Origin of the sequence: Stappia indica (assembly GCF_001696535.1) — a bacterium.
In the GTDB taxonomy this organism is placed as follows: domain Bacteria; phylum Pseudomonadota; class Alphaproteobacteria; order Rhizobiales; family Stappiaceae; genus Stappia; species Stappia indica.
Window position 1 is genome coordinate 56,392 of the sequence record NZ_MBQE01000004.1, and the last position, 658,913, is coordinate 715,304.

The 658,913-nt window shown below is 67.5% G+C and carries 528 protein-coding genes, 5 tRNA genes and 4 riboswitches (1 of these 537 running past the window's edge); of the genes, 304 read left to right on the forward strand and 229 right to left on the reverse strand.

Annotated elements, in window-relative coordinates; translation table 11 throughout:
* Positions 1–279: the 5' portion of a branched-chain amino acid ABC transporter permease gene (locus BBX35_RS14830; RefSeq protein ID WP_208979853.1), read on the reverse strand. The gene continues 615 nt to the left of window position 1, outside the view; the window shows 279 of its 894 coding nt (coding positions 1–279); its start codon is at positions 277–279; its stop codon lies beyond the left edge, outside the window.
* Positions 280–530: 251 nt separating this feature from the next.
* Here BBX35_RS14830 and BBX35_RS14835 point away from each other — a divergent pair, with 251 nt between their 5' ends.
* Complete coding sequence (locus tag BBX35_RS14835; RefSeq protein ID WP_067221733.1) at positions 531–1,145, forward strand: phosphoenolpyruvate hydrolase family protein; 615 nt, start codon at positions 531–533, stop codon at positions 1,143–1,145.
* A 21-nt stretch (positions 1,146–1,166) separates the two neighbouring features.
* Here the strand turns inward: BBX35_RS14835 and BBX35_RS14840 are convergent, their stop codons facing one another.
* The 5 genes from BBX35_RS14840 to BBX35_RS14860 all read right to left on the reverse strand — a co-directional run bounded on the left by BBX35_RS14840 (position 1,167) and on the right by BBX35_RS14860 (position 7,883).
* Positions 1,167–2,912, reverse strand: coding sequence for a phosphoenolpyruvate hydrolase family protein (locus tag BBX35_RS14840; RefSeq protein ID WP_083206333.1), 1,746 nt, complete (start codon positions 2,910–2,912; stop codon positions 1,167–1,169).
* Positions 2,913–3,018: 106 nt separating this feature from the next.
* Positions 3,019–3,585 carry a TetR/AcrR family transcriptional regulator gene (locus BBX35_RS14845; protein ID WP_171901462.1) on the reverse strand — a complete coding sequence of 189 codons (567 nt, stop codon included), beginning with the start codon at positions 3,583–3,585 and terminating at the stop codon, positions 3,019–3,021.
* Positions 3,586–3,689: 104 nt separating this feature from the next.
* Entirely contained in the window at positions 3,690–4,400 is a 711-nt protein-coding gene (locus BBX35_RS14850) for an SAM-dependent methyltransferase (protein ID WP_067221737.1), read from the reverse strand.
* Positions 4,397–5,665: an MFS transporter gene (locus BBX35_RS14855; protein WP_083206335.1), complete on the reverse strand. Its 1,269-nt coding sequence runs from the start codon at positions 5,663–5,665 to the stop codon at positions 4,397–4,399. The genes BBX35_RS14850 and BBX35_RS14855 overlap by 4 nt, the downstream gene beginning before the upstream one ends.
* Positions 5,666–5,669: 4 nt before the next feature.
* Positions 5,670–7,883: a TonB-dependent receptor gene (locus tag BBX35_RS14860; RefSeq protein ID WP_067221741.1), complete on the reverse strand. Its 2,214-nt coding sequence runs from the start codon at positions 7,881–7,883 to the stop codon at positions 5,670–5,672.
* A gap of 530 nt (positions 7,884–8,413) precedes the next feature.
* Between BBX35_RS14860 and BBX35_RS14865 the strand changes: the two genes are divergently transcribed.
* Positions 8,414–9,244 (forward strand): hypothetical protein, encoded by an 831-nt coding sequence (locus tag BBX35_RS14865; protein ID WP_141687868.1) that lies wholly within the window; start codon positions 8,414–8,416, stop codon positions 9,242–9,244.
* Here BBX35_RS14865 and BBX35_RS14870 read toward each other — a convergent pair.
* From BBX35_RS14870 to dctP (BBX35_RS14890), 5 genes are all read right to left on the reverse strand, one after another.
* Positions 9,214–10,113, reverse strand: coding sequence for a hydroxymethylglutaryl-CoA lyase (locus tag BBX35_RS14870; protein WP_067221744.1), 900 nt, complete (start codon positions 10,111–10,113; stop codon positions 9,214–9,216). The genes BBX35_RS14865 and BBX35_RS14870 overlap by 31 nt on opposite strands.
* 24 nt (positions 10,114–10,137) lie before the next feature.
* Positions 10,138–11,415 (reverse strand): hydroxymethylglutaryl-CoA reductase, degradative, encoded by a 1,278-nt coding sequence (locus BBX35_RS14875; RefSeq protein ID WP_067221745.1) that lies wholly within the window; start codon positions 11,413–11,415, stop codon positions 10,138–10,140.
* Positions 11,416–11,440: 25 nt separating this feature from the next.
* The gene (locus BBX35_RS14880) at positions 11,441–12,754 is read right to left on the reverse strand and encodes a TRAP transporter large permease (RefSeq protein ID WP_067221747.1); all 1,314 of its coding nucleotides are present in this window, start codon (positions 12,752–12,754) and stop codon (positions 11,441–11,443) included.
* Complete coding sequence (locus BBX35_RS14885) at positions 12,751–13,263, reverse strand: TRAP transporter small permease subunit (protein ID WP_067221749.1); 513 nt, start codon at positions 13,261–13,263, stop codon at positions 12,751–12,753. The genes BBX35_RS14880 and BBX35_RS14885 overlap by 4 nt, the downstream gene beginning before the upstream one ends.
* Positions 13,264–13,359: 96 nt before the next feature.
* Entirely contained in the window at positions 13,360–14,391 is a 1,032-nt protein-coding gene (gene dctP, locus BBX35_RS14890; protein WP_067221750.1) for a TRAP transporter substrate-binding protein DctP, read from the reverse strand.
* Between the two features lie 138 nt (positions 14,392–14,529).
* Between dctP (BBX35_RS14890) and BBX35_RS14895 the strand changes: the two genes are divergently transcribed.
* The gene (locus BBX35_RS14895; RefSeq protein ID WP_067221751.1) at positions 14,530–15,930 is read left to right on the forward strand and encodes an aminotransferase-like domain-containing protein; all 1,401 of its coding nucleotides are present in this window, start codon (positions 14,530–14,532) and stop codon (positions 15,928–15,930) included.
* Here the strand turns inward: BBX35_RS14895 and BBX35_RS14900 are convergent.
* Positions 15,914–16,777, reverse strand: coding sequence for a shikimate dehydrogenase family protein (locus BBX35_RS14900; protein WP_067221753.1), 864 nt, complete (start codon positions 16,775–16,777; stop codon positions 15,914–15,916). The genes BBX35_RS14895 and BBX35_RS14900 overlap by 17 nt on opposite strands.
* A 114-nt stretch (positions 16,778–16,891) precedes the next feature.
* Entirely contained in the window at positions 16,892–17,578 is a 687-nt protein-coding gene (locus BBX35_RS14905) for a GntR family transcriptional regulator (protein ID WP_067221755.1), read from the reverse strand.
* Between the two features lie 285 nt (positions 17,579–17,863).
* Here BBX35_RS14905 and BBX35_RS14910 point away from each other — a divergent pair, with 285 nt between their 5' ends.
* From BBX35_RS14910 to BBX35_RS14925, 4 genes are all read left to right on the forward strand, one after another.
* Entirely contained in the window at positions 17,864–18,850 is a 987-nt protein-coding gene (locus BBX35_RS14910; protein WP_067221756.1) for a sialic acid TRAP transporter substrate-binding protein SiaP, read from the forward strand.
* Positions 18,851–18,937: 87 nt separating this feature from the next.
* The gene (locus BBX35_RS14915; RefSeq protein ID WP_067221757.1) at positions 18,938–19,462 is read left to right on the forward strand and encodes a TRAP transporter small permease; all 525 of its coding nucleotides are present in this window, start codon (positions 18,938–18,940) and stop codon (positions 19,460–19,462) included.
* Positions 19,462–20,754, forward strand: coding sequence for a TRAP transporter large permease (locus BBX35_RS14920; RefSeq protein ID WP_067222621.1), 1,293 nt, complete (start codon positions 19,462–19,464; stop codon positions 20,752–20,754). The genes BBX35_RS14915 and BBX35_RS14920 overlap by 1 nt, the downstream gene beginning before the upstream one ends.
* A gap of 4 nt (positions 20,755–20,758) precedes the next feature.
* The gene (locus tag BBX35_RS14925; RefSeq protein WP_067221759.1) at positions 20,759–21,208 is read left to right on the forward strand and encodes a type II 3-dehydroquinate dehydratase; all 450 of its coding nucleotides are present in this window, start codon (positions 20,759–20,761) and stop codon (positions 21,206–21,208) included.
* A 12-nt stretch (positions 21,209–21,220) separates the two neighbouring features.
* On the opposite strand, the gene BBX35_RS14930 is transcribed toward BBX35_RS14925, so the two are convergent.
* On the reverse strand, positions 21,221–22,186 hold the full coding sequence (locus tag BBX35_RS14930; protein ID WP_067221761.1) for an acyltransferase domain-containing protein: 966 nt from the start codon (positions 22,184–22,186) through the stop codon (positions 21,221–21,223).
* Here BBX35_RS14930 and BBX35_RS14935 point away from each other — a divergent pair.
* Positions 22,185–23,009 (forward strand): 4'-phosphopantetheinyl transferase family protein, encoded by an 825-nt coding sequence (locus tag BBX35_RS14935; protein WP_067221763.1) that lies wholly within the window; start codon positions 22,185–22,187, stop codon positions 23,007–23,009. The genes BBX35_RS14930 and BBX35_RS14935 overlap by 2 nt on opposite strands.
* Here the strand turns inward: BBX35_RS14935 and BBX35_RS14940 are convergent.
* Positions 22,967–23,833 (reverse strand): metallophosphoesterase family protein, encoded by an 867-nt coding sequence (locus BBX35_RS14940; RefSeq protein WP_067221764.1) that lies wholly within the window; start codon positions 23,831–23,833, stop codon positions 22,967–22,969. The two genes, BBX35_RS14935 and BBX35_RS14940, sit on opposite strands and share 43 nt — an antisense overlap.
* A 127-nt stretch (positions 23,834–23,960) precedes the next feature.
* On the opposite strand from BBX35_RS14940, the gene BBX35_RS14945 reads away from it, so the two are divergent.
* The 6 genes from BBX35_RS14945 to BBX35_RS14970 are packed head-to-tail and all read left to right on the forward strand — an operon-like array spanning position 23,961 to position 29,551.
* Positions 23,961–24,767 (forward strand): FkbM family methyltransferase, encoded by an 807-nt coding sequence (locus BBX35_RS14945; RefSeq protein ID WP_067221766.1) that lies wholly within the window; start codon positions 23,961–23,963, stop codon positions 24,765–24,767.
* 14 nt (positions 24,768–24,781) lie between these two features.
* Entirely contained in the window at positions 24,782–26,038 is a 1,257-nt protein-coding gene (locus tag BBX35_RS14950; protein ID WP_083206337.1) for a cytochrome P450, read from the forward strand.
* The gene (locus tag BBX35_RS14955; RefSeq protein WP_067221769.1) at positions 26,035–27,291 is read left to right on the forward strand and encodes a hydroxymethylglutaryl-CoA synthase family protein; all 1,257 of its coding nucleotides are present in this window, start codon (positions 26,035–26,037) and stop codon (positions 27,289–27,291) included. The genes BBX35_RS14950 and BBX35_RS14955 overlap by 4 nt, the downstream gene beginning before the upstream one ends.
* Positions 27,292–27,334: 43 nt before the next feature.
* Entirely contained in the window at positions 27,335–27,580 is a 246-nt protein-coding gene (locus tag BBX35_RS14960) for an acyl carrier protein (protein WP_067221771.1), read from the forward strand.
* Positions 27,561–28,781 carry a beta-ketoacyl synthase N-terminal-like domain-containing protein gene (locus tag BBX35_RS14965; protein WP_067221773.1) on the forward strand — a complete coding sequence of 407 codons (1,221 nt, stop codon included), beginning with the start codon at positions 27,561–27,563 and terminating at the stop codon, positions 28,779–28,781. The genes BBX35_RS14960 and BBX35_RS14965 overlap by 20 nt, the downstream gene beginning before the upstream one ends.
* Positions 28,778–29,551, forward strand: a complete 774-nt coding sequence (locus tag BBX35_RS14970; RefSeq protein ID WP_067221774.1) for an enoyl-CoA hydratase/isomerase — start codon at positions 28,778–28,780, stop codon at positions 29,549–29,551. Before BBX35_RS14965 ends, BBX35_RS14970 begins: the two co-directional genes overlap by 4 nt.
* Here BBX35_RS14970 and asnB read toward each other — a convergent pair.
* Together asnB and BBX35_RS14980 are read right to left on the reverse strand one after the other, a co-directional pair.
* Positions 29,515–31,524 (reverse strand): asparagine synthase (glutamine-hydrolyzing), encoded by a 2,010-nt coding sequence (asnB, locus tag BBX35_RS14975; protein WP_067221776.1) that lies wholly within the window; start codon positions 31,522–31,524, stop codon positions 29,515–29,517. The genes BBX35_RS14970 and asnB overlap by 37 nt on opposite strands.
* Positions 31,525–31,579: 55 nt before the next feature.
* Positions 31,580–31,828 carry a phosphopantetheine-binding protein gene (locus tag BBX35_RS14980; RefSeq protein ID WP_067221777.1) on the reverse strand — a complete coding sequence of 83 codons (249 nt, stop codon included), beginning with the start codon at positions 31,826–31,828 and terminating at the stop codon, positions 31,580–31,582.
* 421 nt (positions 31,829–32,249) lie between these two features.
* Here BBX35_RS14980 and BBX35_RS14985 point away from each other — a divergent pair, with 421 nt between their 5' ends.
* The 9 genes from BBX35_RS14985 to BBX35_RS15025 all read left to right on the forward strand — a co-directional run bounded on the left by BBX35_RS14985 (position 32,250) and on the right by BBX35_RS15025 (position 82,806).
* On the forward strand, positions 32,250–33,887 hold the full coding sequence (locus tag BBX35_RS14985; RefSeq protein WP_083206338.1) for a cyclic peptide export ABC transporter: 1,638 nt from the start codon (positions 32,250–32,252) through the stop codon (positions 33,885–33,887).
* Positions 33,888–33,889: 2 nt separating this feature from the next.
* Positions 33,890–35,539, forward strand: coding sequence for a cyclic peptide export ABC transporter (locus BBX35_RS14990; RefSeq protein ID WP_067221781.1), 1,650 nt, complete (start codon positions 33,890–33,892; stop codon positions 35,537–35,539).
* Positions 35,536–37,902: an ACP S-malonyltransferase gene (gene fabD / locus BBX35_RS14995; RefSeq protein ID WP_067221782.1), complete on the forward strand. Its 2,367-nt coding sequence runs from the start codon at positions 35,536–35,538 to the stop codon at positions 37,900–37,902. The genes BBX35_RS14990 and fabD overlap by 4 nt, the downstream gene beginning before the upstream one ends.
* Positions 37,899–58,580, forward strand: a complete 20,682-nt coding sequence (locus tag BBX35_RS23235) for an SDR family NAD(P)-dependent oxidoreductase (protein WP_067221784.1) — start codon at positions 37,899–37,901, stop codon at positions 58,578–58,580. Before fabD ends, BBX35_RS23235 begins: the two co-directional genes overlap by 4 nt.
* On the forward strand, positions 58,577–59,914 hold the full coding sequence (locus BBX35_RS15005; protein ID WP_067221786.1) for a flavin-containing monooxygenase: 1,338 nt from the start codon (positions 58,577–58,579) through the stop codon (positions 59,912–59,914). The genes BBX35_RS23235 and BBX35_RS15005 overlap by 4 nt, the downstream gene beginning before the upstream one ends.
* A complete protein-coding gene (locus tag BBX35_RS23240; protein ID WP_067221787.1) occupies positions 59,911–80,196 on the forward strand; it encodes a non-ribosomal peptide synthetase in 20,286 nt (6,761 codons plus the stop codon). The genes BBX35_RS15005 and BBX35_RS23240 overlap by 4 nt, the downstream gene beginning before the upstream one ends.
* Before the next feature lie 273 nt (positions 80,197–80,469).
* Positions 80,470–81,207: a prohibitin family protein gene (locus BBX35_RS15015; RefSeq protein ID WP_171901463.1), complete on the forward strand. Its 738-nt coding sequence runs from the start codon at positions 80,470–80,472 to the stop codon at positions 81,205–81,207.
* A 4-nt stretch (positions 81,208–81,211) separates the two neighbouring features.
* Positions 81,212–82,588 (forward strand): ABC transporter substrate-binding protein, encoded by a 1,377-nt coding sequence (locus BBX35_RS15020; RefSeq protein ID WP_067221790.1) that lies wholly within the window; start codon positions 81,212–81,214, stop codon positions 82,586–82,588.
* Positions 82,585–82,806, forward strand: a complete 222-nt coding sequence (locus BBX35_RS15025) for a hypothetical protein (protein ID WP_067221792.1) — start codon at positions 82,585–82,587, stop codon at positions 82,804–82,806. Before BBX35_RS15020 ends, BBX35_RS15025 begins: the two co-directional genes overlap by 4 nt.
* Before the next feature lie 168 nt (positions 82,807–82,974).
* Here the strand turns inward: BBX35_RS15025 and BBX35_RS15030 are convergent, their stop codons facing one another.
* The 3 genes from BBX35_RS15030 to BBX35_RS23680 form a co-directional block, all read right to left on the reverse strand.
* Positions 82,975–83,625 (reverse strand): YcjF family protein, encoded by a 651-nt coding sequence (locus BBX35_RS15030; protein ID WP_067221794.1) that lies wholly within the window; start codon positions 83,623–83,625, stop codon positions 82,975–82,977.
* Positions 83,626–83,811: 186 nt separating this feature from the next.
* A complete protein-coding gene (locus tag BBX35_RS15035; RefSeq protein ID WP_171901464.1) occupies positions 83,812–84,516 on the reverse strand; it encodes a DUF697 domain-containing protein in 705 nt (234 codons plus the stop codon).
* Positions 84,513–85,169: an AAA family ATPase gene (locus BBX35_RS23680; protein ID WP_067221797.1), complete on the reverse strand. Its 657-nt coding sequence runs from the start codon at positions 85,167–85,169 to the stop codon at positions 84,513–84,515. The genes BBX35_RS15035 and BBX35_RS23680 overlap by 4 nt, the downstream gene beginning before the upstream one ends.
* Before the next feature lie 204 nt (positions 85,170–85,373).
* On the opposite strand from BBX35_RS23680, the gene BBX35_RS23685 reads away from it, so the two are divergent.
* Positions 85,374–87,203, forward strand: a complete 1,830-nt coding sequence (locus tag BBX35_RS23685; protein WP_067221799.1) for a glucosamine inositolphosphorylceramide transferase family protein — start codon at positions 85,374–85,376, stop codon at positions 87,201–87,203.
* Here BBX35_RS23685 and BBX35_RS15050 read toward each other — a convergent pair.
* Positions 87,130–88,119 (reverse strand): hypothetical protein, encoded by a 990-nt coding sequence (locus tag BBX35_RS15050; RefSeq protein ID WP_067221800.1) that lies wholly within the window; start codon positions 88,117–88,119, stop codon positions 87,130–87,132. The genes BBX35_RS23685 and BBX35_RS15050 overlap by 74 nt on opposite strands.
* A gap of 40 nt (positions 88,120–88,159) precedes the next feature.
* On the reverse strand, positions 88,160–88,729 hold the full coding sequence (locus BBX35_RS15055; protein ID WP_067221802.1) for a DUF2585 domain-containing protein: 570 nt from the start codon (positions 88,727–88,729) through the stop codon (positions 88,160–88,162).
* 179 nt (positions 88,730–88,908) lie between these two features.
* Here BBX35_RS15055 and BBX35_RS15060 point away from each other — a divergent pair, with 179 nt between their 5' ends.
* From BBX35_RS15060 to BBX35_RS15095, 8 genes are all read left to right on the forward strand, one after another.
* Entirely contained in the window at positions 88,909–90,549 is a 1,641-nt protein-coding gene (locus tag BBX35_RS15060) for a peptide chain release factor 3 (RefSeq protein ID WP_067221804.1), read from the forward strand.
* A gap of 194 nt (positions 90,550–90,743) precedes the next feature.
* Positions 90,744–91,253, forward strand: a complete 510-nt coding sequence (locus tag BBX35_RS15065) for an NUDIX hydrolase (RefSeq protein ID WP_244271639.1) — start codon at positions 90,744–90,746, stop codon at positions 91,251–91,253.
* 102 nt (positions 91,254–91,355) lie between these two features.
* Entirely contained in the window at positions 91,356–92,852 is a 1,497-nt protein-coding gene (locus BBX35_RS15070; protein WP_067221806.1) for an inorganic phosphate transporter, read from the forward strand.
* 148 nt (positions 92,853–93,000) lie between these two features.
* Positions 93,001–94,353, forward strand: a complete 1,353-nt coding sequence (locus BBX35_RS15075) for a DUF2157 domain-containing protein (protein ID WP_083206341.1) — start codon at positions 93,001–93,003, stop codon at positions 94,351–94,353.
* Positions 94,350–94,904, forward strand: coding sequence for a GDYXXLXY domain-containing protein (locus BBX35_RS15080; protein ID WP_067221808.1), 555 nt, complete (start codon positions 94,350–94,352; stop codon positions 94,902–94,904). Before BBX35_RS15075 ends, BBX35_RS15080 begins: the two co-directional genes overlap by 4 nt.
* A 132-nt stretch (positions 94,905–95,036) precedes the next feature.
* On the forward strand, positions 95,037–95,477 hold the full coding sequence (locus tag BBX35_RS15085; protein ID WP_067221809.1) for an Rrf2 family transcriptional regulator: 441 nt from the start codon (positions 95,037–95,039) through the stop codon (positions 95,475–95,477).
* Positions 95,474–95,929 carry a group III truncated hemoglobin gene (locus tag BBX35_RS15090; protein WP_067221811.1) on the forward strand — a complete coding sequence of 152 codons (456 nt, stop codon included), beginning with the start codon at positions 95,474–95,476 and terminating at the stop codon, positions 95,927–95,929. Before BBX35_RS15085 ends, BBX35_RS15090 begins: the two co-directional genes overlap by 4 nt.
* Positions 95,926–96,159 (forward strand): hypothetical protein, encoded by a 234-nt coding sequence (locus BBX35_RS15095; RefSeq protein ID WP_067221812.1) that lies wholly within the window; start codon positions 95,926–95,928, stop codon positions 96,157–96,159. The genes BBX35_RS15090 and BBX35_RS15095 overlap by 4 nt, the downstream gene beginning before the upstream one ends.
* Positions 96,160–96,306: 147 nt before the next feature.
* Here BBX35_RS15095 and BBX35_RS15100 read toward each other — a convergent pair whose 3' ends face one another.
* The gene (locus tag BBX35_RS15100; protein ID WP_067221814.1) at positions 96,307–98,118 is read right to left on the reverse strand and encodes an ABC-F family ATP-binding cassette domain-containing protein; all 1,812 of its coding nucleotides are present in this window, start codon (positions 98,116–98,118) and stop codon (positions 96,307–96,309) included.
* Between the two features lie 116 nt (positions 98,119–98,234).
* Positions 98,235–98,975 (reverse strand): FadR/GntR family transcriptional regulator, encoded by a 741-nt coding sequence (locus BBX35_RS15105; RefSeq protein ID WP_083206342.1) that lies wholly within the window; start codon positions 98,973–98,975, stop codon positions 98,235–98,237.
* A 250-nt stretch (positions 98,976–99,225) separates the two neighbouring features.
* Here BBX35_RS15105 and BBX35_RS15110 point away from each other — a divergent pair, with 250 nt between their 5' ends.
* The gene (locus BBX35_RS15110) at positions 99,226–100,014 is read left to right on the forward strand and encodes a L,D-transpeptidase (RefSeq protein ID WP_083206343.1); all 789 of its coding nucleotides are present in this window, start codon (positions 99,226–99,228) and stop codon (positions 100,012–100,014) included.
* A 6-nt stretch (positions 100,015–100,020) separates the two neighbouring features.
* Here the strand turns inward: BBX35_RS15110 and BBX35_RS15115 are convergent, their stop codons facing one another.
* Positions 100,021–100,728: a GntR family transcriptional regulator gene (locus BBX35_RS15115; protein WP_067221816.1), complete on the reverse strand. Its 708-nt coding sequence runs from the start codon at positions 100,726–100,728 to the stop codon at positions 100,021–100,023.
* A gap of 175 nt (positions 100,729–100,903) precedes the next feature.
* On the opposite strand from BBX35_RS15115, the gene BBX35_RS15120 reads away from it, so the two are divergent.
* The 5 genes from BBX35_RS15120 (at position 100,904) to BBX35_RS15140 (ending at position 106,749) form a co-directional block, all read left to right on the forward strand.
* A complete protein-coding gene (locus BBX35_RS15120) occupies positions 100,904–101,908 on the forward strand; it encodes a TRAP transporter substrate-binding protein (protein WP_067221817.1) in 1,005 nt (334 codons plus the stop codon).
* A 167-nt stretch (positions 101,909–102,075) separates the two neighbouring features.
* A complete protein-coding gene (locus BBX35_RS15125; protein WP_067221819.1) occupies positions 102,076–102,561 on the forward strand; it encodes a TRAP transporter small permease subunit in 486 nt (161 codons plus the stop codon).
* The gene (locus BBX35_RS15130; protein WP_067221821.1) at positions 102,558–103,874 is read left to right on the forward strand and encodes a TRAP transporter large permease; all 1,317 of its coding nucleotides are present in this window, start codon (positions 102,558–102,560) and stop codon (positions 103,872–103,874) included. Before BBX35_RS15125 ends, BBX35_RS15130 begins: the two co-directional genes overlap by 4 nt.
* A complete protein-coding gene (locus tag BBX35_RS15135) occupies positions 103,871–105,235 on the forward strand; it encodes a malonyl-CoA decarboxylase (RefSeq protein ID WP_067221823.1) in 1,365 nt (454 codons plus the stop codon). The genes BBX35_RS15130 and BBX35_RS15135 overlap by 4 nt, the downstream gene beginning before the upstream one ends.
* A complete protein-coding gene (locus tag BBX35_RS15140; RefSeq protein ID WP_067221825.1) occupies positions 105,232–106,749 on the forward strand; it encodes a malonate--CoA ligase in 1,518 nt (505 codons plus the stop codon). The genes BBX35_RS15135 and BBX35_RS15140 overlap by 4 nt, the downstream gene beginning before the upstream one ends.
* A 70-nt stretch (positions 106,750–106,819) precedes the next feature.
* Here the strand turns inward: BBX35_RS15140 and BBX35_RS15145 are convergent, their stop codons facing one another.
* Complete coding sequence (locus BBX35_RS15145; RefSeq protein ID WP_067221826.1) at positions 106,820–107,383, reverse strand: rhodanese-like domain-containing protein; 564 nt, start codon at positions 107,381–107,383, stop codon at positions 106,820–106,822.
* Positions 107,384–107,559: 176 nt separating this feature from the next.
* Complete coding sequence (locus BBX35_RS15150) at positions 107,560–109,359, reverse strand: methyl-accepting chemotaxis protein (protein ID WP_067221828.1); 1,800 nt, start codon at positions 109,357–109,359, stop codon at positions 107,560–107,562.
* Between the two features lie 256 nt (positions 109,360–109,615).
* On the opposite strand from BBX35_RS15150, the gene BBX35_RS15155 reads away from it, so the two are divergent.
* The 3 genes from BBX35_RS15155 (at position 109,616) to BBX35_RS15165 (ending at position 115,503) form a co-directional block, all read left to right on the forward strand.
* The gene (locus BBX35_RS15155) at positions 109,616–111,097 is read left to right on the forward strand and encodes a helicase HerA domain-containing protein (protein WP_067221830.1); all 1,482 of its coding nucleotides are present in this window, start codon (positions 109,616–109,618) and stop codon (positions 111,095–111,097) included.
* Positions 111,098–111,309: 212 nt separating this feature from the next.
* Complete coding sequence (locus BBX35_RS15160; RefSeq protein WP_067221831.1) at positions 111,310–112,437, forward strand: efflux RND transporter periplasmic adaptor subunit; 1,128 nt, start codon at positions 111,310–111,312, stop codon at positions 112,435–112,437.
* A 3-nt stretch (positions 112,438–112,440) separates the two neighbouring features.
* Positions 112,441–115,503, forward strand: a complete 3,063-nt coding sequence (locus BBX35_RS15165) for an efflux RND transporter permease subunit (RefSeq protein ID WP_067221833.1) — start codon at positions 112,441–112,443, stop codon at positions 115,501–115,503.
* A 608-nt stretch (positions 115,504–116,111) separates the two neighbouring features.
* Here BBX35_RS15165 and BBX35_RS15170 read toward each other — a convergent pair.
* Entirely contained in the window at positions 116,112–116,921 is an 810-nt protein-coding gene (locus BBX35_RS15170; protein ID WP_083206344.1) for an IclR family transcriptional regulator, read from the reverse strand.
* A gap of 231 nt (positions 116,922–117,152) precedes the next feature.
* On the opposite strand from BBX35_RS15170, the gene BBX35_RS15175 reads away from it, so the two are divergent.
* From BBX35_RS15175 to BBX35_RS15205, 7 genes are all read left to right on the forward strand, one after another.
* Positions 117,153–118,694, forward strand: coding sequence for a M81 family metallopeptidase (locus tag BBX35_RS15175; protein ID WP_067221835.1), 1,542 nt, complete (start codon positions 117,153–117,155; stop codon positions 118,692–118,694).
* A 159-nt stretch (positions 118,695–118,853) separates the two neighbouring features.
* Positions 118,854–120,440: an ABC transporter substrate-binding protein gene (locus BBX35_RS15180; protein WP_067222636.1), complete on the forward strand. Its 1,587-nt coding sequence runs from the start codon at positions 118,854–118,856 to the stop codon at positions 120,438–120,440.
* A gap of 238 nt (positions 120,441–120,678) precedes the next feature.
* Positions 120,679–121,620: an ABC transporter permease gene (locus tag BBX35_RS15185; protein WP_067221836.1), complete on the forward strand. Its 942-nt coding sequence runs from the start codon at positions 120,679–120,681 to the stop codon at positions 121,618–121,620.
* 87 nt (positions 121,621–121,707) lie between these two features.
* The gene (locus BBX35_RS15190) at positions 121,708–122,562 is read left to right on the forward strand and encodes an ABC transporter permease (RefSeq protein ID WP_244271651.1); all 855 of its coding nucleotides are present in this window, start codon (positions 121,708–121,710) and stop codon (positions 122,560–122,562) included.
* Between the two features lie 2 nt (positions 122,563–122,564).
* Entirely contained in the window at positions 122,565–124,226 is a 1,662-nt protein-coding gene (locus BBX35_RS15195) for an ABC transporter ATP-binding protein (protein ID WP_067221839.1), read from the forward strand.
* Between the two features lie 37 nt (positions 124,227–124,263).
* Positions 124,264–125,427 (forward strand): M20 aminoacylase family protein, encoded by a 1,164-nt coding sequence (locus tag BBX35_RS15200; RefSeq protein ID WP_067221841.1) that lies wholly within the window; start codon positions 124,264–124,266, stop codon positions 125,425–125,427.
* 29 nt (positions 125,428–125,456) lie between these two features.
* Positions 125,457–126,587: a M20/M25/M40 family metallo-hydrolase gene (locus BBX35_RS15205; RefSeq protein ID WP_067221842.1), complete on the forward strand. Its 1,131-nt coding sequence runs from the start codon at positions 125,457–125,459 to the stop codon at positions 126,585–126,587.
* Positions 126,588–128,157: 1,570 nt separating this feature from the next.
* Here BBX35_RS15205 and BBX35_RS15210 read toward each other — a convergent pair.
* Positions 128,158–128,655: a hypothetical protein gene (locus BBX35_RS15210; protein WP_067221844.1), complete on the reverse strand. Its 498-nt coding sequence runs from the start codon at positions 128,653–128,655 to the stop codon at positions 128,158–128,160.
* 180 nt (positions 128,656–128,835) lie between these two features.
* On the opposite strand from BBX35_RS15210, the gene BBX35_RS15215 reads away from it, so the two are divergent.
* Both BBX35_RS15215 and BBX35_RS23690 read left to right on the forward strand, forming a co-directional pair.
* Positions 128,836–129,165: a YnfA family protein gene (locus BBX35_RS15215; RefSeq protein ID WP_067221845.1), complete on the forward strand. Its 330-nt coding sequence runs from the start codon at positions 128,836–128,838 to the stop codon at positions 129,163–129,165.
* A gap of 301 nt (positions 129,166–129,466) precedes the next feature.
* A complete protein-coding gene (locus BBX35_RS23690; protein ID WP_171901465.1) occupies positions 129,467–129,637 on the forward strand; it encodes a hypothetical protein in 171 nt (56 codons plus the stop codon).
* 388 nt (positions 129,638–130,025) lie between these two features.
* Here BBX35_RS23690 and BBX35_RS15220 read toward each other — a convergent pair.
* A tRNA-Pro gene (locus BBX35_RS15220) sits at positions 130,026–130,102 on the reverse strand.
* Positions 130,103–130,353: 251 nt separating this feature from the next.
* On the opposite strand from BBX35_RS15220, the gene BBX35_RS15225 reads away from it, so the two are divergent.
* The 4 genes from BBX35_RS15225 to BBX35_RS15240 all read left to right on the forward strand — a co-directional run bounded on the left by BBX35_RS15225 (position 130,354) and on the right by BBX35_RS15240 (position 136,749).
* A tRNA-Gln gene (locus BBX35_RS15225) sits at positions 130,354–130,428 on the forward strand.
* A 497-nt stretch (positions 130,429–130,925) separates the two neighbouring features.
* Positions 130,926–132,329: a globin-coupled sensor protein gene (locus BBX35_RS15230; protein WP_083206345.1), complete on the forward strand. Its 1,404-nt coding sequence runs from the start codon at positions 130,926–130,928 to the stop codon at positions 132,327–132,329.
* An 832-nt stretch (positions 132,330–133,161) separates the two neighbouring features.
* On the forward strand, positions 133,162–134,550 hold the full coding sequence (locus tag BBX35_RS15235) for a YcaO-like family protein (protein WP_141687869.1): 1,389 nt from the start codon (positions 133,162–133,164) through the stop codon (positions 134,548–134,550).
* A 75-nt stretch (positions 134,551–134,625) separates the two neighbouring features.
* Positions 134,626–136,749 carry an AfsR/SARP family transcriptional regulator gene (locus BBX35_RS15240; RefSeq protein ID WP_083206346.1) on the forward strand — a complete coding sequence of 708 codons (2,124 nt, stop codon included), beginning with the start codon at positions 134,626–134,628 and terminating at the stop codon, positions 136,747–136,749.
* Between the two features lie 137 nt (positions 136,750–136,886).
* Here BBX35_RS15240 and BBX35_RS15245 read toward each other — a convergent pair whose 3' ends face one another.
* From BBX35_RS15245 to BBX35_RS15255, 3 genes are all read right to left on the reverse strand, one after another.
* Entirely contained in the window at positions 136,887–137,249 is a 363-nt protein-coding gene (locus BBX35_RS15245) for a hypothetical protein (RefSeq protein ID WP_067221852.1), read from the reverse strand.
* A gap of 288 nt (positions 137,250–137,537) precedes the next feature.
* Entirely contained in the window at positions 137,538–140,087 is a 2,550-nt protein-coding gene (locus BBX35_RS15250) for a cation:proton antiporter (RefSeq protein WP_083206347.1), read from the reverse strand.
* 85 nt (positions 140,088–140,172) lie between these two features.
* Entirely contained in the window at positions 140,173–141,102 is a 930-nt protein-coding gene (locus BBX35_RS15255; RefSeq protein WP_171901466.1) for a DMT family transporter, read from the reverse strand.
* Positions 141,103–141,579: 477 nt separating this feature from the next.
* Here BBX35_RS15255 and BBX35_RS15260 point away from each other — a divergent pair, with 477 nt between their 5' ends.
* Entirely contained in the window at positions 141,580–143,754 is a 2,175-nt protein-coding gene (locus BBX35_RS15260) for a malate synthase G (protein WP_067221855.1), read from the forward strand.
* An 89-nt stretch (positions 143,755–143,843) separates the two neighbouring features.
* Here the strand turns inward: BBX35_RS15260 and BBX35_RS23080 are convergent, their stop codons facing one another.
* The 3 genes from BBX35_RS23080 to BBX35_RS15275 form a co-directional block, all read right to left on the reverse strand.
* The gene (locus BBX35_RS23080; protein WP_341871222.1) at positions 143,844–144,134 is read right to left on the reverse strand and encodes a PilZ domain-containing protein; all 291 of its coding nucleotides are present in this window, start codon (positions 144,132–144,134) and stop codon (positions 143,844–143,846) included.
* A 409-nt stretch (positions 144,135–144,543) separates the two neighbouring features.
* Positions 144,544–146,025 (reverse strand): ATP-binding protein, encoded by a 1,482-nt coding sequence (locus BBX35_RS15270; RefSeq protein WP_067221858.1) that lies wholly within the window; start codon positions 146,023–146,025, stop codon positions 144,544–144,546.
* Positions 146,022–146,750, reverse strand: a complete 729-nt coding sequence (locus BBX35_RS15275; RefSeq protein ID WP_067221860.1) for a response regulator — start codon at positions 146,748–146,750, stop codon at positions 146,022–146,024. The genes BBX35_RS15270 and BBX35_RS15275 overlap by 4 nt, the downstream gene beginning before the upstream one ends.
* Positions 146,751–146,949: 199 nt before the next feature.
* Between BBX35_RS15275 and BBX35_RS15280 the strand changes: the two genes are divergently transcribed.
* The 5 genes from BBX35_RS15280 (at position 146,950) to BBX35_RS15300 (ending at position 153,733) form a co-directional block, all read left to right on the forward strand.
* Complete coding sequence (locus tag BBX35_RS15280) at positions 146,950–147,873, forward strand: EF-hand domain-containing protein (protein WP_067221861.1); 924 nt, start codon at positions 146,950–146,952, stop codon at positions 147,871–147,873.
* Between the two features lie 652 nt (positions 147,874–148,525).
* Positions 148,526–149,659 carry a type III PLP-dependent enzyme gene (locus BBX35_RS15285; protein ID WP_067222640.1) on the forward strand — a complete coding sequence of 378 codons (1,134 nt, stop codon included), beginning with the start codon at positions 148,526–148,528 and terminating at the stop codon, positions 149,657–149,659.
* A 281-nt stretch (positions 149,660–149,940) separates the two neighbouring features.
* Entirely contained in the window at positions 149,941–151,326 is a 1,386-nt protein-coding gene (locus BBX35_RS15290) for a homospermidine synthase (RefSeq protein WP_067222642.1), read from the forward strand.
* 152 nt (positions 151,327–151,478) lie between these two features.
* Positions 151,479–152,702, forward strand: coding sequence for an aminotransferase (locus BBX35_RS15295; protein WP_067222644.1), 1,224 nt, complete (start codon positions 151,479–151,481; stop codon positions 152,700–152,702).
* Positions 152,703–152,707: 5 nt separating this feature from the next.
* Positions 152,708–153,733 (forward strand): asparaginase, encoded by a 1,026-nt coding sequence (locus tag BBX35_RS15300; RefSeq protein WP_067221863.1) that lies wholly within the window; start codon positions 152,708–152,710, stop codon positions 153,731–153,733.
* A gap of 30 nt (positions 153,734–153,763) precedes the next feature.
* Here BBX35_RS15300 and BBX35_RS15305 read toward each other — a convergent pair whose 3' ends face one another.
* The gene (locus BBX35_RS15305; RefSeq protein WP_067221865.1) at positions 153,764–155,188 is read right to left on the reverse strand and encodes a TIGR03808 family TAT-translocated repetitive protein; all 1,425 of its coding nucleotides are present in this window, start codon (positions 155,186–155,188) and stop codon (positions 153,764–153,766) included.
* A 120-nt stretch (positions 155,189–155,308) separates the two neighbouring features.
* The gene (locus tag BBX35_RS15310) at positions 155,309–155,887 is read right to left on the reverse strand and encodes a DUF1131 family protein (protein ID WP_067221867.1); all 579 of its coding nucleotides are present in this window, start codon (positions 155,885–155,887) and stop codon (positions 155,309–155,311) included.
* 629 nt (positions 155,888–156,516) lie between these two features.
* On the opposite strand from BBX35_RS15310, the gene BBX35_RS15315 reads away from it, so the two are divergent.
* Complete coding sequence (locus BBX35_RS15315; protein ID WP_067221868.1) at positions 156,517–157,218, forward strand: helix-turn-helix transcriptional regulator; 702 nt, start codon at positions 156,517–156,519, stop codon at positions 157,216–157,218.
* A gap of 120 nt (positions 157,219–157,338) precedes the next feature.
* On the opposite strand, the gene BBX35_RS15320 is transcribed toward BBX35_RS15315, so the two are convergent.
* From BBX35_RS15320 to BBX35_RS15335, 4 genes are all read right to left on the reverse strand, one after another.
* A complete protein-coding gene (locus BBX35_RS15320; RefSeq protein WP_067221870.1) occupies positions 157,339–157,920 on the reverse strand; it encodes an LOG family protein in 582 nt (193 codons plus the stop codon).
* Positions 157,921–157,928: 8 nt separating this feature from the next.
* Complete coding sequence (locus tag BBX35_RS15325) at positions 157,929–159,320, reverse strand: dipeptidase (protein ID WP_067221871.1); 1,392 nt, start codon at positions 159,318–159,320, stop codon at positions 157,929–157,931.
* Positions 159,321–159,537: 217 nt separating this feature from the next.
* Positions 159,538–161,718 carry an inverse autotransporter beta domain-containing protein gene (locus BBX35_RS15330; RefSeq protein ID WP_067221873.1) on the reverse strand — a complete coding sequence of 727 codons (2,181 nt, stop codon included), beginning with the start codon at positions 161,716–161,718 and terminating at the stop codon, positions 159,538–159,540.
* Between the two features lie 347 nt (positions 161,719–162,065).
* Complete coding sequence (locus tag BBX35_RS15335) at positions 162,066–163,622, reverse strand: helicase HerA-like domain-containing protein (RefSeq protein WP_067222647.1); 1,557 nt, start codon at positions 163,620–163,622, stop codon at positions 162,066–162,068.
* Between the two features lie 146 nt (positions 163,623–163,768).
* Between BBX35_RS15335 and BBX35_RS15340 the strand changes: the two genes are divergently transcribed.
* Together BBX35_RS15340 and BBX35_RS15345 are read left to right on the forward strand one after the other, a co-directional pair.
* On the forward strand, positions 163,769–164,170 hold the full coding sequence (locus BBX35_RS15340) for a DUF2267 domain-containing protein (RefSeq protein ID WP_067221875.1): 402 nt from the start codon (positions 163,769–163,771) through the stop codon (positions 164,168–164,170).
* A gap of 71 nt (positions 164,171–164,241) precedes the next feature.
* Complete coding sequence (locus BBX35_RS15345) at positions 164,242–164,649, forward strand: DUF4332 domain-containing protein (RefSeq protein ID WP_067221877.1); 408 nt, start codon at positions 164,242–164,244, stop codon at positions 164,647–164,649.
* A 103-nt stretch (positions 164,650–164,752) separates the two neighbouring features.
* Here BBX35_RS15345 and BBX35_RS15350 read toward each other — a convergent pair whose 3' ends face one another.
* Positions 164,753–165,433, reverse strand: coding sequence for a haloacid dehalogenase type II (locus BBX35_RS15350; RefSeq protein ID WP_067221878.1), 681 nt, complete (start codon positions 165,431–165,433; stop codon positions 164,753–164,755).
* A 371-nt stretch (positions 165,434–165,804) separates the two neighbouring features.
* Between BBX35_RS15350 and BBX35_RS15355 the strand changes: the two genes are divergently transcribed.
* Positions 165,805–166,662, forward strand: a complete 858-nt coding sequence (locus BBX35_RS15355; RefSeq protein WP_067221880.1) for a branched-chain amino acid aminotransferase — start codon at positions 165,805–165,807, stop codon at positions 166,660–166,662.
* Between the two features lie 64 nt (positions 166,663–166,726).
* Here the strand turns inward: BBX35_RS15355 and BBX35_RS15360 are convergent, their stop codons facing one another.
* Positions 166,727–167,926, reverse strand: coding sequence for a YbfB/YjiJ family MFS transporter (locus BBX35_RS15360; protein ID WP_208979854.1), 1,200 nt, complete (start codon positions 167,924–167,926; stop codon positions 166,727–166,729).
* Between the two features lie 412 nt (positions 167,927–168,338).
* Between BBX35_RS15360 and BBX35_RS15365 the strand changes: the two genes are divergently transcribed.
* Positions 168,339–168,938, forward strand: coding sequence for a superoxide dismutase (locus BBX35_RS15365; RefSeq protein ID WP_067221881.1), 600 nt, complete (start codon positions 168,339–168,341; stop codon positions 168,936–168,938).
* A gap of 85 nt (positions 168,939–169,023) precedes the next feature.
* Here BBX35_RS15365 and BBX35_RS15370 read toward each other — a convergent pair whose 3' ends face one another.
* Both BBX35_RS15370 and BBX35_RS15375 read right to left on the reverse strand, forming a co-directional pair.
* The gene (locus tag BBX35_RS15370; RefSeq protein WP_067221883.1) at positions 169,024–169,356 is read right to left on the reverse strand and encodes a hypothetical protein; all 333 of its coding nucleotides are present in this window, start codon (positions 169,354–169,356) and stop codon (positions 169,024–169,026) included.
* 243 nt (positions 169,357–169,599) lie between these two features.
* Positions 169,600–170,394 carry an alpha/beta fold hydrolase gene (locus BBX35_RS15375; RefSeq protein ID WP_208979855.1) on the reverse strand — a complete coding sequence of 265 codons (795 nt, stop codon included), beginning with the start codon at positions 170,392–170,394 and terminating at the stop codon, positions 169,600–169,602.
* A gap of 238 nt (positions 170,395–170,632) precedes the next feature.
* Between BBX35_RS15375 and BBX35_RS15380 the strand changes: the two genes are divergently transcribed.
* Positions 170,633–170,839 (forward strand): YgaP family membrane protein, encoded by a 207-nt coding sequence (locus BBX35_RS15380; protein WP_425274596.1) that lies wholly within the window; start codon positions 170,633–170,635, stop codon positions 170,837–170,839.
* Here the strand turns inward: BBX35_RS15380 and BBX35_RS15385 are convergent.
* The 3 genes from BBX35_RS15385 to BBX35_RS15395 form a co-directional block, all read right to left on the reverse strand.
* The gene (locus tag BBX35_RS15385; protein WP_067221886.1) at positions 170,836–171,603 is read right to left on the reverse strand and encodes a Stf0 family sulfotransferase; all 768 of its coding nucleotides are present in this window, start codon (positions 171,601–171,603) and stop codon (positions 170,836–170,838) included. The genes BBX35_RS15380 and BBX35_RS15385 overlap by 4 nt on opposite strands.
* A gap of 84 nt (positions 171,604–171,687) precedes the next feature.
* Positions 171,688–172,248, reverse strand: a complete 561-nt coding sequence (locus BBX35_RS15390) for a DUF3833 family protein (protein WP_083202398.1) — start codon at positions 172,246–172,248, stop codon at positions 171,688–171,690.
* 82 nt (positions 172,249–172,330) lie between these two features.
* Complete coding sequence (locus BBX35_RS15395; protein ID WP_067221888.1) at positions 172,331–174,478, reverse strand: S9 family peptidase; 2,148 nt, start codon at positions 174,476–174,478, stop codon at positions 172,331–172,333.
* 132 nt (positions 174,479–174,610) lie between these two features.
* Here BBX35_RS15395 and clpS point away from each other — a divergent pair, with 132 nt between their 5' ends.
* Complete coding sequence (gene clpS / locus BBX35_RS15400; RefSeq protein ID WP_067221889.1) at positions 174,611–174,916, forward strand: ATP-dependent Clp protease adapter ClpS; 306 nt, start codon at positions 174,611–174,613, stop codon at positions 174,914–174,916.
* Positions 174,917–174,920: 4 nt separating this feature from the next.
* On the opposite strand, the gene BBX35_RS15405 is transcribed toward clpS, so the two are convergent.
* The 3 genes from BBX35_RS15405 to BBX35_RS15415 all read right to left on the reverse strand — a co-directional run bounded on the left by BBX35_RS15405 (position 174,921) and on the right by BBX35_RS15415 (position 176,633).
* Positions 174,921–175,649 carry an FkbM family methyltransferase gene (locus BBX35_RS15405; RefSeq protein ID WP_067221891.1) on the reverse strand — a complete coding sequence of 243 codons (729 nt, stop codon included), beginning with the start codon at positions 175,647–175,649 and terminating at the stop codon, positions 174,921–174,923.
* A gap of 133 nt (positions 175,650–175,782) precedes the next feature.
* Entirely contained in the window at positions 175,783–176,097 is a 315-nt protein-coding gene (locus BBX35_RS15410; protein ID WP_067221893.1) for a PAAR domain-containing protein, read from the reverse strand.
* Between the two features lie 230 nt (positions 176,098–176,327).
* Complete coding sequence (locus BBX35_RS15415; protein ID WP_141402557.1) at positions 176,328–176,633, reverse strand: hypothetical protein; 306 nt, start codon at positions 176,631–176,633, stop codon at positions 176,328–176,330.
* Between BBX35_RS15415 and BBX35_RS23695 the strand changes: the two genes are divergently transcribed.
* Positions 176,632–176,808: a hypothetical protein gene (locus BBX35_RS23695; protein ID WP_171901468.1), complete on the forward strand. Its 177-nt coding sequence runs from the start codon at positions 176,632–176,634 to the stop codon at positions 176,806–176,808. The two genes, BBX35_RS15415 and BBX35_RS23695, sit on opposite strands and share 2 nt — an antisense overlap.
* Before the next feature lie 101 nt (positions 176,809–176,909).
* Here the strand turns inward: BBX35_RS23695 and uvrB are convergent, their stop codons facing one another.
* The 4 genes from uvrB to msrB all read right to left on the reverse strand — a co-directional run bounded on the left by uvrB (position 176,910) and on the right by msrB (position 181,715).
* Positions 176,910–179,768 carry an excinuclease ABC subunit UvrB gene (gene uvrB / locus BBX35_RS15420; RefSeq protein WP_083206353.1) on the reverse strand — a complete coding sequence of 953 codons (2,859 nt, stop codon included), beginning with the start codon at positions 179,766–179,768 and terminating at the stop codon, positions 176,910–176,912.
* A gap of 102 nt (positions 179,769–179,870) precedes the next feature.
* A complete protein-coding gene (locus tag BBX35_RS15425; RefSeq protein WP_067221896.1) occupies positions 179,871–180,776 on the reverse strand; it encodes an HNH endonuclease in 906 nt (301 codons plus the stop codon).
* 58 nt (positions 180,777–180,834) lie between these two features.
* The gene (locus tag BBX35_RS15430; protein WP_067221897.1) at positions 180,835–181,134 is read right to left on the reverse strand and encodes an Rdx family protein; all 300 of its coding nucleotides are present in this window, start codon (positions 181,132–181,134) and stop codon (positions 180,835–180,837) included.
* Between the two features lie 167 nt (positions 181,135–181,301).
* Positions 181,302–181,715, reverse strand: a complete 414-nt coding sequence (gene msrB / locus BBX35_RS15435) for a peptide-methionine (R)-S-oxide reductase MsrB (RefSeq protein ID WP_067221899.1) — start codon at positions 181,713–181,715, stop codon at positions 181,302–181,304.
* Between the two features lie 236 nt (positions 181,716–181,951).
* Here msrB and BBX35_RS15440 point away from each other — a divergent pair, with 236 nt between their 5' ends.
* From BBX35_RS15440 to BBX35_RS15475, 8 genes are all read left to right on the forward strand, one after another.
* Positions 181,952–184,342 carry a putative monovalent cation/H+ antiporter subunit A gene (locus BBX35_RS15440; RefSeq protein ID WP_067221901.1) on the forward strand — a complete coding sequence of 797 codons (2,391 nt, stop codon included), beginning with the start codon at positions 181,952–181,954 and terminating at the stop codon, positions 184,340–184,342.
* On the forward strand, positions 184,339–184,758 hold the full coding sequence (locus tag BBX35_RS15445) for a Na+/H+ antiporter subunit B (protein WP_067221903.1): 420 nt from the start codon (positions 184,339–184,341) through the stop codon (positions 184,756–184,758). Before BBX35_RS15440 ends, BBX35_RS15445 begins: the two co-directional genes overlap by 4 nt.
* Entirely contained in the window at positions 184,758–185,135 is a 378-nt protein-coding gene (locus BBX35_RS15450; protein WP_067221904.1) for a Na+/H+ antiporter subunit C, read from the forward strand. Before BBX35_RS15445 ends, BBX35_RS15450 begins: the two co-directional genes overlap by 1 nt.
* Positions 185,136–185,137: 2 nt before the next feature.
* The gene (locus BBX35_RS15455; RefSeq protein WP_067221906.1) at positions 185,138–186,721 is read left to right on the forward strand and encodes a Na+/H+ antiporter subunit D; all 1,584 of its coding nucleotides are present in this window, start codon (positions 185,138–185,140) and stop codon (positions 186,719–186,721) included.
* A complete protein-coding gene (locus tag BBX35_RS15460) occupies positions 186,718–187,194 on the forward strand; it encodes a Na+/H+ antiporter subunit E (RefSeq protein WP_067221908.1) in 477 nt (158 codons plus the stop codon). The genes BBX35_RS15455 and BBX35_RS15460 overlap by 4 nt, the downstream gene beginning before the upstream one ends.
* A complete protein-coding gene (locus BBX35_RS15465) occupies positions 187,191–187,553 on the forward strand; it encodes a cation:proton antiporter (RefSeq protein ID WP_067221909.1) in 363 nt (120 codons plus the stop codon). Before BBX35_RS15460 ends, BBX35_RS15465 begins: the two co-directional genes overlap by 4 nt.
* Positions 187,550–187,885 carry a monovalent cation/H(+) antiporter subunit G gene (gene mnhG / locus BBX35_RS15470; protein WP_067221911.1) on the forward strand — a complete coding sequence of 112 codons (336 nt, stop codon included), beginning with the start codon at positions 187,550–187,552 and terminating at the stop codon, positions 187,883–187,885. Before BBX35_RS15465 ends, mnhG begins: the two co-directional genes overlap by 4 nt.
* Before the next feature lie 339 nt (positions 187,886–188,224).
* Positions 188,225–188,641, forward strand: coding sequence for a Ros/MucR family transcriptional regulator (locus BBX35_RS15475; protein WP_067221912.1), 417 nt, complete (start codon positions 188,225–188,227; stop codon positions 188,639–188,641).
* A 124-nt stretch (positions 188,642–188,765) separates the two neighbouring features.
* Here BBX35_RS15475 and BBX35_RS15480 read toward each other — a convergent pair whose 3' ends face one another.
* The 3 genes from BBX35_RS15480 to BBX35_RS15490 form a co-directional block, all read right to left on the reverse strand.
* Positions 188,766–189,818 carry an ABC transporter ATP-binding protein gene (locus tag BBX35_RS15480; protein ID WP_067221914.1) on the reverse strand — a complete coding sequence of 351 codons (1,053 nt, stop codon included), beginning with the start codon at positions 189,816–189,818 and terminating at the stop codon, positions 188,766–188,768.
* A 142-nt stretch (positions 189,819–189,960) separates the two neighbouring features.
* Positions 189,961–190,647: a hypothetical protein gene (locus tag BBX35_RS15485; protein WP_208979856.1), complete on the reverse strand. Its 687-nt coding sequence runs from the start codon at positions 190,645–190,647 to the stop codon at positions 189,961–189,963.
* A 256-nt stretch (positions 190,648–190,903) separates the two neighbouring features.
* Entirely contained in the window at positions 190,904–191,128 is a 225-nt protein-coding gene (locus BBX35_RS15490; protein ID WP_141687870.1) for a hypothetical protein, read from the reverse strand.
* A 224-nt stretch (positions 191,129–191,352) separates the two neighbouring features.
* On the opposite strand from BBX35_RS15490, the gene BBX35_RS15495 reads away from it, so the two are divergent.
* The 3 genes from BBX35_RS15495 to BBX35_RS15505 all read left to right on the forward strand — a co-directional run bounded on the left by BBX35_RS15495 (position 191,353) and on the right by BBX35_RS15505 (position 195,464).
* Complete coding sequence (locus tag BBX35_RS15495) at positions 191,353–192,627, forward strand: DUF2336 domain-containing protein (protein WP_171901469.1); 1,275 nt, start codon at positions 191,353–191,355, stop codon at positions 192,625–192,627.
* A 136-nt stretch (positions 192,628–192,763) separates the two neighbouring features.
* Positions 192,764–193,741, forward strand: coding sequence for an ABC transporter substrate-binding protein (locus tag BBX35_RS15500; protein WP_425274605.1), 978 nt, complete (start codon positions 192,764–192,766; stop codon positions 193,739–193,741).
* A 7-nt stretch (positions 193,742–193,748) separates the two neighbouring features.
* On the forward strand, positions 193,749–195,464 hold the full coding sequence (locus tag BBX35_RS15505; RefSeq protein ID WP_083206354.1) for an ABC transporter permease: 1,716 nt from the start codon (positions 193,749–193,751) through the stop codon (positions 195,462–195,464).
* A 7-nt stretch (positions 195,465–195,471) separates the two neighbouring features.
* Here BBX35_RS15505 and BBX35_RS15510 read toward each other — a convergent pair whose 3' ends face one another.
* The 4 genes from BBX35_RS15510 to BBX35_RS15525 form a co-directional block, all read right to left on the reverse strand.
* A complete protein-coding gene (locus BBX35_RS15510; RefSeq protein ID WP_067221919.1) occupies positions 195,472–195,744 on the reverse strand; it encodes a hypothetical protein in 273 nt (90 codons plus the stop codon).
* A 137-nt stretch (positions 195,745–195,881) separates the two neighbouring features.
* Complete coding sequence (locus tag BBX35_RS15515; protein ID WP_067221920.1) at positions 195,882–196,223, reverse strand: DUF1491 family protein; 342 nt, start codon at positions 196,221–196,223, stop codon at positions 195,882–195,884.
* 52 nt (positions 196,224–196,275) lie between these two features.
* A complete protein-coding gene (locus BBX35_RS15520) occupies positions 196,276–197,187 on the reverse strand; it encodes a peptidoglycan-binding domain-containing protein (protein WP_067221922.1) in 912 nt (303 codons plus the stop codon).
* 23 nt (positions 197,188–197,210) lie between these two features.
* Positions 197,211–199,058 carry a sensor histidine kinase gene (locus BBX35_RS15525; RefSeq protein WP_083206356.1) on the reverse strand — a complete coding sequence of 616 codons (1,848 nt, stop codon included), beginning with the start codon at positions 199,056–199,058 and terminating at the stop codon, positions 197,211–197,213.
* A gap of 325 nt (positions 199,059–199,383) precedes the next feature.
* Between BBX35_RS15525 and BBX35_RS15530 the strand changes: the two genes are divergently transcribed.
* The 3 genes from BBX35_RS15530 to BBX35_RS15540 all read left to right on the forward strand — a co-directional run bounded on the left by BBX35_RS15530 (position 199,384) and on the right by BBX35_RS15540 (position 201,359).
* On the forward strand, positions 199,384–199,878 hold the full coding sequence (locus BBX35_RS15530) for a DUF5330 domain-containing protein (RefSeq protein WP_067221925.1): 495 nt from the start codon (positions 199,384–199,386) through the stop codon (positions 199,876–199,878).
* A 370-nt stretch (positions 199,879–200,248) separates the two neighbouring features.
* Entirely contained in the window at positions 200,249–200,680 is a 432-nt protein-coding gene (locus BBX35_RS15535) for a SufE family protein (protein ID WP_067221927.1), read from the forward strand.
* Positions 200,681–200,810: 130 nt separating this feature from the next.
* A complete protein-coding gene (locus BBX35_RS15540) occupies positions 200,811–201,359 on the forward strand; it encodes a DUF3291 domain-containing protein (RefSeq protein WP_067221929.1) in 549 nt (182 codons plus the stop codon).
* Between the two features lie 252 nt (positions 201,360–201,611).
* Here BBX35_RS15540 and BBX35_RS15545 read toward each other — a convergent pair whose 3' ends face one another.
* The 6 genes from BBX35_RS15545 to BBX35_RS15570 form a co-directional block, all read right to left on the reverse strand.
* A complete protein-coding gene (locus BBX35_RS15545) occupies positions 201,612–202,460 on the reverse strand; it encodes a DUF6456 domain-containing protein (protein ID WP_067221930.1) in 849 nt (282 codons plus the stop codon).
* Positions 202,461–202,463: 3 nt separating this feature from the next.
* On the reverse strand, positions 202,464–202,937 hold the full coding sequence (locus BBX35_RS15550; RefSeq protein ID WP_083206357.1) for a helix-turn-helix domain-containing protein: 474 nt from the start codon (positions 202,935–202,937) through the stop codon (positions 202,464–202,466).
* A 520-nt stretch (positions 202,938–203,457) separates the two neighbouring features.
* Entirely contained in the window at positions 203,458–204,528 is a 1,071-nt protein-coding gene (locus BBX35_RS15555; protein ID WP_208979857.1) for a serine hydrolase domain-containing protein, read from the reverse strand.
* Positions 204,529–204,581: 53 nt separating this feature from the next.
* Positions 204,582–205,199: a DUF1254 domain-containing protein gene (locus BBX35_RS15560; RefSeq protein ID WP_208979858.1), complete on the reverse strand. Its 618-nt coding sequence runs from the start codon at positions 205,197–205,199 to the stop codon at positions 204,582–204,584.
* Positions 205,196–205,855, reverse strand: a complete 660-nt coding sequence (locus tag BBX35_RS15565) for a DUF1214 domain-containing protein (RefSeq protein WP_067221933.1) — start codon at positions 205,853–205,855, stop codon at positions 205,196–205,198. Before BBX35_RS15565 ends, BBX35_RS15560 begins: the two co-directional genes overlap by 4 nt.
* The gene (locus BBX35_RS15570; RefSeq protein ID WP_083206358.1) at positions 205,852–208,068 is read right to left on the reverse strand and encodes a transglycosylase domain-containing protein; all 2,217 of its coding nucleotides are present in this window, start codon (positions 208,066–208,068) and stop codon (positions 205,852–205,854) included. The genes BBX35_RS15565 and BBX35_RS15570 overlap by 4 nt, the downstream gene beginning before the upstream one ends.
* Positions 208,069–208,173: 105 nt before the next feature.
* On the opposite strand from BBX35_RS15570, the gene BBX35_RS15575 reads away from it, so the two are divergent.
* Positions 208,174–208,710, forward strand: a complete 537-nt coding sequence (locus BBX35_RS15575; protein WP_067221935.1) for a YcgN family cysteine cluster protein — start codon at positions 208,174–208,176, stop codon at positions 208,708–208,710.
* Here BBX35_RS15575 and BBX35_RS23435 read toward each other — a convergent pair.
* Complete coding sequence (locus tag BBX35_RS23435) at positions 208,700–209,341, reverse strand: hypothetical protein (RefSeq protein ID WP_141687872.1); 642 nt, start codon at positions 209,339–209,341, stop codon at positions 208,700–208,702. The two genes, BBX35_RS15575 and BBX35_RS23435, sit on opposite strands and share 11 nt — an antisense overlap.
* A 592-nt stretch (positions 209,342–209,933) precedes the next feature.
* On the opposite strand from BBX35_RS23435, the gene BBX35_RS15580 reads away from it, so the two are divergent.
* The 14 genes from BBX35_RS15580 to BBX35_RS15640 all read left to right on the forward strand — a co-directional run bounded on the left by BBX35_RS15580 (position 209,934) and on the right by BBX35_RS15640 (position 218,763).
* Positions 209,934–210,707, forward strand: a complete 774-nt coding sequence (locus tag BBX35_RS15580; protein ID WP_067221937.1) for a hypothetical protein — start codon at positions 209,934–209,936, stop codon at positions 210,705–210,707.
* Positions 210,625–211,929: a DNA-packaging protein gene (locus tag BBX35_RS15585; RefSeq protein ID WP_083206359.1), complete on the forward strand. Its 1,305-nt coding sequence runs from the start codon at positions 210,625–210,627 to the stop codon at positions 211,927–211,929. Before BBX35_RS15580 ends, BBX35_RS15585 begins: the two co-directional genes overlap by 83 nt.
* A gap of 115 nt (positions 211,930–212,044) precedes the next feature.
* Positions 212,045–213,250 carry a phage portal protein gene (locus BBX35_RS15590; RefSeq protein ID WP_067221940.1) on the forward strand — a complete coding sequence of 402 codons (1,206 nt, stop codon included), beginning with the start codon at positions 212,045–212,047 and terminating at the stop codon, positions 213,248–213,250.
* Positions 213,247–213,435, forward strand: a complete 189-nt coding sequence (locus BBX35_RS15595; protein ID WP_199270398.1) for a hypothetical protein — start codon at positions 213,247–213,249, stop codon at positions 213,433–213,435. The genes BBX35_RS15590 and BBX35_RS15595 overlap by 4 nt, the downstream gene beginning before the upstream one ends.
* 111 nt (positions 213,436–213,546) lie before the next feature.
* The gene (locus tag BBX35_RS23440) at positions 213,547–213,744 is read left to right on the forward strand and encodes a hypothetical protein (protein ID WP_141687873.1); all 198 of its coding nucleotides are present in this window, start codon (positions 213,547–213,549) and stop codon (positions 213,742–213,744) included.
* Positions 213,741–214,319, forward strand: coding sequence for an HK97 family phage prohead protease (locus BBX35_RS15600; protein ID WP_244271640.1), 579 nt, complete (start codon positions 213,741–213,743; stop codon positions 214,317–214,319). Before BBX35_RS23440 ends, BBX35_RS15600 begins: the two co-directional genes overlap by 4 nt.
* 74 nt (positions 214,320–214,393) lie before the next feature.
* Entirely contained in the window at positions 214,394–215,713 is a 1,320-nt protein-coding gene (locus tag BBX35_RS15605) for a phage major capsid protein (RefSeq protein ID WP_067221941.1), read from the forward strand.
* Between the two features lie 74 nt (positions 215,714–215,787).
* The gene (locus BBX35_RS15610; protein WP_067221943.1) at positions 215,788–216,357 is read left to right on the forward strand and encodes a head-tail connector protein; all 570 of its coding nucleotides are present in this window, start codon (positions 215,788–215,790) and stop codon (positions 216,355–216,357) included.
* Positions 216,354–216,686, forward strand: a complete 333-nt coding sequence (locus BBX35_RS15615; RefSeq protein ID WP_141687874.1) for a head-tail adaptor protein — start codon at positions 216,354–216,356, stop codon at positions 216,684–216,686. Before BBX35_RS15610 ends, BBX35_RS15615 begins: the two co-directional genes overlap by 4 nt.
* Positions 216,683–217,093 (forward strand): DUF3168 domain-containing protein, encoded by a 411-nt coding sequence (locus BBX35_RS15620; protein WP_067221946.1) that lies wholly within the window; start codon positions 216,683–216,685, stop codon positions 217,091–217,093. Before BBX35_RS15615 ends, BBX35_RS15620 begins: the two co-directional genes overlap by 4 nt.
* Positions 217,094–217,129: 36 nt before the next feature.
* Positions 217,130–217,543, forward strand: a complete 414-nt coding sequence (locus BBX35_RS15625) for a phage major tail protein, TP901-1 family (protein WP_067221948.1) — start codon at positions 217,130–217,132, stop codon at positions 217,541–217,543.
* Between the two features lie 2 nt (positions 217,544–217,545).
* On the forward strand, positions 217,546–217,914 hold the full coding sequence (locus BBX35_RS15630; RefSeq protein ID WP_067221949.1) for a gene transfer agent family protein: 369 nt from the start codon (positions 217,546–217,548) through the stop codon (positions 217,912–217,914).
* Positions 217,911–218,195, forward strand: a complete 285-nt coding sequence (locus tag BBX35_RS15635) for a rcc01693 family protein (RefSeq protein ID WP_279626368.1) — start codon at positions 217,911–217,913, stop codon at positions 218,193–218,195. Before BBX35_RS15630 ends, BBX35_RS15635 begins: the two co-directional genes overlap by 4 nt.
* Positions 218,185–218,763 (forward strand): phage tail tape measure protein, encoded by a 579-nt coding sequence (locus tag BBX35_RS15640; protein ID WP_067221951.1) that lies wholly within the window; start codon positions 218,185–218,187, stop codon positions 218,761–218,763. Before BBX35_RS15635 ends, BBX35_RS15640 begins: the two co-directional genes overlap by 11 nt.
* A gap of 38 nt (positions 218,764–218,801) precedes the next feature.
* On the opposite strand, the gene BBX35_RS15645 is transcribed toward BBX35_RS15640, so the two are convergent.
* Entirely contained in the window at positions 218,802–219,041 is a 240-nt protein-coding gene (locus BBX35_RS15645; protein WP_067221952.1) for an HP1242/YdcH family protein, read from the reverse strand.
* Between the two features lie 114 nt (positions 219,042–219,155).
* Here BBX35_RS15645 and BBX35_RS15650 point away from each other — a divergent pair, with 114 nt between their 5' ends.
* The 21 genes from BBX35_RS15650 (at position 219,156) to BBX35_RS15750 (ending at position 244,007) form a co-directional block, all read left to right on the forward strand.
* The gene (locus BBX35_RS15650) at positions 219,156–219,812 is read left to right on the forward strand and encodes a phage distal tail protein, Rcc01695 family (protein ID WP_067222678.1); all 657 of its coding nucleotides are present in this window, start codon (positions 219,156–219,158) and stop codon (positions 219,810–219,812) included.
* Positions 219,809–220,687 (forward strand): DUF2163 domain-containing protein, encoded by an 879-nt coding sequence (locus tag BBX35_RS15655; RefSeq protein WP_067221954.1) that lies wholly within the window; start codon positions 219,809–219,811, stop codon positions 220,685–220,687. Before BBX35_RS15650 ends, BBX35_RS15655 begins: the two co-directional genes overlap by 4 nt.
* Positions 220,688–220,725: 38 nt before the next feature.
* Positions 220,726–221,172, forward strand: a complete 447-nt coding sequence (locus BBX35_RS15660) for an NlpC/P60 family protein (protein ID WP_067221956.1) — start codon at positions 220,726–220,728, stop codon at positions 221,170–221,172.
* Positions 221,172–225,080, forward strand: a complete 3,909-nt coding sequence (locus tag BBX35_RS15665; protein ID WP_067221957.1) for a baseplate multidomain protein megatron — start codon at positions 221,172–221,174, stop codon at positions 225,078–225,080. Before BBX35_RS15660 ends, BBX35_RS15665 begins: the two co-directional genes overlap by 1 nt.
* Before the next feature lie 25 nt (positions 225,081–225,105).
* Entirely contained in the window at positions 225,106–225,711 is a 606-nt protein-coding gene (locus BBX35_RS15670; RefSeq protein ID WP_067221959.1) for a lysozyme, read from the forward strand.
* A 37-nt stretch (positions 225,712–225,748) separates the two neighbouring features.
* Positions 225,749–225,991: a hypothetical protein gene (locus BBX35_RS15675; protein WP_067221961.1), complete on the forward strand. Its 243-nt coding sequence runs from the start codon at positions 225,749–225,751 to the stop codon at positions 225,989–225,991.
* Entirely contained in the window at positions 225,988–226,392 is a 405-nt protein-coding gene (locus tag BBX35_RS15680) for a hypothetical protein (RefSeq protein WP_067221962.1), read from the forward strand. The genes BBX35_RS15675 and BBX35_RS15680 overlap by 4 nt, the downstream gene beginning before the upstream one ends.
* A 72-nt stretch (positions 226,393–226,464) precedes the next feature.
* Positions 226,465–226,770 (forward strand): PepSY domain-containing protein, encoded by a 306-nt coding sequence (locus tag BBX35_RS15685; RefSeq protein WP_067221964.1) that lies wholly within the window; start codon positions 226,465–226,467, stop codon positions 226,768–226,770.
* A 43-nt stretch (positions 226,771–226,813) separates the two neighbouring features.
* Positions 226,814–227,479, forward strand: a complete 666-nt coding sequence (locus BBX35_RS15690; protein WP_067221966.1) for a response regulator transcription factor — start codon at positions 226,814–226,816, stop codon at positions 227,477–227,479.
* Positions 227,472–228,905 (forward strand): ATP-binding protein, encoded by a 1,434-nt coding sequence (locus BBX35_RS15695; protein WP_083206360.1) that lies wholly within the window; start codon positions 227,472–227,474, stop codon positions 228,903–228,905. Before BBX35_RS15690 ends, BBX35_RS15695 begins: the two co-directional genes overlap by 8 nt.
* 194 nt (positions 228,906–229,099) lie before the next feature.
* Positions 229,100–229,573 (forward strand): RT0821/Lpp0805 family surface protein, encoded by a 474-nt coding sequence (locus BBX35_RS15700; RefSeq protein WP_171901470.1) that lies wholly within the window; start codon positions 229,100–229,102, stop codon positions 229,571–229,573.
* Between the two features lie 178 nt (positions 229,574–229,751).
* Complete coding sequence (locus BBX35_RS15705; RefSeq protein WP_067221969.1) at positions 229,752–231,149, forward strand: hypothetical protein; 1,398 nt, start codon at positions 229,752–229,754, stop codon at positions 231,147–231,149.
* 127 nt (positions 231,150–231,276) lie between these two features.
* The gene (gene ccmI, locus BBX35_RS15710) at positions 231,277–232,440 is read left to right on the forward strand and encodes a c-type cytochrome biogenesis protein CcmI (protein WP_067221971.1); all 1,164 of its coding nucleotides are present in this window, start codon (positions 231,277–231,279) and stop codon (positions 232,438–232,440) included.
* A 40-nt stretch (positions 232,441–232,480) separates the two neighbouring features.
* Complete coding sequence (ccmE, locus tag BBX35_RS15715; protein ID WP_067221972.1) at positions 232,481–232,918, forward strand: cytochrome c maturation protein CcmE; 438 nt, start codon at positions 232,481–232,483, stop codon at positions 232,916–232,918.
* 59 nt (positions 232,919–232,977) lie between these two features.
* Positions 232,978–234,966 (forward strand): heme lyase CcmF/NrfE family subunit, encoded by a 1,989-nt coding sequence (locus BBX35_RS15720; protein WP_067221974.1) that lies wholly within the window; start codon positions 232,978–232,980, stop codon positions 234,964–234,966.
* Positions 234,966–235,457 carry a cytochrome c-type biogenesis protein gene (locus tag BBX35_RS15725; RefSeq protein WP_067221975.1) on the forward strand — a complete coding sequence of 164 codons (492 nt, stop codon included), beginning with the start codon at positions 234,966–234,968 and terminating at the stop codon, positions 235,455–235,457. The genes BBX35_RS15720 and BBX35_RS15725 overlap by 1 nt, the downstream gene beginning before the upstream one ends.
* Before the next feature lie 100 nt (positions 235,458–235,557).
* Entirely contained in the window at positions 235,558–236,796 is a 1,239-nt protein-coding gene (locus BBX35_RS15730) for a bifunctional alpha/beta hydrolase/OsmC family protein (RefSeq protein ID WP_067221977.1), read from the forward strand.
* Positions 236,797–236,981: 185 nt separating this feature from the next.
* Complete coding sequence (locus BBX35_RS15735; RefSeq protein WP_067221979.1) at positions 236,982–238,520, forward strand: Do family serine endopeptidase; 1,539 nt, start codon at positions 236,982–236,984, stop codon at positions 238,518–238,520.
* Positions 238,521–238,788: 268 nt separating this feature from the next.
* Positions 238,789–239,532, forward strand: coding sequence for a response regulator transcription factor (locus BBX35_RS15740; protein ID WP_279626369.1), 744 nt, complete (start codon positions 238,789–238,791; stop codon positions 239,530–239,532).
* Complete coding sequence (locus tag BBX35_RS15745; RefSeq protein ID WP_341871223.1) at positions 239,529–240,959, forward strand: HAMP domain-containing sensor histidine kinase; 1,431 nt, start codon at positions 239,529–239,531, stop codon at positions 240,957–240,959. Before BBX35_RS15740 ends, BBX35_RS15745 begins: the two co-directional genes overlap by 4 nt.
* 129 nt (positions 240,960–241,088) lie before the next feature.
* Positions 241,089–244,007, forward strand: coding sequence for a bifunctional [glutamine synthetase] adenylyltransferase/[glutamine synthetase]-adenylyl-L-tyrosine phosphorylase (locus BBX35_RS15750; protein WP_425274606.1), 2,919 nt, complete (start codon positions 241,089–241,091; stop codon positions 244,005–244,007).
* Between the two features lie 69 nt (positions 244,008–244,076).
* Here the strand turns inward: BBX35_RS15750 and BBX35_RS15755 are convergent, their stop codons facing one another.
* The 5 genes from BBX35_RS15755 to BBX35_RS15775 all read right to left on the reverse strand — a co-directional run bounded on the left by BBX35_RS15755 (position 244,077) and on the right by BBX35_RS15775 (position 251,275).
* A complete protein-coding gene (locus BBX35_RS15755; RefSeq protein WP_067221982.1) occupies positions 244,077–244,553 on the reverse strand; it encodes an SRPBCC family protein in 477 nt (158 codons plus the stop codon).
* Entirely contained in the window at positions 244,543–244,890 is a 348-nt protein-coding gene (locus BBX35_RS15760; RefSeq protein ID WP_067221984.1) for an ArsR/SmtB family transcription factor, read from the reverse strand. The genes BBX35_RS15755 and BBX35_RS15760 overlap by 11 nt, the downstream gene beginning before the upstream one ends.
* Before the next feature lie 174 nt (positions 244,891–245,064).
* Positions 245,065–247,374: a PAS domain-containing sensor histidine kinase gene (locus BBX35_RS15765; protein WP_244271641.1), complete on the reverse strand. Its 2,310-nt coding sequence runs from the start codon at positions 247,372–247,374 to the stop codon at positions 245,065–245,067.
* 302 nt (positions 247,375–247,676) lie between these two features.
* The gene (gene pepN / locus BBX35_RS15770) at positions 247,677–250,322 is read right to left on the reverse strand and encodes an aminopeptidase N (protein ID WP_067221987.1); all 2,646 of its coding nucleotides are present in this window, start codon (positions 250,320–250,322) and stop codon (positions 247,677–247,679) included.
* Positions 250,323–250,447: 125 nt separating this feature from the next.
* Complete coding sequence (locus tag BBX35_RS15775) at positions 250,448–251,275, reverse strand: alpha/beta hydrolase (protein WP_244271642.1); 828 nt, start codon at positions 251,273–251,275, stop codon at positions 250,448–250,450.
* 259 nt (positions 251,276–251,534) lie between these two features.
* Here BBX35_RS15775 and BBX35_RS15780 point away from each other — a divergent pair, with 259 nt between their 5' ends.
* From BBX35_RS15780 to BBX35_RS15805, 6 genes are all read left to right on the forward strand, one after another.
* Positions 251,535–253,442 carry an adenylate/guanylate cyclase domain-containing protein gene (locus BBX35_RS15780; RefSeq protein ID WP_067221989.1) on the forward strand — a complete coding sequence of 636 codons (1,908 nt, stop codon included), beginning with the start codon at positions 251,535–251,537 and terminating at the stop codon, positions 253,440–253,442.
* A 199-nt stretch (positions 253,443–253,641) separates the two neighbouring features.
* Positions 253,642–255,534 carry an ABC transporter ATP-binding protein gene (locus tag BBX35_RS15785; protein ID WP_067221990.1) on the forward strand — a complete coding sequence of 631 codons (1,893 nt, stop codon included), beginning with the start codon at positions 253,642–253,644 and terminating at the stop codon, positions 255,532–255,534.
* Positions 255,531–257,429 (forward strand): ABC transporter substrate-binding protein, encoded by a 1,899-nt coding sequence (locus BBX35_RS15790; protein ID WP_067221992.1) that lies wholly within the window; start codon positions 255,531–255,533, stop codon positions 257,427–257,429. Before BBX35_RS15785 ends, BBX35_RS15790 begins: the two co-directional genes overlap by 4 nt.
* A gap of 39 nt (positions 257,430–257,468) precedes the next feature.
* On the forward strand, positions 257,469–258,488 hold the full coding sequence (locus BBX35_RS15795) for an ABC transporter permease (RefSeq protein WP_067221993.1): 1,020 nt from the start codon (positions 257,469–257,471) through the stop codon (positions 258,486–258,488).
* On the forward strand, positions 258,488–259,648 hold the full coding sequence (locus BBX35_RS15800) for an ABC transporter permease (protein ID WP_067221995.1): 1,161 nt from the start codon (positions 258,488–258,490) through the stop codon (positions 259,646–259,648). The genes BBX35_RS15795 and BBX35_RS15800 overlap by 1 nt, the downstream gene beginning before the upstream one ends.
* 90 nt (positions 259,649–259,738) lie before the next feature.
* Positions 259,739–260,332, forward strand: a complete 594-nt coding sequence (locus BBX35_RS15805; protein WP_067221997.1) for a class I SAM-dependent methyltransferase — start codon at positions 259,739–259,741, stop codon at positions 260,330–260,332.
* On the opposite strand, the gene BBX35_RS15810 is transcribed toward BBX35_RS15805, so the two are convergent.
* From BBX35_RS15810 to BBX35_RS15830, 5 genes are all read right to left on the reverse strand, one after another.
* Positions 260,313–261,122, reverse strand: coding sequence for a polysaccharide deacetylase family protein (locus BBX35_RS15810; protein WP_067221998.1), 810 nt, complete (start codon positions 261,120–261,122; stop codon positions 260,313–260,315). The genes BBX35_RS15805 and BBX35_RS15810 overlap by 20 nt on opposite strands.
* Positions 261,119–262,273, reverse strand: coding sequence for a glycosyltransferase family protein (locus BBX35_RS15815; protein WP_067222000.1), 1,155 nt, complete (start codon positions 262,271–262,273; stop codon positions 261,119–261,121). The genes BBX35_RS15810 and BBX35_RS15815 overlap by 4 nt, the downstream gene beginning before the upstream one ends.
* The gene (locus BBX35_RS15820) at positions 262,270–263,397 is read right to left on the reverse strand and encodes a glycosyltransferase family 4 protein (RefSeq protein WP_067222002.1); all 1,128 of its coding nucleotides are present in this window, start codon (positions 263,395–263,397) and stop codon (positions 262,270–262,272) included. Before BBX35_RS15820 ends, BBX35_RS15815 begins: the two co-directional genes overlap by 4 nt.
* Before the next feature lie 17 nt (positions 263,398–263,414).
* Entirely contained in the window at positions 263,415–264,656 is a 1,242-nt protein-coding gene (locus tag BBX35_RS15825) for a glycosyltransferase family 4 protein (RefSeq protein WP_067222003.1), read from the reverse strand.
* 63 nt (positions 264,657–264,719) lie between these two features.
* On the reverse strand, positions 264,720–265,940 hold the full coding sequence (locus BBX35_RS15830) for a glycosyltransferase family protein (protein WP_067222005.1): 1,221 nt from the start codon (positions 265,938–265,940) through the stop codon (positions 264,720–264,722).
* Between BBX35_RS15830 and BBX35_RS15835 the strand changes: the two genes are divergently transcribed.
* The 5 genes from BBX35_RS15835 (at position 265,939) to BBX35_RS15855 (ending at position 272,420) form a co-directional block, all read left to right on the forward strand.
* The gene (locus BBX35_RS15835) at positions 265,939–268,734 is read left to right on the forward strand and encodes an ATP-binding cassette domain-containing protein (RefSeq protein WP_208979860.1); all 2,796 of its coding nucleotides are present in this window, start codon (positions 265,939–265,941) and stop codon (positions 268,732–268,734) included. The two genes, BBX35_RS15830 and BBX35_RS15835, sit on opposite strands and share 2 nt — an antisense overlap.
* A gap of 85 nt (positions 268,735–268,819) precedes the next feature.
* Complete coding sequence (locus BBX35_RS15840) at positions 268,820–269,278, forward strand: cyclic nucleotide-binding domain-containing protein (protein WP_067222008.1); 459 nt, start codon at positions 268,820–268,822, stop codon at positions 269,276–269,278.
* 19 nt (positions 269,279–269,297) lie between these two features.
* The gene (locus BBX35_RS15845; RefSeq protein ID WP_067222010.1) at positions 269,298–270,116 is read left to right on the forward strand and encodes an MBL fold metallo-hydrolase; all 819 of its coding nucleotides are present in this window, start codon (positions 269,298–269,300) and stop codon (positions 270,114–270,116) included.
* Between the two features lie 101 nt (positions 270,117–270,217).
* Entirely contained in the window at positions 270,218–271,540 is a 1,323-nt protein-coding gene (locus BBX35_RS15850) for an adenylate/guanylate cyclase domain-containing protein (protein WP_067222012.1), read from the forward strand.
* A gap of 112 nt (positions 271,541–271,652) precedes the next feature.
* Positions 271,653–272,420, forward strand: coding sequence for an SDR family NAD(P)-dependent oxidoreductase (locus BBX35_RS15855; protein ID WP_067222013.1), 768 nt, complete (start codon positions 271,653–271,655; stop codon positions 272,418–272,420).
* Positions 272,421–272,539: 119 nt separating this feature from the next.
* On the opposite strand, the gene ilvD (BBX35_RS15860) is transcribed toward BBX35_RS15855, so the two are convergent.
* From ilvD (BBX35_RS15860) to BBX35_RS15885, 6 genes are all read right to left on the reverse strand, one after another.
* Complete coding sequence (gene ilvD / locus BBX35_RS15860) at positions 272,540–274,384, reverse strand: dihydroxy-acid dehydratase (protein ID WP_067222014.1); 1,845 nt, start codon at positions 274,382–274,384, stop codon at positions 272,540–272,542.
* A gap of 169 nt (positions 274,385–274,553) precedes the next feature.
* Positions 274,554–275,264 (reverse strand): ABC transporter ATP-binding protein, encoded by a 711-nt coding sequence (locus BBX35_RS15865; protein ID WP_067222015.1) that lies wholly within the window; start codon positions 275,262–275,264, stop codon positions 274,554–274,556.
* Positions 275,264–276,016 carry an ABC transporter ATP-binding protein gene (locus BBX35_RS15870; RefSeq protein WP_067222016.1) on the reverse strand — a complete coding sequence of 251 codons (753 nt, stop codon included), beginning with the start codon at positions 276,014–276,016 and terminating at the stop codon, positions 275,264–275,266. The genes BBX35_RS15865 and BBX35_RS15870 overlap by 1 nt, the downstream gene beginning before the upstream one ends.
* A complete protein-coding gene (locus BBX35_RS15875; RefSeq protein WP_067222018.1) occupies positions 276,009–277,010 on the reverse strand; it encodes a branched-chain amino acid ABC transporter permease in 1,002 nt (333 codons plus the stop codon). Before BBX35_RS15875 ends, BBX35_RS15870 begins: the two co-directional genes overlap by 8 nt.
* Before the next feature lie 4 nt (positions 277,011–277,014).
* Positions 277,015–277,938, reverse strand: a complete 924-nt coding sequence (locus tag BBX35_RS15880) for a branched-chain amino acid ABC transporter permease (protein WP_067222019.1) — start codon at positions 277,936–277,938, stop codon at positions 277,015–277,017.
* Positions 277,939–278,032: 94 nt separating this feature from the next.
* Entirely contained in the window at positions 278,033–279,199 is a 1,167-nt protein-coding gene (locus tag BBX35_RS15885; RefSeq protein ID WP_067222021.1) for an ABC transporter substrate-binding protein, read from the reverse strand.
* Between the two features lie 424 nt (positions 279,200–279,623).
* On the opposite strand from BBX35_RS15885, the gene BBX35_RS15890 reads away from it, so the two are divergent.
* Positions 279,624–279,986, forward strand: a complete 363-nt coding sequence (locus BBX35_RS15890; RefSeq protein ID WP_141687876.1) for a hypothetical protein — start codon at positions 279,624–279,626, stop codon at positions 279,984–279,986.
* A gap of 13 nt (positions 279,987–279,999) precedes the next feature.
* Here BBX35_RS15890 and BBX35_RS15895 read toward each other — a convergent pair whose 3' ends face one another.
* Both BBX35_RS15895 and BBX35_RS15900 read right to left on the reverse strand, forming a co-directional pair.
* The gene (locus BBX35_RS15895) at positions 280,000–281,406 is read right to left on the reverse strand and encodes a DUF418 domain-containing protein (RefSeq protein WP_067222024.1); all 1,407 of its coding nucleotides are present in this window, start codon (positions 281,404–281,406) and stop codon (positions 280,000–280,002) included.
* Positions 281,407–281,539: 133 nt separating this feature from the next.
* Entirely contained in the window at positions 281,540–283,879 is a 2,340-nt protein-coding gene (locus tag BBX35_RS15900) for a bifunctional salicylyl-CoA 5-hydroxylase/oxidoreductase (protein ID WP_067222026.1), read from the reverse strand.
* 211 nt (positions 283,880–284,090) lie between these two features.
* Between BBX35_RS15900 and BBX35_RS15905 the strand changes: the two genes are divergently transcribed.
* The 8 genes from BBX35_RS15905 (at position 284,091) to BBX35_RS15940 (ending at position 292,575) form a co-directional block, all read left to right on the forward strand.
* Positions 284,091–284,864 (forward strand): SDR family NAD(P)-dependent oxidoreductase, encoded by a 774-nt coding sequence (locus tag BBX35_RS15905; RefSeq protein ID WP_067222027.1) that lies wholly within the window; start codon positions 284,091–284,093, stop codon positions 284,862–284,864.
* Positions 284,865–284,874: 10 nt separating this feature from the next.
* Entirely contained in the window at positions 284,875–285,450 is a 576-nt protein-coding gene (locus tag BBX35_RS15910) for a MarR family winged helix-turn-helix transcriptional regulator (RefSeq protein WP_244271644.1), read from the forward strand.
* The gene (locus BBX35_RS15915) at positions 285,443–286,312 is read left to right on the forward strand and encodes an enoyl-CoA hydratase family protein (protein WP_067222028.1); all 870 of its coding nucleotides are present in this window, start codon (positions 285,443–285,445) and stop codon (positions 286,310–286,312) included. Before BBX35_RS15910 ends, BBX35_RS15915 begins: the two co-directional genes overlap by 8 nt.
* 27 nt (positions 286,313–286,339) lie before the next feature.
* The gene (locus BBX35_RS15920) at positions 286,340–287,539 is read left to right on the forward strand and encodes an acyl-CoA dehydrogenase family protein (RefSeq protein ID WP_067222030.1); all 1,200 of its coding nucleotides are present in this window, start codon (positions 286,340–286,342) and stop codon (positions 287,537–287,539) included.
* Positions 287,540–287,593: 54 nt separating this feature from the next.
* The gene (locus BBX35_RS15925) at positions 287,594–289,246 is read left to right on the forward strand and encodes a benzoate-CoA ligase family protein (protein WP_067222031.1); all 1,653 of its coding nucleotides are present in this window, start codon (positions 287,594–287,596) and stop codon (positions 289,244–289,246) included.
* A 36-nt stretch (positions 289,247–289,282) separates the two neighbouring features.
* Complete coding sequence (locus tag BBX35_RS15930) at positions 289,283–289,732, forward strand: RidA family protein (protein ID WP_083206363.1); 450 nt, start codon at positions 289,283–289,285, stop codon at positions 289,730–289,732.
* Between the two features lie 94 nt (positions 289,733–289,826).
* Positions 289,827–290,498, forward strand: a complete 672-nt coding sequence (locus BBX35_RS15935; protein ID WP_067222033.1) for a nitroreductase — start codon at positions 289,827–289,829, stop codon at positions 290,496–290,498.
* Positions 290,499–290,568: 70 nt separating this feature from the next.
* Positions 290,569–292,575 (forward strand): acyltransferase family protein, encoded by a 2,007-nt coding sequence (locus BBX35_RS15940; RefSeq protein ID WP_171901471.1) that lies wholly within the window; start codon positions 290,569–290,571, stop codon positions 292,573–292,575.
* Here the strand turns inward: BBX35_RS15940 and BBX35_RS15945 are convergent.
* The gene (locus BBX35_RS15945; RefSeq protein ID WP_067222036.1) at positions 292,572–292,985 is read right to left on the reverse strand and encodes a nuclear transport factor 2 family protein; all 414 of its coding nucleotides are present in this window, start codon (positions 292,983–292,985) and stop codon (positions 292,572–292,574) included. The genes BBX35_RS15940 and BBX35_RS15945 overlap by 4 nt on opposite strands.
* Positions 292,986–293,071: 86 nt before the next feature.
* Positions 293,072–293,686, reverse strand: coding sequence for a glutathione transferase GstA (gene gstA / locus BBX35_RS15950; protein ID WP_067222038.1), 615 nt, complete (start codon positions 293,684–293,686; stop codon positions 293,072–293,074).
* 227 nt (positions 293,687–293,913) lie between these two features.
* On the opposite strand from gstA, the gene BBX35_RS15955 reads away from it, so the two are divergent.
* Positions 293,914–294,303 (forward strand): winged helix-turn-helix transcriptional regulator, encoded by a 390-nt coding sequence (locus tag BBX35_RS15955; protein WP_067222039.1) that lies wholly within the window; start codon positions 293,914–293,916, stop codon positions 294,301–294,303.
* Positions 294,304–294,354: 51 nt separating this feature from the next.
* Here BBX35_RS15955 and BBX35_RS15960 read toward each other — a convergent pair whose 3' ends face one another.
* From BBX35_RS15960 to BBX35_RS15975, 4 genes are all read right to left on the reverse strand, one after another.
* The gene (locus BBX35_RS15960) at positions 294,355–296,541 is read right to left on the reverse strand and encodes an anthranilate synthase (protein WP_067222041.1); all 2,187 of its coding nucleotides are present in this window, start codon (positions 296,539–296,541) and stop codon (positions 294,355–294,357) included.
* 237 nt (positions 296,542–296,778) lie between these two features.
* Positions 296,779–297,738: a M14 family metallopeptidase gene (locus BBX35_RS15965; RefSeq protein WP_067222042.1), complete on the reverse strand. Its 960-nt coding sequence runs from the start codon at positions 297,736–297,738 to the stop codon at positions 296,779–296,781.
* A gap of 38 nt (positions 297,739–297,776) precedes the next feature.
* Positions 297,777–298,943 carry an acetylornithine deacetylase gene (gene argE, locus BBX35_RS15970; protein ID WP_067222044.1) on the reverse strand — a complete coding sequence of 389 codons (1,167 nt, stop codon included), beginning with the start codon at positions 298,941–298,943 and terminating at the stop codon, positions 297,777–297,779.
* 25 nt (positions 298,944–298,968) lie between these two features.
* Complete coding sequence (locus tag BBX35_RS15975; RefSeq protein WP_083206365.1) at positions 298,969–299,931, reverse strand: LysR family transcriptional regulator; 963 nt, start codon at positions 299,929–299,931, stop codon at positions 298,969–298,971.
* A gap of 176 nt (positions 299,932–300,107) precedes the next feature.
* Between BBX35_RS15975 and BBX35_RS15980 the strand changes: the two genes are divergently transcribed.
* From BBX35_RS15980 to BBX35_RS16020, 9 genes are all read left to right on the forward strand, one after another.
* Positions 300,108–301,700, forward strand: coding sequence for an ABC transporter substrate-binding protein (locus tag BBX35_RS15980; protein WP_067222046.1), 1,593 nt, complete (start codon positions 300,108–300,110; stop codon positions 301,698–301,700).
* Positions 301,701–301,855: 155 nt separating this feature from the next.
* Positions 301,856–302,833 (forward strand): ABC transporter permease, encoded by a 978-nt coding sequence (locus tag BBX35_RS15985; RefSeq protein WP_067222047.1) that lies wholly within the window; start codon positions 301,856–301,858, stop codon positions 302,831–302,833.
* Positions 302,834–302,844: 11 nt separating this feature from the next.
* A complete protein-coding gene (locus tag BBX35_RS15990; RefSeq protein WP_067222049.1) occupies positions 302,845–303,768 on the forward strand; it encodes an ABC transporter permease in 924 nt (307 codons plus the stop codon).
* A 7-nt stretch (positions 303,769–303,775) separates the two neighbouring features.
* Entirely contained in the window at positions 303,776–304,774 is a 999-nt protein-coding gene (locus BBX35_RS15995) for an ABC transporter ATP-binding protein (RefSeq protein WP_067222051.1), read from the forward strand.
* Positions 304,771–305,769, forward strand: coding sequence for an ABC transporter ATP-binding protein (locus BBX35_RS16000; protein WP_067222052.1), 999 nt, complete (start codon positions 304,771–304,773; stop codon positions 305,767–305,769). The genes BBX35_RS15995 and BBX35_RS16000 overlap by 4 nt, the downstream gene beginning before the upstream one ends.
* 42 nt (positions 305,770–305,811) lie before the next feature.
* Entirely contained in the window at positions 305,812–306,654 is an 843-nt protein-coding gene (locus BBX35_RS16005) for an N-formylglutamate amidohydrolase (RefSeq protein ID WP_171901472.1), read from the forward strand.
* An 81-nt stretch (positions 306,655–306,735) separates the two neighbouring features.
* Positions 306,736–307,980 carry a phosphoglycerate dehydrogenase gene (serA, locus tag BBX35_RS16010; RefSeq protein WP_067222054.1) on the forward strand — a complete coding sequence of 415 codons (1,245 nt, stop codon included), beginning with the start codon at positions 306,736–306,738 and terminating at the stop codon, positions 307,978–307,980.
* A 226-nt stretch (positions 307,981–308,206) separates the two neighbouring features.
* Entirely contained in the window at positions 308,207–309,469 is a 1,263-nt protein-coding gene (locus BBX35_RS16015; RefSeq protein ID WP_067222056.1) for an MFS transporter, read from the forward strand.
* A 62-nt stretch (positions 309,470–309,531) separates the two neighbouring features.
* A riboswitch (SAM-I-IV-variant riboswitch) is annotated at positions 309,532–309,671 on the forward strand.
* Between the two features lie 43 nt (positions 309,672–309,714).
* A complete protein-coding gene (locus BBX35_RS16020) occupies positions 309,715–310,089 on the forward strand; it encodes a hypothetical protein (RefSeq protein ID WP_067222058.1) in 375 nt (124 codons plus the stop codon).
* On the opposite strand, the gene BBX35_RS16025 is transcribed toward BBX35_RS16020, so the two are convergent.
* The 7 genes from BBX35_RS16025 to BBX35_RS16055 all read right to left on the reverse strand — a co-directional run bounded on the left by BBX35_RS16025 (position 310,047) and on the right by BBX35_RS16055 (position 317,948).
* On the reverse strand, positions 310,047–310,397 hold the full coding sequence (locus BBX35_RS16025) for an acyl-CoA thioesterase (RefSeq protein ID WP_067222700.1): 351 nt from the start codon (positions 310,395–310,397) through the stop codon (positions 310,047–310,049). The genes BBX35_RS16020 and BBX35_RS16025 overlap by 43 nt on opposite strands.
* Before the next feature lie 220 nt (positions 310,398–310,617).
* Positions 310,618–312,672 carry a methyl-accepting chemotaxis protein gene (locus tag BBX35_RS23700; protein WP_067222059.1) on the reverse strand — a complete coding sequence of 685 codons (2,055 nt, stop codon included), beginning with the start codon at positions 312,670–312,672 and terminating at the stop codon, positions 310,618–310,620.
* A gap of 203 nt (positions 312,673–312,875) precedes the next feature.
* Positions 312,876–313,478 (reverse strand): YceI family protein, encoded by a 603-nt coding sequence (locus BBX35_RS16035; protein WP_067222061.1) that lies wholly within the window; start codon positions 313,476–313,478, stop codon positions 312,876–312,878.
* 108 nt (positions 313,479–313,586) lie between these two features.
* Positions 313,587–314,483 carry an ROK family protein gene (locus BBX35_RS16040; RefSeq protein ID WP_067222703.1) on the reverse strand — a complete coding sequence of 299 codons (897 nt, stop codon included), beginning with the start codon at positions 314,481–314,483 and terminating at the stop codon, positions 313,587–313,589.
* Positions 314,484–314,508: 25 nt separating this feature from the next.
* Positions 314,509–316,158: an ABC transporter ATP-binding protein gene (locus BBX35_RS16045; RefSeq protein WP_067222063.1), complete on the reverse strand. Its 1,650-nt coding sequence runs from the start codon at positions 316,156–316,158 to the stop codon at positions 314,509–314,511.
* Complete coding sequence (locus BBX35_RS16050) at positions 316,155–316,976, reverse strand: ABC transporter permease (protein ID WP_067222064.1); 822 nt, start codon at positions 316,974–316,976, stop codon at positions 316,155–316,157. The genes BBX35_RS16045 and BBX35_RS16050 overlap by 4 nt, the downstream gene beginning before the upstream one ends.
* A gap of 27 nt (positions 316,977–317,003) precedes the next feature.
* Complete coding sequence (locus tag BBX35_RS16055) at positions 317,004–317,948, reverse strand: ABC transporter permease (protein WP_067222066.1); 945 nt, start codon at positions 317,946–317,948, stop codon at positions 317,004–317,006.
* Between the two features lie 255 nt (positions 317,949–318,203).
* Between BBX35_RS16055 and BBX35_RS16060 the strand changes: the two genes are divergently transcribed.
* Positions 318,204–319,157, forward strand: coding sequence for a TAXI family TRAP transporter solute-binding subunit (locus tag BBX35_RS16060; protein WP_067222068.1), 954 nt, complete (start codon positions 318,204–318,206; stop codon positions 319,155–319,157).
* A gap of 147 nt (positions 319,158–319,304) precedes the next feature.
* Positions 319,305–321,062, forward strand: coding sequence for a TRAP transporter permease (locus BBX35_RS16065; protein WP_067222069.1), 1,758 nt, complete (start codon positions 319,305–319,307; stop codon positions 321,060–321,062).
* Between the two features lie 85 nt (positions 321,063–321,147).
* Here BBX35_RS16065 and BBX35_RS16070 read toward each other — a convergent pair whose 3' ends face one another.
* Both BBX35_RS16070 and BBX35_RS16075 read right to left on the reverse strand, forming a co-directional pair.
* The gene (locus tag BBX35_RS16070; protein WP_067222071.1) at positions 321,148–322,653 is read right to left on the reverse strand and encodes an ABC transporter substrate-binding protein; all 1,506 of its coding nucleotides are present in this window, start codon (positions 322,651–322,653) and stop codon (positions 321,148–321,150) included.
* Between the two features lie 85 nt (positions 322,654–322,738).
* Complete coding sequence (locus BBX35_RS16075) at positions 322,739–324,010, reverse strand: acetylornithine deacetylase/succinyl-diaminopimelate desuccinylase family protein (protein ID WP_067222072.1); 1,272 nt, start codon at positions 324,008–324,010, stop codon at positions 322,739–322,741.
* Between the two features lie 140 nt (positions 324,011–324,150).
* Between BBX35_RS16075 and BBX35_RS16080 the strand changes: the two genes are divergently transcribed.
* The gene (locus tag BBX35_RS16080) at positions 324,151–325,128 is read left to right on the forward strand and encodes a DUF6030 family protein (RefSeq protein ID WP_067222074.1); all 978 of its coding nucleotides are present in this window, start codon (positions 324,151–324,153) and stop codon (positions 325,126–325,128) included.
* Here BBX35_RS16080 and BBX35_RS16085 read toward each other — a convergent pair.
* Positions 325,106–326,032 carry a pirin family protein gene (locus BBX35_RS16085; protein ID WP_067222075.1) on the reverse strand — a complete coding sequence of 309 codons (927 nt, stop codon included), beginning with the start codon at positions 326,030–326,032 and terminating at the stop codon, positions 325,106–325,108. The genes BBX35_RS16080 and BBX35_RS16085 overlap by 23 nt on opposite strands.
* 220 nt (positions 326,033–326,252) lie before the next feature.
* A complete protein-coding gene (locus tag BBX35_RS16090) occupies positions 326,253–327,323 on the reverse strand; it encodes a type I restriction endonuclease (RefSeq protein ID WP_067222077.1) in 1,071 nt (356 codons plus the stop codon).
* Between the two features lie 155 nt (positions 327,324–327,478).
* Here BBX35_RS16090 and BBX35_RS16095 point away from each other — a divergent pair, with 155 nt between their 5' ends.
* A complete protein-coding gene (locus BBX35_RS16095; protein WP_067222078.1) occupies positions 327,479–329,035 on the forward strand; it encodes an alkaline phosphatase family protein in 1,557 nt (518 codons plus the stop codon).
* Between the two features lie 11 nt (positions 329,036–329,046).
* On the opposite strand, the gene BBX35_RS16100 is transcribed toward BBX35_RS16095, so the two are convergent.
* Positions 329,047–330,096: a LysR family transcriptional regulator gene (locus tag BBX35_RS16100; protein WP_067222080.1), complete on the reverse strand. Its 1,050-nt coding sequence runs from the start codon at positions 330,094–330,096 to the stop codon at positions 329,047–329,049.
* 178 nt (positions 330,097–330,274) lie between these two features.
* Here BBX35_RS16100 and BBX35_RS16105 point away from each other — a divergent pair, with 178 nt between their 5' ends.
* Positions 330,275–330,733, forward strand: coding sequence for a (2Fe-2S)-binding protein (locus tag BBX35_RS16105; protein WP_067222081.1), 459 nt, complete (start codon positions 330,275–330,277; stop codon positions 330,731–330,733).
* A 4-nt stretch (positions 330,734–330,737) separates the two neighbouring features.
* On the forward strand, positions 330,738–332,960 hold the full coding sequence (locus BBX35_RS16110; RefSeq protein ID WP_067222083.1) for a xanthine dehydrogenase family protein molybdopterin-binding subunit: 2,223 nt from the start codon (positions 330,738–330,740) through the stop codon (positions 332,958–332,960).
* A gap of 83 nt (positions 332,961–333,043) precedes the next feature.
* On the opposite strand, the gene BBX35_RS16115 is transcribed toward BBX35_RS16110, so the two are convergent.
* Both BBX35_RS16115 and BBX35_RS16120 read right to left on the reverse strand, forming a co-directional pair.
* On the reverse strand, positions 333,044–333,625 hold the full coding sequence (locus tag BBX35_RS16115; RefSeq protein ID WP_067222084.1) for a hypothetical protein: 582 nt from the start codon (positions 333,623–333,625) through the stop codon (positions 333,044–333,046).
* Positions 333,622–334,503, reverse strand: a complete 882-nt coding sequence (locus tag BBX35_RS16120; RefSeq protein WP_067222086.1) for a hypothetical protein — start codon at positions 334,501–334,503, stop codon at positions 333,622–333,624. Before BBX35_RS16120 ends, BBX35_RS16115 begins: the two co-directional genes overlap by 4 nt.
* A gap of 310 nt (positions 334,504–334,813) precedes the next feature.
* Here BBX35_RS16120 and BBX35_RS16125 point away from each other — a divergent pair, with 310 nt between their 5' ends.
* From BBX35_RS16125 to BBX35_RS16150, 6 genes are all read left to right on the forward strand, one after another.
* Positions 334,814–335,962 (forward strand): iron-containing alcohol dehydrogenase, encoded by a 1,149-nt coding sequence (locus tag BBX35_RS16125; protein ID WP_067222087.1) that lies wholly within the window; start codon positions 334,814–334,816, stop codon positions 335,960–335,962.
* Positions 335,963–336,063: 101 nt separating this feature from the next.
* Positions 336,064–337,017: a LysR family transcriptional regulator gene (locus BBX35_RS16130; RefSeq protein WP_171901473.1), complete on the forward strand. Its 954-nt coding sequence runs from the start codon at positions 336,064–336,066 to the stop codon at positions 337,015–337,017.
* 138 nt (positions 337,018–337,155) lie between these two features.
* Positions 337,156–338,415: a sarcosine oxidase subunit beta family protein gene (locus BBX35_RS16135; protein WP_067222091.1), complete on the forward strand. Its 1,260-nt coding sequence runs from the start codon at positions 337,156–337,158 to the stop codon at positions 338,413–338,415.
* Positions 338,416–338,429: 14 nt separating this feature from the next.
* The gene (locus tag BBX35_RS16140; protein ID WP_067222092.1) at positions 338,430–338,723 is read left to right on the forward strand and encodes a sarcosine oxidase subunit delta; all 294 of its coding nucleotides are present in this window, start codon (positions 338,430–338,432) and stop codon (positions 338,721–338,723) included.
* Positions 338,720–341,710: a sarcosine oxidase subunit alpha family protein gene (locus BBX35_RS16145; protein WP_067222094.1), complete on the forward strand. Its 2,991-nt coding sequence runs from the start codon at positions 338,720–338,722 to the stop codon at positions 341,708–341,710. Before BBX35_RS16140 ends, BBX35_RS16145 begins: the two co-directional genes overlap by 4 nt.
* Positions 341,703–342,365, forward strand: a complete 663-nt coding sequence (locus BBX35_RS16150) for a sarcosine oxidase subunit gamma (RefSeq protein ID WP_067222096.1) — start codon at positions 341,703–341,705, stop codon at positions 342,363–342,365. Before BBX35_RS16145 ends, BBX35_RS16150 begins: the two co-directional genes overlap by 8 nt.
* A gap of 138 nt (positions 342,366–342,503) precedes the next feature.
* Here the strand turns inward: BBX35_RS16150 and BBX35_RS16155 are convergent, their stop codons facing one another.
* The 5 genes from BBX35_RS16155 to BBX35_RS16175 all read right to left on the reverse strand — a co-directional run bounded on the left by BBX35_RS16155 (position 342,504) and on the right by BBX35_RS16175 (position 349,288).
* Positions 342,504–343,358, reverse strand: coding sequence for an ABC transporter permease (locus tag BBX35_RS16155; RefSeq protein ID WP_067222098.1), 855 nt, complete (start codon positions 343,356–343,358; stop codon positions 342,504–342,506).
* 14 nt (positions 343,359–343,372) lie between these two features.
* A complete protein-coding gene (locus BBX35_RS16160; protein WP_067222100.1) occupies positions 343,373–344,677 on the reverse strand; it encodes an ABC transporter permease in 1,305 nt (434 codons plus the stop codon).
* Positions 344,678–344,969: 292 nt separating this feature from the next.
* Positions 344,970–346,070 (reverse strand): extracellular solute-binding protein, encoded by a 1,101-nt coding sequence (locus tag BBX35_RS16165; RefSeq protein ID WP_067222101.1) that lies wholly within the window; start codon positions 346,068–346,070, stop codon positions 344,970–344,972.
* A gap of 97 nt (positions 346,071–346,167) precedes the next feature.
* Positions 346,168–347,262 (reverse strand): ABC transporter ATP-binding protein, encoded by a 1,095-nt coding sequence (locus tag BBX35_RS16170; RefSeq protein WP_067222103.1) that lies wholly within the window; start codon positions 347,260–347,262, stop codon positions 346,168–346,170.
* 484 nt (positions 347,263–347,746) lie between these two features.
* Positions 347,747–349,288: a trimethylamine methyltransferase family protein gene (locus tag BBX35_RS16175; RefSeq protein ID WP_067222104.1), complete on the reverse strand. Its 1,542-nt coding sequence runs from the start codon at positions 349,286–349,288 to the stop codon at positions 347,747–347,749.
* Positions 349,289–349,570: 282 nt separating this feature from the next.
* Here BBX35_RS16175 and BBX35_RS16180 point away from each other — a divergent pair, with 282 nt between their 5' ends.
* From BBX35_RS16180 to BBX35_RS16190, 3 genes are all read left to right on the forward strand, one after another.
* Positions 349,571–352,132, forward strand: a complete 2,562-nt coding sequence (locus BBX35_RS16180; RefSeq protein ID WP_067222106.1) for a GcvT family protein — start codon at positions 349,571–349,573, stop codon at positions 352,130–352,132.
* Between the two features lie 185 nt (positions 352,133–352,317).
* Positions 352,318–353,331: a betaine--homocysteine S-methyltransferase gene (gene bmt / locus BBX35_RS16185; RefSeq protein WP_067222108.1), complete on the forward strand. Its 1,014-nt coding sequence runs from the start codon at positions 352,318–352,320 to the stop codon at positions 353,329–353,331.
* 97 nt (positions 353,332–353,428) lie between these two features.
* The gene (locus BBX35_RS16190) at positions 353,429–354,190 is read left to right on the forward strand and encodes a hypothetical protein (RefSeq protein WP_141687877.1); all 762 of its coding nucleotides are present in this window, start codon (positions 353,429–353,431) and stop codon (positions 354,188–354,190) included.
* Positions 354,191–354,200: 10 nt separating this feature from the next.
* Here the strand turns inward: BBX35_RS16190 and BBX35_RS16195 are convergent, their stop codons facing one another.
* Positions 354,201–354,764, reverse strand: coding sequence for an ATP-binding protein (locus tag BBX35_RS16195; RefSeq protein ID WP_067222111.1), 564 nt, complete (start codon positions 354,762–354,764; stop codon positions 354,201–354,203).
* Positions 354,765–354,961: 197 nt separating this feature from the next.
* Here BBX35_RS16195 and BBX35_RS16200 point away from each other — a divergent pair, with 197 nt between their 5' ends.
* Positions 354,962–355,885: a DUF1194 domain-containing protein gene (locus tag BBX35_RS16200; protein WP_067222113.1), complete on the forward strand. Its 924-nt coding sequence runs from the start codon at positions 354,962–354,964 to the stop codon at positions 355,883–355,885.
* Between the two features lie 9 nt (positions 355,886–355,894).
* Here BBX35_RS16200 and BBX35_RS16205 read toward each other — a convergent pair whose 3' ends face one another.
* The 7 genes from BBX35_RS16205 to BBX35_RS16235 form a co-directional block, all read right to left on the reverse strand.
* Positions 355,895–357,934, reverse strand: coding sequence for an ASKHA domain-containing protein (locus BBX35_RS16205; protein WP_067222114.1), 2,040 nt, complete (start codon positions 357,932–357,934; stop codon positions 355,895–355,897).
* Between the two features lie 32 nt (positions 357,935–357,966).
* Positions 357,967–358,923 (reverse strand): methyltetrahydrofolate cobalamin methyltransferase, encoded by a 957-nt coding sequence (locus BBX35_RS16210; RefSeq protein ID WP_067222116.1) that lies wholly within the window; start codon positions 358,921–358,923, stop codon positions 357,967–357,969.
* Positions 358,920–359,816, reverse strand: coding sequence for a methylenetetrahydrofolate reductase (locus BBX35_RS16215; protein WP_067222118.1), 897 nt, complete (start codon positions 359,814–359,816; stop codon positions 358,920–358,922). Before BBX35_RS16215 ends, BBX35_RS16210 begins: the two co-directional genes overlap by 4 nt.
* Positions 359,813–360,157, reverse strand: coding sequence for a virulence factor (locus tag BBX35_RS16220; RefSeq protein ID WP_067222705.1), 345 nt, complete (start codon positions 360,155–360,157; stop codon positions 359,813–359,815). The genes BBX35_RS16215 and BBX35_RS16220 overlap by 4 nt, the downstream gene beginning before the upstream one ends.
* A gap of 263 nt (positions 360,158–360,420) precedes the next feature.
* Entirely contained in the window at positions 360,421–361,068 is a 648-nt protein-coding gene (gene catB / locus BBX35_RS16225; protein ID WP_067222120.1) for a type B chloramphenicol O-acetyltransferase, read from the reverse strand.
* A 188-nt stretch (positions 361,069–361,256) separates the two neighbouring features.
* Positions 361,257–361,925 carry a DUF1638 domain-containing protein gene (locus BBX35_RS16230; RefSeq protein ID WP_083206369.1) on the reverse strand — a complete coding sequence of 223 codons (669 nt, stop codon included), beginning with the start codon at positions 361,923–361,925 and terminating at the stop codon, positions 361,257–361,259.
* Positions 361,926–361,928: 3 nt separating this feature from the next.
* Positions 361,929–362,636: a corrinoid protein gene (locus BBX35_RS16235; protein ID WP_067222121.1), complete on the reverse strand. Its 708-nt coding sequence runs from the start codon at positions 362,634–362,636 to the stop codon at positions 361,929–361,931.
* A gap of 177 nt (positions 362,637–362,813) precedes the next feature.
* On the opposite strand from BBX35_RS16235, the gene BBX35_RS24045 reads away from it, so the two are divergent.
* From BBX35_RS24045 to BBX35_RS16255, 5 genes are all read left to right on the forward strand, one after another.
* On the forward strand, positions 362,814–363,881 hold the full coding sequence (locus BBX35_RS24045; RefSeq protein ID WP_067222123.1) for a methylglyoxal synthase: 1,068 nt from the start codon (positions 362,814–362,816) through the stop codon (positions 363,879–363,881).
* Between the two features lie 374 nt (positions 363,882–364,255).
* On the forward strand, positions 364,256–364,576 hold the full coding sequence (locus BBX35_RS16245) for a DMT family transporter (protein ID WP_067222124.1): 321 nt from the start codon (positions 364,256–364,258) through the stop codon (positions 364,574–364,576).
* 52 nt (positions 364,577–364,628) lie between these two features.
* Complete coding sequence (locus BBX35_RS16250; protein ID WP_067222126.1) at positions 364,629–365,003, forward strand: DMT family transporter; 375 nt, start codon at positions 364,629–364,631, stop codon at positions 365,001–365,003.
* Complete coding sequence (locus BBX35_RS23090; protein WP_244271645.1) at positions 365,000–365,164, forward strand: hypothetical protein; 165 nt, start codon at positions 365,000–365,002, stop codon at positions 365,162–365,164. The genes BBX35_RS16250 and BBX35_RS23090 overlap by 4 nt, the downstream gene beginning before the upstream one ends.
* A gap of 90 nt (positions 365,165–365,254) precedes the next feature.
* Positions 365,255–365,674, forward strand: a complete 420-nt coding sequence (locus tag BBX35_RS16255) for a MarR family winged helix-turn-helix transcriptional regulator (protein WP_067222128.1) — start codon at positions 365,255–365,257, stop codon at positions 365,672–365,674.
* Between the two features lie 6 nt (positions 365,675–365,680).
* Here BBX35_RS16255 and BBX35_RS16260 read toward each other — a convergent pair whose 3' ends face one another.
* Positions 365,681–366,589 (reverse strand): LysR family transcriptional regulator, encoded by a 909-nt coding sequence (locus BBX35_RS16260; protein WP_067222130.1) that lies wholly within the window; start codon positions 366,587–366,589, stop codon positions 365,681–365,683.
* Between the two features lie 103 nt (positions 366,590–366,692).
* Here BBX35_RS16260 and wrbA point away from each other — a divergent pair, with 103 nt between their 5' ends.
* The 6 genes from wrbA to BBX35_RS16290 all read left to right on the forward strand — a co-directional run bounded on the left by wrbA (position 366,693) and on the right by BBX35_RS16290 (position 371,982).
* Positions 366,693–367,319 (forward strand): NAD(P)H:quinone oxidoreductase, encoded by a 627-nt coding sequence (gene wrbA / locus BBX35_RS16265; protein WP_067222131.1) that lies wholly within the window; start codon positions 366,693–366,695, stop codon positions 367,317–367,319.
* Positions 367,316–368,539, forward strand: a complete 1,224-nt coding sequence (locus BBX35_RS16270) for an MFS transporter (protein WP_067222133.1) — start codon at positions 367,316–367,318, stop codon at positions 368,537–368,539. The genes wrbA and BBX35_RS16270 overlap by 4 nt, the downstream gene beginning before the upstream one ends.
* A 115-nt stretch (positions 368,540–368,654) precedes the next feature.
* A complete protein-coding gene (locus BBX35_RS16275) occupies positions 368,655–369,083 on the forward strand; it encodes a carboxymuconolactone decarboxylase family protein (protein WP_088946113.1) in 429 nt (142 codons plus the stop codon).
* A gap of 22 nt (positions 369,084–369,105) precedes the next feature.
* The gene (sigJ, locus tag BBX35_RS16280) at positions 369,106–369,975 is read left to right on the forward strand and encodes an RNA polymerase sigma factor SigJ (RefSeq protein WP_083206395.1); all 870 of its coding nucleotides are present in this window, start codon (positions 369,106–369,108) and stop codon (positions 369,973–369,975) included.
* Positions 369,972–371,432: an MFS transporter gene (locus BBX35_RS16285; RefSeq protein ID WP_067222138.1), complete on the forward strand. Its 1,461-nt coding sequence runs from the start codon at positions 369,972–369,974 to the stop codon at positions 371,430–371,432. The genes sigJ and BBX35_RS16285 overlap by 4 nt, the downstream gene beginning before the upstream one ends.
* 19 nt (positions 371,433–371,451) lie before the next feature.
* Complete coding sequence (locus tag BBX35_RS16290; protein WP_067222140.1) at positions 371,452–371,982, forward strand: GNAT family N-acetyltransferase; 531 nt, start codon at positions 371,452–371,454, stop codon at positions 371,980–371,982.
* A gap of 288 nt (positions 371,983–372,270) precedes the next feature.
* On the opposite strand, the gene BBX35_RS16295 is transcribed toward BBX35_RS16290, so the two are convergent.
* From BBX35_RS16295 to BBX35_RS16315, 5 genes are all read right to left on the reverse strand, one after another.
* Complete coding sequence (locus tag BBX35_RS16295) at positions 372,271–373,941, reverse strand: formate--tetrahydrofolate ligase (protein ID WP_067222141.1); 1,671 nt, start codon at positions 373,939–373,941, stop codon at positions 372,271–372,273.
* A 154-nt stretch (positions 373,942–374,095) separates the two neighbouring features.
* A complete protein-coding gene (sseA, locus tag BBX35_RS16300) occupies positions 374,096–374,938 on the reverse strand; it encodes a 3-mercaptopyruvate sulfurtransferase (RefSeq protein WP_067222143.1) in 843 nt (280 codons plus the stop codon).
* Between the two features lie 38 nt (positions 374,939–374,976).
* The gene (locus BBX35_RS16305) at positions 374,977–375,690 is read right to left on the reverse strand and encodes an alanyl-tRNA editing protein (RefSeq protein WP_067222145.1); all 714 of its coding nucleotides are present in this window, start codon (positions 375,688–375,690) and stop codon (positions 374,977–374,979) included.
* Positions 375,691–375,789: 99 nt separating this feature from the next.
* On the reverse strand, positions 375,790–377,241 hold the full coding sequence (cls, locus tag BBX35_RS16310) for a cardiolipin synthase (protein WP_083206370.1): 1,452 nt from the start codon (positions 377,239–377,241) through the stop codon (positions 375,790–375,792).
* A 136-nt stretch (positions 377,242–377,377) separates the two neighbouring features.
* The gene (locus BBX35_RS16315; protein ID WP_067222146.1) at positions 377,378–378,418 is read right to left on the reverse strand and encodes a cysteine synthase A; all 1,041 of its coding nucleotides are present in this window, start codon (positions 378,416–378,418) and stop codon (positions 377,378–377,380) included.
* 362 nt (positions 378,419–378,780) lie between these two features.
* On the opposite strand from BBX35_RS16315, the gene BBX35_RS16320 reads away from it, so the two are divergent.
* Both BBX35_RS16320 and BBX35_RS16325 read left to right on the forward strand, forming a co-directional pair.
* Positions 378,781–379,425, forward strand: coding sequence for a ChrR family anti-sigma-E factor (locus BBX35_RS16320; protein WP_067222148.1), 645 nt, complete (start codon positions 378,781–378,783; stop codon positions 379,423–379,425).
* Between the two features lie 188 nt (positions 379,426–379,613).
* Positions 379,614–380,435: an SDR family NAD(P)-dependent oxidoreductase gene (locus BBX35_RS16325; RefSeq protein ID WP_067222150.1), complete on the forward strand. Its 822-nt coding sequence runs from the start codon at positions 379,614–379,616 to the stop codon at positions 380,433–380,435.
* A gap of 9 nt (positions 380,436–380,444) precedes the next feature.
* On the opposite strand, the gene BBX35_RS16330 is transcribed toward BBX35_RS16325, so the two are convergent.
* The 13 genes from BBX35_RS16330 to BBX35_RS16390 all read right to left on the reverse strand — a co-directional run bounded on the left by BBX35_RS16330 (position 380,445) and on the right by BBX35_RS16390 (position 394,116).
* Positions 380,445–381,791 (reverse strand): MFS transporter, encoded by a 1,347-nt coding sequence (locus BBX35_RS16330; protein ID WP_067222152.1) that lies wholly within the window; start codon positions 381,789–381,791, stop codon positions 380,445–380,447.
* Positions 381,792–381,794: 3 nt separating this feature from the next.
* A complete protein-coding gene (locus BBX35_RS16335) occupies positions 381,795–383,024 on the reverse strand; it encodes a class I SAM-dependent methyltransferase (protein ID WP_067222713.1) in 1,230 nt (409 codons plus the stop codon).
* Between the two features lie 34 nt (positions 383,025–383,058).
* Complete coding sequence (locus BBX35_RS16340; RefSeq protein ID WP_067222153.1) at positions 383,059–383,895, reverse strand: DUF1365 domain-containing protein; 837 nt, start codon at positions 383,893–383,895, stop codon at positions 383,059–383,061.
* Entirely contained in the window at positions 383,892–385,196 is a 1,305-nt protein-coding gene (locus BBX35_RS16345; protein WP_067222155.1) for an NAD(P)/FAD-dependent oxidoreductase, read from the reverse strand. The genes BBX35_RS16340 and BBX35_RS16345 overlap by 4 nt, the downstream gene beginning before the upstream one ends.
* A 16-nt stretch (positions 385,197–385,212) precedes the next feature.
* Positions 385,213–386,682 carry a cryptochrome/photolyase family protein gene (locus BBX35_RS16350; protein WP_067222157.1) on the reverse strand — a complete coding sequence of 490 codons (1,470 nt, stop codon included), beginning with the start codon at positions 386,680–386,682 and terminating at the stop codon, positions 385,213–385,215.
* 236 nt (positions 386,683–386,918) lie between these two features.
* On the reverse strand, positions 386,919–387,602 hold the full coding sequence (locus tag BBX35_RS16355) for a hypothetical protein (RefSeq protein ID WP_208979862.1): 684 nt from the start codon (positions 387,600–387,602) through the stop codon (positions 386,919–386,921).
* 332 nt (positions 387,603–387,934) lie between these two features.
* Positions 387,935–388,738, reverse strand: a complete 804-nt coding sequence (locus tag BBX35_RS16360; RefSeq protein WP_067222158.1) for an ABC transporter ATP-binding protein — start codon at positions 388,736–388,738, stop codon at positions 387,935–387,937.
* A complete protein-coding gene (locus tag BBX35_RS16365; RefSeq protein ID WP_067222160.1) occupies positions 388,735–389,766 on the reverse strand; it encodes a FecCD family ABC transporter permease in 1,032 nt (343 codons plus the stop codon). The genes BBX35_RS16360 and BBX35_RS16365 overlap by 4 nt, the downstream gene beginning before the upstream one ends.
* Complete coding sequence (locus tag BBX35_RS16370; RefSeq protein ID WP_067222161.1) at positions 389,742–390,785, reverse strand: iron ABC transporter substrate-binding protein; 1,044 nt, start codon at positions 390,783–390,785, stop codon at positions 389,742–389,744. The genes BBX35_RS16365 and BBX35_RS16370 overlap by 25 nt, the downstream gene beginning before the upstream one ends.
* 68 nt (positions 390,786–390,853) lie before the next feature.
* Positions 390,854–391,672 carry a molybdate ABC transporter substrate-binding protein gene (locus tag BBX35_RS16375; protein ID WP_067222163.1) on the reverse strand — a complete coding sequence of 273 codons (819 nt, stop codon included), beginning with the start codon at positions 391,670–391,672 and terminating at the stop codon, positions 390,854–390,856.
* 84 nt (positions 391,673–391,756) lie between these two features.
* The gene (locus BBX35_RS16380) at positions 391,757–392,590 is read right to left on the reverse strand and encodes an ABC transporter substrate-binding protein (protein ID WP_067222165.1); all 834 of its coding nucleotides are present in this window, start codon (positions 392,588–392,590) and stop codon (positions 391,757–391,759) included.
* A gap of 22 nt (positions 392,591–392,612) precedes the next feature.
* Positions 392,613–393,416: an ATP-binding cassette domain-containing protein gene (locus tag BBX35_RS16385; RefSeq protein WP_083206371.1), complete on the reverse strand. Its 804-nt coding sequence runs from the start codon at positions 393,414–393,416 to the stop codon at positions 392,613–392,615.
* On the reverse strand, positions 393,409–394,116 hold the full coding sequence (locus BBX35_RS16390; RefSeq protein ID WP_067222166.1) for an ABC transporter permease: 708 nt from the start codon (positions 394,114–394,116) through the stop codon (positions 393,409–393,411). The genes BBX35_RS16385 and BBX35_RS16390 overlap by 8 nt, the downstream gene beginning before the upstream one ends.
* Positions 394,117–394,317: 201 nt before the next feature.
* Here BBX35_RS16390 and BBX35_RS16395 point away from each other — a divergent pair, with 201 nt between their 5' ends.
* Both BBX35_RS16395 and BBX35_RS16400 read left to right on the forward strand, forming a co-directional pair.
* Entirely contained in the window at positions 394,318–395,505 is a 1,188-nt protein-coding gene (locus tag BBX35_RS16395; RefSeq protein ID WP_171901474.1) for a molybdate transporter family protein, read from the forward strand.
* 20 nt (positions 395,506–395,525) lie between these two features.
* On the forward strand, positions 395,526–395,735 hold the full coding sequence (locus tag BBX35_RS16400) for a TOBE domain-containing protein (RefSeq protein WP_067222170.1): 210 nt from the start codon (positions 395,526–395,528) through the stop codon (positions 395,733–395,735).
* A gap of 18 nt (positions 395,736–395,753) precedes the next feature.
* On the opposite strand, the gene BBX35_RS16405 is transcribed toward BBX35_RS16400, so the two are convergent.
* Positions 395,754–396,848, reverse strand: coding sequence for an META domain-containing protein (locus tag BBX35_RS16405; RefSeq protein WP_067222172.1), 1,095 nt, complete (start codon positions 396,846–396,848; stop codon positions 395,754–395,756).
* Between the two features lie 316 nt (positions 396,849–397,164).
* Between BBX35_RS16405 and BBX35_RS16410 the strand changes: the two genes are divergently transcribed.
* Both BBX35_RS16410 and BBX35_RS16415 read left to right on the forward strand, forming a co-directional pair.
* Complete coding sequence (locus BBX35_RS16410) at positions 397,165–398,877, forward strand: methyl-accepting chemotaxis protein (RefSeq protein ID WP_067222173.1); 1,713 nt, start codon at positions 397,165–397,167, stop codon at positions 398,875–398,877.
* A gap of 148 nt (positions 398,878–399,025) precedes the next feature.
* On the forward strand, positions 399,026–399,922 hold the full coding sequence (locus tag BBX35_RS16415; protein WP_067222175.1) for a VOC family protein: 897 nt from the start codon (positions 399,026–399,028) through the stop codon (positions 399,920–399,922).
* Between the two features lie 23 nt (positions 399,923–399,945).
* Here BBX35_RS16415 and BBX35_RS16420 read toward each other — a convergent pair whose 3' ends face one another.
* A complete protein-coding gene (locus BBX35_RS16420; protein ID WP_067222176.1) occupies positions 399,946–400,449 on the reverse strand; it encodes a MarR family winged helix-turn-helix transcriptional regulator in 504 nt (167 codons plus the stop codon).
* Between the two features lie 144 nt (positions 400,450–400,593).
* Here BBX35_RS16420 and BBX35_RS16425 point away from each other — a divergent pair, with 144 nt between their 5' ends.
* From BBX35_RS16425 to BBX35_RS16435, 3 genes are all read left to right on the forward strand, one after another.
* Positions 400,594–400,974 (forward strand): cupin domain-containing protein, encoded by a 381-nt coding sequence (locus tag BBX35_RS16425; protein WP_083206373.1) that lies wholly within the window; start codon positions 400,594–400,596, stop codon positions 400,972–400,974.
* A gap of 15 nt (positions 400,975–400,989) precedes the next feature.
* Entirely contained in the window at positions 400,990–401,211 is a 222-nt protein-coding gene (locus BBX35_RS16430; RefSeq protein ID WP_067222178.1) for a DUF4287 domain-containing protein, read from the forward strand.
* Positions 401,212–401,301: 90 nt separating this feature from the next.
* Positions 401,302–401,775, forward strand: a complete 474-nt coding sequence (locus BBX35_RS16435; RefSeq protein ID WP_067222179.1) for a TspO/MBR family protein — start codon at positions 401,302–401,304, stop codon at positions 401,773–401,775.
* Positions 401,776–401,855: 80 nt separating this feature from the next.
* Here the strand turns inward: BBX35_RS16435 and BBX35_RS16440 are convergent.
* Positions 401,856–401,930, reverse strand: a tRNA-Asn gene (locus BBX35_RS16440).
* A gap of 212 nt (positions 401,931–402,142) precedes the next feature.
* A riboswitch (cobalamin riboswitch) is annotated at positions 402,143–402,368 on the forward strand.
* A gap of 122 nt (positions 402,369–402,490) precedes the next feature.
* Between BBX35_RS16440 and cobU the strand changes: the two genes are divergently transcribed.
* From cobU to BBX35_RS16465, 5 genes are read left to right on the forward strand one after another with little or no spacing between them, the layout of a single operon-like run.
* The gene (gene cobU / locus BBX35_RS16445) at positions 402,491–403,078 is read left to right on the forward strand and encodes a bifunctional adenosylcobinamide kinase/adenosylcobinamide-phosphate guanylyltransferase (RefSeq protein WP_425274602.1); all 588 of its coding nucleotides are present in this window, start codon (positions 402,491–402,493) and stop codon (positions 403,076–403,078) included.
* Entirely contained in the window at positions 403,075–404,196 is a 1,122-nt protein-coding gene (gene cobW, locus BBX35_RS16450; protein ID WP_067222181.1) for a cobalamin biosynthesis protein CobW, read from the forward strand. The genes cobU and cobW overlap by 4 nt, the downstream gene beginning before the upstream one ends.
* A gap of 36 nt (positions 404,197–404,232) precedes the next feature.
* The gene (cobN, locus tag BBX35_RS16455; protein ID WP_067222183.1) at positions 404,233–408,006 is read left to right on the forward strand and encodes a cobaltochelatase subunit CobN; all 3,774 of its coding nucleotides are present in this window, start codon (positions 404,233–404,235) and stop codon (positions 408,004–408,006) included.
* Between the two features lie 17 nt (positions 408,007–408,023).
* On the forward strand, positions 408,024–408,635 hold the full coding sequence (gene cobO / locus BBX35_RS16460) for a cob(I)yrinic acid a,c-diamide adenosyltransferase (protein ID WP_067222724.1): 612 nt from the start codon (positions 408,024–408,026) through the stop codon (positions 408,633–408,635).
* The gene (locus tag BBX35_RS16465; RefSeq protein WP_067222184.1) at positions 408,635–410,107 is read left to right on the forward strand and encodes a cobyric acid synthase; all 1,473 of its coding nucleotides are present in this window, start codon (positions 408,635–408,637) and stop codon (positions 410,105–410,107) included. Before cobO ends, BBX35_RS16465 begins: the two co-directional genes overlap by 1 nt.
* Positions 410,108–410,113: 6 nt before the next feature.
* Here the strand turns inward: BBX35_RS16465 and cbiB are convergent, their stop codons facing one another.
* The 4 genes from cbiB to BBX35_RS16485 all read right to left on the reverse strand — a co-directional run bounded on the left by cbiB (position 410,114) and on the right by BBX35_RS16485 (position 415,301).
* On the reverse strand, positions 410,114–411,097 hold the full coding sequence (gene cbiB, locus BBX35_RS16470) for an adenosylcobinamide-phosphate synthase CbiB (protein WP_067222186.1): 984 nt from the start codon (positions 411,095–411,097) through the stop codon (positions 410,114–410,116).
* 4 nt (positions 411,098–411,101) lie between these two features.
* The gene (gene cobD / locus BBX35_RS16475) at positions 411,102–412,121 is read right to left on the reverse strand and encodes a threonine-phosphate decarboxylase CobD (RefSeq protein ID WP_067222187.1); all 1,020 of its coding nucleotides are present in this window, start codon (positions 412,119–412,121) and stop codon (positions 411,102–411,104) included.
* 115 nt (positions 412,122–412,236) lie between these two features.
* Positions 412,237–415,080, reverse strand: a complete 2,844-nt coding sequence (locus tag BBX35_RS16480) for an EAL domain-containing protein (RefSeq protein ID WP_141687879.1) — start codon at positions 415,078–415,080, stop codon at positions 412,237–412,239.
* A 147-nt stretch (positions 415,081–415,227) separates the two neighbouring features.
* Positions 415,228–415,301, reverse strand: a tRNA-Cys gene (locus BBX35_RS16485).
* A 307-nt stretch (positions 415,302–415,608) separates the two neighbouring features.
* Here BBX35_RS16485 and BBX35_RS16490 point away from each other — a divergent pair.
* A complete protein-coding gene (locus tag BBX35_RS16490; protein WP_171901475.1) occupies positions 415,609–416,208 on the forward strand; it encodes a DMP19 family protein in 600 nt (199 codons plus the stop codon).
* Positions 416,209–416,270: 62 nt separating this feature from the next.
* On the opposite strand, the gene BBX35_RS16495 is transcribed toward BBX35_RS16490, so the two are convergent.
* Entirely contained in the window at positions 416,271–416,978 is a 708-nt protein-coding gene (locus BBX35_RS16495; RefSeq protein ID WP_067222192.1) for a hypothetical protein, read from the reverse strand.
* Between the two features lie 399 nt (positions 416,979–417,377).
* On the opposite strand from BBX35_RS16495, the gene BBX35_RS16500 reads away from it, so the two are divergent.
* Entirely contained in the window at positions 417,378–417,758 is a 381-nt protein-coding gene (locus BBX35_RS16500; RefSeq protein WP_067222194.1) for a glyoxalase superfamily protein, read from the forward strand.
* Between the two features lie 64 nt (positions 417,759–417,822).
* Here the strand turns inward: BBX35_RS16500 and BBX35_RS16505 are convergent, their stop codons facing one another.
* The 6 genes from BBX35_RS16505 to uraD form a co-directional block, all read right to left on the reverse strand.
* Positions 417,823–419,622: an NAD(P)/FAD-dependent oxidoreductase gene (locus BBX35_RS16505; protein ID WP_067222195.1), complete on the reverse strand. Its 1,800-nt coding sequence runs from the start codon at positions 419,620–419,622 to the stop codon at positions 417,823–417,825.
* 203 nt (positions 419,623–419,825) lie between these two features.
* On the reverse strand, positions 419,826–421,754 hold the full coding sequence (locus BBX35_RS16510; protein ID WP_067222197.1) for a sigma-54-dependent Fis family transcriptional regulator: 1,929 nt from the start codon (positions 421,752–421,754) through the stop codon (positions 419,826–419,828).
* A 109-nt stretch (positions 421,755–421,863) separates the two neighbouring features.
* Positions 421,864–422,619 carry an aspartate/glutamate racemase family protein gene (locus BBX35_RS16515; protein WP_067222199.1) on the reverse strand — a complete coding sequence of 252 codons (756 nt, stop codon included), beginning with the start codon at positions 422,617–422,619 and terminating at the stop codon, positions 421,864–421,866.
* Positions 422,619–423,899 carry a TRAP transporter large permease gene (locus BBX35_RS16520; protein ID WP_067222200.1) on the reverse strand — a complete coding sequence of 427 codons (1,281 nt, stop codon included), beginning with the start codon at positions 423,897–423,899 and terminating at the stop codon, positions 422,619–422,621. The genes BBX35_RS16515 and BBX35_RS16520 overlap by 1 nt, the downstream gene beginning before the upstream one ends.
* On the reverse strand, positions 423,896–424,381 hold the full coding sequence (locus tag BBX35_RS16525) for a TRAP transporter small permease (RefSeq protein ID WP_067222202.1): 486 nt from the start codon (positions 424,379–424,381) through the stop codon (positions 423,896–423,898). Before BBX35_RS16525 ends, BBX35_RS16520 begins: the two co-directional genes overlap by 4 nt.
* Positions 424,382–424,385: 4 nt before the next feature.
* On the reverse strand, positions 424,386–425,942 hold the full coding sequence (uraD, locus tag BBX35_RS23095; protein WP_083206375.1) for a 2-oxo-4-hydroxy-4-carboxy-5-ureidoimidazoline decarboxylase: 1,557 nt from the start codon (positions 425,940–425,942) through the stop codon (positions 424,386–424,388).
* Between the two features lie 112 nt (positions 425,943–426,054).
* Here uraD and BBX35_RS16535 point away from each other — a divergent pair, with 112 nt between their 5' ends.
* Both BBX35_RS16535 and BBX35_RS23445 read left to right on the forward strand, forming a co-directional pair.
* Positions 426,055–426,984 (forward strand): LysR family transcriptional regulator, encoded by a 930-nt coding sequence (locus tag BBX35_RS16535; protein WP_067222204.1) that lies wholly within the window; start codon positions 426,055–426,057, stop codon positions 426,982–426,984.
* Positions 426,985–427,058: 74 nt separating this feature from the next.
* Complete coding sequence (locus BBX35_RS23445) at positions 427,059–427,706, forward strand: hypothetical protein (protein WP_141687880.1); 648 nt, start codon at positions 427,059–427,061, stop codon at positions 427,704–427,706.
* Positions 427,707–427,780: 74 nt separating this feature from the next.
* Here the strand turns inward: BBX35_RS23445 and BBX35_RS16540 are convergent, their stop codons facing one another.
* Both BBX35_RS16540 and BBX35_RS16545 read right to left on the reverse strand, forming a co-directional pair.
* A complete protein-coding gene (locus tag BBX35_RS16540) occupies positions 427,781–429,235 on the reverse strand; it encodes an NAD-dependent succinate-semialdehyde dehydrogenase (RefSeq protein WP_067222205.1) in 1,455 nt (484 codons plus the stop codon).
* 79 nt (positions 429,236–429,314) lie between these two features.
* Positions 429,315–430,031 (reverse strand): GntR family transcriptional regulator, encoded by a 717-nt coding sequence (locus BBX35_RS16545; protein ID WP_067222207.1) that lies wholly within the window; start codon positions 430,029–430,031, stop codon positions 429,315–429,317.
* Positions 430,032–430,325: 294 nt separating this feature from the next.
* On the opposite strand from BBX35_RS16545, the gene BBX35_RS16550 reads away from it, so the two are divergent.
* On the forward strand, positions 430,326–431,354 hold the full coding sequence (locus BBX35_RS16550) for an Ldh family oxidoreductase (protein ID WP_067222208.1): 1,029 nt from the start codon (positions 430,326–430,328) through the stop codon (positions 431,352–431,354).
* Between the two features lie 493 nt (positions 431,355–431,847).
* Here the strand turns inward: BBX35_RS16550 and BBX35_RS16555 are convergent, their stop codons facing one another.
* Both BBX35_RS16555 and BBX35_RS16560 read right to left on the reverse strand, forming a co-directional pair.
* Entirely contained in the window at positions 431,848–435,903 is a 4,056-nt protein-coding gene (locus tag BBX35_RS16555; protein WP_141687881.1) for a translocation/assembly module TamB domain-containing protein, read from the reverse strand.
* A 248-nt stretch (positions 435,904–436,151) separates the two neighbouring features.
* Entirely contained in the window at positions 436,152–438,059 is a 1,908-nt protein-coding gene (locus BBX35_RS16560) for an autotransporter assembly complex protein TamA (RefSeq protein ID WP_425274607.1), read from the reverse strand.
* A 522-nt stretch (positions 438,060–438,581) separates the two neighbouring features.
* On the opposite strand from BBX35_RS16560, the gene BBX35_RS16565 reads away from it, so the two are divergent.
* From BBX35_RS16565 to BBX35_RS16580, 4 genes are all read left to right on the forward strand, one after another.
* Positions 438,582–439,715 (forward strand): polysaccharide biosynthesis/export family protein, encoded by a 1,134-nt coding sequence (locus BBX35_RS16565; protein WP_067222212.1) that lies wholly within the window; start codon positions 438,582–438,584, stop codon positions 439,713–439,715.
* A gap of 93 nt (positions 439,716–439,808) precedes the next feature.
* Positions 439,809–441,161 (forward strand): capsule biosynthesis protein, encoded by a 1,353-nt coding sequence (locus tag BBX35_RS16570; protein ID WP_067222214.1) that lies wholly within the window; start codon positions 439,809–439,811, stop codon positions 441,159–441,161.
* Positions 441,145–442,443: a capsule biosynthesis protein gene (locus tag BBX35_RS16575; RefSeq protein WP_067222215.1), complete on the forward strand. Its 1,299-nt coding sequence runs from the start codon at positions 441,145–441,147 to the stop codon at positions 442,441–442,443. Before BBX35_RS16570 ends, BBX35_RS16575 begins: the two co-directional genes overlap by 17 nt.
* On the forward strand, positions 442,440–444,056 hold the full coding sequence (locus BBX35_RS16580) for a capsular polysaccharide export protein, LipB/KpsS family (protein WP_067222217.1): 1,617 nt from the start codon (positions 442,440–442,442) through the stop codon (positions 444,054–444,056). The genes BBX35_RS16575 and BBX35_RS16580 overlap by 4 nt, the downstream gene beginning before the upstream one ends.
* A 9-nt stretch (positions 444,057–444,065) precedes the next feature.
* On the opposite strand, the gene BBX35_RS16585 is transcribed toward BBX35_RS16580, so the two are convergent.
* From BBX35_RS16585 to galE (BBX35_RS16595), 3 genes are all read right to left on the reverse strand, one after another.
* The gene (locus BBX35_RS16585; RefSeq protein WP_067222731.1) at positions 444,066–445,406 is read right to left on the reverse strand and encodes an aminotransferase class I/II-fold pyridoxal phosphate-dependent enzyme; all 1,341 of its coding nucleotides are present in this window, start codon (positions 445,404–445,406) and stop codon (positions 444,066–444,068) included.
* 86 nt (positions 445,407–445,492) lie between these two features.
* Entirely contained in the window at positions 445,493–453,088 is a 7,596-nt protein-coding gene (locus BBX35_RS16590; RefSeq protein WP_067222218.1) for a type I polyketide synthase, read from the reverse strand.
* Positions 453,089–453,494: 406 nt separating this feature from the next.
* Positions 453,495–454,490, reverse strand: a complete 996-nt coding sequence (gene galE, locus BBX35_RS16595; protein ID WP_067222220.1) for a UDP-glucose 4-epimerase GalE — start codon at positions 454,488–454,490, stop codon at positions 453,495–453,497.
* Between the two features lie 299 nt (positions 454,491–454,789).
* On the opposite strand from galE (BBX35_RS16595), the gene BBX35_RS16600 reads away from it, so the two are divergent.
* The 8 genes from BBX35_RS16600 (at position 454,790) to BBX35_RS16635 (ending at position 464,398) form a co-directional block, all read left to right on the forward strand.
* Positions 454,790–456,109, forward strand: a complete 1,320-nt coding sequence (locus BBX35_RS16600) for a UDP-glucose dehydrogenase family protein (RefSeq protein ID WP_067222221.1) — start codon at positions 454,790–454,792, stop codon at positions 456,107–456,109.
* Between the two features lie 56 nt (positions 456,110–456,165).
* Complete coding sequence (cysQ, locus tag BBX35_RS16605) at positions 456,166–457,014, forward strand: 3'(2'),5'-bisphosphate nucleotidase CysQ (protein ID WP_067222734.1); 849 nt, start codon at positions 456,166–456,168, stop codon at positions 457,012–457,014.
* Positions 457,015–457,734: 720 nt separating this feature from the next.
* Positions 457,735–458,640 carry a sulfate adenylyltransferase subunit CysD gene (gene cysD / locus BBX35_RS16610; protein WP_067222223.1) on the forward strand — a complete coding sequence of 302 codons (906 nt, stop codon included), beginning with the start codon at positions 457,735–457,737 and terminating at the stop codon, positions 458,638–458,640.
* A gap of 10 nt (positions 458,641–458,650) precedes the next feature.
* Positions 458,651–460,537 (forward strand): sulfate adenylyltransferase subunit CysN, encoded by a 1,887-nt coding sequence (gene cysN, locus BBX35_RS16615; RefSeq protein ID WP_067222225.1) that lies wholly within the window; start codon positions 458,651–458,653, stop codon positions 460,535–460,537.
* Positions 460,538–460,711: 174 nt separating this feature from the next.
* Positions 460,712–461,722, forward strand: coding sequence for an ABC transporter substrate-binding protein (locus tag BBX35_RS16620; RefSeq protein WP_067222227.1), 1,011 nt, complete (start codon positions 460,712–460,714; stop codon positions 461,720–461,722).
* 165 nt (positions 461,723–461,887) lie between these two features.
* Complete coding sequence (locus tag BBX35_RS16625) at positions 461,888–462,676, forward strand: ABC transporter ATP-binding protein (protein ID WP_067222736.1); 789 nt, start codon at positions 461,888–461,890, stop codon at positions 462,674–462,676.
* Positions 462,673–463,437, forward strand: coding sequence for an ABC transporter permease (locus BBX35_RS16630; RefSeq protein ID WP_067222228.1), 765 nt, complete (start codon positions 462,673–462,675; stop codon positions 463,435–463,437). The genes BBX35_RS16625 and BBX35_RS16630 overlap by 4 nt, the downstream gene beginning before the upstream one ends.
* 115 nt (positions 463,438–463,552) lie before the next feature.
* Positions 463,553–464,398, forward strand: a complete 846-nt coding sequence (locus tag BBX35_RS16635) for a class I SAM-dependent methyltransferase (protein WP_067222230.1) — start codon at positions 463,553–463,555, stop codon at positions 464,396–464,398.
* Between the two features lie 25 nt (positions 464,399–464,423).
* On the opposite strand, the gene BBX35_RS16640 is transcribed toward BBX35_RS16635, so the two are convergent.
* The 7 genes from BBX35_RS16640 to BBX35_RS16670 all read right to left on the reverse strand — a co-directional run bounded on the left by BBX35_RS16640 (position 464,424) and on the right by BBX35_RS16670 (position 471,537).
* Positions 464,424–464,930, reverse strand: coding sequence for a hypothetical protein (locus BBX35_RS16640; protein ID WP_067222231.1), 507 nt, complete (start codon positions 464,928–464,930; stop codon positions 464,424–464,426).
* Between the two features lie 149 nt (positions 464,931–465,079).
* The gene (locus BBX35_RS16645; RefSeq protein WP_067222233.1) at positions 465,080–466,171 is read right to left on the reverse strand and encodes a hypothetical protein; all 1,092 of its coding nucleotides are present in this window, start codon (positions 466,169–466,171) and stop codon (positions 465,080–465,082) included.
* Between the two features lie 27 nt (positions 466,172–466,198).
* Positions 466,199–467,560 (reverse strand): KpsE/RkpR family capsule polysaccharide export protein, encoded by a 1,362-nt coding sequence (locus BBX35_RS16650; protein WP_067222235.1) that lies wholly within the window; start codon positions 467,558–467,560, stop codon positions 466,199–466,201.
* Between the two features lie 28 nt (positions 467,561–467,588).
* Positions 467,589–468,860: a KpsE/RkpR family capsule polysaccharide export protein gene (locus BBX35_RS16655; RefSeq protein WP_141687882.1), complete on the reverse strand. Its 1,272-nt coding sequence runs from the start codon at positions 468,858–468,860 to the stop codon at positions 467,589–467,591.
* Between the two features lie 40 nt (positions 468,861–468,900).
* Complete coding sequence (locus BBX35_RS16660; RefSeq protein ID WP_067222238.1) at positions 468,901–469,554, reverse strand: ABC transporter ATP-binding protein; 654 nt, start codon at positions 469,552–469,554, stop codon at positions 468,901–468,903.
* Complete coding sequence (locus BBX35_RS16665; RefSeq protein ID WP_067222239.1) at positions 469,551–470,336, reverse strand: ABC transporter permease; 786 nt, start codon at positions 470,334–470,336, stop codon at positions 469,551–469,553. Before BBX35_RS16665 ends, BBX35_RS16660 begins: the two co-directional genes overlap by 4 nt.
* Before the next feature lie 106 nt (positions 470,337–470,442).
* Positions 470,443–471,537 (reverse strand): NAD(P)/FAD-dependent oxidoreductase, encoded by a 1,095-nt coding sequence (locus tag BBX35_RS16670; protein WP_067222241.1) that lies wholly within the window; start codon positions 471,535–471,537, stop codon positions 470,443–470,445.
* A 203-nt stretch (positions 471,538–471,740) separates the two neighbouring features.
* Between BBX35_RS16670 and rfbC the strand changes: the two genes are divergently transcribed.
* The 12 genes from rfbC to BBX35_RS16730 all read left to right on the forward strand — a co-directional run bounded on the left by rfbC (position 471,741) and on the right by BBX35_RS16730 (position 489,614).
* A complete protein-coding gene (gene rfbC, locus BBX35_RS16675; RefSeq protein ID WP_067222242.1) occupies positions 471,741–472,298 on the forward strand; it encodes a dTDP-4-dehydrorhamnose 3,5-epimerase in 558 nt (185 codons plus the stop codon).
* 233 nt (positions 472,299–472,531) lie between these two features.
* Positions 472,532–473,554: an NAD-dependent epimerase/dehydratase family protein gene (locus tag BBX35_RS16680; protein ID WP_067222739.1), complete on the forward strand. Its 1,023-nt coding sequence runs from the start codon at positions 472,532–472,534 to the stop codon at positions 473,552–473,554.
* A gap of 8 nt (positions 473,555–473,562) precedes the next feature.
* Positions 473,563–474,438, forward strand: coding sequence for a dTDP-4-dehydrorhamnose reductase (rfbD, locus tag BBX35_RS16685; RefSeq protein ID WP_067222244.1), 876 nt, complete (start codon positions 473,563–473,565; stop codon positions 474,436–474,438).
* Positions 474,435–475,304 carry a glucose-1-phosphate thymidylyltransferase RfbA gene (rfbA, locus tag BBX35_RS16690; RefSeq protein ID WP_067222245.1) on the forward strand — a complete coding sequence of 290 codons (870 nt, stop codon included), beginning with the start codon at positions 474,435–474,437 and terminating at the stop codon, positions 475,302–475,304. The genes rfbD and rfbA overlap by 4 nt, the downstream gene beginning before the upstream one ends.
* A gap of 11 nt (positions 475,305–475,315) precedes the next feature.
* A complete protein-coding gene (locus tag BBX35_RS16695) occupies positions 475,316–476,638 on the forward strand; it encodes a rhamnan synthesis F family protein (RefSeq protein WP_067222247.1) in 1,323 nt (440 codons plus the stop codon).
* A 17-nt stretch (positions 476,639–476,655) separates the two neighbouring features.
* Positions 476,656–477,513, forward strand: a complete 858-nt coding sequence (locus BBX35_RS16700) for a class I SAM-dependent methyltransferase (RefSeq protein ID WP_171901476.1) — start codon at positions 476,656–476,658, stop codon at positions 477,511–477,513.
* A complete protein-coding gene (locus BBX35_RS16705; protein WP_083202515.1) occupies positions 477,513–478,259 on the forward strand; it encodes a class I SAM-dependent methyltransferase in 747 nt (248 codons plus the stop codon). Before BBX35_RS16700 ends, BBX35_RS16705 begins: the two co-directional genes overlap by 1 nt.
* A 328-nt stretch (positions 478,260–478,587) precedes the next feature.
* Positions 478,588–479,496, forward strand: a complete 909-nt coding sequence (cysD, locus tag BBX35_RS16710) for a sulfate adenylyltransferase subunit CysD (protein WP_067222249.1) — start codon at positions 478,588–478,590, stop codon at positions 479,494–479,496.
* A 2-nt stretch (positions 479,497–479,498) separates the two neighbouring features.
* Positions 479,499–481,400: a sulfate adenylyltransferase subunit CysN gene (gene cysN, locus BBX35_RS16715; protein ID WP_067222250.1), complete on the forward strand. Its 1,902-nt coding sequence runs from the start codon at positions 479,499–479,501 to the stop codon at positions 481,398–481,400.
* Between the two features lie 140 nt (positions 481,401–481,540).
* Positions 481,541–482,530: a UDP-glucose 4-epimerase GalE gene (galE, locus tag BBX35_RS16720; protein ID WP_067222252.1), complete on the forward strand. Its 990-nt coding sequence runs from the start codon at positions 481,541–481,543 to the stop codon at positions 482,528–482,530.
* Positions 482,531–482,599: 69 nt separating this feature from the next.
* On the forward strand, positions 482,600–487,621 hold the full coding sequence (locus tag BBX35_RS23100) for a glycosyltransferase (RefSeq protein WP_141687883.1): 5,022 nt from the start codon (positions 482,600–482,602) through the stop codon (positions 487,619–487,621).
* A 25-nt stretch (positions 487,622–487,646) separates the two neighbouring features.
* Positions 487,647–489,614, forward strand: a complete 1,968-nt coding sequence (locus BBX35_RS16730; protein WP_067222268.1) for an HAD-IA family hydrolase — start codon at positions 487,647–487,649, stop codon at positions 489,612–489,614.
* 3 nt (positions 489,615–489,617) lie between these two features.
* On the opposite strand, the gene BBX35_RS16735 is transcribed toward BBX35_RS16730, so the two are convergent.
* Positions 489,618–491,090 carry a class I SAM-dependent methyltransferase gene (locus BBX35_RS16735; protein ID WP_067222270.1) on the reverse strand — a complete coding sequence of 491 codons (1,473 nt, stop codon included), beginning with the start codon at positions 491,088–491,090 and terminating at the stop codon, positions 489,618–489,620.
* Between the two features lie 241 nt (positions 491,091–491,331).
* Between BBX35_RS16735 and BBX35_RS23105 the strand changes: the two genes are divergently transcribed.
* The 3 genes from BBX35_RS23105 (at position 491,332) to BBX35_RS16750 (ending at position 494,766) form a co-directional block, all read left to right on the forward strand.
* A complete protein-coding gene (locus BBX35_RS23105) occupies positions 491,332–492,420 on the forward strand; it encodes a DUF2793 domain-containing protein (RefSeq protein WP_083206378.1) in 1,089 nt (362 codons plus the stop codon).
* A gap of 97 nt (positions 492,421–492,517) precedes the next feature.
* Positions 492,518–493,705 (forward strand): tetratricopeptide repeat protein, encoded by a 1,188-nt coding sequence (locus BBX35_RS16745; RefSeq protein WP_171901477.1) that lies wholly within the window; start codon positions 492,518–492,520, stop codon positions 493,703–493,705.
* On the forward strand, positions 493,702–494,766 hold the full coding sequence (locus BBX35_RS16750; protein ID WP_067222277.1) for a glycosyltransferase family protein: 1,065 nt from the start codon (positions 493,702–493,704) through the stop codon (positions 494,764–494,766). The genes BBX35_RS16745 and BBX35_RS16750 overlap by 4 nt, the downstream gene beginning before the upstream one ends.
* Before the next feature lie 3 nt (positions 494,767–494,769).
* Here BBX35_RS16750 and BBX35_RS16755 read toward each other — a convergent pair whose 3' ends face one another.
* The 4 genes from BBX35_RS16755 to BBX35_RS16770 all read right to left on the reverse strand — a co-directional run bounded on the left by BBX35_RS16755 (position 494,770) and on the right by BBX35_RS16770 (position 499,454).
* Positions 494,770–496,683 carry a nitric oxide reductase activation protein NorD gene (locus BBX35_RS16755; protein WP_067222279.1) on the reverse strand — a complete coding sequence of 638 codons (1,914 nt, stop codon included), beginning with the start codon at positions 496,681–496,683 and terminating at the stop codon, positions 494,770–494,772.
* Between the two features lie 4 nt (positions 496,684–496,687).
* Complete coding sequence (locus BBX35_RS16760; protein WP_067222282.1) at positions 496,688–497,506, reverse strand: CbbQ/NirQ/NorQ/GpvN family protein; 819 nt, start codon at positions 497,504–497,506, stop codon at positions 496,688–496,690.
* A gap of 93 nt (positions 497,507–497,599) precedes the next feature.
* On the reverse strand, positions 497,600–498,958 hold the full coding sequence (locus tag BBX35_RS16765; RefSeq protein WP_067222285.1) for a cbb3-type cytochrome c oxidase subunit I: 1,359 nt from the start codon (positions 498,956–498,958) through the stop codon (positions 497,600–497,602).
* A 13-nt stretch (positions 498,959–498,971) separates the two neighbouring features.
* Entirely contained in the window at positions 498,972–499,454 is a 483-nt protein-coding gene (locus BBX35_RS16770; RefSeq protein ID WP_067222287.1) for a c-type cytochrome, read from the reverse strand.
* Positions 499,455–499,629: 175 nt separating this feature from the next.
* Between BBX35_RS16770 and BBX35_RS16775 the strand changes: the two genes are divergently transcribed.
* Positions 499,630–500,202, forward strand: a complete 573-nt coding sequence (locus BBX35_RS16775; protein ID WP_067222289.1) for a cytochrome c oxidase subunit 3 family protein — start codon at positions 499,630–499,632, stop codon at positions 500,200–500,202.
* Positions 500,203–500,207: 5 nt separating this feature from the next.
* Entirely contained in the window at positions 500,208–500,462 is a 255-nt protein-coding gene (locus BBX35_RS16780; protein WP_083206379.1) for a cytochrome C oxidase subunit IV family protein, read from the forward strand.
* Here the strand turns inward: BBX35_RS16780 and ubiV are convergent.
* From ubiV to ubiT, 3 genes are read right to left on the reverse strand one after another with little or no spacing between them, the layout of a single operon-like run.
* Positions 500,437–501,360: a ubiquinone anaerobic biosynthesis protein UbiV gene (ubiV, locus tag BBX35_RS16785; protein WP_067222297.1), complete on the reverse strand. Its 924-nt coding sequence runs from the start codon at positions 501,358–501,360 to the stop codon at positions 500,437–500,439. The genes BBX35_RS16780 and ubiV overlap by 26 nt on opposite strands.
* 4 nt (positions 501,361–501,364) lie before the next feature.
* Entirely contained in the window at positions 501,365–502,342 is a 978-nt protein-coding gene (ubiU, locus tag BBX35_RS16790; protein WP_067222750.1) for a ubiquinone anaerobic biosynthesis protein UbiU, read from the reverse strand.
* Positions 502,342–502,896, reverse strand: a complete 555-nt coding sequence (ubiT, locus tag BBX35_RS16795) for a ubiquinone anaerobic biosynthesis accessory factor UbiT (protein ID WP_067222300.1) — start codon at positions 502,894–502,896, stop codon at positions 502,342–502,344. The genes ubiU and ubiT overlap by 1 nt, the downstream gene beginning before the upstream one ends.
* A 129-nt stretch (positions 502,897–503,025) precedes the next feature.
* On the opposite strand from ubiT, the gene BBX35_RS16800 reads away from it, so the two are divergent.
* The 9 genes from BBX35_RS16800 (at position 503,026) to ileS (ending at position 517,986) form a co-directional block, all read left to right on the forward strand.
* Positions 503,026–504,519 carry a UbiD family decarboxylase gene (locus BBX35_RS16800; RefSeq protein WP_067222302.1) on the forward strand — a complete coding sequence of 498 codons (1,494 nt, stop codon included), beginning with the start codon at positions 503,026–503,028 and terminating at the stop codon, positions 504,517–504,519.
* The gene (locus BBX35_RS16805; protein WP_067222305.1) at positions 504,516–505,097 is read left to right on the forward strand and encodes a UbiX family flavin prenyltransferase; all 582 of its coding nucleotides are present in this window, start codon (positions 504,516–504,518) and stop codon (positions 505,095–505,097) included. Before BBX35_RS16800 ends, BBX35_RS16805 begins: the two co-directional genes overlap by 4 nt.
* A gap of 128 nt (positions 505,098–505,225) precedes the next feature.
* Positions 505,226–506,644: a mannose-1-phosphate guanylyltransferase/mannose-6-phosphate isomerase gene (locus tag BBX35_RS16810; protein WP_067222307.1), complete on the forward strand. Its 1,419-nt coding sequence runs from the start codon at positions 505,226–505,228 to the stop codon at positions 506,642–506,644.
* A gap of 59 nt (positions 506,645–506,703) precedes the next feature.
* Positions 506,704–508,200: a phosphomannomutase/phosphoglucomutase gene (locus tag BBX35_RS16815; protein WP_067222310.1), complete on the forward strand. Its 1,497-nt coding sequence runs from the start codon at positions 506,704–506,706 to the stop codon at positions 508,198–508,200.
* Positions 508,201–508,234: 34 nt separating this feature from the next.
* Entirely contained in the window at positions 508,235–509,413 is a 1,179-nt protein-coding gene (locus tag BBX35_RS16820) for an AGE family epimerase/isomerase (RefSeq protein WP_171901478.1), read from the forward strand.
* A 104-nt stretch (positions 509,414–509,517) separates the two neighbouring features.
* Positions 509,518–510,009 carry a hypothetical protein gene (locus tag BBX35_RS16825; protein WP_067222315.1) on the forward strand — a complete coding sequence of 164 codons (492 nt, stop codon included), beginning with the start codon at positions 509,518–509,520 and terminating at the stop codon, positions 510,007–510,009.
* Between the two features lie 39 nt (positions 510,010–510,048).
* Positions 510,049–513,234, forward strand: coding sequence for a M10 family metallopeptidase C-terminal domain-containing protein (locus tag BBX35_RS24005; protein WP_141687885.1), 3,186 nt, complete (start codon positions 510,049–510,051; stop codon positions 513,232–513,234).
* 147 nt (positions 513,235–513,381) lie between these two features.
* Entirely contained in the window at positions 513,382–514,707 is a 1,326-nt protein-coding gene (locus tag BBX35_RS16835) for a nucleotide sugar dehydrogenase (protein WP_067222321.1), read from the forward strand.
* A gap of 141 nt (positions 514,708–514,848) precedes the next feature.
* Complete coding sequence (gene ileS / locus BBX35_RS16840; protein ID WP_067222323.1) at positions 514,849–517,986, forward strand: isoleucine--tRNA ligase; 3,138 nt, start codon at positions 514,849–514,851, stop codon at positions 517,984–517,986.
* Between the two features lie 623 nt (positions 517,987–518,609).
* On the opposite strand, the gene BBX35_RS16845 is transcribed toward ileS, so the two are convergent.
* Both BBX35_RS16845 and iolG read right to left on the reverse strand, forming a co-directional pair.
* Complete coding sequence (locus BBX35_RS16845; protein ID WP_067222326.1) at positions 518,610–518,897, reverse strand: GIY-YIG nuclease family protein; 288 nt, start codon at positions 518,895–518,897, stop codon at positions 518,610–518,612.
* A 366-nt stretch (positions 518,898–519,263) separates the two neighbouring features.
* The gene (gene iolG, locus BBX35_RS16850; RefSeq protein ID WP_067222328.1) at positions 519,264–520,262 is read right to left on the reverse strand and encodes an inositol 2-dehydrogenase; all 999 of its coding nucleotides are present in this window, start codon (positions 520,260–520,262) and stop codon (positions 519,264–519,266) included.
* A gap of 166 nt (positions 520,263–520,428) precedes the next feature.
* On the opposite strand from iolG, the gene BBX35_RS16855 reads away from it, so the two are divergent.
* Entirely contained in the window at positions 520,429–521,556 is a 1,128-nt protein-coding gene (locus BBX35_RS16855) for a Gfo/Idh/MocA family protein (RefSeq protein WP_067222331.1), read from the forward strand.
* Here BBX35_RS16855 and BBX35_RS16860 read toward each other — a convergent pair whose 3' ends face one another.
* Positions 521,557–522,975 carry an aminotransferase-like domain-containing protein gene (locus tag BBX35_RS16860; protein WP_067222333.1) on the reverse strand — a complete coding sequence of 473 codons (1,419 nt, stop codon included), beginning with the start codon at positions 522,973–522,975 and terminating at the stop codon, positions 521,557–521,559.
* Positions 522,976–523,096: 121 nt separating this feature from the next.
* On the opposite strand from BBX35_RS16860, the gene BBX35_RS16865 reads away from it, so the two are divergent.
* Complete coding sequence (locus tag BBX35_RS16865) at positions 523,097–523,957, forward strand: DMT family transporter (protein WP_067222335.1); 861 nt, start codon at positions 523,097–523,099, stop codon at positions 523,955–523,957.
* 7 nt (positions 523,958–523,964) lie between these two features.
* On the opposite strand, the gene BBX35_RS16870 is transcribed toward BBX35_RS16865, so the two are convergent.
* Complete coding sequence (locus tag BBX35_RS16870) at positions 523,965–524,846, reverse strand: LysR family transcriptional regulator (protein ID WP_067222336.1); 882 nt, start codon at positions 524,844–524,846, stop codon at positions 523,965–523,967.
* A 202-nt stretch (positions 524,847–525,048) separates the two neighbouring features.
* Between BBX35_RS16870 and BBX35_RS16875 the strand changes: the two genes are divergently transcribed.
* Positions 525,049–526,548, forward strand: coding sequence for a CoA-acylating methylmalonate-semialdehyde dehydrogenase (locus tag BBX35_RS16875; RefSeq protein WP_067222338.1), 1,500 nt, complete (start codon positions 525,049–525,051; stop codon positions 526,546–526,548).
* Positions 526,549–526,737: 189 nt separating this feature from the next.
* On the opposite strand, the gene BBX35_RS16880 is transcribed toward BBX35_RS16875, so the two are convergent.
* Positions 526,738–528,462, reverse strand: a complete 1,725-nt coding sequence (locus BBX35_RS16880) for a hypothetical protein (protein ID WP_067222341.1) — start codon at positions 528,460–528,462, stop codon at positions 526,738–526,740.
* A gap of 189 nt (positions 528,463–528,651) precedes the next feature.
* On the opposite strand from BBX35_RS16880, the gene BBX35_RS16885 reads away from it, so the two are divergent.
* Both BBX35_RS16885 and BBX35_RS16890 read left to right on the forward strand, forming a co-directional pair.
* Positions 528,652–529,845: an acetyl-CoA C-acyltransferase family protein gene (locus BBX35_RS16885; RefSeq protein WP_067222344.1), complete on the forward strand. Its 1,194-nt coding sequence runs from the start codon at positions 528,652–528,654 to the stop codon at positions 529,843–529,845.
* 122 nt (positions 529,846–529,967) lie between these two features.
* Positions 529,968–530,966 carry a ChaN family lipoprotein gene (locus tag BBX35_RS16890; protein ID WP_067222347.1) on the forward strand — a complete coding sequence of 333 codons (999 nt, stop codon included), beginning with the start codon at positions 529,968–529,970 and terminating at the stop codon, positions 530,964–530,966.
* An 18-nt stretch (positions 530,967–530,984) separates the two neighbouring features.
* Here the strand turns inward: BBX35_RS16890 and BBX35_RS16895 are convergent, their stop codons facing one another.
* The 3 genes from BBX35_RS16895 to BBX35_RS16905 form a co-directional block, all read right to left on the reverse strand.
* A complete protein-coding gene (locus BBX35_RS16895) occupies positions 530,985–531,296 on the reverse strand; it encodes a hypothetical protein (protein WP_141687886.1) in 312 nt (103 codons plus the stop codon).
* A 135-nt stretch (positions 531,297–531,431) separates the two neighbouring features.
* Entirely contained in the window at positions 531,432–533,546 is a 2,115-nt protein-coding gene (locus BBX35_RS16900) for a potassium/proton antiporter (RefSeq protein ID WP_067222354.1), read from the reverse strand.
* Between the two features lie 177 nt (positions 533,547–533,723).
* Positions 533,724–534,854 carry a saccharopine dehydrogenase family protein gene (locus tag BBX35_RS16905; protein WP_067222357.1) on the reverse strand — a complete coding sequence of 377 codons (1,131 nt, stop codon included), beginning with the start codon at positions 534,852–534,854 and terminating at the stop codon, positions 533,724–533,726.
* Between the two features lie 269 nt (positions 534,855–535,123).
* On the opposite strand from BBX35_RS16905, the gene cueR reads away from it, so the two are divergent.
* Together cueR and BBX35_RS16915 are read left to right on the forward strand one after the other, a co-directional pair.
* Positions 535,124–535,537 (forward strand): Cu(I)-responsive transcriptional regulator, encoded by a 414-nt coding sequence (cueR, locus tag BBX35_RS16910; RefSeq protein ID WP_067222360.1) that lies wholly within the window; start codon positions 535,124–535,126, stop codon positions 535,535–535,537.
* Positions 535,534–535,953 carry a c-type cytochrome gene (locus tag BBX35_RS16915; protein WP_244271647.1) on the forward strand — a complete coding sequence of 140 codons (420 nt, stop codon included), beginning with the start codon at positions 535,534–535,536 and terminating at the stop codon, positions 535,951–535,953. Before cueR ends, BBX35_RS16915 begins: the two co-directional genes overlap by 4 nt.
* Before the next feature lie 13 nt (positions 535,954–535,966).
* On the opposite strand, the gene BBX35_RS16920 is transcribed toward BBX35_RS16915, so the two are convergent.
* The 6 genes from BBX35_RS16920 to paaN form a co-directional block, all read right to left on the reverse strand.
* Complete coding sequence (locus BBX35_RS16920; protein ID WP_067222362.1) at positions 535,967–536,689, reverse strand: ABC transporter ATP-binding protein; 723 nt, start codon at positions 536,687–536,689, stop codon at positions 535,967–535,969.
* Positions 536,676–537,476 carry an ABC transporter ATP-binding protein gene (locus tag BBX35_RS16925; RefSeq protein WP_067222365.1) on the reverse strand — a complete coding sequence of 267 codons (801 nt, stop codon included), beginning with the start codon at positions 537,474–537,476 and terminating at the stop codon, positions 536,676–536,678. The genes BBX35_RS16920 and BBX35_RS16925 overlap by 14 nt, the downstream gene beginning before the upstream one ends.
* Positions 537,473–538,420: a branched-chain amino acid ABC transporter permease gene (locus BBX35_RS16930; RefSeq protein ID WP_067222368.1), complete on the reverse strand. Its 948-nt coding sequence runs from the start codon at positions 538,418–538,420 to the stop codon at positions 537,473–537,475. Before BBX35_RS16930 ends, BBX35_RS16925 begins: the two co-directional genes overlap by 4 nt.
* A 2-nt stretch (positions 538,421–538,422) precedes the next feature.
* Positions 538,423–539,295 (reverse strand): branched-chain amino acid ABC transporter permease, encoded by an 873-nt coding sequence (locus BBX35_RS16935; RefSeq protein ID WP_067222370.1) that lies wholly within the window; start codon positions 539,293–539,295, stop codon positions 538,423–538,425.
* 125 nt (positions 539,296–539,420) lie between these two features.
* Positions 539,421–540,521, reverse strand: coding sequence for an ABC transporter substrate-binding protein (locus BBX35_RS16940; protein WP_228188266.1), 1,101 nt, complete (start codon positions 540,519–540,521; stop codon positions 539,421–539,423).
* Between the two features lie 153 nt (positions 540,522–540,674).
* Entirely contained in the window at positions 540,675–542,336 is a 1,662-nt protein-coding gene (gene paaN, locus BBX35_RS16945; RefSeq protein ID WP_067222373.1) for a phenylacetic acid degradation protein PaaN, read from the reverse strand.
* 337 nt (positions 542,337–542,673) lie between these two features.
* Here paaN and paaG point away from each other — a divergent pair, with 337 nt between their 5' ends.
* The 4 genes from paaG to BBX35_RS16965 all read left to right on the forward strand — a co-directional run bounded on the left by paaG (position 542,674) and on the right by BBX35_RS16965 (position 546,090).
* The gene (gene paaG, locus BBX35_RS16950; protein WP_067222376.1) at positions 542,674–543,543 is read left to right on the forward strand and encodes a 2-(1,2-epoxy-1,2-dihydrophenyl)acetyl-CoA isomerase PaaG; all 870 of its coding nucleotides are present in this window, start codon (positions 542,674–542,676) and stop codon (positions 543,541–543,543) included.
* Positions 543,544–543,545: 2 nt separating this feature from the next.
* Positions 543,546–544,010 carry a hydroxyphenylacetyl-CoA thioesterase PaaI gene (gene paaI, locus BBX35_RS16955; protein WP_067222386.1) on the forward strand — a complete coding sequence of 155 codons (465 nt, stop codon included), beginning with the start codon at positions 543,546–543,548 and terminating at the stop codon, positions 544,008–544,010.
* A gap of 90 nt (positions 544,011–544,100) precedes the next feature.
* Positions 544,101–545,411, forward strand: a complete 1,311-nt coding sequence (gene paaK / locus BBX35_RS16960; protein ID WP_067222388.1) for a phenylacetate--CoA ligase PaaK — start codon at positions 544,101–544,103, stop codon at positions 545,409–545,411.
* A 76-nt stretch (positions 545,412–545,487) separates the two neighbouring features.
* On the forward strand, positions 545,488–546,090 hold the full coding sequence (locus BBX35_RS16965; RefSeq protein WP_067222391.1) for a TetR/AcrR family transcriptional regulator: 603 nt from the start codon (positions 545,488–545,490) through the stop codon (positions 546,088–546,090).
* A 44-nt stretch (positions 546,091–546,134) separates the two neighbouring features.
* Here BBX35_RS16965 and BBX35_RS16970 read toward each other — a convergent pair whose 3' ends face one another.
* Complete coding sequence (locus BBX35_RS16970) at positions 546,135–547,661, reverse strand: LysM peptidoglycan-binding domain-containing protein (RefSeq protein ID WP_067222393.1); 1,527 nt, start codon at positions 547,659–547,661, stop codon at positions 546,135–546,137.
* Positions 547,662–547,856: 195 nt separating this feature from the next.
* Here BBX35_RS16970 and BBX35_RS16975 point away from each other — a divergent pair, with 195 nt between their 5' ends.
* Positions 547,857–548,498: an LOG family protein gene (locus BBX35_RS16975; protein WP_067222396.1), complete on the forward strand. Its 642-nt coding sequence runs from the start codon at positions 547,857–547,859 to the stop codon at positions 548,496–548,498.
* Between the two features lie 87 nt (positions 548,499–548,585).
* On the opposite strand, the gene BBX35_RS23940 is transcribed toward BBX35_RS16975, so the two are convergent.
* Genes BBX35_RS23940 through BBX35_RS16990 form a run of 3 tightly spaced genes read right to left on the reverse strand, consistent with a single transcriptional unit; the run spans position 548,586 to position 553,850 of the window.
* Positions 548,586–552,170, reverse strand: coding sequence for an efflux RND transporter permease subunit (locus tag BBX35_RS23940; protein ID WP_067222399.1), 3,585 nt, complete (start codon positions 552,168–552,170; stop codon positions 548,586–548,588).
* On the reverse strand, positions 552,167–553,270 hold the full coding sequence (locus BBX35_RS16985) for an efflux RND transporter periplasmic adaptor subunit (protein WP_067222401.1): 1,104 nt from the start codon (positions 553,268–553,270) through the stop codon (positions 552,167–552,169). Before BBX35_RS16985 ends, BBX35_RS23940 begins: the two co-directional genes overlap by 4 nt.
* Positions 553,271–553,295: 25 nt before the next feature.
* On the reverse strand, positions 553,296–553,850 hold the full coding sequence (locus BBX35_RS16990; RefSeq protein WP_067222403.1) for a PadR family transcriptional regulator: 555 nt from the start codon (positions 553,848–553,850) through the stop codon (positions 553,296–553,298).
* A gap of 435 nt (positions 553,851–554,285) precedes the next feature.
* On the opposite strand from BBX35_RS16990, the gene BBX35_RS16995 reads away from it, so the two are divergent.
* The 9 genes from BBX35_RS16995 to BBX35_RS17035 all read left to right on the forward strand — a co-directional run bounded on the left by BBX35_RS16995 (position 554,286) and on the right by BBX35_RS17035 (position 561,251).
* Positions 554,286–554,687 (forward strand): hypothetical protein, encoded by a 402-nt coding sequence (locus BBX35_RS16995; protein WP_244271648.1) that lies wholly within the window; start codon positions 554,286–554,288, stop codon positions 554,685–554,687.
* Positions 554,688–554,781: 94 nt separating this feature from the next.
* Complete coding sequence (puuE, locus tag BBX35_RS17000) at positions 554,782–555,693, forward strand: allantoinase PuuE (RefSeq protein WP_067222405.1); 912 nt, start codon at positions 554,782–554,784, stop codon at positions 555,691–555,693.
* Positions 555,671–556,636 (forward strand): PaaX family transcriptional regulator, encoded by a 966-nt coding sequence (locus BBX35_RS17005; RefSeq protein ID WP_171901479.1) that lies wholly within the window; start codon positions 555,671–555,673, stop codon positions 556,634–556,636. Before puuE ends, BBX35_RS17005 begins: the two co-directional genes overlap by 23 nt.
* A gap of 164 nt (positions 556,637–556,800) precedes the next feature.
* Positions 556,801–557,802 (forward strand): 1,2-phenylacetyl-CoA epoxidase subunit PaaA, encoded by a 1,002-nt coding sequence (gene paaA / locus BBX35_RS17010; RefSeq protein ID WP_067222408.1) that lies wholly within the window; start codon positions 556,801–556,803, stop codon positions 557,800–557,802.
* Between the two features lie 108 nt (positions 557,803–557,910).
* Positions 557,911–558,198, forward strand: coding sequence for a 1,2-phenylacetyl-CoA epoxidase subunit PaaB (gene paaB / locus BBX35_RS17015; RefSeq protein WP_067222411.1), 288 nt, complete (start codon positions 557,911–557,913; stop codon positions 558,196–558,198).
* A gap of 14 nt (positions 558,199–558,212) precedes the next feature.
* On the forward strand, positions 558,213–558,980 hold the full coding sequence (gene paaC / locus BBX35_RS17020; protein WP_067222414.1) for a 1,2-phenylacetyl-CoA epoxidase subunit PaaC: 768 nt from the start codon (positions 558,213–558,215) through the stop codon (positions 558,978–558,980).
* 5 nt (positions 558,981–558,985) lie between these two features.
* Positions 558,986–559,498: a 1,2-phenylacetyl-CoA epoxidase subunit PaaD gene (gene paaD, locus BBX35_RS17025; protein WP_067222761.1), complete on the forward strand. Its 513-nt coding sequence runs from the start codon at positions 558,986–558,988 to the stop codon at positions 559,496–559,498.
* A 59-nt stretch (positions 559,499–559,557) separates the two neighbouring features.
* A complete protein-coding gene (paaE, locus tag BBX35_RS17030; protein WP_067222416.1) occupies positions 559,558–560,637 on the forward strand; it encodes a 1,2-phenylacetyl-CoA epoxidase subunit PaaE in 1,080 nt (359 codons plus the stop codon).
* A gap of 68 nt (positions 560,638–560,705) precedes the next feature.
* On the forward strand, positions 560,706–561,251 hold the full coding sequence (locus BBX35_RS17035; protein ID WP_067222418.1) for an AAA family ATPase: 546 nt from the start codon (positions 560,706–560,708) through the stop codon (positions 561,249–561,251).
* Between the two features lie 10 nt (positions 561,252–561,261).
* On the opposite strand, the gene BBX35_RS17040 is transcribed toward BBX35_RS17035, so the two are convergent.
* Positions 561,262–562,281 carry a zinc-dependent alcohol dehydrogenase gene (locus BBX35_RS17040; RefSeq protein ID WP_067222420.1) on the reverse strand — a complete coding sequence of 340 codons (1,020 nt, stop codon included), beginning with the start codon at positions 562,279–562,281 and terminating at the stop codon, positions 561,262–561,264.
* Between the two features lie 182 nt (positions 562,282–562,463).
* On the opposite strand from BBX35_RS17040, the gene BBX35_RS17045 reads away from it, so the two are divergent.
* Positions 562,464–563,975 carry a diguanylate cyclase domain-containing protein gene (locus BBX35_RS17045; protein WP_067222422.1) on the forward strand — a complete coding sequence of 504 codons (1,512 nt, stop codon included), beginning with the start codon at positions 562,464–562,466 and terminating at the stop codon, positions 563,973–563,975.
* Between the two features lie 19 nt (positions 563,976–563,994).
* Here BBX35_RS17045 and BBX35_RS17050 read toward each other — a convergent pair whose 3' ends face one another.
* Entirely contained in the window at positions 563,995–564,387 is a 393-nt protein-coding gene (locus BBX35_RS17050; protein WP_067222424.1) for a VOC family protein, read from the reverse strand.
* A 196-nt stretch (positions 564,388–564,583) separates the two neighbouring features.
* Between BBX35_RS17050 and BBX35_RS17055 the strand changes: the two genes are divergently transcribed.
* Both BBX35_RS17055 and BBX35_RS17060 read left to right on the forward strand, forming a co-directional pair.
* Positions 564,584–565,711, forward strand: a complete 1,128-nt coding sequence (locus BBX35_RS17055) for a Fic family protein (RefSeq protein WP_067222427.1) — start codon at positions 564,584–564,586, stop codon at positions 565,709–565,711.
* A gap of 87 nt (positions 565,712–565,798) precedes the next feature.
* Positions 565,799–566,647: a fumarylacetoacetate hydrolase family protein gene (locus BBX35_RS17060; protein ID WP_067222429.1), complete on the forward strand. Its 849-nt coding sequence runs from the start codon at positions 565,799–565,801 to the stop codon at positions 566,645–566,647.
* A 99-nt stretch (positions 566,648–566,746) separates the two neighbouring features.
* Here BBX35_RS17060 and BBX35_RS17065 read toward each other — a convergent pair whose 3' ends face one another.
* Complete coding sequence (locus tag BBX35_RS17065) at positions 566,747–568,183, reverse strand: DEAD/DEAH box helicase (protein WP_088946115.1); 1,437 nt, start codon at positions 568,181–568,183, stop codon at positions 566,747–566,749.
* 696 nt (positions 568,184–568,879) lie between these two features.
* Here BBX35_RS17065 and BBX35_RS17070 point away from each other — a divergent pair.
* From BBX35_RS17070 to BBX35_RS17090, 5 genes are all read left to right on the forward strand, one after another.
* The gene (locus tag BBX35_RS17070) at positions 568,880–570,817 is read left to right on the forward strand and encodes a bifunctional 5-dehydro-2-deoxygluconokinase/5-dehydro-2-deoxyphosphogluconate aldolase (RefSeq protein WP_067222432.1); all 1,938 of its coding nucleotides are present in this window, start codon (positions 568,880–568,882) and stop codon (positions 570,815–570,817) included.
* Positions 570,814–572,649: a 3D-(3,5/4)-trihydroxycyclohexane-1,2-dione acylhydrolase (decyclizing) gene (gene iolD / locus BBX35_RS17075; RefSeq protein WP_067222434.1), complete on the forward strand. Its 1,836-nt coding sequence runs from the start codon at positions 570,814–570,816 to the stop codon at positions 572,647–572,649. The genes BBX35_RS17070 and iolD overlap by 4 nt, the downstream gene beginning before the upstream one ends.
* A 36-nt stretch (positions 572,650–572,685) precedes the next feature.
* Entirely contained in the window at positions 572,686–573,585 is a 900-nt protein-coding gene (gene iolE, locus BBX35_RS17080; RefSeq protein ID WP_067222437.1) for a myo-inosose-2 dehydratase, read from the forward strand.
* 46 nt (positions 573,586–573,631) lie between these two features.
* A complete protein-coding gene (gene iolB, locus BBX35_RS17085) occupies positions 573,632–574,438 on the forward strand; it encodes a 5-deoxy-glucuronate isomerase (protein WP_067222440.1) in 807 nt (268 codons plus the stop codon).
* Positions 574,439–574,576: 138 nt separating this feature from the next.
* Entirely contained in the window at positions 574,577–575,179 is a 603-nt protein-coding gene (locus tag BBX35_RS17090; RefSeq protein ID WP_083206383.1) for a DUF805 domain-containing protein, read from the forward strand.
* Between the two features lie 254 nt (positions 575,180–575,433).
* Here the strand turns inward: BBX35_RS17090 and BBX35_RS17095 are convergent, their stop codons facing one another.
* The 4 genes from BBX35_RS17095 to BBX35_RS17110 form a co-directional block, all read right to left on the reverse strand.
* Positions 575,434–576,051 carry a HupE/UreJ family protein gene (locus tag BBX35_RS17095; RefSeq protein WP_067222450.1) on the reverse strand — a complete coding sequence of 206 codons (618 nt, stop codon included), beginning with the start codon at positions 576,049–576,051 and terminating at the stop codon, positions 575,434–575,436.
* A gap of 192 nt (positions 576,052–576,243) precedes the next feature.
* Positions 576,244–576,927 carry an energy-coupling factor ABC transporter permease gene (locus BBX35_RS17100; protein WP_067222452.1) on the reverse strand — a complete coding sequence of 228 codons (684 nt, stop codon included), beginning with the start codon at positions 576,925–576,927 and terminating at the stop codon, positions 576,244–576,246.
* Between the two features lie 57 nt (positions 576,928–576,984).
* Positions 576,985–577,199: riboswitch (cobalamin riboswitch) on the reverse strand.
* A gap of 207 nt (positions 577,200–577,406) precedes the next feature.
* Positions 577,407–577,814, reverse strand: coding sequence for an ester cyclase (locus tag BBX35_RS17105; RefSeq protein WP_067222454.1), 408 nt, complete (start codon positions 577,812–577,814; stop codon positions 577,407–577,409).
* Positions 577,815–577,927: 113 nt separating this feature from the next.
* Positions 577,928–579,568, reverse strand: coding sequence for a BCCT family transporter (locus tag BBX35_RS17110; protein WP_067222456.1), 1,641 nt, complete (start codon positions 579,566–579,568; stop codon positions 577,928–577,930).
* Positions 579,569–580,125: 557 nt separating this feature from the next.
* Here BBX35_RS17110 and BBX35_RS17115 point away from each other — a divergent pair.
* From BBX35_RS17115 to gph, 9 genes are all read left to right on the forward strand, one after another.
* Positions 580,126–580,893: an HAD family hydrolase gene (locus BBX35_RS17115; protein ID WP_208979863.1), complete on the forward strand. Its 768-nt coding sequence runs from the start codon at positions 580,126–580,128 to the stop codon at positions 580,891–580,893.
* Between the two features lie 4 nt (positions 580,894–580,897).
* Positions 580,898–581,854, forward strand: coding sequence for a sugar-binding transcriptional regulator (locus tag BBX35_RS17120; RefSeq protein ID WP_067222459.1), 957 nt, complete (start codon positions 580,898–580,900; stop codon positions 581,852–581,854).
* Between the two features lie 254 nt (positions 581,855–582,108).
* The gene (locus BBX35_RS17125) at positions 582,109–583,422 is read left to right on the forward strand and encodes an ABC transporter substrate-binding protein (RefSeq protein WP_067222768.1); all 1,314 of its coding nucleotides are present in this window, start codon (positions 582,109–582,111) and stop codon (positions 583,420–583,422) included.
* 84 nt (positions 583,423–583,506) lie between these two features.
* The gene (locus tag BBX35_RS17130) at positions 583,507–584,379 is read left to right on the forward strand and encodes a carbohydrate ABC transporter permease (protein ID WP_067222461.1); all 873 of its coding nucleotides are present in this window, start codon (positions 583,507–583,509) and stop codon (positions 584,377–584,379) included.
* 2 nt (positions 584,380–584,381) lie between these two features.
* Complete coding sequence (locus tag BBX35_RS17135) at positions 584,382–585,212, forward strand: carbohydrate ABC transporter permease (protein ID WP_067222463.1); 831 nt, start codon at positions 584,382–584,384, stop codon at positions 585,210–585,212.
* An 11-nt stretch (positions 585,213–585,223) separates the two neighbouring features.
* A complete protein-coding gene (locus BBX35_RS17140) occupies positions 585,224–586,225 on the forward strand; it encodes an ABC transporter ATP-binding protein (RefSeq protein WP_067222466.1) in 1,002 nt (333 codons plus the stop codon).
* Positions 586,222–586,995, forward strand: coding sequence for an L-iditol 2-dehydrogenase (locus BBX35_RS17145; protein ID WP_067222467.1), 774 nt, complete (start codon positions 586,222–586,224; stop codon positions 586,993–586,995). The genes BBX35_RS17140 and BBX35_RS17145 overlap by 4 nt, the downstream gene beginning before the upstream one ends.
* 102 nt (positions 586,996–587,097) lie before the next feature.
* Complete coding sequence (locus BBX35_RS17150; protein ID WP_244271649.1) at positions 587,098–588,606, forward strand: mannitol dehydrogenase family protein; 1,509 nt, start codon at positions 587,098–587,100, stop codon at positions 588,604–588,606.
* 160 nt (positions 588,607–588,766) lie between these two features.
* Positions 588,767–589,471 carry a phosphoglycolate phosphatase gene (gph, locus tag BBX35_RS17155; protein ID WP_067222470.1) on the forward strand — a complete coding sequence of 235 codons (705 nt, stop codon included), beginning with the start codon at positions 588,767–588,769 and terminating at the stop codon, positions 589,469–589,471.
* Positions 589,472–589,533: 62 nt separating this feature from the next.
* On the opposite strand, the gene BBX35_RS17160 is transcribed toward gph, so the two are convergent.
* Entirely contained in the window at positions 589,534–591,063 is a 1,530-nt protein-coding gene (locus BBX35_RS17160) for an SH3 domain-containing protein (protein WP_067222473.1), read from the reverse strand.
* 176 nt (positions 591,064–591,239) lie between these two features.
* Here BBX35_RS17160 and BBX35_RS17165 point away from each other — a divergent pair, with 176 nt between their 5' ends.
* The 6 genes from BBX35_RS17165 (at position 591,240) to BBX35_RS17185 (ending at position 598,471) form a co-directional block, all read left to right on the forward strand.
* The gene (locus tag BBX35_RS17165) at positions 591,240–592,559 is read left to right on the forward strand and encodes a ferredoxin reductase family protein (RefSeq protein WP_067222476.1); all 1,320 of its coding nucleotides are present in this window, start codon (positions 591,240–591,242) and stop codon (positions 592,557–592,559) included.
* A complete protein-coding gene (locus BBX35_RS24010; RefSeq protein ID WP_279626376.1) occupies positions 592,552–592,674 on the forward strand; it encodes a hypothetical protein in 123 nt (40 codons plus the stop codon). Before BBX35_RS17165 ends, BBX35_RS24010 begins: the two co-directional genes overlap by 8 nt.
* A 666-nt stretch (positions 592,675–593,340) precedes the next feature.
* The gene (locus BBX35_RS23110) at positions 593,341–594,084 is read left to right on the forward strand and encodes an ectoine synthase (RefSeq protein ID WP_171900820.1); all 744 of its coding nucleotides are present in this window, start codon (positions 593,341–593,343) and stop codon (positions 594,082–594,084) included.
* A gap of 184 nt (positions 594,085–594,268) precedes the next feature.
* A complete protein-coding gene (locus BBX35_RS17175) occupies positions 594,269–595,630 on the forward strand; it encodes a lysine N(6)-hydroxylase/L-ornithine N(5)-oxygenase family protein (RefSeq protein WP_067222478.1) in 1,362 nt (453 codons plus the stop codon).
* Positions 595,631–595,645: 15 nt separating this feature from the next.
* On the forward strand, positions 595,646–597,544 hold the full coding sequence (locus BBX35_RS17180; protein ID WP_067222481.1) for an IucA/IucC family protein: 1,899 nt from the start codon (positions 595,646–595,648) through the stop codon (positions 597,542–597,544).
* A 153-nt stretch (positions 597,545–597,697) separates the two neighbouring features.
* Positions 597,698–598,471 (forward strand): 2OG-Fe(II) oxygenase, encoded by a 774-nt coding sequence (locus BBX35_RS17185; RefSeq protein ID WP_067222484.1) that lies wholly within the window; start codon positions 597,698–597,700, stop codon positions 598,469–598,471.
* A 154-nt stretch (positions 598,472–598,625) separates the two neighbouring features.
* Here BBX35_RS17185 and BBX35_RS17190 read toward each other — a convergent pair whose 3' ends face one another.
* From BBX35_RS17190 to BBX35_RS17220, 7 genes are all read right to left on the reverse strand, one after another.
* Complete coding sequence (locus tag BBX35_RS17190; protein WP_083206386.1) at positions 598,626–600,200, reverse strand: MFS transporter; 1,575 nt, start codon at positions 600,198–600,200, stop codon at positions 598,626–598,628.
* Positions 600,201–600,460: 260 nt separating this feature from the next.
* Complete coding sequence (locus BBX35_RS17195) at positions 600,461–601,516, reverse strand: enoyl-CoA hydratase/isomerase family protein (RefSeq protein WP_171901480.1); 1,056 nt, start codon at positions 601,514–601,516, stop codon at positions 600,461–600,463.
* The gene (locus BBX35_RS17200) at positions 601,513–602,523 is read right to left on the reverse strand and encodes a 3-oxoacyl-ACP synthase III family protein (RefSeq protein ID WP_067222489.1); all 1,011 of its coding nucleotides are present in this window, start codon (positions 602,521–602,523) and stop codon (positions 601,513–601,515) included. Before BBX35_RS17200 ends, BBX35_RS17195 begins: the two co-directional genes overlap by 4 nt.
* Before the next feature lie 14 nt (positions 602,524–602,537).
* On the reverse strand, positions 602,538–603,554 hold the full coding sequence (locus tag BBX35_RS17205; RefSeq protein ID WP_067222492.1) for a 3-oxoacyl-ACP synthase III family protein: 1,017 nt from the start codon (positions 603,552–603,554) through the stop codon (positions 602,538–602,540).
* Between the two features lie 149 nt (positions 603,555–603,703).
* Positions 603,704–605,425, reverse strand: a complete 1,722-nt coding sequence (locus BBX35_RS17210; RefSeq protein ID WP_083202608.1) for a cobalamin-dependent protein — start codon at positions 605,423–605,425, stop codon at positions 603,704–603,706.
* A gap of 46 nt (positions 605,426–605,471) precedes the next feature.
* Complete coding sequence (locus tag BBX35_RS17215; RefSeq protein ID WP_171901481.1) at positions 605,472–605,744, reverse strand: acyl carrier protein; 273 nt, start codon at positions 605,742–605,744, stop codon at positions 605,472–605,474.
* Positions 605,745–606,074: 330 nt separating this feature from the next.
* The gene (locus BBX35_RS17220; protein ID WP_067222497.1) at positions 606,075–607,223 is read right to left on the reverse strand and encodes an acyl-CoA dehydrogenase family protein; all 1,149 of its coding nucleotides are present in this window, start codon (positions 607,221–607,223) and stop codon (positions 606,075–606,077) included.
* A gap of 519 nt (positions 607,224–607,742) precedes the next feature.
* Here BBX35_RS17220 and BBX35_RS17225 point away from each other — a divergent pair.
* The 8 genes from BBX35_RS17225 to BBX35_RS17260 all read left to right on the forward strand — a co-directional run bounded on the left by BBX35_RS17225 (position 607,743) and on the right by BBX35_RS17260 (position 618,462).
* Positions 607,743–608,795 carry a LysR family transcriptional regulator gene (locus BBX35_RS17225; protein ID WP_083202607.1) on the forward strand — a complete coding sequence of 351 codons (1,053 nt, stop codon included), beginning with the start codon at positions 607,743–607,745 and terminating at the stop codon, positions 608,793–608,795.
* 380 nt (positions 608,796–609,175) lie between these two features.
* Positions 609,176–610,849: a dihydroxy-acid dehydratase gene (gene ilvD, locus BBX35_RS17230; RefSeq protein WP_067222503.1), complete on the forward strand. Its 1,674-nt coding sequence runs from the start codon at positions 609,176–609,178 to the stop codon at positions 610,847–610,849.
* A gap of 636 nt (positions 610,850–611,485) precedes the next feature.
* Positions 611,486–612,526, forward strand: coding sequence for a TRAP transporter substrate-binding protein DctP (gene dctP, locus BBX35_RS17235; protein WP_067222506.1), 1,041 nt, complete (start codon positions 611,486–611,488; stop codon positions 612,524–612,526).
* 129 nt (positions 612,527–612,655) lie between these two features.
* On the forward strand, positions 612,656–613,387 hold the full coding sequence (locus BBX35_RS17240; RefSeq protein ID WP_067222509.1) for a TRAP transporter small permease: 732 nt from the start codon (positions 612,656–612,658) through the stop codon (positions 613,385–613,387).
* Positions 613,384–614,667: a TRAP transporter large permease gene (locus BBX35_RS17245; RefSeq protein WP_067222512.1), complete on the forward strand. Its 1,284-nt coding sequence runs from the start codon at positions 613,384–613,386 to the stop codon at positions 614,665–614,667. Before BBX35_RS17240 ends, BBX35_RS17245 begins: the two co-directional genes overlap by 4 nt.
* Positions 614,668–614,709: 42 nt before the next feature.
* Positions 614,710–615,387, forward strand: coding sequence for a YggS family pyridoxal phosphate-dependent enzyme (locus tag BBX35_RS17250; protein WP_067222515.1), 678 nt, complete (start codon positions 614,710–614,712; stop codon positions 615,385–615,387).
* Positions 615,388–615,421: 34 nt separating this feature from the next.
* Positions 615,422–616,774: a hypothetical protein gene (locus BBX35_RS17255; RefSeq protein ID WP_067222517.1), complete on the forward strand. Its 1,353-nt coding sequence runs from the start codon at positions 615,422–615,424 to the stop codon at positions 616,772–616,774.
* A 71-nt stretch (positions 616,775–616,845) separates the two neighbouring features.
* Positions 616,846–618,462, forward strand: a complete 1,617-nt coding sequence (locus BBX35_RS17260; protein WP_067222520.1) for an amino acid adenylation domain-containing protein — start codon at positions 616,846–616,848, stop codon at positions 618,460–618,462.
* Positions 618,463–618,617: 155 nt separating this feature from the next.
* On the opposite strand, the gene BBX35_RS17265 is transcribed toward BBX35_RS17260, so the two are convergent.
* Together BBX35_RS17265 and BBX35_RS17270 are read right to left on the reverse strand one after the other, a co-directional pair.
* Positions 618,618–618,691: transfer RNA gene (locus tag BBX35_RS17265), tRNA-Cys, on the reverse strand.
* A 145-nt stretch (positions 618,692–618,836) separates the two neighbouring features.
* Positions 618,837–619,298, reverse strand: coding sequence for an Lrp/AsnC family transcriptional regulator (locus tag BBX35_RS17270; RefSeq protein WP_067222522.1), 462 nt, complete (start codon positions 619,296–619,298; stop codon positions 618,837–618,839).
* A 137-nt stretch (positions 619,299–619,435) separates the two neighbouring features.
* Between BBX35_RS17270 and BBX35_RS17275 the strand changes: the two genes are divergently transcribed.
* Genes BBX35_RS17275 through BBX35_RS17295 form a run of 5 tightly spaced genes read left to right on the forward strand, consistent with a single transcriptional unit; the run spans position 619,436 to position 624,015 of the window.
* Positions 619,436–620,605, forward strand: coding sequence for an acetyl-CoA acetyltransferase (locus tag BBX35_RS17275; protein ID WP_067222525.1), 1,170 nt, complete (start codon positions 619,436–619,438; stop codon positions 620,603–620,605).
* Positions 620,602–622,212, forward strand: a complete 1,611-nt coding sequence (locus BBX35_RS17280) for an acyl-CoA synthetase (RefSeq protein WP_067222527.1) — start codon at positions 620,602–620,604, stop codon at positions 622,210–622,212. The genes BBX35_RS17275 and BBX35_RS17280 overlap by 4 nt, the downstream gene beginning before the upstream one ends.
* Entirely contained in the window at positions 622,209–622,781 is a 573-nt protein-coding gene (locus BBX35_RS17285) for a PPC domain-containing DNA-binding protein (protein ID WP_141687888.1), read from the forward strand. Before BBX35_RS17280 ends, BBX35_RS17285 begins: the two co-directional genes overlap by 4 nt.
* Entirely contained in the window at positions 622,778–623,239 is a 462-nt protein-coding gene (locus tag BBX35_RS17290; protein WP_067222533.1) for a PCC domain-containing protein, read from the forward strand. Before BBX35_RS17285 ends, BBX35_RS17290 begins: the two co-directional genes overlap by 4 nt.
* Entirely contained in the window at positions 623,236–624,015 is a 780-nt protein-coding gene (locus BBX35_RS17295) for an SDR family NAD(P)-dependent oxidoreductase (protein WP_067222535.1), read from the forward strand. The genes BBX35_RS17290 and BBX35_RS17295 overlap by 4 nt, the downstream gene beginning before the upstream one ends.
* Before the next feature lie 221 nt (positions 624,016–624,236).
* On the opposite strand, the gene lpdA is transcribed toward BBX35_RS17295, so the two are convergent.
* The 5 genes from lpdA to BBX35_RS17320 all read right to left on the reverse strand — a co-directional run bounded on the left by lpdA (position 624,237) and on the right by BBX35_RS17320 (position 630,431).
* Positions 624,237–625,625, reverse strand: a complete 1,389-nt coding sequence (gene lpdA / locus BBX35_RS17300; RefSeq protein WP_067222537.1) for a dihydrolipoyl dehydrogenase — start codon at positions 625,623–625,625, stop codon at positions 624,237–624,239.
* Positions 625,626–625,629: 4 nt separating this feature from the next.
* Positions 625,630–626,961 (reverse strand): dihydrolipoamide acetyltransferase family protein, encoded by a 1,332-nt coding sequence (locus tag BBX35_RS17305; RefSeq protein WP_067222540.1) that lies wholly within the window; start codon positions 626,959–626,961, stop codon positions 625,630–625,632.
* Between the two features lie 4 nt (positions 626,962–626,965).
* Positions 626,966–627,979 carry an alpha-ketoacid dehydrogenase subunit beta gene (locus BBX35_RS17310; RefSeq protein WP_067222541.1) on the reverse strand — a complete coding sequence of 338 codons (1,014 nt, stop codon included), beginning with the start codon at positions 627,977–627,979 and terminating at the stop codon, positions 626,966–626,968.
* Between the two features lies 1 nt (position 627,980).
* Positions 627,981–629,213 carry a 3-methyl-2-oxobutanoate dehydrogenase (2-methylpropanoyl-transferring) subunit alpha gene (locus BBX35_RS17315; RefSeq protein WP_067222544.1) on the reverse strand — a complete coding sequence of 411 codons (1,233 nt, stop codon included), beginning with the start codon at positions 629,211–629,213 and terminating at the stop codon, positions 627,981–627,983.
* Positions 629,214–629,279: 66 nt separating this feature from the next.
* Positions 629,280–630,431 carry an acyl-CoA dehydrogenase family protein gene (locus BBX35_RS17320; protein WP_067222545.1) on the reverse strand — a complete coding sequence of 384 codons (1,152 nt, stop codon included), beginning with the start codon at positions 630,429–630,431 and terminating at the stop codon, positions 629,280–629,282.
* A gap of 208 nt (positions 630,432–630,639) precedes the next feature.
* On the opposite strand from BBX35_RS17320, the gene BBX35_RS17325 reads away from it, so the two are divergent.
* Positions 630,640–631,107 (forward strand): Lrp/AsnC family transcriptional regulator, encoded by a 468-nt coding sequence (locus BBX35_RS17325; RefSeq protein WP_067222781.1) that lies wholly within the window; start codon positions 630,640–630,642, stop codon positions 631,105–631,107.
* On the opposite strand, the gene BBX35_RS17330 is transcribed toward BBX35_RS17325, so the two are convergent.
* The 6 genes from BBX35_RS17330 to BBX35_RS17355 all read right to left on the reverse strand — a co-directional run bounded on the left by BBX35_RS17330 (position 631,108) and on the right by BBX35_RS17355 (position 637,726).
* Positions 631,108–632,091: a FecCD family ABC transporter permease gene (locus BBX35_RS17330; RefSeq protein ID WP_067222548.1), complete on the reverse strand. Its 984-nt coding sequence runs from the start codon at positions 632,089–632,091 to the stop codon at positions 631,108–631,110.
* A 3-nt stretch (positions 632,092–632,094) separates the two neighbouring features.
* Positions 632,095–633,057 carry an ABC transporter substrate-binding protein gene (locus BBX35_RS17335; RefSeq protein ID WP_067222551.1) on the reverse strand — a complete coding sequence of 321 codons (963 nt, stop codon included), beginning with the start codon at positions 633,055–633,057 and terminating at the stop codon, positions 632,095–632,097.
* Between the two features lie 64 nt (positions 633,058–633,121).
* Positions 633,122–634,021 carry an ABC transporter ATP-binding protein gene (locus BBX35_RS17340; protein ID WP_067222553.1) on the reverse strand — a complete coding sequence of 300 codons (900 nt, stop codon included), beginning with the start codon at positions 634,019–634,021 and terminating at the stop codon, positions 633,122–633,124.
* Complete coding sequence (locus tag BBX35_RS17345) at positions 634,018–634,464, reverse strand: DUF1636 family protein (protein ID WP_067222555.1); 447 nt, start codon at positions 634,462–634,464, stop codon at positions 634,018–634,020. The genes BBX35_RS17340 and BBX35_RS17345 overlap by 4 nt, the downstream gene beginning before the upstream one ends.
* Positions 634,465–634,581: 117 nt before the next feature.
* A riboswitch (cobalamin riboswitch) is annotated at positions 634,582–634,830 on the reverse strand.
* Positions 634,831–634,880: 50 nt separating this feature from the next.
* Positions 634,881–636,086 (reverse strand): GTP-binding protein, encoded by a 1,206-nt coding sequence (locus BBX35_RS17350; protein WP_067222558.1) that lies wholly within the window; start codon positions 636,084–636,086, stop codon positions 634,881–634,883.
* A 578-nt stretch (positions 636,087–636,664) separates the two neighbouring features.
* Positions 636,665–637,726, reverse strand: coding sequence for a zinc ABC transporter substrate-binding protein (locus BBX35_RS17355; protein WP_067222561.1), 1,062 nt, complete (start codon positions 637,724–637,726; stop codon positions 636,665–636,667).
* A 188-nt stretch (positions 637,727–637,914) separates the two neighbouring features.
* Here BBX35_RS17355 and BBX35_RS17360 point away from each other — a divergent pair, with 188 nt between their 5' ends.
* From BBX35_RS17360 to BBX35_RS17370, 3 genes are read left to right on the forward strand one after another with little or no spacing between them, the layout of a single operon-like run.
* Positions 637,915–638,826: an ATP-binding cassette domain-containing protein gene (locus BBX35_RS17360; RefSeq protein WP_067222563.1), complete on the forward strand. Its 912-nt coding sequence runs from the start codon at positions 637,915–637,917 to the stop codon at positions 638,824–638,826.
* On the forward strand, positions 638,819–639,661 hold the full coding sequence (locus BBX35_RS17365; RefSeq protein ID WP_067222783.1) for a metal ABC transporter permease: 843 nt from the start codon (positions 638,819–638,821) through the stop codon (positions 639,659–639,661). The genes BBX35_RS17360 and BBX35_RS17365 overlap by 8 nt, the downstream gene beginning before the upstream one ends.
* A 13-nt stretch (positions 639,662–639,674) precedes the next feature.
* Positions 639,675–640,082, forward strand: a complete 408-nt coding sequence (locus BBX35_RS17370; protein WP_067222566.1) for a Fur family transcriptional regulator — start codon at positions 639,675–639,677, stop codon at positions 640,080–640,082.
* Between the two features lie 73 nt (positions 640,083–640,155).
* Here the strand turns inward: BBX35_RS17370 and BBX35_RS17375 are convergent, their stop codons facing one another.
* Genes BBX35_RS17375 through BBX35_RS17390 form a run of 4 tightly spaced genes read right to left on the reverse strand, consistent with a single transcriptional unit; the run spans position 640,156 to position 644,084 of the window.
* Positions 640,156–640,977 carry a heme ABC transporter ATP-binding protein gene (locus BBX35_RS17375; RefSeq protein WP_067222568.1) on the reverse strand — a complete coding sequence of 274 codons (822 nt, stop codon included), beginning with the start codon at positions 640,975–640,977 and terminating at the stop codon, positions 640,156–640,158.
* Positions 640,974–642,083 (reverse strand): FecCD family ABC transporter permease, encoded by a 1,110-nt coding sequence (locus tag BBX35_RS17380; protein WP_244271656.1) that lies wholly within the window; start codon positions 642,081–642,083, stop codon positions 640,974–640,976. The genes BBX35_RS17375 and BBX35_RS17380 overlap by 4 nt, the downstream gene beginning before the upstream one ends.
* A 19-nt stretch (positions 642,084–642,102) precedes the next feature.
* On the reverse strand, positions 642,103–642,999 hold the full coding sequence (locus tag BBX35_RS17385; RefSeq protein WP_067222570.1) for a heme/hemin ABC transporter substrate-binding protein: 897 nt from the start codon (positions 642,997–642,999) through the stop codon (positions 642,103–642,105).
* 23 nt (positions 643,000–643,022) lie between these two features.
* Positions 643,023–644,084, reverse strand: coding sequence for a hemin-degrading factor (locus BBX35_RS17390; protein WP_067222573.1), 1,062 nt, complete (start codon positions 644,082–644,084; stop codon positions 643,023–643,025).
* A 396-nt stretch (positions 644,085–644,480) separates the two neighbouring features.
* Between BBX35_RS17390 and BBX35_RS17395 the strand changes: the two genes are divergently transcribed.
* The 6 genes from BBX35_RS17395 to BBX35_RS17420 all read left to right on the forward strand — a co-directional run bounded on the left by BBX35_RS17395 (position 644,481) and on the right by BBX35_RS17420 (position 649,734).
* A complete protein-coding gene (locus BBX35_RS17395) occupies positions 644,481–646,541 on the forward strand; it encodes a TonB-dependent receptor domain-containing protein (protein WP_208979864.1) in 2,061 nt (686 codons plus the stop codon).
* Positions 646,542–646,559: 18 nt separating this feature from the next.
* Entirely contained in the window at positions 646,560–647,012 is a 453-nt protein-coding gene (locus tag BBX35_RS17400) for a hypothetical protein (protein ID WP_067222577.1), read from the forward strand.
* A 71-nt stretch (positions 647,013–647,083) separates the two neighbouring features.
* On the forward strand, positions 647,084–647,791 hold the full coding sequence (locus BBX35_RS17405; protein ID WP_067222579.1) for a MotA/TolQ/ExbB proton channel family protein: 708 nt from the start codon (positions 647,084–647,086) through the stop codon (positions 647,789–647,791).
* Entirely contained in the window at positions 647,781–648,170 is a 390-nt protein-coding gene (locus tag BBX35_RS17410; protein WP_067222582.1) for a biopolymer transporter ExbD, read from the forward strand. The genes BBX35_RS17405 and BBX35_RS17410 overlap by 11 nt, the downstream gene beginning before the upstream one ends.
* Positions 648,167–648,619 (forward strand): ExbD/TolR family protein, encoded by a 453-nt coding sequence (locus BBX35_RS17415; RefSeq protein WP_067222583.1) that lies wholly within the window; start codon positions 648,167–648,169, stop codon positions 648,617–648,619. Before BBX35_RS17410 ends, BBX35_RS17415 begins: the two co-directional genes overlap by 4 nt.
* Positions 648,619–649,734 (forward strand): energy transducer TonB family protein, encoded by a 1,116-nt coding sequence (locus BBX35_RS17420; RefSeq protein WP_067222586.1) that lies wholly within the window; start codon positions 648,619–648,621, stop codon positions 649,732–649,734. Before BBX35_RS17415 ends, BBX35_RS17420 begins: the two co-directional genes overlap by 1 nt.
* 150 nt (positions 649,735–649,884) lie before the next feature.
* Here BBX35_RS17420 and BBX35_RS17425 read toward each other — a convergent pair whose 3' ends face one another.
* Complete coding sequence (locus BBX35_RS17425; protein WP_208979865.1) at positions 649,885–651,189, reverse strand: DUF2254 domain-containing protein; 1,305 nt, start codon at positions 651,187–651,189, stop codon at positions 649,885–649,887.
* A gap of 112 nt (positions 651,190–651,301) precedes the next feature.
* Between BBX35_RS17425 and BBX35_RS17430 the strand changes: the two genes are divergently transcribed.
* From BBX35_RS17430 to BBX35_RS17450, 5 genes are all read left to right on the forward strand, one after another.
* Complete coding sequence (locus BBX35_RS17430) at positions 651,302–652,120, forward strand: extensin family protein (protein WP_067222588.1); 819 nt, start codon at positions 651,302–651,304, stop codon at positions 652,118–652,120.
* A 150-nt stretch (positions 652,121–652,270) separates the two neighbouring features.
* Positions 652,271–654,112 carry a PHA/PHB synthase family protein gene (locus tag BBX35_RS17435; RefSeq protein WP_067222591.1) on the forward strand — a complete coding sequence of 614 codons (1,842 nt, stop codon included), beginning with the start codon at positions 652,271–652,273 and terminating at the stop codon, positions 654,110–654,112.
* 104 nt (positions 654,113–654,216) lie between these two features.
* Positions 654,217–655,233, forward strand: coding sequence for an ABC transporter substrate-binding protein (locus BBX35_RS23945; RefSeq protein WP_244271650.1), 1,017 nt, complete (start codon positions 654,217–654,219; stop codon positions 655,231–655,233).
* The gene (locus tag BBX35_RS17445; protein ID WP_067222593.1) at positions 655,230–656,264 is read left to right on the forward strand and encodes a FecCD family ABC transporter permease; all 1,035 of its coding nucleotides are present in this window, start codon (positions 655,230–655,232) and stop codon (positions 656,262–656,264) included. The genes BBX35_RS23945 and BBX35_RS17445 overlap by 4 nt, the downstream gene beginning before the upstream one ends.
* Entirely contained in the window at positions 656,261–657,019 is a 759-nt protein-coding gene (locus BBX35_RS17450) for an ABC transporter ATP-binding protein (protein WP_067222595.1), read from the forward strand. Before BBX35_RS17445 ends, BBX35_RS17450 begins: the two co-directional genes overlap by 4 nt.
* An 11-nt stretch (positions 657,020–657,030) precedes the next feature.
* On the opposite strand, the gene BBX35_RS17455 is transcribed toward BBX35_RS17450, so the two are convergent.
* Positions 657,031–658,913: putative Ig domain-containing protein (locus BBX35_RS17455; protein WP_141687890.1), on the reverse strand; the 1,883-nt coding region annotated here is incomplete at its 5' end.

Below are 658,913 nucleotides of genomic sequence, written 5' to 3' on the forward strand. Positions count from 1 at the left end.
GAGAAACACGACCTGCATCACGACACCGGCCACCGCCGCGGCGGCGACGCCCGCCAGCAACCCGACATACCAGGCGTAGTCGGCCGTGGCGTTGGAGGCGTAGAGGCTGTCGAAGACGGCGAACCCGACATAGGCGCCGATCATGTAGAGCGAGCCGTGCGCCATGTTTACCGTGCGCATCAGGCCGAATATCAGAGAGAAACCGCTGGCGACGATGAAGTAGAGAGCGGCCAGGGTCAGGCCGTTCAACGTCACCGTGATCATGAACTGAAGCGACAAAAATCCCTCCCGGGCGAAAGATCGTCGATCTTCCGCTCAAAGTTTTTGTTTCTTGTGAGGGAAAGTTCCGGCTCCTCCCAAAACCTCCCGATCTGCTGGGGATATTTACAAGGGCGGAAGATCCGTGCCAGAAGCATATTTCGATGATTTTGGGTAAGAATGGGTAAGATGGGTCAGCAGTCATGCCGTTGAAATTGCCGATCCTGGCCCGACCTCCGATCAGATCTCCGGCCGAACCGTCGGAAAGCGGGTTGGCAGAGGGCGACGTTCTTCTCGCGCCCTTCATGGCGGAGATTCCCCCGGCCCATCGCGAGCTTGTCGGCGTTCTGCCGGTGAGCGACGTCAACGCCGCGATGATGGAGGTGCTGCGGGCAGGGCCCCCGGCTCGTCCGGGTCGGCGCACGATTGCCGGGCTGATGCTGGTCGACCCGTTCCTGCGCCTGCGCGACGTCACGCTGGCGCTGTCCGCCGCCGGTGTCGCGGCGGTTGCCAATTATCCGACGGTGCAGCTGATCGATGGCGAGACGGCGCGCGTCTTCGACAGCGCCGGGGCCGGCGTCGCGCGCGAGATCGCGGTGCTTGCGGCATTCCGCGAGGCGGGATTCGAGACGGTGGCCTTCGCCGCCTCGCTCGACAGCGCCCGGGCGATGCTGCGCCACCGTCCCTCGCGGCTGGTGCTGCATCCGGGGCTCGCGCTTGCCGACTGGCGCGAGCGCGCCGCCTCCAGCCTTGCCATCGCCCACATGATCCCGATCCTGCGCGACCAGGGCGACACGCCGCTGCTGGTCTATCGCCCGCACGGCTTCGGCCACGAGCTCGACCAGGCCGAGGCGCTGGCCGACGGGCTTGCCTGGATCGCCGACTGAGCGATTCTCAGTCGAGCAAGCTTAGTCCAGTAGTCCGGCGCGGCGCATCTTGTTGTAGAGCGTCTTGCGCGAGATGCCGAGGAAGGTCGCCGTCTCGCCGCGGCGGAAGCGGTGGCGGCGCAGCGCGTCGAGGATCCAGTCCTTCTCGGCGAGCGGCGTCGTCGCGCCATGGGTGCCGTCCGAGGCCTCGATCACCGCCCGCAAGACCTGCGAGCCGATCACCCGTCCCTCGTTCAGCACCGCCGCCTGCTCGACGACGCGGCGCAGTTCCCGCGTGTTCTCCTGCCAGTCATGGGCGAACAGCACCCGGTAACCGTCCGCCGAGATCTCCAGCGGCCCCAGCTGCCGCGCCTCGCCGATGGTCTCCAGATAGGCACGCGCATGGGCGGGAATGTCCTCGGGCCGGTCGCGCAGCGGCTGCAGGTCGAGCCGCCCGGGCTGCAGCCGTGCCGCCAGTTCCCCGGCCAGCCGCCCCTGCGCGAGGTCCTGCGGCGTGGCGATCAGCACCAGCCGGCCTTGCGGTGTGTGGCTGCGGCTGGCGCCGACGCGCTCGGTCTCGCCCCGCTCCAGCCAGGACAGGATGTGTTGCTGCGCCGCCTCGTCCAGCGCGCCGGCATTCTCCACCACCACCGTCGCCTCGCGCGCGTCGAGCGCGCCGTTGCGCCGCACCCGGCCGAAATCCGCCTCCGCGCCGAAAAGCATTTCCGCCGGCGGCACCTCGCGGTCGGCGCCGTTCAGCATGGTCAGCCCGCCCTTGCGGTTGGCCAGCGCATGCAGGCTGCGGGCGAGGGTGGTGCGCCCCAGGCCCTTTTCGCCGACGATCAGGATCGGCAGGTTGGTGCCGGCGAGCTTGACCACCTGGTCGAGCAGCCGGGCGACGGCCTTCGACTGGCCGGCGATGCCGGTCAGCCGCGCCGCGCGCATCGTCTCGCGCGACTGCGCCGCATCCGCCTGCTGCAGCACGCTGAAGGCCTTGAACGCCGAGGTCTTCTGCATCACCGAGATTTCCAGCGGCATGCGATCCAGCGTCGAGCCGCCGACATAGCCGTCGGCGCGCGCGTCCCGGCACACCCGGTACATGTCGTCCGGGCTGACGATCGGCCCGCCCTCGACCACGCAGATCGTCTGCGGGCTCTCCTGCCGCACCTCGGAGAAGATCCGCCGCGCCCGGTCGGCTGCCTCCTCCAGCGTGAAGGCCTGCGCCAGCGCCCGTGTGCCACCCGCGTTCCAGCCGAAATTCAGGCACAGGATGTCGACGCCGGTCTGCAGCAGCTGCTGGATCTCCTTGCGGCTCTTGGCATAGCCGAAGGTCGCCAGCCCCTGGCGCTGCGCGGCCCTGAGCAGCTCGACCTCGCGCGCATAGCCGAGGCCTGCTTCCTCCAGCGCCCGGCGGAACCGCCCGTCGTAATGGATGCTGGTCGGGAAATTGGCGATGCCGTGATAGCCGGCGGCGGCCAGCTCTGCGACGAAGGCGTCGAGCTCCAGCCTCGGGTCGAAGGCGGAGGCGCCGAAGAACACCGGCACGCCGACCCGGTCGAGGATCTCGCGCCGGGCGAAATGGTCGGTGAAGCGGTTGGCGTTGTCGAGCGGCAGCATGGCGGCGATGGAGGCCGCACCCATCACCCGGTAGCGGCCGGCATTCAGCGCCAGCAGGAAGTCCGCGCCGCCGCGCTCGGCCGCCTCGGCGGTCATGCCGACGCCGATGGCCGCCCCCACCAGGGGCTCGACGCTGCCTTTCGAGCGCAGCTGCTCGTACCAGGAAAACATGCCGAGGGACCGGGTCGATGGGTGAACGCAGGATCGCCGCGCGAACGGTAGGGGCGAACGCCCCGGCACACAAGCCGCGCCCTCCCGCAGCGGCTGCACTGCACTGTCAGCTGGCGGCCGCGGGTGCTGCTGCCGGCACCAGGGTGAACCGCGCTTCCAGCAGGGCAACGTCCACGCCGTCGTCCGCGTTGCCGTCCGCCGCCTGCTCCCCGACCAGCCGCCGCATGCCGAGACCGCGCAGGGCGGAGAGGAACATCGTCACGTCCGGATCGCCCGCCGGCCGGCCGTAATAGGCGGCGACCCTGGCGTCGAACCGGGCCATGTGCTCGTCGACCAGCACTTTCAGCTCCGGTTCCAGCTGCGCTTCCAGGATCAGGCTGAGAAAGAACCGCATCCGGCCGGGATTGGAGGTCAGGACCGCCAGCCCCTTGCGGATCGCCTCGGGGGCAGGGGGCGCGGGCGGCGTCCCGCCGGCGTCCGCGTGGTGCGGCAGGTGGCCCTGCAGCAGGCCCTTGATGAGGTCGATCTTCTTGGGAAAGTAGTACGTCAGGTGCGACTGGCGCACGCCGGCCGCCTTTGCCACCTGCGGCTGGGTGAACTTCTTCACCCCATAGGTCTGCATCAGGTCCAGTGCGGCCCTCAGGATCTTTTCACGTACTGGATCGTCCGCCATGGACCCCTCCATGAAAGCATCTGCGCACCCGCGTCGGCGCGAAAGCGGGACGACCGACACGTAAGCCATCGGCCCGGCGAACGGAACCCGCTGCGCCGCCCGCCTTACTCCGCCTCGGGGCTTCGGTAGCTCGCCAGCGCGTGATAGTCGAGCGCCCGGAAGAATGGCTGCGGCTCGTCGAAGCCGGCCGTCCGAAGCAGTTCGGCAAGGCGCTCGGCCTCCGCCGCATCCCAGCTGCCGCGGATCCGCTTTTCCATCGTTGCGGCTTCGCTGTCCGTCTGCCCGGCGAGCAGGGCCCAGGCGCGATAGGCCGGGTCGAACGTGCCGTCCTCGGGCAGGTAGTCGAGATGGAACAGGCCGGCACCGGGCGCCAGCCGCGCCGCGATGGCGCGGAAGAAGGCGAGCTTGTCGGCATCGCCCTTGATGAAGTGGCTGACCAGATGGGCGATGCAGGCGTCCGCACGAAGGCCCGCATCCGCAGCCTCCACCGTTCCCTCGACGATCTCCACCCGGTCGCCGAGGCCCGCCTCCGCAACGCGCGCCTTGAGGATCGCCAGCATGTCGGGCGAGGGCTCGACGGCGATGAAGCGCCAGCCGGGCCGGTGGCCCGCCTGGATCAGGATCTCTGTCCCGGTGCCGGCCCCCGCGACGAGGATCGTCGCCTCGTCCGGCAGCCCGGCGGCTAGGCGCGCCAGCGTCAACTCGTGGGCGAGGCGGTATCCGGGCACCAGCCGGTCGATGCGCGTTTCGTAGGTTTCGGCGAAGGCGGCGGAAAACAGCGTCGAGGTCTTGGCCGCGGTCTTGGAAGAGGTCATGGGCGGGGCTCCACGGGCGTTGCGAATGTGTCGGCGGTGTCGGGATGCGGCGCGCCGAGACGCGCCAGTGCGGCCGCGACGAGCAGCAGGGCGATGCAAAGGGCCGGAACGGCGGCAAAGGAGTGCGCGTTGAGGACGGCGCCGAGCAGCGGCCCGCACGCCATGCCGAGGCCCTGAAACGTCGCGTTGATCCCGGCTGCCTTGCCTTGCGCACGCGCCGGGGCGCTGAGGCTGATCGCGCCGAGATTGCCGGGAAACAGCAGCCCCAGCCCGGCGCCGAACACCATCATCGCGGCCAGCAGGGAGATCGGCCCGGTGGCGGCCCAAAAGCCCGCCATCGCCAGTGCCGCCAGCACCTCGCCGCGCAGTAGAAAGGCCCTCGGGCTCCAGGCAAGGTGCCGGATGACGATCCCCTGCACCGTGATCATGCAGATCGCGGCCGCGGCCAGGATGAAGCCGGCGCGGGAGACGGAGGCCTCCCCGCCGAGCCCGTAATAGTCCTGCAGCCGCAGGGCCATGACCTGCTGCAACGTGCCGTAGATCGCGACCGCCAGCAGCGTGATCACAAAATGCGGCCACAGCCGCGCCAGGCTCGCCGAACGGGTGTCCGCGCCCGCGCCTGTGGGCTCTCGTCCGCCCGCTGTCGGGCGCTCACGCGTTTCGGGCAGGCACAGCCAGACGGCGAGCCCGGCGGCGAAGGCGAGCGCGGCGAGCACGGCGAAGGAGACGGTTGGCGCGCTGCCGCCGATGCGCCAGGCGACCATGCCGCCCAGGATCGCGCCCAGCCCGAAGGACGAGCCGAGAAAGCCCATGCCCTGGACCCGCTGCTGACGGCCGGTCGTGTCGGCCATGTGGGCCTGCGCCGCCGGCAGAACGCTGCCGGAAAAGGCGGCCTGCAGCACTCTGACGGCGAAGACGGCGGCAAGGGCGAGGCCGGCGGAGATCGCCAGCGACAGGCGCATCTCGACCAGCGCCGCCGTCAGTCCCAGGCAGGCGGCCGGCACCAGCATGCCGGCGAGCAGCACCGGCTTGCGGCCGGCCCGCTCCGTCAGGAAGCCCCAGACCGGCGCCGCGACGATGCCGGCAAGGGCGGAAAGGCTCATGATCATGCCGGTCTCGATGTCGGTGAAGCCCATCTGCCTGCCGAGCGGCGGCATCAGGACCACGAACAGGCTGAGGCCTGCAGCCTTCAGAACGAGGGCGGTGAAGAGCGCGATCCGCGCCGAACGGGCCGGCGCGGGCAAGGAGGGGAGGGCGCGTGTCATGACGTCAGAACCTCACCCTTGCGCCCAGGCCAAGCGTCCGGCCGGTTCCCGGAATGCCGGCGAAGACGCCGCCCCCGCCGACCGCGTTGCCGGTGCGATAGGCGGACGTCGTGTAGCTCTCGTCGAAGATATTCTCGGCAAAGCCGTACACGTCGAAACTGTCGCTTTCCCAGCCCGCGCGCAGGTTGACGAGGTTGTACGCATCCAGCCTCCGGCTGTTGGCCGGATCGATCTGGCGCGATCCCACATGCTGGTATTCGGCGCGCCCATAGGCAGAGCCCGCCAACTGGGCGATCTGCAGCGGATGGCGGTACTCGGCAAACAGCGAGGCGGTGAACTCCGGCGCGTAAGGAACGTCATTGCCTTCGAGCAATGCGCCGCCGGAGGTGATCTCGGCATGCAGCAGGCCGGCCGCGGCGCCGAAGTGCCAGTTGTCCGTCGGGCGGGCCGTCACGGTCAGCTCCCAGCCATAGCTGCGCGTGTCGGCGTTCTGCACGTCGAAGCGCCCTGCGACCGGGTTGAAGGTGAAGAGCTGCTCGTCGCTCGTGTCGTTCAGGAACACCGCCGTCGACATCTCCAGCCAGTCGGCGAAGGGGCGGCCCTTCAGCCCGGCCTCGTAGGACCATGTGCCGGAGCTCTTGAACTCCGTCAGCGGAATGCCGGCGGAGGCGAACTGGTTGAAGAACAGGTAGCCGCCGGGCTTCTCGCCGCGGGCGATGGTGCCGTAGACGGTGAGCTCCGGCGCCAGGTCGAAGCTGACGCCGGCGCGCCCGGTGACGAAGCCGAAGGTGCTCTCCTGGCTTTCGGCGAAGGCGGCGACACCCGGCACGCCGCCGGGCCGGCCGGCATAGGTGCCGTCGAACTGCTGGCGCTCGTAGGTGTAGCGGGCGCCGCCGATGATCCGCAGCCGCTCCGTGACGGGAACGGTCACCTCGCCGAAGGCGGCAAGGTTGGTCTTCTTCAGCCGGCCGGTATAGGCGCCATTGGCCATGGCAAGGCTGGTGATGTCGGTGGTGCTTTCCAGATCGGAGTACAGCCCGCTGACGCCGGCAACCCACTGTCCGCCCTGGCCGAACTCGCCGTTGAGCCGCAGCTCCTGGCTGATCTGCGAGCTGGTCTCGTCGATCCGCCGCACATTCACCCCCGCCGCGCTGAAGGCGGAGGGCGGCAGGCCGGTCTGCGCGCCGCCGATGAAACCGTCCAGCAGGTCGGCGTCCAGATCGAGCTCGTAGTGGCTGATGCCGGTCAGCGAGGTGAGCGTCGCGAAACCGAGATCGTGGGTGATCTCCAGCGATCCGCCGGTGGTCTCGGTCGTAGTCTCGGGAACCGGGGCGAAGGCGTTGCGCGGGAAATGCGGGTCGTCCAGCCACACGCCGGTCGTCGGCCGCTCGCGGGTCCGCGAATGGCGCAGCGACAGCACCGCGTCGGTGCTGTCCGACAGCTCGGCGGCGACCTTGGCCGAGATCGCGCCCGAATACTGCTCGCGCACCGACATGTCGTCCTGCACGACATTGCCCAGCCCGTCGAAGACGATGTTGCGGATGTCGCCGTCGAACCCGTAGAGCGTGCCCGAAAGGCGCGCCGAGACCCGGTCCGTGATCGCCCCGCCGACGCTCGCGTCGAGCTTGCGCTCGCCGTGCGAGCCGACCTCGACCCCGATCTCGCCGCCGAAGTCCGGCGTGGCGTCCTGCGTCGAGACGACCACCGCGCCCGCTTGCGAGTTCAGTCCGAACAGCGTGCCCTGCGGCCCCTTCAGCACCTCGATGGAGCGCACGTCCATGAAGCGCTGGTCGAACACCCGCGCCGGAAGCGGGATGCCGTCGACATAGTAGTTTACGGACGGCGAGATCAGCGCCGACGACGAACCGATGCCCCGGATGTTGAGCGTGTTGGCGTAGGTCAGGCCGGTGTCGGCGAAGTTGAAGTTCGGCAGCCGCCCGACGAGATCGGCCGTGTTCTTGATGCGCGCGCTTGCGATGTCCTCGGCCGGCAGCGCCTCGACGGTGAACGGCACCTCGCGGATCGGCTCCTCGAACTTGCGCGCCTTGACGACGACGGTGTCCAGCCGGGTCGCGCTGCTGAAGTCGACGGCGGAGAGGTCGATGGGCGCGATGCCGTCATCGTCGCTGTCCTGCGCCTTCGACGCCGCGGGAGCCGAGACGGCCAGGGCCGCGAAGAGGAGCGTGCAGGTGAGGTCCTTGGCGTGTCGGTTCCGCATGGCGATCCTGTTGTGTGGCGGTCGATTTTGGTTTGTCTACCAACCAACAAATATGAGAGTCAAACTCATATTTATGCAGATCGCGAAGCACCGGGAACCACGCTGCAGGGCGTGCCTTTGGGGAGGCGGGGATATCTGGAAACGGGCGCGGGGATATCGGGAAAAGCCGCTCGGGGATAAGTCGGCACGGCGCGCGGGAATATCTCCAAATCGGGGCCGGACGCGAGTCGGAGCCGAGATGACGCCGCCGACATGTGTCGCCAGACGGGGATTGAGCGGGGACAAATGCTCCCGCGCCTCACCGCTCCGCCGACCTTTTCGCCAGCGCCGGCCCGCCGTCTCCACCATCTCGGCGCTTGCCGATTTCGAGACGAGATTCCCAATTTCGCGCGATTTCGAGACGGACTTTTGCAAAATCCGTCTCAATTTTCGAGAGGCAAGCTATTTCAATGGGTTAAACGGGGCGGGACAGGTTTTGCGCTCGCTCGTCTGGCGCGCGCCCTTTGTCGTGTGGGCGAATGTGCTGCATCATGCCCGGTATGTTTCAGGCAGGGTGTGTTCGAAGCAGTTTGCTCTTCAGTCCTTTTGTCACCGAGGGTGCCGATCTCGAAATGGTTGCCTCTCCATCCTGCTCTCGTCTGTGCAGTGCGCTCGCCGCCAGCCTCCACAGCAAGGTCTGGCAGGATGCGCGCGATGACCTTGAGAGTTCTTCGCGTGTCTTCGACTACGGTTCCTCGCATCTGGAGGCGGCACTCCATGCCCTGGAGCGGGTCGGTGCTGTCGAGCGCGTCGAAACGGCGGGATCCTATCGGGCTCTGGTCAGTAACGCCGATTTCGATGACTTTGTTTCCGAGATGGAATTCTCTCAGGAAGATCTGGATGAGCTTCTGTCTGCGTTCCTGTCTTGGGAAATCGGCTTTCTGGTCAGGCTTGGCCCATGGGGCGAACCGTTCGAGGTTCCCGGCGATCTCGCCCCGATCCCAGAGCTGCTTCGCGACGCCGGCTATTTGACGCTCGACGGGCCTAGCGCATCGTGGCTGCCGCCCGCGTTGCCCTGGCTTCTCCATGTCGATGCGCTGCGTCACGAAGACTTGCCGCAGGTCGACCCTGCCCGTGTGCAGTCGGCCGTTCTGACGCTTCCGGATGAGATCCGTACTGTCCTCGTTCGACACTCAAGTGCCCGTAACATCTACGAGAATGCAAGGTTTCTATGCTTGTACTGGAGCGCGAGCGGATGGGATCCTGATCGACAGGCGCCATCATGGGCGACATCGAGCTGGGATGTTCCGCTGATCTTTTCTGTACTTGAGATTCTGGCGAGCGCTGAGTCTCAGCAGGTGCCGCCGCGCAGCGCCTTGTAGACGCGGCTGGTCGGGCGGATGCCCATCTCGCGCTCGATGAAGGCGACCGCGTCGAGCAGCGGTTCCATCGCAATGTCGCACTCGTAGCCGTCGCCCTGCAGCAGGTAGAGCACGTCCTCGGTCGCAACGTTTCCGGCCGCTCCCGGCGCGAAGGGGCAGCCGCCGAGCCCGCCGGCGGCCGCATCGACGGTCCGGATGCCAAGGCGCAGGGCCTCGGCGACATTGGCGATGCCCATTCCGTAGGTGTCGTGAAAATGCGCGGCCAACTCGGCGAGCGGCACGTGCCTGGCGACCGCCTCCATCACCGCGGCGATGCGGGCCGGCGTCGCCTTGCCCAGCGTTTCGCCGAGCGAAATCTCGCCGCAGCCCATGTCTTTCAGCGCCCGCGACACGTCAGCCACCGGGGCGGGCGCGATCCGTCCCGCATAAGGGCAGTCGGTGATCGTCGAGACGTAGCCGCGCACGAAAAGACCGGAATCCCGCGCTTTTTCGATGAGCGGGCGAAACCGGTCGAGCGACTCGGCGACGGTGCAGCCGATGTTCTTTTCCGCAAACGCGTCGCTTGCGGCGGTGAACACGGCGACCGACCGGGCGCCGTGCTCGATGGCCTGGTCGAGGCCGCGTTCGTTGGCGACGAGCACCATGTCGCCGTCCCGCTGGCGCGAGCCGGTCGCGGCCATCACCTCGGCGGTGTCGGCCATGCGCGGCACGGCCTTGGGAGAGACGAACGAGCCGACCTCGATGCGCCCTGCGCCGGCCCGGCGCAGATGCTCGACGAGGCCGATGCGCGCTGCCGTCGCGATGGGCTCCTTGCGGGCCTGCAGCCCGTCGCGCGGGCCGACTTCGACGATCTGAACGCGCTCGCTCATTCCGCTCTCCCTGCTCCGGCCGGCTTACTTGCCGGCGCGAAGCCGCGCGAGGATCTCCTCGGCGACGTCCTGGCGAACCTTGCCGAGCGCCTTGAGTTCGCTCGCCACCTGGTCGATCTCGTCCCCGACCGCGCCCACCAGCAGGGCGACGTTCTGGGCGTGCAGCGCCATGTGGCCCTTCTGGATGCCGGTGGTCGCCAGCGCCCGCATCGCCGCGAAATTCTGCGCCAGGCCGATGGAGACGATGATCCGCGCCAGCTGGTCGGCGGTCTCGACGCCCAGCAGCTTGAGGCAGGCCTGAGCGGTCGGATGGATCTTGGTGGCGCCGCCGATCAGGCCGACGGCCATCGGCATTTCCAGGATGCCGACGAGGTTGCCGTCCGCGTCCTCCTCCCAGCGCGACATCGAGCCGTAATGGCCGTTGCGCGCGACGAAGGAATGGGCGCCGGCCTCGATGGCGCGGGTGTCGTTGCCGGTGGCCAGCACCACGGCGCTGACGCCGTTCATGATGCCCTTGTTGTGGGTCGCGGCGCGGTAGGGATCGGCATCGGCGAAATGGTAGGCCGAGATCATGTCGTCGCGGACCTCTTCGCCGCCGATCTCCTCCAGCGGCCACACGGCGCGGGCGCGCACCACGCGGCGGTCGGCCAGATTGGTCAGGATCCGCAGCAGGCTGCGGGCGCCGGTCCACTCCACCAGCCGCGGCGCCAGCGCCTCGGCCATGCTGTTGACCGCGTTGGCGCCCATCGCGTCGCGCGTGTCGACGATGATGTGGACGATGGTCATCGGCCCTTCGGCCGTCTCGATCACCCGCACCTCGATGTCGCGAAAACCGCCGCCGAACTTGACCAGGAGCGGGTCGGTCTCGTTGCAGATGGTCCGGATCTCGTCGAGCCGCTCATAGACCTTGAGGCGCACCTGTTCGGGGTCGCTGGCGCCCAGCAGCTGGATCTGCGCGGCCATCACCGGGCCGGACGAGGAGGTGAAGAAACCGCCCGTCGGCCGGCAGCGCTTGGCCGCGTTGCAGACGGCGGCGATCACGGAGGACTCCTCCGTTGCCATCGGCACCAGCACTTCGCGGCCGTCGACGATCATGTTGGTGGCGACGCCGATGGGAATGGCGATGCTGGAGATCGCGTTTTCCACCAGCCGGTCGGCGAGCTCGATCCGCCCTTCCGCCGCCTGGGCGAGGCTGGCGATCGCCTCGTTGCCGAGACCCGCCTTGGCGGCGACCGCCTGCAGGCGCTCAGTCGGCGTCATCTTGTGAAGACCTTCGATACGGGAGGATCGAGCGTCGCTCATGGTCAGTCCTGTCCTGGGTGAGTTCTTACTGGATCATGGATCGCGGCAGCCACAGCACCAGCTCTGGGAACATGGCGCAGATCAGGATGCCGAGGGCCTGGAGAAGCATGAAAGGGATGATGGCGCGGTAGACCGTGCCCATGCCGATGCCGGCGGGCAGCACCCCCTTCATGTAGAAAAGCGTGTAGCCGAAGGGCGGCGAGATGTAGGCCATCTGCGCCGACACGAGAAACAGGATGCCGAACCACAGCCGGTCGAAACCAAGGAAGTCGATGACCGGCAGGAACACCGGCACGCACAGCAGGATGATGCCGATCTCGTCCAGGAACATGCCCAGGAAGAACAGGATCGCCAGCATCACCACCAGCACGACCCAGCGGTTGGTATCGAGGTCCTGGATGAAGCCGAGCAGGAAGTCGGCGCCGCCCGTGCCGGTGAAGATCGCCACGAAGGCGCGCGCGCCGATGGTGATCCACAGGATCATCGTGGTCACCTTGACCACGTCGAGGGCAACGCCCGTCAGCAGCTCGCCGTTGAAGCGCCGCTCGATCACCGCCGAGACGAAGGCGAGCGCGACGCCGACGGCGGCGGCCTCGGTCGGGGTGGCGATGCCCATGTAGATCGTGCCGAGCACGCCGACGATGATCAGCATCGGCAGGACCAGCGACTTCAGCGCGCCGATCCGCATGGCCCAGGTGATGTCGTCGCCGTCGGTCGGCCGCGGGGCGATCGACGGGTTCAGCGCCGAGCGCAGCACGATGTAGCCGATATAGAGCGAGGCCAGCAGCAGGCCCGGCACCACGCCGGCAATGAACATCTGGCCGATGGAGGCCTGCGCCGTCACGGCGTAGACGATGGTGATCACCGACGGCGGGATCAGGATGCCCAGCGTGCCGCCGGCGCAGATCGTGCCGATGGCCAGCTCCGGCTGGTAGCCGCGCTTCAGCATCGACGGCAGCGCCAGCATGCCCATGGCGGCGACGGCCGCGCCGACGATGCCGGTCATCGCGGCGATGATGGTGCAGATCGCCACCGTGCCGACGGCAAGGCCGCCGGGCAGGCGCCGCGACCAGATTTCCATCGCCTTGTAGAGGCTTTCGATCACGCCGGAGCGCTGCAGCACGCTGGCCATCATCACGTAGAGCGGGATCGCCATCAGCGATTCCGACCGCATCGTGTCGTAGAGGTTCAGCACCGTCACGGTGAGGGCCGAGGGGCCCCAAAGCACGACGGTGAAGAACAGCGCCAGCGAGCCGAGAACGAAGGCGAGCGGCAGACCGGTCAGCAGCAGGCTGACGAGGCCGCTGAACATCACCAGGAGAACGAGTTCGGAGCTCACGGGCGTGCCTCCTTGGCGGCGGCCGCGGGCGGCGTGCGCAGCGCCATGGCGGCTTCGACGAGCGCCTGGGCGAACAGCATCAGGAAGGCGAAGGGCACGATGAACTTGATCCACCAGATCGGCGGGTTCCAGGCCGAGAAGCTGGTCTCGCCGAGCTGGAAGGCGTTGACGGCCAGCGGCCAGCTCACCCAGCCGAGAACGGCGGCGAAGACGGCGATCACCAGGAAGCCGAAGATTTCAAGGACCTGGCGGGTGCGCGGGGAGGCGCGCTCGGAGACGATGTCGACGGCGACATGCCCGCGCAGGTGCAGCAGGTACGGCCCGGCCAGCATGAAATGCGGCCCGAACAGCAGCGTGCTTGCCTCCATCGCCCAGACGGTCGGCGCATTGAAGGCGTAGCGGGCCACGACCTCGTAGAGCAGCATCGGCACCACGGCGAAGATCGCGATGGCGGCAATGCCGAAGAGGATCCGGTTGAGGCCGGTGACGAAGTTGAAGAGTGGGGTCATGAAGAAAGCCTGCTGTCGGTGACCGTCTGCTGTGGGTCAGGCAGGACGCAGCAAAACGGCGGGCGACGCAAGCGCCGCCCGCCGGGGAGGAAGGGCTCAGAGAAGCCCCAGAGACTGCATGAAGGCGGTCTGGCTCTCGACGATCCGGGTGGCGAGCGCGTCGCCCTTGGTCGCCTTGTTCCACGACGCCACGGCCTTGCTGCGCGCCTCGGCGATGTCGGCCGGGTCGAGCTGGATGATCTCCACGCCCTGCTCGCGATACTTGTCGAGGACGATCGTGTCCTGGACGATGATGCGCTGGCGCAGCGAGCCGGAGATTTCGCGGGCCGCGACCGCCAGGGCCGCCTTGAACGAGGCCGGCAGCGCGTCGTACGCGGCCGTGTTGGCCACATAGCTGGTGGCGGTCGTCGGCTGGTGCACGCCCGGCAGGATGATGAACTTGGCCACTTCGCCGAGACCCGCCTCGAAGTTGGCGGTCAGGTCGCCGCGGTCGGCAAAGTCGATCAGGCCCTTTTCCAGGCCGGAATAGACGTCGGCGGTCGCCATCGGCGTCACGGCGACGCCGAGGTCGCCCATCACCGCGGAGGCGAGACCGACGAAGCGGCCCTTCTTGCCGGCCATTTCTGCAATGCTTTCGATCTTGACGGTCGAGTGCATCGGCTCTTCGCCGTAGACGGTCGGGGCGATGTAGAAGAGGCCCGCCTTGGCATAGGCTTCGCGGGCCATGTCGAGGCCGCCGAGCTCGTAGAACCACGCCTCGTACTGGTCCGGGTTCGGGAAGCCGAACGGAATGGTCGAGGTGAAGGCGAAGGACGGGATCTTGCCGGCCTCGTAGCCGTCGAAGGTCTTCATCATCTGGAAGGCGCCGCTGCGCACGGCGTCGAACGCCTGTGCCGCAGGAACCAGCTGGCCGGCCGAGAAGAGCTTGATGTCGAACTTGCCGTCGGTCAGCTCCGCAACGCGGGCGACGAACGCCTTTTCGAACTCGAACGGCGTGGTGCCGCCGTCCCACAGAGCCTGCATGCGCCACTCGACGGCTTCCTGCGCGCGGGCGACCGCGGGCATGGCAAGCACGCCGCCGCCAATGGCGGAAGCGGCGAGGAAACGGCGTCTGGAAACATCCTTCATGTGCATCCTCCCGGATAGTCGGTTTGTTATGTCCGCAAACTGTCCTAAGAATGACTGGGACAATCAAGGGACAGTTCCTGTCAAATTTGCGATGACTGTCCCAACATTATCGCTGGGACAATAATCGGGAAACGCGCCATGGCGAGGCTTTCGAGAGCAGACACGATCGTCCAGCATGTCAGCGGGTTGCTGTCCGCCGGCGCCTACAAGGCGGGCGAACGGCTGCCGTCCGTGCGCCAGGCCGCGCGCGAGCACGGCGTTTCGAAGAACACCATGGCCGAGGCCTATGACCGGCTTGTGGCGCGCGGCCTCCTCGAATCCCGCGCCGGGTCGGGATATTACGTCGCCCAGTTCCAGCCGCCGCGCCAGGTGCCGCCGGCCGCCCATGTCGCCGCCGCCGTCGACGTGGTGTCGCTGCTGCGCGAACAGCTCGACCAGCATTACGAGGTGCGCCCAGGCGACGGCCGCCCGCCGCCCTTCTGGATGGAGGGCTCGGAGCTCAAGCGCTACTTCTCGGTGTTCAAGGTCGCAGGGCCGTCCTCCATCGACTTCGGCTACGGCAGTTCCTGGGGCTATGCGCCCTTGCGCGAGCGCTTGCGTGTCCTGCTGATGGAACGGGCCATCGCGGTGCAGCCGGACGGCTTGCTGCTTACCCACGGGGTCAATCACGGTGTCGACCTGATCATCCGGCACCTGATCGAGCCCGGCGACACGGTCTTCGTCGACGATCCTGGCTACTATCCGCTGTTCGGCAAGCTGACGCTGGCCAAGGCGAAGATGGTCGGCATCCGCCGCCTGCACGACGGGCCGGACCTCGAGGACCTTGCCGCAAAGCTCGCGATCCACCGTCCGAAGATCTTCTTCACCCAGTCGCTGGCCCACAATCCGACCGGCGGTTCGCTGTCGCCGGCGGTGGCCTTCGGGCTGATGCGGCTTGCCGAGCGCTGGGGCTTCCTGCTGGTGGAAAACGATGTGCTCGGCGACATCCTGCCGGCGACGCTGCCGCGCCTTGCCGCGCTCGACCAGCTCAACCGCGTGCTCTATGTCGGCACCTTCTCCAAGACCCTGTCGGCGAGCCTGCGTTGCGGCTTCGTCGCCGGACACCCGTCGATCATCTCCTCGCTCGGCAATCTCAAGATGCTGACGACGGTCGCGACCGCCGACTATGTCGAGCGCTTCGTCTTCAAGCTGATCCAGGACGGCCACTATCTCCGGCACTTGCGCCGGCTGAGGTCGCGCGTCGAGGAAGCCCACAAGGCCTCGCTCGACCAGATGGAGGCGCTGGGGCTGACGGTGCGCGCCAGCGTGACACCGGGCTTCTATCTGTGGACGGAGTTTCCCGACGGCATCGACGAGATGGAGCTCTGCCGCAAGGCGGCCGAGCGCAGCATCTTCCTGGCGCCGGGCAGCGTGTTCACGCCGGACCGCACGGCGCCGGACCGGGCAGGGCGCGGACGGGCGGCGATCCGGATCAATGTCGCCTACGGCACCAATCCGCGCTTCATCGAGTTCCTGCGGGACATCATGGCCGGGCGCTGACGGCCTCCGGTGCAGCGTCCTGCGCGGCCAGCGCATCACGCAGGGCCCTCGGGTCGACTTCGGCGCCGGTGAAATGGCGGAACGCGTCGATTCCCTGGTGGAAGAACAGCTCGTAGCCGCTGATGATCGTCGCGCCGGCCGCTTGCGCACCCGCCAGGAAGGCGGTGTCGATGGGCGTGTAGACCGCGTCGAACGCCCAGGATGCGCCGCGCATCAGGCCGGTGTCGATGGGGCTTCCCGGATTGCCGACCATGCCGACGGGGGTGCAGTTGAGGAAGCCGTCGGCTCCCTCCGCCGCCTCTTCCGCCGTCTCCACATGGCGCGCGCCGGGCAGGATGCCGCCCTCGCGCAAGGCGCGGGCAAGAGCCGCCGCGCGTGTGCTGTCCCGGTCGAAGATCCGAAGGTCCCCGGCACCCAGCGTTGAAAGCGCGAAGGCGATGGCCTTGCCGACCCCGCCGGCGCCGATCATCGCGACGCGGCCGGGCGAGGCGGCTCCGAAGCCGGCGCGAAAGGCCGAGATGAAGCCGGAATGGTCCGTGTTGTGTCCCTCCGGCCGGCCGGGACCGAACAGCACCGTGTTGCAGGCGCCGATGGCGCGGATGCGCGCATCGGGCACGACAAGCTGCGCGACCACCTGCTCCTTGTAGGGGTAGGTGATGTTGATGCCCCGATAGCCCTCCTCGACGCAGCGCCGGAACACGGCGTCGAAGGACAGCCCGAGATCGCGGGGAACCAGCCGTTCGTAGGTCACATCGAGCCCGCAAAGCCGGCCGGCCTCCACATGCAGGCGGGGTGAGTGAGAGCGGGCGATGTTGTCGCCGATGAGGCCGAGCCTGATGACGGCCATGGTGGTTCCCTCTGGCGCTGTCTGTGACGAATGGCCGGAGGTTAGTCGCTGGTGAGCGAGCTATCAACGAGTGTTTTTATTTTTATCCGATATTTTCAGTTTCGTTGGTTGCGTTCATCGGATCGTCCCGGTTGCCAGGGCGTGTTCGACGCCGCCTTCCACATGGCGGATGAGCACTGCCCGCGCCTGCTCGGCATCGCGGGAAATGGCGCATTCGCGCAGGATCCGGTGCTCCTCGGCGGCGATCTCGCCGCGGAAGGACAGGGCGATCATCTGGTAGCGCAGGTATTTGTCGAAGACGCCGGCATGGGTCTCCATCAGCACGGCCGAGCCGCAGGCGGAGATCAGCGCCTGATGGAACTCCCAGTCGTAGCGCTTCCAGACCTCGGTCTGGCTGCGGTCTCCGCCCTGCATCCGCTGCTCCAGCGTCGCCAGCTTGTGATGGGCCGCGACCACCCGGCCTTCCCATTCCATGTCGCCGCCGGCGAAGGACAGCACCAGCGCATGGCTCTCCAGAAGCAGGCGCAATTCCGCGATTTGCTTGAGGTTCTCGACCGAGACCGGGGCGACTTCGAACCCCCGCTGGCCCTCTGCGATGACGAGGCTTTCCGACGACAGGCGGTTCAGGATCTCGCGCAGGGTGCTGATGCTGGCGCCATAGGCATCGCGCAGCCGGTCGAGCTTGAGCTTCTGGCCCGGAGCCAGCCGGCCGAAGATGATGTCGGTGCGGATCCGGCGATAGGCGTTCTCGCCGATCGTCTGGGTCTGGTCGCCGTCTGTGGCGGAAGCGTCGTGTTTCATAGGATCGTGATAATGTCGGATCGTCTGCAAGGCAACGCGGTTGCCGCCCGGGGTGGTGGAAGGTCGGGGCCGCAAGGCGCGAGGCGGCGGCGGACTGCGGTTCCCGGGAAAGCCATCTGCGCGCCAGTGTGGAGGTTTAGGGTCGGTTCGATAAATGATGTAATCGAAAATATCATAGATTTTTGCAATCGACTATTGATGCGGCGTCCCTCTAGTGGCATGAATCCCTTACGACGGGCCGGCGACGCGGGCCTCCGTCAACGAAAATGGCTTGGGAGGAGTGCCATGTTCACTTTCACACGACGGTCGCTGATCGCGGCCGGCACTGCGCTGGCGATTGCCGGGTTTGCCACCACGGCGATGGCCCAGGACAAGGTCCAGCTTCGCTTTTCCGCCGTCTTCTCGGACCAGGACATCCGGGCTGGGATGATGCAGCGCTTCGCCGACGGTATCGGCGACGGCTTCGACTACCAGGGCTACTACGGCGGCACGCTGTTCAAGCAGGGCACCGAGCTTGTCGCCCTGCAGCGCGGCAACCTGGAGATGGGCAACATCGCCCCCCAGGACATCTCCAACCAGATCCCCGAGTGGTCGGCGCTGACCTCGGCCTATCTTTTCCGTGACGCGGATCACCTGCGCACCTTCTTCGCCAGCGATGTCGGCAAGGAGATGTCGCAGATGGTCGAGGACCGGCTGAAGGTGAAGATCCTCGGCCCGACCTATTTCGGCTCGCGGCAGGTGGGCCTGCGCGTCGACAAGAAGATCGAGACGCCCGCCGACATGGCCGGCATCAAGCTGCGCATGCCCGGCGGCGATGCCTGGCAGTTCCTGGGGCAGGCGCTGGGCGCCAACCCGACGCCGATGGCCTATGCCGAGGTCTATACGGGCCTCCAGACCGGCGCCATCGACGGCCAGGACAACCCGCTGCCGAACGTCCAGAACATGAAGTTCTACGAGGTGATGTCGCAGATCGTCCTGACCTCGCATCTGGTCGGCTATGACCTGCTGACGATCTCGCTCGACACCTGGAATGCCCTCTCGCCCGAACAGCAGGCGAAGGTGCAGGAAGCCGCCGATGCGGCCATCGCCTGGAGCACTGCCGAGCACATCAAGCGCGAGGAGGAGCTGGCAGCCTTCTTCAAGGAGCAGGGCCTGCAGATCTACAAGCCGAATGTCGATGCCTTCCGCACCCATGCGCAGAAGATGTATCTGGAATCGGACCTGGCGAAGGACTGGCCCGAGGGCCTGATCGATCGTATCAACGCACTTTGACCGGTGCTGCGGGGGAGGGCACGTGTCCTCCCCCGCCTGTCTGCCGCGCCGTTGACGACCCTTGCCCCGAACGCTCCGGAGGCCCGCATGCGGATCGCCCAGATCGGCCGCTTTCTGTATCGCCGCGCGGAAAACCTGCTCGCCCTGATGCTGGCGGTGATGTTCATCGCCTTCCTGCTGCAGATCGCCTTCCGCTACCTCCTCAACCTGCCGACCGGCTGGACCTCGGAACTGACCGTGGTGATGTGGCTGTGGCTGGTGCTGTGGGGCGCGGCCTTCGTCCTGCGCGAGGATGAGGAGATCCGCTTCGACCTCCTGCATTCTGGCGTCGGACCGCGGGCGCGGCGGATCATGACGGCCCTTGGCGCTCTCGCCCTGATCGGGCTCTATCTTCTGTCGCTGCCGGCCGTCGTCGACTACGTGACCTTCATGAAGGTGCAGTCGACCGCCTATCTGAAGATCCGCTTCGACCACCTGTTCTCGATATATGTGGTCTTCGCGGTGGCCGTGCTCGTCCGCTACCTGTGGATCCTCTGGCGCGCCGTTTCGGGCAGCGACGGCAGGGACCGCGACGGCAACAGTGCCGCGCCGACATCGGAGGGGCAGGCGTGATCGATCCCTTTGCCGCCTGCATCGTTGCGATCCTCGGGCTTGCCCTGCTCGGGCTGCCCATCGGCCACTCGATGATCGCCGGCTCGATCCTCTATCTCTATCTCGCCGGCCTCGACATGGGCACGGCGGCCGAGCAGCTGTTGAACGGCATGTACACCAGCTACGTGCTGCTCGCCGTGCCGCTGTTCATCCTCTCGGCCGAGATCATGAATTCCGGCTCGATGACGCTGCGCCTGCTCGATTTCTGCAATGCGCTGGTCGGCCGGTTCCGCGGCGGCCTGGCGCAGGTCAACGTCATCCAGTCGATCATCTTCGCCGGCATGTCCGGCTCGGCCATCGCCGATGCGGCCGGCGTCGGCAAGATGATGCAGAAGATGATGACCGAGGGCGGGCGCTATCCGGCGAGCTTTGCGGCCGCCCTGACGGCCGCGACCTCGGTGATCGGGCCGATCATTCCGCCCTCGATCCCGGTGGTGCTCTACGCGCTCGTTTCCGATGCCTCCATCGGCTACCTGTTCCTCGGCGGCATGGTGCCCGGCTTGCTGATGGGCGGCACGTTGATGCTGCTGGTGATGCTGACCGCGCGCCGGCGCGCCTTTCCGGTCGAGACCCCGGTCCCCTTGCGCGAGATCCCCGGCATCACCTTCAGGGCGCTGCCGGCGCTGATGATGCCGGTGGTGCTGCTCGGCGGCATCTATTCCGGCATGACCACGCCGACGGAAGCCGCCGCCATCGCCGCTGCCTATGCGTTCCTGATCTCGGCGCTGGTCTACCGGACGGTGACGCCCGCCAGCGCCTATCGCTCGGTCCTGTCGAGCGCCCGCACCACCGCCTCCATCGGCATGCTGATCGCCGGTGCGCTGGTCTTCAACTACGTGGTGACGGTGGAGAACATCCCGCGCACCCTGACTGTGTTCATCCAGGGTCTGGACCTGTCGCCGCTCGCCTTCCTGATCCTTGTCAACATCCTGCTGCTGCTGCTCGGTTGCCTGCTGGAGGGCACGACGATCATCCTGATCGTGCTGCCGGTGCTGATCCCGACCGCCAAGGCGCTTGGCATCGATCTGGTGCATTTCGGCATCGTCAGCGTCGTCAACATCATGATCGGCCTGATCACCCCGCCCTACGGCCTGCTGCTCTTCATCATGACCAATATCGGCAAGGTGAGCCTCAGCGCGCTGGTGCGCGAGGTGATGCCGTTCCTCTACGCGCTGCTCTTCGCATTGGGGCTGATCACGCTCTTCCCCGATCTCGTTCTCTTCCTGCCACGCCTCTTCGGATACCAGGGCTGATACCATGTCTGCACCGATCTACGTCCTCAACGGTCCCAACCTGAACCGTCTCGGCACGCGCGAGCCGGAAATCTACGGTCGCACCACGCTCGCCGAGGTCGAGGCGATGTGCCGCGAGGCGGCCGGCGGCCGTCCGCTGGAATTCCGCCAGTCCAATCGCGAATACGAGATCATCGACTGGGTCCACGAGGCGATCGACCGGGAGGCGGCGGGCATCGTCATTAATCCGGCCGCCTTCACCTTCACCTCCATCGCCATTCTCGATGCGCTGAAGATGTTTCCCGGGCCGCTCATCGAGCTGCACATCTCCAACGTCCACCGGCGCGAGGAGATCTATCACCGCTCGCTGGTCTCGCGCACGGCGACAGCCGTCATCGCAGGGCTGGGCGCGCAGGGCTATCCGGTCGCGGTCGGGGCCGTGCTGGAGCTCGCAGCGCGGCGCAAGGCCGCCTGAGCCGTCGACAGCTCAGGCCGTTTCCAGCAGCTTCGCAAGACGCCGCAGGTTGCCGCCGAAGGGCGACAGCACCGCGCTGATGCGCGAGGGCGACGCCTCGTAGAGATCCTGCCGGATGATGGCCGCAAGGCTTCCCGTGGCGCTGAGGTCGATGTAGTGGGCGCCGCCCTGCGCTTCGATGGCCGCAACGCTGGCGCCGAGCCGCATCGGCTCGCGCACGATCCGCCAGGCAAGATCCGGAACGCCGGGCTTCACCGGCGCACTGAGGCAGGCGGACCAGACCGGCCAGAACGGGCTTTCCAGCCGCTCAGCCGCTGCATCGGCGATGACGGCGGCGCGCGCGGGCTCGATCCAGCTCGAGTGAAAGGCGAAGGGCACCGGCAGCCGCTGGAACGGCGCGTCGAGCCGGGTGAGGATCGCCTCCACCTCGGCGACATTCTCGCCCGGCATCGCCAGTACATGGTGGCGTTCGGCGTTGATGCCGGCAAGCTCGGCAAGGTGCCCGAGACGGGGCTCGCTCTCGCGCAGCGACGGCGGGCCGAGGACGGCGATCAGCGCGCCGGGCGCGCAGCTTTCCAGGAACAGGCGGGGCTGGCGGGCGACCGCGGCAAGCGCCGTATCGAACGGCACCATCCCGGCAACGCTCATGGCGGCGAATTCGCCGAGGCTGACGCCGAGCAGCATGTCGGGGCGGATCCCCTTGTGCTGCAGCAGCTTGGCCATGGCGAACTGGGTCATGAAGATCGCCGGATGGGTGTGCTCCAGCCGGTCGAAGGGCTCGCTGGCGCGCCGTCCGCTCGCATGGATCTCGGCAAGCGGCGAGACGCCGTGCCGGTCGCGCACGATGGCGTCGCCGATTTCCATCCATTGCCTGAACACCGGTTCTTCGGCAAGAAGGTCGGCGGCCATGTGGTAGTACTGGGAGCCCTGGCCGGCGAAGCAGAAGACGAGCGGCAGGGACGATGGAGCAGGCGGCATGCAGGAATCCTGGCAGGGCGGTGCGAAGCAGGAGAGTTCTATCTCGCACGGCCCGCCCTTTCGCGACAAGCTCGAGGCGGGCGTCGATCACGTCACCGTCTGGTGGCTGGACCTGAAGAGCATTGGCGAGGACGATTGGCAGCTGCTGGAAAGCCTGCTGGAAGACAGCGAACTGGAGCGCTCCACCCGTTTCCATTTCGACCGCGACCGGGACGTCTACATCGCCGCCCATGCGCTGACGCGCGGCCTCCTGACCTGGTGGACGGGCCTGCCGGCGCGCGACTGGCGCTTCACCGCCGGCGATCATGGCAAGCCCGAGGTGACGCCGCCGCCCGGCCTGCCGCGTCTTCGGGTGAACCTTTCGCATACGCGCGAACTGGCAGCCGTCGCCCTGACGGTCGACAACGATGTCGGCGTCGATGTGGAGTGGCTGGAGCGGGTCAACGATGTCGATCAGCTGGCGAAACGCGTCTTCGCTGCGGATGAGCGCGCGCTGCTGGCCGCAACGCCGAGCGAGCGCAAAACCGAGATCTTCCTGACCTTCTGGACGCTGAAGGAGGCCTATGTGAAGGCCATCGGCAAGGGGCTGTCGCAGCCGCTCGATGCCTTCGCCTTCACCCTGGAGCCGCCGGTGATCCGCTTCGACGATATCGAGGCGGACGACGCCGCGCTCTGGCGCTTCCTGCATCTGCGGCCGACGGATCGCCACAAGCTCGCGGTCGGCGTGCGCCATCCGCATCCCGAGCGCCTGTCGATGGAGATCGGCGAGGCGCCCCTCGACTACTTGCGGAACCTCGGCGCGGCGAGCTCGTCCTCGGCCTGATCGGGGCCGGGCAGCACCTCGCGGATATAGGCGGCCATGCCGCGCGACTGGTCCCACTGGCGCGGGTAGCCGAGCGAAACCTCCTCGAAGCGGGTTCCGTCGCGCCAGTCGGTGCGCCGCACGTGCAGATGGCCGGAGACCACGGCGCGCGCGTTGAACCGCCGGTGCCAGTCGGCTGTCGCCCGCGTCCCGCACCAGGGCGTGAAGCGCGGCGCACGCGGGATGTGGATGAGATCCTCGCGCAGCGGAAAATGGTTGATCAGCACCGTCGGCATGTCGGGGGGCAGGGCGGCCAGCCGCGCCTCCGTCTGCCGCAGGCGCTCGTTGCACCATGCCTCGCGCGAGGCGAAGGGGGCGGGATTGAGAAACATCTCGTCGGCGCAGACCGAGCCCATCTCGCGCGCCCAGCCGACGACGCCGTCGCGACTGACATGCGCCGGGCGGAAACTGTAGTCGTAGAGCAGGAACAATGGTGCGATGGCGCAGGGGCCGCCGTCGCCGGTCCAGATCTCGTACGGGTCTTCCGGGGTGACGACGCCATGCGCGCGCGCCGTCTCGACGAGGCGGCGATAGCGCTCCTCGCCCACCAGCGCGGGCAGCCCCGTCTCCTCCGGAATTGCCCACAGGTCGTGATTGCCCGGCACCCAGAAAACCCGCGCGAAGCGGCGCGTCAGCTCGGTGAAGGCAAGGCGCATTTGCTCGAACCGCTCGCCGACATCGCCGGCCAGAATCAGCCAGTCGTCGGGATAGTCCGGCAGCGCGAACAGGGCGTCGCGGTTTGCCGGGCTGGCGAGATGCAGGTCGCTGATGGCGCGAAGTTTCATGCGGGGGCCTTGGCGGGAACCATGTCCGGGATCGTTCCTTGACCCCTGTTTTCACATGGGGAACACTCGCTACCGACGTCAACCCCTTGAGGCGCGTCATGATTCCCCTTCGGCGACGGACGATCCCGTGACCTTGAAGACTGCGCTTCTGCCCGACGGCCGGGAAATCGCCTGCATCAACCCCTACGAGGTTGATTTTGCAGTGCACGAGATCTTTTCGCAGGACCTTGCAGCGCATGGCCTGAGCCTGCCGCAGGACGGAACGATCTTCGATGTCGGCGCGAATATCGGCCTGTTCTCGCTCTATGCGCTGCAGCAGGCGCCGTCCGCGCGCGTCATCGCCTTCGAGCCGGTGCCGCCGGTCTTTGCCGCGCTGGAACGCAACCTGGAGGCCGCCGGGCCGCAGGCCGTTGCTGTGCCGCTGGGTCTTGGCGCCAAGGCCGGCGAGGTGGAGTTCGACTATTTTCCCGGCGTTGCCGCATTGTCGACGGCGCATAGCGAGGTCGGCGAGCGGATGGCCGGCGGCATTCGCGACCTTCTGACGGGAAGCGCCGGCGAGGCAGTGCGCGCCGTGATCGAGCGCACCGGTGCCGGCGAACTGGCGCAGACGGAGGGCTTTCTCGATACCCTGCTCCGGGTGGAGCGGGTGCGGGCCCGCATCGACACGGTGTCGTCGCAGATGGCAGCCTACGGTGTCGAGGCGATCGACCTTCTGAAGATCGATACGGAAGGCGCCGAGGAGGAGGTGCTTGCCGGCATCGAGGAGGCCGACTGGCCGCGCATCCGCCAGCTGATGGTCGAGGTGCATCTGGGCCGGCCGAAGCTGGAAGAGATCGCGTCCGGGCTGGCGGCGCGTGGCTATCGGGTGACGACCGACACGCATCCGCTTGCCGAAGGCGGGGCCGCGGTGTTTCACATCTACGCGGCGCGATAGGAGCGGGCGGGCGCATGAGCGAGCAAGGGGCTGCTGCGATGGGCGAGGGGATCGACTGGTGGTCGATCCTGACCGACCGGGCGTTCCTGGAGAACCCTTATGACGAGCTGAAGCGGCTGCAGGCGCTCGGCCCCGTTCATCTCGACGCGGCGTCCGGCGTCTATTTTGTGCTCGGACACCGTGCCTTCCTGAAGGTGGCGAAGTCCTCGGAACTCGGCCGAGACACCCGCCACTGGAAGAACGGCTGGACCGCGCCCGAGTACCGGGTGCACGATCCCGTCGGCTACCGGCTCTTCAGCGAGTTCCAGCCGCAGATGATCAATTGCGACGGTGCCGAGCACGCGCGCATGCGCAAGGTCTACGAGCCGGCCTTCCGCTCGCAGGCGGTGCGCGATGTCGGCGCCCTTGTCGAGGCCGAGGCCGCGCAACTGCTCGATGCGATGCCCCGCGAGGGCACGGTCGATTTCATCGAGGCCTTTGCCGGTCCCCTGCCGCTCCGGGTCCTGTGCAAGCTCTTCGACATTCCGCAAAGCCTCGACGAGACGGTCGCGCGCTGGAGCGCCTCGCTGATCCGCATCGGCGACATCCTGATGACGCCGGACCAGAAGAGCGAGGCGCTTGAGGCGCTGACCGAGTTCAAGGCCTTCCTGCGCGAGCACGTCGCCGCCCGCCGGGCCCGGCCGGGCGACAGCCTGATGGACCTTGCGATCCGCGCCCATGACGACGGCACGCTCGACGAGGAGGAGACGCTGACCAATCTCGTCTCCATGCTGGTCGCGGGCCATGAGACCACGGTGACGCTGATCGGCAACGGCCTGCTGCTGCTGCTCCGGCATCCGGACGAGATGGCGCGGCTGCGCGCCGACCGGAGCCTGCTGCGCACCGCCATCGAGGAGTTCCTGCGCATGGAGCCTGGCGGCAACATGATCCTGCGCGTGGCGCGCGAGGATGTCGATGTCGAGGGCACGCTGATCCCGGCGGGTGCTCCGGTTCTCGGTCTTGTCGGGGCGATCAACCGCGATCCGGCCCGGTTCGAGCGCGCCGACGAGGTCGATATCGGCCGGCCGGCCAATGCCCAGCTCACTTTCGGGTCCGGTCCGCATGTGTGCATCGGTGCGCCGCTGGCCCGGCTTGAGGCGCATGTCGCCTTTTCCGCGCTATTGGACCGCTACGGCTCCATCGAACTGGCCGGCGAGCCGGAATGGCGGCTCGACCGGCTGAATGCCCGTGGGCTCGGCCGGCTGCCGGTGCGCGTTGGAGGTGCTGCATGACCCGTGCGGTCGGTATCGAGGCGATGAACGTCTATGGCGGCATGGCCTGTCTCGACGTGAAGGAACTCTGCCTGCATCGCGGGCTCGACATGCCCCGGTTCGAGAACCTCTTGGTTCAGGAAAAGACGGTGGCGCTGCCTTACGAGGACCCGGTCACCTTCGCGGTGAATGCGGCCCGGCCGTTGATCGATGCGCTGGCGCCGGAGGAGCGGGCCCGCATCGAGATGGTGGTGACCTGCACCGAGTCCGGTATCGACTTCGGAAAGTCGCTCAGCACCTATGTGCATGCGCATCTGGACCTGCCGTCCAACTGCCGGCTCTTCGAGATCAAGCAGGCCTGCTACTCCGGCACGGCCGGCTTGCAGATGGCGGTGAATTTCCTGCTCGCCCAGACCTCGCCCGGCGCCAAGGCCCTGGTGGTGGCGACCGACATTTCCCGCTTTGCGCTCGCCGATGCCGGCGCTGTGGAGGAATGGGCCTATTCGGAACCGAGCTCCGGCGCCGGCGCGGTGGCGATGCTGGTCTCCGATACGCCGCATGTCCTGCGCATCGATGCGGGAGCCTATGGCAATCACGCCTTCGAGGTGATGGACACCTGCCGCCCCGGCCCGGATACCGAGGCGGGCGACGCGGACCTCTCGCTGATGGCCTATCTCGACTGCTGCGAGGGTGCGTTCCGCGACTATAGCCGCCGGGTGGAGAACGCGGACTTTCGTGAAAGCTTCGGACAGCTGTGCTTCCACACGCCGTTCGGGGGCATGGTCAAGGGCGCCCACCGGCACCTGATGCGCCGACTCGACAAGGCACCGCCCAAGGAGATCGAGGCCGACTTCCAGGCGCGTCTGGCGCCGAGCCTTGCCTTCGGCAAGCGGGTCGGCAACACCGCCGGCGGCTCGGTCTTCGTGGCGCTGGCCGGCATGCTGGAGACGGTGGCAATCGATGCGCCGATGCGGGTCGGACTGTTCTCCTACGGCTCGGGCTGCTGCTCGGAGTTCTACAGCGGCGTCGTGACGCCGGAGAGCAGCGAGCGTCTGCGCGCGATGCGCATCCCGCAGGCGCTGGACCGCCGCCACCGCCTCACGATCGAGGAATACGAGACGCTGCTGCGCGGCGAGAGCGTCGTGCGCTTCGGCACGAAGGATGCCGAGCTGAACCACCAGATTGTGCCGGACGCCTGGCCGGTCGATGCAGCCGGCGATCGGCTTGTGCTGGATGCGGTCGTCGGCTACCACCGCAAGTACATCTGGATCTGAGCCGGGCTGCCGCAACAGCGGCGGACCTGGAAAAGGGGGCGAGTTGGACAGCGACCGGATTGCCGAGATCATCATTGCCGAGATCCGCAGCACCGTGCCGGAGCTGGAGGCGCAGCCCATCACCCGCGGCGATTCCATGGCCGATCTCGGGGTCGATTCCATCGAGCGCAGCGAGATCATCCTGGCGACGCTGGAGGCCATCGGCCTGAAGGTGCCGATGGTCCAGCTGCACGGCCCGCGCAACATCGGCGAGCTGGCCGATCTGCTGCATGCCAAGTCCAAGGCCTGACCCGCATCCGCCCGTCGTCACCGGCATCGGGGTCGCCAGCGGTCTCGGCCACGGCAAGGATGCGTTCCGCGCCGGACTGTTCGAGGGGCGGAGCGTTTTCGCACCGCTTGCCCGCCCCGGCCGGCAGCGCGGCGACGGCAGCCCGCCGTTCTTCGGCGTCGAGATGCCCGATCCGCCTTCCATCCTGCCGCCCCGTGTGGAGCGCACCGCGGGCCTGAGCGGACGTGCGGCGGTTGCCGTCCTCGACGAGGCCTGGCGCGAGGCGGGGCTGGATCGCGTGTCGCCTGAGCGGATCGGCCTGATCGTCGGCGGGTCGAACCTGATGGCGCGCGAGCAGCTCTTGAGCCTGCGCGACTACGCCGACCGGCTCGACTTCCTGCCGCCGCGACACGGCCACGTCTTCCTGGACACCGATATCTGCGGCCTGTGCGCTTCGCAGTTTCCCATCCGCGGCTTTGCCCACACGATCGGAGCGGCCTCGGCGAGCGGCGCGGCCGCCATCGTCGAGGCGGTCGAGGCCGTGCGGAGCGGCAGGGTCGATGCCTGCATCGCCCTCGGCGCGTTGCAGGACGTCTCCCTGATGGACCTGCAAGGCTTCCGGGCGCTCGGTGCGCTGGGCGCCGGGCCGGTCTGCCGGCCGATGGACACGGGTCATGACGGCTTCCTCTATGGCGAGGCCTGCGCCGCGCTGGTCGTCACCCGGCCGGGCCATTCCGCAGGCACGGTCTATGGCCGCGTGCTTGGAACGGGCTTTTGCACCGATGGCAGCCGCGGCCCGGAGCCGAATTCCGAGGCGCAGGTCCGTGCCGCGCAAGACGCGCTGGCCGCGGCCGGACTGGTGGCTGCCGACATCGACTACGTCAACGGCCATGCCACGGGAACGCCATCCGGCGACGAGGCGGAACTCGCCACCATGCGCCGGCTTGGCCTCGGTCACGCACGGGGCAACGCCACCAAGTCGATCATCGGGCACGGCCTGAGCGCGGCCGGCGCGGTCGAAGCCGCTGCCGTGCTGATCCAGATGCGCGAGCGGCTGCTGCATCCGACGCTTCATCTCGATGCGCCGCTGGACGAGGCTTTTCGCTGGGTGCGAGGCGCGGCGCAGGAACACCGCATCCGCCACGCATTGAAGTTTTCCTTCGGTTTCGGCGGCACCAATGTCGCGCTGGTCTTCGGGGCGCCGGAAGGAGAGGCGACATGAGCGGGTTCTCGACGATTTCCTGCAGCATCGCGCAGGGCATCTGCCGCATCCGCTTCGTCCGGCCGGAGGCGGGCAACAGCATCACGCCCCAGATGGTGAGCGAGCTGCACGCCGCCTTCGACCTTTGCGAAGCGAAGGAGGGGCCGGATGGCCGCGCAGTCACGGTCGTTGTGCTGGAAGGCAGCGACGATGTCTTCTGCATGGGCGGCGATTTCGACGCCGTCGCGGAGGATGCGGCGCCGATGGACCCGGCGCCCCTCTACGATCTGTGGCTGCGCATGGCGCGCGGCCCCTTCGTCACGGTGAGCGTGGTGCGGGGCAGGGCGAATGCCGGCGGCGTCGGGCTGGCCGCCGCCGCCGATATCGTGCTGGCGGACGAGAGCGCGAGCTTTGCCCTGTCCGAGCTGCTGTTCGGCCTGTTCCCGGCCTGCGTGCTGCCGTTCCTGGCGCGCCGTGTGGGGGCGCAGCGTGCCCGCTACATGACCTTGATGACGCGGCCGGTGGGCGCGCGCGATGCCCTGTCCTTCGGGCTTGTCGATGCGCTGGGCGAGCGGGCCGACGAGCTGTTGCGCCAGCACTTGATGCGGCTGCGGCTGCCGGGGCGGGGGGGCATCGCCCGCTTCAAGACGCATGCGGCCGCAGGGCCAGATGACCTTGAGGGCCAGCGCGAAGCAGCGCTTGCCGCCAATCGCGAGATGTTCGCCGATCCGAAGATCCGCGCCGATATCCGCCGCTACGTGAGAGACGCCAAGTTCCCCTGGGAGGCGTGAGGCGCGGCCTCGGCCCGCAGGTCCACCGCGCGTTGCAGCGGCGGCAGGGCGCTTGACCCGCCTGCCTGCCCGAGCCCCTGCCGCTGCACGAAAAAGCGGTCGAGCAGGGCGATGGAGAGCAGGAACAGGAAGGTCTGGTTTTCCTTCGTGCTGACCTCTTCGGCCGGCTTGGTCAGCACTTTCGTGGCAAGGCGCTGGGCGAATTTCGCATTGAGGAAGGGCAGGTTCGCCAGCTCGCTCTCCGACAGGACGAGATCGAGATAGTCCGGCCGGCGCGCCGCAAAGGCCGCCGCGTCCGGTGCCCGGTATGGGAACTTGCGCTTGTCGGCGACAGCGCCCGGCAGCCGGTCGCGGAAAGCCTCGCGCAACAGCCGCTTCTCGGTGAACCCGTCGTCGAAGCGCAGATTGACCGAGGAGGCGAGCCCGATCACCGACGGGTCGAGGAACGGGCAGCGGTTCTCCACCCCGTGGGCTAGGCTCATGCGGTCGCCCTGGGTCGACAGCAGGTAGCCGGGCAGCAGGGTCTTGTATTCCAGCCACTGGGCCTTCTCGACCGCGCTCATCGAGCCGAACGCCGGATTGCCGCCGACAAGCGCCGAAATCTCGGCGAAGGGGTGGCCCGGCGCGCTCAGCAGGCGGGCCGAGAACTGGCCGTTCTGGAAGCGCAGCTCGTGCGAGAAGAGGCCCGGCATCTTCTCGGCCGAGAACTGGTGGTAGAGCCCGGTGACGGCGGCGATGTCCTTCGGCCCGTAATGGGCAAGGTGCGGGTAGAGCCGCTCCAGCCGGCTCCGGCGCATGTCCTCGGGAAGCTCGTTCCACGCAGCGCGCAGCATCGTTTCCTTGAACAGGTCGTAGCCGAGGAACGCCTCGTCGGCGCCTTCGCCGCTGAGGATCACCTTGATGCCTGCCTCGCGGGTGCGCTGCGACAGCAGGAACATGGGGATGAAGGCGCTGCGAAACGCCGGCACTTCCGCGTGATAGACCGCGTCGGGGCAGGCCTCGGCGATGTCGGCATGGCTGATGCGGCGGGCGTGATGGCGGGTGCCCAGATGCTCCGCGACGAGGCGCTGTTCTGCCGACTCGTCGAACTCCGCGTCCTCGAATTCGACCGAGAACGTGGAGAGCGGATGCGGGGTCAGCTCGCGGGCGAGCGCGGCGACGATGGCCGAATCCACCCCGCCGCTGAGATAGACGCCGACCTCCACGTCGCTGCGCAGCCGCAGGGAAACGGCGTCGGTGAGCTGCGCGCGGATGCGCTCGACCGCCTCCTGCTCGCTGGCGATGGTCTCGCTGGGTGCGAAGGACAATTCGTCGTAGACGAAGCGCTCTATCCGGCCCCCGCGCACCCTTGCCCATTCTCCCATGGGCAGGCTCTCGATGCCGCGAAAGCCCGACTGGTGCGGCAGCGGCGTCCACTGGCCGAGAATGGAGGCGAGCTGCTCGGGGTCCTGCTCGAACCGGAAGCCGGGAACGGCCAGGAAGGCCTTCATCTCGGAGGCGAAGAGGATCGTCTCGCCGTGGCGGGCGAGGAACAGCGGGCGCTTGCCGTAGCGGTCGCGGGCGAGAAACAGGTCCTTCTGCCGGCGGTCGTAAAGCGCAAAGGAGAAACCGCCGTTGAAGCGCTTCAGGCAATCCGGGCCCCAGGCCATCCAGGCGCGCAGCACGACTTCGGTGTCGCAGTCCGTGCGGAACACATGACCGAGGCCGACAAGCGTCTCGCGCAGTTCCCGGTAGTTGTAGACCTCGCCGTTGTAGCAGAGCCAGTAGCGCCCGCTTTCGTCGCTGATCGGCTGCACGCCGGCGGCCGGATCGAGGATCGCCAGCCGCACCGTGCCCATGGCCAGTCCGTCGTCGAGCACATAGCCGGCGCCGTCCGGCCCGCGATGGGCGATTGCCGCCAGCATGCCGCAGATCCGGCCCTGCGGATCGTCGCAGCTGCGATCGGCGCTGATGAAGCCGGCAATGCCGCACATGACGTCGCGTGCCCCCTGGTCGGTCTCTGCTTGCTGGCGTTCGGTGTCGCGGCGGTCAGCCCGCTGCGCGCTCGGCGACCTTGCGGGCGACCGTTTCGCGGATCTGGACGAGGCTCACCAGCACGTCGCCGGTCATTTCCTGCTCGGTGAAGCGGATGTCGAATTCCTGCTCGAGAAAGCGGATCAGCTGCACGTAGCCGAAGGAGTCCATCACGCCTTCCTTGAACAGGTCGGAGTCCTCGGGAAAGGAGTCGTCGAACTCGATCAGGAACTGTTCCTCGATGAAGTCCCGGATTTTTTCCATGCGTTCTGATCGCCTGCAGCCAGGGCTGGAAAGCCGTTCGGTATCCCTGTGGAGATCGGATAGGCAGGCCGCCCTGGAATGGCGCCTTCCTCGTTCCCCCGGAGTGCCCCGCGCGAAGCGGAACGCCCCTACGGTAGCGAATAAGTGTGCGCCGCAACAGTCTTTCCGCTACTCAGGGAGAACGGAGTGTGGGAAAGGCCTTAATGCATGCAGGGTGAGAAATCCCGGACGCGGCGACAAGGCTCGCACTTGCCAGCGGAAGGCGCGCTGAATAGCATTCCGCAAGGGCGGCCGTGCTGCCGAAAATGGCGAAACACCAGTAACATGGGACCCGTGACGATGGCGCTGCCGCAAGGTCGGATGCGCTCTCTGGCGGGGTGTGCGGCGTCGTGACAGGGGCAGTCACCGTGGTTTCATCTGCATGAACATCTTGCGGTTGCTCAGAAGCGGACCTCCGGTGAACCGCCGTTCGATCCTGCTGATCACCAGCCTTGCCGGGCTCGGCAATGCCGGGCTCGTCGGCCTGATCAACGAGGCGGCGGAAAAGGCGGTTCTGGCCGAGCCCGTCGGGACGCAGCTGCTTCTGGTCTATGTGACGATGCTCGCCTTCGTGCTGCTGTCGAGCCGCGCTTCGCTGCACGAGGCCAACCGTTTCGTCCAGTCGCGGCTGGAGGCGACGCGTCGGCGAATCGTCAGCAAGATCCGCCGTGTGGACCTGAGGACGCTGGAGCGGCTCGGCCATGGCGATGTCTTCGTCACCGTCTCGCAGGAAACCGACCACCTGTCGCAGACCCTGCCGTTGCTGATCGGCGCGGCGCAGAACGCCTTCCTGCTCGTCTTCCTGCTGCTCTACGTGGCGACCCTGTCGCCGATCTCCTTCCTCGTCGTCACGGTGTTTCTGGCGGGCGGGCTCTACCTCTTCTGGCGGCGCCAGAGCGCGCTGACCGGCTCCCTGGCCGACGTGCATCACCGCGAGGCGGAGATGCTCGACAGCCTGTCCCATTTCACGCTGGGCTTTCAGGAAATCCGGCTCAACGCCGACAAGAACGACGCGCTGCAGGCGCATTTTGCCGACGTCACCTCGCGGCTGCGGCAGGTGGTCGTGGGCTTGGGCGACCGCTGGGTCTCCCTGCTGCAATTCGCAAACGCCTTCATCTTCCTGCTCATCGGCGTCGTCGTGCTGGTCCTGCCAGTGTTCTTTCAAGGCTATACGGACACGATCTACAAGATCACCGCCGCGACCGTCTTCGCGCTCGGTCCCATAGCGGCGATCACCTCGGTCGTGCGGCTGATCGCCCGGGCCGAAGCCGGCCTTGCGCATGTCTATGCGCTGGAACGCCGTCTCGACGCCGGCCTGACGCCGGAGCCGAAGGGGGCTGCGCGCGCGCCCTCGCGCTACCGCTCGTTCCGCACCATCGAGATGCGCGCCGTCACGTTCAGCTATCTCGACGCGGAAGGAACCGCGCTCTTCACCTCCGGCCCCTGGGATCTGTCTTTGAAGCGCGGTGAGATCCTGTTCCTGACGGGCGGCAACGGCAGCGGCAAGTCGACGGCGCTGAAGCTGCTGTGCGGCCTCTACACGCCGGACGGGGGCGAGATCTTCTGCGACGGAGCGCTGGTGAGCGCCGAGACCCGGCGCGACTACCGGGAGATCTTCTCCAGCATCTTCACCGACTTCCATCTGTTCGACCGGCTCTACGGGCTGGAGCACGTCACGCAGCGCGAGGTCGAGAGGCTGATCGCCCGCATGGAGCTCGACGGCAAGGTGCGCTTCGAGGACGGGCGCTTTTCCACCACGAATCTGTCGACCGGGCAGCGCAAGCGGCTGGCGATGATCGTGGCGCTGCTGGAGGACCGCGAGGTCTATCTCTTCGACGAATGGGCGGCCGACCAGGACGCGCATTTTCGCGAGGTCTTCTACACCGAGCTGCTGCCGGACCTGAAGGCGCGCGGCAAGACGGTGGTGGCGGTGACCCATGACGACCGCTTCTGGTACTGCTGCGACCGGCGGCTGGAGCTGGATCTCGGCCGCCTTTCCGACGTGACCGGGGAGGCGTGAGCATGGAGCTGATCGCCTTCATCCGCGCATCCGGCCGCCGCAAGCTGCAGGTGATGTTCGCGCTCAGCCTGCTGGCGGGCGTCGCCAATGCGGCTCTGGTGGTGGTAATCACAACGGTGGCCGAGCAGGTGGCGCGGGCCGAGCATCCCGGGCTGATCGCCTGGGCGGCCTTCGGTGCGGCGTTCCTCGTCTACTATCTCGCCAACCAGTTTGCGCTGGTGCGCGCGACCACGCTGATCGAGGACCGGCTCAACGAGTTGCGGCTTGAACTGGCGGAAAAGCTGCGCCAGTCGGAACTGCTGACCGTCGACCGGATCGGCCGGGGCCGTCTCTACGGACTGATCGCCAAGGAAACCAACCATCTGTCCGTGACCTTCCCTCTGATCATGGATGCGATCCAGCAGATGGTGTTGCTCGCCGTGGCGCTGCTCTATCTGCTCTATCTGTCGCCGCTCGCGTTCCTGTGCTTCCTGCTGGCTGTGGTTGGCGGCGTCTACGGCTACAAGGCGATCAACAATCGTTTCGGCCGCATCCTCGGCCTCGTCGAGAAGCTGCAGGCGCAGATGCTCGACGCGATCGCCGACATCATCCACGGCAGCAAGGAGCTGCGCCTGAACGCCCGGCGCAGCGAGGCGGTCGCCAAGGCCTATCGCAAGCGCTCCAACGTTCTGGAATTGATGCTGGTGCGCACCATCGACCACTGGGTGTCACTGATCCTGCTCGGCAGCCTGGTGACCTTCGCGCTGCTCGGCGTCGTTGCCTTCGGCTTTCCCGCGCTCGTCTCCGGGCACACGATCATCGTGTTCCAGCTCGTGCCGGTGCTGCTGGTCTGCCTCGGCACGCTGACGAAAACGGTCGCCCAGTCGCCGATGTTCATGCGCGCCGAGTTCGGCCTGCAATCGATCATGGCGGTGGAGCGCGAGCTCGACGCCTCGAAAGGCATCTCGACGCACGAGGCGCGGCAGCATGCGCACGCCTTCCGCAGCTTCCGGGAGCTCGATTTCCGCGAGATCGGCTTCAGCTATCCGGCGGAGCAGGGCGTCGGCTATCACGTCGGGCCGCTGTCGATGACCCTGTCTCGGGGCGAGGTGGTGTTCCTGGTCGGCGGCAACGGCAGCGGCAAGTCGACGGCGCTGCGGATGATGTGCGGCCTCTACCCGCTGTCGAGCGGGCGCATCGACGTCGACGGCCGCGCGGTCGAGGGGTCGGCACTCGGCGGCTACCGCGAGCTGTTCTCGGCGATCTTCGTCGACTTCCACCTGTTCGACCGCCTCTACGGGCTGGAGCGTGTCGATCCGGACCGGGTCAACGCGCTGATCGACGAGATGGGTCTTGCCGGCAAGGTCCGCTTCACCGACGGCCGCTTTTCCCAGCTTCACCTGTCGACCGGCCAGCGCAAGCGTCTGGCCCTGATCGCAGCCGTTCTGGAAGACCGGCCGGTCTACGTCTTCGACGAATGGTCGGCGGAGCAGGATGTTCATTTTCGTGAATATTTTTACGAGACGTTTATCCCGAAACTCAAAGCGGCTGGAAAACTTGTCATCGCGGCAACACACGATGAGCGATATTGGGGCGTGGCCGATAGGGTCATCAAGATGGACCTCGGTCAGATCGAATGGGTGAAGGATCAGGCCGGGTTGGAGGGGCAATGAAGGCCTTCATGTTTCCAGGGCAGGGCGCGCAGCGCGTCGGCATGGGCGAAGGCCTGTTCGAGGCCTTCCCGCAGCTCGTTGCCGAGGCGGACGCCGTTCTGGGATACTCCATCGCGCAGCTCTGCTTGGAAGGGCCGATGGACCGGCTCACCCGCACGCAATTCACGCAGCCGGCGCTCTATGTGGTCAACGCGCTGACCTATCTTCACCATGTTCGTGAGACCGGCGAACGGCCGGATTTCGTTCTCGGGCACAGCGTTTCGGAATATGTAGCCCTGTTCGCCGCGGGCGCAGTCGACTTCGCCAGCGGCCTGTCGATGGTGGCGCGGCGGGGTGCGCTGATGGGCGAGGCAAATGGCGGCGGCATGGCCGCTGTCATCGGTCTCGATGCCGACGGCATTGCGGCGGTGATCGACCGCAATGGCCTGAGGGACGTCTTCGCCGCCAACTACAACACGCCCCGGCAGATCGTCGTGTCCGGCAAACGGGAGGCAGTGGTCGCCGCCGAGCCGCTGTTCCGCGAGGCGGGTGCCAGCCATTATGTCGTCCTGCCGGTGAGCGGGGCCTTTCACACGCCCTACATGGAGGCCGCGCGCGCAGCGTTTGCCGACCATCTGGCAGGGCTGACCTTCAAGGCGCCGGAGATCTCCGTCATTTCCAACGTGACCGCACGGCCGCACGAGGCGGCAAAGCTGCGCGAGCGGATGATCGAGCAGATCACCGCACCGGTGCGCTGGGCCGAGAGCATCCGCTACCTGCTGGCCAAGGGCGTCACCTTCGCCGATGTCACCGAACTGGGGCCGGCAGGCAGCGCCGTCGTCAAGCCGATGGTGAAGCGCACGGAACTGGAGGCCGGGCCGCTCGACGCGAGCCTGCTGGCGCGCGAGGAGGCGGATGCCGCCGCGGCTGCGGCCGCGAGGATCGCCGAGCCGGAGCCCGCGACCGCCCGAAAGGCGCCGGACGCTACGCCGTCTCCCCGGCTCAACGGTCATGCGTCTTTCCGGTTCAGCCCGGGAAATCTCGGCTCGCGTGCCTTTTGCGAGGCGTTCGGGCTCGCATACCCCTATGTCGCCGGCGCGATGTATCAGGGCATCGCCTCGGTCGCTCTGGTGGAGCGTATGGCCCGCGCCGGCCTGCTCGGCTTCTTCGGGGCGGGCGGCCTGCCGATGGCCGAGGTCGAACGCGCAATTCTGCGCCTGCGCGACACGCTTTCCGAGGGCGCGCCCTACGGCATCAATTTCATCGCCCATGTGAACAGGCCGCATCTGGAGGATGAGCTCACCGATCTCCTGATCCGGCACGGCGTCGGCATCATCGAGGCCTCCGCCTTCATGGAGGTGACGCCGGCACTGGTGCGCTACCGCGCCGCCGGGCTTGAGGACGAGGGCGGTGGCCGGATCGCCGCGCGCAACCGCATCATCGCCAAGGTGTCCCGGCCCGATGTTGCCTCGCAGTTTCTCGCCGCCGCGCCCGAGCGGCTGCTGAGCAAGCTGCTCGCAAGCGGCGCGATCACCGCTGACGAGGCCAACCTGCTGCGCCAGGTACCGATGGCCGATGCCATCTGCGTCGAGGCGGACTCGGGCGGGCATACCGACCAGGGCATGCCTTTCGCCCTGATCCCGGCCGTGCTGAAGGTGCGGGACGAGGCGCAGGCGCGCTTTGCGAAGTTCGGCCCGATCTTCGTCGGGTCGGGCGGCGGCATCGGCACGCCGGAGGCGGCCGCGGCGGTCTTCATGCTGGGGGCCGACTTCATCGTCACCGGATCGGTCAACCAGTGCACGGTCGAGGCCGGGACCAGCGATGCGGTCAAGGACCTGCTGGAAGGCATCAACGTCCATGATACGGCCTATGCGCCGTCGGGCGAGATGTTCGAGCTGGGCGCCAAGGTGCAGGTGCTGAAGAAGGGGCTGTTCTTCCCCGCCCGTGCCGAAAAGCTGGTCTCGCTCTACCGCCAGCACGAGAGCCTCGAGGAGATCGAAGCGAAGCTGCGCCAGCAGATCGAGGAACGCTATTTCCGTCGCAGCTTCGACGAGGTGTTCCGCGATGTGGCGAAGAGCTACCCGGCATCCGAGATCGAGCGCGCGGAGCGCTCGCCCCGCCACCGCATGGGCCTCGTCTTCCGCCGCTATTTCAAGGACACGACCACCTGGGCACTTGCCGGCGACCTTGAACACAAGGTCGACTTCCAGGTGCATTGTGGCCCGGCGCAGGGCGCGTTCAACCAATGGGTCGAGGGCAGCGAGTTTGCGTCCTGGCGCACCCGCCATGCCGACGTCATCGCGGCGCGGCTGCTGGAGGGAGCGGCCGACGTGCTCGGCCGGCGGCTCTCGGTGATGATCGGCGGGGGAGGCCGGACCCGATGAGCCGGGAGGGGGGAAAGGAACCGGTCGCGATCATCGGCGTCGGGCTCCGGCTTCCGGGCGCGGACCGGCTGGCGACGTTCGGCGCGCATCTGGCTGCCGGCCGCTCGCTGATCTCGCAGGTTCCGGCCAATCGCTGGAATGCTGAGGAACTGCTGGGCGACCCGGCCCGGGGCAACAGGACCAGCAGCATCTGGGGCGGGTTCGTCGAGGATGCCGACTGCTTCGACGCGTCGTTCTTCGGCATCTCGCCGCGCGAAGCTGCCTGGATGGACCCGCAACAGCGCTTTGCGCTGGAGATGGCCTGGCATGCGATCGAGGATGCCGGCTACCGCGCTTCCGACCTCGCCGGCACCCGGACGGGCGTCTACATGGGCGTCTGCCATTGGGACTATGCGGAGCTGCTGGAAAAGCACCTGCCGCATGTCGACGCCTATCTGCCGACCGGCATCGCCTTTTCCATCATCGCCAACCGGGTCTCGCATTTCCTCGACCTGCAGGGGCCCAGCATCACCAACGACACGGCCTGCGCCGCGTCGATGACCTCCGTCTACGAGGCGGTACGGGCGCTGCAAGGCGGCGAATGCGATATGGCGCTGGCCGGCGGCGTCAACCTGATCTGGTCGCCCAACCATTTCGTCGCCTTCTCCAAGGCCGGCATGCTGTCGAAGACGGGCCGCAGCAACGCCTTCGACGATGCGGCCGACGGCTATGTCCGGGGCGAGGGCGGTGCCGTGCTGCTGCTGAAGCCGCTTGAGCAGGCGCTGGCAGACGGCGATCCGATCCATGCGGTCATTCGCGGCATCGGCATCAATCACGGCGGGCGGACGAATTCGCTCACCGTCACCAATCCGCGCGCGCAGGCTGCGCTGATCAAGGCCGTACACCGCGAGGCGGGCATTGCGCCGGACAGCGTTTCCTATGTCGAGGCGCATGGCCCGGGCACACCGCTGGGCGACCCCATCGAGATTTCCGGCCTGAAGGAGGCCTTCGCCGACCTGCATGCCGAGGCGGGCACCGCCCCCCGCGAGGCGAGCTGCGGCATCGGCTCCGTCAAGACCAATATCGGCCATCTGGAAGGTGCGGCGGGCGTCGCCGGCATCGTCAAGGTGCTGATCGCGCTGGCCCGCGAGGAACTGCCGGGCAATGTCGGCTTCACGGCGCAGAACCGACTGGTCGACCTGGCCGGCACGCCGTTCCGCATCCAGAAGGAGGCAAGCCCCTGGCCTCGCACCGAGGGCGCACCCCGGCGCGCCTGCGTCAGCTCCTTCGGCTTCGGCGGCAGCAACGCGCATGTCCTGATCGAAGAAGCGCCCAAGGTGCCGGCCGCTCCGCTTGCCGGAGAGGCAGAAGTGCACCTCGTACCGCTGTCGGCGGCGGATGAGGAGCGCTTGCAGGCGCTGCTTGGCGAGCTGCTGGCGACCGTCGAGGCGGCGGATGCGCCCGCGCTTGCTGACCTTGCCCATACCCTGCGGATTGGGCGCGCACCGCTCGAGGTTCGGACCGCGTTCCTCGTCCGCGACCGGCAGGAGCTGGCGCAGGCCCTTCACGCCCGTCTCGGCGGGACCGATCATCCTGCCGTGGTCGACGTTTCGGCAGGGGCAACCGGCGAGCCGCTGCGTGATCTCGCCTTGCGCTTTGTGTCGGGAGAGGAGGTCGACTGGCTGGCCGCCGGATTGCCGAAGGGCAGGCGGGTACGTGCGCCGCTCTATCCTTTCGCACGCGAGCGGCACTGGATGGACGAGTCGCTCGGCGTGAAGGACGACCGGCCGGCGCCGCATCCGATGATCCACCGGAACATCTCCGGCTTCGCCGGTCCGGTCTTCGAAAGCTCCTTGCGCGGGCCGGAACTCTTCTGGGCCGATCACAAGGTGCGCGGTCGCCAGATCCTGCCCGGCGTTGCGGCGCTGGAGATGGCCCGTGCCGCCGCCGATCTCGCCGGAGCGGAACTCGGCAGCACCTTCGCGCTGGAGGATGTGGTCTGGTCGCGGCCGATTGCAGCGCGCGAGACGCCGGTAACGGTCGAGACGCATCTGACGCGGCAGGCGGATCGCTGCATCGGCTTTACGATCCGCACTGCCGGAGGCGAGGGGCACAACGTTCGCGGCACGATTTCAACGTCGCTGGAGGCTGCGCCGTCGGCGCCGGTGCTGTCGCAACTTCAGGGCGAGCTGCGCGAGGATGTGCCGGTCGCTCTTTGCTATGAGCGCCTGCGGGCAAGCGGCGTCGACCATGGCCCGGCCTTCCGGGCGATGGCGCGGGTCACCCGAGGGAGCGGCCGTGTTCTGGCACAGCTGAAACTGCCGCGGCGGCTTCATCCGACGCTGGCCGCCCTGCCGCTGCATCCGGTGATGCTGGATGCCGCGATCCAGGCCTGGATCGCGCTGGACGAAGCGGGCCCGAATGGCGCGGCCGTGCCCTTCGCCTGCCGCTGGGTGGTGGTGCACGGGACCTGCGAACCGCTGATGTGGGCACTGGTCGCCGAGCGGGGAACGCCAAGTGCGACCGCCGCCGTGCGCCATCTCGACATTCACATGCTGGACCGCGACGGCAATCCGCGCGTGTCCTTCGAAGATCTGGCCCTGCGGATCGTCGCCTCGGACGAAACGACGGTTGAGGCGGCTGGGGGCGAGACCGCCGACGACCTGCCTCTTGTGCTGGCCGAAAGCCGCTGGCGGCCCGCGCCGGCCGGCACCGGCCGGGCTGGCGAGCGGGATGTCTCGGTGCTGCTTGCGGGCTTCGACGAGGCGAACCTTTCCAACAACTTCGTCAGAAACCTGTCGGAGGCCTGCGGGCAGAGCGTGAGCGTGCTGGCCGATGTTCCGTCAGGCGCTCCGGCGGCAGCGGCGGCCGGTCTCTTCGATGCCCTGCATGCGCGGATTGTCGGGGCGATGCGCGACAAGCCGCGTCATCCGCGGCATTTCCTCGTGCTGGCACCGGAGAGCCTGTCCCAATCGGTCACGGCCCCGCTGGCCGCGCTCCTGCGCACGGCCGCAACCGAAAACCCGAAGATCTCCGGCGCGCTGGTTCGTGTCGAGGGCTCGGTGGAGGTCGGGCGGCTCTCCGGCATCCTGCGGCAGGAGGTGCTGGCCGCCGACACGTTCACCGAGCTGCGGTACCGCGCCGACGGCGCGCGCGAGGCTTTGCGCATCGATCCGGTCGATCTTCCTGCCGGGCGGGGAGAGATGAAGCTTGATCCGGACGGCGCCTACTGGATCACCGGCGGGGCCGGCGGCCTCGGGTTGATCCTGGCCGGCTGGCTGGCAGCGCGCGGCGCGCGCAAGATCGTTCTGAGCGGCCGCAGCGTGCAGGACGACAGCCGGTTCGAGGCGCTGCGGGAAAGCGGCGCGAGCGTCACCTATGCCGCGTGCGACATGGGAGATGCGGCGGCTGTCGATGCACTGGCGCAGCGGATCGCCCGCGAGATCGGCCCGCTCAAGGGCGTCATCCATGCGGCGGGCCTGCTCGACGACGGCTATATCCTGACGCAGGCGGGGCGGGATTTCGCGCCCGTCTTTGCGCCGAAGCTCGCCGGCACGCTCAATCTCGACCGGGCGACACGCGCCGCGCCGCTCGATTTCCTGGTGCTGTTTTCCTCGGTCGCGGCGCGGTTCGGCAATGCCGGGCAGGCGGCCTATGCCGGCGCCAACGGCTTCCTTGACGGGTTTGCCGCCGAGCGCGCGGCAATGGTCGCGCGGGGTGAGCGGCAGGGGCGGACGCTTGCCGTTGCCTGGCCGCTCTGGGCCGAGGGCGGCATGAGCGTCGACATGCCGACGCTGGAGGCGATGGAGCGACGCTTCGGCACCGTGCCGCTGCCGAGCGAAGCGGGCCTTGCCGCTCTGGAGCGGCTGCTTGTCGCCGGGCAGGAGCCTTGCGCCACTGTGCTCTACGGCGACACAGCGCGCATCGGCGCATTTCTTTCCGCGCGCGAGGGCGTGGTGGAAAAACAGGACGCACCGGCCCCCTCGGACGCCCCGCAGGCCGCGGGCGACGATGCAGCGCTTGCCCGACAGGGCGCGCTCTTCGTGCGCGATATCCTGGCCGACGTGCTGGAACTTGACCCTTCACGCATCCGCCTCAACCGCAAGCTCGAGGAATACGGCCTCGACTCGATCTCGATCGTCGAGACGACCAACCGCCTGGAGGAGCGGCTGGGCTCGCTGTCGAAGACGCTGTTCTTCGAATATGTCGACCTGGAAGGCGTCGCCGGCCATCTGGTCGAGAACCACCGGGATGCGCTGGCTGCCGCTCTTGCCGAAGAAGGGCTGGGCGAGGCGGCTTCCCCGCCGGTCACTCCTGTCGAGGCTCCCGCCGAAGCGATCCCTGCGCGCTCGGACCCCGGCCCGAGCGTGTCGCAGCCGGATGTCGGGACCGATGCCCATGCCATCGCCATCGTCGGCCTCTCGCTGCATGTCTCCGGCGCGGCGACGCAGGACGAGTTCTGGGAGATGCTGGCCGGCGGCATCCACGGTTTCCGGCCCTATCCGCAGGAGCGCTGGGACCATGCGGCCCTGCTGCATCCCGAGCGCGATGTTCTCGGCAAGACCGTGGTCCGCACGGGCTGCTTCCTCGACGATATCGACCGGTTCGATCCGCGCTATTTCCGCATTTCCCAGACCGAAGCGGAGCTGATGTCGCCGGAGGTGCGCCTGTTCCTGCAGGCGAGCGTCGAGGCGTTCGAAAATGCCGGCTATTCGCGAGAGACCCTGCAGCGGCGCCATGGCGGCGACGTTGCGGTCATCGTCGGGTCGATGACCAACGAGTACGACCTCTACGGCTTCCAGAACATGCTGATGCGCGGCTCGCCCGCCAGCGGCAGCTATACCGGCACCGTGCCCAACATGGTGTCCTACTATTACGGCTTTACCGGCCCGTCCTATTTCCTCGACACCATGTGCTCGGCCGCCTCCACCTGCGTGCACGAGGCGGTGCACATGCTCCGCTCGGGCCGCTGCGAGATGGCGCTGGCCGGCGGCGTCAGCCTGCTGCTGCATCCGCAAAAGCTCATCGCCACCTCGCAAGAGCATTTCACCACCAAGTCGGCGGACGTGATCCGCGGCTACGGCGTCGGCGCGGAAGGCACGATCCTCGGCGAGGGCGTCGGCGCTCTCGTCCTGAAACGGCTCTGCGATGCCGAGCGCGACGGCGACCATATCCACGGCGTCATCATCGGCACCGGCATCAGCAATGCCGGCGTGCGCAACGGCTTCACGGTGCCGAACCCCCACCAGCAGGCGGTGGCGATCGAACGGGCGCTGGACGATGCCGGCATCACCGCCGATACGGTGAGCTATATCGAGGGACATGGGTCGGGCACGGCGCTCGGCGATCCCATCGAGGTGAAGGCGCTGACGCAGGCCTTCCGCAAGCACACCGACGCGGTCGGCGCCTGCCCCATCGGCACGGTGAAGAGCAATGTCGGCCATCTGCTCGGCGCCTCAGGGCTTGCCGGCATCGCCAAGGTGGTGGCCCAGCTGGGCAAGGGCATGCTGGCGCCCTCGCTGCATGCCGAGACGCTGAACCCGGACATTCCGTTCGCGTCCTCGCCCTTCCGTGTCCAGCGGGAGCTTGCTCCCTGGCAACGTTCGGTTGGGCGCGATGGGCGGGAGCTGCCACGCCGTGCCGGCGTGACCTCCATTGGCGCGGGCGGCATGAACTCGCATATCCTGATCGAGGAATACAGGCCGCAGCCGAGGCAGGCGAGGGCGGCGGGCCCCGAGCTTCTGGTGTTCTCGGCGATGAACCGGGACCGCCTGGTGGCGCTGGTCCGCCGGCATCTCGATTGGCTGGAGCGGCACCCGGATGCGGATCTCTCCGACATTGCCTTCACTCTGCAGGTCGGACGCACGGAGCTGCCGTGCCGCCTGGCCCTGGCGGCGAGCGATCCGGCTGACGCCCGCCAGCGCCTTGCCGATTTCACCGAGGCGCCCGACGCGGACGGGCGCTGGCATCATGTCCGCTCGATCCTGGATGTCGATCCGCCGGAGGAGACGGAACGGCTGGCGGCTGCCGTCGCCGCGCGCGACCTGGAGCAACTTGCCGATGCCTGGACGCATGGTGCGGCCATCGACTGGTTCGCGCTCTGGCGGGACCGCGCGCCGCGCCGCGTGCCGCTGCCGACCTATCCGTTCGAAAAGGTCCGCTGCTGGTACCCCGAGCAGCCGGATGCGCCGTCTGTGGTCAATCCGCTGGGCTCGCGGCTGAAGCTGCATCCGTTCATCGGTCGCAACGTCTCGACGCTGTCGGGCCTGCGCTACGAGACCGATATCCATCTCGGCGAGCTGCTGGACTATGTGCAAACGCGTGGCCGGCAGCAGACGGTCCTGCCGATGGTCGCGGTCGAGACAGTCGCGGCCCTCGCCCGGATAGCCGGGCTTGCCGGACCGATGTCGGTCGAGGATCTGCAGGTGCTCGGCTTGCCCGACTGGCCCGCGGTCAAGACCCTAACCCTGACGCTGGAGCCGGCGGGCGACGGGTTCCTCGCCCGCGTCGTCGCCCGCGATGGAGAGGCGTCCGAAACGCCATGGCTCCAGGCGCGGGTTGCAATGGGTACGGCACCCGATGGGCAGGTTGACCTCGACGCCCTGAAGGCTGCCAGCCCCGAGGTTCTGGACCACGCGCGGATCTATGGCGACCTTGCGCGAGCCGGACTAGGTTTCGGTCCCTATCTGGAAGGGATTGCGAGTGCTTTCCGGCTTGCCGATGGCGGCCTTCTCTGCGAGCTGCGCGAGGAGGGGCCGCAGCAGGACTGGTTCCGCAAGAACCTTGTGCTTTCCTCGATCGCGCTAGGCGCGGCCTGGCAGGCGCTGGAGCTGCTGGTGTCGGGCGGCGAACCGCTGGCGCTGGCGGGTGTCACGCGCACGGATGTTTCAGGCGGCGACGTTGCCGCCGTGCTCTGCCAGCCGGGAAGTGATGGCGCGTTCGACCTGTCGTTCCTCGACAGGCGTGGGCGCATCCTCGCGCGCTGTGCAGGTGTCGCTGTGGTTCCTGTCGCACGCTTCGTCGCCGCGGCTTCCAGTCCTGCCCCCGAGCCGGTAACGACGGTCGCTGGCGAGGCCGGCAAGACGGCGGACTGGGCAGCACAGGAGCTTCGCCGGATCGCCGCCGGGATCCTGAAATTCAATCCGGACGATCTCGGCCTGCGCGATCCCTTCCATGATCTCGGCTTCGATTCCATTTCGCTGACGCGTTATGCGGGCGAAATCGGGTCCGCCTTCGGGATCGAGCTCTCGCCGGCGATCTTCTTCGAATGCGAGCATGTCGAGGCGCTGGCCGAGCATCTGGTGCGACGCCATCAGATCGCACCGCCGGTCGAGAGCGTGCCCGCAGCCGCCGCGCGGCGCGCCGCGCCCATGGCCGCAGCTCCGGTTCCGACCATCTCGCAGCCAGTCGCCGGAGCGGCGCATACGTGCGGAGATGACCGTATCGCGATTGTCGGCATGGCCGGCAGCTTTCCCGGCAGCCCGGACATCGAGAGTTTCTTCGACAACCTGTTGGCCGGGCGCGACCTGACGCGGGACCTGCCGCTTCAGCGGTATGGCGAGGCCTATCGTACCCGCGTTGCGGCCGCATCCTTCCCCCGGCGCGGCGGGTTTCTCTCCGATATCGACCGCTTCGACGCGGCCGCGTTCCGCATCTCGCCGGCCGAGGCCGAGCGGATGGACCCGCAGCAGCGGCTGCTGCTGGAAACCGCCTGGCATGCGGTCGAAAACGCCGGTGTGGAGCCGTCCGATCTGCCGAAGGCGACCGGCGTCTTCGTTGGCGTGACCAGCCTCGACTATGCGGCGCTTCTTGCCGCCCACAGGGTCGCGGCGGACGGGCATGTCGCAACCGGAAACTCGCTGGCGATGGTCGCCAACCGCGTGTCCCATGCCTTCGACCTCTCCGGCCCGAGCGAGGCCATCGACACGGCCTGTTCCAGCTCGCTGGTCGCCCTGCTGCGCGCCGCGCAGGCGCTGAAGGACGGGCGCTGCGAGACCGCGCTCGTCGGCGGCGTCAATCTCTGCCTCGCCGCGGAAGGCTTCGAGGGACCGCACAATGCGGGCATGTTGTCGCCGGACGGGCGCTGCAAGAGCTTCGGCGCCGGAGCGGACGGCTATGCCCGCGGCGAGGGCGTCGCGGTGCTGGTGCTCAAGCGGCTGAAGGATGCCGAGCGTGACGGCGACCGCATTCTCGGCACGATCATCGGCGGGGCGCAGAACCATGGCGGCCGCGCCGGTGCCCTGACCGCGCCCAATGCGAAGGCGCAGGCGGCGCTTGTCGAGGAGGCGATGGCGGGCATCGATCCCGCGACCATCGGCTATATCGAGGCGCACGGAACCGGCACCCATCTCGGCGACCCGGTCGAGGTCAACGGCCTCAAGCGGGCCTTCGCCGCCCTTACCGGGCGCGAGAGCGTTGCGGAGCCGCATATCGGGCTCGGCACGGTCAAATCGTCCATCGGCCATCTGGAAGCGGCTGCGGGGCTTGCCGGTGTCGTCAAGGTGCTTATGGCGATGCAGCGGGGCGAATTGCCGCCGACGCTCCACTGCGACGAGATCAATCCGCATGTCAACCTTGCCGGCAGTCCGTTCCGTCTGGTGCGGAGCCGCGAGGCGTGGCCCCGACCTGTCGATGCGTCCGGCGCTCCTTTGCCGCGCCGCGCCGGCGTCAGCAGCTTCGGCTTCGGCGGAACCAACGCCCATGTGGTGCTTGAGGACTACACGGGCGAGCACCCGCCCCAGCGCCGGCCTTTGCCACCGCGCCGCTTCGCGGCAACGCGCTACTGGATCCCCGGGGTCTCGCCCGCGGACGAGACGCTCGTCTTCGTGCCGAACTGGCGGGAGCGTGAGGTCTCGGCCGGAGGCTTTGCGGGCCGGCGCATCGTTGTTGCCTGCGACGTTCCCGTCGAAGCAAGGCCGGGCTGCGAGCTCGTCTCACTTGCGCTCGGACGGGGCGCGGTTGCGGCGCGCTATGGCCGCGCGGCGGCGCATCTGCTGGGTGTGTTGCGCGACCTGGTGAAACGACCGGGCGAGGACAAGGTCTTGGTGCAGCTTGCCCTGTCGCCGGCACGCGAGGGCGCCTTGCTTGCGGGGCTTGGCGCAATGCTCGACACCGCTGGCATCGAGGATCCGCGCATCCTCGGGCAGGTGATCGAACTGCCCGAAGGGCTGGCGCCCGATCATGCCGCCCGCCTGTTGGCGAGTGAGGCAGGGACCGGGGCGGGCACGCGGATCCGCTATTCGAACGGCCAACGCCTCGAGCGCACCTGGCGCGAGGTGCCGGCAGGGGGTGCGAGTTTCCAATGGCGGCCGCGCGGTGTCGTGCTGGTCACCGGCGGCATGGGGCGGCTCGGCCGGCTGGTCGCGCACGATATCGCGCAAACGGCAAAGGGGGCGGTGCTGGTTCTGACCGGCTCGCGGCCGCTCGACGACGCCCGCGAGGCGTTCCTTGACGAGCTCCGGGCGCTCGGCGCGGTTGCCGGCTACCGGCAGGTGGACATGGGCGATGCCGAGGCTGTCGCAGGTCTCGTTGCCCATGTGATTGAGGTGCACGGCACGCTGAATGCGGTGGTGCACTGCGCCGGGACGCTCCGCGACGCGCATCTCGCCTGGAAGCGGGAGACGGACCTTGCCGAGGTTCTCGCCCCCAAGGTGACGGGTGCGCTGGCCCTGCGCGAGGCGTGCAGCGGGCTGGATCTCGACGCCTTCGTGCTGTTTTCCTCTCTTGCCGGCGCCTTCGGCAATGCCGGACAGGCCGACTACGCTGCCGCAAACGGCTTCCTCGACGCACTGGCAGAGCACTCGGGCGGCCGGATCGCCTCCATCGGCTGGCCGCTCTGGCAGGGCGGCGGGATGGAGGCCGGCGAGGAGGTGCAGGCGGCGCTGTTCGGGCGCATTGGCCAGCGACCGCTGGAAGCGGGCGCGGGATTTGCCGCGATGCACGCCATTCTCGGTGCCGGCCACGCGCAGGCCGCTGTCATCGCCGGCGATGCGGCGCGCGCTCGTCGGTTCTTCTCGCGACAGGACGCGTCCGAAGTTGTGACGAGCGAGCCTCAGGCGACGACGGATCGTCGTGCCGTCCCCTCGGAGTTGCTGTCCCGCACGACAGCGCGGCTGGGTGCGCTCTTCGCAACGATCAGCGGCCATCCGGCCGGGCGGATCGATCCGCAGGCTCCGCTGGAGGACTACGGCATCGACTCCCTGATGATCACCAGGCTCAACAGCGAGCTGGCCGGGATCTTCGAGGCGCTGCCGAAAACCCTGTTCTTCCAGTATCGCACGCTCGCCGCGATTGCCGGCTGGCTCGCCGAGCGTCAGCCCGATGCCTGCCGCCGCTGGACCGGCCTCAGCGATGTCGCAGTGTCCGCGCCGGCCTTCGTTGCGCCGGCACAAGCGAGCGCCGCCCCGTCGCGCAACGTGCCGATGGACCGCGCCGAGCCGATTGCGGTGATCGGCCTTTCCGGCCGGTATCCGGGCGCCGACACCCTGGATGCCTTCTGGGAGAACCTCCGGTCCGGCCGCGACATGGTGGGCGAGATCCCGGCCGAGCGCTGGGGCCTTGAGGGTTTCTTCGAGCCGGATGCCGACGAGGCGGTCGCCTCGCAGCGCAGCTATTCGCGCTGGGGCGCGTTCCTTCAGGACTTTGCCGGTTTCGATCCGCTGTTTTTCCGCATCTCGCCGAGGGACGCGGCAGCGATGGACCCGCAGGAGCGCCTGTTCTTGATGAGCGCCTGGGAGGCCTGCGAGGATGCCGGCTACACCCGCGCGCGGCTGAAGGCTGTGGCCGGTGGCCGGGAGGGCGCCGATGTCGGCGTCTTCGCCGGCGTGACCAAGACCGGCTACGCGCTGCACGGCCCGTTCCGGGGCGAGGGCGGGGCGATGGTGCGTCCGTCGACTTCCTTCGCCAGCGTTGCCAATCGGGTTTCGCACGCGCTCGACCTTGCCGGGCCGAGCCTGCCGGTCGACACCATGTGCTCTTCCTCGCTGACGGCGATCCACGAGGCTTGCGAGCAGCTGCGGGTCGGGAACTGCGCCATGGCGCTGGCCGGCGGCGTCAATCTCTACCTGCACCCCTCGAACTATGCCGAACTCTGCGCCTCGCACATGCTGAGCCCGAGCGGGCGATGCCACAGCTTCGGTGCAGCGGCCGACGGCTTCGTGCCCGGCGAGGGTGTCGGCTGCGTGTTGCTCAAGCCGCTCTCCCGCGCGCTCGCCGATGGCGACCGCATTCATGCGGTGATCCGCGGGAGCGCGATCAATCACGGCGGGCGTGCCAACGGCTACACCGTGCCTAGCCCGGCGGCGCAGCGCGACGTGGTGCGCGCCGCGCTTGAACAGGCGGGGCTGTCGGCGCGCGATGTGAGCTATATCGAGGCGCATGGCACCGGTACGGTCCTTGGCGATCCCATCGAGGTCGACGGCCTGACTCAGGCTTTTGCGCCCGATACGGCCGACACCGGCTTCTGTGCGCTGGGATCGGTGAAGTCCGCTATCGGGCACCTCGAGGCAGCCGCCGGCATCGCCGGCCTGACCAAGGTGATCCTGCAGATGCGCCACGGCATGTTGGCGCCGACGCTGCACGCGGAGACGGTCAATCCCAATCTCGACCTTGCCGCAACGCCCTTCGCGCTCCAGCGACAGGCGGCGGAATGGCGCGCGGATGGGCCGCGCATTGCCGGCATTTCCTCCTTCGGGGCGGGCGGCGCCAATGCGCATGTGATCGTCGAGGAGTGGCGGGAGAGCCATGGAAGCGCCGCGCCCGCGCCTGCACCCCAGGCCATCGTCCTGTCGGCCCGCACGCCGGAGCAGCTGCGCGCGCAGGCGGAGAACCTGTTGGTGGCGCTTCGGTCCGGCATTGCGACGGGCACTCCTGTTTCGCTGCAGGCCGTTGCGGCCGGCATCGCGGAAGACCTTGCCGCCGTGCTCGGCGTGGAGGTGGCGGATATCGATCCGGGCGAGAGCTTCGATGCGTTGGGGCTGGAGAGGCCGGAACTGCTGGCGCTGCGGCGCCGCCTCGAAGAGCGCTTGCCCGCCGCCCGGCTGCCCTTGCTTGACCGGTTCGCCAATATCGAGACGCTGGCCGAGACCGTGGCTGCGCAAGGGCTTTCGGCAGAGAAAAGTGCGGCCCTGCCGCTCGAGGCGGTCGCCTATACGCTGCAGGTCGGGCGCGAGGCCTTTGCCCATCGCCTCGGCATCGAGGCGGCAAGCATCGACGACCTAGCCGCGCGGCTGGGCGACTGGCTGTCGGGCAAGGCGGGTGCCGGCATCCATGCAGGAGAGGCGAAGGCTGCCGACGGCCTGCTCGCGACCCTGCGCGGCGATGGCGTGTTGCAGGAGCTCGCGGAACGCGCCTGGCAGGAAGGCCGGCTCGACAAGCTGCTGGCCCTGTGGGCCGAGGGCATCGACATCGACTGGGCGCGGCTGCCGCGCGGCACCCGCCCGGCCATTGTCTCGCTGCCGACCTATCCTTTCGCGCGGGACCGCTACTGGCTGCCGCAGACCGAAGCGCCGGCGAGCGGAGAGCTGGAACAGGCGATCACCGCAGCGCAGGGCGACGAACAGATGGAGGCCGAGCAGGACCGGCTCGACCGGCTTGTCGCGTCGGTGCTGGCGGCGCAGCTTGCCCGGGTGCCCGAGGGGGCCGTCACGCAGGATCTTCGCCGCTGGTATCGCGCTGCGCGCGATCTGCTGGCGCAGACCGGCAGTGAAGCCCTTTCCGAGGACGACGCTTGGGCCCGCTGGCACGCCAGCCGCGGGGCGGGCGGTCTGGCAGCCCAGATGCGCCTTGCGGAAGCCTCGCTGGCGACGCTGCCGGAGATCCTGACCGGGGCGTGCAAGGCGACGGACGTGCTGTTCCCGCAGGGCTCGCTGGAGCTGGTCGAGGCGGTCTACAAGCAGAACGCGGTGGCCGCGCGGTTCAGTGAGGCCCTCGCACAGACCGCTGCGAAACAGGTCGGCGCAAGCCGGCCGGACCGTCCCTTGCGCATCCTGGAGATCGGCGCGGGGACGGGCGGGACCAGCGAGCCGGTCTTCGCGGCGCTCGCGCCGCTCGCCGGTCGCATCGCCGAGTATTGCTACACCGATGTGTCGCGCGCCTTCCTGATCCATGCCGAGCGCAGCTATGCGGGCCGGGTGCCGGGCCTGAGGACGGCACTGCTGGATATCGAAAAGCCGCTCGCCGGGCAGGCTGTCGAGCCCGGGCGCTACGATCTTGTCATCGCCGCCAACGTCCTGCATGCGACGGCCGATATCGTCCGCACGCTCAAGTCCGTGCGCGAGACCATGGCGCCGGGCGGCGTGCTGCTGGTCAACGAGACGAGCAGGGCGACACTGTTCACCCACGTCACCTTCGGTCTGCTGGAAGGCTGGTGGCGCTTCACCGATGGCGAGCGCCGTATTCCCGGCACGCCGTCGCTCGCGCCCGAGAGCTGGGCGAAAGCCCTGCGGGAAGCCGGCTTCGACTGGATCGCCGGCTCCGGCAAGGCCGAACGGCGACTTGGGCAGCAGCTGTTTGCCGCGCGGGCGATCGGAGCCAGCGCGTCGGCTGCGGCGCCCGCGGAAAAACCGCTCGCCGAACCGGTGGCGGTATCCCGCCCGCAAGAGGCGGCAAGCGACGTCCGCCAGGATCTGCGCGGCCTGTTGCGCGGGCTTGTCGCGACGACGCTGAATGTCGCGCCCGAGAGCATCGACGTGACGCGCAGCTTCGCGGATTACGGCCTCGACTCGATCCTCGGCGCGGAATTCGCCCATCGCCTGCGCAAGGCGCTGGGCATCCCGTTCGACCAGACGCGCCTGTTCGATTTCGCCAGCGTCGGCCAGCTGGAGGCGTTCCTGCGGCGCGAGCATGCCGACGCGGTGGCCGCGCTGAACAGCACGGATGCCGTGCCCGCCACGCCGCTCGCCGCTCGGGCACCTGCGCCGGCCCCTGTTCTGGCACGCTCGGCGGAAAGCCCTGCCGAGCCCATCGCCATCATCGGTGTCAGCGGGCGCTTCGCCGGATCGCAGACCGTCGAGGAGTTCTGGCAGCACCTGATGGCGGGCGACGACCTCGTCGGCCCGGTGACCCGCTTCGACCTTGTCCCGCATTACCGGGATGTGCCGGAGGGCAGCTATGGCCGGCATGGCAGCTTCATCGAGGATGTCGACCGCTTCGATGCGATGTTTTTCGGCATTTCCGGCCTCGAGGCGACCTGGATGGACCCGCAGCAGCGGCTGTTCCTGGAGGAGGCCTGGAAGACGCTGGAGCATGCTGGCCATGCGGGCTCCGATATCGTCGGCTCGCGCTGCGGCGTCTTCGTCGGCTGCGCCCATGGTGACTATCAGGAGCTGTTCCGCGAGCAGCCGCCGGGCCAGGCGTTCTGGGGCAACACGACCTCGCTGATCCCCTCGCGGCTCTCCTATTGGCTGGACCTCAAGGGGCCGGCGATTGCGGTGGATACCGCCTGTTCCAGCTCGCTGGTTGCCGTCCACATGGCCTGCCGCAGCCTGCGCGAGGGCGAGTGCGACATGGCGCTCGCCGGCGGCGTCTTCGTCCAGAGTTCGCCGCGCTTCTTCCTCTATGCCAACCAGGCCAACATGCTGTCGCCGAGCGGGCGCTGTGCCCCGTTCGGGGCGGGCGCGGACGGCATCGTGCCGGGAGAGGCCGTGGCCGCTGTTCTGCTCAAGCCCTTGTCGAAGGCGCTGGCCGACGGCGATACGGTGCACGGCGTCATCCTGGGCAGCGGCACCAACCAGGACGGCACCACCAACGGCATCACCGCCCCGAGCGCCCTGTCGCAGGAGCGCCTGATGCGCGAGGTCTACGAGCGGTTCGGCATCGATCCGGAGAGCATCGCCGTTGTCGAGGCGCACGGCACCGGCACGCCGCTGGGCGATCCCATCGAGCACGCGGCCCTTGCCCGTGTGCACGGGGGCGAGCAGGCGGGCGGAAAGCTGCTCGGCTCGGTCAAGTCGAACATCGGTCACGCCACGACGGCCGCGGGCATTGCGGGCCTCATCAAGGCGGTGTGGAGCCTGAAGCACGCGATGGTGCCGCCGGTGCTGCATTTCGGCGGCGGCAACCCTTCCATCGATTTCTCGCAAAGTCCGTTCCGGGTGAACGGCGAGCCGCTTGCCTTCCCAACGAAGGACGGGGCGCCCCGCCGGGTCGCGGTCAGCTCCTTCGGCTTCGGCGGCACGAACGCGCATGCGGTCTTGCAGGAAGCGCCCGCCCAGCCGCCGGCGGCAAGCAGCCTGCCGTCGTTCCTCTTCGTTTTCTCCGCGCGCAACGAGGCGCTGCTGCGCCAACTCGCCGAGCGCATGGCCGCCCATCTGGAGACGGCAGGCGATAGCGAAGCCGCCGACATTGCCCACACGCTGCTCGTCGGCCGTCGTCCCATGGCCGAGCGTCTCGCTATCGTTGCGGGTGGAACGCGGGACCTTGTCGCGAAGCTAAAGGTGTGGGCGCGTGGCGAGAATGCGGATGGCATCCACCGCGCATCGGCATCGCCGTCGGATGAGAGCGGCAATGCAGCGCTTGCGGCCGACTGCCGCCGGATCGTCGAGGCTCTCACAGCCTCGCAAGGGGCGGATCCGCAGGCGTGGGACGAGGGGCTGCAGCAGCTTGCCGGCGCCTGGGTCCAGGGCGCGGAAATCGAGGGAACCGGGCTGTTCGGCTCTGGCCGCCGCCGGGTGCCGCTGCCGGCCTCGCCGCTTGCCGGAAAATCCTATTGGGTGACGGAGAAGCAGAAAGACGTCGCGCTTCAGCCGGTCCCTCGTGCCGCGGCGTCCGAAGTGTCTCGCACCGAGCAGCGGTCCGCGCCTGTTGCCCCTGCCGAGCCGGCGATGCCGCTGCGCCTTGCCGATCCGGCTGCGCTCGCGGGGCCCTATGAGGCGATGAGCGGGCGGAAGCCGTCCGTCAGGCTTGCGCCGCTGGAGGCGATGGCCGGTCCTGCCGTGGCACAGCATCCGCAGGAAACCGGCGGCGTACGCCTTGCCGGCGACCAGGACGGCGTGCGCCGGCTGGAGCTGACTGGGCGCTGGGGCGAGGCAACGCGCCGCGATATCGAGCGCGTCCTGCGCGAGGCGGAAGAGGACGAGGCGCTTCGCGCGGTCATCGTCCAGGGGGGCGAGGCGTGGAGCGCTTCCAGCGCAACAGCCGGCGACACGCTCAGCACCGCGCTGCTCGACTGCCCGTTGCCGGTGGTCGCCGTCATTGACGCTCCGGCCACAGGAGACGGCGCAGCATCCGCGCTGCTCGCCGATTTCGTCGTCCGTGCCGAGGATGCACCCCTTTCTTCCCTGCCGCCGCTTCCCTCCGGGCTGCCCTGGCAGCTTGCCGCGCGCCGAGTCGAGACGGGGATGGAGACTGTGGCCGCGGATCGCGCCGAAGCCGCCGCGGCGGAGCTTGCCGCCTCCATCGCCGGCGCGCCGCGCGAGGCACTCGTTCTGCTGAAGGCGCATATGCGCAAGGCCATGCCCCAGCTCGTCGGCGCGGGGCTCATGGGATCGCCGAAGCGCGGCCGCCTGCAGCAGCTCAGGCTGGAGGCTGGGACCTCAAGTCCGCCTGCAATGTCCTCGCGCCGGGTGCCGCTGGCGACCTCGGTGATGAAGCTGGAAGCCTTCCCCGATGGCGTCGTGCTGCTGCGCATGCTGGAGCGGGCAGGGCGCAACACCTTCACCACCGGTTTCATGGACGGGATCGAGGAGGCCTTTGCCGCCATCGCGACGATGCCCGAGGCCAAGGTCGTCGTCCTGACCGGCCATGACGGCTACTTCGCCTGCGGCGGCACGTCCGAGGGACTGACCGAGCTGCAGGCCGGCGAGGCACGCTTCACCGACCGGCGGATTTACAGCCTGCCGCTCGCCTGTCCGCTGCCGGTGATCGCCGCCATGCAGGGGCACGGCATCGGTGCGGGATGGTCGCTCGGCCTGTATTGCGACGAGGCCATCTTCGCGACCGAAGGCCTCTATCACAGCAACTACCTCTGGTACGGCTTCACCCCCGGCGCAGGCGCGACGCTGATCTTCCCGCATCGGCTTGGCGATGATCTCGGCCGGGAAGTGCTCTTCAGCGCACGCGAGTATCGCGGCCGCGAGCTGGCCGGCCGGGCGCCCCATCTCGATGTGCTGCCGGCCGCGCGGGTGCTCGACGAGGCATTGGCGCGGGCGCATGCGCTGGCCCGCCGGCCGAAGGCGGACCTCATCGCCGCCAAGGCGGACGGCGCGGCCACCGTCGCCCGGCATCTCGACGAGGTGCTGCGGCGCGAATTCGCCATGCATGAGACCACCTTCATCGGCAGCGACCGCGTTCGCGCCCGCATTGCGGAGAAATTCGGCGAGGCGTTGCCCGCGCCTGGGCGGCAGCCGGCGCCCCCTTCCGCCGGGCGTGCGGACCTGCGGCCGAACACTCGCGAGCGGCTCGTCGCCTCGCTCGCCGAGGACCTGATGATCGATGTGGTAGAGATCCGCGACGATGCCGGCTTCCTTGAGCTGGGGCTCGACTCGATCCTCGCCGTCACCTGGATCCGCAAGCTGAACGCGCTGTTCGGCATCGAGTTGCCGGCGACCGTGGTCTACGCGCACCCGACCGTCGGAGCGCTTGCGACCCATGTCGCCGGACTTGTCCCGTTGCAGGCTTCCCCGCAAGCTGTGCCGGAGCCGGCTGCACCTGTTGCCCAGGCAGCGCCCGTGGCTAATGGCGCCGCGACGCATAATGCAGAGATCCGCAAGCGGCTTGTCGCCTCGCTCGCCGAGGACCTGATGATCGACGTGGGCGAGATCCGCGACGATGCCGGCTTCCTGGAGTTGGGACTCGACTCGATCCTCGCGGTTACCTGGATCCGCAAGCTGAACGCGCTGTTCGGCATCGAACTGCCGGCTACCGTGGTCTACGCGCATCCGACCGTCGGCGCGCTCGCGGCCCATGTCGCCGGGCTCGTCCCGGTCAAGACTGCAACTCAAGCCGCCGCGCCCGCCGTGACGCCTGCGACCGTGGCCGTTGCGCCAGCCGCCGCCGTCGCCATTACACCCGCTCCGAAGGCCGACGAGCCGCCCGCCGTCGCGATCATCGGCGCCTCCGGGATCTTCCCCAAAGCCGGCGATCTCGACGCATTCTGGCGCAATATCCGTCAGGGTCGCGACTGCATCGAGGAGGTGCCGGCCTCCCGCTGGGATGTCGCACGCTTCTATCATCCCGATCCGGCGCATCCCGGCTCGTCCTACTGCAAGTGGATGGGTGCGCTCGATGGTGTCGACCAGTTCGATGCCGGTTTCTTCGGCATCACCCCGCGCGAAGCGGAGCTGATGGACCCGCAGCAGCGGCTGTTCCTGCAGGTCGCCTGGCACGCGATCGAGGATGCCGCCATCGATCCGCAGTCGCTGGCGGGCCGAAACTGCGGCATCTATGTCTCTTCCGGCCCGAGCGGCTACGAGGACCTGATCGAGGAGCGCAACGCCTACAGCCTGCTCGGCAGCTCCGGCTCGATCCTTGCCGCGCGCATGTCCTACATGCTGGATCTGCGCGGCCCGAGCCTGTCCATCGACACGGCCTGCTCCAGCTCGCTGGTGGCGATTGCCGAGGCCTGCGAGAGCCTGACCGCCGGCACCTGCGACATGGCGCTGGCGGGCGGGGCCTGCATTCTCGTCGGCCCGAAGATGTTCATCGACACGTCCAAGGTCTCGATGCTGTCGAAGGACGGGCGCTGCTTCACCTTCGATGCGCGCGCCAACGGCTTCGTGCCGGGCGAGGGCGTCGGCGCCGTACTGCTGAAGCGGCTGGATGACGCCTTGCGCGACGGCGATCCCATTCGTGCCGTCCTTCGCGGCTGGGGCACCAACCAGGACGGCCGCACCAACGGCATCACCGCGCCCAACCCGCAGGCCCAGACCGCGCTGATGCGCTCGGTGCAGGCTCGCTTCGGCATCGATCCGGCGACCATCGGCCTTGTCGAATGCCACGGCACGGGCACCCCGCTCGGCGATCCCATCGAGATCGAGGGGCTGCGAGATGCCTTCCACGGCGTCCCGGTGGACGCGGACTGCCGGATCGGTTCGGTGAAGAGCAATATCGGCCATTGTCTCGCCTCCGCCGGTGTCGCCGGTGCACTGAAGGCGATGCTCGCCTTGGAACAGGCCGAACGGCCGCCGGTGGTGAACTTCGACAGTCTGAACCCGCATATCTCGCTGAACGGCACGCCCTTCGCGCTGACCCATCAGGCCGAGCCCTGGCCGGCGAGAGGCGCCGCGCCGCGCCGGGCTGCCGTCAGTTCCTACGGCTTCAGCGGTACGAACGCGCATCTGGTGCTGGAGGAGGCGCCGGCCCAGGCGAGCCTGCCGGCGTCGTCCGGCCCGTGGCTGCTGGTCCTGTCGGCCCGCGATCGCGAGCGCTTGCAGGAGCATGCAGCAGGCCTCGAGCGCTTCGTCGCGGCACATCCAGACCTCGATCTCGGCGCGCTGGTGCACACGCTTCAGGTCGGACGGACCGCGTTCGCCAGCAGGCTGGCCGTTGCCTTCGCAAGCCGGGAAGACCTGCTGCGTGCGCTCGCCTCGGTCGCTGCGGGACGTCCGCTCGCCGGGCTGCATGTCTCCGATGGCGAGCGGGTTGCGACCGCGCCGTTCGAGACGGACGAGGATGCAATGGCGCTTGTCGCGCGCTGGCTCGCCTCCGGCGAGATGGACCGCCTGTCGCGCGTCGGCGAGCTCTGGGCCAAGGGGCTTGCCATTGATTGGTCGATCCTGCCGCCGCAAGACCGTCTCCGCCTGCCGGGTTATCCTTTCGCCCGCCAGCGCTTTTGGGTCGAGCCGAGCGAGATGGCTGTGAACGAAGCTCCGGCGACGGTCGCGCCGTCGTCGCTGCAACCGCATCCGATGCTGGACGGCGCCGCTGCGCGCGGTGAGATCGCTCGCTTCTCCGTCGCGCTCACGGGCGAGGAGCCCTCACTCACCAGCCATCTGTCCGCTGATCGGCGACTGGTTCTCGGTCTCTTCCTGCCCGAGCTTGCGCGCGGGGCGCTGGAGCGTGCGGGTGGTCGCCCGGTTCACGGGTTGCGGCACCTGTTGTGGGGGAGCCCGCTTGCGGTCAACGGCCATTCGCGGCAGCTGACGGTCGTGGTTGGCGACGACGGGCAGGGGCTTCTGTATCGTGTCGTGGCGGACGGTGAGGAGGCCGAGCCCTGGCATTTCGGCGCCGCTGCCGCAGAAGATCAGCTTCCGCGAAGGCCCGGCCGGATGGAGCCGCTCGCGCCAGGTTCCGGCACCGACCTTGGCGAGGCCTATCGGGCCTTCGCGGAGCGCTGCGCCATCCATTCGGGACCGGCAGCGCCCGAGGCCGCGAGTGTCGGCAGGGTGAGCCTTGTCGGGGATCGCCTCGTCGCCGAGCTTCGGCGTCCGCGCGGCGAGGCGGGCTTGGCCGGTGGCATGCTGTTCGATCCGGCATGGCTGGATGCGGCCTGGCGTCTGCTCGCCTTCCGCCTCGGTGGGCATCTGTCGGCGCCGGCGACCGCCGGTGCGCTCAAGCCGCCCGTTGCCATCGAGAGCATGGCCGCATGGGCGAGCGCCGGCGAGCGGGCCGTGCTTCACGTGGAGGGCGGCAACGGCCTTCCGCTGGTTCTTTCGCTTTACGATGAACAGGGCAATGCGTGCATGGTGCTGCGGGACGTGCGGCTGGGGTCGATGGAAACCGGCGGCAGCAGGATCGGTCTTGCCGGGGAGAGCGTGCGATGATGGACAAGATCGCGATCATCGGCGGCGGCCCGACCGGTATCGGCGTCGCGCGCGAGCTGATCGAGGACGGGTTCGCGGTCGACCTCTACGAGGCCGAAGCGGATCTCGGCGGGGTGTGGAATGCCGAGGCCCCTTGTGGGCGCGCCTATGCCTCGCTTCACCTGATCTCGCCGAAGTTCAACACCCAGGTGCCGGATTTTCCGATGCCTGAGGACTATCCGCCCTATCCCAACCATCGCCAGATGCTGGCCTATATCCGCGACTATGCCCGTGCGCATGGCATCTACGACCGTGCCCGTTTCAACGCGGCGGTCGAGCGGTTGGAGCCGGTAGCGGGCGGCTGGACGCTTCGCTCGGCTGCCGGGCATTTCGAAACCTATCGTCTGGTTGTGGTCTGCAACGGGCTGCAGCGGGTGCCGCGCCTGCCCGATACGAGCGAGCTCGGGACCTTCGCCGGCACTGTCCTGCATGCGCGCGACTACAAGAGCGCCGAGCAGCTCAAGGGGCAGCGCGTGCTGGTCGTCGGTGGCGGCAATTCCGGCTGCGACATCGCCGTCGATGCGGTGCGGACGGCTGCTTGCGTGCATCACAGCACCCGCCGCGGCTACTACTACCAGCCCAAGTTCATCAGCGGAAAGCCGACCCCGCAATGGATGATGGAGCTCGGCAACAAGTTCGCCACCCGCGAGGAGACGCTGGCCTATATCGAGGAGGTGTTCCGCTTCGCCGGCTATGACGGAGCCGACTACGGATTGCCGCGCCCGGACTATCCGCTCGACGCGGCCCATCCGGTGATGAACTCGCTGATCCTCTATCACATCGGCCATGGCGACATCGTGCCGAAGGGCGACATCGCCTCGCTCGACGGCAACACGGTTGCCTTTGCCGATGGCAGCTCGGGCGAGTTCGACACGATCCTTTTCGCCACCGGCTACAGCCGCGATTTTCCCTTCCTCGACCGCGACCTGCTGGAGTGGAAGGGTGAGATCCCGGACCTCTTCCTGCATTCCACCCCGCGCAACCATGACACCCTGCTGTTCATGGGCTTCATCAATGCTGCGGGCGGTCTCGGCGACGGACTGAAGACGCAAGGGCTCTTCGCGCGCAACTATGCCCGGGCCCTCTTCGCGCGCAGCGCCGGGCTCCAGCGCTTCCTGGCGGCGAAGAAGACCGACCGGCCGGATCTCGGGCAGGGCTATTTCATCGACAGCTACCGTCACCAGTGGGAGGCGGATCTGTGGAAGCTGCTGTCCCACATGCGCCGCTATCGCGACATGCTGGCGGAAGGGGATCCGGCAACGGGTCATGAGCTGACGGAGATGCCAGCCCGATGACCGACGACCGGCGGCCCGAGGACCTGAAGGCGCGCATGGCGCGGCAGCTCGAACAGGAGCTGGTCGAGCGCGCCCGTGCGCGCGCCGCCTCGCGCCGGCCGGAGCCTGAGGGGGCGAGCGCGCCGTCCGCGCCGGCACCGCTGTCCGCCCGGCTTGCCGAAGACGTGCACCGGCTGGCCTCCGAGGCCTTGCGCATCCCGCAGGACAAGCTCGATCCGACGGAAAACCTCGCCAATCTCGGCATCGACTCCATCGCGATCACCGAGGTGATGGCGCGCATCTCCCGCCATTTCGCGATCACCGTCGCGCCGACGACCTTCTTCGAGGCAAAGCATCTCGACGATCTGGCGGCGATCCTGCTGGCCCGCTACGGCAAGGCGGTGGAAGCCTCCTATGCCGCCCGCGTGCCCGAGCCGGCGCCGTCCCAGCCGGCTTCGACGGTCGCCCCGCCGCACTCGCCTCCGACGGCCGGCACCGATGGGGGCACCGATGTGCCGGAGGCATGGCTCGCCCGCCACCGCGCCTTTGCAAAGGGGCAGGGGATCGCACGCGTCGGCGAAGCGGCGCGGCCCGTCCAGCAGCCTCTGGCGACCGCGACCGAGGAGCATGTGCCCATCGCGGTGATCTCGATGGAGGGGCGCTTTCCGCAAAGCCCGGATCTCGAGACCTTCGCCGTGCATCTGGCGGCCGGGGATGACTGCATTGAGGAAGTGCCGGCGGACCGCTGGGACTGGCGGGCCGTCCATGGCGATCCGAAGAAGGGGCCTTTCACGGATGTGAAATACGGCGGGTTCACGCCGGGGCACGACCTGTTCGATGCTGCCTTCTTCAACATCTCGCCGCGCGAAGCCGAGCTGATGGACCCTCAGCACCGGCTGTTCATGGAATGTGTCTGGAGCCTGATCGAGAAGGCCGGCCATGCACCCGGCTCGCTTGCCGGGCGCAAGGTCGGGCTGTTCCTGGGCATCAACCTGCTCGACTACACCGACATGGTGAACCGGGCCGGCATCATGGATGCCCAGCAGCTGACCGGCCTCGGCCACGCCTTCTGCCCCAACCGTCTGTCCTTCCTGCTCGACATTCACGGACCGAGCTCGGTCGTCGACACAGCGTGCTCCAGCTCGCTCGTGGCGATCCACCGCGCGATCATGAGCATCCGCCATGAAGGCTGCGAGATGGCGATTGCCGGCGGCTCGAACCTGATGCTGTCGCCGATGCAGCACATCATGTTCTCGCAGGTCGGGATGATCACCCCCGACGGGCGCTGCAAGACCTTCTCCGCCGATGCGAACGGCTATGCCCGTGCCGATGGCGTCGGCGCGGTGCTCTTGAAGCGGCTCGACGCCGCCGAGCGCGACGGCGACCCGATCCTCGGCGTCATCCGTGCGTCCGTTGAACATCACGGCGGCGGGGCGACATCGCTGACCGCGCCGAACCCGAAGGCCCAGGCGCGTCTGGTGGCGGAGGCGCATCGCCTTGCCGGCATCGATCCGCGCAGCATCAGCCTGATCGAGTGCCACGGGACCGGCACGCCGCTCGGCGATCCGGTCGAGGTGGAGGGGCTGAAGACCGCCTTCGCCGAGCTTTATCGCGAGCAGGGCTTGCCTGCGCCTGATGTCCCGCATATCGGCCTCGGCTCGGTCAAGTCGAACATTGGACACGCGGAAACCGCGGCCGGCGTTGCAGGGTTGATCAAGGTGCTGCTGGCCATGCGGGCCGGTACGCTGTTCCGCACGCTCCATTGCGAGGAGCCGAACCCGCTGCTGGAGCTGGAGGGCAGTCCCTTCTATCTGCTGCGGGCCGCGCGACACTGGGATCGTCCGGTCGTCGACGGGATCGAGCAGCCGCGCCGCGCCGGGCTCAGCTCCTTCGGCGCGGGCGGAGCGAATGTCCACATGGTGATCGAGGAATATCGCGGGCCGCAGCCTGTGCCGGCACCCGTCTCGTCTCCAATGATCGTGCCGCTGTCGGCCCGCACGCCGGACGCGCTGGCAGATGTACTCCGTCGCCTGCGGCCGCATGTGGCCGGCTCGGATCTCGGCGATCTTGCCTGGACGTTGCAGGTCGGGCGCGACGCGATGCGTGAGCGGATCGCCTTCGTCGCCCGCGATGCCGAGGATCTCCTGCGCCAGATGGATGCCGTGCTGGCGGGTGCGGATGGCGACGCGCTTCGCGGCACGGTTCCGCGCGGCCGGCGCGCCGACACAGCATTGCTCGATCCCATCGGCCGAGACCCGCCCGATGTTGCGCGTGCCTGGGTCGGCGGCGCCGACGTCGACTGGCCTCGGCTGCACGCAGGCACGGTGCGTCGGCGCCTCGCGCTCCCGTCCTATCCGTTCCAGCGCAAGCGCTACTGGTTGCCGCTGCAAGCCGCTCCGGCGGCGCCTGCATCCGGTCTTTCACCGAGCCAGGTTGATGCCGGCACGTTCGAGATCGACCTGACGGGGCGCGAGTTCTTCCTCGCCGACCACCGGATCGGCGGGCGGACGGTGCTGCCCGGTGTCGCCTATCTGGAACTGGTGCGGGCAGCGACCGCGAAGGCGAGGATCGGACAGCCGCTCTTGCGCCAGGTCGTCTGGATGAGCCCGCTTGCCGTGGAAAGCCCGGTTCGCGTGCGGGTCGTCTTCACGCAGGCCGCCGATGGTGCGCGCCGCGCCGAGGTGCTGAGCGTTGCGGCCGGCGAGGAGCCGCGCCTGCATGCGCAGATGCTGGTAGCGGACGCCGTCGCAACGGCCCCTGCGGCGGTTGATCTGGCGGCCTTGAAGCTGGCGCATCCGCGCGCGATCCCGGCGGACGGGGTCTATTCCGCGTTCGATGACATGGGCCTCGTCTATGGGCCAGGCCACAGGGCGATCGCCTCTCTTGCCCTTGGACCCGGCGCGGATGGCGAACGCTCGGTGCTTGCCCGCCTTCGCCTACCGGAGGCGATAGCCGCGACGGCCAAAGCCTATGCTCTGCATCCCAGCCTGATGGATGGGGCGTTCCAGGCGGCCATCGGCCTTGTCCTTGAGGAGGACGGGACCGCGCCGAAAGGGGCTGCGCTCCCCTTCGCCATTGAGGCCGTCGAGATCTTCGGGCCGCTGGAAACGGATCTTTGGGTACATATCCAGCCGCGCCCCGCGTCCGGCGGCGATCCCCGCACGCGGCGCATGGACCTCCTGTTGCTGGACGATGCCGGAAACGCACGCGTGGCCCTGCGCGGTTTCGCGACCCGCAGCTATGTCGAGGCGCCGCCTCAGGACACGCCGTGCTTCGTGCCGGTGTGGCGTCCGGTGGAGGGGCAGGGTGCAGCGGATCGGCCCGGCCGGCACCTCGTGCTCGTCGCACCGGATGCCGTCAAACGCGATGGCCTTGCGCCGCATCTTGCCGGTGCCGAAGTGATCGAGCTTGCGGGCGATCCCGCTGGGGATCCTGCGGCGCGGTTCGAGGCAGCGGCGCTGCAGCTTCTCGATGTGCTGAAGGCGCAGTCCGGACGCGCGCTGGTGCAGGTGGTTGTACCAGGCGGGGAGGGGCGGCAGGCGCTCTCCGGCCTCGTCGGTCTGCTGCGCAGCGCCGCGCGCGAGCAGGCCGGGCTGGCTGGCCAGCTGATTGCGCTGGAGCCGGGTCTCGATGCGGCGTCGGTCGCCGCGCACCTCCTGCAGGCGGCCTGCCATCTTCCGCTCGACCGCTTCCGCCTTGGGCCGGGTGGCCTTGAGGCTGAAACCTGGGAAGAGCTTGGCGAGGAGACGCGCAGCTCGCGCGGCGAGGGGGCGCTGCCGCTTCGCGATGGCGGCGTCTATCTGATAACCGGTGGAACCGGCGGTCTCGGCCGGCATCTGGCGCGGGCGATCCTGGCCTCGGCTCCGGGTGCGAAGGTGGTGCTTGCCGGTCGCCGCGCCGCCGCGGCGCTTGGCGGGGACGGGCTGTCCTATGCGGTGGCGGACCTGTCCGACGCACAGTCGGCGCAGGTACTGGTCGACGGCATCCGCGCGCGGCACGGCCGCCTCGACGGCGTGTTCCATGCTGCCGGAGTGCTGCGCGACGAGGCGCTGCACAGGAAGACGGCGAGGCAGTTGCGGGAGGTCTTCGCGCCGAAGGTGCGAGGCCTCGTCAATCTCGACCGCGCCCTGGGCACGGCTCCTCTCGACTTCCTGGTTCTCTTCTCGTCGATCTCCGGCGTCTGGGGCAATCCCGGCCAGGCCGACTATGGCGCGGCAAACGGCTTCCTCGACGGTTTTGCCGAGGATCGCGAGGCACGGCGCCGGCGCGGCGCGTGTCAGGGCCGCACGCTGTCCATCGCCTGGCCGTTGTGGCGGGACGGGGGCATGGGCATGGATGCCGCCACCGGGGCCCTGATGCGCCGGACCACCGGTCTCGTGCCGCTGGAAACCGCCGCCGGCGTCAACGTGCTGGCGGCCCTGCTGGCCGACGAGATCGCGCCGGGCGCCGCCCGCGTGCTGGTCACGGCAGGCGAACGCGAGCGCATCCGCGATCTCGTTGCCCGCATCGCTTCTCGCCCGCCGGCAAGGGTTGAGAACGCACCAAAGCATGCCGGCACCCCAAGGATCGACACGGGCGATCTGCGGCAGCGGGTCCTGCGTGCGGTCTCCGAGGAGGCCGGTGCGATCCTCAAGGTCGCGCTCGACGATCTCGACCCGGATGTGGAGCTGACCGAATACGGCTTCGATTCCATCAGCTTCACCCAGTTCGCCAATCGGCTGAACGACCGCTTCGGCCTCGATCTGACGCCGACCCTGTTCTTCGAGCATCCCGTGCTGGAGACGCTCGCGGAGCATCTGGCGGATCGTCATCCCGAGGCGATGGTCGCCGTTCTGGGCGGTGCACCGGCGCCGCAAGCCGAGGGGCCTGTTGTCCCAACGGTTCCCGCGCCTGTGCCTGCGACCATCTCTCGTCCTTCTGTTGCTCCGGATGCGGCCTCCGGCGCCATTGCCATCATCGGCATGAGCGGCATCTTCCCCGGCGCCCCGGATGTCGCCTCCTTCTGGCAGAACCTCGTCGAGGGTCGCGATAGCATTTCCGAGGTGCCGGCCGAGCGCTGGGACTGGCGCGACTGGTGGGGCGATCCTCAGCGAGAGCCCGGCCGCACCAATGTGAAATGGGGCGGCTTTATCGGCGAGCGGCTGGCGGAGTTCGACGCCGCCTTCTTCGGTATTTCCGCGCCCGAAGCCCGCATGATCGACCCGCAGCAGCGGCTGTTGCTGACCGAGGCCTGGCGGGTGATGGAGGACGCCGGTTACGCGCCCTCGCATCTTGCCGGCTCCCGCACCGGCGTCTTCCTCGGCACGGCGGACACAGGCTACAGCCGTCTGGTCGCGGCGTCCGGCAGCGGCGTCGAAGGCTACTCGATGACCGGTCTTGCGCCTTCGCTCGGGCCCAACCGGATCAGCTACTACTACGATTTCCATGGCCCCAGCGTTGCCGTGGAAACCGCCTGTTCCAGTGCGTTGGTCGCCGTCCACCGCGCGGTCGAGGCGATCCGCTCCGGCCACTGCGATGCGGCGATTGCCGGCGGCATCAACGCCCTGCTGCTGCCGGAAGCCTTTGTCGGATTCTCGCGTGCGGGCATGCTGTCGCCCGACGGGCGCTCCAAGCCGTTTTCCGATGCGGCCAACGGCTACGCGCGCGGCGAGGGCGTCGGCCTCGTGTTCCTCAAGCCGCTGGAGACGGCCGAACGCGACGGCGACGACATCATTGCCGTGATCCGCGCCTCGGCGGAAAACCACGGCGGCCATGCGGCGTCCCTGACCGCGCCCAACCCGAAAGCGCAGGCAGAGCTGCTGCGCAGCGCCTATCGCGCCGCCGGTTTCGATCCGCGCACCGTTGGCTATATCGAGGCGCACGGCACCGGCACGCCGCTCGGCGATCCGATCGAGGTCGAGGCGCTGTCCGCCGCCTTTGCCGATCTCGCGCGAGAGGCGGAAGCGCGCTTCGGCGCAGGCGCCGCGCCGTCCTGCGGGATCGGCTCGGTCAAGTCGAACATCGGCCATCTGGAGCTCGCCGCCGGCATTGCCGGGCTGATCAAGGTGCTGCTGCAGATCCGGCACGGAAAGATGGCCGCGACGCTCCATTGCGACCGGCTGAACCCCTATCTCAAGCTGGAGGGCAGCCCGTTCTTCGTCGTGCGCGAGGCGCGCGAATGGCCTCGCGCCCGCGACGCGTCGGGCCGCGAGCTGCCGCGCCGGGCGGGCGTCAGTTCCTTCGGCTTCGGCGGCAGCAACGCCCATGTCGTTCTGGAAGAGCACGTCGGCGCACAGGCCGCCCTGCCGACGGAGGCCGGCGGGCTGGCCGTCTTGGTCCTCTCCGCCCGCAGCGAGGACCAGCTGCGGACGATGGCCAGCGATCTGCGCCGCTATCTCGACGAGGCGGGAGAGGCGGTATCGCTGGCCGATGTCGCGCACACGCTGCAGGTGGCGCGCGATGCCATGGAGCACCGCCTGGCCTTCGTCGCCAGCGGACGCAGCGAAGCGCTCAAGCGGCTCGGTGCTTTCCTTGCCGGCGAGGAGGTGGGCGGGCTGCATCTCGGCCGGGTGCGGGCGAACCGTGCCGTCATTTCGGTGCTGGAAGGCGATGCCGACCTCCGGCAGGCGGCGGCCGGCCTCGTCTCGCGCGGTCGTCATGACGAGCTGCTGGCGCTTTGGGTGCGCGGTCTCGATGTGGACTGGAGGCAGCTTCCCGGCAGCGCGGGACGCAGGCGCGTGCGGCTTCCGGGCTATCCCTTCGCCCGCACGCGTCACTGGGTGCGCGGCGGCGAAGCCGCGCCGGCAAGGTCCGCAAGCCTGGTCCTCGATGGGAGCGAGAGCTTTCTGCGCGATCATCTTGTCGGCGGCCGCAAGGTGCTGCCGGGTGTCGTTCAGTTCGAACTTGTGCGGGCCGAGCTGGAGCGGCGCGGGTTTGCGGGCCTGCCGCTGGAATTCACCGGGCATGTCTGGTCGCGTCCGGTCGCCGTCGACGGGGCGCCCGTGCGGCTAGAGGTCGAGTTGGGCGAGGCCGGCGACAGCTACCGTATCCTGACCTTTGGCCGTGAGGGCCGGCAGGTGCATGGCGAGGGCCGCGTTCGCGCCGCGCCGGACGCCGCGCTGCCGCCGGTCGATCTCGACGCCCTGCGCAGGGGCGTGCCTGGAACGGTCGATCCGTCCGGGCTCTATGCGCGGTTCGCGGCGCTGGGTCTTGGTTACGGGCCCGCCCACCGGCCGATCACCAGCCTTGCAACCGGCAATGGCTACGTGCTTGCGCGGCTCGAGCTTCCGGCAGCTGCGACGGACGGCATGGCCTTGCATCCTTCGATGCTGGACGGCGCGCTGCAATCGCTACTGTCGCTGCCCGCGGACGACGAGGCCGCGCTCGCCGTTCCCTACGCTCTGCGCCGTCTTGTCGTGATCGGTCCGACGGAGCCTGTGATGTGGGCGGTCGGCGAACGGGACGGGGCGACGCATACCGTGCGCCTGTGCGACCAGGCAGGCCGTGTTCTTGCGCTTTTCGAGGGATTTTCCGCCCGCACGGTCAGTCCGCCGCCGGCTGGTCGGTCGTCGGTGGAGGAGGCGCCTTCCGTGCGGCCGGCCGAGGTATCTGCGGCGGTTCTAGACCGCGTGACCGCAATCGCCGCGCGCGTTCTGGAGGTCGAACCGTCCGCCCTCGACACGGAGATGGAACTCGGCGAATTCGGTTTCGATTCCATCACGATGACCGGCTTTGCCGCCGCCATCAACGACGAGCTCGACCTCTCGCTGACACCGGCGGATTTCTTTGAGTTCGCAACGCTGGCGCGCCTCGCGCGGCATGTCGCGGGTCTGGTCAGTCCCGAACTCGTCGCTGCGCCGACGCTTGCAGACCCGCAGCCCGCTGTTGCGGATCCGCCGCCCGTGGTCGACGCGCCGCGTCCTGCCTCAGACGACGCCTTTGCCGCAGACGACCCGGTCGTCATCGTTGGCCTGAGCTGCACCTTCCCGATGGCGCGCAACGCTGATGCCTTCTGGCATAACCTCGTTGAGGGTCGCGACTGTATCACCCGCATTCCGCCCGACCGCTGGGACTGGCGCGCCATCGACGGCGACCCCAGGGAGGAACCGGGCCGCACCAACATCCATTGGGGCGGCTTCATCGACGGCGTGTTCGAGTTCGACCCGCTGTTCTTCGGCATCTCGCCGCGCGAAGCCCGGCTCATGGATCCGCAGCAGCGGCTGATGATGATGCATGCCTGGAACGCCATCGAGGATGCCGGCCACGCGCCGGGCGATCTCGCCGGGCGCAAGGTCGGCATCTTCGTCGGCACTTCCACCAGCGGTTATCGCGATCTGGTGGCGGGCGACACGGGTGGAGACGGCTACGTGGCGACAGGCGCGGTGGCGTCCGTCGGGCCCAACCGCATCAGCTATTTCCTCGATCTGCACGGGCCGAGCGAGCCGGTCGAGACGGCCTGTTCCAGCTCGCTCGTCGCCCTGCATCGCGCAGTGCGCTCGATCCGCGACGGCGATTGCGAGATGGCGCTGGTCGGCGGGGTGAACACCATCGTCACGCCGGAAGCGCATATCAATTTCGCCAAGGCCGGCATGCTCGCGCCGGACGGGCGCTGCAAGACCTTCTCGGCGCAAGCCAACGGCTATGTGCGCGGCGAAGGCGCGGGCATGGTCCTCCTCCGTCGCCTCTCCGATGCGTTGCGCGACGGCGACCCGATCCTCGCGGTCATCCGCGGGACGGCGGTCAACCATGGCGGCCGTGCCAACTCGCTGACCGCACCGAACACGCAGGCGCAGGCCGATCTGCTCCGCGCGGCCTATCGGGACGCCGGCATCGACCCGTCGACCGTCGGCTATGTCGAGGCGCACGGCACGGGAACTGCCCTCGGCGATCCGGTGGAGATCAACGCGCTGAAGGCGGTCTTTGCCGGCGAGCGTGCGCAGGGCTCCTGCGGCATCGGCTCGGTGAAGACCAATATCGGCCATCTGGAACTTGCCGCCGGCATCGCAGGCCTCGCCAAGGTGCTGCTGCAGATGCGGCATCGCCAGCTGGTGCCGAGCCTCCACTGCGACACGCTGAATCCGTATATCGAGTTTGCCGGCTCCCCGTTCGAGGTCGTCCGGCAGGGGCGCCCCTGGACGGCTGCGCGCGATGCTGCGGGCTGCGAGCTGCCGTTGCGGGCGGGCGTCAGCAGCTTCGGCTTCGGCGGGGTCAACGCGCATGCGGTGCTGGAGGACTATTCGTCGCCGCCGCAGTCTGCCGCAGCACCTGGCCCGCAACTGATCGTTCTTTCCGCTCGCGATGCGGCGCGCCTGCGCGAGCGCGCGAGCGATCTTGTCGAGGCGCTGGAAGCCGGGTCTTTCACCGATGCCGACCTTGCCGACATCGCCTTCACGCTGCGCGTCGGGCGCACGCCGATGAAGCAGCGGCTGGCATTCGTCGCGCATTCTTTGGTGGACGCGGTGCGCATGCTGACGGCCTATCTCGGCGGCGCATCTGCCCCTGGCCTTCTGGTCGGAGACGATGCCGCGTCCGTCCGCGGCCCCGTGTCCGAGCCGGCGAGTCTTGAGGATTGGGCTGGGCGTTTCGTGACCGGCGGCGACCTTTCCGGCTTCGCGGAAGCAACCGGCCCGCGTCGCCGCATCCGTCTGCCGGGCTATCCCTTCGCCCGCGACATCTACCGTGCCGGCGGCAGCGTCGAGCGGTCCCAACCCGCAGACGCAGCGCGGGGGTCGGCGGTTGCCGAGAAGATCGACGGTCCTTTCGTCCGCCGCCTCGAGGCCTCGGCCTTCTACCTGCACGATCATCGCTTCCGCGACATGCCGATCCTGCCGGCTGCAATGGGGCTTGAGCTTGCGCGCAGCGCTTTCGTCGCCGCCGGCGGGCATGATTCCGTGCGCTTGGAGAATGTGACATGGCGCCGGCCGCTGGAGCTCGCCTCCGGCTCGGTCGAGGTGCGGCTGCCGCTGGAAGATGGCGAGGCCGGCGCAAGGGGCTTCCGCCTGCTTTCGGGCACCGGGACCGAGCACATGCGCGGCAGCGTCGTGGCTCTGCCGACCGGCTCGACCCCGGCGCGTCTCGACATTGCGGCGCGGCGCGGAAATTGCCCGGCCGTGCTCGACCGCGACTGGCTCTATGCGAGCTATGCCGCGCTCGGCCTGTCCTATGGTCCGGCCTTCCGCTGTGTGGTCGAGATGCAGGCCGGCGACGGCGAGGCTCTGGCCCGCCTGCGGCTGCCGGAGGCGGCGCGCGGCGAGACGTTCCATCTCCACCCGTCGATGCTCGATGCTGCCTTCCATTCCGCACTCGGTCTCTTCCACCGAGAGCCCGGAGGGACGGCGGCGCTGCCCTTCGCGCTGGACCGGATCGACGTCTTCGGCCCGACGGACGAGGAGATGTGGGCGCATCTGCGCGAGCAGCCGGCCGCCGATGGTCTGCGCCGCATCGACATCGATCTCGCCGACAGCGCAGGCACCGTCCGCGTCGCGATCCGCGGTTTCACCCTGCGTCTGGTGAGGGGAGCGCCGTCGCCGGAGGAGATCCGCTCGCCGGCGAAACCGGACACCTCCGCCGCACTGGTCACGGCTGCCGAGCGTTACCTTGCGGAGGTCGTCGCGCGCGAGACCGAGGTTCCGCTTGCCGAGATCGACCCGCAGGCCGCTCTTGAGACCTACGGCATCGACTCCCTGCTGATCACCCGGCTGACCAACGAACTCGGCAAGGTGTTCGGCCCGCTCTCCAGCACGCTGTTCTTCGAGCACCAGACGATCGCCTCGCTGGCCGGCCATTTCGCCTCCGCCCATGCGGAAAAGTTCTCGGAGATCGTGGGTGCCGCGCCGGTCGACACGGCCCCGGCGACCGTTGCTCTGGCTGCGGCGCCCGTTCGCGAGCGTACGAGCGGCGCAAGGGACGAGCCCATCGCCATCATCGGCCTTGCCGGTCGCTACCCCGGCGCGCGCGATGTCGAGGCGTTCTGGGAGAACCTCGCCGCGGGGCGCGACTGCATCACCGAGATCCCGGCTGAGCGCTGGGACCACGCAAGGTTCCATGATCCGGAGGGGCGGGGCGGGCTGCCGCGCGGCAAGTGGGGCGGGTTCGTCGACGATTACGACCGCTTCGATCCGCTGTTCTTCAACATCGCGCCGCGCGAGGCGCCCTATCTCGATCCGCAGGAGCGGCTCTTCCTGCAATGCGCCTGGGAAACGCTGGAGGATGCCGGTTACACCCGCGAGACCGTGGCGCCGGCAACTGACGGCATGGCGGGCGGCGATGTCGGCGTCTTCGTCGGCGTCATGTACGAGGAATATCAGCTCTACGGTGCCGCAAGCACTGCCGCCGGCCGGCCGCTCGCCCTGTCCGGCAGCGCGGCCTCTATCGCCAATCGGGTCTCCTATTTCTGCGATTTCCACGGCCCCAGCATGGCCGTCGACAGCATGTGTTCCTCCTCGCTGACGGCGATCCACCTTGCCTGCGAGGCCCTGCGCGCCGGCGATTGCAGCATTGCCCTTGCCGGCGGCGTCAACCTGACCCTGCATCCCAACAAGTATCTGGCGCTGGCGCAGGGGCGCTTCCTGTCGAGCAGCGGGCGCTGCGAGAGCTTCGGCGAGGGCGGCGACGGCTATGTACCGAGCGAGGGCGTCGGCGCGGTGCTGCTGAAGCCGCTGTCGCGCGCCGTTGCCGACGGCGACCGTATCCATGGCGTCATTCGCGCCTCGGCGCTGAATCACGGCGGCAAGACCAACGGCTACACCGTGCCGAACCCGTTGGCGCAGGCGGCGGTCATCGGCCGCGCCATGCAGCGCGCGGGCGTGCGCGCCGAGGACATCGGCTATGTCGAAGCGCACGGCACCGGCACCAGCCTCGGCGACCCCATCGAGATCGCCGCCCTGTCCCGCGCCTATCGCCGGGAGACAAGGGCTTGCGGCTTCTGCGCCATCGGCTCGGTCAAGTCCAACATCGGCCATGGCGAGAGCGCGGCCGGCATCGCCGGCCTGACCAAGGTCCTGCTGCAGTTCCGCCATGGCCGGCTGGCGCCTTCGCTGCATTCGGCAACGCTCAACCGCGAGATCGATTTCGCCGCCTCGCCTTTCCGCGTCCAGCAACGCCTGGAAGACTGGTCGCGGCGGCGGGACGGGCAGGGCAATGAGCTGCCGCATCTTGCAGCGCTCTCCTCGTTCGGCGCAGGCGGGTCGAACGCCCATCTGATCATCGAGGACTACCCGGCGCCCGCTCGCCGGGAGGTCGCTCCCGCCCGTTCGGTCTATCCGTTCTCCGCCCGCGAAGCGGGGCAGTTGCAGCAGGTGCTGGAGCGGTTCCGCGCGTGCCTCGACGTCCTGCCCGAGGCGGACTTTCCCGCTGCTGCCGCGACCCTTCAGGAGGGGCGCGAGGCCTTCGAGGAGCGGCTTGCCATCGTCGCGGGCGACAAGGCGGAGCTGGCCCGTCTGCTGGACGCCGCGCTTCAGGGAGGCGAGGGGGGCGGTATCTGGCGCGGCCGCGCCCCGCGCAATCGCACCGAGGATACGCTGCCCGCATCGCTGGAGGCCGCTGCTGCCGCCTGGGTCGGCGGCACGCGGGTGGACTGGCGACAGCTGCGCGGCGGCGCCCGCCCTGTCCGCATCGGCCTGCCGACCTATCCCTTTGCCCGCGAGCGCTATTGGCTGCCCGAGGGTGCTGCCGTGGAGCATCGGAGGGAGGCACCAGCCCCCGCCTTGCCGTTGCTGTTCCGTCCGCACTGGCAGGAGATGGACCCGCCCGCCGCTGCCTTGGCTTCACTGGGCCGGCATGTGGTGGTGCTTTGCGGGGCGACGGACGACACGGCCTCCCGCCTGCGCTTGCAGTTGCCGCAAGCCCGGATCGTGCAGCTGGAGAGCCGCAACGCGGACGAGGGCGAGCGCGTCGCCGATCGCGCCGCGCACCTGCTTGCCCTGCTCAAGGAGGAGATGGCGAGCCGCACGGATGCCGCCACTCTGCAGCTCGTGCTGCCTGTCGAGGATACGCTCGCCGAAGGGCTCGCCGGACTGCTCCGCTGTGCGCGCCTGGAGCATCGGACCCTTGCCTGCCAGGCGATTTCGCTCGACCTCGCCCGACCCGATCTTGCCGGACTGCTGGCGCGCGAGGCCGCAGTCGCGCAGTCCGATCACGATATCCGCTACAGCCGGGGCCAGCGTCTCGTGCGGACATGGCGGGAGGTCGAGACCGCCGCCCAGGCGCTGACCGTGCCGTGGAAGCCGGACGGTGTTTATCTGGTCACCGGCGGGGCCGGCGGCGTCGGTCTGCATGTCGCAGCCGATATCGTCGCCAAGGCGCCCGGTGCCACGGTCTGGCTCACCGGCAGATCCGCGCGCCCGGCCGCGCTTGAGGAGACCCTTGCCCGCCTCGGGCAGCGTGCCGTCTACCGTCAGGCGGATGTCGTGGATAAAGCCGCGATGCGGGCGCTGGTCGCGGAGATTCGGGCAACGCACGGCCATCTGGATGGCGTCATACATGCCGCTGGCCTCACCCGCGACAGCCTGATCGTCAACAAATCCGAGGCCGATCTGCGTGCGGTTCTCGCGCCCAAGGTCGCCGGCACTCTGGCGCTCGATGCGGCGCTCGGCGACGATCCCCTCGACTTCCTGCTGCTCTTCGCCTCCGCGTCCGGTGCCCTTGGCAATCCAGGGCAGGCGGACTACGCCGCGGCCAATGCGTTCCTCGATTCCTTCGCGCAGGAGCGCAATCGCAGGGCCGCGCGCGGCGCGTGCTGCGGCCACACGCTCTCCATCGACTGGCCCTATTGGCAGGACGGAGGCATGCGCCTTCCCAAGGCGGTGGTCTCCACGATGGAGCGGCAGGCCGGCGCCGTGCCGCTCGCCACCGAAGCGGCGCTTGCAACCCTTGCGTTCGCCTTGCAGCGTTCCGGCGAAGACCAGCTTCTCGTGCTCGCTGGCGACAAGAGCCGTCTGCGTGAGCTCGTGCGGCCGTCGGGCAACGCGGCGGTTGCCTCTGCGCCGCCCTCCCGCTCAGCTGCGATGCCCGCCCGTGCGGTGGAGGGCGAGAGCGTTGCTGCAGAGGCTGCGAGCGGCGCCGTTCTCGATGCGGTGCGGGCGTGTTTCTCGCAAGTCCTGAAGATCCCCGCCGAGCGGCTGGGGGCGGACGAGACCATCGACCGTTTCGGCGTCGATTCCGTCTCGGCGCTGGACATCGTGGCAGCGCTCGAAACGCATTTCGGCTCTCTGCCGCAGACGCTTCTCTTCGAACATCCGACCATCGCGAGGCTGGCCGCGGAGCTCGAGGCGATGGGTCGGGGCACGGTCGCGACCGTCCAGGAGGCGCCGGCTCCAGCGCCGGTCCCGGCAGTCCCTGCTCCCGCGTCCAATGGCATCGCCGTGATCGCCGTTGCCGGACGCTTCCCTGGGGCTCGGACGGTGGAGGAGTTCTGGCAGGTGCTGGAAGCGGGGCGCGACTGCGTCCGCGAGGTGCCGGCCGAGCGCTGGGATGTCGAGGCGACTTGGTCGCCGCGCAAGGGCCAGCCCCTTGCCAGCCATTGCCGTTGGGGGGGCTTCATCGACGACGTCGACCGGTTCGACGCCGGCTTCTTCGGCTATAGCCCGCGCGAGGCGGCGCTCGCCGATCCGCAGGAGCGGCTGTTCCTGGAAACGGCCTGGCACCTGTTGGAGCGCGCCGGCCACACGCGCGCCTGGCTCGGCAAGCGCTACGGCAACCGCGTCGGCGTCTTCGTCGGCGCCATGTACCAGCACTACAAGGCGCTGGAAATGGATGCGGAAAGCCGGGCGCTGCTGCTGCTCTCGTCCTATTCGGCGATTGCCAACCGCACCTCGTTCTTCTTCGACCTGCAGGGGCCGAGCGTTGCCGTCGACAGCATGTGCTCGTCGGGCCTTCAGGCCGTGCATCAGGCCTGCCAAAGCCTTGCAGCCGGCGAATGCCGGCTGGCGATAGCCGGTGGCGTCAACCTGTCGCTGCTTTCGGAAAAATATGTCGGGCTCAGCCAGGCCGGGCTTGTCGGCAGCCATGCCGCCAGCCGCAGCTTTACCGGCGGCGACGGTTATCTTCCTTCCGAGGGCGTTGGCGCGGTGCTGCTGAAGCCGCTGGCCGAGGCGCTGGCCGACGGCGACACCGTGCTTGCCGTGATCCGCGCCAGCATGGCCAACCATGCCGGCCATTCCGCCGGCTATGCGGTGCCCAATGTCGATGCGCAGGCCCGTCTGCTCGCGGAAAATCTCGAGGCGGCGGGCATCGATCCGCGCTCCATCGGCTATGTCGAGGCCGCCGCCAACGGCTCATCCATCGGCGATGCCATCGAGCTGAGGGCGCTGGGCCGGGTCTTCGCAGGCGCGCAAGGCATTCCGCTCGGTTCGGTCAAGGCCAATCTCGGCCATGCGGAGGCCGCCTCCGGCATGGCCCAGCTCACCCGGGTTCTGCTGCAGTTCCAGCATCGCTGTCTTGTTCCGTCGCCCGGCCTGCCGGGCCTTGAAGCCGCCGGCTCTCCCTTCGCCGGAACGCCCTTCGTGCCGCAGCTTCAGGCAGAGCCCTGGCACCCGCGCATCGTCGATGGCGAGGCGCAGCCGCGGCGCGCAAGCGTCAGTTCCTTCGGGGCGGGCGGGTCCAATGTTCACCTGCTGCTGGAGGAAGCAACCGCCTCGGCTTCTCTCCAGCGCGGTCTTGAAGCCGCGGGCCCGTTGCGCTTTCCCGTTTCGGCGCGCACGCCGGACCAGCTCGCAGCGATGCTACGGCAACTCGCTGCCTTCGTGAGGGCTACGCCGGATGTATCGCTGGACCGCCTGTCGCGCACGCTGCGCTTCGGCCGCGAGGCGATGGCCTGCGGCGTCGAGCTGACCGCGTCCTCGGTGAACGAACTGGTCGCCGGGCTGGAATCCGCCGCCACCGATCCTTCGACGGTGCCGCTGCCGAAACGGGAAGAGGAGGGCGACCGGCGCGGCCTGCTGGTTCTGCCCGGTTATCCCTTTGCTCGCGAGCGCCACTGGATCGGCAGGCTGCCAGAAACGCCCTCTCCGGAGCCTGAAGCACGCAGCACCGCGAGCGGCAGCGCACCTCTGGAGACGCTCCGGCAGACGGTTGCAGCCATTCTGGGCGTGTCGCCCGCGCAGATTCCCACGGATCGGCCGCTTCGCGATCTCGGCGTCGATTCCATGGGCTGGATGCGGCTGGTCTACGCGGTCGAGGAGGCGCACGGGCATGCGCTGACCCATGACGATCTCGACCGGCATCCGACGCTTGCAGCGCTTGCCGCCCGCATCGCGGCAAACGAGCCGTCTGCGCTGCCGGTGGCAGCGCCCACGGTGAGGAACGGTCCCTGGCAGTCTCCGCTTGGCGAGGGACAGAAAGGGTTATGGGTCCTCCAGACGCTCTATCCCGGCCGGACGGACTACAACGTGCCGCTGGCCTTCCGCGTCAGCGGCATCGACGAGCAGGCCCTGTTCCGCGCCTGCCTTTGGCTGTGCGAGAGCTTCCCGGTTTTGACCGCACGCGTTGCGGGCGAGGGCGAAAGGCTGGAAGCCGGCGCCGCGCCGCGTCTTGCGACCCTCTCCATCCCCAAGGAAATCGAGCCGGCCGAGTTCGCCCGCCGTCGGGTGGCACGGCCGTTCGATCTCGCCAAGGACGCGCCGGTGCGCTTCGAGCTGCTGCAAGGCGGAACGCTCGGCCCCGGCGAGAGCCTGGTCCTCGTCTCCTTCCATCACATCGCCATCGACGGCGCGTCCGCTGCCGTCGCAGCCCGTCTGCTCTGGCAGGCTTACGCGGCCTTCGCCTCCGGCGGAACGTCGCCCTCTGCCGCCGCCGCCAACCGTGCCGACTATGCGGATTTCATCGCCTGGGAACGGGACGTGCTCGCCTCGACGCGCGGCGAAGAGCAACTTCGCTACTGGCGCGAGACGCTGTCCGGCGAGCTGCCGGGGCTCGATCTGCCGGCTGATCGGGACGCTCTGGCGGCGGAGACCGGTCGCCGCGATGGCGCGGTGGAGCAGCGGCTGCCTCGGGCGCTGGTCGCCCGCATGCGAGAGGTCCTGCAGGAGCGCGGCACCAGCCCCGCCGCCTTCCATCTTGCCGTGCTTTCTGCGCTCCTCTACCGCCACACCGGCCAGGAAGACCTGATCGTCGGCGTGCCGACCTTGCGCCGGCCGCAGCGGCGGTTCGAGGAAACCATCGGGTACTGCGCCAACATGATGGCGCTGCGCATTTCGGTCGACGGCGAGCTCCCGGCCGCTGCACTGCTCGACACCGCACAGCGCGCACTGGGCGAGGGGATGGCCCGCGCCGATGTGCCCTTCGCCGCTGTCGCGCAGGGTCTCGGTGGCGCGGCCGACGGGCGGGCACCCTGGCAGGTCGGCTACGCCTACCAGAACTTCCCGCAGGGCACCGGCATCGACCTGCCGCCGGAACTCGGCCGGGTGGAGCATCTGCCGCAGATCCGCCAGCCGGGCGACGCGCCCTTCGGCCTTGAGGTCTACGAGGAAGACGGGGGCCTCCTGCTGGTCGCGAGTTTCGACGGCGAACGCTTTGCCACCTCCCGGATCGAGCGCATGCTCGGTCACTACCAGACGCTCGCCAGCGCGATGCTCGACGACCTCGAAACGCCGCTCGGCGAGCTCGCCATGCTCACCCGCGCCGAGCGCGAGCGGGCGCTCTACAGCTGGAGCGCGGCAACGGAGGCTGCGCCGCCGGCAGGGCTGGTTCACGAGTGGATCGAGGCTCGCCTTCGACAGGCGCCGTCGGCCGAGGTTCTCGGCGGTCAGGGTGAAACGCTCACCGCCCGCCAGCTCCAGCGGCAGGTCGAGCGCCTGTGCCTCACCCTGACGGCCTGCGGTATCCGGCAGGGCGACTGCGTTGCGGTGCTCGCCGGGCGCGAGGCGGGCGGCATAGCCGGCCTGCTGGCCGTGCTGTCCATCGGCGCGGTCTGGGTGCCGCTCGATCCCGATCACCCGGACGAGCGGCTGTCGCTGATCCTGCGTGATGCGGGCGCCACGCTGGTGTTGGCGCCGAAGGGGCTGGCCGCCCGTGCGCGCAAGCTCGCCGCCCCCGGCGTGCGCGTCGTCCGGCTCGACCGCGACGGCTGGGACCTGCGCCCGCAGTTGGCTCGCCGCCGTCCCGTTGCCCTGCGCGCGGAAGATCCCGCCTACATCATCTACACGTCCGGCTCGACAGGTACCCCCAAGGGCGTGGCCGTGTCGCACGGCGCGCTCGCAGGTCACTGCCGGGCGGTTGTCGATCACTATGGCCTCGGCGAGCGCGACGCCGTGCTGCAATTCGCCTCGCCCGGCGTCGACACCGCGCTGGAGCAGATCCTGCCGGCTCTGGCGAGCGGCGCCCGTCTCGTCCTCGGCGGCACCGCCGTCCGTGCGCCCTCGGAATTCCTGAAGCTGCTCGAGCGTGAGCGCATCACCGTCGCCGACCTGCCGCCGGTCTATCTGCGCGAGCTGTTGCAGGCCTGGAAGGCCGCCAGCTCGGACCTGTCCGGGCTCTCCCTGCGCCTGCTGATTTGCGGCGGCGAGGCGCTGGGCCCGGATGTCGTCGCCCTGTGGGCCGACAGTGGGCTCAAGCGGGCGCGCCTGCTCAACGCCTATGGCCCGACCGAGGCGACCATCACCGCGCTTGTGCATGATGTGACGCCGGACGACCGCGGCGCTCCCGTGCCCATCGGCCGGCCGCTGGCCGGCACCCGGATCTATATTCTCGACCGTCACGGCAATCCGGTGCCCGATGGCGTCGTCGGCGAGCTGCATATCGGCGGCGCCCGCCTTGCCATCGGCTACCACGGCCGCGACGACCTCACGCACGAGCGCTTCGTCCTGCGCACCATCGATCCCGGCGAGCCGCCGGTGCGCCTCTATCGCACCGGAGACCTTGCGGCCTTCCTGCCGAACAGCGGCGGCACGGTCGCCTTCCATGGCCGCATCGACGATCAGGTCAAGATCCGCGGCTTCCGCGTCGAGCCGGGCGAGGTCGAGGCGGCCCTTGCGGCCGAGGGGCTGGGCGAGGTCGCAGTGCTGGCGGAAGCGGATGGCGAGGGCAGGGCCTTCCTTGTCGCCTTCGTGGCGGCGCCCGAGGCGGGCTTCGATGCGGCCGCCTTACGGGATCGGCTTTCCGCGCGCCTGCCGCTGCACATGTTGCCCTCGGCGATCCACCGCATCGATGCGCTCCCGGTCGGGCCCGGCGGCAAGGTCGACCGGCGGGCGCTGCGCAGGCTGGCCGAGCGGCCGACCCTGCCGCAGGACGTTGTCGCGGAGGATCACGCGCCGGACGAGGTGGAGGCCGTGCTGCTGGAGGTCTGGGCGCGGGCTTTGAACAGGAATGCCAGGGATTTGCGACGCGGCGACAGGTTCTCCGACAGCGGCGGCGACAGTCTCGCTGCCGTGCGTCTGCTCGGCGGCATCGAGCGCAGCTTCGGTGTTGCCCTGTCCGTCGCCGATCTCGGCGCGGCCGCAACGCTAGGCCAGCAGGCCGCCCTGCTGCGCCGCCGCCTGCCGGCAGATGCCTTGCCCCGCAGGGCGGACGCCGGGACACCCTCGCTGATCGTGCCGCTGCGTCTCGCGCGACGGGACGATGCCCCGGCGCTGTTCCTCGTGCATCCGGTTGCCGGCACCGTGGCGTGCTACGCCGGCCTTGCCGCGGCGCTCCCGGATGACTGGTCCGTGCACGGCATTCGCGCCTCTGGCCTCGTTGACGGGGAAAACCCGGCGGCGACCAGCCTCCCGGCCATGGCCTCGGGCTATGTCGAACAGCTGCGTGCCCTGCGTGCGAAGGGCCCGTACCGCCTTGCCGGCTGGTCGATGGGCGGTGTGCTCGCCTTCGAGATGGCACGTCAGCTGGAGGCGGCCGGCGAGCGCGTGGATGTCCTGGCGCTGCTGGACAGCTACACGTCGGCGGAGCTTGCCGAACTCGAGCCCTGGGCTTCGGGCGAGACGGCGGAGCAGGCCTGCCGGACGGCCTTCGTCCGCGATCTTCTGGGCGGGGACGCCTTGGCGTTCGCCGCGGGTGAGGACTTCGCCGACCGGCTTCTGGCGATGCCTGCCTTCGCCCGCCGGCATCCCGGCTTGAGTGCTGCGGACCTGCATCGCCTCTTCGCGGTCTTCGCGGCCAACCAGGCGGCACTCGCAGACTACACGCCGGCCCCAGTTGAAACGCCGCTGACGCTGGTTCGCACGGAGCAGGGGCTGGCGCGGTTCGGCACGGCCGGCTGGCGGGCGCTTGCCGCCGGCGGCTTCGCCCTGCACGAGACGGACGGCGACCATCACAGCTTCCTGCAACCGCCGCATCTTCAGGGGTGGGTCGGGCAGCTCTCGCAGCTGCTCGCCGGACTGGAGGCGAAAGCATGAGCCTTGCTGAAACATGCGTGTGGGCGAAGGTGCGCCCGGCCTTGCACTCGAGGGCAAGAACCGCGCTTATAGCAGGCTGGAACCGCAGTGGGCCTCGCCCTATACTGCTGCCCTGTTCACTGTAAAGACTGGCGAGTCGGCCGAATGGCACTGGACGATGAGTTCGAAGATTATGAAGAATTTCTTCGCAGCGAACGCCAGCGTCGGATTCAGATCTATACTTTGCTGATTTTGCTTTTGTTCGGGGTCGGGCTGGTAACGCTCTGGAACAGGGTGGTCGTCACGATCCATTCGGGCGAAGCCGGTGTGCTCTACCGCTGGATTTCCGGTACGGACATGAGCAACATCTATGGCGAAGGGCTGCACATCATGTGGCCCTGGAACCGGATGTATGTCTACAACGTCCGCTTGCAGACCGAGCAGCGCCAATACAGCCTGCTGACCCAGGGCGGTCTTCCGGTCGATCTGGAAATCGCCGTCCGCTACAAGCCGGACCTGCGCCTGCTGCCGCTGCTGCACGTCACGGTCGGCCCCGAATATCTCGACAAGGTCGTGTTTCCCGAGACCGAGGCCGTGCTGCGCCGGGCCGTCGGCCAGTACGCTCCGGAAGAGGTCTATACCAGCCGGCGCGGCTTCCTGGAGTCCATCGTCGTCAACAGCCTGACCAATGTCGAGGACCGCTACGTCATCATCGACGATGTGCTGGTGCGCAATGTCGAGCTGCCGCCGGCGGTGCGCCTTGCGGTCGAGCGCAAGCTCACCCTTCTGGAAGAGCAGAAGGCCTATGAGTACCGGATCGGCATCGAGAAGCAGGAAGCGGAACGCAAGGCCATCGAGGCGGAAGGCATCCGCCGCTATCAGGACGTCATCAAGCAGAGCCTGACGGAGGACCTGCTGCGCTGGCAGGGCGTGCAGGCGACCAAGGAACTGGCGTCGTCTCCGAATGCCAAGACGGTCGTGATCGGATCGGGCAAGGACGGGCTGCCGCTCATCCTCGGCGGCGACAGGTAGGCCGATGGCCAGAAAGCCTTTCGCAAAAATCGTCCGGCCGGCGGGCAAGGCGGCCTGGCTCCGGGTGGCAGCCTGCATCGTGCTGATCTGGCTGGCGCTGTTCGCCGTCATCGTCGCTTCTAGCGGCATTTCGGTGAGCGAGCGCGTGGCGGCTTACATCGACATCATGCGCGGCAACACCTCCAGCGCGCTCAAGATCGGCCTGGTCTATGCCGATGGGGACGAGGTCAACAGCTTCACCAACGGCGCCCGGCTGGCGGCGGAGCGGGTGAATGCGGAAGGGGGAATTCTCGGGCAGGACCTGGAGTTGTTGCTCTATCGCGAAGAAGTGTCCTTCGGGGAGGGGGGCTTCGAGCGGACGATCGCCCAGACGATGCGCCTTGCGGGCGAGGTGACGCGGCAAAAAGGGCTGTTCGGCGTGATCGGCCACGAATGGTCGGACACCGCGATCACCGCAAGCGCGATCTACAATCAGAACGACATCCTGTATCTGGCGACGCATGCGACCGCCTCGTCCCTGACAAATCACGGATTCTCGCTGCTGTTCGCGCTGCAGCCCGACAACAGCGACAACACCGAGATGGTGGCCCGCTATGCGCTTTCCGCCGGCCTCAAGCGCTTCCTGGTCCTGACCGACAAGAGCGACTACGGCAAGGAGGCGGGAGACTTCTTCAGCGCGGTCGCCACCCAGCAGGGCGGGGAGGTCGTGTTTCGTGGCTATCTGCCCGGCCATGGCAGAACCGTCGACCAGCTGCTCATGTTCATTCTCGAGAACAGGCTGTTCGGCAAGGCCGACTACGACGCCTTCTTCGTGGCGTCCGCCCTGTCGCTCGACACGGCCGAGTTCATCCGCCGGGCGCGGGAACTGGGGCTCGACCAGCCGGTGCTCGGGCTCGAATACATGTTCTCCAACACCATCGAAAACCATGTCGGCAAGCAGAAGATGAAGGACGTCATCGGCGTCTCGCTGTTCGACAGCGAAAGCGTCAACGTTCTCTCGACCGAGTTCGTCAGCTCCTATCTGCAGCAATACAACGCGATGCCGGATCTGAGCGCGGCACTCGGCTATGACGCGGTGATGCTCTTGAAGGAAGTCACCGAACGAACCGGAACGCTCGATGCCGGCCGGATCGCCGATGCGCTGAAGGTTGCGCGTTATGGCGTGCCCTTCGAGGGCGTTACGGGTAAGATCGTCTTCAATACGAAGGGGCTGATCACGGACACCGACGTTTTCGTCGTGCGTCACGACGGCACGCGGTTCCAGACGGTGGCCAGTTATCGCAAGCCGCTGGAGTGGTCGTCCGACGTGATCGAGAGAGGTGGGGACGACAGCGCGCTGATGCCCGATCCCGCCGCGAACAAGGAGCACGCCGTGCCATGACGATCTTCGTCAATCCGTGGATACTCTTCATCTGGGTCATCGCCAGCTGGATCATCGGCATGCTCGGCCGCGACACCCGCTTCGGCTTTGTCGGCAACTTCCTGGTGGCGTTCCTGTTCAGCCCGGTCGTCGGCATCATCGTGCTGCTGGCCTCCGACCGCTGGACCGGCCTCGGCGGCCGCCGGCGCGATCCGCGCCACCGCTCGGGCCGCGTCTGACCAACCGGGCCGTGCCGGCGGGGCTTCGCTGATCGCGCACACGCAGTGGGAATGCCCTGCAAACGAAAACGGCAAACGAAAACGCCGCGAACGCTGGTCTCAGCGTTCGCGGCGTCGGATGTCGGTAGCGGCACCCTTGCAGCGCCGCCCCTGAAACGTGCAGGTTCGTCAGGACGCCTTGGCGGTCGTCTCCTCGACGGTCTCGGCCACAGCCTCGGCGCCGCCCTTGGCACGGTCGCGGGCGCGCTTGGCCATCTCCTTGCCCTTCTCGAACTGCTCCTTGTAGAACTCGCGCATCTTGCTGGCGTCGAAGTCCATCAGCGAGCCGCCGTCCTCGTAGTGACGGGCGATGGAGCGGCCGACCGCGTAGGTCGAGGCGCCGGCCACCACCGGCAGCGACACCATGCCGACCATCCAGCCGATGCCCGGGATCAGCTTGGTGGCGCTCGCCGCGACCGCATAGCCGGCCCCGTAGCCGAGCACGCCGCCGGCCAGTGCGTAGATGACCTTGCGGCCCATCTTGTCGGTGAACGGCTTGCCGTAGAGCTGCGACAGCTTCTGGATCATGCGCAGCTGGATCGCCACCACGGCGGCGATGTCGAAGATCGCGACCGGCACGATGCTGGCCGCCACGGAGGCGAGCACGTAATCCTTGGTCAGGTTCTCGGCCGTGAGCTGGCGGGCGATGTCGTCGTCGGACAGCGTCGCCGCTGCCGGCGCCTCGCCGTCGATCGCATCCTCCACGCCCGCTTCGACGTCCGCCTCGATATCGGCATCGCTGGCTGCAGCGGTCTTCTCGGCACTGCTCTTGGTTGCCATTCAAACTCTCCTGATACTGTCCGAAGGCGCCTGTCGCGCGAGGATCCGAAATGCTGCCGCCCGAAGCGGACTGAATGATTTCCGGGAAATTCCGAGAAAACGGTACTCTTTCGAATCGAAAAAGGAAAGGCTTCCAGCCCGTCGCAGTCCTTGTTTCGGCGCGTTTTTCGCGCAGGCCGGCCGGTTTCAGGCCTTCTTGCCACCGCCCTCCGGCGGCTCGCCGCGCTCCAGCCGCTCCAGGAACACGTCGCCGATGACCCGCGTCAGCGCCACGGCAGCCGCGGCGGTCACGGTCATGCCGACAAGGTTCGGGCCAGGCGCCATCCGCAGCAGGCTGGTGGTGGTGAAGCTGGCGATGCCCGGTGCGCCGACGCCCGCCAGCAGCGACAGGGCGATCCGGCCGCTGCGGTCGCGGTCGAGCGGGATCCTGTAGCAGCGCGACAGTTCCCGCAGCATCCGCGCCACCAGCGCGGCAACGGCGGCAAGATCGACCCAGGGCAGCGGCACGAAGCCGGCGATGCCCGCCAGCGTCGAATGCCGCTCGATGATCAGCCGCGCCCGGGCCCGCCGCAATGCGCTGCTCGTCGGCGGCCGCGTTGCCGGGGCGCGTCCCTTGGGGAGCGCTGCCTGCTTGTCTGCTGCGGCTTCCTGTTGGGCCGATCCTTCGGCCGATCCCTGCTGTTGCCCGCCGGCGGAGGCCTCGGCCGCCGCGACAGGAGCCTCTGCCTGCGCCGGGGCGGCCTTGGCGGCAGCCTTGCTCTCCGGCTCGCTTGCAGGGGCAGGAGAAGAGGGCTGCGCCTGCGGCGTCTCCGGCACCTGTTCCGCCTCGTGCATCTCGCGGCGGATGTCGTGGATCGTGCGTTGCAAGGTCCTGGGGAGTTTCCGGCTCACGCGCTGCGCACCTTTCGTGTCGCCAGCAGGGCCTCGACCTCGCCGGCCAGTTCCTGCACGTCCTGCGCCGCCGCGCCGTCCGGCTGGGTCAGCGTCGGCGTTGCGCCATAGAGCGCGGCCTCCGCATAGGAAACCCGGTTCTGCAGCTCCTGCCGCAGCAGCGGAAAACCGGCTTCCTCCAGCTCGGCGCGGATGTGGCGGGCGATCACGCTGCCCCGCGTCGTCTGCGTCAGCACGCAGCGGAAGGTCGGGGCCCAGCCCTGCACGCCCGCCATCAGCAGACCCACCGTATCGGTCATCCGGTCGACGTCGAGCGGGGACGGCTTGACCGGGATCAGCACCAGATCGGCGACCGCAAGGCCCGCCGCGGTGATCTCGCTGTCGAAGCCCGGCGTGTCGACGACGATCAGGTCGTAGTCGCCGGCCTGCTCCTTGACCGCTTTCCACATGCCGCGGTCGGCGCGGGCGATCACCGGCAGCCCGCCGAGCGCCTGCTCGCGCGCCGCCAGCCGGAGCACGGAATGCTGCGGGTCGGCATCGACCAGCAGGACGCGCCAGCCGCGCATCCGCCAATGGACGGCAAGGCAGCTGGCAAGCGTCGACTTGCCGCTGCCGCCCTTCAGCGACGCGACGGTGATGACCTGCGCGCTCATGGCCGATCTGCTCCCCGGCTGATTCCCCGTTTGCACTGCGTTAACTATAGCGCGTTTCGTGAGGACAGGATGCCTATCCGCAGGGCGTTTGCGCCCCGGCGATGGTACGCGTTCGCTGGCGGCGCTTGCGCTTGGCGCCGCTCTCCGACATGAACGCAGATGCGCGGGGCCTGATCCCGTTGCCGCACCGTTCCGGGATCCTGCATGTCGCTCACCCTCGTCACCGCCGCCGATGCCGCCTTCGCGCCGACGCTGGCTCAGTATCTGGCGAGTGTGAAGACGAAGGGGCTCGACAGGGATGCGCGCATCGCCGTCTACGATCTCGGCCTCGATCCGGGCGACCGGACGCGCCTTGCCGCGCGCTTTCCCTTCGCGGAATTCCTGCCCTTCAGCCTCGTGCCGTATCCGGCGCATGTGGCGCCCTCGGCAGGCACATACGCCTGGAAGCCGCTGGTGATCGCCGACGCGGCGGAGCGGTTCGGCGGGCGGATCTTCTGGTTCGACAGCGCGACGCTCTTTCACGGCTCGCTTGCCGAGCCGCTCGCCGAGCTCGCCCGCTGCGGCGTCTACACTCTCTCCGGCCAGTCGAACCTGGCGCAGCGCTGCGCGGCGGATGTGCGCGCCCGCCTTGCCGTAGAGCCGGCCTTTCTCGACCGCCGCATTCGCGTCAGCGGCGTCGTCGGCTTCGACCTGGAGCAGCCGATTGCCCGCGATATCCTCATCGACTGGGCGGAGCTGGCGCTGGACCCTGCAGTCTTCACCCGCGCCGACCGGGCCAGCCACAACACCGACCAGGCGATCCTTTCGATTCTGCTGTTCCGGGCCGAGGCGGCCGGCCGCCTGGTGCTGAACGACGGCGATATCGACATCAGTTCGCCCCGTCCGGTGCGCTGGATGAGTTCGCGCAACAAGCTGGATCCGGCCCGCCCGCGCTGGACCGATCCGTTCGCCCGTCTCTGGTATCGGCTCTACAAGGCCGGCGACCGGGCGAACCTGCGCTGGCAGGATTTCTACCGGCGCCGCATCCTCGGCATGCATCGCTGGCCCAAGGAGAACTTCCGCACCTACATAATGCGCGCGGGCGATGCCGCGCCGACACCGGTGCCGTGCCCTGGGCTCAGCTACTATGCCGACCCGTTCCTGTGGCGGCGCGACGGGCGGCTCTGGCTCTTCGTGGAAGAGTTCCGCTATCCCGAGCAGCTCGGCCGCCTCATCGCCATGGAGCTCGGAGAGGACCTGCGCCCCGGTCCTCTAACGCCCGTCCTGCCGCTGCGCGAGCATGCGTCCTATCCTTTCCTCTTCGAGGCGGACGGCGCCCTCTACATGCTGCCCGAGACCTGCTCGCTGCAGGCGCTCGATCTCTATGTCTGCGACCGGTTCCCCGACCGATGGCGCCGGGTGAGGCGGATCTTCGAGCAGGCGGATGCCGTCGACAGCGCGCTCTTCCGCCATGACGGCGCCTGGTGGATCCTCACCTGCGGCAAGCCGCTGGGGCAGGACGGCGCGCGCACGCTCGCCCTCTACCGCAGCGAGGATCTGCTGACCGGCACGTTCGAACCGCACCCGGTCAATGCTAAGGGCATCTTCGCCGATGGGGACTACGGCTTCGGCCGCGGGGCGGGCAGCATCCTGCGCGACGAGACCGGCCTGTTGCGCGTGATGCAGAAGAACCTGACCTACTACGGGCAGGGCGCAGAGGTTCGCCGCATCACGCGCCTTGATGCGGGAGGCTACCGCGAAGAGCCGGCCGAGAGCGACCATCCGCTGGCACGTCTCGCGGAGCTTGCCTCGCCGCACCACATCGCCCTGCATGACGATGTCGTCGCCTTCGACGTGCGCGCCCGCGTCGGTTTCGTCTCAGGACTGCCGTGGATCGGCCGCCGGCTCAATGCGCTCGACCCGGCGGCCAAGCGCTTCCTGTCTGGCGCGCCCGGTCTTGCCGGCGAGATCGCTGCGGCGCTCAGCGCGGCGTGTCGCCGCCTGCGGCCAGTCGATGGCCGCCCACCGTCCAGCGATCGGCCATGTGACGGATGACGATGGTGTTGTTGCGGCTTTCGGGCGTGCCTTCGCCGCTGTTGACCTTACCCAGGCTGTTGGCCCGGTAGAACGACTGGCGGGTAATCATCTGAAAGCCCGCACGCGCCGCCGGCACCACGTATTTGCGCGCGGTGCAATGGCCGGAGATCCACACGTCGTCGACATAGAACGCCGCCGGCGGGGCACCGCGATGGGTCAGCATCCCTTCCATGTCGGGGAAGAAGCGCGGCCGCACCAGATAGCCGGAAAACCCTTGCAGGATGTCGATCTCGTAGCGCTTGCGCAGCCGGCGGGCGCGGATCGGCGCCGGCGGCTGCATGTAGAGATTGCTGCGGATCGTCGTCGGGCGGTCGGTCAGGTCGGCCGGCACCACCCAGCCGGACAGGCCGATGGCCGCATCCCGGTCGACCTCCGCCTCGCTCGCCAGCACCTTCAGAAAGTCCGGCGGATAGATCCGGTCGTCGTCCACCACCACGATGGCGGCATCCGCATCGAGGGCGGTGAGGCTCGGAAACAGCTTCGTCGCCGGGCCGAAATCCTCGCAGCGCACGATGGTGACGGTGGCAAGCGCGGAGAGCCACTCGGGGATCTCGTAGCCGCAGTTTTCCCGGCGCGAATGGTGCGGCACGTTGAGCCGGATTTCCGCCGGCGGCAGCGACTGGTCGAGCAGGCTCTTCAGCGTCATGCCGATATGCTCGATGCGGCTCGGGATCGTCGTCAGCGTCACCACCGGGCCGCGCGCCTTTGCCGCCTGCGCCTTGCGGTCCAGCTCGGCGATGTCGCGCCGCGCCAGCCGGCGCGCGCGGAACAGGTCGGCGACCAGCGTCTCGCCTTCGAAGAAATCATGCACGGCGATGGCCGTGGCCGCACCGCCGCCGATTGCGGCCAGCACCAGGCCCGTAACGAACGACATGGGATCCTTTCCTTGACCTTCGTTTGCTGCGAGGCGGCGCTCAGAGCGCCTGCTGCCACTCGCGGATCGCATCCACGGGCCAGACCAGCATCAGCACGTTGAGGGTGAGGTTGTCGCGGATGACGGCGAGCGCGACCAGTTCCATGGCGATGGCCAGCAGCACCGTCACCCAGACCGGCAGCCGCAACGCCAGCCAGAAGCCGACCAGCATCCACAGCACGTCGAAGACGGAGTTCAGCACGCTGTCGCCGGTATAGCCGGCGGCGATGGTCGCCTCGCGGTAGCGGTCGATGATCCAGGGGCTGTTCTCGACGATCTCCCACGCCGCCTCGATGACGATCGAGCCGACCGCCCGCCAGCCCATCGACAGCCGGGGCGTCAACAGGTGGAACAGCCCGTAGAACAGCATCCCGTGGATGATGTGCGAGGGGGTGTACCAGTCGGAGATGTGCTGCGAATTGTCGGAGGAGGTGACGTCGGCGGTCCACAGCTTGATCTCGCCGCAGGTGCAGATCGGCACCCGCCCCATGGCGAGCAGGATGATGGCGGTCAGCGCGATCAGGGCGAGCGCGACGAGAAGGGGGAGGGCGCTTTTTCGCGAAAGCGTCATCGACGGGGTTCCTGCGTTGGGCAGTTTCGGGAGAAGGACTTCGCTTGCGCCGCCAGCTATGGGCGGTAACGCGGCCATGCGCAAGCGGCACTGGAATTTGCCGGCACAAACGACTAGACCTTCGCCCACGAAAAGCGGGCCGCAACCGGCTCCGCGCCACGAAATTCCATGGAGAGCGCATGAGCCTCACCGAAGCCCAGGCCGACGGCGGCCGGGACACGGCGCCGGACGCGGCAAGCCACCTGTCGCGCCGGACCTTCGCCATCATCTCGCATCCGGACGCCGGCAAGACGACGCTGACGGAAAAGCTGCTGCTGTCGGGCGGCGCCATTCGTGCTGCCGGTCAGGTGCGTGCGCGCGGCGAGCGCCGGCGGGCCCGTTCGGACTGGATGAAGATCGAGCAGGAACGCGGCATCTCGGTCTCGTCCTCGGTCATGACCTTCGAGCGCGACGGCATCACCTTCAATCTGCTCGACACGCCGGGCCACGAGGACTTCTCGGAAGACACCTACCGCACGCTGACCGCCGTCGACGCGGCGATCATGGTCATCGACGCGGCCAAGGGCATCGAGACGCAGACGCGCAAGCTCTTCGAGGTCTGCCGCCTGCGCGACATCCCGATCATCACCTTCGTCAACAAGATCGACCGCGAAGGCCGCCACCCGCTGGAGGCGCTGGACGAGATCCAGGAGGCGCTCGCCCTCGACGTGGTGCCGATGACCTGGCCGGTCGGCATGGGCTCCGATTTCTTCGGCGTCTACGACTGGCAGGCGAAGCGCTTCCTCACCTCCTCCGAAGGGCGCGGCAACCGCTTCGACTCCATCGTCGATGTCGCCGGCCTCGACGATCCGGCCTTCACCGAGCGGGTCTTCCCGAACGTGCTGGCCGAGCTGGAGGAGAATGTCGAGCTCGGGGCCGAGGCCTATCCGGCCTTCGACCGCGAGGCTTTCATGGAAGGCCACATGACGCCGGTCTTCTTCGGGTCGGCGCTGCGCGACTACGGCATCGAGGAGATCATCCAGTTCATCGCCCGCTTCGGCCCCGCGCCGCATGCGCAGCCGGCGACGACCCGCATCATCCGCCCGGAAGAGCCCAAGGTGACCGGTTTCGTCTTCAAGGTGCAGGCGAACATGGATCCCAAGCACCGCGACCGCATCGCCTTCGTGCGCCTGTGCTCGGGCACCTTCCGGCGCGGCATGAAGCTGAAGCATGTGCGCGCCAACAAGACCATCGCCGTCTCCGCGCCGATCTTCTTCTTCGCCGAGGAGCGCGAGCTCGCCGAGACCGCCTACCCGGGTGATGTCATCGGCGTGCCCAATCACGGCCAGCTGCGCGTCGGCGACACGCTGACGGAGGGCGAGGAGATCCACGTCACCGGCCTGCCGGCCTTCGCGCCGGAAGTGCTGCGCCGCGTGCGTCTGTCCGACACGATGCGCGTCAAGCAGATGCGCCAGGGTCTGATGGATCTCGCCGAGGAAGGCCTCGTGCAGATCTTCAAGCCGCAGATCGGCTCCAACTGGATCGTCGGCGTGGTCGGCGTGCTGCAGCTGGACGTGGTGGTCGACCGCCTGCGCAACGAATATGCGACGGAAATCGGCTTCGAGGCCGCGCCCTTCAGCACCGCGCGCTGGATCGAGTGCGACGACGAGCTGAAGCTGCGCAAGTTCCTGGAATCCAACCCGTCCAGCGTTGCCGAGGACCGCGACGACCGGCCCGTTTACCTTTTCAAGAACTCTTGGGAGGTAAACTATGTCGGAGAGAAGAACCCGGACATCCGCTTCCGCGAGACCCGCGAGATCGTGCATACGCCGGAAGGGTGAGCGCGAGGTGCGCCGCAGGCCGCTTCACGGCGCATGCAAGTGCAGGGCAGGGACGCAGAAGGCGTAATGAGTGCGCCTTTTCCTTGCATTGCACAGCAATGCATCCTATTTAATACCAATGCGCCGTTTGTTTGACGGCTTCATGATTCCACGCGTTTCGTCAAAGGCTAAGTGACCGAAGGGGGCTTGTTGCCATGGCCCTGGCATTCCCGACCGTACCGAAGGCATCGATGCGCGCGTCCCGTGTGATCGAGACCCTGCGCCTTTGGCTCGGCGGCAAGCCGGAGGCGGTGCAGGTCGCGGCCCTTCCCTGGCGGCGCGATGCTGAGGGGCAGCTCCTGGTGCTTCTCGCCACCAGCCGCGATACCGGACGCTGGGTCCTGCCCAAGGGCTGGCCGCAAAAGGGGCGCTCGCTCAGCGAGACGGCCGCCGTCGAAGCCTGGGAAGAGGCCGGCCTGTCCGGTCGTATCGGCAGCGATCCGCTCGGCAGCTATTTCTATCGCAAGCTTCTCGACAATGGGCTGCCCCGCCGCGTGCGCGTGCAGGTCTTCCCGCTGGCTGTGACCGAAGAGGCGCAGGACTGGCCGGAAAAGGGCCAGCGCGAGCTGCGCTGGTTCCTGCCCCACGAGGCTGCCCGCAACGTCCACGAGCCGGAGCTCGCCCGTATTCTCGGCAATGCCCGTCTTCTGGAGGAGTTGCGGTGATTTCGGTCTTCGTCTCCGCCTTCGGCGGCAGGTGACAGCCTTGCAGCCTTCATCCGTGGCGACCGTCGCCGGATCGTTATCTTTTGCGCGCAGCATGGCGCCATGAGCGACGGCAAGACCTCCCGCAACCGCAACACCATCGACAAGGACCTCGACAAGTTCACCTATGTCGAGGAAGCGACAAGCTATCTGTCGCGCTCCTATGTCACGCTGGGGTTCGGTTTCCTCTTTCTCGTGCTCGTGGGCAGCCTTGCCAGCCTGCTTGTGGCCGAGAATTCCCACTGGTTCCTGCTGACTGCGGCGCTTGTTCTGGGCGGCTACATGGCGCTGAACATCGGCGCCAACGACGTCGCCAACAACATGGGCCCGGCTGTCGGCGCACGCGTGCTGACCATGGGCAGCGCGCTGGTGCTTGCGGCCCTGTGCGAGAGCGCCGGCGCGCTGCTGGCCGGCTCCGGGGTGGTCTCGACCATCGCTTCCGGCATCGTTTCGGCCGACCAGTTCGCGCGGCCGGACGATTTCCCGTTGGCGATGCTCGCTGCGCTTGTCGCTGCGGCCCTTTGGATCAACCTGGCGACGGTGATCGGCGCGCCCGTGTCGACGACGCATGCGGTGGTCGGCGCGGTCGTCGGTGCCGGGCTGGTCTCCGCCGGCTCGGTCGCACTGGACGGCTTCACGCTGATCGCCATTGCCTCCGGCTGGCTGGTCTCGCCGGTCTTGGGCGGTGTATCCGCCGCGGTTCTGCTGTCGCTGATCCGGCGGTGCATCCTCAGGGGCGACAACCGCCTTGCGGCCGCACGGCGCTGGCTGCCGGTGATCTTTGCGACCATGGCCGGCACCTTCACGCTCTACCTGATCCTTGTCGGGCTGCCGTCGCTGCGCGATTCCGGCCCGGGTCCGGTCGCGGCGCTGGGCCTTGCAGCGGCGGTCCTTGCCTTTGCCGTGTCGCGCCCGGCAGTGACACGTGCCTCTGAAGGGTTGGACGACCGCAATCAGTCGCTGCGCAAGCTGTTCCGACCGCCGCTGGTGGTTGCCGCCGCCATCCTGTCCTTCGCCCATGGCGCCAATGATGTCGCCAATGCGATAGGTCCGGTCGCCGCTATCTTCTCCGCCCTCGGCCAGGACGGCATCGCCGCGCCCGGCGGCGGGTTGCTGCTTCCCGTTCTGATGGTCGGTGCGCTCGGCATCTCCCTCGGCCTGCTGCTGTTCGGCCCGCGCCTGGTGCGCATGGTCGGCGAGCGCATTACCCGGCTCAATCCGATCCGCGCCTTCTGCGTGCTGCTTGCCACCGCCATCACCGTGCTGCTCGCCAGCGCCGCCGGCCTGCCGATCTCCTCCACCCATACGGCGGTCGGGGCGATCTTCGGCGTCGGCTTCTACCGCGAATGGACGATGAACCGCGAGCGCCGCCAGCGCCTTGCGGAAAATGCCACGGAGCTGCTTGCCCCGCCCGACGGCAGCGAGCCGGCCGATATCCGCCGCCGCATGCTGGTGCGCCGCGCCCATGTGCTCACCATCATCAGCGCCTGGATGGTAACGGTCCCTGCCAGCGGCTCGCTCGCCGCCATCGTCTGGCTGCTGCTCTCCGCCGCCCTTTGACGGCAATGCCTGCGCGCCGTGTCCTGCCTCGGACCGAATTTCGGCGCAATCCTCCGCGATCCGTGACGACTTGACCGAACGCTTGATCCATCCTCACTGGACCGGATGAAAGCGACGATGAGTCCCGGACGGGAAGGGCGATGAATTGATGAACCGCGCAAGCTATCTGAAACAGCTGGAGGCGGACCTTGCCCGCTGGTCCGCCAAGGGGTGGATCGGCGCCGACGGGTTGGCGCAGATCCGGTCCGAGATCGGCGAGGCGCCCTCGGGCTGGTCGCGTCTTCCGGCCTTGTTCGCCGGTATCGGCACCATCTGCCTTGCGCTAGCGGTTGCGGCCTTCGTTGCTGCCAACTGGGAGGTGATCCCGCGCCCGGCCAAGCTGACGGGCATTGCGGTTCTGCTGCTGGCGGCGCATGGCTTTGCCGCCGCCATGGCCTCGCGGGGGCAGCGCCTCGTTGCCGATCTGGCCACCATGTTCGCAACCCTTGTCTTCGTCAGCGGTCTCGCCCTTGTCGGGCAGATCTACCACCTGCCGTCCGACTGGGCGGGCGGTGCGCTGCTCGTTGCCATCGGCGCCCTGGCCGCTGCCTGGCTGTGCGGCTCGCGGTCCTCGCTCATGGTCGCTGCGGTCGCGTCCATCGCCTGGCTGTTGTGGATCGGCGACCCGCCGCGTCCGACCCTGGCCGAGGTCGTCACCGCCCTTGCGCTGCTGGCCGCCTGCCTGGGCCATGTGGTGCGCATGACCTCCTTTGCCGGGCGCTGGCTGGTGCTGTTGCTGCTGACCGCCGTCTATGCCTGGCTGTTCGCGGCCTGGCTCGACATCAACTACCTGTTGTCCTCGAGCGAGATGGAGTTCTCGATCCTGCTCGTCGGCGCCGCCTTCGGCGCGCTGCTGCTGGTCTGGGGCTATCTCCTGTCCGGCGACGAGGCGCAGGGCGATGACGGCTCGGGGGATGTTTCGGCCCTAGCCCGGTCGGCCGCCAGCTTCGGCGTGATGGTTCTGGTCGGCATTATCTTGCTGACGCTGATCATCGGTTTCACTGAAACCGTCTCGGACGAGGTCGCGCGCGAGATGCCGCATGTCTGGCCGCTGCACCTGACGCTTGCGGCCATGCTGGCCGGTCTCGTGCTGCAGGCCTTGCGCGCTCCGGCATCGCGCCCGCTCCGTATCGTCGCTGCGGCCGTTGTCCTGTCTGTGGCTTGCCCGGCGCTGCTGGTCTTCCTGCCGGGCAATACGGTGGTTCTCGCCTCGTTCACTCTGGCGGCCCTCGTTGCGATCAGCGCCGCTGGTTCGACCGCCTCGCAGTCCGGCTGGAGCTTCTGGGGCAATCTCGGCCTGGCCGCCGCGCTGCTCTATCTGCTCTACGAGACAGTGGGCTCGCTGCTCGGTCAGTCGGTCTTCTTCTTCGTCGCCGGCCTGCTGCTGGTGGCGGTGGCGATTGTCTCCGCAAGGCGGCTCAGAAAAAGCTCGGCCGCAGCCGCCGGGGAGGGCGCACAATGAAAACGCTTCTTGCTTCTCCCTGGGCCCGTTGGGGCCTTGCCGGCCTGTTGCAACTCGCCCTCGTCGGCCTGCCGCTGGCGGATCGGCTGCAGGTTCACTGGTTCGGGCAGGAGGTGACGCTGGCGCTGCGCCCGGTCGATCCGCGCGATCTGCTGCGCGGCGATTACGTCATCCTCAATCCGGAGATCCAACTGGTGGATGTCGGGGTCGGCGTGCCGCAGGACCTGTTCGGCGGCGATGCCGTCTGGGTGGTCGTCGAGCCGGACGGCGAGGGGATTTCCCGCGCCGTCGCCGTGCTTTCGGCGCCGCCCGCCGATGGGCGCATCGCTCTCAAGGGACAGGTCAGTAGAACGTCGTCGCCGACCGCCGACACCTTGCGCATCGACTACGGGCTCGATGCCTTCTTCGTGCCGGAAGGGCAAGGACTGGAGATCGAGCGGATGCCGCGCGACCGCGTGCGCCTCGTCGTTGCCGTCTCCGCCGACGGGCGCTCGGCGCCGCTGCGTCTCGTCGCCGACGGCGAGGTGTTGCTGAAGGACAGCGCCTTCTAGCGCAGTCTCCTTTCAGACGGGGCCCGTGCCCCGGTCGCTTTGTCGCAGCCGCCCCGGTCCTTTCCGGGGCGGTTTGCGTTGAAGGTCTGCCTTAAAAGAGGTATATCAGATACTGCTTTTAAGGAGACCGGCATGCGCCTGACCCTTCAGACCGACTACGCCTTGCGGATGATGATGCACCTTGCCGTCATGGACGGCGTGCTCGTCACCATCGCCGATGTCGCAGACACGTTCCGTGTTTCCCGCAATCACCTGATGAAGGTCGCCCAGGCGCTGGCCCATGCCGGTCTCGTGGAGACCGTGCGCGGGCGCAGCGGCGGGCTCAGGCTCGCGCAGCCGGCGGACCGGATCCGCGTCGGTACGATCGTCCGCAAGCTGGAGCTGCAGACCGCGCTGGTCGACTGCTTTCCCGGCGGCAACGGCACCTGCCGCATCACCCCCTCCTGCCAGCTGAAGCCGGCATTGTTCCGGGCGCGCGAGGCCTTCTTCGCCGTGCTCGACGAATACACGATCCACGACCTCGTCGCCGGCAATGCCGGCCTCAGGGACATCCTTACGGGAGAGGCGGCATGAGCGACATCCGCATCCGCAGCGCCAGCGAGCGCCGGGCCGAGATCCAGGCCGCCGCGGCCAGCCTCGGGATCGATGATGCCTATATCTCGGTGCTGGTCGACACGTTCTATGCCCGCGTGCGCTGCGACCCTGAGATCGGCCCGATCTTCGAGGCCGAGATCGCCGACGACTGGGAGCCGCATCTGGCCAAGATGAAGGACTTCTGGGCCTCGGTCGCGATGAATGCCGGCCGCTACAGCGGCCGCCCGGTGCCGGCGCATATCAAGCTCACAGCCCTCGAGCCCCGGCATTTCGCCATCTGGCTCGGCCATTTCGAAGAGGTCCTGAAGGACACGGCCCCGCATCCCGGCGCCGTCCCCTATTTCATGGAACGGGCGCGCCGCATCGCGCAGAGCCTGGAATTCGCCATCTCCGGGCTTCCCCCGATCCTCGCCCAGGGAGAACGCACATGAGCACCGTCGGTCTCGTCGTCATCGGCGCGGAAGTCGCCACGTTCCTGTTCTTCGCCGTCTATCTCGCGGCGCTGACCATCGGCATCATCGAGGACCGCGCGGTCGGGCGCGTACCGGCGCTGGACGCGACCGGGCGCGCGCTGTTCCGCGCCGCCAGATACGGCTTCACCGCCGGCATCGCGGCGGTCGTCCTTCTCACCCTGTGGAACATCGCGGAGAGCATCGCATGAGCACGCCCATGAGCACGCAAGACACCGTCCGGCCGGTCCTCTGGCCCTGGCTGCTGCTGTGGGTCGCAGCGCCCATGCCGCTCTATATCTGGCTCGTCGTCGCGCTGCTGCTGTAGCAGTGCTGCAGTAGCAGAAACGGGGGCGGGCTCAGTCCGCCCCTTCTTCCTCGGCCAGCGTCTCCAGCTCCAGCCATGTGTCCTCGGCTTCCGCAAGCTTGGTCTGAAGTTCGGTCAGCCTGGCCATCAGCGTGTCGAAACGCTTCGGATCGCGGGCATAGAGGTTCTGGTCCTCCAGCTCGCCCTGCAGCTTGCCGATCTCCTTGCCCAGCTTCTCGATCTCCTTCGGCAGCGTCTTCAGCTGGTGCTGCTGGGTGAAGCTCAGGCGCGACTTCTTCTTCGGGCGCTCCTCGGCGGGCTTCTCCTTTGTCGCTGCGGGCTTCGCATTTGCCGCGCCCTTGCGGGCCGCAACGCCTTCGCCGCGCTGCATCACCATGTCGGAATAGCCGCCGGCATATTCGCGCCACAGCCCGCCGCCCTCGGCAAAGACCGTCGACGTCGCCACCCTGTCGAGGAAGTCGCGGTCGTGGCTGACCAGCAGCACCGTGCCCGGATAGTCGGACAGCATCTCCTGCAGCAGATCCAGCGTCTCCAGGTCGAGATCGTTGGTCGGCTCGTCGAGCACCAGGAGGTTCGACGAGCGGGCGAGCGCCCGTGCCAGCATCAAGCGGCCGCGCTCGCCGCCCGACAGGGCGGCAACCGGCGTGCGCGCCTGCTCGGGCGCGAACAGGAAGTCCTTCATGTAGGAGACGACGTGCCGCGGCCCGTCCGGCAGCATCACCGTGTCGCCGCCGCTGCCCGTCAGCACTTCGGCGACGGTCTCGTCGTCCTTCAGCGTCTCGCGCGACTGGTCCATGGTCACCATGGTCAGCGACGAGCCGAGGATCACCTCGCCGCTGTCGGGCTGCAGTTCGCCGGTCAGCAGCTTCAAGAGCGTCGTCTTGCCCGCGCCGTTGGCGCCGACAAGGCCGACCCGGTCGCCGCGCAGGATGCGGGTGGAGAAGTCCTTCACCACCGGCCCGTTGCCGTAGTCCTTGGAGATGCCGCGCGCCTCGATCACCCGCTTGCCGGAAACCTCCGTCTCGCCGACCGTCAGCTTGACGGTGCCCTGCGGCCCGCGATGGTCCTTCTTCTGCGCGCGCAGGTCGGCGAGCTCGCGCACGCGGCGCATGTTGCGCTTGCGCCGGGCGGTGACGCCGTAGGTCATCCAGTGCTCTTCGCGCTTGATCTTCTGCGCGAGCTTCTGCTGGTCGCGTTCCTCCTGCTCGAAGACCTCGTCGCGCCAGGCCTCGAAATGGGCGAAGCCCTTGTCGAGCCGCCGGGCCACGCCCCGGTCGATCCACACGGTGGCGCGGGTGAGGTCGGCGAGGAACCGCCGGTCGTGGCTGATCAGCACGATGGCCGAGCGCATCGAGGCGAGTTCGCTCTCGAGCCATTCGATGGCCGGAAGGTCGAGATGGTTCGTCGGTTCGTCGAGCAGCAGGATGTCCGGCTCCGGCGCCAGCGTGCGCGCGAGCGCCGCCCGGCGCTTCTCGCCGCCCGATAGCCGCCCCGGCTCCTCGCGGCCCGTCAGGCCGAGCACGTCCAGCAGGTACTGCGCACGGTAGGGGTCGTCCCCCGGCGCCAGCCCGCCGCTCGCATAGTCGAGCACGTTGGCATAGGCGGACAGGTCCGGCTCCTGCGGCAGGTAGCGGATCGTTCGCCCCGGCTGCACGAAGCGCTCGCCGTGATCGGCCTCCACCAGCCCGGCGGCGATCTTCAGCAGCGTCGACTTGCCCGAACCGTTGCGACCGACGAGGCCGATGCGATCGCCCTCGCCGACCTGCAGCTCGGCCGAGGTGAGGAGCGGCGTGCCGCCGAAGGTCAGGGCGATGTCGCGAAGATGGAGAAGGGGAGGGGCCATGTGCGTCCGGGTCGGGGTTGTGTCGGAAAATCGGTATGGGCGCGCGTCAGCGGCCTGCGGCCGCGCTGCGTCAACTGCTGCGCGGCTCGGCACCGTCCTAGGATGGAAAGCCTGTCTCAGTCCAGAGCCTTCACCCGGGTCAGCAGGGCGCGGGTCAGCGCCATCAGCTTGCGCATCTCCTCGCGCGCCCGCTCCGGCTCGCGCGCCTCGACGGCATCCAGCACGCGGGCATGCTGGCCGAGCGCGATCGGGTCGCTGACGCCCGGGTCGGAGCTGATGCGGATCGAGGCCCGCAGCGCGTTCTCGATGCAGGCGCCGAGGCCCGACAGCAGCGCATTGCCGCCGGCCGCCAGCAGCAGCCGGTGAAAGCGCACGTCTGCGTCCTGGGTCGCCGGCGTGCGGTTGCCGTCGGCGATGCCCATGGCGTCCAGCGCCTCGCGCATGGCGGCGATGGTCTGCGCATCCGCATTCTGCGCGGCAAGGGCGGCCGCTTCCGGCTCCACCATCTCGCGGATGGCGACCAGCTCGGCCAGCAACTGGCCCTGCGGCACCACCTTCTGCCGCCAGGCGAGCATCTGGTCGTCCAGGAAGTTCCAGTGCACCTCCGGGCGCACGCTGGTGCCGTGCTTGGGCCGAGAGGTGATCAGACCCTTGCCGACCAGGATCTGCAGCGCCTCGCGCAGGCAGGTGCGGCTGACGCCGAGGCTGCCCAGCAGGTCGGCTTCCGTCGGCAGGGTCGCGCCGGGCTGGTAGGTGCCGTCGAGAATGCGCAGGGCGAGCGTCTCCGCCACTGCCGACTTGAGGTTGCCGCGCATCGGCAGGGATGCGGCCGGCAGGCTGGTCTTGTCTTTCTGCATTGTCCCGGTCGGGCTGGTGCTTCGCCGCCTATGCCTTCCGCTATTGCTCCCGCCAAATCAAGCAAAAGCGCTGAATTCGATCGTCGCAGGGTACTAACGCGTATCTTCGGCGGGCGATCTCGCGCGGATTTTACCGAATCTCCGCCAAGCGTTGCGCGCCTGCACTCGCGGAAGGGGCCGCGATCGGATATGCAAGCAAGAGCTTCGCGGGGGCAGGGCGAAGCGCTATCGGGAGCATGGATCGACCAGCATGAACGCTGATACCAAAGACATTCGCCAGATCGCTGGCCAGATCGCCGGCAAGATCGCCAGCGGGACCGACAGCACGGCCGAAGGGCCGCTGCGGCTCAGCCGGCGCGCCCTCATCGTCGGCGCCCCCTTGGTGCTCGCCGCCTGCCAGAGCTCGGGCATCGCCACCACCGGCGCCGGCATCACGCCGGCGGTCGCCAAGGGCCCGCCGCTGCCGGGCGAAGGCTTCGATTACGCCAAGGCCTATGCGGCGGTGACGGACTACGATTTCAAGGTCCCGGCGCTGCCTTACAAGAATTTCGACCGCAAGTATTGGCGCCAGGTCGTCGACCACGACAGCCGCCATCCGGCCGGCACCATCATCGTCGATCCGTACGGCAAGTTCCTCTACTGGACCCTGCCGGGCGGCAAGGCGCTGCGCTACGGCATCGGCGTCGGCAAGGCGGGCTTCGCCTGGTCGGGCGATGCCAAGGTCCGCGTCAAGCGCGTGTGGCCGCTCTGGCGCCCTCCTCGGGAGATGATCGCCCGCAACCCGCAGCTCGAGAAGTACTGGAAGGACGGCTACCCGCGCGGTCCGCAGAACCCGCTCGGCGCGCGCGCCCTCGACCTGTGGCAGGGCAGCGTCGACACGCTGTACCGCATCCACGGCACCAAGGAGCCGAACAGCATCGGCCGCAGCGTGTCGTCGGGCTGCATCCGCATGTGGAACCAGGACATCATGGACCTGTTCGAGCGGGTGCCGACCCACACCAATGTCGTCGTTCTGGGCAAGCCTTCGGCGAGCTCCTGACCGGCACTACATCCCGAGCCGGCGCGCCTGTGCCGGCTCCACCCGGGCGAGCGAGGCGACGAAGTCGTTGAACCGCTCGCCCTGGATCAGGATATGCGAGCGCAGCGCCGCTTCCGCCTTGCGGTCGTCGCCTGCCACGATCGCATCGACGATCGCCTGGTGCTCGCTCAGCGAATTCCCCACACGGTTGCGCACTCGCAGCTGAAGACGCCGATAGGGCTTCAGCCGGTTCTGCAGCGCCCTTGCCTGATCGGCGAGGAAGCCGTTGCCGCTGCCGCGATAGATCGTGTCGTGGAAGGTCTCGTTGGCATAGAAATAGGCATCGGGCTCGCCCGCATCGGCCGCCGCCGCGCAGGCCTCGTGCGCCGCCAGCAGGTCCGCATGCTCGCCCGCCGTCATCCGCCGGCAGGCCAGCCTTGCGCACATCGCCTCCAGCTCCGCCATCACCTCGAACATCTCGATCAGGCGGGAGACGCCGATCTCCTGCACGAAGGCGCCGCGCCGGGGACGAATCTCCACCAGCCCGGAGGCCGACAGCTCGATCAGAGCTTCCCGGATCGGCGTGCGCGAGACGTTGAACCGCTTGGCCAGCGACACCTCGTCGAGCCGCGTTCCGGGCGCGAAAACGCCGGTGGCGATGTCGTATTCCAGCGCTTCGCGCAGGATCTGGGCGGTGCGCTGGGCGGGCTTTTGCGGGGTGGGCGGGGCATCCATGCGCACATTTTATGCAAGGCCCGCCGCCTTGTATACAAAAACCGTTGACTTGAATGCATGCCCCGTGGTCACCTTTCATCGAGGCGGGCTGCCCCTGGGAAGAGGGGGGCGGCTACCGTCCGTACATGCAAGCCGGCGGCCGCGAACATGGCCGGCCGGCACTGGGAGGAAACCAATGTTCAAGTCATTCACCAGGGCCGCTCTCGGCCTGACCACCGCCCTTGCCCTCGCCGTACCGGCTGCGCATGCCGCCGATGTCGTGCTCAAGGCCTCGCACCAGTGGCCGGGCGGCAAGGGCGACGTGCGCGACGAGATGGTCCAGATCCTGGCGCGCGAAGTGGCCAAGGCCAATGTCGGCGTCGAGATCAAGGTCTATCCGGGCCAGTCGCTGTTCAAGGCGAACGAGCAGTGGGGCGCCATGACCAAAGGCCAGCTCGACATCTCCGCCTTCCCGCTGGACTACGCCTCGGGCCGTCACCCGCAGTTCTCGGCGACGCTGATGCCGGGCCTGGTGCGCAACCATGACCGCGCCGCCCGCCTCAACACCTCGCCCTTCATGGACGACATCAAGAAGATCGTGAACGATGCCGGCGTCGTCGTCATCGCCGATGCGTGGCTGGCCGGCGGCTTCGCCTCCAAGAAACAGTGCATCACCTCGCCGGAGACGATGCAGGGTCAGGTGACCCGCGCGGCCGGCCCGGCCTTCGAGCAGATGCTGGTGGGTGCCGGCGCCTCGATCTCCTCCATGCCGTCCTCGGAGATCTACACCGGCCTGCAGACCGGCGTGCTCGACGCGGCCAACACCTCGTCCGGTTCGTTCGTGTCCTACCGCCTCTACGAGCAGACCACCTGCCTGACCGCGCCGGGCGCCAACGCCCTGTGGTTCATGTACGAGCCGATCCTCATGTCCAAGCGCAGCTGGGACAAGCTGTCCAAGGAGCAGCAGGACGCGCTGATGGCCGCCGGCAAGGTGGCCCAGGACTACTTCGCGGCCGAGGCCAAGGGTCTCGACGACAAGATGATCAAGGCGTTCAAGGATGCCGGCGTCGAGGTCGTGGAGATGTCGCCCGAGAACTACGACGCCTGGCTCGCCATCGCCAAGGAGACCTCCTACAAGAATTTCTCCGAGAACGTGCCCGGCGGCGAGGAGCTGATCGCCAAGGCTCTGGCGGTCGACTGATCGCCTGACGCCGGCGGCGGCACGCCGCCGGCAGTCGCCCTGCGCGGGACCGGTCCGGCCGGTCCCGCAACTTCCAACACCTGCGCTTGCCGATGCCGCCGGCGGTCCAGCCGGCCGGGGAGGGGCTTTGTCCCGGCGGGCGCCGATGCAACCGGAACCAAAAGGCGATGTCCTTCTACATAAACGCGGTCTCGGCCGTTTCGCGCTTCTTCGGACTGATCGCGATGGTGCTGACGGGAAGCGCCGCGCTGGTCGTCACGCACATGGTCATCGTGCGCTATTTTCTCGGCGGCTCGACCGTCTGGCAGACCGAATACGTCATCTATGCGCTGGTCGCCGCCACCTTCCTCGGCTCGCCCTACGTGCTGCTCAACAAGGGCCACGTGAATGTCGACCTGCTGCAGCTGCGCGCCGGTCCCGTTCCCCGCCGGATCATGCAGACCCTGTCGGCGCTGGCCGGCATTGCCTTCTGCGCGCTGCTCGCCTGGTCGGGCTGGATCTACTTCCACGAGGCCTGGTCCTACGGCTGGCGCACCAGCACCGTCTGGGCCATCCCGCTGTGGATCCCACTGCTGCCGCTGCCGCTCGGCGTCGGCCTGATGGTCCTGCAATACGTGGCTGAAATCATGAAAATTCAGGGAGGCGCGCGATGACGCCCATGCTCTGGGGCGCCGGCGTGCTCGTCGCGCTGCTCGCGCTTCTCGCGGTCGGAACGCCGATCGCCTTCGCCCTCGGCCTCGTGTCGATCCTCGCCCTGATCCTCGCCGACGGCTGGGGCAGCGTGTCGATCCTCGGCGAGACCTTCTTCGGCGGCCTGGCCTCGTTCGGCCTGGTGTCGATCCCCATGTTCATCCTGATGGGCGCGGCCGTTGCGTCCTCGCCTGCCGGCAAGGACCTCTACGAAGCGCTCGACCGCTGGCTGAACCGGGTGCCCGGCGGCCTCGTCCTGTCCAACCTCGGTGCCTGCTCGATCTTCGCCGCCCTGTCCGGCTCGTCCCCGGCCACCTGCGCCGCCATCGGCAAGATGGGCATCCCGGAGATGACCAAGCGCGGCTATCCGAACGAGATCGCCGCCGGCTCCATCGCCGCCGGCGGCACGCTCGGCATCCTCATCCCGCCGTCGGTCACCATGATCGTCTACGGCATCGCCACCGAGACCTCCATCGGCCGCCTGTTCCTGGCCGGTCTCCTGCCGGGCCTGATGCTCACGGTCCTGTTCATGGCCTGGACCATCTACGACTGCCGCCGCCGCGGCGTCGGGCTCGACATGCTCGGCCGCCGCTTCTCCTTCCGCGAGCGCCTCGAGGTGCTGCCGCGCGTGCTGCCCTTCCTCGGCATCATCGCGGCGATCCTCTACGTGCTCTATGGCGGCGTCGCCACCCCGTCGGAGGCCGCCGGCGTCGGCGCGCTGTTCTGCCTCATCTTCGTGGCCGTGATCTACCGGCTGTGGAAGCTGTCGCTCTACAGCTCGCTGTTCCGCGACACGCTGAAGGAAAGCGTCATGATCATGATGATCATCGGCGCCTCGGAGCTGTTCTCCTTCGCCCTGTCCTCGCTGTTCATCACCCAGACCATCGCGGAGTGGATCTCCCTGCTCGACGTCAACAAGTGGGTGCTGATGGCGATCATCAACGCCTTCCTGTTGTTCGCCGGCTTCTTCCTGCCGCCGGTGGCGGTGATCCTGATGACGGCGCCGATCCTGCTGCCGATCATCATCCAGGCGGGCTTCGACCCCTACTGGTTCGCGGTCATCCTCACCATCAACATGGAGATCGGGCTGATCACCCCGCCGGTGGGCTTGAACCTCTATGTCATCAATGGCATAGCGCCCAACATCACACTGGGCGAGATCCTGCGCGGATCGCTCCCCTATGTCGGGTGCATGGTTGTCGGTATCGTCTTGCTGTGCCTGATGCCGGAGATCGCGCTCTGGCTGCCCAACCTCCTGATGGGACCCGCCCTATGAGCAGCAGCAGCTTCTTCAACGACCTTCTCGCCTCCATCGCCGAGCAGGGCCGCCACTTCCTCGACCTTCGGCGGGACCGTCCGCCGAGCGGCCGGGCGCTTGGCGACCTGTGCGAGGCGCTGCTGTCGGGGCGGGGCGAGGCCTCCGGCGTCGCCCTCGCCAAGGACGTGCTGGCGAGCTATGCGGCCCTTTCGCCGGAGGGGCGGGCCGAGTTCTTCGACGAGCTCGCCGCCCGCTTCGGCCCGGACCGCGACAAGGTCGAGGAAGCTGCCCGTGCCGTTCTGGAGGACCCGGCGGACGAAGCGCGCCTGCGCCGGCTCCATGCGGTCTCCGAGCCGCGCCGGCAGGAGCTGATCCGCCGGCTCAACCTGGCGCCGGGCGGCACTTCCGCGCTGGTCGGCATGCGGCGCGAACTGCTGGCGGGCCTGCGCGAGCATCCCGACTGGACCGATGTCGACCGGGACTTCGAGCACCTGTTCTCGTCCTGGTTCAACCGGGGCTTTCTCGTGATGCGCCGGATCGACTGGTCGACCCCGGCGGTGATCCTGGAGCGGATCATCCGCTATGAGGCGGTGCACGAGATTCGCGACTGGGACGACCTGCGCCGGCGCATCGACGTGCCCGACCGCCGCCTCTACGCCTTCTTCCACCCCGCGCTCGTCGATGATCCGCTGATCTTCGTCGAGGTGGCGCTGACCAAGGCGATCCCCGACGCGATCCCGCCGATCCTTGCCGAGCAGCGCAACGGCATCGACGGGGTGGAGGCCAATACGGCGGTCTTCTACTCCATCTCCAACTGCCAGGAGGGCCTGCGCGGCATTTCCTTCGGCAACTTCCTGATCAAGCAGGTGGTGGAGGAGCTGCGCCGCGACCTGCCCAACCTCAAGACCTTCGTCACCCTGTCGCCGGTGCCGGGCCTGCGTTCCTGGCTCGGCAAGGCGCTGGCGGAGGAGGGCCACCCGGCGCTCTCGATCCTGACGCCGGAGCTGCGCGAGCTCTTGGCGAACGGCGGCGGCGAGGCGCCGCTGCCGGAGGAGGCGCGCGAGCCCTTGCGGGCCCTTTGCGCCCATTACCTTGCCCGCGAGAAGCGCGGCGGCCGCAAGCCGCTCGATCCCGTCGCCCGCTTCCATCTGGGCAACGGCGCCCGGCTGGAGCGCATCAACTGGAACGCCGATCCCTCGCGCAACGGCCTGCGCCAGTCCTTCGGCCTGATGGTCAACTATCTTTACGATCTCGGCGATATCGAGAAAAACCACGAGGCCTTCGAGGCTCAGGGGACGGTCGCTGCCGCCAGCTCCGTCACCCGTCTGCTGAAATCCGTCCCAGAACTCAGGACACAGACACCGGATCCCGTCGCATGACGCAAGAAAACCATCTCTTCTCCCGTATCCGCGCCGCCATCCGCAACGAGCAGGCGCCCTTCATCGAAAAGCCCTCGGGAGAGGTCATCACCTATGGCGGGCTGCTGGCCCGCTCGGCCGCCTATGCCAACGCGCTGGTGGCGCTCGGCGTCAAGCCGGGCGACCGCGTCGCCGTGCAGGTGGAAAAGTCCGCCGATGCCTTGATGCTCTATCTCGGCACCGTGCGCGCCGGCGCCGTGTTCCTGCCGCTCAACACTGCCTACACTCCGGCGGAGATCGACTATTTCGTCGGCGACGCCGCCCCGGCCGTGCTGGTCTGCGATCCCGCCCGCCAGGAGGCGCTCGCGCCCATCGCGCAGAAAGTCGGCGCCCGGGTCGAGACGCTGGATCCCGAAGGGCGCGGCAGCCTCAGCGCTGCGGCGGATGCGGCTGCCACCGACTTCGACGACGTCGCCCGCGGCGCCGACGATCTCGCGGCCATCCTCTACACTTCCGGCACCACCGGGCGCTCCAAGGGCGCCATGCTCAGCCACGAGAACCTGACCTCCAACGCCTCGGTCCTCGTCGACTACTGGCGCTATTCCTCGGACGACGTGCTGCTGCACGCCCTGCCGATCTTCCACACGCACGGGCTCTTCGTCGCCACCAACGTGACGCTGCTGGCCGGCGGTTCGATGCTGTTCCTGCCGAAGTTCGATCTCGACGAGATCCTGCGTCTGATGCCGCGCGCCACTACCATGATGGGCGTGCCGACCTTTTACGCGCGCCTGCTCGGCACCGACCGCTTCACCCGCGAGCTCGCCGCCCACATGCGCCTGTTCGTCTCCGGCTCGGCGCCGCTCTCGGCCGAGGTGCACAAGGCCTTCAGCGCCCGCACCGGCCACGCCATTCTCGAGCGCTACGGCATGACCGAGACCAACATGAACACCTCCAACCCCTACGACGGCGACCGCCGTCCGGGCACCGTCGGCTATCCGCTGCCGGGCGTGGAACTGCGCATCGCCGATCCGGACAGCGGCAAGGTGCTGGCCCAGGGCGAGGTCGGCGTCATCGAGGTCAAGGGCCCGAACGTCTTCAAGGGCTACTGGCAGATGCCGGAAAAGACCGCGTCGGAGTTCCGCACCGACGGCTTCTTCATCACCGGCGACATGGGCCTCATCGACGAGCGCGGCTACGTCTCCATCGTCGGCCGCGCCAAGGACCTGATCATCACCGGCGGCTTCAACGTCTACCCGGCCGAGGTCGAGGCGGCCATCGACGAGATCGAGGGCGTGGCGGAGAGCGCGGTGATCGGCGTGCCCCATGCCGACTTCGGCGAGGGCGTCGTCGCCGTCGTCGCCCCGCACAAGGGCGTCTCGCTCGATCCGGACGCGGTGGTGACGCCGCTCGCTGAGCGTCTGGCCCGCTTCAAGCAGCCGAAGAAGGTCTACGTGCTGCCCGAGCTGCCGCGCAACACCATGGGCAAGATCCAGAAGAACGTCCTGCGCGACATGTACAAGGACACGTTCGCCTGATCGGTTAGGCCGAGCTCAGATACAGAAAGGCCGGCGGTGCGTCTCGCGCCGCCGGCCTTTTTGCATTTCGTTAGAACAGGTTCTCGACGGTGGTCAGGCCCAGCACCAGCCAGTCCTGCATGCCGCCGCGATAATAGTGGATCTTCTCCGCCGGGAAGCCCTCGCGCACCATCGCGCGGATCGCCTGCGGGCTCTGGCCGCAGGCCGGGCCGTTGCAGAAGGCGAAGACCTCCAGCGCGCCGCTGCAGTCCCACTTGCCCTGCTCGCCGGAGCAGCCCAGCTCGTCGAGCCGCATCGACACTTCGGTGTAGGGGATGTGGATCGAGCCGGGGATCGTCGACTTCACCCGCCACTCCATCGTCCGCATGTCGACGACGCGGGCCTTCTCGTCCTGGAGCGCGGCCAGCACTTCCAGCTCGCCGGCCGGCTGCACGCCGGGCACCGGGATCATCGGCTGCAGCACGCCGCCGATCAGCTGGGTGTCGTTCATCGTGCGGGTGATCTCGACCGGGCCGTCTTCGGTCTGGATGGTGACGGACTTGGTGTCCGGACCAAGATCGAGGGCCTCTTCCGCGGCAAGCGGAACGGTCGAGGCGGCAAGGCCCATCGCCACGAGGGCGGTCAGAAGACGCATCGGATTTCCTCCCGGTTGGGCCGTCGTCGCGGGCCCGTTACACATTCATGATTTCGAATGCGTGGCCGTTACGCAAGCCGGAAATGGTCGGGCCTTGCGTTTTGTCGGAAGGAACGGCTGGAAGGAACCGAAAGGGAAGGGCGCCCGGCGGTGAGCCGGGCGCCCGTTCCAGGTATCTAGTGACCCTTGCACCGCGCCGCGGAGCCGTCGGCCGCGTCCCGCCGCCGCTCGAGGCTGCTGAGTTCGGTGTCGAAGGCCTCCGACAGCGCATCGAGCGCGGCCAGCACCTCGTGGCTCGCCTTGTCCAGATCGCCGAGCCGCGCGGCGGTGGTATCGGCATCGCCGGCCGCATGGGCGGCCAGCACTGCCTTGGCGGCGGCGTGCACCCGCTGATGCGGCGCCTGCACGGCCGTATAGGCCGGATGCGCGCGGACATTCTCGTTGTCGATCGCATCGTACCAGCGCCCGAGACGGCAACCGTGATGGTCGGGAACGGCGTCGGCGCTCCACTCGGCACGGCCGATCACCGTGTCCACCACCTTCTTCTTGAACAGCACGTGGTCGATCTTCGCCATCTCGCACAGCGAGCGGTGCGAGGTCGCATTGAACCAGGTCTGCGCGTTGTTGGAGAAGCGGTCGTTGCTCGACTGCAGCGTCGCGCTCATCGAGATCAGCTGGCGATCGTTCTCCGCCGCAAGGTCGGCAACGCCGGTAATGCTGACCGCAATCTCCTGGCTCGATTCCTTCTGCTGGCCGAGGATCTGCGAGATTTCCTGCATCCGCGCCGAGACTTCGCTGATCTGCGCGCTGATCGAGTGCATCTGCTCGTTGGCGCCCGAGATCGTCTCCTGTCCGCGCGTTACCGCTTCGCAGGAGCTGTCGATGGCCATCTGCGTCGTGCTCATGCCCGCGCGCAGCGCCGCGATGCGCTGGGTGATGTCTTCGGTTGCCTTCGCCGTCTGGGTGGCGAGGCTCTTCACCTCGCTGGCGACAACGGCAAAGCCGCGGCCCGCCTCGCCGGCGCGCGCCGCCTCGATGGTGGCGTTCAGCGCCAGCAGGTTGGTCTGGCTGGCGATGCTTTCGATCACCGACAAGAATTCGCCGATCTGCTCGGACGCCTTCTGCAGCTCGGCAAGGTTGGACGAGCTCTCCTGCGCGGTCGCGGCGATCTCGCCCATGCAGCGCGATACGTCGTCCATCGCGCGCAAGCCGTGCGCCACCGCCTCGTTCGTGGCGTCGGCCTGGCGTGCGGCGCTGTCGCTGTTGCTGGCGATCTGCTCGACCGAGGTGACCAGCTCGGTCGCGGCGGCGGAGATCGCCTGGCCGCTATCGCGCGCCCTGCGGGTGTTGCGGGAGAAGGTGGCCATGCCGATGGCCACGTCGTTGATGTCGGACACGGTGCCGGCCAGGCTGCGCAGCGAGGCCAGCTCGTTGTCCATCTTGTTTTCCTGCGCCTGCTGGCGCAGCACGCCGTTCTCGTAGGCGTCGTAGGAGACGATCATGTCGAGGAAGGTGCGGCTGACCAGCACCTGCAGCGTCTCGGCGAGTTTCGTCGGCTGCAGGCGGTGACGGCTGGCGAGCGCGGGGATCGCCTCCACGAGCAGCCGGCCGTAGGAGGCCAGATACCATTTCGGCTCCAGGTTGATGCGCACATGCGCTTCGCCGATCCTCACCGCACGCGCCTCGAACTCCGCGTCCGGCTCGTGGTTGAAGATGTAGTCCCAGTGGTCGGTCTGGGCGTTCTTCAGACGAGGCACGTTCTCGCCCTTGGCGCCGAGCTTGGGCGCCAGCGAGGGGTGCTTGGAGATGCTGGCATAGAAGCCGTCGAGGATGTCCGGCATCGCCGGCTTCAGCTTCTGCCACACGGCCTTGGCCTGGTCGGTGGTAAATTCGTCGGCACCGATGAAACCGGCAATCTCCTCGCCAAAATTCTGGGATTGCTTCGAGGAGGCGGTTTTCCGCGCTGCACTTGCCATTCTTTATCCTTCGCCAGTCGAGACGCTTTGCCGAGGTTTCGGACAGTCGGGTAAACAGTGAGCTAACGGTGAGCTAACAGTTCTGAATTATCGAATGTTTTCGAGCTTTTGCCGGCAACCCGGTCGCCCCGCTTTGGAGCGCAGGGCGAATCGCCGATAGTGGCGGGGTTCCCGCGAATGGCCCTTGCAATGCGCAGGCCGGGCTGCCATGCCGGCGGGACCGTTCGACTTTCACCACACGAGACCATCGGCACGCATGACTGTCAGCATCGACATGGGCGAGGTGAGGGGCGCGGGTTCTGCCGCCTCCTGCCAATTCGATCTCGAGGAGCTGCTCGCAACGCGCCTGCTCGTCCAGGGCAATTCGGGCTCCGGCAAGTCTCACCTGTTGCGCCGCCTGCTGGAGCAGAGCGCGCCCTGGGTGCAGCAGGTCGTCATCGATCCGGAAGGCGACTTCGTCACCCTGTCCGAGCGCTTCGGCCATGTCGTCGTCGATGCCGCCGGCAGCGAGCGCGACCTTGCGGTCATCGCAACGCGCGTGCGCGCCCACCGTGTGTCCGTCGTGCTCAATCTGGAAGGGCTGGAGCCCGACCGCCAGATGAAGGCCGCCGCCGTCTTCCTCAACACCCTGTTCGAAGCCGAGCGCGACCAGTGGTATCCGGTCCTTGTCGTCGTCGACGAGGCGCAGCTCTTCGCGCCGGCCGCCTCCGGCGATACGGGCGAGGAGGCGCGCCGCGTTGCCCTCGGTGCCATGACCAACCTGATGTGCCGCGGCCGAAAGCGCGGCCTCGCCGGCGTCATCGCCACCCAGCGCCTTGCCAAGCTCGCCAAGAACGTCGCGGCCGAAGCCTCCAACTTCCTGATGGGCCGCACCTTTCTCGACATCGATATGGCCCGCGCCGCCGACCTGCTCGGCATGGAAAAGCGCCAGGCCGAGGCTTTCCGCAATCTTGAGCGCGGCCATTTCGTGGCGCTCGGGCCCGCCGTCTCGCGCCGTCCCATGACGGTGCGCATCGGCGCGGTGGAAACCGCCGGCCGCGGCGGCGGGCCGCGCCTGACGCCGCTGCCGCAGGGGCGCCCGGAAGACCTGCAGGACTTGTTGTTCCAGCCGGCCAGCCAGGACGAGCGCGTCGCCGCCGAGCGCCCGCCGGTGCAGCACGCGATCCCCGCCTCGGAAGTGCTGGAGCGCCTGACCCGCCAGGCCGCCAAGCGGGAGGAGGTCGAAACCGAACCGCTCGACCGCGAGGCGCAAGACAAGGCGGTGGACGCCGTGATCGCCGAGCTGCTCGGCGACGGCGAGGCCGCGTTCCAGCCGATGGCCGCCCTCTACCAGGACTTTCTCGTGCGCTGCCGCATCGCCCGCCTGCCGGGCCGCCCGCCGGAACTGCCCGAGTTCCGCCAGCGGGTCGCGCTGGCGCGTGCCGGCGTCGAGGCCAGCGACATCGATCCCGCCGTCTGGTCGGCCGCCGAAACGGTTGCCGCCAGCCTTCCCGAGGAGATGCGCGGCGTCTACCTGCTGCTTGCCAAGGCGGCGCTGGAGGGGCGTCCCTGTCCGCCCGACAGCGAGATCGCCCGTGCCTATGGCACGCGCTCGCCGGGCCGCGCCCGCTGGCTCCTCACCCACATGGAGGAGCAGGGCGTGTTGGTCTGCGCCAACGACCTGCGCGGCAACCGGATCGTCACGCTGACGGACCTCGATTGCCGCACCGCGCCGCAGTCTTCGCGGGCGGTCGGCTGAGCCGGTTTTCCGCCTGCGTTCACAGTAATTTGACCGCCGATATTTGAGCAGTTTGCCCGATTGCTCGCCTTGTCAGTCCTGACAGGCCGGTTTAATCTTCGCGCAATTCTCATGCATAGCGCGGTTTCGGTCGTTCGCCGGGGGCTCGGGCCGCATGAACCTCGCCGGCCCGGCCGCCAGAGCCGACCGGTCAGCCTTGGGGTTGTTGCCAGATGAGCTACCGGAGCCTGCCTGCCGTCGGAACCGCCATCGTCGCGTTGGCGCTCGCCGGCGGCGTCGCCTATCTCAGCTGGTCGGACGGCCCGTCCTTCCTTGCCTCTGCAACCTCCACCGTCAGCACGTCTCCGGCCACCGCGTCCCCGGGCACGGCAGCCACCGGCCAGCGCCGCGGCGTCGCCGTGGAGACGGCGCCGGTGGGCACGCGCGACGTGGTGGAAGATATCCGTGCCTTCGGCACGCTGGTCGCCAACGAGTCCGTCGTCATCTCGCCGGAAATTGCCGGCCGCGTCGCGCGCATCGGCTTCGAGGAGGGACAGCGGGTCGGCGAAGGCGACGTCCTGGTCGAGCTGGACTCCCAGATCCTGCGCGCCGAGCTGGACAAGGCCAAGTCGGAAGTCTCGCTCGCCGAGGCCAATTTCGAGCGCGCCCGCCGTCTCGCCGAGCAGGGCAGCGGCACCTTGCGCGCTCGGGACGAGACCTCGCAGGGTTACACCGCGGCGCAGGCCAACGTGGCCCTTGCCGAGGCGCGCCTTGCCAAAACCTCCATCGCCGCGCCGTTCTCCGGCATCGTCGGCTTCCGCAACATCAGCGTCGGCGCCTATGTGAGCCCCGGCGACCGCATCGTCGAGCTCGCCAGCATCGATCCGCTGAAGGTCGAGTTCCGCGTCTCGGAGACCTACCTGCCGAACCTGCGGTCCGGCCTCCCGGTCACGGTGACCGTCGACGCGCTGCCCGGCGAAACGATCACCGGCAAGATCACCGCCATCGATCCCATCGTCGACGTGTCGGGCCGCGCCATCCGCCTGCGCGCCGAGCTGCCCAATCCGGACGGCCGCCTGTCGCCCGGTCTGTTCGCCCGCATCCGCATCGTCATCGAGGAGCGGTCCGAGGCGATGGTGGTGCCGGAAGCGGCCGTGTTCCGCGACGAGGGCAAGCTCTTCGTCTACCGGCTGGAGGACGGCAAGGCGGTGAAGACGCCCATCGAGATCGGCCTGCGCAGCCCCGGCGACGTGGAGATCCGCTCCGGCCTTGCCTCCGGCGCGGTGGTCATCACCGCCGGCCAGCTGCTGCTGCGCGACGGCGCCGCGGTCGAGGTGGTCGACGGTCCGCGCGGAGGCTGAGCCATGCTCGAGTTCTTCGTCCGCAAGCCGGTCTTCGCCACCGTCGTCAGCCTGATGGTGCTGCTGCTCGGCCTTGTCGCCTTCTTCCGCCTGGCCGTGCGCGAATATCCCAACATCGACCCGCCGGTCGTTTCCGTGCGCACGGACTATCCCGGCGCCAGCGCCGAGATCATCGAGTCGCAGGTCACCCAGGTCCTTGAGGGCTCCATCGCCGGCATCGGCGGCGTCGAGGTGCTGGAGAGCCGCTCGCGGCCCGAGTCCAGCCGCATCACCGTCCGCTTCCTGCTGACCGTCGACCCGGACGAGGCCGCCAACGAGGTGCGCGATCGTGTCAGCCGCGTGCGCGGACGCCTGCCGGACGAGGTGTCGGAGCCGGTCGTCTCCAAGGTCGAGGCGGACGCGCAGGCGATCATCTTCATCGCGCTGACCAGCGACCGGAACACCGCCATCGAGGTGTCCGACTATGCCGACCGCTACATCCGCGACCGGCTGCAGAACCTGCCGGGCGTCGCCGAGGTGCGGATCTTCGGCGAGCGGCGCTACGCCATGCGCGTGTGGGTCGACCGAACGCGCCTTGCCGCCTACGAGCTGACCGTCCAGGACGTCGAGAACGCCCTGCGCCAGCAGAATGTCGAGGTGCCCTCGGGCCGCATCGAGAGCGTCGACCGCGAGTTCACCGTGCTTTCGCGCACGGGCCTCACCACCAGCGAGCAGTTCCGCCGCATCGTCGTCAAGGACGCGGGCGGCTTCGCCGTACGGCTCGGCGATGTCGCGCGCGTCGAGATCGGGCCGGAGGACGAACGGCGAACCACCCGCTACCGCGGCGAGAACGCGGTGATCCTGGGCATCGTCAAGCAGGCGACCGCCAACCCGCTCGACGTCTCGCGGGCGATGAACGACGCCATGCCCGACATTCGCCGCGACCTGCCGGCGGGCATGAACGCCGACATCTCCTACGACCGCTCGATCTTCATCGACCGCTCCATCGAGGCCGTGTTCACCACCATCGGCGAGGCGGTGGTGCTCGTCGTCCTGGTGATCTTCTTCTTCCTGCGCTCGCTGCGCGCGACGCTCATCCCCATGGTGACGATCCCGGTCTCGCTGATCGGCTCCTGCATCTTCATCTATGCGCTCGGCTTTTCGATCAACACGCTGACGCTGCTGGCGATGGTGCTGGCCATCGGCCTCGTGGTGGACGATGCGATCGTCGTGCTGGAGAACATCCACCGCCACATCGAGAACGGCATGAAGCCGGTCCGTGCGGCCATCGTCGGCATCAGGGAGATCTCCGGCGCCGTCGTCGCCATGACGCTGACGCTCGCCGCCGTTTACACCCCCGTCGCCTTCGCCGACGGGCGCACGGGCAAGCTCTTCACCGAGTTCGCGCTGACGCTCGCCGCCGCCGTGCTGATGTCCGGCCTGGTGGCGCTGACGCTCTCGCCGATGATGTGCTCCAAGCTGCTCAAGGAGCACGAGAAGCGCGGCCGCGTCTCCGCCGCCCTTGAACGCGGACTCGACGCGCTGAACGAAGGCTACCGCCGCCTGCTGCTCGTTTCGCTGAAGGTGCGCTGGCTGATCGTGCTGATGGTCATTGCGGTCGCCGGCGGGTCCTGGGTGCTGCTGACGACGCTGAAGTCGGAACTGGCTCCGCTGGAGGATCGCGGCGTCCTGTTCATCTCCGGCTCCGCGCCGGAGGGCTCGACCATCGACTTCACCAGCCGCTACGCGACGCAGGTGGAGCAGCTGCTGGCCGACGTTCCCGAGGTCCGCTCCTATTTCGTCATCGCCGGCTCGCCGGAGGTCACCGACATCACCTCCTTCTCGCAGCTGGTGCCGTGGGAGGACCGCGAGCGCAGCCAGATGGAGATCGGCGCCGAGCTGCAGCCGCACATCCGCCGCGTCGCGGGCCTGCGTGCCTCGGTCAACAATCCCGGCTCCTTCGGCGTCAGCGCCCGTTCGCGCCCCATCGAGTTCATGATCCTCACCTCCGAGCCCTACGAGCGGCTCGACGAGATGGTCAACACGTTCCTGGAGGCCATCGAGGAGAACCCGAACCTCGTCAACGTCACCAGCGACCTTGCGCTGAACAAGCCGCAGATCGAGGTGGAGCTCGACCGCGACCGCGTCGCCGACATGGGCGCCGGGGTGCTCACCGTCGGCCGCACCATGGAAACGCTGCTCGGCGGGCGAAAGGTCACCCGGTTCAACATGAACGGCGAGCAGTACGACGTCATCGTCCAGGTCGACCCGTCCGGCCGCCAGACGCCGGGCGATCTGGAGGACATCTATGTCCGCGCCCAGAACGGCTCGATGGTCCAGCTGTCCAACCTGATCAGCGTGCGCGAGACCGTTTCGCCCAAGGAGCTCAACCGCTTCAACCAGCTGCGCGCGGCCAAGATCGCCGGCAACCTGGCGCCCGGCTACTCGCTCGGCGAGGCGCTGGACTATCTCGAGACGACGGCGCAGCGCGTGCTGCCCTCCAGCGCGCGCACCGATTACGGCGGCGTCTCGCGCGAGTTCCGACAGACGGGGTCCAGCCTCGCCTTCATCTTCGTGCTGGCGCTCGGCTTCATCTATCTGGTGCTGTCGGCCCAGTTCGAGAGCTTCGTCGATCCCTTCATCATCATGCTGACGGTGCCGCTGTCGATGCTGGGAGCGCTGGCGGTGATGCACCAGACCGGCGGCACGCTCAACATCTACAGCCAGATCGGACTGATCACGCTCATAGGCCTGATCACCAAGCACGGCATTCTCATCGTGCAGTTCGCCAACCAGCTGCAGGAAGAGGGCAAGAGCCGCCTCGATGCGGTGGTCGAGGCGGCGGCCCTGCGCCTGCGCCCGATTCTCATGACCACCGGCGCCATGGTCTTCGGCGCGGTGCCGCTGGCGCTCGCCGGCGGGGCGGGCGGCGAAAGCCGCCAGGCCATCGGCTGGGTCATCGTCGGCGGCATGTCCTTCGGCACGGTGCTCACGCTCTTCGTCGTGCCGACCGCCTACACGCTTTTCGCCCGCGACCGCTCGCGCAAGCGCGAGGCCGCCGTTCCCGCGGCCCATCCGGCGGAATAGGGCGGGCAGAGGTTGAAGAAAACGCCCGCCAAGGGTGCCTCTGGTTGCCGGATCTTCGGCCTTCGGCCTCGTCCGGGACGACATCCTGAGATGGGGGCACGACCCCACATCCTCTCTGCCGTCACCCCGGCCGCGCACAGCGCGCGCCGGGGCCCATTCGTTGCCAGAGCGGCGGCGAGGAGACGCCTGAGCGAATCCCACTCTCCGCCTGTCCTCCCGGTTTCGGCGCAGCCGAAGACCGGGATCCAGTAACCCCGAACGGTTCGAGTGAGGCCTCGGCAGTACAGCCGGAACGTCGGTAGCTGCTGGCTTCGCACCACCGCCCGCCCGGCGGATACTGGATACCTGCCTTCGCAGGTATGACAGCCGAGAGTGGGATAAGCGCCTTCCATCTCATGCCTGCCCATCTGCCTCTCCTGCCGCGCGCTCCTCTCTCTTCCCGCGTCATCCCGCACGAAGCGAAGCGGAATGCGGGATCGGCGAGCCGAGGGCCTGTCGAAGGCACTCCCGAACAACACCAAGACCGCCGTGGCTCCCCGATCCTGGGTCTCGCGATGCTCGCCCGGGAGGACGCCGGGATGGGTCGAAGAGCGGGGTGGCCCGCCCCCTCACGCGCGGCTGATCGCCCGCGCCGCCGATTGCGCCAGCGGCGCGAAGCGCTGGGCGAAGTCCTCCGGCTGCCATTCCGACAGGGAGCCGGCGACATGGATCGCGGCGACCGGGCGCCCGTCCGGCCCGGTGATGGCGACGCCGATGGCGATCTCGCCCGGCACCACCTCTTCCAGCGCCAGCGCATAGCCGAGCTCGCGCGCCTCGCGCACCTTCTCGCGGATCGCGTCCGGGTCGGTGATCGTCTTCACCGTGATCGGCTTCAGGTCCGACCGGGCGAGGATGTCCTCGACCTCCGCGTCGCTCAGCAGCGCCAGCATCGCCCGCCCGCCGCTTGCACAGAACGTGGGCACGGAATGGCCCACCAAAGTGGCGAAGAAGGTCTCCCGCTTGCTCTGGTTGCGCGCGGCGTAGACCACACGCAGATCGTCGAGCAGGCTCAGGTCGACGCGCTCGCGCACATTGCGCCGCAGCTCCAGCAGGATGGGCGTTGCGCGCTCCACCAGGGGATTGAGTCGCAGATAGTCGAGCGAGTGGTCAAGCAGCCGCAGCCCGGGCACGAAGCCCCGGTCGGTCGGGTCGCGCTCGATATAGCCAAGCTGCCGCAGCGTATGGACGAACCGCTGCGCCGTGCTCTTGCCCATACCGGCCGCCGCGGCGATCTCGGCCAGTGACAGCGGCGCATCGCACTTGTGGAAAGCCGCCATCACATCGGCGGCGCGGGCGATGGAGCGCACGAACAGCGGATCGCGGGCCTGTTCCTCGGGCGTTCCGGCCTTGGGCCTGGCACGTGGCGACCAGCTCGTCATGTCGGGCTCCCTTCAGAAACGGTCTGCTTAGAAAACAGCATTGACTCGTCAACTTCGCCATTCGTATCGTAACAAAATAATACGATCGTATTATATTTCAATACGAACTGGAGTTCCGATGGTTCGCAGGCTGGTTCGAGGTCTGAAACTCCTTCGCGCGGCGCCCCGGCATCTTGTGCCGGTCGCCCCTGCCGCAACGTCCTCCAGCCTCGCCTTCTGCGGAGTCGTCCGATGAGCCGTCGCGTCGCCCTTGCGGGCTTCCTGCACGAAACCAACACCTTTGCGCCTTCGCTCGCCACCATGGCCGAGTTCGAGCAGGGCGGCGGCTACCTGCCGCTGTCGCGCGGCGCGGAGATCCTGGAGCGCGCCGTCGGCGTCAATCTCGGCATTGCCGGCAGCATCGATCATGGCCGCACTGCGGGCTGGGACATGGTCCCGGTGCTGTGGACCGGCGCGATTCCCTCCGCCCATGTCACCCGCGAGGCCTACGAGCGCATTGCCGGCGAGATCGTCGCCGGCATCGCCGCGGCCGGCCCGCTCGACGGCGTCTGCCTCGACCTGCACGGCGCGATGGTCGCCGAACATCTCGACGACGGCGAGGGCGAGCTGATCGCCCGCGTGCGCCAGGTCGTCGGCCCGGACGTTCCCATCGCCGTCAGCCTCGATCTGCACGGCAACACGACGCAGCTCATGGTCGATTCTGCCGACCTGCTGGTCGCCTTCCGCACCTATCCGCATGTCGACATGGCCGAGACAGGCCGCCGCGCGGCGCAAGGGCTGGACCGGTTGATGCAGCGCGGCAAGCCCTTTGCCCATGCCTTCCGCCAGCTGCCCTTCCTGATCCCGATCCCCTGGCAGTGCACCTTCATCGAGCCGGCCCGCACCCTCTACCGCGAGCTGGAGGAGATGGAGGGCGGCGACGTCGCCAGCCTCTCCTACTGGATGGGCTTTCCGGCCGCCGACATCGCCGACTGCGGCCAGACGGTGCTTGCCTATGGCGAGACCCAGGAGGCGGCCGACAGCGCCGCCGACCGCCTGGTCGCGCGCATCATGGAAAGCGAAGCCGCCTTTGCCGGCCGGGCCTTCGATCCGGACGAGGGCGTCATCGAGGCCATGCGCATCGCCAGGGACGCCACCCGCCCGGTGGTCATCGCCGACACGCAGGACAATCCCGGCGCCGGCGGCGATTCCAACACCATGGGCATGCTCAAGGCCCTGCTGCGCAACGGCGCTGAGAACGCGGCCATCGGCCTGATCGTCGATCCGGCGGCTGCTCGCGCGGCCCATGCGGCCGGGGAGGGGGCGGAGATCGCCATCGCGCTCGGGGGGCAGTCGAATGTTCCCGGCGACAGCCCGCTGGAGGCGACCTTCCGCGTCGAGGCCCTGTCCGACGGATCCCTGCATGCGACAGGGCCGTACTACGGTGGCACCCGCATGAATGTCGGCCCCTCCGCCTGCCTTGCCATCGACGGCGTGCGCGTGGTGGTGGCCAGTCACAAGACCCAGATGGCCGATCTGGCGATGTACCGCTATGTTGGTATCGAGCCGACGCGCATGGACATCCTCGTCAACAAGAGCTCGGTGCATTTCCGGGCCGATTTCGATCCTATTGCCGAGACCGTTCTCGTCTGCACCGCCCCGGGGCCCATGCCCCTCGATCCGGCGGATCTTGCATGGACGAAGCTGCGTCCCGGCATGCGCCTGTCGCCCGGCGGTCCGGTTCACGACCCGGACCGTCCCGCGGCGAAGATGCCGCAAGCTCTGGAGGGCTGATCCGCTACCGGCGAAGAGGTCTCAAGGGGTTTGCGTTGCGGAGCGGGGGGAGTTTCCGCTCCAAAAATAAAAAGAAAATCACCTGACCAGAAAAAGGGAAGCATCATGTTGCATGACACTGTCACCACCCGCCTGTCCCGGCCCCGCAAGGGCTGGGCGATGAAGGCCCGCCACACCGTCGCCGGCCTGCTTGCCGGCGCGCTCCTGGCCGGTACCGGTCTCGTCACCCCGGCCGACGCCGCCGGCAAGACCATCACCGCGGTGATGCATTCGGGCCTGCGCGTGCTCGACCCGATCATCACGACGGCGCATATCAGCCGCAACCACGCCTACATGATCTACGACGTTCTGGTCGCGGTGGACGAGAACTTCACCCCGCGTCCGCAGATGGCCGACTGGACGGTCTCCGACGACGGCCTGGCCTACACCTTCACCCTGCGCGACGGGCTGAAGTTCCATGACGGCGCCCCGGTCACCTCGGCCGATGCCATCGCCTCGCTGACCCGCTGGGGCAAGCGCGATTCCGGCGGCCAGCTGATCTTCGACATCACCGAGAGCCTGGAAGCCAAGGACGACAAGACCTTCGTCTGGACGCTGAAGAGCCCGTTCCCGGCGCTGCTCGACACGGTCGGCAAGCAGTCGGCGCTGCCGCCCTTCATCATGCCGGAGCGCGTCGCCAGCGGCCCGGCCGATGCGGCGATCACCGACTATGTCGGCTCCGGTCCCTTCGTCTTCGTCGAGGAAGAGTACCAGCCGGGCGTCTCCGTCACCTATCGCAAGTTCGAGGACTACGTTCCGCGCGACGAGCCGGCGAGCTGGATGGCCGGCGGCAAGGTGGTCAACGTCGACGAGGTCAAGTGGGTGACCATGCCGGACGCCCAGACCGCCATCAACGCGATCATGTCGGGCGAGATCGACTATATCGAGCAGGTGCAGATCGACCTTCTGCCGATCCTCGCCTCCAGCGAGGACGTCACGGTCGAGACCCGCGACGATCTCGGCTACCAGACCATCGGCCGGATGAACTTCAAGCATCCGCCCTTCGACAACAAGCAGATCCGACAGGCCGCCCAGATGGCCCTCAGCCAGGCCGATGTCCTCGGCACGCTGATCGGCAATCCGGACTACTACACGGTCTGCGGTGCGATCTTCGGCTGCGGCACCCCGCTCGCCGACGAGTCCGGCGCCGAGACGCTGATCTCCGGCGGCGATGTCGAGGGCGCCAAGAAGCTGCTCCAGGAGGCGGGCTATGACGGCACGCCGGTCGTCCTGATGCAGCCGACGGACGTGGTCAGCCTCACCGCCCAGCCGGTGGTAGCGGCCCAGGCGCTGCGCAATGCCGGCTTCAACGTCGACATGCAGCCGATGGACTGGCAGACGCTGGTGACGCGTCGCGCCAGCCAGGCCAAGCCCTCCGAGGGCGGCTGGAACATCTTCTTCACCAACTGGCTGGTGCCGGAGATCAACTCGCCGCTCATCAGCCCGATGCTGAACGGCCGCGGCGACAACGCCTGGTTCGGCTGGCCGACCGACGAGACGATGGAGGCCCTGAAGGCCGAGTTCATCGCCGCCGATACGCCGGAGAAGCAGAAGGAAGTGGCGGTCAAGATCCAGAAGCACACTCTGGACAACGTCCTCTACATCCCGCTCGGCCAGTATGCGTCGCCGCAGGCGCGCAGCAACAAGCTGACCGACATGCTGCCCTCGCCGGTTCCGGTCTTCTGGAACGTCAAGAAGGCGGACTGACCGGGTCCTGAGATCCGCCGCCCGGCCCTCGCGGCTGGGCGGACGGCTCGCAAGATCCCGTGAAGCGCGTCTTTCGAAAAGACGCAGGCTGCGATCCCCGATGCGGACCGGCAATGCCGGCCCGCGCCCCGTTGCCGTGTCCGCGCCCGTTTCGGCGTGAGACGGCAGGGCGCTCGCACCTCGATGTCCGGCGGAACGATCCGTTCCGCGCAACCAGGTCCAGGAGCAGCAACCCGCGATGCTAGGCTATATCCTGCGGCGCATCCTCGCCGTCATCCCGGTGATGATCATCGTCGCCGTCTTCGTCTTCCTGCTGTTGCGGCTGACGCCGGGCGATCCGGCGGCGATCATTGCCGGCGACATGGCAACGCCCGCCCAGCTGGAGCGCATCCGCACCTCGCTCGGCCTGTCCGAGCCGCTGCACATCCAGTTCATCACCTGGGTCGGGCTGCTGCTGCAGGGCGACCTCGGCACCTCGCTGATCTCCAACACCGCGGTCACGACGATGATCGGCCAGCGCATCTGGCCGACGATCAACATCGCCATCATGACCATCCTGCTGTCGGTGGCCATCGCCGTGCCGATGGGCGTGCTCGCCGCCTGGCGGCACCGCACCTGGGCCGACTACGCGGTGATGAGCTTTTCGGTGCTCGGCTTTTCGATCCCCGTCTTCGTCATCGGCTATCTCTTCATCCAGGTCTTCTCCATCGAGCTTCGCTGGCTGCCGGTGCAGGGCTATGCCGCCCCGTCCGACGATTTCGGCCGCTTCCTTGCGCGGGCGATCCTGCCGTGCCTGACGCTGGCGACGATCTATGTGGCGCTGATCGCCCGCATGACCCGCGCCTCCATGCTGGAAGTGCTCGGCGAAGATTACATCCGCACCGCCCGCGCCAAGGGCGTCACCGAGCGCATCGTCCTGTTCCGCCATGCGCTGCGCAATGCGGCCGTGCCGATCATGACCATCATCGGCACCGGCTTCGCGCTGCTGATCGGCGGCGTCGTGGTGACCGAGAGCGTGTTCAACATCCCCGGCATCGGCCGGCTCACGGTCGATGCGATCCTGGCCCGCGACTATCCCGTCATCCAGGCGATGATCCTGCTGACCAGCGGTCTCTACGTCTTCATCAACCTGCTGATCGACCTGTCCTACACCCTGTTCGACCCGAGGATCCGCTACTGATGGCCCGCCCGTTCCAGGACCTTGCGTCCCTTGCCCAGAGGAAAAGGAGGACGCTCGATGCAGGCTGACCCGCAACCCGCCTCCCGCATGCAGTGGCTGTTCGGGGCCATCGCCCTGCCGGCCGGCTGGCGCCTCGGCGCCGGACCCGTCATCGCTGCCGTCGTGCTGGTGGTGATCGTCGCCTCGGCGCTGCTGGCGCCGCTCATCGTGCCGCACGATCCCATGACCATGGACGCCGTCCAGCGTCTCAAGGGACCGAGCGAGATGCATCCGCTCGGCACCGACGCCTATGGCCGCGACGTGCTCTCGCGCGTCGTCACCGGCGGGCGCATCTCGCTGCTGATCGGCATCGGCGCGGCCGTCGTCAGCGTGCTGATCGGCCTGATGATCGGCCTCGTTTCCGGCTTCTTCCGCACCGCCGACGCCATCATCATGCGCGTGATGGACAGTCTGATGGCGATCCCGTCGATCCTGCTGGCCATCGCGCTGGTGGCGCTCAACGGGCCGAGCATCTGGTCGGTCATGGCGGCGATCACCATCCCGGAGATCCCGCGCGTGGTGCGGCTGGTGCGCTCCGTCGTTCTGTCGGCGCGCGAGGAGCCTTACGTCGAGGCGGCCATCGCCCTCGGCTCCTCCATGCCCAAGATCCTGTGGCAGCACCTGATGCCCAACACGCTGGCGCCGCTGACCGTGCAGGGCACCTATATCTGCGCCTCCGCCATCCTTACCGAGGCGATCCTCTCGTTCCTCGGCGCCGGCGTTTCCACCGAGATCCCGACCTGGGGCAACATCATGGCCGAGGGCCGCGTCTACTTCCAGCTCAAGCCCTCGCTGATCTTCTGGCCGGGCCTGATGCTGTCGCTGTGCATCCTGTCCATCAACCTGCTCGGCGACACGGCCCGCGACGTGCTCGATCCGCGCCTGAAGAAGCGGGAGGCGTGACCATGCTGTTCAAGACCCGCACATTCGACGAGGCTCCGAACGTCCTCACCGTTACCGACCTGACGGTCCGCCTCGCCGGCAACAAGACCGCCAACCCGATCCTCGACGGTATCTCGCTGCAGATCCGCGAGGGCGAGACGGTCTGTCTCGTCGGCGAGAGCGGCTCGGGCAAGTCGGTGACCTCGCTCGCCGTCATGGGGCTGCTGCCCAAGGGCGCGCTCGAGGTGGCCGGCGGCCGCATCGAGCTGGAAGGCCGCAACCTGCTGGAGTTCTCGCCCCAGGCGATGCGCGAGATGCGCGCCAGCAAGATCTCGATGATCTTCCAGGAGCCGATGACCGCGCTCAATCCGGTCATGCGCGTCGGCGCCCAGATCGAGGAAGTGCTGGACACCCATGCCAAGCTTCCGACGCGGGAGAAGAAGGCCCGCGTCCTCGACATCATGAACCAGGTGCACCTGCCGGACGTGGAGCGCATCTACCGCTCCTATCCGCACCAGCTGTCGGGCGGCCAGCGCCAGCGCATCATGATCGCCATGGCGCTGATCCTGGAGCCGAAGCTGCTGATCGCCGACGAGCCGACCACCGCGCTCGACGTCACCACCCAGCAGCAGATCCTCAGCCTGATCGCCGAGCTGCAGGAAAAGCACGGCACGGCGGTTCTGTTCATCACCCACGACATGGGCGTGGTGGCGGAGATCGCCGACACGGTCCACGTCATGCAGCTCGGCAAGCTGGTCGAGCATGCGCCGGTGGAGGAGCTGCTGCGCCGGCCGAAGGAAGACTATACCCGCCGCCTGCTGAAGTCGGTGCCGAGCCTGACGCCGCGTGCCGCCCGGCCCGTGCCGGAGGGCGCTCCGGTGATCTCCGTCGACGGGCTGCAGAAGGTCTACGGCTCGCACGGCGTCTTCCGCAAGACGAAGGAGACCCTTGCCGCCAGCGAGGTTTCCTTCGCGATCCCGAAGGGCCGCACGCTCGGCATCGTCGGGGAGAGCGGCTCGGGCAAGTCGACCGTGGCGCGCTGCGTCATGCGGCTGATCGATCCGACCGACGGCTCCATCCGCGTTGCCGACAAGGAGATCGCACGGCTCTCGCGGCGCGAGCTGCGGCCGTTCCGGCGGCACATCCAGATCGTCTTCCAGGATCCGTTCCGCTCGCTCAATCCGCGCTGGACCGTCGGCCGCAGCCTCATCGAGGGGCCGCTGAACCTCGGCACCGACAAGGACGCGGCGATGGCGAGGGCCCGCGAGCTGATGAAGCTGGTCGGCCTGCCGGACGATGCCGTCGACCGCTACCCGCACCAGTTCTCGGGCGGCCAGCGCCAGCGCATCGCCATTGCCCGCGCCATCGCCATGGAGCCGGACGTGCTGGTCGCCGACGAGGCGGTCTCCGCCCTCGACGTGTCGGTGCAGGCGCAGGTGCTGGAGCTGCTCGACGAGCTCCAGTCGAAGCTCGGCATCGCCATTCTCTTCATCACCCACGACCTGCGCGTCGCCGCGCAGATCTGCGACGAGGTGGTGGTCATGCAGCACGGCCGCGTCGTCGAGCATGACGCCGCCGACAAGGTCCTTGCCGACCCCAAGCATCCCTATACCCGCGCCCTCATCGAGGCCGCCCCCGGCCGCGCCTGGGATTTCGCCAATTTCCGCGAGCTGCGGACGGCCTGATCCCACGCGCCAACAACGACACCTGGAGGATTTGGAAATGCCCGTATTGCCGCAGATTGCCGGTTATGCCGACGAACTCACCGCCATCCGCCGCGACTTCCACGAGCACCCGGAGATCGGGTTCCAGGAGGTCCGCACCTCCGGCATCGTCGCCGAGCTCCTGCGCAAGTGGGGCGTCGACGAGGTCCATACCGGCATCGGCAAGACCGGTGTCGTCGGCATCATCAAGGGCAACGGCGAGGGCGGACGCACGGTCGGCCTGCGCGCCGACATGGACGCCCTGCCGATGGACGAGCTGACCAACCTGCCGTATTCGTCCAAGAACCCCGGCGCCTTCCATGGCTGCGGCCACGACAGCCACACCGCCATGCTGCTGGGCGCGGCGCGCTATCTCGCCTCCACCCGCAACTTCTCCGGCACGGCGGTGATGATCTTCCAGCCGGCGGAGGAGGGGCTGGGTGGTGCCCGCGCCATGCTCGCCGACGGCCTGTTCGAGCGTTTCCCCTGCGACGAGATCTACGGGATGCACAACAACCCGCTCGCTCCGCCGGAAGAGTTCGGCATCAAGCCGGGACCGGCGATGGCGGGGGCCACCTTCTTCGACATCACCATCAACGGGGTCGGCAGCCACGGCGCCATGCCGCACCATTCCCGCGATCCGATCATCATCGCCAGCGCCCTGGTGCAGAACCTGCAGACCATTGTCAGCCGCAATGTCGAGGCGACCGAGCCGGCGGTGTTCTCCGTCACCCAGATCCATTCCGGCTCGGCCTACAACGTGGTGCCGGACAAGGCGGTGATCTCGGGCACCATCCGCTACTTCTCCGACCATGTGCGCGATGTCATCCACCAGCGTGCGGAGAAGATCTGCGCCGGCTTCGCCGAGGCCTACGAGGTCGAGATCATCGCCGACCTGCGCCCGACCTTCGACGTCTTGATGAACGATGCCGACCTTGCCGAGGCCTATCGCGAGGCGGCGGGCGAGATCGTCGGCGCGGCCAAGGCGACGGTCACCAAGGACCTGATGACCGGCAGCGAGGACTTCGCCGACATGCTCAAGGTGGTTCCGGGCGCCTATTGCACCCTCGGCCACAAGGGCGACGTGCCGGTCCACAATCCCGGCTTCCTGCTCGACGACGACATGCTGCCGATCGGCGCCAGCATCATGGCCCGCATCGTCGAAAAGCGCATGCCGCTCTGACGCCCCGCAACCGTTTCAGGAACCTTCCCATGAGCTATCTCGACCTTCCGTTCGATACGGACACGATGCTTGCCGGCCTCAAGCCCTGGATCGAGTGCGAAAGCCCGACCTACGATGCCGCCGCCGTCGACCGGATGATGGACCTTGCCGCTTATGACCTTGCCGCCGTCGGCGCCGAGATCGAGCGCATCCCCGGCCGCATGGGCTTCGGCGGCTCCTTGCGCGCGCGCCTGCCGCACAAGGATTTCGGCAAGCCCGGCATCCTCGTCTCCGGCCATCTCGACACCGTCCATCCCATCGGCACGCTGGAAAAGAACCCCTGGCGCGTCGAGGACGGGCGCTGCTACGGCCCCGGCATCCAGGACATGAAGGGCGGCAACTTCGTCACCGTCGAGGTGCTGCGCCAGCTCGCGCTCGCCGGCATCGACACGCCGCTGCCGATCACCGTCCTGTTCACGCCGGACGAGGAGGTCGGCACCCCCTCGACCCGCGAGCTGATCGAGATGGAAGCGCGCAAGAACAAGTATGTTCTGGTGCCCGAGCCCGCCCATCACGACGGCTCCGCCGTCACCGGGCGCTTCGCCATCGCCCGCTTCAACGTCAAGACTTACGGCCGGCCGAGCCATGCCGGCTGGGCGCTGAAGGATGGCCGCTCGGCGATTGCCGCCATGGCCCGCAAGATCCTCGAGATCGAGGCCATGACCACGGAAGACTGCACCTTCTCCGTCGGCGTCATCCATGCCGGCCAGTGGGTCAACTGCGTGTCCTCCTCCTGCGAGGCGCAGGTCCTGTCCATGGCCAAGCGCCAGCACGACCTCGACGAGGGCGTGAAGCGCATGCTGGCGCTGAACGGCGAGGAGAACGACGTGGTGATCGAGGTGACGCGCGGCGTCACCCGGCCGGTCTGGGAGCCGGACGAGGGCACGCTCGCCGTCTACGAGACCGCGCGCGGCATCGCCGGCGAGCTCGGCTTCGATCTCACCCATTGCAGCGCCGGCGGCGGCTCGGACGGCAACTTCACCGGCGCACTCGGTATCCCGACGCTCGACTCCATCGGCGTGCGCGGCGCCGGCCTGCATACGCTCAACGAGCATATCGAGGTCGACAGCCTCGTGGAGCGCGCCCGGCTCATCGCCGGCCTGTTCCTCAAGCTGAAGTAACGCGCGGTCGTCCTGAAGCTGGAGTGACAGTGCGGCTGTCCTGAAACTGGAGGTGCCGAGACCCCTTCCGCGTCGGAAGTGGCTCGGCCCCTCCCTCAAGCTTCAGCACCCCACCACGACCCACCGGCGCAGCGGCCACCGCCCCTGCGCCGGTTTTGTCTTCAGGTCTCTCTTGTTCTCGCGCATGGCCTGAGCGGGCGAGGGGAGGGGCGCACAGACTTGCCTCCCCACCGAGGTCACCCCGGCTCGCGCTTCGCCTGCGGCCGGGATGACCTCCGAGAGAGAGGCACGACCTCGCATCCCCATAGCCGCTGAAACCGGCAACGCCCTCGCATCCCCTCTGCCGTCACCCCGGGCAAGCGTGAGCTGCGACCCGGGCACATTGGTTTCCAGAGCGGTTGCGAGGGCATGCGGGCCGAGCCCCACGCACCCGTCTCCCCCCTTGAGGGGGAGATGTCGGCGCAGCCGACAGAGGGGGGTGAACAGCACCCGAGATAGAGTGCAGTCCTCTCCTTGCGTCATCCCGGGCAAGCGTGAGCTGCGACCCGGGACCGGCGAGCCGAGGGCCTATGGGGCACGCTCCCCAACGACACCGCCGCCGCGGTGCCTCCCCGGTCCCGGATCGTCGGCCTTCGGCCTCGTCCGGGAAGACGCGAGGAGAGGGTGGAGCGGCAGACACCTGCTGAGGCTGGAGGTTCCGCTCTCGCGCCACCGTCCGCCCCGGGCGGATACTGGACGCCTGCCTGCGCAGGCGTGACCGCGGAGGGTGGACTGAATGCCTCCCGCCCCACACCCGCTGAGGGTGCCAATGGGTCCTGACTCTCCGGCTTCGCCTGCGGCCGGGATGACCTCCGAGAGAGAGGCACGTCCTCGAATCCCCATTGCCGCTGAGACCGGCAACGCCCTCGCATCCCTTCTGCCGTCACCCCGGGCAAGCGTGAGCTGCGACCCGGGGACTATTGGCTTCCAGAGCGGTTGCGAGGGCATGCGGGCCGAGCCCCGCGCGCCCTTCTCCCCCCTTGAGGGGGAGATGTCGGCGCAGCCGACAGAGGGGGGTGAACAGCGCCCGAGATGGAGTGCAGTCCTCTCCGTGCGTCATCCCGGGCAAGCGTGAGCTGCGACCCGGGACCGGCGAGCCGAGTGCCTATGGGGCACGCTCCCCAACGACACCGCCGCCGCGGTGCCTCGCCGGTCCCGGCGATGCGGCCTTCGGCCTCGTCCGGGAAGACGCGAGGGAGGGGCTGGAGCGCAGGAGTTAGCCTCACACCCGTCATGCCGGACCGCGGGACGCGGTAGCGTCATCGCGTGATCCGGCATCCAGATATCGGCCGCGGGCGTCAGCCCGCGCTTCCGATCAGGAAACAGGTTGCGCGCCTTCGGCGCGGCTTATGCGCTGGATTCCGGCTCTGGCCATGCGGCTCCGCCGCAGGCCGTCCGGAATGACGTGAGGAGGGGCCGCACCTCCGACCCCAAAAAGCCGAGGTTGCCAATGGTTTCCGGAGTGCACGGCCCATTCGTCCCCAGAGCGGCGGCAACAACGCGCGGGCGGAGCCTCAAGCTTCCGATCGTGTCAGGGCTGAGCGCCCTGCTTGCCGCAGGGCTGGACGACGATGTCGTAAGCCTCTCTCATGCGCGAGATGTCGAATGATGCCTCGATGAGAACGGTGTCCTTGTCGCGCAGGACCACGTCAAGCGTCCGGCCCCCGACAATCTGATCCAGGAAGTGCTTGGCCGTGTCGGCGTCCGGGAGGCCGAAGGTACGCGTGCTTTCACGGGCGGGCATGGACACGGAGCGAGGCGGCCCCCCGTCGATCCGGTACGTCACTTCTGCGGCATCTGCGTTGATATTCTTCCTGTCGACGGCGAGCACCATACTCACCTCGTCGATAATGCAATACATTCCGAGAGCTACGCGTATGCCGCTTTCGGGCTTGCTCCATAGCACTCCCGTCGTGATCACGGTCTCGGTCTGGTTCGGTCCACCCTGGATCTCCCATTCCGCGCCAACGTTGCTGCCTGTCTGCGCGCTGGCCGCGCCTATCGTGAGTGCCAGCGCGGCGAGTGCCATTCCCGGTTTTCGCATCATGTGTCCTTGTTCGACCTGAGTTCGGATCTCAGCACATCGGCACGTTGCTCGTCCATGTTTCCAGCTCTGCCGGGAGACAGAAGTGGGGGGCAGGTTGCTGCCATGCTTGATCGAACGGCGATGGGATGCCCTAAACGGGAGCGAAGCGAAAAGGGACCCCCAATGCACACGACCGTCCTCTATATTGCGGCAGCGCTGGCAGAGATCGCCGGCTGCTACGCCTTCTGGGCCTGGCTGCGGCTGGATCGCTCGCCCCTGTGGCTGGTGCCGGGCATCATGTCCCTCGTCCTCTTCGCCGTGCTGCTTGCCCTGGTCGAGAGCGCGGCCGCCGGGCGCACCTTTGCCGCCTATGGCGGCGTCTACATCGTCGCCTCGCTCGGTTGGCTCTGGCTGTTCGAGGGCCTGCGCCCCGACCGCTGGGACCTGATCGGCGCCGCCCTCTGCCTTGCCGGTGCCGTCGTCATCCTCGCCGGCCCGCGCGGTCTGGCGTGAAAGGGACGCGCCTCAAGCACCGCTCGGTCCTTCACACCTGCCTTTACTTTTCCGGTCAAATATTGCGCGCCCGCGCACCCTTTTGTCGCAGGCTTCGTGCGGTTGTATTTTCCGGTTCCAAGGCCTAGATCAGGTCCATGTCTGAAGCAGGTCTGAAATCTTTGTTCGCGGTCGTCCGGGGAGCACATGTGTTTCCCGGGGCAAAACCGCTTTGAACCAGGCTTCAAAACGGTCTTGCTCCGGGTTTCCTTCACGGTTTCCCAGTTTTCAGCGCGGCGACCCGCCGCGCCCGGAGAGCAAGATGTCCAGACGCATTCAGCCCCTCATCTGTTTCCACTGCCGGCACGAGTCGCCGCGCGCCGCCGCCCGCTGTCTGCAGTGCCAGCAGCCGCTGCTCCCCGCCGACAGGGCCCTTCAGTCGCGCCTGATGCTGCGCGCCGGCCGGGTCGAGACGGCCGCAAACCGCAAGTGAACCGGTCGCCCGGCGTCATGCTTTTGGGGAAGCGGCGTCGGGCGGCAGCGCCAATGCCGCTGGTTCGTTTCACCTTCCGGCAAGACGGGCGTGGCAGGTTCTTGCCATGAAAGACAATCTCTACAGGTTTCGCCGGCTCAAATGGGGGGCTCCGAAGAAGTTCAAGCTTCTTTCGGAAGACCTCGGAGCGCCGCGCGCGAGGTCGTCTGTCGCGGCTGCCGCTCTTTCCCGTGCTGGCCATCGTCATCGGTGTGATCGGCTTCGTCGCGACGCTGCTTGTGGGGTGAGCACGAAGAAGGATGCCGGTCGGACGAGGTTTCTGCTCGAATATCTGTCGGGGCACGCCTTCTCAGGCGCCGTCCACATCAGCCAAGTGTCTGATTTTGAATGGTCGGAGTGGCAGGATTTGAACCTGCGACCCCCTCGTCCCGAACGAGGTGCGCTACCAGGCTGCGCTACACTCCGAACCTTCGTCCCGCCGGCTGGGCCAGTCGGGTGGAGAGCGTTGATCCGGGCCGGGAGACCGGGGCTCATCCGTGGTGTGGCGGGTTCATATCACCGGCAATCGGGCTCCGCAACCCTGTCCTTGAAAGGTTTTTTCTCCCGCCTGTGGATGACTGCAGATGGCCTCGAATAACCGCCGCGCCGCGATGTCCGCCGGTACGGCGCTGCTTGCGCGGCGCGGGCGCGCTCGCTATACAGTCGAGCCTGCGATTTGGGGCGTAGCCAAGCGGTAAGGCAGCGGTTTTTGGTACCGCCATGCGCAGGTTCGAATCCTGCCGCCCCAGCCAGGTCCTTTCCCAGCCCGATAGTTCGTCGCTTCCGGTTCCTGTTGCGCCATGGCCGGGCCATCCCGTCGTCTGATGGAGCCGTGATCATACGCGCCGTTTCGCCGACGGGGATAAGTACCTGTCAGCAAGGCGCGCGGGCGTCCGGCGGGATTTGCGACGATTGAGAGGCCCCGCGCAAATTTTCGGCTTTTTGAGACGGAATTTTGCAAAATCCGTCTCGAATTCTGCACTCTTGAAACTCGACCGGCGAGAGGAGGGTGTGATTTCGAATCATCACCTATCTTTACGTCAAGATGAAACTTTCATCACAACATAAGGAGATTCCCGTAGCTGTTTCGCTTTCTGTTCTTGGTCATTTCGCGTCTACATCGACTCGACGTCCAGTTTTGTTCGAGTAGAATCTATTTTTCTTGGGCGAATTAGTTATCCGTAAACGGAATCAGGTCACGTTGCGTTAAGCGTCAACTTGTCGACGCTAAAGCGAAAGGACGATTCCCATGTCGGGGGCTGGTAACACACACTCGGGCACGCGCCTTGAATTTGCGCGGATCGACGATGGTACAAGGCAGCAATTGCGGGCGCTTTGGAAGGTTGTCGAACCGGAGCTGCCAGCTGTTCTTGCACGGTTCTACAAGCATCTTCTGACGCAGCCTCAGTTGAAGCAGCTTCTCGGAAGTCGCCAGGCAGCGCTTGAGTCTGCTCAGACGACTCACTGGCAGCGCCTGTTCAGCGCGCGTTTCGACGAAGACTATGAGAACAGCATCAACCGGATCGGCCGCGCGCATAGCCGCATCGGCCTGGAGCCGCGCTGGTACATCGCCGGATATCAGTTTGTTCTCAACGAGTTGACCGCTCTCGTGCTGAAGCGGCACCGCTTCTCGGTCACCAAGGCACAGGGCGCTTTGCAGGCGCTCAACAAGGCCGTGCTGCTCGATCTCGACTACGCCATCTCCACATATCAGCAGATCCTGATGGAAGAGCAGGAGGCGCGCACCCGCGATCTTGCCGATGCGATCGACCGCTTCAAGGGCAAGGTCGAGGTTTCGCTGGCCAGCGTCGACAAGGCTGCCGACACGATGCAGAAGCGCGCCGACACGTTGTCGTCCGTCGCCTCCGCCGCGTCGCAGGAGTCCGTTTCCGCCTCTGCCGCCTCCGAGCAGACCTCGGCGGGCGTCCAGACGGTCGCTTCCGCCGCGGAGGAACTTGCCAGCTCCATCGAAGAGATCGGCCGCCAGATCACCGGTGCGTCCGATGTCGCGCGCCGCGCCAACGTCCAGACGGACAGCGCCTCGCACGAGGTCGGGCGCCTGTCGGTAACGGCCCAGAAGATCGGCGACGTCATCGGTCTGATCCAGGCGATCGCCGAGCAGACCAATCTCCTCGCGCTCAACGCCACCATCGAGGCGGCCCGCGCCGGAGATGCGGGGCGGGGCTTTGCCATCGTCGCGCAGGAGGTCAAGAACCTCGCCGGCCAGACCTCCAAGGCGACCGAAGACATCGCCCAGCAGATTGCCGAGATCCAGACGGCCACCACCAATGCGGTCGAGAGAATCGGCTCCATCGCCTCGACTGTCGGCGAGATCGATGCGCTCACCGCGACCATTGCCGCCGCGGTGGAGGAGCAGGGCGCCGCAACGCGCGAGATCTCGATGAGCGTCCAGCACGCGGCGCAGGGTACGGTCACGCTGACCCGCAATGTGACGGGCGTCAACGCGGCCATCGAAAAGACCGAAGACGCAGCACGCGACTTCCTGACCGTGTCCGGCGATCTGCGCGGCCAGTCCGGCCAGATTTCCGAGCAGGTTCGCGACTTCTTCGCGGAGATCCGGCGCACGTCGGAAACCTCCGGCCAGAAGGGTGCTCAAAAGGCCTCCGGCAAAGGCTCCAGCCGGGCGGCCTGACGGGGGCGGTCCGCAAGTCCGTTTCAGGCGCATCGCACCTGCAACGGACTTCGGATCTTCGCCTTCCTCAAGAAAAGAACAGCAAAAATCAGTCTGACTTGTGCACGTGGAACAATGCGTTACGTGGCGGGGCGTTCGGCAAGGCGAAGCGACAGACGTCCGTTTGCGGCCCTGGGGCTACCGACACCCTGAAACGAAACTGCCCGTTCGCGTGCAGGCGCGAACGGGCAGGAACGTTTGAAAGCCCTGGACTAGGTCTTCTCGTATATTTGGTGCCGCCAGGCCCAATGATTTGGACGCCGAAGCGCCGTTGAAATTCACGTTGCCGATCCGCAATCGGCAGGAGCTCCCAAGATTGCCGACCGCACAGCACGACGACCTCCGGAGCCAAGCTTTCGTCCCCCCTCCCGATCGAGCCGAAAAGGCCGGATTTCGGGAAAAACGGGCCGGATCAACTCGCGATCCGGCCCAGTTAGGTCACGTGCGATCCGCAGCCTGAAAAGCTCCGGGCGGCCCGCTGTGACTTGCGACGCCTGTCCGGCAGGGCGAACTGCCGGTCCGGGCCGCGCCGAAGGCGCGTCGGAAAGGCGCCACAAGGGCACTCGTCAAACTCGATTCCGTCAATTCCCCGAAGTCGGCCGGCGGTTACGCGGATCCTCCCACGGAGCCGCAACCTCCACGTCCGGTCCCGCATCACGCGTCCGCACGGCCTTCAACCGGGTGTCATGGAAATCCGCCCCGATACCGGAAAGACCGGCTGCGCGAACCCCCATCCAATTGATTTTTCGATACAACAACAGTTAGCGTTATCTCTGCGTGATTTTTCCGCCGGTTGCGTGAAGCGACGGAGCGAAACGATCAAAACGAAGCCGGGGACCGACACATGCGGGACGAGACCCGACGGGCGCTGACCCTTGCGGCCGAACACCTGGAAACGCACGACGACCTGCCCGACGCCTTGGGGCCGGCGGGTCGCTTCCTGGCCTATCTCACGAACGGCAATGCGGACGAACTGGCCGGCGACCGCGACCTTGCCCGCCTGATCGGCGTTGCCGCGCGCCTGGAGCGCCTGTTCGAACTGGCCCTGCCGGACGCCCCCGGGCTCTTCTGTTTCGGCGCGGAGGTGGCGCCGCAGGTCTTCGGGGCGGCGGTGGGGGCTCGCGGTTCGGTTTCGGGCGTCGGGGAGACGCGGCTGGAGGCGTTTCGCGCCTGCCTCGGCGAGGCGGTGGAGTATCTCTCGCAGTTCGAGAGCGCAAAAGAAGCGCGTCCCGGATCGGGCGGGCATGCCTTGAGCGACGCCGCTGGCGAGGGCTTCTGGAGCGATGCGGAAAGCCTTGCGCTGGGTCTCCAGCCCCGGCCGGCGGCAGAGCATGTTCCCGCGCTGGATCTCGCGGCAGGGCAGCACGGCCTGGTACCGGCAGAATTGTGCTGGCGCCGGCGGGAAAGCGACGCGGTCCCCTTCGCGCGCGGCCTTGGCGTTGCCGCTGGGCGCAGCTTCGGCGAGGCATGCCGCCACGCCATGCTGGAATGGATCGAGCGGGATGCGGTCGCCCTGTGGTGGCGCGGCGGCCGGCGCGGCCGGGCGCTTGCGGCGGAAACGCTGTGCGCGCCGCAGGTCGGGGGCAGGATCGCCCGCTGGCGAGGCGGGAATGCGGCCCGGTTCAGCTGGTTTCTCGATCTTACCGGCGATCTCGGCGTGCCCGTTGTCGCGGCCCTGTCCGTCGATCGTCAGGGCAAGCGCTTTGCCTATGGCTTTGCGGCCCGCCCGACCATGGCCGGTGCCGTGCTCGCCGCCTTCACCGAACTCGCGCAGGTGGAGCTGGCCGACCGGGTGGTGGATGCCAAGCTGGCAGAGGTGGACGAGAAACGCCTGAACGACACGGATCGGTTGCACCTTGCCCGGCGCAGCCTTGTGAAGCCCGACTGGGAAGCGCTGCAACCGGCTGCGGCGCCCGCCGTCGGCGGCCGGGACCAGAGCACGACCGCACATGAATGGCCGGCCGAACCGGGGGATATTGAACCCCTTTCAGCTCTCGCCAAACGAAATTTTCGTGTTCTGGCAATTGACCTTACCCATGTTGATCCGGGTATAAGCGTGGTGCGCGTGCTGGTGCCGGGATTGCAACCTGACCCGTCTGCGCTGGTTACGCCGCGGCTCCAGCGGCAGCGGGCACTTCGTCCCTCCGCCGGTTTTCCCGGTGACCGTGTCCGGCTCTACTGAATGCTTTTTTTGAACCTTTTCCAGAATTCAGGGTGTTGGAAAACGGGGACCGGGTCCTGCGGGATCTGACGTGGCATGCAGGGGCAGGGTGACGTGGAGGACATGGGCAATCGCGAGGTCGCGGAACACGGGCGGAGCGCGGGCTCCGGACGATCCCGTCTTCATGGTGTCGTCCTCGGCGTGCCGCGCTTTCTCGTCGACGGCAAGCCCGTGTCGTTCCGCTCCCGCAAGGCGGAAGGCCTGCTGGTCCGGCTGTGCCTGACGGGCGACGGCCGTCTGTCCCGCGAAATGGCCGCCAACCTGTTCTGGCAGGACAGTTCCGAACATCATTCGCGCTCCTCCCTGCGCCAGACGCTGCTGATTTTGCGCCGGGCACTTGAAGATGCCGGTTTCGACGGCCTCGACAGCGACAAGATGAACATCCGGCTGGATCTGGAGCGCGTCACGCTGGACCTGGAGGATCTGGGCACGGATGGCAGCGATGTTCCGGCCCGGCTGCTGATCGAAAAGCGCCTGTCGGAGCGTCTTTTCGAAGGCGGCGAGATGCTCGCCGAGCCGTTCCACAACTGGCTGCGCCTGCGCCGTCAGCAGTTCCACGACCAGTTGCGGGCATTCCTCGAGCCAATGGTGCGGCTCGACAGCGGCAACTGGAAGCGCATGGAGCAGGCGGCGGTGGCGCTGCTCAACCTCGACCCGACCCATGAGCCGGCGTGCCGCGCCTTCATCACCGCGCGTGCGGTGCAGGGCGACTACACCGGCGCATTGCGAGCCTACGAGGACCTGTGGAACGTGCTGGAGGACGAGTTCGACACCCAGCCGTCCAACGAGACCCAGTCGCTGATCGTCGACATCAAGCTCGGCAAGTTTTCCGACTGGCTGCGCCGCGAGCGCATGCGTCTTGCCGAGGAAGCAGCGCAGCGCGCGCCCGCATCGCCCGCCACCGAGCGCACGGCCGGCGAACACGCGCCCTTCGTGGTCCAGCACGTCAACCCGGTCATCGTCGTCGACCAGATCCTGCAGATCACCGAGGCGGACCAGGATATTCGCCTCGCCAAGGTGTTCCGGCACGACCTGATCTCGCGTCTCGTTCGTTTCCGCGAATGGTCCGTCGCCGACGAGGTGACGGAAGAGCTGTCGCGCTCCGCGGCTCCCATTTACCGCGTGTCGATCAGCGCCATGCGCGCCGAGCGATCCGTCTCCTATTCGGTGACGGTCAAGAACTCGCGCACCAACGCCTATGTCTGGGGCCGCAACTCGGCGGTCGACATCGGCGAACTGTTCGCCCGCCAGTCGATGCTGGTTGCCGAGATCGCCATGGCGATGAACGTCAACATCTCGGCCGAGCGGCTGGCCAACATGTCGCGCATCCCCGATGCCTCGCTCGACCAGTACGACCGGCTGTTGATGGGGCAACGGCTCCACTACACGTGGAAGATCGAGGATTCCCACCAGGCCGAGGCGATCCTCGACCGGCTGATCAAGGACAATCCCCGCTTCGGTCCCGCATATTCGAGCCTGGCGCAGATCATCAATTCCCGGCACATCGTCTTTCCCGGCCAGGCGCAGACGCCGGAGACGCTGGAGCGGTCCGCCGGGCTCGCGCGCATGGCGCTGGCGCTCGACCCCTTCGATTCGCGCGGCTATCTCTGCGCTGCCTGGACCCTGGCGCTGCAGCGCCGGTTCGAACAGGCGGAGGCGCAGCATCGCCAGGCGCTGGAGCTCAACGACAACGATCCCTGGACCGCGCTTTCGGCGGCGCACGGGCTTGCCTATTACGGCCATCGCGAGGAAGCGCTGGCGATTGCCTATCGCCACCGTGAGAACGGGTTGCTGACCTCGCCGCTGCACTGGAGCTACTTCGTCGGCATCACCTGTTTGTGCGGCGACCATGCGGCCTCCATCGCCGCGTTCCGCTATCTCAGCGACGGCTATCTCGGCGTCGAGGCCTGGTACGTCGCCGCGCTCGCGCTGACCGGAGAAGACGAGGAGGCCCGCGCCCAGGCGCGCCATCTCAAGCAGAGGGTGACCGACAGGTGGGTTCTGCCGCAGCCGCCGGACGATGCCGACATCGCCCGCTGGATCGGCAACTGCTTCCCGATCTCCTCGCCACGGACCTGGGACGAAATCCACCAGGGCCTGTCCTCCGCCGGGATCATCCTGCCGGCGGACCTCGCACCCGAAGGTGCGACGCGCCGCTGACATCCCGAAGATGCTTCAGGAATGGGGCCGCGAAACATCGAGGCAGCCAATAAAAAGGGCCGTGAAACATCGCGGCAGTCACTAAAAAGGGCCGCGAAACATCGCGGCCCTTCTGCATCTCCCGGATGCCGGGAAGCTTACGTGCAAACGGCGATCGTGTAGTCGGCGACCCGGCTGAGATAGAAATCGTGCTCGCTCATCTCGTCCTTGCGCGCATAGAAATCCGGCAGCGGATAGGCCTTGGCCGAGGCGTCGCCGTATTTGGCCAGGGATTCCTCGGTCATCCGCCGCGGCGGCAACCGCAGCAGCAGAACTTCCTCGCAGGCCTGGATCACCTGCAGGGCCTTGTAGGTGTCGGGGATGGTGGCGATGTCCTTGGTGGCCTGCTTCAGGCCTTCCAGCGTCTCCGGCCAAGGCTTCGCGCCCGTGGCATATTCGGTGATCAGCTGGCCGAAGGCCTGGTAGTCGTGAATCTCGACCTTTTTCAGCTCGTCGGTCATGTATTGCCCCATGAAATACGTTGGCTCAGGAAAACGCCAGGCGGCCGCTCCGGTCTTCCCTCGGCGACAAGGTCGCCTCCCGACGCAAAACCGGCCATTGAAATAACTTGGCGGCGCACTGGCGCACAAAAGTCATGCAAATCACTTCATGACTTTCGAAATTAGAATCGGCGCGACCTGAGTCGTCAAGCACGCCTAGTGAAAAGCTGAAGCCTTCAACCGGGGCGATCAAATTTCCATTTCTGATTTTTCAGGAGGGTCTCCGGTAACCCTCACGTGTCGGAGAAATCAGTTGCTCTCCTGCGCGGCGTCTGCCGCATCACGGTCGCCGGAGCCGGGCTCGTCGTCTTCCACCGCAGTCGCGTTCATCTGGCGGCGCTGCGCGGCCATGGTCGCCATATGCTGCTTCAGCGTCGGATCCTTGTCGGTGAGACTGCGGAAGTCGGTGCGCGAGAGAACCAGCAGGTTGCAGTAGCCGAGCGCGCGCACATCGGCGGTGCGCGGCTGGCCGGTCAACAGCGCGATCTCGCCGAAGACGTCGCCGCGGCCGAGGCGCACGCGCACATGCTCGGTGATCACTTCGACCGCGCCGGAGGAGATGAAGTAGGCGGTGTCGCCCCGCTCGCCCTTGCGGATCAGCAACTCGCCCGGCACCGCGAAGAGCGGCCGCATCAGGCGCGAGATCGCCCGGATGCGGTCCTCGCTGAGATCGCGGAACAGCGGCAGCTGCGCGGTCAGCTCCTCCGTCCTCATGCCCATGTCGAGCTGCGGGCGCGAGTCGGCGGCTTCGCGGCTGTCGTTCACCCCTTGCGACAGATTGGAATACAGCTCGGTGCCGATGAGGTTCTGCGCGTAGAGCGAGCGGTAGGCGTCTTCCTCCAGCCGCAGGGCGGCCTTCTGCAGGAAGCGCTGGTCGAGGCTGTCCGCGTAGTCGGGATACTGCAGGCGCAGTGCTTCCAGCGCCGTCGTCGTCGCCTCGCGGCGGCCAAGCAGGATCTCGGTCAGGATCTCCACCACACGGCGCCCCAGCAGCGGCTCGATCTTCTCGTTGGTAAAGGCGATCAGCTCGTCGAGCACGATCCGGTTCAGCAGCAGCATCTCGTAGCGGTCGCCGAGCAGACGGGCCAGCCAGCGGTCGTATTTCAGGTTCCGCTGCAGCCATTGGGCGATCCGCATGGTGCGCGGAAAGGCGAGGGCCTGGCGGGCGGCGCGGTTATACTCGATGCGGCCGCCGGCGCGCGCGCGGTCGGCGATGCGGCCGATGCGGGCCAGCAGCTCTTCCGCCGTGTGGATGGAGGCTGTCCGCTCGCGCAGATGGCGCAGCACGATCTCGCGCTCGCGGTTGGAGATGGAGACGAGGCCGACGGTAATGCGGTCGCGGTCGAGGATCTCGTCCATCCCTCCGTCGAGACCCTGCGCTTCGATCAGGCGCTCCCGGTAGCGCCGGTCGGTCTCCTCCGCTGCCGCGGGGGCTATGTGATATTCGGAAACGGCGCGCGCCACGCCTTCGCGCACATTGGCAAGCGCCAGCGCCAGCACCTGCGCCCGCATCGCAGCGTCCAGCGGCGGCAGCTTGTCGAGGCCGAACACCTTGATCAGGGGTTTCAGCGTCGTGCCGTAGACGAGCAGGGTGAACAGCACGAAGCCGGTGGCGAGCACGGCGACGAAGCGCTTGATCTGCGGGTCGATGGCGAGGTTCTCGGTCACGCCGAGGGCCAGCGTCAGCGTGATCGCCCCGCGCATGCCGCCCCACAGCATCACCGTCTTGAACGGCGTACTGACCGGCTGCGACAGCTGCAGCAGGCTCATCATCGGCAGCAGCCCGAACAGGACCACGGCGCGGGCGGCGAGGGCAGCCGCCACGACGATGGCCAGCAGCGCGATGTCGTACCAGCCGACGTCGACCAGCAGCTTGGGGATCAGGATCGAGGCCAGCATGAAGATCAGCGACGAGGCCCAGAAGGCGATCTGGTCCCAGACGTCGTTGAGATAGGTCCAGCCGTCCGGGGTGACGCGGGAAGGACCGGCCAGATTGATGACGATGCCCGCAACCACCACGGCGACGACGCCGGACACGCCGACGAAATTCTCCGCGATGATGTAGACGAGATAGGGCATCGCGACGCTGAGCGTCACCTGGGCGAGGCGGAAGTCGCGCACCAGCGGCAGAAGCCGCACCAGGACCTGGCCGCCGACATAGCCGAGCGCCATGCCGCCGGAAAAGCTCCACAGGAACAACTCGACGCCGTCGGCGAGCGTCGGCGCCGCACCGCCGGTCAGCGCACCGAGCAGGATGACGAACAGGGCGATGGCAGCCGCGTCGTTGAGCAGGCTTTCGCCCTCAACCAGGCGGCCAAGGCGGGCGGGGGCGCCGATGTCGCGGAAGATGGCGACGACGGCGACGGGATCGGTGGTGGCGACGATGGCGCCGAGCAGCAGGCAGGCGAGCAGCGGCACCGTGGTGAAGGGGGCGAGCGCGAAGCCGATGAAGGCGGTCGCGACCACCACGGCGACCACGGCCATGACGAAGATCACGCCTGCATCGTCCGCCATCCGGCGCACATCGAGCGTCAGCGTCGTCTGGAACAGCAGCACCGGCAGGAACAGGTGCAGAATGCCCTGCGAGTTCAGCGGTAGGTTCACGAAGACGGAGGCGATCTGATTGAACGCGTCGGTGCTGGGCGTGTAGAGCAGCCAGCCCGAGAGCACGCCGATCGCGGTGCCGACAAGCGCCAGCAACACGGACGGGGCCACCTTCAGCCGCCGCGCGAGCGGCTGGATGAGCGAGATGACGACGAGGAGGCCGGCGATGGCTGCGATGAAGAGGGGCGCTTGCATGTCCCCTCTATCTTGCCACATTTCGACAATGACGCGACCGTTTCGCGTCGTCCTCCGAAATTTTCGATGTTGATTGTGCGACCGGTCAGATGGCCGTGGCGGCTTTGCGCGACTTTCGCTCCGAAAGCGCGATGCCGACCAGGACCAGACACAGCGCTGCCGCGTGGTACATGTGGAACGGCTCGCCGAGCAGGCTGACGGCCAGCAGCGACGAGAAGATCGGCACCAGGTTGATGAACACGCCGGCGCGCCCCGGCCCGACCAGCTCCACGCCGCGCATGAAAAAGATCTGCGACAGGCAGGATGGGAAGACCGAGATATAGGCGATCACCAGCCAGCCCTTGGGCGTCGGCCATTGCAGCGCGCCCTGCGCCACTTCCATGGCGAAGAGCGGCACGGAGGTGATCGCCGCGATCACCGCGAGCACGGTGAAGAACACCATGCCGGAGACCGGCGGGCGCTTGCGCAGCAGTACCGCATAGAGCGAGTAGAGCAGGCAGGCGATGATCATCAGCGCATCGCCGATATTGACCTCAAGGCCTGCCAGTCGCGACAGGTCGCCCTGCGCGGCGATGAAGGCGACGCCGGCCATGGTGACCAGCACGCCGAGCGCCTGCAGCGGCCGTATCGGCGTGCGCAGGATCACCAGCGCGCCGAGCAGCACGAACATCGGCATGGAGCCCTGGATGATGCCGAGATTGACGGCGGTCGTGCTGTGGGCGGCGATGTAGAACAGCGCGTTGAAGGCCGTGAAGCCGAACATGCCCATGGCGATGAGGATCGGTAGGTGGCGTCGCAGCGTCGGCCATTCGGCCCGGACCTGTCGTCCGTAGAGCACCAGCAGCAGGCCCGAAACGGCGATCCAGCGCAGTAGCACGACGGCCATCGGCGAGACCTCGCCGATGGCGAGCCGGCCGGCGATGGTGTTGCCGCCCCAGAACAGGGTGGTCAGCACCAGCAGCAGGATCGGCTGGTTGAAGAAACGCGTGAGCAGGGGCGAGCCGGATTGCGACATGGGGCCATGGGTCCGCGCCGGAGCAGGACGCGCGCCGGCCGTGTTGCCGGGGCATTCCGTCGTCCGGACTTGCTGGGGTGGCCCGCACCATGGACGTGTCTCGCCGGCGCGGGATCGAAGAAACAGCTCTATCGTATGACGAATTGCACCAGCCTATGCAAGCCACGCGGGCGGGACCGGGCATTGCACCAGACGCAGGGCTGACCTGCAGCGGCAATTGTTTCCCGTGAGGATCAAGTCTTTTCGATTTGTGCAAGATTGACCGGGAAAGGGTCCCTGCGGTTTGATGACGCTCGAACCGTTCCGTTCGGATTTCATCCGTCAGACCGCGCCTCATCAGCGCTTGCCCGGTGTCCCTGCATCGTCTTTTGTGAAGACGGTGCTGCCCGCGCAAGCCGGAGATGGCCGCGACGGACGCAACCGACAGAGCGCAGCAACAGTCATACCAGGAAACGTCGACAGGGAGTGCCGACCGCCATGGACCGTATCGAGATTGCCGGCCTGAAGATCGCCCCGGAACTGCGGGATTTCGTCGAGCAGGAGGCCCTGCCGGGCACCGGCGTGACGGCGGACGCGTTCTGGAAGGGCCTGTCGGCCATCGTGCACGACCTGGCGCCGGAGAATCGCGACCTGCTGGCGCGCCGCGACGCGCTGCAGGCCAAGATCGACGACTGGCACCGTGCTCATCCCGGCCCGGTCGACCTGACGGCCTACAAGGCCTTCCTCAAGGAGATCGGCTATCTGGTCGACGAGGGCGCTGCCTTCTCCGTGACGACGCAGAATGTCGACCCGGAGATCGCCTCCATCGCCGGCCCGCAGCTGGTGGTGCCGATCACCAATGCCCGCTATGCGCTGAACGCCGCCAACGCCCGCTGGGGCTCGCTCTATGACGCGCTCTACGGCACCGACGCCATGGGCTCCCTGCCGCAGGGCGGCGGCTACGATCCGGCGCGCGGCGCCGAGGTGGTGGCGCATGCCAAGGCGCTGCTCGACCAGCGCGTGCCGCTGTCGGGCTCCTGGGCGAGCGTTACCGGGCTTTCCGTCGAGGGCGGCAGGCTGAAGGTGACGGGCGAGGGCGGGGCGGCTCTCACCCTGTCCGACCCGGCGCAGTTCGTCGGCTATCGCGGCGAGGCGTCTGCGCCCGCGGCCGTGCTCTTCGTCAAGAACGGCATGCATATCGAGGTCGCCATCGACCCGAGCAACCCGATCGGCAAGACCGACCCGGCCGGCATCTCCGACGTGGTGCTCGAGGCTGCCGTCTCCACCATCATGGACTGCGAGGATTCGGTCGCGGCCGTCGATGCGGAAGACAAGGTCGTCGCCTATCGCAACTGGCTGGGGCTGCTCAAGGGCGACCTGACCGCCTCGTTCTCCAAGGGCGGGCGCGAGATGGTGCGCCGCATGGAGGGCGACCGGACCTATGCGACGCCGGCGGGCGGCGAGACGGTCCTGCACGGCCGCTCCTTGATGCTGGTGCGCAATGTCGGTCACCTGATGACCACGCCGGCGGTCCTCGACCGCGACGGCAAGGAGGTGCCTGAAGGCATCCTCGACGGCATGATGACCGCGCTGATCGCCATGCACGACATCGGCACGGGCGGCCCGTCCGGCGGCGGACGGCGCATGAACTCGCGCGCCGGCTCGCTCTACATCGTCAAGCCGAAGATGCACGGCCCGGACGAGGTCGCCTTCGCCAACCGGCTGTTCGGCCGGATCGAGCAGGCGCTGGGCCTTGCCGCCGACACGCTGAAGATGGGCATCATGGACGAGGAGCGGCGCACGACCGTCAACCTCAAGGAGTGCATCCGCGCGGCGTCCTCGCGCGTCTGCTTCATCAACACCGGCTTCCTCGACCGCACCGGCGACGAGATGCACACCTCGATGGAAGCCGGCCCGATGATCCGCAAGGGCGACATGAAGCAGGCGGCGTGGATCCAGGCCTACGAGAACTGGAACGTCGACGTCGGCCTCGAATGCGGCCTGCCGGGCCATGCCCAGATCGGCAAGGGCATGTGGGCGATGCCGGACCTGATGAAGGCGATGCTGGAGCAGAAGATCGGCCACCCGAAGTCCGGCGCCAACACGGCCTGGGTGCCGTCGCCGACCGCCGCGACCCTGCACGCGCTGCACTACCACGTGGTCGATGTCGCGGCCCGCCAGCAGGAACTGAAGGCCCGCGGTCGCGCCAGCCTCGACGACATCCTGTCGATCCCGGTCGCCGAGCGGCCGAACTGGTCCGCGGAGGAAATCCAGGCCGAGCTCGACAACAACGCGCAGGGTATCCTCGGCTACGTGGTGCGCTGGGTCGATCAGGGCGTCGGCTGCTCCAAGGTGCCGGACATCAACAATGTCGGCCTGATGGAAGACCGGGCGACGCTGCGCATCTCGTCCCAGCATATCGCCAACTGGCTGCGCCACGGCGTTTGCAGCGAGGCGCAGGTGATGGAGACGATGAAGCGCATGGCCAAGGTGGTCGACGGCCAGAACGCCGGCGACCCGCTCTACACGCCGATGGCCGCGGACTTCGACGGCTCGATCGCCTTCAAGGCCGCGTGCGACCTGGTGTTCAAGGGCCGCGAGCAGCCCTCCGGCTACACCGAGCCGGTGCTGCATGCCCGCCGCCTCGAGGCGAAGGCCGCCGCCCGCGGCTGACGTCGGCGCCATCGCCAAACGAACAAAGCCTCCCGGCCGACAGGTCGGGAGGCTTTTTCTTTCGAAGAGCCGGTCGCCGGAGAACGGACCTAGCGCCGTGAGGGATGAAACGGTTGGGTGATGGTCTCTGCATCACTGCCCATGCGCCCGAGCCGATAGAGAGCGTCCTTCAGTCGCTCCTGCTCCCGGTCGCTGTAGATGAACCGCCAGCCCGACTCGTTGTCGCGCCGCCAACGTTGCTCGGCGCGCAGTTCCAGCCCATGACCGTTGATCGAGATCCGCACGCTGAGCGCGAAGGCCGGCAGGTCCGAGCAACGTATTCGACAGCCGGTCAGGCTGAGATCCGTCATGCTGGCAGCCATCGGCCCGCGCATCGTCATGACGATGACCGGTACCTCGCCCGCTGCCCTGGGCGATCTCCGGCGTTCCTTCTGCACCATCCTCGATGGCATGTAGCGATTTCGCGATGACAGGGTCCCGTCCTCCCCTTGTCTCGAAATGTACGAAAGAGCGAACATTCCCGGCCGCTGCGTCCATCTGCCAGAATGTCCTCTCTTCTTGGCAGATATCTCGTCGGGAATATTCTCGATATCCGAGAGTTCGCGGGGGTCGTACTAAAATTTTATGAATTGAGAGACCGAAAGCCTTGTCGAAATAACGTAAGATTGTCGGATGATCGTAAAAACTTACGTAGAGTCATAGAGCTGTTGCGGGCGGACGCGTGGCTCCGGCAGACGGGCTCAAGGTGCCGCCGAACGGGGGGCGGCGCAAAGCGCGGCACGCGCCGCGTCAGCGCCTGCCGGGGCGATCGTCCATCGGCAGTGCGATTCGCGCCTCCAGGCCGCCCTGCGGGTGATTGGCGAGCATCAAGGTGCCGCCATGCGCGTGGACGATGGAGCGGGCAATGGAGAGGCCGAGGCCGATGCCGCCGGTTTCCTCCGACCGCGATTCTTCCAGCCGCACGAAGGGCTCGAACACGTCCTTCAGCCGATCCTCGGGAATGCCCGGGCCGTGATCGCGCACGGTGATGACCGCCTGTCCCCCTTCCGTTGCCAGCGCCAGTTCCGCATCGCCGCCGTAGCGAACGGCATTGTCGATGAGGTTGCGCAGCGCCCGTTTCAGGCTGAACGGGCGGCACGAGACGACGCAGCGCGTCTGCGGCGGGTCGAAGGCGACGGGGCGGCCGATATCGCGGTAATCCTCGGCGATGGCGTCGATGAAATCGCCGAGGTCCGTTGGCGCGCCGACCTCTCGCGAGGCCTCGTCGCGGGCAAAGGCCAGCGCCGCCTCGACCATGCGCTGCATCTCGTCCAGCGTCTCGATCATCTTCTCCCGGTTCTCGTCGTCGTCGATGAACTCGGCGCGGATCCTCAGCGAGGTGATCGGCGTGCGCAGGTCGTGACTGATGGCGCCGAGCATGCGCGTGCGGTCGCGCACGAAGCGGGTCAGGCGGTCCTGCATCACGTTGAAGGCCTGGATCGTGCCGCGCACCTCGGCGGGGCCGCTCTCGGGCAGCGGCTCCACATCCTCGCCGCGGCCCAGCCGGCCGGCGGCTGCGGCCAGCTCGCGCAAGGGGCGGGTGAGGCGGCTTACCGTCACGCCGATGACCAGCACGATGGCGCCGGCCATCAGCGCCACGGTGACGAAAACCGGCAGCAGCGTGTTGCGCGGCACGCGGAAACGGCTGGCGCCGTTGAGCCAGCGCCCGTCCGAGAGCTGTATTGAGAGCGTCAGCGACACGGGTGCTGCACGCCAGTTGCCGTGGTGGAAGGGCGCGGGGCGCTCGGGTGCCTGCTTGCCCGCCTGCCGCTCCGCCGGCTGGTCTTCCGCCTCGTCCTCGCCCTCGCTGTCGCCGACATCGATCCGCCGCCGGGACGGCGGGGCGTGGGAGACTTCGCGGCGGGACACGTCGACCCGGATGGTCTTGCCGGCATCGAGTTCCTCGCCGAGCATGGCGGCGATCCGCTTGTCGGTCTTGCCGCGTCCGGCGTCAGTGAGGGCAGGGGCGTCGTCGATCCAGTACCAGAGGAAGCGGCTGGAGATGGCCCGGAGCATGTCCGGATGCTGGCTCTCGGGCGCGGCCTCGACCAGGCGCACCAGCGAGACGGTGCGCGAGACGATGGTATTGCGGGCAAGCTCGACCAAGGCCACCCGCCGTTCTCCGGCGAAGAGCCAAAGGGTGATGACCTGCGCCAGCACCACCGCGATCAGCAGCAGCGCGACGAGCTGGCCGGCAAGCGAGCGGGGCCACAGGCGGAAGCGGGACATCATGCGAGCACGTCCTCGACCTCGGCGGTGAAGGTGTAGCCGCCGCCCCAGACGGTTTTGATCAGCTCCGGGTTCTTCGGATCCGGCTCGATCTTGCGGCGCAGGCGGCTGACCTGGTTGTCGATGGAGCGGTCGAAGGCGGCGGGGCTGCGGCCGGACGTGATGTCGAGCAGCTGATCGCGCGACAGCACCATGCGCGGGCGCTTCAGGAAGGCGATCAGGAGCTGGAACTCGCCGGTCGACAGCGGCACGGCGACGCCGTCTTCCCCCGTCAGGAGACGCTTGGGCACGTCGAGCTGCCAGCCGGCGAAGGCGAGCGTCTCGGCCTCGATAGGGTCGCGCTGCCTGGGCACCTGGGAAGAACGGCGCAACACGGCGCGGATGCGGGCCAGCAGCTCGCGCGGATTGAACGGTTTGGTGACATAGTCGTCGGCGCCGATCTCCAGCCCGACGATCCGGTCGGTGTCCTCGGCCATCGCCGTGAGCAGGATCACCGGCATCGTACCGCTCTCGACCAGCGACCGGCAGAGCGACAGTCCGTCTTCGCCGGGCATCATGATGTCGAGCACGACAAGGTCGACGGCCGCAGCCTTCAGGAACTTGCGCGCCTGGGCGGCATTTTCCGCCACCGAGGCGCGCAGCCCGTTCTTGCGGAGATAGCGCGCCAGCGACTCGCGGATATCGCGGTGGTCGTCGACGACGAGAATGTGTGGCCCGCTTTCGCTCATGGTCGCTTCGCCTCGCAATGTCTCCCTCGCATTCTAGATATCGCCGCACGCGCGGGCAGGGAAACCGCAATTGTATCCAGATGTAACGGGTGGGCGGCCCGTCACAGCTTGCGACACAAAGGCGGTGTTGCGGGCACATTTCAGCGACAACCGACCGCTAGACCGGTGTCATCGCAGTGACCGACAAGGAGATGACGCGATGACGACTTTCAAGAAGATCACGCTGGCCGCCCTCGCTGCGGCGCTGGTCGGAACCACCGCCATGCCCGCCTTTGCCGACCGTGACGGCGGCAAGCACGGCTGGGGCCGCGACGGCGGCAAGCCGGGCTGGCACCAGTCCCATCGTGGCGGCAAGAAGGGCTGGCACCATGGCCGCCGCGGCAACATGGCCCGGATGTTCATGGAGCGCTTCGACACCGACGGCGACGGCAAGGTGACCCAGGCCGAGATCGACGCCAAGGTGGAGGCGACCTTCACCAGCGCCGATACCAACGGCGACGGCAATGTGACGCTGGAAGAGTTCAAGGTCGCGTACCAGAACGAGTTCAGCGAGCGCCGCGTGCGTGCCTTCCAGCGCCTCGACCGCGATGGCGACGGCAAGATCTCCGAAGAGGAGTACTCCCGTCCGATGGAGCGCATGCTGTCCCGCATGGAGCGGCGCGCCGGCGACGATGACAACAAGGGCCGTGGCGGTCCGCGCGGTCATGGCCGGATGATGGAGCGCTTCGACGCGGACGGCGACGGCAACGTCACGCCCGACGAGATCCGCACCGCACGTGCCGACACCTTCGCCAAGGCCGATGCCGATGGCGACAAGGCCCTGACGCTCGAGGAGTTCGGCACGATCTGGGCCGAGCGCACCGACAGCCGGATGGTCCGTGCGTTCCAGCGCCTCGACCGCGATGGCGACCTGGCCATCACCCGTGAGGAAGCGGCTCGCCCCTTCGCCGGCCTCGTGGCCCGCATGGACCGCAACGGCGACGGTGCCCTGTCGCGTGAAGACCGTCCGCGCGGCGGCAAGCGCCACCATGACGGCAAGCGCTGGCATGGCGAGAAGCACCACGGCATGAAGGGCGAAGGTCGCGGCGAGCGCGGCGAAGGCCCGCGTGGCGGCAACGACTGAGCACTCTGCTCTCTTGGTTTGCCGAACTGCGCAAGCGGCGGGACCTCGTGTCCCGCCGTTCGCGTTTTCCCGTCGTGGAGAGGCTCCCGAGCGCGCTGATTCCCGCCCCGATTCCCCTGCGGCGCCGGGGTGATGCCCGTTTTTCGGTGGCCGATCCGTCCCGGCCATCGGCAGAACTCACAGGAAATGCGGAAATGCATGGGGGATGCGCAAAAAATGCACCTGCGCGGGGGAATTTTCCCTTGATTAAGACAGCCTCATGATTCATATCTCCGCTTGCCCAAATTCGCACGTGCCCGTGGTCGTCCAACCGTAAGGTGGCAGTCGCTCAATAGGGCCCGGACCTGTCCGGAATAGAGCGACAAAACGGATGGCTTAAAGCAACGACGTAAGAGGGCTTTTTTGGTCTCTGCCGGGTTTCCAAGTCCCGGGGTCACTGAAGAGGCACTTGTTACATCATTGCCGGCCGTGCGGTTCGGGACACCCGATCCAATCCAAGGCAGCAATCGCGGAACGGCGACACGCTTGCGCACATGCACGCGTTGAACCCGACCGTTGCATATGGCGTCCGTTTTCTCCCCGTCTCCAAAGCGGGCGGGAGGCGCGATCGCATATGCACCTGTACCGGAATTCGGACTTGCGGGTGAATGCCATGACCGAGCGCATCAAGAACTTCCTCCGGCAGCGACGAGGCGACGGGCCTTGCGTCGTCGTCGATCTCGACATCGTCCAGGACAACTATCTCGCGTTCGAGCGGGCCCTGCCGGACACCCGCGTCTTCTACGCGGTGAAGGCGAACCCGGCTCCCGAGATCCTGGCGCTGCTCGCCAGCCTCGGCTCCTCCTTCGACTGCGCCTCGGTGCCGGAGATCGAGATGGCCCTGGCCGCCGGCGCGGGCCCGGACCGCATCTCCTTCGGCAACACCATCAAGAAGGAGCGCGATGTCGCGCGTGCCTTCGAGCTGGGCGTGCGCCTGTTCGCCGTCGACTGCGAGGCCGAGGTCGAGAAGATCTCCCGCGCCGCTCCCGGTGCGCAGGTGTTCTGCCGCATCCTGTGCGATGGCGCCGGCGCCGACTGGCCGCTGTCGCGCAAGTTCGGCTGCGCGCCCTCCATGGCACCGCAGGTGCTCGAGCATGCCCATCGTCTGGGCCTGGTTGCGCATGGCGTGTCGTTCCACGTCGGCTCGCAGCAGGCGAATGTCGAGGCATGGGACCTGGCTCTCGGCTCCGCCGCCGCGATCTTCCGCGAGATGGCCGAGCGCGGCATCGTGCTGTCGATGGTCAACCTGGGTGGCGGTTTCCCCGCGCGCTACCTCAAGGACGTCCCGGGCGTGCCGCGCTACGGCGAGGCCATCCTGCGCGGCCTGGCCAAGCATTTCGGCAACCGCATCCCGCAGACGATCATCGAGCCGGGCCGCGGCATGGTCGGCGATGCCGGCATGATCGAGGCCGAGGTGGTCCTGATCTCGAAGAAGTCCGAAGCCGAGGACGAGATCCGTTGGGTCTACCTCGACATCGGCAAGTTCAACGGCCTGGCCGAGACCATGGACGAGGCGATCCGCTATCCGATCCGCACGGACAAGGACGAGGACCGCAAGACCCCCTGCGTGCTCGCCGGCCCGACCTGCGACAGCGTTGACGTGCTCTACGAGAAGACCCCGTACGAGCTGCCCGTCAGCCTGTCGATCGGCGACAAGGTGCTGATCGAGGCGTGCGGCGCCTACACCACCACCTATTCGGCGGTGGCCTTCAATGGCTTCGAGCCCCTGCGCTCCTACGTCATCTGACGGTCATCCAGAATCACGCCCTATAGAGATCCCGAAAAACTCCGAACCGGCCGGTCGCGAAAGCGGCCGGCCGGCGTTATGGTCCAGCCATGGCGGCCGCTGCCCGTTGCGCGCCATGCCGACACGTTGCAAGCAGAAGGACACTCGCCATGACCGAAACGAAGACCCCGGCGGCGAAGAAGAAGGCCGCCAAGCCCGCCCCGGCAACCCAGTCGTCCGCCGGTTCCGCGGCCGCGGAGAAGTCCTGGCCGGTTCACGGCACCATTTCCGGTCCCATCGTGATGATCGGCTTCGGCTCCATCGGCAAGGGCACCCTGCCGCTGATCGAGCGCCATTTCCGCTTCGACGCCTCGCGCGTGACGGTGATCGATCCGGTCGACGCCGACCGCAAGCTGGTCGACGACCGCGGCTACAAGTTCCTCAAGGAGGCGATCACCAAGGACAACTACCGTGATGTCCTGTCGCCGCTGCTCACCGAGGGCGAGGGCCAGGGCTTTTGCGTCAACCTGTCGGTCGACACGTCCTCGCTGGATCTGATGAAGCTCTGCCGCGAGCTCGGCGTCCTCTACATCGACACCGTCGTCGAGCCGTGGCTCGGCTTCTATTTCGATGAGAACGCCGACAACGCCTCGCGCACCAACTATGCGCTGCGCGAGACCGTGCGCCGCGAGAAGAAGAAGAACCCGGGCGGCACCACCGCCGTGTCCTGCTGCGGTGCCAATCCCGGCATGGTCTCCTGGTTCGTCAAGCAGGCGCTGGTCGACATCGCCCGCGACACCGGCGCCAAGTTCGAAGAGCCGACCAACCGCAAGGGTTGGGCGAAGCTGATGAAGAAGGTCGGCGTCAAGGGCGTGCACATCGCCGAGCGCGATACGCAGCGGGCCAAGAAGCCGAAGCCGATGGGCGCATTCTGGAACACCTGGTCGGTCGAGGGCTTCCTCTCCGAGGGCTTCCAGCCGTCCGAGCTGGGCTGGGGTACGCACGAGAAGTGGATGCCGAAGAACGCCCGCAAGCACAAGAAGGGCTGCAAGGCTGCGATCTACCTGGAGCAGCCGGGCGCCAACACCCGCGTGCGCACCTGGTGCCCGACGCCGGGTGCCCAGTACGGCTTCCTCGTCACCCACAACGAGTCGATCTCCATCGCCGACTTCTTCACGGTGAAGGAGGAGGGCAAGGTCGTCTACCGTCCGACCTGCCACTACGCCTACCATCCGGCCAACGACGCGGTGCTGTCGCTGCATGAGCTGTTCGGCGCTGCCGGCAAGATGCAGGAGACCCTGCACGTGCTGGGCGAAGACGAGATCATCGACGGCATCGACGAACTCGGCGTGCTGCTCTACGGCCACGAGAAGAACGCCTACTGGTACGGCTCGCAGCTCTCCATCGAGGAGACCCGCGAAATCGCTCCCTACCAGAACGCGACGGGCCTGCAGGTGACCTCGGCCGTGCTCGCCGGCATGGTCTGGGCGCTGGAGAACCCGAACGAGGGCATCGTCGAGGCCGACGAGATGGATTACCGCCGTTGCCTCGAGGTCCAGCGGCCGTATCTCGGCCCGGTCAAGGGTTACTACACCGACTGGACGCCGCTCACCGACCGTCCGGGCTTCTTCCCGGAGGACCTCGACGAGAGCGATCCCTGGCAGTTCCGCAACATCCTGGTGCGCTGACACCTGTAGCGGAAACGGACGTCCCGACGGCCCGTGTCGATCTTCCCTTGTGGGAGGCCGGCGCGGGCCGTTCGCGCATCCTCACTCGACGCAGCCGCCGCGAATGGCTACAACCCCCGGACAAAGTCGCCATGTGGGAACGCAAGCACGCCATGAAGCCGACCAATCCTGTCTTCACCGGACTGCCGACGACCATCTTCGAGACCATGTCGCGGCTCGCCATCGCCAACGGCGCGATCAATCTGGGCCAGGGCTTTCCTGATGTGGACGGCCCTCTCGACGTGCGCCAGGCCGCAGCCGATGCGCTGATCGCCGGCCCGAACCAGTATCCGCCGATGCTCGGCCTGCCGGAGCTGCGCCAGGCGGTTGCCGCCTCGACCAAGCGCTTCTACGATCTCGACGTCGACTGGCAGAGCGAGGTCATGGTGACTTCCGGCGCGACCGAGGCGCTCGCCGACGTGCTGCTGGCCCTGCTGGAGCCGGGCGACGAGGTCATTCTCATCGAGCCGCTGTATGACTGCTACCTGCCGCTGGTGAAGCGCGCCGGCGGCATTCCGGTGCGCCTGCGCGTGACCCCGCCGCAGTGGAAGCTCGACCTCGGCAAGCTGGCCGATGCCTTCACCGAGAACACCAAGGCGATCCTCATCAACAACCCGATGAACCCGGCCGGCAAGGTGTTCGGGGAAGAGGAGCTGGCTGCGATCGCCCGTCTGTGCATCGAGCACGGCGTCTATGCGATCTGCGACGAGGTCTACGAGCACCTGCTGTTCGACGGCCGCCGGCACCTGCCGCTGATGGCGTTTCCGGGCATGCGCGAGCGGGCGGTGCGCATCGGCTCCGCCGGCAAGACCTTCTCGCTGACCGGCTGGAAGGTCGGCTATGTCACCGCCGCGCCGAACCTGCTTGATCCTATCGCCAAGGCGCACCAGTTCGTCACCTTCACGACGCCGCCGAACCTGCAGAAGGCGGTGGCTTATGGCCTTGGCAAGGAAGACAGTTACTTCCTGACCCTGCGCGACGAGATGCAGGCCAAGCGCGACCGCTTCGCCAGCGGGCTTGCCGCGCTCGGCTTCGGCGTGCTGCCGTGCGAGGGGACCTACTTCCTGACCTGCGACGTCTCGACGCTCGGCCTGCAGGGCACGGATGTCGACATCTGCCGCCAGCTGGTGGAAGAGGCGGGCGTCGCCGCCGTGCCGGTCTCCGCCTTCTATGTCGCCGATGCACCGACCAATTTCGTGCGCTTCTGCTTCTGCAAGAAGGACGAAGTGCTGGACGGTGCGCTGGAGCGGCTCGACGCCTTCCTGTCGGCCCGCGGCGGCGTGTCCGCCGTGCTGTCCGCGCCCGGTTCCGTGCAGGTGGCTGCCGAAAGGGCGTGAGCGAGATGGAAAACCCGGTCCTGGTGGAAGTGCTGCGCGGCGATGCGGTGGAAAGCCGCCATCGCGGCGCTATCGCGGTGGTCGATGCGGCAGGTCATGTCGTTGCTGCGCTCGGCGATCACCAGCGGCCGGTCTTTCCGCGCTCGGCGGTGAAAGCGCTGCAGGCTCTGCCGCTGGTGGAATCGGGAGCTGCCGAGGCGCTCGACTTCAACGATGCCGAGCTGGCGCTCGCCTGTTCCTCGCACAATGGCGAGGAGGTGCATGTCAACGCGGCGCGGGTGATGCTGATGAAGGCCGGCCTCGACGAGGACGCGCTGGAATGCGGCAGCCAATGGCCGCGCCGCATGGAGGATGTCGCCGTCCTGCACCGGACGGACGCCACGCCCTGTCCGCTGCACAACAACTGCTCGGGCAAGCATGCCGGCTTCCTCGGCCTTGCCCGTACGCTCGGTGCGCCGACGCGCGGTTATGTCGAGCCGGATCATCCGGTGCAGCTGGAAGCAAGAGCGGCCATCGAGCAGATGGCCGGCATCGACCTGTCCGCAATGCCGCGCGGCACCGACGGCTGCTCGATCCCGACCTATGCGATGCCGTTGGCGCCGCTGGCGCGTGCCTTCGCCTGTTTCGGCACCGGCGAGGGGCTCGAGCCCCTGCGCGCCCAGGCCGCAGAGCGGCTCTACAACGCCTGTGTCGACCATCCCTTCATGATCGCCGGGACAGGGCGCTTCTGCACCGAGGTGATGGGCGCTCTCGGCGGGCGGGTCTTCGTCAAGACCGGCGCCGAGGGGGTGTTTGTCGCGGCCATCCCCGAGCTCGGCTTCGGCATCGCCCTGAAATGCGACGACGGTGCGACGCGCGCGTCCGAGACGATGATGGCTGCCGTGATCGATGCCTTGCTGGAGCTCGACGAGGACGAGGCGACGGCGCTGCGTCCCTGGCTCGCCCCGCCGCTGACCAACTGGACCGGCAGGCCCGTCGGCAGCATTCATGCGGTCGCCGAGGCATTCGCTCCGCTGAGGGGCATCGCCTGAAGGCGCTTGCCTGTCCCGGCGCACGCCGTCCTACCGCACCATGTTGCCCTGGATCGCCAGATGGCCGAACCCGTCGGCTGCGCCAGGCCGCGTCAGGTCGCCGGTGACCGCCTCCTTCCAGCGATGGCCGACGACGGCGCCGCCCGGCGTGCCGGAGAAGATGTTCCCGGAAATCAGCGCTGCGCCGGCGCCTTCGACCACCGTCACGGCCGCGCCGACCGGGCAGTCGCGGATGACGTTCGAGGCCACGCTGACATCGCGCAGATAGGGCCCCCAGCCCATATGCAGGCCGAAGCGCGCGGCCTTTTCCACCACATTGCCGGTCACGGCCGTGTCGGCCTCGACCGCGATGCCGATGCCGAAGCCCTGCACTTCCGCCGGGTAGGGGCCAGTATCGACGATGTTGCGGACGATATTGCCGGAGCAGGTGGCGAGGCGGCCGCCGTCCAGGAAATTGGCGATCGAAATGCCGATGGCGCCGCCGTCGACCAGGTTGTCTGCGATCACTGCGCCCTGGAAGGCAAACTCCGAATAGATCGCCGTCTCGCCGGAGCGCAGGCACGAGTTGCCCTCGATCAGCACGTTGGAGCCGCTGTTGGAGCGGATCGCCGAGAAGGCGCAATCGGCGATGCGGTTGCCGCGCACGACGACGCCATGGGCGCGGAAGATGTTGATGCCGTTGCCGTTTTGCCCGGTGCCGCCGTCGCGGGCGGAAATCCGCTCCACCCGGTTGCCGGAGACGATGCTGCCGTCCTCGCCCTCGCTCCAGCGATGCACGAGAATGCCGGCATTGGCGCAGTCGTGGACATGGTTGTCGGTGATCGACAGGCCGCGCGCCTCGATGGACCGCAGGCCTGCAGTGCGCGCTCCGGAGATCGTGTTGCCGACGACGCGCCCGCCGCAGCGGTCCAGCGCCAGGCCGGCCTGCGAGCTGCCGGTGATGGTGCAGCCTTCGATCAGGAGATCGTCGACATCGGCGAAATGCAGCAGGGCGGGCGTGTATTCGCCGAGCAGCCGGTTGTCGCCGTCGAAATGGATCCCCTCCATGCCGATGGTGCCCGGACCTTGCGCGAACAGGAGATGGCCGCCGCCCTGATAGTCGAGACGGGTCTGGCCGGGCAGGCCGACGAGGCGGGTACCGGAAGGAAGACGCAAGTTGGCGACGGTGTAGCGACCGCCGGGCAGGAACAGCGCTCGTCCACGCTCGGCCGCCGCGTCGATGGCCTGCTGCATCAGGGCGCTCTGGTCGTCGGCGGCGCCGGGCCGGATACCGAACTCGCTCGCCTCGATGGTGCCGCGCAGGTCGGCGACACGCACGGCAGCGGCAGCCGGCCTTGCGGCCTGCGGCAGGAGAAGAGGTGAAACGAGACCGGCAAGCACCAGCCCGCCGCGCAAAAGCCCGCGCCGTGTCGGCCCGGACTGCGCGCGATCCCGCGCTTCGAACGGCGATGCCATGTGCTGCCTGTCTCGTTTCATGCCCATCCACTCTCCCGAGCGCCTGCAACGCAAACGGCGTGCCGGATTGCCCGTCCCGAAACGGGACGAGCTCCGATGGCCCTGGCGGGATGGGAAAGATCAGGCGCTGGGCGTCCAGATGATCCGCTGGAGGATGGCCTCGCGCAGCTGGTCGCTGGGGGCCAGCTGGTCGAACGGTCCGCGATATTCCGGGATCGCGTAGACGAGCGTGACGTTGCCGGTGCCGCGTGCCTTGCAGATCGCCATGCCGCGCCACAGGTTGCGGCCGACGCGGCAATCGCCGCGGGAGGTGCCGATATCGGCGAAGCTCATGCCGATGCGCTCGCCGTTCGGGCCCTGCAGGTGATGCGTCACGCCGTGCATCTCGCGCAGCTTGCCGTTGCTGCCCTTGTAGAAGTGCAGGACCTGGAAGCCTTCGGCGTTATAGGCACCGATCGCCCATTCGGTCTTGTCCTCGGTGGCGGCCTGAAAGCCTTCGGTGGTGAAACCGGGCAGGGCCGCCGCAATCGCCTTTTCCGAGTAGGGCGTGTCGGCGGTGATGCCTCCGGCGCCGGCTGCCGTGATCTGGACCTGCGGGCCGGGCGTGCGGATCGAGCCGACGGTATCGCTGTCGAGCGTCGGCGAGCAGGCTGCGAGCAGCGGCAGGAGAAGCAGGAGGGCGGTGCGTGACAGTTTCATCGTGAATCGGATCTCCTCGACTGTGCCCGGACCGGCAGATAGCACTCAAGCGCATGGCAAGGAACCCCTCCGGGCGCGGTGTTTCGTTCCTGCCCTTGCGTTCGCTTGCCTTGGTGGAATTGACGTCCGTGCAATTTGCGATCCCGGCCGGGCTTTCTCGGATGCCTGTTCCCGGTTTCAGTCGTTAAACGACTGGAGTAGGTGGAAAACGTGGCGAATTGCGAGCAGCTCTCGGCGCTTTTCTTTCGTTGCAGTAAAAACTATTGGTAACAGAGGGTTGCAGAGCTCCGGCGTTCCATGGTCTGATTGGGGCAAGCAGGATCTGCGCGTCTGGTCGGGATTCGGAACACGGCTGTCGGACGCTTGTCCGGGGAGGGGCGAGTGTCGGCATGGGGGCGGAGTGCGGTCTGCCCATGTCGACGATGCCGGCAGCGACACGAGGATTTTGACAGGGCGCGATACCTGCGGGACGGTAGCGACACTGTAAGTTTGACGGGCTTGTCCGGCGCAAAATCCATCCGGCGGACAGGTGGGGCCCTCAAACCGGCGCAATTTGCGGGTGTAAGCATGGGTGAAGGTGCCAAGCCGCGAGCAGGCTGGCCCTTCTGAGGACGAAAGGCAGGGAAGAGATGGCCGACCCGATGGAGACGCAGTCCAAGGCGGCGGCGATTGCCGAAGCACAGACGGGCAAGCATGTTCTCGATATCGTCGAGGCTCAGCTGCGCAGGCTGGGGGCGACACATATCCTGGTGACCGGGCTGCCGATGCCCAACCGGCCGATCGATGGTCTGGTCCATCGTTTCCGCTGGGCGGACGAGCGAGCCGGGGGGATCGAGCGCAGCGACCTCGACACCGAGGACGGCGCGCTGATGCTGGGTCTGATGCGCAACCGGGCATTCGTCTGGGACGTGACGGTGGGCGACATGGAGCATTCCGAGCTCTTTGCGTCGCTCGGCGGCGAAACCCGCGTGGTGGTGGTGCCGGTCACGGAAACGCACCCCTTCCAGGCGGTGGTGATGGGCGGCGGCGCCCATCTGGAGGCAGGCTCTGTGGAGCTTTCCAATCTCGAGCTGATCTGCAACACGGCGTTCCGCCGGCTGATCGATCTCGGCGTGCTGTCGACGCAGCGCCCCGGCGATCTCTCGGCGCGCGAGCGGCGGGTGCTGGAGCTCACTGCGCTCGGCAAGACCGCGAGCGATATCGCCGGTCTGCTCGACATCTCGCAGCGGACGGTCCACGCGCATCTGCAGAACGCCAGCGCCAAGCTCAACGCATCCAACAAGACCCATACGGTGGTCGAGGCGTTGCGCTACGGCCAGATCCGGCTCTGATCGGCGTCGGTCAGGAGGCCGGTGGAAACCGGCAAGACACATGAAAACGGCCACCCGGGCGATCTGTCCGGGTGGCCGTTTCTGTTTGGTGTCGTTGTCGCCGTCGCAGGCGCGCCGGGATCAGGTCTCGTCGCGCTTGATCCACTTCGGCGTTGCCGGCGGCTCGTAGCGCTCGAACCTGGCGATCAGCTCTGCCGGGTCGCTCGCCACCAGCACCATGTCGCGCATCACCGGCTTCACGAACTCCTCGTCCCGCTGCAGGTCGAGGAAGCTCAGGAGGCCGTCGTAGAAGCCGTCGACATTGAGGAAGCCGCAGGGCTTGCGGTGATAGCCGAGCTGGCCCCAGGTCCAGATCTCGAACAGTTCCTCCAGCGTGCCGGCACCGCCCGGCAGGGCGATGAACCCGTCGGAAAAGTCGGCCATCATCGCCTTGCGTTCGTGCATGGAGGCGACGATGTGCAGTTCGCTGAGACCGGCATGGGCGAGCTCCTTCTCCTGCAGCGAGAGCGGCAACACGCCGATGACCTCGCCGCCGGCCGCCAGGGCGCCGTCGGCGACAGCGCCCATCAACCCGACCTTCGCCCCGCCATAGACAAGCCGGCGGCCGGAGCGGGCGATGGCCGCGCCGGTGGCGACGGCGGCCTCGCGATAGGCGGGCTTGGCTCCCATGCTGGAGCCGCAGAAAACGCAGATAGACTTCATTGCTGCAATCAGCCCTTTGCCAGTTCGTCGAGCACGCGGGCCCAGGAGCGGATGCCCTTGTGATAGCTGGTCATCTCGTACTTCTCGTTGGGCGAGTGCACCCGGTCGTCATCCAATCCGAAGCCGATCAGAAGCGAGTCCATGCCCAGCATGGTCTTGAAGTCGCCGACGATCGGAATGGAGCCGCCGCAGCCGATCAGCGCGGCCTCGCGGCCCCACTCGTCGGACAGCGCCTTGCGGCCCTTGGCCAGCGCCGGGCTGTCGAAGGGCAGGCGCAGGGCCGGGCTGCCGCCATGCTTGTGGAAGGTGACGGTGCAGTCTGCCGGGAGCTTTGCTTCCACATAGGCGCGGAAGGCGGCCCGCACCTTCTCCGGATCCTGGTCGCCGACCAGGCGGAACGAGATCTTGGCATGGGCCTGCGAGGCGATGACCGTTTTGAAGCCGGCACCGTTGTAGCCACCCCACACGCCGTTGATCTCGCAGGTCGGGCGTGTCCAGATCTGCTCCAGGGCGGTGCGGTCCTTTTCGCCGGCCGGATACTTCAGGTCGACGCCGCCGAGGAAGGCCTCGTGGTCGAAGCCCAGCTTGTCCCACAGCGCGCGCACGTCCTCGGGCATCTCGATGACACCGTCATAGAAGCCGGGCAGGGTGACCTTGCCGGTCTCGTCGTGCAGACCGGCGAGAATGTCGGCCAGCACATGCAGCGGGTTGCGGGCGGCACCGCCATACATGCCCGAATGCAGGTCCTTGTCTGCGGCGGTGATGGTGATCTCTTCCCCCACAAGGCCGCGCAGCATGGTGGTGATGCCGGGGGTCTGGCGGTCCCACATGCCGGTGTCGCAGACCAGCGCGAGGTCGCAGGCGAGCTCGTCCTTGTTGGCGGTCAGGAACGGATGGAGCGACGGCGAACCGGACTCCTCCTCGCCCTCCAGCAGCACGGAGACGGAGACCGGCAGCCCGCCGGTCTCGGCGATCCACGCGCGGGCGGCCTCGACGAAGGTCATCAACTGGCCCTTGTCGTCCGCGGAGCCGCGGGCAACGATCATCTTCGAGCCGTCCGGGCGGGTCACGACGGCCGGGTCGAACGGATCGCGCTCCCACAGGTCGAGCGGATCGACCGGCTGGACGTCGTAATGGCCGTAGAACAGCACATGCGGTCCGGCTTTGCCGTCTTCCTTGCGGTGGCCGACCACCATCGGGTGACCGGTGGTGTCGCGCACACTCGCCGGGATGCCGATGGCCGTCAGTTCGTTCGCCAGCCAGTCGGCCGCCTGTCGGCAATCGCTCTTGAAGGCCGGATCGGTGGAAATGCTCTTGATGCGAACGAGATCGAAGAGACGGGCGAGCGAGGTGTCGAAATCGGCGTCGATTCGAGACAGGACCCGGTCGAGATCGGACATGGTGGGGCTCCGCTTTGAAAGGGTGCGCGGCGGGGGCTGGCAGACCGCAACGGTCTGCAACCGGCGCGCCGGTGAGGGAACCCAGCATGGACACAGATCGGCGGTCAAGGCAAGGCGCGGCACGGTCCCCGTCGACGGGGGATCGCACCGCGCCTTGGGGCCGGGGAGGCGGCCGCTTGAGGCCGCCGCGCGGGCGCAGTGGCCTTGATCGTGCGGCTTAGTAGTTGTTGACGGGCGCGCATGCTCCCGTGACATCGGCATTGGTGAGTGTCGCGCCATTCAGCGCGAAAGCACTGCCGGGCGACTGCGTCAGGCTCGTCGGCATGAAGGGCGAGCGGCCGCAAGCTTCGGGCGTTCCGGTGACGCTCACGGAACCGTTGAGGTTCTCGAAATCGCCCATCAGCCAGAAGCCGGCCCGACCCGCCTGGTCGATCCCGATATTGTCGAAGCGCAGCGCGTCGGACGGGTTCAGCATCTGCATCAGCTGGATGCCGATAATGTCGACGTTGGAGATCGAGATATCGGTGAAGCTGGAGTCGCGGATGCCCATGATCATCATGCCGCTGTTGGTGGCCCCATTGATGGTCAGGTTGCTGAAGTCGTAGCCGTGATTGGACTCCGAGCCGACGATGATCGACCAGTCGCCGCTGAACGAGCTGATGTTGATGCCGCTGCGCACGCCGGGATTGGGCAGGGCGCCGATGCCGGTCAGCACGGAGTTGCGGTAGCCGATCTCGCCGGAGGCGACGAAGGCCGCTCCGTCCGCTTTCGTCTGGGCAATGTCGACCGCATCGAGATCGGCACGGTGGACATAGTGGAACACCAGGCCTTCCTTCGCGGTGTTGGAGATGTCGACATTCGCAAAGCTGAGATCCTGCGAGACATTGGCGAAGATGCCCATGCCCACCCGATCGGCGGTCACGTTCTCGACCGTGACGTGGCTCGCCCGGTTGAGCCGGATGCCGACGCCGGTCTGCGTATCCTCCGGGCTGAAGTTGCTGAAGCCGTCCGCCGTGTCGAAGGCGATCTCCGACAGGGCGACACGGGCCACAGTGAGGTCCGAACCGTTCTGGAAGTCGATGCCGGCGCCGGCCACGTTCGAGATGCGCAGGTCCGTGAGCGTGACCCGGCTGGCGCCGTCGGACGCGACAGCGGTGCGGCCACCGGACAGCGAGAAGCCGGAGAGGACCGTATCGTCCGCCATCGCGAAGAGGTCGCGTGTCGCGTCGCTGCCGTGCAGGCGGGTGTCGCCGACGCGAAGGGTGCGGCCGGTCAGAGGGTTGCGCACGTCGAACGCGCCGGCAACGCGCTGGTTGGCGGCAAGGGTGATGGTGTCGTCGATCTCGATGACCGTGCCGTTGCCGTTGACGAAGACCTGCCGGCCGGGCGCGGCCGTCTCGATGGCCTGCCCGACATCGCCCGCAGCCGGATCGATTACCACCAGATTGTCCAGTGTCGCGCCCGTGCGGGCATCGACGCCCGTTACCTCGGCTCCAAACGCTCCGGCCTGGGTCACGACGTCCACGTCGCGAACCACCGTCTCGGTCATCCGGCGCTGAAGCGCGGTCAGGCGCGTGCCGCGTTCTTCCCCGCCGATCGCGCGCTGCAGCGGCAGGCGCAGCCGTGCACCGAAGAAGCCCTGCGAGCCGCGCGGGCTGTCGTACTGGTACTCGGCGAGCAGGCTGACGCGGCTGCCTTCGAACAGCACGTCGTTCATGCGGTATTCGGCGCGCACACGCGGCCCCCAGACGGTCTCCGCCTTGTCTTCCCAGAAGGCGTAGCCGCCGCCATGCACCCAGAACTCGTCGCGTCCGTCGCCCAGCAGGTTGAGGCCGGTCAGCGCCCCTGCCTCAATGTCGAGGCCACGCATCGCACGCTCCTCGCCGCCGCGCACGGTGATCGAGTTCGGACCGACCCGTGCAGTGTCATGTGACGCAAGCTGATGCTTGGTCTCGCCGACCGGCAGATAGGCATTGGCGCGCAGGCTGAAGCGCTCGGTCATGGCCTCGGCGCCGAGCGTTACCTGCAGGAAATGGTTGTTGTACTGGGAGCGGCGGTAGTCGAGGAAGCCGTAGGCGCCGACGATCCAGCGGTTCTCGATGATCTGGCGAATGCCGAGACCGGCATTGAGTTCCTGAGAGCCGGAGGCGCCGAAGGTGCCGCGAATGTCGGTGTAGATCAGCCGGTCGAAGGTCTGGAAGAGCGGCACGAACAGGGTTGTCTCGCCGGTGCTGGAACGGCCGGTCGTGCCCGCCTTGCCGCCCACTTCCAGATGCGGTGCCCACAGGGGCGCGTCGGTCCATGCAGGATCGGCCTGCTGGGCGCCGGCCACCGCCGGGGCGAGAAGGGCACCGCAAAGCGCGGTGGCGCGCAGGAGCTTCGATCTGCTTGACGTCATGCCTCACCATTTCCGGACAGGCGAAGGTACGGCGCCGGACGCACGTGCCCGGTCGCGACGCGAAACGCCCGCGCGGTTTCTTGCTGGATGTTCTGGGACGGGTCCTGCCTGGCTGCGTGTCGCTGGCTCGGGCGGACCGGATCTGCAGGGTCGCTGTTGTCGCGGCCCGATGGGGCAGGCATAGGGCCTGCAAAAACATGAGTCAATTATTCATGTTTTAATGCGGGGCGCCTCCGGCTTTTTGCCGAAGGCAAGCCGCTCGTTGCCGTCGCGGCGAGGCCGGCCCTGCCGTCGCATGACCGAAAAAGGATCTGTGGAGAGTTTCTGGCCGGGTCGGAGGACGAGACCTAAAAGCCTCGCTTGATCGATCCGAGGACACCGCGTGCCAGCGCCCGGCCGAGCGCTGAACCGAGCGAGCGTACGACCGATTTGACGGCAGCATCCGCCACGCTGTCGGAGCGCGAGCGGCTGGACCGGGTTCTGCTGCGGCTGGGCGCCGGTGCCGGCGATGTGCCGAAATCCGGGATCTCGAAGCCCGAGCGCGTGCGCCGGGGCGCGCCGCGCCGCTCGGTCTCCTGCTCTTCGCGCGCCTGCTGCCGCTCTTCCATCCGTGCCGCCTCTTCGGCCCGGCGCTTGAGCACCTCGAAGGCGGAATCGCGATCGACGGTCTCGTCGTAGAGATGGCCGACAGGGCTCATGGCGATGATCTCGCGGCGCTCGCTCGCGGTGAGCGGACCGAGGCGGGAGGAGGGCGGCCGCACCAGGGTGCGCTGGACGATGGAGGGAACGCCCTTGCCTTCCAGCACCGAGACCAGAGCCTCGCCGACGCCCAGCTCCATGATGGTGCGCTCGGTGTCGAGATCCGGGTTGGGGCGGAAGGTTTCCGCCGCCGCGCGAACGGCCTTCTGTTCGCGCGGGGTGTAGGCTCGCAGGGCATGCTGCACCCGATTGCCGAGCTGTGCCAGAACCGTGTCCGGCACGTCGAGCGGGTTCTGGGTGACGAAATAGACACCGACGCCCTTGGAGCGGATCAGCCGTACCACCTGCTCGACCTTTTCCAGCAGCGCCTTGGGCGCCTCGGAAAACAGCAGATGTGCCTCGTCGAAGAAGAAGACCAGCCGCGGCTTTTCCGGGTCGCCCACCTCGGGCAGTTCCTCGAACAGCTCGGACAGCAGCCACAGAAGGAAGGTGGCGTAGAGGCGCGGCGCGCCCATCAGCTTGTCGGCGGCCAGTACCGAGACGACGCCGCGGCCGTCGCGCGTGGTGCGCATCATGTCGCGGATATCGAGCGCGGGCTCGCCGAAGAAGGCATCGCCGCCCTGGCGATCCAGAACCAGGAGCTGGCGCTGGATCGCGCCGACCGAGGCCTTGGAAACATTGCCATAGACGCGGGAGAGCTCCTGCGCGCGCTCGGAGACATGCGCCAGCAGCGCCTGGAGGTCCTTCAGGTCGAGCAGCAGCAGGCCCTCGTCGTCGGCCAGTTCGAAGGCGACGTTGAGAACGCCTTCCTGCGTCGGATTGAGGTCCATCAGGCGGGCGAGGAGCAGCGGCCCCATCTCGGAGACCGTGGCGCGGATCGGATGTCCCTGTTCGCCGAACAGGTCCCAGAAGATCGTGGGGAAGTCTTCGTAGATGTAATCGTCCGTGAAGCCGATCTGTGCGGCGCGCTTTTCCAGGAAGTCCTTCTTCTCGCCGCTGGCGGCGATACCGGACAGGTCGCCCTTCACGTCGGCGCAGAAAACCGGAACGCCGGCGTTGGAAAAGCCTTCGGCGAGGATCTGCAGCGAGACGGTCTTGCCGGTGCCGGTGGCCCCGGTGATCAGACCGTGCCGGTTGGCAAGCTTCAGCGTCAGATATTCAGGCTTGCCCGAAGCGCCGATGAAGATCTTGTCTGCGTCCTGCACCTTGTGCGCCTCCGCTGCGTCGCGGAACCCCTCCGGCCCGCCGAAAACCATGTAACCCGCAGATCGCGCTGTGTATAGCGGTTGTCGCCAAGCGCGCTCTCGTGCCAGATTATCAGGCAGACGCCAGATGATTCCTCGGGGGGGATATGGACGAACTCATCGGTCGCATCGCTGCGGCCGCCGGCATCAGCGAAGACCTCGCACGCCAGGCGATCGGCATCATCCTGAAGTTTCTCGAGCGCGACGGCCCTCCGGACGCGGTCGCCCAGATCCTCGCGGCCCTGCCGGGAGCCTCGCAGCTGATGGCGGAGCAGGGCGGCGGTAGCGGCGGCGGGCTGCTCGGCAGCCTTGCCGGAAAGCTCGGCGGCAGCATCGGCGGCGGCATGGGGGCCATGGCGGCCTTGAACGAGCTGACCAATGCCGGCCTCGACATGGGCGAAGTGCAGACCGTTACGCGCGAACTGGTGCAAGTCGCCCGTGAGCGTGCCGGCGACGACGTGGTAGACCGTGTGGTCGCCTCGATCCCCGGTCTCGGCCAGGTGCTTTGAGCCGCCTGTGCGGGTGCAGAAGCTTGTCTTGAAGTCCGGCGGTCGGTGCCGGACAAGTCTGGAGGTGCGAGATGTCCTATTCGATTGACGAGATTGAGGGGATCGGCCCCGTCTATGCGGAGAAGCTGAAGGCGGTCGGCATCAGGACCACCGAGGCCTATCTGGAGCGGGCCAAGGATCCCAAGGGCCGCAAGGTCCTGGCCGAGGAGACCGGCATCGACGACAAGCGCATCCTCAAGTGGGCCAACATGGCCGACCTGATGCGCATCAGCGGCGTGGGCGAGGAATATTCCGAGCTTCTCGAGGCCGCCGGCGTCGACACGGTCAAGGAGCTCAAGCACCGGGTGCCCGCCAATCTCCATGCCAAGATGAAGGAAGTGAACGAGGCCAAGAAGCTCGTTCGTCAGCTTCCCAGCGAATCCGGCGTGGAGAAGTGGGTCGCGCAGGCAAAGGAACTGCCGGCGGTCATGACCTACTGACGGTTTCGGACCCGTCCTGTTTGGAACGCTCCGGTCCCTGGCGGGCCGGAGCGTTTTCATTTGTGCAGGGCAGAGCGGCTTTGAGGGCCGGGTGCCGGTTGCCTCAGCTCAGCGCCAGCAGGCCCTGCAGGTCGGCAAGGACGGCAATCGGCGGCAGGTCGGAATACTCGTCCGCAGCTCCGATGCGGTTGATCCATACGCTGCGGAAACCGAAGGCGGTGGCGCCGGCGATGTCCCAGCGGTTCGATGACTGGAACGACACCGCCTCGGGATAGATCCTGAAGTGGTTGGTCACCAGTTCGTAGACGTCCTGCCGGGTCTTGTAGGTCTTCAGCAGGTCGGTGGAGAACACCTCGTCGAGCAGGTCCTCGATCCCGGCGGCGCGTACGGCAGCCTCCAGCATGGCCGGCGAGCCGTTGGACAGGATCGCAAGCCGGTTGCCGTCGTCCTTGAGCCGCTTCAGGACGGTTGGGACTTCCTGGTAGCAGTCGAGCTTCCAATAGGCGTCGAGCAGCCGCTGGCGCAGGTTGGCGTCGCTCTTGCCGGTCATTGCCATCGCCGTGTCGAGCGCCTGTTCGGTCAGCGCCCAGAAATCCAGGTAGCGACCCATCAGGGCGCGCGTCCAGGAATATTCGAGCTGCTTCTGCCGCCACAGCGTCGATAGGCTGACCGCCTCCGGGCCGAGGTCGCCGGCATGGCGGCGTACCGCCGCATGCACGTCGAACAAGGTGCCATAGGCGTCAAAGACATAGGCGGAGACGGGACGGGTCGAGGTCTGGGGCATGGGCTTGGGGCCTTGGCGGGGGAGGGGTGTCCGGTTTCGGGAGCCCTCGGCGGCTTTGCCGCAATTTTGTTCACCTGCCAAGCAAACAGCCAACCACGCCCGAGGTCAAGGCTTCTTGTGCGGCGCACAAGAAGCCGGCTCAGGAGGTCTCATGGGTTCGCCGGACGGGCCGTGAGCATGGGAGCGAAAGGCAGTCGCCGCGCAACATCATTCCCGAAATTCCGCGAAGCTGGATCGATTTGGACGGCGGCGCGGTGTGTGCGGAACATTTCGGTCCTTTTCCCGCGTGCGCGCGGGAGGCCCTTGACCTTGGCGGACGAAGGGCGTTCGATCCCCTCCAATCGCGCCAAGACGGATCGGGAGCAAAGAAGATGAGCGAGTGGTCGCAAACCTGGAACTGGATCGACGGCAACTGGATCGAGGGCAACGCCCCGATCATGGGCACGCGTACCCACGCTTCATGGCTGGGCTCGTCGGTGTTCGACGGCGCGCGCGCCTTTGAGGGGGTGACGCCGGATCTCGATCTTCACTGCCAGCGCCTCAATGATTCCGCGGTCGCCCTTGGCCTCAACCCGGTGATGAAGGCCGGTGAGATGATGGAGCTGACGCAGGATGGCCTGTCCCGTTTTGCACCCGACACGCCGGTCTATGTGAAGCCGATGTACTGGGCGGAAGGCGACGGCATCGGCACCATCGCCGGCGATGCCAGTTCCACCCGCTTCGCGCTCTGCCTGTTCGAGGCGGCCCTCGCGCCGAAGGATGCGGCGATCACGCTGACCCTGTCGCCGTTCCGCCGTCCGACGCTGGAGACCATGCCGGTCAATGCGAAGGCCGGCTGCCTTTACCCGAACAACGCCCGGGCCATCGTCGAGGCCAAATCCCGCGGCTTCGACAACGCCATCGTGCTGGACATGCTCGGCAACGTCGCGGAGCTGACCACGGCCAACGTGTTCATGGTCAAGGACGGCGCAGTCCACACACCGGCCTGGAACGGCACGTTCCTCAACGGCATCACCCGCCAGCGCATCATCAAGCTGCTGCGCGATGCGGGCACCGAGGTCTACGAGCGCACGCTCGGCTATGGCGACTTCCTCGATGCCGACGAGATCTTCTCCACCGGCAACTACAACAAGGTGGTTCCGGTCAAGCGGATCGAGGATCGCGAGTTGCAGCCGGGTCCGGTCGCTCAGCGCGCCCGCGATCTCTACTGGGAGTTCGCGCACGGCTGAGCGCTTCGCGCGAAACCTGCTGAATGATCGGAGCGGCGGTGCGGCGAGGGCTGTGCCGCCGCTTTCATTTTGCCTGGGCGCGAGCGGGACGCGGGCCCGAGAGCGGGCCGACCATCAGCGCCGCCAGCACCAGGAGGCTCGCTGCCGCCATCGACGGCCAGTAGAAGCTGCCCGTGGCATCGGCGATCAGGCCGGCCAGCGTCGGGCCGACCATCTGGCCGGTGCCGAAGCAGGCGGTCATCAGCGCCATCACCTTGCGCGGGTCGCCGCCGGCCAGCCGCCGCCCCTCGATCAGTCCCAGCGAGGTGATGCCCATGAAGGTGCCGCCGAGCAGGACGGCAGCCAGCGCCATGCCGGCAAGGCCGGAGAAGGTCACGCTGGCCGCAACGCCGATGGCCTCGGCGAGGCAGGCGAGCGAAAAGGCCCAGGCTCCGCCAAGCCAGGCCGAGACCCTGCCCCAAACCCAGACGGATCCGGCCGCGGCCAGCCCCACCGCTGCCCAGGCGGGTGCCTCGAACGGGGCCAGCGTTTCCGACTGGCGCAGGATCGAGGTCAGGAAGGTGGCGGTTACCACGTAGCCGATGCCGAACAGCGCATAAGCGATCGCGAGGCGCACAAGGGCAGGCGAGATGCGGGCGCGCGCCGGTGCGGTGCTCGTCGCCGGTGTCGCCGCGACGCGCGGGGCGCGCGCCACCACGAAGAGAGCGGCCCCCACGCACAGCACAGCGGAAACGAGCCCGCAGGCCGCCCACAGGCCTTGCCAGCCGGCCCCTTGATGGGCCAGCCAGCCGACGGTTGCCGCCGACAGGGCGATGCCGATGCCCACGCCGGAAAAGAAGAACTGGGCGAGCTCGCCTCGCCCGGCTGCCGCCAGCCGGTCCAGCACCAGTGTCGAGCAGAACACCAGCACGCCCGCACTGGCGATGCCGCCGAGAAACCGCACCAGAGCCAGCCAAACGAGGCCGCCGTCGACAGCCATCAGTGCGGAGGTCCCAGCGCTGCCGGCAAGGCTGAGCAGGAAGCCGGTGCCGATCCTGTCCTTGCTGACCGCCATCACCGCCAATGCGCCGACCAGATAGCCGAGATAATTGGCCGAGGCGATCAGGCCCGCCTGCGAGGCCGACAGCGGGATGGCTTCGCTCATGAAGGGCAGTACCGGCGTCAGCGCGAAGCGGCCGATGCCCATCGCCGCGGCCAGTGCACAGAAACCGCCGAACGCGAGCAGCAGGGGAGAGGGAGCGACGGGGTGGGGCTTGGCGATCATGCGGGGAAGGGCCTTGCAGGGCTTGGCAATGGAGGGGGCCAACCTAGCGCGGGAGGCATCGCACCGGGAGGGAAAATCTCTTTTGCGAGCGATAAAGCGGTGAGCGGCCGGTAACCGGCGAGCACCCTGCGGCAAGTGACGATGTCGGCATGCAGCAGCGTCAGGGCTTTGGGAAAAAGGCACATATGCCCGTTGCCGATTGAAGGTCGGGTGCCTATTTTGCCTTGTGTGACAGGCAGCCGACGCGATTTGCGGAAGGTTGCCCGCAACCCGGACCGACCGTCATCCAGCTGTCGGACCGAATGTCTTACAACCCGCGCAGGCCGCCGCGGCAACGGTGCCCCGGCTTCCGCCTGCGAGTGTCGGCCGTCTGGCCGACATCGTTCTTTCGCCCCGCCCTGAGGAGGTTTCCATGGCTTTTGAACTCCCGGACCTGCCCTACGCTTACGACGCGCTTGGCCCCTACATGTCGGCCGAGACGCTCGAGTATCACCACGACAAGCATCACATGGCCTATGTGACCAACGGCAACAACCTGCTGAAGGATTCCGGCCTTGAGGGCAAGTCGCTGGAAGAGGTGGTCAAGGAGAGCTTCGGCAAGAACGCCGGTCTCTTCAACAATGCGGGCCAGCACTACAACCACATCCATTTCTGGAAGTGGATGAAGCCGAATGGCGGCGGCAACAAGCTGCCGGGCGGTCTTGCTTCGCGCATCGACTCCGACCTCGGCGGCTTCGACAAGTTCCGCACGGACTTCATTGCCGCCGGCACCACGCAGTTCGGCTCCGGCTGGGCCTGGCTGGTGATGAAGGACGGCAAGCTCGCCGTCACGAAGACCCCGAACGGCGAGAACCCGCTGGTGCACGGCGCCGTGCCGCTGCTGGGCGTCGACGTGTGGGAGCACTCCTACTACATCGACTACCGCAACGCGCGCCCGAAGTACCTCGAGGCTTTCGTCGACAACCTGGTCAACTGGGACTATGTCGACGAGCTGTTCCAGGCCGCTTCGTAAGATCCGGTCGCATCGCTTCAAACGAAGAAGGCGGGTCCTTGCGGGCCCGCCTTTTTTGTATCGTGTCGTCCACTTTCCGGTGGGGTCAGCGCCGGCTGCACTGGGCCGTGAACACCAGGGTCAGATACCCGGAAATGTGGTTCAGGAACGCCCGGCATTCGGCCTCGCTCTGGAAGCAGCCTTCGCGCGAGAACTGGATGGTCCGCAGGTCGACGCTCTTGCGGCCGCCGACGATGCCGCGCCACGGGCCGGCAGACGGATTGCGGCAGTCGGCGCGCGAGCCATAGGTGCTCGGCACATAGTCTTCGTCATAGGTAGGGGCGAAGAGCAGGTCGCCGATGAAACCGGCCTGTGCGGGCACAGCCTGCGACAGGGCGAGCGTTGCAGCCAGCGCCAGCGCAGCGGCGCGACCGGCCATGGATCCTGTCTTGCGGAAGGAAGCGCTTGAAGCGGACATGAGGCTCCTCGACGGGTTGTTCTGGTGGCTTTCCGGCGGCCGGCGCGTGGCCTGGACAGGTCCCGGATTGCCCGCCATCTGGCGGAAGGACTGGGGCGGAATCATGGTAGCTGGGCCGCGAAGCCGAGCCTGTGAAGGCCGTTCTAGCCACTTTTCGTTTAAGGCGGGTTACGCCTCGATGCCCGAGCCGGACCCTCGATCGGCTCAGCCGTCGAGCCCGGCGAGGAAATCGGCGATGAGGGCGACGGTCGGCGCTTCCGCCTCGCGGTGAGGATTGTGACCGATGCCGGGCAGCAGCACGGCGCGCCCACGCCCTTCTGCGATGCAGCCGGGATGAGCGTCCGAGCCGAACTCGTCGGCATCCCCATGGATGGCGAGCAGCGGGCAGGCAACCTGTGCCAGCGCTGCGTCCAGGGTCCAGCCGCCAAAGTCCGGCGACAGCCAGGTTTCCGTCCAGGCATCGACCACCCAGCGTGCCTTGTCGCCGTGGTAGCGGGCAAGCCGCGCCAGTTCCTCCGGCTGCTGGAACGCAGCGCGCGCAACGCGGATGCCGTCCAGCGTCCGCTCCTCGATGAAGGCCTGCGCTCCCATCGTCACGACGGCAAGACAGTTCTCGCGATACTGGCCCGCGGTCTCCACCGCCATGCCGCCGCCGACGCTATGTCCGCAGGCGATGAACCGGGTGAAGCCGAAGGCGTTCCGGAGCAGCGGCAGAGTGTCTTCCCCCTCCGCTGCGATGAAGTCGGCAGGCAACGCGCCCGGAAAGGTATCCGAGCGTCCGAAGCCGAGCCGGTCGTAGGCGATCACCGGGCGGCCCGTCGCGGCGGCGAGCGCTTGCGGAAAGCTGCGCCACAGATCCACGGCGCCGAGGGAGTCGTGAAACAGCACGATCGGCGCCGGCGCGGTTTCGAGCGATGTTTCGCGCCAGAAGACCCGCACGAAGATCGCGCCGCGGCCGGTCTCGATCCGCATGTCGTGGGCAGGAACTTGGTCGGTCATGGCAGGCATCGCGGCGGGGAGGGGAGGGAACAGGATGTGCCCCGCACATAGCCGAGGCGCGAGCGGCTGTCCACGCTGCGTCTGTCAGCCGGCACGTCAGGCTTGCAAACCTGTCGCAGCCTGCCGTCTTGCCGCAGACAGGTAATTTCTTTTATATTCGAATAGTCGAAATTAGGGGCGTTGAACTGCCCGCGAGGCCGGAAGCCTTGGGCATTGACGCGTAAGCAGGAGCCCGCACATGTCGATGATCACCACCAATGTCGGCAGCGCCGACCGGATCGCCCGCATCGTCGTCGGTGTGGCGCTGATTGCGTTTGCCCTGTTTGGGCCGGCGGACATCACCTGGAAGTGGATCGGCTGGATCGGCGTCGTGCCGCTGCTGACCGCCTTCCTGAAATGGTGCCCGGCCTACACGCTGTTCGGCGTCAACACCTGCAGCCGCTAGGGCTGTCGGGCCTCAAGGTCTGCCCGCAGCCGCGCCACCCAGTCCCGGCTCGTCGCATCGGCCAGCCGGGCGACGTCCGGTACGGCGGTGTTTGCCGGAGACGAGTCGAGGCCGAGGGCATCGAGCACAAGGCGTAGGGTTGCCGGCGGGTCGGCCGAAAGGGCCTCATAGGTAAGTCGCAGCGGCGCGATGCCCTGGTCCACGAACCAGTTCTCCCAGTCGCGATCCGCCGTTGCCATGATGTCGTGGGTGCTGCGCAGCAGCTCCGCGTCGTAGACGGGTTCGCGCGGCGGCGACAGGCGTTCCAGCTCCGTGCCGTCCGAGGCTCTGTGCCACAGGCCGCTCTGCTGCGCCTTCACGTAGGACACCGCCTGCGCCGCCTTGTCCAGGCGGGTCAGGTGAACGAACAGCGTGCGGCCGAAGGCGGCTTCGAGCCGTGCATGGTCGCTCGGGCGGCTAGGGTGCAGGATTGCCAGCTTGTCGCGGAAGAACGCGAAGCTGTGACGCTGGAGGCGTACGCCGAAAATGTCGGTCCCGCCGCGTCCCTCGTCGAGGGCTGCGGCGAATATCTCGGCGAGAACGTCGCGTTCGTCGCGGTCGGTATCGGCGGAAAGCCCGAAGCGCTCCAGCCAGTCATCCAGTGACGGTTCGTGGAACAGGGAGCTCGGCCGGCCGGCAGTGCCGGTCGCGGCCAGTAACCGGCACAACAGCGTGCTGCCGCTGCGAGGCGAGGTGCAGATCACATAGGACTGGTAAGGCGTCATTTGGCGAAAGGCGGGTCGGATGCGGGGAGGGAACCCTTGCCGCCTTTCGTGACCGCAGTGTGACGCGCCGTGCCGTAGCCCTGGTTACTTGCGGAAGGTGAGGTCGATTGTGCCGACGGTGATGCCGTATTTGCGCACATCGGCGGTGTTGCGCACCGTGCGCGCGTCGACCCGCGTCAGCGTATCGAAGAAGCGCACGGCCAGCGGTCCATCCTCGGTTGCCAGCTCCGCCGCATAGTTGAAGCGGATGCTCTGTCCGCCGGTGGTGATCGTCACCGGATTGAGCACGTCGGATCGCGTGCCGACATAGCGATTGTCGGCCACTTTCTGGAAGAACCAGACCTTGGTGTCCCGTTCGCCGTCGGCGAAGCGGAAATCCTCACGCAGACGCAGCGTGAAGGTCTTCGGGTTCCACGTGCCGTGGGTGACGACGGTGAAGGGACGGCGGATATCGGCGATGCCGCTCTCGAAGACGCCTTCTCCGACCGTACGGCCGCGGAAATACTCTTCGAGTACCAGTGGTTTGGCGGCCGCATGGGCGGAGCCGGCGGCCAGCACCGGCAGCAGAAGCACGAGAGCAAGAACGGCTGCCAGAGCGGAAATGTTGGCGCGAGCCGCCTCGCGGCAGAAGATCAGCGCGGGCATGGAAACCTCCTTAGTCGGCTGCTGGCGGCAACTAGCCGCTCATGATGCCGTTTACGGTGTCATGCCCGCGCCGGATCGCTGTTCAGCCCGTCGCGCCCGCGACCTTCAGCGCGAAGGCGTAGACGAGCGCCACTTCCTTGAGCCGGTCGAACCGGCCGGAGGCGCCGCCGTGACCGGCTTCCATGTTGGTCTTGAGGAAGAGCGCCGCCTCGTTGCTGCGCCGCTCGCGCAGACGCGCAACCCACTTGGCCGGCTCCCAATAGGTGACGCGCGGGTCGGTCAGCCCGCCGACCGCCAGGATCGGCGGATAGGCCTGCGACGTGACATTGTCGTAGGGCGAGTAGGCCGCGATGGTCCGGTAGTCGTCCTGGGAAGCGACCGGATTGCCCCATTCGGGCCACTCCGGCGGCGTCAGCGGCAGCGTATCGTCGAGCATCGTGTTGAGCACGTCGACGAAGGGGACCTCGGCGATGATGCCGCCGAAGGCCTCCGGCGCCATGTTGACCACCGCGCCCATCAGCATGCCGCCGGCCGAGCCGCCCTGCGCGACGATGCGGTTGGGCGAGGTGAAGCCCTCGTCGGCCAGATGGCGGGCCGCGGCGATGAAGTCGGTGAACGTGTTCATCTTGGCCTGCCGGCGGCCGTCCCGGTACCAGCGGAAGCCCTTGTCCTTGCCGCCGCGGATATGCGCGATGGCGTAGACGAAGCCGCGGTCGACGAGCGACAGGCAATTGGTGTTGAAGCTCGCCGGGATGGTGATGCCGTAGGAGCCGTAGCCGTAGAGCAGGCAGGGCGCGCTGCCGTCCAGCGGCGTATCCTTGCGATAGAGCAGCGACACCGGCACCGTCTCGCCGTCGCCGGCCGGCACCTGCAGGCGCCGCGTCACATAGGCATGCGGGTCATGGCCCGACGGCACTTCCTGCGTCTTGCGCAGCGTGCGCTCGCGCGTCTCCATGTCGTAGTCGAACACCTGCGCCGGCGTCGTCATCGACGAGTAGGAGAAGCGGATGCGGTTGGTGTTGAACTCGTAGCCGTCGGTGAGGCCGAGCGAATAGGCCTCCTCGTCGAAGGCGATGGCGTGCTCCAGCCCGTCGGCGATGCGGCGCACGACGATGCGCGGCAGACCGTCTTCCCGCTCCAGCCGCACCATGTGCTTGGCATAGCAGGTGAAGGAGAGGATCAGCCGGCCCTCGCGATGCGGCACCACGTCCCGCCACGCATCGGGGCCCGCGCCCGCGCGCAATTCGGCGAGCGGCAGACTCATGATGCGGAAGTCCTCGGCGCCGCCGTGGTTGGTCAGCAGCAGTAGCGTGTCGCCGCCGTCGTCCTCCACCGAATACTCGGTGCCGGTTGCGCGCGGGGCGACCGTAAGGGGGGCTTCCAGCGGTACATCGGCCGGGATCAGGCGGACCTCGGACGTCTCGTGATCGTGAATGTCGATGGTCAGGAAGCGGCCGGACTGGGTCTTGCCGATGCCCATGAAGAAGCCCGGATCGGCCTCCTCGTAAACCAGCACGTCGCCGGCCGGATCCGTCCCGACCTCGTGGCGGAACAGCCGGGAGGGCCGGTGATTGTCGTCGAGGCGCACATAGAAGAGATAACGGCCGCAAGCGGACCAGACGCCGCCGCCGCCCGTGTCTTCGATCCGCTGGTCGAGATCGCGCCCGCTGGCGAGATCCCGCACCAGTAGCGTGTAGAACTCCGAGCCCTTGTCGTCGAAGGCCCAGGCAAGGCGTGAATGGTCGGGCGAGTGCGACGCGCCGCCGAGGCGGAAATAGGCCTTGCCGCTCGCTTCCTTGTCGCCGTCGATCAGGATTTCCTCGGCCTCGCCGCCGCGCTCGGCCGTCTCGCGAGCCATGCGCACGAGGCGCGGATGCTGCCCGCCGGCCACATAGGCAAAGCCGTAGGCATAGGGCCCGTCGGCCATCGGTACGCTGCTGTCGTCTTCCTTGATCCGCCCCTTCATCTCGGAGAACAGCGTCTCCTGCAGGCCCTTCGTGTCGGCCATGCCGGCTTCCAGATGGGCGTTCTCTGCTTCCAGATAGGCGCGGATGGCGGGGTCGAGCGTGTCGGGCGCCCGCATCACCTCCTGCCAGTTCTCCGCTCGGAGCCAGTGGTAGGGGTCCTCCCTGACGATGCCGTGGGTGGTCAGGGTAAGGGGGCGCTGTTCCGCGCGCGGCGCCGGCGCAGCCGCGGCATCGGAAAGGGGGCTATTGGGTGTCTTCAACATGGAGCGGAGGTAGGCGCTTTCATGGACCTTGGCAAGGGTGGCATCGCGCCGCGAAACGCTGGGCGCGTCATTCGTTGCGGCCTCGGATCGCGCAGGTGCACAAGCGTGCCCGTGTGTGATAAAAGCGCCCCCATGAGCGACAGGTCCACAACGCTGCAGCCGTCCGCGAAGACGCGGACGGAGCGCCCGCGCCTTTACAAGGTGCTGCTTCTCAATGACGACTTCACGCCGCGCGAGTTTGTCGTGGCGGTGCTCGCCTCCGAGTTCCGGATGAGCGAGGACGAGGCAGTGCGGGTGATGATCACCGCCCATCAGCAGGGAGTGTGCGTGGTCGCCGTCTTCCCGCGCGATGTCGCCGAGACCAAGGCGACCCGCGCGACCGAGGCCGGACGCGCCAACGGCTTTCCGCTGCGCTTCGAGACCGAGCCGGAGACCTGAGCCGTCAGTTGGAGCGCAGGTAGAGCCGGTCGCTGGACAGGTCCAGAACCATCCGGTAGCCCAGCTCCTCCAGCCTGCGATGGGTTTCGCGGCCGTCCGGTGCGCCGGCGAAATAGCCCTTGCTGAATTCCATGTAGACCAGCGTTGGCCGTATGCTGCCGAGGCTCGACAGCACGGCGGCTTCCGCCCCCTCGATATCCATGTGCAGCAGGTCGATGGCGGTGATGCCGAGCCCGGCGCACAGCGTGTCGAAGCGGCGTCCTTCCACCTGCGTCGCCGCCTGCTGCGCCACATGCGAGAAGCGGCTGCGATAGGTGTCGGTATGGGCGTAGATCGAGCCCTGGCCGAAGACCTCGCCGTCGATCGTCGCCGGGTGCCAGTCGACCGGCCCATCCGTGGCGCAGGCAGCGTAGTTCAGCACCTCCACGTGTTCGCCGGAGAGGTTGTTGCCGACCAGCGCAAAACGCTGCGGGTCGGCCTCCACCGTCACCACCCGGCAATCGGGAAAGGCGCGGGAAAAGCGGAAGGCATCGCCGCCGTCGAAGGAGCCGAGATCGACGATCACCTTCGGCACGATGCCGAGCTCTTCGAACCAGGCCGGATTGAACCGCGAGTGGTAGAGCGTACGCGCGCCGCCGGCCGCTGTTACCTCGTCATGTCCGTCCGTAAGCGGTGGCGACTTCAGTCCGGCGCGATAGGCTCGGAAACGATTGGCAAGTTTACGAAGGCTCACGCAGCGGACTCCGGACAAGGGGTTCGAGCGTTCTATAGCGCATATGACCGCACGGCGACATGGTGAATCGGCCCCGTGCAGCACCGCATGCGCCGGATTCTGAAAGGATTTTCGGCTCCCGCCTACCGCTTGGTCACTGCGGCGGGCAGACGACGTCCCCTGCGCGCACCGCGCCCGCCCCGTCGATGGTCACGTCGGCCGAGCCGGCGACAACGCATCCCTCCACCGGCGCGACGAAGCGCACGGCCGGCTCGCCTTCCACGAAGACGCCCGGGACCGGCTCGAACAGGCCCGGCGGACACGCGGCCACGTCCGACAGCCGCAGTGCCGGGCGGCCGTTGATCATCACCGACGAGGCTCCCGTCACCGCACAGGCCGGCATGTCCTGCGCAATGGCCGGCAGGACGGGGAACATTGCCGTGAGGACGAACGCGGTTAGTATCGCCATGTGGCGTCTTTGTGGTGCCGCCTTACCCTGGTCGAACATACCGCTGTCCTCGAAAGTGCCATTTGCGCGTCGCGTGACGATCAGCCGTGTGACGCTGCCGCGACGGCGCCGCTCCCCGCGCAATCATCGATCCACGGTTTAGGGACTTGCTACATCAAATCAATCAGATCAATGGGTTTTGACCCAAGTCGCTTTGATTGTTTTGGTTCAATTGAATCGCGTACTGGCGACTACCTGTCGGTCGTGCGCTCGGTGACCTCGCACCTGTCCGGGTTGCGGGCGTTCTTGCGGCACTTGTCCATCGCGACCTTATCGGCGCGGGCCTGCGTGCGCTCGCCGACGCTCCAGCCGCAGCCCCTCATGCCGGTGATGGAGAAAGCACGGCCCTTCGCAAAGGCCGAATATTTCACCTGCTTGTACTTCATGCGGAAGCGCTTGAGACTGAAGGTGCAGCCGTAAAGGGCGCGCTGGGACGGGTCGACGCCCGGAAAATCGGGGTCGTTCCAGGATTTGGCAGAGGACGAATTCTGCGCCATGGCGCTGCCCGTCGAAATCGGCGTCATGAACGGCCCGCAAGCAACGGCAAGTGCCGCAATGACGAGCATCGGGATGGTTTTTGATGTCTGCTTCATGGAAGTCTCTTGTGAATTCAATGATATGAATAGAAGAGAGTTCAATGCAAACGGCCCTGCAAGTAAAGCGGGAAAATGAGCCGCATTCAGTCAGGCGAGACGGTCGAAGGCCCTTGCAGGCCTGAAGTCGCCTTTGCACGCTGAAACGGGGGCGCCGGGCGCTTCGTGCGCCCGCACGCCTTACCGCCCCGGGCGACCGCTCTTCTTCGGGCGGCCGCGACGCTGGCGTTCCTCGGCCGGGTCCTCATAGGAGCCCGCTCCGATCTTGCCGCGGACGACCGGCTTGACGTCGTCTTCCGGGGCGTTGCCGGGCTTCTTCGGCAGCGGTCCGTTGGACAGCGGCACCTCGGTGCGTCCGACGGTCATCTCGTCGAGCGTATTCTTCCGCACTTTCGAGGCGTTCGGCAAGTTCGCGCTGGCGCCGTATTTCTTCTCGCCCCGGAAGCCGCCGCTGCGATCCTCCACCGCCGACTGGCGGGAGAGGGGATCGTCGGCCAGCGCCAGTTCCGTTTCCTGCAGGCGCTTGATCTCGTCGCGCAGGCGCGCTGCGGTCTCGAACTCCAGGTCCGCGGCCGCCTCGCGCATCTTCTTCTCGAGATCCTCGATATGCGCCTTGAGATTGTGGCCGACGAGGTTTCCGCTCTCGGCAAAGCCGGCATCCACGGTGACGTGGTCCTGCTCGTAGACCGACTGCAGGATGTCGCCGATGGACCGGCGCACGCTCTCCGGCGTGATGCCGTGCTCGGCGTTGTAGGCCTCCTGCTTGTCGCGGCGGCGGTTGGTCTCCGCAATCGCCCGTTCCATCGAGCCGGTCGTGCGGTCGGCATAGAGCACGACCCGTCCGTCGACGTTACGCGCCGCGCGGCCGATGGTCTGGACCAGCGACGTCTCGGAGCGCAGGAAGCCCTCCTTGTCGGCGTCGAGAATGGCGACCAGTCCGCATTCGGGAATGTCGAGGCCCTCGCGCAGCAGGTTGATGCCGACCAGCACGTCGAAGGCGCCGAGCCGCAGGTCGCGAATGATCTCGATGCGCTCCAGCGTGTCGATGTCGGAGTGCATGTAGCGCACGCGCACGCCGTTCTCGTGCAGGTATTCGGTCAGGTCCTCGGCCATGCGCTTGGTCAGCACGGTGACCAGCGTGCGATAGCCCTTGGCCGCGACCGCACGCACCTCGCCCAGCAGGTCGTCGACCTGCGAGGAGGCGGGGCGGATGTCGATCTGCGGATCGACGAGGCCGGTCGGACGAATGACCTGCTCGGCGAAGACGCCGCCGGATTCCTCCATCTCCCAGGAGCCGGGCGTTGCCGACACGCAGACCGTCTGCGGCCGCATCGCGTCCCATTCCTCGAAGCGCAGCGGCCGGTTGTCCATGCAGGAGGGCAGGCGGAAGCCGTATTCCGCCAGCGTCGCCTTGCGGCGGAAGTCGCCGCGATACATCGCGCCGATCTGCGGGATGGTGACGTGGCTCTCGTCGGCGAAGACCAGCGCGTTGTCGGGCAGGTATTCGAACAGCGTCGGCGGCGGCTCGCCGGGATTGCGTCCCGTCAGGTAGCGCGAATAGTTCTCGATGCCGGCGCAGGAGCCGGTCGCCTCCAGCATCTCCAGGTCGAACAGCGTGCGCTGCTCCAGCCGCTGCGCTTCCAGCAGCCGGCCATGCGCGTTCAGCTCTTCCAGCCGATGCACCAGCTCGGATTTGATCGACTTGATCGCCTGCGCCAGCGTCGGTTTCGGCGTCACATAGTGCGAGTTGGCGTAGATCTTGACGCTCTTCATCTCCGCCGACTTCTGCCCGGTCAGCGGATCGAACTCGGTGATCGCCTCGATCTCGTCGCCGAACATCGAGATGCGCCAGGCCCGGTCCTCATAGTGGGCCGGGAAGATCTCGACCGTGTCGCCGCGCACCCGGAACGTGCCGCGCTGGAACGCCGCATCGTTGCGCTTGTATTGCAGCGCCACCAGATCGGCGAGCAACTGGCGCTGGTCCATCCGCTCGCCCACCTCGATGGCGAAAGTCATCGCCGTATAGGTCTCGACCGAGCCGATACCGTAGATGCAGGACACCGAGGCGACGATGATCACGTCGTCGCGCTCCAGCAGCGCCCGGGTGGCCGAGTGGCGCATCCGGTCGATCTGCTCGTTCACCGAGCTTTCCTTCTCGATATAGGTGTCGGTGCGCGGGACGTAGGCTTCCGGCTGGTAGTAGTCGTAGTAGGAAACGAAATACTCGACCGCGTTGTCAGGGAAGAACGACTTGAACTCGCCGTAGAGCTGCGCGGCCAGCGTCTTGTTCGGCGCCAGGATCAGCGCCGGGCGCTGGGTGCGGGAGATCACCTGCGCCATCGTGTAGGTCTTGCCCGACCCGGTGACGCCGAGCAGCACCTGCGTCTTGTCCTGGTTCTCCAGGCCTTCGACCAGATCGGCGATGGCGGTGGGCTGGTCGCCGCGCGGCTCGTATTCGGAGACGAGCTTGATCGGGATGCCGCCCTCGGACTTCGCCGGCCGCTCCGGGCGGTGCGGCACCCAGGCAACGCCGTTCTTGTGCAGCGGGTTTCCGGAGGTGATCAGGTCGGTGAGCGCCTGCACGGTCGCGGTGTGCCCGGTGGTGCCGTCCGACATTTCCGGCGCCGGCTTCTTGCCCTTGCGCGCCTTCTTCGTCTCCGCCACCTGCTTGGCCAGCAGCGCCTCTGCCTCTTCCAGGCTCATGTCCAGCCCGGCGACGGGATTGAGCCCGCCGGCCGCACGCTCGCGCGGATTGCTGCTTGCGCCCATGGACGTGCCGAGCGCCGAGCGCGCCGGCTTGGCCTGTTTCGCGGCGGGGCGCTCCTTGCTCTTCTCCGCCGGCGCCGGTTCGTCCTCGGTCAGCTGCCGGGCCCAGTCCGAAACCGGACCTGTCAGCGGCACGCCCTCGAAGGCAGCCTGCGGCGCTTCGCCGAAACCCTGCGGCGCGGCATCGTCGCGGTCGTCCGCAGCACGGGCCTTGCCCGGCTTGCCGGTGGAAGAGCTGGAAGACGAGGAGGATGAGGAAGGTCGTTTGGCCATGGCGGCAATATGGTCCCAAAGCCGCGTTTCGGAAACCCCGTGTTCCGGCTTTGTCCGCCGGAAACCCGCATCATGCTGACACAACGGTGTCAGGAGGGCGGTTCAGCTCTTGAACACGTTGTCCCGATGCCACGCGAGATAGTGGGGATGGGGGCGAAGATGCACCTGCTCGGGTACGCGCGCCCTCATGTCCTTATGCAGAAGATGAGAAACATCATAATTCAGATGCCGAGACGGGAGGATGCTGAAGTCGTCGCCTAGAGAGAGCAAGCCTCGATCAAACATCCAGTGGACGGTGCCTGATAGGGCGATGCCATTCTGGATCGAGTCCGAGCCGCCGTGCTCGACGGGCCGGATATGGGCAGCTTCGACCTCAGGCCTCCCACGTCCGTTGATCAGACGCAGGCCGGTCAATGCGCACGTGCGGTCATAGATCTTGCGGATGTTTTGCCGGAACTTTGCGTCTCGGAATGGTCTGTTGAGCAGTTGCGTAACAACAGGTCGTTCCGTGTCGGGAACAACAAATGGCGTTTGTGGCTGATCGCTCAGGCCGGGAAATTCTGCCGGGTGAGGTGCCGGCGGATCGATACGGTCTGGCCATTCGTCGGGGTTGGCCAAGCCTGCGTTGATGATGGCAGCGAATTCCGAAGGGGTGAGCAGACGAACGGCATTTTGCGCGGTGCCGCCATTGATCGAACCATCCTCGCGGAACATCTTGCGTTCGTAGCCGCCGTTCTCGGAGTAATCGACCAGCCGGTCAAAATCGAGATACTCGGTGAGCTCGGCGTAGAAGTGGTTGTCCTGGCCGGGGTCAGGCCTGACGGAGGCTACCTTTGCAACTCCCGAATAGAAGCGGCCTTTTTTCCTCGGTATCGGGCCGTAATAGACGATCCAGTCGCCCACAGCCTGCTCGACGCGGCTCAGATACATTCGGGGAAAGTGATACTGCTCCCCCGTGATGTCATCATAGATGCTGTCGATCTTGTGATGGAAAACCGCCTGAACCATCGAAGTTCGCCTCCAATCGTTTCAGGAGTAGGCCAAAAACGATTGGTCTGACAAGCGCTTACCCCTCGCCCTTGTGTCCGTCGTTGTGGCCGAGGTTCATGTCCGGCCAGACGAGGTCGCGCACGCGTGCCTTCAGGACCTTCGCCTCGGGAAAACCGCCATCGGCCTTGCGGTCCCAGATGGTCTTGCCGTCGCAGGTGATGGTGAAGGTCCCGCCGGTGCCGGGCACCAGGGTGACGGAGCCGATTTCCTCCGAGAAAGTCGACAGCAGTTCCTGCGCCATCCATGCGGCGCGCAGCATCCAGTTGCACTGGCGGCAATAGGTGATGGTCAGGGCGGGCTTGGGCGTGTCGGTCATCGGTTTCGGCTTGTAGTCGGGGATGGGGGAGGGACGGCGGCATACGCTCCGCCGGCTCTTGCAGCGGTCCCTGCGGCCGCGGCTCTGGCTGGCGCGCTTGTCATCGGAGGCAAGGCGAGGGGGGCTGGGTTGGGGGTCAGATCGCCTCGCCTGTATTTCGCCTGCGCCTACTCGTCCTCGTCGAGATGCAGGGCCGTGCCGTTCATGCAATAGCGCAGGCCCGTCGGCGGCGGGCCGTCGGGAAAGACATGGCCGAGATGGCCGTCGCAGGTGCCGCAGCGCACTTCGGTACGCACCATGAAATGCGAGCGGTCCTCGTATTCGCGCACTGCGTCCGGCGTCACCGGCTCGAAGAAGCTCGGCCAGCCGCAGCCGGCATCGAACTTGGTGTCGGAGCGGAAGAGGGGGGTGCCGCACCCCGCGCAGGAATAGAGCCCGCCACGGAAGACGTTCCAGTACGGGCCGGTGAACGGACGCTCCGTGCCGGCCCTTCGCAGCACATGGAACTGTTCCGGCGTCAGTTCCGCCTGCCACTCCTCGTCGCTTTTCTCGAGTTTCTTGTGCTCCGTCGCGTTCGACATGTGCGGACTCCGTTAATGAAGTGACAACCCCGACAAGCAGAAATAGGAACCGGCAGCCCCTGCGACAATAGGCTTGGTGACACGGTCCGAAAACTGTAAGGCCCCGGTCCTAAATCGCTTGCCCGGCTCATTGTGCTGGTTATATGTGAGGCAAATCTTCATGAACACTCCATAGCATGGGCTGATTCGTCAGATCACCCGGCTGTTGGGTCCGTTTCATATCTTTGGGGAGGAACATGTCGATCACAGGCCCTGAGGCGACCTTCGCCGCCGTCCTCGCTCCCTTCGCCGCGGCGGCGATTGCTCCTTTCGCGACCCGGCTGCTGGGAGCCAATGCGGCCTGGCCGCTCGCCATCGTGCCGGCGGCGATCTTCCTGTTCTTCGCCGGCCTCGTGCCGGACGTCGCAGGCGGCGCCAGTTTCACCCCCGCCGTCGACTGGATGCCGGCCTACGGCGTCAGCTTCTCCTTCTATGTCGATGGCCTGTCGACATTGTTCGCCCTGCTCATTTCGGGCATCGGCACCTTCATCATCCTCTATGCCGGCGGCTATCTGAAGGGCCATCCGCATCAGGGCCGTTTCCTCTCCTTCCTGTTCCTGTTCATGGGCGCGATGCTCGGTCTGGTTCTCGGCAACGACCTGATCACGCTGTTCATCTTCTGGGAACTGACCTCTATCACTTCCTTCCTGCTGATCGGTTTCGATCATCTGCGCGCCGCCTCGCGCCGTGCTGCGCTGCAGGCGCTGGTGGTGACGGGCGGCGGCGGCCTGCTGCTGCTGGCCGGTTTCCTGATGATCATCGCGCTGACCGGCGTTTCCGACATGGCCACGCTGGTTGCCGGCGGCGACATCCTGCGCGAGCAGGCGCTCTATCCGTTGGTGTTGCTGCTGGTGCTGGGCGGTGCCTTTACCAAGTCGGCGCAGTTTCCGTTCCATTTCTGGCTGCCCAATGCCATGGAAGCGCCGACCCCGGTCTCCGCCTTCCTGCACTCGGCGACCATGGTCAAGGCCGGCGTCTACCTGTTGATGCGCATGCATCCGGTGCTCGGCGACACGGCGATGTGGACGACGATCCTGCCGATCTTCGGCGGAACCACGCTGCTGGTCGGCACGCTGCTGGCCGTGCGCCAGACCGACCTGAAGCTGATGCTCGCCTATACCACGGTCGCCTCGCTCGGCCTGCTGGTCATGCTGACCGGCACCAGCTGGGACAAGGCTATCGAGGGCGCGGTGCTCTACCTGCTCGCCCACTCGCTGTTCAAGGGCGCGCTGTTCATGGTGGCCGGCACCATCGACCACGAGGCCGGCACCCGCGACGTGACGAAGCTCGGCGGCCTGCGCAGCGCCATGCCGATCACCTTCGCCGCCGCCTGCCTGGCCGCGCTGTCCATGTCGGGTCTGCCGCCCTTCGTCGGTTTCATCGCCAAGGAATACCTGTATGCCGGCACCTGGGGTGCGACCGGCGCCAACCAGGCGGTGACCGCCGTCGCGGTGATCGGCAATGCCCTCATGCTGGTGATCGCCGCCGCGGTGGCGCTGAAGCCGTTCCTCGGGCCGAAGGTCGAGACCCCCAAGCACGCGCATGAAGGGCCGGTCCTGCTCTTCGCGGGGCCTGTCGCGCTGTCGCTGGCCGGCCTTGCCGCGGCCGTGATGGCGCATGCGACCGGCGTCTACTTCATCTCTCCGGTGGTCTCCTCCGTGCTCGGCACGGCGACCGAGGTGGAGGTCCATCTCATCCCCGGCTATATCGGCGCGGCGCTCATCCTGTCGCTGGTGACCGTCGCGCTGGGCATCGTCTTCTATCTCAAGCTCGACGCGCTGCGCGCCGTCATGGCCCGCACGCTCGCCGCCATCGGCTGGGGCCCGGACAAGGGCTTCGACCAGGTCATTGCCGGCATCGTCTCCTTCTCGGGCAGCTTCACCCGGTTGATCCAGGGCGGGCGGATGGACGTCTACATGACGCTCACCTTCCTGATCACCGCGCTGGCGCTGCTGGTGCCGCTGACGCTCACCGGCAACTGGCCGTCGGCCGTGCCGATGCCGGACTTCCGCTTCTACGAGTGGGGCATCCTGGCCATCGCCGTCAGCGGTCTGGTGGCGGTCCTCGTCGCCAAGACCCGACTGACCGCCATCGTCTCGCTGGGCATCCAGGGCTTTGCGGTCGCCGTCATCTTCATGCTGTTCGGCGCGCCGGACCTGTCCTTCACCCAGTTCATGGTCGAAACCCTGTCGGTGGTGATCCTTGCCCTGGTGATGACCCGTCTGAACCTGCGCCCGCGCGATCATCGGCCGATGCCGCAACGGATCGTGCAGGGGGCGATTGCGCTGGGCGTCGGCGTCGGTCTCGCCGGTCTGCTGATGCGGATCACCGAGCTGACTTTCGACCGGTCGCTGTCCGATTTCTTCGAATCCTACAGCCGCACCATCGCCCATGGGCGCAACATCGTGAACGTCATCCTCGTCGACTTCCGCGGCTTCGACACGTTCGGCGAGATCGCCGTGGTGATGCTGGCCGGCCTGTGCGTTCTCGCCCTCATCCGGGTGCGGCCGAAACATGCGCGGGAGGAGGCGCTCGACCGCGCCGCCGGTGACGAGGCGCTGCAGAAGAGCGGGGAGGCACGCCTGTGAGGACGATCATCTTCCGCACCATCGCACCCTATCTGGCAGCGTTGATGGTGCTTTTCTCGATTTTCGTGCTGCTGCGCGGCCATAACGAGCCGGGCGGCGGCTTCATCGGCGGTCTGATCGCCGCCTCGGCCTTCGCCATCTACGGTATCGCCTGCGGTGTCGCGGCGGTGCGCCGGGCGATCACGTTCCATCCGATGAGCATCTCGGCCGCGGGCCTGTTTCTCGCCGGCCTGTCGGGTCTGCCGTCCCTGTTCACGGGCCAGCCTTTCATGACCAGCCAGTGGTGGTACGTCCACATGCTCGGCGTCGAGGTGCCGCTGTCCACGCCGCTGTTCTTCGATATCGGCGTCTATCTGGTGGTCGTCGGCTCGATCTCCTCGATTGCCCTGGCCCTCGAAGAGCGGGAGAGCGACTGATGGAAGCCGCCTTTGCCATCATCATCGGCATGTTCTTCACCGTGGCCGTCTACCTGCTGATGTCGCGTCAGTTGGTGCGCGTGCTGCTCGGCATCGCCATCTTCGGCAATGCGGTGAACCTGCTGATCTTCACCTCCGGCCGCTTGCTGCGCGAAGTGCCGCCGGTCATCCCGGAGGCCCTTCAGGTCCCGGAGGGAACGATCGCCAATCCGCTGCCCCAGGCGCTGATCCTGACGGCCATCGTGATCTCCTTCTCCTTCTTCGCCTTCCTGCTGGTGCTGTCCTTCCGCGCCTACCAGGAACTCGGCACCGACGACGCGGTCGAAATGCGCGTCGCCGAGCCGACCGGTGAAACCGCCCCGCCGCAGGGATACTGAGCATGGCCGCTTCCGACTACTCCGTTGATATTTCGCAGGCCATGCGGATGGATGCGGTCCCGCCGGGTGACTGGCTGATGATCGCTCCGCTGGTCATCACCATTCTCGGCGGCGCGCTCTGCCTGATGACGCGCAAGAACACCAGCTCCCAGCCGAAGATCGCGATCATCTTCCTGACGCTGCTGGTCTTCGCCTGCGCCGGCTTGCTCGCCCGCGTGCTCGATAAGGGCGTGCTGACCATGGTCGCCGGCAACTGGTTGCCGCCCTTCGGCATCGCCTTCACGGTGGATGCGATGGGCGCGACCCTTGCCCTGACCTCGTCCATTGTCGCACTGGCGGCGGCCGTGTTCGGCATCAACGACATCGACAGCTCCGGACGGCGCTACGGCTTCTATCCGTTCCTGCTGCTGATGATGACCGGCGTCTGCGGTGCGTTTCTGACCGGCGACATCTTCAACCTCTATGTGTGGTTCGAGGTGCTGCTGATCTCGTCCTTCGGCCTGCTGGTGCTCGGCAACGAGCGCGCCCAGCTGGACGGCGCGGTCAAGTACGCCCTGCTGAACATCATCGCCACGACGCTGTTCCTGATCGCCACGGGCCTTCTCTACGGCATCCTCGGCACGCTCAACATGGCCGACATCGCCCGCAAGGCAGCGTCCAGCGGCGTCGATGGCCCGCTGATGACGGTCGCGGTGCTGTACTTCCTGGCCTTCGGCATGAAGGCGGCGGCCTTCCCGGTCAACTTCTGGCTGCCGGCCTCGTACCACACGCCGCGCATCGTCGTGGCGGCGGTGTTCGCCGGCCTGCTGACCAAGGTCGGCGTCTACGCGCTGCTGCGCATCTTCGGCGTGTTGCTGCCCGATGCCCGTGTGGTCCTGTCCGACCTGATTGCCGTGGTGGCCATCGCCACCATGCTGACCGGCGTGATCGGTGCGCTCGCCCAGACCGACCTGCGCCGCCTGCTCGGCTATCTGGTCATCTCCGGCATCGGCTCGATGCTCGCCGGCCTTGCCATGGGCACCGGACCGGCGATGGCCGGTGCGATCTTCTACGCCGTCCATTCGATCCTGGTGATGACGGCGCTCTACATGACCGCCGGTGTCATGCGCGCGCTCGGCGGATCCTATTCGCTGCGCGAGCTCGGAGGCCTCTACCGGGCCAGCCCGGTGCTCGGTGCGGTGTTCCTGATGCTGGCCTTCGCCGTGTCCGGCCTGCCGCCGTTCTCCGGCTTCTGGCCGAAGGTGCTTCTGGTCGACGCGGCGCTGCGCGACGGGCACGGCTGGATCGCCGGTGCCATCCTGCTGACCGGCCTTTTGACCACCATCGCCGTCGGCCGGGTGTGGATCTACGCCTTCTGGCGGGGCGGGGCGGAAGGGACGGCCGACGGCCAGCTCACCACCGCGCTCGTCGTCCCGCGTGAGGTCGGCGGAGCCGCCGTCTGGCTGCCCATCGCCCTGCTGCTCGGCCTGGTGGTGGTGATCGGCCTGCAGCCCGAGTTCATGATGCAGGTGGCGCAACGCGGCGCCCTGACCCTGGTCGAGCCGCTCGGCTACCTGCGGTCCGTCTTCGGAGACATCGTCCAATGACCGGCCTTTTCCTCATCAACATCCTGCTGGCGCTCGCCTGGGGCGCCGTCACCGGCAGCTTCGCCGAGGTCAACCTGTTCTTCGGCTTCGTGCTCGGCATGATGGCGCTGTACATCATCCGCGAGCAGGTGGGCTCGGACCGGTACCTGCGGCGTTTCTGGCAGATCGGTACGCTGGCTCTTCTGTTCATCTACGAGCTGGTGCTGTCGGCGCTGCGCGTCGCGGCCATCGTGCTGCGGCCGAAGATCGACCTGAAGCCGGGCATCATCGCCTATCCGCTCACCGTGGACCGGGATTTCGAGATCACCATGCTCGCCAATCTGATCACGCTGACGCCCGGCACCCTGTCCGTCGACGTCTCCGATGACCGCCGTACGCTCTATGTCCATTGCATCGACGTGCCGGACAAGCAGGCGACCATCGACGACATCAAGAACGGTTTCGAACGCAAGATCCTGGAGGCCTTCCGATGAGCGGCCTTGCCAATTTCTCCTCCGACTTCCTCAACATCTGCGTCAGCATCTCGCTGGCGATCCTGACGGTGTCCTTCGTCCTGATCGTGCTGCGCATCGTCAAGGGGCCGACGCTGCCCGACCGGGTGGTGGCGCTCGACATGCTGGTCGCCGTCGGCATCGGCTTCATCGCCGCCATCGGCGTCCAGACCGACTACTACCTCTATGTGGACATCGCGATTGCGCTCGGTCTCGTCGGCTTCCTTGCGACCGTCGCGTTCGCCCGTTTCGTGCTGAACCGCGGCCTGGCCAAGGATCCGACGATCGTCGACGAGATCCGCGATGCCCGCACGCGCGCTGCGCAGGAGGCTGGCCGATGACCCCGTTCTACGAAATCGCCGTCGGCATCGTCCTCGTCGTCGGCTCGATCTTCTCGCTGATCGCCACCATCGGCCTGCTGCGGCTGAAGGACGTCTACATGCGCATGCATGCCGGATCGAAGGCGGGAACGCTCGGCTCCGGCCTGATGCTGATCGCGCTGGCGGTTCACGCCGGCGAGGTCGACGTGCTCACCCGTGCGCTGGCCGGCGTGGTGTTCTTCCTGCTGACCGCCCCCGTCGCCGCGCATCTGCTGGCCAAGGCCGCCTATCAGGCCGGCTATCAGCCCTGCTCGGATACCCATATCGACGAGATGGCAGACGAGCCGAAGTGACGTTACGGCCCGCGCCGCTCTGTCGGTGCGGGTCTATTCTTGCCAGGGCAATCGCCCAGATTTCGCCTTTTTATTCGCGATCTGCTTTTCTTGCTTTTGCGAATTCTAAACCGGCCTTGGCAATCGATAGGCATTTAGGCGAAGCTACATGGGTTTCATTGAAAAATTTCTCTTGTGATCGCGATTTTGTCGATATATACGACACCCATGGGTTTCGGTCGACAGAATCGAAGTCAGATATTATCTCGCGTCAGTATCCCAACAGTACGCTGAGCTTGTCTGGTCGTAATTTTTGTCGGTCTATTTCGCAAAGTTCCGAATAAACTGATGGGTGGAATAATGACTGATACGGTCGCCGACGACAATCTCATCGACCTGACCGCCGACATCGTCTCGGCCTATGTCTCGAACAATACAGTCGCTTCGTCCGACCTCGCCGGTCTGATCAACGAGGTCTACAACGCTCTCCAGCGCACCAGCGGCTCGACCGTCGAGCCGGAGCCGGAGCCGCTGCGTCCGGCCGTGCCGGTGAAGAAGTCGGTCACCCCCGACTACATCATCTGCCTGGAAGACGGTAAGAAGTTCAAGTCGCTGAAGCGCCACCTGCGCACGCACTACGACATGTCGCCGGAAGAGTACCGCGAGAAGTGGGGCCTGCCGACCGACTACCCGATGGTGGCGCCGAACTATGCGGCAGCCCGTTCGGAGCTGGCGAAGAAGATGGGCCTCGGCCAGCAGCGCAAGCGCGGCAAGTAAGCCCTGCCGGACGGCTTGGCGCGGCTGCAGGGCCGACGCACAAGCCGACAGGTTTCAGACCGCTGCGGAGCGATCCGCAGCGGTTTTTGTTTGTGGGCTCTCGTTTTCGCCAGGGAAGGGGGGCTCAGCCGTCCTGCGGCAGCAGCCAGCCGCCGGTGATGCGCACCGGCACCCTCTCACCGGGCGCGACCTTCCGGGCAAGGTGCAGGACCAGCGGCTCGTCGATACCGGTCAGGTCGGCCGTCGCCTCGAAGAAGCCGCCGCGATAGCTCGCATGCAGGACCGTTGCGCTCAGCGCGCCGTCGCCGGCCTCGGCGCGGATGTCCTCTGGCCGCAGCACCACCCTGCCGGCTCCGGGCCGCGCATCGCCAGGTGCGCGCACCTCAAGCGTCAGGCTGCCCGACTTGACCTGCGCCATGCCGTTTTCCGCCGCTGCCACGTTCACCCTTGTCAGCGCCGAACGACCGATGAAACGGGCGACCCGCTCGCCGGCGGGGCGCTGATACACCGTCTCGGGGCTGGCGGCCTGCAGCAGTCGTCCTTCCCACAGGATCGCGATGCGATCGGCCAGTGCCATTGCTTCGCGCTGGTCGTGGGTGATGTAGAGCGTCGTCGCGCCGGTCTGGCGGTGGAACTGTGCGAGTTCCTCTTCCATCGACTGGCGCAGATGCGGATCGAGGTTGGCCAGCGGCTCGTCCATCAGGATGGTGCCGGCCTGCTGGGCGATACAGCGGGCAAGGGCGACGCGCTGGCGCTGGCCGCCCGACAGCGAGGCGGGCTTGCGTGCCGCGAAGGCCGCCAGTCCCACCTTGTCGAGGCTGGTCTCCACACGCGCCTTGCGTTCGCCTGCGGCAAGCCCGGCGCTTTCCACCGGAAAGGCGACGTTGTCGTGCACGCTCATATGCGGCCACAAGGCGTAGGACTGAAACACCACGCCGACATTGCGCGCTTCCGGCGGCACGTGCCGGGAGGGGGAGGCGACTGTCTCGCCGCCGATGGCGATCTCGCCCTCGTCAGGCGTTTCCAGCCCGGCGATCAGCCGCAGCAAGGTGGACTTGCCGCAGCCGGAGGGGCCGAGAATGGCGAAGAAGCTGCCCGCCTCCACATCCAGCGTGATGTTGGAAACGGCCGTCTGCTGGCCGAAGCGCTTGGTCAGCGCGCGAAGGGAAACCGACATGGGGCTCCGGTGCTGTGCTCGGGGAGGGAGGGCGGCCTGGCGTTGTGCTTAACCGCGCGGGCGCCTGCCCGCAAGCGCGCCGCATCGCATGCCCCATCGCATGACTGTGTGAGGATTGCGTGACAGCGGCCGCCCCGCCGGCTCACTTCACCGGTGCCGGCCGCTCGGTGCCCCAGTTGGAATAGATGCGCGAGCGCCGCGTTTCCTCTTCCTGGCCGTAGCGGTTGATCGCCTCGCAACCCTTTTCCAGCAGCACCACCTCGGCGGCGAGCTTCTTCCAGGCAACGTTCGCATCCCACACCTTGTTGTGGGACGGCGTCTCGATCTCGAGGGCGTCGATGGCGTTGCGGTAGGAGACGAGGCGATAGCGCAGCGCCTGGCTGGCCCAGTCGACATAGCGGCGGTTTTCCCAAACCCGCGCCTGGGCGCCCGCCAGTTCTTCCTTGGTGGAGATGTCGCGGCGGCCGAGGGCGCGCAGCCGCTCTTCGTCGGCGGCCATCACCCGCGTCGCCACCTCGCAGAAGGGCGGAACCAGTTCCGCGTCGGACAGCGCGTCGGCGGCCACCTTGTCGTAGCGCACTTCGCTGGAGCGGTACTTGTCCGAGCGCAGGTAGGAATAGTAGCGGTCCGGGTCGAGCTTGTTGGCGGTCTCCGGCAGGATCCGCGTGCGGATCAGCTCGGTGCGCGTGCCTTCGATCCAGTCCTCGGTCGCCGGCGGGCGGATCAGCGTCCAGCCCCGGTCGCGCATTTCGCGCTCGTCGTCCGTGAGGTTGAAGCGCGACATCGGTTCGCCGCGCGCCACGGCCAGTTCCGATCCGACCTGCGGCATCAACGTGTCGTGGATGACCGACGGCGTCGGCCGTCCGAAATCGCCCGTCGGCCGCTGGCAGGCGCCAAGCACGAGAAGGGACAGGCTGGCCGAGGCAAGCAGCAGCGTACGCCAAGACGCAGGGCGCAGTGCGTTCTGTCGCCTCGCGGACCCCGGCTTCCTTGCCGTGGCCGCTAGCACTGTCGGACGGCGGATCGTCACGCTTTGCTCTTTCCCGTCGTGGCCTGCACGCCCCGGACGGGGCGGGCGGTCCGGCTCAGTGAGCCTTGCCGGGATCGCGGTCCAGACCCGGGTGCTCAAGGCTATCCTGTTTGCGCCCGATTCGCGCGCCGAGATCAAGCGCTTGAACGTCGTCGTGACGCTCGATCCTCACGCCTGGAAAGATGACGATCTCCGCCGAGACGTGGCGGCCGCGCGGCGAGGTCCGGCGGGCGGGACGCCCCGGCCGATAACCGCAGTGAAAGTTCAGCACGGTGCCCATAGCACCCTCCATGAGCCAACCCGGTGCGCGGTGGCGCTCCGGCCCCAGACCCCTGGCAGGTCACGCGATACCTACTGCCGTTAGGTCAGTAGGAACGAGTCAGGGTTAACAACTCGCTAACGCTTTTCTGGCAGTTTTACGCAGTTCGCTGCCGGAAGGTTCACTTCGTGAAGGGCCGATGGTGGCGGGCGCGTGTAAATGCGTAGCGCAGGCAGTCCCGGCCCGTGTCCAGTTCCTTTGACGTTTCAGGCAAGTCCTTGTCTCCCGGCGCTTCCCTTGAGGAAAGCGTGCCGGATCGCCGCCGTCCGCATCACCGGGCGATGGAAGGCGTTATCGACCTGCCGATGGAGCCGGGCGAGGCCCGCAAGGCGGGGCTGCTGCTGGCCGCCACCGAGCTCTATGTCGCGCGCCAGGGTCACGATGCTTCCGAGCGACGCATCTTCGCCGAGCTGTTCCGCCAATTGCTGCCCGAGACGCCGGCCGAGCATCGCCTGACCATCGCGCGATTGCTTGCCGCAGCGCCCGAGACGCCGCCGGAGTGCCTCAGCCTGCTTGCCGCCGATCCCGACAGCGAGATTGCCGCCGCGGCTCTGGCCGCCGAGACCGCCTTGCCCGAGACCGATCTCATTGCCCGGGCCGCCAGCGGCGATGCCGCCGTGCACCGGGCCATCGCCGCACGCTCGCAAATGCCGGGGACCGTCGCCGGCGTGCTGCTGCGCCATGCCGATGCGCCGACGCTGAAGGTGCTGCTCGCCCGTCCCGACTGCCCGCCGGATGAGCGCGTTCTGGAACTGCTGTCGGCGCGCGAGGACATGCTGCGCGCATTGGCCGCCGATCTTGCCCGCCGTCACGCCCTGCCGGCGCCGCTGCTTTTCGCCCTGTTCCTCGACCTCGACAGCGCCGGCCGGATGGAGGCGATCGCGGCTGCGGAAGCGCGCGCGCTTGCCGAGCTCGCCCGTCGCGGCGACCCGAAGCTGCTCAACGTTGCCTTCAAGCCCGCCGTGCTGGAGGCGCTCGTCGAGGCGGCGCTGTCCGGCGGCCTCGCCGTCTTTGCCGCGCGCCTTGCCCATGCGCTGGCGCTGCCGGCGGAAACCGCCGCCCGTATCGTCGACGACCCCGGCGGGGAGGCCCTGGTTCTGGCGCTGCGGGCGCTCGGAACCGGCGACAGCGAAAGCGGCCGCATTCTGGTTCGGGTGCTCGGCCAGACGGCCGCGCTGGAGCACCTGCGCGGCCTCGTCGCCCTGCACGACCGGGTCACCCCGCGTGCCGCGATGCTGGTGATGGAGGGGCTGCATGCCGGCCCGGCCAGCGCCGTGGAGCAACTGGCCACGGCCCGCGAGGAGGCGCCGCGCGCCGCGCTCGCCCGCGCGCGCGGGGCAGGGCTCGTCTCGCCTTATGGCGGCGTGTCCCATGCCGAGCGCCGCGACGCACAGGCCGGGCGCGCCTCGACGCCGTCCACCACTCCGGCGGCGGCACCCTCGCGCCGCGATGCCGGCTGACGGCCGGCTGGCCCCCGTAAAAAATCCTGAGCGTCTGGGCCGGGGCACAAGAAACTGTTACATGCGCCTGCTATGGCCCCTGATCGCGCCCGTTCGCGACGAACGGGACACCACGCCATTCACGGGGTTTCGCATGATCAAGACCAAGCTGCTCGCAGCCCTCATGACGGTTTCGCTCGCAACGCCGGCCTTCGCCGAGTTGTCCGGCAAGCTGGTGCTGTACACCTCCCAGCCCAATGCAGATGCGCAGCAGACCGTCGATGCCTTCAAGGCCAAGCATCCCGGCCTCGAGATCGAGTGGGTTCGCGACGGCACGTCCAAGGTGATGGCCAAGCTGCAGGCCGAGTTCGCCGCCGGCGACCCGCAGCCGGACCTGCTGCTGATTGCCGACACGGTGACCATGGAGAGCCTGAAGAAGGAAGGCCGCCTGCTCGCCCACGAGGGCGCGGACGTCTCCGCCTACGATCCGGCGATCATGGACAAGGACCGCACCTACTTCTCCACCAAGCTGATCACCACCGGCATCGTCTACAACACCGGCGCCTCGATGGTTCCCGGGTCCTACAAGGACCTCCTGAAGCCGGAGGCCAAGGACAGCTTCGCGATGCCCTCGCCGCTGACTTCGGGCGCGGCGACCATCCACATGATCTCGGTGACCAGCCATCCGGATCTCGGCTGGGCCTTCTACGAAGGGCTGTCGGAGCAGGGCGCGCTGGCCCAGGGCGGCAATGGCGGCGTCTACAAGGCAGTTGCCGGCGGCGAGAAGCTCTACGGCTTCCTGGTCGACTTCATGGCGATCCGCGGCGCCGCCGAGGGCGCGCCGGTGGCCTTCGTCTTCCCGGAAGAGGGCGTCTCTGCCGTCACCGAGCCGGTCGCGATCCTCAAGACTGCGAAGAATGTCGAGGCCGCCAAGGCCTTCGTCGATTTCCTGATCTCGGAAGAGGGCCAGGCCCTTGCCGCCTCGCAGGGCTACCTGCCGGCGCATCCGGGCGTGCCCGCGCCGGAGGGCTTCCCCTCCCGCGACAAGATCAAGCTGCTGAACTTCGATCCGGCTGCCGCGCTCGAGGGCGATGCCGCCAACAAGATGAAGTTCGAAGAGATCTTCGGCGGGTAATCGAGGCTTGCGCAGTCCGTCCGCCTTCACGATTGCCGGCGGCGAGGGGTTCTCCCTCGCCGCCGTCGCCTTTCTGGTCACGCTGCTGTGCGGCGTGCCGCTGGCGTTGCTCTTCGCCATCGGCCTGACCAGCGAGGGTGGGCTGTCGCTCGGTCCCCTTGCCGAGACGCTTGCCTCCCGCTCCGTGCAGCGGGCGCTGTGGAACTCGCTGGAGAGCAGCTTGCTCTCCGCCTGCCTTGCCACCGTGCTCGGCACCGTGCTGGCGCTGGCTCTCGGGCTGACCAACGTGCGGGCCAAGGCGCCGTTGGTCTTCCTTATCCTGCTGCCGATGATGATCCCGCCGCATGTGACGGCGATCGCCTGGAGCCAGGCGTTGGGGCCCGCATCCCCGGTGCTCCAGACGCTGGGGCTGGCGCCGGCGGCCGGCGCGCCGCATCCGGTCTACTCGCTGACCGGCCTCGTCGCGCTGCTCTCGTTCCAGCACATGCCCATCGTCTTCCTGGTGGTGCGGGCGGGCCTGCGCGCCTTTCCGCGCGAGCTCAGCGATGCCGCCCGCGTCTCCGGCGCCCGTACCCCGCGGCTGTTGTGGCGAATCACGCTGCCGCTGCTGGCGCCCTCGCTCCTGGCCGGGTTTGTGCTCGCCTTCGTCAGCGCGCTCGGCAATTTCGGCATCAATGCGCTGGTCGGCATTCCCGCCCGCTACACCACGTTGCCGGTGCTGATCTGGCGGCGTCTGGCCGGCTACGGCCCCTCGGTGATCGGCGATGTCGCGCTGATTTCCATGCTGCTCGGCATCGTCACCCTCGGCCTCGTCGCGATCCAGGTTCTGCTGCAGCGGCGCATGCGCAACGCACTCGTCGGACTGCCGCAACAGCCGCTGGCCGTCGATCTGGGCCGTGCCCGTCTTTCCGTCGAGGCGACCGTCTGGATGCTGCTGGCGGCCACCTTGCTGCTGCCGGCGCTGTCGCTCTTCGCCACCTCGTTGATGCGCACCTACGGCCTGCCGCTGGTCGCAAGCAGCCTGACGCTGGAGAACTACGCGGAGATCCTGTTCCGTCAGGCGGTAACGCTCCGCGCCTTCGCCAATTCGACGATAGCGGCCGCGCTGGCCGCGCTGTTGATCGCCGGCCTGTCGATCCTGCTCGGCTATTTCCTGGCCATGCGCCGGGGCATGGCGCGCCGGCTGGCCGGACTGGTCGCGGCCCAGGCCGATGTCGCCTACGCGGTGCCGGGCCTCGTCATGTCCATCGCCTTCATCCTGATGTTCCTGCGTCCGCTGCCGGTGCTCGGCGTCAGCCTCTACGGCACGATGGCGATTATCCTGCTGGCCTATGTGGCGGTGTTCCTGGCCATCGGGCTGAACTCGGTGATGGCCGCCTACATGCAGGTGGATGCGAGCCTCGACGATGCGGCGCGGGTTTCGGGCGCCGGCTTCTTCCGCCGCCTGACGCGGGTGCACGCACCGCTGGTCGCGCCGGCGGCTGCCTCCGGCGCGATCCTCGTCTTCCTCACCTCCTACAACGAGGTGACGGTCTCCGCGCTGTTGTGGTCGAGCGGCAACGAGACGATCGGCACGACGATCTTCAACTACGAGGATGGCGGCTACACGACGCTTGCCGCCGCCATGTCGAGCGTGACCGTGGTCGCGACCGTGCTGGTGATGCTGGCGGTCAACGCACTCGCCCGCCACGTGCCGGCAGGCGCCATTCCCTGGAAGGACTGAGGCAGGACTATTGCGGAGGTAGCGAGCCGCCGGCCTGCGCTTCGGCAAGAGCTGCGCCGAGCGCGCGTGCCTGTCTCAGCGCCAGCAGCCGGTTCGGGTCATGGGCCCAGGAACCGGCAAGGCCGAGCTGCCGCTCCGCCGCTGCTGCCCGCTCCAGCCAGCGGATCTCGTCGGCGGGAGATATCCCCGCCGGCACGCCGAGCCGCGCGGTCACCCTCGCATGGATGCCCGAAAGCGGGATATCCCCGTCGCCGCCACTGCCTGTATATTTAGTCCCCATCGGCCCCGCTCTCGTCGTTCGCAAGCCACTATGCGGTCGGCGGGCCGGGGCGGGGATAGAGTTCGGCGGCAGGGGCCGCGGGAAGAGATCGGCGGGAAGGGATCGGCGGGAAGGGATCAGCGGGAAGGGATCGGCGCTCAGTCCGGTGCGACGTCCCAGAAGGTGCGGCCCTCGCGGTCCTCGATCTCGACCACCCAGATGTCCGGGTCCATGCGCCGTTCGGAGGCGAGCCGCGCCTCGACCTTTTCCCGCTCCGCGCGCTCGGCAAGACGCTCGAACAGCCGGTCGCCGACGGGCGCGTCCATGAACAGGCTTTGCGGGGCAGGGCCGTAGAGATCGCAGGTGCCGTCGCGCCGGTCGACCACCAGATAGATGGCGCCGGCTTCCTCCGCGCCCCTGGAGATCACGCCGGCCCAGGCGTTCTCGCCGAAGCAGCGACGGATCAGGGCCGAGACCCAGAAACCGGAAGTCAGGCGCATGGCAGTCCTTTCGCGGGGCGCAGCCGGGCGGTCAGCCCGGCCCGCCCTGGCCTTACAGCGGCCGGCCGAGCACCTTTTCCACCTCCTGCTCGACCATCGGGCCGAGCGCGCCGGTGATGGCGAGGCCCCGGTCGAGCTCGAACCGGCGGATGGCATTGGCGGTCTGTTCGCCGGCGAATCCGTCGACGCTGATCGGACCATAGCCCATTTCCGACAGCGCCGCCTGCAACCGGGCAATGCGGGCGCGGTCGCCGCTGAGCGCATTGCTGCCGACCGAGGCGGGCGGCACGGGGCCGGCATTTACCGGCGCGGAGACGGTTTGTGCGCGGGGTGCGGAAGGGCTGGGTACCGGCGGCGTGACGCGGGTGGTGCGCACCGAGCCCGTCGACGGGTTCGAGGCGCTGGACGCGGCCGGCGAAGGCTGACCCGAGGACGAGTGACCGGGTGCCGTCTGGGGAGGCAGCGGGGGCAGGGGCGGAAGGTTGTCCACGTCCGCACCGGTGTCCATGGCAAGGCGGGCCAGCAGCGCGGTATCGATATCGCCCGTCTCGGGCAGGCCGCGCGCGCGCTGGTAGGCGCGCACGCCGCGCTCCGTCGCCGGGCCGTTCAGTCCGTCGAGCAGGCCGCCATACATGCCGAGGCGCCGCAGCTCCACCTGGATGTCGCGAACCAGCCGCTGGCGCTCCAGCTGCGCCTCGGTGACCACCGGCGCGGCCGGCGCGCTGACCGGGGCTTCGCGGGTGGCGAAGAAGGGCGCCGGGTGGCGGCCGGACTGGAAGACGAGAGCGTTGGCGATGATCAGCCCGCCCGTCAGCGCCATGACCAGCCAGCCGCCGGCGGCGACCGGATTGTCGAGCGCGACGGCGCCCAGGCCCTGGGACGCAGGACGCGCCGGCGGCAGCGGTTCGTGCCGTCGTCCGCGCCGGGCGGCGGGAGCGGGCTGGTTTCGGGGCGAACGGCTCATTCTCTCAGTCTTCTTCCTGGCGCTCATGCGCTGCGCTTGATGTCATGTCCCGTGCTGCGGACGGCCTCCCTCCGGGGCGCCGCAAGTCTGTGCGAAAGTGTCGGCCGCGGAGCGGATATCCCCGCCTCGGCGGGCAGCGAGGGCAGGGCGACACTGACGCAGGTGCCTTCCCCCTCGCGGCTGTCCAGCGTCATGCGGCCGCCGCTCAAGGTGGTCAGGCCCTTGACCACGGCAAGGCCGAGGCCGGCGCCGTCATGCAGCCTTGCAAAGCCGGAGCTGGCCTGCACGAAGGGCTCCGTCACCCGCTCGTGGTCGGCCGGCGCGATGCCGATGCCGCTGTCGCGCACGCCGAAGACGAAGCCCTGCGGCTCGCAGCGGGCAAACAGCACGACGCGGCCGCCCTCCGGCGTGAATTTCAGTGCATTCGACAGCAGGTTCAACGCGATCTGGCGGCAGGCGCGCGGATCCGCGCTGACCTCGCCGAGCGACAGCGGCAGGTCGGCCGTCAGGCGCAGGCCGAGGCGCGCGGCCTCCGGCTCCATCATCCGGCGGCAGCTCTCGAGGCAGGTTCGCAGATCGAAGCGCTCGGCGGCGATGTCGAAATGGCCGGTCTCGATTCGCGCCATGTTGAGCATGTCGTTGACCAACTGCAGCAGATGGCTGCCCGACTGGTGGATGGTGCCAGCATAGTCGCGCACCCGCTGCGGATCGAAGGCGGCGGCGTTCGGCATGTCCCCGCGCAGGATGTCGGAGAACCCGAGGATCGCGTTGAGCGGCGTCCGCAATTCGTGGCTGACGGTCGCCAGGAAGCGGGAATGCGCGTCGCGCGCCTTCTCCGCCTCGGCGAGCGCCCGGTCGCGTTCCGTTGCAAGGGTCGTCTCGGCCGTGACGTCGCGCAGCACGCTGAAGGTGCCGGCATCGCTGCCGGGCGCCGGATGCACGGTCAGCTCGGCCGTGATGTAGCCCGGACGGCCGGCCTCGCCCGGCTGGTTTTCACCGCGGCGAAGGCGCAGGCGCAGGCTCTGGACCGCCCCATCCGAAGCAGCATCGCTGAGCGCCTTGAGATAGGCGGGACGGTCGCCGACATGGACGCGGGCGAACAGCCCGTCGCCGGTCAATTCCCGCGCGGCAGCGGACGGATGCCCGAGGCCCAGGATGCGTGCGGCCGCCTCGCCGGCCTCCTCGACGCGCCCACTGGGCCCGTGCCGCAGCACGGCTTCGCCGGCCAGCCGCGCGGCAAGGCCGGCGCGTGCCTCGCGCAGGACAAGGTCGCTCTCGCGGCGCCGGTTGGTCGCAGTGACGCGCAGCGCCAGCAGGCCGGCATGCAGCACGGCAAGCGTCGCAGCCAGCAGCGGAACCGGCAGGAAACCACCGATCGGCGCGGCCGCGGCAGCCAGGGTCCATCCGGCAAGGGCAGGGCCGACGGCCATCGCCAGCGTCACCGCGACGACGAGGACAATGCCGCGCCGGCGGCCGGCGAGCGCCGCTTCGACAGGGGCGAGCACCAGCAGCGGCAGCACGGGCGAGGAAAGCCCGCCGGTCAGCGCGGTAAGCACGCCGAAGCTCACCGCGAAGAGCAGCGCCGAGGCGATCTGTCCCCGCGCGAGCTCGCCGGTGCGCGAGACATACATGGCGAGCGGCAGATGCGCGGTCAGCCAGCCGAGAATCAACGCCACCGCAAGGGTGGTGATTCCGTTGAAGGCGAGCATCAGGGGAAGCAGGGCGAGCGCCAGCGCGCCGCAGGCGAGATGGCCGCGGATGAAGGCGCCGTGGCTGGCGCGAGCGGCCGTTTCATGGGCCGCATCCGGGTGGACCAGGGCATCGACATGGCTTGCCGCAAGCCTCAGCCGATCCTGCAAAACTGGCATCATTCTTGTCTTTCCGGCGCGTGGCCGTCTGCTCGACCTGTTGTGCCGCGATGGTCACAGGAACGGCTTAAGGAACCGTGAAACCTCAAGTTTTCGCGGCGCGCCGAAGGGCAGGAAAGGCGCGTGAAACGGCCCTGGGGAAGGCTTGGGAATTTCGATAAAATTTGAGACGAATTTTGCGAAAACTCGTCTCGAAATTGCGGAAAATTGAGAGCGGCGACTCAACTCGGCGTTGGAGGATGCGTGCTACATTGCGGGCATAACGGATCCGGCGACCGCCTCGCGGCGACCGGCCCCGAAGCAGAAATGACAGCCAAGGGCGGCAACCATGTTCTTTCTTCTCAGATGCGCATTCTGGATCGCGCTCGTGCTGCTGATCCTGCCGATCGACACCGGCGAGGACGGCAAGGAGAGCGCCGGCATCAACCCCGTGACCGCGTTCTTCGCGGCCCAGTCGACCATCAGCGACCTGTCGGGCTTCTGTCAGCGCAACCCGCAGACCTGCGAAACCGGCGGCCAGGCGATCTCGCAGATCGGCGCCAAGGCCAAGGTCAGTGCGCGGATGATCTATGAATACCTCGACGAGAACGGCGAGCTGACCACCGGCACGACCGGCACGCTGACCGCGACCGACCTCGAGCCGGTCTGGTCGCTGCCGCAGGGCGGACCGGCGACCACCGCCGAGACGGCCAGTGCTCCGGCGATGCCGGCCGCCGCCGACGCGACCGCCCAGCAGCGCTCGGCCCAGATCGCGCCGCTCCCGGCGCCCGGCCACGGCCCGGTCCCGCTGCCCCGTCCGAAGGGCGCCGACCGCCCCGCTTGACCGAAACCGGCACCGGGTCGCGCCCGCCGTGACCCGAGGCTCTTATCCCTGCGGCCTCTTCGGCCGGCGACCCGCCGACCACGACTGAGCCCGGATACTTTGTCCCCGGCCCGGCGGGTACGCCCGCCGACCGGGACCGCCGCAAGCCTCTCGACGTTTTTGCGCAAACTGAAGGCGGATCCTACCGCCGCCCGCGGGTGAACTGCTGCCCTGTTCGCCCGCGGGCTTTTTCTTTGTCTTCTGCCCTTTGCCCGAAACCTCGCCGCCGCCCCCGGTTCCCATCCCTTGCTGCACGGACTATATAGCGGGTCACGAAAGTCCGACCGTTCCGCGTTCCGTTCGAAGACCGCCCAAAGACCGATGGCTGCCCATGATCCCGCCGCTCGACGACATCCTTGAGAACTTCGACTTCCTCGAAGACTGGGACGACCGCTACCGCTACGTGATCGAGCTGGGGCGGATGCTGCCGGAGTTTCCCGACGAGGAGCGCACCGACGCCAACAAGGTGCGCGGCTGCGCCTCGCAGGTCTGGCTGGTGAAATCGGTGGAGCAGGGCGAGGACGGCGCGCCGCGGCTGGTGTTCCAGGGCGACAGCGACGCCCATATCGTCAAGGGGCTGGTCGCCATCGTGCTCGCCACCTATTCCGGACGCAGCGCCGCGGAGATCGCCAGGACCGATATCGACGAGATCTTTTCGCGCATCGGCCTCAAGGAGCACCTGTCGGCGCAGCGGGCGAACGGCCTGAAATCGATGGTCGACCGCATCCGCGCGGATGCCCGCGCCGCACTCGCCGAGGCCTGAGGCAGGCTTTTCTCGCAGGCTTGGGCGGTTGATGTCGCCACCCGTCCGTTTCGAGAACGGTTGCGGTGTCGTAGATGTGCTTTCGGGTTCCCCGGGGCACGATCCCGCATCACGATGTTCGGAGGCTTGGATGCGAGATCACAGGCTCGCCGTCTACACATTCAATCAGTTTGTTGCTCCTTACCAGTCGGACCGGATACGGGGCTTCAGAGAAGCCGAGCCGGGAACGTTCCTGGCCATTGAAAATGCAGAAGGATTTGTCGCTCGCTCCGGATACGAGGGTGAGGAAGGACCTTCAAGTTGGGGAGAGCAGGTTTTCCCGCACTGCTGGACGAACAGCAATGGCGATGGCTGGGCACCGTCGACCCTCTCCTTGTGGGCGTCCCTGGAAGCGCTGATGGCGGCAACGTATCAAGGGCCGCACGGGAAAGTGCTGCGCAACGGCAAAGACTGGCACGTGCCCGCAGATCACATCCCGGAATATGTCCTGTGGTGGGTTGCGGAAGGTGACACCCCCGACTGGGCGGAAGCGGTTGGCCGTTTCGAGGAGCTGATGGAGAACGGTCCAAATCCCCGCGCCTTTACGTTCAAAGCCGCGTTCGATCCGATTGGCAGGCCGTATAAGCCCGATGTCGCACGGATGAAGGATCTCGCGAGACAGACTGCTCAGAAGAGCTGATGGTTTTGGCGGTGCCGGCCTGGGGCGCCGGCTTCGCGCCATTGCCTGCCCGGCGGATACCGGATACCTGCTTGTCGCAGGTATGACAGCGGTGGGGGAGGCGATGCCGTCCCGCCTCACCCCGGCCGAGGGTGCCAATGGTTCCCGGCTCTGCGCTGACGCGCGGCCGGGATGACGTCCTGAGAAAGTCACGCGTCCCTTGTGCGGAGGGACGGTCGCAAGGCGACAAGGGGGGAGGCTCAGGCCGCCTGCTCAGCCGTAGCCGTAGTGGCGGGCGAGCCGCGTCAGCCCCAGCAGCAGGACCACCTTGGCGGAGCGGGGCGGCCAGCGCCGCTCGCGCTCGACCTGCTCCAGCCCCTTGAGCTCGCAGCACACGTCGATCAGCACGCCGGCAAGTTCCGGCCCGACCTCCCGCATCGCCCGTTCCAGGCGAGCGCGCGCGGCCAGCGTGGTGTCGGTCAGCTCGACAAGCCCGCCGCGCGGATCGCGCCCGCTGCTGCTGCCGCCACCGCTGCCGAGCGCTGACCAGGCCATGCCGCGCATCCCCGGCACGATGGCGCCATGGGTGTGATCGGCGCGCAGCCGCTCGCCGGCGGCGAACTGGCCGTCGTCGAGGATCGGCTCGCCGGTGCGGCCGCGCCGCCGGCGCAGCCAGGCGAGCGGGCTCTCGGCATGGTTGACGGTGACGATCTCGTCGGCCGCCCCGGCAATGGCGATGCGCCGGGTCCCGGTCTCCCGGTGCTGGGCGGCGAAATCCTCCTCGCCCGATGCCATGCGGCGGAGCCGGGCACGGCCGGCCTGCGACAGGACGAGGCGCCCCTTGCCGCCGCGCTCCACCAGCCCGGCGGCGAAGGCCGCCCGCAGCTGCGCCGGATCGACAGCAAAAGTGGGATCAAGGGAGGAAGAGGAGCCGGGAGAGGGCGAGGCGGGCGAGGCCGGAGTGCCTGCTCCCGGGGCGCCGCGTTCGGAGCCGGCGGTGCCGCGTCCGGCGCGGGCGGCGCACAGCCGCAAGCCCTTTTCCGCCGTTTCCTGAAGATGCCAGGCGGGCGCCGTGCCGAGCCGGGCGAGAAGACGGTCGAGCGCGCGTTGCGAGGGCGCCATGGCTCAGGCCTCCGTCCCGCAGACGGGAAGGGCGCGGGCCGGAAGGGGGTGGGTGGCCAGGGTCCGGGCGGCCTGGGACTGGATGGCGGGCGGGCGAGCGGGCAGGGCGGCGAGCCCGGCCTGCAGCGCGGTCTCCAGACCGCCGATCATCGCATCGAACTCCGGCTCGTCGCGCCGGTCCTCGACCAGCCGGCAGGCATGGGCGACGGTGGTGCGGTCGCGGCCGAACTCGCGGGCAATGTCGGTGAGCGTGCGCCCGAGAATGACGTGATGCAGATACATGGCGATCTGCCGGGCGAGCGCGACATGGGCGCGGCCGCGGCTCTGCTGGGCAAGGTCGGTCGCCTCCACCTCGAAGACCGACAGGACACAGGCGGTGACGAGCAATCCCGCCCCCCGCAGCGGACGGGCCCGAGGGGCCGCGGATACGCCGACGGCCAGGCCGCCGAGGTCTGAAATTCCCGACACTCCAGTCATTCCTGCCTCCATTTATCAATTTTAGGTTTATATTCCTATATCATTACGGGAAAAATACCCGCACGGGGATAAGTGCGGTTGCGCCTTTGTTTTTTGCGTGCAGCGCGCGGGTCTGGCGGGGAGGCGGCAGGGGAGAGAGGGGCGCACGGACGCGCTGCGCCGGCCCTGGGGCCGCGCAGGTGCTAGGTCGTGGACTCACAATTGTGCCGGAAACGGCGTTCGTTCGGGCAAAGATATGCCAGGAGGAGCGCGATGGCCGGGGCAGGTCCCCCGGCCGAGCGATCCGACGCCGCAGATCGAAGCTCGAACGGCGCCCTTCGGGTATGCCGGAACCCGCCGGCAACAGCGTCGCAAGTCCTTGAAAACCTAATGGTTTCCTGCGGCCTTGCTCCTTGTATCCGATCGGGTTCGGGCATACCGTTTCTCGACAGAATTGTGAGTCCACGACCTAGCGCGCTATCCACGGCCGGGGTCGGGGGATCGGAAAAGGGAAGGCGGGTGCGGTCGGCTGTGCGCCGGCCTATTTGCCGAGCAGGCGCTTTGCTTCCGGCACGGCGAAGTCGAGCAGGACCTTGATGGAGGTCTGCCAGCTCTCGGGATCGTTGTAGCGCCCGGCGAAGGAGGCGACGACGAGGCCGGGGTCGGGCTGCACGGTCAGCCGTTGGCCGCCATTGCCGACCGCGACGGCGATGGTGCGCTCCGGTGCGCCGACGAGATACCAGAGATAGCCGTATTGCGTGCCGTCATTGACCACGGCCCGCGGCTCGAACGACAGCTCCAGCCAGTCGCGGGGTACGATCTGCCGGCCGTCATGGACGCCGTAATCGGCGACGAGCTGGCCGATGCGCGCGAGATCCGGCAGCGTCAGCCGCAAGCCGGAGGCGGCCGAGGGCTCGCCATCGGCGCCGGCGACCCAGTCGAAGGTCTCGATGCGGAGCGGCGCGAAGAGCTTTTCCTGCGCATAGCGGTCGAGCGGCAGGCCGGTGCCGGTCTCGATCAGCTTTGCCAGCAGGGCGACGGCGCCGCCGCTGTAGATCCAGGTCTTGCCCGGTGCCTCGCGGATCGGCTGTTCGAGAATGAAGCGGTAACGGTCCGGCGCGTTCTCCATCGCGATCTCGCTGTTGCGCGGATCGCTGTAAGGCAGGTCCTCGTCCCATTCGGTCCCCATCTGCATCGACAGGGCGTGGCGGACCAGGATGAGCTCGCGGCCGGGCTGTGCCATGAGGTCCGGATATTGCGGGAACTGCGCGTAGAGCGGGGCGTCGGGCGCCGGAACCTTGCCCTCGGCAAGCGCGATCCCGTAGAGCAGGCCGACGACGGACTTGGTCACCGAACGCAGGTCGTGCAGCGAGCCGGCCGAGTGCTCCTGCAGGCCCTGCGGCAGGCCCCAGCGCTCGTCTTCGCCCGGAAAATAGACCTCGGCGAGCCGCTGGCCCCGAAAGTCGATGATGGCGCCGTGCAGGCCGGGCAGCTCTCCGGCCGCAAAGCTCGTGCGGAGCTGGTCGTTCAGCGATTGCGCGTCGACGGGAAGCATGGTGCCGATCCAGAAAAGCGAGGCTGCGCACAGGCGCCGGGCGGGTTCAGAAAACATGCGGGCCTCGATGGCGGTGGGGATGCTAGCGGCGGCGATGAACGGGGCCGGTGTCACAGGCCGCGGCAGGTCGCCTGCGCCATCGCCGTCTCGATCCGCTCGCGCAGCAGCGGCTCGCCGTCGAAGGCGCGCAGCAGGGCGTAGCCGTGGGTGGCGTCGGTCTCGATGACGATGAGGTCTTCCAGGCCCTCCGGCGGGTTCTCGCGCAGGACGCTGAGCTGCTCGGTGGTGATCACCAGCACTTCCAGCCTGCCGCCGGCGCCGGAAGTGCGGTCGTTGAGGCTGTAGATCGCGCGCCCGCCGGCATCGAACAGGGCGAAGGACCAGAACGGCGGCGGCAGCGCCGCCTCGATCTTCAGCGGGCCCTCGTTCAGATCGTAGCGGCAGGCGGCATGCAGCATCATCGGGTCGAGCATCGGCAGCGGCTCGGCGCCGGCCTCCACGTCCGGCAGGCGGTTGAACACCCCGTCCGGACCGAAGGCGGCGACCCGCGCATAGGCGCTTTCCGGCACCTGGCCCGGCACGCCGAGCACGATGGCGATGTGGATGATGCCGCCGAGAAAGAGCCCGGCCAGCACCAGCAGCAGCACGCGCACGACGACCATGCCGTCGAACGCATCGCGAAGCCGGGCGCGCAGCCCGGGTGCAGCGGAGCGGGCGCGCACGCTCATCGGCAGGTCCCCCGGCGGATCTCCGGCATCGGCACGTTGGCGACGCCCGTGCCGGTGGTCAGCGGCGTGTCGTAGAGGCGCAGCGCCAGCACCAGACCCTGCGCCGTGTTCGACGTCGGCAGCCAGTTGCCCGGCCGGGCGCGGGCCGCGGCGGTGATGGTGAAGTCGCCGTCCGGCCGGCGCAGCAGGTGGCGGCTGTCGACGCCGCTGCGCGGCGAGACGTCGGCCACCAGCCGCATCTCGCTGTCCAGCGCCACCAGCGTCCACAGCCGGGCCGGGGCCGCCTGGCCGGAAATCTCGTAGTCGCAGCGCGGCGACAGCGCCGCGCCGGTGCTGTCGGTCTCGGCAAGGAACATCAGCCCCTCGCCGCTGGCCAGCGGCACGCGCCCGGTGCGGGCATGGGTGGCGGTGGAATAGGGATCGGCCTCGCGGGTGCCCTGGCGCGGCCGGGCCTCCCACACGCCGAGCCGCAGCGCGCCGAAGGCCGGCGCCCGCTCCACGGCGAGATAGGCGGTCGAAAAGCCGGTGGCCATCGCAACGGCGATGACGATGGCGAGATCCAGCGCCAGACTGCGCCGGCGCCGCCGCAGAATGGAGGGCACCCGGTCCGGCCGCAGGCCGTCGGTCTCCGGATCGTGGAAAAGGGCGAGTGTCACCGGGCGACGGGCTCCGCCTGTCCTGAAAGCTGCAGCGCGGCGGGCGCTTCGGCCCGCTTGCCGATGGCATCCAGCCGCGCGCCGATCTCCTGCAGCACGGCGATGGACTGCACCCGCAACAGGCGCGGCCGGTCGGAGCCGGCGCCCTCGGCGACCGGGATGGCGCCATCCTCGCGCGCCGGGCGGTCGACGCCCGGCATCGGCCGCAGCTCGATGCCCTTGTGGGCATACTCCATGATCGACTGCCAGGTCATCGCCGGCAGGCTGCCGCCGGTCATCCGGGCGGTGGAGGTGAAGTCGTCATTGCCGAACCACACGGCCGCCGCGTAGTTGCCGGTGTAGCCGACGAACCAGGCATCGCGATAGGCCTGGGTGGTGCCGGTCTTGCCGGCGGCGGTGACGCCCTCCACCCGGGCGCGCCGGCCGGTGCCGTTCTCCACCACGTTGACCAGCACGTCGTTCATCTCGCCGGCCTTTTCCTCCGGGAAGATGCGCTCGGGCGGCGCCCGGTCGTTGGCCTGCTCGTAGATGATGTCGCCTGCGGAATTGCGCACCTCGAGGATCGCGGTCGGCACGACCTTCAGCCCGCCGCTGGCGAAGCTGGCATAGGAGGCGGCCATGTCCAGCACCTTCACCTCGGCGACGCCGAGCGGCAGCGGCCGGGTGATCTTGATCTCGGTGGTGATGCCCATCGCCTTGGCATAGTCGACGATCTTGTCGCGGCCGATGGCCTGGGCGAGGCGCACCGGCACGGTGTTGATCGACTTGGTCAGCGCGGTCTTCAGCGTCACCGGGCCGGCATAGCCGCGCGAGTAGTTGCGCGGGCTCCAGCCGCCGATGGAGATCGGCGCATCGGGCACCACGGAGGCGGGCGAATAGCCGTTCATGAAGGCGGCGATGTAGACGAAGGGCTTGAACGAGGAGCCGGGCTGGCGGACCGCGTCGACCGCGCGGTTGAACTGGCTTTCGCCGTAGTCGCGCCCGCCGACCATGGCGCGCACGGCCCCGGTTTCCGGCACGACGACGGCGACGGCGCCCTCGCGCACCCGGTAACGCTCGCCATGCTGGCGCAGGTTCTCGAGAACGGCGCGCTCGGCCTGGCGCTGCAGGCCGGGATCGAGCGAGGTGCGCACCGTGACGATGCGGTCGTTGGCGAGCGCGGGATGGGTGCGCGCCAGCTCCTTCACCTCGTTGAACGCGTAGTCGAGGAAGTGGTCCGGCGAGCGGTCCTTGCTGCGGTCGATGGCGACCGCCGGATTGCGCCTGGCGCCGATCACCTGGCCCTCGGTCATGAACCCGGCCTGGACCATGTTGGTCAACACGTCGTTGGCGCGCGCGCGCGCCGCCGGCAGGTTGATGTGCGGGGCGTATTTGGTCGGCGCCTTGAACAGGCCTGCGAGCATGGCCGATTCCGCAAGGCTCAGCTCGCGCACGTTCTTGCCGAAATAGAACTCGGACGCGGCGGCGACGCCGAACGTGCCGCCGCCCATATAGGCGCGGTCGAGATAGAGCTTGAGGATCTCGCGCTTGGAGAGGTTCATCTCCAGCCACAGCGCCAGGAAGGCCTCGTTGATCTTGCGCTCCAGCGTGCGCTCGTTCGACAGGAACAGGTTCTTGGCCAGCTGCTGGGTGATCGAGGAGCCGCCCTGCACGACGGTGCGGGCGCGCATGTTCTCCACCATGGCCCGCATGGTGCCCATCACGTCGATGCCGAAATGGTAGAAGAAGCGCCGGTCCTCGGTCGCCAGCGCCGCCTTGATCAGGTGGTCGGGGATCTCCTCCAGCGGCACCGTGTCATTGAGCAGGATGCCGCGCTTGCCGATCTCGTTGCCGAAGCGGTCGAGGAAGGTGACGGAGAAGTCCTCGGTGGTGCGCCAGTCGGCGCGCTCGGTCTGCTGGAAGGCGTCCTGGGCGAGAGCCAGCATCAGGATCAGGCCGAGCAGGCCGAAGGTCACGCCGTCGGAGGCAAGCTCCGCAGCGACACGCCCCGCACCGCGGGCGCGGAACCGGCGCAGCCAGGCCGAATAGCCCTCCGCGCCTGCGCGCAGGCCGGAAAACGAGCGCCACAGCGCGGTGTCGACCCACGCATCGACCGACAGCATGGCCGAGCGCACGCGGGCGCCGAACGGGCGCCGCCCCGACGGCTGCTTCCCCGAAGGCGGGGCCGGCTGCGGGTTGTCCTGCGGGTCGGCATCGCCGGATCGCTGGTTCACCTTGGTCTTCCGTTCTGCTATGGCCGTGGGCGGGTTCCCGCTGCGGGAGCGACCCGGCGCGATCCGTTTTACCCCCGATCCGCCGGACCTTTCAAGGATGTGCCGGTGGCAGAGCGATCAACAAATCAGGCGGACGAGGCGGCGCACGGCGCAAGCGGGGCCGGCGAACCGTTCTGGAAGGGCAGGCGGCTCGACGAGCTGAACCCGGCCGAGTGGGAAGCCCTGTGCGACGGCTGCGGGCGCTGCTGCCTCAACAAGCTGGAGGACTGGGACACCGGCGAGATCGTCTGGACCTCGCTCGCCTGCACCCTGCTCGACGGCGAGAGCTGCCGCTGCTCGGACTACGACAATCGCTTCGCCACCGTGCCGGACTGCCTGCAGCTCACCGCCGAGCTGGTGCCGACGCTCTCCTGGCTGCCGCCGACCTGTGCCTACCGGCTGGTCGCGGAGGGACGCGACCTCTACTGGTGGCACCCGCTGGTCTCCGGCGACCCGGAAACCGTGCATGCCGCCGGCATCTCGGTGCGCGGGCAGACCTTTCCCGAAGACGGCATCCCGCTGGAAGACTACGAGAACTTCCTCGCCGACTGGCCGGGCGAGAACCCGATGGACGAGAAGATCCGGGTGGGGTTTATCGAGTGAGGGATTGACTATCGACAAAGTATTCCCGTTTTGTGATCAGAATGGCGGGTGATCCCGTTGTGGGGTCGTTTGTCATCTTTACGACCCATCCAGTACTTCCGTCGGAATGCGAAATGTAGTGAACATTCATGAGTTTTACTATTTTCTGATGCCATTCGAAAATATCCCTGAAAATATCTCTGTTATTTGTGTAGTTTTTATTTTTAAGTAGGTTCTTTAATTTTCCTCTGTGCAAAACATCTCCGCACCGTCCGTATAGGATTCCTATCTCTTCCTTTTTTAGATGATCATTCTCTAAAATTTGAGCGACGAAGTTTTTATTCTCATCTCGTCTAAGGTCGATTGGTTGTGGATAGAATTCCGGGTGCAACTTGTTCAGTTCAGAGATTATTTCGTTTGCTTGCCAGCGTTTCCGAAGGCGTTTCGCTCCTACTGTATTTTCATGCGCGACCAAACATCCAAGTGCAATTAGTTCGCAAACAAATCTTAATTGCAAAAAGCAATTCTCTCTCGTTATCTGAATATTTTTACCATATTTCCCATCTAGACTATCTTCAAGGTATTTTAGTCTGATCTTAATTTCGTTCATGAGTGAAATGTATATAGAGCTAGGTTGATCTTTTTCAGCCATCTGACCCTCCATTTCCTGGCGCAACTTTGCCACGACCAGTCGCAACGATCTCTAGGAAAAAAATCCTTGACACCGTAACGGTGGTCGGGTAGGGTTCAGGCATGGTCGCACAGTTGCGGCCTGGCAATGGCGGCGGATCGATTGGTTCGGCCGCCATTTGTGTTTCTGGCGGGTGGTTTGTCGCTCCACCCTCACGGGCGTCTTCCCGGGCAAGCGCAAGCGCGACCCGGGACCGGCGAGGCAGGGCGGTCGCCTCTTTATCTGCGCTCTTTTTATTTGTGCGTTGCTGCAAGGCTCTCGGCTCTCCGATCCCGGCTCTTCGGCCGGGATGACGAGGGGAGAGGGCGGCGTGCCGTCGCTGCCTCTGCTCACCCCCCTCTGTCGGCTGCGCCGACATCTCCCCCTCAAGGGGGGAGAGGGAGCGCGGGGCTCGGTCCGCGCGCCCTCGCCACCGCTCTGGCAGCCAATGGGCACCGGGTCGCGCTGCGCTTGGCCGGGGTGACGGCCGAGGGGAGGCGAGGTCGTGCCTCCATCTCGGGCCGTCTCTCGATCCTTGCCGAACATGATCCCGATATCAAACAGGGAGGAGCCGATGGCCGGTTCAAAGGCGCCAACGGACGGTGCCGCGCAATCCCCGGAAGAGGCCGAAGCCCGAGAGGCGGCGGGCGTTACGACGGCGCGGGCAAAGGCAACGGTCGAGCCGAAGCCGGGGGCGAAGAACGGGGCCGAAGCCAGGGACAAACCGGCACCGGCTGACACCCTGCCGGCCGATCCCGAGGCGCCGAGCGCCAAAACCAAAAAGCCAACCCCGGCGGATGCGGCCGCTCCCGACCGCAAGGTGCCGGTGCATCTGGGCGTCGAGGCCTGGGCGGAGGCGCGGCAGCTCTACGAGAGCGGCGCGCTGGATGTGGACGGGGTGGTGAAGCGGTTCTGCGTCGCCAAGAGCACGGTGCTGCGGCACATCCAGGCGGAAGGCTGGGTGCGCTCGGGCGATGTGCGCGGGCTGATCGCCGCCGGCGACACGCAGGGCCTTGCCTGCCTGGTGGGGCGGCTGGCGGAGGCGTTCGAGCGGCAGGTGGAGGCGATCGAGCTGGAAATCGGCCGCGCCCGCGCCCTGAAGCTGGACCGGGCGGAGGCCTCGCAACTGGCCGAGCGCAACGCCCGCACGCTGGGCAGCCTGGCCCGGACGCTCGACGTCCTGATCGATCTGCGTGGCGGGGTGAGGGAACTGGACCCGGCGGGGAGGGACGAGGATGCACTCAGGCACGAGCTTGCGCAGCGCCTTGACCGCCTGTGCGGCGAAGGGGCGGTTGCCGGACTTCCTGGCGCGGCTGACGGCGGCGGAGCTGCGGTTCCTGCGCCATGACTGGACGATCTGGGCGCACGAGCACCAGCTGCCGCCGCAGGGCGACTGGCGGGTGTGGCTGCTGCTCGGCGGGCGCGGCGCCGGCAAGACCCGCGCCGGAGCCGAATGGCTGCGCGCGGCGGTGAATGCGGCGGCGCGCCAGGGACGGGGTGGCGAACTGCGCATCGCGCTGGTCGGCGAAACGCAGATGGATGCGCGCGAGGTGATGGTGGAGGGGATCTCCGGCCTGCTCGGCGTGCACCCGGCCTCGGAGCGGCCGCAATGGCTGCCCTCGCGCCGGCGGCTGGAATGGCCGTGCGGGGCGGTGGCGCAGGTGTTTTCCTCCGAGGACCCGGACGCGCTGCGCGGGCCGCAATTCGAGATGGCCTGGTGCGACGAGCTGGCCAAGTGGCGGCATGTGCAGGAGACCTGGGACATGCTGCAATTCGGTCTGCGGCTCGGCACCCATCCGCGCCAGCTGGTGACCACGACGCCGCGACCGATCCCGCTCCTGAAGCGGCTGATCGGGGACGAGGGCACCGTGGTGACCCGCGCGGCGACGGAAGCCAACGCGGCGCATCTGGCCAAGGGCTTCATCACCGCGATCCGCGCCCGCTATCGCGGCACGCGGCTGGCGCGGCAGGAACTGGACGGCGAGATCGTCGGCGAGCGCGAGGGCGCGATGTGGAGCCGCGACGCGCTGGAGCGCTGCCGCACTGACCGGCGGCCGGACGAGCTCACCCGCATCGTCGTCGCGGTCGATCCGCCGGCGGGCTCGTCCCGCCGCTCGGACGCCTGCGGCATCGTTGCGGCCGGCATCGATGCGGCAGGCATCGTCCATGTGCTGGCGGATGCGAGCGTGCGGGCGGCAAAGCCGGCGCGCTGGGCCCGGGCGGCGGTGGAGCTGTGGCGGACGCTCGGTGCCGACTGCCTGGTCGCCGAGGTGAACCAGGGCGGCGAGATGGTGGGCGCGGTGATCAACGGAGTCGACCCGGGCGTGCCCGTCGCCGAGGTGCGGGCGCGGCGGGGCAAGTGGCTGCGCGCCGAACCGGTCGCCATGCTCTACGAGCAGGGCCGGGTGCGCCATGTCGGCGCCTTTCCCGAACTCGAAGACGAGATGGCGGAATTCACCTCCGACGGGCTGTCGGCCGGCCACTCGCCCGACCGGCTCGACGCGCTGGTCTATGCGCTGCACGAGCTGGCGTTGAAGCCGCTCGCCAGCCCGCGCCTGCGCAGTCTGTAGGACCCGCCGCACCGCGTTGAATCACGATGCGAGGCACCTCGATCGATCTGTTTGAATCGATGTCTCAGGCAGCGGAATCACTTTCTCAAGTCGACCGGAAAAAGGATGCGCGATCATGGGGTTGCGAGGCCTGCTTGATTCTGTTCTTCGACCCGCGACCGAGGCCAAGGCCTCGCGCGCGGGGCCCTTGCTGGCGCTCTCGGGCGGCGGACGCGCGGTGTGGACGCCGCGCGATTATGCGGCGCTCGCCCGCGAGGGATATGCGCGAAACCCGGTGGTGCACCGGGCCGTGCGCATGGTGGCTGAGGCGGCGGCCAGCGTGCCGCTGGTGCTCTACGAGGGGGCGCGCGAGCTCGACACGCATCCGCTGCTGGACCTGCTGTCGCGGCCCTCGCCGGGCCAGTCCGGGCAGGGGCTGCTGGAGGAAATTCACGGCTACCTGCAGGTCGCCGGCAATGCCTATCTGGAGAGGGTCGATATCGACGGCAGGGCGCGCGAGCTGCACGCGCTGCGGCCCGACCGGGTGCGCGTGGTGCCGGGGCGCGACGGCTGGCCGGAGGCGTTCGATTACACGGTCGCCGGGCGCACGGTGCGCTTTCCCGCCGACCCGCGCGACGGCCATCCTTCGGTGCTGCATCTGAAGGTGTTCCACCCGCTAAACGATCACTATGGCTTTGCTCCGCTGGAGGCGGCGCAGGTGAGCCTCGACCTGCACAACGCCGCCGGGGCCTGGAACAAGGCGCTGCTCGACAATGCGGCGCGGCCCTCCGGCGCGCTGGTCTATGGCGGGGCGGATGCGGCGAACCTGACCGACGAGCAGTTCGACCGGCTGAAGGGTGAGCTGGAGGCCGGCTACCAGGGGCCGGCCAATGCGGGGCGGCCGCTGCTGCTGGAAGGCGGGCTCGACTGGAAGCCGATGGGCTTCACCCCGCGCGACATGGATTTCATCGAGGCGAAGAACCAGGCGGCGCGCGAAATCGCGCTCGCCTTCGGCGTGCCGCCGATGCTGCTGGCGATCCCCGGCGACAACACCTTTGCCAACTACCAGGAGGCCAACCGCGCCTTCTGGCGCCAGACCGTGCTGCCGCTGGCCGCGCGCGTCGGCGAGGCGTTGGCGCGGTGGCTGTCCCCTCGCGAGGGGGCGGACCTGCGGCTGGTGCCCGATGCCGATGCCATCGAGGCGCTGTCGGCGGAGCGCGCGGCCCTGTGGGAGCGGGTCGAGCGGGCCTCGTTCCTGACGCGAGCCGAGAAGCGGCAGGCGGTCGGCTACGGCGCGGAAGAAGATGGCTCCGGGGCTTCGGGGGCGGGCGAGGGCGCATGATGGAGCCGGCACTGCGCGAGGTGGCGGCTCGCGGGGACCTTGCCCATCTGGTGCTGCTGCTATGGGCGGGCTCCTCGTCGAGCCTGCTGGTGTGGAGCTTGCGCGAGATGGTGCGCTCCAACCGCCGCTTCGACGATTTCGTCGAGGCCATCGCCCGGCTCAACCGGATGATCGGCGACGAGTAGGGGGCTGCCGCTCACCCCCCTCTGTCGGCTGCGCCGACATCTCCCCCTCAAGGGGGGAGAGGGGAGCGCAGACCGCTCGCATTTCGAATTCACCAAAGGGAGATCCAGATCATGACGCACCGTGTTGGGGCGCGCGCGGTCGCGCGCGTGCCCGGTTTCCAGACATCAGGTTCCCGGATGTCCGCATCGGAGGCGATCCGCTGCGCGCCGCATGTGAAGCGGGCGCACCGGGCCGTGTTCGCTCGCTTCGTGCTGGTGCTGCGCGCCGCCGTCGAAAGAAGCGCGGTGAGCGCCGGGGCCGGCGCATGAGCCGGGCGCAGACCGAAAGCCCGGTGAAGCGGGACGGCGCCGCGCTGGCGATGCGGGCACTGGCGGCAGGACGCTTCGGCCGCGACGGCGGCGGGGCGGAGCCGAAGGGCGGGCGGGCTCTCGTCCGGCCGACGCGCATTTCCGGCTATGCCAGCGTCTTCGGCGCGCCGGACGATGCGCTCGACATGGTGATGCGCGGTGCCTTCCGCCGCAGCCTCGCCGAGCGCGGGGCGCACGGCATCCGCTTCCTGTGGCAGCACGATCCGGCACGGCCCATCGGCGTGTGGGACAGCGCCAGGGAAGACGCCCATGGGCTGTATCTCAGCGGGCGCCTCGTCACCGACACGCGCACGGGCCGCGATGCCGCGGCGCTGGTGGCAGCCGGCGCGCTGGACGGGCTCTCCATCGGCTTTCGCACCCGCTCCGCCCGCCGCGATCCGCAGAGCGGGCTGCGGCGGATCTTCGACATCGACCTGTGGGAGGTGTCGCTCGTGACCTTCCCGCTGCACCCGATGGCCCGGCTCGACGCCGGGTCCACTGCCACGAGCCGCGCGCCGGGCGCGCTCGACTCGTGAGGCGGCCGCAGGGCCGTCCGACCGGCGCTGGCAGCGCCGGGCCTCTCAACCAGGGCAATGGAGTTTCGCAGATCATGACCAGCAGCAATCCCCGTCCGGCCGAGCAGCCGGCGCTGACGCGCCACGCCCCCGAAACCAAGGCGGTGACCGGACGCGGCGCCGCGCCTGCCGCAAGCGCCGGACTGGAGCGCGAGCTCGACGAGATGCGCGCCGCCTTCACCGCGTTTCGCGAGGTGAACGACGAGCGCCTGTCGGAGATCGAGCAGCGCGGCAGCACCGACGTGCTGACCGGCGACAAGCTCGCCCGCATCGAGGCGGAGATCGACCGCCAGCAGCAGCGCCTCGACGCGCTGGCGCTGAAGGCGGCCCGTCCCCCGCGCGAGGGCGAAGCGATCGGTACCCGGACCCGCGAGAGCGCGGCGGCCGGCGAGCACCGGGCGGGCTTCCTCGCCTATATGCGCAAGGGCCAGGAGGAGGGCCTGCGCTCGCTCGAGCAGAAGGCGCTGTCGACGGGCTCCGACCCCGACGGCGGCTATCTGGTGCCGGAGGAGACGGAGGCCGGCATCCTGCGCCGGATGACGTCGGTCTCGCCGATCCGCGCCATCGCCGGCTCGCGCCAGGTCTCGTCCAGCGTCTTCAAGAAGCCGTTCTCGATCTCCGGCCCGCAGTCGGGCTGGGTGGCGGAAACGGCGGCGCGGCCCGAGACCGGCTCGCCGACGCTGGCCGAACTCGCCTTCCCGACGATGGAGCTCTACGCCATGCCGGCGGCGACCGCCTCGCTGCTCGACGATGCGGCGGTCGATATCGACGCCTGGATCGCCGAGGAGGTGGAACAGGCCTTCGCCGAGCAGGAGGGGGCGGCTTTCGTGGCCGGCAACGGCGTCAACCGGCCGCGCGGCTTCCTCGACTATCCGCAGGTGGCGGAAAGCGCCTGGAGCTGGGGCAATGTCGGCACCCTGTCGACCGGCGTCGATGCGGCATTCCCGGCCACCGAGCCGAGCGACGTGCTGATCGACCTCGTCTATGCGCTGAAGGCCGGCTACCGCCAGAACGCCCGCTTCGTGATGAACCGGCGCACGCAGGGCGTGCTGCGCAAGATGAAGGACGGCGACGGCAACTACCTGTGGCAGCCGCCGGCGAGCCTCGGCGCTCCGGCAACGCTCATGAGCTTCCCCGTCACCGAGGCCGAGGACATGCCGGACATCGCCGCGGGCGCGCCGGCCATCGCCTTCGGCGACTTCCGCCGGGGCTATCTGGTGGTCGACCGGGCCGGGGTGCGCATCCTGCGCGATCCCTATTCGGCCAAGCCCTACGTGCTGTTCTACACGACCAAGCGCGTGGGCGGCGGCATGCAGGACTTCGACGCGATCAAGCTGCTGGTCTTCGCCGCGTAACGGCGGCGGGGAACGCGCCGGGCGGGGACAGCTTCCCGCCCGGTGATGCGGAACGGACAGCGGATGGGGATGCGATGACCGCGATCGTGACGACGCCGCCGGCAGTGGAGCCGGTGACGCTGGAGGAGGCGCGCGCCCAGCTGCGCGTGACAACCAGCGAGGAAGACGCGCTGCTCGGCCGGCTGATCGCCGCCGCGCGCGGGCAGATCGAGCTGGCAACGCGCCGGGCGCTGATCACGCAGGGCTGGCGGCTCTATCTGGACGCCTGGCCGTCCGGTCGGGTGGTGCGGCTGCCGGTCGCCCCGGTCGCCTCGGTGGAGGCGGTCACCGTCTATGACGGCGACGGGCTGCCGGTGGCGCTGGATCCGGGCGACTACCGCCTGGAGGCGGCAACCAGCCCGCCACGGCTGAAGGTGGCAGCGGGCGCGCCGGCCGGGCTCAAAGGCTTCAACGGCATCGAGATCGACTTCACCGCCGGATACGGGGCGGAGACGAGCGCGGTGCCGGGGCCGCTGCGCCAGGCGGTGCTGCTGCTCGTCGCCCACTGGTTCGAGCATCGCGAGCCGGGACTGGATCCGGCCGCGCTCGGCCTGCCGCCGGCGGTCGCAAGCCTTGCCGGCAGCTACCGGATGCTGCGGCTGTGAGGGCGGCGGCAGGAGCAGGCCCGCTCGACCGCGCGATGCGGCTGGAGCGGCCCGAGCGGATCGAGGCGGGGGACGGCGAGGCGCAGACGATCTTCACCGACACCGGCCTCGTCTTCGTGGAACTGGCGCCGGCGAGCCTTGCCGAGCGGCAGGCGGGCGGACGGCACGACGGCATCGCCACCCATGTGGCGCGGCTGCGCACCGGCACGGGCATTGCCGGCGGCTGGCGGCTGAGCGAAGGCGCGCGGCGCTTCCGCGTGCTCGCCGTCGACGACACGGCAAGGCGGAGCGGGTTTGTCGCCTGCCTCATCGAGGAGGAGGGACGATGAGCGCGCAGGGCGACTTGCGGGCGGCGCTGGTGAAGGCCTTGCGCGCGGATGCCGATCTAACCGCGCTGACGGGGGGCGAGCGGGTGCATGACGGAGCACCGCGCGGGGGTGCGCATCCTTTCATCGAACTCGGCCCCATCGTCTCGCGGCCGTTGCTTTCGAGCGCGGAGGAGGGCGAAGAGCACGAGGCGGAGATCCTGGTGCATTCCCGCAAGGAGGCGCGCGGCGAGGTTGCCGCGCTGATGGCGGCGGCTCGCGAGGCGGTGCTGAACGGCACGGCCGGATTTCTCGACGGGCATGTGCTGGTCAATGCGGGCGCGATGGACGAGCGCAGCGAGCGGCTGGCCGACGGACGGACCTGGCGCGGCCGGCTGCGGCTGCGGCTGGTGAGCGAGCCGGCGGACTAGAACGCGGATCAGGGCGACAGGGAAAAGGAGGCGGAGATGGCCGCACAGGCAGGCAGGAACCTTTTGCTGAAATGCGATGCGACTGGAAGCGGGAGCTTCGTCACCATGGCCGGGCTGAAGGCGCGGCGCATCGCGCTCAACGCCGGCAGCGTCGACATCACCGACGGCGACAGTTTCGGGCGCTGGCGCGAGCTGCTGTCGGGCGCCGGCACCCGCTCGGCCAGCATCTCGGGCGGCGGCATCTTCCGCGACAAGGCGGCGGACGGGACCGTGCGGGCGATGTTCTTCGACGGGACGATCCGCACCTGGCAGGTGGTGGTGCCGGATTTCGGCACGATCAGCGGACCGTTCCAGGTGAGCGCGCTCGACTATGCCGGCACCCATGACGGCGAGGTGACCTATGAGCTGGCGCTGGAATCGGCCGGCGAAATCACCTTCACGGCGGCCTGACCATGGGACGGGACAACGGATTGCCGGCGAACCGCCATCGCGGCGAAGTGGCGGCACGGCTCGGCGGACGCAATCGCCGGCTGGTGCTGACGCTGGGCGCGCTGGCGGAGCTGGAAGCGGCCTATGGGGCTGAGGACATGGCGGCGCTCACCGAGCGCTTCGCCGAGGCGCGGCTTTCGGCGCGCGACGTGATCCGCATCCTCGGGGCCGGCCTGCGCGGCGCCGGCGAGGAGATCTGCGACGAGGAGGTGGCGCGGCTGGACCATGCCGATGGCGTGGCCGGGCTGGCGTTGCTGTCGGCGGAGCTGCTGCACGCGACCTTTGCCGGCAGCGCCGATGCGGCCGGAGACGAGACGCCGCCGGACCCTTGAGCGCCGCGTCCGCCGGGCCGCAGGCGGGCGCGGGCGAACGGCGGCCCTTTCCCTGGAACGAGGCGATGGGCCTGTGCATGGGCCGGCTCGGCTGGTCGCCGGACAGCTTCTGGCGGGCAACGCCGCGCGAGCTGGCGGCGGTGCTGGCCGGTCTCAAGGGTAGCAATACGCGCGATCTGCGCCCGCTGGCGCGAGCCGGGCTGGAGGCGTTGATGCAGCGCTTCCCCGATGCGGCGGCGGGCAGGGGCACGGAACGGCAGGAGGGCGGCGATGAGCGCTGAGGGACTGGAGCTGGACGAGGCGGAGCGGCTGCGCGCCGCCATGGAGGATGTTCGCAGCGCCTCGCGCGATGCGGCCGGCGTGCTGTCGCGCGGGCTGCGCCAGGCGCTGGTCGACGGCCGCTCGCTGGAGCAGGTGCTGCGGTCGGCGGCGCTGTCGTTGTCGAACCGGGCCCTGAGCGCAGCGCTGGCGCCGGTGGAGCAGGGGATCTCCAGCGGGATCTCCGGCCTTGCCGGGCAGCTGTTCTCGGGGCTTGCGTCGGGATTTTCGGGCGGGGGCATCCTGCCCTTCGCCAAGGGCGGTGTCGTTGCCGCGCCCGGCTATTTCCCGCTGCCGGGAGGCGGCGCGGATGCGCTGGGGCTGATGGGCGAGGCGGGTGCGGAGGCGGTGCTGCCACTGTCGCGCGATGCCAGCGGGCGGCTGGGCGTTGCCGCAGGCGGCGGCGGACAGGCGACGCCGCAGATCGTCTTCAATGTGGAGGCGAGGGACGCGGAAAGCTTCGCACGTTCGGAAGCGCAGATCGCAACAATGGTTGCCCGCGCCGTCGGACGGGGACGGCGCGGGCTTTGACGTCGGGCCTGAAGAGGAGGGGCTCAGACACCGGCGTTTCAGGTGGCGGCGAGCATCGCCGCGATTTCGTCCTTCAGGTGAAGGCGCTGCTTCTTGAGGTCTTCCAGGGCCTCGTCGGAGGCCGGGGTCACATCGGTCTCTATCCGGTGAATCTCCCGGTTGACGTCGTGGTAGCTGTCGGCGAGCCGCGCGAAATGGCCGTTGGAAACCTTCAGCTCGTGCAAGGCAGCGACCTTGTCCGGGAATTCCTCGTGCAACTCGTGGGGAACATGACTCATGTCCGGTAGATCTCCTGTGACGCGAAGACACTGCCCCGCCGTGGCGGAGCGAACCTTGAGGAAGATCAAACTCGCGGCATTTCTTTCCAACAATCGCAAATGGGGGGCGCTGCGATGACGCCCGGCTTCATCGAGGAACGCTTTCCGCTCGGCGTCGCCTTCGGCGCCAGCGGCGGGCCGCAATGGCGCACGGAAGTGGTGACGCTGGCCTCCGGCGCCGAGATGCGCAACGCCCGCTGGGCCGGGTCGAGACGGCGCTACGATGCCGGCAGCGGCGTGCGCTCGCTCGCCGACCTGCAGGAAGTGGCCGGCTTCTTCGAGCGCATGCGCGGGCGGCTGATCGGCTTCCGCTTCCGCGATCCCTTCGACAACCTGTCTGCGGCGACCGGCAACACGGTCGGCCCGCTCGATTGCCGGATCGGCACGGGCGACGGGACGCGGGTAGAGTTTCCGCTCGCCAAGAGCTACGGGGCGGGCGAGGGCGCGGCGCTGCGGCGGATCGAAAAGCCGGTGGCCGGCTCCGTACGGGTCGCGGTCGGCGGCTCTGAGCTTGCCGAGGGGGCGGGGTTCACCTGCGATCCGGCGAGCGGGCTGGTGGTGCTGGCAACCGCTCCTGCGCCGGGCGCGGCGGTGACGGCGGGCTTTCGCTTCGACGTGCCGGTGCGCTTCGACACCGACCGGCTGGAGCTGAGCCTGACCCATTTCGAGGCCGGGCGCGTGCCGACGATCCCGCTCGTGGAGATCACGCCGGACGGGGGAGAGGCGCCATGAGGACGGTTCCTCCGGGACTGGCCGCGCGCGCGGGCGCGCAGGCAACAACACTCGCCACCTGCTGGCGGCTGACACGGGTCGACGGCACGGTGCTCGGCTTCACCGATCACGACAGGGTGCTCGCCTTCGAGGGGACGGAGTTTCGGCCCGAACTGGGCTTCGAGGCGAGCGCCACGGACATGGCGCCCGATTTCGCCACCGGCACCAGCGAGGCGGCCGGCATCCTCGCCTCCGACCGGATCGCCGAAGCGGATCTTGCCGCCGGACTGTGGGACGGCGGGCGGGTCGAGATCTTCCTAGTCGACTGGCAGGCGCCGGAGCACCGGATGCTGCTGCGCCGCGCCGTCATCGGCGAGGTGACGCGGGCGGGCAATGCCTTTCGCGCCGAGCTGCGCGGGCTGGCGCATCTGCTCGACATCCCGCAGGGGCGGGTGTTCTCGCATCTGTGCGATGCCGATCTCGGCGACGGGCGCTGCGGTGTGGATCTCGTTGCCGGCGGCTTCCGGCTGGAAGGCACGGTGGCGGCGGGTTCGACCGCCGGGCGGATCAGGGTGGACGGCATTGCCGGGCCGCCGCGCGACTGGTTTGCCGGCGGGCGGCTGGAAGTCGGCGGGCACGTCGGCGAGGTGGTCTCCGACCGGGTCGAGGAGGGGCTGCGGATCGTCGAGCTGATGACGCCTTTGCCCGCACAGGTGGCTGCCGGTGCGGCCGTGCAGCTCACCGCCGGCTGCGACAAGCGCTTCGCCAGTTGCCGCGAGAAATTCGCCAACGCGCTCAACTTCCAGGGTTTTCCGCACATGCCGGGCTCCGAACGGGTGCTGGCCTATCCGAGCCGCGGCGCGGCGGAGAACGACGGCGGCGCGCTGGTGCGCTGACACTTTCACGAAGACTGGGACACTACGGGAGGCACGTCATGGTGCTGCGAAGCGACATCCTTTGCGAGGCGCGGCGCTGGATCGGCACGCCCTATCGCCACCAGGGCAGCTGCCGGGGCGCGGGCTGCGATTGCCTGGGCCTTGTGCGCGGGGTGTGGCGGGCGATCCACGGCACGGAGCCGGAGGCACCGCCCCCTTACAGCCGCGACTGGGCCGAGGCGGATGCGCGCGAGACGCTGCTCGCCGCCGCGCGCCGCCACATGGAGGAGCGCCCGCTCGCCGAGGCGCGGCCGGGCGACGTGCTGCTGTTCCGCTGGCGCGACGGGGCGCCGGTGAAGCATGCGGGCTTTCTCTCCAGCGATCTGGCGGGCGCAGAGCCTGCGATGATCCACGCCTATGAAGGCCTGTCGGTCTCCGAAAGTCCGCTGGTGCCGGCCTGGCGGCGTCGGATCGCCGCCGTCTTCGCCTTTCCGGGAGCACGCTGATGGCAACGCTCGTTCTGGCGGCCGCCGGCAAGGCGCTGGGCGCGGCCTTTCTCGGCAGCACCGGCGCGATCCTCGGCCAGGCGGCCGGCGCGCTGGCGGGCCATGCGCTCGACCAGCGGCTGTTCGGCCAGACACGCACCATCGAGGGGCGGCGGCTGTCGGATCTTTCCGTGCAGTCCTCGGCGGAAGGCGCGCCGCTGCCGCTGGTCTATGGTCGGGTGCGGCTGGCCGGGCAGGTGGTCTGGGCGACCCGCTTCGAGGAGGAGGTGCGCGAGGAAACCACCGGCGGCAAGGGCGGCGGGAGCAGCACGCGGGTGCGCAGCTACCGCTATCACGCAAGCTTTGCCGTGGCGTTGTGCCAGGGGCCGATCTCGCATGTCGGGGCGATCTGGGCGGACGGCAAGCCGATGGAGCTGACCGGCGTGACCTGGCGGCTCTACAAGGGCGAGGCGGACCAGCCGCCGGACCCGCTGATCGCGGCGCTGCAGGAGGCGACGCCCGCCTATCGCGGCACCGCCTATGCGGTGTTCGAGCGGCTGCCGCTGGAGGAATTCGGCGACCGGTTGCCGCAGCTGACCTTCGAGGTGGTGCGCGCTGTCGAGCCGCTGGAGGAGATGGTGCGGGCGGTGACGATCATCCCCGGTGCGGGCGAATTCGTCTACGAGCCGGCGGAAGTGACCTGGACGGTGCGGCCGGGCGTCTCCGAACGCGCCAACCGTCACGTCTCCCATGCGCCGAGCAACTGGTCCGCTTCCGTCGACGAATTGCAGGCGCTGTGCCCGAACCTGGAGCAGGTGGCGCTGGTGACCGCATGGTTCGGCGACGACCTGCGTGCCGGCCACTGCACGATCCGACCGAAGGTGGAAACGCGCGGCCGCCAGACGCGCGGCGCCACATGGCGGGTCGCGGGTCTTTCCGGCGCGGTGGCCGAGGAGGTGAGCCGGCACGAGGGCCTGCCTGCCTATGGCGGCACGCCGTCGGATGCGAGCGTCGTGCGGGCGATCCGCGACCTGAAGGCGCGCGGGCTGAAGGTGGCGCTCTACCCCTTCCTGCTGATGGACGTGCCGCCCGGCAACGCTCTCCCCGACCCTTACGGCGGGGGCGAACAGGCGCCGCATCCCTGGCGCGGGCGCATCACCGGCGCGCTTGCTCCCGGCCTCGACGGGTCGCCGGACGGAACGGCGGCAGCACACGCCGAGATCGCCGCCTTTGCCGGCACTTCGCATGCGGGGCAGTTCTCGCCGTCAGGCGACGGTGTGTCGTATCTCGGCCCCAACGAGTGGAGCTATCGCCGCTTCGTGTTGCATCACGCGGCGCTCGCCAAGGCGGCCGGCGGGGTCGATGCCTTCCTGATCGGCTCGGAAATGCGCGGCCTGACGCGGCTTTGCGACGCGCCCGGCAGCTTCCCCTTCGTCGAGGTGCTGCGCCAGCTGGCCGGTGAGGTGCGCACGCTGCTGCCCGAAGCGGCGATCACCTATGCGGCCGACTGGAGCGAATATGGCGGCTACCAGCGCGGGAGCGGTGAGCTGCGCTTTCCGCTCGATCCGCTGTGGGCCGATCCGCAGATCGATGCGGTGGGCATCGATGCGTATTTTCCACTCGCCGACCAGCGCGAGGACGGCGACCCGGACGGCACTGTCGACCCCTACGACATCGCCGCGCTGGCCGGGGCGGTCGAGGGCGGCGAGGATTACGACTGGTACTATGCGAGCGAGGCGGACCGGCGCGCAGGCCTCCGCTCCCCGATCAGCGACGGGGCGCACGGCAAGCCCTGGGTGTACCGCGCCAAGGACCTGAACGGCTGGTGGTCGAACCCGCATGTGGAGCGGGTCGGCGGTGCGGAGACCGGCACGCCGACGCCCTGGGTGCCGCAGTCCAAGCCGATCTGGCTGACGGAGCTGGGCGTGCCGGCGATCAGCCGCGGCGCCAACCAGCCGAATGTCTTCTTCGACGCGAAATCCTCCGAATCCGCCTGGCCGCGCTTTTCCGACGGCGGGCGCGACGACCTGATCCAGCGCCGGGCGCTGGAGGCGGTGATCGGCCGCTGGTCGGGATGGCATCCGGAGCTCGGCGCCGGCGACAACCCGCTCTCGCCGCTCTATGGCGGCCCGATGGTCGATCCGGCGCGCATCCACCTGTGGGCCTGGGACGCGCGGCCGTTTCCGGCCTTTCCGACGGCAACGGACCTGTGGGCAGATGGCAGCAACTGGCGCGCCGGCCACTGGCTGAACGGCCGGCTGGGCGGGCTGTCGCTGGCCGGGTTGGTGCGGGCGATCGCCGCAGATTTCGGCCTGCCGGACGATCTGATCCGGCTCGGCGGCCTCTCCGGCACGCTGGACGGGATCGCGCTGGCCGGGCCCGTGGCGCCGCGCGACGTGCTGGCGCCGCTGATCGAGGCACATGGCGCGCTTGCCGTCGACCGGGGCGATGCGCTGGCGCTGCTGCCGGCCTGGTCGCCGGCCGTCACTGAGCTGGATGCGGGCGGGATCCTGGCCGGCGATGCCGACCGCCCGGCGCTGTCGCTGCGGCGAAGCGAGACGGCGGACCTGCCGGCGGAGGTGCGGATTGCCGCGCGCGATGCGACCCGCGAGCACCGACGCTTCGTCGTGTCCTCGCGCCGGATCGAGGGGCATGGCGCGCGGGTGGAGGAACTGGATCTCGGTGCGGCGCTCGACCCGGCGCTGGCCGCGGGACTCGCCGACCGGCTGCTGATGCGGCGCTGGAACGAGCGCGAGGAGGCGCAGCTGGCGCTGCCTCCGGGGCGGCTGGAACCGGAGGCCGGCGATGTGGTGCGCCTTGCCGCCGACCCCCTGCTGGGGCGCGAGGAGGCGCTCGACATCCGCATCGACGGCGTGGAGGAGGCAGCGGGGCGCCGGCTGACCGGCAGGGTGGTGCGCCGGCCGCCACCGAGCGCGGCCCGCGCCATCGGCGGCGAGGCGCGTCCGCGCAGCATCACCGCAACGGCCGGCGGGGTGGAGGCGGTGATCCTCGACCTGCCACCGCTGCCCGGCGACAGCGCGCCGCAGGCTCCGCGTCTGGCCGTGTTCAGCGCGCCCTGGCCGGGGGCGGTCGACGTCTATCGCTGGCGCGACGGCCTGTCGCCGATGCGCCATGCACGGGCCGAAAGTCCGGCGCTGATCGGCACGCTGGTGACCGAGCTGCCGCCTGGGCCGGTGGCGATCTGGGACCGGGGCAGCCGGCCGGTGGTGGAGATTTCCGGCGGCACCCTGTCCTCGGCGAGCGAGGAGGCGGTGTTGTCGGGGGGCAATGCGCTGGCGGTGCTGGGCGCGGCCGGCGGGCTGGAGGTGCTGCAATTCGCCAGCGCCGAACTGGTCGGCCCGCGCCGCTACCGCCTGTCGATGCTGCTGCGCGGCCAGCAGGGAACGGAAGAGGCGGCGCGCGCGCCGACGCCGGCCGGCAGCCGGGTGGTGCTGATCGACGACGCGCTGCTGCCGCTGCCGCTGACCCTCGACGAGATCGGCATCGGCTTTTCCTATGCGGCGCTGCCGGCGGGACACGCGCTCGACAGTCTCGCCCGCATCGATCTTGCCCATACGGCGACCGCGCGCGGGCTGATGCCTTTCGCACCGGTGCATGGCCGCGCGCGGCGGCTTGCGGGCGGCGAGGTGCGGTTCGAGTGGATCCGCCGCACGCGCATCGGCGGCGACGGCTGGCGCGAGGGCGATGTGCCGCTCAGCGAGGAGCGCGAGGAGTATCTCGCCGAACTGCTGGACGAGGGCGGCATTGCCCGCTGGTCGGCGACCGTCACAAGCCCCGAGGCGGTGCTGACGGCAGCGCAGGAAACGGCCGCCTTCGGCGGACCGCAGGCGGTCTTCCGGCTTCGGGTCCAGCAGGTTTCGGCCAGTACGGGGCCGGGGCTCGCGGGCCTTTTCGAGCTGCAGCCCTGATTTCCCAACAGAACGGGAGAGACCCATGAAGGTAAGCGCAAGGGGCCTGGCGTTCGTCGCCAGGCACGAAGGCTTTGTCGCGAGCGCCTATCGCGATCCGGTCGGCGTGCTGACCATCGGCTACGGCTTCACGATGGGAAGCCGCATCTTTGCGCAGAGCTGGCGCAAGGCGCATGGCCGCCCGCTCAGCTCCGGCGACCGGATCTCGCGCGCCGAGGCCGACCGGTTGCTGCGCCGGCTGATCGACGAGGAATACGGACGCGAGGTGACGAAGGTGCTGGGCATGCTGCCGCAGCACCGGCACGACGCGGCGTGCTCGGTCGCCTTCAACCTCGGCCCGCGGGCGCTGCACTGGCGCTGGGCGACCGCGCTCAAGGCTGGCGATGTGAGCGGGGCGGCCGACATCCTTGCCGCGAATTACAACACTGCCGGAGGGCGCCGGCTCGCCGGGCTGGTGCGGCGGCGCCAGGAAGAGGCGCGGCTGCTGCTGACCGGCGATTACGGAGACGGCGTCGCGGCCCCTGTGCTGCCCGACAAGACGCCCGTCAAGACACCCGGGGCTCCGGGCGGCCTGCTGGCGCGCCTTGCAGACCTGGTGCGGGCGCTGTTGGACCGGCTGGACCGGCGCTGATCCCTTTCATCCGACACTTTGCGAGAAGGAGACCGCGATGCGCGGCTGGAGAACCCTTGCCCTCAATCTTGCGACCGGCCTTGCGGTGATCGCTGCGGAAATGGCCGGCTTTCTCGCCGGCGTCGACTGGGCGGCCGCGCTCGGCCCGCGCGAGGCGCTGTGGCTGGTCGTTGCCGTCAACCTCGCCAATATCGCGCTGCGCCACCTGACGCGCGGACCGGCCGGCTGGTGCGGCCGCAAGGGCAAGTGCGACGAGCAGCACGCGGGGGGCGGGCGATGAGCGCGCTGCTGGCCTTTCTCGCCGGCCCGCTGTTGAGTGCGCTGGTCGGGTTGATGGAACGGCGCCTGTCGGCGAAGGAGCGGCAGGGGGACCTTGCTGCGGAACTGGCGGCGCAGGAGATCCGCGCCGAGATCGAGGCCCGGGCCGAGGCCCGCAAGGTGCTGATCGCCGAGCAGGGCACCCTGCTGTCGGCCGGGCGGATCGGCCGGCTGGTCTTCGTCCTGCCGCTCGGGCTGTGGTGGACGGCGGTGATCGTCGATTCGATCTTCGGCTTTTCGTGGAACGTTTCGGCGTTGCCGCCGCCGCTGGACGAATGGGCCGGCGGCATCGTGCTGTCGCTGTTCCTGGTCGACGGCGCCAAGGGCATCGCGCGCAACCTGCGCGGCGGAAAGGGCGGCTGAACCGTATTTCCCGTGCAGTACCTGCACCTTGCGTTCATGTGCTATTCAGGCGGTACACGGTATGGATCGCGCATGGTCAGGCAGCTACAACTCCGCAAGACGTCCCGACGCGCCGCACTGGTGCTGGCGACGGTGCTTGCTCTCCTCGCTCCGGCGATGGCGCAGGCCCAGTGCCTGAGCCAGTCGCAGGCCCGTCAGGCCGTGCAGGCGGGCGAAGCGCGCCCGCTCGGCAGCATCGCCGGCCGTGCCGGCGGCGAGATCGTGCGCGCCGAGCTCTGCCGGCAGGGCGGGCAGCTCGTCTACATCCTGTCGGTGCTCGACGGGGGACGGGTGAAGGAGCGCGTCATCGATGCCCGCTCGGGACAGGTGCTGCGCTGACAGCGGTGCGCGGCGACACGACACGTAAGGAACAGGCCCGACCATGAGACTGCTCGTTGTTGAAGACGACAAGGACCTCAACCGCCAGCTTTCCGAGGCGCTGGGCGAGGCGGGCTATGTGGTCGACACCGCCTTCGACGGCGAGGAAGGTCACTTCCTTGGCGATACGGAACCTTATGACGCGGTGGTGCTGGATCTCGGCCTGCCGGTGCTGGACGGGTTGTCGGTGCTGGAGCGCTGGCGCCGCGACGGGCGCGACATGCCGGTGCTGATCCTGACCGCCCGCGACCGCTGGTCGGACAAGGTCGCCGGCATCGACGCGGGCGCCGACGACTATGTCGCCAAACCCTTCCATATGGAGGAGGTGGTGGCGCGGCTGCGCGCGCTGCTGCGCCGGGCGGCCGGCCATGCCAGCAACGAGATCAGCGTCGGTCCCTTCCGCCTCGACATCCGCGCCGGCAAGGTGACCAAGGACGGGGCGACGATCAAGCTGACCTCGCACGAGTTCCGCCTGATCTCCTACCTGATGCATCACAAGGGCCGCGTGGTCTCGCGCACCGAGCTGATCGAGCATCTCTACGACCAGGATTTCGACCGCGATTCCAACACGATCGAGGTCTTCGTCGGGCGGCTGCGCAAGAAGCTCGACAGCGATCTGATCGAGACGGTGCGCGGGCTCGGCTACCGCATCGGCGAGCCGGATGCCTGACAACAACAACGAACCGGTTTCCGGGCAGGAGGCGAGCGGGACGGCTGCGGCGACGCCCGCCCGTCCGGCGCGCCAACGCTCCATCGCGACACGGCTCATCCTGGTGGCGGCCCTGTGGTCGCTGGTCGCGCTGCTGGTGACCGGCTCGGTACTGGTCGCCATGTACCGCGAGGCGAGCGAGCGCGAGTTCGATGCCCGCCTCGACGTCTATCTCAAGGCGATCATCGGCGAGATGGCGGCCGGAACCCCGAGCGAGCCGGCGGAGCCCGGCAATCTCGGCGACCCGCGCTTCGATCTGCCGGCCTCCGGCTGGTACTGGCTGGTGATGAAGGCGGAGACGGGCGAGGTGCTGTTCTCCTCCATGTCGCTGCTCGGCGACCGCTTGCAGCTCGACGAGCCGCAGCCGGGCGTCATCCTGCGGTCGGTGATTTCCGGCCCGCAAGGGGCCGAGCTGCGGGTGCTGCAGCAGACCATCATCTTCGGCGAGGCCGCGGCCTACCGGATCGCCGTTGCCGGCGAGACGGCGGAGCTGCGCGAACGCGAATACGACTTCGCCGGCCAGGTGGCGCTGACGCTGCTGGTGCTGGGCTTCGGCCTCGTCGGCGCGATCTTCCTGCAGGTGCGTGTCGGCTTGCGGCCGCTGGCCGCGCTCAGCGCCTCGCTGGCGGCAGTGCGACGGGGCGATGCCCAGACGGTGGACGAGAACCTGCCGCCGGAACTGAAGCCGGTGGCGGTGGAGCTCAATGCGCTGGTGCGGTCCAACCGCGAAGTGGTGGAGCGCGCCCGCACCCATGTCGGCAATCTCGCCCATGCGCTGAAGACACCGCTCAGCGTCATCCTCAACGAGGTGCGCGGCCAGGACGCGCCCTTCGCCCCGAAGGTGGCGGAACAGGCCGAGGTGATGCGCTCGCAGGTGCATCACCATCTCGAGCGCGCCCGCATGGCGGCGCAGCGCCGGGTGATCGGCGTCTCCTGCGACGTGGAGCCGGTGCTGGCGCGGCTGATCCGGGCGATGACGCGCATCCACCGCGACCGGGGCATCGACATCACCCTCGACATCAAGACGCGCCTGCGCTTCCGCGGCGAGGAGCAGGATCTGGAGGAGATGGCCGGCAACCTGATCGACAATGCCTGCAAGTGGGCCTCGTCCCGCGTGCGGGTGAGCGTGACGGCGATGGGTGCTGGCGAGGGCGGCGAGCGCATCGTCATCGCCATTGCCGACGATGGACCGGGGCTCGGCGACAGCGAGATGGCGGAGGCGCTGAAGCGCGGCCGGCGGCTCGACGAGACGGTGCCGGGCACCGGTCTCGGCCTGTCCATCGTCGTCGATCTGGCCGGGCTCTACGGCGGCGACCTGGCGCTCGATCGCGACCGCGGGCCGGGCGGTGGCGGGCTCGTGGCGCGGCTGGTGCTGCCGGCGATCTGACGCCTGTGCGAAGGCGGGGAGGGCCCCTTGTACGGACGCAGTTCGGCCACAAATACGTGTAACGTCTGATGGTGAATTTCGGGCCGACCCTTCCTCCCGGTTGGCGAATTCAGCCCGGACGTTTAGGCTCAAGGCGGTGCGGGTGCGCCGCCGCTCCGGTTTCTGCGCGCTGCGCCGGGACCGGACCCAGAGGGATGACACGAGGGCAAGTGCGGATGAACGCCTTGAAACTCGCCATTGCTGTGACTTTGGCTGCCGTGGCTGGCGCCTGCAACACCGGCGGCAGCGTCGGTGCCGGGCCCGTCGTGGTCGGCGGCAGCCTGTTCGGCAGCGCCTTCAGCGCGCCGACGGTCCAGCAATCGGAAGCCGATGTCGTCCTTGCGGACCTGCTGCGCTCGGAAGCCGGGCAGGGGCTGGAAGTCTCCGACCGCCGTGCGGCCGCGACCGCGCTGCGCGGTGCGCTGGGCACCAACCGCACCGGCGAGACCGTGCAGTGGCAGAACCGCAGCTCCGGCACCAGCGGCCGGGTCGTGACGGGTCCCAGCTACCAGGTCAACAACATCCTGTGCCGCGACTACACCCATGTGGTGAAGGTCGAGGGCGTCGAGCGCTCCATGCGCGGTGCCGCCTGCCGCAGCGGCGAGGGCGGCTGGCTGCCGATCACCTGATCGGGGGCTGGTCCAGCCGCCGGCGAAGGCGTTGTCCTCTGCATTCTGCACGGTTTTCGACGCCTGCCTTGAAGCCGGTTACGGACCATCGCCAAGATTCAATTAATCATTTTCTGAAACCATCCGCCAACGATCCCAGAACTCGTTCGAGCGCGGACTGATGCCTGACCGGCACCTATTGACGGCAAAGATCCGATCCTACCTGCAGGCCCTGTCGCCCCGCGCGGTGCAGACCCTTTTGCGCGGCCTGGAAGGCGCGCGCGCGCGCGGCTCCGACGATCCCCATCTCGACCTGATTCTCGACGCGTGCCTGAGCACCGTGCGCCCCGACACCGGCATCGTGCTGGACGCCGAGCCGCGCGAGAACTGGCTGCAGCGCCTGTTCTTCGCCCCCGTCGAAGACATGCTGGTGACCGAGATGCTGCCGAGCAAGGAGCGCGGCCGCATCACCCGGTCCAGCCTGCCGCAGATCTGGACCTGGATTGCCCGCGACATCGCGCCCGACCGGGTGAGCGTGGCGCTGCAGATCAGCCGCCGCCTGGAGACCGAGCCGGACGAGGTGATCGAACAGGCCGTCTCCCTGCGCCGCAACGTTCTGGCGCCGATGGAGCAGGCGCTGGCCGAAGCCCATGCGGACGACCGCGCGCACCAGAAGATCAGCATGCTGGTCGGCGGCGAGCGGGCGCTGCGCGACGTGGAGGATCTGGTCGCCGCCTTCCGGGAGGGCGCGTGGCTGGAAGCCCTGCGCGAAAGCCTGCCGCAACGGCTGACGGAGTGGGACTTCAAGCCGGGCAGCCCGTCGCTGACCCGCATCAAGGCCGTGACCGACCGGCACGGCGAGGAGCGCGCGCTGATCGCGGCCGTCGTGCTGAGCCGGGTGGAGGCGCCCGAATCGATGCTGTCGCTGGCGGCGGCGCTCGCCGGCTCCATGTCGATCCGCAAGATCGCCGAGAGCAGCTATTCGGTCTTCGCCGAAATGGCCCTGTCGGAGGTGGAACGCTATGCCGGCATCGCCTGCGGCGAATGCACCAACCTGAAGCTTTCCGGCGCCATCGACGCCTATACCCGCATCGTCAAGGTGCTGGACCGCCAGTTCGACCTGATGGAAAAGCCGGCCTGGCAGAAGCGCGTCGCGGACACCCGCCGGCAACTGTCGGCGCTGGTGGCGCGCGAGCTGGAAGCGGCGACCGGCAGCATCCGCCGGCTGCTGGTGGTGCCGAAGGTAGCGCCCGGCGTGGAGCCGGAGGTCGATGTGGTGCTGCTGGAGGAGGCGCATCGCGGCATCATGCTGGTCAACAAGATGCGCGATGCGGCGGAGAACCTCGCCGTCAACGAGATCACCGCCCGCACCCGCCATGCGCTCGACCAGTCGCTCGACATCAAGACCCGCTCGCTGCTGGCCTCGCTGGCGGCCGCGCGCGAGGAGGACCGCAAGGCGCATCTCCTTGCCGTCGATATCGCCATCGACCTGTGCGAAGCCTTCTACGGCAAGGACTATGCCGATCAGCTGCGGCGCAGCCGCAAGGCGGCCCTGACGCCCAAGCCCAAGCAGGAGGCGCGGCAGGCCGCGTCCTGACCTTGGTAGAACTGCCGAGGACGAGACCGGCATGACCTTTTCGTGAGGGGATGAGGGGCGGCGCGACCGCCTGTCACAGGCCGCTAATACTTGCGGAAACGCGCAAGGCGCGGTCTATATCCCCTTCATGACGCTCTGGATCGCCTTTTCCCTGCTCACCGTGCTGGCAGCGCTGGCCGTGCTCGTCCCGTTGGCCCGTGCCGGCAGGCAGGCCGCGACGGCTGCCGCCCTGCACGATGCCGAGGTTTACAAGTCGCAGCTCGCCGAGGTGGAGCGCGATCTCGACCGCGGCCTGATCTCGCAGGAAGCGGCGCAGGCCGCGCGCACGGAAATCGCCCGCCGGCTGATCGCGGCCGACCGCGAAGCGCAGCGCAGCAGCGGGTCAGAGCCCATCGCGCCGCAGGGCGATGCTGCGGGCCGTACGTCGCGTTTGCGCATCGTGCAGGCGGCCGCGCTCGTGGTCGTGCCTTTGGGCGCGGTGGCAGCCTATGTCGCCTTCGGATCGCCCGATCTGCCGGATCAGCCGCTGTCCGCCCGCCTCGAGGCGCCGGCGCAGGGCCGTTCGCTGCCCGAGCTGGTGGCGCGCGTCGAGCGGCATCTGGCCGACAACCCGGAGGATGGGCGCGGCTGGGACGTGGTGGCGCCGGTCTATATGCGCATGGGACGCCCGCAGGATGCTGCGGCAGCTTACGCGAGGGCCATCCGCCTGCTGGGCTCGAACGTGCAGCGCGAGACCGACCGGGGCGAGGCGTTGGTTGTTGCCAACAGCGGGATCGTCAGCGCCGAGGCGCATGCGGCTTTCGAGCGGGCGGTGGCGATGGATGCGCAGGCGGTGAAGCCGCGCTTCTTCCTGGCGCTGGCATTGACGCAGGAGAACCGCAAGGACGAGGCAATCGCCGCCTGGCAGTCGCTGCTGGCCGATGCGCAGGGCGGCGAGGCCTGGGCCGAAGCGGTACGCATCGAGCTGGCCAAGCTCGGCGTCGAGGCGCCGCAGGTGGCAGGTGAGGGCGTTGCCGGGCCCTCGCGCGAGCAGATCGAGGCCGCGCAGGACATGAGCAGCGGCGACCGGCAGCAGATGATCCGCTCGATGGTCGACGGGCTGGACGCCCGCCTTACCGCGGATGGCGGCAGCGCCCAGGAGTGGATGCAGCTGATGCGCGCGCTGGACGTGCTGGGCGAGCGCGAGCGTTTGCGCCAGGTCATTGCGCGCGCCGGCGAGGCGCTGAAGGATGACCCGGCTGCGGCCGCGGGCGTCCGGGACCTCGCCCGCGAGCTGGGCGAAGGCTCGTAAGCGGCACTGACTGGTTAGCCACGGGAACGGACGAAACAAGATGACCCGCAAGCAAAGACGCATGACGATGATCGCAGCCGCAGGCGGCGTGCTCGCCGTTGCGGTCGGGCTGATCCTGGTGGCGTTGAACGACCAGATCGTCTTCTTCCAGAGCCCTAGCGACATCGTCGGCAAGCAGCTGCCGGACGGCCAGCGCATCCGTCTCGGCGGTCTCGTCGAGGAGGGCAGCGTCGAGCGCGGCGCCAATGCCGAGGTGCGTTTTGCCGTGACCGACACGGTGGAAAGCGTCAAGGTCGTCTATGTCGGCCTGCTGCCGGACCTGTTCCGCGAGGGACAGGGCGTCGTCACCGAAGGCGTGATGAAGGGCGACGGCTGGTTCCATGCCGACAACGTGCTGGCCAAGCACGACGAGAACTACATGCCCAAGGAAGTCGCCGAAGCGCTCAAGGGCAAGGGCGTCTGGAAGGGCGAGGAATAAGGCCTGGATCTGGCCGCGAGCGGGCCGAGTGCCTGCCGATTTGAGGGAGACGATCCGGTATGATCATCGAGATCGGCCATTTCGCGCTGATTCTGGCTTTCGTTCTGTCGGTGCTGCAGAGCGTCGTGCCGGTGTGGGGCGCGGTCAAGGGCGACCGCCGGCTGATGGCGGTGGCACCGCCCGTCGCCGGCATGCAGTTCCTGCTCGTCGGCATCGCCTTCGCGGCCCTGATGCAGGCCTACATGGTCTCCGACTTCTCGGTGCTGAACGTCGTCGAGAACTCCCATTCGGCCAAGCCCACCCTCTACAAGATCACCGGCGTATGGGGCAATCACGAGGGCTCGCTGCTCCTGTGGGTGCTGATCCTCGTGCTGTTCGGCGCGCTGGTCGCCGCCTTCGGCCGTAACATCCCGATGGAGCTCAAGGCCGCGACGCTCGGCGTCCAGGGCTGGGTGACGGCTGCCTTCCTGCTGTTCATGCTGGCGACCTCCAATCCGTTCCTGCGCCTGTCGCCGGCGCCGATGGAGGGCAACGACCTCAACCCGATCCTGCAGGATGTCGGCCTCGCGATCCATCCGCCGCTGCTCTATGTCGGTTATGTCGGCTTCTCCATCGTCTTCTCCTTCGCCATCGCCGCGCTGATCCTCGGCCGGGTCGATGCGGCCTGGGCCCGCTGGGTGCGGCCGTGGACGCTGCTTGCCTGGATGTTCCTGACGCTCGGCATCGCCATGGGCTCCTACTGGGCCTATTACGAGCTCGGCTGGGGCGGCTACTGGTTCTGGGATCCGGTCGAGAACGCTTCCTTCATGCCCTGGCTTGCCGGTACGGCGCTGCTGCACTCGGCCATCGTCATGGAAAAGCGCGGGGCGCTGAAGGTCTGGACGGTGCTGCTCGCCATCCTCACCTTCTCGCTGTCGCTGCTGGGCACGTTCCTGGTGCGCTCCGGCGTGCTGACCAGCGTCCATGCCTTCGCCACCGATCCGGCGCGCGGCACCTTCATTCTCGGCATTCTCGTGCTGTTCATCGGCGGCTCGCTGGCGCTCTATGCCTGGCGCGCACCGATGCTGAAGCAGGGCGGGCTGTTCGCGCCGATCAGCCGCGAAGGCGCGCTGGTGCTGAACAACCTGCTGCTGACGGTGGCGACCGCCTCCGTCCTCGTCGGCACGCTCTATCCCTTGGTGCTGGAAGTGCTGACCGGCGAGAAGATCTCCGTCGGCCCGCCCTTCTTCAACCTGACTTTCGGACCGCTGATGATCCCGCTGCTGATGGCGATCCCCTTCGGTCCGTTCCTGGCGTGGAAGCGCGGCGATCTCGCCGCCGTCGGCCAGCGGCTCTATGTCGTTGCCGGTCTTGCGCTCGTCGCGATCCTGGTCAGCGCCTGGTGGCACGGCACGCAGCAGATCCTGGCCGCGCTCGGCGTCGGTCTTGCCGTCTGGGTGATCTGCGGCGCGGCGGCGGAAATCCTGTCGCGCGCCCGGTTCGGCGATGTCGGCCTGTCGACCGGCCTTGCCCGGCTCGCCGGATTGCCCCGCTCGGCCTGGGGCACGGCCTTCGGCCATGCCGGCATGGGCCTGACGCTGCTCGGCATCGTCGCCGTCTCCGCCTTCCAGGAAGAGAAGGTGCTGACGATCCGGCCGGGCGATAGCGTGGAAATCGCCGACTACACGCTGAATTTCTCCGGTCTCGCGCACCGCACCGGCCCGAACTATGTCGACGATGTCGGCCATTTCGACATTCTTCGCGACGGCCGGCAGGTGGCCGTGGCCGATCCGGCCAAGCGGCTCTACACCGCGCGGCAGATGCCGACGACCGAGGCGGGCATCGTCACATTCGGCCTGTCGCAGATCTATGTCTCCATCGGCGAGGTGCATGCCGACGGCGGCGCCGACATCCGCCTCTACCACAAGCCGCTGGTGACCCTGATCTGGATCGGCTGTCTGGTGATGAGCTTCGGCGGCGTGCTGTCGCTGTTGGACCGCAGGCTGCGCGTCGGCGCGCCGAAACCGGCTCGCCGGAAGGTGGCGGCCGCCGGGCAGGGGGGCGATTGATGCGCATCCTGCGACAGCTGATCCTTGCGCTGGCGATGCTCGCCGCCGCATTGCCGGCAGCGTACGCCGTGGCGCCCGACGAGGTGCTGGACGATCCGGTGCTGGAACACCGCGCCCGCGAGTTGTCCGCCGAGCTGCGCTGCATGGTCTGCCAGAACCAGTCCATCGACGACAGCGATGCGCCGCTCGCCAAGGATCTTCGCATCCTGGTGCGCGAGCGGCTGGTTGCCGGCGACACGAACGAGCAGGTCGTCGACTTCCTCGTCGCCCGCTACGGCGAGTTCGTGCTGCTGAAGCCGCGTCTGTCGGTGCAGACCCTTGTGCTGTGGGGCCTGGCGCCGCTGGCGCTGCTGATCGGCATGGCGGTGCTGTATCGCGGTGCCCGCAAGCGCCGCGGAACCGCTCCCGTCGCCGCCAGCGGCGCGACCCGGCTGAGCGAGGACGAACAGGCCGAGCTCGACCGGATCCTGACCCGCGACAAGCAGGTGTGATCGGCTCCCGTTTTCGTGTTCTCCTGTCCGCTGGCGCAAGCCGTGTCCGCTGCCTACGTTGCTGCGGGACGACAGACACGACCGAAGAACGGAGAGCCCGATGCCCGCACAGCCCGTCCGCCTGACCTTCGAGGGACACAACGGCGCTGAGCTTGCCGCCCGCCTCGACCTGCCCAACGGCCCGGTGCGCGCCTATGCGCTGTTCGCCCATTGCTTCACCTGCTCGAAGGACGGGGCCGCGGGGCGGCGGATCTCCGAAGCCCTGACCCGCGAGGGCTTCGCGGTCTTGCGATTCGACTTCACTGGGCTCGGCGGCTCGGGCGGCGACTTCTCCTCCACCAACTTCTCGTCGAACGTGGCCGACCTCCTGAAGGCGGCGGCGTTCCTGCGCGAGGCGCACGAGGCGCCGAAGCTGCTGATCGGCCATTCACTCGGCGGCGCCGCTATGCTGGCGGCTGCGCATGAAATCCCCGAGGCGGTGGCGGTCGCGACCATTGCAGCGCCCGCCGATGCCGATCACGTCCTCAAGAACTTCCACGCCGACCTGGAACGCATCCGCACGCAGGGACAGGCAGAAGTCGAACTGGCGGGCCGGCGCTTCACCATCGAGAAGCAGTTCCTCGACGACATCGCCGAACAGACCGTGCGCGAGCGGGTCTCCCACCTGCACAAGGCACTGTTGGTGCTGCACGCTCCGCGCGACGAGACGGTGGGTATCGACAATGCGACGAGCATCTTCGTCGCGGCAAAGCACCCCAAGAGCTTCGTCTCGCTGGACAGTGCCGATCACCTGCTCAACGACCCGGCGGATGCGGCCTATGCGGCGGGCGTGATCGCCGCCTGGGCAACCCGCTATGTCGGCAAGGCGCCCGAGGCGGTGTCGGAACCGGCAGAGGCCGAGGCGAAAGGCGTCGAGGTGAGCGAGACCGGCCTCGGCAAGTTCCAGGCGAGGGTGGTGGCCGGCCGGCACCGGCTGATCGCGGACGAGCCGGAAGCGGTGGGCGGTCTCGACAGCGGGCCGTCCCCTTACGACCTCCTGGCGGCGGCGCTCGGTGCCTGTACGGTGATGACGCTGCGCATGTATGCCGAACGCAAGGGACTGGCGGTCGAGCGGATTTCCGCGACGGTGACCCACGGCAAGGTGCACGCCGCCGATTGCCTCGACTGCACCGAGGAGCATCGCAAGCGCGAGGGGCGCATCGACCGGTTCGAGCGGCGGATCGCCATCGAGGGCGACCTGGATGCCGAGGCCCGCGCGCGATTGCTGGAGATCGCCGTCCGCTGCCCCGTGCACCGCACGCTCGAGGCCGGGGCCGCCATCGTCACCCGCGAGGCGTGAGGCGTTTCCTCGCGCAAGTTTTCCGCAACATTACGAAAGCTTAATCCCGCCGACAGGCGGCTGTAAGGCGACATGTTCCATATCAGTCAGGACAGCCGGTGACCGCTTCCCCGCGAATGACCCGCCGGCTCGAAAGTTCCTGATCCCCCGGACGGGTGTCCGGGTCCTGACGTGGAGAGCAAGACATGTCGAACAACTACATCCCCTCGGCCCTTCGTCGCCTGCCGCGCGGCCGCACCAGCCTGGCGGCCGGTGCCCTGGCGCTCGGCCTTGCCGGCGCGATGAGCCTTCAGACGGTGGTGCCGGGCCAGTTTGCCTTCGCCGACCCGGTCCGGGTCGAGGCGGCTGCCCCGCAGAACTTCGCGAGCGTCGTCTCGGCGGTGAAGCCGGCGGTGGTCAGTGTGCGCGTGCGCACCGACGAGACGCCACGCATGATGTCGAACCGCCAGGGCATTCCGGGCTTCGAGGACCTGCCGCAGGATCACCCGCTGCAGCGCTTCTTCCGCCGGTTCGGCGGCGAGCAGTTCGGTGGCGACCCGCGCCGCGAGCAGCAGCCCCGCCGCCATGGCATGAGCCAGGGCTCGGGCTTCTTCATCACCGAAGACGGGTATCTGGTCACCAACGAGCATGTCGTGTCGAACGGCAGCGAGTTCACCATCGTCATGGATGACGGCCAGGAATACGATGCCAAGCTGATCGGCGCCGACAAGCGCACCGACCTCGCCCTACTGAAGGTCGACGGCGAGGGCCGCGAGTTCACCTACGTGGAGTTCGCTCCCGACGCGCCGCAGGTCGGCGAGTGGGTCGTGGCTGTCGGCAATCCGTTCGGTCTCGGCGGCTCGGTGACGGCCGGCATCGTCTCGGCCCGCGGCCGCGACATTGGCGCAGGCCCGTATGATGACTTCATTCAGATCGATGCGCCCGTGAACCGCGGTAACTCCGGCGGTCCGGCTTTCAACGTCAAGGGCCAGGTGATCGGCGTCAACGCCGCGATCTTCTCGCCGTCCGGCGGCAATGTCGGCATCGCCTTCGCCATCCCTGCCTCGACCGCGACGGCCATCGTCAAGGACCTGCGGGATGACGGCACGGTGGTCCGCGGCTGGCTGGGCGTCCAGATCCAGCCGGTGTCCAAGGACATCGCCGAAAGCGTCGGCCTGAAGGATGCCAAGGGCGCGATCGTTGCCGATGCCCAGGGCGACAGCCCGGCACGCAAGGCGGGCATCCGCTCTGGCGACACGATCCTCGGCGTCGACGGCCAGCCGGTCGAGAGCCCGCGCGATCTTGCCCGCATGATCGCCGCCTATCCGCCGGACACCGAGGTCACCCTCGGCGTGTGGCGCGACGGCCGCGAGCAGGACGTGAAGGTCACTCTCGGCCGCCTGCAGGACGACGGTCCGACGACCGCAGCCGTCCAGCAGACCGGCAAGGACACGGCCTTCGTCGACAGCCTCGGCGTGGAGCTGGCTGCTGCCAGCGCCATGAAGGCCGGAGAGCGCGGCGTCGTGATCACCGATGTGCCGGCCGACAGCGCGGCAGCCGACAAGGGCCTGCAGCCGGGCGATGTCATCCTCGAGGTGGCGGGCCAGGCGGTGAACAACCCGAGCGAGGTCGCCAGCGCCGTGCAGGGTGCCAATGAGAACGGCCGCAAGTCCGTCCTCCTGCGGGTCGAGCGCAACGATGCCTCGCGCTTCGTCGCGGTGCCGGTCGAGCAGAACAAGGGCTGACCACGCTCCAGCCATCTCCGCGCCGGCCCTGTTGCCGGCGCGGGCAGCGACTGCGGCGGGACCTTTGGAAAAGAGTGTCCTGCCGCAAGCCGAACCGGATGAGGTCATCCGACGACAAGCCCCCGGACGGGTGGTCTGTCATCCGGAAGGTCACCGGCATGCAAGGGGCAGGTCCGCAACCGCCACGAGGTGCATGCCAGGGGGCCGAAGCCCCGGGCCGTCCTGCGGTCCGGGGTTTTTTCGTCGCGTTCGACGGGAGCTCTTGCCGATGCTAAACCCAGCAAACAGAACCAGCCTGAAAACCGAGATCAACGACACGGAAGAGGTCATGCGGATCCTGATTGTCGAGGACGACAAGGAAGCAGCGAGCTATCTGGCGAAGGCCTTTCGCGAGGCCGGCCATGTGGTCGATCACGCGGCCGACGGTGAGGAAGGCTACGATCTGGCGACCAGCGCGCCCTACGACGTGCTCGTGGTCGACAGGATGCTGCCGCGCCGGGACGGCCTGTCGCTGATTTCCGGCCTGCGGGCCGAAGGGCACCACACGCCGGTGCTGGTGCTGTCCGCGCTCGGCCAGGTCGACGACCGGGTGACGGGCCTGCGCGCCGGCGGCGACGACTATCTGCCCAAGCCCTACGCCTTTTCCGAGCTGCTGGCCCGGGTGGAGGCGCTCGGGCGCCGGCCGCGCCAGCGCGAGGTGGAGACCAGCTACACGGTCGGCGATCTGACGCTCGACCGGCTGAGCCACACGGTGACGCGCTCGGGGCAGGAAATCCCGCTGCAGCCGCGCGAGTTTCGATTGCTGGAATACCTGATGCAGCACGCAGGCCAGGTGGTGACCCGCACCATGCTGCTGGAGCATGTGTGGGAATATCACTTCGACCCGCAGACCAACGTCATCGACGTCCATATCTCGCGGCTGCGCGCCAAGATCGACAAGGACTTCGACCGGCCGTTGCTGCACACGGTGCGCGGTGCCGGCTACACGATCCGCGACAGCGGCCGCGCATGAGCGAGATGACCGCGACCGGCCGGCTGTTCCGCACAACGGCCATCAAGCTCGCGCTGATCTATCTGGCGGCGCTGACGCTCGCCTCCGGCGCGGTCCTCATCTACCTGTCGCAGAACACCGCCTCGGTGCTGCGCGAACAGGTGGTCGACACGGTCGATGCGGAGATCTCCGGCCTTGCCGACCAGTACCGCATCGGCGGCATCCGGGCGCTCGTCGCCACCGTCGATGCCCGCTCGCGCCGTCCGGGCGCCAGCCTCTATCTGGTCACCGACTTCGCCGCCAACCAGCTCGTCGGCAATATCGAGCAGCTCGACGACCGGGTGCTGGCCGGCGAGAGCGGCGAGCTGCAGCGCGTGATCTACACGCCCATCGGCGGCGGTCCCCGACGCGAGGCGCTGGCCCGCGTGTTCCAGCTTTCCGGCGGCTTTCGCCTGCTGGTCGGGCGCGACCTGCAGGAGCAGCAATATTTCCGCTCGCTGCTGGCCGAGGCGATGCGCTTCTGGCTGTTCGTGCTGGCCGCGCTCGGGCTCGTCACCTGGGTTTTCGTCAGCCGCCGCGTGCTCAAACGCATCGACGCGATGACCGCGACCAGCCGGCGCATCATGTCGGGGGATCTCAGCGAGCGCTTGCCGGTCGAGGGGAGCGGCGACGAGTTCGACCGCCTGGCGATCGGCCTCAACGCGATGCTGACCCGCATCGAGGCCCTGATGCAGGGGCTGAAGGACGTTTCCGACAACATTGCGCATGACCTGAAGACGCCGCTGACGCGCATGCGCAACCGGCTGGAGGAAGCGCTGCGCAGCGACCTTGCCGGCGACAGCAAAGCGCGGGCGGTGCTGGAAACCACCATCGACGACTGCGATGCGCTGATCCGCACGTTCAATGCGCTGTTGCGCATCGCCCGGGTCGAGGCGGGCTCCTCCGACGCCAGTTTCGACGAGATCGACGTCTCTGAACTCGTGCGCGAGGTGGCCGAGCTCTACGCCCCGGTCGCGGAGGACGAGGGCGGCGGCATGGAGCTGCGCGTGGCCGACGGGTTGCGGGTCTCGGGAAATCGCGAGCTGCTGGTCCAGGCGCTGATAAACCTTGTCGAAAACGCACTGAAATACGCTCGGCAGGAGGAGGGCGACGGCGCTAGGGTGGAACTGGAAGCGCGTGCCGACGGCGACGAGGTGCTGCTGGGCGTGCGCGATCACGGCCCGGGCATTGCCGATGCCGACAAGGAGCGAGTGCTGCACCGGTTCGTGCGGCTGGAAGCCAGCCGCAGCGCGCCGGGCTCCGGTCTCGGCCTCAGCCTGGTGGCGGCGGTCGCGCGGCTGCATCGCGGGCGGCTGGAGCTTTCCGACGCGCAGCCCGGGCTGATGGCGATGCTGCGGCTGCCGGCGGCCGGCGGTGCGGGTGGCGCCGCGCCGGCTGGCGGAGATTGAATCATACAGCCCTTCTCAAAGGGCGATCGGGAGGTCGGATTGAACGACAGTGTCGCAGCGAAGGGCGCCGCAAACCACGGCGGCCGCAACGGGAATGACGTGGGATCAGGCGCCGGGGGCGCGCCTTTGCTGGCGGCGATCTCGCTCGTTCCCGCCCCCGAAAGCACGGCTGCGGCGGACGCACTGGCGCAGGATCTTGCCGATGTGGTCGCGGGCCTCGATGCGGACGACGCACAGCGCGACCGCGTCGGTGCGTTCCTGTCGGGTGCGCTGACCAACGCGCCTTACCTGCGCGATCTTGCCCTTGCCGATCACGAGCGCCTTGCCGCGCTGCTGCAGGAGAGCCCGCAGGCGCGGGTCGACAGGCTGGTTGCCGAGGCGCGCGAGCTGTCCGGTGAGGAAGAGGGCGCGGTGATGGCCGGCCTGCGCCGGCTGAAGCAGGACCTCGCGCTGACGCTGGCGCTTGCCGACATTGCCGGCGCGCTGGATCTCGATGCGGTGACCGGCGGGCTCAGCAGGTTCGCCGATGCCGCGCTGACGGCGGCGATCCGCTTTTGCCTGCGCGACCTTGCCCGGCGCGGCAAGTTCGAGATCCGCGACGAGGCGGCCCCGGAAAACGGCTGCGGCTTCGTCGTCCTCGCCATGGGTAAATATGGCGCGCTGGAGCTGAACTATTCCTCCGACATCGACTTGATCGTGATGTACGAGCCGGAGCTTGCGCCCGTTACGGGCGGGGCGGAGGCGCCGGTCGAGTTCGTGCGCATGACCAAGCGGCTGGTCAAGATGATGGGCGACCGCACGGCGGACGGCTACGTCTTTCGGACCGACCTGCGGCTGCGCCCGGATCCCGGCGCAACGCCCCTTGCCATGTCGATCCCCGCCGCGCTTGTCTATTACGAGAGCCTCGGCCAGAACTGGGAACGCGCGGCCTTGATCAAGGCGCGGGCCTGCGCCGGCGATGTGCCGTGCGGCGAGAGCTTCCTCAAGGAGATCTCGCCCTTCATCTGGCGCAAGTACCTCGACTATGCGGCGATTGCCGACGTGCACTCGATCAAGCGGCAGATCCATGTCCACAAGGGCCATGGCCGGATCGCGGTCGCAGGCCACAACGTCAAGCTCGGGCGCGGAGGCATCCGCGAGGTGGAGTTCTTCGCTCAGACCCAGCAGCTGATCGCCGGCGGGCGCATCACCGAGCTGCGCGGCCGGCGGACGCTCGACACGCTGGCGACGCTTGCCGAGCTCGACTGGATCGCGGCGGATGCGCGCGATGAGCTGACCGAGGCCTATCGTTTCCTGCGGGCGGTGGAACACCGGATCCAGATGGTCAACGACGAGCAGACGCACATCCTGCCGGCGGATGCCGAGGCGCGAGCGCGCGTCTCCCGGCTGATGGGCTTCGCCGAGCTGGAGCCGTTCGAGGACGAGCTGCGCACACGGTTGAAGCGGGTGCAGAAGCACTATTCGGCGCTGTTCGAGAACGAGCCGGAGCTGGCCTCCGACCTCGGAAACCTGGTATTCACCGGCGACGACGACGATCCGGAGACGCTGGAGACGCTGACGCGGCTCGGCTACCAGCGACCGAAGGAAGCGGGCAAGATCATCCGTGCCTGGCATTTCGGCCGCTATCCGGCGGTCCGCTCGTCCAAGGCGCGCGAGCGGCTGACCGAGCTGCATCCGGTGCTGATCGCCGCGCTGGCGAGCACCGACAATGCCGATCAGGCGCTGATCGCCTTCGACGGCTTCCTGTCGAAGCTCCCCGCCGGCGTCCAGCTGTTCTCGCTGCTGCGCTCCAATCCGCAACTGCTGAAACTGCTGGCGACGGTGATGGGCGCCGCCCCCCGCATGGGCGAGGTGGTCTCGAAGCGGGTGCATGTGCTCGATGCGGTGATGGATCCGGCTTTCTTCGGGGCCATGCCGACATCCGAGGAGTTCCGCACCGGCCTCGCGCGCACGCTCGACCTTGCCCGCTTCTATGAGGATGCGCTCGACCGGGCGCGGATCTTCGCGCAGGAGCAGCAGTTCCTGATCGGACTGCGACTGCTCTCCGACACGCTGAACGCCCATCAGGTGGGAGAGGCGCTCGCGCGTCTCGCCGAGACGGTGGTCGCCGGCCTGATGCCTTTCGTCATCGACCAGGTGGCGGAAAACCATGGGCGGCTGCCTGGCGCGGATTGGGCGGTTGTCGCCATGGGCAAGCTCGGCGGGCGCGAAATGACCGCGGCCTCCGATCTCGACCTCATCCTGCTTTACGATCATCCGGAGGACGAGGCGGAAACCGACGGCAAGCGGCCGCTCGCGGCCAGCCAGTATTTTATCCGCCTGACCCAGCGGCTCGTTGCAGCGCTATCGGCACCGACGGCGGAAGGGCGCCTCTACGAGGTGGACTTCCGCCTGCGTCCGTCCGGCAATGCCGGGCCGCTGGCAACACGCCTGACCGCCTTCGAGGCCTATCAGGTCAAGGAGGCCTGGACCTGGGAACACATGGCGCTGACCCGGGCGCGGGTCATCGCCCGCTCCTCCGACGCCTTTGCCAAGCGCATCGATGCCAATATCCGCGAGACGCTGGCGCGGCCTCGCGATGCGGACAAGATCGCTGCCGAAGTCGCCTCGATGCGCGGTCGGATCGAGGCGGAGAAGGGGACGTCCGACATCTGGGACCTGAAGCAGGTCGCTGGCGGCATGGTCGATATCGAGTTCGCCGCCCAGTACCTGCAGCTGGTCAATGCGCAGGCGCATCCCGAGATCCTGTCCCAGACGACCGAGACCGTGCTGGAGCGGGCGCGCGATGCTGGGCTGCTGTCGCCGGGCGATGCCGAGGTGCTGCTGCCGGCGATCCGGCTGTATCACGCGCTGACGCAGGTGCAGCGCCTGACGCTGGAGGGACCGTTCAAGGTCGATACGGTGCCCAAGGGCGTGCGCGAACTGCTGGTGCATGCCGGCGAGGCGCCGGACTTTTCGCATCTCGAGGCGATGCTGTCCGATCGGCAGAAGCAGGTCCGCGCGACGTTCGAGAAGCTGGTTGGGAAGGTCTCGGCCAAGGCCGGGTGAACGGCGCAGCAGCTGATCAGACGGGGCGACGCGCCCGGGCGCGTCGCCGCATGTCGGGAGCGCGAAAGCCTATCGCGACTTCAACAGGTCCAAGGCATAGGCGTCCAGCTGCTCCGAAACCGTACCCCAGCCGTCATGGAAGCCCATGTCCTCATGGGTCTTGCGGGCGTCCGTGGAACGGTGCCGGGCGATGGCGGTGTAGGTCGTGCCGCCGTTGTCGTCGTCCTCCAGCAGCAGAAGGGCTGTCATGAACGGGTCCGGCGCGGGCTTCCAGCCTTCGGTATAGGCATCGGTGAAGACGAGCTTTTCCTGCGGCACGACCTCGAGGAAGACTCCCTCATTGGCCATCTCGGTGCCTTCCACGTCGAAGGTCGTGTTGAACCGGCCGCCGACCCGCAGGTCGATCTCGCAAGCCGTGACCTTGTGAGGGCGGGGCACGAAGAAGTGCTTGATGTGTTCGGGCGTCGTCCAGCACTCCCACAGGATCGAACGCGGGGCCTTGAGCGTACGCTTCAGGATGAGATCGGTTTCCGGATCAAGTTTCATCGGTTCTCTCTTTCACGATCTTCGCGACATAGGCGTCGAACTGGTCCATGCGCGAGGTCCAGAGCGCCTGCTGCTCCGCCAGCCAATGGGTGACGGGCGCTATTCCGTCCGCCGAAAGCCGGCAATATCTCACGCGGCCCTTCTTCGTCGTCTCGATCAATCCGGCTGCTTCCAGCCTGGACAGATGACCCATGAACGAAGGCAGGGCCATGGCGTGAGCCGAGGCCAGTTCACTCACCGAAGCCGGCCCTCTCGCGAGGCGAGAGACCACCGCCCTGCGCGTTTCGTCGCCAAGGGCGGCGAACTTGAGGTTCAGGTCCGGATCATGCTTAGCCATTCGCCTAACTATCCATTCATCGTGAAGAGGTCAATCGAAATTTAGGTCATCGCCTAAGTTTCAGGAAGGGGCCTGTCCGGCGGCGCGGTGTCGCAGGGTGCAGCACAAAAGAAAAGGGCCCGCGATGCGGACCCTTGATTATGGGCGTGCCCAGAACTGAATGAACAGGTTAGGTCAGGCCGCCTTGCTGGCCGGCCGCGCTTCCACCGGCAGCGTGACGGTCACCGTGGTGCCCTTGCCGACGCTGGAGCGGATCTCCATCGTGCCGCCATGCATCTTGACCAGCGACTGCGCGATGGCGAGGCCGAGGCCTGAACCCTTGTGCGTCTTGGTGAACTGGTTCTCGACCTGGACGAAGGGCTTGGCCAGGCGGGTGATATCGCTTTCGCGGATGCCGATTCCGGTGTCCGAGATGGCGATCACGACCGCATTGGCGCCGTCCATCCTGCCGTGGGTCGCGGCCAGTGTGACCGAGCCGTTGTCGGGCGTGAACTTGACCGCATTGGCGAGAAGGTTGAGCAGGACCTGCTTGACGGCACGACGGTCGGCGGAGAGGGCAAGGCCCTCCTCGGTCTCGCAGGTGACCGAAATCGTCTTCTCGGCAGCCGCGGCGGAGATGATGCGCGTGACGTCGGTGACGATGGCGCCGAGGTTCACGGCCTCCCGCTTCAGCTCCATGCGACCGGCTTCGATCTTCGACATGTCGAGAATGTCGTTGATGACGTTCAGCAGGTAGCGGCCGCTGTCATGGATGTCCGTGCAGTACTCGCGGTACTTGTCGGAGCCGAGCGGGCCGAACATGCCCTGGTCCATAATCTCGGAGAAGCCGATGATCGCATTGAGCGGCGTGCGGAGCTCGTGGGAGATGTTGGCCAGGAATTCGGACTTGGCCTGGTTGGCCTCTTCCGCCTTTGTCTTCTCTTCCGAATACTTCTCGGCGAGTTCCACGAGCTGCTGCGCCTGCACTTCCAGCTTCTGGCGCGACTGGCGCAGGTCGGCGACCGTGGCCATCAGCCGGCGCTCGCTCTCCATCAGCTTTTCCTCGTGGCGCTTCAGCGCCGTGATGTCCGTGCCGACGGAGACGAAGCCGCCGTCCTTGGTGCGGCGCTCGGAAATCTGCAACCAGCGGCCGTCGGCGAGTTGTGCCTCGTAGGACGAGGAGGGATCGGACGCGTCGCTGCCGATGGTTGGGCTCGCCGACACGACGGTCTGGCGGGCGGCGGCCATCACCTGCGCATAGGGCGTGCCGGCCTTGATCGCGGAGTTCGGCAGGTTGTGCAGCGTCTGATAGTTCGAGTTGCACATCACCAGATGGTTCTCGGTGTCCCACAGGACGAAGGCTTCCGAGATCGTCTCGATGGCATCGCGCAGCCGCAGATCCGCGGTGCGGCTCTGCTCGGCAAGCTGCTTCTGCTCGGTGACGTCGATGCAGATGCCGATCAGGTGCGGCTCGGCGATGCCCGGCTCGCTCTGGACCTCGGCGCGGGCGCGCAGCCACACCCAGTCGCCATTGGCATGGCGCATGCGGAACATGCGGTCGACGGTGGTCTCGCCGGTCTCCAGCAGCGACTCCGCGAGATCGTAGAGATCGATGTCGTCCGGATGGGCGAGGGCGGAAATCTCCGCAAAGCCGAGAATGTCGTCGCGCGGCTGCAGGCCCAGCATCTCGTAGAGAGAGGCGGACCAAAAGATGCGGCCGCGGGAGAGGTCCCAGTCGAACAGGCCGCAGCGGCCGCGGTTGAGCGCCAGGTCGATGCGTGCCCGGGTGGCGGCATAGATCTGGTCTGCCTGCTCCGCGCGCGTCGCCTGGGCGAAGAAGGCGTAGATCAGGACCAGGAGAACAGAGGCGGTGCCGACGAACAGGGTCACATTGGCCGACACGCTGGCCCGCCAATCGGCGAAGATCATGTCCTTGGACTGGATCAGCGCGACCATGCCGAGCCGGCCGTCGAGATGATGGACGGTGGCATAAGCCTCGTCAGCTTCGCCGGCGGAGACGGTCAGGACCCCGGCGCGGGCGCCGAAGACGGTGAGGGGCTGGCCGGCGCCGAGCAGATCGGCGAGCGGACGGCCTTCCAGGTCGGAGCGGATCGGCGCGGTCGCCATGATCACGCCGTCCGGGTCGGCAACGAGGATGCGGCGTCCATCGCCCGTGGCGCGCGGCGGCAGGCTGTCGGCGAGGGCTGCCTGAAGTGCGGTGCTGAAGCCCTGCTCGGGAAGCGCGGCCTCGGCGGTCGACAGGCGCGCGGCCAGCGTCGTCGCGATCATCGTCAGATCGTCGCGCGCCCGCAGGTCGGTCTCTTCATGTTCGTAGGACAGCGTCAGCGCCCGATAGGTCGCGAGCGTGGCGATGAAGACGATGCACAGAACCGGAATGGCCCGGCGGAAGAACGGTTCAGCGGTGAGTAGTCGCTGATAGGCAGGCTGCGCCAGAAGGCGGATGTGCCCGGTCAGAGACTGCGAGTCACGCTGTCTTTTCAACATGTCCGCGAATCGACGCGCGGACGCAGCCCCTGCAAAGGCACGCGCCATCGTAATGGCCCCCGATGTGTCGATTTTGCCGCAAACAGAACGCAACCGGCGCTCGAATCATTTTCATTTGAATCGCATTCGCGGCCTTTGTCCAGAGTCCCCCAAGAAAAATATAGTTAACGGAAGCTTAATCCGATTTGCAAAACGCACAACTCTTGCGAGTCCTGCAAGGCCGATACGAAACGGGCCACCGAGGCGGTCCTGCAGGACTGTCCCGGCGGCCCGAAAGCCTGATTCGAGTGGGTGCCGATGACTTACTGCAGGCAGCGCTCGACAATATCGCGCATGTCGACGGAAAGGTCGGTTTCAGCCGCAAGGCGCCGCAAGGCGGCTTCGGCATGGGCCCGCCGGCCCGGCTCCAGCGCACGCCAGGAGCGGAAGGCGGACATCATCCGCGCAGCGGCCTGCGGGTTGCGTCGGTCGAGGTCGCGAGCGAAATCCGCCACGAAATCGAAGCCTGCACCGTCTGCGCGGTTGAACTGGCTCTGGTTGCCGCTGGCGAAGGCGCCGATCAGGGCGCGGACGCGGTTCGGGTTGCCCGCCGAGAAGGCCGGATGGCCGGTCAGCTGCCGAACCCGCTCCAGCGTCGAAGCGGTCGGGGCGGTTGCCTGCACCATGAACCACTTGTCCATGGCAAGCGGTACCGCGCGGTAGCGCTCCTCATAGGCCGCCAGCGCCGCGTCTCGGCCCGGCAGCGCGGCATGGGTGAGAACCGACAACGCCGCGAAGCGGTCGGTCATGTTGTCGCTCGCCTCGAAATGCGTCTGGACGAGCAAGTTGCCCGCCGGATCCGAGCCATGGCCGAGATAGTCGAGCAGGGTGTTGCGCAGCGCTCTGCGACCGGCCGAGCGGGCGTCGGGAGAGAACTCCGCCTCGTCCCGCATTGCCTCATAGGTCGCCCGAATCGTCGGGGCGATGTCGTCGGCAATGGCGCGGCGGAAGGCCGTGCGTGCGGCATGCACGGCATCCGGATCGACGTCGTGGCCGATCTCGCGGGCGATGTCGGCTTCGCCCGGAAGTTGCAGGCACAGGGCCCGAAAGGCCGGCTCCAGGCTTTCGTCGGCGACGTTGGCCGCGAACGCGGCGATCAGTGCCGGGCTCACGGTCACGGCTTCCTGCCGGGCCGCGCCGGCGGTTGCCGCGATCAGCGCGGTCATCACGACGCTTTGCAGCGCTTCCCAGCGATTGAAGGGATCCTTGTCGTTAGCCGCAAGGAACAGGAGATCGCTCTCGTTCAGATCGCTCTTGAGCGAGACGGGCGCGGAGAAGCCGCGCAGCAGCGAGGGAACGGGCCGCTCGGTCAAGCCGCTGAATACCACGGTCTGTACCGGGGTGCGGATGTGGAGCACGTCGCCGGTCGTGTCGGCACCGTTGATCGCTGCGGGCGCGAGCTCCTCGCCGTTTTCGCCCATGAGGCCGATGCGGACAGGGATGTGCATCGGCTTCTTGTCGGGCTGCCTGGGCGAGGGCGCAAGCTGCTGGCGGAAGGTGAGGGTGAGGCGGCCGGCTTCCTTCTCGTAGGCGCTGTCGACCTTGAGCACCGGGGTTCCGGCCTGCTCGTACCACAGGGAGAACTGCTCGAGATCGAGCCCGCTCGCCTCCTGGAAACAGGCGAGGAATGCCTCGATCGTCGTTGCCTCTCCGTCGTGACGGCGGAAGTAGAGATCCATGCCGGCCCGGAAAGCCTCGTCGCCGATGAGGCACTTGAGCATGCGCACGACCTCGGCGCCCTTCTCGTAGACGGTGGCCGTGTAGAAGTTATTGATCTCGTGATAGAGGCGCGGGCGCACCGGATGGGCGAGGGGACCGGCATCCTCGGGAAACTGGTGCGACTTCAGCAGCCGGACGTCGGCGATGCGCTTGACCGCGCGCGAGCGCATGTCGGCCGAAAACTCCTGGTCGCGGAAGACGGTCAGCCCTTCCTTCAGGCAGAGCTGGAACCAGTCGCGGCAGGTGATGCGATTGCCCGTCCAGTTGTGGAAATACTCGTGGGCGATGACGGTCTCGATGCCGGCATAGTCCTGGTCGGTTGCCGTCTCCGGGCGGGCCAGGACGTATTTGTCGTTGAAGATGTTGAGGCCCTTGTTCTCCATCGCGCCCATGTTGAAGTCGGACACGGCGACGATGTTGAACACGTCGAGATCGTAGGCGCGGCCGAAGACCTCTTCGTCCCAGCGCATGGAGCGCTTCAGGCTGTCCATCGCCCAGTCGCAGGCACCTTCGTTGCCGTGCTCGACATAGATGTTGAGGGCGACATCGCGGCCTTCACAGGTCCGGAAACTGTCGCTGACGCACGCAAGGTCGCCTGCCACCATGGCGAAGAGGTAGGCGGGCTTGGGATGCGGATCGTGCCAGATGGCGTAGTGACGGTCGGTTCCCGGCACCGGACCGCTTTCCACCGGATTGCCGTTGCCCAGCAGGACAGGCGCCTCGCTGGCGCGAGCCTCGATCCGGGTGGTGTAAACGGCGAGGCAATCGGGGCGGTCGAGGAAATAGGTGATCCGCCGGAAGCCTTCAGCCTCGCACTGGGTGCAGTAGGTGCCGTTCGAGCGATAAAGACCCATCAGCTTGGTGTTCGCGTCCGGGTCGAGCGTCGTCTCGATCTCCAGCGTGAACGGGCCGGCGGGCGGCGAGAGGATTTCCAGCCGGTCGGGCGCGACCGTGTAGTCGCCATCCGCCAGCACGCGGCCGTCGAGCGAGAGGGCGGTCAGGCGGAGGTCATCGCCGTCGAGCACCAGCGGCGTTCCAGGTGCCGTATCGCTCGCCCGCTCCAGCGCTAGGCGTGCCCGAACCTTTGCCGAGCGGGGCGCGAGGCGAATGTCGAGATGGACCGTGGAGATCCGGTAAGCCGGCGCCCGATAGTCTTCGAGGCGGACGGGAGCGGAAGAGTCGGGGCGCATGAAATTTCCTTCCTGCGGCTGCGGTGCGACGGCTCTTTCCCACTTTTCGGGAGAACCGGACCGGCTGCATTGACAAGGGTCATCGGAACGTCCGCGTCAGTTCTGCGGAGGGTTGGACCCGACGTTCAGCAGATCGATCGGGCCATCTCGACGAGACTCAAGGTCATGTCGCTGTCCGGATCGGCAAGCGGTGCGATGACGGTGAAATGGTTGTCCTGGCCGCGAATGTCGAGCTCGGTCCGGACGCCTCCGCGCTGCCAGACATCGACAATCACGCGCGACTGGCGGATGAACTCCGACGATTCGCCCCCGCCCACCGCGGCGACGAGGCGCGTGCCCGGCTGGGCGGCGAATGCGATCGGCGAAACATCGATGGCTTCCTTACGGTCGAGGCGCAGCTTCTCGTTCAGCGAGGTGCCGATCAGCGGCTGCAGATCGAAGACGCCGGAAATCGCGAGCCCCGCCGGCACCAGGCCGCGCGGCAGCCCGCGGCTGCCCCAGTCGGTGGCCAGCAGTGCTGCGGTCAGCTGCCCGCCGGCGGAATGGCCGTAGGCCACGACCGGGCGACGGTAGCGCTCCCACAGATGCGCCACGAGCCGCCGGATCTCCTCGACGATATCGCCGACGCGCACCTGCGGGCAGAGCGAATAGCTGGGAACGGCGACAGGGATGCCGTGGGCGTTGAGCCCCTTGGCCATGTGAGAGAAGAACGTCCGGTCGAGGCCCTGCCAGTAGCCGCCGTGGATGAAAAGGCCGAGCGGCCCGCGTTCCGGCATGCCGGCCTCGGGGAGAAACAGGTCGTAGACGGTCCGCTCCCCGAGCTCGTACGCGACGGCGAGCGTGCAATTGGCTTCGCCGCGATACTGCGCCGCGTCGCGCGCCCAGCCCTCGATGATCGCGGGATGTTCGGGTACCAGCGCCCGGTTGTTGTATTCGGCCTCGTAGTCGATCACGCGTTCGCTCCCGTTTGACGAGATGTCTCTTAGCTGTTGCGCCGTGCCGAGTACAGAGAGGGGACTGCCGGCGTGACGCACACAGGCAACCGCAGGGGAGAAGGTCCCGGCCATTGACCTTCACGCGATGTTTGGGTGCTGCAGGGTCGCGTTTCGGACTCAATCCGCGCTATTGTTCCGGGAAAGATAACGACCGGCGTGTGACGCGGATGCGGGCGGGATATCTGGCTGGCAGGTTGCAAGGACGGCGCAGCTACGCATGGACGATCAGCGAGTTGAGCAGGTGGCGCGCAAACGCCGCGTCTATTCGATTACCTGGGTGGTGGGAACGGCATTCGGCCTGCTGATCGGCGTTTCGATGTTGCTGGTGCTCGGGCTGGCGGTCTCGGCCAACATGCAGAACACCTTCTCCCTGCTGAACGACAAGGCGGTGCTGACGACGAACTCGCTGGAGCGCCGCCTGCGCGATCACCTTGATCTCGCCTCTCAGGCGGTCGTGCAACTCAAGACAGTGTTCGACGAGCGCGAGCTGGGCGACCGCCTGGAAGATCTGCGCGGCGAGCTGATCGCTGCAGTCCACGCCAATCCGTCGCTCGATGCCCTGGTCGTCAACGACGCCGCCGGCGACGGGTTTGGCATCTACCGCTCGCCGACAGGCAAGCTCTGGCCCTTCCGCCGCCAGCAGATCCCCGAAGAAGCCAAGCTCTACGCTCTCCCGCAGATGACCGCCAACTCGCCCGCAACATGGGGACCGCTGGTGACTTCGGGCGGCATGCTCTATGCCAACGTCACCGTCCCCCTGGTGCGCGGCGAAGCCCTCATCGGATATCTTACGGCCGCCGTATCCATCGACGAGCTGGGGCGGACCGTACGCCAGCTCGACGAGGGCGAGCATTCGACAGTCTTCATCATCGCCAACGGCAACGAGGTGATCGCCCACTCGGACATCGAGGACTTTGCGGCACCGGGCGGCGAGGTGCCGCGTCTTCCGGTGACCATCGAACAGCTGGGCGACAGGGCGCTGGCACGCCTGGCGACGTCGAAGCCGATGGACAATTTCGAGCAGGCGAGCGCGGCGGGCGTCGAGGTGCGTGACCTGGACATTGACGATGGCGGCCCCGACTACCTGTCGATGACCAAGGTCATCGCCGGCTACGGGCCGGGCGTGTGGACGGTCGGGCAATACTATGTCGCCTCCAGTATCTCCCGGGAGGTGCAGCGACTGTTCGGCTCGGCGGTCGTCGGTCTCTTGTCGATCCTGCTGGCCGTCGGCCTTTCCGTGCTCCTGGTCCGGCGTGCGACCCGTCCGCTGGCGGAAATCTCGCGCCAGGCGCGTTTCGTCGGCGAGCTCGACTTCGACAAGGTCGAGCACCTGCCACGCAACATGGTCCGCGAGATCGACCAGGTTTTTCAGGCGTTCAACGCCATGGTCAGCGGCTTGCGGGCGATGAACACCTATGTCCCGCGATCCCTGTTCCGCAAGCTTATGCGGCTCGGTGTCGATCAGGCGGCGGTGGCGAGCGAGCGCGACCTGACCTTCATCTTCACCGACATCGTCGGGTTCACCTCCATGTCGGAAAACCTGACGGCGGCGCAGACGGCCGACATTCTCAACGAGCATTTCGCGCTGCTGGTGGCGGCGGTCGAGCGGGAAGGCGGAACGGTCGACAAGTTCATCGGCGACGGCATGCTGGCGTTCTGGGGAGCGCCGGACGAACGGGCCGACCACGCGCTTGCCGCGGCCCGGGCCTGCCTCGGCATCGCCGCCGCGCTGCGAGAGGGAAATGCGAAGGCGCTGGCCAACGGCGGCAAGGTGGTGCGCATGCGCATCGGACTGCACACCGGCCGCGTCGTCGTCGGCAATGTCGGTGCGCTCGACCGGTGGAACTACACGGTCGTGGGCGACGCGGTGAACCTGTGCGAGAGGCTCCAGTCCTTCGGCCGCGATGTCGCGCCGCACGATGAGATGGTGATCCTGGCCAGCGATACCGCCGTCAGCCGTATCCAGGCGCAGTCGGGCGGGATGATCGCCGCCGGCGCGGCACGAAAAGTGGGAACGCACCGGTTGCGCGGTCGCAGCGAGGCCATCGCGGTCTGGCGTCTGGACGATGCGGTCGATCCGGAACAACTGTGCATTCCCGGCTCCGGTATCGATCTGGCGGGCTGACAGGTCGACAAAGGAATTTCACAACAGTTTTTCAAGGTGATGTCATTAATTTGTGATGCCGGTCACACGCACCTGCGCTAGCACTGTTAAGAGCGACAAGGGGGGGCAAGGGACAACACGCACTTTCGTGCTGGCACCGGTCTCCTATAATGGCGCGACAACGGAAAACACCGAGGGCGCCTGGAGGAGGAAAAGCCACGTGGATGTGTTGACGCTCGACGGGCTCAGTGTCGATTTCCTGACCGGCGAAGGCCGTATCCGGGCCGTCGACAACGTCTCCTTTTCCGTTCCCCGCAATCGCACCGTGGCGCTGGTGGGAGAGTCCGGCTCCGGCAAGACGGTCATTTCCCAGACGATCATGGGCCTGCTGCCGGAAAAGGCGCAGGTTTCCGGTGGCCGCGTGCTGTTCCGCGAGAACGAAGCCGCCCAGACGGTCGATATCGCGGCTCTCGACCGCAAGGGCGCAGCGATGCGCGCCATCCGCGGCAACCGCATCGCCATCATCTTCCAGGAGCCGATGACGTCGCTGTCGCCGCTCCACACGATCGGCGACCAGATCGGCGAGGCGGCCGAGCTGCACCGCGGCGTGAGCGCGCAGGAGGCCCGCGAACTGACGCGCGAAATGCTGCGGCTGGTGCGGTTCCCCGATCCGGCGCGCGCGCTCGACTCCTATGCCTTCGAATTGTCCGGCGGCTTGCGCCAGCGCGCGATGATCGCCATGGCCATGATCTGCCGTCCGGCGCTGTTGATCGCCGATGAGCCCACCACTGCGCTCGACGTCACCATCCAGGCCGAGATCCTCAAGCTGATCAAGGACGTGCAGGCCGAGCTGCAGATGTCGACCCTGCTCATCACCCATGATTTCGGCGTCGTCGCCAACATGGCCGACGAGGTGGTGGTGATCTATCACGGCCGGATCATGGAGCGCGGCAGCGCGGCCTCGCTCTTTGCAAATCCGCGCCACGACTATCTCAAGGCGCTGCTCAACGCCGTGCCGCGCTTCGGCATGGAGGAGGGCGAGCGGCTGGTGCCGATCCGGCCGATCGAGCCGCATGCGGAAGGCTTCCTCAAGCAGGGCCGTTCGGAACGCGCCTGCGCGGTCGGTCAGCCGCTGATGAGCATGACCGACGTCACAAAGCGCTTCACCACCCGCAAGGGCGGGTTCCTGGGAGGTGGAACGCGAACGGTTCTGGCGCTCGACAACATCAACCTGACCGTCAAGCGCGGCGAATGCCTCGGCCTCGTCGGCGAGAGCGGTTCCGGCAAGACAACGGCCGCAAAGGCCATCCTGCGGGCGATCGAGATCAACGAGGGCGCGATCCGTTACGATTGCGGCAACGGGCCCGTCGATGTGGCGAGCATGCAGGGGGCTGATCTGCTGGAGTACCGTCGCCGGGTGCAGTTGATCTTCCAGGATCCGTTCTCGTCGCTGAACCCGCGCATGACCGTGAACGAGCTGCTGATGGAGCCGCTCGTGATCCACAAGGTCGGCACGCCGGAGGAGCGGGCCGAGCGGGTGCGCGAGCTGATGCGCCTCGTCGGGCTGGATCCGCGCTTCCTGCGTCGCTACCCGCACTCGTTCTCCGGCGGCCAGCGCCAGCGCATCGGCATCGCGCGGGCACTTGCGCTCAATCCGGAATTCATCCTGTGCGACGAGCCGACATCGGCGCTCGACGTTTCGGTCCAGGCGCAGATCCTCAATCTGCTGCGGGACCTGAAGAAAGAGCTGGGGCTGACCTATCTCTTCGTCAGCCACAATCTGGCGGTCGTCGACTATATTGCCGAACGGCTGGCCGTGATGTGCCGGGGGCGGGTGGTCGAAGTCGGCAGCACCCGCGACGTGGTCGACAATCCGCTGCATCCCTATACCCGCGCCTTGCTGGCCTCGGTGCCTGAGCCTGATCTGAACGCGCCGCTGGATTTTGCAGCGCTCGAAGCCGGCCGTGCATCGGAGCCCGACCTCTGGCCGGAGCCTTTCCGCATCGTCGACGGCGTTCGTCCGGTTCTGGTGGAGATGGAGAAGGGGCATTTCGTCTGCGCGCCGGGGCTTGTCGGCGACGGTACGCCGCTTTCGATGGAGGCAGCCCAATGACATCCCGCACCGTGCTGCCTGCATTTGCCCTGATCTGCGCGTCCGTGCTTGCGGTCTTGCCGGCGTCGGCTCTGACGCTGAAAGAGACGCCGTCGCTGGCGCCGCGCGTCGGCACCGACCTGCCGCCGGTTTCGGAGCGGGTTCCGCAGGAGCCGCTGATCGTCGATCTCGAGGCACGCGGTCGCCAGATCGGAACGCCGGGCGGCAAGATCGACACGCTGATCGGCCGCTCGCGCGATGTGCGTCTGATCAACGTGTGGGGGTATGCTCGTCTCGTTGCCTACAACGAGAAACTCGAACTGGTGCCGGATATTCTCAAGGACTTTATCGAGGAAGAAGGGCGCATCTTCACCCTCGTGCTGCGCAAGGGGCACAAGTGGTCGGATGGCCACCCGTTCACCTCCGAGGATATCCGGTTCTGGTACGAGGATGTCGCCTCGAATGCCGAGCTCCAGCCCTCGGGCCTGCCGCAGTTCATGCTGGCGGATGGCAAGCCGCCGCTTTTCGAGGTGATCGACGAGACGACGGTGCGTTTCACCTGGGATGCGCCCAATCCGTTGTTCAAGCCTGAGCTGGCCAAGTCGCGTCCGCCCTTCATCTATCGCCCGGCCCACTATCTCAAGCAGTTCCATAATCGCTATGGCGATGCGCAGAAGATCGAGAAGCTCGCCGAGCAGAAGAAGCTGCGCAGCTGGGCGGCGCTCTTCAACAAGATGGACGACATGTACGACGCGCGGAACCCGGAGCTGCCGAGCCTGCAGCCCTGGGTGAGGCTGGCCGACGACAGCGAGCGGCGCTTCGTGCTGCACCGGAACCCCTACTACCACCGTATCGATACGGCCGGACAGCAGCTACCCTATCTCGACAGCGTCGTGATGACGGTGGCCGACGGCAAGATCATCGCCGCGAAGACCCAGGCGGGCGAAGCCGACCTGCAGGCACGCAACATCGGCTTTTCCGACATCACCATTCTCAAGCAGGGCGAGAAGTTCGGTCGCTTCGAAACCTATCTCTGGCCGATCAGCAAGGGCTCGCAAATCTCGTTGCAGCCCAACCTGACGGTCGCGGATCCGGTCTGGAGGAAGCTGATGCTGGACACGAGGTTCCGCCGTGCGCTTTCGCTCGGCATCGACCGCGAAATGATCAACAAGGTCCTCTATCTGGGGCTTGCGACGCCGGGCAACGACACGGTGCTGGAGCAAAGCCCGCTGTACCGGCAGGAGTACCGCGATCTCTACGCCGGGTTCGATCCGGAGGAGGCGAACCGCCTGCTGGACGAGATCGGCCTGACGGAGCGGCGGGGCGACGGGGTGCGGCTGATGCCGGACGGTCGGCCGCTGGAGATCATCGTCGAGGCGACGGGCGAGAGCCAGGAAGAGCTGGATGCGCTGGAACTCGTCGGCGAGACCTGGCGCGAGATCGGCGTGAAGCTGTTCCCCAAGCCGAGCCAGCGCGACATCATCCGCGAGCGGGCCTTGTCCGGCCTGCTGGTCATGTCGGTATGGGCCGGCTTTGAGAACGGCATCCCGACCTCGGAAATGCCGCCGGAGGACTTCGCGCCTGTGCGCAGCGATTTCCTGTCCTGGTCGCGCTGGGGCAACTGGTACGAGACCGACGGCCAGACCGGCGAAAAGCCCGACTGGGAGCCGGCGATCCGTCTGACCCAGCTCTACGACGACTGGCTGACGTCGAGTTCCGAGGAGGAGCGTACGGAGATCTGGCACGAGATCCTGAAGATCCATGCCGAGGAGACGATCCATATCGGTCTGGTGTCGGAAGTGCGCCAGCCGGTGGTGGTGAAGGGGCTCGGCAACGTGCCGAAGGAAGGCATCTACGGTTGGGATCCCGGTGCCCAGTTCGGCATTCACCGGATGGACGAATTCTACCGGAAGTGACGTGAGAATGGCGCTGCGGGGCGCTGGGGGAACCGCTTGATGCTCTACTATATCGTGCGCCGGGTGTTGACGATGATCCCGACGCTGTTCGTGATCAGCCTGCTGACATTCGTCATCATCGAGCTTCCGGCCGGTGACTACATTTCCAACCAGATTGCGGCGCTGCGGGCGACCGGCGAAAGCGCGTCCATTGCCAAGCTGGAGTTCCTGCGGGCTGAATTCGCGCTCGACCGGCCGTTCCTCGAGCGCTACCTGATCTGGATCGGACTGTGGCCCGGCGTTCACGGCTTCGACGGCCTGCTGCAGGGCAACTGGGGCTGGTCGTTCGAATACGAAAAGCCGGTCTCCGAAGTGGTCGGGCCGACGCTCCCGCTGACCATCGTGCTGAACGCGGCGACGATCCTGTTCGTCTATGTGGTTTCCTTTCCCATCGGCATCTACTCGGCGACCCGGCAGTACTCCTGGGGCGACTACGGGTTCACGTTCATCGGTTATATCGGGCTTGCGACGCCGAACTTCCTGCTCGGCCTGATCATGCTGTACTTCGCCAACCTCTGGTTCGGCCTGTCGGTCGGCGGGCTGATGGCACCGGAATATATCGGCCAGCCCTGGAGCGTGGGGAAGGCGCTGTCGGTGCTGGCACATCTGATCGTGCCGACGGTTGTCATCGGAACGGCCGGCACGGCGGCGATGATCCGCCGGCTGCGGGCGAACCTTCTGGATGAGCTTCACAAGCAATACGTGACGACGGCACGCGCCAAGGGCCTGCGCGAATCCCACCTGCTGGTGAAATATCCGCTGCGCATGGCGCTCAACCCGTTCATCGCCGATATCGGCAACCTGATCCCCTCGCTCGTCTCCGGTTCGGTCATCGTGTCCGTCGTGCTCAACCTGCCGACGGTCGGGCCGGTGCTGCTGAATGCCCTGCAGTCGCAGGACCAGTTTCTTGCCGGCTTCATCCTGCTCTTCGTTGCTGTCTTGACGCTGATCGGCATGCTGGTGTCGGACCTGCTGCTGGCGGTGCTCGATCCGCGTATCCGGCTTGGGGGGAAGGCGTGATGACCATGCGCAACGAGCCCGAGCACTACGTCAATCCGGATGCGTTCAACCCGTCTCATGCAGAAACGCTGACCCCGGAGCCGGAGCGCTACTATCAGGCCTCGCAGTGGCAGATCATGTGGTGGAAGTTCCGCCGCCACCGTGTTGCCGTGTGGTCGGGCGTGATCCTCATCCTGTTCTACCTCTGCGTACCGTTCGCCGAGGTCATCGCCCCCTATACGCCGAACCAGCGCTCCAACGACCACCTCTACGCGCCGCCGCAGACGCTGCGCATGTTCCACGAGGGCTCCTTCGTGGGGCCGTTCGTCTATGGGCTGAAGGCGGATATCGACCTGGAGACGGTGCGCTGGGTATACACCGAGGACCGGGAGGACGTGCAGCCGCTGCGCTTCCTCTGCTTCGGGTCGGAATACAAGTTCTGGGGCCTGTTCGACGCAAGCTTCCATCTTGTCTGTCCGGCGAAGGGCGGGTCGCTCTACCTGCTCGGCACCGATCGGCTGGGGCGTGACGTGCTCTCCGGCCTCATTTACGGGGCGCGACTGTCGCTGACGGTCGGCCTGATCGGCGTGACGATATCCATCGTGCTGGGGCTGTTCTTCGGCGGTCTCGCCGGCTTCTTTGGCGGGATCATCGACAGTGCGATCCAGCGTGTGATCGAGATCCTGCGCTCCCTGCCGGAACTGCCCTTGTGGATGGCCCTGTCGGCGGCCCTGCCGGTCACCTGGTCTCCGGTGTGGATCTATCTCGGCATCACGGTCATCCTGGGGCTTCTCGATTGGCCCGGCCTTGCACGCGCCGTACGATCAAAGCTGCTTGCCCTGCGCGAGGAGGAATATGCGAAGGCCGCGCTGCTGATGGGCGCAAAACCCTCGCGCGTCATCCGCAAGCACCTGCTTCCGGGTTTCACCAGCCACATCATCGCCTCGGCCTCCTTGTCGATCCCGGCGATGATCCTCGGCGAAACGGCACTGTCCTACCTGAACCTCGGCCTGCGCCGCCCGGCGGTATCCTGGGGCGTCCTGCTCAACGAGGCGCAGGACATCTCCGTTGTGGTCATCTACCCTTGGCTGATGGCGCCGGTCGTTCCCATCATCATCGTCGTGCTCGCGTTCAATTTCCTCGGCGATGGTTTGCGCGACGCCGCCGACCCGTATAAGTGATGTCCGGCTGCGGGTGGGCAGGCGCTTGTCGCCTGCCTGGCAGGGGGCGTTGAAAGACCGGCGGCCACGCCGGCGAACAGGAAGACAAGCATGTCCAAGAACGCATCGACCGCCGACGGCTGGGACGAAGAATACCGGCGCGGGCGCTGGGCCTTTCTTCGCGATCTGCCGGAGAGCGGCCGTTACGGCATCATCGGTATGTGGCTCGCGCTGAACGGCTCGCTCGACCGGGTTCTGGACATCGGATGCGGCGAAGGCCTGCTGTACGAGCGCCTGCAGCCTATGGGCATCCAGCGCTATGTCGGCGTCGACCTGGCGCCGGCGGCTCTCGGCATCGCCAATGTGGATCCGGAAATCGCATCGCTGCGCGCCGGCGACCTGCACACCTTCGCCCCGGAGCAGGGCGAAGCCTTCTCCGCCATTGTCTTCAACGAGGTGCTGCACTTTTCCGATGATCCGGCCGCGGCTGTCGCACGATATGTGCCGTTCCTGGCGCCGGGCGGCGTGATCGCCGTCTCGATGTATTCGCCGAAGCGGCTGGAGTCGGGTGCCAACCGTCTGATCGCCCGCCTGTGGGAAGCGACCGACGGACCGGATTGGGAAGTCCTCGACGATTACCGCCTGACCTCCGACAAGAAGAGCGTCACCTGGCGGCTGCGGTTGATCAGGCCGTCGGCCGGCTGACCGGAGGCAGGCCGCGCGCAGCGAGCTCGGCGTCCAGAAGCTCGGATATCCGGGCGAAACGGGCGCCGGGATGCGCCCGCAGGATCTCGAACGTTCTCTCCAGAAACTCGAAGCAGGCGTCGTTCTGCGCGAGGTGATGGGAGAGGACGCCGAGCGGCTCTGCCGGATTGGTGCGCCGCCGTGCCAGATGGTAATCGAAGCGCAGACCGGCCGAGTGCCAGCCGATGAAGCGCCGCTCCTTCTTCCACTTGATCATGTCCACATGCGTCTGCACCTGAACGAGTGCGCGCGGATGGAACTGTGTGAAGGTCGAAAGGCCCGAAAGTCCGGCTTCGGCGAGCCGGGCGGAGATGCGCGGCGCGATACGGTTCCAGGGCGGTACCATGACCGGTACGAAGCGCGGACCGAAGAGGCCCACAAGGCGTCTGTTGCCGCGGGCAAGAAGGGCAATGGCCTCGTCGGGATCGCGCCGGCGGCCGAACTCGGCCGCCTTTTCACCTCGCGACTTGTCCTGAAAGTTGCGGTGCTCGTATCCGTGCTGAAGAACGGAGGCAAAGCGCTCGCTGGACAGCCGGTCCGCAAGCGCCTCGGTCGCATTCGCTGGGATCACGGCCAGCGCCACTTCGACTTCGTAAGTGTTTGCGATGTGAAGCAATCGCTCGAGCGCCGGGGTCGGCTCGACTGCATCGTCATCGCGCCACCAGACCGGGACGGCGAGGCCGCGGTCTGCGAACCAGTCGAGATGCTGGACGAGACCGTCCCGATAGGCGCGAAACTCTGTCTCGCTCATCGGCGGGCCTCCAGCGCGTCCACCAGGATCTCTGCGGCCGTCTCCGCGCCGCCGAAACGAACCGGGATATCGCGGCGCGGAAGGCTCAATGCGTCGTCGGCAGCCTTTGCCAAGGCTTCTGGCGTTAGCCCTTTTTCCGGAACGGCGACGGCGCGCCCATGGCGCACCAGGGCATCGGCACGTTGCTGCTGCTCGGTTTCCTTGATCTGCGCGAAGGGTACGAGCACGCTGGGGACGCCGGCACGCAGGATGTCGAGCACGGTGTTGTAGCCCGCCTGGCTGACCGAGAGGCGCGCCCGTGACAGGAGCGAGGGAAAGTCCCGCCTCGCCCTCTCGACGATGACGGTCTCCCCACCTTGCGCGGCAAGCGCGGAAAAGCTCTCTTGGTCGATGTCATGGCCGGCAAGCAGGCGCCAGCGACAGTCGCCGGCAAGGCGGGAGAGGGCAGGGGCCTCAAGGGCCGCTTTCAGCAGCTCGATGCCGACGGCACCGCCACCGCAGGAGACGATAACCTCGTCGCGGCCATCTCCGCCGGGTGCATCTGCTCCACCCGTACCGGTCTCTGCGAAGCCCGTATAGTGCAGCAGATGCGAGACGCGCTCGGAGAACGGAAAGCTGTCCTCAAGCCGGATGAAGGACGGGTCAGAATGAACGAGGACGAGGTCGTAGGCGGCAAGCGCCCGCTCGGCCATTTCCTCTTCCTTCCAGAGCTCCTGCTTTCGCACGAGAATGTCGCGGATCGACGACGCCATGAGCGGCGGGCAGGGCAGCGCCTTGGCGGTATCGACCAGAGCCTGCATCTCGAACGCGAATGGGCGTCGCCCGAATGGCCAGGTCTCGGTGAGCAGCAGGTCGTAAGGCTGCGCCTGAAAGGCCTGCAGCGTCGCCCGGGTGCGGGCGGCTTTCCAAGCCTCGTCGATCTCGCGACCGTCTAGCGTCAGGAATGTCTTGAAGCGAGCGTCCTGCGCCCTGACAGGGGGCAACTCGACGATGTCGAGACCCGAAGTGTCGAGCAGTGGCGGCAGGCTGTTGCCGGTTGCCAGCGTAACGGATACGCCGCGAGAGGCGAGGGCACGGCCGATGGCGGCGGCACGCAGTGTATGGCCGGTGCCGAGCAGGTGCTGGACGTGGATGAAGGCGGATCTTGTCATTGCTGCGAAGCGGTAGCGCGCAGGGCGAAGTTGCGCAAGGCTTGCTCCAGCAGGGCATCGAGACTGGAGGCACCGCTGGCCAGCGTATGATGCTCGCGGATGTGAGCGCGTGCGGCACTGCCCATTTCTGCGGCGCGGAGAGGGGCCGAGACCAGAGCTTCGAGGCTCCGCGCGAAAGCTTCAGCGTCGCCTTCCGCAGACAGCAGCCCGGTCCTGCCATGAGCAACGATGTCGGGGACGCCGAACGTGTCGCCGCCCACAATGGCAAGGCCGGCGGCCTGAGCCTCCAGAAAGACGAGGCCGAATGCCTCGCGGATCGCCGGCCAGACGAAGAGGTCGTGCGAGGCGCAAAGGGCCGGGATCTCTTCTCCCGCGACAGCGCCCATGAAGGTGACCGGATGGCGGGCCAGCAACGCCTCGACTTCAGCCCGGCAGGGTCCGTCGCCGACAACGGTCAGCGTAAAGCGGAGCGAGGCAGGCAGTCGGTCCAGCGCCTCTGCAAGAAGTCGGTAAGAGGCGAGCTTCGCCCCCTCGCGCATCATGCCGATGGCGAGCAGGCGAACGGGTTCACTGTCCCGGCGCGGGATGCGCGGTGCTTGCAGGAACCGATCCGCATCGAGAAAGGGCGTCAGGACGGCAAGACGCTCCGCTGGAACAACAGCCGTCAGACATTCCCTGTCGGCGCTGTGCATGGCGGCAACCAGATCGGCACGCGACAGGGCCGCGTCGGCCGCAGCAAAGCCGTAAGACCATTCGCCTGTCTTGCGCTTCGGCGCGCGGCTGGCCTCGATAACGACATAGGGTATGCCAAGCCGCGAAGCGATCGCCGGCCCGATCCAGTCGGGGGCCTTGTGGTAGAGGTGATAGGTCAGGAAGATATCGGGGCGGTAGCCTGCCGCTTCCCACGATGACAGGACGCGCTCTGCTTCCGCAAGCGCTGCCTGCTCCACTTCCTGCTGCGCCACGATGCCGCCTGTCGCCTTCCACGAGCGAAACCGTGTGGCCACCGTCACGTCGTGACCGGCGGTTTCCAACGCCTGCACGATCAGCCGGCCCATCGTCCGGTCCCCGGATGGCACCGGATCGTCGAGCGGCTTCATGGGGGCTGTGAAGGCAATGCGCATGCCGGCCTCCTGAAATCTTATGAGGCTCTCGCCTGCTCCTCCAGAAGAGGGGCGAAGCGAGCAGCCAGCCGGTCGAGGCCGGGATCCGTCGAAAAGCGTCGGCGGACGTCATTTGAGGCCGCGCGGCCGAGCCGCTCGCGCATCGCCGGGTCGGCTATCAGCGAGGCCAATGCGTCGCGCAGTTGCTCGCGGTTCCCTGGGGGGACCAGCAGTCCGGTCTCTCCGCCGCGAATGAGCTCCGGAATTGCCGAAACGTCGGTGGCAAGGCAGCACAGGCCCATCGCCTGGGCCTCCATCAAGACGTTGGGGAGGCCGTCGCGGTCTCCGGACTTCGCCACCTTGGAGGCGAGGACGAAGAGGTCTGCGCGCTGCGTTGCCTCGATCACGTCCTCGCGCGGCCGCGCTCCGCGCCAGGTGACGCGGTCGGCGATGCCGAGCGAGCCGGCGAGGTCAGCCAGAAGGGCTGCCTGCTCGCCGCCGCCGATATGCTCGAAGTGCCAGTCCAGCCCTTCCGGCAAGGCTGCCAGAGCTGCCAGAAGGTCGTCGTAGCCCTTCTTTTCCACGGCCCGACCCACCGACAGGATGCGGACCGGGCCTGCCTGACCGCCGTCGCCTCTGCCGTAATTCTGGCGGCCGGGGAAGGGCGAGAAGTCGAGCCCGTGATAGACCAACTCCAGCTTGTCCGACTGGGCGCAGAGAGAGCGCAGGTGGTCGAGATTGACGCGGGTGCAAGTCACGCCCCAGGCGGCATCGTCGAGCTTCACCCGCAGGTCCCAGTCCTCGCTTGTCCAGATGTCTTTGGCATGGGCAGAGAACGACCAGCCGCGTCCGGACAGATGCGCCGCATACCGCGCCACCGAACAGGGCGTATGCAGGTAGTGGGTGTGGATCCAGGCAACGTCCTCGGGGAGCTCATGCGCGAAAACGCAGGCCTGCGCCCAGCGGCGCTGGCGATTGGCGGTCGGCTCTTTCGCGAAATCGGCCATGAACAGGGCATGTGCATCGCGATAGGTCGGCTGCCGTTCGGCCCAGCGTTTCGCCCGGGCGACGCGCGCGGGGTCGTCCTTCACATATTCGGGGAGGTACAGCACGTCGGCCGAGATCTGCCGGTGCACCTCATGGATGAAGGGGTCATAGGGCTGGCGCAGGGCGACGATCAGCTGCCCGATCCCGCGGCGCTCCAGACCGAGGATTTCCTGCGCGATGAAGGTTTCCGAAAGGCGCGGATACCCTTTTACGACGACGGCGATGCGGGACATGCGTTGCGAAAGTCCTGAGAGGATGAAGTTTGGTTCCGAACGGGGCGAATGAAACCGGATCGCTCAGGCGCGCGCGGATGCGAGTTCCCTGACAGCGCCGCTGCGCTGCGCAAGGATGCGCTCCACCCGGTCGCCGATGACATCGAGGCCGCCGAGCAGGTTGTCGATGCCGGCCGTGGACGGAGGCGCAAGCCACGGCAGCTCGGCCAAAGCGTCGATCATCTTGTCGACGTTCGGGTAATCGTCGATCGGCAGCACCTTCAAGAGCCCGATGGTTTCGGCCCGCGTGGCTCGAATCGACTGCTCGCGGCGAGGCACGACGCGCGGCACGAGGAGTGTCGGCTTGTCGAAGGACAGGATCTCGCAGAACGTGTTGTAGCCGCCCATTCCGACGATGGCCTTGGCACCCGCCATATAGGGCTCGATGGTCGGCAGGAACCTCAGGATGTGAACGTCGCGCAGCGATTCCGCCCGCGCCTGGAACTCCGCTGCCGCCTGGGCCGGCATGAACGGGCCGAGCACGATCAGGGCGGGGAAAAGCGGTTGCGCGCGGGATTCGTAGGCGCGCATCACCCAGTCGACCATCTCGACGCCATCGCCGCCGCCACCTGGCGTCACGAGGATGTACGGCTCGTCGTCGAAGGGCAGAGGCTCGGTAATCCGCGCATCGGCCGGCACGTCGCGGCGCAGATAGCCGGTGTTGACCGCCTTGGCGTGGACATTGGCAGAAAGGCCCATCCCCGCCAGCGGGTCGTGCAGGTCCGGAGGACCGTAGACCCAGATCTCGTCGTAGAGGCTCTCCAGCGCCGGATCGACGTTCTTGCGCGTCCATTCTTCGCGCAGCACGGCCGGATCGTCCATCACGTCGCGCAGACCCAGGATCAGTCGCGTGTTGCCGCGCTCCTTGAGCATTTCCAGCGTGCCGAGGATCTCGCCGCGCAGGCCGAGCGGCTCCTTGTCGACGATCAGGATATCCGGGTCGAAGACCTTGGCCGTATGCTCGATGATCGAGGTACGAATGGCCAGGATGTGTTCGATGTTGAGCGAGAGCGACAGCGGCGTGTACTCGCCGTTGCGCAGCTTGATCACGCCGGGAATGCGGACGAAGTCGACGCGTGACCGGAATTCGAAGCTGCCGATGATCGGCGAGCCCGACAAGATCAGCACGGACATATCGGAAAAGCGGCGGGTCAGGGCATGTGCGATCGTCCGGCACCGTCGCAGGTGACCGAGCCCGAAGGAATCATGGCTGTAGATCAGCACTTTCGGGGCGCTATTGGTCATGCCTACCTATTCGGTCAGCGCGTCGGTACTGCCGCACGACCACGCGTCCCCATTGTCAGTCTTTCTCTATCTTCCGATTGCCGCGGATGCAAGGGCGAGCGCTATTGTTACTTGTAGCGGTTTCGGCGCGCTGCGCTATGATGTGGGTGAGACCTGCCGGATGGCGAAACAGGCCCGCGACCCGATAACGCGACCGACGATGGAAAAAAGCCTTTTCAAGTTCATCTGGCGGTACAGCGCCCCCCAGCAGCTGACGATCCTGCTCATCACGGTGATCGCCTATCCGGTCACCTATGTGCTGCTGGAGCTGCCGAAGCTCATCGTCAACGACGCGATTCAGGGCGAGAACTTCCCCCGGGAGGTCTATGGCTTCGAATTCGACCAGGTGTCCTATCTGGTCGTGCTGTGCCTGGCTTTCCTCGGACTGGTCATTCTTTCCAACGGAATCAAGCTCGCCCTCAACGTCTACAAGGGGCGGCTCGGCGAGCGCATGTTGCGCCGCTTGCGATTCGAGCTCTTCCAGCGCGTCCTGCGCTTCCGCCTGCCGCATTTCAAGAAAGTCAGCTCGGGCGAGATCATCCCGATGATCACATCGGAGGTGGAAGACGTCGGCGGCTTCATAGGCGAGGCGGTGGCGCTTCCCGCCTATCAGGGCGGCATGCTGGCCGTGCAGATCGGCTTCATTTTCATGCAGGATCCCCTGCTCGGACTGGCGGCGATTTCGTCCTATCCGATGCAGGCCTACGTCATCCCCAAGCTGCAGAAGCGGGTCGTCCTGCTGTCGCGCCAGCGCGTGCGCAATGTGCGGGTGATCGCCGACAAGATCGGCGAGAGCATCGGCGGCGTCTCCGAAATCCATGCGAACGATGCGTCAGCCTGGCATTCGGCGGATATCTCCGAGCGCCTCTATACGAACTACCAGATCCGCTTCAAGATCTTCAACTGGAAGTATTTCATCAAGTTTTTGAATAACTTCATGAACCAGTTGACGCCGTTCCTGTTCTATCTGATCGGCGGCTGGCTGGTGATCGAAGGCGATCTGTCCATCGGTGCGCTGCTTGCCGTGATTGCCGCCTACAAGGACCTTGCGGGCCCCTGGAAGGAACTGCTGGCCTATTACCAGATGGTGGCGGACGTCGAGGTGAAGTACCAGACGGTGGTCGAGAACTTCGACCCCGCCGACATCTACCCTGTCACGCGCCTGACGGACGAAAATGCGGATACGCAGCTGTCCGGCGACCTGGTCATGCGCGGCGTCAGTTTCTCGGGCGGTGCCGCCGGGCAGGAAGTGTTCGACGTTTCCTTGACGGTGAAGGCGGGCTCGCACGCAGCCGTTGCCGGGCCGGACGGGTCCGGTCGATCCGAGGTGTTGCAGCTCGCGGCGGGTCTGTTGGGAGCGACAAGCGGGCGCGTCGAGATCGGCGGGCACAATCTCGACAATCTGGGAGAGGCGGTGCTCGGCCGTCAGATCGCCTATGTCGGCCCCTCGGTACACGTATGGACCGGCACCGTCCGCGACAACATCCTCTACGGCTTGCGTCACAGGCCGCTGCGCCCGCCGGAGCGGGAAGGGGACGACAAGGTCAGGCATGCGCGCCGATTGGCCGAAGCGCGCGCGACGGAGAATCCCGACTACGACATTCAGGCGGAATGGGAGGACTACGAGGCCGCCGGTGTCGATACGATCGATGCACTGGATGCGCGCGCTCTCGCACTGATCGAGATGACCGGCCTCGCCGCCGACGTGTTCCGAATGGGTCTGCAGTCGCCCATCGACCCGGCGCGCTATCCGGAATTCGCGGACCGGGTGCTGGCTGTGCGCAGGGCGCTTGCCGACCGGGTTGCCGGTGATGGCCGCCTGGCGGCGATGGTTGAGCTGTGGAATGTCGAGCGTTTCAACAATTCTGCCAGCCTTGCCGAGAACCTGTTGTTCGCGATGCCGGTGGATCCGACTCTGGGTATCTATACGCTGGCATCCGATCCAGACGTTGCAGCCGCCCTGGACGAGACGGGCTTGCGGGATCGGCTTGTCGAGATCGGTCTGAAGATTGCCGGCACGATGGTCGAATTGTTCGCGAACGTCAGCGACGATTCTGGCCTTCTCGGCGATTATTCCTTCATCACCCTGGATGAACTGCCCGAGTTCGACCGGATCGTCAGGACCGCTCGTCTGGAATCCTCCAAGGGTCAGTTGCGCGACGCCGACAAGGAACGGCTGATCGGCCTGGCCTTCAAGCTGATTCCGGCCCGCCACCGTCTCGGCATTCTCGACGACGCGATGCGCGAGGAGATCGTCGCCGCACGTGCCGCCTTCCACAGAAGGCTGAACGGCGATCAGAGCCGTTTCGTCCTGTTCGACCGCGACAGCTTCATCGCGCCCATGTCGATCGAGGACAACCTGCTGTTCGGTCGGCCGCGTGTCGACCGGCGCGACGCGCGTGAGAAGATCGACGGACTGATCCGCGCCATCGTCGACGAAATGGAGCTGCGCCGTCCGATCGTGCGCGCTGGGCTCGACTTCCATGTGGGTGTCGCTGGATCGCGTCTGTCCACCGGCCAGAGGCGGCGCGTTGCACTGGTGCGGGCGCTGATGAAGAACGCTCCCATCACCATCCTGGACGACACGGCCAGCAGCGGCAGCGACGACGACAAGGCCTTGCGCGCGTCGATCCGGAAGGCGCTTGAAGGCCGCATGTTGCTGTTCGGCGCGCCCAATTTGATCGTGGCGGGTGAATTCGACCATAGTATCGTGATGAACCAGGGACGATTGGCGGACGAGGAAGGTGCTTCATGAGGCACCCGCTCGTCCCGACCATCGTCCCTCATCTGACTGCGGAGTCGTTCGGCATTGGTCCGGCCGCGCTCCCGAAGGAGGACACGTGACCCTTGACGCGGAAGTCGATGCATTGCGGCGAGTGCCGCTGTTCCGAGGCATCGACGCCACCAAGCTTCGGCTCCTGGCCTTCATCTCCGACCGGACGCGTTTCACGCCGGGCGAGCATCTTTGCGATCAGGGCGACGAAGGCGACTCCGCATTCATCATCCTCGCCGGCGAAGCCGAGGTCCGCGTGAGCACGCCTGATGGCGAGCGTGCGGTGGCACGTCTGGGCGAGAATTCGATAGTTGGCGAGATCGCGATCCTGTGCGACGTTCCCCGGACAGCCACTGTCGTCGCCACTAGGGAGATGGATGTCCTGACTGTCTCGAAAGACGATTTCCTCCGCCTCCTCAAGGAGTTCCCGGATATGTCGCTTGAGGTGATGCGCACGCTCGCCAAACGTCTGGATCGCACCACGCAGGATCTCGTCGCACTCCAGTCCTCGGGCGGTCGGGCGTGAAGACGGGGATGGCCTTTCTGTGACCCTTTCGCTGAAGCTTTGGGGCGTGCGCGGATCGACGCCGACGCCCGGTCCTTCGACGCTACGCTACGGCGGAGAGACGACGTGTTTCGAGATCCACGCCGGCGATGACATCTTCATGATCGATTGCGGGTCCGGTGCGCGCAGCCTCGGCATGGAGCTGCATGCCCGCCCGCCTGCCGAATACGATCTCTTCTTCACCCACACTCATCTCGATCATATTTGCGGTCTGCCGTTCTTCACCCCGGCCTATGACGACCGCTTTTCCATCAATGCCTGGGCCGGGCATTTCGCCGACAGTTCCGGCTTGATGGACATCATCTGCCGGATCATGTCGCCGCCGATCTTTCCCGTCGCGGCAAATACGTTGCGCGCGGTGACCTTCCGCAACTTCCGCGCCGGCGGAGAGGTCGAGCGAAAGGGCGCTGCGCGCCTGACGACGATTGCGCTCAACCATCCGGGCGGTGCGACAGGCTACCGGATCACGCATGAGGGCAAGTCGATCTGCGTGATCACCGATCACGAACATGGCGATGCCGAGGTGGATCGGGCCGTCCGACGCTTTGTGGAAGGCGCGGACGTGATGATTTACGACGCCATGTACACGGACGATGAATACGCCCGCTTCGCCGGCTGGGGACACTCGACCTGGCAGAAGGGGGTCGAACTGGGGTTGGAAGCCGGTATCTCGCAGGTCGTGTTGCATCATCACGACCCCAAGCGTTCGGACGACGCGCTCGATGCCATCGGCGAAGAGGCTGCACGCCGGCATCCCGGTGCCGTTATCGGACGCGAAGGGATGGTCGTCGTACCGTGAGGTCCTGCCGCTGCATTCGTTGAACCGCAACACACGGCACCTGCCGTCCGTGGCAACGGATATCAGGAGCTGGCTGTCAGGGTTGTCATGGAAGGCGGACGATGGCACGAACCGACAGCCGTATCGACCAGGTCCCCGCCCGGGTCAAAGCCGAGATCGCTCAGCGCGAAAGTGAAGCTGAACGGCTGATCGGCTGGATCCAGCTTGCCATGGTGCTGTTCTTCGCGGCGCTCTATTCGCTCGCACCTCGGGCCGAGGGCGGCGGCGGGTTCAACTTCGTGCCTCTCGCTCTCGGTGCCTATTTCCTCTTCACGGTCCTGCGCGTCGCCCTGTCCTACCGGATGGTCTTGCCGTTCTGGTATCTGGTGATCTCGATCATCGTCGACGTGGCCTTGTTATGCGGGCTGATCTTCTCCTTCCACATCCAGTACGACCAGCCGGCGACCTTCTACCTGAAGGCGCCGACGCTGATGTACCTGTTTCTCTTCATCTCGCTTCGAGCGCTGCGCTTCGAGCCGCGTTTCGTGCTGATCACCGGTCTTGTCGGCGTGCTTGGCTGGGGCGCACTCGTCGCCTATGCCATCGTCCAGGGCATGGGCACCATGTCCATCACCCGCAATTACGTCGAGTACCTGACCTCCAACGCGATCCTGGTCGGCGCGGAGCTCGACAAGATCATCGTGGTTCTCGGAGTTACCTTGTGTCTCTCCGTGGCGCTCTATCGTGGCCGCCGAATGTTCTTCGAAGCGGTTCGCGATCATGCGGCGGCCGAAGACTTGAGGCGGTTCTTTGCGCCTGACGTGGCCCGTTCGATCACCGCCGCCGATGAGGAGCTGACCGCCGGGCAGGGGAGCCTGCGGGATGTCGCCGTCATGATGATCGACATCCGTGGTTTCACCCGAATTGCGGCGGGTCTGCCGCCCGAGACCGTCATGATGGTCCTGTCCCGATACCAGGACGCGGTGCTTGAGGTCATTGCGCGCCATGGCGGGGAGGTCGACAAGTTTCTCGGCGATGGGATCCTTGCAACCTTCGGCGCCGCCAGGCCGCGCGCGACGGCTGCCGCGGATGCGGTGAAGGCGGGGCTCGAACTGCCGCAGGTCTTTGCAGGTCTTGGGCCTGAACTGGCGGATCTCGGCTGGCCGGAAAGGTTGCGGGCAGGAGCGGCCATCGCCTCCGGCCCCGTCACGGTCGGGGTTGTCGGTGCGGCTGGCCGGCTGGAGTTCACCGTCATCGGAGACGCGGTAAATCGGGCGGCAAAGCTGGAGGATGCCAACAAGGGGCAGGGCTCGATCGTGCTTACCGACCGGGCGACGTTTGAGACTGCACTCGCACAAGGCGTATCCGGTGTTCAGCCGGAAATTCGACCAGGTCAGGTCGTTTCCGGACTGTCCGAACCGCTCGATCTTGTTGTTCTCGCATGACGTTAGGTCATGGGTGGCAGGTGCTTGACCGGCCGGTCGCTTCCTGCCACCTCTTGCTCACCCATCCGGTCCAAAATGGTGCGCAGCACCTCGATACAATCAGGGAGTGAACATGAAGCTTGGGGAAGGAATTGCCGCAGTCGTGACGGGCGGCGCGTCGGGCCTTGGTGCTGCTACGGCTCGCCGTCTTGCCGCCGCGGGCGTCAAGGTCACGCTGTTCGACATGAATGTGGAACAGGGCGAAGCTATCGCCAAGGAGATCGGCGGCGCCTTCGTCGCGGTCGACGTGACCTGCAATGACAGCGTGAAGGCCGGCTTTGCCGCCGCTCGCGAGCACTTCGGCGTCGAGCGCATTCTCGTCAACTGTGCGGGCATTGCGCCGGTCGCCAAGACCACCTCGCGCGGCGAGCCGCACCCGCTGGACATGTTCGAGAAGGTCATTGCGGTCAACCTGGTCGGCACCTTCCGCTGCATCGCGCATTCGTCGACGGCGATGGTCGAGCTGGATCCGGTCACGGCCGACGGAGAGCGCGGCGTGATTGTCTCGACCGCCTCCGTGGCAGCCTTCGACGGCCAGATCGGGCAGGTCGCCTATGCTGCCTCCAAGGGCGGCGTTGCTGCCTCGACGCTGCCGATCGCGCGTGACCTGTCGAAGTCCGGCATTCGCGTCATGACCATTGCACCGGGCATCTTCGAGACGCCGATGCTGCTCGGCCTGTCGCAGGAAGTGCAGGACTCGCTTGGCCAGCAGGTGCCGTTCCCCTCTCGCCTCGGCCGTCCGTCTGAATATGCGGAGCTCGTCGCGGCGATCTGCGAGAACCCGATGCTCAACGGCGAGACGATCCGCCTCGATGGCGCGATCCGCATGGCACCGCGCTGATGCGCAGGTGCTTGCAGAGGCTAGCACCGCGCTGATGCGCAGGTGCCTCAGATGGTTGGCACAAAATGAAACCGGCCGCCCAATGGGCGGCCGGTTTTTCGTATTCAGCGGCTGGTGGCTCAGTCGACGCGGCGCACGGCACCTTCTGCGGCCGAGGTCGCGAGCAGCGCATAGGCCTTGAGAGCCGTGGAGATCTTGCGGGTGCGCTTCTCGCCCGGCTTCCAGGCGTCTGCGCCCTTGGCTTCCATCTCCGCGCGGCGACGCGCCATTTCCTCGTCAGAGACGACGAGATGGATCGTGCGGTTCGGGATGTCGATCTCGAGCGTGTCGCCCTCCATCGCCAGACCGATCTCGCCGCCTTCCGCCGCTTCCGGCGAGACGTGGCCGATGGACAGGCCCGAGGTGCCGCCGGAGAAGCGCCCGTCGGTGACGAGGGCGCACTTCTTGCCGAGGCCCTTCGACTTCAGGTAGCTCGTCGGGTAGAGCATTTCCTGCATGCCGGGGCCACCGCGCGGGCCTTCGTAGCGGATCAGCACCACGTCGCCGGCCTCGATCTTGCCGGTCAGGATCGCGCTGACGGCGCTGTCCTGGCTTTCGAAGATGCGGACGCGGCCGGTGAACTTGAGGATCGACTCGTCGACGCCGGCCGTCTTCACGATGCAGCCATCGCGTGCGATGTTGCCGTAGAGGACCGCAAGGCCGCCGTCCTGGGAGTAGGCATGCTCCTTCGCGCGGATCACGCCCTTCTCACGGTCGGTGTCGACGCTGTCATAGCGGCAATCCTGCGAGAAGGCGGTCTGGCTGGGGATGCCCGCCGGTCCGGCGCGGAAGAAGTCGTGAACGCTCTGGCTGGTGGTACGCTTGACGTCCCACCGGTTCAGAGCGTCGGCAACGCTCGGCGAATGGACCATCGGCAGGGACGTGTCCAGCAAGCCGGCACGGTCGAGCTCGCCGAGAATACCCATGATGCCACCGGCCCGGTGCACGTCTTCCATGTGAACGTGCGAGACCGACGGAGCGACCTTGCACAGCACCGGGACCTTGCGCGAAAGCTTGTCGATGTCGGCCATGGTGAAGTCGATCTCACCTTCGCGGGCGGCCGCCAGAAGGTGCAGGACCGTGTTCGTGGAACCGCCCATGGCGATGTCCAGCGACATGGCGTTGTGGAACGCCTGACGGTTGGCGATGGCGCGCGGCAGCACGCTCTCGTCGTTCTGCTCGTAGTAGCGGCGGGTGACGTCGACAATCAGGTGGCCGGCCTCCACGAACAGGCGCTTGCGGTCCGCATGGGTGGCAAGCGTCGAGCCGTTGCCCGGCAGCGACAGTCCGAGGGCCTCGGTTAGGCAGTTCATCGAGTTGGCGGTGAACATGCCGGAGCAGGAGCCGCAAGTCGGGCAGGCGGACCGCTCGATGGCCTGAACGTCCTCGTCCGACATGCTGTCGTCGGCTGCGGCGACCATCGCATCGACCAGGTCGAGATGGCGCTCCTTGCCGTCGGCCAGCTTGACCTTGCCGGCTTCCATCGGGCCGCCCGAGACAAACACGGCCGGGATGTTGAGGCGCATTGCGGCCATCAGCATGCCGGGCGTGATCTTGTCGCAGTTGGAGATGCAGACCATGGCGTCGGCGCAGTGGGCGTTGACCATGTACTCGACGCTGTCGGCGATGATCTCGCGCGAGGGCAGCGAATAGAGCATGCCGTCATGGCCCATCGCGATGCCGTCGTCGACGGCGATCGTGTTGAACTCCTTGGCGACGCCGCCGGCCGCCTCGATCTCGCGAGCGACCAGCTGGCCGAGATCCTTGAGGTGCACGTGACCCGGCACGAACTGGGTGAAGGAGTTGACCACGGCGATGATCGGCTTGCCGAAATCTCCGTCCTTCATGCCTGTTGCACGCCACAGGCCGCGTGCGCCCGCCATGTTGCGTCCGTGGGTGGTGGTTCTGGACCGGTAAGTCGGCATGCTCGCCTCGATCAGTTCGTATGACTATTAGTTCGGAAGGATGGGGTACGGGATCGGAACCGCCGACGCAAGGAAATTGCGGGACGGGCTCGCGATACGGCCATGCATTGCGCGCAAGGGCGCCTTGTCGGGCGCTTTCAGTTCCCGTACTGGCTGAAATCAGCGAATGTTACACGCTGAGATAGCGTTCACGGATTGTCGGGTCAGCCTTCAAATCTGCACTGGATCCGCTCCACGCGACTTGACCCTTTTCGACCACCACATGCCGGTCGGCCAGAACCTCCAGCGCTTCGACATTCTTGTCGACCACCAGAATCGACTGGCCGTCTCCCTTGAGACGCTCAAGGCAGGCCCAGATCTCCGCACGGATCAGCGGAGCCAGACCCTCTGTCGCCTCGTCGAGAATGAGGAGCTTCGGGTTGGTCATCAGCGCCCGGCCGATGGCGAGCATCTGCTGCTCGCCGCCTGAGAGCTGGTTGCCCATGTTCGAGCGGCGTTCCTTGAGCCGCGGAAAGAACTCGTAGACCCGCGACAGGGACCAGCCGGGCGTGGCGCCGAAGCGGTTTGCGGAGGTGGCAACGAGGTTTTCTTCAACCGACAGGGTCGGAAATACCTGACGACCTTCCGGCACCAGGCCGATTCCGCACTGGGCAATCCGGTACGACGGGGCACCCGTCACATCCGCGCCCTCGAAGCGGATCCGGCCGCTGCTGGCGGACATCATGCCCATCAGCGTGCGGATGGTCGTGGTCTTGCCCATGCCGTTGCGGCCCATCAAGGTGACCACTTCCCCGGTGCCGACGGCAAAGCTCATGCCGAACAGCACCTTCGCTGCGCCATAGGAGGCTTCGATGCCCTCCAGTTCGAGCAGATGGCTCATCAGGCGGCCTCCTCGCCGAGATAGGCTTCCCGCACCTTGGTGCTGGCGCGGATCTGGTTCGGGGTGCCGGTCTCGATGATCTGTCCGTAGACGAGGACGGAGATGCGATCGGCAAGCGCGAACACCGCGCTCATGTCGTGCTCGACAAGGAGCATGGCGTAACGGCCCTTCAACTGGCCGAGGACTTCGACGAGCCGGTCGGTCTCTTCGCGCCCCGTGCCGGCCATCGGCTCGTCGAGCAGCAGCAGCTTGGGCTCGCAGGCCATGGCGATGGCGAGCTCCAGCGCGCGCTTTTCACCATGTGACAGGATGCCGGCCGGCAAGTCGGCACGATGCGAAAGGCCGAGTTCTGCGAGGCAGCCGAGTGCGCGGTCGTTGAGGTCGCGGTCACGCGAGACATTGCGCAGAAAACGGAACGAGTGGCCCTGTTTCGCCTGCAGTGCCAGCGCGACGTTCTCGCGGGCCGTGAAGGCCGGCAGGATCTCCGTGATCTGGAACGAGCGCGCAAGACCGGCACGCGCCCTTGCATGCATCGGCAGATGGGTCACGTCCTCGCCGGCGAAGCGGATGCTTCCGCCGTCCGGGCGCAGCGAGCCGGAAATCTGACCGATCAGGGTGGTCTTGCCGGCGCCGTTCGGGCCGATGATCGCGTGGATCTCGCCGGGCAGCACGTCGAGAGACACGTGGTCGGTGACCTTGAGCGCGCCATAGGCCTTGGTGAGGTCCCGAAGCTGCAGGATCGGATCAGCCATTCTTGCGTCCTCCGCCGAGCATTGCGGTCAGGCCGCCCTTGCCGAACAGCACGACCAGCACGAGAAGCGGGCCGAAGATCAGCCGCCAGTGTTCGGTGAAAAGTGCCAGCACCTCTTCCAGGATGAGGAAGCTTGCGGCCCCGACAATGGAGCCTGCGAGCGAGCCGAGACCGCCCAGAACCACCATGACGATGAGTTCGCCCGACCGGTGCCAGGACATGTAGGCCGGCGACACGAAGTTTGTGGCATTGGCCAAGAGCGCACCGGCAACACCGGCCATCATCCCGGCGATCACATAGGCGACCAGCCGGTACCAGTAGGGATCGATGCCGACAGCCCGCAGCCGCATCTCGCTCTGCTTGGCGCCCTGCAGAACCCGGCCGAAACGGGAAGCGACGATGACCCGGGCGATGACATAGCTCAGCATCAGCATGCCAAGGACGACATAGTAGAACGTTGTCCGGTCGCCGAGGACGGAAGCGCCGAAGATCTCGGTGCGGCCCCAGATGGTCAGCCCGTCGTCTCCGCCGTAGGCGGAGAGAGACGTGGCCGTGTAATAAGCCATCTGACCGAAGGCGAGGGTGATCATGATGAAGTAGACGCCGCGCGTCTTCAGGCTGATGGCGCCGGTAATCGCGGCGAACAGGCCACAGACGAGCAGGGTGACGGGAAGCGAGATGGTCACGTCCCAATAGCCGTGCTCGGCCAGGATGCCCACGCTATAGGCGCCGAGGCCCAGATAGGCCGCATGGCCGAAGCTGACGAGAGCGCCGAAGCCGAGGATCAGCGACAGGCTGACGGCGGCGATGGCAAAGATCATCACGCGGATTGCGAAGAAGACGAAGAACGTATCTTCCATCACCATGGCCGCCGGGGGCAGCAGGGCAAACAGGAGAAACGCGACAGCTGCGATCACCGTTTCGCGAGACCGCCGCGGGGCCGCGGGAACTGCGCTCGTTGCGGGCTCTGTCGTGGAGAGGGGACTTGCGGTCATCGGCTCAGCCTCCACGTGCCGGGAAGAGGCCGGTCGGCCGGAAGAACAGGACCGCAGCCATCAGGAGATAGATCAGCATCGAGGCGATCGCCGGGCCGACGCTGTTGGCGGCAGACGGCGACATCAACAGTTTGGCGATATCGGTCGCAAAGCCCCGGCCGAGCGTGTCGACGAGCCCAACGATTAGCGCGGCGATGAAGGCGCCGCGGATCGAGCCGATGCCGCCGATTACGATGACGACGAAGGCCAGGATCAGGAGGTTGTCGCCCATGCCTGGCTCGACGACAAGGATGGGCGCGGCGAGAATGCCGGCAAAGCCCGCGAGCATCGTACCGAAGCCGAAGACCAGCATGAAGAGGCGGCGGATATCGACGCCGAGTGCGGAGACCATCGGCGCGTTCGTGGCACCGGCGCGCACCAGCATGCCGGCGCGGGTGCGGGTGACGAGGATGTAGAGAACGGCTGCGACGATCAGGCCGGCTACGATCAGCGCGATGCGGTAGACCGGATAGAGCAGGCCGTCCATCAACTCGAAGGAACCGCTCAGCAGGTCCGGCATTGGCAGGGTCAGCGGGGTCGAACCCCAGACTGTGCGGACCGCCTCGTTGAGAAACAGGATGATGCCGAAGGTCGCGAGCACCTGATCCAGATGGTCCCGGTCGTAAAGATGCCGGAAGACCAGCAGCTCAAGCACCAGGCCGATCACCAGCGCGCCGAGCATGCCGAACAGCAGTGCACCCCAGAAGGTGCCGGTGAGGCTGTATCCGGTGACGGCGAGATAGGCGCCGAGCATGTACTGGACGCCGTGCGCCAGATTGATGAAGTCCATGACGCCGAAGACCAGCGTCAGACCTGCAGCGATCAGGAACAGCAGGATGCCGAGTTGCAGGCCGTTCAGCGTCTGGACGGCAAGAAGGGTGGCGCTCAACGGACCGGCCTCGTCGGTTGCGCAAGAATTGCGGTGGGATGGGGTCGGGCGAAAAACCCGCCGGGGCGTGCACATGCCCCGGCGGGGAACTGCATCAGTTCATTCCGCACTCGCCGACATAGGCGTCGATCTTGTCGTCGAACACCTTCTCGACGGTCTCGGTGGCGTACTTGCCGTCTTCGCGCTTCACGGCCTTCACCACGTACACGTCCTGGATCGGGAAGTGGTTGGTGTTGAAGCTGAAGTCGCCGCGAACGCTCTCGAACGGAGCTTCCTTCATGGCTGCCATGAGCTTGGCCTTGTCGGCCTTGCCACCGGCCTTCTTCACGGCGCCGTCGATCAGGCGCGCCGCGTCATAGCCCTGCGAGGCGTAGATGGACGGAACGTAGCCATATTCCTCTTCGAAGGCCGCGACGAAGGCCTTGTTGGCCTCGTTGTCGAGGTTCGGAGCCCACTGCGCGCCCGAGAGCAGGCCGAGGGCGGTATCCTGGGTCGCCGGCAGCGTCGTCTCGTCGACGGTGAAGGCCGACAGGAACGGCACCTGACCGGACAGGCCGGCCTGGGCATACTGCTTGACGAGGTTGACGCCCATGCCGCCCGGCATGAAGACGAAAACTGCGTCCGGCTTGGCCGCGGCGATCTTGGTCAGCTCCGAGGAGAAGTCGAGCTGGCCGAGCTGCGTGTACATCTCGTCGACGATTTCGCCCTTGAAGTAGCGCTTGAAGCCGGCGAGCGAGTCCTTACCGGCCTGGTAGTTCGGCGCCATGATGACCATGCGCTTGTAGCCGGCATCCTCGGCATACTGGCCCATCGCCTCATGGTTCTGGTCGTTCTGGTAGGACGTCGTGAAGAAATACGGCGAGCAGGCCTTGCCGGCGATCGGCGAGGGACCGGCATTGCCGCCGACGAAGATCGTCTCGGCATCGATGATCGGCTTGTAGACGGCCATCATCACGTTGGAGAAGACGATGCCGGCCAGCATGTCGACCTGGTCGCGCTCGATCAGGCCGCGCACCTTGGTCAGGGCCGCATCCGGCTTCAACTCGTCGTCGACCACCAGAACCTCGGTGTCGAGACCGCCAAGCTTGCCGCCTGCCTGCTTCACGCCGAGCAGGAAGCCATCGCGCATGTGCTCGCCAAGTGCGGCCGGCGGGCCCGACAGGGTGGCGAGGAATCCGATCTTCAGGCTTTCGGCCTGAGCGGCCATGCCGGTCAGGCCAAGCGCCGCTGCGGCAACCGCCGCCGTGAACATACGCTTCATTGTAGTCTCCCCTCAGGACCGCCCGCACCGAGACCCCTTTTGGCCCGTGCGTGCATCTGGATGGCATATGATGGTTATCGCGGCTGTTTCGCCGCGCCCGCTCTCTCGGCGGCCAGGAAATAGTTTAAGCCTAAAATATTTCCTCTGTGAAGCCCCGTCATGCACGGACGCGCAAGTTAAGCATGCGGAAAGCGGAAACCGAATAGGCTCAAAGGGTTTTCCGGCAGGCATTCTACCGGAGCATCGAGCACGAACGATCCGAGGAGCGGCGATGGCGGTGGCCTGGTGGTGGAAGGGGACTGCAAGCACGCGAGCTGCCGCATTCGCCAGCGGGTTTGCATGTCTGCTGGCGATCTCTTCGGCTGCATGTGCTGATTCTGGTCCAGAGCCGGTCGACGCGGCCATGTCGCAGGCCTGCGCCGACATGGCTGCCGACTTCGCCGATCAGGACACGCCGCGAGGCCCGGCCGCGGGCGATGTTGCGGCTGCCGGGATTGACGGGGCAATCGTTGGCGGGCTGGCCGGGCGTGACCGGTTCGGGACGGGCTGGAGCCCGGGAGGGGCGGCGCGCGGCGCGCGCACCGCCGGCGGGATTGCAGCGCTGCAAGGGCTCGGCCGGGTCGATGGCGAGGCCTGGCAGGCTGCCTTCGACAAGGCTTATGCGGCTTGCATGGCCGGCGAACCTCGTCCATTGACCCGTCGGGAACGCTGTCGGTCGACAGGTATCGTTGTTGGAGGCGGACAGCAGCGCGGCGTCGGCGTTTCTTCACGCCGGGATTGCGACTGACGACCGGCCTGTCTCAGGCTTTTCGGTCGCCGTCCAAAGACGCCTGCGGCCCCTGCTGCACCAGCCAGCGCAGAAGCCATTCGAGCGGGCCCTGACGCCCCGTGCGCTGCCAGGCGAGGGCGAAGAGGATCTGTGCGATGTTGATGGCGAAGGCGACCATCAGAAGCTGATGGTGCTCCATCGATCCGAACAGCCCGAAGCCGAAGCCGTAGAAGACGATGCCGCAGATGACCGTCTGGCCGACATAGATCGTGAGCGGGATCTTGCCAACGGCCACGAACGGCGCGAGCAGGATCCGTCCCGCACCACCGCGAGCTAGGAGATTGGCCAGACCTATCAGACCCAGGCCGATCAACAGCCGTCGCAGATTGTAGAAATAGGCATCCCATGAGCCGAGCGACCAGTTCTCGAAGCCGGGAATGGCATTGGTGCCGTGCACCAGAAAGCCGATAAAGATGCCGCAGCCGAGACCGCCCACCGCCATCACCGCATATTGTCCGGTGCTCCACCGACCGGAGAAGGCGCCCAGGCGATAGAGCGCCATGCCGAAGAACATCATCGCGCCGACGTCGAGGATGTGGTCGGTGAAGAACAGCGTCGTCTGCTCCTGGAAGGTCTCGGGCGCAAGATTCCGCAGCACTTCGGTATAGCCGGCGAGGCGTTCGTCCATCTCCGCCAGAGCCATCCGCTCCAGCTCCTCGAACATTGCCGCCTCGTCTTCGCTTTCCTGCTGTCCCGCATCTTGTTGCGGTGCGTCCTGCTGGACGTTGTCCTGCGGCTGGACGAGGGGAGGCTGTGCAGGCTCCTGCTGCTGCAGGTCGGCTTCTGCGTCCGGCTGCACCAGTTCGCTCTGGGCGGCCTCGAACGCGTCGCTGGAGATCTGGTCGAGCGACAGCCCGGTTCCGTCCTTGAACGAGGAAATGGCGAAGATCACCAGTCCGATCGCCAGCAGTTTGCGGCCGGACAGATTGCGGAAGACGAACAGGAACATGCCGAGAAGGCCGTAGACGTAGAGCACGTCATGCGGCCACAGCAGCAGGTATCCGTGAATGATGCCGAACACGATCAGCCACATCAGACGCCGGAAATAGAGGTCCGCCGCCGCCAGGCCGCCCGGATTACGGGCATGTCGTTCCATCAGCAGGATCGCCGTCGCGCCGAAGATCAGCGAGAACAGCCCGCGCATCGTCCCGTCGACGAAAATGACGACGAAGAGCCACGACGCGACGTTCGAGACGACAGACTCGCCCCACTCCTCAGGCAAGGAGAACGCGACTGCCGGCAAGCCGAAGACGAAGATGTTGCGCCACAGGATGCCGAGGGCCGCAAGGCCGCGCAGGGCGTCGAGCACGACCAGTCGGCTCGACCCGTTCGCGTTGGCGAGCGAGCCGGCGCTGGTCCGACGGATGCTTTGATCCACGTTCTGATGTCCGGAAAGGAGAAATCTCGCGCGAATGCTTACTCCCGGGCGCCGAGTCGCACAAGCGCGATTGCAAAGGGCGCGGCCTGCTGCCGCAGGTCGCGCCCTTTGTCATTCCGCAGGGTTTTCGGCCTTATTCCGCGGCTTCGCGGTAGGCCGGGTTGTGCGTCTTCGGCTTGGCCTTCAGCTTCAGCTCCTTCAATTCCTCGCGAGCGCGCTCGGCATTGCGCAGCAGCTGGAACTTGCCCGGCTGGTACTGCTTCGGCGCGAAGATATCGCCGACACCATAGTCGCCGGCCGCGCGCAGGGTGAAGGCAGGGTCCGCCAGATGCGGACGCCCCAGCGCGATCAGGTCGGCGCGTCCGGCCGCAAGGATCGTGTTGGCCTGATCCGCCGAAGTGATGGCACCGACCGCCATCGTGGCGATATCGGCTTCGTTGCGGATCTGGTCGGCGAAGGAGGTCTGGAACATGCGGCCGTAGACCGGCGAACTGGCCGGGCTGGTCTGGCCGGTGGAGACGTCGATGAGATCGGCGCCGGCCTGCGCGAAGGCACGGGCGATCACCACGCTGTCGTCGCCGGTGATGCCGCCCTCGATCCAGTCCGTCGCCGAAACGCGGACCGACATCGGCTTGTCCTTCGGCCATGCCGCCCGCATCGCCTCGAACACCTCGAGCGGATAGCGCAGGCGGTTCTCGATGGAGCCGCCATACTCGTCGTCACGCTGGTTGGTGACCGGCGACAGGAAGCTGGCCAGCAGGTAGCCGTGGGCGCAGTGCAGCTCGATCATGTCGAAGCCGCAGGCGATCGCCCGTTCGACGGCGGCGACGAAATCCGCCTTCACCGCATCCATGTCGGCGCGGTCCATCGCCTTCGGCGTCTGGCTCTCCGGGTAGTAGGGCAGGGCGGAGGCGGACAGGATCGGCCACGCCTCGGCTTCGGGAAGCGGACGATCCATGCCCTCCCACATCAGCTTGGAGGCGCCCTTGCGGCCGGCATGGCCGAGCTGCAGGCAGATCTTCGCATCCGACTGTCCGTGAACGAAGTCGACGATGCGCGTCCAGGCGGCCTGCTGTTCGTCGGTCCACAAACCGGCGCAGCCCGGGGTGATGCGAGCAGTCGGGGAAACGCAGGTCATCTCGGTGAAGACGAGACCGGCGCCGCCCATGGCTCGCGATCCGTAGTGGACGAGATGGAAGTCCTGCGGCATGCCGTCGACGGCGGAATACATGCACATCGGCGAGACGACGAAGCGGTTCGAGACCTGCATCTCACGCAGCCGCAGCGGCTGGAAGGCGGGCACCGTCGGGTCCTGCGTGTCGACGTCGAGACCGGACGCCTTGACCTTCTCGGCGAAGGCGCGGGTCGCGGCCGCCACGAAGTCGGGCGCGCGCAGTTCCAGATTGTCGTAGGTGATCGCCTTGGAACGGGTCATCACGCCGAAGGCGAAGGTGACCGGGTCCATGTGCCAGTAGCGCTTCACGTGCTCGAACCACACCAGCGACACGTCCGCCGCGTGCTGGGTCTTCTCAACTTCCTCGCGGCGCGTTTCCTCGAAATCGGCAAGCGCGTCGGCAATGCTCGGCTTGCGCATGACGCTCTCGTAGAGCGCGATGGCGTCCTCCATGGCCAGCTTGGTGCCGGACCCGATGGAGAAGTGGGCCGTCGATTTGGCGTCGCCCAGCAGCACCACATTGCCCATCGTCGTGCGGGCGTTGCGGATCATCGGGAAGTTGCGCCACATCGAGCGATTGATCAGCAGCTTGTGGCCGTCGAGTTCCTCTGCGAACACGCCTTCCAGGAAATCCGCGGATTCCTGCTCGGACATCGCGCCGATGCCCGCCTTCTCGAAGGTCTCCGGATCGGTCTCCAGGACCCAGGTCGAGCGGCCCGGCTCATACTGGTAGGTATGGGCGATGAAGATGCCGTGCTCGGTTTCCTTGAAGTAGAAGGTGAAGGCGTCGAGCGGCTTGGTCGAGCCCATCCAGGTGAACTTGTTGGGCCGCATGTCGACCGACGGGCGGAAGTGGTCCCGATGCGCCTCGCGCACGGCCGAGTTGATACCGTCGGCCGCGACGATCAGGTCCGCGTCGGGAAACTGTTCGATACCCGGCACGTCTGCCTGGAAGTGCATCTCGACGCCCAGCTCGCGGGCGCGCTCCTGCAGGAGCAACAGAAGCGTGCGGCGGGAGCAGCCGCAAAAGCCGTTGCCGCCGATCCGGAAGCTCGCGTCCTTGTAATGGATCGCGATGTCGTCCCAGTAGGCGAAGTTCTCGGTGATCGCGCGATAGCTCTCGCGGTCGTATTTCTCGAAGGTTTCCAGCGTCTGGTCGGAAAACACCACGCCGAAGCCGAACGTGTCGTCCGCCCGGTTGCGTTCATGCACGGTGATGCGGGCCGACGGGCGCGCCTTCTTCATGAGGATCGCGAAATAGAGCCCTGCCGGGCCGCCGCCGATGACCTCGATACGCATGACCAGATCCTTCCCTGTCCGTTCTCGGTTTGCGGGACATCGCCGCCGGCTGGATCTCCGCTGGCCTCCCGTCAGGCCGGCGTGCTGCCGGTATCGGGTCGCCGCATGGATGCGCTTGCGTCCCCCTCGCAGATATTTTAAGCTTAAAATAATTCGGGACGCAACGCCGTTCTGGTGGTGCAGCAACGACCGGAAAATTTCGGGGAGAGGCATGGCGAAAGAGGCTCCGTTTCACGGCCGTCACGCCCTGGTAACCGGGGGAACGCGCGGTATCGGGCTGGCCATCGCGCGCCGACTGATCGCCGGTGGAGCGTCCGTCACCATCCTCGGCCGCAACGCCGAGCGGGCGGCGGAGACTGCGCGCGAGATCGGTGCGACAGGCTTCGCGGCTGCCGACGTCACCGACCGCGATGCCCTCACCGAAGCGCTCCGCAAGGCCGCCGCCGAGCACGGCCGGATTTCCATCCTCGTCAACAATGCGGGGCAAGCCGAGAGCGCGCCCTTTCTCAAGACGTCGCTCGAGCGCTTCGAACGGATGTTCTCCGTCAACCTGATGAGCATCGTGAACGCCTGCCATGCCGTGCTGCCGGACATGATCGAGGCCCGCGAGGGGCGCATCGTCAACGTCGCCTCCACCGCCGGGCTCAAGGGCTATCGCTATGTTTCGGCCTATGTGGCTGCAAAGCATGCGGTGATCGGCCTGACGCGCTCTCTGGCGCTCGAGACGGCCGAGACCGGCGTGACCGTAAATGCGGTCTGTCCCGGCTTCGCCGATACCGATCTGGTGCGCGAGAGCGTTGCGAAGATCCGCGAGAAGACGGGTCGCGAAGAGGCGGACATCATCGCGGACATGGTGCGCGATAATCCGCAGAAGCGGCTGATCGATCCCGATGAGGTGGCAGATGCGGTCGCCTGGCTTGCGGGAGACGCTGCCCGCTCGGTGACGGGGCAGGCGATTGCGGTCGCCGGCGGCGAGGTGATGTGAGGGCAGGCAGATGGACGAGAGTGGAAAAGCCGGCATGACGGAAGGCGGGGCGGACGCCGCCGCGATCCTGCTCGACGCGGAGACCCGCGTGCACGGGGACGACCATCGTGCCGAACTGCGCCTCTGGCTGCGCCTGCTGACCCTGACGAACCTGATCGAAAGCGAAATCCGCTCGCGACTTCGCGGCGAGTTCGACGTGACACTGCCGCGTTTCGACCTGATGGCGCAGCTGGAAAAGGCGCCGAAGGGGCTGACGCTCGGCGATCTGTCGCGACGTATGATGGTCTCGGCCGGCAATGTCACCGGTCTTGTCGAGCGTCTCGTCCAGGATGGTCTTGTCGAGCGGCGCCCCGCGCCGGGCGACCGGCGCTCGGCGCTCGTCAGTCTTACGCCGGAAGGGCGCTCCGGCTTCGAGGCGATGGCGCATGCCCATGGCGAATGGATCGGCGATCTGTTCGCTGATCTTTCCGATGCAGACATCGACGACCTGATGCGGTTGCTGGGCCGGGCCAAGGCATCGGCACGCACCGCCGCTGACCCGACACGCACAACGACTTCCACCGACAAGGAGCCGTCCAATGGCTGATGCCGCCGTTTCCGCCCCGCCCGCCGGCGCGCAGGAGACCTATTCGATCACGCTGCCCGTGCGGGAGTATCGGCCGACCCATTTCCGTCTCGATGTGGACGGCAAGACGGCGGTGATCACGCTGAACCGGCCGGAGCGCAAGAATCCGCTCACCTTCCATTCTTATGCGGAGCTGCGCGACCTGTTCCGCGCTTTGCAGTTCGACGAGGAAGTGAAGACGGTGGTCGTGACCGGCGCCGGCGGCAATTTCTGCTCGGGCGGCGACGTCTTCGAAATCATCGAGCCGCTCCTGTCGCGCGACATGCCGGGGCTGCTGCAGTTCACCCGTATGACCGGTGAACTGGTCAAGGCGATGCGTGCATGCCCTCAGCCCATCGTAGCGGCCATCGACGGCATCTGCGTCGGCGCTGGGGCCATCGTTGCCATGGCATCGGACCTGCGCGTCGGCACAGCGGGTGCCAAGGTCGCGTTCCTGTTCAACCGGGTGGGCCTTGCCGGCTGCGACATGGGCGCCTGCGCCATCCTGCCGAGGATCATTGGCCAGGGACGTGCCTCGGAGCTTCTTTACACCGGCCGCGTCATGAGCGGCGAGGAGGCCGAACGCTGGGGCTTCTTCAACCGACTGGCTGCGCCCGAAGCCGTGCTCGAGGAGGCGAAGACGCTCGCCGACAGCCTGTCCGCGGGCCCGACCTTCGCCAATGCCATGACCAAGCGCATGCTTCACATGGAGTGGGACATGTCGGTCGACCAGGCCATCGAGGCCGAGGCGCTGGCGCAGGCGGTCTGCATGAAGACCGAGGACTACCGCCGCGCCTTCGAGGCCTTTGCCGCGAAGCAGAAGCCTGTCTTCGAGGGGAATTGACGCGCGGGCGTTGAGGAGGAGGATTCGATGACCGACCTGAGCTTTCTCGACTGGCCGTTTTTCGACGATGGGCATCGGGCCTTCGCCGCACGTGTGGAGGCCTTTGCCGCGGCCGAGGTCGCCGGCCTTGCCGATCATCACGACGTCGATGGATCCTGCCGGCAGCTGGTCGCTGCGCTCGGAAAAGCCGGCCTGCTGCGCGCCGCCGTGCCCGCGTCCCATGGCGGCCTGCACGAGCGGCTAGACGTCCGCAGCCTGTGCATCGCCCGGGAAACGCTGGCCCGCTACAACGGCCTCGCCGATTTTGCCTTCGCCATGCAGGGGCTCGGCACGGGTTCGATCACGCTTGCCGGCTCTGACGAGCTGAAGGACCGCTACCTGCCGCCGGTCATGCGCGGCGAGAAGATCGCGGCCTTCGGCCTGTCCGAACCCGAGGCCGGGTCGGATGTGGCGGCCCTCGCCACCGTAGCAGAGGCCGACGGGCCGGATCATGTCCGCATCACCGGCGAGAAGACGTGGATCTCGAACGGCGGCATCGCAGACCACTACGTCGTTTTCGCCCGCACCGGCGAGGCGCCGGGCGCCCGTGGATTGTCGGCCTTCGTGGTGGATGCCGATGCGGCCGGGTTCTCGGTCAAGGAGCGCATCGACACCGTGGCGCCGCATCCGCTGGCTACCCTGGCCTTCGACGGCGTTCGCGTGCCGGTTTCTGCACGTCTCGGCCGGCCGGGCGAGGGCTTCAAGGTCGCGATGGCGACGCTCGACATCTTCCGCTCGACCGTTGGCGCAGCCGCGCTGGGCTTTGCGCGGCGGGCACTGGCCGACACACTGGAGCACACCACCAGCCGTCAGCTCTTCGGGGCGCCGCTGGCCGATCTGCAACTGACCCAAGGTGCGCTCGCCGACATGGTCGCCGACGTCGATGCCGCCGCGCTGCTGGTCTATCGCGCCGCCTGGGCCAAGGATATGGGCGCGCCGCGGGTGACCCGCGAAGCGGCGCTGGCCAAGATGGTGGCGACCGAGAATGCCCAGAAGGTGGTGGACCGCGCGGTCCAGCTCCATGGCGGCCACGGCGTGCGCGTCGGCTGCAAGATGGAAGAACTCTACCGCGATGTCCGTGCGCTGCGCATCTACGAGGGCGCAACCGAAATCCAGAAGATCGTGATCGCGCGTCAGGCGATCGCCGACCATGCCGCTCGCCGCTCCTCCGCGGCTGCGGCCGAATGACGACCATAAAACGCGCCGGAAACCGGCCGCCCCAACCTTCCACAGGAGTGCCGAATGGCCCGCTCAGCCCACACCGACACCTTCGCGGCGGACAATCTGCCACCGCGTGAGCTCTGGCCCGACTTCATCAATCTGGAGAAGCTCGGCTATCCCGAGCGGATGAACTGTGCAGTCGAGTTGATCGACAAGAACGTCGCGGAAGGCCGCGGCGACAAGCTGGCGCTTGTTTCCCCGACGGAGCGCTGGACCTACGGCGAACTCGCCGAAAAGGTGAACCGGATCGCCAATGTGCTGGTGGCCGATTTCGGCCTGCAGCCGGGCAACCGCGTGCTCCTGCGCTTTCCCAATACGCCGATGATGACGGCGGTCTACTTCGCGATCCTGAAGGCTGGCGGTATCGTTGTCGCCACCATGCCGCTGCTGCGTGCCAAGGAACTCGCGGTCATCGTGGACAAGGCCGAGCTGTCGCTCGCCGTCTGCGATCATCGCCTTGCCGAAGAGATGGAGCTGACCCGCGACCGCACCGACCGGCTGACGACGATCCTTTATGCCGGCAGCGGCGATGAAGGCTCGCTGGAGCGCCGCATGGAAGCCGCCTCGCCGGACTTCACGGCCTGCGATACCGCCGCGGACGATGTCTGCCTGCTCGGCTTCACCTCCGGCACGACGGGCGTTCCGAAGGCGACGATGCACTTCCACCGCGACATGCTGGCGATCTGCGACTGCTATTCGCGCGAAGTGCTGCGCCCGCAGGAAAGCGACGTGTTCATCGGCTCGCCGCCGCTCGCCTTTACCTTCGGCCTCGGCGGTCTTGTCCTGTTTCCCTTCCGCGTCGGCGCGACGGCCATCCTGCTGGAGCGGGCCGGCCCTGACGATCTGCTGAAGGCGATCCCGGAGATGCGGCCGACGGTGATGTTCACCGCACCGACCGCTTATCGCGCGATCCTTGCCAAGAAGGGCGATGCGGATCTTTCCTCCTTGCGCAAATGCGTGTCGGCCGGAGAGGCGCTGCCCAAGGCGACCTGGGACGACTGGCAGGCGGCGACCGGCATCCGCATTCTCGATGGCATCGGCGCGACTGAGATGCTGCACATCTTCATTGCTGCGCGCGAGGACGAGGTGCGCCCTGGTGCAACCGGCAAGCCCGTGCCCGGGTATGAGGCGAAGGTCATCGGGGCCGACGGCAAGGAGGTGTCGGACGGCATGCCTGGGCGGCTCGCCGTGCGCGGGCCTACCGGTTGCCGCTATCTCGCCGACGACCGCCAGACCGCCTATGTGATCGACGGCTGGAACGTGACGGGCGATACCTACATCCGCGATGCCGACGGTTACTTCTGGTACCAGGCCCGCTCCGACGACATGATCGTATCGGCAGGCTACAACATCGCCGGCCCGGAGGTGGAAGGCACGATGCTCGCCCACCCGGCAGTTGCCGAATGCGGTGTCGTGGGCGCCCCGGACCCGGATCGTGGCCGTATCGTCAAGGCCTATGTGGTGCTGAAGCCGGGCGTCACCGGTGATGCAGCCCTGGTCAAGACGCTGCAGGACTACATCAAGGCGGAGCTCGCTCCGTACAAGTATCCGCGCGCCATCGAATTCGTCACTGCGCTGCCGCGCACCGAAACCGGCAAGCTGCAGCGTTTCGCGCTGCGCGAGCTGGCGGCCGGAGAGGGCGAACCGCCGGCCGCAAGATCCGCCGCGTCGTGAACGCGAACAATTGAAGATCGGGACCTGGAAGACCCAATGAGCAAGACAGCCGACACCGCCGCCGCGATGCCTGCGCGTGCCTCCGTTCCTTCGCCGCTCGCGGCCCTGCAGCCGGAAGGTTGGCCGACCCCGAGAGGCTATGCCAACGGCATGGCCGGCGAGGGGCGGATGGTGCTGACCGGCGGCCAGATCGGCTGGACACCGGATGGCGTCTTCCCGCCCGACTTCCTCGGCCAGATCCGCCAGACGCTTGAAAACGTCGTAGCGGTCGTGGGCGCGGCGGGCGGTGGTCCGGAGCACATCGCCCGGCTGACCTGGTACGTCACGGACATCGACGCCTACCGGGAATGCCTGAAGGAACTCGGCCCGGTCTACCGCGCGGTCATGGGTCGCAACTATCCGGCCATGGCCGTGGTGCAGGTGGTCGCGCTGGTCGAGCCGGAGGCGAAGGTCGAGATCGAGGGAACGGCGATCGTACCGGTGTGAGCGGCCCCGCCGTTCCGCAAGACCTCTTGATTGCATCGTACGGCAAGGGCAGGGTGGCCCTCCTTCGCCACCCTGCCGCCGGACGCACCTTGCGATGAATGTTCTCGACGCGCTCGACAGCCGCTATTCCTGCCGTGCCTTCCGCCCCGATGCGGTGCCGGAGGGTACCGTTCGGGAGATCCTTGTTGCCGCCGGACGCGCGCCGTCGGGCGGCAATCTTCAGCCCTGGCATGTCCATGCGCTGACCGGCAATCCGTTGGCCGAGCTTCTGGCTGACGTCGAGGCGACGATGCAGGAGATGCCGCGCGGCGAGACGCCGGAGTATCGCATCTATCCGGCGGACCTGAAGGAACCCTACGCTTCCCGCAGGTTCGGTGCAGGGGAAGCGCTCTATGCGGCGCTCGGCGTGTCCCGCGAGGACAAGGCGGGCCGCGGCCGCCAGTTCCGCCAGAATTTCCGCCTCTTCGGTGCACCTGTCGGTCTTTTCGTCTATCTCGACCGCTCGATGGGCCCGCCGCAATGGGCCGACTGCGGCATGTTCCTGCAGTCGGTGATGCTGGCCGCTCGCGCGCACGGGCTGCATACCTGTGCCCAGGAAGCCTGGGCACAGTGGCACGGGCTGTTGGCGCGCCATCTGCGGCCCGACCCGGAACACATGTTGTTCTGCGCCATTGCGCTTGGGCATGCGGATGCGGATGCGCAGGTCAACCGTTGGAGGAGCGAGCGCGTTCCGCTTGACGACATCGCCAGCTTCAAAGGCTTTTGAGCCCGCGCTTGTGCCGCTTCGCACCTTGTGAAATAGACAGTCGATCAACGAACGGGACGCGTCCGCCGCCGTGACACCTGCTGCCTACCGACCGGATATTGATGGCCTTCGCGCCGTGGCCGTCCTGTCGGTGGTGGTGTTCCACCTCAACGCGGACTGGCTGCCCGGCGGCTTTGCCGGCGTCGACATCTTCTTCGTCATCTCGGGTTACCTGATCACCGGCATCGTCTGGTCTGAACTTGCTGCCGGACGTTTCACGCTCAGGACCTTCTACCAGCGCCGCATCCTGCGCATCGTGCCGGCCTATTATCTGGTGCTTGCCGCAAGCTTCCTCGTCGGGGCTGTGGTGCTGATGCCGGTGGAGTTCGACGCCTTCTCCATGTCGGCGCGGGCATCCGTGCTCTTTGCGGCCAACTTCTGGTTCGCCCAGCGGGTCGACTATTTCGACCAGGCCTCCGAGCAGGATCACCTGCTGCATCTCTGGTCGCTGGCGGTCGAGGAACAGTTCTACGTCGTCTTCCCGCTGCTTCTGATGCTGCTTGTGCGCTTTGCCGGTGCGTCCGCACGCAAGGCTCTGTTGCTGGTTCTGGTGCTGGGCGCCGTTTCGCTCGCCGCCAGCATCGCCATGGCCGTACTGGCGCCGCGGGCAGGCTTCTTCATGCCGCACACGCGCGCCTTCGAGCTGATGATCGGCGCGCTGCTCGCCGTATCGGGAGCCGGTGCCGGGCTTTCACCCGCCGCTCGAGAAGTCGCCGGAGGCCTTGGGCTTGCGCTGATCGCTGCCTCCTTCGTTCTTCTGTCGGACGGATTGGCGTATCCCGGCGGCTGGGCGCTGCTGCCGTGTGTCGGGGCCGGGCTGGTCATTCTGTCCGGCACCGGAGCCCAGCCACGTATCACCTCCGTCCTGCGCTGGCCGGTCTGCATCGGCATCGGTCTTGTCTCCTATTCCCTCTACCTCTGGCACTGGCCGGTAATCGCCTTCGCCCGCACTCTGGGCTTTGACCCCGCTGCGCCGGCGACAACGGTCTCCCTCGTTTTGTTGATGGCGGCTCTTTCGGCAGCGACCTGGCGCTTTGTCGAACAGCCTGTCCGGGGCTGGCGGCACAAGGGGGCACTACGCGCCTTCGGTCTTTTCGCCGGGCTGTCGCTGGCAACGCTGGCGATCACTGCGGTGGTGGAGGCGACCGACGGTTTGCCGCAGCGCATCCCACCGCATGTGGCGGGGCTGATGGCGGCGAACGAGGAATGGCGCACCAGCGACCGCCTTGCCTGCATGAGTCGCTGGCGCGAGGAGGACTTTACTCTTGCCGAGCGCGGCCAGCCGGACAGCGTCTGCCGACTGGGGGCAAGCGAGGGGAGTGCAAGGGTGGTGCTTTGGGGCGATTCCCACGCCGCCGCCCTGGCGCCGGGTGCTGATGCCGCACTGACAGAACTCGGCACAGGCGGACTTCTGGTGGCCAAGGCCGGATGCCCGCCGCTGGTGGATCCGCGTATCGTGGGCTCCGAGCCGGACGGCACCTGCCAGCAATTCACGGCACGGGTACTGGACGAGATCGTGACCGCCCGTCCCGATGCCGTGATCCTTGCTGCTCGCTGGACGCTCATCGCCGAGGGCGGTACGGGCGTGGACCTTCGCTTTGCACCGCCCCTTTCGGCTTCACAGCGGCTTGAGCGTTTGAACGCGCTTGAGGCAGCGGCCGAGGCTCTCGCAGCTCGGTTCGCTCAGGCAGGAATTCCGGTGATCCTGGTTCACACGGTACCCGAGCCGGGCATCAATGTGCCCTCGGCAATCGCCGTGTCGGATCGTTTCGGCTTTGCAGAGCCTGTCGGGCCTAAGCGTGGCTCTGCACTGGTTCGCCAGCAGTCTACGCGCGCCGCGCTGGAGCGAGCTGCAGCGCGCCACAACTGGCGTGTGATCGATCCGATCGACCCGCTATGCGGCGCCGGTGAGGGTTGCCGGATCGCCGCGGAGGGCGAGCCGCTCTACTTCGATTCCAATCATCTGACGGTGCGCGGCGCCGAAACGCTTTCGCCGGCCCTGGTCGAGGCGCTGGCACCGCTGCTCGGCCGCAACTAGCGGCGCAACCCGTCTTCGGTGCTGCGCGGCCGGGTGACGTAGTCGAACACCTTGGCGGCGATCAGCCAGCGGCCGTCGATCTTTACCAGCGACAGGAAGTCGGTGAAGAAGCGCTCGCCGATGGAGCTGCGCACCTGAGCCAGTGCCGCATGGCGGCCGGCGAAGGTGACCGATACGACTTCCCCGTCCGCAGGCTCGCCGCGCGAGGCGGGTGAGGGGCGGTCGGCAACGATCGGCAGATAGTGGTCCATGGTCCAGAAGCGGATATCGCCGTCGGTCGTCGCCGCATAGAGGGCATTGTCGTGGAACAGGCTGCCCAGCAGCTCCGCATCGCTGCGATGCAGGGCATCGTGATAGTGCCCGCATAGATCTAGGATCGCGGCGAAGTCCGCCGTTTCGCTGGATGTCATTTGAAGGCTCCGGTTGTGGTCTTGCCGGAAGCGGCGGACGGACTGCCCGCCCGCCGTTTCCGTATCTCACGCAGGAAGCAGCTTCTTCAGGCGGCTTTGAGCAGGCCTTCGCGCTCCAGCGCATGGCGGGTAGCCGTGCGGGCCCCGGCGCGGGCCTCGAAGGCCTTCACGTTCGGGAACTCGTCCAGCGAGATGCCGACGAAGCCGGTCCAGTTCAGCACGGTGAAGAGATAGGCGTCAGCCACCGAGAACGTCTCGCCCATGAGGTAGGAGCGGCCATCAGCAAAGATCGGCTCGAAATGTGCAATCCGCTTGAGGGCCTTCTCGACCGCCGCCTCGCGCGCAGCACCTTCCGCTCCCTGGAACAGCGGTCCGAAGGACTTGTGCAGCTCGGCGGAGATGAAATTCAGGTGCTGGTGCAACTGCGTGCGCTCCCAGGAACCGGGTGCCGGCGCCAGCTCGGATGCCGGGTGCTGGTCCGCCAGGTACTGCAGGATCGCGGCGCCTTCGGTCAGCACGTTGCCATTGTCCAGCTCCAGCGCGGGCACATAGCCGTCCGGGTTGATCTCGAGGAAGTCGCGCCCGCCGGCGGTCTTCTTTGCAGCCGTGTCGACGCTCTCGACGTCGAACGAAAGACGCAGCTCGTTGAGGACGATATGCGTGGCGAGCGAGCAGGCGCCCGGCTTGTAGTAGAGCTTCATCGTGTCGGTGCTCCCGTATGGCTGGCCGTCCGGTTGCGTCCGGATCGGGGCGAGTTGTTGCGGTCGTTTTCCGCGTCACGGGCATCTAGGAAGCTTTGGTTACCTTTGTAAACCTGCAAACCTTGTGTTACGGGAAAATGAGATTTCCGACTGGTAACCTGTTGGTCCGCACCCCGGTGCGCCAAAGGCGGGCGAAGGTCGGAACCGACTTTTCCAGGAAGGCAGACATGGCCCTCAAGATCCGAAAGAACCAGAGCCCGCCGCCGCCGCGGGGCTGTCCGCTCAGCCATTGCATGGAGATCCTGAAGGGCGCCTGGACGCCGAACGTCATCTGGTGCCTGGCCGCCGGTTCGCGCCGGTTCTCCGAGCTGCGTCACGACATTCCGGCCGTCTCGGCAAAGGTGCTGACCGTCCGGCTCAGGGATCTGGAGAAGAAGGGTGTGGTGGCACGTGCCGTCCGCCCGACATCACCGCCGTCGGTTGAGTATTCGCTGACGGATCTCGGGGCCGAGCTGCTGCCGGCGATCCGCGCCATCGTCGAAGTGTCGCACAAGCTGAAGATGCGTAACAACGAAGCCTGTCTCGGCAGGACTGCTGCGGCAGAGGCCGCTGAATAGACGAAAACGGGCGCGGTGATACCGCGCCCGCCTTTAGGTATTTGCCGCCGATCAGCTGGCGGCAGCCATCGCCTGCGGCGTCTGCCGGGCGAGGCGGGTCACCACATTCTGGATGATGCGGTGGCCGGCATCCTGATCGAGCGACATGATCGACTCGGGATGGAACTGCACCGCCGCGACCGGCTCGCTCTCATGCTCGATGGCCATGATCACCCCGTCCTCGGTCTCCGATGTGATCCGGAAGCCGGCCGGCAGCTTTTCCTTCTGCGCGTGCAGCGAGTGATAGCGCCCGACCGTAACCGGGGAGGCCAACCCGTCGAAGAGCATCGAACCTTCGGTAAAGGAGACCGGTGACGGCTTGCCGTGCATGGGGATGGCGAGCTGGGCGAGTTCGCCGCCATAGGCCTCCGTCAGTGCCTGCAGGCCGAGGCAGACGCCGAAGATCGGCAGCCCGTGCGCCCGCGCCCGGCCGATGGTTGCCGCGCAGTCGAAGTCCTTCGGGCTGCCGGGGCCGGGCGACAGCACCACCAGGTCCGGCGCGACATCGTGAAACACGCTGTCGGCCACGGGAGAACGGTAGGTCGCGACCTCCGCGCCTGTCTGGCGGAAGTAATTGGCGAGCGTGTGGACGAAGCTGTCCTCGTGGTCGACGAGCAGGATCTTCAGTCCCTTGCCAGGCTGGGCGGCCATCGGATCGAGCTTGCGCTCGCGGGCAAGCCCCGCCTCGCGCACGGCGGCGCGCATCGCCTCCGCCTTCAGCTCGGTCTCGGCCTCTTCCTCCTCCGGAACGCTGTCGTAAAGCAGTGTTGCGCCGGCGCGGATCTGCGCGACGCCGTCCTTGATGCGCACGGTACGCAGCGTTAGGCCGGTGTTCATGTCTCCGTTGAACAGGATCGCGCCGATGGCACCACCATACCAGGCGCGCGGGCTCTTCTCGTGGCGCTCGATGAACTCCATCGCCCACCGCTTCGGCGCGCCGGTCACTGTCACTGCCCAGGTGTGCGACAGGAATGCGTCGAGCGCGTCGAGATCGTCGCGCAGGATGCCCTCGATATGGTCGACCGTATGGATCAGGCGGGAATACATCTCGATCTGGCGCCGGCCGATCACCCGGACAGAGCCCGGCACGCAGATGCGGCTCTTGTCGTTGCGGTCGACATCCGAGCACATGGTCAGCTCGGCCTCGTCCTTGGCCGAGTTCAGCAGCTTGCGGATCTGTGCCTCGTCCTCGATGGCATTGCGGCCGCGCCGGATGGTGCCGGAGATCGGGCATGTCTCCACGCGCCGTCCGCCGGACACGCGCACATACATCTCCGGGCTTGCGCCGACGAGATACTCGGCATTGCCCAGATTGATGAAGAAGCCGTAGGGGGAAGGATTGATCTCCGTCAGCCGGCGACTGACCGCGGAGGGAGGGGCCGGACAGGCCTCGTAGAACACCTGGCCGGGAACCGTCTCGAACAGGTCGCCGCGCCGGAAGTAGTCCTTGGCGGCATCCACCAGCTTTGCATATTCGCCGGGAACATGATCGCCGCGTCCGGGATCCTCGTTGGCCGGGCGATAGGCCTCCTTCTTGCCGCCGCGCGGCAGCTCGGCGGTGCTGACCCCATCCACCTCGAAGTCGTAGCAGCGCACATGCGCCTTGCGGCCGTAGTGGTCGACCAGGAGGATTTCGTCGGGCAGATAAAGCACCACGTCGCGTTGGTCGTCGGGGCGGTCGAGCACCAGTTCGATGGGCTCGAACTGGAAGGCGAGGTCGTAGCCGAAGGCACCGTAAAGGCCGAGATGCCCGTCGTCGCAGGCAAACAACGCGTTGATCGCCCGGATCACCGAAAACACGGAAGGTTGGCGCGAGCGCTCTTCCTCGGAAAATGCACGGGTTGCCGGGCGCACTCTCAAGGTGAGCATCCCGCCGTCGCGGACGAACCCCTCTACGTCCTCGTGCGCGGCAAGGCTGCGCTCTACGGCCGGCAGCAGCAGGAGCCCGCGCTCGTTCAGCGCTTCGACTCGCACGTCGGACCCGCGCGATTCCAGCACCATCGGCGGGTTGACCAGCGCCATGTCCCAGCGGGTATAGCGGCCGGGATATTCGTAGGAAGAGGAGAAGACCGCACCGCGCTCTGCGTCCAGCCGGTCGATCCAGGGCGAGGTGCCCTGCTCGTAGTCGGCGGCCCGCGTCACGACGCTGATGCCGATGCCTCCCTTCGTCACGAAGGTCTCTTCGCGTCCTGTCTGCATGTCGCTCTTCCCTGCCTCCGCTGTCCGCGGTCCTCCCGGCCGGACATGACAAAGCCGCCGGCGGGACCCCGCGGCGGCTTTGTGAAACTCCTCGAATGACGTTACGTCACGCGCTGTCGTTCGCCGCCTGTTACCAGGAGCGCCACCACCAGCCGTTGATCATCGTCGTCATCGTCATGCTTTCGTCAGTAGCGCATGCCGACGCCGTCCGCAACGGCGAAAGTCGCCGGCCCAAGCTCATGCCCCGGCGACGAAGCGGCCCAGTCGTACCGCGGTCTGACCCTTGACCGGTCGCCGGTTCGGCATGATCAGCACCGTGCGGTCCTCCGGCACGGTCACGGGCGTGTCGCCGTCATGGGCGATCACCGTACCGGCCTTCTCGATCACCTCCTGACCAACATAGTCCTCCACGAAGCGGAAGGTGTCGGTCATGATGGTCACCGGCTCGATGATCTCGATGAAGGTCTGGGGCGCAGGGGCGGGGAAGCGCGCCAACTCGTCGGCAAAGGCGTTTTCGGCCACTGCACCGGTCACCTGCAGGAAGCGGAGGGTCGTCTCCAGTGCCACATCGGCGCTGGCAGCCTCCCAGTGCTGGCCGCATTCCACCAGCAGCGCGTTCTTGTCGCTGGCCGGATCTCCGAAGCCGGCATAGTCGCGCATCCGCTTTCCGGCCGCGTGGCCTTCGTCGCTGACCACCAGCGCCGGCGTTTCCACCGCACGGGCAAGCGCGCGCCCCTTGGCCAGCGGGCCGGCGATGTAGAGCGGCGCGGTGGCGCTCTGCATCGAGTGGATGTCGAGCAAGAGGTCGACATCGTCCATGAAGGGGCGCAGCTCCTTGGCACGCTTACGCTCCAGGGTCTCGCCCCCGCCCAGCGTTTCAGGTTGCCACAATCGGTTCATGTCCTCGTCCGCCCAGCGCGAGGCAAAGGGATCGGCCGGGTCGAAGCGGTCGTAGGCATCCAGGTTGATGAAGGCGAGAGACAGCTTGCCGCGCACGGGGCGGATATCCTTGCGGAACAGCCAGTCCAGCGCGATGGGACCGCACAGCTCGTTGCCATGCACCACGGCCGTCACGGCCACGTGCGGACCGGCGACCCCGCTGTCGAACGTGGTGACGCCCTCGATACCGGTGTTGCCGGCACGGTAGGGAGTGATGTCGGTTTTCGACAGCTCGACAGGCGGAGTTTTGGCGGTCATGGCGTTTCTCTTCGCGAAGGTGGGTAGAAATCCGTGGTTCAGCGAGCGGCTTCCTCGATCAGCCGGTCAAGGAAGGCCTCGCACTTGACGAGTTCCGAGACGGCGATGAACTCGTCCGCCTTGTGGGCCTGTTCGATGGAGCCGGGGCCGATCACCACGGTCGGGATCGCGGCGATCTCGACGAACCGGCCGCCTTCGGTGCCGTAGGCGACCTTGGCGTGGTCGTTGCGCTCGGCCAGCCGCTTTGCAAGGCGGGTGACGTCGGCATCAGCCGAGGTGTCGAGGCCGGGGAAGCTGGAGATCTGCTCGAAGGCGATACCGGTCTCGGGGGCACGCGCCTTCATCTCCGGCTCGATCTCCTCGCGGGCGAAGCGCATCACCTCATCGACAAGCGCGTCGGCATCCTCGCCAGGCAGGACCCGGAACTCGAAGGCGAATTCGCAGTGATCCGGCACGATGTTGAGCGCGATGCCACCGGAAACCGTACCCGTATGCGCCGTCGTCACCGGCACGTCGTAGAGCGGGTCGCTCGGCCCTTCGGCGAGCTCGATGCCCATCTCTCGGACCTTGAGGATGAGCCGCGCGGCGTGATCGATGGCGTTGACGCCCTGCGGGGCGAGCGAGGAGTGGCAGGTGCGGCCCGTCACGATGGCCCGGTACGAGCGCTTGGCCTTGTGGCCGATGATCACCTGCATTTCCGTCGGTTCGCCGACGAAACAGGCCTCCGGCAGGGCGACGGTCTCGACAAGCCGCTCGATGAGGCTCGGCACGCCCTTGCAGCCCACTTCCTCGTCATAGGAGAAGGCGAAGTGGATCGGCTTGGCGAGATCGCGGGCCAGCATGTCGTCGACCTTGGCAAGACAACAGGCGAGGAAGCCCTTCATGTCGCAGGCGCCGCGCCCATAGAGCAGGCCGTCGCGCTCGGTCAGCGTGAAGGCGTCGCTGGTCCAGTTCTGGCCGTCCACCGGTACCACGTCGGTATGCCCGGACAGCACGTAGCCCGGAACGTCCTTCGGCCCGATGGTGGCAATCAGGTTTGCCTTCTCGCCGGTCTCGTCCGGCACGCGCGTCGTGGCGATCCCGCGTGCGGCGAAAAACGCCTCCACATGGGCAATCAGCGCGAGGTTGGAGTTACGGCTCGTCGTGTCGAAGCCGACGAGGTCCTTCAGGATGCCGGCCGAACGCGGGGCAGCAGGCTGGAGCATGCGGTGTCCTTTCCTTGCGGCCGGGTCAGGCCGGATGCGAGTAGGCGTCGACCGGAACGGTGCGGCGCGCGTGTTCGATGAAGCGCTGGGCAATCGGCGAGACGCGCCCGGCGGGGACGAAGAACTGGGTGAGGTAGTCGACCCGCGGCGAGAAGCGGCGGAAGACGACGCCGTCCAGGGGGCGCAGGCTGACCGGGAACGGGTTCACCAGTCCGATCCCCATTCCCTCGCGCACGAGCTCGCAGATGGCGATGCTGGTTGCCGTCTCCGCCCGGATCTTCCGCTCGATGCCTCGCTCGGCGAAGATCCGGTCGTAGACGTTCCGCTGGTGGAAGCGGCGGGTCAGTGCGATGAAGGATTCGCCGGCAAGGTCTTCCGGAACGATCTCGTCCCTGTCCGCCAGCCGGTGGTCCCCCGGGATCGCGGCATGGGCGATGGCGTGGCGGAACGGGTACATCTTCAGCCCGTCATGACGCATCCGTCCGTCGCTGATGCCGAGGTCGGCATTCTCGTCTGCGACCGCCGCCGTCACGTTCGTCGACATGCCGATTTCCAGGTGCACGGAGGCTTCCGGGTTCTCCTTCAGGAAGCCCGGGATCAGCCGCGTCATCAGCCGGTGGGCGAGCGTTGGCGGCGCCGCAATGCGCAGACGTTTGGCGTTGAGGTCCTCGGTTTCCGCCGCATCGAGGCGCGCGAGCGTCGCGAAGATCGGCTCGATCTGCTCGTTGAAGGCAAGCCCTTCCGATGTCGGCAGGATCTTGTTGCCGTTGCGGTGGAAGAGCTGGCGGTTGAGCCGCGCCTCGAGCTGGGCGATGGCACGGCTGACCGCCGGTTGGGAGATTCCCAGCCGATGCGCCGCCGCCGTCGTCTTGCCTTCGGAGATGACCGCCCGCAGCACTTCCAGCTCGCGCAGCGTCAGGCCGCTGCGATTTAGGCCGTTGGTGGCTTGCCGGGCAGGGGGCTCGTCCGTAACCTCTGTATTTGTCATGGGAATAGAATTATGCGTCTAGGTTATCGTTTTTCGATTGTCGATCATATAAACGCATAATAGCCTTTCCCACAAGCCAGCGGGGCGAACGACCTCGACACAAGGCAGCCGACGGGGACCACTCGATCCCGCCCCGTCTGGAAAAATCCAGAGGGGATCCAGAGGGGAGTTACCTGATGAAGTCTGCAAGGACGCCGCTTGCGCGCGCGCTCATGGGGGCGGCATGTGCCGTTGTCGCCTTCTCCGCGCCCGCAGCTGCCGAGGATCTCGTGATCGGGCTCGATTCCGAGGCGACCTCCATCGATCCGCATTTCCACAATCTGGGGCCGAACAATCAGCTCGGCTTCATGATGTTCGACCGTCTCGCCAATCCGGATGAGCGGCAGAACTTCAAGCCGGGCCTTGCGGTGTCGTGGAAGCCGATCGACAGCACGACCTGGGAGTTCAAGCTGCGCGAGGGCGTGAAGTTCCACGACGGGTCGGACTTCAATGCCGACGACGTCATCTGCACCTTCGAGCGCGCGCCCAACGTGCCGAACTCGCCAGCAGGTTTCGATACCTACATCAAGGGCAAGACCTTCGAGAAGATCGACGACTTCACCGTGCACGTGAAGACGGAAGCTCCCTATCCGGTAATGGTCAACGATCTCGGCAACGTCGCCATCGTGTCCAACGAAACCGGCTGCAACGGCACGACCGAAGCCTTCAACTCGGGTGAGGCGGCTGCCGGCACCGGCCCCTACAAGTTCGCCGAATACGTACCTGGCGACCGGATCGTCCTGGAAGCCAACCCGGACTACTGGGGCGAGAAGCCGATCTGGGACAAGGTCACGCTGAAGCCGATCAAGTCCGGTCCCTCGCGCGTTGCCGCGCTGCTTGCCGGCGACGTCGACATCATCAACGGCGTGCCGACGACCGATATCGAGACGCTGAAGGGCCGCGACAACGTGGTCCTCTCGCAGGGCGTTTCCAACCGCGTCATCTATCTCCACCTCGACCATTTCCGCGAGAACTCGCCCTTCGTGAAGGCGAATGGCGGTGGCGACATCAAGAACCCGCTGCAAGATCTGCGCGTCCGCCAGGCGATCTCCAAGGCGATCTCGCGCGAGCTGATCCGCGACCGCGTCATGGAAGGGCTGGCGATTCCCGCCGGCCAGCTGCTGCCGGAAGGCTTCTTCGGCGTTTCGGAGAACCTGAAGGCTGAAGCCTACGACGTGGAGGGCGCGAAGGCGCTGCTCGCCGAGGCGGGCCTGCCGGACGGCTTCGAGCTGACCATCCACGGGCCGAACGACCGCTACCTGAACGATGCGAAGATCGCCGAGGCCATCGCACAGATGCTGACGCGCGCAGGCATCAAGACGGCCGTCGAGACGATGCCGCGTTCGGTCTACTTCACCCGTGCCTCCACCGGTGCGGACGGCCTGCCCGAGTTCTCGCTGATCCTCGTCGGCTGGGGCGCCGGTTCCGGCGAGGCCTCCTCGCCGCTGCGTGCGCTGATCGCCACCTTCGACAATGACAAGGGCATGGGGACGGCCAATCGCGGCCGCTATTCCAACCCGGAAGTCGACAAGCTGATCGAGGACGCGCTGTCCGAGGTGGACGACGAGAAGCGTGCCGGCCTGCTGGCCAAGGCGACGGAAGTGGCCATCGGCGATCTCGCGATCATCCCGATCCACTACCAGGTCAACACCTGGGCGAGCCGCAAGGGCCTCAAGTACATCCCGCGCACGGATGAGTACACGGTCGCTTACGGCGTGCTGAAGGACTGACCGGGCGGCCCCTGTCCTCGGCGTCGTGCCGGGGCAGGGGCGTTCGTAATTTCCTGTCGCGATGAACTGGCCGGCAAGGGCGGTGCGCCTCTCTTGCCGGTCGTCGCTACCGCCTTTCCTGTTCAGCCCATGCCGCAAGGCCGGGAGATCGCTTCATGAGCGTCTTCATTCTCCGCCGCCTCCTGCAGAGCGCGCTGGTCATGGTCGCCATGGCCATGATCGTCTTCTTCGGCGTCCATCTGGTCGGCGATCCCGTCTACATGTTCGTCACGCCGGACATGGACCAGCAGGACATAGAGAACGTCACGCGGGCGCTCGGCCTCGACCGGCCGATCTGGGAACAGTTCTGGCTGTTCATGGTCAACGCTCTCACAGGCAATCTCGGCCAGTCGTTCATTTTCGGCGAGCCGGCACTCGGCCTCATCATCCAGCGCATGCCGGCAACGCTGGAGCTCGCCTTCGCGGCTCTGCTGCTGGCAGTGGTGATCGGCATCCCGCTCGGCCTCTATGCCGGGCTCTATCCCGACAGTCTCGGTTCCAAGACCATCATGGCCGGGTCGATCGTCGGCTTCTCGCTGCCCACCTTCTGGGTCGGCATCATGATGATCATGGTCTTTGCCGTGATGCTCGGCTGGCTTCCCTCGACGGGACGAGGCGATACCGTACAGGTCTTCGGCATTCACCTGTCGTTCCTGACCCTCGACGGGCTGCGCCATCTGGCGCTGCCGGCGCTGAACCTCGCGCTTCTCAAGATCTCGCTGGTGATCCGGCTGACCCGTGCGGGCACGCGCGAGGCGATGCTGCAGGACTACATCAAGTTCGCCCGCGCCAAGGGGCTCTCGCGCTCGCGCATCGTCGGCGTCCACTTGCTGAAGAACATCCTGATCCCGGTCGTCACCGTTCTCGGCCTCGAGTTCGGCTCGCTGATCGCCTTCTCCGTCGTTACCGAGACGATCTTCGCCTGGCCGGGCATGGGCAAGCTGCTCATCGAGTCGATCCAGCAACTCGACCGACCGATCATCGTCGCCTACCTGATGATGATCGTCTTCCTGTTCGTCGTCATCAACCTGGTGGTCGACATCCTCTATTCGATCCTCGATCCGCGCGTGCGGCTCGGCGATCGCGGTCAGTGAAGGCGCACCCCATGGCATCCACGGAAACTCCGGCGGGCGGCGCGGTTCCTGCCCGACGCGCGGCCGACACGCCGTTCCGCCGCTTCCTGTCGGACTTCACCGACAGCCGGCTTGCTGTGCTCGCGGCCGTCCTGCTCGTGATCATCATCTTTCTCGCGTTCTTCGCGCCTTGGATCGCGCCTCAGGACCCCTACGATCTCGCCGTCGTCTCGATCTTCGACGCCCGCCTGCCGCCGGGCTCGCAGAGCATGGACGGTGTCACCTTCTGGCTCGGCACAGACGGCGCCGGCCGGGACCTGCTCTCCGCCATCATCTACGGGTTGCGCATCTCCCTGTCGGTCGGCGTCGCCTCGGCCATCATCGCGCTCACCGTCGGCATGATCGTCGGTTTGCTTGCGGCCTATGCCGGTGGCCGGACCGAGGGGCTGATCATGCGCATCGTCGACATTCAGCTGTCGCTGCCGGCCGTGCTGATCGCCCTGATCCTTCTCGCCATCCTCGGCAAGGGCATCGACAAGATCATCATCGCGCTCGTCATTGCGCAGTGGGCCTACTACGCGCGCACGGTGCGGGCCTCCGCCCTGGTCGAGCGGCGGCGCGAATATGTCGAGGCGGCCGCTTGTCTCGGCCTGTCGCATGCGCGCATCGTCTTCCGGCATATCCTGCCGAACTGTATCGCGCCGCTGATCGTCGTCGGCACCGTGCAGACGGCCCACGCCATCGCGCTGGAGGCGACGCTCTCCTTCCTCGGCGTCGGCCTGCCGCAGACCGAGCCTTCCCTTGGTCTGCTGATCTCAAACGGCTTCGAATACATGCTGTCCGGCAAGTACTGGATCGCCGTCTTTCCCGGTGTGGCGCTGCTGATCACCATCGTCACCATCAACATTGTCGGCGACCAGCTCCGCGACGTGCTGAACCCGCGGCTGCAGAAATGAGGGCCGCATGACCCGCGAAACCATTCTCGAGGTCCAGGACCTGCGGACCCATTTCTTCACCAAGGCAGGCGTCGCTCGCGCGGTCGACGGCGTCTCGTTCTCGCTTGCCCGCGGCGAGGTGCTCGGCCTCGTCGGTGAAAGCGGCTCGGGCAAGACCGTCACCGGCTTCTCGCTGATGGGCCTTGTCGATCCTCCCGGGCGTCTGGTCTCCGGTTCGATCCGTCTCGGCGGTCAGGAACTGGCCAATCTTCCGGAGGAGGGATGGAGACGGCTGCGCGGCCGGCGCATCGCCATGATCTTCCAGGACCCGATGATGACGCTCAATCCGGTCCTGCGCATCGATACGCAGATGATCGAAGCGATCCGCGCCCATGCCGGCGTGTCGCGGGAGGCAGCGCGCGAGCGGGCGCGCGAGGCGCTTGCCCGCGTGGGCATTCCTTCGCCCGACGAGCGGCTCGCGGCCTATCCGCACCAGTTCTCCGGCGGCATGCGCCAGCGTGTCGCCATTGCCATTGCCCTTCTCAACGAGCCGGAGGTGATCGTTGCCGACGAGCCGACCACGGCGCTCGACGTCACCATCCAGGCGCAGATCCTCTATGAGGTGCAGAAACTTTGCGCCGACACCGGGCTTGCGATGATCTGGATCACCCATGACCTTGCCGTCGTCGGCGGTCTCGCCGACCGGGTGGCGGTGATGTATGCCGGCCGCATCGTCGAACAGGGTCCGGTCGATGCGGTTCTCGATGCGCCCTTCCATCCCTATACTCATGGGCTGATCGGGTCCGTGCCGAGCCAGAACCGCCGCGGCGAGCGCCTGACCCAGATCCCCGGCATGGCGCCGTCGCTCCTGTCTCTGCCCGAGGGGTGCAGCTTCGCCGCCCGCTGTCCGCGCGCCGATGCCGCCTGTACGGTCATGCCGGATCTGGCCGAGCTGGAGGCAGGCCGGTTCTCGCGCTGCCACCATCCGCACCGAACTCTCGAAACCGCCAGGGGAGGTGCTGCATGAGCGCCGCACCGCTTCTTGCTCTCGATGCCGTGTCGAAGCGCTTCGTGCGCCGTCTCGATGCGGCCGAGAAGATCGTCAACCTGTTCGGCGGCAACAGGCGCGAAGAGGTCGTCCACGCCGTCGACAACGTCTCGCTGCAGATCGCCGAAGGCGAGGTGGTGGGTCTGGTCGGCGAAAGCGGCTGCGGCAAGTCCACGCTCGGGCGCGTCGTGGCCGGCGTTCACGCCCCCAGCGCCGGCCGCGTGCTGTGGCGGGGACGGGATGTCGACAGCCTGTCCGGGGCCGAGCGCCGCGAGGCGGTTCTGAAGATCCAGATGATCTTCCAGGACCCGATGTCCTCGCTCAACCCGCGCATGCGCGTGCGTGACATCGTCGGCGAGGCCCCGCGGGTGCACGGTCTGGTGTCCGGGGGCGAGGTCTCCGACTATGTCGACCGCATGCTGCTGCGCGTCGGCCTCGATCCCAGCTACAAGAGCCGCTATCCGCATCAGTTTTCCGGCGGCCAGCGCCAGCGTATCGGTATCGCCAGGGCGCTCGCCGTCCAGCCCGACTTTCTGGTCTGCGACGAGAGCATCGCCGCGCTCGACGTTTCGATCCAGGCGCAGGTGCTCAATCTTTTCATGGACCTGCGCGAGGATCTCGGCCTCACCTATCTGTTCATCTCGCACGACCTCGGTGTCGTCGAGCATCTCGCGGACCGGGTGGTGATCATGTATCTCGGCCGCGTGGTGGAAAGCGCACCGGCGGCGGAGCTCTTTGCCGACCCGAACCATCCCTATGCCCGCGCTCTCCTCGAAGAAGTGCCGCGCATCGACACGCGCAAGCGGGTGTTCCAGCCGGTCAAGGGCGAGATCCCGTCGCCGCTTTCCCCGCCGACGGGTTGCCATTTTCATCCGCGCTGCCCGCATGCGATGCCGCGCTGCAAGGAGGAAGCGCCGGCCTTGCGCGAGATCGCGCCGGGACGCGTTTCAGCCTGTCACCTCAATGAGGCATAGGACATGGGCACGCAGGCGCCGGCGAAAAACGGGGAGGGGGAGGTGTTCGACATCAGGCGACCTGCCGGTCCGGTCGCGCCGCTCGTGCTGGACAGTCCCCATTCGGGCAAGATCTATCCGCCGGACTTCCGGCCCGCACAGCCGCCGCAGCGCTATCGCCGGGCGGAAGACATGTATGTCGATGAGCTCTTCTCCTCTGCTCCTTTCCTTGGTGTGCCGCTTCTGAAGGCGCGCTTCGGTCGCATCTATTGCGACGTCAATCGCGCCTCCGACGATATGGATCCGGAGGCGCTGGACAATGCAGAGGGGCTGGAGCTGGCTCCGTCGGCCAAGGCGCAACTCGGCAAGGGGGTCGTGTGGACTGCGACCCCGCCCGACGGTGCACCGCTTCTCGTCGGGCCGGTCCGGCGTACGGAGTATCTCGACCGGCTGGAGCGCTGCTGGCATCCCTATCACGCAGCGCTTGGCGAACTGATCGAAGAAGCCCGCGCCGGACGTCGGCGCGTGTTCCACCTCGATCTGCATTCGATGCAGCCGGTGGCCAATGCCATGCACGAGGACGAGACAGGGTCTTTGCGTCCCGATATCGTGCTGTCGGACCGCGAAGGAGCGAGTGCAGGGGCGGGCTATCTGGAGGCGGCGCGGGCCCTGCTGCTGGAGCTCGGCTTTTCGGTTGCGGTCAACGACCCGTTCAAGGGCGCGGAGATTCTGCGTCGCCACGGCAATCCGGCCCAAGGCGTCCACTCGCTGCAGATCGAGGTAAATCGCGCGCTCTACATGGATGTCGAGACCTACGGCAAAACCGCGCGCTTTTCCGAGACGCGAGCGCGGCTTTCCGCCTTTCTTGTCTCCCTGCGTGACTGGGCTGCAAAAAGCGGCGGTTGAATTTTTGCGGCAGACAGGGCACCAGAGCGCAGCGGCGGCATGCGCCGCCCTTCCCTTGCACCGCATACGGAACGCCGTTTCATGAAGACCGGTCTGTCGCGCCCGAAGCACCAAATCCGCTGGCTCCTGCTGGAAGGCATCAGCCCGACCGCTCCCGTCCTGCTGGAGCAGGCGGGTTACTCTAACGTCACCCAGCTCAAGACGGCGCTCGACCGCGATGCGCTGATCGAGGCGCTGCAGGGCGTCCACATCGTCGGCATTCGCTCGCGCACTCAGATCGATGAGGAGATTCTCAAGGCCGCCGGCACCCTGGTCGCGGTCGGCTGCTTCTCCGTCGGCACCAACCAGGTGGACCTCGTCGGCTCCAACCGTCGCGGTATCCCGGTCTTCAACGCGCCGTTCTCCAACACCCGCAGCGTTGCCGAACTGACCATCGCCGAAATCGTCATGCTGATGCGCGGCGCTTTCACCAAGTCGATGGCCGCGCATAACGGCCGCTGGCTGAAGACGGCGGCGGGCAGCAACGAAGTGCGCGGCAAGACGCTCGGCATCGTCGGCTACGGCAACATCGGGTCCCAGCTCGCGGTGCTCGCAGAAGCCATGGGCATGCGGGTGGTCTACTACGATCACACCGACAAGCTCCGCCACGGCAATGTCGAGCCGGTTTCCTCGCTCGGCGAACTTCTCGCCGTTGCCGATGTCGTCTCGCTGCACCTGCCGCAGACGCCGGAAACCCGCGGCATGATCGGCGCTGCCGAACTCGCCGCGATGAAAAAGGGCGCCTACCTGATCAACAACGCCCGCGGCACGGTGCTCGACATCGATGCGCTGGCGCAGGCCCTGCGCTCCGGTCATCTGGCAGGTGCCGCCGTCGACGTTTTCCCGAGCGAGCCGAAGTCCAACGATGAGGAATTCGTTTCGGCCCTGCGCGGGCTCGACAACGTCATTCTGACCCCGCATGTCGGCGGCTCGACGGAAGAGGCCCAGGAGCGGATCGGCGAGGAAGTCGCCCGCCGCCTGATCGAGTATTCGGACGTCGGTTCGACCATCGGCGCCGTGAATTTCCCCCAGGTGCAGCTGCCCAAGGGCACGAGCAACACCCGCTTCATTCAGGTCCAGCGCAATCTGCCGGGCGAACTGGGCAAGCTCAACGACCTTTTCGCCCGCTACAAGATCAACATCGCGGCGCAGCATTACCAAACCGACGGCGAGATCGGTTACGTCGTGCTCGATGCCGACGGGCCGGTGGCGAATGCCGTCGAGATCCTGGAGGAGATCCGCCTCCTGTCGGGCACCATCCGGGCCCGCCTGCTGAACCGGGTCTGACCTGCCGGTCTCGCGGCCAGCATCGCCGGCCCGGGCCGGCGACGGTTGTTCTTGAACGGGAATTTGTTACGCTTCGCGTCAGCTGCCGGCTGCTTCGTGCGGTCGGCCTTTCGCCGCCGCCTGCCTCAATTCCGACGCAGGCCCGCAAGATAGGTTGGGCGAAGGCCATTCGGCCCCGCCCTCCTGCGATTGCAGGCATTCCCGTTTCGCCAGCCAAACGGCCCGCATGACCCAGATCGTTCCCATCGCTGCCCTTCTCATCGGCTCCGCCCTGCTGCTGCTTGCAGGCGGCTTGCAAGGGCTGCTGCTGCCGCTCAGGGGCTCGTTCGAAGGGTTTTCCGACAGTTCCCTCGGTCTTCTGGGTACGGGTTGGGCCATCGGCTATATCGGCGGCTGTCTTCTCACGCCGGTCATTGTCCGGCGTGTCGGGCATATCCGGGCGTTCGGCGTATTTTGTTCGCTCGCCTCCATCGTCGTGCTGCTGAACCTCGTCTTCATGACGCCCTGGGCCTGGATTCCGCTGCGTGCGCTGTCCGGCTTCTGTTTTGCCGGGGCGGCGATGGTTGTGGAAAGCTGGCTCAACGAGCGGGCCAGTCCGGAAACGCGCGGCCGCATCTTCGGCATCTACACGATGATCAATCTGGGCGCGACGACCGCCGGACAGATGCTGCTGACGCTCGGGGATCCGGCCGGCTTCCTGTTCTTCGTGGTCGGCGCGATGGTCTATTCCTGCGCGCTGTTGCCCACCGCCCTGTCGACGGCAGCCGCGCCCCAGCCGCTGTCGCAGGTGCGCCTCGATATCCGCTCGCTCTGGCGCAATTCGCCGGTTGCCGTGATCGGCGTCTTCCTCGTGGGCATCTCGAACAGCGCCTTCGGCACGCTCGGTGCCGTCTACGGGCGGCAGGTTGGGCTGTCCGTATCCTCCATCGCCACCATGATGTCGGTGGCGCTGCTTGCCGGCGCTCTGATCCAGATCCCTATCGGCGTCCTGTCCGACCGCATCGACCGGCGCATGGTTCTGATCGGCATCGCGGTGGTCGGCTGTCTGCTGGGCGCGGCGCTGACCTTCGGCGGGGCCCTGTCGCCGATCGCGATCATCGCGCTGGTCGGCGCCTTCGGCGGCATGATCTACTCGATGTATCCAGTCATCGTCGCTCATGCGAACGACCATTCCCCGCCGGGCGAGTTTCTCAAGACCAGCGGCGGTCTGCTGCTGCTGTTCGGTATCGGCTCCGTCGTCGGCCCGCTGCTGGCGGCCCTGATGATGACGATGACACGGCCGCAGGGGCTCTTTGCCGTCACGTCCGGTGCACACGCACTTATTATTGCCTTCTCCATCTGGCGCATGACCCAGCGCGCTCCGGTCGCACCCGACGAGAAGGAGGACTTCGTCGCCATGGCCTCGGGCGTCCGCTTCTCCACGCCGGAGACCCTGGCGCTCGATCCGCGCGCCGAGGACGAAGAGGAAACCTCTCGCGACGCGGCCTGACCCCGTGCGGCAGCGCAAGCTGCCTTGCCCCTTGCGCCGGCACGTGCTGCGTGGCATAGATCCCGGGTCATCAAGAGAAGGGCTGGCGCCCTCGCCAACCTGCCCGACCGGGCAAGGTGGTCTCCCTGGCACAAAGGATCGGGTCGACCGGTTCGCGTTTTGGGGATGTGGCCGCAGAATAGCGGCAACGAAACGGTCATTCGATCCGCGCCAGTCCTCCTCGGGAAACCGATGGAGGATTTTTTATGTCCAGAGCCGCTTCCGCAGCGCCGGCGAAGCTTGATCCCGCAGCCGCAGGCCGCGATGCCCACAGCGCCTTGGTCGTCTCCGCGCCGCTCCGTCTTTCCGAAATTCGCATGCTGGCCGCCGGCCTGAGAATGCGCGCGACCTGTATCGGCCTTGGCCGGGGCGGGGAGCAGGTGCTGCTCGACGAGGCCGAGCGCGCGCGGCGCCTTGCCGATCTCGAGCGCCTGTGGACCGGTGGGTGCCGCAGGGCGGTCGACGAAGTGCTGTTCCGCGACATCGCCGCCCGCCATCCGCAGCTTGCCGTGGCGCTGCGCGCCCGGCTGCGCCGTCGTCAGTCCTCGTCTTCCGCCGGAACCGGGATCGGCCGTCCCTGATCGTCGACCGCGACGAAGGTGAAGGTCGCATCCGTCACCTTCTCGCGCTGGCCGTGCCGGTGGCGCAGCGCCCAGGCCTCGATCCCGATCTTCATCGAGGTCCGGCCGACGCCCGTCACGCGGCAATAGACGCAGAGCACGTCGCCCACATGCACCGGGCGGATGAAGGTCATCCGTTCGACAGAGATCGTCACCACGCGCCGGCGCGCCCGCTGCCCGGCCGCGATGCCGCCGGCAAGATCCATCTGCGACAGCACCCAGCCGCCGAAGATGTCGCCGGCCGCATTGGTATCGGCGGGCATGGCCATCGTCCGCAGCGTCAGTTCGCCGTTCGGGGTTTCGATGGTCTCCTGGTCGCTCACGGGCGATGTCTCCTGTCTGGTTGCGGAATCGCGAGCATCTGAGCGCAAGCCTAGCCTCGCTTTGCCGCAACGTGAAAGAAAAAGCCCCCGGCTCGCATCGCGACCCGGGGGCAATTGTTTGCGCAAGGGGAGCGCGCTCCCAGCTATGGGTTCGATAGGTGCGGCATCAGGCTGCCGCGACGTCCTTCAGGAACCTGTCGATCTCGCCGCGCAGGGCATCGGTGTTGCGGGCCATGGCGCCGGATGCGTCGAGGACGTTGTCGGCGGCGGCCGAGGTGCTGTCGACGGTGTGGGCGAGCAGCTCCATGTTGCGGGTCACCGCGCCGGTGCCTTCGGCCGCCTGTTGCACCGAGCGGGAGATGTCGCTGGTGGCGGCTCCCTGCTGCTCGACGGCGGAGGCGATGGAGGCGGTGTAGCCGTTCACTTCCTGCATGATCTGGGCGATCTCGCCGATGGCGGCGACCGCCTCGCCGGTCGAGCCCTGGATCGCGGCGATCTGTGCGCCGATCTCCTCGGTCGCCTTGGAGGTCTGGTTGGCCAGCTCCTTCACCTCGGCGGCGACGACGGCAAAGCCCTTGCCGGCCTCGCCGGCGCGGGCTGCCTCGATGGTGGCATTCAGCGCCAGCAGGTTGGTCTGCTCGGCGATGGCCTGGATCAGCGAGACGACCTCGCCGATCTTGTTGGCGGCGGCGGCAAGGCCTGCGACCTTCTCGTTGGTGGAATGGGTACCCTGGGTGGCCTGGTCGACGACCTGGGTGGTCTGGCCGACCTGGCGGGAGATCTCGGCGATGGAGGCGGAGAGCTCCTCGGCGGCGCTGGCGACGGTCTGGACGTTGCCGGTGGCGGCGGAGCTGGCCTGCGAGGTCTCGCTGGCACGCTCGGCGCTTTCCTGGGCGGAGGCGGAGAGGGCGCGGGCGGTCTCGTCGAGGCCGTTCGCCGTCTCGCTCACCGTGCCGATCAGCGACTGCACCTTGTCGCGGAAGTCCGCGATGAGCTGTTCGGTGCGGGCCTGACGGGCGGCGCGGGCGTGCTCGTCTTCCGACTGCGCGTCCTCAAGCCGCTGGCGCTCGATCGCGTTCTCGCGGAAAGTCTCGACCGCGCGGGCCATGTCGCCGATCTCGTCGCGGCGCTCGTCCATGCCGGCATCGACAGAGGTGTCACCGGAAGCAAGGCGTCCCATGACGTCGGTCAGGCGCGCGACCGGACGGGCCAGGGCACCGGCCCCGAACCAGACGATCACGAGAACGGCGAGCAGCAGTCCGCCGCCGATGGCCAGCATCGTGTTGCGCGCGCTCACGGCACCGGCAATCATCGCCGAATGGGGCACGTCGATCATGACGTACCAGCGCTCGGAAACGCCTGGGAAGGACACCGGAATGGCCGCCAGGTAGCGGTCGTCGACGAGGCTCGAGGCCTCACCTCCCTCCGACGCGCGGATCAGCTTCAGCACCTCGGCATTCTCGACCTTCTTGCCGAGCAGCGAGGCGTCGGAGGTGGAGACCCAGAGGTCGTCGCCGCCGATCAGCTTCACTTCGCCTTCGCCGAAGGGCTTGTTGGACGACATCTTGTCGACAATGGCCGTCAGCGCAAGGTCGGAGGTGGCGATGCCGACCGGCTTGTTGTCCTTGCGCACGACCCAGCTGATGGTTGTCATCAGCACGTCCTTGCCGTCGATCGGGTAGGTATAGGGCGGCGTGACAAGCGAGCGGTTCTCGCGCACCGGCATGTCGTACCAGCCTTCGGTGCCCGCCTCCTTGGTCATCACCAGCTGCTCGACGGTCACCTTCTTGTCGGCGCCGAAGTAGAAATAGGGGACGAAGCGGCCATTGGCGTCGGAATACTTGTGGCCCTTGAAGTCGGCATCGCGACCGTCGAGGCCGTTCGGTTCGAACGCCAACGTCATGCCGACGAGGTTGGGATTGCCTTCCACCGTGCGGATCATCATGTCGCCGAGCCGGTCGCGGTCCGTCATGCCGTTGGCGATCAGGCCTTCAACTGCGGCAGCGGTCGTCTGCGCAACGGTCAGCGATCGCGTAAGGCCGCCGGATACCTCGTTGGCATAGGAGGTCAACAGCGCCTGGGCTTCCCGCTCGGCTGCCCTCTCGGCGGCAGAAGACATCACCATCGAGCCGACAAGGCTCACGCCGATGATCGAAACGGAAAACAGCGCGCCCGCGCTCACCAGCAGTTTGTTTCTGATCGACAGATCGGAAAAACGCATTACGAACCCCCTGAAGGCCAGTCGCGAAAAACTCCGACTTAGTGCCTATAGGGTTTCGCGTTACCATCGACTTAATCATCGGCATCTTTGCCGATTTCTTCCCGACGGTCGCCAGCTCCAGTTTGTTTCTCGAAGAGTGTGATTCGGTGAAGCACTTCTTCTGGTTGCCGTGATGCGTTTCTGGAAATACCCTGAGGCAGCGCCTAGTCCCGGATCGCTTCCAGATCGATGCGGATGGAGACCTCGTCGCCGACGAGACCGTTCTCGACGGCATAGGTCATGCCGAAGTCGGACCGCTTCAGCGTGGTATTCGCGCTGATGCCGATCACATAGGTCCCGCCGAAAGGATAGGGGCCGATCTTGTTGAGCGTCACGTCGAGCGTGACCGGGCGGGTAACGCCGCGCAGCGTCAGGTCGCCGGTCACCGTGCCGGTCGTCTCGGTTTTCGCCTCAGCCTCCGTCATCCGGAAGGTGATGCTCGGATGGGCTTCGGCATCTAGAAAGTCGCCCGAGCGCAGGTGTCCGTCGCGCCGCTCGTCGTTGGAAAAGACGCTCCCGGCCTCGATCGCCACAGAGAGATCGGAGAGCTCCCGCGTTTCCTCGTCATAGGTGAAGCCGCCTTCGCCCTTCAGGAACAGTCCCCAGGTCGGGGCGTAGCCGATATGCATCGCATTGAAGACGATGGAGAAGTGGCTCGGGTCGATCCGGTAGCTGCGCGGCTCGGCATGTGCGGGCACGGCCGCGACGGCAAGGCTGGCGACAAGAGCGCTGAAGGCAGCGAACCGAACAGGCGTGAACGAGACCATGTGACAAGCTCCTCCCTGATGATCCTCATCCAGCATATAGGCGGGCTATCCGCGACAGCGAGGGGAGGGCGGCGAGCGGCCGCAGCCAAAGCCGACGGAACGTCCGGCTCAGTCGTTCCACAGCCAGGCGGCACCGCGCACGCCGGAACTGTCGCCGTGAACTGCCTTTCGGATCGGCACGTCGTACTGGTCGGAGAAAACGTGCCGAGGGATCTCGTTCGGCAGCAAGTCGTAGAGCTCGGCGATGTTCGACATTCCGCCGCCCAGCACGAAGACATCGGGGTCGAGGATGTTGGCGACCATCGCCATGGCACGGCCCAACCGCGATACGTAGCGTTCCAGGTTGGCGAGCGCGTCCGCCTCTCCCGCGCGGGCGCGCTCCATGATCTCGTGGCCGGAGAACGCGCGTCCGGTCGCCTGCTGGTAGTCCCACTGAAAGCCCGTCCCCGAACACCAGCGGTCGATGGTGCCGCGCTTGCCTGTCCAGCAATCTGGCCCGGGGAATTCCTCGTCCGTCATCCACGGCACGGAAATATTGCCCCATTCGCCGCCGATGCCGTTGCGGCCGCGATGCGCCCGCCCGTCGATGGCGATCCCTGAACCGCAGCCCGTGCCGATGATGATCGCATGCACCACATGCGCGCCTTTGCCGGCGCCGTCCGTCGCCTCCGACACCGCAAGGCAGTTGGCGTCGTTCTCGATGCGGACCGGCCGTGCAAGCGCGGCCTCCAGGTCGCGGTCGAGCGGCATGCCGTTCATCCAGGTGGAATTGGCGTTCTTGACGAGACCGGTTGCCGGCGACAGCGAACCGGGGATGCCGAAGCCGACGGTACCGCGCTGGCCCGTCGCGCTTTCGGCGGCCTCCACGAGGCCGACGACGGCGCGGATGCAGCCATGATAGTCATCGCGCGGCGTCGGCACCCGCAGGCGGAAGCGTTCCGTGCCGTCCCGCTCCAGCGCGATGATTTCCATCTTGGTGCCGCCCCAGTCGATGCCGAGGCGCAAGGGTCCGCTTGCCGCCATACTCATGTCAGGTCGTTCTCGCCTCTTCGATCCGGCGGCGCGCCGCCAGCGCGTCCTCCAGGCGGGGTGCTGCCGCCACCAGAAGCCGCGTATAGGGATGGCGGGGATGATCGAACACCCGCGCCGTGCGTCCGCGTTCGACGATCTGGCCGCCGTTCATCACCATCACGTCGTCGGTGATCGCCCGCACCACGCTGAGGTCGTGCGAGATGAAGAGATAGGCAAGCCCGTGCCGGGCCCTGAGATCGGCGAAGAGGTCGAGGATCTGCGCGCGGATCGACACGTCGAGCGCCGAGACCGGCTCGTCGGCGATGATCAGCTTCGGGCGCGTGACCAGCGCTCTTGCGATGGCGATGCGTTGGCGCTGTCCGCCGGAGAACTCGTGCGGGTATTTCGCCATGTCGGCTTCCGACAGGCCGACCTCGGTCAGGACGGCCGCGACCCGTTCCTTCGCCTCGCGCCCGTCGATCTCGCCACGCAGCAGATAGAGCGGTTCGGCCACCACGCGGCCGATGCGATGGCGCGGGTTGAAGCTGCCGTAAGGGTCCTGGAACACCACCTGCACAGCCCGGTGCACCGCCTCGCGCGTTGCCCCGCGTGCCGAATGGGGATCCTGGCCGAGCACGGAGATCGCCCCGCCGTCCGGCGCCTCCAGACCCAGCAGGGCGCGGGCCAGCGTCGACTTTCCGCAGCCGGATTCCCCGACAAGGCCGATGCTCTGACCGGGGCGGATGTCGAAGCTGACGCGGTTGACGGCGACCACCGGCGGGCTTTTGCGGAACAGGCTTGCGCGCGGCTGAGGATAGGCACGCACCAGCTCGCGCACCGAGAGGATCGGCTGCATACCGTGATTGGCCGGGCTGTGGGCAGGCCCCTTCGCCCGCTTCGGCACATGGTTCGAGGCCGCCATCAGTGCCTTCGAATAGGGATGCGTGAGATTGGCGAACAGCGCGGCGGTGGGCCCGCTCTCGACGATCTCGCCATCCTTCATGATCGCCACCCGGTCGGCCATCTCCGCCACCACGGCAAGGTCGTGGCTGATCAGGAGGCAGCCCATCTTCTCCGCCTCGACGATCTCCCGCACCAAGGCGAGGATCTGCGCCTGGATGGTGACATCGAGCGCCGTCGTCGGCTCGTCGGCGATCAGCAGGTCCGGTTGGCAGGCGATCGCCATGGCGATCACGACCCGCTGCCGCTGCCCGCCGGACAGCTGATGGGGGAAGCGCTCCGGCGTCACCCGCGCCCGCGCCAGACCGACCCGGTCGAGCAGCACGCGCACCCGCTCCATCGCCGTAGCCCGCGTCATCCGCATGTGCAGGACCAGCCCTTCGGCGATCTGCTCGCCGATGGTCTTAACCGGGTTGAGCGCGGTCATCGGCTCCTGGAACACCATGCCGATCCGCCGTCCGCGCAGCCGGCACATCGCCGCCTCGCTCACCGACAGCACGTCCGCCTCGTCCAGCAGGATGCGCCCGCGCGCCTCGGCGCCGTGCGGAAGCAGCTGCATGGCCGCCAGTGCGGTCATCGACTTGCCGGAACCGGATTCGCCTACCAGGCCGAAGGTCTCGCCGCGGCTGATTTCCAGAGAGACACCCTTGAGGATCCGCTTGCCGTGGATGTCGACGTCCAGCCCCTCGACCGCGAAGAAGCCGCTCATGTGGTGCGCCTCTTCAGTCGCGGGTCGAGCAGGTCGCGCAATCCGTCGCCCAGCAGGTTGAGACCGAGCACGGTGACGACGATGGCAAGACCCGGATAGAGCGCAAGGCTCGGCGCCAGCGCCATCATCGTCTGCGCCTCGTTCAGCATGCGTCCCCACGAGGCGAGCGGCGGCTGCGCGCCGAGGCCGACATAGGAGAGGCCCGCCTCGGCCAGGATGCCGAGCGAGAACTGGATCGTGCCCTGCACGATCAGCAGGTTGGCGATGTTCGGCAGCACATGCTCGGCGATGATCCGCACTTCGCCCTTGCCGGAGACGCGGGCGGCGAGCACGAACTCGCGCGACTTGAGCGCCAGCGCGCCGCCGCGCGCCACCCGCGCGAAGACGGGAATGTTGAAGATGCCGATGGCCAGGATCGCATTGATCGCGCCGGGGCCGAGGATCGCGGTGATCATCACCGCCGACAGCAGTGCCGGGAAGGCGAAGACGAGATCGTTCGCCCGCATCAAGGTCTCGTCCAGCCAGCCGCCGCGCGCGGCCGCCAGCAGACCCAGCGGCACGCCGACGAGAATGCCGATCCCCACCGCCACCAGGGCGACGGCGATGGATGTGCGCGCGCCCACCATCAGCATCGACACCATGTCGCGGCCGAACTGGTCGGTGCCCAGGAGATGCGTCAGCGAGGGGCCCTTGAGCCGGTTGGCGACCGACAGCACGTCGATGGGATAGGGCGTCCAGACCAGCGAGATCAGCGCCGCTGCGAGGACGAAGGCGACGATGGCCGCGCCTGCGACCAGCGTCTTGTGCTGCGCGGCCATGCGCAGTGCTCCCGGGCCAGCCATCGCTCAGCGCCTCCTCAGCCGCGGGTCGACGAGCGCATAGGCGAGATCGACGAGGAAAGTCACCAGAATCACGCAGGCGACCAGCAGCACGACGACGCTCTTCACCACGATCAGGTCGCGCTGGGTGATCGCCTGGAAGATCAGCCGCCCGAGACCGGGCAGGTAGAACACGTTTTCGATGATGATCGTGCCGGCGATGAGGAACGAGAACTGCAGGCCAAGGATCGTCAGGACCGGGATCAAGGCGTTGCGCACCGCATGCTTCCACAGCACCGCGCGCCGCGTCAGGCCCTTGGCGCGCGCCGTGCGGACATAGTCCTCGTGCAGCGCGTCGATGAGGGAGGAGCGCATGACACGGGCAAGGATCGCCGCCTGCGGCAGCGCCAGCGCGATGGCCGGCAGCAGGAGGGCTTTCAGCGGCGGCCACAGGCCGGCCTCCCATCCGGGAAAGCCGCCGGAGGGCACCAGCCGCAGCGTGACCGCGAAGACGAAGACCAGCAGCATGGCGAACCAGAAATTCGGCACGGCAATGCCGACCTGCGTCAGGGCCATGATGCCGCCGTCCTGCCAGCGGCCGCGCTTGGACGCGGCATAGACGCCGACGGGGATCGCGATTGCGGTGGACAGCGCCAGCGCCAGCAGCGCCAGCGGCAGCGAGACGGTAATGCGCGCCGCGACGAGGTCGGCCACCGGCACGGAATAGGTGTAGCTGGTGCCGAGATCGCCGGTGGCGAAGCCTGTGACCCAGCTCGCGTAGCGCTCCCATACCGGGCGGTCGAGGCCCATCTGGCTGCGCAGCGCGGCGAGCGTGTCTTCCTGCGCGTTGAGGCCCAGCATTACCTGCGCCGGGTCGCCCGGCACCACCTCCAGCACCAGGAACACGACCACGGTCGCGACGATCAACGTCGCGAACAGTCCGGCAAAGCGTTTGGCGGCGTGGACCAGCATCGGGCGAAGCGGCTCCGGGCGAGAATCTGTCGACGCGCCAACGCTATAGGGGATGGGCCCGGCGGAAAAGGGGGAGGTGAGGGCGCAATGGCAGGGCATGAGCATGACACCCTCGTCATTTTCCGCGATTTCAGGGGTGCATGGTGCGCGCGCGCGGACTAATCTCGGCCTCCCGAACCGCTTGCCGGCCCGGCCGTCCTGCTTGCGGGCGGCCCGCCCGAAAACACTGCAACGAACGATCCCCTGGGAGGATACATGACGATCTGGAGCAAACTCGCCATTGCCGGTCTCGCGGCGCTCGTGCCGCTGTCCGCATCCGCCGAGACGCGCGTGACCTACAAGTCGGCCTCTGCCGGCACCTCCTATTACCAGATGGGCGTGCAGATCGCCGAGGCGATCAAGGCCGGTACCGACGGCAACATCATCGTCACGCTGGAAGAGAGCCAGGGCTCGGTCCAGAACGTGATGGAAGCCGCCGTTCGGCCGGGCAACTACGTCTTCACCACGCCTCCCGGCCTCGTCGGCCTGGCGCAGGGCGCCAAGGGACCGTTCGACGGCAAGGGCAACCCGAAGTTCGACGAGATCCGCGCGCTCTTCCCGATCCCCTCGCTGACGATGCACTTCATCATGTCGACGGAAAGCGGCGTGACCGACTTCGCCGGCATGGAAGGCAAGAACATCCTGATCGGCAAGGGCTCCTTCGGCGCCACGGAAGGCGCCAAGTATCTCGAGCTCTTCGGCCTGAAGGACAAGGTCAACCTCGCCGACGTCGAGCTGTCCAATGCGGGCGCCGCGCTCAAGAACGGCCAGATCGACGGCTTCGTGACCGCCGGCTCCTGGCCGGCGCCGAACGTCATCGAGGCGGCCGCCGGCACCGGCGTGACGCTGCTCTCGCTCTCCGACGAGCAGGTCGCGGCCACCAAGCGCACCCGCACGGTGATCCCGGCCGGCACCTATGCCGGTCAGGACAAGGACGTCGTCACCACGTCGCTTGATGTCGTGGCCTTCACCAGCACTGCGATGGACGACGAGACCGCCTATCAGATGACCAAGACCTTCTGGGAGCAGAAGGAAAAGATGAGCGCCGATGCGCCGTGGTGGAAGGGCGTGACGACCGACATGCTCGCCAGCATTCCCGGCAAGATTCATCCGGGTGCGCAGCGCTACTATTCGGAAAAGGGCATTGCCCTGACCGACGCGCAGAAGTAAGCGCTCACCAGCGTCTGGGGTCGGCCTCTAAGCCGGCCGTCCGCCAGACTTACGCGGTTCCGGCCCGGGCATCTGTCCGGGCCGATGCCTTTTCCCTTGCAGCTTTCGTTTCCGGCTCGGTGCCGGCGGTTCACCAGGACGGCGTTCATGTCTCTTTCGGCCCGGCTCTTCTGGGCAGCGCTCGGCGCGCTGTCCATCGGCTTCCACCTCTGGCTGGTCTTCACCGGCCTGGTGCCAAACCTGGTCAGCCGGCCGTTGCACATGGCGCTTGCCGTTCCTTTCGTCTTCGTGCTGATGGCGCGAACCCCGTTCCAGCGCTGGACCGGCCTGCCGCTGGCCACCGTCGGCATCGCCGCGTGCCTGTGGGTCGCCTGGAACCACGACATGCTCGGCGACCAGTACGGCTTCCTGGTGGATGACGGACAGCTCGCCATCGCCCTTGTCCTGCTCTTCGTCACGCTGGAGATGGCGCGCCGCGCCATCGGCTGGCCGCTGCCGCTGGTCGCCGCGATTGCGCTCGCCTATGCGGTCTGGGGCGAGGCGATCCCCGGCGAGTTCGGCCATCCCGGCCTGCCGATGGCCAGCCTGTTCGGCACGCTGACGATTGCCGAGGGCGCCCTGTGGGGCAAGCTGACCGGCGTCTCGGTCTCGGTCGTCGCCATCTTCGTCATCTTCGGCGCGGTGCTGAATGCCGGCGAGGCCGGGCAGGGCTTCATGAATGTCGCGGCCGCCGCCGCTGGTCGCCTGCGCGGCGGCGCGGCCAAGGTCTCGGTCATTTCCTCCGCGCTGTTCGGCTCGATCTCGGGCTCGGCTTCGGCCAATGTCGCCTCCACCGGTGCCATCACCCTGCCGGCGATGACCCGGCTCGGCTATCCGCGCTCGCTCGCCGGCGCGGTCGAGGCGGTCGCCTCCTCGGGCGGTCAGATCATGCCGCCGCTGATGGGTGCAGGCGCCTTCGTGATGGTGGAGCTCACCGGCACGCCCTATTCGGACATCATGATGGCCGCGCTCCTGCCGGCCTTCCTCTATTTCCTCGCCGTGTGGGTGGGCATCGACGCTTTCTCCTTCCGCCATGTGCTGAAGGGTATCGCGCCGGAGGATCGGCCGGCCCTGCGCGCTGTCCTCATCACCTCCGCTTTCTTCCTCGTTCCGTTCTCGGTCCTGCTTTGGGGCATGTTCGGGCTTGGCGTGACGCCGCAATATGCCGCCTCGCTGGCGATCCTTGTCGGCGCCTTGCTCTTGGTCCTCGATGCGCGCCTGAGTTTCGACTGGCGCCGCACCCTGTTGCGATTGGAGGAAGCGGCGGTGAATTCCGGCCGGCAGATCGCCACCATCGCGGCGATCATCCTGTGCGCCTCCATCATCATCGGCGTGCTCGGGCTGACGGGCCTTGGGGTCAAGATCACCTCGCTGATCCTGTCCGGCTCGGGCGGGCTGCTGTGGCCGGCGCTGCTGCTCACCGCGCTTGCCTGCCTCATCCTCGGCATGGAGGTGCCGACGACGGCCGCCTACGTGATCTGCGTTTCGGTGGCCGGCCCGGCGCTCACCGCGCTCGGCGTGCCGGTGCTGCAGGCGCATCTCTTCGTGTTCTGGTACGCGCTGCTGTCGACCATCACGCCGCCGGTCTGCGGCGCGGTCTTCATCGCCGCAGGCATGGTGGGGGAGAACTGGCTGAAGGTCGCGGCCTCGGCCATGGCGCTCGGCCTCGGGCTCTATCTCGTGCCGCTCGGCATGATCGCCAATCCGGACCTGATCGCGCTCGCCGCGGACCCGGCCATGGCACTGCTCGCCGCGCTCAAGGTCGGCGCGGCCCTCTCGGCCATCTCCTTCGGCGTCATCGCCCCGATCAATCCGCTGCTGCGAGCCGGGCTCGTCGCCGGCGGCGGCGTGCTGCTCTTCATCTGACGGGAGCCTGCATCGGGACAAGCAAAAGGGGCGGGGCCTTTCGGCCGCCGCCCCTTGTCGTTTCTCGCCTGCCGTCCGGCCGGAACTACTCCCAGTGGACGCCGGTCAGGTCGTTCGCCTGGATCGGCGAGTTGACCCACATGCCCTTGAGGTTGGCGCTCCACACGCCGGCCTTCGCCAGCTGGAACAGGAACACGTTGACCGCGTCTTCGGCGATGATCCGCTGCGCATCGCCCAGCAGCTTGTAGCGCGCCTGTTCTTCGGTCGTCGTTTCCAGCTCGGCCATCACCTTGTCGAAGGCCTCGCTGTCATACTGGAAATAGTAGTCCTTGCGGCCGTAGATGTTTATGTCCATCGGCTCGGTGTGGGAGATGATGGTGAAGTCGAAGTCCTTGTTCTTGAAGACTTCCGACAGCCACTGGGCCCATTCCAGCGGCACGATTTCCAGCTCGATGCCGATCTTCTTCAGGTCCGAGGCGATCAACTCGCCGCCGCGGCGGGCATAGGTCGGCGGCGGCAGCTTCAAGGTCGCCTTGAAACCGTCCGCATAACCGGCCTCGGCCAGCAGCGCCTTCGCCTTGTCGAGATCGAGCGGATAGGTGTCCGTCAGGTCCACATAGGCGGGATGGTGCGGGGCGAAATGGCTGCCGATGGGCGTGCCGTTGCCGAACATCGCGCCGTCGATCACCGCCTGCCGGTCGACCGCATGGGAGATCGCCCGGCGCACCCGCACATCGGCGAGAGGGCCCTTCTTGTTGTTCATGGCGAGGATGGTCTCGCCCTCGGTCGAGCCGACGGCCACGGTAAAGCGCGGATCGGCTGCCAGCATCGGCAGGTTCTCGGTCGCCTGGAAATTCGGGAAGGCGTCGATGTCGCCGGCCATCAGCGCGGCGAGCTCCGCCGCCGGATCGGCGATGATGCGGAAGGTCGCCCGGTCGAGCTGCGCCGGCTCGCCCCAGTATTCGGCGTTCTTGGCCAGCTCGATGCGGTCGCCCTGCACCCACTGCACCAGCTTGAACGGTCCGGTGCCGATGGGCTTGGAGGTGTTGGAAGAGGCGGTCTCCTCGGCCACCATCGCCGCATCGCCCCAGCCCAGATTGAACAGGAACGCGCCGTTCGGCTTCTTGAGCGTGACCTTGAGCGTCAGCGGGTCGACGACCTCGACCTCCTCGATGCCCTCGAACAGCGGCTTCTGCGCATTGGTGCTGAACTCGCCGCGCGCCCGGTCGAGCGAGAACTTGGCGTCATCGGCGTCGAAATCGGTGCCGTCGTGGAACTTTACGCCCTCCTGGAGGCGGAACGTGTAGGTCAGCCCGTTTTCCGAAATCTCCCAGCTCTTGGAGAGCCAGGGCTTCACCGCGCCTTCCGCATCAATGCGGGTCAGCCCCTCGAAGATGTTGGCGTAAGTGATCTCGTCGATGGCGGCGGCCGCACCCGCCGTCGGGTCGAGATGCGGCGGCTCCAGCCGCACGCCGATATTGACGTCGGTGCGGATCGCCTGCGCGCTCGCCTGGGTGATCGGGGCAGTTGCCGCCAGCATCGCCGCAAGGGCGGTGGCGAGCACGCCGCGCCGGGTGAAACGTCCAGTCATGCCTGAGGCCTCCCGTTCTTTTGCACGTCCTTCGCCCGTCCAGCCACCGGAGGGGCGGGTTCTCGTCCCGAGTGTGCGCTGCACACTAGCGCGCCATTCCCAGCAGCGCCATCGTCGCTTGTGCCATCACTTTCGCGCTGTCGACCATGTCGTCGATCCCGACGAACTCGTCCGGCCGGTGGGCGAGATCGAGAATGCCCGGGCCATAGGCGATGCAGTCGTGCAGGTGGCCGATGCGGGCGATGTGCTTTTGGTCGTAGGAGCCGGGCGAGATCACGTAGTCGGGGCTCTTCGCCAGCACCTCGCGGATGCCGTCCGCCACCGCCCGCACCACCGGCGCGTCCCGGTCGGTCATGGTCGGGATCACTTCCATCAGGTCGCGAATGCGATAGTCGAAGTTCTGCCGCGTGCGCGTCAGGTCGTCGAGGATCGACATCACCTCGTCCTTGACCTCGTCCAGGCTCTCCTCGATCAGGTAGCGCCGGTCGATGACCATGCGGCAGCTGTCGGGCACGCAAGGGGAGGGCAGCCCATCGAAACCTTCCGGCTGGCCGCCATGGACCGAGTTGATGTTCAGCGTCGAGGAGCGCGCCCCCTCCGGCACCACCGGCATCTCGGTATGCTTGGCGGCGAGCTTGGGGAACAGCTCCGTCTCGAACCGGTCAAGCACCGCGCCCATGTGGCGCACGGCGCAGTCGCCCAGGAACGGCATCGAGCCGTGGGCGATGGAACCCTTGGTCTCGATCTCCGCCCACCATACGCCCCGATGGCCGAGGCAGATGCGGTCCTTGTTCAGCGGCTCGGGGATGATCACATGGTCGACGCGCGGCTTGGAGAACATGCCGAGCCGGGCGAGATAGGCAACGCCGCCGAAGCCGCCGGATTCCTCGTCCACCGTACCGGAGATCTCGATGGCGCCTGGGAAGTCCGGCATCGCCTCCAGCAGGGCCTCCACCGCGATGATCGAGGCGGCGAGCCCGCCCTTCATGTCGCAGGCGCCGCGTCCGTAGACCTTGCCGTCCTTCACCTCGCCCCCGAACGGGTCGAAGGTCCACCCGTGGCCGGCCTCGACCACGTCGATATGCGAGTTGAAATGCACGCAAGGCCCCGGCCGGCGCCCCTCGATCCGGGCAACCACATTGGTGCGCGGATAGCGGGCGCTGTCGCCGGGCGTGTCCTCGGCCCGGATGTAGCGCACCTGGAACCCGCGCCGCGCCAGCCGGTTGCCGATCAGTTCGGCGCAGGGCGTATAGGCCTCGCCCGGCGGGTTGATGGTGGGAATGCGGATGAGGTCCTGCGTCAGCGCGACGACGTCGTCCCGCTTGTCTTCGACGCGTCTAAAAAGCGCCTCCAGCATGTGGTCTCCCATGATAGGACTTGAACTGCGCAACCGGTGGTGTCGGGACGGCATCGTGCCTCAGGCCGGAACCGGTTTCCAGCGCATCCGCAAGGCAGGCCTTGCGGGAATTCCGGGCATAGCGCCGGGCAGGAGCGGCAATGGCGAAAGACGCGGCGTCACGCAGTGGGGCCCAGCCGGAAAAATCGATCCTGCCTCCGCTGGTGCGCGGGGCGGCCGGGCCCGGTGCGTCCGCGCTTGCCGCAATGAACCGTCGCCGGCTTTTCGCCAGGATGCTGATTCTGCTGGCGATCGGCAGCGGTCTCGCCGCCGGGGCGCTGCTGTTCCTGCGAGCGCCGGAAGAGGCACCGCCCCCTGCCGAGGTCGGGCCGCCCGATCCCTTTGCCGGGCTTTCGCCGCGCGTGCGGGCCCGTCTCCTGGACGAGGCGCCGGATGCTGCGCTCGACCAGCCGGCCGCCTTCAAGCGGGTGTTCGGCGGCGATCCGCGCGACCTGTGCGAGGCGATCTCCGCTCTCGGCGTGCCCATGTCGGAGTGGCGGCTCGACCCCTTCGTTGCCGGCTTCTGGTACTGCGTCAGCGATCTCGCGGTGATCGGGCGTGCTACACCGGAAGGAGCCCGTTCTTCGCTCTTCGTCAACTTGCGCGGCCAGTCGCAAGGCGCGCTCAACACGGTCCGGATCAAGCTGAACGGCGACAACCCGCAGACGGCGCCAGCTGCCCGTGCCGCGCTGCTGCGCGTGCTGGACGCGGTCGGCGAGCGCTACGGCTGGCCCTGGCCGGCGGAGTTCAGGGCGGCCATCGAGCAGGGCGGCGAGATCGAGCTGGAGCAGTTCGGCATGCGCCTGCGCGTGCTGCCCGAGGACGCGCAGCTGACCGGCGACGCGGCGGCGGTCGTGCGGCTCAACGTCATTATCGACTTTCCGGTCGTCGACCTCGTGGCCCCGGCCGAGCTGTTCGCCCCCTTCGCCTGGGAGGAGGAGGCCGGCAGGCGCCGCCGCAACCGCCCGGTGGGCGGCGCGACGCTGCGCACGCCGCCCTCCGGGGACATCATCTTCAGTGCGCCGGAGGAGGAGACGGAGGGCGAGCGCCCGCCGCTCAGCGGCCGGGAAGGGGGATGAAGTCTTCCGCGTCGCCCGGCACGGTGTCGAAGCGCATCTGCTTCCAGTCTTCCTTGGCCTGGTCGATCCGCTCCTTCGACGAGGAGACGAAGTTCCACCAGATGTAGCGCGGCCCGTCCATCGGCTCGCCGCCCAGCACCAGGAAGCGCGCCGGCAGCAGGCCGGTCGCCCGCACCGTGATGTTGTCGCCCGGCTTGAACACCAGAAGCTGACCTTCCTCGAAGCTCTCGCCGGCGATTTCGATGGTGCCGCCGACCGTGTAGATCGCCCGCTCCTCGTGGGTGGCGTCGACCGGCATGGTGCGGCCCGGCTCCAGCGTCACGTCCGCGTAGATCGTCTCCGAGGCGGTCTTCACCGGCGAGCGGGCGCCGAACAGGTCGCCTGCGATCACCCGCACGCTGACACCATTGTCCTCCAGCACCGGCAGGTTGTCGCGGCCGACATGCTCGAAGGCCGGTGCGGTTTCTTCCGCATGCTTGGGCAGGGCCACCCAGCTCTGGATGCCGAAGAGCTTGCGCGGCTTGCCCTTCACCTGCGGGTCCTCGCGTTCGGAATGGACGATGCCGCTGCCGGCGGTCATCCAGTTGAGCTCGCCCGGGCGGATCGCGAGATCCGAGCCGAGGCTGTCGCGGTGGTGGATCTCGCCCTCGAACAGGTAGGTGACGGTCGCAAGGCCGATATGCGGGTGTGGCCGCACGTCGATGCCGCCGGTCTCCAGGAACTCCGCCGGCCCCATCTGGTCGAAGAAGATGAAGGGGCCGACCATCTGCCGCTTCGGCGAGGGCAGGGCGCGGCGCACCTCGAAGCCGCCGAGGTCCCGGGCGCGCGGCACGATCACCGTGTCGATCAGGTCGCAGGCGCCGGCATCGCCGGGCGTGGGGTCGAGGTCGGGCATCCAGGTCATCGGCAGGTCTCCCTCTGGCGGACTTGCCCGCGCAGGGACAAGCGGCTGGACATCGGGCTTCGCCGGTTCCGGCGGCAGCCCGTCAGGGTCTCGCCATTCCGCTCGGAAGGCAAGGCGAAGACATGGAGATAACCGCTGCAAAATCTCGCGCTAGGTGCGGATCGCGCGACACAGCGTTCACGTCAGCGGAACTCGGCTCCGGCCGGTCTGCGCCTGCCTGTCAGACAGGCTCGGTCGCAAGGTACCTGGTGACCGTTTCGAGGATTTTGTCCTTGTGGGAAAAGATCTCCTCGAGAGACTCGATCGGGATCCGCGTTTCCGCCTTGGCTTCGTCGAAGACCCCGATATGGAACTTCTTTCCGTTGAAATGCAGACGGACGATAGGTTTGCGATTGTTGTTCTCGAAAAGAATGCCGCAGTAGGATTTCTGGTCACGCATGTGGATGTTCGAGGCCGGCGTCACCTCGGAACAGATTGCCCGTATCATGTAAAAGGCATCGAGTTCTTCCTGGGTGGTGACGATATCGCTCGTCTCTTCCTCGGCCAGGGCCTCTGCCTCCGGTGCCGCATCTCGCTCACTGCCTTCGAGGACCGCGTTGAATTTTTGCCGGGCCTTTTGTCTGAACAGGTCGTCGAACGCGCGTTTGATGATCGGTCGCAGCCCTTCCACAACTTGCTTGGTGATGTTGCCTTCGTAGAAGCTGCGGGCGACGAACTTGACGAATTCGTCGTCGGGGGCGTTCCACTGGCTGTTGATGTAAGCGGTCGCCAGTCGGGTGTATTTCATCGAAGACGCTGCAGAACGGATCTTTTCGATGTCGAAGCGCTCGACATGGAATTTTTCGATCTCTTTCAGGTCGTTTTCGTCGTAGGCGTCCAGGTCGAACTTGAAGAAGGGGGTCGTGTCCATCTTGTTCTTGTCTTCGATGTCGGTGAAGAACCAGAACTGGATACCGTTGGTCAGGATGGCGATCCGGGCCTCGGTCACTGTGAAATAGCGAAACAGCTGATTGTACTGCGCGTCGGAGAGGTTGGTGCTGATCGACTTGGCCTCGATCAGGTATTCGATCCTGTCGCCGATCCTGACTGCATAATCGACCTTCTCCCCCTTCTTTGTCCCGACATCCGAAACGAATTCTGGAATCACTTGGGAAGGGTTGAAAACATCGAAGCCCAAAGCGCGCAGGAAGGGCATTACGACAGCGTTTTTTGTGGCCTCTTCTGTCTGTGCCATCTTGCGTGCAGACTGAGAGCGAACGGACAATTCGGAAACAGAGTCCTTGAAGCTCATAATAACCCCCGAAATAAAAAACACCTGAAAACATGCAGAAGTATCGAAGTTAGAAATTGGAAATTCAAGAGTATTTTTCTAGGTTGTAGCCTCCGTCACCGCGCTGCAATGCTCCGCTGCTAACCAGCCGAAAACTTGGTCTCAGGGTTCTGGCGATGTCTCTCAACGTGCTTCTCATCACCGCCGACCAGTGGCGCGGCGACTGTCTCGGCATCGCCGGCCACCCGGTCGTGCGCACGCCCAATATCGACGCCCTGGCACGGGAAGCGGTGTATTTCTCCCGCCATTACTGCCAGGCCGCGCCCTGCGCGCCGGCACGTGCCTGCCTCTATACCGGCCTCTACCAGATGACCAACCGGGTGGTGCGCAACGGTACGCCGCTCGATGCGCGGCACGACACCATCGCGCTTGCCGCCCGTCGGGCCGGCTACGACCCGACGCTGTTCGGCTATACGGACCAGTCCGTCGACCCGCGCACGGTCACGGGCGACGACCCCTGGCTGCGCACCTACGAGGGCATTCTGCCGGGCATGAGCGTGCGTGTGCGCGTGCCGGAGGATCACGGCCCCTGGCTGTCCTGGCTGGCATCGCGCGGGCACGAGCTGCCCGATCCGCCGCAGGACATGTGGCTGCCGGTCGACGGCCCCGCCGATCCGCCGACGGGCCGTCCGGCCCGCTATTCGGCCGAGGAGACCGAGACGGCGTTCTTGGTCGACGAGTTCCTGCGCTGGCTCGGCGAGGTGGAAAGCGCTCCGCCCGCCCGAGCCAAGGCCGGCGGCCGTCCCTGGTTCGCGCATCTCAGCTTCATCCGCCCGCACCCGCCTTTCATCGTGCCCGAGCCCTATGCCTCCATGTACGATCCGGCCGATGGGCCGGGCTTCCTCGGCGCGGCAACGCCCGAGGCGGCGGCGCGCCTGCATCCCTTCCTCGGCTATGCGGTCGAGCAGCAGGACAAGTCGCATTTCGTCTGGGGCGCGACGGGCAAGGTGCGCGACTGGGACGAGAGCGTGCGCCGGCAGATGCGCGCCACCTACTGGGGCATGGTCTCTGAGGTCGATGCGCAGATCGGCCGCATCGTTGCCGAGCTCAAGGCGCGCGGGGAATGGGACAACACCCTGGTCGTGCTCACCGCCGACCATGGCGAGATGATGGGAGACCACCAGCTCTTCTCCAAGCTTGGCTTCTACGATCAGGCCTATCACATCCCGCTGATCGTCCGCGATCCGCGCAAGGGCGAGGGGCATGGCCGCACGGTCGAGGCCTTCACCGAGTCCGTCGACATCATGCCGACAGTGCTGGAAGCGATCGGTGCGACCTGTCCGTCATGGCTCGACGGAGCGCCTCTGACGGCCTTTCTGGAAGGGGGCGTTCCGGCCGAATGGCGCGATGCTGCGCACTGGGAATACGACTTCCGCGAGGTCGCGACCGGCGAGGCGCAGGCCGCGCTCGGCCTGTCGCTCGATGCCTGCTCCATGAGCGTGATCCGCGATGCGGACGTGAAATACGTCCACTTCGCCGGCCTGCCGCCGCTGCTCTTCGACCTTGCCGCCGACCCGCACGAGACGCGCAATGTCGCGGGCGACCCGGCCTATGCCTCGCTGCGGCTGCACTATGCGGAAAAGATGCTGTCCTGGCGCGCGCGCCATCTCGACCGACGGTTGACCGGCATCGAACTCACCGAAGACGGGCCGGTCGACGCCAGAGGCGCCTGACCGGCAGGGCTTCAGGCGGAAGCGGGAACGCGCTCTGCTTCGGCCGGCTGCTCCTGCGCCGCCGCCTCGGCGGCCACCTCGCCGGCGGGAGCGGGATTGGGGCGGCACATGCCGGCCAGCGTCTGGCAGACCGGCCAATGCCCGGCATCGCCGAGATCCGTCACCTCGCGCACCACATCGGCCACCGTCTCGCGCAGCCAGCGATGCGCCGGCTCGGCATCGTCGCGCCCGTGCCAGATCAGCGACACGGTGAAGTCGTCCAGCGCCACCGGCGGTTCGAAGATTTCCAGATCCAGCATTTCCGCCTTGGCCAGCGCGATACGCGCCGGCAGGCAGGAGACCAGGTCGGCCTTGGCGACCGCATAGGGCGCCATGATGAACTGCGGCAGCGTCAGGAACACCCGGCGCGACAGGCCGCGATTGGCAAGTTCCCGGTCCAGCGAGCCGCCGGTGGCGTTGCGCGGCGTCACGAGGACGTGCTCGGCCGCCACGAACTGTTCAAGGCTAGGCCCCTGCGGGCCGAACCGCCCGCGCCGGGCGATTCCCACCAACCGGTCCGAATAGAGCGGCATCGCCCGGTGGCGCGCCTCCAGCTCGCCGGCAACGCCGATGGCCATGTCGATCTCGCCGTCGTCCAGCATCGGCGTCATGCCGGCGGCGCGGGAGTTCTTGATGTGCAGGTCGAGCTTCGGCGCTGCGTTGCGAAACCGCAGGATCAGCGCTTCCAGCAGCACGGCCATCGAATTGTCGGTCATCGCGATGCGCACCGCTCGGTCGAGGCTGCACGGGTCGAAATCGAGCGCCGGCGCGATGGCCTCCTCGATCCGCCGCAGCGCCTCCGACACCGGCATGGCCAGCGACTGTGCCCGCGCGGTCGGCTCCATGCCCCGGCCCGAGCGCACGAACAGCTCGTCGTCGAGGAGAGCGCGCAGCCGCGACAGTGCGTTCGACATCGCCGGCTGCGACAGCCCGATGCGCCGCGCCGCGCGCGTCACGTTGCGCTCGCTCATGAGCGCGTCGAACGCCACCAGCAGGTTGAGGTCGACCGAGGATATATTCATCTCGTCAATGTTCCCGGATATCCAAAATCAATTGGACGATAGATGGATCGTGACCCACTTAAGGTCGCGTAGCAATCGCGCAAGTCCCGTCTGCCGGCTTTTTGCGTTCTTCGGGCGGAAGAAGGCAGGAAGAGGGGACTGGCGCGATCCAGCCAATCCCGTTCATCAGGAGGGACGGATGATCCGATTGAACATCAATGGCCAGGATCGCGAGATCGATGTCGATCCCGACACGCCGCTGCTCTGGGTCCTGCGTGACGAGCTCGGCATGACCGGCACCAAATACGGCTGCGGCATCGCCGCCTGCGGGGCTTGTACCGTCCATCTCGACGGCATGGCCGTGCGCTCCTGCCAGACCATGGCGAGCGATGCGGAAGGCATGTCCATCGTCACCATCGAGGGTGTCGACGGCAAGGCGGCCAAGGCCGTCCAGGACGCCTGGCGCGAACTCGAAGTGCCGCAATGCGGCTACTGCCAGTCCGGCCAGATCCTGGCCGCCACCGCGCTTCTCGCCGAGACGCCGAAGCCGTCCGACGAGGACATCGACATGGCGATGAGCGGCAATGTCTGTCGCTGTGCCACCTACACCCGTATCCGCGCGGCGATCCATCGCGCTGCCGAGACGATGGAGGGCTGAGCTCATGTTTCATGTCATGAAGCGAATGCAGGATGCCGCCGCGCGTCCCACCCGCCGCAACTTCCTGAAGATGTCGGCGGTCGCCGCCGGCGGTCTCGTCGTCGGCTCGCGGCTCGCACTGCCCGGCGCGGCACTGGCCGAAGGGGCCGCGGCGGAAGATGCCTTCACGCCCTTCATCCGGATCTCGCCGGACGGCCTCGTCACGGTGCTGAACAAGCATCTCGACATGGGGCAGGGCAACGCCACCGGCCTTGCGACGCTCGTTGCCGAGGAACTTGACGCGGCCCCCGAGCAGATGCGGGCCGAGTTCGCCCCCGCCGATGTCGAGCGCTACAAGAACCTTGCCTTCGGCATGCAGGGCACCGGCGGCTCCACCGCCATTGCCAATTCGTTCGAGCAGTACCGCAAGGCCGGCGCCACGGCCCGCGCCATGCTGGTTGCGGCGGCGGCAAAGGCCTGGGGCGTTCCGGCCGGCGAGATCACCATCTCCGGCGGCACGCTGTCGCACAGTTCGGGCAAGTCCGGCTCGTTCGGCGAATTCGCCGAGGCGGCGGCCAAGATGGAGGCTCCGGCCGAGGTGACGCTGAAGTCGCCCGACCAGTGGGTCTATATCGGCAAGTCCTTCCCGCGGCTCGACGTGCCGAACAAGACGGTCGGCGCGCCGAACACCTACGGCATGGATGTCCAGCGCGAGAACATGCTGGTCGCCGTGCTCACCCGTCCGCTGGCTTTCGGGGGGAAGGTGAAGTCCTTCAACGCCGATGCCGCCAAGGCGGTAAAGGGTGTCGTCGATGTCATGGAGGTGCCGGGTCATGGCGTCGCGGTGCTCGCGACTTCCACCTGGCCGGCGATCAAGGGCCGCGAGGCGCTGGAGATCGAGTGGGACGAGGCTGGCGCCGAGACCCGTTCGAGCGATGCCCTGTTCGCGGAGTATCGTGAACTGGCCGAAACGGCGGGGCCCGTGTTCCGCAACGACGGCGATGCGGAGGCTGCGATTGCGGGCGCTGCGACGGTGGTCGAGCAGGTCTTCGAGTTCCCGTATCTCGCCCATGGCATGATGGAGCCGATGGTGCTTACCATCCATGTCGAGGGCGACCGGGCAACGCTCTGGTATCCCTCGCAGTTCCAGACGGTCGACCAGCAGACGGCGGCGACGGTGCTCGGCATCCCGGTACAGAACGTGACGATCAACACGCTCTACGGCGGCGGCTCGTTCGGCCGGCGCACCTCGCCCGATGCCCGTCATATCGTCGAGGCGGCGAGCATCGCCAAGATCTGGGGCAAGTCGCAGCCGATCAAGCTGGTCTACACCCGCGAGGACGACACCCGCGCCGGCTACTACCGGCCGATGGGCGTCCACAAGGTGCGTGCGGGGCTCGATGCCGACGGCAATCTCGTCGGCTGGCATCACCGCATCGTCCAGCAGTCGCTGATGTCCGGCACGTTCATGGAGCAGTTCATGGTCCATGACGGCATCGACGAGACCTCGGTCGAGGGCGTCAAGGATGCCAGCTACGCGATCCCGGCCTTCCATGCCGAGCTGCACTCGCCGAAGGTCGGCGTGCCGGTGCTGTGGTGGCGCTCGGTCGGCCACACCCAGACGGGCTACGTGGTGGAAGCGATGATGGACAAGGCGGCACGCGCTGCCGGCGTCGATCCGCTGGAGTTCCGCCGCCGGCACCTGTCGCAGCCTTCCGGCATTGCCGAGCGCGACAAGGACAATGCCCGCAAGCTCGGTGTGCTGGACAAGGTCGCGCAGATGTCCGGCTGGTCGGGATCGCAGAATGGCGAGCGGTTCCGCGGCATTGCCGTGCACAAGTCGTTCAACACCTATGTGGCCGAGGTCGCGGAGGTCAGCCGTCGCGAGGACGGGACGTTCAAGATCGAAAACGTGTGGTGCGCGGTCGACTGCGGCGTCGCGGTCAACCCGGACAACGTCAAGGCCCAGATGGAAGGCGGCATCGGCTACGGCCTTGCGGCGGTGCTGTTCAGCGAGATCACCCTGACCGACGGTCATGTGGATCAGCTGAACTTCGACACCTACCGTCCGCTGCGCATCGAGGAGATGCCGAAGGTCGAGGTCGAGGTTCTGGCCTCCGCCGAGGCCCCGTCGGGCGCCGGCGAGCCGGGCACCCCGCCGGTCGGTCCGGCTGTGGCGAACGCGATCCTTGCCGCCACCGGCGAGCTGCCGGCGGTCCTGCCGCTGACCAAGGCCGGTCTCGCGTAAGGTCCGTTGCCCCGGATCCGACATGAACGAACGGGCCGGCGCGCTTTCGCACGCCGGCCCGTTTTCTTGCGGTCTGCGCGTTCTCAGTAGACGCGGATGCGCGCCGGGATCGGATTGCCCTTGAATCGGACCGCGCCGATATACTCGCCCGCATCGGTCAAGGTCAGCGTGCCGACGAGATCGCCGACATTGAACAGCATCGTCTCGCCCTTCAGCGTCAGCGACCTGCCTTCCTGGCAGGAGTTTCTGTTGTAGAATTCGATACAGCCCTGTTGCCGGCTGCGGTAGCGCACCTCGTAGGAGAACACCGTGCCGTTCTCCTTGAGGAACCTCTGAACCCGCTCGTTGGCGCCGTTCGGCGCTAGCTCCAAGTCGATCCGCGGCAGCGCCATCAGCGCGTCGAAGGCGATTTGCTGGCGCAGGATCGGGTCGCGGGCGCTCGCCAGTCCCGCGCGCGTTGCGTAGGCGCGCATAACCGGCTGGTCGGAGCAGGCCAGTCCCTGATAGGCGAAGAAGCGGTCGATCGGGTCGGCATTCGCATCCGACAGCACGTCGCGATACTGCTTCAGTTCGTCCTGCGACATCGTCTTGTACTCGTCGCAGGCCCATCCGGACGTCGTCATGGCCAGCAAGGCCGGAATGGCGAGTGTCAGGAGTTTTTTCATCTGCCCTGTTGCCCCGTCTGGTTCGGTTGTTCGGTGATCGCGACGTATTGCACGCCGTGCGAGGTCTGCAAATTGAAGGTGGCGACGCAGCCGGGAAACACCTGCACCGGTGCGGCCGAGGTCACGCGATAGGTCCATGGCCTCAGCGTCCCCTGCCGCCTGAAGGGGAAGGTGCGATCCTGGTTTTCCAGCAGGATGCCGAGCGCGCTCGGCTTCGCCTGGAACGCGCCATGGCCGCACAGGCTGAACGTTTCCGAGGCCATCACGTTGATGCTGCGCGGTGTCGCCGGGGCGGCGGCGCGCGTCTCGCGCTGCGGCGTCCGGTGCATCGGTACGGCAACGGCGGGGTCGCTGCGCGAGGCGATCTCGATGTCCTGAGGGGCGTTTTGTTCGTCAGTCTTCGGGGCCGGCGTTTCAAGCGGCCGCAGCGGCATGTCATGGGCGGGCTCTTGTACGGCCGTCCTTGGCTCCGGCAGCGGCTCCGGTTTGGCGGCCGGCGGAGGTTCTGTCTGCCGGGGCTCGGCCTTTGCGGCTTCGGCCTGCGGTGGCTCGGCCGGGCTCTGCGTGATCTTGGCGGTGGCAGGAGGGGCAGCCTGTGCGACCTGTGCCGGCGCGGGAGCGGGCGTCTTCGGCGGCTGCTCAGCCGGAGGTGCCGCGAGCGGTGCGGCCTTCGTTTCCGGCGGCGGCGGTGCTGCTGCCGGCGTTGCCACCTGTATTGGTGCAGGCGCAGTGGGGTGCTGCTGGGTGGCGACATAGGTGTAGATGGCAATGCCGACGCCCGCGACCGTACCCAGCGCGCCGATGGGAGCCCAGATCGGGTGCTTGGAGAACCGTTCGAGCGCGCCGGCCTGCCGCTGGTCGGAGTGAGCGTCGTCCATCTCGTCGAAAAAGCCCCGTTCGCGGCGTCGCCGCTCAAGTCACGTCACGAACCCATGTTGCCCTCCACGGCATCCGGACGGACAACCGAGGGGCAAGAACTGCATGCAGCCCCACTCTAGGCGTGTCGGGGAGGTGGTGTCGAGGCCCGCGGGCCGTCCCGCGTCCCGACATAATGTCATTGGCCGATGGTTTTTTTGCATTTCCGTGCAAGGGCGGTGCGGCTCTAGCATTTTCTCCTTCATCCGGCTTTCGTCGCAGCCCCTGCGGGCAGCGTCCCGGCCGGCTTCGTACCCTTTGCAGGGAGGGGAGATGCAGCCTTTCACCACCAACCAGGTCCCGCGCATCGTTGCGGGCCCGGGGCGCAGCAGCGAGATCGGCGCCATCGTCGCCGAGCTCGCCGGGGCCGGCGCCTGCGTGCTGCTGGTCGCCGACAACGGCCTGACCGGCATCGGCCTGACGCCGCGCATCGCCGGCGTGCTCAAGGATGGCGGCCACCGCGTCGTCACCCATGATGCGATCATCAGCGATCCGAAGGAGCCGGCCGTGGCCGAGGCGGTGCGCATCGCCCGCCAGGAGGGCGTCGGCGCCGTCGTCTGTCTCGGTGGTGGCTCGGCGCTGGATGCCGGCAAGCTGGTTGCCGCGATGATCGGCGCGCGCGGAGACCTTGAGGACTACCGCCTTGCCGCCGCCGCGCTGCCCGTGGCGCGCGTGCCGCTGGTCTGCGTGCCGACCACCGCCGGCACGGGCTCCGAGGCGACCGCCGTTTCCGTCATTTCGGATGCAGGCGGCACCAAGTACTGGTACTGGGCGCCGGCCCTGAAGCCCGATGTCGCCCTGCTCGACGCGCGGCTGACCACGGGCCTGCCGCCCCAGCTGACGGCCGCCTGCGGCGTCGACGCCATCGTCCATGCCATGGAAGCGGCGACGGGCCGGGCCGCCTTTGCCGAGAACTCTCGCATCTGTCACGAGGCGATCCGCCTCGCCACCTCCCATATCGACCGCGCCGTCGCGGAGCCGAACGACCTGGAAGCGCGCGGCGCCATGCTGCTTGCCGCGACCTGGGCCGGCATCGGCATCGACAATGCCGGCACCGGCATGGCCCACAACATCGCCCATGCGCTGGCAAGCCTCGTGCCGATCCATCACGGCCGCGCCGTCGCCATCGGCATGGCCGCCTCGCTCGGCTGGTCGATGGAAGGGGAGGAGGAGGCCTATACGGAGGTCGCCCGGGCCTTCGGCTGCGCCCATTACGGCGAGTTGCCGATGGCGTTTTCCGGTCTCGTCCGCCGTCTCGGCATCCGCCTGTCGCTGGCAGCCGATATCAACCGGCTGAGCCCGGAGCGCCTTGCCGCGCGCATGGCCGCGCCGGAAAACGCCCCGATGCGCAACGCCAGCCGTCGCCTCGTCACCGACGAGGACCTGCTGCTGCTCGCCGAGCGCGCGCTCGGCTTCGGTTGAAGACAGGGAAAGGGCTGCCGATGAACCCTTTGCAGCCGGACGCTGCCGTCGTAGCCTTCACCGAGCGGCGGGAGGATACGCGCCGCCCGGAACCCGTGAGCATGACCGCAAGCCCGATCGACCGCCGCCGTCTGCCGCTCAACTCGCTGCGCGCCTTCGAGGCCGCCGCGCGGCAGATGAGCTTCACCCGCGCGGCCGAGAGCCTCGGTGTCACCCAGAGCGCCGTCAGCCGCCATGTCCTCAATCTGGAGGAGGTGATCGGCGCCCAACTGTTCGAGCGGCGCGGCTCCTCGCTGGCTCTTACCGCCGCCGGGCAGGACCTCATCGGCAACGTGACCCCGGCGCTCGACCGGCTGCAGGCCGGGCTCAACGCCATCTGCGAGATCGACCGCGGCGGAACGCTGCGCCTTGCCCTGCCGCCGTCCTTCGCCATTCGCATGGCCGCGCCGATCATCGAGACCTGCCGGGCGCAAGGCGGCGTCGCCATAGAGATCGACACGCCCTACGTGCTCGAAAGCCTCGACAGCACGGTGCACGACGCCGCCGTCGTCTTCTCCCGCCCGCGTGTCACCGACCAGGTGATGGACCTGTTGTGGATGGAGGAACTGACCCTCCTGTGCCGGCCGGACATGGCGCCGCGCGTGCGGGAGGAGGGGATCGCCGCAGCGCTCGCCCGCGAGACCGTCATCCACATCCGCAACGAGGCCGGCCGCCACACCGCCTGGGTGGAGCTGCTGCGCGCCGCCGGCGTTGCCGCCACCCTGCCTCAGGGCATCGTCTTCGACACCGCATACATGGCGCTGGACTTCGCCGCCCGCGAAGGCGGGCTGGTCGTCGCCGACCGCCGGCTTGCCGCGCGCGACATCGCCGAAGGGCGTCTTGTCGCTCCACTTTCCGTCACTGCCGCTTCCGGCTTCGGCTATTTCATGCTGTTCCGCCCCGACGACCTGCAGCGCGAGGCGGTGCAGATCTTCCGTCGCCGCATGCTGACCGAGTTCGCGCCCTCGCTGGAGCGCCTGCCGGCGGGAAGCGAGCGGGCGCAAGGGGCAGCCTGAGCGCCGGTTGTCGTGCGGGTCGCATATGCGACAGCGACGGGACGGATATCGGCCATTGGGCCTTTCTTGTCGGCGGGTTAGGCTGGTCTGCCCTCCGTTTTTTTAACCGGCCTGCCCACCAGGAAGGACGTCTTGCCCTTGCAGAAATATTCGGCCCTCTCGCTGCTGCGCAACGCCCTGTCCGGACACCGCGATTGGCAGCCCGCCTGGCGCAAGCCCGATCCCAAGCCCGCCTACGATGCGATCATCGTCGGCGGCGGCGGCCATGGTCTTTCGACCGCCTATTATCTCGCCAAGGAGCATGGGCTCACCAATATCGCCGTGCTGGAAAAGGGCTGGCTCGGCTCGGGCAATATCGGCCGCAACACGACGATCGTGCGCTCCAACTACATGCTGCCGGACAACAACCGCTTCTACGAATGGTCGATGAAGCTGTGGGAGGGCCTGTCGCTCGACCTCAACTACAATGTGATGTTCTCCCAGCGCGGCGTCCTCAATCTGGCGCATACGCCGTCCCAGCTGGACGACTACGCCCGGCGCGGAAACTCCATGCGGCTGGAGGGCATCGACGCGGAACTGCTCGGCCGCGAGGAAGTCGCGCGCATGGTGCCGGGCCTCGACATGTCGCCGACCGCGCGCTTCCCGGTGCTCGGCGGGCTTTTGCAGCCGCGCGCCGGCACCGCCCGCCACGACGCGGTCGCCTGGGGCTACGCACGCGCAGCCGATGCGCGCGGCGTCGACATCATCGAGAACTGCGAGGTCACGGGCTTCCTGCGCGAGGGCGGGCGGATCGTCGGCGTCGAGACGACGCGCGGCGAGATCCGCGCGCCCAAGGTCGGCGTTGCCGTGGCCGGCAGCACCTCGCAGGTGCTGCGCCTTGCCGGCATCGAGCGCCTGCCGATCGAAAGCCATGTGCTGCAGGCCTTCGTCTCCGAGCCGGTCAAACCGATCCTCGACTGCGTCGTCACGTTCGGCGCCGGCCATCTCTACATCTCCCAGTCCGACAAGGGCGGGCTGGTCTTCGGCGGCGACATCGACAAGTACAATTCCTACGCCCAGCGGGGCAATCTGCCGGTGGTCGAGCATGTCATGTCGGAGGTGAGCGTGATGCTGCCCTTCGTCTCGCGCCTGCGGCTGCTGCGCAACTGGGGCGGCATCATGGACATGAGCATGGACGGCAGCCCGATCATCACCACCGGCCCGCTGCCCGGCCTCTACCTCAATGCCGGCTGGTGCTATGGCGGCTTCAAGGCGACGCCGGCCTCCGGCTGGTGCTTCGCCTGGACCATGGCCAGGGACGAGCCGCACCCGCTCAACGCCCCCTTCACGCTCGACCGGTTCCAGCGCGGCTACGTCCTCGACGAGCGCGGCGCCGGCCCCTATCCGAAGATGCACTGAGAGGACGCCCGCCCATGCGCATCCATTGTCCCTGCTGCGGGCCGCGCGGCGTCGCCGAGTTCTCCTATGGCGGCGACGGCACCATTCGTCGGCCGGATCTTGCCGACACCGACACCGACGCCCATGCCGCCTATGTCTTCGAGCGGGAAAACCCGCGCGGGCCCCATGTCGAACTCTGGCACCATATCGGCGGCTGCCGCCACTGGCTGCGGGTGACGCGCGACACGCTGACCCACGAGATCAGCAGCGTCGAGATGGCCGGACGCTTCGCCGGCGAGGCGGCGCGCATGCCGGGAGCGGGCGTATGAGCGGCTACAGGCTTCCTCGCGGCGGCAGTCATCTCGACCGCTCGCGGCCGCTCGCCTACCGCTTCGACGGCGAGCCGCTGCAGGGCTTTGCCGGCGACACGCTGGCCTCCGCGCTGCTTGCCTCCGGCCGGGTGCTGGTCGGCCGCAGCTTCAAGTACCATCGCCCGCGCGGTGTGATGGGTGCCGGCCCGGAGGAGGCGAACGCACTGGTCGAACTGCGTGACGGTGCCCGTCAGGAGCCCAACACCCGCGCCACGATGACGGAGCTGTATGGCGGGCTGGAAGCCGCCAGCCAGAACCGCTGGCCGTCGCTGTCCTTCGACATGATGGCGGTCAACGACCTGCTTTCTCCGCTGTTTTCCGCCGGTTTCTACTACAAGACCTTCATGGGGACGGGCCAGGCGACTTGGCATTTCTGCGAGCGCTTCATCCGCAAGGCGGCGGGCCTCGGCCGCGGCACCCATCTTGCCGACCCCGACCGCTACGAGAAGACCAACGCCTTCTGCGACGTGCTGGTGGTCGGTGCCGGTCCGGCCGGCCTGATGGCCGCGCGCGCGGCGGTTGCCGCCGGCCTGCGCGTCATTCTGGCGGACGAGAATGCAAGGCCCGGCGGCCGCCTCTTCGACGACGGCGTGCAACTCGACGGGCTGGCGCCGGCCGACTGGATCGACGGCGCCTTGCGCGAGATCGAGGCTGGCGGCGGGCGGATCCTGCCGCGCACCAGCGTCTACGGCTATTTCGACGGCAACGTGCTCGGCGCGGTCGAGCGGATCGCCGATCACAAGCGCAAGCCGGCTCCGTTCGAGCCGCGTCAGCGTCACTGGACCATCCACGCCCGCCATGTGGTGCTGGCGACCGGCGCCATCGAGCGGCCTCTGGTCTTCTCCGGCAACGATGCGCCCGGCGTCATGCTGGCCTCCGCCGGCCTTGCCCATGCGACGCGCTACGGCGTGGCCGTCGGCTCCTCGGTCGTCGTCTTCGCCAACAATGACGGCGGCGCGCGCACGGCGATCCGGCTTGCCGATCTCGGCGTCTCGATCAAGGCGGTGGTCGACCCGCGGCGCGAGATCGATCCGGCCCTGGCCGCAGCGCTCGGCGCGCGGGGAATCCGGCTCGAAACCGGGGCGGTCGTTGCCGCCACCAGAGGGCGCAAGGCCCTGGCCGGCGTCGACATTCGCGGCTTCGATCCTGTCTCCGGCGTGCTCGGCGCCAATGTGATGCAGCCCGGCTGCGACGCGCTTCTCGTCTCCGGCGGCTGGACGCCGAGCGTGCATCTGGCGAGCCAGGCAGGCAGCGCGCCGGTCTTCGACGAGGCGCTGCACTCCTTCGTGCCGGGCACCGCCCGCGAGGCCTGGACGGCGGCAGGTGCCTGCGCGGGTACGCTGGACCTTGTCGGCTGCCTTGCCGCAGGCCTTGAGGCCGGACAGAAGGCAGCCGAGGCTTGCGGAAAAACGGCGGAAAACGGCGGAATTCCGCTGCCCGACCTGTCGGGGCAGCTGGCGGGCACCGACCTGCCGTTCCCGCTCTTCGATGTTCCGGCAACCGGCCGGGCCAAGCGCTTCGTCGACTTCCAGCACGATGTCACGGCGGACGACGTGGAGCTCGCCAATCGCGAGGGCTTCCGCTCGGTCGAGCACCTGAAGCGCTACACGACGCTCGGCATGGCTGCCGACCAGGGCAAGACCTCCAACGTCAATGCGATCTCGTTGATGGCCCGGGCGCGAGGCCTGACCGCGCCGCAGGTCGGCACGACCCGCTTCCGCATGCCCTGGACGGCGGTGACCATCGGCGCGCTGGCAGGCCGCGAGACCGGCCACCACTTCGCGCCGGTGCGGCGTACGCCGATGCATGACTGGCATGTGGCCAAGGGCGCCGAGATGATGGCGGCGGGCCTGTGGATGCGCCCGCGCGCCTATATCGGGCCGGGTGAAACCCTGCGAGACGCTTATATTCGCGAGGCGACGGCCGTGCGCCACCGCGTTGGCATTGTTGACGTTTCGACGCTCGGCAAGATCGACGTGCAGGGCCCGGACGCGGCCGAATTCCTCAACCGGCTCTACACCGGCGGCTTTGCCAAGCTGCCGGTCGGCAAGGCGCGTTACGGCGTCATGCTGCGCGAGGACGGCATCATGTTCGACGACGGAACCGCCTGGCGGCTGGCGCCGAACCGCTTCCTCGTCACCACCACGACGGCCAATGCGGGCGCGGTGCTGGCCCATATGGAGCACTATCTGGAGGTGGTCTGGCCGGACCTGCGGGTGCACGTCACCTCGGTGACCGACCGCCATGCCGGCATGGCGGTGGCGGGGCCGGACGCGCGCAAGGTGCTGCAGGCCGCGCTGGAGGAGGGCGACGTGTCGACCGAGGCGTGCCCACATATGGGAATCGTGCGCGGACGCATCGCCGGGGAGCCGGTGATGATCGCTCGGCTCTCCTTCTCGGGCGAGCTGGCCTACGAGGTCTATTGCGACTGGCCGGCCGGCCTTGCCGTCTGGGAAGCCCTGATGGAGGCGGGAAAACCCAATGGAATCATGCCCTACGGCATGGAGGCGCTCGGCACGCTGCGCATCGAGAAGGGGCATATAACGGGCGCCGAAATGGACGGGCGGACGACGCTGGCCGATGTCGGGCTTGGCGGCATGGCGTCGCGGAAGAAGCCGTATATCGGGTCGACGATGACGCAGCGTCCCGCTTTCGTCGATCCGGAAAGGCCGGTTCTGGTGGGGCTGATATCGCGGGACGGGCAGGCGATCCGCTCCGGGAGCCACTTGACCCTGCCCGGTGGAGGGGCGAGTCTGGGGCATGTCACCGCCGTGACATGGTCGCCGGCCCTTGGGGCCAACATAGCGCTCGCCTTCCTGTCCGGTGGCCGTGAACGGCACGGCGAGCCGCTGGAAGCGGCCTTCCCGCTGAAGAACGAGCGGGTGGCGGTAACGGTCACCGATCCCTGCTTCTATGACCCCGACGGGAGCCGAATGCATGTCTGACGCCAGCAACGAGTCGTCCAACGCCACCGCAAGGACCGATGCAACGAAGCCGGAAGCGGCCGTTGCCCGGCCGGTGGTCGGCCGGCTGGTTCCGGGCGAGGCGGCGGGCGCGGACGACCCGTCGCTGACGTTGAGGGAGCTCTCCGCAGGCGCGATTCTGGAAGTCGGCGCGTGGCCTAACCGTCTGGAAAACGTCGCGAATCGCCTCGGCGAGCTGGCCGGCGTGACGCTGCCGGGCCGCCCCGGCCGGTTCACCGAAAGCGCCTCCGCGCTGGTCTGCTGGATCGCCTTCGGCCGGTTCATTTATGTGGGCGCGGCAACGGAGGACACCGGCCGCGTCGACACCGCGCTCGACACGGAAGACGCCGCCGTGGTCGACCTTGCCGGTGCCCGCAGGATCGTGCGGATCGAGGGCGAGACGGCACGCGAGGTGCTCAACAAGGCCGTCGCCATCGACTTCGACCCGACGTCGTTTCCGGCCGGAGCGCTGGCCCAATCGGTGATCCACCAGATCCCGGTGGTGATCCTGCGGCGGAGCGAAACGGCGTTCGACGTGCTGGCACCGTCGAGCCTGGCCGATGCGCTGATCGACTGGATGACGGACGCGGCGCTGGAGTTCGGCTACCGGGTCGGGGAGCCCGGCACGATCCTCTGAAACAGCCGCAAAATCTGGCCGAAACGCACAAAAAACCCCGCAACCTGTTGAAGGTGCGGGGTTTTCCGTTTCGAGACGGATTTTGCAAAATTCCGTCTCAATTTCGCGGATTTTCGAGAATGCCGTCTCGAAATCGCATCAGGAGGGCGTCAGCCCGCGCAAGCGCTCCGAACGCCGCCTCAGGAGCTCCAGAACGGTCAGCAGGGCGATGGAGATCGCGACCATCAGGGAGGCGACGGCGAGGATGGTCGGCGAGATCTGTTCGCGCAGGCCGGTGAACATCTGCCAGGGCAGGGTCTTCTGGCCGGCCGAGCCGAGGAACAGGACCACGACCACCTCGTCGAAGGAGGTGATGAAGGCGAAGAGCGCGCCGGAGACGACGCCGGGCACGATCAGCGGCATCTGCACCTTGAAAAAAGTTGTCACCGGATTTGCGCCGAGGCTCGCCGCCGCGCGAACGAGGCTGCGGTCGAAGCCGACCAGCGTCGCCGTCACCGTGATGATGACGAAGGGCGTGCCGAGGGCGGCATGGGCGAGCACGACGCCGAGATAGGTGCCCTGCAGGCCGATGCGCGAGTAGAAGAAGTACATGCCGGCGGCCGAGATGATCAGCGGCACGATCATCGGCGAGATCAGCACCGCCATGATCGCCGAGCGCCAGGGCACATGGCTCTGGGACAGGCCGATGGCGGCGAGCGTGCCGAGCACGGTGGCGAGCAGCGTCGCCACCGGCGCGATGGCGAAGGAGTTGCGCAACGCCTGCTGCCAGTCCGGGTTGGTGAAGAAGTCTTCGTAGTGCTTCAGCGAATAGCCGGCCGGATCCAGCGCCAGCATTTCCGGCGTGAAGGTGAAGAAATTCTCCGCATTGAACGACAGTGGCACGATGATCAGGATCGGGAAGATCAGAAAGAAGAAGATCATCCCGCAGATCGCGCGGAAGCCGTAATACCAGGCGCGCTGGCCGGTGGAAGCATAGGAGGGAAGGGCGGACATTGGTGTTCTTCTCCTTATCCGAGCTTCACGTTGTCGATGCCGACGATCTTGTCGTAGACGTAGAAGAGCAGCAGGACCGCAGCGAGCAGAAGCACGCCGAGCGCGGCCGCCAGGCCCCAGTTGAGCGACGACGAGATGTGGTAGGCGATGCGGTTGGAAATGAAGATGCCGCTGGTACCGCCGACAAGCTCCGGCGTGATGTAGTAGCCGATCGACAGGATGAAGACGAGGATCGACCCGGCGCCGATGCCCGGCACGGTCTGCGGGAAGTAGACCCGCCAGAACGCGGTCCAGTCCGTCGCGCCGAGGCTCTTGGCCGCGCGCACATAGGACGGCGAGATGGTCTTCATCACCGAATAGAGCGGCAGGATCATGAAGGGCAGCAGGATGTGCGTCATCGCGATGATGGTGCCCGTCTGGTTGTTGATCATGACAAGGCGGCCGGCATCGCTGACAAGGCCGGTCCAGACCAGGAAGTCGTTGATGACGCCCTGCTGCTGCAGCAGCACCTTCCAGGCGGAGGTGCGCACCAGCAACGAGGTCCAGAACGGCAGCAGCACCAGGATCATCAGGAGGTTCGAGGTGCGCGCCGGCAGCGCCGCCAGCAGATAGGCGATCGGATAGCCGAGCAGCAGGCAGCAGGCCATGATGGTCAGCGACAGGAACAGCGTGCGGGCGAACAGGAAGAGATAGATCCGCTCGTTTTCAGGCTTCAGCTCGACGCCGTCGGTCGTCATCTGCATGTCGACCGCATTGAGGAAGTAGCCGGAGGTCAGCTCGGGCGAGAAGCGCTTGAGCACCTGCCAGGTGGCGACATCGCCCCAGTCGTCGTCGATGTCGATGAATTGCGCCTTGTAGGGAAGGGCATCGTCCATCCGGTCGGCGCGCCGGCCGGTCTTGCGGAACAGGCTCGACATGCCGGAGGATTCGTAGTTGAGCCGCGAGCCGAGCCGGGTGTGGGTCTTCTCTTCCGCTGCGATCAGAAGGTCGGCATGCAGGGCCGCGAACACCGGCTCGCCGGGCGCCTCGCCCGAGGTCTCGTCCCAGTCGGCCAGAGCCTCGACGGTCTTCGGCAGGGTGTTGGCGACGATGCCGTTCTCGACCGAGCGGAACAGCATGTCGGCGATCGGCGCGGCGAAGGTGAGAACGATGAACAGGAGAAGCGGCGCGATCAGCAGCAGCGCCCGCATCTTCTCCCGCCGCAGCGCCCGCGCCAGGCTGACCTTGAGCGGGGTGCCGTCGCGGGTCGTGAGGACCTGCGGCTGCGGCGGAGGATCGGCCGGCGGGGCGGCCGCGGAGACTGTATCGGTTGTCGTCATTCTCGCTGTCCGGTTGGGACGTGTCGCCGTATCGGGACGTCCGTGTTGGGTCATGCGGCCATGGTGCGGATCGGCGGCGCGTCGAGCTGCCAGGGATCCTGCGGCAAGCCGAATGAGACGGCCTGTGTCCGGACAAGCACGCAAGGGACCACGCGAGCGCGTGCCTGCAGGCTTGTCGGGAGGCAGGCGGGGCGGCGGACCGCCCCTGCGGGCGCCGCGGCGGAGACCCCGCCGCGGCAGATCGCGTCGACAGGCGGCGGCCCCGAAGGCCCGCCGCCCGTCTCAAGCCGCCTTAGCTGGCGAGCCAGGCCTGGAACTTGGCGTCCAGGTCGTCACGGTAGTCGGCCCACCACTCGTAATTGAACAGGAAGGTGTTCTTGGCGTTGGCCGGGTCGGTCGGCATGTGCGGAGCCATCTCGATGCCGAGCTCGGCATGCTTGCCGACGAGCGGCGCCGAGGAGTCGCGGGCCGGGCCGTAGGAGATGTACTTGGCCTGGTCGGCGAGACGCTGGGTGTCGGTGGCGAAGCGCAGATACTTCATCACCGCGTCGAGGCGCTCCTTCGGCAGGCCGGCCGGCACGATCCAGCCGTCGAGGTCGAAGACCTGCGCGTCCCAGAGCATCTTCACCGGCTGGTCCTGCTCCTCGATCAGCGAGAACAGGCGGCCGTTGTAGGTGGAGCCCATCACGACCTCGCCATCGGCGAGCAGCTGCGGCGTCTCGGCGCCGGCCGACCACCACACGGTCTGGTCCTTGATCGTACCCAGCTTGGCGAGGGCGCGGTTCACGCCTTCCTCGGTCTCCAGCATGTCATATACGTCTTCCTTGGCGACACCGTCGCACAGAAGGGCCCATTCCATGTTGTTGATCGGGCGCTTCTCCAGCGCGCGCTTGCCCGGGAAGGCCTCCAGGTCGAAGACGTCGCAGATGTCGTCCGGCTCCTTGCCGTTCCACGCCTCGACGTCGGTGCGGTAGCCGAAGGTCGTCGAGTAGACGATCTGCGGGATGTAGCAGTCGGAGACGATCAGGTCGCCGAAGTCCTTGGAAGCCGGGGTGCCGTCCGGCGCCGGGGCCAGCATCTCGTCGTGGTCGATCTCCATGGCGAGGCCCTCGTCGCACAGACGGATGGCATCGGAGGCGAGCACGTCGACGAGGTCCCAGGTCACGTTGCCGGCCTCGTTCATGGCGCGCAGCTTGGCGACCGCCTCGTTCGAGCTCTCGTCGTTGATGATCGTCACGTCCGGATTTTCGGCCATGTACGGCTTGTGATAGGCCTCGTTCTGGGAGTTCGAATAGGCCCCGCCCCAGGACACGATGGTCAGGTCGATGGCGTTTGCGCCGGTCGTCATCATCGCCGTTGCGGCGCTTGCGAGAAGAAGCGTCTTGAAGGTCATGTAAGTCCCCTTTGTTGACGTGGTGCGGGACCGGGGTCCCGGCTTTGGTTGCGGCGGCCCGAAGGGGCGCCACAGCTGGTCGATAGGTCGGGCTGCGTCAGGCGACGGCGTCGAGCGCCTTGCAGTCGGACGCTGCCCAGCCGATCTCCACTGTCTGGCCGGTCCGCAGGTCGCGCCTCTGGCCGCGGTTGCGAACCTTGACAATGAATTCCGTGTTGCCGGCGACGTTCATCCGCACGCGGATGTGGTCGCCGAGATAGATCATCTCTTCGATGCGGCCCTTCACGAGGTTGTCCATCGACTGATCGGTGTCGAATTCGACGCGCTCGGGGCGCAGGGAGATGGTGGTGCGCGAGCCGACGCCGTCGATATTGACCGCCTCGGCAGCCAGCACCGTGCCGTCGTCGAGCTGAACCTTGCAATCGGTGCCGGAAACCTCGGTCACCGTGCCCGACAGCTTGTTGTTCTCGCCGATGAACTGCGCCACGAAGGAATTGTGCGGGTTCTCGTAGAGCTCATCCGGCGTCGAGAGCTGCTGGATCACCCCGTCGTTGAACACGGCGACCCGGTCCGACATGGTCAGCGCCTCGGTCTGGTCGTGCGTCACGTAGACGATCGACACGCCGATATTCTCGTGGATGTGCTTGATCTCGTACTGCATCTGCTCGCGCAGCTGCTTGTCGAGCGCGCCCAGCGGCTCGTCCATCAGGACAAGCGAGGGCTCGAAGACGAGGGCGCGGGCGACGGCGACGCGCTGCTGCTGGCCGCCGGAGAGCTGCGCCGGGCGGCGCGAGCCGAAATCGCCGAGCTCGACCATGTCGAGCGCGCGCTTAACCTTCTCTTCCTGCTCCGCCTTGTTCATGCCGCGCACCTGCAGCGGAAAGGCGAGGTTCTCCGCAACGCTCATGTGCGGGAACAGGGCGTAGTTCTGGAACACCATGCCGATGCCGCGCTTGTGCGGCGGCACGTTGTTGATCGGATCGTCGTTCAGGAAGATCTCGCCATGGGTGGCCGGCTCGAAGCCCGCCAGCATCATCAGGCAGGTGGTCTTTCCCGAGCCCGACGGCCCGAGCATGGTGAGGAACTCACCGGGTGGAATGTCGAGATTGAGATTCTTTACGACGAGCGTCTCGCCATCATAGCTCTTTTGAACATTTTCGTAGCGGACTGCAGCGCCCCTTGATTCTGTCATTGTTGCCCCTAAGCAAAATGCAGGCAAGGGGAATGCATTCGCGCCGAATTAACGGCGCGTTCGCTCCTGTTCCCCTCTCGCGAACTCTTCCGGTCCGCTCATTTGCCTTGTTGGTGGCCGTACATAAGCAAAAAATGACAGGGATGGGAAGGGCATCTGTGGAAAAAATATTAAAATCCGAGTGAAAAAACAAAGCGCTCTTGCAGCGCAGCGAAGAATGCCGTGCCGAAGAGCGCCCGGAAAAGTCGGAGATTTGCGCTATTTTCGAGGGGTCTGGAGGAAATAGCCAGACCTCGTATCGGAATCGAAAGATAGACTGTGATGAACGTGCGAAATGTGAAGCACGTCTCGATCTTGCAACGTCTAGAGAGCCTAATTCAAATTCGAAAACCACGCATGAAGCATAAATCTGCTGATCGTCCGGTCGAATCCGAAGGTCGTGCAGATCCTGCTGCGAAATGCTACGACCTTCGGATTCGGGCGACTAGACGTTGCTGTCCGGGAATTCGGCTTTCCTGTTCGCCATGAAGCTGATCAGCGCCTCGTCGATGGCGGGATCGAGCTGCGGTGCCTCGTAGGCGGCGAGCATCTGCTTCCATTTGCGGTTCGCCCGCCAGGCAGCGTCCAGCCCGCCGTCGGCGCTCCACTGTTCGTAGGAGTTGTTGTCGGCGATCTCCGAACGGTAGAAGGCGGTCTCGAAGTTGCGCTGCGTGTGCATGGCGCCGAGGAAGTGGCCGCCGGGGCCGACCTCGGCGAGCGCGTCCATCGCCTGCCCCTCTTCCGACAGGTCGATGCCCTTGGCCAGCACGTGCATCATGCCGAGCTGGTCGGCATCCATCACGAACTTCTCGTAGGAGGAGCACAGGCCGCCCTCCAGCCAGCCGGCCGCGTGCAGGCAGAAGTTCACCCCCGACACCAGCGTTGCCAGGATGGTCTGCGCGGACTCCTGCGCCGACTGGGCGTCCGGGGTCTTCGACGAGGTGAACGAGCCGCCGGAGCGGAAGGGCAGGCCGGCGCGGCGCGCCAGCTTTGCCGCGCCGTTGAGCAGCAGGCTGCCCTCCGGCGAGCCGAAGGTGGGGGCGCCGGACTGCATCGAGATCGACGAGACGAAGGCGCCGAAGACGACGGGCGCACCGGGGCGCACCAGCTGGGTCAGCGCGCAGCCGGCCAGCGCCTCGGCCAACACCTGCGCCAGGGTGCCGGCGACCGTGACCGGGCTCATGGCGCCGGCCAGGATGAACGGCGAGACGATGCAGGCCTGGTTGGCCGCCGCATAGACCTTCAGCGCGCCGAGCATGGTCGCGTCGTAGACCAGCGGCGAGTTGGCGTTGATCAGCTGGATCATCACGCAGTTCTGGTCGACAAACTCCTTGCCGAAGACCAGCTCCGCCATGGCGACGGAATCGCGCGCCCGCTCCGGCGCGGTGACCGAGCCCATGAACGGCTTGTCGGAGTATTTCAGGTGCGCGTAGACCATGTCGAAATGCCGCTTGTTGACCGGCAGGTCGACGGGCTCGCACACCGTGCCGCCCGAATGGTGCAGCCAGGGCGAGGCGTAGGACAGCTTCACGAAATTGCGGAAGTCCTCGATGGTGCCGTAGCGCCGGCCGTTGTCGAGGTCGGTGACGAAGGGCGGGCCGTAGACCGGCGCGAACACGGTGTTGTTGCCGCCGATGACGACGTTGCGCTCCGGGTTGCGGGCATGCTGGATGAATTGCGAGGGCGCGGTCTTGACCAGCTCGCGCAGCATTCCCTTGGGAAAGCGCACGCGCTCGCCGGAAACGTCGGCGCCGGCCGCCTTCCAGATCGCGATGGTCTCGGGATCGTCGCGGAATTCGAGGCCGATCTCGGCCAGCAGCCGGTCGGCATTGGCCTCGATCAGCTCGGCGCCCTCGTCGCTGAGGATGTCGTAGACCGGCAGGTTGCGGGAAATGTAGGGCAGGGCGCCGGCCGCCTGCGATCCGCGCCGCTTTTCCGTTCTCGCCGCCCGGCCGCGCCGTCCGGCGCGCGCTTCCTGGTCACTCATGCGCTGCAAGCCCTTTGTGCATAACTGCTGTTGGCCGATTTCCGACTGCCACTGTGCGCTGAGGGGGCACGCGTCTGCGGCGCGAAAGCGTCGTCGGTTTCTCTAAAAGCGTCATGCAACCGAGGAGGGGGAGGCGGCCCATCTTTGCGCCCGCGTGTCGTCGCGGGGATGGTGGCATGACGCAATCAGGCCATCGGGGGGCGCAAATCGTGGCGATACTGCCCGCAAATGGCGCGCCGGCCGGCCGGCAGCTTGCGGATCCGATTGCGAAAAGGGTGGACAATGTCGGCGTTCCCGGACAAGGCTCAAATCGTCATCGTCGGCCTCGGCGGCATCGTCGGTGCCTCCGTGGCGCATCATCTGCTGGAGCGCGGCTGGACCGATGTCGTGGGCATCGACAAGTCCGGCATCCCCACCGATATCGGCTCGACGGCCCATGCCTCCGACTTCTGCTACACGACCAGCCACGACTACCTGTCGGTCTGGACGACGCAGTATTCCATCGATTTCTTCGAGAAGATGGGCCACTACGCGCGCATCGGCGGGCTGGAAGTGGCGCGCACCGGCGACGACAGCTGGATGGAGGAGATCCGGCGAAAGGCAAGCTCCGCCAAGGCCTTCGGCACCCGCGCCCATCTGGTGACGCCGGCCGAGATCAAGCAGAAGTTCCCCCTGATCGAGGAGGACATGGTCCAGGGCGGGCTGTTCGATCCGGATGCGGGCCTTGTCGTGCCGCGCTCACAGACGGTCGCCGGCAAGCTGGTCGACGAGGGCGAGAAGACCGGCCGGCTGAAGGCCTTCGCCAACACGCCGGCGCAGTCGCTGATTGTCGAGGACGGGCGGATCGCCGGCGTCGTCACCCATCGCGGCACGATCCGCGCCGACCACGTCATCGTCTGCGCGGGCCTGTGGGGCCGGCTGATCGCCGAGATGGTCGGCGAGGACCTGCCCGTCATGCCGGTCGACCATCCGCTGACCTTCTTCGGGCCCTATACCGAGTTCGAGGGCACCGGCAAGGAGATCGGCTACCCCCTGCTGCGCGACCAGGGCAACTCCGCCTACATGCGCGACACGGGCGACCCGAAGACCACCGAGGGCGGCCAGATCGAGTGGGGCTATTACGAGACCGACGAGCCGCGCCTGTGCCACCCGCGCGAGCTGCTGGAAAAGCACGAGGCGCGCCTGTCGCCCTCGCAGCGCGACCTGGAGATGGAGCAGGTGATCGGCCCGCTGGAGCGGGCGATGGAGCTGACGCCGATCCTCGGCGAGCTCGGCTACAACGAGAGCCACTCGTTCAACGGGCTGCTGCAGGTCTCCGCCGCCGGCGGGCCGTCCTGCGGCGAGAGCCAGAAGGTGCGCGGCCTGTGGTACTGCGTCGCGATCTGGGTGAAGGACGGGCCGGGCTACGGCAAGCTGATCGCCGACTGGATCACCGACGGGCGCACCGGCATCGACCACGCCTCCATCGACTACTCCCGCTTCTACGGGCACCAGCTTACCGAGGATTTCATCGAGGGACGCTGCTATGAGGCGGCGCAGAAGATCTACTTCCCCGCGATCCATCCGCGGGAGCCCTACGCGACCGGGCGGAACGTCAAGCGCTCGCCATTCCATGAGCGCGAGGTGGAGCTCGGCGGCCACTTCATGGAGCTCGGCGGCTGGGAGCGCGCCCATGGCTACGCGGCCAACGAGCACCTGCTCGAGAAATACGGCGACCGCGTGCCCGAGCGGCAGAACGAGTGGGACAACAGGCACTTCTGGCGGGTGTCGAATGCCGAGCACCTCGCCATGAGCGAGGATTGCGCGCTGATCAATCTCTCGCATTTCTACATGTTCGAGGTCGAGGGCCCGGATCATGTGGAGCTGCTGGAATGGCTCTGCGCGGCGAAGATCGGCGGCGACGGCAATATCGGCAAGGGCATCTACACCCACTTCCTCGACGACGAGGGCATGGTGCGGGCGGACCTGACCGTGATCCGGATGGCCGACCGCTGCCGCATCATCGACGGCGCCGATGCCGGCCCGCGCGACCTCCACTATGTCCGAAGGACGGCGCAGGACCGCGGGCTCGACGTGACGGTGACCGATGTCAGCGAGCGCTACACGACCATCGGCATCTGGGGCCCGAATGCGCGCGAAAAGCTGAAGCAGGCGGTCGCGGACCCGGCCGGCCTCGATCCGGAAAACTTCCCCTTCGCGGCGATCCGCGAGATCGAGATCGCCGGGCGCAAGGTGACGGCGCTGCGCCTCTCCTATGTCGGCGAGCAGGGCTGGGAACTGCACATGCCTTTCGAGGACGGGCTGGCCGTCTGGGACGCGCTGCGGGCGCTCGGCATCATGGCGGCGGGCGTGGAGACCTACGCCAATTCGCGGCGGATGGAGAAGTCGCTGCGCCTGCAGAACGCCGACCTGCTGACCCAGTACAACCTCTACGAGGCGGATCTTGCCCGGCCGAAGGTCAAGGAGGCCGACTTCCGCGGCAAGGCGAAGCACCTGGAATACCGGGCGCGCGAGCACCAGCCGGCGATGCTGTGCACGCTGGTGATGACCGACAATGTGGATGCGAGCGGCACGCCGCGCTATCCGGTCGGCACGCTGCCGGTGATCGATCCGGCGACCGGCAAGACCCTGGTCGATGCGCTGGGCCGGCTCTCCTACACGACGTCGATCGCGTTTGGCCCGACCGTGGGCAAGAACATCGCGCTCGCCTACCTGCCGTACGAGTATGCCAGGCTGGGTCAGAAGCTCAGCGTGGAGTATTTCTCTGAAAGCTACCCGGTCGAGGTCGCAGGCGTCGGCTATGCGCCGCTCTACGACCCGCAGAACCTGAAGCCGCGGAGTTGAGGACGCGGGTCCGCGCTCCCACGGCCTATCGGGCGTCATCCCGGCCGCGGCTTAGCCTTGCCCGGGATGACGAAAACAGTCGCCGGGGCGCGCCGCAGAGGTACGTTGATGCGAGGCCGAAAACAGACGCAGCGCGGTAAACTTGGCGCAACAGCAACACGCCATGACGGCAACAGGGCAGAACCATGAGCAAGCTTGACGAACTCCTCGCGAAAAAGGGCACGCTGCTTGCCGACGGCGCGACGGGCACCAACCTCTTCGACATGGGGCTGACCTCCGGCGATCCGCCGGAGGAGTGGAACGTCACCCAGCCGGAGAAGATCCGCACCCTGCACCGCAAGTTCGTGGAAGCCGGCGCCGATATCATCCTGACCAACACGTTCGGCGCCAACCGCCATCGGCTGAAGCTGCACAAGCTGGAGGGGCGCGTGCACGAGCTGAACAAGGCGGCGGCGGAGCTGGCCCGCGAGGTGGCGGCGGAGGCCGGGCGCGAGGTGATCGTCGGCGGTTCCATCGGTCCGACGGGCGAGCTGTTCGCTCCGCTCGGCGCGCTCACTTACGAGGAGGCGGTCGAGGCCTTCGCCGAGCAGGCGGAAGGGCTGAAGGCGGGCGGCGCCGATGTCGCCTGGATCGAGACCATGTCGGCGCCGGAGGAAATGCGCGCGGCAGCCGAAGCCGCCGCCAGGGTCGGCATGCCCTTCGTGGTGACCGCAAGCTTCGACACGGCGGGGCGCACGATGATGGGCCTGCCGCCGAGCGGCCTGGGCGATCTTGCCGGCGAGTTCGCCTGCGCGCCCGTCGCCTACGGGTCGAATTGCGGCGTCGGCGCGTCGGACCTTCTCGCCGCCGTGCTGGAGATCACCCGCGACCATCCGGACGCCATCGTCATCGCCAAGGCGAATTGCGGCATCCCGGTCATTCGCGGCGACGAGGTGGTCTATACCGGCACGCCGGAGCTGATGGCCGACTACGCGCGGCTGGCGGTTGATGCCGGCGCCCGCATCATCGGCGGTTGCTGCGGCACGTCCTACGCTCACCTTGCGGCGATGCGCCAGGCGCTCGACGGGTACGAGAAGGGCACGCGCCCGAGCGTCGAGGAGGTCGTCGCCCGCATCGGCCCGCTGGTCTCCCCGCCGGCAGCTGCTCCCACCGACGGCGGCGACGGCGAGGGCGGCAGGCGGCGGCGCAGAAGGGGCTAAGCGGCAAGCGGGCAGGGCTGCTCGGGACTGGACTTGTGCCGGACGGCCGGTCTCCGCCAATATGGCGGGGAGGCAAGAACGGGCCGGGGAGGGCACTGTGACACCAGCCTATCGTTTCGCGGCAGCCATGATCGGCGGTGGGATACTCGCAACGGGCGCCGGCGCCGCCATGGCGCAGGACGCCTTGCCGCCGCAGTTCCTGGGCCTGTGGCAGGTGGTGCAGCCGGGCCAAACGCCCTCGTGCTCGCCGGCCGACGCCGATATCAGGATGCAGGTGTTTCGCGACCGGACCGTATTCCACGAGGGCAAGTGCGAGTTCGTCTCGGTGAGGGCGAATGCCGACAGGACGAAAGCCGAGATCGAGCTGTCCTGCCGGGGTGAAGGCGAGGAATGGCGGGACCGCCAGGCCTGGACCTGGCGAAAGACGGAGACCGGCGCGGTGCTCGACCTCGACTGGCTCGACCGCGATCTTTCGACCGTCCATTACGCCCCGTGCCGGGCCGATGCGTCGGCCGCCGCCGCGCCGGCTCTACCTGCCGGGGCCTGCTACGACGACGGCTCCTCGTCGCTGAGGGTCAAAATGGTCTCGGCCTCGCAGGCGGAGATCGTGGTGAGCTCGGTGCAGAGCCGGGGCGCGCATATGTGCAATCTCAGCGGCATGGCGGAAGCGATGTCCGGCGGGTGGCGCTACACCGAAAGGATCGACGGTGTCGGGGACTGCCAGCTGGATATCCTGATCGGCGAGGACCGCAGCGTCCGCATGGTTGACCGCGACTGGACCTGCAAGGCGTATTACTGCGGCGCCCGCGCCGCCTTCGACCATATCGAGTTCGCGCCTTCTTCCGAACGCGGGTGTTGAGGTTCAGCTCTCACCCCTCAAGCTGCTCCACCACCCGCTCGACGAGTTCCTCAATCGGGCGGCTGCCGTCGAGGCGCAGGACGGGGGCGGTTTGGGCGGCGAGCCAGTCCTCGTGGCGGGCGCGGTTGCGGCCGGAAAAGCCGGGCGAGTCGTACCCGGCGGCCCATGCGGCAAACGCGGTGTGGATCTCGTGCATGTCGCCGCCCGGATCGATGCGGGTGCCGTAGCGCTGGCGCTCGCGCGCCATCAGGCGCTCCAGCCGCAGCGGCGTCGGCGTCGCCACGAAGACGATGAGGTCGACCTCCTCGATCAGGGCATCGCCCCAGCCGTCGAACGAGCCGGTCAGCACCCAGCCGCGGCCCTTGGCCTGCTCGACTTCCGCCATGTCGGCGGCGATCAGGCGCACGCGGTCCTGCGGCGGGCGCTTCTGCGTGAAGGGCGGATCGGTCGGCAGCCAGTAATAGTCGTCGACATCGAACTGCGGCACGCCGAGACGGGCGGCGAGTGCCGCGCCGAGCGTGGTGACGCCGGCGCAGGAGGCGCCGGTGATGTAGATGCGGGCTGAACGGGTCATGCGGCGATCCTAGGACTGTGCTGCACGGGGTGCCAGTGCAACCGACAGGAGCGGGCGCATCGGCAGTGGACGACTGGGGACGGGCACCGGAAAGGCCGGCAAGCCTTGCTCCGGCGGACGAGAATGCCGGTCTGCCTGTTCCTCCGATCACGAGACTGTGCGCTGGCGTTGCCCCGATCTTCCGCTAGGCTTTCGCAATGAGGTGGAGAGCAGGCACCGTTGTCCGGTCGATACCTGCCGCGGCGCTGGTGCTGGCCGCGGGGCTGGCGCTCGCCGCTCAGGAGCCCGCCAGGGCGCAATCCGCGCAGGCGGCCGGCGAGCATGTCGATGTCGCTCTGGTGCTGGCCATCGACGTGTCGCGCTCCATGTCGCGCGATGAACTGGCGATCCAGCGCAGGGGCTATGCGGAGGCGATTGCCAGCCGCGAGGTTCTGCAGGCGATCGACTACGGCCCGCACGGGCGGATTGGCCTCGCCATCTTCGAATGGGCCGGCGATTTCCACGCCCGGGAGCTGCTGCCCTGGACGATCATCGAGAGCGAGGCGGACGCGCAAGCCGTCGCGGCCCGGCTGCTGGAAGGCGAGAGCATCGGCCAGAGCCGCACCTCGATCTCCGGCGCGCTGCTGCGCGGCATGGCCTTGCTGGAGGCGGTGCCCTACCAGGCGGAGCGGCGGGTGATCGACGTGTCCGGCGACGGGCCGAACAACCAGGGCCAGCCGGTGACCGGGCTGCGCGATGCGGCGGTGGACCGGGGCATCACCATCAATGGCTTGCCGCTGATGACGAGCGACGGCTTCGCCCAGTATTTCGGCATTTCCGATCTCGACGAGTATTACCGGCGCTGCGTGATCGGCGGGCCGGGCGCCTTCGTCGTGCCGGTGCACGAGTGGACCGAGTTTCCCGAGGCGGTGCGGCGCAAGCTGGTGATGGAGATCGGCGGACTGGCGCCGCCCGATGATCCTCGGCGCGATCCATGGCTCGATCTCTGGCAGCACCCGCTGCAGGACGCCCGCCCGCCGGTGGTGCCGGCGCAGTTCGCCGCCGCCGAGCCCTACGACTGCCTGGTCGGCGAGAAGATGTGGCGCAACCGCCGGGATCTCTTTTACGACGGCGGCAGATAGGCGAGGGCTCTAGCCCCGCCGCCGTCGCCTGCGACGACCGCCGTCGCCGTCTTCCTCCGAGCCTTCGCTCGCCGCGCGGGGTTCGGGCAGCGTCACCGCCTCGCGCAGCTTGACGAAGGGATCCACCTTGTTGGGGATCGCCATCGCGTTAACGAAATGCTCCTGGAAGCGCGGCTCCAGAGCGGTCTCGATCTTCTCGATCTCGCGCACGACGCGCTCCACCGTGCGCCGCTCGCCGCGATTGACCAGCGCCATGCGCGCGCCCGTGCCGGCGGCATTGCCGACGCTGGAGACATGGGCAAGATCGCAATCGGGGATCAGCCCGAGGATCATCGCGTATTTCGTGTCGATGTAGCTGCCGAAGGCGCCGGCGAGGCGGATCCGCTCGATGGGAGGATTGCCGAGCTTGTCGGAGAGCAGCTGGATGCCGGCATAGAGCGCGGCCTTGGCCAGCTGGATGGCGCGGATGTCGGTCTGGGTGATGGTCAGCTCGATGCCCTCGCTCGCCACCACATAGGCGAAGGTCCGCCCCTTTTGCACCACGCGCGGCGAGCGCTCGGCGAGCGCGCCGTCGATCAGCCCGTCCACGGTGATGACGCCGGCAAGGTACAATTCGGCGACCGCCTCGATGATGCCGGAGCCGCAAATGCCGGTGACGCCGACCTGGTCCTTCTTCTCCGCGAACTCCGGATCGTCCGACCATTCGTCGAGGCCGATCACCTTGAAGCGCGGCTCGAGCGTGACCGGATCGATGCGGATGCGCTCGATGGCGCCGGGCGCCGCGCGCTGGCCGCAGGAAATCTCAGCGCCCTCGAAGGCCGGGCCCGTGGGGGAACTGGCCGCCAGCAGCCGGTTGCGGTTGCCGAGCACGATCTCGGCATTGGTGCCGATGTCGACGACGAGCGTCAGGGCTTCGGCCTCGAACGGGCGGGTGGAGAGCGTGGCGGCCGCGGCATCGGCGCCGACATGGCCGGCGATGCAGGGCAGGATATAGGCGCGCGCGCCGGGATTGAGCTCCAGCCCGAGCTCGGAAGCAGGGATATGCACGGCGCCCGACACGGCAAGGGCGAAGGGCGCGCCGCCCAGCTCCGTCGGATCGATGCCGAGGAACAGGTGGTGCATGATCGGGTTGCCGACGAAGACGGCGTCCATGACGTCCTCGCGGGTCGCGCCGACATCATTGACCAGCTTGGCGACCAGCGCGTCGACGGCGGCGCGCACCGCCGCGACGAGATCGGGCAGGCGCGCCGGGTTCATCTGCACATAGGAGACGCGCGACATCAGGTCTTCGCCGAAGCGGATCTGCGGGTTCGAGGTGCCGGCGGAGGTGACCGTGCGCCCGTTGGCGAGATCGCAGAGATGCGCGGCGATGGTGGTGGAGCCGATATCGACGGCAAGGCCGTAGACGGTCGTCTTCTCGCCCGGCCACAGGGCGGTAACGCGCGGCGAGAAGCCGTCGTCCTGCCAGATGGCGGCGGTGACGCGCCAGTGGCCGGCGCGCAGCACCTTCTGAACCTTCGGCAAGAGCGGCGGGTCGAGGCTGAGGCCGGCAAGCCCGGAGGCTTCGGTAACGGCGGCGAGCAGCCGGTCGCCATCGCCCAGCGGCTGTTCCATGTCCGGCTCGCTGACCGTGACGGTGACGAGGCGGATGGCGCTGTCGGGGGCGACGGTGACATTCTCGGCGCGCTTGCGCACCACCTGGCGGTTGGTCTGCGCCTCCATCGGCACGTCGACGACCATGTCGCCGAGGATGGCCGCCTGGCAGGAGAGGCGCCGGCCTTCCGGGAGATTGCGCAGGGAGACGTAGCGCGCTTCCGCGTCGGTCACCGGGCCGAGATGATCCGCCGTGCTGACGATCTGCTCCTTGGCGAAGGCGCCTTCGGAGACGGAGACCTGGCAGCGGCCGCAGATGCCGCGCCCGCCGCAGACGGATTCCACGTAGACGCCGAGCGCGCGCGCGGCGTCCAGCAGCGGCGTGCCGAGCGGGAACGTGCCCCGCCGGCCGCTCGGCTGGAAAACAACCTTCGCCGTTTCGGGCGTCTCGCTCATGACTTCGCCCGTCCTCGCTGTCGCTCGTTGGTTCAAGCGCTGGCCCGCCGTCGTCCCTCGCGTCCGCCGCGCCGTCCCGATCCGCCGGAGGCAGAGGCGGGGGCGGCCGCCGGGCCGCCTTCCGCGCCCGGCTTGTAGTCGCGATAGGTCATGATCCAGTCGGAGCAGTTGGGATCGTTGCCGGTCAGGACGTTGGCGGCGCGCACCGCCTCCATCTCCTGCGGGCGGCAGGGGTTCATGATGGCGCTGGTCATGCCGGCGCCGATCACCATCGGGATGAAGCCGGCATTGATGCCGTGCCGGTGGGGCAGGCCGAACGAGATGTTGGAGAGGCCGCAGGTGGTGTTGACCTTCAGCTCCTCGCGCAACCGACGGAGCAGGCGGAAGACCTGCTGGCCGGCGCTGCCCATGGCGCCGATCGGCATGACCAGCGGATCGACCACGATGTCGTGGGCGGGAATGCCGTAGTCGGCGGCGCGCTCGACGATCTTCTTCGCCACCGCAAAGCGCACGTCCGGGTCTTCGGAAATGCCGGTCTCGTCGTTGGAAATCGCGACGACCGGGACGTTGTATTTCTTCACGAGCGGCAGGATCGCCTCGAGCTTTTCCTCCTCGCCGGTGACCGAATTGACCAGCGGGCGGCCCTTGGCGACCTTGAGACCCGCCTCGATGGCGGCGGTGACCGAACTGTCGATGGACAGCGGCACGTCGACGAGGCTCTGGACGATCTCCAGCGTCCGGACCAGGAGCGGCGGCTCGGTCTCGTTCGGATTGACGGCGGTGACGCCGGCATTGACGTCGAGCATGGTGGCGCCGGCGGCGACCTGCGCGAGCGCGTCCTTCTCCACGGTGGAGAAGTCGCCGGCGGTCATCTCGGCGGCGAGCTTCTTGCGGCCCGTCGGGTTGATCCGCTCGCCGATCACGCAGAACGGCTGGTCGAAGCCGATGACGATCTCGCGGGTGGCCGAGGCAACGATGGTACGGGTCATTGAGCTACCTCTGCGGGGTAAGTCGCGGTGCCAGCGGCGGGAAACGTCCAGCTCCCGCGGGCACTGAGCCAGTCGGCCGTCTTGGTCAGGCCGCCGAAGGGAAAGACGTGGATCTGCTGCAGCCGGGTCTCGGGCTGGGTTTGGATGCGCAGCTCCAACGGGCCGACCATGGTCTCCGGATCGTAGCCCGACAGCATGGAGACGACGGCGCCGCCCCGCTTCTTCAGGAAGGAGAGCGAGTTCTCCACCCCGGCAAAGGCGGCGTATTTCAGCAGCGTGGTCATCTTGGCCGGGCCGGCGACGCCGATATGCACGGGGAAGCGGTTGCCCCAGGCGGCGATCTCGTCGAGCCAGAGGCTGACCTTCTGCGGATCGAAGCCGAACTGGGTGACGATGTGAAACTCCGCGTCGCTCTGCGCGGCGAGCTCGTGCTTGCGCATCAGGAACGCGCGGATGGTCTCGCGGGAGATCTCCGGCGCGCCTTCGGGGTGGCCGGCAACCGCGATGCGCTTGATGCCGAGGCGGTCGAACAACCCGGTCTCGATCATCGCGACGGAGGAGGTGAGGGGGCCGGGCGTCGGCGCCTCGCCGGCAATGGCCAGCACCTCCCGCACGCCGGCTTCCGCGACGAGGCGGGTCAGCCGGTACTCGAAGGCGACGAGCGAGGGATAGCGGCGCGCGGCCATGTGCGGCACGGCAACGAGGCCGGCATCGGTGACCGTGCGGGCGGCGCGGACGATGTCGTCCTCCCCGACATTGCCGAGATCGGTGAGGTAAAGCCGCGTGCCGGCGGGGACGAGACGGAGCAGCTCCGGCTTCTCCACCACCTGGCGGGGCGACATTTCCGTGGAGGCGGCAAGGCGCCCGAAATCGTTGAGGCGGTGGTCGGTCATGTCGCCGGTCCCGTGCTGGCGTGGTCGGGAGAGGGGGAGGCGGCCGTATCAAAGCCTTCGGCTGCGACAAGCGCCGCGAGCCGCTCCGGCGGATAGGCCTCGACGAGCGCGGCAAGCGCCGCCTCCGCTTCGGCCTCGAGATCGTCGCCGACCGCGACGGGATCGCCCCGCCGCCACTCGGCCAGATAGGCATCGCTGTCCTTCGCCCCCACGCGCATGGCGCAGCGGTCGACAGCCTGGATGAAGCGTTCGGGCAGCTCGCGGCGGGCGCTGGCGCGGCCGGCCCGGACCAGCACCTGGGCCGGGATGTCACGCCAGTAGACGATGGTTTTCTGCGCCACGGAAAAGCCCTGCAAACCGGGTCGGGAACGCCTCTCGTTCCCGCGCTTTCGAGCATCATGATGCCTTCGGCCGGCCATCTCATCGGTGCACAGACGACACCGGAACGTCAGAAAGCGACAGCGGCGGGACGCGCGGAAACGCGAGGTTTCGGCGGGCGCGAGGAAAGCGGCAGACGGGCGCTCGAAAGCGACACGCCCGCAGGCAGCTTGCGCTCCCGGCGGGCGTGGTTGTCATCGTGCAGGGTATGCGCAAAGCGCGAGACTCAGGCCTCGGCCGTGCCGTCCGGGTCCGCCTTCCAGCGGGCATGCAGGCCGGCGATGTCGCCCGAGCACAGGGTGCGCATCTCGCGGCCGATCCGCTCGATCGGCCAGTCCCACCACGCCATCTCCAGCAGCATGGCGATCTCTTCATCCGAGAAGCGCTTGCGGATCTCGCGCGCCGGGTTGCCGGCGACGATGGTATAGGGGGCGACATCCCTGGTGACGACGGCTCGGCTGCCGATCATCGCGCCGTGGCCGATGCGGATGCCGGGCATGATCATCGCTTCCGCGCCGATCCACACGTCATTGCCGACGACCGTGTCGCCGGACGGACGGTAGCCGCTCTCCGCATCGGCGAAGGCAGGCTCCTCGGACATGAAGAAGAACGGGAAGGTGGAGATCCAGTCCATCCGGTGGCCCTGGTTGCCCGCCATCATGAAGCAGGCGCCGGTGCCGATGGAGCAGAAGCTGCCGATGACCAACCGGTCGACATCGTCGCGGTCGGGCATCAGGTAGCGGGCGCAGTCGTCGAAGGAATGGCCGTGGTAATAGCCGGAGTAGTAGCTGTAGCGGCCGACCGAAATGTTGGGGTTGGTCACCTGCTCGCTCAGCAGCTTGCCCTTGAAGGGGCTTTCGAAAAAATTGCTCACGGGAGGTCGTCCTCTGTCGCGAGGCGGGGCCCTTTCCGGCCCGTTGGATGAGATGAAGGGACCGGTCCTGCGGCTCATGCCACGCAGACCCGTCCGTGCCGCCGGGACAGCGCTTCTAGCACGCGCTGGCTAGCGCGCAAGGACGCGGCTGCAACAGGGACGTGCAAAGCGGCAGGGAGCGCGCGGGATCAGGTGCCTATGGTGGTGAGGCGCGTTTCCAGCAGGCCGTAGCCGGTGACCCGCTTGGCATAGGCAAGGCCGAGCCGCTCGGCTGCCGCGCGGGCGCGCTCCTCGATGTCCGGATCCGCCGCCTGCTCCAGATAGAGCAGGCGGGTGTAGTGGCCGAAATAGGCGTCGCGCAGCTCGGGATAGGTGTCGAGCCCGAGCGGGCGGATCACCAGCGTCTCGAAATGGCGGGCGAGGAAATCGGTGAGGTAGAAGGTGCCGGGCTCGGCCTCGGCTTCCGCGTCGAAGACGTCGAGGCCGGCGAAGAAGGCGTAGCAATGGGCGCCCTCGATCCGCTCCACCCCTTCCTCGGCCAGAACCTTGTCGAGCAGGCCGCCGGTGCCGCAATCGCCATAGCCGACGAGAATGCGGGTGTGGTCGCGCTTCGCCTTGCGGATCTCGGCGCGCACGGCGGCCGGGATCTTTTCCGGGCGGTTGTGCAGCTGCGCCGGCAGGCATTGCAGCTCCACATGGGTGAGACCGTTGGCATCAATGATGGCGAGGATTTCCCGGGCGAGCGCGCCGCAGGCGATGACCAGAACCTTTTCGCGGGCGATGCCGGGCGCGCCGGCAAGGAGCGGGGCGGCTGGTGCCGTCCCGGTTCCGCCCGCGCCCGGAAGCTCCGCCTGCATGGCTCAGCCCGCCCGTGCCGCCAGCTGGTTGTGCTTGCGCGCGATCAGGTCCTTGGCGAGTTCCACGGTGACGGCCGCATCGCGCCCGTAGGCGTCGGCGCCGATGGCCTGGCTGAACTCCTCGTTCAGCGGCGCACCGCCGACCATGACGATGTAGTCGTCGCGGATGCCCTTCTCGATCATCGTGTCGATGACGACCTTCATGTAGGGCATGGTGGTGGTCAGCAGGGCCGACATGCCGAGAATGTCCGGCTTGTGCTCCTCGATGGCCGCCAGATAGTTCTCGACCGGGTTGTTGATGCCGATGTCGATCACCTCGAAGCCGGCGCCTTCCATCATCATCGAGACGAGGTTCTTGCCGATGTCGTGGATGTCGCCCTTGACGGTGCCGATGACCATCTTGCCGACCTTCGGCGCGCCGGTCTCGGCCAGCAGCGGGCGCAGCAGCCCCATGCCCGCCTTCATGGCATTGGCCGACATCAGCACTTCCGGCACGAAGAGAATGCCGTCGCGGAAGTCGACGCCGACGATGCGCATGCCTTCCACCAGGGCCTCGGTGAGGACGGCGTAGGGCGTCCAGCCGCGCTCCAGCAGGATCTCCACGCCCTCGACGATTTCGTCCTTGAGGCCGTCATAGAGATCGTCATGCATCTGCTCGACGAGTTCCTCGTCCGACAGCGACCTGAGATCGAGATCGTCTTCCTGCGACATCGCGGGCGCTCCGTTTGCGCGTTCCGGGGGACAGGGCTCGCGTGCGGGCCTGCTCTCAGTACACTGGTTTGAGCCGCCTCCCGTCGATATCTTCAATGCGACATGCGGAGTCGCGGGAGCGACAGCACCGGCGCCCGGCAGGGGCCGGCCGCAGACTTCAAGGGGACAGGCGCGCCGATGGCCTTCGATTTCATCTTCATGCTGACGGAGGACGACAGCACCGTCCCCGATGCCCGCCGCCGGCTGGACGAGGTGCTGGCGGGCGGCGCAAGGCATATCGGCTTCAAGGATGTGGGCCTGCCCTTCGAGGAGCTGCAGGGCCTCGCCCGCGACATCCGCGCCGCCGGCGGGCGGGTCTATCTGGAGGTGGTGAGCCTCGATGCGCAGAGCGAGCTGCGCTCGGCGCGGGCGGCCATCGGGCTGGAGGTCGACTGCCTGCTCGGCGGCACCCGGCCGGCCGAGGTGGCCCCGCTGTTGAAGGCGCACCCGATCCGCTACTACCCGTTTCCCGGCGAGATTATCGGCCATCCGAGCGTGCTGGCGGGAACCATCGAGAGCATCACGGAGAGCGCCCGGGCGCTGGCCGATCTGGAGAGCGTGCACGGGCTGGACCTGCTCGCCTACCGCTTTGCCGGCGACGTGCCGGGGCTGATGCGCAGCGTCTGTGCGGCCTGCGACAAGCCGGTGATCATGGCCGGCAGCATCGACCGGGCGGCGCGCATCGTCGAGGTGGCGGAGGCGGGCGCGGCCGGCTTCACCGTGGGCACGGCGGCGCTGAAGGGCCAGTTCGCCGCGCCCGAAGCCGGCCTGGCCGCGCAGGTGCGGGCGATCCTGTCGCTGACGCTGGAGGCGCGCCGCCGCTCCACTGCGCCGCGCCGCATCGCGCTGGTCGCCCACAATGCCCGCAAGGCGCATCTGCGCGCCTGGGTGGGGCGGCACGCGGACGTGCTGCGCCGGCAGAAGCTGGTGGCGACCGGCGGCACCGGCGCCATGCTGCTGGAGGCGGTGCCGGGGCTTGCGATCCAGCGGCTGCAACGCGGCTCGCATGGCGGCGACCAGCAGCTCGGCGCGCTGATTGCCACCGGCGAGCTGGACGCGGTGATCTTCTTCGCCGATCCGCACGGCCACCACACCAGCGATGTGGACCTGATGGCGCTGACCCGGCTGGCGATCCTGCACGACACGCCGATCGCCTGTTCTCCGGCCGCCGCCGACCTGGTCGTCGCGGCAAGCCTCGGCGGGTAGGGGGAAGGTCCCGTCAACCGCGGCCCCCCGGTTGCCATGCCGGCAGGGCTGATCACCTGCGGTGATCAAGACGATAAAAATTCCCTCACTTCAACGCATCCCCGATAGGTGCGATCCCGGTCTCGTCTGACGCGAGGGGCGCGAAGCGCTGCCGCCCTGGCCGCCAGTCGCCTCGCGTCACGGGCCGAAGCCCGGCCTCCGGCTTGCAAAAAATATGCTTGCGCATGCATATATATTGACAGCAAGACCGTTTCCATCTTAATGCATGCACATGCAAGTAAATAGAGGGGTGTGACGTGAACCTGCCGCTGTGACCGGGCTCTGCCTCCCGGGCTCACCACGCACCCTTCCTCACTCATCAAAGGACACATGAAATGAGCTGGCTCTATCTTGGAATCGCCGTCCTCTTCGAGATCGCGGTCGCAATCAGCGCCGGCAACGCGAAGGGCTTCACCCGCCTGTGGTGGACCATCGCGACGCTGGTCAGCGGCGCCATCGCCACCTTCTTCCTGAGCCTTGCGCTGCTCACCTTCGACGTGGGCGTCGGATACGCCATCTGGACCTCGGTGTCCGGCGTCGGGATCGTCATCCTTGGCGCGATGTTCTTCGGCCAGACGCTGAACGCCAAGAAGGCGCTGGGCATGATCCTCGTCATCGGCGGCGTCGTCGGCCTGCGCCTCAGCGGTGCCGCGTAAGGCGCGGTAATCCTTCTCGAACATTTCCTCCCGATCAAAGGAACCCAACACCATGGATACCAACAAGAACACCCAGAGCGTCGGCGCGGCATGGGGCATGCTCCTGCTGGCCAGCGTCTTCGAGGTCGGCTACGCGCTCAGCGTCGGCGGTAGTCAGGCCTTCACCGTGCCGAGCTGGTCGGTGGCGGCCGTCGTCTTCTTCCTGCTGACGCTGTATTTCCTCAGCGCCGCCCTGCGGACCATCGACGTCGGCATCGGCTATGCAGTCTGGGCCGGCATCGGCTCGGTCGGCGCGGCGGGCTTCGGCAGCGTCCTGCTCGACCAGCCGCTGACGCTGATCCAGACCTTCTGGCTGGCGGTGATCATCGTCGGCGTCGTCTGGCTGAAGCTCGCGGACAGCACCAAGCTGCAGGGCGAGGCGGCATGACCCCTGCACGCCTCACCGAGCTCATGGAGGAGGCCGTCGCCTTCTCCGTGCAGCATGTCCACGACGGCGGCCTTCCCTTCACGGCCCTGGTCGTCGACCGGGACGGCGTGGTTCTCGGGCACGGTGTCAACCGCGTCCGGGAGCGAAGCCGGGGGGGATAGGCCAGGACGGGGGCGGGGACGAGGCTTGAAAGCCTTGTTGCATGAGCATACATGCTTCGGATCCGTCACCCTTCGTCCGGGAGAAGTGCCATGTCCGCAAGAGGCGATCTCTGGCTCCGGCTGGTCCAGTCGGTCGCGACCGTCGAGGCCGAGCTGGGCAGGATCCTGCAAGACCAGTACGGCATCGGCCTGTCGGACTACCGCGCGCTGGAGGCGCTCGAAAGGGCGCCGAAAAGCGAGCTGCGCATGCAGGAGCTGGCGGCCCATCTGCAGCTCAACCAGAGCTCGGTTTCGCGGATGGTCGAGCGGCTGGAGCGCAGCGGCCTCACCATTCGCGACCTGTGCCCGGACGACAAGCGCGGCGTCTACACCGTGCTGACCGACAAGGGCCGAACGCATCTGGCGGCGGCCCGGCCCGAGTACGAAAAGGCGCTGGAGGCGGCCATCGCCAGACATGCCGGGGGCGATGCTCTTGCCGCGGCCTTCGCCAATGCGGGGCAGGCAGTCTGACGCGCCTCAGGCACCGTCCAGTTCGACGAGAAGGTCGGCAAGGCGGCGGGCGGCAGGACCCATCGCCTCGTCCAGCCGGTGGGCGAGATAGGCCTGCGACGCGGTTTCGCCGCCGCGCCCCAGCGCGCCGATGTTGAGCCGAACGAGCCGGCCCTGCTCAATGTCCCGCTCCACCAGCCAGGAGGGAAGGCGTCCCCATCCCGCGCCGCCGAGGATCAGGCTGTGCTTGGCGTCCTGGGTGTTGACCCGGCAGGTCTGAGGCGAAAGCACGCCGAAGTCGCGCCCTTCCGAAATGGCGGAAGGGTCCGACAGCACGATCTGGAGATGGTCGGCAAGATCCAGCACCTCCAGGGGGCGGCCGGGCTCGCCGTCCGCAAGCGGATGCGTCGCGGCGACGACGGCAACCTGGGTGATGGACGAGAGCGCATCGAAGCGGATGCGCGGATCGCGGAAATCCTCGCCGACCATGACGGAGAGGGCGCAGCGCTTCTGCTTCAGCGCGTCGAGCGGGCCGCCGAGAGGCTCCACCCGCACCCGCACGGACACCGACGGAAAGTCCTGCCGCATCCGCGAGATCGCCCGGCCGACCTGCTGCAGCGGGTAGAGCGTGTCGACGGCGACCGCGAGCTCGGGCTCCACGCCGTCCGCATAGCCGCGCGCCTTCGCCCGCAAGGCATCGACGCGCACGATGATGTCCCGCGCATTGCCGAGCAGCGCCCGGCCCTGGGGCGTCAGGACGGGGCGGTGCCCCGAGCGGTCGAACAGCTCGACGCCGAGCTGGGCCTCCAGATTGGCGATGGCAACGCTCACCCCCGACTGGACGCGCGAGAGCTTCCGGGCGGCGGCGCGGAAACTGCCGCTTTCGGCGATCGTCACGAAGGTGCGCATCTGGTCGAGGGTCAGGGCATCCAGCATGATCGATCCAGATGAACAGGTTGATAGATTTTATATCACTTAAACCGTTCGATCTTTGCGGGCAACGTCGACCTCATTCGCAATCAGACGTGAGGTTGAAACGATGGCCAGGGTTCTCGTGCTCTATTACTCCTCCTACGGTCACATCGAGACGATGGCCGAAGCGGTGGCCGACGGCGCGCGCCAGGCCGGCGCGTCCGTCGCCATCCGACGGGTGCCAGAACTGGTGCCCGAGGCGGTCGCCGAAAAGTCCGGCTACAAGGTCGATCAGGGAGCGCCGGTCGCCACCGTCGCGGAGCTGGCCGACTACGACGCGATCGTCGTCGGAACGCCGACGCGGTTCGGCAACATGGCCTCGCAGATGAAGAACTTCCTCGACCAGACCGGCGGTCTCTGGTTCGAGGACAAGCTGGTCGGCAAGGTCGGCAGCGTCTTCACCTCGACCGGCAGTCAGCACGGGGGGCAGGAGACGACCATCCAGTCCACCCAGACCGTGCTGTTCCACCTCGGGATGATCATCGTGGGCCTGCCCTACACCTTCAAGGGGCAGATGCGGATGGACGAGATCACCGGCGGCTCGCCCTATGGCGCCTCGACGCTGGCGGACGACGGCAACGGCGGGCATCGCGACCCGAGCGAAAACGAGCTCGACGGCGCGCGCTTCCAGGGACGGCATGTTGCCGAGATCGCGCTGGCGCTGGCCGCCGGGCGGCAGGGCAGGGCGGCATGACGACCGCCGCAGCAAGGTCGGAGCCGTCCTCCACCAGATGGGCGGCCGTCGGGCTGATCGTCGGCGCCGGGATCGTTGCGGCGCTGCAGGTGGGCAAGGCGCCCATCGCCGCGCCCTTGCTGGAAGGCGATCTCGGCGTGGGGCTTGCGGCGCTGGGCTGGCTGACCGGCGTCTTCGCGCTGATCGGGCTGGTCGGGGGCATCCCGACCGGGGCGCTGGTCGGCAGTCTCGGCGCGCGCCGCGTGCTGGTCGCCGGCCTGCTGGTCGCGGGTGCGGGCGCAGCGGCCGGAGCGCTTGCTCCGGGCCTTTCCATGCTCATGGTCTCGCGGATCGTCGAGGGCGCGGGGTTCCTGCTGATCACCGTCGCCGCGCCGTCGCTGCTCGGGCGCGTCTCCCGACCCGGCGACCGGGACCTCGCCTTCGCGCTGTGGAGCTGTTTCATGCCGCTCGGCTTGGCGGCGGCGATGCTGGTCGGGCCGATGTTCGACGACTGGCGCGCGATGTGGTGGGCGAGCGGCGGGCTCGCCCTGGCGCTCTGCCTGCTGGTGCCGCTCGTCGTGCCGGTCTCCCGCGAGCGCCACGCCTGGTCATGGCGGCACCTGCGGGACGATACGGCGGCGGTCTTCGGCAATGCCGGGGCGGTCGGGCTCGCCATCTCCCTCGCGCTCTACAGCCTGATGTTCTTCGCGCTGTTCAGCTTCCTGCCGGTGCTGCTGATGGAGCAGATGGGCGTGTCCCACCGCACCGCCGGGCTGCTCGGCGCGCTGGCCTCCGCCGTCAACGTGATCGGCAACCTGGCGGCGGGCGTGATGCTGTCGCGGGGCGTCAGCCGGCCGGCGCTGCTGATCGGGGCCTGCCTGGTCATGGGCGCGGCGAGCCTCGGCATCTTCCTGCCCCTGCTGCCGGCAACCGCGACGTTTCTCCTGTGCGTGCTGTTCTCGGCCGTCGGCGGCCTGATCCCGGCAACCATCCTGTCGTCCGCTCCGATCGTCGCCTCCTCGGCCGCCCTGGTGCCCGTGGTGATCGGCCTGATCGTTCAGGGCAACAATCTGGGACAGATCCTCGGCCCCGTCGCCGTGGGCAGCGCCATCGAGCGGTTCGGCTGGAGTTCGGCGGCGGTCATCGTTGCCGGCGCGGCCCTGATGGGAACAGCCGTGGTGGTCGCCTATGCGCATCGGCTCGCGGTGCCGAATTCCGAGAGAGGCGGAGGAGCGCGATGAGCGCGGCCGGCGCGGGACGCAAGGTTTCGGCCTTGCCGGAAGAGTTTCGTCGGGCACGTCACAAACCGGCCGGCTCAATCGTCAAGCGGGTATACCCAAGCCAATGGAGCTTACGATGACGACCAAGCCGGTAAATCACTACAAGAACGTCCCCGATGTCTTCGGCGCGCTGGAAAAGGTGCACGGCGTAATCGACGGGCACGGCCTCGACCGGATGCTGCACCATCTGGTGCAGTTGCGGGCCTCGCAGCTCAACGCCTGCGCCTATTGCATCAAGATGCATACGAGGGAAGCGCGCGACGACGGCGAGACCAACGAGCGGCTGGACCGCCTGACCGTGTGGGAGCATGTCGGCGACTTCACCGCCAAGGAGCGCGCCGCGCTCGCCTGGACCGAGGCGCTGACCCAGCTCGACCGCAAGACCGACTACGGCGTGTTGCGGGCCGCGATGCGCGAGCACTTCAGCGACACGGAGATCAGCGCCCTGACCGCGACTGTCGCGATGATCAACCTCTGGAACCGCATCCAGGTCTCGACGCACTGACATGCAGCCCTCCGACACAGCCTTGTTCGAAGAACGGCGCCCGTTCCTGACAGGTCTGGCCTATCGCATCCTCGGCTCGCGTGCCGAAGCCGAGGATGCGGTTCAGGACACCTACCTGAAATGGCAGACAAGCGAGCGCGCTACCATCTCCAACCCTGCCGGCTGGCTCACCGCCGCCTGTACGCGCCGGTGCATCGACATGCTGAGGTCCGCCCGCCGCGCGCGGGTCGACTATGTGGGTGCGTGGCTGCCGGAGCCGATCCAGACGATGACCGAAGATGGCCCGGAAGAGGCGGCAGACCTGTCGTCGACGCTCTCGCTCGCCTTCATGCTGGTGCTGGAACGGCTTGCCCCGAAGGAACGCGCCGCCTATCTCCTGCGCGAGATCTTCGACCAGCCCTATGAGGACGTGGCGGCGGCGCTGAACGTGACCGAGGCGGCCTGCCGCAAGCTGGTGTCGCGTGCACGCAGCCGCATCGGCCGGGAAGAGCCGGGCGTCGCCGTGCCGAAGGCCCGTCAGGACGAATTGCTCGCCGCCTTCCAGTCGGCCATCGCCACCGGAAGCACGGCGCAGCTCGCGAGCCTGATGCGCGAAGACATCGAGCTGAAGACCGACGGCGGCGGCAAGGTGCTGGCGCTCTTGCAGCCGCTCTCCGGAAAGGCCGACGTGCTGGACTTCGTCGGCGGGCGGCTCGGCGAGTACTGGTCCAGCTATGCGTGGCAGCCCGTCGACATCAACGGCGCGCGCGGGGCGCTGATCCTCGACGGGCCGGAGATCGTCGCCTCTGTGAGCCTTGCCTGCGATGCCGACGGGCGGCTGACCGGCATCTACATCATGCGCAACCCGGACAAGCTGGCGCACCTCGGCGATGCCGAAAGGGCGATCCAATGACCGATGCGCGTGTCGTCGCAGCCTCGCCCGGCTGGGCGGACTTGCTCTCGGGCGGCAATCTCGTCCGCTCGCTCGCCCTGAGCGGCGGCGTCGCCCTGCATGCCGTCAATCTCTACATCTCGACGACGATCCTGCCGACCGTGGTGGGCGAGATCGGCGGGCTGGATTTCTATGCCTGGAACACGACGCTGTTCGTGATCGCCTCGATCCTCGGTGCGGCGCTGTCCTCTCCTGTATTGGCGCAGACCGGCCCGCGCGGCGGCTACATCGTGGCGGCGGCGGTGTTCATCGTCGGGACGCTGGCCTGCGCCGCGGCCGGATCGATGCCGGCGATGCTCGCCGGCCGCTTCGTGCAGGGCTTGGGCGGCGGCATCCTGCTGGCGCTGGCCTATGCGATGGTCCGGCGGGTCTATCCCGAGCCGCTCTGGCCGCGCGCGCTGGCGCTGCTGTCCAGCATGTGGGGCATCGCCACCCTGCTCGGGCCGGCGGTGGGCGGCATCTTCGCAGAACTCGACCTGTGGCGCGGGGCCTTCCTCATTCTGGTCCTCTTCGCCGCCCTGATCGCTTGTGCGGCGTTTCTGGTCCTGCCGCAGCGTGCGGCGGACGGAAAGGGCGCCGAGCCGTTGCCGCTCGTCCAGCTCGCGCTGCTGACGATTGCCGTCTTCGCCGCCTCGTGGGGCGGGGTCGGCGAGAACATCGTGTCGACCGTTGCGGGGATGCTGGCCGCGCTAGCGCTGGTGGTGCTGTTCGTCGTGGTGGAGCGGACGGGGACGAGAAAGCTGCTGCCGGCGGGGACATTCAGGCTGCCCGGCGCGCTCGGGAGCCTCTATGCGACCTCGGCGCTGCTGGCCATGACCGTCACCTGTACGGAGATCTTCCTGCCGCTGTTCCTGCAGGAGCTGCATGGCCGCTCGCCGCTGGAGGCCGGCTATATCGCGGCGGTGATGTCGGCGGGCTGGACGACGGCCGCGATCCTCGCGTCCGGGTTTCAAGGTGCGCGCCGCACCCTTGCGGTGCACGCCGGGCCGGTCCTGTCGCTCGCCGCGATGATCGCCCTGGCGCTCGTTCTGCCTGTAGCCGGCCCTGTGCCCGGTCTTGTTTCCGATCCGGCGGGCGACTGGCTGCGGCTCTCTCTCATCTGTGCCGCGCTGATCGTCGGCGGGGCGGGCGTCGGGCTCGCCTATCCGCATCTGTCGGCGATGGTGCTGCAGGTGGCCCCGGCCGAGGAGGCCGACAATGCCGCCTCGTCGATCATGACGGTGCAGCTCTGCGCCACCGCCTTCGGTGCGGCCATCGCCGGGCTTGCGGTCAATCTGGCCGGGGCGGGGACATCGCCGGGTGGCATGGACGTCGCCAATGCGGCACGCTGGCTGTTCGTGACCGTCGCGCTCGCCCCGCTGGCCTGCATCCTCGCGATGCGCAGCGCCTCGTTCCGGCAGGCGGTGTCGCGAAGGTGACGTCATGAAGGGAAGTGCAATGTCTGTCGCGTTCGTCGAGCCGTATCCGGGATTGCTAGAGCGCCTGCTGCCGGTCGCACGGCAGATCTTCACCGACACGTTCGCCGAGCGCTACGACACGGTGGCCTTCGAGGTGTATTGCGACGCGGTCTATCGGCCGGGCGGGGCCATGTCGCAGGACTTCGAGGCACCTGGCATACGCTGGCTGGTGGCGGTGAGCGCGGGGCAGCCGATCGGCTATGCCAAGCTGACGCCGCTTCGCGCGCCGGCGCTCGGTGCCGAGCCGGGCGCGCTGGAGCTGCAGCAGCTCTACGTCCTGCGCGACTGGCAGGGCAGGGGCGTCGCCGACCGGCTGATGACATGGGCGCTGGAGACCGCCGCCGCAGAGGGGGCGGGGGAGGTTTACCTGACCGTCTTCGATCACAACGAGCGGGCGAAGCGTTTCTACACCCGCTACGGGTTCAGGGAAGTCGGACGCTGCACGTTCCAGCTCGGCGAGCGGATCGACGACGACCGGATCTGGCGCGTGCGCCTGCCGTCCCGCCGTTGAGGCGGCCGCCATCTCCGCTGTCATGCCTGCGAAGGCAGGCATCCAGTATCCGCTGGCGGTGTTGGTGACGCGAAAGGGGCCGGGGGCTTCTTCGCGGTGTTTACGGCTTGAGCGGAAACGTCCGGGGTTACTGGGTCCCGGTCTTCGGCTTCGCCGAAACCGGGACGACAGGCGGAGGGCGGGGTGCTGCCTGCCTGTCGTCATGGTCGGCTACGGAAGGCCGTGAAAGAGGTCGCGCCAGTCGGGGTTATGTTCTTCGATGAGCCTGATCTTCCAGGCGCGCGGCGCCTAGAACAGCCCTTCGATCTGGCCGTCCGCGTCGAGGCGGATGTGGTTGGCCGAGGGGACCTTCGGCAGGCCGGGCATCGTCATGATCTCGCCGCAGATCGCCACGATGAAACCGGCGCCAGCCGAAAGGCGCACCTCGCGCACCGGCACGATGTGCCCGGTCGGCGCACCGCGCAAGGTCGGGTCGGCGGAGAAGGAATACTGCGTCTTGGCCATGCAGACCGGCAGATGGCCGAAGCCGTCCGCCTCCCAGCGCTCCAGCTGGTCGACGACCGACTTGTCGGCGGCAACGCCGTCGGCGCGGTAGATCTTGGTGGCGATGGTCTCGATCTTGGCCATCAGCGGCATGTCGTCGGGATAGATCGGCGCGAAGTTGGACGTGCCGCCCTCGACCATCTCGACCACCTTGCGGGCCAGCGCCTCGGTGCCCTTCGAGCCGTCGGCCCAGTGGCGGCACAGCACCGCCTCGACTCCCTGCTCGGCGGCATAGGCCTGGAGCGCGGCGACCTCCGCATCCGTGTCGCTGACGAAGTGGTTGATGGCGACGACGACCGGCAGGCCGAAGCTCTTCACGTTCTCGATGTGGCGGCCGAGATTGACGCAGCCGCGCACCAGCGCCTCGACGTTTTCCTCACCCAGCGCCTCGCGAGCGACGCCGCCATTCATCTTCAGCGCCCGGACGGTCGCGACGATGACCGCAGCGTCCGGCTTGAGGCCCGCCTTGCGGCACTTGATGTCGAAGAACTTTTCCGCGCCGAGATCGGCGCCGAAGCCGGCCTCGGTGACCACGTAGTCGGCGAGTTTCAGCGCGGTTCGGGTGGCGATCACCGAGTTGCAGCCATGGGCGATGTTGGCGAAGGGGCCGCCATGCACGAAGGCCGGGTTGTTCTCCAGCGTCTGCACGAGGTTCGGCTGCATCGCCTCCTTGAGCAGGACGGTCATGGCGCCGTCCGCCTCCAGGTCACGCGCGGTTACCGCGCTGCGGTCGCGGCGATAGCCGACGATGATGTCGCCGAGGCGCTTCTGCAGGTCGGCAAGGTCGCTGGCAAGGCACAGGATCGCCATGATCTCCGAGGCGACGGTGATGTCGAAGCCGGCCTCGCGCGGGAAGCCGTTGGCGACGCCGCCGAGCGAGGAGACGATCTGGCGCAGCGCCCGGTCGTTCATGTCCATCACCCGCCGCCAGGTGATGCGCCGGGTGTCGATCTGCAGCGCGTTGCCCCAGTAGATGTGGTTGTCGATCAGCGCCGAGAGCAGGTTGTGGGCGGAGGTGATGGCGTGGAAGTCGCCGGTGAAATGGAGGTTGATGTCCTCCATCGGCACCACCTGCGCATGGCCACCGCCGGCAGCGCCGCCCTTCATGCCGAAGCAGGGGCCGAGCGAGGGTTCGCGCAGGCAGATCGCCGCGCGCTTGCCGATGCGGTTGAGCCCGTCGCCGAGGCCCACCGTGGTCGTGGTCTTGCCCTCGCCGGCGGGCGTCGGGTTGATGGCGGTGACCAGCACCAGCTTGCCGTCGGGACGGTCCGACAGGCCGGCAATGAAGTCCGAGCGGACCTTGGCCTTGGTCGATCCGTAGCTTTCCAGCGCCTCCGCCGGAATGTCGAGCCGGGCGCCGATCTCGGTGATCGGCTTCAAAGTGGCGGCGCGGGCAATCTCGATGTCACTGGCCATGGCGAACTGTCCTCTCCCCGGGCGGTCGTTTCATATGCCGCCGTCTATCGTTCGATTTGGAAAGCCGATCCTAAAGGCTGAGGGCAGGGCCGACTGTTTGCGATCCGACATGGCGGCGTCGCGCAATCGTCGTCCTGCGGGTGAAAAGCTGCGCTCAGTCCTCGCCGGTGGCGAGCGGCATGTCCTCGCGCCCGCCCCATTCCGTCCAGGATCCGTCATAGACGGCGGAGCGGTCGTGGCCGGTGATGGCGAGCGCCAGCGACAGGATGGCGGCGGTGACGCCGGAGCCGCAACTGGTGATGACGGGGCGCGAGCGGTCGATGCCGGCCGCATCGAAGGCGGCGGCAAGGTCGTCGGCCTGCTTCAGGCGGCCGTCTTCCATCAGCTCGGTGAAGGGCAGGTTCAGCGCGCCGGGCATGTGGCCGCTGCGCAGGCCTGCGCGCGGCTCCGGATCGCGGCCGGCGAACCGGCCGCGCGAGCGCGCATCCAGCACCTGCTGGCCGCTGCGAAGCGCCTGCGCCACCTTGTCGAGATCGGCGACGAGACCGTTGTTGAGCCGGGCGGTGAAGTGGCGCTCGCCGCGCGGGGCGGGGTCGCCGTCCTCGATCGGGCGGCCTTCCTCCTTCCACTTCGGCAGGCCGCCGTCGAGCACGAAGACCTGGGTGACGCCCATGGCGCGGAACATCCACCACACGCGGGCGGCCGAATAAAGCCCGACGCCGTCATAGACGACGATGGTCTGGCCGTCGCCGATGCCCATTTGCCGCATCATCGAGGAAAACACATGCGCAGGCGGCAGCATGTGCGGCAACTCGCTGGTCTTGTCGGCGACCGCGTTGACGTCGAAGAACACCGCGCCGGGGATATGGCCCTGCGGATATTCCGGCGGCACGTCCGGCTGGCCCACCGGCGGCAGCCAGGCATTGACGACGACGACATCCGGCGAGGCCATCTTGTCGGCCAGCCACTGGGTCGAGACGAGCGGGGAAAGCGCCATTCTTGAAAGCCTCGCTTGAGCGATGGAACGGGAGAGCGTCAGTCGGCGAGCTGGATGCGCACGCGCCGGTTCTGGCGGCCCTTCTTCTCGATCTTGGTGACGATGAGCGGGCCGATCTCCGAGGTGCGGCTGACATGGGTGCCGCCGCAGGGCTGCAGGTCGACATCGCCGATGCGCACCAACCGCACGCGCCCGCTGCCCATCGGCGGCTTGACGCTCATGGTCTTGACCATCTCGGGCTTGGCCAGCAGCTCCTCGTCGGTGATCCAGTCGGTGGTGACCGCATGGTCGGCGGCGGCGATCTCGTTGACCTTCGCCGCGACCTCGTCCTTGTCCGGGCTGCCCTCGGGCAGGTCGAAGTCGAGACGGCCTTCGCCCTCGCCGATCTGGCCGCCGGTGACGGGGAAGGGCAGGACGACGGAGAGCAGGTGCAACGCGGTATGCACGCGCATCAACCGGTAGCGGCGGTCCCAGTCGAGATGCAGCACGATCTCGTCGCCGACGGCAGGGAGCGTCTCGCCCTCGGCCGGAACATGGACGATCTGGCTGCGGTCCTCGCCATAGACGGTGGTGGCAATGGCGATCTGGCGGCCGTCGGCCAGCTCGATGCGGCCGTTGTCGCCGGGCTGCCCGCCGCCGGTCGCATAGAAGACGGTCCGGTCGAGGACGATGCCGCCGCGATCGGTGATGGCGGTCACCCGCGCATCGCAGCTGCGCAGATAGGCATCGTCTCGAAAAAGCAGTTCCGTCATGAGAAGTCCCCGGTCGGTCAGCCGTGATTCAGGCAGGAGCGCCAGCCTATCCGATCGGCACCGGCAATCAACCATCCGCGGCGGCAAGGCGCGGCGCGCTCAAAGGATCGGCGAGAACAGCCGCGCGGCCTGGGCGATGAGGCGGAAGGCGAAGGAGCGCACCTCCAGATCCTCCGGCGTCGTCGGGCGGGAATTGGCGAAATCGCGCTCCAGCATCCGCTCCACCTTGCCGATGGACCGCTCGTGGGTGAACCACAGCGTCACCTCGAAATTGATGTGGAAGGAGCGGGAATCGAAGTTCACCGTGCCGATGCCGGCGAGCGCGTCGTCGACCAGGATCACCTTCTGGTGCAGGAAGCCGGACGTGTAGCGATAGACCTTGATGCCGTAGTCGACCATGTCGTCGGCATGGGCATAGCTCGCCAGCCAGACCAGCCGGTGGTCGGCCTTTTCGGGGAGCAGGATACGCACGTCGACGCCGCGCATGGACGCGGCCATCAGCGCGGTCTGCATCGCCTCTTCCGGCACGAAATAGGGACTGACGATCCACAGCCGCTCGCGCGCCCTGGCGATGGCCTCGGAAAAGGCGATGGCGCAGTCGTCGAAGCGGTCGGCAGGGCCCGTCGGCATGACCAGCACCGGCTCGTCGCCCGGCTGGGGGATCGGCACCGGCAGATAGGGACGGATCGGCGTGCCGGTGGCCCAGTGCCAGTCCTCGCAGAAGGAGAGGGCGCAGGCGATGGCGGCCGGCCCGTCGACCTTCACATGGGTGTCGCGCCAGTGGCCGAATTCCTTCGACAGGCCGACATACTCGTCGCCGACATTATGCCCGCCGACCCAGGCGGCCTCGCCGTCGACCACGACGATCTTGCGGTGGTTGCGGTAGTTGAGCCGCATCGGCCCGGTGAAGCGCAGCCACTTGTGGCGCTGGTTGAAGCCGGCGATCTGGACGCCGGCCTCGCGCAGCCGGCGGCGATAGCTGCGCGGCAGGCTCTTGGAGCCGACATCATCGTAGAGGACATGGACGCGCACGCCCGCCCTGGCGCGCTCGGTCAGCACCTCGGCGAGCCGCTGGCCCAGCATGTCGTCGCGGATGATGAAGAACTGGACCAGCACCTCGTGGCGGGCCCTGGCAATGCCGGCGAAGATGGACTCGAACGTGTCCGGCCCGTCGACCAGCAGCTCCACCGAATTGCCGGCTAGGAACGGCACCTGCGCGATGCGGGTGAGCACCGGCCAGCTGGTGCTGGTGGTGGCATCGGCAAGGCGCAGCTCGCCGGCGCGCGCGGCGCGGGTGGTGCGGCCGGCATAGGTGCGGACCTCGCCGTAATCCTCGAACCGCTTCCAGCCGAAGACGAGGTAGAGGAAGGCGGTGGGGAAGGGCAGGAACAGCAGCGACAGGAGCCAGGCGATCGAGCCCTGCGAGGTGCGCGAATGCAGCACCTCGCGCACCGCGCACACGGCGGCAAGCGTGTAGAGCGCGAAGGTGAGCGCGGCGATGATCGGAAGGTTGGCGACGAGCGCCTCGGCGAGATCGAAGTCGCGGATCATCTCAACTCGGAGGTGAAAAGGGTCGGGGGAAGACGGTAGGCAGGAACCTGCCCGAATACAAGGCAGGCCTGCCCCTTATGATCCGCTTCACGGACCCTTGCGCCGGCTTCCGCAGCGTCCCGCTCAGGTCACCTCCTCAGGCGACCTGCTCGAACGGGGCGGCGATGCTGCTCGGCTTTTCCAGCCAGCCCGGGACCGGCAGGTCCTTGGAGCGCAGGAAGTCCGGGTTGAACAGCTTCGACTGGTAGCGGTTGCCGTAGTCGCACAGGATGGTGACGATGGTGTGCCCGGGGCCCATCTCGCGCGCCATCCGGATGGCGCCGGCGACATTGATGCCGGAGGAACCGCCAAGGCACAGGCCCTCGTGCTCCAACAGGTCGAAGACGACCTGAACCGCCTCCGCATCCGGGATCTGGAACGGCATGTCGACCGGCGCATCCTCCAGATTGGCGGTGATGCGGCCCTGGCCGATGCCCTCGGTGATCGAGGAGCCTTCCGCCTTCAGCTCGCCATGGGCGTAGTAGTTGTAGAGCGCCGCGCCCATCGGATCGGCAAGGCCGATGCGGATCTTCGGGTTGAACTGCTTCAGCGCCATGCCGACGCCGGCCAGCGTGCCGCCCGAACCGACGGCGCAGACGAAGCCGTCGACCTTGCCGTCGGTCTGGCGCCAGATCTCCGGGCCGGTCGTCTCGATATGGGCCTGCCGGTTGGCGACATTGTCGAACTGGTTGGCCCAGATCGCGCCGTTGGCTTCCGTCTTCGCCATCTGCTCGGCAAGGCGGCCGGACAGTTTCACGTAATTGTTGGGATTGCGGTAGGGCACCGCCGGCACCTCGACCAGCTCGGCGCCGGCCAGCCGCAGCATGTCCTTCTTTTCCTGGCTCTGGGTCTCGGGGATGACGATCACCGAGGGGTAGCCGAGCGCATTGCCGACCAGCGCCAGACCGATGCCGGTATTGCCGGCCGTGCCCTCGACGATGACGCCGCCGGGACGCAGGGCGCCGCGCGCTTCCGCATCGCGGACGATGTAGAGGGCGGCGCGGTCCTTGACCGACTGGCCGGGATTCATGAACTCGGCCTTGCCGTAGATCTCGCAGCCGGTCAGCTCGGAGGCCCGGTTCAGACGGATCAGCGGCGTGTTGCCGATTGCGTCGATCACGGAGGTCTTGATGTCCATCGCTCGTTCCGTCCGTTCCAGTGTTGCGGCGCTCCTTGCACCGGGTGCGGGCCGCGTATCGATTGGCCGGCAGGGTAGGCTGCAGGGGCTGGGCCTTCAAGCGAACCCATCCCATTTGTCAGGTCGTCGTTGATAATCCTTTCGGCGCTGTTCTACAAAGTTGATCGATAAATCATCACAGTGCACGTAAGCTTGGAATCGTATGCTTGCGATGATCCGCTCCCGGGCTGGCGTCGTAACACTGGCAAAGGATCTCCGGGAACGACCGCTCCATCATTCGGGATGTATTGGCGCGGAGCCGTTCGTGGAGTATGAGCGATGAGACGCGGCCTTGGGGGCGCCGCGACAGGGATTGGACTGAAATGGACGCATCACGCGAACAGTTCGACGCGCTGCTGGCCGGATACGTGGCCGGGACGCTCGCCGAACCTGCAAGACTGCTCGTGCGCAGCCATCTCGACCTGTCGCCGGTCAATCGCGGTTTCGTCCGCGATCTGGAGGCTGCAGGCGGGACGATGCTCGAGGAAATCGCTCCCGTGAGGATCGAGAACCGCGACGCCATGCTGGCCGCGATTTTCGCCGCCTCCGCCGACGAGCCGATCACCGTACCGCAGGCGGCGACCAGGACACGGCTGCCGCTGCCGCTCTTCGATTTCATCGGCAAGGATGTGGCGGACATCCCCTGGAAGACGAAGCTTCCGGGGCTGAAGGAGTACAAGGTCGCCGACATGGACGGCTGCAGCGCCAGCCTGCTGTGGATCCGCGCCGGAATGGCGATGCCGTCCCACACCCACCACGGCACCGAGCTGACGCTGGTGCTGGAGGGCGGCTTCTCCGACCTGCACGGGCACTATGTGCGCGGCGACGTCGCCTATGCCGACGACGATGTCGACCATCGTCCGGTGGCCGACGACGACGAGGACTGCATCTGCTTTGCCGTGACCGAAGGCAGCCTGCGCCTGACCGGCCCAATCGGCCGGCTGTTCGCCCCGTTCATGCGGGGATGATCCGGCACGGGTGATCCGGCGGCGTTGAACTGCCGTCGGCACTCTGGCGCAGCTGGTCTGCGCGACTGCCTCGACCGGGCCTTGAGGGATCCGGTCGAGCTGATTTCTTTTGTCTTTTTCGAGCGATGAAGCAATCCACCGACGCGCACCTGCCGTAAACCCCTGACACAACAGGAAGGAGGCAGACGATGCGTTCGAACGCTTCTGGAGCCGTTGCTCCGCAGGACGGCGTGGCCTGGGTGACCGGCGCAAGCTCCGGTATCGGGGCGGAACTGGCGCTCGAGCTGCAGCGGCACGGCTGGACCGTGGCGGTGACGGCCCGCTCGGCCGACGCGCTGCAGGATCTGGCCAAACTGGCGATCCCCGGAGCGATCCTGCCGATGCCGGGCGACGTGACCGATGCCGAGCGCATGGCCGAGATCGTCGCCGAACTGGAAGAAAAGCACGGCGGCGTCGCGCTGGCCGTGCTGAACGCCGGCGTCTACCTGCCCGTCGACGGGACCGATCCGGACCTCTCCGCCTTTCACACCTCCTTCGACGTCAATCTCAAGGGCACGGCCAACGCCCTGGTGCCGCTGGTGAACGCGATGAAGCCGCGCCGACGCGGTCAGATCGCCATCGTCGCCTCGGTCGCCGGCTATAGCGGGCTGCCGACCTCGGCCGCCTACGGAGCCACCAAGGCGGGCCTGATCAATCTGGCGGAATCGATGAAGTTCGACCTCGACCGGCTCGGCATCTGCCTGCAGGTGATCTCGCCGGGCTTTGTCGACACGCCGGCGACGAAGGACAATCCCTTCCCCATGCCGCACCTTATGAGCGTCGAGGCGGCCGTCGCCGAGCTGGTGGAGGGGCTGGAAGACCCGGCCGACTTCGAGATCTCGTTCCCCAAGCGCTTTACCCGGCAGCTGAAGCTGCTGCGCATGCTGCCCTACCGGCTGTATTTCGCACTAGTGGCCCGCAGCACCGGCTGGTCGCGCAAGGGGGACCCGAAGGACGACGCCAAAGAGTGACGCTCGCCGCTATGCGAGGGGCCGGCCCGGCGCCTCGTCCCGCGCGGCGAGCGAGCGGGCGAGCTCCGCATGGGCTCCGGCATCGAGCGGGAAGTTCCACATCAAGGCGATGGCGACGAGCTTGAGCCCGACAGGTACGAGCGCATAGAGCGCGACCAGCATGCCGAGACCGCTGTCTCCGGTGCCTTCCGCGACAAAGCCTGCAAGGTCGAGCAGCGGAAAGGCAAGGCCCACGGCAAGCGCCAGCGACAGTTTCGTCGCAAGCCCCCACAGCGCGAAATAGAGCCCGGACCGGCGGCTGCCGGTCGCAAGGCGGTCGACATCGATCACGTCCGCCTGGATCGCGGACGGGAGGGCGAGATCGGCGCCGAGGGCAAGGCCGGTGAGGACGCAGATCGCCGCGAAACCGGCAAGGTCGCCCGGGCCGAGCAGCGGCACCAGCGCGAAGATCGCGCAGGCGCCGAGCATGGCGAACGACCAGCTGCGATGCTTGCCGAGCCGCTTCGAGACGGCGATCCACAGCGGCACGCCGGCAATGCCGCAGAAGAAATAGAGGAACAGGAACGGCCCCTGCATCTGCGGCGCTTCGAGCACCCTTGCAACGAAGAACAGGAAGAGGGTGGCCGGCAAGCCGTTGGCAAAGCCGTTGACGACGAAGGCGACGAGCAGGCGCACGAAGGGCCGGTTGGCGGCCAGATGGGCAAGGCCCTGACGCAGGCCGGGCAGGGCGCGGGTCGGCTCCGCCGGCTCCGGCAGGGCGCGGATGGCGAGCATTACCGTCAAGGGAAGTGCCAGCGCGACGAGCCAGGCGAGCACGGCCAGCGCATCGCCCTGATCTCCGGCTCCGCTTGCCTCCACCAGCGCCGGCACCGAGATCGCGACCAGCGTGCCGACCAGCACCATGCCCTCGCGCGCGCCGGCGACGCGGCTGCGGCCGTGATAGTCGTCGGCGAGCTCCGCGCCCCAGGCGGTGTAGGGGATGATCGCCGCCGTATAGCCGAGCGACAGCGCAAGGCCCCAGCCCAGCAGATAGACCCAGCTGGCCCCGTCGGGCGGCGTCAGGATCATGAAGGCGGCGAGCGCGGCGGGAAGGGCGGCGAGCGCCAGCCAGCCGCGCCGCCGGCCGAGCGGCGGGTGGAAGCGGTCGGCGGCAAGCCCCACGAGAGGATCGGAGATCGCATCCGCCAACCGCACGATCAGCAGGATGAAGCCGACCTGTGCCAGCGGCAGGCCGATGGCACCGGCATAGTAGCTCGGCAGGATGACGTAGAGCGGCAGGGTGAGCGCCGCCAGCGGCAGCGCCGGTCCCGCATAGGCCGCAAGGTGCCCCCATGACGGGCCCGGCGCTGGCGCCATGTGTCAGCGCGCCTTTTCGTAGATCATCTGGCGCACGTCGATATTGCCCGAGCGGAAGCCGGCCTCGCAGTAGTGGAAGTAGAACTCCCACAGCCGCTTGAACCGGTCGTCGAAGCCGAGCGGGCGGATGCGCGGCCAGGCGTCCCAGAAGCGCTGGCGCCATTCCTCCAGCGTGCGGGCGTAGTCGTGGCCGAAGATCCGCTGGGCGGCGAGCTTCAATCCGCTGCGGTCGCCGAGCGCTTCCAGCTCGCCCGGCGGCGGCAGCATGCCGCCCGGAAAGACGTGGCGCTGGATGAAGTCCGGCGTACGGCGGTAGTCGTCGAACAGCTTGTCCTGGATCGTGATGATCTGCAGGCCGGCGCGCCCGCCGGGCTTCAGGCAGTTCGAGACGGTCTGGAAATAGGTGCTCCAGTACTCCTCGCCCACCGCCTCGAACATCTCGATGGAGGCAACGCGGTCGTATTGCTGGCGCTCGTCGCGATAGTCCTGCAGCTTGAGCGTCACCCGGTCGGCTAGGCCGGCCTCCTGGATGCGCCTGGAGGCGAAGTCGAACTGCTCGCGCGAGATGGTGAGGCCGGTGACCCTGGCGCCGATCTCGCTGGCGACGAATTCGGCAAAGCCGCCCCAGCCGCAGCCGATCTCCAGCACATGGTGATCGGGCGTGATGCCGCTTTCCTCCGCCAGCGCCCGGTACTTGCGCTTCTGCGCCTGTTCCAGGTCGTTGACGCCGCCGTCGTAGAGCGCCGAGGAATAGGTCATCGTCGGGTCGAGCCACTCCTTGTAGAAGGCGTTGCCGAGGTCGTAATGGGCCGAGATGTTGCGCCGCGAGCCGGAGCGGGTGTTGCGGTTCAGCCAGTGGCGGAAACGCACCATCATCCGGAAGATCGGGCTGCCGCGCAGCATGTCGGCGGTGGCATCGCGGTTGCGGCAGAACAGCTCCAGGAACGTGGTGACGTCGGAACTGGTCCACTCGCCGACCATGTAGCTCTCGCCGACGCCGATGTCGGAGCCGCTGAGCAGCCGACGGATGAAGCGCCAGGAGTGGATGCGCACTTCGGCCTCCGGACCGGGCAACTCGCCGCGGATCAGGAAGCGCCGGCCTTCGGGCGTTTCCACGCTCAGGGAGCCGGCCTTGAGGTTGAGGGCGATGCGAAGGCCGAGGCGTGCGAGCCGGGGAAGTCCGGCGAGGGCCTGGCGGGCATTTTCAGGTGTGAGAACGATCGCAGTCGACATGGTCGGTCGCTCCTCGTCGGACAGCCGGGACACTTCAGCTCCCCGTATATGCATTGTGGCGTCGAATGGTTCCCGGACGTTGAGACGGCGAATGAAAAGGTGCGCCCTTGAGCCAGAGGCGGAGCGCTTCCCAGTGGATTCCGCCGACCACTTTGAGTGTCATGAACGGGATTTTCAAGCAGAGCGAGAGAAGCGCACGGCTCGTCGCAGGCACCGCCGTACCAGCGAAGGCGGCGGACAGGAGAGGTCCCGTAGCGTCACTTTCCAGGATGCGGATGCGCACCGCCTTGCCTGGCGGCAGCACGCGGAAGGCATAGGTCTGCGCCATGTCGATGAAGGGCGAGACGTAGAAGGCCTTGGCCCGGGACTGGCGGATGCCCTCCGGCCCGCGCTGGCTCTCGCGCACCGGCTCCACATAGGTGTGGATGTCGCCGAACGTGTTGCGCACCTCGTAGACGAGGGCGAGCAGCGCGCCGGCCGCGTCATAAGCGAAATAGACCGACAGCGGATTGAACACGTAGCCGAGGATGCGCGGATAGCACAGAAGCAGGATCCGGGCCGGCGGCTCGTCGATGCCGCGCGCGGCCAGCAGCGCCTCCACATGGGCGCGCAAGGGGGTGCCGTCGCGGGGCCCGTGATCGGCCTCGTGGAAGGAGGCGAGATTGAACCGGCCGACGGAGAACAGGCGCGACTGGCGGTCCGCCTCGCCCAGCCGGTCGAGATCGACCAGCAGCGAGAAGACCGAGTAGTCGAAGCGGTGGCCGAAGGGCTTCAGCCGGGCGTGCATGACCTTGCCCGGATAGAGCACGGCGGCCGCCTCCGGCGGCGGGCCGTTGGCCTCCTGCGTCGTCGCCATGGGGCGCGTGGTCATTCGGCTGCCTCCGCGGTGCGCGCGACGCCGTCCGCGCCGACGCGCCAGGGGATCTCGCAGCCGATCGCCTCGGCGACGGAGAGGCCGGCGGCAAGGCCGTCCTCGTGGAAGCCGTATCCGCACCAGGCGCCGCAGAACCAGGTGTTGCGGTTGCCCTGGATCTGGCCGAGCGCCTTTTGCGCAGCGATGGCGGCCGCGTCGAACTGCGGATGATCGTATTCGAACGTGCCGAAAGTGAGGTCTTCGCGCGGGCGCTCGACCGGATTGAGGCTGACGAAGACCGGCTTGTCTCCGGGCAAGTTCTGCAGCCGGTTCATCCAGTAGGTGACCGAGGCATCGCGGTAGGGGGCGTCCGGATCGCTGGAGGCGATGTAGTTCCACGAGGCCCAGACCCGGCGCCGGCGCGGCATCAATGCGCGGTCGCGGTGCAGGTAGACCTGGTTGGGCCGGTAGCGCACCGCGCCGAGGATGTTGCGCTCCTCCGGCGAGGCATCGGCAAGCATGGCCAGCGTCTGGTCGGTGTGGGAGGCGAGCACCACATGGTCGAAGACGTCCTCGTGGCCGGACGTGTCGCGCACATGCACCCGGCCCTTGTGGCGCGTCACTTCGGCGACCGGGGTCGCCAGCCGCACGCGGCCCTGGAGCGGCGAAAGCAGGCGCTCCACATAGGTTCGGCTGCCGCCGGAGACCGTGCGCCAGACCGGGCGGTCGCGGTTGACCAGGCGGTGGTTCTCGAAAAAGGCGATGAAGTTCTCCGCCGGGAAGGCCAGCATGTGGGCCGGCGGCGTCGACCAGATCGCGGCGCCCATCGGCAGCAGGTAGTCGCTGGCAAAGCAAGGCGAGAACTTGCGCCGCGCCAGGTAGTCGGCAAGCGACAGGCCGCTGAGATAGCCGGACGCGCGGTCGGCGACGCTCATGCGGTTGAAGCGCAGGATCTCGCGCAGCATCCACATGAAGCGCAGCGAGACGATGTTGCGCCGCTGTCCGAAGATGGTGCCGAGATTGCAGCCCGACCATTCCCGCACGCCGCCGTCGAGCGAGAAGGAGAAGCTCATGTCGCTTGCCTCGGTCGCAACGCCGAGATGATCGAACAGGGCGGTGAGGTTGGGGTAGTTCAGCTCGTTGTAGACGATGAAGCCGGTGTCCACGGCCATCGGCGTGCCGTCATAGTCGATGTCCACGGTGGCGCTGTGGCCGCCGGGGCGCGCACGCTTCTCGTAGAGCGTGACGTCGTGCCTCTCGCTCAGGGCCCAGGCGGCGCTGTTGCCGGCGATGCCGGAACCGATGACGGCGATACGCATTGCGTGTCCTTCTTCTTCAGGAAGCGTTTTTTATGGTCTGGAAGGCATCGAGGGCACGCTGGCGGGCCTTGGCATGCTCGACCATCGGTCGGGGATAGGTGTCGCCGAGGCGGACGCCGGCTTTCTCCAGCATCTCGCGCGGGGCCTCGTGCGGCTTGTAGATGTGGGAGGCCGGCATGTCGGCGAGCTCCGGCACCCAGCGCCGGACATAGGTGCCGTCGGGGTCGAACTTCTCGCCCTGGCTGGTCGGATTGAAGATGCGAAAGTAAGGCGCGGCATCAGCGCCCGAACCCGCCACCCACTGCCAGCTGGCGGTGTTGTTGGCCGGGTCCGCATCCACCAGCGTGTCCCAGAACCAGGCCTCGCCCTCGCGCCAGTCGATCATCAGGTGCTTGATCAGAAAGGACGCGACGACCATCCGCACCCGGTTGTGCATGTAGCCGGTGTGCCAGAGCTCGCGCATGCCGGCATCGACCAGCGGATAGCCGGTCTGCCCCTTGGTCCAGATACGGAACTGCTTCTTGTCCTTGCGCCAGGGGAAGTCGTCGAAGCGCGGCTGGAAATTGGCGTGGCCGATGTCGGGGAAGTGGAACAGCAGGTGGTAGGAGAACTCCCGCCAGCCGAGCTCCGAGCGGAACTTGTCGAGCTGCTTGTCGCTGATCTCGTCCTGCGCCGCGGTGCGGTCGCCGGCCGCATACCAGATGCGGCGGGGCGAGATTTCGCCGAAGCGCAGATGCGGGGAAAGCAGCGACGTCGCATCCTCGCCGGGCATGTCGCGCTGGGCGGCATACCGGCACAGCCGGTCGTCGAGAAACGCTTCCAGCCGCTTGCGCGCACCGGCCTCGCCCGGCGTCCAGGTGTCGCGCAGGCCGCCGGCCCAGTCGGGGCGCGAGGGCAGGGGCAACAGGTCGTCGATCTCCTCGCCCTCGAGCGAGGGCGCCTCAGGCAGGCGCTCGGATGGTGCCTTGAAGTCCTGCGGCTGCGCCGGGGCGCCGCGCGCATTCATCGCGCGGAAGAAGGGAGAGAACACCCGGTAGGGCAGGCCCTCGCCGTTGAGCACGTCCCAGGGTTCGGCCAGAAGTGCGCCGTTGAAGCTCTCGGCGACGAAGCCGTCTTCGCGCAGCGAGGACTTCAGCTCCTTGTCTATGGCGATGCCCGGCGCATCGTAGCGCCGGTTCCAGACGATGTTGCCGGCGCCGGCCTCCGACAGCACGGCGGGAACGGTCTTCAGCGCCGGACCCTTGCGCAGCACCAGCGGCACGCCGATCTTGTCGAGGTCCCTGGCAAGCGCCTTCAGCGACAGGTTCAGCCACCAGCGCGAGGCGCCTCCGAGCGCGCGGGGCCCATCCTTGCTCTCGTCCAGAACATAGAGCGCGACGACGGGGCGACCCTGTCCAACGGCTGCGGCGAGCGCAGGATTGTCGTCGAGCCGCAGGTCATCGCGGAACCAGACGACAATCGGGGAGGGGCTGTCCTTTGAGGGCATATGGCGGAGCTTCCGTCTTCAGCGGGTGTGTGCTCCTCATTACGCCTGCTTCTGTCTGATGGATCAGCACTTTTTCGCAGCAGCGGAAGAACCCGTGCCGGCGGGCGGAAACGAAAAACGGCCGCGCCGGGAGGGCGCAGCCGTTTTTCGGTCGTTGTCGAGGGCGGAGTGCCGGGCAATGCGGGGAAGCGGTTTGCCGGTTCTCTTCTCGGTCGGTCAGTCTGGAGCGCGTCGCGTCAGGCGCGGAACGGCTCGGTGATCCAGTTCCAGGCGACGACGACGCTGTCGGCGGCGCTGCCGATGCTGGCGACGATGGCGGACCACACGGCGTTACCGAACGCTGCGATCCGCATCATCGCGGATGGTTCCGGCCGGGAGGTCTCCTCGATGAACTCGATCGTCGTCTGCAGGTTCGGATCGTCGACCACGCGGCGGGTCACCACCAGGCGGGCGTCGGGGGCAACGCGCGATTGGTCGGTCTTGGCGACGCGGGTTTCGGCCTGCTGCGGTTCCGTCATGGCACGCACGACCACGGCGCGGCCGTCCGGCAGCAGATGCGTCTCGTTCTGCGAGACCTCGCTGTCGTAGATCACCTCGCCATGGTCATCGATGAGCTCGACCCAAACGGTCTTCCGGCCGTCGCGTTCGACCTCGCCGACCCAGATGGCGTAGGAACTGTCCTCATCGGCGCCCTGCGGGGTGCCGAGCGTCACCGCCAGGCGGTCTTCCGGGATCGTTAAGGTCTCGCGATCGCTCTTTTGGAGCACCGCGTCGGCGGTTTGCGCGTGCAAGTCGGACGCCGCCACAGCCGCGAAGATACCAACTGTTGCGGCAATCATGAGCCCGGTGCGCGCACCACTGTGCTGCGCAGCCACACTGCGTGACTTTCCTGCAACGATATTCTTTGCGATTTTAAACATTCGTCGCCTCCCAAGGCTGGGCAGTTCCGGTTTCTTTTGCCGGTAACTGCCTGAATGTTGCTAAGTCTGAGATTTGGTGTGTGTCATCCAAATATTCTAGACCAAGCCTGCACCAACGTCTCTCAAACATCCTGACAAATCAGTAACGCCCATCACACTCCGGCAGTTCCCGCGGAAACGATTTTTTTACATTTGTCAAAATCGCGTCGGTAACGCGCTGGAATCACGAGGGTTTCAAACCGGGCGAGAATGGGGCGCGTGAAAGGCGAAAAGGTGGCGCAGTTAATTTCACGTTTCCGTGAAGTTTGCGGGGAGAGCCAAAACCGGGAATGCTAGCGCCGCACCCCGGCGGCGGAGGCCATTGCAGTGCCCAGATGCGGCAGGCAGACGGTGCGCCCCGAGGCGGTGCGCTCGACTGTCACGTCGATGCCGTAGACCGTCGAAAGCGCCTGCGGCGTCAGCGTCGCATCGGGCGGCCCCTCGGCCAGCACGTTGCCGGCGTGCAACAGCGCCACCCGCGTTCCCACGGCAAAAGCGTGGTCCGGGTCGTGGGTCGACAGGACCACGGTCAGACCGCCGGCAGCAAGGCCGGCGATCTCGGCGAGCACCTTCGCCTGGTTGCCGAAGTCGAGGCTGGCGGTCGGCTCGTCCATGACCAGCAGCGGCGTTTCCTGGGCAAGGGCGCGGGCGATCAGCACGAGCTGGCGCTGGCCGCCGGACAATCGCGTGTAGTCCTGCGTGGCGAGATCGGCGATGCCGAGACGGGCGAGTGCGGCCCGCGCCGCCTCCTGGTCGCGCGGCCCCGGCTGGGCGAAGGTGCCGAGCCGGGCGGTACGGCCCATCAGCACGACTTCCTCGGCCGGAAAGGCGAAGGGGATCGCATGTGCCTGCGGTACATAGGCGATCTTGCGGGCGATCTCCGCGCGCGGCAGCCGGCCGAGCGGCATGCCGTCGAGCAGCACCTCGCCGCCTTGCGAGGGGATGAGGCCGAGCAGCGTCTTGAACAGGGTGGTCTTGCCCGAGCCGTTGGGCCCGAGCAGGCACAGGACCTCGCCGGGACCGGCGGTCAGCGTGATGTCGCGCCCGACGGAGCGGCCGCGATAGCCGGTGGCGAGCGCTTTCGTTGCCAGCCTCATGCCCAGGCCCTCCGCCCGCGCGCCAGCAGCCACAGGAAGAAGGGCGCCCCGACGACGGCGGTGAGAATGCCGAGCGGCACCTCCGCGCCCGAGACGGTGCGCGCCAGCGTGTCGACGACCAGCATGTAGGCCGCGCCGAGCAGGGCCGCGACCGGCAGCAAGGTGCCGAAGCCGGGGCCGACCAGCATGCGCGCCACATGCGGGATGACGAGGCCGACCCAGCCGACGACGCCGGCAATGGCAACCGCGCTCGCAGTCACCAGCGTGGCGCAGCAGATCACGGCAAGGCGCAGGCGGCCCGCCTCGATGCCGAGCGAGCGGGCCTCCTCGTCGCCGAGCGACAGGACGTTGATGCGCCAGCGCAGCAGCACCAGCGGCACCAGCCCGAGCAGCACGACGGGCGCGGCCGGCAGCACGTCCTCCGTCTTGATGCCGGCCAGCGAGCCGAGCAGCCAGAAGGTGATCGCCGGCAGCTGGTCGTAAGGGTCGGCCAGCACCTTGAGCAGCGAGGTTGCCGCGCCGGTCAGCGCGCCGACGACGACGCCGGCCAGCACGAGCACCAGCGTCCGGTCGCCGGTGCGCACGGCCGCGGCGACGAAGCCGACAAGGGCGACGGCCGCAAGCCCGCCGGCAAAGCCCATCAGCTGGATCGCGGCGACAGGCAGGGAGAGGAAGATGCCGAGCACCGCGCCGAGCCCGGCACCGGCCGAGACGCCGAGAATGTCGGGCGAGACCAGCGGATTGCGGAACAGGGTCTGGTAGCAGGCGCCGGCCGCGGCAAGGGCGGCGCCGACGAGAAGGGCGGCGGCAACGCGCGGCAGGCGGATCGACAGGAGCACGGTCGCGGCCCGGTCGCCCTCGGCAAGCGTGCCGGTCGCGCTGCGCCACAGGACGGCGAGCGCTTCGCCGGGCGACAGCGGGAAGGGGCCGATCAGCAGGGCCGCCAGCGCAAGCAGGGGCAGCGCGGCGACCAGCAGGGCGACGGCAAGCCCGGATCGCGGCGTCAAGGCGCGCGCCCGTTCGCCCATTCCAGCAGCGTGTCGAGCTCGGCCTCCGACAGCTCGACATGATACCAGAGGCGGTAGAAGGCTCGGGTTTCCTCGCGCAGATCCTTCGTCCAGAGCTCGGGGTAGAAGAGACCGGCGAGCCATTTCAGGCCCATCATCCGGTTGAGGGAGGGCGGCCGGTCGATCCAGCCGAAGGGGGCGGTCGGCGACAGGTAGACGCGGCCCTCGCGCACCGCCGTGATGCCGGACCACACCGGGCTGGACCACACCGCGTCGAAGAAGGTGCGGTCCCAAGTGATGATCGTGTCGGGATCGGCGAGGATCACCTGTTCGGGCGAGGCCTGCACCAGCCCGTACTGGCCGGGCGCCTCGGCGACGTTGCGCCCGCCGGCCCGCTCGATGATCTCTGTGTTGATCGAACCCTTCATGCCCGTCTCGAGCCCGTCGGGGCCGCGCGCGAGGTAGACGCGCGGGCGCTCCGCCTCGGGCACCGCGCCGAGCGCGGCATAGAGGGCGGCGAAAGTCTCTTCCACGTCGCGGGCGAGCGTTTCGCCGCGTTCGGCTACGCCGAGCGCCTCGCCGACGAGACGCAGGGAGTTCGCGGTCTCCTCGAAGCGGCCGTTGATCAGGATGTAGGGAATGCCGGTCTGCGCCTGCACCCGGTCGGCAAGGTCGGCATAGGTGTCGCGGACGGAGCCGAAATCGATGATCAGGTCGGGCTTGAGCGCGAGCACCCGTTCAAGGTTCGCCTCGCCGCCGCGCCCGGTCAGCCGGCCGGTCTCCGGCAGGTCGCGATAGGCCTCGGCGATATAGGGACGCTCCTCGCGGCGCAGTGCCCGCGGCCAGCCGAGCAGCGCCTCGGGCTTCAAGGCATAGACGAGAATGGAGGCGGGCGGTCCGGCGGCGAAGACGCGCGAGACGGTGTCGGGCACCTCGACGGTGCGGCCGGCGGAATCGACGATGGTGCGGGCGCTCGCCGGGGCAGCGGCCCAGAGCAGGGCCGTCAGGGCGGCAGCAAGGAAGCGGGCAGGTCTGGTCATGTCGGGCTCCCTGTTCGCGCGCCCTCAGGTCATGCGCCTTCCATCACGACACGGCCGCCCGCCCGGTGTCAGTCGAGCTTGCCCGGCGCGTCGAAGCCGTAGTCGGCCAGAATCTCCTGGCCGGCCGGAGACAGTATATAGAGCGCAAGTTTCCAGGCGTCGCCAGAGGCGCCGTCCATGACCGTGAGGCCGTAATCCGCACCGACCGCCAGCGCGGAGGGCAGATGCACGATCCGCAGCGCCTCGACCTCCTGGCGGGCGAGCAGCGCGTTGGTGCAATAGGTGAGGAAGATGTCCGCCTTGCCGCTTTCCATCACCCAGCCATAGGGGTTGCGGCCCTCGGGGGCGGGCTCGCTGTCCTTGCCGCCGGTCAGCTGCAGGGCCTTGGCCTTGAGCGTTTCGGTGGCGCCGGCCGTGACAGTCTCGGCCTTGTCGAAGGCCTGGAAGGCGTAGTCGCCGGAGGGATCGGCCTTGGGTGTCGAGGTGCCGACGCGAATGTCCTCGCGCAGCATGGTTGCGAGCAACCCGTCGCTGTCGGTCTCGACTTGCGGCTGAACGAGTGCGCACAGACGGTTGCGCGCGAACAGGACCACGGGGGCGGCCTTGCCCGCCTCGGCGAGGCGCCGCGGATGGGCCATGTTGGCCGAGGCGAAGACTTCTGCCTTTTCGCCGCCCTCGATCCGCTCGCGCAGCAGGCCCGAGGGGCCGAACGCCCGTTCGACCTTGGTGCCGGATGCTTCGGCGAAGGCATCGGCGATGTCGGTCATCGCCGACTTCAGGCTGCCGGCGGCATGAAGATGAACAGGGGCGGTGTCTGCCATGGAGGGGCTGCAAAGGGCGAGGGTGGCGGAAACGGCGAGAACCGTAGCGGCGAGGGTGCGGCGCATGCGGGAAGCCTCCGGTCCGGGGGAGTGAACCGGCGCGGGGAGGGCCCCCGCGCCGGAGTGTGTCGCTGCCGGGCGAAGTTCGCCTCAGCTGCCGGGCTTGGCGTTCGCGAAGAACAGCTGCTGGCCGTCGATCTTGTAGTCGGCGATGACCTGCTGGCCCTCGTCGGAGATCACCCAGTCGACGAACTGCTGACCGAGGTCGGCCTTCACGTTCGGGTGCTTCTCCTTGTTCACGAGGATGATGCCGTACTGGTTGAACATCTTCTCGTCGCCCTCGACGGCGATCTTGTACTCGCCCTTGTTGCCGAAGGAGATCCAGGTGGCGCGGTCGGTCATGATGTAGGCGCCCATGCCGGTGCCGGTGTTGAGCGTCGCGCCCATGCCCGAACCGGTCTCGCGATACCAGCCGCCCGAAGCCGCCTTGACGTCGACATCGGCCGCCTTCCAGAGCGCCAGCTCCGCCTTGTGGGTGCCGCTGTCGTCGCCGCGCGAAGCGAACGGGGCCTTGGCCTCGGCGATCTTCTGCAACGCGTCGGTGACGTTGTTGGAGCCGGCGACAGCGGCCGGATCCGACGGCGGGCCGACGATGACGAAGTCGTTGTACATGACGTCGAAGCGCTTCACGCCGTCGCCATCGGCAACGAACTTCTCTTCCGCCGGCTTGGCGTGGACGAACAGCACGTCGCCGTCGCCATTGGCGGCGTTCTTGATGGCCTGGCCGGTGCCCACGGCCACGACGCGCACCTCGATGCCGGTCTTCTCCTGGAACTTCGGCAGCATGAACTCGAAGAGGCCCGAGTTCTGCGTGGAGGTGGTGGACTGCACCACGATGAACTTCTCTTGCGCATGCAGCGGGGCGGAAAGGCTGGTGGCCAGAAGGCCGGCTGCCGCGAGTGTCAGGAACTGACGACGAAGCATGTTGAAACTCCCTCTTTGTTGATCAGCTTTGCGCGCCTTGCCCGTCGAGGAAAAGGCGCCCTTCCAGCCACGCTTTGGCGGCTTCGGAACGGGGGGACGAGAGCACCCGCGAGGCGGGCCCGCTCTCCGCAACCCGGCCGGCATGCAGGAAGACGATGTCGTCCGCCAGCCGCCGGGCCTGGCCGAGGTCGTGCGTCACCATCACGACCGTGACGCCGCGCCGGTTGGCGTCGGCGATCAGGCTTTCGATGGCCTGGGTCGAAGCCGGGTCGAGGCTCGCCGTCGGCTCGTCGAGAAACAGCAGTTCGGGGTCGCAGGCGAGCGCGCGGGCCAGCGCAAGTCGCTGCTGCTCGCCGCCCGACAGCACGCGCGCGGGACTGCGGGCAAGGTCGGACAGCCGCGCCTTGTCCAGCGCCTCGTCGATGCGCGCCTGGCGCGCGCTGCCGCGCAGGCCCCGCACCTTCAGCGCGAAGGCGAGATTGGCCAGCACCGAACGGCGCAACATCACCGGCCGCTGGAAAACCATCGCCTGGGCGCGCCGGGCGCTCTTGTCGACCGGGCCGCCGCGCCAGGTCATCCGCCCGGCAGAGGGTGCGATCAGCCCGTGCAGCAGCCGCAGCAGCAGGCTCTTGCCCGCGCCGTTGGCGCCCATGACCATCGTCTTGCGGCCCTCACGGATGCGGATGTCGATGCCGTCGATCAGCCGCTTGCCGCCGATCTCCAGCCGCAGGCCCTGCGCGTCGAGCAGCACAGGTCCGGCCGACGCAGCGTCCGGGGCCGGGCCGTTTGCGCTGTCCGCGCGTGCCAGTGCTCCCGCCTCACGCATAGGCGGCCCTCGCGGCGGAGGCACGCAGGCCCATGACGGCGGCATTGACCAGGATGGCGATGACCAGAAGCACCACGCCGAGCGCCAGCGCCAGCTCCAGATTGCCCTTGGAGGTTTCCAGCGCGATCGTCGTGGTCATCACCCGGGTGACGTGGTTGATGTTGCCGCCGACGATGATCACCGCGCCGACCTCGGCGACCGCCCGGCCGAAGCCGGCCAGCGCCACGGTCAGCAGGCTGTAGCGCGCATCCCACAGCAGGGCACCGATGCGGGTGACGGGGCCGACGCCGAGCGAGCGGAACTGTTCGGAATATTCACGGTCGAGATCCTCGACGACCTGTCGGGTGAGGGCGGCGACGATAGGCGTGACCAGGATGGTCTGGGCGATCACCATTGCAGTGGGCGTGTAGAGCAGCCCGAGCGGGCCGAGCGGACCGGAGGCGGAGAGCGCCAGATAGACGATCAGGCCGACGACGACCGGCGGCAGACCCATCAGCGAATTGAGCAGGACGGTGGCCACCGTGCGCCCGGGGAAGCGGAACGCGCCGACGACGGCGCCGAGCGGCAGGCCGATCAGGCACGCGACGACCACGGCGGTGATCGTGACGCGCAAGGACAGCGCGATGATTTCCATCAGGTCCGCGTCGCCCGACAGGATCAGGGCAACCGCGTCGCCCAGAACGGACGCGAAGTTCTGCATGCCTGTGATTTCTCCCTCTTATGGGAAGAAATACACAAAAAGATCCAAAAATCCACCGGTCCGCAGCGTCTCTTGGCAAATCTCATGATGAAAAATGCGGAGAACGTTGCAATTCCGCGGAATCTTCGGGATGCTGGTGGGGAGTTGTTGGGAGCTTGCACAAGAAAAAAGAAAATAATGCATGAAAATGCACAAAAAGGCATGAGTAAAGAGCCTGTGGCGTCCGGTCTGCCGCAGCAACGCCGCATGCGCGACGGGCTTGCGCATATGCTGGCCGAGGCTTCGGGCGCTTGTGGCGACCTCGGCACCTTCCTTCCCTATGTGGTTCTGGTGCTGGTCGCCGGACTGGCTGCCCCGGCGCCGGTCTTCGCCGGCTTTGCCGTTGCTTACCTGATGGTGGCACTGGTCTACCGCCTGCCCATCTCCGTGCAGCCGATGAAGGCCTTCGGCGTCGCGATCCTGACCGGCACCGTCGCCGGGGTCGAGATCGCATGGGGCGGCGCGCTGCTCGGCGCGCTGCTGGTCGGCTTCGCCTGCACGCCGCACCTGGTGCGGGCCGCGCGCGCCATTCCGCAGTCGGTGGTGACCGGCCTGCAGGCCGGGCTCGGCCTGCTGCTCGGCGCGCTGGCGCTGCGGATGATCGGTGGGCAATGGCTGCTGGGTGCCGCCGCCGCGGCCGTGCTGGGCCTCAGCTTCGTGCTGCCGCGCGGGCCCTGGGCCCTCATGCTGGTGATCGCCGCCGTGGCTTTCGGTCCGTTGCTGGGTGAGGGGCTTGCCGCCCCCGGTCTGACGCTGCTGGCCGCAGGCGGTGCGGCGGAGGCGGCCGGACACGCGCCGTCGCTGCTCGACGCGGTGACCTTCGGCGTCTTGCCGCAGCTGCCGCTGACGCTGCTGAATGCCGTCGTCGTTGCCGCTGCGGTCGCCCGCTCGCTGCACGGCGAGGCGGCGCAGCATGTCGGCGAAAGGCGGCTCGCGGTGACGTCGGGCCTCGTCAATCTGGTGATGGCGCCGCTCGGCGCGCTGCCGATGTGCCACGGTGCGGGCGGCATTTCCGGTCATCACCGCTTCGGTGCGCGCGGCATGCTCGCGCCGCTGCTGCTGTCGGCGCTCTGCGCCGCCGCCGCGTTGTCGGGGGATGCGGTGGTGGGCCTGCTCGCCCGGATCCCCGCGCCGGTCGCCGGTGCGCTGCTGCTCTATGCTGCCTGGGATCTCGCCTTCAGCCGCCGCCTGCTGGATGCCCGGCCCGACTGCCGGCCGGTGATCGCCGCGACAGCGCTCGGCACGTTCGGCCTCGGCGTGCTGCCCGGTTTCGCCGCGGGCCTTGCGGCGGAGGCGATCCGGGCCAATATCGCCAGGAGACGCGCGCCCGCCGGGCGCCGCAGACCCTGACGAGAAAAGGAGATTAGTTCATGAAGATCAGCGCCAGGAACGTCATGTCCGGCACGGTTCTCGAGATCAAGGAAGGGCCGGTGAACAGTCAGGTCCGCGTCGATATCGGTGGCGGCAACGTCATCACCTCGATGATCACCAGCGATGCGGTCGCCGATCTCGGCATCAAGACCGGCGGCAAGGTGCATGTGATCGTCAAGGCTTCGGAAGTGATGCTGGCGACCGACTGACGCCCGCCGGCCCCCCGATCAGCCGTCGCGGCGGGCCTTCACCAGCGCGCCGTCGCTCCCTTCCAGCAGCAGGGCGCCGGTTTCGTCGATGCGCCAGCCGGTGAGCTTCGGCAGCGTGTCGAGGAACTTGCGCTCCTGGTTCATCAGGGCCGGGGCGCAGCCCATCATCGTGGAGATCGTGCGCGGGTCGACGGCGATCCGCTCGCCGTTGACGGCGAAGCGGGTGCTGAAGCTGTTGCAGGTGGCCCGCCCGCTGAGCTGGCCGTCGTCCGCGAAGGTCATCGTCACGCGGGAATTGTCGATGATCCCGCTGCGCGAGATGTCCTCGACGACCCATTCGCCGCCGGGAAGCGTGTCCATGCCCGAGGCGATGGCCGGCGTCTCGACTTCCAGCGTGCAGGGCGGCTGCTCCTGTCCGCGCAAGGTGAAGCTGGCTTCCAGCCCCTTGGTCCACAGCACGGTTTCGGGATCGTCCTCGGCCTCGTAGCGCACGCCGCTGGCGGCCGGGGTCTGCTTGAGCATCAGCACCTCGCCGCCGAAGTCCAGCACGGCGCTCTCGTCCTTTTGCTGCAGGCGGCCGGTGGCGTCGCCGCAGGCAAGGCTGACCGTGACCTGAACGGGAAGGCTGCGGACCAGCAGAACGTCGCCGGCGTCGATCTCGACCTTGCCGTCCGGGTTTGACGCGACCTCGACGGCGACCGGGGCCGAGACCCATCCCGGGCCGTCGCCATTGGTGAGCTGCAGGCGCAGGGCATAGCTCGTACCGGGCACGAGGCCGGCGCCGTCGGCCTTCAGATAGAAGGGCACCGGCACCTGCCGGCCCTCCAGTTTCTGGCGATTGTCCGCGACCAGGCGCACCGCGTCGGCATCGGCCGCCGGGTCGAGCGCGCCCGTCTCCCGCAGTTCGACCACCAGCTCCGCTTCGTTGCCGACGGCAATGCGCTCGCGATAGGCGGCGCTGCCGGTGACCGTCAGCGACCAGCCCTCGTCCTGCGCGAGAGCGGGGCGCGGGGAGACGGCGCAGACAATCGCCAAGGTGCTGACGGAAAGGGCGCTGGCGGAAAGGCTCCAGGCGAAAAGCGCTGCTGCGGATGTTCTTGCGGGTCGTGCCATGCCTGTCCTGCCTTCCTTGCGAAGCGGGCGCGCAGCCCTGTCCGGGGCGCTGACGATCGGATCCTTTCCCGCATTAGCGGCGAAAGCTGGGCCGGCGCAACCCTTGTGCACATGTCCCGAGCAGGCCGGCGCGATTGCGCGTACCGGGCGCTTCGCTGCCGGGTTTTCGAGCGGTGATTCGCGAAGGGCAAGGACTGCCTGAAAAATTCCCCAGTCAATTCAGCGGTGTTTTTGTTCTATCCGCAAGTTTACCTAGCGTTCACCGCGCCCTCTCCACTCTCTCGGGACAGATCATGCCCGAACCCGGAGGGGCGAAATGCGCAGCGGAACGTTCAGTCTCAGTGTCGCCCACAAGATCGGCGCCACGATGGCCCTGCTGATCGCCGTTGCGGTTGTCAGCAGCCTCGTCGCCTACAACGCCACCCAGCGGGTCGGGGAGAACGGCATCGAACTGGGCGAGGCCGAGGCGCCGCTCGCCGATGCGGCGATGGAGATCAAGCTCACCGCCACCCATGCCCATCTTCTGTTCGAGGAGATCATGTCGGGCGACCAGGGCGAGAGCATCGACGAGGTCTGGCGGCTGATCGGCGAAGCCCGCTTCTATGCCCGGGCCATCCTGCAAGGAGGCAGCAACGACGAGGGGACCTTCATCGCGACGAGCGATCCGGCGGTGCGCGAGATCGTGCAGGATGTCGAGACCAAGATCGACCTGTTCGAGCAGGCGGCGAGAGAGCGCCATGCCGGCCTTGCATCCGGCGTGGCGGGGGCGGCCGGGTCGAAGGCCGACGAGATTTTCGACGAGACGTTCGAAAGCTTCATCGCGCGCGCCGACGAGGCGGAAGAGCTGATCCACGGCTCCATGGAGTCGAGCCTGGAAAGCCTGCGCGCCGAAGCCGCATGGGCACGCAACGTCAGCCTTGGCGGCGTCGGGGCGATGATCCTGGTGTTTCTCGCCGGGACGGTCTACGTGCACCGCGCCGTTGCGGTGCGGTTGCGCGATCTCGACAAGCTGGCGCGGGCCTATGCCGAAGGCGACACAGACGCGCCGGTGCCGACCTGGCGGTCCGGCGACGAGCTCGGCCGCCTGGCCGAGGCGCTGGCCCGGTTCCGCGAAGGCGTGATCCGCCAGCGTCAATTGGCCGAGGAAGCCGCCGAGCAGGAGCAGCGCCGCGCCGGCGAGCAACGCGAACTGGAACGCCGCACCGCGCAATCCTTCCACGAGACGACCCGGACATTCTTCGACGCCCTGGACGGGGCGGCCGGCGACCTGATCAGGGCGGTCGATACGCTGGAGCGGATGAGCGCGCGCTCCGGCGAGCTGTCGGACCGCACGACCGCCGCATCGCGTCACGCCTCGGACAACGTCCAGACGGTGGCCGCCGCCGCAGAGGAGCTGTCCTCGTCGATTTCGGAAATCGCCCGGCAGGTGACCTCGACCACCGAGGTGGTGTCGCGGGCGAGCGACCACGCCAGGCGGACCAACGAGACCGTGTCGCGGCTGGCGGCGGGCGCTGCCAAGATCGGCGAGGTCGTTTCGTTGATCCAGGCGATTGCCGAGCAGACCAACCTGCTGGCGCTGAACGCCACCATCGAGGCCGCGCGCGCCGGCGAGGCCGGGCGCGGCTTTGCGGTCGTGGCCGCCGAGGTCAAGGAACTGGCGACGCAGACCTCCAAGGCGACGGAAGAGATCGGTGCGCAGATTGCTGCAATCCAGGGCTCCACGGAGGAGGCGGTCGCCGCCATCGGCGAGATCACCCGCACCATGCAGGATGTCGACGGCTTTACCGGCTCGATTGCCGAGGCCGTCGATCAGCAGGGGCAGGCGACCGGCGACATCAGCCAGCATGCGCAGCAGGCCTCGACCCGCACCAGCGAGGTGGCCGACACGATGGGCGAAATGTCCTCCGCCATCGGCGAGACCGGCAGGGAGGCGGCCATGGTGCGAGAGCTGTCCAGCACAGTGCATCGCGAGGCCGGCAATCTGCGCAGCTCGGTGCGCGAGTTCCTCGCCCGCTTCGACGCAGCGTAAGCCGCAGCGGGTATCGCGCTGGGTCGTTGTTCGATATTCGTGAACGATACTGTAAGGAAACGGCGGATTGTAATCGTCCGGTGCGAGGCGCACATTGGGGTCAACAAGGCTGCGGGCTTTCGGCCTGCAGCGAGACCGGGAGACCGTCATGTCCGCCACCACACTCGACAGCCGGGCCGGCGCGCAAGCCGACCGTTTCGACATGGCCGCAGCGCCCCTGCGCGTCGGCATCGTCACGCTGGCCGTGCGCGACGCTGCGCGCGTTGCCGCCTTCTATCGCGACATTCTGGGACTTGAAGACCTCGGCACGGATGGCGCCGATGCGCTGCTGGGTGCCGGCGGGGTGCCGCTGCTGCGCCTGCGCGGCGACGCGGGGCTCGAGATCGCGCCGCGCTCCGAGGCGGGCCTCTTCCACACCGCATTCCTGCTGCCGACGCGCGCCGACCTTGGCCGCTGGCTCGCCTTTGCCGCCGCGCGCGGCCTGCGCCTGCAGGGCGCGTCCGACCACAAGGTGAGCGAGGCGATCTATCTCGCCGATCCGGAAGGCAACGGCATCGAGATCTATGCCGACCGCGCCCCGTCCGCCTGGACGGATGCGACCGGAGCCATCGTCATGTCGACGGATCCGCTGGATGCGCCTTCGCTGCTCGCCGCCGCTGAGGGCACGCAGTGGCAGGGCGCGCCGGCCGGCACCATCGTCGGCCATGTGCACCTGCAGGTCGGGGCCACCGACAAGGCCGACGCCTTCTATGCCGGGCTGCTCGGCTTCGACATCGCCGCGCGCTATCCCGGCGCGAGCTTCTACGGTTCGGGCGGTTATCACCACCAGCTGGCCGGCAACATCTGGAACAGCCGGGGCGCGGGACCGCGAAAGAACGGACGCACCGGTTTGGCCGAACTGGAGATCGTCCTGCGCGACGCCGGCAGGATCGGTGCGATCGCCGATGCGGCCCGCAAGGCCGGGCTGGAACTCGCCGGGGAGGGGAGCGAGGGCCTCGTCATTGCCGATCCCTGGGCAACGCGCCTGCGCCTGACCGCGGCTTGAGGCCGGGGGGCGGTCAGGGCCGCTCAGGCCTTGGCCTCCGCGGTCTCCAGCTCTTCCAGAAGCCTTCGCAGCAACCCGGCCAGAGCCTCGCGCTCGGCCGGGGCAAGGCTTGTGAGATACCGCGTCTCGTTCGTCATGTCCGCCCGGAACGCCTCTTCCGCCAGCGAGATGCCGGCCGGCGTCAGCACGACCTCGACACTGCGCCCGTCGCTCGCCGATTTCTCGCGCGCGACCAGCCCCGCCTTCTCCAGCCGTCCGAGCCGATGCGTCAGCCCGCCGGAGGAGATCATCAGCGTCGAATAGAGGTCCGTCGGCGTGAGCCGGTAGGGCGGCCCCGCGCGGCGCAGGGTGGAGATCACGTCGAACTCGCCCCGGTCGAGGCCGAAGGCTGCGAAGGTCTTCTCGATGCTGGCACCTGCCAGCAGCGTCAGCCGCCGCGCGCGGCCGAGGATCGCCATCGGCTCGGTGTCGAGATCCGGCAGTTCCCGCGCCCACTGCGCCCGCAGCCTGTCGACATGGTCCGCCATGGCAGTCTCCGCTCCCGTTCCCAGTCTCGCCGCTGCTCGAACGCAGCTTCGGGTTCGGTCTCTCGATATCAAGATATTTATCTTGACGCAAAGACAAATTCCCGGAAGTATCTTCACGTCAAGATAAATGCAGGAGGGATTGCCATGACAGCCAGTGCTCACGCCTCGGCCAAGGAGGCCGGGCGGCCCGATATCTCTGTCCGCTGCCACCGTCCACCGGCTCCGGGCGAAAGTCCGACGGTCCGGTTCGAGGGCAGGGACTACGGCGCGCCGGTGTCCATGTTCGTCACCGACAGCGCGCCGGGAACCGGATCGCAGCTTCATGTCCACCCCTATCGCGAGACCTGGGTGGTGCGGAAAGGCGAGGCGGAGTTCCTGGTCGGCGGCGAGCGGCTGCGCGCTTCTGCCGGAGACATCGTCGTTGCGCCGGCCGATGTGCCGCATCGCTATCTCAACGTGGGCACGGATCAGTTGGAGCTGGTCTGCATCCACCCGTCCGACACGATCCGACAGCAGGATCTTTAGGCAAGGAAGTCAGCCATGTCGTTGTCCGGAAAAACGCCGCCGGTGAAGGGGCCGGCCTCCTACTTCCCCTCTATCGAGAAAAAATACGGGCGTCCCATCGCCGAATGGAAGGCCCTGATCCGTTCGCAGTCCGGTCTCAAGCACATGGAACTGGTGGCCTTGCTGAAGCAAACCCACGGGCTCGGCCACGGCCATGCCAACGCGCTGGTTGCCCATACGCTCGCCGAGGATAAATGAGGGGGAACCTGGCCAGCCCGCGATGCGTTGGCTTGGCGAGAGGGGGCTGCCCCCGACCATGATGGTTCGCGAACGTTCGAGGCAAAGCTGATGGATGCGTCCAACCTGCCGGCTCTTTTCGGGTTTCTGGCAGCCTGTTTTCTCGCCGCGCTGACCGGGGCGCTGTTCCGCCCGGGCGAGTGGTACGAACGGCTGAAGAAGCCGTCCTGGCGCCCGCCCAACAAGCTGTTTGCTCCGGTATGGACGGTGCTTTACGTGATGATCGCGGTGTCAGGCTGGCTGGTCTGGCGCGAGGCGGGCTTCGACGGCGCGGCCCTGCCGCTCACCGTCTACGGCATCCAGCTGGTGCTCAACGGCGTGTGGACGCCGCTGTTCTTCGGCCTGCACCGCCCCGACCTTGGCATGATCGACATCGTGCTGGTGTGGCTGTCGATTCTCGCGACGATCGTGCTGTTCTGGCCGGTGCACATGCTCGCGGCGCTGCTGCTGGTGCCCTATCTCGCCTGGGTCACCTTCGCCGCGGCGCTGAACTTCTCGATCTGGCAGCTGAACCGCGAGGGGTGAGGCAAACGCAAATTACCGCGCGGCGCGTTGCGTCGTGCGGTGGCGGCAAGATCGGATATTTTTGAGGGAATTAAAAAGAGTGGCTCCCCGGGCCGGATTCGAACCAGCGACCAAGCGGTTAACAGCCGCTTGCTCTACCACTGAGCTACCGGGGATCACCAATCACGCGGGGCAGCTGCACCGCGTCGGTGGCAGGCGTATAGCAAACTGCGCCGCCGCTTGCCAAGCCCTTTGTCGCAAAACTTTTCCACAGTCGGGGCGGGCCGCGGCTATCGGGGCTTTTTCGCCTGCGTCGGCAAATGCTCCGCTGCGGAAGGTGCGCAGGGCCTTTCCGCCTCGCTGCTGGACGCGGGCCCCTTCGGCAGGCTATGAGTCGTCATCCTCCGGTCCTTTCTGACGGACGAAGTCCGATGAAAGGGGAAAGTCGGAATGCGGTGGGGGAGGACCCAAATCGGGCTCCCGAATCCGCAGCTGCCCCCGCAACTGTGAGCGGCGAGTCTTCCTGCATGAACCACTGGGCCTTGCGGTCCGGGAAGGGCAGGACAAGGCGACGACCCGCGAGCCAGGAGACGAGCCGGATCATCCGGGCCCCCACGGGGCCCGGCCCGAAACGTCACGCGCCGTCGGGTGGACGGCAGGAGGCCAGAATGTTCCCGTTGAAGGGCGCCCGCCGCTTCAGCTCTCCCGGCATATCCAGCCGCGGGGAGACCTGCGCGTGAGCCATGCTCCCGCATCCGATTCCCTGCCTGGCCTGGCTCCTGTCGTGGCCCGCACCGTGCTGGTGACGGGCGGTGCACGCTCGGGCAAGAGCCTCTATGCCGAAGGGCTGGTGAGCGCAGCGCATCGCGAGCGCATCTATGTCGCCACCTGCACGCCCTTCGACGACGAGATGCGCCAGCGCATCGACCGCCACCGCGACCAGCGGGGCGAGGGCTGGCGCACCATCGAGGAGCCGCGCGACCTTGCCGGTGTCATCGCCGCCGAAAGCACGGCGCAAAGCGCCATCCTCGTCGATTGCCTGACGCTGTGGCTCAGCAACCTGATTTTCGCCGAGGCCGATCCGGAAGCGGAGACGGCCCGGCTTGCCGAGGCGCTGCGCGCAGCGCCCGGTCCCGTCGTTCTCGTCACCAACGAGGTCGGCTCGGGCATCGTGCCCGACAATGCGCTCGCCCGCCGCTTTCGCGACGAGCAGGGGCGCCTCAATCGCCGCATCGCGGAAGTCGCCGATGTCGCGGTGCTCGTCGCCGCCGGCCTGCCGCTCGTTCTCAAGCCATCCCACCTCCAGCCGGAGATCCGTCTATGACCGCATCCACGCCCCGCACCGCCGGCAAGATCCCGGCCACCATCGTTACCGGCTTCCTGGGGGCCGGCAAGACGACCCTGCTCTCCAACCTGTTGCGCGAGGCGAAGGGCAAGCGCATTGCGCTCATCGTCAACGAGTTCGGCGACATGGGCTTCGACGGCTCGCTGGTCGACGGCTGCGCCGATCCGGACTGTGCGGCGGAAGAGGTCGTGGAGCTGACCAACGGCTGCATCTGCTGCACCGTCGCCGACGACTTCCTCCCCACCATGGAAATGCTGATCGCCCGCGACGAGGCGCCGGACCACATCGTCATCGAGACCTCGGGCCTGGCCCTGCCGCAGCCGCTGGTGCGCGCCTTCTCCTGGCCGAGCGTCAAGACCCGTGTGACGGTCGATGCGGTGGTGACGGTGGTGGACGTGGCGGCCGTCGCCGAAGGTCGCGTGACGGGCGACGAGGTGGCGCTGGCCGCGCAGCGCGCCGCCGACGAGGCGCTGGACCACGACAGCCCGGTGGAGGAACTGTTCGAGGACCAGCTCGTCTGCGCCGATCTCGTTGTGCTGAACAAGGCCGATCTGGTCGACGCGGCGACGCTGGAGCGCGTGCGCGCCGAAGTCGCCGGCCGCGTCCGGGCGGCGGTGGAGATCGTCGCGGCGGAAAAGGGCATGCTTGCCGCCGACGTGCTGCTCGGCCGGATGAGCGCCTCGGAAGAGGACATGCACGGCCGCGAAAGCCATCACGAGCACCATCACCACGACGACCATGACCATGATCACGACGATCATGACCATGACCATGACCATGACCATGATCACCACCATCATCATCACGATCATGACGACTTCGTCAGCCATGTGGTCGAGCTCGCCCCGCTCGCCTCGCTGAAGGATCTGGAGGCGCGCGTTGCCGCCGCCATGGCGGTGCCGGGCGTCCTGCGCATCAAGGGCGCGGTCGGCATCGAGGGCAAAGCGGCACCGGCCATGGTGCAGGCGGTCGGCCCGCGCGTCGAAGCGTGGTTCGCGCGCGATGCACGCGGTCCCGGCCGGGTCGTGGTGATCGGCCTTGCCGGCTTCGACCTTGCCCGCGTCGAGGGCCTGCTCGCCAGCGCGCTCGCGGCCTGATCCGGACGACAGGCCAGGCCCAGGGCAGGAGACGGCATGCATATTCTCGCAGGACGCAGCGGGCGCATCGACCAGGGCGACGAGGCGGTCGATCTCGGCCAGTCGCCGGCCGATGTCGTCGTACTGTCGGCAGCCGATACGGAACTCGCCTCGCTCGCTGCCGTGGCGGCGGGCGGCGGAGCGGGACAGCCGAGCCTGCGTCTTGCCAACCTGATGGCCCTGTCGCACCCCTATTCGGTCGACATGTATGCGGAGCAGACGGTGGCGGGCTCGCGGCTCGTCGTGCTGCGTCTGCTCGGTGGGGCGGAATACTGGCCCTATGGCGTCGAGCGGCTGACCGAGGCGGCGCGCGGCCACGGCCTGCACCTGGCGGTGATGCCGGGCGACGACCGCTGGGACGCGGACCTTGCCGCCCGCTCCACGCTGCCCGTCGACGAGGTGATGCGCCTGTGGCGCTATCTCGCCGAAGGCGGGGCGGAGAATCTCGGCAACTTCCTGCGCTACGCCGCGCATCTGCTGGACGGGGCGGAGGAGCCCGATCCGCCGCGCCCGTTGCCGCGCGCCGGCCTGCTGCTGCCCGGCCGGGCACGCCCGACGCTGGCCGAGCTGCGGGCGACATGGGCCGATCCCGCCGCTCCCGTTGCCGCAATCGTCTTCTACAAGGCCCTGATGCAGAGCGCGGCGACCGCTCCGGTCGAGGCCCTGTGCGCGGCGCTGTCGGGCGAGGGCATCAACCCGCTGCCGATCTTCGTCTCCTCGCTGAAGGAGGCCGAATCCGCCTCCGTGCTGGCCGCGCTCTTTGCCGAGGCGCCGCCCGCCGTGGTGCTCAACGCCACCGCCTTCGCCGTCTCGAAGGCCGGCGAGGCCCACAGCGGAACGCCGCTCGATGCGCCGGGCGTGCCCGTGCTGCAGGTGGTGTTCTCCTCGTCCTCGGAAGAGGGCTGGCGCGACGCCGACCAGGGCCTGTCGATCCGCGATCTTGCCATGCATGTGGTGATGCCGGAGGTGGACGGGCGCATTCTCACGCGCGCCGTGTCCTTCAAGGAGCAGGCGCCGCACGATCCGCTCACCCAGTCCGCGACCATGCGCTTCGTGCCCAAGGCCGACCGGGTGGCCTTCGTCGCGGCCCAGGCCGCGCGGATCGCCCGCCTCGCCGCCACCCCGGCGGCGGAGCGCAAGGTGGCGCTGATCCTTGCCAACTATCCCAACAAGGACGGGCGCCTGGCCAATGGCGTCGGCCTCGACACGCCGGCCTCCTGCGCCCGCCTGTTGCAGGCACTTGCCGCCGAGGGCTACCGCATCGACGGCGCGCCGCAGGGCTCTGCCGAGCTGATGGCGCGGATCAGCGACGGCCCGACCAACGACATCGCCACCCGTCGCGTGCGCCATGGCGGCGCTGAGCTGCCGCTCGCCGACTATGCCGCCGCCTTCGCCCGGCTGCCGCGGGCGGTGCGCGAGGCGGTCACCGCCCGGTGGGGGGAGCCGCAAGACGATCCGCATGTGGAGGAGGGGGCGTTCCGCCTCGCCGTGACGCGCTTCGGCAATGCGGTCGTCGGCATTCAGCCCGCGCGGGGCTACAACATCGATCCCAAGGCGACCTATCACGACCCGGACCTGGTACCGCCGCACCACTATTTCGCGTTCTACATCTGGCTGCGCGAGGCATTCGGTGTCCACGCCGTGGTGCATATGGGCAAGCACGGAAACCTCGAATGGCTGCCGGGCAAGGCGCTGGCGCTGTCGGAAGACTGTTTCCCCGAAGCCGTGCTGGGGCCGCTGCCCAACATCTATCCCTTCATCGTCAACGATCCGGGCGAGGGGGCGCAGGCCAAGCGCCGCACCTCCGCCGTCATCGTCGATCATCTGACGCCGCCGCTGGCACGGGCCGAAAGCCACGGTGTTGCCGCCGAGCTGGAAGTGCTGCTCGACGAGTATTACCTGGCGCAGGGCGTCGACCCGCGCCGGCTGAAGGCGCTGACCCGCGACATTCTCGAGGCGGCGGAGCGGCACGGCCTCGACCGCGACATCGGCCTGACGAGCGAGATGGACGAGGAGACGCGGCTCGCGCGGCTCGACGCGCATCTGTGCGACCTGAAGGAACTGCAGATCCGCGACGGGCTGCATGTGCTGGGTGCTGCACCTGGCGGCGATCTGCTGACCGCGCTCCTGGTGGCGCTGGTGCGGGTGCCGCGCGGCGAGGGGCCGGCGAATGAGGGCATCACCCGGGCGCTTGCCCGCGACCTCGGACTGGAGGACTTCGACCCGCTCGCCTGTGCCTACGAACTGCCCTTCGATGGTCCGCGCCCGGCGCTGCTTGAAGAGGTGGCAAGCAGCCCCTGGCGCAGCTGCGGCGACACGGTGGAGCGGCTGGAACTGCTGGCCGCCCGGCTGGTGGAACAGGGATCTGCGCCGGACGGCTTTGACGCGACCGCCGCCGTGCTGGAGGAGATTACGACGCGCATCTGTCCGGCCGTCACCGCCTCGGGCGAGGCGGAAACCGCCGGCGTTCTTGCCGGTCTTGCCGGGCGCTTCGTACCGCCGGGCCCGTCCGGCGCGCCGACGCGCGGGCGCCCCGACGTGCTGCCGACGGGCCGCAACTTCTACTCCGTTGATGTGCGCGCGGTGCCGACCGAAACTTCCTGGCGCATCGGCGCGGCCAGTGCCGAGCGGTTGGTCGAGCGGCATTTCCAGGACGAGGGCGAGTATCCGGCCGCTGTCGTGCTGACCTGCTGGGGCACGGCCAACATGCGCACCGGCGGCGACGACATCGCCCAGGCGCTGGCGCTGATCGGTGCCCGGCCGAAATGGGAGGCGGGCTCGGGCCGCGTCACCGGCTTCGATATTCTGTCGCTGGCCGAGCTCGGCCGGCCGCGCGTCGATGTCACGCTGCGTATTTCCGGCTTCTTCCGCGATGCCTTCCCGCATCAGGTCGACCTGTTCCAGTCGGCGGTCGCCGCCATCGCCGCGCTGGAGGAGCCGGAAGACGCCAACCCGCTCGCCGCGCGCGCCCGCAAGGAAGCCGCCCGGCTGGAGGCGGACGGCCTTGCCCCGGAAAAGGCCCGCCGGCAGGCGCTCTACCGGGTCTTCGGGTCGAAGCCCGGTGCCTATGGCGCCGGCCTGCAGGCGCTGATCGACGAGCGGATCTGGGACGCCCGCGCGGACTTTGCCGACGCGTTCCTCGCCTGGGGTTCCTACGCCTATGGCGGCGGGGCGAAGGGCGAGGGCGCGCGCGCCAGCCTGACCGCGCGCTTGTCGCAGGTCGATGCGGTGCTGCACAACCAGGACAACCGCGAGCACGATCTGCTCGACAGCGACGACTACTACCAGTTCGAGGGCGGGCTCGCCGCCACGGTGGAAACGCTGAAGGGCGCGGCGCCGAAGATCTATCACAACGACCATTCGCGCCCCGAGCGCCCGGTGATCCGCACCCTGTCGGAGGAGATCGGCCGGGTGGTGCGGGCGCGCGCCGCCAATCCGAAGTGGATCGCCGGCGTCATGCGCCACGGCTACAAGGGCGCCTTCGAGATCGCCGCGACGGTGGATTATCTCTTCGCCTTTTCCGCGACCACCAATGCGGTGGGCGACCATCACTTCGACCAGCTCTATGATGCCTATCTGGACGACAGTGAGGTCCGCGCCTTTCTGGAGACGACCAATCCGAAGGCGCTGGAGGAAATCGAGGCGCGCTTCCGCGAGGCGGTCGAGCGCGATCTGTGGCGGCCGCGGCGCAATTCGGTGCGCGCGGCCTTGAACATCGAAAGCCCGCTGGGGGAAACCCGGCCGGGGCAGGAAAGGGAGACGACCTCGTGAGCGACAAGAAGGCCGAAATGAGCGAAGAGGAGCTCAACGCCCGCCACGCCGAGAAGATGCGCAAGAAGAAGGCCGCGCGCGACAAGATCATGGCGACCAAGACCATCGAGAAGGGTCTCCTGATCGTCCATACCGGCAAGGGCAAGGGCAAGTCGACGGCCGGCTTCGGCATGGTGTTCCGCTCGCTCGGCCATGGCCACAAGGTCGCCGTGGTGCAGTTCGTCAAGGGCCGCATCGAAACCGGCGAGCGCATGGCGCTGGAGCGCTTCTCCGACCTCGTCACCATCAAGCGCATGGGCGAGGGCTTCACCTGGGAGACCCAGGACCGCCAGCGCGACATCGACGCCGCCCGCGCCGCCTGGGAAGCGGCCAAGGACCTGATCCGCTCGCGCGAGCATCGCCTCGTCCTGTGCGACGAGCTGAATATCGTGCTGCGCTACGACTACCTGCCGATCGAGGAAGTCGTCGCCTTTCTGCGCGACGAGAAGCCGGAGGACGTGCATGTCGTCATCACCGGCCGCAACGCCAAGGACGAGCTGATCGAGATCGCCGACCTCGTCACCGAGATGGAGCAGGTCAAGCACCCGTTCCGCTCCGGCGTGAAGCCGCAGGAGGGGATCGAGTTCTGATGGCGGCAGGCCGCCGCTCCCCCGCCCTGATGATCCAGGGTACCGGCTCGAATGTCGGCAAGAGCCTCGTCGTGGCGGGGCTCTGCCGGCTGTTCGCCGACCGGGGGCTGAAGGTGCGGCCGTTCAAGCCGCAGAACATGTCGAACAACGCGGCCGTCACCGCCGACGGCGGCGAGATCGGCCGGGCACAGGCGCTGCAGGCGATGGCCGCGCGCGTGCCGCTGTCGGTGCATATGAACCCGGTGCTCTTGAAGCCCGAGACGGATGTGGGGGCGCAGGTCATCGTGCAGGGGCGGCGCGCCGGCACGATGCGCGCGCGCGAATACGGCAGCCGCAAGGCCGAGCTCCTGCCGAAGGTGCTGGAGAGTTTCGACCGGCTCGGCGAGGGCGCGGACCTCGTTCTGGTGGAAGGGGCGGGCAGCCCGGCGGAGATCAACCTGCGCGCCGGCGACATCGCCAATATGGGGTTTGCCGAGGCCGTCGATATTCCCGTCGCCCTGTGCGGCGACATCGACCGCGGCGGCGTGATCGCCAGCCTCGTCGGCACCCATGCGATCCTGCCCGAGGCGGAGCGCGCCCGCATCAAGGCCTTTCTCGTCAACCGTTTCCGCGGGGATGTGTCTCTGTTCGATGAAGGCGTGCGGGAGATCGCCGCGCGCACCGGCTGGCGCCCGCTCGGGGTGGTGCCGTGGTTCGCCGATGCCCACCGCCTGCCGGCCGAGGATGCGCTGGCGCTGGAGGAAAGCGACGGCGACGGCTCGGTGAAGATCGCCGTGCCGGTGATCAGCCGCATCGCCAATTTCGACGATCTCGATCCGCTGCGGCTGGAGCCGGGCGTGACGCTGGAACTGGTCGGCCCGGGCCGGCCGCTGCCGGGCGATGCGGATCTGGTGCTGCTGCCCGGGTCCAAGTCGACGGTCGGGGACCTCGCCTTCTTCCGCGCGCAAGGCTGGGACATCGACCTTAGCGCCCATGTGCGGCGCGGCGGCCGCGTCATGGGCGTGTGCGGCGGCTACCAGATGCTGGGGCGGACGATCAGCGATCCCGACGGCATCGAGGGCACGCCCGGCACCGTCGACGGGCTTTGCCTGCTCGACGTCGATACGGTGCTGACGGCGGACAAGCGGCTTGTCGAGGTGACCGGCCGCCATGCGGCAAGCGGCGCAGCGCTCTCCGGCTACGAGATCCATATCGGCCGCACGCAAGGGCCGGACACCGCGCGTCCCTTTGCGCTGCTGGGCGAGAGCGGCGAGCCGGATGGGGCGGTCTCGGCGAACGGACGCATCGCCGGCACCTATGTGCACGGGCTGTTCGCGTCGGACACGTTCCGTGCCGGCCTGCTGGCGGGACTGGGCAGCGGCTCCACTCGCGCCTATGAGGGGGAGATCGACCGGACGCTCGACGCGCTGGCCGCGCATCTGGAAGCCTCGCTCGATATCGATGCGCTGCTGGAGATCGCCCGCGCGCGCTAGTCGCAGTCAGGCACTCAGAGCGACCGCGACAGCGACGGCCGCGACCGCAACTCCCTGCAGCACCATCGCCTGGCGAAACACCTTCAGCGCCCTGGAAATGTCTCCGGCGGTGGCCTCGCGCCGGCCGCCTTCGTTCATGTAGGGATCGTCGACCGTGTAGCCGGGATAGGCGCGCGGGCCGGCGAGTGCCAGGCCCAGCACGGAGGCCATCGCCGCTTCCGGCCAGCCGGCATTGGGCGAGCGGTGCTTCGGCGCGTCCCGTCGCATCACGGAAAGGCTTTGCTTGATACTGCCGTCGTTCAGCGGCGCTGTCAGTGCCATGGCGAGCCCGCACAGGCGCGCGGCCGGCCAGTTCACCAGATCGTCGAAGCGGGCAGAGGCCCAGCCGAAGGCCTCGTGCCGCTCGGTCCGATGGCCGATCATCGAATCCGCCGTGTTCACCGCCTTGTAGGCGATCAGCCCCGGCAGGCCGAGCAGCAGGAACCAGAAGGTGGGCGCGGTCACCCCGTCGGCGGCGTTCTCTGCACAGGATTCGATGGCCGCACGGGAAACTCCGGCCTCGTCGAGCTGTTGCGGATCGCGGCCGACGATCATCGCCACCGCGCGGCGGCCTCCGGCAAGCCCGCCCTCCAGCAGGCCGTCGCGCACCGCGGCCACGTGCTCATAAAGGCTCTTCTGGGCGATGAAGATCGCCGCGATCACGGCGATGCCGATTTCGCCGAAGGGGACTGCGCGCAGGATCGCTTCCAGCAGCGCGCCGATCAGCAGCGAGCAGGCGACGAGACTGGCCAGAAACACCGCGCCGTAGATCTTGCGCGCGCGGGGCGAGGCGGCGGGGTCGTTGAAGTCCTGATCGGCGATCTCGATCACCTTGCCGAACAGCACCACCGGATGCGGCACCGTGTTCCACAGCCAGCGCGGGTCGCCGACCAGCGCGTCCAGCACCAGGGCCAGCAGCAGCAGGAAGGCGGTGTCGGCAAACAGCAGCATGGCCCTAGCGTCCCGATGCCGTGCCGCTGTCGGCCATGGCGCTTTGCAGCGCGGCCTCGAGCCGGGTCAGCCCCGCGCGTCCACCGGGAAGGCCGATGCGCAGCCAAGTCGGGGCGTAGTCGAAGATGCGCGTCCAGATCCGCTGCCGGGCGAGCGCTTCGTGCAGGCCGGCGGCGTTGCGCGTTCCCGCCAGCACGAAAAGCGGCGTGCCGCCGAAGACGGAGAGCCCGTGCATCTGCAGGGACAGCGTCAGGTCGGCGGCTTCGTCCGCAAGCTGCGCCATCATCGCGCGGCGCCAGGCATCATTGCCGAGCGCCTGCACGCCGGTCTCGATGGCCGGGCCGGAGACGGCCCAGCTCTCCAGCCGCTCGCCAAGTTCGGCGACGACGGCCTCCGGTCCCGCGGCAAAACCGAGGCGCAGGCCGGCAAGCCCGTAGAACTTGCCGAAGGAGCGCAGCACCACCGCCGGGCGTCCGGCCAGATGCGGCAGCACGCTGGCGCCCGGCACGCAGTCGGCAAAGGCTTCGTCGATGACGAGCATGCCGCCGCGCTCCGCCATCTGCCCGGCCATGTGGCGCAGGCTCGACGGGTCGACCAGCCGGCCGTCGGGATTGTTCGGGTTGACGATCACCAGCACCTTCACCTCGGGCGCCAGCTCCGCATGCGGCGAGGTGATCTCGCAGACCCGCCGTCCGGCGCGGCGCCAGGCATCGCCGTGGCTGCCATAGGTCGGCCCGGCAATGGCGACGTCGCCCTGGGGCAACACATGGGGCAGCAGCGCGATCAGCGCCTGCGTGCCCGGCGCGGCGACGAGCATCAGGTGGGCGGGCACCTCATAGGCCTTGCGCGCGGCGGCGAGCAGCCGGTCGAGCGCGCCCAGCGAGGGCAGGTCCTGCCAGCAGCGGGCGGGCAGGGAGGGCACGGGATAGGCATGCGGATTGATGCCGGTCGACAGGTCCAGCCAGTCCTCGGCGAGCCCGCCATACCGGGCCATCGCGCCGCCCAGATCGCCGCCATGCTTCATGCGCTCGTCTCCGTTCGCTCCATTCGGAACGGACCCTAGAACACGAGGCGCAAGGCGGGAAACGCTTTTCGGCGCGCACAGCTTGGGCGTCGCGTTTTGCCGCTTCGCGTGTCGCTCAGGCGGTCGGTTTTACCGATGCGTGCGGGCCGGGACGTCCGAGCAGGTATCCTTGGGCTCGCCCGCATCCGGCCTTGTGCACAAGGTCCAGCTGCGCCTGCGTCTCCACACCTTCCGCCGTGCAGTGCATGCCGATGCAACGAGCCAGCCCGGCGATTGCCGAGACGATCGCCGCCGACGTCTCGTCCTCCTCCATGCGCTGGATGAAGGCGCGGTCGATCTTCAGCCCGTTGAACCGATAGCGATGGAGGCGGTTGAGCGACGAGTAGCCCATGCCGAAATCGTCAAGCACGAGACCGACGCCGAGCGCGGTCAGGGCGTCGAGGTCCTCGAACACTTCCGGGCCGCTGTTGATCAGCAGGTTCTCGGTGATTTCCAGCTCGATTCGGGCGGCGGGCGTGCCATGCCGCTCCAGCGCGGCGGCAACGGCCGGCACCAGGACACCCTTGCCGAACTGACGCGGGGAGGTGTTCAGCGACAACCGGGTGCCTTCGGGCCAGTCACGCATGGCCTCCAGGCCGCGCTCGAGCGCGAGAAGGCCGATCTGCTCGATAAGCCCGGTCTCTTCAGCGACTGGAATGAACTGGTCTGGCGCGATGAAGCTGCCGTCCGGCTGTCGCCAGCGGGCAAGAGCTTCGTAGGTGCAGATCTGGCTGTCGCTCAAATCCATGATCGGCTGGAACCAGATCTCCAGATCCTTGGTCTCCACCGCTGCGGCAAGTCCGGTCTCGATCCGGCGGCGCGCAAAAAGCGCCTTCCGGATGTCTTCGTCGAAGATGCGGTATCCGGGCTCTGCGCTGGATTTGGCCCTGTAGAGTGCCGCATCCGCGTAGCCGTGCAGGGTTTCCGGGTCGGTCGCCGTTTCGTCGATGGCGACGATGCCGATGCTGACGCCGGGCTGCACGACCGCCCCCTCCAGCGTATGGGGCTGCGCAATCTGATCGACCAGCCGCTCCGCGATGGCTTGCGCGTTCGCAAGCGTCCCCAGCTTCAAGATGATGGCGAATTCGTCGCCGCCCAGCCTGGCGACGACGTCGTTCGGGGCTGTCGCCTGCTTCAGGATCTGTCCGACCTGGACCAGCAACCGGTCGCCCTTGAGATGCCCGAACTTGTCGTTGACCGCCTTGAAGCGGTCCAGGTCGATCAGCAGCAGCGTGGATCTGGCGGTCCCCTGCCGCGCGGCGGCCACGCAGGCCTCCAGCTCCCGGGAGAACACCGCGCGGTTGGACAGCCCGGTAAGCGCGTCCGTTTCGGCGGCAATGCGAATGCGTTCGCTCGCCTCATCGAGATCGGTGATATCCTCGTGCGTCTCGATCCAGCCGTCACCGGGGATCGGCGACAGCGTGGTGGCAATGATCGTGCCGTCCTTCTTGCGCGACTTCAGACGGTAAATCTGGCCGTCGCGCAATCTCTTGCGAACGGTCCGCGGATTGGGGAGCGCAGAGGCCAGTCGTCCGTCGGCGGCAGCCTGCGCTTCGGCCACGGCCTCGTGGGGCATGCCGGCACGCAAGCTATTGTCCTTGAGATCGAAGAGCTGGACCGCCTGCGCATTCCAGATCTGGAGCCGGTCGTCCGCATCGAACAGCATCACGCCCTGGCGCATCGAGGCGAGCAGGCTCTCCAGCTCCCGGGTCCGCTCGCGCGCTTCGGTTTCCTTGGCGCGCAGATTGTACTCAAGAAGCTTGTGCTCGCTGACGTCCCAGTTGAGACCGATGGCTTCTGCCGGGGCGCCGGTCGCGTCAAAACTGCACTGGGCATAGGCCTGAAGCCACCGCACGCTGCCGTCCCGGCACCGGATGCGGAAGCGCGAGGTGAAGCGTCCGCCCCCGTCCCGGGCGTTCTCGAACTCCGCGACAGCCCGGGAGAGGTCGTCCGGATGAACGCAGGCGGTCCAGTCTGCGAAGCGCCCGCTGAATCGCGTGGGATCGACATCGTAGAGAGGGAACATGGCGGCATCCCACTCCAGCCTGTCTGCCGGAAAGTTGTAGCGCCACATGGCGATCCGCGCCGAGTGACGCGCAAGGTCCAGCATCGTCAGGCTGCGTTCGGTCTCCTCATGCGACAAGATCGAACGGCGGACGCTTTCCGACAACAGGCCGAGGATGACCACACCAGCGACATTGCCGACGAGCAGCAGGTGCCAGGCGCTGGACAGGATCGTCAGGCCGGTTGCAAGGCCGCGGTCGACGAAGAAGCACGGCAGGACGAAGAAGGTGCCGGCAAGAGCAAGAACAACGAAATCGGGCAGGCCCGGCTTGCGACGCAGGCGGTTGAACACGATGAGGCCGGCAACGATACCGACGCAGGCGTAGACGAGCGGACTGAGCGTCCCGCCGATGACTGCCGGACCACCGACCCAATAGCGCGCCGCGGCGGCAATCACACCGCAGGTCACCCCTGCGATCGGGCCACCGAAAAAGCCGGCGAGCATCGCAGGTGCTGCACGCGTATCGAAGGTCGCGCCGAGCGGAATGGCGACGGGAAAATTGACGACGAGGACGGCCAGCAACCCGAAGGAGATGCCGATCAGCAGCTCCTGCAACCGGGCCGGCAGTTTGAGGCCGAAATGTTCCCGGAGAAAGAACATGGCGAGCGCGCCAAGGCTCAGCAAGCCGATGTTGGCGATGCCGCTCAGCAGCATTGGGACCTCATGTGACCAAAGTATCGTTATCGTGGATGGCTTTTGCGCATCCTTGAGGTCCTGTATAGACAGTTTTTCGGGGTGGCATAGTCCGGTTTGTGCCGGATCATCTGAAATCGCGCGATTTGATGTGACGATATTTACTAAAGCGAGTGGGTGTTGGAGTAATTGCAAGTAAACGTTGATTTTAGTGGTGCGCAATAGTCATGTTTGAAATGGGAATAGACGGGGTGTTCGGCAGAGCGTTCCGGCCGCATGTGTCGCGGCTGCAGGCGCCGACGCGTCGGCGCGCGCTGGGCCCGGCAGTGGGACCGCCTGGGTAAACAGCCAATTGTCTGGAGAGGGTGCTGGAGGCCTCGCCCGGAATCGAACCGGGGTGCACGGATTTGCAATCCGCTGCGTCACCACTCCGCCACGAGGCCAGCGGGCAGACTTATCAATCACATGCGAGGCAAGGTCAAGCGGTGTTCGCCGTTTCCCCCGCACGCCCGGTGAAAATCGTCGGCACGCCTGCGACAGCGCCGCGCCGGCGCTGTCTTGTCCACAGGGGGAGGGCAGGCGCGTCCGGCAACATATGCCGCCCGTCAGATCATTTTATGCAAGGCATTTACGTGTGCACAACCTGAGGTCGACTACGTTGTGCAGGGTTGTTCGAATGGCGAGGCACGAGACGTGTTCGGAAAGAGGCGCGGACCGCCGGCAGATATGAAGCCGGTGAACGATGACGAGATGATCAAGACCCTCCCTATCCGCAGGCGGATATGGGATCTCGCCCAGCCGGGCATTCAGACTCGGCTGCGGCTTGCAGATAAGGGTTATCTGGACTTCTTCGAGATCGACCAGAGCCTTGTGGACTTCGTCAACATCCTGTGCAATCGGGCGAGAATGCCGATGGGCCGGATCTATCCGAAATTCAGGCAAGCCTACTACTTCAGTTATTATATGGCGCAGGTGAACAATGGCGGCCATCGTCAGTTCATCGTCAATTCCAGCCCGCGGCGGATCTGGTATCTGGAAGAAGCCCTGATGGCAGCTCATGCGATGGGTGCACAGGAATACGCCGAGGTTCTGGTCGACTACCTGGGTTGGCTGCGCCAGAACCCGGAGAAGATCGATCAACTGTCGGACTGGTCCGACACGGCGGTGGCCGCACCTCTTTATGCGCTCGACGACCGCTTTTTCGCGCACCAAAAAGGGCCTGAGCCCGTCCATTATCTGGTGGAGTGGATCGCAACCTGGCCAGAGGTCGCCATTCTCGAAGATGATGCCTATGACGCCGAGATCGAGCGAATCTTGAGGTTGGTGCCGTCGCCGGCCGATCAAGTGTAGAGGCTCTTGATGCACTGGGCGGGAGGGTGTTGTTCCCCCCGTCCTGCGAAGCCCTCTCCGGGTCAGGACGCGCAGGCGTCCTTTCGGTACGCGTTGAGCGCCTCGGCAAGGCCTTGCGCCTGTTCGGGGGACGAGGCCGTGAACTGCAGCAGTTGGGGGACCATCACCGCGCCGGAGATCAGGTCCTCCCGCTTTTCCCCATCCTTGTTGAATTGCAGCGATATTCCCGCCAGCTGAGGGGCGGGGAGGGCGGCAACCTGCTGTGCGAAGTCGTAGAACTGCGGCGCGTCCTTGTGCGGCTGGATCGGGCCGTCGCCCACGCCGACGGAGGTCAGGCGGAAGACAAGCGTCCCGTTCGGCGACTTCAGGATCTGCTCCAGCCGGTCGCGCCCGATGCTTTCGTTGTTCTGCAGCGCGACGGGCAAAAGCTTCGAGATCCGTTCGGCCTGATCGAGAAGTTTGTCGTCCACCGGCTTTCTGTCGAAGCTCAGTGTGACGCTGTTCTGGCTGTTCGGGGTTATTCCGGCGCGGCCTATGTCGAACATGGAAAGATCGGCCCGCAGGATGTGCTGGATGTTCCAACCCATCGCATTCGCACCCGCCATCGTTACTTTCAGCTCGCAGCCGTTGAACACAAGGGCATCTTGCGAAAGATCCGGGCTGCTTTCGGCCAGGATCTTTCTGACCGCAGCTTCCGGGTCCTCGCCCTGGCAGCCGGTTGCAAGCAGAAAGACGCCGAGCAAGGTTGCTGCCTTGGCCGTGATGCACATGGGTGAAACCTTGGAATTGCTTCGGGGGCGAGAAATCTCAGTGTGCGCAATAGTCGTGAGTGACATCGATCTTTGTTTTCCGAAATCAGGTTGTGTCTGTCGAGCCGGCAAAACGAGCGAAGGCATCTCTGCCGTCGGGCGATGAGTGCGACCGCAACCGGCCTGCACTGCGATGATCCCCCGCGTTGTAACCGGTCTTTTCGCGGAGTGCCGCGACAATCGCGACGAGGATCCGATCCGTTGTGCACTGTTGCGCGCGTGCCAGACTGCGGGGCTGGCCAATCCGGCCGTCCCGAGGCATCTTGCTGTCGGGCACCGTCCTGACATTTCTCTGCGAAGCGCAACCGGCCGCGGCACCGTCCCCGAAAGGCGCAGCGCTTCGTCAACCAAGGCAGTCGCATGACCATGCCCAATCAGGGCGGGATCCGGTTCGGTCGGATCGCCGCGACCTTGCCCGTGAGCGATATGACGCGGGCGCTCGACTTCTATGTCGGCGTGCTGGGTTTCACCAAGGCGTTCGAGAACGGCGATCCCGCCGGTTTCGTCATTCTCAAGCAGGGCGAGGCGGAGCTTCACCTGACCCTGCAGCCCGGCCACCGCGCGGCGCCGTTCAACGTCGCCCATCTGATGGTCGGGGATGTCGACGCGCTGCACGAGATATGCCGGCGGCACGGCCTGCGGATCGTCAAGGGCCTGCGCGACAAGGATTTCGGCCTGCGCGCCTTCGTCTTCGAGGACCCGGACGGAAACCGCATCGACGTCGGCCAGCCGCTCGGCTGAGCTGATTTCAGCAAACAAAACCGGGCGGATCGCTCCGCCCGGTCCTGTGTCGGCTGTCCCTCGCTCAGCCCTTGTGGTGCACCTGTTGCAACCCGTAGACCGGCGTCGGGATGCCTTCCATCCGCGCTTTCAGCTGCAGCGACAGGAACTGCGAGTAGTGGCGCGACTGGTGCAGGTTGCCGCCGTGGAACCACAGCGCTTCCTGCTGCGTCGGCTTCCACATGTTGCGCTGCTCGCCCTCCCAGGGGCCGGGGTCCTTGGGCGTGTCGGAGCCGAGCCCCCAGACCTTGCCGACCTTGTCGGCGGTCTCCTGGTCGATCAGGTCGGCGACCCAGCCGTTCATCGAACCGTAGCCAGTGGCGTAGACGATCACGTCGGCCGGGATCTCGACGCCGGTGTCGAGCTTGACGGATGTCTCGGTGATCTCCTCCACCTGGCCGGCGGCCAGCTTGATCTTGCCGTCGATGATGAGCTGCGAGGCGCCGATGTCGATGTAGTAGCCCGAGCCGCGCCGCAGGTACTTCATGAAGAGCCCCGAGCCGTCGGCGCCGAAGTCCAGCCGGAAGCCGGCCTTCTCGAGCGCTGCATAGAAGTCGGCGTCGATCTCGCGGATCTTGTCGTAGATCGGCTTCTGGAACGTGTGCAGGATCCGGTAGGGGAGCGAAGCGAAGATGAGATCCGCCTTCGCCGTGGTCATGCCGCCGGCTACCGCCTGCTCGGAATAGAGCGCGCCCAGCCCGTGCTCCATCAAGGGTTCGGAGCGCACGATATGGGTGGTCGAGCGCTGCACCATGGTCACGTCGACGCCGGCCTCGTAGAGCGCGGCGCAGATGTCATGGGCCGAGTTGTTCGAGCCGATGACGACGACCTTCTTGCCCTTGTATCCGTCCGGGCCGGGATGCTTCGAGGAATGGTGCTGCTCGCCGGCAAAGCGGTCCGCGCCCTTGAACTGCGGGATGTTGGCCTTTCCCGACATGCCGGTCGCAAAGACCAGCTGCTTGGGCCGCAGCACCACTTCCTCGCCGTCCCGATCCACCGTGACGACCCATTCCTTGTTGGCCTCGTCCCATTTTGCCGAGCGCGCGGTGGAGCGGGTCCAGTAGTTCAGCTCCATCACCTTGGTATACATTTCCAGCCAGTCGCCGATCTTGTCCTTCGGCGCGAAGACCGGCCAGTTCTTCGGGAAATCGATATAGGGCAGGTGGTCGTACCAGACCGGATCGTGCAGGCAGAGCGACTTGTAGCGCTTGCGCCAGGAATCGCCCGGCCGGTCGTTGCGCTCCACGATGATCGTCGGCACGCCGAGCTGGCGCAGCCTTGCGCCGAGCGCGATGCCGCCCTGGCCGCCGCCGATGATCACCACATAGGGCTGCCTGGTGTAGCCGAGCGTCGCGGCCTCTTCCTCGCGCTCCTCCTTCCAGGTCTTGCCGCCGGGATTGACCCCGTGCTTGGCGCCGAGCGGCCGGGAGAAGCCGGACTTCTCCTCGTGGCCCTTCAGCTCGACCATGGTGGTCAGCAGCGTCCAGATCAGCCCGTCCTTGAGGCGGATCAGGCCGTAGCCCCGCGCCACCGCCGTCTCGAAGGTGATCCAGGCCTGGGTCACGCCGTCGGCCTCGCTGGCCTCCTCTCCTTCCGCCACCTGCCAAGCGGTCGGCTTGGTCAGGGCGAGCTGCGCCTCCAGCATGTCGCGGACTTCGCCGCGTCCCTCGGCGGTCTTGAGATTCCAGGTGAAGGTCACGAGATCGCGCCAGTAGCACTCCTCGGCGAACATGGTGACCGCCTCGTCGATCCGGCCCGCCTCCAGCGCCCCGCCGAACCGGTCGAGAAAGGCCTGCACGCGGGCCGTCGGTGTCTTGTCGAGCATATCGTCTCCTCCCGTTGCTCATGTCTCCGGGGACGGATCTGCGCCCGCCCGGTACAGAGCAGGTGGCAAGCCGCGTGCCAGTCTCGAAAAAGCAGAGAGCTATTTTTTTCAAGGGCTTGGATATGGGTGTCGCAGAACCTGTCGCAGCGTTGCGCAACAGGCCTGCAACACCTGTCGCAGGCGATGCGACAGGCTCGGACGGTTCAAGATCCGCCGCGTTTCAGCCAGCGATGCACGGTCGAGCGGTTGACGCCGAGCCGGCGCGCCAACTCCGAGACATTGCCGCCGCAGGCGGCGAGTTCCTGCAGGAGGTCGCCTTCTCCTGCCGCATCCGTGCCGCGGCGCGGTGTCGCCGGCGGCATCGGGGCGAGGGCAGGGCGCAGCGGCTGACTGGCGCCCGGTCGGCCGATCTGCTCGGGCAGGGCCTCGGCATCGATCCTGTCTCCGTCCGCCAGCGCTGCGGCGACTTTCAGGGCGTTGTGCAATTCCCGCAGGTTCCCCGGCCAGTGGTGCGCACGCAGCGCCATGCGCGCGCCGGGGGACAGGCGCGGGCTGCCGCCTGTCTCGGCGGTGATGCGGGCCAGCATCCGCTCGGCGAGGGCATCGAAGTCCAGCCGCTCGCGCAAGGGCGGCAGGGTGAAGGTGGCGGCGTTGAGCCGGTAGTAGAGGTCCTCGCGGAACCGGCCTTCCGCGACCAGCCGGCCGAGGTCCCGGTGCGAGGCGGAGATGAGCTTCAGCCGCACGGGCCGGGCCTTCAGCGCGCCGACCGGCTGCACCTCGCCCTCCGACAGGACGCGCAGGAGGCGGCTTTGCAGCGAGAGCGGCATGTCGCCGATCTCGTCGAGAAACAGCGTGCCGCCGGCCGCGGCCTCGATCAGGCCGGTCTTGCCGCGCGGGGCCGCGCCGGTGAAGGCGCCGGGAGCGTAGCCGAACAGCTCGGACTCGATCAGGTGCTCGGGGATCGCCGCGCAGTTCACGGCGACGAAGGGGCCGGGGCGCTCGCGGCTTTCGTGGATGGCGCGGGCGAGATACTCCTTGCCCGTCCCGGTCTCGCCATGGATCAGGATCGGGATGTCGAGCCCGGCAAGTCGCGACACCCGCGCCAGCATCGCCTCCATGCGTGGATCGCCGAAACTCAAGGTGGAGAGCGCGCCCGGCAGGCGCGGACGGGCGGTCGCCGGCCCGCGCGGCGCCACCACCGGTGCGATGGAGCTGGCGAAGAAGGCAGAGCCGTCGCGCGCCCGCAGCACCCGTTCCCGGTCGGCGCCGCCGCGCATGTAGCGCGGCAGGTCGTTGATATCGATCTCGAAGAACCGGTCGATCCGCTCGCCGATCAGATCGCGCGCGGTGAAGGCGGTGAGGTTCATCGCCCGCGCCAGCGCGTTGAAGCCGCCATGGGTGATGCCGGTGACGCGGCCCGTTCCGTCGAGCGACAGCGCCGCGTCAGGGTCGACGTCGAGAAAGTCCGGCAGGCGCGACAGCCGCAGCACCCAGTCGTTGCGGGTGCGCGAGATCAGGTTGGCAAGCTCGATCCGCCGCGCGGTCGCCGCAACCAGATGCAGCGCCAGCTGCTGGCTGGCCTTGGCGGTGGGCGAGCGCAGCTGGGAGATATCCAGCACGGCGGTCAGGTCGCCGAGCGTGTCGTAGATCGGCGCGGCGGTGCAGGTCAGGCCGATATGGCTGCTGTCGAAATGGTCGTCCTGGTGGATCACCACCGGCTTGCCGGAGACGATGCAGGCCCCGACCGCGCAGGTGCCGGCGCGGTTTTCCGACCATTCGGAGCCGAGATAGAGCCCGGCCTTGCGCAGCTGGTTGTCGAAGGTGGGGTCGCCCATGAACTCCACGGTGACGCCGCGCGCATCCGACAGCAGCAGCACGTATTTCTGTTCGGCGACCTGGTTGAACAGCGTTTCCAGCCCGCTGCGGCCGATGCGGATAAGTTCCTCCGCCTGCTCGCGATGTTCGCGCAGCTTCGTCTGGGGAACGATATAGGCTTCCTGCGCCTGGGCCGGATCTAGCCGGTAGTCGTTGACGCAGCGCAGCCACGACTGGACGACGGGCATATCCCGGCCGCTCGCCTCGCCCATGGCGACGCGCTCGATCTCCTTGATGTGCGACAGCGCCGACACCATGGCTATTTCCTCCCGCCACGATGCTCGCATGGGAGGCAACGGCTCACAAGGCGGGATCGGGGACTTGTGCCAAAGGAGGAGGACGCGGGCGCGGGGATATCTGTGGCGCTCAAGGCGCGTCGGGTGCGTCCTTGCCGGCGATCCGGCGGGCGAGAGCCGGGGAGAGGCCGGTGCTGTCCTTCGCCAGCGGGCGGGCATAGCTGCCTTTGTCCGCGCCGGACGGACGCAGACGTTGGAGCGAAACCGCCTGCAGGACCGCGGCTTTCACCGGATCGAGAAGCACCGCCGGCACCTCGTCGGCGATATCCCCGGCCAGCCCGGCGATTGGCGCGCCGCCGAGTATCAGGATATCCGCATGCGCTGCTGCGCGGCGGCATGTCTCCACCAGCGGTGCGCGCATCTCCTCCGCCACTGCCGCGATGGAGCCGAAAGCGGCATCCGGCGTGAACGTGCCGGCAAAGCGCATGCCGAGCCCCGCGCGCGTCACCTGCTCCTCGTACCAGGGCGTGAGGCGGGGCGAGAAGGTGACGAAGGCGAAGCGCTCCCCCAGTGCCAATGCGGCGAGCATCGCCGCCTCGGAAAGCCCGGCCACCGGCAGGTCGAAGAGCTCGCGCGCGGCCGAAAGTCCCGGATCGCCGAAGGCGGCGATGACCGCGGCATCGAAGCGTCCCTCGTGCTGCGCCAGCAGGTCGAGCACGGCGGCGCCGGCAATCTGGGCCTCCGCGCGCGAGGAGATGTAGGGAAAGCCTTGGCGCGCGGTCAGGGGCAGCAGTTCGACATCGCCCGGCAGCACCGTTGCCGCGCTGCGCGCGAGGCGGTCGGTCAGTGCTTCGGTGGTATTGGGGTTGAGCAGCAGCAGGCGCATCAGTAGCCCAGCCTTTCGGGCAACCAGGTGACGATGCCGGGAAAGATCATGCAGGCCAGCAGCACGGCATGCATCGCTGCGATGAAGGGCCAGCTCTCGCGCACCAGCTCGCCCATCCTGACGCCCGTGATGCCGCAGACGACGAACAGCACGACGCCGACCGGCGGTGTCAGCATGCCGATCACCAGGTTGAAGACGAAGAGAAAGCCGAAATGCAGCGGATCGATCCCGTATTGCAGGGCGATTGGGTGGAACAGCGGCACCAGCATGATGTAGGCGGCGTTGGATTCCAGGAACATCCCGACCACGAGCAGCATCGCCGCGATCAGGCAGAGGAACAGGAACGGGCTGTCGGTGACGCCTTGCATCAGGCCGGCGAGCTTCATCGGCAGCAGGTCGATGGTGAAGAGGAAGGTCACCGTCGAGGCGAAGGCGATCATCGCGCCGACCAGTGCGGAGGTCTTGGCGGCGGTAAGCAACACGTCCGGCAGGTCGGACAGCTTCAGCTTGCGCGTCACGAAGAAGCCGAGGACCAGCGCGTAGCAGACGCCGACCGCGGCCCCTTCGGTCGGGGTGAAGGCACCGCCGACGATGCCGCCGATGACCAGAACCGGCATCAGGAAGATGACGAGGCTACGCCTCAGCTCGCGCAGGATGTTGGAGAGCGTCACCGGCGTGCCGGCCAGCGGGTAGTTCCGCTTCCAGGCGATCAGCCAGCACAGGACCATGAACAGGACGAACAGGATCAGTCCGGGAATGACGCCGGACATGAACATGCCGCCGACCGAAACGCTGGAGCCGGCCATGAACGCGTAGACGATCATCGCGCCGGAGGGCGGGATGATCGGGCCGAGATTGGCGGCGGCCGCCACGATGCCGGTGGAGAAGCCGAGGCCGTATTGCTTCCTGAGCGAGGGCACCAGCGTGGAGGAGAGGGCCGAGGCGTCGGCGACGGCTGCACCCGAAACGGAGGCAAGACCCGCGCCGGCGACGATGGTCACCTGCGCGAGGCCGCCACGCACCCGGCCGATGAAGGCGTTGGCGAAGTCGACCAGCCTGTCCATGATCCCGCCCTTGAGCATCAGCTCGCCGGCGATCATGAACAGCGGGATCGACATCAGCGGGAAAGAGTTGACCGCGTTCATCAGGCGCGGCGCCAGTACCGCGACGTCGATGCCCGACAGCCACAGGCCGGCGAGAGCGGCAACGCCGAGCGAGAAGGCGAGCGGCATGCCGAGAAGAGCGAGCACGAGAAAGGTTGCGATGACGAAGAGGCTCATGCCCGGGGCTCCATCGGGACCAGCGCGAGATGGACGAGATGCAGGGCCGAGTGCAGCGCGCCGAGGATGACGGGGAAAAAGAACACGCTCGAGGTGATGTTCAGTGCGCCGAGCCGCTCGGACCATGTGGCCAGCGCGACCCCGATGGTGGTCCAGAACACGACGCCCATCAGCGCCGCGCCGAGGGCGCTGGTCGCCCGCGCGACGAGGCGCTGCACGCCGGCGGGCAGGCGCTCGACCAGCAGCGTGATCCCCACATGGGTCCCGTCGCGGATGCCGAGCGGGATCGCGAGAAAGATCGTCCACACGAAGGCGATGCGGCTGACCTCGTCGGCCCAGTCGAGCGAGCCGTTGAAGACATAGCGCATCACCACCTGGGCCGAGACCACGGCGACCATGGCGGCCGCGCCCAGGATGACGAGGAGGCGCGCGCCGGTATCGGCGCGCGCAAGGACGAAGGTCAGAAGGCGGTCGAGCGCCATCGGATCACATGCCGAGCTTGGCGGTCTCGGCATCCAGCAGCTTCACCAGCTCCGGATCGAGGCGGGCCTTGGTCTCGGTGGCGACACCGGCGGTCTTTTCGCGCAAGGCGGCGGCCAGTTCCGGCGAAACCTCGGTGAAGGTCATGCCCTTGGCCGTGAGCTGCGCCAGGCCCGCTGCATCCTGCTCGGCGGCCAGCTCGCGCTGATAGGCAACGGCGGTCGCCATGGCCTCGCGGACCATCGCCTGCTTTTCCGGGGCGAGGCCGTCGAACCAGTTCTTGTTACCGACGACGGAGATGAAGTCGAAGAAGTGCCCGGTGTTGGAGACGTGCTTCTGCACCTCGACATAGCCGGCGACGTTGATGATCGCGAACGGGTTCTCCTGGCCGTCGATCACGCCCTGTTCCAGCGCGGAGTAGAGCTCCTTCACGTCCATCGCCACCGGATTGGCGCCGAGGGCACGGAAGGTGGCGAGATGCGTCTCGTTCGGCTGCAGGCGGATCTTCAGCCCCTCGATGTCACTGAGGGCGACCACCGGGCGGACATTGTTGGTCAGGTGACGGAAGCCCAGCTCCATGTAGCCGAGGGAGGTCATGCCCTCCTTGGCCATCATGTCGTCCAGCGCAGTGCCGACCGGTCCGTCAGTGATGGCGAAGGCTGCCTCGCGGCTCGGGAACTGGAACGGCAGGCCGATGACCTCAAGCTCCGGCACGGTGCGGGTCAGGTAGGCGGTGCCCACCCACATCATCTCGATGGCGCCGATCTTCACGGCCTGAACGTTTTCGGCCGCCCCGCCCAGCTGCTGCGCCGGGAAGACGTTGACGTCGATCTCGCCGCCGGACAGGCGCTCGAGCTCTTCCTCGAACTTCGCGATGGCAAGCGAGGAGGAGTGCTCGGTGGCGAAGTTGCCGGCGATGCGGATCGTGTCCTTGGCATCGGCCATGGCGGTCGACAGCACGAGGGCGGTGGAGGCGACAAGCGGGAGGATGGCTTTCATGGCTGGGTGCTCCAGGGTTGCGGCGAGGGAGGTCCGGGGCGGTTTCGCGCCCGGCCCGAAGGCGCGGGCGGCACGGGAGCGGATCACCGAGGCGATCTCGTCCAGTGTGGCGGCATGCTCTTCCGGCGCGGGCGCGGCAAGGCGGCGCTCGAAAGTGGCAAGAAGGGTCTCAAGGTCCGGCACGCGGTGCAGGGCGATGATGAAGGGATGGGAGAAACGTGCCCGGTAGGCGGCATTGAGCGCGCGCAGCCGGACGGCATCGTCCGCCGACAGAGACAACAGGCCGAGCCGGGCCTGTTCGCCGGTCGAGGCGTCGGTCATGCGCCCTTCGGCCGCTTCCTGGCCGGCAAGCTCCGGGTGAGCGGCAAACAGCACCCGCTGGCGCTCGGTGCCGGCTGCAAGGATCGTGTCCGCCAGCGCCGCGGCAAGCGCTGCATCGTCCGCGAAGGGGCGCTGGTCGACGGTCAGCTCCACCACCCAGGGCGAGCGCTCGACCAGGGGCTCCAGCAGCGCTAGCGCTGTTTCGCGGGAAGCCGAATTGAGCGTGTCGAGGGCGGAAGTCATGGCGGGCCTTTGCCGTCCGGTGTCCTTGTGCCCTGAACGCTAGCCGGCCCTCGTCATTGCAATCCATGACATTATCGACAATCCTGCATTCTAGAAATTAGGATGCCCATCGATGTCGCTCCACCTCGTTCCCCGCGGGTTGCACTATGTCGAGGCCGTTGCCGAGCACGGTTCGATCCAGGCGGCCTCGCGCGCCATCGGCATTGCCGCCTCGGCGATCGACCGGCAGATCAAGTTGCTGGAGGACCGGCTTGGGGTACAGCTGTTCGACCGCATGACCACGGGCATGACCTTGTCCCCGGTCGGCGAGATGTTCGTGGTGCTGGCGCGGCGCTGGCGGGCAGACGAGAACCGCCTGTGGTCCGACGTGAAGCAGATGCAGGGCATCAGCCTCGGCCATATCCGCCTCGTGACGATGGACAGTCTGGTCAACGGCGTGCTGCCGCGCTTCCTGCATCATGTGGCGGAGGTGTATCCGCGGGTGCGGATCGATGTTGAGATCGCAACGCCCGACGATGCGATGGCCGTGCTCGACCGGGGCGATGCCGACGTGGCGCTCGCCTTCAACCTGCGCCCGCACCGCGACCTGCATGTGGTATGGAGCGCCGAGCTGCCGCTGCACTGCGTCGTCGCGCCCGGCCATCCGCTTGCGGAACTGAGCCAGGTGAGCCTTGCCAAGGTGCGCGACCAGGCAACCGTGGTGCAGAGCCCGTCGCTGGCGATCCGCCGGATGCTGGACGCCCGCCACGGTTGGATGTTCTCGGAGAACCGTCCGCCGGTGGTCACCAACTCGCTGCAGCTTCTGAAGCAACTCGTCGTCTCCGGCAGCCACGCCGCGCTCACCTCGGAGCTGGACACGGCGCAGGAACTGCTGGACGGGCGCCTCGTCGCGATCCCCGTGACGGGGCAGAACGTGGTGCCGCAAAGCATCGCGCTGGCCATCAGCTCTCGCCGCGCGCTGCCGCGCATCGCCACCCGCGTCGCCGATCTTCTCGCCGCCGATGTCGCGGCGATGCTCGCCGAGGTGCGGGAGGGGAGCTAGATACTCCTTTCATTTTAATTTGCTTCTCTTATTTTTAGATGTACTTTGATTAAAATTTTGCATGGAGATGAAATATGATTTTGACTCCGCCATATAATTCAAATGTTTTGCGAAGATATACAAATTTATCTTCGCTGATCTATTTATTGAGTAAAAGAAAGATAACATTCTTAGATCCAGAGGGATGGGATGACAAAAATGACACTCATTTTTTAAGTGTTTATAAAAAGAGATTGGGAGCAAAATCTGTATTGGCGATATGTTTTACTCAATCTGTAGAGACTTATCATCATTGGAAAGTTTTTTCTGGAAGTCCGGATGGAGTTTGTATTAACTTTAATAAATCAGAGCTTCTCAAAAGATTTTCGGGGGATGGTAGAATAATTCAAGGTGTAGTTAAGTATGAGTACATTAGGGATCTTAAGAAAAGAAAATTTATAACAAACGAAGAATTGCCTTTTTTGAAGAGGTGGCCGTATAGGCCTGAAAAAGAGTATAGAATCGTATTCGTTGATGTGGATGAGGAGAATAAATCTTTCGATTTTGATATAGATTTGAGTAGTATTAAGAGTATAACGCTAAGTCCGTGGATTCCAGAATCCATTAGGCATTCAATTCGCTCTAATTTGAAAAAGATTCGAGGGTGTGAAAAAGTAAAGATATTTAAATCAACTCTTATACAGAATGGTGAGTGGCAGCAGTGTGCAGAGGAAATTGGGTAATCAGATCCAGTGACCAACTGAACTTGAAAGGGCCGCCTATGGGCGGCCCTTCGTTCATGCCGGGAGGGGCGGGATCAAAGTCCAAGCCCGCCGACGCAGGCGTATTTGATGTTGAGGTAGTCCTCGACGCCGTATTTCGAGCCCTCGTTGCCGAGCCCTGAATCCTTGACGCCGCCGAAGGGCGCGACCTCGGTGGTGATCAACCCCTCGTTGACGCCGACCAGCCCATATTCCAGCGCCTCCATGACGCGGAAGGCGCGCCCCAGATCCTGGGTGTAGAAGTAGCAGGCAAGGCCGTATTCGGTGTCGTTGGCCATCGCCACGGCCTCGTCTTCCGTGTCGAAGCGGAAGAGGGGGGCGAGCGGCCCGAAGGTTTCCTCGCGCGCCACCTTCATCTCCGGGGTCGCACCGACGACCAGCGTCGGCTCGAAGAAGCTGCCGCCATTGGCGTGGCGCTTGCCGCCCAGAACCACCTTGCCGCCCTTGGCGAGTGCGTCCTGGATGTGCTCCTCCACCTTCTCGACGGCCTTGCCGTCGATCAGCGGGCCCTGCGTCACACCCTCTTCGAGGCCGTTGCCGACCTTGAGCGCCGCGACGGCGGCACCGAGCTTTTCGGCGAAGGCATCATAGACGCCGGCCTGCACGTAGATGCGGTTGGCGCAAACGCAGGTCTGGCCGGAATTGCGGAACTTGGAGGCCATCGCCCCTTCCACCGCCGCGTCGAGATCTGCGTCGTCGAAGACGATGAAGGGGGCGTTGCCGCCGAGCTCCATCGAGATCTTCTTCATGTGGGCGGAAGCGTTGGAGGCGAGCTTCTTGCCCACTTCCGTCGAGCCGGTGAAGGTGATCTTGCGCAGATGCGGGTTCTCGCACATTTCGGCCGCGATATCGGCGGCCGAGCCGGTGATGACGTTGACCACCCCGCGCGGGAAGCCGACTTCCTCGGCAAGCGCTGCGAAGACGAGGGCGGAGAAGGGCGTCTGGCTCGCCGGCTTGATCACCATGGTGCAGCCGGCTGCAAGGGCCGCGCCGAGCTTTCGCGAAATCATCGAGTGGGGGAAGTTCCAGGGGGTGATCGCACCGGTGACGCCGACCGGCTCCTTGGTCACCAGGATCCGCTTGCCGCGCCAGGGCGAGGGGATGATGTCGCCGTCGATGCGCTTGGCCTGCTCGGCGAAGAAGCGGATGTATTTGACGCCGAGGGCGATTTCGCCCTTGGCCTCGGCCAGCGGCTTGCCCATCTCGGTGGTGAGGATTTCGGCCAGCGCGTCGTGATTGGCCATGATCGCGTCGCACAGCTTGTGCATCAGGGCGCCGCGCTCCTCCGCCGTCGTCGCCTTCCAGTCCTGGAAGGCGAGATAAGCGGCCTCGATGGCGCGAGCCGTCTCCGCCCGGCCGCAGCGCGGCACGGTGCCGATGATCTCGCCGGTCGCCGGATTGTCGACCTCGATCACCGATCCGGTGTCGGCGTGGGTCCACAATCCGCCGATATGGCAGGACTGCTTGAAGAGCCTGTGGTCGCTGATCATTCTTGCACTCCCGTTTGTTGTTGTGTGTGGCAGGCGGTCGTTCTGTCATCCTCGTATCGGGCCGTGTGCGGCCCGGTTTTCAGCGCAGCGTCACGGAATAGACGAGGTCCTGCGTGTTGCAGGCGCTGACCCGCCATTCGACCGGGGCTCCCTCCAGATCGTAGGCGAGGCGGTCGACGGCCAGCAGCGGGAAGCCCGGCGCAACCTCCAGAAGGCCGGCCTGCTCCGCATCGGCGGCAACCGAGCGCAACTCCTCGTGCACCACGGTGACCATCACGCGGAATTCGCTCTGGTACATGGCGTAAAGCGCCTGGGGCAGCCGCAGGTTCCCGATTCCGGCGAACCGTTCGCCCGGCAGCACGATCCGCTCGACCAGCACAACCTTGCCGTCGAGGCTGCGTTCGCGGAACACCCGCGCCACCGGGGCGCCCGGAGCGAGCTGCAGCCGCGCAGCCTCCGCCGCGTCGGCCGTGCCCTCCTCGACGGTGGTGCGGCGCAGCTCCGGCGTCAGCCGTTCGCCACCGGGGCGCGCGAGAAAGAAGAACTGGAACATCGGCCGCGCGGTGTGCGGCTGGCGGGCGAAGCTGCCCTTGCCTTGCCGCCGCTCGATCAGGCCTTCGGCGGCCAGCGTTTCGACCGCCTTGCGCAGGGTGCCCTGGGCAACGCCGAACTCGCTGGCCAGCACCTGTTCGCTCGGCAGCCTGTGGCCCGGCGGCCAACTGCCGTCGGTCAGCCGCGTCCGCATGATCTCCTCGACCCGGCGGTAGAGCGGACTGTATCCGGCCTTGGCGATCATGGCGAAGGGGCCTCATGTGAGCCGGAGGGCGGGCGTGGGCGGACGGGGTTGCCGCCTCCCGAGTTTCGCATCCGATCATTCATCAGACAAATATCATATACAAGAATGTGACGGGTGTTTTGCAAGACAAGCGACTTTTGCGCTTTTTCCCCCGGCCGCTGACGGCATGCGGGGACGGGAGAGGCGAAGAGGGCTCTTTCCGCGCGGCGCGAAGCGGTCTAAACGGCGAGAAGACCAGGCGCCCCACGCGCTGCAGCCCTTAATCCGGCCCTGCCGACCACGAAAGCCTTCGCCATGTCCTCCCCGGTCACCCTCACGCTGGACGAAGCCGGCGCCTTTGCCCGCGCCGCTCTCATCGCTGCGAACACCTCCGCAGAAAACGCCGAGTCCGTCGCCCGCGCCCTTGTCGCCGCCGAAGCGGACGGCCAGGCCGGCCATGGCCTGTCGCGGGTGTCCTCCTATGCGGCGCAGTCGAAGAGCGGCAAGGTCGACGGCCATGCGGTGCCGGACTTCTCGCGCCCCGCGCCGGCCCTGCTGCGGGTCGATGCGGGCCTCGGTTTCGCCTATCCCGCCTTCGATCTCGTCATCGACGCGCTGCCGGGCATCGTTGCGGAGACCGGCATCGGCCTTGCCGCCATCCGCCACTCGCACCACTTCGGCCAGGCCGGCGCCCATTGCGAGAAGCTGGCGGAAAAGGGCCTCGTCGCCTTCGTCTTCGGCAATGCGCCCAAGGCCATTGCGCCGTGGGGCGGGCGCAAGCCGCTGTTCGGTACCAATCCGATCGCCTTCGCTGCGCCGCTGTCGGACGGCCGGGCGCCGCTGGTGATCGATCTCGCCGTCTCGCGCGTGGCGCGCGGCCGCATCCTGTCGGCGCAAAAGGCCGGCCTGCCAATCCCTGAAGGCTGGGCGCTCGACGTCGACGGCAACCCGACGACCGATGCCGATGCGGGCATGGCGGGTACGATGATCCCCATCGGCGAGGCCAAGGGCGCGGCGCTGGCGCTGATGGTCGAGGTGATGGCCGCCGCGCTGGTCGGGGCGAGCCTTGCCTTCGAGGCATCCAGCTTGTTCACGGGGGAAGGGGCCGCGCCGAACCTCGGCCAGACGGTGATCGCCATCGATCCGGGCATGAGCTCGGCCGGCGCATACGGCGAGCGGATGGAGACGCTGGTCGCGGCCATCGAGGCGGAGGACGGGGTGCGCCTGCCGGGCTCGCGCCGGCTGGACGCGCGCGCCCGCGCCGCCCGCGAGGGGCTGACTATCCCCGCCGCCGTGCATGCGGAGATCGCCGCGCTGGCCGGCGAGGATTGGCGCGACGCGTAGGGGGGTTCTTCGGAGCGCCACCTCCACCGCTGTCATGCCTGCGAAGGCAGGCATCCAGTATCCGCCGGGGTGTGTGGCTGGGACGCTGACGGATGCGGCTTTGTGCCGGCGCCGAGGCCTGAGCCGCACGATCTGTGGTTACTGGATCCCGGTCTTCGGCTCCGCCGAAACCGGGACGACAGCCGGGGTGCCCCGTGCCGTCGCATAAGCCTCTCCTTGCGTCCTCCCGGACGGCGCGCGAGCGCCGAGGGCACCTGCGGACGCGCGCCGGGACGGAGCCCACGACCGCCGTGGCTCGCCGGTTCCGGGTCGCGCTTCGCTTGCCCGGAATGACGATGAGAGAGGGCGGAGCAAGGTCGCCGGCGGATGCGGCTTTGTGCCGGCGCCGAGGCCTGAGCCGCACGACCTGTGGTTACTGGATCCCGGTCTTCGGCTGCGCCGAAACCGGGACGACAACCGGGGTGACCCGTGCCGTTGCGCGGGCCGCCTTCCGCTAGTTGCCGAATTCGCGCTCGAAGAAGATGCCGGCCTTGGACTCGCCGTCGGCGCCGACCTCGCCGCGCAGCTTCAGCGACTTGGTGACGTCGATGTCGACGGTGACGCGGCTGGAGCCGGCCTCCGTACCCTGTTTCACGCCGAGATAGATGTTGTCGCTGAGGTACTTGCCGACCGCGAGAGAGGGGCCGGAGGTGCCGTCGGTTTCCACGTCGATGGCATCGACGCCGAGCGACTGGCGCAGCGCGCCGAGCGGACCTTCGCCGCTGCCGCCGGTGAGCGCCAGCACCGAGGCGCCGAGCTGGGCGATCTGCGTCGGCGAGAGCTGGCTCATCGACCGGTCGAACAGGAACTGGGCCAGAACCTCGTCCTGCGGCAGCTGTGGCGAGGAGGTGAAGGCGATTTCCGGCTGCGCCGCCGGGCCGGTGACGGTGATGGTGACCGCCGCGCTGCTGGTCTGCGAGGTCGCGGCGAAATCCAGCCGCGGCATCAGCGAGCCCGTGAAGGTGACGTCGCCCTGGTTGAACTGCACGCGCCGGGTCAGAACCTGAAGCATGCCGCGCCGCATGTTGAACGAGCCGATGGCCTGGACGTCGGCCGTGGTGCCGGCGATGCGCAGGGTGCCGCCCATTTCCGCATCGAGGCCGCGGCCGCGCACGAAGATGCGCCCCGGTGCCGAGACGGTGATGTCGAGGGCGATCGGCCGGCTGCCGCCGCCGCCGGACCCGCCCTGGTCGCCGGCAAGCGCCGCATCCTGCTGGCGCACCGCCTCCGGCGCGTTGACATGGGTCACCGCGAGGGGATTGATCGCGCCCGGCAGGCTGCTCGGAATGGTGATGTCGGCCCGGGCGATATCGACGTTACCCTCCAGCCGGGCGCCGCGCGCCGGATCGGCGAGGGGGCCGGTGAGGCGCAGGTCCGCGCCGAGCGTTGCCTGCACCACCCGCCCGTCGGAATAGCGCCCGTCGCGCACCCGCACCGTCAGGTCTGCCGGCATGCCGGCATCCAGGCCGATGCGCCCGCCCGCCGACAGGTTACCCCCGGCGGCGATGGCTGCGTTAAGATCGTTGATCGCAACACCTGAATTGTCGATGGCGATGCTGCCGGTGAAGTTCTGCAGGGTGAGCCCCGAGGAGAGCTGGGTCAGCGAGAGCTGGCGCGGCTGCAGGCTGATATTGTAGCGCGGCGCCGCGAAGGGACCGGTGACCTTGCCCGAGACGGCAAGCCCGCCCTGGCCGGAAAAGCCCGACAGGATCAGACGCTGCCGTGCCGCGCTGAGCGGAACGTTGCCGCTGAGCGTGATGTCGAGGGCCCCGGGCGCCGCAATGGCGACCGGCCCGCTGGCGGTGATCGCAAGCCCGTCCGCGCCGGTGATGTCGGTGGTCTGGGTGATGCGGCCGCCCTGGAAGCGGCCGGTGGAACGCAGGTTGACGGCGGCGAGACCGTTCTGGCGCAAGGGCGCGGCGGAGAGGTCGGCGATCGACAGCGACCACTCGGCTTGCGGGTCGGCCGCAGCACCGCGCACGGTGACCGTGCCCGAGGCGCTGCCGGTGGGCGAAACGCCGGGGGCGAGAGGCGCGAGCGCCGTCAGCGGCAGGGCATTTATCCTCGCGTCGATGGCGAGGCGATCGCCCGCGGTGCCGCTGACATCGACGCGGCCTTCGCCGATCCGCAATCCCAGATTTTCGATTGTCGTGGTGCCGTCGGCAACCGCGATGCGCGCGTCCTGCGCCAGGCGCGTGGCGAGGCCGCGATAGCGCCCCTGCAGCGAGGACAGCAGGATTTCCAGCCCACTGTCGGTCGGCTGCAGCGCCGCCGTCAGAGCGACGCCGTCGGCATTGCCGCCCTGCGACAGGCGGGCATCCAGCTTGATATCGGTGCGCGCGCCCTGCGAGGTCGCGGTGGCGGTCACGGTCTCGATGGCGGTGCCGCCGGCCGTGATGCCACCGAGTGTCGCCTCTCCGGAAAGCTTCGGCGCGGCGAGCCCGCCGCTGGCCGTGCCGGAGGCGGAAAGCCGGGCGATCCGGTTGCCGGCAACCGCGATCTGCTGGCCCTGCAGGCTCAGCTGCGCCTGCTGGTCGGCGCCCGTTCCCGTTAGCGCCACCTTGCCCGACAGCGCCCCTTCCAGCTCCGTGAGGGCGAGGGCCGACAGCTCCGAGAGCTTCGGTGCCGCGATGTCCAGCGTGCCGGTGACCGTGCCGAGCGCATCCGCGAGGTCGCCGACCTCGAAGGCGCCGGTGATCCGGTTTTCCCCCGTTGCCAGCGAGAAGGTCGGGATGGAGAGGCCGGGGCCCTTCGGCTCCGCGTCGATCTCCGCATCCAGCCGGTTGCCGTCGACGGTGCCGCGCGCCTGGATGTTCGCCGACAGCGCGTCGGGCGCCGTGGTCGCCGTGACGTCGACCTCGAGATCCGTGACCGGCTTGCCGGCGAGCTGCAAGGCCTCGGCCGTAAGCGTTGCGGCGACGTCGGGACCGGTGAGCGGCCCCTTGGCCGTGCCCTCGATCTGCGCCGCGCCCACGACCTGCGGGGCGAAACGGGCAAGATCCGCCAGCGTCACCGTGTAGCTGCCGTCGACGGTCTCCGCCGTCACGGCGCCGTCGAATGTCGTCTCGATGCCGTTCAGCGTCAGGGTGAGGGCGTCGATCTCCGCGCCCGGGGCGGCCGGGTCGACGGTGGCGCGCGCGTCGAGCGTCAGCGGCCCGGCGAGCATCTCCGCACCGTCGATCAGCGGCTGCAGGTGGCGCGCGGTGAGTTTTGCGGCGAGGGCGACGGGTGCGTTTGCCGCGGTGGTGTCGAGATCCTCGCCGGCAAGGCGCAGGCCGATGCCCTCGAGCTGGGCCTCCGTCGTCTGCAGCCGCGCGCTGTCGAGCGCCAGCGACCAGCCGAGCGCATCGCGCGGGCCGCTGGCGGTCAGCGCCAGGTTGGTCTCGCCGATGGTGATCAGCCGGTCGGGCAGCTCGACGCCGATCATCGCGCCGTCGCCGGCCGACAGGCGCACCTTCGCATCCGCATCGATCCGCCCGTCCTCGGGCAGGTCGGCGCGGAAACTGGAGGAGAGTGTCCCGGTCGCCAGGGTGCCTTGGGCCCGCCGCGGGGCGAAGTCGCGGGTGAGGGTAACCTCCGCGTCGAGCACGGTGCGGCCCATGACCAGCGCGGCGGCGACCGGCGGGGCGAGGGCGGACAACTCGCCCTCCAGCCGCGCGGTCAGCTGGCGCGTGTCGCCGGTCTCGGCAAGGCGGGCGGTGCCGGCGATCTCGGTGCGCCCGTCCAGCGCCAGCGACAGCTGCGCCTGCCAGTCGTCGAGCGGACCGTCGCCCTTCAGCGCGATGTCGAGCGCCGGCAGGCCCTCGATCTGCAGCAGGCGGGCGGCAAGGCCACCGCGCGGCTCCTTCACCGTGACATCGAAGAACAGCTCCTCCGCCTGCGGCATGAAGCGGACGGTCGCGGCGATATCGCCCGGCGTGCCGTCGATGCGGCTGACAGCGAGCTCGGCATTGGCCGCCTGCGGTGCGTCGGACAGGCTCGCCTGCGCCTGCGCGGTGAGGCGCACCGGCGTGCCGACGACCGGAGCGGCGATGTCGATCTCCGCGATCCGCGCCTGGCCGAGGCGGAAGGGCAGCAGCGGCACGGAGCCGCCGGATTCGCTCTGCGTCTGCGAGGGAACGGGCAGGCGGGCGAGCGACACGCGCGCGACGTCGACGGCTTCGACGTCGATAGTGCCGGACAGCAGTGCCAGCGGATCCCAGGCAAGGCGCGCCTGCTCGACCGTCAGATAGGGGCCTTGCGCGTCCGAAACCTCGACCCGCTCGACGCTGGCGTCCAGCCCCCAGCCGACCCTGAGGCCGGCGAGGCGCACGCCGCCGTCCGGGCCGCCGGCGATGTCGTTGACCAGCGACACGACCGCGTTGCGCCCCCAGTCCGTCTGCAGCGCGCCGAGCAGGCCGAGTACCAGCAGCGGCACGATCACCACGACGGCGACGAGCACGCGCAGCAGCAGCCGGGCGGTGGCACGCAGGAAGGAGCGGGAACGGCGGCGGGGCATCGGCTCGGTCAAGTCATGCCCCCCGACGAGCTGGAAAACGATTCGTCATGGAAAGACTTATCCCGCAATCTTGAAGCGAAATCATGGCGCAGCGGCAGCTTGCCCTGAATCGATGCCTCAAGGCGCTGAATCGGAATCGGAACCTTATCGCTTCCGATTATGTCGCTGAAATGATTCGCAGAATCGATTTTCGAGACAATTTTGCAAAATTTCGGGAAATTTTGCGTTTCGAGCACCTAAACCGTCTCAATTTCTCGAAATCAGAACGCCTGGCTGAGGCCGACATAGACGGCGAAGCTGGGGTCGTCCTTTTCCGGGTTGAGCGGCACGGCGACGTCGAGCCGGAGCGGTCCGACCGGGGTGAAGTAGCGGATGCCGGCACCGGCGCCGACCTTCAACCCCTCCGAGAAATCCGGATAGACGGAGCTGAAGCTGTTGCCCGCGTCGACGAAGCCGACGAGGCCGATCGTCTCGGTGACCTTCATCCGCACTTCTGCCGAGGCCTCCACAAAGGAGCGCCCGCCGGTGACCTCGCCGGCGATCCGCGGGCCGACATTGCGATAGGCGTAGCCGCGGATCGAGCCGCCGCCGCCGGAGAAGAAGCGCCGGGCCGCCGGCACCGCGCGGATGGACGGGGCGATGATGCTGCCGGCGCCGAGACGGCCGGCGAGCACGAAGCGGCGGGACTCGTCCAGTGCCTGATAGGCGGAGACCTGCGCCTTGGTGAACAGCATGAAGTTGCCGCCCTTGGCGTCGTAGGCGGGCTCGGCGAAGGCGACGGCGTTGATGCCCTCGGTCGGGTTCAGCTTGTCGTCGCGGGTGTCGTAGGCGACCTCGCCGATGATGCCGGTGAGCAGGTAGGTGCGGTTGCCGAAGACGTCCTGCTCGTCGGCGAACTGCACCTCGGCGCCGACCCGCGCCGACAGCTGGTCGCTGAACTCGCGGCGCAAGAAGGCGTCGAGCGTGACGTTGCGGCTGCGATAGGCGTCCGGAATTTCCTGCTTGGCGCTGAGGCTGGTCGTGAAGGTGGTCAGCGGCCCGAAGGCGCCGGGCTTCTCGAAGGCGATGCGGCCGGAATATTCCAGGTCCGACAGGCTGTTGTCGCCGATGCGGCCGACCGAGCCCTCGACGCTGAGCAGCTCGCCGCGGCCGAACAGGTTGCGCCGCCGCCAGTAGGCCTCGACGCCGAAGCCTTCCGAGCTCGACCAGTTGGCGCCGACGCCAATGACGTTGCGCTTGCGCTCGGAGACCTCGATGGTCATCGGCAGTCGGCCGTCGGGGCCGACCTGCTCGCCCGGCACGATGCGCACGGAGGAGAAGATGCCGAGATCGGACAGCCGCTTGGTGGCGCGCTCGATCGCCTGCGGCGAATACTGCTCGCCCTCCGGGAGCATGGCCTGGGTGACGACGAAATCGGGATCGGTCGCCTCGGTGCCGCTGACCGTGACCTCGCCGAAGCGGGCGGCCCGGCCGGGGGCTGCGACGAGGCGCACGTCCAGCCGGTTGGTGGCGTGGTCGGCGACGATCTCGCGCCGCTCGATGCTGGCGAAGGGATATCCGGCCGCCTTCAGCTGGGCGACGATCTGCTGCTCGGCGCGCAGCACCTTCTCGGAATTGGCGGTCTCGCCCCGCACCAGCCCGTAACTCTCCGGCGTGCCGATCAGGCCGTCCTGCGAGGTGCTCTCGACCGCAAGGTTGCCGAAGGAGAAGAGCGGGCCCGGCGAGACGCGGATGGTCACCGGGACGGGACGCGGGCCGGGCAGGGAGGGCATGCGCAGCGCCGCCTCCAGCGTCAGCCCGGCAAGGCGGATGTCGACGGTGCCGGCATAGTAGCCCTCGACATAGAGCCGGCCGACAAGGCGCTCGAAGTCGGAATTGGCGCGGGCGATGAGGCCGGCCTCGCCGGACGGCGGCCGGTCGGCATCGCTGACGAGCTCGGAGGTGCTTTCCAGCTTTTCCTTCAGCTCGTCGTCGCCGGCGGACAGCGACAGGGTGACCGTGTAGGGAAAGGGATCGGTGACGGCGATTTCCGCGTCGCTCTCGGACTTGCCGAACGGCCACCAGCCGAACAGGTCGAGCGCGGAGGCGGGGGCTGCGGAGGCGCCCAGCAGGGTGCCGGCCAACAGCGCAGCACAAAGCGGGCGCCGGCGAGCTGCCTGCCGCACCACGTTTGCGTTCCCCGTCATCGACGCCGACGGGTCTGCTGTCCGGATCTCGTTGATACGCACGAGACATCCTGTTCCGGTTGAGCCCGAGAGGTCCCTCATCGACCCATCTTGTAAGTCGCAGGCTAGGCCCGAATGGTTGACCGGTTCTGAACCGACGGCCCCTTGCGAACCAATTCGCTCACCATATGGCATGTTTTATGCGCTTTGACGAATCTCGCACCGCGGCGGATTCGGCGAAACGCTGCCGGGAGTTGTGCGCAACGACCGGATCTGCCGCAAGGGGAGAAAGGCCGGCCGTTCCTGCCGCACCTGGCGAAGTCCATCCCACAAATGCCTGAAAACCGGGACAATTTTGTCAGATTCATTTTCTGTTTGATTAACCAATGGGGTAAACAATGTTGCTGATGGACAACAGGTGACAGGCTTGCCGGCCGCCCCTGTCCATCCACCTTGGACACCCGCCCGAGAGGGTGCTAACAGAAGCGGGCGTGACACGTCCGGAATGTCACTACCGAGGCCTTGATGCGTTTCTTGTTCCCTGTTTTCCTTGCGTTTTCGCTCGCAGGCTGTGCCGGCCTGCCGGGGCAGGGACCGGCTGCGATCACCATCACCTCCGAAGAGATCGAAGGCGACGCGGTCAGCTCGGACTACGTGCTGCTGTCGCTGGACCGCCAGACGATCTCGGCCGTGCACGATTATCGCCCGGCGCTGTTCTCCCGCCATTTCGCCTCCGTGCCCGGTGCCGGCCGCTCGACGCGCCTCGGCATCGGCGACCGCCTGGTCGTGACGATCTGGGAAGCGGCGCCCGAGGGCCTGTTCTCCACCACAGACGGCAAGAACGTCTCGGTGCCCGTGGTGGTCGACGAGGCCGGCTACATCTTCATTCCCTATGCCGGCCGCATCCAGGCGAACGGCCTGTCGGTCGAGGGCCTGCGCTCCTCGATTCAGGAGCGGCTGAAGGGCAAGGCCATCGAGCCCCAGGTTCTGGTGCTGGTGGAAGGCAACGAGAGCAGCGGCGTCGTCGTGGTCGGCGACGTGATGAAGCCCGGCCAGTACACCATGTCGGTGCGCGGCATGCGCCTGCTGGAAGCGGTGGCCCGCGCCGGCGGCTCGCGCGAGGCGACCTACGAGACGGTGGTGACGGTCAAGCGCGGCTCGCGCTCCGGCGAGGCGCGCCTCGTCGACCTGATCGAATATCCGGAAAACAACATCTGGCTGACGCCCGGCGACAACGTGCTGGTGACGCACAAGCCGCGCACCTTCTCCGCCTTCGGCGCGGTGCAGAGCACGCAGCTGGTGCCGTTCAAGACCGAATCGGTGACGCTGGCCGAGGGCCTGGCCCAGGTCGGCGGCCTGAAGGACTTCTTCGCCGATGCCGGCGGCATCTTCCTGTTCCGCTTCGAGGACCGGGAGCTGGTGCGCCGGATTCGCGGCGACGAGGTGGCGCAGAAGTTCTCCAAGACCAAGGTGCCGGTCGTCTACAAGCTGAACATGCGTCAGGCCGAGGCCTTTTTCCTCGCCCGCTCGTTCGAGATGCGCGACAAGGACATCATCTACGTCGCCAACCATCCGACGGCGGAGTTCGGCAAGTTCCTGCAGATCATCGGCCCGCTGCTGTCGAGTGCGAGAACGGTCGACGCGCTGGCCACCAATTGACGGCGGGCCGCGCTCCGGAAACGGGGCGCATGCCCGCGACGCCGAGAGCGGCAGGCTTCCGTCCTCCGGCCGGCGTCGCAACGGACGCCTGACATGCCGCAAGAGACGCAAACGCGCACGGTGCTGTTCCTGCAGGGTCCGCCCTCGGACTTTCCGCGCGTCGTCGCCAACGAGCTGGAAGCGCTCGGCCATCGCACCTTGCGCATCAACCTCAGCCTGTCCGACTGGCTGCTGTGGCACGATGCCCGCTGCACCAGCTATCGCGGCAGCCTGACGGCCTGGCCGGCCTTTCTCGAGGCCTATCTGCTCGAGCACGGCGTCACCGACATCGTCTTCTACCAGGACCGCTTTCCCTACCACTCGGCGGCCATCGAGATCGCCGGACGGCTGGGCCTGCGCACGGTCGCCTACGAGAACGGCTATCTGCGCCCCGACTGGATCACCGCCGAGCTGGACGGCATGTCGGCGCGCTCGCTGTTCCCCGACGATGTGGGCGCGATCCGCGAGGCGGCCTCGGTGCTGGCGCCCATCGATCTGACGGTGCGCTATCGCCATCCGTTCTGGCTGGAGGCGGTGCACGAGGTGACCTTCCACCTTGTCAACGCGTTCCTCTTCCTGTTCTGGCCGCGCTTCACCCAGGACAAGTTCTACCACCCGATCTTCGAATATCCGGCGATGGTCCCGCGGCTCGTCTTCGCCCGCCGACGCGACCGCAACGCCAACATCCTGATCGCCGACCTGATCGAGTCACGCTGCCCGTATTTCGTCTTTCCGCTGCAGCTCCAGAGCGATTACCAGCTGCGCTACAATGCGCAGTACAAGCATCTGGCCGAGGCGCTGGACGAGGTGTTCGCCTCCTTCGCCGCCAATGCGCATCTGGCGGCGCAACTGGTGATCAAGATCCATCCGATGGACCAGGGCATCGAGCCGTGGGGGCGGATCGTGCGCCAGCTCGCCCGCAAGCACCGGATCAAGCACCGGGTGCATCTGGTCGACGGCGGCCATCTGGTGACGCTGCTGGAGCATGCGTCCGGCGCGCTGATGGTCAACTCCACGACGGGCCTGCATGCGGTGCGGCTCGGCTGTCCGGTGAAGATCCTCGGCGTTGCCGTCTACGACCTGCCGGGACTGACCTGCCAGTTGCCGCTCGACCGGTTCTGGCGCACGCCGCAGGCCCCCGATGCCGGCGTCTACGACGCGGTGCAGCGGCTGATGGGCCATGCGATCCAGATCCAGGGCAACTTCTACACGGCCGAGGGCAAGCAGGCGGCCGCGCGCGAGCTGGCCCGGCGGCTGACGCAGAACGGCGTCAACGAGCCCGGCGCCTGCGTGCGTCCGGCGCCGCGCGGGGAAAAGGCGCGCCGGCTCGGCATTCCCATGACCTTCACGCAGGAGATGCAGGTTCGCGGCCGCATCGGGCGGTGGTGGCGTGCCTGGCGCGGCTGAACCGCGCGCAGGCCGCGCCCGGCATTTCCTGTTCCTGCAGGGGCCGCTGTCGCCGCTCTATCGCAGGATCGGCGCAAGACTGGCCAAGGCCGGCCACCGGGTGACCCGGGTGAATTTCTGCGTCGGCGACTGGCTGCACTGGCGCGGGCGCGAGTGCCGCTTCTGGCGCGGAACGCTTGCCGACTGGCCGGCCGAGGCGGCGCGGCTGATGGAGGAGGGCGGCGTCACCGACCTGGTGCTGCATGGCGACACGCGGCCCTATCACCGCCCGGCGGTGCTGGCGGCGGAGCAGCGCGGAATTGCCGTCCACGTCAGCGAACTGGGGCTGGTGCGGCCGGGCTACATGACGCTGGCGCGCGGCGGGCTCGGCGTCCTCAGCCGCCTGCCGGACGAGCCGGCGATCATCCGCCGGGCGGCGGCGCGGCTGACTGACCCGGACCTGTCGCTACGTTATCCCGGCTCCTTCGCGCTCGAAGCCTGGCAGGACGTGTCCTATCACCTGCCGAACGTCGCGGGCTTTGCCGTCCATCCCTTCTATCGCCGCCACACGCCGAGTCATCCGCTGGTCGATTACCTGTCCTGGATACGCAGGCTCGCCGGCGAAGGGCGCCGGAAGCGAGAGGCTGCCCGCATCGAGGCGGAGCTGCTGGGGGGACAAGCGCCCGTGTTCCTGCTGCCGCTGCAGGTGGAGGGGGATTACCAGATCCTGGCGCATTCCCATTTCGGCACCATGCGCGAGGCCCTGCGGCAGGTCATCGCCGCGTTTCGCGGCGGCGCGCCGAAAGAGGCCCGGCTGGTGGTGAAGGCGCATCCGCTGGACAATGGCGAGGTGGACTGGCGGGCAGAGATCGCGCGCCATGCCGGCGGGGACGGAGGTCGGATCGTCTTCCTCGACGGCGGCTCGCTGGGGGCGCTGTTCCCGCGTCTTTCCGGACTGGTGACGGTGAACTCGACCGCCGGGCTCGACGCGCTGAGGGCCGGGGTGCCGGTGGCAGTGCTGACGCCGGCGCTCTACGACATGGCGGGGCTGACCCATCGCGGCCCGCTCGAGAGCTTCTGGCAGGCGCCGCAGCCGCCCGATCCGGCGCTGCTCGCGGATTTCCTGAAAGTCGTGGTGGCAAGTTCGCAGCTGCGCGGCTCGATCCACAATCGCGAGGGGCTGGACGAGGCCGTCGAAACGATGACGGCGCGGCTGCTGGACGACACGGCGCCGAACCCGGACTGGCACGCCGAGCCGCCGCCGCGCCTTGCCCGCGCCCGTGCGATGGGGGTGCCGCTGTGAGCGCGTGGCCGACATGCCGGCGTTGGCTCGTCGCGGGCGAGGCGCTTGCGCCGCATGCCCGTGCGCTGGCCGCGATCCTTGGCGCGCCGGCGGTTGCCGTGACCCGTGCGCCGCAGACGGGCGAGGGGCTGGTGTGCCCGGCCGGCAGCGATGAGGTTCACGCGTGCGCGCGGCAGGCGGCGGAGGCCGGTGTGCCGCTGCTGTTGGTCAGCCTGATCCGCCTCGAAACGCCGCCAGCTCCGCTCGCCAAGGGCACGCTGGTCGTGGCGCCCCTGCCGGTCGACCCGGCAGTGGTCCTGCGCGACGGCGCGGCGGCGGCGAGCGCTGCGGCGGTTGCGGCGCTGGAGCCCGAGGCGGTTGCGGATGCGGCCGGGTGGGGAGCGGCGCTGTGCCGGAGCTTCGGACCGGAGGAGGACCGGGCGGGGGAGGTGCTTTCGTCGGCGCAGATCCATCCTTCGCCCTATGAGGCGGGAGAGGCGCTGCCGGCGGCGCTGGCGCTGCAAGGGGTGGCGGCCGCCGCGCGGCGGGCCGAGGTTTCGCAAAAGCCGCTGTTCTGCTTCGGCGCCAAGTCCTGGAACCACGCGACGATCCGTGCGGCGCTGGCCGGACCTAGCCGGAAGTTTGCCTTTTGCGCCAGCGCGGACGAGGCGATCGCCCGGGCGGCGCGCGAGGGCGGGCGGGCGCTCGGCTGGGCGGCGGGCGTGAGTGCCGAGGCCGAGGCGGCGGCGGCGCGGGCAGGCGTCGAGCTGTGGCGGATCGAGGACGGCTTCCTGCGCTCGGTCGGGCTCGGCGCGGGGCTGGCGCGGGGCGCTTCGGTCGGCTTCGACGACGAGGGCATCTATTTCGATGCACAGCGAGAAAGCCGGATGGAGCGGCTGCTGGCCGAGCGGGACCTGACCCCGGTGGAGCGGGTTCGAGCCGACGGGCTCATCGCCCGCATCCGCAAGGCGCGGGTCACCAAGTACAATGTCGGCGGCAAGGGCACGCTGCCGAGCGTGCCGGGGGATCGCACGGTGATCCTGGTGCCGGGGCAGGTGGCGGACGATGCCGGCGTGCGCCGCTCGCTGTCGGCGACCATCGACTGCGCGGCGTGCGACAACGTCAATCTGGAGCTGCTGCGGCAGGTGCGCGCCCGCAACCCGCAAGCCCATATCCTCTTCAAGCCGCATCCGGATGTCGCCGCGCGCCTGCGCGCCGGGCGGCTGGAGCCGCACGAGACTGCGGGCCTTGCCGATCAGGTGGTGGAGGGCTGCGATATCCTCGACCTCGTCGATCTGGCCGACCAGGTCGAGACCTTCTCCTCGCTGAGCGGCTTCGAGGCGCTGCTGCGCGGCAAACCCGTGACGGTCTACGGCATGCCGTTCTATGCCGGATGGGGGCTGACGGACGATCTGACCGAGTGCGCAAGGCGCGGACGGCGGCTGGATCTGGCAACGCTCGCCCATGTCGCCTTCATCGACTATCCGCTGACCGTCGATCCGGTGAGCCTCGTGCCTTGCGGGCCGGAATTCCTGATCGCACGGCTGGAGAGCCAGAGAGCGAGCACCCGCCACCGGATCGTGACGCGGATCCGGCAGGAGCTGTCCTGGCTGGGGCGCAAGCTGGGGCTCTAGCTCGCCGTCTTAACTGGTTTGGCGGACGCTTTTGACCAGCGACGAGAAGCCGACATTCTCCTCCCGCATCTTCGCCAGTTCCTCGGCCGCGGCATCGACCGCGCGGTCGATCTGCTCCGCGCTGTGCTCGCTGGTGATGAAGAAGCGGATGCGGGCGGATTTTTCCGCGACCGCCGGGAAGACGATGGGCAGCGCGTTGATTCCGCGTGCCAGCAAGCGGTTGGAAAGCGTTGCCGCACCGATGGAATCGCCGACGATGACCGGAATGACGCTGAGGCCGGCGCTGGGGCCGGTGTCGAGGCCGGCGGCCTTTGCGCGCTCGAGGAAGCGCCGGCCGTTGGCCGCGAGCCGCTGCACGCGCTCGGGCTCGCACTCCATCAGATCGGCGGAGGCGATGGCCGCCCCGGCAAGCGCCGGCGACAGGCCGACGGAGAAGACGAAGCCGGGTGCGGTGGCGCGCAGGTAGTCGCACAGGGCCTTGGAGCCGGCGATGTAGCCGCCGCAGGCCGAGAAGGTCTTGGAGAGCGTGCCCATCCACATCTCGACGCTGCGCGGATCGACGGAATAGTGCTCGGCGAGCCCGCGTCCGGTGGCGCCGAGGACGCCGACGGAATGGGCCTCGTCGACCAGCAGCCAGCAGTCGAAATTCTGTTTCAGGCGGATCAGGCGGGCAAGGTCGGGATAGTCCCCGTCCATGCTGTAGATGCCCTCGACGACGATCAGCACATGGTCGAACTTGTGCCGGTTCTGCGACAGGATCTGCTCCAGCGCGTCGAGATCGCCATGGGGGAAGTTCATCCGCGCCGCGCCCGACAGGCGCGCGCCCTCGGTGACCGAATTGTGCACCAGGGAATCGGTGAGGATGAGGTCGTCGCCCTTCATCAGGTGGCCGATGACGGTGACGTTGGTGGCGTGGCCGCTGACCATCACCACCGCATCCTCGACGCCGTGGATGCGCGCAAGGCGCTCCTCCAGCTCGCGGTGGATCGGCCGCTCGCCGGCCACCACGCGGCTGGCCGAGGCGCTGGTGCCGTAGGTGGCGATGGCGCGGGTGGCGGCCTCGTTCACCTGCGGATGGCCGTTCAGACCGAGATAGTTGTAGGAGGCGAAATTGTCGAAGGTCTTGCCGTCGATCACCGTGGTGGCGCCGGCAACGCCCGCATGCGGGCGGAAGAACGGGTTGTCGAGGCCGATGAGATCGGCCGCGGCCCGGTGCATGCGCAACTGGCGCAGCTGCGGCAGTTCGGAGAAGTCGAAGGCGGCGGGACCGGGAGGCGGCGGGGCCTGCACGGTCGGGCGCGCGGGCTGGCGCTGGCGCGCCGCCTTGTGGCCGGCCCGAAGGTTCGCCATCAGCTCGCGCCGCTCGTCGGACTTGCTGCCGTGCTGGTCCACGTTGTCGTCTCCTCGAGAGCTGGGCGTTGCGCCCGCATCGCCCACTATAGCAGCGAGCGGACGTTGCGGGTGCGTTCCTCGACCTCGGCCGCCACATCGGCCAGCGCCTCGGCGTCGCCGTCGAACACATCGTCGCCGAGATGCTGCATGGCGTTGGTGCGGGCTTCGCTGGACAGGTCCGCGCCGACGCCGGCACCGCCCGACAGGGCCTGGTCGGCGATGCGGGTGGCCATGTCGCTGAGCGTTGCGCCGTTGGCCAGCGACATCAGCGGGATGTCGATGCCGAACTGGCGCTCCGCCGCCATGCGCAGCTCCAGCGCCATCAGCGAATCCATGCCGACTTCCGTCAGCGGACGCGCCGGGTCGATATCGTCCTCGCCGATGCGCAGGATGCGGCCGATTTCCACGGCCAGCAGCTTGCAGATCTTGCCGATGGCGCTGGCGCGGTCGAGACCCTTGACCAGCGCGGCAAGATCGATGGTGCCGCCTTCACCGGCCCCGTCATTGCCGGCCGCGATCCCCAGCCGCTCGGCGAAGGGCGTGGCGAGGAGGGCGAGATCGCGCCGCGCCGCCGCCCAGTCGATGCGGGCATAGCCGGGCGCGGCCGCGGCCGCGTCGTCCTGCGGCAGGGCCATGAGCGTTGCCAGCCCGTCCAGCGCCTCGCGCGCGGTGAGCGCGTGGCGGCCGAGCTTGCGCGCCAACAGGTCGCCGACATCGGCGTTGCGGGCAAGGTAGCCGGCGTCGGAAATCGCGCCCCAGGCAACCGCAAGGCCGGGCAGTCCTTCCGCCCGGCGGCGGGCAGCAAGGCCCTCCAGATAGCCGTTGGCGGCCACATAGTTGGCCTGTCCCGGATTGCCGACGAGCGTGGTGGCGGAGGAGAACAGCACGAACTGGCGCAAGGCGTCGCCCCGGGTCAGCCGGTCGAGAAGCTGCGCGCCGCGCACCTTCGGCGCCAGCACGGCGTCGAGTTGTTCGCGGGTGAGATTGGAAAGCAGGGTGTCGTGCAGCACCATCGCCGTGTGGAAGGCGGCCTGGATCGCGCCGGCATCCTTGCGGATCGCCGCGAGCGCGGCCGTGACGGCGCTTTCGCTGGTGGCATCGCAGGCATGACCGACGACCGTGACACCGCGGCGGCCCATCTCCTCGATCAGGGCGGCGGCCTCCGGCGTGGTGGCGCCGCGCCGCGACAGGACGTCGATGCGTGTCGCGCCCATGTCGGCGAGCCGGCCGATCAGCGCCGCGCCGAAGCCGCCGAAGCCGCCGACGACGACGAGGCTGCCCGCCTCGCTCTCGAAGCGGAAGGGCGCGGGCGCAGCCTGCGGGGCGGCGGGCTGCTGCGGCGGGCGGATGACGATCTTGCCGATATGGCCGGCCTGCTGCATCAGGCGGAAGGCGGCGACCGCCTCGTCGGCCTCGAAGGCGCGATAGGGCAGCGGCGACAGCGCGCCGTCGGCGAAGAGCTGCATCAGCTCGTCGAGCAGGCGCTCGGCCAGGGCCGGCTGATGGATCAGCAGCTGGTCGGCATCGATGCCGAAATAGCTGAGATTGCGGCGGAATGGCCGCAGGCCCAGATGGGTGTTCTCGTAATAGTCGCGCTTGCCGAGCTCGAGGAAGCGGCCGAAGGGGGCCAGAACCTCGATGCTGCGCTCCATCGCCTCGCCGGACAGCGAGTTGAGCACCACCTCGATGCCCTCGCCGCCGGTCAGCCGCATCACGTCGTCGGCGAAGGTTAGCGAGCGGGAATCGAGCACGTGGTCGACGCCGAGCTGGCGCAGAAGGCTGCGCTTTTCCGGGCTGCCGGCAGTGGCGATGATCGTCGCGCCGATATGGCGGGCGACCTGGATCGCGGCAAGGCCGACGCCGCCGGCACCGCCATGGATCAGCACGGTCTCGTGCGCTTCCAGCCGGGCGAGCCGGTGCAGCGCGTAATAGCTGGTGAGGAAGGCGACGGGGATGGTCGCCGCCGCTTCCGGAGCGAGCCCCTGCGGCGTGCGGGCGCAGCCCTTCTCCGAGACCGTGACGCGGCTGGCGAAACAGGCCGGCGCAAAGGCGATGACCTTGTCGCCCGGACGCAGGCGGCGCGCCTGCGGCCCGGTGGCGACGACCGTGCCGGCGCATTCCATGCCGAGGGTCGGGCCGGCGAAACCGTCCTCCAGCGCCTCTTCCGGCAACAGGCCGAGCGCCCACATCACATCGCGGAAGTTGAGGCCGCTCGCCTCCACCGCGATCTCGACCTCGTCGCCAACAAGGGCGCGGGCCGGGATGCGCGACCACGACAGGCGGTCGAGCGAGCCCTGCTGGGCGATGTCGAGGCGCAGGATGCCGGTACCCTCGTCCGCCGCGCCGCTGCCGGGCTGCGGCAGCTCCGGACCGCGCTCCAGGCGCAGGCCGAGACGGGTGTCGCCGTCGATGACGAGCTCGCGCTCGTCGGCGCGGTCCAGCCCGACGATCTCGGCGGCAAGGCGCAGGGCGGCAGCGCTCGCGTCGAGATCCTTGCGGATATCGACGAGCCTGAGGCCGGCGGAGGGGAACTCGTTCATGGCGACGCGGCCGAAGGCCCACACGCCCGCCTGCAGCGGATCGGGCGCGGTGCCGCAGGCCGGGGCGCGGGCGCCCTCCGGCGCGACGACCACGATCGGACCGGCAGCGCTGCCGCGGCCCTTGAGCATCTGCGCGAGCTGCCAGGTGCGAGACGAGAGCGATGCGCTGGCATCCTCGCCGGCACCGGTGCGGGCATAGGCGCCGGCAAGATGGACGATGCCGTCGCGCGCGGCGGCGGCAAGCGGCGTGTCCCCGCCCCAGGTGGCTGGATCGTCGAGATCGGCGGCGATCAGGTCGTCGTCGGAACCGGGAGTGCCACCGGAGACCAGCACCGCCTCGATGGCGTGCGGCTTCAGGCACTCGCGCAGCGCCGAGGCGACGGCGCGCGAGGGGCCGTCCGCGTCGCAGACGATGGCCATGCGGCGGGTTTCCGCTTCGCTGTCCGCAGCGCCGTTGCCGTTGGCGGCGGAGTTGGCGCGGGCAGGGGCACGGGCGATGAGAATGCTGGCATCGACCTCGCCGCTGGCAAGCGGCAGGGCCTCGGTCTCGCCGAAGCCGTAAGCGGCAAGGCGCGCGGTCCAGTCCTCGCCGACGAGCAGCGGGGTCGCGGGACGTGGCGAGCCGGGAACGGGCGTCCACCAGTCGGCGCCGGTGCCGAGGATCAGCTCGGCATCGCTGGAGGGCGCGCGCTCAAGCGCCAGCAGCTGGCCGCCGGACGACAGCATTGCGGCAAGGTCCTTGAGCATCGCATCGCCGGCGCCGCTCAGCGTGTCGCAGCAGATGGCGAGATCGTAGGGACCGCCTTCGGCAAGGGCGCCGTCCTCCGGCGAGAGGAAGCGCGTCTGGGCGCTGCCCGGCCAGTTGCGGCGCAGCCGCTCGGTCGTGCCGGGCGAGGGGTCGCCGACGGTGAGCGTGGCGTTGTAGGGCGACAGCAGCGTGTCGAGATGGCGGGCGACGGCCAACGAGCGCTCGCCGAGCACCAGCACGGAGAGCGGCTTGTCCTGCGGCCAGTCGGCAACGGCCCGTCCGGCGATGTCGAGGCAGGCGCGGCGCAGGGCTTGTGCGGCCGGGTCCGCATTGCGCCAGCCGGCGAGCAGGGCGGAGGAGAACAGCTCGCCGGCGCTGGCGGGCAGGCCCGTGCGCAGGAGAGCGGGAAGGTCGTCGGCAAGGCGCGCAAGCAGCGTCGCCTGCGACCCGTGGGCGCCGGCCTCAAACACCAGCGTCTGCACCAGCGAAGCCGGGTCGAGACCGTCGGCGGGATCGGCGATCCGCCACTTGCCGTCCTCTTCCTCCGCCAGGTCGTGCTGGGCGAGAAGGTCGAGGAAATGGGCCGCGAAGGGGGCGGCGCTCTCGTGCAGCGCGCCGTCGCGAACCTTGGCCGCGAGGACGAAGGGCGCACCGCCGAGCACGTCATGCAGCGCCCGGTGAGCGACCGTGCGGGCGAGCGCATCGGCCAAGAGGGCCGCGTCCGAGGGATCGTAATCGGCGCTCGCGACAAGGCCGAGATCGCCGGCGATCGCGGCAAGTGGCAGGGCGTGCGCCGCGCCGGCATCGGCCGGCGTCAGCAGGCGCGAGACGACGCGGTAGGTGAGGCCATGGTCGCGCTCAGTCATGTGGAACTGAACCGCCTTGAAGCGGGCCCCCGTCAGGCGCGCGACGAGGCCGCCCTCGGCGTCGAGATAGTCGAAGCTGGCGACCAGAGAGCGGGCGCTGCCCTTTTCGACCCGGATGCGCACGGCAGCGGGAAGGGAGGCGGGGGCGTGCAGCTCGATGCCGGAAAAGCGGATCGGCAGGAAACCGCCTTCGGCCGGCTCGGAGCGCTGGCCGAGCAGGGCGAAGAGACCGTGGAATCCGGCATCGGCAACAGCCGGGTGCAGGGCGAACGTGCCGGGCTCCGGCAGGCTGGCGGGAGCCAGCAGACCGAGGCGCGCCTCGCGCTCGCCCGACAGGACGGCGGTATCGGCAAGGCGGAAGGCCGGGCCGTAGTCGAGGCCATGCGCCAGCGTCAGCCGGTAGATCTCGTCGTGAGAAACCTTGAGGCCGGCCGTGTCCGCTTGCGGCGCGGGCGCGTCCGCTGCACCGGCCAGCGTGCGGAAGCCGGCCTTGGCGTAGAGCGACCAGTCGGCGCCGGCAAGGCGCGGGCGGGCATGGATCTCGATCACCCGGTCGTCCGGTGACAGGCGCACCATGGTCTCGTGCGTCTTGCCCTCGTCGAGCACCAGCGGGCGCAGGATCTCGAGGTCGCGCACCTCGATGCGCTCTTCGCCGCTCCACTGAAGCGCGGCGCGCAGGGCCATCTCGATGAAGCCGGCGGCCGGGAAGACGGCGGTCTGCTCCACCTTGTGATCGGCCAGGAACGGCAGCAGGTCGAGGTCGATGACGTTGAACCACTCCGCCGTTTCCGGGCGCAGGCGCTTGCCGGCCAGCGGCCAGCCGCGCTCGCCATGGGCGGTGATGCGCTCGTCCGTCTCCGGCGGCAGGAAGGGGGTGAGCTGCCAGGGATAGTCCGGCAGGACCGGCAGGTTGCGCCCCTGCGGCCCGACATAGAGGTCGAGATCGGGCGCGGCGCCATGGGCGACGATGCGCGCGGCGATGGTGTCGATATCGGCGAGCGGCGCACCTTCGCTGCGCGGCGCCTCGAGGCTGGCGAGCACCGGCGTCTGGTTGCCGACGCTGCGCAGCGCATCGCGCACATAGGTGGTGAGCACCGCCTTGGGGCCGATTTCGACCACGAGGTCGACCGGCTGCTCGGCAAGGCGCGCGACCGCATCGGTGAAGCGCACCGGGCGGCGGACATTCTCCCACCAGTAGGAGGCATCCGGTGTGATCTCGTCCAGCTCCGGCGTGACGGAGGAGAGGAACGGGATCGCCGGGGCGTTGCAGGTCAGCGTGCCGAGCGCCTCGCGCAGCGGCTGCTCGATGGGATCGACCAGCGCGCTGTGGAACGGATAGGCGATGTTGAGCTTGCGCAGGGCCCACCGCTTCTTGCGGGCAAGGCGCGCGAACGCGTCGATGCTCTCCGTCGGGCCGGAGATGGTGACGCTGCGCGGGGAGTTGATCGCCGAAAGCTCGATGCCCGGCAGGCCGGCCTCGGCGATGGCGGCCTTGGCGTCCTCCGCCGGAAGCAGGAGCGCCGCCATGCTGCCGAGATGGCGCACCACCTCCTGCTGCGTCGAGCGGGCATGGATGATGCGCGTTGCGGTGGCGAGATCCAGCATGCCCGAGCACCAGGCCGCGGCAACCTCGCCGACGCTGTGGCCGAGCACGGCGGCGGGCGCGATGCCGCGCGCCTTCAGCGCGGTGACGAGGGCCACCTGCACGGCGAACAGCAGCGGCTGGGCGATCTCGGTCCGCTCGATCTCCGTCTCCAGGTCCTTGGAGAACAGCATGGTGACGAGCGACCAGCCCGAAACGGCCATGAAATGCCGGTCGACGCTCTCCAGCGCCTCGCGGAAGGCCTTGTCGCCGGAATAGGCGTCCTGGCCCATGCCGGCCCATTGCGAGCCGTTGCCGGAGAAGGCGAAGGCGACGCCGCGGGTGCGCGGGGCGGTCTTGCCCTCGATGGCGGCGGGCGCCTCCTTGCCCTCGGCGAAGGCCTGCAGGGCGGAAATCTTGGCGGCGCTGTCGCCGAGTACGACGAGACGATGGTCGTGCAGGTCGCGGCGGCGGGCGGCGGCGTCGATCACCGCGCCGGCCGTGTCGCCGTGATCCTCGACAAGGGCGGCATAGCGGCCGGCCAGCTCGCGCAGCGCGCCTTGCGAGCGCGCCGAGATCACCAGCGGCGCGGTGTCGGGCACGCCGCTGTCGGCAGCTCCCAGCGGTTCCACTTCGCCGATGACGGTGTGGGCGTTGGTGCCGCCGAAGCCGAAGGAGTTGATGCCGGCAAGCCGTGGGCGGGCGCCGCGCGCCAGCTCGACCTGCTCGGCGGCAACAGCAAGGTTGAGGCCGGCAAAGTCGATGTTCGGGTTCGGCTCGTTGAAATGCAGCGACTTCGGCAGCCGGTCGTGGCGCAGCGCCAGCACCGACTTGAGGATGCCGACGAGGCCGGAGACCGGCTCCAGGTGGCCGACATTGGTCTTGACCGAGCCGATGGGCAGCGGGGCGCCGCGCTTGCGGCCGATGGCGGTGCCGAGCGCGTTGGCCTCGGCCGGGTCGCCGACCTGGGTGCCGGTGCCGTGCGCCTCGACGAAGGCGAGATCGTCCGGCGAGATGCCGAGCTCATCGCTGTAGATGCTCTCCAGCAGGGTCTTCTGCGCCGGGGAGGAGGGCAGCGACAGGCCGGCGGTGCGCCCGTCCGCATTGATGCCGGTGGCAAGGATCCGGGCGCGCGGCTCGCGCGCGGTCGTGTCGCGCTGCAGCACCATCGCCACCGCGCCCTCGGAGCGGACATAGCCGTCGCCGGACGCGTCGAAGGCGCGGCACAGGCCCTGCGGCGACAGCATCGAGGCGCGGGCGAAGCCGATGAAGGAGAAGGGGCTGAGCAGCAGGTTGACGCCGGCGACGATGGCCGTGTCGATCTGACCGCTCTCGATGGCGCTGACCGCCTGGTGCAGGGCCACCAGCGAGGACGAACAGGCGGTGTCGAGCGTGAAACTCGGCCCGCGCAGGTCGAAGATGTAGGAGACGCGGTTGGAGATGATCGACAGGGTGTTGCCGGTCATCGTCTGCACGTCGACGGAGGGAAGGTCGAACAGCAGCCGCTGGTGATAATCGAGGCCCGAGGCGCCGACATAGACGCCGGTCTGGGTGCCGGCGAGGTCGGACGGACGCAGGCCGGCGTTCTCGATGGCCTCCCACACGACCTGCAGCAGCAGCCGCTGCTGCGGATCGATCTGCACCGCCTCGCGCGGGGAAATGCCGAAGAAGCCGGCGTCGAAGCCCCACACGTCGTCGATCTGGCCGGCGGCGAAGGTGAAGCTGCGGCCCGAGGTGCCCGGGCGGGGATGGTGGAAGCCGCGCGTGTCGAAGCGGTCGGGGCGAATCTCGCTGACGGAGCACCGGCCCTCGTTGAGCAATGTCCAGAAGGCCTCCACTGTCCCGGCACCGGGAAGGCGTGCCGCATAGCCGGTGATGACAGTGTTATTCGCGCGCAAGGACATCCAAAACTCTTCCCTAGCGGCTCTTGCGAGCCAATGCTGCCAAGCGGCGGCACCCTGCGAGGATGCCACCGGATGTTGTCGTCGGGTTGCATGTCCCCTGCAACCGCCGTGCCGGCCTTGCGGCCGGCGATGCGGACCCGCCCCCGGATCCGACCACCTTGCCCAGCCCCCGGATCGGGAGCGGGCCCTGCCGCCGTTCCCTACCGAGCATACTCTCCCGCCACAACCGCAAAGCGTGTTCGCGCGGCGTGGCCGGGTTTTTTCAATATATCAAGACGAGGCGGTCTTCAAAGCGTCGATAATAAGGCAATATTGCATCGCAGCATGGATTTCTCCAGATATTTGTGCCCTTACGGAATCTTCGAGCGTGCCATCTGAAATGTCTCATCTTTCAAGATGATGACAGTCAGCTCTCGCTGCGTTGCAAAAGCTTGCGCTCCCAGGCAAGGGCGTGTGCGGCGATCGTGTCGATGTCGTCATGGACGGGCGCCCAGCCGAGCCTTGCGAGAATCTGCCGGTTGTCGGCGATGACGCTGGCGATGTCGCCCGGACGGCGCGGGCCGGTATGCACGGGGAAGTCGCGGCCCGACAGCCGCTTCACCGCGCCGATGGTCTCCAGCACGGTGTATCCGCGCCCGTAGCCGCAATTGAGCGTGAAGCCGGCATCGCCCGCCCGCAGCTGCTGCAGGGCGAGGTAATGCGCCTCGACGAGATCGGTCACATGGATGAAGTCGCGCTCGGCGGTGCCGTCGCGGGTCGGGTAGTCGGTGCCGTGGATGGTCAGCCCGTCGCGCAGGCCGAGCGCGGCCTCGCATGCGACCTTGAGCAGATGCGCCGCGCCCCGCGTCGAGTGGCCGGCGCGCCCCTGCGGATCGGCGCCGGCCACGTTGAAATAGCGCAGCACGCCGCAGCGCAGCGAGTGGGCGCCGGCGATATCGGCGAGCATCCGCTCGCTCATCAGCTTCGACGTGCCATAGGGGGAGGTGGGCAGGGCCGGCGCGCTTTCGTCGACCGGCTCGGAGCCGACCTCGCCATAGACGGCGGCGGTGGAGGAGAAGATGACGTTGACGATGCCCGCAGCGCGGCAGCCCTCGATCAGGGCCAGCGTCGCGCAGGTGTTGTTGCGGTAGTACTTTTCGGGCCGCTCGACGGATTCGGGAACTGAGACCGAGCCGGCGAAGTGCAGCACCGCGTCGACCGGCTCGTCGGCAAGCTCCAGCGCGCGGGCGAGGGCCTGGCCGTCGGCGATGTCGCCCTGCACGAAGCGCGCGGCCGGCGGCACCGACCATGCGTGCCCGCCCTCCAGGCTGTCGATAACGACGACGCGCTCGCCCGCATCGAGCAGGCGCCACGCCATGTGGCTGCCGATGTAACCTGCGCCACCGGTTACAAGAACCGCCATGTTCCCCTCCTGCCGATGAGTCCGGCGGCGCGCGCAGCGCCCGTCCGCGCGTGCCCGCCCCAGCCGTGTTAGCGGGTTGACAAACGGGTGGCAAGCGAACAGGAACGCAGCGGACCGGCGCGCCTCGACGCCGGGGCGCGCGCGCCCCGCACGCGATCCGAAGGGGCGCCGGGACCCGGGACGCCTGTCGGGGTTCCGCCTGCAAGATCGTGACGTGAACAGCACCGGTACGGCCCCGCGGCGCCGCCTCCCGCCCGACCGCAAGGCCCCTCTCTTTCCAGGAAAGTCCAGGAGCACGCATGCGCATCGCAATGATTGGCACCGGCTATGTCGGCCTGGTTTCGGGTGTCTGCTTTTCCGAGTTCGGCTTCGACGTCGCCTGCGTCGACATCGACGCCAGCAAGATCGAGCGGCTCAATGCCGGCGAGGTGCCCATCTACGAGCCCGGTCTCGACGGGCTGATCGAGCGGAACCTGTCCGCCGGGCGCCTGTCCTTCACCACCGATTTCGATACGGCTGTCGCCAGGGCCGACGTGGTCTTCGTCGCGGTCGGCACGCCCTCGCGCCGCGGTGACGGCGAAGCGGATCTCACCTATGTCTATGCCGCCGCGCGCCAGATCGCCAAGGCGATGCGGCCGGGCACGGTGGTCGTGATCAAGTCCACCGTGGTCGTCGGCACCTGCCGCAAGGTCGCCGAGATCATCCGCGAAGAGCGGCCGGGCGTCGACTTCTCCGTCGCCTCCAACCCGGAATTCCTGCGCGAAGGCTCGGCCATCGAGGACTTCATGCGTCCCGACCGGGTGGTTGTCGGCGCCGAGGACGAGCGGGCGGAAGCCGCGCTGCGCCGTCTCTACCGTCCGCTCTACCTGCGCGAGACGCCGATCCTCGTCACCTCGCTGGAAAATGCCGAGCTGACCAAATACGCGGCCAACGCCTTCCTGGCGGTGAAGATCACCTTCATCAACGAGATCGCCAACCTGTGCGAGAAGGTCGGCGGCGACGTCCAGAAGGTCGCGAGCGGCATAGGCCTCGACAACCGCATAGGCTCCAAGTTCCTGCATGCCGGCCCCGGCTTCGGCGGCTCGTGCTTCCCCAAGGACACGACCGCGCTGGCCGCCACCGGCCTCAAGCACGGCGCGCCGCAGCGGCTGGTGGAGACCACCATCGCCGTCAACGAGGAGCGCAAGCGGCAGATGGCCGAGCGGGTGCTGGCGGCGCTGGGGCCCGAGACCGCCGGCAAGCGCGTCGGCATCCTCGGCATCGCCTTCAAGCCCAACACCGACGACGTGCGCGATGCCCCCTCGCTGGTGATCGTGCCGGCGCTGCAGGCGGCCGGCGTCACCGTCGTCGCCCACGATCCGGAGGCGCGCGGCCAGGCCGAGCCGCTGCTGCCGGGCCTGGAATGGCGGGCGAACCCCTATGACGTCGCCGTCGACGTCGATGTGCTGGCGGTGATCACCGAGTGGAACACCTATCGCGGCCTCGACCTGGCCGAGATCGCCCGGCGCATGCGCGGGCACGCGGTGGTCGACATGCGCAACATCTGGCAGGGCTCGGATGTGGTCGCCGCCGGCCTCGACTATCAGGGCATCGGCAAGACGCCGCTCTCGGTCGGCTGACGCGCGCCGGACCGATCACCTCAGGTGCAACACATGACCGGAGACAGGCCATGCGGATGACGGACGACATGCAGGCGCTCAGGGCGCTCTGCCTCGAGGCGGGCGCGGTGCTGCTCGACTATTTCCACGGCGGCGTCGCGGTGGAGAGCAAGGCCGACGACAGCCCGGTGACCGAGGCCGACCGCCGCGCCGAGGCGATCATCCTCACCGGGCTCGCGAAGGCGTTTCCGGGCGTGCCGGTGGTCGCGGAGGAGGAAGTCTCCGCCGGCCGTCTGCCCGAGGCCGTCGGCGAGCGATTCTTCCTCGTCGATCCGCTGGACGGCACGCGCGAGTTCATCTCCGGCCGCGGCGATTTCACCGTGAATATCGCGCTGGTGGAAAAGGGCATTCCGGTGATGGGCGCCGTCTACGCGCCGCATCGCGGGTCGCTCTATCTCGGGCGGCTCGGTGAGGGGGCGGTGGAGGAGACCGTCGCGGCGGACGGGGCCGGGGCCGGCGGCGAGGTCGTGCCGATGCAGGTGCGCGCCGAGCCGAAGGTGCCGCCGGTGGCGGTCGCCAGCCGCTCGCACCGGGACGCGGAGACCGATGCGCTGCTGACCTCGATGGGCGTCAGCGACACGGTCAGCGTCGGCTCGTCGCTGAAGTTCTGCCTGGTGGCGCGCGGAGAGGCGGATCTCTATCCGCGCTTCGGACGGACGATGGAATGGGATACGGCGGCGGGCCACGCCGTTCTGCTCGCCGCCGGCGGCAGCGTCGCGCGCCTCGACGGTGCGCCCTTCCTCTATGGCAAACGCAACCAGCCGCACGATTCCGACTTCGCCAATCCGGGCTTCCTGGCGGCCGGTACGGCCGACCTGGTGCGGGAGGCGGCCGTGAAGGTCGCCGAGGCGTCGGCTGCCGGCTGACGCAAAGGGGCTGGTGCGCGCGGGGAGGGCGAAGTGAGAGGCGTGGGTCATGAGGCAAGTGTGAGGCGGGAAGGCGTCACTCCACCCTCCGCTGTCACGCCTGCGCAGGCGGCGTCCAGTATCCGCTGGGGCGTGTGGGTGTGCGAAGCTAGCCGACACCGGCATTCCGGCGGCAGCGCCGAGGCTTGAGCCGAACCGTTCGGGTTTACTGGTTCCCGGTCTTCGGCTTCGCCGAAATCGGGACGACAGCCTGTGTGTGGAATTCACGTCGGAGGATCGTTTCGTTCCTACGCGCTTGCCTCTCCCCGCGTCTTCCCGGACGAGGCCGAAGATCCGGGATCGGGGAGGCAGGGTGGTTCCCTCTTTTTCTGAGCGCATCTCACACGCCCTTGGCTCTCCGGTCCCGGGTCGCGGCTATCGCCTTGCCCGGGATGACGAACCGCGAGGGCGGTGCGTGAAAGCGAGTGCCGTCCGGGAGCGCGTCGCCACCTCCACCGCTGCCGTTCCCGCCGCGGAGGTGGCTGACGCGTCCGCAAAAGCTGCGAAATGACAGAGATTTTTTAAGGAGGGCCGCTTGTCGGCAATCCTGTTTCTCGCGCTCGGGCGCGCGGCTGCGTAAGTCGTGGACGATAGCTGCCGGGAACAGCGGGCGGAACGGGGACGCAAGGGCGGTCCCGCCGTCTGAGCGCATATCCCGGCCTCGTGCACGAGGAGACATCCGTGTCAAACCGGGGAAGCCATCTGCGCCGTCTTGAGGCGCAATCCATCGAGATCATCCGAGAGGTCGTCGCAGAGATGTCGCGACCGGTGATGCTCTACTCGATCGGCAAGGATTCGAGCGTCATGCTCCATCTGGCGCGCAAGGCGTTCTACCCTGCGCCGCCGCCGTTTCCGCTGCTCCACATCGACACGACCTGGAAGTTCCGCGAGATGATCGCCTTCCGCGACCGGATGGCGGCGGAAGCGGGCATGGAACTGCTGACCCATACCAATCACCAGGGGCTGGCCGACGGCATCAACCCGTTCGACCACGGGTCGTCCTACTACACCCAGGTGATGAAGACCGACGCGCTGAAGCAGGCGCTGTCGCATTACGGCTTCGACGCGGCCTTCGGCGGCGCCCGGCGCGACGAGGAGAAGTCGCGCTCCAAGGAGCGGGTGTTCTCCTTCCGCACCGCCTCGCACGGCTGGGACCCGAAGAACCAGCGCCCGGAGCTGTGGTCGATCTTCAACACGCGGGTGCGCCCTGGAGAATCGCTGCGGGTCTTCCCGCTGTCGAACTGGACCGAGCTCGACATCTGGCAATACATCCGCTCCGAAAACATCCCTATCGTGCCGCTCTACTACGCGGCCGAGCGCCCGGTCGTGGAGCGCGACGGGATGCTGGTGATGGTCGACGACGAGCGGCTGCCGCTGCGCCCCGGCGAGGTGCCGCAGATGCGCCAGGTGCGGTTCCGCACGCTCGGCTGCTACCCGCTGACGGCGGCGATCGAGTCCCCCGCCACCACCCTCGACGAAATCGTCACCGAGATGCTGATCGCCCGCACGTCGGAGCGCTCCGGCCGGCTGATCGACCACGACGAGGCGGCGTCGATGGAAAAGAAGAAGCGCGAAGGCTATTTCTGAGGATTGAACGATGAACCAGGCAATGCCTTCCCTCGCCGTCGAGGCGGCCGACTATCTCGGCGATCATGAACAGAAGGGGCTGCTGCGCTTTCTCACCTGCGGCAGCGTCGACGACGGCAAGTCCACGCTGATCGGCCGCCTGCTGCACGACACCAAGCGGGTGTTCGAGGACCAGGTGGCTGCCCTGCAGAAGGACTCGCGCAAATACGGCACGCAGGGCGAGGAGCTCGACTTCGCGCTGCTGGTCGACGGTCTGGAGGCCGAGCGCGAGCAGGGCATCACCATCGATGTCGCCTATCGCTTCTTCGCCACCGAGGCGCGCAAGTTCATCGTCGCCGATACGCCGGGCCATGAGCAGTACACCCGCAACATGGCGACGGGCGCCTCCAACTCGGATCTGGCGATCATCTTGATCGACGCGCGCAAGGGCGTGCTGCAGCAGACCCGCCGCCACTCCTTCATCGTCTCGCTGCTGGGCATCCGCCACGTGGTGGTGGCCGTCAACAAGATGGATCTGGTCGGCTACGACCGCGAGGTGCTGGAGCGGATCCGCGCGGAGTACGAGGCGTTCTCGCAAGGCTTCGGCTTCGAGACGCTGGAAGTGATCCCGATGTCGGCGCTGACCGGCGAGAACGTCACCCGCCGCAGCGAGGCGATGGACTGGCACGACGGTCCGACGCTGCTGGAGCATCTGGAAGCGGTGGATGTCGCCGGCGAGGATCGCCTGGGCCCGTTCCGCATGCCGGTGCAGTGGGTGAACCGCCCGAACCTCGACTTCCGCGGCTATGCCGGCACCGTCGTCAGCGGCGCGATCCGCCCCGGCGACAAGGTGGCGGTGGCCGCGTCCGGGCGCGTTGCGACGGTGGCGCGCATCGCCACGATGGGCGGCGACCTGGACGAGGCGGTTGCGGGCGATGCGGTGACCATCACCCTTGAGGAAGAGGTCGACATCTCGCGCGGCGACGTGCTGAGCACGCCGGAAAGCCGGCCGGAGGTCTCCGACCGGCTGAGCGCCCATGTGATCTGGATGGGCGACCAGGGGCTGCGCACCGACCGCAACTACGTGATCAAGGCCGGCAAGCGCAGCACCACCGGCGTGGTGGCGCGCATCGAGCACGGCATCGACGTCAACACGCTGAAGCACCTGCCGGCGAGCACGCTGGCGCTGAACGAGATCGGCTTCTGCGAGATCCACCTGAGCGCGCCCATCGCCTTCGACCCCTACGAGGTCAATCGCGAGATGGGCTCCTTCGTGCTGATCGACCCGCTGACCAACCAGACGGTCGGCGCCGGCCTGATCTGGGCGAGCCTGAGGAAGGCGGACAACATCCACCGCCAGGCCTTCGACATCGACCGGGCGGCCCGCGCAAGGCTGACCGGGCAGACGCCGCGGGTGCTGTGGTTCACCGGCCTGTCGGGCGCCGGCAAGTCGACCATCGCCAACCTGGTCGAGCAGCGGCTGCATGCGCAAGGGCGGCTGACCTTCCTGCTGGACGGCGACAATGTGCGTCACGGGCTCAACCGCGACCTCGGTTTCTCCGAGGCCGACCGGGTGGAGAACATCCGGCGGGTGGGCGAGGTCTCGCGCCTGTTCACGGAAGCCGGCGTGATCACGCTGGTGTCGTTCATCTCGCCGTTCCGCTCGGACCGGCAGATGGCGCGCGATCTCTTCGCGCCGGGCGAGTTCGTCGAGATCCACGTCCACGCGCCGCTGGAAGTGGCCGAAACCCGCGATCCCAAGGGGCTGTACCGCAAGGCGCGGGCCGGCGAGATCAGCAATTTCACCGGCATCGACAGTCCCTACGAGGCGCCAGACAGCGCCGAGCTGGTGCTCGATACGGTGTCGCGCCCGGCCGAGGACCTGGCCGACGAGGTGATCCGCTATCTCGGCCTGTAGGGTCTGAGCCGAAATGCCGAAAAAACCGGCCGGGAGAGCCTCTTCCGGCCGGTTTTGCCGTCTTTTTGGGCGGCCTTGCCCGCGAATTGAGCGCGGGCCAAAATTGCTTGATGAATGGGCAATTGCGGGGCAGTCTTCCCACTGATCTTCATAAAAACACCAGTGGGGACCTTCATGCGCAGACTGTTTGGCATTGCCTTCGCGCTGACGCTGGCCGCTCCGGCCGCGATGGCGCAGACCGAGATCAAGTTCACGCTCGACTGGAAGTTCGAGGCTCCGGCCGCCCCCTTCTTCATCGCCCAGGACAAGGGCTATTTCGAGGAGGAGGGCCTCTCCGTCACCATCGACACGGGCGCGGGCTCGCGCGAATCGATCCCGCGGGTGGCCACCGGCGCCTACCAGATGGGCTTCGGCGACATCAACGCGCTGATCAAGCTGCTGGACGAACAGCCGGACCTGAAGGTCAAGGCCGTGATGATGGCCTATGAGCGCCCGCCCTTCGCGGTGATCGGCCGCAAGAGCCTCGGCGTCACCGAGGATCCGAAGTCCCTGGAAGGCAAGAAGCTCGGCGCCCCGCCGCCGGATGCCGCCTTCGGCCAATGGCCGGCCTTCGTCGACGTCGCCGGGCTCGATACGTCCGGCATGACCATCGAGAATGTCGGCTTCCCGGTGCGCGAGCCGATGCTGGCCCAGGGCCAGGTCGACGCGATCTTCGGCTTCTCCTTCTCCTCGGTGATCAACCTGAAGTCGCAGGGCGTGCCGGTCGACGACATCGCCACCATCCTGATGGCGGAGAACGGCCTCGACCTCTACGGCAACGTGGTGATGGTCAACACCGACTTCGCCGAGAGCAATCCGGAGGCGGTGAAGGGTTTCGTCAAGGCGCTGGTGCGCGGCTTCCTCGACACGATCGCCGACCCGGAAGCCTCCGTGCCTTACGTCCTGAAGCGCAACGAGGTGCTGGACGAGGCGACCGAGACCGACCGCATCCTGATGGCCGTGGACGGCTCCATCGCCACCCCGGCGGTGAAGGCCAACGGCTTCGGCGGCGTCGACATGGCTAAGCTCGCCAAGTCGATGGAATACCTGAAGACCTCCATGGGCGTGAGCGACACTCCGCCGGCGCCGGAGCGGGTGTTCGACCCCTCCTACCTGCCGCCGGTCGAGGAGCGCATGATCAAGTAAGGGGCCGCGCCCGCGCCGCCTCTTCCCGGCCGCACAGGCGGGGAAGGGGAGGCGCGGGCGTCGTTTCCTCGCTTGGCGCGGGGTCCCGCATGACGCTTCGTGCCGGGCGCATCCGCCGTCCTGCGGCCCGCGCGGCCGCATCACCCTTTGGAGTTTCGCCCGGCCGTGACAGGTTTCGTCGATCTCAACAACATCCGCCTTGCCTATGGCGGCGGCGATGGCACGCTGGCCCTCGACGGCCTGACCATGGCCGTGAAGAAGGGCGAGTTCGCCGCCGTGGTCGGCCCGTCGGGCTGCGGCAAGTCCACCCTGATGAAGCTCGCCACCGGGCTGATCCGCCCGCAGGCGGGCACGGTCGAGGTGGCGGGCAAGGAAGTGGACGGACCCGTTTCCGTCGCCGGCATGGCCTTCCAGAACCCCTCGATGCTGCCCTGGCGCACGACGCTGAAGAACGTCATGCTGCCGCTGGAGATCGTCCAGCCGCACCGGCGCCGGCTGAAGAGCGAATACGAGAGCTACGTCGCCCGGGCCGAGAACCTGCTGGAGATCGTCGGCCTCAAGGGCTTCGGCGACAAGTTCCCCTGGCAGCTGTCGGGCGGCATGCAGCAGCGCGCCAACCTCTGCCGCGCGCTGATCCACGATCCGGCGCTGCTGATGCTGGACGAGCCGTTCGGCGCGCTCGACGCCTTCACCCGCGAGGAACTGTGGCAGGTGATGCGCGACCTGCACGCGGAAAAGGGCTTCACCGTCATCCTCGTCACCCACGACCTGCGCGAGGCGGTGTTCCTGGCCGACCGCGTCTTCGTGATGAGCGCGCGCCCCGGCCGCATCATCGTCGAGCAGGAAGTGGACTTCCCGCGCCCCCGGCCCATCGACCTGACCTATGACGGGGGCTTCAACGACATCGTCCACGATCTGCGCGGACACATTGCCGAGGCGAGGGCCGCCGCATGACCAACGATCGCTGGATCAAGGCCGCTCCCTGGCTGTGGACCATCGGCCTGTTCGTCGTCTGGGAGGCGGCGTGCAAGGGGCTGGACATCGCCGTCTTCATCCTGCCGGCGCCGACCGACATCTGGGCGGCCATCGTCAAGTACTGGTCGCCGATCTGGAAGAACTCGCTGCAGACCCTGTTCACCACGACCGTCGGCTTCCTGCTGGCGGTGGCCGGCGGACTGGCGCTGGGGCTGGCCATCGGCTGGAGCCGGGCGATCTATGCCGGCCTCTATCCCTTGATGATCGGCTTCAACTCCGTCCCCAAGGTCGCCGTCGTGCCGATCCTGGTGATCTGGTTCGGCATCGGCACGGTGCCGGCGGTGCTGACCGCCTTCCTGATCGCCTTCTTCCCCATCGTCGTCAACGTGGCGACGGGGCTCGCCACCATCGAGCCGGAGATGGAGGACGTGCTGCGGGCGCTGGGCGCGAAGAAGATGGACATCATGCTGAAGGTCGGCATCCCGCGCTCCATGCCCTATTTCTTCGGCTCGCTGAAGATCGCCATCACGCTGGCCTTCGTCGGCTCGGTGATCTCCGAGACCGTGGCGGCGAATGCCGGCATCGGCCACATGATGCTGGCGGCGCAGTCGCAGTTCAACGTGCCGCTGGTCTGGGCGGGCCTCGTCGCGCTCGCCGTGCTCGGCATCGTCATGTACGCGGCGATGGCCTGGCTGGAAATGCGCATGACCGGCTGGGCGCACCGTTCGGGCCGGCAGTAATCCCTAGCGCGGCAGCGCAACACTCCGGCGGAACCTGCCGCCGGAGTGCCGGCAGGGTGTAGGCAAGCGGCGCGCGAGCCTGTAACACGGTCGGCACCAGCCGCCGGAGACCTGCATGTCGTTCCTTTATGTCCTGAAGCGCCGCATCCAGCGGAACCTGCCCAAGCCGCTCCAGCGCAAGCTTCAGGAGGCGATCTATTTCGCGCTCTACCGGCTGTCGCCGGCCCGCCACCAGAACTTCTTCAACAGCGGGTTCTCGCCGGCTGAGGCCCCCTGGACGGAGCTGGCCCCCTTCGACCGCGAGCCGCTGCAGTCGACGCTCTACGACAAGGTGCTGTGGGAGTTCACCCGGGAGCTTGCCGGCAACGGGGGCGGGGAGTGGGGCGACATCCTCGACATCGGCTGCGGCCTCGGCGGCGGCGTGCAGGTGGCCCATCACCGCTTCCCGCAGGCGCGGATCACCGGCGTCGACGTGAATTCCAGCGCCGTGAGCGTCTGCCGCAAGCGCCTGCAGCACATCCCCTCGATCCGCATCCTGCAGGGCAATGCCCGCGACCTGCCGCTGGCCGACGGCTCCTTCGACATGATCTTCAGCGTCGGCGCGGCGAGCTATGTCGGCATGGACGCCTTCATGAAGGAAGCGACGCGCGTGCTGCGCCCCGGCGGCGTCCTGAGCTTCTCGGTCGGCTACACGGACAAGGCCTTCGCCGACCAGCGCAAGATCGTCGACGAGCTCTGCGAGAAGAACGGGCTCGACGTGCACAAGGTGGTCGACATCACCGAAAACGTCTTTGCGGCCATCGCCGAGGACGTGCCGCGCCGCCGCGAGCTGATCGAGCGGGTGCCGTGGCCGTTCCGCGACTATGCGAGCGACTGGGCCGACATGCCCGGCACCATGCGCTACCAGGAATATGTCGACGGTCGCCGCCTCGACTACGCGGTCTGCTGCGTCAAGCGCTGAGGGGCGAGGGACGGGGAGCTTTCGCCTATGAGCGAAAGCGACCCCTTGTGCGTCGCAGAATCGTGTCCATCTTGGCCGGCTCCAGCAGAAGTTGCCCTGCAAGGCCCAAGGCGCAAAACAAGGACACCATTTGGCTAAACGCAAAGACGATGAACTTTGCAGCTGGCGGGTTCGTCGCAACGGGAACAGGAATCGCGGCGATTATGGCGCTGAGCGGAATGAGATAAACCGTATGAAAGGAAAGCCGCCAAGCCGGCCATCCTTGCGCCACGACACGCCACATCTCGCGCAGCATTGCGGTCATCCACATGAGCAGCGCGACCGCCACCAGCACCAGTTTGAATAGCGTGTACTCTACCCAGAGGTTCCAGGTCTCATCACCGACCCCTCTTGAGCTTGTAGAGTGGGGCGTCTCCAAGATCTGTATTCCGCAGAGCTTTATCACAAAATTGAGAATGCAAAGCCCCATCAGGAGTGCTGTCAGAATGCGTGTGAGTGGTTTGAAGCGGGGGAGTACAATGCCTTGAACCATGACGGCTTGATTTCTCTGAATGTAACCGGAATGAACATACAGGAATATTTCTGATCTTCAGAACGTATATGTCTGCCCGAGCGACACAGGCGCGTTTATCGGAAGACTGCTGTCGAGGCGGGCGCGCGCGGAGGGGGCGGTGAGCTGTCTCAACGCCGCTGGGCGGCCTGCGGCACGCCGCCCGCGGGAGCGGGGGCGGCGGCGCCGAATTCGGTGTCGATGACGCCGCGCAGCTCGCGGTAGAGCAGGGCGTCGAATTCCAGATATTCCTGCACCTTGTCGATGCCCTGAAGCCGCTCGGCAAGCTCCATCGTGCCCGGCAGGGCATAGGGTTCGTAGCCGCCGAAGATGTCGCGTCCGGTGACTTCCTCGACGCAGGCGTTGAACGCATCGATCCGCTCCTCGACGCCGACCGCATCGAACTCGGCCAGCCGGTCCAGCGCCATGCTGATATGCCGCTCCTCCGGCGCGTCGCCCTGGTCGCAGACCAGCGTGCGCACGAAGGGGTCGGCAATCGCCTGCGCTTGTTGCGGGCGCAGCCGCGTGAAGGCGTCTTGCAGCGATTCCTCGCTCTCCAGATCGATGGTCTCGCACAGGCCGAACAGGTTCTCGAGACCCGAGACGAGGTTCTCCAGCAGCTTGCGGTTCGACGAGCGCGAGATCTGCTTGATCATGATCAGCCGCTCGGCGAGCTCGACGATGGGATCGCGCAGCAGGGCGATGCGCATGTATTCGCGGCTCAGCAGGAACTCGGCGATGCGGTTGTGGTTGTTGCGGCCCATCACGAACTGCGAATGGGCGTTGTGGTTGATCAGGATGCTGGAGATCGTCGCGAAGGTGATGCGCTCGCTGTTGGTATAGGTCAGGCTGAACAGGTCGCTTGCCATGTTGCGCATGCGGATCTGCGGCACGACGCAAAGGTTGAAGAACATCACCCGCTTCTCGATGCGGAACGGCGAGGCCGTGTGCCGGTGCACCATCAGCCCGGTTTCCTGCTCGACGAGCTGGACGTTGTCGGCCTTCTGGATGCCCTTGACGATCTTGTCGTCGATATGGAAGCCGACGAAGCCGGTCGTGTGAAGCCCCAGATCCTTGATGTCCTGGCGGTTCACGTTCGGACCGATGACGGCGATTTCCTCGTCGTTGACGATCACCTTCACATGCGGCGTGCCGCCCGGATTGTTGGGCACGATCCATCCGGAAAGGACGCCATTGGCCTGTCGGTCGATGTGAAACTGCACTGTGCAGGGTCTCCCGGGGCTGTCCCGTCAGATCGCGTGGTCCTTCACCGATGCGACGATCAGCGAGGCGATCGCCCAAAGGACGAAGGAAATGAAGAAGATCATGAAGATGCCGGCGGCAACGCGCGGATAGAGCGCGGTGTCGGGCACGCTGGGGCGGACGATCTCGACCAGGTAGAGCTGCTGGCGCTCGGTCTCCTGCCGCGCCTTCTCGTAGGAGGAGACGGCGATGGAGTAGCGGTTGGCGGCGAACTCTTCCTCCAGCCGCAGGTTCTCGAAGCTGGCGACCACGTCCGAGACGGTGCCGCCGCTGCGCCCCTGCGAGGCGAGCAGGCCTTCCTGCTCGGCGATCTGGGCCTTGACCTGCGCCAACTCGCGCTCGATCACCTGCCGCGGCGCGAAATCCCGGTCGATCATCGAGGCGGTCGTCTCGAGCCGGGCCTCCAGCTCGATCCGCTTGATCATCAGCTGGGACAGGACCTGGCCGATGGATTCCGCCGTCATGGTCGGGTCGATGATCTCGCTGGTGTTCCGGTAGACCCGCAAGGTCTCGCGCGCCTCGGCCAGTTCGGAGCGGGCAAGCTCCACATCGGCGAGGGCAACGCGCAAGGCCTCCTCGCGCGCCCGGCGGGAGATCTCGTTGACGAGCGTCTCGCTCTTTTCCACCACCTGACGGGCCAGCCAGTCGGCTTCTTCTGCGGAAAAGGCGGTCGCCTCGACGGTGATGATGCCGGACTGGGTGTCGAGCGAGGCGGAGACCCGGTCCTGCCAGTATTCGACGATGTCCTCCCAGGTCGCATCCGGGGCGATTGTGGCGAAGAAGTCGCCGCGGTCCCGGTTGAACAGGCGGAAGACGGTCTCCTTGCCGCCGACATCCTCGATGATCGCGCGGCTCTTCACATAGTTCAGCACGGCGAAACTGTCGGGACTGGTCCCGGAGACGCCGGCGACCTTGGCGACCATCGCGAGCGCGCCGGTGCCCACCTCCTGCTGGGTGTCGCCGCTGCGCACCATGAAGCGGGTCTCGGAGGCGAAGATGTCCGATGCCAGGACGGCGAAATAGAGTGCGGCGAGCACGGTGGGGATCAGCACGAAGATGCCGAAGCTGCGCCACAGCCCGCCGCCGCGCCGGCCGGTGGCGTCGGTCTCGCGCAGCTCCTTCAGGTCCTCGCGCACGGTCCGCACCAGGTCGGTGACCTTGGTGCCGGCCCGCGCCAGCGGGCCGCGGCCGCGCGGGGCGAGGCTGTCGGGATCGGTGCCGCCGCCGGTCACCTTGACGGCGCGCGCGGCAACGCCTTCCGGCCGTGCCGCCTTTCGCTCGCCGGCCGCGGGCTGGGCCTTCGGGGAACGGTCCTTCGTGCCGGGGAGCCGCGAAAGCAGTCGTTGCATCGTCACGTCCAGCGCCTCGCGTCCATCGTCATGCCGCCAGATGGTTGCGGATGAGAACCGCAAGACCGACCAGGCCGCCCCAGGCGGCGACGCACAGCACCAGAACCACGGTCCACGACCAGATCCGGCGGGGATATTCGGCATCCTCCGGCAGGGTCGGCTGCATCACGACCGCCGTATAGACCTGCCGCCGGTCAGCGTCCAGCCGCGCCCGCTCGTATTCGAGGCTGGCCTGGGTGTACTGCTTGCGGGCGATCTCCTGGTCGAGCAGGTAGCGGTCGAACAGCGCCTTGGTGGTGGACAGGGTCTCGCCGGTGCTGCCCGGGGAGGCGATCTCCTGGCGCAGGCGCGCGATCTCGCTCTCCAGCGTTTCGATCTGGCGGGCGAGGAACTGCATCTGCGGCGTGTCGGCATTCATCGAGCCGAGCAGGGTCCGCTGGCGCACCTTCATGTCGGTGAGCCGCACCTCCAGCTCGGTCGCGACCGCCGAGATCGACTTGGCATAGGTCTCGGGATCGAGCAGGCCGGTGGTGTTGCGCAGGTTGGCAAGGTCCTCGCTCAGGGTCTTGAGCCGCTCCTGAGCCTGGTCGAGATCCTGCCGGTTGAACTGCAAGAGGTCGGCGCGGGCACGGGCCGACAGGTCGTTGACCAATTCGTCGATGGACTCGAGGATCAGCCGGTTGATCTGCTGCGCGTCCTGCGCCGTGAACGCCTGCACCGAGACGGTGACGATGCCCGACAGGGTCTCGACATGGACGCCGACGCGCTCGCGCCAGTAGTCCATGAAGTCCTCGATGGGATCTCCTTCGGGAAAGCGCGAGAAGTAGTCGATGCCGGGGGCGTTGAACTTGGCGAAGAGGTCCGTGCGCTCCTGCAGCCGGTCGACCAGCGCGCGGCTGTGCACATAGCTTTCCACCACCTTGGCTTCCTGCATCAGGTTGCCGGTGGGAAGGCCGGTCAGCGACATGAAGGCGGCGGGTGCGGAGGCCTTGAAGTTGCGCAGCGAGAACTGCATCTCGGACGCGTAGCGGTCCGAGGCGATGAGGCCGAAATAGATGCCGGTCACCAGCACCGGCAGCAGCACCACCAGCACCCAGCTGGCCGCGACCGACATGATGAACAGTCGCTCGCCGCGCCGGCGCCGGAAGCCGCCGCCGCCGATGACGCGGCGGTTCGAGCGGATGCGCCGGCTGGCCTCCTTGAGGGCCGCCGAGATCGCTTCCGTCCGCTTTCCGCTCCTGGGCGCTTCCTCGACAACGTCGCCGCCGCCGAGCACCACGTCTATCAGCGCGTCCGACATCTTCTCCGCCATCCGCACCGGGCTTTCGGGCCCGCTGCTGCTACATGTTCAACTGCTTGTACATCTCGACCGCATCCGAGACCGAATCGAAGAAATACATCTTTCCATCGGCCAGCACGATGCCACGGTCGCAATACATCTGCACAAGCTCGATGCTGTGCGAGATCATGATCATATCCGAATATTGCTTGCGCTTGTTGAACTCGTCCCGGCAACGCTGCTGGAAGCGGGAGTCGCCGACCGCCATGACCTCGTCGATCAGGTAGCAGTCGAAGTCGATCGCCATCGACAGGCCGAAGGCGAGGCGCTGCTGCATGCCGGAGGAATATGTTCCGAAAGGGGCGTCGATGAAGGGGCCGAGCTCGGAAAAGTCCTCCACGAAGCGCACCGCCTTGCGGATGTCCTGCCGGTAGACGCGGGCGACGAACTGGATGTTCTCCCGCCCGGTCAGCGAGGGGTGCAGGCCGCCGGCGAAGCCGAGCGGCCAGGACACCCGCGCCTCGCGCACGATGCGGCCGCTGTTGGGCATCTCCGTGCCGGCGATCAGCCGCATCAGGGTCGACTTGCCCGCGCCGTTGATGCCCATGATCCCGTAGCTGACGCCCTTGTCCAGCCGGAAGCTGATATGGTCCAGCACGATCTTGAGCGTCTTCTGCGTGCGGTAGAACTTGAAGACGTCCTGAAACCTGATCATTTCATCAAGAGCTTTCCGCGCACCGCCCGCTCGGCCGCAAAGCCCAGCAGCAGGGTGAACAGCGACACCTGCACCACGTACATGGGCTCGACCGTGCTGCCGCCATAGCCGTCGTAATAGGCGGTGCGGAGCCACGAGATGCAGTGATAGAGCGGGTTGTAGACGATGTATTCCAGCACCCAGTGCGGCATCATGCTGGGCAGGTAGAGCGCGCCGGAGGTGATCCACTGGGCGATCATGATCAGGATGAAGATCGCCACCCACATGGGAAACAGCACCAGGATCACGCAGCTCAGCAGGCCGACCGAAATGCCGTAGAGCACGGTGACGGCGATGGCGGCGATGGCGATGTCCGGCCGGTTGGGCAGGAAGTCGACGCCGGCGATGTAGAGAATGGTGCAGAAGGCGACCAGCACGCACATGGCGGTGATCATCTCCAGCAGCGCGCGCGCCAGGATGATGTCGATCACCTTCACCACCGGAAACAGCAGCATCGGCTTGTTCTGCTGGATGGCCAGCATCATCATCCGGCCGGGATAGAGGCACAGGATATAGGGCATGATGCCGGTGCCGAAGAACACGACGCTGTTGGTGCCGAGCGGCACGGCGCGGCCTATCGCCACCCACACGCCCAGCATCGCCAGAAGGTGGGTGAGCGGCCACGCGACCGCGATGACGAAACCGATCGCCGTGCGCCCGAACCGGGTGCGCATGTCGCGCAGGATGAGCGCGCCGAGCACGGCCTTCTGATTGGCCAGGGCGGCGACGAAGGACGTCCTCATGTCACTCCCGAAGCTTCTGGTCCCGCAGGCGCGTGTTGCATTGCGGGATAATTGACCGGGGAACGCGACGATTCCATGGCATGTCCGGGCCGGCAGGGCAATGCGGCTATTCCCCCAGCCGGTCGGCGGCGATGCCGGCCAGCGCCAGCGCCGAGGTGAGGCCGGGCGACTCGATGCCGTAAAGCGCGACGAGGCCGGGTTGGCCGTGCACGGCGGGGCCGTCGATGCGGAAATCGGCCGCCGGCTCGCCGGGACCGGAGATCTTCGGCCGGACGCCGCTGTAGTCGGGCTGAAGCGACCCGTCGGCAAGATCCGGCCAGTACTTGCGGATCTCCGCATAGAAGCCGTCCGCCCGGCGCGGGTCGACCGTGTAGTCGAGCCCGTCGATCCACTCCACGTCCGGACCGAAACGGGCCTGCCCGCCCATGTCGAGCGTCAGGTGGACGCCGAGCCCGCCTGGCTCCGGCACCGGATAGATCAGCCGCGAGAACGGCGCGCGCCCCGAAATCGAGAAATAGCAGCCGCGGGCGAAATAGGCCTGCGGCGGCTGCGTGCCGGCAAGGAGCGCGGCAAGCCGGGGCGCGCCGTGCCCGGCGGCGATGACGAGATTGCGGCAGGTGAGGGCAAACCCCTCGGCGCCGTCCGCGACCGTCAGCCGGTAGCCGCCGTCGATCCGGCCAAGGTCGGTCACCTTGGAGCTGCACACGACCTGGCCGCCATGCGCCTCCAGCCCGCCCTGCAAAGCCTGCATGAAGCCGTGACTGTCGATGATGCCGGTGGAGGGGGAGAGCAGGGCCGCCTCGCAGGCAAGATGCGGCTCCAGCGCCAGCGCCTCGTCGCGGGTGAGAAAGCGAAGGTCGTCGACGCCGTTCGCCTCGGCCTTGCCGCGGATCGAGGCGAGCGTCTCGACCTGATCGGGCGAGGTCGCGACGATCAGCTTGCCGAGCCGGCTGTGGGGAACGCCGTGTTCATGGCAGAAGCGGTAGAGCAACTCGCGTCCGGCAAGGCAGGCGCGCGCCTTGAGGCTGCCGGCCGGATAGTAGATGCCGGCGTGGATGACCTCGCTGTTGCGGGCGCTGGTCTGCGATCCGATGATCGCGTGCTCTTCCAGCACCATCACCTCGTGACCGCGCAGGGCGAGTTCGCGCGCGACCGCCAGGCCGACCGCGCCGGCGCCGATCACCACCGTCTCGACATCCATCCCCGCTCCTTTCCGTGGCACTCGCCAGAGCTGCCGGCAAACCGCCGCATTTCCGTGTGACGTCGCTTAGGCCATCGGCAGGGGCATCGCAACAGGCAGGAATCGCGCTGGTTGCGCTGCGCCCTTGTTCGCCCCGGCAGGGTCTTCTATACAGCGGCGGTCGGTTCCGGCTCCCGAATTCTCAAGGACAGGCACATATTTCCATGTCGGTCGAAGTTGTCAGCCTCGAAATTCCCGAAGTGAAAATTATCCGGCCAAGGAAATTCGGCGATCATCGCGGTTTCTTTTCCGAGGTCTACAACAAGAAGGCCTTTGCGGAGGCCGGGGTCGAGCTGGATTTCATCCAGGACAACCATTCCTACTCGGCGGAAGCGGGCACCCTGCGCGGCCTGCACTACCAGGGCGGCGAGTTCGCCCAAGACAAGCTGGTGCGCTGCGTGCGCGGCCGGATCCTCGATGTCGCCGTCGACATCCGCAAGGCCTCGCCGACCTTCGGCAAGTGGGTGTCGGCGGAGATTTCCGCCACCGAATGGAACCAGATCCTGGTACCGGTCGGCTTCGCCCACGCCATCCTCACTCTCGAGCCGGATACCGAGATCATCTACAAGGTCACCGGTCACTACGCGCCCACCCACGATTTCGGCATCCGCTGGAACGATCCGGACCTCGCGATCGACTGGGGCGTCGACGAGGACAAGGTGATCCTCTCCGACAAGGACCGGGCACAACCCTTCTTCAAGGATGTGGTCCACTGGTTCTGACACGTCTGGCGCGAGGCGCCGCGCCGTGTGATGACGATTTCTCGCCAGATTCGCGAAAGTGCGGGTTGATTGGATCGTCCCGCGCTGCAAAATGCGGCCGTCGGTGAGCGATATCGCGTAAATCCGAGCGAGAGTCGGGCAGGGAAGAAGGCATCCGGGGCAGGAGGCCTTCAACGAAATGCAAGGGGCTGGCGATGCTGCCGGCCCACAACTCGAACGCGATCGGTGTTTGCATGGAAACTGTTCTGGTCACGGGTGCAGGCGGCTATATCGGCACGACCCTGGTGCCGCTGCTGCTGGAAGCGGGCTACGCGGTGCGCGCGGTCGACCGCTTCTTCTTCGGCCGCGAGTTGCTGCCCGACCACGAGCGGCTGGAGATCGTGCGCCAGGATGCCCGGCTGATCGACCCGGAGCTGTTTGCCGGCATCGACCATGTGATCGACCTCGTCGCCATCTCCAACGACCCGTCCGGCGAAGAATTCAGCCGTGAGACCGACCAGATCAACCACGTTTCGCGCGTGCGCACCGCAAGGCTTGCCCGCGAGGCCGGCGTCAAGCGCTACGTGCTGCCGTCCTCCTGCAGCCTCTACGGCTTCCAGGAGCCGGGCGTCATCGCCGACGAGACGACGCCGACCAACCCGCTGACCGCCTATGCGCGCGCCAACGAAATGGCCGAACACGGCGTTCTGCCGCTCGCCTCGGACGATTTCACGGTGGTGGTGCTGCGCCAGGCGACGGTCTACGGCTACAGCCCGCGCATGCGCTTCGACCTCGCCATCAACGGCATGGTGTTCGGCGCCTGGAAGACCGGCAAGCTGCCCCTGATGCGCGACGGCAGCCAGTGGCGCCCGATGGTGCATGTGCGCGACACGGCCCGTGCCCAGATCTTCATGCTGAGCGCCCCGGCCGACAGGATCAACGGCCAGATCTTCAACGTCGGCTCGGACGAGAACAACTACCAGATCGGCCCGCTGGCGCAGATCGTCGCCGACACGCTGCCGAACGACGTCGCCATCGAATGGTACGGCGATCCCGACCATCGTTCCTACCGGGTCGGCTTCGACAAGATCGAGGCGCTGGGTTTCAAGGCGGAACTGACCGCGGTGGACGGCGTGCGAGACGTGCTGGCGGCGCTTGAGGACGGGCGCACCGACAAGACGACCCAGACCATCACGCTCGCCTGGTACAAGGAGCTTGTCACCTGGCACGAGCGGATCAAGGAGCTCGAGCTCAACGGCGGCATCCTGCGCATCTGAGGCTTCCCATGAAGACGATCCTCCTAGGGCCCGGCGGCCAGCTCGGCACGGACATCCGGCGGGCGAACGAGGCCGCGGGCAGCGTGCTGGACATCGTTCCGGTCGGTCGCGACCAGCTCGACCTTGCCGATTTCGACCGGGTGCGCGAGCTGCTGTCGACCGCCGACTTCGATGTGCTGGTGAACTGCTCCAGCTATCACAAGACCGACGAGGTCGAGGGCAATGCCCAGCAGGCCTTCGCGATCAACGCCCATCTGGTGGCGCTGCTGGCCGAACTGGCGCAGGCGAAGTCCGCCCGCTTCGTCCATGTGTCGACCGACTACGTGTTCGGCGGCCAGGACAAGCGTGAGCCTCTCGGGGAAGGCGACGCGCGCGCGCCGGTCAACGTCTACGGCGCGAGCAAGGCGATGGGCGAGGATCTGGCCCGGCTCGCCTGCGAGAACACGCTGATCCTGCGCGTCGCCTCGCTGTTCGGCGTGGCCGGCGCCAGCGGCAAGGGCGGCAACTTCGTCGAGACGATGATCCGCTTCGGCCGCGAGCGCGGGCACCTGCGCGTCGTTGCCGACCAGCACATGTCGCCGACCTCGACCAAGGACATCGCCGCTGCGCTGCTGACCATGCTGCGCGACGAGGTGCCCGCCGGCATCTGGCATGTGGTGAATTCCGGCGCGACGACGTGGCACGGCTTTGCCGAGGAGATCATCCGCAGGTCCGGGACCAAGGCGAGCGTCGAGGCGATCCCCTCGTCCGAATTCCCGACGCCGGCGCGCCGGCCGGCCTATTCGGTGCTGTCGAACGACAAGCTGGCCGCGGCCATCGGCGCACCGCGCCCCTGGCAGGACGCGCTGGACGCGTATCTCGCCGAGAAGGGGTATCTGGCGTGAAGGGCATCGTGCTTGCCGGCGGATCCGGCACTCGCCTTTATCCGCTGACGCGCGTGACCAGCAAGCAGCTGCTGCCGGTCTACGACAAGCCGATGATCTATTATCCGCTGTCGGTGCTGATGCTGGCCGGCATCCGCGAGATCCTGATCATCTCCACCCCGCGCGACCTGCCGAGCTACGAGGCGCTGCTGGGCGACGGCAGCCAGTGGGGCATCGAGCTGACCTATGTGGTGCAGCAGGAGCCGCGCGGCCTTGCCGAGGCCTTCATCCTGGGCGAGCGCTTCATCGACGGCAGCCCCTGCGCATTGGTGCTCGGGGACAACATCTTCTACGGCCACGGCCTGTCGGAGCGGCTGGTCAAGGCCTCGGCCCTGACCGCCGGCGGCAAGGTCTTCGCCTATCACGTGCAGGACCCGCAGCGTTACGGCGTCGTCGAGTTCGACGAGGCGGGCCGGGCGGTGTCGCTGGAGGAAAAGCCGGCGAGCCCGAAATCGAACTGGGCCGTCGCGGGGCTTTATTTCTACGACGCGGCGGTGGTGGAACATGCCCACCAGGTCCGCCCGTCGGCCCGCGGCGAGCTGGAAATCACCGACATCAACCGCCGCTATCTCGAGGCGGGCCAGCTGACGGTGGAAAAGCTCGGCCGGGGCTTTGCATGGCTCGACACCGGCACCCATGACAGCCTGATGGAAGCTTCGGAATTCATCCGGGCGATCGAGCACCGGCAGGGGCTGAAGGTCGCCTGCCTGGAAGAGATCGCCATGGTGAACCGCTGGATCACCCCGGAAGATGTCGCCGAACTCGCCAAGCCGCTCGCCAAGACGCTGTATGGCGAGTACCTCCTGCAGATCAGCGGACGAAAATAGGCAGACGGAACATGCTCGGGCAGGTCATCCACCCAGTCATCTTCTTCTTCTACAAGATCATCAACCGGCTCTGGTACCTGTACTGGTACTTCGTCGTCATCATGCCCTACGAGGTCTATGCCCGCTTCGTCTGCCGGCTGGACCCCAAGCTCTATTCGGAGAAGCGCCGCATCCTGGGCGTGAGCGAGGGCCGCCGCTCGCATGAGGGCAAGCGGTTCGCAATCTTCGTGATCTACACGAAGGCCGACATCCAGGTGTTCACGCGCACGGCCATCGACGCGCTGAACGCGCGCGGCATCAACATCGTCTTCGTCACCAACATGCGGGCGAGCGGCGATGTGCGCGAGGACCTGCTGGACAATTGCCATCTGCTGATCGAGCGCGAGAACCTGGGCCGCGACTTCGGCGCCTACAAGGACGGCTTCAGCCTGCTGCGCAAGCGCGAGCCGGTGATCGACAAGCTGATCTTGATGAACGACAGCGTCTATTACCTGCCGAACGGTCTCGACGAGATCTTCGCCAAGCTGGACGCCAACGAGCCGTTCATCGGCCTGACGGAAGTGTTCGAGCACCACTACCACGTCCAGTCGTTCCTGCTGGCCTTCAACCGCGAGGTGATCGAGGCGCCGGCTTTCCTGGAATACTGGGACAAGTACCTGCCGATCAGCACCCGCCGCTGGTCGGTGCACAAGGGAGAGGTCGGCTTGACCAAATGCGTGCTGCGCAAGGTCGGGCAGGGTCCGCACATCATCGTCAACCCGGTCGAGGTCTACAACATCCTCGTCGGCATGGATTTCGGCGAGCTGCGCTCGACCATCGACCTCGTGCCGTTCCGCAACAGGAACCTGTTGCGCAAGCAGCTCTACAAGCTGATCGAGATGCGCTCCAGCCAGGCGATCTCGGAAGAGGCGCTGGCGCAGGGCCAGTTCATCGAGCGCTTCGCCGATCTCGTCACGACCGCACGCGCCAAAGGCACGTCGCTTGCCGACGACGACGACGTCACCAAGGCGCTGGACCTGCGCTACGACTTCCAGAGCCGGCGCAATCTCAGCGACTTCAAGGTGGCGGAGTTCATCGAGGGCTACGTCAAGCTTCTGACCGAGCGCAACCAGATCCATTTCGGCGGATTTCTCTACTACAAGTTCCTCGGCATCCCGATCCTGAAGCGCGATCTGGTCTATCGCGGCGTCTACACGTTCGACCAGATCAACAAGATCATTGACGAGTTGAACCTGCCGTTCGCCGAGGAAATCCGCGTCGACATCCGCAGCAAGGGGATGGGGCGCTACTACAAGGGCCTCAAGAAGGTCCTGTTCCGTTACGGCTCGATCTGAGAATGAGGGCAGCAACCATGGCAAGCAGGCTGCTCGGCCGGCTGGTGAACACGCTTGCGGGGGCACGGCGCGCGGTGGCGCGCGGGCGCCAGGACAATGCGCTGGACGATCGCTACGACATGCGGCCGGCGCGGGTGGAAAACGCCGTCGACCTGTTCGAAGGCGAATGGTCCGGCGCGCTGCCGGGCCTGCCGCCCAACGGCAAGCCGGCCTTCTACACCGATCCGCGCGTCGACTTCTTCGAGCGCGCCAGCGGCGGGTACGTCAACAAGCACGTGCTGGAGCTGGGGCCGCTGGAAGGCAGCCACACCTACATGCTGCAGATGAAGGGGGCGGCCTCGATCACCTCCATCGAGGCGAACACGCGCGCATATCTCAAGTGCCTGATCGTCAAGAACAATTACGGGCTGCACAAGGCCCGGTTCCTGCTCGGCGACTTCCTGAAATATCTCGAGGAGGAGCCGCGCCGCTTCGACGCCATCGTGGCGAGCGGGGTGCTCTACCACATGAGCGACCCGGTGGCGCTGATCGAGGCGATGTGCCGGAGCGCCGATGCCATCGGCATCTGGACCCACTACTACGACCACGACATCATCTCGCGCCATCCGGTCTATGCCAGCCGCTTCGCCGCGCCCGAGACGACCGAGCATCGCGGCGTGCCGCTGACCATGAGCCGGCAGACCTATGTGCAGCAGGTGCTCGACTGGAAGGGCTTTTGCGGCGGCGCCGAGCGGGTGACACGCTGGGTGGAGAAGGACTCGCTGCTGCGCCTGTTCGACACGCTGGGCTTCGACGTGGAAATCGGCAAGGACGACCCGGCCCACGTCAATGGCCCGGCGCTGACCTTCGTCGCCAGAAAGCGGAAAAGCGCGTGATGGGCGGAATCCTGCAGCGGATCGTCGGCGCACTGACCGGTGCCGGGGCGCGCGAGGAAGCGGAGAAGCCGCATTTCCAGCGCGACTACGAGCGCCATGTCCGCAAGCTGAAGGAAAGCCATCCGCTGGACGAGGCGATGTCGCTGGCCGTCGGCGGGCATTACGACATCCAGGGCAAGGTGCATCTGGCGCTGCTGCGCTCGCTGGGGCTGAAGGACGGCGACAGCCTCGTGGATCTGGGCTGCGGCAGCGGCCGCACGGCACGGCGGCTCGCCGAGAGCGGCAGCTACGGCTATCTGGGCATCGACGTGGTCGAGGACCTGATCGCCTATGCCAGGGCCAATACTCCGGCCGACTACCGCTTCCACATCTCCACCGACCTGAAGATACCGGCCGGAGATGCCTCCGCCGACATCGTCTATTCGTTCAGCCTGTTCACGCATCTGCTGCACGAGGAAACCTACCTCTACATGGAAGAGGTGAGGCGGGTGCTGCGGCCCGGCGGGACGTTCCTGTTCTCCTTCCTGGAGTTCGGCAGCCCTGGGCATTTCCCGGTCTTTCTGGGCAGCGTCGAACAGCAGAAGGCCGGCACCAAGCCGGTGATGAACATGTTCATCGAGCGCAACGTCATCGAGCTCTGGGCGGAAAAACTGGGCTTTGCGGTCGAGAGTTACATCGATGGCAATCGCGAGATCGTGCCGGACGGGCGCCTCGGCCAGACAGGGGCTGTGTTGCGTCGTCTCTGACGTTGGGGCATATGGCGGAAAACTGCGGTTCACGGCGGTGTTCAGCGGCTTGATCGCACCGCACCGAGCAACTAGAAGGAGTGCACGGAATGAGTGTCGAAGCGGTTTTCAGCCGCCGGTCCTTCCGTTCGCCAGGGAGCCCGACCAGGCCGTGCGACAGTGCGACAGGCGGGGGCGGAAAAGGCCAGCAGAGCCCGTACGGACAATCCGGCAGCCAGGACGTGGCTCGCCTTGCGCATCACCGCGCCGACCCCGTCGACAACGGGGCCGCGGCGCAGCGCGAGGCGGCGTGATGCATCAGGAAGGGTCGAACTTGCAAGAAGACGTGATGGCGACCGGTCGCCTCGACAATCTGCGGACGCTCGAGGCGGAAAGCATCCACATCATCCGGGAGGTGGCGGCCGAGTTCCGCAATCCGGTGATGCTCTATTCGATCGGCAAGGACTCTTCCGTCCTGCTGCATCTGGCGATGAAGGCCTTCGCGCCCTCGCGCCTGCCGTTCCCCCTGCTGCATGTCGACACGACGTGGAAGTTCCGCGAGATGATCGCCTTCCGCGACGAGACGGCGAAGCGGATCGGCGCGGACCTGATCGTCCATACCAATCAGGACGGACTGAAGCAGGGTATCGGCCCCTTCAGCCACGGCTCGTCCGTGCACACGCATGTGATGAAGACCGAGGCCCTGAAGCAGGCGCTCGACAAGTACGGCTTCGACGCGGCCTTCGGCGGCGCCCGGCGCGACGAGGAGAAAAGCCGCGCCAAGGAGCGGGTCTTCTCGTTCCGCAGCAAGGCGCATGCCTGGGACCCGAAGAACCAGCGCCCCGAGCTGTGGAACCTCTATAACGGCCGTATCGCCAAGGGCGAGTCGATCCGTGCGTTCCCGCTGTCCAACTGGACCGAGCTCGACATCTGGCAGTACATCCTGCTGGAGAACATTCCCATCGTGCCGCTCTACTACGCCAAGCGCCGGCCGGTGGTGCGCCGCGACGGCATGATGATCATGGTCGACGACGAACGCATGCCGATCGGCCCTGACGACCGGGTGGAGGAGCTGATGGTGCGGTTCCGCACGCTCGGCTGCTACCCGCTGACCGCCGCCATCGAGTCCGATGCGGACACGCTGCCGGCGATCATCCGCGAGATGCTCATCGCCCGCACCTCCGAACGCTCGGGCCGCCTGATCGACCACGACGACAGCGCCTCGATGGAAAAGAAGAAGCGCGAGGGGTATTTCTGACCATGCGCAATCCGGATCCGACCGCCTCCGACGAGGCCGTGCGCGAGTACATCCTGTCCCAGGTCAACAAGGACCAGCTGCGCTTCCTGACCTGCGGCAGCGTCGACGACGGCAAGTCCACCCTGATCGGGCGGCTGCTCTACGACACCAAGCTGATCTTCGAGGATCAGCTCGCCGCGCTGGAGCGCGACTCCACCCGTCACGGCACGGTCGGCGACGACATCGACCTGGCGCTGCTGGTGGACGGCCTGGAGGCCGAACGCGAGCAGGGCATCACCATCGACGTCGCCTATCGCTTCTTCGCGACCGACCGGCGCAAGTTCATCGTCGCCGACACGCCGGGTCACGAGCAATACACCCGCAACATGGCGACCGGCGCCTCGACCGCCGATCTTGCCGTGCTGCTGGTCGATGCGCGCAACGGGCTGATGACCCAGACGCGCCGGCACGCCTTCATCGCCTCGCTGCTCGGCATCCACCACGTGGTGCTGGCCATCAACAAGATCGACCTGGTCGGCTATTCGCAGGAGCGGTTCCGCGAGATCGAGGCGGAGTTCCGTGCCTTCGCGCAAGGGTTCGACTTCGAGACTCTGGTGGCGATCCCCATGTCGGCGCGCTACGGCGACAATGTCACCGCAGCCGGCGAGAACATGCCCTGGTACGAGGGGCCGACGCTGCTGGAGCATCTGGAGACGGTCGAGGTCGGCCGCGACGACGATGCCCGCCCGTTCCGCTTCCCGGTCCAGTGGGTGAACCGCCCGAACCTCGACTTCCGCGGCTTTTCCGGCACGATTGCCGGCGGCCGCGTCAATGTCGGCGACGAGGTGGTGGTCGCGGCCTCGGGCCGGACCTCGACGGTCAAGAGCATCCTGTCGCAGGTCGGCGAGGCGCAGAGCGCCGGGTCCGGCGAAGCCGTGACGCTGGTGCTGAACGACGAGATCGACGCCTCGCGCGGCGATGTCATCGCCGCTGCCTCCGCCCGTCCGGATGTCGCCGACCAGTTCGCCGCGCATCTGATCTGGATGTCGGAGGACGCGCTGCTTCCGGGCCGCTCCTATCTGCTCAAGATCGGCACGCGGACGGTCACCGCCTCGGTGACGGAGATCAAGCACAAGATCAACGTCAATACGTTCGAGCGGGCCGCGGCCAAGACGCTGGAGCTGAACGAGATCGCCTTCGCCAATCTGGCGCTGACGGTGCCGGTCGCCTTCGACCCCTATGAGGCGAACAGCACGACCGGTTCGTTCATCCTGATCGACCGGCTGACCAATGCGACGGTCGGTGCCGGCATGGTCTGGTTCGCCCTGCGCCGGGCAACCAACATCCACTGGCAGGCGCTGGAAGTGGACCAGACGGCGCGTGCGCAGAGCCTCGGCCAGACGCCGGCGGCGCTGTGGTTCACGGGCCTGTCGGGCTCGGGCAAGTCGACGGTCGCCTCGCTGCTGGAAAAGAAGCTGCATGTGCGCGGCCGCCACACCTACACGCTGGACGGCGACAATGTGCGCCACGGCCTCAACCGCGACCTCGGCTTCACTGATGCCGACCGGGTGGAGAACATCCGACGGGTGGGCGAGGTGGCGCGGCTCTTCGTCGATGCCGGCCTGCTGACGCTGATCTCGTTCATCTCGCCGTTCCGCAGCGAGCGTGCCATGGCGCGCGAACTGTTCCCGGAAGGGCGCTTCATCGAGGTCTTCGTCGACACGCCCATCGAGGAATGCCGCCGGCGCGATCCGAAGGGGCTCTACCGCAAGGCGGATGCGGGCGAGTTGCGCAACTTTACCGGTGTCGACAGCCCCTACGAGGCGCCGGAAAATCCGGAAATCCACATCCGGACGGTTGGCCGCGACCCGGAGGAGATCGTCGATGAGATCATCGCCTATCTGGAGGCGCAGAACCTGATCTGACATCGGCGCCGGCTCGCAGGATCGGGCGAAGCGGGCGCCGAAAGCTGCCGGATCGGCAACCGTGTGACCGCCGTCACAATGTTGCTGCGACGGCTGACCATGATGCGCTGCAACAAACCGAGAGACGGGAATCGGTGGCAATGGCAGAAGAGACTGTTCTGGTGACGGGCGGGGGAGGCTATATCGGCTCCCATTGCTGCAAGGCGCTGCGCCGCGCCGGCTATACGCCCGTCGCCTTCGACAACTTCGTCACCGGTTGGCGGGAGGCGGTGCGCTTTGGCCCGCTGGAGGAGGGAGACCTCTCCGACCGCGCGCGCCTCGACGAGGTCTTCGCCCGCTGGAAGCCGGTTGCCGTCATGCACTTCGCGGCCCTGTCGCAGGTGGGCGAGTCGATCAGGGATCCGGGCCGCTACTGGCGCGGCAACGTCTCGGCGACGCTCAATCTCGTCGAGGCAGCGACGGCCGCCGGGTGTCTCGACTTCGTCTTCTCCTCCACCTGCGCGACCTATGGCGAGCAGGACGGTGTGGTGCTGGACGAGGACACCCTGCAGGCGCCGATCAACGCCTATGGCGCCTCCAAGCGGGCGATCGAGGACATGCTGCGGGATTTCTCGATCTCGGCCGGCCTGCGCCATACGATCTTCCGCTATTTCAACGTGGCCGGCGCCGATCCCGACGGCGAGATCGGCGAGTGCCACGTTCCCGAAACCCACCTCATTCCGCTGGTGCTCGACGCGATCAGCGGGCGGCGCGACGCCATCACCATCTTCGGCACCGACTACAAGACGCCGGACGGCACCTGCATCCGCGACTACGTCCATGTCTGCGATCTGGTGGATGCGCATCTGTCCGGTCTCGAATGGCTGCGGCAGGGCAACAGCAACCGGGTCTTCTGCCTCGGCACGGGACGGGGGTTCTCCGTACGCGAGGTGATCGAGGCGGCCGCCCGCGTCACCGGCCAGCCGGTGCCGGTGCTGGAAGGGGCAAGGCGCGAGGGCGATGCGACGCAGCTCGTCTGCGGCTCCACCCGGGCGCGGACGGAACTGGGCTGGGACCCGCAGCGGTCGGTGCTCGAGGACATGATTTCCGACGCGTGGCGCTGGCATCAGCGCGGCGCGTACAAGAACTGAATGCAAGACCTGCAGATCGGGACAGCGATGTTGAACACTGGGACGAACAGGCCTGCGAAGAAGAAGCTTTTGGCCAATCTTGCCTTCTGGCGCGGGCCGCGTCCGGATTTCCATGTCGACAAGGCCGGGCCGATGCTGATCTCCGGCTGGGCCTGGTGGCCGGGCCGTCCCGGCGAGCGCATCACCGTCGAGATCCTGAACGGCGCGCAGGTCGTCGCCGCCGTCGAGGCCAACCAGTTTCGTGAGGACCTCCTGAAGGCCGGCAAGGGCGATGGTGCCCACGGCTTTCAGATCACCCTGCCGGAGCCGGGTGTCACCGGCCGGCTCGGCCTGCGCTGCAAGGGCGCCCGCCGCCCGTTCTGGCAGGCGCCGCGCGTTGCCGCCGGCAAGGTGCAGTTCCACATCGACAGCAAGACGCCGGGGCGCATCACCGGCTGGGCCTGGATGCCGAAGCGGCCGGGCGAGCGCGTGCGGATCGAGGCCGTCGCCGACGGGCGGGTGGTCGCCACCGCGACCGCGAACGGCTATCGCGAGGACCTGAAGCAGGCCGGCAAGGGCGACGGCGCCCATGCGTTCGACATGCATCTGCCGGAGGACGTGGCAAAGACGCCGCCGGCGCGGCTCAGCCTGCATCTTGCCGGTGCGCGCGTGCCGTTCCACGTCTTTCCGCAGGCGGCGTCCGCCTCCGCGCTCGACTTCACGGTCGATTCCGTGGGCGACGACGGCATCGTCGGCTGGATCTGGGCGCCGGCAACGCCGGAAAAGCGCCTGCCGCTGGAACTGGTCGAGGACGGCGTCGTTCTGGCCGAGACGGTTGCGGATCTCTACCGCCAGGACCTTGCCGATGCCGGCAAGGCCGGCGGCTCCTGCATGTTCCGCTTTGCGATTCCGCAGGCGCTGCGCGACGGCCGTTCGCACGCCATCGAACTGCGGTGCAAGGGGCAGCCGAAGCCGTTCCACACGGTTGCGAGCCGGTCTTTCGCCAAGGTGCGCTGCGAACTGCCGCTGCTGACGCCGCTGGCCATTGCGGGTGCGGCCTGGCTGCCGCAGAGCGCCGGGTCGCCGGTGGAGATCGAGATCTCGCTGGACGGCAAGGTGGTGCACAAGGGCACGACCGATGCGCTGCACGCCTTCTCCTGGCGGGCAACGCCCGGCGACATCGCCCCGCTGGCGAAGGCCGCCGGCCAGGACGGCCCGGTCAAGGTGCGCGTTGCGGTCAGCGCCAATGGCCAGCCGGCCGGCGCGGCGCAGCTGCCGCTGCACGTGGCTGCCGACGGCTCGCTCGCGGTCTCGGTTAAAGAGGTTTCCGACCGCCGGATCGCAGGCGAGGGGCTGCTGCTGAAAGCGGCGAGCGGGGCCTGCGGCATCTGGATCGGCGAGCGCCGGGTCGCGGAGCTTTCCACCGCGCCGTCCTTCTCCTTCGACACGCATGTGCCCGACCTGAAGCTGGAAGACGGGGCCCACAAGGTCCGCATCGGCGTCGCGGATGCCGAGGGCAAGGCGGGCGCCGTGGCGGCCTCGCGGGAGCTGGCCTTCCGCCGTTTCGACCTGTCGATGGACATTGCCGACGACCGGATCTCGGGCACGGTCGTCGACCGCTGGCAGGACAACCGCGAAACGGTGGTCGAGATCCTGATCGACGACAAGCCGGTGGCCATCGAGGTCGCCCGCGGATTGCCGGACGACGATGCCGGCATCGGCCGGTTCGCGGTGTCCATCTCGGCGCGTTGGCGCGACGGGCTGCCGCACCGGGTCGAGGCGCGGGTCGTCGGCGACGAGCGCCGCTGGCCGGAACGGCCGCTGATGTTCCGCGCGGGCGAGCCGCGCACCAATGCGCTGACCCGCGTCGAGTGTTTCGGCGGCGCCGTGTCCGGCTGGGTGGTGCTGCCCTGGGACGGCGAGGCGGTCGCCGAGGTGTCGCTGATCGTCGATGGCAAGGTGGTGGAGACACGGCCCGCGCGCGATCCTCATCCGCAGCTTGCCGCCGAGAGCTTCCTGACCGATGCACACGGCTTCCGCTTCGAGCACGCCATTCCGGAAAAGGCGACGGTGCGCGTGCGCGCCACGTTCGACGGGCGGGTGCTGCTGGACCAGGCGGTGTCGACCGGCGGCGGCGCCTATCGGCTGCAGGATGCCGGATACGGCCGTACCGGCGCGTGCTTCGTCCTGCCCGATCCTCTGGCCAATGCGCAGTCGCGCGAGGAAGCGCGGAGCGTGCTTCTGGCGGCGGTGGCTGCCGCGCGCGCCGGCGTTGCGCCGATCACTGTCGTCTCCTGCGGTCACCGCGCCTCGCTGCGCGGGGCGAGCGGCGATCTCGGCCCGCTGGTCGAGGATCTGGTCGGCCGCGAGAATGCCGGACTGCTGGCGGCCGCGTCCTTCGTGCCGCTGCCGCAGGCGGTGCTGCCATCGACGGCCGGCGGTGCGCAGGAGCGCGCCTATGCGCTCGACCTGTGGGCGCGGGCCAATGCCTTCTCGCTGATCGCCGGCACTAGCCGGTCCGGCATCCTGTCCTATTGCGCCACCTCGCGCCGCCAGGGCCTGCTGCCCGCCACGACGCAGGTGGTGATGCTGGCCGATACGTTCGCCGTGCAGGACCTGCTCGACCGCGACCAGCTGCTGGAGCGGCCCGAACTGCTGGTGGAAGAGGCGCTGGAAAAGGCGGCTCTTGCCGCCTGCACCCGCATCCTTGCCCCCTCGGCGCAGGTGCTGGAGACCTGCACCGGGCTGGAGCCGTTGGCCGGTGAGCGTGGCCTCGTCGTTCCAGCGGAGATCGGCACGGCGGCAAGACCGGCCGGCTTCCCGCAGGAGATGGGCGCGCGCCGCTGGCTGGTCTTCGCGGCTCCCTTGCGCACCCGCACAGGGCTTGTCCAGTTCTGCGATGCCCTCGACCGGCTGATGCGCCGGCCCGGCATCGACCCGGAGACGGTCGGCGTGGTCTTCGCCGGCACCGAGGACTGGGTGCGCGGCCGCCGGGCCAGCGCCTATATCCGCGAGCGTGCCCGCAAGTGGCGTTTCGGCCTGCGCATCCATCTGGACCTGACACTGGACAGTTTCGCCGGGCTGCTCGGCTCGCTCGCCGCAAACGGCATCGGCGTCCGCCTTCCGGCGGTCGAAGGCACCGCGTGGGACAGCCTCGCGAATGCTGCCGGGCTTCCCCTGGCCGATCTGTCGTCGGTGCGGGCGGGCAATGCGACCGACCTTGCCGATGCGCTGGAGGCCGCGCTTTCCGATGCTCGTGCGCCTCTGGCCCCCGAAGCAGCGTTGGGCGCGATGGGCGCGGCCCTGGCGCAGGAGGCCCGCGCTGCGGCCGCCGCGCCGACGGCAAGCCCCGCGGCTGCTGCCTCGCGGCCGCGCGTCAGCGTCTGCATCAGCCATTTCAATCGCACCAGCCTGTTGCGGCAGACGCTCGCCTCCGTGCTGGCCTGCGGCTATCCGGAGCTCGAGATCGTCGTCGTCGACGATGGCAGCGCCGTGCCGGGCATTGCCGGAGAGCTGGCGGAGATCGAGGCGGAACTTGCCGCCGTCAACGGCAAGGTGGTGCGCCAGCCCAACAGCTATCTGGGCGCGGCCCGCAACACGGCGGTGCGCAATTCGACCGGCGAGCTGATCGTCTTCATGGACGACGACAATCTCGCCCATCCGGGCATGATCGACGCCTTCGTCGACGCGCATCTGGCGACGGGGGCGGACATCGTCACCTCGCGTTTCGCCATGTTCGACGGCACCGACGCCATCGAGCCGGGCCGCGACATCCCGCGCGAGATCGGCGTGCCGCTGATCCCCGATCTGGCGGTCGGCGTGCTGTCCAACTGCTTCGGCGACGCCAACATGCTGATCACCCGCGCGGCCTTCGAGAAGATCGGCGGGTTCACCGAGGACTTCGGCCGCGGCCACGAGGACTGGGAGCTGTTCGCGCGGGCCAGCACGCTGGGCCTGCGGCACGAGCTGCTGAACCGGGCGCATTTCTGGTACCGGGTGGCGGCGCAGAGCATGCTGCGCGGGCGCGAGAGCGCACAGGTCGACTTCCAGCGCAACATCCGCGCCTATTCCCACGAGCTGCCGCACGGCATCCACCGCATGCTGATGCTGGCGCAGGGCCTGACCCAGCGCTGGGACCAGCCGCCGGTCGATCCGCACCTGCCGGCGCGCAGCGGGTTGCCGGTGGCCGGCCGCATCGCCTATGGCCGCGTTGCCGTCATCATGCGCACCAAAGACCGACCGATCCTGCTGCAGCGTGCGCTCGACAGCGTGCTGTCGCAGACTTACACCGACTGGGCGCTGGTCGTGGTCAATGACGGCGGCGACCCGGAGCCGGTGCGCAAGCTGATCGAGGCGCGGCGCGCCGCCTTCCAGGGCAGGGTGCTGGTGATCAACAACCCGGTCTCGACCGGCATGGAGAACGCCTCGAACGCCGGCGTCACCAACTCCGCGAGCGAGTTCCTCGTCGTGCACGACGACGACGACGCCTGGGATCCGAAGTTCCTGGAGCGCTGCGTCAACCATCTCGACACCTCGTCCACCGATGTCGGCGGCGTGGTCACTCACGCGACGGTGGTGATCGAGGATATCGAGGGCGACCGGGTCATCGAGCGCCAGCGGTTCCTGTTCAAGAACATGGAGGCGCTGGAGCTGACGCGGCTTTCGGTCGAGAACCAGTTCCCGCCGATCTCCTTCATGTTCCGTCGCGTGGTGATGGAAACGGTCGGCCTGTTCGACGGCGAGCTGCCGGTGCTGGGCGACTGGGACTTCCACCTGCGCGCGGCGCAGCGGTTCCGCATCGACGTCCTGCGCGAGCCGCTCGCCTTCTACCACCACCGCTCCGCCGGCACGACGAGCGAGTACGGCAACACGGTCGTGGCGCAGAAGGACGTGCACCGGATCCAGCGCGCGCTCTACATCAACCGGCACATGCGCGAGGGAATGGGCCAGGGCAGCGCCGACGGGCAGATGCTCTACATGGGCGAGATGCACCGGGAGGTCACCGACCAGCTGAACCAGATGCGCCAGCACATGCACTGGCTGGAGAAGCTGCTCAACGACCGCGCCGAGCACATGAAATATGTCGAGTCGCTGATCACCAAGCGCCGTTGACCGGGCGCGCGCGAGGGCAACGCTCATGACCTTGAACTATCTCGACCTGGACGTGGCCGCTCTTCCCGCTGCCGCAACGCCTGCCGGCACGGGCGATGAGCTGGACGTCGTCCTGCGCCGGCTCGCGCCCTTCGAAGTCATCTCCTTCGATATCTTCGAGACCTTGCTGCGGCGCGAGGGCGTGTTCCGACCCATCGACCTGTTCCTGACCATCGGCGAGAAGGCCGGGCCGTTGCTGGGGCTGTCTGCCGCGGAGTTCGCCCGTCTGCGCATGCGCGGCGAACGCGATGCCCGCTGCGCGCTGGAGGCGCGGCACGGGCACGAGGTGACGCTGGCGGAGATGTTCGGCCGGATGAACGCATTGCTGCCGACGCAGGGACGCCCGAGCGTCTCGCAGGCCGCGCTTGTCGAGGCGCAGCGAATCGAGCAGGAAATCGAGCTGGAGCACCTGCGTCCGCTCCCCAGCGTCGAACCGATCTATCATTGGGCGGTGAATGCCGGAAAGCGTGTCGTCCTGGTCTCGGACTTCTACTCCTCGGCCGAGTTCATCAACAAGGCGCTGGCGCGAAACGGCTATGAGGGGCACGAGCGGCTGTTCGTCTCCTGCGATGTCGACCACACCAAGCATCACGGCGACCTCTATGCCCATGTCTGCGAGGAAATGGGCGTGACACCCCGGCAGATCGCCCATATCGGCGACAATCCGTGGTCGGACGGCTCGCGTGCGCTGCAATCCGGCATCACGCATCTGCGCATTGCCAATCCGGCGGGACGGCTGGTCGGCCGTTGGCGGATCGACTGGCGCAGCCCCAGCCCGCAGCCGTCCAGCGCGGTGTTCGCCGGCGTTGCAGACGATCTCTTCGGCTCCGGTATCGCCTTGCGCGAGCCGGAGGACATGCCGGTGCTGGAGCGGGTCGGCCGCGAATGCCTCGGGCCGCTGCTGTTCGGCATGGCCGGCTGGCTGCACGAGGCGGCGCAGGCGAACGAGACGCCGGTTCTGCATTTCTGCTCGCGCGACGGCCTGATCATGAAGCGGGCTTTCGACCTGTTCCGCCGGCGCTTTGGCACGAAGACGGACAGCCGCTACCTGATGGTCTCGCGTCAGGCGATCTACCGGGCCCGCGCGGTGAGCGAGCCGGAGGCAGCGGCCGCGCTTTTCGCCCAGAACTGGGCCCGGTTGACACCGGCAGATGCGCTGGCGCGCTGGGGGCTGGACCCGAAGGAGTTTGCGGCTCAGATCCTTAGTGCCGGCTTTTCATCACCGCAGGATGTCGTGGCCATCGGCGACAGGGCCGGGGCAGGGCGCTTTGCCAAGCTCTTCGAGGCATGCCGGACGGCGCTGCAGGCCGCCAACCAGGCGCATGCGGACCTTTTTGCAGACTATCTGGCGCAGGAAGGGGTGATCGGCGCGGATGCGGTCACGCTGGTCGATATCGGCTGGCACGGCTCGCTGCAGAAGGGCCTCAGTGAGGTGCTGCGGGCGCGTGGCTGGCGCGGGCATCTGGCGGGCCGTTATCTCGGCCTCTTCCTCGACAGGGCGGCGCTGAGCGGCTTCGACGCGGCAGGCTACCTCTTCTCGCTCGACGGTACGCCGCCGGCACAGGCGCTGCGCAAGAGCCCGAGCCTTGTCGAGTTGCTGCACACCGCCGGCCACGGGTCGACGGCGGGCTATCGCCGTGATGGAGACGAGATCGTTGCCGCGTGCGAGGAGCGCGCCGACGAGGAGCGCCAGCACGCCGAGGCCATCGGGCCGATCCAGGATGCCGCGCTCTCCTTCGTCGAGGAAATGCTCGCCAATCCCCGCCTCGGGCCAGGCGCGCTCGACCCGGCCGACGCCTTCCGCGGGCTGGATCGCCTGCTCGGCCGGCCGTCCACGGACGAGGTGGAGGTCATCGGCCGGCTGCGGATCGCGGCGAACTACGGCGCCACCGCGACCAGCACTGCCTTGACGGACCGGTCTCCCGAAGGCTACCGATTGTGGAATGTGGGTTGATATCTACGACTGATACTTGTTTCTCAGGAATTCTTTCTCTTCACTGGAGAGAATTCCTTTCATTTGAACAGCATCAATCATCTTATTCATGTTTTCACGGTCGATTTTGATTGAGTTTTTGAACTCCTGATAAACCTCTCCGGAAATCTCCGTACGCACGCGCTCCTTCTCGATGCTCAGGGAGCTTATGCCAAGAAACTCCGAGATAATAGAGCCTTTGAGCTCATCACTCAGCTCGGCCCGGAGGAGAAGCGCGCGGCCTTTCCCGAGCGAGAGATTCTGGTATCCGTTTTCGATGAGATCAATCCGGTTGAAGTCTACGCCAAGGGCCTTGCTGAACTGTGTGCTTATCCACCAGTTGCAGGAGTCGAAAGGATACTTCTCCAAGAATATCCGCGTCAGCGCTTCCGCATTCTTCTGCTCTTCTTTGGAAGCGTAGAGATCGAGGTTTTCGAAGAAGTCCGAGATATTCCGTTCCACCGGATTCCTGAATGGAATGATGAAGTCCGCAGAGTATGAAGCGGTCTCGTGCCGGTTGATGACTTCCAGGCTCAGGTCCAGATGAGTGGGAGGCGTGACACCGGACTTTTCATAGGTGGCCTTGCTGCGTTCAACCTGCGAGCGATCCAGGATATGGAAGGAGTAAATTCTCCGACCGGCGACCTCATAGGACTTTCCAAGGGCCTTTGTGATGGCGGTATTTGCGACCTTCCCCATGTTGAACACGCAAATATCGCGAGCAATGATCTGCGTAGATCCAAAATTTTGAGGTGAAGTTTTTCGTAGGGCTACATCATGGTAACCTTCAGGATGCATGCCGATATAGCGCATCTCAAGGTTATAATGGATTATTGCTTCGCAAGCTGCCTTATAGATACCGTACCTAACCTGCTCCAATGGTGACCAGATGGTGAAGTCATTGAGAATAATATAGCCGCCGAACTTTAGTTTTCTGTAAGCGGTATCGATGTCGCGAGCGACTTGCGCGTAGTAATGTCCGGCGTCAATGTAGATTACATCGAAGTGACCATCCGGAAAGGAGTCGAGGATGTTCCAGGAATATCCTTCGCGCTTTTCCACCTGTCCAGACTGGATTTCTTTCTCGACGAAGCTGTCGTTAAACAGTGCATAGCTGATGTCGGCCAGGTAGAGTTTTTCAGGCGAAAGATTGTCGATCAATGTTCTTGCAAACTTGCCGGTTTGCGTGCCGACCTCAATGACGGTCCCTCCTTTGGGAAGCCGCTTGAGAATCTCGGTCCTGCTCGAGACCACTTGGCAGGTCTGCAGAAGATGGTCGGGAATGATTGGAGCCTGACCGTCTATAACAAAATGCGGGGCAGACTGATATTCTCTGTGGTAATTTTGGATTGAAGCCTCAGCTTCTTTGTTTTTCTTTCTGATATCGTCAGCAGCTAAAATTCTTTGAATGCCACTCGACTCCATAAACGGATACTTGAATTCTGTCTCATTTGCCATGATTAACTATTCCGTTTATTGCGTGTTACGCGCTGCTTCCGACATTTGTCGCGCTGAAGACTTCTAGTCTAAAGTCGGTCTCATTTCAATGGACGACTACCTGATCAGTGAGAGATCTCGTTTGATCGAAAGCTCCGCCGTTGCATCGAAGGTTGCTCGGGTCGCATCCTCAACATGCATGAAGTTATCCGCGGTGATAATCCCGGCGTGATTATGGCTTCTCCAATCGGAGGAGCGGATCATGAGCCACTTTACCCAGAAACTCGGACTTCCTGTAATGAGTGCGTCGCAGGCCCAGAAGCACGTGACGCACAATGAAGCTCTGACCATCCTCGACAGTCTTGTTCAATTGGGGCTGGTGTCGCGGTCTCTCGAAGCGCCGCCCGCCGATCCTCAAGACGGGAGTTGTTATCTTGTGGCCGGTGAGGGGACGGGAGTTTGGGAGGGGCGAGGTTCGACCATCGCACACTGGCAGTCTCCGATGTGGACGTATTTTCAGCCCCGGGCCGGCTGGATCTCCTGGATCGCCGACGAGGAGCTTTTGCTGGTTTTCGACGGTGACGCGTGGCGCTCTTTTCCAGGAACTTTCGGATCCCTTGGGATCAATGCTGCTGCCGACGAGTTGAACCGGCTGGCGGTGGGGGGAGCGGCAAGCCTCTTTGACGGGCGGGAGGGCGGCCATTCTCTCAAAGTGAACAAGGCCGCCTCGGCGGCTTCGGCCAACGTGGTCTGGCAAACCGGATATTCGGGGCGGGCCGAACTTGGACTGCTGGGATCGGACGATCTGCAACTGAAGGTATCGGCAGACGGTAATACCTGGGAGAATGCGATAACCGTTGATCGTATGAGTGGAAATGTCGGTCTTGGAAGGTCTCCTGGCGCTGCGCGGTTGGAAGTTTCGGGTGGCATCAGAAATTCCTCCTCGTTTTCACCATACCTGCAACTGGCAAATACCGGCCCGAGCGGCGCGCAGGCGTGGATCGGCATTCCCGACTGGAACCGCACGGCTTTCTATATGTATGGCAGCGCTACCGACATCATGACGATGTATGATACGCCGACGCGGTCGCATCGGCTGTATGGCGGCGGCAGCGAGCGGATCCGGATCGCCAGCGGCGGCGAGGTCGGCATCGGCACGTCGAGCCCGACGGCGCGGCTGCATGTGGCGGGGCCTGTGCGGACGGGGAGCTATCTCAAGGCTGCCTTGCCATCCGCTGCGACGGTCGGGGCCGGTACGCTCGCCTATGTCCAGGATGCGGCCGGCGGCGCCCAGTTCGCCTATTCCGACGGGACCCAGTGGCTGAAGATGCGCGACGGCAATCCGGTCTGAGGTGTGGAAACCCTCCGCTGCGTGCTCTGGAACTGGTAGTTGCCTGCCCGCTGGTCTAGGTATGGTTGCCGACAACCTGACGAGCAGGAACTTCATGATGACCATGCAGGGTCAGCTGCCGGATCTCAGCGCGCTCGCGGACAAATACGGTTCAGACAAGGGCTATCGCAATCGCGATGCCCACGGCTACACCGCCGTATATGACCTGCTCCTTGCCCATCGCAGGGCAGAGCCGCTCAATTTTCTGGAGGTCGGACTGCTGGTCGGCGGGCCGGAAGCGGCAGGCGGCAGCTCGCGCCGCGAGACCGTCGATGCCCCGTCGATCCGGATGTGGCTGGACTATCTGCCGAACGCCCGGATCTTCGGCTTCGACATCTCCGATTTCTCGACCGTCTCCCTTGACCGTTTCACGTTCGTGCAGGGCGATATGGGGGAGCCTGCGGACCTTGCACGCCTCCGGGCAGCGTGTTCGGACGGCTTCGATGTCGTGGTGGACGATGGATCGCACGCCTCGTGGCATCAGCAGACGGCGTTCATCGAGCTCTTTCCGGCACTGGTGCCGGGTGGGACCTACATCATCGAGGACCTGCACTGGCAGCCGGCGCAGATCGAAGAGCTGAAGAGCGTGCCGAAAACGGCCGAGCTGTTCTCGCGGTTTCTGCTGGAGGGCCGGTTCGCGGAAACCGGAGATATCCCCGAAGAGCGCTATCTGGAGGCCGCCTCGCAGATTGCCGGCGTGACGTTCGTCAATGAAGCGGGCCTGCCCAGCGGCCCCGCCAAGATGGTGATCATCCGCAAGAAGGCGGGAGAGGATCTGCAGCCCTCGCGCAGCTATCATCGCTCGAGGGTTTCGCAGCGTCTTGGCAAGGCGGAAGAGGCCGCGGAATGGGCGCGCAAGGCCGAGACGGAAGACCCGTCGCATTTCGATGCCGCGCATGAACATGCAAGGCTCACGTTTTCGCTGGAAGGACCAAGCTCCACCGCCGTGGAGCTGGCCCGCGGGCTCGTCGAGCGGTTTCCCGACAACGACCGCGGGCTGGCGCTCGGCGCCTGGGTTTTCTCGCGCCTTCCCGAGCACCTTGCGGAAGGCGTCAGCCTTCAGCAACGGGCGGTCGAGCGGGCCCCCGGTGTTGCGGGTTACCGGGTGACGCTGGCGCATCTGCTGCGTCGCTCCGGCGAACACGATCTTGCCCGCTCGGTCCTCGAAGAAACCCTGGAGCTTTTCCCGGACAACGAGCTTGCGCGTCAGCGACTGGCGGAGCTCACGGCGAAGGACGGAATGTGATCCTGCGTCCCAACCTGCTGCGCAAGGCAGCGCTGGCCACCGCCTTCGATCATTTCACGGGCAGGCCGAAGACGGCCTATCCGACGCGCTATCACTATGTGGAGATCTGCGGTGCCGAACTGTCGGCCGCGGGGCTGCAGCTCGGCCGGATCGGCCAGCACGGATTGACGCTGACCGACGGGCAGGGACGGAGCCTTGCCATCGTCGTGCGCTATGTGACCGCGCGCGACTTGCGGCTGCTCTCGGCGTTTCGTGCGAAGGGCGGGCGGATCGCCTATCTCCTCGACGACGACCTGTGGGCGATGGCGAGCGATACGCGCCTTGACCCCCGCTACCGCGGTCGTATCGCGCGGTTCCTCTCCGGCCTGTTCCCCAAGCTATTAGAGCTGGTGGACGTGGCCGTCGCGCCGAACCGGCGCTTGCTCGAGCGGCTGGCGCCGCTGCCCGGCGCGTTTCTGCATCCTGCCGACCTTGCCCCCACCGGCGACCTTGCGCATTTCGACCGGGACGACGGCGAGACGCGGGTGCTGTTCCTGGGAACAGCGACCCATGCGGAGGACTTCGCGGCGGTTGCCCCCGGCCTTGCCGAGGCGCTCGCCGCCGAACCGGGCCTGCGTGTCGAAACGTTCCTGGGGGCAAAGGGCGAGGCCCTGCTGCCCGCCTCGCGGCAGGTCGCGCACATGACGCCAATGGTGCTGGAGGACTTCCAGCGCTGGCTGAACAGGGCACGCCACCACATCGCGCTGGCGCCCTATGCGGTCAATCCGGTCAATGACGGCCGCTCGATCATCAAGCTGCACCAGCATGCGGTGGCTGGCGCCGCCGGTATCTACACGCCGACGGCGGTGTTCGCGCCGGTGATCGAGGATGGCCGCAACGGTCTCTTCGCCGCCCATGAGCCCGCAGCGTTCCGCGATGCGGTGCTGAGGCTTGCCCGCGACCGGGCGAAGGCGAAGGAAATCGCGCAAGGAGGCATCGCCCTCAGTCGCCGGCTCGGCGACCGGCGCGCGGTTGCCGGCTTCTGGGCGGATCTTGTCGCAGGCGGGCAGCAGGGTGCGTAAGCGTCACGCCACAAGCCGCCGGTAGATCGCCGGCAGGGCACCGGGCAGTCGCTCCGGATCGGCGATGATCGCGTAGGAGCCCTTGCCGAACAGATAGGGGAAGTAATCGCGCGCCGCCTCGTCGACGGTAACGCCGAAGACGGTCAGCCCCTCCCGCCGGGCCTCGCGGATCGCCTCGCGCGTGTCCTCGATCCCGTAGCGCCCTTCGTAATAGTCGATGTCGTTCGGCTTGCCGTCGGTGAGCAGCAGCAGAAGCCGATGGCGCTGCGGCCTTGCGGACAGCTGCCGGGCGATATGGCGGATGGCGGTGCCCATGCGTGTGTACTGGCCGGGAGTGAGCGCTGCGATCCGGCGTTCGACCGCGGGGCCGAGCGGCTCGCCGAAGTCCTTCACCGTGTCGACGCGTACGCTTTGCCGCCGGCGCGAGGTGAAGGTGTGGATCGCGTGTTCGTCACCGCAGGCGGTCAGGCCGTGGGTGAGGGCGAGCAGCGCCGCCTTTTCGACGTCGAGCACCCGGTGATTGCCGATCCAGGCGTCGGTCGACAGCGAGACATCCATCAGCACGGCGACGGAAAGGTCCCTCTCCACGGCGCGGCCGCAGGTGAACAGGTTCTCCGTGCCGGCGCTGCCGGCACGCCGGTCGGCCTCGGCACGCACGACGGCAGAAAGATCGAGATCGTCGCCGTCGGGTTGTCCGTGCAGGACGATGCGCCTGGGGCGCAGGGCCTCGAACTGGCGGCGAACGGCGCGGATGCGCCGCTGCATCGCCTCGTCCGGCTGCCAGAGATCGCCGCTCTGCGGAGCGCGCGCGGCGACGACGCGGCAATGGTCCGTCCGGTGGGCGCGTCGCTTCCAGTCCCATTCGGGATAGGTCAGCCCGCCGGCAAGGCTTCCCTCCTCGGCCTCGGAAGGGGCGAGGTCGAGATCCATCTTCAGCCGCACGCCGGCCTTCTGCCGGTTGCTGCCGATGGTGAGTTCGCTGATATCGTCGGCCGCCTGCCGGGCGCCGTCCTCGTCGTCGTCGTCCACCCGGCGGTTGACGTTGACCATCTCGGCCAGGGAGAAGATCGTCTCGAACCGGTGGAAGTAGAGCGGATCGCCGCGGTCGCTCATGTCGGTGTCGCGCCGCTCCGCTTGCCGGCGGCGGCCGTCGACGGCAATCGAAGTGCCTGTCGGATCTTCGGCGTCTTCGGGGCGCGGGGCGCCGGTATCCGCGCGGATCTCGCCGAACAGCGGCACGGGCAGATAGGTGCGGTAGCCGCGCGGGGCCTTGACGCCGGCAAGGCTGGCGTCCGGGCTCTCGATCAGGGCAAGAAGACTGTCCGCATCCTCGCCGCGTTGGCCGCCGAGCAGGGCCCGGATCGCCTGTTCGACGCGCATCTCCACCGCGGGAAGGGAGCGCTGCGGGCGAACGGCAAGGGCCGCCGCGCGCAGCCGGTGGAACAAGGGACGCAGTCCCGGCCAGGCGCGCAGCGTCGCACGGGTCGTGGCAACGCTCATGCGCAGCCGCTGGAGGTCGTCGACCAGAAGATCGCCGCTCGGCACCGGCCCCGCGCCGGCATGGGCGAACCAGGCGACCAGCCATTCGTACAGCGCGATATTGTCGGAGCGGTCGGGAAAGCTGTCGAGGGCGGCCGGCAGGCGCAGCGTCGACGTGTCGAGGATGGCGAGGCTCATCTTCTCCGCGCCGAGCCCTATGCGCCGCAGCGGCGACAGGCGGTGCGCGGAAACCGTCGGCGCGCTTTCGACGAGGCGCAGCGCGCCGCTGCCGCCCATCGCCCGGAACAGCACGCCGAGCCGCGTGCGCATGTCGGCGAGCGTCACGGCCGCCTCGGGATGATGGGGCAGGGTGGTCAGGCTGCCGACCAGCCTGTGCCAGTGGGACCCGACGAACTCTTCCGGCTCGAACAGCGACATGGCATCACCCAAGGGCAAGATCGGCGACGCGTGCAAGGGCTGCCTGCACGTCCGGATCGTCGCTGAGCGGCTGCAGCAGGGCCGCATCGATGGCCGCCGCCGGCTTCATGCCGGCCTTGATCAAGGTTGCCGCATAGACGATGAGCCGCGTCGAGGCGCCTTCGTCGAGGTCCTGCCCCTTGAGGTCGCGCAGCGCATTGGCGATGCGCACCAGCGGCACGCAGCGATCGGGCGCAAGGCCGGTCTCGCTGGCGACGATGGCCGCTTCCGTGTCCGGGTCGGGATAGCCGAACTCCATCGCCACGAAGCGCTGGCGGGTGGAGGGCTTCAGCGACTTCAGCACGTTCTGGTAGCCGGGATTGTAGGAGACGACGAGCATGAACTCGGGCGGGGCGAGCAGCGTCTCGCCGGTCCGCTCCAGGGTCAGCGTGCGCCGGTCGTCGGTGACCGGATGCAGCACCACGGTCACGTCCTTGCGCGCTTCCACCACCTCGTCGAGATAGAGGATCGCGCCCTCGCGCATTGCGCGGGTCAGCGGCCCGTCGGCCCAGACGGTCTCGCCGCCCTTCAGCAGATGGCGTCCGGTCAGGTCGGCGGCGGTGAGGTCGTCGTGGCAGGCGACGGTGTAGAGCGGCCGGCCGAGGCGCGCGGCCATGTGGGCGACGAAACGGGTCTTGCCGCAGCCGGTCGGCCCCTTCAGCAGCACCGGCAGCCGGTTGCGCCAGGCCTGCTCGAACAGCATGCATTCGTCGCCGGAGGCCGCGTAGAAGGGCAGGTCCGGAGTTTCGCCGCTCGCGGCGAGGGAAGAGGTGGCGGGGATCATCGCAGATCGCTCCTTGTTGCGCCGGGGGCGCTTGCGCAAAAGACGGGGCGGAAGAAGAGGGCCGGGCGCCGGCAATGCGGCGCCCGGCTTGTGTCACTCGGCTGCCTGCAGCGAGGCCGCACGACCCTCGCGGGCGACCTTGCGCCGTTCGCGGACGGGGCCGAACACCGACCACAGGAACATCAGCGCGGCGATGACGACGAGAACGCCGGAGCCGAGGCGCACCCAGTAGAAGGGGGCGATCTCGTCCTGGACCTCCATGTAGGACATGCCCAGCACGCGCTGCAGGTGGACCTGCACGGCGCCGGCGAAGGTCAGCGCGAAGGTCATCACCATCATCGCGCCGCTCATCAGCCAGAAGGAGGCGATGTTCAGCGTCTGGTGATAGGGTGCCTTGCCGCGCAGATACGGCATTGCGTAGGAGATCAGCGCCAGGTTCAGCATCACATAGGCGCCGTAGAAGGCCAGGTGCCCATGAGCGGCGGTGAGCTGCGTGCCGTGCGTGTAGTAGTTCACGAAAGACAGGGTGTGGAGGAAGCCCCACACGCCGGCGCCGAAGAAGGCTCCGACCGTGCAGCCGAGCGACCACAGCACCGCAGCCCGGTTCGGATGGTCCTTGCGGCCGCGGAAGACCATGGTGAAGGCGAAGACCACCATCGCGAAGAACGGCGCGACCTCGAGCGCGGAGAAGATCGAACCGACCCACTGCCAGTACCCGGGCGCGCCGATCCAGTAGTAGTGGTGGCCGGTGCCGAGCAGGCCCGAGAACAGGGCGAGACCGACGATGGAGTACAGCCACTTCTCGATGACTTCACGGTCGACGCCGGTCAGCTTGATCAGCAGGAAGGCAAGGACGGAGGCCATCACCAGTTCCCACACGCCTTCCACCCACAGGTGGACGATGTACCACCAGTAGACCTTGTCCAGCGACAGGTTGTCCGGCGCGTAGAAGGCGAAGAGCCAGAAGACGGCAATGCCCCACAGGCCGAGAAGAAGCACACTGGTGACGGCGGTACGCCGGCCCTTCAGCACGGTCATCGACACGTTGTAGAGGAAGATCAGCGCCACCACGACGATGGCGACCTTGATCCAGAGCGGCTGCTCCAGGAACTCGCGGCCGCCATGGATGCCTTGCGTGTAGCCGATGACCGCGGCCAGTGCGCCGACCATCAGCAGCACGAGCTGCACATAGGCGAGGAACGGGCTCTCGATCTCGCGCTCCGCCTCTTCCGGCACCAGGTAGTAGGCGCAGCCGAAGAAGCCCATCAGCAGCCAGACGATGAGCGCGTTGGTGTGGATCATGCGGATGATGTTGAACGGCATCAGTTCCGCAAGCGTGTTCGGCAGGACATAGACCGTGCCGGCCAGGCCGCCGGCAAGGATCTGCACGCCGAACAGGACCATGGCACAGACGAAGTACCAGTAGGCCACTCTTTGGGAAGCGTATTTCATCGGTGTGTGCTCCTCAGCCCGCGTCGTTGGGCGGCCAGCCCTGCGTGTCGATCCGGCTCGTCCACTCCAGGAAGTCGACGAGATCGTTCAGCTCCTGGTCGGTCAGGTTGAACTGGGGCATCTGCCGGCGCCCCTCGATGCCGGTGGGCTGGGCCTGCATCCAGGCGATGAGGCCGGCCCTTGCGCCTTCCGGGTCGTCCTTGCCGCCGTAGCGGACCCAGACATTGCCGACCTCGGGTGCGAAATAGGCGCCTTCCCCGAGGATCGAGTGGCAGTTGATGCAGGAATTCTTCTCCCACACGTGCTTGCCGCGGATCACCGCCGCGGTCATCGTCGCCTCGTCGGTCGAGTTGGTGACGATGTGCCAATGGCTTTGCGCGGTCAGGGCGACGAAGACGACGAAGAAGAAGATCGAGCCACCGTAGAAAATGTTTCTGGCGGCCGACTTCGTGAAACGCTCGACCGGCGGTCGATGCGGTTCGCTTGGTCCGGACATGTGTGCTCTCCAGTTGCTGGCGGATGCCGTCAGTGGAGCCAAGAGCTAGGGCCAAGCCGTCGGGCGGACGTTGTTCCAGCGCAAACTCGCCCGCACCACCTCGCTGTGAGTTTGTGCCGGCTCAAATTCGCCCCGTCGCCAGCCTGCTAGGGTCGCGCCAACTGGAGGCGCGAGCATGTACGACGACGTTGCGGGCGAGACGCCCGACGAAGGATGGGGACCGCTGGACGGGCTGCCCGGCAACCCGATGATGTGGATCCTGATTCTCGGCGAGCTGGCCGTCTTCGGCGCTCTGCTCGTCGGGTTCTCCGTGGCGCGGGCGCTGGGCCCGGCAGAGTTCGCCGCAGGGCAGGCGGCACTGGATGTGCGGCTCGGCGGGCTCAACACGCTGGTTCTGATCGCCAGCGGCTGGTGCGCGGCGCTCGCCGTGGAAGGGCGCAAGACGGGCCGTTCCGGGCGGCCGCAGCTAGCGGCGGCGATGGCGCTCGGGGCCGTGTTCCTCGTGGTGAAGGGGATCGAATACGCCGCCAAGATCTCATTGGGCTACGGCCCGGATAGCAGTACGTTCTTCGAGCTCTACTATCTCGTCACCGGCTTCCACGCCCTGCATGTGCTGGCCGGCATCGTGCTGCTCGCCGTGGTCGCCCGCTACAACAGCCTGGAGAACCTGGAGACCGGCACCGCCTTCTGGCACATGGTCGACCTTGTCTGGCTGCTGGTCTTCCCCGTTATCTACCTGATCGGGTGATCCCCATGACACGCCTGCATATCGCCGCCCTTGCCTTGGCCGGGCTCGCCGCCGCTTCGCTCGCGGTGCCGGATGGCGGTGCCCCGGTCTTCGTCTGGTCGATCCTTGTCCTGACGCTCGCCAAGGCGTGGGTCGTGCTCACCCAGTTCCTCGGACTGCGCGAGGCACCGGCCGGCTGGCGCTACGGCCTCATCGCACTCATCGCCGCGCTGGGCGGCACCATCGGCGCGGTCTTCACCGCCGCGCATCTTGCCGTCTGACCTGATCCTGCGAGCCCGACCAGGAGACCCCGGTCGGGCCGTCCAGGAAGCCGTCGCAGAAAGCCCCGCCCGGCGCATGCGGCAGGGCCTTGGCGCAGAACTCTTCCGCATCGATCCGGCCCGCCGTCAGATGCGCGAAGAGCTCGATCACCTCGAAGAAGCCGCTGGTCTGTGGCGACAGGCGCAGGCCCGCAACACCGGCTTCGCGCAGGGCCGGCAGGTGATGCGCCATGTTCGCGCATTGGCCGGACAGGGTCTGCAGCCCGTTGATCGCCAGGAACTGCTGGTCGTCGAGCGTATCGACGGCAAGCCCGTCCGGGTCCTCGGCGCAGACGAACTGGCACTGATCCTTGGCCCGGTCGTGATAGCGCGCATGATAGCAGCGCCCGGACATGGCGAGCGGCAGGCGCCCCCAGCCCCACACCTCGACCGGCATGTCGGTCGCTGCCGCAATGCGGCGGACGGAGGTGGCGGACAGCTCAGGCGGCAGGCAGACGCGCATTGCGCCGCGCCGCGCCAGAACCGCCAGCGTGCCCTCGTTGTAGACGTTCACCAACGGGCCGACGGAAAAGCGCGTGTCCGGCGCGAGATGCGCCAGCATGGTGAGGTCGTTGACCTCCACCTCCAGATCCATCGCGGCCAGTTCCGCCGCCATTCGCCGTTCCCGTTTGAGCGGAGTGACGAGGGCAAGGCTAGTCAGGGCCACATCCTTGCCGCCGGCCAGCAGCTGCGCGATCGCATCGGGCAGGCGGGTCTGGTAGAAGGGGAGCCGCTTCGAGCAGACGAGCTCGCCGATGACGACGCGGGAAATCCCCGGCGTATCGGCCAGTTGCTCGTAGAAGGCGCTCCACTGCCCCGGATCCCAGAAGCCCTGGATCGGGCCGACGGTCAGCTGCATCCGCTTATCTCCAGATCTTGTTGTAGGCGCCGGCGGTCGCGGCCTGTCCCTCGGTCAGCCGGGCAAGCGTGCCGAGCGGCACATCGCGCCCATCGGCGAGCGACTCGACCGCCTGGCGGAAGTTCCGCACCACCTGCGCGACATAGGCGCGCGAGCGCTGGCGGCCCTCGATCTTCAGCGCCGTGACGCCGGCACGGGCAAGCGCGGGCAGCAGCTCCGAGGCGTCCAGGCTCGCCGGGTCCTCGAACACGTAGCCGGTGCGCGTGCCGACCTTGAAGCAGCCTTTGCACAAGGTGGGGTAGGGGGCGGGCGCCTGCGCCGGGGTGCGGTGGATGGTGTAGCCGCCGAGGCGCGCGGCCAGCTCGCCGTCTTCTTCGGCGTAGGCGACGTGGCTTGCCGGCGAGCACACGCCGTTCATGTTCGGCGACTTGCCGGAGATGTAGGAGGACAGCGAGCATCGGCCCTCGGCCATGACGCAGAGCCCGCCGAAGACGAAGACTTCCGTCTCCACGTCGATGTCGCGGTTGATCGAGGCGATCTCGTCGACGGTGAGCACGCGCGGCAGCACCACCCGCTTCACGCCGAAGGCGCTTGCGTGGAAATTGATCACCTCCGGGTTCGCCGCCGCCGCCTGCACCGAAAGGTGTCGGCGCAACGAGGGATGGCGCTCGGCCGCATGCGCGATCAGCCCGAGATCAGCAAGGATCACCGCGTCGGCGCCGAGCGCTTCCGCATCGCTCACCGCCCGGTGCCAGAGCTCCGTCTCGCCGGCCCGCGGGAACGTGTTGATGGCGACCAGCACCTTGGCGCCGCGCGCATGGGCATAGGCGATGCCGTCCGCCATTTCGGGGCGGGAGAAGTTGAGGCCGGGAAAGTTGCGGGCGTTGGTGTCGTCGGCAAAGCCGCAATAGATGCTGTGGGCGCCGGCATCCACTGCAGCGCGTAGCGAAGCCGGTGTGCCGGCGGGGCAGACGAGCTCCATCATCGCACGCCTCCCGCGCGGGTCAGAGGCACGCCCGTTGCCGCTTCCAGGCGGGCGATTGCGCGTGCGGCCAGACCCGACAGAGGGCCGGTGAGGCCGGCCAGTTCCGCGCCGATGTCGAGCTCCGCGTCATCGATGGCGTTGCGCAGGGCCAGAACGGCGGACGTGTCGCCTTCAACGGTGAGGTCGCGGGAGAAGAAAAGCGCGTCGCCGTCCCACACCCCGTGGACGAGGCCAACCAGGGCGGCGAGGCTGCCGGTGATGCGCGCATCGCCCGCAGGCGGTTCGCGGTGGAGGCTGACTGCCGGCGTGTCGCGGGCAAGGTCGAGCAGGAAGGACAGCGGCACGTCGCTCGCCGTCACCACGAAGCGCGTCCGGCGGTACGGCCCGAGGCGCTCCAGCAGTCCGGCATGACGCGCGAGGATCCGGCGCGTCACCTGCGTCAGCAGCAGGTCCGCCGGCCCGTGCGGCGCCAGGCGGATGCCGAGCGCCAGCAGCGCGGGCATTTTCGGAATGGCGCGATGTTCCAGAGGATCTGCAAGGGCTTGCGGCATGGGGCGCTCCGGCGGGAGAGGACGGGTGCCGCGCACCATAGAGGGGCGATCTCCCGCCGTTGTTGATCCGCATCAACTTCGCGGGCGATCCGCTTTGCTAAGGCAGGGCACCCTTTTCAAGGAGCCGCCATGCGCCGCCTGCCAGCCTTTCCCGATCTCCGAAGCTTTCTGCGCTGGTGCGATGCAGCCGGCGAGATGTGCTCCATCGCCCAGCCGGTGCGGCTGCGCGAGGAGGTTACCGCCGTGCACCGCAAGGCGCTGCTGGCGGGCGGGCCGGTCCTGCGCTTCGAGCGTCCACTCGCTGAAGACGGCTCGGTCTCCTCCATCCCGCTCATCGCCAATCTCTTCGGCACCCGGCGGCGCGTTTCCGCCGGACTCGGTATCGAGCCGACCGATATCGCTCAGCTTGGAGAGTTTCTCGCCGCGCTGCGTAGCCCCGTGCCCCCGCAAGGCGTCGGCGATGCGCTATCGCGCTGGCCGCAGATGGCGGCGGCGCTCAGGGCCCGCGTCAGGGTGCTCGGCAGGGGTGTCTCGCAGGAAGAGCGGATGGGAGAACCGGACCTGTCGCGCCTGCCGGTCCAGACCTGCTGGCCGGGCGACGCGGGCCCGCTGATGACATGGCCGGTGGTGCTGACCCGCGATGCGGGGTCGCAGGCGAGCGACAGCGGGCGCTACAATGCCGGGATCTACCGGGCGCAGGTGCTGGGCCCCGACCGGCTGATTCTGCGCTGGCTGCCGCACCGCGGCGCGGCCGCCCATCATCGCAGCTGGATGCGCAAGGGGGAGCCGATGCCGGTCGCCATCGCGCTCGGCGCCGATCCGGCCCTGCTGCTGGCCGCGGCCCTGCCGCTGCCGGAAACCGTGTCGGAGCTGGCCTTCTCTGGCGTGTTGCGCGGGGCGCGCACCTCGCTGGCGCCCGCCGTCACCGTGCCCATGCTGGTTCCCTCCAGCGCGGAGATCGTGGTGGAGGGCTGGGTGCATCCGCACGAGACGGCGTCGGAAGGCCCGTTCGGCGATCACACGGGCTATTACAATTCGGTCGAGCCCTTCCCGGTGATGCGGGTGAGCGCGATCACCCACCGGCGCGATCCGCTTTACCTCTCCACCTGGACCGGCCGGCCGCCGGACGAGCCCTCGATCATCGGCGAGGTGTTCAACGATCTGGCGCTTCCCGTCATCCGCCAGCAGATCCCGGAAGTGGTGGACCTGTGGCTGCCGCCGGCCGCGTGCTCCTACCGCATCGCGGTGATAGCCATCGACAAGCGCTATCCGGGGCAGGCGCGCCGGGTGATGCTGGCGCTTTGGGGGCTGCTGGCGCAATTCAGCTACACCAAGATGATCGTGGTGGTGGACGCCGACATCGACCCGCGCAACTGGGACGACATCGCCTGGGCGCTGGCAACGCGCTACGACCCGGCCCGCGACACGATGCTGCTCGATCGCACGCCGATGGATTATCTCGACTTCGCCTCGCCGCTGGAAGGGCTCGCCGGCAAGATCGGGCTCGACGCGACGGTGAAGCTCGGATCGGAGACCGCCCGCGCCTTCGGCGAGGTGATGCGGCTCTCGCCCGAGGCGGAAGGTGCCGCCGAGCGCATCCTGAAAGCGGAGGGGCTGGCATGACCCGCGTGGTTCTTGGCGTGTCGGGCGCCTCCGGGGCGCAGCTGGCGCTCGCCTGTGCCCGCGATCTGGCCCGCCGCGGCGCGCTGCTCGATCTCGTCGTCAGCACCGGGGGAGAGCGGACGCTGGAGCTGGAGGGAGGCGAGGGCGCGCGAAGCGAGCTGTCCGCGCTTGCCGCGCGTGAACACGGCATTGCCGATGTGGGGGCGGAGATCGCTTCGGGCTCGAGCGCTGTTGCCGGCATGATCGTCGCCCCGTGCTCCATGCGCACGCTCGGCGCCATTGCCCATGGCCTCGACGACAACCTGCTGACGCGCGCGGCCTCGATCCAGCTCAAGGAGCGCCGCCCGCTGGTGTTGCTGGTGCGCGAGGCGCCGCTCTCGCTCATTCACCTGCGCAACATGGTGCAGGCGACAGAGGCGGGTGCCATCATCCTGCCACCGGTGCCTGCTTTCTATCTGCACCCCGTTTCGCTGGCCGATGCGGTTGCGCAGATCGCCGCGCGCGCGGTCGACCTCTTGCGGCTGGGGGAGGCGCAGGCGCGCGCCTGGTCTCCGCAGGGTTCTGCCAGCCGAGCCTGAGGCGAGTTTTTCTCTGCTGTTTCACACCTCTGGCGTTTCGGGTTAACCTCCTGTCAGTCCGGGATTTGGCAAAAGAGAGACTGACCATTCCGCATCCTGCGGCAGACCCCGGCGACGAGAGACCTTGCGTGATCATCCCTTGCATCCTGTCCGGCGGCTCCGGCTCGCGGCTCTGGCCCCTGTCGCGCTCGGCCCGTCCCAAGCAGTTCCTTCCGATCTTCGACGGTGAAAGCCTGTTCCAGAAGACACTGAAGCGCTTCGCCGATCCCGCCTTCTCCGCGCCCATCGTCATCTCCAATTCCGAGCATCGCTTCCTCGTCGGCGAGCAGATGGCGGAAGTTCGCGCCCCGGCCGAGGATACGGCCATCGTGCTGGAGCCCGTCGGCCGCAACACGGCGGCTCCTGCCGCCATCGCCGCGCTGCTGGCCGAGGCGCGCGATCCGGACGCCCTGGTTCTGCTGGCGCCCTCCGATCACCTTTTGCGGGACACCGACGCCTTTGCCGCGGCCGTCGAGCGGGCGCTGCCGGCCGCAAGGGCCGGGCGCATCGTCACCTTCGGCATCAAGCCGTCCGAACCCAACACGGGCTACGGCTACATCCGCCTTGCGGAAGCCGGCGAGGGGCCGTGCGCCGTCGAGGCCTTCGTCGAGAAGCCGGACCTTGAGCGCGCCCGCGCATTCCTTGCCGCTGGGACCTATGTCTGGAACGCCGGCATCTTCCTGTTCTCCGCCCGCGCCATGCTGGAGGAATTCGAGCACTATGCGCCCGACGTCCTCGCCCGCGTGAAGGAGGCCCTTGGCGCCGCGACCCGCGATCTCGACTTCCTGCGTCTCGATGCGGAGCTCTTCTCGCAGGTGCCGAATATCTCCATCGACTATGCGATCATGGAGAAGTCGGAGCGGATTTCCTGCGTGCCGATGGAACCGGGCTGGAGCGATCTGGGTTCCTGGTCTGCGGTGTGGGAGGCTTTCGACAAGTCCGATGAGGGCAACAGCGTTCTGGGCGAGGCGCGTTTCGTGAAGGCGCGGGACAATCTCGTCGTCAGCGATGGCGCGCTGGTCTCGGTGGTCGGCCTCGACCATGTCATGGTCGTCGCCACCAAGGACGCGGTCCTCGTCGCCGACAAGGCTCACGCCCAGGACGTCAAAATCGTGGTCGAGGGGCTGCAGGCGGAAGGCCGCCGCGAGACCCGCGAGCATCGCCGGCTGTACCGCCCCTGGGGCTGGCGCGAGGAGATCGCCGTCGGCGGCCGGTTCCAGGTTCAGGAAATCGAGATCAAGCCGGGCGAGAGCATGTCCCGGCAAAGCCACGTCAACCGGGCCGAGCACTGGGTGGTCGTTTCCGGTACGCTCTCGGTCGAGATCGACGGCGAGACGCGGTTGATGACCGAGAACCAGTCGGCTTACGTTCCGGTGGGAGCGCGCCATCGCCTCGCCAATCCGGGCCGCGTGCCGGCGCGTGTCATAGAAATCCAGTCGGGCGCCTATATAGGCGATGACGACATTATCCGTTACGACGAGGCGGGGGCGCCATTTTCGTCCAAGTAAGTGCGGGCCTTTCCTGCGCCCCGCGCGATCCGAACCGGACCAGATCCTGAGGAAGATACATGCTGCCAGTGCCTGTCGCCGAACTGAAGCCGAACACCTACGCCTACGAATCCCGGCCGATGGTGAAGGCCACCGGGTTCCGCGAGTATGACGCCCGCTGGCTGTTCGAAAAGGAAATCAACCTGATGGGGATGCAGGCCCTCGGCATGGGCATTGCAACCCTCATGCGCGAGCGCGGCGTGCGCCCCGACATCGTCGTCGGGCATGACTTCCGCGGCTACTCCGCCGCGATCAAGATGGCGCTGGTCACCGGCCTGATGGCCGGCGGCGTGCGTGTCCACGATATTGGCCTGGCGCTGTCGCCGATGGCCTATTTCGCGCAGTTCGCCCTCGACGTGCCGGCGGTCGCCATGGTCACGGCCTCGCACAACGACAATGGCTGGACCGGCGTCAAGATGGGCATCGAGCGCCCGCTGACCTTCGGCCCCGACGAGATGGGACGCCTGAAGGAGATCGTCCTGACGGCGAGCTTCCGCGAAGGCTCGGGCAGCTATCGTTTCGTCGAGAACTTCCAGGAGCAGTATATCGCGGACCTCACCAACCGGCCGCGCCTGTCGCGTCCGATCAAGGTGGTCGCCGCCTGCGGCAACGGCACGGCGGGCGCCTTCGCGCCGCGCGTGCTGGAGGCCCTGGGCGCCGAGGTGATCCCGCTCGACTGCGAACTCGACCACACCTTCCCGCGCTACAACCCCAATCCGGAAGACATGAAGATGCTTCATGCGCTCCGCGACAAGGTGCTCGAGAGCGGCGCCGAGGTGGGGCTGGGCTTCGATGGCGACGGCGACCGCTGCGGTGTCGTCGACAACGAGGGCGAGGAGATCTTCGCCGACAAGGTCGGCGTGATGCTGGCCCGCGACCTGTCCGCGCTGCATCCCGGCTGCCGCTTCGTCGTCGACGTCAAGTCGACCGGCCTGTTCGCCACCGATCCGGTGCTGCAGGAGAACGGGGCCGTGACCGATTACTGGAAGACCGGCCATTCCTACATCAAGCGCCGGGTCAACCATCTGGACGCGCTGGTCGGCTTCGAGAAGTCCGGGCACTACTTCTTCAACGCGCCGATCGGCCGCGGCTATGACGACGGTCTCGTCTCGGCCATTGCCATTCTCGACATGCTGGACCGCAATCCGGACCGGTCGATGGCGGACCTGCGCCGTGCGCTGCCGCGCACCTGGGGCTCGCCGACCATGTCGCCGCACTGCGCCGACGAGATCAAATACGAGGTCGTCGACCGGGTGGTGGAGCGCTTCACCGCCATGAAGGAGAACGGCGAGACGGTTGCCGGACACGGTATCGCCGATCTCGTCACCGTCAACGGCATCCGCGTCGTTGCCGAGGACGGCACCTGGGGCCTCGTGCGCGCCTCGTCCAACAAGCCGGAACTCGTTGTCGTGGTGGAAAGCCCGGTTTCCGAAGAGCGCCTGCACGCAATGTTCCACGCGGTGGATGCAGTCCTGCGGGAAAACCCGGAAGTCGGCGACTACAATCAGACGCTCTGACGCTTCGGGGTCTGTCTGTCGGGGAGGGGCGGTGGTGCGTGAGACACGGTCTGAAGAGGCCGCCGGCGAACTGATGGTGGTTTGCGAGCGGCTGAAGAACTGGCTCGTGCGCGATGCGCTGCCGCTCTGGGCCGAGGCCGGCTACGACGCGGCGAGCGGACGCTTCGCCGAAAGCCTGGCGCTGGAGACGGCCGAGCCGTCGGCAGCCCCGGCCCGGCCGCGCGTGCCGCCCCGGCAGATCTATTCCTTTCTCGAGGGCGCCCGGCTCGGCTGGCCGGGGGATGCGGCGGGGATCGCCACTCGCGGCCTGGCTGCTTTCCATGCCGATTTTCTCCAGAACGATGGCAGTCTGCGCCCGCTTGCGGCGGACGGCTCGCGTCCCTTCGACCTCTACGACCAGGCCTTCGCCCTGTTCGCCTATGCGACCATTGCCGGCTCGGTGGCTGGCCTGCGCGAGACAGCGGTGGAGGAGGCAAGACGGCTGCGCGACCTGCTCACCGGTACGCTCGGTCATCCGGACGGCGGCTTCGAGGAAGATACTCCGCGCCGCCTGCCGCTTCGGGCCAACCCCAACATGCATCTCTTCGAGGCGGCTCTCGCCTGGGAGCACCTGTCGGGCAGCCCGCGCTGGGGCGAGATGGCGCGCGGCATTGCCGAACTGGCCATGGGCCGGTTCATCGATCCCGATCTCGGCATACTGCGCGAATATTTCGAGGGCGACTGGTCGCCGGCAGCCGGAGAAGCCGGCCACAAGGTCGATCCCGGCCATCTGTTCGAGTGGTGCTGGCTGCTCACGGTCTGGGGTCGCAGATGCGGCCGGGACGATGCGCTGGCCGCCGCCGCCCGGCTCTACGCCGCTGGAACGCGCTCCGGCATCTGCCCGGATCGCGGCGTCGTCATGCTGGAGATCGGCGACGACCTGCGCCCGCGCGAGCCGGTGGCGCGGCTGTGGTCGCAGACCGAATGGCTGAAGGCCTCCCTGGTGATGATGGAGGAGGCGCGCGAGGCTGGCGATGCACCGCGCGAGAACGAGGTGGCGGAGGCGGCGATTGCGGCCGCCCATGTCATCGAGCGCTACCTCGATGTCGAGCCGCGCGGGCTGTGGCGCGATCGCCTGGCACCCGATGGCCATTTCATCGAAGAGCCTGCACCGGCGAGTTCGCTCTATCATCTCGTCTGCGCCATCGCAGAACTCGACCGCGTTTGCGGCTGAGCCGGGCCCGCCATCACGCAAATTTCACGCAACGCGTGGAAAGTGACGTGAAACACAGTTATGGTTAACTCGGATAGGTAATTTCGGCAGTGCAGGAGTCGGGTTTGTCGGCGAAGGACTGCAAAACGATTGCTGGTTTGCGCCTGGCTCCGCAGCCGGGGCATATTTGGGCTTTTGCCGCTACGGTAGCGGCGGCTATCGTACCGCAAACAGGCGCGGTCAGCGCCGGCGAGAAGGTGACCGATTTCGTGCTTGCACAGCGAATTGAAGAGCTTGACGTCGCTTGTGATGCCGACGGGAACGGCTGGCGCAAGGACGCATGCGAGGGCCTTGCGGACCGCCTTCGCGAGAGGGTGCCGGGCGCCGAGGTCCGGCTTGCCGCAGGTGACAGCAGCGCCTCTGTCCTGCGCGTCTCCGTGGAGTGGGTCAGGTCGCACGAAACCTTCGTGATGGCGCGTCTTTCCTGGCGCCGGGGCGCGGAGGCCGCTGCCCAGGGACCCGTGATCGAGTTCTCCGTCAACGACAAACGGATCGAAGCTTCCGACGCCCGGCCTTTCGGCCGGATGTTGGCCGATACTTTCCCCTTGGGGGGATAACGATCAACGACCGGGGCAAGACGCCGGTCACGAGGATGCGTGTCGTCCGATCAGATTGCGAAAGGGTGGAAGATCATGTGTGACCTTTGTGCGATGACCTATCGGGACCCCGAGGTGCCCGTTGTCGCCGGCTACAGCTGCGACGAGACGTTTACTCCGGGGGCGGATGCGGACTTCGCGGTCATCAATGAGGGCGTGGACGCTTCGGCAGGCACGTCCACCTCCTACACGATCAATGTCGGCGACAGCTTCAACGGCACTCTGACGAGCGGCGATCAGGACTGGGTGCGGGTCACGCTCGAGGCAGGTACGACCTACAACATCGCATTGACCGCAAACACGTCGGGCCTCGACACTTATCTTCGCGTCCACAACTCCTCCGGTACTCAGATCGCCTTCAACGACGATGGAGGCGACGGCTTAAATTCGTTCCTCTCCTTCACTGCGACGACCGGCGGCACCTACTATCTGAACGCAGGCTCCTATAACGGTCTATCCACCGGCAACTACACCCTGTCGATCACGGCCCCGCCGCCGCTCCCGGTCTTCGATAACGACCAGATCGCCGCGCAGCTGACCAATGGCTATTGGGAGTCGACCGGGCGCGCGCAGCGGTCCTTCAACGTGTCGTCCGGCGGTACGCTGGATGTGAACATCACGGGCCTGACGGCCGAAGGGCAGTTCCTGGCGACACAGGCGCTGGCTGCCTGGAGTGCGGTGACCGGTATCAACTTCAACTTCGTGTCCGGGGCCGCCGCGATCACGATCGACGACAACGACAGCGGCGCCTACAATAGCTCGACCACCAGCGGCAACACGATCCTGTCGTCGACCGTGAACGTCTCGACCGCCTGGCTCGCCAATTCCGGCACGACGATCGACAGCTATTCCTTCCAGACCTACCTGCACGAGATCGGTCATGCGCTGGGGCTGGGGCATGCCGGCAACTATAACAGCACGGCGACCTACGGCGTCGACAACCACTACAGGAACGACTCCTGGCAGGGCACCGTGATGTCCTACTTCGACCAGGACGAGAACACGTATATCAACGCCACGCGTGCCTACATCATCACGCCGATGGTGGCCGACATCATCGCCATCCAGAACCTGTACGGCGCATCGACGACGACCAATCTCGGCAACACCGTGTATGGCTCCACGGGCGCCAACAACACAGGCACCTATATCGACAATTTCCTGAGCTACGGAAACAACGTTGCGCTGACCATTTACGATAATGGCGGCATCGACCTTCTCGATTTCTCCGGGATCAATGCTGCCCAGCTGATCGACCTGCGTCCCGAGACCTATTCGAACGTGGGCGGGCTGACCGGCAACCTGACCATTGCTCGCGGCACTGTCATCGAGAACGCGACCGGTGGCAACGGCAACGATACCCTCATCGGCAACAGCGCGAACAACCATCTGAACGGAAATGCCGGTGCCGACACAATGATCGGCGGTGCGGGCGATGACGTGTACTACGTCGACAATGTTGGAGATGTCGTCGTCGAGAATGCCGGCGAAGGCTACGATACGATCATCAGCTTCCTGTCGTTTGTGCTGTGGCAAAATGGCCAGAATATCGAAGCGTTGCAACTTCAAGGTACTGCAAACCTTAATGGTACCGGTAACGCTGTGGACAATACGATTACCGGCAATTCCGGCGACAACGAACTGAATGGAGCCGCTGGCGCTGACTGGATGATCGGCGGTGCTGGCAACGATACGTACATCGTCGACAATGTCGGCGACATGGTCGTCGAGAATGCGGGTGAGGGAACGGACCGTGTCTACAGCTCGGTGAACTTCACGTTGAGTGCGCATAGCCAGCACCTTGAGAACCTGTATCTGACTGGAAGTTGGAACATCAACGGCTACGGCAATGGGCTGGCGAACATCATTCAAGGCAACAGCGGCAACAACAGCCTCGGCGGTGGTGGTGGTAACGACACGCTGTATGGCGGTGGCGGCAACGACTCGCTCGATGGCGGTTGGGGTGCCGACCACATGCAAGGTGGCTGGGGCAACGACACCTACTATGTCGACAATGCCGGCGACACGATTGTGGAACTGTCGGGGCAGGGCACGGACAGCGTCTACTCTACGATCACGTTTGCCCTGAGTTCGCAGAGCCAGCATCTCGAGAACCTGTACCTGCAGGGGACGGGGAACATCAACGGCTACGGCAACGGCCAGAACAACATCATCGCCGGCAACATCGGCAACAACAGTCTCGGCGGTGGCAACGGCAACGACACGCTGTATGGCGGTGGTGGCAACGACAGCCTGGATGGCGGCAACGGTGCCGATCACATGGTCGGCGGCTGGGGCAACGACGTCTATTACGTCGACAATGCCGGCGACACGATCGTCGAGCTTGCCGGAGAAGGCACGGACAGCGTCTACTCGACGATCACGTTCGGCCTGAGCTCGCAGAGCCAGCATCTCGAAAACCTGTATCTGCAGGGGGCTGGGAACATCAACGGCTACGGCAACGGCCAGAACAACATCATTGCGGGCAATATCGGCAACAACAGCCTTGCCGGTGGTGCCGGCAACGACACGCTGTATGGCGGTGGCGGCAACGATACGCTCGATGGCGGTTGGGGTGCCGATCACATGGTCGGCGGCTGGGGCAACGACGTCTATTATGTCGATAATGCCGGAGACACGATTGTCGAGCTTGCCGGAGAAGGTACGGACAGCGTCTACTCGACGATCACGTTCGGCCTGAGCTCGCAGAGCCAGCATCTCGAAAACCTGTATCTGCAGGGGACGGGGAACATCAACGGCTACGGCAACGGCCAGAACAACATCATTGCGGGCAATATCGGCAACAACAGCCTTGCCGGTGGCAACGGCAACGACACGCTGTATGGCGGTGGCGGCAACGACAACCTGGATGGCGGCAACGGCAACGATATCCTCGATGCCGGCTGGGGCTCTGACTTCCTGAACGGCGGTGCCGGCAATGACACTTTGACCGGAGGGTCTGGCGACGACACGTTCGCATTCCTGAATGCCGGCGACACGGACACGATCACCGATTTCGAGCACGGGATCGACACGATCCGGATCGGCGTTGGGGCGAGCAACTTCTCGCAGGTGACGGTGACGGATGTGGGGGCGGACACGCATCTGACCTTCGGCACCAACACCATCGTGCTGCAAAACTTCGACCACACGCTGGTGTCGGAGAGCGACTTCAGCTTCGTGTGATCGGAGGATAGGGCGAGCGCCCGGCGGGAGGAGAACTCTTCGTCGCCGGGACTTGCCGCGCTGCGACGCCTGTGCGACACGAAACGGCATGCGGAAGCTCTTCCGCATGCCGTTTCTCTTTCATCGAACCCTACCAGAGATCCGATCATGGCCGCGGACACTGCCCACTCCGATGCCCTTGCCAGCCTGCGCGCCCGCCTTGCCGACCGCTCCGCCGTCATCGGCGTCATCGGTCTCGGCTATGTCGGCCTGCCGCTTGCCTTGCGCTTTTCGCAGATCGGCCATCCGATCGTCGGCTTCGACGTGGACCCGGCGAAGGTCGCAAGGCTCAACGCGGATCGCGGTTTTCCCCGCTATGTCGGCAATCGGCGCGAGGAGGTGCGGTTCGCCGGCCCCTTCGAAGCGACGACGGACTTCGCGCGCGCGGCCGACTGCGATGCGCTGATCATCTGCGTGCCGACGCCGCTCGGCCGCTTCCACGATCCGGACATCGGCTACATTCTCGATGCGGCCCGTGCCATTCGTCCCTACCTGCGGTCCGGCCAGGTGGTCGCGCTGGAATCGACCACTTATCCCGGCACCACCGAGGACGACATGCTGCCGGCGATGGCGCGCGAGGACCTTGTGGTGGGCCAGGACATCTTCGTCGTCTACTCGCCCGAGCGCGAAGATCCCGGCAACGCCAGCTTCGGCATCCGCGAGATCCCCAAGGTGGTGAGCGGCGTCACCGATGCGTGCCTTGCCGCGGCCGAGGCGCTCTACGGCTCCGCCGTCGACCAGCTGGTGCCGGTCTCCTCGACCCGCGTCGCCGAGATGACCAAGCTGCTGGAGAACATCCACCGGGCGGTCAATATCGGCCTCGTCAACGAGATGAAGACGCTCGCCGACCGCATGGGTATCGACATTTTCGAGGTTATCCGCGCCGCCGCCACCAAGCCCTTCGGCTTCACCGCCTTCTATCCCGGGCCCGGCGTCGGCGGTCACTGCATCCCGGTCGACCCGTTCTATCTGACCTGGAAGGCGCGCGAATACGGCCTGCACACCCGCTTCATCGAGCTGGCCGGCGAGATCAACCGCTACATGCCGGACTTCATCGTCGAGAAGCTGATGGACGCGCTCAACGGCCACCGCAAGGCGCTCAACGGCGCGAAGGTGCTGGTGCTCGGAGCCGCCTTCAAGAAGAACATCGACGACATTCGCGAGTCGCCGAGCCTGATGGTGATGGAGCGGATCGTCGCGCGGGGAGGGGAGCTCTCCTATGCCGACCCCTTCGTGCCGCAGCTGGTGCTGGAAAGCGGCCACGGCTTCGCGGCCGTGGAGGCGGATGCCGAGACCATCGCCAGCCAGGATGCGGTTGTGATTGCCACCGATCACGATGCCTTCGACTACGCGATGATCCTCGACAAGGCGAAGCTGGTGATCGACACGCGCGGCCGCTATCCGGCGAGCGAGCCGAAAGTGACGCGCGCCTGACCCTGTGCCAAAGGCCGGCATGGCGGACATGCCGGCCGTGACGATTGTATTTTTCCTGCCGGTCGGCTAACCCACGCAACGACATCTTGCGGGCTGCGGGCCGTCTTGACCCGGCAACCAATTCAGAACGGGACATCTGTGATGTACGAAGCCATCGATCCGAATCCCAATTTTCCCAAGCTCGAGGAAGACATCCTCAAGTTCTGGCAGGAGAACCGGATTTTCGAAGCTTCGGTGGAGAACCGCCGCAACCAGGACGGGGCGGGCGAATACATCTTCTACGACGGCCCTCCCTTCGCCAACGGGTTGCCGCATTACGGGCACCTGGCCACCGGCTTCGTCAAGGACCTGATCCCGCGCTACCGCACCATGCGCGGCGACTGCGTCGAGCGGCGTTTCGGCTGGGACTGCCACGGCCTGCCGGCGGAGCTGACGTCGGAGAAGGAACTCGGCATCTCGGGCCGCAACGAGATCCTCGAATACGGCATCGGCAAGTTCAACGAGCACTGCTCGGTCTCGGTCATGCGCTTCACCAACGAGTGGCGCTATTATGTCGAGCGCCAGGGCCGCTGGGTCGACTTCGAGAACGACTACAAGACCATGAATCTCTCCTTCATGGAGAGCGTGATCTGGGGCTTCAAGCAGCTCTGGGACAAGGGGCTGGTCTATCGCGGCTACCGCGTCGTGCCCTATTCCTGGGCCGTGCAGACGCCGCTGTCGAACTTCGAGACGCGCCTCGACAACTCCTATCGCGAGCGCCAGGACCCGGCGCTGACCGTCGGCTTCCTGCTCAAGGGCGAGCGCTTCGCCTCGGTGCCGACGCGCCTGCTCGCCTGGACGACGACGCCCTGGACCCTGCCGTCCAACCTTGCGCTCGCCGTATCGCCGGATCTCGACTACGCGATCCTGGAAAAGGACGGCGTGCGCGTGATCCTCGCCGAAGCGGCGCTGGAGCGCTACGAGCGCGAGTTCGGCGAGTGGCAGAAGGTCGGCGCGCTCAAGGGCGCGGAGCTGGCCGGCACCGCCTACGAGCCGCTCTTCCCGTATTTCAAGGACACCGAGAACGCCTTCGCGGTGCTTGCCGCTGCCTTCGTCGAGGCCGGCGACGGCACGGGCTGCGTGCACATCGCGCCGGGCTTCGGTGAGGACGACTTCGAGCTGGCCCGCGACCGCGGCATCCCGCTGGTCGTACCGGTGGACGAGGCGGGCAACTTCACCGCCGAGGTTGCCGACTATGTCGGCCAGAACGTCATCGAGGCGAACAAGGACATCATCCGCGACCTCAAGGCGCGCGGCGATACGGTCTATCGCCACGAGACCTATCTGCACGACTATCCCCACTGCTGGCGCACCGACACGCCGCTGATCTACAAGGCGATCGACGCCTGGTACGTCGCCGTCTCCCAGTTCAAGGACCGGATGGTCGAGCTCAACCAGCAGATCGACTGGGTTCCCTCGCATGTGCGCGACGGCCAGTTCGGAAAGTGGCTGGAAAACGCCCGCGACTGGAACATCTCGCGCAACCGCTTCTGGGGCTGCCCGATCCCGGTCTGGGTGAGCGACGACCCGAACCATCCGCGCATGGACGTCTACGGTTCGCTGGAGGAGCTGGAGCGCGATTTCGGCGTGAAGGTGGACAATCTGCACCGTCCGATGATCGACGAGCTGGTTCGCCCGAACCCGGACGACCCGACCGGCAAGGCGATGATGCGCCGCGTGCCGGAAGTGCTGGACGTGTGGTTCGATTCCGGCTCGATGCCCTTCGCCCAGCAGCACTATCCGTTCGAGAACAAGGAGCATTTCGAGCGGAACTTCCCGGCCGACTTCATCGTCGAATACGTCGCCCAGACCCGCGGCTGGTTCTACACGCTGATGGTCCTGTCGACGGCGATCTTCGACCGTGCGCCGTTCCGCAATGCGGTCTGCCACGGCGTGGTGCTGGACGAGAACAAGCAGAAGCTCTCCAAGCGGCTGCAGAACTATCCGGACCCGGTCGGCGTCTTCAACACCTACGGCGCCGACGCGTTGCGCTGGTACATGCTGTCCTCGCCGCTGCTGGTCGGCGGCGACCTGGCGGTGGCCAAGGACGGCCGCGGCATCGCCCAGGCGCTGCGCCAGGCGATCATCCCGATCTGGAGCGCCTATTACTTCTTCACGCTCTATGCCAATGCCGACCAGTACAAGGCGCAGGTCCGCTTCGACCAGAAGGGCCTGCTGGACCGCTATATCCTGGCCAAGACCCGCGAGCTGATCGAGAAGATCGAAGGCTCGCTGGATGCCTACGATATCCCGTCCGCCTATTCGCATGTGCCGGGCTATATCGACGCACTCAACAACTGGTACATCCGCCGTTCGCGCTCGCGCTTCTGGGGCGAGGAGCTGAACGACGACAAGCGCGACGCGCTGGACACGCTCTACACGGTGCTGACGCACCTGATGCGCGTGCTGGCCCCGATGATGCCGTTCGTCAGCGAGCGCATCTACAAGGGCCTGACGGGCGAACTGTCCGTGCATCTGGCCGACTGGCCGGAGGCAGGCAAGATGCCGAGCGATCCGGATCTCGTGCGCCGCATGGACCTGATCCGCGACGTCTGCAACTCGGTGATGTCGCTGCGCGAGGCCAAGCGCCTGCGCGCACGCCTGCCGCTGAAGACGCTGACCGTCGCCCATGCGGACATCGAGGACCTGCGCCCGTATTCGCAGCTCATCGCCGACGAGGTGAACGTCAAGGAGCTGGTGCTGGAGGCCGACCCGCTGTCGGTCGGCGAGCACAGCCTGGTGGTCAAGCCGCAGATCGGCAAGCGCCTGGGCCAGAAGATGAAGGAGGTCATGACCGCCTCCAAGACCGGCAACTGGACGCTGCGGCCCGACGGCATCGTCGAGCTGGCCGGCGTCGAGCTGCCGCCCGAAGACTACACCATGCGCGTCATGGCGCCGGAAGGGTCGGACACCGGCCTCTTCGATGCCAGCCGCGGCGTGGTGGTGATGGACACGCGGATCTATCCCGAGCTGGAGCGCGAAGGTTATGCCCGCGACGTGGTCCGCCTGATCCAGCAGACCCGCAAGGACGGGGGGCTGCAGGTGACCGACCGCATCCGCCTCAATCTGGTCCTGCCGGAGGCGCTGGTCCAGGCGGTGGAGGAGCACCGCTCCCGCATCGCCCAGGACACGCTGGCGCTGGAGCTGACCATCGGCGGCGCGCTGGATGGCGCCTACCGTGCCACGCACGAGGTCGGCGGCAGCGAGATTGCCATCGAGCTCGTCAAGGCCGAGGCCTGATCGCGGGGATTGCACTGACAAGGCCCGCGGGGACAAGTGCCCCGCGGACCAACGCCTAGCGCGGTCCGGCGGCGGACCACGACGACGGGGACAAGCGGTAAAACGAGATTGAGAGAGCTTTCTCGAAATCTCGCGTCGCCGTTTGAGCGTTTGATTTTAAGTATCTGAAATTGTTTTGTTATTTTTGTTGGGTTGTTCTCCCGAATTTCGAGACGGATTTTGCAAAAATCGCTCTCGAAATCCGCTGAATTCGAGACGGCGGTCCTAACTGGCCGGACGACTTGAATGATCGGGCGATGGACCTGCCCGCATCGCTTCCCCCTTGCGCAAACCTCCCCCGCGTCTTCCCGGGCAAGGCGAAGCCGCGACCCGGGACCGGAGAGCCACGGCGGTCGTGGCATGGTTCCGGAGCGCACCTCACAGGCCCTCGGCTCTCCGATCCCGCATCTTCGCTTACGCTTCGTGCGGGATGACGCCGGAGAGGTTGGAGCGCAGGAGCATCCGCTGAGGGTGCCAATGGGTCCCGGCTCTCCGGCTTCGCCTACGGCCGGGATGACCTCTGAGAGGGAGGCGGGGCCGTTCCCTGCGGACGGGAAGGCTGCCGGAAATGCGTTCCGCCAAGTCTACCTGTTGAGCTGTTCGTAGAGGTCGTCCCACTCAGGATTGAACGCGTCGATCGCCTGGATCTTCCACTCCCGCTTCCAGCGTTTCAGGCGCTTTTCCTGCGCGATTGCCTCGTTCACGGACGAATGTTCCTCGTAATAGACGAGGCGGCCGACGCCATGTCGGCGAGTGAAACCCTCGCCTTGCCCTTCGCGATGCTCGAAGACCCTCCGGGCAAGGTCGTTGGTCACCCCGACATACAGCGTGCCATGGTGTCGGCTGGCGAGAATGTAGACGAAGTATGCCATCCCGCGATGGTTGTGGCAGGTTGCGGAAATTGCAAGCGGTGAACCGTGGAGGCTGGAGCGCACCACACCTGCTGAGGGTGCCAATGGATCCCGGCTCTTCGGCTTCGCCTGTGGCCGGGATGACGGCCGAGGGTCGGGGCACGACCTCACATCCCTTCGGCTGTCACCCCGGGCAAGCGCAGCGCGACCCGGGGCCTATTGGTTTCCAGAGCGGCGGCGAGGTACGTCGCGCCGCCCCTCTAGGACACTTCGCAGGATCGCACGAGCAACGACGCCTCACGCCGGCTGAGGGTGCCAATGGGTCCCGGCTCTCCGGCTTCGCCTGCGGCCGGGATGACCTCCGAGAGGGAGGCGCCGCCCGCCCCCTTACAGACGGACCGGCTGGCCGCTTTGCGCGGAGAGCGTTGCCGCGTCGGCGAGCCGCTGCGCCATCAGCCCGTCATGGCCGCTCGGCGAGGGCAGGGTGGTACCGCGCGCGCAGTCGATGAAGGCGGCGAGCTGCAGCCGGTAGGCCTGGGCGTAGCGCTCCAGGAAGAAGTTCTGCACCGGGTCGGCGGTGAAGCCCGAGGCGGTGGCCAGTTCCACCGTCGTCTCGTGCTGGTTGCCGGCGCGCAGCAGGCCGAGCGAGCCATGCACCTCCACCCGCTGGTCGTAGCCGTAGGTGGCGCGGCGCGAGTTGGAGATCTGGCAGATCTTGCCGCGCGCGGTCTTCAGCAGCACCGCGGCGGTGTCGACATCGCCGGCCTTGCCGATCTCAGGGTCGACGAGGGCGGAGCCGACCGCGTGCACCTCCACCGGCTCGTCGCCGAGCAGGAAGCGCGCCATGTCGAAGTCGTGGATCATCATGTCGCGGAAGAGGCCGCCCGAGCGCTCGATATAGGAGACCGGGGGCGGGGAGGGATCGCGCGACAGGATCGTCACCAGCTCGACCTCGCCGATCCGCCCTTCCGCGATGCGCGCGCGCAAGGAGGCGAAGTTCGGGTCGAAGCGGCGGTTGAAGCCGATGAACAGCGGCACGCCGGCCGCCTCCACCACCTCGAGCACGCCCTCGATGCGCTGCGCCGACATGTCGACGGGCTTTTCGCAGAAGATCGCCTTGCCGGCTTTGGCGGCGCGCTCGATGAAATCCGAGTGGGTGTCGGTCGGCGAGGCGATCAGCACCGCGTTCGATCCCTTGCCCTCCAGCGCCTCGTCGAGCGAGATCACCGGCGCGCCGAGGCGCGTTGCAAGGGTCGCGGCGGCCACTTCCACCGCATCGCAGATGCCGGCCAGCCGGACGTCGTTGGTCTCCGCCGCACGCGCGGCCAGATTGGCGGCGTGGATCTGGCCGATCCGGCCCGCACCGATGACAGCTACAGACAGCAAGGTCTTGATCCTTTCGAGGAACGTTTATTCCATATTGACGCAATCATAGAATTTGCGTTTCATTCACGCAAGATCGCATGCGCCGGCATGCGGGCCGTTTCCGGACGTTACGCACCGGTTTCGGCCGGGTATCGCGTGCCGGATATTGTCGCAAGGAGACAGCGCCATGACCAGCCCGGACGGGTCCCTCGGTGTCGGCCTGATCGGCACCGGCTACATGGGCAAGTGCCATGCGCTGGCCTGGAATGCGGTGCGCGCCGTCTTCGGCGATGTGGCGCGTCCCAGGCTCGAAATGCTGGCGGAGGTCAGCGAGGATCTGGCCCGCCAGCGGGCCTCGGCCTTCGGCTTTGCCCGTGCGACCTCCGACTGGCGGGCGCTGGTGAACGACCCGGCCGTCGATGTGGTGTCGATCACGACGCCGAACGCGTTCCATCCCGAGATGGCCATCGCCGCGCTGCAGGCCGGCAAGCATGTGTGGTGCGAAAAGCCGATGGCGCCGGCCCTTGCCGATGCGCAAGGGATGCTGGCGGCAGCGCGGGCGAGCGGGCGCATCGCGGCGCTCGGCTACAATTACATCCAGAACCCGGCCTTTCGCGAGATCGCCCGCATGATCGCGGACGGTGCCATCGGCGAGCCCATCCAGTTCCGCGCCGAGATGGACGAGGACTTCATGGCCGACCCGGGCGAGGCCTTCACTTGGAAGAGCGAGGCGAGTTCGGGCTACGGCGCGCTCGACGATTTCGCCGTGCACCCGCTGTCGCTGGCGCACCGGCTGTTCGGCAAGGCGGAGCGGGTGTTCTGCGACATGGCGAAGCCTTATGCGACGCGGCCGCTGGCCGGGGGCGGGCGCCGCGCCGTGGAAACCCACGACATGGCCAACGTCCTGCTGCGCTTTTCCGGTGGGCTGCAGGCGAGCCTGCTGGTCAACCGCTCGGCTTGGGGCCGTAAGGGGCGCATCGCGCTGCAGGTCTTCGGCTCGAAGGGCTCCATTCTCTACGACCAGGAGCGGATGAACGAGATCGAGCTGTACAGTGCGACCGGAGATCCGGCCCGCCAGGGCTTCACCCGCATTCTCGCAGGGCCCGCGCACCCGCCCTATGGCAGCTTCGTGCCCGCGCCCGGCCACGGCCTCGGCTTCAACGATCTCAAGGTGATCGAATGCCGCGAGCTGATCCGCCTCATCCGTGGCGAGCCGGCGAGCCTGATCACCTTCGAGGAGGGGATCGAGATCGAGCGCACGGTGCATGCCGCGGCCCGCTCCTTTGCCGGCGGTGGCTGGGAGGAGGTCGGCTGATCAGCTCGCCTGCGAGCAGCGCTCGGCGATCCCACGGGCCTCGGCCAGGGAATCCCGCAGCACCGCGTCGACCTCAGGCCCGCCCATCTGGCTGACGTTGAAGCGCATGAGGCCGGCCTGCGTCTGCGCCGCGCTGAAGGCATTGCCCGGCGCCAGCACGATGCCCCGCTTCAACGCGGCGCGGGCGACGTCCGCCGCATCCAGCCCCTCCGGCAGCCGGCACCACAGGTAAAAGCCGCCGCGCGGCTCCAGCCAGGGGGTGATACCGAGCGCGGCAAGGCGTGACGCTGCCTGCCGCCGCGCCCGCGCAAGACGTCCCTGCAGGGCCGCGACATGCTTGCGATAGCCGCCATCGGCAAGGACGACGCGCAGCAGCTCGGCCGCCATCGGGCTCGGCCCGCCGAAATTCGTCGCCACCTGCAGGTCGACCAGGGCGGAGATCCAGTCGGGCCGGGCGGCGATATAGCCGCAGCGGGCCGAGGCCGAGAGGGTCTTGGAAAAGCTGCCGATGCGGATCACCCGCTCCAGCCCGTCGAGCGCGGCAAGGCGCGGGGAGGGCTCCGGCTCGAAGGCGGCGAAGATGTCGTCCTCGATGATGGTGAGGTCGTGCTGGGCGGCCAGCACCAGCAGCCGGTGCGCCACGGGAGCCGAGATGGTCGCGCCGGTCGGGTTGTGCAGGGCCGAGTTGGTCAGGTAGAGCCGCGGCCGCGCGCTCGCCAGCAGCTGCGCGAAGCGCTCCGTGTCGGGCCCCTGCGGGGTGTAGGGAACACTGATGATCCGCACCTGATGCGCCCGCAGCAGGGCCTGGAAGTTGAAATAGCAGGGATCGTCGACCAGCACCGTGTCGCCGGGGCGCAGCAGCAGCCGGCAGATCAGGTCCATCGCTTGCGTCCCCGAACCGGCCAGCAGGAGGCGGTCGGGCGGCACGTCCAGCCCCTGCTCGGCAAGATCGCGGGCGATGAGGCGGCGCAGCTCGCCCTGACCCTGAGCACTGCCGTAGTCGGCGAGCGTTTCCGCCTCCACCCGCGACAGGGCGCGCAGGGCCCGCCGGAGAGCATCGGTCGGCATCCAGTCGGCCGGCAGCCAGCCGCAGCCGGGCTTGGGTAGGGCGGGATCCGCATCCAGCGCCTGGCGCGAGATCCAGAACGGGTCGATGGCCCGGTCGAGCCGAGGCCCGTTTGCCGCGATCTGCAAGGGCTGGGGCGTGTCCAGCACGAAGAAGCCGGATCCGCGCCGGGCCGCGATCAGCCCGTCGGCGGCCAGCCGGTCATAGGCCTCCACCACGGTGGAGGGCGAGACCTGCATGGAGGCGGCGAGACCGCGGATCGAGGGAAGGCGCTCGCCCGGCGTCAGCGTCCGCGTCTCGATCCGCCTGCGGATCGCGGCCATCACGGTTTCCGTCCGGGTGCTGCGGGTCATCCTGTCGCCCATCTGTATGGCCAATTGCATCAGTACAGTTTGAGCCGATTGTACTGGTCTGTACCTGTCTCCGCCAGCGCTCCTGCGTCACACATTGCGGATGACGGACAGGAACAGCGGTATGCACTCACCTCTCGCCGCCTGGGGCAACGGTCTCCTCGGCGTTCTGATCTTCAGCGGCTCGCTGCCGGCGACCCGTGTTGCGGTCGGCGGGTTCAGCCCGCTGTTTCTCACCTCTGCCCGAGCGGTGCTGGCGGCGCTGATGGCTGGGGCGATCCTGCTGGTGCTGCGCCAGAAGCGCCCGGCGGCGAGCGACGTGGTGCCGCTGGTGCTGGTCGCGCTCGGCGTCGTCGTCGGCTTTCCGCTGCTCACCGCGATGGCGCTGGAGCACGTCACGGCGGCCCATTCCATCGTCTTCATCGGCTTGTTGCCGCTGTCGACGGCGATCTTCGGCGTGTTGCGCGGCGGCGAGCGCCCGCGCCCGCTGTTCTGGGTCTTCTCCGGTGCCGGCGCGTTGGCCGTCGCGCTCTTCGCCGTGCAGGGCAACGGCGAGATCTCGCTGATCGGCGACCTCCTGATGCTTGCCGCGATCCTCGTCTGCGGCTTCGGCTATGCGGAAGGCGCGCGGCTGGCGCGTCGTCTCGGCGGCTGGCAGGTGATCTGCTGGGCGCTGGTCTTCTCGCTGCCGCCGATGGTGGCGCTGGCGCTGCTGGTCCATCCGCAGACGCTTGCCGGCATCGCCATGCCCGCCTGGGTCGGCCTTGCCTATGTCTCGATCTTCTCGATGCTGGTCGGCTTCTTCTTCTGGTATCGCGGCCTTGCGCTCGGCGGCATTGCCGGCGTCGGCCAGCTGCAATTGCTGCAGCCCTTCTTCGGCCTGCTGCTGGCCGGCCTGCTGCTTGCCGAGCCCGTCGCCCCGTCGATGATCGCCGTCACCGTCTTCGTGGTGGCCTGTGTCGTGGGTGCGCGCCGCTTCGCCTGAGGCGCGCTCAGGAAAAGATCCCGCGTTCGCTCGCCACCGCCTCGGAGATGAAATCCGCGACCACGCGTACGCGCCCGAGGTCGCGGACGCTCTCATGCAGCACCAGCCAGTAGCCGCGCGAGATCGTGCGCTCGGGCAGCACCTGCACCAGGTCGGGGTCGCTGCGGGCGATGAAGGCATGCAGGATGCCGATGCCGGCGCCGGCGCGCACTGCCTCGGTCTGGCCGAGCGCGGAGGCGATCTCGAAGCGCGGCTGGAAGGCGCGGTCGATCTCCTCGGCATAGGCGAGCGCGCCGGAATAGACGAGATCTTCCACATAGCCGACCAGTGCGTGCGACTTGAGCTCCGCAGCGGTTTTCGGCGTGCCGGCGCGGGCGAGATAGGCGCGCGAGGCGTAGAGGCCGAGGGTGTAGTCGACCAGCTTGCGCGCCACCAGCCGGCCATGGTCTGGTCGTTCCACGGTGATGGCGATGTCGGCCTCGCGCCGCGACAGGGAGACCGCGCGGGGAACGGGAACGAGCTGCAGCGTCAGGGCCGGATGGCGCTCGGTCAGGGTGCCGAGGCGCGGGGCGAGGAAGGCGACGCCGAAACCGTCGGGCGCGCCGATCCGCACGGTGCCGGAGACCGCGACATCCGCATCGCCGATCTCGGCGCGGGCCTCCAGCATCTCCGCCTCGATCCGCTCGGCGGTGGCGAGGAACCGCTCACCGGCCGTCGTCAGCGCCGACCCGGTGGTGCGACGGTCGACCAGCTTCACGCCGAGATCCTCCTCCAGCGCGCTGAGGCGGCGCGCCACCGTCGCGTGATTGACGCCGAGCGCCCTGGCGGCCGCCAGCAATTGTCCGCTGCGCGCCACAGCGAGGAAAATGCGTGTATCGTCCCAGTTCATGCGCGGTCTCCGGCAGACTTCGGGGGCAAGACCCGGATCAGCGCTAGCATGACTATAAAATTCGCACAACGGATGCGGCTTTGCGCCTATTGCGCGCAACAAAAAACGAAGGCATGACAGTGTCAGCCTCAATCGCGGCATCTGGCTGCGGAAAGGCGCGCGCTCCATCGTGCGGGCTGCGCCACAAGGGAGAGAACGACCCATGAAGACAATCGGACATTTCATCGGCGGCAAGCATGTCGAGGGCACCTCGGGCCGGTTTGCCGACGTCTACAATCCGGCCACCGGCGAGGTTCAGGCCAAGGTGGCGCTCGCCTCGCAGGCAGAGCTGCGCGCCGCGGTCGAGAACGCCGCTGCCGCCCAGCCGGCATGGGCCGCCCAGAACCCGCAGAAGCGCGCCCGCGTGCTGATGAAGTTCGTCGACCTGCTGCATCGCGACATGGACAAGCTCGCCGAGGCGCTGTCGCGCGAGCACGGCAAGACCATTCCGGACGCCAAGGGCGACATCATCCGCGGTCTCGAGGTTGCCGAGTTCTGCATCGGCGCCCCGCACCTGCTGAAGGGCGAGTTCACGGAAGGTGCCGGGCCCGGCATCGACATGTACTCCATGCGCCAGCCGCTGGGCGTCGTTGCCGGCATCACGCCGTTCAACTTCCCGGCGATGATCCCGATGTGGAAGTTCTGCCCGGCGATTGCCGCCGGCAACTCCTTCATCCTGAAGCCGTCGGAGCGTGATCCGTCCGTGCCGATGATGCTCGCCGAGCTGATGATCGAGGCGGGCCTGCCGGCCGGCATCCTCAACGTCGTCAACGGCGACAAGGAAGCGGTCGACGGCGTTCTGGACGATCCGGACATCATGGCGGTCGGCTTCGTCGGCTCCACCTCCATCGCGGCCTACGTCTATTCGCGTGCCACCGCCAACGGCAAGCGCGCGCAGTGCTTCGGCGGCGCCAAGAACCACATGATCATCATGCCGGATGCCGACATGGACCAGGCGGCCGATGCGCTGATCGGCGCCGGCTACGGTGCTGCCGGCGAACGCTGCATGGCGATCTCGGTTGCCGTCCCGGTCGGCGAGGAAGCCGCCAACGCGCTGATGAAGCGCCTGATCCCGCGCGTCGAGGCGCTGAAGATCGGGCCTTACACCGCCGGCAACGACGTCGACTTCGGCCCGCTCGTCACCGCCCAGGCGCTGGCCCGCGTCAAGGGTCTGGTCGACCAGGGCGTGAAGGAAGGCGCGACGCTCGCAGTCGACGGCCGCAACTTCACCATGCAGGGCTACGAGAACGGCTACTTCATGGGCGGCTGCCTGTTCGACAACGTCACCAAGGACATGTCGATCTACAAGGAAGAGATCTTCGGCCCGGTGCTGTCGGTCGTGCGCGCCAAGGACTATGACGAGGCGCTCGAGCTGCCGATGAGCCACGAATACGGCAACGGCACCGCGATCTTCACCCGCGACGGCGACACGGCCCGCGACTTCGCCAGCCGCATCAACATCGGCATGGTCGGCATCAACGTGCCGATCCCGGTGCCGCTCGCCTATCACACGTTCGGCGGCTGGAAGAAGTCCGGCTTCGGCGATCTCAACCAGCACGGCCCGGATGCGTTCCGCTTCTACACGCGGACCAAGACGGTGACCTCGCGCTGGCCGTCGGGCCTGAAGGACGGCGCCGAGTTCGTCATTCCGACGATGAAGTGAGTCCTGGTCCGGCCCTTCGGGGCCGGATCGATCGTGCCGGTGGCACGATCGAAGGGGCGAACGCGGTCGAGTGTAAGCGGACGTCAGTCCGCGTCGAGACCGCCATCGGCCCGGCGACAGTCTTCAAAACGCAGAAACCCGCGCCGGTTCGCCGGCGCGGGTTTCCTGTTTGCGGCGAGGTGCCGTGCGTCAGTTGCAGGAGGCGGTGGCCATGATGCTGACGTCCGCCTTGTTGTTGAAGGGCACCAGATTGTAGTTGGAGCCCTTGAACTTGATGCGCTCGGTGCCCGCGCTCCGGCCGCTGCCGGCCTGGTTCAGGCCGAAAGATTCAAATCTGCTATCAAGGGACATGTCCGCCCAACTCGTTGCCCCGGGTCTCAATCGATACTCCCACTGCCGCTTTTCGCGCTTGCTCCTGTCGGAGGCGATAAGGACGAACTCGCGCTCGCTCGTGCAAGGGTTGGATAGCAGGATGCCGGTACCGCGCGATTTTTCGAGCCGTCCGGACACCGTCAGCGTGACATAGCCGGGAGGCAGGTTGCCCTTCTTGCCGCCCGACAGGATCGCATCGTCGGCCTTCGAGAAGGTCGCCGCGAGTGTTTCCTTCTCGTTGCCTTTCGACTCAATGCTGAAGAAGAAGCCGGTGAAGTACGTCTTGCCGTCGGTGTACGGTACGCGAAGGGTGCCAGACGTGAGCTCCTTCGCTTCCTCGCAGTCCGGGTCGATGCGCAGCAGCGTCGGCTTGCTGCTCGTGGGCACGTCCGCAGGCTTGGACATCCAGTACCTGCAGCTCACGCCCCGGTAGAAGAACTTGTCCGGCTCGAGGAACGACTGGTTCCGCAGGACGGCGAACGGCGGTGCTGCGTTTTCGCTGAAGCGCCAGAACCCGGCTGCGCCGATCTCGGAGGGCGCCGGTTCGGAGAGCTCGACGAGGGCGATGAGCGATTCCGCACCATCGACCGGACGCGGCCAGAAATGCATGGCCGAAGCGCTGACCCTCCACACGCGCCAGAAGCCGCGAATGTCCTGACGTCCGCCGCGGCCATCGGACGTCGTCACGGGACGATAGGTCTCGAAGGTGATCTTCATCCCGTCCTGTTTGCTGTGGGAGCGAAGATTCAGCTCGGCGCAATACCGTGTGACGGCGACATAGCGGTTGGAGATCAGGACGGCAGCGCATTGCTCCATTCGGCCGTTGGGAAAATCGACGCGAATCGACCCATGTCCCGTGAAGCCGCCGTCGTCTCGCCATCCCAGGCCCGTCGCGCTGACGTCGCGCTGTTTCATGACGGCTTTCGACAGCGGTCCCGAATAGGTCTTGGGTTGCTGCACGGACGGCCTGGCGACCGCGGCGCCGGCCCCCGTGGTCGTCCTGGGGCGCTCGGTCGGGGTGGTTCGGGTGGCTGATGCCGTGCTGCGAATATCCCGAGGACGATTGTTCTCGATCAGCGCGTATCCGGCAGCTGCTATCGCCGCCACAGTGGCTGCGGCGATCAGGGGCTTGCGCAGGGAGCGTTTCGGCTTTTCTGCAGAGGGTGCGGCGGCAGTCGGAGCGTTCGCCGGAGCATCCGGGGAGGAGGCGCGCGGGGCCTCCGCGGGACCCGGGGAGGGAGTTGGTTGCGGCTCCGGCTTCGGTTCCGGCTGGCTTTCGGCTGCCGCAGCCACTTCCTCGTTGATGGAGACGAGCGCGCGCGGACTCGCGAGGCTGTCGCCCGCACCCGCAGCGAGGACCGCGATCTTCCCGGCGAGCGGGGACCGCATGGCAAGTGTCTTGCCTGTCGCCGTCTTCAGCGTCATCAAAAGGGTGCCGGCCTCAACCGGGTCGCCCTGCCTGACATGCACTTCGCCGACCTGGAGCGGGAAGAGCTTCTCGTCCCGCGGGCTGAACACTTGCCTGAGCTTGTCCGCTGCCAAACCTGACTCCTGCCGTGGTCCTTCGGAGCTCGCTGCTTGCGGGCAGAAGGGCCTTTCAATGAAGACCTTAGTCAAAACCTGCAATAGTGTTAGCCTGAAAGCGGATGCTTTCGGAAGCGCGAATCCTCCTTACGCGTATGGAGAAATACGGATAGGTTGGCCTTACCTCAGGATTGCGGAGTGGTAGCAGTGTCGAAGCGTGAAGTGGTGTTCCTGTCGGGCGTGCGTACGGCCATCGGGTCGTTCGGCGGTGCCTTGAAATCCGTGCCGCCGACGGAGCTCGGCGCCAAGGTGGCGGCGGAGGCGGTGCGCCGTTCGGGCGTTGCGTCGCAGGAAATCGGCCATGTGGTCTTCGGCCATGTCATCAACACCGAGCCGCGCGACATGTATCTGGCGCGCGTTGCGGCGGTGGATGCCGGCATTCCGGTGGAAACCCCGGCGCTGACGCTGAACCGGCTCTGCGGTTCGGGCGCGCAGGCCATCGTCTCCGCCGCGCAGTCGATCCTGCTCGGCGACGCCGACTATGCGCTGGCGGGCGGCGCCGAATCCATGAGCCGCGCGCCGTTCTCCAGCCCCGGTGCCCGCTTCGGCGTGAAGATGGGCGACGCCGTCATGCACGACATGATGCTCGGCGCGCTGAACGACCCCTTCGGCGGCGGCCATATGGGCATCACGGCCGAGAATGTCGCCGCCCGCTACAACATCAGCCGCGAGGCACAGGATTCGCTCGCCGTCGAGAGCCAGCACCGGGCGGGGCTCGCCATCCGCGACGGGCGCTTCAAGGAGCAGATCCTGCCGATCGAGGTGCAGGCCGGCCGGACCTCCGTCACCTTCGACACGGACGAGCATGTACGTCCCGACACCTCGCCCTCGACGCTCAGCGGCCTGCGCCCGGTCTTCCGCAAGGACGGCTCGGTGACGGCCGGCAACTCGTCCGGCATCAACGACGGGGCGGCCGCCGTGGTGCTGGCCGACCGGGCGCTGGCGGAAGCGCGCGGGCTGAAGCCGATGGCCCGGCTGGTCGGCTACGCCCATGCGGGCGTCGAGCCGGACGTGATGGGCATCGGCCCGGTCCCGGCGGTGCAGAAGCTGTTCGAGAAGACCGGCCTCACGGCCGCCGATTTCGACCTTATTGAATCCAACGAGGCCTTCGCGGCGCAGGCCTGCGCGGTGATGCGCGAGCTCGGCTTCCCCTCCGACCGGGTCAACCCGAATGGCGGCGCCATCGCGCTCGGCCATCCGGTCGGCGCCACCGGCTGCATCATCACGGTGAAGGCGCTCTACGAGCTGGAGCGTACCGGCGGCCGCTACGGCCTCGTCACCATGTGCATCGGCGGCGGCCAGGGCATCGCGCTGGCCATCGAGAACCTCAACGCCGACTGATCGGGCAGCCTCTCGTGCCCGGGGGCTTTTCCTTTGCCGGGAGGGCCCCATCTGCCAGCCTGTCGCTGCCCGTCCCTGCGGGCGGCGACGATTCCGTTCGCGCGACCCATGGAAGCGAAGACATGACCCTGTTCGCCCTGCGGCTTGCCGCCACCCTCGCGCTCGTCCCGCTTGCGGGCCTCCCGGCCACGGGCGCGGAAGCCACCGGCGCGCCGGCGGGCGGCTTCACTCTCACGGACGGCGCGGATCATCCGCTGTCGGGGCGCGTCTGGTCGGTCGCACGGTCCGCCTTCGTGCCGCCGGCGGAGGTGGAAACGGCGGTCGCCGGCGCGCGTTTCGTGCTGCTCGGCGAGATCCACGACAACCCGGACCATCACGCGTTGCAGGCGCAGCTGCTGGCGGCGGCGGCCGGGGAGGGCGCGCGCAAGCCCGCCGTGGTGCTGGAGATGCTGCCGCGCGACCGGCAGGGCGATGTCGATGCCTATCTCGCCAGCGGCAAGGGTACGGCGGAGGGTTTCGGCGAGGCGCTTGGCTGGGCGGAAAGCGGCTGGCCGGACTATGCGATCTACCGGCCGGTGATCGAGGTCGCGGTCGCGCGGGGCTTGCCGGTCGTTGCCGGCGATACGCCGCGCGAGGAGCGCCGCAGGATCGCCGCGGAAGGGATGTCGGTGCTCGGCGCGGACGAGGTGGCGGCGCTGCGGCTTTCCGAGCCCTTGGGCGAGGCGGCGGACGGTGTCATGCTCGACACGCTGTTCGACGGCCATTGCGGGATGATGCCGCGCGAGGCGCTGACCCCGCTCGTTGCCGTCCAGCGGCTGCGCGATGCAAGGCTCGCCGATGCGATGATCTCGGCCGGAGGCGACGGGGCCGTGCTGATCGCCGGCAGCGGCCATGTCCGCAAGGATCTCGGCGTGCCGCGCTATCTCGCATGGCGCGCGCCGGACGCGGAGGCCGTTGCCGTCGGCTTCGTCGAGGTGAGGGAAGGCGAGAGCGACCCGGCGCTTTACGCCGGCGGGGCGGCGGACGTGCCGCCGCCTTACGACTATCTCTGGTTCACGCCCCGCAAGGATCGCGGGGATCCTTGCGAGGGGCTGAAGGAGCGGTTCGGCGGCAAGAAGTAACGGCCGCAGGCGAACGGCTCAGGGGGCGGGGGCCGATGCGGCTCCGCTGGCGACCTTGGCGTCGTAGCACTGGCGAACCGCTTCCTTTTCCGCATCGGTCATTTCGCGCTCGCCGAGCGCAAAGCTGTCGAAGCTGAAGGGAGCGGCAACGCCGTTGGTGACGCTCACTCTCTGCCGGATCGTGGAGAAGCCCTCCAGCTTCGCCTCCTTGGTGCAGTCCGAGAAGATGAAAAACTCCGGAGGAGGCCCCTGCCGCTTGGGTGCGGAGCCGCAGGCGGCAAGCAGGGAGGTCGAGGCAATGACGAGGGCAAGCGCAGTCAATCGGTGCATGCTGAATGGTCCATGACATGAAATGAAAGACATTGTGACGGCCGCACCATAGGCGAGCATCGCCAGAAGGTCTTCCCCCTCAGGTCATGTTTTTCGCATGTCGTCTTTTTCAGTTGTAGCCTGGCGGCGGCGAGATCAGCGGGTCTCGTCGTGGCCTGCCGCGGCAAGACGCGGCGCATCGCCCGGCTCGTCGTCCCGGTCCTCGCGCTGGCGTTCGGACGGAGCTTCGTCCTCCTCGTCGTCCTGCCGGGCGGAGGCGGTTGCCGGCCGCCTGACCGCAGGGCCTGCCGCCGGAGCGGGGGTGGACGTGTCCCGGGCGGGCGCCTGTTCGCCGCCGGCCGGCTGCTGCAGATCGTCCGAGGCGGGCTCGCTCGAGGTCTCCGAAACGTCCTTGCGGTCGTAGGAGCTCTTGCGCCGTGCCATCACCTTGGCGCGGGCCCGGTTGCGGCGGATGCGCCCCGCCATGCGGCGGGCGACCTTGGAAAAGTCCTCGCGCGAGAAGAAGAAGGGCAGGGTCGGTTCCGCCGGCTCGACATGTTCGACGGCAAGGCCAACGGCGGTGATCACGTGGTCGTCGTCGATGGCGCGAACCACCAGGTCGATATCGCCATAGGCGACGCGGTCGGTCGGCTCCACGTCGTCGCCCAGTTCGCGGGTCATGAAGGCGCGCAAGGTCAGGTCCGCGTCGGCCTTGTTGACATGGAAGCCGTAGAGCGCGCCGAGCTCGGCCAGCCGGGTCTCCGGATCGAGATCGAAGTCGCCGAACAGGGCCGGGTCGTTCTCTTCCTGCGTGGCGGCGGCGAACAGCGTGTCGAGCACCGGCACCTGGCGCGGGCTGGCCAGGATGTAGAGCCGGTCGCCGGGCTGCGGCTTGCCGGCCTTCTGCAGGCGGATGTTGCGGCCATCGCGCAGGATCACCACCGGCCGCGCCCAGCGGGGGATGCGCTCGCCCCGGGCGACCGGGCTCGCCGGATGCACGGTGTAGCCGACCAGCTCGTGATCCTGCCCGCCGGGCAGCTCCAGCTCTATACGGTCGACCGGCCCCATGCGCGCGGGCACGGTCAGCTTCAGCCAGCGCGCCATCGGACGGATCGTCCAGCCCTGCAACACCAGCGAGGTCAGCACGATCAGGAAGGTGACGTTGAAGATCTCCTGTGCGTTCGGCAGGCCGGAAATCAGCGGCAGGATCGCGAGCAGGATCGACACGGCGCCGCGCAGGCCGACCCAGGACACGAAGGCGATCTCGCTGCGGGAGAAGCCGAAGGGCATCAGGCAGAGCCAGACCGCGAAGGGGCGGGCGAGGAAGATCAGCACGGCGGCAAGGCCGAAGCCCTGCAGCGCCACGTCGCCGAACTGCGAGGGGGACGCCAGCAGGCCGAGCGTGACGAACATGCCGATCTGGCTGAGCCAGGTGGTGCCGCCCTGGAACTTCTTGAGCGAGGGCTGCTGGCGCATGCGGACATTGCCGCACAGGATGCCGGCGACATAGACCGCCAGAAAGCCGCTGCCGCCGACCAGGGTGGTCACGGTCATCAGGACCAGCGCCAGCGCCAGCACCAGAATGGGATAGAGCGCGGCCTCGAGCTTGATGCGATTGACGATCTGGACGATGGCGTAGCCGCCGGCCAGTCCCCCGAGCAGGCCGAGGCCCATCTGCCGGACGAACTCCAGGATCAGTTCGGCGCCGGCCGCCGCATCCGCTTCCATCGAGCCGGCGGTGATCATGCCGATCAGCGTCACCGTGAGGAAGATGGCCATGGGGTCGTTCGAGCCGGATTCGACTTCCAGCGTCGCGGAGATCATTTCGCGCAGGTTCACCCCGCCGACCCGCAGCAGGAAGAACACCGCGGCCGCGTCGGTCGAGCCGACGATGGCGCCGAGCAGCAGGCCGTCGGTCCATGCCCAGCCGAACAGGTAATGCGCCGCTGCGCCGACGACGCCCGCGGTCAGCACGACGCCCAATGTCGCCAGCGCCACGGCAGGCGCGGCCGCCAGGCGGAACGTCGCCAGCCGGGTGCGGAAACCACTGTCGAACAGGATGAAGGTGAGGGCGATGGAGCCGATGAAATAGGCGGCCCGGGTGTCGGAGAAGGCGATGCCGCCCGGGCCGTCCTCGCCGGCGGCAAGGCCGACCAGCAAGAAGACCAGCAGCAACGGCGCGCCGACGCGGAAGCTCACCAGCGACGTGAACACCGAGAGGGCGACAAGCCCGGCGGCGATCAGGATCAGCAGGTTGAGCGTCTCGAACATGGGCGGGCATTCTCCGGGCGCGGTGCGAGTGCGCCGTGTCTGGACCGTGATGACCTCTCGGTTATCGGCAAATCGCGCCCGAAGCAGGGCGTCACATGGGTATTGTATTGATATGAGTTAAAAAAATGGCGGTGCCAGGCACCGCCATGCGATTTTTCTTCTCGAAAGTCCTTCAGCTCACGCCGCGCTGCGTCTCGCCTCTGCCGGCATGGCACCGAGCGCGCCGCTGTCCTGGCCGTAGGCGCGGCCGAAACGGTTGGCGAGGAAGGCGTGGAGCGGGATCGCCTCCTGCGTGACGAAGCCGCGTGCCGGCAGCGTTCCGTCGCGCAACATGTCCAGTGTTGCGCAGATCCCCGAGGCGGTTGTGATCTGGATCGCGCTCCAGGTCTCGCCGGCGACATCCTGCGCCGTCACCCGGTACACCGCCGACATCTGCTCGCGCTGGTCGCCGCGCCGGCCGGAGGCGGTGATGAACACCAGAACCACGTCCTGCCGGGTGATCGGGACGGCGGTTTCCAGAACGTCGCGCATCAGGTCGCGCCGGTCCTTGAGGCCGAGGTCGGTCAGCAGCAGCCGCATGATGTCGCGGTGGCCGGGATAGCGCACGGTGAGATAGCGCAGGTTGCGCACGCGCCCTTCCAACGTCTCGGCGAGGGACCCGAGGCCGCCGGACGTGTTGAACGCCTCGTAGTCGATGCCGTCCAGCGAGAAGGTCTCGTAGCCCTCCAGCGGCTGCAACAGCGCCCGCTCACCATCGAGCACCGCCTCGCAGGGATTGCAGTATTCGTTGATGAGGCCGTCGGTCGACCAGGTGAGATTGTATTTCAGCGCGTTGGTGGGATAGCGGGGCAGGGCGCCGACCCGCAGGGTCAGGTTCTCCAGCGCGTCGAAGCGGCCGGCAAGATCATGCGCGGCGATGGAGACGAAGCCCGGCGCCAGGCCGCATTGCGGGGCGAAGGCCGTCTGCGCGCCCTCGGCGAGCGCCTTCACGGCCTTGGTCGAGGCGACGTCCTCGGTCAGGTCGAGATAATGCGCACCGGCGCGCTTGGCCGCGCGCGCAATGGTCTGGGTGAGGAAGAACGGGGCAGCCGACAGCACCGCGCGCTGCCCGGCAAGCGCCGCGACCAGCGCCTCCTCGTCGGCGACATCGACCTGCGCCACGGCAATGTCCGGACGCCGTGCGGCGGCAAGCGCGGCCGCATCCCGGTCGGCGATGGTGACGCGGTAGTCGCCGGTGGCGGCGAGCAGGGCTGCGATGGTGCGGCCGATCTTTCCCGCACCGACGATGAGCACCGGCCAGACAGTCATGATGGAACTCTCCTCTGGATGTTGTTTCCATGAGGATATCCCGGACCATGTCCGGGCATCAGGACACAGTGCGCCGACGGTGGCTCGCTTTCCGGTGAAATGCCGGTCGGTTCGACGAAACGTCGGAACAGGAAAGCGCGGGTCGTGCGGGACGGGCAGGCTGGCATGGGAACCCGCGAATCTGCTCGGTGAGGGGTTGCCCGTGCTTGACCTTCCACCCGCTGGAAGGTGCATCATGACTGCAATCGGGATCAAATGTCGGACATGCCATGAACATCGGAGAGGCTGCGGCTCTCGCCAACCTGCCGCCCAAGACCATTCGCTATTACGAGGAAATCGAGCTGATCCGCCCGGCGCGGGCCGGCAACGGCTATCGCGATTATTCGGAGACGGACATCCACCGGCTGCAGTTCCTGCAGCGCGCGCGCAGCCTCGGCTTCACCATCGAGGAATGCCGCGTGCTGCTGTCGCTCTACGACGACGAGCACCGGGCGAGCGCCGATGTGCGCGCGGTCGCGATCGAGAAGATCGGCGAGGTGGAGCGCAAGATCGCCGAACTGCGCTCGATGAAGGCAACGCTGACCCGGCTGGTGGACTCCTGCCATGGCGACGCGCGGCCGGACTGCCCGATCCTCGAGGATCTGGCGAGAGGCAGCGGGCCGTCCTGCGGCGGCCACTCGTGATTTCGCCAAAGGGCCTGCTTCTCGGCGGGGCCGCCCTTGCTGTCGCAGCGCTCGTCGTGGTCCTGCGTCCGCAGCCCGAACCCGAGCCGCAGCCTGCATCTGCCATGGCGGAGGTGAGCGTGCCGGAGCTGTCGGGTCTTGCCGCCGAGGGCAGAACCGCCTTCGATGCCCTTTGCGCGAGCTGCCACGGTGAAAACGCGGCCGGACGGCAGGGGATCGCTCCGCCGCTGGTCCATGTCATCTACGAGCCGGGGCACCACGCCGACGGGGCTTTCCTGCTGGCGGCAACGCGCGGCGTTCGCCAGCACCACTGGACGTTCGGCGACATGCCGCCCGTGCCCGAGGCGAGCCCGCAGGATGTCGCCGCGATCATCGCCTATGTGCGGGAGCTGCAGCGCGCCAACGGCATCTTTTGAGCCGGGTCCCGCCTCAGACGCCGAGATAGGCCTCGCGCACCCGCTCGTCGGCCAGCAGCGCTTCGCCCTTGCCCTCCATCGCGATCTCGCCGGTCTCGATGACATAGCCGCGCGTGGCGATGGATAGGGCCGCGAAGGCGTTCTGCTCCACCAGGAACACAGTGACGCCATCCTCGCGGTTCAGCCGCTGGATGATCTCGAAGACCTGATCGACCAGCACCGGGGCAAGGCCCATCGACGGCTCGTCGAGCAGCAGCAGCTTCGGCCGGCTCATCAGGGCGCGGCCGATGGCCAGCATCTGCTGCTGGCCGCCGGACAGGCCGCCGGCCGGGTTCCTGCGCCGCTCCTTCAGCACCGGGAAGAGATCGTAGACCCGCTCCAGGTCCGAGGCGATCTCCGCGTCCTTGCGCAGATAGGCGCCGAGGCGGAGGTTGTCCTCGATGGCGAGCGGCGCGAAGATCTGCCGGCCCTCCGGCACCTGGGCGATGCCGGCTGCGACCCGCGCATGCGGGCTGGCGCGCGAGATGTCGCGTCCCTGGAACGACAGGCTGCCGCCGGTCATCGGCTGGACACCGGAAATGGTGCGCAGCAAGGTGGTCTTGCCGGCGCCGTTGCCGCCGACCAGAGCGACGATCTCGCCGGAGGCGACGCTGAGGGAGACGCCGTGCAGGGCCTCGATCCGCCCGTAGGAGGACCGCAGCGTTTCGACGCGCAGAAGCGGATCAGTCGAGTGCAAGGTTGGCCTCCCGCGTGCCGTGGGTTCCAAGATAGGCCTCGATCACCTTCGGGTTGGACCGGATCTCGGTTGCCGAGCCCTCGGCCAGCACCCGGCCCTGATCGAGCACCAGGATGCGGTCGGAGATGCGCATGACGAGCTTCATGTCGTGTTCGACCAGCACCACGGCGACGCCATCGTCGGCGATCTTGCGGATCAGCTTCTCGATTTCCTCGGTCTCGACCGGATTGCACCCGGCGGCCGGCTCGTCGAGCAGCAGCGCCTTCGGCTCGGCCGCGAGCGCGCGGGCGATCTCAAGGCGCTTCAAGGCGCCGTAGGAGAGGTTGGCGGCCGGAATGTCGGCTTGCGCGGAAAGTCCGACGCGCGCCAGCAGGGCATCGGCGATCTCCGCGCTCTCCCGGTTCTGGCGGCCGGTGGAGGGGAGGGCGAGCAGGTGGGCGAGCAGCCCTCGCTTTTCGCGCAGGTGCCGGCCGACCATGACGTTTTCCCGCGCGGTCATGCGGAAGAAGACCTGCAGGTTCTGGAAGGTGCGCGACAACCCGCGTTCGGCGAGCCGGTTGGGCTCCAGCGCGGTGACGGGCTCGCCCGCCAGATGGACGCTGCCGGCCTTCGGCGTGTAGACGCCCGAGACCAGGTTGAACAGCGTGGTCTTGCCGGCGCCGTTGGGGCCGATGATCGAGAAGACTTCGCCGGCCCGTGCCGTGAAGCTGACCTGATCGACGGCACGTACGCCGCCGAAGGCGATGCCGATCTCGCTCACCGAAAGAAGAGGCGTTGTGGTGCTCACTTGTTCCGCCTCCCTTGGAAGAACGCGGCGATGCTCGGCACGATGCCGGCGCGCAGCACGATCATGATCACCATCATGATGAGGCCGAGGATCATGTGTTCGTAGTCGTGGAAGCCGGTCAGCGCCTGCGGCAGCACGACGAGGATGGCGGCGCCCGCAACCGAGCCGAGGATCGAGCCCATGCCGCCGAGTACGACCATGGTGACGAGCTCGATGGAGTGCAGGAAGTTGGCCTTGTCCGGCGTCACGAAGCCGTTGACCAGGGCCAGCGTCGAGCCGGCGACCGAGGCGTAGACGGCCGAGATGACGAAGACGGTCAGCTTGGCGCGGGCGACGTCGATGCCGGCGACCCGTGCGGCGACCTCGGAATCGTGCAGCGCTCTCAAGGCCCGGCCCGTCGGGCTGGCGACGAGATTGCAGGCGATCCAGGCGCCGATCACCAGCAGGCCGCCGCTGATCCAGTACCAGGTGTCGGCGCCGCGCACCCGCCAGCCAAAGACGGTGAGGCGCTCGACTGGCATGCCGTCGGGCCCGCCGGTCAGCCAGGCCTCGTTGGAGATCGTCATGGCGATCAGGATGCCGAAGCCGAGCGTCGCTACGGCGAGGTAGTGGCCCTTGAGCCGCAGGATCGGCCGGCCGACGAGGAAGGCGATGGCGGCGGTGGCAACGGCACCGGCCAGCACCGCGACCAGCGGATGCAGGCCGACCTGCGGCGGCAGCACCGCGACGGCATAGGCGCCGATGCCGAAGAAGCCGGCATGGCCGAGGCTCACCTGGCCGGCATAGCCCATCAGCAGGTTGAGGCCGATGACGGCGAGCGCCGAGATCCACACCAGCGCCGCGACGCGGTAGTAGAAGTTGGAGGGCATCGCGAAGGACAGCGCGACGACCAGCAGCGCGATCACCAGCGGAACGGCAAGGCGATGGGAAAGGAGCTTGCCCATGGTCACACGCGCTCCACGCTGGCCTTGCCGAACAGGCCGCCCGGCAGGGCGAAGAGCACGACGAGGATGACGATGAAGGCGATGGCGTCCTTGTAGGTGGACGAGATGTAGCCGGCGCCGAGCGCTTCCAGCAGGCCGACGGCCAGTCCGCCGACCACCGCGCCGAGCGGATTGCCCATGCCGCCGAGCATGGCCGCGGCAAAGCCCTTGAGCGCCAGCAGCATGCCGACGTCGTAGCTGGTCAGGGTGATCGGGGTGACGAGGATGCCGGCAATGGCGCCGATGGCCGCCGACATGACGAAGGACAAGCCCATCACGAAGGAGGTGTTGATGCCGACGAGACGCGCGGCCAGCCGGTTCGCCGCCGTTGCCAGCACGGCCTTGCCGATCAGCGTGCGGTTGAAGAAGGCCCAGAGCAGCACGACGATCACCGCCGCCCCGCCGAGCACCCAGAAGCTCTGGGGCAGGATCGCGGCGCCGCCGAAGCGGATCGGCGTGTCGCCGGAAAAGGCGGGAAGCGAGTGGAACTGCTTGTCGAACACCACCTGGGCAAGGCCGCGCAGGAAGATCGAGGCGCCGATGGTGATGATGATCAGGGTCACGGGCGAGGCGCCGCGCGCCGGCTCGATGGCCAGCCGGTGCAGCAGCAGCCCGACCATCATCGCGACGAGGATGGCGCCGATCACGGCCAGCGGCAGCGGCACGCCGGCGGCGGTGGCGAAGACCGTGGTCATGCCGCCGATCATGACGAACTCGCCTTGCGCGAAGTTCACCACGTCGGAGGCGTTGTAGATGATGGTGAAACCGAGCGCGACCAGCGCGTAGACCGCGCCGACCGTCAGACCGGAAACACAGAATTGCAGCAACTCGGGCATGGGTCCGCCGTCAGCTTGCCCGCGCCGTCGATGCGGCGGCCGGGCCGGGGGCCTTCGATGTCGTGAGCAGGAGCCCCGCCGCGCGCCGGAACTGGCCGGGCGCGCGGCGGGGGAGGGCTTGCGCCTTATTCGGCGAGCGTCCAGTCGCCGCCGCGGATTTCCAGCATGCGGAACGCGGTCAGGTCGAGGCCCATGTGGTCTTCCGGCGACATGTTGACGACACCGGCGGTGCCCATGAAGCCCGAGGTCTTCTCGATCTCGTCGCGGATCGCCTTGGGATCCTCGGAGCCGGCGCGCTTCATCGCCTCGACCAGGATCATCAGGCCGTCATAGGCGTGGCCGCCGAAGGTCGACACGGGCAGGCCGGTCTTTTCCTCGTACATCGACTTGTAGCCGGTGACGACGGCCTTCTGCGGATCGCTGTCCGGCAGCTTGTCGGCGACCAGAAGCGCGGAAGCGGGAAGCCGCACGCCCTCGGCCGCATCGCCGGCCAGGTCGATGAAGGACTTCGAGGCAACGCCGTGGCTCTGGTACAGCGGCACCTCGATGCCGAGCTGCTTGTAGTTGCGCGTCACGATGGCCGGGCCCTGGCCGAAGCCGGGGTTGATCACCGCCTGCACGCCGGCAGCGTTCTTGATGTTGGTCAGCTGCGGCGTCATGTCGGAGTCGCTCGGACCGTAGGTCTCGTCGGCGACGATCTCGATGCCGTAATTGCCGACCACCTCGAGGCACTGCTCGCGCATCGACTTGCCGAAGCCGCCGGTGCCCGAGATCATGCCGATCTTGGCAAGGCCCTTGGCCTGCATGTCCGCGAAGATCTTCTCGCAGGCCATGCGGTCGGTATGCGGGGTCTTGAAGGTGAACTCCTTGACCGGGTCGATCACGACCACGGCGCCGGCGAGCGAGATGAAGGGGATGCCCGCATCCTCGAAGACCGGGATCATCGCCATCGTCGTGCCGGTGGTGGAGCCGCCGACCACCGCGACGACCTCGTCGTCCTCCACCAGGCGGGTGGCGAAGGTGCGCGCCTTGTTGGCGTCGGCGCTGTCGTCATAGACGATCAGCTCGAGCTGCTTGCCGTTGACGCCGCCTTCGGCGTTCAGCTTCTCGACGTACATTTCCAGCGTCTTGGCCTCGGGATCGCCGAGGAAGGACGCGGGGCCCGTGACCGACAGCGAGGCGCCGATCTTGATGGTGTCGGCCGCCGCAGGGGCCGCCCAGACCATGGCGACACCGGCCAGCAGGGCCGCGCCACGGATGCATTTTCCGAAAACTGCCATTCTTGTTTCCTCCCACAGGTCCAGTGCAGTCTGTTTCCGGTCTCCCGTTCGGAAAGCAGGGGCCGGGGGCAAACGTGTCGCCGGCCGGCCCGTCCGTTCCTACGCCGCGACCGGGCGGCGCATCGCTGCCACGCGGAAGCGGTTGGCGACGAAAGCGCTGTCGCACAGACAGGCATTGCCGGCCGGGTTCGCTCCGGTGACGTGATAGTCGGAATAGGCGGCGGACTGGTTCACGAAGATGCCGCCGGTCAGGTTGACCGAAAGCGCCACGCCGGCATCGGCGAAGGCGTCGGCCGCCTTGTCGATCACGGTCTCGTCCGTCGCATAGAGCGCCGCAGTGATCGCGCCGCGCGCCTTGGCCGAGCCGGCCGCACGGGCGATCGCGTCCTCCGCGCTGTCGGTGGCTATCACGAAGCTGATCGGCCCGAAGCGCTCCTCCAGATAGGCGGCCTCGTCCGCGGCATCGACCGCCAGCACGAGCGGGGTCGCCGAGCGGGCGCCGTCCATGCCCTCGACCGGGGTGCTGTCGCGCAGCACCTTGCCGAGCTTGCGGGCCTCGGCCACGCGCTCCAGCGTCGCCTCGCTCTGCACGGCGCCGAGCACGCCGGCCGCGCGCTGGGGATCGCCCAGCAGCTTGTCGACGGCGGTCGCGATGGCGCCGGCCACCTCGTCGAAGCTCTTGTGACCCTCGTCCGTGTCGATGCCGTCGCGCGGCACGAAAATGTTCTGCGGCGCGGTGCACATCTGCCCGGAATAGAGCGAGAGCGAGAAGGCGATGTTGCCGGCCATGCCGCGCATCGACGGCGTGCCGGTGATGACGATGGAGTTGACGCCGGCTTCCTCGGTATAGACCAGCTTGCCCTTGGCGTTCTCGCGCACCCAGGCGCCGAAGGCCGGCGAGCCGGTGAAGTCGATGATGGCGACGTCCGGATGGGTGACCAGCTCCTTGGTCAGCGGCTTGTCGGCGGTGTCCGCGGCAAGCTGCAGCACGTTCGGGTCGAATCCGGCCTCGACAAGCACCTCGCGGCCGATCTTGATCGTCAGCGCCAGCGGCAGGATCGCGCCCGGATGCGGCTTGACGATCACCGGGTTGCCGGTCGCAAGGCTGGCGAAGAGGCCCGGATAGCTGTTCCAGGTCGGGAAGGTGGCGCAGCCGATGACCAGCGCCGGACCGCGCGGCACGATGCGGAACTGCTTGTCCAGCACCAGCGGGTCCTTCGGGCCCTGAGGCTTTTCCCAGCGCACGGCGCCGGGAATGCGGCTCATCTCGTCATAGGCATAAGCGACGGCCTCGAGACCGCGGTCCTGCGCATGCGGGCCGCCGGCCTGGAACGCCATCATGAAGGCCTGGCCGGACGTATGCATCACCGCATTGGCGAACAGGAAGCTCAGCCGGTTGATGCGGTGCAGGATCTCCAGGCAGACGCCGGCGCGCGCTTCCGCGCTTGCCTTGCCCCAGCCGTCCATCGCGGCCTTGGCGGCGGCAACGGCCATGTCCGGGGTGGTTTCGGGATAGGTGACGCCGAGATCGAGGCCGAAGGGGCTGACCTCGTGGCCGACATGACCGCCGGTCGTCGGCTGGTCCAGCTCGAACGGCTTGCCGAGCAGGGCCTTGAAGGTGGCCTCGCCGTCGTCCTTCGCGCTCTCGCCGTAGATCTTGCCGGAGGGCATTTCCGGATAGGCGGACCAGTAGCCGCGGCTACGGATGGTCTCCACCGCCTTGTCGAGGGTCGCCTTGTGCGTGTCGAAGAATGCGGCCATGACCGTCTCCTTGCGTGACGCGCTGGCCGGGACGCATGCCGACAGGGTCCCGTCTTGCGGGAACCGCTGGCGTTTTCCTCCCGGCGGACGCGCCGCCTTTGTCTTGCCCGCCTCTCCGGTCGCGTCCAGGTCCTGCCGGATTGCGATGCCACGGGGCGGGTCGGTTCGTTGGTCCGGACGTGATTGACAGCGCCCGATTGACGATCATAATAATTGACCGACCGGTTGGTCAGTCAAGTGAAAAATCACGAGGACGACCGGTACGCGTCACGACGGGGGAGGGCACCTGCGGGTGGATCCACGTCGCGGCGGCGGCACCGGCGCAACGGGAGGGCGCATGCAAACCGAGACTTCTGCAGCTCATGGCGGGGCGGAGCCCGCGCCCGTCCTGGTCGAGCGCGAGGGCGGCGTTCTCGTCGTCACGCTGAACCGGCCGGACAAGCTGAACTCCTTCAACGAGGCGATGCATGCCGCGCTGCGCGAGGCGATGGACGTTGCCGAGAACGATGCGGAGATCCGCTGCGTGCTGCTGACCGGCGCCGGGCGCGGCTTCTGCGCGGGCCAGGACCTCAGCGACCGCGTCACCGCGCCGGGCGATGCCCCGCCGGACCTCACCCGCACCATCGAGGCGAACTACAATCCGCTGCTGCGCCGGCTGAAGGCGCTGCCGAAGCCGGTCGTCTGCGCCGTCAACGGCGTTGCGGCAGGCGCCGGCGCCAACATCGCGCTGGCCTGCGACATCGTCCTCGCCGCCGAAAGCGCAAAATTCATCCAGGCCTTCTCGAAGATCGGCCTCGTGCCCGATTCCGGCGGCACCTGGTCGCTGCCGCGCCTTGTCGGGCTGGCCCGCGCCAAGGCGCTGGCGCTGCTCGCCACCCCGGTTCCCGCCCGCCAGGCGGAGGAATGGGGCATGATCTGGAAGGCGCTGCCCGATGGCGAGCTGATGGGCGAGGCGCGCCGCCTTGCCGGCGAGCTGGCCGCCGCGCCGACCTTCGGCCTCGGCCTCGTCAAGCAGGCGCTGGAAGCCTCGTTCGGCAACGATCTCGATACGCAGCTGGACATGGAACGCGACCTGCAGGGGCTGGCCGGCCGCTCGCCGGACTACGCGGAAGGCGTCGCCGCCTTCATGGCCAAGCGCGCGCCGTCCTTTATCGGCCGCCCGCCCAAGGGCGCGGGCACGGGGTCGGGCACAGGCGGGGAGGCGTGACCATGACCGATACGCAAGCCGCACGACCGGCCGGCAGCATGACACCCGACGAGCTGGCCCGCGCCTGCGCCGATGCCATGTGGGCCGGCGACAAGGCGAGCCAGGGCCTCGGCATGGAGATCCAGGAGGTCGGTCCGGGCCGCGCGGTCATCGCCATGACCGTCAAGGAGGCGATGGTCAACGGCCACGGCATCTGCCACGGCGGCTACATCTTCACGCTGGCGGATTCGGCCTTCGCCTTCGCCTGCAACAGCCACAACCAGAACACGGTGGCGAGCCACTGCGCGGTCAGCTTCCTGCGGCCCGGACGCCTCGGCGAGCGGCTGGTGGCAACGGCCGTGGAGCGCTGGCGCGAGGGGCGCTCGGGCATCACCGACGTGACCGTGACCAATGCGGCCGGCGAGGTCCTGGCCGAGTTCCGCGGCAATTCCCGCACCATCAAGGGCACCCACCTGCCGGTTGAGTGATCGGCAGGAACGACGGATTTCAACAAGAGCGATGACCGCGCGGGGGAAGCGCCCCGTGACGGCACAGGACAATCCGGGAGGATTAGACGCATGTTCGATCTGGCGCCGAAGCCGGGCGATCTCGACCCCATCGAAACCGCCTCTCGCGACGAGATCGCGGCCCTGCAGCTCGACCGGCTGAAGTGGTCGCTGCGTCACGCCTACGAGAACGTTGCCCATTACCGCAAGAGCTTCGACGAGGCCGGCGTCCATCCGGACGACCTGAAGGCCCTCGCCGATCTCGGCAAGTTCCCCTTCACCTACAAGCAGACCCTGCGCGACAACTATCCCTTCGGCATGTATGCCGTGCCGCGCGAGCAGGTGGCCCGCGTCCATGCCTCCTCCGGCACGACCGGCAAGCCGACCGTGGTCGGCTACACCCGCAACGACATCAAGACCTGGGCGACCGTGATGGCCCGCTCGCTGCGCGCCGCCGGCGCCCGGCCGGGCATGATCTGCCATGTCGCCTATGGCTACGGCCTGTTCACCGGCGGTCTCGGCGCCCATTACGGGGCCGAGGAGCTGGGCATGACCGTCGTGCCGATTTCCGGCGGCATGACCGAGCGCCAGGTGTCCCTGATCGAGGACTTCCGCCCCGACGTCATCATGGTGACGCCGTCCTACATGCTGGCGATCCTCGACGAGTACCGCGCGCGCGGCATCGATCCGCGCGAGACCTCGCTGAAGGTCGGTGTCTTCGGCGCCGAGCCCTGGACCAACGCCATGCGCCAGGAGATCGAGGCCGCCTTCGACATGCACGCGGTCGACATCTACGGCCTGTCCGAGGTGATGGGGCCGGGCGTTGCCAACGAGTGCGTCGAGACCAAGGACGGTCTGCACATCTGGGAAGACCATTTCTATCCCGAGATCATCGACCCGGTGACGGGCGAAGTGCTGCCGGACGGCGAGATCGGCGAACTCGTCTTCACCTCGCTGACCAAGGAGGCGATGCCGGTCATCCGCTACCGCACCCGCGACCTGACGCGCCTGCTGCCGGGCACGGCCCGCTCCATGCGGCGGATGGAGAAGGTGACGGGCCGCTCCGACGACATGATGATCCTGCGCGGCGTCAACGTCTTCCCGACGCAGATCGAGGAGCAGCTGCTGCGCGTCGAGGGGCTGGCGCCGCACTACCAGGTGGAATTGACACGCTCCGGCCGGATGGACGAAATGACCGTCCACGTCGAGGCGCTTCCCACCCATGCCGACGATGCGCAGCGCGCGGCCTCCGCGGCCGAGCTGAAGACGCATATCAAGAACGTGATCGGGATCAGCACCCGCATCGCCGTCTCCGACCCGGGCGTGATCGAGCGCTCGATGGGCAAGGCGAAGCGCGTGATCGACAACCGGCCGAAGGCCTGATAGGCCGGCGCCCGCACACCAGCAGCAACGGCCGCGGAACGTTCCGCGGCCGGACCATCCCGGGGGACTGGACCACATGGCACGCCCGCGCGCCGAGGACTACGACGACAAGCGCAAGGCGATCCTGAAGACCTCGGCCGAACTGTTTGCCGAGCACGGGTTCGACCGCGCCTCCATGAACCAGATCGCCCTCGGCTGCGGCGTCTCCAAGGCGCTGCTCTATCACTACTATGCCAACAAGGATGCGCTGCTCTTCGACATCATCCGCGACCATCTGGACGAGCTGATCGCGGCGGTGGAGGAGGGCGCAACGCCGGACATGACCGGCGAGGAGATGCTGCACGGCTATGTGCTGGCGCTGCTCGACGCCTATCGCGACGCCAATGCCGAGCACAAGATCCAGATCAACGAGATGAAGCGGCTGCCGGCCGAGCAGCAGGAGGAGCTGAAGGCGCGCGAGCGTCGCCTCGTGCAGCTGTTCGCCGGCGCGCTGTCCCACGCGGTGCCGCAGCTCGCCGAGCCCGGCTCGACGCTGCTGAAGCCGGTGACCATGAGCCTCTTCGGCATGGTCAACTGGCACTATCTGTGGTTCCGCGAGGGCGGCGCCGTCAGCCGCGCCGACTATGCTCGCATCGCGACGCGCCTCATCCTCGACGGCGCGCGCAGCCTCGCGGCCTGAGCCTTTTCACGCTGTTCGCTGTCTGCCGCGATTCCCGGCGCGCCTCAGCCGCCGGTCGAGCGCGGCGCCGGCCAGTTGCGGTCGCCTTCCGGGATCATGAACACCTGGCCGGGATAGATCAGGTCCGGATTGCGGATCTGGTCCTTGTTGGCCTGGTAGATCGTCGTGTAGCGCACGCCGTCGCCGTAGCGGCGCTGCGAGATGGTCCACAGGTTGTCGCCGGTGCGGATGATCACGCTGGGGATCTGGCGCGTGCCGGCATCGCCGCTGGCGCCGGAGCCCGAGCCGGCCTCGCCGGACAGCGCCACCGGGCGCAGGATGATGGCCTCGTCCGCCGCCTTCTCGAAGGTCACCTCGGCGCGGGCGGTCACGTCGCCCTCGCCGGTGGTGCCCACCTGATCGGCGCGCACGGCCACCTCGCCAGGCTTCACCTCGCCTTCCGTCTCCAGCAGCCAGCGACCCTTGGCATCGGTCTTGGCCTCGCCGACCAGCTGGTTGTCGAGATAGACGCGCACGTCGCGGTTCGGCTGGCCGGAGCCGGCGACGAAGACCTTCTCGTTCTCGGTCTCCACCGCCTCGACGGTGACGGTCGGCGTTGCCGGATCGGCTGCCGTATCGTTAGCCGGCGCGGTGGCCGTATCGGAAGCCTGAGCGGTGTCGGAGGAGGCGTTGCCGCCGGTCGCGGCCGGCTGGTCGCCTGTGGCCGGAGCCGTGGCGGTGTCGCTCGCCTGCGGGGCGGCGGCCACCTGCTGCTCGGCAGTCGCGTCGGCGGTCTGCGGCGCTGCCTGAGGCTCGGACTGGGCCTGAGCCTGAGCCTGGGCCTGAGTTTGCGCTTCCGCGGCCGGCGCAGGCTGCTCGCCCGCCGGTTGCGGCGTGGCGGCTGCGACTGTCTGCGAGCCTGCCGTGTCGGCGGTGGCGGGTGAGTCTGCCGTCTGCTGCGCGGCGGGCTGGTCGCTGCTCGCGGTGCCGGCATCGGCGACCTGCTGCGGCTTCTGCAGCACTTGCGAGGGCGCGCCGGGCTCGTTCAGCATGACGAGAACCTCGCCCTTCGACGAATCCTCCGGCACGGAGACGGCCATCGACTGCTGCGATTCGTTGAGGACCTTGCCGTCGGCGTCGCGCGTTTCCAGCGTCACCGCATGGGCGCCGGGCTTCAGCGGCTGGTCGAGCACGATGGCGAACTCGCCGGCGGCATTGGCGATGCCGCGGCCGATCACCTCGCCATTGGCGAGCAGCGCGATGATGGCGCCGGCTTCCGAGCGGCCGGCGACGACGGCGGAGCCGTCCGGCTCGACGCGCATCAGGTCGAAGGAGGGGACGGCGGCCAGCCGCTCCTCGACGGACTTTCCGCCGATATCGGTGGTTTGCGCGGGCGTTTCGCCCGCCTTGGGCTCTTCGGTCTTCGCGGGCTGCTCGGTCGCCGTCGTCTGCGTCGCCACATCGCCGGCGGCCGGGGCCCCGGCGGTCTGCTGCCCGGGACCCTCGTCCTTCTGCGACAGGTAGTAGCCGGCGGCTCCCGCGCCGGCGAGACCCAGCAGGACAAGAACCTGGATGATGAGTTTCTGCGACATGAAGATCCGCGCTCCCCGCGATTCGCGCCGTGCGGCTAACCTTGCGACACAATATGTGTCAGCGCCCCCGAAATTCCACCGAATGACTATACGCTAAAGCACGAGCCGGCAAGCAAGCCGGCTGTCCTGCGGTGCGCGCGACCCGTTGCATCCCGCCGCTTGACCCGGCCGGTCGCTGCCGTCACATCTAGCCTCATGAAACACGATCACACGTCACCATGCGGCGAGGGTGAAACCCGCCGCCTGAAAACCGTCTGCGTCTATTGCGGCACCGGCGAGGGCGCCGACCCCGCCTATATGGAGGCCGCGCGCGAGCTCGGCCGGATGCTGGCCGCAGAAGGCCTCGGTCTCGTCTATGGCGGCGGCTCGCTCGGCCTGATGGGCGCGGTCGCGAATGCCGCGCTGGAGGCCGGCGGCCATGTCACCGGCGTCATTCCCGCGTTTCTGGAGGAGCGCGAGGTGATGATGCAGGAGGTCAGCGAGCTCGTCGTCACCAGCGACATGCACGAGCGCAAGCGGACGATGTTCGAGCGCGCCGACGGCTTCGTCGCGCTGCCCGGCGGCATCGGCACGCTGGAAGAGGTGGTGGAGATGCTGACCTGGGGCCAGCTCGGCCAGCATTGCAAGCCGGTGGTGCTCGCCGATATCGGCGGCTTCTGGCGGCCGCTGGTCGACCTGCTCGCGCATATGCGCGGCGAAGGGTTCATTCGCGCCGGCTTCGAGGTCGACTACCGGGTGGCGAACAGCGTCGCCGAGATCCTTCCCGCACTGCGCCGGCCGGCCGGAGCGGGCGAGGGCGCCACGGAAGCGGGCGTCGCCGATCTCGAAAAGCTCTGATGTGACAGCGTCCGAGCCAGCGCCTACAAGGCGCTGATACTGGTCAAAAAAAGGGCCCGCAGGTTTTGCCTGCGGACCCTTTTCATATCATTCGGCTGCCTGGGGCAGCGTGTCCGGCGGGATCCTCGGCGGATCCTTGCGCGGCCCGATCGAGGTGACGGTGGCCGAGCCCGGCGCGCCGAAGGCGGCCGAAGCCGGCGTTGCCGGAGCGGCGGGTGTTGTCGCCCGCATTTCTCCGTCGTCGCCGGCCCCGCCGCCCGACCCGCGGTTCCGCCACCTGACGAACATCCGCATCCACACCGTCGGCAGTGCCAGCATGGTCGGGATGACGATCAGCGTCAGGATCGTTGCGAAGCCGAGGCCGAAGATCACCGCCGTCGACAGCTGCACCCACCACACCGCGGTGATCGAGCCGAGCGCGATCACACGGTTGAAGAAGTCGAGGTTGAGCTGCGTCATCATCGGCACGAGGCCGGCGATGGTGGTGATGGTGGTCAGCAGCACCGGCCGGATACGCTGCGCCGAGGTCTTCAGCACCGCCTCCACCGGCTCGATCCCGTCTTCCCGGAAGCGGTTGTAGGTGTCGATCAGCACGATGGCGTTGTTCACCACGATGCCGGCCAGCGCCACCACGCCCGTTCCCGTCATGATGATCGAGAACTTCTGCCCCATCAGCGCCATGCCGAGCAGCACGCCGAACACCGACATGATCACCGTCGAGAGGGTGAGGAAGGTCTGGTAGAAGCTGTTGTACTGGGTCACCAGGATGATGAACATCAGGAACAGCGAGCCGACCATCGCCTTCATCAGGAACTCGCCGGACTCCTTCTGGTCCTCGTCCGCACCGCGGAAGCGGAAGGAGACGGTGTCCGGCCACTGCTGCGTGTCGAGCCAGGCCTGCAGCTCCGCCACCTTGTCGTTGGCGGTCAGCGGCCGGGTGACGCCGTCGGCGGTGGTGATCATATCGGTCATCACCACGTTGGCCTTCACGTCCATCGCATAGAGCCCGTCGCGGCGGGTGATCGTCGTCACCTTCTGCTGCGGCGCCCGGTCGATGAAGTTGGACAGCGGCACCTGGCCGGCCTCCGTCTGCAGGCGCAGGGAGTCGAACCGGTCCAGCGTGCGTTCCGCTTCCGGCAGGCGCACGCGGATGTCCACCTCGTCCTCGGAATCGTCCGGGCGGAACTTGCCGATCAGCACGCCGTTGGTGACGAGCTGCACCATCGACCCGACCGAGCCGATGCCGGCCTGGAACCGGCCCGCCTGTTCGCGGTCGATGGTGATCTGCCACTCGATGCCGGGCAGGGGACGGCTGTCCTCGCGGTCGCGCAGGCTCTCTATGCTGTCGACATGGGCACGCACCTTGGCGACCGTCTCCGTCAGCTCCTGATAGCTGGTGGAGGTGACCTGAAGCCGCAGGTCCTTGCCGGTCGGCGGGCCGCCCTCGATCTCGCGCGTTTCCACGAAGATGCCCGGCAGGTTCGCCGTCCGCTCGCGGATCTCGGCAGCGATCTGCTGCCAGTTCCGCCGGCAGCAATAGTCGGAGAACTCGATGTTGATCTGCGCGATGACGTCGGCCGGCTTGTCCTGGACGCCCATCATCCCGCCGCCGCCGCCACCGCCGCCGGTGGTCACGGACATGACGGCGTTCTTGATGCCCTTCACGTCGATCACCTCGCGCTCGACATCGAGCGCCAGGTCCAGCGCTTCGCGAGCGGAGAAGTTGCCCCGCGCCGAGACCAGAACGATGGCCGAGTTCGGCTCCTCCTCCACGAAGAACTCGACGCCCTGCGAGTTGGCCATGAAGTAGGTGAGGATACCGCCCGACAGGACCACGAGCGCCGCCAGCGTGACGACGTTGCCGAACGGGGTGCCGGCGCAAAAGCTCAGCAGCCGGACATAGATGCCGGTGGCGCCGCGGATCTTCGAGGCGTCGAACTGCTCGCCCGCCGACAGGAGCTTTGCAGCCTCCTGCTCTTCGGCTGCCGCACGCTGCGCGCGGCGCCGGGAGGCGGCGATCAGCGGCTTGAGGCCGAAATAGGCGAGCACACCTGCAGCAAGGGCGGCGATGGCGGCGATCGTCAGGAACACTTCCTTCGGCAGGGGCAGCAGGCCGATGACCGCCGGGTTGGCGAACAGCGCGGCGACGGCAGCGCCGATCAGCAGGGCGACCAGCCATTCGGCATGACGTCCGATCCAGGAGATCGCGCCCGACATCGCCGCACCCGTGACCGGCAGGAACACCAGCGCGGTCAGCAGCGAGGCGCTGAGCACGATGATCACCATGATCGGCAGGTAGCTCATGAACTCGCCCGCCACCCCCGGCCACAGCAGCATGGGCAGGAAGGCGGCCAGCGTCGTCGCCGTCGACGAGGTGATCGGCCAGAACATCAGCTTGGAAGCGCGGATATAGGCTTCCTGCGCGTCCATGCCCTCGGCGACCTTGCGGTCGGCATATTCCACCATGACGATGGCGCCGTCGACCAGCATGCCGACTGTGAGCACGAGGCCGAACATCACCATCGTGTTCACGGTCATGCCGACCGATTGCAGGATCAGGAAGCCGACCATGAACGAGGCGGGGATGGAGATGCCGACCAGCAGCGCCGACTTGAAGCCGAGCGCCCAGACGATCACCACCATGACGAGGAAAATCGCGGTCAGGATCGAGGATTCCAGCGATCCGAGGATCTCGAAGATGTCCTCCGACTTGTCGAGGATGTAGTCGACGCGGATCGTCTCCGGCCAGTCCCTCGTCGCCGCTTCCACCACATCGCGCACCGCGGCGTTGTTCTCGATGATGTTGGTGCCCTTGCGCTTGACCACGTCGATGGAGATCGCCGGATGGCCGTTGACGCGGGTGTAGCTGGTCGGGTCCTTGAAGGTGCGGCGGATCTCGGCGATGTCGCCGAGCGTCACCACGCCTTCGCCGCTCTGCTTGATCGGCAGCGAATAGACGTCGGCGGCGCTCTCGACGAGGCCGGGAACCTTGACGTTGAAGCGGCCCTGACCGTTGTCCAGGAAGCCGGCGGGGACAAGCTGGTTGTTGTTCGACAGCGAGGTCAGCAGCTCCTGCTGGGTGACCTGGTAGGACTCCAGCTTCATGCTGTCGATGACGACCTCGAGCAGCTCCTCCCGGTGACCGGAAAGATCGGCGCTCAGCACGGTCGGAACCGCCTCGATCTCGTCCTTCAGCCGCCGGGCATGCCGGTAGAGCGTGCGCTCCGGCACGTCGCCGGACAGCGCCACGAAGATCGTCGGCATCAAGGCGAAGTTGGTCTCGACGACCGTCGGTTCGTCCGCCTCCGCCGGCAGTTCGGCCTTGGCCTGGTCGACCTTGTCGCGAACATCGGCCAGCGCCTTGTCCTTGTCGAAATCGACGTTGAACTCCAGCACCACGCCGACATGGCCCTCGCCGGAGACCGTGGTGATCTCCTTCAGCCCGTCGAGGCCACGCAGCGCCGTCTCCATCGGTCGTGCGATCAGCCGCTCGGCATCTCCCGGGGAGACGCCCTGCTGGCTGATCGAGACGTAGAACACCGGGATGTCGATGTCCGGATCGGCCTCTTTCGGCACGCCGATATAGGCCATGATGCCGGCCGCGACCATCACCACCATCAGGGTGAGAACGGTCTTCGGCCGCCGCAGGATCGTCTCGAGCATCGAGATCATTGTGCAGCTCCCGCCATGGTGGTCACGGGTTCGACGGTCTGCCCGTCGGTCACATAGTCCTGCCCCGTCACGATCAGCCGTACCGTGTCGGGAAGGCCGCTGACCCAAAGCCCGTCGGTGTCGCCGCCAAGGACGGCGACCGGATGGAAGACCACGCGGTTGTTTTCATCCACCGCCCGCACACCCAGCGTGCCGGCATCGTTGAGGGTCAGCACGCCGGAACTCAGCTTGTGGGCGCGCTCTTCCTTGAGCGGCACGCGCGCCGTGGCGGTGATGCCGTCGAGGATGGAGCCGTCCTTGTTCTCCATCACGATCTCCACCCGGAAGGTGCGGGTGGCCGGGTCTGCCGCCGGCGCGATGTAGCGGATCTTGCCGGTCGCGCTGCCGCCGGTGACCAGCTCGACTTCGGCATCCTGGCCGAGTTCCAGCTTGCCGACGTCGCGCTCGGACACCTGGCCGATGGCCAGCACCGGATCGGCATCGATGATGGTGGCGCATACGCCGCCTACCGCCAGCACCGTGCCGGTGCTGACCATCGGGCTTTCGATCACGCCGGAGATCGGCGCCCTGATCACGGTGCGCGACAGCTCCAGCTGCTCTTCCTCGAGCCGGGCCGTGGCAGCGTCCATCGCGGCCTTGAGCGCGGCGACGCGAGTCTGGGCGGTGAAGCCCTTCTCGTTGAGTTGGGTTGCGGCGGTATAGTCGAGCTCCGCCTGGGCGAGCTGCGCCTTGGCCTCGAGGACCTTGGCCTCGCGCGCGCCCTTGTCGAGCACGCAAAGCACGTCGCCCCTGGCGATCCGCTGGCCTTCGCGGACCGGGCGTTCCGCCACGCGTCCGCCGGTCTCGGCCCGGACTTCGACCCTGGCGTCGGCTTCGGTGCGGCCGCGGATCACCAGGATCGAGCGGCGCGGCTGCGACATGATCTCGCGAACGGCGACGCGGAACGGCTTTTCGGCCGCCTCCTGCGCGCGCTGCGCCGGCGGGGGCGTGCCATCGGGGGAATCGGCCATGCCACCGGCCATAAAGGTTCCCGTCCACATCCAGCCCGCAACGCCGGCGACGATGCCGACTGCGAGAACGTGGGAGAAGCGGATCTTCATTCGGAGGGTCTCCGGCTGTGTTCGTTCACTCTGCCGCCAGGGGGAGGTGCGTGCCGCCGTGTGCGATGTCTTCAAGTCGATGTCGGTTCGCTTCCAGGAAGCGGATGTCTTCGGTCATGCAGTTGCGCCCGTATTCCAGGATGAAGCTTGCGGCCGGGCGCTGGTCGCAGGGCTCTGTTCCAATCGCCTCGAGCTTGGCCAGTTCCTCGCGCAGATGCGCAAGGCGCGCATCGATGGCCCTGGCGATGACCTCGGGGCCCACCAGCTCCGCGCACATGGCGACAAGCAGGAACGGCGAGCGGTAAGAATCGGGGGCCGGCGGCTGGCTGAGATCGCGGATGAACTCGGCCCGGCCGGTCTCGGTGATCGAGTAGACCTTGCGCGACGGCTTGCCGCTCTGGGCCTCCTCGCGCACGGTGACCAGCCCTTCGGCCTCCAGCCGGGCGAGCGCGGGGTAGATCGACCCGAAGCTGGCATCGACGAAATAGCTGTACTTGCCTTCGGTCGACAGCTTGCGGATCTCGTAACCCGTGGCGTCTCCGAAATTCAGGATTGCAAGGCACAGTGTTCTGACGCTCATTCTCGGATTTCCTTCCGCCCTCGCCGGGAGTGTCGGCCCGTCGCCCTGTCGTTGCGGGCGATCTTGTTGTCCAGCCGTTGTCGGTCGCTGTCCTTGCGGTGCGATCCGTCCTTCTGTTCATGGCCTGTCCGTTCCGACCGCGCTTGCGCTTTTCGCCCTTTCAGGGCCTGCTGGCTGCGGACAGTGCCGGTTCGATATATTCTTGAGTATGCATATATCGGATCGATATACTCCCGCCTTATATAGATGGTGATACCTGCCGCACAAGCGCCGCTCGCAGGGTTTTTCGCGGGTCGCAGCATTTTTCGGCACGGCTGCGGCAGTCGACCACGTGGACATTCCGCGCGCCTGCGCCATGTTCTCGACAGGATGGCGTTCAAAGGTGACGGTCAGATGTTCCGGTTGCCTTTACGCTGCAAACGCGAGTGCGGATCCATGACCGACCTGCAAGACACCTCCTCCCGCAAGGCCTCTCGCAAGACTGGCCCCAATACTGGCGGCATCTCCCGCCTGCTGGCCCAGCCCTTCTTCCGGCTTCTGGCGATCAACTGGCTGATCGGCGCCTTTGCCGCCGCAATCGTGCTCGGCGGGCTGATGTGGCTCGACACGGGCGGCCTGCGCAGCCTGATCATGGCCTCCGACCAGCCCTGGCTGCCTGTCGTGGTGCTGCTTGCCGGCCTGATGATCACCCTGTGCTCGGCGGCGATGGGCGCGGCGATCATGGCGCTGCCGTCGGAGCCCGGCGACGACCGCGGGCGCCGGGCGCGCGGCGGGACCCAACTTGCGCTCGAGCCGGCCCTTGTCCCGGTTCCTGTGCGGGTGCGCGAGCGCGGCTGACGCGAAGGCCTTGCATCGGCGCACGGTTTTGGGTTTCCTCCGGGCTTGAGCAGCCCGTCTTGGGCCTGGTCCCCTCGTGCAACGGACGGTCCCAATGAGCGACACCTATCCGCGCGATCTCGTCGGTTACGGACGCGAGACGCCCAATCCGCAGTGGCCGAACGACGCAAACGTCGCCGTCCAGTTCGTCATCAACTACGAGGAGGGCGGCGAGAACTGCATCCTCCACGGCGACAGCCATTCCGAGGCCTTCCTCTCGGAGATCGTCGGCGCCGCGCCCTGGCATCGCCAGCGGCACATGAACATGGAATCGATCTACGAATACGGCTCGCGCGCCGGCTTCTGGCGCCTGTGGCGGATGTTCACCGAGCGCTCCATGCCCGTCACCGTCTATGGCGTCGCCACCGCCCTGCAGCGCAATCCGGATGCGGTCGCGGCCATGAACGAGGCCGGCTGGGAGATCGCCTCGCACGGGCTGAAGTGGATCGACTACAAGGACTTCTCGCGCGAGGACGAGCGTCGCCACATGATGGAGGCGATCCGCATCCACGAGGAGGTCACCGGGTCGCGCCCGCTCGGCTGGTACACGGGCCGCTCGTCGGAGTTCACCCGCGACCTGGTGATGGAGGAGGGCGGGTTCCTCTACGATTCCGACAGCTATGCCGACGATCTGCCCTATTGGGTGGAAGGGCCGTCCGGCCCGCATCTCGTCATTCCCTACACGCTCGATGCCAACGACATGCGCTTCGCGACCGCGCAGGGGTTCAACTCGGGCGACCAGTTCTTCACCTACCTGAAGGACACGTTCGACACGCTCTATGCGGAAGGCGAGGCCGGCGCGCCGAAGATGATGAACATCGGCCTGCATTGCCGTCTGGTCGGCCGTCCGGGACGCGCTGCGGCGCTCGCCCGGTTCCTCGACTATGTCGCCTCGCACGAGAAGGTCTGGGTCACCCGGCGTATCGACATCGCCTGGCACTGGCATGCCCACCACGCCGCCGGCTGAGGTCGGCACGGCTCCGGCGGATGTCGAGGCGCTCGCGGCGGCCCTGCTGGATCGGCTGCACGAAACGCAGCCGCTGCGCGTCTGGTCGCTGATCGTCACGATCTTCGGCGATCTCGTCGCCCCGCGCGGCGGCGAGGTATGGGCCGGCACGCTGTCGGATCTGCTCGGCCTGATGCGCATCGATGCGGCGGCCGTGCGCGCGGCGCTCTCGCGGCTTGCCCGCGACGGCTGGGTCGAGCGCGAGCGTCAGGGGCGGCTCAGCTTCTACGCGCTGTCGGCGGCCGGGCGCGCGACCTTCACCCCGGCCTCGCAGCGCATCTATCGCCTTGCGCCGGAAGGGGGCGAGACGCGGCAGGTGGAACTGCGCGTCGTCGTGCTGCCCGAAACGGACGGCCGCAGCGGATTGCGCGAGGCGGCCCGCAAGGCCGGTTACGGCTTGCTGGCTCCGGGCGTGCTGCTCGGCACCCCGGCCAGCCCGCCGCTGGACGGGCCCGACTTTCCGCAAGGGGCGGCGGATGGCGCGGTGACGCTGGCGGCTTCCGTGCTGTCCGGGTCCGACGCGGATCTCGTTGCCCGCGCCTTCGACCTTGCCCCGCTGGCCGGCCGCTACCAGTCCTTCTGCCGCCGCTACGCGCCGCTCGCCGAGGCATTGGAGGCCGGGCAGGGCGGTGCGAAAGAAGGGCACCTGTCGCCGGAGACGGCGATGGTCTGCCGCATCCTGCTCGTTCACGACTATCGCCGGCTGATCCTGCGCGATCCGATGCTGCCGCCTGCGCTGCTGCCCGCCGACTGGCCGGGCCTTGCCGCCAACCGGCTGGCGGCCCGCCTCTACGGCGCGTTGCGGGCGCCGGCCGAGGCCTGGATCGCCGCTCATGCGCGCGGCCGCGACGGCGCGCTGCCGCCGCCGGATGCCTCGGAAATCCGCCGCTTCTCCGCCGGCTGAGCCGGGGATATCAGACAAATCAGCCACTTGCGCGAAGCGGTTCGCCCTGTGCTAACGTGTGACAGAAAATACTTGAAATATAAAAATATCGTCACGTATAATGCATGGCAGATAAGGCGCGCCCCTTGCGCGTCCCGCATGGCAACCGAGGAGGGGTTGATCGCATGTACACCCAGGCCCTGAACGCCCGTGACGCATCGGACGAGCGCAGCGAAGACGCCGCGCTGCTCGCTGCCTTCCAGGCGCGCGTCGACGCCGAAGAGAAGATCGAGCCCAACGACTGGATGCCGGAGGCGTATCGCAAGACCCTCGTGCGCCAGATCTCCCAGCATGCCCATTCCGAGATCGTCGGCATGCTGCCCGAGGGCAACTGGATCAGCCGCGCCCCGACCCTGAAGCGCAAGGCGGCCCTGCTCGCCAAGGTGCAGGACGAGGGCGGTCACGGCCTCTACCTTTATTCCGCCGCCGAGACGCTGGGCGTGTCCCGCGAGGAGCTCACCGAGCAACTTCTGTCCGGCAAGGCGAAATACTCCTCCATCTTCAACTATCCGACCCTGACCTGGGCCGACATCGGCGCCATCGGCTGGCTGGTCGACGGCGCGGCGATCATGAACCAGATCCCGCTCTGCCGCTGCTCCTTCGGTCCCTATTCGCGCGCCATGATCCGCGTGTGCAAGGAAGAGAGCTTCCACCAGCGCCAGGGCTACGAGTTGCTGCTGGAGATGTGCCGCTCGTCGGAAGAGCAGAAGGCAATGGTGCAGGACGCGCTGAACCGCTGGTGGTGGCCGTCGCTGATGATGTTCGGCCCGTCCGACACCGACTCCAAGCACTCCGCCCAGTCGATGGCCTGGAAGATCAAGCGCTTCACCAATGACGAGCTGCGCCAGAAGTTCGTCGACGCGACCGTGCCGCAAGCGCACTATCTCGGCCTGACGCTTCCCGACCCGGACCTGAAGTTCAACGAGGAAACCGGCCACTGGGAATATGGCGAGATCGACTGGGAGGAGTTCTCCCGCGTCGTCGCTGGCAACGGCCCGTGCAACCGCGAGCGCCTGGACGCTCGCCGCAAGGCCTGGGACGAGGGCGCCTGGGTGCGCGAGGCGTCCTTTGCCTATGCAGAGAAGCGCCGCAACCGCCGCGAGGCGGCCCGCATCGCCGCCGAGTGAGCGACACCCCGGCGCGGGGCACGCGCCGGGGGCAAGGCACAACGACGTTCCGATGGAACATGAGGCTTTCGCACCGGCCATGCGCCCGCGAGCCCGAGGGAGAAAACCATGACCGAGAAGAACATGCCGCTCTGGGAAGTCTTCATCCGTTCGCGCACCGGCATGGCGCATCGCCATTGCGGTTCGGTGCATGCGGCCGACGAGGAGATGGCGCTGCAGGCCGCGCGCGACGTCTACACCCGCCGCGGCGAGGGCGTCTCCATCTGGGTTGTGCCGTCCTCGGCGATCGTCGCCTCCGACCCGACCGAGAAGGACGTGATGTTCGAGCCGACCGCCTCGAAGATCTACCGGCATCCGACCTTCTACGAGATCCCCGAAGAAGTCGGCAACATGTGAGCGGGAGCGGCACCATGACCACGACCGACCAGTCCGCCGACCTCTTTGCCTACACCCTGCGTCTTGCCGACGATGCGGCCATTCTCGGCCAGCGCCTCGGCGAGTGGTGCGGCCACGCGCCGACGCTTGAGGAGGATATCGGCCTCGCCAACGTCGCGCTCGACCATATCGGCCAGGCGCGCGCGCTCTACACCTATGCCGGCGAGGTGGAAGGCGAGGGGCGCGACGAGGACCAGCTCTGCTTCCTGCGCCACGAGCGCCAGTTCAACAATTGCCTGCTGGTGGAGCAGCCGAACGGCGACTTCGCCCAGACCATCCTGCGCCAGTTCTTCTTCTCCGCCTTCATGCTGCCGCTGTGGCGCGAGCTGAAGGGCTCGAAGGACGCAACGCTCGCCGCCATCGCCGCCAAGGCGGAGAAGGAAGCGACCTATCACGTGCGCCATTCGGCCGAGTGGACCATTCGCCTCGGCGACGGCACGACCGAGAGCCATGAGCGCGCCCAGGCCGCTGTCGATCAGCTGTGGCCCTACACGGGCGAGCTGTTCGAGATCGACGGCGTCGTCGAGCGGCTGGTCGCCGCCGGCATCGCGGTCGACCCGGCGAGCTTGCGCGACGAGTGGCACGCCACCTTGCGCGAGGTGCTGGACGAGGCGACGCTGCGCCTGCCGCCCGATGGCTGGTTCCAGACCGGCGGCCGGTCGGGCCGTCATTCGGAGAGCTTCGGCCACCTGCTGTCGCAGATGCAGTACATGCAGCGGGCCTGGCCCGGCCACAAGTGGTGACGCAGATGGGCTCGCGCCTGCACGACATCGCGGGGGAGAGCGCCCGCCGGCGTGCCTTCGAGGTCGCCGCGCAGGTGCCGGACCCGGAAGTTCCGGTGCTGACCATCGGCGATCTCGGCGTGCTGCGCGATGTGCGCATCGCCTCCGACGGCACGGTCGAGGTCGACATCACGCCGACCTATACCGGCTGCCCGGCCATGGCCGTCTTCACCATGGACATCGAGATCGCGCTGATGGCGGAGGGTTTCGGCAAGGTGCGGGTCAACACCGTGCTGTCGCCGGCCTGGACCACCGACTGGCTGAGCGAGGAGGCGCGCGAAAAGCTGCGCGCCTACGGCATCGCTCCGCCGGCCGGCAAGGCCTCCCGCCGCGCCCTGTTCGGCGACGACGAGGTCGCCTGTCCGCGCTGCGGCTCGCTCGACACCGAGAAGGTGTCGGAGTTCGGCTCCACTGCCTGCAAGGCGCTGTGGCGCTGCCGCTCCTGCGCCGAGCCGTTCGACTATTTCAAGTGCCACTGAGCTGGCGTCTTGTCCGGCAGGCCAGGGATGCCGCCGGAAGCTTTTGAGGGAGAAACCGCATGTCGCCGAGATTCCATGCGCTGAAGGTCCGCGAAGTGAGGCGCGAGACGCCCGAGGCCGTGTCGATTTCCTTCGACGTGCCGGAGAACCTGCGAGAAGCCTACCGCTTCGCCGCCGGCCAGTATCTCACCCTTCGCACGGTGATCGGCGGCGAGGAAGTGCGCCGGTCCTATTCGATCTGCGCCGGCGAGGATGACGGCGAACTGCGTGTCGCGGTGAAGAAGATCGACGGCGGCGTCTTTTCCGCCTTCGCCAACGAGAACGTGGCGGCCGGCGACGAGATCGACGTGATGACCCCGTCGGGCCGTTTCGTGCTGCCGGCGCATGAGGGCGGCCTGCGCCGTCTCGTGGCGGTGGCCGCCGGCTCCGGCATCACGCCGGTTCTGGCGATGATCCGCACGGTGCTGACCCGCGAGCCCGAGAGCGAGTTCTTCCTGTTCTACGGCAACCGCAGCGCCCAGACGATCATCTTCAAGGAAGAGATCGAGGACCTGAAGGACGTCTTCCCGACCCGCTTCGGCGTCTTCCACGTGCTGTCGCGCGAGACCCAGGACGTGGAGATCCTGTCCGGCCGGCTGGATGCGGAAAAGCTGGAGCGCCTGTTCAGGCATGTGGTGCCGGTGGCGGATGCGGACGGGGTGTTCCTCTGCGGTCCCGGCGAGATGATCGAGACCGCCAGCGAAGTCCTGTCGCGCCTCGGCGTGGCGGGCGATCGCATCCACCGCGAGTTCTTCACGCCGGCCGACGGCTCCGCCCCGCATGCGGCGAAACCCGCGAAGAACATCTCCGAGACCGCCCACGAGGCACGCGCGGAACTGATCATCGACGGAGCCCGTGTCACGGTGCCGGTCGCGGCCGGCGAGACCATCATCGATGCGGCGATGCGCGCGGGCGTCGAGGTTCCCTATTCCTGCAAGGGCGGCATGTGCTGCACCTGCCGCGCCAAGGTCGAGGCCGGCGAGGTCGACATGGCGGTCAATTATTCGCTTGAGCCCTGGGAGATCGAGGCCGGCTTCGTCCTCACCTGCCAGTCGCGTCCGGTCTCCGACACGGTGGTGCTCGACTACGACGCGATGTAGGCTCGAGGGATGCGGGGCAGGGCGTTGATACGCCGTTCCCCGCTTTCCGCCAAAAAGAGAGCCTTCCCATGCATGAGCGTTTCGTGCTCGTCACCGGCTGTTCCGGTGGCGGAAAATCCACATTGATCGAAGAGCTTGCCCGCCGCGGTCACCGAACGGTCGAGGAACCCGGCCGGCGTATCGTCCGCGAGGAACTGGCGGGTGAGGGCAGCGCGCTGCCCTGGGTCGATCTCGCCGCCTTTGCCCGGCGGGCGATCCGCATGGCGGTCGCCGACTGGCACAGTGCGCGTGTCGGGGCGGGGGACGACGGCTGGACCTTCTTCGACCGCGGCGTGATCGATGCCGCCTCCGCCTTCGAGGTCGCGACGGGGCGCAAGGTGCTTGCGCCGCTCGCCCGTCGCTACCGTTACCGGCCGCTGGTCTTTCTCGCCCCGCCCTGGCCGGAGATCCATGCCGGCGATGACGAGCGCCGGCACGGCTTTGCCGCCGCGGTCGAGGAATACGAACGACTTGCGGATATCCTGCCCACGCTCGGCTACGAGACCCGGCTGCTGCCGAAGGTCCCGGTCGCCGAGCGCGCTTCGTTCATGCTCGCCGCGCTGGAGCGCGGCTGAGCCGCTCCCATCAGATCTCCATCACCACGCGCCCGTCGATCTTGCCGGCGCGCATCGTGTCGAAGATCGCGTTGACGTTTTCCAGCCGGTCCACCGAGTAATGCGCGGCGACCTTGCCGTCCGCGGCAAAGGCCAGCGCCTCGGCCAGATCGTTGCGCGTGCCGACGATGGAGCCGCGCACGGTCTTGCGGTTCAGCACGGTGTCGAAGATCGGCAGTGGAAAGTCGCCGGGCGGCAGGCCGACCAGGCTCATCGTGCCGCCGCGCGCCAGCATGCCGAACCCCTGGCTGAACGACTTGGGCGAGACCGCCGTCACCAGCACGCCTTCCGCGCCGCCGCCCTTCTGCACCTCGGCGGCAACGTCGCCGGTCCGCGCATCGAGGGTCATGTCGGCGCCGAGCGCCCGGGCCAGCGCCAGCTTTTCCTCGGAGATGTCAACGGCGATGACATGCATCCCCATCGCCTTGGCATATTGCACGGCCATGTGGCCGAGCCCGCCGATGCCGATGATGACGACGGTCTGGCCGGGCTTCGCCTCGGTCTCCTTCAGCCCCTTGTAGACCGTGACGCCGGCGCACAGCACAGGCGCTGCGGGCGCGAAGGCCAGCCCGTCCGGCAGGTGGCCGACATAGTCCGGATCTGCGAGCACATAGTCGGCAAAGCCGCCATTGACGCTGTAGCCGGTGTTCTGCTGGTCGTGGCACAGGGTTTCCCAGCCGCCGACGCAATGCCGGCAATGGCCGCAGGCCGTGTGCAGCCACGGCACGCCCACCCGGTCGCCTTCCTTCACGCTGGTGACCCCGGCGCCGACCGCGGCGACGGTGCCGACGCCTTCATGGCCGGGAATGAAGGGCGGCTGCGGCTTGACCGGCCAGTCGCCCTCGGCCGCATGCAGGTCGGTATGGCAGACGCCGCTGGCGGCGATCTTCACCAGGATCTTGCCGGGCGCCACCTCGGGCCGCACCACTTCGCAGATGTCGAGCGGTGCGCCGAAGGCACGCACCACGGCGGCTTTCATCGTCTTTCCCATCGGTCTCCCCGTTGCCGTGTTCCTGTCCAGCCCGGTCGCAGTGTGGGGCGGCAGGCACCGGCCCGCCTTGCGCGAGATCAAGTCGCAGGCGCTACCGGCGGTTTTGCGCCGCCGGTTCGTTAACGGCATGGGAACCACATCGGTTAGGCGAAGATTCAAGTCTTCGTGGCAGCTTGGCGCCCATGCAGCAGACCGCAACAGGATCGACGGAGCACTGGCTGGACGGACGCAAGCGCAACCTGGCGCTGGTGATCTATCTGGTGTGCGTCGCCGTCGTCATCGCCTTCGCGCTTTCCAACACCCACATGCTCGGCAGTGCCGGCGGCATCGCCGACGAGGTTCGCGCGCAGGACGAGCGCCATCTGGTGCGCAACGAGTTCGACCGGCAGGTGGAGATCCTGGCCGACGACCAGTCGCGCGTGTCCCATTGGGACGAGGCGGTGAGGGCGCTGGTCGCCCGTATCGACTGGACCTTCGTCCAGGACGAGATCGCCAACTGGCACTGGGAGGATTTCGGCATCCAGGCGACCGTCATGGTCGGCCCCGACGACGCGCCGAGGCTGCTGGTCTTCGAGGACGACATCCGCTCGGAAGCCGAGGCCAAGGCCTATGTCGACCTGGCATCCGATCTGGTTCAGCAGGCGCGCGAGGCCTATGCGTCGGCCCGCGAGCGCGAAGGCGCCGGCTTTCGCGTGACGCGGCATCCGGTGCGGTCCCGGGACCCGCTCTACGTGTCGGACGTGCGCGAGATGGACGGCGAGGTCAACATGATCGTCGCCCAGGTGATCGTGCCCGACGACGATGCGCGCTTGCCCGACGGCCCGCCCAACGTTCTCCTGACCTTCAAGCCGCTGCTGCCCTCGACGATGAGCGAGATCGGCCGCAAGCTGGGCCTGCGCGATTTCGCCATCCATCCCGCTAATGCGGTGCCGCCCGACAGCGACGTCCTCCCGCTGGGGCGGGGCGCCCCGCGCTTCGTCGCGACCTGGGTCCGCAGCCATCCCTCGACCGTGATCTGGCGCGAGGCGCTGCCGCTGCTGGTCGGTGTTCTGGTGCTGGCCGCCATCGCGCTCGGCTTCGTTGCCCTGCGCTTCGTGCGCAGCCTCCGCCGCCTGCAGAAGAGCGAGGAGCGCAACCGTTTCCTCGCCAATCACGACGCCCTGACAGGCCTGCCTAACCGGGTGCAGTTCGAGCAGGAGATGGAACGCGTGCTCCAGCGCAGCGAGCAGGACCGCTGCGCGGTGCTGTGCATCGATCTCGACCGCTTCAAGCAGGTCAACGACACCTGGGGGCACCCGATCGGCGATCTGGTGATCCGCACGGTGGCCGCCCGTATCCTGGAGGCCGTCGGCGACCGGGGCATGTCCGCGCGTGTCGGCGGCGACGAGTTCATCGTGCTGCTGCGCGACGGGCTCGACCGGGCCTCGGTGCTCGCCCTGTGCGATGCGATCGTTGCCGGCATCTGTTCGCAGATCGTGTTCGAGGGCGGCAGCACATCCGTCGGCGCCAGCATCGGCGTCGCCTGGTGGCCGGACGATGCGCTGACCGCCAAGTCGGTGATCCGCAGCGCCGACGAGGCGCTCTACCGCGCCAAGCAGGACGGCCGCGGCCGCACCTTCCTGGCCGCCGGCTCTGCCCATCCGCCCGAGCCGCCCCTGCCGGACAGGGGGGCGGATCGGTCGCCCGCCATCTGAGGCGGGCGCGCTTTCGGCCTTACATCGGCAACGACAACTGCCAGGACAGCCCGAACCGGTCGACCAGCCAGCCGAAGCGCGGGCTGAAGCCGTAATCGTCCAGCGGCATGAGGACGTTGCCGCCCTCCGACAGGCGGGCAAAGGCTGTGTCCAGCGCCTGCGCATCGTCCATCTCGACGAACAGCGACATGGACGGCGTGAAGTCGAAGGCATGCGGCATCGGGCTGTCGATGACGATCAGACTCTGGCCGGCGAAGGAAACCTTCGCCATGCGCACCGTCCCGGGCGCGGCCGTGTCGTCGCCGTTCAGCTCCAGCAGATCGACGGAGAAATCGGGAAACACCGCCTGATAGGTCTCCAGCGCCGCGCGCGCCTTGCCCTGGAACATCAGGTGGGTGAATGCTCTGGTCATGGCCGGGCCTTGTCGTTCGAGTGTCTTCAGGCTTCAAGGCACCACAATGCAATCCGCAGCGACTGCTCGCAAGGGTAGTGCACGGGCCCATCTATGGTTCGTGCGGCGAATGGGTGGCGCAATCGCCGCATGATGTGCGGCGATTGATTGCGAATGCGGCGAATAGGGCTTATATTCCCCGCAAAGGATGCGGAGAATGGCGACCTATATCCACCAACTCGACGACTGGCCGGCGTTTCGCTGGGACCATGCGGCGGTTTCCGGCCCGCTGGCGGCGGTGCGCCACCGGCAGGGGCGGCTGACCGGGCGCATGGACGCGCTCGGCTTCGAGCTGCGCTCCGAAGCGGTTCTGGAGACGCTGACGGCGGATGTCGTCAAGTCGAGCGAGATCGAGGGCGAGATCCTGGAGCGCAGCCAGGTTCGCTCCTCCATCGCCCGCCGGCTCGGCATGGATATCGGCGGCCTGCCGCCGGTCGACCGCAATGTCGAGGGTGTCGTCGAGATGACGCTGGATGCGGTCGGGGCGTTCGACAGGCCGCTGACCAGCGAGCGCCTGTTCGGCTGGCACGCGGCGCTGTTTCCCACCGGGCGCAGCGGCATGCTCCGCATCGCCGTCGGTCGCTGGCGCGATGAAGAGGCAGGGCCCATGCAGGTCGTCTCGGGGCCGTTCGGCCGCGAGAAGGTCCACTTCGAGGCTCCGCCCGCGTCCCGTGTTGCCGGCGAGATGGCCGCGTTCCTGGAGTGGTTCGACAGCCCGGACACACTCGACCCGGTTCTGCGGGCCGCGATCGCGCATCTGTGGTTCGTCACCATTCACCCCTTCGAGGACGGCAACGGCCGTATCGCCCGTGCCATCGGCGACATGGCGCTCGCCCGTTCCGAGGGCAGCGACCAGCGCTTCTACAGCCTCTCTTCGCAAATCCGGCAGGACCGCAAGGGCTATTACGAGATCCTCGAGCGCACGCAGAAGGGCGATCTCGACATCACGCCCTGGCTGTTGTGGTTTCTCGCTTGCCTCGACCGCGCTCTCGACGATTCCGCCGGCATTCTCGAGGACGTGCTGCGCAAGGCGGCCTTCTGGCAGGCGCTTGCCGGCGAGCCGCTCGGCGAACGCCAGCGCAAGGTGCTGAACCGCCTGCTCGACGGCTTCGACGGCAAGCTCACCTCGTCGAAATGGGCGAAGCTGACCAAAACCTCGCCCGATACGGCGCTGCGCGATATCAACGATCTCGTTGCCCGCGGGATTCTCGTGCGCGATCCCGGCGGCGGGCGTTCGACCAGCTATTCGCTGGCCCCGCCGGAGGCCTTGCCCGGGCGCGCGTGATCGCGCCGGTGCGGCGATTGCCGTTTTTCCTCAACCGCCTATGATCGCGCGACGCCGTTTGTACGGTCGCTTGTGAGGAGACCTTCCATGAAACTCGTCCGCCACGGACCCGCCGGCACTGAGCGCCCCGGCCTTGTCGATGCGCAAGGGCGCATCCGCGATCTGTCCGCCCATGTCGACGATATCGCCGGCAAGACCCTTTCCGACGAGGGGCTGGCCCGCATTGCCGCGCTCGACCCGGCCTCGCTGCCGCTGGTGGACGAGGGGACGCGCATCGGACCTTGCGTCGGCGGGGTCGGCAAGTTCGTCTGCATCGGCCTCAACTATTCCGACCATGCGGCCGAATCCGGTCTCGACGTGCCGCCCGAGCCCATCGTCTTCATGAAGGCGACCTCGGCGATCTGCGGCCCCGACGACGGCATCGAGCTGCCGCGCGGCTCGGTCGCAACCGATTGGGAAGTGGAACTCGCCGTCGTCATCGGCCGTCACGCCAAATACGTGTCGGAGGCCGACGCGCTGTCCCATGTCGCGGGTTACTGCGTTGCCAACGACGTGTCCGAGCGCGACTTCCAGACCAAGCGCGCCGGCCAGTGGACCAAGGGCAAGTCGGCCGACACGTTCGGTCCCCTCGGTCCTTGGCTCGTCACCCGCGAGGAGGTGAGCGACCCGCAGGCGCTCGACCTGTGGCTCGACCGCAACGGCAAGCGGATGCAGACCGGTTCCACCGCGACCATGATCTTCGGCGTCGCCAAGGTGATCTCCTACCTGTCGCAGATGATGAGCCTGCACCCGGGCGACGTGATCTCCACCGGCACGCCGCCGGGCGTCGGCATGGGCATCAAGCCGGCTCCGGTCTACCTGAAGCCAGGCGACCGGCTGGCGCTCGGCATCGAGGGCCTGGGCACCCAGACCCAGCTGGTACGCGCCGCCGATTGACGCGGGCAGGGGCGAGGAGCCCGGCCTTGAAACGAAAAACGCCGGCGCGGAGGGATCCGCGCCGGCGTTCGTGTTCAAGCGTGTTTCGGCCTTGCCGCGTTACGCGGGCTGGAACGAGCGGACACGGCCGCGCTCGCCGCTGTGATCGCGCGGCTTGGCGCCCTGCGGGCGGCTGTTGCGCTGCTGCTGGCCGCCACGGAAGCCGTCGGTGCGGCCCTCGTGCTGGCCATGACCCGCAGGCTTGTCCTTGCGTGCACCGCCATTGGCGTTGGAATTGCCGCGGAAGCCGCGGGCCTCGCCGCGACCTTCGTCGCGTGCGCCGCCTTCGCCGCGCGGGCGGAAGGGCTTGCGCTGCTGCTGTTGCTGCTGGCCGCGGCCACCGCCGCCGCGCGACTGCTTGCGCGGGGCCGGGCCGTCGTCCTCGCGCTCGACCAGCACCTTGCCGATCAGCTTCTCGATGTCGCGCAGGAACGGACGCTCCTCGCGGTCGCAGAAGGAGACGGCGATGCCGCTCTTGCCGGCGCGCGCGGTGCGGCCGATGCGGTGCACATAGGCCTCCGGCACATTCGGCAGCTCGTAGTTGACGACGTGGGACACGCCGTCGACGTCGATGCCGCGCGCGGCGATGTCGGTCGCCACCAGCACCGGGGTGCGGCCCGAGCGGAAGTTGTCGAGCGCCTTCTGCCGCTGGCTCTGGCTCTTGTTGCCATGGATCGCGGCGGCATGGATGCCGGCCTGGTCGAGCTGGCGCGCGACCTTGTCGGCACCGTGCTTGGTGCGGGTGAAGACGATCGCGCGGTCCATGTCATCGCTGCGCAGCACGTCGACCAGCGCCTGGCGCTTGGCGTCGCGCTCGATCAGCAGAACCTTCTGCTCGATCCGGTCGATCGGCTTGGAGGCCGGTGCGACCGCGATTTCCTGCGGGTTGTTCAGGAAGTCCTCGGCCAGCGCGCGGATCGGCTTCGGCATGGTTGCCGACAGCAGCACCGTCTGGCGGTCGCGCGGCAGGCTCGCCAGGATCTGGCGGATCGCCGGCAGGAAGCCGAGGTCGAGCATGTGGTCGGCCTCGTCCAGAACCACGGTCGTGGTCTGGTCGAGACGGATGGCACCGCCCTGCATGTGGTCGATCAGGCGGCCCGGCGTTGCGACGAGAATGTCGACACCGCGCGCCATGTTGCGCACCTGCGGGAACGGACGGACGCCGCCGACCACGACGGTGGCCGAATGGCGCACCTTCTGGCCGTAGGCGCGGATGCTGTCGGCGATCTGGGCGGCGAGCTCGCGCGTCGGGGCGAGGATCAGCGCGCCGCAGGTCTTCGGCTCGGGACGGGTGTTCTGCGCAACGATGCGGTTGAGCAGCGGCAGAACGAAGGAAGCGGTCTTGCCGGTGCCGGTCTGGGCGAGGCCCAGCACGTCGGCGCCCGACATGATCGCGGGAATGCCCTGCGCCTGAATCGGCGTCGGGGAAGTGTACCCCTCGGCCGCAAGGGCCTTGAGGATCGGCTCGGCGAGGCCGAGGTCGTTGAACGTGGTCAAGCGGACTCCTTGCTCGCGCCGGCACGCCATCATGGGCGAGCGGTCGCGGTCCGTGTCGTCGTGAAGGGAGCTTGCGCAGATCAGCTGCCTTGGGGCGCGCCGGCACCGGAAACGGATCGTGTTTCGTCCGTCGCTCGGGTGGCAGCGCTTCGTATCGGCAACGATCGGGAGGAAGGTTGCGTCTGGGCGCCGGTCACGAAAGGCTCGTGTCTCCACGCGGACGCCGTTGCGCCGCATAGATCACGTTTGATGTTGCAATGCAATGAAAATCGCTTTTGGAGCTCTGTTCGAGAATTTGGAACAAAAATTCCATATGCAGTTTTTGCACGGCTGTGCAAGGTGCTCCGGCCGTATCGCTTCCAGGCCGGACGGGGCAGGGCGGAGCGTATTCGGGCCCGCACAGGCAGTGTCGCGCAGCTGCGCAAGGCGGCGCGGCGCATGCTCCGCGTTCCGTGTCCGACACCGGAGGATTGGCTCCAGCTTGATTCTCTATGGAGTTGATAACAGGCGAAAACCTGCCGATCCGCAGGGCGTTGCCGTGCGGTTGTCGGTACGCTTGCCTCAGCGAACCCCGGCCCGGTTATCCACCACGGCCGGGCGATAAAGCGGTTGCAGCCGGCCATAATGGAATTTATGTTCCGTTTTGAGGGGCGGGAGGGCTCCTGTGCGGTTCCGGCAGGGCGGGGAGAGGTTGTCATGAGTTCGCAGCAAGGCCGGGATGCGCGGCCGCTCGATGTCATCACCATCGGCCGCGCCTCGGTCGATCTCTACGGTTCCCAGGTCGGCGGTCGGCTGGAGGACATGCGCGGCTTCGCCAAGTATATCGGCGGCTCGCCCACCAACATGGCGGCCGGCACCGCGCGGCTCGGCCTGCGTTCCGCGCTCATCACCCGCGTCGGCGACGAGCACATGGGCCGCTTCATCCGTGAGGAACTGGTGCGCGAGGGGGTCGACGTGCGCGGCGTCAGGACCGATCCGGAGCGGCTGACCGCGCTGGTGCTCCTCGGCATTCGCGACCGCGAGCAGTTTCCGCTGATCTTCTACCGCGAGAATTGTGCGGACATGGCGCTGGACGCGGGAGACATCGACCCGGACTTCATCGCCGAGGCCGGCTGCGTCACCGTCACCGGCACCCACCTGTCGAACCCGCGCACCGAGGCAGCCGTGCTGAAGGCCCTGCGCCTTGCCCGCGAAAACGGCGCCCGCACCGCGCTCGACATCGACTACCGGCCCAACCTCTGGGGGCTTGCCGGGCACGATGCCGGCGAAAGCCGCTTCATCGAATCCCGCGCGGTGACCGCCAAGCTGCAGTCGCATCTCCACCTCTTCGACCTGATCGTCGGCACGGAGGAGGAGTTCCACATCGCCGGCGGCAGCACCGATACGCTGGCCGCCCTGCGCGCCGTGCGGGCGGTCTCCGCCGCAACGCTCGTGTGCAAGCGCGGGCCGATGGGCGCGGTCGCCTTCGAGGCCAAGATCCCCGCCGATCTCGATGAGGGCATCTCCGGCCCGGGCTTTCCCATCGAGGTGTTCAACGTGCTGGGCGCGGGCGACGGCTTCATGTCCGGCCTCTTGCGCGGCTGGCTGCGCGACGAGGGCTGGGAGCGTGCGCTGACCTATGCCAATGCCTGCGGCGCTCTGGCCGTTTCGCGGCACGGCTGCACCCCGTCCTATCCGAGCTGGGAGGAGCTGTGCTTCTTCCTGGAGCGCGGCGTGCGCGTGCCGGCGCTGCGCAAGGACGCGGAGCTGGAGCAGATCCACTGGGCGACGACCCGCAAGGGCGATTGGCCGGTGATGCGGGTCTTCGCCTTCGACCACCGTAAGCAGCTGGAGGATCTGGCCGCCGAGCTCGGCGCCGACACCTCCCGCATTCCTGCCTTCAAGAAGCTCTGCCTTGCCGCCGCCCGCCGGGTGCAGGAGGGGCGGCCCGGCTACGGCATCCTCAGCGACGGCAGGTTCGGCGAGGAGGCGCTGTTCGCCGCCGCCGGCACTGGCCTTTGGATCGGCCGCCCGGTGGAGCTTCCGGGCTCCCGGCCGCTGGAGCTGGAAATCGGCCCGGACTTCGGTTCGGGCCTTGCCGAATGGCCGGCCGACCACGTGGTCAAGGTCCTGTGTTTCTGCCATCCGGACGACGACGAGGCGATGCGTGCGGCGCAGGAGGCGACGGTGCTGCGGCTGGCGCGCGCCGCGCGCGCCAACGGGCTCGAGCTGCTGCTGGAGGTCATCCCGTCCAAGGTCGGGCCGGTCGGCGACGACACCACGGCGACGCTGATCCGCCGCTTCTACGAGATCGGCGTCTATCCCGACTGGTGGAAGCTGGAGCCCTCCGTCTCCGCCGCCGCCTGGGCGCAGACCTGCGCCGCGATATCCGAGAACGATCCGCATGTTCGTGGCATCGTCGTGCTCGGGCTCGACGCGCCGATGGAGGATCTGGAGGCCAGTTTCACGGAGGCGGCCCGCTTCCCGCTGGTCAAGGGCTTCGCCGTCGGGCGCACCATCTTCTTCGAGGCGGCGCGGGGCTGGCTCGATGGCACGCTTGACGACGAGGGCGCAATCGCGCTCATGGCGTCGAAATACGAAACGCTTTGCGCGGCCTGGGACCGGGCGAGGGCGGCAGACGGGAGAGCGGCATGACGACGACCATCCGGCTGACGGCGGCACAGGCCGTCACGCGCTATCTCTGCCAGCAGATGAACGAGGACGGCGTTCCCTTCATCTCCGGCGTCTGGGCGATCTTCGGCCACGGCAATGTCGCAGGCCTCGGCGAGGCGCTCTACGGCGTGCGCGACGAGCTGCCGACCTGGCGCGGCCACAACGAGCAAGGCATGGCCCATGCCGCCGTCGCCTATGCCAAGCAGCTCGGCCGCCGCCGTGCGATGGCCGTCACCACCTCCATCGGCCCCGGCGCCACCAACATGCTGACCGCCGCGGCCATGGCCCATGTCAACCGCCTGCCGGTGCTGCTGCTGCCCGGCGACGTCTTCGCGGGGCGCGCGCCCGATCCGGTGCTGCAGCAGCTGGAGGACTTCGGCGACGGCACGGTCAGCGTCAACGACTGCTTCCGTCCGGTCTCGCGCTATTTCGACCGCATCACCCGGCCCGAGCAGCTCTTGACCGCGCTGCCGCGCGCCTTCCGCGTGATGACCGACCCGGCCGAATGCGGCCCGGTCACGCTCGCGTTCTGCCAGGACGTGCAGACCGAGGCCTTCGACTGGCCGGAGAGCTTCTTCGAGCCGAAGGTCTGGCGCATGCGCCGGCCCCAGCCGGATCCGGCCGAGCTGGAGGAGGTCGCGCGCCTGCTCGCCTCGGCCGAGCGGCCGGTCATCGTTGCCGGCGGCGGCGTGCATTATTCCTTTGCGCATCATGCACTTGCGCGTTTCGCCGAAGCGCACGGCATTCCGGTCGTCGAGACCCAGGCCGGCAAGTCGGCGCTCGCCTGGGACCATCCGCTGAACCTCGGGTCGGTCGGCGTCACCGGCTCCTCGGCCGCCAATGCGGTCGCCGCCGAGGCCGACGTGGTCATCGGTGTCGGCACGCGTTTCCAGGACTTCACCACCGGCTCCTGGTCGCTGTTCGCGCGGCCGGGCCGCAAGCTCGTCAGCCTCAACGTGACGCCCTACGATGCGGCCAAGCACGGCGCCGTGCCGCTCTGCGCCGATGCGCGCGACGGGCTGGAGGCTTTGGGCCGGGCGCTCGGCGATACGCGGTTCACGCCGCCGGCGGATGATCTCAAGCGCGAGTGGATCGCCGCCGTGGACGCGGCGACAGCCCCGCCGCCCGATGGCAACGCGCTGCCGAGCGATGCCCAGGTGATCGGCGCCGTCCAGCGCAATGTCGATGAAAACGCTGTGGTTTTCTGCGCGGCCGGTGGCCTGCCGGGCGAGCTGCACAAGCTCTGGAAGGCCGCCCGGCCGATGGGCTACCACATGGAATACGGCTTCTCCTGCATGGGCTACGAGATCGCAGGCGGGCTCGGCGCCAAGATGGCGCAGCCCGAGCGCGAGGTCGTCGTCATGGTCGGCGACGGCTCCTACATGATGATGAATTCCGAGCTCGCGACCTCCGTGATGCTGGGCTGCAAGCTCATCGTCGTGCTGCTCGACAATCGCGGGTTCGGCTGCATCAACCGCCTGCAGCGGGCGACTGGCGGCGAGAGCTTCAACAACCTGCTCGACACGGCCCGTCATGTGGTGCCGAGCGACATCGACTTCGCCGCGCACGCCGCCTCGATGGGCGCGATCTCCGAGAAGGTCGACGACATCGCGGGGCTCGAGGCCGCGCTGGTGAGGGCGAGGGCGTCGGAGCGCAGCCACGTCATCGTCATCGACACCGATCCGCTGGCGACGACCGAGGCCGGCGGCCACTGGTGGGACGTTGCGGTGCCGGAGGTCTCGACCCGCGAGGCGGTCCGCTCGGCTCGCGCATCTTACGAGAATGCCCTGAAGAAACAGAACCTTGTCGACTAGTCTTCACCCCGCTTCGACTCTTTGAAGGCGCAACAGATGATCCTCTACGGCACCAACCCGATTGCCTGGTCCAACGACGACGACCAGAGCCTCGGCGCCCATATTTCGCTCCAGACCTGCCTGTCGCAGGCTGCCGAGATCGGCTTCGACGGCATCGAGAACGGCCACAAGTTTCCGACCGATCCGGCGGAACTCGCCGCAACGCTGGCGCCGCACAGGTTGAAATTCGTCTCGGCCTGGTACTCGCTGCATCTGTTGACGCGCTCGGCCGACACCGAGATCGAGGCGATCGGCGAGCATCTGGCGCGGCTGAAGGCGATGGGCTCGCCGGTGCTGATCGCCTGCGAGACCTCCAACGCTATCCACGGTAACGACGGGGTTGCGGTCAACGACAGGCCGCGTCTCGACCGGGACCGGTTCGCCGCCTTTTGTGCCGATCTGGAGAAGGTCGCGGCTCATTGCGCGGCCGAGGGCGTGCCGCTCGTCTACCACCATCACATGGGCACCATCGTTGAAAGCGAAGAGGAAATCGACGCGCTGATGGAGCTGACCGGTCCGGCGACGCGGTTGCTGCTCGACACGGGCCACGCCTATTTCGGCGGCGGCGATCCGGCGCGGCTCGCCGAAAAGCACATGGGCCGCGTTTCACATATCCACGCCAAGAACGTGCGTCCGGATGTGATGGCTGAGGTTCGCGGGGAGGGGCTGAGCTTCCTGGAAGGCGTCCGTCGGGGCGTCTTCACCGTGCCGGGCGATCCCGAAGGCGGGGTCGATTTCGCGCCAGTGCTGAAGACCGCCGCAAAGCACGACTATTCGGGTTGGCTGGTCATCGAGGCGGAGCAGGACCCGGAGGTCCGCGACCCGGTGACCTACCAGTCGATGGGCCTCAAGGCGCTGAAAGCGCTGGCGCGCGAGACCGGCCTCGACCGGGGATAAGGTGGGCCGCAAGGCCTCGATACACACGAGACGGGAGAGGGACGCCATGGCCGATCTGCTGGTGAAACCAAAGGGCAAGCACGGCAAGGTGCACGACATCACGCCGCAGAGCGCCGGCTGGTCCTATGTGGGGTTCACGCTCTACCGGCTGGCGCCGGGCGAGAGCGCGAGCGAGGCGACGGGCGACCGCGAGGCGATCCTGGTGCTGGTCGAGGGGCGGGCCGAGCTCAGCGCCGGCGGGGTCTCCTTCGGCGAGCGGGGCGAGCGCATGAGCGTCTTCGAGCGCAAGCCGCCGCATTGCCTTTACGTGCCGAACGGCTCGTCCTGGGAGGCGAAGGCGACGACCGAGCTGACGCTGGCCGTTTGCACCGCGCCGGGCAGCGGCGGGCACGAAGCCGGGATGATCGAGAACATCGGTTTCGAGGAGCGCGGCAAGGGCACCAATACCCGCTACATCCATCCCATCGCGATGGAGGACAAGGATGTTGCCGACAGCCTGCTGGTGACGGAGGTCTTCACGCCGCAGGGCCATTGGTCGTCCTATCCGCCGCATCGGCACGACGAGGACAACTACCCCGACATGACCTATCTGGAGGAGACGTATTATCACCGTCTCGATCCGGCGACGGGCTTCGGCATCCAGCGCGTTTTCACCGAGGACGGCAGCCTCGACGAGACGATGGCGGTGTCGGACGGCGACGTCGTGCTGGTGCCGAAGGGCCACCATCCCTGCGGCGCGCCCTATGGCTACCAGATGTACTATCTGAACGTGATGGCTGGCCCCTTGCGCAAGTGGCGCTTCAAGAACCATCCCGACCACGACTGGATCGCGCAGCGCGACGCCAAGGCGTGAGATCGCGACCCGAACGCAAAATGGCGGTGGTTGTTGTCCCCGATTAACCGAGATCGGAGATTGCAGGGCGCCGCGATTTTGTCCTCGCCTGCACACTGCTAGATTGCGTCCATTGACGTTCTGGTTGCAGGTGATTGCATGTTGGAGAATTTTTACAGCCCGAACGGGCGCATGGGGCGGATCGACTGGTTGATCTGCTCGGTCCTTACCTTCCTCATCGCCTTCGGCGGTCTTGTCTTCATGGCAACGTACAGGAAACTCTACGGGGCGGTGCCACTGGGGGCGTCCGTCCCGATGATCCTCGTCGGCCTGGCCATGATCTGGGCGAATTTCTGCCTCTCATCCCGCCGACTGCATGATATCGGCCGCAGCGCCTGGTGGTATCTGCTGCTGTTTGTGCCCTTCGTCGGCGGGCTGATCCTGTTCGTGCTCTGCCTGTTTGTCCCCGGAACCCAGGGTACCAACCGCTTCGGCCTGTCGCGCTCGGACGGCGAGGGGCATGCTAGTTACGGGGCAAGTTACGGGACGGGCAACGGGGCAGGCTCGGGACTTTCGGCCGAAGAGATCGACGACCTGATCCGCCGGCACGCCAACGGCCGGAGCGGCCAGGGCGGCAGCCGGACCGCGATGGCGGCGAGCGGTCTGCCGCCGCAGGGCCAGCCTGTCGTCGTTGAAAAGCGCCGTGTGCCGCCGGGCGGCCGACAGTCGCGTCCGACCTTCGGCCGCCGGGGGCTGGCCTGACCGGCGCAGACGGCTGAATGCCTTCAGAAAAAACGCCCGGACGAGACCTCGCTCGCCCGGGCGTTTTCGTGCCGGTTTCGTCGCTTGCAAATTTCGAGACGGATTTTGCGAAATCCCGTCGCAAAATCGCTGAATTTCGAGAATGCGGTCTCAATCTCGCAAAAGCCGGCCTCCGGGCGAGGTTCCGGGGCGAAAAACACCCGCTCGAGCGAGTTATCCCCGCTCAGGGTCAGAGGCGGTAAAGTGGTGGCCGGTCACCCACCGATGAGCAGGGCGGCACCGGCGAGCGCCGTCAGGCCGCCGAGCACCCGCGTCAGGGTGTGGCCGCGCGAGGACGCGAGTTTGCCGAGGCCGTAGCCGAGCGCGATACCGGCGGCATGCAGCAGGGCGGTGGCGAGCGCGAAGCCGGCGCCGTAGGCGAGCTGCGTTGCCGCGCCGATCTCGCCGCCATGGGCATGGCCGTGGAACAGGGCGAAGGCTGCGACGACGGCGGCCGAGCCGGCGACCGGAAGCCGCACGGCCAGCGCCACGAGCAGGCCGAGCGCCACGACCGAGGCGAGGATCGCCGGTTCGACGAAGGGGAGGGAGACGCCGGCAAGTGCGAGGACAAAGCCGAGCAGCATGGTGCCGACGAAGGCGGCCGGCACCAGGGCGACCGCGCGGCCGCCGATCTGCCAGGCCCACAGGCCGACGGCGATCATCGCCAGAATGTGGTCGGCGCCGAACAGCGGATGGCTGAAGCCGGCGGCGAAGGAGCCGTGCTCGCCGGGATTGAGATGGGCAAGGGCAGGCGTCGCGGTGAGCGCCAGGGTCGCGGAGGTCGCGGCCAGGGCGGCGGTGCGGGCGAGCCGGGTGGAAGTGAACCTCGTCATGCAGTCGATCCTTTTCTCAAGTCGATCAGGACGCCCCGGAATGGGTCGCGCCAGTGCTTCGGGTCCTGTCAGGTTTCTGTCTCTGTGAGCTTTCAGCCAGTTCGGTTCGGGTCCCGCCGCCGGATGCCGGAGTGGCGGGCGGCGGGACCCGAAAGAAAACCGGCCGCACGAGGCGGCCGGGAAGAGATGCCGTCAGGCGGCAGCGTGGTAGAGGCGCTGCTGGAAGACGAGGCCGGTGCGGGCCTTGTCGAACAGCTTGGCGCCGGCGAGCACGGCCAGATCGACCAGCGGCTCGACGATGATCACCGTCAGGTAGGCGAGGCCGAAGCTGCCGACATTGGCGAGGTTCTCGGCACCGAGGCCGCCGCCATAGAGCGCCCAGAAGCCGACCCAGGCGACGATGCCGCCCTGGTAGCTGGTCGACAGGGCCAGCGCCTGCTTGTAGCTGACGTCCTTGTAGGCGGTCTTCGCCGGGATGATGCGGCGCGCCAGCAGGCTCATGGCGAAGAGCGGCACGATCAGCGTCGTCAGGTTCATGCCGTATTGCGGCAGGTCGGCCGGGGCGAAGAACACGCCCTGCACCAGCAGGCCGAGCGCCAGGCCGATGCCGGCCGGACCGGCGCCGAGCATGAGATAGAGCGTCGAGCCGAGAATGACGTGAACCTCGGACACGCCGACCGGCTTGGTCGGCAGCACTTCGAAGAAGCAGAAGACCAGCGCGGTGGCGATCACCGAGCGGACCACGAGGGCGGCAAAGCCTCCGTCGCGGCGAATGGTGTCGAGCGACATCTTGCCGATCAGGCCGACGGATGCGACGGCAGTTGCAACGCTGAGTAGAATCTTGGCGCCGTCGACGACGCCGGGTTCGATATGCATATCAGCCTCCTTGGCGCACCCACCGTGCGCGGAGCTATGGGAAAGGCGCAAGAAATGCTTGCGCCGCGGCTGATGGCAGGTCTCCTGGCTCGCGGTTCATTGCTCCTGTCCGCCTTCCCGGCCGAAGGGCCAGTGGCATCGGGACAGCGCTCGCCGCTCACAGTTGCGGGGGCAGCCACGGATTCGGTCCCTGTTGGGTACGCCTCGCCGTGTTCCCTTTTCACCCGCGTTCCGACTTTGCCTCGCGGGTACCATCACCTTGCGATGCTAGAGGGCCGGCAGTCGGTGTGACAAGATCAATTTTCGTCCGATCCTGTTCGAAACACGGCGTTTCGTGCCGGGAAATGAGGCAGCGGGGCGGAGGATGGGGGCTCTGCGCAGGTGTGAGGCGGGAGACTTCGCCACCTCCACCGCTGTCATGCCTGCGAAGGCAGGCATCCAGTATCCGCCGGGGCGCGGGGTCGGCGAGCAGGAGAGGATCAGTCCCGGCCGGCATCTGCAATCTGGGCCGCCACCGCTGCCGTGTCGATCACCGACCAGACGTTGCGGATGCGCCCGGCGTCGTCGAATTCGTAGAAGACGTTCTCAGTAAACTGGACCCGCCTGCCGTTGACCGGAAGGCCGAAAAGCATGCCGGCCGGCGTGCAGTCGAAGCGCAGACGGCTCGCCACCATCGGCGGGTCGCAGACCAGATGCTCGATGTGGAAGGCAAGGTCCGGGATCGCCTCAAAGTCCTCGACCAGCATATTCCGGTAGCCGGACAGGCCGAGCAGACGCGCGTTGCGGCGAACGTCGTCGGCGACAAATCGGTGAAGTTCGTCCCAGGCCTGCCGGTTGAGGCAGTCGATGTAGCCGCGATAGATCGCGGCAAGGTCGGCGGAGGGCATTGGCAGGCTCGCTGAGGTTTGGAGGGAGATTCCGCAGTTGAACAAAAAAGGGGCGCGGCCTGTCAAGGCCGCGCCCTTTCCCCCTATGCCCCGAGAAGCGAGGCGCGAGTGCGTCAACGCTCCTCGGTCTGCAGACCCTTGAAGATCGCCACGCACATGAGCAGCAGGACGATCGTGAAGGGAAGACCGGTCGAGATGACCATGGCCTGAAGCGAGCCGAGGCCGCCGCCGATCAGCAGCACGATGGCCACCAGTCCTTCGAAGGTGCACCAGAACACGCGCTGCGGCACCGGCGCATCGACCTTGCCGCCGGCGGTGATCGTGTCGATCACCAGCGAGCCGGAGTCGGACGAGGTGACGAAGAACACGATGACCAGCACGATGCCGATGGTCGAGGTGATGGACGAGAGCGGCAGGCCCTCGAGCATCGCGAACAGCGACAGTTCCGGGCTGTAGCTGTCGATCACGTTGGCCTTGACCGCGCTGGTCGCCGGGTCGGACAGGACCTGGTCGATGGCAACGCCGCCGAACACGGCCATCCACAGCACGCAGACCAGCGAGGGGATCAGCAGCACGCAGGTGATGAACTCGCGCACCGTGCGGCCGCGGCTGACGCGGGCGATGAACATGCCGACGAAGGGCGACCAGGAGATCCACCACGCCCAGTAGAAGGCCGTCCAGCCCTGGCGATAGGCATCGTCCGTGCGGCCGATCGGGTTCGACAGGCCGACCAGATCGGCACCATAGGCGCCGAGGCCGGTGACGAAGTCGCCGAGGATCGCAACCGTCGGTCCGGCGAACAGCACGAACAGCAGCAGCACCGCGGCGATCAGCATGTTGATCTCCGACAGCACCTTCACGCCGCCGTCGAGGCCGCGCAGCACCGAGACCAGCGCGATGGAGGTGATGCCGATGATCAGGATCACCTGCACGGTGATCGTGTTCGGAATGCCGTAGATGTGCTCCAGGCCCGCATTCGCCTGCTGGGCGCCGAGGCCGAGCGAGGTGGCGAGGCCGAACAGCGTCGCGAACACGGCCAGCGTGTCGATGACATGGCCGGTCCAGCCCCACACCCGCTCGCCGAAGATCGGGTAGAAGGCCGAGCGGATCGACAGGGGCAGGCCCTTGTTGAAGCTGAACAGCGCCAGCGCCAGCGCCACCACGGCGTAGATCGCCCAGGGGTGCAGGCCCCAGTGGTAGATGGTCGCCGCAAGGCCCATCTCCTTGGCCGCGTCGACGTTCTCCGGGATGATCGAGCCGTCGGCCGCGAACGGCGAAGGCACGCCGAGCGGCGACGAGATGGCCATGTGATACACGGGCTCGAGCACGCCGAAGAACATCAGGCCGATGCCCATGCCGGCAGCGAACAGCATCGCGAACCAGCCGGCATAGCTGTAGTCGGGGCTCGCCTCCTTGCCGCCGAGGCGGACGCTGCCCCACGGGCTGACGATCAGGAACAGGCAGAACACCACGAAGACATTGGCCGCGCTCATGAAGAACCAGTCGAAGGTGCTGGTCAGGGCAGGCCGCAGCCAGCCGAAGAACGAGGCAGCCTGCTCCGGTGCCACCAGCGCGTAGAGCACGAAGGCGACGATCGACAGGCTGGAAATCAGGAAGACCGGATTGTGGATGTCGAAGCCGAAGGGACCGAGCTGCCCCTCCAGGTTGTGCTGACCGATCTCGAAGTCGGTCTCGATGATGTCGGACGCACCTTCCGGCTCGGGAATGCCGGTGGCGCTTGTCTGGTCACTCATCTTCTATCCCTGTTGTTGCGACAAGGCTGGCCCGCGGCGAGGCCGCTTGCCGGACATGTCTGCTTTATTGCGGGCCTACAGGCCCGGTCGGATTGTATTTGCGAGCGGCCGCACCCGAAGGTGACAGGAGCGGCATCTGCCGGTTTCCCGGCGACATCGCGCGATGGCCAGTCTCGCACCCGCACAGGCAAAAAGCCCCGACATCTGCCATGGTCCACGGGAGGAAGCGGACGGCAGCCGGTGTGCGAGCTTCGTTGCGACCGCCCGGACGGCCCGGGCGAACGAAAGGGGGCCGGGGGATCCGGACGGACCGGACCTCATCCTCGCCCCAAAAGGCAGAACCGGGCATGCAGCGCATCCCCGGTCGACGGCGTGCAATGTGGCATATTTGCGGCAAAATCGCAAATCGCGATGTATTCCAAAGGCTTGCCGGTGGATTTGGGATTCGCTCGGGCGGCTTTCGCAGCCGCCGGCACTTGACTTGGCAAGCCTGCCATCGTCAGGAAGAACAGGCAGGGGCCGCGCCGGTGCGGCCGCCGAAAAGGATGCCGCGCCGCGTGGAAACGCCCGACACTTCTTCCCTCCGGCTTGCCGATATGCTGGCCGGCCCGCAGGATGGCCCGCTGGCCGGGCGCGACATCGCGCTGGTGATCTTCGACTGCGACGGCGTGCTGGTCGACAGCGAGCCGATCAGCGAGCGGGTGCTGCTGGCCGCGCTCGAGGAGGCGGGCGTTGCGGTGGACCATGCCTATTTCAAGGCGCATTTCCTCGGCCGCAGCTTTCCGCGCGTTGCCCAGAGCATCCGCGACGACTTCCGCATCGCGCTGCCTGCGACCTTCGAGAGCGACTATCGCGAGCGGCTGCTTCTCGCCTTCGAGGCGGAGCTGAAGCCGGTCGCCGGCGTGTTCGACGTGCTGGACCGGCTGGCGGTGAGGGCGTGCGTTGCCACCAGCAGCAGCCCGCCGCGGGTGCGCCGGTCGCTGCAGCTGGCCGGGCTCGACAGCTATTTCGGCGAGGCCGTGTTCACCGCCTCGCAGGTGGCGCGCGGCAAGCCGGCGCCCGATCTCTTCCTGCATGCGGCGGCCGAGTGCGGTATCGCGCCGGAGCGCTGCCTCGTCATCGAGGACAGCCTGCCGGGCCTGGAAGCGGCGCGCGCGGCCCAGATGGCGGTGTGGCACTTTATCGGCGGCAGCCACCTGGACGCGGAAGACGCGGCGCCCGGCGAACCGCCGCTGCCGGTCTTCGACCGGTGGGACACGTTTTTCGAGATGGCGCCGCAGCTGGCGCGGGATACGGGCGGCCGCGCGGCCGGGCAGGGGAGCTGAGGCGATGGCGGGCAAGGGCGATGCGGATGTGAGCCGCCTCGACGAGGCGGCGCGGGCCGGGTGGCTCTACTATGTCGCCGGCAACACCCAGGACGAGATCGCCCGCAAGCTCGGCGTCTCGCGCCAGTCGGCGCAGCGCCTCGTCTCGCTGGCCGTGACCGAGCGGCTGGTCAAGGTGCGGCTCGACCACCCGATCGCCCGCTGCATGGAGCTGGGCCGCAATCTGGCGGACCGCTTCGGCCTGCGCTCCTGCGAGGTGGTGCCGAGCGACCCGGCGACGCCGTCCTCCATCGTCGGCATCGCCCAGGCGGCGGCCGGCGAGATGGAGCGGCACCTGAAGTCGAACGAACCGAAGATCATTGCCTTCGGCACGGGCCGTGCGCTGCGTGCCTCGGTCGACCAGCTGCCGACCATGGATTGCCCGCAGCACAAGGTCGTCTCGCTGCTCGGCAACATGATGTCCGATGGGTCGGCCTCCGCCTACAACGTCATCATCCGCATGGCCGACCGGGTGAACGCCCGCCACTATCCCATGCCGCTGCCGGTCTTCGCCCGGTCGAAGCGCGAGCGCACGCTGCTGCACAACCAGGAGCCGGTGCACAACATCCTGGAACTGGCCAAGGACGCGGACGTGACCTTCGTCGGCGTCGGCAACATGGGCGAGAGCGCACCGCTGTTCGTCGACGGCTTCATCAGCCGCGACGAGATGTCGGCGCTGACGGCGGCCGGCGCCATCGGCGAGATCACCAGCTGGGTCTATGACCGCAACGGCGAGCTGATCGAGGGCCTGACCAACGATCTCGTCGCCAGTGCTCCGCTCGGCAAGGCGCGCGACAAGCCGGTGATCGGCATCGCCGCCGGCGAGGCCAAGGTGGACGCGATTCTCGGTGCGCTGCGCGGCGAGCTCCTGAACGGCTTGATCACCAACGAGCTGACCGCCGAGCGCCTGCTGGCGCGCTGAGGGCGGCGTCAGATCCTCACCTCTTCTGCCAGGATCACGAGCACGCGGGCGCGGGTTGCAGCCCGCGAACGGCTTCGCGTGCGCTTCGTGCCCCTGCGGAAGCGCGATCCAATCCTTTGAGCCGAAATGCTTTTTTGCGGTGCAGCGACGAATCTTGGCGCGCGGTGCGCTGCGCCAGCTTGACGGCATCTGCCTCTTTTGTGAGTATTTGCCCGCAATCATAGCAAATGCCCAAGGGCATCCGGGAGGACTTCATGACCACATTCATCCGCGCCCTTCTGGGCGCGACGGCCATTTCGCTTGCCGTGTCCCCGGCGCTGGCCGAGAAGCTGACCATCGCCACCGTCAATAACGGCGACATGATCCGCATGCAGAAGCTGACGGACGATTTCGCCGCCAAGAACCCGGACATCGAGCTGGAGTGGGTGACGCTGGAAGAGAACGTGCTGCGCCAGCGCGTGACCACCGACATCGCCACCAAGGGCGGCCAGTACGACGTGATGACCATCGGCACCTACGAGGCGCCGATCTGGGCGAAGCAGGGCTGGCTGGTCGCGCTCGACGACCTCGGCGCCGATTACGATGTCGACGACCTGCTGCCGGCGATCCGCGGCGGCCTGACCGTCGACGGCAAGCTCTACGCCGCGCCGTTCTACGGCGAGAGCTCCATGGTGATGTACCGCAAGGACCTGATGGAGAAGGCCGGCCTGACCATGCCGGACGCCCCGACCTGGGACTTCATCAAGGAAGCCGCCGCGGCGATGACCGACAAGGGCAATGAGGTCTACGGTATCTGCCTGCGCGGCAAGGCCGGCTGGGGCGAGAACATGGCCTTCCTCAGCGCCATGGCCAACTCCTACGGCGCGCGCTGGTTCGACATGGACTGGAAGCCGCAGTTCGACAGCGAGGCCTGGAAGGCGACGCTGACCGACTATCTCGACCTGATGAACAACTACGGTCCTCCGGGCGCGTCCAGCAACGGCTTCAACGAGAACCTGGCGCTGTTCCAGACCGGCAAGTGCGGCATGTGGATCGACGCCACCGTCGCCGCGTCCTTCGTGACCAACCCGAACGACAGTCAGGTCGCCGAGCATGTCGGCTTCGCGCTGGCGCCCGACAAGGGCCTGGGCAAGCGCGGCAACTGGCTGTGGGCGTGGAACCTCGCGATTCCCGCCGGCTCGCAGAAGACCGAAGCGGCCAAGAAGTTCATCGCCTGGGCGACCTCCAAGGAATACCTGGAGCTGGTCGCCTCGAAGGAAGGCTGGGCCAACGTGCCCCCGGGCACGCGCACCTCGCTCTACGAGAACGCGAACTACCTGGAAGCCGCGCCCTTTGCCAAGATGACGCTGGACAGCATCAACGCCGCCGATCCGCAGAAGCCGACGGTCGACGAGGTGCCGTATGTCGGCGTGCAGTTCGTGGCGATCCCCGAGTTCCAGGGCATCGGCACGGCCGTCGGCCAGCAGTTCTCCGCAGCCCTTGCCGGCACGGTCTCGGCCGAGCAGGCGCTGCAGAACGCCCAGCAGACGACCGAGCGCACCATGCGCCGCGCCGGCTACATCAAGTAAGCCGCGCCAAGGACGAGGACCGGCCCGCAGCATCCGCGGGCCGGTCCGCCCTTCCCAAGGACCACCTGACCCGGGGCTGAACCGATGGCAACCGCCCATTCGCGTGCCGCCGCGCGCGTGATGATCTCGCCGGCCGTGATCCTGCTGCTCGGCTGGATGATCATCCCGCTCTCGATGACGGTCTACTTCTCCTTCCTCAGCTACAATCTGCTGATGCCGGGGATGGAGGAGTTCATCGGCTTCGGCAATTACGAGTACTTCCTGACCGATCCCGCCTTCATGGAGGCGCTGATCAACACGCTGCTGCTGGTCGGCGGTGTGCTGGCGATCACCATCGTCGGCGGCGTCGGCCTCGCCCTTTTGCTCGATCAGCCGATGTGGGGGCAGGGGATCGTCCGCGTGCTGGTGATCGCGCCGTTCTTCGTCATGCCGACCGTCTCGGCGCTGGTGTGGAAGAACATGTTCATGAACCCGGTCAACGGGCTATTCGCCCACATGGCCAAGGCGCTCGGACTGCCGCCCTTCGACTTTCTCGCCCATGCCCCGCTGATGTCGATCATCGTGATCGTCGCCTGGCAGTGGCTGCCCTTCGCGACCCTGATCCTGCTGACCGCGCTGCAGTCGCTCGACAAGGAGCAGCTCGAGGCGGCGGAGATGGACGGGGCGAGCGCGCTCGACCGCTTCCGCTTCATCGTGCTGCCGCACATGTCGCGGGCGATCACCGTGGTGATCCTGATCCAGACCATCTTCCTGCTGTCGGTCTTCGCCGAGATCCTGGTGACCACCAATGGCGGGCCGGGCTACGCCTCGACCAACATCACCTATCTCGTCTACGCCCAGTCGCTGCTGCAGTTCGACGTGGGCGGCGGCTCCGCCGGCGGCATCGTCGCCGTGATCCTCGCCAACATCGTCGCGATCTTCCTGATGCGGATGATCGGCAAGAACCTGGAGGCCTGACCATGGCGCGTCGAGCCACCGGAGCCCGCAAGATCGTCGTCACCGCCATCGCCTGGGGCGTGGGGCTCGCGATCTTCTTCCCGATCCTCTGGACGATCCTGACCAGCTTCAAGACGGAGGCCGAGGCGATTGCCTCGCCCCCCTCGTTCCTCGCCTTCGAGTGGACGCTGGAGAACTATGTCGAGGTCAATTCGCGCTCCGACTACTTCCTGCATTTCATGAACTCGGTGATCATCTCGCTCGGCTCGACGCTGCTCGGCCTGCTGATCGCCATTCCGGCAGCGTGGTCGATGGCCTTCGTTCCGGCCAAGCGCACCAAGGACATCCTGATGTGGATGCTCTCCACCAAGATGCTGCCGCCGGTCGGCGTGCTGGTGCCGATCTACCTGATGTTCCGCGACTTCGGCCTGCTCGACACGCGCATCGGCCTGATCGTGGTGCTGACCCTGATCAACCTGCCGATCATCGTCTGGATGCTGTTCACCTACTTCAAGGAGATCCCCGGCGAGATCCTGGAGGCGGCGCGCATGGACGGGGCCTCGCTGTGGGACGAGGTGGTGCACGTGCTGACGCCGATGGCGGTGCCGGGCATCGCCTCGACGCTGCTGCTGAACATCATCCTGGCGTGGAACGAGGCCTTCTGGACGCTGAACCTGACCGCGGCCAAGGCAGCGCCGCTGACCGCCTTCATCGCCAGCTATTCGAGCCCCGAAGGGCTGTTCTACGCCAAGCTTTCCGCCGCCTCGACGCTCGCCATCGCCCCGATCCTGATTCTCGGCTGGTTCAGCCAGAAGCAGCTGGTGCGCGGCCTCACCTTCGGCGCAGTCAAGTAAGGACCCGAACGATGGGCAGGATTACCCTTTCCAAGGTGACCAAGACCTTCGGCGACGTGGAGGTGATCCCGCCGCTGGACCTCAAGATCGAGGATGGCGAGTTCGTCGTCTTCGTCGGCCCGTCCGGCTGCGGCAAGTCGACCCTGCTCCGGCTGATCGCCGGGCTCGAGGACGTCACCTCCGGCGAGATCGAGATCGACGGCACGCCCGCCACCGACCTGCCGCCGGCGCGCCGGGGCCTCGCGATGGTGTTCCAGTCCTACGCGCTCTATCCGCATATGAGCGTGCGCAAGAACATCGCCTTCCCGCTGAAGATGGCCAAGATGGACCCGGCCGAGCAGGAGCGGCGGGTGCTGGCGGCGGCGAAGACGCTGAACCTCACCGACTATCTCGACCGGCGCCCGGCACAGCTGTCCGGCGGCCAGCGCCAGCGCGTCGCCATCGGCCGCGCCATCGTGCGCGAGCCGGAGGCCTTCCTGTTCGACGAGCCGTTGTCCAACCTCGATGCGGCCTTGCGCGTCAACATGCGGCTGGAAATCTCCGAGCTGCACCAGTCGCTGAAGACGACGATGATCTACGTGACCCACGACCAGGTCGAGGCCATGACCATGGCCGACAAGATCGTGGTGCTGCGGGCCGGGCATATCGAGCAGGTCGGCTCGCCGCTGGAACTCTATCGCAGCCCGGCCAACCTCTTCGTCGCCGGCTTCATCGGCTCGCCGAAGATGAACTTCATCACCGGCGCGGAAGCGGCGAAGCACGGCGCCCACACGATCGGCATCCGGCCCGAGCATCTGGCCATCGCGCAGGAGGGCGGCAGCTGGCAAGGCCGCGTCGGCGTTGCCGAGCATCTGGGCTCCGACACGTTCCTGCATGTGCATGTGGACGGGCAGGACCCGCTGACCGTGCGCGTGCCGGGCGAGGCTGGCTACCGCCACGGCGACACCGTCTCGCTGACGCCGAACCTGGAGCACCTGCACCGCTTCGACGACAAGGGGCTGGCCCTGCGATGAGACGGCTGGAAGGACGCAGCGCCCTGATCACCGGGGCGGCGCGCGGCATCGGCCGCGCCTTTGCGGAAAGCTATGCCCGCGAGGGCGCAAGGGTCGCCATCGCCGACATCAACCTGGACGGCGCGCAGCAGGCGGCCGAGGCCATCGGCAACGGCGCGATTGCCGTGCAGCTCGACGTCACTGACCAGGCCTCCATCGAGCGCGCGGTCGCCCAGGCGGATGCGGCGCTCGGCGGCATCGACATCCTGGTCAACAATGCCGCGCTGTTCGACATGGCGCCCATCGTCGAGATCACCCGCGAGAGCTTCGACCGGCTGTTCTCGGTCAATGTGGCCGGGTGCCTGTTCACAATGCAGGCGGTGGCGCGCGCGATGATCGCGCGCGGGCGCGGCGGCAAGATCATCAACATGGCGAGCCAGGCCGGCCGGCGCGGCGAGCCGCTGGTCGCCGTCTACTGCGCCACCAAGGCGGCGGTGATCAGTCTGACCCAGTCGGCGGGGCTCGACCTCATCCGCCACGGCATCAACGTCAATGCCATCGCCCCCGGCGTCGTCGACGGCGAGCACTGGGACGGGGTGGACGCGCTTTTCGCGAAATACGAGGGCAGGGCGCCGGGCGAGAAGAAGCGCCTCGTCGGGGCGGCCGTGCCCTTCGGGCGAATGGGAACGGCGGAGGACCTGACCGGCATGGCGATCTTCCTGGCCGGACCGGAGAGCGACTACGTCGTGGCCCAGACCTACAACGTCGACGGCGGCAACTGGATGAGCTGAGCCGGGCCGCAGCGCCGGACGAGACGACGAGCGATGACCGAACACGCAGCGCCGCGCGCCCTCCCGCGCGCCGGCACCAGAGAGCATGACCCAGAGGCCCCCGTGACCACAGCGACCCCAGCGACCTCAGCGACCACCAGCCTGTCCCTTTCGACCCTGCCCGACATCACCGGCGCGGACGTGCCGGCCTATGCCCGCAAGGACCTGAGCGCCGGCATCGTGCATCTGGGCGTCGGCAACTTCCACCGCGCGCATCAGATCGTGTATCTCGACCGGCTGTTCAACCGCGGGCTCGACCGCGACTTCGCGGTGATCGGCGCCGGCGTGAAGCCCTATGACGCGGCGATGCGCGACCGGCTGAAGGGGCAGGACTGGCTCTCCACCGTGGTGGAGCTGGATCCGGGCGGCCTGACCGCCCGCGTCACCGGCGCGATGATTGACTTTGCGGAAGTGGATCCCGACGCCATCGTTGCCGTGCTGGAGCGGCCCGAGATCCGCATCGTCTCGATGACGATCACCGAGGGCGGCTACTATGTGGACGCGACCACCGGCGGCTTCGATGCGGGCCATCCGGAGATGGTCGCTGACGCGGCGAACCCCGACGCGCCGGCCTCCAGCTTCGGCATCCTGCTGAAGGCGCTGCGCCGCCGCCGCGCCGCCGGCACCGCGCCCTTCACCGTGATGTCCTGCGACAACCTGCCGGAAAACGGCCATGTTGCCCGCAACACCGTGCTGGGCCTTGCCCGGATGAGCGATCCCGACTTCGCGGCGTGGGTGGCGGAAAACGTTGCCTTCCCCAGCAGCATGGTCGACTGCATCACGCCGGCGACCTCGGAGCGCGAGAAGGCCCTGCTGCGCGAGCGCTTCGGCATCGAGGATGCAGCGCCGGTGGCCTGCGAGCCATTCCGCCAATGGGTGATGGAGGACCGCTTTCCCGCCGGCCGTCCGCAGCTGGAGGAGGTGGGCGTCCAGTTCGTGGAGGACGTTGCCCCTTACGAGCTGATGAAGCTCAGGATCCTCAACGGCGGCCATGCGGCGATTGCCTATCCGTCGGCGCTGCTCGGCTACCACTTCGTCCATGACGCGATGGCCGACCCGCTGATCGCCGGCTTCCTGCGCACGCTCGCCCATGCGGAGATCATCCCGACGGTGCCGCCGATCGCCGGCGTCGACTTCGCCGCCTATTTCGACCTGATCGCCTCGCGCTTCTCCAACCCTGAAGTGGGCGACACAATCCCGCGCCTGTGCCTCGACGGGTCGAACCGGCAGCCGAAATTCATCCTGCCGACCGTGCAGGCGCGGCTGGAGGCGAATGCCGACCTCGCCGGCCTGGCGCTGGAAGTGGCGCTGTGGTGCCGCTATTGCGCCGGCACGGCGGAGGACGGCAGCGCCATCGAGATCGTCGACGAGCGCGCCGCCGAGCTGACCCGGCGGGCGCTGGCGGCGCGCGAGACGCCGCAGGCCTTCCTCGATTTCACGCCCGTCTTCGGCGATCTCGGCCGCAGGCAGCCCTTTGCCGATGCCTTTGCGCGCGTCCTCGGCGCGCTGTGGGCGGATGGCGTGCGCCCGGTTCTGACCCGCTACATCGAAAGCGGTGCAGCGGGACGCTGAGCGCATCCTGTCCGCCCAAGACGGCGGCGCGGCGGAGATCCTCCCTCCGCCGCGCCGTTTGTTTGCCGTCTTTCCTGTTGAGGGGAGGCCGGCGCTCTCGACCCTGTCGCCGCTTCGTGCTTGTCTCGGCACCTTGAAGAAATCGACAGGGAGGAGTGCCTTGGGCATTCAGGATGCATCGGGGCTGAAGGCCCTGCTTTTCGATCTCGACGGCACGCTGGTCGACAGCGTTCCCGACATCGCGGCGGCGACCAACCAGCTGCTCGACAGCGAGGGGCACGCGCCGCTGGAGGTCGACGAGGTGCGGCGGATGATCGGCCACGGCATCCCCAAGCTGGTGGAGCGGGCGCTGGCCGCGCGTGGCCGGGTGCTGGATGCCGAGGCGCTGGCGCCGCTGGTGGCGCGGATGAACGCGTTCTACGGCGACAACCTGACGGGACGCACGACGCTGCTGCCCGGCGCGGTGGAGGCGCTGGAAGAGGGCGCGCGGGCCGGCCTCGGCCTTGCCGTCGTCACCAACAAGCCGGAAGGCTTTTCCCGGACCATCGTTGCGCATTTCGGCCTGGAGGACCTGGTGCCGGTGGTGGTCGGCGGCGACACCTGCGCCACCCGCAAGCCGGCGCCGGAGATGCTGTTGCATGCGGCAGCAGAGCTCGGCGCGACGCCGGCAACGGCGGTGATGGTGGGCGACAGCGGCGCGGATGTCGACAGCGCGCGGGCCGCGGGGATGAAGGTGATCGTGGTGCGCGGCGGCTATGGCGGCGTCGCGGCCGAGGATCTCGGCGCCGATGTGGTCATCGACACGCTGGCGGATCTCTTCGGCGCGCTGGAGCGCCTTGCGCAAACGGCAAGCGCCCGGGCCTGAGACCCGGGCGCCGTACGTCCGTCAATGAATGCCGGCTGGCGGATCACCGCCAGCCGTTTTCGTTACCGCCAGCGGTTGCGCCCCTGACGCAGGCGGGTCTGGCGCACATAGTTGGCCGAGACCCACCCGCTTTCGCTGCCGCCGAGCAGCTCGATCCGGCACCAGGTCTGGTTGCCGACGGCACGGCAGCCCCGGTCGACCAGCACATCGCCATTGGCGACGCGGCCGAGGATCGAGTAGCCGGTGCCCGGTCCGCTGCGCACATTGAGCAGGCCGTTGGCGCTGAGGCCGGTCACCTCGAAGTAGCTGGCGCGCGCATCGGGGCCCGGGTTGGGATCGGGACGCGAGGGACGGTCGGGGCGGCCCGGACGATCCGGGCGCCAGTCGCCGGGGCGGTCAGGGCGATCCGGACGCCAATCGCCGGGACGGTCATCGCCCGGCCGACCGGGACGGCCCGGACGGGTGGGGCGGTCGTCCACCGGCGGCACGGGCCGGGAGCTCGCCTCGCGCAGGAAATCGCCGGCAACCCATCCCTTGGCATCGCCGTTGCGGCGTTCGACCTGGCACCAGCGCTGGCGCTCTCCGACGAGCCGGCCGCAGCCGAGATTGCGCAGCACCTCGCCGTCGGACAGGCGCGCGGTGATCGGGAAGCCGGTGCCCGGGCCGGTGCGCACGTTGAGATAGTCGCGCCCGCTGATGCCGGTAACCTGCCAGAAGTCGGGACCGCCGTCGTCCATGTTCATGCGGGGACGGTCGGGCTGGCCGGGACGACCCGGGCGGTCATCACCCGGACGGTCGGGGCGGTCAGGACGACCGGGCCGATCCGGACGATCGGGGCGACCGGGCCGGTTGCTGCCTTCGCGCAGATAGGTGGCCGACACCCAGCCCTTGTCGCTGCCGTTCGGCCGCTCGACCTGGCACCAGCGCTGGCCGGTGACCATGTGGCAGCCGAGATTGCGCAGCACGTCGCCATTGGCGACCCGCGCGACGACCGGATTGCTGGTGTTGGGGCCAAGGCGCACGTTGAGGAAATCGCCGCCACCGACGCCGGTCACCTGCCAGAACTCGGGCGTGCCGGCATTGCCGCCGCCCTGATTGCCCCCGCCCTGGTTGCCGCCGGGAGGCCGGCCGCCGCCGGTGCCGGGCTGCGGATCGGGACGCTGCGGCCGGGTCTCGCCGGCACGCGCGGAAGTGACGGTCAGCACATAGCGGGCCGTCTCGTTGCGCGCGACGCCGTCCACCGACAGGCGCACGCGGATGCGGAATTCGCCGTCCTCGCTGGCGCGGCCGGTATATCTTGCGCCTTGCCGCGCGCCGTCGAACACCTCGCGCCGGCTGCCCGGCTCGGCCACGCCCATATGCACATAGCGGTTGGACGAGGAGAGGGTGAGGCTGACCTGCTGGCCGGTCACCGCCGGAAGCTGGTACTCGACGAATTCCTCGCCCTGGATCATGCCGGCGAGCTCTGTGCCGGCCGCCCCGCGGGGAATGTCGATGCGCTCGCTGCGGATCTCCATGGCAAGGGCCGCCGGTGCGGCAAAGGCAACGGCCGCCGCAATGGCTGCCGTGGCAAGGGGACGGAAAAGCGTCATGCCTGAAATCTCCTGAACGAATCTGCCCGAGGGCAGCGTCAGGATCAGTGTTTGCCGCGCAATGTGTCGAGGTCTTGACGCCAGCGCGATGATTTGCGGCAGCGCTATAGCGGTTTTCGCGCATTGCCGGCTGCTTCCGGCGCCGTATCATCGCAGTGGCTGATGGGGGAACTGCAATGCCTGCCGCCGCGCTGATCCTGTTCTATCTCCTCATCGCGCTGGCGCCGCTCGCCCTGGCCGCCGGCAGAGGCCGGCCGCCGCGCCCGGTGATGGACGAGATCGCCAGCGGCATGGCGATGGTGGCTTTCGCGATCCTGCTGATGGAATTCGTGCTGTCGGGCCGCTTCCGCTCGATCTCGGGCCGCGTCGGCCTCGACGTCACCATGCGCTTCCACCAGCTGCTCGCCCGCACCGCGCTGGTGCTCGCCCTGGCGCATCCGTTCCTTTACACGCTGCCCTTCGCCCGGCCGCTGCCTTTCGATCCCACGCGCCAGCTGACCCTGACCTTTGCGGCCGAAGGGCTGGTGACCGGCGTTCTGGCCTTCGTGTTGTTGCCGGGTTTCGTGATCCTGTCGATTGCCCGCGACCGCATCGGCTGGCGCTACGAGACCTGGCGGCTCGCCCACGGGCTCGGCGCGCTGGCCATTGCCGTTCTGGTGCTGATCCATGCGCGCCATGCCGGCCGCTACAGCGCGGACCCGCAGCTGGCCGGCCTGTGGGCCGTGCTGACGGCGGCGGCGGTGCTGTCGCTGGCGCATGTCTATCTGCTGAAGCCGCTGCTGGCGCGCCGCCGCCCCTGGGAGGTGACGGGCCTGCGGCAGCTCGCCGAGCGAACATGGGAGGTGGTGCTGAGCCCCAGGGGGCACGAGGGGATCTCGTACCGCGCCGGGCAGTTCGCCTGGATCCGCATCGGCGCGCCGGTCTTCTCGCTGCGCGAGAACCCGTTCTCCATCGCCTCGGCGCCGGGCGAGGGCAAGGACCTGCGCTTCGTCATCAAGGAGCTCGGCGACTTCACCGCGACGCTGAGCGGCATTCCGCTCGGCACGCGCGCCCATGTCGACGGGCCGCACGGCAATCTGGTGCTGGAGGGGCGGCAGGGCAGCGGCATCGCCTTCATCGCCGGCGGCGTCGGCATTGCGCCGATGCTGAGCCTGCTGCGGCAACTGGAGATCGACGGCGATCCGCGCCCGACGGTGCTGGTCTACGGCAACCGCCATGCGGGCCAGATCGCCTGCACGGAGGACCTCGCCCGCATGCGCCGCCAGCACCGGACGGAGGTGGTGCAGGTGCTGTCCGAACCGCCGCAGGGCTGGGAAGGCGAGCGCGGGATGGTCGACGCGGCGCTTATCGCACGGCTGTTCACTGAGGCGCGCCATCGCGACTGGCTCTATGTCCTGTGCGGACCCGCCCCGATGATGGAGGGCGTCGAGGAGGCGCTGCTCGACCTCGGCGTGGCGCCGAGACAGATCATCTCGGAGAGGTTCCAGCATGACTGAAAGGCGCCCCCCGCCGAAGCTGCCGCCGCACACCACGCGCGTGCGGCGGCTCGCTCTCTTCTGGGTCCTCAACGCCGCTCTGGCCGCGGGCATCCTCGTCTTCGCCCTGCGGTAGATGTGGGCTTGCCGGAGGTCGGTATGTTCCCGCCACCGCTCTGGGAACGAATGGGCCCGGATCTCGCGATGCTCACCCCCCCTCTGTCGGCTGCGCCGACATCTCCCCCTCAAGGGGGGAGAGAGGAGCGTGGGGCGTGATCGGCGCGTTGCTGCTTATGCCTTTCCCTGCGTCTTCCCGGACGAGGCCGAAGGCCGATGATCCGGGATCGGGGGAGGTACGGCGGTTGCGGCAGGGTTCCCGAGCGCACCTCATACGCCCTCGGCTCTCCGGTCCCGGCTCGGCGCTGGCGCGCCGTCCGGGAGGACGAAGCAGGGGATAGTGCGCGGGAAACGGCGAAACGAAATGCAGGCCGGCGCGGTTCACCCCCCTCTGTCGGCTGTGCCGACATCTCCCCCTCTTTTCTTCTTCTTGGAGGGGGAGAGGGGGGCGTGGGGCGTGGCCGGCAATCTGCCGCTCTACGATACCGCGAGCCATACCCATGAATATATTTTTCGAATTATTGCATAATATACTTAATGTCGGTGCGTGTTCGATATCGACTTGTGGTGAAACTGAGACAAAACAAGATTTATACCTTTGAAGGTGAGCGGGATAACCTTTTCGAACACGTCCGGCAGCAGCCCGGCAAACGGGCCGCCCGGCATGTTCGAGGAGGGCTCAAACGTGATCGTCCGTACCTTCAAGGCAGCCGGCGATGCGCCGGTTTTCCGCTACGCCGTGTCCCGCGAAGTGGTGGCCCGCACCGATCAGGTGGGGCACGCGCTCTACGACACGACGCTGGCCGCCGGCGCTGCCGACACGGTGACGCGCGATGCCGCCGGCGAGTTTCCCGCGCAGGCGCATTTCTGCCTGTCCGGCACGGGCATGGTGACCGTCGACGGGCGCAGCGAGCGCGCCTCGCCCGGCACGCTGGTCGCCGCACGGGCCGGCGCCGAGGTGAGCTTCCTGGCCGAAAGCGAGATGCGCATCTGCACCGTCTTCGGCGGCGAGGGGCCGGAGGAGGCGATCCGCGCCGACCCGCTGATCCGCCATGTCGACGAGTTCATCGGCACCGAGCGCGACGTCTTCTGGGGAAATGGCCAGAGCCGGCGCTTGCTGGTCAAGGCCGACGGCTTCGGCTTTGCGCTGTGCCAGACGCTCGGCAATGCGAATACGGACTCGCCGCTGCAGTACCGGCATCATTTCGAGAGCTGCTACTACGTCTCGGGCAGCGGCGAATATGTCTGGGAGAGCGGCAGCCACCCCATCGACACCAACGGCGCCCGGGCGACCGCCTTCATCATGAACCGGAACGATGCCCACCGCATGGTGGTGCACGATCCCTCGATCTGCCTCAGCATCTTCAGCCCGCCCATCGAGGGCACCGAGGCGCACGATTTTTCCGGCAAGCGGCCATCCTCTTATTGAAGCGATCCGGCGCGCTGGAAACCGTCTCATCGAGGCGGGGAAAGGCTTGGCGGCCAGTCAGTCGCCAAGCCACCGAATGGACCGAATATAATATATTTCAACTGCTTTTGCCGGGTCGCTAAGGTTTTCCCGTCCGCCGCGGATGCCGTCCGCGTCCCGGTTGGCGTCGCCGGAAGGAGTTTCAATGACGTCGCAATCCGTGCAAAGCGCCGAGGGTCATGTCTTCGACATCATCGGCATCGGTATCGGTCCGTTCAACCTCGGGCTCGCCTGCCTGACCCAGCCGATCCGCGATCTCGACTGCCTGTTCCTGGAACGCAAGGACCAGTTCAACTGGCACGAGGGAACCTTGCTGGAAACGGCGACGCTGCAGACGCCCTTCCTGTGCGATCTGGTGACGCTGGCCGATCCGACCAGCGAGTTCAGCTTCCTGAACTACCTGAAGCAGACCGGCCGGATCTACGCCTTCTATGCGTTCCTGCTGGACACGGAAAACTTCTTCCTGCTGCGCAACGAATTCAACAAGTACTACCGCTGGGCGGCTGGCCGTCTCGACAATGTGGTGTTCAACCGCGAGGTGGAAACGGTCGAATACGACGAGGAGACCGGCGTCTACCGGGTCACCAGCCTCAACACCAAGATGGGCCAGCGCAAGGTGCTGCTCGCCCGCCGCATCGTGCTGGGCTCCGGCATGTCGCCGGCGGTGCCCGCGCCCTGCGAGGCGGTGCGCGACAAGCTGCTGCACAGTGCCGACTACCTGCGCAACCGCGAGGCGGTGCGGCAGAAGAAGTCGATCACCGTGGTCGGCTCGGGCCAGAGCGCGGCCGAGGTCTATCACGACCTGCTGAGCGACATCGACCGCTACGGCTACGGGCTGAACTGGGTGACGCGCTCCTCTCGCCTGGTGCCGCGGGAGCTGACCAAGTTCACCCTGCAGATGACGACGCCGGACTATGCCGACTACTTCTTCTCGCTGTCGCGGTCCAAGCGCGAGGACCTGGTGCGGGCGATGCAGTCGATCTTCAAGGGCGTCAACCCGTCGCTGATCAACGACATCTACGACCTGCGCTACCGCAAACAGCTCGGCGGCGATGTCGACATGATGCTGATCTCCAACACGGAGGTGGAGGCCTGCACCCACGATGCGGCGAGCGACAGCTTCCGCGTCACCTTCCGCCAGGTGGAGGAGGAGAAGTCCTTCGAGCTGGAGACCGAGGCGCTGATCATGGGCACCGGCTACCGGTTCCGCATGCCGGATTATCTCAGGCCCATCTCGGATCGCATCAACTGGTGCGGGGAGGGGCGCTTTGCCGTTGCGCGCAACTGCAGCATCGACACCAGGGGCGGCGAGATCTTCGTCCAGAACGCGGAAATCCACGCCGACAGCTACCTGCCGCCGGATCTCGGCCAGTCCTGCTACCGCAACTCGATCATCATCCGCGAGGTGCTGGGCAAGGAATACTATCCGGTGGAGCGCAGCCTTGCCTTCCAGCGCTTTTCCTCGCCCGTGGACGGCCTGACCGCCGCCGTCTCGGCCGGCGGCTGACGGGGCACGACGACGATGGACGCGATGACCGCCGCCCTGCAGACCATGCCGCCGCACGAGCGAGCCGCTGCGCATCTGGAAAGCGACCGCTGGCTGTGGGCCAGCCGGCTCCTGGTGCGCAAGGCGATCTCGGAATTCGCCCACGAGCTGCTGCTCGCACCCCGCGAAGTGGAGCCGGCGGGCGCCGGCGAGGCCGGACGCTACGTGCTGGAGCAGCCGGCGCTCGGCATCGACTACACATTCCGCGCAAGGCGCATGCGCCTCGATCATTGGCAGGTGGATGCCCACTCGATCAAGAAGCGGATCCGGGGCGAGCCGGCGCCGCTCGACGCGCTGAAATTCATCATCGAGTTCAAGGCCGAGCTCGGCATTCGCGATGCGATGATGCCGGTCTATCTCGACGAGATCAGCAGCATTCTCTACGGCAGCGCCTACAAGGCGGCGACCAAGCCGCACCGGGCTTCCGACCTTGCCGGCGCCGATTTCCAGGCCATCGAGACGGGCATGACCGAGGGCCATCCCTCCTTCGTCGCCAATAACGGCCGGCTCGGCTTCGACACGGCCGACTATCCGCTCTATGCGCCGGAGGCAGCGGGCCCGCTCTCCATCGTCTGGATCGCGGTCTCCCGCGAGCATTCGCGCTTCACGGCGATGTCCGGCATCGACCACGACCGCCTGATGGCGGAAGAGCTGGGCGAGGACACGGTCGCCGATTACCGGGCGCAGCTGACCGGCGAGGGGCTCGACCCCGACCGCTACCATTTCATGCCAGTGCATCCTTGGCAGTGGTTCAACCGCATCTCGATGAGCTTTGCTCCGGAGATCGCCCGGCGCAACATCGTCTATCTCGGCCTGTCGCGGGACCTCTACCAGCCGCAGCAGTCGATCCGTACCTTCTTCAACGCCTCGGCGCCGTCGAAGCGCTACGTGAAGATGGCGCTGTCGATCCTCAACATGGGCTTCATGCTGCAGCGCGGCCTGTCGCCGGAGGACATGCAGACGACGCCGGAGATCAACGAGTGGCTGCGCAACCTGCTGGCGCGCGACCGGTACCTGCAGGACAACGGCTTCTGCCTGATCTGCGAGCAGGCGACGATCAGCTACCGCAACCCCTACTACGAGGAAGGGCTGGCGGCGGATTCTCCCTACAAGCACGTGCTGGCCGCCCTGTGGCGGGAAAGCCCGGTCAACCTGATCCGGCCCGGCGAGCGGCTGATGACCATGGCCGCGCTGCTGCATCTCGACCCGCAAGGGGATTCGCTGACCGCCAGCCTGATCGAGCGCTCGCGGCTGGGGGCGGAGGAGTGGATCCGCCGCTATCTCAAGGCGTATCTGGCGCCGGTGCTGCACTGCTACTACGCCTATGACATCATCTTCATGCCGCATGGCGAGAACGTCATTCTCATTCTGGAGAACGACGCGCCGACGCGCATCGTCATGAAGGACCTGGCGGAGGAGATGCGCATCCTCAACAGCGGCGCGACGCTGCCGCCGGTGGTGCGGCGCAACTGCGTGGTGCTGGACGATGCGGTGCGGCTGGACGGCATCTTCACCGATGTCTTCGATTGCTACCTCCGCCATCTGGCGGCGATCCTCGACGAGCGGCAGGTGCTGCCGGAGGCGCGGTTCTGGGCGCTGGTCGGCGAGTGCGTGCGCGAGTACCAGGCCACGCAGCCGCAATATGCCGAGAAGTTCGCCCGCCACGACGTCTTCGTGCCGGAGTTCCCGCGCAACTGCATCAACCGGTTGCAGCTGCGCGACAACCGGCAGCTTCTCGATCCCAACGACCCCGACAAGGGGTTCGAATATGCCGGCACGCTGCCCAATCCGCTGACCGGTGGGGCGGACGGCTCGCCGGGCCTGCTGCGGCGGGCCGTGGGGCATATCGGGACCTATTTCCTCGGGCCGGGCTGAGGCCGTTTTCCTCTGTCCTGCGCTGCTTGCGCAGATATGAAAACGGACTTTGTTGCAAGAAACCCTCTCTGGAATACTGAAGGCGCGCCGTCTTTCGAGTGATTTCGAAAGAAAACGGCTCGTCATTTCTGCCTATCCGGGAAGGGAAATACGATGTTGAAGGCTATCGAGATTTCGAAGGAGCTCAACGAGGACAGCCTCCGCAAGCTCATTGCGAAGAACATCGATGCGATCCATGTGCCGGGATTCTATCCGAAGGAGCTGTCGGCCACCTTCGCCGACTGCATCGCCGGCCATTCGGAGCTGGAAGCCTACAAGGTGCAGAACGCGCTGAAGCGCCTCGGCATGGGCTATGTCGATGTCGGCAAGGACGCGGACAACGCCAACCGCTACCACAGCGAGGCGATGCGCTCGATTTGGGGCATCCGCGACATGATCTACCCCAACCTGACGCCGCTCGACCATTTCCGCCTGCTGCTGGAGGAGGTCTGGCCGGCGGGCGCGACCATCCAGACCATCGACGAGCGCAAGAGCTTCGTCGGCACCTGCCGGGTGATCGACCCGGGCGCCAAGATGCTGCCGCACAACGACCGGCTGGCGCGGATGCTGTCGAACGGCGCGTCGGACCTGACCGGCCAGCTGGCGGTCAACGTCTATCTCGACATGCCGCCGGAGGGCGGCGAGCTGGAGCTGTGGCTGAGCGAGCCGACGCCGGAGCAGGACAAGGAGCAGGAGACCCGCGACGGGCTCGACCGCGAGGTGCTGGGCGAGCCGCGGCTGCTGATCCGGCCGGAGAACGGCGACCTGGTGCTGTTCAACTCGCAGCTGATCCACGGGGTGACGCCGGGCGTCGGCGGGCGCCGGGTGACCATGTCCTGCTTCGTCGGCTATCGCGGCGACGACCAGCCGCTGACCTACTGGAGCTGACGCTCCGGCTGCATCGCCTTGCCCGAACAAAAAGGGGCGCGCCTTCGGGATGAGGGCGCGCCCTAGTCCGTTCAGGGAGGAACCTTCCGCCGCCAACCCGGCCCGCTTTTGGCAAACGGGCCGGATTCCGCTGATGCGGCGGCCGGTCTTCCGGTTACTCGCCCGCCGCCGCGGCTGCCTGGGCCTCCGGGCCCGCGAGCAGGTCGCGCCGCCGGATCATCAGACCAGAGATGACGATGGCAAGAACCGAAAGCAGGGCGACGATCCACATCAGCACCGAGAAGGCGGAGGCGAAGCTCGCCTGGCCGAACTCGGTGACGGCCGGCTGGACGTCGATCGGTGCGCTGGCAACGGCACCGGCGAAGTCGCCGCGGGCGATGAAGTTCGCCGTGTTGGTCAGGCCTTCGCCGAGCGCGGTCGCCAGATCGCCCGAGCCGCCGAGCTGCAGCGTGATGCTGGACAGCAGGATGGCACCGAACACCGAGATCGACAGGGTGAAGGAGCCGTGGCGGAAGGTGATGTTGACGCCCGAGGCGACGCCCGCCTTCTCCGGCGGGACGACGGCGGTGGCGACGTTGGAGAGCTCGCCGTTGATGAGGCCGGTGCCGAGGCCCAGCAGCAGGAAGGCGACCACCCACACGACCACCTCGGCCGGCGGAGCGATGGCGAGCCACAGGAAGCCGACGGCGACCAGCGCGCAGCCGAAGGCGATGAGACCGCGCACGCCGAGACGTTCGGGCGAGGCGAGCCGCGCGCCGAGCGGGGCGACGAGCAGCAGGGGGATGGTCATCGGCAGCAGCATCAGGCCGGCCGAAGACGCGGACATTTCATGCACCACCTGGAAGTAGATCGGCAGGTACACCAGCATGACCCAGAAGGTGATGCTGTTGAGCACGCAGACCAGCTGTACGCCGGTGAAGGTGGGAATGCGGAAGAGGCGCAGGTCGAAGGCCGGCTTCTTCACGCTGGTCTCGATCCACACGAACAGCAGGAACAGCACCACGGCGCCGGCAATGGCCGCCAGGATGGTGTCGCTGCCCCAGCCGCGCTCGCCGCCCTCGATCACCGCGTAGGAGAGGCAGCCCAGCGCACCGGTGAAGGTGAGGATGCCCGGCCAGTCGAGGCCGCCCGCATTGTCGTCGGAGGATTCCTGCACGCGCCAGTAGCAGAGCGTGATCAGCACCGCGACGATCGGCACGTTGAGCAGGAAGATCCAGCGCCAGCTCAGCAGGTCGACGAGAATGCCGCCGACGATGGGCCCGAAGGCCGCGCCGCAGCCGATCGACACGCCCCACAGCGCGAAGGCCTGGGCCCGGTCGGAGCCCTGGAACGCATTGGAGATCAGCGCGACGCCGAGGATCAGCATGGCCGAGGCCGAGAGCCCTTGCGCGACGCGGCCCCAGATCAGCGCCGATGGCGTGTCGGCGAGGCCGACGATCAGCGAGGTGGCGCCGAACAGGGCAAGGCCGATGACCATCACCCGTCTGCGGCCGAACCTGTCGGCGATGGCGCCGACTGCGATCAGCACCGAGGTGTAGGCGATGTTGTAGGCGTTGATGATCCACTGGAGCTCGGCGAAGCTCGCCTTCAGCTCCCGCTCGATGGACGGCAGCGCGATGGCGACCACCGTCACGTCGAGAATGACGAGGAACGAGCCGAGCGCGGCGACCGCGAGCGTTGGCCAGTTGCCCATCAAGGAGGAACGTGGTGTCGATTGGACTGAGGTCATTGTCTGTTTCCCGAATGCGTTTGCGAAAGGCCGGCGCCGGTTGGCGAGACCTCCCTCGGCGAAGTGCCGTGAAACGACTGCAAGGCGGGAAAGGGGCGGTTCTCCTCCCGCAAGCGCTGCGCGCGAACGATGGCGATCCGGGTGCAACCCCGCATCGTTGTTGATCTTTTCTGCGCCTTGCACGGGAAAATCTAAAGGCCGCCCGGAAGCGGGGGAAATATATAATTCCGCAGGGTTCAGGTGCCTTTGCGACTGACGTTTCACGGCCCGGAAAGGGCCGGAAGCAGCGTGCCCGAGGCGGGCAGGAACGGCGCAAGCTCGGCGTCCGCGAAGCGGTGCGTGTGGGCTAGCGTCCAGGCCGGACGGCGGTCGCGGTCGATCATCGCCGCACGGATCCCTTCCGCGAAATCCGGGTGGATCAGCAGCTGCGAGACCACGGCATATTCGAGACCGAGCGCGGCCTCCAGGCTTCCCGGACGGCGGGCGCGGGCGAGCACCTCCAGCGTCAGCGCGAGCGCAAGGGGCGACGCCTTGAGGAGGGAGCGGGCGGCGCGTGCGCAGGGCTCGCCGCCGGCTTCCAGCCGGGCGAGGATCTGCGGCACGTCGGGGCCGGCGAAGGCGTGCTCCAGCTCCACCGAGAACTCGGGAAGTCGCGGAGCGTCCGAGGCGGGCGGCACGGGCGCGGGCAGGGCGGCGAGGCCCTGTTCGCTGAGGGCCCGGGCAAGCTCGGGCATCTGCTGCGCAGCGACCCGGTAGCACACGAGACCGAGCGCGGCGGCCGCATCCGCACTGATCCTCTCGCCCGTCAGCGCGATGAAGGCGGCAAGCGGGGCGGGGAGGCCGGAGAGAAGATGCGAGGCGCCGGAATCGGGGATCCAGCCGATGCCGCATTCCGGCATGGCGAAGCTCGCCCGCTCGCTGGCGACCGGGTGGCTGGCGTGCAGCGCCAGCCCGAGGCCGCCGCCCATGGCAGTGCCGTCGATCAAGGCGACGACAGGCTTGGGATAGCGGGCAAGGGCGAGGTCGAGATGGTATTCGGCAAGGCAGTGGCCGCGCGCGCCCTCAATGTCGCCCTGGACCATCCGGCCATGCACGGCGGCAATGTCGCCGCCGGCGCAAAAGGCCCGCCCGCCGACCGCATCCAGGACGACGAGGTCGACGGCCGGATCGGCGCGCCAGTCCTGAAGCGCCAAGGCGATGCCGGCAAGCATCGCCTCGCTCAGCATGTTGAGGGCGCGGGGGCGGTTCAGTGTGATCCGTCCGGCGCGGCCCTCCCGCCGCACGATGAGTTCGCCGTCCGGCGCGGCGGCGCTCAATGGTGGATGAGGGCCGCCGACCAGGCGAAGCCCGCGCCGTTGGAGACGACCATCACCTTGTCGCCGGTGCGGATCAGGTTCTGCTCCACCGCTTCCGCATAATTGATGACCATGTCGCTTTCCTGCACATGGCCGCGATGCTTGAGCGCGCTGGTGTAGACCTTCTCCGGCGGCAGGCCGAACTTCTTCATGAAATAGGCCTGATCCCAGGTCGAGAAGGTCGGATAGACGTAATAGTCGACGTCGTCGAAGCCAAGGTTCAGCTTGTCGAGCAGCTGGGTCATCACCTTGCCGAACATGCGGAAGTTGATCGGGATGACGCCCTCGTTGAACTTGTCCATCTTGGCGTACATGTGCAGCAGCCGCTCGGTGACTTCCTCGTTCGGCTGGCGGTTCTGCAGGCCCGGCACGTACCACACGTCGTGCAGCCGGCCGATGGAGATGGTCTCCACGCCAAGGATGCGCGCGCGGGTCGCGTTCTTGCGCAGGACAAGCGCGCTGCCGCCGTCGCTCGCCACGGTGATCGGGTAATAGGTCTTGTTGAGATCCGGCGTGCGGTCGCCGGCGAACAAGAGCGCCGTCGTGACGTCATCGTCGGCCAGCATCAGGGAGACGACGGTCTTCAGCGCCAGGTGATAGCTGGCGCAGCCGCCGGTGTTGACGGCGGTGGCGAAGGCGTTGTCCAGCCCCAGCTCCTGCTGCACGAGACCGGCGGCCGACCAGGTCGGGCCGACATAGTCTTCCGGGATCGAGGTGAAGTCGACGACGAGATCGACCTCGCCCGGCGCGACGCCCGCCTGATCGAGCGCGCGGCGCGCGGCCTCGATGGCGAGCACCGAGGGCAGCTCGTCGGTGACGTGGATGTCGTGGATGCCGATGTCGCGCTGGAAGTCGATGTTCTTCGACAGGGTGCCGAAGGGCACGTCCTCGTCGCGGAACACGTCCGCCACCAGCTTCTTGTCGGGCGGAAGGTAGAAGGCTTCGGAAAGGATGCCGACGTGGTCCATCTGGATCTCCCTTGTCAGTATTGCAGCAAGGTGGCGCCGTAGAGGAAGCCGTGGCCATGGGTGGCCAGCAGCACGTTGGTGCCGGCGGGCGGGGCCTCCTCCTCCAGCTCCAGCATGTTGAGGACGAGGTCCGAGGCATGCAGGTGCCCGCGCGAGGCAAAGCCGGACGGCACCAGCCGCTCGCCGGCGCCGAGGCTGTCGCCGACCGCCTGCGCGTCCGAGGCGGAGATGTTGGCGGTGATGGTGCGGCCGATGTCGCTCCCCGACAGCCCGTGCCGGGCGAGCAGCTTGTCGACCAGCCCCTTGAGCTCGTTGGTGCGGTCGGCGCGCGCGTGCTTGGCCGCATCCAGCGTCAGCCGGTAGAGGTCGAGGCGGGTCGGGTGCTTCATGCCGCCGCCGGGAATGTTGAGGACGTCGTGCAGCGCACCGGTCGAGCGCATGGCGGTGCCGAGGATCCGGGCGCGGCCCGCCCCGCGCGCCACGATGACGGCGCTCGCCCCATCCCCCAGCACGGTGAGCGGCGCGTCCTTGCCGGCGATCACCCGGTTGCCGGATATCGCCTGGTCGGAGGCCACCAGCAGCACCCGGTGCACGTCGTCGTTGGCGAGGATCAGCGCGCGGGCGAACTTGATCGCCGCATGCAGGTTCGACGAGTGGCCGCCGCTGTAACCGAGTGTGAAGGCGCGCTTGGCGCCGAGTTCGGCCTGCAGCTCGTTGCTCATCGACCAGGCCGGCTCGACATAGCGCTGCGGCATCATCGAGAAGTCGATGATGGCATCGAGGTCGAGCGGGGCAAGGCCGGCGGTGTCCAGCACCTTGCGCGACACGGCGACGGCCATGTCGGTGGGGCTTTCGCCCTCGAAGACGTGAACGCTGTCGACGCCGAGCCGCGCGGCGGCGGTGACATCGACCGGACCCGTCTCGCGGGCGATGATCTCGTCGAGCGTGCTGGTGCGCTCGGGCAGGTAATGGGCGGCCGCAAGCAGGCCGACAGATTCTCTGACGCGTTCTCTGGCGCTTTCGCGGGGCATGGGATCCGGCTCCTGGCTGGGAGAAAAGGACGCGCCGACCCGTCCGCCCGCTCGCCCGCCGGCCGTGACGGCCAGCGGGCAAGGACCGGGCAGGGTGGCGCGGCCGATAGGGGCGCGAGCCGCTCGGGCGGCCTTCGAAACTGCGCCGCTCAGGCGGCGCGGGCCGCCCCGGTGCAGGCCTCGATGATTTCCGCCGGCACCGTGTGGTCGTCGTACCAGCGGCCCGACAGAGGCTTCTTCACCAGCGCGACATCGGCCGCGTAGGAGAGAATGTCGTCGTTGTGCCGGCCGATCTCCTGGCGCAGCGAGGCGGACAGCCCGCCGTCGAGCTCATAGGCCCGGTCGACGGAGCCCGTGAGGTAGCGCAGGTGGTCGATGCGGTCGTTGACGATCTTGATCGAGCGCTTGGTGATGCGGCCGAACTCCGCCTTGTCGTTGGCCATGACCTGCATCGCCTCGTACATGCTGGGCAGGAACTCGTCGCGCTTCATCCACTTGGTCTCGTAGTTCATCGCGTCGCGCCAGCGCGGCTGGGTGAGCGACTTGCGATGGGACTCGAGATCGCGGTGGAAGACGGTGTAGCCGTGCTCCTCCGGCTGCTCGAACCACTGGCAGCCCGGGTCGAGGAACGGCACCATGCCGAAGATCGTCGGGATCACCTTGTCGTTCGGGAAGCGCTGCATCAGCCGGCGCGAATAGGCGACCGTCTCCATCACCGAGGCATGGGTCTGCTTCGGCATGCCGATCGTGTACCAGAGGTAGAAGCCCTTGATGCCGACATCGAGCGCGGCGGCGATCCAGTCTTCCATCTCCTCGTTGGTATAGGTGCCGCGCCCGCTGAGCCGGCTGATCTCCACGTCGTGCGATTGCGGCGACAGGTTGATGTAGATGTCGAGATTGGGCGCGACCTCGGCCATCTGCTTCAGCACGGACGGCTTGGTCAGGCGGAACTGCTCGAACGACACCGAACTGACGACGCCGCTGTCGTTGACCGCCTCCAGGTAGGAGAGCAGGCGCGGGGCGGATTCCGAGTAGGCCTGCAGCGTGTAGACGCTGAGCGGGGACTCGGTCTTGGGGAAGGTGGTGATCTCCCGCGCCAGCTGCTCCGAGCGGCGGTGGAAGACGGTCTTCTTCTCCACGTTCATCATCCGCTGATAGGCCCAGCGCGAGCCCGAGCACCAGCCGCAGCTCTGCTGGCAGCCGGTGTTCGGCAGCACCATCAGGTTGGGCATGTTCAGCAGGTTGTCGGTCTTGGGGAACATCTTCGACCAGTCGATCGCCACGTCATTGAGCACGTCGGGCGTGTAGGTGTGACCGTTGTCGACGACTTCCCCCTTGTCCTTGTAGACCATGTTCTGCACGTCGAGGCGCCCGCGCACGCCGCGCTTGAGCTGCCCGACGAGATCGGCCAGCGGCTCCAGCGTGTCGTAGCCGCGGATGACGCCGTCGATCTGCGGGTACTGCATCATCTCGCGGGCATAGTAGGTGGAGACGATGCCGCCGAAGACGACGAAGCTCTCCGGGTGCACCTTCTTCAGCACCCCGGCGACCTCGATGGAGCCCTGGCAGTGGGGCAGCCAGTGCAGGTCGATGCCGAAGGCGGGGGCGTCGAGATACTCGAACAGCTTCTCCACGTCGAGCGTGGGATGCTTGAGCATCAAGGAGGCCAGGTTGACGATCTTCACGTCCAGGCCGCGCTCGGCAAGGAAGCTCTTGATCGACAGGAAGCCGAGCGGGTGCATCTCGAAGATCGGGGTGACGTTGCTGCTCTCCTGGCTGGAATACCAGCCGAGCACGAAGTCGTCCCTGTTGCGGAAGTCGTAGATCGCCGGTGCATGGACCAGGATCAGGTCAGCCTTGATACGTGTCATGGTGTCGCCATTCCTCGCGCGCCGGACCTTGGGGAGGTGATCTCCCTCAGGCCGCGGCCGACGTGATCTTGCTGTGACAGAAACCGGAGAGCGCGTTCAGCGTCTTGTAGTTCTGCGAGGTGATCTCGTCCTCGTCGATGGCGATGCCGAATTCCTTTTCCATGTATTCGGTGACCTCGGCGATGCCCAGCGAGTCGAGAATGCCGCTGTCCAGCAGGTTCTGTTCCGGGTCGATGCCGCCCGATACGTTCACGCCGGAGTTTTCCATCAGGTAGGCGAGCAGGTTCTTCTGTACGCTCATCAGGTCGGGTGCACTCACGGGCCTATCTCCTCCATCAGGCTGTCGCGGCTTCCGAACGGGAAGCCGGACCGTTGCAGTCCGTACGGGCGGCGGATATTTCCGCTCGCGCCCTGTCATTCGCACAGTGACTGAACAGATATTCTTGTTGTTTTGAGAAATTTTCCCAACGGAAAGAGCTTATTGGGCAAGTATGGCAAGTCAATAACGCTATTCTGACTGAATTTCTATCGACTGATATGCCTTGTGTCTTTACGTATACGTAGAAGTGTCAGAGCGTTTCATGCTGCACTGCAGTCCGCGCCCGGCGAGACGAAGCGCCGGGCGCGAAAGGGGCGGTCAGGCGCGGCGCTACAGGCCGAGCGCGCGCGCGGCGATGGTCCGCTGGATGTCGGACGTTCCGGAATAGAGCAAGCTGCCGACCGCATCGCGGAAGTCGCGCTCCACCTCGTAGTCGGCCATGTAGCCGTAGCCGCCATGGATCACGACGGAGTTCTGGCACGAGGCGACCCAGGCCTCGCTCAGGTAGAGCTTGGCGAGCGCGGCCTCCATCGGGCAGCTGCCCTTGGTCTTCTTCAGCCAGGCGACCTTGTAAAGCAGCAGCCGCGAGGTCTCGTGCCGCAGCTTCATGTCGACGATGCGGTTGGACACCGACTGGAACTTGCCGATCGGCTTGCGGAACTGGGTGCGCTTGTTGGCATGGGCGACGCACTGCTCCACCTGGTGCTCCATCGCGCCGACGAGGTTGGCCAGGATCGAGCTGCGCTCCCACTCCATCGAGTTGTTGAAGATGCGCCCGCCCTGGCCTTCCTTGCCGATGCGCGCGGTGACCGGCACGCGGCAGTCCTCCAGCGTCAGCCAGGCCATCGGCGAGGTGCGCAGGCCCATCTTGCGGCGGTTCGGGCTGATGGTCAGGCCCGGCGTGTCGCGCTCGACGATGAAGCCGGTGAGGCCGAGCGAGCCGGCGCTCTTGTCGACCGTGGCGAAGATGACGAAGACGTCCGCGACCGGCCCGTTGGTGCAGAACACCTTGGCGCCGTTGAGCACGTAGTGGTCGCCGTCGCGCGTGGCGGTGGTGCCGAGGCTCATCACGTCGGAGCCGGCCTCCGCCTCGGTGATGCCGTGGGCGCCGATCAGGTCGCCGGCAATCAGCCCGCGCAGGTACTTGTCCTTCTGCTCCGGCGTGCCGAACTGGGCGATCGGCATCTGCACGGTCCACATCTGGCCGTTCATGCTGAACAGCAAGCCGTTGTCGCGGCAGCCGTAGCCGAGCGCCTCCATGGCCAGCACCGTGGTGATGATGTCCTGTTCGGCGCCGCCGTATTCCTTCTCGAAGGGAAGGCCGAGAATGCCGAAGTCGGCGATCTTGCGCCACAGGTCGCGGGACAGGATGCACTCGGCATCGCGCTGCTTGAGGTCGCCCTCGTTGAGCTCGTCCTTGGCGAAGCGGACGACCTTCTCCTTGAAGGCCTCCTGCTCGGGAGTGAAGCTGAAGTCCATCTGCGCTCCTCGTGTTCCACTGGGATCTGGCGGGCGGACATGCACGCCGAAGGTCTGGTCCCCGGCCGGACGGGTTTGCGGGATTTGCACGGACGTCCGGCTGGTGGTTGGATGGCGGGGGCAGGTTTCGCCGGGCGGACTGCGGCCTCCGGACAGGGCGGGAGACATGGCTCCGCCGCTGCCTGGGGCTGACTTTTCCCCATGGCGAAAACTTCATTGATAATAGTGACAGTGATCTTCTGGGGAGGTTTATTCTTTGCGGGAACTCAAATTCGAACTCTTCGCGTCACTGATACGAAATACATATGCCATAATGTCCTCCCGATTTTGTGATCTCTGCCTTGGAATCCGATTTCGTTTATTGCACGGACTCCTGAAACGAGAAACTAATTTTAATTACAACCAGAATACAACTTTCCGTTCGTGTCGAGAAATATATATTTTTGCCATATAAAGGTTTGCGTTCGAATTTTTGGGGACAGCAAAAATCGGCCAATCCTAGGGAGCAGAAGGCAAGCAATGAATCTGAGAAGGCTCAAGTTCTTTGTAACGGTTGCGGAGGAGTTGCATTTCGGCAGGGCCGCGGAACGGCTCTGTATGACGCAACCTCCGCTCAGTCAGGCCATTCTGGCGTTGGAGGAGGAACTGTCCGTCACGCTGTTCAAGCGGACGAAGCGGAATGTCGCGCTGACGCCGGTCGGCGAACACCTTCTGTCTCATGTGAGCAAGCTGCTGCAGGAAGTGGAGGCCCTGCCGGCGCTGGCGCGCCAGCTCGCCCGCGGCGAGATCGGCTCGCTCAAGCTCGGTTTCGTCACCACCGCCGACTACAACCTGCTGCCCGAACTGATCAGCCATTACGGCGCCACCTTTCCGGAGGTGAAGGTGACGCTGAAGGAGATGACCAGCGACCTGCAGGTCGAGGCCCTGATGCAGGGCGACATCAATGCGGGGCTGATCATCCCGCTGCACCAGACCCTGCACACCTCGCTGTCCTATCTGCCCCTGCTGCACGAGCCGCTGGTGGCGGCTGTGCCGGAGGAATGGGTACGGGCAGGGCGCGTGGAGATCGTCAACGGCCGGCTGAAGATCCAGGACGTCGCCGAGGAGCCGCTGGTGCTGTTCCCGCGGCGGTCCGCTCCCGCCTTCCACGACATTATCACCACCTATTTCGCCTCCCACGGCATCGAGCCGGTCATCGGGCAGGAGGCGATCCAGATGCAGACCATCATCAGCCTGGTCTCGGCCGGGATGGGCTTTGCGCTGGTGCCGGGCTCGTTGCGCCGGCTGGGGCGGATGGGCGTGCGCTATGTCGGCCTGGAGGGCAAGCCGCCGGTGATCGAGACCGGCCTCGTCTGGCGCAAGGAGGATCCTTCGCCGACGGTGCTGCGGCTGGTGGAGATCGCCCGCAGCCTGGGCGAGCCGGCCTCCGACGACGACGGCGGTGCCGGCGAGGACCGCGGGCGCGGCGAGGGGCTGGGGGGCGGCGCGCCGGGCGTCGGCCTGCCGGAAGCGGCGCTGGTGCATGCCCGCCGCGACCTCAACGGACACGGCCACGCCGGCCGGCTCGACTGACGCGGGAAACGTCCCTTTCACCGCAAAAGCGAACGCAGACAAGAGGGTTGGCGCCGGCTTGGGAGGGCTGGCGCCGCCGCCCGGCCCGGCATGTCCGGGCCCTTGCCATGTCTCGGCGATTAAGTCGAAAAACGACCTAATACCGCATGACAAATATATTTCTGAAATGAAAGACGAGGCGATACGGTCGCCGGAAAGCTGACGGGCACACCTTCTGCGGATACGAAACAGCGTGGGATTTTAGGCGGTTGCGCCACTCTCCCGAGACTGTTTCGAACGCCGGAAGGCCGGCCGTGTCCGTCTGGATCGGGAGGCGGCCTGCACGACGGGCCGGACAGGCGGCGGACCGGCGCCGCGCGCGTTTCCAGGGAGGACTGCGGGTGCCATACAACGAGCGTTCGAAGACGATTTCGCAAGGGGTCGAGCGTTCGCCGAACAGGGCCATGTTCTATGGTCTCGGCTACACCAAGGAAGATTTCGACAATCCGATGATCGGCATTGCCAACGGGCATTCGACGATCACGCCCTGCAATGCCGGCCTCCAGCCGCTCGCCGACGTGGCGGTGAAGGCGATCAAGGAGGCGGGCGCCAATCCGCAGCTCTTCGGCGTTCCCACCATCTCCGACGGCATGTCGATGGGCACGGAAGGCATGAAGTACTCGCTGATCTCGCGCGAGGTCATCGCCGACTGCGTCGAGATGACGGTGCAGGGCCAGTGGATGGACGGCGTGCTGGTGCTCGGCGGCTGCGACAAGAACAAGCCCGGCGGCATGATCGGCATCGTCCGCGCCAACGTCCCGGCGATCTACGTCTATGGCGGCACGATCAAGCCGGGCAAGTGGAAGGGGCAGGACCTGTCGGTCATCTCCGCCTTCGAGGCCGTCGGCGCGATCAAGGCCGGCCGCATGAGCGAAGAGGATTTCGAGGGCATCGAGCGCAACGCCTGTCCGACGACCGGCGCCTGCGGCGGCATGTACACCGCCAACACCATGAGCTCCTCCTTCGAGGCGCTCGGCATGGCGCTGCTCTATTCCTCGACCATGGCCAATATCGACCAGGAGAAGTTCGACTCCACGGCCGAGTCCGCCCGCGTCCTCGTCGAGGCGGTGAAGAAGGGCCTGAAGCCGCGCGACATCGTCACCCGCGAGAGCGTCGAGAACGCGATCACCCTGGTGATGGCGACCGGCGGCTCCACCAACGCGGTGCTGCACTATCTCGCGATCTGCCACGCGGCCGAGGTCGAGTGGACGCTCGACGACTTCGAGCGGATCCGCCGCAAGGTGCCGGTGATCTGCGATCTCAAGCCTTCGGGCAAGTACATGGCGGTCGACCTGCACAAGGCGGGCGGCGTGCCGCAGATCCTCAAGATCCTGCTGAATGCCGGCCTGCTGCATGGCGACTGCATGACCATCACCGGCCGCACGCTGGCCGAGGAACTGGCCCATGTGCCGGACGCCCCGCCCGCCGACCAGGACGTGATCCGTCCGATCGAGCAGGCGCTCTATCCGGAAGGTCACCTGGCGATCCTGCGCGGCAACCTGGCCGAGGACGGCGCGGTCGCCAAGATCACCGGCCTGAAGTCGACCTCGATCACCGGCCCGGCGCGCGTCTTCGACGACGAACAGTCGGCGATGGACGCGATCCTGTCCGACCGCATCCGCCCCGGCGACGTGCTGGTGCTGCGCTATCTCGGCCCGCGCGGCGGTCCGGGCATGCCGGAAATGCTGGCCCCGACCTCGGCGATCATCGGACGCGGCCTTGGCGCCGATGTCGGCCTGATCACCGACGGCCGCTTCTCGGGCGGCTCCTGGGGCATGCTGGTAGGCCACGTCACGCCGGAAGCCTATGAGGGCGGTACCATCGCCCTCGTCGAGGAAGGCGACACGATCACCATCGACGCCTCGCGCCAGCTGCTGCAGCTGGAGGTGGACGACGAGGAGCTGGCCCGCCGCCGCGCCAACTGGCGCCAGCCGGAGCCGCGCTACCGCAATGGCGTGCTCGGCAAGTTCGCGCAGCTGGCGCTGCCGGCCAACAAGGGCGCGGTGACGGGCTGACGCTGTCGTGCCGGGAGCGGGGCGGGCCTTGCCCGCCGCGCTCTTCCAGAAGCCCGACCCCATCGAAGCCGCCGCTCGTTGGTGAGCGGACGGGCGGGAAGGGAGAGGGCGGGGACGGCAAGGCGCAACGAAAAGAGATAGGGCGGAACGGCGTTCCCACCGGGACACACCCGCTCTATGCCCGTCCGGTCGCCGCACCTCCGGTTGATGGGGGGATGGTGCCGGAGGCCGGACGGGCAGGCTTTCCCAAGGGCCGGAACGGGCGGGTGCCGCCCGGTCCGGGAGCCAGAACAGCATCGTCCGGCCGAAGAGGCCGGACTGTCCGCCGGGGTCGCAAGGCCCCGGCTACTGGTGTTTGTGCTGTTGTTTTCCTCGGCATCTATCTGCGTAAAGTTGGTCACAAGAAATAGAAAAATAGAATTAGACCGCCAAAGGCGCGCTTCCTATCCTCAACTTACAATCGAATAGAATAATATTCGCTTGAGGAGGGGAATTATGTCGGCCGGAGAGTGTTGTTGTTGCTTCAAAAGCTCAAGTAACGAAACGGCGGGGCGGGCAATTCCCGACCGCGCGGGGAGGGCGCCTGTCGGCGGAACCCGGCGCGGGCGCGCATCCGCGCTGCTGCTGGCCGGTGCCATGGCGCTGGCTCTGGTCCCGGGTCTTGCTGCCCCGGCGGCCGCCGCCAGCTACACGATGACGATTGCCCACCTCTATCCGGACGACCTCACCAACAACGAGACGGCTCCGGCCCTCAAGCATTTCGAACAGCTGGTCGAGAGCGCCACGGGCGGCGACATCGACGTGCAGATCTTCGGCAACGGCGCTCTTGGCGGCGAAGTCGAGGCCGCGCAGCAGACCCGCGCCGGCAAGACCATCCAGTCGGTCATGCTGGGCTCGGGCACGCAGGCCTCCTTCTACCGCAACTACGAGATGATCACCTCGCCGTTCCTGTTCCCCGACTACCGGACGGCCTGGGCCTTCTTCGACAGCCCGTGGTTCGCCGAGTTCATGAAGCCGATGGTGCAGGAAAGCGGGCTGCGCTATCTCGGCACGCTGGACGACGGCGGCGGTTTCGTCGCCTTCGCCAACAACAAGCGGCTGATCACCAAGGTCGAGGACCTGAAGGGCCTGCGCATCCGCGTGGAGGAGAACCAGGCGCACATGACGATCATGCGCGCGCTCGGCGCCTCGCCGACGCCGCTGCCCTGGGGCGAGCTGCAGACCGGTCTCGCCACCGGCCTCGTCGACGGCCATTTCCATGCGCCGGGCGTCAACGACATCTTCAAGTTCTACGACGTGACCAACTTCACCACCTGGAGCGGCCACGTCTACAACACCATCACCTGGAGCGTCAGCGAGGCCTGGTTCTCGCAGCTTCCCGACGACTACAAGAAGATCATCGTGACCTCGGCCCGCGAGGCGGTGGCGATGGCGCACGGCATCGCCGCGCAGATCACCGTCATCGGCTGGGTGAACTCCTGCAAGAAGTTCGAGCAGTGCCACATCCTCTCCGACGAGGAGAAGCAGCGCATGCGCGACATCTCTCAGCCGCTCTACCGCGAATGGCTGGTGACGGAGTTCGGCGAGAAGGCAGCGCTCTACGACGACCTGCGCGCCGAAGTCTCCCGCATTCACGACGAGCTGAACCGTTCCGCCGTCGAGCTCTATCTCGACTGACGCGGACGGCAGGCGGCGCCGGGGCGTGTCCGGCCGCCGCCTGCCTCTCGCGGATGCGTGGCGCCGTTCCTGGGGCTGGACCCGGGGCATCGCGCCACGACACCGCCCAAGCCGACCGGGACCGAACCGATGAGCACGACTTCCACCCTCGGGCCGGGGGCGCTGCTGGGCGCCCTGCGCCGGACCAGCGACACGGTCAACCGTGCGACCATTCTCGTCTGCGCGGTGCTGCTCGCCGTGATGCTGCTCGTCTCGGCGGCCGGCATCGTGCTGGAGCTGGGACTGGCGCTGGCGGGACATTTCGGGCGCGCCTCGCTGTTCGACAGCGGGCCGCTCGCCTTCGCCTATGCCAACACCCGTCCCTCGCTGTTCCGCCTGTTCCTGCCCTGGCTCGGCATGCTCAGCATCACCGTCGCATTCAAGTATGGCGAGCACATCGCCATCCTCGCCGTGGCGCGGCTGCTGCCCCGCTGGGCGGCGCGGCTGGCGCAGGCGGTGAACCTTGCCGCCATCGGCATCTTCGCCATCGCGTTGCTGTGGTACGGCATCGGCTTCTTCCGCGAGGCGACCAACCTCTACATCATCTCCTCCAGCCTGCAGGTGGCGCATCACTGGACGGCGGCCTCCGTGCCGGTGGCCGGCGCGATCCTCTGCCTTCACCTCGTCGACGGCATGGCGTTGCTGGAAGAGCGCGGCGCGATCAGCGCGGCGGCCGAGGAGGTCGAGGCGGCGGAGGCGGAGCTTGAGTTCGGCGACGGACCGCCGACGGGGCCCATCCACACCGACACCGACAGCGCAGGTGCCGATGCGGACGATGCCGGACCGGCGCCGGGCCGCCGCATTGCGGAGGTCGCGGGATGAGTGCTTCAATCGCCTTCATCGTGCTGATGTTCATCGGCCTGCCGCTCGGCCTCGTGCTGACGGCCGCCGGCATGGTCGGCGCCTATTCCATCGGCGGGGCGGACTTCCTCGGCATTCTCGCCGACCGCTTCTACTCCGGCGTTTCCGGCTACGTGCTGATCGCCGTGCCCTATTTCATCATCACCGCCGAGATCATGAACCGCGCCGGGCTGACCGAGCGGCTGATCGCCTTCGCCAGCTCGCTGTTCGGCCGGGTGCCGGGCGCGCTGTCCCATGTCAACGTCACGACCTGCCTGCTGTTCGCCGGGCTGACCGGCGCGGCGGTGACCGAGACGGCGGCGATCGGGCGCACGCTGATACCCTCCATGCGCAAGGAAGGCTATAGCGCCGCCTATTGCGCCGCCGTCACCGCCTGTTCGGCCATCGTCGGTCCGATCATCCCGCCCAGCATCATCATGATCGCCTACGCGGCGACCCTGCGCGACACCTCGATCCTCGGCCTCTTCGCCGCCGGCATCGTGCCGGGGCTGATGATGGGCCTCGCCATGCTGGTGGTCAGCGGCATCATCTCGTGGAAGCGCGGCTATGCCAGCCACCAGCGGGTGATGCTCTCGGTGATCGTCTCCACCGGCATCAGCGCGCTGGCGGCCATGGGCATTCCGCTGGTCATTCTCGGCGGCGTGCTGACCGGCCTGACCACGGTGACCGAGGCCTCTGTGATCGCCTGCATCTACGCGCTCGTGCTCGGCGGCTTCGCCTATCGCCGGCTCAGCCGGCAGGACCTGTGGGAGTCGCTGGTCTCAACGGTCAGCTTCAGCGGCGTGGTGTTCCTGCTGCTCGGCGCGTCCAATGTGCTCGGCTGGTTCGTCACCCGCTCCGGCATCGCCCGCCATGCGGCCGAGACCATCGCCACCATGAGCGACAATCCGGTGGTGCAGATCCTGGCGGTCGCGGCGCTGCTGATCGTCATCGGCATGTTCATCGACGTGCTGCCGGCGATCATCATCGCCGTGCCGGTTCTGGCCCCCGCGCTGGTCGAGCTCGGCTTCCACCCGCTGCATGCGGGCATGGTGATGCTGCTGGCGCTCAACCTCGGCAACATCACCCCGCCCGTCGGCCTGACCCTGATGACCGCCGCGCGAATAGCCAACGCGCCTTACGAAAGCGCGGTGCGCGAGTCGCTGCCCTTCGCCGCCGCCCATGTGGTGATCGTGGTGCTGTGCGCGCTGTTCCCGGCCATCACCCTCCTGGTGCCGCGCATGTTCGGCGTGGGCATGTAGGCGGCTTCCTTTTCGACCAACGTCACACAGAGAGTGAAGACCATGACCAAGGATCAATCGGTGGAGCGGCTGACCGCAGTCCTGCAGAAGATCGCGGCGGCGGAGGAAGTGCGCGAGGGCAATCCCGGCCCGGTGACGCTGGTCGCCGTCTCCAAGACCTTCGACGCGGATGCGATCCGCCCGGTGATCGCCGCAGGGGCCCGCGTGTTCGGCGAGAACAAGGTGCAGGAGGCGCAGGAGAAGTGGCCGGCGCTGAAGGCAGAGTATCCCGACATCGAGCTGCGCCTGCTCGGGCCGCTGCAATCCAACAAGGCGAAGGATGCGGTCGCCCTGTTCGACGTGATCGAAAGCGTCGACCGGGAGAAGATCGCCGCCGAGATCTCCCGTGAGATCGCCCGCCAGGGCCGCAGCCCGCGCCTCTATGTGCAGGTGAATACGGGGCGCGAGCCGCAGAAGGCCGGCATCGATCCGGACGAGGCGCTGGCCTTCGTCGCGCGCTGCCGGGACGTGCACGGGCTGACCATCGAGGGGCTGATGTGCATCCCGCCCGCCGGCGAGGACCCCGCGCCGCATTTCGAGCTGCTGGCCGCGCTCGCCGACAAGGCGGGTCTTGCGCGCCGGTCCATGGGCATGTCCGGCGACTACGAGAAGGCGGTGATCTACGGCGCGACCAGCGTGCGCGTCGGCTCGGCCATCTTCGGCGCCCGCACCTACGCCTGACCCGATTTTTCCTTTTCATTCAGGACGGTATTCGATGAACATCAACGCTCACCAGAAGCTGGACTACCGGATCACCCACCAGTTCGACGGCCTGACCATCTCGGACGGCGAGTTCCAGCGCCTGCTCGACATCGCCAGCTGGAACGGCCATGTGCCGACCTTCACCCGGCGCGGCCGCGGCTCCTGGGAAAGCCTGAACGAGCCCATCGCGCTCAAGGACGACCCCTCGGTCACCTTTCACGCGGCCAAGCTCAAGGGCGTCGGCCTGTGGAACCCGATCCTGCCGGGCGATGCGGAATATTCCAACAAGCTGCATGACGATGCCGGCAACGATCCCGTGCCGCCGCTGACGGACCTCCTGGAATATCTCGTCACCTATCCGCATTTCGGCATCTCGAACGAGGGCGAGTACAAGTACGCCTACAGCTCGCCGAGCCCGATCGGCGGCATCGTCCACGAGCGCGCCCATCGCGAGTTCTGGTCGGCCGAGCGGCTGGTGCGCCACGGCGTGCCGACCATCGCGCCGCTGGCGGTGATCGAATACGGCGGCAACCTGTCCTTCCAGGGACAGCCGATGGGCGCGGTGCTGACGCTGTCGCCCGGCTCCGCCTCCTACCGCATCTCGGAGATCCTGTTCGGCGCCGGCATGGCGCGCGGCAGCGATCCCGCCTTCGACGCCCATTACGACGGCATCCGCGAGGCGCTCGGCGTCGAGGGCGACCCGGACGACGAGCGCGTCCGCCTGACGGTGATCTGCAAGCTCGCCCGCGAGGCCGGCAAGCTGCTGCACGACTTCTCGCTCGCCGAGCTCTACCGCTACTCCGGCGACTGGGGCAATTTCGTCTATTCGGTCGAGAGCAAGCGGCTCTTCCTGATCGACCTCGATTCCGTGCAGGACATCAATCACCTGCCGCCGACGGCAAAGGCGATGCAGTCCTGGCGCGATCTGGCCAGCGCCATCTACCGCATGGTCGGCAAGCTCGGCTACCCGACCGCGCTCGGCAAGTACACCATCGACAACCTGATGGAGTTCGACCCGATCGCCGCGAAGATCGCCGGCTATTTCCCGGATGTGCCGGAGGCCGAGATCCGCACCATCTCCCGCCGCCTGTGGGGCTATTTCATCCCGCACATGGCGCTGCTGACCAAACACCGGGACGACATTCTCGGCGGCTGGGACGGGGATCGGCGCAAGTCCTACAAGATGGACCACGACCTCTTCTACATCCTGGCGCTGACCCTGCTGCGGCCGCTGTTCGAGCGCAGCGCGGTCGGGCGCAAGTATCCCAGCGACATCACCGACGACGAGATGTGGGGCAAGGCCGAGCGCTTCCTCGGCAACCGCTTCCAGTATTTCGCCTGGCTGATGGGCCGGTACGACGTCTGAAGCAATTCCAGGAAAAGTGGGAACCGGTTTTCCGTCCGGAATTGCGTGAAACAAAGGGAGAGGAGACGACGATGGCGCGCATCATTCCGCGAATGCTTCAGGCCTTGGCTCGGCAGGCGCCGGAGGCTGCCGCCATCGTCTTCGAGGATACGACATGGACGCGGGCGGAGCTGCAGGACTTCGCCGCCCGCGTAGCCGGCGCCCTGCGCGCCGGCGGCGTGCGCCGCGACGACCGGGTGGCCGTCTATCTCGACAAGTCGCCGGAGGCGGTCGGCACGCTGCTGGGCGTAATGATGGCGGACGCGATCTGCGTGCCGCTCGATCCGACCGGCCCCGCGCCGCGGCTTGCCGGCATTCTCAAGGACTGCGAGCCGTCGATGCTCGTCTCCTCCGCCAACAAGGCGAAGCGGCTGGAGGCGTTGACGGCCGAGGGCTGCGAGCTGCCGCCGGTGCTGGTGACGGGCGGCGTGCCGCTGGCGCTGTCGCCGGAGGCGCGCGGCATCGCCCCGGTGATGCTGGAGCCGGTCAGCGAGGAGAGGGGTGAGCGGATGGGCGAGGGGGGCGCCCCGCCGCCCTCGCAGGTGATCGACGAGGACCTCGCCTATATCCTCTACACCTCCGGCTCGACCGGAAAGCCCAAGGGCGTGATGATCAGCCACCGGGCCATCGTCGCCTTTTCCGACTGGGCGGGGGAGTATTTCGCGCTAGGGGCGCAGGACCGGGTCGCCTCGCATTCGCCGCTGCATTTCGACCTGTCGCTGTTCGACGTGTGGACGACGCTGGCGCACGGGGCCTGCGTGCACCTGGTGCCGCAGGGCATTTCCTTCATGGCGACGGATCTGGTGCGCTTCATCGCAGAAAGCCGCGTGACGGTGTGGCAGTCCGTGCCGTCCGTGCTGCGGATGATCACCCGCCAGCTCGGCGATCCGGGTCCGGAATACGATCAGCTGCGGCTGATCTTCTTTGCCGGCGAGCCCTATCCGCCGGCGGAGCTGCGCGACCTGATGAGCCGTCTGCCGAATGCGCGCTACCACAATATCTACGGCGCGACGGAGATCAACGACGTCACCTGCCACACGCTGACCGGTCTTCCGGACGACGGGCCGCTGCCCATCGGTGTGCCCTGCGCGCATATGGAGGTGGTGGTGCTGGGCGAGGAGGGCGAGGTGCTGTCGGCGCAAGGGGCGGTCGGCGAGCTCTGCGCCCGCGGGCCGACGCTCGCCAGGGGCTATTGGGGCGATCCGGCGATGACGGCGGCGAAGTTCGTCCAGGACCCGCGCCACGATCTCTACCCCGACCCGCTCTATCGCACCGGCGATCTGGTGCGCATCGGCGAGGGAGGCACGCTGCACTATGTCGGTAGGCGCGACTCCCAGGTGAAGATCCGCGGCTTCCGCGTCAATATCGGCGAGGTCGAAGAGGCGATGCTGCGCCACGACGCCATCAGCGAGGTGGCGGTGGTCGACGAGCTCGACGCCGACGGCAACCGCACGCTGGCCGCCTGCTTCATCGCGCGTGGCGAGGCGCCGGACGCACGCACGCTGAAGCGGCACTGCCTGGCCTTCCTGCCCAACTACATGGTGCCGGAGCGCTTCGTGCCGGTCGACGTGCTGCCGCGTACTTCCACCGGCAAGATCGACCGCCAGGCCCTGCGCCGGCAGCAGGAGGCGGCAGCGCAGCCCGCCTGAGGGCGGATGAAAGAGTCCGATGCTGTCTCCTCCGATACCAACACGGGCATCGCAGGTACCAACAAAGCGTGGTGAAGGCGGGTAATAAGGTGAGGAGAGGAAACGAGCCATTCCCCTGATCCCATTCCTCACAAACTGCGTGAGGAAGAAGGGAATGGAGGCCTCGCCTGGAGTCGAACCAGGATTAAGGGAGTTGCAATCCCTTGCGTAGCCATTCCGCCACGAGGCCGCAGGTTTTTCGGAGTGTTTTGCGCTCCGTTTGCCTGTAGAGAGACCTTATTGTCTCGATGTTCAGCGATCAATTATAATAATGATATCAATATATATAATATTAAATTTGGATAATCGGGTGCTTGTCGATGGATATTCCCCGATCATATCGGAAGATGCGTGGTGTATTTCGTTTCTTCCAGAATGACCGTGCTCTGGATTTCGTGCAGGCCCGGCAGCATCACCAGCTTCTCGCGCAGGAGGGTCTGGAAGTGATCCATGTCCCGCACGACGACGCGCAGGTTGAAGTCGAATTCGCCGAGCATCAGCTGAACCACCTGGATTTCCGGGATCTTCAGCGCCGCTTCCTGGAACACCGAGATCGACTGGCGCCCGTGGCCCGACAGCTTGATGCGCACCAGGATGGTGGCGTCGAAGCCGAGCTTGCGGCGGTCGAGGATGATCGACCGGCCGAGAATGACCTTGTCCTCGATCATCCGGTTGATGCGGCGCGAGCAGGGCGACTGCGACAGACCGACTCGCTCCGCCACCTCGGTGACCGAGAGGGAGCCGTCCTGCTGCAGGACGCGCAGGATCTTCAGATCGGTTTCGTCGAGTGGCTGCATGTTTCAGCTCCGTCTATGCGCTGGCGCGCTGGTTTCATGCGCGCTAGTCTATTCGGACGCCTCGAAAAGACAAGATTAGCCGGATTGCCGGCTCTATAGTGACGGCGCTGATGGTGTAAGTCGCAGGGAGGAACGCGATGGGAGCCTGCATGATCGGCTGGGCCCATTCCAGGTTCGGCAAATCGGAAGCGGCAGGGGCGGAGGAGCTGATCGCCGAAGTGGTCGGCGACTGCCTCAGACATGCCGATGTCGGTCCGCAGGAGATCGACGCGATCTTCCTCGGCTCCTTCAACAACGGATTTTCCAGACAGGATTTCCAGGCCTCTCTGGTCGCCCTCGCGGTGCCCGAGCTGCGCTTCACGCCGGCAACGCGCGTCGAGAATGCCTGCGCCACCGGCTCGGCCGCCATCCATGCGGGCATCCGCCAGATCGAGAGCGGGCGCGCCCGCCGCGTGCTGGTCGTCGGCGTGGAGAAGATGACCGCGACCCCGACGCCGGAGGTCGGCGACATCCTGCTCGGCGCCTCCTACCGCAAGGAAGAGGCCGAGGTCGAGGGCGGGTTCGCCGGCGTCTTCGCCAACATTGCCCAGGCCTATTTCCAGGCCTATGGCGACCGGCGCGAGAGCCTGGCGCGGATCGCCGCCAAGAACCACGCCAACGGCATGGCCAATCCGTATGCGCATATGCGCAAGGCGTTCGATTTCGACTTTTGCAACGAGGTCTCGGAGAAGAACCCGATCGTCGCCGGCCCGCTGCGCCGCACCGACTGCTCGCTGATCTCCGACGGGGCGGCGGCGATGGTGATCGCCGACACCGACACCGCGCTGACCACCGCGCCGCGTGCGGTGTATTTCCGCGCCGCCGAGCATGTGAACGACTTCCTGCCGCTCAGCCGCCGCTCGAAGACCTCTTTCGAAGGCGCTGCAAGGGCTTGGAATTCCGCCTATGAGCGGGCGAAGGTCGACGTCGCCGATCTCTCTTTCGTCGAGACCCACGACTGCTTCACCATCGCCGAGCTGCTGGAATACGAGGCCATGGGCCTTGCCCGCGAAGGCGAGGGGCACCGCATCATCGACGAGGGCGTCTCCGCCTTCGGCGGCCGCCTGCCGGTGAACCCGTCCGGTGGGCTGAAGTCCAAGGGCCATCCCATCGGTGCCACCGGCGTGTCGCAGCATGTGATGGCGGCGATGCAGCTGTGCGGCGATGCCGGCGACATGCAGCTGCCGCGGGCCGAGCTTGCCGGCGTGTTCAACATGGGCGGGGCGGCCGTCGCCAATTACGTCTCGATCCTGGAGCGGCTGAAATGAGGGTGGAAGGCGCCGAGCGCATGTCCAACCGGGTGATGAATCTCGGTGATCTGCTCACCGATGCCGCCCGCCGCCATCCGGACCGGCCCGCCGTCGTGCATGGCGAGCGGGTCGTCAGCTGGGCGCAGATGAACGCCCGTGTGGACGCCTTCGCCCATGCGATGGCCGGCCTCGGCATCGGGCCGGGCGACAAGGTGATCGTCCAGTCGCGCAACTCGGTCGAGATGTTCGAGACCATGTTCGCGGTCTACAAGCTCGGTGCCGTCTGGGTGCCGACCAATTTCCGCATCCTGCCGGACGACGTCTCGCATATCGCCAGCTCCTCGCAGGCGAAGGCCATCATCTACGAGCCGGAATTCGCCGCCCATGCCGATGCGGCGCGCGACGCCGGGGCGCAGATCGTCATCTGCATCGGCGCAGCGCGCGCGGGCGAGCATGTCCATGCCGATCTGGTGGCGGCGGAGCTCGGCAAGCCCTTCCGAGCCGCACCCGTCGAGCGGGACGATCCCTGCTGGTTCTTCTTTACCTCCGGCAGCACCGGCAAGCCGAAGGCGGCCGTGCTCAGCCACGGCCAGATGGCCTTCGTCGTCACCAATCACCTCGCCGACCTGATGCCGGGCACCACCTCGGACGATGCCTCGCTGGTCGTCGCGCCCCTGTCGCACGGGGCGGGCATCCATCAGCTGATCCAGGTCGCGCGCTGCGTCACCACCGTGCTGACGGTCTCGCGCAGCCTCGATGCCGACGAGGCGTTCCGCCTGATCGAGCGCCACCGCGTCTCCAACATGTTCACCGTGCCGAGCATCCTGACCGCGCTGGTCTCCGATCCGGCGGTGGACCGCTACGACCACTCCTCGCTGCGCCACGTCATCTATGCCGGCGCGCCGATGCTGCGCGAGCACCAGAAGACGGCGCTGCGCAAGCTCGGCCGCTGCCTGGTGCAATATTTCGGCCTCGGCGAGGTGACCGGCAACATCACCGTGCTGCCGCCGCATCTGCACGATCCGGAGGACGGGCCGGGCGTGCGCGTCGGCACCTGCGGCTATGCCCGCACCGGCATGCAGATCGAGATCCAGGACGACGAGGGCAATGCGCTGCCGCCGGGGGAAAACGGCGAGATCTGCGTCATCGGCCCGGCGGTGTTCAACGGCTACTACCGCAACGAGAAGGCCAATGCGGAGTCCTTCCGAAACGGCTGGTTCCGCACCGGTGATATCGGCCACTTCGACGAGAACGGTTTCCTGTTCATCACCGGGCGCGCCTCGGACATGTTCATCTCCGGCGGCTCCAACATCTATCCGCTGGAGGTGGAGGAAAAGATCGTCGCCCATCCGGCGGTGGCCGAGGCCTGCGTCGTCGGCATGCCGGACGAGAAATGGGGCGAGATCGGCGTTGCCGCCATCGTCCTGCAGCCGGGCGCCGAGATCACGCCGGAGCAGCTGAAGGCGGATCTCGCCTCGCGCATCGCCGGCTACAAGATCCCCAAGCGCTTCGTCGTCTTCGACGAGCTGCCGCGCTCGGGCTACGGCAAGATCACCAAGAAGGCGGTTCGCGAGCTGCTGGAAAGCCGCCTTGCCGAAGCGCCGGTACTGGAGGGGGCGAGGTGAGGGGCCCTGGCGGCCTGCCAGCCGCCTCGCGGCTGCTGCGTCAGCCCGGCCCGGTCGCCCGCGACCGGATCACCCTCGGCATGGATATCTGCGAGGACGTGCGCTCGGGCCTGGTGCGGCTCGTCCCCGGCACGCCGCTGGTGGAGGCTTTCGGCGCGGCGATGCGCGCGGCGACCGGCGGCGAGTGGCGGCCCGCCGCCTTCGAGATCCTGTCGGGCGGGTTCGAGCCCTGCATCTACTGCCTCGCAGCACCCGATCCCGGCGGCGAGCGGGTGGTGACCTACACGCCGATGACGAATGCAGGCGCCGTGCGCGCTTTCGGCGGCTCGGCAACGCTGGGGATCGGCGCCGACGGCGCGCCGCTGCTGCATTGCCATGCCTGGTTCGCCGAACCGCACGAGGGGCGGGTGTTCGGCGGCCATCTCGATACCTTCGCCAGCCGCATCGGTGGCGAGGGCTTGCGGGTCCGCATGATGGTGTTCGACAGCTTCGACATCCGGCAGCTGCCCGATGCGGAGACCAACCATACCGTCTTCCGGCCTCTGGAGCGTTCAGGAGGGGTGCAATGAGCGAAGAGGTGAAGCTTGTCAGCGGCCGCACCGGCCGCACCGTCTATGCCCGCGTCCATCCCAACGAGGATCTCGTCCAGGCGGTGGAGAAGATCTGCCTGCGCGAGGGGCTGTCGCAATGCTTTCTGCGCGCCGGGCTCGGCAGCCTGACAGACGCCTGCGTCGCCTTCTCCTCCGGCAGCATCAAGGTGGTGCGCGGCCCGGCGGTGGAGGTGATCGGCATGAGCGGCATGGTCGAGGCGGACGAGGCCGGCAATCCGGTCGCGGTGCTGCACGGCGTGCTCGCCGAGCCGAACGGCACGATCAGCGGCGGGCGTTTCCTGCCCGGGCAGAACCCGGTCTGCGTGACCTTCGAGATCGTGCTGGAGGAATGGCTGCCGGATGCGGTGCCGGCTGGCCCGCTTGCCGGCGCGCACTCGGCCCCGGTTTCCGATGCAATGGGAGGCGCACGCGCATGACCGCTCTCGACCGCAGCCTCGAGGAGCGCTGCCATATCGTCACCGGCGGGGCGTCCGGCATCGGCCTTGCGACCGCCCGCTGGCTGCTTGCCCGCGGTGCGGAGGTGGCACTGCTCGACATGTCGCGCGAGGCGCTGGACAAGGCGATCGCCGACCTCTCCGCCGAGTTCGAGGGCGCGTCCGACCGCCTGTTCGGCGCCCGCGCCGACATTCGCGACGAGGGCAGCCTGCAACTCGCCTTCGAGGGGATCCAGGAGCGCTTCGGCCGGCCGCTTGCGGGACTGGTCAATTCCGCCGGCATCGCCCGCGCGGTGCCGTTCCGCGAGACCGATGCGGAGCTGATGCGCATGGTGCTCGACGTCAACGTGGTCGGCACCTTCCTTGCCGTGCGCGCCTTCGTCGCGGCCGAGCGGGAGCCGGATGCCGCCGTCGTCAACATCGCCTCGGTGTCGGGCCTGATCGGCAATTCCCTGCGCACCGCCTATGGCGCCTCGAAGGGCGCGGTGGTGACCATGACCAAGGTGATGGCCGGCGAGCTCGCTCCGCTCGGCGTGCGGGTCAACGCCGTCGCGCCGGGGCCGATCAGCACGCCGCTGCTCGACGGGCTGCACAGCGATGCCGCCCGCAATGCCTGGATCAGCCGCATCCCGCAGCGCCGCTACGGCGCGCCGGAGGAGGTGGCCGAGGCCATCGGCTTCATGCTGTCGCCGGCTGCCAGCTTCGTCACCGGCGAGATTCTGGTGGTCGATGGAGGGTTTCTGTCGGCGGGCATCTAGGCCCCAGGCACACAAGCTCCCCCGCCGGTCTCGCCAAGATGCGGTCCGGCGGATCGCGACGAGCCGGGAGGGGCGTCACGGAACCGCGCCGCAGTTTCCTTGCCGCTCCGCCCGTCCCGCCGCAAGAAAGGCCCGCGTCCCGGGAGGGGCGCGGGCCATTTCCGTTTCCGCATCAAAGAGACCGGCGAGGGCGCGCCCGTCCGGGCTGCCTCGCCGTCTCGTCAGATGTGCAGCGCGTGGCCGAGCGCGGCAAGGCACGCTTCCTGCAAGCCCTCGCTCTGGGTCGGGTGGGCGTGGATCACCGCACCGATGTCGTCGATCCGCGCGCCCATCTCGATGGCGATGGAGAACGCCGCCGACAGCTCCGAAACGCCGCGGCCGACCGCCTGCAGCCCGAGGATCAGCCCGTCCTCCTTGCGCGCGACGACACGCACGAAGCCGTCCTCGGCCTCCATCGTCATGGCGCGGCCATTGGCGGCGAAGGGGAACTGCCCCGTCGTCACCGCGCCGCCCTGCGCCTTCGCCTCGTCCGGCGACAGGCCGCAGGTGACGATCTCCGGATCGGTGAAGCACACCGCCGGGATGCAGCGCTTGTCCCAGCTGCGCTTGTGGCCGGCGATGATCTCGGCGACCATCTCGCCCTGCGCCATGGCGCGGTGGGCGAGCATCGGCTCGCCGGTCACGTCGCCGATGGCGAAGACGCCCTGCATCGAGGTCCGGCAGCGGTCGTCGATGCGCAGGAATGGCCCGTCGGTGGCCAGACCCAGGCTGGCGATATTGGCGCTGTCGGAGCGCGGACGGCGGCCGACGGTGACCAGCACCTTGTCGGCGGCGATCTCGCGCTCGCTGCCCTCGGCGGTCTCCACCTTGAGGCCCTTGTCGCCGAGCCCCTTCGCCTTGGTCGACAGCATCACCTCGATGCCGAGCGCCTGCAGCGACTTCAGGACGGGACGGGTGAGGGCGCTGTCGTATTGCGGCAGGATCCGCTCGGCCGCCTCGACCACGGTGACCTTTGCGCCGAGCTTGGCGAAGGCCGTGCCGATCTCCAGTCCGATATAGCCGCCGCCGACGACGCAGAGCCTCTCCGGAACGGAGCGCAGCGACAGCGCCTCGCTGGAGCTGATCACCGTGTCGCCGAAGGGCAGGAAGGGCAGCTCCACCGGCGCCGAGCCGGTGGCGATCACCACCTGTTCGGCGCGGATCTGCACCGAGGTGTCGCCGGTCGTCACCTTGACGGTCTTGCCGTCCTGGAAGGTCGCCTTGCCGGCGATCAGCCGCACGCCGGATTTCTTAAGAAGGCCCGCAACGCCGGCATTCAGCCGGGTGACGATGCCGTTCTTCCAGTCGACGGTGGCCGAGAGGTCGATCTGCGGTGAGGCGGCGGTGATGCCGAGCGGCGAGCTGCCGTTGAAATGCGACAGCTTGTGGAACTCCTCGGCCGCGTGGATCAGCGCCTTGGAGGGGATGCAGCCGACATTGAGGCAGGTGCCGCCGGGCTTCTGCTCGTCGACGATGATCGTGTCGATGCCGAGCTGGCCGGCGCGGATGCCGCAGACATAGCCGCCGGGACCGGCGCCGATGATCAGCAGCTTGCAGGTCATGTCGCTCATGGGCTCAGTCCTCGACGAACATCAGGGCAGGGGTTTCCAGCAGCGATTTCAGCTTCTGGACGAAGACGGCAGCATCCCAGCCGTCGATCACGCGGTGATCGAAGGAGCAGGAGATGTTCATCACCTTGCGCGGCTGGAACTCCTTGCCGTCCCACAAGGGACGCACAGCCATCTTGTTGATGCCGACGATCGCCACCTCCGGGTGGTTGATGATCGGCGTCGTCGCGATGGCGCCGAGCGGCCCGAGCGAGGTGATGGTGATGGTCGAGCCGGACAGCTCCTCCCGGCTCGCCTTGCCCTCGCGGGCAGCTTCGGCGAGGCGCACCACCTCGGCCGCGCAGTCCCAGACCGAGCGCGCTTCCGTGTGGCGGGCGACCGGCACGGTCAGCCCTGCGGGGGTCTGCGTGGCGATGCCGATATGCACGGCGTCGTACTGGCGCACCACGCCGCCCTCGTCGTCGTAGAGCGCGTTCATCTCGGGCTGCTCGCGCACCGCCATGACGATGGCGCGCATGACGAAGGGCAGCAGGGTCAGCTTGCCGCGGTTCGCCGCATGCGCCGCGTTCAGCTGGCCGCGCAGCTCCTCCACCGCGGTGACGTCGACTTCCTCGACGATGGTGATGTGCGGGATGCGCGACTTCGACAGCGCCATCTTCTCGGCGATGCGCCGGCGCATGCCGACCACCTTGACGTCGCGGGTGCCGAGCGCGGGCATGCGCCCGCTCTGGCGCGCGGTCGGCGGCCCATGCTCGATATAGGCGTCGAGGTCCTCGTGCAGTATGCGGCCCGCCGGGCCCGATCCGCCGACCCGGCGCAGGTCGATGCCGGCCTCCTGGGCGCGCCGGCGCACGGCCGGAGAGGCGAGCGGCTTCTCGCCGGCCGCCAGCGGACGATGCGCGGCCGCGGGCCGCGCCGCCTGGGACTGGGAAGCGGGCTGAGACTTGGCTTCGGCCTTCGGCGGAGACTTTTCTGCCGATTTTTCGGGGGCGGGCGCGGCCGGCTTTTCGCCTGCGGCCTCTGCCGTGTCGTCGGTCTTGTCCTTTGCGTCTGCCTTGGGGGCGGGGGCGTCGGCTGCGGCGGCGTCGTTGCCTTCGCCCTCGACCTCGATCTGGATGAACTTCGCGCCGATGGCGATCACGTCGCCCGGTTCGCCGCACAGCCAGACGACCTTGCCGGCAACGGTCGAGGGGATCTCGACCGCGGCCTTGTCGGTCATCACGGTGCCGAGCACATCCTCGTCCTGGACCTCGTCGCCGATGGCGACGTTCCACTCGGTAAGCTCGGCCTCGGCGATGCCTTCGCCGATATCGGGAAGGGTGATGGTGAAGATACCCATGGTCTCAGCCCTCCAGAACCTGCGCGAAGGCGCGCTTGATCCGCTCCGGACCCGGGAAATAGGTCCACTCCTGCGCATGCGGGTAGGGCGTGTCCCAGCCCGTCACGCGGACGATCGGCGCTTCCAGATGATAGAAGCAGCTCTCCTGCACGGCGGCGCAAAGCTCGGCGCCGAAGCCGGAGGTCTTGGTCGCCTCGTGGATGACGACGCAGCGCCCGGTCTTGCGCACCGAGGCCTCGATGGTCTCCAGGTCCAGCGGCAGCAGCGTGCGCAGGTCGATGATTTCCGCGTCGACGCCCGCTTCCTCGGCCGCCGCCTGGGCGACATAGACCATGGTGCCGTAGGCCAGCACGGTCAGCGCCGAGCCCTCGCGGCGGATCTTCGCCTTGCCCAGCGGCACGGTGAAGTAGTCCTCGCTGACATCGCCGAGCTCGTGGTTCTTCCACGAGACGACCGGCCGGTCGTGATGGCCGTCGAAGGGACCGTTGTAGAGCCGCTTGGGCTCCAGGAAGATCACCGGATCCGGGTCCTCGATGGAGGCGAGCAGCAGGCCCTTGGCGTCGCGCGGGTTGGATGGCACCACCACCTTCAGGCCGGCGACATGCGTGAACAGCGCTTCCGGACTCTGGCTGTGGGTCTGGCCGCCGAAGATGCCGCCGCCGGTCGGCATGCGGATCACCATCGGGCAGGTGAACTGGCCGGCGGAGCGGTGGCGCATGCGTGCCGCCTCGCTGACGATCTGGTCGTAGGCCGGGTACATGTAGTCGGCGAACTGGATCTCGACGACCGGCTTCAGGCCGTAGGCGCACATGCCGACGGCGGCACCGACGATGCCGTTCTCGCTGATCGGCGCGTCGAAGCAGCGGTTGCTGCCGTATTTCTTCTGCAGGCCGGCGGTGCAGCGGAACACGCCGCCGAAATAGCCGACATCCTCGCCGAACACGACGACCTGCTTTTCCCGGTCCATCGCAAGGTCATGGGCGTTGCGGATCGCCTCGATCATGGTCATGCGTGCCATGTCAGAACCCCGCTTCCTGGCGCTGGCGCTGGAGATGCGGCGGCATCTCAGCGTAGACATCGTCGAACATCGAACGCGGCGAGGGCTTCGGCCCGGAAATCAGGGTGCCGTTGGCCTCCGCCTTCTTCTGGCAGGCGCGCACCTCGTCGGTGATCTCGGCCAGCGCCTGGGTGTGGCGCTCCTCCGACCATTCGCCGATGGTGATGAGGTGCCGCTTCAGCCGGTCGATGGGTTCGCCGAGCGGCCAGGCGCTGAACTCCTCCTTCGAGCGGTAGGCGGACGGGTCGTCCGAGGTCGAGTGCCCGCCGGCGCGGTAGGTGACGTGTTCGATCAGGGTCGGACCGAGGCCCGAGCGGGCCCGCTCCGCCGCCCAGCTCGCCACCGCGTGGACGGCGAGATAGTCGTTGCCGTCGACGCGGATTGAGGGGATGCCGAAGCCGTGGCCGCGTGCAGCGAAGGTGACGGCACCGCCCCGCGCCACGCCCTGGAACGTCGAGATCGCCCACTGGTTGTTGACGATGTTGAGGATCACCGGCGCCTTGTAGCTGGAGGCGAAGACCATCGCGGCGTGGAAGTCGCTCTCCGACGTCGAGCCGTCGCCGATCCAGCCGGCGGCGATCTTGGTGTCGTTGGAGATCGCCGAGGCCATCGCCCAGCCTACCGCCTGGATGAACTGGGTGCCGAGATTGCCCGAGATCGTGAAGAAGCCGTGGTCGCGCGCCGAGTACATCACCGGCAGCTGGCGGCCTTTCAGCGGGTCGGCGGCGTTGGAGTAGATCTGGTTCATCATGTCGGTCATGGGATAACCGCTTGCGATGAGCAGACCGGCCTGCCGGTAGGTGGGGAAGTGCATGTCGCCGTCCTGCAGCGCCATGTGGAAGGCGCAGGACACGGCTTCCTCGCCCAGATGCTGCATGTAGAAGCTGGTCTTGCCCTGGCGCTGCGCCTTCAGCATGCGCTCGTCGAACTGGCGCAGGGTCAGCATGTGGCGCAGGCCCGTGCGCAGCGCCTCGGCGTCCAGCAGCCCGGCCCAGGGACCGACTGCCTCGCCGGCCTTGTTCAGCACGCGCACGACCGAAAAGGCCATGTCGCGCATGTCTTCCGGCGCCTCGTCGATGGCCGGCCGGCGCACCGCGCCGGCGCGCGGGATCTCGAAATCGGAGAAGTCCGGCGTGTCGCCCGGCCGGCAGCCGGGCTCCGGTACGTGAAGGGAAAGCGGTCGTGGAGCGGTCATGAAAACTCCTTCATCGACAGTGTGCAATTCCGTTCGGCGCGCCGTCCGCGCACCGCGGCGGGGCAATCAGGAACGGTCGCGCTCGGCCAGCATGGCACGAGCGACGATCACACGCATGATCTCGTTGGTGCCTTCCAGGATCTGGTGCACGCGCAGGTCGCGGACAATCTTCTCGATCCCGTAATCCTCGAGATAGCCGTAGCCGCCCAGCATCTGCAGCGCGTCGTTGGCGACGCGGAACGCGGTATCGGTGACGAAGCGCTTGGCCATGGCGCAATGCTTGGTCGCGTCGCTTGCGCCCTGGTCCAGCTTCCATGCGGCCTGGCGCAGGAACGCGCGCGATGCTTGCAGCTCGATCTCCATGTCGGCGAGGCGGAACTGCAGCCCCTGGAACTGGTCGATCGTCTTGCCGAAGGCCTTGCGCTCGCCCATGTAGCGGGTCGCCGCGGTGAGCGCGCCTTGCGCGCCGCCGAGTGCGCAGGCGGCGATGTTCAGCCGCCCGCCGTCGAGGCCCTTCATGGCATAGGCAAAGCCCTTGCCTTCCTCGCCGAGCAGGTTTTCCGCCGGCACCGTGCAGTCGTCGAACTGCACCTGTGCGGTCGGCTGCGCCTTCCAGCCCATCTTGTGCTCCGCCGCGCCGAAGGAAAGGCCCTCGCTGCCGTCCTCGACCACCAGCGTCGAGATGCCCTTGGGGCCGTCCTCGCCGGTCCGGCACATCACCACATAGACGTCGGAATAGCCGCCGCCGGAGATGAACGCCTTGCTGCCGTTCAGCACATAGCCTTCGTTGCTGCGGGCCGCGCGGGTGCGCAGGGCCGCCGCATCCGAGCCGGAGCCCGGCTCGGTCAGGCAGTAGGAGGCGATGCTTTCCATGCTCGCGAGCGGGGCGAGGAAGCGCTCGCGCAGTTCCTCGCTGCCGTAATTGGCGATCATGCCGGCGCACATGTTGTGGATCGAGATGAAGGCCGCAACGGAGGGGCAGGCCTCGGACAGCGCCTCGAAGACCAGCGTCGCGTCCAGCCGGGTCAGGCTGGTGCCGCCGTACTCTTCCGGCACGTAGAGCGCGCCGAAGCCGAGTTCGCCCGCCTGGCGCAGCACGTCGCGGGGAATGGTGCCGGCCTTTTCCCAGGCATAGGCATTGGGCGCGATGGCCTCCCGGCCGAAGTCGCGGGCCATGTCGAAAATGAGGGTCTGTTCCTCGGACAGCGCAAAATCCATGTACGGCGCCTCCTCGCCTGAAATATGCCCGGTCCCTGACGATGGCATGAGATGCGGGCCCGTGCACCGGGGGTGTCGGGCGGTCAGGTCTCGGGTGTTCCCAATACTATTGCCCGCTATGCGTGAAATTTCATGCTGAATTTGCTTCGATTTTGCCGAGGTGTGAAATATCCTTCTGCAATGACGCGATATGAAGGAGGAACGTGTTGTGCCGCGACAGCTTGATGACATCGACCGTCGCATCCTCAAGGCGCTGGTTGCAAACGGGCGTTTGTCCAACACCGAACTGGCGCGCGAGGTCGGCCTGTCGCCGAGCCCGTGCTGGCAGCGGGTGCGTCGGCTGGAGGAAGAGGGGGTGATCTCCGGCTATACGGCGGTGCTCGATCACGAGGCGCTCGGCGTCGGCGAGACGGTGCTGATCGAGGTTTCGCTCGACCGGCACGACCCGGAAGCGCTGGAGGGCTTCGGCAAGGCGATGGCGGAGATCCCGGAGGTGCTGGAGGTCTACCTGATGGCCGGCGACTGCGATTATTTCGTCAAGGTCGCGGCGAGCGGCACCAAGGGCGTTGAAGAGTTCCTGCGCGAGCGGCTGTTCCCGATCCCGGGCCTGCGCCATTCCAAGTCCAGCTTCTCGCTGCGCTGCCTGAAGAAGGTGACCTCCTGCGTGCCGGGTTGATCAGCCTCGCGGCTCCCGGGTCAGCAGGGCGAGCACGAAGACCGCGCCCAGCGATGTGGTGACGATGCCGATGGGCAGTTCCTGCGGCGCCAGCAGGGTGCGTGCGGCAATGTCGCTGATCAGGAGCAGCCCGGCGCCGGTGAGCGCGGCCACCGGCACGAAGCGCCCGTGCATCGGCCCGGCAAGTGCGCGCGCGATATGCGGCACCATCAGCCCGACAAAGCCGATCACGCCGCTGATCGACACGAAGGCGGCGGTCGCGAAGGCACACACCAGAAACGTCGTGCGGCGCAGCGCCACCACGTCGACGCCCAGCGTGCGCGCGGTGTCCTCGCCGGCCAGCAGCGCGTCGAAATTGCGGTGGCGGACGAAGGCGAAGGCAAGGATCGCGGCAAGGCCGACGGCCGCGATCGGCAACAGGTCCCAGCGGGCGAGGCCAAGGCCTCCCAGCGTCCAGAACAGCACGGAATGTGCGGCCCGCTGGTCGCCGGCAAAGACCAGATAGTTGGTCAGCGCCATGAACAGGAACGAGACCGCGAGCCCCGCCAGCACCAGCCGCGCCGGTCCCCGGTCGCCGAGCCGGGCGATCAGCGCCAGCACGATCACCGAGGCCGCCATGCCGCCGGCAAAGGCGGCGAGCGGCAGCGTCCACAGGCCGAGCAGGTCGCCGGTGACGGTGATCACCAGCACGGCCCCGGCGGCCGCGCCCGAGGACAGGCCGAACAGGAACGGATCGGCCAGGTCGTTGCGCGTCGTCGTCTGCAACAGGCAGCCGACCGTGCCGAGCCCGGCCCCGACCAGCAGCGCCAGCAGCGCGCGCGGCAGGCGCAGGTCCATGACGATGCGCGCCGTCGGCCCGTCGCCGCCGGCGAGCGCGTCGATCACCGCGCGCACGGGCAGCGGCGTCGAGCCGATGGCAACGGCGGCCACCAGCAGCGCAAGCACCGCCAGCAGGCTAACCGCCAGGACCAGCGCCAGCCGCATGGCTCAGAACGCCTCCGGATGCATGGCCCGGGCGAGCCGCTCGATCCCCTCGACATTCGCCGGTCCCGGCGTCAGTTCCTCATAGCGCAGAGGCAGATAGCGGGCGTTCTTCACAGCGTCGGTCTGGCTCATCACCGGATGGGCTTCCAGGAAGGCGCGCAGCTTGTCCGCCCCGCCGCCGTCCTGGTAGTCGAGCAGGATGATGAACTGCGGATCGGCTGCCGCCACCGCCTCCCAAGAGGTGGTGCCCCAGCTGGTCTCCATGTCGGCGGTGACGTTGCGCCCGCCGGCCGCCTCGATCATCGCCGTCGGCATGGCGAAGCGGCCTGCGGTGAAGGGCTTGTCCTCGCCGGAATCGTAGAGGAACACCTTCAGCTCGCGGTTGTCGCCGATGCGCTCGGCCAGTTCCGCCATCCGTGCCTTCCAACCGTCGACCAGCGCCTGCGCCTCGGCCTCCTTGCCGAAGATGGTGCCCAGCCGCAGCATGTCGCCATAGAGCAGGTCGAGCGAGGCGGCGGGTCGCGCCTTGTCCAGATGGATGCAGCTCTCGGTGAGGATCAGCGTCTTGATGCCATGCGGCGCCAGCGTGTCCGGGGTGACGTCGCCGCCCGGCTTCATGCCGTAGTACCAGCCGGCGAAGAACAGGTCCGGATCGGCCGCGACGAGATTTTCCAGCGTCGGATATTTCGGCGCGATCTCGGGGATGTTGCCGCGCTTGCGCTCGAACTCCTCGCTGGTCTTGTACCAGCCGCTGATGCCGCTGACGCCGACCATCCGGTCCTGCAGGCCGAGCGCGAAGGCCATCTCGCTCATGTTGATATCCTGCACCACGATGCGCTCGGGCGCAGCCTCGAAGGTCAGCGGCGTCCCGCAATTGTCGACGGTGACGGGAAAGGCGAGGGCCGGTGCGGCAAGGGCCATCGCGGCGGTGAACAGGGAAAGGCGCTTGAGGCCGGACTTCTTCATGGGGGACAGACTCCTCGTGAGGATGAAAAACCGTGAAAACGCTGGGAAAAGGTGAGGGCGCGGCTCAGCCGCGCGTCGCCACCGCACGCAGATGCGGCGCGCCGGGCGCGGGACGCTCGGGTCCTGAAAGCTCTGATCCCGAAAGCTCGCCGGCGATCCCGGTGCCGAACCGCCCCTCGATGGGGATGTCCAGCACGCTGATCTGGCGGGCCTCCAACGGATGCTGCATCCGGTGCATGTCGACGCTGAAGACCGCGCGCACCCGCTCGCTCGACAGCACCTCGACCGGATGGCCGTGCGCGACCAGCCGGCCGCCCTGGATCAGCGCCACATGGCTGGCGAAGGCCTCGATCAGGGTCAGGTCGTGTAGGGCCGCGACCACGGTGATGCCGAGGCCGGAGACGAGGCTGAGCAGCTCGCCGCGCGCCAGCGGATCGAGATGGTTCGTCGGCTCGTCCAGCACCAGAATGCGCGGACGCTGGCAGATGGCGCGGGCGATCTTCGCCCGCTGGCGCTCGCCGCCGGAAATCTCGCTCATGCGCCGGTCGGAAAAGCGCGTCAGGTCGGCCAGCGTCAGCGCCTCCTGCGTTGCCCTGGCGCTCGCCTCGCGCCCACCGGTGCGGTGATGCGGCAGCTGGCCGAGCGAGACGTATTGCGAGACGGTCAGCCGGTCGTCGCTTTCCTCGCTCTGGCCGACATAGGCGATGACGCGGGCGCGCTCGGTGATTGGCACATCGCGATACGGCCTGCCGCCGAGCAGCATTTCGCCACCGGTCGGCTCGCTCAGCCCGGCGATCAGCCGGATCAGCGTCGACTTGCCCGCGCCGTTCGGCCCGGCAATGACGAGGATCTCGCCGTCATGCACATGCAGCGTCAGGTCGGAGAGGAGCGCGTCCGTGCCGCGCGGCCGGTAGCCGACCTCGCGCAGTTCCAGCACCACCGGGGTTCCGCTGTGATGGCTCATGCGCCGGTCCCCCGACCCGGCGATCCGGGGTCGAAAGCGGGCAGGGCGGGCATGCGCGCCAGCGTCTTGCCCTTCAGCCCGTCGGGGCGCTGCAGCGAGGAGCACCAGCCGTCGTCCAGCTCGCCGTATTGCCGGGCGAAGGCGACCAGCGTTTCCACGTCGCGGGCCGGCTCGATGTCGCCGAAGAGATAGCTCGCCTTGCCGTCGGCCTGATAGGCGACCGTGCAGGGGCGCGAGCAGCCGGCCATGCAGGCCGCGCCCTCAACGCTCACATGCGCCAGGCCATTTTCGGCAAGCGCGGCATTCAGGGTCTCGATCAGGTCCGCACCGGGACGTTCGCGCGTTTCCGGGTCGCGGCAGGTGGTGCACACGGTGATGCGGTGCCGGCGCGTATCGGCAACGGCGTCCGCGCGGCGTTTGCCGAGCACGAGATCATGCGCCATGGCGCGGCCCCGCGCGTTCGGCCGCAAGGCTCGGCAGGCTGCGGATGAAGGCCCTGGATGGGCGGAAGATGGACTCGTTGCGTGTCATGGCTACCTTCCCGGAACACCCCGTCCGGTCGTCGTTTGCGGGAGATGGCAGGTCTCCTGGCTCGCGGGTCCGGCCCGGCCGCGCCTTCCCGCCCGGCTTCGGGCAGTGGCATCGTGCGGCTGGGCCTGGGCCGTCCGTCCCGTGAAGGACGTCGGCCCCGGCCGCTTACAGTTGCGGGGGCAGCCACGGTCTCGGCCCCTGATGGGTACGCCTCACCGTGTTCCCTTTTCATGCCTCTGGCGGTTCGGCCGTCGGCAACCATCGCCGCCAAACTGGCAGATGACGGGAGCCGCATCAAGATCAATCGCCGAACGCCATCTCCGCCGGTTCACGCCGCGGCGCTGCCCCAGGCGGGGAAGGGGTCGTCGAGCCCGGTCCAGCGCTCGGGATGAAAGCCCGTATCGGCGACCAGCGCCGCGTCGAGTTCGGTGCGTATCGCCGCTTCATTCATGCCGCTCGTGCCGATGAAGACGATTTCCTGCCGCCGGTCGCCCCATTCGGGATGCAGATAGGGCTCCATCGCCCGCCGCCATTCGGGCGACTCGGGCCAGTGCTGGCGCGGTACCGCCGACCACCACAGCCCGCGCTTTTCGGTGGTGACGAAGGCGCCGGCCTGGCTGATCTCGCCGACGAAATGCGGCCGCGTCGCCAGCCAGAAGAAGCCCTTGGCGCGGATGACCCCCGGCCAGCTCTTGTTGACGAAGCGGCTCAGCGCGCGCGGGGCGAAGGGGCGGCGCGCCCGGTAGACGAAGGAGCGGATGCCGTATTCCTCCGTTTCCGGCACATGGTCGGCAAAGCCGTTCAGCTCCTTGAACCACAGCGGATGCTCGTGCGCCTTGTCGAAGTCGAAGCGCCCGGTGCCCAGCACGTCGCGCAAGGCAATTGCCGAGCGGTCGGTCTCCATGATCACCGCATCCGGGTTGAGGGCGCGCACGATCTGGCGGGCGGCCTCAAGATCCAGCGGGCGGGCATCGCTCACCTTGTTGAGGATGATCGTGTCGGCAAACTCGATCTGGTCGACGAGCAGGTCGACGAGGGTGCGCTCGTCATCCTCGCCGAGCGATTCTCCCCGCTCGGTCAGGAAGTCGGTGGAGCCGTAGTCCTTCAGCAGGTTGGCCGCGTCCACCACCGTCACCATCGAGTCGAGCCGCGCCACATCGCTCAGGCTCTCGCCCTCCTCGTCGCGGAATTCGAAGGTCGAGGCGACCGGCAGCGGCTCGGAAATGCCGGTGGATTCGATCACCAGATGATCGAAGCGGCCTTCCTTCGCCAGCGCCTGCACCTCGCGCAACAGGTCCTCGCGCAGGGTGCAGCAGATGCAGCCATTGGTCATCTCCACCAGCCGCTCCTGGGTTCGCGAGACGTTGCCGCCGCCCTCGCGCACCAGGCTGGCGTCGATGTTCACCTCGCTCATGTCGTTGACGATGACGGCGACCCGCAGCCCCTCGCGATTGTTGAGGATGTGGTTGAGCAGGGTGGTCTTGCCGGCGCCCAGAAAGCCGGACAGCACGGTAACGGGCAGGCGATTGTCCATCGCGAAAGCTCCTGAGATATGATGTTATCACATAACATTGTTTGACCGAAAGAAAGGCGGCCGGAACCGCCACGATTATTTATTCTCTCGGCCGTTCCCCCCGGGGCACGCGAAGCATGGCCTGGGACGACATCCTGAGAGAGGCGCGGCCTCGCATCCTCTCTGCCGTCACCCCGGACGAGCATCGCGAGATCCGGGGCCCATTCGTTCCCAGAGCGGCAGCGAGGACACCGAAACCTCTCCTTTCGTCATCCCGGACGGCGCTCGCTCTCGCGCACCGCCCTCTCGGTTCGTCATCCCGGACGGCGCGTCAGCGCCGAGCCGGGATCGGAGAGCCGGGAGCCTGTCGACAGCACTCCCGAACCCCACCGCAGACACCGTGCCTCCCCGATCCCGGATCTTCGGCCTTGCGGCCTCGTCCGGGAAGACGCAGGAGGGGCTGAAGCGCAGGAGCTACTCCACCAACGGTCTCCCGCCTCATGCCTGCCGAGGGTGCCAATGGTTCCCGGTTCTGCGTCTCGCCCGGAATGGCTCCCGAGAGAGTGGCACCGCCTCGCATCCCCTCAAGGGAGACCGCCTCAGCCGTTGCCGCCAAGGCACTGTTCCATCGAGCTGGCCAGTCCGTCGATCAGGCCGAAATAGAGGTCCGGCCCGTCGGCGAGTTCTGCGCCCAGCGGATCGAGAACGCCCGAGCGGGCAGCGGTGCCCTCGGTCACCACCTGGATCAGCTTCGGTTCGAACTGCGGCTCGGCGAAGACGCAGGTCGCGCCCAGCTCGCCGATGCGGGCCTTGATCTCTGCGACCCGCTCCGCACCCGGCATCACTTCCGGGCTGACGGTGATCGAGCCCGAGGCGGTCACGTCGAAACGCTTCTCGAAATACTGGTAGCCGTCGTGGAAGACGATGAAGCCCTTGCCGCGCAGCGGCGTCAGGCGGGCGTCGATATCGGCGCGCATCGTCTCGATGCGCTCGACGGTCTTTGCCGCATTGGCCTCATAGGCGGCGGTGTGGTCAGGGTCGGCTTCCGACAGCGCCTCGGCGATCTCGTTCACCATGGCCTTGGCGTTTTCCGGGTCGAGCCAGATATGCGCGTCGAAGGCTCCGTGCGCGTGCCCGTGATCATGGCCGTGTGCTTCGGCCGCCTCGTGCTTTTCGTCGTGCCCGTGCTTCTCGCCATGGTCGTGGCCGGCATGGTCGTCGTGCTTGTCCTCGTCATGGTCGGCATGGCCATGCTCGCCCCCATGTTCGCCCCCATGGTCCCCATGATCATGCGCCTCGAACGCGCCGCCCTCGCGGAAGGGGAGCTTGACGAGGCCGTGCGCATCGATCAGCTCGACGGACTTCGCGCCGGTGCCGATGGTCTCGACCGGCTTTTCCAGGAAGGCTTCCAGCTCGTGGCCGATCCAGAAGATCAGGTCGGCCTCCTGCAGCGCCCGCGCCTGGGAGGGGCGCAGGCTGTAGGTGTGCGGCGATCCGGCGCCCTCGATGATCAGCTGCGGTTCGCCGATGCCCTGCATCACCGAGGCAACGAGCGAATGGACCGGCTTGATCGAGGCCACCACCTTTGGCGCGGCATGCCCTGCGGCACTCGTCGCAACCAGCAGCGAGGCAGACAGCAGCAGTGTGCGGGCAAGCGTCATGATCGTCTCCGTGTCGGCTGACATGTTATAAGATTACATTGTTGCGTTACGCTATAACGTGTGAGATACAGGCGGGCAAGCCCCCTGTTGGACCTCTGCCGAAAAATCTCCCGCACTGCGAAAAGGGCGGGACTTGCCCGCCGCGCGGGAGCGTTGGAGGATGGCTGCGTGAATCAGGATCCAGCTTCATGTTGACGACCACAACGAGGCCCGCCGGCGAGGATCTCGTCCGCCTCACTGGCGCGGGCGTGTACCGCGATGGGCGCTGGCTGGTGCGCGGCGTCGATCTTGCCGTGCGCCGGAGCGAGATCGTCACCTTGATCGGGCCGAACGGCTCGGGCAAATCCACCACGGCCAAGACCGCGCTTGGCATCGTCACGCCGAGCGAGGGCAAGGCGGAGCGCTGCCCCGGCCTTGCCGTCGGCTATGTGCCGCAGAAGCTCAGCATCGACTGGACACTGCCGCTCACCGTCGAGCGGTTCCTCTCGCTCACCGGCCGCATTTCCTCGCGCGAGACCGACCGCGTGCTGGAGGCGACCGGCATTCCGCACCTGCGCCACGCCGAGATGCGCAATCTCTCCGGCGGCGAATTCCAGCGTGCGCTGCTGGCCCGTGCCATGGCCCGCAAGCCGGACCTTCTCGTCCTCGACGAGCCGGTGCAGGGCGTCGACTTTTCCGGCGAGGTCGCCCTTTACGATCTCATCCGCCGCATCCGCGACGACATCGGCTGCGGCATCCTGCTGATCTCGCACGACCTGCATGTGGTGATGGCGGCGACCGACCATGTCGTCTGCCTCAACGGCCATGTCTGCTGCCAGGGCGCGCCGACGGCGGTCGCCTCCAGCGAGGCCTACAAGCAGCTGTTCGGCGCTCGCGCCGATGCGACGCTCGCCGTCTACGAGCACAATCACGACCACACCCATCTGGAGGACGGGCGGGTGCTGCATGCCGATGGCAGCATCACCACGCATTGCCATCCGGACGACGGTCACCACCACCACGACCACGACCACGATCATCACCACCACGATCATGATCACGACCATGATCACGGGGCAGGGGGCGCTGCCGCATCCCCGGCCGGAGGGCGCCATGCTTGACGACTTTTTCCTGCGCGCCCTGATCGCCGGCGTCGGCGTCGCCCTCGTCGCCGGGCCGCTCGGCTGCTTCGTCGTGTGGCGGCGGCTCGCCTATTTCGGCGACACGCTTTCGCATGCCGCGCTCCTCGGCGTGGCGCTGGCCTTCCTGATGCAGGTCAACATCACGCTGTCGGTCTTCGCCGTCTCGGTGATGGTCTCGCTGGCGCTGCTCGGCCTGCAGCGGCGGGCTTCGCTGTCCTCGGACGCGCTGCTCGGCCTGCTCGCCCATTCCTCGCTGGCGCTCGGCCTTGTCGCGCTCGCCTTCATGAGCTGGGTGCGCATCGACCTGATGGGCTTCCTCTTCGGCGACATTCTCGCCGTGTCGAAGTTCGACATTCTCGCCGTCTATGTCGGCGGTGCGGCGGTGCTGGCCGTGCTGGTGATGATCTGGACGCCGCTCTTTGCCGCCACCATCAGCCGCGAGCTGGCCGAGGCGGAGGGCTTGCGCCCCGACCGGGCCAACCTGATATTCATGATCCTGCTGGCGACCGTCATCGCCATCTCGATGAAGATCGTCGGCGTCCTGCTGATCACGGCGATGCTGATCATTCCGGCGGCCACCGCGCGCCGCCTGTCCGGCGGGCCGGAGCAGATGGCCGTCATCGCGGCCCTTGTCGGGGCCATTGCGGTGGTCGGCGGCTTGTTCGCCTCGCTGGAGTGGGATACGCCGTCGGGGCCGTCCATCGTCGTTGCGGCGCTGGTGCTGTTTCTCGCCAGCCTGTCGCCCTTCGCCGAGAAGCTGCCGAAGCTGTTCGGCCGGGACGAAAAGGGCTCGCGCCCGGGGGAAGCCAAGTGATGAGGACCAGTCGATGAGCGGAGAAACCCTGTCCGGCCTGACCCGCAACCAGACGCTCGTCCTGTCGGCGCTCGAGCGCGCCGGCGCGCCCTTGAGCGCCTACACCATCCTCGACCAGCTGCGCGAGGAGGGTTTCCGCGCTCCGCCGCAGGTCTATCGTGCGCTCGACAAGCTGGTGGAAATGGGCGCCGTGCACCGGCTGGAAAGCCTCAACGCCTTCGTCGCCTGCCGCCATCCCGACTGCGAGGGGCACGAGACCGCCGCCTTCGCCATCTGCGAGACCTGCGGACAGGTCCGCGAACTCAACGACGCGCATCTTGCCCATCACCTGCGCGATCTTGCCGGCAAGGACGGGTTCGTCGTGCGCAAGTCGACGGTGGAACTGCGCGGCACCTGCGCAACCTGTCTGGCTGCTGCCTAAGACAGGCAAGAATGTCTGGCTGCTGCCTAAGACAGGCAGGAAGGTCAGGCTGCGGCCTGACGGGGGCAGGATTTCAGCGCACCGCCGCGGCCGGTCCCGCCGCCTGCGGCAGGATGAAGGGAACCTCGCCCGCCGGCACCGCCGACACCCGCAACGGGTGGTCGAACGCCTCGGACACCAGCCGGTCGGTGATGACCTCTTTCGGCGTTCCCTGCGACAGCAGCCGGCCGCTCTTCATCACCAGGATATGGTCGGCGTAAAGCGCCGTCAGGTTGAGGTCGTGAAGCACCGCGACGACACCGCCGCCGGCCCGCGCATAGTCGGCCGCGACATCCATGATCAGGATCTGGTGGCGGATATCGAGGCTGGAGATCGGCTCGTCGAGGAACAGCCAGCGCGGCACCCCGTCCGGGCACGGCTCCCACACCTGGCACAGCACCCGGGCGAGCTGCACACGCTGCTGCTCGCCGCCCGACAGCGAGTGGTATTCGCGCGCGGCGAAGCCGTCGAGATCGACCCGCTCCAGCGCTTCGGAAATCCGCCGGTGCGGCGAGCCGGCAGGGAGAGCGCCGCGGCGGATGCCGAGCCGTACCACTTCGGCGACCGTCAGCGGAAAGGTCAGGCTGGCATGCTGCGGCAGCACCGCACGAAGCGGCGCCAGCGCTTCCGGCGGCAGGTCGTCGACCGCAACGCCGTTGAGCCGCACCCGCCCGCTATGGGGCAGCTCGCCGGTCACCGCCTTCAGCGTCGTGCTCTTGCCCGAGCCGTTCGGCCCGACGATCACCGTCACCTGGCCGGCCTTGGCGGCGAAGGAGACGTCGCGGACGATGGGCGTGCCGCCCAGCGACACGTGCAGCGCCTCGATCTCGAGAGTGTCTTTCGCAGGCGTGGTCATGTGGCGATCAGCCCTTTCCGCCGCAGCAGGATCCACAGGAAGAACGGCGCGCCGGCCAGCGCAGTGAGAATGCCGATGGGCAGCTCCGCCGGGGCGACGATGGTGCGGCTCACCGTGTCGGCGAGGATCAGCAGGCTGCCGCCCAGCAGCGCGCAGGCCGGCAGCAGGAAGCGGTGATCCGGGCCGATGGTCAGCCGCAGCAGATGCGGCACGACGATACCGACGAAGCCGATGCCGCCGCTGACCGCGACCGAGGCGCCGGTCGCCGCCGCCACGGCGACGATGGCGATCCGCTTCAGCCGCTGCACGCGAATGCCGAGATGCCCGGCCGCGGCCTCGCCCAGCACCAGGGCGTTGAGCCCGCTGGCCAGGAACGGCACGCCGACCAGCACGATCGCGATGATCGGCCCGGCCGCCAGGATCTTCTCCCAGTTGGCGCCGGCCAGCGAGCCGAGCCCCCAGAAGTTGAGATCGCGCAGCTGCTGGTCGTCGGCGATGAAGACCAGGAGGCCTGTCGCCGCGCCCGCCAGCGCCGCCAGCGCGATGCCCGCCAGCAGCATCGTCGCGATGGAGGTCATTCCGCCGCGCGTGCCGATCCGGTAGAGCGCGAAGGTGGTGACGAGACCGCCGAGGAACGCCGCCAGCGGCAGCGCGTAGATGCCGAGCACGGCGACCACCGGCGACAGCGCCGTGGTGCCGAGCACGATCATCGAGGCAGCGCCCAGGCCTGCGCCCGCCGACACGCCGACGATGCCGGGATCGGCGAGGGGATTGCGGAACAGGCCTTGCATCACCGCGCCCGAAACCGCCAGCGCCGCGCCGATCAGCGCGCCGAGCAGGACGCGCGGCAGCCGCACATCCATCAGCACGATCCGGTCGCGCAGCTCCGACGGGCTGGCCGCCTCGCCCTGGCCGAACAGCCCGTTGACGACGGCCGACAGGCTGATCTGCAATGCGCCGGTGGTCAGCGAGAACAGCATCACCGCGACGAGCAGCACGGCGAGCCCGGCGATCACCAGCCGCGCCAGCGGCTCGCGGTCGCCAAGGCGCGCCCGGGCGACCACGCGCTCTGGCAGCAACCGTTCGGACAGGGACGAGGAGGTCAGGCTCACGGGTGCGCCTCCCTCAAAGGCCCATATCGGCGAGCGCTGCCGACAGGTCGCGCACGGCAGCGCCGGTGCGCGGGCCGAAGCCGATCAGGTAGAGGCCGTCCATCTGGATCAGCCGCTTGTTCTGCCCGGCCGGCGTCTGCGCCAGCGAGGCATTGGCGAACACCTGGTCGGCGGAGGCGGTGTGGCCTTCGCCGCGGCTGATCATCAGGATCACGTCGGGAGCTGCGGCGATCAGCGCCTCGTCGTTGATCTGCTTGTAGCCCTCGAACACGCCCATGGCGTTGGTCGCGCCGGCCATCTCGATGATGCCGTTGGCGGCGGTTCCGGTGCCGGAGGCGAGGATCCGCCCGCCGTTCATCGACAGGATGAACAGCACGCGCGCGTCGCGCCCGCGCGCCTTCGCCTCGTCGATCGCCGCGTCCAGTTCCGCAGCCACCTGCTCGGAGAGCTTGGCCGCCTTGTCGCTCGCGCCGATGGCCTCGCCCACCTTCTCGATCTTGCCGAGGATGCCGGCGCGGTCATAGGTCTCGGGCACGGCGACATAGGGCACGCCGGCCTCGCGCAGCACGGCCAGCGCCTCCGGCGGGCCGCTGCCGTCCAGCATCAGGATGGCGTCGGGCTTCACCGACAACACGCCCTCTGGCGAGAGGGCGCGCATGTAGCCGACATCGGGCAGCGCGGTGGCTGCGTCCGGGAAGCCGCTGGTGGAATCGCGCGCCACCAGCCGGCCTTCCTCGCCGAGCGCATACATGATCTCGGTCACCGAGCCGCCGATGGAAACGATGCGCTGCGCGCCGGAGATGTCGGCGGCCTCCTCGGCGAAGGCCGGGGAGGCAGGCAGGGTGAGCGCTGCGGCCAGCGCGATGCGGCGCAGCGTGCGGCCGAGCGGCCGCGGGAGAAGAAGGGTCATGGTCCGTCCAGACTTGTCTTGTGTCACTCGGCCGCGACGGTCGCGGGGCGCGCCAGCCCCTCGACCAGCTCGCGCCAGTCGGAGCGCTCGACCTTGCCTTCCTTGCGCACGCCGAAGAACTGGATGATCAGCGTGCCGTCGGAGTCATAGGCCTCGATGGAGGTCACGTGGCCGTCGCTGGTCGGCTTGCGCACGGCCCAGGCCTCGGTGATGTGGTCGGTGCGCAGGTGCAGGTGGAAGCCGGGATCCATCACGTTGATCCAGGGGCCCATCGGCGCGATTTTCGCGATGGGTCCGGAATGGATCTGGATGCAGCCGCGATTGCCGACGAAGCACATGATCGGCTGGCCGCTGTCGGCCGCCGCCTGCATCATCGCCGGTACCGCGCCCTCGGCCAGCGGCCAGGCGTAGTCGTCGCCGGCAAGATTGAGCGCATTCAGCCGGTGCAGGTCGAGATCGCGCAGCATGCCGTGGAACTGGTGGGTGTCGGTCAGCGCCTGCCAGCGCTCGCGCAGCGCGTCTTCCTTGTCGCGCTCCAGTGCCGGACGCGCGGAGATCTCGGCCGGCGTCACCTCGGTGAGCAGGCCCGGCTCCTGATCGTCGGCCAGCAGGCTCTCCACCAGCGCGTTCCAGGCCGCCATGTCGGTGCCGGGACGCGTATGCACCTTGTGCACCGCATCGCCGTGCACGTCGAAGAACTGCAGGCTGTGCCGCTCCACGCCGTCCTCGCCGGTCTTGGCGACGGCAAAGCCGTGCACCCAGGCGGTCGGGAACATGCGCGTGTCGATGTCCGCGCCCAGCATCATCGCCGCGCGCTTGCCGGGCACGAAGCGGTCGTAGACGCCGATCTTCTCGTGCACCGCGCTCTCGTTGCGGGTCAGCGCCATGACTTCGCCGACGCCGGCCAGACCCTTGAAGATCTCGTCGAAGCGGATCTCGATGCGGCTGACGCCCAGCCCGCAGAAGGCTGAGACGAATTCCGCCTCGCTCAGCTCCAGCATGCGGGCGAGGTCGCGCTCGCGCATCTTCGGGTTCTCGGCGCGCATGCGGCGGACGTGTTCGTAATCGGTAGTTTCGCGAGTCATGGGGTCACCTTGTTGCAAGCGGCCGAGCCGCGATCCGCCCCTGGCGGTCTCGCGCCCATACGGGCCGGTCGTGTTCGACCTGGGCTTGCACCTCTCCGGGTAGCTGCCGGGTCCGGCGCGGCTCATGCGCGCCACCGCGGTTTTCCGGTGGAAAGGCTGTGCTGGCTAAGGTGCCGAACGGGTTGCCTGTGATCGGAGTGCCGATCTCATACTTGACTCAATTACTCATGTTTTGTAACGACATCAATACCTGAGCAAGTTTCTCAAGTTTTATCAACATTCGACGAGCAAGCAAGCACATGCCAGCGAGCGATCGAGCACGATTGGAGTTGTCAAATGGGGCTGGCAGGCTCGAAGAGGACTGAAATGACGGCAGCGGGCAGGGCTGCTGTCTTGATGAGCGGTGTCGCGTTTTCCGCGCTTTGCGGTGTTTCCGGCGCCTTCGCGCAGGACGTCGCGGCGGAGGGCGATCCCGGACGGGTGACCGCGCTGCAGCGCATCGTCGTCGGTGCCGGCGCCGAGAAGGTGGCGATCGACACGCCGCAGGCGGTGACCGTCCTCGACCAGGAGGACATCGACGCCGAGCAGGCGATGACCATCGGCGAGCTGTTCCGCCAGGTGCCGGGCGTCACCATCGTCGGCAGCGACCGTATCGGCGGCCAGTCCTTCAACATCCGCGGCATCGGCGATCTCGGCTCGTCGGACGAATCGAAGATCATCGTCGCGGTGGACGGCGCGGTGAAGTTCTACGAGCAGTACCGCATGGGCTCGTTCTTCTCCGATCCCGAGCTCTACAAGCAGGTCGAAGTGCTGCGCGGCCCGGCGTCCTCGACGCTCTACGGGGCGGGCGCCATCGGCGGCGTGATCAACTTCCAGACCAAGGATCCGGAAGACTTCATCAAGCCGGGCCAGACCGCCGCCGTACGTCTCAAGACGATGTACGATTCCAACAAGGACGGCGCCATGGCGTCCGTCACCGCGGCCTATGCCTTCTCCGAGCAGACCTCGATGCTGCTCAACGGCAACTTCCGCCGCTCCGGCGAGTACGAGAACGGCCTCGGCCAGCCGATCCCCGGCTCGGACTTCGAGTCCTTCTCCGGCCTTGCCAAGATCGTCCACCGTTTCGGCGACAACAACGAGCAGTCGGTCCGCCTGTCCTACGAGCGCTGGCAGAGCGATGCGGACGACACGGCCTACTCGCAGACCGGCACGCTGCCCTTCGGCACCATCGACCGCGAGATCCTCGACCAGACCGTGGTCTTCGCCTACGAGAACCCGGCCAGCGACAATCCCTGGCTCGATCTCAAGCTGAACCTGTCCTTCTCGGACACCAAGGTGAACCAGAGCAACGCTTCGGCGCCGATTCCCTCGCCGTTGTTCTTCGACAGCGAATACGGCTACCGCACCTGGTCGGGCCGGCTGGAGAACACCTTCGATTACGAAGGCGAGAACATCCGCAACTACTTCACCTTCGGCACGCAGCTCAGCTACCAGGAGCGTGTCGGCGACACCGTGTTCGGCAAGGTCTCGTTCCACCCCGAGGGCACGGACACCAAGGCCGGCTTCTTCGCGCAGAACGAGTTCATCTGGAACGACCGGCTGACCCTCATCCCGGGCGTGCGCGTAGACTTCGTCAACCTGGATCCCTCCAGCAGCGTCATCGGCGGCAGCCAGCGGCACGAGACGGCGTTCTCGCCCAAGCTCGCGGTCATGTACAAGCTGAACGACACGTTCTCGCTCTTCGGCTCGCTCGCTCATACCGAGCGCGTGCCGACGCTGGACGAGCTCTATTCGACCAACGTGCCGGACGGCAGCTATCCGGGCGGACGGACGGTCAGCCCGAACCTGACCAAGGAAAGCTCGAACGCGGTCGAGATCGGCTTCACCATGCAGGCGTTCGACCTGTTCACTTCCGGCGACGGCCTGCAGGTCAAGACCACCGGTTTCTACAACGACCTGAAGGACATGATCGCGCCGAACCCGGCCCGCGGCCAGGCGACCCCGGTCTCGTACTACGTCAACATCAATGCCGCCGAGATCATGGGCGTCGAGGTGGAGGCGGCCTACGAGTCGGAGTTCTTCTTCGGCAGCCTGGCCTTCAGCCACATCCACGGCGAGGACAAGGCGACCGGCGCGACGCTGAACACGATCCCGGCCGACACGCTGGCCGTGACGCTCGGCGGCCGCCTGCCGGACTACGACCTGTCCTTCGGTTGGCGCGGCCTGTTCGCCGGCTCCATCGGCACCGGCGCCACTGCCCGTGCGGGCGGCTTCGGCGGCTATTCGGTGCATGACCTCTTCGCCGACTGGAAGCCGGACGAGGGCATGATGGCCGGTTTCGAGGTCCGCGGTGCCGTCGAGAACCTCTTCGACAAGCAGTATCGCAACAACCTTGCCGGCGACGACGGCAAGGGCCGCACGTTCAAGTTGACTCTGGCCAAGACCCTTGGATGGTAGGCCGCAAGGGAGAAACGAATGGGACGCAGACTTGAGATCGTGGCTGCGGCGGCTTTGACCGCCGCGGCCCTGTGGGCCGGTCAGGCGCGGGCGGCGGAGGAGGCTTCGCCCGAGGCGGCCTCGTCCGGCCTTCACATCGAGCTGAACCGGGTCACGGACAATGGCGGCGGCGGATGCCGCCTGACCTTCGTCGTGCGCAATGCGACCGGCGGCGAGGTACCGCAACCGCGATTCGAGTTCGTGCTCTTCGACAGCGACGGTCTCGTCGACCGGCTGACCACCTTTGACTTCGGTGCGCTTCCGCCCGAAAAGACCTCGGTTCGCCAGTTCGATCTGGCGGGCGTTGCCTGCGGCAAGCTCGGCCGCATCCTCGTCAACGGTCCGGCCCAGTGCGGCGAGGGCGGTGCTGCCGCCCATTGCCAGGCGCAGCTGACGCTCGCCAGCAGGGCCGAAATACCCCTCGGACGCTGAAGGCTGATTCCCGATCCGCCCCCGCCCGGAACTCCCCGAACTGCACTTCATGAGCTGTTAGGAACGCACCCATGTCTTTCGCCGACATTCTCGCCTCGATCTCGGGCTTCCTGGAGCTCGGCGGCCCCGTCGTCGCCGTGCTCGCCGGCCTGTCCGTGGTCGCCCTGACGGTGGTGATCCTCAAGCTCGCGCAGTTCTGGACGCAGCGGGTCGGTCGTCCTGGCCGGGCCGAGGCGGCCGTGCGCCTGTGGGGCCATGGCCGCCGCCGCGAGGCCTGGCAGGCGCTCGGCGACATCCGCAGCGCCTCGGAGGAGGCGGTCGCCATCGCCATGCAGTCGGGCGAGGGCGGCAAGACCGTCGACAAGGCGCTGGTGGAGGAAGACATCGCCCGCGCCGCGACCCGCCGCCTGCACCGCTACAATGCCGGCATGAAGGCGCTCGACGCCATCGCCCAGATCGCGCCGCTGCTCGGCCTGTTCGGCACCGTGCTCGGCATGATCGAGGCGTTCCAGAAGCTGCAGTCGGCCGGCAATGCCGTCGATCCGTCGCTGCTTGCCGGCGGCATCTGGGTGGCGCTGCTGACCACCGCCGTCGGCCTTGCCGTCGCCATGCCGGTCTCGCTCGTCGTCACCTATCTGGAAGGCCAGATCGAGAACGAGAAGGTCGCCATCGAGACGCTCGCCTCCGCCGTGCTGCTGGAGCAGGCGCGCGGCGGTGCCCGTGCGACGTTCGAAGAGGTCGAGGCAGGGGGCTACGAACAGGTGGCCAATGCGCATTGACTTCGCCGCTCCGCGCCGGCGCCGGCTGTCGCTGACCTCGCTGATCGACGTGATCTTCCTGCTGCTGCTGTTCTTCATGCTGTCGTCGACCTTCACGCGCTTCGCGCAGGTAGACCTGGCGGCTCCCGGCGGCGGCACGGGCGGGGCCGTCACCCGGCCGGACATCTTCGCGACCGTCGATGCGAACGGCCTCACCGTGAACGGCACGCTTGTCGATCCTGAAGCACCCGGCACCGCCGTCTCCTCGCTGGTCGAGGCCGGCGCCAAGACCGCGCTGCTCGTCCCGCGCGAGGGTGCCCGCGCCCAGGATCTGGTCAGCGCGCTCGAGCTGCTGCGCGGCGGCGGCGAGCTCAAGGTCATCGTCGCGAGGCCGAAATGATCAAGGTTCGCCAGAAGCCGCCCAAGCGTCAGGCGGAGAGCACCATCTCCTTGATCAACATCGTCTTCCTGATGCTGATCTTCTTCCTCATCGCCGGCCAGCTCGCCCCGCCGGTCGACCCGGACGTGACGCTTGTCGATACGACCGAGGCGCCGCCGCTGGCCCCGCCCGATGCGTTATTCGCCGACAGCGAAGGGCGCCTGTCCCATCGCGGCCAGCCGGTCGAAATCGCGGCCTATCTCGCGGCTCTTGGAGCCGAAGCGCCCGTCGACGGCGAAGCCGCGCCCGCGCCGGGGCCCGTTCCCGGTGAGGACGCCGGCACTGGCGGCCCGGCCGTGCTGCTGGCGGTCGACCGCGATCTCGATGCCGCTCGCATGCTGGAGATCGCCGACCAGCTCTACCGGGCCGGCGCCGGCAAGGTATCGCTCGTAACCAGGGGAGCGGAGTGATGAAGCTGAGACCGCATCATGTCGCCGCGGCTCTCATGATCTCGACGGCGGTGCACGCCTCTGCCGTCGCCGTCATCATGCACGAGAGTTCCGGCATCCAGATCGAGGGCGGCGGCACCGTGCTGTCTGCCGAGCTCGGCGATGCCTTCGTCGACGCGCTGCAGGCCGGCGCCGACGGCGAGCACACCGAGGTGACGAGCGAAACGTCGGAGGTGGTGACGCCCATCGACGCGCCGGAGGGCGAGAAGCCCGTCGAGCACGCGACGGCGCTGGAAGAGTCCTTGAGCGAGGAGGCCGCGGCGCCCGACGTGCCGCACAGCGAGGCCGTGCCGCCGGAAGAGGTGGTGGAGGCCGTCGAGCCTCCGGCCGAGCCGACCCCGGTCGCGACCGAGACCGCCGAGCCCGTGTCGCAGACCGCCGAGACGGTGCCGGCCGAGGAGAGCGTCGAGGCGCTGCCCACCGAGATGGCGGCCCTCGCACCGGGGATAGTCGCGACCGCCGTGCCGACCGCCGTCGAGCAGGCGACCGAGGTTCCGCAGGCCGCCCCCGTCCAGGCCAGCGTCTCGCCGGTCGAGGCGCAGCCCGTTCCCGCGACCGAGCGGCTCGAGGCGACCGCCGCCGTGCCGATGCCGCAGGCCCGGCCGAAGGACCTGAAGATCGCCGAGGTTCGCCGCGAGGCGCCGGCCCGCAAGGCCGACACCGCCAAGCGGCAGAAGGAGAAGGCCGCCAGCGTCCGTACCAAGAAGTCGGCCAGCGGCCGGGGCGGCAACTCCAACGCGACCGCCAAAAAGGGTGGTTCGCAGAACATCGGCAACTCGAAGGAGTTCGGAAACGCCGATGCCTCCAACTACATCGGCAAGGTCGTTCGCAAGGTCGAACGTGCCAAGCGACGCGGCAGCGTCGGCCGCCAGCGCGGCGAGGCCGTTGTTGCCTTCGTCGTCTCCAGCAACGGAGGTCTCTCCGGCGTCCGTCTGGCGCGCAGCTCGGGCAACGAAGCCATCGACCGCGAGGCGTTGAACATGGTGCAGCGCGCGCAGCCTTTTCCCCCGATCCCGCCGGAGGCACGGCGCAAGAGCTGGACCTTCTCGTTGCCGATCGCTTTCAGGGGATCTTGAGACGCGATTCTCGAAATTCGGCGATTTCGATACGGAATTTTGCAAAATTCGTCTCAAGGCGTTGCAAGCCGGATATGCCCGGGCGGGACCACCGTCCGGGCATTCGCGTTCGAAGGGCTTTTCCCCGCAGCGCCGGCGCGGCCGTCGGCCTCAGCTCCGCCTGTCGGCGTCTTTCAGGATGCGATGCGCCTTGTAGAGTTCGTGCGCCACTTCCGCCCGGTCGTCGCGGTTGCGAACGGCGATATTGGCGTCGGTTGCGATCAGCCGCAGATGCGTGCGCAGGATCGCCGCGTGGTCGCCGCGACACACCAGCCCCATGCGGCCGATGGCCTGGATCAGCCGCAGCACCACCATGACGTTGCCGCTGGCCGCCCGCCGCATCGGATGCAGCGCCGTGCCGACGATCTCCTTCAGCTCGATCAGCTCCAGCCACACCCGCGGCTTGTCCTCCTTGTCGCAGATCAGCGAGGAGGGCGCGCCGCGCTGCAGGATGATCGCCAGCGAGGCCGACAGCTGGTCCAGGGCACTGATCGCCGTATAGGAATCGTTGATGCCCGGCGACAGGGCGCGCAGCGCGATCTCGACGTTGAGATGGACATTGAACAGGATGTCCCCGTCGGCCGAGCGCGCATCCGCCAGCAACACCGAGCGGTGCACCGCCTCGGCCAGCGCTTCCCGGTTGCCATCGACCCGGTGCAGCACCGCAATGGGCGTGCCGGCGATGATGAAATGCCCCGGCCGCGCGATCACCCGCACGAAGCCATCGTATTCCACCGCATTTCGCAGCAAGGCCTCCGCCTGCACGGCGGTGACATAGCCGGAGGTCCGCGCCAGCACCGGCTCGCCCTCGTCGTCGGGAATGGCGTTGCGGTCGTCTGGCTCCTCCTTGGGCTCGTCCGCAAGCAGGCGGTCGATGGCCGAGCGCAACGACCGCTGGGTGCGGGCGATCTCGTTATCCACCATCACCCGGCGGGCGGTGTCATGCACGAAATACACGACCCAGAAGAAGCTCGTCGTCGCCAGCAGGATGGCAATTGCAACCGAAAGGCGCGGCACCTCGTTTTCGCCCACGACATAGAGGACAAAGAGCGAATAGAGGAAAGTTGCGCCGAGCAGGCCGATGGTCGATTGGTTGACACGATTGTCGGTAAACGTCTCCAGCAGCCGTGGTCCGATATTGCCTGCCGCCAGCGTGAACACCACCAGCGTCAGGGAATAGACGAGGCTGATGACGGTCATCATCGCCCCGGCGATGGTGCCCAGCACAGCCCGCGCGCCGCTGGTCGAGATGTTGAGGAAGGGCAACGCGTCGTAGGCGGAGCCGAGCACGTTCATCCGGTCGATGGAGACCGCCGCACCGGCCATCACCAGGCCGCAGATCGCCATCACGGCCGGCACGAAAAGGAAGCCCCGCACCATGCGCTGCAACCGAAGCAGGGAAAGGCTCTTGAACACGACGTCTCCCGTGGATCATCCGCTTTTCGGGCCGAAGCAGCCGGACTTGCGTCGTGCGAGCCTATACGCTTGTCGCGGGTCGAGGCGAGCGGGGATTGCGATTGCGGCCGCCGTGCTGCTCGCCTCGGCGACGTCCGGGGCCGGTGCCAGGACGCCGCTGCCGCAGCCAAGGCCCTATCAGGCCGCACCCTCGCAGGACGGGCGGGGACAGGCCGAGGACATCCCGGCGCAAAAACCGGAAGCCGACCGGGCTGCGGACAGCACGGTCCTGCCGCGTCCCAAGCCGGTTGTCCCCGATTTCGCGACTACCGGCCCCGCCGAGGAGCCCGGGAACAGCCGGTTCGCCGCCGCGCCTCCGGCCGGGGAAAAGCCCGCGGCGGATAGCGAGGCCGTCACCGGGTGTATCGAGGCCCTGCGCCGTGTCGGGGCCACCTTCGAGCGGGTCCCACCCGTTCCGGGGGCGGGCGCCTGCGGTATCGAGGATGCGGTCTCCGTCTCGGCGGTCGGTGGGATGGCGCTGGTTCCCGAAGCCGTGCTGTCCTGCGATACGGCGGCCGTTGCGGCGCGCTTTGCCGCGCAGGTCATCGCCCCGCTGGCCAGCTCCACGCTCGGCTCGGAGGTGGCCCAGATCCGCGTTGCCGCCTCCTATCACTGCCGCGGCCGCAACCGCATCGCCGGCGCGCGGCTGAGCGAGCATTCCTTCGGGCGGGCCATCGATATCCGCGGGCTCATTCTGAAGGACGGACGGGAGTTCGCCGTCGCCCCGCGCCAGACCGGCAGCGATGCCGGCGCGGCGACGAAGCTCCAGAAATCGCTGCGTGCTGCTGCTTGCGGCCCCTTCACCACCGTACTCGGGCCCGGCTCGGACGCCTACCACAACGACCACTTCCATCTCGACACCAAGCCGCGCCGCGCACCTTATTGCCGCTGACCCGAGGGGACAGGTGGTGTTTGCAGGAACCCCAAGCTGACGCGGAACCCAAGCTGACACAGATCAATGTCGAGGGCGTCGGCGTCGGGCAAGATGACCGTGCGGTCTGCGGATCGCACCGCCCCACTCAGAGCGTATGTCGAGGCTGCCATGACCAGGCGCGCGCAGAACAAAGCCGACCTCCTTGCCGGGACCGCCCTTGCCGCGGCAGCCGCTCCTCCGGCGCTGGCGCCGGCACCGTCGCCGACCGGGGCGACGCAGCCCGCTGAACCGGCCCGTCATCTGCACGAGAACATGGACCGCAGCGTGCGCGCCGCCGTTGCGCGCGTCACCGGCGGCGTGTCGCCGCACGCCTTCATGGAGGCCTGGAGCGACTGGGCGCTGCACATGAGCCGGGCACCCGGACGCCAGCTGGAAATGGCCGAACGGGCGCAGGAAAACGCGCTGAAACTGCTGGCCTCCTGCCTTCCGGGCACTGAGGGCGCGGCACGCACGCCCTTTGCGCCGAAGGACTTCGACCACCGTTTCGATCACCCCGGCTGGGAGCAGCTGCCGTTCCGCAGCTGGAAACAGGGCTTTCTCGCGGTTCAGGACTGGTGGGACCACGCGACCGACCGGCTGCGCGGGCTGGAGGAGCAGGACGCCAACCGCACCCGCTTCATGGCGCGGCAGGCGCTCGATCTCGTTTCGCCCTCCAACTTCCCGTGGCTCAATCCGGAGATCATCGAGACGACCGTGCGGCAGGGCGGCCGCAACTTCCTGGAAGGTGCCGAGCATCTGTCGCAGGATCTCGTCAAGACGCTGACCCAGCGCCACGATCCGCCGCCGGAGGGCTACCGGCTCGGCAAGGATCTCGCATGCACGCCTGGAACCGTCGTCTATCGCAATGATATCCTTGAGCTTATCCAGTACGCGCCAACGACCGCGAAGGTGCAGGCCGAGCCGATCCTGATCGTGCCGGCCTGGATCATGAAATATTACATCCTCGACCTGTCGCCGCAGAACTCGATGGTGAAATATCTGGTCGATCAAGGCTTTACGGTTTTCATCATTTCCTGGGTCAATCCGACCGCCGAGCAGGCGGACCTGTCGCTGGAGGACTACCGCAAGCGCGGCGTCATGGCGGCGCTGGACGCCGTTTCGGCCATCGTTCCGGACCAGCGCATCCATGCCGTCGGCTATTGTCTCGGCGGCACCATGCTGGCGATTGCCGCAGCGACGATGGCGCGGGACTGCGACGAGCGCCTCGCCTCGGTGACGCTGATGGCGGCACAGGTCGACTTCGTCGAGGCCGGGGAATTGTTGCTCTTCCTCGACGAAAGCCAAGTGGCGTTCCTGGAGGATATGATGTGGGACCAGGGCTATCTCGACCGCCCGCAAATGGCCCGCACCTTCGCCGCGATCCGGGCCGAGGACCTGATCTATACCCGGGCCGTGCGCCGCTATCTGCTCGGCCAGGACGATCTTCCCACCGACATCGGCGTCTGGAACGGGGATACGACGCGCATGCCCGCGCGCATGCACTCGCAATATCTGCGCGGCCTGTTCCTGGAAAACCGGCTCACCGCCGGGCGGTTCTCGGTCGAAGGGCGCGTCATCGCGCTGAAGGACATTTCTGCGCCGATGTTCGTCGTCGCCACCGAGACCGATCACATCGCCCCGTGGAAATCCGTCTACAAGACCCAGCTTTTCACCGACAACGACCTGACTTTCGTCCTCACCAAGGGCGGGCATAACGGCGGCATCCTCAGCGAGCCGGGCCATCCTCGCCGCCACTATCGCCTGTCGCATCGCCCGGCCGGCGCTCATTATTCCGGTCCCGACGGCTGGCAGGAGCGGCACCGTCCGCGCCCCGGTTCCTGGTGGCCGGAATGGTCCGCCTGGCTTCTCGCGCGCAGCAGCGGGGAGGGGATACCTCCGGCCGTCGGCGCGCCGGACAAGGGGTTACCCCCGCTCGAACCGGCCCCCGGCAGCTACATCCATCTGGCGTGACGGGGATTGGGGATGGGTCTAAAACATGAGTAAAATACTCTTGAATTGATCGGCTCATGGGAGTAGCTCTCGCGCATCCCCCTCAGATGCGCGGACTTGTTCTCATGTCTTCCAGCTTTCCTCTCGCCGCCGCGACGCTCGCCCTGGCCGCTCTCGTCTTCTCGCCGGCGCGCGCCGAGCCGACCACCTATCCCCTGACGATTGAGAATTGCGGTGTCGAGGTGACGTTCGAGAAGGCGCCGCAGCATGCGGTGGCGCTCGGCCAGAACAGCGCCGAAATCCTGCTGCTGCTCGGTCTTGAGGACCGTCTCGCCGCCTCGGCATTCTGGCCGACCAAGGTGCTGCCGGAACTCGCCGAGGCGAACGAGAAGGTGAAGCTGCTCACGGTCGAGCTGCCGACGCTGGAATCGATCCTTGCCGAGGAGCCGGACTTCGTCGCCGCCCAGCTGCCCTTGCTTCTCGGCCCCGACAGCAAGGTGGCCAAGCGCGAGGATTTCGCCGCGCTCGGGATCCCCAGCTACCTGGCTCCGGGCATCTGCAACACCCGCAAGGACACCGGCGACATCTATGGCAGTCGCCAGCAGCTGTGGAACATGGACCTGCTGTTTCAGGAGATCGACGAGCTGTCGCGGATCTTCGACGTCGCCGACCGCGGCCAGCAGCTGATCGCCGAGTTCAAGCAGCGGGAGGCGGACCTGCGCGCCCGGTTCGGGGATACCCCGGACCTGACCTTCCTGTTCTGGTTCTCCAGCCCGTCCGTGGCGGACGATGCCTATCTCGGCGGCAAGAACGGCGCCTCGGGCTTCATCGCCGACGTCCTGGGAGGCCGCAACGCCATCACCACCGAGGCGGAATGGCCGACGGTCGGCTGGGAAGGCATCATCGCCGCCGATCCGACGGTGATCGTCGCCGCATCTCTCGACCGCAATCGCTGGGATCTCGACCGGGCGGAAAACAAGATCGCCTTCCTGAAGAACGACCCGACCGTCAGCCAGATGGAGGCGGTGCAGAAGGGCCATATTGTCACCATGAACGGGGCGGCGATGAACCCGACCATCCGCACCATCTACGGCGCGGAGGAAATCGCCGCGCAGCTCGAGGCGCTCGGACTGCTGAAGTGACGATATCCCCGTCCAGGGCGGGCCTGCGGTTCGCTGCATTGCTGGTCGCATCGCTGGCCATCCTGGTGCTGGCGATCGCAACAGCCGTGGGGATAGGCGAAATGCGGATTCCGCTGCGCACCGTCGCCCTCGCCGTGACCAACCAGTTCGGCTGGACCTCCGCCGAGATCAGCCGCATCCAGGCCAGCGTCATCTGGGACCTGCGGCTCAGCCGCGCGCTGGTCGCCGCCCTGTGCGGTGCGGGCCTGGCCATGTGCGGCGCTATCCTCCAGTCGCTGCTGCGCAATGCCCTGGCCGAGCCCTATGTGCTCGGCATCTCGGCCGGCGCCTCCACCGGGGCCGTCGCGGTGATTATCCTCGGCGTCGGCGCCGGCGCGGTCTCGCTGTCGATGGGCGCCTTCGCCGGGGCGCTGGCGGCTTTCGTCTTCGTGGCGGTGCTGTCCGGCGGCGGGCGGGGCGGGGCCGACCGCACCATCCTGTCCGGTGTTGCGGCCGCCCAGCTTTTCAACGCGCTCACCGCCTATATCGTCACCACCTCGGGCAATGCACAGCAGGCGCGCGACGTGATGTTCTGGCTGCTCGGGAGCCTCGGCGGCGTGCGCTGGCCGGAGTTCCAGTTGCTGGCCGTTGTGGTCGCGTTCGGGCTCGGGGTGTGCATCTGGTATGCCCGGGCGCTCGATGCCTTCACCTTCGGCGACGACGCCGCCGCGTCGATGGGAATACCCGTGGAGCGCGTCCGGGTTATCCTCTTCGCCGTCACCGCGGTGATGACGGCGACCATCGTCAGCATGGTGGGGTCCATCGGCTTCGTCGGCCTGGTCGTCCCGCACGCGGTACGCTTCCTCATCGGGCCCGGCCACATGCGGCTGCTCCCCGCCTGCCTGCTGGTCGGGGCAGTGTTCATGGTCCTCGCCGACATCGTCTCGCGTAGCATCATGCAGCAGCAGACCCTGCCAATCGGCATCGTCACGGCGCTGGTGGGCGTGCCGTGCTTCGCACTTATCCTCTACCGCGCGAGGCCGGCGACATGAGCATATCTGCCGAAAACCTTGTCTGGCGGGTCGGGCGCAAGACGATCGTCGACGATGTCTCGTTCAAGGTCGAGCCGGGCAAGGTGCTCGGGCTGCTGGGGCCGAACGGCTCGGGCAAGTCGTCGTTGCTGCGGCTGCTTGCAGGGCTCAGGCGCCCGGCGTCCGGCCGTGTTCTGCTCGACGGAACGGATATCGCACGCACCGGCCGCCGCGAGCTGGCGCGGCGCGTGGCGCTGGTCCAGCAGCACGCCGCGACCGATGTCAACGTGTCGGTCGAAGATGTGGTGCGCCTTGGCCGCACGCCGCATCGCGGCCCGCTTGCGGCCTGGAAGCCTGCCGATACGCAGGCGGTCGACACGGCCCTGGAGCAGGTCGGCATGACCGGGTTTCGCCGCGAGGCGTGGCAGAGCCTGTCGGGCGGCGAGCGCCAGCGCGTCCACATCGCCCGGGCACTCGCCCAGCAGCCGCGCGAGCTGTTCCTCGACGAGCCGACCAACCATCTCGACATCCAGCATCAGCTGGACCTGCTTCGCCTCGTCTCGCAGCTGGGGCTGACGACCATCGTCGCGCTGCACGATCTCAACCACGCCGCGATGTTCTGCGATCGGCTGCTGGTGCTGCATCGGGGACAGGTCGTCGCCGACGGCATCCCCGCCGACGTGCTTGCCCCCGATCTGCTGCGCGACGTCTTCCGCGTCGATTGCGACTTCCTGCGCTCCTACGACGACGTTCTCCGCATCCTGTTCAGGAAGTAGCGCCGGCCGGATCAGAACCGGACGGCAACGCCCATCCTGCCGCCGGCCGAGGCCTGGCCGTCTCCCTCGATGTTGAAGAGAAGCCCGGCGTCGACGCTCCACATCCCGCCATTGGTGAGCTCCACGCCGGCGCCGACCGATCCGAACGCGCCGGACCCGCCGAGCCCTGCAAAGCCGCCTGTCAACGCGACGCTCGGGGTCACGACCATGCCGTCGTCGAGGACGAACCGCCGGGAGAGCTCGGCGCCGAGGCTGACGCGCAGCTGCTCGACCGTGAAGCCGTCCATGGCAACCACATTGCCGGCCGCGTTGCTGACGCTGTAGTCGTCGACCTTCTCGGACAGGTAAACGGCCCGCACCTTCGGCGCCAGCGTCGTCGCTTCGTCGAGCTGCCACGTGCCGGACAGGGACGTGTCGAACATCCACCGTCTGGTGTCGAACTTGCCGTCCCAGAACCGCGTGTCGATGTCGTTAGATGACCCGCCGTAGCGCAGGCTGGTGTCCCAGAACACGCCGCGACCGAGCTCGAACGAGGCGTAGGGGCCGACGAACCAGCCGTTGCCGGTGAGTCGCGCATCGTCGCGCGTCGGATCGCTCATCCGGTCGAAGTGGAACGAGATGCCGATCAGCGCGCGCTCGGTCAGCAGATAGTCCGCACCGGCCGAGAACAGCGCGAAGGTGCCCCAGCGGTTGTCTTCCCCGTTGCGGTTGTGCACGGCGAAGGTGCCGTCGACCCACACGTTGAACGAGGAGGTGTCGACACCGAGGCTGCGTTCGATCGCTTCGCTCGCCGCGGACATCTGCGCCAGGCTGGTGGCGAAGCCGAGGGTCACGCCCTGGCCCGACGGCATCATGCGCATGTTGATGACATCGTGCGCCGACTTCATCTGCCGTCGCTCGCGCAGGCCGGGCACCTTGATCGTGTTGCTGAGCAGGTTCTGGCGCGTCTGCACGAAATCGTGCACCAGGCCGTGGACCTCGTTTGCAACGGCCTGAGGATCATAGCCGAGCGTGTAGAGGACCGTGCCGACGTTGGATGTGCCGAGCGAACTGGTCAGCGTGAAGCGTACGCGCACCTGACCCGAATAGGTCGGGTTCGGCGTGAACTTCAGATAGAAGCCGACGGGAGTGGGCGCGCTGTCGAGCTGCGCGAATTCGCCGTAGACGATCTGCGCGGTGCCCGCATTGGCGGGTTCCACGGCGACGATGGCGGCGGATTGGAACGGTCCGCCCGTCGCGCCGCTCGTCAGGTTGACGTTGGGCGGCGTCGAGCCCGGCGGCACGGTCACATCCTTGTCGCTGACGGTCACCGTCTGCTCGGCAACGGTCAGCGTGTAAGCCGCCGAACCGATGACGTTGTTGGCATCGCGCGCCTGGATCGTGAAGCTGTAATTGCCGTCCGTATCGGGATCCAGCGGACCGGTCAGCTGGCCGGTGGAGATGTTCAGCACCAGACCGTCGGGCAGGCTGCCCGAGGCGATGCTGTAGAGATAGGGCGCAAGTCCGCCGCTGGCTGTGATCGAGGCGCTGTAATCCTCTCCGGCGGTTGCGGCAGGCAGTTCGCCTCCGGCGGGGCTCAACGAGATGACCACCGGAGCTACGTCGACCTGGATGGAATAGGCGGCGTTGCCGGTGTCGTTGTGGGCATCGGTGGCGGTGACGGTGAAGTTGGCCGTCTCCGCCGTGGTCGGCGTTCCGGTGAGGGCGCCGTTCGAGGCAAGGGTCAGGCCGTCGGGCAGGGCACCTGCGGTGACGGCATAGGTGTAGGGCGCCGCGCCACCGGATGCGGTGAAGGTCTGGCTGTAGGCGGTGCCGACCTCGCCATTGGCGAGGCTGCCGGCCGCCGGGGCGAGCGTGATGACCACCGGGGCTGCATCGACCTGGATGGAATAGG

Excerpts from the sequence above, each read along its gene's own strand:
- BBX35_RS17200 (WP_067222489.1), bottom strand. The coding sequence starts at position 602,523 with ATGGACCACGTCGGCATCCTTTCCGAAGCCTTCTACCTTCCGCCCGAC.
- BBX35_RS15755 (WP_067221982.1), bottom strand. The coding sequence starts at position 244,553 with ATGAAACTTGATCCGGAAACCGATCTCATCCTGAAGCGTACGCTCAAG.
- BBX35_RS16585 (WP_067222731.1), bottom strand. The coding sequence starts at position 445,406 with ATGGCGAACCTTCGGGCCGGCCACAAGGCGGCGCGCCAGCGCCAGCCC.
- BBX35_RS15925 (WP_067222031.1), top strand. The coding sequence starts at position 287,594 with ATGGCCCGCTCAGCCCACACCGACACCTTCGCGGCGGACAATCTGCCA.
- BBX35_RS15525 (WP_083206356.1), bottom strand. The coding sequence starts at position 199,058 with ATGATGCCAGTTTTGCAGGATCGGCTGAGGCTTGCGGCAAGCCATGTC.
- BBX35_RS15510 (WP_067221919.1), bottom strand. The coding sequence starts at position 195,744 with ATGGGGACTAAATATACAGGCAGTGGCGGCGACGGGGATATCCCGCTT.
- BBX35_RS15945 (WP_067222036.1), bottom strand. The coding sequence starts at position 292,985 with ATGACATCCAGCGAAACGGCGGACTTCGCCGCGATCCTAGATCTATGC.
- BBX35_RS16385 (WP_083206371.1), bottom strand. The coding sequence starts at position 393,416 with ATGCGTGAGGCGGGAGCACTGGCACGCGCGGACAGCGCAAACGGCCCG.
- BBX35_RS14870 (WP_067221744.1), bottom strand. The coding sequence starts at position 10,113 with ATGAGCGAGCGCGTTCAGATCGTCGAAGTCGGCCCGCGCGACGGGCTG.
- BBX35_RS16590 (WP_067222218.1), bottom strand. The coding sequence starts at position 453,088 with ATGTCCTTGCGCGCGAATAACACTGTCATCACCGGCTATGCGGCACGC.
- BBX35_RS16035 (WP_067222061.1), bottom strand. The coding sequence starts at position 313,478 with ATGGTCTCGTTCACGCCTGTTCGGTTCGCTGCCTTCAGCGCTCTTGTC.
- BBX35_RS15425 (WP_067221896.1), bottom strand. The coding sequence starts at position 180,776 with ATGGTTCAGGCGGTTTTCCATCACAAGATCGACAGCATCTATGATGAC.
- BBX35_RS17100 (WP_067222452.1), bottom strand. The coding sequence starts at position 576,927 with ATGCATATCGAACCCGGCGTCGTCGACGGCGCCAAGATTCTACTCAGC.
- BBX35_RS15620 (WP_067221946.1), top strand. The coding sequence starts at position 216,683 with ATGAGCGCGCAGGGCGACTTGCGGGCGGCGCTGGTGAAGGCCTTGCGC.
- BBX35_RS15555 (WP_208979857.1), bottom strand. The coding sequence starts at position 204,528 with ATGTTTTCTGAACCCGCCCGGCGCCTGTGCGCAGCCTCGCTTTTCTGG.
- BBX35_RS17090 (WP_083206383.1), top strand. The coding sequence starts at position 574,577 with ATGTTGGAGAATTTTTACAGCCCGAACGGGCGCATGGGGCGGATCGAC.
- BBX35_RS16730 (WP_067222268.1), top strand. The coding sequence starts at position 487,647 with ATGACCTTGAACTATCTCGACCTGGACGTGGCCGCTCTTCCCGCTGCC.
- BBX35_RS16115 (WP_067222084.1), bottom strand. The coding sequence starts at position 333,625 with ATGAAAAAACTCCTGACACTCGCCATTCCGGCCTTGCTGGCCATGACG.
- uvrB (WP_083206353.1), bottom strand. The coding sequence starts at position 179,768 with ATGGCCAAACGACCTTCCTCATCCTCCTCGTCTTCCAGCTCTTCCACC.
- BBX35_RS16360 (WP_067222158.1), bottom strand. The coding sequence starts at position 388,738 with ATGAGGCTGGCAACGAAAGCGCTCGCCACCGGCTATCGCGGCCGCTCC.
- dctP (WP_067221750.1), bottom strand. The coding sequence starts at position 14,391 with ATGAAGGATGTTTCCAGACGCCGTTTCCTCGCCGCTTCCGCCATTGGC.
- BBX35_RS15515 (WP_067221920.1), bottom strand. The coding sequence starts at position 196,223 with ATGCGCCTGACTTCCGGTTTCTGGGTCTCGGCCCTGATCCGTCGCTGC.
- BBX35_RS15065 (WP_244271639.1), top strand. The coding sequence starts at position 90,744 with ATGGCCCTGGCATTCCCGACCGTACCGAAGGCATCGATGCGCGCGTCC.
- BBX35_RS17005 (WP_171901479.1), top strand. The coding sequence starts at position 555,671 with ATGCCCACCACGCCGCCGGCTGAGGTCGGCACGGCTCCGGCGGATGTC.
- BBX35_RS15690 (WP_067221966.1), top strand. The coding sequence starts at position 226,814 with ATGAGACTGCTCGTTGTTGAAGACGACAAGGACCTCAACCGCCAGCTT.
- BBX35_RS15130 (WP_067221821.1), top strand. The coding sequence starts at position 102,558 with ATGACGCCCATGCTCTGGGGCGCCGGCGTGCTCGTCGCGCTGCTCGCG.
- BBX35_RS16075 (WP_067222072.1), bottom strand. The coding sequence starts at position 324,010 with ATGCTGGAGGCGCTTTTTAGACGCGTCGAAGACAAGCGGGACGACGTC.
- BBX35_RS17360 (WP_067222563.1), top strand. The coding sequence starts at position 637,915 with ATGTTGACGACCACAACGAGGCCCGCCGGCGAGGATCTCGTCCGCCTC.
- BBX35_RS16700 (WP_171901476.1), top strand. The coding sequence starts at position 476,656 with ATGGCAAGCAGGCTGCTCGGCCGGCTGGTGAACACGCTTGCGGGGGCA.
- BBX35_RS16325 (WP_067222150.1), top strand. The coding sequence starts at position 379,614 with ATGCGTTCGAACGCTTCTGGAGCCGTTGCTCCGCAGGACGGCGTGGCC.
- puuE (WP_067222405.1), top strand. The coding sequence starts at position 554,782 with ATGAGCGACACCTATCCGCGCGATCTCGTCGGTTACGGACGCGAGACG.
- rfbC (WP_067222242.1), top strand. The coding sequence starts at position 471,741 with ATGTCGGTCGAAGTTGTCAGCCTCGAAATTCCCGAAGTGAAAATTATC.
- BBX35_RS16430 (WP_067222178.1), top strand. The coding sequence starts at position 400,990 with ATGTCGTTGTCCGGAAAAACGCCGCCGGTGAAGGGGCCGGCCTCCTAC.
- BBX35_RS16315 (WP_067222146.1), bottom strand. The coding sequence starts at position 378,418 with ATGGACATCAAGACCTCCGTGATCGACGCAATCGGCAACACGCCGCTG.
- BBX35_RS15280 (WP_067221861.1), top strand. The coding sequence starts at position 146,950 with ATGACGACTTTCAAGAAGATCACGCTGGCCGCCCTCGCTGCGGCGCTG.
- cysQ (WP_067222734.1), top strand. The coding sequence starts at position 456,166 with ATGACGGACGACATGCAGGCGCTCAGGGCGCTCTGCCTCGAGGCGGGC.
- BBX35_RS14885 (WP_067221749.1), bottom strand. The coding sequence starts at position 13,263 with ATGACCCCACTCTTCAACTTCGTCACCGGCCTCAACCGGATCCTCTTC.
- BBX35_RS15595 (WP_199270398.1), top strand. The coding sequence starts at position 213,247 with ATGATGGAGCCGGCACTGCGCGAGGTGGCGGCTCGCGGGGACCTTGCC.
- BBX35_RS15215 (WP_067221845.1), top strand. The coding sequence starts at position 128,836 with ATGCACACGACCGTCCTCTATATTGCGGCAGCGCTGGCAGAGATCGCC.
- BBX35_RS16180 (WP_067222106.1), top strand. The coding sequence starts at position 349,571 with ATGTCGGCGTTCCCGGACAAGGCTCAAATCGTCATCGTCGGCCTCGGC.
- cobW (WP_067222181.1), top strand. The coding sequence starts at position 403,075 with ATGACCGCATCCACGCCCCGCACCGCCGGCAAGATCCCGGCCACCATC.
- BBX35_RS16805 (WP_067222305.1), top strand. The coding sequence starts at position 504,516 with ATGACCCGCGTGGTTCTTGGCGTGTCGGGCGCCTCCGGGGCGCAGCTG.
- BBX35_RS15835 (WP_208979860.1), top strand. The coding sequence starts at position 265,939 with ATGCCTACCTATTCGGTCAGCGCGTCGGTACTGCCGCACGACCACGCG.
- BBX35_RS16965 (WP_067222391.1), top strand. The coding sequence starts at position 545,488 with ATGGCACGCCCGCGCGCCGAGGACTACGACGACAAGCGCAAGGCGATC.
- BBX35_RS15850 (WP_067222012.1), top strand. The coding sequence starts at position 270,218 with ATGGCACGAACCGACAGCCGTATCGACCAGGTCCCCGCCCGGGTCAAA.
- BBX35_RS15030 (WP_067221794.1), bottom strand. The coding sequence starts at position 83,625 with ATGGCAACCAAGAGCAGTGCCGAGAAGACCGCTGCAGCCAGCGATGCC.
- BBX35_RS15200 (WP_067221841.1), top strand. The coding sequence starts at position 124,264 with ATGCCCGTATTGCCGCAGATTGCCGGTTATGCCGACGAACTCACCGCC.
- BBX35_RS15975 (WP_083206365.1), bottom strand. The coding sequence starts at position 299,931 with ATGACAAATACAGAGGTTACGGACGAGCCCCCTGCCCGGCAAGCCACC.
- BBX35_RS15815 (WP_067222000.1), bottom strand. The coding sequence starts at position 262,273 with ATGACAAGATCCGCCTTCATCCACGTCCAGCACCTGCTCGGCACCGGC.
- bmt (WP_067222108.1), top strand. The coding sequence starts at position 352,318 with ATGAGCAAGCTTGACGAACTCCTCGCGAAAAAGGGCACGCTGCTTGCC.
- BBX35_RS17035 (WP_067222418.1), top strand. The coding sequence starts at position 560,706 with ATGCATGAGCGTTTCGTGCTCGTCACCGGCTGTTCCGGTGGCGGAAAA.
- BBX35_RS14860 (WP_067221741.1), bottom strand. The coding sequence starts at position 7,883 with ATGCGGAACCGACACGCCAAGGACCTCACCTGCACGCTCCTCTTCGCG.
- BBX35_RS16170 (WP_067222103.1), bottom strand. The coding sequence starts at position 347,262 with ATGACAGAATCAAGGGGCGCTGCAGTCCGCTACGAAAATGTTCAAAAG.
- BBX35_RS15365 (WP_067221881.1), top strand. The coding sequence starts at position 168,339 with ATGGCTTTTGAACTCCCGGACCTGCCCTACGCTTACGACGCGCTTGGC.
- BBX35_RS16400 (WP_067222170.1), top strand. The coding sequence starts at position 395,526 with ATGAAGATCAGCGCCAGGAACGTCATGTCCGGCACGGTTCTCGAGATC.
- paaI (WP_067222386.1), top strand. The coding sequence starts at position 543,546 with ATGACCGATACGCAAGCCGCACGACCGGCCGGCAGCATGACACCCGAC.
- BBX35_RS17140 (WP_067222466.1), top strand. The coding sequence starts at position 585,224 with ATGGGCAGGATTACCCTTTCCAAGGTGACCAAGACCTTCGGCGACGTG.
- BBX35_RS15605 (WP_067221941.1), top strand. The coding sequence starts at position 214,394 with ATGACCAGCAGCAATCCCCGTCCGGCCGAGCAGCCGGCGCTGACGCGC.
- BBX35_RS16050 (WP_067222064.1), bottom strand. The coding sequence starts at position 316,976 with ATGGCCGCGCAGCACAAGACGCTGGTCGCAGGCGCGGCCATCGTCGCC.
- BBX35_RS15645 (WP_067221952.1), bottom strand. The coding sequence starts at position 219,041 with ATGAGTCATGTTCCCCACGAGTTGCACGAGGAATTCCCGGACAAGGTC.
- BBX35_RS16020 (WP_067222058.1), top strand. The coding sequence starts at position 309,715 with ATGTCCAGAGCCGCTTCCGCAGCGCCGGCGAAGCTTGATCCCGCAGCC.
- BBX35_RS15455 (WP_067221906.1), top strand. The coding sequence starts at position 185,138 with ATGGCCGCTTCCGACTACTCCGTTGATATTTCGCAGGCCATGCGGATG.
- BBX35_RS15320 (WP_067221870.1), bottom strand. The coding sequence starts at position 157,920 with ATGAAGTCTATCTGCGTTTTCTGCGGCTCCAGCATGGGAGCCAAGCCC.
- BBX35_RS23695 (WP_171901468.1), top strand. The coding sequence starts at position 176,632 with ATGGCGCTGCCCGTCGAAATCGGCGTCATGAACGGCCCGCAAGCAACG.
- BBX35_RS17295 (WP_067222535.1), top strand. The coding sequence starts at position 623,236 with ATGACCGCTCTCGACCGCAGCCTCGAGGAGCGCTGCCATATCGTCACC.
- BBX35_RS15360 (WP_208979854.1), bottom strand. The coding sequence starts at position 167,926 with ATGATCGCCAAGCCCCACCCCGTCGCTCCCTCTCCCCTGCTGCTCGCG.
- BBX35_RS17305 (WP_067222540.1), bottom strand. The coding sequence starts at position 626,961 with ATGGGTATCTTCACCATCACCCTTCCCGATATCGGCGAAGGCATCGCC.
- BBX35_RS17405 (WP_067222579.1), top strand. The coding sequence starts at position 647,084 with ATGTCTTTCGCCGACATTCTCGCCTCGATCTCGGGCTTCCTGGAGCTC.
- BBX35_RS15085 (WP_067221809.1), top strand. The coding sequence starts at position 95,037 with ATGCGCCTGACCCTTCAGACCGACTACGCCTTGCGGATGATGATGCAC.
- BBX35_RS16395 (WP_171901474.1), top strand. The coding sequence starts at position 394,318 with ATGAGTAAAGAGCCTGTGGCGTCCGGTCTGCCGCAGCAACGCCGCATG.
- BBX35_RS17205 (WP_067222492.1), bottom strand. The coding sequence starts at position 603,554 with ATGCCCCGCGAAAGCGCCAGAGAACGCGTCAGAGAATCTGTCGGCCTG.
- BBX35_RS15900 (WP_067222026.1), bottom strand. The coding sequence starts at position 283,879 with ATGCGTATCGAGGTCATCGGCGGCGGCCCGGCAGGGCTCTATTTCGCG.
- BBX35_RS16765 (WP_067222285.1), bottom strand. The coding sequence starts at position 498,958 with ATGAAATACGCTTCCCAAAGAGTGGCCTACTGGTACTTCGTCTGTGCC.
- BBX35_RS16665 (WP_067222239.1), bottom strand. The coding sequence starts at position 470,336 with ATGAGGACGTCCTTCGTCGCCGCCCTGGCCAATCAGAAGGCCGTGCTC.
- BBX35_RS15230 (WP_083206345.1), top strand. The coding sequence starts at position 130,926 with ATGTCGGGGGCTGGTAACACACACTCGGGCACGCGCCTTGAATTTGCG.
- mnhG (WP_067221911.1), top strand. The coding sequence starts at position 187,550 with ATGACCCCGTTCTACGAAATCGCCGTCGGCATCGTCCTCGTCGTCGGC.
- BBX35_RS17275 (WP_067222525.1), top strand. The coding sequence starts at position 619,436 with ATGGGAGCCTGCATGATCGGCTGGGCCCATTCCAGGTTCGGCAAATCG.
- BBX35_RS14850 (WP_067221737.1), bottom strand. The coding sequence starts at position 4,400 with ATGACCTCTTCCAAGACCGCGGCCAAGACCTCGACGCTGTTTTCCGCC.
- BBX35_RS15580 (WP_067221937.1), top strand. The coding sequence starts at position 209,934 with ATGGCCGGTTCAAAGGCGCCAACGGACGGTGCCGCGCAATCCCCGGAA.
- BBX35_RS16080 (WP_067222074.1), top strand. The coding sequence starts at position 324,151 with ATGGCGAAAGACGCGGCGTCACGCAGTGGGGCCCAGCCGGAAAAATCG.
- BBX35_RS16970 (WP_067222393.1), bottom strand. The coding sequence starts at position 547,661 with ATGTCGCAGAAACTCATCATCCAGGTTCTTGTCCTGCTGGGTCTCGCC.
- cysD (WP_067222249.1), top strand. The coding sequence starts at position 478,588 with ATGGCGACCGGTCGCCTCGACAATCTGCGGACGCTCGAGGCGGAAAGC.
- BBX35_RS16505 (WP_067222195.1), bottom strand. The coding sequence starts at position 419,622 with ATGCTCGACAAGACACCGACGGCCCGCGTGCAGGCCTTTCTCGACCGG.
- BBX35_RS15175 (WP_067221835.1), top strand. The coding sequence starts at position 117,153 with ATGAGCCGTCGCGTCGCCCTTGCGGGCTTCCTGCACGAAACCAACACC.
- BBX35_RS16365 (WP_067222160.1), bottom strand. The coding sequence starts at position 389,766 with ATGGGCGAACGGGCGCGCGCCTTGACGCCGCGATCCGGGCTTGCCGTC.
- BBX35_RS16870 (WP_067222336.1), bottom strand. The coding sequence starts at position 524,846 with ATGAACTGGGACGATACACGCATTTTCCTCGCTGTGGCGCGCAGCGGA.
- BBX35_RS14985 (WP_083206338.1), top strand. The coding sequence starts at position 32,250 with ATGAACATCTTGCGGTTGCTCAGAAGCGGACCTCCGGTGAACCGCCGT.
- wrbA (WP_067222131.1), top strand. The coding sequence starts at position 366,693 with ATGGCCAGGGTTCTCGTGCTCTATTACTCCTCCTACGGTCACATCGAG.
- msrB (WP_067221899.1), bottom strand. The coding sequence starts at position 181,715 with ATGTCGAACGCGACGGAGCACAAGAAACTCGAGAAAAGCGACGAGGAG.
- BBX35_RS16515 (WP_067222199.1), bottom strand. The coding sequence starts at position 422,619 with ATGCGCCTGCTGCTGCTCAACCCCAATACCACCGAAGCACTGACCGAC.
- BBX35_RS16640 (WP_067222231.1), bottom strand. The coding sequence starts at position 464,930 with ATGGTTCAAGGCATTGTACTCCCCCGCTTCAAACCACTCACACGCATT.
- BBX35_RS14965 (WP_067221773.1), top strand. The coding sequence starts at position 27,561 with ATGCCAAGTCCAAGGCCTGACCCGCATCCGCCCGTCGTCACCGGCATC.
- BBX35_RS16635 (WP_067222230.1), top strand. The coding sequence starts at position 463,553 with ATGTCGTTCCTTTATGTCCTGAAGCGCCGCATCCAGCGGAACCTGCCC.
- BBX35_RS14925 (WP_067221759.1), top strand. The coding sequence starts at position 20,759 with ATGTCTGCACCGATCTACGTCCTCAACGGTCCCAACCTGAACCGTCTC.
- BBX35_RS16375 (WP_067222163.1), bottom strand. The coding sequence starts at position 391,672 with ATGCGCCGCACCCTCGCCGCTACGGTTCTCGCCGTTTCCGCCACCCTC.
- BBX35_RS15060 (WP_067221804.1), top strand. The coding sequence starts at position 88,909 with ATGAGCCTCACCGAAGCCCAGGCCGACGGCGGCCGGGACACGGCGCCG.
- BBX35_RS17400 (WP_067222577.1), top strand. The coding sequence starts at position 646,560 with ATGGGACGCAGACTTGAGATCGTGGCTGCGGCGGCTTTGACCGCCGCG.
- BBX35_RS17290 (WP_067222533.1), top strand. The coding sequence starts at position 622,778 with ATGAGCGAAGAGGTGAAGCTTGTCAGCGGCCGCACCGGCCGCACCGTC.
- BBX35_RS15890 (WP_141687876.1), top strand. The coding sequence starts at position 279,624 with ATGGCTGCCGACTTCGCCGATCAGGACACGCCGCGAGGCCCGGCCGCG.
- BBX35_RS16085 (WP_067222075.1), bottom strand. The coding sequence starts at position 326,032 with ATGACCTGGATGCCCGACCTCGACCCCACGCCCGGCGATGCCGGCGCC.
- BBX35_RS17240 (WP_067222509.1), top strand. The coding sequence starts at position 612,656 with ATGAGCACGACTTCCACCCTCGGGCCGGGGGCGCTGCTGGGCGCCCTG.
- BBX35_RS17330 (WP_067222548.1), bottom strand. The coding sequence starts at position 632,091 with ATGCGGCTGGCGCTGGTCCTGGCGGTTAGCCTGCTGGCGGTGCTTGCG.
- BBX35_RS17370 (WP_067222566.1), top strand. The coding sequence starts at position 639,675 with ATGAGCGGAGAAACCCTGTCCGGCCTGACCCGCAACCAGACGCTCGTC.
- lpdA (WP_067222537.1), bottom strand. The coding sequence starts at position 625,625 with ATGAGCGACATGACCTGCAAGCTGCTGATCATCGGCGCCGGTCCCGGC.
- BBX35_RS16015 (WP_067222056.1), top strand. The coding sequence starts at position 308,207 with ATGACCCAGATCGTTCCCATCGCTGCCCTTCTCATCGGCTCCGCCCTG.
- BBX35_RS16985 (WP_067222401.1), bottom strand. The coding sequence starts at position 553,270 with ATGAAGATCCGCTTCTCCCACGTTCTCGCAGTCGGCATCGTCGCCGGC.
- galE (WP_067222252.1), top strand. The coding sequence starts at position 481,541 with ATGGCAGAAGAGACTGTTCTGGTGACGGGCGGGGGAGGCTATATCGGC.
- BBX35_RS16670 (WP_067222241.1), bottom strand. The coding sequence starts at position 471,537 with ATGGATGTCGAGACGGTGGTGATCGGCGCCGGCGCGGTCGGCCTGGCG.
- ubiU (WP_067222750.1), bottom strand. The coding sequence starts at position 502,342 with ATGGAGCTCGTCTGCCCCGCCGGCACACCGGCTTCGCTACGCGCTGCA.
- BBX35_RS15475 (WP_067221912.1), top strand. The coding sequence starts at position 188,225 with ATGACTGATACGGTCGCCGACGACAATCTCATCGACCTGACCGCCGAC.
- BBX35_RS16070 (WP_067222071.1), bottom strand. The coding sequence starts at position 322,653 with ATGACTGGACGTTTCACCCGGCGCGGCGTGCTCGCCACCGCCCTTGCG.
- BBX35_RS16065 (WP_067222069.1), top strand. The coding sequence starts at position 319,305 with ATGTCTCTTTCGGCCCGGCTCTTCTGGGCAGCGCTCGGCGCGCTGTCC.
- BBX35_RS16995 (WP_244271648.1), top strand. The coding sequence starts at position 554,286 with ATGACCGACCTGCAAGACACCTCCTCCCGCAAGGCCTCTCGCAAGACT.
- BBX35_RS16520 (WP_067222200.1), bottom strand. The coding sequence starts at position 423,899 with ATGAGCCTCTTCGTCATCGCAACCTTTCTCGTGCTCGCTCTTCTCGGC.
- BBX35_RS15490 (WP_141687870.1), bottom strand. The coding sequence starts at position 191,128 with ATGGGCACCGTGCTGAACTTTCACTGCGGTTATCGGCCGGGGCGTCCC.
- BBX35_RS17255 (WP_067222517.1), top strand. The coding sequence starts at position 615,422 with ATGAACATCAACGCTCACCAGAAGCTGGACTACCGGATCACCCACCAG.
- BBX35_RS15020 (WP_067221790.1), top strand. The coding sequence starts at position 81,212 with ATGGCCAGAAAGCCTTTCGCAAAAATCGTCCGGCCGGCGGGCAAGGCG.
- BBX35_RS17040 (WP_067222420.1), bottom strand. The coding sequence starts at position 562,281 with ATGGGAAAGACGATGAAAGCCGCCGTGGTGCGTGCCTTCGGCGCACCG.
- BBX35_RS14875 (WP_067221745.1), bottom strand. The coding sequence starts at position 11,415 with ATGAGCGACGCTCGATCCTCCCGTATCGAAGGTCTTCACAAGATGACG.
- BBX35_RS15780 (WP_067221989.1), top strand. The coding sequence starts at position 251,535 with ATGGACGATCAGCGAGTTGAGCAGGTGGCGCGCAAACGCCGCGTCTAT.
- BBX35_RS17180 (WP_067222481.1), top strand. The coding sequence starts at position 595,646 with ATGGACGCGATGACCGCCGCCCTGCAGACCATGCCGCCGCACGAGCGA.
- BBX35_RS15305 (WP_067221865.1), bottom strand. The coding sequence starts at position 155,188 with ATGGCATCGCCGTTCGAAGCGCGGGATCGCGCGCAGTCCGGGCCGACA.
- BBX35_RS16900 (WP_067222354.1), bottom strand. The coding sequence starts at position 533,546 with ATGTTCGAGACGCTCAACCTGCTGATCCTGATCGCCGCCGGGCTTGTC.
- BBX35_RS17070 (WP_067222432.1), top strand. The coding sequence starts at position 568,880 with ATGAGTTCGCAGCAAGGCCGGGATGCGCGGCCGCTCGATGTCATCACC.
- BBX35_RS15540 (WP_067221929.1), top strand. The coding sequence starts at position 200,811 with ATGCGAGATCACAGGCTCGCCGTCTACACATTCAATCAGTTTGTTGCT.
- BBX35_RS14930 (WP_067221761.1), bottom strand. The coding sequence starts at position 22,186 with ATGCCGCCTGCTCCATCGTCCCTGCCGCTCGTCTTCTGCTTCGCCGGC.
- BBX35_RS15930 (WP_083206363.1), top strand. The coding sequence starts at position 289,283 with ATGAGCAAGACAGCCGACACCGCCGCCGCGATGCCTGCGCGTGCCTCC.
- BBX35_RS15410 (WP_067221893.1), bottom strand. The coding sequence starts at position 176,097 with ATGGCGATACTAACCGCGTTCGTCCTCACGGCAATGTTCCCCGTCCTG.
- BBX35_RS16935 (WP_067222370.1), bottom strand. The coding sequence starts at position 539,295 with ATGCCCGAGTTGCTGCAATTCTGTGTTTCCGGTCTGACGGTCGGCGCG.
- BBX35_RS15675 (WP_067221961.1), top strand. The coding sequence starts at position 225,749 with ATGCGCGGCTGGAGAACCCTTGCCCTCAATCTTGCGACCGGCCTTGCG.
- BBX35_RS15720 (WP_067221974.1), top strand. The coding sequence starts at position 232,978 with ATGATCATCGAGATCGGCCATTTCGCGCTGATTCTGGCTTTCGTTCTG.
- BBX35_RS17340 (WP_067222553.1), bottom strand. The coding sequence starts at position 634,021 with ATGAGCCATCACAGCGGAACCCCGGTGGTGCTGGAACTGCGCGAGGTC.
- BBX35_RS16165 (WP_067222101.1), bottom strand. The coding sequence starts at position 346,070 with ATGACCTTCAAGACGCTTCTTCTCGCAAGCGCCGCAACGGCGATGATG.
- BBX35_RS16405 (WP_067222172.1), bottom strand. The coding sequence starts at position 396,848 with ATGGCACGACCCGCAAGAACATCCGCAGCAGCGCTTTTCGCCTGGAGC.
- BBX35_RS15625 (WP_067221948.1), top strand. The coding sequence starts at position 217,130 with ATGGCCGCACAGGCAGGCAGGAACCTTTTGCTGAAATGCGATGCGACT.
- BBX35_RS15855 (WP_067222013.1), top strand. The coding sequence starts at position 271,653 with ATGAAGCTTGGGGAAGGAATTGCCGCAGTCGTGACGGGCGGCGCGTCG.
- BBX35_RS15260 (WP_067221855.1), top strand. The coding sequence starts at position 141,580 with ATGGACCGTATCGAGATTGCCGGCCTGAAGATCGCCCCGGAACTGCGG.
- BBX35_RS17050 (WP_067222424.1), bottom strand. The coding sequence starts at position 564,387 with ATGACCAGAGCATTCACCCACCTGATGTTCCAGGGCAAGGCGCGCGCG.
- BBX35_RS16130 (WP_171901473.1), top strand. The coding sequence starts at position 336,064 with ATGACCGCAAGCCCGATCGACCGCCGCCGTCTGCCGCTCAACTCGCTG.
- BBX35_RS15670 (WP_067221959.1), top strand. The coding sequence starts at position 225,106 with ATGAAGGTAAGCGCAAGGGGCCTGGCGTTCGTCGCCAGGCACGAAGGC.
- BBX35_RS15380 (WP_425274596.1), top strand. The coding sequence starts at position 170,633 with ATGTCGATGATCACCACCAATGTCGGCAGCGCCGACCGGATCGCCCGC.
- BBX35_RS15460 (WP_067221908.1), top strand. The coding sequence starts at position 186,718 with ATGACCGGCCTTTTCCTCATCAACATCCTGCTGGCGCTCGCCTGGGGC.
- BBX35_RS15145 (WP_067221826.1), bottom strand. The coding sequence starts at position 107,383 with ATGCGTCTTCTGACCGCCCTCGTGGCGATGGGCCTTGCCGCCTCGACC.
- sseA (WP_067222143.1), bottom strand. The coding sequence starts at position 374,938 with ATGGCGCTTTCCCCGCTCGTCTCGACCCAGTGGCTGGCCGACAAGATG.
- asnB (WP_067221776.1), bottom strand. The coding sequence starts at position 31,524 with ATGTGCGGCATTGCCGGCTTCATCAGCGCCGATCGCAGCTGCGACGAT.
- BBX35_RS15825 (WP_067222003.1), bottom strand. The coding sequence starts at position 264,656 with ATGTCCCGCATCGCCGTCGTCGTAAAAGGGTATCCGCGCCTTTCGGAA.
- BBX35_RS15330 (WP_067221873.1), bottom strand. The coding sequence starts at position 161,718 with ATGACGTCAAGCAGATCGAAGCTCCTGCGCGCCACCGCGCTTTGCGGT.
- BBX35_RS15250 (WP_083206347.1), bottom strand. The coding sequence starts at position 140,087 with ATGCAAGCGCCCCTCTTCATCGCAGCCATCGCCGGCCTCCTCGTCGTC.
- cysN (WP_067222250.1), top strand. The coding sequence starts at position 479,499 with ATGCGCAATCCGGATCCGACCGCCTCCGACGAGGCCGTGCGCGAGTAC.
- BBX35_RS15070 (WP_067221806.1), top strand. The coding sequence starts at position 91,356 with ATGAGCGACGGCAAGACCTCCCGCAACCGCAACACCATCGACAAGGAC.
- BBX35_RS16435 (WP_067222179.1), top strand. The coding sequence starts at position 401,302 with ATGGATGCGTCCAACCTGCCGGCTCTTTTCGGGTTTCTGGCAGCCTGT.
- BBX35_RS24045 (WP_067222123.1), top strand. The coding sequence starts at position 362,814 with ATGGCCTTCGATTTCATCTTCATGCTGACGGAGGACGACAGCACCGTC.
- BBX35_RS17120 (WP_067222459.1), top strand. The coding sequence starts at position 580,898 with ATGGCGGGCAAGGGCGATGCGGATGTGAGCCGCCTCGACGAGGCGGCG.
- BBX35_RS16510 (WP_067222197.1), bottom strand. The coding sequence starts at position 421,754 with ATGGTGTCGGCGCTGTCGCACATCAAGGAGATCGAGCGCGTCGCCATG.
- BBX35_RS15185 (WP_067221836.1), top strand. The coding sequence starts at position 120,679 with ATGCTAGGCTATATCCTGCGGCGCATCCTCGCCGTCATCCCGGTGATG.
- BBX35_RS15075 (WP_083206341.1), top strand. The coding sequence starts at position 93,001 with ATGAACCGCGCAAGCTATCTGAAACAGCTGGAGGCGGACCTTGCCCGC.
- BBX35_RS14895 (WP_067221751.1), top strand. The coding sequence starts at position 14,530 with ATGGCGAGGCTTTCGAGAGCAGACACGATCGTCCAGCATGTCAGCGGG.
- BBX35_RS17410 (WP_067222582.1), top strand. The coding sequence starts at position 647,781 with ATGCGCATTGACTTCGCCGCTCCGCGCCGGCGCCGGCTGTCGCTGACC.
- BBX35_RS17365 (WP_067222783.1), top strand. The coding sequence starts at position 638,819 with ATGCTTGACGACTTTTTCCTGCGCGCCCTGATCGCCGGCGTCGGCGTC.
- BBX35_RS15805 (WP_067221997.1), top strand. The coding sequence starts at position 259,739 with ATGTCCAAGAACGCATCGACCGCCGACGGCTGGGACGAAGAATACCGG.
- BBX35_RS15990 (WP_067222049.1), top strand. The coding sequence starts at position 302,845 with ATGGCATCCACGGAAACTCCGGCGGGCGGCGCGGTTCCTGCCCGACGC.
- BBX35_RS16410 (WP_067222173.1), top strand. The coding sequence starts at position 397,165 with ATGCGCAGCGGAACGTTCAGTCTCAGTGTCGCCCACAAGATCGGCGCC.
- BBX35_RS15120 (WP_067221817.1), top strand. The coding sequence starts at position 100,904 with ATGTTCAAGTCATTCACCAGGGCCGCTCTCGGCCTGACCACCGCCCTT.
- ccmI (WP_067221971.1), top strand. The coding sequence starts at position 231,277 with ATGACGCTCTGGATCGCCTTTTCCCTGCTCACCGTGCTGGCAGCGCTG.
- BBX35_RS17450 (WP_067222595.1), top strand. The coding sequence starts at position 656,261 with ATGAGCATATCTGCCGAAAACCTTGTCTGGCGGGTCGGGCGCAAGACG.
- BBX35_RS14940 (WP_067221764.1), bottom strand. The coding sequence starts at position 23,833 with ATGAAACTTCGCGCCATCAGCGACCTGCATCTCGCCAGCCCGGCAAAC.
- BBX35_RS16350 (WP_067222157.1), bottom strand. The coding sequence starts at position 386,682 with ATGCCCTCAAAGGACAGCCCCTCCCCGATTGTCGTCTGGTTCCGCGAT.
- BBX35_RS15760 (WP_067221984.1), bottom strand. The coding sequence starts at position 244,890 with ATGGCTAAGCATGATCCGGACCTGAACCTCAAGTTCGCCGCCCTTGGC.
- BBX35_RS15795 (WP_067221993.1), top strand. The coding sequence starts at position 257,469 with ATGCTCTACTATATCGTGCGCCGGGTGTTGACGATGATCCCGACGCTG.
- BBX35_RS16210 (WP_067222116.1), bottom strand. The coding sequence starts at position 358,923 with ATGACCCGTACCATCGTTGCCTCGGCCACCCGCGAGATCGTCATCGGC.
- BBX35_RS15530 (WP_067221925.1), top strand. The coding sequence starts at position 199,384 with ATGTTCTTTCTTCTCAGATGCGCATTCTGGATCGCGCTCGTGCTGCTG.
- BBX35_RS23435 (WP_141687872.1), bottom strand. The coding sequence starts at position 209,341 with ATGGCTGAAAAAGATCAACCTAGCTCTATATACATTTCACTCATGAAC.
- argE (WP_067222044.1), bottom strand. The coding sequence starts at position 298,943 with ATGCTCCAGCCTGCTGCCCCGCGTTCGGCCGGCATCCTGAAGGACCTC.
- BBX35_RS14980 (WP_067221777.1), bottom strand. The coding sequence starts at position 31,828 with ATGGAAAAAATCCGGGACTTCATCGAGGAACAGTTCCTGATCGAGTTC.
- BBX35_RS16745 (WP_171901477.1), top strand. The coding sequence starts at position 492,518 with ATGACCATGCAGGGTCAGCTGCCGGATCTCAGCGCGCTCGCGGACAAA.
- BBX35_RS15935 (WP_067222033.1), top strand. The coding sequence starts at position 289,827 with ATGAATGTTCTCGACGCGCTCGACAGCCGCTATTCCTGCCGTGCCTTC.
- BBX35_RS15700 (WP_171901470.1), top strand. The coding sequence starts at position 229,100 with ATGACACGAGGGCAAGTGCGGATGAACGCCTTGAAACTCGCCATTGCT.
- BBX35_RS17345 (WP_067222555.1), bottom strand. The coding sequence starts at position 634,464 with ATGGCGCATGATCTCGTGCTCGGCAAACGCCGCGCGGACGCCGTTGCC.
- BBX35_RS16125 (WP_067222087.1), top strand. The coding sequence starts at position 334,814 with ATGCAGCCTTTCACCACCAACCAGGTCCCGCGCATCGTTGCGGGCCCG.
- BBX35_RS17315 (WP_067222544.1), bottom strand. The coding sequence starts at position 629,213 with ATGACCGCTCCACGACCGCTTTCCCTTCACGTACCGGAGCCCGGCTGC.
- BBX35_RS16290 (WP_067222140.1), top strand. The coding sequence starts at position 371,452 with ATGTCTGTCGCGTTCGTCGAGCCGTATCCGGGATTGCTAGAGCGCCTG.
- BBX35_RS15685 (WP_067221964.1), top strand. The coding sequence starts at position 226,465 with ATGGTCAGGCAGCTACAACTCCGCAAGACGTCCCGACGCGCCGCACTG.
- BBX35_RS15285 (WP_067222640.1), top strand. The coding sequence starts at position 148,526 with ATGACCGAGCGCATCAAGAACTTCCTCCGGCAGCGACGAGGCGACGGG.
- BBX35_RS15350 (WP_067221878.1), bottom strand. The coding sequence starts at position 165,433 with ATGCCCCAGACCTCGACCCGTCCCGTCTCCGCCTATGTCTTTGACGCC.
- BBX35_RS15695 (WP_083206360.1), top strand. The coding sequence starts at position 227,472 with ATGCCTGACAACAACAACGAACCGGTTTCCGGGCAGGAGGCGAGCGGG.
- BBX35_RS15800 (WP_067221995.1), top strand. The coding sequence starts at position 258,488 with ATGACCATGCGCAACGAGCCCGAGCACTACGTCAATCCGGATGCGTTC.
- BBX35_RS16415 (WP_067222175.1), top strand. The coding sequence starts at position 399,026 with ATGTCCGCCACCACACTCGACAGCCGGGCCGGCGCGCAAGCCGACCGT.
- BBX35_RS17335 (WP_067222551.1), bottom strand. The coding sequence starts at position 633,057 with ATGAAGAAGTCCGGCCTCAAGCGCCTTTCCCTGTTCACCGCCGCGATG.
- ubiT (WP_067222300.1), bottom strand. The coding sequence starts at position 502,896 with ATGCCGCAAGCCCTTGCAGATCCTCTGGAACATCGCGCCATTCCGAAA.
- BBX35_RS16865 (WP_067222335.1), top strand. The coding sequence starts at position 523,097 with ATGCACTCACCTCTCGCCGCCTGGGGCAACGGTCTCCTCGGCGTTCTG.
- paaB (WP_067222411.1), top strand. The coding sequence starts at position 557,911 with ATGACCGAGAAGAACATGCCGCTCTGGGAAGTCTTCATCCGTTCGCGC.
- BBX35_RS16930 (WP_067222368.1), bottom strand. The coding sequence starts at position 538,420 with ATGGGCAAGCTCCTTTCCCATCGCCTTGCCGTTCCGCTGGTGATCGCG.
- BBX35_RS23700 (WP_067222059.1), bottom strand. The coding sequence starts at position 312,672 with ATGCGTTTTTCCGATCTGTCGATCAGAAACAAACTGCTGGTGAGCGCG.
- dctP (WP_067222506.1), top strand. The coding sequence starts at position 611,486 with ATGGCGCTGGCTCTGGTCCCGGGTCTTGCTGCCCCGGCGGCCGCCGCC.
- BBX35_RS15195 (WP_067221839.1), top strand. The coding sequence starts at position 122,565 with ATGCTGTTCAAGACCCGCACATTCGACGAGGCTCCGAACGTCCTCACC.
- BBX35_RS16660 (WP_067222238.1), bottom strand. The coding sequence starts at position 469,554 with ATGATCAGGTTTCAGGACGTCTTCAAGTTCTACCGCACGCAGAAGACG.
- BBX35_RS16245 (WP_067222124.1), top strand. The coding sequence starts at position 364,256 with ATGAGCTGGCTCTATCTTGGAATCGCCGTCCTCTTCGAGATCGCGGTC.
- BBX35_RS16775 (WP_067222289.1), top strand. The coding sequence starts at position 499,630 with ATGTACGACGACGTTGCGGGCGAGACGCCCGACGAAGGATGGGGACCG.
- BBX35_RS15310 (WP_067221867.1), bottom strand. The coding sequence starts at position 155,887 with ATGAAACTGTCACGCACCGCCCTCCTGCTTCTCCTGCCGCTGCTCGCA.
- BBX35_RS16550 (WP_067222208.1), top strand. The coding sequence starts at position 430,326 with ATGTCCTCCCCGGTCACCCTCACGCTGGACGAAGCCGGCGCCTTTGCC.
- BBX35_RS17435 (WP_067222591.1), top strand. The coding sequence starts at position 652,271 with ATGACCAGGCGCGCGCAGAACAAAGCCGACCTCCTTGCCGGGACCGCC.
- BBX35_RS16735 (WP_067222270.1), bottom strand. The coding sequence starts at position 491,090 with ATGGCAAATGAGACAGAATTCAAGTATCCGTTTATGGAGTCGAGTGGC.
- BBX35_RS15160 (WP_067221831.1), top strand. The coding sequence starts at position 111,310 with ATGAGCTACCGGAGCCTGCCTGCCGTCGGAACCGCCATCGTCGCGTTG.
- BBX35_RS23445 (WP_141687880.1), top strand. The coding sequence starts at position 427,059 with ATGATTTTGACTCCGCCATATAATTCAAATGTTTTGCGAAGATATACA.
- BBX35_RS16145 (WP_067222094.1), top strand. The coding sequence starts at position 338,720 with ATGAGCGGCTACAGGCTTCCTCGCGGCGGCAGTCATCTCGACCGCTCG.
- BBX35_RS15920 (WP_067222030.1), top strand. The coding sequence starts at position 286,340 with ATGACCGACCTGAGCTTTCTCGACTGGCCGTTTTTCGACGATGGGCAT.
- BBX35_RS16230 (WP_083206369.1), bottom strand. The coding sequence starts at position 361,925 with ATGCAGGCGGAGCTTCCGGGCGCGGGCGGAACCGGGACGGCACCAGCC.
- BBX35_RS14955 (WP_067221769.1), top strand. The coding sequence starts at position 26,035 with ATGACCCGTGCGGTCGGTATCGAGGCGATGAACGTCTATGGCGGCATG.
- BBX35_RS17110 (WP_067222456.1), bottom strand. The coding sequence starts at position 579,568 with ATGAGTGACCAGACAAGCGCCACCGGCATTCCCGAGCCGGAAGGTGCG.
- BBX35_RS15610 (WP_067221943.1), top strand. The coding sequence starts at position 215,788 with ATGACCGCGATCGTGACGACGCCGCCGGCAGTGGAGCCGGTGACGCTG.
- BBX35_RS16890 (WP_067222347.1), top strand. The coding sequence starts at position 529,968 with ATGACCCTGTTCGCCCTGCGGCTTGCCGCCACCCTCGCGCTCGTCCCG.
- BBX35_RS15055 (WP_067221802.1), bottom strand. The coding sequence starts at position 88,729 with ATGACGCTTTCGCGAAAAAGCGCCCTCCCCCTTCTCGTCGCGCTCGCC.
- serA (WP_067222054.1), top strand. The coding sequence starts at position 306,736 with ATGAAGACCGGTCTGTCGCGCCCGAAGCACCAAATCCGCTGGCTCCTG.
- BBX35_RS15325 (WP_067221871.1), bottom strand. The coding sequence starts at position 159,320 with ATGTCCGATCTCGACCGGGTCCTGTCTCGAATCGACGCCGATTTCGAC.
- BBX35_RS15735 (WP_067221979.1), top strand. The coding sequence starts at position 236,982 with ATGTCGAACAACTACATCCCCTCGGCCCTTCGTCGCCTGCCGCGCGGC.
- BBX35_RS24010 (WP_279626376.1), top strand. The coding sequence starts at position 592,552 with ATGACTGAAAGGCGCCCCCCGCCGAAGCTGCCGCCGCACACCACGCGC.
- BBX35_RS14865 (WP_141687868.1), top strand. The coding sequence starts at position 8,414 with ATGCCCGGTATGTTTCAGGCAGGGTGTGTTCGAAGCAGTTTGCTCTTC.
- BBX35_RS15090 (WP_067221811.1), top strand. The coding sequence starts at position 95,474 with ATGAGCGACATCCGCATCCGCAGCGCCAGCGAGCGCCGGGCCGAGATC.
- BBX35_RS15665 (WP_067221957.1), top strand. The coding sequence starts at position 221,172 with ATGGCAACGCTCGTTCTGGCGGCCGCCGGCAAGGCGCTGGGCGCGGCC.
- BBX35_RS16620 (WP_067222227.1), top strand. The coding sequence starts at position 460,712 with ATGCGCAGACTGTTTGGCATTGCCTTCGCGCTGACGCTGGCCGCTCCG.
- BBX35_RS17270 (WP_067222522.1), bottom strand. The coding sequence starts at position 619,298 with ATGCAGCCACTCGACGAAACCGATCTGAAGATCCTGCGCGTCCTGCAG.
- BBX35_RS15135 (WP_067221823.1), top strand. The coding sequence starts at position 103,871 with ATGAGCAGCAGCAGCTTCTTCAACGACCTTCTCGCCTCCATCGCCGAG.
- BBX35_RS17245 (WP_067222512.1), top strand. The coding sequence starts at position 613,384 with ATGAGTGCTTCAATCGCCTTCATCGTGCTGATGTTCATCGGCCTGCCG.
- BBX35_RS16905 (WP_067222357.1), bottom strand. The coding sequence starts at position 534,854 with ATGACTGTCTGGCCGGTGCTCATCGTCGGTGCGGGAAAGATCGGCCGC.
- BBX35_RS15915 (WP_067222028.1), top strand. The coding sequence starts at position 285,443 with ATGGCTGATGCCGCCGTTTCCGCCCCGCCCGCCGGCGCGCAGGAGACC.
- BBX35_RS15155 (WP_067221830.1), top strand. The coding sequence starts at position 109,616 with ATGACTGTCAGCATCGACATGGGCGAGGTGAGGGGCGCGGGTTCTGCC.
- BBX35_RS17185 (WP_067222484.1), top strand. The coding sequence starts at position 597,698 with ATGTTGAAGGCTATCGAGATTTCGAAGGAGCTCAACGAGGACAGCCTC.
- BBX35_RS15480 (WP_067221914.1), bottom strand. The coding sequence starts at position 189,818 with ATGTCGGTTTCCCTTCGCGCGCTGACCAAGCGCTTCGGCCAGCAGACG.
- BBX35_RS16420 (WP_067222176.1), bottom strand. The coding sequence starts at position 400,449 with ATGGCGGACCATGTCGACAGGCTGCGGGCGCAGTGGGCGCGGGAACTG.
- paaN (WP_067222373.1), bottom strand. The coding sequence starts at position 542,336 with ATGGCCGCATTCTTCGACACGCACAAGGCGACCCTCGACAAGGCGGTG.
- BBX35_RS15730 (WP_067221977.1), top strand. The coding sequence starts at position 235,558 with ATGCCCGCACAGCCCGTCCGCCTGACCTTCGAGGGACACAACGGCGCT.
- BBX35_RS14970 (WP_067221774.1), top strand. The coding sequence starts at position 28,778 with ATGAGCGGGTTCTCGACGATTTCCTGCAGCATCGCGCAGGGCATCTGC.
- paaE (WP_067222416.1), top strand. The coding sequence starts at position 559,558 with ATGTCGCCGAGATTCCATGCGCTGAAGGTCCGCGAAGTGAGGCGCGAG.
- BBX35_RS17420 (WP_067222586.1), top strand. The coding sequence starts at position 648,619 with ATGAAGCTGAGACCGCATCATGTCGCCGCGGCTCTCATGATCTCGACG.
- BBX35_RS17060 (WP_067222429.1), top strand. The coding sequence starts at position 565,799 with ATGAAACTCGTCCGCCACGGACCCGCCGGCACTGAGCGCCCCGGCCTT.
- BBX35_RS16205 (WP_067222114.1), bottom strand. The coding sequence starts at position 357,934 with ATGAGCGAGACGCCCGAAACGGCGAAGGTTGTTTTCCAGCCGAGCGGC.
- BBX35_RS17375 (WP_067222568.1), bottom strand. The coding sequence starts at position 640,977 with ATGACCACGCCTGCGAAAGACACTCTCGAGATCGAGGCGCTGCACGTG.
- BBX35_RS15995 (WP_067222051.1), top strand. The coding sequence starts at position 303,776 with ATGACCCGCGAAACCATTCTCGAGGTCCAGGACCTGCGGACCCATTTC.
- BBX35_RS17385 (WP_067222570.1), bottom strand. The coding sequence starts at position 642,999 with ATGACCCTTCTTCTCCCGCGGCCGCTCGGCCGCACGCTGCGCCGCATC.
- BBX35_RS16695 (WP_067222247.1), top strand. The coding sequence starts at position 475,316 with ATGCTCGGGCAGGTCATCCACCCAGTCATCTTCTTCTTCTACAAGATC.
- BBX35_RS16120 (WP_067222086.1), bottom strand. The coding sequence starts at position 334,503 with ATGGACGACGCTCACTCCGACCAGCGGCAGGCCGGCGCGCTCGAACGG.
- BBX35_RS16270 (WP_067222133.1), top strand. The coding sequence starts at position 367,316 with ATGACGACCGCCGCAGCAAGGTCGGAGCCGTCCTCCACCAGATGGGCG.
- BBX35_RS14950 (WP_083206337.1), top strand. The coding sequence starts at position 24,782 with ATGAGCGAGCAAGGGGCTGCTGCGATGGGCGAGGGGATCGACTGGTGG.
- BBX35_RS15095 (WP_067221812.1), top strand. The coding sequence starts at position 95,926 with ATGAGCACCGTCGGTCTCGTCGTCATCGGCGCGGAAGTCGCCACGTTC.
- rfbD (WP_067222244.1), top strand. The coding sequence starts at position 473,563 with ATGAAGACGATCCTCCTAGGGCCCGGCGGCCAGCTCGGCACGGACATC.
- ccmE (WP_067221972.1), top strand. The coding sequence starts at position 232,481 with ATGACCCGCAAGCAAAGACGCATGACGATGATCGCAGCCGCAGGCGGC.
- BBX35_RS15290 (WP_067222642.1), top strand. The coding sequence starts at position 149,941 with ATGATCGGCTTCGGCTCCATCGGCAAGGGCACCCTGCCGCTGATCGAG.
- BBX35_RS16100 (WP_067222080.1), bottom strand. The coding sequence starts at position 330,096 with ATGAATATATCCTCGGTCGACCTCAACCTGCTGGTGGCGTTCGACGCG.
- BBX35_RS16370 (WP_067222161.1), bottom strand. The coding sequence starts at position 390,785 with ATGACCAGACCTGCCCGCTTCCTTGCTGCCGCCCTGACGGCCCTGCTC.
- BBX35_RS16275 (WP_088946113.1), top strand. The coding sequence starts at position 368,655 with ATGACGACCAAGCCGGTAAATCACTACAAGAACGTCCCCGATGTCTTC.
- BBX35_RS15105 (WP_083206342.1), bottom strand. The coding sequence starts at position 98,975 with ATGCAGAAAGACAAGACCAGCCTGCCGGCCGCATCCCTGCCGATGCGC.
- clpS (WP_067221889.1), top strand. The coding sequence starts at position 174,611 with ATGAGCGACAGGTCCACAACGCTGCAGCCGTCCGCGAAGACGCGGACG.
- BBX35_RS17415 (WP_067222583.1), top strand. The coding sequence starts at position 648,167 with ATGATCAAGGTTCGCCAGAAGCCGCCCAAGCGTCAGGCGGAGAGCACC.
- BBX35_RS17130 (WP_067222461.1), top strand. The coding sequence starts at position 583,507 with ATGGCAACCGCCCATTCGCGTGCCGCCGCGCGCGTGATGATCTCGCCG.
- ilvD (WP_067222014.1), bottom strand. The coding sequence starts at position 274,384 with ATGCCGACTTACCGGTCCAGAACCACCACCCACGGACGCAACATGGCG.
- BBX35_RS16940 (WP_228188266.1), bottom strand. The coding sequence starts at position 540,521 with ATGGTCTGGGCGGCCCCTGCGGCGGCCGACACCATCAAGATCGGCGCC.
- BBX35_RS17220 (WP_067222497.1), bottom strand. The coding sequence starts at position 607,223 with ATGGACTTCAGCTTCACTCCCGAGCAGGAGGCCTTCAAGGAGAAGGTC.
- BBX35_RS15640 (WP_067221951.1), top strand. The coding sequence starts at position 218,185 with ATGAGCGCTGAGGGACTGGAGCTGGACGAGGCGGAGCGGCTGCGCGCC.
- BBX35_RS16260 (WP_067222130.1), bottom strand. The coding sequence starts at position 366,589 with ATGCTGGATGCCCTGACCCTCGACCAGATGCGCACCTTCGTGACGATC.
- BBX35_RS15965 (WP_067222042.1), bottom strand. The coding sequence starts at position 297,738 with ATGACCGCCAAAACTCCGCCTGTCGAGCTGTCGAAAACCGACATCACT.
- BBX35_RS16490 (WP_171901475.1), top strand. The coding sequence starts at position 415,609 with ATGATCAAGACCCTCCCTATCCGCAGGCGGATATGGGATCTCGCCCAG.
- BBX35_RS16545 (WP_067222207.1), bottom strand. The coding sequence starts at position 430,031 with ATGATCGCCAAGGCCGGATACAGTCCGCTCTACCGCCGGGTCGAGGAG.
- BBX35_RS16215 (WP_067222118.1), bottom strand. The coding sequence starts at position 359,816 with ATGACCGACCACCGCCTCAACGATTTCGGGCGCCTTGCCGCCTCCACG.
- BBX35_RS15550 (WP_083206357.1), bottom strand. The coding sequence starts at position 202,937 with ATGACTGGAGTGTCGGGAATTTCAGACCTCGGCGGCCTGGCCGTCGGC.
- BBX35_RS16760 (WP_067222282.1), bottom strand. The coding sequence starts at position 497,506 with ATGATCCCCGCCACCTCTTCCCTCGCCGCGAGCGGCGAAACTCCGGAC.
- BBX35_RS16105 (WP_067222081.1), top strand. The coding sequence starts at position 330,275 with ATGATCCGATTGAACATCAATGGCCAGGATCGCGAGATCGATGTCGAT.
- BBX35_RS16835 (WP_067222321.1), top strand. The coding sequence starts at position 513,382 with ATGGCCGCGGACACTGCCCACTCCGATGCCCTTGCCAGCCTGCGCGCC.
- BBX35_RS17125 (WP_067222768.1), top strand. The coding sequence starts at position 582,109 with ATGACCACATTCATCCGCGCCCTTCTGGGCGCGACGGCCATTTCGCTT.
- paaA (WP_067222408.1), top strand. The coding sequence starts at position 556,801 with ATGTACACCCAGGCCCTGAACGCCCGTGACGCATCGGACGAGCGCAGC.
- BBX35_RS23105 (WP_083206378.1), top strand. The coding sequence starts at position 491,332 with ATGAGCCACTTTACCCAGAAACTCGGACTTCCTGTAATGAGTGCGTCG.
- BBX35_RS16780 (WP_083206379.1), top strand. The coding sequence starts at position 500,208 with ATGACACGCCTGCATATCGCCGCCCTTGCCTTGGCCGGGCTCGCCGCC.
- BBX35_RS17055 (WP_067222427.1), top strand. The coding sequence starts at position 564,584 with ATGGCGACCTATATCCACCAACTCGACGACTGGCCGGCGTTTCGCTGG.
- BBX35_RS23090 (WP_244271645.1), top strand. The coding sequence starts at position 365,000 with ATGACCCCTGCACGCCTCACCGAGCTCATGGAGGAGGCCGTCGCCTTC.
- BBX35_RS15180 (WP_067222636.1), top strand. The coding sequence starts at position 118,854 with ATGAAGGCCCGCCACACCGTCGCCGGCCTGCTTGCCGGCGCGCTCCTG.
- BBX35_RS15985 (WP_067222047.1), top strand. The coding sequence starts at position 301,856 with ATGAGCGTCTTCATTCTCCGCCGCCTCCTGCAGAGCGCGCTGGTCATG.
- BBX35_RS16390 (WP_067222166.1), bottom strand. The coding sequence starts at position 394,116 with ATGCAGAACTTCGCGTCCGTTCTGGGCGACGCGGTTGCCCTGATCCTG.
- BBX35_RS16815 (WP_067222310.1), top strand. The coding sequence starts at position 506,704 with ATGCTGCCAGTGCCTGTCGCCGAACTGAAGCCGAACACCTACGCCTAC.
- BBX35_RS15955 (WP_067222039.1), top strand. The coding sequence starts at position 293,914 with ATGGCCCTCAAGATCCGAAAGAACCAGAGCCCGCCGCCGCCGCGGGGC.
- BBX35_RS15390 (WP_083202398.1), bottom strand. The coding sequence starts at position 172,248 with ATGCCCGCGCTGATCTTCTGCCGCGAGGCGGCTCGCGCCAACATTTCC.
- BBX35_RS16705 (WP_083202515.1), top strand. The coding sequence starts at position 477,513 with ATGGGCGGAATCCTGCAGCGGATCGTCGGCGCACTGACCGGTGCCGGG.
- cysN (WP_067222225.1), top strand. The coding sequence starts at position 458,651 with ATGAACCAGGCAATGCCTTCCCTCGCCGTCGAGGCGGCCGACTATCTC.
- BBX35_RS15660 (WP_067221956.1), top strand. The coding sequence starts at position 220,726 with ATGGTGCTGCGAAGCGACATCCTTTGCGAGGCGCGGCGCTGGATCGGC.
- BBX35_RS16990 (WP_067222403.1), bottom strand. The coding sequence starts at position 553,850 with ATGAGCGTCAGAACACTGTGCCTTGCAATCCTGAATTTCGGAGACGCC.
- BBX35_RS14900 (WP_067221753.1), bottom strand. The coding sequence starts at position 16,777 with ATGGCCGTCATCAGGCTCGGCCTCATCGGCGACAACATCGCCCGCTCT.
- BBX35_RS15080 (WP_067221808.1), top strand. The coding sequence starts at position 94,350 with ATGAAAACGCTTCTTGCTTCTCCCTGGGCCCGTTGGGGCCTTGCCGGC.
- BBX35_RS23945 (WP_244271650.1), top strand. The coding sequence starts at position 654,217 with ATGTCTTCCAGCTTTCCTCTCGCCGCCGCGACGCTCGCCCTGGCCGCT.
- BBX35_RS17210 (WP_083202608.1), bottom strand. The coding sequence starts at position 605,425 with ATGACACGTATCAAGGCTGACCTGATCCTGGTCCATGCACCGGCGATC.
- BBX35_RS15885 (WP_067222021.1), bottom strand. The coding sequence starts at position 279,199 with ATGAAGCGTATGTTCACGGCGGCGGTTGCCGCAGCGGCGCTTGGCCTG.
- BBX35_RS15415 (WP_141402557.1), bottom strand. The coding sequence starts at position 176,633 with ATGGCGCAGAATTCGTCCTCTGCCAAATCCTGGAACGACCCCGATTTT.
- BBX35_RS17165 (WP_067222476.1), top strand. The coding sequence starts at position 591,240 with ATGCCTGCCGCCGCGCTGATCCTGTTCTATCTCCTCATCGCGCTGGCG.
- BBX35_RS16235 (WP_067222121.1), bottom strand. The coding sequence starts at position 362,636 with ATGTCGCAGGAAGACGATCTCGATCTCAGGTCGCTGTCGGACGAGGAA.
- BBX35_RS16975 (WP_067222396.1), top strand. The coding sequence starts at position 547,857 with ATGAAACACGATCACACGTCACCATGCGGCGAGGGTGAAACCCGCCGC.
- BBX35_RS15395 (WP_067221888.1), bottom strand. The coding sequence starts at position 174,478 with ATGTTGAAGACACCCAATAGCCCCCTTTCCGATGCCGCGGCTGCGCCG.
- BBX35_RS17160 (WP_067222473.1), bottom strand. The coding sequence starts at position 591,063 with ATGACGCTTTTCCGTCCCCTTGCCACGGCAGCCATTGCGGCGGCCGTT.
- BBX35_RS17045 (WP_067222422.1), top strand. The coding sequence starts at position 562,464 with ATGCAGCAGACCGCAACAGGATCGACGGAGCACTGGCTGGACGGACGC.
- paaD (WP_067222761.1), top strand. The coding sequence starts at position 558,986 with ATGGGCTCGCGCCTGCACGACATCGCGGGGGAGAGCGCCCGCCGGCGT.
- BBX35_RS16000 (WP_067222052.1), top strand. The coding sequence starts at position 304,771 with ATGAGCGCCGCACCGCTTCTTGCTCTCGATGCCGTGTCGAAGCGCTTC.
- BBX35_RS16425 (WP_083206373.1), top strand. The coding sequence starts at position 400,594 with ATGACAGCCAGTGCTCACGCCTCGGCCAAGGAGGCCGGGCGGCCCGAT.
- BBX35_RS14910 (WP_067221756.1), top strand. The coding sequence starts at position 17,864 with ATGTTCACTTTCACACGACGGTCGCTGATCGCGGCCGGCACTGCGCTG.
- cls (WP_083206370.1), bottom strand. The coding sequence starts at position 377,241 with ATGATCCGCGACTTCGATCTCGCCGAGGCGCTCGTCGCCAACCTTCCG.
- BBX35_RS15150 (WP_067221828.1), bottom strand. The coding sequence starts at position 109,359 with ATGGCAAGTGCAGCGCGGAAAACCGCCTCCTCGAAGCAATCCCAGAAT.
- iolB (WP_067222440.1), top strand. The coding sequence starts at position 573,632 with ATGGCCGATCTGCTGGTGAAACCAAAGGGCAAGCACGGCAAGGTGCAC.
- paaC (WP_067222414.1), top strand. The coding sequence starts at position 558,213 with ATGACCACGACCGACCAGTCCGCCGACCTCTTTGCCTACACCCTGCGT.
- BBX35_RS15210 (WP_067221844.1), bottom strand. The coding sequence starts at position 128,655 with ATGGCACTCGCCGCGCTGGCACTCACGATAGGCGCGGCCAGCGCGCAG.
- galE (WP_067222220.1), bottom strand. The coding sequence starts at position 454,490 with ATGGCGGTTCTTGTAACCGGTGGCGCAGGTTACATCGGCAGCCACATG.
- BBX35_RS16055 (WP_067222066.1), bottom strand. The coding sequence starts at position 317,948 with ATGCTGGTCCACGCCGCCAAACGCTTTGCCGGACTGTTCGCGACGTTG.
- BBX35_RS15765 (WP_244271641.1), bottom strand. The coding sequence starts at position 247,374 with ATGTTGAAAAGACAGCGTGACTCGCAGTCTCTGACCGGGCACATCCGC.
- BBX35_RS16320 (WP_067222148.1), top strand. The coding sequence starts at position 378,781 with ATGGACGCATCACGCGAACAGTTCGACGCGCTGCTGGCCGGATACGTG.
- BBX35_RS17190 (WP_083206386.1), bottom strand. The coding sequence starts at position 600,200 with ATGACCTCAGTCCAATCGACACCACGTTCCTCCTTGATGGGCAACTGG.
- BBX35_RS15810 (WP_067221998.1), bottom strand. The coding sequence starts at position 261,122 with ATGAGCGAGACAGAGTTTCGCGCCTATCGGGACGGTCTCGTCCAGCAT.
- BBX35_RS15125 (WP_067221819.1), top strand. The coding sequence starts at position 102,076 with ATGTCCTTCTACATAAACGCGGTCTCGGCCGTTTCGCGCTTCTTCGGA.
- BBX35_RS16755 (WP_067222279.1), bottom strand. The coding sequence starts at position 496,683 with ATGTCGCTGTTCGAGCCGGAAGAGTTCGTCGGGTCCCACTGGCACAGG.
- BBX35_RS23235 (WP_067221784.1), top strand. The coding sequence starts at position 37,899 with ATGAGCCGGGAGGGGGGAAAGGAACCGGTCGCGATCATCGGCGTCGGG.
- BBX35_RS15655 (WP_067221954.1), top strand. The coding sequence starts at position 219,809 with ATGAGGACGGTTCCTCCGGGACTGGCCGCGCGCGCGGGCGCGCAGGCA.
- BBX35_RS16465 (WP_067222184.1), top strand. The coding sequence starts at position 408,635 with ATGGCGGCAGGCCGCCGCTCCCCCGCCCTGATGATCCAGGGTACCGGC.
- BBX35_RS15205 (WP_067221842.1), top strand. The coding sequence starts at position 125,457 with ATGAGCTATCTCGACCTTCCGTTCGATACGGACACGATGCTTGCCGGC.
- BBX35_RS16175 (WP_067222104.1), bottom strand. The coding sequence starts at position 349,288 with ATGAGTGACCAGGAAGCGCGCGCCGGACGGCGCGGCCGGGCGGCGAGA.
- BBX35_RS15830 (WP_067222005.1), bottom strand. The coding sequence starts at position 265,940 with ATGACCAATAGCGCCCCGAAAGTGCTGATCTACAGCCATGATTCCTTC.
- BBX35_RS15165 (WP_067221833.1), top strand. The coding sequence starts at position 112,441 with ATGCTCGAGTTCTTCGTCCGCAAGCCGGTCTTCGCCACCGTCGTCAGC.
- BBX35_RS15025 (WP_067221792.1), top strand. The coding sequence starts at position 82,585 with ATGACGATCTTCGTCAATCCGTGGATACTCTTCATCTGGGTCATCGCC.
- BBX35_RS16650 (WP_067222235.1), bottom strand. The coding sequence starts at position 467,560 with ATGCAACGACTGCTTTCGCGGCTCCCCGGCACGAAGGACCGTTCCCCG.
- BBX35_RS16630 (WP_067222228.1), top strand. The coding sequence starts at position 462,673 with ATGACCAACGATCGCTGGATCAAGGCCGCTCCCTGGCTGTGGACCATC.
- BBX35_RS14855 (WP_083206335.1), bottom strand. The coding sequence starts at position 5,665 with ATGACACGCGCCCTCCCCTCCTTGCCCGCGCCGGCCCGTTCGGCGCGG.
- BBX35_RS15725 (WP_067221975.1), top strand. The coding sequence starts at position 234,966 with ATGCGCATCCTGCGACAGCTGATCCTTGCGCTGGCGATGCTCGCCGCC.
- BBX35_RS16860 (WP_067222333.1), bottom strand. The coding sequence starts at position 522,975 with ATGACCCGCAGCACCCGGACGGAAACCGTGATGGCCGCGATCCGCAGG.
- BBX35_RS16355 (WP_208979862.1), bottom strand. The coding sequence starts at position 387,602 with ATGTTTAAAATCGCAAAGAATATCGTTGCAGGAAAGTCACGCAGTGTG.
- BBX35_RS15140 (WP_067221825.1), top strand. The coding sequence starts at position 105,232 with ATGACGCAAGAAAACCATCTCTTCTCCCGTATCCGCGCCGCCATCCGC.
- BBX35_RS16285 (WP_067222138.1), top strand. The coding sequence starts at position 369,972 with ATGACCGATGCGCGTGTCGTCGCAGCCTCGCCCGGCTGGGCGGACTTG.
- BBX35_RS15170 (WP_083206344.1), bottom strand. The coding sequence starts at position 116,921 with ATGACGAGCTGGTCGCCACGTGCCAGGCCCAAGGCCGGAACGCCCGAG.
- BBX35_RS23685 (WP_067221799.1), top strand. The coding sequence starts at position 85,374 with ATGTCGCTCACCCTCGTCACCGCCGCCGATGCCGCCTTCGCGCCGACG.
- BBX35_RS15190 (WP_244271651.1), top strand. The coding sequence starts at position 121,708 with ATGCAGTGGCTGTTCGGGGCCATCGCCCTGCCGGCCGGCTGGCGCCTC.
- BBX35_RS15600 (WP_244271640.1), top strand. The coding sequence starts at position 213,741 with ATGAGCCGGGCGCAGACCGAAAGCCCGGTGAAGCGGGACGGCGCCGCG.
- BBX35_RS15050 (WP_067221800.1), bottom strand. The coding sequence starts at position 88,119 with ATGTCGTTCGTTACGGGCCTGGTGCTGGCCGCAATCGGCGGCGGTGCG.
- BBX35_RS15535 (WP_067221927.1), top strand. The coding sequence starts at position 200,249 with ATGATCCCGCCGCTCGACGACATCCTTGAGAACTTCGACTTCCTCGAA.
- BBX35_RS16770 (WP_067222287.1), bottom strand. The coding sequence starts at position 499,454 with ATGTCCGGACCAAGCGAACCGCATCGACCGCCGGTCGAGCGTTTCACG.
- BBX35_RS16855 (WP_067222331.1), top strand. The coding sequence starts at position 520,429 with ATGACCAGCCCGGACGGGTCCCTCGGTGTCGGCCTGATCGGCACCGGC.
- BBX35_RS17175 (WP_067222478.1), top strand. The coding sequence starts at position 594,269 with ATGACGTCGCAATCCGTGCAAAGCGCCGAGGGTCATGTCTTCGACATC.
- BBX35_RS17395 (WP_208979864.1), top strand. The coding sequence starts at position 644,481 with ATGAGCGGTGTCGCGTTTTCCGCGCTTTGCGGTGTTTCCGGCGCCTTC.
- BBX35_RS15430 (WP_067221897.1), bottom strand. The coding sequence starts at position 181,134 with ATGACCGACACGCCCAAGCCCGCCCTGACCATCACCTATTGCCGCCAG.
- BBX35_RS15790 (WP_067221992.1), top strand. The coding sequence starts at position 255,531 with ATGACATCCCGCACCGTGCTGCCTGCATTTGCCCTGATCTGCGCGTCC.
- BBX35_RS14915 (WP_067221757.1), top strand. The coding sequence starts at position 18,938 with ATGCGGATCGCCCAGATCGGCCGCTTTCTGTATCGCCGCGCGGAAAAC.
- BBX35_RS15115 (WP_067221816.1), bottom strand. The coding sequence starts at position 100,728 with ATGGATGCCCCGCCCACCCCGCAAAAGCCCGCCCAGCGCACCGCCCAG.
- BBX35_RS15680 (WP_067221962.1), top strand. The coding sequence starts at position 225,988 with ATGAGCGCGCTGCTGGCCTTTCTCGCCGGCCCGCTGTTGAGTGCGCTG.
- BBX35_RS15370 (WP_067221883.1), bottom strand. The coding sequence starts at position 169,356 with ATGGCCGGTCGCGCCGCTGCGCTGGCGCTGGCTGCAACGCTCGCCCTG.
- BBX35_RS23940 (WP_067222399.1), bottom strand. The coding sequence starts at position 552,170 with ATGATCTCGATGCTCGAGACGATCCTGCGGCGGCCGAAGACCGTTCTC.
- BBX35_RS16340 (WP_067222153.1), bottom strand. The coding sequence starts at position 383,895 with ATGACCACGCGCCCCATGGCGACGACGCAGGAGGCCAACGGCCCGCCG.
- BBX35_RS16655 (WP_141687882.1), bottom strand. The coding sequence starts at position 468,860 with ATGTCGGACGCGCTGATAGACGTGGTGCTCGGCGGCGGCGACGTTGTC.
- BBX35_RS17280 (WP_067222527.1), top strand. The coding sequence starts at position 620,602 with ATGAGGGTGGAAGGCGCCGAGCGCATGTCCAACCGGGTGATGAATCTC.
- BBX35_RS15590 (WP_067221940.1), top strand. The coding sequence starts at position 212,045 with ATGGGGTTGCGAGGCCTGCTTGATTCTGTTCTTCGACCCGCGACCGAG.
- BBX35_RS15545 (WP_067221930.1), bottom strand. The coding sequence starts at position 202,460 with ATGGCGCCCTCGCAACGCGCGCTCGACCGTCTTCTCGCCCGGCTCGGC.
- BBX35_RS16525 (WP_067222202.1), bottom strand. The coding sequence starts at position 424,381 with ATGGCGCTCGACCGCCTTCTGACCTTCGTCCTTGCGCGCGCCGATACC.
- BBX35_RS15440 (WP_067221901.1), top strand. The coding sequence starts at position 181,952 with ATGTCGATCACAGGCCCTGAGGCGACCTTCGCCGCCGTCCTCGCTCCC.
- BBX35_RS16150 (WP_067222096.1), top strand. The coding sequence starts at position 341,703 with ATGTCTGACGCCAGCAACGAGTCGTCCAACGCCACCGCAAGGACCGAT.
- BBX35_RS16565 (WP_067222212.1), top strand. The coding sequence starts at position 438,582 with ATGCGTTTCTTGTTCCCTGTTTTCCTTGCGTTTTCGCTCGCAGGCTGT.
- BBX35_RS15240 (WP_083206346.1), top strand. The coding sequence starts at position 134,626 with ATGCAGGGGCAGGGTGACGTGGAGGACATGGGCAATCGCGAGGTCGCG.
- ileS (WP_067222323.1), top strand. The coding sequence starts at position 514,849 with ATGTACGAAGCCATCGATCCGAATCCCAATTTTCCCAAGCTCGAGGAA.
- BBX35_RS15340 (WP_067221875.1), top strand. The coding sequence starts at position 163,769 with ATGGACGAACTCATCGGTCGCATCGCTGCGGCCGCCGGCATCAGCGAA.
- BBX35_RS16160 (WP_067222100.1), bottom strand. The coding sequence starts at position 344,677 with ATGACGACAACCGATACAGTCTCCGCGGCCGCCCCGCCGGCCGATCCT.
- BBX35_RS15560 (WP_208979858.1), bottom strand. The coding sequence starts at position 205,199 with ATGAGCGTGCGCGCCCGCTCCGCTGCACCCGGGCTGCGCGCCCGGCTT.
- BBX35_RS16380 (WP_067222165.1), bottom strand. The coding sequence starts at position 392,590 with ATGCTTCGTCGTCAGTTCCTGACACTCGCGGCAGCCGGCCTTCTGGCC.
- gstA (WP_067222038.1), bottom strand. The coding sequence starts at position 293,686 with ATGAAGCTCTACTACAAGCCGGGCGCCTGCTCGCTCGCCACGCATATC.
- BBX35_RS16200 (WP_067222113.1), top strand. The coding sequence starts at position 354,962 with ATGAGGTGGAGAGCAGGCACCGTTGTCCGGTCGATACCTGCCGCGGCG.
- BBX35_RS16800 (WP_067222302.1), top strand. The coding sequence starts at position 503,026 with ATGCGCCGCCTGCCAGCCTTTCCCGATCTCCGAAGCTTTCTGCGCTGG.
- BBX35_RS16875 (WP_067222338.1), top strand. The coding sequence starts at position 525,049 with ATGAAGACAATCGGACATTTCATCGGCGGCAAGCATGTCGAGGGCACC.
- BBX35_RS16250 (WP_067222126.1), top strand. The coding sequence starts at position 364,629 with ATGGATACCAACAAGAACACCCAGAGCGTCGGCGCGGCATGGGGCATG.
- paaG (WP_067222376.1), top strand. The coding sequence starts at position 542,674 with ATGCAAACCGAGACTTCTGCAGCTCATGGCGGGGCGGAGCCCGCGCCC.
- cueR (WP_067222360.1), top strand. The coding sequence starts at position 535,124 with ATGAACATCGGAGAGGCTGCGGCTCTCGCCAACCTGCCGCCCAAGACC.
- BBX35_RS15255 (WP_171901466.1), bottom strand. The coding sequence starts at position 141,102 with ATGTCGCAATCCGGCTCGCCCCTGCTCACGCGTTTCTTCAACCAGCCG.
- BBX35_RS17320 (WP_067222545.1), bottom strand. The coding sequence starts at position 630,431 with ATGGATTTTGCGCTGTCCGAGGAACAGACCCTCATTTTCGACATGGCC.
- BBX35_RS16140 (WP_067222092.1), top strand. The coding sequence starts at position 338,430 with ATGCGCATCCATTGTCCCTGCTGCGGGCCGCGCGGCGTCGCCGAGTTC.
- BBX35_RS16305 (WP_067222145.1), bottom strand. The coding sequence starts at position 375,690 with ATGACGGAACTGCTTTTTCGAGACGATGCCTATCTGCGCAGCTGCGAT.
- BBX35_RS15375 (WP_208979855.1), bottom strand. The coding sequence starts at position 170,394 with ATGACCGACCAAGTTCCTGCCCACGACATGCGGATCGAGACCGGCCGC.
- cobD (WP_067222187.1), bottom strand. The coding sequence starts at position 412,121 with ATGAAGCATGGCGGCGATCTGGGCGGCGCGATGGCCCGGTATGGCGGG.
- BBX35_RS23080 (WP_341871222.1), bottom strand. The coding sequence starts at position 144,134 with ATGACGATGCGCGGGCCGATGGCTGCCAGCATGACGGATCTCAGCCTG.
- BBX35_RS16060 (WP_067222068.1), top strand. The coding sequence starts at position 318,204 with ATGACGATCTGGAGCAAACTCGCCATTGCCGGTCTCGCGGCGCTCGTG.
- BBX35_RS15345 (WP_067221877.1), top strand. The coding sequence starts at position 164,242 with ATGTCCTATTCGATTGACGAGATTGAGGGGATCGGCCCCGTCTATGCG.
- BBX35_RS16535 (WP_067222204.1), top strand. The coding sequence starts at position 426,055 with ATGTCGCTCCACCTCGTTCCCCGCGGGTTGCACTATGTCGAGGCCGTT.
- iolE (WP_067222437.1), top strand. The coding sequence starts at position 572,686 with ATGATCCTCTACGGCACCAACCCGATTGCCTGGTCCAACGACGACGAC.
- BBX35_RS16540 (WP_067222205.1), bottom strand. The coding sequence starts at position 429,235 with ATGATCAGCGACCACAGGCTCTTCAAGCAGTCCTGCCATATCGGCGGA.
- iolD (WP_067222434.1), top strand. The coding sequence starts at position 570,814 with ATGACGACGACCATCCGGCTGACGGCGGCACAGGCCGTCACGCGCTAT.
- BBX35_RS16045 (WP_067222063.1), bottom strand. The coding sequence starts at position 316,158 with ATGAGCGGCTTCTTCGCGGTCGAGGGGCTGGACGTCGACATCCACGGC.
- paaK (WP_067222388.1), top strand. The coding sequence starts at position 544,101 with ATGTTCGATCTGGCGCCGAAGCCGGGCGATCTCGACCCCATCGAAACC.
- BBX35_RS17105 (WP_067222454.1), bottom strand. The coding sequence starts at position 577,814 with ATGCCCTCCGCCGACCTTGCCGCGATCTATCGCGGCTACATCGACTGC.
- BBX35_RS16495 (WP_067222192.1), bottom strand. The coding sequence starts at position 416,978 with ATGTGCATCACGGCCAAGGCAGCAACCTTGCTCGGCGTCTTTCTGCTT.
- BBX35_RS23440 (WP_141687873.1), top strand. The coding sequence starts at position 213,547 with ATGACGCACCGTGTTGGGGCGCGCGCGGTCGCGCGCGTGCCCGGTTTC.
- BBX35_RS17135 (WP_067222463.1), top strand. The coding sequence starts at position 584,382 with ATGGCGCGTCGAGCCACCGGAGCCCGCAAGATCGTCGTCACCGCCATC.
- BBX35_RS16570 (WP_067222214.1), top strand. The coding sequence starts at position 439,809 with ATGCCGCAAGAGACGCAAACGCGCACGGTGCTGTTCCTGCAGGGTCCG.
- BBX35_RS15245 (WP_067221852.1), bottom strand. The coding sequence starts at position 137,249 with ATGACCGACGAGCTGAAAAAGGTCGAGATTCACGACTACCAGGCCTTC.
- BBX35_RS15875 (WP_067222018.1), bottom strand. The coding sequence starts at position 277,010 with ATGACCGCAAGTCCCCTCTCCACGACAGAGCCCGCAACGAGCGCAGTT.
- BBX35_RS16155 (WP_067222098.1), bottom strand. The coding sequence starts at position 343,358 with ATGTCCGCCCTTCCCTCCTATGCTTCCACCGGCCAGCGCGCCTGGTAT.
- BBX35_RS15980 (WP_067222046.1), top strand. The coding sequence starts at position 300,108 with ATGAAGTCTGCAAGGACGCCGCTTGCGCGCGCGCTCATGGGGGCGGCA.
- BBX35_RS15870 (WP_067222016.1), bottom strand. The coding sequence starts at position 276,016 with ATGGCTGATCCGATCCTGCAGCTTCGGGACCTCACCAAGGCCTATGGC.
- BBX35_RS14840 (WP_083206333.1), bottom strand. The coding sequence starts at position 2,912 with ATGTTTTCCTGGTACGAGCAGCTGCGCTCGAAAGGCAGCGTCGAGCCC.
- BBX35_RS15100 (WP_067221814.1), bottom strand. The coding sequence starts at position 98,118 with ATGGCCCCTCCCCTTCTCCATCTTCGCGACATCGCCCTGACCTTCGGC.
- BBX35_RS23240 (WP_067221787.1), top strand. The coding sequence starts at position 59,911 with ATGACCGACGACCGGCGGCCCGAGGACCTGAAGGCGCGCATGGCGCGG.
- BBX35_RS15005 (WP_067221786.1), top strand. The coding sequence starts at position 58,577 with ATGATGGACAAGATCGCGATCATCGGCGGCGGCCCGACCGGTATCGGC.
- BBX35_RS17145 (WP_067222467.1), top strand. The coding sequence starts at position 586,222 with ATGAGACGGCTGGAAGGACGCAGCGCCCTGATCACCGGGGCGGCGCGC.
- BBX35_RS14905 (WP_067221755.1), bottom strand. The coding sequence starts at position 17,578 with ATGAAACACGACGCTTCCGCCACAGACGGCGACCAGACCCAGACGATC.
- BBX35_RS14935 (WP_067221763.1), top strand. The coding sequence starts at position 22,185 with ATGCAGGAATCCTGGCAGGGCGGTGCGAAGCAGGAGAGTTCTATCTCG.
- cbiB (WP_067222186.1), bottom strand. The coding sequence starts at position 411,097 with ATGCTGCTGTTTGCCGACACCGCCTTCCTGCTGCTGCTGGCCCTGGTG.
- BBX35_RS15745 (WP_341871223.1), top strand. The coding sequence starts at position 239,529 with ATGAGCGAGATGACCGCGACCGGCCGGCTGTTCCGCACAACGGCCATC.
- BBX35_RS16845 (WP_067222326.1), bottom strand. The coding sequence starts at position 518,897 with ATGGCATACTTCGTCTACATTCTCGCCAGCCGACACCATGGCACGCTG.
- BBX35_RS15355 (WP_067221880.1), top strand. The coding sequence starts at position 165,805 with ATGAGCGAGTGGTCGCAAACCTGGAACTGGATCGACGGCAACTGGATC.
- BBX35_RS15295 (WP_067222644.1), top strand. The coding sequence starts at position 151,479 with ATGAAGCCGACCAATCCTGTCTTCACCGGACTGCCGACGACCATCTTC.
- pepN (WP_067221987.1), bottom strand. The coding sequence starts at position 250,322 with ATGCGCCCCGACTCTTCCGCTCCCGTCCGCCTCGAAGACTATCGGGCG.
- BBX35_RS17095 (WP_067222450.1), bottom strand. The coding sequence starts at position 576,051 with ATGACGAGGTTCACTTCCACCCGGCTCGCCCGCACCGCCGCCCTGGCC.
- BBX35_RS17225 (WP_083202607.1), top strand. The coding sequence starts at position 607,743 with ATGAATCTGAGAAGGCTCAAGTTCTTTGTAACGGTTGCGGAGGAGTTG.
- BBX35_RS14990 (WP_067221781.1), top strand. The coding sequence starts at position 33,890 with ATGGAGCTGATCGCCTTCATCCGCGCATCCGGCCGCCGCAAGCTGCAG.
- BBX35_RS17350 (WP_067222558.1), bottom strand. The coding sequence starts at position 636,086 with ATGGACAATCGCCTGCCCGTTACCGTGCTGTCCGGCTTTCTGGGCGCC.
- ubiV (WP_067222297.1), bottom strand. The coding sequence starts at position 501,360 with ATGCAGCTGACCGTCGGCCCGATCCAGGGCTTCTGGGATCCGGGGCAG.
- BBX35_RS16345 (WP_067222155.1), bottom strand. The coding sequence starts at position 385,196 with ATGCGTATCGCCGTCATCGGTTCCGGCATCGCCGGCAACAGCGCCGCC.
- BBX35_RS16680 (WP_067222739.1), top strand. The coding sequence starts at position 472,532 with ATGGAAACTGTTCTGGTCACGGGTGCAGGCGGCTATATCGGCACGACC.
- BBX35_RS17310 (WP_067222541.1), bottom strand. The coding sequence starts at position 627,979 with ATGGCACGCATGACCATGATCGAGGCGATCCGCAACGCCCATGACCTT.
- BBX35_RS15865 (WP_067222015.1), bottom strand. The coding sequence starts at position 275,264 with ATGAGCCATCTGCTCGAACTGGAGGGCATCGAAGCCTCCTATGGCGCA.
- BBX35_RS15910 (WP_244271644.1), top strand. The coding sequence starts at position 284,875 with ATGGACGAGAGTGGAAAAGCCGGCATGACGGAAGGCGGGGCGGACGCC.
- BBX35_RS15520 (WP_067221922.1), bottom strand. The coding sequence starts at position 197,187 with ATGAGCCGTTCGCCCCGAAACCAGCCCGCTCCCGCCGCCCGGCGCGGA.
- BBX35_RS16335 (WP_067222713.1), bottom strand. The coding sequence starts at position 383,024 with ATGTCGACTGCGATCGTTCTCACACCTGAAAATGCCCGCCAGGCCCTC.
- BBX35_RS14845 (WP_171901462.1), bottom strand. The coding sequence starts at position 3,585 with ATGGCGGACGATCCAGTACGTGAAAAGATCCTGAGGGCCGCACTGGAC.
- fabD (WP_067221782.1), top strand. The coding sequence starts at position 35,536 with ATGAAGGCCTTCATGTTTCCAGGGCAGGGCGCGCAGCGCGTCGGCATG.
- BBX35_RS15315 (WP_067221868.1), top strand. The coding sequence starts at position 156,517 with ATGGCCGACCCGATGGAGACGCAGTCCAAGGCGGCGGCGATTGCCGAA.
- BBX35_RS15820 (WP_067222002.1), bottom strand. The coding sequence starts at position 263,397 with ATGCGCATTGCCTTCACAGCCCCCATGAAGCCGCTCGACGATCCGGTG.
- BBX35_RS15450 (WP_067221904.1), top strand. The coding sequence starts at position 184,758 with ATGGAAGCCGCCTTTGCCATCATCATCGGCATGTTCTTCACCGTGGCC.
- cobO (WP_067222724.1), top strand. The coding sequence starts at position 408,024 with ATGAGCGAAGAGGAGCTCAACGCCCGCCACGCCGAGAAGATGCGCAAG.
- BBX35_RS15650 (WP_067222678.1), top strand. The coding sequence starts at position 219,156 with ATGACGCCCGGCTTCATCGAGGAACGCTTTCCGCTCGGCGTCGCCTTC.
- BBX35_RS17390 (WP_067222573.1), bottom strand. The coding sequence starts at position 644,084 with ATGACTCGCGAAACTACCGATTACGAACACGTCCGCCGCATGCGCGCC.
- BBX35_RS17250 (WP_067222515.1), top strand. The coding sequence starts at position 614,710 with ATGACCAAGGATCAATCGGTGGAGCGGCTGACCGCAGTCCTGCAGAAG.
- BBX35_RS17355 (WP_067222561.1), bottom strand. The coding sequence starts at position 637,726 with ATGACGCTTGCCCGCACACTGCTGCTGTCTGCCTCGCTGCTGGTTGCG.
- BBX35_RS15485 (WP_208979856.1), bottom strand. The coding sequence starts at position 190,647 with ATGCCGCAGGTCGGATCGGAACTGGCCGTGGCGCGCGGCGAACCGATG.
- BBX35_RS16600 (WP_067222221.1), top strand. The coding sequence starts at position 454,790 with ATGCGCATCGCAATGATTGGCACCGGCTATGTCGGCCTGGTTTCGGGT.
- BBX35_RS15300 (WP_067221863.1), top strand. The coding sequence starts at position 152,708 with ATGGAAAACCCGGTCCTGGTGGAAGTGCTGCGCGGCGATGCGGTGGAA.
- BBX35_RS16090 (WP_067222077.1), bottom strand. The coding sequence starts at position 327,323 with ATGAGCTTCAAGGACTCTGTTTCCGAATTGTCCGTTCGCTCTCAGTCT.
- BBX35_RS17260 (WP_067222520.1), top strand. The coding sequence starts at position 616,846 with ATGGCGCGCATCATTCCGCGAATGCTTCAGGCCTTGGCTCGGCAGGCG.
- BBX35_RS15270 (WP_067221858.1), bottom strand. The coding sequence starts at position 146,025 with ATGATGTCCCGCTTCCGCCTGTGGCCCCGCTCGCTTGCCGGCCAGCTC.
- BBX35_RS15630 (WP_067221949.1), top strand. The coding sequence starts at position 217,546 with ATGGGACGGGACAACGGATTGCCGGCGAACCGCCATCGCGGCGAAGTG.
- BBX35_RS15110 (WP_083206343.1), top strand. The coding sequence starts at position 99,226 with ATGAACGCTGATACCAAAGACATTCGCCAGATCGCTGGCCAGATCGCC.
- BBX35_RS16110 (WP_067222083.1), top strand. The coding sequence starts at position 330,738 with ATGTTTCATGTCATGAAGCGAATGCAGGATGCCGCCGCGCGTCCCACC.
- BBX35_RS16095 (WP_067222078.1), top strand. The coding sequence starts at position 327,479 with ATGTCTCTCAACGTGCTTCTCATCACCGCCGACCAGTGGCGCGGCGAC.
- BBX35_RS23690 (WP_171901465.1), top strand. The coding sequence starts at position 129,467 with ATGTCCAGACGCATTCAGCCCCTCATCTGTTTCCACTGCCGGCACGAG.
- BBX35_RS16330 (WP_067222152.1), bottom strand. The coding sequence starts at position 381,791 with ATGGCGCCAGCGCCGGGCCCGTCATGGGGGCACCTTGCGGCCTATGCG.
- BBX35_RS15960 (WP_067222041.1), bottom strand. The coding sequence starts at position 296,541 with ATGCAGACAGGACGCGAAGAGACCTTCGTGACGAAGGGAGGCATCGGC.
- BBX35_RS15275 (WP_067221860.1), bottom strand. The coding sequence starts at position 146,750 with ATGAGCGAAAGCGGGCCACACATTCTCGTCGTCGACGACCACCGCGAT.
- uraD (WP_083206375.1), bottom strand. The coding sequence starts at position 425,942 with ATGACTTCCGCCCTCGACACGCTCAATTCGGCTTCCCGCGAAACAGCG.
- BBX35_RS16195 (WP_067222111.1), bottom strand. The coding sequence starts at position 354,764 with ATGACCCGTTCAGCCCGCATCTACATCACCGGCGCCTCCTGCGCCGGC.
- BBX35_RS15905 (WP_067222027.1), top strand. The coding sequence starts at position 284,091 with ATGGCGAAAGAGGCTCCGTTTCACGGCCGTCACGCCCTGGTAACCGGG.
- BBX35_RS15465 (WP_067221909.1), top strand. The coding sequence starts at position 187,191 with ATGAGCGGCCTTGCCAATTTCTCCTCCGACTTCCTCAACATCTGCGTC.
- BBX35_RS16255 (WP_067222128.1), top strand. The coding sequence starts at position 365,255 with ATGTCCGCAAGAGGCGATCTCTGGCTCCGGCTGGTCCAGTCGGTCGCG.
- BBX35_RS15385 (WP_067221886.1), bottom strand. The coding sequence starts at position 171,603 with ATGACGCCTTACCAGTCCTATGTGATCTGCACCTCGCCTCGCAGCGGC.
- BBX35_RS16500 (WP_067222194.1), top strand. The coding sequence starts at position 417,378 with ATGACCATGCCCAATCAGGGCGGGATCCGGTTCGGTCGGATCGCCGCG.
- BBX35_RS16025 (WP_067222700.1), bottom strand. The coding sequence starts at position 310,397 with ATGGCCATGCCCGCCGATACCAATGCGGCCGGCGACATCTTCGGCGGC.
- BBX35_RS16895 (WP_141687886.1), bottom strand. The coding sequence starts at position 531,296 with ATGCACCGATTGACTGCGCTTGCCCTCGTCATTGCCTCGACCTCCCTG.
- BBX35_RS15740 (WP_279626369.1), top strand. The coding sequence starts at position 238,789 with ATGCTAAACCCAGCAAACAGAACCAGCCTGAAAACCGAGATCAACGAC.
- BBX35_RS23680 (WP_067221797.1), bottom strand. The coding sequence starts at position 85,169 with ATGAGCGCGCAGGTCATCACCGTCGCGTCGCTGAAGGGCGGCAGCGGC.
- BBX35_RS16295 (WP_067222141.1), bottom strand. The coding sequence starts at position 373,941 with ATGGCCAGTGACATCGAGATTGCCCGCGCCGCCACTTTGAAGCCGATC.
- cobN (WP_067222183.1), top strand. The coding sequence starts at position 404,233 with ATGCATATTCTCGCAGGACGCAGCGGGCGCATCGACCAGGGCGACGAG.